The 894486-nt window shown below is 34.4% G+C and carries 819 protein-coding genes, 16 tRNA genes, 2 rRNA genes, 1 pseudogene and 3 riboswitches (1 of these 841 running past the window's edge); of the genes and pseudogenes, 416 read left to right on the forward strand and 422 right to left on the reverse strand.

Annotation, left to right across the window (positions count from 1 at the left end; all coding sequences use genetic code 11):
• Window positions 1-387: 387 nt before the first annotated feature.
• The 4 genes from NG806_RS14650 to prfA all read right to left on the reverse strand — a co-directional run bounded on the left by NG806_RS14650 (window position 388) and on the right by prfA (window position 7779).
• Entirely contained in the window at window positions 388-3420 is a 3033-nt protein-coding gene (locus NG806_RS14650) for a reprolysin-like metallopeptidase (protein WP_261510332.1), read from the reverse strand.
• A gap of 306 nt (window positions 3421-3726) precedes the next feature.
• Complete coding sequence (locus NG806_RS14655; protein ID WP_390882518.1) at window positions 3727-5835, reverse strand: prolyl oligopeptidase family serine peptidase; 2109 nt, start codon at window positions 5833-5835, stop codon at window positions 3727-3729.
• A 93-nt stretch (window positions 5836-5928) separates the two neighbouring features.
• The gene (locus NG806_RS14660; RefSeq protein WP_261510333.1) at window positions 5929-6600 is read right to left on the reverse strand and encodes a hypothetical protein; all 672 of its coding nucleotides are present in this window, start codon (window positions 6598-6600) and stop codon (window positions 5929-5931) included.
• A gap of 93 nt (window positions 6601-6693) precedes the next feature.
• Window positions 6694-7779 (reverse strand): peptide chain release factor 1, encoded by a 1086-nt coding sequence (gene prfA, locus NG806_RS14665; RefSeq protein ID WP_261510334.1) that lies wholly within the window; start codon window positions 7777-7779, stop codon window positions 6694-6696.
• A 332-nt stretch (window positions 7780-8111) separates the two neighbouring features.
• On the opposite strand from prfA, the gene NG806_RS14670 reads away from it, so the two are divergent.
• The gene (locus NG806_RS14670; protein WP_261510335.1) at window positions 8112-9152 is read left to right on the forward strand and encodes an alpha/beta fold hydrolase; all 1041 of its coding nucleotides are present in this window, start codon (window positions 8112-8114) and stop codon (window positions 9150-9152) included.
• Between the two features lie 177 nt (window positions 9153-9329).
• On the opposite strand, the gene NG806_RS14675 is transcribed toward NG806_RS14670, so the two are convergent.
• Window positions 9330-11393 (reverse strand): T9SS type A sorting domain-containing protein, encoded by a 2064-nt coding sequence (locus NG806_RS14675; RefSeq protein WP_261510336.1) that lies wholly within the window; start codon window positions 11391-11393, stop codon window positions 9330-9332.
• A 152-nt stretch (window positions 11394-11545) separates the two neighbouring features.
• Between NG806_RS14675 and NG806_RS14680 the strand changes: the two genes are divergently transcribed.
• Window positions 11546-12415, forward strand: a complete 870-nt coding sequence (locus NG806_RS14680) for a helix-turn-helix domain-containing protein (protein ID WP_261510337.1) — start codon at window positions 11546-11548, stop codon at window positions 12413-12415.
• Between the two features lie 98 nt (window positions 12416-12513).
• On the opposite strand, the gene NG806_RS14685 is transcribed toward NG806_RS14680, so the two are convergent.
• Window positions 12514-12795: a hypothetical protein gene (locus NG806_RS14685; protein WP_261510338.1), complete on the reverse strand. Its 282-nt coding sequence runs from the start codon at window positions 12793-12795 to the stop codon at window positions 12514-12516.
• A 95-nt stretch (window positions 12796-12890) separates the two neighbouring features.
• A complete protein-coding gene (locus tag NG806_RS14690) occupies window positions 12891-14498 on the reverse strand; it encodes a fumarate hydratase (protein ID WP_261510339.1) in 1608 nt (535 codons plus the stop codon).
• 136 nt (window positions 14499-14634) lie between these two features.
• Between NG806_RS14690 and fumC the strand changes: the two genes are divergently transcribed.
• Window positions 14635-16029 carry a class II fumarate hydratase gene (gene fumC / locus NG806_RS14695; RefSeq protein WP_261510340.1) on the forward strand — a complete coding sequence of 465 codons (1395 nt, stop codon included), beginning with the start codon at window positions 14635-14637 and terminating at the stop codon, window positions 16027-16029.
• A gap of 76 nt (window positions 16030-16105) precedes the next feature.
• On the opposite strand, the gene NG806_RS14700 is transcribed toward fumC, so the two are convergent.
• From NG806_RS14700 to NG806_RS14755, 12 genes are all read right to left on the reverse strand, one after another.
• Window positions 16106-17143, reverse strand: a complete 1038-nt coding sequence (locus NG806_RS14700; RefSeq protein ID WP_261510341.1) for an outer membrane beta-barrel protein — start codon at window positions 17141-17143, stop codon at window positions 16106-16108.
• 29 nt (window positions 17144-17172) lie between these two features.
• A complete protein-coding gene (locus tag NG806_RS14705) occupies window positions 17173-17796 on the reverse strand; it encodes a hypothetical protein (protein ID WP_261510342.1) in 624 nt (207 codons plus the stop codon).
• A complete protein-coding gene (locus NG806_RS14710) occupies window positions 17783-18343 on the reverse strand; it encodes an RNA polymerase sigma factor (RefSeq protein ID WP_261510343.1) in 561 nt (186 codons plus the stop codon). The genes NG806_RS14705 and NG806_RS14710 overlap by 14 nt, the downstream gene beginning before the upstream one ends.
• Window positions 18344-18425: 82 nt before the next feature.
• The gene (locus NG806_RS14715) at window positions 18426-19361 is read right to left on the reverse strand and encodes a Dyp-type peroxidase (RefSeq protein WP_261510344.1); all 936 of its coding nucleotides are present in this window, start codon (window positions 19359-19361) and stop codon (window positions 18426-18428) included.
• 17 nt (window positions 19362-19378) lie between these two features.
• Window positions 19379-20092 carry an ABC transporter ATP-binding protein gene (locus tag NG806_RS14720; RefSeq protein WP_261510345.1) on the reverse strand — a complete coding sequence of 238 codons (714 nt, stop codon included), beginning with the start codon at window positions 20090-20092 and terminating at the stop codon, window positions 19379-19381.
• A 4-nt stretch (window positions 20093-20096) separates the two neighbouring features.
• Window positions 20097-21563 (reverse strand): DUF5687 family protein, encoded by a 1467-nt coding sequence (locus tag NG806_RS14725; protein ID WP_261510346.1) that lies wholly within the window; start codon window positions 21561-21563, stop codon window positions 20097-20099.
• Window positions 21564-21612: 49 nt separating this feature from the next.
• Window positions 21613-23262, reverse strand: coding sequence for a DNA repair protein RecN (locus NG806_RS14730; RefSeq protein ID WP_261510347.1), 1650 nt, complete (start codon window positions 23260-23262; stop codon window positions 21613-21615).
• 80 nt (window positions 23263-23342) lie between these two features.
• A complete protein-coding gene (gene porD, locus NG806_RS14735) occupies window positions 23343-24251 on the reverse strand; it encodes a type IX secretion system protein PorD (protein ID WP_261510348.1) in 909 nt (302 codons plus the stop codon).
• A 36-nt stretch (window positions 24252-24287) separates the two neighbouring features.
• Complete coding sequence (gene coaBC / locus NG806_RS14740) at window positions 24288-25493, reverse strand: bifunctional phosphopantothenoylcysteine decarboxylase/phosphopantothenate--cysteine ligase CoaBC (RefSeq protein ID WP_261510349.1); 1206 nt, start codon at window positions 25491-25493, stop codon at window positions 24288-24290.
• A 120-nt stretch (window positions 25494-25613) separates the two neighbouring features.
• Window positions 25614-25937 carry a DNA-directed RNA polymerase subunit omega gene (locus NG806_RS14745; protein WP_029298198.1) on the reverse strand — a complete coding sequence of 108 codons (324 nt, stop codon included), beginning with the start codon at window positions 25935-25937 and terminating at the stop codon, window positions 25614-25616.
• 41 nt (window positions 25938-25978) lie between these two features.
• Window positions 25979-26974 (reverse strand): outer membrane protein assembly factor BamD, encoded by a 996-nt coding sequence (locus NG806_RS14750; protein WP_261510350.1) that lies wholly within the window; start codon window positions 26972-26974, stop codon window positions 25979-25981.
• A gap of 99 nt (window positions 26975-27073) precedes the next feature.
• On the reverse strand, window positions 27074-27703 hold the full coding sequence (locus NG806_RS14755) for a TetR/AcrR family transcriptional regulator (RefSeq protein WP_261510351.1): 630 nt from the start codon (window positions 27701-27703) through the stop codon (window positions 27074-27076).
• Between the two features lie 97 nt (window positions 27704-27800).
• Here NG806_RS14755 and NG806_RS14760 point away from each other — a divergent pair, with 97 nt between their 5' ends.
• The 4 genes from NG806_RS14760 (at window position 27801) to NG806_RS14775 (ending at window position 30211) form a co-directional block, all read left to right on the forward strand.
• Entirely contained in the window at window positions 27801-28427 is a 627-nt protein-coding gene (locus NG806_RS14760) for a TatD family hydrolase (protein WP_261510352.1), read from the forward strand.
• Window positions 28420-29145 carry a tRNA threonylcarbamoyladenosine dehydratase gene (locus NG806_RS14765; RefSeq protein WP_261510353.1) on the forward strand — a complete coding sequence of 242 codons (726 nt, stop codon included), beginning with the start codon at window positions 28420-28422 and terminating at the stop codon, window positions 29143-29145. Before NG806_RS14760 ends, NG806_RS14765 begins: the two co-directional genes overlap by 8 nt.
• Window positions 29145-29516 carry a ribonuclease P protein component gene (rnpA, locus tag NG806_RS14770; RefSeq protein ID WP_261510354.1) on the forward strand — a complete coding sequence of 124 codons (372 nt, stop codon included), beginning with the start codon at window positions 29145-29147 and terminating at the stop codon, window positions 29514-29516. Before NG806_RS14765 ends, rnpA begins: the two co-directional genes overlap by 1 nt.
• Before the next feature lie 86 nt (window positions 29517-29602).
• On the forward strand, window positions 29603-30211 hold the full coding sequence (locus NG806_RS14775; RefSeq protein WP_261510355.1) for a DUF4126 domain-containing protein: 609 nt from the start codon (window positions 29603-29605) through the stop codon (window positions 30209-30211).
• Between the two features lie 117 nt (window positions 30212-30328).
• Here the strand turns inward: NG806_RS14775 and NG806_RS14780 are convergent, their stop codons facing one another.
• The 11 genes from NG806_RS14780 to NG806_RS14830 form a co-directional block, all read right to left on the reverse strand.
• The gene (locus tag NG806_RS14780) at window positions 30329-32323 is read right to left on the reverse strand and encodes a hypothetical protein (protein ID WP_261510356.1); all 1995 of its coding nucleotides are present in this window, start codon (window positions 32321-32323) and stop codon (window positions 30329-30331) included.
• A 1-nt stretch (window position 32324) separates the two neighbouring features.
• A complete protein-coding gene (locus NG806_RS14785) occupies window positions 32325-32876 on the reverse strand; it encodes an LptE family protein (RefSeq protein WP_261510357.1) in 552 nt (183 codons plus the stop codon).
• Window positions 32866-33564: a hypothetical protein gene (locus NG806_RS14790; RefSeq protein ID WP_261510358.1), complete on the reverse strand. Its 699-nt coding sequence runs from the start codon at window positions 33562-33564 to the stop codon at window positions 32866-32868. Before NG806_RS14790 ends, NG806_RS14785 begins: the two co-directional genes overlap by 11 nt.
• A 2-nt stretch (window positions 33565-33566) precedes the next feature.
• The gene (locus NG806_RS14795) at window positions 33567-34850 is read right to left on the reverse strand and encodes a sigma-54 interaction domain-containing protein (protein WP_261510359.1); all 1284 of its coding nucleotides are present in this window, start codon (window positions 34848-34850) and stop codon (window positions 33567-33569) included.
• Window positions 34851-34951: 101 nt separating this feature from the next.
• On the reverse strand, window positions 34952-35383 hold the full coding sequence (locus NG806_RS14800; RefSeq protein ID WP_261510360.1) for a hypothetical protein: 432 nt from the start codon (window positions 35381-35383) through the stop codon (window positions 34952-34954).
• Between the two features lie 67 nt (window positions 35384-35450).
• Window positions 35451-36887: a tRNA (N6-isopentenyl adenosine(37)-C2)-methylthiotransferase MiaB gene (gene miaB / locus NG806_RS14805; RefSeq protein ID WP_261510361.1), complete on the reverse strand. Its 1437-nt coding sequence runs from the start codon at window positions 36885-36887 to the stop codon at window positions 35451-35453.
• A gap of 243 nt (window positions 36888-37130) precedes the next feature.
• Window positions 37131-38864 carry a thiamine pyrophosphate-dependent enzyme gene (locus NG806_RS14810; protein WP_261510362.1) on the reverse strand — a complete coding sequence of 578 codons (1734 nt, stop codon included), beginning with the start codon at window positions 38862-38864 and terminating at the stop codon, window positions 37131-37133.
• A gap of 206 nt (window positions 38865-39070) precedes the next feature.
• On the reverse strand, window positions 39071-40270 hold the full coding sequence (gene lysA / locus NG806_RS14815; RefSeq protein WP_261510363.1) for a diaminopimelate decarboxylase: 1200 nt from the start codon (window positions 40268-40270) through the stop codon (window positions 39071-39073).
• A gap of 235 nt (window positions 40271-40505) precedes the next feature.
• Window positions 40506-41729 carry a 3'-5' exonuclease gene (locus NG806_RS14820; protein WP_261510364.1) on the reverse strand — a complete coding sequence of 408 codons (1224 nt, stop codon included), beginning with the start codon at window positions 41727-41729 and terminating at the stop codon, window positions 40506-40508.
• Complete coding sequence (locus NG806_RS14825) at window positions 41730-42092, reverse strand: hypothetical protein (protein ID WP_261510365.1); 363 nt, start codon at window positions 42090-42092, stop codon at window positions 41730-41732.
• A gap of 28 nt (window positions 42093-42120) precedes the next feature.
• On the reverse strand, window positions 42121-43647 hold the full coding sequence (locus tag NG806_RS14830) for a DUF853 domain-containing protein (protein WP_261510366.1): 1527 nt from the start codon (window positions 43645-43647) through the stop codon (window positions 42121-42123).
• Window positions 43648-44013: 366 nt separating this feature from the next.
• Here NG806_RS14830 and NG806_RS14835 point away from each other — a divergent pair, with 366 nt between their 5' ends.
• The 3 genes from NG806_RS14835 to NG806_RS14845 all read left to right on the forward strand — a co-directional run bounded on the left by NG806_RS14835 (window position 44014) and on the right by NG806_RS14845 (window position 46182).
• On the forward strand, window positions 44014-45423 hold the full coding sequence (locus NG806_RS14835; RefSeq protein ID WP_261510367.1) for an MBL fold metallo-hydrolase: 1410 nt from the start codon (window positions 44014-44016) through the stop codon (window positions 45421-45423).
• An 8-nt stretch (window positions 45424-45431) separates the two neighbouring features.
• A complete protein-coding gene (locus NG806_RS14840) occupies window positions 45432-45809 on the forward strand; it encodes a rhodanese-like domain-containing protein (RefSeq protein ID WP_261510368.1) in 378 nt (125 codons plus the stop codon).
• 73 nt (window positions 45810-45882) lie between these two features.
• Window positions 45883-46182 carry a thioredoxin family protein gene (locus NG806_RS14845; RefSeq protein ID WP_261510369.1) on the forward strand — a complete coding sequence of 100 codons (300 nt, stop codon included), beginning with the start codon at window positions 45883-45885 and terminating at the stop codon, window positions 46180-46182.
• 36 nt (window positions 46183-46218) lie between these two features.
• Here the strand turns inward: NG806_RS14845 and NG806_RS14850 are convergent, their stop codons facing one another.
• Window positions 46219-46971: a nitrilase-related carbon-nitrogen hydrolase gene (locus NG806_RS14850; RefSeq protein WP_261510370.1), complete on the reverse strand. Its 753-nt coding sequence runs from the start codon at window positions 46969-46971 to the stop codon at window positions 46219-46221.
• A gap of 104 nt (window positions 46972-47075) precedes the next feature.
• On the opposite strand from NG806_RS14850, the gene NG806_RS14855 reads away from it, so the two are divergent.
• From NG806_RS14855 to NG806_RS14890, 8 genes are all read left to right on the forward strand, one after another.
• Window positions 47076-47516 (forward strand): DUF6646 family protein, encoded by a 441-nt coding sequence (locus NG806_RS14855; RefSeq protein ID WP_261510371.1) that lies wholly within the window; start codon window positions 47076-47078, stop codon window positions 47514-47516.
• Window positions 47517-47619: 103 nt separating this feature from the next.
• On the forward strand, window positions 47620-48969 hold the full coding sequence (rseP, locus tag NG806_RS14860; protein ID WP_261510372.1) for an RIP metalloprotease RseP: 1350 nt from the start codon (window positions 47620-47622) through the stop codon (window positions 48967-48969).
• An 82-nt stretch (window positions 48970-49051) separates the two neighbouring features.
• Window positions 49052-49128, forward strand: a tRNA-Asn gene (locus tag NG806_RS14865).
• Window positions 49129-50024: 896 nt separating this feature from the next.
• Window positions 50025-50576, forward strand: a complete 552-nt coding sequence (locus tag NG806_RS14870; protein ID WP_261510373.1) for a hypothetical protein — start codon at window positions 50025-50027, stop codon at window positions 50574-50576.
• A 604-nt stretch (window positions 50577-51180) separates the two neighbouring features.
• A complete protein-coding gene (locus NG806_RS14875; protein ID WP_261510374.1) occupies window positions 51181-52467 on the forward strand; it encodes a hypothetical protein in 1287 nt (428 codons plus the stop codon).
• Window positions 52468-52488: 21 nt separating this feature from the next.
• Window positions 52489-53055, forward strand: coding sequence for a DUF6705 family protein (locus NG806_RS14880; RefSeq protein WP_261510375.1), 567 nt, complete (start codon window positions 52489-52491; stop codon window positions 53053-53055).
• A gap of 968 nt (window positions 53056-54023) precedes the next feature.
• Window positions 54024-54097 (forward strand) — tRNA-Asn (locus tag NG806_RS14885).
• Between the two features lie 436 nt (window positions 54098-54533).
• A complete protein-coding gene (locus NG806_RS14890) occupies window positions 54534-57059 on the forward strand; it encodes a DUF5686 and carboxypeptidase regulatory-like domain-containing protein (RefSeq protein WP_261510376.1) in 2526 nt (841 codons plus the stop codon).
• A 91-nt stretch (window positions 57060-57150) separates the two neighbouring features.
• On the opposite strand, the gene NG806_RS14895 is transcribed toward NG806_RS14890, so the two are convergent.
• The 5 genes from NG806_RS14895 to rplU form a co-directional block, all read right to left on the reverse strand.
• Window positions 57151-57318, reverse strand: coding sequence for a bacteriocin-like protein (locus tag NG806_RS14895; protein ID WP_261510377.1), 168 nt, complete (start codon window positions 57316-57318; stop codon window positions 57151-57153).
• A gap of 175 nt (window positions 57319-57493) precedes the next feature.
• Complete coding sequence (locus tag NG806_RS14900) at window positions 57494-57661, reverse strand: bacteriocin-like protein (RefSeq protein WP_214829461.1); 168 nt, start codon at window positions 57659-57661, stop codon at window positions 57494-57496.
• 40 nt (window positions 57662-57701) lie between these two features.
• Entirely contained in the window at window positions 57702-57866 is a 165-nt protein-coding gene (locus NG806_RS14905; RefSeq protein WP_261510378.1) for a bacteriocin-like protein, read from the reverse strand.
• A gap of 175 nt (window positions 57867-58041) precedes the next feature.
• Complete coding sequence (gene rpmA / locus NG806_RS14910) at window positions 58042-58299, reverse strand: 50S ribosomal protein L27 (protein ID WP_007842221.1); 258 nt, start codon at window positions 58297-58299, stop codon at window positions 58042-58044.
• An 18-nt stretch (window positions 58300-58317) separates the two neighbouring features.
• Entirely contained in the window at window positions 58318-58893 is a 576-nt protein-coding gene (gene rplU, locus NG806_RS14915) for a 50S ribosomal protein L21 (protein ID WP_261510379.1), read from the reverse strand.
• Between the two features lie 182 nt (window positions 58894-59075).
• Here rplU and NG806_RS14920 point away from each other — a divergent pair, with 182 nt between their 5' ends.
• The 6 genes from NG806_RS14920 (at window position 59076) to NG806_RS14945 (ending at window position 66615) form a co-directional block, all read left to right on the forward strand.
• Entirely contained in the window at window positions 59076-59957 is an 882-nt protein-coding gene (locus NG806_RS14920; protein WP_261510380.1) for a neutral zinc metallopeptidase, read from the forward strand.
• A 112-nt stretch (window positions 59958-60069) separates the two neighbouring features.
• Complete coding sequence (locus NG806_RS14925) at window positions 60070-61158, forward strand: acyltransferase family protein (protein ID WP_261510381.1); 1089 nt, start codon at window positions 60070-60072, stop codon at window positions 61156-61158.
• 63 nt (window positions 61159-61221) lie between these two features.
• On the forward strand, window positions 61222-61800 hold the full coding sequence (gene miaE / locus NG806_RS14930) for a tRNA-(ms[2]io[6]A)-hydroxylase (RefSeq protein WP_214829480.1): 579 nt from the start codon (window positions 61222-61224) through the stop codon (window positions 61798-61800).
• A gap of 24 nt (window positions 61801-61824) precedes the next feature.
• Entirely contained in the window at window positions 61825-62442 is a 618-nt protein-coding gene (locus tag NG806_RS14935; protein WP_214829482.1) for a DUF502 domain-containing protein, read from the forward strand.
• Between the two features lie 85 nt (window positions 62443-62527).
• Window positions 62528-63904, forward strand: a complete 1377-nt coding sequence (locus NG806_RS14940) for a tryptophanase (RefSeq protein ID WP_214829484.1) — start codon at window positions 62528-62530, stop codon at window positions 63902-63904.
• A 275-nt stretch (window positions 63905-64179) separates the two neighbouring features.
• Window positions 64180-66615, forward strand: a complete 2436-nt coding sequence (locus NG806_RS14945) for a TonB-dependent receptor plug domain-containing protein (RefSeq protein WP_261510382.1) — start codon at window positions 64180-64182, stop codon at window positions 66613-66615.
• A gap of 52 nt (window positions 66616-66667) precedes the next feature.
• Here NG806_RS14945 and NG806_RS14950 read toward each other — a convergent pair whose 3' ends face one another.
• Entirely contained in the window at window positions 66668-67885 is a 1218-nt protein-coding gene (locus NG806_RS14950; RefSeq protein ID WP_214829488.1) for a PQQ-dependent sugar dehydrogenase, read from the reverse strand.
• A gap of 109 nt (window positions 67886-67994) precedes the next feature.
• Between NG806_RS14950 and NG806_RS14955 the strand changes: the two genes are divergently transcribed.
• From NG806_RS14955 to NG806_RS14970, 4 genes are all read left to right on the forward strand, one after another.
• Entirely contained in the window at window positions 67995-68366 is a 372-nt protein-coding gene (locus tag NG806_RS14955) for a BlaI/MecI/CopY family transcriptional regulator (protein ID WP_214829490.1), read from the forward strand.
• A gap of 83 nt (window positions 68367-68449) precedes the next feature.
• Entirely contained in the window at window positions 68450-69814 is a 1365-nt protein-coding gene (locus tag NG806_RS14960) for a M56 family metallopeptidase (protein ID WP_261510384.1), read from the forward strand.
• 54 nt (window positions 69815-69868) lie between these two features.
• Window positions 69869-71860 (forward strand): excinuclease ABC subunit UvrB, encoded by a 1992-nt coding sequence (gene uvrB, locus NG806_RS14965; RefSeq protein WP_214829494.1) that lies wholly within the window; start codon window positions 69869-69871, stop codon window positions 71858-71860.
• A gap of 11 nt (window positions 71861-71871) precedes the next feature.
• Window positions 71872-72255 carry a hypothetical protein gene (locus NG806_RS14970; RefSeq protein ID WP_261510385.1) on the forward strand — a complete coding sequence of 128 codons (384 nt, stop codon included), beginning with the start codon at window positions 71872-71874 and terminating at the stop codon, window positions 72253-72255.
• Window positions 72256-72465: 210 nt separating this feature from the next.
• On the opposite strand, the gene NG806_RS14975 is transcribed toward NG806_RS14970, so the two are convergent.
• From NG806_RS14975 to NG806_RS14995, 5 genes are all read right to left on the reverse strand, one after another.
• Window positions 72466-72945 carry a cupin domain-containing protein gene (locus tag NG806_RS14975; RefSeq protein ID WP_261510386.1) on the reverse strand — a complete coding sequence of 160 codons (480 nt, stop codon included), beginning with the start codon at window positions 72943-72945 and terminating at the stop codon, window positions 72466-72468.
• 9 nt (window positions 72946-72954) lie between these two features.
• On the reverse strand, window positions 72955-73209 hold the full coding sequence (locus NG806_RS14980) for a DUF3820 family protein (RefSeq protein WP_214831306.1): 255 nt from the start codon (window positions 73207-73209) through the stop codon (window positions 72955-72957).
• A gap of 12 nt (window positions 73210-73221) precedes the next feature.
• Complete coding sequence (locus tag NG806_RS14985; protein WP_214829504.1) at window positions 73222-74313, reverse strand: AI-2E family transporter; 1092 nt, start codon at window positions 74311-74313, stop codon at window positions 73222-73224.
• A gap of 3 nt (window positions 74314-74316) precedes the next feature.
• On the reverse strand, window positions 74317-75051 hold the full coding sequence (locus NG806_RS14990) for a beta-carotene 15,15'-monooxygenase (protein ID WP_214829511.1): 735 nt from the start codon (window positions 75049-75051) through the stop codon (window positions 74317-74319).
• A 70-nt stretch (window positions 75052-75121) separates the two neighbouring features.
• Window positions 75122-75844, reverse strand: coding sequence for a hypothetical protein (locus NG806_RS14995; RefSeq protein ID WP_214829513.1), 723 nt, complete (start codon window positions 75842-75844; stop codon window positions 75122-75124).
• 47 nt (window positions 75845-75891) lie between these two features.
• Here NG806_RS14995 and NG806_RS15000 point away from each other — a divergent pair, with 47 nt between their 5' ends.
• Together NG806_RS15000 and NG806_RS15005 are read left to right on the forward strand one after the other, a co-directional pair.
• The gene (locus tag NG806_RS15000; protein WP_261510389.1) at window positions 75892-76869 is read left to right on the forward strand and encodes an aminodeoxychorismate synthase component I; all 978 of its coding nucleotides are present in this window, start codon (window positions 75892-75894) and stop codon (window positions 76867-76869) included.
• A complete protein-coding gene (locus NG806_RS15005; RefSeq protein ID WP_214829517.1) occupies window positions 76853-77479 on the forward strand; it encodes an aminotransferase class IV in 627 nt (208 codons plus the stop codon). Before NG806_RS15000 ends, NG806_RS15005 begins: the two co-directional genes overlap by 17 nt.
• Here the strand turns inward: NG806_RS15005 and menD are convergent.
• Entirely contained in the window at window positions 77476-79152 is a 1677-nt protein-coding gene (menD, locus tag NG806_RS15010) for a 2-succinyl-5-enolpyruvyl-6-hydroxy-3-cyclohexene-1-carboxylic-acid synthase (protein WP_261510392.1), read from the reverse strand. The genes NG806_RS15005 and menD overlap by 4 nt on opposite strands.
• Window positions 79153-79239: 87 nt before the next feature.
• On the opposite strand from menD, the gene NG806_RS15015 reads away from it, so the two are divergent.
• The 3 genes from NG806_RS15015 to NG806_RS15020 all read left to right on the forward strand — a co-directional run bounded on the left by NG806_RS15015 (window position 79240) and on the right by NG806_RS15020 (window position 80789).
• Window positions 79240-80190 carry an isopenicillin N synthase family dioxygenase gene (locus tag NG806_RS15015; RefSeq protein WP_261510394.1) on the forward strand — a complete coding sequence of 317 codons (951 nt, stop codon included), beginning with the start codon at window positions 79240-79242 and terminating at the stop codon, window positions 80188-80190.
• A gap of 75 nt (window positions 80191-80265) precedes the next feature.
• A complete protein-coding gene (locus NG806_RS23100; RefSeq protein ID WP_449243589.1) occupies window positions 80266-80424 on the forward strand; it encodes a bacteriocin-like protein in 159 nt (52 codons plus the stop codon).
• Between the two features lie 194 nt (window positions 80425-80618).
• Entirely contained in the window at window positions 80619-80789 is a 171-nt protein-coding gene (locus NG806_RS15020; protein ID WP_214829532.1) for a bacteriocin-like protein, read from the forward strand.
• Window positions 80790-80906: 117 nt separating this feature from the next.
• Here NG806_RS15020 and NG806_RS15025 read toward each other — a convergent pair whose 3' ends face one another.
• Together NG806_RS15025 and NG806_RS15030 are read right to left on the reverse strand one after the other, a co-directional pair.
• A complete protein-coding gene (locus NG806_RS15025; RefSeq protein WP_214829534.1) occupies window positions 80907-81953 on the reverse strand; it encodes a PA0069 family radical SAM protein in 1047 nt (348 codons plus the stop codon).
• Between the two features lie 123 nt (window positions 81954-82076).
• Window positions 82077-82271, reverse strand: a complete 195-nt coding sequence (locus tag NG806_RS15030) for a hypothetical protein (protein WP_214829536.1) — start codon at window positions 82269-82271, stop codon at window positions 82077-82079.
• 174 nt (window positions 82272-82445) lie between these two features.
• Between NG806_RS15030 and NG806_RS15035 the strand changes: the two genes are divergently transcribed.
• Complete coding sequence (locus NG806_RS15035; protein WP_214829538.1) at window positions 82446-82796, forward strand: hypothetical protein; 351 nt, start codon at window positions 82446-82448, stop codon at window positions 82794-82796.
• Between the two features lie 22 nt (window positions 82797-82818).
• Here the strand turns inward: NG806_RS15035 and NG806_RS15040 are convergent, their stop codons facing one another.
• Both NG806_RS15040 and NG806_RS15045 read right to left on the reverse strand, forming a co-directional pair.
• Complete coding sequence (locus tag NG806_RS15040; protein WP_261510396.1) at window positions 82819-85479, reverse strand: hypothetical protein; 2661 nt, start codon at window positions 85477-85479, stop codon at window positions 82819-82821.
• A 36-nt stretch (window positions 85480-85515) separates the two neighbouring features.
• Window positions 85516-86313: a DUF2797 domain-containing protein gene (locus NG806_RS15045; RefSeq protein WP_261510397.1), complete on the reverse strand. Its 798-nt coding sequence runs from the start codon at window positions 86311-86313 to the stop codon at window positions 85516-85518.
• Window positions 86314-86399: 86 nt separating this feature from the next.
• Here NG806_RS15045 and NG806_RS15050 point away from each other — a divergent pair, with 86 nt between their 5' ends.
• The 10 genes from NG806_RS15050 to msrA all read left to right on the forward strand — a co-directional run bounded on the left by NG806_RS15050 (window position 86400) and on the right by msrA (window position 102169).
• Window positions 86400-87422 carry a GDP-mannose 4,6-dehydratase gene (locus NG806_RS15050; protein ID WP_261510399.1) on the forward strand — a complete coding sequence of 341 codons (1023 nt, stop codon included), beginning with the start codon at window positions 86400-86402 and terminating at the stop codon, window positions 87420-87422.
• 141 nt (window positions 87423-87563) lie between these two features.
• Window positions 87564-87785: a DUF2795 domain-containing protein gene (locus NG806_RS15055; protein WP_027382805.1), complete on the forward strand. Its 222-nt coding sequence runs from the start codon at window positions 87564-87566 to the stop codon at window positions 87783-87785.
• A gap of 116 nt (window positions 87786-87901) precedes the next feature.
• Window positions 87902-90973 (forward strand): preprotein translocase subunit SecA, encoded by a 3072-nt coding sequence (secA, locus tag NG806_RS15060; RefSeq protein WP_261510407.1) that lies wholly within the window; start codon window positions 87902-87904, stop codon window positions 90971-90973.
• A gap of 147 nt (window positions 90974-91120) precedes the next feature.
• The gene (locus tag NG806_RS15065) at window positions 91121-93322 is read left to right on the forward strand and encodes a TonB-dependent siderophore receptor (protein WP_261510408.1); all 2202 of its coding nucleotides are present in this window, start codon (window positions 91121-91123) and stop codon (window positions 93320-93322) included.
• Window positions 93323-93358: 36 nt separating this feature from the next.
• Window positions 93359-95536, forward strand: a complete 2178-nt coding sequence (locus NG806_RS15070) for a TonB-dependent siderophore receptor (protein WP_261510410.1) — start codon at window positions 93359-93361, stop codon at window positions 95534-95536.
• A 42-nt stretch (window positions 95537-95578) separates the two neighbouring features.
• Window positions 95579-96781: a PepSY-associated TM helix domain-containing protein gene (locus NG806_RS15075; protein WP_261510412.1), complete on the forward strand. Its 1203-nt coding sequence runs from the start codon at window positions 95579-95581 to the stop codon at window positions 96779-96781.
• Complete coding sequence (locus NG806_RS15080; protein ID WP_261510414.1) at window positions 96781-98898, forward strand: TonB-dependent receptor; 2118 nt, start codon at window positions 96781-96783, stop codon at window positions 98896-98898. The genes NG806_RS15075 and NG806_RS15080 overlap by 1 nt, the downstream gene beginning before the upstream one ends.
• A gap of 51 nt (window positions 98899-98949) precedes the next feature.
• Window positions 98950-100158 carry a PepSY-associated TM helix domain-containing protein gene (locus NG806_RS15085; RefSeq protein WP_214829556.1) on the forward strand — a complete coding sequence of 403 codons (1209 nt, stop codon included), beginning with the start codon at window positions 98950-98952 and terminating at the stop codon, window positions 100156-100158.
• Window positions 100159-100244: 86 nt separating this feature from the next.
• A complete protein-coding gene (locus NG806_RS15090) occupies window positions 100245-101213 on the forward strand; it encodes an ROK family protein (protein WP_214829558.1) in 969 nt (322 codons plus the stop codon).
• A gap of 395 nt (window positions 101214-101608) precedes the next feature.
• On the forward strand, window positions 101609-102169 hold the full coding sequence (gene msrA, locus NG806_RS15095; protein ID WP_261510416.1) for a peptide-methionine (S)-S-oxide reductase MsrA: 561 nt from the start codon (window positions 101609-101611) through the stop codon (window positions 102167-102169).
• 60 nt (window positions 102170-102229) lie between these two features.
• On the opposite strand, the gene NG806_RS15100 is transcribed toward msrA, so the two are convergent.
• Both NG806_RS15100 and NG806_RS15105 read right to left on the reverse strand, forming a co-directional pair.
• Window positions 102230-103996, reverse strand: a complete 1767-nt coding sequence (locus tag NG806_RS15100; RefSeq protein WP_261510418.1) for a RagB/SusD family nutrient uptake outer membrane protein — start codon at window positions 103994-103996, stop codon at window positions 102230-102232.
• Window positions 103997-104014: 18 nt separating this feature from the next.
• A complete protein-coding gene (locus tag NG806_RS15105; RefSeq protein WP_214829571.1) occupies window positions 104015-107059 on the reverse strand; it encodes a SusC/RagA family TonB-linked outer membrane protein in 3045 nt (1014 codons plus the stop codon).
• A gap of 325 nt (window positions 107060-107384) precedes the next feature.
• On the opposite strand from NG806_RS15105, the gene NG806_RS15110 reads away from it, so the two are divergent.
• Entirely contained in the window at window positions 107385-108452 is a 1068-nt protein-coding gene (locus NG806_RS15110) for a phosphatidylinositol-specific phospholipase C1-like protein (protein ID WP_214829573.1), read from the forward strand.
• Window positions 108453-108595: 143 nt separating this feature from the next.
• Here NG806_RS15110 and NG806_RS15115 read toward each other — a convergent pair whose 3' ends face one another.
• Window positions 108596-110392 carry a metallophosphoesterase gene (locus NG806_RS15115; protein ID WP_261510424.1) on the reverse strand — a complete coding sequence of 599 codons (1797 nt, stop codon included), beginning with the start codon at window positions 110390-110392 and terminating at the stop codon, window positions 108596-108598.
• Window positions 110393-110468: 76 nt separating this feature from the next.
• Complete coding sequence (locus NG806_RS15120) at window positions 110469-111308, reverse strand: hypothetical protein (protein WP_261510426.1); 840 nt, start codon at window positions 111306-111308, stop codon at window positions 110469-110471.
• 382 nt (window positions 111309-111690) lie between these two features.
• Here NG806_RS15120 and NG806_RS15125 point away from each other — a divergent pair, with 382 nt between their 5' ends.
• The 9 genes from NG806_RS15125 to NG806_RS15165 all read left to right on the forward strand — a co-directional run bounded on the left by NG806_RS15125 (window position 111691) and on the right by NG806_RS15165 (window position 117984).
• A complete protein-coding gene (locus tag NG806_RS15125; protein WP_261510428.1) occupies window positions 111691-111876 on the forward strand; it encodes a hypothetical protein in 186 nt (61 codons plus the stop codon).
• 70 nt (window positions 111877-111946) lie between these two features.
• Window positions 111947-113620 (forward strand): tetratricopeptide repeat-containing sensor histidine kinase, encoded by a 1674-nt coding sequence (locus NG806_RS15130; protein WP_261510429.1) that lies wholly within the window; start codon window positions 111947-111949, stop codon window positions 113618-113620.
• A 12-nt stretch (window positions 113621-113632) separates the two neighbouring features.
• Complete coding sequence (locus NG806_RS15135; protein ID WP_261510431.1) at window positions 113633-114298, forward strand: response regulator; 666 nt, start codon at window positions 113633-113635, stop codon at window positions 114296-114298.
• A gap of 135 nt (window positions 114299-114433) precedes the next feature.
• Window positions 114434-114640: a hypothetical protein gene (locus tag NG806_RS15140; protein ID WP_261510433.1), complete on the forward strand. Its 207-nt coding sequence runs from the start codon at window positions 114434-114436 to the stop codon at window positions 114638-114640.
• A 24-nt stretch (window positions 114641-114664) separates the two neighbouring features.
• Window positions 114665-114961 (forward strand): hypothetical protein, encoded by a 297-nt coding sequence (locus NG806_RS15145; protein WP_261510435.1) that lies wholly within the window; start codon window positions 114665-114667, stop codon window positions 114959-114961.
• Between the two features lie 17 nt (window positions 114962-114978).
• Complete coding sequence (locus tag NG806_RS15150) at window positions 114979-115341, forward strand: DUF6804 family protein (protein WP_261510436.1); 363 nt, start codon at window positions 114979-114981, stop codon at window positions 115339-115341.
• A gap of 6 nt (window positions 115342-115347) precedes the next feature.
• Window positions 115348-115755 carry a tellurite resistance TerB family protein gene (locus NG806_RS15155; protein ID WP_261510438.1) on the forward strand — a complete coding sequence of 136 codons (408 nt, stop codon included), beginning with the start codon at window positions 115348-115350 and terminating at the stop codon, window positions 115753-115755.
• A gap of 5 nt (window positions 115756-115760) precedes the next feature.
• The gene (locus tag NG806_RS15160) at window positions 115761-117089 is read left to right on the forward strand and encodes a beta-carotene 15,15'-monooxygenase (protein ID WP_261510439.1); all 1329 of its coding nucleotides are present in this window, start codon (window positions 115761-115763) and stop codon (window positions 117087-117089) included.
• A 7-nt stretch (window positions 117090-117096) separates the two neighbouring features.
• Complete coding sequence (locus tag NG806_RS15165) at window positions 117097-117984, forward strand: hypothetical protein (RefSeq protein WP_261510440.1); 888 nt, start codon at window positions 117097-117099, stop codon at window positions 117982-117984.
• A gap of 51 nt (window positions 117985-118035) precedes the next feature.
• On the opposite strand, the gene NG806_RS15170 is transcribed toward NG806_RS15165, so the two are convergent.
• Genes NG806_RS15170 through NG806_RS15180 form a run of 3 tightly spaced genes read right to left on the reverse strand, consistent with a single transcriptional unit; the run spans window position 118036 to window position 119922 of the window.
• Window positions 118036-118485 (reverse strand): GNAT family N-acetyltransferase, encoded by a 450-nt coding sequence (locus NG806_RS15170; protein ID WP_214829615.1) that lies wholly within the window; start codon window positions 118483-118485, stop codon window positions 118036-118038.
• Window positions 118478-119101 (reverse strand): ribosome biogenesis GTP-binding protein YihA/YsxC, encoded by a 624-nt coding sequence (yihA, locus tag NG806_RS15175; RefSeq protein WP_261510443.1) that lies wholly within the window; start codon window positions 119099-119101, stop codon window positions 118478-118480. Before yihA ends, NG806_RS15170 begins: the two co-directional genes overlap by 8 nt.
• A 59-nt stretch (window positions 119102-119160) precedes the next feature.
• Window positions 119161-119922: an alpha/beta fold hydrolase gene (locus NG806_RS15180; RefSeq protein ID WP_214829619.1), complete on the reverse strand. Its 762-nt coding sequence runs from the start codon at window positions 119920-119922 to the stop codon at window positions 119161-119163.
• Between the two features lie 272 nt (window positions 119923-120194).
• Between NG806_RS15180 and mraZ the strand changes: the two genes are divergently transcribed.
• The 17 genes from mraZ (at window position 120195) to NG806_RS15265 (ending at window position 140011) form a co-directional block, all read left to right on the forward strand.
• Window positions 120195-120653, forward strand: coding sequence for a division/cell wall cluster transcriptional repressor MraZ (gene mraZ, locus NG806_RS15185; RefSeq protein WP_200242953.1), 459 nt, complete (start codon window positions 120195-120197; stop codon window positions 120651-120653).
• A 40-nt stretch (window positions 120654-120693) separates the two neighbouring features.
• A complete protein-coding gene (rsmH, locus tag NG806_RS15190; RefSeq protein ID WP_261510445.1) occupies window positions 120694-121587 on the forward strand; it encodes a 16S rRNA (cytosine(1402)-N(4))-methyltransferase RsmH in 894 nt (297 codons plus the stop codon).
• Window positions 121588-121655: 68 nt separating this feature from the next.
• Window positions 121656-122021, forward strand: a complete 366-nt coding sequence (locus NG806_RS15195; RefSeq protein ID WP_214829621.1) for an FtsL-like putative cell division protein — start codon at window positions 121656-121658, stop codon at window positions 122019-122021.
• Entirely contained in the window at window positions 122005-123996 is a 1992-nt protein-coding gene (locus NG806_RS15200) for a penicillin-binding transpeptidase domain-containing protein (protein WP_214829623.1), read from the forward strand. Before NG806_RS15195 ends, NG806_RS15200 begins: the two co-directional genes overlap by 17 nt.
• A 19-nt stretch (window positions 123997-124015) precedes the next feature.
• Window positions 124016-125476 (forward strand): UDP-N-acetylmuramoyl-L-alanyl-D-glutamate--2,6-diaminopimelate ligase, encoded by a 1461-nt coding sequence (locus tag NG806_RS15205; protein ID WP_261510449.1) that lies wholly within the window; start codon window positions 124016-124018, stop codon window positions 125474-125476.
• A gap of 81 nt (window positions 125477-125557) precedes the next feature.
• Complete coding sequence (gene mraY, locus NG806_RS15210) at window positions 125558-126799, forward strand: phospho-N-acetylmuramoyl-pentapeptide-transferase (protein ID WP_214829628.1); 1242 nt, start codon at window positions 125558-125560, stop codon at window positions 126797-126799.
• Window positions 126800-126864: 65 nt separating this feature from the next.
• Window positions 126865-128190, forward strand: a complete 1326-nt coding sequence (murD, locus tag NG806_RS15215) for a UDP-N-acetylmuramoyl-L-alanine--D-glutamate ligase (protein WP_261510451.1) — start codon at window positions 126865-126867, stop codon at window positions 128188-128190.
• Window positions 128191-128282: 92 nt separating this feature from the next.
• Window positions 128283-129521: an FtsW/RodA/SpoVE family cell cycle protein gene (locus NG806_RS15220; RefSeq protein ID WP_214829631.1), complete on the forward strand. Its 1239-nt coding sequence runs from the start codon at window positions 128283-128285 to the stop codon at window positions 129519-129521.
• Between the two features lie 71 nt (window positions 129522-129592).
• Window positions 129593-130693: an undecaprenyldiphospho-muramoylpentapeptide beta-N-acetylglucosaminyltransferase gene (gene murG, locus NG806_RS15225; RefSeq protein ID WP_261510452.1), complete on the forward strand. Its 1101-nt coding sequence runs from the start codon at window positions 129593-129595 to the stop codon at window positions 130691-130693.
• A gap of 16 nt (window positions 130694-130709) precedes the next feature.
• Window positions 130710-131186, forward strand: a complete 477-nt coding sequence (locus tag NG806_RS15230; RefSeq protein ID WP_261510453.1) for a hypothetical protein — start codon at window positions 130710-130712, stop codon at window positions 131184-131186.
• Between the two features lie 11 nt (window positions 131187-131197).
• Complete coding sequence (gene murC / locus NG806_RS15235; RefSeq protein WP_214829642.1) at window positions 131198-132559, forward strand: UDP-N-acetylmuramate--L-alanine ligase; 1362 nt, start codon at window positions 131198-131200, stop codon at window positions 132557-132559.
• Window positions 132560-132628: 69 nt separating this feature from the next.
• On the forward strand, window positions 132629-133591 hold the full coding sequence (locus tag NG806_RS15240) for a cell division protein FtsQ/DivIB (RefSeq protein ID WP_214829643.1): 963 nt from the start codon (window positions 132629-132631) through the stop codon (window positions 133589-133591).
• A gap of 22 nt (window positions 133592-133613) precedes the next feature.
• Window positions 133614-134999 (forward strand): cell division protein FtsA, encoded by a 1386-nt coding sequence (gene ftsA, locus NG806_RS15245; RefSeq protein WP_261510455.1) that lies wholly within the window; start codon window positions 133614-133616, stop codon window positions 134997-134999.
• A 78-nt stretch (window positions 135000-135077) separates the two neighbouring features.
• The gene (ftsZ, locus tag NG806_RS15250; protein ID WP_214829648.1) at window positions 135078-136997 is read left to right on the forward strand and encodes a cell division protein FtsZ; all 1920 of its coding nucleotides are present in this window, start codon (window positions 135078-135080) and stop codon (window positions 136995-136997) included.
• A gap of 100 nt (window positions 136998-137097) precedes the next feature.
• The gene (locus tag NG806_RS15255; protein ID WP_261510457.1) at window positions 137098-137544 is read left to right on the forward strand and encodes a GatB/YqeY domain-containing protein; all 447 of its coding nucleotides are present in this window, start codon (window positions 137098-137100) and stop codon (window positions 137542-137544) included.
• A gap of 436 nt (window positions 137545-137980) precedes the next feature.
• The gene (locus NG806_RS15260) at window positions 137981-138391 is read left to right on the forward strand and encodes a BrxA/BrxB family bacilliredoxin (protein ID WP_214829652.1); all 411 of its coding nucleotides are present in this window, start codon (window positions 137981-137983) and stop codon (window positions 138389-138391) included.
• Between the two features lie 105 nt (window positions 138392-138496).
• Window positions 138497-140011: a GH3 auxin-responsive promoter family protein gene (locus NG806_RS15265; protein ID WP_261510459.1), complete on the forward strand. Its 1515-nt coding sequence runs from the start codon at window positions 138497-138499 to the stop codon at window positions 140009-140011.
• Window positions 140012-140043: 32 nt separating this feature from the next.
• On the opposite strand, the gene NG806_RS15270 is transcribed toward NG806_RS15265, so the two are convergent.
• The 10 genes from NG806_RS15270 to NG806_RS15315 all read right to left on the reverse strand — a co-directional run bounded on the left by NG806_RS15270 (window position 140044) and on the right by NG806_RS15315 (window position 149381).
• Complete coding sequence (locus NG806_RS15270; protein WP_214829656.1) at window positions 140044-140424, reverse strand: hypothetical protein; 381 nt, start codon at window positions 140422-140424, stop codon at window positions 140044-140046.
• A gap of 57 nt (window positions 140425-140481) precedes the next feature.
• A complete protein-coding gene (locus NG806_RS15275) occupies window positions 140482-140829 on the reverse strand; it encodes a hypothetical protein (RefSeq protein WP_214829659.1) in 348 nt (115 codons plus the stop codon).
• A gap of 4 nt (window positions 140830-140833) precedes the next feature.
• Entirely contained in the window at window positions 140834-141835 is a 1002-nt protein-coding gene (locus tag NG806_RS15280) for an endonuclease/exonuclease/phosphatase family protein (protein ID WP_261510461.1), read from the reverse strand.
• 45 nt (window positions 141836-141880) lie between these two features.
• Window positions 141881-142876, reverse strand: a complete 996-nt coding sequence (locus tag NG806_RS15285) for an endonuclease/exonuclease/phosphatase family protein (RefSeq protein WP_214829661.1) — start codon at window positions 142874-142876, stop codon at window positions 141881-141883.
• Window positions 142877-142885: 9 nt separating this feature from the next.
• Window positions 142886-143623, reverse strand: coding sequence for a rhomboid family intramembrane serine protease (locus NG806_RS15290; RefSeq protein WP_214829663.1), 738 nt, complete (start codon window positions 143621-143623; stop codon window positions 142886-142888).
• Window positions 143624-143626: 3 nt separating this feature from the next.
• Window positions 143627-145411 (reverse strand): DNA mismatch repair endonuclease MutL, encoded by a 1785-nt coding sequence (gene mutL / locus NG806_RS15295; protein WP_261510463.1) that lies wholly within the window; start codon window positions 145409-145411, stop codon window positions 143627-143629.
• Between the two features lie 243 nt (window positions 145412-145654).
• Window positions 145655-146482: a YoaK family protein gene (locus NG806_RS15300; RefSeq protein WP_214829667.1), complete on the reverse strand. Its 828-nt coding sequence runs from the start codon at window positions 146480-146482 to the stop codon at window positions 145655-145657.
• 32 nt (window positions 146483-146514) lie between these two features.
• Window positions 146515-147009, reverse strand: a complete 495-nt coding sequence (locus NG806_RS15305; protein WP_214829669.1) for a hypothetical protein — start codon at window positions 147007-147009, stop codon at window positions 146515-146517.
• A gap of 248 nt (window positions 147010-147257) precedes the next feature.
• Complete coding sequence (locus tag NG806_RS15310) at window positions 147258-148667, reverse strand: sensor histidine kinase (RefSeq protein ID WP_214829671.1); 1410 nt, start codon at window positions 148665-148667, stop codon at window positions 147258-147260.
• A gap of 3 nt (window positions 148668-148670) precedes the next feature.
• Window positions 148671-149381 (reverse strand): response regulator transcription factor, encoded by a 711-nt coding sequence (locus tag NG806_RS15315; protein WP_261510465.1) that lies wholly within the window; start codon window positions 149379-149381, stop codon window positions 148671-148673.
• A 168-nt stretch (window positions 149382-149549) separates the two neighbouring features.
• Between NG806_RS15315 and NG806_RS15320 the strand changes: the two genes are divergently transcribed.
• The 6 genes from NG806_RS15320 (at window position 149550) to NG806_RS15345 (ending at window position 158469) form a co-directional block, all read left to right on the forward strand.
• Complete coding sequence (locus NG806_RS15320; protein WP_214829675.1) at window positions 149550-150122, forward strand: helix-turn-helix domain-containing protein; 573 nt, start codon at window positions 149550-149552, stop codon at window positions 150120-150122.
• A gap of 349 nt (window positions 150123-150471) precedes the next feature.
• Window positions 150472-153297 (forward strand): TonB-dependent receptor, encoded by a 2826-nt coding sequence (locus tag NG806_RS15325; RefSeq protein ID WP_261510467.1) that lies wholly within the window; start codon window positions 150472-150474, stop codon window positions 153295-153297.
• 9 nt (window positions 153298-153306) lie between these two features.
• Window positions 153307-154608 (forward strand): DUF5690 family protein, encoded by a 1302-nt coding sequence (locus tag NG806_RS15330; RefSeq protein ID WP_261510468.1) that lies wholly within the window; start codon window positions 153307-153309, stop codon window positions 154606-154608.
• A 12-nt stretch (window positions 154609-154620) separates the two neighbouring features.
• The gene (locus tag NG806_RS15335) at window positions 154621-155775 is read left to right on the forward strand and encodes a TIGR03364 family FAD-dependent oxidoreductase (RefSeq protein ID WP_261510469.1); all 1155 of its coding nucleotides are present in this window, start codon (window positions 154621-154623) and stop codon (window positions 155773-155775) included.
• A gap of 4 nt (window positions 155776-155779) precedes the next feature.
• Window positions 155780-156451, forward strand: a complete 672-nt coding sequence (locus tag NG806_RS15340) for a phosphonatase-like hydrolase (RefSeq protein WP_214829683.1) — start codon at window positions 155780-155782, stop codon at window positions 156449-156451.
• Between the two features lie 164 nt (window positions 156452-156615).
• Entirely contained in the window at window positions 156616-158469 is a 1854-nt protein-coding gene (locus tag NG806_RS15345; RefSeq protein WP_261510471.1) for an alkaline phosphatase family protein, read from the forward strand.
• A 105-nt stretch (window positions 158470-158574) separates the two neighbouring features.
• Here NG806_RS15345 and NG806_RS15350 read toward each other — a convergent pair whose 3' ends face one another.
• From NG806_RS15350 to NG806_RS15365, 4 genes are all read right to left on the reverse strand, one after another.
• Complete coding sequence (locus NG806_RS15350; protein WP_261510472.1) at window positions 158575-159990, reverse strand: aminotransferase-like domain-containing protein; 1416 nt, start codon at window positions 159988-159990, stop codon at window positions 158575-158577.
• A 43-nt stretch (window positions 159991-160033) separates the two neighbouring features.
• Window positions 160034-160399, reverse strand: a complete 366-nt coding sequence (locus tag NG806_RS15355; RefSeq protein WP_261510473.1) for a hypothetical protein — start codon at window positions 160397-160399, stop codon at window positions 160034-160036.
• Window positions 160400-160522: 123 nt separating this feature from the next.
• A complete protein-coding gene (locus tag NG806_RS15360; RefSeq protein WP_261510475.1) occupies window positions 160523-161224 on the reverse strand; it encodes a LytR/AlgR family response regulator transcription factor in 702 nt (233 codons plus the stop codon).
• Window positions 161217-162422 (reverse strand): sensor histidine kinase, encoded by a 1206-nt coding sequence (locus NG806_RS15365; RefSeq protein ID WP_261510476.1) that lies wholly within the window; start codon window positions 162420-162422, stop codon window positions 161217-161219. Before NG806_RS15365 ends, NG806_RS15360 begins: the two co-directional genes overlap by 8 nt.
• A gap of 41 nt (window positions 162423-162463) precedes the next feature.
• Between NG806_RS15365 and NG806_RS15370 the strand changes: the two genes are divergently transcribed.
• The 4 genes from NG806_RS15370 to NG806_RS15380 all read left to right on the forward strand — a co-directional run bounded on the left by NG806_RS15370 (window position 162464) and on the right by NG806_RS15380 (window position 166321).
• Complete coding sequence (locus NG806_RS15370; RefSeq protein ID WP_261510477.1) at window positions 162464-163567, forward strand: acyltransferase family protein; 1104 nt, start codon at window positions 162464-162466, stop codon at window positions 163565-163567.
• 146 nt (window positions 163568-163713) lie between these two features.
• On the forward strand, window positions 163714-163794 hold the full coding sequence (locus NG806_RS23105) for a bacteriocin-like protein (RefSeq protein ID WP_449243643.1): 81 nt from the start codon (window positions 163714-163716) through the stop codon (window positions 163792-163794).
• A gap of 578 nt (window positions 163795-164372) precedes the next feature.
• Window positions 164373-165413: a glycosyltransferase family 9 protein gene (locus tag NG806_RS15375; protein WP_214829698.1), complete on the forward strand. Its 1041-nt coding sequence runs from the start codon at window positions 164373-164375 to the stop codon at window positions 165411-165413.
• 65 nt (window positions 165414-165478) lie between these two features.
• Complete coding sequence (locus tag NG806_RS15380) at window positions 165479-166321, forward strand: lipopolysaccharide kinase InaA family protein (RefSeq protein ID WP_261510478.1); 843 nt, start codon at window positions 165479-165481, stop codon at window positions 166319-166321.
• A gap of 245 nt (window positions 166322-166566) precedes the next feature.
• Here the strand turns inward: NG806_RS15380 and NG806_RS15385 are convergent, their stop codons facing one another.
• A complete protein-coding gene (locus NG806_RS15385) occupies window positions 166567-167886 on the reverse strand; it encodes a hypothetical protein (protein ID WP_214829702.1) in 1320 nt (439 codons plus the stop codon).
• Between the two features lie 216 nt (window positions 167887-168102).
• Between NG806_RS15385 and NG806_RS15390 the strand changes: the two genes are divergently transcribed.
• Window positions 168103-168483 carry a helix-turn-helix domain-containing protein gene (locus NG806_RS15390; RefSeq protein ID WP_214829704.1) on the forward strand — a complete coding sequence of 127 codons (381 nt, stop codon included), beginning with the start codon at window positions 168103-168105 and terminating at the stop codon, window positions 168481-168483.
• A 723-nt stretch (window positions 168484-169206) separates the two neighbouring features.
• On the opposite strand, the gene NG806_RS15395 is transcribed toward NG806_RS15390, so the two are convergent.
• Window positions 169207-170175, reverse strand: coding sequence for a GlxA family transcriptional regulator (locus NG806_RS15395; protein ID WP_214829706.1), 969 nt, complete (start codon window positions 170173-170175; stop codon window positions 169207-169209).
• A gap of 133 nt (window positions 170176-170308) precedes the next feature.
• On the opposite strand from NG806_RS15395, the gene NG806_RS15400 reads away from it, so the two are divergent.
• From NG806_RS15400 to NG806_RS15415, 4 genes are all read left to right on the forward strand, one after another.
• On the forward strand, window positions 170309-170734 hold the full coding sequence (locus tag NG806_RS15400) for an SRPBCC family protein (RefSeq protein ID WP_261510482.1): 426 nt from the start codon (window positions 170309-170311) through the stop codon (window positions 170732-170734).
• A gap of 13 nt (window positions 170735-170747) precedes the next feature.
• Window positions 170748-171149 carry a DoxX family protein gene (locus NG806_RS15405; RefSeq protein WP_261510484.1) on the forward strand — a complete coding sequence of 134 codons (402 nt, stop codon included), beginning with the start codon at window positions 170748-170750 and terminating at the stop codon, window positions 171147-171149.
• Between the two features lie 82 nt (window positions 171150-171231).
• Complete coding sequence (locus NG806_RS15410) at window positions 171232-171681, forward strand: SRPBCC family protein (RefSeq protein WP_261510486.1); 450 nt, start codon at window positions 171232-171234, stop codon at window positions 171679-171681.
• Window positions 171682-171690: 9 nt separating this feature from the next.
• Window positions 171691-172101: a VOC family protein gene (locus NG806_RS15415; RefSeq protein ID WP_261510487.1), complete on the forward strand. Its 411-nt coding sequence runs from the start codon at window positions 171691-171693 to the stop codon at window positions 172099-172101.
• Window positions 172102-172359: 258 nt separating this feature from the next.
• Here the strand turns inward: NG806_RS15415 and NG806_RS15420 are convergent.
• The 6 genes from NG806_RS15420 to NG806_RS15445 form a co-directional block, all read right to left on the reverse strand.
• Window positions 172360-172443, reverse strand: a tRNA-Leu gene (locus NG806_RS15420).
• Window positions 172444-172449: 6 nt separating this feature from the next.
• A tRNA-Gly gene (locus tag NG806_RS15425) sits at window positions 172450-172525 on the reverse strand.
• An 8-nt stretch (window positions 172526-172533) separates the two neighbouring features.
• A tRNA-Leu gene (locus tag NG806_RS15430) sits at window positions 172534-172615 on the reverse strand.
• A 129-nt stretch (window positions 172616-172744) separates the two neighbouring features.
• Window positions 172745-172828, reverse strand: a tRNA-Leu gene (locus NG806_RS15435).
• Window positions 172829-172837: 9 nt separating this feature from the next.
• A tRNA-Gly gene (locus NG806_RS15440) sits at window positions 172838-172910 on the reverse strand.
• A 9-nt stretch (window positions 172911-172919) separates the two neighbouring features.
• Window positions 172920-173001 (reverse strand) — tRNA-Leu (locus NG806_RS15445).
• A 178-nt stretch (window positions 173002-173179) separates the two neighbouring features.
• On the opposite strand from NG806_RS15445, the gene NG806_RS15450 reads away from it, so the two are divergent.
• The 3 genes from NG806_RS15450 to NG806_RS15460 all read left to right on the forward strand — a co-directional run bounded on the left by NG806_RS15450 (window position 173180) and on the right by NG806_RS15460 (window position 175145).
• The gene (locus NG806_RS15450; protein WP_214829716.1) at window positions 173180-173557 is read left to right on the forward strand and encodes a DUF3127 domain-containing protein; all 378 of its coding nucleotides are present in this window, start codon (window positions 173180-173182) and stop codon (window positions 173555-173557) included.
• A gap of 62 nt (window positions 173558-173619) precedes the next feature.
• Window positions 173620-174261 (forward strand): leucyl/phenylalanyl-tRNA--protein transferase, encoded by a 642-nt coding sequence (aat, locus tag NG806_RS15455; RefSeq protein WP_214829718.1) that lies wholly within the window; start codon window positions 173620-173622, stop codon window positions 174259-174261.
• The gene (locus tag NG806_RS15460; RefSeq protein WP_214829720.1) at window positions 174261-175145 is read left to right on the forward strand and encodes a DMT family transporter; all 885 of its coding nucleotides are present in this window, start codon (window positions 174261-174263) and stop codon (window positions 175143-175145) included. Before aat ends, NG806_RS15460 begins: the two co-directional genes overlap by 1 nt.
• A 48-nt stretch (window positions 175146-175193) precedes the next feature.
• Here the strand turns inward: NG806_RS15460 and NG806_RS15465 are convergent, their stop codons facing one another.
• From NG806_RS15465 to NG806_RS15495, 7 genes are all read right to left on the reverse strand, one after another.
• Entirely contained in the window at window positions 175194-176573 is a 1380-nt protein-coding gene (locus NG806_RS15465) for a tetratricopeptide repeat protein (RefSeq protein ID WP_214829722.1), read from the reverse strand.
• Between the two features lie 207 nt (window positions 176574-176780).
• Window positions 176781-177749 carry a quinone oxidoreductase family protein gene (locus NG806_RS15470; RefSeq protein WP_261510490.1) on the reverse strand — a complete coding sequence of 323 codons (969 nt, stop codon included), beginning with the start codon at window positions 177747-177749 and terminating at the stop codon, window positions 176781-176783.
• Between the two features lie 73 nt (window positions 177750-177822).
• A complete protein-coding gene (locus NG806_RS15475) occupies window positions 177823-178398 on the reverse strand; it encodes a Crp/Fnr family transcriptional regulator (RefSeq protein WP_261510492.1) in 576 nt (191 codons plus the stop codon).
• Window positions 178399-178448: 50 nt separating this feature from the next.
• Window positions 178449-179831 (reverse strand): phosphoglucosamine mutase, encoded by a 1383-nt coding sequence (glmM, locus tag NG806_RS15480; protein WP_261510493.1) that lies wholly within the window; start codon window positions 179829-179831, stop codon window positions 178449-178451.
• Window positions 179832-180073: 242 nt separating this feature from the next.
• Window positions 180074-182107: a ferrous iron transport protein B gene (gene feoB, locus NG806_RS15485; RefSeq protein ID WP_261510494.1), complete on the reverse strand. Its 2034-nt coding sequence runs from the start codon at window positions 182105-182107 to the stop codon at window positions 180074-180076.
• Complete coding sequence (locus tag NG806_RS15490) at window positions 182107-182379, reverse strand: FeoA family protein (RefSeq protein ID WP_214829738.1); 273 nt, start codon at window positions 182377-182379, stop codon at window positions 182107-182109. The genes feoB and NG806_RS15490 overlap by 1 nt, the downstream gene beginning before the upstream one ends.
• Before the next feature lie 117 nt (window positions 182380-182496).
• On the reverse strand, window positions 182497-183402 hold the full coding sequence (locus tag NG806_RS15495; protein WP_214829740.1) for a GLPGLI family protein: 906 nt from the start codon (window positions 183400-183402) through the stop codon (window positions 182497-182499).
• Window positions 183403-183648: 246 nt separating this feature from the next.
• On the opposite strand from NG806_RS15495, the gene NG806_RS15500 reads away from it, so the two are divergent.
• A complete protein-coding gene (locus tag NG806_RS15500) occupies window positions 183649-184143 on the forward strand; it encodes a DinB family protein (protein ID WP_214829743.1) in 495 nt (164 codons plus the stop codon).
• A 64-nt stretch (window positions 184144-184207) separates the two neighbouring features.
• Here the strand turns inward: NG806_RS15500 and NG806_RS15505 are convergent, their stop codons facing one another.
• Window positions 184208-186955, reverse strand: coding sequence for a carboxypeptidase-like regulatory domain-containing protein (locus NG806_RS15505; RefSeq protein ID WP_214829746.1), 2748 nt, complete (start codon window positions 186953-186955; stop codon window positions 184208-184210).
• Window positions 186956-187285: 330 nt separating this feature from the next.
• Here NG806_RS15505 and NG806_RS15510 point away from each other — a divergent pair, with 330 nt between their 5' ends.
• Both NG806_RS15510 and NG806_RS15515 read left to right on the forward strand, forming a co-directional pair.
• Window positions 187286-188167 (forward strand): cupin-like domain-containing protein, encoded by an 882-nt coding sequence (locus NG806_RS15510; protein WP_214829749.1) that lies wholly within the window; start codon window positions 187286-187288, stop codon window positions 188165-188167.
• Window positions 188168-188554: 387 nt separating this feature from the next.
• Entirely contained in the window at window positions 188555-189436 is an 882-nt protein-coding gene (locus tag NG806_RS15515) for a cupin-like domain-containing protein (RefSeq protein WP_214829752.1), read from the forward strand.
• A 37-nt stretch (window positions 189437-189473) separates the two neighbouring features.
• On the opposite strand, the gene NG806_RS15520 is transcribed toward NG806_RS15515, so the two are convergent.
• The 13 genes from NG806_RS15520 to NG806_RS15580 form a co-directional block, all read right to left on the reverse strand.
• The gene (locus tag NG806_RS15520; protein WP_261510498.1) at window positions 189474-191198 is read right to left on the reverse strand and encodes a M14 family metallopeptidase; all 1725 of its coding nucleotides are present in this window, start codon (window positions 191196-191198) and stop codon (window positions 189474-189476) included.
• 132 nt (window positions 191199-191330) lie between these two features.
• Window positions 191331-192059, reverse strand: a complete 729-nt coding sequence (locus NG806_RS15525; protein WP_261510499.1) for a metallophosphoesterase family protein — start codon at window positions 192057-192059, stop codon at window positions 191331-191333.
• 3 nt (window positions 192060-192062) lie between these two features.
• The gene (locus NG806_RS15530; RefSeq protein ID WP_261510500.1) at window positions 192063-192605 is read right to left on the reverse strand and encodes an RNA 2'-phosphotransferase; all 543 of its coding nucleotides are present in this window, start codon (window positions 192603-192605) and stop codon (window positions 192063-192065) included.
• Between the two features lie 29 nt (window positions 192606-192634).
• Window positions 192635-193555 (reverse strand): ADP-ribosylglycohydrolase family protein, encoded by a 921-nt coding sequence (locus NG806_RS15535; protein WP_261510502.1) that lies wholly within the window; start codon window positions 193553-193555, stop codon window positions 192635-192637.
• A complete protein-coding gene (locus NG806_RS15540; protein WP_261510503.1) occupies window positions 193555-194241 on the reverse strand; it encodes an SIR2 family NAD-dependent protein deacylase in 687 nt (228 codons plus the stop codon). Before NG806_RS15540 ends, NG806_RS15535 begins: the two co-directional genes overlap by 1 nt.
• Window positions 194238-194759: an O-acetyl-ADP-ribose deacetylase gene (locus tag NG806_RS15545; RefSeq protein ID WP_261510504.1), complete on the reverse strand. Its 522-nt coding sequence runs from the start codon at window positions 194757-194759 to the stop codon at window positions 194238-194240. The genes NG806_RS15540 and NG806_RS15545 overlap by 4 nt, the downstream gene beginning before the upstream one ends.
• The gene (locus NG806_RS15550) at window positions 194743-195165 is read right to left on the reverse strand and encodes an ADP-ribosylation/crystallin J1 (RefSeq protein ID WP_261510506.1); all 423 of its coding nucleotides are present in this window, start codon (window positions 195163-195165) and stop codon (window positions 194743-194745) included. Before NG806_RS15550 ends, NG806_RS15545 begins: the two co-directional genes overlap by 17 nt.
• A gap of 22 nt (window positions 195166-195187) precedes the next feature.
• Complete coding sequence (locus tag NG806_RS15555) at window positions 195188-195661, reverse strand: macro domain-containing protein (protein ID WP_261510507.1); 474 nt, start codon at window positions 195659-195661, stop codon at window positions 195188-195190.
• Between the two features lie 10 nt (window positions 195662-195671).
• On the reverse strand, window positions 195672-196580 hold the full coding sequence (locus NG806_RS15560) for an NAD(+)/NADH kinase (protein WP_261510508.1): 909 nt from the start codon (window positions 196578-196580) through the stop codon (window positions 195672-195674).
• 92 nt (window positions 196581-196672) lie between these two features.
• Window positions 196673-197647 (reverse strand): SPFH domain-containing protein, encoded by a 975-nt coding sequence (locus tag NG806_RS15565; RefSeq protein WP_261510510.1) that lies wholly within the window; start codon window positions 197645-197647, stop codon window positions 196673-196675.
• Window positions 197648-197761: 114 nt separating this feature from the next.
• The gene (locus NG806_RS15570) at window positions 197762-198313 is read right to left on the reverse strand and encodes a prolyl hydroxylase family protein (protein ID WP_214829787.1); all 552 of its coding nucleotides are present in this window, start codon (window positions 198311-198313) and stop codon (window positions 197762-197764) included.
• Between the two features lie 27 nt (window positions 198314-198340).
• Window positions 198341-198883, reverse strand: a complete 543-nt coding sequence (locus NG806_RS15575) for an NADAR family protein (RefSeq protein WP_261510512.1) — start codon at window positions 198881-198883, stop codon at window positions 198341-198343.
• Window positions 198884-199209: 326 nt separating this feature from the next.
• Window positions 199210-199887 (reverse strand): NUDIX hydrolase, encoded by a 678-nt coding sequence (locus tag NG806_RS15580; protein ID WP_214829793.1) that lies wholly within the window; start codon window positions 199885-199887, stop codon window positions 199210-199212.
• Window positions 199888-200020: 133 nt separating this feature from the next.
• Between NG806_RS15580 and NG806_RS15585 the strand changes: the two genes are divergently transcribed.
• Window positions 200021-200653 (forward strand): DUF1579 domain-containing protein, encoded by a 633-nt coding sequence (locus NG806_RS15585; protein WP_214829809.1) that lies wholly within the window; start codon window positions 200021-200023, stop codon window positions 200651-200653.
• A 35-nt stretch (window positions 200654-200688) separates the two neighbouring features.
• Here NG806_RS15585 and NG806_RS15590 read toward each other — a convergent pair whose 3' ends face one another.
• Window positions 200689-201840 carry an NHL repeat-containing protein gene (locus NG806_RS15590; protein ID WP_214829812.1) on the reverse strand — a complete coding sequence of 384 codons (1152 nt, stop codon included), beginning with the start codon at window positions 201838-201840 and terminating at the stop codon, window positions 200689-200691.
• Between the two features lie 9 nt (window positions 201841-201849).
• Window positions 201850-202302 carry a T9SS type A sorting domain-containing protein gene (locus NG806_RS15595; protein WP_214829815.1) on the reverse strand — a complete coding sequence of 151 codons (453 nt, stop codon included), beginning with the start codon at window positions 202300-202302 and terminating at the stop codon, window positions 201850-201852.
• A 205-nt stretch (window positions 202303-202507) separates the two neighbouring features.
• On the opposite strand from NG806_RS15595, the gene NG806_RS15600 reads away from it, so the two are divergent.
• Window positions 202508-202723 (forward strand): hypothetical protein, encoded by a 216-nt coding sequence (locus NG806_RS15600; protein WP_214829818.1) that lies wholly within the window; start codon window positions 202508-202510, stop codon window positions 202721-202723.
• A gap of 38 nt (window positions 202724-202761) precedes the next feature.
• On the opposite strand, the gene lepA is transcribed toward NG806_RS15600, so the two are convergent.
• Window positions 202762-204558, reverse strand: a complete 1797-nt coding sequence (gene lepA, locus NG806_RS15605) for a translation elongation factor 4 (RefSeq protein ID WP_214829832.1) — start codon at window positions 204556-204558, stop codon at window positions 202762-202764.
• Window positions 204559-204871: 313 nt separating this feature from the next.
• Here lepA and NG806_RS15610 point away from each other — a divergent pair, with 313 nt between their 5' ends.
• Window positions 204872-207163, forward strand: coding sequence for a GH92 family glycosyl hydrolase (locus tag NG806_RS15610; protein WP_261510517.1), 2292 nt, complete (start codon window positions 204872-204874; stop codon window positions 207161-207163).
• Between the two features lie 41 nt (window positions 207164-207204).
• Here the strand turns inward: NG806_RS15610 and NG806_RS15615 are convergent, their stop codons facing one another.
• The 4 genes from NG806_RS15615 to NG806_RS15630 all read right to left on the reverse strand — a co-directional run bounded on the left by NG806_RS15615 (window position 207205) and on the right by NG806_RS15630 (window position 209954).
• Entirely contained in the window at window positions 207205-208224 is a 1020-nt protein-coding gene (locus tag NG806_RS15615) for a hypothetical protein (RefSeq protein WP_214829838.1), read from the reverse strand.
• A 98-nt stretch (window positions 208225-208322) separates the two neighbouring features.
• Window positions 208323-208835, reverse strand: coding sequence for a hypothetical protein (locus NG806_RS15620; protein WP_214829841.1), 513 nt, complete (start codon window positions 208833-208835; stop codon window positions 208323-208325).
• Window positions 208836-208843: 8 nt separating this feature from the next.
• Complete coding sequence (locus NG806_RS15625; protein WP_214829844.1) at window positions 208844-209386, reverse strand: hypothetical protein; 543 nt, start codon at window positions 209384-209386, stop codon at window positions 208844-208846.
• A gap of 10 nt (window positions 209387-209396) precedes the next feature.
• Window positions 209397-209954, reverse strand: coding sequence for an RNA polymerase sigma factor (locus NG806_RS15630; RefSeq protein ID WP_214829847.1), 558 nt, complete (start codon window positions 209952-209954; stop codon window positions 209397-209399).
• 95 nt (window positions 209955-210049) lie between these two features.
• Here NG806_RS15630 and NG806_RS15635 point away from each other — a divergent pair, with 95 nt between their 5' ends.
• The 4 genes from NG806_RS15635 to porW all read left to right on the forward strand — a co-directional run bounded on the left by NG806_RS15635 (window position 210050) and on the right by porW (window position 214583).
• Window positions 210050-210799, forward strand: a complete 750-nt coding sequence (locus NG806_RS15635; RefSeq protein WP_261510519.1) for a Rossmann-like and DUF2520 domain-containing protein — start codon at window positions 210050-210052, stop codon at window positions 210797-210799.
• Window positions 210789-211307: a KdsC family phosphatase gene (locus tag NG806_RS15640; RefSeq protein WP_214829853.1), complete on the forward strand. Its 519-nt coding sequence runs from the start codon at window positions 210789-210791 to the stop codon at window positions 211305-211307. The genes NG806_RS15635 and NG806_RS15640 overlap by 11 nt, the downstream gene beginning before the upstream one ends.
• 9 nt (window positions 211308-211316) lie before the next feature.
• Window positions 211317-211871 (forward strand): Maf family protein, encoded by a 555-nt coding sequence (locus NG806_RS15645; protein ID WP_261510521.1) that lies wholly within the window; start codon window positions 211317-211319, stop codon window positions 211869-211871.
• An 87-nt stretch (window positions 211872-211958) separates the two neighbouring features.
• On the forward strand, window positions 211959-214583 hold the full coding sequence (gene porW, locus NG806_RS15650; protein WP_261510522.1) for a type IX secretion system periplasmic lipoprotein PorW/SprE: 2625 nt from the start codon (window positions 211959-211961) through the stop codon (window positions 214581-214583).
• 15 nt (window positions 214584-214598) lie between these two features.
• Here the strand turns inward: porW and tsaB are convergent, their stop codons facing one another.
• The 8 genes from tsaB to rpiB all read right to left on the reverse strand — a co-directional run bounded on the left by tsaB (window position 214599) and on the right by rpiB (window position 221552).
• On the reverse strand, window positions 214599-215279 hold the full coding sequence (gene tsaB, locus NG806_RS15655) for a tRNA (adenosine(37)-N6)-threonylcarbamoyltransferase complex dimerization subunit type 1 TsaB (RefSeq protein WP_261510523.1): 681 nt from the start codon (window positions 215277-215279) through the stop codon (window positions 214599-214601).
• 81 nt (window positions 215280-215360) lie between these two features.
• On the reverse strand, window positions 215361-216110 hold the full coding sequence (locus tag NG806_RS15660; RefSeq protein WP_261510525.1) for an SDR family NAD(P)-dependent oxidoreductase: 750 nt from the start codon (window positions 216108-216110) through the stop codon (window positions 215361-215363).
• A 78-nt stretch (window positions 216111-216188) separates the two neighbouring features.
• Window positions 216189-216560, reverse strand: a complete 372-nt coding sequence (locus NG806_RS15665; RefSeq protein WP_261510527.1) for a YraN family protein — start codon at window positions 216558-216560, stop codon at window positions 216189-216191.
• 36 nt (window positions 216561-216596) lie between these two features.
• On the reverse strand, window positions 216597-217526 hold the full coding sequence (locus tag NG806_RS15670; RefSeq protein WP_261510528.1) for a S66 peptidase family protein: 930 nt from the start codon (window positions 217524-217526) through the stop codon (window positions 216597-216599).
• A complete protein-coding gene (locus NG806_RS15675; protein WP_214829897.1) occupies window positions 217523-218209 on the reverse strand; it encodes a LysE family translocator in 687 nt (228 codons plus the stop codon). The genes NG806_RS15670 and NG806_RS15675 overlap by 4 nt, the downstream gene beginning before the upstream one ends.
• Window position 218210: 1 nt before the next feature.
• Entirely contained in the window at window positions 218211-218720 is a 510-nt protein-coding gene (locus NG806_RS15680; protein WP_214829899.1) for a hypothetical protein, read from the reverse strand.
• A complete protein-coding gene (gene rnr, locus NG806_RS15685; protein WP_261510533.1) occupies window positions 218720-220870 on the reverse strand; it encodes a ribonuclease R in 2151 nt (716 codons plus the stop codon). Before rnr ends, NG806_RS15680 begins: the two co-directional genes overlap by 1 nt.
• A gap of 247 nt (window positions 220871-221117) precedes the next feature.
• Window positions 221118-221552 (reverse strand): ribose 5-phosphate isomerase B, encoded by a 435-nt coding sequence (gene rpiB, locus NG806_RS15690; RefSeq protein ID WP_214829911.1) that lies wholly within the window; start codon window positions 221550-221552, stop codon window positions 221118-221120.
• 552 nt (window positions 221553-222104) lie between these two features.
• On the opposite strand from rpiB, the gene NG806_RS15695 reads away from it, so the two are divergent.
• Window positions 222105-223295: a phosphoglycerate kinase gene (locus tag NG806_RS15695; protein WP_261510535.1), complete on the forward strand. Its 1191-nt coding sequence runs from the start codon at window positions 222105-222107 to the stop codon at window positions 223293-223295.
• Between the two features lie 69 nt (window positions 223296-223364).
• Here NG806_RS15695 and NG806_RS15700 read toward each other — a convergent pair whose 3' ends face one another.
• The 7 genes from NG806_RS15700 to NG806_RS15730 form a co-directional block, all read right to left on the reverse strand.
• Window positions 223365-224246 (reverse strand): C1 family peptidase, encoded by an 882-nt coding sequence (locus tag NG806_RS15700; protein WP_214829917.1) that lies wholly within the window; start codon window positions 224244-224246, stop codon window positions 223365-223367.
• Between the two features lie 557 nt (window positions 224247-224803).
• Window positions 224804-225625, reverse strand: a complete 822-nt coding sequence (locus NG806_RS15705; RefSeq protein ID WP_214829933.1) for a class I SAM-dependent methyltransferase — start codon at window positions 225623-225625, stop codon at window positions 224804-224806.
• Window positions 225626-225736: 111 nt separating this feature from the next.
• Complete coding sequence (mnmG, locus tag NG806_RS15710) at window positions 225737-227599, reverse strand: tRNA uridine-5-carboxymethylaminomethyl(34) synthesis enzyme MnmG (protein ID WP_261510538.1); 1863 nt, start codon at window positions 227597-227599, stop codon at window positions 225737-225739.
• Window positions 227600-227780: 181 nt separating this feature from the next.
• Entirely contained in the window at window positions 227781-228191 is a 411-nt protein-coding gene (ybeY, locus tag NG806_RS15715; RefSeq protein ID WP_261510540.1) for an rRNA maturation RNase YbeY, read from the reverse strand.
• Window positions 228192-228195: 4 nt separating this feature from the next.
• Window positions 228196-230352, reverse strand: a complete 2157-nt coding sequence (locus NG806_RS15720) for a patatin-like phospholipase family protein (protein WP_214829953.1) — start codon at window positions 230350-230352, stop codon at window positions 228196-228198.
• Between the two features lie 4 nt (window positions 230353-230356).
• A complete protein-coding gene (locus NG806_RS15725) occupies window positions 230357-232804 on the reverse strand; it encodes a bifunctional UDP-N-acetylmuramoyl-tripeptide:D-alanyl-D-alanine ligase/alanine racemase (RefSeq protein ID WP_261510543.1) in 2448 nt (815 codons plus the stop codon).
• A 237-nt stretch (window positions 232805-233041) separates the two neighbouring features.
• Window positions 233042-233632, reverse strand: coding sequence for a thymidine kinase (locus NG806_RS15730; RefSeq protein ID WP_214829959.1), 591 nt, complete (start codon window positions 233630-233632; stop codon window positions 233042-233044).
• Between the two features lie 61 nt (window positions 233633-233693).
• On the opposite strand from NG806_RS15730, the gene NG806_RS15735 reads away from it, so the two are divergent.
• The 4 genes from NG806_RS15735 to fabG all read left to right on the forward strand — a co-directional run bounded on the left by NG806_RS15735 (window position 233694) and on the right by fabG (window position 238201).
• Window positions 233694-235130 carry a ring-infected erythrocyte surface antigen domain-containing protein gene (locus NG806_RS15735; RefSeq protein WP_214829962.1) on the forward strand — a complete coding sequence of 479 codons (1437 nt, stop codon included), beginning with the start codon at window positions 233694-233696 and terminating at the stop codon, window positions 235128-235130.
• A gap of 8 nt (window positions 235131-235138) precedes the next feature.
• On the forward strand, window positions 235139-235813 hold the full coding sequence (rsmI, locus tag NG806_RS15740; protein WP_214829965.1) for a 16S rRNA (cytidine(1402)-2'-O)-methyltransferase: 675 nt from the start codon (window positions 235139-235141) through the stop codon (window positions 235811-235813).
• Window positions 235814-237286: a hypothetical protein gene (locus NG806_RS15745; RefSeq protein WP_214829968.1), complete on the forward strand. Its 1473-nt coding sequence runs from the start codon at window positions 235814-235816 to the stop codon at window positions 237284-237286.
• Between the two features lie 171 nt (window positions 237287-237457).
• Window positions 237458-238201 (forward strand): 3-oxoacyl-[acyl-carrier-protein] reductase, encoded by a 744-nt coding sequence (gene fabG, locus NG806_RS15750; protein WP_214829970.1) that lies wholly within the window; start codon window positions 237458-237460, stop codon window positions 238199-238201.
• A 43-nt stretch (window positions 238202-238244) separates the two neighbouring features.
• Here fabG and NG806_RS15755 read toward each other — a convergent pair whose 3' ends face one another.
• A complete protein-coding gene (locus tag NG806_RS15755) occupies window positions 238245-239285 on the reverse strand; it encodes a GMP reductase (protein WP_261510547.1) in 1041 nt (346 codons plus the stop codon).
• A 59-nt stretch (window positions 239286-239344) separates the two neighbouring features.
• Here NG806_RS15755 and NG806_RS15760 point away from each other — a divergent pair, with 59 nt between their 5' ends.
• The 3 genes from NG806_RS15760 to NG806_RS15770 are packed head-to-tail and all read left to right on the forward strand — an operon-like array spanning window position 239345 to window position 241752.
• Complete coding sequence (locus NG806_RS15760; RefSeq protein ID WP_261510549.1) at window positions 239345-240091, forward strand: prolipoprotein diacylglyceryl transferase; 747 nt, start codon at window positions 239345-239347, stop codon at window positions 240089-240091.
• 11 nt (window positions 240092-240102) lie between these two features.
• On the forward strand, window positions 240103-240339 hold the full coding sequence (locus NG806_RS15765; protein WP_261510551.1) for a hypothetical protein: 237 nt from the start codon (window positions 240103-240105) through the stop codon (window positions 240337-240339).
• A gap of 9 nt (window positions 240340-240348) precedes the next feature.
• Window positions 240349-241752 carry a radical SAM protein gene (locus NG806_RS15770; protein WP_214829977.1) on the forward strand — a complete coding sequence of 468 codons (1404 nt, stop codon included), beginning with the start codon at window positions 240349-240351 and terminating at the stop codon, window positions 241750-241752.
• 64 nt (window positions 241753-241816) lie between these two features.
• On the opposite strand, the gene NG806_RS15775 is transcribed toward NG806_RS15770, so the two are convergent.
• Together NG806_RS15775 and surE are read right to left on the reverse strand one after the other, a co-directional pair.
• Complete coding sequence (locus NG806_RS15775; protein ID WP_261510553.1) at window positions 241817-242479, reverse strand: GNAT family N-acetyltransferase; 663 nt, start codon at window positions 242477-242479, stop codon at window positions 241817-241819.
• Window positions 242479-243249, reverse strand: a complete 771-nt coding sequence (surE, locus tag NG806_RS15780) for a 5'/3'-nucleotidase SurE (RefSeq protein ID WP_261510555.1) — start codon at window positions 243247-243249, stop codon at window positions 242479-242481. The genes NG806_RS15775 and surE overlap by 1 nt, the downstream gene beginning before the upstream one ends.
• Window positions 243250-243395: 146 nt before the next feature.
• Between surE and NG806_RS15785 the strand changes: the two genes are divergently transcribed.
• Window positions 243396-245525: a carboxy terminal-processing peptidase gene (locus NG806_RS15785; protein ID WP_214829986.1), complete on the forward strand. Its 2130-nt coding sequence runs from the start codon at window positions 243396-243398 to the stop codon at window positions 245523-245525.
• A 147-nt stretch (window positions 245526-245672) separates the two neighbouring features.
• On the opposite strand, the gene NG806_RS15790 is transcribed toward NG806_RS15785, so the two are convergent.
• The gene (locus NG806_RS15790; RefSeq protein ID WP_214829988.1) at window positions 245673-246176 is read right to left on the reverse strand and encodes a superoxide dismutase family protein; all 504 of its coding nucleotides are present in this window, start codon (window positions 246174-246176) and stop codon (window positions 245673-245675) included.
• A 152-nt stretch (window positions 246177-246328) separates the two neighbouring features.
• Here NG806_RS15790 and NG806_RS15795 point away from each other — a divergent pair, with 152 nt between their 5' ends.
• The 9 genes from NG806_RS15795 (at window position 246329) to NG806_RS15835 (ending at window position 254318) form a co-directional block, all read left to right on the forward strand.
• Window positions 246329-247231 (forward strand): AraC family transcriptional regulator, encoded by a 903-nt coding sequence (locus NG806_RS15795; RefSeq protein ID WP_261510558.1) that lies wholly within the window; start codon window positions 246329-246331, stop codon window positions 247229-247231.
• A 99-nt stretch (window positions 247232-247330) separates the two neighbouring features.
• On the forward strand, window positions 247331-249568 hold the full coding sequence (locus NG806_RS15800; RefSeq protein ID WP_315941732.1) for a TonB-dependent receptor: 2238 nt from the start codon (window positions 247331-247333) through the stop codon (window positions 249566-249568).
• A 94-nt stretch (window positions 249569-249662) separates the two neighbouring features.
• Complete coding sequence (locus tag NG806_RS15805) at window positions 249663-250313, forward strand: hypothetical protein (protein WP_261510562.1); 651 nt, start codon at window positions 249663-249665, stop codon at window positions 250311-250313.
• 141 nt (window positions 250314-250454) lie between these two features.
• Window positions 250455-251786 carry a 2TM domain-containing protein gene (locus tag NG806_RS15810; RefSeq protein ID WP_261510563.1) on the forward strand — a complete coding sequence of 444 codons (1332 nt, stop codon included), beginning with the start codon at window positions 250455-250457 and terminating at the stop codon, window positions 251784-251786.
• The gene (locus NG806_RS15815) at window positions 251773-252075 is read left to right on the forward strand and encodes a 2TM domain-containing protein (protein ID WP_214830003.1); all 303 of its coding nucleotides are present in this window, start codon (window positions 251773-251775) and stop codon (window positions 252073-252075) included. The genes NG806_RS15810 and NG806_RS15815 overlap by 14 nt, the downstream gene beginning before the upstream one ends.
• A gap of 106 nt (window positions 252076-252181) precedes the next feature.
• On the forward strand, window positions 252182-252745 hold the full coding sequence (locus NG806_RS15820; RefSeq protein ID WP_214830006.1) for a methyltransferase family protein: 564 nt from the start codon (window positions 252182-252184) through the stop codon (window positions 252743-252745).
• 191 nt (window positions 252746-252936) lie between these two features.
• Window positions 252937-253236, forward strand: a complete 300-nt coding sequence (locus NG806_RS15825; protein ID WP_214830009.1) for a 2TM domain-containing protein — start codon at window positions 252937-252939, stop codon at window positions 253234-253236.
• Window positions 253220-253510 carry a 2TM domain-containing protein gene (locus NG806_RS15830; RefSeq protein WP_214830012.1) on the forward strand — a complete coding sequence of 97 codons (291 nt, stop codon included), beginning with the start codon at window positions 253220-253222 and terminating at the stop codon, window positions 253508-253510. The genes NG806_RS15825 and NG806_RS15830 overlap by 17 nt, the downstream gene beginning before the upstream one ends.
• Before the next feature lie 64 nt (window positions 253511-253574).
• Window positions 253575-254318, forward strand: a complete 744-nt coding sequence (locus NG806_RS15835; protein WP_261510567.1) for a LytR/AlgR family response regulator transcription factor — start codon at window positions 253575-253577, stop codon at window positions 254316-254318.
• On the opposite strand, the gene NG806_RS15840 is transcribed toward NG806_RS15835, so the two are convergent.
• On the reverse strand, window positions 254319-255215 hold the full coding sequence (locus tag NG806_RS15840) for a hypothetical protein (RefSeq protein WP_214830017.1): 897 nt from the start codon (window positions 255213-255215) through the stop codon (window positions 254319-254321).
• 100 nt (window positions 255216-255315) lie between these two features.
• Here NG806_RS15840 and NG806_RS15845 point away from each other — a divergent pair, with 100 nt between their 5' ends.
• Genes NG806_RS15845 through NG806_RS15855 form a run of 3 tightly spaced genes read left to right on the forward strand, consistent with a single transcriptional unit; the run spans window position 255316 to window position 257205 of the window.
• The gene (locus NG806_RS15845) at window positions 255316-256047 is read left to right on the forward strand and encodes a glycine-rich domain-containing protein (protein WP_261510569.1); all 732 of its coding nucleotides are present in this window, start codon (window positions 255316-255318) and stop codon (window positions 256045-256047) included.
• 17 nt (window positions 256048-256064) lie between these two features.
• Window positions 256065-256409 (forward strand): hypothetical protein, encoded by a 345-nt coding sequence (locus NG806_RS15850; protein WP_261510571.1) that lies wholly within the window; start codon window positions 256065-256067, stop codon window positions 256407-256409.
• Window positions 256410-256413: 4 nt separating this feature from the next.
• Entirely contained in the window at window positions 256414-257205 is a 792-nt protein-coding gene (locus tag NG806_RS15855; RefSeq protein WP_261510572.1) for a hypothetical protein, read from the forward strand.
• A gap of 85 nt (window positions 257206-257290) precedes the next feature.
• Here NG806_RS15855 and NG806_RS15860 read toward each other — a convergent pair whose 3' ends face one another.
• Both NG806_RS15860 and mnmA read right to left on the reverse strand, forming a co-directional pair.
• A complete protein-coding gene (locus NG806_RS15860) occupies window positions 257291-257497 on the reverse strand; it encodes a hypothetical protein (protein ID WP_214830029.1) in 207 nt (68 codons plus the stop codon).
• A gap of 76 nt (window positions 257498-257573) precedes the next feature.
• The gene (mnmA, locus tag NG806_RS15865) at window positions 257574-258761 is read right to left on the reverse strand and encodes a tRNA 2-thiouridine(34) synthase MnmA (RefSeq protein WP_214830045.1); all 1188 of its coding nucleotides are present in this window, start codon (window positions 258759-258761) and stop codon (window positions 257574-257576) included.
• Between the two features lie 193 nt (window positions 258762-258954).
• Here mnmA and NG806_RS15870 point away from each other — a divergent pair, with 193 nt between their 5' ends.
• A complete protein-coding gene (locus NG806_RS15870) occupies window positions 258955-259485 on the forward strand; it encodes a hypothetical protein (RefSeq protein ID WP_214830048.1) in 531 nt (176 codons plus the stop codon).
• A gap of 85 nt (window positions 259486-259570) precedes the next feature.
• On the opposite strand, the gene NG806_RS15875 is transcribed toward NG806_RS15870, so the two are convergent.
• Window positions 259571-262102, reverse strand: a complete 2532-nt coding sequence (locus tag NG806_RS15875) for an ATP-dependent Clp protease ATP-binding subunit (protein ID WP_214830050.1) — start codon at window positions 262100-262102, stop codon at window positions 259571-259573.
• 154 nt (window positions 262103-262256) lie between these two features.
• On the opposite strand from NG806_RS15875, the gene NG806_RS15880 reads away from it, so the two are divergent.
• From NG806_RS15880 to NG806_RS15900, 5 genes are read left to right on the forward strand one after another with little or no spacing between them, the layout of a single operon-like run.
• Window positions 262257-262481, forward strand: a complete 225-nt coding sequence (locus tag NG806_RS15880) for a uroporphyrinogen decarboxylase (protein ID WP_214830053.1) — start codon at window positions 262257-262259, stop codon at window positions 262479-262481.
• The gene (locus NG806_RS15885) at window positions 262481-263578 is read left to right on the forward strand and encodes a glycosyltransferase (protein ID WP_261510576.1); all 1098 of its coding nucleotides are present in this window, start codon (window positions 262481-262483) and stop codon (window positions 263576-263578) included. The genes NG806_RS15880 and NG806_RS15885 overlap by 1 nt, the downstream gene beginning before the upstream one ends.
• 42 nt (window positions 263579-263620) lie before the next feature.
• The gene (locus tag NG806_RS15890; RefSeq protein ID WP_214830059.1) at window positions 263621-264040 is read left to right on the forward strand and encodes a SufE family protein; all 420 of its coding nucleotides are present in this window, start codon (window positions 263621-263623) and stop codon (window positions 264038-264040) included.
• A 2-nt stretch (window positions 264041-264042) separates the two neighbouring features.
• The gene (locus NG806_RS15895; RefSeq protein WP_261510578.1) at window positions 264043-265008 is read left to right on the forward strand and encodes a glycosyltransferase family 9 protein; all 966 of its coding nucleotides are present in this window, start codon (window positions 264043-264045) and stop codon (window positions 265006-265008) included.
• A gap of 4 nt (window positions 265009-265012) precedes the next feature.
• Entirely contained in the window at window positions 265013-265915 is a 903-nt protein-coding gene (locus tag NG806_RS15900; protein WP_261510580.1) for a glycosyltransferase family 2 protein, read from the forward strand.
• A gap of 96 nt (window positions 265916-266011) precedes the next feature.
• On the opposite strand, the gene NG806_RS15905 is transcribed toward NG806_RS15900, so the two are convergent.
• The 4 genes from NG806_RS15905 to NG806_RS15920 all read right to left on the reverse strand — a co-directional run bounded on the left by NG806_RS15905 (window position 266012) and on the right by NG806_RS15920 (window position 271216).
• Complete coding sequence (locus NG806_RS15905) at window positions 266012-266803, reverse strand: hypothetical protein (protein ID WP_214830065.1); 792 nt, start codon at window positions 266801-266803, stop codon at window positions 266012-266014.
• Window positions 266804-266918: 115 nt separating this feature from the next.
• A complete protein-coding gene (locus NG806_RS15910; RefSeq protein WP_261510583.1) occupies window positions 266919-269705 on the reverse strand; it encodes a hypothetical protein in 2787 nt (928 codons plus the stop codon).
• A 2-nt stretch (window positions 269706-269707) separates the two neighbouring features.
• Entirely contained in the window at window positions 269708-270178 is a 471-nt protein-coding gene (locus tag NG806_RS15915; RefSeq protein WP_214830069.1) for a DUF4280 domain-containing protein, read from the reverse strand.
• A 54-nt stretch (window positions 270179-270232) separates the two neighbouring features.
• Window positions 270233-271216: a hypothetical protein gene (locus NG806_RS15920; protein WP_261510585.1), complete on the reverse strand. Its 984-nt coding sequence runs from the start codon at window positions 271214-271216 to the stop codon at window positions 270233-270235.
• Window positions 271217-271367: 151 nt separating this feature from the next.
• Here NG806_RS15920 and NG806_RS15925 point away from each other — a divergent pair, with 151 nt between their 5' ends.
• A complete protein-coding gene (locus NG806_RS15925; RefSeq protein WP_261510587.1) occupies window positions 271368-273650 on the forward strand; it encodes a T9SS type A sorting domain-containing protein in 2283 nt (760 codons plus the stop codon).
• Between the two features lie 109 nt (window positions 273651-273759).
• Here NG806_RS15925 and NG806_RS15930 read toward each other — a convergent pair.
• From NG806_RS15930 to NG806_RS15940, 3 genes are all read right to left on the reverse strand, one after another.
• Window positions 273760-273834, reverse strand: a tRNA-Val gene (locus tag NG806_RS15930).
• A 37-nt stretch (window positions 273835-273871) separates the two neighbouring features.
• Window positions 273872-273946 (reverse strand) — tRNA-Val (locus NG806_RS15935).
• A 40-nt stretch (window positions 273947-273986) separates the two neighbouring features.
• Window positions 273987-275231, reverse strand: coding sequence for a bifunctional folylpolyglutamate synthase/dihydrofolate synthase (locus NG806_RS15940; RefSeq protein WP_261510589.1), 1245 nt, complete (start codon window positions 275229-275231; stop codon window positions 273987-273989).
• Window positions 275232-275328: 97 nt separating this feature from the next.
• Here NG806_RS15940 and NG806_RS15945 point away from each other — a divergent pair, with 97 nt between their 5' ends.
• From NG806_RS15945 to NG806_RS15965, 5 genes are read left to right on the forward strand one after another with little or no spacing between them, the layout of a single operon-like run.
• Window positions 275329-276669, forward strand: a complete 1341-nt coding sequence (locus NG806_RS15945) for a TolC family protein (RefSeq protein ID WP_214830081.1) — start codon at window positions 275329-275331, stop codon at window positions 276667-276669.
• A gap of 1 nt (window position 276670) precedes the next feature.
• On the forward strand, window positions 276671-277261 hold the full coding sequence (locus NG806_RS15950; protein WP_214830084.1) for a SprT-like domain-containing protein: 591 nt from the start codon (window positions 276671-276673) through the stop codon (window positions 277259-277261).
• Window positions 277262-277263: 2 nt separating this feature from the next.
• Window positions 277264-278346 carry a mannose-1-phosphate guanylyltransferase gene (locus NG806_RS15955; protein ID WP_261510592.1) on the forward strand — a complete coding sequence of 361 codons (1083 nt, stop codon included), beginning with the start codon at window positions 277264-277266 and terminating at the stop codon, window positions 278344-278346.
• 30 nt (window positions 278347-278376) lie between these two features.
• Window positions 278377-279042 (forward strand): hypothetical protein, encoded by a 666-nt coding sequence (locus NG806_RS15960; RefSeq protein ID WP_214830087.1) that lies wholly within the window; start codon window positions 278377-278379, stop codon window positions 279040-279042.
• A complete protein-coding gene (locus NG806_RS15965) occupies window positions 279011-279544 on the forward strand; it encodes a GNAT family N-acetyltransferase (RefSeq protein ID WP_214830090.1) in 534 nt (177 codons plus the stop codon). Before NG806_RS15960 ends, NG806_RS15965 begins: the two co-directional genes overlap by 32 nt.
• Before the next feature lie 60 nt (window positions 279545-279604).
• On the opposite strand, the gene bcp is transcribed toward NG806_RS15965, so the two are convergent.
• The gene (gene bcp, locus NG806_RS15970; RefSeq protein WP_261510595.1) at window positions 279605-280054 is read right to left on the reverse strand and encodes a thioredoxin-dependent thiol peroxidase; all 450 of its coding nucleotides are present in this window, start codon (window positions 280052-280054) and stop codon (window positions 279605-279607) included.
• A gap of 32 nt (window positions 280055-280086) precedes the next feature.
• Between bcp and NG806_RS15975 the strand changes: the two genes are divergently transcribed.
• On the forward strand, window positions 280087-280707 hold the full coding sequence (locus NG806_RS15975) for an endonuclease III domain-containing protein (protein ID WP_261510596.1): 621 nt from the start codon (window positions 280087-280089) through the stop codon (window positions 280705-280707).
• On the opposite strand, the gene NG806_RS15980 is transcribed toward NG806_RS15975, so the two are convergent.
• Window positions 280708-281154 (reverse strand): DinB family protein, encoded by a 447-nt coding sequence (locus tag NG806_RS15980; RefSeq protein ID WP_261510597.1) that lies wholly within the window; start codon window positions 281152-281154, stop codon window positions 280708-280710.
• Between the two features lie 70 nt (window positions 281155-281224).
• A complete protein-coding gene (locus tag NG806_RS15985) occupies window positions 281225-283021 on the reverse strand; it encodes a DUF885 domain-containing protein (protein WP_261510598.1) in 1797 nt (598 codons plus the stop codon).
• 168 nt (window positions 283022-283189) lie between these two features.
• Between NG806_RS15985 and NG806_RS15990 the strand changes: the two genes are divergently transcribed.
• The 4 genes from NG806_RS15990 (at window position 283190) to NG806_RS16005 (ending at window position 285904) form a co-directional block, all read left to right on the forward strand.
• The gene (locus NG806_RS15990; protein WP_214830107.1) at window positions 283190-283651 is read left to right on the forward strand and encodes a hypothetical protein; all 462 of its coding nucleotides are present in this window, start codon (window positions 283190-283192) and stop codon (window positions 283649-283651) included.
• Window positions 283652-283830: 179 nt separating this feature from the next.
• Window positions 283831-284535 carry a MotA/TolQ/ExbB proton channel family protein gene (locus tag NG806_RS15995; protein WP_214830110.1) on the forward strand — a complete coding sequence of 235 codons (705 nt, stop codon included), beginning with the start codon at window positions 283831-283833 and terminating at the stop codon, window positions 284533-284535.
• A 61-nt stretch (window positions 284536-284596) separates the two neighbouring features.
• Complete coding sequence (locus NG806_RS16000; RefSeq protein ID WP_214830111.1) at window positions 284597-284995, forward strand: ExbD/TolR family protein; 399 nt, start codon at window positions 284597-284599, stop codon at window positions 284993-284995.
• 27 nt (window positions 284996-285022) lie between these two features.
• Entirely contained in the window at window positions 285023-285904 is an 882-nt protein-coding gene (locus NG806_RS16005) for a ferric siderophore ABC transporter substrate-binding protein (protein WP_261510600.1), read from the forward strand.
• Window positions 285905-285926: 22 nt separating this feature from the next.
• Here NG806_RS16005 and NG806_RS16010 read toward each other — a convergent pair whose 3' ends face one another.
• The 9 genes from NG806_RS16010 to NG806_RS16050 all read right to left on the reverse strand — a co-directional run bounded on the left by NG806_RS16010 (window position 285927) and on the right by NG806_RS16050 (window position 293428).
• Window positions 285927-286319: a hypothetical protein gene (locus tag NG806_RS16010; RefSeq protein ID WP_214830122.1), complete on the reverse strand. Its 393-nt coding sequence runs from the start codon at window positions 286317-286319 to the stop codon at window positions 285927-285929.
• A 47-nt stretch (window positions 286320-286366) separates the two neighbouring features.
• The gene (locus tag NG806_RS16015; protein WP_261510601.1) at window positions 286367-287770 is read right to left on the reverse strand and encodes a nucleoside recognition domain-containing protein; all 1404 of its coding nucleotides are present in this window, start codon (window positions 287768-287770) and stop codon (window positions 286367-286369) included.
• A gap of 155 nt (window positions 287771-287925) precedes the next feature.
• Window positions 287926-288438, reverse strand: a complete 513-nt coding sequence (locus tag NG806_RS16020; RefSeq protein WP_214830126.1) for a DUF6973 domain-containing protein — start codon at window positions 288436-288438, stop codon at window positions 287926-287928.
• A gap of 54 nt (window positions 288439-288492) precedes the next feature.
• Window positions 288493-289347 carry an acetyl-CoA carboxylase, carboxyltransferase subunit beta gene (gene accD / locus NG806_RS16025; protein ID WP_214830129.1) on the reverse strand — a complete coding sequence of 285 codons (855 nt, stop codon included), beginning with the start codon at window positions 289345-289347 and terminating at the stop codon, window positions 288493-288495.
• 80 nt (window positions 289348-289427) lie between these two features.
• A complete protein-coding gene (gene fbaA, locus NG806_RS16030; RefSeq protein WP_261510604.1) occupies window positions 289428-290498 on the reverse strand; it encodes a class II fructose-bisphosphate aldolase in 1071 nt (356 codons plus the stop codon).
• A 70-nt stretch (window positions 290499-290568) separates the two neighbouring features.
• Window positions 290569-291435: an NAD kinase gene (locus NG806_RS16035; RefSeq protein WP_214830134.1), complete on the reverse strand. Its 867-nt coding sequence runs from the start codon at window positions 291433-291435 to the stop codon at window positions 290569-290571.
• 1 nt (window position 291436) lies between these two features.
• The gene (locus tag NG806_RS16040; protein ID WP_214830136.1) at window positions 291437-292087 is read right to left on the reverse strand and encodes a CBS domain-containing protein; all 651 of its coding nucleotides are present in this window, start codon (window positions 292085-292087) and stop codon (window positions 291437-291439) included.
• A 184-nt stretch (window positions 292088-292271) separates the two neighbouring features.
• Window positions 292272-292802, reverse strand: a complete 531-nt coding sequence (locus NG806_RS16045; RefSeq protein WP_214830138.1) for an RNA methyltransferase — start codon at window positions 292800-292802, stop codon at window positions 292272-292274.
• A gap of 5 nt (window positions 292803-292807) precedes the next feature.
• Window positions 292808-293428: a toxin-antitoxin system YwqK family antitoxin gene (locus tag NG806_RS16050; RefSeq protein WP_214830141.1), complete on the reverse strand. Its 621-nt coding sequence runs from the start codon at window positions 293426-293428 to the stop codon at window positions 292808-292810.
• 57 nt (window positions 293429-293485) lie between these two features.
• Between NG806_RS16050 and NG806_RS16055 the strand changes: the two genes are divergently transcribed.
• Window positions 293486-294085, forward strand: a complete 600-nt coding sequence (locus NG806_RS16055; RefSeq protein ID WP_214830143.1) for a hypothetical protein — start codon at window positions 293486-293488, stop codon at window positions 294083-294085.
• On the opposite strand, the gene NG806_RS16060 is transcribed toward NG806_RS16055, so the two are convergent.
• Window positions 294082-294975: a bestrophin family protein gene (locus tag NG806_RS16060; RefSeq protein ID WP_214830145.1), complete on the reverse strand. Its 894-nt coding sequence runs from the start codon at window positions 294973-294975 to the stop codon at window positions 294082-294084. The genes NG806_RS16055 and NG806_RS16060 overlap by 4 nt on opposite strands.
• Before the next feature lie 188 nt (window positions 294976-295163).
• Between NG806_RS16060 and NG806_RS16065 the strand changes: the two genes are divergently transcribed.
• Entirely contained in the window at window positions 295164-296042 is an 879-nt protein-coding gene (locus tag NG806_RS16065) for a cupin-like domain-containing protein (protein WP_261510607.1), read from the forward strand.
• Window positions 296043-296044: 2 nt separating this feature from the next.
• On the opposite strand, the gene NG806_RS16070 is transcribed toward NG806_RS16065, so the two are convergent.
• Window positions 296045-296599, reverse strand: coding sequence for a GNAT family N-acetyltransferase (locus NG806_RS16070; RefSeq protein ID WP_261510608.1), 555 nt, complete (start codon window positions 296597-296599; stop codon window positions 296045-296047).
• A gap of 125 nt (window positions 296600-296724) precedes the next feature.
• Here NG806_RS16070 and mutS point away from each other — a divergent pair, with 125 nt between their 5' ends.
• The gene (mutS, locus tag NG806_RS16075; RefSeq protein WP_214830153.1) at window positions 296725-299310 is read left to right on the forward strand and encodes a DNA mismatch repair protein MutS; all 2586 of its coding nucleotides are present in this window, start codon (window positions 296725-296727) and stop codon (window positions 299308-299310) included.
• A 49-nt stretch (window positions 299311-299359) separates the two neighbouring features.
• On the opposite strand, the gene NG806_RS16080 is transcribed toward mutS, so the two are convergent.
• Entirely contained in the window at window positions 299360-299518 is a 159-nt protein-coding gene (locus NG806_RS16080) for a bacteriocin (RefSeq protein WP_214830155.1), read from the reverse strand.
• A gap of 165 nt (window positions 299519-299683) precedes the next feature.
• Window positions 299684-299848, reverse strand: a complete 165-nt coding sequence (locus tag NG806_RS16085; RefSeq protein ID WP_214830157.1) for a class IIb bacteriocin, lactobin A/cerein 7B family — start codon at window positions 299846-299848, stop codon at window positions 299684-299686.
• A gap of 150 nt (window positions 299849-299998) precedes the next feature.
• On the opposite strand from NG806_RS16085, the gene NG806_RS16090 reads away from it, so the two are divergent.
• The 3 genes from NG806_RS16090 (at window position 299999) to NG806_RS16100 (ending at window position 301642) form a co-directional block, all read left to right on the forward strand.
• On the forward strand, window positions 299999-300487 hold the full coding sequence (locus tag NG806_RS16090; RefSeq protein ID WP_214830159.1) for a TlpA disulfide reductase family protein: 489 nt from the start codon (window positions 299999-300001) through the stop codon (window positions 300485-300487).
• A gap of 10 nt (window positions 300488-300497) precedes the next feature.
• Window positions 300498-301157 carry a thioredoxin family protein gene (locus tag NG806_RS16095; RefSeq protein ID WP_261510613.1) on the forward strand — a complete coding sequence of 220 codons (660 nt, stop codon included), beginning with the start codon at window positions 300498-300500 and terminating at the stop codon, window positions 301155-301157.
• An 86-nt stretch (window positions 301158-301243) separates the two neighbouring features.
• A complete protein-coding gene (locus tag NG806_RS16100) occupies window positions 301244-301642 on the forward strand; it encodes a ribosomal maturation YjgA family protein (protein WP_261510615.1) in 399 nt (132 codons plus the stop codon).
• Here the strand turns inward: NG806_RS16100 and NG806_RS16105 are convergent.
• The 4 genes from NG806_RS16105 to NG806_RS16120 all read right to left on the reverse strand — a co-directional run bounded on the left by NG806_RS16105 (window position 301629) and on the right by NG806_RS16120 (window position 304990).
• Complete coding sequence (locus NG806_RS16105) at window positions 301629-302084, reverse strand: hypothetical protein (protein WP_261510617.1); 456 nt, start codon at window positions 302082-302084, stop codon at window positions 301629-301631. The two genes, NG806_RS16100 and NG806_RS16105, sit on opposite strands and share 14 nt — an antisense overlap.
• A complete protein-coding gene (locus tag NG806_RS16110) occupies window positions 302050-302970 on the reverse strand; it encodes a YARHG domain-containing protein (RefSeq protein ID WP_214830167.1) in 921 nt (306 codons plus the stop codon). Before NG806_RS16110 ends, NG806_RS16105 begins: the two co-directional genes overlap by 35 nt.
• Complete coding sequence (locus NG806_RS16115) at window positions 302967-303605, reverse strand: DUF2306 domain-containing protein (protein WP_261510619.1); 639 nt, start codon at window positions 303603-303605, stop codon at window positions 302967-302969. The genes NG806_RS16110 and NG806_RS16115 overlap by 4 nt, the downstream gene beginning before the upstream one ends.
• Window positions 303606-303787: 182 nt before the next feature.
• The gene (locus NG806_RS16120) at window positions 303788-304990 is read right to left on the reverse strand and encodes a BaiN/RdsA family NAD(P)/FAD-dependent oxidoreductase (protein ID WP_214830171.1); all 1203 of its coding nucleotides are present in this window, start codon (window positions 304988-304990) and stop codon (window positions 303788-303790) included.
• A gap of 113 nt (window positions 304991-305103) precedes the next feature.
• Here NG806_RS16120 and NG806_RS16125 point away from each other — a divergent pair, with 113 nt between their 5' ends.
• The 3 genes from NG806_RS16125 to NG806_RS16135 all read left to right on the forward strand — a co-directional run bounded on the left by NG806_RS16125 (window position 305104) and on the right by NG806_RS16135 (window position 307885).
• A complete protein-coding gene (locus tag NG806_RS16125) occupies window positions 305104-305598 on the forward strand; it encodes an acyl-CoA thioesterase (RefSeq protein ID WP_214830172.1) in 495 nt (164 codons plus the stop codon).
• Between the two features lie 81 nt (window positions 305599-305679).
• Window positions 305680-306744 carry a thiamine-phosphate kinase gene (gene thiL / locus NG806_RS16130; RefSeq protein WP_261510621.1) on the forward strand — a complete coding sequence of 355 codons (1065 nt, stop codon included), beginning with the start codon at window positions 305680-305682 and terminating at the stop codon, window positions 306742-306744.
• Between the two features lie 232 nt (window positions 306745-306976).
• On the forward strand, window positions 306977-307885 hold the full coding sequence (locus tag NG806_RS16135; RefSeq protein WP_214830176.1) for a DUF6268 family outer membrane beta-barrel protein: 909 nt from the start codon (window positions 306977-306979) through the stop codon (window positions 307883-307885).
• A gap of 2 nt (window positions 307886-307887) precedes the next feature.
• Here the strand turns inward: NG806_RS16135 and NG806_RS16140 are convergent, their stop codons facing one another.
• The 5 genes from NG806_RS16140 to pepT all read right to left on the reverse strand — a co-directional run bounded on the left by NG806_RS16140 (window position 307888) and on the right by pepT (window position 312447).
• Window positions 307888-308622 carry a LytR/AlgR family response regulator transcription factor gene (locus tag NG806_RS16140; protein WP_390882592.1) on the reverse strand — a complete coding sequence of 245 codons (735 nt, stop codon included), beginning with the start codon at window positions 308620-308622 and terminating at the stop codon, window positions 307888-307890.
• Window positions 308612-309625 carry a sensor histidine kinase gene (locus NG806_RS16145; protein ID WP_261510626.1) on the reverse strand — a complete coding sequence of 338 codons (1014 nt, stop codon included), beginning with the start codon at window positions 309623-309625 and terminating at the stop codon, window positions 308612-308614. The genes NG806_RS16140 and NG806_RS16145 overlap by 11 nt, the downstream gene beginning before the upstream one ends.
• A 127-nt stretch (window positions 309626-309752) precedes the next feature.
• Window positions 309753-310349 (reverse strand): porin family protein, encoded by a 597-nt coding sequence (locus NG806_RS16150; protein WP_214830182.1) that lies wholly within the window; start codon window positions 310347-310349, stop codon window positions 309753-309755.
• A 198-nt stretch (window positions 310350-310547) separates the two neighbouring features.
• Window positions 310548-310787: a hypothetical protein gene (locus NG806_RS16155; protein WP_214830184.1), complete on the reverse strand. Its 240-nt coding sequence runs from the start codon at window positions 310785-310787 to the stop codon at window positions 310548-310550.
• A gap of 412 nt (window positions 310788-311199) precedes the next feature.
• The gene (gene pepT / locus NG806_RS16160) at window positions 311200-312447 is read right to left on the reverse strand and encodes a peptidase T (RefSeq protein WP_214830186.1); all 1248 of its coding nucleotides are present in this window, start codon (window positions 312445-312447) and stop codon (window positions 311200-311202) included.
• Between the two features lie 186 nt (window positions 312448-312633).
• Between pepT and NG806_RS16165 the strand changes: the two genes are divergently transcribed.
• Together NG806_RS16165 and NG806_RS16170 are read left to right on the forward strand one after the other, a co-directional pair.
• The gene (locus tag NG806_RS16165; protein ID WP_214830188.1) at window positions 312634-313482 is read left to right on the forward strand and encodes a hydroxymethylglutaryl-CoA lyase; all 849 of its coding nucleotides are present in this window, start codon (window positions 312634-312636) and stop codon (window positions 313480-313482) included.
• Between the two features lie 60 nt (window positions 313483-313542).
• Window positions 313543-314382: a sulfurtransferase gene (locus NG806_RS16170; protein WP_261510628.1), complete on the forward strand. Its 840-nt coding sequence runs from the start codon at window positions 313543-313545 to the stop codon at window positions 314380-314382.
• A 51-nt stretch (window positions 314383-314433) separates the two neighbouring features.
• On the opposite strand, the gene NG806_RS16175 is transcribed toward NG806_RS16170, so the two are convergent.
• The 5 genes from NG806_RS16175 to NG806_RS16195 are packed head-to-tail and all read right to left on the reverse strand — an operon-like array spanning window position 314434 to window position 317307.
• On the reverse strand, window positions 314434-314760 hold the full coding sequence (locus tag NG806_RS16175) for an SUF system Fe-S cluster assembly protein (protein ID WP_214830192.1): 327 nt from the start codon (window positions 314758-314760) through the stop codon (window positions 314434-314436).
• 3 nt (window positions 314761-314763) lie between these two features.
• The gene (locus NG806_RS16180) at window positions 314764-315468 is read right to left on the reverse strand and encodes a 3'-5' exonuclease (RefSeq protein WP_214830194.1); all 705 of its coding nucleotides are present in this window, start codon (window positions 315466-315468) and stop codon (window positions 314764-314766) included.
• A gap of 15 nt (window positions 315469-315483) precedes the next feature.
• On the reverse strand, window positions 315484-315831 hold the full coding sequence (locus NG806_RS16185) for a tRNA-binding protein (protein ID WP_214830196.1): 348 nt from the start codon (window positions 315829-315831) through the stop codon (window positions 315484-315486).
• The gene (locus NG806_RS16190) at window positions 315828-316337 is read right to left on the reverse strand and encodes a hypothetical protein (protein ID WP_214830197.1); all 510 of its coding nucleotides are present in this window, start codon (window positions 316335-316337) and stop codon (window positions 315828-315830) included. Before NG806_RS16190 ends, NG806_RS16185 begins: the two co-directional genes overlap by 4 nt.
• Before the next feature lie 40 nt (window positions 316338-316377).
• A complete protein-coding gene (locus NG806_RS16195) occupies window positions 316378-317307 on the reverse strand; it encodes an NADP-dependent oxidoreductase (protein WP_261510631.1) in 930 nt (309 codons plus the stop codon).
• Window positions 317308-317580: 273 nt separating this feature from the next.
• On the opposite strand from NG806_RS16195, the gene NG806_RS16200 reads away from it, so the two are divergent.
• From NG806_RS16200 to NG806_RS16220, 5 genes are all read left to right on the forward strand, one after another.
• Complete coding sequence (locus tag NG806_RS16200) at window positions 317581-318159, forward strand: DUF4840 domain-containing protein (RefSeq protein WP_214830202.1); 579 nt, start codon at window positions 317581-317583, stop codon at window positions 318157-318159.
• Window positions 318160-318267: 108 nt separating this feature from the next.
• A complete protein-coding gene (locus NG806_RS16205; protein WP_214830204.1) occupies window positions 318268-318834 on the forward strand; it encodes an RNA polymerase sigma factor in 567 nt (188 codons plus the stop codon).
• On the forward strand, window positions 318827-320227 hold the full coding sequence (locus NG806_RS16210; RefSeq protein ID WP_261510632.1) for a PorT family protein: 1401 nt from the start codon (window positions 318827-318829) through the stop codon (window positions 320225-320227). The genes NG806_RS16205 and NG806_RS16210 overlap by 8 nt, the downstream gene beginning before the upstream one ends.
• A gap of 49 nt (window positions 320228-320276) precedes the next feature.
• Window positions 320277-321251, forward strand: a complete 975-nt coding sequence (locus tag NG806_RS16215) for a T9SS type A sorting domain-containing protein (protein ID WP_261510634.1) — start codon at window positions 320277-320279, stop codon at window positions 321249-321251.
• 197 nt (window positions 321252-321448) lie between these two features.
• Window positions 321449-322984 (forward strand): YifB family Mg chelatase-like AAA ATPase, encoded by a 1536-nt coding sequence (locus tag NG806_RS16220; protein WP_261510636.1) that lies wholly within the window; start codon window positions 321449-321451, stop codon window positions 322982-322984.
• Window positions 322985-323077: 93 nt separating this feature from the next.
• Here the strand turns inward: NG806_RS16220 and NG806_RS16225 are convergent, their stop codons facing one another.
• Window positions 323078-323551 carry a DUF6876 family protein gene (locus NG806_RS16225; RefSeq protein ID WP_261510637.1) on the reverse strand — a complete coding sequence of 158 codons (474 nt, stop codon included), beginning with the start codon at window positions 323549-323551 and terminating at the stop codon, window positions 323078-323080.
• 76 nt (window positions 323552-323627) lie between these two features.
• On the opposite strand from NG806_RS16225, the gene NG806_RS16230 reads away from it, so the two are divergent.
• The gene (locus NG806_RS16230; RefSeq protein WP_261510638.1) at window positions 323628-324113 is read left to right on the forward strand and encodes a hypothetical protein; all 486 of its coding nucleotides are present in this window, start codon (window positions 323628-323630) and stop codon (window positions 324111-324113) included.
• A gap of 2 nt (window positions 324114-324115) precedes the next feature.
• On the opposite strand, the gene NG806_RS16235 is transcribed toward NG806_RS16230, so the two are convergent.
• From NG806_RS16235 to NG806_RS16245, 3 genes are read right to left on the reverse strand one after another with little or no spacing between them, the layout of a single operon-like run.
• Window positions 324116-324373 carry a hypothetical protein gene (locus NG806_RS16235; protein WP_214830222.1) on the reverse strand — a complete coding sequence of 86 codons (258 nt, stop codon included), beginning with the start codon at window positions 324371-324373 and terminating at the stop codon, window positions 324116-324118.
• Window positions 324366-324818: a hypothetical protein gene (locus NG806_RS16240; protein WP_261510639.1), complete on the reverse strand. Its 453-nt coding sequence runs from the start codon at window positions 324816-324818 to the stop codon at window positions 324366-324368. Before NG806_RS16240 ends, NG806_RS16235 begins: the two co-directional genes overlap by 8 nt.
• Before the next feature lie 19 nt (window positions 324819-324837).
• The gene (locus NG806_RS16245) at window positions 324838-325008 is read right to left on the reverse strand and encodes a hypothetical protein (protein WP_261510640.1); all 171 of its coding nucleotides are present in this window, start codon (window positions 325006-325008) and stop codon (window positions 324838-324840) included.
• 417 nt (window positions 325009-325425) lie between these two features.
• Here NG806_RS16245 and NG806_RS16250 point away from each other — a divergent pair, with 417 nt between their 5' ends.
• A complete protein-coding gene (locus NG806_RS16250) occupies window positions 325426-325767 on the forward strand; it encodes a nuclear transport factor 2 family protein (protein WP_261510641.1) in 342 nt (113 codons plus the stop codon).
• A 66-nt stretch (window positions 325768-325833) separates the two neighbouring features.
• Here NG806_RS16250 and NG806_RS16255 read toward each other — a convergent pair whose 3' ends face one another.
• The gene (locus tag NG806_RS16255; protein WP_214830230.1) at window positions 325834-326304 is read right to left on the reverse strand and encodes a YdeI/OmpD-associated family protein; all 471 of its coding nucleotides are present in this window, start codon (window positions 326302-326304) and stop codon (window positions 325834-325836) included.
• Window positions 326305-326484: 180 nt separating this feature from the next.
• Here NG806_RS16255 and NG806_RS16260 point away from each other — a divergent pair, with 180 nt between their 5' ends.
• Entirely contained in the window at window positions 326485-327285 is an 801-nt protein-coding gene (locus tag NG806_RS16260) for a T9SS-dependent choice-of-anchor J family protein (protein ID WP_261510642.1), read from the forward strand.
• A gap of 106 nt (window positions 327286-327391) precedes the next feature.
• On the opposite strand, the gene NG806_RS16265 is transcribed toward NG806_RS16260, so the two are convergent.
• Window positions 327392-329596, reverse strand: a complete 2205-nt coding sequence (locus NG806_RS16265; RefSeq protein WP_214830242.1) for a S46 family peptidase — start codon at window positions 329594-329596, stop codon at window positions 327392-327394.
• Between the two features lie 85 nt (window positions 329597-329681).
• Between NG806_RS16265 and NG806_RS16270 the strand changes: the two genes are divergently transcribed.
• A complete protein-coding gene (locus tag NG806_RS16270; RefSeq protein WP_261510647.1) occupies window positions 329682-330116 on the forward strand; it encodes an META domain-containing protein in 435 nt (144 codons plus the stop codon).
• A gap of 85 nt (window positions 330117-330201) precedes the next feature.
• Here the strand turns inward: NG806_RS16270 and NG806_RS16275 are convergent, their stop codons facing one another.
• The 5 genes from NG806_RS16275 to NG806_RS16295 all read right to left on the reverse strand — a co-directional run bounded on the left by NG806_RS16275 (window position 330202) and on the right by NG806_RS16295 (window position 335788).
• Window positions 330202-330612, reverse strand: a complete 411-nt coding sequence (locus NG806_RS16275; RefSeq protein ID WP_261510649.1) for a hypothetical protein — start codon at window positions 330610-330612, stop codon at window positions 330202-330204.
• A gap of 6 nt (window positions 330613-330618) precedes the next feature.
• The gene (locus NG806_RS16280; RefSeq protein ID WP_261510651.1) at window positions 330619-333165 is read right to left on the reverse strand and encodes a beta strand repeat-containing protein; all 2547 of its coding nucleotides are present in this window, start codon (window positions 333163-333165) and stop codon (window positions 330619-330621) included.
• Window positions 333166-333169: 4 nt separating this feature from the next.
• On the reverse strand, window positions 333170-333649 hold the full coding sequence (locus NG806_RS16285; protein ID WP_261510653.1) for a T9SS type A sorting domain-containing protein: 480 nt from the start codon (window positions 333647-333649) through the stop codon (window positions 333170-333172).
• Window positions 333650-333812: 163 nt separating this feature from the next.
• Window positions 333813-334526 carry a LytR/AlgR family response regulator transcription factor gene (locus tag NG806_RS16290; RefSeq protein WP_214830251.1) on the reverse strand — a complete coding sequence of 238 codons (714 nt, stop codon included), beginning with the start codon at window positions 334524-334526 and terminating at the stop codon, window positions 333813-333815.
• A gap of 242 nt (window positions 334527-334768) precedes the next feature.
• Window positions 334769-335788, reverse strand: coding sequence for an MsnO8 family LLM class oxidoreductase (locus tag NG806_RS16295; RefSeq protein ID WP_261510656.1), 1020 nt, complete (start codon window positions 335786-335788; stop codon window positions 334769-334771).
• A gap of 297 nt (window positions 335789-336085) precedes the next feature.
• On the opposite strand from NG806_RS16295, the gene hflX reads away from it, so the two are divergent.
• The 6 genes from hflX to NG806_RS16325 all read left to right on the forward strand — a co-directional run bounded on the left by hflX (window position 336086) and on the right by NG806_RS16325 (window position 341445).
• Window positions 336086-337315 (forward strand): GTPase HflX, encoded by a 1230-nt coding sequence (hflX, locus tag NG806_RS16300; protein WP_214830255.1) that lies wholly within the window; start codon window positions 336086-336088, stop codon window positions 337313-337315.
• Window positions 337315-337944, forward strand: a complete 630-nt coding sequence (locus tag NG806_RS16305) for a DUF4919 domain-containing protein (RefSeq protein WP_214830257.1) — start codon at window positions 337315-337317, stop codon at window positions 337942-337944. Before hflX ends, NG806_RS16305 begins: the two co-directional genes overlap by 1 nt.
• A 16-nt stretch (window positions 337945-337960) precedes the next feature.
• Window positions 337961-339247: a cation:proton antiporter gene (locus NG806_RS16310; RefSeq protein ID WP_214830259.1), complete on the forward strand. Its 1287-nt coding sequence runs from the start codon at window positions 337961-337963 to the stop codon at window positions 339245-339247.
• 13 nt (window positions 339248-339260) lie between these two features.
• A complete protein-coding gene (locus tag NG806_RS16315) occupies window positions 339261-339980 on the forward strand; it encodes a DNA alkylation repair protein (protein ID WP_261510659.1) in 720 nt (239 codons plus the stop codon).
• Window positions 339980-340309, forward strand: coding sequence for a DUF6122 family protein (locus tag NG806_RS16320; protein ID WP_261510661.1), 330 nt, complete (start codon window positions 339980-339982; stop codon window positions 340307-340309). Before NG806_RS16315 ends, NG806_RS16320 begins: the two co-directional genes overlap by 1 nt.
• A gap of 65 nt (window positions 340310-340374) precedes the next feature.
• The gene (locus tag NG806_RS16325) at window positions 340375-341445 is read left to right on the forward strand and encodes a calcium:proton antiporter (RefSeq protein ID WP_261510662.1); all 1071 of its coding nucleotides are present in this window, start codon (window positions 340375-340377) and stop codon (window positions 341443-341445) included.
• Here the strand turns inward: NG806_RS16325 and NG806_RS16330 are convergent.
• On the reverse strand, window positions 341442-341825 hold the full coding sequence (locus tag NG806_RS16330; protein ID WP_261510664.1) for a group III truncated hemoglobin: 384 nt from the start codon (window positions 341823-341825) through the stop codon (window positions 341442-341444). The genes NG806_RS16325 and NG806_RS16330 overlap by 4 nt on opposite strands.
• 121 nt (window positions 341826-341946) lie before the next feature.
• Here NG806_RS16330 and NG806_RS16335 point away from each other — a divergent pair, with 121 nt between their 5' ends.
• The 3 genes from NG806_RS16335 to NG806_RS16345 all read left to right on the forward strand — a co-directional run bounded on the left by NG806_RS16335 (window position 341947) and on the right by NG806_RS16345 (window position 343846).
• Entirely contained in the window at window positions 341947-342918 is a 972-nt protein-coding gene (locus NG806_RS16335) for an ion channel (RefSeq protein WP_261510666.1), read from the forward strand.
• Window positions 342918-343406 carry a YkgJ family cysteine cluster protein gene (locus tag NG806_RS16340; RefSeq protein WP_214830272.1) on the forward strand — a complete coding sequence of 163 codons (489 nt, stop codon included), beginning with the start codon at window positions 342918-342920 and terminating at the stop codon, window positions 343404-343406. Before NG806_RS16335 ends, NG806_RS16340 begins: the two co-directional genes overlap by 1 nt.
• 119 nt (window positions 343407-343525) lie before the next feature.
• Window positions 343526-343846 carry a hypothetical protein gene (locus NG806_RS16345; protein WP_261510668.1) on the forward strand — a complete coding sequence of 107 codons (321 nt, stop codon included), beginning with the start codon at window positions 343526-343528 and terminating at the stop codon, window positions 343844-343846.
• A gap of 215 nt (window positions 343847-344061) precedes the next feature.
• Here NG806_RS16345 and gdhA read toward each other — a convergent pair whose 3' ends face one another.
• From gdhA to NG806_RS16360, 3 genes are all read right to left on the reverse strand, one after another.
• Window positions 344062-345420 carry an NADP-specific glutamate dehydrogenase gene (gdhA, locus tag NG806_RS16350; protein ID WP_214830276.1) on the reverse strand — a complete coding sequence of 453 codons (1359 nt, stop codon included), beginning with the start codon at window positions 345418-345420 and terminating at the stop codon, window positions 344062-344064.
• Between the two features lie 190 nt (window positions 345421-345610).
• A complete protein-coding gene (dprA, locus tag NG806_RS16355; RefSeq protein WP_261510672.1) occupies window positions 345611-346720 on the reverse strand; it encodes a DNA-processing protein DprA in 1110 nt (369 codons plus the stop codon).
• A 33-nt stretch (window positions 346721-346753) separates the two neighbouring features.
• Window positions 346754-347521, reverse strand: coding sequence for a rhomboid family intramembrane serine protease (locus NG806_RS16360; RefSeq protein ID WP_214830280.1), 768 nt, complete (start codon window positions 347519-347521; stop codon window positions 346754-346756).
• Window positions 347522-347768: 247 nt separating this feature from the next.
• On the opposite strand from NG806_RS16360, the gene NG806_RS16365 reads away from it, so the two are divergent.
• Window positions 347769-348701, forward strand: coding sequence for a DUF3078 domain-containing protein (locus NG806_RS16365; RefSeq protein WP_214830282.1), 933 nt, complete (start codon window positions 347769-347771; stop codon window positions 348699-348701).
• Between the two features lie 69 nt (window positions 348702-348770).
• Here NG806_RS16365 and sufD read toward each other — a convergent pair whose 3' ends face one another.
• The 5 genes from sufD to NG806_RS16390 all read right to left on the reverse strand — a co-directional run bounded on the left by sufD (window position 348771) and on the right by NG806_RS16390 (window position 353322).
• Complete coding sequence (sufD, locus tag NG806_RS16370; protein WP_214831311.1) at window positions 348771-350078, reverse strand: Fe-S cluster assembly protein SufD; 1308 nt, start codon at window positions 350076-350078, stop codon at window positions 348771-348773.
• Between the two features lie 119 nt (window positions 350079-350197).
• Entirely contained in the window at window positions 350198-350941 is a 744-nt protein-coding gene (gene sufC, locus NG806_RS16375; RefSeq protein ID WP_214830284.1) for a Fe-S cluster assembly ATPase SufC, read from the reverse strand.
• Window positions 350942-350959: 18 nt separating this feature from the next.
• A complete protein-coding gene (locus NG806_RS16380) occupies window positions 350960-351466 on the reverse strand; it encodes a GNAT family N-acetyltransferase (RefSeq protein WP_214830291.1) in 507 nt (168 codons plus the stop codon).
• Window positions 351467-351472: 6 nt separating this feature from the next.
• The gene (gene sufB / locus NG806_RS16385) at window positions 351473-352921 is read right to left on the reverse strand and encodes a Fe-S cluster assembly protein SufB (protein WP_214830293.1); all 1449 of its coding nucleotides are present in this window, start codon (window positions 352919-352921) and stop codon (window positions 351473-351475) included.
• A gap of 71 nt (window positions 352922-352992) precedes the next feature.
• Window positions 352993-353322 carry a HesB/IscA family protein gene (locus NG806_RS16390; protein ID WP_214830295.1) on the reverse strand — a complete coding sequence of 110 codons (330 nt, stop codon included), beginning with the start codon at window positions 353320-353322 and terminating at the stop codon, window positions 352993-352995.
• Window positions 353323-353535: 213 nt separating this feature from the next.
• Here NG806_RS16390 and NG806_RS16395 point away from each other — a divergent pair, with 213 nt between their 5' ends.
• Window positions 353536-354450, forward strand: a complete 915-nt coding sequence (locus tag NG806_RS16395; protein WP_261510674.1) for a GLPGLI family protein — start codon at window positions 353536-353538, stop codon at window positions 354448-354450.
• Window positions 354451-354457: 7 nt separating this feature from the next.
• Entirely contained in the window at window positions 354458-355315 is an 858-nt protein-coding gene (locus tag NG806_RS16400; protein ID WP_261510676.1) for a GLPGLI family protein, read from the forward strand.
• A 45-nt stretch (window positions 355316-355360) separates the two neighbouring features.
• On the opposite strand, the gene ypfJ is transcribed toward NG806_RS16400, so the two are convergent.
• The 13 genes from ypfJ to NG806_RS16465 all read right to left on the reverse strand — a co-directional run bounded on the left by ypfJ (window position 355361) and on the right by NG806_RS16465 (window position 371487).
• Window positions 355361-356218 carry a KPN_02809 family neutral zinc metallopeptidase gene (gene ypfJ / locus NG806_RS16405; protein WP_214830301.1) on the reverse strand — a complete coding sequence of 286 codons (858 nt, stop codon included), beginning with the start codon at window positions 356216-356218 and terminating at the stop codon, window positions 355361-355363.
• Window positions 356219-356302: 84 nt separating this feature from the next.
• Window positions 356303-358381 carry an LTA synthase family protein gene (locus NG806_RS16410; protein ID WP_261510678.1) on the reverse strand — a complete coding sequence of 693 codons (2079 nt, stop codon included), beginning with the start codon at window positions 358379-358381 and terminating at the stop codon, window positions 356303-356305.
• Window positions 358382-358608: 227 nt separating this feature from the next.
• A complete protein-coding gene (gene ribH, locus NG806_RS16415) occupies window positions 358609-359127 on the reverse strand; it encodes a 6,7-dimethyl-8-ribityllumazine synthase (protein ID WP_261510680.1) in 519 nt (172 codons plus the stop codon).
• A gap of 3 nt (window positions 359128-359130) precedes the next feature.
• Entirely contained in the window at window positions 359131-359838 is a 708-nt protein-coding gene (locus NG806_RS16420; RefSeq protein ID WP_214830307.1) for a YfgM family protein, read from the reverse strand.
• A gap of 70 nt (window positions 359839-359908) precedes the next feature.
• Complete coding sequence (locus NG806_RS16425) at window positions 359909-360445, reverse strand: adenine phosphoribosyltransferase (RefSeq protein ID WP_214830314.1); 537 nt, start codon at window positions 360443-360445, stop codon at window positions 359909-359911.
• Window positions 360446-361636, reverse strand: a complete 1191-nt coding sequence (locus tag NG806_RS16430; RefSeq protein WP_261510684.1) for a hypothetical protein — start codon at window positions 361634-361636, stop codon at window positions 360446-360448.
• Between the two features lie 286 nt (window positions 361637-361922).
• Window positions 361923-362939, reverse strand: a complete 1017-nt coding sequence (locus NG806_RS16435) for a hypothetical protein (RefSeq protein WP_261510685.1) — start codon at window positions 362937-362939, stop codon at window positions 361923-361925.
• Window positions 362940-363084: 145 nt separating this feature from the next.
• Window positions 363085-364416, reverse strand: a complete 1332-nt coding sequence (locus tag NG806_RS16440) for a quinol:cytochrome C oxidoreductase (RefSeq protein WP_214830320.1) — start codon at window positions 364414-364416, stop codon at window positions 363085-363087.
• Between the two features lie 8 nt (window positions 364417-364424).
• The gene (locus NG806_RS16445; RefSeq protein ID WP_214830322.1) at window positions 364425-365123 is read right to left on the reverse strand and encodes a c-type cytochrome; all 699 of its coding nucleotides are present in this window, start codon (window positions 365121-365123) and stop codon (window positions 364425-364427) included.
• Between the two features lies 1 nt (window position 365124).
• On the reverse strand, window positions 365125-365646 hold the full coding sequence (locus NG806_RS16450; RefSeq protein WP_089028500.1) for a DUF3341 domain-containing protein: 522 nt from the start codon (window positions 365644-365646) through the stop codon (window positions 365125-365127).
• Window positions 365633-367030: an NrfD/PsrC family molybdoenzyme membrane anchor subunit gene (gene nrfD / locus NG806_RS16455; protein ID WP_214830329.1), complete on the reverse strand. Its 1398-nt coding sequence runs from the start codon at window positions 367028-367030 to the stop codon at window positions 365633-365635. Before nrfD ends, NG806_RS16450 begins: the two co-directional genes overlap by 14 nt.
• 25 nt (window positions 367031-367055) lie before the next feature.
• The gene (locus NG806_RS16460) at window positions 367056-370103 is read right to left on the reverse strand and encodes a TAT-variant-translocated molybdopterin oxidoreductase (RefSeq protein WP_214830331.1); all 3048 of its coding nucleotides are present in this window, start codon (window positions 370101-370103) and stop codon (window positions 367056-367058) included.
• 22 nt (window positions 370104-370125) lie between these two features.
• Window positions 370126-371487: a c-type cytochrome gene (locus NG806_RS16465; protein WP_214830333.1), complete on the reverse strand. Its 1362-nt coding sequence runs from the start codon at window positions 371485-371487 to the stop codon at window positions 370126-370128.
• A 185-nt stretch (window positions 371488-371672) separates the two neighbouring features.
• On the opposite strand from NG806_RS16465, the gene NG806_RS16470 reads away from it, so the two are divergent.
• Window positions 371673-372209, forward strand: coding sequence for an SPOR domain-containing protein (locus NG806_RS16470; protein ID WP_261510690.1), 537 nt, complete (start codon window positions 371673-371675; stop codon window positions 372207-372209).
• 54 nt (window positions 372210-372263) lie between these two features.
• On the opposite strand, the gene NG806_RS16475 is transcribed toward NG806_RS16470, so the two are convergent.
• From NG806_RS16475 to NG806_RS16500, 6 genes are all read right to left on the reverse strand, one after another.
• Window positions 372264-373538, reverse strand: a complete 1275-nt coding sequence (locus NG806_RS16475) for a DUF6080 domain-containing protein (protein WP_261510691.1) — start codon at window positions 373536-373538, stop codon at window positions 372264-372266.
• A gap of 76 nt (window positions 373539-373614) precedes the next feature.
• The gene (locus NG806_RS16480; RefSeq protein ID WP_261510692.1) at window positions 373615-374568 is read right to left on the reverse strand and encodes a T9SS-dependent choice-of-anchor J family protein; all 954 of its coding nucleotides are present in this window, start codon (window positions 374566-374568) and stop codon (window positions 373615-373617) included.
• 80 nt (window positions 374569-374648) lie between these two features.
• On the reverse strand, window positions 374649-376190 hold the full coding sequence (locus tag NG806_RS16485; RefSeq protein WP_261510694.1) for a protein adenylyltransferase SelO: 1542 nt from the start codon (window positions 376188-376190) through the stop codon (window positions 374649-374651).
• Between the two features lie 74 nt (window positions 376191-376264).
• The gene (locus tag NG806_RS16490) at window positions 376265-378637 is read right to left on the reverse strand and encodes a transglycosylase domain-containing protein (protein WP_261510696.1); all 2373 of its coding nucleotides are present in this window, start codon (window positions 378635-378637) and stop codon (window positions 376265-376267) included.
• Window positions 378638-378643: 6 nt separating this feature from the next.
• Window positions 378644-379105 (reverse strand): gliding motility lipoprotein GldH, encoded by a 462-nt coding sequence (locus NG806_RS16495; RefSeq protein ID WP_214830346.1) that lies wholly within the window; start codon window positions 379103-379105, stop codon window positions 378644-378646.
• Window positions 379098-380462 (reverse strand): PSP1 domain-containing protein, encoded by a 1365-nt coding sequence (locus tag NG806_RS16500; protein ID WP_214830348.1) that lies wholly within the window; start codon window positions 380460-380462, stop codon window positions 379098-379100. Before NG806_RS16500 ends, NG806_RS16495 begins: the two co-directional genes overlap by 8 nt.
• A gap of 276 nt (window positions 380463-380738) precedes the next feature.
• Between NG806_RS16500 and NG806_RS16505 the strand changes: the two genes are divergently transcribed.
• From NG806_RS16505 to NG806_RS16525, 5 genes are all read left to right on the forward strand, one after another.
• Window positions 380739-381977 carry an OmpP1/FadL family transporter gene (locus NG806_RS16505; RefSeq protein WP_214830355.1) on the forward strand — a complete coding sequence of 413 codons (1239 nt, stop codon included), beginning with the start codon at window positions 380739-380741 and terminating at the stop codon, window positions 381975-381977.
• A 10-nt stretch (window positions 381978-381987) separates the two neighbouring features.
• Window positions 381988-383538: an SGNH/GDSL hydrolase family protein gene (locus NG806_RS16510; RefSeq protein WP_214830357.1), complete on the forward strand. Its 1551-nt coding sequence runs from the start codon at window positions 381988-381990 to the stop codon at window positions 383536-383538.
• A gap of 84 nt (window positions 383539-383622) precedes the next feature.
• Complete coding sequence (locus NG806_RS16515; RefSeq protein WP_214830359.1) at window positions 383623-384561, forward strand: ribose-phosphate pyrophosphokinase; 939 nt, start codon at window positions 383623-383625, stop codon at window positions 384559-384561.
• A 55-nt stretch (window positions 384562-384616) separates the two neighbouring features.
• Window positions 384617-385267, forward strand: coding sequence for a 50S ribosomal protein L25/general stress protein Ctc (locus NG806_RS16520; protein ID WP_214830361.1), 651 nt, complete (start codon window positions 384617-384619; stop codon window positions 385265-385267).
• Between the two features lie 161 nt (window positions 385268-385428).
• Window positions 385429-386649 carry a cysteine desulfurase gene (locus NG806_RS16525; RefSeq protein ID WP_261510702.1) on the forward strand — a complete coding sequence of 407 codons (1221 nt, stop codon included), beginning with the start codon at window positions 385429-385431 and terminating at the stop codon, window positions 386647-386649.
• A gap of 42 nt (window positions 386650-386691) precedes the next feature.
• Here the strand turns inward: NG806_RS16525 and NG806_RS16530 are convergent, their stop codons facing one another.
• Window positions 386692-386817 (reverse strand): GNAT family acetyltransferase, encoded by a 126-nt coding sequence (locus NG806_RS16530; RefSeq protein WP_214830365.1) that lies wholly within the window; start codon window positions 386815-386817, stop codon window positions 386692-386694.
• A gap of 218 nt (window positions 386818-387035) precedes the next feature.
• Here NG806_RS16530 and NG806_RS16535 point away from each other — a divergent pair, with 218 nt between their 5' ends.
• On the forward strand, window positions 387036-387851 hold the full coding sequence (locus NG806_RS16535) for a T9SS-dependent choice-of-anchor J family protein (protein WP_214830366.1): 816 nt from the start codon (window positions 387036-387038) through the stop codon (window positions 387849-387851).
• 43 nt (window positions 387852-387894) lie between these two features.
• Here NG806_RS16535 and hemE read toward each other — a convergent pair whose 3' ends face one another.
• The 4 genes from hemE to hemA are packed head-to-tail and all read right to left on the reverse strand — an operon-like array spanning window position 387895 to window position 391861.
• Window positions 387895-388920, reverse strand: a complete 1026-nt coding sequence (hemE, locus tag NG806_RS16540) for a uroporphyrinogen decarboxylase (protein ID WP_214830369.1) — start codon at window positions 388918-388920, stop codon at window positions 387895-387897.
• Between the two features lie 49 nt (window positions 388921-388969).
• Window positions 388970-389653, reverse strand: a complete 684-nt coding sequence (locus tag NG806_RS16545; protein ID WP_261510704.1) for a uroporphyrinogen-III synthase — start codon at window positions 389651-389653, stop codon at window positions 388970-388972.
• Window positions 389654-389691: 38 nt separating this feature from the next.
• A complete protein-coding gene (gene hemC, locus NG806_RS16550) occupies window positions 389692-390600 on the reverse strand; it encodes a hydroxymethylbilane synthase (RefSeq protein ID WP_214830373.1) in 909 nt (302 codons plus the stop codon).
• Complete coding sequence (gene hemA, locus NG806_RS16555) at window positions 390587-391861, reverse strand: glutamyl-tRNA reductase (RefSeq protein WP_261510705.1); 1275 nt, start codon at window positions 391859-391861, stop codon at window positions 390587-390589. The genes hemC and hemA overlap by 14 nt, the downstream gene beginning before the upstream one ends.
• Before the next feature lie 241 nt (window positions 391862-392102).
• On the opposite strand from hemA, the gene NG806_RS16560 reads away from it, so the two are divergent.
• The 6 genes from NG806_RS16560 to NG806_RS16585 are packed head-to-tail and all read left to right on the forward strand — an operon-like array spanning window position 392103 to window position 398379.
• Window positions 392103-393128: a rod shape-determining protein gene (locus tag NG806_RS16560; RefSeq protein ID WP_034680746.1), complete on the forward strand. Its 1026-nt coding sequence runs from the start codon at window positions 392103-392105 to the stop codon at window positions 393126-393128.
• A gap of 26 nt (window positions 393129-393154) precedes the next feature.
• Window positions 393155-394009, forward strand: coding sequence for a rod shape-determining protein MreC (gene mreC / locus NG806_RS16565; protein ID WP_214830377.1), 855 nt, complete (start codon window positions 393155-393157; stop codon window positions 394007-394009).
• Window positions 394002-394508, forward strand: coding sequence for a rod shape-determining protein MreD (locus NG806_RS16570; protein WP_089028523.1), 507 nt, complete (start codon window positions 394002-394004; stop codon window positions 394506-394508). The genes mreC and NG806_RS16570 overlap by 8 nt, the downstream gene beginning before the upstream one ends.
• Complete coding sequence (locus NG806_RS16575) at window positions 394505-396535, forward strand: peptidoglycan D,D-transpeptidase FtsI family protein (protein ID WP_261510710.1); 2031 nt, start codon at window positions 394505-394507, stop codon at window positions 396533-396535. The genes NG806_RS16570 and NG806_RS16575 overlap by 4 nt, the downstream gene beginning before the upstream one ends.
• Window positions 396532-397761, forward strand: coding sequence for a rod shape-determining protein RodA (rodA, locus tag NG806_RS16580; RefSeq protein WP_214830381.1), 1230 nt, complete (start codon window positions 396532-396534; stop codon window positions 397759-397761). The genes NG806_RS16575 and rodA overlap by 4 nt, the downstream gene beginning before the upstream one ends.
• Window positions 397762-397797: 36 nt before the next feature.
• Window positions 397798-398379, forward strand: coding sequence for a pentapeptide repeat-containing protein (locus NG806_RS16585; protein ID WP_261510712.1), 582 nt, complete (start codon window positions 397798-397800; stop codon window positions 398377-398379).
• A gap of 80 nt (window positions 398380-398459) precedes the next feature.
• On the opposite strand, the gene NG806_RS16590 is transcribed toward NG806_RS16585, so the two are convergent.
• The 7 genes from NG806_RS16590 to NG806_RS16620 form a co-directional block, all read right to left on the reverse strand.
• Window positions 398460-399170: a C40 family peptidase gene (locus NG806_RS16590; protein ID WP_214830412.1), complete on the reverse strand. Its 711-nt coding sequence runs from the start codon at window positions 399168-399170 to the stop codon at window positions 398460-398462.
• Between the two features lie 303 nt (window positions 399171-399473).
• Window positions 399474-400580: an efflux RND transporter periplasmic adaptor subunit gene (locus NG806_RS16595; protein WP_261510716.1), complete on the reverse strand. Its 1107-nt coding sequence runs from the start codon at window positions 400578-400580 to the stop codon at window positions 399474-399476.
• 31 nt (window positions 400581-400611) lie between these two features.
• On the reverse strand, window positions 400612-403881 hold the full coding sequence (locus NG806_RS16600) for an efflux RND transporter permease subunit (protein ID WP_261510718.1): 3270 nt from the start codon (window positions 403879-403881) through the stop codon (window positions 400612-400614).
• Window positions 403882-403913: 32 nt separating this feature from the next.
• A complete protein-coding gene (locus tag NG806_RS16605; RefSeq protein WP_261510720.1) occupies window positions 403914-405305 on the reverse strand; it encodes a TolC family protein in 1392 nt (463 codons plus the stop codon).
• 101 nt (window positions 405306-405406) lie between these two features.
• Window positions 405407-406762: a sensor histidine kinase gene (locus NG806_RS16610; protein ID WP_261510722.1), complete on the reverse strand. Its 1356-nt coding sequence runs from the start codon at window positions 406760-406762 to the stop codon at window positions 405407-405409.
• The gene (locus NG806_RS16615) at window positions 406759-407451 is read right to left on the reverse strand and encodes a response regulator transcription factor (protein ID WP_214830420.1); all 693 of its coding nucleotides are present in this window, start codon (window positions 407449-407451) and stop codon (window positions 406759-406761) included. The genes NG806_RS16610 and NG806_RS16615 overlap by 4 nt, the downstream gene beginning before the upstream one ends.
• Window positions 407452-407604: 153 nt before the next feature.
• The gene (locus tag NG806_RS16620) at window positions 407605-409800 is read right to left on the reverse strand and encodes a glutamine synthetase III family protein (protein ID WP_214830422.1); all 2196 of its coding nucleotides are present in this window, start codon (window positions 409798-409800) and stop codon (window positions 407605-407607) included.
• A gap of 215 nt (window positions 409801-410015) precedes the next feature.
• On the opposite strand from NG806_RS16620, the gene NG806_RS16625 reads away from it, so the two are divergent.
• From NG806_RS16625 to NG806_RS16635, 3 genes are all read left to right on the forward strand, one after another.
• Window positions 410016-411707, forward strand: coding sequence for a DUF6909 family protein (locus tag NG806_RS16625; RefSeq protein WP_214830423.1), 1692 nt, complete (start codon window positions 410016-410018; stop codon window positions 411705-411707).
• A gap of 217 nt (window positions 411708-411924) precedes the next feature.
• A complete protein-coding gene (locus NG806_RS16630) occupies window positions 411925-412392 on the forward strand; it encodes a DinB family protein (RefSeq protein ID WP_261510726.1) in 468 nt (155 codons plus the stop codon).
• A 133-nt stretch (window positions 412393-412525) separates the two neighbouring features.
• Window positions 412526-414370 carry a M1 family metallopeptidase gene (locus NG806_RS16635; protein WP_261510728.1) on the forward strand — a complete coding sequence of 615 codons (1845 nt, stop codon included), beginning with the start codon at window positions 412526-412528 and terminating at the stop codon, window positions 414368-414370.
• Between the two features lie 77 nt (window positions 414371-414447).
• Here the strand turns inward: NG806_RS16635 and NG806_RS16640 are convergent, their stop codons facing one another.
• Complete coding sequence (locus NG806_RS16640) at window positions 414448-414630, reverse strand: bacteriocin-like protein (protein WP_214830429.1); 183 nt, start codon at window positions 414628-414630, stop codon at window positions 414448-414450.
• 241 nt (window positions 414631-414871) lie between these two features.
• Between NG806_RS16640 and NG806_RS16645 the strand changes: the two genes are divergently transcribed.
• The 3 genes from NG806_RS16645 to NG806_RS16655 are packed head-to-tail and all read left to right on the forward strand — an operon-like array spanning window position 414872 to window position 417167.
• Window positions 414872-415633: a type III pantothenate kinase gene (locus NG806_RS16645; RefSeq protein ID WP_214830431.1), complete on the forward strand. Its 762-nt coding sequence runs from the start codon at window positions 414872-414874 to the stop codon at window positions 415631-415633.
• On the forward strand, window positions 415630-416160 hold the full coding sequence (locus NG806_RS16650) for a GNAT family N-acetyltransferase (RefSeq protein WP_214830433.1): 531 nt from the start codon (window positions 415630-415632) through the stop codon (window positions 416158-416160). Before NG806_RS16645 ends, NG806_RS16650 begins: the two co-directional genes overlap by 4 nt.
• 56 nt (window positions 416161-416216) lie before the next feature.
• Window positions 416217-417167 (forward strand): hypothetical protein, encoded by a 951-nt coding sequence (locus tag NG806_RS16655; RefSeq protein WP_261510731.1) that lies wholly within the window; start codon window positions 416217-416219, stop codon window positions 417165-417167.
• Between the two features lie 2 nt (window positions 417168-417169).
• Here NG806_RS16655 and NG806_RS16660 read toward each other — a convergent pair whose 3' ends face one another.
• The 11 genes from NG806_RS16660 to NG806_RS16710 form a co-directional block, all read right to left on the reverse strand.
• Window positions 417170-417601: a nucleoside deaminase gene (locus NG806_RS16660; protein WP_214830436.1), complete on the reverse strand. Its 432-nt coding sequence runs from the start codon at window positions 417599-417601 to the stop codon at window positions 417170-417172.
• Complete coding sequence (locus tag NG806_RS16665) at window positions 417601-418230, reverse strand: energy transducer TonB (protein WP_261510734.1); 630 nt, start codon at window positions 418228-418230, stop codon at window positions 417601-417603. Before NG806_RS16665 ends, NG806_RS16660 begins: the two co-directional genes overlap by 1 nt.
• 56 nt (window positions 418231-418286) lie before the next feature.
• Window positions 418287-419207, reverse strand: a complete 921-nt coding sequence (locus tag NG806_RS16670) for a helix-turn-helix transcriptional regulator (protein ID WP_214830438.1) — start codon at window positions 419205-419207, stop codon at window positions 418287-418289.
• Between the two features lie 314 nt (window positions 419208-419521).
• On the reverse strand, window positions 419522-419692 hold the full coding sequence (locus tag NG806_RS16675) for a hypothetical protein (RefSeq protein ID WP_214830440.1): 171 nt from the start codon (window positions 419690-419692) through the stop codon (window positions 419522-419524).
• Between the two features lie 191 nt (window positions 419693-419883).
• Complete coding sequence (locus NG806_RS16680) at window positions 419884-420441, reverse strand: hypothetical protein (protein ID WP_214830442.1); 558 nt, start codon at window positions 420439-420441, stop codon at window positions 419884-419886.
• 1 nt (window position 420442) lies between these two features.
• Entirely contained in the window at window positions 420443-421126 is a 684-nt protein-coding gene (locus NG806_RS16685) for a hypothetical protein (protein ID WP_214830444.1), read from the reverse strand.
• 78 nt (window positions 421127-421204) lie between these two features.
• A complete protein-coding gene (locus NG806_RS16690) occupies window positions 421205-421780 on the reverse strand; it encodes a DUF2589 domain-containing protein (RefSeq protein WP_214830445.1) in 576 nt (191 codons plus the stop codon).
• A 406-nt stretch (window positions 421781-422186) separates the two neighbouring features.
• Window positions 422187-423224, reverse strand: a complete 1038-nt coding sequence (locus NG806_RS16695; protein ID WP_214830448.1) for a patatin-like phospholipase family protein — start codon at window positions 423222-423224, stop codon at window positions 422187-422189.
• Window positions 423225-423414: 190 nt separating this feature from the next.
• Window positions 423415-423915 carry a M15 family metallopeptidase gene (locus NG806_RS16700; RefSeq protein ID WP_214830450.1) on the reverse strand — a complete coding sequence of 167 codons (501 nt, stop codon included), beginning with the start codon at window positions 423913-423915 and terminating at the stop codon, window positions 423415-423417.
• A gap of 233 nt (window positions 423916-424148) precedes the next feature.
• Window positions 424149-424760, reverse strand: coding sequence for a YdeI/OmpD-associated family protein (locus tag NG806_RS16705; protein ID WP_214830452.1), 612 nt, complete (start codon window positions 424758-424760; stop codon window positions 424149-424151).
• Between the two features lie 4 nt (window positions 424761-424764).
• On the reverse strand, window positions 424765-425892 hold the full coding sequence (locus NG806_RS16710; protein WP_214830453.1) for a serine hydrolase domain-containing protein: 1128 nt from the start codon (window positions 425890-425892) through the stop codon (window positions 424765-424767).
• Between the two features lie 98 nt (window positions 425893-425990).
• Between NG806_RS16710 and NG806_RS16715 the strand changes: the two genes are divergently transcribed.
• On the forward strand, window positions 425991-427292 hold the full coding sequence (locus tag NG806_RS16715; RefSeq protein WP_261510740.1) for a M48 family metalloprotease: 1302 nt from the start codon (window positions 425991-425993) through the stop codon (window positions 427290-427292).
• Between the two features lie 19 nt (window positions 427293-427311).
• On the opposite strand, the gene NG806_RS16720 is transcribed toward NG806_RS16715, so the two are convergent.
• The 3 genes from NG806_RS16720 to NG806_RS16730 all read right to left on the reverse strand — a co-directional run bounded on the left by NG806_RS16720 (window position 427312) and on the right by NG806_RS16730 (window position 430896).
• Window positions 427312-428841, reverse strand: a complete 1530-nt coding sequence (locus NG806_RS16720; protein ID WP_261510741.1) for a hypothetical protein — start codon at window positions 428839-428841, stop codon at window positions 427312-427314.
• A 76-nt stretch (window positions 428842-428917) separates the two neighbouring features.
• A complete protein-coding gene (locus NG806_RS16725) occupies window positions 428918-430459 on the reverse strand; it encodes a glycine--tRNA ligase (protein ID WP_261510743.1) in 1542 nt (513 codons plus the stop codon).
• Between the two features lie 236 nt (window positions 430460-430695).
• Window positions 430696-430896, reverse strand: a complete 201-nt coding sequence (locus tag NG806_RS16730; RefSeq protein ID WP_214830461.1) for a hypothetical protein — start codon at window positions 430894-430896, stop codon at window positions 430696-430698.
• A gap of 152 nt (window positions 430897-431048) precedes the next feature.
• Here NG806_RS16730 and NG806_RS16735 point away from each other — a divergent pair, with 152 nt between their 5' ends.
• Both NG806_RS16735 and NG806_RS16740 read left to right on the forward strand, forming a co-directional pair.
• Window positions 431049-431744, forward strand: coding sequence for a pseudouridine synthase (locus tag NG806_RS16735; RefSeq protein ID WP_261510746.1), 696 nt, complete (start codon window positions 431049-431051; stop codon window positions 431742-431744).
• 83 nt (window positions 431745-431827) lie between these two features.
• A complete protein-coding gene (locus NG806_RS16740; protein WP_261510748.1) occupies window positions 431828-432850 on the forward strand; it encodes a quinone-dependent dihydroorotate dehydrogenase in 1023 nt (340 codons plus the stop codon).
• 172 nt (window positions 432851-433022) lie between these two features.
• Here NG806_RS16740 and NG806_RS16745 read toward each other — a convergent pair whose 3' ends face one another.
• Both NG806_RS16745 and NG806_RS16750 read right to left on the reverse strand, forming a co-directional pair.
• Window positions 433023-433907 carry a hypothetical protein gene (locus NG806_RS16745; RefSeq protein ID WP_261510750.1) on the reverse strand — a complete coding sequence of 295 codons (885 nt, stop codon included), beginning with the start codon at window positions 433905-433907 and terminating at the stop codon, window positions 433023-433025.
• A 30-nt stretch (window positions 433908-433937) separates the two neighbouring features.
• A complete protein-coding gene (locus tag NG806_RS16750; RefSeq protein WP_261510752.1) occupies window positions 433938-435182 on the reverse strand; it encodes a DUF445 domain-containing protein in 1245 nt (414 codons plus the stop codon).
• Window positions 435183-435287: 105 nt separating this feature from the next.
• On the opposite strand from NG806_RS16750, the gene msrB reads away from it, so the two are divergent.
• The 4 genes from msrB (at window position 435288) to NG806_RS16770 (ending at window position 437433) form a co-directional block, all read left to right on the forward strand.
• Complete coding sequence (msrB, locus tag NG806_RS16755) at window positions 435288-435731, forward strand: peptide-methionine (R)-S-oxide reductase MsrB (RefSeq protein WP_214830477.1); 444 nt, start codon at window positions 435288-435290, stop codon at window positions 435729-435731.
• A gap of 7 nt (window positions 435732-435738) precedes the next feature.
• Window positions 435739-436128 (forward strand): DUF7079 family protein, encoded by a 390-nt coding sequence (locus NG806_RS16760; protein ID WP_214830479.1) that lies wholly within the window; start codon window positions 435739-435741, stop codon window positions 436126-436128.
• A gap of 98 nt (window positions 436129-436226) precedes the next feature.
• A complete protein-coding gene (locus NG806_RS16765) occupies window positions 436227-436985 on the forward strand; it encodes a murein L,D-transpeptidase catalytic domain family protein (RefSeq protein ID WP_261510756.1) in 759 nt (252 codons plus the stop codon).
• Between the two features lie 67 nt (window positions 436986-437052).
• Complete coding sequence (locus NG806_RS16770; protein ID WP_261510758.1) at window positions 437053-437433, forward strand: cupin domain-containing protein; 381 nt, start codon at window positions 437053-437055, stop codon at window positions 437431-437433.
• Window positions 437434-437507: 74 nt separating this feature from the next.
• Here the strand turns inward: NG806_RS16770 and fabF are convergent, their stop codons facing one another.
• From fabF to NG806_RS16805, 7 genes are all read right to left on the reverse strand, one after another.
• Window positions 437508-438752: a beta-ketoacyl-ACP synthase II gene (gene fabF / locus NG806_RS16775; protein ID WP_214830484.1), complete on the reverse strand. Its 1245-nt coding sequence runs from the start codon at window positions 438750-438752 to the stop codon at window positions 437508-437510.
• Window positions 438753-438754: 2 nt separating this feature from the next.
• A complete protein-coding gene (locus NG806_RS16780) occupies window positions 438755-439180 on the reverse strand; it encodes a PaaI family thioesterase (protein ID WP_261510761.1) in 426 nt (141 codons plus the stop codon).
• Between the two features lie 10 nt (window positions 439181-439190).
• Complete coding sequence (locus tag NG806_RS16785; protein ID WP_261510762.1) at window positions 439191-440459, reverse strand: acetyl-CoA C-acetyltransferase; 1269 nt, start codon at window positions 440457-440459, stop codon at window positions 439191-439193.
• 10 nt (window positions 440460-440469) lie between these two features.
• Complete coding sequence (locus NG806_RS16790) at window positions 440470-441075, reverse strand: TetR/AcrR family transcriptional regulator (protein WP_214830494.1); 606 nt, start codon at window positions 441073-441075, stop codon at window positions 440470-440472.
• A gap of 99 nt (window positions 441076-441174) precedes the next feature.
• Window positions 441175-442155: an alpha/beta hydrolase gene (locus NG806_RS16795; protein ID WP_261510765.1), complete on the reverse strand. Its 981-nt coding sequence runs from the start codon at window positions 442153-442155 to the stop codon at window positions 441175-441177.
• A 45-nt stretch (window positions 442156-442200) separates the two neighbouring features.
• The gene (locus NG806_RS16800) at window positions 442201-442617 is read right to left on the reverse strand and encodes an OsmC family protein (protein WP_089028566.1); all 417 of its coding nucleotides are present in this window, start codon (window positions 442615-442617) and stop codon (window positions 442201-442203) included.
• Window positions 442618-442704: 87 nt separating this feature from the next.
• On the reverse strand, window positions 442705-443577 hold the full coding sequence (locus NG806_RS16805) for a helix-turn-helix domain-containing protein (RefSeq protein WP_214830498.1): 873 nt from the start codon (window positions 443575-443577) through the stop codon (window positions 442705-442707).
• A gap of 148 nt (window positions 443578-443725) precedes the next feature.
• Here NG806_RS16805 and NG806_RS16810 point away from each other — a divergent pair, with 148 nt between their 5' ends.
• From NG806_RS16810 to NG806_RS16865, 12 genes are all read left to right on the forward strand, one after another.
• Window positions 443726-444604 (forward strand): AraC family transcriptional regulator, encoded by an 879-nt coding sequence (locus NG806_RS16810; RefSeq protein ID WP_214830500.1) that lies wholly within the window; start codon window positions 443726-443728, stop codon window positions 444602-444604.
• 425 nt (window positions 444605-445029) lie between these two features.
• The gene (locus NG806_RS16815) at window positions 445030-447990 is read left to right on the forward strand and encodes a SusC/RagA family TonB-linked outer membrane protein (protein WP_214830502.1); all 2961 of its coding nucleotides are present in this window, start codon (window positions 445030-445032) and stop codon (window positions 447988-447990) included.
• Between the two features lie 14 nt (window positions 447991-448004).
• On the forward strand, window positions 448005-449639 hold the full coding sequence (locus NG806_RS16820) for a SusD/RagB family nutrient-binding outer membrane lipoprotein (protein WP_214830510.1): 1635 nt from the start codon (window positions 448005-448007) through the stop codon (window positions 449637-449639).
• Between the two features lie 164 nt (window positions 449640-449803).
• Complete coding sequence (locus NG806_RS16825) at window positions 449804-451096, forward strand: MFS transporter (protein WP_261510770.1); 1293 nt, start codon at window positions 449804-449806, stop codon at window positions 451094-451096.
• A gap of 42 nt (window positions 451097-451138) precedes the next feature.
• Window positions 451139-452110, forward strand: a complete 972-nt coding sequence (locus NG806_RS16830) for a glycoside hydrolase family 130 protein (RefSeq protein ID WP_261510772.1) — start codon at window positions 451139-451141, stop codon at window positions 452108-452110.
• 88 nt (window positions 452111-452198) lie between these two features.
• Window positions 452199-454433 carry a GH92 family glycosyl hydrolase gene (locus tag NG806_RS16835; RefSeq protein ID WP_261510777.1) on the forward strand — a complete coding sequence of 745 codons (2235 nt, stop codon included), beginning with the start codon at window positions 452199-452201 and terminating at the stop codon, window positions 454431-454433.
• A 33-nt stretch (window positions 454434-454466) separates the two neighbouring features.
• A complete protein-coding gene (locus NG806_RS16840; protein ID WP_261510779.1) occupies window positions 454467-455894 on the forward strand; it encodes a glycoside hydrolase family 125 protein in 1428 nt (475 codons plus the stop codon).
• A gap of 113 nt (window positions 455895-456007) precedes the next feature.
• Window positions 456008-458164, forward strand: a complete 2157-nt coding sequence (locus NG806_RS16845) for an endo-beta-N-acetylglucosaminidase H (protein WP_261510781.1) — start codon at window positions 456008-456010, stop codon at window positions 458162-458164.
• A 71-nt stretch (window positions 458165-458235) separates the two neighbouring features.
• Window positions 458236-460623: an endo-beta-N-acetylglucosaminidase H gene (locus NG806_RS16850; RefSeq protein ID WP_261510783.1), complete on the forward strand. Its 2388-nt coding sequence runs from the start codon at window positions 458236-458238 to the stop codon at window positions 460621-460623.
• 78 nt (window positions 460624-460701) lie between these two features.
• Window positions 460702-461199, forward strand: a complete 498-nt coding sequence (locus NG806_RS16855; protein WP_261510785.1) for a cupin domain-containing protein — start codon at window positions 460702-460704, stop codon at window positions 461197-461199.
• An 85-nt stretch (window positions 461200-461284) separates the two neighbouring features.
• Window positions 461285-463396, forward strand: a complete 2112-nt coding sequence (locus tag NG806_RS16860; RefSeq protein ID WP_214830525.1) for a glycoside hydrolase family 97 protein — start codon at window positions 461285-461287, stop codon at window positions 463394-463396.
• Window positions 463396-465435, forward strand: coding sequence for a glycosyl hydrolase family 95 catalytic domain-containing protein (locus NG806_RS16865; RefSeq protein ID WP_261510789.1), 2040 nt, complete (start codon window positions 463396-463398; stop codon window positions 465433-465435). The genes NG806_RS16860 and NG806_RS16865 overlap by 1 nt, the downstream gene beginning before the upstream one ends.
• A 29-nt stretch (window positions 465436-465464) precedes the next feature.
• Here NG806_RS16865 and NG806_RS16870 read toward each other — a convergent pair whose 3' ends face one another.
• The 10 genes from NG806_RS16870 to NG806_RS16915 form a co-directional block, all read right to left on the reverse strand.
• Window positions 465465-466829, reverse strand: coding sequence for a sugar porter family MFS transporter (locus tag NG806_RS16870; RefSeq protein WP_261510791.1), 1365 nt, complete (start codon window positions 466827-466829; stop codon window positions 465465-465467).
• A 5-nt stretch (window positions 466830-466834) separates the two neighbouring features.
• Window positions 466835-468589: a class I mannose-6-phosphate isomerase gene (locus NG806_RS16875; protein WP_261510793.1), complete on the reverse strand. Its 1755-nt coding sequence runs from the start codon at window positions 468587-468589 to the stop codon at window positions 466835-466837.
• Window positions 468590-468621: 32 nt separating this feature from the next.
• Entirely contained in the window at window positions 468622-469560 is a 939-nt protein-coding gene (locus NG806_RS16880; RefSeq protein WP_261510795.1) for an ROK family protein, read from the reverse strand.
• 16 nt (window positions 469561-469576) lie between these two features.
• Window positions 469577-472906 carry a glycoside hydrolase family 38 N-terminal domain-containing protein gene (locus NG806_RS16885; RefSeq protein WP_261510797.1) on the reverse strand — a complete coding sequence of 1110 codons (3330 nt, stop codon included), beginning with the start codon at window positions 472904-472906 and terminating at the stop codon, window positions 469577-469579.
• A 61-nt stretch (window positions 472907-472967) separates the two neighbouring features.
• Entirely contained in the window at window positions 472968-473729 is a 762-nt protein-coding gene (locus NG806_RS16890) for a GntR family transcriptional regulator (RefSeq protein ID WP_214830540.1), read from the reverse strand.
• Between the two features lie 141 nt (window positions 473730-473870).
• A complete protein-coding gene (locus NG806_RS16895) occupies window positions 473871-476558 on the reverse strand; it encodes a TonB-dependent receptor domain-containing protein (protein ID WP_261510800.1) in 2688 nt (895 codons plus the stop codon).
• 67 nt (window positions 476559-476625) lie between these two features.
• A complete protein-coding gene (locus NG806_RS16900) occupies window positions 476626-476988 on the reverse strand; it encodes a hypothetical protein (protein WP_261510801.1) in 363 nt (120 codons plus the stop codon).
• 19 nt (window positions 476989-477007) lie between these two features.
• A complete protein-coding gene (locus tag NG806_RS16905; protein WP_261510803.1) occupies window positions 477008-477667 on the reverse strand; it encodes a hypothetical protein in 660 nt (219 codons plus the stop codon).
• A 78-nt stretch (window positions 477668-477745) separates the two neighbouring features.
• Window positions 477746-478432 (reverse strand): response regulator transcription factor, encoded by a 687-nt coding sequence (locus NG806_RS16910; protein WP_007842513.1) that lies wholly within the window; start codon window positions 478430-478432, stop codon window positions 477746-477748.
• Between the two features lie 102 nt (window positions 478433-478534).
• Entirely contained in the window at window positions 478535-480082 is a 1548-nt protein-coding gene (locus NG806_RS16915) for a sensor histidine kinase (protein WP_214830547.1), read from the reverse strand.
• 202 nt (window positions 480083-480284) lie between these two features.
• On the opposite strand from NG806_RS16915, the gene NG806_RS16920 reads away from it, so the two are divergent.
• Window positions 480285-480776 (forward strand): SRPBCC family protein, encoded by a 492-nt coding sequence (locus tag NG806_RS16920; protein ID WP_214830549.1) that lies wholly within the window; start codon window positions 480285-480287, stop codon window positions 480774-480776.
• Between the two features lie 123 nt (window positions 480777-480899).
• Here the strand turns inward: NG806_RS16920 and NG806_RS16925 are convergent, their stop codons facing one another.
• The 4 genes from NG806_RS16925 to NG806_RS16940 form a co-directional block, all read right to left on the reverse strand.
• Complete coding sequence (locus NG806_RS16925) at window positions 480900-481241, reverse strand: hypothetical protein (protein WP_214830550.1); 342 nt, start codon at window positions 481239-481241, stop codon at window positions 480900-480902.
• Window positions 481238-483286 carry a S9 family peptidase gene (locus NG806_RS16930; protein WP_261510809.1) on the reverse strand — a complete coding sequence of 683 codons (2049 nt, stop codon included), beginning with the start codon at window positions 483284-483286 and terminating at the stop codon, window positions 481238-481240. Before NG806_RS16930 ends, NG806_RS16925 begins: the two co-directional genes overlap by 4 nt.
• A gap of 169 nt (window positions 483287-483455) precedes the next feature.
• Window positions 483456-484196, reverse strand: a complete 741-nt coding sequence (locus NG806_RS16935) for a uroporphyrinogen-III synthase (protein WP_214831314.1) — start codon at window positions 484194-484196, stop codon at window positions 483456-483458.
• Window positions 484197-484208: 12 nt separating this feature from the next.
• Complete coding sequence (locus tag NG806_RS16940; protein ID WP_315941733.1) at window positions 484209-484973, reverse strand: DUF4271 domain-containing protein; 765 nt, start codon at window positions 484971-484973, stop codon at window positions 484209-484211.
• Here NG806_RS16940 and NG806_RS16945 point away from each other — a divergent pair.
• The 4 genes from NG806_RS16945 to NG806_RS16960 all read left to right on the forward strand — a co-directional run bounded on the left by NG806_RS16945 (window position 484954) and on the right by NG806_RS16960 (window position 488356).
• A complete protein-coding gene (locus NG806_RS16945) occupies window positions 484954-485670 on the forward strand; it encodes a polyprenol monophosphomannose synthase (RefSeq protein WP_214830557.1) in 717 nt (238 codons plus the stop codon). The two genes, NG806_RS16940 and NG806_RS16945, sit on opposite strands and share 20 nt — an antisense overlap.
• On the forward strand, window positions 485667-486035 hold the full coding sequence (locus tag NG806_RS16950) for a DUF4296 domain-containing protein (protein ID WP_214830559.1): 369 nt from the start codon (window positions 485667-485669) through the stop codon (window positions 486033-486035). Before NG806_RS16945 ends, NG806_RS16950 begins: the two co-directional genes overlap by 4 nt.
• A 68-nt stretch (window positions 486036-486103) precedes the next feature.
• Window positions 486104-487234, forward strand: coding sequence for a tRNA guanosine(34) transglycosylase Tgt (gene tgt / locus NG806_RS16955; RefSeq protein WP_261510812.1), 1131 nt, complete (start codon window positions 486104-486106; stop codon window positions 487232-487234).
• 9 nt (window positions 487235-487243) lie between these two features.
• On the forward strand, window positions 487244-488356 hold the full coding sequence (locus NG806_RS16960; RefSeq protein ID WP_214830563.1) for an LptF/LptG family permease: 1113 nt from the start codon (window positions 487244-487246) through the stop codon (window positions 488354-488356).
• Here the strand turns inward: NG806_RS16960 and NG806_RS16965 are convergent.
• A complete protein-coding gene (locus NG806_RS16965) occupies window positions 488350-489063 on the reverse strand; it encodes a biotin--[acetyl-CoA-carboxylase] ligase (protein ID WP_214830565.1) in 714 nt (237 codons plus the stop codon). The genes NG806_RS16960 and NG806_RS16965 overlap by 7 nt on opposite strands.
• An 86-nt stretch (window positions 489064-489149) precedes the next feature.
• Between NG806_RS16965 and rsfS the strand changes: the two genes are divergently transcribed.
• The 5 genes from rsfS (at window position 489150) to NG806_RS16990 (ending at window position 493794) form a co-directional block, all read left to right on the forward strand.
• Window positions 489150-489518: a ribosome silencing factor gene (gene rsfS, locus NG806_RS16970; RefSeq protein WP_200242114.1), complete on the forward strand. Its 369-nt coding sequence runs from the start codon at window positions 489150-489152 to the stop codon at window positions 489516-489518.
• A gap of 15 nt (window positions 489519-489533) precedes the next feature.
• Complete coding sequence (gene ftsH / locus NG806_RS16975) at window positions 489534-491522, forward strand: ATP-dependent zinc metalloprotease FtsH (protein WP_214830567.1); 1989 nt, start codon at window positions 489534-489536, stop codon at window positions 491520-491522.
• A 134-nt stretch (window positions 491523-491656) separates the two neighbouring features.
• Window positions 491657-492238 (forward strand): lactate utilization protein, encoded by a 582-nt coding sequence (locus NG806_RS16980; RefSeq protein WP_261510817.1) that lies wholly within the window; start codon window positions 491657-491659, stop codon window positions 492236-492238.
• 25 nt (window positions 492239-492263) lie between these two features.
• Window positions 492264-493136 carry a phosphatidate cytidylyltransferase gene (locus NG806_RS16985; RefSeq protein ID WP_214830571.1) on the forward strand — a complete coding sequence of 291 codons (873 nt, stop codon included), beginning with the start codon at window positions 492264-492266 and terminating at the stop codon, window positions 493134-493136.
• Window positions 493137-493140: 4 nt separating this feature from the next.
• Window positions 493141-493794 carry a phosphatidylserine decarboxylase family protein gene (locus NG806_RS16990; RefSeq protein ID WP_261510819.1) on the forward strand — a complete coding sequence of 218 codons (654 nt, stop codon included), beginning with the start codon at window positions 493141-493143 and terminating at the stop codon, window positions 493792-493794.
• Between the two features lie 144 nt (window positions 493795-493938).
• On the opposite strand, the gene NG806_RS16995 is transcribed toward NG806_RS16990, so the two are convergent.
• The 4 genes from NG806_RS16995 to NG806_RS17010 form a co-directional block, all read right to left on the reverse strand.
• The gene (locus NG806_RS16995) at window positions 493939-494289 is read right to left on the reverse strand and encodes a DUF1801 domain-containing protein (RefSeq protein WP_214830576.1); all 351 of its coding nucleotides are present in this window, start codon (window positions 494287-494289) and stop codon (window positions 493939-493941) included.
• A gap of 23 nt (window positions 494290-494312) precedes the next feature.
• On the reverse strand, window positions 494313-496151 hold the full coding sequence (locus tag NG806_RS17000; RefSeq protein ID WP_261510822.1) for an ABC transporter ATP-binding protein: 1839 nt from the start codon (window positions 496149-496151) through the stop codon (window positions 494313-494315).
• Window positions 496152-496205: 54 nt separating this feature from the next.
• Window positions 496206-497129: a M28 family peptidase gene (locus NG806_RS17005; protein WP_214830588.1), complete on the reverse strand. Its 924-nt coding sequence runs from the start codon at window positions 497127-497129 to the stop codon at window positions 496206-496208.
• Between the two features lie 176 nt (window positions 497130-497305).
• Window positions 497306-497695: a DUF4293 family protein gene (locus NG806_RS17010; protein ID WP_214830589.1), complete on the reverse strand. Its 390-nt coding sequence runs from the start codon at window positions 497693-497695 to the stop codon at window positions 497306-497308.
• Between the two features lie 143 nt (window positions 497696-497838).
• Here NG806_RS17010 and rho point away from each other — a divergent pair, with 143 nt between their 5' ends.
• Both rho and NG806_RS17020 read left to right on the forward strand, forming a co-directional pair.
• On the forward strand, window positions 497839-499635 hold the full coding sequence (rho, locus tag NG806_RS17015; protein WP_261510825.1) for a transcription termination factor Rho: 1797 nt from the start codon (window positions 497839-497841) through the stop codon (window positions 499633-499635).
• A 177-nt stretch (window positions 499636-499812) separates the two neighbouring features.
• A complete protein-coding gene (locus tag NG806_RS17020) occupies window positions 499813-500409 on the forward strand; it encodes a superoxide dismutase (protein ID WP_214830592.1) in 597 nt (198 codons plus the stop codon).
• Window positions 500410-500461: 52 nt separating this feature from the next.
• On the opposite strand, the gene NG806_RS17025 is transcribed toward NG806_RS17020, so the two are convergent.
• Complete coding sequence (locus NG806_RS17025; protein ID WP_261510828.1) at window positions 500462-500884, reverse strand: DUF6146 family protein; 423 nt, start codon at window positions 500882-500884, stop codon at window positions 500462-500464.
• A gap of 31 nt (window positions 500885-500915) precedes the next feature.
• Complete coding sequence (locus tag NG806_RS17030; protein WP_261510830.1) at window positions 500916-502103, reverse strand: endonuclease/exonuclease/phosphatase family protein; 1188 nt, start codon at window positions 502101-502103, stop codon at window positions 500916-500918.
• A 221-nt stretch (window positions 502104-502324) separates the two neighbouring features.
• On the opposite strand from NG806_RS17030, the gene NG806_RS17035 reads away from it, so the two are divergent.
• Together NG806_RS17035 and NG806_RS17040 are read left to right on the forward strand one after the other, a co-directional pair.
• Window positions 502325-505192, forward strand: coding sequence for a carboxypeptidase regulatory-like domain-containing protein (locus tag NG806_RS17035; RefSeq protein WP_261510832.1), 2868 nt, complete (start codon window positions 502325-502327; stop codon window positions 505190-505192).
• A 32-nt stretch (window positions 505193-505224) separates the two neighbouring features.
• Entirely contained in the window at window positions 505225-506523 is a 1299-nt protein-coding gene (locus tag NG806_RS17040) for a DUF5689 domain-containing protein (RefSeq protein WP_261510834.1), read from the forward strand.
• A gap of 90 nt (window positions 506524-506613) precedes the next feature.
• On the opposite strand, the gene NG806_RS17045 is transcribed toward NG806_RS17040, so the two are convergent.
• From NG806_RS17045 to NG806_RS17065, 5 genes are all read right to left on the reverse strand, one after another.
• Window positions 506614-507084: a DUF6702 family protein gene (locus tag NG806_RS17045; RefSeq protein WP_251040574.1), complete on the reverse strand. Its 471-nt coding sequence runs from the start codon at window positions 507082-507084 to the stop codon at window positions 506614-506616.
• Between the two features lie 58 nt (window positions 507085-507142).
• Window positions 507143-507895, reverse strand: a complete 753-nt coding sequence (locus NG806_RS17050) for an LOG family protein (RefSeq protein WP_214830611.1) — start codon at window positions 507893-507895, stop codon at window positions 507143-507145.
• A 6-nt stretch (window positions 507896-507901) separates the two neighbouring features.
• Window positions 507902-508615 carry a nucleotidyltransferase family protein gene (locus NG806_RS17055; protein WP_214830613.1) on the reverse strand — a complete coding sequence of 238 codons (714 nt, stop codon included), beginning with the start codon at window positions 508613-508615 and terminating at the stop codon, window positions 507902-507904.
• An 83-nt stretch (window positions 508616-508698) separates the two neighbouring features.
• The gene (locus NG806_RS17060; RefSeq protein ID WP_214830615.1) at window positions 508699-509106 is read right to left on the reverse strand and encodes a RapZ C-terminal domain-containing protein; all 408 of its coding nucleotides are present in this window, start codon (window positions 509104-509106) and stop codon (window positions 508699-508701) included.
• 75 nt (window positions 509107-509181) lie between these two features.
• Window positions 509182-510204 (reverse strand): aminoglycoside phosphotransferase family protein, encoded by a 1023-nt coding sequence (locus tag NG806_RS17065; RefSeq protein ID WP_261510838.1) that lies wholly within the window; start codon window positions 510202-510204, stop codon window positions 509182-509184.
• A 50-nt stretch (window positions 510205-510254) separates the two neighbouring features.
• Here NG806_RS17065 and xrtF point away from each other — a divergent pair, with 50 nt between their 5' ends.
• Window positions 510255-510785, forward strand: a complete 531-nt coding sequence (gene xrtF, locus NG806_RS17070; RefSeq protein WP_261510840.1) for an exosortase family protein XrtF — start codon at window positions 510255-510257, stop codon at window positions 510783-510785.
• Window positions 510772-511206, forward strand: coding sequence for an exosortase F system-associated membrane protein (locus tag NG806_RS17075; RefSeq protein WP_261510842.1), 435 nt, complete (start codon window positions 510772-510774; stop codon window positions 511204-511206). The genes xrtF and NG806_RS17075 overlap by 14 nt, the downstream gene beginning before the upstream one ends.
• Before the next feature lie 9 nt (window positions 511207-511215).
• Here the strand turns inward: NG806_RS17075 and NG806_RS17080 are convergent, their stop codons facing one another.
• From NG806_RS17080 to NG806_RS17180, 21 genes are all read right to left on the reverse strand, one after another.
• Window positions 511216-512211 carry a cation diffusion facilitator family transporter gene (locus NG806_RS17080; RefSeq protein WP_261510844.1) on the reverse strand — a complete coding sequence of 332 codons (996 nt, stop codon included), beginning with the start codon at window positions 512209-512211 and terminating at the stop codon, window positions 511216-511218.
• Window positions 512212-512265: 54 nt separating this feature from the next.
• Window positions 512266-513258, reverse strand: a complete 993-nt coding sequence (locus NG806_RS17085; RefSeq protein WP_214830632.1) for an aspartate-semialdehyde dehydrogenase — start codon at window positions 513256-513258, stop codon at window positions 512266-512268.
• Between the two features lie 30 nt (window positions 513259-513288).
• Window positions 513289-513720, reverse strand: coding sequence for a hypothetical protein (locus NG806_RS17090; protein ID WP_214830634.1), 432 nt, complete (start codon window positions 513718-513720; stop codon window positions 513289-513291).
• A gap of 91 nt (window positions 513721-513811) precedes the next feature.
• A complete protein-coding gene (locus tag NG806_RS17095; RefSeq protein WP_214830636.1) occupies window positions 513812-516406 on the reverse strand; it encodes a TonB-dependent receptor in 2595 nt (864 codons plus the stop codon).
• 209 nt (window positions 516407-516615) lie between these two features.
• On the reverse strand, window positions 516616-517476 hold the full coding sequence (gene nadC / locus NG806_RS17100; protein WP_214830644.1) for a carboxylating nicotinate-nucleotide diphosphorylase: 861 nt from the start codon (window positions 517474-517476) through the stop codon (window positions 516616-516618).
• A gap of 12 nt (window positions 517477-517488) precedes the next feature.
• Window positions 517489-519060, reverse strand: coding sequence for an L-aspartate oxidase (gene nadB, locus NG806_RS17105; protein ID WP_214830646.1), 1572 nt, complete (start codon window positions 519058-519060; stop codon window positions 517489-517491).
• A gap of 29 nt (window positions 519061-519089) precedes the next feature.
• On the reverse strand, window positions 519090-519716 hold the full coding sequence (locus tag NG806_RS17110) for an NAD(P)H-dependent oxidoreductase (RefSeq protein ID WP_214830648.1): 627 nt from the start codon (window positions 519714-519716) through the stop codon (window positions 519090-519092).
• A gap of 125 nt (window positions 519717-519841) precedes the next feature.
• On the reverse strand, window positions 519842-521839 hold the full coding sequence (locus NG806_RS17115) for a T9SS type B sorting domain-containing protein (RefSeq protein WP_261510848.1): 1998 nt from the start codon (window positions 521837-521839) through the stop codon (window positions 519842-519844).
• 156 nt (window positions 521840-521995) lie between these two features.
• The gene (locus NG806_RS17120) at window positions 521996-524254 is read right to left on the reverse strand and encodes a T9SS type B sorting domain-containing protein (RefSeq protein WP_261510850.1); all 2259 of its coding nucleotides are present in this window, start codon (window positions 524252-524254) and stop codon (window positions 521996-521998) included.
• Window positions 524255-524376: 122 nt separating this feature from the next.
• Complete coding sequence (locus NG806_RS17125) at window positions 524377-526638, reverse strand: T9SS type B sorting domain-containing protein (protein WP_214830654.1); 2262 nt, start codon at window positions 526636-526638, stop codon at window positions 524377-524379.
• Window positions 526639-526826: 188 nt separating this feature from the next.
• Window positions 526827-527303: a ribonuclease HI gene (gene rnhA, locus NG806_RS17130; protein WP_214830664.1), complete on the reverse strand. Its 477-nt coding sequence runs from the start codon at window positions 527301-527303 to the stop codon at window positions 526827-526829.
• 37 nt (window positions 527304-527340) lie between these two features.
• Entirely contained in the window at window positions 527341-528927 is a 1587-nt protein-coding gene (dnaB, locus tag NG806_RS17135) for a replicative DNA helicase (RefSeq protein ID WP_214830666.1), read from the reverse strand.
• 157 nt (window positions 528928-529084) lie between these two features.
• Window positions 529085-531157: a T9SS type B sorting domain-containing protein gene (locus tag NG806_RS17140; protein ID WP_261510857.1), complete on the reverse strand. Its 2073-nt coding sequence runs from the start codon at window positions 531155-531157 to the stop codon at window positions 529085-529087.
• A gap of 113 nt (window positions 531158-531270) precedes the next feature.
• Window positions 531271-533370, reverse strand: coding sequence for a T9SS type B sorting domain-containing protein (locus tag NG806_RS17145; protein ID WP_214830670.1), 2100 nt, complete (start codon window positions 533368-533370; stop codon window positions 531271-531273).
• 39 nt (window positions 533371-533409) lie between these two features.
• Window positions 533410-533814 (reverse strand): hypothetical protein, encoded by a 405-nt coding sequence (locus tag NG806_RS17150; protein ID WP_214830672.1) that lies wholly within the window; start codon window positions 533812-533814, stop codon window positions 533410-533412.
• A gap of 89 nt (window positions 533815-533903) precedes the next feature.
• The gene (locus tag NG806_RS17155; RefSeq protein WP_261510859.1) at window positions 533904-535139 is read right to left on the reverse strand and encodes an MFS transporter; all 1236 of its coding nucleotides are present in this window, start codon (window positions 535137-535139) and stop codon (window positions 533904-533906) included.
• A gap of 92 nt (window positions 535140-535231) precedes the next feature.
• Window positions 535232-535594: a hypothetical protein gene (locus NG806_RS17160; RefSeq protein WP_214830676.1), complete on the reverse strand. Its 363-nt coding sequence runs from the start codon at window positions 535592-535594 to the stop codon at window positions 535232-535234.
• 69 nt (window positions 535595-535663) lie between these two features.
• A complete protein-coding gene (locus NG806_RS17165) occupies window positions 535664-537163 on the reverse strand; it encodes a GH3 auxin-responsive promoter family protein (RefSeq protein WP_261510862.1) in 1500 nt (499 codons plus the stop codon).
• 127 nt (window positions 537164-537290) lie between these two features.
• Entirely contained in the window at window positions 537291-537587 is a 297-nt protein-coding gene (locus NG806_RS17170; protein WP_214830680.1) for a hypothetical protein, read from the reverse strand.
• A 180-nt stretch (window positions 537588-537767) separates the two neighbouring features.
• The gene (locus tag NG806_RS17175; RefSeq protein ID WP_214830682.1) at window positions 537768-538163 is read right to left on the reverse strand and encodes a hypothetical protein; all 396 of its coding nucleotides are present in this window, start codon (window positions 538161-538163) and stop codon (window positions 537768-537770) included.
• A 196-nt stretch (window positions 538164-538359) separates the two neighbouring features.
• Window positions 538360-540195, reverse strand: a complete 1836-nt coding sequence (locus NG806_RS17180; RefSeq protein WP_261510864.1) for a T9SS type A sorting domain-containing protein — start codon at window positions 540193-540195, stop codon at window positions 538360-538362.
• Between the two features lie 198 nt (window positions 540196-540393).
• On the opposite strand from NG806_RS17180, the gene mfd reads away from it, so the two are divergent.
• The 6 genes from mfd to pth all read left to right on the forward strand — a co-directional run bounded on the left by mfd (window position 540394) and on the right by pth (window position 548146).
• Window positions 540394-543756: a transcription-repair coupling factor gene (gene mfd / locus NG806_RS17185; protein WP_261510867.1), complete on the forward strand. Its 3363-nt coding sequence runs from the start codon at window positions 540394-540396 to the stop codon at window positions 543754-543756.
• A gap of 138 nt (window positions 543757-543894) precedes the next feature.
• A complete protein-coding gene (locus tag NG806_RS17190; RefSeq protein ID WP_214830687.1) occupies window positions 543895-544716 on the forward strand; it encodes a hypothetical protein in 822 nt (273 codons plus the stop codon).
• 3 nt (window positions 544717-544719) lie between these two features.
• Window positions 544720-545535, forward strand: coding sequence for a hypothetical protein (locus NG806_RS17195; protein WP_261510869.1), 816 nt, complete (start codon window positions 544720-544722; stop codon window positions 545533-545535).
• 3 nt (window positions 545536-545538) lie between these two features.
• Entirely contained in the window at window positions 545539-546282 is a 744-nt protein-coding gene (locus NG806_RS17200) for a hypothetical protein (protein ID WP_214830691.1), read from the forward strand.
• Window positions 546283-546569: 287 nt separating this feature from the next.
• A complete protein-coding gene (locus NG806_RS17205; RefSeq protein ID WP_261510871.1) occupies window positions 546570-547496 on the forward strand; it encodes a hypothetical protein in 927 nt (308 codons plus the stop codon).
• Between the two features lie 86 nt (window positions 547497-547582).
• On the forward strand, window positions 547583-548146 hold the full coding sequence (gene pth, locus NG806_RS17210; protein WP_214830707.1) for an aminoacyl-tRNA hydrolase: 564 nt from the start codon (window positions 547583-547585) through the stop codon (window positions 548144-548146).
• 151 nt (window positions 548147-548297) lie between these two features.
• On the opposite strand, the gene NG806_RS17215 is transcribed toward pth, so the two are convergent.
• From NG806_RS17215 to NG806_RS17245, 7 genes are all read right to left on the reverse strand, one after another.
• Entirely contained in the window at window positions 548298-548933 is a 636-nt protein-coding gene (locus NG806_RS17215; RefSeq protein WP_214830709.1) for a carbonic anhydrase, read from the reverse strand.
• Between the two features lie 54 nt (window positions 548934-548987).
• Window positions 548988-550580 carry a SulP family inorganic anion transporter gene (locus NG806_RS17220; protein WP_261510874.1) on the reverse strand — a complete coding sequence of 531 codons (1593 nt, stop codon included), beginning with the start codon at window positions 550578-550580 and terminating at the stop codon, window positions 548988-548990.
• Window positions 550581-550721: 141 nt separating this feature from the next.
• A complete protein-coding gene (locus NG806_RS17225) occupies window positions 550722-551021 on the reverse strand; it encodes a hypothetical protein (RefSeq protein ID WP_214830713.1) in 300 nt (99 codons plus the stop codon).
• A gap of 23 nt (window positions 551022-551044) precedes the next feature.
• The gene (locus NG806_RS17230) at window positions 551045-551713 is read right to left on the reverse strand and encodes a carbonic anhydrase (protein ID WP_261510876.1); all 669 of its coding nucleotides are present in this window, start codon (window positions 551711-551713) and stop codon (window positions 551045-551047) included.
• A 331-nt stretch (window positions 551714-552044) separates the two neighbouring features.
• Entirely contained in the window at window positions 552045-552602 is a 558-nt protein-coding gene (locus tag NG806_RS17235; RefSeq protein WP_214830717.1) for a serine O-acetyltransferase, read from the reverse strand.
• A 37-nt stretch (window positions 552603-552639) separates the two neighbouring features.
• Complete coding sequence (locus tag NG806_RS17240) at window positions 552640-553833, reverse strand: glycosyltransferase (protein ID WP_261510878.1); 1194 nt, start codon at window positions 553831-553833, stop codon at window positions 552640-552642.
• On the reverse strand, window positions 553788-554345 hold the full coding sequence (locus NG806_RS17245; RefSeq protein ID WP_261510880.1) for an acyltransferase: 558 nt from the start codon (window positions 554343-554345) through the stop codon (window positions 553788-553790). Before NG806_RS17245 ends, NG806_RS17240 begins: the two co-directional genes overlap by 46 nt.
• Before the next feature lie 58 nt (window positions 554346-554403).
• Here NG806_RS17245 and NG806_RS17250 point away from each other — a divergent pair, with 58 nt between their 5' ends.
• A complete protein-coding gene (locus NG806_RS17250; RefSeq protein ID WP_214830723.1) occupies window positions 554404-554634 on the forward strand; it encodes an acyl carrier protein in 231 nt (76 codons plus the stop codon).
• Here the strand turns inward: NG806_RS17250 and NG806_RS17255 are convergent.
• The 5 genes from NG806_RS17255 to NG806_RS17275 form a co-directional block, all read right to left on the reverse strand.
• On the reverse strand, window positions 554631-555269 hold the full coding sequence (locus NG806_RS17255; RefSeq protein WP_261510883.1) for a GNAT family N-acetyltransferase: 639 nt from the start codon (window positions 555267-555269) through the stop codon (window positions 554631-554633). The two genes, NG806_RS17250 and NG806_RS17255, sit on opposite strands and share 4 nt — an antisense overlap.
• Window positions 555266-556705, reverse strand: coding sequence for an AMP-binding protein (locus NG806_RS17260; protein WP_261510885.1), 1440 nt, complete (start codon window positions 556703-556705; stop codon window positions 555266-555268). Before NG806_RS17260 ends, NG806_RS17255 begins: the two co-directional genes overlap by 4 nt.
• Window positions 556706-556752: 47 nt before the next feature.
• Window positions 556753-557925, reverse strand: coding sequence for a glycosyltransferase (locus NG806_RS17265; RefSeq protein ID WP_261510886.1), 1173 nt, complete (start codon window positions 557923-557925; stop codon window positions 556753-556755).
• Between the two features lie 109 nt (window positions 557926-558034).
• Window positions 558035-558868, reverse strand: coding sequence for a glycosyltransferase family 2 protein (locus NG806_RS17270; protein ID WP_261510888.1), 834 nt, complete (start codon window positions 558866-558868; stop codon window positions 558035-558037).
• Between the two features lie 5 nt (window positions 558869-558873).
• A complete protein-coding gene (locus NG806_RS17275) occupies window positions 558874-559413 on the reverse strand; it encodes an acyltransferase (protein ID WP_261510890.1) in 540 nt (179 codons plus the stop codon).
• Window positions 559414-559567: 154 nt separating this feature from the next.
• Here NG806_RS17275 and NG806_RS17280 point away from each other — a divergent pair, with 154 nt between their 5' ends.
• Complete coding sequence (locus NG806_RS17280) at window positions 559568-560338, forward strand: class I SAM-dependent methyltransferase (RefSeq protein WP_261510892.1); 771 nt, start codon at window positions 559568-559570, stop codon at window positions 560336-560338.
• A gap of 31 nt (window positions 560339-560369) precedes the next feature.
• Here NG806_RS17280 and NG806_RS17285 read toward each other — a convergent pair whose 3' ends face one another.
• The 19 genes from NG806_RS17285 to NG806_RS17375 all read right to left on the reverse strand — a co-directional run bounded on the left by NG806_RS17285 (window position 560370) and on the right by NG806_RS17375 (window position 579794).
• Window positions 560370-561308, reverse strand: a complete 939-nt coding sequence (locus NG806_RS17285; RefSeq protein ID WP_261510894.1) for a glycosyltransferase family 2 protein — start codon at window positions 561306-561308, stop codon at window positions 560370-560372.
• 50 nt (window positions 561309-561358) lie between these two features.
• On the reverse strand, window positions 561359-562300 hold the full coding sequence (locus tag NG806_RS17290; RefSeq protein ID WP_261510896.1) for a glycosyltransferase family 2 protein: 942 nt from the start codon (window positions 562298-562300) through the stop codon (window positions 561359-561361).
• On the reverse strand, window positions 562297-563241 hold the full coding sequence (locus NG806_RS17295) for a glycosyltransferase family 2 protein (protein WP_261510898.1): 945 nt from the start codon (window positions 563239-563241) through the stop codon (window positions 562297-562299). The genes NG806_RS17290 and NG806_RS17295 overlap by 4 nt, the downstream gene beginning before the upstream one ends.
• On the reverse strand, window positions 563241-565037 hold the full coding sequence (asnB, locus tag NG806_RS17300) for an asparagine synthase (glutamine-hydrolyzing) (protein ID WP_214830748.1): 1797 nt from the start codon (window positions 565035-565037) through the stop codon (window positions 563241-563243). Before asnB ends, NG806_RS17295 begins: the two co-directional genes overlap by 1 nt.
• A gap of 19 nt (window positions 565038-565056) precedes the next feature.
• Window positions 565057-565812: a class I SAM-dependent methyltransferase gene (locus tag NG806_RS17305; RefSeq protein WP_214830750.1), complete on the reverse strand. Its 756-nt coding sequence runs from the start codon at window positions 565810-565812 to the stop codon at window positions 565057-565059.
• A 59-nt stretch (window positions 565813-565871) separates the two neighbouring features.
• Window positions 565872-566792, reverse strand: a complete 921-nt coding sequence (locus NG806_RS17310; RefSeq protein WP_214830752.1) for a glycosyltransferase family 2 protein — start codon at window positions 566790-566792, stop codon at window positions 565872-565874.
• A gap of 10 nt (window positions 566793-566802) precedes the next feature.
• The gene (locus NG806_RS17315) at window positions 566803-567471 is read right to left on the reverse strand and encodes an NAD-dependent epimerase/dehydratase family protein (RefSeq protein ID WP_261510902.1); all 669 of its coding nucleotides are present in this window, start codon (window positions 567469-567471) and stop codon (window positions 566803-566805) included.
• A gap of 63 nt (window positions 567472-567534) precedes the next feature.
• A complete protein-coding gene (locus tag NG806_RS17320; RefSeq protein ID WP_261510903.1) occupies window positions 567535-568404 on the reverse strand; it encodes a glycosyltransferase family protein in 870 nt (289 codons plus the stop codon).
• Window positions 568405-568423: 19 nt separating this feature from the next.
• A complete protein-coding gene (locus NG806_RS17325; RefSeq protein ID WP_214830758.1) occupies window positions 568424-569611 on the reverse strand; it encodes a glycosyltransferase family 4 protein in 1188 nt (395 codons plus the stop codon).
• A complete protein-coding gene (locus NG806_RS17330; protein WP_214830759.1) occupies window positions 569604-570203 on the reverse strand; it encodes an acyltransferase in 600 nt (199 codons plus the stop codon). The genes NG806_RS17325 and NG806_RS17330 overlap by 8 nt, the downstream gene beginning before the upstream one ends.
• Window positions 570203-571102: a glycosyltransferase family 2 protein gene (locus NG806_RS17335; RefSeq protein ID WP_214830761.1), complete on the reverse strand. Its 900-nt coding sequence runs from the start codon at window positions 571100-571102 to the stop codon at window positions 570203-570205. The genes NG806_RS17330 and NG806_RS17335 overlap by 1 nt, the downstream gene beginning before the upstream one ends.
• On the reverse strand, window positions 571102-572202 hold the full coding sequence (locus tag NG806_RS17340) for a DegT/DnrJ/EryC1/StrS family aminotransferase (protein WP_261510906.1): 1101 nt from the start codon (window positions 572200-572202) through the stop codon (window positions 571102-571104). Before NG806_RS17340 ends, NG806_RS17335 begins: the two co-directional genes overlap by 1 nt.
• A 6-nt stretch (window positions 572203-572208) precedes the next feature.
• Window positions 572209-573150 (reverse strand): GNAT family N-acetyltransferase, encoded by a 942-nt coding sequence (locus NG806_RS17345; protein ID WP_261510907.1) that lies wholly within the window; start codon window positions 573148-573150, stop codon window positions 572209-572211.
• Complete coding sequence (locus NG806_RS17350; protein WP_261510908.1) at window positions 573150-574013, reverse strand: GNAT family N-acetyltransferase; 864 nt, start codon at window positions 574011-574013, stop codon at window positions 573150-573152. Before NG806_RS17350 ends, NG806_RS17345 begins: the two co-directional genes overlap by 1 nt.
• A 5-nt stretch (window positions 574014-574018) precedes the next feature.
• Window positions 574019-575272 (reverse strand): ABC transporter ATP-binding protein, encoded by a 1254-nt coding sequence (locus NG806_RS17355; RefSeq protein WP_214830769.1) that lies wholly within the window; start codon window positions 575270-575272, stop codon window positions 574019-574021.
• Window positions 575273-575333: 61 nt separating this feature from the next.
• Window positions 575334-576182: an ABC transporter permease gene (locus NG806_RS17360; RefSeq protein ID WP_261510909.1), complete on the reverse strand. Its 849-nt coding sequence runs from the start codon at window positions 576180-576182 to the stop codon at window positions 575334-575336.
• A gap of 172 nt (window positions 576183-576354) precedes the next feature.
• Window positions 576355-577218: a glucose-1-phosphate thymidylyltransferase RfbA gene (rfbA, locus tag NG806_RS17365; RefSeq protein WP_214830772.1), complete on the reverse strand. Its 864-nt coding sequence runs from the start codon at window positions 577216-577218 to the stop codon at window positions 576355-576357.
• A gap of 17 nt (window positions 577219-577235) precedes the next feature.
• Window positions 577236-578315: a dTDP-glucose 4,6-dehydratase gene (gene rfbB, locus NG806_RS17370; protein ID WP_214830775.1), complete on the reverse strand. Its 1080-nt coding sequence runs from the start codon at window positions 578313-578315 to the stop codon at window positions 577236-577238.
• A 165-nt stretch (window positions 578316-578480) separates the two neighbouring features.
• The gene (locus NG806_RS17375; RefSeq protein WP_261510910.1) at window positions 578481-579794 is read right to left on the reverse strand and encodes a UDP-glucose dehydrogenase family protein; all 1314 of its coding nucleotides are present in this window, start codon (window positions 579792-579794) and stop codon (window positions 578481-578483) included.
• Between the two features lie 215 nt (window positions 579795-580009).
• Here NG806_RS17375 and rimP point away from each other — a divergent pair, with 215 nt between their 5' ends.
• The 12 genes from rimP (at window position 580010) to pckA (ending at window position 599337) form a co-directional block, all read left to right on the forward strand.
• Window positions 580010-580477, forward strand: a complete 468-nt coding sequence (gene rimP / locus NG806_RS17380) for a ribosome assembly cofactor RimP (protein ID WP_214830779.1) — start codon at window positions 580010-580012, stop codon at window positions 580475-580477.
• 16 nt (window positions 580478-580493) lie between these two features.
• Window positions 580494-581729, forward strand: coding sequence for a transcription termination factor NusA (nusA, locus tag NG806_RS17385; protein ID WP_172282359.1), 1236 nt, complete (start codon window positions 580494-580496; stop codon window positions 581727-581729).
• 79 nt (window positions 581730-581808) lie between these two features.
• A complete protein-coding gene (infB, locus tag NG806_RS17390) occupies window positions 581809-584790 on the forward strand; it encodes a translation initiation factor IF-2 (RefSeq protein ID WP_261510911.1) in 2982 nt (993 codons plus the stop codon).
• Window positions 584791-585094: 304 nt separating this feature from the next.
• Window positions 585095-587977: a SusC/RagA family TonB-linked outer membrane protein gene (locus NG806_RS17395; RefSeq protein WP_261510912.1), complete on the forward strand. Its 2883-nt coding sequence runs from the start codon at window positions 585095-585097 to the stop codon at window positions 587975-587977.
• Window positions 587978-587988: 11 nt separating this feature from the next.
• Window positions 587989-589401: a RagB/SusD family nutrient uptake outer membrane protein gene (locus tag NG806_RS17400; RefSeq protein ID WP_261510913.1), complete on the forward strand. Its 1413-nt coding sequence runs from the start codon at window positions 587989-587991 to the stop codon at window positions 589399-589401.
• An 81-nt stretch (window positions 589402-589482) separates the two neighbouring features.
• Window positions 589483-590163 (forward strand): hypothetical protein, encoded by a 681-nt coding sequence (locus NG806_RS17405; RefSeq protein WP_261510914.1) that lies wholly within the window; start codon window positions 589483-589485, stop codon window positions 590161-590163.
• A gap of 42 nt (window positions 590164-590205) precedes the next feature.
• A complete protein-coding gene (locus tag NG806_RS17410) occupies window positions 590206-592143 on the forward strand; it encodes a putative porin (RefSeq protein ID WP_214830787.1) in 1938 nt (645 codons plus the stop codon).
• Window positions 592144-592158: 15 nt separating this feature from the next.
• On the forward strand, window positions 592159-593745 hold the full coding sequence (bshC, locus tag NG806_RS17415) for a bacillithiol biosynthesis cysteine-adding enzyme BshC (RefSeq protein WP_261510915.1): 1587 nt from the start codon (window positions 592159-592161) through the stop codon (window positions 593743-593745).
• Window positions 593746-593783: 38 nt separating this feature from the next.
• Window positions 593784-595733: a LysM peptidoglycan-binding domain-containing protein gene (locus tag NG806_RS17420; RefSeq protein WP_261510916.1), complete on the forward strand. Its 1950-nt coding sequence runs from the start codon at window positions 593784-593786 to the stop codon at window positions 595731-595733.
• A gap of 68 nt (window positions 595734-595801) precedes the next feature.
• The gene (gene fabD / locus NG806_RS17425) at window positions 595802-596677 is read left to right on the forward strand and encodes an ACP S-malonyltransferase (RefSeq protein WP_214830800.1); all 876 of its coding nucleotides are present in this window, start codon (window positions 595802-595804) and stop codon (window positions 596675-596677) included.
• A 10-nt stretch (window positions 596678-596687) separates the two neighbouring features.
• Window positions 596688-597593 carry a GYDIA family GHMP kinase gene (locus tag NG806_RS17430; protein ID WP_261510917.1) on the forward strand — a complete coding sequence of 302 codons (906 nt, stop codon included), beginning with the start codon at window positions 596688-596690 and terminating at the stop codon, window positions 597591-597593.
• Between the two features lie 127 nt (window positions 597594-597720).
• Complete coding sequence (gene pckA, locus NG806_RS17435) at window positions 597721-599337, forward strand: phosphoenolpyruvate carboxykinase (ATP) (protein WP_214830810.1); 1617 nt, start codon at window positions 597721-597723, stop codon at window positions 599335-599337.
• Window positions 599338-599413: 76 nt separating this feature from the next.
• Here the strand turns inward: pckA and NG806_RS17440 are convergent, their stop codons facing one another.
• The gene (locus NG806_RS17440) at window positions 599414-599818 is read right to left on the reverse strand and encodes a type II 3-dehydroquinate dehydratase (protein ID WP_214830812.1); all 405 of its coding nucleotides are present in this window, start codon (window positions 599816-599818) and stop codon (window positions 599414-599416) included.
• Between the two features lie 243 nt (window positions 599819-600061).
• Window positions 600062-600158: riboswitch (SAM riboswitch) on the forward strand.
• Window positions 600159-600241: 83 nt separating this feature from the next.
• Here NG806_RS17440 and NG806_RS17445 point away from each other — a divergent pair.
• The 21 genes from NG806_RS17445 to NG806_RS17545 all read left to right on the forward strand — a co-directional run bounded on the left by NG806_RS17445 (window position 600242) and on the right by NG806_RS17545 (window position 625345).
• The gene (locus NG806_RS17445) at window positions 600242-603157 is read left to right on the forward strand and encodes a SusC/RagA family TonB-linked outer membrane protein (protein WP_261510918.1); all 2916 of its coding nucleotides are present in this window, start codon (window positions 600242-600244) and stop codon (window positions 603155-603157) included.
• A gap of 17 nt (window positions 603158-603174) precedes the next feature.
• Window positions 603175-604665, forward strand: a complete 1491-nt coding sequence (locus NG806_RS17450; RefSeq protein ID WP_261510919.1) for a RagB/SusD family nutrient uptake outer membrane protein — start codon at window positions 603175-603177, stop codon at window positions 604663-604665.
• A 440-nt stretch (window positions 604666-605105) separates the two neighbouring features.
• Window positions 605106-605429: a DUF6660 family protein gene (locus tag NG806_RS17455; RefSeq protein WP_214830818.1), complete on the forward strand. Its 324-nt coding sequence runs from the start codon at window positions 605106-605108 to the stop codon at window positions 605427-605429.
• Window positions 605430-605569: 140 nt separating this feature from the next.
• A complete protein-coding gene (locus NG806_RS17460) occupies window positions 605570-609928 on the forward strand; it encodes a CusA/CzcA family heavy metal efflux RND transporter (protein ID WP_261510920.1) in 4359 nt (1452 codons plus the stop codon).
• A 1-nt stretch (window position 609929) separates the two neighbouring features.
• Window positions 609930-611177 (forward strand): efflux RND transporter periplasmic adaptor subunit, encoded by a 1248-nt coding sequence (locus NG806_RS17465; RefSeq protein ID WP_261510921.1) that lies wholly within the window; start codon window positions 609930-609932, stop codon window positions 611175-611177.
• A gap of 39 nt (window positions 611178-611216) precedes the next feature.
• Entirely contained in the window at window positions 611217-611957 is a 741-nt protein-coding gene (locus NG806_RS17470) for a methyltransferase family protein (RefSeq protein ID WP_214830824.1), read from the forward strand.
• 30 nt (window positions 611958-611987) lie between these two features.
• Window positions 611988-612869, forward strand: a complete 882-nt coding sequence (locus NG806_RS17475; protein ID WP_214830827.1) for a bestrophin family protein — start codon at window positions 611988-611990, stop codon at window positions 612867-612869.
• A 20-nt stretch (window positions 612870-612889) separates the two neighbouring features.
• On the forward strand, window positions 612890-613786 hold the full coding sequence (locus NG806_RS17480) for a cation diffusion facilitator family transporter (RefSeq protein WP_261513114.1): 897 nt from the start codon (window positions 612890-612892) through the stop codon (window positions 613784-613786).
• Between the two features lie 15 nt (window positions 613787-613801).
• The gene (locus NG806_RS17485; RefSeq protein WP_214830829.1) at window positions 613802-614221 is read left to right on the forward strand and encodes a Fur family transcriptional regulator; all 420 of its coding nucleotides are present in this window, start codon (window positions 613802-613804) and stop codon (window positions 614219-614221) included.
• A gap of 44 nt (window positions 614222-614265) precedes the next feature.
• Window positions 614266-616224: a heavy metal translocating P-type ATPase gene (locus tag NG806_RS17490; RefSeq protein ID WP_261510922.1), complete on the forward strand. Its 1959-nt coding sequence runs from the start codon at window positions 614266-614268 to the stop codon at window positions 616222-616224.
• 627 nt (window positions 616225-616851) lie between these two features.
• Window positions 616852-617568, forward strand: coding sequence for a hypothetical protein (locus NG806_RS17495; protein ID WP_261510923.1), 717 nt, complete (start codon window positions 616852-616854; stop codon window positions 617566-617568).
• A 94-nt stretch (window positions 617569-617662) separates the two neighbouring features.
• Window positions 617663-618376: a hypothetical protein gene (locus NG806_RS17500; RefSeq protein ID WP_261510924.1), complete on the forward strand. Its 714-nt coding sequence runs from the start codon at window positions 617663-617665 to the stop codon at window positions 618374-618376.
• 239 nt (window positions 618377-618615) lie between these two features.
• Window positions 618616-619449, forward strand: coding sequence for a hypothetical protein (locus NG806_RS17505; RefSeq protein ID WP_261510925.1), 834 nt, complete (start codon window positions 618616-618618; stop codon window positions 619447-619449).
• 228 nt (window positions 619450-619677) lie between these two features.
• Window positions 619678-620037, forward strand: coding sequence for a hypothetical protein (locus NG806_RS17510; RefSeq protein ID WP_251040575.1), 360 nt, complete (start codon window positions 619678-619680; stop codon window positions 620035-620037).
• Between the two features lie 136 nt (window positions 620038-620173).
• On the forward strand, window positions 620174-620449 hold the full coding sequence (locus tag NG806_RS17515) for a YHS domain-containing protein (protein ID WP_214830847.1): 276 nt from the start codon (window positions 620174-620176) through the stop codon (window positions 620447-620449).
• Window positions 620436-621119 (forward strand): SCO family protein, encoded by a 684-nt coding sequence (locus NG806_RS17520; RefSeq protein ID WP_390882519.1) that lies wholly within the window; start codon window positions 620436-620438, stop codon window positions 621117-621119. The genes NG806_RS17515 and NG806_RS17520 overlap by 14 nt, the downstream gene beginning before the upstream one ends.
• Window positions 621120-621146: 27 nt before the next feature.
• Window positions 621147-621821, forward strand: coding sequence for a superoxide dismutase (locus NG806_RS17525; protein ID WP_214830851.1), 675 nt, complete (start codon window positions 621147-621149; stop codon window positions 621819-621821).
• Between the two features lie 3 nt (window positions 621822-621824).
• Window positions 621825-622193 (forward strand): hypothetical protein, encoded by a 369-nt coding sequence (locus NG806_RS17530; protein WP_261510926.1) that lies wholly within the window; start codon window positions 621825-621827, stop codon window positions 622191-622193.
• 309 nt (window positions 622194-622502) lie between these two features.
• The gene (locus NG806_RS17535) at window positions 622503-623339 is read left to right on the forward strand and encodes an MbnP family protein (RefSeq protein ID WP_261510927.1); all 837 of its coding nucleotides are present in this window, start codon (window positions 622503-622505) and stop codon (window positions 623337-623339) included.
• A complete protein-coding gene (locus tag NG806_RS17540; RefSeq protein ID WP_390882520.1) occupies window positions 623326-624378 on the forward strand; it encodes a cytochrome-c peroxidase in 1053 nt (350 codons plus the stop codon). Before NG806_RS17535 ends, NG806_RS17540 begins: the two co-directional genes overlap by 14 nt.
• 13 nt (window positions 624379-624391) lie before the next feature.
• Complete coding sequence (locus NG806_RS17545; protein ID WP_261510928.1) at window positions 624392-625345, forward strand: transporter; 954 nt, start codon at window positions 624392-624394, stop codon at window positions 625343-625345.
• 829 nt (window positions 625346-626174) lie between these two features.
• On the opposite strand, the gene NG806_RS17550 is transcribed toward NG806_RS17545, so the two are convergent.
• A complete protein-coding gene (locus NG806_RS17550; RefSeq protein ID WP_261510929.1) occupies window positions 626175-626567 on the reverse strand; it encodes a helix-turn-helix domain-containing protein in 393 nt (130 codons plus the stop codon).
• 521 nt (window positions 626568-627088) lie between these two features.
• Between NG806_RS17550 and NG806_RS17555 the strand changes: the two genes are divergently transcribed.
• The 6 genes from NG806_RS17555 (at window position 627089) to NG806_RS17580 (ending at window position 637040) form a co-directional block, all read left to right on the forward strand.
• The gene (locus NG806_RS17555; protein ID WP_261510930.1) at window positions 627089-629161 is read left to right on the forward strand and encodes a hypothetical protein; all 2073 of its coding nucleotides are present in this window, start codon (window positions 627089-627091) and stop codon (window positions 629159-629161) included.
• A 39-nt stretch (window positions 629162-629200) separates the two neighbouring features.
• On the forward strand, window positions 629201-629725 hold the full coding sequence (locus tag NG806_RS17560; RefSeq protein WP_261510931.1) for a hypothetical protein: 525 nt from the start codon (window positions 629201-629203) through the stop codon (window positions 629723-629725).
• 349 nt (window positions 629726-630074) lie between these two features.
• Window positions 630075-630258, forward strand: a riboswitch (cobalamin riboswitch).
• A 113-nt stretch (window positions 630259-630371) separates the two neighbouring features.
• Window positions 630372-632399 (forward strand): TonB-dependent receptor plug domain-containing protein, encoded by a 2028-nt coding sequence (locus NG806_RS17565; protein WP_261510932.1) that lies wholly within the window; start codon window positions 630372-630374, stop codon window positions 632397-632399.
• Entirely contained in the window at window positions 632396-633532 is a 1137-nt protein-coding gene (locus NG806_RS17570) for a YncE family protein (RefSeq protein ID WP_214830868.1), read from the forward strand. The genes NG806_RS17565 and NG806_RS17570 overlap by 4 nt, the downstream gene beginning before the upstream one ends.
• Before the next feature lie 14 nt (window positions 633533-633546).
• Window positions 633547-634740 (forward strand): cell surface protein, encoded by a 1194-nt coding sequence (locus tag NG806_RS17575; protein ID WP_261510933.1) that lies wholly within the window; start codon window positions 633547-633549, stop codon window positions 634738-634740.
• A 26-nt stretch (window positions 634741-634766) separates the two neighbouring features.
• Window positions 634767-637040: a T9SS type A sorting domain-containing protein gene (locus NG806_RS17580; protein WP_261510934.1), complete on the forward strand. Its 2274-nt coding sequence runs from the start codon at window positions 634767-634769 to the stop codon at window positions 637038-637040.
• A gap of 206 nt (window positions 637041-637246) precedes the next feature.
• On the opposite strand, the gene NG806_RS17585 is transcribed toward NG806_RS17580, so the two are convergent.
• From NG806_RS17585 to NG806_RS17605, 6 genes are all read right to left on the reverse strand, one after another.
• Window positions 637247-638035: a T9SS type A sorting domain-containing protein gene (locus NG806_RS17585; RefSeq protein ID WP_261510935.1), complete on the reverse strand. Its 789-nt coding sequence runs from the start codon at window positions 638033-638035 to the stop codon at window positions 637247-637249.
• Window positions 638036-638340: 305 nt separating this feature from the next.
• A complete protein-coding gene (locus tag NG806_RS22995) occupies window positions 638341-638835 on the reverse strand; it encodes an MFS transporter (protein ID WP_315941735.1) in 495 nt (164 codons plus the stop codon).
• 92 nt (window positions 638836-638927) lie between these two features.
• Entirely contained in the window at window positions 638928-639551 is a 624-nt protein-coding gene (locus tag NG806_RS23000) for an MFS transporter (RefSeq protein WP_315941736.1), read from the reverse strand.
• Window positions 639552-639610: 59 nt separating this feature from the next.
• On the reverse strand, window positions 639611-640270 hold the full coding sequence (locus tag NG806_RS17595) for a FadR/GntR family transcriptional regulator (RefSeq protein ID WP_214830878.1): 660 nt from the start codon (window positions 640268-640270) through the stop codon (window positions 639611-639613).
• Between the two features lie 122 nt (window positions 640271-640392).
• A complete protein-coding gene (locus NG806_RS17600) occupies window positions 640393-641238 on the reverse strand; it encodes an acyl-CoA thioester hydrolase/BAAT C-terminal domain-containing protein (protein ID WP_261510936.1) in 846 nt (281 codons plus the stop codon).
• Window positions 641239-641299: 61 nt separating this feature from the next.
• Window positions 641300-641902 (reverse strand): Crp/Fnr family transcriptional regulator, encoded by a 603-nt coding sequence (locus tag NG806_RS17605; RefSeq protein ID WP_214830881.1) that lies wholly within the window; start codon window positions 641900-641902, stop codon window positions 641300-641302.
• A 178-nt stretch (window positions 641903-642080) separates the two neighbouring features.
• Here NG806_RS17605 and NG806_RS17610 point away from each other — a divergent pair, with 178 nt between their 5' ends.
• Window positions 642081-643289: an alpha/beta hydrolase-fold protein gene (locus tag NG806_RS17610; RefSeq protein WP_261510937.1), complete on the forward strand. Its 1209-nt coding sequence runs from the start codon at window positions 642081-642083 to the stop codon at window positions 643287-643289.
• A 185-nt stretch (window positions 643290-643474) separates the two neighbouring features.
• Here NG806_RS17610 and NG806_RS17615 read toward each other — a convergent pair.
• The 6 genes from NG806_RS17615 to NG806_RS17640 form a co-directional block, all read right to left on the reverse strand.
• A tRNA-Glu gene (locus tag NG806_RS17615) sits at window positions 643475-643546 on the reverse strand.
• 68 nt (window positions 643547-643614) lie between these two features.
• Window positions 643615-643686, reverse strand: a tRNA-Glu gene (locus NG806_RS17620).
• A 10-nt stretch (window positions 643687-643696) separates the two neighbouring features.
• The gene (gene rpsT, locus NG806_RS17625; RefSeq protein WP_214831095.1) at window positions 643697-643951 is read right to left on the reverse strand and encodes a 30S ribosomal protein S20; all 255 of its coding nucleotides are present in this window, start codon (window positions 643949-643951) and stop codon (window positions 643697-643699) included.
• Between the two features lie 67 nt (window positions 643952-644018).
• Window positions 644019-644339 carry a hypothetical protein gene (locus NG806_RS17630; protein WP_214831096.1) on the reverse strand — a complete coding sequence of 107 codons (321 nt, stop codon included), beginning with the start codon at window positions 644337-644339 and terminating at the stop codon, window positions 644019-644021.
• A gap of 11 nt (window positions 644340-644350) precedes the next feature.
• Window positions 644351-644425: transfer RNA gene (locus NG806_RS17635), tRNA-Glu, on the reverse strand.
• Between the two features lie 58 nt (window positions 644426-644483).
• Window positions 644484-645776: an N-acetylmuramoyl-L-alanine amidase family protein gene (locus tag NG806_RS17640; RefSeq protein ID WP_261510938.1), complete on the reverse strand. Its 1293-nt coding sequence runs from the start codon at window positions 645774-645776 to the stop codon at window positions 644484-644486.
• 54 nt (window positions 645777-645830) lie between these two features.
• On the opposite strand from NG806_RS17640, the gene NG806_RS17645 reads away from it, so the two are divergent.
• The 3 genes from NG806_RS17645 to NG806_RS17655 are packed head-to-tail and all read left to right on the forward strand — an operon-like array spanning window position 645831 to window position 649321.
• Window positions 645831-648431, forward strand: a complete 2601-nt coding sequence (locus NG806_RS17645) for a putative LPS assembly protein LptD (protein WP_214831098.1) — start codon at window positions 645831-645833, stop codon at window positions 648429-648431.
• Window positions 648432-648485: 54 nt separating this feature from the next.
• Window positions 648486-648866: a RidA family protein gene (locus NG806_RS17650; protein ID WP_214831099.1), complete on the forward strand. Its 381-nt coding sequence runs from the start codon at window positions 648486-648488 to the stop codon at window positions 648864-648866.
• Complete coding sequence (locus NG806_RS17655) at window positions 648866-649321, forward strand: hypothetical protein (RefSeq protein WP_214831100.1); 456 nt, start codon at window positions 648866-648868, stop codon at window positions 649319-649321. Before NG806_RS17650 ends, NG806_RS17655 begins: the two co-directional genes overlap by 1 nt.
• A 53-nt stretch (window positions 649322-649374) precedes the next feature.
• On the opposite strand, the gene NG806_RS17660 is transcribed toward NG806_RS17655, so the two are convergent.
• The gene (locus NG806_RS17660) at window positions 649375-650910 is read right to left on the reverse strand and encodes a trypsin-like peptidase domain-containing protein (protein ID WP_214831101.1); all 1536 of its coding nucleotides are present in this window, start codon (window positions 650908-650910) and stop codon (window positions 649375-649377) included.
• A gap of 401 nt (window positions 650911-651311) precedes the next feature.
• On the opposite strand from NG806_RS17660, the gene trhO reads away from it, so the two are divergent.
• A complete protein-coding gene (trhO, locus tag NG806_RS17665; RefSeq protein WP_214831102.1) occupies window positions 651312-652682 on the forward strand; it encodes an oxygen-dependent tRNA uridine(34) hydroxylase TrhO in 1371 nt (456 codons plus the stop codon).
• 80 nt (window positions 652683-652762) lie between these two features.
• On the forward strand, window positions 652763-653338 hold the full coding sequence (locus NG806_RS17670; RefSeq protein ID WP_261510939.1) for a 5-formyltetrahydrofolate cyclo-ligase: 576 nt from the start codon (window positions 652763-652765) through the stop codon (window positions 653336-653338).
• On the opposite strand, the gene NG806_RS17675 is transcribed toward NG806_RS17670, so the two are convergent.
• Complete coding sequence (locus NG806_RS17675) at window positions 653287-653871, reverse strand: hypothetical protein (RefSeq protein ID WP_214831104.1); 585 nt, start codon at window positions 653869-653871, stop codon at window positions 653287-653289. The two genes, NG806_RS17670 and NG806_RS17675, sit on opposite strands and share 52 nt — an antisense overlap.
• On the reverse strand, window positions 653855-655036 hold the full coding sequence (locus NG806_RS17680) for a hypothetical protein (RefSeq protein WP_261510940.1): 1182 nt from the start codon (window positions 655034-655036) through the stop codon (window positions 653855-653857). Before NG806_RS17680 ends, NG806_RS17675 begins: the two co-directional genes overlap by 17 nt.
• A gap of 184 nt (window positions 655037-655220) precedes the next feature.
• Here NG806_RS17680 and NG806_RS17685 point away from each other — a divergent pair, with 184 nt between their 5' ends.
• The gene (locus NG806_RS17685) at window positions 655221-655562 is read left to right on the forward strand and encodes a hypothetical protein (protein WP_261510941.1); all 342 of its coding nucleotides are present in this window, start codon (window positions 655221-655223) and stop codon (window positions 655560-655562) included.
• A gap of 80 nt (window positions 655563-655642) precedes the next feature.
• On the opposite strand, the gene NG806_RS17690 is transcribed toward NG806_RS17685, so the two are convergent.
• The 11 genes from NG806_RS17690 to NG806_RS17740 form a co-directional block, all read right to left on the reverse strand.
• Window positions 655643-656410 carry a TrmH family RNA methyltransferase gene (locus NG806_RS17690; RefSeq protein WP_214831107.1) on the reverse strand — a complete coding sequence of 256 codons (768 nt, stop codon included), beginning with the start codon at window positions 656408-656410 and terminating at the stop codon, window positions 655643-655645.
• A 20-nt stretch (window positions 656411-656430) separates the two neighbouring features.
• Window positions 656431-657222: a CPBP family intramembrane glutamic endopeptidase gene (locus NG806_RS17695; protein WP_261510942.1), complete on the reverse strand. Its 792-nt coding sequence runs from the start codon at window positions 657220-657222 to the stop codon at window positions 656431-656433.
• An 89-nt stretch (window positions 657223-657311) separates the two neighbouring features.
• On the reverse strand, window positions 657312-658169 hold the full coding sequence (locus NG806_RS17700) for a LytTR family DNA-binding domain-containing protein (protein ID WP_261510943.1): 858 nt from the start codon (window positions 658167-658169) through the stop codon (window positions 657312-657314).
• Between the two features lie 22 nt (window positions 658170-658191).
• Window positions 658192-658602 carry a hypothetical protein gene (locus NG806_RS17705; protein WP_261510944.1) on the reverse strand — a complete coding sequence of 137 codons (411 nt, stop codon included), beginning with the start codon at window positions 658600-658602 and terminating at the stop codon, window positions 658192-658194.
• Between the two features lie 7 nt (window positions 658603-658609).
• Window positions 658610-660112 carry a DNA recombination protein RmuC gene (gene rmuC / locus NG806_RS17710; RefSeq protein WP_390882521.1) on the reverse strand — a complete coding sequence of 501 codons (1503 nt, stop codon included), beginning with the start codon at window positions 660110-660112 and terminating at the stop codon, window positions 658610-658612.
• A gap of 129 nt (window positions 660113-660241) precedes the next feature.
• Window positions 660242-660475: a hypothetical protein gene (locus NG806_RS17715; RefSeq protein WP_214831111.1), complete on the reverse strand. Its 234-nt coding sequence runs from the start codon at window positions 660473-660475 to the stop codon at window positions 660242-660244.
• 262 nt (window positions 660476-660737) lie between these two features.
• Window positions 660738-661712: a DUF6624 domain-containing protein gene (locus NG806_RS17720; RefSeq protein WP_214831112.1), complete on the reverse strand. Its 975-nt coding sequence runs from the start codon at window positions 661710-661712 to the stop codon at window positions 660738-660740.
• A gap of 457 nt (window positions 661713-662169) precedes the next feature.
• On the reverse strand, window positions 662170-662817 hold the full coding sequence (locus NG806_RS17725; RefSeq protein ID WP_390882522.1) for a dihydrofolate reductase family protein: 648 nt from the start codon (window positions 662815-662817) through the stop codon (window positions 662170-662172).
• Between the two features lie 445 nt (window positions 662818-663262).
• Window positions 663263-663733 (reverse strand): YciI family protein, encoded by a 471-nt coding sequence (locus NG806_RS17730; protein WP_214831114.1) that lies wholly within the window; start codon window positions 663731-663733, stop codon window positions 663263-663265.
• Window positions 663734-663796: 63 nt separating this feature from the next.
• Window positions 663797-664975 carry a nicotinate phosphoribosyltransferase gene (gene pncB / locus NG806_RS17735; RefSeq protein ID WP_214831115.1) on the reverse strand — a complete coding sequence of 393 codons (1179 nt, stop codon included), beginning with the start codon at window positions 664973-664975 and terminating at the stop codon, window positions 663797-663799.
• 93 nt (window positions 664976-665068) lie between these two features.
• Window positions 665069-665545: a Dps family protein gene (locus NG806_RS17740; RefSeq protein WP_214831116.1), complete on the reverse strand. Its 477-nt coding sequence runs from the start codon at window positions 665543-665545 to the stop codon at window positions 665069-665071.
• 102 nt (window positions 665546-665647) lie between these two features.
• Here NG806_RS17740 and NG806_RS17745 point away from each other — a divergent pair, with 102 nt between their 5' ends.
• The 8 genes from NG806_RS17745 (at window position 665648) to NG806_RS17780 (ending at window position 674948) form a co-directional block, all read left to right on the forward strand.
• On the forward strand, window positions 665648-667240 hold the full coding sequence (locus NG806_RS17745; RefSeq protein WP_261510946.1) for a hypothetical protein: 1593 nt from the start codon (window positions 665648-665650) through the stop codon (window positions 667238-667240).
• Window positions 667241-667389: 149 nt separating this feature from the next.
• Window positions 667390-668343, forward strand: a complete 954-nt coding sequence (locus tag NG806_RS17750) for a sulfatase-like hydrolase/transferase (RefSeq protein WP_261510947.1) — start codon at window positions 667390-667392, stop codon at window positions 668341-668343.
• A gap of 98 nt (window positions 668344-668441) precedes the next feature.
• A complete protein-coding gene (gene rpsL / locus NG806_RS17755; protein ID WP_002983146.1) occupies window positions 668442-668855 on the forward strand; it encodes a 30S ribosomal protein S12 in 414 nt (137 codons plus the stop codon).
• A 23-nt stretch (window positions 668856-668878) separates the two neighbouring features.
• On the forward strand, window positions 668879-669355 hold the full coding sequence (gene rpsG, locus NG806_RS17760; RefSeq protein WP_034684795.1) for a 30S ribosomal protein S7: 477 nt from the start codon (window positions 668879-668881) through the stop codon (window positions 669353-669355).
• Window positions 669356-669361: 6 nt separating this feature from the next.
• Window positions 669362-671479 (forward strand): elongation factor G, encoded by a 2118-nt coding sequence (gene fusA / locus NG806_RS17765; RefSeq protein ID WP_214831119.1) that lies wholly within the window; start codon window positions 669362-669364, stop codon window positions 671477-671479.
• A 17-nt stretch (window positions 671480-671496) separates the two neighbouring features.
• The gene (gene rpsJ / locus NG806_RS17770; RefSeq protein WP_002661363.1) at window positions 671497-671802 is read left to right on the forward strand and encodes a 30S ribosomal protein S10; all 306 of its coding nucleotides are present in this window, start codon (window positions 671497-671499) and stop codon (window positions 671800-671802) included.
• 361 nt (window positions 671803-672163) lie between these two features.
• Window positions 672164-674347 (forward strand): TonB-dependent siderophore receptor, encoded by a 2184-nt coding sequence (locus NG806_RS17775; RefSeq protein ID WP_261510948.1) that lies wholly within the window; start codon window positions 672164-672166, stop codon window positions 674345-674347.
• A gap of 106 nt (window positions 674348-674453) precedes the next feature.
• Window positions 674454-674948 carry a low affinity iron permease family protein gene (locus NG806_RS17780; RefSeq protein WP_261510949.1) on the forward strand — a complete coding sequence of 165 codons (495 nt, stop codon included), beginning with the start codon at window positions 674454-674456 and terminating at the stop codon, window positions 674946-674948.
• A 30-nt stretch (window positions 674949-674978) separates the two neighbouring features.
• On the opposite strand, the gene NG806_RS17785 is transcribed toward NG806_RS17780, so the two are convergent.
• From NG806_RS17785 to NG806_RS17815, 7 genes are all read right to left on the reverse strand, one after another.
• A complete protein-coding gene (locus NG806_RS17785; protein WP_261510950.1) occupies window positions 674979-677696 on the reverse strand; it encodes a hypothetical protein in 2718 nt (905 codons plus the stop codon).
• Window positions 677697-677744: 48 nt separating this feature from the next.
• Window positions 677745-678746 (reverse strand): hypothetical protein, encoded by a 1002-nt coding sequence (locus tag NG806_RS17790; protein ID WP_261510951.1) that lies wholly within the window; start codon window positions 678744-678746, stop codon window positions 677745-677747.
• Entirely contained in the window at window positions 678746-679159 is a 414-nt protein-coding gene (locus NG806_RS17795) for a hypothetical protein (protein ID WP_261510952.1), read from the reverse strand. Before NG806_RS17795 ends, NG806_RS17790 begins: the two co-directional genes overlap by 1 nt.
• A gap of 146 nt (window positions 679160-679305) precedes the next feature.
• Window positions 679306-680106 (reverse strand): hypothetical protein, encoded by an 801-nt coding sequence (locus tag NG806_RS17800; protein ID WP_214831125.1) that lies wholly within the window; start codon window positions 680104-680106, stop codon window positions 679306-679308.
• 18 nt (window positions 680107-680124) lie between these two features.
• Window positions 680125-680856, reverse strand: coding sequence for an MIP/aquaporin family protein (locus tag NG806_RS17805; RefSeq protein ID WP_214831126.1), 732 nt, complete (start codon window positions 680854-680856; stop codon window positions 680125-680127).
• Between the two features lie 24 nt (window positions 680857-680880).
• Window positions 680881-682377 (reverse strand): glycerol kinase GlpK, encoded by a 1497-nt coding sequence (gene glpK, locus NG806_RS17810; RefSeq protein WP_214831127.1) that lies wholly within the window; start codon window positions 682375-682377, stop codon window positions 680881-680883.
• 19 nt (window positions 682378-682396) lie between these two features.
• Entirely contained in the window at window positions 682397-683986 is a 1590-nt protein-coding gene (locus NG806_RS17815) for a glycerol-3-phosphate dehydrogenase/oxidase (RefSeq protein ID WP_214831128.1), read from the reverse strand.
• A 114-nt stretch (window positions 683987-684100) separates the two neighbouring features.
• On the opposite strand from NG806_RS17815, the gene NG806_RS17820 reads away from it, so the two are divergent.
• The 29 genes from NG806_RS17820 to rplQ all read left to right on the forward strand — a co-directional run bounded on the left by NG806_RS17820 (window position 684101) and on the right by rplQ (window position 698871).
• Complete coding sequence (locus tag NG806_RS17820; protein WP_214831129.1) at window positions 684101-684865, forward strand: DeoR/GlpR family DNA-binding transcription regulator; 765 nt, start codon at window positions 684101-684103, stop codon at window positions 684863-684865.
• A gap of 227 nt (window positions 684866-685092) precedes the next feature.
• Window positions 685093-685719 (forward strand): 50S ribosomal protein L3, encoded by a 627-nt coding sequence (gene rplC, locus NG806_RS17825; protein ID WP_034738787.1) that lies wholly within the window; start codon window positions 685093-685095, stop codon window positions 685717-685719.
• Window positions 685710-686339 carry a 50S ribosomal protein L4 gene (gene rplD / locus NG806_RS17830; RefSeq protein ID WP_214831130.1) on the forward strand — a complete coding sequence of 210 codons (630 nt, stop codon included), beginning with the start codon at window positions 685710-685712 and terminating at the stop codon, window positions 686337-686339. Before rplC ends, rplD begins: the two co-directional genes overlap by 10 nt.
• Before the next feature lie 3 nt (window positions 686340-686342).
• Entirely contained in the window at window positions 686343-686633 is a 291-nt protein-coding gene (gene rplW, locus NG806_RS17835) for a 50S ribosomal protein L23 (RefSeq protein ID WP_214831131.1), read from the forward strand.
• Between the two features lie 22 nt (window positions 686634-686655).
• Window positions 686656-687477 (forward strand): 50S ribosomal protein L2, encoded by an 822-nt coding sequence (gene rplB / locus NG806_RS17840; RefSeq protein WP_214831132.1) that lies wholly within the window; start codon window positions 686656-686658, stop codon window positions 687475-687477.
• Between the two features lie 2 nt (window positions 687478-687479).
• The gene (rpsS, locus tag NG806_RS17845; protein ID WP_027387215.1) at window positions 687480-687758 is read left to right on the forward strand and encodes a 30S ribosomal protein S19; all 279 of its coding nucleotides are present in this window, start codon (window positions 687480-687482) and stop codon (window positions 687756-687758) included.
• A gap of 2 nt (window positions 687759-687760) precedes the next feature.
• Window positions 687761-688159 carry a 50S ribosomal protein L22 gene (gene rplV, locus NG806_RS17850; RefSeq protein WP_214831133.1) on the forward strand — a complete coding sequence of 133 codons (399 nt, stop codon included), beginning with the start codon at window positions 687761-687763 and terminating at the stop codon, window positions 688157-688159.
• Between the two features lie 7 nt (window positions 688160-688166).
• A complete protein-coding gene (gene rpsC / locus NG806_RS17855; RefSeq protein ID WP_214831134.1) occupies window positions 688167-688904 on the forward strand; it encodes a 30S ribosomal protein S3 in 738 nt (245 codons plus the stop codon).
• Window positions 688905-688982: 78 nt separating this feature from the next.
• The gene (gene rplP, locus NG806_RS17860) at window positions 688983-689408 is read left to right on the forward strand and encodes a 50S ribosomal protein L16 (RefSeq protein WP_054512044.1); all 426 of its coding nucleotides are present in this window, start codon (window positions 688983-688985) and stop codon (window positions 689406-689408) included.
• A gap of 12 nt (window positions 689409-689420) precedes the next feature.
• Entirely contained in the window at window positions 689421-689609 is a 189-nt protein-coding gene (rpmC, locus tag NG806_RS17865; protein ID WP_200241614.1) for a 50S ribosomal protein L29, read from the forward strand.
• 11 nt (window positions 689610-689620) lie between these two features.
• Window positions 689621-689878: a 30S ribosomal protein S17 gene (gene rpsQ, locus NG806_RS17870; RefSeq protein ID WP_052186088.1), complete on the forward strand. Its 258-nt coding sequence runs from the start codon at window positions 689621-689623 to the stop codon at window positions 689876-689878.
• Window positions 689878-690246 (forward strand): 50S ribosomal protein L14, encoded by a 369-nt coding sequence (gene rplN, locus NG806_RS17875; protein WP_034684837.1) that lies wholly within the window; start codon window positions 689878-689880, stop codon window positions 690244-690246. Before rpsQ ends, rplN begins: the two co-directional genes overlap by 1 nt.
• Window positions 690247-690268: 22 nt before the next feature.
• Window positions 690269-690595, forward strand: coding sequence for a 50S ribosomal protein L24 (gene rplX / locus NG806_RS17880; RefSeq protein WP_179469468.1), 327 nt, complete (start codon window positions 690269-690271; stop codon window positions 690593-690595).
• Between the two features lie 13 nt (window positions 690596-690608).
• Window positions 690609-691160 carry a 50S ribosomal protein L5 gene (rplE, locus tag NG806_RS17885; protein ID WP_214831135.1) on the forward strand — a complete coding sequence of 184 codons (552 nt, stop codon included), beginning with the start codon at window positions 690609-690611 and terminating at the stop codon, window positions 691158-691160.
• Between the two features lie 3 nt (window positions 691161-691163).
• On the forward strand, window positions 691164-691433 hold the full coding sequence (rpsN, locus tag NG806_RS17890; RefSeq protein WP_214831136.1) for a 30S ribosomal protein S14: 270 nt from the start codon (window positions 691164-691166) through the stop codon (window positions 691431-691433).
• Window positions 691434-691577: 144 nt separating this feature from the next.
• Window positions 691578-691976 (forward strand): 30S ribosomal protein S8, encoded by a 399-nt coding sequence (gene rpsH / locus NG806_RS17895; protein ID WP_214831137.1) that lies wholly within the window; start codon window positions 691578-691580, stop codon window positions 691974-691976.
• A 17-nt stretch (window positions 691977-691993) separates the two neighbouring features.
• Complete coding sequence (rplF, locus tag NG806_RS17900) at window positions 691994-692539, forward strand: 50S ribosomal protein L6 (protein ID WP_214831138.1); 546 nt, start codon at window positions 691994-691996, stop codon at window positions 692537-692539.
• A gap of 14 nt (window positions 692540-692553) precedes the next feature.
• On the forward strand, window positions 692554-692907 hold the full coding sequence (gene rplR / locus NG806_RS17905; protein ID WP_214831139.1) for a 50S ribosomal protein L18: 354 nt from the start codon (window positions 692554-692556) through the stop codon (window positions 692905-692907).
• A gap of 19 nt (window positions 692908-692926) precedes the next feature.
• Entirely contained in the window at window positions 692927-693448 is a 522-nt protein-coding gene (gene rpsE / locus NG806_RS17910) for a 30S ribosomal protein S5 (protein WP_214831140.1), read from the forward strand.
• A 10-nt stretch (window positions 693449-693458) separates the two neighbouring features.
• Window positions 693459-693635, forward strand: coding sequence for a 50S ribosomal protein L30 (rpmD, locus tag NG806_RS17915; RefSeq protein WP_007839493.1), 177 nt, complete (start codon window positions 693459-693461; stop codon window positions 693633-693635).
• 18 nt (window positions 693636-693653) lie between these two features.
• Window positions 693654-694103, forward strand: coding sequence for a 50S ribosomal protein L15 (rplO, locus tag NG806_RS17920; protein ID WP_214831141.1), 450 nt, complete (start codon window positions 693654-693656; stop codon window positions 694101-694103).
• A 9-nt stretch (window positions 694104-694112) separates the two neighbouring features.
• A complete protein-coding gene (gene secY / locus NG806_RS17925; protein ID WP_089028776.1) occupies window positions 694113-695492 on the forward strand; it encodes a preprotein translocase subunit SecY in 1380 nt (459 codons plus the stop codon).
• Between the two features lie 3 nt (window positions 695493-695495).
• Window positions 695496-695711: a translation initiation factor IF-1 gene (gene infA, locus NG806_RS17930; protein ID WP_034684855.1), complete on the forward strand. Its 216-nt coding sequence runs from the start codon at window positions 695496-695498 to the stop codon at window positions 695709-695711.
• 63 nt (window positions 695712-695774) lie between these two features.
• The gene (rpmJ, locus tag NG806_RS17935; RefSeq protein ID WP_007839480.1) at window positions 695775-695891 is read left to right on the forward strand and encodes a 50S ribosomal protein L36; all 117 of its coding nucleotides are present in this window, start codon (window positions 695775-695777) and stop codon (window positions 695889-695891) included.
• 9 nt (window positions 695892-695900) lie between these two features.
• Window positions 695901-696278 (forward strand): 30S ribosomal protein S13, encoded by a 378-nt coding sequence (gene rpsM / locus NG806_RS17940; protein ID WP_214831142.1) that lies wholly within the window; start codon window positions 695901-695903, stop codon window positions 696276-696278.
• A gap of 12 nt (window positions 696279-696290) precedes the next feature.
• The gene (gene rpsK / locus NG806_RS17945) at window positions 696291-696680 is read left to right on the forward strand and encodes a 30S ribosomal protein S11 (RefSeq protein WP_089028777.1); all 390 of its coding nucleotides are present in this window, start codon (window positions 696291-696293) and stop codon (window positions 696678-696680) included.
• Between the two features lie 19 nt (window positions 696681-696699).
• A complete protein-coding gene (gene rpsD / locus NG806_RS17950; protein WP_214831143.1) occupies window positions 696700-697308 on the forward strand; it encodes a 30S ribosomal protein S4 in 609 nt (202 codons plus the stop codon).
• Between the two features lie 33 nt (window positions 697309-697341).
• Window positions 697342-698337 (forward strand): DNA-directed RNA polymerase subunit alpha, encoded by a 996-nt coding sequence (locus NG806_RS17955; protein WP_214831144.1) that lies wholly within the window; start codon window positions 697342-697344, stop codon window positions 698335-698337.
• Between the two features lie 6 nt (window positions 698338-698343).
• On the forward strand, window positions 698344-698871 hold the full coding sequence (gene rplQ, locus NG806_RS17960) for a 50S ribosomal protein L17 (RefSeq protein WP_214831145.1): 528 nt from the start codon (window positions 698344-698346) through the stop codon (window positions 698869-698871).
• Window positions 698872-698970: 99 nt separating this feature from the next.
• Here rplQ and NG806_RS17965 read toward each other — a convergent pair whose 3' ends face one another.
• Window positions 698971-699405, reverse strand: coding sequence for a hypothetical protein (locus NG806_RS17965; protein ID WP_214831146.1), 435 nt, complete (start codon window positions 699403-699405; stop codon window positions 698971-698973).
• Window positions 699406-699584: 179 nt separating this feature from the next.
• Here NG806_RS17965 and NG806_RS17970 point away from each other — a divergent pair, with 179 nt between their 5' ends.
• The 6 genes from NG806_RS17970 to NG806_RS17995 all read left to right on the forward strand — a co-directional run bounded on the left by NG806_RS17970 (window position 699585) and on the right by NG806_RS17995 (window position 706998).
• Complete coding sequence (locus tag NG806_RS17970) at window positions 699585-700217, forward strand: response regulator transcription factor (RefSeq protein ID WP_214831147.1); 633 nt, start codon at window positions 699585-699587, stop codon at window positions 700215-700217.
• 6 nt (window positions 700218-700223) lie between these two features.
• Window positions 700224-700967 (forward strand): hypothetical protein, encoded by a 744-nt coding sequence (locus NG806_RS17975; RefSeq protein WP_261510953.1) that lies wholly within the window; start codon window positions 700224-700226, stop codon window positions 700965-700967.
• Between the two features lie 589 nt (window positions 700968-701556).
• On the forward strand, window positions 701557-702345 hold the full coding sequence (locus NG806_RS17980; RefSeq protein WP_214831149.1) for a sensor histidine kinase: 789 nt from the start codon (window positions 701557-701559) through the stop codon (window positions 702343-702345).
• 131 nt (window positions 702346-702476) lie between these two features.
• Window positions 702477-704075, forward strand: a complete 1599-nt coding sequence (locus NG806_RS17985) for a hypothetical protein (protein WP_214831150.1) — start codon at window positions 702477-702479, stop codon at window positions 704073-704075.
• Between the two features lie 262 nt (window positions 704076-704337).
• Window positions 704338-705630, forward strand: a complete 1293-nt coding sequence (gene eno, locus NG806_RS17990) for a phosphopyruvate hydratase (protein ID WP_214831151.1) — start codon at window positions 704338-704340, stop codon at window positions 705628-705630.
• 81 nt (window positions 705631-705711) lie between these two features.
• Window positions 705712-706998, forward strand: a complete 1287-nt coding sequence (locus NG806_RS17995) for a citrate synthase (RefSeq protein ID WP_214831152.1) — start codon at window positions 705712-705714, stop codon at window positions 706996-706998.
• 59 nt (window positions 706999-707057) lie between these two features.
• Here the strand turns inward: NG806_RS17995 and NG806_RS18000 are convergent, their stop codons facing one another.
• Window positions 707058-707852, reverse strand: coding sequence for an SDR family oxidoreductase (locus NG806_RS18000; RefSeq protein ID WP_214831153.1), 795 nt, complete (start codon window positions 707850-707852; stop codon window positions 707058-707060).
• Window positions 707853-707972: 120 nt separating this feature from the next.
• Between NG806_RS18000 and NG806_RS18005 the strand changes: the two genes are divergently transcribed.
• From NG806_RS18005 to NG806_RS18015, 3 genes are all read left to right on the forward strand, one after another.
• Window positions 707973-708344 (forward strand): winged helix-turn-helix transcriptional regulator, encoded by a 372-nt coding sequence (locus tag NG806_RS18005; protein WP_214831154.1) that lies wholly within the window; start codon window positions 707973-707975, stop codon window positions 708342-708344.
• A gap of 116 nt (window positions 708345-708460) precedes the next feature.
• Window positions 708461-709522, forward strand: a complete 1062-nt coding sequence (locus NG806_RS18010; protein ID WP_261510954.1) for a helix-turn-helix domain-containing protein — start codon at window positions 708461-708463, stop codon at window positions 709520-709522.
• Window positions 709523-709601: 79 nt separating this feature from the next.
• Window positions 709602-711965, forward strand: a complete 2364-nt coding sequence (locus NG806_RS18015) for a TonB-dependent receptor domain-containing protein (RefSeq protein ID WP_261510955.1) — start codon at window positions 709602-709604, stop codon at window positions 711963-711965.
• A 43-nt stretch (window positions 711966-712008) separates the two neighbouring features.
• Here the strand turns inward: NG806_RS18015 and NG806_RS18020 are convergent, their stop codons facing one another.
• Window positions 712009-712173 carry a hypothetical protein gene (locus NG806_RS18020; RefSeq protein WP_214831156.1) on the reverse strand — a complete coding sequence of 55 codons (165 nt, stop codon included), beginning with the start codon at window positions 712171-712173 and terminating at the stop codon, window positions 712009-712011.
• Between the two features lie 272 nt (window positions 712174-712445).
• Between NG806_RS18020 and NG806_RS18025 the strand changes: the two genes are divergently transcribed.
• The 4 genes from NG806_RS18025 (at window position 712446) to NG806_RS18040 (ending at window position 717555) form a co-directional block, all read left to right on the forward strand.
• Window positions 712446-713360 (forward strand): dimethylarginine dimethylaminohydrolase family protein, encoded by a 915-nt coding sequence (locus NG806_RS18025; protein WP_214831157.1) that lies wholly within the window; start codon window positions 712446-712448, stop codon window positions 713358-713360.
• Between the two features lie 80 nt (window positions 713361-713440).
• Window positions 713441-714364 carry a citrulline utilization hydrolase CtlX gene (gene ctlX / locus NG806_RS18030; protein WP_261510956.1) on the forward strand — a complete coding sequence of 308 codons (924 nt, stop codon included), beginning with the start codon at window positions 713441-713443 and terminating at the stop codon, window positions 714362-714364.
• Window positions 714365-714565: 201 nt separating this feature from the next.
• A complete protein-coding gene (locus NG806_RS18035; protein WP_214831159.1) occupies window positions 714566-716320 on the forward strand; it encodes a discoidin domain-containing protein in 1755 nt (584 codons plus the stop codon).
• 23 nt (window positions 716321-716343) lie between these two features.
• Window positions 716344-717555 (forward strand): serine hydrolase domain-containing protein, encoded by a 1212-nt coding sequence (locus NG806_RS18040; RefSeq protein WP_261510957.1) that lies wholly within the window; start codon window positions 716344-716346, stop codon window positions 717553-717555.
• 53 nt (window positions 717556-717608) lie between these two features.
• Here the strand turns inward: NG806_RS18040 and NG806_RS18045 are convergent, their stop codons facing one another.
• The 3 genes from NG806_RS18045 to NG806_RS18055 form a co-directional block, all read right to left on the reverse strand.
• The gene (locus NG806_RS18045) at window positions 717609-718463 is read right to left on the reverse strand and encodes an alpha/beta hydrolase (RefSeq protein WP_261510958.1); all 855 of its coding nucleotides are present in this window, start codon (window positions 718461-718463) and stop codon (window positions 717609-717611) included.
• 79 nt (window positions 718464-718542) lie between these two features.
• Entirely contained in the window at window positions 718543-720834 is a 2292-nt protein-coding gene (locus NG806_RS18050; RefSeq protein ID WP_261510959.1) for a TonB-dependent receptor domain-containing protein, read from the reverse strand.
• 73 nt (window positions 720835-720907) lie between these two features.
• A complete protein-coding gene (locus NG806_RS18055; protein ID WP_214831163.1) occupies window positions 720908-723169 on the reverse strand; it encodes an outer membrane beta-barrel family protein in 2262 nt (753 codons plus the stop codon).
• Window positions 723170-723482: 313 nt separating this feature from the next.
• Here NG806_RS18055 and NG806_RS18060 point away from each other — a divergent pair, with 313 nt between their 5' ends.
• Window positions 723483-725246, forward strand: coding sequence for a carboxypeptidase-like regulatory domain-containing protein (locus NG806_RS18060; protein ID WP_214831164.1), 1764 nt, complete (start codon window positions 723483-723485; stop codon window positions 725244-725246).
• Between the two features lie 33 nt (window positions 725247-725279).
• Here NG806_RS18060 and NG806_RS18065 read toward each other — a convergent pair whose 3' ends face one another.
• The 3 genes from NG806_RS18065 to recJ all read right to left on the reverse strand — a co-directional run bounded on the left by NG806_RS18065 (window position 725280) and on the right by recJ (window position 727997).
• Entirely contained in the window at window positions 725280-725621 is a 342-nt protein-coding gene (locus NG806_RS18065) for a DUF3817 domain-containing protein (protein ID WP_214831165.1), read from the reverse strand.
• A 64-nt stretch (window positions 725622-725685) separates the two neighbouring features.
• Complete coding sequence (gene nadD, locus NG806_RS18070) at window positions 725686-726270, reverse strand: nicotinate (nicotinamide) nucleotide adenylyltransferase (protein WP_214831166.1); 585 nt, start codon at window positions 726268-726270, stop codon at window positions 725686-725688.
• 14 nt (window positions 726271-726284) lie between these two features.
• Window positions 726285-727997 carry a single-stranded-DNA-specific exonuclease RecJ gene (gene recJ / locus NG806_RS18075; RefSeq protein WP_214831167.1) on the reverse strand — a complete coding sequence of 571 codons (1713 nt, stop codon included), beginning with the start codon at window positions 727995-727997 and terminating at the stop codon, window positions 726285-726287.
• 260 nt (window positions 727998-728257) lie between these two features.
• On the opposite strand from recJ, the gene NG806_RS18080 reads away from it, so the two are divergent.
• The 3 genes from NG806_RS18080 to NG806_RS18090 all read left to right on the forward strand — a co-directional run bounded on the left by NG806_RS18080 (window position 728258) and on the right by NG806_RS18090 (window position 730729).
• Entirely contained in the window at window positions 728258-728965 is a 708-nt protein-coding gene (locus tag NG806_RS18080) for a ferritin-like domain-containing protein (protein ID WP_214831168.1), read from the forward strand.
• A gap of 26 nt (window positions 728966-728991) precedes the next feature.
• Window positions 728992-729807 (forward strand): ferritin-like domain-containing protein, encoded by an 816-nt coding sequence (locus NG806_RS18085; RefSeq protein ID WP_214831169.1) that lies wholly within the window; start codon window positions 728992-728994, stop codon window positions 729805-729807.
• A gap of 109 nt (window positions 729808-729916) precedes the next feature.
• The gene (locus NG806_RS18090; protein ID WP_214831170.1) at window positions 729917-730729 is read left to right on the forward strand and encodes a M48 family metallopeptidase; all 813 of its coding nucleotides are present in this window, start codon (window positions 729917-729919) and stop codon (window positions 730727-730729) included.
• A gap of 71 nt (window positions 730730-730800) precedes the next feature.
• On the opposite strand, the gene NG806_RS18095 is transcribed toward NG806_RS18090, so the two are convergent.
• Window positions 730801-732423 carry an ABC-F family ATP-binding cassette domain-containing protein gene (locus tag NG806_RS18095; RefSeq protein WP_214831171.1) on the reverse strand — a complete coding sequence of 541 codons (1623 nt, stop codon included), beginning with the start codon at window positions 732421-732423 and terminating at the stop codon, window positions 730801-730803.
• Window positions 732424-732541: 118 nt separating this feature from the next.
• Between NG806_RS18095 and smpB the strand changes: the two genes are divergently transcribed.
• From smpB to NG806_RS18120, 5 genes are all read left to right on the forward strand, one after another.
• Window positions 732542-733000 carry an SsrA-binding protein SmpB gene (gene smpB, locus NG806_RS18100; protein WP_214831172.1) on the forward strand — a complete coding sequence of 153 codons (459 nt, stop codon included), beginning with the start codon at window positions 732542-732544 and terminating at the stop codon, window positions 732998-733000.
• A gap of 77 nt (window positions 733001-733077) precedes the next feature.
• Window positions 733078-734586 (forward strand): OmpA family protein, encoded by a 1509-nt coding sequence (locus NG806_RS18105; protein ID WP_261510960.1) that lies wholly within the window; start codon window positions 733078-733080, stop codon window positions 734584-734586.
• A gap of 95 nt (window positions 734587-734681) precedes the next feature.
• Window positions 734682-735422: a YebC/PmpR family DNA-binding transcriptional regulator gene (locus NG806_RS18110; protein WP_214831174.1), complete on the forward strand. Its 741-nt coding sequence runs from the start codon at window positions 734682-734684 to the stop codon at window positions 735420-735422.
• Window positions 735423-735479: 57 nt separating this feature from the next.
• Entirely contained in the window at window positions 735480-736307 is an 828-nt protein-coding gene (locus tag NG806_RS18115) for a UDP-2,3-diacylglucosamine diphosphatase (RefSeq protein ID WP_214831175.1), read from the forward strand.
• Window positions 736304-737275 (forward strand): glycosyltransferase family protein, encoded by a 972-nt coding sequence (locus NG806_RS18120; protein WP_261510961.1) that lies wholly within the window; start codon window positions 736304-736306, stop codon window positions 737273-737275. The genes NG806_RS18115 and NG806_RS18120 overlap by 4 nt, the downstream gene beginning before the upstream one ends.
• Here NG806_RS18120 and NG806_RS18125 read toward each other — a convergent pair.
• Window positions 737264-737554, reverse strand: coding sequence for a GNAT family N-acetyltransferase (locus NG806_RS18125; RefSeq protein WP_214831177.1), 291 nt, complete (start codon window positions 737552-737554; stop codon window positions 737264-737266). The genes NG806_RS18120 and NG806_RS18125 overlap by 12 nt on opposite strands.
• Window positions 737555-737661: 107 nt before the next feature.
• Window positions 737662-738411, reverse strand: a complete 750-nt coding sequence (locus NG806_RS18130) for an RDD family protein (RefSeq protein ID WP_214831178.1) — start codon at window positions 738409-738411, stop codon at window positions 737662-737664.
• 25 nt (window positions 738412-738436) lie between these two features.
• On the opposite strand from NG806_RS18130, the pseudogene NG806_RS18135 reads away from it, so the two are divergent.
• From NG806_RS18135 to NG806_RS18165, 7 genes and pseudogenes are all read left to right on the forward strand, one after another.
• Window positions 738437-739419: pseudogene (locus NG806_RS18135) on the forward strand (stage II sporulation protein M).
• A complete protein-coding gene (locus NG806_RS18140; protein WP_251040586.1) occupies window positions 739406-740365 on the forward strand; it encodes a DUF4013 domain-containing protein in 960 nt (319 codons plus the stop codon). The pseudogene NG806_RS18135 and the gene NG806_RS18140 overlap by 14 nt, the downstream one beginning before the upstream one ends.
• Window positions 740358-741152: a DUF4129 domain-containing protein gene (locus NG806_RS18145; RefSeq protein ID WP_214831181.1), complete on the forward strand. Its 795-nt coding sequence runs from the start codon at window positions 740358-740360 to the stop codon at window positions 741150-741152. Before NG806_RS18140 ends, NG806_RS18145 begins: the two co-directional genes overlap by 8 nt.
• Before the next feature lie 14 nt (window positions 741153-741166).
• A complete protein-coding gene (locus tag NG806_RS18150; RefSeq protein WP_261510962.1) occupies window positions 741167-742330 on the forward strand; it encodes a hypothetical protein in 1164 nt (387 codons plus the stop codon).
• A gap of 71 nt (window positions 742331-742401) precedes the next feature.
• A complete protein-coding gene (locus NG806_RS18155; protein WP_214831183.1) occupies window positions 742402-743433 on the forward strand; it encodes an AAA family ATPase in 1032 nt (343 codons plus the stop codon).
• 74 nt (window positions 743434-743507) lie between these two features.
• A complete protein-coding gene (locus tag NG806_RS18160) occupies window positions 743508-744830 on the forward strand; it encodes a DUF58 domain-containing protein (protein ID WP_214831184.1) in 1323 nt (440 codons plus the stop codon).
• 82 nt (window positions 744831-744912) lie between these two features.
• A complete protein-coding gene (locus NG806_RS18165; protein WP_261510963.1) occupies window positions 744913-745332 on the forward strand; it encodes an OsmC family protein in 420 nt (139 codons plus the stop codon).
• Between the two features lie 71 nt (window positions 745333-745403).
• On the opposite strand, the gene NG806_RS18170 is transcribed toward NG806_RS18165, so the two are convergent.
• Together NG806_RS18170 and NG806_RS18175 are read right to left on the reverse strand one after the other, a co-directional pair.
• Entirely contained in the window at window positions 745404-747080 is a 1677-nt protein-coding gene (locus tag NG806_RS18170; protein WP_261510964.1) for a T9SS type A sorting domain-containing protein, read from the reverse strand.
• 236 nt (window positions 747081-747316) lie between these two features.
• Window positions 747317-749923, reverse strand: coding sequence for an MGH1-like glycoside hydrolase domain-containing protein (locus NG806_RS18175; RefSeq protein ID WP_261510965.1), 2607 nt, complete (start codon window positions 749921-749923; stop codon window positions 747317-747319).
• A 185-nt stretch (window positions 749924-750108) separates the two neighbouring features.
• Window positions 750109-750218, forward strand: a riboswitch (SAM riboswitch).
• A gap of 64 nt (window positions 750219-750282) precedes the next feature.
• On the opposite strand from NG806_RS18175, the gene NG806_RS23005 reads away from it, so the two are divergent.
• The 6 genes from NG806_RS23005 (at window position 750283) to metF (ending at window position 758848) form a co-directional block, all read left to right on the forward strand.
• On the forward strand, window positions 750283-751257 hold the full coding sequence (locus NG806_RS23005; protein WP_315941738.1) for an alpha/beta fold hydrolase: 975 nt from the start codon (window positions 750283-750285) through the stop codon (window positions 751255-751257).
• Between the two features lie 27 nt (window positions 751258-751284).
• Window positions 751285-752823 carry an ACT domain-containing protein gene (locus tag NG806_RS23010; protein ID WP_315941739.1) on the forward strand — a complete coding sequence of 513 codons (1539 nt, stop codon included), beginning with the start codon at window positions 751285-751287 and terminating at the stop codon, window positions 752821-752823.
• 117 nt (window positions 752824-752940) lie between these two features.
• The gene (locus NG806_RS18185; RefSeq protein ID WP_261510966.1) at window positions 752941-754101 is read left to right on the forward strand and encodes an O-succinylhomoserine sulfhydrylase; all 1161 of its coding nucleotides are present in this window, start codon (window positions 752941-752943) and stop codon (window positions 754099-754101) included.
• 36 nt (window positions 754102-754137) lie between these two features.
• Window positions 754138-755160 carry a homocysteine S-methyltransferase family protein gene (locus tag NG806_RS18190; protein ID WP_261510967.1) on the forward strand — a complete coding sequence of 341 codons (1023 nt, stop codon included), beginning with the start codon at window positions 754138-754140 and terminating at the stop codon, window positions 755158-755160.
• Between the two features lie 61 nt (window positions 755161-755221).
• Entirely contained in the window at window positions 755222-757882 is a 2661-nt protein-coding gene (metH, locus tag NG806_RS18195) for a methionine synthase (protein WP_261510968.1), read from the forward strand.
• Window positions 757883-757888: 6 nt separating this feature from the next.
• Entirely contained in the window at window positions 757889-758848 is a 960-nt protein-coding gene (gene metF / locus NG806_RS18200; RefSeq protein ID WP_214831193.1) for a methylenetetrahydrofolate reductase [NAD(P)H], read from the forward strand.
• A 56-nt stretch (window positions 758849-758904) separates the two neighbouring features.
• Here the strand turns inward: metF and NG806_RS18205 are convergent, their stop codons facing one another.
• On the reverse strand, window positions 758905-760059 hold the full coding sequence (locus NG806_RS18205; RefSeq protein WP_214831194.1) for a hypothetical protein: 1155 nt from the start codon (window positions 760057-760059) through the stop codon (window positions 758905-758907).
• A 99-nt stretch (window positions 760060-760158) separates the two neighbouring features.
• On the opposite strand from NG806_RS18205, the gene folE reads away from it, so the two are divergent.
• Both folE and cysS read left to right on the forward strand, forming a co-directional pair.
• Entirely contained in the window at window positions 760159-760824 is a 666-nt protein-coding gene (gene folE, locus NG806_RS18210; protein WP_214831195.1) for a GTP cyclohydrolase I FolE, read from the forward strand.
• 211 nt (window positions 760825-761035) lie between these two features.
• Window positions 761036-762502 carry a cysteine--tRNA ligase gene (gene cysS, locus NG806_RS18215; protein ID WP_261510969.1) on the forward strand — a complete coding sequence of 489 codons (1467 nt, stop codon included), beginning with the start codon at window positions 761036-761038 and terminating at the stop codon, window positions 762500-762502.
• Window positions 762503-762505: 3 nt separating this feature from the next.
• Here cysS and NG806_RS18220 read toward each other — a convergent pair whose 3' ends face one another.
• Window positions 762506-762631: a hypothetical protein gene (locus NG806_RS18220; protein WP_261510970.1), complete on the reverse strand. Its 126-nt coding sequence runs from the start codon at window positions 762629-762631 to the stop codon at window positions 762506-762508.
• Window positions 762632-762776: 145 nt separating this feature from the next.
• On the opposite strand from NG806_RS18220, the gene NG806_RS18225 reads away from it, so the two are divergent.
• From NG806_RS18225 to NG806_RS18245, 5 genes are all read left to right on the forward strand, one after another.
• Window positions 762777-763943, forward strand: a complete 1167-nt coding sequence (locus tag NG806_RS18225; RefSeq protein ID WP_261510971.1) for a T9SS type A sorting domain-containing protein — start codon at window positions 762777-762779, stop codon at window positions 763941-763943.
• A 125-nt stretch (window positions 763944-764068) separates the two neighbouring features.
• The gene (locus NG806_RS18230) at window positions 764069-766720 is read left to right on the forward strand and encodes a 4-alpha-glucanotransferase (RefSeq protein WP_261510972.1); all 2652 of its coding nucleotides are present in this window, start codon (window positions 764069-764071) and stop codon (window positions 766718-766720) included.
• A 140-nt stretch (window positions 766721-766860) separates the two neighbouring features.
• Window positions 766861-767814: a hypothetical protein gene (locus NG806_RS18235; protein ID WP_214831199.1), complete on the forward strand. Its 954-nt coding sequence runs from the start codon at window positions 766861-766863 to the stop codon at window positions 767812-767814.
• A 185-nt stretch (window positions 767815-767999) separates the two neighbouring features.
• Window positions 768000-768443 carry a hypothetical protein gene (locus NG806_RS18240; protein WP_214831200.1) on the forward strand — a complete coding sequence of 148 codons (444 nt, stop codon included), beginning with the start codon at window positions 768000-768002 and terminating at the stop codon, window positions 768441-768443.
• A gap of 126 nt (window positions 768444-768569) precedes the next feature.
• Window positions 768570-769079, forward strand: a complete 510-nt coding sequence (locus tag NG806_RS18245; RefSeq protein WP_214831201.1) for a ferritin — start codon at window positions 768570-768572, stop codon at window positions 769077-769079.
• Window positions 769080-769146: 67 nt separating this feature from the next.
• Here NG806_RS18245 and NG806_RS18250 read toward each other — a convergent pair whose 3' ends face one another.
• The 14 genes from NG806_RS18250 to NG806_RS18315 all read right to left on the reverse strand — a co-directional run bounded on the left by NG806_RS18250 (window position 769147) and on the right by NG806_RS18315 (window position 785931).
• Complete coding sequence (locus NG806_RS18250; protein ID WP_261510973.1) at window positions 769147-769617, reverse strand: hypothetical protein; 471 nt, start codon at window positions 769615-769617, stop codon at window positions 769147-769149.
• A gap of 111 nt (window positions 769618-769728) precedes the next feature.
• Window positions 769729-770355 carry an XAC2610-related protein gene (locus tag NG806_RS18255; RefSeq protein ID WP_214831203.1) on the reverse strand — a complete coding sequence of 209 codons (627 nt, stop codon included), beginning with the start codon at window positions 770353-770355 and terminating at the stop codon, window positions 769729-769731.
• Between the two features lie 145 nt (window positions 770356-770500).
• Complete coding sequence (locus NG806_RS18260; protein WP_261510974.1) at window positions 770501-770962, reverse strand: hypothetical protein; 462 nt, start codon at window positions 770960-770962, stop codon at window positions 770501-770503.
• Window positions 770952-771587, reverse strand: coding sequence for a hypothetical protein (locus tag NG806_RS18265; protein ID WP_261510975.1), 636 nt, complete (start codon window positions 771585-771587; stop codon window positions 770952-770954). Before NG806_RS18265 ends, NG806_RS18260 begins: the two co-directional genes overlap by 11 nt.
• Window positions 771588-771598: 11 nt before the next feature.
• Window positions 771599-775036: a hypothetical protein gene (locus tag NG806_RS18270; RefSeq protein ID WP_261510976.1), complete on the reverse strand. Its 3438-nt coding sequence runs from the start codon at window positions 775034-775036 to the stop codon at window positions 771599-771601.
• Window positions 775037-775040: 4 nt separating this feature from the next.
• Window positions 775041-775856, reverse strand: a complete 816-nt coding sequence (locus NG806_RS18275; protein ID WP_261510977.1) for a PAAR-like protein — start codon at window positions 775854-775856, stop codon at window positions 775041-775043.
• 4 nt (window positions 775857-775860) lie between these two features.
• Window positions 775861-776685 (reverse strand): hypothetical protein, encoded by an 825-nt coding sequence (locus tag NG806_RS18280; protein WP_261510978.1) that lies wholly within the window; start codon window positions 776683-776685, stop codon window positions 775861-775863.
• Window positions 776669-777118, reverse strand: coding sequence for a hypothetical protein (locus NG806_RS18285; RefSeq protein WP_261510979.1), 450 nt, complete (start codon window positions 777116-777118; stop codon window positions 776669-776671). Before NG806_RS18285 ends, NG806_RS18280 begins: the two co-directional genes overlap by 17 nt.
• A gap of 1 nt (window position 777119) precedes the next feature.
• Window positions 777120-778376, reverse strand: a complete 1257-nt coding sequence (locus NG806_RS18290; protein WP_261510980.1) for a hypothetical protein — start codon at window positions 778374-778376, stop codon at window positions 777120-777122.
• 45 nt (window positions 778377-778421) lie between these two features.
• Complete coding sequence (locus tag NG806_RS18295) at window positions 778422-778787, reverse strand: carboxypeptidase-like regulatory domain-containing protein (protein WP_214831211.1); 366 nt, start codon at window positions 778785-778787, stop codon at window positions 778422-778424.
• Complete coding sequence (locus NG806_RS18300) at window positions 778784-779989, reverse strand: hypothetical protein (protein WP_261510981.1); 1206 nt, start codon at window positions 779987-779989, stop codon at window positions 778784-778786. Before NG806_RS18300 ends, NG806_RS18295 begins: the two co-directional genes overlap by 4 nt.
• A gap of 10 nt (window positions 779990-779999) precedes the next feature.
• Window positions 780000-781925 (reverse strand): type VI secretion system Vgr family protein, encoded by a 1926-nt coding sequence (locus NG806_RS18305; RefSeq protein WP_214831213.1) that lies wholly within the window; start codon window positions 781923-781925, stop codon window positions 780000-780002.
• A gap of 243 nt (window positions 781926-782168) precedes the next feature.
• Window positions 782169-782573, reverse strand: coding sequence for a type VI secretion system tube protein TssD (tssD, locus tag NG806_RS18310; RefSeq protein WP_089028847.1), 405 nt, complete (start codon window positions 782571-782573; stop codon window positions 782169-782171).
• A 217-nt stretch (window positions 782574-782790) separates the two neighbouring features.
• Window positions 782791-785931 (reverse strand): UvrD-helicase domain-containing protein, encoded by a 3141-nt coding sequence (locus NG806_RS18315; RefSeq protein WP_261510982.1) that lies wholly within the window; start codon window positions 785929-785931, stop codon window positions 782791-782793.
• Window positions 785932-786114: 183 nt separating this feature from the next.
• On the opposite strand from NG806_RS18315, the gene NG806_RS18320 reads away from it, so the two are divergent.
• The 3 genes from NG806_RS18320 to NG806_RS18330 all read left to right on the forward strand — a co-directional run bounded on the left by NG806_RS18320 (window position 786115) and on the right by NG806_RS18330 (window position 788535).
• A complete protein-coding gene (locus NG806_RS18320; RefSeq protein ID WP_261510983.1) occupies window positions 786115-786861 on the forward strand; it encodes a peptidase associated/transthyretin-like domain-containing protein in 747 nt (248 codons plus the stop codon).
• 64 nt (window positions 786862-786925) lie between these two features.
• On the forward strand, window positions 786926-787699 hold the full coding sequence (locus tag NG806_RS18325) for a carboxypeptidase regulatory-like domain-containing protein (protein WP_261510984.1): 774 nt from the start codon (window positions 786926-786928) through the stop codon (window positions 787697-787699).
• Window positions 787700-787800: 101 nt separating this feature from the next.
• Entirely contained in the window at window positions 787801-788535 is a 735-nt protein-coding gene (locus tag NG806_RS18330) for an SIMPL domain-containing protein (protein ID WP_214831217.1), read from the forward strand.
• A 72-nt stretch (window positions 788536-788607) separates the two neighbouring features.
• Here the strand turns inward: NG806_RS18330 and NG806_RS18335 are convergent, their stop codons facing one another.
• The 5 genes from NG806_RS18335 to NG806_RS18355 all read right to left on the reverse strand — a co-directional run bounded on the left by NG806_RS18335 (window position 788608) and on the right by NG806_RS18355 (window position 793850).
• Window positions 788608-789120: a GNAT family N-acetyltransferase gene (locus NG806_RS18335; protein WP_261510985.1), complete on the reverse strand. Its 513-nt coding sequence runs from the start codon at window positions 789118-789120 to the stop codon at window positions 788608-788610.
• A 2-nt stretch (window positions 789121-789122) separates the two neighbouring features.
• Entirely contained in the window at window positions 789123-789344 is a 222-nt protein-coding gene (locus NG806_RS18340) for a PspC family transcriptional regulator (RefSeq protein ID WP_007839346.1), read from the reverse strand.
• Window positions 789337-790611 carry a DUF2851 family protein gene (locus NG806_RS18345; RefSeq protein ID WP_214831219.1) on the reverse strand — a complete coding sequence of 425 codons (1275 nt, stop codon included), beginning with the start codon at window positions 790609-790611 and terminating at the stop codon, window positions 789337-789339. Before NG806_RS18345 ends, NG806_RS18340 begins: the two co-directional genes overlap by 8 nt.
• Window positions 790612-790957: 346 nt before the next feature.
• Complete coding sequence (gene bshA / locus NG806_RS18350; protein WP_214831220.1) at window positions 790958-792106, reverse strand: N-acetyl-alpha-D-glucosaminyl L-malate synthase BshA; 1149 nt, start codon at window positions 792104-792106, stop codon at window positions 790958-790960.
• A 7-nt stretch (window positions 792107-792113) separates the two neighbouring features.
• The gene (locus tag NG806_RS18355) at window positions 792114-793850 is read right to left on the reverse strand and encodes a glycoside hydrolase family 3 protein (RefSeq protein WP_261510986.1); all 1737 of its coding nucleotides are present in this window, start codon (window positions 793848-793850) and stop codon (window positions 792114-792116) included.
• A 116-nt stretch (window positions 793851-793966) separates the two neighbouring features.
• On the opposite strand from NG806_RS18355, the gene NG806_RS18360 reads away from it, so the two are divergent.
• A complete protein-coding gene (locus NG806_RS18360) occupies window positions 793967-794509 on the forward strand; it encodes a hypothetical protein (protein WP_261510987.1) in 543 nt (180 codons plus the stop codon).
• Between the two features lie 71 nt (window positions 794510-794580).
• Here NG806_RS18360 and ribA read toward each other — a convergent pair whose 3' ends face one another.
• The 8 genes from ribA to NG806_RS18400 all read right to left on the reverse strand — a co-directional run bounded on the left by ribA (window position 794581) and on the right by NG806_RS18400 (window position 801610).
• Entirely contained in the window at window positions 794581-795177 is a 597-nt protein-coding gene (gene ribA, locus NG806_RS18365; RefSeq protein ID WP_214831223.1) for a GTP cyclohydrolase II, read from the reverse strand.
• 18 nt (window positions 795178-795195) lie between these two features.
• Entirely contained in the window at window positions 795196-795654 is a 459-nt protein-coding gene (locus NG806_RS18370) for a hypothetical protein (RefSeq protein WP_214831224.1), read from the reverse strand.
• A complete protein-coding gene (locus tag NG806_RS18375) occupies window positions 795651-796265 on the reverse strand; it encodes a DUF4254 domain-containing protein (RefSeq protein ID WP_214831225.1) in 615 nt (204 codons plus the stop codon). The genes NG806_RS18370 and NG806_RS18375 overlap by 4 nt, the downstream gene beginning before the upstream one ends.
• A gap of 15 nt (window positions 796266-796280) precedes the next feature.
• Window positions 796281-796490, reverse strand: a complete 210-nt coding sequence (locus NG806_RS18380) for a twin-arginine translocase TatA/TatE family subunit (RefSeq protein ID WP_172284324.1) — start codon at window positions 796488-796490, stop codon at window positions 796281-796283.
• Window positions 796491-796520: 30 nt separating this feature from the next.
• Entirely contained in the window at window positions 796521-798080 is a 1560-nt protein-coding gene (locus tag NG806_RS18385) for a peptidoglycan DD-metalloendopeptidase family protein (RefSeq protein WP_214831226.1), read from the reverse strand.
• On the reverse strand, window positions 798077-798919 hold the full coding sequence (locus tag NG806_RS18390) for a DUF4292 domain-containing protein (RefSeq protein WP_214831227.1): 843 nt from the start codon (window positions 798917-798919) through the stop codon (window positions 798077-798079). The genes NG806_RS18385 and NG806_RS18390 overlap by 4 nt, the downstream gene beginning before the upstream one ends.
• A gap of 107 nt (window positions 798920-799026) precedes the next feature.
• Window positions 799027-800043: a sugar phosphate nucleotidyltransferase gene (locus NG806_RS18395; protein WP_214831228.1), complete on the reverse strand. Its 1017-nt coding sequence runs from the start codon at window positions 800041-800043 to the stop codon at window positions 799027-799029.
• A gap of 145 nt (window positions 800044-800188) precedes the next feature.
• Window positions 800189-801610: a lipopolysaccharide biosynthesis protein gene (locus tag NG806_RS18400; RefSeq protein ID WP_261510988.1), complete on the reverse strand. Its 1422-nt coding sequence runs from the start codon at window positions 801608-801610 to the stop codon at window positions 800189-800191.
• Window positions 801611-801724: 114 nt separating this feature from the next.
• Here NG806_RS18400 and NG806_RS18405 point away from each other — a divergent pair, with 114 nt between their 5' ends.
• Complete coding sequence (locus tag NG806_RS18405; protein WP_261510989.1) at window positions 801725-803062, forward strand: dihydroorotase; 1338 nt, start codon at window positions 801725-801727, stop codon at window positions 803060-803062.
• A gap of 61 nt (window positions 803063-803123) precedes the next feature.
• Here NG806_RS18405 and NG806_RS18410 read toward each other — a convergent pair whose 3' ends face one another.
• From NG806_RS18410 to NG806_RS18420, 3 genes are all read right to left on the reverse strand, one after another.
• Entirely contained in the window at window positions 803124-805421 is a 2298-nt protein-coding gene (locus tag NG806_RS18410) for a GH92 family glycosyl hydrolase (RefSeq protein ID WP_261510990.1), read from the reverse strand.
• 89 nt (window positions 805422-805510) lie between these two features.
• Window positions 805511-806194, reverse strand: a complete 684-nt coding sequence (locus NG806_RS18415; protein ID WP_261510991.1) for a response regulator transcription factor — start codon at window positions 806192-806194, stop codon at window positions 805511-805513.
• Between the two features lie 18 nt (window positions 806195-806212).
• Window positions 806213-807460, reverse strand: a complete 1248-nt coding sequence (locus NG806_RS18420; RefSeq protein WP_261510992.1) for a sensor histidine kinase — start codon at window positions 807458-807460, stop codon at window positions 806213-806215.
• A gap of 170 nt (window positions 807461-807630) precedes the next feature.
• On the opposite strand from NG806_RS18420, the gene NG806_RS18425 reads away from it, so the two are divergent.
• The 4 genes from NG806_RS18425 (at window position 807631) to NG806_RS18440 (ending at window position 812346) form a co-directional block, all read left to right on the forward strand.
• Window positions 807631-808041: a DUF1573 domain-containing protein gene (locus tag NG806_RS18425; RefSeq protein ID WP_214831234.1), complete on the forward strand. Its 411-nt coding sequence runs from the start codon at window positions 807631-807633 to the stop codon at window positions 808039-808041.
• A gap of 207 nt (window positions 808042-808248) precedes the next feature.
• On the forward strand, window positions 808249-809130 hold the full coding sequence (locus NG806_RS18430; RefSeq protein ID WP_214831235.1) for an SDR family oxidoreductase: 882 nt from the start codon (window positions 808249-808251) through the stop codon (window positions 809128-809130).
• A gap of 73 nt (window positions 809131-809203) precedes the next feature.
• Window positions 809204-811402 carry a M1 family metallopeptidase gene (locus tag NG806_RS18435; protein WP_214831236.1) on the forward strand — a complete coding sequence of 733 codons (2199 nt, stop codon included), beginning with the start codon at window positions 809204-809206 and terminating at the stop codon, window positions 811400-811402.
• Between the two features lie 146 nt (window positions 811403-811548).
• Complete coding sequence (locus NG806_RS18440) at window positions 811549-812346, forward strand: endonuclease/exonuclease/phosphatase family protein (protein WP_261510993.1); 798 nt, start codon at window positions 811549-811551, stop codon at window positions 812344-812346.
• 4 nt (window positions 812347-812350) lie between these two features.
• Here NG806_RS18440 and NG806_RS18445 read toward each other — a convergent pair whose 3' ends face one another.
• Window positions 812351-813037: a response regulator transcription factor gene (locus NG806_RS18445; protein ID WP_261510994.1), complete on the reverse strand. Its 687-nt coding sequence runs from the start codon at window positions 813035-813037 to the stop codon at window positions 812351-812353.
• Window positions 813027-814346 (reverse strand): sensor histidine kinase, encoded by a 1320-nt coding sequence (locus tag NG806_RS18450; protein WP_261510995.1) that lies wholly within the window; start codon window positions 814344-814346, stop codon window positions 813027-813029. Before NG806_RS18450 ends, NG806_RS18445 begins: the two co-directional genes overlap by 11 nt.
• A 131-nt stretch (window positions 814347-814477) precedes the next feature.
• On the opposite strand from NG806_RS18450, the gene NG806_RS18455 reads away from it, so the two are divergent.
• Together NG806_RS18455 and NG806_RS18460 are read left to right on the forward strand one after the other, a co-directional pair.
• Window positions 814478-816850 (forward strand): outer membrane beta-barrel family protein, encoded by a 2373-nt coding sequence (locus NG806_RS18455; protein ID WP_261510996.1) that lies wholly within the window; start codon window positions 814478-814480, stop codon window positions 816848-816850.
• Between the two features lie 104 nt (window positions 816851-816954).
• Window positions 816955-818820, forward strand: coding sequence for a M1 family metallopeptidase (locus tag NG806_RS18460; RefSeq protein WP_214831241.1), 1866 nt, complete (start codon window positions 816955-816957; stop codon window positions 818818-818820).
• A 37-nt stretch (window positions 818821-818857) separates the two neighbouring features.
• Here NG806_RS18460 and NG806_RS18465 read toward each other — a convergent pair whose 3' ends face one another.
• The 6 genes from NG806_RS18465 to NG806_RS18490 form a co-directional block, all read right to left on the reverse strand.
• Window positions 818858-820237, reverse strand: a complete 1380-nt coding sequence (locus NG806_RS18465) for a phosphatase PAP2 family protein (RefSeq protein ID WP_251040589.1) — start codon at window positions 820235-820237, stop codon at window positions 818858-818860.
• A 107-nt stretch (window positions 820238-820344) separates the two neighbouring features.
• Window positions 820345-821349 (reverse strand): zinc metalloprotease, encoded by a 1005-nt coding sequence (locus NG806_RS18470; RefSeq protein ID WP_214831242.1) that lies wholly within the window; start codon window positions 821347-821349, stop codon window positions 820345-820347.
• 607 nt (window positions 821350-821956) lie between these two features.
• Entirely contained in the window at window positions 821957-822595 is a 639-nt protein-coding gene (locus NG806_RS18475) for a response regulator transcription factor (protein ID WP_214831243.1), read from the reverse strand.
• Window positions 822592-823377, reverse strand: coding sequence for a sensor histidine kinase (locus NG806_RS18480; protein WP_214831244.1), 786 nt, complete (start codon window positions 823375-823377; stop codon window positions 822592-822594). The genes NG806_RS18475 and NG806_RS18480 overlap by 4 nt, the downstream gene beginning before the upstream one ends.
• The gene (locus NG806_RS18485) at window positions 823356-824003 is read right to left on the reverse strand and encodes a hypothetical protein (RefSeq protein ID WP_251040590.1); all 648 of its coding nucleotides are present in this window, start codon (window positions 824001-824003) and stop codon (window positions 823356-823358) included. The genes NG806_RS18480 and NG806_RS18485 overlap by 22 nt, the downstream gene beginning before the upstream one ends.
• Window positions 824004-824042: 39 nt before the next feature.
• A complete protein-coding gene (locus NG806_RS18490) occupies window positions 824043-824588 on the reverse strand; it encodes a hypothetical protein (RefSeq protein WP_214831245.1) in 546 nt (181 codons plus the stop codon).
• A 274-nt stretch (window positions 824589-824862) separates the two neighbouring features.
• Between NG806_RS18490 and NG806_RS18495 the strand changes: the two genes are divergently transcribed.
• Window positions 824863-825744 (forward strand): hypothetical protein, encoded by an 882-nt coding sequence (locus NG806_RS18495; RefSeq protein ID WP_214831246.1) that lies wholly within the window; start codon window positions 824863-824865, stop codon window positions 825742-825744.
• Window positions 825745-825806: 62 nt separating this feature from the next.
• On the opposite strand, the gene NG806_RS18500 is transcribed toward NG806_RS18495, so the two are convergent.
• The gene (locus tag NG806_RS18500) at window positions 825807-825956 is read right to left on the reverse strand and encodes a hypothetical protein (protein WP_214831247.1); all 150 of its coding nucleotides are present in this window, start codon (window positions 825954-825956) and stop codon (window positions 825807-825809) included.
• A gap of 154 nt (window positions 825957-826110) precedes the next feature.
• Window positions 826111-828705 carry an ATP-dependent chaperone ClpB gene (gene clpB, locus NG806_RS18505; protein WP_261510997.1) on the reverse strand — a complete coding sequence of 865 codons (2595 nt, stop codon included), beginning with the start codon at window positions 828703-828705 and terminating at the stop codon, window positions 826111-826113.
• Window positions 828706-829064: 359 nt separating this feature from the next.
• Between clpB and NG806_RS18510 the strand changes: the two genes are divergently transcribed.
• From NG806_RS18510 to NG806_RS18600, 19 genes are all read left to right on the forward strand, one after another.
• A complete protein-coding gene (locus tag NG806_RS18510) occupies window positions 829065-829643 on the forward strand; it encodes a TetR/AcrR family transcriptional regulator (RefSeq protein ID WP_214831249.1) in 579 nt (192 codons plus the stop codon).
• Window positions 829644-829921: 278 nt separating this feature from the next.
• Window positions 829922-831241, forward strand: a complete 1320-nt coding sequence (locus tag NG806_RS18515; RefSeq protein ID WP_214831250.1) for a phenylacetate--CoA ligase family protein — start codon at window positions 829922-829924, stop codon at window positions 831239-831241.
• Complete coding sequence (locus NG806_RS18520) at window positions 831238-832323, forward strand: 2Fe-2S iron-sulfur cluster-binding protein (RefSeq protein WP_214831251.1); 1086 nt, start codon at window positions 831238-831240, stop codon at window positions 832321-832323. The genes NG806_RS18515 and NG806_RS18520 overlap by 4 nt, the downstream gene beginning before the upstream one ends.
• 76 nt (window positions 832324-832399) lie before the next feature.
• Window positions 832400-833338 carry a 1,2-phenylacetyl-CoA epoxidase subunit PaaA gene (gene paaA / locus NG806_RS18525; protein ID WP_214831252.1) on the forward strand — a complete coding sequence of 313 codons (939 nt, stop codon included), beginning with the start codon at window positions 832400-832402 and terminating at the stop codon, window positions 833336-833338.
• A 118-nt stretch (window positions 833339-833456) separates the two neighbouring features.
• Entirely contained in the window at window positions 833457-833738 is a 282-nt protein-coding gene (gene paaB / locus NG806_RS18530) for a 1,2-phenylacetyl-CoA epoxidase subunit PaaB (protein ID WP_214831253.1), read from the forward strand.
• 1 nt (window position 833739) lies between these two features.
• Window positions 833740-834489 carry a 1,2-phenylacetyl-CoA epoxidase subunit PaaC gene (gene paaC, locus NG806_RS18535; RefSeq protein WP_214831254.1) on the forward strand — a complete coding sequence of 250 codons (750 nt, stop codon included), beginning with the start codon at window positions 833740-833742 and terminating at the stop codon, window positions 834487-834489.
• A gap of 19 nt (window positions 834490-834508) precedes the next feature.
• Window positions 834509-834973 carry a 1,2-phenylacetyl-CoA epoxidase subunit PaaD gene (gene paaD, locus NG806_RS18540; RefSeq protein ID WP_261510998.1) on the forward strand — a complete coding sequence of 155 codons (465 nt, stop codon included), beginning with the start codon at window positions 834509-834511 and terminating at the stop codon, window positions 834971-834973.
• Window positions 834974-835087: 114 nt separating this feature from the next.
• Entirely contained in the window at window positions 835088-835888 is an 801-nt protein-coding gene (locus NG806_RS18545; RefSeq protein WP_214831256.1) for an enoyl-CoA hydratase/isomerase family protein, read from the forward strand.
• 126 nt (window positions 835889-836014) lie between these two features.
• Window positions 836015-837148, forward strand: coding sequence for a 3-hydroxyacyl-CoA dehydrogenase NAD-binding domain-containing protein (locus tag NG806_RS18550; protein ID WP_261513123.1), 1134 nt, complete (start codon window positions 836015-836017; stop codon window positions 837146-837148).
• Between the two features lies 1 nt (window position 837149).
• Entirely contained in the window at window positions 837150-837467 is a 318-nt protein-coding gene (locus tag NG806_RS18555) for a hypothetical protein (RefSeq protein ID WP_214831257.1), read from the forward strand.
• A gap of 2 nt (window positions 837468-837469) precedes the next feature.
• Entirely contained in the window at window positions 837470-837883 is a 414-nt protein-coding gene (locus NG806_RS18560; RefSeq protein ID WP_214831258.1) for a PaaI family thioesterase, read from the forward strand.
• Between the two features lie 68 nt (window positions 837884-837951).
• Window positions 837952-839157, forward strand: a complete 1206-nt coding sequence (gene pcaF / locus NG806_RS18565) for a 3-oxoadipyl-CoA thiolase (protein ID WP_261510999.1) — start codon at window positions 837952-837954, stop codon at window positions 839155-839157.
• Between the two features lie 118 nt (window positions 839158-839275).
• Window positions 839276-839869, forward strand: coding sequence for an acyltransferase (locus tag NG806_RS18570; RefSeq protein ID WP_261511000.1), 594 nt, complete (start codon window positions 839276-839278; stop codon window positions 839867-839869).
• A gap of 2 nt (window positions 839870-839871) precedes the next feature.
• Window positions 839872-840699, forward strand: coding sequence for an alpha/beta hydrolase (locus NG806_RS18575; protein WP_261511001.1), 828 nt, complete (start codon window positions 839872-839874; stop codon window positions 840697-840699).
• Window positions 840700-840763: 64 nt separating this feature from the next.
• Window positions 840764-841609 (forward strand): aspartyl protease family protein, encoded by an 846-nt coding sequence (locus NG806_RS18580; RefSeq protein WP_261511002.1) that lies wholly within the window; start codon window positions 840764-840766, stop codon window positions 841607-841609.
• A 42-nt stretch (window positions 841610-841651) separates the two neighbouring features.
• Window positions 841652-844147 (forward strand): phenylacetic acid degradation bifunctional protein PaaZ, encoded by a 2496-nt coding sequence (gene paaZ, locus NG806_RS18585; protein ID WP_261511003.1) that lies wholly within the window; start codon window positions 841652-841654, stop codon window positions 844145-844147.
• Window positions 844148-844211: 64 nt separating this feature from the next.
• Window positions 844212-844748 (forward strand): SMI1/KNR4 family protein, encoded by a 537-nt coding sequence (locus NG806_RS18590; RefSeq protein ID WP_261511004.1) that lies wholly within the window; start codon window positions 844212-844214, stop codon window positions 844746-844748.
• A gap of 42 nt (window positions 844749-844790) precedes the next feature.
• A complete protein-coding gene (locus tag NG806_RS18595; RefSeq protein WP_214831265.1) occupies window positions 844791-845528 on the forward strand; it encodes a DUF4241 domain-containing protein in 738 nt (245 codons plus the stop codon).
• The gene (locus NG806_RS18600; protein ID WP_261511005.1) at window positions 845528-846229 is read left to right on the forward strand and encodes an SMUG2 DNA glycosylase family protein; all 702 of its coding nucleotides are present in this window, start codon (window positions 845528-845530) and stop codon (window positions 846227-846229) included. The genes NG806_RS18595 and NG806_RS18600 overlap by 1 nt, the downstream gene beginning before the upstream one ends.
• A 96-nt stretch (window positions 846230-846325) precedes the next feature.
• Here the strand turns inward: NG806_RS18600 and NG806_RS18605 are convergent, their stop codons facing one another.
• Window positions 846326-847147 carry a T9SS type A sorting domain-containing protein gene (locus tag NG806_RS18605; protein WP_214831267.1) on the reverse strand — a complete coding sequence of 274 codons (822 nt, stop codon included), beginning with the start codon at window positions 847145-847147 and terminating at the stop codon, window positions 846326-846328.
• A gap of 35 nt (window positions 847148-847182) precedes the next feature.
• Entirely contained in the window at window positions 847183-847725 is a 543-nt protein-coding gene (locus NG806_RS18610) for a phage tail protein (RefSeq protein WP_214831268.1), read from the reverse strand.
• A gap of 314 nt (window positions 847726-848039) precedes the next feature.
• Here NG806_RS18610 and NG806_RS18615 point away from each other — a divergent pair, with 314 nt between their 5' ends.
• The 9 genes from NG806_RS18615 (at window position 848040) to NG806_RS18655 (ending at window position 854081) form a co-directional block, all read left to right on the forward strand.
• Window positions 848040-848804, forward strand: coding sequence for an enoyl-CoA hydratase/isomerase family protein (locus tag NG806_RS18615; protein WP_214831269.1), 765 nt, complete (start codon window positions 848040-848042; stop codon window positions 848802-848804).
• A gap of 121 nt (window positions 848805-848925) precedes the next feature.
• Window positions 848926-849543, forward strand: a complete 618-nt coding sequence (locus tag NG806_RS18620) for a hypothetical protein (protein ID WP_261511006.1) — start codon at window positions 848926-848928, stop codon at window positions 849541-849543.
• Between the two features lie 56 nt (window positions 849544-849599).
• The gene (locus NG806_RS18625; protein WP_261511007.1) at window positions 849600-849890 is read left to right on the forward strand and encodes a winged helix-turn-helix domain-containing protein; all 291 of its coding nucleotides are present in this window, start codon (window positions 849600-849602) and stop codon (window positions 849888-849890) included.
• 71 nt (window positions 849891-849961) lie between these two features.
• Window positions 849962-850801 carry a metallophosphoesterase gene (locus tag NG806_RS18630; RefSeq protein ID WP_214831272.1) on the forward strand — a complete coding sequence of 280 codons (840 nt, stop codon included), beginning with the start codon at window positions 849962-849964 and terminating at the stop codon, window positions 850799-850801.
• Between the two features lie 6 nt (window positions 850802-850807).
• Complete coding sequence (locus NG806_RS18635; RefSeq protein ID WP_214831273.1) at window positions 850808-851104, forward strand: hypothetical protein; 297 nt, start codon at window positions 850808-850810, stop codon at window positions 851102-851104.
• Between the two features lie 187 nt (window positions 851105-851291).
• Window positions 851292-851597 carry a Coq4 family protein gene (locus NG806_RS18640; protein WP_390882524.1) on the forward strand — a complete coding sequence of 102 codons (306 nt, stop codon included), beginning with the start codon at window positions 851292-851294 and terminating at the stop codon, window positions 851595-851597.
• Between the two features lie 7 nt (window positions 851598-851604).
• On the forward strand, window positions 851605-852978 hold the full coding sequence (locus tag NG806_RS18645) for a DUF4153 domain-containing protein (protein WP_261511009.1): 1374 nt from the start codon (window positions 851605-851607) through the stop codon (window positions 852976-852978).
• 5 nt (window positions 852979-852983) lie between these two features.
• The gene (locus NG806_RS18650; protein WP_214831276.1) at window positions 852984-853520 is read left to right on the forward strand and encodes a hypothetical protein; all 537 of its coding nucleotides are present in this window, start codon (window positions 852984-852986) and stop codon (window positions 853518-853520) included.
• 48 nt (window positions 853521-853568) lie between these two features.
• The gene (locus tag NG806_RS18655) at window positions 853569-854081 is read left to right on the forward strand and encodes a hypothetical protein (protein ID WP_261511010.1); all 513 of its coding nucleotides are present in this window, start codon (window positions 853569-853571) and stop codon (window positions 854079-854081) included.
• 62 nt (window positions 854082-854143) lie between these two features.
• Here the strand turns inward: NG806_RS18655 and NG806_RS18660 are convergent, their stop codons facing one another.
• The 4 genes from NG806_RS18660 to NG806_RS18675 form a co-directional block, all read right to left on the reverse strand.
• Entirely contained in the window at window positions 854144-855130 is a 987-nt protein-coding gene (locus NG806_RS18660; RefSeq protein ID WP_261511011.1) for a S8 family peptidase, read from the reverse strand.
• A gap of 50 nt (window positions 855131-855180) precedes the next feature.
• Entirely contained in the window at window positions 855181-855834 is a 654-nt protein-coding gene (locus NG806_RS18665) for a hypothetical protein (protein WP_261511012.1), read from the reverse strand.
• An 86-nt stretch (window positions 855835-855920) separates the two neighbouring features.
• The gene (gene dtd, locus NG806_RS18670) at window positions 855921-856370 is read right to left on the reverse strand and encodes a D-aminoacyl-tRNA deacylase (RefSeq protein ID WP_214831279.1); all 450 of its coding nucleotides are present in this window, start codon (window positions 856368-856370) and stop codon (window positions 855921-855923) included.
• A gap of 9 nt (window positions 856371-856379) precedes the next feature.
• On the reverse strand, window positions 856380-856832 hold the full coding sequence (locus NG806_RS18675; protein WP_214831280.1) for a hypothetical protein: 453 nt from the start codon (window positions 856830-856832) through the stop codon (window positions 856380-856382).
• Between the two features lie 109 nt (window positions 856833-856941).
• Here NG806_RS18675 and greA point away from each other — a divergent pair, with 109 nt between their 5' ends.
• The 7 genes from greA (at window position 856942) to NG806_RS18710 (ending at window position 862845) form a co-directional block, all read left to right on the forward strand.
• On the forward strand, window positions 856942-857412 hold the full coding sequence (greA, locus tag NG806_RS18680; protein WP_214831281.1) for a transcription elongation factor GreA: 471 nt from the start codon (window positions 856942-856944) through the stop codon (window positions 857410-857412).
• A gap of 21 nt (window positions 857413-857433) precedes the next feature.
• Complete coding sequence (locus tag NG806_RS18685; RefSeq protein ID WP_261511013.1) at window positions 857434-857823, forward strand: HIT family protein; 390 nt, start codon at window positions 857434-857436, stop codon at window positions 857821-857823.
• Between the two features lie 65 nt (window positions 857824-857888).
• On the forward strand, window positions 857889-859073 hold the full coding sequence (gene clpX, locus NG806_RS18690; RefSeq protein ID WP_214831283.1) for an ATP-dependent Clp protease ATP-binding subunit ClpX: 1185 nt from the start codon (window positions 857889-857891) through the stop codon (window positions 859071-859073).
• Between the two features lie 81 nt (window positions 859074-859154).
• The gene (locus NG806_RS18695; RefSeq protein ID WP_214831284.1) at window positions 859155-861143 is read left to right on the forward strand and encodes a T9SS type A sorting domain-containing protein; all 1989 of its coding nucleotides are present in this window, start codon (window positions 859155-859157) and stop codon (window positions 861141-861143) included.
• 5 nt (window positions 861144-861148) lie between these two features.
• Window positions 861149-861379: a signal peptidase gene (locus NG806_RS18700; protein WP_214831285.1), complete on the forward strand. Its 231-nt coding sequence runs from the start codon at window positions 861149-861151 to the stop codon at window positions 861377-861379.
• Window positions 861380-861440: 61 nt separating this feature from the next.
• A complete protein-coding gene (locus tag NG806_RS18705; RefSeq protein WP_261511014.1) occupies window positions 861441-862727 on the forward strand; it encodes a TlpA family protein disulfide reductase in 1287 nt (428 codons plus the stop codon).
• A 44-nt stretch (window positions 862728-862771) separates the two neighbouring features.
• A tRNA-Met gene (locus NG806_RS18710) sits at window positions 862772-862845 on the forward strand.
• 254 nt (window positions 862846-863099) lie between these two features.
• Here NG806_RS18710 and NG806_RS18715 read toward each other — a convergent pair.
• The 4 genes from NG806_RS18715 to NG806_RS18730 form a co-directional block, all read right to left on the reverse strand.
• Window positions 863100-864398: an HlyD family secretion protein gene (locus NG806_RS18715; RefSeq protein WP_214831287.1), complete on the reverse strand. Its 1299-nt coding sequence runs from the start codon at window positions 864396-864398 to the stop codon at window positions 863100-863102.
• 71 nt (window positions 864399-864469) lie between these two features.
• A complete protein-coding gene (locus NG806_RS18720; protein ID WP_261511015.1) occupies window positions 864470-864676 on the reverse strand; it encodes a hypothetical protein in 207 nt (68 codons plus the stop codon).
• A 49-nt stretch (window positions 864677-864725) separates the two neighbouring features.
• Window positions 864726-866918: a peptidase domain-containing ABC transporter gene (locus NG806_RS18725; protein WP_261511016.1), complete on the reverse strand. Its 2193-nt coding sequence runs from the start codon at window positions 866916-866918 to the stop codon at window positions 864726-864728.
• Between the two features lie 339 nt (window positions 866919-867257).
• A complete protein-coding gene (locus NG806_RS18730; RefSeq protein WP_261511017.1) occupies window positions 867258-868763 on the reverse strand; it encodes a vitamin K epoxide reductase family protein in 1506 nt (501 codons plus the stop codon).
• 292 nt (window positions 868764-869055) lie between these two features.
• Between NG806_RS18730 and NG806_RS18735 the strand changes: the two genes are divergently transcribed.
• Entirely contained in the window at window positions 869056-871287 is a 2232-nt protein-coding gene (locus NG806_RS18735) for a CocE/NonD family hydrolase (RefSeq protein WP_261511018.1), read from the forward strand.
• Between the two features lie 319 nt (window positions 871288-871606).
• Here the strand turns inward: NG806_RS18735 and NG806_RS18740 are convergent, their stop codons facing one another.
• From NG806_RS18740 to NG806_RS18755, 4 genes are all read right to left on the reverse strand, one after another.
• Window positions 871607-872593: a DUF3810 domain-containing protein gene (locus NG806_RS18740; protein ID WP_261513124.1), complete on the reverse strand. Its 987-nt coding sequence runs from the start codon at window positions 872591-872593 to the stop codon at window positions 871607-871609.
• Window positions 872594-872654: 61 nt separating this feature from the next.
• Complete coding sequence (locus NG806_RS18745) at window positions 872655-874424, reverse strand: MFS transporter (RefSeq protein WP_261511019.1); 1770 nt, start codon at window positions 874422-874424, stop codon at window positions 872655-872657.
• Window positions 874425-874464: 40 nt separating this feature from the next.
• On the reverse strand, window positions 874465-875193 hold the full coding sequence (locus NG806_RS18750; protein WP_214831293.1) for a lysophospholipid acyltransferase family protein: 729 nt from the start codon (window positions 875191-875193) through the stop codon (window positions 874465-874467).
• Between the two features lie 3 nt (window positions 875194-875196).
• Window positions 875197-875655 carry a GtrA family protein gene (locus NG806_RS18755; protein WP_214831294.1) on the reverse strand — a complete coding sequence of 153 codons (459 nt, stop codon included), beginning with the start codon at window positions 875653-875655 and terminating at the stop codon, window positions 875197-875199.
• A 228-nt stretch (window positions 875656-875883) separates the two neighbouring features.
• On the opposite strand from NG806_RS18755, the gene NG806_RS18760 reads away from it, so the two are divergent.
• From NG806_RS18760 to NG806_RS18815, 12 genes are all read left to right on the forward strand, one after another.
• Window positions 875884-876147, forward strand: coding sequence for a hypothetical protein (locus NG806_RS18760; RefSeq protein ID WP_214831295.1), 264 nt, complete (start codon window positions 875884-875886; stop codon window positions 876145-876147).
• Window positions 876148-876232: 85 nt separating this feature from the next.
• Window positions 876233-877084: a BadF/BadG/BcrA/BcrD ATPase family protein gene (locus tag NG806_RS18765; protein WP_214831296.1), complete on the forward strand. Its 852-nt coding sequence runs from the start codon at window positions 876233-876235 to the stop codon at window positions 877082-877084.
• An 11-nt stretch (window positions 877085-877095) separates the two neighbouring features.
• Window positions 877096-879384: an NADP-dependent malic enzyme gene (locus tag NG806_RS18770; RefSeq protein WP_214831297.1), complete on the forward strand. Its 2289-nt coding sequence runs from the start codon at window positions 877096-877098 to the stop codon at window positions 879382-879384.
• Between the two features lie 552 nt (window positions 879385-879936).
• Complete coding sequence (locus NG806_RS18775; RefSeq protein ID WP_261511020.1) at window positions 879937-881244, forward strand: carbohydrate porin; 1308 nt, start codon at window positions 879937-879939, stop codon at window positions 881242-881244.
• A 207-nt stretch (window positions 881245-881451) separates the two neighbouring features.
• Entirely contained in the window at window positions 881452-882036 is a 585-nt protein-coding gene (gene ruvA, locus NG806_RS18780) for a Holliday junction branch migration protein RuvA (RefSeq protein WP_214831299.1), read from the forward strand.
• A 57-nt stretch (window positions 882037-882093) separates the two neighbouring features.
• Complete coding sequence (gene sov / locus NG806_RS18785) at window positions 882094-889125, forward strand: T9SS outer membrane translocon Sov/SprA (protein ID WP_261511021.1); 7032 nt, start codon at window positions 882094-882096, stop codon at window positions 889123-889125.
• Between the two features lie 232 nt (window positions 889126-889357).
• Window positions 889358-889735: a glycine cleavage system protein GcvH gene (gene gcvH, locus NG806_RS18790; protein ID WP_214831301.1), complete on the forward strand. Its 378-nt coding sequence runs from the start codon at window positions 889358-889360 to the stop codon at window positions 889733-889735.
• 55 nt (window positions 889736-889790) lie between these two features.
• Window positions 889791-890087: a VanZ family protein gene (locus NG806_RS18795; RefSeq protein ID WP_285439791.1), complete on the forward strand. Its 297-nt coding sequence runs from the start codon at window positions 889791-889793 to the stop codon at window positions 890085-890087.
• 811 nt (window positions 890088-890898) lie between these two features.
• Window positions 890899-892415: ribosomal RNA gene (locus tag NG806_RS18800) — 16S ribosomal RNA — on the forward strand.
• 218 nt (window positions 892416-892633) lie between these two features.
• Window positions 892634-892707, forward strand: a tRNA-Ile gene (locus NG806_RS18805).
• A gap of 88 nt (window positions 892708-892795) precedes the next feature.
• Window positions 892796-892869: transfer RNA gene (locus NG806_RS18810), tRNA-Ala, on the forward strand.
• 207 nt (window positions 892870-893076) lie between these two features.
• Window positions 893077-894486 (forward strand): 23S ribosomal RNA (locus NG806_RS18815) (it continues 1345 nt past the right edge of the window).
• The 16S and 23S rRNA genes sit together here with 2 tRNA genes alongside, the layout of an rRNA operon.

The raw sequence follows: 894486 nt of genomic DNA on the forward strand, positions 1-894486 counted from the left end.
TAAGTATTTAAGCAAAAATAAAAACTAATGAAAAGAATTACATAAATAAATAGCAAAAATTCAGCTAAAACAGCAAATCAGCATAACTTCATCGTTTGTGATTAATTTTTTTAATATTAATTCTAAAATTAATGAAATAAATACACATAAGAAGCAAAATCACAGTCTTAAGAAACAATAATTTTAACTATAAAAACCCTATCCACAAATCAAAATACTCTATTTTTTAAAAGATTAACAGGTAAATTTATATTTATATTACAATCTAATACCCATCCTATTATTTATAAAATTTAAGCTTTTCCAGGGATTTACTGAAATTCAGACATACATGAAAAAAGCCGGACAATTGTCCGGCTTGATCAATACAATATAATAAGTTTAGTCTTATTTCTTAATTAACTTCGTATTATATGTTTTGCTTTCACTTGTAATAGTAATGACATACATTCCTTTTATTAATGAAGCAACATTAATTCTCTGACCATCCAGTTTACCACTTTGTACCAATCTTCCTTCAGCACTGTAAATCTTGTAATCAGCTTTTCCTTTCAGATTTTTAACCTCTACAAAAGTATCAGCCGGATTTGGATAAATTTCGATTTCAGAGTTTGTTCCTTTTACTTCATCTACAGCTAAAGCTCCGGTAATTTTCACAGGGAAATCTCTGAAAGAACCTGCTGAAACAAACTGACCTCCTCCTGCTGGAACAGATGGGCTACCACATGGATCGCTCACTGCATTAAAGAAAGTACTTGCGACTCTCATTCTTAAAGTTTTATCTCCGGAATATGCCGTTGCAGGTACCGTAAATACTACTGTTCCTGTGTGTCTTGCATTAGCATTAGGAATAGCATTTTTTGCTCCTATCAATTCTGAAGCTTCAAAAACACCATTTCTGTTATAATCGATCCAAACCTGAAACCAGTCATTATATTGACCACCTGCTCTGTTTGCATAATCTGAGTAAGATAGTGTATACTGAGTCCCTTTTGTTAAATTGATCAGTTTAGTAGGATCCTCACTATAATCTTTATAAGTCTTAGAGATATCTGGCAACGTACCACCTTCAGAATGCGTCAAGTTAGATAAAGACATTGATAGAAGTGCACTATAAAATGTACTAAGCATATTATTTCCTCCTGTCGTCATTAAGCAGTAGTCAACTCCAGTCTTCAGTCCTTTCGTTTTGAAAGTATAGTTACTGGAGAATGTCCCCGGAACAGAATTCACTACAGCAGCAACCTGCACCTCGTAATTCGTTTCATCTTCAAGGTTATTAAGAACTACTGAATTTACTGGACTTGTTGCATTGGACCAGTTTGTAGTCCCTGCTTTTCTGTAATTGACTGAATAAGTAGCACCAGGCACACTGTTCCAATCTACTCTTGCTGTTGTTTTGAAAACTTCCGTATCAATAGTTGCAACTCCTGTTGGAGCATTCGTTGTTGATGTTGGAGCAGTTCCTATAGTAACCTGAGGAGATACTGCATAGAAGATGTTTCCAACTGCAGATATTCTGAATTTAACAGTACCTGTTAGGCTACCTGGCATTTGCGCAGAATAACTACCTGTATTAGGAGCAGAAGCGACCAAGTCCGTCCATGTCGTTCCGTTGTTTGTTGTATAGTCTATTTTGACATTCGTAACATTATATGGAGCAGCGTTTGTATTGGCTACTTCCCAATGAATGGTATTTGTTGCATTATTATACAATACTGAAGAAGCGGTAAGGCCATTGAATTTAAATGGTCCGTCATTTCCAACAGTCACAGTAGTTTCAGAAGAAGACAACATTGGTCTTGCATTATTCTCATCTCTTACTGTTACCGCATAATGTAATGTTCTAGGTACATAAGGAACTGTTTCCCATGTAGCTTTATTAGTAAGAACTCCATTCATTACTAAAGGCATACTTGGGAAATATCTTCTTCCACTTGCTGTTCCAAAGAAAGATCTTGCTAAAGATCCCTTAGTATTATATCCCCATCCACTGTCTCCAGAAATTGAAGCAAAGCTATCAACACTGTCATACTGTTCCCAGGTATAATTTAAAGGATCACTCTGAGCATCTGTCGCCGTAGCATCAAGATAATAAGCTGTTCCTTTAGGAATGCTATATGCCGTAAGAGGAGCAATTACAGGCGGAGTGTTGGTCGTAATATCCTGAGACACCCCACAAGCCGCTGGTTTACTCTCAAGATTAGTTAGGATCTGATTAATTGAAGCATAATGGAAATAAGCATCAGAATTCAACTGTACGTTATCTTGTGTAATTCCTGCATATCCCATAATGGTTGTTCCTCCACCGGGTTCTATATTCACCCCTGAACTCTCAGTACTCATAGAATAGGTGTGATTACCTCCTATCTGATGCCCCATTTCATGAGCTACATAATCGATATCAAAAGTATCACCGTTTGGATTTCCATCAGCAGGAGAAGTATATCCGGATCCTTTTCCTTCAGGATCTGCAGCTGTAGGATTCACACAGATACATCCAATACATCCTGCGTTACCGCCACCTCCTGTAGCTCCAAACAAATGACCAATATCATAAGCAGCGTTCCCAACATTGGCAGTCAAAGTATTTTGTAACTCTAAATTCCAATTTCCCATATCATCAGCAATAGAATAAGGATCCGTAGCAGCATTTGTATAAATAATTCCCGGTAAATCCTGAACTATTAATTTAACTCCAAAATCTTTTTCAAATACTCCGTTTACACGGGTCATTGTTGCATTCATTTGCGTTACAGCACCGGCCACGGTACCACCAAAATGCTGAGTATATTCTCCTGTAACAGATAATGCTAACTTATAGGTTCTGTATTTTGTACTTGATGGTCTGCTCGTAATTCCTACACTAGAAAGATTTTTTTTTCCGTTTTGCAATAAAGACTGTATATCTTTAAGATCTTTTTCCTCTGTTGAACAGTCAAAACCGTGTCCCCCATTTGTTCTCTTTGTTTTATAGAACACACCATAAGTCTGCTTATCAGCAGTTACCGGTTCTATAAACTGATATTGCCCGTCTTTAATGATCATAGACTGCATCTCGGTAGGAGAAGTACTAAATCTAAGATATTTTGAAGGATCATCAATTCCTACCCCAACATAAGACCCCAACTGGTATCTGTCTGCCAGAGACTTTTCCATAACGGGATTATTATAAACCGCAAATTTTTCAATCTTACCATCTACGGTTGGCAAAGAAATAACTACAGGTTTCGCACCATTCCCCGTTTCTACGGCATCTTTTAAAAGGTTCCTAAGTGACGCTAAATCTACTCTGTAAGCATATTTAACATCTACCTCTTTTCTCGTTGGGGAAACCTTTGAAGCAGGCTCCCATCTCTGTGCATAAGCTCCAGTAAAACCAGCAGCCAATACACAAATGAGTAAAATTTTCTTTTTCATAAATTCAATAATGTCATATTTAAAATTAATAAATTAAAAACGTTACCAACAAAAGTAACAATTTCCAACATACAACAATTAAAAAAAATGACTATTTTTTATCAAATCAGTCATTTCAATGAAATATCCGCTTTTGTGTTTTAGTTTTATAATTTTAATAATATCCTTATAGATAAAGAAATACATAAGAAATACTTCATAGTGAACTATTATCACATTATAATCAAAACAACAAAAATATAATGCATATAATAAAAAAGACGACCAATTTTTAAATTAGCCGTCTTAATAAATATATATTAATAATTAATTAATATTTTTAATTCCCATTTCAAAAAGAGCAAAAGAAATTAAATCTGCATTTTCACCTATAACCTGTTCCGTGGATCTACCAGCTCCGTGGCCTGCATTTTTTTCTATCCTTAATAATACAGGATTTTTACATGCTTGTTTTTCCTGAAGTTCTGCTCCAAATTTAAATGAATGCGCCGGAACTACCCTGTCGTCGTGATCACTTGTAATAATCATTGTTGAGGGATAGCATGTTCCTGCTTTTACATTATGAACAGGTGAGTAGGACTTTAAATAATCAAACATTTCTTTGTTGTCTTCTGCTGTTCCATAATCGTAAGACCATCCCGCTCCAGCTGTAAATTTATTATACCTCAACATATCAAGTACTCCAACTCCCGGAAACGCAACTTTTGCAAGATCCGGTCTCATGGTCATTGTGGCTCCAACTAATAATCCACCATTTGATCTTCCAGAAAGTGCCATATATTCTTTTGAAGTATATTTCTTACTTTGAAGATATTCTCCTGCAGCAATAAAATCTTCAAAAACATTTTTCTTTTGCATTTTAGTTCCTGCATCGTGCCATTTCTTTCCATACTCACCACCACCACGAATGTTTGGAACAGCATAAATACCACCATTTTCCATCCAAATCGCATTTACGACTGAAAATGAAGGCTGCAAACTAATATTAAAACCTCCATAAGAGTAAAGAATCGTGGGATTTTTACCATCCAGCTTTGTTCCTTTTTTATAATTGATCATCATCGGGATTTTTGTTCCATCCTTTGATGTATAAAATACCTGCTCTGAAATATAATCTTCCGGGTTAAACTTCACTTTTGGTTTTTCGTAAACCTCCGATTTACCAGAATCTGCATTGAATTTATAGGTCGTTCCAGGGGTAATGTAATTGGTAAAAGAAAAATAAAGCTCTTTTTCTTTTTCTTTACCTCCGAAGCCTGAAACATTTCCTTTTCCCGGAAGCGAAATCTCTCTAACTAATTTACCCGTTTTATCATATTGCTTTACCTGATCAACAGCATCAACCATATAGGTTGCAAAGAAGTATCCACCACCCGTAGAAATTCCTAACACATTTTCAGTCTGAGGAATTACATCTTTCCAATTATCCGGAGAAGGATTTCTGATGTTTGTTTTTACCAAACGCATATTCGGAGCATCTTTATCTGTAGCAATAAACAGATCATCCCCTTCAGTATCTACAATACTAGCATTAATATCAAATCCGGTGTTAATTTGTACAAAGTCACCGCCATTCTTTAAATCTTTTATATATAACTCATTCCCATTTGTAGCATTAGCAGCAGAAATAATAAGATATCTTTGATCTTCAGAAACTCCAGCTCCCAAGTATCTTCTTGGTGTTTTATCACCGCCAAATATTAATTGATCTGAAGATTGCTTTGTTCCTAGTTTGTGGAAAAACACTTTATGCTTATCTGTCATTCCTGAAAGCACAGTCCCTTCTTTTGGTTTATCGTAGCTGGAATAATAGAAACCTTCATCTCCCTGCCATGAAATTCCACTGAACTTCACATCTACCAGTGTTTCATCAATCTGCTTTTTGGTAATCGCGTCGATGATGATAATTTTATTCCAGTCACTTCCACCCTCAGAAATAGAATAGGCTACTAAATTCCCCTTTTTATTGAATGATAGCTGCGAAAGTGAAGTCGTTCCTTTTTCTGAAAATTTATTAGGATCCAGAAATACTTCTGTCGCTTTTGTCGCATTGTTTGTTCTATATAAAACAGACTGTGCCTGCAATCCATCATTTTTAGAATAATATGTATAATCTCCTTCCTTGAAAGGTGCTGAAATTTTCTCATAATTCCAGATATCCCTTAGTTGACTCTTAATCTTTTCTCTGAAAGGTATTTTTGAAAGATAATTCTGGCTGAAAGCCACTTCTTCATCCACCCATTTTTTCGTAGGCTCCGAATCATTCTCTAAATCTCTATATGGATCTGCCACAGCAGTTCCGAAGTATGTATCAGTTTGAGTACCTTTTAATGCTTTAGGATAAGTCATTTTTTGTGAATAAAAAGATGCTGAAAATAAAACTCCAGCCGTTAATAAGATAGGTTTAAAATTCATTTTGAAGGATTTTATCAAAAATACATAATCTCATTTAATAAAAAAAACCTCCAACAATCGAAGGTTCTATTTAAACAAGAGCTTTACAGAATATTATTTAACTCCAAAACTTTCAAAATAAAAATCTGTAAGTGTTGAAACAATTTGGTCCGGGCTCCCATTCCAATAATAGATCTTCCCATTATGTTTAAGCTCGTACAGACTAAATTCCTGTTCCGTTGTTACTATTTTATCCGCATTTTTAAATTTTTCTATAATATCTGTTAAAAAAGCTTTCAGCTCTTCAGGTTTTACCTTATCAGAATCGGGAATAATAACTTCAGATATTTTTGATGGAACCTTAAAAGTTACCGAATACTGAATTCTGGCAATTTTCTGATCCGGAACATACTCGTTTTGTACCAGTTCTACTTTTTTAACTGACATCTTTGCATTCTGGAAGTTTTCATATAATACCTTGAAATAATCTTCACTTTCTTTTTTACATGCAATCGCCACATTTTTTGGATACGGCAACAAGAAATTCTCAGCACTAGTTTTTATCACTCCTTCTGAAATCTCCTTTATATTAGCCTGATAAGAATCTTTACCCTCTACTGTTGGTCTTAAATAATCATTAAGTTTTGCAACTCCCTCATTATTATACCTGAGAAAAGTGTCAAAGTAAAGACCAAAAACTTCTGCTGGCTTTTTAACTTCCTGGGCTTTTACAATCTGTACAAACAATGTTAATATTAAAAAGAAAAAAACTTTATAATTTTTCATAGTCAACTCTGGATTTAATGCATCTAAATTAATAATTTGAAATAAGAAAGCCCCCGAAAAATCAGAGGCTTTACTTTTTATTTTTTAAAATCTTTAGTAATTATCTTCTTCGCCTTTCATTTTTTCTGCGTTTTCTGCCATGATAACAGCATCAATCATTTCAGAAATATCCCCGTTCATATAAGCATCAAGATTGTACATTGATTTATTGATTCTATGGTCTGTAACTCTACCTTGCGGGTAGTTGTATGTTTTAATCTTTGCAGAACGGTCACCGGTAGAAACCATTGATTTACGTTGTGCTGCAATGTCGCCTTGAACTTTCTGTAATTCGATATCATATAATTTCGTTCTAAGCATTTCCATTGCCAATTCACGGTTAGCCAACTGAGAACGTGCCTGTTGACAGACAACTACCATACCTGAAGGCTTGTGAGTAAGCTGAACTTTAGTTTCAACCTTGTTTACATTCTGACCTCCGGCTCCTCCTGAACGTGAAGTCTGCATTTCGATATCTGCAGGATTAAGTTCGAAATCTACCTCTTCTGCTTCTGGTAAAACAGCAATAGTGATCGCGGAAGTATGAACTCTACCTTGAGATTCAGTTTCAGGAACACGCTGAACACGGTGAACTCCGGATTCGAATTTCATGATTCCATAAACACCTTCACCCTCCACTTTCATGATCAGTTCTTTGTATCCTTTCGCTGCTTCATTAGAATCTGTTACTTCATGTTTCCAGCCTTTCGTTTTGAAATACATAGAATACATTCTATAAATATCTTCTACAAAAATTGCTGCTTCATCACCTCCGGTTCCGGCACGTAATTCTACAATGATGTTTTTATCATCTGCAGGATCTTTAGGAATCAGTAAAACTTTTAGCTCTTCTTCCAATCCTGGAAGTTTAGCCTGAGCCTCCATTTTTTCTTCCTTCGCCAGATCTACCAAGTCTTTGTCTGAACCATCAGCAATAATTTCTTCAGATTCTGCAATATTGTCTAAAGCCCCTTTATACTGATCATAAACTTTAACAATTTTACCTAAATCACTATACTCTTTGTTCAATGAAGAATATTTTTTCTGATCTGAAATGACATCAGGCTGTATAATAAGGTCTGCAACCTCATTATATCTTTGTTTAATAGCTTCTAATTTTGGAATTAATGACTTAGACATTGTAGAAATTTTGTGGCTGCAAAGATATGAATTATTAATTCAATTTAAAAGTCCTTTAGTTTTCTGATTTAGAAAGTCTTCGGTCTAAGAAAAGAGAATACCTCTAAAAGCAATAATTTCATGTTTAGTATTACCACCTACTCTTTGTATTAGATTTCAAATTTATAAGGTAAGCCTCTTTCTTTAAAAGCGAGATCCTTCAGGTTTAAAAATGTCAGGTTCAAGGTCAATATTGTCTTGCTCACACTTTTAGTGATTGCCTTACTTAAGCTACCTTACTACTTTTGACCAGAAATTAAAGTGATTTCAAAACAATTTAAAAACCTAAAGCTATGTTTCAAAAAACAACATTTAAGTTTCAGTATATCATTGAAAAATTTGCCATAAGTGCAGTCCTCCTGGTGCTTTTCAATATTGGACTGGCAAATGCCCAACAGAAAGTAAAAAAAATACCTACTGACAATCAAGCTCTGGAAAGCTTAGGGGCATTAAAACAAATTAATGCCGGTGTCCTTAGTATTGGATATGCAGAAGCTGGACCAGCTGATGGGACTCCTGTCATTTTACTTCATGGATGGCCATATGATATTCATAGTTATAACGAAGTAGTTCCTATATTGGTATCAAAGGGATACAGAGTCATCACTCCTTATCTAAGAGGATTTGGAACCACCCGATTTCTTTCCGAGGATACGATGAGAAATGGACAACAGTCTGCCGTTGCCAGTGATATTATTGCATTGATGGATGCTCTGAAAATAGATAAAGCAGTTTTGGGAGGATTTGACTGGGGAGCAAGAACAGCAGATATTATGGCAGCGTTATGGCCTGAACGCGTAAAAGCATTGGTTTCTGTAAGTGGTTATTTAATTACAAATCTTGAAGCGAACAAAAATCCGTTAAATCCTACTGCTGAGTATGGTTGGTGGTATCAGTATTATTTTTCTACTGAACGCGGTGAGAAAGGTTACACCGGAAACACTTATGAGTTCAACAAATTAATATGGAAACTTGCTTCCCCTAAATGGAATTTTGATACAACTACATTTGATCAGACAGCTCAATCTTTCAACAATCCTGATCATGCTGCAATTGTAATCCACAACTACCGCTGGAGACTTTCCCTTGCCAAAGGAGAACCCAAGTATGAAGATCTTGAAACCCGCCTTGCTAAGCGACCTGTTATTCAAGTTCCTACCATTACCATAGCAAGTGATTTTGATGGCTCTGCAGCAGATGGTAAAGCTTATGCTAATAAATTTACTGGTAAATATTCACATAGGGTCCTGAATGGGATCGGTCACAATGTACCACAAGAAGCACCAAGGGAATTCGCTGATGCAATTATTGAAGCTGATGGTTATTCAAAATAATCCATGGGACAATTTTAATATGATCAAAAAACAAAACCCACGATGTGCTACATAGGATACACCGTGGGTTTATTTAACTAAAAAATGAACTATCTTTATTTTTCTCTATATCAAAATTTGAAAAAACAAAAGGCTCTTTCTAAAGCCTTTTGCAAATAATCAATCAATATGCGAACATTAATTTTTAATGATCTTTTTTAAGAATGTTTGCCCATTCTTTAATTTTAACTGCACCATATAAACTCCGTTTGGAACTCCATGCATATTAATTTGGTTATTAAAGAATGGCACATTTATTATTTGTCCTACAACATTGGTTACCTGTACATTTTCTATTATAGAATCAGTTTTGATATTAAGAATGCCATTTGTAGGATTTGGATAAACACCCAAAGTATTCAGTCTGATCTCTGAGGTGCTTAATGAAGATGCTTCTTTGACACATCTTACAGACTGCCCCTGACCTCTAGGTCCTCCGGCATTAGGATTTCCAATTGTAGTTCCAATGTAGAAGTACTTAGCTCCGAAAGATGACGGAGTAGAACTCCAATAATAACCTCTTTGTCCGACAAATGTAAAATCTCCCGTTGACGATCCTCTGTACCCAGCTGCAGGTAATTTTAGAGTACTACTATATGCGGTAGTTGGGTTATTGATTACTTCAGCATTTTGTAAAACTGCCCAATCTGCCTGGGTTGGCATTTTCCAATCTTGGTCAATAACCTTACAAGGATCATATCCGTTGGTAGAGTTTACTCCAGCAACAGTATTCGCGGACCATTGATCCGTTAAAGAGTTAGCTGACCACCAAGATCCGGTAATAAATGATGTTACCCCCGTCAATCCGTCCGGAGAATTTGGAGTTGGAAGTCCACTCGTTAATGAATTTCTTTTCTGATGGCCATCATCCCATCTTCCCCATTGGAATAAATCTCCATAAGAATCTTCATCCGTCATTGATGTTGCTACTTGAGTACTTCCCAAATTTTGCTGAAGCCATACCTTACCATCTTTCCCTCTTACTGTATTATAAGAAACCTGTTGTCCTTTATAAGTAAAGGAAACACAACCAATATCTCCAGGATTATTTCCGGGATCCGTATTTGTACAAGTTTGGGCTGAATTGGCAATTGAAATCCTTTTTACTCTTGTTCCATCTTGGGAATAAGCCAATACAAGATATTTATTTAGTTTATCTATAGCCAGATCATTATAAGTTGCCGCGTTGTCGGAAACAAAATCTCCTCCAAAACTTCCCCATGTCTGAGTGGCAGCATCCAATTTATAAACTGTATTTCTTAACTGGTTGTCATTTTCCCAACGACTTACAACAACATAAGGATCACCAGTAGGGGTCACTGCTACAGCAGTGTATTGTACTGCTCCAGAAGAAAAATAAGCGTTCCCTAATTGCTCCCAGGTCGTTCCGTTAAATTTTTTAACGTTCACTTTTCTCCCGTTAGCTACATTTGAAACATAAGCAACATATAGATTGTTATTAGCATCAATTGCAATATCAGAATAATATTGTTCTCCCGAAGAAGAAGCATCAACAATACTTCCACCGACCAGAGTCCAATTATCAGAAGCAGTAGCTGTAGTAGAGTTTTGATATACGTTTACTCCATTTGCTACATTACACGTATAAACCTTATCATTAGTCCCAATCACCATTTCAGCAAAGGCTGCTCCATCGGAAAAACCTGAGTTTCCAACTTGTTCCCAACTTCCGTTTACATAACGTTTTACCGTTCCTGAATCATAATTGCTGTAAGTAAATAAAACATCAGAAGGAGAAACGGCAGAAGCCTGGTAGTTGACCGGACCTGATGTTACATTAGCCAATTGTGCCCATGCTATTCCTGTAAATTGTCTGACCTCCAATCCAGACCCCGGATAACCAATTTGATTAGTATAATAAGGATTTCCTGCATTGTCCAAAGTCAATGAGTTATAGAGAGCAGTTCCTGTTGTAATTCCCGCAGCTCCACCTACATAAGACCATGCTGTTCCGTCAAATTTCTGAACAGAACCTTTACCCACAGAAGTATCATAGTATGATAAATAATATTTTCCCGAATTATCTACAACCAAGTTGTTATTACTACTTCCTCCTGCTGAAACAATTTGAATTCCGCCAACATCCTCCCACTGCTGGGCATATAAAAAACTACTGGCAATGCTGAGCAACCCTAATCCTACTCCCAATTTTCGCATCGCAAAATGTAAATTTTTGAACATAATGAATATTATTTTTAATTATTCTAAATTTAATTTAACTTTGCGCAAAAGTACTGGACTCTATTAACCTTGAGTTATCATTTTCAAACTTTTTGTTATCTGATCCTTTGCTTTAACTTCAAATTGTACCATGATTGTAAAAAGATTGTCACATGAAAGACCAATCTAGAAAGGGATTATTATTCAGATCCGAGGACATTAAAATAATAATGCAGGAAGAATTATGCTCCGAAAAATTTCCAAAATCAAGAATGATTGAAGAGAGATCAAGCTTTAATCTCATCTTTTTATTAAGTCCCAACATCCATTTGGAGGCTCAAGACTCTGGCACAAGTTTTTTATTTAAAAAAAATCAATACATTCTTCACTATTCTCCCCAAGAAAGTACTGCCGAGCTTTGGACAGAAAATCACGAAATTTTGAAATATCTTCAAATTCAAGTCAATTATCAATATATATTCAATTTAATAAATCCCGGATCTACAAAGGAAAGCATTGACATACTGGAGAACATGATGAATAACAATTATATTTTCCTTCATAAAGAAACTCCACCTTCTATGACTGTTGAAATGCATATGATTTTGAAAGAGATTGTTAGTAATTCTAAAAAAGGGGTGATGCAAAAACTGCTTGTTGAGGCTAAGATCATCAAACTTCTCATTTTAATCTTCGAACAGTTTGATGAAAAAACCACGGATGAAATTCTACCTAAAACAGCTTCAATGATCAAGAAATTTGTTGATGAAAATTTTCATAAAAATATTAAAGTTGAAGAAATAGGAAAACTGATTGGAATTAATCAGAACAGTATCCGGAAAGAGTTTAAAGCACAATACCATACCACAATAACAGATTATATTTCAGAACTGAGAATGCTTAAGGCAAAAAAAATGATCATCAATAAGGAAATTATGATCAAAGAGATCGCCATTGAATGTGGTTACGAATATGTTCAGAATTTCACAAGAGCCTTTAAAAAGAAATTCGGATTATCTCCGGAGAAACTGAGAAATGAATAAATAAAAAAACCACCTAATAAATTAAGTGGTTTATATATGTTGTTTTGCTTTGATATTACTTTTTCAGAATTAAGGTGAAAAAGCAATGACAAAATCAATTAATGATGATGTCCGTGACTATCATGTAAGAAAGGACCGTTACCTTTAGGCTCGCTGAAGATTACTGTTACTCCTTCTTGCTCATATACTTTCTTTCTTCTAATATCTTCCGGATCAAAAGGCTTCACTTTACCGAAGTATTCCATCAAACCTTCACTTAACCACATTGGGATTACTAATCCAAAAAACATAAAGATACACCAGAATCCTACCAGGAACATTGTAATAAAATAGATTGTCCAAAGGAACTGATAAAACGGCCAAAATGCTGATAACATCATTTTTCTTATATATTTTAGGCAAAAATAGAACTTTTTTATTTTTTACACAAAAGATAGAAGCTCTATTTTCATTATTTATTTTAATTTTAAACTAATTAATGCGCAAGGTCTGCAAAGAAATCATTCCCTTTATCATCTGTAATGATAAATGCCGGGAAATCTTTGATCTCAATTTTTCTTACAGCCTCCATTCCGAGCTCAGGAAAATCGACAATATCAACTGACAGAATATTGTCTTTCGCAAGAATTGCGGCGGGGCCTCCGATAGAACCAAGATAGAATCCACCATACTTATTACAAGCATTCGTCACATCTTTACTTCTATTCCCTTTTGCCAACATAATCATGCTTCCACCATGGCTTTGGAATTCATCAACATAAACATCCATTCTTCCTGCTGTAGTCGGGCCAAAACTTCCAGAAGCCATTCCTTCCGGAGTCTTTGCAGGTCCTGCATAATAGACAGGGTGGTTTTTAAAATATTCCGGCATCGGTTTACCACTGTCGATCAGTTCTTTAATTTTTGCATGAGCAATATCTCTCGCAACGATCAAAGTTCCATTCAGTTTTAGTCTGGTTTTGATTGGATATTTAGAAAGTTCAGCCAAAATTTCAGGCATTGGCTTATTCAAATCAATATCAACAGCTTCTTCCAAATGTGGAGCAGTATCGGGTAAAAATCTCTTTGGATTTTCTTCCAGCTGCTCAAGGAAGATTCCTTCTTTGGTAATTTTACCTTTGATATTTCTGTCTGCTGAGCAAGAAACTCCCATACCTACAGGACAAGATGCTGCATGACGGGGTAATCTTATTACTCTTACATCATGTGTTAAATACTTTCCTCCAAACTGGGCTCCGATAGCACTTTCCTGACACATTTTTTGAACTTTAGCCTCCCATTCAAGATCTCTAAAAGCCTGTCCACCTTCATTTCCTGAGGTTGGAAGATTATCGTAATATTTTGCGGATGCCTTTTTCACTGCCGCTAAATTAGCTTCCGCAGAAGTCCCTCCAATAACTAAAGCCAGGTGATAAGGAGGACAGGCAGCAGTACCTAGATCCGAAATTCTCTCTTTAATAAATTCCTCTAAAGACTTTTCATTTAATAAAGATTTTGTCTTTTGGTATAAAAATGTCTTATTAGCGGAACCTCCGCCTTTGGTTAGAAATAAAAATTCATAAGAGTCTCCTTTCTTTGCATATAAATCAATCTGAGCAGGCAGGTTTGAACCGGAGTTCTTTTCATCAAACATCGTTAAAGGAACGATCTGAGAATATCTAAGGTTTCTTTTCTGATATGTATTATAAATTCCTTTGCTTAAATATTCTCCATCATCTACGCCAGTATAAACATTTTCACCCTTCTTACCCATAACGATAGCTGTTCCTGTATCCTGGCAAGAAGGGAGAGCTCCTTCTACCGCTACTGCTGCATTTTGCAGTAAATTATAAGCAACAAACCGGTCGTTATCCGTAGCTTCAGGATCATCGATAATTCTCCTAAGACTTTCTAAATGAGAAGAACGAAGCATAAAAGAAACATCAGCCATTGCTTCCTCAGCCAACAACTCCAATCCTTTTGGATCAACAGTTAGAATCTCTCTTTCTCCAAGTTTTTCAACTTTTACATAGTCTGACGTAAGTTTCTTATATACCGTATCATCTTTCTGAATAGGATACGGATCCTGATATCTAAATTCCATTCAATTTTTTCTTTGTGCAAAAATAAACATAGTCTAAAAAACATGAGTAAAATCACCAACATCCGTTGATATTTATAACGATTATAAATTGTGGATTTTCCAGTTAATGATTAACTTTATAAAAATTTCAATCACAATGAATTACAGAATAGAAAAAGACACCATGGGTGAGGTGCAGGTTCCTGCTGATAAGTTTTGGGGTGCACAAACGGAACGTTCAAGGAATAATTTCAAGATCGGTCCCGAAGGTTCAATGCCACATGAAATTATTGAAGCTTTTGCTTATTTAAAGAAAGCTGCGGCTTATGCAAACACCGATTTGGGAGCTCTTCCTTCTGAAAAAAGAGATATGATTGCTAAAGTTTGTGATGAGATCTTAGAGGGAAAATTAAACGACCAGTTTCCATTGGTTATCTGGCAAACAGGTTCCGGAACACAGTCAAATATGAATATCAATGAGGTCGTTTCGAATAGAGCTCATGTCAATAATGGTGGAACTTTAGGAGACAAATCCGAAATTCATCCAAACGATGATGTCAATAAATCTCAGTCTTCCAATGATACTTATCCTACTGCCATGCATATTGCTGCTTATAAAAAAGTTGTAGAAGTAACTATTCCTGCCGTTGAAAAACTAAAAAATACGTTAGCGGAAAAATCAAATGCTTTTAAGGATGTTGTAAAAATAGGAAGAACCCATCTGATGGATGCTACTCCTTTAACTTTAGGACAGGAATTCTCGGGATATGTTGCTCAATTGGAATTTGGTCTTAGAGCCTTAAGAAACACCCTTCCCCATCTTTCTGAATTAGCATTAGGGGGAACAGCTGTGGGAACAGGGCTAAACACACCAAAAGGATATGACGTAACTGTTGCAGAATACATAGCGAAATTCACCAATCACCCTTTTATAACTGCCGAAAATAAATTTGAAGCTCTTGCTGCTCATGATGCTATTGTAGAATCTCATGGCGCATTAAAACAATTGGCCGTTTCATTATTTAAAATAGCTCAGGATATAAGGTTATTGGCTTCTGGACCCCGTTCTGGAATTGGTGAAATTCATATCCCTGAAAATGAACCTGGATCTTCTATTATGCCGGGAAAAGTAAATCCTACCCAAAATGAAGCATTAACAATGGTTTGTGCTCAGGTTCTAGGAAATGACACTACAATTTCATTTGCCGGAACTCAGGGAAATTATGAACTGAATGTTTTCAAACCGGTAATGGCTTATAACTTTTTGCAATCTGCACAACTTATCGCCGATGCATGTACATCTTTTAATGACCATTGTGCCATTGGAATTGAGCCTAATTATGAAAGAATAAAAGAATTGGTAGACAAATCTTTAATGCTCGTTACTGCGTTAAATACACATATCGGTTATGAAAATGCAGCTAAAATTGCTAAAACAGCTCATAAAAATGGAACAACCTTAAAAGAAGAAGCGGTAAATCTTGGATTACTTACTGCTGAACAGTTTGACGAATGGGTAAAACCTGAAGATATGGTAGGAAGTTTAAAATAATTAAGATTTTTTAAACGTTAGATATTAAAAAGACTCCGGAATATTTCCGGAGTCTTTTATATAAATAATTGTGTTTTTACCACCATAAGGCGACGCCAATAATTAATGCTTTGTCATTTTTGAAAGTATCATCTTTAAAGAAGTTACTGAAATCTTTTTTCACAAAAATACTATAGTCATTATAAGAAAGTGTAATCTGTCCACCATATACAAAAGGATTTACCTGGTAATCCCCTCTATTTCTTGAATTGATATCATCTGCTTTGACAATATTGTTGCTGGACATTCTTACCCCTCCATAAACATTAGCTCCAACCTTGAATCCTTTATTATAATCTCTGTACTGAATATCCATTCCAGCACTTTTCAGTTTTGAAAAATTATATTGCAATCCAAGAGGAATAATAATATAACCTGTTCTAAGTTTACTTTTATCTACATTTCCGCCACCTGATTCTACATGAACATTCCCGTTAGTATCTTTTGCAAAAACCATATTATGATCCAAACGAACAGTTCTCCATGAAAATCCTACTCCCGAGATAAGCCCCCAGGGACTTGTTCTGCCAAACTGATAATTAAACTTCAAACCAAACTCAAGATTATTAGCATAACCCAGATTTTTATCAAGGGCATTATCAGAAAGGTTATTGGTAAGCGCCATAGCTCCATAAGAAATATAAGCCCCAATATTTTTTGTTGCACGAAACTTTTTCAAGAGCTTTGCCTTCAACTCTTCCTTTGACGTAATATCAGTATTTAGAAGAGAGTATCTTACCTGTTTCTGAACTACTGTATCCAGATCAAAACCTAAATCTTCTATTCTCTGATCTATTTTTTCCGAAAAACGATCAGCAATTTCAGCTTTCTGTTTATTAAATTCAGCTTTATCTAAACCTTTAGTCTGAAGATCCAAAAGTTCTGCTTCCATAAGCTTTTTCTCTTCCTGAATAATTGTATTAATCTTTGTAGCATATTCTTCTACTTTTTCCTTTACCATAGGACTTACATCAGATTCCTCTTTTGATGGGAAATTAAATGTCGGTGTTTTTTGTGCGTATGCTGAGGCAGAAAAAAGGCACACGAATCCTATCAGGATAAATTTCTTGATCATAGTATTATTTTTTTATTGTTTAAAATTTATTATTTCCCGTTCAAATCGATTTTCGCTACATTAGTTTTGTCTTTGGTCTTTTCAATGACATCTTTATGTTCGACCGAAAAAAGTAAGGTTGAAGGATCAACATATTTTTTCCTCTTTTCAGACGTTTTTGAAGAATCAGTTTGTGCAATAATTTTCGCAGGGGTAACGTCTGTAATATGGGATGCCAATTCTGAAGCATCATCTTTGATTATAGGAAGTTTCTTAGTTTCAGTGAAAACTTTTGTTTCTGGTATTTCGGTTTTCTTAATCGGTTCAGTATTCTTTATTTCAACAGTGTTTTTTTGATCTTGGGCCACTAATACAGGAGATTCTCTTATTATTTCCACTGCATTTGTATCCTTTTTAACATCAATAGTCGGCTTATCTTTTTTTACAACCTGCAGCTCTGATTCACTCGGTTTATTGTAAAATACCAGTACAAAACCCAGACTAAATATAAGAATAAGACAAGCAGCCACCAATAACAAGTTTAGTTTTGATTTTGGACGATCATTTTGCGTTTGACTTTCAATTTCAGACCATAGATCTCTCGAAGGAGTTATTTCTCTTTCCTCGATTTGTTTTTTAATCTGATTTTCAAAATTATTTTTAATTGTGTTCATTTCTTAGTGTTTTCTGTTGTTGAAAGTAGATCTTTCTTAGCTTTTCTTTTGCTCTGAATAATTGCGTTTTACTAACGGCAATTGAAATCTTCAGGGTATCAGCAATTTCTTGATGGGAATACCCTTCCAAAACATATAAGTTGAAAACCATCTTATAAGCATCTGGCAATTGATCCAAAAGTTCTTGTGCATTAAAATCAAATACTACTTCTTCATCCTGAATCTCTTCCATAAAAGACTGACTGATGTCATCAAGGTAAAAAACTGTTTTGTGACTTTTAATAAAGTTTAAACATTCATTGACAACAATCCTTCTTGCCCAGCCTTCGAGGTTACCATCTCCTCTAAAGCCTTCGATATGTTTAAATATTTTACAAAATGCTCTGATAACACAATCTTCTGCCTGATACAAATCACTGATATAGCTCTTACTTACGCTCAGTAATTTTTTTACATTCTGGTCATAAAAGAATTTTTGCGCAGCCGCATCCTGTTTCTTCAGGCGGCTTAACAAATCATCTTTTTTATTTCCGAACAAAAGTTTCATTTTTGATTAGTTTCTAATATAAAGACAACAGAAATTTAAAAAGGTTACACAAAAAATATTTTTTTATTTTTTTACACTAAAATTATCCGGCAAAATCATCTAACATATCCCTTGTTGGAGCAAAGAAAAGAGTTCCCGTTTCTGCAGTACTGAAATCCAAAATCCTATCATAATTTCCAACAGGATCTCCAATAAACATATTGGTCAGCATTTTTTGTACTGTTGTAAATGTGTTTGCGTAAGCAATAAAATAGGTTCCAAATTCATTTGTTGATGGATTTCCAAAGGGCATATTATCTCTGACAATTTTTAATTCTTCTCCGTTTTCTCCTTCGACATTTGCCAAGGCAATATGGGAGTTTGCTGGTTTTACATCATCCGACATTTCAATATCTTTCTCCTTTGACCTTCCGATCACTTTTTCCTGTTCGTCTGTTGAAAGTCCTTTCCAGGCATCCATATTATGAAGGTATTTCTGAACAAAAAGGTAACTTCCTCCTTTATATTTCAAATCTTCATCTCCAATTTTAGCAAAATAATCCCGATCTTCTCCATGAGGATTCTCGGTACCATCTACAAAACCTAAAATTGATCGGGCATCCCAATATTTAAACCCATGAATTTCCAGAATACTTTCAGCTACAGAACTCAACAGTTTTGAAATCTCAATTGCCATGTCAAAACAGATACTGTTATTATCCGCTCTAAGATGAAAGTGCAGATCCCCTGAAGTAGCTACAGCAGTATGCTTAATGCCTTTTATTTCTTTAAAATTGGTTAATTCTTTTGGAAGAGGCGTTGGCAGCTCCAGTTTTTTCCATGCTTCATATCCTATTGCCATGACGCAGCTTGCTCTGCTATCCGGAAACCTGTTAAAGGCAGAATTATTAAGATTTAAAACCAATGCACAAAGTTGTTGAAATATACTTTTCAACTGCGGGTTGTCATTCAGTTTCCAGACCATAAAAATGGTATTACTGTTGGGGTAGTCAGTAACATTTTGCGATTCTAGACCCATTTGTATTTTTGTTTAAATTAAGATTGTAGAGAAACCTGATCAGCAAAATACTGCTCCAGATCTTGCAGAGTCTCAGGATTAGTCTGAATATCTTTAACCATTTTCCCTTTATTAACAACTACAATTCTATTACATACTTCAGTTGTATGTGATAGATCGTGACTTGATATAAGAAATGTTACACCATCCTGTTTAGATAATTCTTTGATCATATTTTTAAGCTTTATCTGTGTTGAAGGATCCAGGTTAGCAAAAGGCTCATCCAAAATAATGATCTCAGGATTACCAATAATAGCTCCCACAATTCCTACTTTCTTTTGATTCCCTTTTGACAGATCACGTACATACTTTCCGGAATTCAATATTTCTCCATTAAATAGATCATGGAACGGCTTCAGGAACTCATCTACAGAAGCCTTATTTTGTCCTCTTAACTCTCCAATGAAATAGAAATATTCCTCTGGTGTCAGATAGCCTATCAAAAATGTATCATCTACGAATGCTGAAACCTTACTTTTCCATGCTTCAGATTCATTCACTTTAATATCATCAATGCTTACAAAACCAGTAGTAGGCTGAATCAGATCCAGCATTAAACTAAATAGTGTAGTCTTTCCGGCACCGTTATTTCCAACCAGCCCAAAGGTTTCTCCCTTAGGAATCTCAAGATTTTCGATGCTAAGAACAGTAGCAGTTCCGTATGTTTTAGATAAGTTATTTATAGTAATCATTGTATTAATCTTTATTTTTGAATGCGTCCAGTGTACTGTATTTTTCTCTTTTGTAATGTCTTACGATGATATCAAAGATTTTCTCCCTGAACAAGAAACCAATTAATCCTAAAATGGCAATACTAATTACCCCTCCGGTCATCCCAAAGAAGTGTTTTGAAGCGGCAAATACGGCCATTGGCAGCAGCATTTTAGGAATAAGCAATAGCATTGCTTTTAAATTAAAACTGTTTTTCTGCCCCATTCTCTTTTCTTTTGAATTTAAATCGATCTGCGTTTTATTAAATGCACCCGACCAAAGTGTAAATTGAGAATTCACTCCCATATTATATAAACCAGCGGCCAAAAAAGTAATGTATATTTCCCAACCGAAATAGGCATAAAATAAAGCAAGCACCATTGAGAGACAAGTCACAATATTCATCAACCACCATTTTGCCTTGAGATATTCTTTGTAGGGTACATTAAGTGTCATCATCAGAGGATAATAAGAGCTGTCGAAAGCAGGAACTCTCTGTCCAAATAAAAACTGAAAACCTCCGGTTACAAATAATCCCATAAACATCATCATAGCAGGAGTTTTATACACCGTGGCGACAAACATTAAGAGTCCATAAAAAACAAAAAAGAAACTGCCTAATAAAATACCTTTCGTTACTTTGTTTCGTCTGAGCATTTTAATATCGTTATTGATAAATGTCCCCAAAGCCCCATATTTATTAAGAAACGCTATATTTTCGGTCTTACCAACGGTCTTTTTTGCCTCTAGACCCTGATCAAGATAAAATTCCTTACGAACGTGTTTAAAACAAATCCACCATAGTCCCAAAAACAAAGCCAGAGCAATTACAGCAAAGTAAGGTTTTTCAAAAAAGCTGTAAAACACCATTTCCGAGTAAGATAATACCGGAATAATCTGATAATAACCCAATACACCAACTATTCCAAAGATAGCCGCCACTACAATGGCAACTGTTTCTTTATCATTGAAAAAAATATTGATGAAATTATTAAGATAAAAAAGTGAGGAAATTCCTACAAACCATGCAAAGATCTCTAAGAATCCATATCCGTTGAATAAGGCTATAATAGAAAATGTAATGAAGAAAAGGGAATTTAACCAACTGAAAGCAGATAAAAAGGTTTTTATCAACATATAGTTGACCAATGTTTTCTTTGGAATATTAAGAGTAAGAAAAGGTTTTATATTTTGTGTCGGCATTTCCTGCCAGATATATTTGGCAATAAGATCAACAACCCATCCTATAATTAAAAATCTGGAAACTATTTTTAAAGGATCCTGATGGAGTTCTTCCTGTACATAGAAAAAAGCGGCAAATGCCCCACCGGCTAAACATGCCATAAAATAAAGAATCCCCATAAAACGGAGAATCTTCATTGCCATATTAATCCCAACGGAAGTACCACGAAAAAAACTCTTGATTTCTAACCTAAGGAATCTTAAAAACATATCATACTTTTTTACATTAGTAAATATAATGTAAAAAATGTTACAAAAATTAACCTATAAGCTCTTTTGCTTGTGCTAATGCAGCTTCAGTAATCTTACTTCCGGAAAGTAATTGGGCAATTTCGTTAAGCTTTTCAGCTTCATTGAGTGGAATGATTGTAGACTGGGTTTTTCCTGAAACATCATGCTTTACCACTTTATAATTATTATTCCCTTTCGCTGCCACTTGAGCCAGGTGGGAAATAACAATAAGCTGCATATCTTCTGACATTTCACGCATCAGGTTTCCTATTTCTTCAGCTACCTTACCGGAAACTCCGGTATCGATCTCATCTAAAATAAGTGTTGGCAGCTCATCGCTTTCAGCAATAATCTTTTTAACTGCCAGCATTACCCTTGATCGTTCACCTCCTGAGATAGCTGTTTGAATAGGTTTTAATGGGAATCCTGAATTTGCCTGAAATAAAAGCTGAATATTTTCCTTACCAAAAGCATTAAATTCCGAAGCATCCTGTAGCTCTATATCTACCTTCGCTTTTTCAAGCCCTAATTTTTTTAATAATTCTTCAGCTTTTTTTATAAATACAGGAACACTTTTTTTTCTGTTTTTAGAAAGTTTTTCAGAAAGTGACTGAAGTGATTTTTCTTTCTTCGTAATATTTTCCTGGATTTCAACAATGTGAGACTCCAGTTCGGAAGCTCCTTCCTGTTCGCTCGATAATTGATCTCTGATTTCTTTCAGGTCATTAACATTTGAAACATTATGCTTTAATAACAAAGCATTGAGTTTATTACTAAGCTCGGAAAGCAAAGCTAAATTTTCGGGATTAGCTTCAATTTTTTCTGCCTCATCCTCTAATTCAGAAATGATGTCTTTTAATTCAACAAAAGACTCTTCCAATCTTTTATCAACTTCTGAAAAGCTGTGCGAAACCTCTGCTATTTTTGAAAGTTTATGTTTAGCCTCATTAAAAAAAGAGAGAATTCCAATTTCTTCCTGATGAAATCTTGATAAAACCTGAGCTAGATTTTCAGAAATCATCTCTGCATTTTCCTGAATAGAAAGTTGGTTCTGCAATTCCTCGTAGTCAACATCATCCAGCCTCAGATCATCTAATTCACTTAATAAAAACTGTTTGTAATCACTTTCTTTATTGTTTTCTGAAAGTTGAGTCTGCAATTTTTTAAGTTGAGTTTTTAAACTTTGAAATTCTAAAAATTCATGCTGATAATCTGTGATGAGCTGTTTATTTTCAGAGAGCCCGTCAATAATTTTAAACTGATATTCTGAGGTGAAAAGATTTGAAGTTTCAAATTGAGAATGGATATCGATAAGTTGTGAAGAAAGTTCTTTTAAAATATCTAATGTAACCGGCACATCATTTATAAAAGCTCTCGATTTTCCAGATGGTAAAATCTCTCTTCTGATAATAGTCTGATGTTCATAATCCAGATCATTCTCTATAAAGAATTTTTTAAACTGATTATTTAAAGAGAACTCTGTTTCAACAATACTTTTTTCTTCAGTATTTGAAATAGATTTTAAATCTGCTCTTTCGCCTAAAATAAGTCTTAAAGCCCCTAAAATAATAGACTTTCCTGCTCCCGTTTCACCAGTAATTACCTGTAAACCGTTTTGCAATGACACTTCAAGAGTATCAATAAGGGCAAAATTTTTAATGAAGATTTTAGAAAGCATAAATTTCCGGCAGATTAGACTGCAAATATAAAATTTTAGAATTCAGAATTCAAGATATTTATCTCCTTAAAATCTATTTTCTATTTCCACTTATCCCATTTATCATTAAACTTCGGCGCGAAAACCATCATCATTTGCTTCAGATCATTTAAGACGATACCGCCGTTATTGTTGGAATTGAAAATATTAAAAATTTCATCGTTCTTTGTTTCAATAAACAAATTCAATGCATAATTCTGCTGAAAGCTGTTTTCATACGTTTTCATTTGTAGTAAAGCATCATAAATAACTTTCTTTGGCTGAGTCTGATCCTGATTGAACAGATTATCTAATCCTGCTCTGTGGTAAGTATAAAATATCGAACGTAACTGACTTAAATTAGGACTTGTTAACTGGTTGATTAAAACCCCTCTTGTTCTTGGCCCTTCACTTCCAATTTGTGCCCAGCCCTCATATCCTCGATTTTGTGCATTTTGCCCGATCTGTTGTGCCTTTGCAAACCATGGAGTTCCACCCATCGATTGAAAACTATCCGCATCGTATCCTAAAACAAGATACACATAGAAGCTGATGACATCAATTAAGTTTTTACCAGAAAACTGTCGCTCATTAAATATAAGATTTTCGTTTTCTACATACTCAAAAGCGAATTTGGTATCCTGTAGGTTAATTAATGGAGATTCATAATTTGAACTATAAACAGGGCGAACTGCCTGAATTACAATATTCCCGGAATATTTATTATTCCCTTCGCTTTTAGAAATTACAATAGCGAAGTTAGATTTTATTTTTTCAAAGTTCTGAAGTTTTTTACCAGTCCAGCTCGTGTTATTTATAAAGTCCTTAAGGCTTTTTTCCAAGGTTTTAAAAACCTGTTGGTTACTTCCTCCCAACTGCTGGGCATTTACCTGAACTGTACACAACAACTCTTGCGAAAAGCTGGTATTATATATGAAAAGCAGTAAAAATAAACTTATAAGTTTTTTCATTATCTATTAAAAATTGAGAACGGAAATTTATTAAAATTATTTTAAAAGTTGATACTCAACGAAATTCAAAATATCCTTTGCTACATCATCTTTAGATTTAAGCTCAAATTCTTTCTTTTCGGTTTTGGTGAATATCCTTATTTTGTTGGTGTCATTTTTAAATCCAGCTCCTTCATCGCGAAGAGAATTCAAGATAATCATATCCAGGTTTTTCTTTTCCAATTTCCCCTTTGCATTTTCCTCTTCATTCTGAGTTTCCAAAGCAAATCCAACTAAAAACTGATGCACCTTCCTCTCTCCCATTGTTTTGAGAATATCCGGATTTTTAACCAATTCTATCGTAAGATTATCATCGTTCTTTTTAATTTTCTCTTTGGCCACTTCTTTTGGAGCATAATCAGCGACTGCAGCACTTGCAATAGCAATATCAACGTTTTCATAGTATTGAAATACTTTATCTAACATCTCTTTTGCCGAGGTTACTTTATGTAAATCAATATTTTTATTTTCAATAGTTTGAGAACTTGGACCGGAAATGAGAATAACTTTAGCTCCTCTTTTTGCAGCTTCTTCTGCCAATGAAAATCCCATTTTCCCAGAGGAATGATTTCCTATAAACCGAACAGGATCAATGGCCTCGTACGTTGGTCCGGCAGTGATTAAGATAGTTTTCCCTTTTAAAACTGTTTCGCTTTTACTTTCGCTAAAAAAATGCTCAACAGCTTTAAATATTGTTTCAGGTTCGGCCATCCTTCCCTGACCTACTAGACCACTCGCCAGTTCACCACTTTCTGCAGGAATAATAAAATGTCCGAAATCCTCTGCCAATTCTAAGTTCTGTTTTGTGGTAGGATGATCATACATATCCAGATCCATTGCAGGTGCTATGAAAACAGGACATTTCGCCGACATATAGGTTGCTAATACTAAATTATCACACATTCCGTGTGTCATCTTAGCTAAAGTATTAGCAGTACACGGAGCAATAATAATCACATCTGCCCATAAACCCAATTCTACATGACTGTTCCAGCTCCCATTTTCATTATAAAAATCGGTATAAACAGGTTTCTTTGACAATGTTGAAAGACTTAGCTTGGTCACAAAATGCTCCGCATCAGAGGTCATAATAACCTGAACTTCTGCATCTTTTTTTATAAACTCTCTTATCAAAAAATGAATTTTGTAAGCAGCAATTCCTCCAGAAACGGCAATAAGAATCTTTTTTCCGGAAACACTCATTTAGTTTTAATTTTTTAAAATACTAAATTACTTAATTTTTACGACAACAGGTTTACAAACGACAAAGGTCATAAAGAAATTATTCCCTTATGACCTTCATGTATAAAATACAAATGATTTTTATTTTCTCTCTTCAGTCTTTCTGAAGTAAACATCTCCATTTAACCATTCTTCAATAGCAATAGAAGTTGGCTTTGGAAGTTTTTCATAATGTTTAGAGATCTCGATCTGTTCTCTGTTTTCGAAAACTTCTTCCAATGTAGAGTTGTGAACAGCAAATTCATCTAATTTGTTATGCAATTCAGTACGAATTTCTGCATTAATCTGCTCAGCTCTTTTTCCCATGATAACAATAGCTTCATAGATTGAACCTACTTTATCTTCAATCTTATCTTTATCGTAAGTAATAGTATTTACTTCTGCTTTTGTATCTTTTACGCTCATTTTGAGAAATTTATTTATTTATAAGATGGCAAATTTACGAATTATCTTTGGATTTTGAAAGTGGCAGCAGGAGGAGGTGTCTGTAACGCAGCACTATCTCTTTGCATTTGCATTGCTTTCTTCTCTGTAGCAACCTGATCTTTGATCTGCTGCTCCGTTTTATTTCTTGCTTCCAGCTTGTCTACTTCCTTCTTTTGTCTTGCCGTTAACGTTGCCATTCTGGCTTCTGTCTGCTTTTTAACAACTGCAAAATTTTGTTTTTCCTTTTCAAGTTTTTCTCTAAGATCTAATGCTGTTTTGGAATATTCCGTATTTGGAAGTTCTTTCTCAACTTGTCTTGTGAAAGCCAAAGCACTTTCTATACGTTCTTCTTTAAGACCATAGATTGAATTTTGAGCAAGCAAATAACGGGACTTCATCATATAATCATAGATCTTCGGACGAAGTTTTGTACTTGGAAAATCTTCTAATACATTTTCCAAAGCAACAGTTGCGGATTTATAATCCCCCATTTTGTAGTATTGTCTTGCATTCTCGTAAGACTTAAACTCCAATTTATAAGTCAGCTCATCAATAAGCTGGTTGATATTTTTCGATCTTTCAGAATTAGGGTAGTTATTTAAGAAATCCTGTAATTCATTTACTGCTAATTCAGTACTGGTTTGATCTAAGTTATAGTCCATAGATCCTTCATAGTAACATAGGGCAGACATATACGCTGCTTCTTCTGCTCTTGGATCTTTTGGAAAGCTCACAGAAAAGTTTTTAAACTGATGCCCTGCTAGCTTATAATTTTTATCATAATAGTTTGCATAGGCTGTATTAAACCCAACATTAGGGAAATCATCTGTTCCTGCAACAAGATTAGCTAATCTGTCGTAAAGAGCTAAAGCATTTTTCCATTTCTTTTTAGCAAAATTTTCATTAGCTGCTTTTAAGATGAAAGCTTTATCAGCACTTTTCAATGCTTTTTCTTGCTGGCTTGCACATGATGAAATTACAGCTATGGCAAAAAGACCTAAAATATATTTTTTCATATAAAAATTCAACCGTTACCGGATTATACCGATCTATTAATTTGCAAAAATATAACTTTTTTATCAATAGATTTTTTTTTATGATTATTTAACGTAATTTTAGTCAGCTGCGTATCCCAATATTGCAAAAACACTGAGTAAGAGATTCATTCTTACTTTTTTTTCGGCTTCTTTAGCATAAGCTTCTTCATTTTTACTTGGAACATACAATTCATAAAAATTTTTATTTCGAATTACGAACAAGGTAGATCCAATGATTGTTGTAAGTATATCTTCAGGTTTAGGAGTAAATGTAAAGACTCCTGATGCTACCCCTTTCTTGATCACCTCATCTAATTTTTTTACAAATAGCTGGTAAAAATCCAACAGCTCCACTTTCAGATTATCTGTATGTCGTAACTCCTGAGTAACAAATCCATGAAAATAATTATATTTAAATAACTGAGATACAATATACTTTATAATCTCTTTCATTTGCATCTCTGGCTTTCCTTCTTTAATCGTATCTGCAAATTCTGAAAAATTTTCTCTGGTTTTCAAAACCCTGTACTGATAAAGGTAAGACATCATTTTTTCTTTGGAACCAAAGTAATAAGAAATCATTGCTACATTAATATTTGCCTTGGAGCATATATCCCTTACTGATGTCCCTTCATACCCTTTTTTCGCAATCAGCTCCTCTGCAATATCCAGAATATGGATTTGTTTTTCTGTAAATTTTTTTTTCATAAAGTGTCGCTTTCAGTAAAGTTAAGAAATTTTTAACATATTTATAAACGTTTGTTTAAGAATCTCAAATTAATTCTAAATTGTAGTATTTTTGAACATGAATTTTTTTGATTTTCATCATCATAAAAAAAATGTGACTTATGGTATTTACAATGTAGATATTGAAAGCTCCGTACCAGACAGTTTCTATTCTGTGGGCATCCATCCCCAGGACATAAATCCCAATACTATTGAAAAACAGTTTAACTGGCTAGAGTCAGTAATTGATGAAAATTGCTTTACCATTGGAGAATGTGGTCTTGATGGATTAATTTCTGTAGAAATGAAAATTCAGGAAGATATTTTTTTAAGACAAATTAAACTGTCAAATGAATTGAAGAAGCCTCTTGTTATTCATTGTGTAAGAAAATTTTACGAGATCATATCAATTGGAAAAATAGCAGAACAACCCATGATTATTCATGGTTTTAATAAAAAACAAAGTATTGCTGAAGATCTTTTGAAAAATAATTTCTATTTGAGTTTTGGAAAAGCTGTTTTGTATAATTTATCTTTGCAAAATACTTTGAAAAAAGTTCCTTTAAATAAGATCTTTTTAGAAACTGATAATGACGATTTTAATATCCAAGAATTATATCAGAAAGTTTCAGAAATAAAGGGTATTACTTTGGAAAAAATTAATGAACAGATTAAAGAAAATTTAGAGACGATAAAAAATGGATAAATACTGGTTGGAGAGAACAGAGCTTCTTATTAAGGAAAATGGATTGGAAAAACTAAATAAGGCAACTGTTCTTATTGTTGGTTTGGGCGGTGTTGGTTCTTTTGCAGCAGAATTCCTAGCCAGGGCTGGTGTTGGAAGTATGACCATCGTAGACGGTGATACAGTAGATATTACGAATATCAACCGGCAGCTTCCCGCTTTACATTCTACAGTTGGAAAACATAAAGTAGAAGTGGTTGCTGAAAGACTTTTAGATATCAATCCTAACCTCAATCTGGTAAAAATCAATGAGTTTCTAAATCCCGACAGGATGGATGAAGTACTAGATTCCGCAAAATTTGATTTTGTCCTGGATTGTATTGACAGCGTAACCCCTAAAGTGTGTTTAATGATCGCTGCCAGAAGAAGAAGAATAAAGATGGTAAGCTCAATGGGTGCAGGTGGTAAAATGGATCCTAGCAAAGTCTTGGTAAGAGATATCAGTAAAACTCAAAACTGTTATTTAGCAAAGGAAGTAAGAAAAAGACTAAAAAAGGAAAAGATAGATAAAGGAATCAGATGTGTCTTTTCTAATGAACTGCAGAATGAAGAAAGCCTGAAAATGACAGATGGGGCAAATTATAAAAGATCCTTTTATGGTACAATAAGCTACATTCCAGCTATCTTTGGTTTGTATGCAGCAGCTGAAGTTATTAATTATTTAGTAAAAAAGAATTAATGGGAAACTTCAAATATCCAAAAGAGGAAAAGCTTAAAAAAACAAATGAAATTACACTGCTTTTCGAAAAGGGCAAATGGAGAACCAGTGAAAATTTAAGAATTATCCTACTAAAAGACAAACCAAATTTACCTATAGAAAGCTCTAAGTTTGGAGTTTCAGTATCTAAGAGGTATTTCAAGAAAGCGGTAAACAGAAACCGTGTTAAAAGACTCTTAAGAGAATGCTACCGTTTACATAAGGATTTATTTAAAGAGTCTTTTGGAGAAAAAACAATTGCTATGCTTTTTTGGATATCGCCTGAAATGCCTGAAAAATTTCAGGATGTAGAGGCTCAATTTATAAAACTTTGCCAGGCTCAGAAAAAATAATCTTAAACTTATGAGATTAAGAATTTAAATAAAAGCTTAAAATAGTTTTTGTAACTTTAGGGAACACAATTAATCTGAAAATTAATATGTTAGATAACATTCCCTATTTCCCTTATATACTGAGTGCATTTATTGGTATCGGACTTTCTGCTGCTACAGGCTTTAGGGTATTTCTCCCTATGTTCGCTGTAAGCTTAGCTTCTTATTTGCATTGGATTCCAATGAGCGGACAGTTTGAATGGCTTGCGGGACTCCCGGCACTTATCACTACAGGTATCGCCACTATTGCGGAGATCTTAGCCTATTACATTCCATTTGTTGATCATTTACTGGATACCATTTCCGTTCCGATGGCTACTGTTGCCGGATCTATTTTATTTGCCAGTCAATTTGCAGATTTTGGAACATTTCCACAATGGGCATTAGCAATAATTGCCGGTGGTGGAACCGCTGCAACAATAAGCTCCGGATTTGCTGGAATCAGGGCCGCTTCAACAGCAACTACAGGTGGGTTGGGCAATTCTATTGTAGGAACTACAGAAACCGCAGGTGCCGGAATCATGTCTGTTTTAGCAATGGCACTTCCCGTTATCGCAGCTATTTTAGCCATTATACTGGTTGTCCTCGTCATAGTAATGGGACGTAAAGCCATTCGAAAATTGCGTGGCAATAAAGAAGTAATTGATAAAATATAAAAATAAAAGGCTGAGTCTAGACTCAACCTTTTCCAATGTTCTTCTTATAAGAACTCAATGTTTTATTGATTTCAAAAGCAAAAAGAAATAAGTGGTGATGTATAGAGGTTTTCAAACTTAATTCTTCCCTCTGATATCTTTTACTTCCTGAATTTTCTCTTCAAAATAAGATTTTTTTTCAGGGTGCTTATCCGCTAATATCTCAAAAGCTTTTATTGCTTTAGTGTATAATTTTTGTTCAAAATATAATTTCGCCAGTGTTTCGGTCATTAAATGTGAGATATCATCATTCTTTTCTTTTACTACGAAACTGCTCTCATCTTTCAGCTGGCTTATTTTCGGGTTATTTTCAATGAAAGATTCAATGACCTTACTTTTAACTTCAGCCTTAATCTTTTCAGGTTCTTTTTCAGTACGGTCTATTTTTAACCAACTTTGCCAAGTATTGATAAATCCTGGAACGTTACTATCAGCAGGATCATCTACACTCTCTCCTTTCGGTATCGTATCTTCTTCAAGATGATCTTGTTGCTCCTCTTTTTTATCTGACATACTCCAGCTTGAAATATCAGAACTAAAGAAAGAAACATTCATCACAGGAGCTTCTTCTTTCTTTTCTATTACGACATCTGCATCTGTATTGTGAACTTCTGTCTCTTCTTGAATGCTTTCCTCTGGTTTAATATCTTCTTTACTACCTTCAGTGAACTCATAAGTTACTTCTTCCTCAGGTAATATGTCTTTCTCTTTTAAAATTTGGGCCTTTGTAGTTTCTTCTTTTGGCTGAGAAATCTGAGCAGGCTTACTAATTAATGAATCTGGAACATGAGATTCAAAACTCATTGGTTTCCAGCTGGATTTTAATTCTGTTTTTTCTTCAGAAACAATCTCTTCGGTATTAATTTCTTCATTCTTTGCTTCTGAAACCTCAACAGGCCTCGCAGTATCATCAACAGCTACTGGCTTTACATCTTCTACCTTTGTTTCCACAGCATGAAACCCTTGTGTTTCTGCAAAGTTGATATCGTGACTTTGCGTTTCAGGCTCACTCTCTTTTTTATCTTCTGCTACTACTTTATTCGCCTTCATTCTTCTCTCAACCTCTTCAATCAATCTCCTCATTTCATCTTCGTGCTTATTGACACTTGGCTGGGAAATTTCAGAAACAGTAATCTCGTCACTGTTTTTGGACTCAATCTTAACTTCAGGCATAAATGAATCTGTACCATGGAAGCTTAATTCAGAATCATTTGAAACTTTTTCTTTCTCAGATTCAGAAGTAATCTCATCTTCATTAATAATCTCTTCAGGAGTAAATTCTGTTTTCTTAGAGATTTCAATCTCCTTTAATTCTGTTTCATTTACCTTTTCTTCTACAGGAAGGGCATCATTATCCAAAGTCGGTTTCAAAATAGTATTTGCTATTTCAGTTTCATCTTTAGAAGTTTCTGTTCCATTGACAGGAGTATCATGCTGATCTTGGTTATTATCAGTCCCCTCTATCTCTTTCAAAGCTATTTCCTGTTCAATAGTTTCTGTTGCTTGAATAGGCTCTTCTGAAAATACTTCTTTTTGTTTTTGAGTAACCAGTGTCCCTGATTCTAAAGTAGACTCTATATCAATGGTTTCATGATTACTCTCTTCAAGAAAGTTTTCTTCTCCTTCAAACAAAATTCTGTTTCGTTCTCCATTTACATAAATATGCTTGATTTCAGGAAGCGGCGCTGGAAACTGACGGACAACTTCTTCCTTAATCTGAGCTTTTTCAGGAAGTTCCTCTCTTTTAATAGGGAAGTTTTTGCTTTTTGGAAAATATCTGGATCCTTTTTCAATACCCTTTACATTATTATTTTCCAAGACTTCAGGTTTAGTCTTTTCCTTAATTTTGCCATTAATCAGTTGATAAAGAATCTTTTTATCTGTAGTATAAGCTGCAGTGATAGAAAGCTCTTTTTGATAATTTTCCTGATCATAAAGATGGATACCATACAAATGTAAAGCTCTGATATTTTGAATATAGGGAAAAGAATTAATCTCCTCTTTCAGGAGATTAAGATCTTCTGATTGAATATTTTTTGGGTTCTTTAATAATTCTAAAACTCTATTATTCATCTTACCAGTTCGCTACAATATCGTTAAATATCTTATTAATGATTCTTTCGTTTACAATTTTCACCTGTGAAGCTTCTATGTCACTCTGAGACAAGCTGCTGTTAAATACAGCCTCATCTGAATAGGTTCTGTCAAAACTTAAATCAGGGTGTAATTTATTCTCATAATGCACCTTAACGGTGATGGTTAGTTTATTTTGTGATTCCTGCACCGTTCCACCTGTAGATGTCGTTTGCGTATTGGAACTGATTGTTGTCGGAGTAATAGAATAATCTGTAATTTCTCCTTCCACCAATATATCAGCGTTTTCTTTTGTCCCTTTTAATGTTGTTCTTTGCAAGAAACGGTTCTGAATATCTGTTGAAAACTGTTGAGACAAAGTAGGATTTACCAGAGCTGCATTGTTTGGAAATTCATTGATCTGAATTGTTTTTTCATCTTTTAAAGATGATCCCGTAAAACTGTAACACGAGTTTAAAACACTTAGACCTATCAACAAAAGCCAAAAAACTCTCGACTGCATTATATTAATATTTTTAATTTTAAAATTCATTTTTAGATCCTATTTCTTTTATTTCGTCATATTCTATTTGCTGAATGGCATCTTCAAACGCAAAGTAGTGGGTTGTATAAAAATAAGGCATTGTGATCAAAATACCAATACCGCATGCCAGGATTCCAATCTGAGAAAGAAATCCCACAACAATAGCAAATAAAAAAATGGACAGCAAATTATTTTTTGTCATTATTCTGGACATACTCCAAGCTGTCTTTATATCATAAATCTTTTTAAGAGATATTAATGCTGGAATATAAAATCCTAGTAAAGCTACAATAAAAACAGCGATCACAATGATGAATATATAAGGTACCATAAAGATTGCAAAAACCGGAGAAGGATCTTCACCTCCTGTCATGGCTGTTAATGGAATCAAAGCAAATAGTGGAATATATAACACGAATACTCCAGCCAAAATAATCAACTGTACAATAAAATAAGGTAAAAAATCATCAAAATTAAAAATGTCCCCTACACTAGCTGGTTCCGCCTTATTTACTTTTCTGCAGTACTTGTAAAAATTCCCCATTGCCAATAATCCACAAAAAGGTATAATTGACATCACTATACACAAAATGTAAGCGACCATAAAATTTCCGAAATCTTTCTTTAGAAGCTCAAAGCCTTTATTTAGATATTCACTTAATTTAAATTCAATAGGCTTGGCCTTAATATTCATCATAATTAGTCTTCTAAGTTATATTGTTTTATTTTTCTGTATAATGTTCTTTGTGAAATTCCCAATTCATCGGCTGCTTTATTCCTACGTCCCTTATGCTTTTCTAAAGCTTTGATAATCAAATCTTTTTCATTATTTTGAAGAGAAAGTGATTCTGGTTTATTTTCTTCAATTTCTATATCTTCAATGTCTTCATAGCTGTCATCCGAATTTGAAATGATGGTTGGTGTCTGAACAACAGGATGACTGTCTTCAAAATACAACAAAGAATTGGAATTTACATTTTGTTGAGATTCCGGAGTGTAAAGCCTGTTAATCAATGTTTTTTCCTGAGAACTTAAATCACCTGCCCCTCTATTTTTTATGAGTTCTGAAGTTAAGGATTTTAAATCATTGATATCATTTCTCATATCGAAGAGAATCTTATACATAATCTCTCTTTCATTCCCGAAATCATTTTGCTTTTGTGAATTTGGTGCATTAACTACCATTGGCAAATGAGTTTCCATTGGGATATACTCTGCCAGTTTTTCAACACTAACACTTCTTTCCCTTTCAACAACAGTCATCTGCTCTACCAAATTCCTCAACTGACGAACATTTCCTGGGAAACTATAATTTTCAACATAATGAACCGCACTTGGCTCTAATACGAGCTCTGGCATTCTATATTTTTCAGCAAAATCTATAGCAAATTTTCTAAATAACAAATGAATATCTCCTTTTCGCTCTCTCAAAGGCGGCATATCAATCTGTACGGTGTTTAAACGATAGAATAAATCCTCTCTAAATCTTCCATCCTGAATAGCCTTCATCATATTGACGTTTGTTGCGGCAACAATTCTCACATTCGTTTTCTGCACCTGTGAAGAACCTACTTTCATAAATTCCCCGCTCTCCAGGACTCTCAATAAACGAACCTGCGTCTGTAAAGGAAGTTCACCAACCTCATCCAGAAAGATCGTTCCACCATCCGCAACTTCAAAATACCCTTTTCTTGTTGCAGTTGCTCCTGTAAAGGCTCCTTTTTCATGTCCGAATAATTCGGAATCAATCGTCCCTTCCGGAATTGCTCCACAGTTCACAACGATGTAAGGTTGATGTTTTCTTCTGGACTCTGAATGGATAATTTTTGGAATAAATTCTTTTCCTACCCCACTTTCTCCAATAACCAATACTGAAATATCGGTGGGTGCTACCTGAATAGATTTTTCTAAAGCACGATTCAATGCGGGAAAATTCCCAATGATCCCGAAACGGTTTTTTATATTTTGTAACTCGACGCTCATAAATTAAAGATTATTGATTTAAGTTTAGTCTACCCTATTGTTAAAATATTTTATAGTAGACCTCATTAATTTGTTTAAATAATTGTTTTAAATTCTTAATTCTAACTTATCAAATCCAAATAATCTTTATTTCGGATTTTTGAAACTTTATTTTTAAAAGATATTGTTTCAATAAAATCACATTCTTTTTCTTTGTTCTTATAATTATCTAAGATCTTATCATATTTTCCGCTTTTTAAACCATTAGTTCCAAGCTTATAATAAAATCCGAAACTCTGTTGTTTAACAGATATAGATTCAATAATATCGCCAGCGTTTTGCTTTTGATTTATTGTATTAAAATGAGTAATCTTTTTATTTAAAGAAAATTCAGGAACTTCTTTGCTGTCACCAGAGCTTAGAAACTTGCTGTATAATTCACAAAGCGTTTTGTAATCATCATTTCCTGCAAGATCATTAGTATTCTGTGCTGAAATATTGCTGCAAATTATAACCAATAAAACACTCAGGCAATATTTATGAAATTTCTCCATTGTCTAATTTAAGTTTATTGATGATAATTTATTTTATTATAATGATTCTTTTTCTTGAAAGAACGTTCTACTTTACCGTTTCCCCTAAAAGTGTGCCTTGTGTATTGTCAAAAACAAAAACATCCACAATGTCACCCATTTTTTGTCCTTCCAGCATATCAAACACACAAACAGCATTTTGAGAATTCCTTCCTTTCCACTGATTTTTATTCTTTTTAGAAATTCCTTCAATTAAAATCTGATGAACTCTTCCAACGTAAGTCTTCATACGCTGTCTGGAAAGGTCTCCCTGTAAAGCGATTACTTCTGCTAAACGTCTTTGTTTAACATCTGCAGGAATATTATCCTCCAGTTTTTTATGCGCTGGTGTTCCCGGCCTTTCTGAATAAGCAAACATATAACCGTAATCATATTCTACTTCTTTCATCAGACTTAAAGTATCCTGATGATCTTCTTCTGTCTCGTTGCAGAAACCAATGATCATATCCTGAGAAAAAGAGATGTCGGGAACTATTTCTTTAGCTTTTTTAATCAGCTCTAAATATTCTTCACGGGTATGTTGTCTGTTCATTGCTGCCAACATATTATTGCTTCCACTTTGAACCGGAAGGTGAACATATTTACAAATATTATCATGCTTCGCCATAACTCTGAATACATTCAGGCTCATATCCTGAGGATTGGATGTTGAGAATCTTATTCTCATTTGAGGAACAGCTTTAGCGACCTGATCAAGTAACTGAGCGAAATCAACTGCTGTAGCTTTCTGCATTTCAGAAGCTTTAGCAAAATCTTTCTTAGGTCCTCCACCATACCAAAGATAAGAGTCAACGTTTTGCCCTAAAAGAGTAATTTCTTTATATCCACTATTCCAAAGGTTTTTACATTCTTCAAGAATTGAATGTGGATCACGACTTCTTTCTCGTCCTCTTGTAAAAGGAACGACACAGAAAGTACACATATTATCGCAACCTCTTGTTATGGTAACAAAGGCAGTAACACCATTTCCACCTAACCGAACCGGGTTGATATCCGCATACGTTTCTTCTTTGGAAAGTATAACATTAATAGCATCTCTACCATCCTCTGTTTCCTTTAGTAAGTTGGGTAAGTCTCTATAAGCATCCGGACCAACAACCAGATCCACTAGTTGTTCCTCTTCCAGAAATTTGGTCTTTAATCTCTCCGCCATACATCCTAAAACCCCAACAGTCATATGAGGTCTTTCTTTTTTAAGATTTTTGAACTGAGCAAGACGCATTCTTACAGTTTGTTCAGCTTTCTCACGAATGGAGCAAGTATTTAAAAGGATTAAATCAGCCTCTTCTACTTTCAATGTTGTATTATAACCTTGATCATTTAGAATAGAAGCAACAATTTCAGAATCAGAGAAATTCATCTGACAGCCGTAGCTTTCCAAAAACAATTTTTTAGAATTCCCGTCTCTTTCAGCAATAGCAAAAGCTTCTCCCTGTTTTGTTTCGTCTATATATTTTTCCTGCACGATAATCAATTTAAGTTTTAAATTACAAAGTTTCAAGCGTTCTATTCACAACTTTGAATTTTAAACGCTAAACTTTAAATAATTAATTTGCAAAGATACAAAATATTGTGACAGAATGGCCGAATTATTTAAGGACTCCAAAACTTAAAATAAGTGTAGCATTACATTAAATCCTATAAACAAAGAAACTTCACATTTTACATGAAGTTCCCAAGTAATTTTAAATTTCAACCCGCACTTCTTTTACAACAATCCCTTAATATGTTTGTAATTACTCTTCACCGTTTCCAAAACCTCTTCCATTTTTCCACCTAACATAAGCTGTGCCATAGATTTAGTCATTCCTATTACCTGATCAAAATCTATTTTTGGAGGTAACGCCAGAGCATTTGGATTTGTAAAAATATTGAGAAGATAGGGACCATTGTAATTCAAGCATTCTTCAATAGCCGCTTCTACTTCTTCAGGCTTATGAACATTTTTTCCCGGATACCCCATTGCCTGGGCCACCATCGCAAAATCCGGATTAATCATATCCGTTTCATTATCCGGCATTCCACCAACTTCCATTTCCAATTTTACCATACCTAAAGTCCGGTTATTGAAAACGATTAGTTTCACAGGAAGTTTATATTGAAAAATAGTTGCCATATCACCCAATAGCATCGATAATCCTCCATCTCCACACATCGCGATCACCTGTCGATCGGGATAAGCCAGTGAAGCACCAATAGCCATCGGCATTGCATTCGCCATCGAGCCATGATTAAAGGAGCCTAACATTTTGCGCTCCCCGGTTCCTGTTATAAATCTAGCTCCCCAAACACAACACATTCCTGTATCTACCGTAAAAATAGCATCTTTCTTGGCGATACGATCTAAAGTATGTGCCACGTATTCCGGTTGAATAGCATCCTCTTTTCCAAAATCCTTTACATAAGCAAGCTGATTTTCTTTTACTTTTCCATAAAACTCAATTTGCTGATTTAAGAAATGAGCATCTGTCTTTTCCTTTAATAAAGGTAATAATGCTTTAATTGTTTCTCTTACATCTCCCGTTAATCCAAGTTCCAGCTTGGCTCTTCTCCCTAATCTCTCAGGACTTTCATCAATCTGAACAATTTTATTTTTTACCGGCATAAATTTCTGGTAAGGAAAATCAGTCCCTAAAAGAATAACAAGATCGGCATCGTGCATTGCATGATAAGCTGAAGGAAAACCTAATAAACCTGTCAGACCCACTTCATTGGGATTATTAGGCTGAATAGCCATCTTACCTCTAAATGAATATCCTACAGGTGCCTTTAAAAATTTTGATAATCCTACCACTTCAGGATTGGCATTTTCGGCTCCAATCCCACAATAGATGGTTACCTTCTCACTTTCATTGATGATCTTTGCTAAATGAGTTAATTCTTCATCTGAAGGACGAACGATTGGATTTGTTTTGAATATTTGAGTGGATGTTGTTCCTTCTTCTGCATTCATTTCTGAGACATCGCCAGGAAGACCAATAACAGCTACCCCTTTTTTAGATATTGCATGCTGAATTGCCGTTTGAACAGTTCTCTGAACCTGTTCAGGTCTTGTAATCATTTGATTGTAATAGCTGCAATCATCAAATAATTTTATCGTGTTTGTTTCCTGGAAGTAATCTGTCCCCATCTCATCACTTGGAATTGTAGAGGCAATAACCAACATAGGAACATGGGACCGATGTGCTTCATATACTCCATTGATAAGATGAACATGGCCAGGACCACTGCTTCCGGCACATACCGCAAAGCCATCCAGCTCTGCTTCCGCCGCCGCCGCATAAGCTCCGACTTCCTCATGTCGAACATGGATCCATTTGATACTGCTTTTTTTTACTGCAGCATTTAAATGATTAAGGCTGTCACCTGTTACTGCATAAATCCTTTTTACATTTGCGCTTTCAAGCATTTCAACAATTTGCTCTGCTATATTCTTTGCCATAATTAATATTTTTGTGATCGTTTTTTATATCTGGAAATATAGAAATGGATATCGACTGACTAAGCCTTTTTTCAATATTTGAAAATTCATATCCTATCAAATTTAATTATTTATTTTAGGATTCCCATTCAAATGGCTTGTTAATTTTCTTTAATTAACATCAAAAAAATACTCCGCAATTTCTTGCAGAGTACTTAATATTTCGATTAGATCACTTCAATCTGATTTCTCAATAAATCCTCGAACTCATCTCTCTTACGAATGAGATGAGCCTTTCCATCTAAGAATAACACCTCAGCAGGCTTCAATCTGGAATTGAAATTAGAACTCATTTCAAATCCGTATGCCCCTGCAGTGTGGAAGGCAAGAATATCTCCTTCTTTTACTTCATTTAATTTTCTGTCCCAGGCAAAAGTATCAGTCTCACAGATATTTCCTACCACAGTATAAATTCTTTCCGGTCCTTTTTGGTTTGATAAGTTTTCGATCGTATGGTAAGAATCATAAAACATAGGACGTATTAAATGATTGAATCCAGAATTCACTCCAACAAAAACCGTAGCTGTTGTTTGCTTGATGACATTAGCTTTCACTAAAAGGTATCCGCTTTTTCCAACCAGAAATTTTCCAGGCTCAAACCATAATTCAAACTTCTTACCTGTATTTTTAGAAAATTCAGAAATCACTTTCTCAACTTTTTTACCTAATGTTTTTACATCAGTTTCCATTTCACTCTCCTGATACGGAATCTTGAAACCACTTCCCATATCAAGATACTTTAAGTTAGGAAAATGCTCAGAAAGCTCTAACATAATATCTAGCGCCTGTAAGAAAACATCTGGATCCTTGATCTCACTTCCTGTGTGCATGTGAAGGCCTTCTACATTAAGATTGGTGCTTTTCATTACCCTTTCGATGTGACGCACCTGATGAATGGAAATACCGAATTTACTATCGATATGTCCTGTCGATATTTTATAATTCCCTCCTGCAAAAATATGAGGGTTGATTCTTACAAGAATTGGGTAAGTGTTTCCGTATTTGTTGCCAAACTGCTCAAGAATAGAGATATTATCAATATTGATATGAACCCCATGCAGCATTGCCTCTTCAATTTCAGCAAGATCAACACAATTGGGAGTAAATAAGATTTTTTCTTTTGTAAATCCTGCTTTTAAGCCAAGCTTTACTTCATTAATAGATACACAATCCAAAGAAGCACCCAAGTTCTTGACATACTTTAAAATATTGATATTAGTTAACGCCTTGGCAGCATAAAAGAACTTTGTGTGTTTTAAAAAAGAAGATGTAAGTTTCTCGTATTGCGTTTTGATAGATTCAGCATCATAAACATACACCGGCGTGCCATATTCATTGGCAATCTTTAATAATTCTTTTGAATTCATAATTTAATTTTAACATAAAAAAAGGCAGATTCTTTGCTCAAGAGTCTGCCACATTAATTATTTTTATGCAAGACAACTCTTTTAAATATTCCAAACCTTAGAAAACTTTACAGTTCCCTTTTTTCCAGTTTTTATTTGTTTAAAGTATTGCATTGCTTCTTTTTATTTTTTGTAAAAATACTACTTATTTTTTATTTTAAGAAAATTGATTTGAAAAGCATCCTCTTCTTTTTTATCATTTCGGCAATGGTAATGTCTCAAAATCACCGCGAAGAAGTGCTAATTGTAAGTCATTATTTAAATCAACCGCAGATAAAGGCAAATCTATTTTAAGTTTGGAAAGTCTGCTTAGCGTCTGGATCTGCGTAAATAGCTCATAAAAACCATAAGAAATAACTTTCCCGTTTTCAATGATAAGGAATAATTTTTCTCCTAATTTTCTTCCAGAACCTAACCAAAGTTCGTTGCGTTTTCTGAAATCAATCTTATTCTTGAAAAAACTCACATCATCATATTCCCTTTGAGTACCAATAAACTGAATTGCTTTAGCTCCTTGCGTAAAGGATCTAAATTTTAATATTGGTCTATCTTCTTTGTTCAAAGTATTCTTTTCAACAATGTATTTGTTATTTCTTACATAGAGACCAAAAGGCAATGCTTCTCTTTTCTTTATTTTTTTTGAGTTTAAGATCAGCCTTGCAATAATATCATTTCCTGTTAATTCAAAATTAATCTGTTCAACGTCTCTTTGTACAGATTCCCACTTTTTTGATTTTGAATTAAAAACTTTCTTCGAAAACTTATTGATATCCTGAACATACTCAGACAAAATAATTCTTCCATCCCCATTCTGAAAATAGACAAATCCTTTTTCGTTAGGTAGATCCTGTGTTAACAGTTTGATTTTATTTATATAAGTTTTAGCGTTGCTTTCATCATGCTGCTTTTGAATAATCTCATTCTCGGTATCTTTTGAAACCAGAAGTCTAAACAATTCTAAAGTTGCACGTGCATCTCCATCTGCCCTATGGTGATTTGTTAAGGGAATTCCCAAAGATTTCACCAGTTTACCCAACGAATAACTTACCTCGTTTGGAATTAGTTTTTTAGCCAGTGGAATGGTATCTAAAGTATTGATTTTAAAATCATAACCAAGACCTTTAAACGATTGACGTAACATTCTGTAGTCAAAATCTATATTATGACCAACCAAAGTAGTATTCTGGGTAATTTCGATTACTCTTTTTGCTATTTCATGAAATTTCGGAGCTGTTTTGACCATATTAGGTGTAATACTGGTCAATTTTTGTACAAAAGGTGTTATATCACTTTCAGGGTTAACCAATGAAATGAATTGGTCAACGATTTTTTGTCCATCATATCTGTAGATGGCAATATCTATAATGCATTCATGTCTATAACCTGCACCATTACTTTCTATATCTATAATCGAATACATTTAACTTGATGTTATAATAATATTTTTTTTCTGACTGCCGTTAATAATACCAGTCATTATGAGTCCGAAACTCAATGTTAGGAGACCTAGTACATAACCCATGCCATAAGTCCACAGTGGTTGTAACTGCTCAGTTTGAACGTCTTTAACTGTCGAAATAAAAACAGCAAAAAGAATGTATAAACTTATAAGAGATACCGTTCCTCCAAACAATTGATAGACCCACTTTCTATTGATCAATAAAGGCAATCCTGCTAAAATAATAAAAATTACATCAAAAAAAACAAAGTGACTATTAATAACATCCATAATCAGATTAAGAACCGCAAGTCCAATAAAATAAAATGATGATAAATTTTTCATGGTTATTAGAGTTTGAAATTACTTCTCTTTATCTTTTTCTTCCACCCAGTCCAAACATTCCCAGCACAGCTTTCGCTCCTTCCCTCATTAAAGTAGAGGTGAATGTTCTTCCTGCTTTACTCTGTAAAACCTGCTCAAACATACCTGGCTCTTCTTTTACTGGTCTTGCTTTTTGGGTTGGTAATGGATTTTGAGCTGCTTGTTCCATTCTGTTGGTTAGCATCTCATAGGCTGATTCTTTATTTATATCTTCTTGATATTTAGCAACTAAAGCCGATTTTCCCGTAAGCTCCGAAACCTCAGCATCGTTTAAAACATCCATTCTGGACTCAGGAGAAATTAAGTACGTATGCACCAAAGGTGTAGGAATTCCCTTTTCGTCCAATGCAGTTACAAAAGCTTCTCCAATTCCCAAATTCTGAATTAAACTTGAAGCATTATAAAATTCTGTTGTAGGATAATTTTCAACAGCTTTTGAAATTTCTTTTTTATCTTTTGCTGTAAAACCTCTTAATGCATGCTGGATTTTCAATCCTAATTGAGAAAGAACATTTTCAGGAACATCTCCCGGAATTTGTGTGATAAAATAAATTCCCACACCTTTTGAACGAATTAATTTTACCATTGTTTCAATTTGTGAAAGCAATGCTTTAGAAGCTTCATTGAAAATTAAATGGGCTTCATCAATAAATAAAACCAATTTTGGCTTACCACTATCCCCTTCTTCAGGAAACGTCATATAGATCTCCGCAAAAAGAGAAAGCATGAAGGTTGAAAACAGTTGTGGTTTGTTTTGAATATCTGCAACTCTTAAAATATTTACTACTCCTTTTCCATCCCTTGTTTCAAGCAGATCCTGAACATCAAAACTCAATTCTCCAAAAAAACTTGCTGCTCCCTGCTGTTCCAAAGCAACTATCGATCGTAGAATAGTACCCAAAGATGCCGATGCTATCGAACCATAATTTGCTGACATTTCTGCTTTACCTTGAGCATTATCAGTCACATATTGTAAAACTTTCTTCAGGTCATTAAGATCAATTAAAGGAAGTCCTTTATCATCACAATATTTAAATACAATCGACATGATACTCTGTTGTGTATCATTTAATTCTAAAATCTTGCTTAATAATACCGGTCCAAATTCAGTTACTGTTGCCCTTAATTTCACCCCTTGGCCACCAGAAATACTCATCAGTTCTACCGGGAATGCCTGCGGATTGTAAGGAAGTTGAGTTTTTGCGTATCTTTCTTCTATAATAGAATTCATTTCACCAGCTTCCGCTATTCCAGAAAAATCACCCTTAATATCTAAAACTAAAGATGGGATTCCTGCATGAGATAGCTGTTCAGCAAAAACCTGCAGCGTTTTGGTCTTTCCTGTTCCTGTCGCTCCAGCAATAAGCCCATGTCGGTTTATTGTTTTCAGAGGAATTGTCACATTAACTTCTGTAACCACTTCCCCATCTAACATTCCTTTTCCTAATATTATATGATCTCCTTTCGGAGTGTATCTTGCACTTAATTCGTCAATAAATTGTTTTTTATCTGCCATTTGATTTTTTTTAACTTATAAATATAAAATTTTTTGCAAAATATTGAGTCATTATTATTGTATTCTTAAGAACTTCTTTATCCATACTATTTTTAATCAATACAATTATAATTGTCCTTTATAAACATAAGATCCTTACAATCAAATTCTCCTACGTAATTATTTTTGCTTTTTAAACATGACAAAAAACAGTCTACTAATTTGGTATTTTTATACTGAATCCTTTCTGTTTGAAAATAAACAACTTTCGTTCTCCGCCAGCACCTGAAACCATTTAAATTGAAAGAAACTATCATTCAGATTTAACATTTCGTTTACAATTCATCTAATACTTTGTATCTTTATCTAAAATTTAAAACAGAGCCAATGAAAGTTGAACAAATATATACGGGCTGTCTGGCTCAGGGAGCCTATTATATTGTATCAGAAAACGAAGCTGCAATTATAGATCCTCTACGAGAGGTAAAACCATACTTGGATCGCCTTGAAAAAGACGATGTTACTTTAAAATATATTTTTGAAACTCATTTCCATGCAGATTTTGTTTCGGGACATTTAGATTTAAGTAAAAAGACGGGTGCTCCTATTATTTACGGACCTACTGCCAATCCTGAATTCGAAGCATTAATAGCTGAAGACCATCAGATTTTTGAAATTGGAAAAATAAAAATAAAGGTTTTACATACTCCTGGTCATACCATGGAAAGCACGACCTATCTTTTAATAGATGAAGAGGGTACTGAAAAAGCAATTTTTACTGGTGACACCTTATTTTTAGGAGATGTTGGCAGACCTGATCTTGCTCAAAAGGCAACCAATCTTACCCAGGAAGATCTTGCAGGAATTCTATATGAAAGCCTTCATAGTAAAATCATTCCTTTAGATGACTCTATTATTGTTTATCCGGCACATGGAGCAGGTTCTGCCTGTGGTAAAAATATGCAGAAAGAAACAGTGGATACTCTTGGAAATCAAAAAAGAACAAATTATGCTTTAAATCAGCCTGATAAAGAATCTTTCATTAAAGAAGTTCTGGATGGTTTAACTGCACCACCAAAATATTTCGGGATGAATGTTGCCTTAAACAAAAAGGGCTATGAAAGCATCGATACCGTTATGGATAAAGGCCTCAATCCTATTCCTGTAGAAGATTTCGAAACTTTCGCAGAAGATTCAGGAGCCTTAATTTTAGACACCAGAGGTGCTGCTGATTTTCACAAGGGATTTATTCCAAATTCAATAAACATAGGTTTGAAAGGAGATTTTGCTCCTTGGGTAGGAACTCTGATCGTAGATGTAAAACATCCGTTATTACTGATTACCGATGAAGGGACTGAAGAGGAGGTGATCACCAGATTAAGCAGAGTTGGATTTGATAATGTCTTAGGATACTTAGAAGGAGGTTTTAAATCATGGCAGAATGCAAATAAAGAAACCGATGAAATTAAAAGAATTTCACCTTCTGAATTTGTAGAACAATTTAATGAGGAGTCTACTGTAATTGATGTTAGAAAACTGACTGAATATTCAGCAGAACATATAGATAACGCGTTTAGTAAACCATTAGATAACATAAGTGACTGGGTAAGCTCAATTGATGATTCCGAACATTTTTTCCTTCATTGCGCAGGAGGATACAGAAGCATGATTGCCGCAAGCATTCTCAACTCACACGGAATCAGAAACTTCACAGAAATAGAAGGGGGCTTTAATGGAATTAAAAAAACTGAAAAATTACCTACTTCAGATTTCGTTTGTCAGTCTAAAACATTATAAAGAAGGGAATGAGAAGTAAGTTTTTGGGATATGCCATGGCTGTATCACTGATCGTAAGCTCATGTAAAACAGCTACTCTTACACAAAACAACTCTACTATCAACATTAAAGAAGTTATTAACGGTACAGATGTTACTTTAGTGGATGTGAGAGTTCCCGAACAATATAAAGAAGGCACGGCAAGAAATGCAATCAATATTCCATTAACTGAAATTCAGAATAATATTGATTCTTTAAAAGGTAAAAAAGTAGTTGTCTTTTGTAATAAAGGAATACAGGCTGATCAGGCCATTGAAATTTTAAAGAAAAATGGTGTGGATGCATATGATGGAACAAGCTGGAAAAATGTAAAAGCTATTCAGGATGAGAAATCAACCGCAAAATAATAAATTTGAATAGAATCATGAAGAGCTATATGCCTTCAAACATATTATTAGTTTAAAATTAAAAACCAAAACTATGTCACAAAAATTTCAAGAACTCATTAATTCCGAAAGACCCGTATTGATTGATTTTTTCGCTACATGGTGTCAGCCTTGTAAAGTGCAGTCTTCGGTCTTAACCACAGTAAAAGAAAATGTAGGTGAAGGAGCAAGAATCATCAAAGTAGATGTAGATCAATATCCTGCTATTGCTTCGCAATACGGAGTGCGTGGTGTTCCCACTTTAGCCATATTTAAAGAAGGAGAGCTTCTTTGGAAAGAAAGTGGCGTTCACGATGTCAATACATTGACCCAACTTTTAAAACAATATGAATAAAACTGTGATAACCTCACAGTTTTTTTATTTAACAAACTAGATTTGAATTGAAAAATCATCCCTATCATTTAAAAACTGGAAATGATTTCTAAAATCCTTTAGTTCTTCTATATTTAATTCCGCAGAAACAATGTTGCCATTTTTTTGAGAAATCTCTTTTCCGTCAGCAAAAAAACAATGTGAACTTTCCTTATAAAACAGATCATTCCCGTCTGTTCCAATTCTATTCAAACCAAAAACATAAGATAAATTCTCTATTGCACGGGCTTTTAAAAGATGCTCCCAAGCACCCACTCTTTTTTCCGGCCAATTGGCAACATATAAGATCGCATCATAATCATTATTATTTCTTGCAAAAACAGGAAAACGAAGATCATAACAAACCTGTAACAAAAATCGAATCCCCTTATACTCAACAATTACCCTTTCTTTTCCTGGCGAGTATACTTTGTCTTCCCCTGAGAAAGAGAACAAATGCCTTTTATCATAAAAAATGACGGATGAATCCGGCTGCACAAAAAACATTCTATTATAAAAATTTCCACCCTGCTCTACCGGAGCACTTCCACAAAACGCAGATTTTCTTTCTTTCGAAATCTTTTTCAAAAACTCTAATGACTCTTCATTACGATCTGAAACTTCAGAAGCATCCATACAAAAACCAGTTGAAAACATTTCAGGCAATAAAAAAATATCGGCTTCCTGATTGTTTAGCTGCTCTTCTATTAATTGAAAATTACTTTTCTTATTTTTCCAGATAATATCTAAATTTAACCCTATAACTTTCATAAAAATCATTCAAAATCTTGTATAAAAATACGATTTTTAATTAATTTCGGTTCTATTTTTGCAGCTGATAATTCTTATTAGTCACAATTAAAAGTTTAGAATTTATGAAGAAATTGATTTTTATGTTTATGCTTGTCTTTTTGGGAACTGCTGTAAATGCTCAGGCATGGACAGGAAAGGGAGACCAAAAGATACAGCTTGGTTTCAGTGCCTGGGGATATGGAACAGGAATTACCGGAACCTATGATTATGGGCTTAATAAGCTTGTATCAGTAGGGGCGGGTTTAAATGGTTACTTTAGCGGATATAAAAACAATGACAATGATAACAGGGTTTTCATTTTTGGAAGAGTCAATTTCCATTTAAAAGAAGCTCTACAGCTACCTGAAAAATTGGACATCTATCCTGGTGTCGATCTGGGTGTTCTTGGAAAGGATTTTGGAATAGGGGCTCATATTGGTGCGCGATACTTTTTCACTGAGAAAATCGGGGTATTTGCCGAAGTAGGAAACAATGGCAGTCTGGGTGTTTCTCTAAATTTATAAAACAAGTCTTATTATATGACAAAGCTTCTCTATATGAGGAGCTTTTTTATTTGGCATAGTTTTGATAATTGTTACCTTTGCAAATTAAATCTAAAAATCATTAATGGAATTAGCAATCAAAATTTTTCAATTTATATTAAGCATTTCTATTTTAGTAGTTCTTCATGAACTTGGTCACTTTTTACCAGCCAAATGGTTTAAAACCAAAGTAGAAAAATTTTACTTATTTTTCGATCCTTGGTTTTCTATCGCTAAGAAAAAAATCGGTGAAACAGAATACGGTATTGGATGGCTTCCTTTTGGAGGATATGTAAAAATTGCCGGAATGGTGGATGAAAGCATGGATACGGAACAGCTAAAACAACCGGCACAACCGTGGGAGTTCCGCGCTAAACCAGCTTGGCAGAGATTAATCATCATGTTAGGTGGTGTCACAGTTAACTTTTTTCTGGCTTGGTTAATTTACAGCTGCCTTTCTCTTTTTAATGGTGAAATGTACACTGACCTTACAAAATTTGATAATGGTATCGGTGTAACGGAAGCTGGAAAAAAAATGGGATTCCAAAGTGGTGACAAAATTATCAGCATTGATGGAAAACCTGCAGAAAGATTAGAAAATTCAGCTATTAATATCCTTTTCAGTGATCAGGTTACTGTTTTAAGAAATGGGAAAGAGGCTACATTTAAAGTGAATGAAGATGGCGTAGCAGATGTTATCAAACAAAGAGAAGCAAAACTGTATATCACACCAAGAATTCCTATGATCATTGATTCTTTGGCAACACCTTCCTCTAAAGCATCAGGATTGGCTAAAGGAGACCGAATTGTAGCGATTAATGGTAAATCCACTCCTTTCTTTGATGAAGTAAGCTCAACATTAGCAGAAAACAAAGGAAAAACAGTTAGCATTGATGTAACCCGTGGCGCTGAAAGACAAACAATTTCTGCACCTGTTGACAAAAATGGTAAACTGGGAATTGCAGTTGACCAAAAAAGCCTTGCGAGTGTAGTTACTGATAAAAAATATTCTTTTGGAGAATCTATTCCCAGAGGTTTAGAAAGAACGATTGAAGCTTTGACCATGCAGGTTAAGCAATTCAAGATCATGTTTAACTCTAAAATTCAAGGATATAAAAATGTAGGTGGTCCTATTGCAATCGTGAAATCTATGCCTGTAAACAAGGCTGCAGATGGTAGCTTTGCTATCAATTGGCCTGCTTTCTGGAGTTTTACGGCAATGTTCTCGATCTGGTTGGCATTCCTGAACCTTATTCCAATCCCGGGACTTGATGGTGGACACGTTATTTTCACATTATATGAAATCATTTTCGGGAAACCAGTCCCTCAAAAAGTATTAGAAAATGCACAGATGATTGGCGTTATCTTCCTGTTAGGCTTGATGTTACTGATTTTCGGAAGTGATATCTTTAAAATATTTACAGGGAAATTATAAGATTTTTCAAATTTTCAAAAGAAAAATTTGTCTGGTATAAATATTCGTCCTATATTTGCACCACTTAAAAAACAAAGGACATTCCTCCTTAGCTCAGTTGGTTAGAGCATCTGACTGTTAATCAGAGGGTCGCTGGTTCGAGCCCAGCAGGAGGAGCCATATTATCAAGGAGTTACGATATTCATTTATTGTAACTCTTTTTTATTTGCACAAAATTTGCATAAAAATTCAGCATTTTAATATCTTTTTCAATATTCTATTTGCATAAACCTTGCACAAGCTCCAAATTTCCGCCTGAAAAAATAAAAGAATTAAAATATATCAGACATAACACTAGGCGCAATAAGGCTTATAAATCAATTTAAAACATCAAGACAACAAACACAAGCCGCCTAAAAACACCTTTAAACACCACCACAACTCTAACTTACATCAAACCTAGATAGAAGTAAGAATAAAACCCATAAATAACCACTGATCAAAATACAAACGACCACACAAGACCACACAAAATCAAAAACAACTGTCTGAAAAAGTTGTATAGAAAAAAGGGGGCGGAGAGAAAAAAAACATTCTAACCCATAGGAGGTAAGCAGAAAGTAGGTACAGTCTTTACATCTATAAATAAAATTTTGGTGTGGAATTGCTGTAAATTCTTCTATAAAGGGATTGCTTTGATTTTTCAAACTTTTTGTGTGGGGTAATTAGGCAGATATATATTCACTACTTCCTCTCCAACTGTATTTGATATTTTTAAAAATTATCGAGGGAGGAGAGTCAAACTACCAAACACAATTACAAAAATTCATATCTTAGCATTTCAAATTTTATCGAAAAAAAATATAAAGCGTTAGCTTTTATTCTGTTATAGGGAATCTGGTAAATTCAAAATGTAACACGGAATAAACAGTTGATGCTCACGTCATATGGCGTGGGCTATTCTTGTTTGTGTTACAGGCTTACCAGAGCCCCCTATTGCAGATTGAGTTTAGTCCCACGCTTTCTGTTTAATTAAACCTTTCACTTTGGGACTGAGTGATATAACAAAATCACTTATGAAAAAAATTATCTTTTCTGCATTCTTATTATTTGGAATTTCTTGCTTTTCCCAAACCGCTACAAAAAAATGCAACTCAATGAATCGGAGATATGAATATTTTGATTCAAGGGGAAACATGACAGGTTATGAGATTTATAACAGCATGACAAGACAATGGGAATATTACAGTTTGACACAATCTTCACAAACACGTCAGCCTACACAATACCGTGATCCACAGCAATTGGATATTTCAGGTTTAGGAAATGCTACAAGTATTCTACAAAATAGATATAACAATAATGCCCAGCAGGTTCAAAATGCAGTAAATACTATATCTAATCAAATAAATAATTTAGATGTAACCAATGAACAAAGAAAACTTATCTCTGATACTTTTCAAAAGAACTGTATTAGCATGATAAATCAAACAACAATCAATTACTCATCCGCAAATGAGACTAATCGTCTAATACAATGGTTATATGATTCCTTGAACACTATTATTAAAATATCACAGCTTCTAGTTCCAATTCCACAAATGATTACAGCAGTGATAGTAAAATAAAAGCTAATTATGGTAAAACTTTACCTGTCTACAATATTGCTATTTTCGACCATAACAATAAACGAGTAAGAGACGAAACCATATTAAATAATTCCTATCTGATTATTTTTGATGACCACATTGAATTTAAAAAAGCTAATGGGGAATTATCTTACAGAGATTTAAAAGATAAGGTATATAATGAACAAAAAAAAGGTTATCAATATTCATCATCATGGGGAGGAGTATTTGTTCATGAAGATTTAAAGTATGTTGAATTTTTTACGGGCAGCTTAGCAATTGGAGAGAATTACACTTATTATATAGCCCCATCTGGAAATAGATAACATTACTCCAAAAACCTTTATTATGCAATTAAACCTATTGAAGCCTTCGATAATAAGGAGTTTGCTCAAAATTGGACCAATAAAAATTAAGTAACTATTTGTATCTAAATAAAATACGACATATTTTGTCGCCTATCAAAAGTAAATTTGTCTATGAGAAAGTTGATTCAAAACAATACGTAAACCTCCAAGCTGTGAATTAAAAAATATTTATAAATTAGCAATCTAAAAATTACAAACAATCAATGAGGAAAAATTTAATTATTCGACTTGTGCTTATGATAGCATTAATTACTTGGATGAACTCCTGTAGTTCTGAAGGAGATCTCCTTAATAACAAAGAGGAAAAGTACTCTAAAAAATTTCAAGTCTTTACTTCTAAAAATGGAGAGGCTGTAAATTATTCGGCTGGTTTTAAAAAGCTTTTAGAAAATTACGATGGTATTAATAATACTGGATTAAGTAAGGAAGGATTCTTTAGTCAGAAAAGAGTTAACAAACTTAATGATGAATATGTTGAGTTCAATGTACATTCTCAGGATATTATCCTTGAAAATGGAGATCATTGGATTATTTATCCAATAATTAAAAATAATAGCGTATCTGGACTCACTATTGCTGTTCTTAAAGATAAAGAAACATTTGTCGAATACTTGCCAATGGATTCTAACTCTAACTATTACTTGAAAATAATAGATCTTTTCAAGTTACAATATGAAAAGAGTACTCGTAAAGCTCGAGCCTCTAATAAAGGAGGAAATGATTGTGGTTTTGATTTAAATAACCCTTGTGATATAGACGAAGTTATTATTAATATTCCAAATCCTGGTAATGGTAGTAATAGTGGCGGTGGCGCAGGTGGTCCTGGAGGCGGTGGTCCTGGTGGTGGTTGCTCTAAATTTCAAAATTGTATTGATCCTAATTCTGGAGGTGGAGGTGGAGGAGAAGGTTCATATGAGAATCCCTGCGATAAAGCTAAAGAACGTTTAGTAAATCCGAAAATACAAGCAAAAATTAATGAGCTTAAAAACCAATCCACACAAGGAGGAGAAAAAGGGGTAATGTTTAAAGCAGATGGTACTCCTTCTCCAACAATAAGCGGTGGTGCACATAGTGTTAATTTTGGTGATAAAACTGGATATCAAGGAGGTTATCATAATCATACACCAACGGGTATACCAATGCTTTCCCCACCAGATATTGACCAGCTTTTGCAATTTGCATTAGCACAAGGAAATGGAAACCCTACAAATGCAAGTAATGCTTACCTAGGAATGGTAGCACCAAATGGCATGCATTATGTAATATTATTCAATGGAACTTATAATGATGCATTAGTAACTTTTTCGCAACAAGATTTAGATGACCATGTAACTAGGTACCAAACTAGGTATGGAATGTTCAAACCATCAACTTCTGAAGGGTATGAAAAGTTATTTTTTAAATCTCTTAATGATATGGGGCTAAATGGAAAAGTAACCCTACAAAGAATAGAAAGTGATGGAACAATAAAAACAGTAACTAAAAATGATAATGGTACAACAACAGCTATACCATGTCTATAATCTTTAAATTAAATCGAAAAAATGAAAATTATATTATTCTTAACAGTATTCCTTTTCTCAAGTTCATGCTATTCACAACAAGTTTATCCATTGAATACAGACTTTGATGAAGTCCCTCAGAATTCCTATTTAAAGGATTCCAATAATGAATTAACTCCTTATATAGGAACCTACAAATCTTCTTTTCAAAATAGGGAAATCACAATCTATATTACAAAAGAAGTACAAAAGTTTTTTAAAGCCTTAAAGGTTTATCAAGACGCATTGTCAATAAGATATGTTGTAAAAAATTCAGCAGGAGCTATTCTTCAAGACACACAAAGCATGACTTTTCAACCAAATCAATTTGAACATACTATTTACAGTCATGGGACTTATCCTAATCAGAATATTGTATGGTTCAATTATGGGGGAACAAATTGCAGAGTTGGTTGGGGAGCTATTGAATTAAAAAAGATTAGTACTACTCAGCTATCATGGGAATACAAACCTAATGACATCATACTTGACAGCAGTAAGTGCCCTCAAGGAACAGACATAAATATCTACTTGCCTGAAACAAAAGGTTTGATATTTACTAAACAATAAAATCAACAAATTATAAATCAACCTTTATCAATTTTGGTAAAGGTTTTTTATTACAACTTATACAAAAAGCCTCCCATAAAAGAGAGACTTAAAAAAACAAATGATTAAAAATTATATTTAATTCAAATACACTATTTCCTTCTAAAGTAAGGCTTATTCAAGATACTAATAGTCAATAACAAAATGATTGGTTTTACTACAACTACACTACAGTAAAACCAACCACTCTTATTTAATTCCCAACAATAATTGGATAATTTTCATCACAATCTTTAAACAATTCATCAAACTTTTGGATAATCATATTTTTAAGGTAAATAAAGGTTTTATCCAACTTTTTAGTCTTAATATAATTCTTTAGCATCAGAACCAAAATCTCTTTTCCAAAAGGAATATTCTAATTTATTTCCCAGATTTGCAAAAATGACAATTCAAATGCTTCATATTATCCCATTAAAGGAGAAATAGGTTCAATGGTCTATGTGGTTCATTCCCACACTGCTTATATTGAAAATTCAGTACATCAATACTATAATTTTCTAACAGAAGGAATAGAATATTTGAAAACTACATATAAAACAAACAAAATAAAGACATTAGATAAACAAACACATAATAAAAAATAAAATCGCCTCTAACTGTTAATCAGAGGGTCGCTGGTTCGAGCCCAGCAGGAGGAGCCAAAAAGAGTTGCAAATTTTGCAACTCTTTTTTTATTTCTACCTTTCAATTCTATTTTTTTAAATTTCTAATTCCAACTAAATAGATAGACTTATTCGTAATTTTCAATTCCAAAATATTGAAATAGAGACTGATAAAAAAATCTTCTCTATCATGCATCAAACCTGAATAAACCTGCTTTTACTCAAATTTTGAATTTTCTTAATTTTTTATGGTAATTGCCCTAAAAAAATTTGCTTCATATTAATATTCATATTATATTTGCACCACTTAAAACAAAGGAAAATTCCTCCTTAGCTCAGTTGGTTAGAGCATCTGACTGTTAATCAGAGGGTCGCTGGTTCGAGCCCAGCAGGAGGAGCTTAAAAAGAGTTACAATTTTGTAACTCTTTTTTATTTGACTAAATCCAAACTCTACATTCTATTTGTATTTTCATCATTTATTAAATAAACATCTGCCTTAACTTAACATTCCGTATTATTCAACTTTAAACTCTTTTCTCAATAAGTTCATTTTGCAAAATTTTATAATTTGTATTCATACATAAATAAGTTATTTATTTTAATGAAGAACAATACAGCTATTTTTTGCATAAAACTATTCCTATATGATACTTAAACAAGCTATTACTGCTTCGTTAGTAAATTGAAACTCCCCAAATATCATATTGAGATGGTATTATTTTTTGGTACATTTGCATCTTTTGTAAATAAACACGAAATTTTTTATAATCTTATCCGTTTTAAAAATAAACAGCATACTTTTTGTTTATGCTAAATGCTTGAAGAAACTACGAATGTTAATTAATAACCCCAAATACCACTACCTCTACCTTTTCCTCTTATTTTCCGGCATTGTCTGCGCACAAAATACAGCAAGTGGCAAAATCGTTGATGCTAAGACCAACAAAGAAGTTACCGGAGTGGATATCTTTATCAATGACAGTAACCAGCCCCTTTTAACAACAACTAATGGGGATTTCAGTGTTCAGTCGGACAGCATTATTTATAAACTAAAGTTTCTAAGAAAAAGCTATGCATTAGAGAGCGTTGATATAACACCTGAAAATGCCAACAATATTTTTGTAAAACTTTCTAAAGAAAAAGTAGAAAGTATTCAGGAAGTTGTCATTCACAACGAAAAAACAAAATACAAAAACAAAAAAGAAAACCCTGCTTATGCTATTATGCAGGAAGTCTGGAAAAGAAAAAGAAACAACGGACTGAATAAGTTTGACACATATACTTATAAAGAATACGAAAAGATCCAGTTTGACGCCAACAATCTTGATAGTGCCTTTATGAAGAGGAAGATCTTTAACAAGCTGGATTTCATTTTTGATTATGCAGATTCAACCGCGAGTGGTAAAATGGCACTTCCCGTTTTTTTAAATGAAGCAGTTTATGAAAATTATGGAGAAAATAAACCCGGAAAGAAAACAAAGAGACTATTAATTGCTCAAAAAACTTCTGGATTTCAAGATAATCAAATCGTTACTTTAACAGCAAAAAACCTTTATCGGGATATTAATATTTATGATAACACATTGAATTATTTTGATATTGGTTTTCCAAGCCCGGTAGGAACGGACGGATTTAGTACATATGATTACAATTTAGTTGACACCCTCAGTGTACGTGGGGAGAACGCTTATAAGATCAGATATCAACCCAAAAGAACAGATATTTTAGCTTTCCAGGGCTACCTCTATATTGACACCGATACCTATGCCGTAATAGGAGCTACATTGAAATCAACACAGAAAATGAACGTTAATTTCGTGAATGGAATTTCCACTGAATTAGAATATGATAATCCTGACGAAAATACTTTTTTGCCTAAAAAGTTTGTAACAGAAGTAGAAATAACACCATTTTCAAAAAAGAAAACCTCTAAAAGCATAATTGCCAAAAGATCTGTTGATTATTCAGACTATGTATTTAACAAGCCTCTTGCTGCATCAGTTTTCACCCGTAGAGAGGAAGAATATGATAATAAGTTCGTAGATAAAGACGAAGCTTATTGGACCAAAGCAAGACCCGACTCGTTGTCTAAATCTGAACAAGGTGTGTATGATATGCTTGACAAGCTTCAACAGGTTCCAAAATTCAATCGAATTGTAAAATTGTATGAAACCCTTGGCTCAGGATATTACAACGTCACAAAAGGGATAGATCTAGGTCCCATATTCTCAGTATATGGAGTAAACGAAGTAGAAGGGGATAGAATAAGATTGGGAGCCAGAAGCTATTTTACCATGAACGACCCTTGGAGAATACAATTCTACACTGCTTATGGTTTTAAAGATCAACAATTTAAATATGGTGTCGAAGCAAAATACATGTTCAATAGAGTTAACCGATTTATGATCGGAGCTGGGACGAGAAGAGACATTATGCAGCTGGGAGTTCAGCTAACAACTGACGATGGAATCATGTCCAGATCATTTGCGTCTTCAACCGTTTTCGCAAGGGGAGATAATGCCTCTTTAAGTTCTTTAAATCAAACCAATGTTTTTGCGGCTATTGAGCCTTGGAAAAATTTTCAGGTTAGAATTGACGGAACCATGCAAAGCATTAAATCTGCCAATCCTGATGGATTCAGTCTTATGTACTATAGAAATGGAAACTTAAGACAAACGCTTAACGACTCACATGTTACTGTTAGCTTAATAGCGAGACCAGGAGCTAAATTTTCACAAACCGGAGTTGACAGGCATGAACATGGAACATTGGCACCCACAATTGTCTTAAAATATACCCGAGGACTTGAAGGTTTATTTAATGCAGATTTCAATTACAATAAATTGCAATTCTTATTTTATAAACCTGTTTTAATTGGAAGCTGGGGAAAAACATTAATCAATTTTGAAGCTGGAAAAAATTTCAACACAGTTCCATTGGCTTTACAAAATGTGATCCCAGGAAACCAATCCTACAGTTTAGTAGGGAACACATTTGCTCAACTTAATTACTATGAATTTGTAGCAGATACCTACACTACCTTGCATTTGGAACACCACTTTAATGGTAAAATCCTTTCTTATATTCCGTTGATCAAGAAGCTGAAATTAAGAGAGATTGCATTTATAAGAAGTGCATACGGAACATTAAGCGATGCTTCCAAGAACATTAATGTAGAAGGATTCAAATACTCCGCACCAAGTGATCACATCTACTATGAATATGGATTTGGGATTGAGAATATAGGATTTGGAAATTTAAGGATCTTCAGAGTAGATTTTAACTGGCGGGGCAACTATCTAAACAGACCTGATATTTCTACATTTGGAATAAAAGCTGGTTTCCAGGTTGGTTTTTAATTTAGATTAAGTAAAACGAAAAAATTGTTTATACATTTTAATTATAAACATAAAGAGGTCTCAAATAATTGAGACCTCTTTATTATATTATTTAGCAAGTTTCACAGAAATCGATAACCATATTAACACATTTTCTCTTCTGCTGTTCTGTCCATTGGCACCACTCTGCACACCATGTGGCCGGTACGGGACAATCTGAACCAAGTCCTCCGTTAATGTTTTTCAAATCCTTCTTTCCCAATTTTTTCAAATTTTTCATAATAAATAGTTTTAGTTTGTTGCCTACTCTTTATGCTTTTCGGCATTCGCATTTTATTTAATAAATAAACGATGATAAATATAAAATATTTCACGAAATTTGGAATATTATAAAAAATATTTGCCAAAAAAGCCCCAACATTGTTGAGGCACTATATGTAAGTATAAAATTCAGATTAGCATGGACATGGATCTGGATCTATAATCATATTTGGGCATCTAAGCCTTTGTTGTGGCGTCCATGAGCACCATGCTGAACAGGTAGTTGCTGGAGGAGGACAAGCTGCCGCACCACCATCAATTGATTTCAATTCTCTTTTCGTAAGTTTTTTTAGGTTTTTCATAAAATAGTTTGTTTTAAAAATTTGTACTCATTCTTTTCAATTAACAATCACATGGTGTATCAATAACAGCATTGATACAATGTGCTTTTTGCCAAGCTGTCCATGAGCACCATTCTGCACACCATGAAGCTGGTACCGGACATCTTTCAGCGCCACCATCAATCGTTTTTAACTCTCTTTTTGTCAGTTTTTTTAAATTTTTCATAATAAATAGTTTTAGTTTGTTGCCTACTCTTTATGCTTTTCGGCTTTCGCAATCATTTGTATATGAACGCTAACAAATATAAAAATATTTCACAAAAATTGGAATATTATAAAATATTTTGCCAAAAAAAAGCCTCAACACTGTTGAGGCTTTTAATTTTTATAGAACGCTTAGATTAAGCGTTTGGTTCTACAGATACAAAAGATCTGTTATTTGCTTTCTTTCTGAAAACTACTTTACCGTCTACTAATGCAAACAAAGTATGGTCTTTACCCATTCCCACGTTTTCACCTGGGTGATGTTGAGTACCTCTCTGTCTGATAATAATATTACCGGCAATAGCTTCTTGTCCACCGAAAATCTTTACACCTAATCTCTTAGAGTGAGATTCTCTACCGTTTTTGGAACTACCGACTCCTTTCTTGTGTGCCATTTTATTTGTAGATTATTATTATTTATTAAGAGCTTTAAATTGATCAATGTTCTTAACGATAGCAGCATCAACTTCTTCGTGAGTAAGAACTTTCTTCTCTAATTCAACTTTAACAGCTTTTCCTAAAGTAATTAAAGTTTCTCTGTTTTCTTTAGACTGAGACAAGTTGTTTTTCTTTAAGTGATAGTTCAGTTCATGATCTTCACCAAAGTTAACAGTTGCGTTGTCTGAAAGAACTTCAGCCTTTACTGTTTCTTTTTTAGCAGTCTTTTTTGCTCCAGCTTCAAATCCAGTGATTCCTGTAATTTTAATCTGAGTTAAAGATTGTCTGTGACCGTTTTTAACTTCGTAACCTTTTCTTCTTTTCTTTTTGAAAACGATTACTTTATCAGCTTTAACATGGTCTAAGATCTCTGCATCTACAGTGATCCCGCTTACAGCTGGGGCGCCTACAGTGATTGTACCGTTTACAGTAAGAAGAACTTTATCGAAAGAAACTTTCCCTCCTTTATCTCCTTTTAAACGGTGTACAAACAACTTCTGGTCTTGCTCAACTTTATATTGAAGCCCTGCTATTTCTACAATTGCAAACATTGTTTATAAATTTTTAGTTATTTCGAGGTGCAAATATAAGAATTATTTTCTAATTACCTTACAATCAAAACAATCTTTTTTACTTAAAAGCTTTTTCACCATATAAGGAATAATTTTAACTATTTATGTATTAGTAAATAAAAAATAATTTATATCTTCGTTTTCACCAAAAAATATTTTATATGAAAAACTTTAAATTCTGCTTTCTAGCAGGAGCAGTTGCTGTATTCTCTTTAACTGCATGTAATGATGACAAAATGGAAGACAATGTCTTACCAAAATCACAATCGGAAAACGCAAAAATTGAGCAACCTGGGGACAAAGAAAAAATTTGTTACTATGTAGATCAAAACTGGAGTTCATCATCCGTTTTAATGACTGGCTTACAAACCACTGCTGATACGAATTTCATGAATGGTCAAATGACCAAAATCGCAAGCATGTGGGGAAGAAGTAATCCTACCCTACGATTTGTAAATGATCCTTCGAATTTCAATTCCACTTACAATGCAATTTCATATTCAAGCGGAAAAATTTATTATGGCTATGCTATTTATGCTGATGCAAAAAATAAAGGTGGAGACATTGTCAATGCGATGATTTTAGCTCATGAATATGGTCATCAATTACAGTATATCTTCAATTTACCTTCTGTAAATGAATCTACTGCGAGACCTAACGAATTAGAAGCAGATGGATTTGCAGGTTATTATTTAAGAAGACCAAATGGGTATAACAAAACCACCTTCGCAGAAATCGCTTCTGCTTACGAGTTTGCACAAAGTATTGGAGACAATCAGACGAACAGTCCTAATCACCACGGAACTCCACCACAAAGAAGATCTGCTGTACGTTTAGGTTTCCTTTTAGGACAATACAGTCTTTCTGCAGCTGATTTCGATTATAACTTCTTCTATTATTATCAAGGTGTTTTAAACGGAACCTACAAAATGGGGAAAAATTCAAGAAATCCTGAAATTGACGCTTATATGAGTCAATATATGGATGAATTAAGAAAAATTCAAACCGGAGAAATCTCTGCTGAAGAATTTAAAAATCTATAAACACTCATTTTTGCATATTTAGAAAGGAGGTAAAGTTATTCTTTACCTCTTTTTTATTTACTCAGAATAATTAATAAACTTTATTTACTTTTGAACTTTATCATACAATACAATGAATAGGGATCTCTATATTGATTTTGCAAAAGGATTAGCAACCATTTCAATTATATTTATTCACACTGCTTTCTGGTCAGGCCAATTTTATATTCCTGCCGAAGTAAGAGTCTTTTCATTGGTATTTGATGTTGCCTTATTCTACGCATTAAGTGGGATTACTTCAGGAGCTAATATTGAAAAAACGTTGTATCGGTTACTGAAATTACAGATCACCTACATGATTTTTGTAACGTTTCTTTTCTTTCTCGACTACTTCTTTAAGGTTTTCGGGCTAACCTTCTTCTCCATGGAATGGTTACAAAAATTTTATTCAACATTTGGTTCAAAATACGCAACAACGAGTATATCAATGGAACCTCAATGGCAAAATCTAGGTAACTGGTATCTTCATCAGTATACTAATGCTGATACGTTTCCTGTAGCTATGGGAAGCTTCTGGTACTTAAAAGTGTATTTTATATTAACCGTTTTTGGAGTTTTAACTTTAAGATTTTTTCCAAAACACATCAATTGGTTTATCGGATTATGTATTGCTTTAACATTAATATTTAATCTCTTTCCCTGGCTTTATCCAACGGGACAGGTCGGTTATGTGGCATTTTATTTTGCCGTATTTTTAATTGCCAATAGAATGAGAGGAAAAAAAATTCCGACTAAAATAATCCCCATTCTTTATGCAATAGTTGCAGCCTTACTATTATGGATGTTCTGGTATTACGGATCCGAAATATTTTATAAGATCAATAAAAATAAATTTCCACCTCAAGTCCCTTATATTATATGGACATTATTCTCTTTAGTAACATTATTTGTCTTCTATAACCGGTTAAAAATCACAAAGGAGAATTTCATCACCTATATCGGTAAGAATGCCATTTTCTTTTATTTTGCTCAAGGAATAAGTTCTTCTCTGGTGTATTTTCTGGTGGTTTCTTTAAATGAAAAAATACCGTGGTGGAGTTTAATGATCATCATCTATATCATTAATATCGCTTTAGCAACAATAATAGCAAAAGGCCTGAAGAAAATAGATAGCCTGGGATGGAATATTCTGGAATTCCTTCGAAGAAACACAGCTTCTTAAATAACTGAAATAAAAGAAGATTTGTTATGTCAATTTATTTTAAATTTACAAAAAATTTAAAACATGTTTAAGTTGAAACTTCCTACTGATCCAAGGTGGGCAAATATTGCAGAGGAAAACATTGAAGAAATTTTAACGGATCATGCATGGTGTGAGCAGAAAGCAGCAACAAACGCTATCTCTCTTATCACGATGATGCCTGAACAAACTGAAATTGTAACCGGACTTCTTGCTATTGCTCAGGAAGAGCTTGATCATTTCAATCAGGTTCATGAGATTATTAAGAAAAAAGGATATTCTTTCGGAAGAGCCAGAAAGGATGATTATGTAAATGAGCTTGCCAAATTTATTGTTCAGGGGAAAAGAGAAGATCTTATTGTTGACAAAATGCTTTTTGCGGCTATGATAGAAGCAAGAAGTTGTGAAAGATTTAAAGTTCTTACTGAAAACATCAAAGATGAGGAGCTAAAAGTGTTCTATAGAGAGCTAATGATCTCTGAAGCAAACCATTACACAACATTCATAGGATTCGCAAGACAATTAGGTGATCCTGAAAAAGTGAATAAGCGATGGGAAGAGTGGCTAGACTATGAAGCTAGTATTATCAAATCATACGGAAACAAAGAAACAATACACGGTTAATCCAAAATACATTAAAAACACAAGTTGAAAAAACTGACTTTTGAAAATATTGCCAACTTTTTCCTGAAAAATTTCTTTCAGGGACTTGTGATTATTGGACCTATCGGACTTACTATTTTTGTAATATGGTATGTTGTCACCTCTATTGACAATATAATACCATCTGTTGCAAAAGAAATTCCGGGGTTAGTTTTTGTATCAACCATTTTAATTACCGCAATTTTAGGATATTTAGGAAATAAATTCGTTGTGGGGAGATTTTTTTTTGACACGATGGACAGTTTGTTGGAAAAGACTCCTGGAGTAAAACATATTTACACTCCTACAAAAGATGTTATGTCTTCATTTGTGGGAGATAAGAAAAAATTTAATGATCCCGTTTGGGTAAAAACCAATGAAAACCCGGAAATCTGGAGGATTGGATTTTTAACTCAGAAAGAAATGTCTGATGTGGATAAGCACAATTATGTTGCTGTATACCTTCCACATTCATATGCTATTTCCGGATGGGTAATTGTTACAGAAGAAAAAAACATCAAACCTGTAGTGGGCATGACAGCCGCATCAGCTATGAAATTTGCTGTTAGTGGCGGCGTAGCTGGTTTCCACTCTGATGAAAATATATTTAAAGCTCCAGAGTAATATTCATTATTCTTTTAAATATACTTGATGAATTGAAATTATTTTCAAACAAATTTTCTTTACAAAACAAATAAATACTTAACTCATGAATTTACCGTACGCGGAACCTTTCCGTATTAAAATGGTTGAAGAAATTCGCCAGTCAACAAGAGAAGAAAGAGAACAATGGCTTAAAGATGCCAACTACAATTTATTCAATCTAAAATCTTCACAGGTTTTTATCGATCTATTAACTGATTCCGGAACGGGAGCAATGTCAGACAGACAGTGGGGAGCATTGATGACCGGTGACGAAAGTTATGCTGGTTCTCGTTCATTTGACCAACTTCACAACACTGTAAAAAGCATAACAGGTTTCCAATATCTTTTACCTACACACCAAGGAAGAGCTGCAGAAAACGTTCTTTTTTCTGTTCTTGTAAAAGATGGTGATGTTGTACCTGGAAATTCTCATTTCGACACAACAAAAGGACATATTGAATTTCGTAAAGCCCATGCCATTGATTGTACAGTGGATGAAGCTTTTGACATCAACGATCTGCATCCATTCAAAGGGAATATCAATCTTGAAAAACTGGAAGAAGTTTATAAAAGCCACCCAAAAGAAAAGATCCCTTTCTGTCTGATTACGATCACTTGTAATTCTTCAGGAGGCCAGCCTGTTTCTTTGGAAAATATGAAAGCAGTAAGAGAGCTTTCTAATAAATATGGAATTCCTGTTTTCTTTGACTCTGCAAGATTCGCTGAAAACGCTTACTTCATTAAGAAAAGAGAAAAAGGTCAGGAAAACAGAAGTATCAAAGAAATCTGTAAAGAAATATTCTCTTACGGAGATGGAATGACCATGAGTTCTAAAAAAGATGGACTGGTAAACATCGGTGGTTTCATTGCATTAAATAGTGAGGAAATTTTCAGAAAAGCGTCCAGTTTTACTATTATTTATGAGGGGTTCATTACTTACGGAGGAATGGCCGGGAGAGATATGGCCGCTTTATCAGTAGGACTTGATGAAGCTACAGAATTTGCCTATTTAGAAAGTAGAATTTCACAGGTTGAATATCTCGGAAATAAATTGATCGAATATGGAGTTCCAGTTCAAAAGCCAATTGGAGGACATGCTGTTTTTATCGATTCATTAAATTTTCTTCCTAATGTTGCCCGTGAAGAATACCCAGCACAGACTTTAGGTCTTGAAATTTATAAAGAAGCTGGGATCAGAACAGTAGAAATCGGTACTTTACTTGCCGACAGAGATCCGGAAACGAGACAAAACCGTTATCCAAAATTGGAATTGGTTCGTTTGGCCATACCTAGAAGAACATATACCAATAACCACATGGATTATATTGCCGCAGCTATTAAAAACGTTTATGAAAGACGCGATGAAATAGCAAAAGGATATAAGATCACATGGGAGCCTGAACTTTTAAGACACTTTACAGTACAACTGGAAGAAGCATAAAAATAAAACCGGGATTTATTCTCGGTTTTTTTATTTCTCATTGGCTTATTTTATAAGTAGTTAAAAATATCAACTACAAATCAATTTAGGACAAACATTCTTATCAGATTTCATAATTTTAACTGATTTTGGCTATTTAATTAAAATTTTTCATTTAATTATGCAATACATTTATTTTTCATAATACTTTTCAAAGAATAGTGATTTTTTCTGATGATTTAAAAACAAAAATCAATACTTTTGATAGAATTACCAATCACAGAAACTTGATATATATGAAAATTAAATACTTAAGTGCCTTATTTCTGGGCACGACTTCCGTGCTTTATTCGCAACAAGTGAACGATACTATTTCTAAAGAAGCAAAAATTGAGGAAGTTGCTATAACCGGAAGCCGGAATAAAAAAAGAACCGTAGTAGATACTCCAGTACCCATTGATGTCATTGATATTAAACAAGTAAGCCAATCAACAGGGCAAGTGGAGGTCAATCAGCTTTTGCAATTTGCTGCCCCTTCATTCAATTCCAATAAGCAATCCGGATCAGATGGTGCAGACGCAGTAGACCCTGCGACTTTAAGAGGACTGGGACCAGATCAAACTCTACTTTTATTGAACGGCAAAAGATATCATCAATCTTCACTTATCAATCTTTTCGGCACCAAAGGAAGAGGAAATACAGGTTATGATATGAATACCATCCCTATCGGAGCAATCAAAAGAGTGGAAGTACTTCGTGATGGAGCAGCTGCCCAATATGGCTCCGATGCTATTGCCGGGGTCATTAATATTGTACTGAATGATCGGAATAAAGGATTTGAAGGAAATGCTTTTTATGGAATGAATCTCTTTAAAAGTCCAGGAAGCAATGATGTTGTATCCGACCACAAAATAGATGGAAATACTTTTGATTTCAGTGGGAATTATGGAACGAAAATAGGCTCTCAGGGTGGTTTTGCCAATTTTACAGCTGAGTTCATCAATAAAGAATATTCTATTCGAAATGCAAATCCAGCAATCTATGATGCTCCTAGACAACGTTTTGGTGACGCAAAATCTCAAAATGTATACTTCTTTGGAAATATCGAAGTTCCTTTATCTGACAATCTAAAATTTTACTCCCATCCCGGTTTCTCCCAAAGAAATACAGATGCCAATGCGTGGACCAGAAAAGCAAATGCTGACGGAAATGTACCAGAAGTATACCCAAATGGTTTTAATCCAATCCAAGATACAAGTATAACAGATTTCACGTTCGATAATGGCCTGAAGTTCAAAGTTGCCGGCTGGGATGTTGATTTTTACAATGCTTTCGGAAGTAACCGATTTACTTATCAGATTGATAATACGATCAATGCAACCCTGGGTGTAAAATCACCTACCAGTTTTAATGCAGGGGGACATTCTATCTTACAAAATACGACAGGCTTTAATGCGACAAAACAATTCAATGTACTGGAGGGATTAAATATCGCTTTTGGATCTGAATTCAGATATGAAAAATTTAATGTTATTAAAGGTGAAGAAGCTTCGTATGCTATGTATGACGTTAATGGAAATATTGTAACCTCCAGTACACCACAAAATTTATTGGTAACAAACCCTTTAAATGGCAACACAAGACCCGGCGGTTCACAGGGTTTTCCAGGATACTCTCAGGAAGTAAATAAAAGTAGAAACAATTTTGCTGCTTATGTAGATACTGAACTGGATATTACCAAAAAATGGATGGTAAGTCTTGCCGGAAGATTTGAAAACTACAATGATTTTGGAAGCACCATTAATGGAAAATTCGCAACAAGATATGCCATAACTTCTCAATTTGCCCTTCGTGGTTCTGTTTCCACTGGTTTCAGAGCACCTTCTTTAGCACAAAAATACTATGCTCTACAATTCACCAATTTTCAGGGAGGTAATTTAGTAACTATTCAATTAGCCTCAAATGACAGTCAACTTGCTAAAGACGTTGGAATTCCGCAATTAAAACAAGAAACATCATTAAACGGAAGTGTTGGATTTACATTTAACACTGGAAAATTCACAGCCACTGTTGATGGTTATTATATTAAAGTGAAAAACAGAATTGTTTTAACTGGTAATTTTGCCCGAACAGATCTTCCGGAACAGGTTCAAATAGATTATCCATATATAGATCAGGCACAGTTTTTCTCTAATGCTATAGATACCAAAACAAGAGGTGTTGATGTTATTTTAAGCTACAATGAAATTATTGGAAATGGAAAATTAACTGCAAGTTTAGCCGGAAACTATAATGAAATGCAAATCACATCTGTAAATGCTTCCGACAGATTAAAAGGCAAAGAAGACATTTATCTGAGCCCAAGAGAACGGGCATTTATCTTAGCCTCAGCACCTAAAACAAAAATAAACTTAAGCTTGAATTATAAAATTTCAAAGTTCAATGCTAATTTACAATTGGTTAGATTTGACAAGCTTACATTAATCGGCTATAATGGGGCTGATGACTATCAGACTTATAATGCAAGAGTAACCACTGACTTGTCATTTGGGTATGATTTTTCGAAGAGTATTACATTGACATTGGGAAGCAAAAATTTATTCAACAGATACCCAACCCTACAAACAACAGCTGTTTCAGCTGGTAACACAGAATCCGGAGGAATTTTTGATCCTGTACAGATGGGTTTTGCAGGAAGACAGGTTTTTGCAAGATTTAATTTCAAATTTTAAAGAATAGAAAAAGGCTCCCGATAACTTCAGGAGCCTTCTTTATTTATTTATTTTATTTCTTTGATATTTTATACAATTTCCCACTGTCTGTTACAGCATAAATATTTCCATCCATCCCATCGAGTACATCTCGGAATCTCTCTTTCTGGTCAGCCAGAAGACGTTCTTCGCCTACAACCTTATTGTTCTTCATTACAATTCGGTTGATATGTTCTCCGCTTAAGCATCCAATGATCAAATTCCCTTTCCATTCATCGATATTTCCCGTATAGAAAGTAACTCCACTTGGTGAAATCACAGGATCCCAATAGTAAACAGGCTGTTCAGTTCCTTCTTTTTGAGTAATTCCCTGTCCTACTTTTTCTCCAGAATATTCAATACCATAAGTAACATCTCCCCAACCATAATTTTTACCGGGTTGGATAAAATTAATCTCATCACCCCCTCTCGGTCCCATTTCAACATCCCAGAGATTTCCATTTGGGTCAATAGCCATTCCTTGAGGATTTCTTACTCCATAAGCATATATTTCGGGCTTATATCCTGCTTTTCCAATAAATGGATTTCCCGGAGCCGGTTTACCATCTTTTGTGATTTTAAGAATTTTACCTAAGTAATTATCTGTTTTCTGAGCATATATCCTTGTTTCTTTGTCTGATCTTTCACCAGTACTTACAAATAAGTTACCTTCTTTATCAAAGGCCAACCTACTTCCATAGTGCTTATCTCCATCATATGACGGCTCTGCTCGAAAAATAACCTTCACATCTGTTATAGTTTTGAGATCTCCGGAAAGTTTACCCTTTGCAACGGAAGTTAAGTTCCCTTTCCCAAAAGGTTCAGAAAAACTGAAATAGATCGTATTATTATTTTTAAAATCAGGATCAAGCGCTACATCCAACATTCCACCCTGACCTTTTGAATCTACTTTTGGAAATCCTTCAATTTTAGAAATTTGCTTTCCATCAGTAGAAACAACATTCATAAAACCTTTCTTATCTGTAATTAAAAATTTCCCATCGGGTAAATTTATGATGCCCCAAGGTCTGCCCAAATCTTTAGTTAAGACTTCTACTTTATAAGGTGTTGTGGTTTTTACAGCCTTAATTCTCGTTTGTCCTGCAAATGCAGGTTTATAATTAGAATTCGGCTTTTCTGTTTCAACGCCGCCGTCCTTTGAGACCTGCTGGGCATTTGCATTATTCTTTTTACATGCCGATAAAAGTAGGAAAAGACTGAAAGCGGGTACATAAAACTTATTGAATTTCATAGTATTGGGATTAGTGATTTAAAAAATGAATGGAAAAATAATGCCACAAAAATTTGCGTGTTCAAAATTTTATTCTACATTTGTAGAACAAACTATCAAAAAGTAGAACATGAAAGAAATAAAGTTAACAGATTCCGAAAAGGGGATTATGGAAATTCTTTGGGATAAACAAAAGGTTTTCATGAAAGATATTCTAGACCTTTACCCTGAACCAAAGCCGGCTTCCACAACAGTCGCAACCTTATTAAAAAGGATGCAGAATAAAGATCTTGTAGGCTATACATTATATGGAAATTCTCGTGAATACTATCCAAAAGTAGGTAAAGGAGAATATTTCAAGGAAGAAATGACTTCTATGATTGACCGTTTTTTCGACAGTTCGGTAACACAATTTGCATCATTTTTTACGTCTAATGCAAAATTATCTCAAAAACAGTTGATAGAACTCCGCGAAATAATTGATCAACAAATAAAAGATTAAAGATGCTTTACATTTTTCTCAAAATAATTTTATGCTCTTCGCTACTTATTGCGGTGTATTATTTTTTATTGGAAAAAGAAAAAATGTATCGTTTCAACAGATTTTTCTTACTTTTTTCATTACTGTTTTCATACTCGGTTCCTTTCATTTCAATTACAGTGGAAAATCCAATTTCAAAACAGAAATCACAACTCATTTTTGAAGAGGCAACCCAGCAAATACAATCACTCTCTGCAAAACAGGAAAGCTTTGACTGGGCGAACGCATTATGGATCATATATGGGATCATTGCTATTGCCCTCCTTGTAAAAGCCATCATTTCAATCCTGAAGATTAAAAATATTAAAGGAAAAAAAATAACTCACTTCAACTACAAAATAATATTAACAGAAAATAATCTGTCTCCTTTTACTTTTTCAAACACCATTTATCTTGGAAAAAACTACCTAGTCAATGGTAAAATAGATCCACGAATATTTTTACACGAAAAAAGCCATTTGGATCAAAAGCATAGCTGGGATCTATTTTTAATCGAAATTATTAAAATCTTAACATGGTTTAATCCTGCTATTTATTTTTATAAAAAAGCAATCATTACCAATCATGAGTTTCTCGCTGATGAGACTGTTCTGGAAAATAATTTCAATGTTAGGGATTATCAGAATTTAATCCTTAATGAAATAATTGATTCTCAAAAGCTTGAATTTACTCATCCATTTAATTTTAACAATACAAAAAAAAGATTTATTATGATGAACACTAAACAATCAAAATTTACCTGGCTGAAAAAAACAGCGGCACTTCCCATATTAATAATAGCCTTTGGTCTTTTTGTGGAGAAAACATACGCCAGCAATTCTGTTTCAAATATAGATGACTCAAAAGAGCATGGAAAAATATCGTTGATAAATGCTTCACAAAAAACAGCTGACGAACAAGAAAGCACAACGAACAAAATAATTGCTTCGGATACCATTCGTCCAACAAAAAAAGGAGCAGCCAAGAAAGGGAAAATCAATCGAAATTCTGAAATGGCTCCACCACCACCTCCTCCAGTAGAGAAAACAAAAGGAAAGAAAGCGAATATGGCTGGAAACCCTGATGTTCCGCCGCCACCACCCCCAGCAAACAACTCTTTTGTTCAGGCAAAATTTCCGCAAGGAATTAATGAGCTAAGAAACAAAATTTCCAAGAACTTCAATGGAAGTCTTCTTAATGGAAATGAAGGGCATATACGATCCGACGTTTTTATCTCAATTAAAGAAGATGGCACAGTTGACAAGATAACAACAGATGGTAATAACAGGGTTTTTAATGATGAAGTTTACAGAACGGTAAAGTCTGCTACAGAAAACGTAAAATGGGAGCCAGCACTTGCTGATGGCAAACCAGCCGCAACTGTCTTCAGACTTCCAATAACGATGACTTTTGAATATGGTAAAAAATGATAATAATTGTAAGAGTCCGCTTTAGGACTCTTTTTTATTTCATAAATTTGATGTATGAATTTCAATCTTCACTCAGAATACAAACCAACCGGAGATCAGCCTCAAGCTATTGAAAAACTTACCGAAGGAATTGAAATCGGTGAGAAATATCAGACTTTACTAGGGGTCACAGGATCTGGAAAAACTTTTACAATAGCCAATGTTGTAAACAATGTTCAAAAGCCTACCCTGGTTTTAGCGCATAATAAAACTTTGGCAGCCCAGCTCTTCATGGAGTTTAAGGAGTTTTTCCCTGACAATGCTGTCGAGTATTTTGTAAGCTATTATGATTACTATCAGCCTGAAGCTTATATTGCAACCACGGGAACCTATATCGAAAAAGATTTGAGCATTAATGAAGAAGTGGAAAAATTACGTCTTTCTGCTACTGCAAGTTTGCTTTCGGGAAGAAGGGACGTATTAATCGTAGCTTCCGTTTCATGTATCTATGGTATCGGAAACCCATCTGAATTTCACAAATCCCTTATATCGATTGGAATTGGTGAGAAAGTGACAAGAACGGCACTTCTTCACTCTTTAGTAAGTGCACTCTATGCAAGAACTCTAAACGAATTTCAGAGGGGAACATTCAGGGTTAAAGGAGATGTAATCGATGTTTTCCCAGCATATGCAGATGATGGTGTCAGAATTCAGTTCTTTGGTGATGAGATTGAAAAGATCCAGAGTTTCGATCCTGTTACAGGAAATGTAACGTCTAATTTTGAGCAGATTCAAATCTACCCTGCTAACTTATTTGTTACCTCCAAGGAAACTTTAAATGGAGCAATCAGAAGCATTCAGGATGATATGGTAAAACAAGTGGATTTCTTTAGCTCCGTAGACAAGCCTTTGGAAGCAAAAAGACTACAGGAAAGAACAGAGCTAGATCTTGAAATGATAAAAGAATTGGGTTACTGTTCGGGAATCGAAAACTATTCAAGATATCTGGATGGAAGACTACCTGGTTCTCGACCTTTCTGTCTTATCGATTATTTTCCAAAAGATTTCCTGATGGTCATTGATGAAAGTCACGTAACTGTTCCTCAGGTTCATGCGATGTATGGCGGCGATAGAAGCAGAAAAGAAGCTCTTGTAGAATACGGCTTCAGACTTCCTGCTGCAATGGATAACAGACCATTAAAATTTGACGAATTTGAAACCATGCAGAATCAGGTCATCTATGTTTCGGCAACACCAGCCGATTATGAGTTGGAAAAAACCGGAGGATCCTATATTGAGCAGATCATTCGTCCTACAGGACTTCTGGATCCTGTTATTGAAGTAAGACCATCATTAAATCAAATTGATGACCTGATGGAAGAGATCCATAAAAGATCTGCTGCAGATGAAAGAGTTTTAGTGACCACACTAACAAAAAAAATGGCTGAAGAGCTCACCAAATATTTTACAAAATTCGGAATAAGAACCAGATATATCCATTCAGATGTTGAAACACTGGAACGTATACAGATCATGCAGGATCTAAGGTTGGGAGTTTTCGATGTTTTGATCGGAGTCAACTTATTAAGAGAAGGATTGGATTTACCTGAAGTTTCGCTGGTTGCTATTTTAGATGCCGACAAAGAAGGAATGCTAAGAAGCAGAAGATCAATGATTCAGACGGTTGGACGTGCGGCTAGGAATATTAACGGCAAGGCTATCCTATATGCTGACAAGATGACAAAATCGATGCAAGCTACTATAGATGAAACAGAGTACCGCCGTGCAAAACAGATGCAGCATAATGAAGAAAATGGTTTGGTACCAACTGCTTTAAATAAAAAAATTTCAGAAAATCTAGTTGGAAGAAGTAAGGATTTCCCTGATTCAAAATATACCCAAAAGGAAATTATTCAGAAAGTTGCCGAAGCCAAAGCAAATTACGCTACTGAAGATATTGAGAAGATGATCGAGCAAAAGCAAAAAGAAATGGAAGCGGCAGCAAAAAACCTTGATTTTATAAAAGCGGCAAAGCTTCGTGATGAAATTGCAGGTCTGAAAAACTAAACAGAACAACAATGGAAACAATCATCATTATTTGCGGGATTTACTCTTTAATACTTGGTGTGTTTCACTTATTCTTTTGGAAGTTTTTTAATTGGAAAAAAGACCTGGAAAAGCTTTCTCAAGTCAACAGAGGAGTTATGCAAATCTTAAACATCCAGATAATTTTTGTCTTCTTCACCACTGGTTTAATATGTCTCTTTTTTAATCATGAAATAACAGGTACAAATTTCGGTAAATACTTTCTATTAGCTAATTCTGGATTTTGGGCATTAAGAATAGTTAACCAGTTTATTTTTTTAAGAATTAATGATTACAGAATTCATTTATTAACATTTGCGTTTTTTATCGGATCTATACTTTTTCTTGTTCCTGTAATATATTCAGTTAATAAATAAAAAAATTGGAAATACAAAAAAGTGACACCGACTCTTTTATTTAATTCCATTTTATTTACACATTAAATACTTTAAGGAACTATACATGTAATACACTACTAATAAATAAAAAGAGACAGGCAATAGCTTGTCTCTTTTTATTATCAATGTTCTCTTTTTAGAGATATTATAAATTTACTTTAGAGGAGTAGGAAATCATTCAAATAAATCTCAATGTGTAAATTCTTTAATTACTTCTTTTAAATCAGGATACTGTTCAAGTAATACGCTTCTTTCTGCTAGTTCGAAATCTAAAAAATCAAACCCAGGAGCAACGGTACAACTAACTAATGAATAACCTTTCCCATTTGAAATTTTTGCAGCAAACCACAAATTGGCTTCAATTCTTACTTGCGGTATCTGTCCGTTTTCTATAGAATTCCCCAAAATTACGGTATGTAGGTTCCCATCTTTTATAAAAACAATTTCCAAAGGCTCTCCTTGATGGAAAAACCATAATTCATCAGATTTAATTCGATGAAAAGAAGATTTGTTTTCATTTTCCAACAAATAATAAATAGCAGTACTTATGTTTCTTACATTCCCATCTTCTAAGGTTAATGTCTGCTCACATCTGTACGTTTCTTTATAATAGCCTCCTTCAGGATGTGGCTCCAATTTTAAAATATCAACGAGCTTTTGAGAATCCATCTGTTTATATTAAAATTTATAAGTCTTGGTTTTTATTTTTTCATAATTTACTGTTCCCCCGCGAAGTGGCGTCAACAGATCCATCAAGCCATTCAGCTTTATTTCATAAATGGTTGAAAGCTGCATTCCAAGTTTTCCTTTCGGCATTCCCTGTCGTTGAAACCATTCGAGATAACTAATTGGCAAATCAGCCAGTACAGTTCCTTCATGTTTTCCAAACGGCATTTTAGCAACACATATTTCTTTCAATATTTCTGGGTTTATTCCTTCCACAACTTATACTATTAAATCAACTTTATTATCTAAATCATTGTCCTTATCTGGCAACTCCAGTTCAGGATGTGCCTCATCATCTGAAAATTCGTTTCTATACACCTGAATGAGTAGAAGAGTAAGAGAGATCAGAATAGGCCCGAAAATCAGCCCCATAAAGCCAAACAAATTCATTCCCATAATAATTCCAAATACTGTATTAAGGGGATGAATATCTTCCAGTTTCTTCAAAAGTGTAAAACGCAGCAAATTATCCGTCAGTCCCACGACCACCAAACAGTAGACAGCAAGACCAAGTCCCGGTCCTGTATCACCCACAGCAATCATATAAATACAAACCGGAATATACACAATGGCTGCCCCAACAACCGGGATCATGGAACCAGCAGCTGTTAATGCAAAAAGTAATACAGGACTGGGTGCACCAAAGATAAAGTACCCTATAAGTGCCACAATCCCCTGGCCAATAGCAACAACAGGAATTCCTATGGCATTTGCCATAATCAGCTTTCTCATTTTATCGCCGATCAGAGAGACATTAGCTCTCTTTAAGGGAGCAGATGATGTCAATATTTTTTCAAAAAGTCTTGGTTTTTCTAAAAGAAAGTAAAGAATAAAATACATTGACATGATTACGGTAAGCGTATTAAAGGTTCCACTAAGAGCAACCGAAGAGATTTTTCCTACCGAACCTTTTACCTTATCCATATTTTCCTTACTCAATATATCAAACCCAAACTTTGTATCAATATAAGTATGTATTTTCTCAAGAAATACATTAAACTTGGTCATATAAGCCTGTGCATTCCCTAGTTTATCAATCAATAGATCAGCTATAAAATAGATCGGCAGAATAAGAATGATCAAACTGGCAAGCATTAACACCAGTGATGAAAGCCATGGTTTCCATTTTTTCACCTCCTGCAAATAAAAGTTATACTTGCGACATACAACATAGATCGTAAGTGCCCCCAAAACCGAAGGTATAAAAAGGGCGAGGTTAAAACAAATCAGCCCCGTCAACACTAATATAATAGCAAGCAAGAAAACCTGCTTTATTGCCACCCCGCTTATTTGTTTCTCTTTATTTATCATAATTTACTTTAACAATATTTGTCTTGGTTTCCCCAGAAAAGCACAATATGCAGAATACATTACAACCATAATAAACGGAGCTGTAATAATAACCCCTATGAAGCAAAGTACAATACCTGCAAAAGATATTAACAGTCCAACCACGGTTGTTCCAAGAAAAACACCATAATTTTCTTTTGCAATATTGAAAGATTTTCCCAAAGCTTCTGTTGCTGAAGCATTTTCAAATAATAAAATTGGATAACCCAACAACAACAAGGGATAAACAAAAAAGAACGGGATAAAACAAATGGATAGAGCCACACTGGATATAACTCCCGAGATCAGACTGTAAATCAATATATTCACAAAATTCTGACGGTATCCGATAAATAAGTCAGCAAATTCAATAGGATTTTTAGTGTTATATTTATTCACAATAAATATTAATCCGACATACAAAGGAGCAAGGAGAATACCCAGCAATCCTGATAAGGTAAGGTACAACGGAAATCCCGGTGCATTCCAATAGCTAAATCCAGAGAAATCATCACCAGCATCTCTCATTTCTTCCATCATAGAGGCAGAATTGAATCCTGTTACCGTTTGAATTATAAATCCACCGATGATATACACTATCATTGCGACAATAGCATAAAGAAAAACTCCTTTATACATTTCGAAGGCATGCGAAATAATTGAGCCCGTATCTCTATTAGGTACGGAGCCTTGCTGATCAAATTCGTCGAATCCAGACATGGTTTAATTTTTTAATGTTTTACCAAATTTAATTTTTTTTGATAAAAAAAGCATTAAATAAAGCCAAAATTTAATTTTTTTCTGAAAAAACGGTCTTATACAATGAATATATTATAGCATTCCAAAAAGGAAAAGTAAAGAGTCCACCCACCAGAAACAATGCGAATCCAACATATTTAAATATAAATGCAACAATAACGCAAACCATTATTTCTACAAAATACATTTTCAAAGCCTTAAAGTTTAAAGTAATGGCTTCAAAAATTCTTTTATCGGTAAAAAACATCAGTGGAGCAACAAATAGAGTAACCATAACCCATACAATTCCAAGAATAATCGTTTGTGCCGACAGCAGGTAAACGAAAAACCAAAATAAAAAGTAACTGATGTACTTAAAGAAATTAGATCCATTATAACCCGCAAACAAATCACCCAAAACTATTTTCTCCTTAAGATCAATTTTTCTGAATATTTGGAAAAGCCCGAGATTTAAAGGATAAAGAAAAACAATAACCCCTAAAAGGCAATAACTGAAATTCTTGTAATTTTCAGTGGCACTTATAACAGCTGCTTTCTCCATATAAGCCTTGGTTCCTAAACGAAAAGCTTCAGCCAATTCTTGATTTTGCTCCCAGATCCCAAATCGTGAGGCGAAAAAAAACATTCCTGTAAAAAATATCGCAAAGTAAATAATGGAAAACATCAATTGAAAAATTAAAGTTTTATTCCAATAGAAAAATGCCTGCTTCAGTATAAAATCAATTCCCGGTTTCTGTGGATATTTGTTCTGCATGTAAAATATTTTGTGCAAAAGTAAACATCAATAAGTACTTTTGTCGAATGTTTTCAGTGAATCATCAAAAATTTATGGAAATGGACGAGCTTTCTCTTCAGAAAACTCCCTTTTTCTTTATCATCGACTTCCTAAGTGAGAAGGTTGAAATCTATCTGGAGAATGAGATTGAAAAATCAGGCTTATTAATTGATTTTCAGTCAATTTCAACATCTAATAACAAGGAAGAATTACACAAAGAAATAATATGGAAATCATATCCTGAATCATTAGAAAGTTTTAAAAATGGATTTGATGAGGTTCAGAAAAATATTCGTCTTGGAAACTCTTATTTAGTTAATTATACACGAAAAACTAAAATAGAAACAAATTTATCCTTGAAAGAAATATTTCTTCACTCCGATGCGAAATATAAAGTTTTTTATAAAGATTTTTTCGTATTTTTTTCTCCTGAAACTTTTGTAAAGATCATTAATGGTAAAATTTATACTTACCCAATGAAGGGAACTATTGATGCTGCAGTAGAAAATGCAAAAGAAGTTCTGAAAAACGATAAGAAAGAAAAAGCTGAACATTACACGGTAGTCGATCTGCTTAGGAATGATCTCAGTATGGTAGCAGATGATGTGAAAGTTGATCAGTTTCAACATATTGATCTTATTAGAACACAACAAAAGGATCTCTACGCGATGAGCTCAGAAATTACAGGAAATTTAAAGCCTGAATTTTCAGGGAAGGTTGGAAGTATTATGAAAAAATTACTTCCTGCAGGTTCTATTTTAGGAGCACCTAAACCAAAGACCTTGGAGATCATTCAAAAGGCTGAAGGCTATAAAAGGGGCTATTATACAGGAGTTTGCGGTTGGTTTGATGGCGAAAATGTCGACAGTTGTGTAATGATCCGTTTCATTGAGAAAGAAAATGGCACTCTGTATTTTAAGAGTGGTGGAGGGATAACCCATATGAGCAAGTTAGAAGACGAATATCAGGAAATGAAAAATAAAATTTATGTTCCAATTTATTGAAAGTATTAAAGTAGAAGACCAGGAAGTTTTTCTTTTAGATTTCCACCAAAAGCGTGTAAATCAAACATTTGCCCATTTTGGTAAGGAAGGCTCTATTGATCTGTCAAAAATCTTCAAAAACCTTGATCATGACGAAGACGGTCTTTTCAAACTAAGAGTGGCTTATGACCTGGATAAAAAGGTTAGAACACAGATGATACCCTACGCTATTCCGGAAATACAGGATTTTCAGTTGGTGGAAAATAATACTTTTGATTATTCCTTCAAATTTGAAGACCGAAAGGAGTTAGAAAAAATGAAAATGAAATCTAAAGCTGAAGAAATTATTATTGTTAAAAACAATCATATAACCGACACTTCATTTTCCAATCTTTTATTTATGAAAGGTAAAGAATGGTTTACTCCCACAACTTATCTTTTGAATGGTGTTCAAAGACAAAACCTTTTAAAGAAAAAGAAAATAAAAGAAATGGAAATCACCTTACAAAACATTAAACAATTTTCACACTTCCAATTGATTAATGCTTTGAATGATTTCGATGATATGTTTATTTATCCTATCGACAGGATCAATAATTTGCCTGGTAATGAAGAATATCTGGATATTTAGTTTTCTGCCATAAATTCAAAATAACCCTTTAATACATCTGCACTATTTGTACCGTGAGTATTGATTTCCAATATTTTAGGCTGAGTATCCGGTTTGAAGAAATTATCTAATACCCTATCTAAAGTTCTGTCATCCTCTACTTTTGTATATGCGAAACCAAAGTGTTTTGCTAAATATTCAGCGTTCTTATGGTGCTTTGTTGCAATGAACTCATCTAAAGTATTTGGGTTGGCATTTCCAGGTCCAGGAATAATTTTAAAAATATTTCCTTCCCCATTATTAAAAATGATAATCCTTACAAACGGAGGGATATATTGATTCCAAAGACCATTGATATCATAGAAAAAACTTAAATCTCCTGTAATCAACAAGGTAGGATTAGAACTCTTGATCGCAAACCCCATTGCCGTAGAGGTACAGCCGTCAATTCCACTGGTTCCTCTGTTGCAGTACATTCTTCTTTTACCAAAATCAAATAGTTGTGCATATCTGATTGCAGAACTGTTACTGAAATGAATGTTATAATTTTCCGGTACTGTTTGCGAAGCTTTATTAAAGAAATAGAAATCAGAAAACTCAGCCAGATTCAAAAACTTTTCGTGTTTCGCATCTTTCTTATCTCTGAGGACATCCCAAAGGTTGAAATATGGTCTTGGCTCAAGATTGATAAATTTTAATAATTTTGAAAAGAAAATTTCTGGTTTTATTTCAATTTTTTCTGTTAAAGAAAAATAGGTATCCGGTTGCCAGACCTCGTCCAGATGCCAATGTTGTTTTGGGCGGGCTTTTCTTAAAAACTGTTTTACTTTCTTAGAAACTACATTCTGCCCAACGGTAATTAATAAATCCGGAGCATATTTTTTATAGTCTTCTTCAGTGAAGTTAAAAATATAACGATCTATGAAACGGAAAAATTTTTCATGATACACATTGGAGTTCGCCTCACTTAGCACTACAGCTGAGTGATTTTTAACCAACTGTGACAATTGATTTTCCAATTCCGGACTGTAATCTTTTGTTCCAACCAAGATCATAATACGCTGAGAAGTATTCCAATCTGCAACAAGGTTGGAAGGAATCTCGTATTCTTTCTTTTTAATGGTTTTTTCAACTGTAGGAAAAGTTGGCAGTTCTGAAACCAATTCATACAGGGGCTCTTCCAGGGGAATATTAATATGTACCGGACCTTGTTTTTCAAAACAAAGTTCAATCGCTTTTTTAATCGTCTCAAAATTGATATCCTCAGCATTTTCCTCTTTATCTTCTAAAAGCTGAAAATCTCCATAAGAATGTTGATGAAAAACATTATTCTGTCGTATGGTCTGTCCGTCAAAAATATCAACGAAATCTATTGGTCTGTCGGCAGTTAACACTAAAAGAGGGACATTTTGATAAAATGCTTCTGTTACAGCAGGATAATAGTTAACCGTTGCAGAACCACTGGTACAAGTAATTGCAACAGGTTTCTTTTCACTTTTAGCCATTCCCAGAGCAACGAAAGCGGCACTTCTTTCATCTACAATACTAAAACAGTTAAAATGATCTATTTCTGAAAAATGAATCGCAATGGGAGCATTTCTCGATCCTGGAGAAATGACAACATCTGAAATTCCGTACTGCTGGAGAAGGTTTGCTAGTATCTGAATACTTCTCTTAGAAGAATATTTTTTCATATGACAAATGTAGTTCATAAATACTAAATTGTAAAATCATTTAATCTAAAAAAGACGTAATTTAGCACCCACGTTAAATTTCTAAAAATGGACAAAATACCTAGTGTAGACCTGCGTGATTTCCTTTCGGACAACCCGGAACGCAAACAGAAATTTGTAAATGAAATCGGAAAAGCTTACGAAGAAATTGGTTTTGTTGCCTTAAAGGGCCACTTTCTTGATGATCAATTAGTAGGTGATCTTTATGGTGAGGTGAAAAACTTTTTTGAACTTCCTACGGAAACGAAACAGAAGTATGAAATTCCCGGAATTGGAGGACAAAGAGGTTATGTAGGATTCGGTAAAGAAACTGCAAAAGGCTTTAAAAAAGGAGACTTAAAAGAATTTTGGCATTTCGGACAGTATGTTTCGGATGACTCAAAATACAAGACAGAGTATCCTGACAATGTTATTGTTGACGAACTTCCCAAATTCAACACAGTAGGTAAAGAAACTTACCAGATGTTGGAAAAAACAGGCAAATATGTATTAAGAGCCTTAGCATTGTACTTGGGTCTGGATGAGTTTTATTTTGATGATAAAATAGCTGAAGGAAACTCTATTTTAAGACCAATTCATTACCCTCCAATTACTCAGGAACCGGATGACGCGGTAAGAGCTGCTGCTCATGGAGACATTAATTTGATTACACTTCTAATGGGATCCCAAGGAAAAGGACTTCAGGTGCAGAATCATAAAGGAGAATGGATTGATGCTATTGCTGAACCTGATGAGTTGATGATCAACGTTGGTGATATGCTTTCAAGACATACGAACAACAAATTGAAATCTACCATTCACAGAGTGGTAAATCCACCAAGAGAATTATGGGGTACTTCAAGATATTCAATTCCTTTCTTTATGCATCCTGTAAGCGGAATGTCTCTTAACTGTCTTGAAAATTGTATTGATGAAAATAATCCAAAATTATATGAAGATACGACTGCAGGAGAATTTTTGCATGAAAGGCTTATTGAGTTAGGATTGATTAAAAAATAATTTCAAAAATTTTGTTTTTCATTTCATATTTTAATTATATATTTACTTCTGTATCAAATTTTTAATTAAAACAGTATGAAAAACTTAAAAAAACTAACTAACGGTCAATTAAAGACTATTTCAGGAGCAGGAATCATCAAACCAGTAGAAGACTTTTGTATGTACTACTGCAATGGTGTTGTCATTTGTGCAACATGCAGTAATGACTTCAAATGTCCAGATGATTCTATGTAGAAAATATTAATGCTCTACAACATTATAAGAAACCGTTCCACTTTTGGAGCGGTTTCTGTTTTTTAATTAATCTTAAAACAATATGGTTCTGTAAAAGAGATTAATACTTCACTTTGATTAAATAATTCAAAACAGGTTGACTTAATATTATTTTGACTACCTTTAGTTTGTTATCAAATTTTAATTAAAACTATATGAAAAACTTAAAAAAACTATCAAAAACAGAATTAAAAACGATGTCTGGAGGAATAAGTTATCCTTTTCCCGGAGACTGTGTTTATGTGTGTAGTGATGGAATTACCTATCGTGCATTGTGTCGGTTAGAATTTATTTGTCCCGATGGTGAGCAACCCATTATTTATTAAAACAATCTGTTCTTTATAACAAAACCATTTTCAAAAGAATGGTTTTATTTTTCTCTATAAGTATTTGCTAAGACATTTATTTGCGAATTAAATAAACTCCTATCTATAAAACAGAAATCAATCAAACAATCTTAACTGCTGCTCTTTTGTCCCAGTAAAATTTTTTGTTGTGAGTTTTGGAAATTCTCTTCCTTCGAAAAACTTTTTTCTACCAATTTTAAAGGTATTATGAATCATTTCTGCAATATTCCCTTCTCCTTTATAACGATCAAAATATCTTTTTTCACCAAGCTTTCCACCACGCATCGAGCGAATAAGGTTCAACACTTTTTGTGCTCTGTCTGGAAAATGAGTTTCTATCCATTTTACAAATATGGGCTCTACAGCATCATTCAGTCTTACCAATGTATAACCAAAGCTCAAAGCACCAGCATCTGAAATTGCCTTCAAAATACCCAAAGACTCATCACTTGTCAGCCCAGGAATTACGGGTGCAACCATAATGTGGACAGGAATTTTATTTTCGGACAAAATTTCCACTGCTTTCAGTTTATTTGTGGCAGAGCTGGTTCTGGGTTCCATTTTTCTTCGAAGCTCTTCATTCATCGTAGGAATGCTCAGGGAAACAGATACAAGGTTCTGTTCTGCCATAGGTTTTAATAGATCTAAATCTCTTAAAACCAAAGCATTCTTTGTTAATATATTAACAGGATGTCTATACTCAAGACACACTTGCAGTAGCTTGCGTGTGATTTCAAACTGCCTTTCAGCAGGTTGATAACAATCTGTATTTCCAGAAAGTAAAATAGGTTCCGGTTTATATCCTCTTTTCTGAAAAAATTTCTCTAATAATTCAGGTGCATTTTTTTTCACCATGATCTTTCTTTCAAAATCAATCCCTGCACTATAGCCCCAATATTCATGTGTTGGCCGTGCAAAACAATAAGAACACCCATGCTCACACCCCTGATAAGGGTTCATAGAATACTCCATTGGAAGGTCATCACTTTTCACCTGATTCACAATGGTTTTTGGAAAAACTTCTGTGAAGGATGTTTTTACAGTTTCGAAATCTTCATCCTCAGGTTCAAAGGTATACCTGTCGAAACGATTATTTACGTTTCGTTGTGCACCCTGCCCTTTTATGATATTTTCGTTCTGCATTCTGATGTAAAATTATAGGGGTTTGATCAAAAAATAATCAGTTTTAACACTAAAGTTTTCCACAAAAAAATCCAACACTGTTGAAAGTGTTGGATTTAAAACATAATCTGATATATTGTTTTACTACTTCAGTGCATAAAATTCGACACCATGATACTCTTCATCAAGATCTTTTCCATCAAAGTGTCTGTGATAATCTGAATAATAATCACTATATTTTTTATCTTTTTTACTTAAAATCTTTTTTATTCCTAAGAAACTTAATACTGCCAAAAGACCAACTCCTCCTGCCAATAAAACTCCAATTTCCTTTTTCATATTGTACTCGATTTATTACTCTCTGTATTGCAAAAAATGTACCTTTTCTGTTTTCCTTAATTATAAATTTTGTTAACATTAGAAAAATAATTCTTGTGAAGAATATTTCGTTTACTTAGGAATTTCATTAAAATAATGGTTTAATTATTGTACTAAACAGGAAAAAGTATTATTATGGAAAATTCAGAAAACCTCGATAGAATGACCACATTAAGCCAGGTAATGAAGACCTTATCAGAAAGGGGAATACAAAGAGAATTCAGATTAGATGAAACTGGCGAAATGAAGTTCGAAAACTCGGACAAACCCTATAAACCTTCAGATTTAACGATCTTAAAAACATACCGTTTCGAGGGAGAAAGCGATCCTGATGATAATGCAGTTCTGTATGTACTAAAAGACACCGCCGGAAATATTGGAATGATGATCGATTCTTATGGTGCAGATAGTAATTACCCTGGTGAAAAATTTGATGAATTCTTAAGAGATATTCCGGTTCAGGAAAGCGACGAATTCAATTTTTAAACATATATATACAAACCCGAAGCTATTCAGTTCCGGGTTTCTCTTTTTTCTTGAAAATATTTTTCAGAAACCCCTTCTTTTTTTCCTGTTCTCCGGGCTGTCCGGGTTTCTCTTCTGTATTTTTATTGTTAGTTTTGATTGCTTTTATATCAATATCTTTAATTGTATTCTTGACATCTTTAACAGTAGAAACCGTATTTTTCACAGCGTTCTTCGCCTTATCAACATTAATTCCTATTAAAGTCTTCTTAAGACCTTCCTCCACGCCTTTCCAGAATAAATTAAAGAAAGATTTTGTAGGATCTCTTTCGACATTCTCTACAGTAACAGATTCTGGAAACTTACCTGAATCTGATTTTATAACCAAATTAGCAATAGCTGTTATAAAGTTTTTCTTTTCTTTATTGTTCTTATCTAAAATAGCAATTTTCAGATCTTTATGTCTCAGATTAAAGGTTCCATTTAAACCTTTAGGATTTCCTTTGAAGTTAAAAACCATTTCCTGAATAGTTCCTTTCGCTGTTATATGAAGATAAGGCCTTATAAATGGATTGATTCCCTCTGCTGGAAGGTTGATTGCTTTACCCGAAATAGCAAACACGTCATTATGATTGGCAACATCAAAATTCCAATCTACAGCAAAAGGAGCCAGATTCATAAATGAACAGTCAATTTTTATTTTTACCTGAGTAGGCTTTCCTTTAAGCTTTGCGGAATTAAGGTTTTTCACATTCATATTAAAATTACTGAACGTCAACTTTCCAGGTCCTGCACTTTCAGGAGTATCTTCTTCATATACTAGAATAGAATTCTTCAAATCCAGATTACTAACATACAGTGGAATTTTTATGGAACGAAGCAATCTTGAATATAGAGGTTTTTCTTTCGGATCATCTTTAGGAATTTTACTTCTGAAAATATTTGCATCAGCGGACTGGATGACTACATTAGATGCATTAATAAATTTATTATTAGAGAACAGATCCCAATTGCCTTCTGCCGTAACCTGTCCTGCTTTCAAATCATACAAATCTTTCTCAACCGGTATCATTTTGATAAATTGAGCCCTTGAAACCAAAGGTTTCATTGCGAAATTATTAACCTGAATTTTATTCTTATTTACTTTAAGAAGACCCACGCTCATATTATAAAACTTTGTTTTGTAGGCGAAGTTCTTCGTTGTAAGTATATAATCTTTTACACTAACAGCAAGTCCTGAGTTATCCGCTTTTGGTTTGAGCTCTATATTATTTATTGTTGCATTGAGGTCATTAAAAGTTAAAGGCTGATCTTCCTTATCATAAATAATATTTGAGTTTTTTATGATGACCTTTCTTATTACCAATGGAAATTGAATTCCTTTCAATTCAGTTTTCTTTTTTTGAGCTACTTCACGCGCTTTAATTGTACCATGTACCCCATCTACAAGAACATCTTTAACATCAAGATTGAGCTTTTTATCAATAAATTCCCATTTATTAATATTAAATGCAATATGGTTGGCTTTAAAATCCATTGATGTTTTTGAGTCCGTGGGTAAAGCTGAAATATTTCTCAATTCTCCGCTTTTAGGATTTAAAGCTAAGCTTTCAACATTAATGTTTTGTTTGCCTGTGTAATGAATATTTTTCCCTGAAAAATTAAAGTCTTTATAATTTATAGGAATCATATTTTCAGCAGATTCCTTATTGAACAGGAGTTTATTAATTTTGAGATTTAAACTTTGAGCAACTAAAAGTTTATTTCCATCAGGTTTAATAATTTGAACAGTACCATTGCTTAATTTAATATCATCCAAATTAACTTCAAAAGCCACCGGTTTATCAGACTTCTTTACAACAGCATTTGTCGTGTACACTAAAAGTGTGGGATTCTGAAGATTTGCATTACTAAGAGAGATTTTATCCTTCTTTAAAATGACATCTTTAAATTCCATTTTCTGGATATCAAATTTGAAGAGTTTATTTTTTTTAGGATAAAACCTTTTAAACTCATCAAAGGTTAACAAAGGAATAAGTTTAAAATTCTCTATCAACATCTCCCCGTTCGTGGTCGTTATTTTACTAATTTTTAAAGCATAAATATTACCTGGTCGAAAGAAAAAATCTCTCCCCTTAATATCATATTTATCAAAAACTACTGGTAATTTATCTTCTACTGACTCCTCCGTCATTTGCAGATTTTCTACAAATAGATTGAATTGTTTTACTCCTAAAAATTTTTGCTTCGTGTACTTGAAAATATTAATATTCCCATTATTGATTCTGATATTCTCAAATAATACAGGATTGTTCTTTTTTCCTGTCTTTTTATCTATCGGTTTCGCTAAAGTAATATTGAGATTAGGACTTGCCAGTAATAGATCTTTAGAACTGATATTCTTTTTAAAAACAGCATTATAAATACCCAAACGACTAATTTGCAGGGTATCTATTGTACCCTGAAGACCAATAACATCTATATTCTTCGGATTTTTGCTATTTACGGTAATTCCTGTTGCGAGAATATTTCCACTTCCCAAGTCTATATCCAACTTTTTATAAGATACTTTATAATCCGTATTGTTTTTAATATACTTGGGAAGCTGGGTCTTCAGCCAAAAATTTAGCCCAAAGTTGGCCAGTAAGAAAATTACTGCCAAGATACCGAGACCAATCAATAACTTCTTAACCCATTTTTTCATGTTTGTGTTTTGAAATAATTATATCTAAATATAATATTAATTTTTTACAGTCAATTCAATCACATATCCTTCATGTCCTCTTACATTTATAAAATTGCCGCCTTGAAAACTTAAATACTGCCCCTTTATTCCTGTTAATTTCCCTGTAAACTCAGGTTTCTTATCTAATGTAAAAGAGGTTACTTTTTCAGGTTTGTCAAAAGGATAATCGAATTTCCATAGATCTTCACCTTCACTATAGAATTTCTGAAAATCCTCTGGAAAATATTCTTTTATTTTTTGTTGAAAATCAGCAAGATCTATTTCTCCTTCAAAATCGTCCTGTAACATTTTCTTCCAATTTGTTTTATCTGGTAAATGCTCTTTTAATGCAACTTCTATCATTCCTGCTTCATAACGGTTCTCAGTTCTGGCAATAGGCAAAGCAAAGGTTGCTCCCTGATCGATCCATCTTGTCGGAATCTGAGTGTTTCTGGTCACACCCACTTTTACATCTCCAGTATAGGCTAAATACACGGTGTGAGGCTGAAGCTGAATTGCTTTTTCTATTTCCAAATCACGTTCACCAACACCTAAATGAGCTGTCGAGAGTTCCGGACGGATGATCGTATCACTGGCATAAGGACTTTCAAAAAAACAGTTCTTACAGAATCCCATTCTATAGATAGGCTTGTTTTCACCACAGTTGACACATTGAAATCCGGTATGTTTTATGGTTAGCTCTTTTCCAAACAACTCGTTCATATGAATTAAATCTCCAGAAAGATTAAGATAATATTGAATCGGCTGATCATCATAGCTCGTCATTTTTAAAATTTGCCCTTGAAACTGCATAAATTTATATTACTTTTTTAAGTAAATTTAATGATTATATTTTCAAGTTTTAAATTTTATATTTTTGTGATCATAAAAAAACACGAATGACGTATCTTGTAACTGGAGGGAGTGGATTTATAGGTTCTCATTTAATAGAACAACTGTTGAAAAATGGACATTCTGTCATAAACATAGACAGTTTCGATAATTTTTATAATTATCAGATAAAAATTGAAAATACTTTAGAATCTGTCGGCAAAGAGGTAAACTTTAATTTTTCTAATAAAGAAGAAGACGTTGAAAAATTAATTTCCATCACCAAATCAGGCAATTACACACTATATTTTCAAGACATTAGACAAAAAAACGGTCTGGAAGAGATATTTAAAAACAATAAAATTGATTTAGTAATTCATCTGGCAGCACTTGCGGGGGTACGTCCTTCCATTGAAAGGCCTCTGGAATACGAAGAAGTAAATGTAAAAGGAACAATGAATCTATGGGAACTCTGTAAAGAATTCAACATCAAAAAATTCATTTGTGCCTCTTCTTCAAGTGTTTATGGAAACAACGCAAAAACTCCTTTTGCTGAAGCAGACAATGTAGACAATCCTATCTCACCTTATGCAGCAACTAAAAAATGTGGAGAAATTCTTGGACATGTTTATCATCATTTGTATGATATTGATATGATACAATTGAGATTCTTTACGGTATACGGACCAAGACAAAGACCTGATTTAGCGATACATAAATTCACAAAATTAATCTCTGAAGGGAAAGAAGTCCCTTGTTATGGAGATGGAAATACTGCCAGAGACTACACTTACGTTGATGACATTATTGATGGAATTCTAAAATCTATCATCTACTTGGAAAGCAATTCTCATATATATGAAATTATTAATTTGGGTGAAAGTGAAGTAATCACCCTCTCTGAAATGCTTTCGACTATTGAAAAGGCACTTGGAAGAACTGCTAACAAAAAAATACTGCCTATGCAACCTGGAGATGTAAAGAAAACCAATGCCGATATTACAAAGGCACAGACTTTAATTGGCTACAAACCAGCCACAGACTTCCAAAATGGCATAAAAAAATTTATGGAATGGTTTTTGAGAAAATGACATCAAGCAAGTTGCAGGTATAGTTACGCAAGGGAATAAAGCCTGTGATGAACAAAAGTTAATAAAAAGAATTGAAAATCAAGTATAAAAAAGTTTATTATATAACCTATTTTTATACTTTTGCAAAAAAAATAGAAAATTATGTACTGGACATTAGAACTAGCCTCATATTTAAGTGACGCACCCTGGCCAATGACAAAAGCAGAACTTATCGATTATGCAATCAGAACTGGTGCACCTATGGAAGTAGTAGAAAATCTTCAGGCTATCGAGGATGAAGGAGAAATTTATGATGCCATCGATGAGATCTGGAGTGACTATCCAACCGATGAGGATTACCTTTGGAACGAGGACGAATATTAAACCTTAAAAAGCTTTAAGCTATTTGTTTAAAGCTTTTTTAGATATATCATAGCACCATGAAGGTGTAATAATTAAAATGCTCAAGGCTAAAGTTTTGAGCCTAAATCAAAATTTTTATGAGTTTTTTAAATAAAGTTCTTAAAGGGTTTTTGGGAGACAAGAAAGCGCAGGACCTAAAAGAAGTAAAAAAAGTTGTAACAAAAATCAAGGCTGTTGAACCTAGCATTCAGCAATTGAGTGATGATGGTTTAAGGGAAAAAACTGCTGAATTTAAAGATAAAATTAAATCAGCAACGAGTACCATTACAGCGCAGGTAGAACAAATAAAGGAGCAGATAAAAAATTCAACTAATGTTGATGAAAAGGAAGCTCTTTTTGCAAAAATTGAATCTCTCAAAAAAGAATCCTACGAAATTGAAGAGAAAGTTTTAGGACAGGTTCTTCCTGAAGCTTTTGCATTGGTAAAGGAAACAGCCAGAAGATGGGCAGAGAATGGAGAGATCCGTGTAACTGTAACAGCTATGGATAGGGAACTTGCTGCAACTAAAGATTTTGTAGAAATTCAGGGAGACACAGCAGTTTGGAAAAGCTCTTGGGATGCAGCCGGAACTCCAGTAGTTTGGGATATGGTGCATTATGATGTTCAGTTTATTGGAGGGGTTATTCTTCACAGTGGTAAAATCACAGAGATGGCAACCGGTGAAGGTAAAACTTTAGTAGGAACATTACCTATTTATTTAAATGCTCTTTCAGAAAGAGGAGTTCACGTAGTTACAGTAAATGACTACCTTGCAAAAAGGGACTCGGCTTGGATGGGACCTCTTTATCAGTTCCACGGAATGTCTATCGATTGTATCGATAATCACCAACCGAATTCAGACGGAAGAAGAAAAGCATACAACTCATCTATCACTTACGGAACAAATAATGAATTTGGTTTCGATTACCTAAGAGATAACATGGTAACTTCACCTTCAGAACTTGTGCAGAGAGAATTAAACTTTGCTATCGTGGATGAGGTTGACTCTGTATTAGTAGATGATGCAAGAACACCACTGATTATTTCCGGACCTGTTCCTCAGGGAGACAGACAGGAATTTGATGTTCTAAAACCATCTATTGACAGAATCGTAGAAGTTCAGAAAAAAACAGTTTCTGTTATTTTTAACGAAGCTAAAAAATTAATAGCTGCAGGAAACACGAAAGAAGGAGGTTTTAAATTACTTCAGGCTTACAGAGGTCTTCCTAAAAACAGACAATTAATCAAATTTTTATCGGAAAGCGGGAACAGAGCATTGCTTCAGAAAGTTGAAGGTCAGTATATGCAGGACAACAACCGTGATATGCCGATCGTAGATAAAGATCTATATTTTGTAATTGAAGAGAAAAACAATCAGGTTGATTTGACAGACAAAGGTGTAGAATACATGTCTCAAGGAAACTCTGATAACAATTTCTTCGTTCTTCCGGATATCGGAACTGAAATTGCAGAACTGGAAGCTAAAAATTTATCTAAAGAAGAGGAATTTGAAGCTAAAGAAAAACTTTTCTCCGATTTCGCTGAAAAATCTGAGCGTGTTCATACCATGAGCCAATTATTAAAAGCCTATACATTATTTGAAAAAGATGATGAATATGTAGTAATTGATGGTGAGGTAAAAATCGTTGACGAACAGACTGGACGTATCATGGAGGGTCGTCGATATTCAGATGGTCTTCACCAGGCTATTGAAGCAAAGGAGAATGTAAAGATTGAGGCTGCAACTCAAACGTTTGCAACGGTAACGCTTCAAAACTATTTCCGTATGTACAATAAACTTGCGGGGATGACGGGTACTGCTGAAACTGAAGCAGGAGAACTTTGGGAAATCTACAAATTAGATGTTGTGGTAATTCCTACCAACCGTCCTATTTTAAGACATGACAGACAAGATTTAGTTTTCAAAACTAATAGAGAAAAATACAATGCCGTAATTGAGGAAATTGAAAAATTAACTGCAGCAAAAAGACCTGTTCTTGTAGGAACAACTTCTGTAGAAATCTCTCAATTGCTTTCAAAGGCACTTCAATTAAGAAAAATCCCACACCAGGTATTGAATGCCAAACTTCACAAGAAGGAAGCTGAAATCGTTGCAGGAGCAGGACAGCCGGGGGTTGTAACTATTGCAACCAATATGGCAGGTCGTGGTACGGATATCAAGCTTACTAAAGAAGTAAAAGAAGCAGGAGGCTTAGCTATTATCGGTACTGAAAGACACGATTCAAGACGTGTTGACAGGCAGCTTAGAGGTAGAGCAGGACGTCAGGGAGACCCTGGTAGTTCTCAGTTCTATGTTTCTCTTGAAGATAACCTGATGCGTTTATTCGGTTCCGAAAGAATCGCTAAAATGATGGACAGAATGGGTCATAAAGAAGGTGAAGTTATTCAGCATTCTATGATCAGTAAGTCTATTGAAAGAGCTCAGAAAAAAGTAGAAGAGAATAACTTCGGAATCAGAAAGAGACTTCTCGAGTATGATGACGTAATGAATAAGCAGCGTGATGTAATCTACAAAAGAAGAAAGAACGCTCTATTTGGAGATCACCTGAAGTATGATATTACAAATATGATCTTCGATGTATCTAGTTCTATTGCAGCAGGCGGAAAAGCTAATGGAAACTTTAAGGATTTTGAATTTGAGGTAATCAAATACTTTACAATGGCATCTCCGGTTTCTGAAACTGACTTTGGTAATAAAACAGTTCAGGATCTTACCAATATTCTTTTTAAAGCTGCTCAGGAAGATTATCAAATGAAATTGAATTTATTGAAAGAAAAATCATTCCCTATTATTGAGAATGTATTTCAAAATCAAGGTTCAATGTTCAAAATGATCCAGGTTCCTTTCACTGATGGCCATAAAACATTGACCATTGTTACGGATCTTAAAGAAGCATATGAAAGCCAGTGTGATACTTTAATCAATGATTTTGAAAAGAACATCACATTATCGATTATCGATGATAACTGGAAACTTCACTTACGTGAAATGGATGATCTGAGAAGATCTTCACAAGGTGCTGTTTATGAGCAAAAAGATCCACTTGTTATTTACAAACAAGAATCTTTCCACCTGTTCAGTGAGATGGTAGATAAAATGAACAAAGAAATTATTTCATTCTTATACAAAGGAGAAATTCCAGCATAAGAAATAATAAAACTATAATAAAAGCCGCATCAAGAATACTTGATGCGGCTTTTTGTTATTCCATAAATATCTTTTACATGATAAATATCAACGCTCTAATTTATTTAGAATAATTAAAAACAATATATTTGCAAAAAATTTGCTTTCATGAAGAATGTACTGATTGGTGTCTCTGTGTTGGGTTCTATGTTCACTTTTGCACAAGAAAAAGACTCGGCTAATGTAAAAAAGATTGATGAAGTTATTATGAACACTTACATCAAAAAGGACAGTGATTATTCCAACAAAATGTCCCTGAAAGCAATTGAAAATCCGCAGGTCTATTCAAGTATTGACAAAGCAATTTTAGAAAACCAGGTTATTTATACCGTTGATGCGGCATTTAGAAACATTCCGGGCTTACAAACGATGTGGACTGCTAATGGAAGAGCAGGTGATGGAGGAGCTTATGTTAATTTAAGAGGATTTGTATCTTCAAACTCTTTAAGAAATGGTGTTCTCGGATCAATAACAGGAACAATAGATGCCATTAACCTTGAAAAAGTAGAAGTTCTTAAAGGTCCATCCGGGACTTTATTTGGAAGTTTACTGACAAGTTACGGAGGTGTGATTAACAGGGTTACAAAAAAACCTTTTGACACATTTGGAGGTAATATCAGTCTATCTGGTGGAAATTATGACACCTACAGAGCATCAGTAGATATCAATACTCCACTTACGAAAGATAAAAAGTTATTATTCAGATTGAATTCTGCTTATACGAATGAAGGAACTTTCCAGACTGAAGGTTATAGAAGAAACTTAGCGATTGCTCCAAGTCTGAGCTACAACCCTACAGATCGATTGAACATCAATTTCGAAATGGAATTGTTCAATATGAAAAGTATGAGTGACCAGACTTTCTTCTTCTATTCTGGTAAATACTTACAGAAAGTCAACAATATTAAAGATCTTAATCTGGATTATAAAAATTCATATCTAGGAAAAGACCTCAACAATACAGGAAGGAGTATCAACTTTTTCGGACAGGTTAACTATAAAATCTCCAATACGATCAAGTCCTCTACCAATATCAGTACCTCTTCAAGTTATTCTGATGGATTTATGCCCTATCTGTATTTTATGGGAGATGATCCTACAAAAATGTACCGAAGTGATCAATCAACCAGAGACAGTAGAAAGAAAGCAATTAATTTCCAACAAAACTTTAACGGAGATTTCCGTATCGGTAATTTAAGAAACCGCGTTGTTTTAGGTTTTGATTATTTAAGAATTAATAATGATCAGAATTTCTTTGATGTCAACGGTTTTGATAAAGGACCTGATGGAAGTTCAATACCCGTTCCTTTACATCAGCCTGGTTTTGATTTTACAAACTTTAATGGCACTGCACTACAGGCTCAATACGATGCTATGGCAGGAAACGAAACTCCGTATCTGATAAAAAGTATACAAAACAACTATGCTGTTTACCTTTCTAACGTTTTGAATGTTACGGATAACCTAAGTGTTTTAATGGCCTTAAGAGTGGACCGTTTTTCAAATAAACCAGGCATAGTAGATCCTAAAACTTTAGAGACTGCTAAGGCCTTTAACCAAACCTTTTTCTCTCCAAAACTTGGAATTGTATATGAAGTAATAAAAGATAAAGTTTCCCTTTTTGGAAACTACCAGAACAGCTTCAAAAACCTTGATTATTACACGAATACAGAAGGCCAAATGACAACAGCCGTGCCAGAGCAGGCTAACCAAATGGAAGGAGGAATAAAGACCAGTTTATTCAACGGAAAAATTTCATCTACACTAAGTTACTATAATATCAAAGTAAAAGATGCTTTAAGAAGCACTCCAAATCCAAAATACAACAACGCACAAACACAAGATGGTACCATTGTAAGTAAAGGAGTTGAACTTGAGATCAATGCTTATTTAGTAAAAGGTTTTACAGCAATTGCCGGCTTCACCTATAACGACTCATCATATACAAAGGCTGACAAATCTGTTTTAAACAGAAGACCCAATACTTCCGGATCTCCTTATCTAGTTAATTTATATGCAAGCTACCAATTTTTGGATGGCAATCTTAAAGGTTTAGGATTTGGTGTTGGTGGAAATTATGCAAGCAGCAATAAGATCGTAAATATGCTAGATCCTGACACAGGAACCAACAACGTATTTACGTTACCCTCTTACATCGTATTAAATGCCAATGCCTTTTACGATGCTAAAAAGTTCAGAATAGGAATAAAAGTAGACAACTTCACGAACCAACATTATTGGATCGGGTATACTACAGCTAACCCACAAAGACTGATCAACGCTTTAGGAAGCGTGACTTACAAGTTCTAATTAAATATTAACACACACTTAAGGATTCTATATACAATGAAAAAAGTAATTATTGGAGCAGCTTTATTATCTACAGTGATCGTATTTGCTCAGGAAAAAGACTCTACAAAATCTAAAGATATCGAAGAAGTCGTTGTTAGTGGAAAATATTATCAAAAATATAAATTAAACGAAGTTTCCGGGTCACTAAGGATACAAACACCGATTCTAGAACTACCCCAGAATGTTCAATCTATCAGCTCACAAGTGCTTGCCGATCAGATTACATTGAATATGTCCGAAGGAATTGTAAGGAATGTAAGTGGAGCAAGAAAAGTAGAACATTGGGATAACGTATATTCGAATGTGTTTATGAGAGGAGCGAGTATCGCTACTTACATGAATGGAATGAACGTTTCGTCAACCTGGGGTCCAATCAATCCTGATGCTTCAATAATTGACAGAATAGAGTTTGTAAAAGGACCTGCTGGGTTTATGGGATCAATGGGAGATCCTGCCGGGTTTTATAATGTGGTTACTAAAAAGCCAACAGGTAAGTTTGCAAATAATGTAAGATTTACAACAGGAAGCTATAATCTTTTTAGAGGTGAAGCAGATTTAGATGGAGTACTTGTTAAAAATGGTGTTTTAGATTATCGCTTGAATTTAATGGGTAGTACAAATGGATCATGGACAGAGAATGACAAAACAAAAAAAATAATTGTTGCCCCATCCATTACTTTCAGACCAACAAAAACAACAACTTTAACTGCCCAATACAATTATCAGTTTCTTAAGTTTTCTCAGCCTGGGGCTTATTTAATGTCCAAGGATGGCTATGCTTCATTAGGAGTCCATACTAACTTTAATGACAAAAATTTTAAAGAAACCGAAGTAAAAGATCAGAGCTTATTTTTAAGTCTAGACCAAAAATTGTTCAAAGACTGGGTTTGGAGTACCCAATATGCTTATATGGATATGAATTATGATGGCGGTTCTTGGTGGGGTACTTTTGATCCCCAGAACAGCAGTCTATTCAATAGAACTGTAAGCAATTGGCAAGCAGTTGGAAAAAACCACATATTTCAAACTTACTTAAGAGGTAGCTTGAAAACTGGAAATGCTACTCATAAAATTATTGCAGGGTTTGATTATGGAGATAGAAAATATAACGCAGATTTCTCTGGATATTCAAAAGTTGTAAATGGAGAAGAGACTGCAATTTATCCTATTAATATTCATAACCCACAGTATGGAGTAAACCCATCACTACTTCCTCCATCAGATTTTTACAGCTTAAACACAGCTGCACCTTTCTATAATGATCAAGGAGTAAAATACACCTCCTATTACGCTCAAGATCAAATAGAAATGTTCAACAATAAATTACGTGTTACAGTTGCTGGAAGATATACTAGTGGAAGAACATTTGCAGGATATCCTAACTTAGGTCCAATAGAACCAGATAAAGCAGGTGAATTTACTCCAAGAGTTGGTGTAAGCTATTCAATCAAAGAAGACTTTTCAGTTTATGGTGTTTATGACAAAACTTTCGTTCCTCAATCTGCAAGACAATATTCTGCAACTGATCCTAAAGGAGATCCCCTTACTACACCTTTCAGAGGACAAAATCTAGAAGTCGGTTTAAAAAAAGACTGGTTTGGAGGTAAATGGAATTCAACTTTTGCATTATATGAAATAAGAAGACAAAATATTTTCACTTCTGATGCAGCACATCCTAATACTGGATTTTCTGTTGCAACAGGTGAGCAAAGAGCAAGAGGATTTGAGGCCGATATTAAAGGACAAATTGTTAAAGGATTAAATGTTGTTATCAATTATGCTTATACAGACGCAAAAACTGTTAAAGATAATGTTCTTACAAGAATCGGTCAGCAATCTCCCGGGAATGCAAAGAATGTACAAAACACCTGGCTAAGTTATAGATTTGAAAATGGTAATTTAAAAGGATTTGGTCTTTCTGCGGGATATCAATATCAAGGAGGAAGACAATCTTGGTTTGGAACAAGTGCAGCACTTGATCAAAGCTTAGAAGATTACTTTGACACAAATTTCGGCATTTCCTATGCAGCCAAAAAATTCGATGTGAATTTGTTGTTGAACAATGCATTAAATAGAAAATTATATAGTGGCTATAGATCAGATGACGGTTCGTATGCCTGGATATACAATGCGCCTAGAAACTGGAGATTATCAATAGGATACAAATTTTAAATACATAAAAATTAGCTGAGAATTCTCAGCTAATTTTTTACTATGCATAAGAAACATCACCATAAAAAGAAAAGACCAGCCACAAAAAAATGGTCAGCCAAGCTACACTTGTGGTTTGGATTGTCTGTTGGTATGATTGTATTTATCGTTTCATTATCAGGAACGTTATATGTTTTTAAAGATGAGATTCAAAATGTTCTTCGGAAAGATGCTATTGAGCTCAAAAAAGAAACTATTACATCACAACCTTTATCTGTTGAACTTCTTCGTGAAAAAATAACCTTAGAACTTAATGAAAAATATCCTCTGAGTTCGATTGAAATCCCTTTGGATAAAAGTAAATCTTACGGTTTTTTATATTATAAAAAAAACAAAAAGGGCTGGAATTATTTTCAGGAAGTTCTTATCAACAAACAGGTTTATGCCAATCAATATACAGGGGAAATTTTAGCGATCTATGATGAGAAATATGATTTCTTTACGATTTTAAAATACATTCACTGGGGCCTTCTTCTAAAGGCCGACTGGGGAGCTTATGTAGTTGGAATACCTGTCGTTATTTTTATTATTATGTTGATCACAGGAATTATCCTATGGTGGCCACAAAATAAAAAAGCCAGAAAAGGACGTTTTTGGTTCAACTGGAAAGATGTAAAAACATGGAAACGGAAAAACTATGATCTCCATAATGTCCTGGGCTTTTACGCATCATTTATAGCTCTGTTATTAAGTGTTACAGGAATCTATTTCACTTATCCATACGTTAAAAATGTCTTTAATTTCACATTATCTGGTTCATTTGAGTTGCCAAAAGAAAAAGAGCTTAAATCTCCTGATTCTCTATTGGGAAAAAACATTTCGGTTTTTGATCTGGCTGCTCATGAAACAAGGAAATTATACCCCACATCTTCGAGCTTCAGATTTCCATTGAATGGAAAAAACAAAAAAGGAAAAGACTTGAAAAACATTCCTGTTACTGTCTATCAGAAAGACGGAAGGTTTAGTGAAAGGAACATATTGATCTTCGATAAATACTCAGGAAAACTATTGGCAAACAAACCTCATCAGAATTTAAGTACTGCTGAAAAATATTCCAATGCAAATTATGATATCCACACAGGATCTTATTTTGGATTGGTTGGTAAAATTATCTGGTTCATTGCCGGTCTAATTTGCACGTCATTACCGGTTACCGGATTCCTGGTATGGTGGGGAAAAAGAAAAAAACAAGGGAAAAAAATATAATGAAAAAAGCTATTTTATCAGTAGCGTGTCTAGGAACTGTAACAGTTTTTGCTCAGGTTAAAGATACATTACAAACTAAGAATGTAGAAGAAGTCGTACTGACTGCCTCAAGAAAGAAAGAAAACATTAAAGAGGTACCAAGTTCTATTACCATCGTTGGCGAAAAACAAGTTCAGTCTCAATTAACGGTCAACTCGGATATTACAAGTATTCTTCAATATACCGTTCCGAGTTTGGGAACAAGTTCGGGACAAACTTCCAACTCAGGGCAAACCCTTAGGGGACGTCAGGTTTTGGTTCTTATCGATGGAATTCCTCAGTCTACACCATTAAGAAATGGAGCAAGAGATTTACGGTCAATTGATCCCTCAGTTATTGAAAGAATTGAGGTCATTAAAGGTGCTTCATCCATTTATGGAAACGGAGCTGATGGTGGTATCATTAACTATATAACCAAAAGAAGCAAATCAGATCAGAAGATTTCAGGTATTTCTCAGCTCGGTATTACAGGTCAGCCGTATGGAGGAACATTAGGATTCAGAGCAAGCCAGCTTTTATCTGGTAAAATCACTGACAAATTCGATTATGTAGCCTCTTTAGCCTACGAAAGAACGGGCTATATGAAAGATGCAGATGGTGTTACTTTAAGCCCAACATACAGCACCGCTAAAATGAACAATTACAATGGCATGTTGAAATTGGGTTATAATCTTAATCAAAATCAAAGAATCGAGGCCTCATACATTGGTTATGCTTCAAAATCTGATCTCAATTTAGGTTTAAAAACAGGGAAATATGGAGTAACACCTACCATTGGTGAAGGCAGAGGTTTAGGCCTGGAAACAACACCACAGGGAACTCCTAGAAACCATAATTATAAATTAAGTTACGACAATAAAAATCTCTTCACCGGAACGGCATTAAATGTAAATTTCTATTATCAGGACTTTAGAACAGTATATGGATACAGTGATACATTCCTGAACGGAGGTCAGTCCAATGTTATTTCACAGAAAAAAGGTGCAAGAATAAATCTGGACACTCAATTATGGAATGCCCCCAATTCTCAGGGAGAAGTCATTTACGGAGTAGATATACTTAATGATAAGACTGTACAAAAGTTAGAAGATGGCCGTTATTGGACACCAGATATGAGTATGACCAATATTGCTCCTTTTGCATTAATTAAAATTGATCTGTTAAAAAAGATAACCATAAAGGGAGGACTTCGTTATGAAAATATAAAAGTAAAAGTTGGAGATTTCAATACCCTTTCATCGATCAAAAGCGATGGAACTTTCACGCAAAGTATTTTCGTAACTGGTGGAGATCTAAAATACAATGCTTTAGTAGGAAATATTGGAATCCGTTATAATATTGAAAACTATCTTAATTTATTTGGCAGCTTTTCTCAGGCCTACTCCATCAATGAGTTGGGAAGAATTTTAAGAACTTCTACACAGGGAACCATACAAAACCTTGAAACAAAACCTATTATCGTAAACAACTACGAATTTGGAGCAACCGGTCAGATCTCAAAATGGATCAATTATGAAATTACTTCATATGTGAGTACTTCAAAACTGGGAGCATCATTTGTTCAGAGCCCGGATAGAGCCCTAACAATTCAAAGATCTCCTGAAGTAGTATATGGCGTAGAAGGATTTTTACATTTTACACCTACAAAATGGATCAATTTCGGAGGTAGCTACAGTTGGATGGAAGGAATTACTTCCATAAAAAATGATGGAGATTATTCGGCAAAAATCAATAACAGCAGAATTTCAGCACCAAAGGTTTTAGCTTATGTTCAGGTAAGACCAACACAATCTCTTTCAATAGGCCTTGATATGTTGCATTCTTTTCAGCAGGATCGATTTGAGCCCAATTCAAAAACAGGATTGTATGCTTATGGAGAAGGAAAAGTTGCGGAATACACCGTATTCAACCTAAGATCCAGCTACGAAGTTAACAATAACTGGAAGGTTTCTTTAGGTGTTGAAAACCTTTTTAACAAGATGTATCAGCCTGCCATTGCATGGTGGTCAGCACGAGACAGTGAATTTATCAACTCACTAGGAATGAGAGGAACGTTCATGATTGAATATAAATTTTAATTAAACTAAATAAAAAGATAAACATATCTTTGTCAGACTTTCTATTACGATATGAAGAAAAAACATCACCATAAAAAGCCGGGATTCTTTAAAAAATGGTCAGCTAAACTGCATTTGTGGTTTGGTTTAGGTATTGGATTCTTAATTTTCATTATTTCTATTACCGGAGCATTATATGTTTTTAAAGATGAAATTGAAAACGTTACGAGAAAAGATGTTATTTACCATAACGAGCAAAATATTGATCAAAAACAAATTCTTCCTATCCGAGTTCTTGAAAGATCCGTCACACAGCAGGTAAAGGAAAAATATCCTGTTCATTGGGTGAATATTCCAATCGATAAAAAAATGTCATATGTTTTCTATTGGTACGAACACGATCCAAAAGCCTGGAATTATTTTGATGAATTTCCCGTTTATAAAGCGGCATATGTAAATCCTTACAATGGAAAAGTTTTGAGGACCTACGATGAAAAAAATGGGTTCTTTCAAATTGTAAAAATGATCCATTGGAGCTTTTTATTGAAGCAAGACTGGGGAACTTATGTGGTTGGAATTCCTGTTATTATATTCGTTATCATGTTGATCACCGGAATTGTGCTGTGGTGGCCTAAAAATAAAGCGGCAAGAAAACAACGTTTTTCTTTCAAATGGAAAAATATTAAAAGCTGGAAAAGAAAGAACTATGACCTCCACAACGTGCTAGGTTTCTATGCCTCCATCTTTGCTCTGGTATTCTCTATTACAGGATTGTTTTATGCATTTTTTGTTGTTCAGGCAGCAATGTATGTGATCTTCTCAGGTGGAAATACTGTTTATCCGGATTTCTCTAATATCAAGACCAAGGCTCCTATAGAATTAAGAACAGAAGGCACTTTAGATAAAATTAGCAATACGGTTAAGCAAAAGTATCCTGATTCCTTTGGTTTTGCAATCGATCTTGGACATGAACATATGGACGACCATGAGCATCCTAATTTTGAAGTTTATGTAAAACACCTTTCGTATTCTTACCATAAAAGCAGCAGTTTGATTTTTGATGAAAATTCTGGTGAACTCCTTCACACTCACGATCCTAAAGACAAAAATTTTGGAGAAAAGACAGTGGGCGCGAATTATGATATTCACGTTGGATCTATTTTAGGGCTTCCTACGAAGATCATTGCCTTTATTGTAAGCCTCATATGTGCCTCATTACCAGTGACTGGATTCTTAGTTTGGTGGGGAAGAAGAAAAAAGAAAACACCAAAAACAGCTTAAAAACTTTTTTTAATAAATTCTTTGTTAATAATCCATTAATACAATCTTTTTTATAATTTTAACCCTTTAGAATTATAAAAATAGAAATGTCATTAATAGATTTATCAAAACATGTTGCCCTAGGAATTGACATAGGGGGAACCACTACAAAATTTGGAGTGGTCAACCACCGAGGTGAGGTTCTTGAAAAAGGAAACCTTAGAACGGACGAGTATGAGAAAGTTGAAGATTTTATCGATGCTTTATATGAGAAAGTTCACCCCTTAGTTGAAAAGTACGGCAATGAAAAGAACTTCGATGGAATTGGAGTTGGCGCTCCCAATGGGAACTATTATACAGGAACCATAGAGCAGGCACCCAACTTACCATGGAAAGGAGTAATTCCTTTTGGTGAATTGATGAAAAACAAATTCAATATGCCGTGTACTGTTACCAATGATGCTAATGCAGCAGCATTTGGTGAAATGCTTTTCGGAGCAGCACGCGGAATGAAGGATTTCATCATGATCACTTTAGGAACAGGAGTAGGAAGCGGAATTGTTGCGAGTGGAAAATTAATCTACGGACATGATGGTTTTGCTGGAGAACTGGGACACACTATTGTAAAACCAGGAGGAAGAAAACATTGGAGTACGGGTTCTGAAGGATGTTTAGAAGCGTATGCTTCTGCAACCGGAATTGCCATTACTGCTAAGAAAATGAGGGCAGAATTCCCTGAATCTATGCTTAGCCAGTACCCAGAGGAAGCTATTAATTCGAAAACAGTTCATGAATGTGCTTTAAAAGGAGATCCAATTGCTATTGAAGTCTTCAGATATACAGGGCAGAAATTAGGGGAAGCATTAGCTAACTTTGTGATGTTCTCTTCTCCGGAAGCTATTCTTTTATTTGGTGGCGTTATCAAAGCAGGAGATTTTATCTTAAAGCCTACAAAACTTCATATGGAAAGAAACCTTCTTCCGATCTTTAGAAATAAAGTAAAACTTGTTTTCAGTGAACTTGATGAAGCAGATGCTGCTATTTTAGGAGCAAGTGCTTTGGTTTGGGAAAAATAACTGAATTCTATTTAAATATATTAAAGCATCCAAAAGGATGCTTTTTTTTGCCCACGGATTTACACGGAATTACACGGATGTTTTAGTGCTCGCAGATTTTGGTGATGCTGCAGATGTTTGTGTTTATTATTTGTGTTCATTCGTGAAAAACATTTGTGTTATTTGTTTTTAAACTCAAAAAGTATGTTTCGAGAGAGTCTCAGCCTACAGATATAATAACTACTGAAGGTCAAACGTCATTATTTCTATTCGTAAAATATTCTATTTTTTCGTCGATAAAAGGAGAAAAATTCAGGTATAAAATGAAAAAGTTTTTCCTATTTTTGATTAGTTTTTCACTCATTTCCTTCAACGGATAAGAGAAGAAAAACAACGAACAAAATAATTAATCTAAAATGGATAAAAATAATTTAGAACAGATCACTTTTGGAGGCGGATGCTTCTGGTGTGTGGAAAGCTGTTTCAATATGCTGAAGGGTGTTGAATCTGCTGTTTCAGGATATTCCGGAGGACACAAAGACAATCCAACTTATGAAGAAGTATGTACCGGAGAAACGGGTCATGCAGAAGTCGTACAGATCACTTATGATCCAAGCTTAATTTCCTATGAGCAATTAATGGATGTTTTCTTCTTCCTTCATGATCCAACTCAGTTAAACAGGCAGGGAAATGATATCGGAACACAATACCGGTCAGTTATTTATTATAAGGATGATGGTGAAAAAGCAAAGGCGGAAGAAGCGATCAAGGCATCTCAGGAATCAGAAAGATGGTCTGGAGAATATGTAACAGAATTAACGAAATTCGACACATTTTGGCCGGCAGAACAATATCATCAGGGATATTACAATGAAAACCCTACCCAACCTTATTGCAGTGCTGTGGTGGGCCCTAAAATTCAGAAATTCAAAAAACATTTTGGAGAATTGAAGATGTTGACTGTCGATTCAGAATAAAAAATAAAGCGAAGATCTCTCTTCGCTTTTTTGCTTAAAAATAATCTGATATGAAGAAACTTAATATCCTTGATTTTGTGTGAAGTCTGCCGAAGCATCAAGCGTTGCCTGAGGAATCGGGAAAATTCTTCTGTAAGGTTGTGAAGCGGGTTTTGCAGTTCCCGGCAAATCAAACTTACCGAATCTGATCATCGCCTTTCTTCTGTACATTTCCCAATACAATTCAAATCCAGATTCTCTTAATAATGTATCCGCATCCAAAGAAGCAATCTTAACACCAGGTGTATTTCCTTTTAAAGCGTCATTCGTTCTGCTTGTTCTCAGTATATTAACATCAGCCAAAGCAGCACTAACATTTGATTTTCTGAAATATGCCTCCGCTCTCATCATATAGATCGTACCTAATCTGTACAACGGCACATCCATTCCACTTGTTCCGTTGTTTCCGTAACCAGGATCAAATTCAAACTTGAAAACCCTTACCCCCCTGTTGATCTGAGCCTGAGTAAATACCGATTCTGAAGGGCTGTCAAAGTTCAATTCCGGAGTGAAATCTGCTGCTAATGTTGTGTTTTTTTCAGTAAATAATTTAAATACTTTAATTCTTCCATCAGCAGTCATATCGAAATTTCCATTCGCAAGAATTTTCGGACCATATTGTTGGCCAACCTGCAACCCCCTGTTGAAATGGAACCAAGGTTTTCCTGTTCCTTCCACTTTACTTGTTGATGGTACGCTTACGTCTGTTCCGTCGTTTCTGAACCATGTTCCGTCTTCATACTGATAGGTTCTCTGGAAACGAGGGTCATCATGATTTCCATTCCATGAATAATAAAATTCCGGAGTGACACAATTTGCGTTTGTTCCTCTATTATCAGGTGAAGGTTTCTGAATTCTCTCCATTGACATGTAAGCTAAGTCATTGTCTGAACCTTTATCTGAATTCGCAATTTTCTTCTGAACGATCGTAAAGATCATTTCCTTACTCGTATTATTATTGATATCAAAATTGTGGAAATAATTAGACTCTAAACTGAAGTTCGGATTATTGATTAGCAAATTAGAATATTCAATCACTTTATCCATATCATTTCCGCCGCCATTTACAGATGGTTCCAAAAAGGTAAAATTACTTGTCGTTCTATTCTTCAAAACAGCTCTGTTGAGATACATATCTGCCAAAAGTGCATAAGCTGCCTGTTTTGTAAATCTTCCTGCATGTGTATTTTGAGTATTAATATCCGCTAAATTGGGAATAAGGCCCTCCACTTCAGTAATTAAAGCATCAATGGTCGTTTCTGCCTTTCTGATCTGAATTGGAGCATTGATATTATCCGGATCCCTGTATGGTGCCTGCCCAAACAAATCAATCGTTGTATAGGTGTAATACGCCAATAAACCTTTTGCTTCTGCTAAAAATAATGCTTTATTCGCTCCGGTACTTTTGCTGGCACTTGATATGGCCGTTAAAGACTTTGTAATTCCGAAATTCAATTGATTCCAGGTTGTTTTTACAACATCACTATTGGCATCCCACGTGAATTCGTGCATCGCTCTCCATTTTCCACCATCGCCCCAGTCACTTCCTCTTGTTGGTAACAGTGCTTCGTCAGTAGAATATTCCTGCAAAGCAAAAACACTTCCATGGTCTACAAAAGTTCCTTCCCCAAGCTGGCTATAAGCAGCAGCCAAAGCAGCTTCAGAATCTGCAACTTCAGATCCCAAAACCTCATCAATCACTTGTTCATCCAGATTTGTACATCCAACTAAAGCCAGTACACCAATGGATAAAACAATTTTATTAATATTTAAAAATTTAGATTTCATGATTTCTTTTAACTTAAATTAAAATTTAACAGTTGCTCCCAAAATGAACGTTTTCGCAGACGGATACGTTGTATAGTCAATTCCCAAAGACTGGTTTCCTCCCACCTGTTTGTTTGTATCAACAAGTGGATCATAACCTGTATAGCTGGTAATTGTAAATAAATTCTGCGCGCTTATATAAAGATTGATACTTCTCAGGAATTTTAATTGATTTATATCAAAAGTATATCCTAATCTTACATTGTTCAGACGAAGAAAGTCTGACTTCTCAAGATATAAAGAAGATAATTGCGGCTGGTTCGTGAAGTTAGCTCCCGAATCGTAGAAGTTTTTCAGAACGTTTCTGTCTGAAGCTAAGTTGTTGATATTTAAATCCAACGCCGTATTATTTACCAGATAACCTCCTGTTTGTCCGATGAAAGAGAAAGAAAAATCAAACTTCTTATATTTCATGTAAGAATTGATCCCGAAAGTGAAATTCGGAATAGCTCCTTCGAAAATCTTTCTGTCATTCTGATCAATTCTTCCATCTGCATTAATATCTTCATAGATATATTTTCCGTTGGCATCAACCCCTAAATAATTGTACATATAAAAAGATCCTGCTTCATATCCATTTTTATAGATATTGGCAGTAACTCCAGAAAGTCCTGGACCAGAAACCTCTCCCGAATAAATTGCGGAAACAGGAAGATCTTTTACAACATTATTTACTGTTGCTCCATTGACATCAAAATTCCATGTGAAATTTTCATTTTTAATAATTTCTGAACCTAAAGAGAATTCAAAACCTTTATTAACGATCTGTGCATCAACATTTTTCCATACTGTACTTGTTGGGCTTAATGGTCTTGAAGGAATATTTAAGATAGGATCTTTTGTTGTTTTGTTGTAATATTCCAATGATCCATATAATTTATTTTTCAATAAACTGAAATCTGCACCAATATTGGTTTGCTCTACGACCTCCCATTTCAGATCAGGATTTACAGTTCTGTTTATCGAAACGCCGTTGATCAAATCTAAATTTGGATATAAATAATACCCTGCAGCCTGTGTCAACGAAGAGCTCGCCTGTGTAATTTTGTTCGGAACTTCTTGGTTACCGGTTTGTCCCCAACTTCCTCTTAATTTTAATTCGTTAATGAATTGAGAATCTTTTAAGAAATTTTCATTAGACATCGTCCAACCCACAGCTACGGAAGGGAAATATCCGTATTTGTTGTTCTTTCCGAAACGTGTAGAACCATCGGCTCTTAATGAAGCAGTCAGTAAATATTTTTTATCAAAATTGTAATTTACTCTGCCGAAATACGACTGTAATTCATTCTCCTGAGCATAGCCCGCTCCCGGAACGAATGCTGTTCCCGAATATCCCGGATTAATTTCCGGAGCAATTCCAGCTCCCTGAGCTGCAATATCTTTTACTCCAAAATAAGTGCCTGTAGATTTGAATTTTTGATAAGAAAAACCACCTAACACACTAAAATTATTCTTGTTTAAACTAAAATCATAGGTTAAATAATGTTCCAAAAGCACATTATAAGAGTCAAGATTGGCCTGAACATACATTCCTTTTGGTGTTCTGTCGGTAACGTTCGGATACATGGTTGTATTTCTTTCCGACATTGTCTTATCAATCCCTAAATTGAATTTATAATTTAATCCCGGTAAAATTCTCAATGTAGCTTCCGTATTCCCCAACACTCTGAATGTATTGGTTTTATCATTATAAACACTCAATAAATACAAAGGATTATAGTGGGCGTTCATATTGAAGTTGGTGTAATTTCCGTTTTCATCATACACAGAGCGTGTGGGATTTGCCATCAAAGCATGGATAATCACCTGACCATCAGATCCTGCATTTCCACCGTTCGGAATTCCCGTTTCCCTGATGTCACTCGCCGTAAGATTTACTTTAACCTTTAATCTTTTATTATCAAAAAAAGATTCTTCTGCATTCAAACGGGCTGTCGTTCTTTTGAAACTACTATTCAGCACAATACCATCTTGGTCCATGTGAGAAATGGATGCAAAATAGTTCCCTGTTTCCGTAGCTTTTGAGAATGAAACCGAGTGATTTGATGAAACTGCATTTCTGTAAATTTCATCCTGCCAGTCTGTATTTCCACCATGGTCATACAATTTATTGATTCCCGCGCCTCTATATTGATCCGCTGTTAACAGGTCCAATTTCTTTATAACAGAAGAAAAACCTAAATACGTATCATACGTAAACATGGGCTCACCCTTTTTTCCTCTTTTTGTGGTTACCAAAACAACACCATTTGAACCTCTCGCCCCGTAAATAGCCGCAGCAGAAGCATCTTTCAAAACAGTAATTGATTCAATATCACTGGTATTTAAAAAGTTCAACGGATTTTTTGCCCCAGCATTTCCTAAACCAACGTTCGGACTTGCTGCGCTTACCGCATCATTACTTAAAGGAACACCATCTACAACGAATAAAGGTGTACTTCCACTTCTGATGGATCCAATACCCCTGATAGAAACATTAACACCAGCTCCAGGTTCCCCACTCGATTGAACAATACGAACACCGGCAATTTTCCCCTGCATCAAGTTATCAACAGAAATATTCATTCCTTCTTTGAAATTTTCAGCTTTCAACTGGCTTACAGCACCCGTTAAATCTGATTTTTTCTGAGAACCATAACCTACTAAAGTAACTTCTTCAATAGAAGTAGCTCCCTTCTTAGATTTTAAATTAACCGAAATAGTAGTGCTTGAAATTTTGGTTTTTTGAACTTCATATCCATCATAAGAAATGGATAAGGTCTGCCCAATGGAGGCCGAAATAGTAAAATTTCCCGAAGCATCAGATGTAGCAGTAGCTCCTGTTTCTATAACAGTAATTTTTGCACCTTCTATTGCTGACCCCTCCTGATCCAGAACGATTCCGGATATTGTCTCATTCACCTGCGAGTAAACAGGGCTAATTCTAGTAAATCCTTCTGCATGAGCCTGATTGGCAACCAGAAAGATTAATGCTATTGGAATTAGCTTTTTAAATTTAAAAAAATTAATTTTGTGGTACATATCATTAAGTAATTGTAATAAACATTGCTTATTAAAAAGCCGCTGTTGTTCCCGCAACAGTGGTTTTTTATCTACTCTTTACACAGCTTATTTTCGGCATACAAAGTAAATTGATTTCCTCAGAAACTATTTTAACATAATATTATCTTAAGATCAACAAAATATAAATATCTCAAAATGAGAAAATAATATTCATCTAGTTATCAGTAAATTACAAACACTGAATTTTGACTTATTTACACAATCTTAAAACATTATTAATATAATATGTAACCCACAACAAATAACGACTCGTTAATTTCGCCATAACAAAATTGATTCAAAAATGATAAAGATTTCTACTGTACTTCTTTGCTTATCTCCACTGCATTTAATATGGTCACAAACTAAGGATTTAAATCACCTAAAGATTAATGAAATCCAGGTTATCGGTTCACATAACAGCTATAAAAAAGCAATTCTTCCTGAGGTTTATTCCTACCTGGCTAAGAAAGATTCTTTACATGCCTTACCCAGAATTCAATATGAACATATCGCAATACCGAAGCAATTGGATTTAGGATTACGTAATCTTGAAATCGATGTGTACGCTGACAGCAAGGGCGGAAAGTATGCTCATCCTAAAATTTTAGATCTGGTAAAGACAGTGCAACCTTTCGATCAGGAAGGAAAAATGAAAAAGCCGGGATATAAAATGATCCATATCACAGATATCGATTATCAAACCTGGTATTATACATTAGCGGATTGTTTGAAAGACCTGAAAAAATGGTCTGATGCACATCCAGATCACGACCCTATATTCATCACACTGGAACCTAAAGACGGTAAAGCCAATAGATTTGGAACCGAGCCTGAGCATTATACATCAAAACTCTTTGACGATCTTGACAATGAATTAAAAAATTATTTAGGAAAGAATAAAATCATAACTCCAGATGATATCCGCGGTTCTTACAAAACTTTAAATGAAGCTGTTCTCCATAAGAACTGGCCTAAAGTAAAGGATGCCAAAGGAAAATTTCTTTTTGTGATGGATAACAATGGAGAAAACAGAGATCTATATATAAAAGGCCATCCTTCATTAAAAGAGAGAATGATTTTCACTAATTCGGCTCCTGGAACTCCTGAATCAGCAGTATTATTTATGAACGATCCAAGTCCAAAAATCAACGAACTGGTACAGCAAGGCTATATCATTCGCACGAGAGCAGATGCTGATACAATGGAAGCACGAAGTGAAGATTACTCACGGTTTGAAAAAGCCAAAGAAAGTGGTGCACAAGTGATCTCTACAGATTATTATCAGCCAAGTAAATTGTTCAAATCAAATTATAAGGTCAGTTTTGAAAACAACACCTATGAAAGAAAAAATCCAATAAACGGACAATAACTACACACGTTTTCATTCATATCAAAGGGGAAAGGCAGTCTTATTATAAGGTTGCTTTTCTTTTTCTATAATTTGACCGATGATTATGTTTAAAAAAACGGCTTTATTCACTAAACCTGCGAAACATCAAGAATTAAAAACATCTACAACCTTTTTATCTTCTGCTCCTTTAAGTCAATTTCAAAATGATCTGCCGGATCCCCATTAGACAGCAAAGATAGAATTTTAAAAATGGCTTTCAATCGTACAACAAAAGTATCATTTGACTTATTGAGTTCAAAGGATTTAATCAAAGTTCGATACTGCTGTAATCTTTCTTTTGGAATATCCTTCTTAGCTAGTTCATCAGCAGATTGGAATTTATACAGATCAAGTAGTAGGTCTTCAAAACCCCATTTCTGGAATGAATCAATATTAATTATCTTTTGGGTCGATTCCGTCTTTGAATTTTGTGAAAGCAAAAACAAGTCTTTTCCGCTTAAAAGTTTTCCCCTTTCAATAAAATCGTTAGGCCAGTCATCAGGAATCATTCGCAAGCGAACCAGCTCTTTCAAATGGAATAGCATAAAATCATGATAGGATTTCGTCTTCAGAATATCCCTATTCCATAGAATGGTATTTTTAGTTTTTTGCAATGCTTGATATTCTTTTTCATACAACGGAAATAGCTCGTCAAAACGGGGAACATTATTTAAAACTTCTGTCTGAACCTCCATTTTATTCTGAGAATGAATGGTAAGAACTTTATAGCTTGGTAAATAAGCGGCTAACGAAGGAACCTGAACATTCACCAGCATTTTATCTCCCTCTTTTCGTATCCCAGTGTCATTGATATGCATATGTCCGGCAAAATGAATTTGCAACCCTGCATCTAAGAATTCTTTTGCAACTTCCTCTTCTGGAACTCTTTCCAGCTGCCATTTCTTTTCACCTAAAAGCGTCTTGATTTCATTCGTTGCCCCATCATTAAAATCGATCATTGGATAATGTGTAAAAGCAATTAATGTTTTATTATTTTTTTTAGCTTCAGCAGCAACCTGTTTAACCCATTGAATTAAATGCTGCTTATGGGTCAGGACATTATTATATCCAATACTTGCTCCTTTGTAATTACCTGCATCTTTGGGGTTATGATTAAGATCTTTAGGAATATAGGTATTTCCATCAATCGCAATCATCCAGACTCCTTTTATTGGTTCCACTACATAGCTTAGATCCGGAACTGAAAAACCTTTGGAAACTTCATACATCCTATTTGAGTATTCAGCATAATGTTGTGCGTTAGAATAGGAATAATTGGAATAGGAATGATCATCAAAAGGAGTACTCCAATATATATTCTCTTTATCAGGATAAAATCCGAAATCTTTTAATTCGTCCAAAATTTCAATATATCCAGACTCAGCAATATCTTTAGTAATAATGTGATTCTTCGTTTTTATTAAATCTTTTTTACTGTAAATCCCCAACAGAGATCCGTCTTCTGCCAAAAAATCATCCTTTCCACCATCCTGACGAAATGGACCAACCGGATCGTGATTACCAGTGGTTAAATAAAAATGAATTCCATATTTCTTACGATATTGATCCAAAATCTGATGCAGTCCACGTAAATTATAAGCCTGTCCATCATCCGAGAAATCTCCGGGCATAGCAATGATCTTAATTCCTTTAGCCGCAATATCATCCAAAGCCTTTAAAAAAGCAAAATAATTTTCATTAAAAATTCTGGTAGAATGCAACTGAGAATCCATTGTTCTAAGGATAGTTGGTTTTCCGGTTTTAGGATTAACAATTCCTTGAAAGTCATTATCCGAAAAACTCCCATACAAATCCTGGAAATGCACATCAGAAAGAAAAGCAATCTGCACCGGCTTTTGCTGGGCAGATAAACAAGTGAAAGCAAAAACTAAGGTGGAGAAAATTCCTTTTTTAAACATGGTAAAAAATAACCCGAAAATTAAGGGATTATTTTAGGTATTGCTTTAATAGAAAATTAAATAATTGTGAAAGATGTTATTGTTCTATTTGTAATGAATCTTCTGGCTTACCGGCATATTTGTCAATAATAAATGGTGTTGATTTTCTAAGTTCTCTTCCGTTGTTCGGATCCGTTCCATCGCCAGTAAAAAACTCTACTTCTCCATAATATTTTGAATACCAGGTTTTTCCTAAAGCATTCTCAACCGTCAGAGTATCTTTCCGTGTAATCCTTTTAAAGAACTTCATTCTATCTGAATTAAGAGGTTTTAAATCAAGTAAAGGATTCTTATCCTTACAGTCAGCCAACTTATATTCATTTTCATCCCAATACATACATTCCTTTACAGGTTGAGAATCAAAACCCGATAAAAAACCTTGAGGGGTTGCCTTTCCACTATTTGAGAAAACAACATTTCCGGTAACAAGACTAATAACCAATATAATTTCCATGATCCCTAATCCATTTTGTTTTATAAATTCTGGCATCTTAAAATGTTGCTCATTGGTAATATTAATGATAATATTCGAAAGCTTTTCTGTGAGAGACTCTTCGTCTTTATCTACACTAATCTTTACAGTTGTCTTATTTGCTGCTTCATCTTTCTTGACAAAAGTTCTGGAAAAGTCTGCGAAGTCTTTGTATCCAATATATTGGCTTAATTTATCCTGTTTAAGAGGCTCTATATTAGTATCTCCCGCTTTTTCTATAAAAGTTTCGTAATATCTGCTAAAGGTTTTGTCTGAAATTTTAAAGTCCAATTTATCTTCAAAATAAGACCACAAATAAGCAGCTAATCCGTTTTTCGTATCCTTTCCGGATTCTTCTCTTGCCTGTTTGAATACCTCATGAATTAGTAGTTTTCTTTTGGACATATTTAGTTTTTAAGGTAATTACAAAATAGATGATTTTCACTCATGTCGCATTACGGATTTCCGTAATAACCTCTTGTCCATTTTCTGTCTATCGATGTCTATGTTTTGTCTAATATATGCGTCACCCTTTGTCGCATCTTTGCTTCAGAAATCAGTGACAAACAAAACATTACAAAAACAAAAATACAAAACTGATTTCTAAATCACCAGATAAAACGGAAGAAAACTCCGGGTTGGGAAGCAGATGTTTCTCTTCCGTTTTTGAAGGTTCTACTTCCCAAAAAATTTAAGAAGCGCTTCGAATTTTTTAACCGTGTAAAACTATCTGCGATCGGTTTCGCAGGAAAGAACACGAATGCTTTAACATTAAATTTTTTGAAAAATGATCCAGTTTATATTAATGCTATTAGGTTTAGCATTTCCAAATAATAACGTAAATACAGCAGCATGTCATAACAACCCAACACAAATCACAACACTGACCAGTAGTGATCCAGGTGAGGGAGTAGATCCAGGAGGATCAGAAGGAGACACAGGAGGAGATACAGGGCAAACGCCACCAAGGTAAATAATTATCTTTAATAAGCGAAGGAATGATCTTTCGCTTATTTTTTTTAAATTAGTTAAAACTAATTACCTTGAAAACTAATTACCTTTTTGTTCTATTACTTTTTATCTCCTGTTCTCAAAATAAGAATAAACAAACAAAATTAACTCAAAATACATTTTATGAGAAAGCCTGGGAATTTAAAGACAATAGAGAAGCTGATAGTGCATTAGTATATTTTTATAAAGCCAAGTCTTTTTATTTAAAGCAACAGGATAGTATTGGAGCCGGTAAAAGCCTTATAAATATTGGTATTATTTTAACAGAAAAAGGAGATTATTTTGGAGCACAAGAAACTTCGTTAGAAGCGACAAATTACTTTGATACAAGAATATCTTCTAATAATGAATATCTAAAATCCAATTATAATAATTTAGGAATTGCTTCCTACAACTTGAAAGAATATGATAGTGCCCTAAAATTTTATAATCTAGCAATTAAACTTTCAAATAATATTTTAGACACTAGAATTTATTTAAATAATAAAGCCAGGGCTCTTCAAGATATTTACGATTATGATGGAGCATTAAATATATATAATAATATTTTTAAAGATGTCAGCAAAAATAAGATGGAGTACGCTCGAACATTAACAAATTTAGCCAAGACTAAATGGTTACAAAATCCAGCATATGATCCTATTCCAGAATTAAAAAAATCTTTGAACATCAGATTAGAAGAAAATGATTATTGGGGACAAAATTCGAGCTACGCTAATATCGCAGATTATTATATTAAACAAAATAAGCTTGATTCTGCATTGTTCTTTGCAAATAAAATGTTCAAAATCTCTAAGCAACTTAAAAGTCCCGATGACCAACTTGAAGCTTTACAGAAGTTGGTAATTTCTGAAAGTCCCGAAAATTCGAAACGAGATTTTCTTTTATATCAAAAACTAAATGATAGCATTTACATTGCAAGGAGTAAATCAAAAAATCAATTTGCCTTAATAAGATATGAAACCGAGAAGAATAGAGCTGATTTTCTAAGATCTGAAGCACAAAATGCACAAAAAGAAATTCAGTTATTATGGCAATATTTACTTTCAGGATCATTAATTACTGTCGTCATCATCATCATTATTTTATACAACAGACGGCAAAAGAGGTTAAATCAAGAAAAAGAACTTGAGATTAAAAAAACACAACTTAAAATCTCAAAAAAAGTACACGACGTAGTTGCTAATGGTATCTACCAGGTAATGACCAAAATTGAAAATCAGGAAAATTTCAACAAAAATGATGCTTTGGATGAGCTTGAATTTGTGTATGAAAAATCCAGAGACATTTCTTACGAAAAGGGGGATACAAAAAATATAGAGAAAGATTTCAATGAAAGGATTTCTGAACTTATTGGCTCTTTTAACAATGCTAATGTAAAGACCTATCTCGCAGGAAATGATAAAAACATCTGGAAAGATGTAGACAAATCAAAACAAGATGAACTTTATCAAATCATCCGTGAATTGCTTGTGAACATGAAAAAACACAGTCAGGCAGAGAGAGTGATTTTGAAGTTTGAAAAAGAGAATAACCTCATCACAATCTATTACACAGACAATGGAATTGGTATTCCAGGAGATATTATTTATAAAAATGGTCTATCTTCTACGGTTTCCCGTATAGAAACGATCAATGGAGAAATTATTTTTGACACCAAAACCGAAAAAGGATTGAAGATCACTATTTCATTTCCTGTTTCTTAAAAATTTAAAAAAATGTTCAAAAAAATTTTAATTGCAGAAGATCAAGAAATGGGTAGCTTTTCTGTACAAAAAACACTAGAAGATCTCAATATTCCAAATGTTGATTATGTATATTATTGTGATGATGCATTAGCAAAGGTTCAAAAATCTATTCGAGAAAACATTCCTTATGACTTGTTAATTACAGACCTCTCTTTCGAGGAAGACCATCACAAACAAAATATTAAAGACGGGAAAGAATTAATAAAAAAAATAAGAGAAATCCAACCTTCACTAAAAGTGATTGTTTTTTCTGGTGAGCATAAATCAGGAATTATAGATTCTCTTTTTAAAGAATATCATATTAACGGCTACGTTCGTAAAGCAAGAAATGATTCGAAGGAGTTAAAAAAATCCATGGCTGCTGTTTACATTAACGAAAATTATTTACCCTTCGACCTCAAACAGGATATGAAAAAACTGAATAGCTATGAGTTTTCAGCTTATGATATCACATTAGTTTCACTTCTCTCAAAAGGAATTTTACAGAAAAACATTCCGATACACCTTCAAGAGAAAGATATAAAACCATATAGTTTAAGCAGTGTTGAAAAAAAACTAAACAGTTTAAAAGAAGACTTGCAAGTTACCAGTAATGAACAGCTAGTCGCTTTTTGTAAAGACCTGGGGATTATATAAAGACATTTTTTTAACCTTTCTCATTAAAACCTTTCAATTTTTTTGAAAGGTTTTTTCGTTTTACGGATTCCCGTAAGGATTGGTTTTTAAAGGTTTATACTTTTGGAATGTTAAACAATTAAATAAATAATAGTTATGAAAAAGTATTATGTAAACAAAAATGCTCAAAGCAATGGTGACCATGAAGTACATCATGAAGATTGTCGGTATCTGCCAGATACTTTAAATAGAAAATATTTAGGAATGTTCTCCTCATGCAAGGACGCAGTAAAAGAAGCAAAAAAAGAATACACAAAATCCAATGGTTGTAAAACTTGCTCTACCGAGTGTCACACCAGTTAAGAAATTTTAATTAAAACAATCACCATGAAAAAACTAATCTTTACAAGCCTATTAGGTTTAGGCTTATTATTACCCGCAAATATCTCTGCAACAGCAAACAGTGCAGTTTCTAAGACTGAGTTTTCTACAAAGAAACCAAAGAAGAAGTATAAGAAAAGCAGAAGCACTAAAAGTAGAAAAAGCTCAAGAACTTATGCTAAAAGCAAAGGTTGTATGTACAATGGTAATTCTTTAAATGTTGGGCCAAGAGGTGGCTGCTATTACTATTCTGGAAGCAGTAAGGTATATGTAGACAGATCTTACTGCTCTGGCTGCAACTAAATTTCAAGAAAACAACCATGAAATACCTCATCATTGTTGCAGCGCTCTGTTGTTTCATTGGCATCATTGATTTACCTATTGGATACTATACTTTCCTTCGGATACTAGTTTCTTTTATGGCGTTGATTATTATCGTCAATGAATTCAGAAGCAGAAGATTTTGGTTTATCGCTTTTGTGCTGATCTTTATCTTTTTTAATCCATTTCTGCCAATTTATCTTTATTTAAAGCCATATTGGATCATCATTGATATCATTGTCGGGATCTTGCTTTTCATTTATTTCCTAAGGTTGGTCCCCAAAAAGAAAGTAAAACCATCTGAAACAATTGATATAAGACACATTGAAACTCCCCGAACCCGAGATAGAATAATCAAATAAGAAACTATGGAAACAATACAAATCCCTGAAAATCTTAAAGCCCACTTTTTAAGGTTATATCAAATGGCCATCTGTGATGATGATTTTAGTGCATCGGAGCTTAAATTGCTTTATAAATCAGCAGAAGAAAGAGGTATTTCACCAAAAAATCTGGATGAAATCCTTATGAACCCAATTAATTCAAAATCATTAATTCCAGAAACCCTTAATGAAAAGGTTGAATATCTATATGATCTAACGGTAATGATATGGGCGGACGGCGTTGTTTCTCCCAATGAATACGCAGCATTGAAAAAATACATTATAATGTTCGGATTTCTGGAAGAAAATGTAAAAGATATTGCTGATTACTTCATCGAAGCTGTAAAGCAGGGAAAAACAAAAGATGATATTCTAAATGATCTAAAAAACTAACCACTATGAATGCCATGACAAACAATATCAAAAATCTTTTTCGTTTAAAACCAATTCCCCTTGAGGATCCTCAGAATCAACTACCCAGAATAGAATCTTTGAATAGTGAATCTACTGAAGAAAGCAGAAAAAGAACCTACCATGAAACCGGCTACAGAGACAGCACCAGAAACAATGGAAACCATACAGCCCTATCTATTTGCCTGGATGCCATTTATTCTAAATTCCAAAATGAGGAAAAAGAGCTCGTTGAAAAACAGAATAAATTAAAAGAACCCTATCTCAACGAGCAGAAGAACAAAGAAACTGAGATCAAGGGACTTACGGTTTCTTCAGATAACAAAGAGGACCAATTAAAGAATAATGGTGCCGATATCGAAAATGTTCAGGATAAAATTGAAAAACTAAAATTCGAGATCAATGATCTGCCACGAAACCCTGAAATGTATAATGTAAAAGCCACAAAGGGTGCGTCTACAAAATTCTGGATTGGCTTAATTATTCTTATTCCCATAAGTCTGTATCTTTTTACTTTTTATATTTCAACTTCTTATTCTGCTTTCTTTAAAAACTTTGATGCAAATGGTAATATTATTCAAAGTGTTTTGGATGCACAAGCATTCAATAAAGCCTGGGATGAAGGACCACTTGAGGGTGCCTTCGTCACTCTTATTCCATTTGTTTTTTTAGGTTTAGGATATTTGATCCATATGTTTGGTGAAAATAAAAGCATTGCTAACTACTCTAAGATAGTTTTACTTTTCATTATAACTTTTGTTTTTGATGCCATTTTGGCTTACGAAATAGAATCTAAATTATATGAATTAAACAGAACCTTCAACTCTCCTCCTTTTGACCTTTCCATTGCATTTACAAAGAACCAGTTTTGGGGAATTATTTTCGCGGGATTTATTGTTTATATTATTTGGGGGTTGGTTTTCGATTTCGTGATGAAAGAGCATAAAGAAAAAGATAAAATCAGACATGAACAAACCAGAAGGCAAAAGGATATTCTTATTCATCAGGAAAGAATTGAAGATCTAAAAAAACAAAAAGAAGAAATAAGAAATAATATAGGAAGTATAAAGGAACTGATTGCAAAAGCAAAAGGAAGGATTGAAGAACTTCAAAACATTATTGATGGGGTCATTATTCCTACAAAAGATTACAAACTCTATGCTTCAGAATATATGCAGGGCTGGATTACTAATATTAATGAGAGAATTCACTCTCAGAAACTTGTAGACGAATGTATGGAAAAGTACAATGAAAACCTTAGGAAAGTCGGAGCCAACTCTGATAGTCAGAACTCAGTTTATATGTCCATTTTATAAAATAACCATGAAAAAAATATTCTATTTAGTAATAGCCTCTTTTCTTTTCATTCAATGTGGAAAGCCTAAAGAGAAACTTTTAGTGCAATCTGCACCGGTAAACAATTCATCTAAAAATCTAAACATCAGTGTGCTGATCGATCTTTCTGATAGAATTGATCCTGAAAAAAATCCTAATCCTACTATGGAATACTTTCAGAGAGATGTTGAATATATCAAAGCAATTGACAAAGGTTTTTTGGATCATATTAAAGGAAAAAAAGTTATTCAGCTTGATGATCAAATGCAGGTTTTCTTCAATCCAGAACCATCCGATCCGAAAATGAATGATCTTACTAAAAAACTGAAAGTGTCATTTGATAAAAACACTACTAAAGATAATATCAATCTTGTAGAAAACCAGTATTCAACGCTTCCTTTACAAATTTATCAATCAGCAATTAAAGACAAACAATATGTAGGATCAGATATCTGGGAGTTCTTCAAAAACAAGGTAAATGATTATTGCATAAAAGACAACCATAGAAACATTCTTTTCATTTTAACTGATGGGTATATTTATCATAAAGACTCCAAATTTTCCGAAGGAAAGAAGACTTCTTATGTAACACCGGAATTAATAAAATCTTTAAAACTCACTTCCTCAGATTTCAAAACAAAAATCCAAGATGGAAACTTAGGTTTCATTAAAGCAAATGATGATTTAGAAAACCTGGAAGTAATTGTATTGGGAATCAACCCTGTTAAGGGAAATCCATTTGAAGCAGATATTATCAAAGAATACTGGGAAAATTGGTTCAAAGAAATGAAAATCAAAAACTATCAGATCAAATCTGCTGATCTTCCTTCTAATCTTGAACCTATTATCTTGAAAGCCATTACGGGTAAAAACTAAAAACACTCAACATATAACCACAAAAAAAAGCGAAGATAAATCTTCGCTTTTTTATTTTCTTATCATTTCCGTATGTGGAATATCGTCCTCCAGATATTTCTTTCCAGTATCTACAAAACCAAATTCTGAATAGAATCGTATGAGATAATCTTGTGCAGAAATTTTGATTTCAGAGGTATGAAAGCGATTTTCTATCGTTTCAATAGCATACTTCATTAGTTGTTTGCCTAAGCTTTTTCCTCTTGCCTGTTCTGTTGTTAATACCCTTCCAAAAGAAGTTTCGTCATATTTTACGCCTTTATTAAAGACTCTACAGTAGGCAAGGATCTCTCCATCTTCTTCGGCCCAAATATGAATACCTTTTTGATCATTGTTATCCAGATCCGGATATGGACAGTTCTGCTCAATCACAAAAACATCAATACGCGCTTTCAGAATCTTATACAGCTCAGGAACTGTTAATTCATCGAAAGTTTTAATTTTCCAGATTATATTACTCATCAAAGTTTACGCTATTATTTTTTAAAAATTCATTGGTCTTCTGGATGAAATCTAAAATTTTATCACCCCCTTCTTTCTTTTCTGCAGAAGTAATATACAATTCTGGCAGATCTTCCCAGGTCTTATGGAGTTCAGCTTTGTAGTCTTCTACATTTTTTATCACAACATTAGGCTTTAGCTTATCTGCTTTGGTAAAAACAATTGAAAAAGGAACCCCGCTTTCACCACACCATTGGATAAATTCCAGATCGATCTTTTGAGGAGTGTGCCTGGCATCAACTAGAACAAAAAGGTTGACCAGATTTCTTCTGTTCAGTATATAATTGTTAATCAGTTTCTCAAAATCTCTTCTCTGAACTTTTGAAACTTTAGCATACCCATATCCCGGTAAATCGGTAAGATACCAGCTTTCATTGACTATAAAATGGTTGATCAGCTGTGTCTTTCCCGGAGTTTGTGAAGTTTTCGCCAGATCCTTATGATTCATCATTGCATTGATCAATGATGATTTTCCTACGTTTGACCTTCCTATAAAAGCATATTCGGGAATATCCGGTTCCGGGCATTCCTGCCACTTCCCGCTACTTTTTACAAATTCTGCTGTTTTAATTACCATTTTTGAATTATTTTAAGAAAAACAAACCATTAAGATAGCTCTTAATGGTTTAAGTTATTTTACACTTTATCTTTTAACCAGCTGTAGAGAATTTCATTGAATTCATCTGGTTTTTCCATCATTGCTGCGTGGCCGCATTTGTCAATCCAGAATAGATCTGAATTAGGAATGAACTTATGCATGTCTTCTGCCACTTCTGGCGGAGTCACATTATCCTGCTTCCCCCAGATCAGACATGTTGGTGTTAAAATCTTTGGAAGATCATTCAACATATTGTGTTTAATGGCACTTCTTGCAAGCATTACGGTTTTTATCCCTTTCATTCTGTCATTCACCACTCCGAATACCTCATCTACTAAATCTTCTGTTGCTACTGCTGGATCATAGAAAACCTCTTCAGTTTTCTTCCTTATATAGAGTCGGTCACTTTTTCTTGGGAAACTATCTCCGAATGTTCTCTCATACAAACCAGAACTTCCGGTTAAAACAAGATTTTTAACAAGATCAGGCCTTGCCAAAGCTAAAATAAGCCCGACATGTCCGCCCATTGAATTTCCGACAATCGTTACCGGTTCGGAAATATGGCTCTCTATAAACTTAATAATATATTTTGCTATAGTAGTAAGATTGGTATTGAGTACCGGCAAATCATAGATTGGCAATTGAGGTACATATACCTTAAATCCTTTCTCCGAAAAAAAATTCACCATCTTATCGAAATTACTCAAACCACCCATTAAACCGTGCAACAGCACCAATGGATGTCCTTCTCCCGCTTCTACAAAAGTATATTTCTTTTCTTTTTTTGTACTAAATATCATAAAACGCCTTAATAAAGCCTTGCAAAAATACAAATTAAACCTCAAAAATATTTTGATATTCCTAATTTAAGATAAAAATAATATAATAACGGCTTTTTGTCCATCTTTTTTAACATCCTTTTTGTTATGGTCTAAATAATAACAAATACAATATTCAAAATATCAACTACTTACACCATTAACCTTCAATCTTTGATAAAACTTATTAACATTAAGTCAAAAAGTGGGAAAAAGTGGGAAGTTTTGGAAATATTTATATAAATTTGTCCCAAATGAAGAATTTCATTGGAACATATGAGTGTAAAATAGACGACAAAGGTCGCTTAAAAGTACCTGCATCGCTGATCAAGCAGATGGAGAACTTTGAAGACAAAGCCTTTGTAGTCAAACGTTCCGTGTTTCAACCTTGCCTGGAAGTTTACCCTATGAAAGCATGGGATAAGTTGATGGACAAAATTAATAAACTAAACAGATTCATTAAAAAGAATGCTGATTTCATTAGAATGTTTACGGCAGGAGTAAAAACAGTTGAGTTGGATAACGCAGGCAGATTGCAAATTTCAAAAGATCTTACCCTTTTCGCAAGTCTTCAAAAAGATATTGTGATAACAAGTGCGGGAGAATTATTTGAAATCTGGGATAAAGACGCATATGAGAAAGTAATTTCAACCAATGAAACTGATTTTGCAAGCCTTGCTGAAGATGTGATGGGCTCTTTCGATGAAGAATAACTACGCAAAATTGAAAAAAGCGTAAAACACAAATTAAAACATGTATCATAATCCCGTTTTGTTGAAGCAAAGTGTTGATGATTTGGTGACGAATCCAGACGGAACATACGTGGACTGTACTTTTGGTGGCGGAGGCCATTCAAGAGAAATTTTGAGTAGACTTTCTGATAAAGGAAAACTATTCAGTTTTGACCAAGATTTAGATGCTCTTAAAAATAATATTGATGATCCAAGATTTACCTTGATCAATCAGAATTTCAGATTTTTAGAGAACTCCTTACTAATGTATGGAATTTCTCAGGTGGACGGAGTTTTGGCAGATCTTGGAGTGTCATCTCACCAATTTGATGAAGCTGAAAGAGGATTCTCTACGAGAAGCAATGCTCCTTTGGACATGAGAATGAATGTAATGCAGGGTCTGGATGCTAAAAGAGTGATCAACGAATATGAAGAAGAGCAACTGGCAGATATTTTTTATTACTACGGTGAATTAAGGGAAGCCAGAAAATTAGCAAGAGATATTGTTCATCACAGAAAGACCAAGATCATAAATACAACGGAGGACCTGAAAAAACTGTTCAGCTTTCTTCCGCCGCACAAGATTAATAAATTTTATGCACAGCTTTTTCAAGCCATTAGAATTGAAGTTAATCAGGAGCTTGAGGTTTTAAAAGAAATGCTTGTTCAGGCGTATCAGGTTTTAAGACCTGAAGGAAGATTGGTTGTTATCTCTTACCATTCTTTAGAAGACCGTTTGGTTAAAAGATTTTTAAAGAACGGAATGTTTGAAGGAGAACCAGCAAGAGATATTTACGGAAATTATAAGAAAGCCTTTGAGTTACTTAAGAGTAAAGCAATTATTCCAGATGATAAGGAAATTGAAGAAAACTCCAGAGCAAGAAGTGCAAAAATGAGAACAGGAATAAAAATATAAATGATAAAAGATAAGAGATCAATGATCTTGCTTATCAATTATTAACAATCATTTATCAATAATAAACTTTGGCTAAAAGAACAACAAATCGCCCGCAGAAGAGACTCACTTTTATAGATATTATAAAAGGGAATTTCCTTAACCGGGATGAGATAAAAGTACATTACAAGTATTTTCTATTGCTTTTTGTTCTGATGATGGCTATGATCTACAGTAACCACTTAGTGAACAAGAAGATTAAAATTGTAAATGCTTTAAAAGAAGAAACAGAAGAATATAAATCTCGAAATGCATACGCACAAAGCAAACTGATCAAAGTAAAAATGGAATCAGAGCTGGGAAAAGAAGTCGCACGGGATTCTTTAATGACACTGGAAAACCATCCTCACAAACTGCTAATAAAATTGGATAGTACAGATGCAAAAGCAAAATGAATACGATAACAAACGTAAAAAAACGTTAAGGTGGGGCTACCTCTTCGCAGTGGTAGCTTTGTCCGTGTTTGTACTTTTCTTAGCAAGGATCGTTATTCTTCAAAACACTAATGTTCAGGAAATAAAAGACGATTATATTAATAAAAACTATCGTGAAGCCACTTTAAAGGCTGCTCGTGGGAATTTATTTGCTTCAGATGGTTCTATTCTGGCAACCACGGTAATGCGTTATGATATCTTTCTTGATTTCAAAACAATGAAGGATACGATCTACAGCAACAATATTGGCGCATTAACGGATTCTTTAAGCAAGATGTTTGGAAAACCAAGAAGTGAATTCAGACAGAAATTTGACGAACAAAAAAGAAAGAAAAACCAATACTACACTTTAGCAAGAGGATTGGATTTTGATGAATATGATAGAATCCGAAACTTTCCCATTTTTAAAAAAGGAAAGAATAAGGGCGGATTTATCGTTGACAGAAATTATAAACGAGAACTCGCAACTTCCGAAATTGGTGCCGGAACCATCGGAATGGATAATAGCGAATATAAATCCGGACTGGAAGGTGCTTTTTCAAAATATTTAACAGGAACTGACGGAAAAAGATTAGAACAGAGAATCAACTCTTCACAGTGGAAACCGATCGACTTCTGGAAAGTGAAGGAACCTGTGGACGGAGAAGACGTTTATACGACCTTAGATCTTAGAATTCAGGACATTGCGCACTCAGCGTTAGAGAAGCAGTTGGTGAATTTTGAAGCAAAACATGGAACTGTAATTGTAATGGAAGTGGCAACCGGGAAGGTTCGTGCTCTTGTTAATCTAAGAAGAACCGATTCCGGAGATTATGAAGATGCATACAATTATGCTTTAAAAGATAATATAGAACCGGGGTCTACTTTCAAAACTATTTCGCTTTTAGCAGCAATGGATGATGGTTTTATTGATGATAACACTACCGTAAATGTTGGAAACGGAGTTTGGACTTATGCTAAACAAAGAATCTCCGATGGTCATGGTGGCGGAACTTACGACATCAGTGACGTACTGGCAAAATCCAGTAATGTAGGAACCGCAAAACTGATTACAAAATATTATGCCGATAAGCCGCAGATATTTCTGGATCACCTAAAACGCTGGAAATTATTTGACAAAATGGATCTCGAACTTCCTGGAATCGCAAAACCGAAGATCGTTACTCCACAGAATAAAAGATGGAATGCCGCAACACTGGCTTCTATATCATTTGGCTACTCTTCGAATATTAATTTATTACAATTAACGACTTTCTATAATGGAGTTGCTAATAATGGTAAAATGCTGAAGCCTTTATTTATCGACAAAATCATGAAAGATGGTAAAGTAATGTATAGCGCAAAACCAGAGGTAATGGTTAACAAAATGGCATCAGAAAAAGCGATTAAAATGATGACCAGCGCACTAACCAAAGCAGTAGAAAAAGGAACAGGTAAGAGTATTTTCACACCAAATCTTAGGATGGCAGGAAAAACAGGAACAGCAAGATTTGAATACTGGCTTCCTGGGCCGATGAAGTACCGGGCATCTTTTGCTGGTTTTTATCCGGCTGATAATCCGAAGTATACCTGTTATGTAATGATCAGTGAGCCTAATACTGCAAAAGGTTTTTATGGAGCAACTGTATCAGCTCCTGTTTTTAAAGAAATTGCTGGAAAAACATTCTTAAAAACGCCTCAAAATGTTGAAAAAGAAATGCTTGTTGACAGAAAGGTAAACCTCAATAAAATGGTTGAACCAAATGTTAAGGTCGCAGTAAATAATAGCCAAATGCCTAATGTGGTAGGATTGATTGGTAAAAATGTAATCCCACAGTTAGAAAATTTAGGATATCGTGTCGATTATAAAGGAGTTGGAAGAATAAAAGAACAATTTCCTTTGGAAGGCACAGGAATCAGTAAGAACCAGAGAATATATTTATCTCTACAGAATTAAAATAATAAGCATCAAAGAAATGCAATTAATTGAATTATTAAACAGAATCCCAACCTTAGATATTCACGGTGATAACACCCGTGAGGTTTCTGAATTGGTTTTCGACAGCAGAAAGGTTACGGAAAACGCTCTCTATATTGCAGTGAGAGGAACCGTTGCAGATGGACATTCATACATTGCATCTTCTATAGAAAAAGGAGCAAAAACAATAGTTTGTGAAGAATTTCCTGATGATCTGGATGATAACATTACCTATGTAAAAGTAAAAGACTCATCTAAAACTCTGGGACATTTGGCTTCTAATTTTTACGGTAATCCTTCAGAGAAATTAAAACTGATCGGTGTTACCGGAACTAATGGAAAAACATCAGTTTCAACATTACTATTTGATGTTTTCAAGAATTTAGGATATGATTCTGCACTGCTTTCAACGGTAGAAATAAGAATTGGAAACGAAATAATCCCGGCAACTCATACCACTCCTGATGTTATTACCATCAATCAGATCTTAGCTAAAGCTCTTGATGCAGGTTGTGAATTTGCTTTTATGGAGGTAAGTTCCCATGGAATTGCTCAAAACAGAATAGAGGGATTACATTTTAAGATCGCTGGATTTACCAATCTTACACATGATCATTTAGACTATCATAAAACATTTGATGATTATCTGAAAACGAAGAAAAGATTCTTTGATGAGCTTCAGGATACCGCCGTAGCGATTACCAATATCGATGATAAAAATGGTAATGTGATGCTTCAAAACACAAAGGCTGCCAAAAGGTCTTATGCTTTGAAAACAATGGCTGATTATCACGGGAAAGCTTTAGAGATTGATTTCAATGGAATGTTATTGAATTTCAATGGAAAAGAATTCTGGACCACATTAACCGGGAGATTTAATGTTTACAATCTGTTGCTTGTTTTTGGAATCGCATCAGAACTGGGATTTGAGCAAAGTGAAATTCTTCAGGCGATCAGTATCCTGAAAAGAGTTTCAGGGAGATTCGAAACTTTTAAATCTGATGGTGGCATCTTCTTTATTGTTGATTATGCACACACACCAGATGCATTGGAGAACATTCTCGATAGCATTAACGATATCAGAACAAAAAATGAAAGGCTGATTACAGTTTTCGGTTGTGGAGGAGACAGAGATCACTCGAAAAGACCCGAAATGGGAAATATTGCAACAAAAAAATCTACGTTGGCAATTATCACTTCTGATAACCCGAGAACAGAAGACCCAGCAGTTATTATAAAAGAAATTGAAGCAGGTGTTGAACCACAAAATTTCAGCAAATACGCTTCAATTCCAGATAGAAAAGAGGCTATAAAAATGGCTATCAAGTTTGCAGAACCAAAAGATATTGTTTTAGTAGCCGGAAAGGGTCACGAAAACTATCAGGAGATTAATGGTATAAAACACCATTTTGATGACAAAGAAGTAATTAATGAGCTTTGGAAATTAATGAGCAAGTAGTTTATAATCGATAATTGATCAATGCTAGTATTTTTTATCACTCATCAATTATCACTTATCATTTATTAACAACAGGAAATTATGTTATATTATTTATACGAATATCTAACCAATCATGGAATCCATATCCCGGGACTTGGAATGTTGAAATACATTTCATTTCGTGCCGGAATGGCAGTTCTATTGTCATTGACAATCGCTCTTATTTACGGAAAAAGAATCATTAATTACCTGAGAGCAAAGCAAATGGGCGAATTGGTTCGTGATCTTGGGCTCGATGGTCAAAAACAAAAGGAAGGAACTCCAACAATGGGAGGTCTTATTATCATCCTTGCTACGATGATTCCTGTTTTGCTTCTGACAAGAATTACCAATGTTTATATCGTTCTTCTCATCATTTCGGTTTTATGGATGGGGGCTATTGGTTTCGTGGATGATTATTTAAAGAAAGTAAAGAAAAATAAAGACGGCTTAAGCGGTAAATTTAAAATTGTAGGCCAGGTTGGATTAGGGCTAATTGTTGGAGTTACAATGTATTTCCATCCGGATATTACAGTAAAGAGAAAATATGCAGATGCAAAAGTTGTCAATAGAAATAATGTAGAGCAGAATTTTATGCCTACAGAGAAAATTACAGTTTCTACAGTACCTTTTGCCAAAAACAATGAATTCGATTATAGTGGAATGCTATTTTGGATGAATGATAAAGATGCTCACGAATGGGCATGGATTGTTTTCATTCCAATTGTTATTTTTATTGTAACAGCAGTTTCAAACGGTGCTAATATTACCGATGGGATCGATGGGCTCGCGGCGGGCACAAGTACGGTCATACTACTTGCCTTAGCCTTTTTTACCTACGTTTCAGGAAATATCATTTTTGCCGACTATCTCAATATCATGTTCCTCCCCAATATGGGTGAGACCACCATTTTCGTAGTCGCCATGGTGGGTGCTGTCATTGGTTTCTTTTGGTATAATACCTATCCTGCGCAGGTTTTTATGGGTGATACGGGAAGTCTCATGTTAGGGGGAGTTATTGCCGTTTTAGCAATTATATTAAGAAAAGAATTAATGATTCCTGTTTTATGCGGAATCTTTTTAATAGAAAACATATCTGTTATGTTACAGGTTGTTGTTTTTAAGTATAGAAAAAGAAAATACGGGTTGGAATATGCCCAAAATAATAGATTATTTAAGATGTCTCCATTACATCACCATTATCAAAAGGATGGTTTTCACGAAAGTAAAATCGTTAACAGAATGATTATCATTGGTGTAATGCTGGCTATAGTATGTCTGATCACATTGAAAATGAGATAGAATTAATTTAAAAATTGAACGATTTAAATACTAAAAAAATCGTCAATCATTTAATCAAAATTAATATGAAAATAGTTGTTTTAGGGGGTGGGGAAAGTGGCTGTGGAGCCGCTTATTTAGCTAAAAAGAAAGGTTTGGAAGTATTTCTTTCAGACAAAGGAACTATTAAGGATAACTATAAGCAGTTTCTGACCGAAAACAACATTGAATTTGAAGAAGGAAATCACGATGAGGAAAGAGTTTTAAATGCAGACTGGATCGTAAAGAGTCCAGGAATTCCGAAAAAAGCAGATATTATTTATAAAATTCATCAGAAAGGAATCAGACTTTCCTCTGAAATAGAATTTGCTTCAGAATTCACCAATGCTAAAATAATTGCTATTACAGGAAGTAATGGAAAAACAACAACGACTTCATTAATCTACTACATTCTTAAAAATGATGGATTAAAGGTGGGTCTGGGTGGAAATATCGGTTACAGTTTTGCCAAGCAGGTAGCTGATGAGAATCATGAATATTATGTATTGGAAGTAAGTTCTTTCCAATTGGATGATATTCAAAATTTCAGGCCTTATATTTCTTTGCTTTTGAATTTGTCACAGGATCACCTGGATCAATATAATTACAATTATGAAGAGTATGCTTTAGCGAAATTCAGAATTGCTGAAAATCAGGAAAATGACAATTTCTTTATCTACAATAAAGATGATGAAATGAGTAAAAACATTCTTGAAAAATTAGAAATTAAAGCGAAGATGATCCCTTTTTCAACAAAAGAAAAACTGTCTGAAGGAGGTTTTATTGATAACGATAGTATTATAGTAAAATTAAAGGACGCTTTCTCAATGAAAATTGATGAGCTTTCTTTATTAGGCAATCATAATGTTGCCAACAGCTTGGCAGCCTCGATGGCTAGTAAAATACTGAATGTCAACAATGAAAGCATTAGAAATTCATTAATGACATTTCAGGCTGTAGAACATAGGCTGGAATTTGTTTCCGAAATTGATGGAGTAAAATATATCAATGACAGCAAAGCAACCAACGTTAATGCTACTTATTATGCCTTAGAAAGCATGAAAGCACCAACTGTTTGGATTGTAGGAGGACAGGATAAAGGAAACGACTATTCAGAGATTGAAGATCTTGTTAAAAGAAAAGTAAAAGCAATCGTATGTTTAGGAATTGATAATCAAAAAATTATAAACTTCTTTAAAGATAAAAAAGAGTTTATATATGATACCTCAAGCATGGAAGAAGCGGTGAAAATATCAAAATCAATTGCAAAAAACGGAGATACTGTTTTACTTTCTCCTTGTTGTGCAAGTTTTGACCTTTTCAAAAGCTATGAAGATAGAGGCCGACAATTTAAAGAGCAAGTATTAAAATAACTGTATTCATGTAAAATGTACTAAAGTATTAATGATCCCAAACGGTTAAAGTACACGAATACATTTTACATCAATACATGAATACATAAAGTATGAACGAACAGGACACAGAAAACAGATTTGAATTTCTAAAGGGCGATAAGGTACTTTGGATGGTCATTCTTGTGATCTCCATATTCTCTATTTTCCCTGTATATTCAGCAAGTTCGAATCTGGAATATATTGTTAATAACGGGACTACAACCGGTCACGTTATCAAGCATATGTTCTTTGTTGTCCTGGGTTTAGGAATTATGAGATTAGTGGGAACTGTAAAATATGAATACATAGGAAAGCTCAGCAGTATACTGCTTGGTCTGATGATTATTCTATTGGTTATCACCATGTTTACGGGACAAACAATCGATGGTGCCAGTGCATCCAGATGGTTGAAAATCCCGGGAACACCGATCTCTTTTCAGCCTTCATCATTTGCCTTTCTCATGTTGGTTATTTATCTGTGCAGATATTTAACAAAAAAAATAACAAGAGAAAGACTTCCGATAGAAAACATTATGTACATCTTCGGACCAATTCTACTTGTTTTTGTATTGGTTGCAAAAGATAATGGATCTACCGCATTAATGATTTTAATGGTATCGGTCATTGTTTTAATTATTGGCCAGCTTCATTGGAAATACATTGCCGGATTTATATCATCCTCTTTTATTGCAATTGTTTTATTTCTGTTGATTGCTCTGAATACCAATTTAATAGGTGGAAACCGTGTTCACACATGGATGAGCCGTGTAGAAACATTTACATCCAGTAAGGCAAAATCTGCAGACGTAGACGACGAAAGTGTAAAGGCAAAAAATTATCAGGTGATGCAAGCCAAAGCCGCTATCGTTCATGGTGGAATTACAGGAATGGGACCCGGAAAAAGTGCTTTAAAACAAATGCTTCCACAGTCTGCATCTGACTTTATATTCGCTGTAATTGTTGAAGAATATGGGGTAATTGGTGCAGCATTTCTGATTAGTATGTATCTGATAATGGTTATAAGGATCGTGATGATAGCCAGTAAGATGCCCGCATTTTTTGGGTCCTTACTCGTTCTCAGTCTCGGGGTCATGATTTTTATACAGCTTTCAGTAAATATTGCTGTAGCGATTAATCTGATCCCAGTTACCGGACAGCCATTACCTTTAATAAGTTATGGGGGAACCTCTATGTTGGTTACCTATTTGCAGTTAGGAATTATTTTAAATATAAGCTCAAGGATACAGATTTATGATGAAGAAGGAATGGGTAAAAAACAAAGTATTGCAGAAATAAATGATATCGCTTAGATCATTGTGAACAGACTGAAGGTCTGCGAACGTAGTTCAGAAGTGACGAAGCAATTTCAAAATTGAAAAAAATGAACAAGAAACTAAAAGTATTATTATCCGGTGGTGGAACAGGAGGACATATCTTCCCGGCTATCGCGATTGCCGATGAGATCAAGAAAAGATTTCCGGATACAGAATTCTTGTTTATCGGTGCCAACGGGAAAATGGAAATGGAAAAAGTTCCACAAGCCGGTTATAAAATTGAAGGAATTGATATTGCCGGAATTGATAGGGGTAACCTTTTATCCAATTTGGGTCTGCCATTCAAGATTCTGAAAAGCTTATCCAAATCTAAAAAGATCATAAAAAATTTCGTACCTGATTTCGCAATTGGAACAGGAGGTTTTGCAAGCGGACCGGCTCTTTATGAAGCCAGTAAAATGGGAATCCCAATTTTTATCCAGGAACAGAATGCACATGCAGGGGTTACAAATAAGATTTTAAGTAAGAAAGCAAAAGCTGTTTTTACCGCTTATCCACAAGTAGAAGGCTTTCCTACTGAAAAGATCAAATTTCTGGGCAATCCTATCCGTGAAAATATCATTTCAGGAATGGAGGATACAGTACAGGCAAAAGAAAAAATGGGATTAAATACAGAAAAACTTACTATACTTTCTGTTGGTGGATCTCTAGGTTCCAGAACGTTAAATAATGCATGGAAATCCCATCTCGATGAAATTATAAATAAAGATTATCAGCTGATCTGGCAAACCGGAAAGCTGGATTATAAAAATATTATTGAAGAAACTAAAGACAAAAACAGTCCTAATATTCAGATTCATGAATTCATAAAAGACATGGAGAAAGCTTATTCTGCTGCAGATATCATTGTTTCAAGAGCGGGGGCCATTGCTATCTCCGAACTTGCGGTAGCACAAAAACCTGTTTTATTGGTTCCTTTCCCATTTGCGGCAGAAGATCATCAAACTAAGAATGCTTTGAATCTGGTAGAAAAAGATGCGGCTAGAATGGTAAGGGATTCTGAGATGGAAGAAAAATTCTGGAATACACTTGAATCGATATGTGAAAGTGAAAGCTTAAGAAAAGAAATGTCTAAAAATTTAGAGTATTTCGCCAAGCCGAATGCTGCAAAGGAAATTGTTGATGAGATTTTAAAAAAACTACAATAACCAAGACCAACAAGATATGAGAACTAAATTATTAACAGTCCTGCTAATCAGTTTTTTCACTGGTTTGTTTACAGCACAGACGCTTGTAAAGCCCGCAGACTTTAAGATATCATCGCTAGGTACTTTTCTGAAAAGTAAAGGTTATGAAGTATTGGAGCAGGATGAGACTTACATTAAGATAGCAAATAAAGATAAGGCCACTCTTTTTTTGGATGTCGATGCAGGAAAAAAATTTATTAATCTAAACGTAAATATCCTGATAACGAAAGGAGTAGCTAAAGATAAAATTAACGCTCTTATCAATGAGATCAATCAGCTAGCTATGATAAAAGCAGAGTATATAGAAAGTCAAAACTCTATCAATTTTAAGTATTATTTCTGGATTACGAACGGATTTACTAATGAAACATTAGAAGATGCAGTATTGGAATTCTTTTTGTATCAGGGAGATGCTTATGGAATAGATAAAGAAAAGATTTTCGATTATCAATAACTAAATAGAAAATGAAATTATTAGAAACATATCAGACTTTTTACTTCGTTGGAATCGGAGGCATCGGCATGAGTGCCCTGGCGCGTTATTTTAATGCTTCAGGCAAAAAAGTTTTAGGTTATGATAAAACCAACACCAAACTTACTCAGCAGTTGATGAATGAGGGAATTGATATTGTTTTTGAAGATATAACCGATGAAAAAGTAACATCCCTTCAACAGGAAAGTACTTTGGTTATTTATACTCCGGCTATCAAAACATTAGGAATATTAGATTATTTTAATCAAAATGATTTTGAAATTCTAAAGCGCGCAAAGGTTCTGGGCTTAATTACGGAAAATACAAACTGTATAGCCGTTGCAGGAACTCATGGTAAAACAACAACTTCTACATTGGTATCTCATCTATGTAAAGAAGCCGATCTGCCATTTTCATGCTTTTTGGGAGGTATTTCAGAGAATTTCAAATCTAATTTTTTATATAACGGTTCTGAATATTCAGTAGTAGAAGCTGATGAATATGACAGAAGTTTTCTTAACCTTTCCCCCGATTGGGCAGTAATAACCTCTACGGATGCTGATCACCTGGATATTTATGGCGATAAAAGCCATATTGAAGAGGGCTTTAGACAGTTTGCAGCACTAGTTCGTGAAGATAAGAAGTTATTCGTAAGAAAAGGAATTGACATCGGAAGAGATCATCAAACTTACGCTGTCAATGAAAAAGCAGATTATTATTCCGACAATCTTCGTATGGATCATGATAAAATCTATTTTGATTTTCATACTCCTACGGAAATGATAAAAGATTTTGTCTGGGAAATTCCGGGAATTCATAACGTTGAAAATGCAACTGTAGCACTGGCTATTCTTCACAATTTAGGAGTAGATTTTGAAACTTTAAAAAAGGCTATCGCTAATTTCAAAGGAATTAAAAGGAGATATACCAAACATATATATAAAAACGGTAAGATTTATATTGATGATTATGCACACCATCCAACAGAAATTAATGCGGTAGTGGGTTCTATCAAAACGTTTTACCCTGATAAAAAATTATTAGTTGCATTTCAGCCCCATCTGTTCAGCAGAACAAGAGATTTTGCAGACGGATTTGCTGAAAGTTTAAGCAACGCCGACGAACTGATTCTGTTGGATATCTATCCTGCGAGAGAATTACAGGAAAATTTTAAAGGAATTACTTCCACCTGGCTATTAGAAAAAGTAACATTAGGTAAAAAAGAAGGATCAACATTAGCAGAAGCATTTGAGAAAATAAAAGAAAAGGATTTCGATATTCTTCTTACCGTAGGCGCGGGAAATATAGACACCCTCTATGATCCGATATGCCAATGGATGGGAAATAATGAATAAAAGGAAATAATAATGAAATTATAGCGGCTTCTGACATCTGATGTCTGAAATCTCGCATTAAAAAAAGGAATGAAAAATAAATACAGAATATTAAAAATTGCTATCACGGTAATCCTTCTTGGGTTCCTGCTGAGTTTCTCTTTAAAGAAATTCGGCGGTCAGAAGATTACGGATAATAAGATTTCTGTAAAAATGAGTGAAAAAACTCCGGTTTATTTCATTGATGAAAAGGATATAAGAGCAATTGTAAATAAGGAAAACCCTTCAGGAAAAGTTGGTGATCTAAATATTCCCGCTTTGGAAAAAAAGATCAATGCCCTTCCTGCCGTGGACAGCGCCAATGTCTATTTAAATTTAAATGGAAAACTCAATTTGGATATTAAACAAAGGGTTCCTGTTTTCAGGTTAAATAAAGATGGTCGTGATTTTTATGTAGATGAAAAAGGAATTGAATTTCCGATTTCAAAAACGTATTCTCATCCTTGCATGCTTGTCACTGGAAATGTAAAACCAGATGAGTATGAAAAACTGGCAGAACTTGTTGGAAAAATTGATAAAGATGATTTCAGTAAAAAATATTTTATTGGTATTTCAAAAAACAAAGATGATTATAACCTCCTGACAAGTGAGGGAAATTATAAGGTAGAAATTGGAGATTTAGATAATATCGAATTTAAAGTAAAAGGTTTTAAAGCATTTGTTGAGAAATATCTTGTTTATCAGGATCCTCAGAAATACAATATGATCTCAGTAAAATATCAGAATCAAATTGTAACGACATTAAATCCTTATTTTAAAGAAAATGACAGTATTTTAAATGCCGGACGTATGGAGCTGGCAAAAGTTCCTGTCATGGCAGTAGCCAGAAAAGTAGAAGCCAAAACAAAAACGGCAACTGTAAAAAAACAAAGCACAACTTCCAAACCGAAGGAAAGCATAAAGCCAAAAACTACAGCTAAACCGAAGGAAACAAAAAAGACACCTGAGAAGAAAGCAGTAACAAAGCCTAAAGGAAAAGTTAAAATAGAATAAAAAATCAAATCGATATAAACAAATGGAAAATCAAGAGTATTCAGTAGGTCTGGACATCGGGACAACAAAGATAGTCGCGATTGTCGGAAGGAGGAATGCACACGGGAAAATAGAAGTTCTCGGTGTAGGAAAGGCCAAAAGTCTTGGAGTTCATAAAGGTATTGTGAATAATATCTCACAAACCATTAATTCAATCAAGGCGGCTGTTTCTGAAGCACAATCCAGTGCAGGAGTTCCTATCCGCAAGGTCACGGTTGGTATTGCAGGAAAACATATCCGTTCGCTGCAACACTCCGATTATATTATGCGTGAGCATCCAGACAAGTTTATTACAGATGACGACATCGAAGCCTTAAAGGATCAGGTAAAAAAACTGGTCATGCTTCCTGGTGAAGAAATTATCCATGTCCTTCCTCAAGAATATAAGGTGGATTCCGAGGGTGAAATACAAGAACCTGTCGGCATGCACGGAAAACGTTTAGAGGCTAATTTCCATGTTGTTGTAGGACAAATGGGAAGTATCAGAAACATCGCAAGATGTGTAAGAGAGGCTGGCCTGGAAATGGAAGCCCTTACTTTAGAGCCTTTAGCATCTTCTGAAGCTGTTCTTACAAAAGAAGAAAAAGAAGCAGGTGTCGCTATTGTAGATATTGGTGGTGGTACTACGGACATTGCCATTTTTAAAGATAATATCATCCGTCATACATGTGTAATCCCATACGGTGGTGGAATTATTACTGAAGATATCAAAGAGGGCTGTTCCATTATTGAAAAACATGCCGAACAATTGAAAGTGAAATTTGGATCTGCAGTTCCGGAACTGGAAAAAGACAGTACTTTCGTCACTATTCCAGGGCTTCATGGCAGACCAGATAAAGAGATATCGCTTAAAACTTTAGCACAAATTATCAATGCAAGAGTAGAGGAAATTCTTGAAATGGTAAATACAGAGCTAAAAGCGTATGGCGCCTTTGAACAGAAGAAAAAACTGATTGCAGGTATTGTTCTGACGGGAGGTGGTTCTAACCTGAAGCATTTGCGTCAACTTGCCAACTATACCACTGGGTTTGACAGTAGAATCGGTTTTGCAAACGAATATATTGCAAATGATAAGAACCAATATCTAAAAGGTCCTGAATTTGCAACATCTATTGGATTGCTGATGGAAAGCTTAAAAATCAGAGATAAAAAGCAAGTTAATATAGAAGAAGAGGAAATTGTTCAGGAAAAACAACAGCCAGAAACTACAACCAATTCAACTGAAGTGAATACTGTTACCCAACAGGTTTCTTCGGTTCAGGAGCAGGAAGTTGTAAGAGAACAGCAAGAACAAAAAAAAGCGGCAAGATTAACTTTCGGACAGTCGCTAATGGAAAAAGTAAAAAAATTCTTTGAAGAAGTAGAATAAAGTATAAAATGATGAATGATAAGCGATACACGATTATTCCTTATCACTTATCATGAGTCAATTTTAAAAAATATAATTATGGAAAATATAGGTACACAAGGGTTTTCATTTGATTTGCCAAAAGGAAATTCATCAATCATCAAAGTAATTGGTGTTGGTGGCGGTGGAAACAACGCCCTTAAACACATGTACGAGAAAGGGATTCACGGTGTTGATTTCGTGATCTGTAATACGGATGCTCAAACTTTAGATAATAACCCCGTCTCCAATAAAGTTCAGTTAGGTACTACTATTACTGAAGGACTTGGAGCAGGTGCTGATCCTGAAGTTGGAGAAAAATCAGCCATCGAAAGTATTGAAGAAATCAAGGCTGCGATGGGACAAAACACGAAGATGGTTTTCATTACTGCCGGAATGGGTGGTGGTACCGGAACGGGTGCCGCTCCCGTTATTGCTAAAGTGGCTAAAGATATGGGAATTTTAACAGTAGGTATTGTTACTGTTCCATTTAGCTTCGAAGGAAAAAGAAGACTTGAGCAGGCCGAAAATGGTCTTGAAAAATTAAGAAATAATGTTGACTCATTAATTGTCATCAATAACGATAAACTAAGACAGCAATTTGGTAACCTTGGATTTAAACAAGGATTTTCAAAAGCCGATGAAGTTTTGACCAATGCCGCGAAAGGTATGGCAGAAGTTATTACAGGTTACTTCGATGTAAACATTGACTTTAGAGATGCTAAATCTGTTCTTCAGAATTCTGGAACAGCGCTAATGTCTACAGGAACAGCTTCTGGAGACAATAAAGCAGACGAAGCAGTAAGAAAAGCCCTTGATTCCCCATTGTTGAATGACAATAAAATTACAGGTGCTAAAAATGTATTGTTGTTGATCAGAAGTGGTGCTGAAGAAGTTACTATGGATGAGATCGGTATCATCATGGATCATATCCAGAAAGAAGCAGGACATACTGCTGATATCATTTTTGGAGTTGGAGCAGATGAAGAACTGGGTGATGCAGTAAGTGTTCTTGTTATTGCTACCGGTTTTTCAAATGACGATAAAAAATTTGCAGGTCCTACTGAAAAAATCAGAATTGGTTTAAATGATAAATTAGATTCTTTCAAAACATCTCCTTTTAAAACAAGAGAAGAAAGAGAAATAGCTCCTGAACAAGGATATACTTTTGGGGGAAAGAATCTTTTCAGACTAGATGATGAAGACCAGGATAATCCTCAGTTTAAAACATCTACTGAAAAAAAAATGATTATTGAGGATGAAGACGTCAAAACAGAAATAAAATTCTCTGAGAGAGAGGAAGATACGTTAGACAGCCCTATCCAAGACTGGAGAAATGAAGCTGAAGAGGCACAGGATGCATATAGTTTATTTTCTTTCGATGAAGAGCACGATCCAAATGATTTGGAGATCCAATCTTTCTCTTTTGAAACAGAGGAAAAAAAGGAAACGCCTAGTACAAGTTCTTCTGTTCAGTCTTTTTCAGAGGAAAAATCGGTTGAATTTAGCTTCTTCGTAAACGAACCTGTCAATGAACCAAAAGCAGATTATGGGCAGCCAAAAGCAGAGTTTAATAACACAACAAATGCTGTTAGCCAAATAACTGAAGAGCCTGTTCAAAAAGTTGAAAGTTTCTTCCAGCCTGTAAAAGAAGTTCCTGCAGTTGAAGAAAAACCAGCTGTAGAAAATAAAACAGAAAGTGAAGCTCCTAAACCATCAGAAAGCGAATTCACGTTTGTGAATAAAACAATCGATCAGGAAAGAGTAGTTGAAAGAAGAAATAAATTAAAAGAATTCAATTCCCGTTATCAAAGTTTCGATAATGTGAATGAATTCGAATCTGTTCCTGCTTTCAAAAGAAAGAATATTTCGATTGACGGAACCAACGCTTCAGATCAGAATATAAATACATATTTATCGGATAACAATGGTTCTATGCAAATCAGAGAAAACAGATTTTTAAATAAAGATGTAGACTAGTTTAAATGTATTAATGTATTGATGTAAAATGTATTAACGATTTTTACATATTTTAATCTTTACTACATTAATACATTTTACGTTAATACAAATTAAAATTATGAGTTTAGAAAATATAATAAGCGAAGCCATAAAAACGGCAATGAGAGAGAAAGACAGAGTCGCTCTGGATTCTCTTCGTGCTGTAAAATCTCAAATCCAGCTTTTAAAAACCGAAGCTAGAGGAGCAGAAGTTTCAGCAGAACAGGAAATTGCCATTTTGCAAAGAATGATCAAACAGCGTAAGGACTCTTATGAACAGTTTTCAGCTCAGGGAAGAACAGATTTAGCTGAAGTAGAAGATGCTCAGATGAAAGTAATTGAGAAGTTCTTACCTCAACAGCTTACTGCAGAAGAACTGGAAGCGGAAATTAAAAATATCATTTCAGAAACCAGAGCTGAATCTATGAAAGATCTAGGAAAGGTAATGGGAATTGCTTCAAAAACATTAGCCGGAAAATCGGATGGAAAAAGTATTTCCGAGATGGCTAAAAAGTTACTTTCATAACAAAATTAATTCGTGTTCCGGGATATGAGCTATATGTTTAGACCCAAAATGTGGATCCCGAATCCTAAGTAAGGATATTCAACCTTTGCATATCGATTTGATTAATGAAGCCCGAAATTAATTTCGGGCTTCATTTATTGCATAAGATGCTTAAGAATCGTCTGTAAATAACAGACTTAACTGAATGCATCTTTTATGTCGAGGGAATGACGTAAAAAATGCTTTTTCATGGTTGGTTGTTTTTAGAATCATTTCAAAATTAATAAATATATTCTATTATACATAGCTTTTGTTTATATTTTTTCTAATATTATTAAAACATTAATATTGTGTAACTTTTTTGTATCATCCACTTTCCCTAATACATCAATAGTTTTTATGAATTGTTGAAACATAAATAATTTTTTACCTTTGTAAAGATTAAAAAAAACAAAAAATGTATCCAACAGACTTAGTAATGCCTATGAAGGCTGAACTTACAGATAAAGGTTTCGAAGACTTGACGACAACATCTCAGGTAGAAGAAGCATTAAAACAATCAGGAACAACATTATTAGTAATCAATTCGGTATGTGGGTGTGCTGCAGGTGCTGCAAGACCAGGAGTTGTTTATTCTTTGACAGGAGATAAGAAACCTGATCATTTAACAACAGTTTTTGCTGGTTTTGATACTGAAGCAGTTTCAGAAGCTAGAAAACATTTAGCTCCATTCCCCCCTAGCTCACCATGTGTAGCTCTTTTTAAAGATGGAGAATTGGTTCATATGCTAGAAAGACATCATATTGAAGGGAATCCTGCAGGAGCAATCGCTGCAAACCTTCAGGCAGCTTATGATGAATATTGCTAGAAAACAATATTTTCAGATAATCAACCGTTACAATATTGTAACGGTTTTTTTATTTTAAGCCATAAAAAATTCTTTAAAAATCCAAATATCATTATATTTGTTGAAATGGCAACGAAAGCACTCTTCAATACTGTAGTGAATTGGTTTATCCGTCAAAGGATAGATCAGATACAGAATTTTATGAATCATCCTATTGAGACACAAAAGGGTATCTTGTTTTCCCAGCTGTTTCATGCCGAAGATACAGAGTATGGTAAAAAGTATGGTTTCAATTCAATTTCCAGTTACCAGGACTTTAAAAATAAGGTTCCCGTTGTTACCTATGAAGATTTTGAACCTTATATTGAGCGAGCAAGACAAGGTTATAAAGATGTAAGCTGGCCTGGTTATATTAAGCATTTCGCTAAATCCTCAGGAACAACGAATGCTAAAAGCAAGTTCATCCCTATCTCTGCCGAAAGTCTGGAATATTGCCACATGAAAGCAGGAAAAGATATGGTATCGATTTACGCCAACAATCATCCTGAAAATCAATTGTTTACCAACAAGAATCTACGTTTAGGAGGCAGTTCTGAACTCTATGCGGATTTCAATACTAAATTTGGGGACCTTTCTGCAATTCTTATAGATAATCTTCCTTTTTGGGTAGAGATCACGACAACGCCAAGTAAAAAGGTTTCCCTTATGTCCGAATGGGAAAGTAAACTGAAAGCCATTATCTCTGAAGTTAAGAATGAAGATGTGGGTAGTTTATTAGGTGTACCCAGCTGGATGATGGTTTTATTGCAAAGGGTACTAAAAGAAACAGATGTCCAGAATATTTCCGAACTATGGCCTAATTTAGAGGTCTTTTTTCACGGCGGAATCAGTTTTAAGCCCTACAGGGATCAATACAGTCAGATCATCGGAAAAAACATTAATTACTACGAAATTTACAATGCTTCTGAAGGCTTCTTCGGTATCCAGGACAGACCAAATAGTGATGAGATGCTCCTGATGTTGGATTATGGTATTTTCTACGAATTCATTCCGATGGATCAGTTTCACCTTGAAGACCCCTTGGTAATAAACCTTGAAGATGTTGAAGTCGGAAAAAATTATGCTATGGTCATTACCACCAATGGTGGATTATGGAGATATCTGATTGGGGATACTGTTGTATTTACTTCCGTTAATCCATTTAGGATAAAAGTCTCAGGAAGGACAAAACATTATATCAATGCATTTGGAGAAGAGTTAATGATCAATAATGTTGAGCTGGCTCTTACAAAAGCATGTGAGGAAACAGGAGCTGCGATAACAGACTTCACAGGGGCTCCGGTTTTCATGAAAGAAAATGAAAGTGGTGCTCATGAGTGGATATTTGAGTTTAGCAAAAATCCGGATGATCTTGATTGCTTTATCAATGCTTTCGATGATAGCTTAAAGGCTGTAAATTCAGATTATGAAGCTAAAAGATACAATAATATCACACTGAAAAAACCTATCGTTCATATTGCCAGGCCTAATTTATTTTACTGCTGGCTGGAATCTAAAGGAAAGCTAGGTGGGCAGAATAAAGTTCCCAGACTAAGCAATGATAGGGAATACATAGATCCGCTATTAGAACTTAACAAATAAAAAAACCGCAGCTTTTACTACGGTTTTTACTTTTATTTTTTCAAATCTTCTTTTAACTTTTTAGCTCCCTCTTCAACTTTTCCGGCTCCTTTTGCGGCAGCGTCTTTTACATCTTTTCCGATCTCTTTAGCTCCTGCCTTAATATCTTTTCCAGCTTCGTTAAGTTCCGTTTTTGTTTTATGGGCTGCATTATCTATTTTGTCACCTGCAGCATCTACTTTCGCCTTTACATCTTCTTTTGCCTTATTAACCTTTGAAGTATCCACAATATCTGTAGGAGACTGTGTTACCGTAGTGCTGGTTGTAGTAACTGATCCATCTGGATTTTCAACCTGTTCAGTTTTTGTTGTTGATTTGGTACAAGAAACTACTAATCCTGCAGCCATAAGTACTGTTAAAATTTGTTTTTTCATATTGATATTTTTTAAGTGTGTATTCAAATTTATAAAAACTTTTATCCATTTTCACATCTATGGAGAAGTTTTTGATGGTGGAGCTTTTTCCTTATCTGTTTGTTCCGTTTTCTTTTTCTCCTCTTCCTGCTTCTTTTTATTTTCTTTTTCCAGCTCTTCTTTAATACGCTTTTCTTCCTTCTCAAGCTTTAAAGCTTCTTTTAAAGAATCCTGGTATTTTTGAGATGACATTCTAATCTGACGTACAATATCTACTGAAGTTGCACCATTAGAAAAAGAGTCAATAGCTGTTGTATCATAGTGCACTTTCATATCCTGCTCAGCATCGATGTGAGCAGGTTCTCCTTTGGAGCATGAAATAAAAAAGGTGGAAAAAATGATAGCTACAAAAAATAAATTTTTCATGGAACTAATTTAATAGAAATTCCGCAATTACCGGGTAATGGTCTGATAATTTTACGGATTGATCTATTTTAAAGCTTATAGGCCTAATATCTTTTGATGTGAAAATATAATCAATTCTTAAAGGAACTTTGTAGTCGTGAAAACTGGTAGAAACACCGTTTCCTACTGTTAAAAACGCATCATCTAAGTTCTTTCCCAAATTATAATACTCATATGAGTTTGGTACAGAGTTAAAATCCCCAGCAAGTATTACCGGATAAGGAGAGAAATCTATCGCTTTTCTTATTTTCTTTATCTGCTCTTCATGGGCTCTGAACGTTGGCGCCATATGCGAAAAAAGTTGGTGAATCTTATTTGTTCCCTTTCCTGCTCCGCTAAAACTAAACATTGATTTATCTAAGCGAAATGGTTCAAGATATACATTTACTATTCTCACTATCTTTCCATTAATATCAATATCGGCATAAAAAGAATTTCCCCGGGATTTATCTTCTATTAATTCGGCTTGTCTTACAATTCTATGTTTAGTTTTTAAAATCACTACCGGATATTTTATCATATCCTTTCTAAGCGCTGTATTCGTGTCTTTTTCCTGAACAAGAATAATATCTGCATTCTGATCCTGAATATATTTCTTTACCTTATCCCAGCCAAATTCTCCATATTTCACATTGAATGTCAATATCTTAACATCTCTGATAGACTTATAGTTTTCAGTTTTAGGAGAGAAATTAACCCATCGTCTGATAGGATTATAGAAAATAAATGTACTAAGAAGGAATACGATTGCAATTTTATTTCTTTTAATGATCCATATCAGTGTCAATATAATATGTAAAATGACCAAATAAGGAAAACCAAGTGAAAGAAGATTTAAGCTACCTAGGATATTAGGAGGAACCCATGCATTAGCAAGGGTACATAATAGTAGAACAATAATTGCAATATGTGAAAACAATAATATCTGGTTAGGCTTCATGAAAAAACGGTCTAGTCTTTTTTTCATCAAAAACCAAACCAATGTGAGAAACTTTAACGGACTTTATGATTATTACTTTTTTAATTTAAAAGTAGTTATAACCGGATAATGATCTGAAATTCTGACAGAACGGTCAACCTGATAGCTGAGTGGTTGTATAGATTGGGATGTGAAAACATAATCTATTCTTATTGGAAATTTATAGTCATGAAAGCTTGTAGCACTGCCCCTCCCTGATTCTACAAAAGCATCCTTGAGTCCTTTTCCTAAATGATAATACTCATAAGAATTTGGAACTGAGTTGAAATCACCAACCAAAATAACAGGATAGGGAGATTCATCAATCCCCTTTCTTACTTTTTCTATTTGCTCCTGATGCATTTTAAAAGTTGGAATTAATCTTCTTACAACACCTTTCACTTTTTGTTTATCTTCATCACTATCCCCCTGAAGTTTCACCATGCTCTTTTCAAACTTAAATGGCTGAAGGTAAACATTGATAAAGCGGTATACATTTCCTTTTATTTCTATATCTGTTTGATTTGCATAAGCGTTATTAATCTTATGATCACTATCAATCAATTCTTTCTGATCAATAATTTTATATTTAGAAAAGATTGAAACAATAACGTCTCCTTTTCCTTCACCGAATCCGTTGAATTGATACTTTTTGACATCACCATGTTCCTGAAGCATTACAATATCAGCATTTTGATTGTCAATGTATTTTTCAATAGCATCCTGACCCAATATTCCTCCTTTTGCGTTTAGTGAAACAATTTTAAGATCAGATCCAGCTTTATCCACAGAGGTAAAATTCACCCATCTTTTAATTGGGCTTAAAAAAAGCAAGCCCAAAGCAACAAATACAACAGCTCTCTTTTTCCATGAAAAAATCCAGAAAATAGTTAATAATATATAAGCGATAATGAGAACAGGAAAGCCAAGTGACAACAAATTAAACCACGGATATATTTTCGGAGGTATGTAGGCATTGAGCAATGTTCCTAATAATAGAAGCAGTATCCCCAAATGTGCTATTAAAAATATAAGGCGAAGTATTTTCACAGGTTTATTTTAACGGAATCGATATAAATGTTTTTTCCAGATTAGTGCTAATATAAACCCTACAATAGCTCCACCTACATGGGCAAAATGAGCAATACCCCCAACATTTCCTGAAACACCTAAATAAATAGAAATAACGAGTAATATAGGTAACAAATATTTTACTTTAATAGGAACGGGAATAAACATGATTCCAATTTTTGAATCCGGATATAAGGTAGCAAAAGCCGCTATAACTCCAAAAATGGCTCCCGACGCACCTACCATTGGAGTCCTTAATGCATTATACAGGCTCTGAGAAAGCTCTTTTCCTTCTGTTGTTGTTGCACTGATATTCATATCCCCAGCATATCCGATTGCTGCTTTTTTATAAATTTCAGCCGCATTTAATCCCAAACCTTCTAAACTTGAAGTGATTTGCTGAATCTCCACAAAATTCCAAAGATTAAATAAGAAAAACGCTCCTAATCCGCTTACAAAATAAAGAATCAAATATTTCTTTTCTCCTAAAGACTGCTCCAGGATTGGCCCAAAGCTCCACAAAGTCAACATATTAAATAAAATATGCGCAAATCCACCATGCATAAACATATGGGTTATTATCTGCCATGATTTAAAGTTTGGAGATAGCGGGTAATATGCAGCAAGTACACTGAATAACTGCGGAAATATAAAAGATGATACAATAAATACAACAATGTTTATTATAATTATATTTCTTGTAATCGGTGGTATATTATTAAACATTTTTTAAAATTTGTTTTTAAAATCATTGAATGGAACTTCATAAAAGCATCGTTTGCCATTGGGCAAAAATTCAGGAAAACCTAATGCTGTAAAATCCTTAATTAATTGCTCAGCATCTTTTTTATAAATAAAATCAAATCTGGATTTAGATTGCATCTTCGTCCATTGATTCTGATAATACTGCGTAAACTCTTCTTCTGTTTTATAATCTAAAATATCAAACAGATCTTCAAGGAATTTCATTACCTGAGTCTCTTTAAGTCCTTCAGGAACCGCATCTATCCTTAAAACACTTTCATGGGCAATTTTCATATCGAAGCCTAATTCCGGAAGATATTTTTTGATTGATTTATACTTATTTTTCTCAATTTCATTCATATGGTATTCCAGAGAGAAAAGAAGGGCATGGCTGTTTGTTGTCCCTTTTTTTGTGGGCTTATTATTTTCTGAAACGAAAAGCCTGTGCATTCTCCCTAAATCCAACATCAATGTTCGGTCACCTTTATTGAATAACCAATATCCATTGGGAAGTCTCATCAGATCTTCATCAAAATCTTCATCTTCAAATAGATTAATTTTTGATGGTTCTGCAGAAATATTCTGATGGTACATCTCCGCGAGATTTTGTATCTCTGTCTGTCTTATAACTCCTCTTTCTTCTAAAAACGGATTGTAATCTTTATCTACAACGATCTCCGGCATTTTTATAACCCCGCTGCTATTTCCTTTACTAGGAAACGTTTTCTGCATAAGCTCATCCAATTGAGGATCTCTTTCAAAATCCAGACTTGGAGCGACATTATAGATTCCCAAAGATCTTTTTATCGTTGAGCGGATAAGAGCAAAAATAAGATGCTCATCTTCAAACTTCACCTCTGTTTTTTGTGGATGAATATTAACATCTATCTTTTCAGGATCAAGCTCTAAGAAAAGAAAAAATGTAGGAATATATCCGGGTAAAAGCAATCCTTCAAATGCTTCCTGAACTGCTTTATTAAAATATGGGCTTTTAAAGAACCTTCCATTAACGAATATAAACTGTTCGCCTCTGGTTTTTTTTGCTCCTTCAGGTTTTGCAACAAATCCATGAAGTTTACACCAGATAATATCTTCTTTGATAGGAATCAGTTGTGGCTGTAATTTTCTTCCGAAAATATCTACGATCCTTTGCATCTGACTTCCTTTTCTCAATCGGAAAACCGGTTCATCGTCATGAAATAAAGAGAATTCTAAATTTTCATGAGCTAATGCCACTCTTTGGAACTCATCAATTACATGTCTGAATTCGATATTATTATTTTTAAGGAACTTTCTTCTTGCCGGAACATTAAAGAAAAGATTCTTTACTAAAAAGTTTGAACCTTCAGAAGTTTGTACCGGATCCTGAAATTGGAAAACACCGCCTTCAATATATATGTTGGTCCCGATATTTGTTTCCTTTTGCTTAGTGCGCAGCTCTACTTGAGCTACTGCAGCAATAGAAGCCAGAGCTTCGCCACGAAAACCTTTTGTAGAAATTTTAAAGATATCTTCTGTTCCTCTGATCTTAGAGGTAGCATGTCTTTCAAAAGCCATTCTTGCATCCGTCTCAGACATCCCTTTTCCGTCATCAACAACCTGTATCAGATTTTTCCCGGCATCTCTTACGATCAGCTCAATTTTAGAAGCATCTGCATCGATAGCATTCTCCAATAGTTCTTTCACAATGGATGCAGGTCTCTGCACCACTTCTCCTGCCGCAATTTGGTTGGCCACATGATCCGGTAAAAGCTGAATAATATCTGACATAAAAACGTTAAATCAACTTACAAAAATAGTCAATGAAAATGGGAATAAAAACAATAAAACCGTGAATTAAAATTTAATTATCAACATGCAAATATTCTGCCTTTTATTATTTATTCAAAATTCTCTTTATTCTGCGTCTTTTTATAAATCACAATTCCCTAATTGTACGACACAAATAGGGAATTGATTCACAGCTAGTTTACACAAAATTAATACTGATAGTTCTTTATTTATTATTGTATTTTAATCATCAAATACAAGTCTTCTTTTTTCTTTAGTTTTAGCTTCTCCATGAATTTTATCGTATAGATTAGCTAAAACGCTAGGCTTTTTATAGATCTTACTATATCTGTATCGTGTATGGAAGTGCCTGATATTAATTTTGTAGAAATCATATCCAATAACGACAAGAAGACAAACACTGATCACATAGAACACTCTGAACTCCAGATAATAATAGGTTAATCCTGAAAATACCGCTCCCAAAACATACGCCACCATAATACTCGACAGCAACTTTGCCCGTGCTATTAATTCGGGATTTCTTCTGTATTTTTTGTGCGTAAACATCGATAATAAAATCCCTAAGTCAGTTGTTGTACCTGTAAGGTGGGTGGTTTTCACAGAAAAATTGGAAATACTTGCAGTTAAGCCATTCTGTAAGCCTGTTGCAAAAAGCATCAAGGCAACCAGATATTCTGTCTCTTCAACTGTTTTCTGATAAAATAACTGCCCATAGATCCCGACAAACAGCAAACACAAAATTTCCAGTACGATTGGCATCGAATGAGCAAAGTATTTGCTTCTCTTGTTAAAATTAATAACGAAGAAGTTGGCTACAAAACTTCCAAAGAAGAAAAGGAAAATCCATCCACCAACTACCGCGACCTGAGTCCAGTTTCCTTTACTGATTTCAGCCGCAAATATTGCGTAGTGACCTGTTACGTTCGAGGTAAAAGAAAGAAATATTAATAGAGATGCTATATTTATAGTTCCTGCCGTAAAGGCAGTCAGCGTCCCCAGTCTTATATTGTCTCCCAATGTCCTGCTGTTACTATAATTTCTTAACATTTTTTTTAATTTTATAATTGACTTTGTGTTTTTTAAACTTCAACAAAAATTTCAGCGAGTCTTCCTCTTTCCGGAAGTCTTTCAGAAATTTCAAGTGCTATTTCATACGACTCCAGATCTTTGCATTTTTTGATATAAGAAGCAATGTCGAATTTCCCTTTGCCTTTACTTTTTATAGAAGGAGAATAATAAGCCTCTTCTATATTTTCTATTTTTACGTAATTATTAAAGGTTCTTTGAAAGCTCCCTGTAAAAACATCACAGATCACTTTATGAACCAGGTGTGGATATTTATTTTTAACAATACTGATAGCATCAGAAAACTCTACTGGTCTGATCTTATTAAATATTGCAGTTTTGGTTGTGAATAACAGGTCTCTAATAGAATCTCCCATATCATACCCCGATACAAATAAAATAGTGTACTGAGTTTCATCATCTTTACTATCTTTTTCTTTAAGTACTTTTTTCAATATGTTTAAAGACTCAAGAGAGTAATCCGTTGCAATTAAAATCGTTTTGATCATATCTTTAGATTTAGTTTTGTATTATCTTATTTTGATGTTACAAAACTATAGTGACCAAATTAGAGGATCTTTGGAATTGAATTAAAATGTGATTAAAGAGATTAAAATGAGATTAGAAAATTGTTAAGCGAGAGTTAATATTGATAGGAAGAAGAATTACGAAGTCCCAGAAGGTTTTGTTTCAGGTCGCAATTCCACAATTCTAAATGATGTTCGAAGACCTTTAAATAGGTGATCGATCGAATAAGTTAAACTGTCTTCTCTTCAGGTTGTGTACTATAGAAATTAGGGAAACGGAGCTGAACGGTCGTCCCCTGGTTTTCATTGGAACTAACAATAAGCTCCCCATGGTGCATTCTTACAATATTCCGGGCTAGCGGCAAGCCAATACCATACCCTTCATAGTTTTTGGTATTAGAAGCCCTGAAGAACGGATCATAGATCTTATTCATTTCTTCTTTTGGAATTCCGATTCCATTATCTTTTACGATAATATAAACATCGGTATCAGTAGCACCTAATGAAACTTTTACCTGTTGGAAATTAGAATATTTACACCCGTTATTAATAATGTTAGCTACGGCGAGATGGAGCAACTGTTCATTCCCCTGAACTTTTAATTTTTTGGGATTTTCAGGCAGCATACTGATGTCTAAATAGATGTTATTTCGGGTGTCAATTTTTCTTAGTGTTTCAATAACATCCCAAAGCAACTGATCGATCCTAACCTTATCCATTTTCTGAATTTTCCCATCAAAACCTGTTTGAGCAATCATCAGAAGTGCTTTTATCTTTTTATCGAGTTTCTCTGCTTCATCGAGAATGATCTCCAGTGTTTCTTTATATTCATCAGCCGTTCTGTTGATTGAAAGAGCCACATCAGCTTCACCCATAATAGAGGTAAGCGGAGTTCTCAATTCATGAGAAACATTTCCAATCAGATGGTTCTGGGTTTCAAATGAGGTCTCAATACGATTAAGCATGTCATTAAATGTATCTACCAGCTCATTGAGTTCTTTATTGTCAGGATGAGATTCCAGTCTCAGGTGAAGGTTTTCAGAACTGATCTGTTTTACTTTACCTGTGATCTTTAATATGGGTTTAAACAACGTTTTAGATAAATAAAAGGAAAAGATCATGCTGAAGAACAGTGAAAGAACAATACACGTAACCAATGTTCTTTTGAGGAATCCCAAGTAATAAATGAGATAATGATTTTTGGCAGAAGCGATCGCGATATATTCTTTATCATGAAATTTAAATGACTGGCCGATATAATAAAACTCTTTATCATTGTAATTATCTTCCCCTTTTCTCATGATATTCTTAAAAAAAGTATCGGGAATATGAACCTCCTGAGATATTTTTTTGAAATTTGAATCCGTTGGAACCATAAATACATAATCCTTTTCCATTGGAAGTTCTTCATCATTCAGACTATTCAGAACGTAATTTTCCGGAAGATCCAGGTGTTGTTTCCCTTTTTCAATTTGTACAATGGTCGTGGTTCGGATTTTGAGCAGTTCATAAAACCTCTGATGAGAAAAATTGACGATCGAGAAATACACCAATCCACCAAACAGCAATATAATCGTGGTGAAAACCACCATTAAAAGCACCATTGTTTTGGTTTGATTGGTAATTACTTTATTAAACATCAATTAAGGTTTTTTTAAAACATATCCCATTCCAATTACAGTATGTATCAGTTTCTGATCATCCTGGCTATCCAGTTTTTTCCTCAGATAGTTTACATATACATCCACAACATTGGTTCCGAGCTCATAATTTACTCCCCAGACAGCATCCAGAATTTCGGCTCTGGAGATTACTTTTTCAGGATTATTAAGGAAGTACATTAATAACTTATATTCTGTAGAAGTAAGAGAAACCTCATCTCCGGCCCGGGTAACTTTTTTAGTGTAATCGTTCACCATCAGATCTGAAAACCTATAAACATATTCACTGTCAGCTTCAGATTCTAAAGACTCCTGTGTTGTTGTATTGCCGATACTTCTCCTCAATAAGGATTTTATGCGGGCAACCAGTTCAATAAATTTAAAAGGTTTTACAAGATAGTCGTCACCACCACTTTCGAGACCCAGAACGATATTTTCAGAGGTTCCCAATGCGGTCAGAAAAAGGATGGGAACATGTTGATTGGTCTTTCTTATTTCTTTACAGACATCCAGCCCATTCATTTCCGGTAACATAATATCTAAAATTACCAGATCAAAATCATTGGCTTCCACCAGCTGTACTCCGGTACGTCCGTCAAAAGCCACTGAAATCTCATAGCCTTTTTCCTGAAGTCCTTTTTTAATAAAAGATACAACACTGGTTTCGTCTTCGATCAGAATAATTTTTTTCATAAGTAACGAATTTCACAAAAATAACAAAAAGAAAGGAAACATTCCGAAGGTATATACGATGTGATTTTAAATGAAATGATTTTAAAGTTGTTGAAAACTATTGAGAATAATACTACATTTGTTGTTATAAGCAAATAATGAAAACAGTTCAGGTTAAATTTTAATAGTATGAATGATTTTTTAATAGGTATTGGAAAAAGATTAAAAGATATTAGAAAGAAAAATAATTTAACGATCAATGAACTGGCTTTTAAGGCCAATGTGAGTAATGGTCTTGTATCCCGGATCGAAAACGGAAGAACAATTCCTTCTCTTCCTGTTCTGTTGGATCTCATTCAGTCATTAGAAATAGACGCAAGCTTTTTTTTCGAAGGCGTTGAAAAAAAATCAAATGCTAAGTTTATCTATTTACCAAAAGATAGCCAGCAGCTTATTGAAAAAGAAGTGGAAGCTGAAGGCTTTAAATATCTGCACATTTTCAGTAAAAGTCTTCATTCATTAGGTTTTGAAGCTGTTTTATTAACTCTTGAACCCAATTCTAAAAGAGAAAAGGTAATTACGGATGCCTGGGAATTTAAATATATTTTAAAAGGCGAGGTAAAGTATCTGATCGATAATGAGGAAATAATTCTAAAGGAAGGAGATTCATTATATTTCAATGGAAAATTGCCACACGTCCCGGTAAGCATCAGTGATGAAAGCTGCATCATGCTGGTTCTTTATTTCTATTCTGATAAATAGCAACATTCTTTATTTTGTTCCTTATATAGTTGTCAGTTTTACTGTCTTCTTTTTTTAAAAAGTTTACAAATACTCAACTTCCGGTTTTTTGCACTTCATTAAAATTAATGGAGAATTAACGGATTTCCTATCAAATACCATTCGTCTCCTTTTTCATTTAAACTTACAAAAACCATGTAACATACTGTTTAAGGGTATTATTTAAACATTTATTAGATTTTCATAGAACTATTTTTTGTAAGAAATACTTAACAAATCGCCTCTATTTGTTAATCATTACTTAATATCAAATATTTACATATATTAAAATTATTAGCTTGTTTTGCATAAAAATTTAATATTTGTAAAAATGGAAACAAAATTAAAGAAATTACTACTCCTTATTTTTCTTTGTTTCATTGGTTGGGTTTCGGCTCAAAAAAAATCTGTTACGGGAATTGTATCAGATGAGAATCAACCTCTTCCCGGAGCATTAATAAAAATAAAAGGATTATCTAAAAATATAGTTACAGATCTCGATGGTAAATTCACGATCAATGATCTTCCGGCGGGTGAATATAATTTGCAGATTGGATATATCGGATATGAAAACAACGATATTACTGTAGCGGTAAAGCCTGAAGAGAATACGGATCTGGGTATTATCAGATTATCTCAAAAACATAAAAACATAGATGAAGTCGTTGTCACTGCTACGCTTAAAAACAGTGAAGCAAGAGCATTAAGTCTTCAAAAAAATGCAATCAACATTACAAATGTTATTGCTTCTGATGGTATAGGAAAATTACCGGACAGAAACGCTGCTGAAACAGTTCAGCGTGTTCAGGGTGTTTCAATTGAAAGGGATCAGGGAGAAGGAAGATTCGTATCAATCAGAGGACTTCCTCCTTTTTGGGCATCAACTACCATTAATGGAAACAGACTTCCAACAGCCGAAGAGGAAACAACCTCCAGAGCAACAGCTTTTGACTTCTTCCCTACTGAGCTTATTTCCTACGTTCATGTAAATAAATCTTTCACTCCTGATATGGAAGCCGATGGAATTGGTGGTGGTGTTAATTTTATTACAAAAACACCTCCAATGAAGCAGGAATTAAAAATTACAGTCGGAAGCGGCTATAATGCAAAGTCTGATAAAGGGGTTTATAACTTAGGCTTATTGTATGGTGGCAGAACAAAAGATAAAAAGTTTGGATACCTGTTTAATGTTGCTCACTTTACCAGAAACTGGTCCACAGATAATTTTGAAGCAAGAAGAAGTGGCGATGAAGGGGTTTTCAGATTAGAGCTCCGTGATTATAATGGGGTAAGAAAAACAACGGGAATCAATACCGCTTTCGAATATGTGCTATCTCCCAAAAGCACCCTATACTTAAAAGGAATGTATGGTACTTTGTCTGATGACGAAACGCACTATAAGCATAGAATAAGATTTGATAAATTCAGTTCTGCCAACAACACAGCAAGAGTTGAATTACAGAATATTCATAATCTTTTAATCACAGAACTAACTTCTGTTTCATTGGGTGGAGTTCATCAGTTAAACAAAGGAAAAATTGATTGGGATGTGTCCTATTATGATAATAGATTCAAGTATGGAAACATCCCTGATAAACAGAATAACTCTTATTATGTTATTAAATACACCCAATCTGGTGTAGGAATCGATCCTAATTATATTGGAGATCATGGAAATGGACCAAGAGCATATTGGAAAGCTGATGGTGGAAAATTAGATTATAAAGATCCTGATGCCCTATTTGGTTTCTACAGCGATCCCAATTTTAAAATGGATGCTTCTCAAATGAGATTTACTGATCTCGAATTCTATAAGGTCTTTGTTGATGAGAAAGATAAAATTGTAGCTGCATTCAATCATGAAATGAATGTTTCTGACCGACTGACCTTAAAGTATGGTTTTAAATACAGGGATAAAGAACGTACTGCAAAGTTTTCAGATATTTTCTATAACTGGAGCAACGGAACGGCACCTCTTTTATCAGAGTATGGTCAATACATCACAACACAGCCGAATGGTCCTAAATATTTAAGCGAAATGAATGCCCACATTGGGAACACTTTCGGACCTGTTTTATCAACAACGGGGATGGACCAGTTCTGGTTTCAGAATCAGGGAAATTTAAAAATAAACCCTGCAGATTCAGAATCTCTGGAATACAATAAAGCATTAGGAAGAAACTTTGATGTTTTTGAAAAACATGCGGATGCTTATGGGATGGGTACTTATAAAGTGAGTGATAAAATTACGGTTTTAGGAGGAATCAGATTATCAAATACCAATACGAAGGTAAGAGGTTTTAATGTAATCGACGACAAATTGGTTCCCACAGAAAACACTAAGAAATATCTTGCTGTATTACCGATGTTACATATCAAGTATACCTTAAATGACAAGACAAACCTTCGTTTTGCAGCGACAAGAACCTTCTCAAGACCTAATTTCGGGGATCTAACTCCTGGTGGAACTTATATTGAAGCAGACAATGAATTCAAAGGAGGGAACCCAAATCTGAATCCTACTTATTCTCTAAACCTTGACCTGATGGGAGAATATTACTTCTCTAATGTAGGGATTTTAAGTGGTGGAATTTTCTATAAGTCAATTACAGACCCCGTTTTCCAGGACTCTTTCATTGGAACTTACAATGGTAATCCTGGGGTACAGTTTACAGCACCCAATAATGGAAAAGCAGCTTCGTTGGGAGGTCTTGAATTGGGTATGAACAGAAGATTCGACTTTCTTCCTGGTTTCTTACAATATTTCGGAGCTCAGCTTAATGCTACTTTCATGACTTCAAAAATGGAGAAACCCAGTGGTAGAAAAGTTGCTCTTCCTTATCAGGCCAAAGAACTATACAACATACAGTTATTCTTCGAGAAAAAAGGATTCAATGCCAGATTAGCTTATAATTATAAAGGAAAATATGCTGTTGAGTATGCCGAAACAGATCTTAATGATTCTTATTATGGAAAATACAGCAGTTTGGATTTCGGAGGATCTTATCAGTTTACAAAATTTTTAATGCTATATGCAGATGTAAATAACATTCTGAATAAGCCATTGATCTATCATTTCGGAAAGAATGAAGATCGCCCAGAACAGGTTGAATATTACGGAGTAAGATTCAATTTAGGTATCAAGCTAAATTTTTAATCAATAAAAATGGCTGATACGATCAAAAAAAACACATTAGTAACACTGAAAGCAGCATTTTCTGCTTTTGGTGTTTACTTCTGCATGTATGGATTTAGAAAACCTTTCACTGTAGCATCTTTCGAAGGTCTTGCTTACTTTGGAGTGGATTATAAAGTACTGATCATCATTGCTCAGGTCGCAGGGTATTTCATCTCAAAATTTATCGGAATACGATTTATTTCAGAATTAAAACCCGAAAAAAGGATCTTCTATCTATTTACTTTTATTGCCATCGCAGAAATTGCATTACTGGGTTTTGCCCTCGTTCCGGCACCTTATAACATCATTTTTATGTTTATCAATGGATTTCCATTGGGACTGATTTGGGGAATTGTCTTTTCCTATATTGAAGGAAGAAAAACAACCGAGATCATAGGTTTATTTCTGTGCTCGAGTTTTGTCGTTTCTTCAGGGTTCACAAAATCCGTAGGAAAATTTATTATGGATACATTTGATATTTCAGAGTTCTGGATGCCTTTTACCGCTGGTCTGGTTTTTATTATTCCTTTGATCCTTTTTGGTGTTTTATTAAATAAAATTCCTAAACCTACTGAAGAGGACATTTTGTTAAAAAACAAAAGACAACCTCTTGATAAGGCAGCCAGAATAGGATTGATTCGTCAGTTTTTTATTCCAATGGTTTGTATTACTATTTTATACATTAGCTTAACCATCCTTCGGGACTTCAGGGATAATTTTAATCGTGAGATCTGGGATAGTTTAAGTCTCAAAACTGACAGCTCTATCTTTACCCTTACCGAAATTCCCATTGCCATTGTTGTTCTCCTGGTTTTAAGTCTGATGGTAAAAGTAAAGAACAACAAAAAAGCTTTCGCTTACTACCATTATATTCTTTTTGCAGCCATCGCAATAGTTGGTTTTTCAACATACTTTTTCCAGCATCATATGATATCTCCTTTTTTATGGATGATGTTCTCCGGACTTGGAATGTATTTGTGCTATGTTCCGTTCAATGGAATTTATTTTGACAGAATGATTGCGGCTTTTGATATCAAAGGCAATGTAGGTTTTCTAATTTATTTTGTAGATTCATTCGGATATCTGGGAAGTGTTTTAATCTTATTATATAAGAATTTTGGCTCTGCTCAGACATCGTGGCTGAACTTTTACATTCATCTTAATTATATTATTGTTATGATCGTTTTGATTTTTTCGGTCATTGCCTATTTAGCGTTCAAAAAAAAATCAAAGCCAAAATCAAATAACAATAATCAATACATCAATTTCGACACCTCGAAAATGATATAAAACTAAAATATAATGACAACAAAATTTGACTTAATTGTTGTGGGAGGTGGAATCCTAGGAACATTCCACGCTTATCATGCTTTAAAAAGAAACCTCAAAGTTGCTATTCTCGAAAAGAATTCGTTTCCACAAGGAGCAACCGTAAGGAATTTCGGACAAATTGTTCCTTCAGGAATGGATTTAAAATGGCAGAATTTCGGAAGAGAAAGTCTGGCAATATACAATGAATTACAGTCTCAGACAGATTTGACTATAAGAAAAAATGGATCTGTATATTTAGCATCTAACGACGAGGAGCTTCAGCTTATCAACGAGCTGTATGAAATCAATAAAAAAAATGATTACGAATCCGTTCTTTTATCCAAGAACGACTGCATCAAGAAATTCGATGGTCTGCGTTCTGATTACTGTAAGGGAGGGTTGTTTTTTCCACAAGAATTGTCTGTAGATTCAGCAGAAATGATCATAAAACTTCATACTCTTTTAAAAGAAAAATTAGATCTACAAATTTTCTATGATACAACTGTAATAGAAACTTATGAAGATGATCATCAATGTACTGCAATATCTTCCGAAGGTACCAAGTTTAACGCATCAAAGATAATTATCTGCAGTGGACACGAGTTTAAAACATTATATCCAAATATATTTAATGAAAGTGACTTAGTGGTTAGTAAACTACAAATGCTACAGACAAAACCTCAGGGCATCTATTCACTACAGGGAAATATACTGACAGGGTTATCTATAAGAAGATATGAGTCTTTTCAGGAATGCCCTTCTTACAGCCAAATAAAATCTTTAGAGGATGAAAATTCTTTTGAGAAAAAATATGGAGTCCACATTTTATTCAAGCAGGCTCTTGACGGTTCTATTATTTTAGGGGATTCTCATGAATATGCGAGTGCCAAAGATTCTGATTCCCTGGGGTATGATCTGAATATGGAAATCGATGAATTCATGATCAACGAAGCAAAAAAAATAATAGACCTTCCTACTTATGAGATCCAAAGAAGATGGTTTGGAATCTACTCCCAATGCAAAGACAAAGACATCCTTGAATATAACCCTTCACCAAACATTCATATTGTCACTGCAATCGGAGGAAAAGGAATGACCGCAAGTGGAGGTTATTCAAAATTTAACATAGAAAAAATTTATTCATAAAACAATGAAGAACATAGAATTATTGGTTCTGGATATGGCCGGAACAACGATTAATGAAGACAATGTAGTATATAAAACTTTAATGCACTCCGTAAATGATTATGGGTATGGAGTTTCCTTAGAAAAAGTACTTTCAAGCTGCGCCGGAAAGGAAAAGTTAGAAGCTATCACAAGTTTATTGCAGGAAATAGGAGGTAATGAAAATGAGGCTCTTGCTATTTTTGAAAATTTCTCAGAGCAGTTAAAAAGAGCTTATCAAGACCTGGATGTAAAACCTATTAATGGGGTCGAGGATTTCCTGCTGAAAATGAGAGCGAAAAATAAAAAAATAGTCCTTAATACAGGCTATTCTCAGGAGATCGCACAGCAGCTTCTGGATAAATTAGGCTGGAAAGAAAATGTATATTATGATGATCTTATTACGGCGAATGATGTTTCAGAAAGCCGACCAAGTCCTGAAATGATTCATCTTGCTATGAAAAAATTCAATATTGATGATCCGGAGAAAGTACTAAAGGCAGGGGATTCTGCTGTTGATATTGAAGAAGGAAAAAATGCGGGCTGTGGACTGACAATAGCTGTTCTTTCCGGTGCCCAAAAAAGAGGAGAACTCGAAAAATCCAATCCGGATTATATTTTCGATACCATATCTGAGGCTGAAGAAATTCTTTACTAATTCTTTCATCAAAATCTTATCTATTCAGCCTCAATTTCTTATTGTTTTTTTATCTTTTAATTAACTTTAAGTTTACACATGTTTACAAATAGTAAATTAATTTTACAAATAATAAAATATAATTACTATTTGTAAACTTTTTTATTTCTAAACCAATAATTTTTATGAAAACAAAACTATTCTCATTGGCAATCGTAGCGAGTTGCTTTTTAAGCGCTCAGACGAAAAAAGTTCTTTTTATCGGTATCGACGGATGCAGGGCAGATGTCATGATGTCATCCAATACGCCTAACATTAAGAGTCTGATCACAAAATCTATTTATTCATTGGATGGCCTTTGCGCTGCAACTACTTGGAGCGGAAACGGCTGGAGTACCATGCTTACTGGTGTTTGGCATACAAAACACAATGTTCAGGATAATAATTTCACCAATCCAAATTATATCAGTTATCCGGATTTCTTAACCCGTGCAGAAACTTACAATCCAAACTTAAAAACAATTTCATTGGCACATTGGGCTCCTATCAATGATATTATTGTTAAGGATGCAGATGTACAGACTAATTTCAGCACAGATTTAGCAGTGAAAAATGCCGCCGTTAATGCTTTACAAACAAATAACCCTGATATTTTATTTGTTGATTTTGATGATGTTGATCACGCAGGCCACTCGTATGGTTTTTCTTCAACTGTTCCCCAATATGTTTCGTCCATGCAAACAACAGACACTTATATTGGAGAAATTGTAAATGCCATGAAAAACAGAGCTACTTATAATAATGAAGACTGGTTGGTTGTTTTAACCACAGATCATGGTGCTGTAAGTGATGGTCATGGTGGCGGAAATCTTTCTGAAAGAAACATCTTTACCATCTATTCTAACCCTAACCTTACTCCTCAGCAAATAAGCAAGACCGAAATAAATTCGAATATTACGCACAACCAGCTTAACTTCCCTGCAGGAACGTATGCTAAACCGGCTAATCAAACACCTTTTAATTTTGGAGCAACGCAGGATTTTACTATTGAATTTTGGGTAAAACCTAATGCAAGCTTTTCAAGTGATCCTGTAATGATCAGTAATAAAAACTGGGCTAATGGAAAAAATAAAGGATTTGTTATTTCTGGATATTCAGGACAAACCTATAAAATAAATATCGGAGACGGCACAAACAGAATTGATCTTGTCGGTGGTAAAATGGAAACCAATAAATGGAAACACATTGCAGTAAGTTTCGACAGAGATGGTCTTGTAACTCTTTATGAAGATGGTGTTGTGGTAACATTTGCTAAAATGAATACCATTGGAAACATCGATTCGGGACTTCCCCTTACGATTAATCAGGATGGAACAAACACCTACGGACTTAATCTTGCAGCTTCTTATAAAGACATCAGAATCTGGAAATCTGCAATTCCAAACAACGTTTTAGTAAACTGGGCTACTCAGAACATCACTTCTTCCCACCCTTATTATTCTCAGTTACTAGCCAACTGGAAATGTGATGAAACGTCTGGTAATACATTAACCGATTCAAGCCCAAACAACAATAACTCGACGGTCACAGGAAGCCCAACCCGTAATCTGAACACCGCTAATAACTTCAAAATTTATAATTATCTATCAACAACCAGAGAAACAGACCACTTACCAACGGTATTAAACTGGTTATGTATTCCTGTTCAAAGTTCTTGGGGTATAGATGGTGTCAACAGGCTACCTGTTTGTGATCTTAATACATTATCTGTAGGAAATTCAGAAAAAGTATCAGAAGATTTTTCCATATATCCTAATCCTGCAGATCAGAAGGTGAATGTAAAGTTCAAATCTAATGAGAAAGAAGTTACATTTCAGATCATCGATACAAAAGGAACTGTTGTTTCATCTAAAAAAGTAAAATCATCAGATGGACAGTATGAAGAAACATTCGATATCAACACAATGCCAAGTGGTGTATATTTTATAAAACTCACAGAAGGTCAAAAATCTTTGTCAAAAACTTTTATTAAAAAGTAATCAGAGAATTTTCATCATATCATTAGTAGATTTAAATTGGATAGATATTAGAACGCGGATTACTCCAAGTTCTAATATCTTTTTTATTTTTAAATAACACCATATTTATATATTGTTTTTTACCATTTTCCCCAATTTCTCAAGATCACTTTCTACCCTGTCTGTCCATTCTAATGCATAATTCAATCGCATACAGTTTCTGTATTGGTCATATTGAGAAAACATTCTTCCGGGAGCAAAATTGATCTTCTGACTATAAGCTTCGTCAAATAAATCTTCCGTACATATTCTTTTGTCTAGCTCCAGCCATAACATAAAACCTCCTTTTGGTTCGGAAACTTTAGTATTGTCCGGAAAATAAGCCGTAACTGCTTTTTGAATCTGAAGGTAATTAGCATAGAGTTTATTTCTGAATGTCCTCAAGTGATGATCATAACGGCCATGTTCCAGAAAATCTGTAATCACATCAGAATATAATGATGGACTGCATACCGTCTGAACAAGCTTCTGGCGGATAATCCGATCTTTAAACTGACCCGGAGCCACCCACCCAACCCGATAACCGGGAGCCATGGTCTTCGAAACTGAACCCAACCACATCACCAATCCTGCCTCATCATAAAACTTACATGGCTTGGGACGTTCTGCTCCGAAATATAGATTCCCATAGATATCATCTTCGATCAAAGGAACATTATAGTGCGTGATTAATCTCACCAGCTCCCTCTTGTTTTCATCAGGCATTTGAAACCCCATCGGGTTATTAAAGTTCGTCACAAAACAACATGCTGATAATTTTGGCAATACTTTTTTTAAAGCATCAAGATCTACTCCATATACCGGATGAGTGGGAATTTCAACCGCTTTTAGTCCCAATAACTGGATGGCCTGTAAAATTCCAAAATAAGCAGGGCTTTCCACGGCAACCAGATCACCAGGCTTGGTTACGGCCATCAGACTATTATAAATAGCATTCATTGCCCCAGAGGTTATCACCAGATCATCTTCCGTAATTTTCCCTTCCATAACCAATGACCATTTTGCCAGTTCCCGACGAAGGCTCTGTTTTCCCTGTACCGGTTCATAATCCGTTCCGCTGTCATTTCTGCTCTTTACAACATTAATGATCGATTTTTTCATCTTGGCCAAAGGAAGAAAGTTCTTGCCGGGAATTGCCAGAGCAAACTGAGTAAAATCTTTCTCTGAAATAGTTCCAAACACCTTATCAATAAGATCTTCCTTTGTTCCTTCAGCTTCAAAGCTTTTTATTTTGGCAACAGATGGCAACGCCAGTTTTCGTTGTGAAGTATGGCTTACAAAATAGCCAAATTTAGGCTTCGATTCAATAAGAGAATGACTCTCAAGCTCCATATAAGCCAGCTTTATGGTATTCAGGCTAACATTATATAGCTTCTGAGCACTTCGGAGTGAAGGTAGTTTATCTCCAAACTGTAATGTCTCAGTTTGGATTTGCTCCATCATTATTTTTGCTATTTTAAGGTATAAAACTTCTTTGGCCATAGGATGATCGTTTTAAATATAAAGTAAACAGAAAATATCTTTGTTAAACATTGATCCAATTAACAATACTGTTGATTGTACTTTTCAATTGTTGTGGGTTTTTATAATTTTCTGAAGGGTTTCTTTTAAAGTAGTCTTCAACAAAGAATTCAAAAGCTTCTTTTTCTTCCTTATTTAAATCCCCAACTTCATGTATGATAAAATCAGGTTTCCCAAACCTGTTTACCACAAGACATGCAAAAGCAATAATAGCATTTGCTTTCTTTGCCACAAGAAAGGGAAGTCCAAAACTCTCATTAACGATTTTTGAATTTTGCTTTTGAAGAAAAATATTCTTTAAAAGTACCATATCAGAAATATAAACTTCTTGATATTGGAGATTGTGTGGGTACTGAATACGCGTTTCCATAGTGCTTGCTTTATAATAAACAAAATTATAAAGCCTATACGAAAGGACACAGATACAGAACTTAGTATTATCGTGGATACAGCAATATTATTTTGAAAAAGAAATACAAATTCTGATTAAATTTTAATTGATCCTCTTCTTTGAAAAATGAATGATAAAGTCATCAAACTCCCTTTTATAGCTTCTTCCCACAGGAATTGAAGACTTCTCCAATAAAACCTCATCATTATTAAAAGCGGTGACATACCGGGAATTGATCAAAAAAGACCGATGCACTCTTATAAATCCCTTCTCTGAAAGCACATCATTCAGCTCTGAAATTTTATTTTTAGCGACAATATGCAAACTTCCTTTTAATACCACTTTCACATCATTACCATTGCCTTCAAAGTAAATGATCTCATTCAGCAGAATTTTCCTTTGTAAACCTTCAGACTTTAGGAGTATAAACTCCTCAGCTGTTTTCTCTGTTGAAACATTTCGAAGTACACGATCCACAGATTTAAAAAATCGTTCAAAAGTGATTGGCTTTAAAATATAATCTACCGCCTCAAGCTCGAATCCTTCAATAGCAAATTCGCGATAAGCCGTTGTAAAAATAGTTTTAGGTTTTTTATTAAGAGATTTTAAAAAGTCTATCCCATTCAAATCAGGCATCTGGATATCCAGAAACATCAAATCTATTGACTTTTCCTGTAAGAGCTGATACGCTTCAATAGCACTTTTAGCCGTCCCTAAAAGTTTCAACGTTTCAATCTTTGAAATGTGACTTTCCAAAAGCTGTATGGCTAAAGGTTCATCATCCACTATGATACAGTTAATCATTTTGCGCAGGTATCGTTATTTTTATGGTAAACCAGTTATTTTCTTTTAAGGTACTCAACTCAAACCGATTGTCAAAATACAGTCGAAGCTGCTCCTTGATATTTTTCAAACCAAGTCCTTCTTTCTCAGCTTCTACAGCGTCCGGGCACGTATTTTCAACTTTTAAAACTGAGTGATTCCGATTGGTCTCTACCCAGATATTAATTTCTGCTTTTCCTGATATTTTCCCGGCTCCATGTTTAAATGCATTTTCCACTAAAGAAAGAAACAGCAAAGGAGGAATGGTATTTGAGCTTTCCAGTTTCTCGAATTTACGGACTTTTAATCTTTCATCGTATCGTAATTTCTCGAGTTCTATATAGTCATCTATAATTAAAAGCTCATCAGAAATAAGGACTGTTTTCCTTTGTCCCTTGTATAAAATATAATCCAGAATGTCGGAAAGGCGATTGATCGATTCAGAGGTCCGTTCAGAATTAGCAACAGAAAGTGCGTAGATATTATTTAGTGTATTGAATAAAAAGTGTGGGTTTAATTGAGATTTTAATACTTTTAGCTCAAGTTCTGCCTTTTCTTTCAAAAGTTGGGTTGTATTTTCTTTTTCATTTCTATACCGTATCATAAACATCGTAGCGACAAAAATAAAACTTCCTGCTACGATAGAAAATACATAATAAAATAAAAGATAATTCAGGTCAGTTACGATATCCACTAAGCTATCTTTGGGATAATTCATAAAAACAGGTTCTACTGCGTACACAATAAAAATTCTATTAATAACCGAAATAATATAGATGCTTATAACCAGGTAAGTTGAAAATAGAAAATATTTTTTGCTGTTGAAAAACCGGGCAATCAGCACATAATAGATAAAATTGGCACCTGCAATTTGAAAAATCCAATGGCTAATATCATAAATAAGGTTTTCATTGAAATGGGCGTAATCATAATGACCATAATCTTTGGCCATTCCAAACAAAAATAATCCTATCCAAAAAATAACCTGGAAACCAATATTCTGCTGTATTCTCTTCTTTTTCGTAGTCTTCACAATATCCAAAAATATAAAATCCAGATCGATGAAAATACATTTAGTTTTTAATAAAGTAAAATTGCTGGTGAATAACGATATTTTACATTCAGACAGCAAAAGAGGCTTTCTACCATTAAATACATTCATTCTGACACAATCGCTCAAATAAGCGCCTTCTTTTAGAAAAATTTGCAAAAAAAACAATAATGGATACACCATCTGAGCGATTTTATGGACTCGATCACTTAAGAGCTACTGCGATTCTGTTGGTCTTATTTTATCATTACCGGGCATTTACCCATCCTGAATGGGTAGATATTTATGGAAGATTTGGATGGACAGGTGTGGATCTATTCTTTGTGTTAAGCGGATTCCTGATCTCTAATCAGCTCTTCAAAGAAATAAAAATTCATCAGAAGATCGATCTCAGATCATTTTTTGTCAATAGATTCTTCAGGATTATTCCGCCCTATCTCTTCACCGTTTTGCTGTATTTCAGTTTCCCTTTTTTTAGAGAAAGGGAAAGCTTATCTCCGCTTTGGAAATTTCTCACCTTTATCCAAAACTATGGTCTTGATGTGATCAACCAGGGAACTTTTTCTCATGCCTGGTCTTTGTGTATTGAAGAACAATTTTACCTTTTGCTTCCCTTTTCATTGTTATTATTTTTAAAAACAAAAACGTTTAAATATTTAAAAATTTTTATCGCTTCAGTTCTCATTTTCAGTATACTTATCCGATTTATTACATGGCACGGGTTTATAGTTCCTCATATCAATACCGAAAACTTTTGGAAAGAATGGTATATGAATATCTATTATCCTACTTATACCCGTTTGGATAGCTTAGCTATAGGAGTTCTGATTGGTTATTTATTTCAGTTCTCTTTAAAATTTAAAGTCCTGATCAACACCTATGGAAATCCTCTTTTTATTGCTGGTGTTCTCCTTCTGGGATTTTCTTTTTGGTTCTGTGATGAACAAGCTTCAAAAAACGCCTCTGTTTTTGGATTTACCTCAGTTGCCATAAGCTATGGACTGATCGTTATGTCTGCTATTTCCCATTCTTCCTTTATTTCTAAATCGGGATTATTTATTACCAATCAGCTCGCCAGTCTTTCTTATGCAATCTATCTTTCCCATAAAGGTGTTATTCATATGGTACAGGAAGGATTAAAATCTTTAAACATCGCTATTCCCGATAATATAGTGCTTTTGATCTGTTTGTCAGCGTGTATCATTGGGGCATTATTTTACAGATATGCTATTGAAAAACCTTCGGAAAAACTAAAAAGAATTGTAAATCGCTGATACAGACCTATTAAATAAACCATCAACCAACACTTATCTTTAAAATACCTACATCTATATAGAAATAAATCCATTTATTAGCTTGTCCTGGCCTGGTATTAAGTATACTGGTAATTTTAGGATAATAATTTTAAATACAACAACCTATGAAAAATTTTAAGAAGCTTAGCAGACAAGAGCAAAAAGAAATTCTGGGACAAGGTGGAAGTGTTGGTGTAGGTCAATAGGTTGTCCAGCCATCCCATTTTGTAAAAGTGATGCAGACTGCGCTTCAGGCTCTTGCTGTTCCTATTCAGTATGGATGTGCTTTAAACCCAAACCAGAATTTCAATGCGCCACATCCACACCTCCAGAGGTGTCTTAAATTGAATTACTCATTATCATTCAATCTAAAATCTAATAACGCAAACAGGCTAATTAGTCCTGTTTTTATTTATATGAAAATATATTATTGTGAGTTTATCCCTAAATACATCCTTCATTAAAGTAGAATGTTGCTGAGGCAAAATTTTCTTTTTTATACTTCTTACATTCACTAAATACAAAATTCTTCCAGACATTCGTTTTATCATCCTCATTACCAAAAAGTTATTTATTCTCTAAGAGCAGGGAATATCCATTTTAAATAAGCCTAAACTAACATTTCCACTATAATATTTTACTTAAAATATTAAATTTTGTAAACACGATTAACTTTTTAAAAAAATATCAATCAAATGATTGTTTTGTATTAAATTTATACATCCAATTTTTTTTAAGAAGTTTTTAATCCATAAACCGAGATCCTGATGATCTCCTATTTGCTATGAAGATACCCAAACAACTCAATGTTATCAGGAGGAGGGTGATGCGGAGCCTTACAAAAAATATAGGGAAATCAAATTCCACTGTTAAGCAGGGCAAAGAGGTAACGATAAAAAAAATACTCATCTCCCGCCCCAATCATAGATTGGGAAATCTTTTGTTGCTTTCACCAATAGTTCAGGAAGTTATTGACACTTTTCCAAATGCCAAAATTGATCTATTTGTAAAAGGCAGTATTTCACCCATTATTTTTAAAAATTACGAAAATATTGATCGGATCATTCAACTTCCAAAGAAGCCGTTCAGTAATTTATTAAAATATATAAAAGGCTGGAGTCTGCTGCGCTGGACCAAATATGATCTGGTTATCAATACAAGCCACAGCTCATCTTCGGGAAAATTATCTACTCAGATGGCCAATGCTGAGTACAAGTTTTTTAATGAATGGAATGATGAACTCCATTTAAAATACCCGGACTATCCACATGCCGCAAAAAATGCAATCTACAATCTGCGGGCATTTCTTACCCAATTGGGATTTGAAGAAAATACAGGCAAAATCCCTTTTTTAAGTATAAAACTGGATAGAAATGAGATAGAAACCGGCAAAATAAAACTAAACGAAATCATCAACAATGACAAAAGGACCATTTGTCTTTTCACAAACGCTACCGGGGACAAGTGTTATTCGAAAGACTGGTGGGCTTCATTTCATGAAAATTTACAGTCTGCGTTTCCAGATTATAATATCATCGAACTCTTACCCGTGGAAAATATTTCCAGATTAGATTTTAAAATCCCGTCTTTCTACAGTACAGATATTCGGGAGATGGGTTCTTTCATTGCTAATACAAGTGTTTTTATCGCTGCAGATAATGGTGTAATGCATTTGTCCAGCGCTGTAGAAACCCCAACTGTAGGACTGTTTGCAGTAACTGATGAGAACGCATACAAACCTTACAATGACAAAAGTTTTTCTATTAATACAAACCACGTTAATGAACATCAAATAATGGACATGCTAAAAGCAGTTCTTAATTAAAGAATTGCATCGAATACTGAACTTGAAACCTACTGATCTTTACCACAATTACATTTATAATAAGTATGAATATTGTTCTTACACCCGATTATTCTCATTATAAGGATGAAATAATCCGTATCATAAAAAACTTCCATAACGAGGGTACTTTAATTGGTCCCGGAAGCAGAAATATTGTAAAATCATTTACAATCGACGGAAAGCAGCTGAATTTTAAATCATTTAAGCAGCATAACTTTATCAACAGGCATGTTTATAAGTATTACCGTAAGTCTAAAGCAAAACGATCTTTCGAATATGCCAATATGCTGATTGAGAAAAACTTCTACTCCCCACAGCCCATCGCCTACGTAGAATTTCATGATTGGCTGGGGCTAACAAACAGCTATTATATAAGCGAACAACTAGAAAACACCTGTACCTTAGAAAACGTTTTTTATTCCGAAAGACCTTTTGAGGATGTGAAAGAGATTATCAAAGCGTACACCCAGTTAGTTTTTCAATTGCATGAACAGGGAATTGAATTCATTGATAATTCTCCAGGAAATTTCTTAATAGAAAAGATCAACGATGCCTATCGTTTTTTTATGGTAGATCTTAACAGAATGAATTTTCATGCCGATTTTGAACTTCCAAAAAGGATTAAAAACTTTTCACGAATAGCCAATGATCCAAAGATTCTCAAAATCATCAGTACAGAATATTCGTTACTGGCAGGAATTTCCCCCGAATACTTTTTAAAACAAATCGTTAATGCCAGCAACAAGCTACGAACCAAGCGTAAGATAAAAAAAGTATTGAAGTTTTATAAATATTTCCTGAAAGTCATTCCAGTGTCTAGAAATTTAATACTCATTTCAATGATCAGCCTTTTAGAATCTGACTTACCTTTTCTTCTTTCGGTTTAAGTGGATAAGAATTATAATTTAAAATGATTGGGCAACAGATGAAGCTTTGAAGAAGGAGTTGGAGAAGTAATTGTTGCTTTTAGAATAATTGAAAATATAGAATCCTGCTTTTTTAAGTGGGGTTTTTTGTACTATTATTTAGAATCTAATATCAAATTTTAACTTTAAATTTCATCTCCTCTATTTATTTTTCCCTATTATTCTCACAAGTTTTTTTATAACATCGGAGAACATACCCTTATCACTTACTTGTTAAACGGATATTCATTGATCCAGTGAAAACCACGCTTGTTTAGCCGATAATCTTCCTTTTTCTTTCTTATTGTTTTTATTCTTACAGAGTCGCTCCCCATATTTCCTGTAAAAAAAATGATGCTGTCTTTTTGAACATTGTAATGCAGATTTGCGTATATATGGTCTCGTTCCGTTTTACGAATTGTAAGTGTTTTTTTTCGTGTATCTATAACGCCCAGAAATGCCTTAGTCTTATCATTGTTAAGAATTATACCTGTCCGGCCGGGGTAACTGATCAATAGTTTTTTCCAACCAACAGAATCGTTGCTGCAGGACGGTATTTCCCGATTGTTAATTATAAATTTCTCAACAGTATATGCGCCCTCCATTGGTACAGCTGGAGGTGTATAAGACAGCACTGACGAAGAAGTGAGTATAAAATAAGCCACGACAAGTCCCTTGAGGACAATAAGTGTAATACGCTTCCACCTTTTGTCGGATGTTCGTTTTTGAAAACGTAGTTGCGATGGCTGATGCAAAACAAAAAAGCGATACAGCGCAATGGCATCACCGCTTACAATAAATACACAAAACAAAACAATATGGCTGGAAAATATTTTTACGGGGACATCATAAAAAAAATTCAGCAGCGCTACATTGATCATCACCGTCATGGAAAAAAGAGCGCCAAAAGTTTTTGTTCGCCTGAAAAGAAGTAAAAGTCCACCAATAGATTCCAGCAGTCCGGAAACAAATGTATATCCTTTGGAAGCCCCCATCATAGCCCATATTATTCCCATGGGCGACATATCGCCAACTTTTTCTTCCAGCCTCCCAATCGAGTTGGCAGGAAACTGACCGTTGTGCAGTTTCGCAAAACCATACGAAAGCATGATCATAGCAACATAATAACGTGCTACTACTACCGTAAACCAATGAAGATCTTTAAATGTACGCTGCTTTTTATCTGTAAAAAGTATAATGAGCGCCGCCACTGCAGCTAAGCCCATACTGACGAAAACTACCCAATAATCCAATGTTGTATCCCCACTGCCAGTCATCATAATATATTCCACCTGCTGCTGCTGAAAAACATTTTTACACAACCACAACACTCCGCTTTTATATATTCCCGCTAAAGGCGAAAACTGTGAGGTGAGGATAAAAAGATACACATAAGAAATAACATACAAATGCAGGAAACGTAATACAGCATTGGGCTTTCTTTGATTGGGAAAATTGGTAGATCTTGTATCCATATTAACAATCGTTTTGTGAGATTTATTTTTATCTAATATTAACTTGTTCGGGGTTTTGCAATGGTGAGGCAAACGAAGAACAAGTCCAAATTTATACATTTTTATTATTCGTTTGTAAAGTTATATCTGACTTGCCTTTTCTTCTTTCGATTTAAGCAGATGAAAAATTATAATTAAAAACAGATAACCAACGGAAAAACTTTTTATGAACCTTTGAAAAACTAAAATCACCAGAATAACAACAACAATTTTCTTTATATTTGTAGAAAGCACATTTAAGAGGTCACTATGGAAAAGCTAAAAAGTCTAAGAAAGCAGAGAGGATATACTCAGGAATACATGTCACAAATTCTGGCGACGGATGTTTCAAACTATTGCAGAAAAGAAAGCGGCGATGTAAAGATATTTGATGATGAATGGGAGAAGTTGGCTAAAGCTTTGAATGTTCCAGTGGAAGATATTAAAGAAGAAAGAACTAATGGCGTTGTTCAAAACAATGACAACTTAACTTTTAATGATAGTAGTTCTTTTCAGCAAACAGGTAATACAAATCAATATTATAATATTCCGGACTATATGCTGGAAAATCATAAGGAATATATTGATATGTTGAAGGAACAGAATGAAGCTTTGAAAAAGGAATTGGAGAAGTTTAAATCTGGGAAGTAATTTTGTTCTTAGAATAATTGAAAATATATGTCCTGCTTTTTTAAGTGGGATTTTTTGTAGGACATAATTTTAAAAACCCAAAATAAAACTTTGAATTATCTTTTGTAATTCAAAGTTTAATAGAAACACCTCTAAAAGATTGAATTGTAAATCAACTCATAACAAAAAAAGCTCTACTAATAGTAGAGCTTTATATTAAAAAATTTATTTTAAATTTTTTTCGAAAAAAGAACTGTTCAGACTTTGAAACTATCTAGGTCAATATCCATATTGACAACAATATTATTTATTGTTTCACTAATAGGATCATAGTTTATAATCCTATATGTAGTTGAATTATTGAAAAAGGAATATTTCAGGAATATTTAAAGGTCTTTAATCTAGCAATTTAGCTGGCACGTATTTTATTACAGCAGGCATAGATCTCATTAACATTGTAAAAGATGCCTTCTTCGATAAATGACCTTGTAATTGTTTTTGATATTGATGCTTTAAGGTTGTTCCTTCTCCAGCCGCCATCCAATCCATTATTAGATCTATAATTAAATCATATTTTTTATTTGGGGAAAATAGCATTTGCCCCGGTTATTTTCCGTGAGCTGCAAGATGGCGGCATCAGCTAAACAATGGTTTGTCTATGCTAACAGCAGACATAAAAATGCTATAAATTTCTCATATCTATATCTTTGCCGGATTATTATACACCGAACTTGCTGTTATAACTTAATAAACTTTGGCAAACTTATTTCGGTATTCAATAGGCGTAAGTCCTGTTATTTTTCTGAAAATATCACGAAAAGCTTTCGTATCCGTATAGCCTACATCATACATTACTTCCGAAACATTTTTCCGTGATGCTTCAAAAAACTTTTTAGCAGCTTCTATCCGTACCCGCTGCATGTATTCTACAGGAGTATTGTTTGTAGCATCTTTAAACCTTCTTTCAAAGGTACGGCGTCCTGTACCGGCATATGCCGCAAGATTTTCAACATTTATTTTCTCTTCATAGTGTTCCTCTATAAAATCCTGAACCTTCTTAATCTGTTCATCGGTATGGCTTCTCTGACCACGGAAAATCGCAAACTGCGACTGGTTATCTCTGCTTATATCTAATGCAAAATATTTTGAAATCATAATAGCTGTTTCCCTGTCCGAATATTTTTCTACAAGGTATAGTATCAGGTTCCATAAGCTGCTGGCTCCGCCACTGCTGTAAATATTATCATGCTCTGTTATAATAGCGCCGTCTTCTACTTCTACCTGCGGATACCTGTTTTTAAACTCATTGATATAGGCCCAATGGGTGGAACATTTACTGCCGTCAAGAAGACCTGTTTCTGCAAGAAGAAAGGCTCCGACACATAAACTGGCAAGGCTTGTTCCTCCGAAATAAAGCTTCCTGAAATAAGGAATTGCGTCTGCATTGGCTGCTATACCTTCATCCATAGTCCCAAAGGTAGGAGGAATAATAAGCAGATCCGTATGGGTAACGTTCTGAAGTAGCCTGTTGGTCTTTATCGTATATTCCCCACTATTAGCCGGAACATATTCGTTTAATCCTACATATTCCACTTTAAAGATGGGCTTTTTCCCAAACACGGAAAGAAACTCATTGGCCGTATGAAAAGTCCTGAATGCCGGGGTTATGGCTTCTATCGTACCATATTGAGGAACAAAAACTGATATCTGCATAGCTTTTATTTTGTTGTAAAGATACTTATATTTTTTGTCGCAATCCACCCCTTAAGTTGTCGTTTTTGCAACAGCCCTATTTTTATTATCTATGCGACCTTTGTCATAACAATAACAACAAAAAATTAAAACAATGAAAGAACAAGTAAAAATTAAGGTACAAGCTGAAGTTAATGCTCCTGTGGAAAAAGTATGGAAAATGTGGAATTCACCGGAAGATATTATGAACTGGAATTCGGCAGACCCAAGCTGGCATTGTCCGAGTAGTAATAACGATCTTAGAGTAGGAGGTACATTTACAAACAGAATGGAAGCCAGGGATGGAAGTTTCGGTTTCGATTTCTCCGGCACCTATGATAAGGTGGACCCAAACAGGGAAATAACTTATACCATGTCTGATGGAAGAACAGCTTCTACCATCTTCAATGAACAGGACGGAAAAACGTTGGTAACCACAAGCTTTGATCCTGAAACAGAGAATGACCCTGAATTTCAGAAACAAGGCTGGCAGGCTATTCTAAATAGTTTTGTAAAATATGCAGAATCATCTAATAATTAGTAAATCAGAAAACATGAAAAAGAATAGAATAATTTTCTGGGCAGCTACCATTGTACTGTCCTTATGGGAAGGCGTTATGCCTGCTGCAACATTATTGTTTGCACCGGAATATGTAAATGCAGGAACAAAAGCGCTGGGGTATCCCGACTATTTTGCTTACGCATTAATTATCAGTAAAATATTAGGAATTGTAGCAATATCTCTTAATAAGATACCGGCTACAATAAAAGAATGGGCTTATGCAGGCCTGGCATTTAACCTAATATTTGCATTTATAAGCCACGCATGTGTTGATGGGAATCCGGCATATATGCTTATGCCTCTTATATTTCTGGCTTTGCTGGCAGTTTCTTATCGCTTCCGGAAATGGAATGTCCGAAAAGAAAACGTATCGGCTTCCGGAGTTGCTGCCTAGGATGAAATATCTGCAGCACAATAAGGTTTCGGATAATGATAAAAAAAACTGAAATATATTCAAACATCTAAAATCAAACAAAATGACAAATAACAGCGTTTCATTACACAGAATAATCCAGGCTGCTCCAGAAAAAGTTTTTCGCGCATTTGCCGATGTGACAGCTTATGCCTCCTGGATTCCGCCTTATGGATTTATATGCACTGTACAGCAGGCAGATTTTAAAGAAGGCGGAAAGTTTAAAATGACTTTCATCAATTTCAGTACTGGTAATGGGCATTCCTTTGGTGGTACTTATGCTGAGATCAGAGAAGGGCAGTTCCTTAAATATATTGAGCAGTTTGATAATCCTGTTTTACAGGGAGAAATGACAACTACAGTCTCATTCGGTAAAGTATCGTGCGGAACAGAAATCAGAATTGAACAAACTGGTATTCCGGAACAGATACCTGCAGAAATGTGCTATCTGGGCTGGCAGGAATCTCTTGATAAATTAAAAAGGCTTGTTGAACCCGAAATTCCGGATGCTTAATGTAACTACATGCTTAAACAACAATATAAATCTGCAAAATTCGGAATATTCATAACGCTGGCAGGAAATTGTAAAGAAGCATTTACTTTTTACCAATCATGCTTTGGAGGCGAACTTTTTTTTGAAATATTGGAAATACCTCTAAATCAATACCCCAATAAACCGGTGATTAGTGGTTCTCTAATTTCTGAACGCATCGTTCTTTATGGTTCCGACCTGATTCATGATGAAGGATATCAAATCGGCAATCACCTTGCTATTTATTTTCCTTGCCACAATTCATCCGAACGATTTAGGCTCATCATACAGCTCGGCGGGAATATAGAAGATTCTTCTCTGGAGTTGAAAAAGCAAAGGCTCATCGAAATAACCGATATTTTTGGGGTTCGGTGGATATTGGGATTGGTTCACGAAAAGTAAAAAAAGACTTAAGGATAAAAACTATCAAAATTAAATTTTTGATAGTTTTATTTATAAATAGGATTTACATCTCCTGTATTTCACTTTTCTTTATCCTGTTGTAAAGGTTCGTCGGACTGGGGTTATAGCATTCTGTTATAAATTTTTGGCAGACCCATTTCGGTTTGAAGCCAAAGAAGCCATTAAATTAAGAACAATAGAATTAACAAAACCCCTAAAACCAAAAAATCCTCTGCAACAAAGTTACAGAGGATCTTGTACCCCAGACGGGACTTGAACCCGTACGTCCTTACGGACACAGGATTTTAAGTCCTGCGTGTCTACCAGTTCCACCACCAGGGCATGGAGTGGAGCGAAAAACGGGATTCGAACCCGCGACCCCAACCTTGGCAAGGTTGTGCTCTACCAGCTGAGCTATTTTCGCAAACGTAGTGCGGATGAAGGGACTCGAACCCCCACGCCTCACGGCACCAGATCCTAAGTCTGGCGTGGCTACCAATTACACCACATCCGCTGGTTTTGTTGATCTCTATTAATAGAGATAACCGACTTTCTTATCACAAATATAAGAAATCAATTTTAAAAAATAATCATCTTAAAAAACAAAAAAAATCCTCCGTAACTAAGTTACAGAGGATTTTAGTACCCCGGGCGGGACTTGAACCCGCACGTTCTTACGAACACAGGATTTTAAGTCCTGCGTGTCTACCAGTTCCACCACCAGGGCATGAAGTAGAGCGAAAAACGGGACTCGAACCCGCGACCCCAACCTTGGCAAGGTTGTGCTCTACCAGCTGAGCTATTTTCGCAAAACGTAGTGCGGATGAAGGGACTCGAACCCCCACGCCTCACGGCACCAGATCCTAAGTCTGGCGTGGCTACCAATTACACCACATCCGCATTGTTTTGTTAAGATATATTTTAAAGATCTTCTCTCGTTTTTGTGAGTGCAAATATAGGGCAATTTTCTTTAATTGCAAGAGTTTTCAAAAAAAAATTAAAATTTCGGCATTTTTTTTTCCTGACCCCAAATATTACATTTCATTTTCTTACTTTTACATCGTTAATTATATACGATATGGAATTACAAGGAACGGTAAAGAAACTTTTTGATGCTCAGACATTTGCGAGTGGATTTCAAAAGAGAGAAATGGTTATTTTAACTCAGGAACAGTATCCACAGCCGATAAACATAGAGTTTTTGTCTGATAAGATCAGTTTATTAGATAACCTTAAAGAAGGAGAAAATGTAAAGGTGGGAATCAACATCAGAGGAAGAGAATGGACGTCTCCACAAGGGGAAACTAAATATTTCAACTCTATTACAGGTTGGAAAATAGAAAAAGTAATGGATAATGGATCTGAGCCAACTCAGGCTAGTCCATCACAATCTGCTTCTCCGGTTTCAAATGAGAATCCATTTGCAGGAGATGAGGATGATGATTTACCTTTTTAATTAAGATACAACGATTAAAAATACAAAATCCTGCTTTTTAAGTGGGATTTTTTTTCCTCAACATGGTTCGATTAGACAAAAACGAGATTTCATTTCCTGATCCGGAACTTTATGACGGGCATGAAGGAGTTATAGCTTTTGGGGGTGATCTATCAGTAGACAGGATTTGGTTTGCTTATCAGTTGGGCATTTTTCCCTGGTACAATCCCGGGGAAGAGATTCTTTGGTGGAGTCCTGATCCGCGTTTTGTTTTATTTCCTAATGAATTAAAGGTTTCCAAATCGATGCGGAAAATACTCAACAGGGGTGTTTTCACATTTACTGAAAACAAGGATTTCAGGGGCGTGATCAAAAACTGCCAGGAAATAAGCAGAAGTGGCCAGTCGGGTACCTGGCTTTCTGACGAACTCATGGAATCGTTTATTAAACTTCACGAATATGGATTAGCAAAAAGCATCGAGGTGTGGAAAGATGAAGAATTGGTGGGTGGTTTTTATGGTCTTCAGATCGGGAATGTCTTTTGTGGCGAGAGCATGTTTGCGAAAGTAAGCAATGCTTCTAAAGCCGGTTTTATTCATTTTGTAGAAACCTACAAAGATCAGCTGGACCTCGTAGACTGCCAGTCTCATACCGAGCATCTGGAAAGTCTGGGAGCAAGGATGATTCCTAAAAAACAATTTTTACACCACTTACACAAAAAATAATGAAAGCAGAAAAAGAGAAATGGATTCTTTTAATTGTACTCACCCTTATTTGGGGATCCTCTTTTATTTTAATAAAAAAATCTTTAGAACATTATAATCCCTATCAGGTAGGAGCCCTTCGGGTTCTTATTGCAGGAATTATATTACTTCCGGTCGCGATTTCCAAATATAAATTATTCCCGAAAAAACACTTGAAGTGGCTTATTTTAGCCGCGATCACCGGAAATTTCATTCCGATGTTCCTCTTCCCTATTGCGGAAACAGAAGTGAGCAGCAGTATTGCCGGGATCATAAATTCCATGATGCCTATTTTCGTGATTATTGTAGGCGCGCTGATCTGGAAGTTCGACACGACAAAACAACAGATTATTGGCGTCTGTATTAGCTTCGCAGGAGTTTGTCTGCTGGCTTTCGGAGGTGATGACGAAGGAAAGTTTAAACTCATTCCTATCTTATTGCTTCTATTGGCCACCTTATGTTATGCAATAAGCACAACGACGGTGAAATCCAAACTTATGGAATTGTCTTCCGTTATTTTATCATCATTCGTATTCTCTTTCGTATTGTTTTTCCCTTCTATAATTGCTTTGGCGCTAACCGGATTCTTTTCGGAATTTAGTTTTTCAGAAGATAACATGATGGGTCTTATGTTTGTAGGATTACTTTCCGTATTCGGAACTGGTCTGGCTATGACGATGAATTACAGACTACTGAAAGTATCTTCTCCTCTTTTTGCCTCTACGGTAACTTTATTGATGCCTATTGTTGCGATCATCTGGGGAATTTTAGATGGCGAATCTTTAACCTTTTTACAATTTGTAGGTGCAGCCATCATTATTGGAGGCCTGATCTTTTTAAGAACGAAACCCACTATAAAAAAATAAATCCTGCATTACTGCAGGATTTTTATTTAAATAATCATTTACTGATTGTTAATTCTTTTTCTTCACTTTAGCTTTAGCCTTTTTAACCCCATCTTTTATAAAAGGATATTTTTTCTGCATATCCTGAACAAGAGTTGAGTCCAAGTCTAACGCCTGTTGAAGCGATTCAATTCCTTTTTCCTGTTCTCTCAGGTTGAAATAACAGTTGCTTAGCTGATAATACAATTCTGCTCTGTTGTGATTTTCTATTGCTTTATATAAAATCGTAACCGCTTCTTCATACTCACCCAAAAGCATTAATACTTCTGAATATGCATACCAATTGTAAAACCTTGAAGGCTCAGAAGCGACCAGTTTCTTTAAGCAAGAAAGGCTTTCTTCAAACTTTCCTGAATCGATGAACAAAAATGCCAATCTTTTCTGATAATCAAGATTGCTGTCGTTCAGGTGAGTTGCTTCTTTTGCAAAATGCAGTGCTTCTGCCATTCCGCCCATCTCTTCATATAAGTACGACTGCTCCATCATAGAAAGATAGAACTGAGGATCTTCTCTCAATGACTTCTGAAAAGAATTTAATGCCACGATCGGCTGTTTCAATGCTTTATAGCACAATCCGATTTTATAATAAGTAAATGCTTTCGTATATTCCAATTCAAGCATTTCCTCATAAACCTCGATTGCTTTCTTATATTGCCCTAAAGCCTCATAACAAGCAGACTTATTAGCATACACTCCCACAGAAGATGAATTGATCGCTAAAAGGTAATCAAACCCTTTGATCGCCTCCTCATAATTCTTTCTGTTGAAATAGAATTGTCCGTATTCATACCAAGCGGTCTCAGAATAAGAAAATTCATCTAAATATTCATTCAAAAAGGCAATAGCCTCCTCACTCTTTTTTAAATCATTAAAGCAGATCATACAGTTCTCCAACGCATATTCATCCGTTGGGTCTTCTTTCAATGCTTTTTTATAATGTATAAGAGCGTTGAAAGGATCTCCCAGGTTTACATATTCATCCGCAATAAAATTGTGAAGGAAGTTTTCTTCTTCTTTCAATTCTAATGCTTTTTTACAAATATCGATAGCCCTTCTAGGATTTCCCAAATTCGAATAATACTTGGCGTAACAAACTAAAAAGTCCGTGTGCTCCATGGATGAAGCCTTTAACTCGTCAATTAGTTCTTTTGCCGTATTATAATCTTCCCACTCCAACAGAACTTCAAGCTTTTTGATCTTGATGTCTAGTGAATTAGGATGAAGCTTTAGGCCATAAGTAACAGCATTATCTGCATAGTTAAAATCGCCCAGCTCCAGATAATAAACAATAATGTCTTCCAGTTCTTCTGTATCGAAATAGAATTCATCATTATTTTCAATCATTTCTTCGAACTTTTTTACAAGTTCATTTCCAAAATATTCTTCCAATATAGTGTCTACTCAGTCAGCCAATGCCCGAATTTTCTTGCGAACCTCGGCAAACTTATTTAATTAATATACTACTTCTGAAATTGTTATTCAAAATTACTGCAAATTTGCGACTTTTTTTGAATTATGTTTTCGTAATTTTCTATCCTAAAGATAGTAAAAAGAAGAATATAATAAAAGAAATGTGGATAAAAAGAGGGATTCACATTAAATTAATACGACTAACCTTTTTCTGTTAGGAATTTCATTTTCCCAAATTGCTTTAATGTCTTTTAAATCAACGTTTTCCGTTTCCATTTTCAATTTTCCATCTGCTGCTGCCTGAAACATTTCGGGAATAATCTCTGTGAGTAATAATCTAAATTCCTCCGGAGACCAGCTTCCCAAACCGGAACCCGAAATCTGCAGGTCAGTACCCCTCAGGATTTGTGACGATAACTGAATGGTATCTCCACTCATTCCCCCTACAGAAACCAGCCTTGTTTTATGAGAAAAATTTCCATCTCCTTTTATGGCTGATAAAAGAAGCTCAACAGAATGCCCCCAGATATAATCCAGAACAACATCGATAGGAGTCTGATGATGGATATCTTTTATTCTTTGCTTAAAATCTTCATCATCCAATTTTAAAGAGATCACCTCATCGGCTCCCAATTCATGTAGAGATTTCAGCGCGTCTTCATTTCTTCCTGTAACAATTATTTTTTTGGCTCCGTATAATTTCGCCACCTGAACGGCAATTTTACCTGTTACTCCTGTAGCCCCGTTAATAAGAACTGTTTCCCCTTCTTTTAACTGTGTTTTAAATTTCAGTCCCATTGCTGATCCCATTACTGCATTGGGTAATGCTGAGGCTATTGAAAAGTCTAATCCCTCGGGAACAGGAACGATCATTTTTTTGTCGGCTACTGCTTTTTCGGCTACGGTTCCTTTTTTACTGAAGAAATAGACTTTAGATCCGTCTTCCAATAATCCGGCGCCATCACTTCCGACAACAGTAGGTTTATGTTCCTCATTTGCCGTTGAATAATGTTTTCCGCTTGCCCTTGCTCTGTCGAGATGTTTGATAGACGCTGCTTTTACATAAATCAACTGTTCATTATCCTGAACTTCAGGATCAGGGAAATCTGCATATTGAGGAATTTCTCCTTTTTCAAATACTATTGCTGCTTTCATTCTATTTAATTTTTATACAAAATTATTCCTAAAGCGACTCGTTGTGCAATAACATTTGTTATCAGTTAAGCTCTTATTTTTCTTTCAGGATCTTACTTTTTATTCTGCTGAGATGCACCGTGGTAATTCCAAGATAAGATGCAATATAATGCTGAGGGGCTCTTTTGATGATCCCTGGCTTTTCCCTTGTAAGATTGAGGTATCGTTGTTGTGGACTGTCTTTAATAAATGAAAAAAAATGTTTCATATAATCAAAAGTCCGCTCAAAAATGGAATCCATAAACCGGTCTCTTAATTGAGGATCTTCATAGATCTCAGCTAAAATTTTATCAACAGTAGGCTTGTCTATTTTCCACAACACACAGGGTTCAATCGTTTCAAAAGAAACCATACTTGGCAATCCTTTTCTAAAGCTTTCCAGGGATGAAAACATGGTATTTTCCATAAAAAACTGGAATGTGATATCTTTTCCATCATTATTATACCAGGCCCGCGCCATTCCTTTTTCTACATAATAAGCATGTAAAGACACTTCATCTTCTTTCAAAAGGATTGTTTTTGCGGGAACTTCTATTCGTTTGAATTCTTTCACAAATTCTGCACATTTGGCTTTTGGAAAAGGAAATCTGTTTTTGAGGTGCTCAAACATTTTTTAAGTATAAAAAAAGAACGGAACATAATGCCCCGTTCTTGTTATTTTTAAATCAAACTATTTATTTTTGCGATGATCTCATCTGCCAGCTGATCTGCTTCTTCCTGAGATTTAGCTTCAGTATATATTCTGATAATAGGTTCTGTATTCGATTTACGAAGGTGCACCCAATTATTTTCAAAATCTATTTTTACGCCATCTATCGTAGAAACCTCTTCATTCTGATATTCCTTTTCCATTTTTGCTAAAATATCATCTACATTGATTTCAGGAGTCAGTTCAATTTTCTTTTTACCCATAAAATAACTTGGATAACCAGCTCTTAATTCTGAAACGGTCTTATTTTCTTTAGCTAAATAGGTAAGGAAAAGGGCTACACCAACCAATGAATCTCTTCCGTAATGCAAGTCAGGATAAATGATCCCTCCGTTTCCTTCACCTCCGATTACTGCATTTTTCTCTTTCATTAAGGTAACCACGTTTACCTCTCCTACAGCACTTGCGAAATATTCTGAATGATGATTTTGAGCGATATCTCTCAAAGCACGGCTTGAAGAAAGGTTTGAAATAGCCACCCCATTTTTATTCTTTAATAAATAATCTGCGATAGCTACCAGGGTATATTCTTCCCCGAACATTTCTCCTTTCTCATCGATCAGTGCCAATCTGTCTACATCCGGATCTACAACAACTCCGAAGTCAGCATTTTCTTTCTTCACCAATTCGCAGATATCTCCTAAATGCTCTTTTAATGGTTCAGGATTGTGAGGAAATTGTCCGTTGGGCTCACAGTATAGTTTTACCGTTTCACACCCTAGCTTGTCAAGCAACATTGGAATAGCAATTCCTCCTGTTGAGTTTACGGCGTCTAAAACAACTTTGAATTTTTTAGCTTTAATCGCTTCTACATCTACCATTGGTAAATCAAGGATCTGCTGAATATGAATATCAAAAGCATCATCTCTTGTTTCATATTTTCCTAAATCATCTACTTCTGCAAAATTGAAATCTTCGCTTTCAGCGATAGCCAACATTTCTGCTCCATTCTCACCACTGATGAATTCTCCTTTTTCGTTAAGTAATTTAAGCGCGTTCCACTGTTTTGGATTGTGAGAAGCGGTAAGGATAATCCCTCCGTCTGCCTTCAGTTCAGGCACCATGATTTCAACCGTAGGCGTTGTAGAAAGTCCAAGATCAACAACATTAATTCCTAAACCTTGTAATGTAGCCGTTACCAGAGAAGAAACCATTCCACCGGAAATTCTGGCGTCTCTTCCTATAACAAGCGTTAAATCTTTTTTGTTTTTATTATTCTGAAGCCAAGTTCCGAATGCTGAAGCGAACTTTACCACATCAAGTGGTGTTAGGTTATCATTCACTTTTCCTCCGATCGTTCCTCGGATTCCTGAAATACTTTTAATTAATGACATTGTGGGTCTTTTGTAAGTTTAAATTCTATTTAATATTTTGCTTAAGGCAAAGCAAAATTAGAAATTATTTACATGATTTGCATGACAAATTTATGAACAACCGCAATCTTTGTCACAACCCCCGCCTTTAGAATTGAATTTTTTAGGGGCAAAGTTCTTCCTGATCACTCTAAATAAAGAGTAGCAGGCAAATCCCACGATTAATATTACGATTATGTATTGAAAAATTAATGAAGAGTTCATTATTTTAAAATTTGATAAATAAACATTGACACAAAGTATGCCAAACCGGTCATCATTACCACCTGAAAGCCAGTCCATTTCCAGCTTTTGGTTTCTCTGTAAACTACTGCAAGTGTAGAAACACACTGCATTGCAAATGCGTAAAACATAAGTACGGATATTCCTGTTGCAAAATTAAACACTTTCTCCCCATTTGGTTTTACATCATGTCTCATTTTATCTATTACTTTCATTTCAGGAGCATCATCATCCAAACTGTATAAAGTAGACATTGTTCCCACGAAAACTTCTCTGGCAACAAAACTGGTTATAATTCCAACGCCCATTTTCCAGTCATATCCCAATGGGGCAATTGCCGGCTCTATCGCTTTACCCATCTTTGCAAGATAGGAATGATCTAATTTTACATCAGTAGCGACCATCTGATTGGATTTTTGTGATGGGCCGAAATAACTTAAAAACCAAATAATGATACTCACAATAAAGATTATTTTCCCGGCTCCGGTGATAAAATCCCAAACTTTTCCTAACACCATTTTAAAGTCGTATCCGAAAAGTGGTTTTTTATAGGTTGGTAAATCCATTACCAGATAGGTCTTCCCTTTATCTTTAATAAATCTTTTAAGAATAGCAGCAGAAAATAAAGCAACAAGGAAACCTAATAAATACATTCCCATTAAAACAAGTGCCTTATATTTTATTCCTAAAAAGCTTTTGTCTGAAATGACCAATCCAATGATGATACTGTAAACAGGAAGTCTGGCAGAACAAGTCATAAATGGTGTTACCAAAATGGTTAACAATCTTTCCTTTACGTTTTCAATATTTCGGGTTGAGATCACTGCAGGAATAGCACAGGCTGTTCCCGAAACCAGCGGCACTATACTTTTTCCATTTAATCCAAAAGGACGTAAGAACCTATCCATCAGGAAAATAACCCTTGCCATATATCCTGAATCTTCCAATAAATATAAGAAGTAAAGTAAAATACCAATTTGTGGCGCAAAAACCATAATCCCTCCCAATCCAGGAATAATTCCGTTTGACACTAAAGAATTAACTGGACCATCAGGAAGATGTTCGCCTGTAAATGCAGATAGCCATGAAAAGAAACTTTCAATCCAGTTCATAGGAAATTCTGCCAGAAAGAAAACGCTCTGGAATATGATTAGTAAGATAAACATAAAAACGACATATCCCCAGAATTTATGAACCAGAACCTTATCGAGTTTTTCCGTCAATAATTCTTTGAACTGAGGTTTTTTAGTGATAACATTTGCTAAAACCTTATCTATATTTTGATATCTTCTTACGGTTTCCTGAACCTGTAATCTTTTTGGAACTAAACTTTTAGCATCTGCTCCATTAAGCAAATCATGTATTGATTCTATTTTTCCAAGCCCTGGACCAGAAGATATACTCATCCATGCTTTATACTCATTATCAAAACCTTTGTGAGCCTTAATTTGAGAAATAAAATCTTTATGTTCGTTAGGTGTTTCAAAAGAAATGTGATCTCTTTTTTGAAAATCACTGTTGAAAACAGCTTCTCTTATTTCATCAATACCAATCTGCTCTTTGGCATTGGTCTGGATAATTTTAATATTTAAAGCTTCTGAAAATTGTTTGATATCAATATTTATCCCTCTTCTCTCTGCCTGGTCAATCTGATTAACCACCAAAATCATGGGAATTCCCAGATCCTGGATCTGTTGGAAAAGAAGAAGTCCTCTTTTTAAACTTAGTGCTTCAAGAATATAAACTACTCCTGCATAATTCTTCTGTTCATCGATCAGAAATTTAGAAAAAATAGCCTCATCCTCGGAGCTTGGGTAAATACTGTAAGAACCTGGTAGATCAATTACCTCAACCTCTTCATCTTTATACCTGTAGTTCCCGGAATAACTAGCTACAGTAACACCCGCATAATTTCCTGTTTTCTGCTTTTTATTGCAGAGTGTGTTGAAAACCGTAGATTTTCCCACATTAGGATTTCCTACTAAAAGGATCTGTTTTTTCGTATTTTCCTGCATTAATCCAAATCTTGTACAATGATATAATCTCCTTCTTCCTCTCTAAGAGCAATCCGGCTTTTCTCCTCTCCAAATTCAACATACATGGGACCATTAAACGGAGCCTGATACAAAATCCTAAAAACAGTTTCCGGTAAAAGTCCCATTTCTATAATTTTGTTCGGCATCTTTAGATGGTCATTATCATAGTCCAGTATTTTCCCCATTTTATTCTTAGGAAAACCGCTTAATTTATGTAGATCCTTCTCTTTCAAAGCCTGCTTTTTGTACATGCAAATGTACGCTATTTAAATTTAATCTAAATAACCTTTGGTTTAAAAAAAATAAACCCAAATGCTTAAAAAACATTTGGGTTCACTTGATAAAATATAATTTAGTTAGTTGAATGTCTATTTTTTCTTCTTGTCTGCTACCTCAACTTTTTCAATTGGGTTATCGTTGGCATTAAAGAATTCTTTGTATTGCTTTTCCTGCTTTTTCATCATATCTCCAAGTGTTCCGTCCATTCCTGGTATCGTCTTGGAAAGCATTTCCTGAGTCATCATAGGTCTCATGGTAGCAAAAGGATCCTTCTTAAAATCATTGTATGTTTTTTCAAACTTCTCTCTTGTCAGTTCATTTACTTTTCCTCCTTTCGCCTGCATTAGATTTTCAACATATGAATACTCTGTATAATCTTTTACTTTTTTATTTCCTTGAAGAACCCAAGAATAATCTTTAGCATCATCTTCTATTTTAACAATTAGTCCCGGAAGACCAGAAAACTTATAAGGTCCGTCCTGGAAGGGTAGATCAGTACTGAACCACGCCGTCCATTTTCTTCCTCCAAACTCTGTAGTCGCCTTTTGAGTGTTATATGCTCCTATCTTTTGTTTCTCATTCTGAATGTTCCAGTTAAATTTCGGTTCTTCATTATAGCCGATATTACTTGGTGTAAATCCACTGGCAATTTTATCCACATACTGAACTTTCATGCTCGGGTATGATTTATAGATCCTTGCTGAAAGTTTTGGCTGCTTAATCGTTTTTGAAAGGTCTTTCATCACGCCTGCCTTCTGCATTGCTTCTATTTCTATTTTCAGAATAGAATCCTGGGCGATGATCGTGTAATCTTGGTATATAGATCTGTTTTTGTCTGTAATATCCAATATAGTGACCACCTTATCAATTTTTGTAGAATCCTTTTTAGGTTTAAAGGTAAGTTCGTAAAAGAAACGGTTTGCAGTTTCTTTAGATTCCTGAGCATTTGCAACAGCAAAAAGAGCAATTAAAAATACTGAGAAGAGCTTTTTCATTGTAATAATGTTTACTTATTAGTTACCATTTCTATGAAAATGTTACAGTTTTTTTTGGTTTTAATCATAACACTTTCATTTTGAGTTAATTGAAAAAAAGTTTTCAAGCCTATTTGACAACACGCTAAGATTGATTTCAATATTGTTCTTGCTTCTTTATTTTGTTTTTTTAAAAGATTATTATTCTCTTAAAATGATATTCATACTAAAAGCTTTAACTTTAAATACCTAAAAACAAAAATTAATATGGACACCTTATCTCAATTAAAATCAGAACTCGATAACGAGTATCAGACGACCAGAAAGTTCTTCGACATTTATCCTGATGACAAAAATGATTTCGCTCCTCATGAAAAGAGCATGAAAATGAAACCTCTAGCCAATCACCTTGCCGACATTTTTGAATGGCCGAATACGATGCTGAAAACATCAGAACTGGATTTTGGCACCGCTGAGTATCCTACATTATCTTCTACAAAAGAAGATCTGTTGAAAAAATTAGATGACAACTTTAAATCAGGTATTGATGCATTAGAAAATGCAAAAGAAGAAGAGCTAGATTCCACCTGGGCTTTGAAAAACAACGGTCATGAATTGGCAAAGTGGACGAAGTATGCGTCAATCCGTCATAGTTTAAATCAAATAACCCATCACAGAGCACAACTTGGAGTGTATTACAGACTCAATGACATTCCATTACCTGGAAGTTATGGGCCATCTGCGGATGTACAGAGTTTTTAAAAATATTTTTAAATAAAAAAACCAATCTCTCGGGATTGGTTTTTTTTCTGTTTATTTTAGTTTATTATTTGAAGTTGAATTTTACGGTAAACATGACCTGACTTGGACGGAGCTGAACTCTAGTGTAAGCAATGCTGTTAGTTGTTGCATTAATATTATAAGTTTCAAAAACCTTTCTATTCGCTATATTTAACCATTTCAGCTCAAAATCAATCTTCTTCTTGGCCCAGGTAAATTGGTAAGTTAAATCATAAAAAGCATTATGGTATTTTTGAGTTCCGTCACTCGTATTTACCTGATCCCAGTTAAATCCAATTGTGTGGTTTTCTATAGGATAAAAGAACAATCCTAAATTATGATTGAATCCCTCATTTATCCCCAGTCTCCCTCCATTATTTAACCCTATATTTTCTTGTTTATTTCTAGACAAATTAAGGTTGTAATCTACACTCATCCAGCTAAAATAAGTGTTATTGAGTTTAAATCCGTAGGTCTGTGTATTGTTTTTATTTTGAAATTGATTTTCATTTAAAAAGGCGTCTGATTTAGCAACTGTATTACCATAGCTAATCGAAGCATTTGTTTTAAATTTTGGGAAGTATTTACCTACTTCAACACTAAATGCATTGTTTTTTGCATGATTTTCCTGTTCAATAAATTGCATTAATGTAAAACCTGTTGTTGGATCTAGGATAGGTGAAGAAAGTAAATTTTTCTTACTATCACTCAGTCTATAATTAAGGTTAAAGAATAGATTGTTCAGTGGATTTCTGTATTCAATTCGTGCTCCTGCCGATTTTGTATTCGTTTGTGGAATAGGATTGTTAGGACTCATTACGTTAAATCCTCCCGGACTGGTTAAAATATATCCTGCATATGCAGAGTTTACATCACCAAAATTATTACTGATATTTACATTTGCACTTGCTTTCCAAAAAGAAGCAAACGTATATTGTGCAAAAATATTAGGAGTAAAAGTCGTTTTATTTAACGATTTAGAAACACCTCTCAATCCATCTTCTGCCTTAATGTTATTTAAATTCACAGGAAAATTGGCAAATAAGCTCCAAGAATCAGATTTATAATTCACCCCGACTGAAGCTTTAGGTGTAATTTCTGTAAACCTTAAACTATTTTCATAAATAGGATCATTAAAATTAGGAGGAAGGTCATTTGGTATATCCGGATTTGGTATAGCAACCCCGCTAAAATTAGTATTTAGTTTATCTGTAGAAAAATCAATCCCAACTTCTGGTGTAAACGTCCAGCCTTTTGTTGAAAAGCTAATATTAGCAGAATGAGAAGTATCAAGCGTTTTAATTCTCATATTTTGTATTGCTCTACTACCTGGAGCAAAATTAATAGTTGTAATTGAATCAACAGCCGGATTTCTGTAAGGAAATTGTAAATAATTGGCTGGAGTTATTTCCAAGGTTTGCCTATCATCTTGGTAATTAATATATGATTTAAGATTAACCATTTTCTCCTTCCATGGGATAATTGTACTTAAAGAGTTTTGGAAAGAGGATGTCGGAGACTCTATTCCTTCATTTCCTAATCTTCCTCCTCTTGTTGCAACGGCTCTATCTGCATTCCAAAATTGACTAAAGCTGGTTGTATTTTTGAAAAATCCTTTTTTAGCATTTTTTGTAAAAATTAATTCTCCCTTTATTTTATCTGTATAATAATTATTTTTTGTACTTGTTACAACAGTAGATAAAACATTATTATCCGGAGAAAAATATTTGGTTTCTACATTATCTTCTCTTTCCACTGCATTATTTGTATAGTTTGCATTGGCCTTTAGTTCCCATTCTTTTTTCTTGTCAATATTGGTCAAATAATTAGCTGATAAATAATGCACATTATTCATTAAGTATCTTTTTACTGGTAAATTTGGTGTGGTTGCATTCTCAACATTCAACCAATCGTTTTGAGCTGCATTAATTCGTCGTCCCTCCCAACTATTTCCAAAGGCCAGAATATTTCCTTCATTTTCTACCTGCTCGCCCATGTTATTGGTTTTATAATTAACAACCCATTGGCTTTTCTGTCCAAAGAACATCGGTGTTAACTTCACATTCCACAGCCATGGATCTCCAAAACCGGTTCCGACTTCACCTCTACCTGTCATGGTAACCGAATTTTTTAGCTTAATATTAATGGCAGCCTGATCTGAAGGTACTTTGTCCTGAAGTATTTTTACGGGTTGGTGATTCTCAAGAACTTCAACTTTCTGCACCGCATCTTTTGGCAGTGAGTTGTTAATGGTTCCATAGCCACCTTCCATAAGGTCTTTTCCATTAACATAGAATTTATTGATGGCATTTCCCTGATAAAGAATCGTTCCATCCGTATTCACTTCAATACCCGGGATCTTTTTCATCACGTCAGCAAGTGTTCTGTCACTTTTACTATCGAAAGCCTTAAGGTCATAGGCAATCGTGTCTCCTCTTGAGGTGATCATTTTGGTTTTAAGCTGGACTTCTTTGATTTCTGTCGCTTCGGACTCCATTTTAAAACTTAAAGTCTGATCGCTGTTGCTTATTTGTTTCGTTAGCGGTTTTTGATTAAATGCCTTTACTTTCAGATCTACATTGGATTCAGCTGAAGTAAAGCTTACTTTATATTCTCCTTTTGAGTTGGTAATTCCATACGCTAAAATGGCATCTTTTCCAGGTTCTTCAACTGTTACACTTGCGCTTGGAATAGGAACACCATCTTCATCTGTGATCTTTCCGGTAACTGATTTCTGTGCATAGGTAAGTACAGAGAGAAAAATCATCAGAAACAAAGTAATATTCTTTTTCATATTCTAGTTATTTGCTTAATTAGTTACTGTTGTGTGTTTTTTGTTACATATGTATAGAGATGCATTTTAGAGGAATAAGTTAAACCGCTGCATTTCACTATGTTTTTAGTGATAATTTTTTTCGAAATTTTTCCTTTTCCAGATTTTACACTCAATTTGTTTCAGTATGAACAGATTATTTTTAGATTATTACTTACATCTTCATTTAATATTTATAGTTTTGTTTATTTCGACTAAATAAAACTGCGATAAGAGTTATAGATTAATAAAATCTTAAATGTTTTATTGTAAATATTTTATTAATAATTTTGTAACATAAAATTTATAAGAATGGGAGTCATTTTAAAGCCTATTGATATTGTAGACGACATCACCAAAGAGGAGTTCTTTGAAAAATATCTAAAGCCAAGAAGGCCAGTCGTTATTAAAAATATGGCAAAAAAATGGCCAGCTTATCAAAAATGGACGATGGAGTACATAAAAGAAGTAGTAGGAGATGTCGAAGTTCCTTTATATGATAGTTCAAAGGCTGATCCTTCCGCTCCTATAAATACACCTACCACAAGAATGAAGTTCGTTGATTATATTGATCTTATCCAAAGAGAACCAACTGATCTGAGGATCTTCTTTTTTGATCCGATAAAATTTGCGAATAAATTACTGGAAGATTATATTTCTCCAAAAGATTTAATGGGTGGGTTCCTCGATAAATACCCTTCGATGTTTTTCGGAGGAAAAGGTTCTGTTACATTTTTGCATTATGATATAGACTTACCTCATATTTTTCATACCCACTTCAATGGGCGGAAGCATGTGATCCTTTTTGAAAATAAGTGGAAAGAAAGATTATATAAGATTCCTTATACAACCTACGCACTGGAAGATTATGATATTGAAAATCCTGATTTCGAAAAGTTCCCTGCCCTGAATGGTATCGAAGGAATTGAATGTTTCCTTGAGCATGGTGACACCCTGTTTATGCCTACCGGATGGTGGCACTGGATGAAATATCTGGATGGAAGTTTCTCACTTTCTCTTAGAGCATGGGATAAATCCTGGGCTGTGAAAGCACATTCTATATGGAATCTTACTGTTCAGCGTAAATTTGACGATGTCATGAAAGTCAATTTCAAGAAAAAATATATGGACTGGAAGGAAAAGAAAGCTGTTAAAATAGCAGAAAGTGCATTAAAAAATAACTTACCAAAGTAACAACGATCCAAAATAACAGGCGTACAGTTTTTCTAAAATTGTACGCTTTTTTTTGCGATATATTGATTGATAAAACAATCTCCCTGAAACTTGAGTTTGTCAATTTAATCCCTTTTATAAAAGCAAAACTCTTTATTTGTAAATTCTCATTAAATCTTGCAAATAAATAGCTATAATGCATAAATGTTGAATATTTCTCACATGCCAGAGTTTTTATCACACTGCTATTATCCTTATCCTACTACCTTATCGAAGTCATAAGCTCTTTTCATTATTTTTGTTTAGTCTAAATATCGAAAACTGTGATTTGAATCATAGATTAAAAAAAACTTAAACTCACCATCATATTTATTTATTTAATAATTTTGTAACATAAAATTTATAAGAATGGGAGTTATTCTAAAACCTATAGATGTTGTCGACGATATTTCTAAAGAAGATTTCTTCGAAAAATACCTGAGACCCAGAAAACCGGTTGTCATAAAGAACATGGCAAAAAAATGGCCAGCTTACCAAAAATGGACGATGGAATATGTAAAGGAAGTGGTAGGAGATGTTGTTGTTCCTTTATATGATAGTGCCAAAGCCGATCCCGCAGCTCCGATCAATGCTCCTACTACAGAAATGAAGTTTGCTGATTATATAGACCTGATTCAGAGAGAACCAACAGACTTGAGAATTTTCTTTTTTGATCCTATAAAACGTGCTAATAAATTATTGGACGATTATATTTCCCCAAAAGAATTGATGGGCGGATTTCTCGATAAATATCCTTCTATGTTTTTTGGAGGTAAAGGTTCAGTAACATTTTTGCATTTTGACATTGATTTAGCGCATATTTTCCATACTCACTTCAATGGAAGAAAACACGTATTGCTTTTTGATTATAAATGGAAAGACAGGTTATACAAACTTCCTTATGCAACTTATGCTCTGGAAGATTATGATATTGAAAACCCTGATTTCAAAAATTTTCCGGCTTTAGATGGCGTAGAAGGGATTGAGTGTTTTCTTGAACATGGTGATACGCTATTTATGCCTACCGGATGGTGGCACTGGATGAAATATCTTGATGGAAGCTTTTCTATTTCTCTAAGAGCATGGGACAAATCCTGGGCCGTGAAAGCGAATTCCCTTTGGAACCTTACCGTTCAAAGGAACTTTGACAATTTCATGAAAGGCCGCTTTAAGAAAAGATACATGGACTGGAAAGAGAAAAAAGCTGTTGAAAGAGCAAATTATGCTTTGAAAAGAGGCTTACCTAAATAATATGAAAAAGGCGTTTCAATTGAAACGCCTTTTATTTTTATAAGATCCTATAGACGGGATATTGTCTGAATGTTTTTTCCTCAAAATAAGGGGAATGTCTATATACCCAGTCCAATTGAGCATCTCCGTCTTCAGCAAATTTCTTGTCTGAAGATTTCTTATCCTCAAAAGCTTTTTTCAGTGTATTATCCTTTTTCAGAAGTTCGGCAGCAGTATCTTCAAAAATATAGGCTGAAAAGTATTCTTTCTGAGCTAAAATGCCATCAAAGAAATTCCAGTTAAAGAAAGAATCTAAAGCTTCGGGTTCTAAAGTCTCAATAATATATTTAACCCCGGGCTGTTGAGTTGGAACAATATAATCACCTGCTGAGAAAGCCTGTTTTTTATCTGATTTATCCACTGTCGTTTCATAGTGCAGATAATGTCCTTCATATGGGTTTTTAACCGTCTTAAAGTCATTGATCTTATACGACTCTACCATCATTATACTGTCTTTCTGAAGTCGTTTCATCTCTATCTTATTTCTTCTAAACTCCTCAATTATGCGGTACTGCGATTGTGGAATCACATAATACTTAGGTATTGTAATATAGCCTGTAGGAACGGCTGTGGTAAACAGTTTTATTTTCTTTGTAAAAGGCTTGTTTCTATCATAATATAACCTTGGTTTTCCTGAAATTTCACTTGGTTTATACTTTCCTTCATATCCCTTAAAATCCATGGTCGAATATTTTGTAGAATCTATCTTCCATCGTATTCCATATTGCTTCCCTGCCTGATATTGTTTTAGGTTTTCAAGACGAAGTTCTTTAATTTTTCTATAATCCTTATCAAGATTCTGAAGATTGACGAGCATATACTTGTAGGTTGCATCCACCCTTTTGTCATAAGGTTTCAGCATATGTGTTTCAGGAACCGTTCCCAAGGAATTAAATAAAGAGGTATATCCTGTAGAATATCTTGGTGAGTCTTCAAAAGAAGCAAATCCAATCTCCGGAACATCCCCATGGATATTGACATATGGTGTACTTTCATATCCTGTTTTCTTTAAATCATCAAGATTTTTAGCCTGATAATCATTGTAAAAATAATTCCCCAGAACATTTCCCAAGCGTTCTTTAAAAGTTGAGATATAGGTAAACGTATACTGATAATCTGCCCCGTTGCTTACGTGATTATCAATGAAAATATCCGGCTTCAGCCATTGATAGATCTCCTGAAAGCTTCTGGCATTTTTAGAATCAGCTTTAATAAAATCCCTGTTGAGATCATAATTTCTGGCATTTCCTCTAAAGCCATATTGTTCAGGACCGTTTTGATTGGCTCTTGAATAAGAACCCCTATTGAGCATTCCACTTATATTATAAGCAGAAATGGCGGCAACAATAAAGTTTTGAGGTGTTTTTATTTTTTTTGTAGCAAGATCGCGCATCAACATCATGGTCGCGTCAATTCCGTCCGGTTCTCCTGGATGAATTCCGTTATTAACAAAGAGAATCGCTTTATCTTTCCTCAGTTTGTCCAGATCTTTTTCAGGAAAAGGATTATAAATGACGACATAAATAGGTTTTCCGTTGTCATCCTCCCCTTTTTTAAGATATTGAATGGTAGGAAATTTCGCCGAAAGACCTTGATAGTACGCATTCATTTCTTCATAAGTAACCGTCTGATTACCATTCCCCTTTTCAAAAGGAGTTTGATAAGACTGTTGAGAAAAAAATAGCGAAGAGCTCAGAAATAATAGGAAATATTTAAGTTTCATGAAGGTATAATTTCAGTTTTTAAAATTACTGAAATTATCTTTTCAAAAAGCTTTGGTTAATCGCAAAGACGCAATCGTTGCATAATAGACTTTTTATTATAGATTAAAAACTTACGCCTTAGTCATTAACAATCAATTCCGTCCTCTTTCATCAGGATATAAGCTTGTAAGCGGATCGCTCTGCCAGAACTCTTTGGTTTCAACATCCATAATAGATAAAGGTCCTGTATAAGCAGCTCCTGTATCTAAATTCCAGATATTCGCTTTATTAAGAGGATAAGTAATTCCCAGTTCTGTAGTTGAAGTATGACCAATAAAAATTTCTTTAAATAAAAGCAGCCTTTTAGGATACAATTCTGAGTTCTTAGTCAGCTTCTTGTCCATTGCTACAGCGGTTTCCCAAAGAGTCCTATCCCAACGATAATTGCTCATATACATTTCTTTTTCTGGACCATGCATTGAAGAATATCCAGCATGAATAAACAAGCGGTTTTGATCATCTACATAATAATTTCTCATTCGCTGGACGAACTCTAAATGCTTTTCCAAATCTTCTAAAGAATAGGTTTCATAGCTTTCAACCGTTTTTCGACCTCCATTGAAAAGCCATGCATCTGCTTTTTCACCAGACAAAAACCAATCTTCACACCAGGCATCATGATTTCCTTTAATGAAAATACAGTCTTGGGTTTTGGAAAGTTCCATTAAAAATTTAATGATTTGAGAAGATTCGCTCCAGCCATCCACATAATCTCCTAGAAAGATCAATTGATCATCAGCAGTTACCTTTGCGCGTTCCAGAACCTGAATTAAGGCTTTAAAGCCACCATGAATATCTCCAATTACTAATGTCCGCTTCACTTTTTACTTTGAAATATATTTAACGTCTACAAAATCAGTTAACCAGACTCCATTATCCGAAAGATAAAATTCAATATTTTCCTTAAACATTTCGCCCGTTCTGATTATCAAAATTACGGGTTTTCCGTGACGCATACCCACTTTTGTGGCCGTTTCTTTATCCGAACTTAAATGAACATGCTGTCTGTTTCTTTTCTCAATTCCTTTTTCTAAAATCGAAGCCATATTTGCTTCTGCCGTTCCGTGATAAAGGAATTCTGGAGGCTGTTGAGAAATCAATGCCAGATCAACATCAATGGAATGTCCCTGATTGGCTCTTATCTTCGTTTTATCTTCATTAAAAGCAAACCTTTTTTTGTTATTGGTTTCAACGACCTCATCTAATTCTCCCAATGTAAAACGCATTCTGTTCCTAGCTGATTTTTCGATCAACTCTCTGACATCTGCCCAGCCATTTTCATCCAGTTTCAGATGAATTGTTTCCGGTTGGTGTCTAAGAATCAGACTTAAGAATTTACTTATTTTTTTGTTTTCTATTTCGTTCATGATTTGTTTTTATTTCATTAGTTTATTCTCTAATTTATTACAAAGCTTTTCAATATCCCCCTCCTTACTAATTCTGAAACCCATTCTTCAGGAATATTTTCAAATCCATAATAAATTCCGGCAATTCCTCCTGTGATAGCTCCAGTTGTATCGGTATCTTCTCCCAGATTAACGGCTCTCAAGACAGCTTCTGAGTAACTTTCTGATTTCATAAAACACCATAAAGATGCCTCTAAACTATGAAGAACATATCCACCAGAACTGATGCTATCCTCTTTATATTCAAAAATATTATTGTTCAAAACTCTATCAAATCTATCCATTTCGTCTTGTGAACAAATTGGATTGTTGTTCAGGAATTGTTTTACTGTCATTTGCATGACTTGATATGCTTCAAATTTTTCCTTTCCTTTCAATATTTCCAATGAAAATTCTAAATAAATAAAGCATGAAATTACTGAACGAATATGAGCATGAGTAATAGAAGAAACTTCCCTTATTACATCGAAACGTTTTTCAATTGGAAAACCCTTTATATAAAACAACAAGGGTAAGATTCTCATTAAAGATCCATTTCCATTATCCCTTTCACTTGTCCCTCCACATAAATAAGTAGTATATCCTTTACTTATTTTATGAATAGCTTGTCGAGTTGCAATTCCAATATCAAAAACTTTTCCGTGAGGAGTCCAGTGTCCATATTTGTACCATTTAACAAAACTCTGTGCTATTCTTTCCTGATCATATCCTTTTGTAAGTTCTTCAGCCAGACAAAGTGTTAACGAACTATCATCGCTCCATGTACCAATTGGTTGGTGATGGGTTCCAAACTCCATCATTTTAATGACAGGTGAATTTTTCAATTGTTCTCTGCTTTTAAACTCCACAGGAACACCTAACGCATCTCCAATACAGACTCCAAAAATTCCTGATTTTACAACATCTTTCATTATGCCATATTTATCAGTTTATCAAACAACAGTTTCATTCCTCTCGTTGCGCTTTCTTTCATAACAACCGCTCTTTGCCCATACCCGAATTCCATTTCATTAGGATTAATTACAATCAATAGACAATCATCTTTGATCTCATGAATTAAACCTGCTGCCGGATACACCTGTAAAGAAGTTCCAATAACGATTAAAATATCTGCATCCTTTACCTTATCTCTTGCCACATTATACAAAGGAACATCTTCTCCAAACCATACGATAAAAGGCCTTAACTGCGCTCCGTCTTCTGCCTTGTCGCCAAGATTAATATCATCTTTCTGTTCGTAAATAAGATTTTTATTATTGCACGAACAGGATTTAAATAATTCTCCATGAATATGAATGATATTGGTTGATCCCGCTCTTTCATGTAAATCATCTATATTTTGAGTAATGATCTGCACATCAAAATACTTTTCTAAATCTGCGACCAATTGGTGAGCCTCGTTAGGTTGTACCTCATGCAGTTGGCGACGTCTCTGATTATAAAATTCCAATACCAAAGCTCTGTCTTTTCTCCACCCTTCGGGGCTTGCTACATCTGTTACATCATGATTTTCCCAGAGACCATCTCCATCTCTGAACGTTTTTATTCCACTTTCGGCACTAATTCCTGCACCGCTTAATATGGTTAGTTTTTTCATTGTTTCTCTTTTAATAGTTTATCATAGATAGTCTCATTCTCTTCATCAAAACAAACAAAAATAATTTTCTCAATCTTTTCCGTGTTGAATTTTTGAACTTCCTGAATAGCAATTTTTGCGGCTAATTCTTTAGGGAAATGATAAATCCCAGTACTGATGTTTGGAAAGGCAATCGTTTTGACATCCAGGCTTTCTGCTAGTTTTAAAGAATTAATATAACAATTCGCTAAAAGCGTCGAGCTTTTTTCTTCATTATTATTCCAAACAGGTCCTACGGTATGAATGACATATTTTGCTGGCAGGTTTCCAGCAGAAGTTACAACCGCTTCACCGGTCTTACATTTCCCCTGTCTGTTTCTGATTTCAATACATTCATCTAATATTTGTTTTCCTCCTGCACGATGAATGGCTCCATCTACACCACCTCCACCAAGTAGAGAAGAATTAGCCGCATTAACGATAGCATCAGCCTGAACTTTTGTAAGGTCTCCTTTTAGTACTTCAATAACTGGTTTCATTTAATTTCAATATTAGTTCTTCTATCTCAGTATTTTCAGATTGGATAAAATCATTGCCAATAAATACCTTTGTTACATTAATTTCTCCAACGATAGCCTGATTAAATTTATCTAATTCTTCTGCCGGTACCCATAATTCATTGTGGTTTTTTGCTCCAACATTTTGAGGTGGATATTTATCTGCTTCACTTTCCACAACATCAAATTGAGTCACAAACCCAAGATAGTTTCCAGATTGATCTCTGGTATTCCATTTTTCAGCTATCTCCGAAGCATAATCTTCATTAAGTACCGGATAGAAGGTAGGTTGCCATTCCAATCTTGGTGGAAAATTTTTATAATCACTTTCAATAATTAAAATCATTTCCTTTTCTCCTACTGGCCTATAAAGTCTTATTGTTTTCATTTTTCTAATTTAATTATGATTCTTACTCGAAATCATATACACATACTTTTACATTATTTTTCAACAATGTTCTATTAATTATCGGCTCTATTTCCTCCCATTTCCCTCTTGCTAAGCCACAACCTATTCTCGGCATATGGATACTCGCATTTAATCTTAAAGCTGCATCATTTAGTTTTTCTAAACATTCTTCTACAGCCTTATATCTAATTGGTGGAATACCCTGGGAATTTGTATTTATTTTATGTTGCCCAATCATATTCGCTACCCATATTTCCTTTTCCACATTAACCAACTGGATTTCTCCGAGATCAAAGTTCGAATTGATCTTAAACCAATTTCTATATTCTTTTTCAGGAGCTTTCCGTTTTTTAGAAATAGCTAAAACAAAACCTTTTCCCCACCCTCCCATATCATTACAGATATGCGCAATAATTTTATTTCCTTCAGTTTGAGGATTTGTTGCATCTCCTTTTAAATAGTTTATCGTCTTCATCTTTAATTTCCTAATTAATTACCAAAACCGCCTCTTCATCAGACAGCTTAATTTCTGCCGTCGCCCCACTGTTGAATTGCAAAAAATCCTTTTCAATTCCATCACTAAATATAAAACCATTATTTGGCATTAATGATTCTATGATCAGCTTATTTCTTCTTTTTAAGATCCCTCCACAGATGTCCGTTTGCGTTGCTTTACTTTTAAACGGTTCTCTCACCGCAAAGTATAGATCCTCATCATTGAGTTCTGGATATTTTAGTTTTTTTGATCCTAAAATGCCATATGCCATATTGAAAATAGAACTTAGCCAGCCCGTGCTTCCTGTTTTTGTAGAAACAATAATTCCACTGGAAGAATGCGTTTCTTCTTTTCCGTTCAGCATTAACTTATATCTGGCAGAGCTGTGGGAAGAAATACCAATAAACAGATCATTAACTGCTAAGAGTTTTTGTCCATCATTCAGAACAGCTTCTGCAAACCTCATCTTCTTTGAACTAAAATTTTCGTTTATTACAGCATTTACTCCATTGAGAAAGTTTTTAACATTAAAAGGAAGCAGTACACCATCATACCTTTCTTCATCAGGATTGATCGCGACAATAGGAATGTTTTTAGCGTATTTCGCAACATTTGCAACCAACCCATCCTGTCCTATGACCACAATAAGATTCTTTTCAGAAAAAATATAGGAAGGCATAAATTCTCTTTCCAGTACTTTATTCTTGATCACTTTAGAAAGCTTTGTCTGAACTTCCAGAAAAGACTGACAGAACTTTTCATGTTCAGCAACATACTCCTGAAAATCCCCACCTGAACTTTCAATATAAAACTGAGCCTGGGCTTTGGTATTAAATCTTTCAATCAAAGATTCCAATCTCGTTTTGTTCTTAATGATAATTGCGTATTCTATTTTCATGGCTTTTCTTTAATTGTAAAATGTACAATGTATTACTGATTGCGTTAGTTTACTATTTTAACTTCAATGTCCTCGCCTCTCTCTTCAAGTTTTTAATGTTCCTTCAACAGGTTTTCTAATAAATCAGGACTGATGTTTAAGTTTCCGATCTTTCCTGCATTTTCTGCCAGTTCCCTGAAAGCAAGGGCAATATTTGATCTTGCATCCTGATTTCCATTTAAAGCTGTTAAAACTTTCCAATCCATTTCTTTATATGGTTTTAAAGAAGTTTCTAATACGTAGCCTTGTGTTTCCGCTTCTTTTCGGTCGTTTTCTGTCTTTTGTTCGATCAGTTGTTTTCTTTGGTTTTCAACTGATATATCAGCAGCGATCTTCATTTCTCTCAGGATCTTATTATTTTCTTCCTGTTGAATTTCGGTCTCCATTCTCTTTTCTTCGATCTGTTTTTGTTTTTCTTCGATCGCTATTTCTGTATTCAACTCAGATTCTTTGATTTTCCTTTCTTGTTCTACTGCAAAGTTTCTCCTTTCATAAATAGCCTCGTCTGCCTGTTGCTGAAGTTTTTCTCTGGTTTCTGTTTCTAATGCCCGTGCCATTTCCGGAGTGGTCTGAACCGCTAAAATACTCGCTCCTAATATTTCAACTCCCATCGTTTGGATCGTTTCTGAAGTTTTAAGCCCTTCCAGAATATGCTCCTCTATCTTTTTAGCAGAGCGGATCGCATCTTTTAAACTCATTTCATGAATAAATGATGATGTAGATGTCTGCGCAAGATTGATGATCCTTTGATTAAGCTTCTCAATATCATTCTTTTTATACACTCCTGATTCATTAACTGTAAAATCCAATGTGTTGGACAAAGCCTTTGGATCAAAAATTTTATAACTGATCTGCCCCTGAATATTTACCATCTGATAATCAAACGTATTTTCATTAAAAATAAAAGGGAGATCATTACTTCCCATTGGAATAGCAACAATAGAACTGTTTGGAGCAAAATAGAAGAATGATAAGCCCCTTCCTTCTCTTACGGTTCCTCCATTTTTAAAATGAAGAACGTAAGTCATTGAGTCGAATTTGATGTGTCTGAAACCAAACATAGCTTTAAGTTTTAAAAATTTAATATTTGTGTTGTTTTTACACTAATTCTATTAGACATGAGTTTGCACTTATTTTTCAAACTACTTTCTAATAGTATACATTACATCGGTCCGCAGTACATATTTAGCCCCACTGATCAATGTTTTACCTTCGTGTCTTAATGGATGATAAAAGACCAATGCCATTCCTTTTTTAGGAGCAATTGTAAACAGGTTTTCAAATTCTGTTTCCCCACCTTCAAAGTCATCGTTCAGATACATTAAAAACGTATAGAAGCTTTTTTCATTCTCGTCTCTTACATAGCTTCCATCTCTGTGCATTTTAAATCTTTGTCCTGGAGAATATTTATAAACCCTGAACATCTCATTAAAGTCACATATTTCATTTCCATCGTGATTTTCTGGAAGAAATTCAAAAGCTCTCTCAAAAAGATTGTTAGCAAGATCCTTACTAAAAAGCATTAATCGGTCGTTATTTCGAATACCCTTACTCATTAACTGCTGACCGTTTATATTGACTTTCGCTTCCTCAAAAGCCTGGTCTTCTGCCATTTTAATGTAGCTCTCACATTCCTGGTTGGTTAGAAAATCTTCAATCAGAAATATCTGTGGATGTAAATCGATCTTTTCCATGATTTCTATATTGTGATTATGATTGTGTTATCTTCTCAATTCATCTCTTACCTCCATCAGAGCGAATCCTAACAGATTTTCTCCACGCCATTGAGATGGATTCTCTGCTTTGGAATCAGACTCTGACATTCCTATTCCCCAAATGGTATCATAAGGACTTGCTTCTACAATAACTTTATCTTCGGTAGATAAAAGAAATTCCCTGAATTCTGAGTTTTGTGAAAATTTTAAAAAGTTTCCCTTCTTTACAATTTCATACTTATGATTATCCCAAGTCTGATGATCAAAGTTTTTTATTTCTCTTCCCAAGCTCTTTGCTTCTTTAGGGTTTCCTGATTCAAGGATTTTCAACATCGCCTCATCATCATTAAATAATCTCGCCTTCTCTGCCATCATATAATGTTCAGCAGTTCTATACTCAATACTATTTTCTTTGAAACTTGCAGGAAACCACTGGCTAAAACAAGCTTTTGAAATTTCATTTTTAATGGTATATCCCCAGAAAAACAAAAATTGCAAGTTTCCTTTTTCCTGAAAAAGTTCAATTGTATTTTGTATGATGTATTTCATGATTGCGTTATTATTACACAAATGTAAAATAAAATCATTTTATCCTCCAAATTTATTTGTGTTATTTTTACGCTAATAAATTAACTAACTGATAATCAATTTATTTATTTTATCCTATCTAGATATTAATAGTACAAATAATACATTACAATGACACAAGCTATAATCTATTTTTATGTTTTGGCTAAAGTCGATGAATTACCATTAATAAAAAAACGGACTAAAGCCCGTTTATATTGATGTCTTTTGACGTCTATCTGATATCAAATATTTTGTTTTTCCTTATAATGTTGTGCCATTTGTGAAAAGCATTTTGTGTTTTCCTATCATTTAATCTCAAAATAAAACCCTTGTTCTTCAAGTTCCTTATATTTTTCCTGATTAAAAGTAAATAATTTCCCGGGCCTTCCACTCCCTTCTTTTTTTACATTATTGGTTTCATTAAGAAGGCCATAGCTCATTATTTTCTTTCGGAAGTTTCTACGGTCAATTTCCTGTCCAACAATCGTTTTGTATAAATTTTCAAGATCCGAAAATGGAAACTCTTCATTAAGAAGATTAAAGCCGATCGGCTGATACTGAATTTTTGTGCGAAGTCTCTTTAAAGCAATATCAATGATACTTTTATGATCAAAAGCCAGCTTTGGTAATTGATTGACACTGAACCATTGAGCATCTTCAGCATCTGAGTCTGCAAACAGTTCATGATAAGAAGGGTTCACTAGTCCCAGATAAGCCACAGAAACCACTCTGTTTCTGGGATCACGACCCACATTACCAAAAGTATAGAGTTGTTCTAAAAAATCAGGCTTTATGCCCGCTTCTTCATACAGCTCTCTTTTTACGGCATCATCCAGATTTTCATCATCCAGAACAAGTCCACCAGGCAAAGCCCAGCCTCCCTTAAAAGGATCGATCTTTCTTTTTATTAAAAGGATCTGTAAATCTTTTTTATCAAAGTATCCAAATATAACAGCGTCTACCGCTACTTTAATATCCTGCATAATATAGTTTGCGTTATGAATACACAAAATTACATTTTTGAATTAAAAGTCCCACCATTAAAAAACCAAAAAGCGTAAAAATAAAATTCCTTATCTTTAAGATTGATTATAACCAACTTAAAATTAAATATTTATGAAAAATCTAATGTTCATTTTCTGCGCTGCATTTTTGTTAACTGCATGCGAAAAAGGAAAACCCACCATGGGTAAGGAATCAACCGGAACTGATTCTACAGCATGGAAACCGGTAGACTCTGCTACTGCAGCAAAAGCATGGATGGAATATGCTACTCCTGGCGACATGCACAAAATGTTAGCTAAATCTGATGGAGTATGGATAGGAGACAATACAATGTGGATGGAAGAAGGAGGAAAGCCAATGAAAAGTACTTCTGAATGTACCAATAAAATGATCTTTGGTGGACGTTATCAGGAAAGTACCCACAAAGGTAATTTTTGGGGAATGCCATTCGAAGGAAGAAGTATTGTAGGATATGATAATGCCACTAAAAAATTTGTAAGCACCTGGATGGATAATATGGGAACAGGGATAATGTATACCACCGGAGAATGGAATGCTTCAAAAAAATCAATTGAATTTAAAGGTAAAATGCCAGATCTTACAAGACCGGGGAAGGAGTGTGATGTAAGAGAAGTCTTCACATTTGTTGACGACAACAATCAAACCCTTGAAATGTATGGTCCAGGTTCGAAAACCGGTAAAGAAATGAAAACAATGGAAATAAAATTCACCCGTAAGAAATAAAATAAAACCGCTTCAAATGAAGCGGCTTTTTATTTTTAATTGGTTTCAGAAGCACTTGTTACAGGAATACTAAAACTGTTATTATAATAATTGACATTGTACAACTGTGATGCCCAGTTTCCTGTTTTGGAATTGAAAACATATACTTTCCTGTCATATTTATCAACAAAGATAAAATTCCCGTTGGACGCTGTTACATCAGGAATACTCATGCTGTTATTATAATAGTTAACATTAAATACCTGAGAAGCCCATGTCATTGTTTTGGCATTAAAAACAGACACTTTATGGTCATATTTGTCAACAAAAGCAACATTACTTCCAGAAGAAATTGAGGTTGGAAAACTATTGTTATTGTTATAATAATTGACATTAAATACCTGTGATGACCAGCTTCCACTTATATAATTAAAGACATACATTTTGTGATCATACTTATCCGAAAATACTAAATTTCCATTGGATAAGGGAACTAAAGTAGGGGTCGAAAAGTTATTATTATAATAGTTTACGTTATAAATCTGTGATGACCAGGTTCCTGTTTTAGAATTAAATACATATACTTTTCTATCATATTTATCAATAAACATAAAGTTACCGTTAGAGGACGTTACCTCTGGCACCGCAAAATTATTGTTGTAATAATTCACGTTATAAATTTGTGGAGTCCATGTTCCCGTTTTAGAATTAAAAGCATAGACTTTTCGGTCATATTTATCTGTAAAGACATAATTTACACTTTTATTTTCAATAAGATCATCTCCCAATGATGAATCTGAAGAAGAGACATCTATCTTTTTGGCGACATAAGCATAAGGTACACTCATCAATTGATTCACGCCTACATTTGTATAATTAGTCCCTCCTGCAGCATCCATTTCTACTTTTACAAACTTTGAATTCGTGCTCCAATTTATTGCAGAAAATGTCCCTGACACAGCCGTTCCCTGCCCTATATTAAGATTTATCAATCCCTTGGAGTTGGTCGTCTTTGAATGCGTTTCCGTATAGATATTCGTTCCTGTAGCAGAATTATCCAAAATGCTTATTCTTAAAGAAACAGGCCCGTTAACAACCGGATTTCCCGAAGCATTGAAGGCAACAGCCTGATAAGCAAATCCCTTTGGAACCTGAGCAAATACTGCCGTAGTAAGCAGTGCTAAAAATAAAGTATATATTTTTTTCATGGTATCGTTTTATTTTTTAATGATTTTTACTGGCTTTAATTCAGAATTATTAAATTTCAGAATATATATCCCCTGAAGCAGAAAGGATAAATCTAATTTATTGTTAACTATCTTATTTTGAGAAACTAGCTTTCCTGACATATCATAAATAGAAACATCTTCAAGCCTCGTTGAGGAGGAAACATTAAAATTAATGTAGCCGGCTGTAGGATTCGGATAAATACTAACCGCTTTTTCGGTAACGATCTCGTTTACCCCTAAAACATTTAAAACAGTCTGATAAAGAACCCCAATGGTTCCGGAATTCTGATCATCGGGATTGGTAGGAATCACATAGATTTCTCCTACCGTGTGCATCAGGTTTTCATTAGAAACTCCTCCAGAGTTTATTCCTCCAATAAGACTTTGGGAACAAATAGGAACAGAAACTAAAAAACCGACCAGTAAGTAGATTTTTTTCATTTAAAATAAATTTTTCGTAAATATAAGATAAAGAATAATAGTTTAAAATGAAATTTATACTATTTGAAATTTAGTGAAAAACACACCTCATTTTCAGGGTTTTAACTGATTATCTTGGTCTTTTTATTACAGAACTTTGAAGTAATAAAAGGGGCAAGCCGAAAACCTTAAAGAGTAGGCATATAAAAACTAAAAAAACACCATTATGAATGCTAAAACTTTATTGAGAGCACTTATCGTAATCATCATCATTATCGGAGGAGTGATTATCATTGTTATTGGAAAGAAACCATTTCCTGAACCCGAATGTATTGTATGCGGAACTAATCTGATTACCATGTTAGGAATCGTTGAAATTATCCTGGGACTGGGAGCACTGGTTGTTCAGGGAAGCCTGGTTGACAAGCAAAGAAATCTTTAAAAATAAAAAGACCGATATGATATCGGTCTTTTTTTATATTAATCGTTTAGTTTTAAAACTGCCATAAATGCAGATTGTGGTACTTCTACTCTACCAATCTGTTTCATTTTCTTCTTCCCTTCTTTCTGCTTTTCCAAAAGTTTACGTTTTCTGGAAATATCCCCTCCATAACATTTAGCGGTAACATCTTTTCTTAGGGCTTTAATGGTTTCTCTTGCGATAACTTTAGCTCCCAGAGCTGCTTGTACAGCAATATCAAACTGTTGTCTAGGAATTAGCTCACGAAGCTTTTCACACATCTTTTTACCAATATGATAAGCATTACTATCGTGAATTAATGAAGAAAGAGCATCTACCATATCTCCGTTGATCAGGATATCCATTTTTACCAATTTAGAAGCACGCATTCCAATTGGTGTATAATCAAATGAAGCATATCCTTTTGAAATAGATTTCAGACGGTCATAAAAGTCGAATACAACTTCCGCCAAAGGCATATTAAATGTAAGCTCTACCCTATCTGCGGTCAAATAGCTCTGGTTAACAATCTCACCTCTCTTTTCAATACAAAGGGTCATAACCGGACCTACAAAATCTGATTTCGTAATAATAGAAGCTTTTATAAAAGGTTCTTCTACCCTATCCAGAATCGTTGGATCCATCATCTCGGATGGGTTATTAATTAAGATTGCCGTTTCAGGTTCTCTTTTAGAATATCCAAGATATGAAACGTTAGGTACCGTTGTAATAACGTTCATATTAAATTCTCTATCCAAACGTTCCTGTACAATTTCCATGTGAAGCATTCCTAAGAATCCGCAACGGAAACCAAATCCAAGTGCCGCAGAACTTTCCGGTTCGAAAACCAGGGAAGCATCGTTCAGTCTTAGTTTTTCCAGTGAAAACCTTAATTCTTCAAAATCCTCAGAATCAATAGGATAAATTCCCGCAAAAACCATTGGCTTTACTTCTTCAAATCCATCAATAGCTTCTAAAGCAGGATTTTCAAATGAAGTAATAGTATCCCCTACTTTTACCTCCCGTGCATCTTTGATCCCTGAGATAATATACCCTACATCACCACATTCAATCTTTTTCTTAGGAACCTGTTTTAGTTTCAATGTTCCTACTTCATCAGCACCATATTCTTTTCCTGTAGCAAAAAACTTAATTTTTTCGTTTTTGGAAATACTTCCATTGACTACTTTAAAATAAGCTTCAATTCCTCTGAAAGGATTATAAACAGAATCGAAAATCAAAGCCTGTAATGGACCGTCAGGATTTCCAACCGGAGCTGGAATTCTATTAACGATCTGTTCAAGCAAATCATGGACTCCTTCTCCTGTTTTTCCTGAAACTCTTAAAACGTCCTCAGGCTTACATCCCAAAAGACCAACAATTTCATCGGTTACTTCTTCAGGGTTTGCTGAAGGAAGATCTATTTTATTAAGAATAGGAATGATCTCTAAATCATTCTCTAACGCCAAGTAAAGATTACTAATTGTTTGTGCCTGAATACTTTGCGCAGCATCTACAATAAGAAGTGCACCTTCGCAGGCTGCTATTGATCGGGAAACTTCGTAGGAGAAATCTACGTGGCCAGGGGTATCGATCAGGTTTAAAATATATTTTTCCCCCTTGTATTCATAATCCATCTGGATCGCATGAGATTTAATTGTAATCCCACGTTCTTTCTCCAAATCCATATCATCCAGGGTCTGAGACTGTAATTCTCTTTGGGTAACAGTATTGGTATATTCCAATAAACGATCAGCCAAAGTACTCTTACCGTGGTCAATATGAGCGATTATGCAAAAATTTCGTATGTTTTTCATTTAAGAACCTTGTAATTTGCAAAGATAAAAAAAACGAAGACAATTCCTCTCTCTTAATTTTATTGGGTGAAATTAATTTTAATTATTGATTTTAAGCAGATAATACTTGTTGATATTATTACGTTAAATTAAGTAATATATTCCTGCAATAAGCAATACAACACGGATCTGTTTATAAAAAAAATGTGTTGCAATTGCCTGTAAAATTTTAAAAATATTTATCTTTTCAGTTTATTTTCAAATCATAAAGCTCAGGTACATTTGAAAAACATTTAATTAAAACCTGAATTATGGCAATAACCGATCTATACTCATGAAAAAATTAACCTATCTGTTACTTTTTATTATTCCGTTAACTCAATTAAAATCACAATGGGTGGAAAAAGCTTTGGATCATCCGGAAGAATGGGTAAATCCATTAATTGGAACACTTTCCAAACCTTCGCTTTCTAATGGAAATACATATCCCGCTGTAACAGTACCCTACGGAATGAACCTGTGGACTCCTCAAACCGGTAAAAATGGTGATGGCTGGCAGTATCAGTACGATGCAGATAAAATACGTGGCATAAAACAAACCCATCAGCCTTCGCCCTGGATGAATGACTACGGCATGTTTTCTATTATGCCGGTTACAGGAAAAATGAGTTTTAATGAAGATGAAAGAGCAAGTTGGTTTTCACACAAATCGGAGGTATCAAAACCTTATTATTATAGTGTTTACCTCGCTAATCATAATGTAACGGCTGAAGTTACACCAACTGAACGTGCTGCACAATTTCGATTGACATACCCCAAATCTGACAGTTCATGGGTTGTTATCGATGCATTCGATAAAGGATCAAGTATTACCATCATCCCTTCCCAAAAGAAAATTGTTGGTTATTCTACAAGGTACTCACGTGGAAAATTAGTGGGCTTCAAAAACTATTTTGTTATTTATTCAGATAAACCATTTACAAAATACACTTCATGGAAGGATAAAAGTCTTGTAAAAGATTCTCTTCATATTACAGGAAATCATTGTGGTGCTATCATTGGTTTTGCTACGCAGAAAGGAGAAAAAGTAAACTTACGTGTTGCTTCTTCATTCATTAGTTTAGAACAGGCGGAACTCAATTTACAACGTGAGCTTTCTAAGGACTCATTTGATACTACTTACGAAAAGGCCAAGTTATCATGGAATGAAAAGTTGAAAAAAGTGGAAGTATCTGGTGGAAGTATCGATCAGATGCGTACATTCTACTCTGCATTATACCGCATGCTGTGCTTTCCTCATAAAATGTATGAGATCAATAAAAACAATGAGGTTGTACATTACAGCCCCTATAAAGGAAAAACGGAACCTGGTTATCGCTTTGCAGGAACAGGATTCTGGGACACCTTTAGGGCTCTTTATCCATTTTTAAATCTTGTCTACCCAAGCATCAATGTTGAAATGCAGAAAGGACTGATCAGTGACTATAAGGAAGGCGGCTGGTTACCGGAATGGTCCAGTCCGGCGTATGCAGACTGTATGATCGGAAACAATTCTGCTTCTGTTGTTGCGGATGCTTATATAAAAGGACTTAGAGGTTATGATATCAATACGTTGTATGAGGCTCTTCTTCATGGTGCAAATAATGCCGGCCCTGAAGCAACAGGTAGAATGGGAATTGAGTACTATAAAAAATTAGGATATGTTCCTTATGATGTTAAAATTAATGAAAACGCTGCAAGAACTTTAGAATATGCATATGATGATTTCACCATCTATAAGCTTGGAAAAGCCTTGGGTCGTCCGGAATCCGAATGGGCCGAATATGCCAAACGTTCTCAGAATTATCAAAAAATAATAGATCCAGAAACAAAACTGGCAAGAGGACGAAATCTTGACGGAAGTTTCCAAAAACCTTTCAATCCTTTCAAATGGGGTGATGCATTCACAGAAGGCAATAGCTGGCATTATACATGGTCTGTTTTTCACGATATAGAAGGGCTTTCAAAATTAATGGGTGGCAAAAAACAATTTGTAAAAAAATTGGATTCACTTTTCGAAATGCCCCCTCTTTTTGATGATAGCTATTATGGCAGTACGATTCATGAAATACAGGAAATGATCAATGCCAATATGGGGCAATATGCACATGGAAATCAACCGGCACAACATATCATTTATTTATACAATTATGCTGGTGAACCCTGGAAAACACAATATTGGGTTCGTGAAACCCTTAATCGTCTTTACCAGCCAACACCAGATGGCTATTGTGGAGATGAGGACAATGGCCAAACTTCTGCATGGTATATATTCTCAGCATTAGGATTTTATCCTGTCACTCCGGCTACAGATCAATATGTTTTGGGAGCTCCACTGTTTCAAAAAGCAATTATCCATTTGGAAAACGGCAAAAACATTGAAATCAATGCTCAGGAAAACAGTAAGGAAAAAATGTATGTAAAATCATTAAATATGAATGGTCAGCCCTATTCCAAAAACTGGTTAAACCATCAGGAATTAATGAAAGGTGCTGTGCTGCAATTTATAATGGATGATAAACCGAATAAGAATCGGGGAACCAATGAAAAAGATTTTCCATATTCTTATTCTACGGACAAAAAGTAAAAACAAAAGAGAGACAAGTTGTCTCTCTTTTGTTTTATAGATTATTTTGTTTTATCAAAACCTTCGGGTAAAATATAATGTCCTGTAAAGGGATCAAGATAAACTTCAGATCCGGGATCTCCTTTTCTTTTACTTTGAATCCCTGCATCTATTACTGCACCAATAATGCCACCAACTAAACCGCCTGCCATTCCTCCAATCATAGCTCCATTGGTTGATGTTTCCGGAAATAGATCTGACTTTTTAGCCTCAATAAAAAGCCCCTGATCATTTTTGAAAATCTCAACATAACCAACTGGTATATTTTTATAAGCAATGCCATTATGTACAAAAGCATAAAAGTGTCGTATCCCCATTTTTTCTTCTCCATTCACAGCCTTTGTAACAATTCCTTTATCATTGGTCTTCAATGTAAAATCAGGATCAGGATTGTGTGTAAAAAAGCTGTAATAGTCTTTATAAACTCCATCTTTTAATTTATCTGTTTTAAAAATATCCAGTTTTTCCTTCAACAAAACAGCATAATCTGTTAGCTCATTTTCCGCAACTGCGAATTCCCAAGGAGTTTTTTGATAAGAATTTTTAAATAGATCTGTGAAAATAAGTGTAATTTTTTTAGATAGACTTTGTGCCAGATAAGGCGATGTACGAGATGAAACGCTCGCAGCAGTATCTTTTCTGAAGAGAAAATGATAGCCGTCTTCTTTTTTAATAAATGTGCTTGCTCGGAAATTAAGCTTCCCTATTGAAAATTTTTCTTTTTTATCTTCTATTATTTCTATGTTTTCTAATAATAGAACCAGCTCATCTTTTCCTCTTATCGGATTATCTTTGAAAAACCAGTCAGTAATATCTTTTTCAGCACTGTTTTCAAAAACAATATTTACCTGATCTTTATGATACATTACATGGCCCACTTCCTTATTAGGTCTTTGATCGATCACTGTAAGTCTTTTAACAGAATTTTTTTTGTCTTTAATAGATTTGGAAAGATCTATAATCTCAGTTTTCTGGGCAAATAGTGATCCTGAGAATAAAATAAATAATAATATTTTTTTCATAATTTACTTTTGCGCAAAAGTATGTATTTGGCCTGAAAATCAAACGACTCTTACAAAAAATCTTCGTAAGAGTCGTCCAACATTAAAAAAATAAACTATTATGGGTTTTGTTTAGGTGTTGCCGTATTGTCATCGTGATCATGAGGTTTTCTATCATTCATTTTATCTCTCATCTTCCACTCTGATTGAAATAACTTCAATACTTTCTGGCAAGGAATCACCTGCTGCATCTTCTCAGCATATTTTTTTCTATTATCTAATAATTTCTGTCCAAGTTCAAAACTTTGCTGTAGCTTGATCTTAGCCTCTTCATCAGACATCTTTTCAGGATCAAAATCGGGGTTAAACTGGCTTTTTATTTGTTTCTGATTATCTATATATTCATTATAGATTGCAGTAAATGCAGCTTTATCCTTTGCATCAACATTCAGATTATCCAACATCATATTATCTCTAAATTTCTTCAAAAGCTCTTTTCTTTCTTCGGGAGAAAGGTTATTTATTATCTCTTTTCTCTGTTTAGGGTCCATTTTCTTCCAGTCGTAATCCGTTCTTTGAGCCTGTAAACAAAAGCCATAAATAATAAAAAGTGTAAATAATATCTTTTTCATCTTTTCTTTTAATTATATAAATCTAAATAAACGTCTTCTGTGGAATTCTTAGCTAATTCTGCAATTTCTGTATTAGAAAATGAATCCAGATACTCGTTCATTTTAGTATCCGTTTGTTTTGAAACAGTATTCCCTATCTGAGGTTTTGTTATATTTTCTGTTTCATTATCCTGAGAATACTCTGTATTTTTATTTTTCTTATTTTCAACTATTTGATCTGTATTTTCCACAGAATTTAAATCAGATTTCAAAGTTTCATAGGCAATCTCGCTTTCACTTTTGGGAGCTTGGTCATTCTTAGCATAGTTTGCTTCCGATACACCGGATCCTTTTGCTGTATTCTGATTTTGATCTGAATTATAAACAAAAGTAACTCCAAAGATTAAAGCTAATGACGCCGCAACTGCATACACCCAGTTTAATTTAAAGATGGGCGCTTTTTTGTTTGCTTTCACGTCATTCATTACTCTTTCCTGGATGTTATCAAACATATCATCAGGAATCTTGTAAATGTTTTTACGTTCTAATTTCTCTATATCGAATTCTTTCATCTTATGTTGGTCAAAAATTATTTTCGTAATTTTCTTTTATATATTCTTCTATCTTTTGCTTGGCATAATGGTAATTTGTTTTTAATGTTCCTACAGACATATCTACTATTTTTGATATTTCTTCGTAGGGCAAATCATCATAATACCGCATCATAAATACGAGTTTCTGTTTTTCAGGCAGACTCTGTATGGCATTCTGTAGTAAAATTTGTATTTCGTCAGCATTCTTTTCTGCATTATCTGCTACAAGATTCTGCATATAATATTCAGCGTCTTCATCAGTTTTCTGCATTTTTTTCATTTTATTTATTTGCTGTAATGCTTCGTTGGTAGCAATTCTATACAACCAGGTGTATAGTTGGCTATCATTTTTGAACTGGTGAAAATTCTGATATGCTTTTATAAATGTATCCTGCAAAGTATCCTGAGCAAGATCTCCATCTACAATGATCCTTCTTATATGCCAATACAATCTACTTTGATAAGCATCCATCAACGCACGAACTCCTTTATCTTGAGTTCGTGGGTCTTGCATCAGCGTAATAATTTCCGCGTCCTTAATCTTCATAGATGCTTTCACTGTTTTGGATTACAAAAATATCTAAAAGTTAAATACTTTGTTCAATTTTCAGTCCAAAACTCATAAAATATTATCTTTGTTATATGCAAATTGTAATTATAGGTTCCGGAAATGTGGCTTATCACCTGGCAAAAGCTTTTGTTCTGAGTAACATTCCATTAGCTCAAATTTTTGGAAGAAATGAAAAAGACCTTGAAAAAATAGGTTCAGAGTTACATATCCCATATTCTACAGAACGGCTGGAAGATGCTGATATATATCTTATATGTGTCAGCGACAATTCTGTAGAGGATGTTTCTAAGATCATTACTAAAAAAAATGTTCTTGTCGCTCACACCTCTGGTTCGCTTCCTAAAGAAATTTTAGCAGGGGAGTACAGAAAAGCTAGTTTTTATCCTTTGCAAACTTTTTCTAAATCTAAAGATCTGAACTATGAGAAAATTCCTTTTTTTATAGAAACAGAAAATGAAGAAGATAGAAAACTGCTTTTCGAACTGGCCTCAAAAGTGTCAAAAAACGTCATGGAAAGCAATCATGAAAAAAGAAGATATATCCATCTTACGGCAGTTTTTGCCAGTAATTTTGTGAATCATCTTTTTTCTAAAGCTAAAGAAATTTCAGATTCTCAAGAAATTCCTTTTGACTATTTTTTACCATTAATTGATGAAACAGTACAGAAAATTCATGAAATTGAACCTAAGCTAGCACAGACAGGGCCAGCAGTAAGAAACGATATAAGGGTTCTGGAACTTCATGAGCAACTGTTAAAAGATGAAAGTCTTGAAATATACAAAACAATAAATCACTCTATTAAAAAAATGTATGAGCTATAAAGAGAAGTTAAAAGATATAAAGGCATTCGTATTTGATGTGGATGGCGTTTTTACAGATGGCAGCGTTTATTTGATGCCTGGTGGAAATATGAGTAGGGTAATGAATGTCTTAGATGGCTATGCAGTTGTTAAAGCATTAAAAAACAATTATTTAATAGGAGTTATCACGGGGGGAAATGATGAGATGGTAAAACACAGGATCCATTATTTGGGTATAGAAGATTATTATGCTAAATCTCATAATAAAATGGTTGATTTTGAAGATTTTAAAAAGAAATATAACCTCAAGAACGAAGAAATTCTGACGATGGGTGATGATCTGCCAGATCTACATATTATGGAAAATTCTGCTATAGCAGCGTGTCCTGAAAATGCCGTTCCTGAGATCAAAGGAATTTCGGATTATATATCAACAAAGCAGGGTGGAAGTGGAGCTGTACGTGATGTTATCGAACAGGTGATGAAAGTACAGGGAAACTGGCACGATGATAATACACAATCTGTATAATTGGTCGATATGAAATTACTTTTAGCATCACAATCTCCAAGAAGAAAAGAATTGCTTTCCAGTTTAGGATTTGATTTTGAAGTGGTAAAAATAGATTGTGAGGAAATTCTTCCTGAAAATATTACAATAGAAAATGCTGCCGCTTATCTTTCAAAATTAAAGGCGAATGCATTTAGATCTCTTCATGATGACGAAGTTTTATTGACCGCAGATACAGTGGTCGCAATAGATCATCAAATTCTTGGGAAACCGAAAGACGAAGCAGATGCAAAGAATATGTTGAAAATGCTTTCCGGGAAAACACATCAGGTTTATACCGGGATAACCATCCAAACATCCAATAAAACTTATACAGAGACAGATGTTGCAGATGTTGAGCTTGATGAAATTTCTGATGATGAAATTAATTACTATGTGAAAAATTATAAACCTTTCGACAAAGCGGGAAGTTATGGCATCCAGGAATGGCTGGGAATGGCAAAAATCAATAAATTATCCGGTAGCTTTTATACCATTATGGGTCTTCCTACCCATTTGGTATATAAAATTTTGAGAGAAATATAAATTTTTTCAAAATAAAATTTTATTATTTTTACAAAAATCATCAAACTACTGATAATAAAAAGTAGATTAGCTAGTTATATTGAAATAATGAAAAAGAATATTTTATTCCTTTTAGCAGCATGTATTGTTATTTCCTGTGCTACCAAAGTAAAAAGGCCGGAACAACGATCAAAGTTCCTAAAAGGTTTTTCCACACATTATAATACCCTATTTAATGCAAAAGATGCATTAAATAGTGAGTTTACGACCAGAGATAAAGGCCATAAAGATAATTTTTATGCCCCTTATATTCCTATACTTACTTACGAAAACCAGCCTTTAGGCAGTGATCTTGGACAATCTTCAGCTTTTGCAGAAAATTCAATGAAAATGGCGGATATTAATAGATCTGCTTCAACTTCAGACAGGGGAGGAAATGCAAGTGGCCCTCCGGGTAAACCTGGCCTTCAGGAAGCTGTTGGAGCGGTGAAGGATAAAATTAATTCTGCTGTATCCGGTATAACAGGGAATGGAAACGATCCTAATCAACCTGAAACAAAAGGAGCGACTGCACTCGAAATTGCAGAAGCAAAAGCTTTAAAATCAATCAATAAATATTCCGTGATCAGAAGCGGAGAAGAAAAAAACAAACAGATTTTTGAAGCTTACATGATTCTTGTACAATCAAGAATTTATCAAAATAAGGCTGTACAAGCTCTTGATGCTTTAAATTATGTTTTCACTCACATGAAAGATGATAAAAGGCTTCCTTTAGCGAAGATCTACCAAGGTGAAGCCTATGCTCAGATCAAGGATTATCATAAAGCTCAGGAGATATTCTCTAAGCTAAAAGGAGAGGGGATCAGTAAAAGTTATGATAAACTGCTAAGTATCTATAATTCTGAAGCTCTTTTAGATGCTGGAAAAAAAGAAGAAGCAGTAAAAGAACTTGACCGTGCTTATGATCTCAACGGCAACAGAAAGCTAAAAAGCAGAATTTCTTTTCTAAGAGGACAGATTTTAGAAGGTTTAGGACAGAATGAAAAAGCTAGAGAAAGCTTTTTAGCAGCGTATAAATATGCCAATGATTTTGAATTTGAAGTTAAATCTCAAATAGAAATTGCAAAAACATTTAATGGAAAAGGAGACTATGAAGGAGCTAAAAATTATTTAGAAAAGATCAGTAACAAGGGAACTTATATGTCCAGAAAAAACGAGTTCTATTATGCTCTTGGTCTGATGGCCAATAAGGCTGGTAAAAAAGATGAAGGTCAACAGTTCTTTAGAAAATCTTTATCTGAAAAGGTTTCAGATCCACAAGTCCGTGGTTTGGCTTACTACGAAATAGGAAAGAATTACCTGGATAAAAATGATTATATCGGTGCGGGAAGTTATTATGATTCTGCACTTGCTGTAATGACATATGAGCCTTCTAAAGTGCTTTTAAAAGATCAATCTGAAAATATTAAAAAGATCTCAAAGAATTACTATCTGATCAAAAAGAATGACAGTATCCTTTCTTTAGCGAAAATGAGTGATGCTCAAAAAAATGATTTTTTTGCGAAACATATTGCAAAATTAAAAGCTAAAGAGGAAAAAGAAGAATTGGAAAGAAAACGTGCTGAAAGAAGTAAAGGTTTCGATACTGGAGATTATAATTCTAATTCTATATTTGCTAATGGTTCAACTTCTTTTGAAGATTTCGGAACAGCTCCTAAAGGGTTTTATTTCAGTAATACAGGAACCGTAAGTAAAGGAACTTCTTCGTTCAAACAAGTTTGGGGTGATAGAGCATTGAGTGATAACTGGCGTTATTCAAAGAAAATGTCAACGATTGATGACATGAAAAATGAAGCACTGGGAGTAACTTCAGCTCCTAATCCAAGACGTTTTGAGCCTGCTTTTTACATAGAGCAGATTCCTACAGATGCAGGTAAGCTAGGGCAGTTGAAAAAGGATAGGGATACAGCGTCTCTAGGTCTTGGTATCATGTATCAAAATTACTTTACAAATACTCCATTAGCGACCAAAACATTATATGATCTGGTAGATGTAAAACCCGAAGAAAAGGTGATGTTACAGGCATTATATGAGATCTTTGCGATGAATTATGAGAAAAATCCACAAGCGGGAGATAAAGCGAAGCAGATCCTGCTTACAGATTATCCATATACTTCTTATGCCGAATTTGCAAGAAACCCTAAAAATAACTCTTTTGTAAAATCTTCTGAAGACGTTGAAAATGAGTACAAACGGGCTTATGCATTATTTGAATCAGAAAAATTTGGAGAAAGTAAAGATGTCATCGATCAGACCATTCAAAAGTATCCTAAAGATGCATTAGTCCCGAAATTATATTTATTAAATGCATTTAATACAGGAAAATCAAGTGGAAAGGAAGTAATGATCCTACAATTGGAACAAATTGCACTTAACTATGCTAAGACACCTGAAGGTATAAAGGCTAAAGAAATGTTGAATTATCTGAAGAGTGACCTCGCTTTCCAGTCAACGGATAACAAAGGAAATGTTGTTCCTCAAAATCAGAATAATGCTCCTGTACAGCCAGATTTACAGAATAATAATATTCCTGCAAATCCGAATAATCCGAATATTCAGGATCTTAACGCGCCACCGCCAGTGAAAAGAAAATCGAAAAGATTGGGCACAAATCAGAATCAACAAGATCTTAAAATGCAGAACCCTAATGACGTTCCTGCAAAACCAAAATAAATAAAAAAGCGAAGATTAATCTTCGCTTTTCTTTTTCTTTACTCCATGGAAATCTTTTAAATAAAAAGGTTCGAAGTAGGCAATATCTTCGACGTCCTTTTTTTCTATTTTTTCAAGGGTTTTCTTTATTAAATACTGTGCGGAAGGGTAGATGCTTTCATTAAATTCAGCATTCGGAAGCTGAAGGATTTCTTTTGCTTTTTTAGCACCATCACCAACGAATATTATTTTTTTATCTGCAAATTCTGTAAAAGAATGTTCATCCAGAATTTTAGCTTCAGTCGCAGCAATTTCTTCTCCCGTATTTCCGTCATATATGGCAGTATAAACCTCCATTCTCCTTGCATCGACCAATGGCACTATATAATCATAGTTCTTTCCTAAAAAAGGCTCCATCATGCTTTCTAATGAATTAACAGCAATAAGTGGGATCTTTAATCCATAACAAAAGCCTTTTGCTGAAGCTGCACCAATTCTTAATCCGGTATAAGAACCTGGTCCTTTGCCTAAAGAAACCGCCTGAATATCTTTCATCGAAATACCAGCGCCTTCAAGTACCCATTCTACAAAAGTGTGTAAGCTTTCGGACTGTTTATAATTTTCAGAAACTTCTTCACATAAACATAATAGTTTTTCATTGTCTGAAATGGCTACAGAACAATTCTTAGAAGAGGTTTCAAGATATAATATTTTCATTTTTTCTAAACTAAACTGCAAATTCGCAAAAAGGCAAAAATGCTTTTAAATAATTAACGCAAATTTAATCCTTTTTTGAAACTATTTTCTGTAGATCGTTCTAGGTTCACTCTGCGCACTTGGATAGATGGTCATATCAGAAACATTTACATGTTTCGGCGCGTTCACACAATAAGCAATAGCATCTGCAATATCTTCAGCCTTTAAAGGTTCATAACCCGCATAAACTGTGGAAGCTCTTTCATTATCTCCTTTAAATCTCACTAATGAAAAATCTGTTTCTACGGCGCCCGGTTGAATATTTGTTACTCTAATTCCAAATTCTGTAAGCTCTAAACGCATTCCTTCAGAGATCACATCGACTGCTTTTTTTGTCGCACAGTAAACAACTCCATTTATATACGTCTGTCTTGCAGCTACAGAACTTATATTAACAATATGGCCAGAGTTATTGTCTTTCATTCCCGGAATAAGTATTTTAGACACATATAAAAGCCCTTTTACATTTCCATCGATCATAGAATCCCAATCATCGGTTTTCCCGGCTGAAAGAGGATCTAAACCGTGTGCATTGCCTGCGTTATTAATCAGAACATCAATATTTTTCCAATCAGCAGGAAGAGATTTAATAGCATTTTCTACTTCTTCTAACTTCCTTACATCAAATTTTAAACTAAATACTTCCGTAAAAGCAGATAATTCAGTTTTTACTTCTTCCAGTATCTCACTTCTTCTTCCGCAGATAATGATTCTGTTTCCCTGTTTAGCAAATACTTCAGCGGTTGATTTTCCAATTCCGGAAGTAGCTCCGGTTATTAATATTGTTTTCATATATAAATGTAGCTGTAATAGTGTATCAATGTAACAATTTATGGTAAACGGATCATTGATACGTTTGTTAAATTAATTTTAGTTTGCATCAAATGCTTCAAAAGCATTCGTTATATGTTCAATAACTAATTTTCTTTTTTCATCGGGCATAACCGTTATAATGTCGAACCGCACTTCGTTATGTTTATCGAATTCTTCAAGATAATGGTTTGTAGCAAAAACAATAGATTTGATTTTCGTTTTGGTAACAGCTTCCTGTGGTAATATAAAAGCGTCTGTAGAGCGTGCTTTTACTTCGGTAATAATAATTAAATTATCTTTTTCAGCTATAATATCAATCTCTGCTTTTTGAAATCGAAAGTTCCTGGTGAGAATCTTATACCCATTTTTTACCAGGTGCTCAACGGCCATATCTTCTGCTATTTTTCCGAAATCATTATGCGTTGCCATTCCTCTTTGATTAAAAATTATAGATTCCCCGTTAATTTAAAATTCAATCTTGACTTTATTATCAACTTTCATTTTTATACTTCCCCCAATAATCAAAGGTCTGTTATCTTTGATATGGCCGTTTGGAAAACTAAAAACAACTGGGAATTTATATTTTGAAACTCTCTCTGAGATTAGCTTATAAGCAAAATCATCAAAGCTTTCTTCGTAATTTTTATTATCTTTTTCATCACCCATATTGGTCATTCCGCCAATAATAAGTCCTTTTATTTTTTTGAAGACTCCTGCCAGTTCCAGGCTCATGATCATTCGATCTAAAGCATAATAATTTTCACCTATATCTTCAATAAATAATATTTTATCTTTAAAATCAAAAGAATATTTAGTTCCTAAAAGAGCATAGATCAGAGCCAGATTTCCGCCAACCAATTCTCCTTCCACGGTCCCCTGTTTATTGAACTGATTTGATGGTATGTTATATTTTGGAGTCTTTCCTTTCAGAACATCAAATAATAAATCATAGCTTTCATCTGTAACTCCAAAGCTGGAAGTTTTAATGGTCTGGCCATGAATAGATGCAAAACCATTTTTTAATAAATAACTTTGAATTACAGTATTATCAGAGTAACCGATATACCATTTTGGCTTTTCAGTAAATTGTTTAAGCTTCAGGTGCTGGACCAGATGCTGACACCCATATCCACCTCTGGAAGCCCAGATTGCAGAAATATCGGTATCATTTAAAGCCCAGTTGATATCTTTTAATCTTTCTTTTTCTGTTCCAGCATAATTATAACCATTAGAAAATTTGGTATAAAGGTGTTCTCCTATAACAGGTTCAAAACCTTTTGCTTTAATCATTGAAATTCCTTTTTCAAGTTGAGCTTCTTCTACAGCTCCTGCCGGAGAAATAAGAGCAATTTTATCCCCTTTTTTTAGGGATTTTGGAAAGATAATTTTTTTCATTTTGTTTTTTGAAATTTGACTTCTTTCTTCTCTGCTTCTTCTAATCGTTTATCAAACTGATTAAATTTTTTAAAGCTTTGTAAAAAGATAAAGAAACTGAAAATGATAAGAATTCCACCTACAATTCTTCTGATCTTATTGGCTAAAGTTTGTGTTAATTTATCATGGAATTGTTTAGCCAGAAATATTTTAGCGAGATCGATACATAAATAAGTACCAATTACCAAGCCTATATACAGGATAAAATTACTGATATCAGGATATTGATTTCGTACCGAAATTACTGTTACCAACCAGAAAAGAATTACCCCAACATTTAAAAGATTAAAGAAAAAACCATTAATAAAAGTTTTAAAATAATTTTGACTAATGATTCTTTCTTCTCCAGGCATATGCATTTTGGTTTTGGTAACCAACATTACGATCCCATATACAAAAATAAGAATAGACGTAATCCTGTAAAAACCAGGATGTTTGTCTATTAAACTAACAAGATCTGCACTTGCATAATATGCTGCAACGATACACAACAGGTCAGCGGTTATAACTCCGAGATCCAGTGCTAAAGCGTGTCTGGGACCTCTTGAGAAACTGGTTTCAATTAAAAGGAAAAAAATAGGTCCTATGAAAACCAGGCTCAACATAAATCCTAATATGACAGCAGAAAGTACAAGTTCAAACATTTTATTCTAGACAGTTTTCATTATAAAAAAATTGGTAATCTTTTCTAATTTTCAATCCAAAGATACCTTTTTCGAAAATATAAGTAATTTGATTTTTAAATTCCATCCTTTTATAATCAATGAAAAAACTACGAATCATATATTCGTATTCGTAAGCACTGTTACTCAAATAGATATAGGTAGTTTTTCCTCTATAATGATTACTCCTTCCTCCTACATCTGCCATTTTACATTTAAAACAATACGTTTCCTTAGTAGGGTTTGATCCTGTAACATAATTGATTAAAAAAAATAAATTTATTATTAAAGGAAATTTAATCAAAAAAAAATATTTTTTTTCCCAATTCTCTATCTTAATAATCTTTTTATTGATGAGTACATTTATAAAAAGGCAAAGCACAAATATAATACTTACCAGTAAGAAAAAATTAATAACGGTTTTAAAAACAATTGTAAATAGTAAAATAACATTGGCAATACTAAAGACAATAATTTTATCTATCCTTGTCATTAATCAACAATCTTGAAATCCAGTTGTTTCTGAATTAAGTTAGCTTTAACCACTTTGATCTGAACCTGATCTCCCAATTGATATTTTTTACCGGTTCTTGAGCCATAAACTGCGTGTGTCGACTTATCATAGGTATAAGAATCATCTACCAGATCTCTTAATTTGATCAATCCTTCAGCACCATTTTCAGGTATTTCAACCCAGAAACCAAATTCTGCTACTCCCGAAATCACACCCGTGAAAGTTTCACCAAGATGTTTTTCCATGAATTTCACCTGCATGAATTTGATTGAATCTCTTTCTGCATCTGCAGCCAGTCTTTCCATAGCACTGCAATGTTTTGCCTTTTCTTCCAATTCAGTTCTATCAGGAGATTTTCCACCATCAAGGTAGTGTTGCAACAAACGGTGTGCAAGTAAATCAGGATATCGTCTGATAGGAGATGTAAAGTGCGAATAATATTCAAATCCTAAACCATAATGTCCGATAGGTTCAGTGGAGTAGACCGCTTTGCTCATGCTTCGCATTGCCAAAGTTTCGATCATATTTTCTTCTCCTTTTCCTTTTACATCATACAGTAATTTATTTAAAGATTCGGCAACTTTCTTAGTATTTGCAAGGTTCATCTGATATCCAAAAGTGGATACAAAATCTCTTAATGCTTCTAATTTTGCTGGATCCGGATCATCATGAACTCTATAAATGAATGTATTATTAGACATCCCTCCTTTATTAGTAAGAGATACAAATTCCGAAACTTTTTTATTCGCTAAAAGCATGAATTCTTCAATCAGGTGATTAGAATCTTTGCTTATTTTAAAGTAAACTCCAACAGGTTCGTTATTTTCATTAAGATTAAATCTTACTTCACTTCTGTCAAAGGTAATAGCTCCGTTTTTGATACGTTCATCACGCATTATTTTTGCCAGCCTATCCAACACAAGAATTTCTTCTGTTAAATCTCCTTGCTGGGTTTCAATACGTTCCTGAGCTTCTTCGTAGGTAAATCTTCTGTCAGAATGAATTACTGTTCTACCAAACCATTGTTTCTGTATTTCTGCATGATCATTCAGTTCAAAAACTGCAGAGAATGTATATTTATCTTCATTAGGACGAAGTGAACAAACATCATTACTTAAAACTTCTGGTAACATAGGAACCACACGGTCAACCAAATATACTGAAGTTGCCCTTTGATAAGCTTCATCATCTAAAATAGTTCCCGGAACCACATAATGAGAAACATCCGCAATATGGACTCCAATTTCCCAGTTTCCATTTTGTAATTTCTGGATTGATAAAGCATCATCAAAATCTTTTGCATCTTTAGGGTCAATAGTAAACGTGCAGATATTACGCATATCACGACGTTTTGCAACTTCATCATCCGTAATCTGTCTGTTGATCTTATCAGCATCTGCTTCTACTTCCTCAGGAAACTCATAGGGTAATCCATATTCTGCTAAAATAGAATGAATCTCTGTTTCGTGCTCTCCAGGAGCTCCTAAAACTTTAATGATTTCTCCTTCAGGATTTTTATCCCCAGGTCTCCATTCTGTCATCTTAACAATAACTTTAGCACCATCTTCAGCACCACCAAATTTCCCTTTTGGAATAAAAATATCAGTATTGATCGACTTTTTATCGCAAACAACAAATCCGAAATCTTTATGAGCAACCACTTGTAAAGTACCTACAAATTCCGTTCTCGTTCTTTCCAAAACTTCCAAGACAGAACCTTCCAGCTTCTTTCCTTTATAAGTATAGGTTACTATTAAAACTTTATCCCCTTGTAAAGCATCCTTTACATTTTTTGAATGGATAAAAATATCATCTTCCATTCCATCTACATTCACGTAGGCATTTCCAGATTGATTAAAATCAATAACTCCGGTTAAAGTTCCTGCGATATTCAAGTTAATAATATATTTTCCTTTATCTGTTTCTTTAATTTTTTCTGAAGATTGCAGCTTATGTAAAGCCTGGATCACCAGTTCCCTTTGTCTTGGGTTCTTATGATCAATTCCGTCTGCGATCTGCTTATAGTTATAGATCTTCGACGAGTTTTCGTTCATAAATCTTAAGATCAATCTTCCGATCTCCATTAATTTATGGTCATTTTTCTGACTTATATATTTTCTTTTTTTCATTTTTTAATAATTGTTTAAAATATCAACAACATCATTTTCCTTCCCAGTGTTTTGATAACGGGAGTTTTAGTTCGTATAAATTTAATACAAATATGGAGAAGAGGGGAGAAAACCTGTTATAAATAAACTTAATATTACGAGTATAAGTTTCGAGAGAGAATATAGAATGTGTTTCTATTTGATAGTACAAAGATATGTAATTTAAAATAAATAAGGCTTGTAATTTGATTTACAAGCCTTTATATTTTTAGCAAACTGCTATTTTGTCAACTCTTGTTTGGTGTCTGCCCCCTTCAAAGTTTGTAGAGAGAAATTTTTCTACGATCTCTATTGCCAATTCCTTAGATATGAATCTTGCAGGCATAGAAATCATATTGGCATCATTATGTTGTCTTGCCAACGATGCAATCTCCGGCATCCAACATAAAGCGCAACGAATTTTCTGATGTTTGTTTGCAGTGATCTGCACACCATTTCCGCTACCACAAATTAGAATTCCCAATTCATTTTCCCCATTTTCTACAGAAGTTGCTGCAGGGTGAACAAAGTCAGGATAATCCACACTGTCTGTGGAAAACGTTCCAAAATCTTGAATATCAAATTGTTCTGAAAAATAGTTCTTAACAATCTCCTTATATTCAAAGCCTGCATGATCAGCTGCGATCGCAATTTTTCTTTTCATAATACTTTTATTAGACTTAATATAGATTTATTTCCCTACAAATTTAAGTATTAAATATTAATTGTTAGTTCAACACTAGTTAATTGTGAAAAGCATTGTGAATAACTGTGGAAAACTTTTATAAAGTAAATAATTTTTGAATATGAAAATTTACTAATGGACAAATTCTCTCAAAAGTCAATACAGAATTTTCAAAATCTTTTTTGGGACTATTCGTTAGTTTTTCCATAAATCAGTAATTAATAATTAAAATTGTTAACAACTAACTCATTTTTGTTAGTAACCATCTGAATAATCAGATTTACAAGAAATTGCATTGTGAATTAAATATGAATTAAATAAAAATTAAGTGTTATGAACTTTTTAGAGGAAAGTTATCCCCTAAACCCCCAACACTCAACAACAATACTCACTCATATTTTCTTTATTAAAAAAAAATTGTTGATTAGTGAGTGTTGGGTCTGTGGGAAGATTTCTGAAAACTTTTTTTGATTCAATCTTTTCCAAAAGTTTAAAATCTTACATTTGTGAAACGAAAATTCAAAGCTATTTATGAAAACAATCAATGATTTCAATTTTAGAGACAAGAAAGCTTTAGTGAGAGTGGATTTCAATGTTCCGCAAGATGATCAACTGAAAGTTACAGACAATACAAGAATCGTAGCAGTGAAACCTACTGTAGAAAAAATTCTTAATGATGGTGGTTCTGTAATTCTCATGACTCACCTGGGAAGACCTAAAGGAGAAGTGAAGGATGAATTTTCTCTGAAACACATCCTTGCTGAAGTTTCTAATGTTTTGGGAAGAGAAGTAAAGTTTGTAGAAGAGTCTATAGGTCCTAAAGCTGAACAAGCAGCTGCTGAACTTAAACCGGGGGAAATTCTATTATTGGAAAATTTACGTTTTCATAATGAAGAAGAGAAAGGAGATGAAGGGTTTGCTGAGCAACTTTCCAAATTAGGAGATGCTTATGTGAACGATGCATTCGGTACAGCACACAGAGCTCATGCTTCTACAGCTGTAATTGCTAACTATTTCACCTCAACTAAATTTTTCGGTTTATTAATGGCTAATGAATTAAAAGCTATCGATAAAGTTTTAAAAAACGGTGAAAGACCTGTTACAGCTATACTTGGAGGGTCTAAGGTTTCAACTAAAATTACCATTATAGAAAATATCCTGCCTGCAATTGATAATTTGATCATTGGTGGCGGGATGGCCTTTACTTTTATAAAAGCGCTGGGTGGTAAAATTGGAACTTCCTTGGTAGAGCAGGATAAGTTGCCTCTAGCACTTGAGATATTGGCAAAAGCAAAAGAACACAACGTTAAAGTATATCTTCCATCTGATACTATTATAGCTGAAAGTTTCAGTAATGATGCTGAAAGAAAGGAGATAGATATTTATGCAATTCCTGAAGGATGGATGGGATTGGATGCCGGATCAAAATCAAGGGATCAGTTTAATGATGTTCTTTTAAATTCAAGAACTATTCTATGGAATGGACCAATTGGAGTTTTTGAGATGTCCAACTTTGCTGCCGGTACTGTTGCTTTAGGTGATAGTATTGCTGAAGCGACTAGACTTGGAGCTTTCTCTTTAGTAGGAGGAGGGGATAGTGTTGCGTTTGTAAAGCAATTTGGATATGATGACAAAGTAAGCTATGTATCGACTGGTGGTGGTGCCATGCTTGAAAGCTTGGAAGGATTAGAACTTCCTGGAATTGCTGCTATTAATAAATAAAAAACTGTTATTATAAATAAAAAAATAACCCTCTCTTTTTGAGAAGGTTATTTTTTATTAGTCATTATCTTATTGAACGTAAGCTACATAACATTCATTAATTGCTCCATTATTTGCTTTCGCAAAGAATGAATAATCAATCCAAAAGTATCCGTTGTTCCCCCAATTTGTACCCCATTGATTTTGTACTTTAAACGCTTGTTTTGCATCGTCATATCCTATTACGGCAATTGCATGTCCTCCTCGGACATTACCTGAATGTGACTTCCATATCCATCCGTTTGATGAACTTAAATGATCAAAGCTGTAATCTACTGTAACTGCGATAACTATGGGTAAATTCATACTTAAAAGCGTTTTTACGTTGCTTATATCCGTATTGTCGACGGTTGCCCAGGTAGTAAATTTATGACTACTAGCTGCATTTTTTTGGGAAGTATTAGGCTGAGTAGAGCAACCTGTATCCGTGTAAGGCATTTCACTCCAGCTGCAAACTCCCTGATTTTTAATTAAGTTTAAACCATCACTAACATAAGCACCTGCATCACAAGAACCAAGTTTGATCTGGTTGTAAACATATTCAGGGCTTCTTTTTGCAGTAACTCCTTTAAAATTGGATTCTAAACCACTGGTTGTGGTATACGCGGTCGCCCATGCAACACATGATCCTTCACCGCCCTGATCACCAATTGCTGGCAAACCGGGAATAAAATAACTGGATGCTAAAGCATTTTTAGCAGTTGATTCACTTTTTCCCTTTAATTTCAGCGTAAGTTCATTGATGTTTACTTTTGCAAAATTTCTGTAGATAGATTGATCTATAAGCCGTGCCCCCAATGCGTAGTTTTTTTGAACTTCAGTAGAGGTGGTGTTTTGATCGTCATCTGTTTTTGCGCATGATGTAACAGATAGCATTCCTATCGCTATCATTACGAGTTTAAAATTTTTCATTGATTAATATTTAAAAATGGTTCTGTGAATGTATAAATTATTTTCACATATCAATGAATTATTTAATGCAATTGAGTGTATTTATTGAATTAAATTTATTATTTAATAATATTTCCTTTTTTTTATTCATTTTCATTTAATTTATTTTGTTTTTTTATCATTTATTATATTTTTTTTATCATTTAGCACATTACTTATGTTTTTGGATAAGGGTTATTAAAATTATATTTAAATAATTTATATTTTATTAATTAATTTATTTAAAATAATATATTTAATGTAAATTTTATTTGGTTTATTTTTATTATAATTTGAATTTTGTTAGGTATTTGACATATTATGAGTGAAAAAAATGTGCTTTAAGTAATGATTTTATTTATATTTTGAATTTTTTGTGAAAAAGAGAGTGAAATGACATGAGCTATTTATTAAATATGTTTTTGTTAAAATTTTTATTTAAATGGAAATAAAAAAACTCTCAATATTTTGAGAGTTTTTAATTTTTAGGTGGAAATCGGTGAAAATTGGCTTTCAGAAATAGCTCAAAAATCGATTTTCTATCTTTTTTCGATTATATATATCAAACTTGAAAATTCATTCGAAAACAATGCTTTTACGTTCGAAATCGTTCCGTAGATGAGAGCTTTTAGCCAAAAAAGTGGTGATTTCTTGTATTTTTCGCTCAACATGGAGATGTAGTAGGAATCGAGGATCAAAGGTTTGATCTTTCTTAATTTCCAGTCAGGGTTTTTAGAAATTAAATTTTCCATACCATTTTTTGAAAAGTGATAGATATGTCTGGGTACATCATAGGCTGCCCAATATTCTTTATAATGTTTTGCATCATAAGAAGTAGGATTGGGAACTGCTATAATAAGCAATCCTTTTTCATTTAATTTACTATGAAATATCTGAAGTATTTCTGCCTGGTTTTCGATATGTTCAAAAACATGCCAGAGTGTAATAGCATCTAAAGCTTTATCTTCAATTAAATTAATATCATCAATAATCTTCGTTTTTGATACTTTAGTTTGCGCCGCTTTTCTTGCATCAGCATCAGGTTCATATCCTAAAGTCTGAAAGTCATTCTCTATAAACTTTACAAATTCTCCTGCACCACATCCATAGTCCAGAATCTTGGAATTCTTTTTAATTCTGTCAATCAGGATTGTTTTTTTATACTGAAGATTAAAAGACTGAAGAAATTTATATAGCTTTTCTTTTAAACTTCCTGAATCCTGATGGTGGGAAATGTAATCTTCGCTTTCATAATATTTTGAAATATTCGATGGGATAGGGGAGGTTTTAAAAACCCCTTTAGTTTCTGTTTCTTTAATTTCGAATATTTCCTGAGTAAGAAAGTGATCTTTAATTTTCATTAAATTATTCTTTTATATTAAAAATTAAGATATTCAGAGTTTAATGTAAGCTCATAAATACCTTAATTTTTGCTTTAATTTTAAAGATGTTTCACGTGAAACATATATTAATTATCGTCCTAAATAGACCAGTAAAACATTAATGTCAGCAGGAGAAACACCACTTATTCTTCCAGCCTGTGCAATTGTTTTTGGTCTTACATTATTCATTTTTTGTTTAGCTTCAGATGAAAGACTGGAAAGTCTTAAGTAATCGAAGTCTTCTGGAATCTTAATGTTTTCTAAGCGATTTAGCTTTGCCACATTCTCTTTTTCCTTTTCGATATACCCTTTATATTTAATATTAATCTCAGCTTGTTCTCTTACTTCATCCTCAAACTGAGAAGTAAATTCTTTGATAACTTCAATATTTTCCAGCTTTTCAAGTGTGATATTAGGTCTTGTAAGAAACTGGGATGCTCTGTAAGCCTGATCTACCGGATTGCTTTCTTCTCTTTCAAGAATTGGATTAATGATGCCTGGTTTTAAAGAAGTTTCTCGTAAAAAGCCTTCAAGTTCCTCACTTTTAGTAATTTTGTTTTCAACTTTTCTTAACCTTTCTTCTTTTGCAAGGCCTAGATGATATGCTTTTTCAGTTAATCTGATATCAGCATTATCTTGTCTTAGCAGGAGTCTGTATTCTGCACGGGAAGTAAACATTCTATAAGGTTCTTCAGTTCCTTTTGTGATAAGATCATCAATCAGAACTCCTATATATGCTTCATCTCTGTTTAATATAAACTCTCCTTTATCATGTACTTTATTGTGAGCATTGATCCCTGCCATCAAACCTTGTCCTGCAGCTTCTTCGTATCCTGTAGTACCGTTAATTTGGCCGGCAAAATAAAGATTGTCTATCAATTTTGTTTCTAGAGTATGCTTTAATTGAGTAGGGGGGAAGTAGTCATATTCAATAGCATAGCCAGGACGGAATACTTTTACATTTTCGAATCCGGGAATATGCTTCATTGCTTTTACCTGTACATCTTCTGGTAATGAGGAGCTGAACCCATTCACATATATTTCTACTGTTCTCCAACCTTCTGGCTCTACAAATAACTGATGTCTTGTTCTTTCTGCAAAACGGTTGATCTTGTCTTCAATACTAGGGCAGTATCTTGGACCTAAACTTTGAATGGTACCATTGAACATTGGGCTTCTGTCAAAGCCTTCTCTAAGTATATTGTGTACAGTTTCGTTCGTATATACGATATGACAGCTTAATTGTTTGGTTAACTTGGGTGTGTCTAAATAGCTGAATTTTTGTGGTTTTTCATCTCCTTTTTGTTCTTCCATTTTAGAATAATCAAGACTTCTTCCATCTACTCTGGGAGGAGTTCCGGTCTTCATTCTTCCAGCTTCAAAACCTAAGGATACCAATTGTTCGGTGATACCAAATGCTCTTGGTTCACCCATTCTTCCACCACCTAATTGTTTATCTCCAACATGGATTAATCCATTAAGGAAGGTACCATTTGTAAGCACTACAGATTTTGATTTTATAGAGATTCCCAGAGAGGTTATAACTCCGGTTACTTTATTATTTTCAACAATAAGCTGTTTTACCATATCCTGAAAGAAATCAAGATTAGGTGTGTTTTCTAATGCTAAACGCCATTCTTCTGCAAAAAGCATTCTATCATTTTGGGTTCTAGGGGACCACATCGCTGGTCCTTTTGAAAGGTTTAGCATTTTAAACTGAATGGCAGATTTATCAGCTATAATTCCTGAATAACCTCCCATTGCATCTATTTCGCGAACAATCTGTCCTTTTGCGATACCTCCCATTGCGGGGTTACAGCTCATTTGACCAATGGTTTGCATGTTCATTGTGACAAGCAAAGTTTTTGATCCTAAATTGGCAGCAGCAGCAGCGGCTTCACAACCAGCATGGCCGGCACCAACTACTATTACATCATATATTTCTGAAATCATTTTCTTACCTATTTTAAGGCTTAAATTTTAATCTTTATAATAAATGTTTCACGTGAAACATTGTTTAAAAATACAGCTTAAAAGAGCTTGTATTCTGCATTATCCGGCTTGTTTTATATTTTATTTAATTATAAAAGTTATTTAACAAGGACGAAATGAAAGATTTTATTGGCTTAAGATATTAGTCTTTATACGTAGCTAAATAAAAATCTTCTTTTCTACGCATTTCCTCTTCTTCATCTTCTGTTTTATCCTTATAACCGCAAAGATGAAGAATGCCATGGGCTAAAACTCTTCTTAGTTCTTCTTCGTAGTTTCTGGATAGGGTAGAAGCGTTGTCTGAAATGCGCTGCAAAGATACAAAAATCTCCGCGCTTATTGTTTTGCCTTTAACATAATCGAAAGTGATGATATCCGTATAGTAATCATGCTGCAGATAATCTTGATTTATCTTAAGCAAATATTCATCATCACAAAAGATGTAATTGATTTCGCCTAATTTTTTTTCTTCTGAAAGAATGATATCTTCCAGCCATTTAGTATAGTCTGTATTTACAGAATCTGGTAAGTTTTCGTAAAAGAATTGTATCATTGTTTTAAAACCAGTGTCCTAATATAACACTGAATATGCCTTTTTGATTATTTTTTAATGAATGACTGAAATTAACCTTAATCTGGCCGAAAGGAGATTTATATCCCGCAGTTATTCCAAGTGAACTGTAATTAAGTTTAACAGCATCTTCGAAGGTAATATCATTTGAAAGGTTCGCAAAAGAGAAATTCCCACTGATGAAATAATTTTTGTTGAATCTAAACTGAAGATCATTTGAAATAAGAATAACATTATTGGTACTAAGCTGAGCAAAATAAAAACCAGCAAAGCTTTTAAAGTTAACCACATTTTGTTCAAAAATTCCCCCTAATCTATATTTATAAAATTCAGGCAGATGCTCTCCTAAAGTTACTCCACCATATAAGTTCAGTCGATAAGTTAATTGTTTTGCAAGAGGAACATTTATTCTTATATCTGCCTTTATCTGAACTATTCTTTTTTCCAATTCGGATTTCATCAGATCGATAACTTTACCTTCAGCTGATATGTATATTCCTTTTGTCGGAAAATCCTTATCATTTTGAGTATCACTTTTTATAAATACATAAGGATTCAGAAAACGACTTACTCTTTCATTGGTACCATTATTATCAGCACTAAAATAGTCATGGCTTATTCCACCCCCAATTGCAAATTTATCCTTCCAAATGGACTGGATATAGGCTTCATTTCTCAACCATTGCCAACTATCAAATACATTGTTATTTATATCCTTTAGATCAATACTCATCCCAGAAGAATAAATTCCGAATCCTGGTATATATCCATTGTCAATAAAATAGTTCAGATAGTACCTTGGCTGATCTCCCACAATAACATCTAAAGATAAATTTGAGTTTCTGAATAAAAGACGCTTAGCAGAATAGTTGAGTAATAACCCTGTCTTGAAAACTTCATCATAATGCAGGCCGAATTTAAAAAAATGTCTGGCATCATCTTCAGTAACATATAATTTCAGATAGTTTGCATTGTTCTCTGTTACAATATCGTAATTGATAAACTTGTAATTATTGGTTGCAACCAGCCTATCTATTTTTTTATTGATACTGCCATAGGTTTCCAAAGAGGGGAGATGTAATCCCATTTTCCCTAAGGCGTAGTTTTTACCATATATTTTGCTTCCAATTAAAGAAAGACTATCAATCTTATATACGTTGGAATAAATTGGATTTATACGCTGTCTAAGGCGGTCAAACGATCGCTTTGGCAACTGATCTAATATATCAACGTATTTTAACCCTTCAACATATCCACTATCGAGAATTTTTTTCTTTTCATCGTAGCTGGTAGCAGACATCCCTTTTAAATTAGGTTTAATATTGATATCTGTGTATTTATATTGCCGTTTGGTATCTTTATGAATATTCATATCGATAATCTGATTGAGAATGGCAATAATATTAGTTAAATCCTCTCTTTTCGATAAATCCTGATTAAGGTCGACACCGATAACAATGTCGATTCCTTTGTCCTTTAATGGCTTTGAAGGATAATTTACAGTCATGGCCCCATCTATGTAAATGCTGTCACCAACCTTTACGGGATCCATTAGTGACGGAAATGCTGAACTCGCCATAATAGACTGTACAAGATCTCCCTTTTCAAAAATCTGCATATTTCCACTTTCCAGATTAGTTGCTACACACATAAAGGGAATGGGTAGTTTTGAAAAATCATCGATATTGGAAACGTTTTTAAATAGTTCCTTTAAAAGATATACATTTTTCTGACCCGTGCTTATGGAAGAGGGGAGGTTAATCTTTCCATTCTTGATAGGAATTGACAAAAGATATTTGTCTACAGATTTATTAAAAAATGTACTTTCTTTCCTTGACTTAGGATCCATTATTAAAGAATAGAAATCCGTATCCATTACAATTTTTTCTATTTCTTTTCCTGAATATCCCGAAGCATATAGACCACCAACAATGGCTCCCATACTTGTACCAGCAATATAATCAACCTTTACCCCTAAGGAGTCCAATACTTTCAGTACTCCTACATGAGAAAATCCTTTAGCTCCACCTCCGGCTAGCGAAAGCCCAATTCTGGGATTTTTTGGAATTACCAATCCTTTTTTTACCTGCGAATGCAGCAAAAGCAATTGGAATACGAGTATAAGAACCAGGAGTTTTCTCATAGAGTTAATCTTTTATATAAATCCGCTTCACCCGCGGCGAAATGGAAGTTAATACTTCATAGGTTATTGTTTTGCAGTAATCTGCAAATTCTTTTAAACTTGGCTTTGAATTAAAGATAGTTACCATATCCCCTTCTTCAACATTAGGAATATGATCTATATTGATCATCATCATATCCATACAAATACTTCCAACGATAGGAGCTAGGGTTTTATGTATTCCAACATTACCAATCTGATTGCCAATCAATCTTGGAATTCCATCTGCATAACCTACCGGGATTGTGGCTATTTTCGTCGTGTGATCGGTCTTATATCTTCTGCTATAGCCCACAGATTCTCCATTTTCTACGGTTGAAATCTGAGAAATAACGGTTTTAAAGCTTACAGTGGATTGAAGCTGTTTTTGTATTTCACTATTTGGTGACTCACCTAACATTCCGATACCAATTCTTACCATATCATATTGATGGTCCGTATAACTTGTAATTCCTGACGAATTCAGAATATGACGGATAGGCTGATATCCCAGCTTTTCAATAAGATAGTTGGAGTTTTTCTCAAAGATTTCAAACTGATTTAAAGTAAACTCTCTTTCATCCGGCATATCAGAAGATGATAAGTGGGTCAGGATACTTTGAACCTTTACATTTTTATTTTTTAAAGTTTCACTTAACTGATCTAACTCAAATCCTTTAAAACCAAGTCGATGCATTCCTGTTTCCAGTTTGATATGGATAGGGAATTTTTGGTCATATCCGGATTTCTGAACGGCTTCATTAAATAATTCTAATACCCTGAAGCTGTAAATTTCCGGCTCCAGATTATATTGTATAATCGCATCATAACTATGCTGTGCAGCATTCATGACAACGATAGGGGTTGTAATTCCTTTTTTTCGGAGTTCTACGCCTTCATCGGTATATGCAACACCAAGATAATCTATATGGTGATGTTGTAAAAATTCTGAAATCTCATAACTTCCTAAACCATAAGCATTTGCTTTTACCATTGCCATTACTTTAGTCTCAGGTTTCAATAGAGATTTATGATAGTTGATATTATGAAGAATTGCGTTCAGATTGATTTCCAAAACGGTATCATGCTTTCTGAGTTCAAGAATATCTTTAAGCCTTTCGATCTCAAATTTTCGCGCTCCTTTCAAAAGAATAATCTGATTTTCAATATCCGTAAGGTATTTACTTTCAATTAATTCCTGAGTATTGATAAAAGTAAAGGTTTTAGATTTAAACAGATCGCTAAATTGGGTTATTTCGTTTCCAATTAAGAATACAGAGTCAAATTTTTGTTCATTAACAAGTTCAGAAACCTCTTCATACAACTCTTTTGAATTCGAATTCACCCCTACAATATCAGTTAAAACCAGAGATTTTTTTGGTTTTTTATATTCGTTTAAAAATTGTAAAGCTGTTTTCAAAGAATCCAGATCCAGATTAAAGGAATCATTAATAATGATATTATTTTTATTTCCTTCAATTGCCTCTAATCTCATTTCTACAGTTTTCAGAGCGTTGATTTTTTCGATGATCTTTTGATTGTCAATATTCAGCTCTTTTAAAACCGTAATAAGGGCTAAAGCATTCGTTAGAGTAGCTTCATCCCTTTGATGAACGGGAAAACTTATTTCCTCATTAAAATATTTTACGATGATGTTTTCATCTTTAGAAATACTATTTTTAATAAATACCTGATTTTCATTTTTGAAACCGTAGGATATTAATTTTTTACTTGAATATAATTCTTTTATTTTCTGATTAACTAGGGAATTATCTCCGTTGTAAACAATGACTTCAGAATCTTTGAACAGCTTGATCTTTTCATTGATCAATTCATCATCAGACTCAAAGTTTGCAGCATGTGCAGTTCCGATATGAGTGAGAAGACCAATCTGAGGTTTGAAAATATTTTCCAGCTTTTCCATTTCATTGGGCTTGGAAATTCCAACCTCAAAAATCCCTAGCTCATAAGAATCATTAATTTGAAGTAATGAAAGAGGGAGTCCTATTTGCGAATTAAAACTTTTAGGACTCTTTACTGTAGAAAATTCGTTCCACAAACACTGATAAAGCCATTCTTTTAAAATGGTCTTTCCATTACTTCCTGTAATTCCTATCGATTTCAGATGGGAATGTTCAAAATGGTATTTAGAAAGTTTTTGAAGAAAGTCAATAGAACTTTCAACTAAGATCCAGGTGATATTTTCAAATTGCGGATACTGATGTTCGGAAATAATAACGTTTATCCCCCTATCAATGGCCGATTCTATGAATTTTTCACCGGAATTTTTTTTTGTATTAATTGCAATGAATGCAGTATTCTTGATTGAATAGATAATTCTGCTATCAAAAGCTATATTTTTTATAATAATATCAGTATCACCAATAACTTGTGAATTGGTGATATCTGCAATTTCTTGTATCGTATAATTCATTACTTCCCGTCAGCTTATTTTTTTATAAACAGCCAAAACGTAAAGTTCTCTAAAAAGAATATTTTTATGACCTGTTAAAATCAGAAATTTCTCAACAAGGTATGAGGCTTAATTTTACCAGGGATAAAATCTCGGCACCCTAAAAAGATTACTATTAAATTATTTTTACGTCTTTGCGTTTAACTTAGTATATAAAATTATAAATTAAAATTAATCTAATTTTAGGTTATTTAAAAATTATTTTTTTTTCTTTAAAAGGACTTCATCTATAAAAACCCTGCGGCTTACAGCTTCATAACTTTCTGTTTCTCCCAATTCCACTAAATTATTTCCCTGAGAAGTTCTCATAGAGTAATTAGCCAGATTACCCGTTCTCTTACAAATAGCGTGCACTTTGGTTACATATTCTGCAGTGGCCATAAGATTGGGCATTGGTCCAAATGGACGTCCTAAAAAGTCCATGTCTAAACCCGCAATAACAACTCTTATTCCACTATTTGCCAACTGATTGGCAATGTCAACAATACTTTCATCAAAAAACTGTGCTTCATCAATTCCTACCACATCACAATTAGAACCCAACAAAAGGATTTCGTTGGGATTTTCTACCGCGGTGCTTCGGATCTTATTCTGATTATGTGATACCACATCTTCTTCAGAATATCTGGTATCAGTTTTTGGTTTAAAAATTTCCACATTCTGCCCTGCCATTTCTGCTCTTCTCAGCCTTCTGATCAACTCTTCGGTTTTTCCGGAAAACATTGAGCCACAAATAACTTCCATCCAACCGCTTTGTTTGGAGTGATTAATTGTATTTTCTAAAAACATTTGTTAAATTAGCCGTAATATTTTAACATCAAAAGTAAGCAATTTTTAACAAGAATCTTATATGCAGAATATCCAAGATTTAAAGGAAAAAATTTTTTTCGAATCCAAGAATATCATTGATATTTTGGAGAAAATAAACAATGTGGATGAATTACTTTCCAAGCAAGATCTTGTGGATGAGCTTGCCAATAGGATTTCTTTTTTGAAGATGCTGGAAAAGAATATAGAGTATTTTATACCCAATACATCGTCACAAAATACCGAAAGTCAAACGAATAACTCTTTTGTGAATGATGAACTTGATAGCCAGGAGTCAGCACATGAAGTGACGGAAGAAGAGGCGATTTTCAATAATGAACTGAATGAAATTGATGAAAATGAGGCTTCAGAATATGAAGAGATTGAGCATGTAAATGCTCCAACTACGGCAGAACAAGATGAAATTTTCAACAATCAATTGACTGAAATTGTTGAGAATGGATATCATGAAAATGTAGTTAATTTTGCAGATGAGGAAAAAATCGCACAAAATTTCGAAACAGAAATTGTAGAAAAAGATACTGAAGAAGACTCACATGATGATCAGATTGAAGAAGAGGTGATCTTTACGAATCAACTCAATGAGATCAATGAGTTTGAGAACGAACCTTCTAATTATCAGGAATCGAGTATGAATTCTTTTGATGAAGAGGAAAGTATTCAGAATAGTATAGAAGAGGAAATGAAAACTAATGAAGAAAGGATTTTTGCGAGTGATGTAAAAGAATTTCCTGAAGTAAATGAAAAGATTCCAAGTATTTTCGATAGTGAGGTTTTAGAAGATGATGAAATGCTGATTGAAGAAAATGAATCACAGTTTATATCTTCAAATGTAGCGATTGAACAAGGTGAGATGGTAATGGAAACTTCTAATGTAGAAAATATCCTTAGCGAAATAAAAAATGATGCCCAGGTTGAAGAGATACATGAAGAACAAGCTATTTCTGATGAAATTAATAAAAGAAAAATTGTTGATATAGATCATGGATATCAGGAATCTGAAAAAGAGAAATATCCTTCTGATGAAAGCTTTGAAAATCTCGATGCTTATAATCAGGAGAAAAAAATAAAATTAGCAAATATTAAAGGATTAAAATCTATTCAGTCACTGTTTGATGATGATCCTTTAGAAAGAGAAATTCCTCGGGAAAAGAATGAGCCGGTTGTAAAAGAAGACAATGGAAGTTTGTTGAAGACCAATATCCCAACAAATTTTATGGAAGCTGAAAAATCTAAACCTGAGTTCAGATTGGATCTGAATGATAGGATAGCTTTTTCAAAAATGCTATTTGATGGAAGTCAGTCCGAGTTGAATACTGTAATTTCAGACCTAAACAGTTTTAGAACGCTAGAGGAAGCTAAAGAATATTTAAGTGACTTATATTACTCCAGAAACTGGAGAAAAGTAGATGAATATGCCCAGAGATTATGGGTATTGGTGGAAAATAAATTTTTATAATTTTAATTTTGAGCGGAATCCTATATTTTGTTCCTACTCCCGTAGGAAACTTAGAAGATATGACTTTCAGAGCCGTGAATGTACTGAAAGAAGTAGATTATATTTTATGTGAAGATACGAGAACATCCGGAGTCCTTTTAAAGCATTTCGAGATTTCTAAACCTTTAAGATCTTATCATTTGCATAATGAACATCAGGCAACGGAGAAAGTAATTTCCGACCTTGAAAGCGGCCAAAATGTTGCTATTATTACAGATGCAGGAACACCTGGAATTTCTGATCCCGGTTATTTATTGGGAAAAGCAGGGGCAGATCATAATATTGAGATGATTTGCTTACCTGGAGCAACAGCTTTTGTTCCGGCACTTGTGGTATCCGGACTTCCAAATAATGAATTTTTATTTGCCGGTTTTCTCCCACAAAAGAAAGGAAGACAAACCAAGCTTAAACAGCTTGCAGAAGAGAAAAAAACAATTGTTTTATATGAGAGTCCTCATAAAATAAACACAACACTAGAACAGATCAAAGAGTTCTTCGGTGAACATACAAAAGTAAGTTTAAGCCGTGAAATTTCTAAAAAATTTGAAGAAACTAAAAGAGGAACGATCAATGAATTAATCGAATTTTCTAAAAGTAAAACTTTAAAAGGAGAAATTGTTCTTATTGTGAATAATTCTAATTAATTGAAAAAGCTATTTTTTATACTACTTTCATCAGTTTCTTTCGCACAGCAAACTGATCAATACAAACAGATCTTACTATCAAAAAAACTGGGTAAAGAAGTACGCTTTTACTCAAAGGGATATGGAATAATTTCTGAAACCGGTAAATCGAGTATAGTAGATTCTTTAGGAGTCATTACTGCTGATTTCCCTTACAAAAGTGAGATCTCCCGCCTGACGAAAGACCGATTCATTGTAAAAGGGAGAGAAGGAGCTTTTAATGGAAAAACGGCTCTGATTGACAATAGAGGAATTCAGTTAATACCATTCGATAATTTTAAGTTCAGAACCTGGGAAAATAAACAAAGACTCATTTATTCCAAAAGTGGACGGGATTGTGTTTATGATTACAACGGAAAGCAGATCATTCCTTTCTCTGATAGAATAGAATTTGCCAGTGAGAATAGATTCTTTGTGAAAATTGGAAAAAGCTGGAAGATCTATGATTTTGATGGTCAATTAGTTTCCGATAGGGAGTTTGATGAAAATTTGCATTTTTATAAGGGAAGGGTATATATTATTACCGGTTTTAGAAAAGGCGAGATCATTGATAATAATGGGAAAACGATAAGTTCTATTTCCGACCACTATATTGATGGAATTATTTCCTATCCTTTTCTCGTTACTAAAAATATTCCTAAAGATAAATATGGAATTGTAGATGCAGATGAAAATATATTGGCTGAAGAGATCTACGATCAGGCTTTTGTGGGAACAGAATACATCTATCTTAAGAAAGATGATAAAGTAAGTATCTTTTCTAAGAAAGATAAAAAAGTACATGCTACGGATTTCGGATATGTAAACCATTTATTTAATGGCTTATTCAGAACGGTTCCTGAGAATAAAAATCCTAAAGTTGCTGTAATCAGAACCAACGGAGAAATTGTATTGCCTCAAGAGTATGATGATGTAGATGCTCTTAAAATTTCAGGGCAAGACTTTCTTTATCTGAGAAAAAATAATGAAGAAACACTTTTAGATAAAAATCTGAATAGTGTTTTAGATGGGGATTATGAGATCGAGAAAATATTTTCTAATTATCTGATTCTTAAAAAAGAAGGGGTGTTCTACAGATTTTCACCAAAGGATAAACAATACAAAGTGCTGGAGAATATTGTTTCTATAAAACCTTTTGTACGTTTACCTGGGCTGATCTATAAAAATAAAGAAAATAAATTCGGAATGATGAATGAAGAAGGAATTGAAATAATTCCAGGGATCTACGATGATATGATCACTTTCCTTTCTGCCAATGAAATTGTTGTAAAAAAAGAAAATAAATTCGGAGTTACAAACTATAAGAATGAACCTCTTAAAGATGTAGTTTATGATAGCTACTCATCGGATAGAAAAGGGGTAAAACTGACGAAGGGTAAAAATTCAGAATTTTTATATTTTACGCATTCTGAAGATAAAACAGTCTGGGATTGATCCTCAAACATGACAAAAAACAGACTTAATACGAAAGTAATGTATGATTAATAATGCGTTGAATAACAAATTATAATATCTTTGCGGCTATTTATTTTGTCAAAAAAAATATATTAAATTAGCCGCTAATCAATACATTAGTAAATAGAAAAGAAAATAATTGTCATAGATATGAAACTATTAGAAGGAAAGGTAGCACTAATTACCGGAGCTACAAGAGGAATTGGAAAAGGAATAGCTGAGATTTTTGCTCAACAGGGAGCAAAAGTGGCTTTTACTTATGCCGGTTCTGTAGACAAAGCAAAAGAATTAGAAGCGACTTTAAGTTCTGTAACTCAAATAAAAGGTTACCAATCTGATGCATCAGATTATGATGCTGCTCAAAAATTAGTAGATGATGTAATGGAAGAATTTGGCAAGATCGATATACTGGTCAACAACGCTGGAATTACAAGAGATAATCTGTTATTGAGAATGTCTAAAGATGATTGGGATACTATTATCAGGGTAAATTTAGATTCTGTATTCAACCTTACTAAAGCTGTAATCAAACCTATGATGAAAGCAAAATCAGGTTCTATTATCAATATAACTTCAGTAGTTGGGGTAAAAGGAAATGCGGGACAGTCTAATTATGCAGCTTCTAAAGCTGGAGCAATTGGATTTACAAAATCTATCGCCCTTGAATTAGGATCAAGAAATATCCGTTGTAACGCTGTTGCCCCAGGATTTATTGAAACTGAAATGACCGCTTCTTTAGATGAGAAAACACTTAAAGCCTGGAGAGATGGAATTCCAATGAAGAGAGGTGGACAGCCTCAGGATATTGCAAATGCCTGTGTATTTTTAGGAAGTGAAATGTCAACTTATATTACCGGACAAACATTACATGTTGACGGTGGAATGTTAACATAAAAATAAAGAAAGCCAGATCAATTGATCTGGCTTTTTATTTATCTTAATCTTTGAAGATTTGATTTTCCTGTTCCTGAACCCTGATGAATGTGGTTCTCTTGGATAGTTCTTTAAGTTTGGAGGCCCCTACATAAGTGCAGGTAGACCGTACACCTCCTAAAATATCTTTTACAGTTTCCGAAACCGGACCTTTATAGCCTACTTTCACAGTTTTACCCTCTGAGGCTCTATATTCTGCAACACCACCGGAATGTTTATCCATGGCTGTTTTTGAACTCATTCCATAAAAAAGACGGTATTTTTTTCCGTTTTCTTCAATCATCTCACCACCACTTTCATCATGTCCGGCAAACATTCCACCAAGCATGACAAAATCTGCACCACCTCCAAAAGCCTTAGCGACATCGCCTGGAACTTTACAACCACCATCTGCAATAATATGACCACCCAAACCATGAGCAGCGTCAGAACATTCGATAATAGCAGAAAGCTGAGGATAACCAACACCGGTCTTCACTCGCGTTGTGCACACGGAACCAGGCCCGATGCCAACTTTAATGATATCTGCACCTACTAAAAGTAGTTCTTCAACCATTTCACCGGTTACCACATTACCTGCTATAATGATTTTATCAGGAAAATTAGCTCTTGCCTGCTTTACAAAGTCAACAAAATGTTCAGAATAACCATTGGCTACATCAATACACAGAAACTCGATTTTTGGATGCTTTTCGATGATTTGTTTAAGCTTTTCTTCATCCGTTTTTCCGGTTCCTGTACTTAAAGCAATATATTGGTGAATACTTTCTGGCTGACTATTCAGAAACTGATCCCATTCCTCCACGGAATAATGTTTGTGAACTGCTGTAATAATTTTATCTTTTGCGAGTTCTACAGCCATTTCGAAAGTACCTACAGTATCCATATTGGCAGCAATGATGGGAGTACCTGTCCATTTCTTTTTGGTATATCTGAATGTAAATTCTCTTTCTAAACTCACTTCAGATCTGGATTTCAGGGTAGATCTTTTCGGACGGAACATTACATCCTTAAACCCTAATTTTATATCATTTTCTATACGCATTGTAATTATTTAGAATATTAAAATTAGCAAATAATATTAAATATAGTATTTTTGAAAGCATGGATTTTCCTGTTACTTTTCAATTATTTGGTAATACAGTGTTAGCGCATCCTCTTTTTGAAGCGTTGGGGATGTTTATGGGGATGCGGTATTATTTTTATTTAAAAAGAAAATCAACAGAAAAGCTTACTTTTAATACTTCTGCAGCGGTTCTTATTGGAGCAACAGCAGGCGCTTTAATCGGGTCAAAGTTAATTGGTAATCTCGAAAACCCTTACAAACTATTTGAACACTTTGACTTGAAAAGTATTTGGTCGAATAATACAATAGTGGGTGGACTTGCTTTTGGTTTAATGGGCGTGGAATTGGCGAAAAAGATTGTTAAACATAAGGAAAGTACTGGCGATCTCATTGTTTTTCCTTTAATGCTGGCGATCATTATTGGTAGAATAGGCTGTTTTCTTACCGGGGTTTATGAAGAAACCTATGGTTTGCCAACAGACTCAATATTTGGGATGCATCTTGGAGATCAGTATTTACGTCATCCTGTTGCGCTTTATGAAATCGTATTCTTAATCAGTCTTTGGGTTATTTTAAAGATAAAAAAAAGTACAAAAGAGTACCCATCCGGGTATATTTTCCAACTATTTATGTTGAGTTATTTTACCTTTAGATTTTTTCTGGATTTTATAAAACCGAGGGTAGGTATTATTGGAAGCCTGGGGACGATTCAGCTTTTATGTATTTGTGTAATTATTTATTACATCTTTAAGATTAGAAAAACAAAAACCGTAAATTCACCTTAAAATATTTAAAAATGAAACTCTTAACCCTTTTGGAAGGTGGAAATCTGGGCGGAATGGTTGCAATGATTATTTTAATAATAATATTGGGAGCCCTATTTATTTCATTCATTATTACAATGATTGTGAAGATCTCCTATGAATGGAAAGGAGATAAAAAATTTACCAAAAAACAATTTATTCAGAGCATGCTGATTTGTCTGTTGATCTGTGGTTTGATCAGTGGGTATATTTGTGGTGGAGGAATATAAAATTACATTATGCCAATACGAAATTATACATATTACGATTATACAATTAGTCTTTGCCCGGAATGTCTGAAAAGAGTGGGAGCTAAGATCATTATAGAAGATGAATCCGTTTTCATGACGAAAAGATGTCCTGATCATGGTTTTTTCAAAACAAAAATTGCTTCCGATGTCCATTATTATAAAAACATCAGAAACTATAATAAAGCATCAGAAATGCCTTTGCATTTTGGAACGGACGTAGAATACGGCTGCCCTTATGATTGTGGACTGTGTGTGGATCATGAACAGCACAGCTGTCTTTCCATTGTAGAAGTAACAGATCGTTGTAATTTGACTTGTCCTACATGCTATGCAATGTCATCTCCTCATTACGGAAGTCATAGAAGTCTCGAAGAAATAGAAGCGATGTTTGATGTGATTGTAAAAAATGAAGGCCAGCCGGATGTTGTTCAGATCAGTGGCGGAGAGCCTACCATCCATCCTGAGTTCTTTAAGATCATGGATATTGCTAAGTCGAAGCCGATCAAACATTTAATGCTCAATACAAACGGGGTTAGAATTGCCAATGATCCGGGTTTTGCAGAAAAGCTGGCAACTTACGCTCCCGAGTTTGAGGTTTATCTTCAATTTGATTCTTTTAAACCAGAGATTTTGATCGATTTTAGAGGAAAAGACCTCACCGATATCAGAATGAAGGCTCTTGAAAAGCTAAACGAGCTTAACCTTTCTACGACATTGGTCATTGTTCTTCAACAAGGCAAAAATATAGATGAGATTGGAAAGATCATTGATTTTGCATTGAAACAAAAATGTGTGCGTGGAATTACATTTCAGCCTGTAGAAATTGCAGGAAGAAACAGGGAAGATTCAGCACATGAAAAAATTACTTTAACGGAAGTAAGACAAGAGATACTGAATCAATTCCCATTATTGAATTCAGATGATATTATTCCCGTTCCCTGTAACCCAGATGCTTTGGCAATGGGATATATTTTAAAACTTGAGGGTGAAATTATTCCTTTAACGAGGTATATCAATCCAGCTGATTTACTGAATAATGAGTCTCGAAATACAATTGTGTATGAGCAGGATGCCGGACTCCAAATGCAGCTTTTGGACATTTTCAGTACTGGAATATCTGTAGATAAAGTAAAACCTAAAGTGAATCAATTACTTTGCTGTCTTCCTGAGGTTTCGGCTCCAAATCTGGATTATGATAATTTATTCAGAATTATTATCATGAATTTTATGGATGCTCATGATTTTGATGTTCGCGCAGTAAAGAAATCCTGTGTTCACATTGTGAATAAAGATCTGAAATTAATCCCTTTTGAAACAATGAATCTTTTTTACAGAGATGGGAAAAAGGAATATCTGGAAGAATTAAGGAGAGAGGATAAGGTTCTGTTTTAGTATTATCCAGGACCTAGTTCTTTTATACTCAAAAAATTTGAAAGAAATAAAAAAGGGTGAAAAACTATCGTTTAACACCCCATAAATTTATTGTTCCTCTATGATGGAAACCTAGTTTCTCATATAGCTTTTTAGCTCCGGTATTAGTTTCAGCAACATGAAGAAAAGGTGTTTTGTTATCTTCAAATATTTTCCCGGAAACAAAAGCGACAAGTTGCTTTGCATAGCCTTTTCCAAGATAATCTGTATCTGTAATAACAGCACTTACTTCCGTCATATCATTCATCTGCATTCTTTCTCCTGTTACTGCTACCAGTTTGTTATCTTTAAATATACCAAAATAACGACCCAATTCCGGAGTTCTGTTTTTAAAATAATGCGGATAGAACTTTTTGATAAAATGAAGGAGTTCTTCATTATTCTCCTCTCTTAAAAGATCAATTTTTTCTGTAAAGTCCAGATCAATTTTATTCTCCAATACATACTGATCACAAACAAGCTGAGATAATTCTTTTTCAAAATTACCATAAGGTTTAGCCCCAAAAATAAGAAAGTCATCACAGATTTTTGAGTATTCTGTGATATCTTTTTCTTTTGCAACCTCTGATGAACCTCCGAAAGCTGCGACTTCAGGATTGTAAAATTTAGAATCTCCAAAGTTTAAGCAAAACTTTTTATGATGCTCATTAAGTGAATGATAAACAGGATTGTCTAGTTTCTCGTACATTAATCGAAATTCATTACTTCTTCCAGAGTCTTCATATATTCATAAGCTGTTAAATCAAACTTTACAGGAACAATGGAGATATATCCATTGGCTAAAGCGGTTTCATCAGCATCTTCGGATTCATCCATGTTATTGAAATATCCTGTTAACCAGTAATATTTTTTTCCGTGTGGATTTACTCTTTCATCAAAACTTTCTTCCCATTTTGCATGAGCCTGCTTACAAACTTTGATTCCTTTTATATCTCCGGCAGGAAGTTTTGGAATATTTACATTGAGAACGATCCCTCTAGGCATTGGATTTTCCAATGTTCTCCTAACGATATTTTGAATAAATTCTTTGGCTTGTGTAAAATCTGCTTCCCAGCTAAAATCAAGTAATGAAAATCCAATTGCTGGAATTCCTTCTACACCAGCCTCTACAGCTGCAGACATTGTCCCGGAGTAGATTACATTAATAGATGAGTTCGCTCCATGATTGATCCCAGAAACAACAATGTCGGGTCTTCTTGTTAAAATTTTATCAAGAGCCATTTTGACACAGTCTACGGGGGTTCCACTACAAGAATAATCTGTTTGAGGACCATCTAGCTGTACTTCTTCGTAACTTAAGGTAGAATTAATAGTAATAGCATGTCCCTTTCCACTTTGTGGGGAGTCGGGTGCTACCACAATCACTTCTCCGATTTCGTTCATAAAACTGATAAGATTTCTGATACCAGGTGCTGTAATTCCATCATCATTAGTAACCAGAATAAGTGGTCTTTCCATAAAATATTTTAATTTTAACAAAAATACTCAAAACTATCCGATATTTGTAAATAAGGTATTAAATTTGATAGTTTGTAACAGTAATTTAAATATTACTACTAATTAATATTATTTAAAAAAAATATAATAAAATACATAACAGATTTATGTGGAAAAATTTTAAACTCAATAAATTTTTACTTCTAATTCCATTGACAAGTCTAATGTTTTGTTTCAACTCGCCTAAGAATGATGATGAAAAGATGCAGACGATAATGGTGAGCGTAAAGAATACACTTTCTTATTTGCATTATAGCCCAAAACCCATCAATGATGCTTATTCAAAAGATGTTTATAAGCATTATTTTGAAATGGTAGATCCTGGAAAAAGATATTTTCTTCAATCGGATATGGATGAATTCGGCAAACATGAAACAAAGCTGGATGATTATCTGAACCTTGGAGATTTAACATTTTATAAACTTACTATCGATAGGTTATACCAAAGAGTAGATGAAATTGATAAGATTACCCAGGACATTTTCAGTAAGCCTATCAACCTGGAGGAAGATGAGACCCTTACTCTGGAACCAAAACTAAAAAAAATCCCGGGCAACAAGCAAGAGCAGTATAATGAATGGAGAAAATTCATAAAATATAATATCCTTCAGGAGATTGAATCTATGAATAGTAAAGAGCAGGCTCAAAAAGAAAAAAAGGACTCTGTACAAAAATTCAATCTAAAGGATACAATTAAGCTTCAGATCCTTACTCCCGATCAAAAAAGAGTAAAAGCTACAGATGAAGTAAAAGACCTTGTGAAAGAGACATTCACAAGATTTAAAAAGAGAAAAAAGATGGATTGGTTCACGGTGTATATGAATGCATATACGGAGGTTTTTGATCCACATACCAACTATTATTCTCCAAAAGATAAAGAAGATTTCGATACACAGTTTACTGGAAAAGTAATTGGTATTGGAGCCATTATTCAGGAGAAAAAAGGGAATCTTTATCTGGGTGCTTTAACGATTGGAGCTCCGGCATGGAAATCGAAGCAGCTTTCAGAAGGTGATAAGATCCTGAAAGTAAAGTCTAAACCTAAAGAAGATGCAGTAAACGTAGTAGGAATGCTTTCTGATGAGGCGGTAAGATTGATCAGAGGTGAAAAAGGAACTCCTGTAACACTTACGGTTCAGAAAAAAGATGGTACAACTAAAGAGGTTACCATGATCCGTGAAGAAGTAGCTATTGAAGATACTTTTGCAAAAAGTGTAGTTGTAAACTCTCCAAACGGAAAGAAATATGGTTTCATCAATTTACCAAGCTTTAACGCTGATTTTGAAGATTCTAAAGGTAGAAACGCTTCAGATGATATCAAAAATGAGATTATTAAATTAAAGGCTCAGAATATTGAAGGGATTGTTCTAGATCTAAGAAATAATGGGGGTGGATCATTAACGGAAGTTGGTGATATTATGGGACTTTTCATGAATGCCGGACCTTATGTTCAAGTAAAAGATGGAAACGGTAAAATCCAGACCTTAAAGAATAAAAATGAAACTCCAATCTGGACAGGGCCGTTAGTAATTATGCAAAATGAACTTTCAGCTTCAGCTTCAGAGATTTTAGCTGGAGTAATGCAAGATTACGGAAGAGCAGTGATTGTGGGTGCTCCACAATCTTTCGGAAAAGGAACTGTACAGACTTTTGTAGATCTGAACAGATTCTTAAATACAGAGGATGATTTCGGATCATTAAAGCTAACCATTCAAAAGTTTTATAGAATTACTGGAGAATCTAATCAGAGAAAAGGAATTGTTTCAGATATTCAGATGAAAGATTTCTTTACGTATGCTGAAATAGGAGAGCGATATGACGACTTTGCGCTGGCTTGGGATAAGATTCCAAGTGCACAGTTCCAAAAATTAAACTATTTTGATGTTAAAGCATTGGAAAAAGCAAGTAATGATAGAATGGCTAAAAACTCAAACTATCAATTGTTATTGGAATCTGCTCAATGGAGAGAGAAATTGGATAAAGAAGAAACAATTACATTAAATATTACGAAGTTCAATGAAGTTATGAAGCAGAGAAAAGCTCAGATTGAGAAGTTCAAAGCGCTGACTAAATTTATGAATGGACTTCAGTTTACAATGTATCCAAATGAAGTTGAACGTGAGAAGAAAGATGAAGCATTTAAGAAGAAGTCTGAAATGTGGATTAAAAATCTTAAAAAAGATGTATACCTACAGGAAGCAATGAACATTATTGCAGACATGAGTGTAAAATCATAATCTAAAATACCCGGCCTGAAAGGCCGGGTATTTTTTAAGGCTTATAAAAAATAAATTAAATAAAAGCGGGAATTTATATTCCCGCTTTTATTTTTAAAACTGTTTAGTACTAAACAGTCATTTTTTTAATGGTTAGATGTGCAAGTATTACTTGATCTCTACACATCCCACTCGTCCACCGGCATTTCCTGTTGGCTGAGTATGAAAGTCATCTGCAGCAGCATGTACAATAAGCCCTTTTCCAATGATATTCTTAGACTCATCGGTACATCCAAGACACCATTTATTGGTTTTGAAAGTTAATGTTGCAGTTCCTGTCTGATCAGCAACCAAGTTACCGATATCTCCCATATGGAAATGTTCAGCACCCCATTTACCATGGTCATCTTTTGCCGGATTCCAGTGTCCTCCAGTAGAAGTCCCATCAGCAGCAGAACAATCTCCTTTTTCGTGGATGTGTACTGCGTGGATTCCCGGAGTTAAATTCGTTACATCCAGTTTCATGATAACTTCATCTCCTTTCTGAGTAAACTTAGCCGTTCCTCCAGTCTGTGTTCCGCTTTTAGCGTTGACCATGTACGTATTTGTTGTTCCACAAGAAACAGCAAATAGGGCAAATCCTGTTAATAATACTAATTTTTGTAGTTTCATTTTAAAATGATTTAAAGTGATTTTTTATGATTACCTAAATTTAGAAATAATTTTCTAAAACACTTTATGATTCTGATCTGTTTTCGAAAATCCGCAATAAAAGACAAATCTGCTCTATTTAATCTTGTTATTTTTGTGAATAAAAACAATAATTGGAAGAATATAAAAAAAGGATTATTAAAATAATTCAATATATAGAACAGCATCTTGACACGGATCTCAGTCTGGAGAAAGTTGCAGAGATCAGCGCATACTCTCCCTTCCATTTTCACCGGGTTTTTAAGCTTATTACCGGAGAAACTCTTCAGAATTATACCATAAGAAAGAGGATAGAAAAAAGTGCCTTATATCTTGCTATGAGAAAGAGAGTGGATATAAAGGAAATATATTTAGAATTGGGATTTGACAATCATTCGGGTTTTAATAAAGCCTTTAAAAAATATTACGGAAAGTCCCCTTCTGAATTTCGTAAATCTGCTCCTGAAAATTTTCACAAGATCTTAAAAATTGAAAGCAAGAATGGACAAGTTGATGCCGTTTTTCACCAATATATTTGTAATGTAGAAAACCTATTAAAATGGAGAACAATGAATTTAGAAATTAAAGTCGCAGATCTGGAAGAGATGCATCTTGCGTCTGTAATGAGCCTTGGTATTGAAAATGTAGAATCGTCTTATGATGTCTTGATCAATTGGGCTAAAAAGAAACACTTATTTCCCCGGGATCATGTAAAAATGATTTCTGTGTATCACGACAGCTTCAAAACGACATCTCCGGATAAGGTACGAATTCATGCCGGGATGCTTGTCGAAGATAAGCTGGAAGCCCAGGATGAGGAGATTTTTCCAGAGATCCTTGAGGCGGGAAAATTTATCATTGGTAGTGGAGAGGTGACTCTTGATGATTTTGAGCAATGCTGGGTATCTTTATTCTTATGGATGAATGAAAACCATTATACAACCAGAAAAGCTTTCCCATTTGAGATCTACCATTCCAACTTTAAAGAACATCCGGAAGGAAAAATGTTGGTTGATTTTTGTATTCCAATACATTAATTTCCGGTTCAGTATTCAAACTATACCTTTCAGTAATATTTTTTTAACTGGAAGGTATTTTCAATAGTATTTTTGAATCGAAAATTAACAACCATGAAAATGCAGACACAAAAATTATTATTTCTAATTGCCTTTCTATCGTTCTTTTTAAGTTACACTCAAGTAAAAATTACAGGGAAGGTAACCTTTAGAAATAAGGGGGTTAGTGATATCAACGTCACATTGAAAGGAACTTACGACGGTGCTACAACAGATGCTAAAGGTAATTTCTCTTTTGAAACCACTGAAAAAGGGGATCATATACTTACTTTTACCCATCCAAAATATAACGATGTTGAAAAGCCGATTGTCATTGGAAATCAAGACATAGCTGTAGATGCGGAACTGAAAGAGCAGATCAACGAAATTGACGCGGTGGTGATTTCTGCAGGATCGATAGAAGCCAGTGATAAAAAAAGAGCGACCGCATTATTGACACCGATTGATATCTACACAACAGCAGGAGCAGACGGACAGATTTCTTCAGCATTGAATTATCTTCCAGGAGTGCAGAAAGTAGGAGAAACGGAAGGCTTATTTATCAGAGGTGGTACTGGAACAGAATCTAAGATCTTTATGGATGGAAGCCTTATCAATAATTATTTCTCCAGTTCAGTTCCTGGAATTGCAGGAAGGGACCGATTCAATACTTCTCTTTTTAAAGGAAATGTATTTTCCAGTGGTGGATATTCAGCTTTATATGGGCAGGCTCTTTCAGGAGCGTTAATGCTTGAGAGTGTTGATTTACCTGATCAGAGCTCTTATGATTTTGGCATTTCTCCAATCTTTCTAAGTGGTGGGTTTCAAAAATTAAGCGATGATAAAAATCACTCGTATGGTGCTACTTTAGGATATTCTCTTTTAAGTCTTATGTCTAATGTTCTCAATTTCAATACTGATTTTATTGATGCACCGCAAGGTCTAAATGGAGATGCTAATTTTCGGATTAAAACAAAATCCGGAGGATTTTTTAAGTATTACGGAATGTATGACACGAATAAAATGGGAGTGAGGACAGAAAGCTTAGAGCCAGATTATGATTTTGCTCTCGTAAGATTGAAAGGAAAAAACACTTACCATAATCTTTCTTTTAAACAAAAGTTCGGAAAGTATCTGTTAAATACAGGAGCTTCCTATTCATACAACAGATCAGATCTTAATTTCTCAACAGAAAAAAGCGAGATAGAATCCGATAAGACACAGCTTTTGACTACCGGAAATTACATCAATTTTAAAGCTGTTTTGGAAAGAAAGATCAATAAAATAAGTGCAGTGCGTGGCGGCGTTGAATTAAATAATGCCGATGAAAAGCTAAATTTTGAAGAGGTAAACAAGCATTATCAGGATTTTATCTCTTCTGTTTTTGCTGAAACAGATTTAGGATTTAGCAATCAGTTTTCAGCGAAGATAGGAGTGCGGGCTGAAAATTCTTCTTTCTTAAATAAAAGCAATATTGCTCCTCGTTTAGCCTTAGCTTATCGTTTAGCTCAAAACTGGACCACTTCTTTCGCATATGGCCTTTTCTATCAAAACCCCGAAAGCAAATATATTAATGGGCCTGCCAATTTGGATTTTCAAAAATCACAGCATTACATTCTCCAGGTTCAAAGAACATCAGAGGGAAGGAGTTTGAGATTTGAAGCTTTTTATAAAAAATATGATCAGCTGATAAAAGTGAAGGATATTGCTTCAATCAATGATCAGAGCCAACCTGTTCAGACAGCCATCAATAACAATGGATATGGCTATGCAAAAGGATTGGAATTGTTTTGGCGGGACAAAAAAACATTTGAAAATATTGATTACTGGATCAGTTATTCATTTTTGGATTCTAAAAGGGATTTTATGAATTATCCTGTTAGCTTAAAGCCTAATTTTGCATCAGAGCATACCCTATCAGCGGTTGCCAAGAGATTTATTCCTGAGTGGAAATTAGGGGTTAATCTTTCTTACACCTATGCAAAAGGCCGTCCTTATTATGATATTGCAACGAAAGACGTAAACGGAAACATTGTAAGTTTTACGAGAAATGAAGGAAGGTTGAAAGATTATAATGCTCTCAATTTGAGCTTTAATTATCTTCCCAATCTTGGAAAAAAAGAGGCAAAGATGTTTACTGTTTTCGTGTTGAGTATTTCCAATATACTGGGAACAAAAAATGTATATGGATACAATTTTTCACAAGATGGATCCAGAAGCTCTACAGTGGTTCCTCCAGTAAATACATTTGTCTTCGTTGGAGCATTTATCAGCTTCGGAGTTGATAAGACACAAGATGCAATCAATAATAATTTATAATAAAATAAAAGACTGTATTTTTAATCACGTGATGACATACATGAAATACATATCTTTCTATACAATAAAACGAACTCTAAAAAAATAAAAAACAATGAAAAAGTATCTATTAAGTTTTGCTTTAGCTTTTATGAGCTTAACCGCTTTTGCTCAGGCCGATTATGAAAAAATAATGTCTGAAAAAATCGCAAAGATCGAAACCTGTAAGACAGCAGAGGACTTCCAAACCTTAGCAAACGATTTTGAGAGAATAGGAAGTAAAGAAAGTGGAAAATGGCTTCCAAGTTACTATACGGCATTTTCTTATATCCAAAAAGGGAGAGTGATGATGAGAGAAGGGAAAACCCAGGATCTGGATGAGGTAGCTAATCAGGCTGAAAAACATTTGGCTACAGCACAAAATCTTGCAGGAGCAGATAATGCGGAAATTCATCTCCTTAGAAAAATGGCTTATTCTTTAAGAATGATGGTAAATCCACAACAGAGATATATGACTGACGGAATGAAAGCTATAGAAGAGCTTAAAATAGCAGAAAAGTTGGATCCCAACAATCCAAGAATTGCTCTGATTAAAGCCGAAGACCTCTACTTTACTCCAGAACAATATGGGGGAAGTAAAACAAAAGGGATTGAAATGTTTAAAAAGACATTGGACCAATATAATATCTACAAGCCAAAAACGGCAATGGATCCAAATTGGGGGAAAGGAGAGGCAGAATATTTTATCAGTCAGCCAGCAAAATAGCATTAAAATATAAGATTAATAAAAGTCTTCCTCAATAGGAAGACTTTTATTTTGCCTTTCAGAACATTAAATTGACGGTTCGGTGAAAAATAATTTTTGGTACATTTAATATCAACTAATTTTGAACCAAGAAAAAAACTCATGAAACGTAAAAGTCTTATCGTATTACTTTGGGTATCCATTGGAACCGCATTATTTTTCTTTTTGTTCTTTACAAAAGAAAAGACGATAGATAATTTTATGCTTTCCTTTCTTATTTCCACCATGTATTCTTTTCTTTTGGGGATGGGAAATGGGCTAATAAACGACTATCTAAATAAAAAGATTCCGTGGTCGGAGGCAACTACTAAAAGAGCCATATTAAGTATTGTTTCAATTCTTATAGCTAACATTATCTTGGTCTACATCTGCAACTATATCAATTTTGTTATTTTTCAGAAAGCAGCCACTCCGGAGGAATTTTTTTCAGGGAAGTATAATTTTACCAACTGGTTTATGGTGAATATTGCCCTGCTTATTTCTGCCTTTCTCCATGCTAGAGGATTTATGGAAGAGCTCAAAAAGACCTCTAAGAAAGAGGTAGTAGAGCAGAAATTAATTGCAACATCTGCAAATGCACAGTTTGAGACGCTTAAAAATCAGCTGGATCCACACTTTCTTTTTAATTCCTTAAATGTTTTAAGCTCTTTAATTGATGAAAACCCAAAACAGGCTCAGAAGTTTACGGCTTCAATGTCAAAGATTTATCGTTATGTTTTAGAACAAAAAGATAAAGAACTGGTGACCGTAGAAGATGAAATAGAATTTGCAAAAACCTATTGCGATTTATTAAAAACGAGATTCGAGGATAGTGTAGACTTTATTTTTGATGTACGAAAAGAAGATTACAGAAGATATGTAGTTCCGCTTTCTTTGCAGCTGCTTTTGGAAAACTGTATCAAACATAATTTTGCAACATCTTCAAAACCTTTGGTTATTAAAGTATTTTCAGAAAATGACACTTTATGTATTGAAAACAATCTCCAGGAAAGAGAACAGATCAAGGAAAGTGCAGGAATTGGATTAGCGAATATTGTACAGCGCTATTCTCTGCTTACTAAGAGAAATGTTTTTATTGAAAAATCCGAAGATTATTTTAAAGTGAAACTTCCGGTTTTATCAGATAAGCCAACGGTTGTCGGTTTGAAAAAAGAAGATCAGGATAAAGCATACAAAAGAGCACGAAAGAGGGTAAAAGAAATTAAGGGATTTTATGCCAATCTTATTTCTTATTGCATTGTTATTCCCTTTTTAATTTTTATTAATATTTATACCCAAAACAAATATCACTGGTTTTGGTGGCCACTGTTAGGATGGGGTATTGGAGTTGCTTCACATGCTTTTCAGGTTTTTGGAGTTGGAGAACCTTGGCAGGAAAGGAAAATTCAGGAAATCATGAATAAACAAAAAAACAGAGACAATGGAAACATTTGATGAAAATGATATTCAATATCAGCAAGCCAAAAGAAAGGTAGATAAACTGAGAGGATTTTACGGACACTTATTCTCCTATATTGCTGTAAACATTATGATTGCTTACTTTAATTATACGAATTTAAAACCAGGAGAAAGCTATTTTGAGTTTAAAAATTTCTTTACTGCAACATTCTGGGGCATTGGACTTCTTGCACATGCGCTGGTTGTATTTTTACCTAGTTTTAATTTTATGAGAAAATGGGAAGAAAGAAAAATTAAAGAACTAATGGACAAAAATAAAGAATGAAGGCAAGGGTGCTACAAAGTTAAACCGCCAAATGGCTAATGGCAAAACAGTTCATCATAGAGATTTACTACTTCGCAATATTATTCCAAAATCTAAAACAATAACAATGAATCTACAAATCTTATTTTATGTTTCTATGGGAGTTTGGTTTTTAAGTGAAATTATTTACAAACAAAAACTGAAATCTGCAGATCAAGATCAGAAAAAAGATAGATCTACACTCAATATCCTTTGGTTGGTGATTATAGTATCAATTGCAAGTGCGGTTACTGTTTCGAATATATCCAGTTTCCCGATCTCTAATTCAGCATGGATTCTGTATTTAGGGGTGGCGCTTATTCTAATCGGAATTATTTTCAGATTAATTATAATAAGATCTCTGGGAAAATATTTTACAGTTGATATCACAATAAAAGATGACCATAAAATTAAAAAAGAAGGATTTTACAATTATCTTAGACATCCTTCTTATAGTTTCTCACTATTAACTTTTCTGGGGCTTGGTTTATATTTAAATAATTGGTTTTCTCTGGCTTTAGCATTTATTCCGCCATTCTTGGCATTCAGTTATAGAATTAAAATTGAAGAACAGGCTCTTGTAGAGCAATTTGGAGATGAATATATTCAATACCGAAAAATGACCAAGAAGTTAATTCCTTTTATTTATTAATTTAAAAAAGAATGACATATGATGTAATCAATAAAAGAAATTACACAAAATAAAAATCCCGGCCACAATTGAGTCGGGATTTTTGCAACTCAGAATTCAAATTCTACAGTTCAGTAAGATATAGTTGATTTGAGAGTGGTATTCGACATACATTTGATTCAAGAAAAAAATATAAATCAAAATTCATTACTATGGAAACACTATCATTCAACAAAGAAAACCGCGCTTACGAAAAAGCAGCAAAGAGAGTAAAAGAATTAAAAGGGTTTTATGGAAATCTGACGTCTTATTGTCTGATCATTCCTTTTTTACTGGCTTTAAATCTTTTAACATCACCTACTCATTTATGGTTTTATTGGCCAATGTTAGGATGGGGAATGGGACTTGTAGCTCATGGAATAAATGTTTTCGGAATCGGAAAAGACTGGGAAGAAAATAAAATAAAAGAACTGATGGAAGCAGATAAAAGAAATCATGGAAAAACACTTTAATACAATGGATTATAATCAGGCATACGAGCGGGTAAAACGATTGAAAAGTTTTTATAAAAGTCTTACATGGTATGGTATTATTGCGGGGATATTATTTTTCAACGATTATTTTGAAAATGGAAAAATTGATTTTTCATTCTATCACGGATCAATCCTGTTGCTAATCTGGGGAATAATATTATTCATTAAAGGGGTTAAATTATTTATCTTTGATTCAACCTGGGAACAAAGAATTCTGAATAAGGAATTAGAAAAAAGCAAATCGAAATTATAAGTCAGAATCAAATCCTTTTATATAATTTTAATTCCAGGATTTTAAAAACTAAAACCACTATTCTATGATCAAAACTGTCATTATTGAGGATGAAAAACCGGCTTCAAGGAAGTTAGAGCGGATGTTAAGTATATTCCCTGAAATAGAGGTTATTGCAAAAATTGAATCCGTAGAAGAAGGTATTGCTTGGTTTTCTGAAAATGAACATCCTCAGTTGATATTTTCGGACATTGTTCTCGGTGATGGATTGTCCTTCGATATTTTTGAAAAAATTCCTTCAAAAGGATTTATGATCTACACAACTGCCTTTGATCAATATACACTAAAAGCCTTTAAACTAAATAGTATAGATTATTTATTAAAACCGATTTTAGAAGAGGATCTGGCTGGAGCGATAGAAAAATTTAAATCATTTCTTCCTTCAGATAACTCAGTTACTTCACAGGATATTAAGCAGTTAATTAAAAAAGATAAATCAACTCTTTCCAGGATCTTAGTAAAAATAGGATATAATTTGAAGATTGTTCAAACCCATGAAATAAGCTGTTTCTACAGTGAAAATAAGATTGTTTATTTACAGACCCAGGAAAGAAACTATCCTTCAGATTTTACATTGGATGAATTGGAAGATACTTTGGATGAGAAAAAGTTTTTCAGAGTAAACAGACAATTTATCATCAATTCAGATTATATTAAGAATATTCATACATCGCCAAATTATAAGGTTGAAATGGAATTTCAGCCAAAAGAAGAGATTACAGTCAGCAGGGATCGCGTTAAAGATTTTAAAGACTGGTTGGTAAGTTAATTACTTGTAATCTATTCGGTTAGATTCAGTGTCTTCAAGTTGTTTGATGATAGAAGTAGGAATCTCATCGCTATCAATTGGGAAGCTGATGGAATCGGGAAGGAAATTTTTACGATCTGCTTTTTGGAAAATTTCGAATAGAGCAATAGGCTCTTGATTAAAACTAATACATGTACTTATAAAATGCAATTCATGGAGTTTATATTCTGGATTCTTGAGTTTTTCATTGATATCTTTTATCCTTGAAATAAAGTGTCTTTGTCTGATAAAAGTATTGCTGTTCATGATAATGAATACATAATCGGAATATGCAGTAACCTTTCCGAAATACTTGTGATGATCCCCTCCGCTTCTTTCAATGAAGTACTCTCCAGATGTTTCAGATTTATAGATTTCCATGGCTGAACGCCATATTCTATCTTCTTTAGTTTGTAAGGGATTATCGGGAAGATTTCTGTTATAGGAATACCAACAGCCGACAAGCCGGTCTAAAAGAATTACGTTTTGTTTAGCATTGTTCATCTCGATCCTAAGATCATTGAAATTAAATACTTCTGTATTGGAATTAATGAAATCAATGTAATTAGAATATCCTAAAGCTCTTACAATAAGACTTAGCTTCGCCAGATTAGGTTTACTGATACTGGCACCGCTATTTTGATTGTACTTCTTTAGTTTGTTGATTATCAGGTGTTCATAAAGATAATTTGATCCTAAGATATCAGTTTTTACTTTGATGTTCCGCTCTGAATGGTTGCTGGAAATGAGCTCATTAAGTTCATCGACAATGTAGGACCATTCCGTTTTAGTAACGTCTTCCCAATTGTTCTTCTTTAAAAAGTGCATGCTAAGAAAATTCATCAATTTCTCAAGATGACTAATATCTTCTTTTCTCATAAGACTAATTTAAGATTTTTTTACAACCAAAAGAGATTGTTGTAAGACTTTTATATTTTTTAATCCTCTGAAATTTGAGTAGAAATTAAAAGTTTAAACAATGGAAACGACAATCATTATAAAAGAAGATTCCCTATGGAATAGGATTAGCGAGTTTTCACTAGATGCTGCGGAAGCTAGCTTTCCCTTTTCAAGGAAATTAGCAAAAGAAGAAAAATGGACCTTAGATTTTACCCAAAAAGCCATAGAAGAGTATAAAAAATTTGTTTATCTGTGTTGTATTTTGCCCAATGGGGCTTCGCCAAGTGAAATAATTGATAAAGTATGGCATATGCACCTTATTTACACGCAAAATTATTGGGAAGACTTTTGTCCGAATATCTTAAAAAGAAAGCTTCATCATCATCCTTCCAAAGGAGGCTATACTGAAAAATTAAAACACGATGATTGGTTTAATGGTACCTTAAAATATTACAGGGAAATATTTCAATATGAGGCTCCTGAGGACATCTGGAAAAATCACGATAATATAAATTCTAAAAAACACTGGATTAAAAGGCTGTACCTGTCTCTTTTACTTCTAACTCCATTTTTGTTTTCCTCCTGTTTAGGGCAGGTTATCAGTGTTTTAAGTCCTATTATTCTAACAATAATTGCAGTATTGGGATTTGGATATTTAATTTTCTTACTTCAGGATAATGGTAAAAACAATCGCTCGACCAATGATGGCGGTGGTGGTTCAAGTTGTGGTGGAAACAGTTGCAGTGGAGGAGGAGACGGAGGCGGTTGTGGAGGCGGATGTGGCGGATGTGGTGGTTGTGGAGGCGGGTAAAATGCAATCGTTGTGTCATGAAAAAGTTACTATTTAACTCAGCGTCAAGTATAGTTGGTATGATCTGGCTTCTCTTTGAACATCAGACTTTTAATCCTATTTCTTTAAAAGGTTCCGAGTTTCTGAAGTTTTATTTAATTGTTTTATTAGGATTTTATGCCTCAATGATTATTCAAAAATTCTCTGGGAGTAAAATTCCGAAATCAACATTTTATTTTCTGATTTTCATTTTGTTTTTAGGAGTGGTAAAATTGATCAAAGGTTTGGTTTTAGCAAAACCTGTAGGATACCTTGTGATGCTGTTGATCACAGAATGTATTATGATCTATGGATATAATTTAAACATAAACAATAAGAAATAAGCTTATGGTAAGAACATTTACCGAAAAAGAGAAAAATATTTTATATAAAAATATTCCTTTACAGAAACAAGGACATAATGTAAGTTGGGAAACAGTTCTCTTCATCATTTTGAATATCATCCTTTTTACATTTAGCCTTAAAGTGATTCTTTTTGACCATAACCCTTTTTCAGCAGAGGGCGAAGATGATTTGGCGTCCTTTTTTTATTTTTTTGTCGGTTTTATACCACTCTGTGTGATTTCTTTTTTAGTAATAGTTGCCCTGTTCATTTCTATAAGAGGACTTATAGTGTATGTGAAATATGGAAAATATGCCGTACAAAACATTTACCATGTTGCAAGAATAGAAGTTATTCAAGGAAGAAATGATGAAGATTTTATAATACAGATTTTCAATACTAAAGACGTGAAAATAGAGATAAAGGTATACCTGAAAATATATGTTGAATCATCTTTTAAAACGGATTTTCTGGAAGAGATTGAAAAATACAGAATGTCTGGTTCTCAGAATATTGATATTTCTTTTCAGAAAGTCTTACGGATAACAGAGTCTAAAAGCCCCTCTCGGATGGCTTACATCAATTCTAGTGATTTTTCTACAGATATAAAGTTGGATTCTGATCAGGAAATAGACTCTTTTCATGATTTTTTGAAAACAAAGTACGATCTCATTTATAGCCTGAGAACGAAGGAATTACTTTTTATAAGTTTTTCAGGAGAGTATATAGAAAAGCAAATCGATATAATTGTGAAAGATGTTGAAAATAAAATTGTCTACTATGTTGATTTTGAATAATTTAAAGTGAGAAGACTAACTTTATAACGATGTCTTGTAATCATATAAAAAAGGCCTGAAATATTTCAGACCTTATTATTATTCATTACTCAGATTCATTCTCTGACTGTTTATTTGAGTCGTATTTCTCTACCATAATGTAAGTCATCATAATTAAGAGGAGACTTAGTATAAGATGTGATCTTTCCGGATTTACAATAGCTTGATAGATATTATAGCCTAAAACGGAAGATACTACAGCAATTAATATTTGATTTGTAATAGTGTACTGGTTTTTTAAAGAAGTTTTCATAGTGATTGATTTTGTTAATATTTACAGAGTAAGTATCATTTCTGAAAATATGTTACAAAAATTATTAGTTTAAAAACTAAGCAATAACTCCACTTCCTAAAAGTTCATCACCAATATACCAGGAAGCAAACTGTCCTTCAGCAATTGCAGATTGAGGCTCCTCAAATTCCATGTAAAATGCATTTTCAAATTGATAGATAATAGCTTTCTGAAGTGCCTGTCTGTAACGGAACCTAGCCATTACTTCCATGCTTTCTCCGTTCTTCAGTTTTAGATCCTCGCGAACCCAATGAAGTTCAGAATTATCAACCTTTAGAGCTTTTTTATGCAACCCTGGGAAACTATGTCCTTCTCCTACAAAGATGATATTGTTTTCCATATCTCTGGACACAATAAAACAACTTTCTTTATGCCCACCTATTCCTAAGCCTTTGCTTTGTCCGATCGTGAAAAATTGAGCGCCTTGATGCTTTCCAATTACTTTTCCATCAGATTTTTTATAGTTGATCTTTTGAGCTAAGTAGTCTAATTCTTCTTCTTTAGAAGAAAACCCGGGTTTTTCTTGTGAGAATAAAGGAGAATCACTGAAAATTTCCACAATTTCACCCTCATTAGGCTTTAATTGTTGTTGTAAAAATTGAGGTAAACTTACTTTTCCAATAAAACATAATCCCTGAGAATCTTTTTTATCAGCAGTTACCAAACCAATTTCTTTTGCAATTTCTCTAACCTCAGGTTTTGTAAGTTCACCAATTGGGAATAATGCTTTAGATAATTGATCCTGATTCAGCTGGCAAAGAAAATAAGACTGGTCTTTATTGTTATCTTTTCCTGCTAAAAGATGAAAAATTTCTTTTCCGTTTTCATCAAAAGTTGAATTTACTCTTGCATAATGACCTGTTGCAACTTTATCAGCACCTAAAGACATTGCTGTTTTCATAAAAACATCAAACTTAACCTCCCTGTTGCATAAAACATCTGGGTTTGGAGTTCTTCCCTTTTCATACTCTGCAAACATATAGTCTACAATACGCTCCTTATAAAGTTCACTCATATCAATAACCTGGAAAGGGATTCCAAGTTTTTGAGCTACCATTAATGCATCATTACTGTCCTCTATCCAAGGGCATTCATCTTCTAGAGTTACGGATGCATCATTCCAGTTCCTCATAAACAAAGCCACTACTTCATGACCTTGCTGTTGCAGCAAATATGCTGTAACACTGGAATCTACACCTCCCGACAATCCTACAACTACTTTCATAATATTTTTGATAGAGTTTTTATCTCTATCTTAACGGGTGCAAAATTACAACAATCCTTTTCGCAAAAAAAGTTATAATTTTAAACATTGATAAAAACGATAGTATATGAAATCACGGTGTGCCAGATTAAATACAAGCACCTATCAAGATAAGTGATTCCATGTGATCATTAAAACAATTAATTATCCGCATATGAAAAAAATAATTATTCCATTGATGTTGATGTTTTCACTATCAGTCTATTCCCAGGTTTCGGTAGGAACTCCTTCAGTAGCAGAAAGTAACCGATGGACTTTTGGTGGTGGTATTGGATTAGGCTTCGGCAGTAATAGTGCATTTTATCTACAGGCTTCTCCCAGAGTAGGCTACAGACTTACTGAAGATCTTGAAGGTGGAGTTATAGGAAGTGTTTCCTGGCAGACTTCAGATTATTACAGATCAACAATGTTTGGAGTAGGACCTTTTGTTAATTATTATTTTGCGAGGTCTTTTTATGTAGGGGCAAACCTGCAACATTATTTTATTGATTATAAAGATAAGTTTTACGATTTTAAAGATAACAGGGAAGAAACAGCTCTTTATCTCGGTGGTGGATATATGCAGCGGATCGGAGGAAATTCTTTTATGCAGTTGGGACTGATGTATAATGTTTTATGGAAAGAGAATTCAAGTATTTTTTCAAGTGGTTTAGTTCCTAATATTGGATTTGTTATAGGATTGTAATAACCTGATTAGAATTAAAACTAAAGATTATAAAAACAAAAAGCACCGAATTTTTCGGTGCTTTTTGTTTTAACAAAATTATTTATTATTGTGAAGACTTTTCAGTCGTCTTTTTTGTTTTATGAGCTTTACCGGTTAATCCGTCTTTAGCTTCATTAACATCCAGAATGATGGTTTCTCCCTCATTTAATTGTTTGTTTACCAACATTTCAGCTAATAAATCTTCAATGTATTTCTGGATTGCTCTCTTTAATGGTCTTGCACCGAAATCTTTATCCCATCCTTTTTCAGAAATAAAGTCTTTTGCTGCATCAGTTAAATCAACTTTATATCCTAATTTTTCAAGTCTGCTGTAAAGCTTGTTCAATTCAAGGTCAATGATTCTCTTAATATCACTTTGCTCAAGAGAGTTAAAGATCACGATATCATCAATTCTGTTCAGGAATTCTGGAGCAAATGCTTTTTTAAGTGCATTTTCAATTGTACTTCTTGCTCTTGTATCTGTATTTGACTTTTTAGCAGAAGTTCCGAATCCTACGCCATCCCCGAAATCTTTAAGATCTCTGGTACCAATGTTTGAAGTAAGGATGATAATCGTATTTCTGAAATCAATTTTTCTACCTAAGCTATCAGTAACATGACCCTCATCTAAGATCTGTAAAAGGATATTGAACACATCAGGGTGCGCTTTTTCAATCTCATCTAAAAGAACCACAGCATAAGGTTTTCTTCTTACAGCTTCCGTTAACTGACCACCTTCTTCATATCCAACATATCCCGGAGGCGCACCTACCAATCTCGATACCGCGAATTTTTCCATGTATTCACTCATATCGATTCTGATCAATGCTTCATCTGAGTCGAAAAGCTCTCTTGCCATTACTTTTGCAAGCTCTGTTTTACCAACACCAGTTGTACCCAGGAAGATAAATGTTCCAATTGGACGATTCGGATCTTTCAGACCAGCTCTGTTTCTTTGAATAGCTTTAACTACTTTTTTCACAGCGTCTTCCTGTCCGATTACTTTTCCGTTTAGATTATTATCCATTTGAGCTAATTTATCAAGCTCATTTTTACCAACCTTGGTTACCGGAACACCACTCATCATAGAAACCACCTCTGCAACATTTTCTTCTGTTACGGTTTCTTTTTTCTCTTTTACATCTTTATCCCACTGGTCCTGAGCGGCATTAAGTTCCATTTGAAGGCGTTCTTCTTCATCTTTTAGCTTTCGGGCTTCAAGATAATCCTGAGCCTTAACAGCTTTCTGCTTCATTTCTTTGATATCTTCAATTTTCTTTTCAAAATCAATGATCTCAGTAGGGACTTTCATATTTTTAATATAAACACGAGAACCTGCTTCATCCATTGCATCAATTGCTTTATCTGGTAAGAAACGGTCTGTAATATATCTCGATGTCAAATTGACACAAGCTAATATTGCTTCCGGTGTATAAATCACATTGTGATGCTCTTCATACTTATCTTTGATCTGATTTAAAATCTGAATGGTTTCTTCAATATTAGTTGGCTCCACCATAACTTTTTGGAACCTTCTTTCCAATGCTCCGTCTTTTTCAATATACTGACGGTATTCATCTAAAGTAGTTGCCCCGATGCATTGGATCTCTCCTCTTGCTAAAGCAGGCTTGAACATGTTGGATGCATCTAAGCTTCCTGTAGAACTTCCTGCACCAACAATAGTATGAAGCTCATCAATGAATAAGATTACATCACGGTTCTTTTCAAGTTCCGTCATGATTGCCTTCATTCTTTCTTCGAATTGGCCACGATATTTTGTTCCTGCAACTAAACTTGCAAGATCAAGGGTAATGACTCTTTTACCAAAAAGAACTCTTGAAACCTTCTTCTGCTGGATTCTTAAAGCTAAACCTTCCGCAATAGCAGATTTACCAACTCCGGGCTCTCCAATAAGAAGTGGATTGTTTTTCTTTCTACGAGAAAGGATCTGAGACACACGCTCAATTTCTTTCTCACGACCGATTACAGGATCCAGTTTCCCATCTCTTGCCAAAGAAGTAAGGTCTCTACCAAAGTTGTCAAGGGTAGGAGTCTTGCTTTTTGCAGAACCTAAGTTTCCTGCAGGCTTTCTCATTTGCTCAAATTCCTCTCTTTCATCGTCGTCGTCGTATGCACTCATTTGAGGTGCCTGCCCAGAATTTTTAAGCATTGTTTGATATTCTCTTGAAACTCCTTCATAGTCAATATCATAGGCTCCTAATATATTGGAGGTTGGGTCTTCATATTTATATAGAATACCCAGAAGTAAATGAACGGTATTAATTTCATTACTTTTGTATTGTCGGCATTCTAACTCTGCACGTTTAACAGCATGATCTGCCATTTTAGTGAAAGAAATATTGGTTACCTCCTCAGAAATAGGATTAAGACTTGTTGTATTTAGAGTTTCAATTTTTCTTCTGATTTGTGTTAAATCGGCATTAAGGTTTTGAAGGATTTCTTTTGCAGAGTTTTCTGTTTTTATAATACCTAAAAGTAGATGTTCTGTATTAAGAAATTCACTTTTCAGCCTTTTAGCTTCATTTTTGCTCTGTTTGAACACTTGGCTCAAACCTTGTGAAAACTTATAATCCATAATATATCTCAATTAGAATAAAGATAGAATTATCTTTTATTCATTATTCTAAATTACAAATATTTTACCAAAAATCAATTAATGACTTTATGGCAGAAAAAAGTTTTATTATCTTATTGAAAATGACTAAGTTTGTTTTCTTTAAATTTTCCTTATGAGTCCCGAAATTGCTACTTATGTTGGATATTCTGCCTCGCTTTTTATAGTGTTGAGTTTTATATTGAAAGATGTAAGAAAAATCAGAATCGTAAATATGGTGGGCTGTATTTGTTTTGTCATTTATGGTATTTTTAGCGGAATGCTTTGGCCGGTCATCATACCAAATGGGTTAATCTGCTTCATACAAATTTATCATTTGATTGCAGGAAAGAAAAATTAATGAAAAAGAAAATAATTACTTCTGCCTTTAGCAACCTGTATACAGATCAACGAATAGAAAAGGTATGCAGGACTTTATATGAAAAGGGATACCAAATCGAGCTGATAGGAAATAACTGGGGTGGAGCCGAGGAAATGAAGCGGCCATACTCTTTTTTCAGAATACCTTTACTGTCAAAAAGTTTAAAAACAGCTTATTTCGAATTCAATTGGAAGTTATATAAGGAATTAAAAAAGAAAGCTGATCAGAATACAATTCTCCACGCTAATGATATAGACGCTTTGCTTCCCAATTATCTTATTGCTAAACGGCTAAATATTCCCTTAGTTTTTGATAGTCATGAAATTTTTTCTGAGATGCCGGCAATTCAAGGCAAAATGTCACAAAAAATGTGGCGTAACCTGGAAAAAAATATAATTCCAAAATTGGAATATATGATTACAGCTAGTGGAAGCTATGCAAAATGGTTTAAAAAAAAATATCTTGTGAATCCTGTGGTTGTTCAAAATGCACCCAGAAAAATAGATTTCAGCATAGAAATTCCAGAGAATAATCCGAAAATACTGTTATATCAAGGAGCAATAAACCCGTTTAGGGGAATTGAAAAGGCAATTATGGCAATGCATCACCTAGAGAATGTAGTATTTAAAATTGCAGGTGACGGACCAAGAAGAAAAGAATATGAAGATCTGGTCGTTCGTGAGAATCTCCAACAAAAAGTCCGGTTTTTGGGAAAGCTCCTGCCTGAAGATTTGAGAAAAGTTACTCTGACTGCCGATGTCGGGATGAGTATTGAAGAAAATGGAGGGGATAGCTATTTATATTCTTTACCCAATAAAGTATTAGACTGTATTCAGAGCCGGGTTCCATTAATTATGGCTAGTTTTCCTGAGATGCAGAATATTAAAAACCAGTTCGATGTTGGAGAGCTTATTAAAGATCATCAACCTGAAAATATAGCTGCGGCGGTGCAAGCCGTTTTAAATAAAGGAAGAAAAGGATATTTGGCAGAATTAGAAAGAGCTTCCAAAGTCCTTTGTTGGGAAAATGAAGAAATAAAGCTGTTGGAAGTTTTTGAAAAAGCATCCAATAAATAATCCTTACAAAATTGGTATCTTTGCATAAAGAATTGTTGAAAAATGACCATTAAAGAAAAACAACAGGAAATAATTGACGAATTTGCATTTCTTGAGGACTGGGAACAGAAGTATGAATACATAATTGACCTGGGTAAAGATTTGAAAGGTCTTTCTGAGGACAAAAAGACAGATGATAATCTTATTAAGGGTTGTCAGAGTAAAGTTTGGATCGATGCAGAATTTAAAGAAGGGAAACTTTTTTTTGATGCAGATTCCGACGGTATTTTGCCAAAGGGGATCGTTTCTTTGTTGGTAAGTATTTATAGTGGTCATTCTACACAGGAAATCTTAGATTCTGATTTTCAGTTTATCTCAGAAATCGGATTGCAGGAGTTTCTTTCTCCTTCCAGAGCTAATGGTCTAATGGCAATGACCAAGCAGATTAAATTTTACGCCGTGGCTTACCAACTGAAGTCGTAGTTGTGACAAGAATTTTAGCATATCGTTTTTCCGCTTTTGGTGATGTTGCGATGACAGTACCTGTCTTTCGTGAGTTTCTTGAACAAAATCCCAATGTAGAAATTATAATAGTTTCCAGAAAAAATTTTGAAAGCTTATTCTCTGATATCCCAAATGTTATATTTAAAGGAATTAACCTCGATGATTATAAAGGTTTTTTTGGATTAAATAGATTGGCAAATGAGCTTATAAAAGAATTTCATCCTGATTATATTGCGAATCTGCATGATGTGATCAGAACAAAAATATTGGATAAGATTTATAGAAGAAAAGGCTATAAAGTATTTAAAATCAACAAAGGAAAGGAGGAAAAGGAAGTACTTACAGATATTTGGAATCTTAATAAAGTGCAATTAAAGCGTACTGTTGAGCGATATGCTGATGTATTTAGAGAAATGGGATTTAAGGTGATATTATCCAATCAGTTGAGGCCAATCGCAAAAAAGAAGTCCGGAATAGGATTTGCCCCATTTGCTCAACATAAAGGGAAGATGCTTCCTTTAGAAAAGTCTTATGAACTGGTGAAGATTTTGTCTCAAAAAGAAAAGGTGTATTTTTTTGGTGGCGGAAAAAATGAAACTGATACTCTTGAGAAGTGGGAAAGTGAAATTCCTAATACCCAGAGTTTATCCGGAAAATTAAATCTTAAAGAAGAACTTAACAAGATTGCAGAATTGGAACTCATGATTTCAATGGATTCAGCCAATATGCATTTGGCAAGTATTGTTGGGACAAGGTGTGTTTCCATATGGGGCTCCACTCATCCTTATGCTGGGTTTCTTGGATTTGGCCAGAGTGAAAATGATGTTGTTCAAATAAAAGATCTCACCTGCAGACCTTGTTCTGTATTTGGAGATAAAGAATGTTTTAGAGGAGATTGGGCTTGCCTGGAAGAGTTGAACATTCAGAAGATCATTGAAAAAATCTGATCTGATGAAAGTTTCTATCTGTATCCCTGTGTATAATTTTGATGTCCGGGAATTGGTCTCAAACCTGATAAAAGAAATTAATGCACAAGATTATGATGCAGAAATCATTTTAATAGATGATGAATCTGAAATAAAATTCAAAGATATAAATAAAGACCTTCACAATCAGGTCGACCAATTGATCTATCTTGATAAAAACATAGGAAGATCACAAATTCGTAATTTATTTCTTACTTATTCTAAAGGAGATTATTTACTTTTCCTCGATTGTGACGGAAGAATAATTGAGGAAAATTTTTTAACAGACTATATTCAATTCATACAGGAAAACCCATCTACAAAGGTTATTTACGGGGGTAGAAGTGTATCGGCAGAACTTCCTGATCAGAAACATTTTCTACGATGGAAATTTGCAACAGAACGTGAAAATCTACCTGTAGAACTTCGGATTGAAAAACCATATCTGAGCTTTCAGACCAATAATTTTATTATAAAAAAAGAAGTGCTTGAAAAAGTTCGATTCAATCCTGAATTTCAAAAATACGGATATGAAGACCTGCTCTTTGCAATGGATTTAAAATCAGAAGGAATCGTAGTTGATCATATTAAAAATCCCATTTTTAATTATGATTTAGAAGATAATAGAGTCTATCTGGAAAAAGTAAAAGAGTCTGTGGAAAGTTTATCTCAAATGCTTAAAGACCACCAGTTAAGCTTAAAACTGTCTGAGATTAAGCTTGTAAAAGCCCATAATGTAATGAATAAAATAGGGTTAAAAAGCCTCTTCAAGTTTTTTTTCAGGATGAATAAACGAAGGATAGAGCAGAGCCTTTTGAAGGGAAACGTAAGCCTTAGATATCTCGACCTTTACAAACTTGGATTACTTTTAGATAATCCGGATTCTTAAAAACAATTTAATTTTCTTTGATTGATTCTAAAAATGTAATTAAAAAAAAGCATTGTCGGAGTTAAATAGCAATGCTTTTTCTATTGATGGATAGGTTTATCTTACAACTTCTAGTGGAGATCCCTTTTTAGGACGGTGAAGTACCAATTCATAAATCTCCGTACTATGATCTTTAAGCCTTGCCTGTAAAGCAGATTCATCTTTACTTTTTTCATCAGTTCTTATTAAAGAAACCATTCTGCCATTTCCATAAAAAACCATTTTATAATTGTCTACGGGTAAAACTTCAACAATGTTTTGGATGGTTGCTGAGGTTTCTGACTGATCCTTTTTACTATCAGAGGAAGAGAGATACAATGCTTTATCAATTTCAGCATCTCTTATTTTGGTTTTTGTAAAGAAACTGCCAGTATCTTTTTTCTGAAGAATATCCCTGAAGTTATTATATGTATCTAAAACTTCTTTAAGTAATGCGTCTTTATCTTCGTTCAACAAAACCGTTGATTGAGACCATCCAGTTACCTGGTAAGGAACATCAGAGTTAAAATCCCAGGTTTGAGTAATCTCCTTTGCGGGTTTGTTTTCATCTGTATTAAATTTACAGTCTACAACCACATCATAATCTGGCGAATCGAAAGAAGCATATTTTAAAATCCTGAATTTATAATATTTAAGTTCATTTTCATCCAATTCTTTATCAGACTTAAGAACGATCTTAACGGTCTGTTTACCTGACCCTAAAATCTCACGATTAATAGGTAAGGTAAGAGATGTACCACCGTTTTTATAATAATAAGCAACCAGGATATCATTGATATAAACCTGAAAATCGCCTGCTGCATCAAGGCTTAAAGCATATAAAGGATGAGAAGCCATAGTCTTTGTCATTTTTTTTTCGTTATTATTCGTATTGAGATTTGATGTGTGGGTTATTGTATCTTTTTTTTGGCAGCTTATGATGTTAAATAACAATAGACCAAATAATATCTTCCTGTTCATTTTATTAAAATTTATTTTCTTCGCCTTCTCCAAAAGTCATACTTACCGGGTTTCCTGAATAGCTTGGTATCAATTTAAAAGGATCCAGAGTTTCGGGGCCTTTGTTTTTGGAATTTCTTTTCATGGAAAACTTATAATAAACGGTAACCATAAGCCCCGAGAACTTGGTTGTAAAATCAAGCTTATTTCCCCAGTCAAAATTTGGACTTGCCGTTATTTTAAAAGAACAATCTGCTCTTACACCAGCCTGAAGTTCTATTTCCGGGAATTTTTCGATCTGCTTAGCACTCATAGTAAGGCCCAATTCAAGTTCAAGCTTACCTCCAAGAGTTCCCGAAAGAGTTAGATCTGTATCAAACTTATTTCCTTCTTTTGCGTCATTCCATTTTACATATGCTTCTTCTATTGCTAAATTAGCATAAAATATCAAATCGATACGGTAGGTGATGCTTAATGCATCCATCGAAATCTTTTCAATCAACCAAGTCGTGAGGTCTAGAAAAGTAATAAACTTTCCATAAACCGGGATCTTATCCGCTAAAGCCAATAAATCAATTTTAAGTTCACCACCGATAAGGGGAGAACACTTGGCCTTACCAGCAAGTTCCAGGCCTACAGAGTCTCCTGTTTTAGCGAATTTCCAGCTGATCCCAACAGATGGGGCAGGAGCCAGGAGTGAAAGGCTCATCATGCTTCTTCTTCCAGCCAAAGATGGAGGTAGAGATTCTGCACCTTTTCTAGCATCTTTTGCTCCGGCAATATCATCAACAGTATCATAGATAGATTTTAGAATGCCAAGCATCTTACGATACTTCTCAGCAAATTTCCAGCTTAATTCGTGAGAAACCCCGCTATTATAGGAAACCTTGGCTGATAATCCGTAGCTGCCTTTCATATCGCCCATAAAGCGGTTAGCTGCTGTGCCTATTTTTTTTTGCCCGTCTTTTTTATTTTTATTTTCATTTCTTTCTTCTCTTCTTAATTCTGCTAGTGAGATTACATCTCCTTTAGTTTTAAGATCTTTTACAGATATTGTATCCCTGGTCGCTTTACTCTCAGTCCCATAGATATTGTATGTAGGTTCAGAGTTCCCATACCATACCGGATCTGAAGTGTTATAAAAAAAGTTTAATGACCATTCAACATCTGGAAATAGCCTTAATTTGACTAATTGATTGGGATAACGACAGGTAGAAATAGGAACAAAATAAGTCTGTATTTTGTCCTTCGACAGCCAGAAATAATTGGCAAGCCATACTTCTGTTGCTGGCACATCGCTAAATTCTTTACTTCCAATAGCGATGGTTTTATTATAAATATAATCAAGGTTTAACTGGAGTTTATTTTCTCCTATGTAATTGTAATCAGTATTTTCTGTCCATCCTTGTACATCAGCAACATTTTGAGAAGGAGCTTTAGTTTCGTCCGCATAAACATCAGTATCATTTGCCTGTGTAGAGTCATTTTTAACGGAAGGTATTTTACCTGTATAATGTGGTATCAATACCTTATCTAATAAAAAGACATGCTTTGGAATATTGTGTTTTTCATCTTTAGGAAGTAAAACACCTGTGCATAAAACGTTTTTATTCTGAAGGTTATCCAATGTAATGGTTACCTTTTTCTTTTCCTTATCACCAGTGATAACATCAAAAGTATTTTTGGTGTTATCTATTTTGTCTTTTGCATCTTCATCAAAGATAACATACGGACTACGCTTTTTATCAGATTCATCGGCTACGGTTATTTTACTGTATCCACAGGGATCATATTCTTTTTTAAGATATTCAATATCTCCAATGTACTGAATCTGATTATTTTTTTGTTTTTCAAATTCACCAAATAGAGCACTCATGTCATTATAAGGAACCAATAGATCAGGGGAGGTATTAAAGATCCATTTTCCTTTTTCCATTCTGCCCCAGTTTGACGTGTCCTTTTGAGAGTCGTATGCTCCTTCCTGAGACAAAAAACCTTTTGGAAGTAAAACGGGTCCTGTAAATCCGACATAGCCTTTTAATCTAAGAAAGAACTGTTCATCCTTCTTTTCTTTGTTGTGGTTTTTTTGCCAGTCAGGATTTAGTTGAAATTTTAGAGCTTTTACTGAATTGTAAACAAATGGCCCAGGACTGGTGATTTCTACTCTTTCCTGTTTAGAAACAACTTTACCCTTGTTAATAAGTTCGACATCAAATATGAATTTTGAAAGATTATTATTCCAATCAGGAAGTAAATGAGTATATACTTCTACATCTACTGTTTGCCCATACAGAGCTTTTTTCTCATTATTTGTTAAAGGGATATATCCGGTTTTTGGAAATTTAAAATGACAATATAGAACCTGTGGTTTATCTACAACCACGACTCTTAAAACCTCATTCCCATCTGCCTCCGGAAAAGTGCTGTAGGGAATTAAAAGATGGATAACACCTATGCTTTTGGAATTTGTTTGAATATCTCCAGTGCTGAATACCTTATTATTTCCCTCAAACAGTTTATAATCTTTATTTTCTTCATTTTGAGTTTTTATGGTGTTAAAAAACTCATTAGGACCAAGGGTTGGATAAAGCTGTTTATAGGCTGTCCATATATGTTCTCTTATAAGAAACCATTTGACCTCTTTCATGGTAGATTCCGGATTACGCGTGCCTTTTCCAAGGCAGGTTTTATCCAGATAGGCTGTGAAAGAATTCTGCGAGTGACCTAGTTCCACAATGAACCCGGTACCATACTTTTTAACGTTTTCTTTCGGCTCTTTGATCAGTGCCTTTTTAATTCCTGCTGTACCCATACCTAAAATCCAAATTTATACATGTCCTTCGCATTATATTGTGACATATCAATGATAGGATTTACATGAGGCTGAAGTTCTTCGTCAGCGTTTTTAATGTTGCTTTGGGATGGTTCTCCGATCTGTCCTGTTTTAATAATACTTATGCAGTCTTTGCCTCCAACAGGGCAGGTGGCCTTGCTGTCTTCCAATAAAATATAACCGTCTGGTGGAGAATATTTTTCCTTTTCATAGTAACCACTCCATTCTGTAACGATGGCAACGCAAGGAGTATTAAGCTTCTTTTTACACGAACCAAAGCAGTTTTTTTCAAAAGTGGGTCCTATATCTTTATGAGTGGCAGCAAGTTTAGAACTTCCATTAAGATCATTAATGAAATATTTCTGTTGCGTGAGTACCATTAATTTATCTGGAGTAGTACCAAACTGGCATTGGCACAAGGCTCCCTGTACTACTTTTTCTTTTAAAGGCATATTAATATAATTTGTGTGGTCTGTAAAATTAATGTTTTTTATACAAATGGATTTTTACCAGTCATTCTCATATATGTTTTTATAGAATCCCCATTTATTAGGCTCTGATATAACTAAACCTCCCGTAATAAAAGGACTCTCTTTGCTTAATTCCTTATGTTTATAATCTTCATTATTGAGTTGGAATTGAGTGTAATTTATTTTTTTCACTAAAGTTTTATTTCCTAAGGAATCATTGGTGAAAACTTCAAAATAAGCTCTCGTATGCATAGGAAAATGATGATATAAGTCCAAATCAAAAATAACATGTAAAGACATAAAGTAAGATGACGGGTCTGGATGATTTTTAGGAATAAAGTAAGGGTCTGCAGGCATTTCCTCACTCTTGAACTCTATCACAAAAGAATGGTAGCCGGTTGGGATCTTATTGATTGTTTGAAGTCCGGAAAATCTAATTGGAAATTGATAAGGAATTACCGAGAGAAATAAAGCTGTTTTTGCTTTTCTGGTTTCTCCGTAATCAATGAATTTAGAATGGAAAAAAAGGTTCCAAAACCAATCATATTGAAGACTTTTTTCCAGGTCCGTTTTATTATCTATTTTATGATCAACTGATGTGAAAAGATCAGTAAGAGGTTTGCTCGAGTATTTTTGTGATAGTTTAGATTTTTCATCTTTCCATCGTTCTTTAATCTCTTCCAGATTAGTGATTTCATTGGTGCCGATACCTTTTTCATTCAGGTGAGTTTGAATAGGGTATAAGGCTTTTGATATTGAGTCTGCTAAAATTTCACTGATATTGTCGGGCTGATGCTGATTATAGAAAATATTTTTTTTGTTAATCGTTAAAACACCCTTATTATATTCAAGATTTAGATCTGCTGTTGCCTCGTAATCAATTCTTTTTGATGGGACTTTCTCATCATAGGAATAGTATTTAATTGAGATGCCATAGTTTCTGGGTTCCAGTCCCAAAGGATTGATTCTAAGCGTATTTAATCTCCTTAATATTTCTTTTTTTGACATTACGATGCCCATAACCATATCATTTTAACCTGTCAAACATTAGTTGTAATAATCAAATTTAATGAATTGTTTGTAAAATCTTTAAATTTTTAAAAGGAGAGTTAAATATAGTATAGATGTGCTATTTTTGTGACTTAACCGAAGCTAATAAACCAATTAAAATATGAGAATAAAATCTACATTAATCTTCCTGGGGATAACTTCTTTTTGTAACGCTCAGATACTTAGTATTCCTGATTCGCAATTCAAAGCTAAATTATTACAGGCGGATATCACCAATGATATTGCGAAAAATATAAATGGCAGCTCTATTAAAATAGATGCCAACAACAATAATGAAATAGAGCAAAATGAAGTTTTGGCTGTTTATCAATTGCAAATTCAAAATATTTCTGCAACTTCACCAACTAAGATATCAGATCTAACAGGTTTGAATGCATTTTCAAATTTAAAAGTGTTAGTCGCTTTTAATAATGCGGTTACTAATGCTGATGTTTCTCCTCTTGTGAACCTGGAGCACATTGATTTTACAAATAATTTACTTAATTCAATTAATCTCAATGGTTTGCTTAATCTAAAAAGGCTTAATTGTTCTTATAACAACCTCGTAACGTTAAATATTACAGGGTTATCTAATCTGCAGATCCTCGATTGTGGACACAATCAAATTGCCAATTTAGATTTAAGTAATAAGCCGGAGTTAATACAACTGGAAGCTCGAAATAATAATATTTCGACTTTGGATGTAAGTAGCCTAATTAAAGTTAACGATTTTGTTGTTAATGACAATCCTATTTCGGTACTGGACTTGTCAATGATTAATAAAATAGGAACTCTTCAATGTATGCATACCAATGTGAGTGTAGTCGATGTATCCAATCAGACAGGTTTAACTACTTTATTGTGTGGTAATAATCCAAATTTGGAGAGGATTTTCATGAAAAACGGAAGTGTAGAATCTGGACTGAATTTTGAAAATCTCCCTAATTTAAAATATGTATGTGTTGACGAGTGGGAGATGTACACGATTCAACAGCATGTAAATATTAATGGCAGTACAAATTGTTCCGTTAATACCTATTGTTCATTTAATCCGGGTGGGACTTATTATGTAGCTCAAGGAAGCACGAAATATGATTTTAATAATGATGGCTGTGGTATTACAGACCCTATATATCCAAATATGAAGTTCAATGTGACCAATCAAGGAGGGTATTTAACAGGAGTATTGATAGGTAATTCATCTGGAAACTATGGTTTACCAGTATTAGCAGGAACACATACGCTTACTCCTATTCTGGAAACCCCGGCTTATTTTACGGTTAATCCATCAAGTGCTACTTTCTCTTTTCCCTCTATGGTAAGTCCACAAACTCAAAACTTTTGTGTTATCCCGAATGGAGTTCATAATGACCTTGAAATCAACGTTATTCCTTTAGATGGTGCAAGACCGGGATTTGATGCGCATTATAAAATAATTTATAAGAATAAAGGAAATCAGACTCAATCGGGTTTAATTACTCTGCAATTTAATGACGCCGTTTTGGACTTTGTGTCTTCTGTTCCGGGTATTTCAAATCAGGTGCCCAATATTTTATCATGGAATTTTTCAAACATCCAGCCTTTTGAAACAAGAGTAATCAATTTTGTGCTGAATTTAAATGCGCCTACAGAAGTACCTCCTTTAAATTTAGGTGATATTTTGAATTTTAACGCACATATTTCAGACAATAGTGATGAGACTCCCCAAGATAATATTTCCGTATTGAACCAAAATGTTGTCAATGCTTTTGATCCGAATGATAAAACCTGTTTAGAAGGGAATATGATTTCACAGAGTTCTGCAGGTGGTTATGTGCATTATTTAATCCGTTTTGAAAACAATGGTACTGCAAATGCTCAGAACATTTTAGTGAAAGATATCATAGATGGGAACAAGTTTGATATAAACAGTTTAATACCTATTGGAGGAAGTCATGATTATGAAACCAAAATTACAGGGACAAAAGTAGAATTTATCTTTCAGGGTATTAATCTTCCTTTTGATGATGCTAATAATGACGGTTATGTGATATTTAAAATTAAGGTAAAACCGACATTGCTTGCTGGAGAGTCGTTTGCAAATATGGCAAATATTTATTTTGATTATAATTTCCCAATAGAAACAAATAACTATGTTACAACTGTTCAAAACTCATTAGGAATAAAAGACACGGAGTTTAAAACTGATATTGCAATTTATCCAAATCCTGTAAAGGATGTTTTAATATTTAAAACAAGTGAAAAATTGATAAAAATTGAAATATATGACCTGGCAGGAAGAATTGTTAGAAAAGCTTTTCTAAGTGAAAACAAAATAGATATAAATGATTTGAAATCTGGAAATTATATTATAAAAGTCTATACAAAAGAAGCTTCAAATACCTTAAAATTAATTAAGAAGTAAAATTGTTGAAATATTAATATACGTGAGGTTGATCAATGGATCAACCTTTTTTGTTATAAGCGATTGATATAAAAAAGAAAAATCTCCCAGTTTCCTGAGAGATTTTCTGTGGGCCCTGAGGGATTCGAACCCCCGACCCTCTGGGTGTAAACCAGATGCTCTGAACCAACTGAGCTAAGAGCCCTGAATTTTTTTTAAAAGGCTTCAGTTACCTTTCTCTGTGGGCCCTGAGGGATTCGAACCCCCGACCCTCTGGGTGTAAACCAGATGCTCTGAACCAACTGAGCTAAGAGCCCCACTTACGATTTCTCGTTTTGAGTGGTGCAAATATACGACTTATTCTTTTACAGACAAATTTTTTTCTAAAAATTCTCCGACTACAAAGTTGCTTCCGCCAATAAAAATCATTTCATCATTTGTACATTCTTGTTTTGCAGATAAATACGCTTCCTGTACAGAATCAAAAATTTTGTAAATTATTTTTGCATTAATGAGCAAATCTTCATAATCTTTTGGATGGCGTCCCCTGTGAATAGCTGGTTTTGCAAAATAAAACTTAGAATTTTCAGGCAGCAAATTCATCACTTCATCTATTTTTTTATCATTTACAAAACCTAAAATAACATGTTTGTGGCGATCAATTGAATTGAGCTGGGAAAAAACCTGTTCTAATCCTGCTTGATTGTGAGCGGTATCACAAATCGTTAATGGAGTTTTGGAAAACTCAAACCAACGACCAATAAATCCGGTGTTCTGATTAACATTTAGTAATCCACTTTCAATATCCTGGTGTGAAATTTCAACATTTAACCTTGTTAATTCATCTGTTAAAGCTAAAACAACCCGGATATTCTTTTGTTGATAGTTTCCTTTTAAATCTGATTTTAAATCTGATTTTATGGAAGTAGCGTCAATAAAATTGGCATTTTCTTTTTTGGCTTTATCCCTAATAATATTTTTTACAGTCTCATTTTCATCTCCCGAAATGATTGTAATATTACTTTTAATAATGCCTGCTTTCTCATAGGCAATTTCCTCGATGGTATTACCTAATATGTTCTGATGGTCTAATTGTACATTCGTAATGGCAGAAACCATAGGTTTTATTATGTTTGTAGAGTCTAGTCTGCCTCCCAATCCTACTTCTATAATAGCAAAATCGACTTGCTGCTGATAAAAATACTCAAAAGCCATTATGGTTGTGAACTCAAAAAAAGAGGGTAGAATGTCCTCTGGAAGAGTTTTTAGTTTCTGAATGAAATTAAAAACAAATTCTTTATCACAATTTTCACCGTTCACTTTTATACGTTCTGTAAAATCAATAAGATGAGGTGAATTATATATTCCGACTTTGTATCCTGCTTCCTGGAGTATAGAGGCCAACATATTACTTGTTGAACCCTTTCCATTCGTTCCTCCAATATGAATACATTTTATTTTTTCCTGTGGGTTGTCAAAAAAAGCACAAAGCTTGGTTATATTATCCAATCCCGGCTTGTAAGCCTTCTCACCATCGATCTGATAGTTGGGTGCTTGCACGAAAAGCCAGTCTACGGCTTCTTGATATTCTTTGGTTGTCATGATGCAAAATTCTCAAAAGTTTTATTAAAATGAAACATTAATTTTTAAATGTGTAACTTTTTTATATTTACTACGTCTAATATGGTAAAATCTCTATATGAAAAAAGTTTGGATTATCGTTTTCGGATTAACTTGTCTGGGTATGAATGCTCAGAAGAAATGGTCCTTAAGAGAATGTGTGGATTATGCGGTAAAACATAATCTTCAGGTTATCCAAAATGAATATTCGAAACAAGTTCAGGATTCTAATCTTAAAATTGCTAAAAAAGGATATTTACCCTCTGTATCAGCGAGTGTGGGGAACACAGTAAGTTTTGGACAGGCCTCATTGGGAACAGGAAGTATCAGGAATGATAGGTTCAGTAATAATGCTAATCTCTCAGCAGATGTTTTAGTTTATAATAATGGACGACTAGAGAAAACAATTAGAAAATCACAATTTGATGTTGAGGCAAGCCAGTATGATATAGAAACAATAAAGAATGATATTTCTTTACAGATTGCACAACAGTATTTAACAACTTTACTGAACAAAGAAATTGTGAAAATTTCTCAAAGTGCTGTTGAGAATGCTCAAAAACAATATGAAAGAGCAAAAATAACTACCTTGGTAGGAACAACTGCTGAAACCGTTCTTGCTGAAGCACAATCAGCCGTAGCTAGAGAAAAGCAGAACCTTAAAACCGCAGAAATCAATACCGGAAGAAGTTTATTTGCCTTAGCTCAACTATTGCAGCTGCAGGAATACAAAGATTTTGATGTTGAAGATGTAGACGTTCCGGACGAGCTTACTCCACAATTGAAATCTGTAGATGAGGTTTTAACGACTGCTTATGACAATCAGCCGCAGATAAAAGCAGCGGAAAGTAGAATTAGATCTGCTGAAGCGCAAACAGAAGTGTCTAAAACAGCATTTTGGCCAACGGTAACAGCAAGTGCAGGAATCGGAAGTTTTTATAATAACTTACTTAATACAAATAATGTGGGTAATGCACTGGTTTACATTGAAGAGCCCAATTTTTTCCAACAATATAAAGACAACTTCGGGCAGCAGGCCGGATTGTCAGTGAGTATTCCAGTTTTTAATAAAGGAATAACAAAGTTACAAGTCGAGCAATCCAGGATCAATGAAAGTGTTGCCAAAAATACATTGGAACAACAGAAGCAAACGGTAAGACAAAATGTTCAGAAAGCACAATTTGACGTAGATGCTAATTATGAAGCATATATTGCTGCAGTTGAAGCAGCAAAAAGCACAAAGCTTTCAATGGATTTTGCAGATAAAAGTTATGCAGCAGGAAGAACCACTATCTTTGATTTAAATGTAGCCAGAAATAATTATGCGAATGCACAGGGTTCTGTGGCTCAAGCTAAATTTAATTATCTTTTCAGTCTTAAATTGTTGAATTTCTATGCAGGAATTCCACTAAGTTTGTAAAATGTCTATCCAATCATTAGAAAAATATTTACCACCGAATACACTTCAGTACTTGAAAATCTGGTTTTCAGATTATTATATTCATATAAAAATTACTCGAAATAGGAATTCCAAGCTGGGAGACTATAGAAAGCTCCCAGATCATTCCCATGAAATAACAATCAATTCTACATTGGTTCCCCAACTCTTTTTCTTCGTGCTTACTCATGAGTTAGCTCATCTTATTGCCTTTGAAAAATATGGAAGAAGAATTTCTCCTCATGGTAACGAATGGAAAGAGACTTTCAGACGGATGCTTCTGGAAAGTACTGAGGTATATGATGAAGCTTTGAGGCCAATTATCATGAAATTTTCAAAGTCTCCAAAGGCCAATTTTATGGCAAGTCCGGATTTGGTTAAATATTTCCATATTGAGAAACAAGATGATAAACTTCAATTTATTGAAGAATTAAAAGAAGGAGACTACTTTATGTACCGAAACGAGAAGTATTTTCTAGAAGGTCTGATTAAAAAAAACTATCTTTGTAAGAACCTGGCTACTGGAAGGAAGTATTCTTTCAAACCTTTGGCAAGGGTAGAAAAATGTAGTTAAACATGTCAAAATCAGATAAATACTGTGTAATTATGGCAGGTGGGATTGGTAGCAGATTCTGGCCTATGAGTACGCAGAAGTTTCCAAAACAATTTCAGGATATTTTAGGAGTAGGACGTACAATGATCCAACAGACTTACGACAGGATTAGTAAGATCATTCCTAATGAAAATATTTTTGTTATTACAAATAAGGAGTATATGAGTCTTTCTCATCAACAATTGCCTGAAATTCCTGAAAGTAATATCGTTGGAGAGCCCTTGATGAAAAACACGGCAGCATGTAATCTTTATATGGCAAATAAAATTGCTGAGATTGATCCTGATGCTACAATAGTTGTTTTGCCTGCAGATCATTTAATATTAAAAGAAAATGTTTTCCTTGAAAAAGTAGAACTTGCCTTTGACCTGGCTTCAAAAAATGATTATCTGGTTACGTTAGGAATCACACCAACAAGGCCGGATACCGGTTATGGATATATTCAATTTGTTGATAAAAAAGAAGCTGAATGTTTTAAAGTTAAAACATTCACAGAAAAACCAATTTTAGAAATCGCTCAAAGTTTCTTAGAAAGTGGAGACTTTCTTTGGAATGCAGGAATCTTTATCTGGAATGTGAAAAGTATTCATAAGGCGTTCGAAACCTACCTTCCTGAAATGACTCAACATTTTATGGCTTGTGAATATAATGCTGAGAGTGAGGATAATTGTATTGAGCTTATTTATCCAAAAGTTCAAAAGATCTCTATAGATAATGGAATTTTGGAAAAAGCTAAAAATGTATATGTTATACCTTCAGATCTTGGATGGAGCGATTTAGGGACATGGACCTCTGTTTATGAAAATGCGGAAAAAGATGCTAATGAAAATACGGTAAAGCTTAAATATCTCCTTGCATATAACTCGAAAGGGAATATTGTTCGGATGAAGAGCAACAACAAGGCTGTCATTATAGATGGACTGGAAAACTACATTATCGTAGATACGGATAAAGCACTGCTTATTTGTCCGCGAGACAATGATCAGCTTATAAAAGATTATGTTCTTGACCTGAAGAACTTCAAAAAAGGAGAGAAGTTTATGTAGTAGTGCTTTACTTTTTATAACTTTCAAATTATGATAAAATTGGCATCTAAACTTGTTACATTCACTTTTATTCTTTTAGGAATTTTGACATATTCTCAGGAAAAAAAGAAATTTTCAAGTATCCCAAATGTTCTAAAAGAAATTGAACCCAATGGGAAAATTGATTTTTGGGTGTTAGTTTATAATACCTATGCAAAAGATCAGGAGATAAAAATCTCAGGGGCAAAAAAAGATTATACACCACAATTCTCGGGCTTTGATCTGTTTCCGGACGAAGATAGTTTTTATTATATAGCTTATTCTTCAGGAGGTAAAATAAGTTATATCACTGATCTTGAAAGCCTGAAAGGGTTTATTGGAAAAGTAGATAATGTTGAAGAAGCGGCGATTGCTGCGACTATAGATGGATACATGATAGATGAGGAATTTACGGATGTGGCAGGAAATTATTACGAAGACCGGAATAATTATTATTTAGATTTAGGAAAATTAACATCAAAGGAATGTCCATATCAAAAAACACATTATACATTAACGGTAAACAAAACTACCGGAGCCATAACTAATGTAAAGGATAATGGAACTTATATTGAACTTTATAATAAGAAGTGTGCCAACAACCCAAGGCTTTTAAAAATTGAAAAAAAGGAAGAACCAAAAAAAGATGAGCCTAAGAAATCAACCAAAAGAAAATAATTTCTACGAAACTGAAAGATTGATCATTCGTCCAATATCTTTGGATGATAGTGCTTTTATATTTGATCTTTATAACAGGCCAAAATTTATTAAATTTATTGGAGATCGCCAGCTAAAAACGATTTCTGATGCAGAAGACTATATTAAAAACAGATTTCTTCCTCAGCTTGAAAAGTTAGGATTTGGAAATTATTTGGTTGTAACGAAAGATGAGAATAAAAAAGTCGGTGCTGTAGGTATTTTTGAACGTGATGGGCTTGATATTTTGGATATTGGCTTCTCTCTGTTGGATGAATTTGAAGGAAAAGGTTATGCCTATGAAGCAGCAATGATGGTTAAATCAATTGGAATGGATGAATTCGGATTGAAGAAGATATCTGCTATTACTTCCAAAGATAATTTTTCTTCACAAAAGTTAATCGAGAAACTTGGATTGAAATTCCAAAAATATGTAACTCTTCCCAATGATGAGGAGGAATTAAGATATTACGAAACTGAGTAAACGAATAATAAATAACACGAATTCTTAAATTGAAAAAATTCGTGTTATTTACCTTTAATCTTATTCTTCTAAGATCTGTTCTGCAGCTGTTTTTGAACTTACTTTTTCAATAACTCTTGTGCAAATTCCCTTTTCGTTAAAGATAAAAGTAGTTCTTACAATTCCCATATAAGTTTTGCCAAATGTCTTTTTCTCCTGCCAAACACCAAATTTCTCGATAATATCACGGTTTTCATCAGCAACCAAATCATATGGAAAAGCAAATTTGCTGTGAAAGTTTTTTTGTTTTTTTACAGAGTCTCCACTTATCCCTAAAAGCTGAAACCCGGCTTTCTTTAGTTGAGAATAATTATCACTTAAATTACATGCTTCCACAGTACACGTTGGTGTATTGGCCTGCGGATAAAAGAATATAACTAATTTTTTTCCAATCAATTCCGATGAGATTATTTTTCCTCCGTCCTGATTGATTCCTTCAAAATCGGGTAATTTGTCTCCTACTTTCAACATAATGTTTATTTTTGTTCAAATTTAGTGGTTAAATGACAAAAAAACAAAGGGCAGAACTTGTTCAGTTTGAATTAGAAAAACTATATCCCGAAGTTCCTATTCCGTTAGCTCATACTGACGCTTACACATTGATGGTTGCTGTAGCGCTTTCTGCGCAGACAACAGATAAAAAGGTGAACGAGGTAACCCCGCAGCTTTTTAAAGTGGCAGGAACGCCAGAAAAGATGGCTAAACTGGAAGTTTCAGAGATTAAAGAACTCATCAAAGAAATAGGACTTTCAAATACAAAAGCTAAAAATCTAAAAAGAATGGCTGAACTTTTATTGGAAAGACATCATGGGGTAGTGCCCCAGACATATGAAGAACTTGAAGCTCTACCGGGAGTTGGTCATAAAACAGCCTCCGTAGTAATGAGCCAGGGGTTTGGATTTCCCGCGTTTCCTGTTGATACGCATATTCATAGATTAATGACCCAATGGAAACTCACCTCAGGAAAAAATGTGATAGAAACGGAAAAAGACGCAAAAAACATATGGAAGGAAAGTGTTTGGAATAAGCTTCATCTCCAGATCATTTTCTATGGCAGAGAATATTCTCCTGCAAGAGGAAAAGGAGACAAAGATTTTATTACAAAGATGATGTTTGAGAAATAATTAGTGATCCAGCAACCTTCTGTGGTAATTAATTTGCCCCAGGTGATAGCTCAAATGCCCGATCAAATGAATCAGGAAATATTCAGTTGTCATTTTATATCCCAAAGCTTCAAGAGGATATTCGTTCTTTAGGTGAGAATCAGTTAATTTGTCAAGGGAAGAATTTACAACTTCAATTGTACTTTCTATTTGCTGAATTAATTCAGTTCGTGGAATATTTTTTAATGAAAATTCAAGTTCTCTGTTTCTTATATATCCGGAATGTCCAAGTATTGCACCCACAAAATGGCTAAGATTTCCAACCAAATGAAGACAGAGGTTTCCTGCAGAATTTGAAATATGCTTGTCTATTAACCAGATTGACTCTTCATTTTGGTACGCTTCAATTTCTGATTTTAATTTATTTAAATCTCTGGTATAAAGAGATTTTAGCGAATCTGTTATCATTTTATTATATTTAAGTAAATGTAAAAAAAGCCGCAAATATTAATTCATGGCTTTTTTATTTTGTTGAAAATTACTTCTGCTTCTTTGCCCAAAGTTCCATTTTTCTATTCAGGACATCCAAAGGAAGACATCCCTGACTCAAAACTTCGTCATGGAAACTTGCCAGACTAAATTTACTGCCTAGTTGTTTCTGGTATTTATCACGAAGTTCACGAATTCTTAAAGAACCTATTTTATATCCTAAAGCCTGTCCCGGCATTGCCATGTATCTTTCCACTTCTGCAGTAGCTCCTGCTTCATCATAGGAAATATTGCTTAAGAAATATTTTATAGCTTCTTCTCTTGTCATTCTTCCTGTATGTAATCCAGTGTCCACGACCAATCGTACCGCTCTCAGCATCTGATCGCTTAAGTAGCCCATTTTTTGATAAGGATCGGTGTATAATCCAAACTCAGGACCTAAAGTTTCACAGTAATGTGCCCAACCTTCTCCATAGGCTCCAAACCAACCAAATCTCATAAACTTTGGTAACTTCGTGTTTTCCTGTTGAAGGGAAACCTGATAATGGTGTCCCGGAATAGCTTCATGTAAGAATAGGGATTCCATTCCTGAAGTCACATTAAATTTTGAAGGATCGGGAAGAGGAACATAGAAAATGCCGGCTCTTTTTCCATCTGGAGTTCCCTGGATGTATTCTGCACTCGCACTTGCTTCCCTGAATTTCTCGGTTTGTCTGATTTCAAATTTTGTTTTTGGAGTTACACTAAACATGGTCTTTAGTTTCGGGGTAATTTTAGATAAAATCCCGTTAAAACCATCCAGAACTTCTTTTGAAGTTTTATAAGGCATTGCTTTAGGATCAGTTTTTACAAAATTGATAAATTCTTCCAGGCTTCCGGTAAATCCAACCTGTTGCTTCACTTTTTCCATTTCTGCACGAAGCATGGCTACCTGCTGAAGTCCAATTTTATTAATTTCTTCAGGCGATTTATTAGTTGTGGTCCAACTTTTTACATAATATTGGTAGATTTCATTTCCTCTTGGAAGACTGTTGTATCCATCAGTATCTCTTCCTTTAGGAAGGTATTCCGTTTCTAAAAACACACCCATTTTGGTATAAGCAGGAATGATTTTTTTCAAAATAGCGTCTTTATAAAGAGCTGTAAATTTATCTTTTTGAGCTTTCGAAAAATCTTTTGGGAAATTTTTGATGGGTCCGTAGAAAATATTTTTGTCAAAATCAGGGGTAATAATTTCCTCCGCTTTCATCTGAGGAATCATTTTTACAATCAGTTTTTTAGGTAAAACGACTTTATTATTGATTCCTTCTTTAAAATTTTCTATTGCACTATCCATCCATAAGGGAAATTTATTCATCCTTTGTAGCCAATCTGCGTAATCTTTTTCTGTTTTAAATGGCTGGCTCCCTTCACCACTTCCAAATAAAGGGAAATTTAAAGGCAGGCCCGTAAACTGACTAAATGGAATGTATTCCGGATGGTAAGCATAAGCTTCAATTTTATCTTTCAATGTATAATCCAGAACATCGTAAACTACCTTGTCATCGTCTGAAAGACCATTGTAATCTACCTTGTCTAATTGATTTTGAATTGAATTGTAAAAAGCGATCTCTCCTGTGATAAAATCTTTATCGATATTAATCGGCAGTTGATCGTTATATCTCGGATCACCTTGTGAGGTAGCATCCAATGGATATAATTTTAGGTATTGTTCATAATAGTTTGAAGCAATAGAATCCAGGTTGGTGGGAGTCACTTTTGTTAAGGGTGAATCAGATTTTTTACAAGCTGTAAGGCTTACTACTAATCCTAAGCACAAAATACCTTTACATAAAACATTTTTCATTTCAGAATCTTTATAACAACAAAAGTAAGTAATATTAGGAGATCAGAAATGTCCTGATTGTCGATTTTAGAAAAATAATTTTGAAAATATTTTTCAAATTCAATCTATTTTTTATCTTTGCTTAAAACATTTAACAATCATATTATTACAGCTCTTTTTTAAGAAATAATGAAAGGGATTTTAAAAATTTACCATCCGGACGAGACATTAAAATACAATATAAGAAGCACTTATTGCAAGGCTATTTATAGTAACCAACAACACTTTCTTGAAGTTGAAGTCATAACGGATGATGGCTTGGATCACGTAGACGATGATTCTTTACAGTATAACTTTCCTCAACTTTCACTTGAAGTTTTCGATTTTCCGATTGAATCTGCGGAGATTGAAGGAAAAACGATTAACATCAATGATTCCGATGAAGACACCTTTACAGAGGTAGATTTGTTTGATGATGAAGATGCTTTTATCTACGATAATGAGCTTTCATTTGAGAAAAATGAAGCGGGAGAGCTAGAATTGATCTGGAAAGGGACCATTGATGATTTCTACACAGGATCAGATACTCCAATTGCTTTTAGACTTAAATGCGAATTTAAACAAGACCATATTGAGATAGACGAAGATTAAATTCATCTTCCTCAGTCTTACTATAATCAATTTCTTTTCAAAATTCTTTTTTGGAAAGAAATTTGCTGTTTATGTGGCAATGGAAAAAATTTAAGTTGTTTTTAAGCATTTTTTAAGACATCAATTAATAATATTCCATTACTTTTGTCGTTTAAAATCATTATAAAATATTCAAATTAATGCTGTTAACGGAACTTACCCAGATCTTATTTGCACAAATTGCGACACCCGCAGTTGCCACAGACAATTTAGAATTTTCATTTTGGAAAATAATGTTCCATGGAGGAGCTTTCGCTAAGATAGTGATGGCCATTGTGTTACTTCTTGGTGTATTTTCTGTTTATCTGTTTTTTGAACGTTTTTTCTTTATTAAAAGATTATCGTCGAAAACAGATTCCAACTTTATGAATAATATTGAAGACTTTATAAAAGAAGGAAAAATTGAATCTGCTGCTGATTACTGCAAAAGGCAGAATTCACCCGAAGGTAGAATTTTGGAAAAAGGAATTTCAAGATTAGGACGTCCTGTGTCAGATATTGTAAGTGCAATGGAATCGCAGGCTCAGGTTGAAGTAGCCAATATGGAGAAAAACCTAAATCTTTTAGCTGTAGTTCCAAGTATTGCTCCTATGTTAGGACTTTTAGGAACTGTTATCGGGATGATTATTGCTTTCTTTAATCTATCTCATGCAACAGGATCTTTCTCTCCAAAAACTCTTTCAGAAGGTATTTATACTGCGTTGGGACAAACGGCAGTTGGTTTAGCTGTAGCTATTCCTGCAAACTTTTTTTATAACATCCTTTTAACAAGGATTGATAAATTTGTACTGAAGACCCAGAATATGTCTGGAGAATTTTTAGATCTTATCAACAAACCTTTATAAATCTTTCTTATGAAACCGAAAGGTTCCATCTGACCATTTAAAAAAAAGTAAAAGTAAACAGATGAAAATTCAAAGAAGAAATAAAGCGAATCCGGAATTCAGTTTGGCAGCGATGACTGACGTTATTTTGCTGATGCTGATATTTTTTATGATCACTTCTTCAGCGGCCAACCAAAGTGCAATTGATGTTAAATTGCCAAAAACAACTTCCGTTGATGATAATATACCCAATCCACTGACTGTTAGTATAAAGCCTGATGGATCTTATTATGTAGATGATAAACCAGTGACTAAACAGCTGCTTGAACAAACTATTGTAAACAGTTTAGCCAATCAAAGCAATAAGTCGTTTACGATTCGTGCCGATGAAAATACATTACATAAAGATGTTGTTTTTGCAATGGAAATAGCTGAGAAATATAAATTCAACCTTGCGCTTGCAACAGTTAAAGATAAATAACCATTAGGTTGGTAAGTATTTAAAGAAATGAAAAGTTATATCGTAAACAAAAATGAGGAAACGAGAGATCGGATAAAAAGTGGAATACTTTCTATTCTGATATGGTCTGCAATTCTACTTTTTGTTTTTCTTTATAAATTAAAACCCGAACAAGATAAAGAACCTGAAGTAATCACTACGATGTTGGTTAACTTTGGGGACAATCGAAATGGGAATGGGGTAGAAGAGCCGGCAGAGCAGGAAGGAAGCTTAGCCGCTAAAACAGAAGAAATCACTCCAGAACCTGTAGAAGCAGCGGTTCCGGAAACTAAAACAGTAGTAAAACCTGAGCCGGAGCCTGAGACGAAAAAATCAGAATCAAAGGAAAAAATTATTACAGGAAATAATAAAAAAGTTAGTGTTCCAAAAAAGGAAGAATCTAAATCGAATAAAAAAGAAACAACAAGCTCTTCTGCTTCCAAAAATACTAAAAAGGCCACTGCTACAACGGCTAATTCAAAAACAGGTAACGGAGATGGAAAAGGAAATGCAGCGATTGGAAATTTAATTAAAGGGAGAGGAACAAAAGCAGGAGGCCAAGGAACAGGGACAGGTATTGGAAACGCTGGAGATCCTTTAGGAGGAGATGGAAACGGAGACAGTAAAGTAGGAATTGACAGAAAATTGGTAGGATATATACCCGGAACAATGGGCAGGGGTGGAGCACAGCCTCAACATAGCTGTACGGCAAGTGGTTCTGTTACCGTTGCTTATACAGTAGACAAAGCAGGAAATGTAGTCTCCGCAAGACGGGCAGGAGGAATATCTGATCCGTGTGTCTCTTCAACATCGGTAGCATGGGTTAAAAAGTATGTGAAAGCTGAAAAAGCAAGTACCTCTTCAACAGGAACCTACAAAATTACATTCTAATATATAAAATAAAAAAAGCACTTTATTCAAGTGCTTTTTTTATTTCGTTGATTCTATTTATAATGGGAAGTGCAAAAATTCCACTTGTCTGAAGATATAATTCATAAAACGTTTTTGCTTTGACAAGGAAATCAGTATTGTTGCTTTGTTTTCCTGTAAAGTAAAAAAGATTTCCCAGCATTTCATAATAATCTTTATGATCTCTTTCCTGTCTTTCGTTGACAATTGCAATGATTTCTTCTTTGGATTTTGAAGATATTTCTACGAAGTCTATTTTAAAAATATCCTTCATTAAGGAATCAAAATCCAATTCTTTCTGCATTAAGCTTTCTTCCGGTTTATCTAAAATAAGTTTTTCGAGTGCTTGGGTTAACTGGCGGATGAGTCTTAATGTGAATTCTTTATCTGTTATCATATTCTGGTTTTTTGTTGCAAGTTGTTAGAAGGTTGTTTTTAGTTTTGTTATGCGAAAAATAAATAGGCTAACGCAATAGAAGTGATAACACCTACCAGATCCGCCAAAAGCATGGCAATTACAGCATATCTTGTGTTTTTAACGGCTACGGCTCCAAAATAAACTGCAATCACGTAAAATGTAGTGTCTGAGCTTCCCTGAAGAACAGCGGCTAATTTTCCCTGGAAGCTATCTGCCCCAAAAGTAGACATGGTGTCAACCATCATTCCGCGAGCTCCGGAACCAGAGAGAGGCTTAATTAAAGCAGTTGGCAGTCCGTCGACAAATCTTGCATCTAAATTCGCTGCATTAGCAACCCATTTCATTCCGTCTATAATCACATCAAAAACGCCGGAAGTTCTTAGGAGTGATATCGCAATCAACATTCCGACTAAATAAGGGATGATTTTCACACAGGTGGTAAAGCCTTCTTTTGCGCCGTCTATAAAAGCATCAAATACATTGATCTTTTTGTAGACTGCTCCAAGAACAATAGCTAAAAATATAAAGAGAATCAATCCGTTACTAAGGATTTTACTGAATGTATCTAATTCATCTTTGCTTAATTGGACAAGATATAAAACCAAAAGTCCGATAATAGCAGAAATTACTCCTACATAGGCAATTACAACCGGACGTAGTAAATTGATCTTCTGATATAAGGAAACAATGATCATTGCTGCCAATGTTGCTGTAAAAGTAGCAATCATACAGGGAAGAAAGATATCAGTCGGTGTTTTTGATCCCATCGAAGCTCTGATGGCAATAATAGAAACCGGAATCAGCGTCATTCCACCTGCGTGGAGACAAAGAAACATGATCTGAGAATTGCTTGCCGTATCTTTATTGGGATTTAAGGTCTGTAAACTTTCCATTGCTTTTAAACCAAATGGCGTAGCCGCATTATCAAGACCTAAAAGGTTAGCACTAAAATTCATTAGCATATGCCCAAATGCTGGGTGATTCTTGGGAATATCAGGAAATAATTTCGAAAAAAATGGTTGAATCAACCTGCTTAACAAATTAATTCCACCTGCCTTTTCTGCAATACTCATAAAACCCATAAACAGGGTCATGATGCCGATCAGTCCAATGCATATTTTCACAGCTGTTTCTGCAGTGCCAATAACTCCATCTGCCTCCTGAACACGGTAAACTTTTACATTTTGTTTTAATGAATCTGCTTTATAATGAATTCTGTTATCTGCGAAATCAGATTTCTTCATCAGGCTATCTCCGATGATTGGGGAGAGCGTGTTCATCTTTTGTGTTGCAATCTGTACAGTATCTCCTCCTTTTCCAACTACCATATCGTTGAAAATGGTATTATAATGACCTGAAGAAATATATTTTATACTTGCAATAGCAATAGCTATAATAATGAAAGCGGACCAAATTCTGCTGAGAACCATTTGATTGAATTAAAATTTAAGAAAAGATAATAAATTATATGTAAAACTATTTAAACTTTTGCTTTTTTGAAATACTAAGATTCAATAAGTTATTAGGAGATCAAAATGATTCATCTAAACTTAAGTTCTTAACAGCCTGTAATAGGTTGATAAAACTATTTTTCATCAAGATAGACCAAATATCCCTCAAAATCATCATCGAGATTTTTAAGAACTTTGGCATCGTTCATCTTTTCAATCAGAGCATCTATAAAGAAACTTTTTTCAAAAAACTGACGGTGGATACCAGGGAGAATTTCCATAAAATAATCCATTCCGATTTTATTATTATGAAGATCCATTTTTGTTTCTAATGGTTTGTTGGGAAACAATTCTTCGTGTAAATCTGTTATTCTCTTACAAAAGTCGAGTGCTTTTTGAGGTGAGGAAATTTTAGAACAATACATGATAATAAAACAGCACCACAAGGCATGTCTGAATGCATTTCCTATTCCATTATTGGAAGCTGTATCGGGAAACCGTTTTTGAGCGATAGTAAAAGCTTTGACGGTAGCATGAAAACTTAATATAGAAAACAAAGGATGTGGTAAGACAAGTGATAAAAGACGAAGAATCTTTTTAAAACTCATTGTCCGAATCGTACTGAAAAATATCTTAAAAGTTCTCATAAATAAAAATCTCTCCCTAATTAGAGAGAGATTATATTGTTTTTGTTACAAATTTTAAGCATGTACTGCTAATAAATTTACTGTTTTAGCAACAACATCTTTAATCTCGGTTCTTTTTACGATAAAGTCCACAAAACCTTTTTCCTGAAGGAATTCTGAGGTTTGGAAGCCTTCTGGTAAATCTCTACCAATCGTTTCACGGATAACTCTTGGTCCCGCAAAACCGATTAAAGCTTTAGGTTCAGCCATAATAATATCGGCTGTCATTGCAAAAGAAGCCGTAATACCTCCAAAAGTAGGATCACATAAATAAGCAATATATAAAAGACCTGCTTCTGAAAGTTGAGCTAATTTAGCCTGTACTTTTGCCAGTTGCATTAGAGAATAAGTTGCCTCCTGCATTCTAGCACCTCCAGACTGACAAATGATCATATAAGGAAGTTTATGAGCAATACAGTAATCTACAGCTCTCCTGATTTTTTCACCCATTACAGAACCTAATGATCCCCCAATAAAAGCAAAGTCCATACAAGAAACTACCATTTGAGTTCCATTTACAGTTCCTACTGCATTTCTGATAGAATCCGTAAGTTTTGTTTTTGCTCTTACTTCTTTTAAACGGTCTACGTAAGGCTTTGTATCTTTAAAGTTTAGGATGTCTATACTTTCAACATTAGCATCTAGTTCAGTGAATTTACCTTCATCAAAAAGGATATCAAAAAATTCTGCACTTCCTATTCTTACATGAAACCCATCTTCAGGAGAAACGTAATTATTTTTCTTAAGTTCCTCGTGTTCTACTACTTTTCCTGATGGAGTTTGGTGCCAAAGCCCCTTAGGAACATCCTTTTTTTCATCAGTAGAAGTGGTAATGTTTTTAGCTTTTCTTTTAAACCAGTCGAATGCCATTTATAAAATTTTAGATTTAGACTTTGGATTAGTTAGATTTTAAAAAAGTTATTTAAAACCTAAAATCCAAAATTTATAATTTATTTAAGCGTATTTACGTTATTTAAATCTTCAAAAGCTTTACCCAATCTTGTAGAGAAAGTTTCCTCACCTTTTCTTACCCAAACTCTTGGATCATAGAATTTCTTGTTAGGCTTTTCCTCTCCCTCAGGGTTTCCGATTTGAGATCTTAAATATTCAATATTGTTTACCATATAATCTCTTACGCCTTCTGTATAAGCGAATTGAAGATCTGTGTCGATATTCATTTTGATAACACCATAATCAATAGCTTCTCTGATCTCCTCTAAAGTAGAACCAGAACCTCCATGGAATACAAAGTTTACAGGTTTATCAGCTGTTCCGAATTTCTCCTGAACAAATTTCTGAGAATTATCTAATATTTTTGGTGTAAGAACCACATTTCCTGGTTTATATACTCCATGTACGTTCCCAAAAGCAGCAGCGATAGTAAAGTTGTCAGAAACAGCTTTTAATTTTTCATATGTATAAGCTACATCTTCTGGTTGAGTATATAATTTAGAGTTGTCTACATCAGAATTGTCAACACCATCTTCTTCTCCTCCTGTTACACCAATCTCAACCTCTAAAGTCATTTTCATTTTAGCCATTCTTTCGAAATATCTGGCAGAAACTTCAATGTTTTCTTCTAAAGGCTCCTCAGAAAGATCCAACATGTGAGATGAATAAAGAGATTTTCCTGTTAATTTAAAGAATTCCTCATTAGCATCCATTATACCATCAATCCATGGCAATAATTTTTTTGCACAGTGGTCTGTATGTAAAATTACAGTAGCTCCGTAAGCTTCAGCTAAAGTATGAATATGTTTTGCTCCGGCAATTGCTCCTAGTACAGCAGCTTTTTGTCCGTCGTTGCTTAATCCTTTTCCTGCATTGAAAGCAGCTCCACCATTTGAAAACTGAATAATAACAGGAGAATTTAATTTTGCTGCAGTCTCCATAACAGCGTTTACATTGCTAGAACCGATAACGTTTACAGCTGGTAACGCAAATTTATTTTCTTTAGCATACTGAAAAATATCAGTAACTAATTGACCTGTGGCAACTCCTGCCGGAAAAATTCTGCTCATGTTTTACTTTTTAAAAATATTATTAGGTGTTTGTAAAGTTGTTGTAAAGGTAAGAAATTTTGCTTAATTGCTAATTTCTTTTATCCCGTCCCCAGAGTAGTTTTTGGCGGATGGTTTCGTAGAAACTTAAGTTGTTAGGTTGAACCAAAAGGATCTGAAAATCAGCCTTTTTGATGACGATTTCTTTATCTGTTTCTATATGTATCAATCTTGAATCCAAAGAAAGAGAGTATTGGGATACCCGGCTTTCTACTTTAAATTTTATTTCTACCCGATCATTAACCACCAAAGGTCTCACATTCAAATTGTGAGGAGCAATAGGAGTAATGACAAAGTTTTCGTTATTGGGAGAGATAATTGGTCCGCCACAACTTAAAGAATAAGCAGTAGAACCAGTAGGTGTAGAAACAATAACCCCGTCTCCCCAGAATACATTTAGAAATTCATCGTTTATAAAAGAATCTACAGTAATCATTGATGTGGTTTCCTTTCTTGAAACAGTGACATCATTCAAAGCATATGGGAAAAATTCATCTGATCTTGGTGAAACTACTTCAATTACAGAACGGCGACTGGTTTTTACATCTCCTTTTAAGATGGCATCCAGTTCCTTGAAAGCTTCTTCTTTAGTAAAACTTGCTAAAAAACCCAGTCTTCCTGTATTTACCCCAACAATAGGGATTTCAAGGTCTTCAATAAAAGTAAGTGAATTTACAATAGTTCCATCACCTCCAAAAGTGAAGAAAAGGTCTACTTCTTTATCTATAAGATCCTGCTTATTGTTAAATGTTTCGAAAATTTTTGAAAACTGAAGAGCTTCAGCCATTTCATCATACAAAACAGATTTTACACCTCTGCCTTCAAGTTCTGAAACAAATTTGCTTAAATATAAAAAAGTATCGAGATCTTTTTTTTGAGAATATATAGCTGCCTTCATGTTATATTTCTATAAATTTTTGGAAAAAACCAAATCGGTCTTTAAACAGATCGGTCTTTTCATCAGAATAGAATTTTTCAACAATTCTGTAATCATATCGATCAAAAGTTGCATCAATAGACGCCAGATTTTCATTGCTGATCTTAATGGTAACACGAACAACCTCTTCAGACATAAAACTGATAAAACCACCATAAAACTTTGAATTGTTGCTTTCCACAATATTGGCAATTTCAGTCATCGAATATTTTCTCGCCGGAGCTTCTACCGTGAGAATGGCCCCAGATTCTGAAAATAAAGGATAGCGTGACATATCTTGAAAAACATCTTCACAGGTGATATATCCCAAATATTTTTCTGTCTTACTGATTACAGGGATCACATTGGAATTGAACGTGTAAAACAAACGGATACTGTCCATGATATTGTTATCTTCAAGAATAGCAAATCGCTCAACCTGATGCTCAAGATCTTTTAACGTTCCTTCTGTCTCATGAAGAAAGTCTTTAGCAATAGCCCCATAAAAGTGATGGGATTTTTTAATGAAAATATGGGTATATCCAAAATCTTCTAATGTACTTCTTGCTGATTCTATTGAGTCAGTCAGGCTAAAACACGGGAAATCCTTTGAGATATAGTCCTTGATAAACATTGTGCTAATTTATAAAAAATTAAACGAAACTGTTTTGTAATATTCGGTTTTTTTTTCGGAAAAATAAAAAATGCGAACCAAAAATTTGTTTGTAAATAAAAAAAAATTATCTTTGTCGCCTTTCATTTTTACTTTTTATTAGATTTATTTCAAACTGCACTGTCTTTTAGACATATGCAGTTTTTTATTTTAAAGCCTTTGTGAACTCCCACATTACGATACCTCCACACACACTTACATTTAAAGAATGTTTAGTTCCTAACTGAGGAATTTCCAAGAATACATCAATGTTTTCCAAAGCTTCATCACTTATACCATCCACTTCATTACCGAGGATTAAAGCATATTTCTTTGATTTATCGATTGTAAAATCAGTGATCATCGTACTGTTGCTGGTTTGTTCGATACCAATAATTTCAAATCCCTGACTTTTTAAATCCTGAATCGTTATATTAATATCTTTTTCATAACCCCAATCCACACTTTCTGTAGCCCCCAATGCCGCTTTATGAATTTCGCGATGAGGAGGTTGCGGGGTAATTCCGCAAAGAATTATTTTTTCAATTAAAAAAGCATCAGCCGTTCTGAACGTGGCTCCCACATTATGCATACTTCTTATATTATCCAAAATGACGATCAAAGGAATCTTCTCAACTTTCTTAAATGTTTCTACATCTATTCTGTTGAGTTCTTCCAGTTTTAATTTATGTACCAATTATATTATTTTGTAGAGATTAATTTTCCGTTTTTGTAAATTTCTGTTTTTTCAACACTTCCATCTTCACGATAATGAACCCTGGTACCATTCCATTGGTCATTGGCAAACTCGGTCTCACGCTGAACTTTTCCCGATGGATAAAGCATTTTCCATTTCCCTGTTGCCACCCCATTTTCATAATAACCAATCTGTTTTACAGACTTTCCATTTTCATAAAAGACTTTGCTTTCACCATTCAGTTTTCCTAACTTATAATTAGAAATTTCAGTAATCGTTCCCGAAGGTGAATAAAAGGTACCTGTTAAACTATTATCATAGACATTTTTTTCACCATTCCTAAAAGCTTCTTTTGAGGTTAAGACTCCGTTTTTGTCATAATAAACCCATTCCTTTATTTTGTAGTCTTTTTTGTACTCTCCTTGAGCTTGAATTTTTCCATTTTCATAATAGAAAACAGCATCACCATCAAGCTTTCCCTTTTTCCATTCAGCAACTTCTTTTACCTGTCCATTTTCAAAGAATTGTTTGCAGCTTCCTTCCTGTAACCCATCTTTATATCCGCATGGTTTTTGTGCAATAGCCAACGAAGATGCAGAAAATAATAAAAGAAAAATGTATTTCATAGATTTTTTTATTTCAAAAATAGTAAAATAGTTATATTTGAAATAAAAAAATATGATATGAAAAATTTACTTATACTAATAACGTTAATGTCTGCTTTTATATTATCAAAGGCACAAAATACATATTATCCACAAGCTTTCTTCGATAAAAAATTAGCTCAGAGTATGATTGGTTTTGGAAATTCTACCATTGAAGGAGTAGCATCCACAAAACAAAAAAACAGTTGGGGATTTAAACCATTGCTTGGGGAAAAACATTATGCTCCTGAAGGAACCGTAGTCATGCTTTTTCCTGTAACCCCATACTTTGAAGAGTTTTACAACATGAGAAAGAAATATGAAAATAGAAAAACAACTGTTTATATGTCCGAAGAAGCGTTTAAATATAGAATAGATGCTTATACAGACGCTCATGGACGGTTTAAATTTGAAAAACTGAAACCAGGCAAATATTATCTGGAAACGATTGTAAACTTTACAGCTACAGCAAATTATCAACAACAAACCGGACAATCAGATGCTTACAATGTTTATGGTGGCTATCTGTACTCCACTCCGATATATCAAACTTTTTTCTATAATTATGCTTCATCAAGTAGAGAAAGTAAATTCGTAGAAATAAAACAAGATGGCGAGTTAAAAGAAATCAACCTTTAAAGGTTGATTTTATTTTTTAGTCCCATAATCTGGTGAACACTCTTTTCGATATTTTGTGCTATTGTTTCCATAGGAATATCATTTTCGTCATTATTGAAAGGATCTTCTATTTCTTCTGCAATAAGTTCCAGACTCATTAAAACGTAATAGACAAAGACTGTAAGAGGGATCATGAATAAGCCAATGCTAATTACATAAGCCACAGGCAGTGCCAATACATAAAGTATAATGAATTTCTTCACAAAGGAAGAATAAGAATAGGGGATCGGTGTGTTTTTTATTCTTTCACAACCCCCACATATATCTAGGAAACCGGAAAGTTGAGTGTCAAGAAATACCATTTCTATATCTGAAATTTTACCTTCTTTTTTCAATTGGTTTAATTTGTGGCTAAGGAGAATAACAATTTCACTCGGCCCATGATGTTTAAGAGATTTTTCTATCTCTGAATAATCTTCATCTAATGCGAGTCTTGTAGATTCTTTAGAGAGATGTTTAGCCAGAAAATGAGGAAAAAACTTTAAATACCGTGCTATTTGTTCCGCACTTTGTCTGTCATTTTCAAGAATAAGATTAATTTTTATAGCAAAATTTCTGGTATCATTAACCAGTTTTCCCCATAACTTTCTTCCTTCCCACCATCTGTCATATGCTGTATTGGTTCTGAAAACCAGTAATAAAGAAAGTACAAAACCTAGCAGAGAATGAATCATACCCACATTGCTTACCGCTGATTTTGAAGTGAGGTGAAGGTATTCAATTTCCAGATATTCTATCCCATAAGAGTATATCCCAACTACGATCATCGACGGAAAAAGAATTTTCAAAGTATCACTTTTATGTAAACTGAAAAGGATCTTCAGGAAATGTTTGGTGTTGTAGACTCTCATAAATTTAGTTGATGGTACAAATATAATTTTTTTCGATTTATCCTTAGTCTATGCATTATTGATTTATTTTCTTACACAATCCTTTCTATTAACAGTACTATTAGGATTTTAAAGAAAATGTAAAAAGTAAAATTTTTATAAATTTCAAAAAAACATTACTTTTATTTCACATTAAATCAGCCAACAAAATGATTCTCGAAAAAGTAGATGTTGTAAATGATATTAGTAAAGAAGATTTTCAGAAAGATTATTTCAGGAAAAAAAAGCCTCTGCTGATCAAAAATTTCGCAAGCCGGTGGGAAGCTTTTGATCAATGGAATCTCGCTTATATTCGTGAAAAAGCGGGAGAACAAGAAGTTCCATTATATGATAATAAACCGGCAAATGCAGCCAAAAGTTCAGATGCTCCGGTTACCCATATGAAAATGAAGGATTATATAGATACTATAAAAAGCAAACCTTCAGATCTCCGTATTTTCTTCTATATTATTACTGACAGACTTCCTGAGCTTTTAAAAAACTTTACCTATCCTGATCTTGGCATAAAATTTTTTAAAAGGCTTCCTACCTTATTTTTTGGAGGAAGCGAGGCTCATGTTTTAATGCATTATGATGTTGATTTGGGAGATTTCATGCATATTCATTTTGAAGGAAAAAAAAGGATATTATTGTTTGATCAGGAGCAGTCTGCTTTTCTTTATAAGGTTCCTTTATCTGTTCATACAGTCTATGATATAGATTATGAAAATCCAGATTATGAGAAATTTCCGGCTTTACAATATGCTAAAGGATATGAGATTTTTATGGAACATGGAGATGCTCTTTTCATACCGGGAGCATTTTGGCATTTTAACAGATATCTTGAACCTGGTTTTTCATTGTCACTCCGAGCACTTCCTAATAAACCAAAGGTTTTTGCAAGTATGCTTTACCATGTTTTTGTTATGAGATATACTGATAAGCTGTTAAGGAAGTTCTTTAAAGCAAAGTGGGTAAATTATAAACAAAAATGGGCTTATGAAAAAAGCACAAAAGCGTTAGAAAAACAGTTGAAGGGAAACAAATAAAATTACTTTCTGCCTGCAGATATTTTCAGCTTATTAATAAGTCCAAAAATAGTAGCGTCTACAAATTTTCCTTTTTCAAAGAAGAAATCACGCATTGTACCTTCTTCATTAAAATCGAGTGACAATAAAAGTTTTTCGGATGAAATATTAGCAGGATCAATGAAAGCTTCTATGCGATGTAAATTCATTGTTGTAAAAGCAAACGGAATAATGGCCTGTACAGCTTCTTTCATATAGGCTTTTCTCCAGAATTTCGGATTGAGCTCATAGCCAAGTTCGGCTTTAAAATGTTCGCGAAACCAGTTGTGGTAACCACAGGTTCCAATTACTTTTTTTTCGGATTTCAATTCAATAGCCCATCGGAATCCCTTTTTATTTTCAAATTCACTATTGAAATGGTCAATTAGTTTTTCGGCCTCTTTAATTTGAGTAAAGGTTTCTAAATCATAATATTCCATGACAATATCCAAAGAGAAATAGTCAAATAAATCTTTAGCATCCTTATTAGTTAGTTGTCTTAAAATTAACCTTTCAGTTTCTAATATTGGAAAATCCATTACTCAATTTTATTGAAAAATACGATAAAAAATTAATTAGACCAAGGTAGTTTTTGAAAACATTAATCCACAAACAATTTCCTAAGCCTGAATTTATTTTCTAAATTTGACGTTCATTTTTTACTATGGCAAAAACGAAGAAGGAAACTCCATTAATGACTCAGTATAATACCATCAAGGCAAAATATCCTGATGCACTCTTATTATTCCGGGTTGGAGATTTTTATGAAACTTTTGGACAGGATGCGATCCGTGCTTCTCAGGTATTGGGTATTGTTCTGACAAAGAGAGCAAATGGAGAAGGGCATATAGAATTGGCTGGATTTCCGCACCATTCTGTGGATTCTTATCTTCCAAAGCTGGTTAGAGCTGGACTTCGTGTTGCTATTTGTGATCAGTTGGAAGATCCTAAAATGGTAAAGGGAATTGTAAAAAGAGGAGTTACAGAACTGGTTACCCCAGGTGTTACATTTAATGATCAGGTATTAAGTTCGAAGAAAAATAACTTTCTGCTTTCCCTTCATAAAGAAAAAGAAAAATTTGGAATTGCTTTGGTTGATATCTCCACAGGAGAGTTTTTAGTAAGCGAAGGAAATCTGGAAAAGCTTTTACATATTGTCGGGACGTTTGATCCCAGTGAGATTATTTATCAGAGAAGTGTTCAGCTTCCTGATCAGTTTAAGAATAAAAGTGCTTTTAAGCTGGAAGACTGGGCTTTTCAATACAATTTTGCGTATGAGAAATTAACGAATCATTTTAAAACAAATTCTTTAAAAGGGTTTGGTATAGAAAACCTTCCTTTAGCAATTACGGCGGCAGGAGCTATTTTTGCTTATCTGGTTGAAGATACACATCATAATCTACTGGCTCACCTTACAAAAATTAAAGTGATCCCTCAGGATGATTTCCTGATGATGGATAATTTTACATTAAGAAATCTGGAGATTGTGTATCCAAGTAATCCACAGGGAAAATCGCTATTAGATATTATAGATAAGACATCAACTCCAATGGGAGGGAGACTCTTGAGACGCAGAATTATTCTCCCCCTAAAATCCGTTAGTGAGATCCAAAGAAGATTGTCATTAATTGATTTTTTAAACGAAAATGATGGTTTAAAGTATGAAATTTCACAGTTACTAAAGTCTATTTCTGACTTAGACCGATTAATGGGGAAACTGGCAGCTGAAAAGATCTCACCGAAAGAACTGGGATATCTTCGTCAGAGCTTAGTTAATATTCATACCATCAAAGAGTTACTTCATCCATTTGCAGATGTGCTGGCATGGATAGAACCATTATATGACCTGGATGAGTTGATTAAGTTTTTGCAAAATAGGTTGAATGAAGAACTTCCTGTCAATATTTCGAAAGGAAAAGTGATAAAAGATGGTATTTCTGAAGAATTGGACAGGTTACGAAATCTACAAAGCAAAGGTCGTGGCTTTTTGGATGAGATGTGTCAGAGAGAAATTGAAAGAACAGGAATTACAAGTCTTAAAATTGATTTTAATAATGTATTCGGGTATTTTATTGAAGTTCGGAATACCCATAAAGATAAAGTTCCGGGAGATTGGCTAAGAAAGCAAACCTTAGTGAACGCTGAAAGATATATCACAGAAGAATTAAAAGAATATGAAAGTCAGATTCTTGGAGCTGAAGAGAAGATCAGTGTTTTGGAAAATGAGTTATATAGAAATGTATGCTCTGAAACAATGGTGTATATTGATCAGATACAGGAAAATTCAAATATTATTGCTCAGATCGACGTTGCTGCTGGGTTATCAGAACTAGCCGTGTCTGAAAGTTATACAAGACCGATATTGAATGAAAGTTATGTTGTCGATCTAAAAGAAGCCAGGCATCCCATTATAGAAAATGCGCTCCCATTAGGAGAGAAATATATTCCGAATGATATATTTCTGGATAAAGATTCTCAACAGATCATTATGGTAACCGGACCGAACATGGCCGGTAAATCTGCGATCCTTCGTCAGACAGCAATTGTTTGTCTTCTGGCTCAGATCGGAAGTTTTGTGCCGGCAAAACATGCTGAAATAGGAGTGTTAGATAAGATCTTTACAAGGGTAGGGGCAACAGATAATATTTCTGCTGGAGAATCTACTTTTATGGTTGAAATGAATGAAGCTGCCAATATTCTAAATAATATTTCAGAAAGGAGTTTAATCTTACTGGATGAAATCGGACGTGGTACTTCTACTTATGATGGAGTTTCTATAGCATGGGCTATCGCGGAGTATCTTCACCAACATCCAAGCCAGGCTAAAACCTTATTTGCTACTCATTACCATGAATTGAATGAAATGACGGTTAATTTTGAAAGGGTGAAAAATTTCCATGTTTCGATTCAGGAAAACAAAGGGAACATTATTTTCCTGAGAAAACTTATTCCCGGGGGAAGTGAGCATAGTTTTGGTATCCATGTAGCAAAACTTGCTGGAATGCCCGCAAAAGTAGTGAACAGGGCTAATGAAATTCTAAAAACATTGGAAGCGAGTCGTACCCAGGGAACTTCATCAGAAAGCATAAAAAGAGTAACAGATGAAAATATGCAACTGTCATTCTTCCAGTTAGATGATCCTGTTTTGGAAAATATCCGAGAGGAGCTTACAAAGATTGATATCAATACTTTGACACCTATTGAAGCTTTAATGAAACTAAATTCAATAAAGAAAATGATTGGAGGTTAACTCAAAATAAAAAAAGAAAGCTAAAGCTTTCTTTTTTTATTTTGAGTTATTAACAGCACGCTCCTTTTATGTCACAAACTCCAATATAGGGATCGCCCCCCGGGTTAATGCAAAGGCATTCCATATCACAGCCATTACTATTACCACCATTAATTTCTTTTAGTTCTTTTTTAGATAATTTTCGTTTTAATAAGTCTGATTTTTTCATAGTAATAATATTTAATTTAGTTAAACTAAGGTATATTATTTATTTAATAAATCCAAAAACAGTGAGTAAAACTCTTCTTTAATATAAAAAAGACACCAAAATATTGGTGTCTTTTCTAGTTTAGAAGAATATATTTGCTTGTTTTTAGCAAGATATTTCTTTTAATTAGCAGCAGTATCCGTCTTGTATACCATAAACGCCACTCAGTTCTTCACCGGTATGGCGATCAAAACAACTGATTACTCTTGGGCAAGCCGGTCCAAAACCACCATTAATTTCCTTCAATTCTTTTTTAGTCAATTTCTTGATTTGAATGCTTGATTTTTTCATAATAAAAACTTTTAATTTGGTTAAACTAAATTACATTTTTAATTCTGATATATCAATTATATGTGAACAGAATTTATGAAAATACCTGAAATTAGGTATATTAATGTGCTGGAAATCATTGACAAATGAAAATTTTCATTAATTTTGAATATGAAGAATTCAATAAGTATTTTATTTCTGTTCTTATGTTTTACCATTTCAAAGGCGCAGCAAATTAATGTTTCCTCTATAAAATATGAAGAGCTGGAAAAGCGTATTCAGCAGGAGAAAGATAAATTGCTTGTTGTCAATTTTTGGTCAACAACCTGTGCCCCTTGCATAAAGGAACTTCCTTATTTCATGGAGGTAAACAATAAGCATAAAGATAATCCAAAATTTAAAATGATCTTGGTTTCTTTGGATAGGGCGGTAGATAAAGAAAAGGTGATTAAATTTATAAAAAATAAAAACCTAACAACGGAAGTCATTTTGTTGGATGATATCAAAAGGATGAATACATGGATACCAAGGTTTGAAAAAGATTGGGATGGTAATATTCCGGTCACTTTATTTTATAAAAACGGCGAGAAAATATTTTTTAATGACGGCGAAATGAGTAAAGATGAGCTGGAGAATACGATTAACAAAAATTTACTTTAAACAAAATACTATGAAAAATTTAAAGATTATCATACTAACTTTCATTATTGGTTTTGGAATGTTGAGTTTTACAACAAGAGATAACGATAAAAAAGGAACAGAGAAACATCCTATTTCTCTATCTAATAAAGGATATGAGGTGGGTGATGAGGCAACAGATTTTAAATTAAAAAACATTGATGGGAAAATGGTTTCCCTAAGTGACTATAAGAACGCAAAAGGCTTTATTGTCATTTTTACTTGTAATCATTGTCCTTATGCTAAAAAATATGAAGACCGGATTATAGAACTCGACAAAAAATATAAAGATCAGGGCTATCCTGTGATTGCTATTAACCCAAATGATCCGAACGTTCAACCTGAAGATGGATACAAGCAAATGATTGAAAGAGCTAAGCAAAAAGGATTTACTTTTCCCTATTTGGTAGATGAGGGACAGAAAATTTATCCTCAGTATGGAGCCACTAAAACACCGCATGTGTTTGTTCTGCAAAAGAATAATGGTAAAAATATTGTCAAATATATCGGAGCTATAGATAATAATTATGACAACCCGAATGACGTTTCAGAATATTACGCTCAGGATGCGGTAAATTCTTTGATAAAAGGAGAGCCTATAAAAATGACAAAAACTGTAGCTATAGGATGCACAGTGAAAGTAAAGAAATAATCATCGATTATATACGTTTACTTACAAAGCGGGCTTTAGCCCGCTTTGTAATATTGATTATACCATATTAAAATATAAAGATTATAATGAAGATAAAATTTAATCTGAAATATCTCTTTCTAACAATTCTGTTGTTTCTGACAGAAGTTTTAATTGCGACCGTATTAAAAGATATTTTCTTTATAAGAGCTTATTTGGGGGATGTTATTGTCGTGATTCTTCTGTATACTTTTATCAAAACTTTCACTATAATTGATGATCAAAAACTTATTGTAGGGATTTTTATCTTTTCTTGTGTTATAGAACTAGCTCAATATTTCAATATTGCAGAAAAAATAGGCTTCCGAAAAGGAAGCCTTATGTATATTGTCATTGGAAATTCATTTTCCTGGATTGATATTGCATGTTATGCAGTCGGATGTTTAATTCTTTATATCATTGTAAAATATAAAAATTATAAACTGCTACTGACTACTCAAGGCTAAATATAAGGGGCTGCCTCATTTTCATTCTCGTCTTGATCCCATTGTTTACCCCAGGAATCCATTTTGTATTAACACTATTGAGGGATTTTAAGAACTCTCTTTTAATAATGTCATTTTCATAGGATTCTATTTTTATATCGGTCATACTGCCATCTGTTTCTATGACGAATGAAGCCACAGCTCTTGCTTTAGTAATGTTAAGACTTGATAGCAGTGAAGTACGAAAAGTGCTTAAAATTTCCTTCACAAATGCCTGATGGCCACCTGGAAACTCAGGGCTCTTATCAGTTGCAGACCCAGCAGGTGAAACGGATTTTGTTATGTTGTTATTGGAAATAGAATCTTTTTGTGCAGAAATGAAAACAACGCAGAAAGCGAGTATAATAAAGGTTAGGTACTTTTTCATATTACCTTCCAAAACTGTCATATTTGTCTTCAGCATATTTGATAAAACGATTCAATAATGCAACGTTTTCTTTTTCCATTGGTGAAAGATCATTGTCTACATTGCCAGATACAGGAATATACCAGTCCGTATGTTCAAAAAAGTTTCTGTATGTTTCTTTTTTAAAAGAATATCCATGTCTTGCAAAAACTGAATTCTTAATGATTTCCATATCCAGCTTTCTTAAGTTTTTAATGTCTTTTTCAGTTAGTTTTTGCTTAGATGCATTAATTTTAAAGATAGCTTCCGTAGCCACTCTGTTTTTTGAGGTGGTATAGCTTTCTGTTTTTCCTGTTTCTTCATCCTTATATTTTTCGACAAAACTTTTGGGATTAGTCCAGTCTACAAGATCAGAATCTTCATCCAACATGAAATTTGGGTTATATACAAAATCCTTTTTTGCTAATCTCAATGTTTTAGAAGATGCTTTTACAGCGGTTTTATTAAAGGCTGTCCATTTTCCAGATAGAGAGTCATTATTTAATTTTACCTCAAATCTTCCATCAGTTTTATCACTTCCAGGTTCGTCTAAAACAAAAGATTTTGTAGCTTCATTAAAAATACCTCTGAACGGACGTTGGTTACCATTTACAATACTTTGTCCATACACACTGTCTTTTGTTATTTTATTTATTTTTAAGGAAATTCTTTTTAAGATACTTCCATCATATTCTGAACCATCACTCTCATCCAGCATTTTTTCCATTCCGGCAAAATCACCAGTATAAATTCCGTAGTATTCTTTATGAATTTCAGGAATGATTACAGAGTCTTTTTTTGCGGTGAGAGAATCTGAAGAAGAGCTGGTGTTTTTCGCATCCTTTTTACAGCTTAGTAAAGAGACTGTCAGTAAAGGGATCAAAGCATAATTTAAAATTTTCATAGTATTTTTTTTGTGATTAAGAATTCAATTAATAAGATATTGGGAATCCAACCCAACCATGCAATAATTTGATAAACATCCATCGGATTGGGGTGAAATAAGTATACAATAATAACTTTCCACATTCGTAAAGTTATAGCAGATAATGTTAACGCAAAACTTCGCCACATCCATTGTTTATGAAGAGTGAATTTTTTCTGTTTTGCAAATTGATAAGCTTTGAAAGTAGTAAACCACCATAAGCTGCCAAGTATGATGAAAGAAATTTTAGATGGAAAACCCCCATTGGCGAATATCGCCATATAAATCCCGGCAGGAGCACAGAAGATTAACAGAAGTAAAATATACACTTTGCCAGCATTTCTATGGAAGTTTTTTAAACCGAAATCCCTTCTGAGAAGAGCTAAAAAGCCAGATAGTAATACAAAGATACTGGTGTAAACATGGGTGTAAAAAAATGGAAGATATTCAGGTCTGTGCTCTACTTCTGTTTGTTTGATCATTAAAAAACTCACATCTGCTTTTAAAGGAATATATTCCAATGTGATTTGTAACATAAGCCAAAAGAAATATCCGAACCCTAGAATTAAAAGGATTTTTAAAACGGGAAGATATTTTTTCTTGACTAAAAGCATTTTAAGAATTTATTATTATTCAAATTGCATTGTGATAGGTAATTTAAATCTATATTTTACAGGTTTGCCGTTGAGTTCAGCCGGGTTCCATTTAGTTTTTGCCATTGCTTTTACCACACGTTCCATTTCTTTATTCATTGACTTGTTATTGCCCAAAGCTATTTTTTCATTATATACTTTATTTATTTTATATTCAAATCCTGTGCGATAAGCCAAGCCTCACTCCAACAAGCCTGAAAATTGAAACCACCTGTTACCGCATCAATATTTAAAACTTCACCCGCAATATAAAAATTGGGGATGATTTTTGAAGACATATTTTTAAAATTAATCTCTTTTAAATCTACACCTCCTGCGGTTACAAATTCATCTTTAAAGGTTGATTTTCCAGTTACCTGCAATTTCTTTTTGCAAAGATTTTCTAAAATAATCAGCATTTCCTTTCCCGAAATATTAGCAACCTGTTTGTTGAGGTCAACTTTGGAAACTTCCAGAACTTTCTGCCAGAATCTATTCGTAATATCAAAGATCTTGGATTGACCAATTGTTTTTTTAGGATTACTTTGTCTGAAGTTTTGAAATAATGCTTCAGCTTCATCCATTGTTTTTGAAATAAAGTTGGCTTCAATTTCAAAATTATATTTAACCAAAGCTAAATCTATAGCTTCCCAAGCAGAAATTTTCAGAATTGCGGGACCCGAAAGGCCCCAATGTGTGATCAATAATGGGCCGCTTTCTTCCGTTTTCAATTTTGGAATAGAAATTTCTGCATTTTCAAAGCTTGTTCCTGCGAGATCTTTTAGTAAATCATTCTTAATATTGAATGTAAAAAGCGAAGGAACAAGACTGATGATTTTATGTCCTAAATTCTCAATAATTTTCAATGACTTTGGAGAACTTCCGGTGGTATAAATAATATAATCTGCTTCAAAGTCTTCCGAATTGGTTTTAACAATATATTTTTCTTCTTCCTTTAGAATTTCCTTTACAACGCATTTTGTTTTTACCTCAATGTTCTTTTTTTGAATTTCATTAAGGAAGGTGTTAATAATGGTTTGTGAAGAATTACTCTCTGGAAAGATCCTGTTGTCATTTTCTATTTTCAACGAAATATTTCGTTGATCGAACCATTCCATTGTGTCGCCCGGTTGAAATTTGGTAAAAACGCTTAGGAGTTCTTTATTTCCACGAGGGTAGAACTGAACCAGTTCTCTTGGATCAAAACAGGCATGACTTACATTACAACGACCTCCTCCGGATATTTTTACTTTCTGAAGGACATCTGAATTCTGTTCAAGAATAATAACTTTATATTTTGTTTCGTCGAGGTTTGATGCACAAAAAAAGCCTGCTGCACCACCACCAATAATGATAATTTTTTTCATGTATATGTAATCCTATGCTGAAGATTATTTTTCCAAAAGTACAATTTTTATAAACCATCTTATTTGAGTATTTTTGATGATTATAATTTTATCATTCTAAATACGATTTTCAAATGACATTCTACCATACCTTCGAAGTGCGTTGGAGCGATCTTGATGCCAACAAACATTTAGCAAATTCATCTTATGTGCAGTATTGTGCACAAACCCGAATGGCTTTTATGACAAAAGAAAAAATGGGAGTTACCCAATTAAGCAGATGGGGAATCGGACCTGTTATGCTGCATGAAAGATATTCTTTCTTTAAAGAGATCTATGCCGATCAGACCGTAATTGTAAGTTTGGAAATAGATGGGTGCTCAGAAGATTCTTCTATCTACCGTTTTCTTCATAAATTCTACACGCCGGACGGGGTGCATTGTGCAACATCGGAGGCTACAGGAGTATGGATTGATATGATGTTAAGAAAAATGACCACGCCGCCGGATGACATTGTAGAAGCAATGAATAAATACAAAACTGCCGATACGCAAATTTTAACAAGAGAGGATTTTAAGAAATTCCCTTTTCATGCGGAAAATATTGACCCAACAGAGTTTAACAAATAAAAGATAATTTGTAAATGATAATAGGTAGAATAGTATCGAACATCATTTATCAATTATCCGTCATCACTTATAAATAAAGATATGTTTGAAGATAAATCTCAGGAACTGACACCGATCTCTAAATTAGGAGAATTTGGACTGATTAAACACCTTACGGAACATTTTCCTCTGTCCAATGAATCTTCGGAGCTTGGAGTAGGGGATGATGCAGCAGTTATTAATCCGGGTAACAAAAAAGTAGTACTTACTACAGATGTTTTAGCTGAGGGAGTTCACTTTAATTTGGGATATGTTCCATTAAAACATTTGGGATATAAGGCAGTTGTTGTTAATCTTAGTGATATTGCTGCGATGAACGCTACACCAACTCAAATATTAGTTTCCCTGGCAGTTTCAAACCGTTTTCCGGTTGAAGCTCTGGAAGAACTTTACTCCGGAATCCAAGCAGCTTGCTCACGTTATAAAGTGGATTTAATAGGTGGAGATACCACAAGCTCAAATGCAGGATTAGTAATGAGCATTACAGCTGTTGGAATAGAAGATGAAGAAAACCTGATAAAAAGAAGTACAGCAAAAGCAAATGATCTACTTGTTGTAAGTGGAGATTTAGGAGGCGCTTATATGGGGCTTCAAATTTTGGAAAGAGAGCATGCTGTTTTCTTAGCAGATCCAAATATGCAACCTGAAATGGAAGGCTTTGACTACATTTTAGAAAGACAATTAAAGCCAGAAGCAAGAACAGATGTAAAATCGATCTTGAAAGAACTGGATATCAAACCTACTTCTATGATCGATATATCTGATGGATTGGCTTCTGAAATTTTGCACCTTTCTGATCAGTCGAAGGTTGGATTCAGATTATACGAAGAGAAGATTCCTATGGATAGCCTCACAATTTCTACAGCAGATGAAATGAATTTAAATCCTGTAATGACGGCATTAAGTGGTGGTGAAGATTATGAATTGCTGTTCACAATTTCACCTAATGATTTTGATAAAATTAAAAACCATCCCGACTTTACCATTATAGGGCATGCTGTAGAAAAAGAAGAAGGGAACTTTATGGTAGCAAGAGGATCAAATCAGTTAGTTTCTCTGACAGCACAGGGGTGGGATGCTTTTTTAGGCAACCAGAAAGAAGAATAGATTAGATTTAATTTTTAAATATTGTAAAAGCCACTGCAACCTTGCGGTGGTTTTTTGTTCACTGTCATTGCGAGGAGCAAAACGACGAAGCAATCTCTTTAGTATAAATCGAAAGGAAAGGAAAATCTTACTCATCACACATTTATTTCAACTCATCCTAAGATATAAGCACTTAATCAAGTAATTTTTGCCCAGGGCAACGAAAGGGCTCTCTTTGTGAAAATTTTAAATTATGAAGAAAGGTCTTTTGACGGTCTTTTATGGTCTTGCTCACCTGAGTTGTTGGGTTAATGCTCAGTCTGGAATTTCCGGAGAAGTAAAAACGGAATATATTCCACACTCCAGCTATATCCGTCCGGAGGATAGCGTGAAAACAAATTCTAAAAGTGATTTTAAGAGAATGGATGTAAGTTTCAATATTCCATTATCTATGAAGAAAACAGATGATGGAAAAGTGAAAGCCTGGTCATTATTGGTGAATGGATCCTATGCTAAGATGTCCCACAAGAACTACGAAAGTAGTTTGTTTCCGGATCAGATGCTGAATGCACAAATTGGATTACAGCACTTGAGACCATTAGGAGGGAAATGGAGCATGATGATTACTGCTTCGGCAGGAGTTTATACCGATCTGGAAAATGTAAATTTTGATGATGTATTGGGTCAGGGAGGAATATTATTTATAAAGAACTTTAGTCCAAATCTAGCTCTCGGTGCAGGACCGGTATTAACTACTGCGTTCGGAGTACCTATGATTATGCCGTGGATTTATTTCGATTGGAAGACAGGAAGTAAAATCAAGTTTAAGATTAACTTCCCGGAAGGCTTGGAAGCGGGTTATCAGTTCACAGATAAATTTGCTTTAAAAGGGGTGGTAGAAATGAATGGGATGACCGTAGAAAGAAATAAAGGCGGAAAATCTACTTTATTGGGATATCAGCAGATAACCGCAGGTTTAAGACCTGAGTTACAGATCAGCAAAAACTTAAGCTTACGGCTTACCGGAGGAACAGCATTATTAAGAAGTTTCAACGAAAACGATCGTAAGATAAAAAGTATATTTAAAACTAAAAAGATGGAAGATCCGCGTTTCGCCAGTACCTTTTATATGGCATTTTCGTTACGCTGGAATCTGCCATAATTTTATTTGCTGATGAGCTTCTTATAAACAACCTGATTTAGTAATTCTTCTTTTCGGGTTCTGGAAATAGGGAGCTCAATTTTATTAATGTACAATCTGCCTCCCGAGATCATTTCAATATGGGTGATATTAATCAGAAAAGATTTATGAATTCTAAAAAAATGCTCTGGAGAAAGAGATTCTTCAATGGCTTTCATTGTTTGATGAATAACAAGAGATTTATCTTTAAAATGAAGCTTAGTATAGTTCTGCATGCTCTCTATGTATAAGATATCTACCCAGGAGACCTTAATGAAGGTATCAGATTGACGGACATATAAAAAAGGATCATCCAATTGGAGGTTCTTTTTTGATTTTTCAGATAGAATAAATTGTTGATGGGCTTTATTTACCGCCTGATAAAAGCGATTGAAAGCAATGGGTTTCAAAAGATAATCTACCACCTGAAGTCTGTAACCTTCTAGAGCATATTCAGAATAAGCCGTTGTAAGAATACATAAGGGAGGATTTTCCAATTGTTCCAAAAACTCAAGTCCGGTTAAATAAGGCATATTAATATCCAGAAAGATCAGATCAATTTGATTATCCTGTACTTTATAATTTGCTTCTAATGCTGTGGCACAGGTGTCTGCAGCTTCTAAAAAGTCAATCTGATCTGCCATATCCTTAAGGTAAAACCTTGCTAAAGGTTCATCATCGATTATTAAACATTTCATTTTAGGAAGGTTATTGTTCATCATTATCTATAGATAATTTTAAGGTTAGAGAAACTTTGTACACATTATCATCAGATTCAATCTTTAGGATATGAGAATCCGGATACTGAAGACCCAATCTTTTTTGTACATTCTGAAGACCTATTCCATGTGCACCATCTTTCTTTTTGTAGGTACTGAGATTGGAATAAGAATTTTCAACATAAAAAAACAGGGTATTATTTTCTTCTTTACATGAAATAATAATGTATCCTTTATGTCCTGGTAGGCGGCATACATATTTAAAAGCATTTTCTATAAAAGTAACGAGTAGAAGGGGAGCAATAAAGGCTTTCTGATTGTTGAGTTGCCAAGTAGCTTTTACATCCAGCTCATTTCCCCAGCGTAGTTTTTCTACTTCAACTAAATCCTGAAGGTATTGAATCTCCTGATTGAGTATGACTTGATTTTTGTTACAATGATATAATTGATAACGCAGAATATCAGAAAACTTAAACAGAAGAAAAGAAGCCAGCTCTGTATTTGTTTTCATTAAAATATGAATGTGATTAAGGATATTAAATACCAAATGTGGGTTAATCTGATCCTGCAACAGTTTAAGCTGGTTTTCTAAATGTGCCTGTTGCAACAGAATGTGGTCACGTTCTATTTTCCCATGTTCCAGATAAAATCTGATACCACAAGCAGTCCCATTAATTAAAAGCGATGCCGGAATCGACAGATAAAAACCCTTCCATAATACGGAAAGATGTGATAAAACCCCTGGTGGAATAGGAGTAATGGCATTAATATTAATGTAGGTAAAGACAAGTGAAAATATAAAGCTCAATAATAGAATGACAATGAGCGCCTCTATTAAAAACTGATTCATATTCTTAGATATTAATGCTTTGGGAAGACGTTTGTTCGTTAAAAAATGAGCAAAAATATAAGAGCTTATCAGAATGATAGAAGTCTGAAGAAAAGCATTATACATGCCGACATCAGCTTGGATCTGTATCCAGATAGCTATGCCGAAAACCATCCAAAAAATAGTTATTAATACATGTTTTTTTAAAACTAGGGGAGTTGTCATAGTTAAAAAGGTGGATTTATAAAAAATTAGAAACCGCAAGACTGCAGTTTCTAATGTGTAAAGGTAATTTAAGTTTTTAGAACAGGAAATATCCAATGCCCAGAGAGAAACTATGTGGCTTTGATTTGAACTCCTTACTGATGCTTGTCAGCCCTGTTTCATATCTCAGATCCACTGTAAAGTTTTTATAATCGACACCAATTCCTCCTGTAATTCCAACATTGAATTTATCGAATTTTTTTAATCCTTCATGCAGAGCTTTTGATGTAGAGATATTCTCATTAAATGCATAACTGTAGACCCCACCGGCAAATGCTCTAACATTAAAATCTTTAGAATTTACAATTTTATAACCAACTACGATAGGAACATCAATTGAATTCCATTTCAATTTAGGTGAGCTTCCTTCTTTCAGGTCATAGGATGTTTTTCTCTTATTGAATACTGCTTCCCCCTGTAAATATAAACGGTTGAAATCTACTCTTGTCATAATCCCAGCCTGATATCCTAATCCATATTTTCCCGTAAGGTCCGAAGATTCTGTGGATGTTTTTGTAAAGTTGGTTCCCGCTTTGACTCCGATGTGTATAGCTGGAGTTTGCTGTGCGTTGGTTTCCACGGAGCAAGTAATGCAAAGTAATAATGAGCTTACTGCTAAAAAACGTTGTTTCATAAAAATAAATGTTATTAAATCTGATGCAAAACAACGGATGTCAGAGATGAGATGAAATTTTATTTGATGAACGGTGGAGATGTTAGGATAAAAAGGAATTTATATTTAAAGAGTGAAACCAACACTAAAGAAAGTGCACTTAACACAGTCGGTATAAGGAAAATAAAAAATCGGAAAAATATTTCCGATTGGTTATCATTAAAAAGGTTCTTCTTCACAAATCATTCCTGGAGGGCATCCGCCACCAGGGTTACCTCCTCCTCCTGGACTTCCAACACTTACACAACTTCCTGGGTTTCCGTCATCAGGCATTTCACATGCTTTTCCGTAAGTACACTCACAGTCGGTCCAGCAATAAGCAGAGTCTCCATTACTATGACAGCCATTGATTCCACTTCCCAGAATTGTTGACAGATCTTTTCTTAAAAGTTTTTTCATGATAATTTGATTTTTAATGGTTTTGTTTAATAAATATAAAGAAAACGATTGAATTAGAATGGGTTGTGCTTTATGAGAATCGATTTTAACTTGTAATTGATCTGATACTAGATTACTTAGTAGAATACAAATGCCTTTAATAAACCTAAAGAAAAAAGCCACAGCAATTGCTATGGTTTCTCGTTTTTTATGTAATAGTTAAAATTGTTTTTCATAGTTGAAGGTTTAGCTCCAACTAAGTTACAGTTTATTTTTTATTACTCACATTGTAGAGAAGTAAAAACTCAGAAGTATTATACTTGTAATAGGTTATCTGTTAGATTGTTATAGTTGTAGGAGGTATTGGTAATGTTCCACCAATACAAAAACCCCTGTATAAACAGAGGCTTTTGTATCTATAGTATATTACTGATTATTTTTTAACAATATTAATAATCACTTCAGTAGCTTTTTCCATACTTTCTAATGCAACGTATTCGTAAGGTCCGTGGAAATTGATACCTCCAGCAAAAATATTAGGACATGGAAGACCCATATAAGACAATTGCGCACCATCTGTTCCTCCTCTGATCGCTTTAATCTTAGGTTCGATATTCGCTTCTTTCATTGCTTCAGCAGCCTGGTCAATAATATGCATTTTACCATCGAACTGCTGCTTCATGTTACGGTACTGTTCTTTAATTTCTACTTCAGCAGTTCCCTCACCATGTTTCTGATTAAATTCAGCCACTTTCTGTTCCATGAATTTCTTTCTGGCTTCAAATTTTTCTTCATTATGATCCCGAATGATATACTGAAGTTTTGCCTCAGAGATATCTGCAGTAATATCCATTAAATGATAAAACCCATCAAATCCTTTTGTTGTAGAAGGTGTTTCATTTGCTGGAAGAGATTGTGCAAACTCAGCAGCCAGAAGACTTGCGTTCACCATTTTTCCATATGCATAACCAGGGTGAACACTTAATCCGTGTATTTTTACCACAGCTCCGGCAGCGTTAAAGTTTTCATATTCCAATTCTCCAACTTCTCCACCATCCATCGTGTAAGCCCACTCAGCACCGAACTTTGTAACATCAAATTTATGAGCTCCTCTTCCGATTTCTTCATCAGGAGTGAAGCCAATAGCAATTCTTCCGTGTTTGATTTCCGGATGAGCAATCAGATATTCCGCAGCAGTTACAATTTCTGCACAGCCAGCTTTATCATCAGCTCCAAGAAGGGTATTCCCATCTGTAGTGATCAAAGTCTGACCAATATATTTTTTTAAACTTTCAAATTTTGAAGAGGATAAAGTAAATCCTGTTGTCTGATTAAGAAGCAGATCTCCACCATCATAATTTTCCCAGACCTGAGGCTTTACATTTTCTCCATTAAAGTCCGGTGAAGTATCATAATGCGAGATAAATCCAATAGTAGGAGTATTATCATTTTCAAGATTGGAAGGAACATAACCCATAATGTATCCATTATCATCAATAGAAACATTCTCCAAACCTATTGTTTTTAATTCTTCAACGATATATTTTGCAATGTCCCACTGCTGAGGAGTTGAAGGTGTAGCTTCACTTTCTGCATCGCTGGTTGAATATATTTTTACATAGTTAAGAAAACGATTCAATAACTTCTCTCTCCATAATTGGCTGAATTCTATAGTACTCATTAGATAATATAAATTTTAACAAAGTTAGCAAATTTGATGCTCACAACACCTTATTTGCAATTGAATATCAATTATTGAAATTATGAATCAGATATAAATAATTGAAAATCAAAATTATGTTAGCTTTGTATCTATCGTAGATAAACTTGTTTAGTTTTATTATATTTGAGAAAATCTAAAGTGAAAATGTTTCTTACTGAATGTCCTAGAGATGCCATGCAAGGTTGGGGAGAATTTATTCCCACAAATAAAAAAATAGATTACATCAATTCGCTAATGGAAGTGGGTTTTGATGTGCTGGATAGTCTGAGTTTTGTCTCTCCTAAAGCAATTCCACAGATGGCCGATTCTGATGAGGTTGCTGAAAACATTGACAAATCCTTATCGAATACAAAAATTTCTGCAATTATCGGAAATTATAGAGGAGCTGAAAAAGCTTTGAAACACCAGTCTGTAGATATTCTTGGATTTCCCTTTTCTATTTCTGAAACATTCCAACATAGAAATACAAACAAAAACCAGGAAGAGGCTTTTAATGATGTTGTTAAAATGCTGGAATTGGTAAAAACCGAAAATAAGGAATTAAATATTTATTTTTCAATGGCTTTTGGTAATCCGTATGGAGAAATGTGGAAGGTCGAAGATGTGGAATTCTGGGCACAAAGATTTTCTGACATTGGAATTAAAAATATCTTATTATCTGATACGACAGGTGTTGCAACACCCGAAACAATCGCTCTTTTATTCGAAAGGATACCGGTAAAACATCCGGAAATTCATTTCGGAGGGCATTTTCATAATCGTTACGAAGATTCTTATTCAAAACTGAAAGCAGCATATGATAAAGGTTGTAGAAGGTTTGATAGCGCGATAAAAGGAATTGGAGGATGTCCTATGGCGGAAGATGATCTGGTTGGAAATATGCCAACAGAGCAAGTCATTAATTTTATGAGCGTTGAAAAAGTAGATCACAATCTGAATCTTTTAAACTTTGAGAGCTCATATAATATAGCGAAAGATATTTTTCATTTTTAAAAATATAAAAATCAATAAGAGTGGGTTTAAGCCCGCTTTTAATAATTAAATTTAAATCAGATGTCTCCTATAATTTCAACTTCAGAACTAAAAGAAAATTTCCAAAACAAAAACCTCATTATCCTTGATGCAAGGGTAGGAAAGGACGTTTACCAAAACTACCTTGAGAAGCATATTAAAGGAGCAAGATTTATTAATTTAGATAAAGACCTTGCTGAAATTGGAGATGATGCTGCATTTGGTGGAAGACATCCGCTTCCAGGTGTTGAAAAGTTTAGCCAAACCTTATCTGACTTAGGAATTTCAGAAAATGCCCATATTGTTGTGTATGATGATAAAAACGGATCCAACGCTGCAGCGAGAGCCTGGTGGATGTTGCGGTCTTTTGGATTAGATCATGTTCAGGTACTAGATGGAGGTTTTCAAGCCGCTGAAAAAGAAGGACTGGAATTTACTTCAGGTGAAGAAGTTTTTGAGAAAGCTTCTATTATTAAAAAAGAAAGATGGCTTCTTCCTACTTCAAGTTTGGAAAATGTTGAAAATGAACTAGTAAACAATTCTTCAACGGTGATTGATGTTAGGGATGCTTACCGGTATAAAGGAGAATCTGAACCTATAGATCTGGTAGCCGGACATATTCCGGGAGCAATTAATATTCCTTTTTCTGAAAATCTTGATGAAAACGGGAAATTCTTAAATCCTGAAATTTTAAAGGAGAAATATTTAAAATTGCTGAAAGACAAGCCTGAGAATTTAATCATTCATTGTGGTTCTGGAGTTACAGCCTGTCATACGATTTTAGCCTTGGAATATGCTGGTTTACAGATTCCTAACTTATATGTAGGATCGTGGAGCGAGTGGAGCAGAAGAGAAGGGAAAGAAATAGCGAAAGATATTTAAAACAAAAAAAACCGCAGAATTTCTGCGGTTTTTTATATTGTATTTTAATGATTAAAGCATTCCTAATTCGAATTTGGCTTCTTCACTCATCATATCCTTATTCCAGCTAGGTTCAAAAGTAAGTTCTAAATCAACGCTTTTTACTTCTTCTACCGCCTGAACTTTATCCTTTACTTCTTGTGGAAGGGATTCTGCAACAGGACAGTTTGGTGTAGTAAGGGTCATAATGATTTTCACATCACCATCCTCAGAAATCTGTACATCGTAAACAAGTCCTAACTCGTAAATATCCACAGGGATTTCAGGGTCATATACGGATTTTAGTACTCTTATAATTTCTTCTCCTATATCAGCAATTTGATCGTCTGTAAATTTCATTTTTTAATCTAGATTGATATTTCTTTTCAATAAATCTTCCTGACGCATACGCCGGAAAATATTTGCCAAAGTTAAGACATCTTTTTCACAATAGTCGACTATTCTTTGCAAGTCTTTTTCTATGTAGTAGATTGATGAAACCATTGAACCATCGATGTCATCTTTTGGAGTGGGAATTCCAAAAACATGAGCTAATAACTCTAAGGAAATAAAGCTTTTATAATCTCCGAATTTCCAGAGTTCCATTGTGTCAATATGAGGGATTTCCCACGGTTTTTTTCCAAACATCTGAAACGGAACTGGAGGTTGAATTCCATTAATTAAAAAGCGCCTCGCGATCCATGGAAAATCAAACTCCTTCCCATTATGGGCACAAAGAATTACATCCCGAAGTCTTGGACTATTAAATATTTCTCCGAATTCCACAAGAAGCTTTTTTTCGTCGTGATCGGCAAAACTTTTAATTTTCAGGGTATTATTCTTTTCGACCATTCCAATTGTAATACAAATGATCTTACCAAATTCAGCCATAATACCTGCTCTTTCAGGATAGAATTCTTCCGCTGAAGTTTCATCTTTCCGTTGAAATCTTGTTTTTTTGTCCCAAAGCTTTTGATCTGTTTCTGATAGGTCATCCCATGATCCTGCATTCGGAACGGTTTCAATATCAAGGAATAAGATCTTTTCTAATTGAATGTGTTGTATCATAAGTATTTTGTGTTTTTAGCCAACCTGCATGCCGTTTTTTACGGGCAATGATGGAGCCAGGAGAGTGACGTCACTTTTATCTTCTCCATATACACCCAATACCAAACATTCACTGAAAAAATTAGCAATCTGCTTTTTTGGAAAGTTTACAACCGCTAAAATCTGTTTTCCTATTAGCTCTTCTTTTTTGTATAGCGTTGTAATCTGAGCAGAGGATTTTTTAATGCCAAGATCTCCAAAATCAATATCTAACTGGTAAGAGGGGTTTCTGGCTTTTTCAAAATCATTAACGGAAATAATGGTTCCGCATCTTATATCTATTTTTTCGAAATCTCCCCAGGATATTTCTGGCTTTATAATCATGATAATTGGTTAATTAACTGTTCTACTTCTATTTTCTGTTCTGCATATTTTTTCTGAAGCTCTGAACCTTCACCCATTCTTTTATAATACTCTAAAGCTTTATTGGCGAAAAATTTTTTATGAAAATCTGAAACCTCAGGGATTTGTGGGAAAACTTTGTGAAAAAGCATTTCAGAATAGGCCTGAAACTCTCTTTCGTTTTTATCTTCAATAAAATTACCGGGGGCTTTTTGTCTCACATGAAGCATTTCATGGGCGACCATATTAAGAACAAGATTCAAATCAAAATCAAATAAATTTCTGGGAATCATTACTTTTTGCGGTTGTCCGAGTTGTCCCTCAGCGGTCAAAAGCATTGAGTTGGGAGATAACTCTTCCCGGAAATCAAATCCTGCAAAGTTTTCATGTTCCAAATTAAAAGAATGAATCAGATAGTTAGCTGCATCTATAATCTGATTGTGTTCTTTGTAGGCATCAAGATGTAGATTGATTTGTTCAAAGTTCATTCAAAATATGTTTTTAACAAATGTATTAAAATAATAGAAATTACATTTGAATTACAATCTTTCCCTTGGTACCATGGGTTTCGATCGCCTGATGTGCTTCTGCTATTTTTTCAATTGGAAAAATTTTATCTACATGCACTTTAAGTTTATTTTCATCTAATAGGTTTGCAATAATCTGCAACTGCTCTTTTTTAAAATTAAGCATGGTCCACATTAGATCAACATTTCGTTTTTGGGCAAGCTCTATAGCTTTCGGATCATCTTTGGTATAGGAAGGAAGACACACAAGTCTTCCACCAGGCTTCACACAATTGATCGATCTATATAAAACGTCCCCACCCATTGTATCCAATGCTTCATCCAGGTCAGATACTTTTTCTTCAAACCTCTCATTTTTATAATCAATTGGAAGATCAACACCAAGGGCTTTAATGAAGTCAATATTTTTACCTGAAGAAGTTCCGCTTACAAATGCACCCCCTATTTTAGCAAACTGTACTGCCAGATGTCCAACGCCTCCTGCGGCGGATTGAATTAAAATTTGGTCTCCAGAGGAAACTTTTAAATGATCATGAATTGCCTGATAAGCAGTAAGACCAGCTAATGATACTGCTGCAGCTTCTTCAAAACTGATTCTTTCTGGTTTTTTGACAATAACGTCAGGGCTTAAGGCTACATATTCAGCATAGGTTTGACTGGCAAGTCCAAAAACGGCATCTCCCACTTGAAACTCCAGAACATTTTTGCCAACTTTTTCAATAACCCCACTTATATCTTTTCCCAGAATTACGGGTAATTGCAATGTTTTAGAGGTAATATGACTTCCAGATCTTATTTTGGTGTCCACAGGATTTATTCCAAACGCTTTTACCTTTACTAAAACCTGATCATCTTTTATTTGAGGTTTTTCTGTATCTACTATTTCAAGTTTGTCAGCTCCTCCAAATTCTTTTATAATGATTGCTTTCATAATTTTTTTTATGATGCTTAATGATGATCTAATATAAGGATTTTATTGATCTTATCTGTGTAAGTCATGTTGGATTCAATAAACACGATTCTGTTTCTGTATTAATTATTTAATGAAGAAACTATTTTTATGTTTTTTTTTATTCTGAATATCAAGTGTTTGTATGTTTTTTTAATTCTTTTTGAAAAATTCATGCAAGATTTTCTAAAAGGCGGGTTTATATAAATGAGTACTCAAAGTAAAAATAAGTGTTTAATACAACAAATTTAAAAAATGAAAAAATTCATAGTACTTAAAGCTTTTATGGCTTTGTTGATTGGTTTTGTAAGTCTTAGTTTAGTTTCGTGTAATAATGATAATGGACCAGATATTCCGCCCGTGAAACTACAGGATGTTATAGGAAACTATAGAGCTAAACTGATAACAAGTCAGGGAAATATAAAGGCAGAGGCAGCAGTTAATTTCACTGCAAAAAAAGATACTATTAAGTTCACTGATCTTCCTATAAAAGAAATCGTGAAATCGGTAGTTAAGGATCCTGTAAAAGCTGAAGCGGCATTAACTGCAATAGGGAAAGTTAAATATAACCTTAATTATACTGCAACCATAAATACCAATTATAATGTGTTGGAATTGGCTTTTACTCCCAAAGTACTGACTATTCAGATTCCTGTGGATGGAACCATTAAAAATACAGTAGTGACATTTACAGCCAAAGAAAAAGGCTTCTATGTAAGACAGGATGATGGGATGAAGTTTGGTTTGGTAGCAGAAAAGATAACAGTAGATGGAGTTGTATTAACACCGTATGAGGTTATTAAGTATGATTTTCCATATTGCTTAAAATATTAGATAATAGTAGAGTTAGTTAAAAATAGGTTGCGCTTTGCAATGATGCAACCTATTTTTGTATTAAGATTAAATTGATCATTAAACCAGGGTGTCAGTGTAACATAATCAATGGAGGCAAATAAGGAGCAGATTTTAGTAGACCGTCTTCTGTTAAAGGAAGAAGCTGCATGGAAGGAGCTTTTCGGAGCTTATTCCGGAAACCTCTCGTATGTGTGCTCCCGCTATATCATCAGTAAAGATGATGTCCATGATGTATTACAAAATAGTTTTATTAAAATGTTTCGCTCGATAAATTCATTCGAGTACCGTGGAAATGGTTCTCTAAAAGCATGGATAACCAGGATTGTTGTTAATGAATCATTAAAGCATATCAGACAATATTCTGACTTTAAAATAGTAACGGATGATTTTGAAATTCCTGATATAACCGAAGAAGCGGAACCTAATCTGGAGGAAGTACCGCAAGAAGTTATTATGGAAATGATTCGCTCTCTTCCGGATGGTTACAGAACTGTTTTTAATCTGTATGTGTTTGAAAATAAAAGTCATAAACAAATTGCGGAATTACTGGGAATAGCAGAAAATTCTTCGGCTTCGCAATTTCATAGAGCTAAAGGCATGCTTGTTCAGAAAATTAAGGAGTATAAAATGTTAACAAAGGCGCAATATGAATAATCAATGGTTAAACGAGCTGCGCAGGAAGATGGAAGATCATACAAGTGATGTTCCGGATGAATTATGGAATGATATAAAGGATGAATTATCCTTTGAAGAGGAGAAAAATACTGTTGTAGGCTTTCCTACTGAGGGAAGTCGTTCAGATGAAGAGGAAAATCAAGTTCCAGCCAAAAAGATTAAACCTTTGGTATACAGAGTTGCCGGAATTGCAGCTGCAATTGCATTATTTTTTATCATAGGAAAACAGCTGCTTAAGGTAGATAATGAAAAAGAAGTAGCACCAAAAATGACCTATTCTCCTGAACAGAGAAATAAAATAAAGCAGGATCATTTATCCAATAATGGAACGATTCCTGTGAATAGAAATGGAAATGTCAATATTGATCATGATGTTTCAAATAAAATTGGATCACATGAATTGGCCTCTTTAACAGGAAATATTTTTCAAAACAGTCTATATCAGAATTTGGGAAGAAATCCGGATATGGGTTATAATAAGGAAACAACAGATACAAGTCTGTTACCTTATTTGTTAGGACAATCAGGCACTATAATACAGAAACAAATTCCTCATATTGAAGATAATGGCTCCATTAATCGCAGAGATGAGATCAACGAACTTATTTCTGAAACAGATCTGGAAATGCAAAACCAATCCATGGCGAGCACAGCAAAACTGAAAAAGCAAAGGGCGAATAGATCATGGATGCTAAGTATGTTAACGGGAAAAGCTTCTTCTGAATCTCAGCAGTTCCCCGGATATGCAACAATGAGTGGTCAGCCTTTGAGCATCAGTGAGATGTGGAGTGCCTCAGCATATGATAATGATCCATTTGTTGGTGTTTTATTAGCTAACCAAAACAAAAATGTAGAGGCAACATTGAGACATAAGGTACCATTGAATTTAGGAATTTCTTTATATTATAACTTAGGAAAAAGATGGGGTATAGGGACAGGACTAAATTATACCAAATTATCATCTGAGCTTCACTCCGGCAGTCAGTCTAATTTCGTGAAAAGTGAACAGACGGTTCATTATATTGGGATTCCGGTACAGGTAAATTATAATGTAATACAGAAAGGAAGATTTACAGGATACATTACCGGTGGTGCTCTTGTTGAAAAATCTGTTGCTGGAAACTTTACAACGAAATATGTGGTAGATAATGTTGTCAATGAAGAGACAAAAGAAGATTTACCCAGCCAGCCAGTACAGGTTTCATTAAATACTGCTTTGGGGGTACAATTGAAACTTGTCGATAAAATTGGAGTCTATGCAGAGCCTGGTGTTGGCTATCATTTCAAAGATAATAGTTCCCTGAACACCATTTATAAGGAGAAACCTTTAAACTTAAATATCAAATTTGGGATCAGGATATTACTGGATTAATTTCTTAATACTGTTATTAAAAATACTAACCAACCATAAAAATTTATATATGAAAACAAAACTAATTTTTTTATCACTGTTCTTATTTTTAAGTATTTTAAGAATAAATGCACAGTGTTCATTTACACCTACCATTACCAGTCCTAGATTAGGAGCTCAATTCCCAAATAAAATTGTGTTTTGTAACACAGAGTCTGAAATACTTTCAACACAAAATTATGGTAGTTACCAATGGTACAAACAGATGTGGACATGGCAGTCCCCAAATACAAATCCTTGGGTTCCTATTTCTGGGGCTAATTCCCAAAACCTGACAATCAATGGAGCTAATGATATGCTTTATAATTTTAAGGTGGAAGTTACCCTTAATGATTGTACAGCACAAAGTGCGGAAGTTATGGCAGATGGATATGCATATGCTCTTCCAGCTATGATGACCACTCTGACTCCGGGAACTTATGAAGATTTAGGAGGTGGAGAATACAATGTTTGTAATGGTGCATCAGTACAATTTGACGATGCATTCCCAGTACTATACGGAGCCCATACCTGGTACAAATGTGCGCCAAGTAATATACCACCGGTTCCGGGAGACCCTTGTATCATAACAGGAGTAACAGGAGATACTTATATTGCAACGGGATCAGGTGAATATGGTTATTATGCATGTACGGCGTACTGTCCGGATCAATGTGAATTCCTGGGTTTAGGTTCTTTTGTGAAATTGAATTTTGGAAACTGGAGTTTTTGTAATCTGGGAACTGATGAAACAGGACCAAAGAAAACGAATGATTTAACAATATATCCTAATCCAGCGGCACAGTTTGTATTTATTGGAAAAGATTCCGATAAAGTATATAAGGAGGTTTCCATTATTGATGCTTCAGGAAGGCTTGTTCTACAAAAAAAGAATCATACCTATAATCAACCTATTGATGTAAGCGGATTGGCTGTTGGAACGTATATTATTGTTTCTAAGGATTCAAAAGATCAAACGTATAAAAATAAATTCATTAAAAAGTAAAACTGGGTGCCCCCTTATAACTCAGTTAGTTTTTTCAGTAATTGTGGAGTCGGTGTAGAATTTTTTCTGCACCGACATTTTTTTTAAAGAATACGGCTGACATGATCAGTGTATTTGAGATCAATATTATTACAATATTGACTGATAGTTATTTATTCAGGAAAAATTAAATTATATTTACTTTAAAACACACACAAATGTTGATCAAAATTTATGGAAGCGCAATTCATGGAGTTGCAGCTCAGACTATTACTATTGAGGTAAATGTCGATACAGGAGGCGTTGGCTATCATTTGGTGGGGCTTCCCGATAATGCTATTAAAGAAAGCAGTTACAGAATCTCGGCAGCCTTAAAAAATGTAGGATTAAAAATTCCGGGAAAGAAAATCACAATTAATATGGCTCCTGCAGATCTTCGAAAGGAAGGTTCTGCCTATGATTTAAGTATAGCTATAGGGATTTTAGTTGCTTCAGATCAAATTCTTGCTGAAAATATTCAAGATTACATTATCATGGGAGAGCTTTCATTGGATGGAAGTTTACATCCTATAAAAGGGGTTTTACCCATTGCTATTCAGGCTCGTGAGGAAGGCTTTAAAGGAATTATTCTACCCAAACAAAATACCCGGGAAGCAGCAGTAGTAGAAGGTCTCGATGTGTACGGAGCTGATAATATTAAAGAAGTAATTGATTTCTTTAACGAAGGAATACCTATTGAAAAGGTTGTTTTAGATGTAAAAAAAGAATTCCAGGAAAAGGTTAATCAATTTCCATTTGATTTTTCAGAAGTAAAGGGGCAGGAGACTGCAAAAAGAGCTATGGAAGTTGCAGCAGCAGGAGGACATAATATTATTTTAATTGGTCCGCCAGGAAGTGGAAAAACAATGTTAGCAAAAAGAGTTCCAAGTATTTTACCACCACTAACTTTAAAGGAGGCTTTAGAAACAACAAAGATTCATTCTGTTGCTGGGAAAATTGGAACAGAGACTTCTCTAATGACCATTCGCCCCTTCAGATCACCCCATCATACCATATCAGATGTTGCTTTAGTGGGTGGTGGAAGTTATCCTCAGCCTGGCGAAATTTCTCTGGCTCACAATGGTGTTCTATTTCTTGATGAAATGCCTGAGTTCAAACGGACAGTTCTCGAGGTCATGCGACAGCCCCTGGAAGATAGGGAAGTAACGATTTCAAGGGCTAGATTTACCGTCAATTATCCAGCAAGTTTTATGCTGATTGCTTCAATGAATCCAAGTCCTAGCGGATATTTTCCAGATGATCCCAATAATACCTCGAGCATTATGGAGATGCAACGATACATGAACAAATTATCAGGCCCTCTTTTAGATCGTATTGATATCCACATTGAAATTCAAAAGGTTGAATTCGACCAGCTAACAAAAAAAAGGAGTGGTGAAAGAAGTGAAGATATCAGAAAAAGGGTTTTAAAAGCCCGTGAAATACAGCAAGAAAGATATGAGGGTTTAGAAATCAGTTGTAATGCCCAGATTGGTCCTCGGCAAATCGAACAATTTTGTGCATTAGATGGGGTTTCATTTTCCTTAATAAAATTAGCAATGGATAAATTAAATCTTTCTGCAAGAGCCTATGACAGAATTTTAAAAGTAGCCAGAACAATTGCAGATCTTGAGGAATCTGAAAATATTTTGTCACAGCATATCTCCGAAGCGATACAATATAGAAGCCTGGACAGAGAATTTTGGAATGCCTGATATAGATTGACGAAAAAATCTTAAAACCTAAAAGAAATAAAACCCAAGATTGAAACTACAAGAAGAGCTTAAGGGAAGAGTTTATTCATATTTTTAATAGTTTTTTTCTTCAATAGGTAAACAGAATAATTGATCCTTTTTTATAATTGTAACATCATCAAAATAAAAATTTGCCTGTACATTTTCTGTTTCAGCTATTTTATTGCCTTCTTTGTTTTTACATACTAGGGTAAAAGAATTCTGATGAGTTCTTGTAAAATACCATATTTGAAACTCGGGATTTAAATCTAATTGCTGATCCAATATCAGATCCAATAACCACAAACAATCTTCATAATTTGTTAAATCATAAATTCCTTCTGTAAATTTATATCCATCTTTGTAATCATGTAGGTCTTGCGGAACTGAATAAACATCGTATAAATCGTTGGCAAAATTTCTACGGCTACTGTTTCTGTTAGTCATGATCTTTGTTTTTAAAGCTGAAGGAGATTTATATTTACGAAAAGTTTCTGGAGTCTTGAAATTATTGTAATAGGCACTTGTAGGTTCTGTGAAATTTTTCATATTTAAATATTTATGTTAATTTTGTTTTATTACCTTTGTACAAATATAGTCAAAATTTAGACTAATTTAAATATAAATGGACAAAATAACAACCATAAAGGAGAGGATACTATTTTATCTGGAAGAAAAAAGTATTAAAAAGGAGTCTTTTTATAGAGAAACTGGAATGTCTGCTTCTAATTTCAAAGGAGCAGGACTAAAGAGCGACTTGGGAATTGATAAGGTTGTTAAAGTACTTTCTGTATATCCGGAATTGAATAACCACTTACATTGGTTGATAAAAGGGGAAGGTGTTTTAGATTTAAATGCTGTGGAGGAAGAGGAACAAAAAAAAGATCCCCAATCATCTGGCGATCTTTTATATAGTGAAAATTTTAATGAAGGAATTGGAGATTTACTGGCAAATATCTATGCCCAGTACAATACTCAAGATAAAAGTTTACTCTTCATACAAAATCAAATATCGAAAATGGAGAAGAAATTAGATGCTGCTATTATAAAACAAGGTAAGTATTTAGAAAAAATTCTATCCCAAGTTCAAGATAAAGCAGATTCAAAGTAAGTTTAATTCTTATTTACAATGATCTTTTCTTTATTAGAAATCAATGTTTTTGTAGGAGCATTTAAAATGAGATACCCGAGTTCATCGGTGAAAATTTCCAAATCCTGCATTGTACCAATAAATCCATTATTGATCTCCTTTTTTACTAAACTCATTTTCTTTAAGTATTGCTCCTCAGATAAGATTTCATGAATATAATCTTCCCAAAGTTTATCACTAAGAGCAACAAGAATCTTTAAACTTTCTCTGTGATTACTCATTTTTAGTGATGTCATTTCGTTTAAATAGTATGGAAGAAAATCTTTCTAATGTACTATTATTAAATTTATCAATTACACTTATTTCTCGATAGTAATTATCTAATCGATATATCAGATAAACGATTAAGGCAATAATTGCAACAATTGCAATGTCTGCATATCCCGATATAATATTCTTATTAAAAAATATGAATTTAATATACGTTGCTAGGTGAAAATATCCAGAAACGAAAACAGCATAGAATGTATATCGATGAGCTTTAAATAATCCTCCTAGCGCAAGAAGTATAATGCACGATGGGATTGATAAAAAGTAAATAGCCGAATCAAGATCCAAACGCCTTTCACCAGCATTATTTGCTAACTGAACATTCACGTCGGTAAAATAACCAACGATGTTGTTCAGAAATGGTAAAATTGCTGATATCAGCACAAAAGCTGACATAACAATCTGGATAGTGAGCTTACCTAGGCCTATCCGGTTTCGTTGGGTCGATTGTTTCGTTTGCTGCTGGTTCATTTATTGCTGGTGGATTAGTTGGAATTTCTGATGCTCTCACTGAGTCGGTAATAACTTTTACCGTCTTTAATCTTTTCATATCTGATTTGATACTCTTGGATTGTTGTGTGGTCATTTCATCATCATTTCTATCCGCGCAAGCTACTAAAAGAGATATCAAAATAATTCCTGACAAAATTAATTTTAGATTCATAACAATATATATTTTTTTACAACATAAAGATAAGAGATAAAACTTAAATTTATGTTAAAAAAAATAAGGTAATGTTTTTCATCTTTTAATAGTAATTAAAATTAACAAATTATCTAAAAATCTTATATCACTACGCGATGAATTCAAAAGTAGTGAATATATTTTTATATGCTACTATTTTTTAGTAAAATTTTCATTTCAAAGCACATAACTTTGTTTTTATTTTACTAATTAAGCCTTACTTTGGAAAAAAAGTTCTTAAAAGAAGCTTTTGATCTTATTTGGAGACTTACCTAGCTATAGGTGCATTTTTTCAAAAAAAATAAAATTATAAAGGATATGAGTAACAAAGAGATCTTAGAAAAAGCAAATTTGGCCATTACAAAAGGAGATTATGAAGGGTTTTTGGCATTCTGTGCTGATGATACGAAATGGACTTTTGTTGGTGAGCAGATCTTACAAGGAAAGGAGGAGGTCAGGCAATATATGGCAACAACATATATAGAGCCCCCTAAGTTTAGAGTTGAAAAACTAATAGGTGAGGGTGATTTTGTAACAGCAGTTGGTAAAATAAGTATGAAAAACAAAGGGGGAAAGATCATCGATTACTCTTATTGTGATGTTTGGAGATTTCACAACGGTAAAATGATTGAATTGGAAGCTTTTGTTATTGAGAGTTAGTTGCGAATACCAATTGAAATTTTGAAATGATATTCTTTACAGATTGTAATAGTGTGATAAGGTTAGTTAAACCCCTTTTTTCCCATCCATAATCATCTGAATCATTTTTGTTTTTCTATTTTCCCGTGTTTCCTGTTTTTTGGCTTCTTCAATCCATCTTATATATTCCTTTCTATGAGTGTAACTCATTTTATCAAATAAGTCTTTTGCTTTGGGGTTTTCATTAAAAACAACAACAATATCATTTGCAATTTCAACAGTTCTTTCTTCCTTGTCCTCAATGAGAGATACGAAAACCTCATCGCCAAAAGTTTTATTCAGTTGTTTTCTGATCTCCTGGGTTAGTCCTAAAACATGACAATCAGATTTCATTTTAGAAAGACTTCCACGATATTCAACATTGCCATCGAAAGTAGCCTTGATTTTAACCTGTCCTTTTTTCCCAAATATTTTCTCAGTGGAAAAAGGGAATTCGACAAACGCAGCATTTATTTCGCCATTTTGTCTGATAATAGCTGAAAATTTAATAGAGCTCATGTAAATCGATTTATACTCAAAAATAAGAAATTTCGAATATTTTTCAAGATTTAATATGAGAGTATTTTAATAGTGTAAGAATGTTTTGTGTATTTTATTGTTTTTAGTTTAATTAAATGTAAATATTTTTATTTAATCAATTGAAAATTCGTAAATTGTTTTGATATTAAAAAAAATGGAATGAAAAAAATTTTACTTTCTCTAACGTTAATTTCAGCATTATATAATGCTCAAGTTACTAGTTTTCCTTGGTTGGAAACATTTGAAACTGATTCGTCAACTTCTTCTTTATGGACTAAAATTTATGAGTCCGGAACGAAAGAATGGACGAATGTGCAAACTGCATATGCCGGATATACCACTGGAGCTTACCAAGGTTCTTATATGGCACAATTTGATATTACTTCATTTGATGGCGATACAACAAAGTATGTGAGTCCTGTATTGGATTTGTCGTCGACAGCTAGCCCTACCTTGGAATTTTATTATAGAAATAGAGATTGGGGTGGAGATCAGAATGAGCTTAAAGTATATTACAGAACATCTTCTTCAGCTGCTTGGATCTTGATAAGTACGTACAATTCCAGTGTAAGTTCATGGACTACATCCGGAGTATTACCATTACCTTCACCATCTGCAACTTATCAGATTGCTCTAGAGGGAGTGGCGATGTATGGATATTCTATTACTGTAGATAATGTAACGGTGAACGCCTCAGCATTATCCACATCTGAAGTGAATCATAAAAAAGATTTATTCAGAGTATTTCCGAATCCTACATCCGATTTCGTAAATATTACGTCGGCATCAAAAATTTCGGAAATCTCAATAATCGATTTTAGTGGAAAGAACATTAAAAACCTAAAAGCAGATAATACAGAAGTTCGTGTTTCTGTACAGGATTTACCATCTGGAAATTATATTGTTAAAGTTAAGAGTTCAGATGGAGCTGCCGGTTCTCAGAAGTTTATAAAAAAATAATATAAAGCGCAGCAAAGTAACCTTTATATTATTCATTATAATTAAAACTAAAATAAAACCCCGTGAAAAAGTTTCACGGGGTTTTAAAATGTATCTTAAGAAAAGATTACCTTTTCTTTTTAGTCGTTTTTTCATGCTCTGCTTTAGCAGGACGAGTTTTAGTGTCAGCAGGAGTGTTTTCACTTCTTACTAATTTTAATTCGTCAATTAGCCTTCTTGCGCCAGCATATTTATCAATAGTCCAAAGCACGAAACGTACATCAACGTTGATTGTTTTTTGCCATTCCTGTTCAAAAACGATATCACCGCTTAGCGCTTCACTGTTTCCGTCAAACGCGATACCAATAAGATTACCTTCACCGTCAATTACCGGAGAACCAGAATTCCCACCTGTAATATCATTGTTAGAAAGGAAGTTTACAGGCATATAACCTGCTGCATCTGCATATTGACCGAAATCTTTCATATTGTAAAGATCAATCACTCTTTGTGGAAGATCGAATTCTTCATCTCCTTTTTTGTATTTACCAACAAGACCAGTCATATCAGTGTAATAGTTGTCCGTAACACCAAAATAATTTCTATCTGTTCTGATCGGTAATTTATCTACTGTTCCATACGTTAATCTCATTGTAGAGTTAGCATCCGGATAGAATTTTTTCTCAGGCATTGCTTTCATTAAACCCGCTAAGAATAAACGGTTGTTTCTAGCAAAGTTATCATCTATTTTAGAGAACTTTTCAGAAGATAATCTCTGATCAGTAGCAACACCGTTAGCAATTTTTAAAAGTGGATCTGCATCAAGTTTCAAACGGTCTGGGTTTAAGATAAAGTTTGTTACTGAAGCTTTATTAGCAAAAATAGATGAATAGGCTACATTTGAAAGATTCTTAGAGTCTAATCCCATAATAGTAGCAGAAGCAACATCCTTATCTACTCTTGACTGGTAAAGACCAACCATTGAGTTTAGCATTTCTCCTTCCAATTTAGTATTGAAGTTTTCATAAGCAGCTTTTACAGAAGCTTCCACTTTTGCTTTCATTGCTAATCTTCCCTGCATGTCTTGTTCTGCATAAGATTTAAGAACAGAACCTACCTGATAAGCAAGACTGATATATTTTGCATTTCTGGAAAGTTGAGAAGCATAATTTCTTTCAACATTTCTGTTAGAAACTTGCTTGTAGTAAATAGAAATATCATCTAATACTCCATCATATTCAGTGTTTCCAGCTTGTAGAGCCCATTTGCCGAAGTTGTCTTCAATTTTTTGTTTGTCAGAAATTGTTCCGTTCTTAATAACAGCATCAATGGTTCCTTGTCTGTTTTTCCAGTAGTTAGCTACTGAAGCATACTGAGAAGCATAGTTAAGCTGCGTGGCTTTATCTTTATCCATATACTTCTTCATTACATCCATTGCCAGTTTTGATGCTTCCACCCAAGCTGGATAATCTTTGTTTACCATCTGTTGGATACCGTAAGACGTTAAATAACGGTTTGTTCTTCCCGGATATCCTAAGATCATAGAAAAATCTCCAGGCTTAATTCCTTTAAGAGAAACCGGTAAAAAATGTTTAGGTTTTAGTGGAGTATTGCTTGGAGAATATTCTGCCGGATTTCCTGCAGCATCAGCATATACTCTGAAAACGGTAAAATCCGCTGTATGTCTAGGCCATTCCCAGTTATCTGTATCACCACCAAATTTACCTAATGATGAAGGTGGAGCACCAACCAATCTGATGTCTTTGTAATCTTGATAAACGAAATAGTAGAATTCATTTCCGTTAAAGAAATCTCTTACTACCACAGTATATTTTCCGTTTTCGGAGTTTTCAGACTGGATTGCTTTAGTTTCAGCATCGATCACAGCTTTTCTCTCTTCACCGGTCATATTGTTATTTAGTTTGGAGTTGATTCTTTGAGAAACATCATCCATTCTAACTAAAAATCTAACGTATAGGTCTTTTGCGTTAAATTCGTCTTTTTGCTTCATTGCCCAGAAACCATTTTTTAAATAATCTTTTTCTGGAGTAGAAGCTGCTGCCACAGCACCGTAACCACAATGGTGGTTCGTAAAAATAAGTCCTTTATCAGAAACAATCTCTCCAGTACAAAATCCACCAAAGCTTACGATGGCATCCTTTAAACTTGAATTGTTTACAGAATAAATTTCTTCAGGAGTTAAATGCAAACCTTCTTTTTGCATATCAACACCATTTAATCTTTTGATGAGCATTAACAGCCACATACCCTCATCCGCTCTCATCTGGACAAAGCCCAATAAAAAAGTGAATAGTAGAAATAGTCTTTTCATTTTATAAAATAATTTTGTGTCGCTAATTTACTAATTTTTACGATATTCTGCCCGTGAATGGTATGAAAATGGAAGGATTGTTTTTATGAAAAAAATATTAGTATTGCTTTTAGGCATTTCGTTTTTGGGAATAACTTTAAATTGTTCTTCAGTGCCGGAAAAAAATCCATCACTTCAAAGAGAATGGATGATGGTGTCCTTTGGGAATTTCAGTAAAGAAATGATGGTTAAAAATAAGGCAGGTATTAATTTAACCTCTAAAATAGAAGATGGAAAAATAAAGGGAGGAGCTTTTATGGGATGTAATAAGATGTTTTTTACAGCAGAGATTAAAAGCAAGGGTAAAATTAAGTTTTCAGGGCTTGGAAGCACCATGATGGCTTGCCAGGATATGAAGTTAGAAGAAGCTTTTTCAAGAAGTATTGAAAAGATCACCCATTATTCTGTTGAAGGACATTTTCTCACCTTATCGGATGATAAAGGGGAGGTGATGAAATTTGTAGCTTCTGATTGGGATTAAATACCCATTAATTTGTTTAAGATAAAATATAAAAAAGTCCGCTACTATGCGGACTTTCTTTTGTTGAAAAAACTTTCTTTTGTTATTAGTTTTTAGGAATAGTTTTTTTTATTTCCTGCAAAGTTGCAGTGTTGGGTAATCCCATAACGGGTATATTTGTGTTCCTAGAATTATTTGCCTTGCGTGACTGTCTGTTGGGTATTGTTGCCAGAACCTCATCAAATGTGGCTGTATTGGACAGTTGTTTACCTGAATTGCCTGCCGGAGTCTTCGCTTTTGAATCTTGTTTTTTAACCTCAAGACCCTGATCTGATGCTAGACCACTTTGTACAGGTTTTTTGCTTGCACTTTGCTGAGTTTCTTTCAAAAGCTGGGCTTCATGTTCTTTTGCATTTTTTAATACCAGTGTCTGATCCTGCGTTTCCAAGGTTTTCGTTTCCTGAGCATAAGTACTAACACTTAATAGTAGAAATGCGGTAATATATATAGATTTCATAGTTTTTTATTTAATATTTACAAGTACTTTTATTTTTCCGATTTCATTCTGATTGTAGTCCTGAAGTGCTTTTCCAATTACCTGTCCTACTTTTACTTTTTTAATATTAGCCTTCATAGCAACACCTGGTTTTGATGAGGTAACTAAAAGATCTCCTCTTTTTATTGCGCCACCATCCAAGCAGACTTTCGTAGGAATTACACCGATAACACCCATGGGAACTTTATCAGAAATATCAGCATCTATATGTTCTTCGGTGAGTAGTACACCTGGTCTGGTAGCATAAACACCAGCAACCAGATTAGAATATGGTTTTGAAGATTTTTCTACAGTTCGGTCTGAGTTTGTTGAGATCGTTAAAACATCACCGGTTTCATAATCTGAAATATTTCCTTCTACATCGAAAACCTCAGCTAAATCCGCTCCTCCAGTTTGCGTTCCACCATTGAAAAATCCTCTTCCTGCTTTATTGATACGGGCTACATTAACGGAGGCACTTTGATATACGGAAATATTACCTGATGGTCCCTGATGATTAACAAGCAAGGCGGAGCCAGTGCCTGTAGTGGTTACATGTACCACTGGTTGGCCATTAGCATTATTGAAGTTGGCAAAGCGACCAGCTTTACCGGTACCAAAATTGGGAATAAAGCCTGAGATGGCATTGCCTGTTCCGTCACACGATGCTTCAATACCGTCGCCAGTACCTCCTGCATTGGCGGTAATGCCATTTCCATTGCCTTCCGTAAGGGCTAACACAGCCGGACCATTCCCGCCAGCATTGGAGGAATAGAATAAACCACCGTATCCCCCGGTGCCTGATGAAAGACCATAGACGCCAGCAGTACCAAAGTTGGCAAATATAGAGTTCACTTCTCCTTTCACAGCTGGTGAAGTACCTGTAGTGCGATTTACCATAAAGTTACCTGCAATCCCATTCCCGACGGTTTTTACAGTTATTACATCATTTTCATTGTCTTCATTAAAAATCTCAAACCTTCCGGCCCGTCCTGTTGCGAAAGTTGGAACCCATGCATATAAGGCATTCCCATTTCCATCAATATTGGTTTCAACACCATTACCGTCTTTACCTGCATTAGCGGTTATTGCATTTCCATTGCCGTCGGTTATTGCAACTAAGGCACGTCCGTTTCCTGCAACATTGGAAGCATAGAAAAGGCCTCCAAAACCACCCGTTCCCGAAGCTATACCAAAAATACCTGCAGCTCCGAAGTTGCCAAATATTGTATTTACTTCAGCTCTAACAGCTGCTGCCACACTATTCGTGTTATTGACAAGGAATGATGATGCATTTCCCTCAGTATTGTCAGGAATATTTCCATTTCCATTGGTTTCTACTTCAAGTGTATTAACGAGATTGGTTTGATTCACGTTTTCGAATCGTCCTGCTCGTCCGGTGCTGGTATTAAGCCCTACTTGACCAAAGACACCAACTCCTGTTCCCGTAGTGTTTGTAGAGATAAATCCTCTTACGCCATATCCACCACCATCATTTCTTCCGACCACTGCTCCGGCGATATCACTGGTTGTTCTCCCCACAACAGCTTCTCCATTTCCGTTATTGTCTCCAATAATACCTGCAGAAACCTGTTGGCTGGTTATGCCATGTACGGCAAATCCGCTTCCTGTGGTACTTAAGATTCCGGCACCGCTTCCAGAAGAAGAAACATTCACTACCGTTCCATTTCCTAAAGTTGAAACATTAAGAGCGTTATTGTTATTGGCATTATTTAATAAAGCAATATTAGCGGCGATCCCATTGTTACTTGTTGCATTAAGACCTGTTCCTGTATTGCTGTTTGCATATACACCATATCCGGCTCCTGATGAGTTTCCATAAACCCCTAAACCATTAGGAGTAACTCCGTATACTCCCCATCCGCTTCCGTTTTGACTGCCCCAGACACCAACTCCCAAACCACCTGTTCCGTTATTGATTCCGCGAACTCCTGATGAAAACCCTCCAGGAGAAGTGCTGCTCACAATACCCCTCACTGAAGCAATACTTGAAGTCGTTGTATTGTTGATTCCTTCAACTGAAGTGCCGTCACCATCATTTGTCAGTGAAAAAAGGGTAGCTGGGTTATTAACAGTTGCCGTATAAGGAAGGGTGAAGTTTCCACCACCCCCGCCTGCTGACTTTGCATACATAGCATATGGAACGCTAAGTAGCTGACTGGTTCCTGTTATTGTGTAGCTTGTTCCTCCAAGAGGATCCGTTTCTGTTTTTAAATAATAATTTCCTGTTGACCAGTTAATAGTGGCAAATGTTCCTGTGAGGACTGTTCCCGAACCTATTTCAAGGCTGATAAGGCCGTTTGCATTTGTATTTCCGGTTAATCTTTCGGAATAAACGACCGGTCCTGCTGCAGAACCTTGTAAGACACTCACTCTTATGGCGATGCTTTGATTGATGAGCAGTTGTCCGGAAAGATTCCGCATAACTGCTTGATAGCTCATTTTTTCGGGTACTTGTGCATAGGCTGAAAGACAGCCCAGCATAAGCCCTAGCATAAATAGAATTTTTTTCATGGTGTTATTTTTTTATGATTTTGAACGTTTTGATGTTTTTACCTTCTTGATTTATTCGGATCAGATACATCGCAGAAGGAAGTGAAGAAAAGTTGAATTCAGATTTTGATTGAGTTATCTTATCCTTTTTGATCAATTTACCTTGGGCATCAAATAATTGATAATCTGAGTTTTTGTAACTGTTTACAGTAAAATCCAGATATAAATTGTCTTTGAATGGATTAGGGTAAAGTAAAATGCCGTCTTCTTCGGTTGTTGTTTCATGAGCAGAAAGAGTTGTTACTTCAAAGGCTTGTTGTACACCTTCCATAACTTGTGAGCCACTTCCCTTTGAGAGGTAAGTGATTTGCCCTACACTATAAGAAACAGAGCCGTTACCTCCTGAGACACTCGTTCCCGTAGCCAGAACAGCTGACTGAGCGTGCAGATGTCCGGATACGATAAACAGAATGAAAAAGAAGCCGAAAATAGATGTTCTTTTCATGTGATTTTTTGGTTATTAGTTAATGATAATAAGTAAGAGTTTGTGGAATATTAAAATTACCACATATTTGAGGCTGATATTTGGAAAATAGATAAACGACAGGAAAAATCGACGAATGACCAGTTTATTAAAATAGTTGAGATTGTGGAGTTATTGTTTGATCTCAGCCGGGCATATTGAAAAATGCCAGGTTGTCTTTATAAGTTCTTCCGATTGGAAGTTTGATGTGATTAACGAGTTCTACTTCGTGTGCTGTTTTACTTCGGATGAGGTATTTGGGGACAGCATAACTGCGGTGTATTCTTACAAAAGAATCAAAATAATTTTGGTGAAGAAGATTGCCAATAGAATCCAGAATACAGTGCTTTTTTTCGGAAGTTATGATTCTGGTGTAATCTTTTAATGCTTCAAGATAAAGGATATCTGTGATTTTTATTTGAAGAATTGTACTTCCTTCTTTTATTTTAATATTATTTTCACCTAGCAAGATATCAAGACACTCACTCTTTTCCTTCATTTCAAGGAAATCAAAGAGCTTTAACATGGATTGATGGAATCGTTCTGTTTTCAGGGGTTTCTTAATGAAATCTAAAATGTCCAGTTCAAAAGCTTCAATAGCGAATTCAGGATGTGAACTTATAAAAATACAGATCGGGATTTTGTGGGCTAGTTTGCTAAATTCCATTCCATTCATACCAGGCAGATTGGTATCAATAAATAAAACATCAATAGGAAGGTCAAGGTAGGGAATAGCTTTTTCTGCGGAATCAAGAGAAGCAACAATTTCAATACACTCATATTGATTAATATGATGATGAAGAACCAGTCTGTCCAGTTCATTATTATCAATAACCATACATTTAATATTGGTAATCATGATTCTCTGGATGTTGTTAGTTTTTTAAATTTTAAAGTATTAAAACAATAAAATTGTTCTATAAAGTTATTAAAATAATATAATTTAATGTTGTTTTAAATTAAATTTAACATTAAGATTTTTATATTTTAAATAAAGTAAGTAGTTTCCAGAGCGAATTATCACTAATAAGATGAATGTAGCTAAAAGTGGAGTTATATAATTGTTATATAATTAAGGATAAGAAAAGAGGGTAGGGCAAGTTATTTAATGTTGTTAATGATCCATTCAAAATTTCTGAATCGAGAATTTTTATCATAAATATTACTTAGGATTATCATGTTGTTGGTTTTATAAAATGCTGCAATATCAGAAAGTTGCTTTCCGATAGTCTCTGGTGTGGCAATGATTATATTTTTTAAACCTTGTTGAAAATCATTTTTGCCTTCTTCTCTCGAAATTTTTTCTTCTACCTCATCTGGATGTAAAAGGGGCGTTGGTGCTAATCCCCGACGTGCCTCTAAAAACTGGTAAACCATTGAATAGGCATTTCTTTTTGCTGTTTCATAGTCTTCAGCTACTGAAACTGAAAGAGCAATTTGTAAACGAGGCGTTGATGTTATAAGGTTAGGTTGAAACTCGTTTTTATAAATGTTAGTGCTTTCATTTCTTTGTTCATTTACTAAAAAATGAGAATATGAATAACCTAGTCCATTTTTTGCTGCTTCTTTTGCTGAATTGTTGCCCGATCCTAACCACCAGACTTCAGGTTTGTGATGAAGATTTTGTGGTTGTGCTATTAAGTCTCCATAACGCTCCTGAGTTGGGGTAATATCCTCGGACAGATATGCGACGATATCCTGTAGTTTTTCACTAATTGTAGTTACGGTTGGAAGTTTATCACCATTCAATGCAAGCGACGACATTTTAAGTCCACCCGGAGCCTTTCCTAATCCTAATATAAAGCGTCCCGGAAAGATAGAAGCCAATAGTTTTGTTATCTCAGATACTTTATAAGCTGAGTAATTGCGAAGCATAATACCAGCAGTACCTACTTTTATATGTTGTGTCTTTCCCAAGATGACGGCAGCTAGAATTTCTGGGCTTGAACTGGCATAAGCCATTACACCGTGATGTTCTGAAAATAAAATACTTTCATATCCTAATTGTTCTACCCATTGTGCCAATTCAATACTGTTATCGAGAGCTTCCTGAGGGTGTTTTCCGGCAATAACAGGGGATTGTTCCAGGACACTCAGTTTAATCGTTTGTTCTTCCGTCATATAGATTGGTTTTTAAAAACAATATTTAATCATTCAATATAATAAATAAATTCTTTTGGCTTTTAATAATCATTCACTTAGTGTCATAACTCAAGGGGATCGTTGGTGTTTTTACCAGTTATTTAATTTTAGTGTTTAGAAAATAAAAAACGGGTTAATCTAATTGGTAATTTTCTACAAATCGGTATTATTATAAACTTAAATTAACATTAAAATTTCTCATTGTCCAAAAAATCATTTTGTTTTTTATTCTTAAAAATGTTATCTTGTAAAGCTCACAAACATAGATAGAACTTAATGCTAGAAAAGAAAGAACATAATTACGAGAAAGCAGTTTTAGTAGGTGTTATTACTCAGAATCAGGATGAAGAAAAGCTGGTAGAGTATATGGATGAACTGGAGTTTTTAGCTTTCACGGCAGGAGCCACAGTAGAAAAACGCTTCACTCAAAAATTAACGCAGCCAGATTCCAAGACCTTTATTGGAAGTGGAAAAGCACTTGAAATAAAAGAATACGTAAAAGAAAACGAGATAGGGACTGTAATTTTCGATGATGAACTCTCTCCTTCGCAGCTTAAAAACCTGGAAAGAGAAATGGAAATTAAAATTTTGGACCGTACCAATCTTATTCTTGATATTTTTGCACAACGAGCGCAAACTTCGTATGCAAGAACTCAGGTAGAATTGGCACAATATCAATATCTCTTACCGAGACTGACAAGAATGTGGACCCACTTGGAACGTCAGAAAGGGGGAATAGGAATGAGAGGTCCGGGGGAAACAGAAATTGAGACCGACCGTCGTATTATCCGTGACAGAATTTCATTGTTGAAAGATAAATTAAAGACCATTGATAAGCAAATGGCTACTCAGCGAAACAATCGTGGGAAAGTAGTTCGTGCCGCTTTGGTGGGGTATACCAATGTTGGAAAATCTACTTTAATGAATGCGCTTTCAAAATCTGAAGTTTTCGCTGAGAATAAATTATTTGCGACTTTAGATACGACAGTGCGAAAGGTTGTTATTGGAAACTTGCCGTTTCTGCTAACCGATACGGTAGGGTTTATCAGAAAACTGCCAACTCAACTGGTAGAATCTTTTAAATCTACATTAGATGAGGTTCGTGAAGCTGACTTGCTTATTCACGTCGTGGATATTTCTCACGAAAGTTTTGAAGATCATATAGAATCTGTTAATCATATTTTGATGGAAATCAATGCTCATCAGAAACCAATGATCATGGTTTTCAATAAAATTGATGACTTCAGTTATGAGAAAAAAGATGAGGATGATTTAACGCCAACCACAAAAAAGAATATTTCTCTTGAGGAGTGGAAAAAAACCTGGATGGCAAGATCTAAATATCCTACCGTATTTATTTCTGCTTTAAGTAAAGAAAACTTTCCAGAAATGAAGAAAATGATCTATGATGAGGTAATGAAAATTCATATCTCGAGATTTCCTTATAACGATTTCCTTTTCGAATATTTTGAAAATGATGAGGAAGAAGAAGAAAATAACGATTAATGAAATATTACTTTTTCCTTCTGTTTCTATGTATCTCGATTTCTGGCTTTAGTCAAAAATCCAAGATCGATTTTAAGAGTATTGAAAAGAATCTTAAAAACTCTGAGTCGCCATACAGTTATGATAGACTTATTTTCAAATATAAAGGGATACCAAAATCATTGGATAGCATAGAAGCTCAACATTTGTACTATGGTAGAAATTTTGAAACAAATAAGCTAACTACTTCGGATGAAGATTTTAAAAGTCTGGCCGAAGCGTTTAAGAATAGCAATTTTGATGAGTGTATACGATTAGGAAAGATTTTATATGGTAAAGATCCTACAAATCTTGATGTGTTGTTAATTTTGCTCAGAGCATATGACAACAAAAAAGATATAAGCAATTTTACCCATCATTTGTCACAGCTTCGATTGCTTGCTGATGCAATAAAAAATTCCGGGGACGGAAAATCAGAGAAAACAGCCTATAATGTTAACTCTGTGGGCGATGAATATATTTTTCTGAATATTCTAAATCTGGGAGAAGGATATACAAGAAGTTCAAAAACAATGAAGGACGGGGTTATCGACGTATGGGAAAAAGAGAATAACAAAATATATATCAAAGTCCTTTATTTAGGCTTTTAAATTTAAAAATAACTTAGTGGAATTATATTATTCATTTTCGGTGTTAATAGTTTTAGCATCCATATTCGCATATCTCAATTACAGATTTCTTAAGCTTCCGAGCACGATCGGAATTATGGTTATTGCCATTGTGGTTTCAATTTTCCTGGTTTTATTTGGTGAAACCGTATTACCTAGAACCTTTGGGCATCTTCATAAATTAATGAATAGTATTGATTTTACGGAAGTACTGATGGGTGCAATGCTTAATTTTCTTTTGTTCGCCGGAGGAATACATATTAATATCAATGATCTGAAGGAACAATTTAGGCCGGTTCTTATCTTTTCAACAGCAGGAGTTGTTATCTCTACTTTTATAGTAGGTTTCGGAATGTTTTATCTTCTTCCTCTTGTAGGTATCAAACTTCCGTTTATCTATTGTTTGGTTTTCGGAGCCCTTATTTCTCCTACAGATCCGGTAGCAGTTCTCAGTATTTTAAAACAGGCAAAAGTATCAAAGTCTTTGGAAACAAAGGTGGCAGGAGAGTCTCTTTTTAATGATGGGATGGCTGTTGTTGTGTTTACTGTTGTTTTACAGCTGGCTGTTGGGAAAGAAGTGGATTTGGGAGTTGAGAGCATCGGGTTACTATTGATGAAAGAAGCCGGCGGAGGATTATTGCTGGGTGTTTTATTAGGCTGGATCACTTCCCGACTGATGCGTGAAGTGGATGATTATATTATTTCAGTATTAGTTACCCTTTCGGTTGTGATGGGAGGTTACCTTATTGCAAGGCAGATGCATATCTCTGGGCCGCTTACTATGGTAGCTGCAGGATTGTTTATGGGGAATTTTAATGTACGATTCAAAATGAAATCCATTACCCAGGACTACCTTATTAAATTCTGGGAATTAATAGATGAGATATTAAATGCCGTACTATTCCTATTTATTGGTTTTGAGTTACTAATGATCAAAGATTTGAATCATTTTATTATTCCAGGGCTTATTGCAATTCTAGTTGTTTTGATCGCAAGGTTTATTTCTATTTGGGGACCTTCGAAATTTATGTCCTTCAGGACGCGGTTCAGTCCACAGACCATTAAGGTTTTATTTTGGGGTGGAATTCGCGGTGGGGTTTCCATTGCGTTGGCAATGTCTATTCCTAAAAGTGAATACAGTAATATTATTTTAAGCATTACTTATTGTGTAGTGGTATTCTCAATTATTGTTCAGGGGCTTACAATTGCTAAAGTTGCTAATCCTAAGAAGATTGCGAAAGAAGAACTGGAACAAGAAGGTGTTGCTTTAGATGAAACTACCTAATTAGTTGATTACGATGAATAATATAATCAAAGATATACATGAAGCATTAGCTGTTTTATCTATTCCGGAAAAGGCAGCTTTCTTTCCTAAGTTTTTTAAAACAGGAAAAGGTGAATATGGTGAAGGGGATGTATTTTTGGGAGTAAAAGTTCCGGACCAAAGAGTAGTGGCAAAAGAATATTATTCTAAAATTTCTTTAAAAGAACTTGGGGAGCTACTTTCCTCAAAATTTCACGAACATAGATTGACTGCCTTGTTTATGCTGATCAATAAGTTTGAAAAAACAAAAGATCCAAAAAACAAAGAGGAAATTGTAAAGTTTTACCTTGATCATTTACCGTTTGTCAATAACTGGGATCTGGTAGATTCCAGTTGCTATAAAATTTTGGGACGCTATGCTTTTGAAAATAAGAAAGAAAATTTACTTAGAGATCTTTCTAACTCTGATGACATGTGGCATAAAAGAATTGCTGTTGTTGGAACAATGCATTATGTGAAAAAAGGATCGTTTGATTTAACGAAAGAATTTGTAACAAATAATTTAAAACATTCACATGATCTGATGCACAAAGCAAATGGATGGCTGCTAAGAGAAATGGGGAATAAAAATGAAGAAGAGTTGATTTCTTATTTGTCGAAATACTATAAAGATATGCCCAGAACATGCCTGAGATATGCGATTGAGAAATTGGATGAAGAAGTACGGCAAGATTATTTAAAAGGAAGGATCTAATGGATTGTTTATTTTGGAAGACCTGTGCCCATTATTTTTTACACCTTATATTTCCTGTTTTTATAGCTTTAATTTTCTATAGAGATAACTGGAAGAAGGTGTATCTTATTCTATTAGCAACGATGCTAGTAGACCTAGATCATCTATTTGCCAATCCTGTTTTTGATCCTACGAGAAATAGTATAGGATTTCATTTCCTGCATTCTTATTATGCCATTACAGTATATTTCGTAATGCTTTTTTTTAAAGGGACAGTCAGAATTATTGGTATCGGACTTTTATTACATATGTTGACCGATTTTCAGGATTTTAACCTATGGTGCCATTAAAATATCATTAATATTCTCTTTTAATAATTTAATTTTCATCGTTTTTTTGTATTTTGTAAACACTTATGAAATTAAAAGAACTTTTACACTATACCTTTATTTTCCCTATTTTAGCAGTAGGTTACTATTTTTCTGGATTAATGGAAAATGGTGTTGTTTATGAAATTATTGCAGGAATTTTACTCACAGGTAGTGTATTATCAGCTGTCCATCATGCAGAGGTTGTAGCTCACAAAGTAGGAGAACCGTTTGGTACTATTATTCTAGCCCTTTGTATTACTATTATTGAAGTCGCATTAATTATTTCGCTGATGGTAGCAGGAGGAAGTGAGGCTATTACATTAGCCAGAGACACTATTTTTGCTGCAGTAATGATTATTCTAAATGGGATCTTAGGAATATGTATTTTAGTAGGTGGAGTGAAATATTATGAGCAGTTTTTTGCAAGAACCTCAGCAACGACATATCTGGTAAGTATTGTTTCAATATTAGTTTTAACATTAATACTCCCTAACTTTACCTCAAGTGTAAACGGGCCATTTTACAACACCGCTCAGCTGATTTTTGTTTCTATTGCGTGTCTGGTTATTTATGGTGTTTTTTTAATGGTTCAGACCGTAAGACACAGGAATTATTTCATTATTACAGGGGATCATCCGGATTCTCATTTTATTCCATCAAGAAGTCAAACTATTGTAAGTTTTGTTTTTCTGGTAATCTGTCTTGTTATTGTTGTTTTAATGGCTAAAGGTCTTTCCGCAACAATTGAAGATATGGTACAAAGTATAGGTGCTCCAAAATCATTAGTAGGAGTAATTATTGCAGGGGTTGTGTTGCTTCCGGAAGGTGTCGCTGCTATTCGTGCAGCAAGAAATAATCAGATACAGTCTAGTGTGAACTTAGCATTGGGATCTGCCTTGGCAAGTATTGGTTTAACGATCCCTGCGGTATCTATTGTTTGTATAATGTATGATATTCCTTTTGTATTGGGGCTCGATAAGAAAGATATTATTTTACTTTCTTTATCCGTGTTTATTGTAATGCTTTCTTTAAGTAGAGGAAAAACCAATATTTTATATGGAACAGTTTTACTAGTGAATTTAGCGGCTTATATTTTTACTGTCATAGTTCCTTAATTAAGCTTTCTGGCCATTTCCATTTTGTATGCCATCAGCCTGGCGATATTTTCAGATTTATAGATAGCCATATCAGCATTTTCACCTATAAAGTTTTCTTCAATGGTTCTTTTCCATAATGATAACCATTGGTCAAAATGTTTTTTCTCCATCGCCTGAAGCTCATTAATTGGAAAATGAACAGCCATGGGATTTCCTTTATAACTCATTTGACCAAAAAGAATGCTTTCCCAAAAAGAATACATTTTTGGAAGGTGTTTATCCCAGTTTACTTTGATAATATCCCTGAAGAAAAATCCAATAGTATCGTCTTTAATTACTTTTTTGTAAAATGAATTAACCAACAGTTCAATGTCCTCTCTGGATTCAAGCTTTTTCATATTTCAAAGTTAATTTAAATTCAATTGATGAATTCAATCATCGACTTGATAAATTTCATGAAAACAATATTTTATCTTTGCATGTTGGTTACAAAAGTTGGAAAGAAAAATAATATAAATAATGGCAAGAGGATTTAGGCAAAAAATTCGTCAGAAAAATACGGATAGCAGTGGCTTTGGAAGTAATGCTTCCGGAAGGTTTATCAATAAGGATGGACTGCCGAATGTTCGAAGAAAAGGCATTAATGTCTTTAATAGGTTGAGCTGGTATCACACTATGCTGAACCTGTCTACATTCAGGTTTCTTTCCTATTTAGTGATTGGCTATATTCTTATAAATATTATTTTTGCTTTAATTTATTACTCTATAGGAGTACAACATCTTACTGGGATCGATAAGAGTAATCCGATCAATGAATTTATAGATGTATTTTTCTTTAGTTCACAGACATTTACTACTGTTGGATATGGTAGAATAGCTCCGATCGGTTTTATGGCGAGTTTGGTGGCTACTTTTGAAGCTTTTCTGGGATTGCTTGCTTTTGCCATTGCAACGGGTTTATTTTATGGAAGATTTTCCAGACCCAGAGCCTATTTAAGATTTTCTGATATTGCTGTTATATCGCCTTTTCAGGATTCTACAGCTTTAATGTTTAGGCTGGCTCCTTATAAAAATAATGCACTTACTGATGCAGATGTTATAGTATCAGCTGCAATTGAGGTTATTGAAGACGGAATACCTAAGAGCAACTTTTATAGATTAGAGACCCGATTAAACAAGATCAGTACATTGGCACTGAATTGGACTGTGGTACATTTGATTGATGAAAACTCTCCCTTTTATGGGTTTTCTGAAGATGATTTTAAAAGTATCGATATAGAAATTATAGTACAGGTACGAGCTTTTGATGAGGTCTTTTCAAATACAGTGGTTCAAAGGTCATCTTATGCTACCGGAGAGATAATTTATGGGGCTAAATTTGTACCAATGTATTACCCAAATAAGGATAACCAGTCTACAATTCTGGATCTGGATAAAATTAATAAATATCAAAAAGTAGGTCTTTCCGTTTTAGCGGAGGATAGAGGATAATGAATCTGGAACTTTATAAAACACAGGCTTTACAAAAGCAAAAAGAACACAAAAAATTCTTAGATGGATTAAAGAAAAAGCCACCTAAGAACCTTGATTATGTTGTTCAGGAAACCCATGAGGAGGTTTTTGAAAAGATTAATTGTCTTCAGTGTGCTAATTGCTGTAAAACAACGGGGCCATTATATACAGAAAAAGATATTGAACGTATCGCTAAACATCTTAGGATGAAACCTATAGATTTTGAAGCAAAATTTCTGAGGGTAGATGAAGACAATGATAAAGTTCTGCAAAATCTCCCTTGCTTTTTTCTTAATAATGATAATACATGTTCTATCTATGAAGTGAGACCTAAGGCTTGCAGAGAATACCCACATACGGATCGTAAAAAGATCTATCAGATCAATTCACTGATGATGAAAAATACTGTAATCTGCCCTGCAGCATTTGAATTTGTAGAAAGAATTATGAAAAATTTAGGAAAATAACCTATAATCAAAAATCATCTTAAAAATACATAAAGTACGTTAAATAAGAACTTTAGATATAATTTAATGAAATAAATGGCGTTTAAAAAATATTAAACAACCATTTAAAATATTACAATATGAAAAAGTTAATTTTAACGGCAGTCTTTTCTTTAGCGGGAGCAGTTGCCGTATCAGCTCAAACTGATGCTCAGAAAAAAGTTGATGCAAATCAAACAACTACTCAAGCGCAGCCGCAAAGTACACAAACAAACACGAGTACGACTACCCAAATGCAAGGGCAGAGTACAGGTGCAACAGTTACAACAGATGCCGCTGCAAATACGTCAACACTGAGTGACGCAACAGCAACCGTAAGTGCCAATACCAATGTAGAAGCAACTAAAACGGCAGAAGCCACTAAAGAGGAAAAAAAAGCTAAAAAGAAAAAGTCGAAATAAGTAATTTAAAAGTAAAAGTGAGAAATCCTGAAATATTTATTTCAGGATTTTTTTATTAATAGTTTTTATTTTAAAAGTATTTCCCATATTCTGAAAATAAAAAAAGCATTGAATAAATCAATGCTTTCTCCTTTCACTTTTTACTTTTTTCCCATTTTCCCGGGAACAGGCTATAAGAAAAAAGGCCGGGAACTTCCCAACCTTTATATTTTATTTTATACAACTCCTTGAGCCAGCATTGCTTCTGCAACTTTCACGAAGCCGGCAATGTTTGCACCTTTTACGTAGTTTACATAACCATCTTCTTCTTTTCCATAGTCTCTACAAGCTTTATGGATTCCGATCATGATCTCCTTTAATCTTGCGTCTACCTCTTCAGAAGTCCAGTTTAGACGAATTGAGTTCTGAGTCATTTCTAATCCTGAAGTAGCTACACCACCAGCGTTAGACGCTTTACCAGGAGAGAATAATACTTTGCTGTCTAAGAAATAGTTGATCGCTTCTAACGTTGAAGGCATATTAGCTGCTTCAGTTACGCAAAGAACTCCATTTTCAACCAATACTTTAGCATCTTCGAAGTCCAATTCGTTTTGAGTAGCTGAAGGGATAGCAACATCACACTTCACTTCCCAAGGACGTTTTCCTGCATAGAAAATAGCAGATGGATATTTTTTAGCATAGTCTTCAGCTCTGTTATTACCTGAAGATCTTAATTCTAATAAATAATCAATTTTATCACCATCGATACCGTCTTTATCATAGATATATCCGTCAGGACCAGAAATAGTTACTACTTTTCCACCCAATTCAGATACCTTTTTAATAACTCCCCAGGCTACGTTACCGAAACCTGAAACAGAAACAATCTTATCTTTAAATGTTTGATCAATAGTCTTAAGCATTTGCTCAGCGAAGTAAACGACACCATATCCCGTAGCTTCAGGACGGATCAATGATCCACCATACGCAAGACCTTTTCCTGTAAGCACACCTGTAAATTCGTTTCTTACTTTCTTGTATTGTCCGAAAAGATATCCGATTTCTCTTGATCCTACTCCAATATCTCCTGCTGGAACATCAGTTTCAGGGCCAATGTGCTTGCATAATTCAGTCATGAAAGCCTGGCAGAAACGCATTACTTCCATATCTGATTTTCCTTGTGGGTCAAAATCAGAACCTCCTTTACCACCACCCATTGGAAGAGTAGTCAATGAATTTTTGAATACTTGTTCGAAAGCTAAGAACTTAAGAACTGACAAGTTTACAGTAGGATGGAAACGAATTCCTCCTTTGTATGGTCCGATTGCAGAGTTCATCTGAATTCTGAAACCTCTGTTTACCTGGATTTCTCCTTTATCATCAACCCATGGAACTCTGAAAATAATAATTCTTTCAGCTTCAGCCATTCTCTCAAGAAGCTTCATTCCTGTGTATTCTTTCTTGGTAGCGATAAACGGAATTACAGTAACTGCAACTTCTTTTACGGCTTGTAAAAATTCTGGCTCGTTAGGGTTTTTTGCCTCAATTTTTGCAATAAACTCCTGGATTTTCTGGTCAATATTATATTGTTCCATATATTAAGGTTGAATATTATTGCCAACAAATTTAATTTTTTTTTCAAGATTCACAACACCTTAATTGATGATTGTTGAAAATTTATTAATTATGAGAGAAAATATTATTAAATTGATAATTTGCATTTAAATTTTATTAAAAATTAAATGTTATACGTGAAATAATGCAATATTAAGAAATAGTTAAATTTCAAATTGCTAGAAATTGCCTCCCAGAAAACGATTTCACTTTACCTAAAAGCTCTAATTCTAAAAGTACAGGTAAAATTCTATGTGTTGGAAGGACTATTTGCTGGGCTAAATCATCCAAATTAATTTGTGGATTTTCAGCAATAAAATTATAGATTAGACTTTGATTTTCAGTTAATTGGATTGCAATAGAAGAACTGGGAAATAGTTCTTCTATTTTTTCTTTAGGTTTGTTAAAACCAAGGTTGCTAATCAGATCTTTAATTGTAGAAATTGTAGCTGCCTTATTTTGAGAAATAAGATGATTGCAGCCTTGGCTATACTGATCTGTAATTTTTCCGGGCAGAGCAAAAACATCCCTGTTATAGCCGTTAGCAAAGGTTGCTGTACTCATTGATCCGCCTCCAAAAGCGGTCTCCACTACCATAGTTGCTGGAGATATTCCAGCAATAATTCTATTTCTTTGAATAAAGTTTTCTCTATCAGGTTTTCTTGAAGAATTAAATTCGGTAAACAGGACTCCGCCGTCTTGCAGGATCTTCTCAGATAGCCGCTTATTTTTTGCAGGATAAAGAGTGTGGAAACCATGCGCTAAAACAGCAGCGGTAGGGATTTTGTAGTGAAGAGATTGATCGTGCACTTCTTTATCTACTCCCAAAGCCAATCCACTAATGGAAATAAAACTACAAGATTGGGTTTCTTCAAAAAAATTCTTTATAAACTGTTTACCATAAGCCGTAATATTCCTTGTACCTACAATACTTAAGGGCAGTAGTGAATTTTTGTAGTTTCCTTTTTGGTATAAAATAGCAGGAGCATCTTCACATTCCCCGAGTAAGTAGGGGAGTTCTTTAAGATGTTTTAGCTTGATCAGAATATTGTTGCTTTCGCAAAATTTCAATTCTTTTTCAGCAAAGTCTAAATGGCTAGGGTTGCCAATATCTGATACAATCTTTTGACCAAATCCATCTATTTTTTTATATTCTTTCTTAGCCTTTTCCCACGCCGTTTTAGCGCTTCCAAATGTTCTAATAAGTTTTATGAAATTGATATCACCAATCAGGCTGCACTCGCGTAATGCGATTGCATAAAGATGTTCTTCGGAAATCATGTGTGTTTTTTTTCAAATGTAATGAATTAAGTTTTATTTTTTCCTTAATTCCTCTAAATGATCCCAGATATCATCTCTTTTTTTGTGGGGCAGTTCTAAAAAGTCTTCGGGGTGATTTTCTTTATATTCCTGCCAAAGCTTGTCATCTTTCTCGTTATAGTAGTTAGGGAATTCCCAAATGAATTTTCTCTTTTTTTCACCAATATTTTTGAATGCAAAAGCAATGATACTTCCTACTACTGCTCCTGAAAGGTGGGCTTGCCAGGATATTTTACTTGGTTCATGAAGATTGTAAAATAATTCTTCAGGAAACATCCCCCAAATCAAACTTCCGTAATATAATACAACCAGTAAAGAAATGGTTAAAAGTTTCATATTCCATTTAAATACTCCACTGAAGAAGAGGAAGAAAGCTAAAACATATACGACGCCACTGGCTCCAATGGTACAGGTGTACATGTACTCACCTGTGAGGATATCTATGGGCGGAAGTAACCAAACCAATAATCCAGTTGCCAGCCAACCGATAACAAACACTTTATTGGCCACTAATGGATAGAACTGATATAAAAGAAACATCAGCACAGCAATGGGAATTGAGTTACTGATAATATGGTCCATATTTCCATGCAAAAGAGGAGAGGTAACCACTCCCAACAAACCTTCCGGTAAAAGAGGAATGATGGCTCCAAAGCAACTCTGAAAGAAGCCTTGTGTTTGTAAAAAGTAGCCCAGCCACATTGCAGCAAGCATCAGCAATGGATATAAGATAGCTTTCTTGGAAATTGCGTTTTTAAACATGAAGAGGTAATGTCAAATCAAAAGCCAATAATAAATTTCGGAAAATTTGGCGATGGTTTTTTCTCTTCTAAATTATTTATAAGACAAAAGGTAATGATTTTTAGGGAACTAGTGATTTGGAATTTATTGTTTGATGATTCATTTTCTTTATTTCGGACATTTCGATCCATTTGTTGGGTCTATTTGTTTAGTGAAAGTTCTTCAATAAAAAATTATATTTCTATTTTTGTATTGGAAATCTTTAATTATGAAGAACAAATTGTTGATTTTTTCCATTGCATTGGGAATAAATGTAGCAGCACAAGAGATAAAAATAGATACAACAGCAACACCGGTAAAGGATTCTATAAAAAGCTGGTCTGTATTAGGAAAAAACACATTAATGTTCAATCAGGCAGCTTTTTCAAATTGGGTTGGTGGAGGAGCCAATAATGTTGGCTGGCTCGCTGGTGTCGATTATAATCTTACCTACGAAAAAGATAAAGACCTGTGGGAGAATATCATCATTCTTGGTTACGGTCAGAATAATACAAAGGGAATAGGGACAAGGAAAACACAGGATGTCCTCAATATATCTACAAACTATGGAAGACAGTTTTCTAAAAGCTGGTATATTTCTTCAGGGGCCAGTTTGCAGTCACAATTTTCTGCTGGTTATGAAGATGGAAACAACCCTGAAGCTAAAAAGATATCCAATTTTATGGCTCCGGGATATTTTAACATGGGTTTGGGGGTTACCTATAGACCCAATGATAATTTAACGGTAACATTGCGCCCTGTCAATGGAAGATGGACCTTTGTGTTGGATAATGAGCTTCAGAAAGCTGGGAATTATGGTTTAAAAGCAGATGGAGATAACTCACTATTGCAGTTTGGTTTTTTAGGAAATGCTGTATATAAAGTGAAACTGATGGAAAATATTAATCTGACGAATACCGCTTCTGTGTTTTCAAACTATCTCGATCATCCCGAAAGGTTAGTACTGGCTTATGGAGCTGTTTTAAATTTAAAAATTAATAAGTATATCTCATCCAATATCACAGTAGATGTACTATACGATCATAATCAGATCCAGAAAACACAGCTGAAACAAACTTTAGGAATCGGTTTTGCGTATACCGTTAATAATGGTGTGAAAAGATCTGATAGAAAAGACAATCAGTGGTGGCTTAAAAAATAACAAAGTAATTATTTAATCAATAAAAAAGCACTTCGAAAGAAGTGCTTTTTTTGGTATCAATTTATTTTCTTAGAATTCAATGTCTACTTCTAGTTTTTCAGCCAGTAACTTTGAAATTTTTTCCTTTAAAGGTTCAATGTCAATGTTCTGCATGGCATCATTCGCAAAAGCATAAAGTAATAATGCCTGAGCTTCTTTTTTGGAGATTCCTCTTGCTCTCAGATAAAATAATGCATCTTCATTCAATTGGCCCACTGTACAACCATGAGAACACTTTACATCATCTGCAAAGATCTCTAGCTGAGGCTTTGTGTCAATTGTTGCTCCTTCACTTAATAACACATTATTATTCTGTTGATAAGCATTGGTCTTCTGAGCTATTTTATCAACGAAAACCTTTCCGTTAAATACTCCATGAGCCTTATCTTTGAATATCCCTTTATAGTTCTGATAACTTTCACAATTAGGTTGGTTATGGTGAACAGCCGTATGGTGATCCACTAGCTGATCTTTTCCGATAATCGTAATCCCATTCATGAATGAGTTGATATTCTGTCCATTATGGATGAAATCCAGATTGTTTCTTACCAATTTTCCTCCAAAAGAGAAAGTATTTACAGTTGTTAAGCTGTCTTTTTCCTGTTTTGCAAAAGTATTATCGATAAGATAAGAAGTATCATTATCATTTTGAAGTTTATGCCAGTCTGCCTTAGCATTTGGATAGGTAAAGATCTCGGTCACTGAATTTGTCAATACAAAAGTATCGTCAAAATTATGATGACTTTCAATTACTTCTACTTTTGCTCCATCTTCAACGATCAATAAATTTCTTGTATTGTAGAATGTATTTTCTTCTTGGTTTTGTGAAAGATAGAAAACATGGATTGGTCTTTCAATGACAACATTTTTTGGTACCTTCAAGAAGAAGCCATATTTGCAGTATGCAAGATTTAAATCTGTAAAAGCTGAACTCTTCCCTGCAATTGTATTGAAATATTTATCAAAAACTTCTTTATGTTTTTCGTCATTCAAAGCATAGTTGAATGAAAGAAATTCTACGTTTTCGATAGAAACTTTTGATAACTCCTTATGTAGTTTACCATTTACAAAAACGATCCAGTCAAAGTTTTCTTCACCTAAATGCAATTGGTCCAACTGTTCTTTGGTAATATTGTGACCTTCTTTTGGAAAGAAATTATAGTTTTTTTCCGTGATCTCTTTTAAGTTGGTATATTTATATTCTTCGTCCTTTTTGGTTGGAAAACCAATGCTTTCGAACTCTCGAAGAGCTGCTTTTCTATCTTCATCCAGAAATCTGTGACGAAGGCTTTTCAAAAACTCATCGTGGTTGTCAATAATTTGATCGTATAAAGCCATTACTGAAATTTCGGCCATCACACCTTTTTTATATATTTAAAAATTGTAATATTATTTGCGGGTTTTCCGCTTATCTTTTAGTCAGAATTGATAAAATCTGCACCAAAAAATTTCTCTTCTTAATTAAGAAGCCAGTCGTAACCTTTCGCTTCTAATTCTAAAGCAAGAGATTTGTCACCCGTTTTAATGATCTTACCGTTCGCTAGAACATGTACAAAATCCGGCTGAATATAGTTTAGCAATCTTTGATAGTGGGTAATCAAAAGAACTGCATTTCCTTCATTTTTAAAGTGATTTACACCATCTGCAACAATTCTTAAAGCATCAATATCCAATCCTGAATCGGTTTCATCAAGAATAGCCAGTTTTGGATTAAGCATCATCATCTGGAAGATCTCATTTCTTTTCTTTTCACCTCCTGAAAATCCTTCGTTTAATGATCTTGAAAGGAAGTCTTTCTTAATTCCCAATTTTTCAGACTTCTCACGAATCATAGCAAGCATTTCTTTTGCAGGCATTTCTTCAAGTCCGTTTGCTTTTCTGGTTTCGTTTAAAGCAGCTTTAATAAAGTTAGTCACAGAAACTCCAGGAATTTCTACAGGATACTGAAAAGATAGGAATATTCCTTTATGAGCTCTTTCTTCAGGAGCATCTTCGTTAATGTTTTCACCTTGAAAAATAATATCACCTTCAGTAACTTCGTAATCTTCTTTACCCGCAATAATAGATGAAAGAGTAGATTTTCCTGCTCCGTTAGGTCCCATTATAGCATGAACTTCACCCGGTTTTATTTCGAGATTGATACCTTTTAAAATTTGTGCGCCATCTTCAATTCTGGCGTGTAAGTTTTTTATTTCTAACATTTTATTTGCTTAAACAAATTATTTTTGAATTCTATATATTAAACTTTCCGGCTGATCCGGTACATCATTAAGTTGTCCAGTCTGTTCCATTCCTGCTTTTTCCAATACTTTGATCGAAACAACATTAGCAGGACGAACCATACCGAAAATTTCCTTTTCATTCAGATCATTAAAACCGAAGTCTATAGCTTTTTTTGAAAACTCTGTTGCATATCCTTTTCCCCAGGCTTCCGGAGCAAAACGATATCCAAGGTTTAATTTTTCTTCTTCGTCATACATTTTATAGCTAAGTCCGCCGAAGCCAATAACCCTATCTGGGTTTTCTTTTTCTAAAATTGCCCATCCACCGAAATTGTATTGATCCCAATGTTCAAGCATTCTATTAAATGTATTTTCAGCTTTTTCAAGACTCATTGGTCCACTCGGATTATAAAGATTGGTCTGCGGGTCTTTATTAATTTCAAAAAATCTTTCAAAATCTTGCTTTTCAGGTTTTCTTAAAATTAATCTTTCCGTAGTTTTCATCCTGTCTTATCCTACTGAGCCTTCTAGTGAGATCTCTAATAATTTCTGAGCTTCAATAGCAAACTCCATAGGAAGCTTGTTTAAAACCTCTTTACTGAAGCCATTCACGATCAGAGCAATCGCTCTTTCCGTGTCGATCCCCCTCTGGTTACAATAGAAGATCTGATCTTCACCGATTTTTGAAGTGGTTGCTTCATGCTCTAATTGGGCCGTAGGATCTTTAATCTCAATATATGGGAATGTATGTGCACCACATTCGTTACCCATTAGTAAAGAATCACACTGGGAGAAATTCCTTGCTCCTTTTGCAGAAGGCATTACTTTTACCAGTCCTCTGTAAGAGTTTTGTGATTTACCTGCAGAAATACCTTTGGATATAATCGTTGATTTTGTGTTCTTTCCGATATGGATCATTTTTGTTCCGGTATCAGCATATTGGTGATTGTTAGTCACAGCAATAGAATAGAACTCACCAATTGATCCATCTCCCTTCAAAATACAAGATGGGTATTTCCATGTTACCGCAGATCCGGTTTCAACCTGTGTCCATGAGATCTTTGCATTTCTTTCGCAAAGTCCTCTTTTTGTTACAAAATTAAATACACCTCCCTTTCCTTCTTCATTACCTGGATACCAGTTCTGAACTGTAGAATATTTAATTTCAGCGTTATCCATTGCAATTAATTCCACAACGGCTGCGTGCAATTGATTTTCATCTCTGGAAGGAGCAGTACAACCTTCAAGATAAGAAACATAACTTCCTTCATCAGCAATCACAAGAGTTCTTTCAAACTGTCCTGTTCCTGCCTGATTAATACGGAAATATGTTGAAAGTTCCATTGGACACCTTACTCCTTTAGGAATATAACAGAAACTTCCGTCAGAAAATACAGCAGAATTTAAAGCTGCATAAAAATTATCTCCTCTTGGAACTACTTTCCCTAAGTACTTTTTCACTAAATCAGGATGGTTTTTTATCGCTTCTGAAATAGAACAGAAAATAATTCCTTTCTCTGCTAAAGTATCCTGGAAAGTTGTTTTTACCGAAATTGAATCTATTACAATGTCTACGGCAACTCCAGAAAGTCTTTTTTGTTCCTCGATGTTAATTCCTAGTTTTGCGAAGGTTTTAAGCAATTCCGGGTCTACTTCATCTAAACTTGCCAATTCGGCATTCTTCTTTGGAGCAGCATAATATCGAATTGCCTGGAAATCTGGTTTCACATATTTAATGTTGGCCCATGTAGGTTCTACCATTTTAAGCCATATTCTATAAGATTCCAAACGCCATTCTGTCATCCATTCTGGCTCTTCTTTTTTAGCAGAGATAGCACGGATGACATCTTCATCTAAACCAATCGGGAAATCTTCATAATCGATCTTCGTTTCCCAACCGAATTCGTATTTTTTATTTTCTAAATCGACGCGTAAATCGTCTTCTGTATATTTACTCATTTTGATGGATTCTAGATTTTAGATATCAGAAGTCAGATAGTGATTACTAACTTCTAATTTCCAACGTCTAATTACAAACTAAAACTCTCTCCACAACCACACGTTCTGGATGCATTAGGATTATTAAAAACAAATCCTTTTCCGTTCAAACCTCCTGAATATTCAAGAATGGTACCCGCTAAATAGAGGATAGATTTTTTGTCTACAACAATTTTAACATCGTTGTTTACAATAATTTGGTCTGTTTCTTCTTTTTGGTTGTCAAATTTTAAAACATACTCCAAACCAGAGCATCCTCCACTTTTCACCCCCACTCTTATATAATCTTCAGCAGGGTTAAAGCCTTCTTCCGTCATAAGTTGGATGGCTTTTAACTTCGCTTGATCTGATACTGTTATCATTGTATTTATTTAGAATGATTTAATCTTGCAAAAATACGAACTAATTTCCGCAATCTCAAATTGAAGATATCTATTTTAATAATTCGAATCTTAATAGCATCGTTATACATATCATTGTTAGTGTTAAAAAATGTATAAATATTCTTCTGCAAATTTAGTAATTCTGTTTTTGATTTAACTTTGAACAGTATTTTTTATCTATAAAGAATAATTATGAAAAAAAAATTACTGGTCTTTTTTATATTGTTTTTACTGACAATGTCTTATGGACAAACTATAAGATATGTTTACGAAACTTCAGTAAACCCCGATTCAATTAATCTGGTAAGTCTGAAATTTGAAAAAACTTTTTTAGATATTAAAGGAAATCAATCCTTGTTTATAAGTGAACATAAATTAGTAAGGGATTCTTTATTAACTGCTTTTAGAAAGGAAGAAAAAAATGATAGTAAAAAAGAAGGGAAAGATTTTACAAAATTTGGATTGGGAAAACAATCGGAACAATCTTTTTTTGAATATTTTATCACAAAAAACATTTCTGAACAAAAAGTTTATTATCATGATAAAATAGCTGGGGAGCAAATTTATTATCAGGAAGACCGACCTATTAAATGGCAGGTGACAGAAGAGACTGAACAACAAAATGGATATAAAGCTCAAAAAGCAACAGCCAATTTTGGTGGCAGAGTCTGGACGGCCTGGTTTACAAAAGAAATAAATATTTCTGATGGACCCTATAAATTTTCGGGATTGCCAGGTCTGATTGTGAAGCTGGAAGATGATAAAGGAGATTACAAATTTGATCTTGTAAAAAAGATTACTATTAAAAATGCTTTTGAAGAATCTGTAAGTCCAGATGCAAAATTGAGCACACGAATAGATTTTATGGGTGATAAAGCGGCAATAGAATTAAGTAAAGACAGCAGAACGATGTTGAGAAGTAGAAGTGGCGGAGATATGAATTCCGGGGGTGGAAGACGAGGTGGCGGAATGAAAGGCGGCAGTCATGGCGGAGGTAGAGGAATGTCTTCGAGAGGAATGGACAGTAGCAATAGTAATTCTATACCAACGGGTGATATCGAAAGCTTTCACAATGATGTAAAGCAAAACCCAATTGAACTAAAATAAATTACAAATGAAAAAAATAGCCATCATTGCATTAGCTCTTTTCGTGCAGAATGCTTTTGCACAGGTAAACCGATTTGTATATCAGGTTACTATGAAATCAGATGCAGCAAATAAAAATGATATAAAGACCGAAAATGCATACTTAGATATTTCGCAGGAGAAATCCCTTTTTTACTCTGAGAATAGAGTAAAAAGAGACTCAATTATGCAAAAGACGTTTCAAAGTGGCGGAGCAATAGCTTTTAACAGGGATCAAATGGAAGGATTGAGAACCAGCATCAATTACTCTGTTGAAAAAGATAAAAAAGATCAAAAAACCTATTTTAAAGATAGGTTGGGACGAGATATGTATTCTTATGAAGAAGACCGTCCATTAAATTGGAAAATATCACCTGAAACTACTAAAATAGGAGATTATAAAGTTCAAAAGGCTGAAACTGATTTTGCGGGAAGAAAATGGACAGCCTGGTTTACTACAGATCTTCCTTATCAGGATGGACCTTATAAGTTTAGTGGGCTTCCAGGTTTGATTGTAAAGGTAGAAGATAGCCAGGGAGATTACTCCTTTGATTTAATGAAAAATTATAAGATCGCTGAATTGGCAAATTTAAGCCAACGAGGGAATATCATAAAAGTGAAAAGAAAAGATTTTCTAAAACAACAGGAAAAATATAGAACAGATCCAATGTCCTTTATGACTCAAGGCGGTGGCGGTGGCGGAGGCTTTGCCCAGACTGTTGTTGTAGGTGGTGCTGGACGAGGTGGAGGTGGTGGAAACCGGAATCCGGCTGATATGAAAAAAAGAATGGAAGAAAGGGTGAAGGATGAGGCGAAGAAAAACAGCAATCCAATTGAATTACAATAAATAAAAAACCCTGAAGAATTCTTCAGGGTTTTTATTGTATCTTATTTATTTTAAAAGTTGATTGAAAGTATCACCTTGCCGGATATCTCCCGTATTAAAACCTTTCATAAACCATTCTTTACGCTGAGCAGAAGATCCGTGAGTAAAGCTTTCCTGATTTACATATCCTTGAGATCTTTTTTGGATATTATCGTCGCCTACAGCTTCGGCAGCATCTATAGCAGATTCAATATCACCAGGTTCCAGAATTTGTTTCTTGTCATTAGTTCTTTTTGCCCAAAGACCAGCATAGAAATCAGCCTGTAATTCAGTGGCTACGGAGACCCTGTTCATATCAGCTTCTGAATATCTTCCACTTCTTCTGAGAGCATCTACTTTTTGGGTTGTTCCTAAAAGAGTCTGTACATGATGTCCGATTTCGTGTGCTAAAACATAGGCTACAGTAAATTCTGTTACCTTCGCTCCAAATCTTTGCTGTAATTCATTAAAGAAGCTCATATCCATATACACTTTCTGATCTGCCGGGCAGTAAAAAGGTCCCATTGCAGATTGTGCAGTACCACAGCCGGATTGTGTTGTGTTTTCAAAAAGTACAATTTTAGGCGGAGTATAGGTCATTCCGTTTTCTTTGAAAACTTCAGTCCATGCAATGGTGTTCCATCCATCCATCATATCGACCATTTCATATATTTTTTTCTCATCAGCATTTAATTCTCTCTGTTCAGACTGGCCTTGTGATGACATACTATTTGAATTCAATATACCCGAAGGGTCGCCTCCCAAAAAGAAAACGATGGCAGCAATAATCAATGTTCCTAAGCCTCCTCCTACGATCATACCTCCACTCCCCCCGGAGCCACGACGGTCTTCAACGTTTCCGCCTCTATCGTTTGTCCATTTCATAGTAAATAATTTTAGATGTAAATTTAAAACTAATATCGATATTAATTATTATTTTTTAATTCTACTAAAAATATTTGAACAATTTTAACGGTTAAGCTGATTACTCTTTAGCCAATATGAAGTAGATTGATAAGCAGAAATGGCATCATCAACCACTTTCTGATTCGGATTCTTCATAGGATTTTCATCATAATAGATGCTAAATTCCGGAGTTAGCTTATCCTTTTTTTGAGATAATGAATATTGTTTTATCTTTTTTACTGGAGAAATTACTGTTAAATATCCATCTTTTACAAATCCTAAATCCTGATAAGTGGCAATATAGGCTTTAGGCTGAAATTCTTTTTTAAAAACATCCTGTCCTAAGAATTTCGATTGGTAGTTGAAATTAAGTAATCCCAATACGGTAGGCATAAGGTCTATCTGGGACATAAGTTTATCAAATTTTTGTGGCTGAATAAAATCTTCAGAGAAGACCAGAGCTGGAATTCTGTATTTATCCATTGGTAATGCTGTACTGCCAGCGCTTGATGCGCAATGATCTGCAACAATTACGAAAACCGTGTTTTTATACCAATCCTGTTTCTTTGCCATTTCAAAAAACTTACGAAGAGAATAATCTGTATATTTTACCCCTCCTTCTCTGGATTTAGCATCACCGGGAATATCTATTCTTCCGTTCGGATAAGTAAAAGGTCTATGATTAGAAACCGTCATCCAATGATTGAAAAAGGGTTTTCCAGATTTTGATTCCGTATTCATTACCTGAATTGCTTTTTTAGCCATATCTTCATCGGCAACGCCCCAAACATTGGCAAAAGTAATTTCTTCAGGTTTAAAATTATTACGGTCAACAATTCCATATCCGTTACCAGCAAAGAAATCCTGCATATTGTCAAAATAACTGTAACCACCGTATAGGAACTTCACATCATATCCTTTGGATTTGAAGATGCCACCTGTTGTGAATTTATTTTTGTTATTTTCTCTTTTTATGATACTTTCTCCTGCTGTTGGAGGAATACAAAGAGTTAATGCTTCCAGACCACGAACCGTTCTGTTTCCTGTTGCATACAAGTTTGTAAACATCATAGAACGATCGGCTAAACTATCTAAGAAAGGTGTTATTTTCTGATCATTTCCATAGTGCTGCATAAAATCAGCAGATAAACTTTCTATAGAGATAAGAACGACATTCTTTTTGAGCTCAGGTTGGTCTGAATTTATTGTTCTTGTTAAAACAGGATCAGAGTACTGGCTTAAAAAATTACTTTCAGCTTTTTTCTGATCTATCTGTGGGTAAAACTGGAAGTAGTCTAATTCATTATGTGTAAATGCCCAATAGAACTTTGGAAATCCATTGGCCTCAATTTCTTCAGCAAAGACATTCGTGGATTTTATCTGAGTAGTAAAGGTTAGGCAGACTAAGCTGATTCCTGCAAGTAGAATAAAAGAACCTAATAAAACTAGCTTCTGCTTGAAATTGGGAAGATCTTTGAGCTCATTCTTTGTTTTCTTATAAATAAACCATGTGATGGTAGATGTAATAGCAAAGATGATTAAAAATAAGGGAAGGACAGGATAGCTTTCCATAATGTTTCCGATCACTTCATTCGTGTAAATAAGATAATCAACTGCAATAAAGTTGTAACGCAATCCAAATTCATTGTAGAAGAAATATTCACTTACAGCATTAAAAACAATAAGCAATACATAGATGAATAACGTAATGAAATAAAGCGTGTTACGGATTTTAATTCTTTTTGACGGAAGAAAAAGCATTAATGCAAAGCATATGATTTTTAATGCGATAAAAGCAAGTGCAATTTCTGCTATAGATCCCCCATATTGTTTAAAAATATTATTCGGAATAAGAAGGATATAGAAAAAAAGAAGCAGTAAAGCTCCTAATATTATTTGCCCGTAAGGCTTTTTATATTTTGAATCCGAAAGAAATAAGAAGTACAGAGCTAAAAATGTACTTGCTAAAACAAAGACAGAGACATCGTTAGCTACTCCGACTACTAAGACTTTCAGCACCTCAAAGAAACCGAAGCTTGCGGTAGTTATTGGGTGGGAAAAAAATACTATTCTAACAATCAGTGATACAATAAGATAAAAAAATCCTAAGTATAAGAATGGTTTTATTTTTTGAGGATACATTTAGATTAAGTATATGTTAATTTTTGCAAAGATAGTTTTTATGCTGTATTTTTTAAGGAAAAAAATAAAAACAGCTGATTTGTTATGTTTTTTATAATTGTTTAAATTATTCTTAAAAAGGAATATTATTAAATAAAAGAGGTTTTCTTAGCTTAAGAAATAAAGACAATAAAAAAGGACTATAAAAAATAGTCCTTTTAATTTATAGGTTGTAAAAGATATTAAAATTAAGAATTTCCAAAGCCTATATTGGTCTTTTTCTGAGATAATTTCTTTTTAAAATCTATCATTCTTAGAGCTGTAACAGCAGCTTCTACGCCCTTATTACCTAAGTCTCCACCGCTGCGTGCTACAGACTGTTCTTTGGTGTCATCTGTAAGAACACAAAAGATGGTTGGAGTATCTGTCAGAATATTACAATCTTTAATTCCCTGTGCGACTGCTGAAGATACAAAATCAAAGTGCGGAGTCTCGCCTCTGATAATACATCCTATAGCAATTACAGCATCGAATTTTCGCTCTTTGCACAATTGCATACTTGCGTAATTTAATTCAAATGCTCCAGGTACTGTAAAAAGTTTTATGTTTTCAGTTTTTACTCCTTCTTTTTCAAGGATTTCTAAAGCTGCATCACGAAGGTTATAGGTTACAAAGTCATTCCACTCAGAAAAAACAATGCCGATAGAAAAATCCTCGGCATTGGTTATATTAAGTGGCTTGTAATCCGAAAGATTAACTGTTGCCATTTTTTAATAATATTTAGTCATTTCAATATAAGAATCAGACATTCCATTGTCATAGTCCTGATATTTTTCGTCAATTGTTGAAAAGTATTTCTTAGCTTCTGCTTTTTTCTTTAATCCTAAAGCTACTATACCAGCCTTTCTTGTAAAGAAGTAAGAAGTATAAGGATCTGAAGAAGCGCTTGAAGCTTTGTCTAGCAATGATAATGCTTCATCATTTTTGTTAAGACCAGATTTTGCATCTGCCATAGCTCCAAACTTCATCGCCATCAATGTTTTGTTGTCAGAAGAGAATTGATCTAAAAGATCGTAAGCTTCCTGGAACTTCCCTTCTTTGAATTTTAATAAACCAGCATTATAACCTGCGAGTTTACCGATATCTGTAGAAGAAAAGTCATTATAAGTTCCTATGAAACCTGGGTTTGCAGCAGATTTACCTCCCAACGCCTCTTTATCTTTACCTTCAGTAAGGTTTTTTTGAGCGGCAAGGAAAGTTTTTACTGCTTCCGTATTTTGAGGAGCAACTACAAATTGTTTATAGGCGAAAAACCCTAAAACTCCTAAAACCAAAGCCCCAAAAACAATACCTAGTGGTTTTGAGTATTTTTCTAGGAATCTTTCTGTATTTAAAGCCTCTCTGTCAAGATCTTTAAAAAATTCCACTGTTTCTTTACCTTCTTGCTCTTTTTGAGCATTCTTTGCAAGTTTTGCCATAAATTCTTAAAAATTGAATTGCAAATTTAATTGTTTCTGAGGGATTTACAAAATACTTTGAATGTATTATTTAATATTCTAAAATATGATAGATTTCCGCATTGAATTTTTTTAGTTTTTCATCGCCATTTAAATCTCCTAGAGCGGTTAAAAAACTGAACTGTACTACTTTTGCGCCTTGTTTTTCAACTAATTTTGCCGCAGCTTCTGTTGTACCCCCGGTTGCCAGTAAATCATCATGAATTAATATTCGCTGCTCTTTTTTTATCTGTCCTTCACGCGTTTCTATTTCGGCACTTCCATATTCCAGGTCATATTTTTCCGAGATAATGGGTGGTGGAAGTTTACCTTTCTTACGGATTAAAATAAACGGAACCTCCAAAGCAACAGCAATTGCGATTCCAAAGAGATAACCACGGCTTTCGATTCCACAAACAGCATCAATCTTTCCTTTGCTGAATTTCACAAGATCTTCAATAACCTCTTCATATAATTTTGGGTTAAGGAAAATAGGCGAGATGTCCTTAAACTGAATTCCCGGAATAGGAAAGTCAGGAACATTTTCAATGGTATTTTCTAATTTATGAATTAATTCTTGTGAAGCCATTTATGGGTTTATTTTGTAGCTGGAAATTTTCCAGTCTCCGTTTACATTTTTAAGTCCGAAAGTTACTTTCAGGGAAGTTGTTTTTCCATTTTTGTCTGTAACATCATAAGTAGCATTCACACTTGAGCTGTTAGCATTAGTGGCATTTGCCGTGATATTTTTAACACTCACATTTTTTACGGATCCAAAGCCTGAAGTAGGATTTGAAAAAGACTCATAGCTTCCCCAGCTTGGGTTATTTGAAGACTCAAATGCTGCTTTAAGATTTTGTGAACTTACATTATTTAAAAATTTACTTACTGTATTTTTTGGATCTGCAGCTGGTTGTTTTGGTGTTGCAGGAGCTGTTGTTACAGAAGGGTCTGTAGTATTGCCAGTACCTGTAGGGTTGCTAGGATCAATTACTGCATTTGGATCTGTAGGTACAGCTGTGGAATCTGTTTTAGGAGGTGCTGGAATTTTTAAAGCTGACGGATTTACTTCCAACCCGATTTTAGACATTTTAAAAGTTTTTGCAGTTGTTTTTACAGATACCGTGATATCTATTTTATTATCAACCACTTTTGAAGCTAAAAGAGAAGAAAATCTTAAATTGAAACCTTTGAAATTATTATCAGTCATCAGATTTTTTGCTGTTGAAAGCTTTACTCCATTACTGAAAACTTCTAATGTAGCTTCTAAGCCGGCGCCCGTAAATGCAACAGGATTTCCTGCATTATCGACAAGCTTAGGAATGATCTGGATAGCTGTTGCTCCGTTTCCGTCATCAGCTGAAGGCCTTGTAATGATACTCAATGAGCTGGCTTTCACATCATTTGGATCACTTTCCTTCGCCTTTTCATCACCAAAAATGTTCATCTCTCCTAATGAAGGTGGAGCCGTACTTGCCCATTCGATGTTATTCTTCTGAGCTACCTCATCGGCCATTGATAAAATTTCAGGAACTTTTTTTCCATTAATTAATTTGCCAAGAGCCTTTACTTCGTTTACGTCACCTTCGGCATCTACTCCAAATGTTTTAAGGATATAAAGAGCCTCATTAAACTTGATTTGTTTGATGGTTGACAGGCTTGATGCCATGTCATTGATACTTGACTGTAAAGTTTTTGTACTCGTAGCATCTACATGATCTTTCTTACATGCTGTAAAAAGCAATAGGCTGAAAATTAGTAGAAGAGAAAACTTTTTCATTTTTATTCGGTTTGTTACAAATTTAGTAAAACCTTTATTAATAGAAATTTTTTATTTTTTATTTCTTTTTTCTGGAATCTCAATACTACCGCCATACTTGTTTGGTTGTTCTTTAGGCTATTTATCCCTAAATAGATCTTATGGACCATTTGAAGAGTACAGCCAAAGGAATCTTTTATATAATTATTGTTGAAAAGTTGCTCTAGTAAAAGAAAGGAGTAGTATTTATAGTATTATTTTTCACTTTAAAAGAAATCATTTAAAAGAAATAGGAGATTTTTTTATTTTATCGTTTGTTTGGTTGTTCTTTTAGACTTCCTTCAAAGAATGAACTGAAGATTGCCTGCATATTTGGGAATGATGCATCTTGCCAGAATTTTGATGTATAGCTGCTGTTGTCCTTATCAAATCTTACTTTTTCAACATCATCATTATTATCAAATGAGATTTCAGTTGGATAGAAATTGGTATATGTTTGTATTTGATTGTAATTAGGTTCGCTCTTGTGTTTTATTTTAATAAAGACCCGATCATTATATTCTAAAAAATCTTTTAATCCTTTTTCAGATCCTTGTTCGAAGGAAAGATTAACAATAGCCTTTATGTCAAAAAAGCGATACCCAAAAAGAGCGAATTCTTTTTCTTGTAATGCCTCACCAGAGATTTCTATTTGATCTTTTTTGTCTCCTTTTAATTCTTTTATAACCGTTACTTTATTTTTATAGTCTTCGGGGTTTCCTATTTTTTTAAGTCTGGGAAGGTTTAATGAATTGCCATAGTCCCATAATGATGTTTGCTTTTTTTCCTCTGAAGGATCTTCCAATCTGTAAATTCTGTATTGTTGTGCATTGGTACTTTTTAGTTTTTTAGTTTTGTTATCAAAAACATAGGTTACAATACCATCTGCATAGCAATTCAGTTTGTTATTTAGTGTGACATAGGCATTAAAGTTTCCTTTAATGATGATGTATTTTGCAGGTTTGTTATTTTTTAATACTACGGTCTCTATTTCTTTTACCTGATCGTTAATTTTTATTATGTCGTGATCAAGCTCTGCATAGGAAAGTGTTGCTACAAGAAAATTATCATAGATCAGTTGAAATTTTTCCTGGGACGGATTTAATGCTTGCTTATCTATTTTACCGTCAATGTCAGAATACGCTAAAATACTTCCATCTTTTCCAAAAACAGAAACCTTAGGCAATGGTTTATTATTTTTTTCTGAAATGAATGTAATGGTCTGGGCATTGGTAAAGCTGAATAGCAAAACGAATAGAATTTGTAATAGGTAGTTTCTTTTCATAATTAATTATTTGCTGGTGTGGAGACCGTTTACTTATAAGACAACAGTTTTGAAAAAAGGTTGCACAAAAGTCTTAATTTTCTGCATAAAAAAAGACTGATTAGTTAATAATCAGTCTTTTAGAATTTTATTTTGTTACAAGTCCTTAGAAAGGATACTCATAAATTTCAGATTCGTGTAAGAATGGGTTTCCAGTAGGAATTAATTTTAGTTTAGATAATGCTGACATTACAGTAAACATAAATAATCCAACTACAAATAGGACAGCACCTAGTATTAGTATAAATACTTCAGGAGTTTTCCAATATGGGCCCACTGTTCCAGGCATTACCATATTAAAGTAATCTAAAAGGTGTCCTAAAATAACAACTACTGCCATTACGGTAACCACTTTATAATTTCTTTTAATGCTGCTACTTACTAATACCAATAAAGGTAATAAGAAGTTGATAATTAGCATTGGTAAGAATGTAGGTGAATAGTGCTGGAATCTTCCAAAGAAGTAATTAACCTCTTCCGGTACGTTTGCATACCAGTAAAGCATGAACTGAGCAAACCATGTGTACGTCCAAAGCATACTTGTTGCGAAAAGGAATACTCCAAGATCGTGTAAGTGATTGTCATTGAACTGAGGTAAGAATCCGTTCTTCTTAAGGTATACACTGATAAGAATAATAACAGCAATACCACTGGATAAACAGCTCACCATAGAATACCAGATATACATTGTAGAATACCAGTGAGGGTCAATTGACATCAACCAGTCCCAAGCCCAAGCTGCAGAAGCAAAACCGAAGAATGCGATATATCCAACAGCCCATCTGTAAAGGAATTGATACTCAACCAAAGATTTTGTCTCATCTACTTTTTTAGATTGTGCTTTCAGTTTCCATGCGAAGAATGAAGCTCCGATTACGTAGATCAAAGTTCTGATTGCGTAGAAAGGAATATTTAAGAATCTTTTCTTTTCAAATAAGATCACATCAAAGTGTGCTGAGTTTGGATCTGTTAAATCCGGATCCATCCAATGAAAAAGGTGTCCCTGGTGGAAGATATTTAATAACATAAGGATGATCAAAATAGCTCCTCCGTATGGAATATAAGAAGCAATAGCTTCCATTACTCTTGTAATAATAATTGGCCAACCTGCGTGAGCAGCGTGCTGAATACAATAGAAGAACAATACGGCACAACTTACTCCAAAGAAAAATACAGCTACGAAATGTAGTGATGCTAATGGTTGGTTGTGAATTTGTAATTCTGCATGTTCTAAATGAGCAGCATGATCCTGAGGACCTATCATCTCACTTGAATGAGTAGGGGCAGTGTGACCTGAAGCATGAACAGCTTCCATCATCTGTTCAATTTTTTCTGTGCTGATTCCTTTATTCAAGAAAAAACCAATACCAAATAGAACTAAACCTACAACAAGCAGTATTATAGAAGTTGATTTTAATTTTGGTGAAAAAGTATACATTTCTTTTCTTATTTTTTAGTTGCGGTAGTCGTCTCAGTTGTTGCCGCAGCTGGCGTAGCTGTAGCGGTTGTAGCTGCTGCTGGTGCTGCATTTTTCTTGAAAGCACTCATCACATACATCGCCACTCTCCATCTGTCTCCTGCGTTCAATTGTCCCGCATAAGAACCCATTGCATTTCTACCGTTAGTTAATACATAATGAACAGATCCTACAGTAATTTCTCTATCTGCGTAGTTAGGCACACCAGAGAAAGCACCGCTTTGTACAATTGGACCCTGTCCATCACCTCCAGTTCCGTGACATGCTGCACAAGTGTGGTCGAACAACATTTTTCCTCTTTCGATATCCTTAGCTGCATTAGCTGGATTTAAAGGAGAAACAGTCATCTTCTTTGATGCATCATATCCTGCATTATATTCATCTACATTTTTCGGAAGTAATCCTTCTTCAAAAATTCCGTCTTTATTTTGAGCAACACTTCCTTCTACTGGAGCAAGTCCTGTTGCAAAGCTATTTTTAACAAACGCTGGGATTTCATTCTCATGATCTGAATACGCATCCTGAGCTTTCATCAATGGATCATAAGCTACCGGGAAATACATATCCGGGAAATATACCAGGGGTGCATTTTCTTTCGGTCCGCAAGAATTAAGTAAAACTGTTGTTAAACCTAAGATTGCAGTAATTCTTAATACATTCTTTTTCATTTTAAGCGTCTTTAACAGTTATTTCTTCAACTCCAGTTTCAATAAGTAGCTGTTTTACAGATTCTACATCTTCAGTTACAAACTCCATCATGAATTTGTCATCTGTAGTTCTTGGATCTGGATTTTGAGCTGGAGCTCCCGGATACATCTTATTTCTAACTAAGAAAGTAAGAGACATCATGTGAGCTGCACAAAATACCATTAATTCAAACATTGGAACTACGAATGCCGGCATATTGTGTCCCCAGTCAAAAGCAGGTTTACCACCAATGTTTTGAGGCCAGTCATGATTCATCACATACCAAGTTACAGTTGCACCAATGGTAACACCATAAAGAGCATAGAAAAACGCAGCATCAGAAATTCTAGTTTTCTTTAAACCTAAAGCTTTATCTAGTCCGTGAACTGGAAATGGCGTATAAACTTCGTTTATCGTTATTCCTTTATCGTTGAATGCTTTAACGCCGTTCATTAAATCGTCGTCATCAGCATAAAGTCCGTATACAATTTTAGTGGTGCTCATCTCCTTCTTTTGCTTTATAAGTTTCACCTGAGATTTTCAAAATCGATTTTAATTCAGCCTGTGCAATTACAGGGAATGTTCTTGCATATAATAAGAATAATACAGAGAAGAATCCGATTGTTCCTAAATATACACCCACGTCAATAATCGTTGGTTTAAACATCGTCCATGAACCTGGCAAGTAATCTCTTGAAAGGTTAATAACGATGATATCAAAACGCTCAAACCACATACCGATGTTGATAATTAATGCAACGATGAAAGTCCAGATAATATTTGTTCTAGCTTTTTTGAACCAGAAAGAAGCCGGGACAATCAAGTTACAAGTAATCAAAGCCCAGAAAGCCCACCAGTAAGGTCCTGTTGCAGCACCTGGAGAAAGATATGTAAAGTCTTCAAATCTTGATCCGGAATACCATCCGATAAAATATTCAGTTGCATAAGCTACAGTTACCATACCACCTGTTACAACGATTACGATGTTCATAATCTCGATGTGATACATAGTGATATAATCTTCAAGGTGACAAACTTTTCTGGCAATTAACAATAGTGTTTGTACCATTGCAAATCCTGAGAAAATCGCACCAGCAACGAAGTATGGAGGATAGATCGTAGAGTGCCATCCTTTAATAACTGAAGTTGCGAAGTCAAAAGATACGGTAGTGTGTACTGAGAATACAAGTGGAGTTGCTAAACCTGCTAATACCAAAGATAATTCTTCGAATCTCTGCCAGTGTTTTGCTTTACCACCCCAACCGAATGCTAGGAATGTATAAATTTTTCTTGTCCAAGGCGTTTTAGCTCTATCTCTGATCATTGCAAAGTCAGGGATTAATCCCATGAACCAGAATACTGTAGATACTGAGAAATACGTAGAGATTGCAAATACGTCCCAAAGTAGAGGAGAGTTGAAGTTCCCCCAAAGAGAACCAAACTGGTTAGGAAGAGGGAATACCCAATATCCTACCCAAACTCTACCCATGTGGATTACAGGGAAGATTGCCGCCTGTACAACTGCGAAGATAGTCATCGCTTCAGCTGAACGGTTTACAGACATTCTCCAACGCTGTCTAAATAATAATAATACCGCTGAGATTAGGGTTCCGGCGTGACCAATACCTACCCACCATACGAAGTTGGTAATATCCCAACCCCAGTTAATAGTTCTGTTAAGCCCCCATGCTCCAATACCTGTCCCGATAGTATAAGCGATACAGCCGAATCCGTAGATGAATAGAGCTAAAGCTGCATATAGTGATACCCACCATAATTTACCTGCTCTTTCTTCGATAGGTCGTGCAATATCTTCTGTGATATCGTGATAAGTTTTGTGACCAATAATTAGAGGTTCCCTTATCGGAGCTTCGTAATGTCCTGACATTTTTTACCTATTTATTATTTAAACTTTATTTTTCTACTCTGTTTCTTACTTTAGTGTGATAGAACACATTTGGCTTTGTTCCGATCTCTTCTAGTAAATAATATCTTCTGTTGCTAGAATATAATTCTCTCACTTCAGATTCTTTATCATTCATGTCTCCAAACGTCATTGCTCCGGTAGAACAAGCAGCAGCACATGCACAAGAATTTTTGAATTCGTTGTCAGTTACTTTTCTGTTTTCTCTCTTAGCAGATAAGATTGTAGCCTGAGTTTCTTGGATACACATTGAACACTTCTCCATAACCCCTCTTGTTCTTACAACAACATCCGGGTTTAGTACCATTCTTCCAAGATCGTTATTCATGTTGAAATCAAAACGATCGTTTAAGTTATATGTGAACCAGTTGAAACGTCTTACTTTGTATGGACAGTTGTTTGCACAATATCTAGTACCAATACATCTGTTATAAGCCATGTGGTTTTGACCTTGCTTACCATGAGAAGTAGCCGCTACCGGACATACTGTTTCACATGGAGCGTGGTTACAGTGCTGACACATTACCGGTTGGAAAATTACGTCAGGACTTTCGTTTGGCTCAATTAAGATGTCGTATAGATTAGGAACATTTAATCCTCTTTCAATACCTTCTTTAGTTTCAATTTTTTCTTTAGCAGAGTAGTAACGGTCAATTCTTAACCAGTACATATCTCTTGACATTCTGATCTCTTCTTTACCTACAACAGGAACGTTGTTTTCTGCCTGACAAGCAATGATACATGCTCCACAACCAGTACAAGAGTTTAAGTCGATTGATAAGTTGAAGTGAGGACCATCTGTGTCGTCAAAAGCATCCCAAAGATCTATTTTTCTTGCTGGAAGAGCTCCACTGATCGTGTGATACTCCAAAGGCTTGTTCCATCCTTTATGCTCGTCATCAAATGCTACATTTAAGTACTCCGTAAGAGGAACTTCTTTAGCAATTTCGTAACGACCCATTAGGGTATTTTGAAGCTGTATACCTGCGAATTCGTGATCTTCTCCTGTTTTCTCTATTTTAGCATTTGATACCGCTAAATTAGAACCATCAAATAAAGGATAAGCGTTTACTCCAGTATCAGCAGTTGCTCCAGAATCTTTTTTACCATATCCAAGTGCAAGACCTACTGATCCGTCTGCCTGACCTGGTTGAATAAATACAGGAACATCTTTTATTGTTACTCCATTCACCGTAAGATTTACAATAGAACCGTCTAACTGCATTCTAGCGTTAAGGTCGTTTTCTATTCCTAGTCTTTCTGCATCTTTAGGAGAAATTGTCAAGTAGTTATCCCAAGACATTCTTGTCAATGGATCTGGTAATTCTTGTAACCAAGGGTTGTTGGCCTGAGTACCATCTCCGATAGAAGTCTTAGTATATAATACCAATTCTAAATCAGAAGCTTTAAAGTTTCCTAGTTCAGCAAGAGCCTGAGCAGCATTTCCTCCTGTATAAGCCAACGTTGTTGCGTTGTTTGAAGGAACGATACCATTATATAAAGCTTTGTTGAAAGAGGTAGCTCCTAATATAGAAGCTGCACTATTTTTTAAATAGTCATAGTAGTTATTAGCAGCATTGTTTTTACCATTTTTCCAAACCAATAAAGATTCTTCAATCTGTCTTGATTTGTAGATTTTTTGGATCGTAGGCTGCATTAATGTATAAACTCCAGTCTGAGGTTCCATGTCACCCCAAGATTCCAGCCAGTTAGCTACAGGAATTACAGCTTTCGCTGCCTTATACATTTCATTTTTCTTATCTGCAACAGCAATTACATAAGGAACTTTTGTTAAAGATTTTTTGAAATCTTCTCCTTTTGGATGAGAGTAGATAGGGTCTACATTGTTTGTAATTAATACACCAACCTGACCTGCATTTACCCATCCCAGAAATTCCTGATATCTTGCTTTATCAAATTCTTTTAAGAAATTAGCTTTACCAGTGAAAGCTACTGAACCCAGTTTTTGGTTAATTAAGTGTGCCAGAACCTGAGCTCCTTTAGAACCATCAGCTAATACAACTGCTTTGTTGCCTTTTGCCTGTAGTTCTTTTACGATTTCAGCAGCAATCTTGTCAGAAGCAGCACCTCCACCTACGATTGCATTATAAACCTCAACTAACGTTTTATTTACTGCACTTGGTTTTAATCTGTATCTTGAGTCAGCATTTGCACCAGTTAAAGACATGTTAGATTCCACTTGAACGTGTCTCAACATGTTTGCTCCCGGTTTTCTAGCTTCAGCATAAGACGTTTCTAAACTCGAAGCATTGTAATCTCCTAAGAAATCTGCCTGGAAAGAAACTACTAACTCAGACCCTTTAAGGTCATAAACAGGTAATGCTCTTTGTCCGAATACTTCCTGAGCAGCATCTAATGCGGCAGAGTAAGGGAAAGCATCATAAGTTACAAGTTCAGCTGTAGGATACTTAGCTTTAAATTCAGCGAACAACTTTTTGAAAGTTGGTGAAGCGAATGACTGAGATAAAAGCACAATCTTCTTACCTGCTGCCTGAGCTTCTGCCAAACCTTTAAGAACGAAATCATCTACTTTATCGAAAGTTTCGTCTTTACCGTCCAGCTTAGGTTGTTTTACTTTATCATTATCATAAAGAGAAAGTACACTTGCCTGAGCTCTGGCGTTAGTTTTACCTAAATCACCTGCAGCTGGGTTTGGATCAATCTTGATAGGTCTTCCTTCACGGGTTTTTACTAAAACACTAGCAAAGTCGAAACCATCAAAATATGTTGAAGCGTAGTAATTTGGAACCCCAGGAATAATATCATGAGGTTTTACCACGTAAGGAATCGTTTTAATTACCGGAGCTTCACAGGCAGCAAGCGTTACCGCTGCCGTAGAAAATCCTAATAACTTTAAGAAATCTCTTCTTGAAGTACTTGATCCGTTTTGTTCAGCATCTCCAAGGAAATCTTCTACCGGAATTTCTTCCTGAAACTCTTTCTGAGCCAGCCTATTATTTAAAGCTGGGTCTTTAAGTTCATGAATACTTCTAAATTGTATTTTGTTTGAAGCCATTTATACTTCTAATTTTTAGTTATTAATAATGACATTTACCACACTCAAGACCTCCAATCGCATCTACAGTAATCTTACCACCATCTTTAGGGTATTGTTTTTTCAACTTGTCATGTAGATTTTTGAAGTATTCTTTATTATAACCGTTGTTCATATCAACTTCTGTAGTTCTGTGACACTCAATACACCATCCCATCGTAAAGTCATTAGCCATCTGAACAACATTCATTGTATCAATTTTTCCGTGACAAGCTTTACATACAACATCAATTTTGTTCGTTGGATTTTTCTTGTTGAAAGAATTGATGATCGCCTGCTCACCAGCTACAACGTGCTGAGAGTGGTTAAAGTATACGAAATCCGGCATGTTGTGGATTCTTGTCCATTCTACAGGCTGAGTTTTCCCAGTGTATACTTGTTTTGCAGGATCCCAACCAGTTGCGGCATAGATCTTCTGGATCTCACCATCATAGAATGCCTTGTCTTTTCCAGGCTCCATGTAGTGGTCTGCATTGTATTCAGAAATTGTTCTGTGACAGTTCATACAAACGTTCATAGAAGGGATTTCAGAAACCTTACCGTATTTAGCGCTTGAGTGACATAATTGACAGTCAATTTTCTGTTCTCCAGCGTGGATTTTGTGTGAGAAGAAGATAGGCTGCTCTGGCTTATATCCTTTGTAAACACCGATCCACATGATCCAGTTCCAAATTCCATAAGTAGCAAGGATCGCTAAAATTGCCAGTAATCCTTTACCTATATAATGGTATTTTTCATAGACTTCACTGAAAGAACGAACCCTTGTTTCGTTTAATCCTGCTAAATCTTCAGATTGACCCAGTTTAACTAATTGTCTTAGTTTAAGTAAGATCCAAACCAATAAACCTGCAATCGCTAAAAGTGAAATGATTACAACGTTTGTTGTTGTTTTGTCCGCTGGTGCAGCTGCCGTAGCATCTGTTGCAGTAGCTCCTGCTTCCGGTTTTTTCTCTTCCGGAGCTGGAGGATTAGTTGTAAAAGCTAAGATGTCATCAATATCCTTATCTGTAAGATTAGGAAACTGTAACATTTCAGTTTTATTAAATTTTTCAAAAATCTCATTAGCGTATTTATCCCCAGAAGCTCTTAGAGCTTTGTTGTCTTTGATCCACTTATGAAGCCAATCTTTGTCTACACCACCTTCTGTCTTTACACGTTCTACAACTCCCTTCAAAGGAGGTCCTATAACTTGTTTATCCAGCGCGTGACATGCAGTACAATTCGCTTTGAAAAGTTTCTCGCCGTTTTTAGGATCGCCGTCTTGCCCGTAAAATGAAGCACTGGTTGATAGCAATAAGCCTATTGCGATCAACGTTTGTTTATAATGCTTTCTCCAACTAATCATTTAAATTATCTTATGTTAGTAAAATATTGAACATTCAATCAATCCCGCAAAAATAATATTTTTAACAGGAATTTAACGGCATATAGAAAGGGGAAAATATCATTTACGTTTAATTTGTATTGATTCTAAATAACTCTGTTTGGTATAATTTTTTAATTTGTATAAATTTGCGCAAACAAGTTTAAATGAAAAATTTAATCAAAATATTGACAATACTATCCTTATTCGGATTTTATACTATTGAAGCCCAGCAGGTTGTAAAGAAGGATACATTGTCCGGAACAGAGCTGATTATGTCTATGGATCCTAAGGTAAAAGATGCTTTAGAAGGTCTGGAAGATAAATGTTCCAGAGTTTCTACTTCTACAACTCCTAGAGAAAATAATGAAGAGACCTATACAAAACCGACAAAAATATATGTTCCTAGTCGAGAATTGACAAATGCAGAGATCTGTAGAAAGAATCCAAGAATTTTGGGATATAAAATACAGATCACGACAGTAAAAAGTAATGATGAAGCCAATGAGATCAAGTCTTATTTTAGAAAAAGATTTCCAAATCTGAAGGTTGAAACTGATGCTTCTTTAAGACCTAATTACAAGATCTTAGTAGGAAGTTATTTCACGAAACAAAGTGCATCTTCGGACTTGTCTAAAATTAGAGAATATTTTAAATCTGCGGTGGCAGTACAATACAGAATATTCTGTGCTGAAGCAAAATAGAGCTTTTATTCTATATAAAAAGTTAAGCTGAGAAGAATTTTCCTCTCAGCTTTTTTATGGGTAATAGGTGTTTAAAAACCAGAAAAATTCTGCCATTCTAATGTAGTTGTTAACTACTAAATAGATGAACAATATTCCTATTGTGACTGCTAAGATCGATAATACTTTTGGTGATGCTTTATAAGCATAAAAAAGCCATCCTAAAAGTAATGGAAAAACGAAAACAAAATGTCCACCATAGATATATGAAGTGTGTAATCCAAATTTCATTATGCAATGGATAACGATATCTAGCAGAAATGAAATCATGATTATTTGCACAAATTTGCTTTTAAAGTTTCTAAAATAACTCCACAATATTAATCCTAATAGAATTGCAATAAATAAATAAGGAATCCAGGAAGAATAAACATCCATGATTAACGCTTTAAAATTAAAGCCTTTCATATTATTTTTGTCCCGGATAATGAAGCTTGAGAATAGGATGTTGCCACCGAAAAAATAAGAAGCTATCATATCCCAGGTAGGAGTAGATTTTACATTGGAGAATTTTTCATACTGTTCGCTGGTCTTGTTAAATATGTTTTTATATTTAAAATCAATTCGGTTCAAATAGAGTAGGACAAAGCAAATGAAGGTTATGGCAACGCGCAGAGCTGCATTTCCGAATTTTCTCCAATTTCTGAAAATGTTTTTTTCAAATAATACGGGAACAAATGCTTTAGCAATATTTGTAATTGTAAGACCTCCTACTGAAATGGCAGCAAAAGCAAGAGCTAATGCCGGTATTTTTTCATCCTTTTTAAGCTTAATTGCGGCATAATGATTATACAAACAGAGAAGAAAAAGGGTATAGGTGAAGTTTTCAGGAGTAAAGGAAAGTAAAAGGTTTGTTGAAAAAAATCCAAAAAATAATACCAGTAAAAGATTGATCATCAAAGGTAGATGAATGATATTTTTAAGATACTTAAAAATCTGTAGCACACTCAGGCTTATCGTGATTGTACTGAACCATGCTAAGGTCAATCGGAATGTAGAATCTGTTTTGCCATTTGAAATAAAAAAAGCAATTTCCCTTATCCAGTTGAAGAAATAATAAGAGAGGGGGTGTCTTTCAAAACTTCCGCCACTCATTACAATAGAGCGGTTGTCAAAGCTGAAATAGGCATCCCAGGGAATCCTGTTGTCAAAAATTATTCGGTAATTAAGGGCGATATATGATCCTAAAATCCCATAAAAAGATATAAAAAATAGAAATACCCATAGCTCAGTTAATGAAGAAGGGAATACGAGCTTGAAGAAATTAAAGAATTTTGATTTGAAATTCACCTGTTTAAAGTTTTTGCAAAAGTAAAATAAAAAACTCACCAATTTTGGTGAGTTTTAACAGATATATAAAGAATTGTTATTCTTTAATTACTTTTTCAGTAGTTGAAGTTCCATCGGCAAACTCAACCTTAATCAGGTAAATTCCTTTTGGGAGAGAAGAGATATTTAATTTCTCAGAATTTGTATTCATTACTGATTTGCCAGACATATCTAGTATTGTGGAAGATTTTATCTTTTTATCAGTTTTGATATTCACTTCTCCTTTTGTAGGATTAGGGGAGATACTTGTTTTTGTTTTGGAAGAAATTTCGCTAGTAGAAAGAGTTCCCGTCGTAATCTTAACGTCATCTACGAGTAGCATATATTTATCAGCAGACATATATTGGATACCTATTCTAACAGTTTGACCGGCATAAGTATCTAGACTCTGTGTAACTTGTTGCCATGCTGCGTAAGGAGCAACTAAAGGACTAGCCCCTGAAATAATTGTAAAATTAGCTGCTGTAGTTGGTGTACCACTACCGATATATACTCCAATTTTATAATTTTCAATGAAAGCTGGAGAAAGTGCCTTTACCCAAAGACTTAATTGATTGCCTCCTGCGCCTAGTGTTACTGCTGGGGAAATAAGCCAATCATTATTTGCTGTAGCACCAGCTGCAGGAACGCCGGCCCAGGATACTGCAGTTTTTTGTCCCGCATGAGGAGTGAAATTTCTTATTTCTTCATCTACTCCAGTTACCGAAGTAAGGTTGTTTGTGGCATTGCTTGCAGAAAGGTTGAATATTTGAAATGCCATTGGAGCTCCTGCATTGGTCCAATTGGCTGTCCATCCAGGAATAGTGGTGCCTCCAACAACAGGACCTCCTCCAGTGTAAGTATTTAATCCATCTAAATCTAATGTTTGCCAGGTACCTAAGCCTGTAATTGCAAAGTTTGTATAAGATTCGAAACCTTCATCTAATAAAACGGTTTGAGCATTGCCCATAATGCCCGTTAATAATACTAAAGAGAGTAAAGTCTTTTTCATAATAAAGCTATTTTGTAATTGTTACTCAAAAGTAAGCATTTTTTTTAATAGACAATTGTATCTTGCTTTATATTATGAACTTAAGAACTGCATGACAGGGTAGAGCATCCTGATATATCATCATAGCTTGAAGGTCTCTTCTCAGAAAATTCAGGATAAATTTCCTGATATGGATTCTCTAATGCTTGGGTTAGTTTATCTAATAATTCTGTTTTACCATCATTAATTTCTTCAATACATTGATATAAAAGATAATTTCTTAGGATAAACTTAGGATTTGTTTTTTGCATCAAATTCAAGGACTCTTTTTTTGTTATGTTATTTTTGGAGAGTCTTTCATTGTATTTCTGTATGAAATCTTCAAGTTTTCTCAACTTGTCATCAGTCAGATTTGTATAAGAAACATTCGCAAATAAATCTTTTACATCGTTTTCTTGATCTACTTTTTCTAATTGATTGAAAAATAGGGTATGATCAAACTGCAGTTCCTGCATCAATCCTTGCCAGTTGCTGAAAAAATCTTCATCCCCATTTATTAACTGATCAAAGCCAAACTTTCTACACAGCATTTTATCATGGGTTTCCCAAAAATAATTACCATAAGAATTCAAGGTATCTTCCAGAAATTTTTCATCTTTTATTAATGGATGAAGAGCATTGGCCAGCTGCCAGAGATTCCATTGTGAGATCTGTCCCTGTTTTCCAAATGCATACCTTCTTCCGGGTAGATCGGTGGTATTGGGTGTGAAATTTAAATCATACTCGTCCATCATTGAGTAGGGACCATAATCGATGGTTAATCCGAGAATTGACATATTATCGGTATTCATTACTCCATGAACGAATCCCACTCTGAACCATTCTGTAGTCATATCCGCCGTTCTTGTACAGACGTTTTTAAAAAAATCCTTGTATTTCTGTGTATCTGATGATGTGATCTCCGGGTAGTAATTTTGAATGGTGAAGTCAACAAGATCCTGTAGTGTTTTATATTCCCTTTGGGCTGAAGCTAGTTCAAAATGTCCAAAACGGAGGAAGCTTTCGGCAGTTCTGATAATCACCGCTCCTTTTTCATTCTGAGGATTTCCATTGTACATCATATCTCTTACAACATCTTCTCCTGTAAAACATAGGCTTAAAGCCCTTGTTGTAGGGACTCCCAGATGATGCATTGCTTCGCTCATAAGATATTCCCGGACGGAAGATCTCAATACTGCACGTCCATCTGCATGTCTTGAATAAGGAGTTGCTCCAGAGCCTTTCCATTGAATTTCGGTTTTTTGACCGGAATTATTTGTTATTTCACCCGCTAATATAGCTCTTCCATCTCCCAATTGACCTGCCCAATTTCCAAATTGATGTCCAGCATAAGCAGTAGCATACGATTGAATATTTGCAGGAAGATCATTTCCAACAAGAAAATTTATATCAGAACTTTCGAATTTGCCTAATCCACTTTCCTCTGAAAGTTTTTCATTAAAAGCAATTACTTTTGGATTTTCAAAACCCGCAGGATTGATGGTTGAAAATAACACTTTTGGAGTAACTCTTTGCATAGGGTTTCCCGAAAAATCTCCTGGAAAGTTTTTTAGAAAGGGCTGTCTGATCTTTTCAATATTCATAGGTACAAAGATACGACAATAAAAAAAGACCTTTCAAATTGCTTGAAAGGTCTCATGTATTTATAAAAGAGAAATTATTTATTAAAATCAATCTCTTCACCTGTATTCAGGTTTTCATTGACGTTCTCTTCTTTCTTACCAGAACTCGTTTTTGGAGTCTGATCTACTGGTTTTGGATTTTTAATTTCGTCAATGGTCTGAAGGCCTCCATCATCTCCATAGCCACCACTCAAACCTTTTAGGTCAGAACATCCGTCTTTCCAGTCTGATGGTTTTACAAATTTATCATCAGGAGTGATTCCTAAGCTTTTATCAGCCCAGACTTTTTTCATAAAGATAGCCCAGATTGGTAATGCCATTCTCGCTCCTTGTCCTTCACCAGTCCCAAAGAAGTGGGTCGCTCTGTCTTCCCATCCAACCCAGGCACCTGTAGCTAGTTTTGGAGTGATTCCCATGAACCAACCGTCTGAGTTATTCTGTGTAGTACCTGTTTTAGCAGCAATTTCTACTGCTTTTGAAATCCCTCTTCTTGAAAGTTCTCCTGAAGCGGTACCGAATTGTGCTACCCCTTTCATGAGTTCAATCATGGTATAGGCGTAACGAGGGTTCATTACCTCTTTTGGATCTACATTTACTTCTTTAATCACCCTTCCATTAGCATCTTCAATCCTCCAGATCATTTCCGGTTTGTTGTGGTTTCCATAATTAGCAAAAGTACTGTAAGCTCCTAGCATTTCATAAATCGTAATATCGGATGAACCTAAAGCAATGGTATTGTTTCTTGGTATTTCTTCCGTAACTCCCAGATCTCTGGCTGTTTGTATTACTGCATCTACCCCAGTCATCTCGATAAGACGTGCTGCAACCGGGTTTTGAGAATGAGCTAAAGCATCTTTTAGAGTTAGCATTCCTCCTCTACCAGGGACGTGCCATCCGTTGTGGTCATAGGTTCCATTTGAAACTGCTGAACAAGGAGTCATTCCTAATTTCATAATAGCAGTTGCATATACGAAAGGCTTAAATGTGGAACCAACCTGTCTCTTACCTTGTTTAATGTGATCATATTGGAAATGCTGCCAGTCAATTCCTCCTACCCAGGCTTTAATCTCCCCGGTTCCTGGAACCATAGACATTAGTCCTGCCTGAGCAATTTGCTTGTGATATCTGATAGAATCCCAAGGTGACATTTCAACTTCTTCTTCTCCATTCCATGTAAAACGTGATGTTTTTATAGGTTTATGGAATTCCATTAGAATTGAGTCTTCAGATACTCCCGCAGCTTTTAGAAGTTTATAACGTCCGGTTCTTTTCATCGCCTGTGTCATAACACCATTAATCTGCTTATCTGTTAAATAGTAGAATGGTCTGTTTTTTCTACCTCTTTGCTCCGCGTCAAATCTTTTCTGTAGATCAGTTAAGTGTTCCTTGATCGCCTCTTCCGCATATTTTTGCATTTTAGAGTCAAGGGTCACATATATTTTCAGCCCGTCTTTATAAAGGTTTAATTTTTTACCGGTTTCTTTCTCGTGATCTTTAAGATAGTTGTCAATCTCTTTTTTCAGATAAAACTTATAGTAAGCAGAATAGTCATCATTGATGTTTTTGATTGGATGGTAATCCAAGGTAATAGGAGTTGCTACAGCTTTACTATAGGTATCTTCATCAATATAACCTGTTTTTTGCATTTGCTCCAAAACAACATCCCTTCTCGCTTTTGCTCTTGTTTCATTACGCATTGGGTTGTTTTTTACCGGATTTTCCAACATGGCAACAAACATAGCAGCCTCAGGTAATGTAAGCTGACTTGTCGTTTTATTAAAATAAATTTTTGAAGCCATTTCAATTCCGTTTGCATTGTATAAAAAGTCAAACTTGTTGAAATATAATGTTACAATTTCTTCTTTTGTGTATCTTCTTTCAAGACTTACAGCAACCACCCATTCTTTTAACTTTTGGAAAACAGCTTTGATTTTATTATCTGCTCTTTTACCTGTGAAAAGCAATTTTGCTAACTGCTGAGTGATCGTAGAACCACCACCTCTTCCTCCACCAAAAACAACAGCTCTGGCAACGGATTGTAAATCAATTCCTGAGTGTTCCTTGAAACGCTCATCTTCTTTAGCCTGTAAAGCATAAACAAGAAAAGGAGGAAGGTCCTTGTATGTAATAGGTTGAGTTTTTTCTTTTTCAAATTTACCCAATAGAACACCATCCGAAGAATAAATTTGAGAAGCCACATAAATATCAGGATTTTCAAGCTCTTCTACATCAGGCATTTCACCAAGAAAGCCTTGAGAAACGGCAAAGAAAAGCCCTGAAATACCTAAGACAACAACAATAAGTCCAAGCCAAATAAATTTAGCCCATTTTTTCCAAGAAGTATTTTTTTTGGGTGGAAGTGGAAAGGTTTTTCCTTTGCTTCCTGTGTTTTTTTTGTTTTCTTCCATTTATGGTTACGGTTTAGCCGTTTCTATTTTTACTCCAATATCTTCAATCCCAGGAAGGAAGTCATTTCTCATTGCTTGTATTAATCCAATTTCATACTTCCCTTTTTCTGGAAATTTATAATTCAATTTATACTGAAAAAGAGTTTCCTTCGTGTCTCCAAAACCTGTACCAAGCCATTCTCCATTTGGTTTTGTAAGGACATAGTTTAAGGTATCTGTCTCTTTTTTCTTGTTCTGAAGATTAGTGAAATTAACAATAAACCTTATATTGCTGTAAGGGTAATTGTTATTATTTCTTACAACAAATATAATATTTTTAGGATTCTGTGGATCCGAAATTTCAAGATTAAATTTTTGCTCACTTTTCTTATTCCATTTGTTATCAACAGAATTCATTGTAACGTTTTCTCCTGAAGAATTGCAACTCAAGAAAAGAATAAGGGATAGTAATCCTAAAATTTTATGCATTGTTATCTTTTTTTGGAGGAAATTTCTTTTTAAATTTTTTCTTGTTCGGATTTTGTTGCGGTTTTTTGTCAGGATCAGATACAGCTTCTGCTTTTTCTAATTGAACTTTTGGCTGTTGAGGCCTTGGTTGTTTTGGATTGTGATTAGAATTTGCATTTTCTGATCTCTCAGGTCTTTCAGGTCTGTTTTTTCTAGGTCCCTGATTATTGTTTGGCCTGTTTTGATTGTTATTCTGATTCTGATTTCTGTTTTTATTGAAAGCTTTATTCTTTTTCTCAAACCTGTCAACGCTGTTTTCCTGAATCAAATCAATACTTTGTAATGGGATGTCAGGCTGTTTAAGATCTTCAAGTGGCAGAATCTTTTCACCGCGTTTATTTTTAGAAATAAACTGTTTTACAAGATCAATATCGAAATCATACCAAGCTACTGAACTGTCAACATAAGCGAACCACATTTTCTTTTTGAAAACATCAATTTTGATACAGAAAGCTCTTCCTTTTTCTGTATCTAATGTTGTTGATGAAGAAGGGAAATTGCTTAATGCATCAAGATAACTGTCCAATTCATAATTAAGACAGCATTTTAGCTTGCCACATTGTCCAGCCAGTTTTTGAGGATTAATACTAAGCTGCTGATATCTTGCAACATTCGTATTTACCGATCTGAAATCCGTTAGCCAGGTTGAGCAGCAAAGCTCTCTACCGCATGAACCGATACCCCCAATTTTTGCAGCTTCCTGTCTAAAACCGATTTGTTTCATATCGATCTTAGTTCTGAACGTTGAAGCATATTCTTTTATCAACTGCCTGAAATCTATTCGGTTATCTGCAGTATAATAAAATGTTACTTTCGAAGCGTCACCCTGATATTCAACATCAGTAACTTTCATTTCAAGCCCAAGACCGTGAGCAATTTTTCTTGCCTGAATCTTTACGCTATCTTCTTTTTTTCTTGCTTCCTGCCAAACTTCAATATCTTTCTGATTGGCCAATCTGTATATTTTTAGTGAGGTTTCTTCAGAAGATTTTTTCTTTTTCATCTGAATTTTCACTAATTCGCCGGTGAGACTTACCACACCAACATCATGTCCGGGACTCGATTCTACGGTGACTACACTACCTATATGTAAAGGAACATTATTTACATTTTTATAAAACGCTTTTCTGTCATTTTTAAATCTAACTTCTACAAAATCACACCTGTTAGAAGGAGGATTGTTGATGTTAGACAGCCAGTCGAAAACACTTAATTTATAACTATTACCACAGGTATTTACACTTTCACAACCATTCGCGGATTTCTTGGGTCCGCAAGAATGCGCAGAATCGCCGGATGTTTTACATCCACAACTCATATAACTAATATTTAATCTTGCAAATTTATATATTTTTATCTTTATGTAATTCTAAAAAATTCAAATATTCCATAACATCATTGTTTAATCTTAAACAAATATTACAATTGTTCAATAAAATATTATCAATGTGCTAGTATATATGCTTTTAGACTGATGTTTTCCCAAAGTGTTATTTTAAACATAATTTTCTTTTCCTGTAATGTTTAAAATATTAAGAAATATTAACAGACCTATTCAAAATAATTTTATATTTGGGTTATATAATAATAGTCTATGAAAAAAATATTAGTATCAACTGCTTTATTGGCAGGTGTTTTATCTTACGCCGGAGGCTTCAGAGTTTCCTTGCAAGGGGTAAAACAATTGGCAATGGCACATACTAGTGCTCATGCTGAAGATGCAAGTGTGGCGTTTTTTAACCCTGCAGGTATGTCATTCATTCCTTCTAAACTGAGTATAGTTGCCGGAGGATTTGGAGCAAGTAACAAAGTTACTTTTCAGAATTTGAATACTTTACAGAGTACAGAAACTGATAATCCTATTGGGACACCGATATATGCGGCTATTGCTTATAAACCGCTAGAAAATCTATCAGTAGGTTTTAGTTTTTCAACGCCTTTTGGTAGTACTATTGAGTGGCCAAATAATTGGGAAGGAAGAGAAATGGTTCAGAAACTAGAACTAAAAAGCTTTTATTTCCAGCCAATGGTTTCTGTAAAATTGGCACCATGGTTAGCTTTTGGGGCAAGTTATATTTATGCAAGAGGAAAGGTGGATTGGGATAAAGCTGTTACCCAGTTTGGAGGAGAGGTTAATATTAATGACGAAAAAGCAAGTGGACATGGATACGGCTTCGGTTTCTATTTCAGACCGGAAGAAAAACTTGATATAAGTATTGCCTACCGTTCACCTGTTGATATGAAAGCTAAAAACGGAACAGCAACATTTAAATTCCCATCACAATCTATCTATTCATTATTAGGTCTGGGTGCTAACGGACAGGATAGCTTTACGGCGACTTTACCTTTAGTAGAAGAATATACGGTTGGTTTAACATATAAAATTACTCCAAAATGGTTGGTTTCTGCCGACTTTAACTATCATGGATGGGAAAGATACAGCAAACTAACATTAGATTTTGCAAATGCTCCTATTGGAAATCAGCCAGGAGACCCAACAATTCTTGTTGCTCCTAAAAACTTTAGAAATTCAAAAACATTCAGATTGGGAACACAGTATGCATTCAGTGATATGATCTTTGGTCGTCTTGGTGCTTATTATGATGAATCTCCTTATTCTGATAATAACTTTATTGCTGAAACACCTTCGTTTAATACCTATGTAGTAACAGGAGGGGTAGGGTTTAAACTAAAGCAATTTGGAGTTGATATTGCCGGAGGGTATGCAATGCCTCAAGCCAGAGACGTAAATAATACCAATCTTGGTTTCGTTGGACAGGCTAAAGCTACCGCGTTCTATTTTGGTCTAGGCTTATCTTATAACCCATTTTAATTGAAAGACTATGAAAAAAATTATAATTTCTACAATCGCTGTCTCTGCTCTTTTATTTATGACAAGCTGCGAAAATGATTTTGATACGGATGTAAAAGATATCCAAGTGGATAAAGGTGAAGCAAACTTTTCTAAGTATGTTGCATTAGGTAATTCATTAACTTCAGGGTATAGAGATGGTGCTCTTTATTTAGATGGACAAAATGAATCTTATCCATCAATGATTGCTCAACAAATGAAACTTGTTGGAGGTGGTGAGTTTAAGCAGCCATTAATGCCAGATAATAACGGTGGGCTGATCTTAAATAGTCTTATAGGTCCAGTTCAGATTGCTAATACAAAATTATTTATTAATGCTTTTGTAAATGGGTCCCCGGATATTAAAAATGCAAATAATAATACTGCAACCGCAGTTGTTAATACAATTCTAACAGGTCCTTTTAATAATATGGGAGTACCGGGAGCAAAAGTAGCTCATTTACTGGCTCCGGGATATGGAAATATCCAAGGAATTCCGGCAAAAACAGCTAATCCTTATTTTGTGAGATTTGCTTCAAGTCCTACAACATCTGTAATAGCTGATTTTAAAGCACAAAATCCTACATTCTTTTCATTATGGATAGGAAATAACGATGCATTACTATATGCTCTTGCAGGAGGAGATGCTACAGTTGAAACACTTACACCGCCAGCACAGTTTACACAGTATTACAATGCATTAATTAATGAAATAGCATCAACAAATGCTAAAGGGGTAATAGCAAATATTCCAAGTGTTACTTCTATTCCCTCTCTAACGACAGTGCCATACAATCCTTTAACAGCAGCTGTTCTGGGAGGTGGTAATGTAACTGTTGGAAATGCAACTATAGATAACTTAAATACTAATTTATACGGTCCATTAAGTCAGATATTAACGGCTATTGGTGCTGGAGACAGAATAAAGCTACTTTCTAAAACGGATTCAAACCCTTTGCTTATCGTCGATGAAAGTCTGGCTCCTTTAAATAATCAGATTACCGGTGCAGCATTGGCTTCGGGCAACCCAACCCTAGTGGCTTTAGCGCCATATTTAGGGGCAACTTATGGTCAGGCAAGACAGGCTAAAGCTGGAGATTTGGTTCCTTTAACTTCAAAAGCTGAAATAGGAACACTTCAAACATTGCCTCCGGGAGTTCCTGCAGCACTTGGAGCAAAGGGAATTGCTTACCCATTTGCAGATAAATATGTGCTGACATTAACAGAAGTTACAGATGTAAATACGGCTATTGATGCTTACAATGTTACCATTAAGGCAGCAGCAGATTCTAAAGGATATGCATTTGTTGATGCGAATAAAAAAATGGTTGAGCTTAATAATCAATCTGGGATTTCATTTGATGGAGTAAAGTATACGGCTAAATTTGTAACAGGCGGTGCTTTCTCTCTTGATGGAGTTCACTTGACTGGTAGAGGATATGCCATTGTTGCTAATGAATTTATTAAATCTATTAACGCAAGGTATAAATCTACATTACCACAGATAAACGCGAACAATTATTCGGGAATAAAATTCCCTTAAAATATCAAAGAAATAAAAACTTAGAAACCACAAGAGTAATTCTTGTGGTTTTTTTTTAAATTTGCAAAATCTTAAAAAGTAAAAATGGCCGATCAGTTAAGTTATCTATTTAGTACAAGGACGAGTAAGGACTTGGCAGAGAAAATTGCTCAGTATTATGGGCAGGAACTAGGAAAAATAAACTTCCAGGAGTTTAGTGACGGGGAATTTGAACCTGTTTTAGACGAATCTGTAAGAGGAGGAAGAGTTTTTCTAATAGGATCTACATTCCCGCCAGCAGACAATCTTTTAGAACTTCTTCTAATGATTGATGCTGCAAAAAGAGCTTCTGCAAAAAGTATTACTGTTGTACTTCCATATTTTGGACTTGCAAGACAGGACAGAAAAGATAAACCAAGAGCTCCGATAGGTGCAAAGCTTGTTGCGAATCTTCTAACAGCAGCGGGTGCGACACGAATCATGACAATGGATCTGCATGCAGACCAAATTCAAGGGTTCTTTGAAATTCCGGTAGATCACCTTTATGCTTCCACTATTTTCGTAGATTATATAAGAGCATTGAACCTAGATAACCTTACGATTGCTTCACCCGATATGGGAGGAGCAAAGAGAGCTAAAAACTATGCCGGACATTTAGGTGCTGAAGTAGTAATTGCTTACAAAGAAAGAAAGAAAGCGAATGTAATAGAGGAGATGTTCCTTATCGGAGATGTAGATGGTAAAAACGTTATTCTTATCGATGACATGATCGATACTGCTGGGACACTTTGTAAGGCTGCAGATATTTTAATGGAAAAAGGGGCGAAAACTGTTAGAGCGATGGCTACTCATGGTGTGCTTTCAGGAAAAGCTTACGAAAATATTGAGAAGTCCCAATTGCTGGAAGTTATTGTAACTGACTCAATTCCTGTTAAAAATAATTTGTCATCTAAAATAAAAGTGCTATCTTGCGCCCCATTGTTTGCAGACGTTATGAAGATGGTTCATGAGCATCAATCAATCAGTAGTAAATTTGTTATCTAATTGATTATTTGCTGTTTGCGAGTTATATTTTAAACAAAATTTTAAATTTTTATAAATGAAATCTATTACAATTCAAGGTACAAAAAGAGAAAACGTGGGCAAAAAGTCTACAAAAGCTTTACGTGATGCTGAATTAGTTCCTTGTGTTGTTTATGGAGGTACAACAGGACCATTAAACTTCTCTGCTGAAGAGAAAGCTTTTAAAGGTTTGGTATATACTCCTGAAGCACACACGGTATCTATTGAGGTTGATGGACAAACAATTCCAGCAGTTCTTCAAGATATTCAGTTCCACCCGATTACGGACAAGATTCTTCACGCTGACTTCTATCAGTTATCTGATGATAAGCCAGTAGTTATGGAAGTTCCTGTAAGAATTACAGGTCGTTCTAAAGGTGTTGTGGCTGGTGGTGTTTTACGTCAGTCTTTCAGAAAGCTGAAAGTAAAAGCGATCCCTGCAAACTTGCCGGATGAGATCGTTATTGATATTACTTCACTTAAAATTGGTAACAAATTATATGTTGGAGGTATCAAAACTGAAGGTTATTCTTTCATGCACCCAGACAATGCAGTTGTTGTAGCTGTTAAGATGTCTAGAAATGCAATGAAAGGTGGTGCAGCAGCAGGTGATGATGAAGATGATGAAGAAGTTGTAGCTGAAGTTGAGGGAGGTGCTCCAGCAGCTGAAGAAACTGCAGCAGAATAAGAATTGCTTTAAACAATTATATAGAACCTGTCAATTTTTTTGACAGGTTTTTTATTTTAGATTACATCTATATTGGTATTCATTCTTTAGTCTTTCGGAAAAAAAGCTGTAAATTTGAAGTGTTCTAAATAAGAACGCTATAATTGTAAAATTTATAATAAATGTTTGACATTCAAGAAATACGAAGTCAGTTTCCTATATTAAATCAGCAGGTAAACGGTAAGCCTCTGGTTTACTTGGATAATGCAGCGACATCTCAAAAGCCCAATTCTGTTTTAGAAGTTTGGACTCAATATTATACTGAAATCAATGCAAATGTTCATAGAGGGATCCATACTTTAAGTCAGCTTGCAACAGAAGAAATGGAACTTTCAAGACGGAAGATTCAAAAATTCATCAATGCAAAATATGATTTTGAAGTAATCTTTACAAAAGGAACAACAGAAGGATTAAACCTCATCGCTTATATCCTTACACAGAAGTTAAAAAAAGATGATGAAATTATTATTTCGTACCTGGAGCACCATTCCAATATCGTTCCATGGCAATTGCTTTGCGAAAGAACAGGTGCGAAACTTCGTGTAATTCCAATTGATGAGAATGGTATTTTACAACTTGATTACTTAGATCAATATTTAAGCGAAAAAACAAAAGTAGTTTCTGTAAATCAGGTTTCCAATGCATTAGGAATTGTAAACCCTATTGAAGAAATTATTTCAAAAACAAGAAAGAACTCAGACGCTTATATTGTAATTGATGGTGCCCAATCTGCTCCACATTTTAAAATTGATGTTCAAAAATTAGATTGTGATTTCTTTGTATTTTCAGGACATAAAATGTATGCACCAATGGGTACAGGTATTTTATATGGAAAACAAGAAGTTCTGGAATCTTTGCCACCATTCCATGGAGGAGGAGAGATGATTGCGGTATGTTCATTTGATGGCACAACTTACGCAGGACTTCCGTTTAAGTACGAAGCTGGAACTCCGAATGTGGGTGGGAATATTGCATTAGGTGCTGCTGTTGACTTTATAGAAAGAATTGGACAGGAAAATATTCAAAGACATGAAAACATTCTTTTGGAATATGCTCAAAAACAACTTTTGGAAATTGAAAGCCTTAAAGTTTATGGAGAGAAAGCACATAGAACGGGAGTTGTTTCTTTTAATCTGGAAGGAATAGGGATTTCCTCTGACGTAGGGATGATCTTAGATAAAATGGGGGTCGCAGTGAGAACCGGACACCATTGCACACAACCTATAATGGATTTCTTTAATATCGCGGGAACAGTGAGAGCAAGCTTCGCGGTTTACAATACTTTTCAGGAAATTGACTTACTCGTTGAAGGGGTGAAAAAAGCGAAAAAGATGTTGGGTTAAAAAACAAAAAAGCAGTTGAAAAACTGCTTTTTTTATTAATAGCTATTCCCAAGGAACACAATAGCATCTTCCTTGGATAATGACCTGATAATATCCATACGCACATTCAAGGCAGATTTCACCTCCGGCTATAATTTTCTTCATTTCTTTTTTGTCTAATTTTTTCATAGTGATAGGTTTAATGTATTAGTAATCAAATATAAAAATAAATCTCATTAAATAGAGAATTGTGCTTTTGAGACTCAAATAGCAGAAATACAAAGAGAAATTAAATATTTGTTTTTAATATTTATATGTTTATTTTCCGTCATAATCGTATATAATGTTAAATTTTATAATTAAATGAATATTAATGTTTAATTTTATTATCACTAATAAAATTTGCCATGAAGAAATATTTACTTTTACTAGTAGCCTGTGGAATATGTAATGCACAGGTGTTTTCTGAAAACTTTAACGGAAATGCTTTACCTGCGGGTTGGACAATAGATAATCCTGATACCGCTTATAATTGGGGAGTGGGTATGCAAAGTGGGTTCGCTTCATTTCCCAGTGGTGCTGCATTTTTTGATGATGATGAGGCAGGGCCTAATGGGATCAATACCAATGCGAGATTAGTTTCTCCGGTGATCAATCTTTCGGGAGTTACAAATCCGAAATTGTCATTTAAGTATGCTAACCAGATTTACATTGATGATACCGTCTTAAAAGTGGAAGTGTTTAATGGGACATCGTGGGTGCAGGTGTTTACACATTCAGGGGATGCGGGCGATTGGACTATTGACCTGGCTACACTAACTTATATACTGACAAGTTATGTTGATGCGACGGATATAGATCTTAGTCCTTATGCTAATGCTAATTTTAAATTGAGGTTTGTATATGATGACGTTGGAGATTATTCCTTTGGAACAGTAGTAGATGATGTTGTTATTACGGCAGGAACTCTAGGGACAACAGAGGTTTCAATGAAAAATGAAATGCAAGTCTATCCTAACCCAGTAAAAGATTTTGTTCATATCCAATCCAATAACCTGAAATTTGATTCTAAAGTTACGGTGCTTGATATGTCTGGTAGAAAAGTTAAAACTTTTATAGGGCTATCTGATGGCTATAATCTTTCAGATCTACCAAAAGGAAGTTATCTGATTCTGATAGATGATAAAAAAGAAATAATCAGTAAAAAGATTATAAAAGAATAAAAAAAATAAGAAAGCCTCCTGATCAGGAGGCTTTCTTATTTTTTTATGGTTTCCATTCTACTACGGCTCTGATAAATGCTTCTGCATTTTCGACAGGAATATTTGGTAAAATACCATGTCCCAGATTAGCGATGTATCGGTCTTTTCCAAAACGATGAATCATTTCATTTACCATCTTCTTGATCGTTTCCGGTGTTGAATGTAATCTTGCAGGATCAAAATTTCCCTGAAGGGTCATTGTATGGTTCGTCAGCGTTCTTGCAAATTCAGGTTTGATCGTCCAGTCAACTCCTAAGGCAGAAGCTTTAGACATGGTCATATCTTCCAAAGCAAACCAGCATCCTTTTCCAAATACAACAACATGAGAAAGTGGACTTAGAGCCTCAACAATCTGATTGATATATTTCCATGAGAATTCCTGATAATCTTCAGGAGAAAGCATCCCGCCCCAAGAATCAAAGATCTGTACTGCAGAAACTCCTTTTTCTACTTTTCTTTTTAAATAAGCTATAGTGGTATCTGTAATCTTCTGAAGTAATAAATGAGCTGCTTCCGGTTGTTGGAAACAGAATGATTTTGCAATATCAAAAGCCTTACTTCCTTTTCCTTCTACACAGTAACAAAGGATCGTCCATGGAGAACCCGCAAAGCCAATCAAAGGAATTTCATTATCTAATTTTATCAACGTTAATTCGATTGCATCAAAAACGTATCCTAAAGTATCATTTACATCTGGAACAACTACATTCTGAACCTGTTCCATTGTTCTGATCGGATTATCCAACCAAGGGCCAACGGATTCTTTCATTTTAAAATCAATTCCCATTGCTTGAGGAACCACTAAAATATCAGAAAATAAAATTGCAGCATCTAAAGGAAATCTGCGGATCGGCTGTACTGTAATTTCAGCAGCTAATTCCGGAGTCTGACATCTTGTGAAGAAATCATACTTGTCACGAAGTGCAATGAATTCAGGCAGATATCTTCCTGCTTGTCTCATCATCCATACGGGAGGTCTTTCTACGGTTTCTCCGCGAAGTGCTTTTAAATATAGGTCGTTCTTAATCATAATTTATTTTAAACTAATACTTCGATAAGATTGATTTTACAATCATTATTTATCGGTTATTATTAATTTCTCTTCTGATCATTTCTAAAATTGAAATTAGATTATTGCCTTCAGAAGTAAAAATTCTTTCTTGAGTGTACTTTTTTAATTCATTGGATGTAGTTTCTCCTATTGAGAAGAGCTTCATATGGTTCAATGAATTTTGTTTTGCAAAACTACGAACTCCACTCGGACTGAAAAAAACTATAGCATGATATTTTTCAGTAATCAAAGGATTAATTTCCTCTGTGTTATAAACCGTGGTTTTCTGATATTTAATGTTTTGTAATGGCAGGTCTTTATCTAGAACATCGATTGCTAAATTTCCACAAAAATGTACAAACCTTTCGTGTGGGCAATGTCCAATGATAAATGCTGAAAGAGTTTCTGCATTTTTTAAAACTTTAAAAGTCCCAAAGCCATGTTTTCTTAATTCCCGCTTCGTTTTTTCTCCTACACAATAAATCTTATTGTAATTTTTGGCAGTAAAATTTTCGTTTGGTTTAAATTGATTTCTAAAGAAAGACGTCACCCCTTTTGCACTTGTGAAAATGAGTGAATAATTCTTTAGATCAAAAGGTTTTACCACTATAGGGATGGTCTTAATTACTTCAATACAATCGACCAAGATGTCTTCTCCTAATTCTTTGGATAAAACAGATGGGTCTATATTTTTGGTAAATAAGATTTTCATGATTTAAAACTTGGTGAAGTAGAAAAGAAAGAGGGGGTCTATATTTGGCTTTTAATTTCTGCCATCAGTTCCTTACCTCCGTTTTCAAGAACTATTTTTGCGAATTTTTCTCCAAAATTTTCAGAATCATTATAGATAAAGCTTTCATCTGTGGCAATACAATTTTTACCATCTAATGAACATAATGCTGCTTTAAAACGAATCTGATCATCAAATATTTCAGCAAAAGCCCCAATGGGTGCAGTACATCCACCTTCAAGAGTGCTTAAGAAGTTTCTCTCGATCTCAACACAGATCTGAGTTTGTTTGTGATTGATCTTGCTTACAATTTCGTTGATTTCTTTTTTATCCGAATGTCCAGCAATTGCAATAACCCCCTGAGAAGGTGCTGGAATCATTAAAGGAAGCATTTCATAATCAATGTCCATTTTCATTCTTTTAATGCCGGCCAAAGAAAGGATGGTGGCATCAAAATCCTGTTCTTCTAATTTTTGAAGACGTGTTTGGATATTCCCACGAATATCAGAAAATATTGCATCAGGATAGTACTTCAGCCAAAATGCTCTTCTTCTTAAGCTGCTTGTCGCCAGTTTCAGCTCATGAAACTCTTTATTTTTAGCGTCTTCTTTTCTTATTAGAACGTCTTGTGGAAAATCTCTCTCCAAATAAGCAATAAGCTCAAGATGTTCGGGTAATTTTGTAGGAACATCTTTTAAAGAATGTACGGCGATATCTATTTCATCATTTAATAATGCAGTATCCAGATCTCTTGTGAAAACACCAGTGATCCCTAAAGCGTAAAGGGGCTGGTTAAGATTTTTATCACCCGAAGAGAGGATTGGAACAATCTCAGTAGTATAATTGTTATTCTGCAAATATCTTGCAACTTCTCTTGCCTGCCAAAGTGCAAGTGCGGAATTTCTCGTTCCTATTCTAATGCTTTTCATTGAATTCGTTGTTTGGTTGTTCAACTAATATTTCGTGCATTAATTTACTAATTTCTTCGGCTTTCCAAGGGTTGTCTATGATGTATTTTGCAAAACGGCTGGTAATTTTCTGGATCATCTTCTCAGAAAGTGCCATATCGTCTATATTGATGTATTTATTTTTTCTGTAGAACTGGTGCATCTCATTACGTTCCATATTTTTTAAAACCGCTTTGAAATGATGAATATTAGGAGCTAGTTTTCTCTTTTTCTCCCATTCAAGAAAATCTTTTGCCATTTCCTTGATGATAAGTTCTGCTTTAGGAATTTCTTTTTCCCTTTGTTGAATCGTCTCCTGGATCTGCTTTGAAAGCTCATCCACATCAATTAATGTTACATTTTTATTATTGGTAACATCTTTCTCAACGTTATGGGGAATAGAAAGATCGATGACCAAGGTTTCTTTTCCGTTTGGAAAATGAGAAGCATTCACAATAGGATGTTTTGCTCCAGTTGCAACGATCAGGATATCTGTGCTTTTCAGCTCCTTGTCAAAGTCAGCATAATCAACATGAGGGATATTGTATTTCTCAGAAATTTTCTCGGCCTTCTCTTGAGTTCTGTTGGTGATCTTTATTTTTGGCTGATAAACATGTTTTACCAAATTCTCAACCGTATTTTGTCCAATTTCTCCTACTCCTAAAAGTAAGATATTCTTTTCGGTAATTCTTTTCTGATTATTTAAAATATAATGAACTGCGGCATAAGAAACCGAAGCTGCACCATTGGAGATCCCAGTCTCATTTTTAATTCTCTTTGAAATCTGAATAGCAGAATTAATAGCTCTTTCCAAATAGGGGTTAGAGTTTTGTCTTTCCTTTTTAAAACGGCTATATGCCTTTTTAATTTGTCCAATAATTTCAAAATCTCCAATAATCTGGCTTTCAAGACCAGCAGCCACTCTGAAAAGATGTGTTAAAGCCTCTTCTTTGGTTAGGATATTGGCAAATAATAGGAAATCAGTGATATTAACACCAATCGTTTTGCAATATTCCTCAGCCACTAAAAGATAATTGGATGTAGTAGTGTAAATTTCGGTTCTGTTACAAGTTGAAACCACAAAAGCATCCCCTAAATTTTCATCATGAATTCGGGTAACGAAATTTTTTATGTTTTCATCAAAAAATGCAAACTTTCCCCGTGTTTCTCCATCAGCTTTTTCGTAGCTTATGGAAAGTACCGCGAAATTTGAAGTTTGATGTGTATGAGAGTAGTGTAACATATCCGGCGACAAATTTACGTTTTTTTTAATTAAAGACTTTCTGAAATTGTGTATGATAATTATCGTAAAAAACTATAAATCCGCTGCTGTTCTGACTTTGAATTTAATATTATAAGAAATTAAATTGACCGTTAATAAATAATTTCAAATTTTAATAAAATTTTAACCAAATTATATGCTTATCAAATTTCATTGGTAGTGTTTAATTTATATCTTTGTAAACTTAAATCAGAAGAAAAATATGAGTTTATTCGATATGTTTACGCAAGAAATTGCGATAGACTTGGGAACTGCTAACACACTTATCATCCATAATAATAAAATTGTTATAGACCAGCCGTCAATTGTTGCAATTGAACGATCTACTGGCAGGCCGATAGCTGTGGGTGAACAGGCTAAACATATGCAGGGTAAAACTCATGAAGATATCAAAACCATCCGTCCTTTGAAAGACGGGGTAATTGCAGATTTTCATGCTTCTGAACACATGATCAAAGAATTTATCAAAAAAATTCCTGGAATCAAAGGTAAATTTATTCAACCCGCTTTAAGAATCGTAATCTGTATCCCTTCAGGAATTACCGAAGTGGAAAAAAGAGCAGTAAGAGATTCTGCACAAAAGGTGAATGCTAAAGAGGTTAGGCTTATTTATGAGCCAATGGCAGCAGCAATAGGAGTTGGAATTGATGTTCAGAAACCTGAGGGGAATATGATCATTGATATAGGCGGGGGTACTACTGAAATTGCAGTTGTAGCTTTAGGAGGTATCGTTTGTGATAAATCTGTAAAAATTGCAGGTGATGTATTTACAAATGATATTGCTTATTTCCTGAGAACACATCATAATCTTTACATTGGTGAAAGAACTGCTGAGAGAGTGAAAATTGAAGTAGGATCGGCTGTTGAAGATCTGGATGTTGATATTGAAGATATCCCGGTACAAGGTAGAGACCTTATTACTGGTAAGCCTAAAGAAATTATGGTAGGTTACAAAGAAATTGCCCGTGCATTAGATAAATCTATTATCAGAATTGAAGATGCTGTAATGGAAACTCTTTCTTTAACGCCTCCTGAATTGGCTGCTGATATTTATAAAACAGGTATTTATCTTGCTGGAGGTGGTGCATTGTTAAGAGGTCTGGCAGACAGATTACACAAGAAGACAGGTCTTCCTGTTTTTGTAGCTGAGGACCCGTTGAGAGCGGTAGTTCGAGGGACAGGGATTGCACTTAAGAATATGGATAAATTCAATTTCTTAATCAAATAATTTTAACTTTTTACGATACTATCTGAATGGGATTTTTGCTGAGATTATTTTCGAAGAACGCTCTTTTTGTCTTCTTTATTTTCTTGCAAATTATTGCTCTGGTTCTTATATTCTCCAAAAATGCCATGCAGAAATCCTGGATCGCTGGTCAATCGGCCGCTTTAAATTCTTGGGTTTCAGGGTATATTGATGAGGGAGTTTCTTACTTGAAGCTGAAGCAGATCAACGAAGATCTTGTTGCTCAGAATAAAGCATTAATGATTGAACTGTATGGAAAAGATGGCGCAAAAAAACCTGTTTTTAGAAAAGTTCATGATACTTTAGGAGGTGGGCAGATCTATACATTTGTGGATGGCGAAATCGTTTTCAACAGTATAAACAGAAGAAATAATTATTTTACGATCAACCGGGGTCGAAGAGATGGCGTATTTCCTCAAATGGGAGTTATGGCGCCAAAAGGAGTAGCCGGAATCGTTATTAATTCTACAGATAGCTATGCGTTAGTTCAGTCGGTTTTAAGTGTAAACCGGATCAGAATTAATGCAGCTTTAAAAAAATCAGGATATTTTGGGACATTAACGTGGAGTGGTGATAACTCCAGAGTTATGCATTTATCAGATGTTCCCAAATATGTTGCCTTGAAAATCGGAGACACCATTGTTACTGATGGTAAATCTGCAATTTTTCCGAAAGGTGTTATGATTGGTACTATTGCGGGATACTCCGTAGATAATAAAACAGGGTTTTGGGACATTTCAGTAGAACTAAGCGAGAAGATGGGTTCTTTAAGTAAAGTATTTGTTGTAAAAAGTCTGAAGAAAGCTGAGGTTCAAAAGATTCAAGATACATTACAGGCAGTAATAAAAAAGGAAAATGATTAGCAGAACACTATTTACGGATATTTTAATCATGATTTTTCTTGTTGCATTACAGATTTTTGTTTTGAACAGGATCACGCTGTTCGGAAAATACACTCCGGTGTTATATCCTGTATTTGTCATGTTTTATCCTTTCTTTAGAAATAAATTTCAATTTTTAGCATTAAGTTTTTTAATAGGTCTTTCTATAGATGCTTTCTTATATTCGTGGGGAATCAATGCCCTTGCAACTACACTCATCGCGTATTTCAGAACATTGATTTTTAGGACGTCTACCGACACGTCCACTGACTTCTTTTCATTTCAATCCCTTCAGTGGGGGCAGTTTTTACTGTTTCTTTTTTCAAGTATTTTCTTGCATCAGCTTTTAGTACAGTATATTGAGTTCTTTAAGTTCAGCAGGTTTTTTGAAATATTATTTAATGTGTTGGTAACAAGTGTAATTTCCTTTATATTTATAGTTATTTACGCATTAATATTTAAAATCAAACAAAAAGTTTGAACACACGCTATTTAAAAATCTTTGCAGTTGTTGCCGTTATTGCCCTGATCTTTGTGGCAAGGCTTGCTTATTTACAACTATTTACAGACAGGTATGCTTTGAATGCAGCCAATACATCTATTAAGATAGAATACGTTATCCCACAGAGAGGGGTGATTTTTGATAGGAATGGTAAAATTATGGTAGGCAACCAGCCTGCCTATGAGATTTCTTTTACTCAGGCTTTAATGAAGCCTGATTTCGATACTTTGGGATTCTGTAATTTAATGAAGATCAGTAAGTCTGATTTTATTAAAAAGATCAATTCAATAACCAAAGAGAAATATTATTCCAAGCTGACACCGATGACTTTTATCAAAGATCTCAGCAGAGAAGATATTGCCAGGGTTCAGGAAATTATATTTAAATATCCTGCGTTTAGTATCGTTTCGAGACCTCAGCGTCAATATGAAGTTTCCACTTCCGGAAACCTTCTGGGATATACCAGTGAAGTCAATGAAAGGGATATTAAAAAAGATTCTGTTTATTATCTTCCTGGAGATTTCATTGGAAAAACCGGTGTTGAAAAATCATATGAAAAAGAGCTTCGCGGAGTAAAGGGGATGAAATATATCCAAAAGGATATCAGACTCCGAAACATTGGCTCATATAAAAATGGAGCACTGGATAAAGATGTAATTACAGGAAAGGATATTACCTTAACCATCGATTATGATCTTCAGAGAATGGCCGAAGAAATGATGGTTAACAAACATGGGGCAATTGTCGCCTTAGACCCTAATAATGGTGAGGTTCTAGTTGCAGCAACTGGTCCGGATATTGATCCTAATCTTTTTACAGGGCCCTCCAAATCAAAAAATCTATACGCTTTATCAAAAGATACACTTTACGAAAATAAACCCACATTTGATCGCTCTTTACAAGCTGGTTATCCACCAGGGTCTACTTTTAAACTGCTTACTGCTTTATCTGCAATGCAGATGGGGGTAATGGATGAAAATACAATCTTTCCTTGTGGAGGAGGATTTAATTATAGAGGATTAAGGATAAAAGGCCACGGTGGTGCAATTCCTTTGATCCCTTCAATTCAGGTTTCCAGTAACTGTTATTTCTCCTATGCATTTTTGGCTATTGTTAATAAATATCCTGGAAATCCTTCAAAAGGAGTTGATGAATGGAAGGCCATTATGAGTAGCTTCGGAGTTGGAGAATTTTTAAATAATGATTTTGCCGTAGGAGCAAAAGGAAGGATTCCATCTGGAGAATTTTATGAAAAAAGAATGAAGAACATTCTTAAGGCTAGTGGTTCTAAAAAAGACTATAAAAACTGGGATGTTTTAGCAACTGGTGCAGTTTTCAATGGGATGGGACAAGGTGATGTTATGGTTACTCCTCTTCAATTGGCAAATTATGTTGGAGCTATTGCTAATAAAGGATGGTACTATACACCGCATATTGTAAAATCCATTGACGGGAAGCCCAATCCTGATCCTAGATTTAAAAAGAAACATAAAACTTTAGTTGATCCTAAACACTTTGGTCCAGTTCTAAAAGGAATGGAGGCTGTGGTTTTAAATGGTACAGCAAGGGGATTAAAATCAAACGATTTTACCCAATTAGCAAAAACAGGAACAGCTCAGGTTCCTCAGGGTAAGGACAATTCTATTTTTGTATTGATTGCTCCTGCAGATAAGCCTAAAATTGTTGTAGTTGCGGTAATGGAACATGCCGGATTTGGAGCAACATGGGCAGGGCCAGCTAGTACTGTAATCGCAGAAAAATATATTACCGGTGATCTGAAAAGGGAGAATCTTTATAAAAAGATGACCTCAGCCAGTTTTATGCCTGAATATAAAAGACAATGGATTGTTGATTTAAAACGTAAAGGTTTATATAAAGATCCAAAACTGGATTCTGTGAAGCTTAAGAAAATGCAAGACAGCTTAGATTTTATCAAAAAGCAAAAAGAAAAATTGCAGAAGCAGATAGACGCAGAAACTCAAACTAAAAAAACCAAAGAGCAATGAAATGGACAGAAGGATTAGATAAATTAGGTCTGGGTCTGTATTTCTTGCTTTGCATTTTTGCAATAGCAAATATCTACAGTGTTGAGCCTGCCAGTGGAACCAGACAGGCTGTTTGGTTTGGAGTATCTGTTTTTGTTGGTTTAATTATTTTCTTTACCCGGACTAAGTTCTTTGAAAACATGGCTGGGATCATTTATATTATTGGAGTTCTATTGCTGATCGGCTTATTTCCTTTTGGAAAAGAAGTATTGGGACAGAAGAACTGGTATAAATTTGGACCTTTAAGTTTACAGCCGGTTGAATTTGCCAAATTAGGAACAGCATTAATGCTGGCTAATTATGTGTCAGGACCCGATTTTAATTTAAGTAATAAAAAGTCTCTCCTAACGTCTTTAGCAATTGTAGGAATCCCTGCAGTAGTGGTATTGGCAATTCCGGATGTTGGGTCATTGCTTGTTTTCGTGGCTTTTTTTATCGCTTTATATAGAGAAGGATTAAGTGGATTATTATTTGGAATTGGATTTCTATTTGCTTCGGTTTTCTTAGTTTCATTAGCCGTAAATCCTATTTATGTCACTATTGCTATTTTGATAATTGCTGGAATTTTAATAGCCCTGAACTATTATAAAATGTCCTGGGATGTTATTTCGATTTCGAGTATTGCGGGATCCATTATCCTGCTTTGTGGTTTGGCTTTTGCAACACCATACGTTTTAGAAAAACTGCCGAAACACCAAAGGGAGAGAATTGAGGTTCTCTATAAAGGTGAAAAAGCTTTTAGAGATACTTCGGGATATAACCTTCTTTATTCTAAAACGGCGATTGGTTCTGGAGGGCTTTTGGGAAAGGGATATCGTGAAGGATCTGTGACTCAGGGGAAGTTTGTGCCTGAACAAAGTACCGATTACATTTTCTGTACAGTTGGTGAAGAATGGGGTTTTGTAGGAAGTGCAGGTTTGGTATTGTGTTATATGCTCTATATAGGGAGAATTTATTATCTCGCAGAAAAGCAGAAATCTACTTTTAACAGGGTATTTGGTTATTGCTTTGCCTCGATCCTACTGATGCACTTTTCAATCAATTTAGGGATGGTTATGGGGCTTTTTCCAACTGTTGGGATTCCATTGCCTTACTTTAGTTATGGAGGAAGTTCATTGTTGGCCTTTTCTACCATGACTTTTATCTTCTTTAAACTAAATTATTCTGATAAGAATAGCTTGGTTTAAATCTTATCATTACCAAGAATTACTTAAAACGGCTTTATGAAGGAAGCATATATTTCAGACCAAAGTTTTGATGCTATAAATTTTGGGCAGTCTCCCTTGGAAAAAGGAGAATATGAAAACTGTATTTTCAGCAATTGTAATTTTGAATATGCAGATCTTTCAGAATTTAGATTTACAGATTGTGAATTTATTGGATGTAATATGAGTATGGCCAAGCTGGTTTCAACAGCATTTAGAGACGTATATTTTAAAGACAGTAAAATGTTCGGTTTACAGTTTAACGATTGTATTGAATTTGGACTTTCTTTTAGATTTGAAGGTTGTTCTCTGAATAACTCTACTTTTTATAAAACCTCCTTAAAGAAAACCTCTTTTAAAAATTCAAAGCTTATTGAGGTAGATTTTGAAGCTTGCGATCTGTCAAATGCATTCTTTATGAATTGTGATTTGTCGGGAGCAATCTTCGAGAATACAAACCTTGAGAAGGTTGATTTTAGGAGCTCTTTTAATTATACGATCAATCCTGAATCCAACAGGCTTAAAAAGGCAAAATTTTCACTTTCTGAAGTTCATGGTCTCTTATATAAATTAGATATAGAGATCGAAAGGAATAGCTAGTTAAGAGCCTTAAATAAAATAAAAGAAAAAGCCATCAAATATATTTGATGGCTTTCATTATTTAAATCAATTATTTAAAATTAAAAACTTGTCGCTGTTGATGCTGTAGTTGCAGCTAAGTTGTTATATGCATCACCTTCTTCATTGATCACTCTTTTTGCAAATCTGAATTTCGGACCCCAATAAGAATCATTAAGCGACGAAATCATAACTCCTTTTGAAGTGGCTGCGTGAATAAATTTAATTTCACCATCTTCAGAAACACTTTCTACAATACCTACGTGAGAAATTCTTCTTCCATGTGAAAAGAAAATCAAGTCTCCTTTTTGTAAGTTTTCCTTTTCGATTCTTTCTCCTTCCTGAGATTGAGAAGCCGCTACTCTTGGTAAACTAAGACCTGCTGCAGCACCGAATACAGAAAGAACGAAAGCTGAACAATCTATACCGTTTCTTGTTGTTCCTCCATATCTGTAAGGAGTTCCCAGGTACGTTTGAGCTTCGTTAAGGATATTGTCGATTGTTGTATTGTGTTTGATTGCTTTTGCAATCTCAGAATTTTTTAAAGTATTTTTTGCGTTGTTTAAAACGGCTGCCTTCTCAGAGATAAAAGAATTGATTAATTGCTTCTTATCCTGCTCCATTTTCTTGGTATCAATAGAAGCTAGTTTGGCATCTGTTTTGTATTCTTTAGTGTAAGTTGCTGGTTTTGCAACAACGTAGTTGGTAACGCATGATTGCAATGATACAGTAGAGACTAAAGCAACTAAATAAAACAAAACTCTTTTCTTCATATATATTTGATTATCCGTGTTAAATAAGGAATATTTATTTCTAAAAGCATTACAAAAGTAGAGATTCCAACTTGAAGAGCTTTGATATGATTAATATCAGGTTCTTACTTTAACACATTTTAACATATTATTTACGTATGTTAAAGAAAAACAAACCGCAACATCCCTTTTTTGGTGATACTGCGGTTTTTTTTATTAAGATTCTTTAACAAAGTAAATGGTGATTCCTTTGTTATTGGGATTATTTTTGTTTCTAATCAAAAAATGAATAAAAATTCCTATTAACAGGATATTAAGATTAATCTATTTTGAGAGCTTCACTTTTATGTTCTGTCCATCACGGATTTCTTCAGTGGCTAATTTGATAATTACATCATTAGGGCTCACCGGTCCAATAATCGTAGTTGTGTCGGTATTTGAAATGCCTGCTGTAACGGGTATCCAATGTGCTGTGTTTTTTTCTACTCTGATAACGAATACCCCAAGCGTAGAATTTAATACGGCTGATGTAGGAACAGACAAGGCTTTATTATTGTCATTTAGAGGCAGGATTACATTAGCAACCATTCCCGGTAATAGCTTCTTATCTTTGTTGTAGACATCCATTTCTACAGACTGGGAACGTAAACGATTATCCAACGCGCCTGCAAACCTTGATACCTTAGCTGTAAAGGTTTCTCCCGGGATAGACTGTACAGAGAATTTTATCTCCCCATCTTTATTAAGACTTCCTGTATAAGACTCCGGAACATTCACCACCAAACGTAATTTATTTTGTTGTACTAAACTAAAGAGTGGGAGTTCAGATCCTTTTCCTGATGGACCTACATAAGCTCCGGCGCTTACATTTCTCGTTACAATATTTCCACTGAATGGGGCTTTGATCTGTAAATAATTCTTGACATCCATTACTTCCCGATAAGAAGCTTTCGCTGCTTCCAGTTGAGCGATATCAGACTGTTGTGCAGCAAGAGCCTGCTCAAGATCAAGAGCAGATATTGTTCCAGGTGTTTTGCTTGTTTCTTTCAATCGGTTATATTTTGCCTTGCTGGCAATATATATTGCTTCTTTTGATTTTAATGTGGAAGCAGCAGCATTTTGTTGTGCATTCATCTCAGGTGCTTCTAATGTTGCTAGAAGTTGTCCTGCAACTACCTCATTTCCTACATCCACATATAATTTCTTAACGAAACTGCTTATTTTAGCATAGACATCAACTTTTTGAAAAGGTTGAAGCTCACCGGGAATGGTAGTAGATGATGCAAAATCTCCTTGTTTTGGATTAATTGCTTCTATTTCCGGTGCCGATGGAGTTGTTGTTTTTTTTACTTCAGCTTTGTTCTGCTCACAACTCTGTAGGCTGAAAAGTAGAACTGCAACTGGAATAACATATTGATATAATCGATTCATAATTAAATTTTTAATAGCCATTAGGTTTTCTTTATTTTGAAAGTTCGGGTATAAAATGAATACTTTCTTCATCCTCAGGATCAAGCGATACACTTTGTGTTGATGTTTTTCCTTGTCCCCATGCAAAAGCTAGTGGAAGAATAAACAGAGCTGCAAATGTAGAAGCGATTAACCCTCCTATTACAGCTCGTCCCAAAGGAGAAACCTGATCTCCCGCCTCTCCTAATCCCAAAGCCATGGGAACCATTCCTACAACCATTGCCAGAGCCGTCATTACAATAGGTCTTATTCTTAAAGCAGCAGCCTCTTTAGCAGACAGTAAAGCATTGCCATTATGCTTTCTTAATTGTTCAGCATTTGTAATAAGTAATACTGCATTAGAGATAGATACTCCGACAGACATGATGATACCCATATAAGATTGTAAATTAAGTGTTGAGCCACTTACGATCAATAGAGCAAGGGCCCCTAATAATACGGCAGGTACGGTGACCAATACAACTCCAGAAACCTTAAAGGATTGGAAGTTAGCAGCAAGCATTAAAAAGATTACCATAATAGCAATGATCAAACTGCTTTGTAAACTACTTAAAGTATCATTAAGGGTTTGACTTAATCCTATTAATCCTATATTCAGACCCCTTGGAAGTTCTCCAAAATTGTTGATGACTTTTTGAACATCTCTTGAGGCTCTTCCCAAATCGGTATGATTTAAGTTTGCTGTTACTGTAAGCATTGGCATGGCACCAAGGTTATCTGTTTCACCATACGTGAAACTGTCTTTTATGGTTGCTACATCACCTAAGTTAGGTCTGTTCGAATTTTTCTGTAATGGAATGCCAGCAATTTCTGCCTTACTGTTCATTTTATTTTCAGGGATCTGTACCTGAACATTGTAGCTGTATCCAGCTTTTTCATCAGTCCAAATATTCTTTTCTGTATATCTGGATGAAGAAGTTGAAGCCACCAATGAGCGTGAAATGTCTGTCATGTCAACTCCCAACTGAGCGGCACGAATACGGTCTACATTAATATCAATAGAAGGGTATTTAATAGACTGTCCTATTTGTACATCCCGTAGATATGGGATCTTCTTAAGTTCTATTTCTATTTTTTTAGCATAAGCTTCATTCAATTCTTTGCTTCTTCCGGATAATCGCACCTCAATTGGAGTAGGAGATCCCTGGCTTAGAATTTTTTCTGTTAATTCAATAGGTTCAAAGGAAAGCTTCATTTCGGGATTAATGCTTTTAGCTTTCTCTCGAATCTTATCTTTGAGATCATCTAAATTAGTATGAAATCCTTCTTTTAAACCTACCTGTAATACAGTCTCATGGGATCCTGCCATCCAAAGATATATTGGACTCACTGAGAAAAGGTTAGGGTGGGTTCCTACATAAGCTGAAGTAATTGAAATATTGTCATTGCCCACAATGTCTTTAATCCCGTCCAGTAATTTTAAAGTTTGAAGTTCAGTTGTTTCAATTCTTGTTCCATCGGGAATACGGGTTCGAACCTGAAATTGAGAACCATTTACCTGAGGCAAAACATCTCTTCCTATACTATTCAGAAGCAGCGCAACAAGTCCCATTGCAACTAAAATATATGCAGAAACAATGATCTTTCGAAAAGGCATGATGCGATCTAGGAATTTTAGATAACGGAATCTCACTTTTTCGAATAAACTTACCTTACCATCCCTGTTGCTGTCTATATTTTTTAGCAGTATTTCTTTTTGACTCCATGTATCACTTTCATCACTTAAACCTGCAGCTTTCAACTCTTCTGCTTCAGTCATGATGTGGCCGTCTTTTGCTTTGTGGTGTTTTACTTTCATGATCCAGTTGGCCATTACCGGAACAAAGGTCTGTGCAAGGAAATAAGAGATGATCATGCTGAATCCTATTGCCAAAGCAAGGGGTAAGAATAAAGATCCTGGAATACCTTCCATTGTAAATGCCGGTGCAAAAACAGCAAGAATACAGAATAAGATCAATAATTTTGGAAAAGCAATTTCTTTACAGGCGTCCCATATTGCTAATGCTTTTGGTTTCCCCATATCCAGATGCTGATGTATATTTTCTATCGTCACCGTACTTTCATCGACGAGAATACCAATAGCTAATGCGAGACCACTTAGCGTCATGATATTAATAGTTTGTCCGAAAAGATTAAGAAATAGAACCGCCGAAATAATAGATATCGGAATGGTGAGGATTACAATAATAGCTCCCCGTATATCTCCGAGGAATAATATTACCATCAATCCTGTCAGTAAGGCACCAATTGTTCCTTCACTCATTAAACTTTTAACAGAATTAATTACATAAGTAGATTGGTCAAATTCAAAACTTACTTTTACATCGTCCGGAAGATTGGATTGGATCTGGGGAAGTTGTTTTTTAAGATTCTGAACAACATCCCAGGTGGATGCATCGGCACTTTTAGCGATACTCAGGTAAACAGAACGGCGACCATTAACCAATGCATAACCGGACGTCATATCAGCTCCATCAGTTACTGTTGCCACATCTTTTAAGTAAAGATTCTGAACACCGCCTTTATATAAAGGAATATTCCCAAAATCTTTTACATTCTTGATCATGGTATTGGTTGGGGTGATATAAAATTTATCACCAATACGCACATTTCCTGAAGGAGCTGTCTGGTTGTTTAAGCGTAATGCTTCTACCAGCTGATCAGGGGTTAAATTATGTTGACGGAGTAAATCCGGATTGGCATTGATAACTACGGTACGTATATTTCCTCCGAAAGGTGGAGATGAAACAATTCCTGGAATTGAGGTGAAAGTTGAACGTACATAAACGTTTGCTAAATCGAGTAGTTCATTATTATTTCTTTTGTCACTGCTTAAAACGAGTTGTCCAACAGGGAGTGTAGAGGCATCAAAACGAATGATAAAAGGTGGATTGGATCCTGGTGGAAATGCTGCCTGAATCCTTGTTGAAAATGAGTTGAGCTCAGCCGCAGCCTGAGCCATATTTGTTCCCGGATAGAAATTTATTTTCATTAACGTCAATCCCTGGATATTTTTAGTTTCAATACTTTTAATCCCATTAACGAAAAGGAAGATATTGATGTATTGTTTAGCAAAGAATGCTTCCATCTGTTGTGGAGTATATCCGCTAAAAGGATGTGAAACATAAATAACCGGTAAGTCCAGTTTGGGGAAGATGTCTACTTTAATGGAGCTTGCTGACCGTATTCCAAAGAAAAACAGTCCTGCTACAAGTACCAGAATCGTAATGGGTTTTCTTAATGCAAATCTTATTAAATTCATTGATCTATTGTTGATGTAATTTATATTAGTCCTTACAGCTCGCTTTCAAAAACGGTAAAATCACCTGTAGCTGCTGCCTTTAGTAATAAGGCATTCCAAACGTTGCTGATGGCGATATCTCTGTCTGTTTCTGCTCTTATGAGTGCGTAAATTGATTGGGAAAGATCAACCAGATCAGTTAATCCATTTTTATATAATACAGAGCGTTGGATATAAGCATCGTTTGCTGATTTTAATTGGGCTGGAACCTGGTCATATACAGTAAGCGCGTTATTCCATTTGTTTTCAGATAAATCCAATTGTGCTTTAAGCTGTTGTTCTGCAAGATCATATTCGTGTTTTAACCCCTGACTTACATAATCCTGTGCACTGATTTCTTTTGATAGTCTGAAGGTTTGTGTAAAATTCCAGGATACACCCAAGCCGATCAGATAATTGCTTCTGGTAGGATGAATTCCATCCCAATAAGAAGTGGAGTAGTCATTCTGATTCTGTGCATATCCATTTCCAAACCCCGACGCTCTAGTCTGGATAATACCAACCATAGAAAATGAGGGGTAATATTGAGTTTTCAGAAATTGTTTTTCCTGTTCACTCACATCGATACGGCTTTTGTAAAATGCTAAAAGGGGATGATCTTTTAAAACAAATGTTTTTTCTGATGGAAGATCTACGGGGACCCTTTTGAGAATAGTACTGTCTAATTTAAATTCCTGAGCCGGAATTCCCATAAGTTGTGCTAATTTATTCTCCTGTTCCTGTTCATTGTCCTTGGCTTTTATGTAGGTGATCATAGCATTTGCATAATCAGCTTTAGCAAGAGATAGGTCAACACCCGGAACGAGCCCGTTTTTTTCTTTAACCTCAACAATTCTTCTTATAGTATCCGTTCTTCCTACGTTTTTTTCGTAGGATAACTTCAACTTTTTAGCTGCCAGTACATTCAGATAGGCGGCGGCTACTTTTATTTTGTGTTGAAAGATTTCATCAGAAAGGTCTCTGGTGTCTCTTTGGTTTTTAAATTCAGCAACTTTAACCCTTTGTTTGGCTTTACCAAATGAAAAGAATTCCCAGTTGACATTTGCAAGGTACAAAGCACCAAAGGATGCATTCCAATTTTGCTCCGGTAGTGGAAGGCCGGATGAAGCGACTCCATAACCTCCAAAACCATATAAAGGTCCATTCTGGCCATTCACTGTTCCAAAATCCTGCTGTACACTTAAGTTAAGGTTGGGCAGATATTGCCTCTTAGCCAATTCTACAGATTCCTGAGAGGATAGACGATAGGATTCTTTTGCTTTAATGGTTCCATAATTATGAACCGCTGTTTCAAGCGCAGATTGTAGTGAGATGACTTCCTGCGCACTCACTTTGTTGATTAAAAAAATCGTTGAGATGGATAGAATAAAAGCTCTTAAAAGCATCGAGTATAGTTTTTTCTTTATTCAAAGTAAAAAACATATTTTGAAGCAAATTTGAAGTTCTATTTAATTTGATCAAACGTCCTATTTGAGAAAGTGTTTTTTTATTCTGCAAAATTAAGGTTAGGCTGTATGCTTCCGATTTTTGTCAAAGGATTTTTACAGATTTTAGCCGGAACAAAAAGAACATGATTTTCTATACTGCTAAAATATACTGTAATGCTATGCCATCCATCTACGAAATCATAATAAACCGGAAATGCATTAACCTCACAAATTTGTTTTACAATAGACAGCCCCAATCCAATACTTTCAGTGGACTGATTGCTTTTTTTAAATCTTTTAAAAAGTTCCTGGGTAGGGATATCCGGAGGTAAACCAGTGTTGCTGATTTGAAAAAACTGACTGGTAAGGTTAATTTCTATATTGCCATTTTTTAAATTATGTCGAATAGCATTGGATAAAAGATTACTTAAAAGTATTTCTGCTAGTGCAGGGTGGATTTTTATAAATACATCTTTTTCGCAATTTCTGTTGAGGGTAATATTCTTCAGTGCTATATGGTCAGAATAAGCATTTATGGTTTCTTTTTCAACCCTGCAGAATTTTAATTTCTGTTCGGTTAAAAATTCATGATTATTAAGTTTGGTAAGTAGGATCAGTGAGCGGTTGATCCTGCTTAGCTTATCAATGGAATTTTGAATATCCGTAAGCAAGGCAGCTTGTTTTCCATTAATTTCTGTTTCTGCCAAAAGTTCAATTTTACTCTGTATAATAGCTAAGGGAGTTTGTACTTCGTGAGAAGCATTTTCACTGAATTCCTTAACCGAAGCATAGTCTTCTATCGCTTTGTCAGTCATTAACCTAAGAAACTCGTTGAGCTTTTTAAATTCATTGGTGCTTGTCGGTAAAAGATCCAGAGGTTCTTTTTTTTGGATATTAAAATGATGGATGTTATCAATGGCGTGATGAAAGGGTTTGAGGATGTACCTCGATAATATTCTGGCAGTAACAAAAACAATAAAAGTGATGAGTAATACTTTTAAAATTAAGGCACTTAACATCCCTTGCATAATTTGTTCTGTAGACGTAATATAGCTGTAGGAAGAGATTTTGTACGTTTTATTTGCGGCTGTTACAAAGGAATTGATCTGTATTTTACATTCGTTACGGGAAATTCCATTATTATCAAGACAGGTGTGTATAATTTCAGGGTTTGTGGGAACGATACCACTTCCCGCATATGGCTTGATGGATATAGGTAAACCCTGGGATGTTTTTTCCGGGGTTTCACCTCTTTTTAATTGGGAAGCTACATAATTATTCACTGATCTCAACCGTTCTATTTCTACATTATCCAATCGTTTTTTAATATTGGTGTAAGAGATATACATACTGAGAGGGGTGACCAACAGTACAATAGCGATAAACCAAATGGATATTTTGTTTAATAAATTCATGAGCTCGGGTATTTTAACGCATTAAATTTATATCCCAATCCGTAAATAGTTTCCACGTAATCATTACCCTGTGCCGTAGCTATTTTTTTTCTGAGATTTTTAACATGTTGATATACAAAATCAAAATTAGCTAAATTATCAGTATAATCACCCCAAAGATGATTGGCAATTGACTGTTTGGATAGAACCCTGTTTTTGTTTACTAAAAAATAAAGCAATAGTTCAAATTCTTTTTGAGTGACTTCTAATCTTGTTTCATGAATGAAAACTTCAAAAGTATCGGTGTTCAATAGAATCTCATTGAATTTTACATCATTATACCCGTCCATTTTTTTTCTGCGGTAAACTGCTCTTAACCTTGCGTGCAATTCAGGTAAGTGAAAAGGTTTGGTAATATAATCATCGGCTCCTTTTTCGAGACCTTTAATTTTATCATCTAATGCATCCTTGGCAGAAATGATTAATACACCACTGTTGATCTTCTCATTTTTGACATGATTCAGCAAATTAAGGCCATTGCCATCCGGCAGCATAATATCCAGTAATATACAGTCATAGGTGTTGAAGCTCAGGCGATCCAAAGCTTCATTATAATTATAGGCACATTCGCAGATGTAATGCTCTTCTTCAAGATAATAGGTCATGCTCTGAGCAAGTTCTTTATTATCTTCGATGATCAGGATTTTCATGAAGTACAAAGTTAAAACTAAATCTTATATCAATTTTGAAGTTGTGTAAAATATTGTTTTTTAGGTCTTTAGTTTGTCTTGTTTTCGATAACGGAAATAAAAAAAACTCCCCGAATATTCGGAGAGTTTAACTAATATGGAACTTTATAAATATTATTTTGTAAATAACATTTCTCTGTATTTCGTCATTGGCCAAAGTTCATCATCCACCATCATTTCAAGATTGTCTGAAGCTTCTCTGATTCCATCAAATAAAGGAATTACTTTACTACAGTACTGCTCTGCTTGTTTTTGGCTGTCAGAAACCGCTTTTGCAGCTTCTCTCGCAATGATAAGTTCTTCAACACCTAACTTGATTTTAGAAACATTCTCAGAAATATGAGTGATCAGGCTCATTTGCTCTTTCGCTAATACTTTGAATTCTTTGTCTCCAAAAATTTCTTTAAGACCTTTTACGTTTTCAATTAATCTGTTTTGATATTTTAAAGCTGAAGGAATAATATGGTTTCTAGCAATATCACTTAAAACTCTTGCTTCAATATCAATAACTGTTGAATATTTTTCAAGTTTGATTTCATTTCTAGCTTCTACTTCTCTATGTGTAAATACTCCTATTTCTTCATATAAAGCTAAAAACTTCTTATTCATTTCTTGTTTTAAAGCTTCAGGAGTGGTTTTCCAGTTATTCAAACCTCTCTTTTTAGCTTCTTTTGCCCAATCATCAGAATATCCGTCACCTTCAAACATAATGTTTTTACATTGTTTGATGTATTCTCTTAGGACGTTGAAGATCGCTTCGTCTTTTTTTAATCCTGTTTCGATAAGTGCATCAACTTCTTTTTTGAAATCATTTAGCTGTTTTGCAGCAATGGTATTCATTACGGTCATAGATTCTGCACAGTTTGCAGAAGATCCTACCGCTCTGATCTCAAATTTATTTCCTGTAAATGCAAATGGAGAAGTTCTGTTTCTATCCGTGTTATCCAATAGGATTTCAGGAATTTTTCCAACTACATTTAATTTTAATTCTGTTTTTTCTTCAGGAGATAATTTCCCGCTTGTTACTTTTTCAAGCTCTTCTAAAACTCTGAACAGCTGACTTCCAATAAATACTGAAATAATTGCCGGTGGAGCTTCATTAGCACCTAATCTGTGGTCATTGCTTGCAGAAGCAATACTTGCTCTTAAAAGGTCAGCATACTCATGTACTGCTTTAATGGTATTCACGAAGAACGTTAAGAACTGTAAGTTTTTCTTTGGATTCTTTCCTGGGCTTAGTAAGTTTTCTCCTGTATCAGTAGCAAGTGACCAGTTGTTGTGCTTCCCGCTTCCGTTCACTCCTGCGAATGGTTTTTCGTGGAATAAGATGTGGAAATGGTGTTTGTGAGCAACTCTTGCCATGATGTCCATCAATAAAGAGTTGTGGTCTACAGCAACGTTTACTTCTTCAAACATTGGAGCCAGCTCGAATTGGTTAGGAGCTACCTCGTTGTGTCTTGTTGTTACCGGAATTCCTAACTTCATACATTCTATTTCCAGCTCTTTCATGAAGTTCATCACTCTCGTTGGGATAGATCCGAAATAATGATCATCAAGCTGTTGTCCTTTTGCCGGAGAGTGACCTAGTAAAGTTTTACCTGTCAATACTAAATCCGGACGGGATTGAAATAATGCTGAATCAACTAAGAAATATTCTTGCTCCCATCCTAAAGTAGGAGTTACTTTTGTTACGTTTTTATCAAAATACTGCATTACGTTTGTTGCAGCTTCATCCACGGCATTTAGAGCTCTTAATAAAGGAGCTTTATAGTCTAATGTTTCTCCTGTGTAAGAAATAAAGATAGAAGGGATACAAAGTGTAGTTCCCATAATGAAAGCTGGAGATGTAGGATCCCAAGCGGTATAGCCTCTTGCTTCAAATGTATTTCTGATTCCTCCGTTCGGGAAAGAAGAAGCATCAGGTTCTTGCTGGATAAGCAGGTTTCCACTGAATCTTTCGATTGCTCTTCCACCTTCGATTGGTGTAAAGAAAGAATCATGCTTTTCCGCAGTTGTTCCTGTTAAAGGCTGAAACCAGTGTGTGTAGTGTGTTGCCCCTTTGCTCATTGCCCAATCTTTCATAGCTACAGCTACCTGATCTGCGATGTGTCTCTGGATTTTAGTCCCTTTTTTTATAGCATCCATAATAGAGTTGAATGCTTCTTTCGTTAAATATTCTCTCATTGTTACTTCTGAGAAAACATTTTGACAGAACAGTTCTGACAATTTTGCAGGAACTTCGATAGAATTATCCTTTCTAAAGTCCTTAAATGGTAATGTTTCTAACGCTTTGAATCTTAAAGTTGACATAATAGGGTTAATTTTACAGGGCAAATTTACAAAAAAAATGAATCGAAAACATTTTAACCCTAAAAAATATAGGGGTAATGTGAAAAAAAATAATTTCTAACTGTTGATTGAGCTTTTAGAAGATGTCGTAAAAACTAATATTGATAAAATGCTTGTTAAAAGATACTTAAAATAAAATTGACCAAAGAGTCGTATATTTGTGTGAAATTTATTTTATGACAAATTCTAGAGCAAGAGAAACAACAGAGGCTATTGAAAGATTATATATTTCTATGAGACATTTGTTTTATAGAGGGTTTTTTAAGCCAGGGGGTGTTTCAGGAGAAAGTATCAGAAGTTTGTTAAAAACAATCAACCCTGAAATTTATGGTACCATGAATGTTCCCAATAAATTGGAGCTTGATGGTTTGATGTATGTTTTAGACAGACTTCCTGAAGGAATTGAGGAATGTGCTTTTATTCATCTTACATCAGATGAGGGTTTTGATAAAGGAAGTTTCGAACCTATTGTTCCTAAAAAGAGAAGGAGAAACTGTTATAGAATAGATGAACATCAGATGAATATTGAAGTTCTTTTGGGACGTTCAGAAATCTATGATATTCTTACTCACTTAACATTCTTATTTATTGAAGCCGATAAGATCCGTAATCTGGCTTTCATTCAGGATGAAAACTGGAAACCTACGCGGGCTTTTAAAATTATCGAAGAGGTAGTAAAAGGTGAAAAGAAATTTAGCAGAAGGGAAAAAGAAGTAGCACTTATTCATTTGTCTTCTTTAATAGGAAGAACTTTTGAGGAAACATTAAGGGCTTATAATACTTTTGGTGATGATGAAAATCCTGATCGTTTATTTAAGATCATTTACAACTTAGGAAAAGTAAGTTTAGATGATGCTAAACAAAGCAGAGAAAGAGAAATTCATTTCAGTGCTATATTAAAGGAAAGAGTAGGGCATCATTATTTTGGAGAGAAGTGGGCAAATAAAGTGAAGGAGATTTTATTTGAAAATAATCTTCATATGCGTCCTTTGCATATTATTTCAGCGAATATGCACTCCGTAAAAAATATGTTGTATGCCAATGATGCTTTGAAGAAAAAAGATCATAAGGAAGTAGACTATAAATTATATGGTGAAATTTCTGATAAAAAAGATCTTCGTGATAAAGTTTCAAAATATGCTGCTGATCAGGGATTGATATATATAGACGACAAAAGTGGAAGTAATATAGATGTTCAGATCATTGATTTAAGCAAAACAGAGCTTAAAAACACTCCTTTCGGACATGCAAAATATTCAGGAGATGATGTAATCATGGTTTTTGACTATGCTTTCGGGGAACAGGCTTTTGAAGTAATGGATGAGCTTTTAAGACCTTTCGAACATACAGGAGAAGTCTATATGATGAAAGTGAAATCTGTTTCTATCATGGGTAAAGCAGGAATCCTAAATGGAGCAAAAGGAGATATTATGATTCCTACTTCTCATATTTTTGAAGGGACAGCAGATAACTATCCTTTTGAAAATGCTCTAAAGCTTGATGATTTTAAGGATGATGAACTGAAAGCTTTTGAAGGGACAATGATTACCGTTTTAGGAACTTCGCTTCAAAATAGAGACATTTTATCTTACTTCATGAATACTTCATGGAAAGCGATAGGTCTTGAAATGGAGGGTGCACATTATCAAAAAGCAATTCAGGTAGCATCTAAGATCAGACATCATATTGCACCGGATCTTTTTGTTTGCTACGCTTACTACGCTTCGGATAATCCATTGGAAACGGGAAGCACCCTTTCTTCTGGAGGTTTAGGACTTACCGGAGTGAAGCCAACATACCTCATCACTTTAAAGATCCTTGAAAAAATCTTGCAAAGCGGAAAGAAAGAAGTTTCTTCTAAAAAATAATTTAATTTAAAATTAAATATAAACCTCAGGTGTGTATGCATTTGAGGTTTTTTGATTTTAAACACGGATAGCATTAATTATTTTCACAAATAGCACGAATATATTTGTGTTTAAACCGTGTAAGTATTTGTGCCATTTGTGGTTAAAAAAAATCTCTGTTATCTGCTAAATCCGCGAGATTTTAAATTTAATTATCTTTAGATACAAAATTTTAAAAATGAGCTCAGTAATACAACTATCAAAAAGATTCAGGGAAGTTTTACTTGATGGATTTTGGATTGCCAATACCAATTTTAAAGATCAACTTTCTGATGTAACCTGGGAACAAGCAACGACAAAAGTTGGTTCTCTGAATACCATTGCGGCTTTAACCTTTCATATTGATTATTATATTGCAGGAATTGTTAATGTATTTGAAAGTGGGGATCTTGAAATAAGAGATCAATTTAGTTTTGATCTTCCTCCTATTGAATCTCAGAAGGATTGGGAAGAATTATTGAATAAGCTGTGGTTAGACTCCGAGAGGTTTGCTACATTGCTTGAACAAATGCCTGATGCTAAGCTGGATGAAGTTTTTGCAGACGAGAAATACGGAACGTACAGAAGGAATATCGATGGAATGATTGAGCATAGCTACTATCATTTGGGTCAGATTACTTTGATAAAAAAACTGATGAATCCATAACAATAGATTTCCATTCAGAATCATTTTCTTAATATGCGGGGAAATAGAATTAAATAAGATGAAAATCCTATATAACTCCGCATTTTTGAGGATTTTGGATAAATTACTTACCTTTAAAAAAAATAAATTTTAAATGAAAAAGTCGATTGCAATCATTTTTGCTTTTATCATTTCACAGCTTCAGGCCCAACAAATACCTTATTATCAGCAGGCTGCGAAGTACAAGATGGATATTGATGTTAATGCAGAAAAATTTACTTACCAGGGAACCCAGACATTAGAATATTCGAATAACTCACCGGATGAACTTAATGTGGTGTATTTTCATTTATATTGGAATGCTTTTAAACCTAACTCAATGATGGATCAAAGAGTAGCAGGTCAAGGTAAAAATGGTGATTCAAGATTGCAAAAGGACGGAGTTTCAAGATTAGCTTCTATTCCTAAAGATAAGGAGGGAGCGCAAAATATACACTGGATCAAACAGAATGGGAAAGACCTGAAATTTGAAATCCAGGAAACAATAATGAAGGTTTATCTGAGTGAACCGATCAAGCCAAACTCTACGACATCTTTCACTATGGAATGGGATGCTGTGATTCCACAACAGATTCGAAGAAGTGGACGAAATAATAGAGAAGGAGTAGATATGACCATGACGCAATGGTATCCCAAAATTTCAGAATATGATTATGATGGATGGGCTACATTTGATTATATAGGAAGAGAGTTTCATGCACCGTTTTCAGACTTTGATGTTACCATTAAAATAGATAAAGATTATGTAATAGGAGCAGGAGGAATCCTTGAAAACCCTACGGAAGTAAAAGGCTATGATGCCAACGCAAAGATTAAAACTGAAAAAAATAAAAAAGCAATATGGAAATGGACTGCTAAAAATATTTTGGATTTTGCATGGAGTGCGGATAGAGATTACGTTGTTAACGGTTTTGATGTTCCAAATGGGCCAAAGGTATTTTTAGTATATCAGAAAAACGATAAAACTAAAGTTTGGGGTGAAGCTCAACCTTATGTTACTAAATATTTCCAGATCATGAATTCGCATTTTGGAAAATATGCCTATCCTACTTATGCTTTTATCCAAGGTGGAGATGGTGGAATGGAGTACGGAATGTGTACCATGATTTTAGGGGAATCAAAAGATATGGAAGATTTAATGGGATTAATGGCTCATGAAGGATCACATTCCTGGTATCAGCAAATGCTTGCGACTAATGAATCAGTTCGTCCGTGGATGGATGAAGGATTTACAAGTTATGCAGAAGGCTATGTAATGAATCAGCTATTTCCTCCAAAAGATAAACTTCCTAATCCTTTTGTTGATAGATTAAACGCTTATAGAAGTTTTGTGAAAAAAGGAATTGAAGAGCCGGCTGTATGGTTGGGAGACCATCATGATAACGGGACATCTTATACTTTTTCTACCTATGTGAAAGGAGAGCTGTTTTTGGTTGAATTAGGATATATAGTTGGTGAAGAAAATCTTTCGGAGATTCTGAAACAGTATTTTGATAAATGGAGTTTAAAACATCCGACAGATAGGGATTTTCTTCATATTGCGCAGAAAGTATCCGGAATGGATCTGAAGTGGTTCCATCATTACTGGATCAATACCACAAAAACTATTGATTATGGAATCAAAGATGTGAAGTATGATGCAAAGTCTACCACTGTTACTTTGATTAATAACGGACAGGTGCCTATGCCTATTGATTTCAGCGTTGTGACGAAAGATAAAAAAATTGTTACTTATCAAATTCCTACTAATCTTACGCATACATGGAAACAGAAAGATGCGTATGGGGATTTCAAGACAATGAATTACTGGCCATGGACTCAGAAAGAATATACCCTGACGATTCCTTATTCTAAATCTCAGTTAGAGGTTTTAGGAATCGATTTTAGTCAGCGGTTAGCTGATGTAAATATGGAAGATAATTTTGTTGAAATTAAATAAAACAAAGAAAAATAAAAGAGGAGTATTGAAAAATACTCCTCTTTTATTTTAATATAATATTGAGAATGACTAAATGGTTACCATATTACAGGTGAACCACAATCCTGGATCGAAACTCTGCAGTTAGGAACAAGGCATGGGTTAATAGGGCATTTGGTACCTGGGCACAATGCCGGTACACCACTAGGCATAGGACAAACTACATCTCCGCCTGTTATAGACTTTAATGCACTTCTTGACATTTTCTTTAAATTTTTCATATTATTTTCTTTAAATTGATTGGATAACAAATGTATTTTAAAACAGTCCCTCGTAACAGGATGAATATATAAGTGTTTCATTTGATTTAATAAATGCAGCTGTATAGCTCTTAACTGTGATTTTATAAATTTATATAGCTGAATCTCATTTAATTGAGATAAAATTAATTTGTATTTAATTTTTTAATTGTAAAGGTTTATTTTTACAGTTATTTTCAAACCCTTTTAGTTTAAAGAATAAATGAATTCTATCGTTATAAATATAGGAAACAGCAATATCAGATTTGGACTTTTTGATGATGATAACTGTGATATTTCATGGGTAATTAATACAAAGCCCTATAGAACGGCTGATGAGTTGTATGCGCAAATGCTCATGCTTTATCAGACTTATAAGATCGAACCTAAGGATATAAGCAATATAATTATTGGTTCAGTAGTGCCTCAGCTTACCAAAGTAATGAGCTCAGCCATAAAAAAAATTCACGGTATTCTTCCTGTAATTGTTGATAGAAATACCCCTTCTGAAGTACAGGCAAAATCTAAGCAGATGGGAACTGATATTTATGCTAATCTTGTTGCGGCACACACCATGTATCCCGATCGCAAGAAAATTATTATTGATTTTGGAACGGCACTTACGGCGAGCTGTGTTACAGAAACAGGTGAAACCCTTGGGGTTATTATTGCGCCAGGAATTATAACCTCATTAAATTCTTTGATCAGTCAAACCGCCCAGCTTCCTGAAATTGAATTGAAGAAGCCGAAATCGGTTCTGGGGCTTGATACTGTAACGTGCATGCAAAGTGGAATGGTATATGGGTTTCTGGGGATGGTAGAAGGCTTCGTAGACCGTATTAATGAAGAAGTAAATGATGACTGTTTTGTGATAGCAACAGGAGGTGTTTCTCATGTTTACAAACCATTAACGAATAAAATACATATCACAGACCGACTTCATACACTAAAAGGATTGTATTTTTTAGGTAAAGATAGATCATGAAAGAATTCCCAATAATAGAGACAGAAAGACTTATTCTTTCTGCATTGAATACGGAAGATATTCCTTATGTTGTAGAATATCTGCAGGAGAAAGTTTTTTCGGAACTTACTTCCAATATTCCGTATCCTTATTCTGTAAAAGATGCTGAATTCTGGGTGAAGATTTCCCACGAAGCTTTTGAAAATAGATCAGGATACACTTTTGCGATTCGAAATAAAGAACATAAGATAATTGGTGCTATTGGAATTCATGATAGGGGTGATGATAAAGCAGAATTAGGTTATTGGCTGGGCGTTCCATTTTGGAATAAAGGCTATGTAACAGAAGCGGCATCAGCTGTTGTTGATTTTGGCTTTAAAGAATTGGGATATAATAAAATATTTGCTACTCATTTTTTTCACAATCCATCTTCAGGCCGTATCATGCAAAAGATTGGAATGGAGAAGGAAGCTATCTTAAAACAACATCTCAAGAAGGATGGAGAATATTTTGATATTTCCATGTATTCTATTTTTAAGAAAAAGTAGCTTTATTTGATTATATTAGAGATGGCTTTCTATCGAAGGCTCATTAAACTAATACTATGAAAAAAATAACTATTTGTTTTTTCTTATTATCTCTTTTTATTATCAATGCACAGACAAAAGTAGCTGGGACTTATCATGTTAGTTCTGGAAATCCAGATGATGGGGGATATCACTGGATGCTTTTTGAGAATCATAATTTTGCTATGGTTACTTTTGGGCAGATCATTGCCGGAAAATGGAGTATAGACGATAAAAATGTAATTTCATTTACCCCATCTACTCCTAAATTTCCCTTCGATGTTTATGGCAGGTATGATTCCGCTCTTAAAGGAACAAAAATTATGTTTGATAATTTTGATATCAATGCTAAAACGTATATAGGAGATACCGATCAGGGAGTACAGCCCATTTTAGGTGAAAATGCCAATTGTCTCCCATATCCATTGCTAAAGGAATTCAATAAGGATTTTAAAGATCTTGTTTTATCAGTGACTATGTTTGATCAGACAAAGGAAACATTTTATGTGGCAGAAAATAAAAAATATAATGATTTTATTATTATGTATTATTCATCTGCAACAAGACTGCGCCCATTTATTGCACGCCTGAAAGGGGGTCAATTGTATTTCAGAGATGATAACCGTCCTTCTTCTCCAAGAAAAGATATTAGTCCAAAAGAATTAAAAGAGATGGGAAAATTTGTTAGCGAGGGTGTATCAGCGGTTTCAAAAGAATTTATTATCAGTAATAAAGCCTACAATATTGAATCTTATGGGCCAGGAGAAAGGAGCGCGGATTTAGATGAAGAAGCTTATTTAAAGTACAATTACAATTATAACGATGCAAAAGAAATTTATACAGCAAAAGAGCCAAATGCCGTTTCAGAAGATAATGCATACCACGATCTGAATACCTTATATAAATATCGTAGAATTGAGTTAAAACCTAATCAGAATTCATATAAGAAAATAGAGAAGAGTATCTTCAATATTACCTGTAAGGACTAGTCTTATCTTTTTGATTTAAAAAAATCTTTTACAATACCAGAACATTCATGTTCCATAATTCCTGTTACAATCTCCGTTTTAGGATGAAGACTAAGGTGTTTATTAATAAAGCCCCTTTGTTCATCTCGTGCCCCAATTACCACTTTGGAAATTTGTGACCATGAAAGGGCCCCTGAACACATTACACAGGGCTCTAATGTAACATATAGTGTACAGTTGATAAGGTATTTTCCTCCCAGGAAATTGGCTGCTGAAGTAATGGCTTGCATTTCTGCGTGGGCAGTTACATCATTAAGCGTTTCCGTCAGGTTGTGTGCCCTTGCAATAACACGGTTATTGGAAACCACCACGCACCCAATAGGAACCTCATCTTTTTCAAGAGCAATTTCTGCTTCCTGAAAAGCCATTTTCATGAAATATTCGTCCGTAAACATTATTCAAAACTCATAGTTAGTGGAAGCTTAAATCGATATCTCACAGGATCTCCATTGATAATAGCAGGAGAAAATTTTTCTGAAAGAGAATATAGTGCAATTTGAGCTTGCCTATTGAAGGTAAAATTGTCGCCTTGTGCTTCTACATTGCTGATAGTTCCATCTTTTTCTACGATGAAAGCTACAGTGGCTTTTACTATTTTCGTTTCGGAAAGAACGCCATCTATATAAAAAAGGTGGGCCACTTCCTTTCGCAATGCATTAATACCTCCAGGATAATCTGCAGATTTATCTGTAATAGGAAAGATATCTGGGGCTTTTTCCGGCGATATCGTTTTGTTTTCAAGCTGTAATCTGCTGAGATCTTCTGTGTTTTTTATTTTTAACAAAGCGCCTATTAAAGCAACATTCTCAATGCTGTCCATCTTTTTCATGAAAAAAAGAAAATCCTGCTTAATGGAAGCTTTTTGAAAATTGCCTGTCTCAGCATCAAACTTTTTCTTAAATTCAGTATTCAGCATACTGCGATGCTGGTTATAGTAAGATTTCACAAGCTTAAATTCTTCCTTTTGTTGAGAAAAGAAAACCGAAGAAATAAAGCAACATAAAAAGAGAAATAAAGATTTCAATTTTGAGATATTTATGTAAAAATAGTCAAAAAAAACTAAAATTAAATGAAACTAATTTAGTCTTCAAGATAACTATTTAAAGATTCTTTTAAATGATTACGGATGTCGTCAACTAAAGATATCGGTTCTAAGACTCTAACCTCTTTTCCATACGAAAGGATCTCCTGCATAAAGTCATAAGTTGGATGAAGGAAGAATTCAAAATAGATGTCTTCAGGTGTTTCTTTAGTTTCTTTTTGTGATTGATGAAGCGGAAAACTTTTGATATATTCGCCTTGATGGCGGGTACATTTTAGGGTAATTTTTTGAGGCTTCTGCTCAGTTAAGTTCATTACTCCAAAAGCATTTTTAAAATACTCCCTGAAATTGTATTTATATTTTTCACGGAATTTAGTTTTACTGACGTCAAGGTAATTGATTCGATCAAGTCCAAAAGACTTTAAAATCTTATCCTTGGTATCAATAGCGATGAGATACCATCGGTCTTTAGATTCTTTTAAAGCCAAAGGATGTACTTTTCGGGAAGTCATCAATTTGTTTTTATAGTTGTAATGCTCAAAAGAAACGACTCTTTTATTTCGAATGGCGAAGAAAAGATCATAAAAATGATCTACTCCAGTTGGCTTTCGGGATTCAAAAAAGATATAATCCGAAAAATCAGGGTGTAGATTTAGAGCATTGCTAACCTGAAAAGATTCAAGTAATTTTTGATTATATTCATCCACCTCCATTGTGGGACGGCTTTCAATGTAATAACGGTTATCACCTTTTTTCTTATTGTGAATGGAAAGATTAAAGAGATCAGATATCTCCCGGATATCTCTCTGTAATGTGCGGATCGAATAGCTTTTTATATCCGCATCCTGAAATTCAAAAGAGTTTAAAAGATAATCCTCCAGCTGCGAATAGGTAGCGGGTGCACTTTCTAATTTTTTAATGATTAAGGCGTATCTTGTTAAATAAAAATCTTTTTTCATTCGGATAATTTTATGGCTATAGTTTCTTTTTTGTTTTTTTAATCTAACACCTGACGTGTCTCACTTTTAGTTTTCTAAAACAAATATAGATTCTTAATACGACAAAATATGTCGTGTTTTATTTTTGTGGATAAGTTTTAAAGAGGCTTAGCTCATTCTTAATAAATATAAAGATATGAGAATTTCAAATATGTTTATTTTTAAAAAAGTTCCGGCTATCCAATACTTGTGAATGGTGATTCAAAGGCATTATGGAATTTGGTCTGAAAGAATTATTGGATAGCTCCAGAACTTCACTAACTAATATGTTTTTATTAATAAATATCATCTTCAAGGATTTCATTTTCAAAATCTTCCTTGAAGAAAACTTCAATATCATTGAGATAGTTTTCATAATCTATCTCCACGTTTTCGATGTCACTCCACTCAATAGTGTAGAGATCTTTATCGAAAATTATATCTGAACTGTGATTTGGTGTTTCCATGTTGGGTGTTTTAAAGGTTGAACATATTTCTGGCTGTCCAGCATTAATTAATGTTGAATTCAATGGCTTTTAAAAGTTTTTAAAGATTGTTTTTTGTGTCTTGGTTTATATTTCAAAAGTAGGAGCTAGTGGCGTCAAAACTTGACGTGTAAAAAAAAATAACTCAAAAAAATGAGTTATTTTTTAAATTTTTAAGAAAAATCTTCCAGATCTATTTCATCAGCAATAAGCATAATGATATCCATTTCTGAAAGCATTGATTTGAGTTTCACTCCTCCTATTTTAAGGTCATTATCTGAGAGAATATACCACCATACCTTTTGAACAAAATCGTGGAAGTCCATCTCATTGGTGTAATGTAGGCCTTTTTGCTGTGCTGTTAATGCTAATATTTGTTTCGTGATATCCCTACATTCATTCATCTTTCCTTCATGTGGCAATAAAACATTAATTACGCAGTTTTGCGCATCATAAAGAAGGTTAGCTGCAATTTTTATCTGATTTTTTTTAGTATTGAATCCTCTTTCATCACTAAATTTTCCTGCTAATATTTTTGCTCTGAATCCCGCAACTTCTGAAACTTCACTTATGTTGTTCGTGGAAAAAATTTCTTCTATAGATTTTAACCAGGATAAAATTTTGTCAGTAAAGAAAGGGTCTTTTTTTTCTAGATAAGAAACGATCTTCGGAAATTCCTGTAATTTCTCTTTTAATTGAGAAACCAATATAAATTGTGATTTTTTTACCATATTATTCAGGGATTAGCGTTTCTATGATGTTTCCATTAATATCTTCATATCTCGACCATTCCATGCCAGCTTCACTTACACTCATTTTTGCATAGATCAGACATTTTGCATCTAAAGCCATTAGTTTGCTGGCTTCTACAATAATCTCACGATCTTCAATTTTTTCAATTACTTTTCTCGCTTCAAAAATAGTTCTGTTAGAAATACTCTGCTGAAAAAATTGTGGATTGGTCAGTTTCCATCTGAAATTAGGCAACGATTGGCAAAATTCCAATGTATATTGGGGAATGGGATCAAAATATTTGATCTGTGAATCTGTAATCGTGGTAGTGTTCTCTTCTTTGATTTTTTTGATGGCATCATTATAAGTAACTTCAAGGTCGACCAAAAAAGCTTTAAGACTCTGATCACTTTTTATATCAGAAGGGTCATAATCTGTTTTAGCCACTTTTATAATTTCATCGTAGGCGAAATCTCTAAAAATCATTATAGGTGAATTTCCAGCGGTAGCAAAAGGAATTGTAAGATCTACAGTTCCAACCTTCATTCTTGGAATAGAAAAATGTTTCAATAAATCGTCTTGAGCATATTCCTTAGCGATCTGTACAGTTTGTAAGTCTGCCATTTTTCTGGCAGAAGCAATTTCAGAGACTATGCCTCCCAAATATTCGTTCAATTTCGGCATGATAAGTTTTTTTATTTATAAAAAGTTGGTTGAAAAAGGATGGCTGCCGAAGCAACCATCCAAAAATAAATAGGGTTTTTAAACTGCTGGTTCAGCGGCTTTAGCTACAATAGCATCTTCTAGCATGTCCATAATTCTTGCAAGACCGGCAGGTAACTCATCATTTACAGCTTTTACATGGACACCTAAAGTGTACGTTTTCTCTGTAGTTGATGTACTTGAATTGGTCTTTTTATAAGAAGCAGAAGCATTGAATTTTACTTTCCAAATTTTTCCGCTTACAGAAGCACTTCCTGTGAATTCACTTGAAATAGCTTGAGTTTCCACTGAGTTTAATTTTGCGTTAAAATCAATCGTCATCTCATCAATTCTTAATGCAGGAATTGTAAGCATTGAAAGAAATGGAACCTGTAGTGTAACAGTAGAATCTATGATAGCACCATTTTCACCAGGAACCGACTTTTTATATTTAAAATCTACATATCTAAGCTCTGAAGGAGCTGTCGGGTGATTGGCAGGGTTGAAACCTACCTCTTTAATGAAGTTTACTTGCGAAATAGATGCATCGTGTTGCGCTTTAATAGCTGCCTGCATAGGCCCACCGATGTAAACACTAAAATCTAAACTGTTTAATTCTTGAACTAAATTTGCCATAATTTAAAAATTTTAAAGGTTATTAATAATTGGTTAATAATATATAGTAGTGCTAGCAGACTAATATTCAGTTAGGGTAATACATATCCTGTTCAGTGTTTTTAGGTACTGAAAACTGATAATTAATTAAAAATTAATTTGGATATTTTTAAGACTGGAACAAGTTTATTTAGTTCTTGTTTCCTTGGTTATTTTGTTACTTCAAAGATAGTTTAAGGTGGCGCCAAAACTCGTCGTGTTATAATTTTCTTCCATTATTATTTTGTTTTATTTTGGTCTTATTTATACTTCAAATATAACTTCGAAAAGCGCCAAAATCTGGCGTGTTTTTTATTTTAATTAAAAAATTAGGAATCTATTAATATAAGCTCATAAGCTTATTTTAGTCCAATATAAGCTTTTTAGCTTATATTTTGTTTCTGATGAGTTTTTGTACAATCTGATTCAATGTTTCTCTATTATCATCTATATAACTTAATCCAGCTTGTATCAGATTTTCGATATTAGAACGTCTTACATTATCCATTGCAGGAGAAGCATTTTTTAAGGATGGATTGATCCGATAATAATTCTTCTGATTTCTCAAACCCAATGTCTGAAACATCTGGCAAAGTTGGTAATCAACAGTTTCTGCATTAGCAGACATCAAAATATCAATAATAGGAGTTACCCAGCCAATTTTTCCGGCTTTTTCTAATTTCTTAAAAGAATAGCTGCGGGATTCAATTCCTGTTCCTATAGATATCATGATCATATCATTTACTGTAGGGTGATTGGCTTTCTGATGGTTTCTCAGCACTTCCGCAAAAGGGATCTTTCTTGCTTCCGCATAAGCACAAAGTGCAGGGTTGTTCGCAAACATCCCACCATCAATAAGGCTGAATAATTGTCCATACATCGATTTGATCTGTACAGGACTGAAATAGGTAGGTGCTGCTGAAGTTGCCCGGCAAACATCTTTTACATAAAAGTTATCCGTACTTAAGCTGGCTTCCCATGAGTTAAAAAGTTTAGCCCTTCTGTTTTCAATATCATAACTGGTAATCAAACAAGGTTTTATTAATTCTTTTAATTCAAGATGTCCAAAAAAATCATTTAGATTTTTTTCCAGTGCTTCTTGGGAAATCTTTTCGTTGAGTAAGCCAAACGGATTTACCAGTTTCTCCCAAAAAGAAACCTGAAATATGTCGCCACCTTTTTCAGCATATAATTCTAATCCTTTCTGAATAGAGTATTTTGCTTTTCGGTGTTCATCCGGGCACAGTATAATAGAAGCAATGAGTCCTCCTGTGCTGCTTCCTGCTACCAAATCAAAATAATCGCCAAGTTTTGCATTGGGTTTATCATAATATTGTAGTTGTTCTTCTATGTAACGTAAAATAATACAGGTGATAATACCTCTTATTCCGCCGCCGTCTAAAGAAAGAATGGTTGTCTTTTTCATGTGATGGTATTAATTGTTAAAGCGACACTTACAATCTTTAATGTTTAAAACCAAGGTTCATTTTTCTAGATAAAACAATTATTTTTGTCATGTAGATTTCATTGTTTTTTATTGTTTTCTTGTAAAGCAAAGGTAGATCAGGGAAGCGACAGAACTTGTCGTATTATAATTATTTTCAAATAAAAGAGAATTATATAATGATATATCCGCTCTTATCCGCAGGCATTTTAGCCAGGGTTCTCCAGGTAGTTTTTATAAGGCCTTTTTTTGTTAAAATGTTCTTTTTTTCAAAGTGCGGAAGGTCTTTGAATGTTTTCCAGTTTCCACCCCAGTCCCAACCATGTTTGGCAAAAATCTTTACACATTCATACCAATCCGCAACACCATCATTGTCCCAGTCTTTTGCAGTATCCCAACTAACTGCTTTTCCGTCGATCATCAAACAAATGTCAACCGCTAGCCCATAATTGTGAATACTTTGCCCTGCTTTGGCATTGGTTACTTTCTTTCCCGTCGTAAGTCTTCCGATCGCATATAGTTTTTCCTGCTCTTCAAAAGATCTCAAACCTTGGGTAATTCTTACTTTAGCTCTGCCAGCAAGAGCTTCATCACATTCTTTAATAATTTGTTTTACTTCCTCTCTTACCAAAGGGTGAAGCTTTTCTATCCGTTCTAAAGTCACTTTATCCATAATACAATTTTTAGTCTTTTAGGAAACAAAAATACATATGGATAGCGCCAAAACTTGACGTATTTAAAATAGAATTAACTTGTTGTATTCATTAATTACGTCGATTTTGAACTGTATGATTTATAAACAGATGCGTACAATTATTGGAGCTTTCAAGCTTCTCAGGAACATTGCGCTTGTGAAAAATAATTGGAATTTTACCAGGATGATAATATTATAGTATGGGGATCTTTTTATTTTTTTTCATACTTCCAATTGCGGGATTTACCTTCAGATATCCATTCCAGAGCCTGTTCCATTCTTTTATTACGGGTAACTTCTGTTTTAGCTTCAGAAATCCATAGGATATATTCTTTTCTGAAAGAAAGTGAAGCCTTCTGAAAAATATCTAAAGCTTTTTTGTTTTTGTCCAATGCTTTTTGAAGATCATCCGGAATGGGAACTTCAGTTTTCGAAACAGGTGCTTTTTTCATAGTAACACCCATATCCATAAGATCCATCGCTTCTTTAATTGCTTTTTTCAGTTGAGGTTTTGAGGGCAAATCTTCTATTTTTGTAATTTTTCCTAAACTAAACATCGAGTTTTTCTCAATAGTCTCTGTGATTTCCTGCATTGTTTTCATTTCTTTTTCAAGCCAGAATCCAAAAGTACAATGCTGTTTGAAGGAGGCCATAGCACAAAGATTTTTTCCTTTGTAAAGAAAATGAGGGAAACCCCATTTTATAGTTTCTTCAGCATCGGGACAGAATTCATGAATGATTTCACGAAGGTAATTTAAGATAGGTTTGGCAAAATCCTGAGATTTTTCAATATATAAATCAATTTTAATGCTATGCTTTTCCATAATCCTATTGAAATAATTTTACGGTTTCATTTACAAGAAATTTTACCTGATCAGGTCTTCCTCTGTCATTTTTAGGTGAGTTTTCGTAGCTTCCGGTTCTTACAATAACCATATTATGATCAGGTATCATAATGATATATTGACCCTGAAGTCCTAGAAAATAATAGTGTTTAATGGGATTGTCATGATTGATCCAAAGTCCCATTCCGTAAATGTTATCCGATTTTTTTGTAGGTGTTCTCATCTGCTCAATAAATTCAGCATTGAGAACCTGAATACCATCAGCTTTACCATGGTCTAAAAACAGTTGACCTAGTTTGGCAAAATCCCGGGTATTAGAATGTATGCAACAGTATGTTTTTTCCATTCTGCTGTTATCTACGCTCCATTCTGCATTTTGTTCCATTCCTAAAGGAATCCAGAATTTCTCTGATAAATAACTTGCTAGTGTTTGGTCTATTGATTTTTTTATGGCAAAACCTAATAGTTGTGTCGAACCACTTTGATATTCAAACTTTGAACCTGGCTCTGCTTTAAATCTTTTTGTAAAAGTAGCTTTTATAAGACTCCTCCCATAATAAGCTTTTGCATTGGGACGAAAGGGATTTTTGTAATCTTCATCCCAATCCAGACCAGACTCCATCTGAGCAAGATTTTTTAGGGTAAGCTGATCGCCAAATTTTTTGTTTTTGAAATCATCGAAAAGATCTGAAAATTTCTGGTCAATATTTTTTATTTTACCTTCTTCTAAAGCTTTCCCCAAAAGCATTACTGTAACAGCTTTAGCCATAGAGAAAGAGTTAGTTTTAGATAGTTGATCATATCCGTTCCAATATTGCTCATGAACTAATTTGCTGTTTTTGATCACTAAGAAAGAGGCCGTATTAGAATGGATAAGGTTGTCAACTATGGTTTTAGGTAAGTCTGTTTTGTTGTATAATGGATCTTCTTCCCAAAGCTTTGGTGACTCTGTTGCAATGATATTACTGGGAAAGAGTTTTCCATCATCAATGTTTGCGCTTGACCTGCCTTTAAAATACGTTTTAGCAATTCCACTGAATAAATAATCGTATCCGAAAAGATAAGAAAGAGCTACTGTGGCAGCTGCTCCGCCAATAATATATTTTAGCATTTTTGTTTAAATGTGTCTTTAACAAATTTAAAATAAATTTAGCATGAAAATAAAAATCTATTGGCAAATAAGTTATTTTTGCGCTTATTGAAGAAAAGATGATTAAAAGATTTATTGTATTTGCATTGTTCATATTTTCCATAAGCTGCTTTTCACAGACTTATAAAACAATAGATACTGCAGACTATAAAGAAAGGATAGCCTTTTTAAAGACATTTAATGCAAATAATGAGCTGCTGATTAAAAATCTAAAAAGCAGTTACTCAGGAAAGACGGGTTCAGAATTAGCTAAAATTTATAAAGAAATAGGGGCTGATTTTGAAAAACAGGTTAAAAATAAAGACTTCATTTTCAAATCTGAATTTGATCCTACGATTAAATCTTTAATTCAGCGTTTGAGAAAGAATAATCCGCAGATCCCCACAGATTTAAAAATATTGATTGCTAAAGATAATACTCCCAACGCTTATTGTCTTGCAGACGGGACTTTCGTAATTAATATAGGTTTATTTAACTGGCTGGATAATGATGACCAGATTGCGTCAGTGATTTCGCACGAATTGGGACATAGAATTGAACAGCATTCTCTGAAGGCATTTGTAAACTATATCACTCAGGATGAAAAAGATAAACTCACTGTCAATAATCTAAAATCAGCGAAAGTAAACCTGAACCAAAGGGCTTTCGACGTTTTGAAGAACAGGATGTATAAAAAAGGAATAGAAAAAAGAGGGCATGAGATGCAGGCAGATTCTTTAGGTTATACAATCTTTAAAAACAGTGATTTTAAAAAAGAAGAATTTGTAAATGCCCTATTACGGCTTCAGGATTTTGATACCATTTCACCAAAGGTATTAAAGCTAGAGACTTACAGGAAGTATTTTAATCTTCCCAAGCAGGAGTTTAAGGAAAAATGGCTTAAAAAGGAAGATTTTTCGATATATGATTACAATCATTTTAAAGAAAAACTAAATAAGGATTCTTTAGCCTCTCATCCTGAAATTACTTTACGGATAGAAAAGCTTAAAAAGAGATTCCCGGAATTAATCGTTGCTGCATTGCCGGAAAAGGCTTCTGAGTCATTTGCTTCACTTGAAAAAATCGCAAGTATGGAAATCTTACCTGATTTTTATCACTCTGAAGATTATGGATTAGGAGTGTATACAAGTCTTCAATTCTTACAGGATGGCGTAGAGGAAAAATATTATAAAAGCTGGTTGGGGAAATGCTTTGCTAAGATTTATGAAGGCCGGAAAAATTATAATCTCAACAGATATCTGGATCGTGTTGATCCCAAAAATCAAAGTGAAAGCTATCAGCAATTCCTTAATTTTATGTGGAACCTCAGTTTAGAGGATATAAAAAATATAGCTGATTATTATCAAAACAAAGAATCCTGATCAAATCAGGATTCTTTTATTAGTAGTTAAGTCTTTCAAGACGTATTTTATTGAATTTTTCTTTCTCATTAAATTCTCTCAAAAGAATATAACCTTCTTTTCCTACATATGGAGTTACTGTAAAGTTATCTTTTTCAGAAATCGGAATGACTTCCTGTTTGAATTTTCCATCGATTACAGTATTGATAAATAGATTCCATTTTTTTTCTCTCGTTGCCTCATCTTTCTGATAATCGCGGTAGAAGAAAACTACGTCTTTCCCATCGTTCAGATACTGTGAAAACAGATAATCTGCATTTACCCACTTGGATTTTTCTTTTTCAAAAACCTTCAGTTCTTTTATATTGAAATCTTTATCGGTATAGATGTATACAAGATCTGTCGTTTTGGGAGCATTGTACTGGCCTTCAGGTTTAAATTTTTCAGATAAAATTCCGACACTTCCATCACTCATAAAATACATGTCTTTGGTCTGAAGGTAATATCCGTTTTCCACCCCTCCATCTGCGCTGATATTTTTAAGGTGAGCCGAATAATCAGGTTTGAAATTTAAAGCCTTCAAATCTGTAGTAAAATCATTTTTATTGACAACCAGACGGGCAAAGCCACGCATTTTATCAGAAACAAAATTCTTTCCGGTTAAAACAATCTTATCATCAAAAGTTTTATCATTGTCAATTCTCGATTCCTCTGTTGCAAAAAAATCAATATTATAGATCGTTTCCGGTGAAAGGCCTGTGACAGGTTTATTAGAAACCTCCTGTCCGGTTTTCATATCAATGACAAGCATAGAAAATGTTTTATCATCTCCATTTACATTTCTTAAAATTCCGTAGATATATTTTTCATCTTTATCTAAAACACTAAGATCAGAAAATACTTTTTTGCTTCCATTGGTGTTGTATTTATACCTCCAGATCTCTTTTTTGTTTTCATTAAATTTTATAATGCTGTTATTATTGACATATTTGCCATAGTCATGATACTCCACAGCGATAAATCCGCCTTCTTTTACTTCGCTAACGGCAGAAACGTAGTTATACCCTTTTTCTTTCTTTTCTTCACGGTTTTCTTTTCTTTCCTCTTTCCAGGTTTTTGGCTGAGTGATTTCTGTAAAAACACCTTCCTTATAGTCATAATAGACCTTAGGGGCAACAGTATTTGTTTTTAGATCAACAACCATAGAAGGAGGAGGAGCGGTCAGTACTCTTTTGAAAAGTTGGATGTAAGTGATGTCAGTAGGTTGCAGAATGATCTTTCCTTTAAAATCTAAATATCCAAAATAAGAACCAACACTGTTGTCTCCTTCAAATTCATTATTGGCAACAGGATTTAAATTTTTATCTAGAATTACATAACCGAATTTGTTAGTGGTTTTTCCTGTCTTTCCATAGGAATATACAGAAACATAACCGTATAGATTATCTTTTGTGTCAAAAAGGGCATTCATTCCGATGTACTTTCCCGAAGCCAGTGCCGCCAGATCCTGTGTTTGCGAATAATATAACGCCTGAACAAGACCGAAGGCCACCAATAGAATTTTTTTCATAGTTATAATTTGCGCCAAAAATAATGAATTAACCTATAGAAAATAAAAAAGCCTTGAAAAAATCAAGGCTTTCGTTCTATATTTTTGAAAGTAAATTTCTGAAATTCGTTTTCTCATCAATGATCCTTCTTAATTCCGATACCGGAACTCTTTCCTGTTTCATGGTGTCCCTGTCTCTTATCGTCACGGTGTGGTCAATAAGGGAATCATGATCTATTGTGATACAATAAGGAGTACCAATAGCATCTTGTCTTCTGTATCGTTTTCCGATGGCATCTTTTTCCTCATAGAATAAGTTGAAATCGTATTTTAGGTCATTAAAGATCTTCTCAGCATATTCTGCCATACCATCTTTCTTCATTAAAGGAAGAATTGCCGCTTTTACCGGAGCTAAAGCAGGGGGTAGAGATAGAACTGTTCTTTCTGAACCATCTTCCAGGATTTCATCTTTTAAACAATGAGAGAATACAGAAAGGAATAATCTATCCAAACCTACAGAAGTTTCGACAACATAAGGAACATAGTTTTCATTTCTTTCAGGATCAAAAAACTGAAGTTTTCTTCCTGAGTGTTTCTCATGAGCTTTTAAGTCGAAATCTGTTCTTGAATGAATTCCTTCAAGTTCTTTAAAACCAAATGGGAAATTAAATTCGATATCTGCAGCAGCATTAGCATAATGAGCCAATTTCTCATGATCATGGAATCTGTAATTTTCATTACCTAGACCTAAAGCAAGATGCCAGTTCAGACGTTTTGTTTTCCACTGTTCATAGAATTCAAGTTCTGTTCCCGGAGCTACAAAGAACTGCATTTCCATTTGTTCAAATTCACGCATTCTGAAAATAAACTGTCTTGCAACAATCTCATTTCTGAATGCTTTTCCGATCTGAGCGATACCGAAAGGAAGTTTATGACGGGATGTTTTTTGTACATTTAAGAAATTAACAAAAATACCCTGAGCCGTTTCAGGTCTCAAATAAAGATCCATTGCCGAATCAGCAGAAGCTCCCAATTTCGTTCCGAACATCAGGTTAAACTGTCTTACTTCCGTCCAGTTTTTTGAACCGGTATCAGGATCAGCAATTTCCAATTCCTCAATTAATGATTTTACATCAGCAAGGTCTTCATTTTCCAGAGACTTCGCTAATCTTGAAAGAATAGCCTCTCTTTTTGCTCGGTATTCCAGGATTTTAGGATTGGTAGCTTCAAACTGAGCCTTATCAAAAGAATCTCCGAATCTTTTTGCCGCCTTTTCAATTTCCTTATTTTCTTTATCTTCAATTTTAGCACAATAGTCTTCTACCAAAACATCTGCTCTGAAACGCTTTTTAGAATCTTTATTGTCAATTAATGGATCGTTAAAAGCGTCCACGTGGCCTGATGCTTTCCAAGTAGTTGGGTGCATAAGGATCGCTGAATCGATACCCACAATATTTTCGTTAAGCTGTACCATTGCTTTCCACCAATATTGTTTGATATTATTTTTTAGTTCAGCACCATTCTGCCCATAGTCATAAACAGCGGATAAACCGTCATAGATCTCACTGGAAGGGAAAATAAAACCATATTCTTTAGCGTGAGAAATCACTTTCTTGAAAACATCTTCTTGCTTTGCCATAATTTTTTTTACGTCTGAAGTGCAAAAATATGAATTTGGAATCCAAATTCATGAAATTCAACAAAAAAAGCAGTTAAAAAACTGCTTTTAAATATTTAGGATGCTAAAAATGATAGCTTAATGATAAACCATTCTGTGAAAATAATGAGATTAACAGAAACCGAGGGCCTGAGATTTTTCAGGTTTAGAGATCGTTCGATTAGTTTTACAACTATATTTTTATGCTTGACAAAGGATCAATATCGATAAGAACCAACATTAGAAATTGTCATCAACAAACAACCACCAGCTCCGATAATGAATATAATTGCAGCTACAATTAATAATAATATTCTTGTTACTTTATTCTTTTTAGGATCTGTCGCTGCTAAAGTAATAGCGACTGCCACTATGGAAATAATAACAAGTGCTACGAAAAAATTAAAATATTCGTTCATATTCTTAAATTACATAAATATAGAGATTTTTGAAAATAGGACTGAAATTTTTATTAACAGGATGAATTGTAAATGAAATATCAAGTATTTACTCCGCAAAATGATGCTACTATAATCGGGCTAGATCGATCGAAAATTTCTACTTTTGTCCCATGTTAGAAATTCTTTATCGCGATGAATATCTTATTGCCATCAATAAACCAAGCGGATTATTGGTTCATAAATCTTTTTATTCCGGAGAAGCAGATACTTATGCTATTCAGGAATTAAGAAAGCAGATTGGGCAATATGTTTTTCCCATACATCGCCTTGACCGAAAAACTTCGGGTGTTTTGCTGTTCACTTTAGATAAAGAAACGTTGAAAATCATGAGTGAGCAATTTGCTACACGGCAGGTTGAAAAGAAATACATTGCAATTCTTCGTGGTTGGGCAAAAGAAGAAGAAACTATTGATTATGATTTAATTAATGAAAACGAAGTCAGGCAAAACGCGATTACGTATTATCATCGTTTACAGATTTCAGAAATAGAATTACCTTTTTTAAAACATCAAACTTCAAGATATTGTTTAGTTGAAGCCATTCCTGAAACGGGAAGATTTCATCAGTTGAGAAAGCATTTTAAGCATATTTTACATCCTATTTTAGGCTGTCGTAAGCACGGATGCAACAAACAAAATAAGTTGTGGCTTCAAACATTTAGCATCAACAAAATGACGCTTCACGCCCATCAATTGGTTTTTAATCATCCTATTTCTAACGAAAGAATTATGGTAAATGCAACTATCGATGACGAATTCAAAAGAGTAGGAGATATTTTGAATTTTGATTTGACTTTGTATTCCTGACATGTTTGTAAGACCTATCCAATTTCAACTTTCCATTTTCAACTCTCCACTAAAACAGCTATCTTTGTCTCCCAAAAAAGGCAATGTACAAAAACCTGATCCGTCCCATTCTTTTTAAATTTGACCCTGAAGAAGTTCACTATTTTACTTTTTCAATGCTTAAAAATTTCTCTTTCTTAACAAAACTTTTTCTTCCAAAACCTATTGAAGATAAGAGATTGGAAAGGGAAGTCTTCGGTTTGAAATTTAAGAATCCAGTTGGATTGGCTGCCGGTTTTGATAAAAATGCAGTGCTTTTTGAAGAGCTTTCAGATCTTGGTTTTGGTTTTGTTGAAATTGGAACGCTGACTCCAAAAGGACAACTTGGTAATGATAAGAAAAGACTTTTTCGTCTGAAAGAAGATTCTGCTATCATCAACAGAATGGGGTTCAACAATGAAGGAGTAGATGCTGCTGTTGAAAGACTTAAAAAAAATAAAAATGTCCTTATCGGCGGAAACATAGGAAAAAACAAGGTGACTCCTAATGAAGAAGCTGTAAACGATTACAAAATTTGTTTTGAGAAACTTTTCCCCTATGTAGATTATTTTGTAGTAAATGTGAGTTCTCCCAATACACCAAACCTTCGTGAGCTTCAGGATAAAGAGCCTTTAACACAGCTTTTAGGTACTTTACAGCAGATGAATACTGAGAAAGCTAATCCAAAACCTATTCTTTTAAAAATAGCTCCAGATTTATCCGACGATCAATTATTGGACATCATTGATATTGTAAAAGATACAAAGATTGCTGGTGTTATTGCTACAAATACAACACTTTCCCGCGAAAATTTAACTTCTGAAAATAAATCTGAAACAGGTGGACTTTCCGGAAAACCTTTAACAAAAAGATCTACAGAGGTAATCCGTTTTCTTTCTGAAAAAAGTGGTAGAGCTTTCCCGATCATTGGAGTCGGTGGGATTCATTCTGCAAAAGATGCTATTGAAAAACTGGATGCTGGAGCAAGTTTAATACAGCTTTATACAGGATTTATTTATGAAGGTCCGGAATTGATCAACGAAATCAACCAAGAGCTTTTAAAAAGAGCAAGTAGACTGCCAAGGTAGAATAGATTTTAAATTCAGGTGACATTTGAATTGGTATTCTGTAAGAATGCCAAGGTTTAATCCTGTAGAAAATCCCTAACGTTTAAAAGAGCATGCTAATATTTAAAAGATTTCTCCTTTCGTCGAAATGGCAGAACCAGGCTGTAAATAAACAACTTCCTTTGTTTTAATATTATTTCGATTTTACAACTGAAGCATTTTTAATATCTACAACCAAAGTATAAGCAGGACTTGTCGTTGTTTTTTTAATACTAAATTTCAAAACTTTTGGATCCTTGGTCTTACTTTCTGTAGTATCGTAAATATTATTGATACAGCTTTCCGTAAGAAAATCCTGGTATTTTTTGTAATTCCAGTCGCTGGTAAAGTATAAAACCCGATATCCCTTTTCTCCTTCACTGGCTCCGCACATTCCACAAGCATTGAAATTGGAGGTACGTTCAAAATACAATAAGACCCTATTTCCGGTTTTATCGGAAATATAAGAAACAAGTTCATTGCCACCGTATGGATCTATGAAATCGTAAGTATTGATCTTTTTGTTGTTAGGGAGAATCAGATAGTTGTTGAATCTGTAGATCATACTGTTTTTCGTTAATAGTTTTGCAGGGTGTGTGGTATTTCCCAGGATAAAAGTTCCGGAAATTTCATGTTCTGCATGATCACTTTGAAAGTTTAAAATTTCTTTGGGATTCAATGTTTTTGCAATACTGTCTGTTTTTTCGATCAGTCGCGGTGATGTAATCTTTTCAACAAGTATTTTTGAACTTTGTTTTTGTTTGTTTCCAAAGTTGTAGAGATATAGATTTCCATAATCATAAATACCGGTTAACGGGATTTTTTTCTGGTACTTATCATAATAATACCATCCATCGACAAAATGTTGATATTGACTGCAATCTACAATTCCAGCATAACGTAATTGCATAGTAATTGGAACTCCTGCAATTTCTCCTTTGAAGATTTGTGATGAATCTGTAATGTCTTTCAGTTCAACTTTTTGAGCGAAGGAAAGACAGCCTATGAAGTATAGGAGTAGTAAAATGATTTTTTTCATGATTTGGTTATACTTAGTTTTAGTTTTTGATCATATAAAGAAATGGGCAATAGTGTAAATAATTAAGCCAACCAATCCTCCTACCAGTGTTCCGTTTACCCGGATGAACTGAAGGTCCTTACCAACTTCAAGTTCCATTTTTTCACTTAGCTCCTTGCCTTTCCAATTTCCAACCGTTGAGCTGATGAGGTTCCCAAACTGATGGGTGTTTTTAAGAATATATTTATAAGCGGTAACACGTACCCAATGATCGATTTTGTTTTGAAGTTTTTCGTCAGTTTTTAAATTCTGAGAAAACTCATTTAAGTTTTGGGAGATGTATTTTTTAAGAGAAGATTGGTCTTCCTGAAGCTCTTTAGTCAGAGTACTTTTAATAGAAATCCAGATATCATTAGAATATTCATTCAGCTTATCATTTTTAAGAAGCCCATCTTTGATATTTTTAAACTCACCTTCCCATTTTGGATCCTCTTTTAAGTCCTGCGAAAATTCGTAAATCTTTTTTGTAATTAATGAACGGATCTCATGTTGAGGATCTTCTTCTACTTCTTTAAAAAAATGAGAAAGCCCACTTGCTATTTTTTCGGCAATTTTATTGTCAACGAACGAGGGGATAAAAGAATAACTGCCCTTTTTCACCCGGTCCTCGATCATTTCTTCATTTTCAATGATATAGTCTTTGATCTGTTTTGAAAGATTGGTTATAATCCTTTGATGGTCGTTTTTATCCAATAGATAATTGATCCCGTTTCCAATAATAACGTTGAATTTAATATCATTCGTCATTTCAGAAACTTTTTTACTGATAAAACCACTCACAGCAGAATCATCCAATTTATTTAGAATGTCAAGGACAATATCAGAGAGGTTTCTAATTAAAATTTCCTGATTCTTTTCTTTAACCAGCCATTCACCGACAAAATTTGAAATTTTAAGCTTTTGAATATAGGGACGAATATTTTGAGGGGAAAGGAAATTGGTGACCACAAAGCTTCCAAGGTTGTCTCCCAATCTTTCTTTGCTGTTTTCGATAAGATTGGTATGGGGAATAGGGATCCCAAGCGGATGGCGGAATAAAGCGGTTACTGCAAACCAGTCAGCCAAGGCACCTACCATTGCAGCTTCAGAAAATGCACGGACATAACCGATCCAATGGGAAGTATTTGTTTTCTGGAGAATAGTGGTAATCACAAAAATTATCGCCATCACAACAAATAATCCAGTAGCAAAAGCTTTATATTTTCTTAATTGTTTTCTTTTAGCTTCATCATTCATATGATCAAATTTAGTAAATTTGGTTATGAAATTTTAATTTCATTTAGAGTAATCGTTTTTCTGCAACTACATTCGCAGAATCTTTAACCTGTCAAAATTACATTTATGGAAAACCAAGCAAAAAACAATCCATACTATTCAAGAACAGATACCACAAAATTGAACATTTCCAATGAAGAATGGAAAAAAATCTTGGCTCCGGATCTGTATGCTGTATCAAGAGAAGCTGCAACGGAAAGGGCTTTTACAGGAAAATATAATGAATTTGATGAAATAGGAGACTATTATTGTGCCGTCTGCGGGCATCATTTGTTTCGTTCCACATCAAAATTCGCAAGCAGTTGCGGGTGGCCAAGTTTCTTTGAAGCCGATAAAGAAGGTGTTTATTATAAAAGAGATACTGCTTATGGGATGGAAAGAGTAGAGGTGCTTTGCAAAAGATGTGATTCTCATTTAGGGCACGTTTTTGATGATGGACCAAAACCTACCGGACTTAGATATTGTATGAATTCCGTGAGCCTGGAATTTGTTCCGGATTCCAAAGAATAGATTTGTTTTGGAAGAGCTGCAACATCTGGATGAGCGAAAACTGGTATGGAATGTATTATCCGAATTATACCTGGATACAGAACTTCAGGAATCGGATTTTCAATATGTAGCTTTAAGCCTTTATAAAAGCCCTTTTAGTTTTGATGAAATTAAAAGAATTGATCAGTACGAAGTTTTTCCAGTGCTCTTTTCTAATCTATTAAATCCGGCTGGAGAATGGGGCGGATTTGATGAAAAAAGATTAGTTAAAAATATTATGAACTGGATGGAATCCAGAAGTACACTGGATATTTTTGCCATCAAATGTATTTATGTTCTATATGAACCTGTAAATAGGAGTTATTGGAAAAGACTGGAAGAGATTTATAATCAGATAGATGCTTTTGACGGCCGTTAAAGTTTCTTAAATAGAGTTAAACTTTTTAGAGTTATAACTGTCTGGTAATTATGTTTTTATAATTTTGCTCCACTAATTGATATTTTACATAGGATTGAATGAAAGGATTATATAGCCTATTAGGCTTTGCGTATATGGTTACTACTTCATTTTATGTTTCCCCGGAGAAAGGAAATTTAAGGAGTGAGATCATAAGCACAGAAAAAATTGAAAGAGTAAACGATACGAAATCTGAGAAGACGATAAGTACAGTATCTTCATCAGAAGCATTATATAAATCAATTGTATTTGAACCAGGGCATGAGCTTAATGAAGAAGTGTTTTTTAAAGCATTAACAGGATTTGAAAATTTGAAAAAGGCAGGATTGCTGAACCAGGATTCGCACTTATTAACTATCTGCGATTTTTCTATGTCTTCAAATACAAACAGACTTTGGGTGATTGATACACAGGAAAAGAAAGTACTATTTAATTCATTGGTTGCTCACGGAAAAAACACCGGTGAGGAATTTGCAACAAACTTTTCAAATACTGAAAGCTCACTTCAAAGCAGCATGGGATTTTATATTACGGATGCTACCTATAATGGAGACAACGGATATTCTTTAAGATTACTGGGAATGGATAAAGGATTTAATGATGCGGCCTACAAAAGAGCAATTGTAATGCATGGAGCGAACTATGTAAGTGAAGAGTTTGCCACAATGCATAAAAGAATTGGAAGAAGCTGGGGGTGTCCCGCAATTCCAAAAGACCTTACTGCTCCTATCATTAATACCATAAAAGGAAGAAATTGCCTCTTCATTTATTATCCTGATCAGAATTATCTTTCTTCGTCTGAATGGTTGAAGTCTTAATTTACAGGGAGTAATATAAATGGTGCTCACATATATAATGGTGCCGTAAGAAATAATTAAATATAACATGGAAAACAAAAGTGAGTTTGTACCTTCTTTTAGATTGCTAAGTAATCCTGATGGAACAAGCAAATTCGAGAAAGGTAAAATACCCACATTGAAATCCATGAATACCACTACTTTTTGGATAAGTACCATGACAGAAGAATGGGAAAAGAATGTACATCCAGCTCCCAGGAGGCAGTATGTGGTCACATTAAAAGGAAAAATTTTATTTAAAGTTAGTGATGGTTCTACATTTCTAATTGAACCGGGAATAATTCTAGTTGCAGGAGATACTGATGGTGTTGGTCATAGTTGGGAAATAATGAAGGGAGATCAATGGGAGAGGCTTTATATTCCAATTGCAGAGGGTGAAGATGATTTTTTTATTCCTGATTCTGAATAAAATGAGAAAGCAGTCAATTTTGACTGCTTTTTTTTGTATCTAAAATCTGCTGAATCTCTTTGATCTGCGAGATATTAGTGGCTAAATTTTTTGAAAATCACTGTTGCATTATGCCCGCCAAATCCAAAAGCATTACTTAATGCATAAGTAATATCCTTTTCTTTTGCTTCATTAAATACGATGTTAACATCTTTTGGAATATTCGGATCAATGTTATGAAGGTTAATGGTTGGTGGAATAATTCCATTTTGGATCGCTTTTATCGAGAGTATCGCTTCTGCAGCACCTGCAGCACCTAATAAATGTCCCGTCATTGATTTCGTTCCACTGATATCCAGTTTTTTACTTCCTTTGAAAATACTGCTGATCGCTTTTAGCTCAATTAGATCGCCCAGGGGTGTTGAGGTAGCATGTGGATTGATATAGTCAATATCTTCTGCATTTACACCAGCTTCCTTAAGAGATAGCTGCATCGCTTTGATTGCCCCTGCTCCCTCAGGATGAGGTGCAGTCATATGATAGGCATCTGCAGTCATTGCTGCACCTACCAATTCAGCATATATTATTGCTCCTCTGCTTTTTGCATGCTCATATTCTTCAAGAACAAGAGAGCCAGCACCTTCTCCGATCACAAAGCCGTCTCTCTCAGCGTCGTAAGGGCGGCTTGCTGTTGCAAAATCATCATTTCTCGTAGACATGGCTTTCATAGTAGAGAATCCACCCACTGAAGCCGGGGTAATACCAGCTTCTGAACCCCCACTGATAATTACTTTTGCTTTGCCTAAACGGATATAGTTAAAGGCATCCATTAATGCTGTATTTCCAGTTGCACAAGCAGAAACGGTGGTATAATTAATTCCCTGAAGTCCATATTTCATGGAAATCATTCCGGAAGCCATGTTAGCAATGAATTTTGGCACAAAGAACGGATTAAAACGGGGCGTTCCATCCCCAGTATAATATTCTGCAACTTCATTTTCGAAAGTTAACATCCCTCCCTGTCCTGTTCCCCAGATCACTCCGGTGTCAAAAGGATCCATATTTTCAAAATCTAATCCTGAATCCTGAATCGCTTCTGCAGAGGCATACATTGCATACTGTGTGAAAAGATCACTTCTTTTTATTTCATTATGAGTTAAATGAACTTTAGGATCAAAACCTTTTACTTCGCATGCAAAGTGAACTTTAAATTTTTCTGCATCGAAATGTTTGATCAAAGCAGCTCCGCTTACTCCATTAATACTGTTTTGCCAGAAATCTTCGACATTGTTTCCCAAGGGTGTAACAGCACCCATTCCTGTAATGACAACTCTTTTCATACCTAGTTATTGATTTTAAATAAATTAGAGGTTCCCCTTGCAATTAATCTTGTTTTATCTGCGTTCCATATTTCGCATTGGGCATTCACAAATTGCTTCCCTCTTTTAATGATTTTAGTTTCCGCTACAATATTATCATTTTCTTTCGCAGTTGAAAAATAATCGATGACATTATTTATGGTTGTTATGAAAGAATTTTCATTTAGTGAAAACATAGTGGCACCTATCATGTCATCAACAATAGCCGCGGTTACTCCACCATGAAGTTTGCCAATAGGATTCAGCCACTCCGGACGTACGGTATACTGAAATTCCAGATTTCCTTCTTCTACGGAAATAATAATGGGATTCAGCCATTTCATAAAAGGTGAAGGAGACTGATCAAATTCCCTTCCAATGAATTGTCTTAACTGTTCTAATCGATCCATATTGTAATTCTTATTTTTCTAAGATCATTGTAATTCCCTGCCCTCTGGCCGCACAAATTGAAATAAAGCCTTTTCCACTTCCTTTTTCATTTAAAAGTTTAGCCAGTGTGGCAATTATTCTACCACCTGTTGCTGCAAATGGATGGGCTGCAGCAAGGCTTCCTCCTTTTACGTTAAGTTTATTTCTGTCTATTTTTCCCAATGCTTTTTCGAGGCCAAATTTTTTAGCGAGATCATCATTTTCCCAAATTTTAATTGTTGCCAGAACCTGTGCTGCAAAAGCTTCATGGATTTCATAATAATCAAAATCTTCAAGGCTCATTCCTGCTTTTTTCAACATTCTTTCTGCTGCAAAAACAGGCGCTAAAAGTAAATTTTGTTTATTTTCAACATATTCAATTCCGGCTAATTCTGAAAAGGTAATATATGCTAAGATCGGGAGGTTATTTTCTTTTGCCCATTCTTCACTTGCTAATAAAATAGCTGAAGCTCCATCTGTAAATGGGGTAGAATTTCCAGCTGTTAAGGTTCCGTTTTTTTTATCAAAAGCGGGTTTTAGCTGAGCTAATTTTTCAAGACTTGTATCAATGCGCAGGTTGTTGTCTTTATCCAGGCCAAAAGCAGGGGTGATCATATCACTAAAGAAACCTTCATCATAAGCTTTTGCCATATTTTTGTGACTTTTAAAAGCCAGTTCGTCCTGATCTTCCCGGGATATCTGGTAGTATTTTGCAGTTATTTCCGTGTGTTCACCCATCACTAAACCAGTTTTAGGTTCTTGCCCTTTATAAGGAATTGGCATCCAGTCTTTCAGCTTAGGACTTAATAATTGCTTTAACTTTCCGAAAGCTGATTTTTCTTTATTAGCTTTTAGGAGAGCTTTACGCAATCTTGCTGATGATTCAAAAGGAATATTGCTCATTGCTTCGACACCACAGGCGATGCCACTTTCTATTTGACCCAAGGCAATTTTATTTCCAATATAGATTGCGGCTTCAATTCCAGTATCACAGGCCTGTTGCAGATCACATGCCGGAGTTGCCTGATCCAGAGAAGTATTCATTACGGTTTCTCTGATGAGGTTGCTTTCCGAAATATGTTTGATAACAGCACCACCGGCAACTTCTCCAAGAAGTTTCCCTTTCAGATGATAGCGGTCTATTAATCCATTTAAAGCAGAGACCAGCAAATCCTGATTTCCGGCATTTGCATAAGCGGTATTCATTCTGGCAAAAGGAATTCTGTTGTATCCTATAATAGCCACTTTTTTTGTTTCCATATGATAAAATTTATGATGGAATGATATTGAGTTCCTGATCTATAATTAATAATATTCTGTCTAAGGCAAGATTTAGATAGCTTTCATCACCAGTTGTTTTGGAAAGTAAAATTCCTCCTTCGGTTAGCATAATGAATAGGGAAGCCAATTCGTTGGCGTTCGCATTTTTCTTAAGCTCTCCATTTTTCTGACCTTCAACAATTGTTGTTGAGATTTTTTTAATCCACCCCTCAAAAGATAGAGTTACCTGTTTTTTTAGTATTGGGAAAGTATCGTCTGCCTCGGTAGCAGCATTCATCAGAGGACATCCACCATTAAGAAAAACTGCTTTCCAGCTTTTGCGATAAAAATTGACAAAGGCCTTTAATTTATCCAGGGCAGAAGGAAAGTCCTCTCCCAAAGATCTGGCCATACTCTTACTCAATAATGTTGAATTGTATTTATAAGCTTCAAGCGCCACTTCGTCTTTGTTTTCAAAGTTGCCATAAATACTGCCTTTTGTTAATCCTGTAGCTTCCGTAATGTCCGAAAGCGTCGTTGAGAGATAGCCTTTCTTATTAAATAAGGGGGCTGTTGTCTCAATAATAAACTGTTTGGTCTTTTCTGCTTTTGACATAATCATGAAATTATATGCAAATATACAAAAATATACCAAATGGTATATTTGGTTTTAAAACTAAGTCTGAGAGTGTTAACTCCCAGACTTAATATGATTTTATTTAAATAAAGCTTCTTTTATTGTTGAAGCTGCCTGAGCTATTGATTCCTGAATGGCGGGAATGTGAGCCAATGGATTCAGCATTCCGTAATCGTGAATGAATCCTTTATAAACAGCAAGTGTGGTAGGAACTCCTGCTTCGTCCAATTTTCTTCCGTAGGCTACCCCTTCGTCATGAAGAATATCATTTTCAGCAACGTGAAGCAATGCCGGAGGTAATCCTTTCAGTTCTTCAAGAGAAGCCTGATATGGTGAAGCATATTTCTCTTTTCTTTTTTCAAGATCTGTGGTATAGTTATCCCACATCCATTTCATTAACGGAGCAGTTAAAAATCTTTCCTGTCCATATTTTTCATAAGATTCTCTTGAGAAATCAGAGTCAGTAACTGGCCATAATAAAACCTGGTATTGAAGTTTTGGTCCGTTTTTGTCTTTTGCCATCAAAGAAACTACTGCAGCCATATTTCCACCCACACTATTTCCAACGACCGCTAATTTTGAACCATCAACGCCAATATCTTTCCCATTTTCAGCAACCCATTTTGTAGCGGCATATGCTTGATTAACAGCTGTAGGATATTGAGCTTCAGGAGAAGGTGTGTAATCCGGGAATACTGCAACAGCACCACTTTTTACAACAAGATCCCTCACTAATCTTTTATGAGTAGGAAAATCTCCTAAAACCCATCCGCCACCATGGAAGAACATAAATACCGGAAGATTATCTTTTGCTCCTTTAGGTTTTACAATGTGGATATTTAGTGAAATTCCATCCTGGGTAATTGTTCTTTCAGACTCTTCAATATCAGAATAATCAAAACTTACTGATTTTTGTGCTCCCACAAGAACTTGTCTTGCGTCTTCAGGCGACATTTCTTCAATTGGTTTTCCGCCTCCACCGTTGAGTTCTTTAAGAAATGCGCGAATATCTTTTAGAATATGTGGATCGGTTTCTGCGGGTTGGATATGGTGTGACATAATGTTTGGTTTTTAAGGTTGTTAATTGGTTATAGTAGTAAGGTTTTAAGCTAAAGTAGCATTCAAGGTAATTTCAAAATTGAAAGCTGCACTTACAGGACATCCTTCTTCAGCTATTTTAGCATACTTTTGGAAATCCTCTTCAGAAAGGCCAGGAACTTTTGCAGTTAAAGTTAATTCCGACTTCGTAATTTTTCCGATACTTGGATCAAGGGTAATCACAGAAGTTGTTTTTAATTCCTCAGGAGTAAAACCTGCTTGTGATAATTCTGCACTTAGTTTCATGGTAAAGCATCCTGCGTGAGCAGCAGCCAATAACTCTTCCGGGTTTGTTCCTACTCCATCAGCAAAGCGGCTGTTGAAAGAATACTGTGTTTCGTTTAAAGTAGTACTTTGAGTCGTTAAACTTCCTTTTCCTTCTTTGATGTTACCGTTCCAAACGGCTGTTGCGTTACGTTTCATAATGTTTTGTTTTTAAATTATTTTAAATTGATTTTTGATATGACAAAGGTATGGTGTTGATGGGTTGATCTCAATAGATAAAAAGAACTAAATATTGTACTTTTTTCCCGATGAGTAACTTTTTTTGAAATTGGAAGGTGTACTGCCTACTTTGTTTGTAAAAAGTCTGTTGAAATAAGCAGGGTCTTCATATCCGAGGTCGTAAGCAATTTCTTTTACCGGTTTATCCGTATAAAATAGTAGCCTTTTCGCTTCGAGCAAAATCCTGTTAATGATCAACTGATTTGGAGATTCCAAATTTAAATGTTTAAATTTATGAGTCAATGTTTTTGGGGCAATACGCAATATTTCTGCATAATCGGCAACATTATGTTTTTCCCTGAAATGGATTTCCAGGTTTCTGCTAAAGTCTCTGAATACATCCAATTCATTACCAGGAATATTAACGACATCCGTTTCCAGGTTTTGCTTTTTCCATTTTCTTGTTGAATGAATGATAATCTGTTTCAGATAGGTTCTGATCATTTCCTCATTCGACGACTGTTTCCATTCGAGCTCATGCCTTATATTTTTAAGTAAACTTTCAATAACGATAGACTCCTCTGAATCAAGTTCTACTTTTGGAATTTCAAAAATGTTGTGAAAAAGAAGCCCATCACAGGCAACTTCTTTATCGTGGATCTGAATGCAGTAAAAGTCCCTATTATAATAAAGAAGAACAGATTCGTTCGGGTTTCCCTTTTTTACATCGAGGTATTGATTAGTAAGAAAAAACAGCGTAGGTACGTCTGTCTTGTAATGATTGAAATCCACACTGAGTTCATATCCAGGAGGAACAAAAAAAATTTTGATCTCGGAACGGAACCTATTTTCTTTAAGGGTGTCTAAATTTTCTTCAGAAAAAACATCGAATCCAAACTTTTTATAAGGGTCTTCAAAAATTAAACTTTGTGAGAGCATTGATATACTTTAACAATAAAGATACAAAAATGAATAATGTCAATTCTATTAATTCTTCGTATCATGCATGTAAGAATAAAAATTTATATATTTCCGATAATTCTATGATCAATATTTACATTTAAATATAATTTTCTTTAAAAACTATATGAGCAGTTTAGAAAATATTCTGAGAGAAATAACTCCTCTATCTCCAGAGGATAGTTTTCTTGTATTTGACAGGATAAAAACATCCTTTGATTTCCCCTATCATTATCACCCGGAAATTGAGATCAATTTTATTTATAAAGGAAAAGGATATCGCCGGATGGTAGGTGATCATACGGGAGAGATCGGAGAGATCGAATTAGTGCTGGTTGGTCCTAATCTTCCACATTGCTGGGCGAATTATAAATGTAAGAACAAGAAAACGTATGAAATTGTAGTACAGTTCAATCAGGATTTCTTTAACCAATCTCTGATGCAGAAAAATATTCTGAAACCCATTAGCAATTTGATCAATGAATCGATCAGGGGAATTTTGTTCTCGAAGGAAACGGCAGAAAAGCTGAAGGAATCATTTCTTAATTTATCAAAGATGAATAGTTTTGAATCTTTTATAGAGATCATGAAAATTCTCAATGAATTGGCTACCGCTGAAAATAAAACATTTTTATCATCCTATAGTATTGAACTTGAGACATTTGTGGATAGTGATAAAATGAAAACGATCCATGATTTCGTTCATAAAAACTTTGAAAATAAAATCACCTTAGATCATATAGCCTCACTGATCAATATGAGTAGTGTGAGCTTTAATAGGTTTATCAAGAAAAGGACAGGTAAAACTTTTGTGAACTACCTCAATGAGATAAGAGTAAGTTATGCTGCCCGTTGGCTAATGGAAAAAAACCTTACTATTTCTGAAATTGCTTTTGAAGCAGGTTTTAATAATATTGCCAACTTTAATAAGGTTTTTAAATCCATAAAAAAAACAACACCCACAGAATTTAAGGAGCAGTTTAAAGGAGTTAAAAAGATAGAATGATATTTTTTATTTAAAAGATTTCATATTCTTGAGTCCGGATTTAGGTATTCGGATTTTCTTTTGATAAGCAGTAAACCGATAAGAATGACAGAATAAATTGATTATAAATCACAATTTGCATGCAAAAATCATCAAAAACACCTATTATTTTTAATCTCTAAAAGTATTATAAAAGACTGTCTGTCAGGAGAAAATAAGACGGCTTAAAAAATGTTAGAAAAAATAATATCGTTTTATGACAAAATAGTATTATATCTAATTGAGCACAAAAATTAGATTTGTCAATATGAATTAAATTTTAACAAAACTTTAATTGTTTGGTGTTTATGATACATAAATGTTAAGCAAAATAAGTTGGGTTTGTTTTATAAGTAAAAACAAGATGTAAAGTACTGATTCTAAATTAAACACTATTTAATCTACCTATGAGAAAAACTGCTATACCGGTTTTATTAGCCTTTTCTGTGTTTGGATATGCACAAGAAGCTAAGCCAGCCGATACAACTAAAACAGCCGATATTGAAGAGGTTGTTGTGACATCTTTGGGGATCAAAAAACAAGCACGCTCTCTTACCTATTCAAGCCAACAGATTGGCGGAGATGAACTGACTGCTGTAAAGACTCCCAATCTTTTAAATTCCATCAACGGAAAAGTTTCCAATGTGCAGATCAATAGAACCAATGGTGTAGGAAGTTCCGTAAGAGTGGTAATGAGGGGGAATAAATCTGTATCTAATAGTCAGCCATTGTATGTGATCGATGGAATTCCAATCATCAATGATGCGGGGAAAGCTCCTGAGATCAGTCAGTATTCAAGTATGCCAGATGCGGGGGATGTATTAAGCTCCATCAACCCAGATGATATTGAAAGCATGAATTTTCTTAAAGGAGCTTCAGCTTCAGCGCTCTATGGTTCTGCAGGTGGTAACGGTGCAATATTAATCACAACAAAAAAGGGGAAAGCCGGAAGAAGTTCTATTAGCTATAGTTCTAGTTTCAGTGTAGAACGGGCATATAGTCTTCCTAAATTGCAACACAGTTATCTATCCTATGATCCATCTGTGGCGAACGACACTCCAGGTGCCTCTGTTCAGAGTTGGGGAGCAAAAGGATCTTCTAAGGATTACTTAAAAGATTTTCTACAAAACGGAACAACATGGGTTAATAGTCTTTCCTTTCAATCAGGAAATGAGAAATCAACAAATTATTTTTCTTTAGGAAATACAACCAACAAAGGAGTTGTTCCTCTTTCTTATTTTGATCAGTACAATGTCTCTTTCAGAAACTCCAGTAAATTTCTGGATGATAAATTAACGTTGGATGCTAACTTCATTGGTTCCATACAGAATAGTGAAAACAGACAATCCCCGGGGGTATCTTTTTCTCCCTTAACGAGTCTGTATTGGTTGCCTAGAGGAGTAGATTTTGATCAGTATGGGGGAGATAATTATTCCTACATTGATAAAAATCGTTTACTTCCAGCCCAAAATTGGTGGGAGGTAAAGCCAGACGGATCATTTAAAGGAAATCCTGCTACACAGAATCCATATTGGATATTGAATAGAGATAAGGTGACAGTAAGTAACAAAAATACATACAGTGCAGTAGCTCTATCCTACCAGATCAATCCTTGGTTGACTGCCAGAGTGCGTGGAAACTACAGCTGGAGTATCTCCGATAGCCAGAGAGGAATTTCTGCCTACTCAGACCCGGCATTGTTGGTCAATGGAACGAATGGAAGATTGCTTAGAAATACATATGAAAATTCTTCCACTTATGGAGATGTTTTATTGGTTGGTAGCCCAAAATTAAGTGAGGATATTTCTCTAGACTTTACAGTGGGAGGAAGTATTAATACAACAAGAAATAAAGTAACGCAAATTGATAACGCCAGTCTGGTAACACCCAATTTATTTGCACTAAATAACCTTTTGTGGCCAGGAAACAGGGCTCCGGGAGATGGGTATCATTATATTTATTATAACTTAAAAAAACAGGTACAGTCATTTTTTGCCAGTGCGTCTGTTGGATACAAAAATATGTTGTACCTGGACATGACATTCAGAAACGACTGGGATTCTACTTTGGCCTTAACTGGTAGAAAAGGATTTGACTACGAATCAATAGGTGCAAATGCTATATTATCCTCGGTCTTTAAACTTCCGGAAGTTATTAATTTCTGGAAATTAAGGGCATCTTATGCTACTGTTGGGCTAGGGTTGCCACCAAATATATCAAACGCAATGCTAGAATATAATAAAGGATATTCTTTTGGAGTAGACGCAGGAACAATTGTATATCCTAAGAGTTCATTTGTTACTGATCCCCGTTATAAGGATCTATTTCCAAAACCGGAGCTTAATAAAACATTTGAAGCAGGTACTGAATTGAGAATACTTAGAAACAGGCTTAATTTTGATTTTACTTATTATGACTCTAATGCTACTAATCAATTGTTAGAAACATTGATCTCTTCCAATTTAGGAGGCATTCCTACTGGTTCATATTATATTAATGCCGGAAAGATACAGAATACGGGGTTTGAATCTTCATTATCATACAAGATTTTCAACACAGGGAAATTTGATTGGACAACCACATTGAATGGATCTGTGAACAAAAACAAGATCGTGGAACTATTTCCGTCAAGCCTAAATATTCCTCAGGATCAACTGTTTTCATTGACTGGTGGTGGAAACTACACAAAAATGAAATTGGGAGGTTCGTTTGGTGATATTTATGGAATTAAATATCAAAGAGACGATCAGGGTCGTATTTTAGTGGATAAAGATGGTATTCCATTAGCAACTACAGGGAGCCTTGGTTATTTAGGTAACCCAAATCCTAAATTTATCTTAGGTTTTAACAATAATTTTAATATTGGTAAATTAGGCATTTCCTTCCTTGTTGATGGGAAATTTGGAGGACAGGTATTATCACTTACTGAAAAAGCGAATGATGTTTATGGTGTGAGCCAGGCTTCTGCGAATGCTCGTGATGCAGGAGGGGTATCTATTCCAAATTCAGTGTATGCACCGGGAACACCTAATGCAGGACAGATCTATACTGGCAAAACAGATCCAAAAGCATACTATAAAGCAATTGGAGGAATTGAAAATAATACAGGGATTGATGAGGCCTATATGTATAGTGCTACAACAGTACGTTTACGCCAGGCATCAGTCTCCTATACCTTTGATGTGAATTCAAAATATATGAGAAGTGCAACAGTAAGTCTTGTAGGAACGAATTTGTTTTTCTTCTATAAAAAGGCGCCGTTCGATCCTGAGCAGGTATCAGGAAATACACCTGGTGGTGTAGGGGTAGATTCATTTGGATTACCGATCACCCGATCTATTGGATTATCACTAAAAGCTAACTTCTAATTTTACAATACAAAATGAAAATCATTAATATAAAAACATGGGTACTAGGAGTGGTAGTATTAGCTTCTGCTTCCGGATGTACCAGTGAACTTGATCAATATAATCAGGAAAAGTTAGGAGGGCCTGAAAATTTTTATGCAGATTTTAAATTGGTGGTAGACCCTTTAGTTTCTATGCAGAGAGGGCTTCAGGCAGATTACCAGCTCTATCCTAATTTGAGTGCCGATATGTTCAGCGGGATGTTCAGTACAGCATCACAGTTTAATGGGGGAAAAAATAATATGACCTATTATATGATGGATGGATGGAACAACAGGATTATTGCTAGACAACAGGATATTTTCAATTATTCTATCAACATTGATAATGCTGCTAAGAAAATCTATCCAGGTATAGATTTTAAAGGAACATTTGCAGTTAAAAAAATATTGAGAGTAATTACTGCTGCAAGGGTTTCTGATAACCATGGTCCAGTAGTATACAGTAAATATGACACACCGAATGCCAATGGTACTACGGATTTTGATTCTCAACAAAATGCCTATAATCAGTTTATTATTGATCTTACGGCTGCTATTAATGATCTACAAATGATACAGAATAGCCCTGCAACACAAAATGTAGAAGATAAATCTGCATTAAAAAAAGCAGATTTAGTCTATCAGGGAAATATGGGTAAATGGGCAAAATTAGCTAACTCTCTTAAATTGAGGTTAGCGATGCGTATGAGTTATGCTGATCCTGCAAAATCCAAGCAATATGCTGAAGAAGCGCTTGCATCATCTGCAGGATTAATTACTGAAAATGAAGATAATGCTTTGATCAGCGTTGGTCAGTCTGAATTGAGTTTCATTATCTATGGTTGGGGAGATTGTCTTATAGGAGCACCATTAATGGCCTATATGAACGGGTATAATGACCCTAGACTTCCTGCCTATGCAATTCCTGCAACGGACAGTGATGCTCAAATTAATGGGAAGTATATTGGAATACGACAAGGAATTGATTTATTAAATGGGAAAACTACTTATGGAGGATTTTCTCAGCCACAGGCAAAATCGGCAAATGGAGATTATTTCTCTGCTACTGACGGTAAAATGAAATTGTTTACCGCTGCCGAAACCTGGTTCCTGAAAGCAGAAGCAGCACTGAGAGGTTATGCTGGAGCTGGTGGAATCCAGGCAGATTATGAAACTGGAGTTCAGCAATCTTTTGGTGAATGGGGGAAAAGCGCTAGTGTTGCTGCATATCTTGCCAATAACACTGCTACAGAAGCTCCGTATGTTGATCCAAAAAATACCGCTAATAATATAGGTCTTGGACACCCTGAATTGAGTACGATTACCATTGCCTGGAACAATGCTGATTCTAATGAACGAAAATTAGAAAGGATCATTACCCAAAAGTGGTTGTCGCTTTATCCTAACGGACCTGAAGCATGGGCAGAGCAAAGAAGAACCGGTTATCCTATTCTTTTCAAAGTAAGACAAAATGATAGTGGCGGGCTTATCAGTACAGATGCAATGATTCGTAGAATTCCATTTACTGTAGATACTAAAAATTCACTATTTAATTATCCTCAGGCCTTGCAATATTTAGGTGGAGCAGATACAGGTGGAACTAAACTATGGTGGGATAAGAAACCATAAATTTAATTTAAAAAATTAAAAATTTAGGGGAAGTCTCAAGGGTCAGATTTTATTTGATTTTTTTCGTTCCGATGTAGGAAGAATCTATTGTTTTTTTATTTCTTCATCAAGTTTCGTTTAAATCGGAATGAACCCTTGAGATACTCTCTTTGTATAAAAGTAATATGGGAAAGACCAGCTCCGAGACTCATTCAATAAAACCTATTTTCTGGATTTCAACATTGTATTTTGCAATGGGTGTACCCTTTGTGACTATTAATGCTGTTTCCGGGATCATGTATAAGGATATGGGGGTTTCGGATTCAAAGATTGCTTTCTGGACTGCTCTGATTTTATTTTCCTGGACACTTAAGCCTCTTTGGAGTCCTTTTTTGGAAATCTATAAAACAAAAAAATTCTTTGTTGTTTTTACTCAATTTGCGATAGGGATTCTGTTTGCTTTGGTTGCATTCACTCTTCCATTACCAGAATTTTTCAAGTATAGTATCGCTCTTTTTGCTGTTGTTGCGTTTTGTGGATCGACACATGATATTGCAGCAGACGGGACTTATATCAATTTTTTAACCAATAAAGAACAGGCAAAATATATAGGATGGCAGGGAGCATTTTATAACCTGGCCAAGATTATCAGCAGTGGAGTACTGGTTTACTTCGCTGGGGTTTTAGAGAAAACGAAGGGAGTTACTCATGCATGGATGATCATCATGGGAGTTTATGCGGTCTTATTTTTCATTTTGGCCATTTATCATTATTCTATTTTACCGAAAGAAAATAAACAGGAAAAGCAGAAAAATGAAAAAACGGCTGGAAATGTCCGGCATGAACTTTTGGAAGTGATTACTTCTTTCTTCACAAAACGTAATATTATGTGGTCTGTATTGTTCATTATTTTATATCGTTTTGCAGAAGGATTCGCCATAAAGATTGCCCCATTGTTTTTCAAAGCTCCGAGAGCTTCGGGAGGACTAGGATTGTCCACATCGGATATCGGTCTTATTTATGGAACTTATGGATCAGCAGCCTTTATTTTAGGATCTGTACTGGCGGGTTATTTTATTTCTGCCCGAGGGTTGAAAAGATCTTTAATCTGGCTTTGCTGTGCTTTCAATGTTCCGTTTGTAGTGTATGCCTTATTGGCTCATTACCAACCAGATACTCTTTTACCAGTAAGTATTGCTGTTGTCGTAGAATACTTTGGCTATGGGTTTGGTTTTGTTGGGCTTATGTTGTATATGATGCAGCAGATAGCACCGGGAAAACATAAAACAGCCCATTATGCATTTGCAACAGGGATCATGAATCTGGGTGTGATGATTCCTGGAATGTTCAGTGGAATGATCAGTGATTGGATCGGATACAAAATGTTTTTCATCTGGGTTCTGATTGCTACTATTCCTGCATTTGCAGTCACATTTATAGCACCCTTTCCTCATCCGGAAAAACAAAAAGAAGAATAATTCAATTATCAAATAATTTTAAATAAAAGTAAAAAATACTTTATGACACCTCAATCAGCAATGATCCCTTGGCAGGATCGTCCGGTAGATAGTCACGATGTAATGTGGCGTTTCTCCGAAAATCCAATTATCAACAGATATGCGATACCTACATCAAACAGTATATTCAATAGTGCCGTAGTTCCTTTTGAAGATGGATTTGCGGGAGTTTTCAGATGTGACAACAAAGCCGTGCAAATGAATATTTTCGCAGGTTTTAGTAAGGACGGTATTAACTGGGATATCAATCACAATCCTATTGAAATGCAGGCAGGAAATACTGAAATGATCGAATCTGATTATAAATACGATCCACGTGTTGCCTTTATTGAAGACCGTTACTGGATCACATGGTGCAACGGATATAATGGGCCTACCATAGGAATCGGTTATACTTTTGATTTTAAAGAATTTTTCCAGTGTGAAAACGCTTTTTTACCATTTAACAGAAATGGAGTGCTTTTCCCCGAAAAGATCAATGGTAAATATGCGATGTTGAGTCGTCCAAGTGATAATGGGCATACTCCGTTTGGAGATATCTACATCAGCTATAGTCCGGATATGAAATACTGGGGTGAACACCGTTGTGTAATGAAAGTAACACCTTTTGAAGATAGCGCATGGCAATGTACTAAGATCGGAGGTGGCCCGGTTCCAATAAAAACCGATGAAGGATGGTTGTTATTCTATCATGGAGTAATTAATACATGCAGTGGTTTCCGATATTCGATGGGAGCTGCATTGCTTGACCTTGAAGATCCTTCAAAAGTGTTGTACAGAACAAAACCTTATCTGTTAGCTCCGGCAGAATTGTATGAGCTAACAGGAGATGTTCCTAATGTGATTTTTCCTTGTGCAGCATTGTCGGAAGGAGATAAAGTTACTGTATATTATGGTGCTGCTGATACCACAGTTGCTATAGCTTTTGGATATATCTCAGAAATTATTGATTTTATGAAAAACAATTCTATTTAAATTGTAATGAAAAGCGTCATTTTCTCGCTTTTAAAATAAAATTTTCATTTTTTTGTGTTGTCTTAAAAATGTTCAAGATCTCTCTATTATGAAAAAAGAACTGCTTATCTATTTTTTTATTGCTCTGTTTTTTCAAACGGTTAATGCTCAACAACGGAAGGATGATGTCCTTTCATGGGTGGATCCCTTTATAGGAACTGGCGGGCACGGCCACACATTCCCGGGAGCTACAACACCTTTCGGAATGATACAGTTGAGCCCCGATCAGAATACAAAAAGTGGTGACTGGGATTGGTGTTCAGGATATCATTACAGCAGTAAGACTATAATGGGGTTTAGCCACAATCACCTTAGTGGAACCGGTTGGGCTGATCTTGGAGATATTTTGGTAATGCCTACCGTTGGAAAAGTAAAAATGCTTCCCGGTTCAGAAGAAAATCCGGAGAGCGGTTATCGTTCCAAATTCAGTCATGAAAAAGAAACTGCCTCACCTGGATATTATTCTGTGATGTTGGACAGTTATGGCATAAAAGCAGAATTGACGGCTTCGCCAAGAGTAGGCTTTCATAAATATACATTTCCAAAGAGTGATGAATCAAACATTATCATTGATCCAACGAACAAAATCTTCGGAAATATTAATCATACACTGGTAAGAATAGAGGGAAATAACAAAATTTCAGGCTATTGCTACAGTAATGGATGGGGTGGAAAAAGATTTGCCTATTTCGTAATGGAATTTTCAAAACCATTTAAGTCTTATGGAACCTATTCTGAGGGAAAAATAAAAGATAATGAAAATTTTGCCCTTGCTAAAGATGCAAAAGCATATGTAAGGTTTTCTACTGAACAGAACGAAAGCATCGAGGTAAAAGTGTCTTTATCTCCGGTAAGTACAGAAGGAGCAAAGGAAAATTTTGACGCTGAAGCAAAAAATATTGATTTTGCCAAAGCTAAAGAAACAGCACAAAATACATGGCGGGACCTCTTGAATAGATTTCAGATAACAGGAGGAACAAACGATCAGAGAAAAATCTTCTACACAGGAGTTTATCATACTTTCATTGCACCAAATCTATATATGGATACCAATGGAGATTATGTAGCCGCTCAGGAAAATATGAATACGAAATGGTTCACAAACTATAGTACGTACTCGTATTGGGATGGTTTTAGAGCGACACATCCCCTGCTTACTATTATGGATCAGAAGCATACTAAAGAATTTGCAACTTCTCTGATTAGTAGATATACAGACCGTAAAGATCATATGCCGATATGGGAGCTTTGTGGATATGATAATTTCTGTATGCTTGGTTACCATAGTGTATCAGTTATTTGGGATGCCATTTCTAAAGGAGTGCCCGGAATTGATCAGGAGAAAGCATTCGCTGCAATGAAAGACGCTTCTTTAACGGATAAAATGAGCAGCAGTGATGGCGGTGGCGGTCTTAATGATTACATCAAACTTGGTTATTCACCATCAGAAAATGGGGCTTCTGTTTCCGCAACTCTTGAATATGCCTATGACGACTGGTGTATTCAGCAGCTGGCAGAAAAATTAGGTAAAAAAGAGGATGCGGAAGTTTATAAGAAACGTTCAATGAATTTCCTTAATACATTCAATAAAGAGAATAGCCATTTCTGGCCGAAACAAAAAAACGGTCAATTCTTACCTGATTTTCAGTTAAATGACTGGAAAAAATTACAACCTCATTGGGTTTCAGGAAATATCTGGGCGTATGATTTCTTTGCTCCGCATCAGATTGATGAAATGATGAATCTGTATGGCGGAAAAAAAGGATTCGAAGAAAAACTGGATAAGACTTTTACCGACGCACTTAAAATGGAGGGTGAGCAGCATGTTGATATTTCAGGATTTATTGGATCTTTAGGATTTGGTGATGAACCGGGACATCATGTTCCTTATCTTTATAATTATGCGGGAGCTCCATACAAAACTCAGAAAATGATAAAATTCATCCGCGATAATATGTATGCGGCAAAACCTGATGGAATTGTAAATAACGAAGATTGCGGACAGATGTCAGCCTGGTATATTTTCTCTTCATTAGGATTTTATCCGGTTACTCCAGGTAAGCCGGTTTACGCGATTGGAGCTCCTCAGTTCCCTAAAGTTTCTTTAAAACTGGAGAATGGGAAAACTTTCACCGTGATTGCGGACAAAATATCTGATAAGAATATATATGTTCAGAAAATGTATCTGAATGGGAAAGAATTTAAAAGCTGGGAATTGAACCACAGCGACATTATGAATGGTGGCGAATTGAGATTTGTGATGGGAAATAAGCCCGTAAAATAGAATTAATAAAATAACAACGAAATAAAAGTATCAATGGAAAGGAGAAAATTTTTAAAAACAAGTGCATTAGCTGGAGCAGGTTTATTATGGAGTCAGAATACATTTGCGAAAAGTTTTAGCTTTGAAGAATTCCCTGTGGTCCGTGTTCCTAAAGATAAAAGGCATTTTACCAGTGAAGCAGTAGAAACTGCGATTTCAGCGTTTAAAAAGAAAGTTAAAAATAAAGAATTAGCATGGCTCTTCGAAAACTGTTTCCCGAATACATTAGATACTACAGTTTTTTATAAAGAAATTAACGGAACTCCCGATACGTATGTTATTACCGGAGATATAGATGCCATGTGGCTTCGCGATAGTTCGGCTCAGGTATTTCCTTATCTACAGTTTTCAAAAAAGGATGAAAAGCTACATAAGCTCATTTCTGGAGTAATACATAAGCAAACACAATTCATCTTAAAAGATCCTTATGCTAATGCATTCTATAATGATGATAATAAGATAAGCAAGTGGAAAGAGTATGATCATACAGATATGAAACCAGGTATTCACGAGAGAAAGTGGGAAATCGATTCATTATGTTATCCTATTCGTCTGGCGTATAATTTCTGGAAAACAACGGGAGATGTAAAACCTTTTGACGATAACTGGTTGCGGGGTATTAAACTTACTTTACAAACTTTTACTGAGCAACAGAGAAAAACAAACTTAGGTCCTTACAAATTCGAACGTACGACGGCTTGGGCTACAGATGGAATCCCGATGGGAGGTTATGGTTATCCTACGAATCCTGTAGGTCTTATCAATTCAATGTTCCGTCCAAGTGATGACGCCACTATTTATGCGTTCCTGATCCCATCTAATTTATTTGCAGTAGTAAGTTTACGACAGGCCGCGGAGATGGTTTCGGAGATAAAAAATGAAAAAGCTTTGGCTCAGCAATTAAGCAGTCTGGCTGATGAGGTCGATGCTGCCGTCAAAAAGTATGGAATCTACGATCACCCCGAGTATGGGAAAATATATGCTTTTGAAACGAATGGTTTCGGTAGTTATAATTTGATGGACGACGCCAATTGTCCGAGTCTTTTAGGTTTACCTTATCTGGGAGCAGTAAAAGCTGATGATCCTATCTATTTAAATACCAGAAAATATGTGTGGTCAAAGGATAATCCTTTCTTTTTCAAAGGAAAGCTGGCTGAAGGAATTGGCGGACCTCATATCGGTCTTGATATGATCTGGCCAATGAGCATCATTATGAAAGCCCTTACAACTAAAGATAAAGGTGAAATAAAATGGTGCATAGAAACTTTACAAAAAACGCATGGTGGAACAGGTTTCATGCATGAATCCTTTAATAAGGATGATGACAAAAAGTTTACAAGAGGATGGTTTGCATGGTCCAACACCTTATTTGGAGAATTATTATGGAAAACCTTTAACGAAAATCAAGATTTATTGACGTAGAAACTTTACAGTAACACCAGGTTCTTTTTTTGTTCATAACATTTAGATAAAGCTTAATTCAAGCTGTTTTCCAGTATTTTATACTTTAAAAAACAACAAAACCAAGTCATATTATGAAAAAAAAATCCATTCTTATTGCACTGATCTTATTGATTTTTCAGTCAAACTCTTTTATCAAAGCACAGCAGCTTAATCCTTTGGGAATCTGCTATGTAGAAGTGAACAATAACAATATCCTGAATGCAGGATCGTACAAACTGCAAACATCAGATAAATACTTATTTGGTGTGGTAAATATTTTTGCTGCAAACCTTAACTATGACACCAACAGAGGCAGAGCATATCTGTATTGTAATAATAATGTAACCAAAGTACTTACCAATGCAGATACTTACATCAAGCCACTTCAGCAAAAAGGAATGAAAGTGGTATTGACCATTTTGGGGAATCATCAGGGAGCGGGACTTTGTAATTTTCCGACCCGTGAAGCTGCTAAAGATTTTGCTTTACAACTTGCTCATACCGTAAACACTTATGGTTTAGATGGTATCGACTTTGATGATGAGTATTCAGATTACGGTCAAAATGGAACCGGGCAGCCTAATGACAGCTCTTTTGTAATGCTGATTCAGGAATTAAGAGCATTATTGCCGGATAAGATCATTTCATTTTATTATTATGGTCCAGCTTCATCAAGACTTTCTTGGAATGGAAACAGAGTAGGAGATAACATTAACTACAGCTGGAATGCAATGTATGGCACTTTCTCTGCACCAAGTGTTCCTCCTCTTACAAAGGCGCAAATTTCCCCAGCAGCCATATGGATGGGAAATACTTCTAATTCTACAACAACCAGTTTGGCAAGTCAGACTAAAACTGGAGGATATGGGTTATTTCTTTGGTATGATCTTCACGGAACTAGTGAGACCACACAACTTTCAGCAGGAACACAAACATTGTATGGAGAACAAACTGTTTTAAGCTCTCCTTTACAGTCATGGGCACAAGGAACCAATTGTGATGCTCCAATTGGATTGTATACAAGCAATCTTACCGGGACAAGTGTAAAACTAAATTGGTCAGCTGTTGGAACGAATACTTATGATGTAGATTATAAACCAGCTTCTTCAAATACATGGACGAGTGTTGCAGCTGCTACTACTTCCACTTCGGTAACGATATCAGGATTAGCGCAGAATACGGAATATGATTGGAGAATAAGGACAAATTGCAGTGTAAAAAGTACCTATAATTTTGCTCCAAGATTTAACAGTGGTACCGGAACAACCGTTCCAACAGGTTCTTATGCTCTTTCCTTAGATGGAAGCAGCGAATCAGGCTCAGCCGGAAATCTTAATTTAAGCGGTTCAGCATTGTCTTTTGAAGGGTGGATAAAACCATCATCTTTTAAATCAGGATTCCCTTATATTTCATCTATTATGGGAACAGAAATAAGCGACAGTAATTCTGCATTTTTACGATTAGGAGATGGTAATCTTGCCAATAATAAACTTCAGTTTGTATTAAGTATTAATAATGTACAACAAAAGTTGGCTTCTAATATAGCATTAAATGCTAATACATGGTATCACGTTGCGGCAACCTATGATGGGGCTACTATGAAACTGTACATCAATGGAACTCTGGATGCAAGCCGTTCCCAAAGTGGGAACTTCACTTCTAACGGAGCATTTAATGTTGGTTATTTATATAATGTATCCCGAAATTTCAATGGTAAAGTAGATGAGGTTCGCGTTTGGAGACGGGCATTAAATCAGACAGAGGTTAGCCAGAATATGTGTAACGTCACACTTCCAGCTACTTCTCTCGCTGCCTATTGGAAGTTTAATGAAGGAAGTGGTTCATCAGTTCAGGATACTTCAGGAAACAGTGTTACACTGACTTTAACCGGAATTGATGCTTCTAACTGGGGAACAGATATTCCATGTGCTACAGGGACTCAAAAAATTTCAGAAAACGGAAGAAATCAAAAAAGAACAGGACTGGAGCAAGTGGCTGATAAAAAACAAATAAAACTGTATCCTAATCCTTTAAGTAAATCATCACCGCTTACTATTTCTGTTCCTGAAGAATATAACAAAGGGAAATTAACGGTCTATAGTTTCAGTGGAAGTATCATAGAAATGAAAACATTAAATACTGGGAATAACCAATATGAGATGTCTAAACTTTCAATAGGAAATTATATCATTCAATTTGAGTCTCAAGATGGAAGCCTGAAACATACTGAAAAATTAATCGTTAACTAATAATATTTTCATTGGTAGAATCATTGAGTCTAAGCCCAGTGATTCTACCATTTCTAAAAACAAATTTTAATATGAAAAAAAAATCTATTCTTATTGTATTGATTTTATTGATCTTTCAAGCAAAATCATTATTAAATGCGCAGCTTAATCCTTTAGGAATATGCTATGTAGAAGTGAATAACAGCAATATGCTAAATGCAGGGTCTTATACTTTGCAAAACACCAACAAGCAACTTTTTGATGTTGCTATTATTTTTGCAGCTAACATTAATTATGATGTTTCTAAAAGTAGGGCCTACATTTCCAGCAATAATAATGTCACAAAAGTATTGAACGATGTAGATACTTATGTAAGGCCTTTACAGCAAAAAGGAATCAAAGTACTGCTGGATATTCTTGGAAATCATCAGGGAGCAGGGCTTTGTAACTTTCCAAACCGCGAAGCAGCGCGTGATTTTGCATTGCAGATTGCAAATACCGTTTATACCTACGGTTTAGATGGTGTTGATCTTGATGATGAATATTCTGATTATGGAAATAACGGAACAGGACAGCCTAATAACAGCTCTTTTGTTATGTTATTACAAGAGCTTAAAGCTGCAATGCCGGATAAATTAATCACTTTTTATTTTATCGGCCCGGCAACGACAAGACAGAGTTACAATGGTGATCAGGCAGGAAATTACATCAATTATGGATGGAATGCTTATTATGGAACGTATAGTGCACCTAGTATACCACCTCTTGCTAATTCCAAGATTTCAGCTGCAGCAACCTGGATACAGAATACTTCTGCATCTACACTTACCACTCTGGCTACCAATACAAAAAATGATGGCTATGGAGTATTTATGTGGTATGATCTTAAAGGAACAAATGCTGCCAGTTATTTGAGTACAGGATCGAATATTCTTTATAATGAAAACACACAGCTAAGCGGTCAGCTTTATTCTTGGACTCAGGGGGCAACTTGCGATCCGCCACTGGGGCTTGAAGTTACTAATGTTACAGGAACGACAGCGAAACTAAACTGGACTTCCAATGGATCTCAGACTTATAAAATTGATTATAAAGCGGTAGGCTCAAATACGTGGATTAATGCAGCCAATAATTATACAGGAAGCAATATCGTCATTAATAATCTAACTCTAAACACAGATTATGACTGGAGAATACAATCCAATTGCTCTTCAACTTTAAAGAGTACTTATCTTTTTGCACCGAGATTTAATTCAGGAAACGGATGTGAAACTCCGGCTGGTTTAGTGTCAAGTAATTATCTGGGAACAACTACTAAATTATCCTGGAATACAGGAACTGCGTCTACTTATACACTGCAATATAAAACTGCTGTTGCATCGACGTGGACTACAGTTCCGAATATTTCAACCAACACCTATACTTTACAAAATTTGTCAGAAAACACAAACTATGTATGGAAAGTACAGTCAGTATGCGGTGGAACTAATACCAGCACATACTCAGGTGAAGCTACTTTTAACAGTGGTTTTCTTCCTGTTCAAAGTCCTGGTCCAAGATCACTTTCTTTCAATGGCAGTACAAATTATCTTAATGCTGGGCAATTTAACCTTAGTGGAAATGCTTTAACATTCGAAGGTTGGGTTAAAGTAAATTCATTTAAGCCTGCCTTCCCTTACATTTCATCAGTGCTTGGTATTGAAGTTGGAGACAATAATTCAGCAATATTAAGGTTTGGTGATGGGAATCTTGCGAATAACAAATTACAGTTCATCTTAAGTTTTGGGTCGTCCCAGATAAAGCTTAATAGCACTACAGGACTGAATACCAATGCCTGGTATCATATAGCGGCAACTTATGATGGTGTATCCATGAAGATCTACATTAATGGAAATCTGGATGCAAGTGTTGCTGCAACAGGAAATTTTACAGCAAATGGGATCCTTTATCTGGCGAGAAATTATGATAACTCCAGAACACTCAACGGTTTCTTAGATGAATTCAGAGTTTGGAAAAAAGCATTAACACCTCAGGAGATTATGGATAATAAATGTAATATTGCAGCAAATTCATTTAGCCTTGAAGCGAATTGGAAAATGGATGAAGGTAGTGGCAATGGAGCTTTAGATGCTACTTCCAATACTCATTTTGCGGCTTTAATCAATATGTCCGCTTCTAACTGGAGTACAGATGTTCCTTGCAGCACGCCATTATCTACAAGAGATGTTGACATGGATAAAGGGAATAGTGTATATCCAAATCCAGTTAAAAAAGGAAATGATATTCATTTTATCATCAATGATCATTCTGCTAGTGAGGTTGTACTTTATGATATTTCAGGAAAGTTGGTTAAAAAACAGAATATTGATAAAAATAATATCACAGTTAATACCCAAAATTTAGCCACTGGTACTTATATTTATAAAATAAAATCGGCGAACGATCAAATTATTTCTTCAGGAAAGGTAATCGTAGAATAGATATCAGGATGAATAACTTCATAGATTTGAAGTAATAATTAAACAAATAGAATTAAATTTAAATAGCATTAAAACTGTATGAGCGCAGAAAAAAAAGAAGTATTTGAGAAAGTAGAGAAAATGTTAGAAGCTCAGGGCTTTAATCTTGCTGCAAAAGATGATGGAAGACCTTGGGGTGGTTTTTTTGTGATTGATGAAAATCAGGCACAGGATTTTGCCAACCAGTATTTTGATGGGATCGATGTAGAAAGCCTGAAGATAGGTGGAAAACTAAGTCCAAAGATTTTGGTTGTTGCTCCTGAAGCCAGATTAAGCTGGCAGTATCATCACAGAAGAGCTGAGATCTGGCAGGTTGTTGAAGGAAAAGTAGGCATCAAAACTAGTGATACTGATGAAGAGGGGGAATTGGTAGAGTATAACCCTAAGGATCAGATAAAACTTCAGCAAGGCGAAAGACACCGCTTGATAGGTTTAGATAATTGGGGAGTTGTGGCTGAAATATGGCAGCATACTGATGCGTCTAATCCATCAGATGAAGATGATATCGTGAGAGTACAGGACGATTTCGGAAGATAATTCTAAAATAATTATATCTGCCTCTGTCCGTCATTTCTCCCACTAAGAGAGATGATGGGCAGGGGCTTTTTTAAGATTAAATAGTATGAAGAGAAATATTATATCTTTTTGTGTGTTTATGCTGTTTGCAGCTATTGTATCAGGGCAATCCCTTTCATCTCCCAATAGTCAGCTAAAATTAAATTTTAAAATTGAAGGTGAGGGAGTTCCATATTATTCATTAAACTATAAGGATCAATCAATTCTGAAAGATAGTCGGTTGGGGTTTGTTTTAAAACCTTCCTATTCGTATTTTTCTGAATTTAAAGTTGATAAGGTTGAATATTCATCTTTTAATAAAAGTTGGATTGCGGTTTGGGGGCCAAACAAAGAAGTTGAAAACCATTACAACGAAATGCTTGTTCATTTAATTCAAAATAAAACAGGGTGGAAACTTGATATAAGGTTTAAACTTTTTGATGATGGGCTGGGTTTTCGATATGAATTTCCGGTTCAGAATGACTTAAGACATTTTACCATAAAAGATGAAATGACGAATTTTAATTTAGGAAAAGATTATAAAGCGTTTTGGATACCCGCAGATTACGATACGAATGAGTTTCCTGTAACGACTTCGAAATTATCAGAAGTTTCAAAATTAATTGACGACGTTCGAAAAGAATCACTGGCATCGAAAGCTCCAAGCGCTAGTCTTGCTGTACAGACACCATTGATGCTGAAGTCAGAAGATGGGATATACATTAATATTCATGAAGCTGCTTTAGTCAATTTTGCAGCGATGACATTGAATATTGATGATAAAAATTTTACTTTAACTTCGAATTTAACGCCCGATAAAAATGGAGACAGGGGTTTCATTCAAACGGGTTCAGTAAGTCCTTGGCGTACTATGATTATCAGTAATGATGCAAGGCAGATTCTTTCCTCTAACCTCATTATTAACCTTAATGAACCAAGCAAGGTAGAAGATACTTCCTGGATTAAACCAACCAAATATATTGGTGTCTGGTGGGAGTATTTTACAGGCGGAGGTTCTACTTGGGCATATTCTGATAATCAGGACGTCAGAATTGGGGAAACAGATTATAAAACCTTAAAACCGAATGGAAGACACGGAGCCAATACAAAACATGTAAAAGAATATATAGATTTTGCCTCAGAAAATGGATTCGATGCAGTTTTAGTAGAAGGCTGGAATGAAGGTTGGGAAGATAATCAAGCTTACAGAAAAGAACAAATTTACAGTTTTACAAAAGCGTATCCGGATTTTGATGTAAAAGAACTTCAGGCCTATGCAAAAAGCAAAAAAGTAAAAATTATAATGCATCATGAAACAACATCTTCAGTCATTGATTATGAACGACAGCTTAAAGAGAGTTTTCAATTTATGAAAGATAATGGGTATGATGCTGTAAAAACCGGATATGTAGGCCCTATAATTCCCAGAAGCGAATATCATGATAGTCAATGGATGGTAAACCACTATAAATACGTTGCAGAAATGGCAGCCAGATATCATATTATGGTTGATTCACATGAGGCGGTAAGGCCAACCGGCTTACACCGAACTTTCCCCAATTGGATTGCCCAGGAATCTGCGCGCGGAACAGAGTTTGAATCTTTTAACGGAAACAGACCGGATCATACAACAATATTGCCCTTTACCAGATTAATAGGTGGGCCAATGGATTATACGCCGGGGATCTTTGAAGGTGATTTGTCCGTGTATGGAAATAATAAGGCAAAATTAAGTACAACACTAGCTAAGCAATTGGCTCTATATGTTACAATATACAGTCCTCTCCAAATGGCAGCAGATCTGATTGAGAACTATAAAAAATATCCTGATGCTTTTCAGTTTATTAAAGATGTTGCTGTTGACTGGGATGCTTCCTATATTCTTGAGGCAGAACCTGGAGATTATATTACCATAGCTAGAAAAGCAAAAAATAAAAATGAATGGTTTGTTGGAAGTATCACTGATGAAAACTCCAGAGAGGCTATTGTTGATCTTGCATTTTTACCAAAAGGCAAAAAATTTGAAGCCACTATTTATAAAGATGGAAAAGATGCAGACTGGAAGACTAATCCTAAACGTTATGAAATATCTAAACAACAGGTAAATTCAAACAGTAAGCTGAAAATAAAAGTGGCACCTGGTGGCGGATTTGCGATAAGTATAAAACATTTAAGATAATGAAAAAATCACTTGTTCTTTTCTCTGTATTCTTTGCGGGTTTCTTCAAACTTTGTCTTGCACAGGATCCATGGATCATCAAATCTGAAAAGATCGAACCTAATAACTATACTGGAATTTCGGTTTCTAATGGTATGATAGGTGTTGTTTCATCACCAGAACCATTGAAGGTAGGAAGTGTTATTATAGCTGGAGTTTATGATCAATATGGGCGGGGAAGGACAAGTAATTTCCTTTCGAATTTTAATATATTGGATATTAATTTATCCATCAATTGGCAACAAATCAACAGAAATAATATAAGCAACTATAGCCAGAGGATTGATCTTAAGACGGCTACTTTTTCAGGCTCGTTTGATTACGGAGATATTGCCCATGTTGAATATAAGTATACAGCATTGAGACATCTGCCCAATAATGTGTTGCTTACTGTGAGTATTCAGCCTAAAAAAGATTTGGCATTCGTTGCTGAAAGCAATATAAAGACACCACAAGGATTTATACAGCCCCAACAATATTATACTGAAATAACACCACCGCACGCAACGATTCCTCTTCTTACATCTGTAGCAAAAAGTCCTACCGGAGCAGTGACAGTGGCAGCGAGTACAACTTTTGTATTTTCTGAAGAACAATACACCCAACCTAAGATTTCCCATGAGATGCGTGATAGTGATACCCACCTCATGAAATTCGTTAAAAAACTGAAAACCTCAGAAAAGCCTTATACTTTTTCAGTAATAGGATCTTTAATTACCTCATCTCAGGTTAACGATCCTTTCAATGCAGTAGAAAGATTAAGTATCTACGCAAATTTGCAGGACCCCGATAATCTTTATAAAAAACATGAAGCAGAATGGCAAAAATTATGGGAGGGAGATATTGAAATAGAAGGGGATCCACAGGTACAACAGGATATTCATAATATGCTGTATCATCTTTATTCATTTTCCAGAGAAGGATCTAATCATTCGTTATCACCTGCTGGACTTAGTGGTACTGGGTACAACGGCCATGTTTTTTGGGATACGGAAATGTTCATGTTCAAACCATTGCTGTTTTTTCATCCAGAAATGGCTAAAAGCCTTGTAGAATACAGATATGATCGTTTAAAAGCAGCAGAAATGAATGCTGCAATACATGGTTATAAAGGAGCGATGTTTCCATGGGAAAGCGCTATGTCAGGAGAAGAAGAGACTCCTGTTTGGGCTTTATCAGGAACTTATGAGCATCATATAACAGGGGATGTTGCATTTGCTACCTGGTATTATTATCTTTTTACTAAGGACATAAAATGGCTTAAAGAAAAAGGATGGCCTGTTTTGCAAAAAACCGCCGAATTTTGGCAGTCCAGGGTGGAAAAGAAAGGAAGCGAATATCATATTAAAAATGTAGTAGCAGCTGATGAATGGGCAGAGAATATTGATAATAATGCGTATACTAATGCCATTGCAAAACTGAATTTACAATTTGCAAATGCTGCAGCTAAAGCCCTTGATTTACCATTAAACAAAGATTGGGATGATATTGCTGAGCATCTTGTTTTTACAAAATTAGAAAATGGGGTTACAAAGGAGTATGACACCTACAAAGGAGAACCGATTAAACAGGCAGATGTCAATCTCTTGGCTTACCCTCTTCACATTATTCAGGATAAAAATCAGATCCGAAAAGATCTGGAATATTATCAAAAACGAGTGCCTAATCAAAAGACTCCCGCGATGACCAAGGCTATTTTTGCATTATTATACAGTCGGTTGGGGGATGGAAAACAGGCTTATAAGTTGTTTAAAGAATCTTATGAACCTAATCTTTTACCTCCATTTAGAGTTTTTGCCGAAACGGTTGAAGGAGATAACCCCTACTTTATTACTGGAGCTGGAGGTGCTCTTCAGACAATGATCATGGGATTTGGAGGAGTTGATATCGATGAAAAAGGATCATTGAAAAAAATAAAAAGTACATTACCATCTCATTGGAAAAAGGTTGTTGTAAAAGGAATTGGTTCTGAAAACTTAATATTTTCGAACAGTCAATAAGAAAATGGGATTTTTAAATAGATTTATTTTCAAAAGACCTTCTCTTGATTCCATGTGTCCTCTATTTCCTCCAGGGTTTTTCCTTTGGTTTCAGGAACTTTTTTCCAGATAAACAGGAAAGCGATTATTGCAATGACCATATATAACCAGAAAGTATAAGAATTACCTATAGTTCCTATAAGTACCGGAAAGGTTTGGGACACTAAAAATACAGCTAACCACAGAAAAAATGTGGCAACGGACATTGCTGTAGCACGCGCCTTCGTAGGAAATATTTCGGCAATAACAACAAAAGCAAGAGGTCCCATTGACATTGCAAAACAAGCAATATACCCCAGAATTGCAATGAGTATCAAATAGCCTTGTTGTTGAATGTAAAACCCCCACCCAATAATAAACAAACAAATAGCCATACCTGAAATACCAAATAGCAACAGCTTTTTACGTCCCCAGGTATCAACATACTTTATAGCTACAAAGGTGAAAATTACATTAATGATACCTACCAAAACAGTTTGCATAAATGCAGAATCTGATCCTACACCTGTTGATTTGAAAATTTCAGGTGCATAATACATGATGGCATTAATTCCGGTAATCTGTGAGAATATGGCGAGTAGTATACCGATAAATAATGCCCGTTTTAGTTTAGGTTCTTTTAGAATAGAAAAAGAAAAAGGCTTTTCATCTTTCAACGATGCGGTAATGGAATTTAATTCTCGTTGTGCTATTATTGGCCCGTTGATCTGACTTAGAATAGCCAATGCCTCAACGTTCCTTGCTTGTCCGGCCAGCCAACGAGGACTTTCGGGCACGGTAAGCAATAACAATATAAAAATAATAGAAGGTATAACTCCTGAACCAAACATCCATCGCCATCCGGTTAAGATATTCCAGGAGTCATTATGAATTCCGGCGATATAGGCATTTACAAAATAAATAACTAAAATACCAGATACAATCCCAAGTTGAAATATTGAAATCAACCGTCCTCTTATTGCAGCAGGTGCCATTTCTGAGATATACATAGGAGAGAGCATAGAAGCGATACCGATGCCCATACCACCTATAATTCGGAATACTACAAAGAGCCAAAGACTCGGCGCAAGTGATGTCCCTATAGAAGAAATAGTAAACAATAACGCTGAAAGCATGAGTACTTTTTTACGACCGACACGGTCACTAAGTGCTCCGGAATACATGGCTCCTATGATACAGCCTAATAAAGCACAGGAAGCAACCCAGCCTGTCATAATATCAGATAAGTGATAATAAGTTCGCATAAAGCCAATAGCTCCGGAGATAACAGCAGTATCATAACCAAATAATAAGCCGCCTACAGATGCCACCAGAGTTGCTTTATAGATCATATTAGAATTTACAGTTGATTGCATGTGGTTTATTTTAAAACTTTATTGGTGATCATATTTGTACGGACACTTGCTTTTATGGTAACACATTCTTTACCTATACTTTCACCATATGGGGTAATAGTATAAGCTCCAACATGGGCCGGAACAATAAAAGTTTCGGCATAATGAATAATGTATGGCTCAAAACTTAGGTCTGGACTTTCTACTATTACCTCACGCCCATCCACGAGATTCAGGACATTGACAACATCTTGGGTGTGGTGAACTACTTTTTTAGTAAACCAATGTCTTCGGGTTTCAATAAACGATGATGCATCCAGCCCGGTACGTTCTTCACGCCAACCATCTCCCTCAGCAACAGGCTCAGTAAGATTTAGAATATTTTCTTTTGTCCATGATGAGGTGCGATCCCATTGTATTACATTTCTACCATGTTCCAGTGATATAGGTCTTGGTTTGCCATCCAGTCCCATTCGTCCCCAATCCCAAAGCTTAAATGTAAAAATATAGGGTGTTGCGCTAATTTCTAATACCACAGAATTTGCTCCTGAACAATGTACAGTACCTGCAGGTATAGATACGTGGTCATGTTTGCGGACAGGCCATTTTTGTACATATTGTTCTGCATCAAAAGGGATTTGATCATTTTGGGCTATTTCCAGCTGCTGCATCATAGAATCAGGATCAACACCTTCTTTTAGACCCAGATATACAAAAGCATCTTCTTTGGTATCCAGCATATAATAGCTTTCATCCTGCGTATAAGGCATCCCGAATTTTTCTTTAATATATTCTTTCAGTGGATGTACCTGCAGACTTAGATTGCCTCCCTCCATGGTGTCCAGAAAATCAAAACGAATAGGGAATTCATCTCCGAATCCATCGTATACTTGTTTTCCCAATAAAGCTTCCGATTGGAAAAACACTAAATTAATGGAAGGTATTTCTACCACCTGATTACCAAAACCTAACAACAGGCTGTTTTCTTCGGGAACACAATCGAATCCCCATGCATAATTGGGAAGGCTTCTGTCCAGGTCACAAACTTCTTTCAGCCACTGACCGCCCCAAGGGCCTGGATCAAAAAAAGGAACGACCCTGAAAGGAGCTTTTACTGTTTGCTGAAGTGCGTCAAATAGAGCAGTAGCACTTATCATTTTGGGTTGATTGAGTAATGTAGTGTCCAAAACGAAGTTACAATTATTCAGTATTCTTTTCTTATAGTGGTCACAGACACGCCAATCTACAAAGTAGGCATGTTTATATTGATATGCAAAAGAGTCGGTATAATTGAATCTACCAAGATTACAGGCTGTATTTTTACGATAACGCATCTGTATTTCCCATCGTGGCATATCAGCATAGATCGTGAGATCAGGTTTTTTTGCAAGCAAAGTGGCACCCGGACCAACCACTACAGTACAGCCATTAATATCAGCGATCTGGTTTTGAAATTCAGCTATTGTAGAAGGATCAAAATAATCTTCCAATTTCAGAGGTGCGATATAACCGAATACCGGATCATCCGTGACATAGGGTTGCACCATTGCTGCTATTTCGTGCTCTGATTTCATAGCTTGCTGCGTATTGACAAGCAGTTGAGGATTTAAGAATTTCTGTAATGAGGTAATGATCTCTTCCACAAATACACCCGGATAACATTCCACTGCGATTACCTTAGGAATATCTCTTTTTAATTGTTCTGCAATGTTTTCCCATCCTGCCATACAATGGTGATCTTGTATTTCAACGACAGGGAATTTATTAAAATTTGATTTCATTCCGTACTATTTCGTTTATTCTATTGTTTTTATTAATTGGATATCAAATGTGCCATACCTAATAAAGCAGCTGTCTGAGGAAATTCTGCTGTTTCAATTTTTACAGTTCCCCAAGGCGTCCACGTGTGAGCTTCAACTTGTTTTCTTATATAAGGGATGATTTGAGAACCGCTCGCCATGATTCCACCAGAAAGTATAAGTGCTTCCGGATCATAAGCATGGATCAGATTAATAGCACATGCAGACCATGCCTGAAGACTTTGATCGCGTATTTGTAATGCTGTTTTATCTCCCTCTTCTGCCAAGCCGAAAATCAATTCATAGTCAACTTCTGGAATGGAGGCAAGTCTGCTTTCTGCGAAATTTTTATCAGAATTTATGATGGTTGCAAGATTCCAGGTAGAAGCTTCTGTTTCTACACATCCTTTATTGCCACAATTGCATAACCCTCCTTTGTAATTGATAACCGAATGCCCCCCCAGTATACCCGCAGTGAAATGCTTGCCTCTCAGCAATTGCCCTTCCATGATAGCTGCGCTTCCTATTCCTGTTCCCAGAGTCATGAGAACAATATTATCGTAATCCTGTGCTTTCCCATATTTCCATTCTCCCAGTAATGCAGCACGTGCATCATTTTCAATAAAAAATGGTAGGTCAAATGCCTGTAGGCACCATTCTTCTAAATTAATTTCTGGAGCATCGCCAAATTTTTTATCAATAGAAAGTATTTTTTTCTGATGATTGTCCACAATACCGGGAGAGGCAATGCCTAATCCGGCAATACCTGTCAAAGAAAGTCTTTCCTGTAACAGTAACTTCTCTACAGTTTCCTGTATATAGGGTAGCCGTGATCTAAGACCATTATTGGAATTAGCATCGATGGAAGAAGAGGCCAGCAAAGAATTATTATATACTATACCTATTTTAATTCTGGTACCTCCCATGTCTATGGTAATGACTGGTTTTGACATTCTGGTTGCTTTTATGTTATGGGATTGCTTTAATTTCAATAACGTCCATACCTGATAAACTAAATGTTTCGTTAGCTGAAAATACTTTGCCTGTTTTAGGGTTGATCAGTTTTGATGGTTTTAATTTCCCCCATTTGAACGCAGTATTCTGTTCTTTTTCGTCAGGGTTATAAAGTCTTATAAGAAAACTATGATCTTCCTGCGGTGTTACACTTGTCACTACAATTTTATCGTTGTTCATCTGAAAAAGACTTCCCTCGATAGGTGCTTTTTCACGAACGTGAATTGCGATGAGAGGCTGTGTGAAAGCGGCTGCATACTTTTCATTTTCCACAGCATTAAAAGTACCGTGTGGACGAAGTGCGTAGCGATAGTGTACCGGCCCCTCCTGATCTGCTTTGTAATTGGTATGCCAATAGTTGTTCATCGCATAACTGAACCAATTAGTGGTGCCAGGTGTGCCTTTATCTTTCCACTTTTTATGGCTGTTATCAATAACCATTCTTTCATCTATCATTTCCGAAGCTTCAATTAATGGTGTTTCTAATAACATCCATTGCATACCCTGCTGTCCAAAAGAAGCATCTACCCAACGGCGGCTGTACCAATAATCCATATTGGAACCCGGAAGCTGATCAGTAAGATATTTCATAATACCATAACCCGCATCTACTGTAATGTTTTTGAATCCTGCATTGAAAGGAAAACCAAAATGAACCGATTCCTTAGTACGGACAGACTTTTTATCTATAATATTTTCTAATGCTACTTCATCATTGTCAACAAACAGCGTAATAATTTTCTCGAGTTTGTTAGCTCCTGGTGCTTCTGATGTTAATGAGATCTTAGCCATTACAGGACCATTTTCCAATACTTTTACCTGCACATTCGAATTAGATAATGCTTCTTTCGGGTCAGATCCAGGTACATACCAATAACTATTTAAACCCTGGTTGTTAAAGCTTCCAGCGTAATTCGTTGTCCCATTATCTGTAAAATGAGTAATACTTCCTGTTTTATTATCCCAGATTAATGTTACCTTTCCATTAGAGATACTATTGGAAGTAATTGAAAAAGGACTTGCTTTAGGAGATGTAGATTTTATAATGGTATAGGTTGAAGAACCTAGTGGTGGAATATTTTTCGCAATAAATGCCATAGTTCCATTTTCCAGTTTTTGTAATGGCATCATGTTACCAGCAGCATCCTGAACAGTATTACCTTGTGTAGTTGCTGGAATGATCGCTGTGCCACTGCGTATCCAAGATGATGTGTTGAAAACAGCTATGGTTTTAGATGCCGGATCTGTCAATGGGTGTAATAGATCCGTTTCAAGTTTGTTTGTCTGTGTACTGCCATCAAGAGAAAATTGTTTTTTTACCTGCCATTGATCTTTAACGAAAGGAAGATCTGGGGCTGTAATACTATTAAATGCTCCCCATGTATGTTCATGAAAAAGGATTACGTTTCTCCATGCTTCATAAAAGTTTTGATTATTATATTCAAGAGGATTTAACATTGAGTAGAGTGTTGTGATCTGTTGCAGTTTCAGGCTGGTGTTTCTGTTAATTCCTTCTTCCTTGGCTGTAGACATAGCTCCGTCTTCCCAGTGAGGGCTGATATCACCTTTTACAACTGGAATCTGATCTCCATATTTTTTTTCAAATACTTCAAACATCTTTTCATTTGTACTCAGTACGATTTTAGGTGAAGTATATTTTTTATTCCACTCATCTACAAATTTTGAAATAGAAGGATCTATTGGTCCATTATCTGATACAATATTATAACGCCATTGAACCATGTCGTATGGATAATTGTTTTTCGTAAGATCATCAAGATATTCTGATATTTTTTTCTGACCATTGTCAAATACTCCTCCAGGATGTATACCGTGCCAGGAAGAATAACCTCTTCCAGCAGTCCAGAATAATATTTTTTCCTTACCGGATGGTGACTGCCACCAAACAGGTTTATCTCCCCAGCTTTTCACAAAATTACCCACACGATCACCCAGATAAGGATTGGTCTTTCCCAGGTAGTTAGGACCGCTGGAAAAGTACTTTACTCCTGCGGATGTAAGAGCAGGAACTAAAGACCAAGCAAATCCTGGAACGTCCGACATCATGGCGCTGTTAATTTTAAAACCATATTCTTTTTCCAGTTTTTGTGCATATTCTGTATAATGGAATAATTCCTCCGGCTGACTGAGCCCTGTTAAAATATTACCATACATCGCGGAAAGACCAATATTTCCTTCTTTTACAGCTTTTACAAAAGATTCCTTCTCCTCACGAGTTGCCTTTTGCATAAAGTTTTCTACGTCCCAAAGAGCCTCAACATTATATTTAAAACGAGCCTCTTCAGGGAGGTTTCGGGTTTCCTCAATCATCTTGAGAGCATCATAGATATTTTTGGTATGGATTCTTTCTACTTCTGATTGTAAATGGGAATACCCGACATCAGTGTGGGAGTGATGAATAAAATATAAAGTACGCGGGACAACAACTCCAGCTTCAATGGTTTTCCGAAGAAGCTCCTTTTTTCCTGAGCTAACGGTTAGTAGCACATTACCTCCTTTTGGTGAGAGTGAAACAGGAATGTCGAATGTTTTGATACCATCAGGCATAACAAAAGAGAAGGAGTCTTTATGATCGATTTTAGCCGTTATTTTTTGCTCCGGACCGAAATGTAATGTGGTAAGGGTGATAAGACGCTTACCATCTTTTAAAATAAAGGGTGTTGGACTGGCATCTATTTTTTCCTGAAAAGTAAATTTGTAGGTCATAAACCAATCTCTGCTATCCTGAGCCTGTCCTACGAGTTTTAGACGAAGTGGCTTACCAGGTGTTATTTTATGGGTTGGTATACGGAGGTAGGCAATGCCATAAGAGTCTTTCAATCCATCCATTTTTGTTTGGTGGAATACAAAGGCTGTACTATCAGCTGCCTTGGCAATCCAATCTGGGCGTTGATTCGCTGGATAGGTAGTTAGAGTTAACGCTTTTTGGTCATTAATATATAAATCGAAATTACGAATTCCTCCGCTACTGCCTGACGAGTGAGAAACCAGCCAGTTAAAATATACATAAGGCTCCTTGCTTTCCGTTGGTGCTGGTGCTGTTTCCCATTCAATGGTTTTAGCGCCATCAGTTGTACGGGTAAGTAGTGCGCGGGTAGCGTGATCTGGAAATGCTGAAAAATAATCGATATTTTCACCACTTATTTCACGGGCGTAGCCATTCGTTGCTTGAACATTGCCAAAAAAAGGAACCTTTTTCTGAGCATAAATAAAGTTGCCTGTCATAAGAAAAGACATCAGCAAAAGAAAATACTTGTTGGACATGGACTTCATTTTATGATTATATGTTAGAATGTTTGAACATATTGAATTTAAAAAAAATAAATTAGCTCTCAGCAGATTTATTGATATCGATAGTATAAGTGAATTTATCCGAACGATAATAGCCTATATTATATTCTACAGGTTTCCCATTGATATCATAAACAAAACGTTCGCGTTTCAACAACGGAAAAGTAGCAGAAACTTTTAGTTTCTTTCCTATTACAGCACCAGCCTGACAAGCGCTTATGTTTTCCCGGGATCGATGCACGATAATTCCATATTGTTCCTGTAGCATACTATACAATGGGATATTAAAATCATCTTTTTTATCAATACCAATTCTTGGATGAAAATAGCTTTCAAAATATACAATTGGATCCCCTGAGTTCTCTCCCTTCAACTTAGAAAGCTTAAATATTTTTTTATCAGGTGTACAATTAAAGAAATTACATATTTCTTCATTGGGCTGTATCATTTCCGTCTTTAGTGACTGGTTGATCACATTGATGCCTTTTTCCAGCATTTCCCGCGTAAAGCTATACCAGTGATCAAGTCCTGTTACCAGACTTTTCTTTTCAGATATTCGGGTTCCGACACCTTTTTTACGAACAATAAGTCCTTCATGCTCCAATTTATTGGTTGCCTGTCGGATCGTATTCCGGGAAACTCCCCAAAGATTAGCCAGATCCACTTCCTTTGGTAATAAAGCTCCTTTTTTATACACTTCCATTTTGATCAGTTTGCGGAAAAGCTCTTCTACCTGTACATGTAGTGGTAATTTGCTGTTGTGATCAATAGTAAAGTCTTTAGTTAGTATGTTCATACATATGATAAAGTGTAAAGGTAATAATTTTTTAATTCCAGATTGATTTTTTTTTAATTAATTCAAAATATGGTTCATTTAAATTGAAAAACAGCACCAATATTGATGCTGTTTTGTTGATATGATTTAAATAATTAAGATCTAGAAAGTCACATCAAGACCTACATAAAAATTCGCTTTCATAATAGGCGCGTAAACCATTCCGCCATCAAAATAATTACCAAAAGGATTTTTAAAATCTACAATTGCATTCTTTTGATTGTAAGAAGTTAAATTCTCACCACCAAAATAAGCCCTTATTTTTTTGTTGAAACTTCTTGAGACTTGTGCGTTTAAAACGGCATAAGAATTAGAATATCCTGCCAATTGAAATTCGGATGGGTTACTTGATGTATCAGGAAGTCTTTGTTTTCCAACCCAGTTTAATGTTGTATCAAAGCTCCAATATCCACCATTATTATTTTTATTGGTAGAATAAGCGAGGTTTACAAACCCACGGTTTTTAGCCATAAAAGGAACCTCTCTTCTTCCATCCAGATAATCTGCCTGTACATCATAATACTTATAAGCTACTTTTACCTCGAAGTTTTTTAAAGGAATGAAATCCCACTGTACCTGTAAACTATTAGCAAAAGATTTTCCTTCAAGATTATAAAGCACCAGTTGCTGAGGTGATCTGTCAAGATCAACCATCACCTGATCCTGAAAATCTGTTCTGAAGAAATCTGCAACAATAGAAGATTTTCTTCCGAAAATTTTAAATTCCTGTTGTAAACTTGCGCCATAATTCCAGGCTATTTCGGGTTTTAGACCATAAATATCACCCCCATTCTGTATGATCTGAATCGTACGGTTAGAAGCGAAATATTGTTGATTTTCTGCAAAAACAGAAGCCGTTCTGAAACCTCTTCCAGCTGATAATCTTAAAATAGTTTGTGGAGTGAAATCATATTTAAAATTTAATCTTGGAGTAAATTGTGTCCCCGCTAGATTATGAAAATCGACCCTTGCTCCAGCTACCAAAGTATATTTTAATCCTGTTAATGTATATTCGGCAAAAGCTCCCGGTACAATCTCATTTCTTTTGTAAGGAGTTGTAAGGTAGGTTTCATCATAACCATCATACATAAAGCTTGCTCCAGCCTTATATTTATGATTAGTATTCCCAAGGATACTTTCAAAAATTAAATTTGAATAAAATGTATTCTGTTTCCCTGAATAATTTCTCAACCCGAAAAAGCTATCCTGCTGGTGGTAAACATATTGATTCATCCAACCCAGGCTCTGGTAAGGCTTTCCTTTAAACACATAACCTGTTTTATTCCACACCTGAAATCTAGAGATATCAATTCCTACTCCATAAGCATTCTGCTTATCCTGAGCCAGTTTTTTGTCAAAACCGGTTTGCCCTGCAGTTCTGTTATCCTTAACAAAATTAATTCCGAAATGAGAACCAAATCCGGACTTTTCAAGATCATTATAATTGAGAAGGTATGCTGTATTAATCTGTGTTCCTTTCGGACGGTCAAGAAAACCATCATCATTCATATCTGTATTTCCAAAAGTTCCATTTCCGTGTAATAGAAAGGTCTGTGACCATTTCTCATTGATAGGAGAAACACTCGTAATATTAGCTTCAGCTCTTCCATTGAAGTCTGAAAAAAGATTTAATGAGGTTTCTGGTTTTTCTGAATTTTTTAAAAGTTCAGTGTTGATTTGTCCGGTAATACTTTCATATCCGTTAGTAACGGTGCTTCCACCTTTGGTAAGCTGGATACTCTCGATCCATCTCCCAGGAATGAAATTTAATCCATAAGCCGATGCCAGACCTCTGATTTCAGGTAAAAGTTCTTTTGTTAAACTGGTGTATTTTTGATCAAGTCCTAACATTTTAAGCTGTTTAGTTCCTGTAACAGCATTGCTAAAAGAAACATCCACTGTAGCATTGGTCTCAAAGCTTTCTGATAAATTACAACAAGCAGCCTTTAATAATTCCTTTTTATCAATATTAAAAACCAAACCCGCATCTTTCTTACTTAATGAAGTAGGCGCTCTGGAGGCAGATAATTTTACTTCTTCAATATTTTTTTCGTGATTACCTTGATCCTGACTGGTTGAAGAAGTTGAATCAGTTTCTTCATGATGTTCAGGCTTTCCAAGTTCATCAACATGTACACCTGCTCCTTTTTCTCCTAACGCAACATTTCTGTCATAAAGACAACAGTCTGGAAGGTGATTATAAACACTGTCCGAAGATTTATACTTTTCATTATCATGTCCCACATCAGCAATCTTTTTTAAAATTTTATCTGCTGAGGTTTTTGTAGTATCGAAATCTAAAATAACAGATTGTTTTTCAGCACTCCATTCTGCAGAGCTCGCTCCAGCGTCTTTTGCTGCTTTTTCAATTCTTGCCTTACATGAAGCGCAATTTCCTTTTACATAAAATTCATTGTCTGCTTTAGAAGCCTGAGCTGATACAGTGGTACTTGAAGGCTGAAGATCTCTTGCATAATGACAACATCCGGGAAGGGCTTCATAAGTTTCAATGGATGCTTTGAATTTCTCATTGTCATGACCGGCCTCGGCTACTTTTTTAAGAATATCATTAGTGGAAATAGTGCCTTCAGTTTCTAAAGTTAATGTTTGAGTGTCAATAGAATACCTTGCTGCTTTTGCACCCGCTTTTTTAGCTGTGGTTTCTATTCTTTCTTTACACATTTCGCAGTTTCCTTTTACCTGGAACTGACTTTTAAGATCTTGAGCAAATATAAATTGAATAGATAGTAGACATATACCAAGAATCAACTTGGAAATAAATAATTTCATTTTGTTTAAAATTTAGATTAATTAAAAAACAGCTCATTAGTGGTCTAATGAACATCCATATATTTAATTAAGCTAGCTTGGGCGGTTCCCAAATCTCTTTTAAACGATCCGAAAGGTGAGGATCACAATACTGAAATTGTAGTTTTTTATTCGCTTTGTAATAAGATATTTCTAAAAGCAAACCTTTAGAAAAAGGCGTTTCTATGAATGAAAAACAAGCTACACAGGTCGAACAGCAATCGTCATTACATGATGATTTTGATTTTTCGTGACCTTTAGTTGATTTCGACTGATGATTTTTACAGCAGTCTTCTTTTTTAGACTCTGCTTTACAACATGTTTCCTGAGCTGCCTTTAGAACGAAGTTATCTTTAGGAATCAAAAAGATCCCTAAGCAGAAAATGATGGTTATGATCTGAAATAACTTCACAATGGCAAAATTACAAAAATTATGGTAAAGGATCACCTACTTTCACAGAACAATTATGGAAAGGCTCTCCATGAGCAGGATTTAATTTTGGTTTATCACCGCTCGCCAAACTTTGCTGTGGTGTTGAAGCCGGTGTATTTTGTACGACATTTTGTACTGGTTGTACAGCCGGAGCAGGTTTACTGTTTAAAGGCTGTCCCACAGGAATATCACATCGGTGTCCCGGTTGTCCATGTGGAGGATTCATGCCAGGAGCAGTTTTTACCGCTTTCCCAGTTTTATCAACCGTGAATTTCCCCGGTTGTAAGGAATTAGGGTCTATTTGAATAGTTTGTGATCCATTCTTATTAACGACAACATTTTGAGTAGCTTGAGCCTGTGTTGGAGCAGGTTTGCTGTTTAGAGGCTGTCCTACAGGAATATCACATCGATGCCCCGGTTGTCCGTGAGGAGGATTCATGCCTGGAGCAGTAACTGCAGTAGGAGCTGGCGTAGCTGTATACTGTGCATTGGTTTTAATTCCTGCTTGATCTAAAATTGAAGTTTTGGGTGTATTATTAACAGTAACAGCCGGTTGCTGAACAGATGCTTCTTCTTTGACATAGGTTGCTCTTTCGTCTTTTTTGCAAGAAACTGTAAGTATTGAAACAGCAGCAAGACCTAAAAATGTATTTTTCATATCCTATCGTATGAAACAAAATTAGCAAAACATTTTCAATTGTTTTGCTAATTTTATATTTATAATCTTATTTTGGAATTAATTCTTAACCAAAAGTCTGAATCCTTCTCCGTGTACGTTGATGATTTCCAATCCTTCATCATCTTTCAAAAGCTTACGAAGTTTAGCGATATAAACGTCCATACTTCTTGCTGTAAAGTAGTTCTCTTTCTTCCATATCTTTCTTAGTGCCAGATCTCTAGGCATGAAATCATTTCTATGAATACAAAGAAGCTTAAGCAATTCATTTTCCTTTGGAGAAAGTTTATATTCTTTATCGCCCACTCTTAATTGTCTTAGCATAGAATCAAAGAAGATATTGCTGATTTTAAATTGTTCCTGTTCTTCATTTTCTAATGTTGAACTTCTTTGAAGGATTGCTTTGATTTTGTATAAAAGCAATTCAGTATCAAAAGGTTTTGTAATATAATCATCTGCCCCCAATTGATATCCTTTCAAAATATCTTCTCTCATATTTCTTGCAGTCAAGAAAATGATCGGGGTGTTTTTATCAATCTTTTTTACGTCTTCCGCTAATGAGAACCCATCTTTTTTAGGCATCATAACATCGAAAATACAGATATCAAATTCATTTTCTGTGAATTCTTTTAGCCCCTGCTCTCCATCTGTTGCAAGAGTTACTTCAAAATTATTTATCGTTAAATAATCTTTCAATACCGCTCCAAAACTCTGATCGTCTTCTACTAATAATATTCTGTTGCTCATAATTTTAAAAATTAAAAATTAATAATAAGAATGAACTTCCTCACTCTCTCTTCTGTTATATTTGTTATTTGGTTTATCTTTTATTTATTCCAATTATCCCTTTTAGGTCATTGGAAGTTTTATAGTAAATATGCTTCCTTCTCCTTTGTTCGATTCTACTATAATCTGACCTTTATGCAGTTCTACAATTTTCTTAACATAGGAAAGCCCTAGGCCTTGTCCTTTTACGTTATGAATATTTCCTGTTTCTTCTCTGAAAAACTTTTCAAAAATTTTCGTTTTGTTCTGGGTTTCCATTCCCATTCCTTTGTCTGAGATCTCAATAACATAGAAATTGCCTTCATTTCTTGTTTTTATTTTGATATCAGGAGTATCAGGAGAATACTTATTGGCATTATCCAATAAATTCACCAACATATTTGAAATATGAAATTCATCAATTTTAAAATTGTACTTATCAGCAGTGAACTCTTGGGTAAGAGAACCGTTTCTCTGGGTTACAATAAGATTGAAAGACTCCGTTGTTTTTTTGATAAGTTCTCTTACATTGGTTTCTTTCAAAAATAAATTAACTTCATTTCTTTCCAGTTTAGACATATTAAGAACATTTTCCACCTGTTTCTTCATCCTCAGGTTTTCCTGTTTTATAAGACTTGAGTAATATCTAACTTTTTCAGGGTTGGTCGCAATTTTGTCATTGGCTAAAGAATCTGTAGCCACTGAAATAGTTGCTAAAGGAGTCTTAAACTCGTGAGACATATTATTGATGAAGTCGGTCTTTATTTCTGCAAGCTTCTTTTGTCTCATCATATAATTGATAGAGATGATATAGATTCCTAAAATAGTCAGTAATGAAAGGAAAGTTCCCAACAGCATTGGCCAGTTATTCATGGCTAATGAATATTCCTTTTTAGGAAAAACTAAAGCCAGATTATATAAAGTCCGTTCTTTTTTATCTGTAAAAAGTGGGTAGCTATAGGTATTGTTATCCTTTTTCTCTTTATAAACCTTATTGAAAACGGTGGTAAGTGTATTATTCTTATCCGTAACACCAAAACCAAATTTAGCGGTAATACCCTTCATCTTCAATTCCTTTGTAAGAACTGAGTCCAATATCTTATCATCCACTCTTTTAGTAATAGGAAGATTGTTTCCATATACTTTAGCAAACTCCTTCATCGAATAATCACCGCTTTCTATATCCTGATTGATATCGGTCGTAAGGAGTTCCCGGTTAGTGGTATCTCTCTTCAGCTTATAAGCTGCTTCGTCAGTATATAATGTAGTAAGTTTTAAAGAATCTCCTTTTTTAGAAATTGGGAGCTGAGTTTTTTCAATGATATTTTTAGAATAAATAATCTGTCTTTGTGTCCCGGAATCCTGAACTTGTTGAATCGTAGTCAGGGATGGCTGATTATTATTTGAAATGACATTTTTCCTGAAATTTTTAAAATCCTCATTCAGGTACTTTTCAACTTCAATTTCGGAGATGTTTTTAGCAGTGTTTTCCAATGCTGAATAGACTTTATTAGAAAAGTCTTGTTCCAGGGCACCGTAATATCCTTTCAGCCAATAAAATTGGAGTGTAACAAAGACAATCAGTGAGATCGTCATGAACACTGAAATTATTGGGATGAACTTATTATTCATTATCTTTTTTTAAGTTGTTTGGAATGATGAATGTTAAAATTAATTGTTTTAAGACTTCATAAACAAAAAACGAGCCAAAAAATTGTATTTTTTTTCTTAAAACTATGTTTTTTAACATTTTTTTATAAATCGTAAAAATTACTTGTCATATGAAAAGCGTTGCCTACAAATAAAGAACTAAGTTTGTTAAAAATAATTACGTATGGAATCAAGTATCATTTTTAACAAAGATTTTGACTCGAACAGTGTTTATGTTATGAAAGTCTATGACGCTGATGTTTCAAAAGTGTGGGACTATTTTACCAAATCTGAATTATTGGATCAATGGTGGGCTCCAAAACCTTGGAGTTGTGAAACGGTAAGCATGGATTTTAAAGAAAATGGAGTTTGGTATTATGCCATGGTTGGTCCTGAAGGTGAAAGAATGTATGGACAATTGAAATACGGAGAAATTATGGAGCATAGAAGTTTTGACGGTGTAGATGCTTTTTGTGATGACAAGGGAAACATTAATCAAGACTTTCCACAAGCACAATGGCTTGTTGGATTTACAGGAATAGAAGAGGGTGCAAAAGTGACGGTCAATATTCATTTTGCATCTCAGGATGCCATGAAAAAACAAATTGAAATGGGTTTTGAAGATGGTTTTAAAATGGGGCTGAGTCAGCTAGAAGAAATTCTTAAAGCTAATTAGTCAATTTGAAATCTTCAACAATAAAATAGAAAATAATAGGGCGGGCTTAAGCCCGCCCTATTATTTTAGGCAAAAAAAATATGATAATGAAAATAATTCAAATTGTCATATTATCATTTCATTTTATATCAGTTCTTCGTCCTGAAAATACTGAATAATTGCTTTTTTCATGAGCAATGTCTGTTCGTTGGTTCGTAATTCCGGAAGATCCTCCAATTTTTCAAACTGTGGCCATCCATCTTCATAATGCGTAAATTTATAATAACCAAACGGTTCTAATAATCTGCAAACAGCAATATGAAGGATATTTAATTTATCGTCTTTTGAATATTTTTGCTGACCACTTCCCAATTCCTGTAAACCAATTAAAAACAATACTGTTTCAATAGGTGGATTTTTTTCAGTCTCAAAATTCTCTTCAAAAAACTGTTCTATTTTTTTCCAATATTCGGATTCGTTAATCATTCTTTTTTATTTTCTAATTTCAATAGAAATGCATATTCCAATGCATCTTCTTTAAGTGATTCAAATCTTCCACTCGCTCCGCCATGTCCTGCACTCATATCGGTTTTAAAAAGTAAAAGATTGTCATTGGTTTTCAGCTCTCTTAATTTTGCCGTCCATTTGGCTGGTTCCCAATATTGAACTTGAGAATCATGCAAGCCTGTTGTGACAAGCATATGTGGATAATCTTTAGCTTCTACATTGTCATATGGAGAATATTCCTTCATATAATGATAATATTCTTTGTCATTCGGATTACCCCATTCATCATATTCCCCTGTTGTTAAAGGAATTGTTTCATCCAGCATTGTTGTTACAACATCTACGAAAGGAACCTGTGCAACTATACCATTAAATAAGGTTGGTTCGTAGTTAATAACTGCTCCCACTAATAATCCACCGGCACTTCCACCCATCGCATAAAGATGGTTAGATGAAGTGTAATTTTCCTTTATTAAATATTTCCCCGCATCTATAAAATCAAAGAATGTATTCTTTTTAAACAACATTTTCCCATCTTCATACCATTCTCTGCCTAAATATTCTCCACCACGGATATGTGCGATGGCATAAATAAAACCTCTATCTAAAATGGAAAGTCTTACATTAGAAAAACTTGCATCTACGGTATGTCCATAACTTCCATATCCATATAATAGTAAGGGTGTATTTTCAGATTTTTTGGTGTCTTTATGATAAACCAGGGAAATGGGAATTTTTGCTTCTCCATCTCGGGAATCTGCCCAAATTCTTTCAGAAATATAATTTTCAGGGAAGAATTTTCCACCCAAAACTTCCTGTTGTTTCAGAAGTATGGTTGTTTTGTCTTTCATATTATATTCGTAGGTAGAACTTGGCTGTGTTAAAGAAGTGTAGCCATAGCGTAAAATCTCTGTGTCAAATTCTAAATTAACGCCGATATAAGCGGTATAGGTAGGATCTGAAAATGGGAGATAGTAAGATTCTTTGGTTTTTTCTTCAATGATCTTTATCTGTAACAGACCTTGCTCTCTTTCTTCAAGAACAAGATAATCTTTAAATATTTCAAAACCTTCCAGTAAAACTTCGGCCCGATGAGGAATTACATCCACCCAGTTTTCCATTCCGCAATTGTCGATTTTAGCTTTTACAATTTTGAAATTGAAAGCTTCATCAGCATTGGTGATGATGTAAAATTCATCTTCATAATGCTCTACTGAATATTCCAGATCATCTATTCTAGGCTGAATGATCTTCCAGTCGGCAAAAACATTGTTGGAAGGAATAAAACGATGTTCATCAGAAATAGTGCTGGAGCTCGCAATAAAAATGTATTGTAAAGATTTTGTTTTGAAAACATTGACATCAAACGTATCGTCCTTTTCATGGAAGATTAAAATGTCTTCTGATGGCTCTGTTCCCAGTTTGTGTCTGTATACCTGAAATGCACGTAAACTTTCATCCTTTCTGATGTAAAAAACGTGTTCGTTATCATTGGCCCAAACTCCTTTTCCTGTTGTGTTCTCAATTTTATCTGAAAGAATTTCTCCAGTTTCTAAATTTTTGAAATTGATCGAATAAATTCTTCGTCCCACATTGTCGGAAGAAAAAGAAGCTAATTTATTATTGGGGCTTACAGCAATACTTCCAACTTCGAAAAAGCTTTCTCCCTCTGCAAGGATGTTGACATCAAGAATAATCTCTTCAGGGTTTTCCAGGCTCTTATATTTTCTACAGAAAATAGGATATTCTTTTCCTTCTTCATAGCGAACCATATACCAATACCCATTAAAAAAATAGGGTAGAGATTCATCATCCTTTTTGTAACGGGATTTCATTTCTTCATAAAGCTCCTCCTGAAAATCTTCAGTTTCCTTCATCATGAAGTCTGAATAAGTATTTTCCTCTTCAATATATTTTATAACTTCAGGATTCTCCCTTTCATTAAGCCAGAAATAATTGTCTGTCCTTTTATCGCCGTGTATTTCGAGTATTTTTTCTATCTTTTTTGGTTGGGGAGCTTTCATCCGGGGTATTTTAATTTTTTATTGGTTCGAAAGAGCATCATTTTATACTTTCACTTTGAAAAATATATGTAGACATTTTATTCAATATTAATTTTTGTTCAAATTTAATTAAAAAAAAGCCATCTTTCCTTTTATTGAAAGACGGCTATATTTTATGTGATATTAAAAACTACTTATGAAGGCTTTTAATATATTTTTCAAGTGCCATGGTCATGGATGGTGTTTCCTTGGTAGGAGCCATTACATCTACTCTTAGTCCCGCTTCTTCAGCTGCATTTAAAGTAGTATTTCCAAAGACGGCAATCTTGGTCTCATCTTGTTTGAAATCTTCAAAATTCATCTGTAACGATTTAATTCCTTGTGGACTGAAGAATATCAACATATCATAATCTTTAATATTGATATCGCTTAGATTACTGCATACCGTTCTGTACATGATTGCTCTTGTCCAGTCAATATTTGCAGTGTCAAGTGTCTTAATCGTATCCGGACTTAAAACGTCTGAAGACGGTAATAGATATTTCTCAGTTGGAAATTTTTTGAAAAGAGGTAATAGATCTGAGAAGTTTTTCTCCCCAAAGCTGATTTTTCTCTTCCTGTAGACGATGTGTTTTTGAAGATAGTTAGCAATCGCTTCAGACTGGCAGATGTATCGCATCGTATCCGGAACAGCAAAACGCAGTTCTTCAGCTAGTCTAAAGTAGTGGTCTATCGCATTCTTACTGGTAAAGATAATGCCAGTATACTGCGTTAGATCTATTTTTTGTGTTCTAAGTTCTTTATTGTCAACTCCCTCTACGTGGATGAACGGACGGAAATCAATCTTTATTTTTTCCTTCTTCGCTATATCCAGGTATGGAGAAGACTCACTAGGCGCTGGTTGAGAAACCAATATAGACTTTATTCTCATCATTGACTTTTATTAAAAAAATAACAATTTCCAAAGCAACAATAATGGCGCTATTTGGAGGGTGCAAATATACAAAAATTTATAATACCATTTTTCAGGTAAGATGTTGTTCTTGTGAAATAAATAGAAAAAAACCTTAAAAATAAACACAAAAGAAAAGAATGCTAAATAGTAAAAAAATATTTTATTTCTGTCAATTGGGAAATAATAATGGGTAACACACAGAATTATTAATAAAAATGAAAGAATGAAATAAAATTTAGTGGAGGTAAAGTAAAAAATTAACCATTTTTTTGTGTCTCCTATACTTTGATAAAATAAAAAGCCTAAAGTAGATTTTGTTAAATAAAAAAGACTGATTGCTGATAAACAATATCCAAATTTATTCATTTGATACCCCAATACTTGTAAATCGGCAATATATTTAGGGACAACTGGAATGTATTGTGATAATAATACGGCTAAAGTAAGTGTGATTACACAGGATGTGATGATCCAGCTAGCTAAATTATTACTGGCATCAAAATATTTTTGAAGCAGAAAATCTTTTAGATTGGCGCCTCTTTCTACGATATTAATCATAAAAAGATATAAAAATATGCAGCCCAGCAATATAAAGATCACCCAATCATTGTTCTCAGGAATCCTTACATGGTTTACGAAATTTTGTGATAATAGCAACCGATTGTTTTTTGCAAAATTATAGAATATTTTGTATAAAATAAAAAGGTTAAATAAACTATCTTTGCAAACTGAAATGAAAAAACTCGTCATCATTCCAACTTATAACGAAAAGGAAAATATTGAAAATATTATTTCCAAAGTTTTTGCATTGGAAGAAGACTTTCATATTCTTGTTGTAGATGACTCCTCTCCTGACGGAACGGCAGAAATTGTAAAAGATCTGCAAAGAAGATTTTCTCATGGTCTTCACCTTTCAATAAGGCATGTAAAAGACGGCTTAGGGAAAGCTTATATTCATGGGTTTAAATGGGCACTTCAAAATAATTATGATTATATTTTTGAAATGGATGCAGATTTTTCTCATAATCCAAATGATCTACCCAAATTATATGAAGCTTGCTTAAACGCAGATATGGCAATTGGTTCGCGTTATTCAAAAGGAGTAAATGTCGTAAACTGGCCAATGGGAAGGGTATTGCTTTCCTATTTTGCATCCAAATATGTAAGATTTATTTTAGGACTGCCTATTCATGACACTACAGCTGGATTTGTCTGTTTTTCGAAAAAGGTTTTGGAAAATATCGATTTGGAGAATGTAAGGTTAAAAGGTTATGGTTTTCAAATTGAAATGAAATTCAGAACTTTTAAAAAAGGCTTCAAAATTGTAGAAGTACCTATTATTTTTACCAATAGAATTTTAGGAGAAAGTAAAATGAATGGCGGAATTATTCATGAGGCCGTTTTTGGTGTTTTAAATTTAAAATGGAAATCATTAATTAACAGATTATGAAAAAATTGATTTTTCTTTTTGTTTTGATGTTTGTATTTTCTTGTAAGAAATACGTTGATACACCTAAGAATCTTGTTTCCAAAGATAAAATGTCTGAAATACTGGCTGATCTTGCAATCAATGATCAGGCAACTTTTATGTTTCAGAATACGAATTTAGAGAGTGGAACAAGATATGTTCTTAAGACCCACAATGTAAAAGCCGATGACTTTGTAGAAAGTTTTAAATATTATGTTGTCGAACAAAAGATGACTGATATTGCTGATGAAGCACAGAAGATAATACTAAAAAAAGATCCTAAAGCGGATAAATATGTAAATGATAAACTAAAGAAGAATAAAAATCTTCCCACTTTGTCAAACTAATTTAAATGTAGAAAGCGCACCAGTTGGTAATGTAAAAGCCAGTGGCAATGAATTAATAAAACAGAAGAATGAAATTTTTTAATATAGAAAAAACCTCTGAGGGGAAAGCTAGAGCCGGAGAACTTACTACCGATCATGGTAAAGTTCAGACGCCTATTTTTATGCCGGTAGGAACTGTTGCGAGTGTAAAAACGGTTCACCAAAGAGAATTAAAAGAAGACATTAAAGCCCAAATTATATTAGGGAACACATACCACCTATATCTTCGTCCAACAATGGATGTCATGCAGGAAGCAGGAGGGCTTCATAAATTCATGAATTGGGATCTTCCTATTCTTACGGATTCAGGAGGTTTTCAGGTGTTTTCACTTTCAGGAAGCAGAAAAATGTCTGAAGAAGGAGTGAAATTTAAATCTCATATCGACGGAAGCTATCATCTTTTTACACCTGAAAAATCAATGGAGATCCAAAGGCAGATCGGGGCAGATATTTTTATGGCTTTTGACGAATGTGTTGCTTATCCTAGTGAGTATAACCAGGTAAAAGCGTCCATGGAAATGACACACCGCTGGTTAAAAAGATGCATTGACTGGAATGAAAAAAATCCTGAACTATACGGTCATAAACAAAGGTTTTTCCCTATTGTCCAGGGTTCTACATATTCTGATTTAAGAAAAATTTCCGCTGAGGTTATCTCGGAAGCAGGAGCGGAAGGAAATGCAATCGGTGGTCTTTCTGTAGGAGAACCAGAGGAAGAAATGTACAGGATCACAGATGAGGTAACAGATATTCTACCTAAAGAAAAACCCAGATATCTGATGGGAGTTGGTACTCCATGGAATATTTTGGAATCGATTGGATTAGGAATCGATATGATGGATTGTGTAATGCCTACAAGAAATGCAAGAAATGCTATGCTCTTTACATGGCAGGGAGTAATGAATCTAAAAAACGAAAAGTGGAAGAAAGATTTTTCGCCTTTAGATGAGTTTGGGACAAGTTTTGTAGATAAAGAATATTCAAAAGCATATGTCCGCCATTTGTTTGTTTCAAAAGAATACCTTGGAAAGCAGATAGCATCCATTCATAATTTAGCTTTTTATTTAGATTTGGTAAAAGTTGCGAGAGAACATATTATTGCTGGCGATTTCTATGAGTGGAAAAAATCAGTTGATCCTATTCTTAGACAAAGATTATAAAAGAAGATTATGTTTACAATTATAGATAGATATATCATAAAAAAATATCTTGGAACTTTTGGTTTCATGCTCATATTGTTGTCTATAGTTGTTTTAGTAATCGATGTCCAGCAGAAGATCCCAAGGATTGAAAATGCAACGGCTATTGATGCTAAATTAAATTTAACCTATTTTCTTGTCCATTTTTATCCGTTCTGGATCATCAACCTGGTCATGACATTTTTGTCTATTTTGGTATTTATTTCGGTAATTTATTTTACCTCCAGAATGGCAAATAATACTGAAATTGTTGCTGTTATCAGTAGTGGTGCCAGTTTTCACCGTTTTGCAAAACCATATTTGTTGACCTCATTGTTTATTGCATTTCTGTCTCTTGCAATCAATCATTTTGTGTTGCCCTGGGCAAATATTAAGAAGAATGAGCTTGAGGCATATACATACAACGCAGCAAATAAAGAAAAGGTCTTAGGAACGGCTCCTGTTACGGCACAGCTTAGCAGAACAGAATATATTTTTATCAATTCATGGAATAAGAGAGAAAGGAGAGGTTCCGGTTTTATATTTCAGAAATTTGATAAAGACAGAAGGATGCTTTATGAACTAAAGGCATCTGACGTATATTGGGATGTACCCAAAAAACAATTTGTTTTGAATAACTACGCCGAGAAAACCATCAATAAAAATAATTCTGAAAAACTAGCGAATGGACCCGAATTAAGAAAAAGCTATGGCCATGCTCCGGAAGAGCTCTTTCCAAATGAGTTATTAGGACAAAATAAAACAACTCCAGAACTTTTGAAATTTATTCAGCGGGAAAAAGAAAAAGGAAACAGTAATCTGAATACCCACTTGAATGAATTGTATCAAAGGACTTCAATGCCTATTTCTATTGTTATTCTGACGTTTTTAGCGCTTTCTCTTTCCTCACAAAAGAAAAGAGGTGGTCTTGGAATTAATTTAGCAATTGGGATCTCTCTTGCCTTTATTTTTGTGTTTTCATTTGAAGCATTAAAGGTAGTCTCGGAAAATAAAAGTATGTCTCCAGCACTGGCTATGTGGTTTCCGAATCTTATCTTTTTACCTATTGCGTTATATCTGTATCTGAGAAGAGCAAATCAATAGAGAAGCTTAATTTCTTTGTGGTAAAAAGAACGTATACCTTCTTCCAGTTCGATCCAGATTTCTCCCTTTTCATCGGAGAATTTTATGATGCCATTTTGTCTCTTTTTGTCGATCTCGAAAACAGAAATTTCATCTTTTCTAAATAGATTTTGATTGAATTGTTTCATTATTTCTCCCTCTGAAGGAATATTATTCAGTTTTTCAACCAGGAAATCATGTAGCTTTAAAGTGAATTCCTCAAGATCGAATTTTCTGCCTGTCAGCGTTAGAAGTGAACCAGCATTGGAAATTTCATCAAACTTCTCCTGAAGAATATTTATTCCTGCTCCAATGATGAAATAATTTTTTTGATTAATTTTTTTCTTTTCGATCAATATCCCTACTATTTTCTTACTTTTAAGAATAATATCATTGGGCCATTTTATCTTTACATCACTTTCAGTCATATTGGCAAGGAAATCCCTGATAACAATTGCGGTATAATAATTGAACATAAAATCCGTGAGCTTGAAATGATTAGTGCCTACAGCTAGTGTGTATGCGAGATTTTTTTCAGCTATGGAAGACCATGTATTTCCGTATTGACCGCGGCCTTTAGTTTGGTTAAATGTATGTAAAGCAATAAAATCTGAATTTTCGTAAAGTAAAAACTTTGAAATTTCGTCATTAGTAGAAGAACACTCTTTTAGATAGAATAGTTGAGCCATTAAGAAAACTTTAAGACTTTAAAGGGTTAAAAGTAAGGCTAAAGTAAAGAAAAAACAATAAATTTGCAGATTATAGTATTTTTTTAATGAATAAGACAGTAGAAAAGCAAGAATTAATAGATAAAATCGTTGAAGCTATCCAAGATGTAAAAGGAGAAGACATTATGATCTTCGATCTTTCCAACATTGAAAACTCAGTGGCAGAAACGTTTGTAATATGTAGTGGAAACTCAAACACACAAGTTTCTGCATTAGCAGGAAGTGTAGAGAAGAAAGTGAGAAACGAACTTCAGGATAGACCTTGGCATGTCGAGGGAACTGATAACGCAATGTGGGTTTTGGTAGATTACGTAACAGTAGTTGTTCACATATTCCAAAAACAGGTACGGGAGTACTATGATATTGAGGAATTGTGGGGTGATGCTAAAATTACCAAAATTGAAAATGAAATTTAATTTTAAAAAGTATAAATGAACAATAAAGGATTTAACTGGTTTTTTCCAATTGCAATCATAGCACTTTTGTTATTTTTTGGATCCAATTTTTTAGGAGACAACAGTGCAAAAGCTATCGATGAAGATGGTTTCTTCAGAGAAATGCAATCGGGAAAAGTTCAGAATATTATTATATATAAAGACACTGAAAAGGCTGACGTATTCCTGACTCAGGCTGCTAAAACGGCTATGGTGAGTAAGACCGCCAAAGAAAACAATCCGTTATCAGCATTCGAAATGGCTCCTAAAGCAGATTACACTGTAAAATATGGAGACCTACAGCTTTTCCTTCAAAAATTTGATCAGATAAGAGCAGATAATGCGACTATCAAGACCACAAAAGATTATGGTGCAGGTAAAAATCCTTTTATGGATATTTTATTTTCAGCATTGATATGGATTGCTATTTTGGGATTATTCTATTTTCTTCTTTTCAGAAAGATGGGGGGTGGCGGAGGACCTGGAGGACAAATCTTCTCTATTGGTAAATCCAAAGCAAAGCTTTTTGATGAAAAAGAAAGAATTCAGGTAACATTTAAAGATGTTGCAGGATTAGAAGGCGCCAAAGAAGAAGTACAGGAAGTTGTAGATTTCTTGAAAAATTCTGAAAAATATACAAGACTTGGAGGTAAAATTCCAAAAGGAGTTCTATTGGTAGGTCCTCCGGGAACAGGTAAAACTTTATTGGCTAAAGCAGTAGCAGGAGAAGCAAAAGTTCCTTTCTTTTCACTTTCCGGTTCTGACTTTGTTGAAATGTTTGTTGGAGTAGGTGCATCAAGAGTGAGAGATCTATTTGCCCAGGCAAAAGCGAAGTCACCAGCAATTATCTTCATCGATGAGATTGATGCAATCGGACGTGCCAGAGGGAAGAATAATTTCTCAGGAGGTAACGATGAGAGAGAAAATACCCTGAATCAGCTTCTTACTGAAATGGATGGTTTCGGAACGGATGTAAATGTAATTGTAATGGCTGCGACCAATAGAGCGGATATCTTAGATAAAGCCTTGATGAGAGCAGGACGTTTTGACCGTTCGATCTATGTGGATCTTCCGGAATTACATGAAAGAAGAGAAATTTTTGATGTTCATTTAAAGAAGATCAAATTGGATGAAAATGTAGATAGAGACTTCTTAGCAAAACAGACACCAGGATTCAGTGGAGCTGATATTGCAAATGTTTGTAATGAAGCAGCACTTATCGCAGCAAGAAATAGTCATACATCAGTTACAAAACAAGATTTTCTTGATGCTGTAGACAGAATCATCGGTGGACTTGAGAAGAAAAACATGGCTATCAAGCCTTCTGAAAAGAAAAGAGTGGCTTACCATGAAGCAGGTCACGCTACAATTTCTTGGCTGGTTGAGCATGCGTCACCACTTTTAAAAGTAACGATTGTTCCAAGAGGACGTTCTTTAGGAGCAGCTTGGTATCTTCCGGAAGAAAGACAGCTTACTACTACAGAACAGATGTTAGACGAAATGTGTGCTACATTAGGAGGTAGAGCAGCAGAGCAAGTAATATTTAACAATATTTCAACAGGTGCACTTTCTGATCTTGAAACTGTAACAAAAAGAGCTCAGGCAATGGTTACGATCTACGGATTAAGCCCAAATATTGGTAATATTTCTTATTATGACAGCTCAGGGCAATCTGAGTATAATTTCGGAAAACCTTATTCTGAAGAGACAGCAAATAAAATTGATGTTGAAATAAAATCAATTATTGAAAATCAATATCTAAGAGCAGTGCAGATTCTTGCTGATAATAAGGATAAACTAGATGCTTTGGCAGGTAAACTTTTGGAAAAAGAAGTGATCTTCCGTGAAGATTTAGAGGAAATATTCGGAAAGAGAGCATGGGACCCTGAATTAACAGAGAGACCTGTAACGAATACCATTCCATTATTAAAGGAAAAAGAGGAAGAAAGTGAAATTCAGGCTCCTGAGAGTCCGACTCAACTTTAAATCCTTAAAAAATAAAAGAAATAAAACCTGGTAATTTCAAAATTGCCAGGTTTTTTCATATTTAAAGCTACATTTTTAGAATCTATTATAATTTATTTTCTATTTTTGTATAAAGTTGACTAAAAAAACATAAGTTGAGTTTATTTAAAAGAATTGTAAGCAAACTAACCAACCAACCTGAGGAAGATGATAGCCAGAGTTTGGAGAAGCTTGGGGATTCGCTAAAAAATGCGGATCTCGACTATAAGTTTGCGCAGTTATTTACGCATTCGGGTGGTTTTTTTAATTATTGTGCAGACGAAGCGGAGGCTCTACAAACTTTAAATCAAATTATTAAAATTGAAGGTATTCACAATATGTTCTGCTGGGATAAGGAACTTCAGAATTTTTTGACTGTTGTGAAAACTCCCTGCACTTCAGAATTGGAACATTCCAATGATGCGGCATTTATTACCTGTGAGTATCTTATTGCTTATGATGGAAGGATCATGCTGTCGCATAATAATATTCTTCATTACCATTCTTCGAGATTGCCTAATAAAATTATTATCATGGCTAATGTTTCGCAGATTGTAAATAATCTTAATGATGCAATGGGGAAAATAAAAAGGAATGGTAATATTAAAAACCTAACCTCAATTAGCGGAAGTCAATCAAAATTAGATACCTCTTCTAATTCTAACACAAAACTGTTTTTATTGCTGCTTGAAGATTAAGCATCAATTTTCTAAATTATACATTTTGGACAAAAACCTCATTCAAAGAACAATTTCGGGTATTGTTTACGTGGCAATTATTATCCTATGCGTAACTCCACTCGGAGCCCAACTGATCAATAGCATTTCTCCGGATCTCGTTAAACAGCAATATCTATATTATGGATTGATCACATTTTTAATGGTGGTTGGATCGTGGGAGTGTGTAAAGATCATGAAGTTTGGAAAAGGATATGAAAAATGGATCGTATTTCCGGTTGTTATGATTATCTTTTATATGTTCTCGAAGAGATATTTTTACCATGATTTCTTTTTTGATTTTAGATTAAGTGAAATATTAGCCCTGTCTTTAATAGCAATTGCTGTGGTTACTTTATTTAAATATCCTACCGAATTATATTTCGACAGTGGTAAATTGATTTTTACGGTCATTTACGTGGCTTTGCCTTTTAGTTTTGCTCTTGGTCTTCCGAAGTATTCCAGTTATGATGATAAGTTCTCTTTAGAAGTGTTGTTTCTCTTTATTTTAATCTGGAGCAGCGATACCTTTGCCTATCTCACAGGAAAGTTTTTTGGAAAACATAAAATGGCGCCTAAAATATCTCCTAAGAAAACCTGGGAAGGCTACGCAGGAGGTGTAATCTTAACCTTAGTTCTATCTTATTTTATTGAAAAATATCAACATGATCTCCGTGGAAACTGGATGGTTGTTGGATTCTTAGTGGCTTCTTTTGCTCCTTTAGGGGATTTAGTAGAAAGCCAGCTCAAAAGAAATTTTGGTGTTAAAGATAGTGGAAACATCATTCCGGGACACGGTGGTGTATTAGATAGGCTGGATAGTTTTTTAATCTGCGTTCCTGTCGTATATTTGTACTTTATTTTAGAAAAATTTATTTAGACTCATGAAATTACATAGAGAATCAAAAGGAACGATTACAGTAGCAACAATACTTTTCATTATAATTGGTGCTTTAGCGATTTATTTTCTTAAAATGTGGTCGCTTTTGATCATTATGCCTTTACTCATTATTTACAGTTTAGTATTTTGGTTTTTCAGAGTTCCTAACCGTGAGATTCTTGATCATAAAGAGAATGTAATTGCTCCGGTAGACGGGAAAGTAGTAATGATTAAAGAAGTTGACGAAACAGAATTTATTAAAGGAAAAGCAATTCAGGTTTCCATTTTCATGTCTCCTTTGAATGTCCACATCTGTAGATATCCTGTTTCAGGAGAGGTAATTTATAAAAAATACCATCCAGGAAAATACTTAGTGGCATGGCACGAAAAATCTTCTACAGAAAATGAAAGAACAACTATTGCTATTGAAAGTTTAACAAATCATAAAGTGGTATTTAGACAAATTGCGGGATATGTAGCAAGAAGAATTGTTTTCTACTGCAATGAAGGAGATCAGGCAAAGGCAGGTCATGAATTTGGTTTTATTAAATTCGGTTCAAGAATGGATGTTTTCCTGCCTCTAGATACAGAGGTCATTTGTAAGATTGGAGATATAACGAAAGGAGGTATTGATGTGATCGCAAAAATGAAGGAATAATTCAATTGAAAAATATATAAGAGAGCCGTTTCAAAAAGAAGTGGCTTTTTTTATTATTAATTACAAATGGCAGCATTTGTTTTAATCATTGAGTATACAGTTTTTAGCTACTATAGACCTTGTTAAGTAATCAACTCTACTAGTTTATACTCTAATGAGCTGTTTTACTTCATTAATAAGGTTTAAAATAAGTTCAACAGGTAAATCCTCTTCCATATCAATTAAAAGGATTTTAAACTTCTTTCTGCCTTCCTGGATCAACTCCGGGGCGTTCAATCGGTCCCCGTGATAAAAACTGATGTAGTGCTTTTTATATTTTTTACTATAATATAAATAACAAAGCATCTTCTTTTTGTATTTGAAAAAAGGTAATCCAAAGCTCAGTGTTTCTGTAATGTTCTCCAGATCAGATTCCAATATCTTTTTCCGTAAATACAAAAGAGTACTTCTATCAGGTTCTTCAATTCTGTAGAAATACTCTTGTATGGGATTCATTTTAAAAATTAATTTAAAAGGATTTAATCAAAATTTTGAAGCTCAACTAATTTGTGATAAACACCTCTCTTTGCAATCAGATCATGGTGGCTTCCTTGTTCTACAATATCACCTTTTTCCATCACTACGATCCAGTCGGCTTTCTGTATAGTTGAAAGTCTGTGTGCAATGACTAATGATGTTCTGTTTTCCATCATTTTCTCAAGAGCATCCTGAACGAATTTTTCAGATTCCGTATCTAAAGCTGAAGTAGCTTCATCTAAAATCATAATCGGTGGGTTTTTAAGAACCGCTCTGGCGATAGAAACCCTTTGTTTTTGTCCTCCGGATAATTTACCACCATCGTCTCCAATATTGGTGTCATAACCATTTGGAAGCTGTGTGATAAAAGTGTCCGCGTTGGCCACCTTAGCCGCTGCTATAACTTCTTCCTTGGTTGCTTCAGGTTTCCCCATCAGAATATTATTGTAAACCGAATCATTAAATAATACAGATTCCTGTGTTACCATTCCTAAAAGTTTCCTATACTCCTGTAGTTTTAAATGCTTAATGTTAGTGTTATCAATTAAAATTTCACCTTCAGAAACATCATAGAATCTTGCTAAAAGATTGGCAATTGTTGTTTTTCCACTTCCGCTTTGTCCGACTAATGCAACAGTTTTTCCTTTCGGAATCGTTAAATTAAAGTTTTTAAGAATTAAATTATCTTTATCATAATAAAATCCGATGTCTTTGAAATGGATGTTATTTTGAAGAGTAGATATTGAAACGGGCTCAGCCACTTCTTCAATTTTAACGTCTGCATCAAGAATTTCCAATACTCTTTGTAAAGAAGCTTCTCCTTTCTGAACGTTAGATATAGCTGTTGATAAGCTCTTTGCCGGAGGTAGTATCTGGAAGAACATTCCTAAGAAAACTAAGAAATCGGCTGGCGAAATGCTTTGTTCAACAATGATCTGTTTTCCTCCATACCATGCGATGATCAAAAAGGTGATTGATCCCAGAAATTCGCTCATTGGTGATGCCAATTCCTTCTTTCTACCTAGGCTTATTGAGCTGGATATCCATTTGTTCATCGATTGCATGAATCTACTGTCCATTATTTTTTCAGCATTAAAGATCTTGATCACCTTTGATGATTTCAGAGTCTCATCTACAATGGAAAAGATGGTTCCCATTTCCTGCTGAGCTTCATGAGAATCCTTTTTTAGACTTTTCCCTACCAAAGCGATCATTGTTCCCATTACGGGTAAAACCAATAAAGAGAAAAGTGTCATTTCGGGGCTTAAGAAGAATAAAGTCACCAAAGTACTGATCAACATAAATGGTGCATTGATCAGTTCGATCAAACTGCCTAAAATATTCCCCTCAACTTCACCCACATCATTTGACATACGGGACATAAGGTCACCCTTTCGGCTTTCAGTAAAAAACGAAACAGGTAAAGAAAGTATTTTGCGGTACATAGCACCACGAAGATCTTTAGTAACCCCTACACGGTAATTAATTAAAAGAAAAGATCCGAAATACCGGAATGCATTTCTCAAAAGAAACATAAAAGCAGTAATGATACAAAGCCATGCAAGAACTTTCAGTGAACCGTAATTGGTTACCAGACTTTGCACGTAGTAATTGGAGTAATCTTTTAAGTAAGAGAAGAAATCAATAATATCTCCCGAATAAACAGGAGCTGATTCATATTTTTCAGGTTTTATAGTGCCGAAAAGCATTCCCAAAACCGGTAGAATAGTCCCTAGCGAAGCTATTTGAAATACAGAATACATGATGTTGAAAAATAAACTTCCGTAAATGTATTTCTGATGGGGTTTTGCGAATTTTAATATTTTTATATATTCGTTCATTTAATGAAAAAATTGGAAAAGCAAAATTACGTAATTTTAAAAGAGTAGACGTTCTTAATTAAATTTTACTTTATCGTTATACTTCGGAGCGAAATTTTTAGGACTTAATTTATCCAAAGTCTTTCCAAAATTATTAATGATTTGAGTAAGGTTATCAAAGTCAACAACATTTACATCATCATTTACCTGATGATAATGTTTTATTTTACTCATATCAGCTGTAGAAATAGAATGGGCAATGATTTTCTTTTTTACAAAACTTACGTTGTCCGACCTGTAGAACAACTGTTCTGCTGCATAAGGATCAGGATGTATTTTTAAACCTTCTGCTGCATTTTGATTAAATAATTCATCAAGATCAGAAAATTCGTCTCCAGTCATAAAAAGAGCATTTTTCCCAAACTCCGACTCTGTTGCTACCATTTCAAAATTGAAAAGAGCATACAAATTGTTGTAAATAGGATCTAGATTTTTGTCCTTTGAAATTGCTTGAGAACCCAGCATTCCTTTTTCCTCTCCATTAAAAGCCATAAAAAGCATAGAGAATTCAGGTTTTTTATTTCTAAAATAATCTGCAATTCCTACAAGAGTTGTTATTCCACTTGCATCGTCGTCAGCTCCATTATAAATATTGTCGCCGCTTTTGTTGTTTGTTCCTATATGATCAAAATGTCCCGAGAAACCCAGATATTTATCGGTTTTCCCTTTTTTAACTCCACATACATTATAAACTGTCTTTCCCTTATAATCAAAAGGAATAAGGTAAGAGTTTCCTGTGCAGTATTCAAGATTATTTTCTTTAAAAAGTTTGGCAATATAATTCGCGGCATTGTCATTCTCAACTGTTCCTATTTCTCGGCCCTTCATTTCATCTGACGATAGTGTTGAAATAACAGTATTGATTCTTTCTTTTGAAACTTCCTGAGCAAAAGTTATTACTGAGAAAAACGAGAAAGCGAGGTAAGTTATTTTTTTCATTGGAATCATAATTTTATAGATCTATATGTCGCAGATTTATTTAAAATGTTGCATCGATATAAAAATAAATTTATGGAAAATAAAGAATAGCATCTAAAAATTAAGCCTTTAAAGAATTTGAAATAAAAAAAACAGCTCCAAAAAGAAGCTGTTCTACTCAAAAAATCGTTGTAAGGTTATCGAAGTCTGTCTACAGATTTCACGAGCCTCTCATCTTTACGGATATAAATGTTTGAAATGAACAAACAAATAATCGCGATCAACGGGAAAACAGGCTCAATACCCTTCTCAGGAAATTGAATTCCTCCGGATAAGTTTAGTAACCAGTAAATCAATACACCAATCAACAAAGCGTTTATAATGATGCTGATTGTGTTCAGCAAAATTTGTCTTTTTCTGTTTTTAAAGCTGAATACACTTAGTAATCCAACCAAAACAAGTACAATAGATGCACTATCTATAACAGGTATATTGCCAAAAATAGCAACATCTTGTCCTGTGATGAAAAGAAAAACAGCAGCTAAAACTGCCAGAAAAGTCCATATAGTTTGTATTCTTTGTAGCATTGAACATTAAATTCTTGGCAAAAATAACATAAATTTTGCACAATTCAAAAATAAGTGTAGATTTGCATTATACAATGTACTTGAAAACAAAAGTCGCCGGACTTACTTTTCTTACTCACAATTAATTACATTTTTACATACATATGTTTAACATTGAAACGTTAAGGTCAAAATCCGTAACGGAATTGACTAAAATCTTAAGAGATTTGGGCGTTAAAGTTGCAAGAAACAGCACTGAAAATGATAAAATTTTTGCTGTTCTTGATTTTCAAGCTTCTAACCCTAAAGTTACAAAAGATTATTTCAACACCACAGAAACCAGTATAACTGCTGAAGATAAAGCGGTGGAGAAAGAAATTAAGGCTCCTGCTCCTGCCAAGAAAGCTGCCCCTAAGAGGACAGCAAAACCTAAAACGGAGGTTACAGCACCAACAGAAACAACACCAATTGCTGATGATAAAATAGAAGAAAAACAAGTTGTCTCTGAAACACCAAAACAGGAAGAAGTTACATCTTCGGCAACAGAAGAAAATTCTGCTTCATCCCAGGCAAAGAAAAAAAGGAAAAGAGTACTTCCTAATAACAATACAACAGAAACTGCTGTTCAGGAAAAAACAGAAATTCCTGGAAATACAGAAACTCAAGAGCCTGTTTCAACAGAAGAAAAGCCTAATAATCCTCAACATCAGGCAAGACCTCAAAAAACACACAATCATCCACAAAACAGTGGAAATCCTCACAAAAATCAAAACCAGAACCAGAACCCGAATCAAAACAGACATTCTGATAAGGAAGAGCACCACGAATCTAAAAAAGAATTCCATTTTGATGGAATGGTTAGTATCGAAGGAGTTCTAGAGATTTTACCAGATAATTACGGATTCTTGCGTTCTTCAGATTTTAGTTATATTTCTTCTCCTGATGATGTGTATGTTTCAACGGCACAGATCAGAAATTTTGGATTAAAAACAGGGGATACTGTAAAAGGTATTGTAAGACTTCCAAAAGAAGGTGAGAAGTATTTCTCATTATTAAAACCAACGGAAGTTAATGGTCGTGATTTAGCATTTATTAAAGACCGTGTTGCTTTTGAATATTTAACACCTCTTTTCCCTGAAGAGAAATTTAATCTTACAGGTAGCAATTCTACTATTTCCACAAGAATTGTAGATCTATTTGCACCAATTGGGAAAGGACAGAGAGCAATGATTGTTGCACAGCCTAAAACGGGTAAAACAATGTTGCTTAAAGATATTGCTAATTCCATCGCTGCCAATCACCCGGAAGTGTATATGATGGTTCTCCTTATCGATGAGCGTCCTGAGGAGGTTACGGATATGGAAAGAAGTGTAAATGCAGAAGTAATTGCTTCTACATTTGATGAAGCGGCAGAAAAGCATGTAAAGGTGGCCAACCTTGTGTTAGCTAAAGCTCAGAGAATGGTTGAATGCGGACACGATGTGGTCATTTTATTAGACTCAATTACAAGATTAGCAAGAGCATATAATACCGTTACACCAGCTTCAGGAAAAGTTCTTTCAGGAGGGGTGGATGCTAACGCTTTACACAAGCCGAAAAGATTCTTTGGAGCGGCTAGAAAAATTGAAAACGGAGGTTCTTTGACTATCATTGCTACAGCTCTTATTGATACTGGTTCAAAAATGGATGAAGTTATCTTTGAAGAATTTAAAGGTACAGGTAACATGGAACTTCAATTAGATCGAAAAATAGCGAACCGAAGAATTTATCCAGCAATTGATTTGGTATCTTCAAGCACAAGAAGAGATGATTTACTTCTTGATGAAGTAACTTCTCAGAGAATGTGGATCTTTAGAAAGTATCTTTCTGAAATGAATCCTGTGGAAGCTATGGAATTCGTGAATAAAAATATCAAAGGAACTCTTAATAATGAAGAATTCCTGATGTCTATGAATAGATAGATTAATTTAATATTGTTAAATAAAAAGCACAGATTTTAAAATCTGTGCTTTTTACTTTCAAATAGTACTATTTGAATCTAATCTGTCAATGTTAAAGATTTATTAAAATAATCCGCTATTTTTGATAATCGGTCAATTATTGGCTAACTTTGAAATATAACATTAAAAATAAAAAATATGTCATTTGAATTACCAAAACTAGGATATGCATATGATGCATTAGAGCCAACTATTGATGCAAAAACTATGGAAATTCACTATACAAAGCACCACCAAGCTTATATAGATAATTTAAATAAAGCAATTGAAGGAACTGAGCTTGCTGGAAAAACAATTGAAGAAATCTGCCAAACAGGGACTGATAAGCCTGCAGTAAGAAATAATGGAGGTGGTCATTTTAACCACTCTTTATTCTGGGAGATTTTAACACCTGGCGGAAGCAAAGAACCTGTAGGAAATGTAAAGGCTGCAATTGATAATTATGGTGGTCTTGAGAAATTTAAAACTGATTTTTCTGATGCTGCTAAAACAAGATTTGGTTCTGGATGGGCTTGGTTGATTAAAAACGGAGACGGATCGGTTTCTGTATCTTCTACACCAAATCAAGACAACCCACTAATGCCTGTTGCAGATGTTAAAGGAACTCCTGTTTTAGGATTAGATGTTTGGGAGCATGCTTATTATTTAAACTATCAAAACAGAAGACCTGATTATGTTTCAGCATTCTTCAGTGTAGTAAACTGGGATAAAGTTGAAGAATTATTCAATAAATAATTTTCAATTATTATAAAATAAAAAAGGTTCAGAATTTTCTGAACCTTTTTTATTAAAATCGTGTGACATCACTGCCACTAAGTCCATTCATTCTTAGTCCATATTTCCAGTTGACGTAGGCAAAAACCTGATACAATTTATATTCAAACTTTAATCCGTAATTTTCTCGTGGATCATAGCTAATTGATGATTCAATTACATTTCTATATTTTCCAGAACTGAAGTAGGAATTCCACTCACTTACCAGATTTATATTTCTAGATTTCAAATAAGACTCCGAATATTGATTCATTGGTTTTGCAATAGCGCTTAAAAAATAATCATACTGGGTATCTAATACATCAATATCCCATTCCCCATCGTCATTCTTTGATGGTTTTATTTCAGACTTTTCTTTGTCAGTCTTAGATTTATCTTGTGAAGAACAGCTAAAAGGAAGACAAAATATTAGCAATAAAAGGATTAAATTTTTCATACTCATAAAGTTACATAAAAAGCCATTTACATTATAGTTCTTTTTGCAGAATGACAAATGCAGGAAAATGATCACTGTAGCCTCCTGTGAATTGATCTCCATTCCACGATCTGAAAGGATAGCCCTTGTAATTTCCCTCTTTATTAATAAGATAAGCCGGAGCATAAACTTCAGTTCTGTAAACTGAATATTCTTTGGTTAGCTGAGCAGAAATTAGATTTTTTGACACAATGATCTGATCAAATAGATTAGGTACATCCCTATAAGCCAAAGAAGCAACTCCTTTTTTATATAAAGGGAACATAAGATTTAAATATGGTGTGCTTTCGTTAAGATCTTTGAGTTTTCCTACGGCCTTTAGATGGTTTTTTAAACTTGAACTGACAGGGTCATCATTAAAATCTCCCATTGCGAAAAGTTTCGTAGAAGGATCTGCTGTCCTTACACTATCCATCTGTTGTTTTAAAAGGAGTGCGGCAGCATTTCTTTTAGGCAGAGAGATCGCTTCACCTCCTCTCCTAGAAGGCCAGTGATTCATGAAGAAAGCAACTTTTTCATTATCCAAAAAGCCTGTTACCACTAAAATGTCCCTCGTATACTCCCTTTTCCCATTTTCGTTAAAAATTTTCAGTTCCTTTTTTAAAGAATTTGTAATGGTAAATCTTCTTTTTTGATAGATCAAGGCAACATCAATTCCCCGATAATCGTAAGAATTGTAATGAATAATCCCGTAATCATATTTGGCTAACGCTGGTTCTTTTATGAGATCTTCTATCACTTGTCTGTTTTCGATTTCTATGAGACCCACTATTGCAGGTGCTGTTTTTGTATATTGAGATCCGAGCTCAGAAATTACTTTTGCTTCATTTGCAAGTTTAGTCTTATAAATCTGGGTGTTATAGTTTTTAGAACTATTTGGTGTAAATTCTTCAGAGCTTATTTGGTATTTTACAACCTTCTTTCCTTTTAATAAGGTGTCATTCCATTGTCCGTCGTATTTTTCTACGGTTAAAAATTTAATCGAATCAAAAGGAATACTTCTGTGAAAGGCAGGATTACTAATTGATTTCGTCCCATCTATGTAGTCAGCAGATCTAATTGTATCCATAAGATTCTCTACATTTAGGAAACCTATAGCTACAACTTTTCTAATATTCCCTTGCTGTGCAAAAATTATTATTGAAAAAAGAATAATTAAAAAGCTTAAATTTTTTTTCATCATATGTAAAATTAATTGGTTGTCATTATTTTTTAAACCGGTTTTGTATTTAAAGTTTAAAATGATCAATTCGATTTTTTTTGTGTTTTTGCTGAGATCTTATATTGGTAATATAAAACAATTTTACATAGTATTTAGATTGTAAATTTTGTTAAATTTATAGATGCCCATTTTTTTAAAGAATAGAAAATGAGAGCAAAACAAGAAAAAAACATACACTTATGATGAAAAAACTATCATTAGTCTCTTTGTTTACTTTACTTCCCATATCTCATTATTTTGCTCAAACTACAGTGTTCGGGTATCTAAAGGATGATGATGGAAAACCCATTGAAAGGGTAGAAGTAGATTTGCAAGGGAGCGAAAATGATGCAACGGCAGATCAGATTGGATATTTCCAATTTGTCGATTTACAGTCGGGACATTATCAAATTGTAATGACGAAATCCAATTACGAAATCAAAGTAATGGAGTTCGATATCACGGATGACGAAAAAAGGAAGGATTTAGGAATCATTACCCTATATTCTAAGCTTGCTAATTTGGATCAGGGCCTGGCTATTATAGACAGCAATAATGACGATGATGGCAACAATCAGACCTCTACCGTAGGACTACTTCAATCCTCTATGGATGTTTTTAGTAGAATTGCAGCATTTGACTTAGGATTTTACTGGTTCCGACCAAGAGGAATAGATGGAAGAACTGGAGAGATTATGCTGAATGGAGTTTCGATGATCAAGTTGGATAACGGAAATGTAGATTTCGGAAACTGGGGTGGCTTGAATGAGATTACAAGATATCCTGAAATTTCTGCAAATCATGCACCATCCGAATATGCCTATGGAGGGAATAGTTCTGTGATTTATAAAAATACGAAAGCAGGTGAATATAGGAAGGGCTTCCAGTTTACTCAGTCTTTAACCAATAGGAATTACAGAAACCGAACATCTTTGCGTTACAGCTCGGGAATGAATAAAAAAGGCTGGGCATTTACAGTAATGGGTGCCAGGAGATGGGCTGAAGAAGGGATTCAAGAGGGAACTTTTTATAATGCATATTCTGCTTATTTAGGGATTGAAAAAAGAATTAACGACAAACATAGCATAACATTTAATTTTATCGGAGCTCCTTACCGGAGATCTACTGCAAGCCCTAGCACACAAGAAGTATATAATTACAGAGGAGTTCATTACAATTCTTATTGGGGATATCAAGATGGTAAACAGAGGAGTGAGCGGATTAGAAAAGGTTTTCAACCAATATTCCAGATCCAGGACTTTTGGAAAATTGATAAAAAATCAAGTCTTTGGACTTCTGTTTCCTATCAGTTTGGAAAAGATAAGGGCTCCCGGTTAGACTGGCAGAATGTGCAGAATCCTTCACCTACTTATTATAGAAATCTACCCAGTTATTATAATTCTTTGAATCCTAACGCTTCAGTTCCTACTGGTTCTGGTGAAGTACCGACTAGTGTACAGGATGCATATCAGACCTCTTTAGCTACTTGGACTTCCGGAGATACAAGTGTTACTCAATTGAATTGGGATAATCTTTACAGGAGAAACAAGCAACAACCTATTGAAAACTATTATGGACGAACTGGTAAAAGAGCTTTATATTATCTTGTTAATGATGTGAGTGATGATAAAATCTTTAATGTATCTACTCATTTCGTCCGCAATTTTAATGAGACAACCAAGTTTTTACTTAATGTATCATATCAGAACTATCGTTCCGAATTATACAGACAAGTAAAGGATCTCATGGGTGCTGATTTTGTTTTAAACCGGGATCCTTTTGCGGCAACCAACCAGCCCGGAAAATCTGGTTTATTTAATGAAGGCGAAGAGAATGTTACCAAACAGATTGGAGACAGAATGACATACAATTATATCTTCAGAAGGCAAGAGATAAAGGTAAATCCTGGATTGAAATTTATAGCTGGGAAATTTGATTTATTTGTTACAGCTCTTGCAGGATATTCAACTTCAAGCAGGGAAGGGTTGTTCAATCATTATTTGTATAAAGATTCTAAAGGAAAGAGTGCAGATTACAACTTCTGGAATTATGGTTTGAAGGGGCAAGCCATTTATAAATTAAATGGAAGGAATTTTTTTATATATAATGGAGCTTATTATTCTCAGGCGCCTTCTCTTGAAGATCTGTTCATAAATCCGAGGGTAAATAGCTCGACAGCTCCCAATATCAAGAACATGGTTATAAGGGCAAATGACCTTAGCTATGTCATGTCTTCTCCATTTCTGAAACTAAGGCTAAGTGGGTATTTAGTTGATACAAGTAATGAAACAACAGTACAAAGATTCTTTGCAGATGGTATTCAATTAAATAATATTGATGATCAGGGAAATGAGACATCAGTGCAGAGCGCTTTTATAACCCAGATAATGACTGATGTGAAAAAAAGAAATTTAGGTGTAGAGCTAGGGATTGATGCTAAAATTACTCCAACCTTATCTTTACAGGGACTAATAAGTTATGGACAGTTCACTTATCAGAATGATCCTGTCACTTACTTCGCTTCAGATGCAGCAGGTGTTTTTTCCAACGGTCTTTCTTATATGAACGTAGGAAAAGCATACATTAAAAATTATCGACAGGGAGGTACCCCACAACAAGCCTATTCCTTTGGGTTTAAATATAATTCACCTAAATACTGGTGGTTTGGGGGCAACTGGAACTATTTTGATGATAGTTATCTGGATCCTTCGGCATTAATAAGAACAGAATCATTTGTCCAAAATAATAATTCTTCAACTCCTTATTATAACCTGACAACATCTGAATTAAGAAGGGTATTAAAGCCGAATAAATTACCATCTTCATTTTTCTTTAATGCGAATGCTGGTAAATCGTGGTCTATCAGGAAGTATTATGTTTTGCTTTCGGCCTCAGTAAATAATATTATGAATAACAAAAGATATATTACTGGAGGTTTTGAACAAACAAGAAATGCTAAATTCTCAAATTTTATGCAAGATAATGACAGAGAATTTACTTTGTTCGGACCAAAATACTGGTATACTCAGGGAAGATCTTATTTTGTTAACCTGCAATTTAGATTTTAGCACTTATCATTAACTATTTTTAAAACAACAAAATGAATAGAAAAAAATATTTTAGTTTAATAACAGGAATTGTCTTTGCTACAGTTTCTCTTAGTTCTTGTGTACAAAAAGATGATTGGGATACCCCTCCAATCAGATGTACAAATAAGTTTTCTGCTCCCACAATGACAATGGCAGATTTCAAAGCACAGGCTCCGGCAAATGGTTTTATTTTAATTAATACGGATCAGATTTTTGACGGTTATGTGATCTCTTCTGATGAAAACGGAAATTTCTATAAAACAATTTCTTTTCAGGATAAATCTGAAAACCCTACTGCAGGACTACAAATTGAAATTGATAAAGCAGGTAATTATGCCGATTTTCCTGTAGGAGCACATATCAGAATTAATGCAAAAGGATTAAGATTAGGAACTGATAGAGGCGTGGTGAAGATTGGCTCAGTAGATCCAACGTATGCAATAGGAAGAATACCTGGTACTTTATTCAGTAAATATATTTGTGGTGTATGTAATGGGTCAAGTTTGGATATTGAAGTTATAAAACCTTTAGAACTGGCAGACCTGAAACAAGCTCAGAAGACTGATTATTTGAATATATTGGTTAAAGTACCTAATGTTCAGTTTGCAGCTTCTGAATTAGGGAAAAGCTATGTTAATTATGTAGCGGGTTCTGGAGTTGATACAGATAGAAGTATTGTGGATACCAATGGAAACTCTACAATATTAAGAAACGCGGGGTTTTTTACATTTGGAGCAACGTCGATTCCGGAAGGAAAAGGGAGCCTTACGTTTGTTATAAACCGCTATAATTCTTCCTGGCGGATGCAAATACGAAATTTAAATGATGTTAATTTTATAGGGAAAAGATTTTTCTTTGAAGGTTTTGATGGAAACCTAGATGATTGGTTCAATATAAGTATCCAAGGAGCTGAGATCTGGAATATTCAGCAGTTTGGAAACCCAAAACCATGTGTGGTAATGAATGGTTTAAATAAAGATAACGAAGATTGGTTGATCTCAAAACCCATTTCTTTGCAAGGGTTTTCTTCCGCTTTTTTATCTTTCGATACTGATGTTAAAAATAATGGTAACCCACTGGAAGTTTTTGTGACTAAAAATTATACAGGAAATCCTGCAACAACGCTGTGGGAACCACTATCTGCTGTATTTGATCAGGATGCTAATTTGTTTAACACCTGGACTTATTCCGGCAATATTAATCTGAATGCTTATTTGAATAAGGATATTATTATTGGCTTTAAATATACCTCTGCGGTTTCCGCTTCTGCAATATGGCAACTGGATAATATAAGAGTAGTTGGGAATTAAAAGAAATTATAAACAGACTTTTGTATTATACTACACCAACTGAAAAGCCACTACAGGTGTAGTGGCTTTATTATTTAAATTGATTCTTTTTTAGAAAGATACTTCGTTTACTTCTTTTCCACGTTGGAAATTCATTACTTTCTGACTTCCTTTATAAGAAATAGTAACGATGTTACTCTGCTTTGGAAAGGCACTTAGAAGTATTGTATTTTTAATCTTTAAGGTATTGATATCTGAAACACCGCCAGTCTCAAAATATACCCATACAGTTTCTCCGCTTACTTGACTTCCGGTAAATGTTATTGTTTTAGGCGAACCGTTGACGTACACATCAAAATTATTATTTACATATTTTTTTACTTCTGCTTCAAATCCTGCTGTATTGGGATTTATTTTAATAGCATCAGAAATATGACTTGTATTCATTTTTGTGGTGAACTTCAATGTTTTGCTTCCATCAATATAATCAACTTTTGTCATTGAGGAGAAAAAGTCTACATACATAAAACTCATTAACACAAAACATGTTAAAATTCCTGATATATATAAAAGTTTTTTCATCTTAATTAATAGATTTACAATCATAATTGTTATTTATAAGTCACAAATAATATGCCAATTAGAAATTGACATTTACAGCATACTTGTCATAAAATGCTTTAATGTGCGCTACAGCTTCATCAGCAGTATCTACCACTCTATAAAGATCCAGATCATCTTCAGCAATCATTCCTTCTTTTAATAAAGTTGCTTTGAACCATTCCAGTAAACCATTCCAGAATTCAGAACCAACCAATACGATAGGGAATCTTCCGATTTTGTTAGTTTGAATAAGGGTAATCGCTTCTGTAAGTTCATCAAGGGTCCCAAATCCTCCAGGCATTACAACGAATCCCTGAGAATATTTTACAAACATTACTTTTCTCACGAAAAAGTAATCGAAATTCATTGAATAGGATTTATTGATATAAGGATTGAAATGTTGTTCAAAAGGGAGGTCGATATTTAAACCAATAGATTTTCCTTCAGCATTAAAAGCACCTTTATTTCCTGCTTCCATAATCCCGGGGCCTCCACCTGTAATAATACCAAAGCCTATTTTGGTTATTTTTTCTGCAATTTCTACAGCCATTTCATAGTATTTGCTGTCCGGCTTCAATCTTGCAGATCCAAAAATAGAGACACAAGGTCCAATTTTTGCCAATTTTTCATAACCATCCACAAACTCAGCCATTACCTTAAAAACCATCCAACTGTCTTTTGTAATGATCTCATCCCAGGTTTTTTGCCTTAGGCTATTTTGTAGTTTTGTTTCGTTTATATCAAGTTCTGGATTTACTAAACTTTCATCCCTGGTTTCATTAATTTCCATTTCAAATTATTTAAAGTGTTTTTCAGCTTCTATTACAGATTCCGGTCTTCCAACATCTATCAAAAGACAGTCGTGTACATAACCATGGATTTTTTCTGTGTGCATAAGATCCAGATATTCTTCCATAACAGAAAACTTGCCCTTTCTTTTTATTTTCTCAAAGATAGAGGGGTTAATGCAATGGACACCACTAAAAGCTAATGCCTTAAATCCTTTATTGAATTCTGCAAGCCTTTGTTCTCCGGTTTGTACATTTAACCACCCTCTTAGTACCAAATCATCATTGAAAAGAAGCTTTCTCGAACTTTCTCTGTCCGAGACGGCTAAAGTAGCAAAATCTTTTATCTTTTTGTGATAGGTAACAAGATCAGTAATATTTATATCAGTAAGAATATCCGCATTCATGATCAGAAAATCTTCTCCATGATCAAGGAGTTTTCTAGCAAAAATTAAACCACCGCCGGTTTCAAGCAATTCCTCCCTTTCATCAGAGATTTCAATTTTGCAATTAAAATTGTTGTTTTCCTTTAAAAAATCAACAATCTGATCTCCAAAATGATGAATATTTATGACAAAATCGTTGATCCCGAAACTTTTAAGATATTTGATATTTCTTTCTAATAGTGGAACCTCATTTACCTTAACCAACGCTTTTGGATGATGGTCTGTAAAAGGCTTTAGACGTGTTCCTTTTCCGGCTGCAAAAATTAAAGCTTTCATTTGTTATTGTTGATAGATGATGAATGATCATTGATAAAATAAGCAGTGTGTAAATTAATCATTTATAATTTATCGCTTATCGCTTACGAATTAAGATGATGCTGCTCATCATGATGTAGGCTTATTTCTGTTCCTTCCGGATACTTTTGCTTGATATATTCAGCTATTTTTATTGCAGAATATACCGATCTATGCTGTCCACCAGTGCATCCGAAGTTTACCTGAAGATTTTCAAATCCTCTTGAAAGATAATTGTCGATATTAATGGATATAATACTTTTTACCAGTTCTAAAAATTTTGGCATTTCAGTTTCGCTCTCCAGAAATTCCTGAACCCCGATATCATTGCCTGTCTGGGTTTTATATTCTTCAATTCTTCCAGGATTTAAAATTCCCCTGCAATCAAAAGTGAAACCACCCCCATTTCCAGAATCATCTTTTGGTATTCCTCCTTTTTTATATGAGAAGCTGTGTATATCTATGTGTAGCATTTTTATTTTTTATTTTTAAACCAAAGGCTTATTAAACTTAATTAAGGATTAGGAAGCTTTAAAATAGGAGAGAATCTATTTATCGTTTAAGATCTCATTAATTTTTGACTTCGTTTTATCAAGAGCTAATTGTTGTATTACTTTTTTTAGTTCAGGATACTCTTTCATATGGTCCCATTTTTCAGCAAACTGTATTATATTTTCAATACCCTGTTCTATACTTGATATAAAATGTTTTTTTCTTTGAATAAGCCCTCTAAAACCATAGGCACCCAGAACCTGAAGGAATCTCATCATTTGAAGCGGCTTTACCGAGTCTTTTAGTTGGTGTTCTGTTTCTTTATTTTCAAACTGAGCAATATAGAACTCTAGCATCTCATTTTTTAAATCTTCAGGGAAATTGGCTTTAGCCTGAAAAAGAAAAGAAATTACATCATACATTAAAGGCCCTTTCATAGCGGACTGATAGTCGATAAAAGAAACATTGTTATTTTCGTTTATCATGATATTTCTTGACTGAAAGTCTCTGATCATTATTCCCTGTGGCTCAAGATTTTCAATACGAATTGAAATTTTCTTAAATTCCTTTAGTAAGGTTGATTTATGATATTCGAGTTCCAAGACATCAGCAATAAAGTTCTTGAAATAATACAGATCATGAATGACCGGAAGTTCATCGTAGCTTTCATATTCAAATGTTTTACTAAAGTCAATTTTTCCTTGTGTCTGTTTCTGTAACTGGAAAAGTTTTTCTAGTGTTTGCTTTACCAAAGATTTTACTTTTTCCGATAAGCCCTCATTTGAAATGATTTCAGATAAGGTATTTTCACCTAAAAATTCCTGAATGTACATTTTCCGATCTTCGGAAATAGCAAAAATAGTAGGAGTATTAAGGGTTAGTTTGGAAAAAACTGTTGAATAATAGAAGAAACTTTCGTTCTCCTGGATATTCTCATTATAAGTAATAATGTATTTTTTGTTGTCTGCTTTTGCCCAAAAATTCACCCTCGCGGATCCGCTTTGAGCCAATGTGACGAACTCAGAAGATTTTTCACCTATATAGTTTTCAAAAAATCGTTGTGCGTTTTCAGAAGTCATAATATGGAAACAAATATACTAAATTACAGTCTAATTTTTATCTTTGCATCATGCTAAAGGATTTTAAACCAGTTTTAAGTATTCTGTTGAGGTTCATCATCATCTATCTGGTGCTGCTTTTTTGTTATCAGTTTTACCTGAATAGTTTTAAAGAATCCGGACTAGACCCTTTTTCACGAATAATTGCGGAACAAGTAAGCTGGATCCAAAATGCTTTACACTATCCTACACAGTTGTATAATGATGTTTCAAAAGAACAGGTCTGGTTTTATGTGAAAAAAGTTTATGTGACAAGAATGGTAGAAGGATGTAATGCTATTTCAGTTATGATCCTATTTATTTCTTTTGTTTTTGCTTTTTATAAAGGCCTCAAAACTTTTATTTTTGCATTTATTGGCCTTTTTTTGCTTTATATAATGAATATTCTACGAATTGTAGGCCTAAATATTGTTGTAAGTGACTTTAAACAATATGAGAGAATTGCTCATGATTTTCTTTTTCCTGCCATTATTTATGGGACAGTAGTTGTACTTTGGCTTATATGGATTAAATTCTTTGCTTTAAAAAATGAAAATTCTTAATTGGTTTTTAGTAATAATCGGAATCTGTGGTCTTATAAGTGTGCGAATACTTGAGGACAAATTGTTTTATGACCCATTCCTGGGTTATTTTCATGAAGCTGATAAAAGTATGATATTTCCTTCTTTTGAATGGGGGCAGTTAATTCTGGGATATGTATTCAGATTTATTTTAAACTTACTTTTCTCTTGTTTAATTATTCATTTTTTATTTAAAGATAAAACATGGACAATGCAGGGAGGTATATTGATAATGATAATTTTCCTGATTACTTTTCCTATTTATCTGTATTGTATTTACAATAAATTTGAAATAGGTTATCTTTTTTCTTTCTATATGAGACGGTTTGTGATTCAGCCTTTGGCAATACTTTTAATCGTTCCAATGTTTTATTATAAAAAACAGATGGTACAGGGAGGCTAGTAAAAATTTTTATTTTACGGTGTGTTTGATTTCAAGTATAATGTTACCGGTTGTCCATTCTATTCTTTTTACGAATTCTCTTTCACGGACCGGGCAATCCATAATCTGGCATATGGGACATGAAATGGTCTTACAATCATCCATATGAAAATTAAATTCGATAGTACGCTTCATATTTTTAGCTAAAAGAATAATTACATTTTCCATTTCTTTGTGAGCATCACGAAGGCTGTAATACCAGGGAAGCGTAATATGTGCATCAATATGAAGAGAAGATCCAAACTGTTGTATTTTCATATTGTGAATATCTATCCATTCAGTTTTTCTGTTATTTTCGAGTATCTGAACAATTTGGATTAATATTTCAGGATCCTGTTCGTCCATAATTCCACTTAGTGACTTTCGAACAATTTTATACCCTACGAAGATGATGTACCCTCCAAAAATAAGTGCTACGACAGAATCCAGCCAATATATTTTAGTAAAGTAGACGACAATTAAACTGAGCACGACACCAAGTGTCGTAATTGTATCAGATTGGAGGTGTTTTCCTGAGGATATGAGTACCAGTGAATTATCAGTTTCCCCTTTTTTTATGGAAATATAACCCAATAAATAATTAACCACGGCGGTAGCTGCTATAATAGCAATCCCCCAATCTAATTTGTTAAGTATCTTTCCGACGATCAGACTATTGACACCCTCATAGATGATCATAATCCCTGCAATAGCGATCAAAGCTCCTTCTATACCCGAGGTTACAAATTCTACCTTTCCGTGCCCATAAGGATGATCTTCGTCCTTGGGTTTGGCAGCAAGATGTAAAGAATACAGTCCCATAAATGCACTGATTACATTAACGATGCTTTCCATGGCATCAGAAAATACGGCATCTGAATTGGTGAGTTTCCAGGCGATAATTTTTCCGATAAATAAGATTATTCCAAAAGTTGCAATCCACTTCTGAAAACCTATTTTATTTTTATTCGTACTCTGAATGTTCATAAGTTTGATAAAAAAAAGAATCTCAATTTTGAGACTCTTTTTTATTTTGTTAGTTTATACTAAGTTGTTTGCTACCAGGTATTCTGCAATCTGTACTGCGTTCGTTGCAGCTCCTTTTCGCAGATTATCAGCTACAATCCAGAGATTGAGCGTTTTCGGCTGAGAAAGATCTCGCCGTATTCTTCCAACAAAGACCTCATCTTTTCCCTCAGAATCTAAAGGCATTGGATAGAGGTTGTTTTTAACATCGTCTATTACAATAACTCCTGGGGTTTCAGATAAGATTTTTCTTACCTCGTCAAGTTCAAATTCGTTTTCAAATTCGATATTTACACTTTCAGAATGTCCTCCCTGAACGGGAACTCTTACTGCAGTTGCTGTTAAATTAAATGTATCATCACCTAGAATTTTCTTAGGCTCTTTCATTAATTTAATTTCTTCTTTAGTATAATCATCATCACTGAAAACGTCGCAATGCGGTAAAGCATTTTTAAAGATCTGGTAAGGATATACTTTCGCTACCGAATTATCACCATTGATTTCAGCATTCAATTGATCAACCGCTGCTTTTCCAGTTCCTGTTACAGACTGGTAAGTAGAGACAACAACTCTTTTAAGGTCATATTTTTTGTTAAGTGGTCCTAAAACCATCACCAACTGAATCGTAGAACAATTTGGATTAGCAATAATCTTATCTTCAGCAGTTAATACATTTGCATTAATCTCCGGAACTACAAGTTTTTTTGTAGGATCCATTCTCCATGCTGAAGAATTATCAATTACCGTTATTCCGGCTTCTGCAAATTTTGGTGCAAACTCAAGCGATGTAGAACCTCCGGCTGAGAAAATTGCAATATCAGGTTTGGCAGCTATAGCGTCATTAATGCTTACAATCGTATACTCTTCCTGTTTATACTTCACCTTCTTACCAATAGATCTTTCCGAAGCGACCGGAATTAATTCTGTGATAGGAAAGTTTCTCTCCTCCAATACTTTAAGCATAACTTGTCCAACCATTCCTGTTGAACCTACTACAGCTACTTTCATCTTAATGATTACAATGTTTAAGTTAATATATTATGCCCCAAAGACTCTTGTCCAAGGGAACGCGAATGCAAATAAACCAACTGCAATTAATCCCATAATGACAATTCCTAAAGAAATGGTATCATTGGATTTTACTTTTTTATTGATGATCGTCATCAATACTGCAGCAATTAGCATAGAAAATGGATGTTCTACATACTGGAACCTTAGGTCTGCATTTTTCATTACTGATCCCATATCCAATCCTTTTGTAAAATTAGTGATCAGCATAATGATCCCAATTAAAAACTGAACATGAAAGAAAATCATCGTGAAGAGGGTAATCTTCTTCAAAAATTTATTCACTTTCCCACTGAAACCAAACATGGTTCCTAAAAGTGCAATAATAAATAATGCTACTAAAAGAAGCTCCAGATACCCAAATCCTTTATGGGCACTAAGTAAAATCTTGTAAAAATCCATATCCTATTTTTTCTATTTTTCTGATCACAAAGATAACAAAAAATCCCAGCCAAAGCTGGGATTGATATTTATAAAATCTAAAATTGTATTATTAGAAGTTGAAAGATAATGTTGCGGACCAAGTTCTTCCGAAACCAAAATATACACGGTTTCCATCAGCTATACCTTTATACATTCTACCTGCTTGTTCATAAGTTTTCCCTTTGTCAGGATCGTTATTAGCAGTAATTTTATCACTACCAAAAGTGTTTGTAGCACCATCGGCAATATAAGTAGTATCAAATAAATTATAAATGTTTGCTCCCACTGTAAAATACTGGCTGTTATCTCTTAATCTAATTTTGTATGATATACCAATATCTGTTAGGTTATAATCAGGTAATTGTAATACTCCTCTGTCTTGATTAGCAATATTTGAGAATGTAGCAATATCAATAGAAGAATATAATTTACCAACGAATCTCCAACCTCCATAAATACTCAAGTCTTTTACAGGTTTAATAGTAGCTCCTAATGACGCTGTCATTTGTGGAATACTGTTGTTGCTTGATCCTCCTACTTTAACCTTATCGATGTAAAGTGTTGTTACATTTGAATCTCCTGCAACTGTCAAAGGTTGGTTGTTTCCATCGAATGTTGATCCGGTTGCATTTCCTTTGTAATAATAATCTCCCCAAGAGAACATTCCGTTAAACTCTACAAAATTATTAAGTTTATAGTTTGCATCAACTTCAATACCTTGGTGGATTTCTGTAATGCCATTCATTTCTGCATAAGCATCTGTTACGTTTGGAACCGTAATATTTCTTCTTAATGCTCTGTCTTTCCATTCTGTTCTATAAATGTTAACATTAGCATTAAATTTAGAAGATCTGAATCCGTATCCAACTTCTGCAGAGAATATTTTCTCGTTAGTTAACTGAGGGTTAACAACCTGCTGATTACTTGGATAAACTGCATTCATGAAAGGTTGCTTACTATAGTAACCAATGTTTCCAAACACATTGTGATTTTCGTTGATGTTATAGTTAAGTCCTCCCTTAACATTGTATCCAAATAAGTTTTTGAATCCAGTCTTTCTATTAACGATCTGATCTCTTTGTTTTGTAACGCCATCAATTACAAACTCATCAATTCTTTGATAACCTTGGTTTGAAACTGACCCTTGTAAGAAGGCAGATATTTTATCATTGGTATATTCAACCTGACCAAATCCACTGTACCAAAGAACTTCACCATCATTACTGAAAGCTAATCTGTTCTCTAGAGGAACTTGGCTTCCTCCAAATGGGTTCCAAACCAACTTTTGGTAATCATAAGTCTGATTAATGACATTAGGGGCAATGTTTTTATTAGTGTTATCCTTATAGCCGCTTGCTCCATATAAATCAGAAGCAACCTGATAATGGTATCCATAATAATATCTGTTATCTGTTCCAACTGAGAAATTCCAGTTATCATTGATCTTGTGTTGGAAGTTTGCTAAAATACCATACCAGTTGTGAGAATTGATACTTGATCTACGAATTAAAGTTGCTCCATTTCCAGCAGCATTTACGTCGATAGCAGCATTTTCTTTAAAAATTTGGTCATAATTGTATAGACCTTGTGCGTCTCTAAAATATGGCTGGCCATTTGCATCAGTACCGTTAATTGTTTTATTGTTTACTCTACCAATATCTGCAGTTCCTCCACCTCTACCGTTAGACATGTAGGCAACAGTACTTAACTTGGATTTTTCACTCATTGTCCAATCCCAGTTAAACATAAGTACTGGTTTTGAATAATAATTAGATCTATTGGCAAGTGCAACTTTTCTGCCTTCAGCGTTTGTATAGTATCCCCAGTCTGAGTTATAAGTTCTGTCTGGTTTTCCATCCTTATCCGGATTATACTTAATATAGTCTGAAATAGAAGGTGCGAAAGATCTCTGATCATGCCATTGAGGAGATGACGTAATCATAAATTGGAAGTTATGCTTTTTGCTTGGCTCCCAACCTAAAGCAAAATAATATGCATAAGATTCAAAATCTGTATTTTGAATATAAGTGCTACCAGCAGTTCTGCTTATTAAGAATGATGAAGACCATCCGTTGTTTAATTTTCCTGTATTGTAAGCAAATGATGTTTTTAAGTAATCGTTATTACCAACGCCCAATCTTATTACACCACCTTTCTTCATATCTGCTGAACGGGTAATAAAGTTAATTGTTCCTCCAACAGAAGCAATTCCTAATTTAGATGAGCCTAAACCTCTTTGAGTTTGGATGAAACTTGTAACATCAGATAAGCCTGTCCAGTTAGAATAGTACACTGTACCACCCTCCATATCATTTACAGGCATACCGTTTACCATTACAGCGATATTTCGAGATTCAAAACCTCTCATCACAATACCTCCGTCTCCAAAACCTCCTCCTGATTTAGTAGCATACACAGAAGGTGTAGTGTTTAAAATCTCAGTAAGTTCTTGGTTACCTAATCTTTCGATAATTTGTGCTGCTTTAATAGTAGAAGCTGCAACAGGTGTCTTTCTATCTTTAGCGATATCGGTTACACCTTGTAAAATTACCTCCTCAATGTCTTTAGACCTTTTGATTGTGTCCTGTGTTTCTTGAGCGTAATAAACACTAGCTGTAGACAATGTAATTACTACAGTCAGTATCGATTTGTTGATTAATTTCATAATCGTTAGTAATAGTTAGATTTAAATTTTATGCAAAAGTCGATAAATAAAATTTAACCAATATTAACTCAATGTTAATTTTTAACTAATATTAAGAATTATTAACGTGTTGATTAGTAGTATTTTAACTAAAAGCAGTGTTTTTGTGTTAAAAAAATGCATTGCATAATATGTAAAAAAGCATGCTTATTTTTGTTAAAAATACAACGTTACTTCACGGCTTTGAGGCTTAAATCAATGTTCTCAGCGGAGTGAGTAAGGGCTCCTGCAGAGATGTAGGTCACACCTGTAGTTGCGATTTCTTTAAGTTCATCTCTGGTGATTCCTCCTGATGCTTCAGATTCGCAAGAACCATTAATCATATCTACGGCTTGTTTCATCATTTTTACATCCATATTATCAAGCATGATTCTGTCTACTTTTGCTTTAATTGCTTCCTGAACTTCATCTAAATTTCTGGTTTCAACCTCAATTTTAAGCTTTTTCTTATTTTTTTTGATATAATCTTTAGCCATTTTTACGGCATTGGTAATGCTGCCATTATAATCAATGTGATTGTCTTTCAGCATGATCATATCATAAAGGCCATATCGATGATTGGTACCTCCGCCAATAGAAACAGCCCATTTTTCACAAATTCTAAAATTGGGAGTTGTTTTTCTGGTATCTAATAATTTGGTTTTAGTACCCACTAATCTTGAATCCCATTCGTGAGTAAGTGTTGCAATTCCACTCATTCTCTGCATGCAGTTTAAGATGAGTCGTTCCGTAGAAAGTATAGATTGAGCACTTCCAGTAACAATAAAGGCAACATCGCCTACTTTGGCTGCCTCTCCATCTTTGATAAAAGTCTCTACTTTTAAATTTTTATCGAAAGTCTTAAAGATAATTTCGGCTAATTCAACCCCAGCAAGAATACAATTTTGCTTTACTAAAAGTTTGGCACTTTGTTTAAGATCTTTGGGAATTGTGGATAACGTGGAGTGATCCCCGTCCTGAATATCCTCTTCAAGAGCTGATTTTATAAAAGTTTTAAGTGCCTTATCTGTTACGTAGTTTGGCTTTTTCATATGGTATGCTTTTTAAGCTAAATCTTTATTGTAAAATGCTCCTTTGTTCTCTGTCATTTCCATAGATTGGGTAATGATGAGGTAGGCAACGGTTGTTAAGTTTCTTAGTTCTGATAATTGAGGAGAAAGAATAGAGTAGTGGTAGATCTCGTCAACAGCAGCTGCTATTTCATGATGTTTTTGCAGTGCCATCTTCAGACGTCTGTTGCTTCTTACGATACCTACTAAATCACTCATCATTTCCTGAAGCTGTTTTCTAAGATAACTAACGATGACCATTTCATCGATAATTTTCATTCCTTCTTCATTCCATTCCGGTACAGCTTTTAAGTCATCAAAATTGAAATTATTTTTATTCAACAATTCTACTGTTTTAATTGCTGCATTATGTCCAAAAACGAGACCTTCAAGTAAAGAGTTGGAAGCTAGTCTGTTGGCTCCATGTAACCCTGAATTGGTACATTCTCCGACTGCAAATAAATTATTGATTGATGATTGTCCGTCTTTGTCGACTTCAATTCCGCCCATCAAGTAATGGCAAGCGGGAACAACCGGGATGAGTTGTGTAAAAGGATCGATGGCTTCTTCTCTGCATTTTTTATAAATGTTGGGGAAATGATCCAGGAATTTTTCTTTATTCATTTCTCTGCAGTCTAGGCCTACATATTCATCACCGGAGATTTTCATTTCGTTATCAATGGCTCTGGCTACGATATCTCTTGATGCAAGTTCTTCACGTTCGTCATATTTGTGCATGAATTTTTCCCCTCTCTTGGTTCTAAGTTTAGCCCCATCTCCCCGAACGGCTTCAGAAATTAAGAAAAGCATTCCATCAATTTTGCTATACAATGCTGTTGGATGGAATTGGTAATACTGCATATTAGAAACATTTCCTTTCGCTCGTGCAACAAAAGCAATCCCGTCACCAGTTGCAATGGTTGGGTTGGTTGTGTTTTTATAAACATGTCCTGCACCTCCTGTTGCCACAAGTGTTATTTTTGAAGTGATCTTTTTAATGGCTTTGGATTTTTCATCCAAAATATATGCACCATAACAATGGATGTCACCTTCATTTAATTCTTTTCCCGGAACATGATGTTGTGTGATGATATCAATGACATAATGATGATCTAATATCTCAATATTTGGGCTGTTTTTGGCCGTTTGTAAAAGGGCTCTTTCAATTTCAAAACCGGTAATGTCTTTATGGTGAACAATTCTGTTTTCCGTATGTCCGCCTTCTCTACCTAGTGCAAACTCACCATTTTTCATGTCGAATTTTGCACCCCATTCTACAATTTCATTGAATCTTTTAGGAGCTTCTTTTACGACCATTTCAACAACATCACGTTTACTTTCACCGTCACCGGCGCGCATAGTATCTTCAATGTGTTTGTCGAAATTGTCTTTTTTGAAATCTGTAACCACAGCTAAGCCGCCTTGTGCATATTTAGTGTTGCTTTCATCCTCATCGGACTTTGTTACTATGATTATCTTGGCATCAGGAAGTTGTTCAGAAACTTTAATGGCATAAGAAAGTCCCGAGATTCCGGAACCAATTATTAATACATCCGCTTTTATCATATGCTTGCTTTAAGACAATGGTCTAATCATTAAATAAATTTAAACAATTTTTCGTTTGGTTTCCTTACTTTTTTCATGTGCTGAAAGAGATCTTCTTCAGAACGGTAGCCAATTGCCAGTGTAACAGTTACTTTTTCTGTTTCCGGGTTTATATCCAGGATTTTTTCAATTAAATCTTCACGAAAACCTTCCATTGGGCAGGTGTCTATATTTTCAATAGCTGCTGCATACATTAAATTTGCTAAAACGATATACGATTGCTTTTCTGCCCAGTTGAAAATTTCATCCTGGTTTTTTTGATTAACGTGCTGGCTTATACTATTTTTAAAAAGATTTAGGTTTTCTAAAGGAATATCTCTTACTTCAGAAATGTGATTGAAATAGCCCCGGATGTAGCTTTCGTCAATTGTTTTTTTTGAAATAATAACAATGAGATGAGAGCATGTAGAAATTTGAGATGGATTATAAAAAGCCGGAATTAGTTTTTGTTTCATTTCCTCGCTTTCAACAACTAAGATTTTATAAGGTTGCAGCCCCAAAGAACTTGCAGACAGTTTTCCTGACTCAAGAATATTGTGAAGTGTTTCCTGAGGTATAATCTCTTTATTGAATTTTTTTACAGAATATCTTCTGCTTAAAGCTTCCAAATAATTCATAGGACAAATTTAAGAATTGAATATGAATAAAATGGAGTTGTTATGAATTATCTGTTTATAAATAACACAAAAAAAGGATTGCTCCATTTTTGAAGCAACCCTTTTGATATGAATGAATGTTTATATTATTCTCTATTCTTCACCAATATCCAACCGGAATATTTTAGAGGCGTGTTCTTTTTGTCATTTTCATTCCATGTTACAGAAAACCAGTAGCTTCCTGTGGAAACCTTTCTACCGCCAATAGTTCCGTCCCAAGTGTATTTATTAGATTTGTCACCCTGATGGATTTTAGCACCATATCTATCGTAGATGCTAAATACCAGATTTTGTTTACCAGCAAGGGCTGAATAATCTATTACATCATTTACTCCATCTCCATTAGGAGTAATTACATTAATTAAATTAGGAATAGTTATGGTAATGTCGATTGGTTCACAATCATAGGCATCTTTTACAAATAGGTTACATTCCCCTCTTGGTAAGCTAGTGAACACATTAGAATCTTGCCAGTTGATATTGTCTAATGAGTATTGATATGGAGGAGTTCCACCAATGGCATTTACTGTGATCGTGCTGCTTGAAATATCTACATTGGTAATAACTGGTTGTTCAGCAGGATATACTTTTACGTTTTGAGTGGCAACACATTCTCCTGTTTTTAGTTTAACCCAATAAACACCTACTCCTATATTGGTAATAGCCTGTGTTGTTGCTCCTGTGCTCCAAAGATAAGATGCAAAACCTGGACCTGCATCCAAAGTAGTTTTATCCTCTATACAAATTATTTTGTCTTTTAGAACAGTAGAAAGTACGGGAGCTAGTACAATTAGAGTGACTTTAGCCACTGCGTAACACCCGTTTGAGTTGGTGACTCTGATATACACGACTCCGTTTGGTGCAATATAAGCAGTTGGAGTGGCTATTTCGTTTGTTCCGTTTTGAGCATCTGCTAGAGATGGATAATATTTTTTAGTCAATACTCCCGGAGTTCCTGTTACAATAGCGGTCGTAAGATTAAATAATGCTGTTGAGGGATTTGCCTCAAGGAAACAGGATCTTAAAGTGGTATCGTTTACAGTGACAATTGGAGCAACTTTTAAAGTTACTGTTGCGTCATTATTGTCGCATAATACAGATGTTGGGTCTTTTATAACGACAGAAATATTGGTATCTGAAGTGTATTGGAAATTTGTGGGATTAGGAATTGGTGTTCCACTTCCTGTAATGTAATATGTAAAGGTATAATTAGTAGGTGTTGTTGTAAACTGTGAGTTTAATGTCGTAAGATCAATAGTTGCCATTCCAGCTAAATCTGGGCAAATCGATTTTGTAATTGCAGTTTGTAAAAGAGGGATTTTATCAACATAAACTTTTACATTTTTAATAGAGTGTCTGGCTCTTGCTCCTCCTGTAGATGCTGAAAAACCGAAATACCCAACAGTCATTGCGGCTGCAGCTCCGGAAGGTGCAAAGGATTGGTTTACGATTAATGTACCATCAAGTGTTATTTTTACGATCCAGTTGGCAGGAGCTGCGGGGTCTACCTCTCCGCTTACTTCAACATGTTTGTAAGTTGTTCCTTGAAATGGTTGTGTTGAATTAAGATCTGCTGAGTGAAAAGAGCTTCCCGGAACATTATAAAACTCGACATTATTAGTGTCTGTCGTATTTTGAACTTGTCCATAGGCAACATGTACTTTACTCATTCCTGAGCTTCCTGTAGCATTGTTATAAGTGTCAAAAGCCGTAATAAAACCGATTGCATTTTGAGATACACCTAGCCCGGAACCGAGGATGCTTGCGATTGGTGGATTGGCCAGATACCAAAACGCGATACCGTCGCCGGTATAAGTTTGATTGGAGTCCATTCTAAAATCGAACTCTACTCTCCACTTGTCACAATACTTTAAGTTTATAGGCTCATTTAATCTTATAGAACCTGATTTATCATTGGTGTCGGGCGTAAGCTGTACAAAATCCGTATTCACAACGGTGGGAGCAACCATTGTCCATCCCGTAGTATTTACGGGATTACCTGCTAGCTGATAAGTTTGTGATATGAGCTGTATTGGAAGACAAAGTAAAATAAGAAGGAAATAAAAAAGTATAGTTTTTTTCATTGTTATTAGGTTATTTGTTTTTGAGATATTTTAAGTATGATAAATAATAGATTTTTAGTTTTAGTTTATACAAAATACGTCTTTGGATCTGATTTGATAAAAAGAATCACTTCCGTTTTAAGGAGTGATTCTTTATCTCTTGATTACCTATTTTAGTTAATCTCTATTCTTTACTAGAACCCAACCGGAATACTTGATAGAAGTATTCTTTTTGTCATTTTCATTCCATGAAACAGAGTACCAATAGCTTCCTGTAGGAACTTTTCTACCACCTATGGTTCCATCCCATCTATATTTTGTAGACTTATCTCCTTGGTGAATCTTAGCTCCATACCTGTCAAATATATTGAACACAAGGTTTTGTTTATTTGCTAATGCCGAATAATCAATTACATCATTAATACCATCTCCGTTAGGAGTAATCACATTAATTATATTTGGAATTGTTACAGTAACATTGATCGGTTCACAATCATAGGCATCTTTTACAAATACAGTGCTTTCTCCTCTAGGTAGATTAGCAAACACATTGGAGTTCTGCCAGATAATATTGTCTAATGAATATTGATACGGAGGAGTTCCGCCAATTACATTTATTGTTATTGTGGTGGTTGAAATATCTACATTAGTAATAACCGGCTGTTCTGCGGGATGAACTTTTACAGTTTGTGTAGCAATACATTCGCCTGTTTTTAATTTAACCCAATAAACACCTACTCCTACATTGGTAATAGCCTGAGTTGTTGCCCCGGTACTCCATAAGTAAGATGCAAAACCAGGACCTGCATCTAATGTTGTTTTGTCTTCAATACAAATTGTTTTATCCTGTAGGACAGTAGACAATACGGGAGCGAGTACAATTAGTGTGACTTTGGCTACAGCATAGCATCCGTTTCCGTTAGTGACTTTAATGTAAATGACTCCGTTTGGAGCAATATATGCTGCGGGTGTTGTGATTTCATTTGTCCCATTTATGGCATCTGTCAGAGATGGATAATATTTTTTAGAAATTCCAACTTGTGTGGCCACTGCTGCGGCTGTGAGGTTGAATGATGCCATAGATGGATTTGATTCCAGAAAACAAGATCTAAGAGTTGTATCATTTACAACAACAACAGGATAGATGTTTAGAGTGATTTGTGCAACATCTACACAACCCTGTGGAGTGGTCACTTTTACAAAAACAGATCCTACAGGAGATGCATAAGCAGTTGGATTCATAATTTCATTAGTGCCGGCATTAAGGTCTGCTAATGACGGGTAATATTGCTTTATGACCCCCGGAACAGTTGTAACTGCAGCCGTGGTTAGATCAAATGTAGCTGTTCCTGCATTATTGTTGTTGCATCCTGTTATGGTAACATCATCTGCTGCAAAAGGAGTTGGGTTCAGTTGAATGACTCCATCTCCATTATCGCATAATGTGGAGGAAGGATCTTTAACAACAACTGTGATTGTTGTGGCTCCTGTATACTGAAAACTTGTTGGATTGGCAATAGGTGTCGAGTTGCCCAGAACATAATAAGTAAAAATATAATTTGCCGGATTATTTACGAACTGAGAATTGTAAGATGTTAAATCTACAGTTCCGTTTCCTGTCGCAGGATTTACGCATACGAAAGGAGTAATGGTGCTTTGTAAAATAGGCACTTTATCTACGAAAATTTTAGCATTTTTAATAGAATGTCTCGCGCTTGCTCCTCCAGTTGCTGCTGAAAAGCCGAAATATCCCTGAGTCATTCCAATTGCACCTCCAGATGGGGCAAAAGATTGATCTGCAATAAGTACCCCGTCTATTCTTACCTTAATAAGCCAGTTGGTAGGATTGGCGAGATCTGTTTCACCATTTACTTCTACATGTTTGTAGGTTGCGCCGACAAATGGCTGTGTGGGATTCAAATCAGGAGAGTGGAATGTACTGCCTGCAGTATTATTATATTCTATATTGTTGTTAAGAGAGTTGTTGGTCCCATACAAAATATGAACCTTGCTCATTTGTCCTTCTGTGGTGTTGTTAAAAATATCAAACCCAACCATTAAACCTGAAGCATTAGCCGGGATTCCTAATCCGCCTCCTGAAACAAATCCTGTTGGAGGATTAGCCAGATACCAAAAGGTAAAGCCGTCCCCTCTCCCGAATTGGGCAGTCCCATTTCCGTCGATCCTAAAATCGAATTCTACCTTCCATTTGTCACAATACCTCAGATTGATTGGGTTGGTTAGTTTAATAGCACCATATTGATTTCCTTGATCCGCGGTAAGTTGTATAAAATCAGTATTTACATTTGCGCTTGAAACAAGATCCCATCCTGTAGTATTTACTGGGTTACCCGAAAGTTGATATGTCTGAGAGAAAAGAATACTGGGCAGATTGATCAAGATGATAAGAAGGCAGAAGAGTAAAGTTTTTTTCATTGAGGTGAGTGGAGTAAAGTGTTATTGTTTTTCCATTTAATTAATTCAAATCCTTTTTGTTTTATAATAAAACTTAAGTAATAAAAAAGACCACTACCGATAATGGAGTGATCTTTTCTTTATTATTCTCTATTTTTAACCAATACCCAGCCATTGTAATTTGTTTGAGTATTGTTTTTGTCATTTTCATTCCAAGAGATCGTATACCAGTAAGTAGCAGTAGATATTTTTTTACCACCGGAAGTGCCATCCCATCTGTAATTTCTCAATTTATCGGCTTCATATAGCTTATTTCCATATCTGTCATAAACAATGAATACCAGATTCTTTTTGTAAGCAAGGGCAGAATAGTCGATATAGTCATTTACGTTATCTCCGTTTGGTGTAATAGCATTGATAAGATTAGGAACAGTGATTTGTACATCAATAGGGTTACAGTTGTAAAAATCTTTAACAAATATTTTATGTTCTCCTCTTGATAAACCTGAAAATATGTTTGAATCCTGCCATGTAACACCATCTAAAGAAAATTTGTAGGGTGGAGTGCCACCATTTACATTGACGGTGATTGTGCTGTTGGTAATATCAATGCTTGTAATAACAGGTTGTGGAGCTGCTTTTACTCTTACGATCTGATTGGTAAGGCAGTTTCCTGTTTTTAGCAAAACTGAGTAAATTCCTACAGGAACATTTTGAATAGATTGAGTGGTTGCTCCTGTATTCCATAGATAACCATCAAAACCCGGACCTGCATCTAAAGTTGCTGTTTCATCGATACAAATTGTCTGATCTTTAAGAACGGAGGATTGTACCGGAGGTAAAACAACAAGATTGATCTTTACAATAGTATAACAATTATTGGCATCAGTTACTTTAACATAGACTACGCCGGTAGTGGAAACATATGCTGCCGGATTTACTATTTCGTTAGTACCACCTACAGCATTTGCCAGGGTTGTATAATATTTTTTGATAACTCCAGTTTGTGTTGTTATGTTGGCTGTGGTTAGATTAAATAAACCGGATGTAATATTTGTATCAATAAAACATGAACGTATAGTGTCATCATTAGCAACTACTTCAGGAAGAAATGAAAGAGTGATTTGTGCTGTTCCAGTACAGCCTTGAGGGGTTGTTACTTTCACATAAACAATTCCTGGAGCAGAAGTGTAAGTTGCTGGGTTTGTAATCTCATTGGTTCCCGCGTTGAGGTCATTTAACGTTTTATAGAATTTCTTAATGACGCCAGGTACTCCTGTTACAGGCGCTGTTACAAGGTTAAATGTTGCTATGCCAGCTTTATTATTGTTACATTCAGATATTGTTACATTACTTGCTGTGAACGGAGCGAGAACGAGGAGTATTTTTCCGTCAGGATTATCGCATAGGACTCCTGCATTGTCTTTTATGACAACGGATATCGTTGTATTGGCATTGAATTGATAATTGGTAGGATTCGCAATTGGTGTTGAGCTACCTAGAACATAGTAAGTAAATGTATAGTTCGCTGGTGTAGTTACAAACTGCGAATTGAATGTAGTTAAATTCACAACACCGTTCCCTGTGGAAGGATTGGGACAGAAAGATTGTGTTGCAGAGTTTTGTAATATTGCAACTTTGTCCGTATATATCTTTACATTTTTAATGGAGTTTCTTACAGATGCTGCTCCTGTAGATGCAGAGAAGCCAAAATATCCCTGGGTTATTGCTGCTGCTGCTCCGGCAGGTGCAAAAGATTGGTTAATAACTGAGGTTCCATCAATTTTTAAAGTAATAATCCAGTTAGTTGGTGTTGCAGGATCCACTTCTCCGGTCACCTCAACATGTTTAAAGGTGGGGCCTACCAAAGGAAGGGTAGACGTTAGATCAGCAGAGTGAAATGAACTTCCGGGAGTATTAAAATATTCGATATTGTTTGTATCAGTGGTATTTTGTACAACACCATAGGCAAGATGTACTTTATTCATCTGACCTGCTGTTGTATTGTTGTAAAGGTCAAAACCAATCATTAAGCCGATTGCATTTTGCGGGATTCCTAAACCAGAGCCCAGTTGACTTGTTATTGGAGGATTTTGTAGATACCAAAATGAAAAGCCATCTCCTCTTCCAGCAGATGTTCCATTTCCATCCATTCTGAAATCAAATTCAATTCTCCATTTGTCACAGTATTTTAGATTAATGGGATCATTAAGCTTTATAGCTCCGGATTTATTTGTTAAGTCATCGGTAAGCATGACAAAATCTCCATTTACTACTGCAGAAGGAACTACGGTCCAACCTGTAGTATTCACGGGATTTCCTGTGAGCTGATAAGTTTGTGAAAAGAGTTTTCCGGATAAGCAGAATAAAACCAGAGTAAAATAAAATAGTAATTTTTTATTCATTAATTAGGATGTTTAAAAATTGGACGTGTAAATATATTAAATCCTAAGTAATAAATATGTATTCAGTGTTAATTTTGCAGAAAAGATTAATAATATTTTAATAAAAGTTAATTAAGCTAGTGAAATAACTAATTCAGGGTGTAGAATAGTTGGAAATACTGATATAGATTCCATTTGAGGAGTTTTCTTTAAAACAGGGAATTATTTTCAAGATCTTCAAAAAAGGTGTCAATTTCTAAATGAGAAGATGCTGCGGCGGCAACTGCAAGCTTATCACACAACTCATTTTCGAAATGACCGGCATGTCCTTTTATCCAGTGCATTTTTGGACTGTGCTGATTATAGAGGATAACGAACTTTTTCCACAGATCAGGGTTCTTTACGTTTTTCCAACCTCTTTTTATCCAGCCTGAAATCCAATTTTGATTAATGGCATCTGAAACATATTTACTGTCTGTAAAAACATGAATGTCATTTTCTGTTGATTTCAGTTTTTCTAAAGCTGTAATAACAGCTAAAAGTTCCATTCTGTTATTTGTTGTTTTTCGGAAACCTTTAGAAAAAGTTTTTTGATAATTTTTTTCTGGAACGCGCATCAGAATTCCATATCCTCCTTTTCCAGGATTTCCACTACATGCTCCGTCGGTATATATTTCAATTCTCAAAACTTTCTGATCTGTAAGAATGGTTGTATTTAATTATTTAAAATGGGAAATCATCATCATCATCAAAATCATTCATAGAAGATCCTGAGAGCTGAGAGTTATCTGGAAGATCAAATGCCGCACCTGGTTGAATGGTGGTTTTTATCTTGTCAAAACCACTAGGTTCATTAGAATTAAAATTAGAGGGATATCCTGGAGCTCCTCCCATCGCAGCCTCTACATCTCCAAATTTTGCAAAATGTTTCAAGAATGATAATCTTACATCTGCCGTAGCACCATTTCTGTGTTTTGCAATAATTAGTTCTGCTTGATTTTCTGTTGAACTTTCCTGTCCTTCCTCATCGTTATCCCAAACGGCAATTTTATAATATTCCGGTCTAAATATAAAAGATACAATATCGGCATCCTGCTCAATTGCTCCTGATTCCCTTAAATCGGAAAGTTGAGGTCTTTTTCCAGGACGGGTTTCCACACTTCTTGAAAGCTGAGAAAGCGCAATTACTGGTACATTCAATTCTTTTGCAATAGCTTTTAATGAACGTGAAATCATAGAAATTTCCTGTTCACGGTTTCCGCCTCCTTTTCCTCCACCTCCTGCGGTCATTAGCTGAAGGTAGTCAACCATGATCAGTCTAACGCCATGTTGCATAACTAGTCTTCGGCATTTTGCCCTGAAATCGAATATGGAAAGTGAGGGAGTTTCATCAATAAAAAGAGGTGCATTTTCCAATTCGGATACATTGGAGAACAGTCTTTGCCATTCTTCATCATCCAATGTTCCTTTCCTTAATTTTTCGGAAGAAATTCTTGTTTCAGAAGCGATCATCCTTGTGATAAGCTGTACTGATGCCATCTCCAGAGAGAAAAGAACCATAGGGATTTTGTGCCCTACCGCAATATTTCTTGCCATGGAAAGAAGAAATGCAGTTTTACCCATCGCCGGACGTGCAGCAATAATAATAAGGTCAGAATTTTGCCAACCTCCTGTTTCTTTATCGACATCTCTGAATCCCGATGGAACCCCTGAAAGGCCTTCTTTATCTTTTAAAGATTTAATAGTATCAATAGCTTGTTTTACCAATGAATTTGCTGTATCGAAACCTTTTTTAATAGTACCGTTAGTAATTTCAAAGAATGATTGTTCCGCTTTATCCAGTAGTTCAAATACGTCAGTTGATTCTTTATATGAAGAGTCGATAACGTTGGCAGAAACGTTAATTAAACTTCTTAAAATATATTTTTCAAGAATAACACGAACGTGATATTCAATATGCGCAGATGAGCTAACTCCCATCGTTAGATCAATAATATAATGATCGCCACCTGCTAAATGTAGTTTTTCCTCCTTTTTTAGCTCCTGTATAATGGTCATTAAATCTACAGGATGGTTACCTTCATACAATTTCAATATGGTAGTAAAGATCACCTGATGTCTGGGGTCATAAAAAACTTCAGGAGTAAGTAAGTCAATGGAATGGTCTAGTCCTTTCTTATCAATTAAAAAAGTTCCTATAATCAATCTTTCAAAATCTACTGCATTAGGAGGCATTTTTCCATCAGCAATTGACAGTTCCTTCGCAAAGTTTCCATGCGTAAGAGATGATAATGTTTCTTTCTGCGCCATGTTGCAAAGATAGTTTATTTAAAAAATAATTAAAAAATAGTATTCAACAAATTATTCTTAATAGGTACTAAAATACCGCCAATAAAAGATAAAATATGTTGATAAAAAAATCACCTCAATATTGAGGTGATTTTTTAGATTTGATTAATTATATAAATTATTCTCTGTTTTTTACCAATATCCATCCGCTATAATTCGTTTGAGTATTGTTTTTATCATTTTCGTTCCATGAGATCGTGAACCAATAAGTACCGGTTATAATTTTTTTACCACCAGAAGTACCATCCCATCTGTATCCTCTCATTTTATCAGCCTCGTACAATTTATTTCCGTATCTATCATAAACAATGAAAACGAGATTTTTCTTGTATCCTAATTCAGAGTAGTCTACATAATCATTTACGTTGTCTCCATTTGGAGTGATAGCATTAACTAAATTTGGAACTGTTACTTGAATATCAATAGGTGTACAGTCAAAAGAATCTATAACATAGATTTTGTTTTCTCCTCTAGGAAGACCTGTGAATACATTTGAATCCTGCCAGTTAACACCATCTAGAGAGTATTTATATGGCGCTTTGCCTCCTGAAACATTTACTGTAATTGTATTGTTTGAAATATCAACACTCGTAATAACGGGTTGTTGCGAAGCATATACATTTACTTGCTGTACCGTGTAGCAAATTCCTGTTTTTAACTTTACCCAATAAGATCCTACAGGTACATTCGTAATGGCTTGGGTTGTTGCTCCCGTGCTCCATTCATACCCGTCGAAACCAGGTCCTGCATCTAACGTTGTCTTATCTTCTAAACAAATAGTAACATCCTTCAGAACGTTAGATTTTACCGGAGGTAAAACTTTAAGGGTAATTTTAGCAATAGCATAACATAAGTTAGCATTGAATACTTTTACATATACCTCACCGTTAGTAGAGACGTACGCCAGAGGATTAGCTATTGGGCTTGTTCCACTTACAGCATTGGCCAGTGTAGTATAAAACTTTTTAGTAATCGGTGCTTGATTTGAGACATTAGCAGTGGTTAAATCAAATGATGCTGTCGTTATATTAGTATCTATATAACAAGATTCGATAGTAGCATCATTAACTACTACAACAGGATGGAATTTTAAAGTGATCTCAGAGTCATCTGAACATCCTTCTGTTGAAGTTACTTTTACATACACTTTCTTTTCAGCTGAAACATAGGCTGCTGGATTCATAATCTGATTAGTCCCAGCATTTAAATCAGCTAATGTAGGATAGTATTTCTTTATCGCAGTTGGATCACTAAAGGTATCAGCCAATGTTAAATTATAGGTTGCAGTTCCAGCACCATTGTTATTACATTCGAAAAGAGTAGCATCTTTGGCGACAATATTACCTTGCCTGAATTTAAACTTCCCAGTTATAAAACATTTATTAATCGGGTTGTCGGGATTCGTTGGGTCGGTATATGTTATTCTGTAATAATAAATAGTGGTTCCATTTACAACTGTGGGAGTAGGTAAAGGGTTGTTTCCTGTTATCGCATCATTGTTATCACTATGATAGGTTATCGAAAAATTAGGATTACCATTTATAATTCCTGCAGTTAAAGTATTAAAATCAAATGAACTTGGTAGTGCACATTTTAAAATCTCATTAGGAGAATCTGGTGTAGGACCAGGCACTCCTGGTGCGATAAATGGATTAGGGGTTAATGCAGGGTCGTTAAATGGAGAAGTCAGAGCAGCAGTTCCTCCCCAGGTTAAAGAAAAACCATAAGGATTGTCTGGAAGATAGTTATCTATAAGAAGATAGTATGTTTCTCCAGCAATTACATCCAACGGTGCTTCCCATTTGTCTCCTGTTATTGTAGAACTTAATCCCGTTGCTCCGCTTGTACCAGAGAAATTACATCTGATTGCATTACCAAAATCCCAGGTAGCACAATCAATGTTTGGTCCATATACCGCGAAGTCATAATCGTATTGAAATACATTAGGGACCGTATATGGAGTTATGGTAAATTCAATCGTTCCTGTAGTTGCGGCAGTAAATACATACCAAACAGAAAAGTGTTCTAAATTTAAACAACTATTTGATGTTGGTTCCGCAATAGTACCATGATTACTTGGATTATAGGAAATGTCTGAGTTTCCACATACCGGAATTGCAGTAATACAGTCCGATTGTGAAAAATATAATTGGGACAAAAATAAAATAAAAATAAGTAGTAATTTTCTCATTTTGAAATGAATTTAATGTAACAAAAATAGCGAAAATAACAAAATATTTAAGTTATTATTCGCACGAATTAATAAAAACCGCTTGAAAAAGCGGTTTTTACTAAAAAATATGATTATTCTCTGTTTTTAACCATAATCCAGCTAGAGAATTTGATAGGCGTATTTTTCTTATCATTCTCATTCCAGGTTACAGAATACCAGTAAGTTCCAGTTGAAACTTTTTTATTTCCATTGGTAGTACCATCCCACTTATAGCCATTAGTTTTATCAGCCTGGAAAATCTTAGCACCATATCGGTCAAATATGCTTAATACTAAATTTTGCTTGCCTGCTAACGCAGAATAGTCAATTACATCATTAATACCATCATTATTAGGAGTGATCACATTAATTAAATTAGGAACTACAACAGTGACGTCAATAGGTTCACAATCATAAGAATCTTTCACATAAATTTGAGTATCTCCTCTAGGGATATTATTAAATACATTTGAATCCTGCCAGTTGATATTATCAATTGAATATTTATAAGGTGGAGTGCCTCCAATAACATTTACAGTAATGGTATTCGTTGAAATATCTACATTCGTTATAACTGGTTGTTCGGTAGGATGAACTGTTACTGTTTGGGTTGTAATACATTCTCCTGTTTTTAATTTTACCCAGTAAGTTCCAACCGGGACGTCTGTAATTGCCTGCGTTGTAGCACCGGTGCTCCATAAATAAGAAGCAAATCCAGGGCCTGCATCTAAAGTTGTTCTATCTTCCATACAGATGATCTTATCAACCAAAACTGTAGATTTTACCGGAGGTAATACGATCAAGGTAATCTTTGCAACAGTGAAACAATTGTTTGAATTTGATACCCTAACGTAAACAACACCGTTCGGAGCTACATATGCTGCAGCTGCGGCTGGCAAAATTTCATTTGTAGCGTTTACAGCATCTGTCATAGATGGGTAATATTTTTTAGTGGTTCCAGACAGAGATGTTACGATAGCGGCTGGAAGATTAAACAATGCTGTTGAAGGGTTTGTTTCAATAAAACAAGATCTTATAGTAGGTTCTAATACCGTTACAATTGGATGGAAGTTTAGCTTGATTTCGGCTATTGCTGTACATCCAAACTGATTGGTTGCTTTTACGTAGGCAGATCCTGAAGGAGCAACATAAACATAAGGGTTTGTGATTTCACTTGTTCCATTATTAGCATCAGCTAGTGAAGGATAATATTGAAATGTCAGACCAGGAATGGCACCTGCACCAACGTCTGCAGTTGATAAGTCATAGGTTCCTGTTCCGGAGTTGTTATTACTACAGGAAGTAAGTGATCCTGGAGTGAGTGTGAATGACCTGTCTACGAATTTTATCGTTCCAAATTCTTTGCACTTATTTAAAAAACTGGCTGGACTTGTAGGGTCAAAATAGCTGATAACATAAGTGTAAGTTGTAGCTGGATTTACAACAGTTTGGCCAATGATTGGATTTACATCATCCAAAGCATCAGTAGCTGTTTTATAATACTTAATAATGAAGCTAGGGTTACCATTTAATATTCCTGAAGTCAAAGTAGAGAAATCAAAATTTAAATTACAAATGTCAAGAATACCATCATGATTTGGGCCAGGTGTAACAAACGGATATGGCTGTAAAACAGGATCTCCAAAAGGAGTAAGTAATCCTGCAGATCCTCCGAAGGTTAGTGAAAACTGTGAGCTGGCGCCGGAAAATTGATCAACTAACAGATAATATACTTGTCCTGGCAGAACATCGATATATTTTACCATACCATCTGATGGGTTTCCTAAATTATCAGTACCTGCATCTTCCGATGTATCAAGTGAAGTGAGGTTAAGTCCTGTTATGTACTGTCCAGGTGATGGCGAATCATAAGAGCATCTGAGTGGCATTATGGTTTGAATCTCTGCACAGGTGTTATTAGGGCCATAAAGAGCCCAGTCATAATCCACATTATTAACAGGATCAATCGCAAATGTCAAAGTACCTGCAGTAAGTGTACTGAAGGTAAACCAAATAGAGTTGTTTTCTCCGCCTAAACAACCTGCATTCCCTTCATCACTGTTTCCGGTTCCAGTGGGTGTAAGGGTAATATCTGCATTACTACAGATAGGTATTGCTGTTGAGCAGTCGTTATTTTGTGCGAAAAAAATATGAGATACCAAAAAGGCTATAAAGAGTAATGTTTTTTTCATAATTTTTTTTTTAAATAGAAGTAAATTTGTACTGTAAAACTATTTTGCAGTTTTAACGGCTTCAAACTTTGTTCTCTGCTCTCGAATAAGATTTAGTAAATCAGTGATTTCTTTATTATCAGGTTGTAATTCTAAACTTCCTGCAACAAACTTTTCAGCGAGGCTGTTAGTATATCTAGTATCTGCTTTCTTATTGCCGCTGTTTATAATAAATTCACCTTCCTTGTATAATACAAGGCCAGCATAATAATACGCTTTCCACCTGTAAGGATCTCTGGATTTTTTTAATTCCGAAAACTCTCTGAAAAGCTTTTCGTAATCAGCGACGGTTTTTGCAGACGATATTTTTTCTGCTTTTTGATTCAGTGTATTCTCGTAACTACTCTGGGCAGAAATAAGTACACTAAACAATACAAAATAAAAAGTGAGTAAAGTTTTTTTCATAAGGGGGGATTTTATACGACAAATATAAAAAATTATTAATCTTCAATTAATGTTTTTAAGATTTATTTAATAGAACGGTAAATATGTGTTTAATATTGCATTTTTCTTAGTTTAGAATTGGTACTTCCTACAATTAATGCAATAAGTACGGTCATTGTTCCGCCAAATACGACCGAACGGACTACCCCAAGGAGCTTTGCGGATAATCCACTTTCAAATTGCCCCATTTCATTACTAGACATAATAAAGATAGAATTTACGCTCAGAACGCGTCCCCTGATGTGATCTGGTGTTTTTAATTGTACAATAGTGCCTCGTATGACAACTGAAATTCCATCCAACATCCCACTTAACACCAAAAACATAAATGATAACCAGTATATGTTTGATAATCCAAACCCTATTATGCAAAGTCCAAATCCTGTAACCACAGCAAGAAGTATTTTCCCTTGGTTCTTTCTTAACGGAATGATTGATAAAGTAGTAATAATACACATAGAGCCGATGTCTGATGCGGCATTTAATAAACCAAATCCTTCTGCGCCTACTTTTAATATATCGGTAGCATACACCGGAATCATAGCTACAGCACCACCAAAAAGGACAGCAAACATATCTAAACACAGTGCTCCCAAAATTTCTTTGGTCTTGAATATGTACGAAATACCTTCGCGCATGCTTTCTATAACATTTACACTGTCTTTTTTATATTCAGAATGTTGTTTTTTAAGTTGCCAGAAAAAGAGAGATGCTGTGAAAATTAATAAGATAATAACTACTAATGTCCATTTTACGCCAAAAAAGCCTATCAAAATACCTCCAGCTGCATGTCCACACACTGAAGATATCAGAAATGTAGCCTGGTTGAGAGTTACTGCATTAGGTAGATTTTCTTTTTTTACAATTTTTGGGATCATCGATGGAACGATTGGGCCAATAAAAGCTCTTGCGATTCCTGTAAAAAAAATCACACTATAAATAAAATAGGTGATCTGATGGCCTGTAAAATGCATTTCAACATCAAAAAAAGCAGGAATAAGAAGCAAGCCTATGAGGAATATATAGGCATAATTGCAAATTAATAAAAGCCTTTTTTTCTCATTCATATCAATTACATGTCCTGCATATAATGCGCAGCTAACAGCTGGTATGACCTCTGAAAGACCTATTAATCCTATTGAAAATGGATCTTTTGTTAATTGATATACCCACCATCCAAGTAAGGTAGCAAGCATTCTGAAGGCTAAAACGATAAAAAATCTTCCCGTAAGAAGATTTCTAAATTCAATATTTTGTAGTGTTTTTAACGGAGTAAAGGAAATCATACGCAAAAATAGCTCTAAATATTTATTTAGAGCTATTAGCTTATTGATTTTTCAAATGATAAATCAAATGTATTTTGAAAGATAAAATCTATTTAATCTGCTCTTGAAGCACTTACTACGATAGCAGCAGCGGCGGCAGCACCGATTATAACGGCACCTCCAGCTACTCTTGCTCTTGATCTGTCCTTAACCGCAGCAACATTGGCCTTAGGAATAATTACCTCTGTACTGTCTTTTTTTCCGGCAGTTCCTACAATATTATCACCCTGTATATTACGGAATAACATTTTTTGTTTTTTAGAACCGTCTTTCATAGTGACAATGTACATTCTTCCTGCTTCTAGATTGGAGTAATTATTTTTCGAAACATCTTCACTGTATTTTGTAGTAGCACATGAAGAGATAAAAAATAAAGATGTCAGTAAAGATGATTTTAAAAGTACAGATGCTTTCATTATTTTTATTTAGTTTTTCAAATTTATAATTTTTTTTGAATATATGTTTTTGGAATTGAAAAAATATGATTAGAATTTGTAGATTTCTAATAAATCGGCAATTTTTCTATCATTTGCTAATCTTGGAGTCTTATTCTGGCCGCCAAGTTTTCCCTGAGATTTGGCATATTCCTGAAAAGCATTTTTTCTCAATGGACTGATGTGAAGCTTTTGTAAGATATTTCCTGAAATAAGATCGTCATAATAAGTGTTTCTTTTTCTTAGTTGATCATCAAGTTCGTTTTTGAAAATTTGTAAATCCCCAGGCTCTCTTTCAAATTCAATAAACCATTCGTGATAGGGAAGTCCCTCTTCTGGATTTACTTGTGGGGCGAGATGAAATTCTATAATTTGAGCAGGGTATTTTTCTAAAGTGGCTTTTATGGCCGCTTCTACTTCAAATGCAATTACATGTTCCCCGAAAGCAGAGGTGAAGTGTTTGGTTCTTCCGCTTACTAAAATCCGATAAGGTTTTTTATCAATAAACCGGACTACATCCCCAATGGAGTAAGCCCATAGTCCTGAATTGGTTGTTAAAATTAGTGCATAATCTTTATTCAGTTCAACGTCTTTTAAGGTAAGCCTTCTTGCGTTAGGTTTTCCATATTCCTCTAAAGGAATGAACTCATAAAAGATACCATGATTTGTTAAAAGAAGAAGTCCTTCTTTCTTGTGGTCGTCCTGGAAAGCAAAAAAACCTTCAGAAGCTGGAAAAGTTTGAATAATATCAACATCTCCTCCTAGAAGATCTTCCATTTTATCGCGGTATGGCTCATAGTTAACACCACCAGTAACGATAAGTTGAAGATTAGGAAAAAGTTGTTTAATCTTTTTTCCGTGTTTCTCAGTTAGCTTTTCGAAATACATGATCAGCCACGGTGGGATTCCGGAAATTAAGGTCATGTTTTCTTTTTCAGTTTCTTCAATGATTTTATCAACCTTGGTTTCCCAGTCATCTATAATATTAGTTTCCCAGCTTGGAAGACGATTCTTTTGAAGGTAGTTAGGAATATGGTGGGCTACAATTCCTGAAAGACGTCCTGTCTTTATTCCATAAACTTCTTCAAGCACGGGGCTTCCTTGCAGGAAGATCATCTTTCCTTTAACGAAATCAGCATTTTCTTTTTGAGCAATGTAATGAAATAGTGCGCTTTGTGCACCCGCTATCTGGAAAGGCATCGCCTCTTTAGAAATAGGAATATATTTTGATCCTGAAGTTGTTCCCGAGGTTTTTGCAAAATATTCTGGAGTGTCGGTCCAGAGAATATTAGCCTGCCCTTTTTTTACTCTTTCGATATAGGGCTTTAGATCTTCATAGTCAGCAATAGAAACTTTTTCCTGAAAATCTTTTATAGAATGAATGTTCTCAAAATCATGTTCTCTTCCAAAAAGAGTTTTTTTTGCAGTCGTGATCAAAGATAGAAGTAATTTCTCCTGATCTCTTTCAGGATTTCTCTTGAATTCTTCGGCTTTTTGAACATGTTTTTTTGCCCAGGCCAGCGCTATATTTTTCTTAAGGAAGCTTAACATGGTTCAAATTTATAAATAACTAAAGAATTTGAGGGTATTTTAATGAAATTTGAAAATAAAAAAAACCGATGATGAGTTCATCGGTTCTTCGAAATTTGATTATGAAAATAACAACTATATGTTGAGTTTATTTATTGGCTTTGTACCTTTTGTCGGGTGTGCCGTCTTTTTTTAAATGTTTGTTTTCTTTGTATCGTTTATCTGGAGTTCCATCCTTTTTCATTTTCATTCCGTCTTTAGAGGTAGAAGTGGCAGCTGGCTTAGTCATTTTAGCTTCGGTTGTTTTTGAAGTTTTTGGAGCTTCTTGACTAACTTTAACAGTACTAACCGGAGCTGTTTTTGTTGCAGTTGCTGGAGTAGTTTGCTGAGCAGTAGCAAGGCCTAGCCCTAAGACCAGTGACATTGCCGTTAATAATTTTTTCATAGGGATTATATTATTTTGGTTTTGTTAAGTAAAGGTATGCAAAAAACAGGCTGAAAAAACTAGCTTCCAGAAACTTAACTAAAGTTTATTACAGATTAAAAAAACATTAAAGCTCATCGTAATACACGGAAAAACCCGCTTCTGGAATAGAAACGGGCTCGGTAAATAAGTGTGATATTTTTATCGTGTACAATTAGCTGTCCACGTTTTACCATCTTTAATAAAGAGTATTTTCAATTCGTTGTTATCTATTCTTATATAAGATGTTCCTGTTGAGCCTATCATCACCAATGTATGATCTCCTTTTTGTTCAAATTCAATTCCATTGAGATCCGGAATACTATTTGAGAATGCAAAATTATATTTTGTGCCACTTGCGATTTTTGTAACGAATACGCTCCCATCGTTAGTGTTAATGTTGGTAGAACCTCCATCATTGTAAGAAACAGTTCCTTTATAAGTACCTGCAAAGAAGTCATTGTTAACTGGGTCATCATCATCACTACATGAAGATATTGTAATGACAGTACAAAATATCAACATGAAAATTCCTAAAATTTTAATTGCTTTTTTCATAATACGATCTTTAATGTTTGGTAATGATCAAATTGCCAAACATTATGCCACGTCATAAAAAAGGATTTTTTTTAACTTTTGTTTTAAAAAATTTAATAAATATTGTGAAATGTTTATTGTTTTTAATTGTTTTTTGTGGTTGAATTAAAATCAAGGGTATTTGTTTTTGGATTTAGAGCAGAATGAGGTTTTAGTTTTATTTTTTAACCACCATTTTAAAGCTTTTCTGGAAATCTCCAGAATTTCTTGTAATGCTTATTATATAGGTTCCGTTCTCGAGTTTGTTCTGAAGTACAAATTTCTGTTCATTGTTTTTTTGCATGTTTTCCTCATAGATGAGTTTTCCTGAAATATCATATAGACTAATTTTGTAGTTTTCTTTTTCAAGGATGTTGCCCTTGAGAGTAAAGTTTCCATTGTTTGGATTATTGTAAAGTGCCAGATCATTGAATTGTGAGGTTTCAGAGGTGCTTAATGTTTTTATATCAAACTTTGTTAGAAAAGTTACATTTTTCTCTTGACCTACCACTGTTGGGTTTGGATCGATAATCTGAGATTGCCAGCAGCCTTCACTTGTATATCCGGTTTGTGCCGTAGTTTCTCCATAAAGATATAACGCACTTTTGTGGATCGCTATATTGAGAGGTTCGTTTAGTTTTTCACTACTTCCACCATAATATGAGCTCCACTGAAGAGAGCCACTTGAATTAAATTTTGCGAAAAATCGGTTTACCGAATTGCTGTTATTTTGCTGAGGGCTCTGTTGATAAACATTAGGGGTTGATATATTACTTCCTCCTCCATAAGTCAAACCACAGACGTAGATATCATTTCCTGTAATTGCAAGGGGTTTTTGAGATCCTTGAGAGGTTTCGTTGCCCGTTCCGCCCATGTAGGTGCTCCAGATTCTGTTTCCGGAATGATCAAATTTACTAAGAAAGATGTCTGAATTTCCGGCCATTTGGGGTTGGTAACTTCCAGGAGTACCATAATAATTGTTACTATTCGTAGCTGGATCAGATGATAGATAATCTCTTCCTGCAATATATAAACCAGTGTCGTTGACTTCAAAATTGGTCATTCCATTATTTCCGAATCCTACTCCATAATAGGTTCCCCAATCTCTGGTTCCTGTATTCGCATTCATCTTCATAATTGCTCCTGTTGATTTTAATGTTTGAAAAGCACCTGGTGATGGAATTGAAATTTGATTAGATGCAAATTCTTGACTTACCATCATATATAGGCCGTTGTTATGATATTGGATTGCAGAACCATAACCTGGATAATAGGTTCCCCATATTCTTTGTCCACTGGGATTTAGCTTTATTAGATATCCGTTAGGTATTTGGGCTCCACCTATAGTCATTACCTGGTAATTTTCCTGAAAGACTCCCGGAGTTGCTATGTCCTGTGCTGAATATGTGAGTCCTGAAACATAAACATTTTGAGAGTCGTCAGTTGTAATTCTTGCTAATGATGGAAGATATGTAGCCCATATTAATGTATTGTTTGCTGATAATTTTGCAAGAATTACAGAAGGATACGCTGATGTGGCAGGCATCCATACACCGGGAGTTACTGATACCGGGAGATTGCCGCCGGAATGATACTGATAGTATTTGTTATCTTGTGAATCAATATACATAAGTTCCTTATGGAAAGTGCCTGGAATATTTTGATGAAATTGATCATACTCATAAAATGAGAGGTTTCCTGCAGAAGTAAACTTTGCATTGTACAGTGACTGAGGATAAGGGCCTGAGCCAAATGAATAGGGTTGACCATTGCCTATGCTAAATTGTTGATAATAGGGGGTGTTATAGCTGATGATTCCTGTGACTAATCCTTTTACATAAATATTATCCTGAGAGTCAAAAAGTGTAGGTTTAGTGTCGAATAATGCAGTCCATGACCTTCCACCCACGGGTCCGAAATAGGTTCCCCAAGACCTTGAATACTCAAAACCACTTTGAGCCATAGTGAGATTTAAAAGGAAGATGCTTAATAAAAATAGTAATTTTTTAGTCATATTATATTTTGTTTGATGTTATGTTGTTAAAAATACATAATTAATTCTAAAAATTTAATAAATTTATTTTGTTTGTGAGTTTTATTTGTGGTTTTCGAAAATGATAAAGTCGCAAAATGTTGTCTTTTCATTATCTTTGCATACTAAACGGTTTCGGAAAAGTTCTGAAATCGATTTTGGCGTTTATATCTATATACTATGCAGTTAAAGACCATCAAAGAAAAATTTCTTCCCGATTTATTGCAAAAGGAGTTTGGAAAAGAAATTTTCACCCAACTTGAGACTCATCAGCATATTTCTGTAAAAGGAAGTGCAGGATCTTCAACTTCTGTTTTTATAGCTGAGCTTTTCCTTACGCAAAAGAAGAATATTCTTTATCTCATAGATGATAAGGAGGATGCTCTTTATGCCAATACGGAAATGGAAGATTTGTTGGGTAAGGATAAAGTTCTTTATTTTCCAGCTACCCATCTTGAACCCTATCAGGTTGAGAAAACTCAAAATGCAAATCTGGTTTTAAGAACTGAGGTTTTAAATAAAATAAACTCCGGCAAATCTCCAAGAGTAATTGTTGCTTATATCGGAGCCTTGTCAGAAAAAGTTATTAAGAAAGAAGATTTTAAAGCGATTTCGCACCAGATAAAAGTAGGCGATCAACTGGATTTTGACTTTGTTGATGAATTGCTGTCTCATTATCAGTTTCAGCAGGCGGATTTCGTTTCCGAACCTGGAGAATTTTCTGTTCGTGGCGGGATTGTAGATGTCTTCTCTTATTCTAATGAAAGACCTTATAGAATAACTTTCTTTGGAAATGAAGTGGAAAACATCAAGACTTTTGATATTGAAACACAGCTTTCAGTTGATAAAGTAAAGGAGTTTCAATTGGTTTCAAATATGAATTTTTCAGTTTCAGGAAGTAGAGTTTCCTTGCTCCAGCTCCTGCCAGATGAAAGTTTTGTGATTTCTAGAAATGGAGTTGTAGGATTACAAAAGCTTAAATCTTTTTATGAGAAGTCGCTCGAGAAATATGAAACATTAAGTAAAGATATTGCTCATAGAACGCCTCAGGAATTGTTTATTTCTGATCAGGAGTTTTTATTTGATTATAAAAAATTTAAAACAATTGATTTCAGTAGTATCGGGATTGAGGGTGTGAAAACTTTTGATATCAGTATTGAACAAACTTCGCAGCCTTCTTTTCATAAGAATTTTGAATTGCTTATTCAGGATCTTGAAGAAAAGCAAAGTGAGGGTTTTGATACCTGGATCTCTTTCTCAACAGAAAAACAAAAAGAAAGACTGGAGTCAATTTTTGAAGAGTTGGAACATGAAACAATTTTCAAAAGTTTTAAATCTGAACTTCACGAAGGCTTCGTAGATAATAATCATAAGATTTCTGTGTATACCGACCATCAGATTTTTGATAGGTATCAAAGGTATAAGGCCAAAAATACCTTTGCAAAATCCGAACAACTCACTTTAAAGGATTTAATGTCTTTAAAAATAGGGGATTATATTGCACATATCGACCATGGAATTGGTAAGTTCATGGGATTGGTGAAGGTAAATAATGATGGAAAAATTCAGGAATGTTTTAAGTTAACGTACAAAAATGGAGATCTATTATATGTAAGTATTCATTCATTACATAAAATATCCAAATATAACGGACCGGATGGGAAAGAAGTAGTTTTAAGTAAATTAGGTTCACCGGCGTGGAAATCTTTAAAACAGAAAACGAAAGCGAAAGTAAAACAAATTGCTTTTGATCTGATCAGACTGTATGCGCAGAGAAAGACAGCTCAGGGTTTTGCATATACTCCCGATTCCTATCTGCAAAATGAACTGGAAGCCAGTTTTATTTATGAAGATACTCCAGATCAGGAAAAAGCAACTCTAGATGTGAAAGCAGATATGGAGGCCAGTACGGTAATGGATCGTCTGGTATGTGGAGATGTAGGTTTTGGTAAAACAGAAGTTGCTATCCGGGCGGCTTTTAAGGCCGCAACAGATGGAAAACAGGTCGCGGTTTTAGTTCCTACTACAATTCTTGCATTTCAGCATTTCAGAAGTTTTAAAGAAAGACTGAAAGATTTTCCGGTAACCGTTTCATATGTTAACAGATTCAGAACGGCAAAACAAAAATCGGAGACTTTGGAGGGGTTGAAAAATGGGAAAGTTGATATTATTATTGGTACCCATCAATTGGCAAGCAATAGCGTAAAATTTAAAGATCTTGGGTTGTTGATCATTGATGAGGAGCATAAATTTGGAGTTTCTGTTAAGGATAAACTAAAGACACTTAAAAGTAATGTTGACACCTTGACATTAACTGCGACGCCTATTCCAAGGACATTGCAGTTTTCTCTGATGGCAGCAAGAGATTTATCAGTTATTAAAACGCCACCGCCAAATAGACAACCTGTAGATACTCAGATTATTGGCTTTAATGAGGAGATTCTTCGAGATGCTGTTTCGTATGAATTGCAAAGAGATGGACAGGTTTATTTTATCAATAACAGGATTGAAAACCTGAAAGATATAGCAGGATTGATCCAAAGATTGGTTCCTGATGCAAGAGTAATCACCGGACACGGCCAGATGGAAGGAAAGCAGTTGGAAAAAAATGTTCTGGATTTTATGGAAGGGAAATATGACGTTTTGGTTTCTACAACAATTATTGAAAGTGGAGTGGATGTTCCCAATGCGAATACAATTTTCATCAATGATGCCCACAGATTTGGTATGGCCGATCTTCATCAGATGCGAGGAAGAGTGGGACGAAGTAACAGGAAGGCTTTCTGTTATCTGATCACTCCGCCGTATGATATGATGACTTCCGATGCAAGAAAGAGACTGGAAGCTATAGAGCAGTTTTCAGATTTAGGAAGTGGTTTTCAAATTGCAATGAAGGATCTTGAGATCCGTGGAGCCGGAGATTTGTTAGGAGCTGAGCAAAGTGGCTTTATTAATGAAATGGGTTTTGAGACCTATCAGAAATTAATGCAGGAAGCTTTAGAGGAATTAAAGGATGACGAAGATTTTGAAAATTTATTTGAAAATGAAGAAGATAGACAAAAGCTTTTTAAATCTGTAAAAGAAGTCAATATTGATACTGATTTGGAGCTGATGCTTCCTGACTTTTATATTTCAAATACCGAAGAAAGATTATTGCTGTATCAAAAGATTGCTGAAATTGATAATGAAAAAGATCTTCAAAAGTTTGAATCAGAGCTTATTGATCGATTTGGAAATTTACCAAAAGAAGCTATTAATCTATTAAAAAGCGTTTCTCTGAAATGGCTGGCAGCTGACATTGGTTTTGAAAAGATCGTGATGAAAAACGGGGTCTTTTTAGGATATTTTCCAAGCAACCCTCAAGATAAATTTTATCAGACGGATAAGTTTAAACATATTATAAATTATTTAACTCAAAACCCATCAGAAGCTCAGCTTAAAGAAAAAATAGGAAAAGAAGGAAATAACCTGATGATGCGAAAAGATAAGGTGAAAAATGTAGATGAAGTAAATATTTTACTTAAATCAATATTGGAGTTATAGCTCGGTTCTCCCCTGTATTAAAGATAATTCTACTTTTTTGTATGAAGAATTCTAATACCCTATAGTTATATTTCTATGGTACAAATAATTAAATAATAGAGTTTTACATTAAAAATATGTATCTTTGCGGCGCTTATTATGAAAAAAACTATCTATTATTGCATAACAGTGTTTTGCTCTGTTTATGCGCACGCACAGGTGGGAATTGACACAAATGTCCCTAATTCGACTCTCGATGTTAACGGGAAAACCACTCTAAGAAAAGAATTAAGAGTAGGAGGTACTCCAGCTCTTATAGGAAATGCCGGACTAAACGGTCAAGTTTTAGTTTCGCAGGGGGAAAATCTACCTCCGGTTTGGAAATCAATCAATGTATCCTTTATGGAAGAAGGACAGTACAAGCTGATTAATTCGTATTTGTCACTGGATCAAAAAGGTGTTACCACTTTATCCAATGGTGTGGCAGGTGATAACATTTTCACAAATACTGTGGGAGATGATATTACGGATACGGGTAAAGGCAAATGGGTTAAGATTGAAGGTCTTGAAAACAATTTCACGGTAAAAAATCCAAGAAACAGAATTACCTATCAGTTTCAGACAGGAATTGAAATGAAAGCTCCTGCAGCTACCACTTCACAAAATATAAGCTTTACATGCGGAGTTTTTAGAGGAGGTAAACTTGTTGCTGTTCGTCCTGACAAAGTTTCTTCAACAAATAATACCGCTAAAGGAGGGTTTCAGGATTATATCTTCACGCTTAATTATACTGAACAAAATGTTCCTTTAGGGCCTCAGAAAATTGAAGTAGCTTGTAGGAAAATTACAACGTCTGATGTTAATAGCCAATTTTCGATTGGACGTAACATCTCGAATACCAATACAGTTTCCAATGCATTTACCTTGGAATCAGATCTAAAGATCGACATTATTGAATATGTAACCTACAAAGCCAATTAATTCATGAAAAATATATTATCAATCCTATTTTTATCAATAGGGCTATCTCTTTCTGCGCAGATAGGAATAAAAACAGTAACACCTAAAGCGAAATTAGATGTAAATGGAGATGTTAATCTTCGTAAAAAACTGGTTGTTTTAAATACAACAGACAATAGTCTCGTTCAGGGAACTAATGGGCAAATATTAGTTTCACAAGGAGAAAATTATCCTCCAATATGGAAAACCCTTAGAATCCCTGAATATGAACCTAATCAATTTTATCTAATATTTAATAACTCCTTCTCAGATCGAACTGGAGTTACTTTCACTGGATCTGAAGAGTCTACTACTGGTAGTACCAGATCCACAAGCTTTACAAAAGGAGGTGATTTTAGTACTTTTACGAATTTTAAAAAAATCACTTCTCTATCACAACCTTTTCAGGTAAATAGTACAGATAGTAAAACTTATTTTCAGTTTGAAACAGTAGTTCATACGAATTTTCCAGCAGGTGGTACAACAGATACTTCAATTGACTATGCCTGTGGGATTTTTGTCGATAACAAATTGGTAAATCTTAGACAAGGAAATATTAAGGCAAGTAGTGCAAGTAATACTTTCTTAACTCATAACCAAATTGGAATTGCTCAAAATCTTACGAAAGGTACACACACTGTTAGTGTCGCTTGTTCAAGATTACAATCTTATAATACAAGTAATATAACTTTAGGAATAGGAATTAACGTAGCAACTAACATTGATAGCTTTATTGCTCAATCTTCTTTGAAGGTTGATGTATATGAGATTCCTCAGGTATTTAACACAATTTTAAACTAGATCATGAAAAAAATATTTTTAGTAACACTACTATTGGCTATTGGTTTATCTAATGCTCAGGTGGGTATAAATACAACGACCCCTGTAAATACACTTGATATTAATGGAGATTTAAATGTAAATAAGGAACTAAGAACAGGCGGAACCGATGCTGTAAAAGGTAGTGCAGGGAATGCCGGAGAGATTTTTCACAATAATTCCGATTTATTAAGTAATGACTGGAAAAGTATAAAAATTGCCGACGGGCAAGGAAGTATGGCCCTGTTTTCTATAAATACTGTTTCTGATAAGGTTGGTGCAACTTTTTCAGGGGCTAATGGATCAACAGCACCCTATACTGAAAATGTTGCTTTAGATGCGACATGGACTGTTTTAGCAGGAGCAGTTGATACCTTTTCTATAACTAATGCAACGAATAAGGTGGTATTTACTTTTCAGACCACTACTCAAAAAACAACTAATGCAAATGCATCAATAAGTTATGCATGTGGTATCTTTGTTGATAATGCTCTTAAGGCTGTAAGAACGGATGTTTTAGTAGGTGGTGACGGGACAAATAAGATTTTTAATCTTAATGCAACCCTCACAAATCTTACTCCTAAAAATAATTACAGTGTAAAAGCTGCCTGTACAAAGAGAAACCTTAATGCAGGAACTTTAGGAACAGGAAAAGCTGTAAATACTGCTTTCTTAAATGATGATATGGCTCAGTCAGTATTGACGACTCAAGTATTACAACCGTATTAATTTTGATAATATTAAATAAAAAATCTAAAAGATATTTCTTTTAGATTTTTTTATGTTTTAATGAGGGTAGATTTTATTAAATTCCTAAATTACAGTTACCGGCATCAAAAGATTGATTCGTGGATTTATTATGGGTGTTTATAACTAAACTTATTCTTTATCAATATATTTATAATGCAGTATAGTGCCTTTATTTAATTGCTAGTTTTATTATAATATGAATAAATATATACTTTTTATTTAAAAAAAAATTATATTTGTGGAAAAATAAATAATCCCCCTTGGAAATGAAACAACTTTTCTATTTTATTTTACTGTTTGCTGGTTTTTCTTCCATTCATTCTTGTAAAGATCTGACTGATGAAGATGGTAACCCACTTATCGATATGCATAACAATCCTGGATTAACAGGACCAAGAGCACTATATAGAGAGATTACAGATGCTGATACTATTGCAGAATATCATTATAACGGATTGCTTTTATCCAGAGTTCTTACAAAAGGAGCTTCTGTTACTGATGTACAGTTTAGTGGAAACAATTTAAGTAACGTTAATTTCAATGGATTTGTTGATTCTGATAATGACGGGACTTTAGATGTGGATAGTACATCATATACACAAATGTTTACTTATGGTAATAACGGAAGATTGACAACTATTTCTGAGAAACGAACTGTATATGACAGAACTCCGGGCGTACCGCCAGGAACTCCTCCGGGACCCTGGACCGTTTTAAGAAAGACAAAAACTATTTATGATCTTGTCTATAGCCCAACAACAAGTAAATTGGCGAAGATTACGATGAGAACAGGTGAGGATGCAAATCCTTTTGATTATACGAACTATTCTGAAACAACTTATGAATATTTAGGAGATAACGTATCTAAAGTTGTAAGACAATATGGGCCTATGGCTGGTGGTGTATTTGGTGCGCCTACTGCTAAGCTTGGCTATGACTATTCCAATTTTGATAATCAGATTAGTGGATATACACTTCTTCCGTTTGCGTATAAAATATCAGTTATTTTATCTACTGAGATCAATGATAGAAGAAGTTTGATACTTTCGCCGAACAGTCCTAAAAGAATGGCAATTACGGATCTTACAACTCCTATTCCAGTGCCGGCTATTTTTAGTACAGATTATCATTATGATCCTCAAACTTACGTAACAAAAGGATTTGGAATAAACTATGTTTATAAACCTTTATAATAATTCTATAAACAATATATAAACTCAATTCTTTATCGGATTGGGTTTTTTTATTTTTTATCTCTTAATTTTGCAAAAAATTTCAAATGAAATATTTAATAGTAGGTCTGGGAAATAAAGGCCCTGAATATGAAAATACACGTCATAATATAGGTTTTAAAGTTGCGGAAAAGATAGCTGAAACTCTTGATGCTTCTTTTAATACTACGAATTTTGGATGGATGGCAGAAGGAAAATATAAAGGAAGAAAAGTACTGGTGTTAAAGCCGGATACCTACATGAATCTTTCCGGGAATGCCGTTAAATACTGGATGCAGAAAGAAAATATTCCTCTTGAAAATGTATTGATAGTGACCGATGATTTGGTGCTGCCTTTTGGAACACTGAGGATGAAAATGAAGGGTTCTGATGCAGGGCATAATGGGCTTAAAAATATTAATGAAGTGTTACAGACTCAAAATTATGCCAGACTTCGTTTTGGGATCTCTGCAGATTTTTCAGAAGGCAGGCAGGTTGATTATGTACTGGGTACCTGGAATGAAGAGGAGAGAGAGAAGCTTCCGGAGAGAATTGATAAATTTTCTAAAGCATGTCTGTCATTTGTATTTGCCGGAATTAATAATACAATGTCAGCTTTCAACGCAAAATAATTATCGTTTAAGATATAGAAAGAATTAATAAAAAAGACCATCGTTTACGATGGTCTTTTGTTATGCATTTAAAATTAATTCCCAATCAATTTATCTAAACATATTTTATAGACCTGATTTTTTGGGTGGCTGAAATATGAATTTTCATATCTTATAACCAGCTAACAACACCTGTTTCAACATCATAGTTAGCTCCAATGATTTTGATCTTACCTTGGTCTTCAAGATTTTTAAGTGTTGAACTCTGTTTGCGGATATCCTCGATCGCATTTTTTACGTTCTGCTGATTTAATCTTTCCAAAAGCGAACTGTTCTTTGAAGAACGTTCCTCATTTTCTTCTATCACTTCATTAATGATCGGGTCAAAATGATTGATCAGATAGTTTAAGTTATCCATTCCCATTCCTTCTATTTGTGCAGCATCCAGTCCACCTTTTAAAGCGCCACATTTAGTGTGGCCTAAAACTACAATGAGCTTAGAGCCTGCAACATTGCAGCCAAATTCCATTGAGCCAAGAATGTCCTGATTGATAAAATTACCGGCAATTCTGATGCTGAAAACATCTCCCAGTCCCTGATCGAAGATAAGCTCTGCAGATGTACGGCTGTCTATACAGCTTAAAACCACTGCAAAAGGCCATTGTCCTTCACGCGTGGCATTTACCTGTTCCAGAAGATCCCTGTTTGCTTTGAGATTGTTTACAAATCTTTGGTTTCCTTCTTTTAAAAAGTCTAATGCTTTTTCAGGAGTAATCGTCGACTGAGTTTCGTATGTATGTGCTTTCATTTAATTTCGTTGTTTTTTGAATTTTTAGTTAAAAAATAATTGATGTTAAAGAGTTTACATGGCTCTTTTATGAGTAATTACGATATGAGAATCTTCATCTTTTTCGTAATCTCGATATGATGTTTTGAAACCTAAAAGTTCCACAGTGATATCTTCTTCTTTCGCCCGGATATTAGCGAAATCCTGAATCATTTCCAAAACATCTGTTGCTATATAAGAAGTTCCTCTTGCATCAATAATTACTGATGAATTTGGCTTTATGTTTTTTAGTGTTTTTTTGATAGCCGCCTTGTTCAAAAAGGATACTTCTTCAGCAAGCTTTATTGTAATTTCGTCTGCATCATCCAGCTTTTCTCTACTTAGATAATAAGCACGTTTCATATTTCCCTGCAGGATATAGAAAACAGAGATAGCTAAACCAATTCCTACACCTTTAAGTAAATCCGTTGCAACCACTGCTGCCACTGTTGCTACAAATGGAATAAATTGAAATTTTCCTAAATGCCAGAAATGTTTAAAAGTAGCAGGTTTCGCTAATTTATATCCTACCAAAATTAATACAGCAGCTAAAGTAGCTAAAGGTATTAAATTTAATAGAAATGGTATAGAAAGCACACAAACCAAAAGTAGTACACCATGAATCATTGCTGAAACTTTAGATGTTGCTCCTGCATTTGCGTTTGCAGAACTTCTTACAACAACAGAAGTCATCGGAAGTCCACCAATGAATGAACTGATAAGGTTTCCGATTCCCTGTGCTTTTAGCTCTAAATTAGTGTCAGTAATCCTTCTTTGTTTATCTAATCTGTCTGATGCTTCAATACATAGCAATGTTTCAATGGAGGCTACAATAGCAATGGTTGCTCCAACAATCCAAACTTTAGGATTTGTGAACCCGGTAAAATCAGGTAATATGATAAGGTTTTTAAAATCATCAATAGTTTTTGGAACAGGCAGGGAAACTAAATGTTCAGTTTTTATAGCCAATGCGCTTCCAGTCATTTTGAAGACCTCATTCAATAAGATACCTGTTACTACAGCAACCAAAGCTCCAGGAAGCATTTTCATTCTTTTCAATACAGGAACTTTATCCCAAAGTAAAAGGAGCCCAACAGAAACTAATGTCACAATGATAGCTCCAGGATGAATTGCTCCAAACAATTCTGTGAAATAATTGAAGTTTAAACCCTTGTCAAAGATTGATTCATGGCCTTCATAATCCTTATCAAATCCAAGTGCATGCGGGATCTGCTTTAAGATGATGATGATTCCAATTGCAGCTAGCATTCCTTCAATAACATTGTTGGGGAAATAATTCGAGATACTGCCGGCTCTTATGAATCCTAAAACCAATTGAATGATACCTGCAATAATGCCTGCACAAAGAAATAGTTCGAATGCACCCAGATCAGTAATAGCAGTTAAAACAATAGCTGTTAAGCCTGCAGCAGGACCAGAAACCGAAATATTCGAATTACTCATAGCGCCTACAACTAGACCACCTACAATACCTGATATAATACCAGATAAGGGTGGTGCTCCTGATGCCAAGGCAATTCCCAGACATAATGGAAGTGCCACTAAAAATACAACGAGTCCTGAAGGGAAATTCTCCTTGATTCCTCCTAATAATGATGTTTTTTTCATGATTCTTTTCGAAAAATACTATAATATAACTGACTGAATTATTCTTGAATAATCAGTTATAAAAGATTGGAATTTTAATTTTAAAGCAAGTGTATTCAATATCAAATTGATATGAATAATTTATTACGGAGTTATTTAAAATTAGGCTTCCGGAGGCGGAGAAAATATAGTAAGTAGGGGAGATAGGTGAAAGGAATCATCTATCAGAACAAAAGATCTTTCTTTTGGATCAGATTCAAAAAACTTTAGATAATCAAAAACATCCAAAGTTTTTGGAAGTGTCTTTTCATAAACAGTAAAAGAAGAAGGATGAGAGTGTGGTTCTTCTTCATTAATTATTATATTGGTTCTCAGTAGATCCCAACCTGCAATTACAGCAATGCTTGGCAACGCTGTAAAGTTTAGGAAAACCGTTAATACAATAATACTCCAGAATTTCATTTCACACTCTTTTTTTTGAAAAACTAAGTTGTTTTTCTATTCATAACCCAATCCGATTCCGTAAGATTATAGATTTTCTGAATGTCTTTCAAAACTTTTTCGAAATCAATATCTAAATCAATAATTTTACCGGTTCTAAGGTCGAAAACCCAGCCATGCACGACAGGATACTCTTCTAAGATGTATCTTTCCTGTACACATGCCATTTTAATTACGTTGATACACTGCTCGAGAACATTAAGTTCCACTAACCTGTCATAACGTTTACCTTCATCTTGAATAGAATCCAGTTCAGCTTGATGCAATCTGTAAACATCACGAATATTTCTCAACCATGGATTTAGCAATCCTAAGTCTTGAGGGGTCATCGCTGCTTTTACACCACCGCAATTGTAATGTCCACAAACAATAATGTGTTTTACTTTCAAATGTTCCACAGCATATTGAATAACTGCTGTTGAACTCATATCTAAAGTATTAACTACATTGGCAATGTTTCTGTGAACAAAAACTTCTCCCGGTTTAGCACCCATTAATTCTTCAGCTGTAGCTCTACTATCTGAACATCCGATATATAGATAGTCAGGATGCTGAGTTTTAGCTAATTCTTCAAAATAATGTGGGTCTTCTGAAATTTTTGATTCTACCCATTTTTTGTTGTTCTCGAAAATAACTTCGTACGATTGGGACATAAAATAAATTTTTTAAAGTTTATAATTATTTATTTCGTTTAAATTATTTTCAAATCCAATAGACTAAATCAATAATCATGCAAAAATATAATTTTTGACGAAAAGTAAATCTCTTTTAACAAAGTTTAATATTAAAATATGTTTAAAATCATACATTAATACCCAAAATTAGTCAAATACTGCCATAAATTATATTGAATCCTTTTCATGTCAATAATTTAAACGTTCTTAAATTAAGATAAAAGTACAAACAATTAGGTACAATGAAATAGTTAGGAAATTAAAATATTCTTAAAAGCGAAAAAATAAGGATCGGATAGGGGCTTCTTTTTTAGACTTTATTATTGATATAGCCCTCAGTAGCATCTTCCCTTGGATAAATTTTCCCCGGATTGCCTACTACCACAGAATTAGAAGGGACATCGAAATTTACATATGAGTTGGGAGCAATTAAAACGTTGTTTCCAATAGTTATACCTCCGACAATTACAGCGTTGGCGCCAATCCATACCTCATTTCCAATGACAGGAATTCCTGTGTTCTTTCCCCGGTTTTGCTGCCCGATAGTAACACCTTGGGCAATATTACAATTGTTGCCGATTTTTGTATTTGGATTGATGACCAGACTTCCCCAATGCCCAAGATAAAAGCCTTCTCCAATCTGAGTTTCAGGGTAGATCTGAAAGCCATATTTAATCTGATGATGTCTTAATACAAATCTCCAGAATAATCCAGGAACAGACTTCTTCTGATGTTGCTGAGATTTTCTTAGAATATAAATAAAATGAAGGTTGGGGTTTACACATTTTGCCCAGATTTCAAATTTTGAAAGCCATTTTCCATTTTCTCTATAAAAATCTTTTTGAATAGTGGTGTGTTTTTCTGGCATAATAGCAGTCTGTGTAAGTTGTAAATGATAAAGTTAATTATAATTCGTCTAAAATATCAGTTATTTTATTAACAGAGTTTTCAAGATTAAAGGGCATCTTATACTCATTTAGTTTTTCAGAATAATGCAGAAATGTCTCAGGATGCAGTAAAGCCTGTTTCATCCCAAAATAAATTCCGTCTTCTGAATTTTCCACAATTAAGCCCAACTCTCCGTTATTTAACATTTCTCTTGCTCCAGATACCTCTGTGGTGATCATTTTCTTTTTTAACGTGATTGCTTCAAATAGAACGGTTGGAAAACCTTCATACCTGGAACTTAGAATATAAAAATCAGCATTTTTAAAATAAGGATAAGGATTATCTGTAAATCCTAACATAGTAGCAGTTTTATCAATATTAAGTTCAGATTTTAATTTTTTGATATTCTCAAAATCATAACCATCACCAATTATTAAAACTTTATGTTCTAAACCTTCATCAAGGATTTTTTTGTGAACCTTTAAAAGCCTGTCAAAGCCTTTTTGTGGAAATACAGTTCCTACCGAGACAAAAGTAGGGACAGATCCCTCAAAGCTATATTTTTGGACAGGCTTCTCAGCTTTAGTTAGGATTTCCTGAGTATCTAAAGGATTATAGATCCTAACAATTTTTCGTTTCTCAGATTCATTTTTAGCTAAGCCATAAAATAGTTTTTCAATTTTTTCTGAAATAACCAGGATCTTATCAAAACCAAAAAACTTTCTAATCTCATGATCATTATATCCTTTTACTTCAGAGAGATCGTTATGAATCCAAACTATCTTTTTAGATGAAGTATGAGGGGAGTCTAAAATTTCATCACGCATCCCATGAATAGCAGCAAACTCAATATCATATTTTTTACCTTTTAATTTTCCACTATACAGAAGATCAGGGAATTTTTTCAGAAGCTTTTGGTAAATAACCCGTGTGATTTTTTTTGGAATATCCTGGATACGGTTCGTTGTAATCATTTCTCCCTTGTTAAGATAAATTACATTGATCCAGGTTGGAACTTCCTGTAAATATTTCCCGGAATATAAGTTTAAAAGAAGATCAATCTCATATCGATCCGGCGATAGGTTTTTCAGAAAAGTAACCAATACCTTTTCTGCACCTCCATGGCGGAGGGAACCAATTCGGATAAGTATTTTTTTCTTTGGCACTATTTCGTAGTTTTGAATTTTTGAGGCAAATTCAACTTCAGCCATTGATTAAGCTCTTTCCTGTTTTTTTCTAAATGAAGAGGATATTCAACTGTCGTTTTTTTCAATACATCAGCATAATCTTCTACTTCACAAATATACTTAGCTGGGTTTCCCGCATAGACAGTATGTTCCGGCATAGATTCGGAAAGAACCGAATTGGCACCAAGAACACAATTATTTCCTATTTCCACATTTTGTAATATGACGGAATTGCTGCCAATAGCACAATTTTCACCAACTTTTATCCATCCAAAATTTCTTACTTCCTCATAGCCTTTCAGCTTTCTTATATTTGTAGTAGCTCCGGAATGGGTTACAAAAGTTACTCCAGAAGCGATTCTTGTGTCTTGTCCAATCTCAACTAGAAATGGTTCAGAGCCAAAAGAAACATGATTTCTTACCACAACATTTTTGCCTAATTTTAAACCGTTATGGATGCATATTTTAAGGTAAACAGAATGTTGGAAATCCTGAATTAAGGAAGATATTTTGTTAATAATTTTATATATCATCATAGTAAAAACAAAGTTAGAAATTATTTTATAAATTTGCCTGTCCAAATATTATAACACAATGAAGATCGAACATTTTTGTGAACTGCTTAAACAGGAACTTAACGAACAAACTATAATAACCTCAGATACTAATTTCAAAGAATTGGAAAGCTATGGCTCTTTATCAGCTGTATTGGTAATGCAGTTGGTTGAAAATCAATTTGGGGTAAGTTTAAATCCAAGATCTTTCAGGAATATTAATACTATTGGAGACCTTACAGAAGCAATAGGAATAGAAAAGTTTGATTAATCTGTAAATGTTTTTCGCAGGATTATCTTTTGAACACTAGGATAGATCTTATGATCTGAAGTATCGATATTAATAGTTTTATATTCTCCAAAACCAAATTTGGCGTAATACTTTATAAGATGGGGGCTACTATCCAATACATCTATATAAAGGTCGTTGGCTTGAGGTTCCATCTGCGAAATGACATGTTTTAATAAATATTCAGCGATGCCTCTATTTCTATAATCGTCATCTACAAAGACATATTGAATAAGATACTTGTTTTCGGAATATGTCTTGGTTTCAGGTAAATTTTTTACATTGTTAATAAACGAATTTAAATGCTCGCTTCTTAAATGGATAGGAAATAGTTCGCTTTTATTTTGGTAATAATTCTTATCTGTAAAAATAAGAGCGCAGCAGCCGGCAGCTTTTCCATCAACTTCTGCTATTATATAAGAATTTAAAGAAAGCTCTGTATCGAAATTTTCTTCATCTAAAAAAAATTGACTTAAATACTCCTTGGTGGTTGAGAGATCAGTTTCAAATAGATTACTATAAGTATCTGATAAAGATTTTGAATTAGTTTCAATAGCTAAAATTCCTTTTATAATCAAAGGGATGTCAGCTTTTATCGCTTTTCTTATACTAATCATAATTTATTTTTTAGTTCATTTCTATCTATCTTTCCTGAAGTGTTGATGGGAAACTTTTCCAGTTTGACAATTTTTGAAGGAATACAATATTCAGGAAGGTTATCTTTTAAATATGAAATAATTATTTCATCCTCTACATTCATATCATTAATAAAGAGGATAAGAAGATCATTATTGTTTTTATCCTTATAGATGAGAGCAACACTAATAGCATTATTCAATTTTTGATTTGAAAAAAATTCAATTTCAGACAGTTCTACTCTAAAACCATTTATCTTAGCCTGGAAATCTATTCGGTTGAGATAAAAATAATCACCCTCAATATCCCTTAAGCACCAGTCTCCCGTTTTATAGAATATTTCTTTATCTTTTTCAACAAAAACCTCATTTGTTTTTTCTTCATTCTTCCAATAAGAGTGTGTAAGTAATTTTCCTGATAATAATAGTTCCCCTTCATTTGTTTCGTTGTCAGAAAAAGTCATTGTTGTATTGACCATTGATTTTCCAATACTAATAATACCATTTTTCTCTTTTATAGGATCTTCTATTTTGTATTGAGTACAGAAAATGGTGTTTTCTGTTGGGCCATATACATTGTAGATATTTGCATTAGGAATAAAATCTTTCCAACCTTTAATTTGTTTTGTTAATAATGCTTCACCGCAGAATAAATTGAGTCTCAGACTTTCATTTTTTACTTCAGTATCTAAATAAGGAATAATTAAATTTAAAATGCTTGGAACCATAAGGGCTACCGTAATTTCATTAGCTTCCAGTAAATCGAGAATTTGTAAAAATTTAGTTTCTTTTTTATGAAGACCAATAACTGCAGCTCCATTTAGCCAGGGAATAAGATAGCTCATTACAGATAAGTCAAAAGTGAGCTCAAACATCTGCAAAACACGATCATTAGGATTTAAGTTTCCAAAAGTTGAATGAAAAGATTCAGAAAAATAATATAAGTTTGAAAATTGAATGGGAACTCCTTTGGGCTTTCCGGTACTACCTGATGTGAAAAGAATATAAGCATTGTTGTGAATGGATGAGTCAACAGGTAAAATAGCTTCTAAGGGGTAAACTTCCTTTGTGTCAATAATAGAAATTTGATAATTCGCCTCTATTTCTATGGAGCTTAAAATTACTTCAATATCAGCCTGCTGAATCACATCCAGATTCTTATTAAAAGGAAATTCAGGATGAATCGGAACATAGGTTTTTCCTGTAAACCAAATGGCAAGTATTGAGGCATACATGTATACATCATCTGTAAGATAAATTCCTACATTTTGAGAATCGACTTTTTGTAATTGGATTCTGATTTGATGGGATAAATCTAAAATATCTCCATAAGTATGGGTTTGATCCTGAATACGTAGACAGGTCTTTGTATTATTTTGTAGAAAAGATTGGTATAAATTTTCAATAAAGGGATTCATCTTTTTAAATTTGTGTAGTATACTTTTGCTTACTTAATTTATGGAAACTATGTAGTAGGAGTTTTATTCTGATAAAGATTTTCAATAATGCTTTCTACACTTTTGAAGATTTTCTCATTGTCAAAACGCTTCTCAATATCTTTTAAATTCTCCTGAATATGTTCAATCAGATTTTTATTGGTTAAAAATTCTTTAATACCATTATATAAACCTTCTTCAGAATAATCGGTTAAATATCCGGATTCCTTATGGGTGATCATTTCCGGAACTCCACCAACGTTAGTTGCTAATATAGGTTTTTGAAGAATTAATGTCTCGGCGATAATTAGTGGCCAGCCCTCGCTTTCTGAAGGCATAATATAAAAATCTGCATTGGCAACATAAGGATATGGGTTCATTTGTGTGCCGAGTAGTTTAAAGGAGTTCTGTACCTCCAGTTCCTTGATTCTTTTAGATAACAAATCGTAATCTTCCCCATTTCCAATAACAGTAATATGATGATGGAAGCCGTCATCAATAAGTTTTTTATGGGTTTCTAAAAGTGTTCTGTATCCTTTTCTATAATGTAATCTTCCAACAGAGACAAAGGTGGGAGCTGTACCAAAGTCAGGATTAAATGCTTTTGCCTTTATCTTTAATTCTTCAATTGGAATCGCATTTAAAATTACTTCTCCTGGTGGAAGTTTGAGATCAGGATATTTTTCACTTAAGATATCCTTGCATTGTTGTGAACCATATATAATATAGTCGAACTGTTGCATGTTTTTGAAGATTTCATCCCGATAGGGAGCAAAACCTTCTAGCGATAAATCAGAATGAAGCCATGCGATTTTTTTTGATTTCTTGTTCGTAGAATTTAGTACTGTTTTATAAACTGTATAACCTGTTGCAATTTCTACATCGTAGGTGTCATTTAGCAGTTGATCAGCAATCTTTGGATTTTTTGCTGCTTTATCAAGTTTAAGTCTTCTTTTTGCTAATTGAATCTTTTGAATAACAGGATTTTTAGAAAAATCTTCTTTACCCTCAGCTATATATACTTTCCTGACATGATTTGGAAATTCATTACGTAGTTCTCCCTGGTTAATATTTAAACATATTGTCATGTCAAACTTATCCCTGTTAAGATTATTAAGCATACTTAATACAACTTTTTCTACACCACCCATTTCCATAGAACGATGTCTGAAAAGAACTTTTATTTTTTTATTCTCCTGCATTTGGGATTTTTGTAATAATTTTTTGTGTCGAAAAGTGTTAGGTATATTCTATAAATTGAACAGATCTCAAAGATAATTTCTGGCAGTAGCCATAATATTTTGAAGATTTCTATTCTGATTGGAAAAAAGTTAATATTTTGATTTTAAGTCTATAAATTCTCTTTGTCTGATAATCAAGTAAGTTAAAAATTTCTTGAGGACTTTGAAAGTTTTCAGGGACTGTTTTTTTATTTATAGAAGTAATGTTTCTTCTTTTTAAGGTGTTAAAGATAACTTTTGCAAATGAATCTTTTGCTTTTCCTTTCGATTTTGCTTGAGAAACACCATTAGGATGAAGTCTATACTTATATAGGTTTTCATTAATAAAGTAAGCGCTTCCCAGATCTAGTATTTTTAAATATAGATCTTGGTCAACAGCACTCGTAAGACTAGGGTCTATGCCTTCAGTTCTTAAATATGCCTCTCTTCTAAATGCCACAAAGTGTGCGATCTGAACTGGGAAATTGAAAAAATAAGGATCGTTATTGAGAATTTGTTTTGCAGATTTGAAAGGATAAAGAGGAGTTAAATTTTCATCGCAGGCTAAAAATCTGGAGTAGGTAAGAACGACATTTTTTTTATTCTGGAAAGTCGTGATAGACTTTTCAATTGCTGTAGGAAAAATGGCGTCATCAGGATCTACAAATCCACAGATTTCTCCATTGGCCAATTCAATACATTTTCTTTTTGTATATCCAACTCCCTGATTGGACTCATTTTCAAAGAAAATAAATCTGCTGTCACCTTCAATTATAGATCTTACAGCTTCCTTTTCTGCTTGATTAGAACAGTCATCTACAATGATTGCTTCCCAGTCTGTGTAGGTCTGTTGTTGAAGACTTTCGTAACAGTCTTTAAAGTAATCGGCATTATTATAATGTGCAATAAGAACTGAAAATTTCATTTTAATTAAGATTTGAAAATTAATTCCTGCTTATTCATAACAGTTGTATTTGCAGGAATATCTTTATAAATAGTACAGCCCGCACCAATTATACAATTATCACCAATACTGACACCTTTTAATACTGTAACGTTACTACCTAACCAACAGTTTTTCCCGATTTTTATCGGAGCTTTAGTAAATTGGTTTTGAAATATTTTGAATTCAGGAGAACTTTGATAAGCATGATTATGATCATACAACTTTACATTTTCGCCAAATAATGTATTTTCGCCAATCGAAATGTGATCGAGGCAATTAATAGAGCAAAAATTGTTCATGAAAACATTGTTTCCTATTTCTAATGTTGCTTCATCCTGAACTAAAATGTGAATATAATTACGAAAACGGATGTCATTTCCAAGGTTTATTTTTTTGATATTCTTATAGATCACAAAATGATTATTAATTCCCAATTTTATATTTCCTAAAATAACTTTAGGGTGTTTGTGAAAAATGGAAATCTGTTTTTTCCTTTGAAGTGTTTCAAAAATTTTGGAAAGCATGTGTTTTTAATTAATTTTATTTTCTGTTCATGCAAAACTGTAGGTATAAAACCATTTTGAACATAATAGCTTCTGCTTTTTTTATATTAAAAAAGATTTAGCTTTAAACAAATGTAGCTAAAAAAAAATATACTTTTGTAACAAAATAAACACGATGGGTGAATTAAAAAGAGTTTTTAAAACATTTGTAGCATACCTTAAAAGGCCAGACCTTTATCCCGAATTAGGAAGGAAAATTTTGAAGAACACTGTGAATAGAAATAATGCCTTCAAAGGAAAAGAAAAAACGAATTCTTGGGCACGGTCAAAGGCTATTTCGCAGAAAGAAGCTGTTTTCAATCTTTTTAGGATTGATGCCTCCACATTTAAAACGCAATATAAGGATGTTTTGGATAAAGCGGCACAAAAAGAAAAAGAATGTCCCATTAAAATGGGCGGTCCGGGAGCATTAGAGCTTATCTATTATGCTTGTGAATTTTCTGAAGGTAAGAATGTAGTAGAGACGGGAGTTGCCTATGGGTGGTCTTCACTAGCCTCACTGTTGTCGCTGGAAAAAAGAAATGGAACTTTGTATAGTTCTGATATGCCCTATTTAGGACAAAATGGAGATCAGTACGTAGGATATGTAGTTCCTGAAGATCTAAAAAAATACTGGAAACTTTTTCGCTTTGCAGATAAGGAGTCTCTGCCAAAAATATTCAATGAAAATCAAGTTTTTGATGTGGTTCATTATGATTCGGACAAAAGCTATAACGGAATGTTCTGGGCATATAATCAATTGTATACACACTTAAGAAGTGGCGGGGTATTTATCAGTGATGATATCGGGGATAATTCAGCTTACCAGGATTTTTGTGAGAAAAATGATATTGACACAACTATTGTAGAAATTGATGGTAAGTATGTAGGCGTTTTTATAAAGTAAGAGAATTAACGCTTAATGGAATACAAAAGAATTAAAGTAAATATTTTCTAAAATTAATATTATATAGACCGGAACGAATACTATTATAATCAGTAAATAAATATTTCATGATCATTCCCCATTTTTTTGGGACAGAAGCTTCGGCTATCTGATAGCTTCGGTATGTTCTTTCAATATGCTTCTTAATATGATCTGGAATTGAAGATTCACTTTTAGCCCAATTATGTACTTCACTCCAAAGCAGAATCCTTGTAGAAGATGGCTTTATTTTCCCAATATCTACTTGCGTGATTCTATTATTTTCATGGACTCCTCTTACTGCAACAGCGTTATCAAGTATTCCGGGGTAAAGATTAAGGTAGTAAGATAAACGGAAAATAAATTCTGTATCCTGATGAAGTCTAAGTCCGGTTTTGAAAAAAGGACTGACTTTTGAAAGAGAACTTTTCCTGATCGTTAATCCATCAAGGCTGAAAAGTCCAAAACTCCCTTTCATATTAAGAAGTCCGGGAAAAACTTCTTTTGAATCATGTTTTTTGTATACTGTGGTTAGGCGGTTTTCAAAAACTTTGTAGTATTGTTCTTTGGCTTTTTCTGAGCAATAATGTACTCCTATAGCGCCATACACACCTTCTACCTCAGGATTTTGAAAAAGTTCTTTTTCTGCATCAAAACGATTAGGTAGGTAATAATCGTCTGCATCTAAAAATGCGATGAAATCTCCTGTTGCATTCATTATTCCAAGATTTCTGGAAGCTCCGGCACCATGATTTTGTTTATCAGGATGTTGATAAAGTTTTACGCTGTCGTATTTTTCTGCGAGTTTTTCACAAAGTAGGAGTGCATTATCTGGAGATTTATCCTCCACGAGAATTATTTCAAATACTTCATCAAACTGAAGCGCTGATTCTACAGCTTGAGAAATGTAATTCTCTGCATTATAAACAGGAATGATGACAGATATTTTCATGGTTGCCAATTAATTAAATAAGTAAAACGGTACGGTACGAATATGCAAGATTACGAAATTAAAGAATATCTAAAGTTGATGTTATATAATCCTGATCTTATACTCTGATAATCAACGAATAAATATTTTATAATCATTGCCCATTTTTTTAATTTTGGAGAACTTGCTATTTCGAAACTACGTTGCATCCTTTTGATATGTGTTTTAATGTCTTCTGGAATATTAGCCTCATCTTTTGCCCAATTATAAACTTCATTCCAAAGGATAACTCTTGAGATCGTATGCTTTATCTTATTAGAATCTACTTTGGTGATTCTATTGCTTTCATGCACTCCTCTCATTGCTATAGCTTCATCTATAATTCCGGGATATAAATCAAGATAATATGAAAGGCGAAATAAAAACTCTGTGTCTTCGTGAAGTTTCATTGGCTTGAATAAAGGAGTTAACTTCGCCAAAAGAGACTCTCTACGAACAGTTAGAGCATCAATACTAAATAGTCCAAAACTTCCTAACTTATGGATCAACCCTGGAAAAACATCTTTAGGATCATGTTTTTTGTAAACTGTGGTTAATACATTTTTAAATAATTTAAAATATTGTTCTTTAGCTTTTTCAGTGTAATAATGTACGCCAATAGCCCCATAAACACCTTCTACTTTGGGATTTTTGAAAAGTTGTTTTTCTGCATCAAAACGATTGGGAAGAAAATAATCGTCCGCATCTAAAAATGCGATGAAATCTCCTGTTGAATTCTGTATTCCCAGGTTTCTGCTTGGACCCGCGCCATGATTTTCTTTGTCGGGATGTTGATATAATTTTACTTTGCTATGCTTCGCGGCTAATTCCTGGCAAGTCCGTAAAGATTGATCTGGTGATTTGTCTTCCACTAAAACGACTTCAAATACTTCATCAAACTGGAGCGCTGATTCTACAGCCTGAGAAACATATTTTTCAGCGTTATAAACGGGAATGATTACTGAGATTTTCATTTCATCGATTTTTGATAATTAAACCTATACTGTGTTTTTAATATATTGGGATTCTTAAGAGCTTCAATAAAGATATTATAATATTTTATTGCTCCCGTTTTTTGAGATAAGTCGAAGGACTTATATCTTAAGTAAATTTTTTCTTTAAATTCTGAAGGTATCTTCTGATCGCGGGCCCAGTCATATAAAGATTTCCAGAAAAGAAGCTGTCTTTGTTTATACTGATGGGAGTATTTCACAATTTTAGTAATTCTGTTATCGTCATGTATTCCGCGTATGGCCACGGGCTGATCTATAATCCCTGATTTTAAATAACAGTGATAAGCCAGTTTAATAATAAAATCCGAATCCTGATGAACTCTAAGTGTCTTGTTGAATTTTAAATTAGATGCTTCAATCGCTGATCTTCTTATTGTAAGAGCATTTAAATGGAAGAATGTACCGAAAGTTTTAGTTGTTAATCCTAAAAGTCCTTTAAAAACTTCCCTTCCTTCAGCGGAATAATTTACAGTTGTAAGGGAAGTATCACTGAATTTCGATTGAAATTCCTGTTTTCCCTTTTCAGTTAAATATTCAATACCAATGGCTCCAAAGACCCCTTGAACCTTAGAATCAGCAAATATTTCTTTTTCTCCGTCAAAACGATTGGGTAGATAATAATCATCAGCATCTAAAAATGTAATGAAATTCCCTGTTGATTTTTCTATTCCCAGATTCCTTGAGGCGCCTGCGCCATGATTTTCTTTATCAGCATGTTGAAATAGTAATACCTTTAGATTTTGGTCAGCTAATCTTTTGCAAATTTCCAGTGAATTATCTGTTGATTTATCTTCAACTAAAATAACTTCCTTAACTTCTTTAAATTGCAATGCAGACTGAACTGATTTTTCTAAAAATTCAGCCGCATTATAAACCGGGATAATAACAGAAATTTCAAGCATTATAATACAGATTGATTGTTATGGGCCCAAAGAGCAAGTTGTAACAAATTCCAATGTTTATGATCTTTGTTCAGAAATTTTTGAGCACCCTCAAAATCTATATAATTGAAAATTTTCTGATTTCGATCTTTAAGCAATTCATTGGATAAATTGATGAGATTATCTTCTTCAAACCAACTCTTAACACTCATTCCAAATCCTTGCTTGTGACGTTTTCTAATCGTTTCTGTCCAATATGCCCCCATTGTTTCCCGAAGTATAATTTTATCATTTTCACTATTTAACTTCAGTTGTTCAGGTAATTGTATGCAAAACTCAGCAAAATCAACATCAAGGAAAGGCGTTCTCACTTCCAATGAATTCGCCATGGCCATTCTGTCGGATTTCATCATCATATTTCCTGGAACATAATTTTCCAGATCTACCCGCATAATATCGTTCAATGAGTCAGAATTGGGTGTGAAACTGTAGGGTTGCTGATAATCTGTTAGAATCCCGAGCAGATTTTGTTCTTTTTTAGAGAATGCATTTCTAACGGAATTCTGATGAAAATCTAAAATAGAAGAATACTGTAAATTGCTTTGTGTAACAAAAGAAGTTTCTCTCAACTTTTGATAAATCTTTAATCCGAATTGAGTAATTATATTTTTATAGCTAAAGTGGTTTTTTAATTCATTTTCGACTTTATAAAAATGATACCCACCAAATAGTTCATCACCGGCATCCCCAGAAAGGACTACAGTAAGATTTTTTCTGGCATTTCTACAGATCTCATAATGTGGAAGATAAGAGATGTCAGCAAAAGGTTCATCTAAGAATGGAGAAATCTTTAAGAGTGATGCTGCTATATCCTGTTTTTTTTCGTGAACCTCAATATGATTGGTTTGGTATTTATCGGCAATTTCTTTAGCATATTTCAATTCACTATCTTTATGATCATACCCAAAGCTAATAGTCGTTTGTTTTGGCATAAATTCATTGACCAGGGCTACTATGGAGGACGAATCTAATCCGCCACTTAAAAAACTTCCAACTTCCACATCTGCTATAAGCTGTTTTTTAACAGCATTTTTTAAGAGGTATAAGAATTCTTCCTTTGCATCAGATAAACTTATATTCCTATCCTTTGCCGGTAAGCTATAGTAACGTGAAACGATAACTTTTCCATTTTTCCAAATTAGTTGATGAGCAGGAGGAAGCGTGAAAATGTTTTTGTAAATACTTTGATAGGTATTTACATATCCATGTTGCAGATAGTGAGCTAAGGCTTCAGAATTTACTTCGGGCTGAATTAATCCAGAAGCTAATATAGCTTTAATCTCCGAGGCAAAAATGAATTCGTTGTTACTTCCGATAGCATAGAAGAATGGCTTTTCTCCAAAACGATCTCTGGCACAAAATAATTGCTGTTTCTGGTCATCCCAAATTGCAAAAGCAAACATTCCTGGGAGATCATGGATGAGGTTTTCCTGCTTTCTCTGATACATTGCAAGAATAACTTCTGTATCCGAAGTTCCATGATAAGGATATTCCGGATATCTTTTTTTAATATCAAGATATCCATAAATTTCACCGTTCAGTACAATGCATTCGTTTTTCGAATTTGAAAACATCGGTTGTTTTCCACTCTCTGAGAGATCTATAATTGAAAGTCTTCGATGACCTAAAGTTGCATTTTCATAAAATTCATGATGTGAAGAATCTGGACCGCGATGTACCAGTACATCAGTCATTTTTTTTATTTCGTTTGTATAATTTCTAGCGTTTGGAGCTATTATTCCTGCTATTCCACACATAATACCATTTTATTTTAAATTATGACATCCCTCTTTTACAAAAGAAAATATCTTCCTCAGGATTCACTCCAAATTTTTTATATTTATCAGAAATATTTACTCTCTCTACTATAAAACCAGCATTTTCTAATCGTATTACATAGTCTTGACCATATATTCTTACATGATCAAACTGACCAAAAAGTTCTTTTCTTTTTTGAGGGTCGGAAATAGAAAAGTCTTCGTAGGTCTGTTGATTATTCTTAGAAATAGGGACCTGTAAAATAGCTTTTCCTTCAGGCTTTAATACCCTTAAAAGTTCTTTCATGGCTTTTGCATCGTCAGGAATATGTTCTAAAACATGATTACAAATCACCAGATCGAAATAATTGTTCTCGTAAGGGATACTTAAAATATTAATATTTTTTACATGGTCTGGATAATGGTAATTCCCTGTGAGCAGATCTCCACAAATATATTCCTTTAAATTCTGGCTTAAAAGAATCTTTGATAATTTAGGTTCTGGTGCGATATGTAATACACTGATGTCTTTTGGAAGATTTAATTCTTTAATAACAAAAGCATATAAAAGTCTTTCTCTGTCTCTGGAATTACATTTATAGCATCCTGCCGCTCTACGCCCGCCTCCAATGACATGTTTTTCTATTAATACAGGTAAATTATGTCCTACAATTTCCAGATCTTTCGATTTGTAGCCACAAAATGGACATTGATAATTTGAGCCTGAATGAGAAAATAGCTCTATCTTTTTTTTTATTCTGTCCAGGATTTTCATATTGTGTTTTATTTATGTGATAAAAGAAATGTTATTGTAATAAATCTTTCATTGATAACTTACAGATTCAGGAATGTTGGTCCTATTTGCATTACTTTACTGCGTATTTCAGCTAATTTTTTTTCTTCTTTTGAAATCTTTTTATACTTTAAAGATAGTTTTTTATAAGTGCCAATATTTCCTGTGATAATATTCTTTACAATGCTTTGCTTAAGAGATTTCTTTTCTAAATATAATGCATTGTTCAGGTTAGGATTTATAATTTTAGTTTCTATACTCAGATTTGGAAATTTATTATAATCAATTTTAGTTAAAAATTGTTTTCCATCATGAACTGCTTTACTGCCAGGGACAAGTAGCGTTTTTTTCTCGTGAAATAATACCCGGTTTGTATACTCATCGTCTTCTCCATAGTGAAAAAAGTAAGGGTTAAATCCACCTACAGTTTCTATGGTATGCTTTGGAAGAAGCCAATGAGCAGCATTAATAAACTTAATTTCATAAAAAGGTTTCAGTGTTTGAAAATACAGGTCAGATATCAGCCTTGTCTTTTCAAAATTTGTAGCAATATATTTATCTAAAAAGATATCCAGATATTTTTCTGTTCCATCAATTTGCATGGGGCTGATGATCCCAATTTCTTCTTGTTTGGGATGCTTACTGTAAATATCAAGCAACTTTTCAAGACTATCAGGGTAAAGCCATGCATCCTGATTCATCAGATAGAAAAAATCTGCACCTTCTTTATGAGCTTTTTCAATACCTATATTATTGGCTTTACCAAATCCCAGATTCTCTGAAGACTGAATGAAATCTACTTCCGGGAAATTTGTTTTTATATACTCCTGTGTATTATCTGTTGATCCATTATCTACAACAATACACTGTATAGGAACCGAAGATCGCCTTAAGCTTGTAAAGCATCTTTCTGCCCATTTCATGGCATTATAAGTGACAATAATAAGATAAATCCTTGGCATTTATTTTTTTTTAAGTATATTTTTCAGCTAAATTTTTCAAATAATCAGTAGGCTCTATTCCAGAGAAAAAGCTGTTGGTGTTTTTATCAAAATCGACTTTGTAAAAATCCCCTTCATCTGCTTCATCATAATTTGCTTTCTGATCCATTCTATTTTGGATGGCATCTATAATTTCCCTTAAATCATAATAATAAGGATATGCAAAGTTTATTGTTTCATTTTTCACAGACTTGCATGTACTTTCTAAAAAATTAGCAATGTCATCGATATCTAATAATAATCTTCTGGCATTTCGGTGAAGTATGAATTTACTATTGGTTTTAATTTTTGTTTTAAGAAAATTAAAAAGAGTATTAGGATTTCCACCTTTCCCTACGATATTACCAATTCTTAGAATAAGGTAATTGTCAGATTTACTTTTAATATAATTTTCCATTTCCAACTTATGCAGTACATAAAAGCTGTCCTGTTTTGATTGATCCTGAACACTCAATGTGGAGAAATAGATAAACTTCTTTTCGCTGTAATTTTCAAGGGCGTTGCTTAAAAGATTGAATTCTCTTTCAAATTCTGCTTTTTTTGTTTCAAGAGAATTTGAAACTCCTGAAGCGAAGAAAAGTATTTTGTCCGAATCGATATTTTGTAATGAACTAGCAATAAGCCCGTTTCCTATGATCATATTGTGTCTTTTGATATTGTGTGTAACTAATTATTGTTAAAGTTAGTATTATTAAAAATAAAATTAAAGATCTACTTTTAATTTTCTATTAATCTGAGATGCATATCTAATGTAATTAAAATATTTTTTAATAAAAAATAGATGTTGTCTGAAATCTAAATACTTATAAGGATAAAATTTTAGTGTAAATAAAAGCGTTTTCCTATTAATCGGGTAGTATTCAAAATATTTATGTAAAAAGCCGGAAAATATTTTTTTCTCGGTGGTATTGTCAATTGTTTTTTGAAAATCAGATCCAATTTTTTCTTTAATTTTTATGTTGGAATCCAACCACTTTTTATCCAGATTTCCGCCAGAGAAATGTTGTATAAGTATATTATCGATTACGTAATTTTGAAGTCTTTTTGATACCCTTAATGTAAAATCCAGATCATAACCGTGAAACCCATTAATATCTTCATCGAATTTAAAATCAAAGAAATTTTCCTTTTTAATACCTAGAAATACACCATCTACGGCATAAACCGGATTTGTATTTCCAGAGACTTTATTAATTAGATAGGATTCGGCATTTTCTTTATTTCCCTGCAAAATATTGATGAAATTATATTTTTCTGAAACGGTCCAACTGGAAGGTGCAACAGGGACATAGGAAGAGCCGGCAAGTCCGATAACACCTGTTCCAGGTCGGTTGAGGTGGGTTATTAATTTCTCGCCCCATTTATCTGTATGAAATAAAATATCCTCATGGATGAATAAAAAATAATCATATTTAGCTTTTTCTGCTCCCATATTGTATGCCTTGCAGATCCCCATTAATCCAGGATTATCAATTTTGATAATTTCGTAGGGTACACCAATCGTTTCTGCAATATTATTTTCCAATGCAGAGAAATACTGAGGAAGATATGAAGATATAATGATAGAGATCATATAAAAGTATTCACTAATTTTATTTCAATAGATTGTCCATCGTCTGAAAGATATCAGTAGTCAGTCTTTTTTCAGAATATTCCAGTTCTAGTTTATTCTGGATTTTAATTCCATAATTTTCTCTTAATTCTTTGCTCTGTAATAGCTTAACGATCTCAGAAGCCATAGTATCCAAATCAAGATAAGGGGCAAGAACACCAAAACCATTTTCAAGAAATTCTACTGCGCCGCCACTTTGTTCAAATGCAACAATAGGTTTTTTAAGTTTTGCTGCAGTAAGCATTACAAGAGGAAACGGATCTTCCCGGGATAGTAAGAGGAAAATATCAAAAATATTAATATAGTCGTTTGGAAATTTGTTGTGATCTACATATATGATTTTATCATCTACTCCAAGTTTTTCAGCATCTAGCTTTGAACATTTTACAGGGCCAATTTTGGAAGTTCCACCAAGGTTAATGAATTTAAAATCTATATCTGTCTGATCTGCTATTTTTTTTACAAGGAGAGGTACTAAATCCGTTCCTTTACGCAATTCCTGAGAGCTTGCAATACCAATAACTAATTCATTATCAGAAATATTGAGCTCTTTTTTTAAAGCTGTCGTATCTTTTTGAATATCAATTACTTCATCGACAAAAGAATGAATGACTTTAATTTTTTCTGGTTTTGCTCCATATCTGGTAATCAGGTTCTCTGCTACAGCATTTGATCCCGCAATAATAGTAGAAACATTGGATACGTTTTCTAAAATAAATTCTTTTGAGTAAGAACTTTCTACTCCAAAAGCCAGTTCGTGGATGGCTACAATGGTAGGAATGTTCTTTTTGTAAAAGGGTATTGTCCAAATTAGTGTTTCTGCAGTATTTCCATATACCAAATCATAATTGTTAGAAAATAATCTTCCGGTTATCTTTTCAATCTGTTCCTCTCTGGTTTCTGCTGTTGGAAAAAATGCAGCCTGAAGTTTTTTAAAATTTCTATTGATAAAAGAAAATGATTGATTATAATAACTAGCTACAATAATTTTGTTGTCAGAAATTTTAGCAAAATCTTCAAAAAGCTGTCCTGCTCTTAATAATAGAATATCAATGCTAAAATTCTTTTTTTCTTGTTTAAGCTTTTTTAATACACTCAACAATAGTATTGGAGCACCTGATAAAGATGCTTCATGAGATATAACTAATATTTTTTTTGTTTCATTCATTTTGCAAAGATTCGAATATTAAATTTTGACTGTTTTTTACAATAGTATTAGCCGGGATAGATTTATGAATAACACATCCAGCACCAATAATACAATTGTCGCCGATGTTAACTCCTTTTAATATGACTGTATTACTTCCTATCCAGCAATTATTACCTATAATTATCGGTGAAGTCTTAAAGGCTGTTTTATCTATAAAGAAATTGGGATTGAACCCGTACTCATGATTGTGATCATATAATTTTACACCTTCTCCGAATATAGTATCATCACCAATGGTAATATTATCGATACAATTAATTGAAGAATAATTATTAAAGAAAACCCCACTGCCAATAGTTAGTGAAGCATTTGGAAGCACTGAAATATTACAGTAATCTCTCACGAAAAACCGTTCACCAATAGCTATATTACCAAATTCGCCCTCATTTCCTTTAAAGATATTAACATCTTGAGGGGCAAAAGTATGGTGAATTGTAATAGTTGGTTTTGCGTTAAAAGCCCGCCAAAGTTTCTTCTTTTTTTGTACTTCAAGATCAGTAATAAAAGAAGCTATTTTTCTATGGATATAATTTTTTAGCCTTAAGAACATTAGAAAAATTTATATTTTAGATGATAGAGTTTAATAGGTAAACGATATTTCAAACAAAAATTCAGCCAAGGTTCTTTTCCCTTGTACTGATTATATTTTTCAAAAGTCTTTTTTAGTTCTTTCTTGTTAGTTGATGTAATATAAATTTTCTTGACACTATTATTAAGTTCCGATTTATTATCTAACTCTGTGTCATATTGTAGTCTCAACAGTATTTCTTCAACGAAAACCACTCGGGCCTTTAAGGTTGAAATGTTTTCTTCGTGCTTTCTATAATAAGCAAGGTGTTCCGGAATAAAAGCAAAAAAATGTTTTTCATTTATTTGTAACCATTTATCGTAATCTTCCAAAAGAATATCTTTATTATAAGATCCTGTTTCAAGAAGAGCTTTAGTTTTGATCAATGCGCTGACAGCCGGTACAAAATTTCTTGTTTTCTCAAGTTTTCTAAACTGATATTCATCTCTATAGAAATCAAAATTCCCATAATACTCAACTAAATTTTTATCTTCCTCTACAATATATGCTGATGAAAAAACCACAGCAAACTTATCATCTTTGTTTTCCAATGTTTTTACACATTTTTCCAAAAACTCCGGGTGCAAATAATCGTCAGCTGCAATAAGTTTAATATACTTTCCTTTAGCGAATTTTATACATTCATTAAGCATCTCAGCTAAACCAGTATTCTTGGAATGGAAATTTTTTTCAGCAGTATACTTATTGTCATTAATCCAATTTTCGAAGACTTCTACAGAATTATCTGGTGAAGCATCATCTCCCACAATTAATTGAATGTTCTCATAAGTTTGATTTTTTATGCTATCCAGGCATTCTTTAATATAACCGGAATGATTATATGAAACGATAATAACTGTTACTAAAGGATTGTTCACCATTAATATTCATTTATAGCTTTAATAATGGTTTCAATTTCTTCCGTATCTAAAATAGATGAAATAGGTAAACTCAATACTTCCTCATGTATCTTTTCACTAATTGGAAAAGATAGCGTATTCATTTCTTTATAAGCTTCTTGCTTATGAGGTGGAATAGGGTAATGGATAATTGTGTGGATCCCCTTTTCATTGAGGTAGCTTTGAAGATTGTCTCTATTTTCTGTTCTAATAACAAACACATGCCATACATGTTCCTTTTCATCTTCTGGATTTTCTGGAAGAATGATTTTTGGATTAGTTATTTCCTCAATGAATTTTTTCGCAATTAGTCTTCGCGCATCATTTTCTTCTTCAATATACTTTAATTTAATATCCAGTACTCCAGCTTGTATTTCGTCCAATCTGGAATTAAGACCCTTGTATATGTTGACATATTTTTGATTAGAACCATAGTTTCCTAATGCACGGATGGTCTCAAATAAATCTTTATCATTTGTTGTTACTGCACCAGCATCACCCAGAGCACCTAAATTTTTACCGGGATAAAAGCTGAATCCAGCTGCATCACCCAGGTTTCCTGATTTAATATTATTCCATTCTGCTCCGATAGCCTGTGCATTATCCTCTACAATTTTTAGTTTATGGTCCTGTGCTATTTTTCTTAATTCTTCAGAAAAAACAATTCTACCCTGCAGATGAACGATTAGTATTGCTTTTGTTTTCGAAGTGAGTTTTTCTTCAATTTTTGAAATGTCAATATTGTATGTATTTATTTCCGGCTCTACAAAAACAGGGATTAATCCATTATCCGATAAAGCCAGAATAGAAGCGATGTAAGTGTTTGCAGGGACAATGACCTCATCTCCAGGTTTCATAATGCCCAGCTCTATGTAGGCGCGGAATATTAATCGTAAAGCATCCAGTCCGTTTGCTACTCCTAAAGCATATTTTGAACCAATATAATGAGCTAAATTGGTTTCGAAATTCTTAAGCTCATCTCCCAATAAATACCATCCGCTCCTGAAAACTTCCAAAAGTTTGTTTTCAATTTCTTCTTGATATTTAAGGTTTATTTTTTTTAAATTTAAAAAACTAATCATTTGGTTTTAATTTAAAGTAATTTCATAAAAATCATTACAAATAGCCCTCCCACCATACATCTCTTTTTGGTTGATCAGACCTTCATTTAAAAATCTTCCCTGATTTTCAGTAGAGATTCCGAAACTAAAATAGGGTCTGTCTTGAAATTGTTCTTCAAGCAGCTTGATAATAAGATAGTCCAAAGCACCAATTTCCCTGCCCTTCTCAGAATTCGCGAGGTATTGTGTATGAAGGACTTTACCAAAGTCGAAAATTAAGGTACCACTCAGTAGCTCTTCATTTTCTGTAACTTCGTATAGTTTGATATTATTTGGGAATTTTTCTGCTAACTGTTGAATTTCCTGTAGACTGTGTACAGGTTTAGCTCCATGGTTTGATGCAAGGACATTCGTTAGAAGTGTCCAGTAATTTTCAAAATTTTTATTCTCTTTAATCTCAAGATTTAACTTGGAACATTTTTTATATCTTCTTGCAGGTGAATTTGCTAAAGGTAACCTATTTTGGATAGGTAACACCGAAGAGATATCTCGTCTGATAAGTTGTGCATTATTTAAAAATAAAGCATACAGGTCTTCCTGCGAAGGTTGCTCAAAGAAGATAGACGGAATTGCTTTATAAAGTAATTTGCTAAAACCACTATTCTTGTAGTAGTTGATTAAAAGTGTAAATATTTCTAAGACCTCAACAGTTTTAGTTTTTTCACTGATAACCAAAGATCCATAAGTTAATCCGGCGTGAGAAAAAATTTCCTTATCTATTTCATTCGCTGGAAAAGCAGCAATGATCTGATCTTTTTTAATGAAAATCAAAGAATGATCATTAAAGCGGTCAGCATGATAATCCATATAATCCCTTTCAAAAAAGAATAATCCATTTTTGCTTTCCCTTATGAAAGTATCCCAAATGACTTTCTGGGTAACATGATATCGTGTTAGTTCTATATCCATTATAACTTTAAAGACATTTTTACGTTATCTTTTACGATCAACTCTATTCTGAATCCAAAATTTTCATAAGCTTTGATAGCTCTAATATTATCAGGAATAACATTTAGATAGATGCTTTCTAACTTGTGCTCTTCCTTTGCACTGCGCAATATTTCAGATAATATTTGTTTGCTTAGACCTTTCCCCCAAAATTGCTTTTCTCCGATATAACCAAAATACTCAGCATCTTTGTTGTTGAGGTCAATTTTTTTTAGACCTGCAACGCCAATAATTTGCTCACCAAAAGCAATACCTTTAATATCATAGTTTTTCATATCCTCAAGTTTGCTAAACCATATTTTCTGATCTTCTCTTGTAAAATCAGGTGTATTGGTAAGCTTTTTAATTTCAGGATCATTAAGCCAATTCCACGATTTATCCAGAATTTCTTCAGTATAATCTACCAGATGTAACACTTCAGATGGAGAAGGGTATGAGGTAAATTCTTCATAACTTCTAAAGTAGTCGTTTTCGTCGTAAAGTTCAGATGCTAAACAGAGTAATACCGCACTGTGTGAGAATTTAATATCCCGCCAGATTAATTTTGGGATATATATTCCTCTAGAAGGATTATCTAGTATAAAGGTTTCTTTATTACCATTTTTATCTTCGATATTAAACTCTATTGTTCCTGATACAGCAAATATGATTTGCTTAAGATTTTTATGAGCATGACCTCCTCTCATCACATCTTGAGGAGTATAGTAAGTCCAATATACACGTTTGACATCAAAAGGCACGTTCTTTAAGCCCTCGGCTACTGTAATAAAGCCAAGAGAAGAATTACCAATTTTATCTAAATCAAAATATTGAACCTTGTCCATTACTGTTATTTTATATCATATTTAAAATCTGGTCTAATAATTCCCGGTAGAGAATTTATATTAGTACCACGTTTAACATTCTCAACTTCAAAACCTATAATTTCATTGGCTATATAAAGAGGGATTTTTTGATCTTCCCCGAAAATTAATTTGAAATAATAATTTCCTGCATTAAGAAGATTGGAAGGAATTTCAAATTCTACTATGTATTCTTTTTTTCGGGAACTGTTGTTTGTTGCTACGAAGGCTCCCGTATGAAAAACTACAGCTTCTTCATAGGTTCTCAATTCGAATGTAGTATCCAGATTGATATTCTCTTTGAAATTATAAAATCTCAATCTTATTTTAATCCCAGATTCAATATCTAGAAATGGTCCTTGTATTGGTTTCGTAGAGAATTCCAATATCCTGATATTTTCATTTCCTAAAGCTGTCTCCAGAGAACCCTCATGGATATAACTACTTTGTCTTTCTGCATTTTTTTGATACTCTGTAATAGTTTGTAGAATATTTCCAGAATAATCCAGATGCCCCTGATTTAATAAAAGTCCACTTTTACAAAGTTCTTTTATAGCGGTCATATTATGGCTTACAAAAAGAATAGTTCTTCCTTCTCCTTTCGTAACATCACCCATCTTTCCAAGGCATTTTTTTTGAAAATCGGCATCTCCAACAGCTAGAACTTCATCTACGATAAGAATTTCTGATTCAAGATGGGCCGCAACGGCAAAGGCTAATCGCACATACATCCCCGAAGAATATCTTTTTACTGGGGTATCGATATATCTTTCAACACCAGAAAAATCTACTATTTCATCAAATTTGCGCTTGATTTCTTTACGCGTCATTCCTAAAATAGCACCATTTAGGAAAACATTTTCCCGGCCCGTCATTTCAGGATGAAATCCAGTTCCTACTTCCAATAATGATGCAATTCTTCCTTGCGTGTATATTTTGCCTGTGGTAGGTTTAGTTACTTTACTTAAAAGTTTTAATAAAGTAGATTTACCAGCTCCATTTCTGCCAATGATTCCAACAGCATCTCCCTGTTCTACTTCAAAGTCGATATCACGAAGTGACCATACATATTCAGAATCGCCTTTTGTCGTTCTGTCATTGGTGTCTCCAATTTTTAAATAGGGATCTTCTTTGCCTCTTACTCTATACCAGAATCTGTTTAGATCATGAGTAAGAGTTCCTGTACCCACTTGTCCTAAGCGGTACTGTTTTGATATATTTTCAGCTTTTAAAGCCAGCATGTTTTTTAATTTAAAGAATTAGACTTCTACTATAAATTCTAACAGTTTTTTACTGTTTTAATTATACAGTATCCATAAAAGTTTTTTCAACCCTGTTAAAAATAACAGTTCCTATCGCTAGAAGTACCAGGATTATGCCCGTACTGATTCCTAGCATGAGTGGAGAAAAATTTCCAACACCCAGCCATGCATATTTAAAGCATTCGAAAATACCTGTCAAAGGATTATAATAAGCCAGGCTTTTGAAACCTGCAGGAAGTGAAGATGTCGGATATATAACTGGGGTAGCATACATATATAAACTTACACCAAATCCAAGAAGCATATTCAAATCCTTATATTTTGTTGTGAGAGAAGAAAAAATCATTCCCACACCTAATGCAAAAAGCGCCATAAGAATAACCAGGAAGGGGGTAGCAAGTATCCAGATATTTGGATGTGCTTCTCCTTTTGCGAAATAATATCCCCATACCATTATAAATAGTATGAATTGTACACCAAACCTCATTAGGTTGGAAATTACAATTGATAAAGGAGTTACCAATCTTGGAAAATAAACTTTTCCAAAGATGCCAGCATTTCCGGCGAAGGTATAGGATGTACCCGTTAATGAAGTTGAAAAGTAGTTCCAAAGCGTAATTCCAGCCAGATAAAAAAGTAGAGGTGGAGCTCCGTCAGTTGGTAGTTTGGCTATTCTTCCAAAAACAATTAAATAGGTAATTGTTGTAAAAATAGGATTGATAAAAAACCATATGGGTCCAAGCACGGTTTGTTTAAAGCTGGATACAAAGTCTCTCTTTACAAACATATAAATAAGATCCTTATATCTCCATACCTCTTTGAATTTTAAATCAAAGAGAGAATGATTAGCTTCAATTGTTTCTGTCCACTTTTGTTGTGGTTCAATCATTTGTGTTAAGTTTATGCAAATTTACAATAATTAATTTTCTCATAGTTCCAGATATTATGAATTGTTATTCATGTAAAAACCAAAAATAATAACTAATATATTGATATTTATTATTATAAACAAAAGCTGTAACCAATGAAGACAACAGCTTTATAAATTTCTATGGTAAAAATTATTTGTTTACAAGTTGAGTGAGATATTTTCCATACCCACTTTTCCCATATTTTAAAGCCGTGTTTAAAAGCTTCTCCTCGTCAATAAATTTATTTCTGAATGCAATTTCTTCAATACATCCAATTTTAAAGCCTTGTCTTTTTTCAATAACACTTACAAACTCTGAGGCATCATGAAGAGAGTCAAATGTTCCTGTGTCTAACCAGGCCGTTCCCCTGTCTAAAACACCAACTTCAAGTTTTCCTTTTTTAAGATAGACATTGTTTACATCTGTGATTTCGAGCTCGCCACGAGCTGAGGGTTGTATGTTTTTAGCGATCTCTACAACTTCATTGTCATAAAAATATAAACCAGGAACTGCATAATTTGATTTTGGATGAACAGGCTTTTCTTCTATAGATACAGCCTTGAAATCCTGATCAAATTCGACAACACCATATCTTTCGGGATCAGAAACATGGTAAGCAAAAACAACACCTCCATCAGGATTTGTTTTGTTTTTTAATAAAGTTCCCATTTCTGAGCCATAAAAAATGTTATCCCCAAGCACTAATGCTACAGGATCATTTCCAATAAAAGAATCTCCAAGGATAAATGCTTGTGCCAGACCATCGGGGCTTGGCTGGACCATGTACTCTATATTGCAGCCTATCTGAGAGCCGTCTCCTAAAAGTTTAATAAAGCCTTCCTGATCATGAGGGGTAGTAATGATAAGTATGTCTTTAATTCCGGCTAATAATAATGTTGAGAGGGGGTAATAAATCATTGGTTTGTCATAAACCGGCATCAACTGCTTACTTACGGCAATTGTAAGGGGATAAAGTCTTGTTCCGGAGCCTCCGGCAAGGATAATACCTTTCATCTGTTTGTATTTATAAATTAATTATATTGATTTTCGTAGTATTTCTGATAATCTCCAGAAGTTACATTCTCAAGCCATTCCTTGTTTTCAAGATACCAGTCAATAGTTTTTGATAATCCTTGTTCAAAAGTTACAGATGGTTCCCAGCCCAGATCCTTGTTCAGTTTTGTAGCATCAATAGCGTAACGTTTGTCATGTCCCGGTCTGTCTTTTACGAAAGTGATCAGCTTTTCGGAATAACCTTCTTGTTTTCCAAGTTTAGAATCCATCTGACTGATCAGTTCTTTTACCAAATCAATATTTTGCCATTCATTAAAGCCTCCGATATTATAGGTTTCTCCCGTTTTAGCTTCATTGAAAATCTGATGAATAGCTCTTGCGTGATCAATTACAAATAACCAATCTCTTGTATATTTCCCATCTCCATAAATAGGCAATGGCTTTTCATTGATAATATTAAAAATACAAAGCGGAATTAACTTTTCTGGGAAATGATTTGGGCCATAATTATTTGAACAGTTAGAAACGATAAAAGGCATACCATAGGTATTTCCATATGCTCGTACTAAATGGTCAGACGCTGCTTTAGAAGCGGAATAAGGAGACTGCGGATCATAAGCTGTTGTCTCCAGAAAAAATCCTGTTTCGCCTAAACTTCCATATACTTCGTCAGTAGAAACATGATAGAATAAGTTTTGTCTGGGTTCGTTTGGAAATCTCCCATGAGTATGATCTGGATTTAAGGTCCAGAATTCTTTACATAGATTAAGAAGGTTGGCAGTACCATTAACGTTTGTATTGATAAATGCCATAGGGTCGGTAATACTTCTGTCTACATGGCTTTCAGCAGCTAAATGTATTACGGCATCCGGATTATATTTTTCAAAAACCGTTCTTAGTTCCTCAGGTTTTGTTATGTCTGCTTTTTCGAAAATATAATTGGGTTCGTTTTCGATATCTTTTAAATTTTCCAGATTTCCTGCGTAGGTAAGAGCATCAAGATTAATGATTGTTGTATTGGGATTATTTTTTACAAATTCTCTTACAACATGAGAGCCGATAAAACCTGCTCCTCCTGTGATGATTATATTTTTCATTTTAATATTTTGAAAAAAGTTAAAGGTTAAAGATAGTAAAAGTATTAAGATACATTTTACACCATCTATAATATAATGTATAGACTTGTTCTTTTTCTTAAATGTTAATGTTATAGCAGTAGCCTATATACTGGTAAAGAATAGCGTGTGTTATTTTTGAATTCATTAATTAAGTACCGTTTGTCTTCCTATACTTTTATAATAGAATCCATATTGCTTAGGGACTTCCAAGGGATACATATTTCTTCCATCGAAAATAACCTTGTTTTTCATCTTCTCTGCCATAAGTTCAAAATTTGGATTTTTGAATTCCGGCCATTCTGTTGCAATAAATAATGCATCTGCTTCTTCTAAAGCTTCATACATTGTTTTTGCATATTGAATTTGATTCCCAATGATCTTTTGAACATTATTTTCTGCGACAAGATCATAGGCAACTATCTCGGCTCCCTTTTTCAATAAAAGATCTATATTATCTAAAGAAGATGCTTCGCGGATGTCATCTGTATTTGCCTTAAAGGCTAATCCCCATACTGCTATTTTTTTTCCTTTAAGGTTTCCGTCAAAGTATTTTTCAATTTCCGAAACCAAAATTACTTTTTGAGCAATGTTTACATTTTCGGTTGCTTCTAAAATTTGAAAATTAAAATCTTCTTGCTTTCCGGATTTTATTAAAGCCTTCACATCTTTAGGAAAACAACTTCCCCCATATCCGATTCCAGGAAATAAAAAGCGGTGTCCAATTCTATCATCACTTCCCATTCCCAGTCTCACTTTATCTACATCAGCACCCACTTTTTCACAGTAATTGGCGATCTCATTCATAAAAGTAATTTTTACCGCTAAGAAAGAATTTGAGGCATACTTGGTAAGTTCAGATGATTTTTCATCCATGAAAATAATTGGAATCCCAGTATTGGTAAATGGTTGGTAAATTTTAGACATGATATTCTTTGCTCTTTCAGAACTTGATCCTACCACTACTCTCGCAGGATTCATTGAGTCTTCTACAGCAAAACCTTCTCTAAGAAATTCTGGATTAGAGACAACGTCAAAAGAAATGTCTGTTTTTGAAGAGATCACTTCTCTTACTTTATCTGCAGTTCCTACAGGAACCGTACTTTTATTAACGATGACTTTATATTCTGTCATCATTTCTCCAATGTCATTAGCCACACCAAGTACATAGGACAGATCCGCTGAACCATCTTCTCCCGGAGGGGTAGGGAGTGCGAGGTATACAACTTCACTTTTGTCTAACGCTTCCTTTAAATTGGTGGTGAAAAATAATCTTTGGGATTGAATGTTTCTGTGGAACATTTCTTCAAGGTTCGGCTCATAAATGGGAACAATGCCGTTTTTCATACCTTCTACTTTCTTTTCATCAATATCAACACAGTATACTGAATTGCCAAGTTCTGCAAGGGTAGTTCCTGTAACTAATCCTACATAACCCGTTCCTACAATTGTTATATTCAAAATGTATGTTTTTAAAATTCAGGACAAAAATAATAAAAATACTTTCAACACCTCTTTAAATTTAATGTTAATAGATCCTATGGTTATTTATCTGATAATAAGATGATTTTGCTTTTTTAGAAAAAAAATATTATATTTGCAGAGGATTTACGGAAAAAAATGGGAAGGCTTCGGAAGAAAGCCTTTTTTCGTACTGTAGATCAAGCATAAAATTTATGGAGTTTAGAAAGAAAATTGAAGAATTATTAAATGGATTCCTCGAGACCAGAAAAGATTTATTTCTTACTGATTTAAAGATTTCTGCGGGGGATGATATTACGGTGATTTTAGATGGTGATAATGGAGTTTCTTTGCAGGACTGTCTTGATGCAAGTCGTGCAATAGAGTTCAATATGGATCGCGAAGAGCATGATTTTAGCCTTCAGGTAATGTCTGCTGGATTAAGTGAGCCAATGTCGACTCCAAGGCAATTTAACAAAAATATAGGAAGAGAGATTGAGATTTTACTTGAAGATTCTTCTAAAATTGAGGGTGAATTGTCAAAAGTGGATGAAGAGAAAATCACACTTGTTTTGCGTTACCGTAAACCAAAAGATATTGGAAAAGGTAAGGTAGATGTGGAAGAGGAAAAGGAAATTCCTTACTCTGAGATTAAAAAAGCATTAGTAGTAATTAAATTTTAAAAAGAAAAAAGAATAAATGGATAATATAGCGTTGATTGAATCCTTTGGTGATTTTAAAGACGAAAAGGGGATCAGTAAGATTGATCTTATGGCAATTATTGAAGATTCACTGAAAACTCTTTTAAGAAAGAGATTTGATTCAGATGATCATTTTGATGTAATTGTAAACCCCGATAAAGGAGATTTTCAGATATTTTTAAATAAAACAATTGTTGAGGATGAAATGTCGGAAGATGATGATTTGGAAATTGAGATTTCTGAAGCAAAAAAAATCGACCCGACTTTTGAAGTAGGTGAAGATTTCACGATGGAAATTCCTGTTGCACAATTAGGAAGAAGGAATATTTTAACTTTAAAGCAAATTTTAGCTACAAAACTGCAGGAGCACAATAATGCAATGTTGTATGAGCAGTTCAGAGATAGAATTGGAGAGATTGTAGTTGGAGAGATTCACCATATTCGTCACAAACATGTAATTTTGTTGGATGATGAGGGAAATGAATTTATTTTACCAAAAGAAAATCAGATTCCTTCAGACTTCTTTAAAAAAGGTGAAAATATCAGAGCTATTGTTGAATCAGTAGATTTTAAAGGATCTAAGCCGCAGATCATTATTTCAAGAACTGCACCTAAGTTTCTTGAAAAACTATTGGAGCTTGAAATTCCTGAGATCCAAGATGGAACGATCATGCTGAAAAAAGTAGTAAGGATTCCTGGAGAAAAGGCAAAAATTGCAGTAGATGCTTATGATGATAGAATTGATCCGGTTGGTGCTTGTGTGGGTGTTAAAGGATCCAGAATTCATGGAGTTGTAAGAGAGTTGAAAAATGAGAATATAGATGTTATTCAGTGGTCTAAGAATCCTGAAATTTTAGTGAAAAGAGCATTAGGAAATGTTACTATCAATAAAATTGACATCAATGAGAACAGTAGCTATGCATTAGTTTATACCCCTGTAGAAGAAATTTCTAAGGTAATCGGAAAACAAGGTCAGAATATCAGATTGGCTTCTTGGTTGACAGGATATGAAATTGATGTATATAGAGAGTCTAGCGAGGATGACGATGTTGATTTGAGAGAATTTAATGACGATATCGAGCAGTGGATTTTGGATGAATTTAAGAAAGTAGGTCTTACTACTGCGAAATCGGTATTAGATAAAGATACTGAGAGTCTTTTAAATATGGTTGACTTGGAAGAGGAAACTATTGAAGATGTAAAACGCATTCTGAGAGAAGAATTTGAAGATTAAGATTTTTGAATAAATTTTAACAAAAAGTAAAAAAGAAATACTTTAATTTTAAGAATTAAAAAAATAGTAAATAATATAAATGCCAAAAATAAGATTAAATAAAGCGGTTAAGGAATTCAACATTTCGATGTCCAGATTAGTAGAGTTTTTACAGTCAAAGGATTTCGAGGTTGAAAACAATCCTAACGCTCAATTAGAAGAAGCGGCATATTCTGCATTGGAGGCTGAGTTTGCCAAGGATGGCGAACAACGTAAAGCTTCCCATGAGGTGGTGATCATTAAGGTTCCAGAAGAAAAACTGGAAATTGAAGAAAAGAAAACCCCTGAAGTAATAAGAGCTAAAGCTAATAAACCAGAAACTAAGATTTTAGGTAAAATAGATTTGGATTCTAAAAAACCTGAAGTTGAAGAAACTTCTGATGCTCCTGTTATTCCTGTGGCTCCTGTTGAAGAGAAGAAGGAAGAGGTAGTGCCAGAACCGGAAGCTGAAGTTAAAGCAGCTCCCGAAAAACAGGAATTTAAAGTTCTGGATAAAATTGATTTATCTCAAATAGAAACCAGAAACAGACCTGTTAAAAAAGATAAACCAAAAGTGGAGGAGAAAAAAGCTGAAGAAAAACCAATTGAAGTTGTGAAAGAAACTCCGAAACCAGTTGTTGAAACTGAAAATAAACCAATTGCTGAGGTGAAAGAAGAGCCTAAAAAAAATGATGAGCAGCCTCAAGAGCCTCAGAAAATTGAAACAGTTTATCAAAAATTAGACGGTCCTAAAATTGTTGGTGAGAAAATTGACTTAACTCAATTTGCTCCAAAGCCAAATTCAGGGGCGAAAAAGAAAAGAAAAAGAATAGAAAAACCTGGTGGTCCTAATCAACAGAATACAGGAAACAACCAACAAGGTGGTGGTAATAACAATAACCAGGGAGGCGGTCAGAATCGTCCCCAAGGTCAAGGTGGGCCTGGTGGTAACCGTCCTCAAGGACAAGGTGGGCCAGGTGGAAACCGTCCCCCGGGTCAAAGTGGGCCAGGTGGAAACCGTCCTTATAATAATAACAATCAGGGAAGTCGTCCTCCAGGTCAAGGAGGAGGGTTCAAAAAAGGTCCGGGTGGAAACAATAACAACAGACCTGGGCAGAGAACTATGCCTGTTGAATTAACTGATGAACAAGTTAAGAACCAGATTAAAGAAACCCTTGAGAAATTAACAAATAAAGGAGGTAAATCTAAGTCTGCTAAGCATAGAAAAGATAAGAGAACTTACCGTAGAGAACAAGATGAACGTCAGCAGGAAATTGATGCTCAAGACAGAACATTAAAAGTTACTGAGTTTATTACAGTAGGTGAATTAGCTAGTTTAATGAATGTTTCACCAACGGAAGTTATTTCTGCTTGTTTCTCATTAGGAGTTATGGTAACAATGAACCAAAGACTTGAAGCTGATACGTTGTTATTAGTTGCAGATGAATTTGGTTATAAAATTGAATTCTCAGATGCAGACCTGGAAGAGGTAGAGTCTGAAGAGGATATGGATACAGAGGAGGATCTTTCTCCAAGAGCACCAATTGTAACGGTAATGGGACACGTTGACCACGGTAAAACGTCCCTACTTGACTACATCAGAAAAACAAATGTTATTGCTGGTGAGTCAGGAGGTATTACACAGCATATTGGAGCCTATAACGTGAAACTGGAAAATGGACAAAGAATAACATTCTTAGATACACCGGGTCACGAAGCATTTACTGCAATGAGAGCCAGAGGTGCTCAGATCACGGATATTGCAATTATTGTAATTGCAGCAGATGATGATGTAATGCCTCAAACCAGAGAAGCTATTTCTCACGCACAGGCTGCAGGTGTGCCAATGATTATTGCATTGAATAAAGTTGACAGACCATCTGCAAATCCTGATAATATTCGTCAGCAACTTTCTGGTATGAATATTTTAGTTGAAGAATGGGGTGGTAATGTTCAGGCACAGGAAATTTCAGCAAAGTTTGGTAATAACATGGATGTTCTATTAGAGAAGGTATTACTTCAGGCAGAAATGCTTGATCTAAAAGCTAATCCAGATAGAAATGCTCAAGGTGTTGTTATTGAAGCTTCACTAGATAAAGGAAGAGGGTATGTTGCTACCATGCTTGTACAAACAGGAACTTTAAAAGTTGGTGACTATGTACTGGCAGGTAAAAACCATGGTAAGGTAAAAGCAATGCTTGACGAAAGGGGTAGAAATCTTACGGAAGCAGGTCCATCAATTCCTGTTACTATTTTAGGTTTAGATGGAGCTCCTACTGCAGGTGATAAGTTTAAAGTATATGAAGATGAAGGAGAAGCTAAAACGATCGCTAATAAGAGAGAGCAGCTTCAAAGAGAACTTTCAATAAGAACTAAGAAGCACACTACGCTTGAAGAACTTGGAAGAAGAATTGCACTGGGTGAATTCAAAGAATTGAACATCATCTTAAAAGGTGACGTGGATGGTTCTGTTGAAGCACTTTCAGATCAGTTACAAAGACTTTCTACTGAAGAAATCAGTGTAAATATCTTGCATAAAGGGGTTGGTCAGATCACTGAATCTGATGTGAACCTTGCTACTGCATCAGATGCTATCATTATTGGATTTAATGTTAGAGCTGGTGGTAATGCTAAAGAATTAGCAGATAAAGAAGAGATTGAGATCAGAACATACTCTGTGATCTATGCTGCTATTGATGAGGTTAAAGAAGCAATGGAAGGTATGCTTTCTCCAGAAATTAAAGAACAGGTAATTGGTAATGTTGAGATCAGAGAAGTATTTAAGATTTCGAAGGTTGGAACAATTGCAGGATGTATGGTTCTTTCAGGAAAAGTTACAAGAAGTGGAAAAGTAAGAGTTTTAAGAGATGGTATCGTTAAATTCGACGGTGAACTGGAAAGCTTAAAACGTTTTAAAGATGATGTAAGAGAAGTAACGAAAGGATACGAATGTGGATTGAACTTAAAAGGTTACAATGATATTGAAATTGGTGATATTCTTGAAGTTTATGAAGAAGTTGCCGTTAAGAAAAAGTTGAAATAATTCACTATTTATAGAAAAAGAGACCACTTTACTCAAAGTGGTCTTTTTTGTTTTCAAAAATATAATTTATAATTATTCTAAATAATATTTTTTAAGATGATAAAAATTTGTTAAAAATATTTTGAAAAGTAAAATATTTGTTTTATAAAAAAGACAAATGTTATTTTTTGTTAAATTCAAGTGGTTTTGACAAATTATTAATCGTAATTGAAAGTAAACGGGATATTTACCACGACCTCAAAAACTTGTAAGTGTTAATATTTATTAACATATTTGCTCCCTTAATATATTAAAATTTGTTAATATGAATGTGAAATTACGTGTATTAACAGCTGGTGTTTTGTTTTTTACAGGCCAAGCTGTGATTGCTCAAAAGAAAACCAACGACACTGTGAAGGAAACTCAGATCGAGGAAGTTGTTATGGTAGGGTTTGGGCAAAAAAAGACTGTGCAGGAAATTACAGGAGCTACAAGTACTATGACAGCTAAAGCAATTGAAGATTTGCCAGTTGCTTCTGTTGATAAAATGTTGCAAGGTAGAGTAACCGGGGTTCAAACGGGTAGTGCCTCTGGCCAGCCAGGTGGATTTGCAAATGTTAGAGTTAGAGGGGTATCTTCTATTAATGGGGTAACATCACCTATTTATATTCTTGATGGTGTTAGAATTGCTAATGGAAGCTTAGGTACTGCCAATGGAACGTCTTCTCTTACAAATATTCTAGCTAACTTAAGTCCTGATGATGTAGAAAGTATTACCGTTTTAAAAGATGCAGTTTCTACTGCAGTTTATGGAGCTGATGCTGGGGCTGGTGTAATTGTAATTACTACCAAATCTGGTAAAAAAGGAAAGCCGAGATTTAATTTATCATTTAACAGTGGTTTTAACCAACAAGCTGTTGATATGGCCAGAAACTATACTGCTGGAGAATATAAGACCTATTTAAAGGATATGTTCAATAATTCACTAAACAGCAATTATTCAATTGATCAGATAGGGAGTGGTGCTTTAACCGGTAAGATATCAGCTTCTGCAAATGCACAGGCAATGGGTATTATGAACTCCCCATACGATACTAATTGGTTAGATATTGTAAGAAAGGATGGTTATCAACAAAATACTGATTTCAGTATGTCAGGAGGAAATGATAAGTTCACCTATTATGCCGCTGCCAGCATGTTTGATCAAAACAGTATTATTTTGAATTCTTTCTTTAAAAGATTATCATATACTACAAAATTGAGTTATCAGGCAACTGATAAATTGAAAATCAGTACTGATTTTCAAATCTCACACAGTAAAACCAGAACTTTAAGTGATGGCGGTGGTTTTGCTAACCCAATGTTGGCTCAGTACTTTAACAGGCCAACAGATCCTGCAAGAAATCCAGATGGATCTTGGTATTTGGGTAATCCTGCTAACAGCAGATTAAGTAATAATCAGTTCAACGTAGGTTATTTACTTGAAAATAATTATATCCAGGCTGGGACATTCAGAGCTTTTGCTAACCTAAATGTTGAATACAAGATTCTAAAGAATTTAACTTATAGATTTGTATTCTCTCCTGAATATATCAATGTTGAAGAAGATACCTATTGGAATCCTCTTCATGGAGATGGTTATGGTTACGGTGGATATAAAAGAAGTTCTGTAAACAGATATTTTAACTTTAACGTACAGAATATTTTAGATTATTCTCAGAAATTTGGAAAGCATAATGTAGGAGCATCATTGATTCAGGAAGCCTATAAGACGGACAGAAAATTCTTGATGAATACTGCTATTACAGTAGGTACTCCAACGCTTCAGACCATAAGCAATTTTGTAGTTCCTTATGGTTATTCTGGAACTCAAAATATTACATCAAGATATGGTTATGCGGCAACGGGACACTACGATTATGACAAATTATTATTGTTAGATGCATCATACCGTAGAGACGTTCTATCTCAATTTACTCCAGGTAGTAAAGCAGGTAACTTCTGGTCTGTAGGTGCAGGGGTTGATTTGGCAAGATTAAGCTTTATTAAAGATATGAATGCTATTTCTATGGCTAAATTCAGAGCATCTTATGGTAAATTAGGAAACCAGGTGACTGCTAACCCATATGCTTTGTATTTATATGATGATAATTATAATGACAGTGCTGCAGCAAGATATTATAATATCTATAATCCAAACTTATCTTGGGAAACCGTTAATCCATTTAACGTTGGTATCGATTTAGGATTCTTAAAAAATAGAATTACAGTTACTGCTGAATACTATAACAAGAAAACAAATGACCTGATTTATAACCTACCATTATCTCCATCACAAGGTGCAATTCTTAATGATAATGGAACATTGAGATATGGTGTAATGTTGGACAACGTAGGAACGCTTGTAAATAAAGGTTTTGAATTCGCAGTAAATGCAGATATCTTTAAAGGAGACAGAAATCAAGTAAATTGGTCTGTTGGTGCGAATCTTTCTACTCTTAAAAATGAAGTTACAGAGTTATATGGAGGGACTGTAAATACAGGTACTACAACGCTTAGAGTTGGAGAAGGTGTTCGTACTTTCTTCCTAAGAAAATGGGCGGGAGTAGACCCATCTAATGGTGATCCTCTATGGTATATCAATGGGGTTGACGGTGAAACAACTAACGATTACAATAAAGCACAACAAGCTGTTCAGGGATCATTCCTAAGTACAATATTTGGAGGAGCAAATACGAGCATTTCATATAAAGGATTTGCTTTAGATCTTCAATTTACATATGGATTTGGAGGTAAGATTTACGATAACTGGGCAAATTATACCTATAGTGACGGGCAGTATTCTCTAAATTATCCAGGATATGGGGATGTTATGGGAGATTACTGGACTCCTCAAAATACAAATGCATCAAATCCAAAACCTTTATATGGTGGTAACAAGCGTTCTAATGGAGCTTCTACAAGATATTTGTATGATGCAGATTACATCAGATTAAGTAATGCAAGATTTGGCTACACATTTAAAGGTGACTTCCTTAATGGAACAGGGCTTAACTCAGTACAACTTTATGTAATGGCTAATAATGCATGGACTCATAATTTTGATGATAGATTGAAATTTGATCCAGAGACCAATATTTCAGGAAGTACTAACTTAAGTTTACCTGTGTTAAAGTCTTATTTATTTGGTGTTAATATTAGCTTCTAAAAAAAGAAAAAATGAATAAAATAATAAAAATAGGATTATTGTCAATCGGTGTTGCAATGACTAATGTAGCATGTTCCGATGACTTTGTAGATAGAGAGTTTTTCCAAGAGGTAGAACAAGCCCCTTTAAAGACTGATAATGAAGTTCAGGCGTTTGTTAGAGGAGGATATACGGCTATGCGCTCAAATACTTATTATGGTGCTGACTTCCTGGCTTATGGAGAAGTAAGATCCGATGAAATGATCAGTAATTTAGCGGGTGGATATTATCAGAATGTAATGAACTACACAATGCTTTCTAATGATGCATATGCAGTAGATACATATAATAAAATCTATGAACTAGTAGCTAAAGCGAATATTGTTATTAACACTGATATGGCAACTATTCAGGGAACCGATAATGATAGAAAGAACTCAAGATATGCTCAAGGGCAGGCTTATGCACTTAGAGCTATTGCATTTTTTGATGCTTTTAGATTGTATGGACAAAAATATATTGCTGGAGGTGAGTCTTTAGGAGTAGTACTGCCATTAAAATATGATCCAAAAGCTCGTATGCCAAGAGCTACCATAGCACAAACCGAAGCACAAATCGATGCTGATTTTACTAAAGCATTAGAATTGATGACCGCTAATGGTTCTGCTGGCAATACAGTTAAAACTGAACTTACAATTAATTCTGTAAAAGGATTGATGTCTAGATTTTATCTTTATAAAGGAGATTATGCAAAAGTAAGATCTCTTACAAATGATATTGTTAATAGTGGAGCTTATTCCGTTGCGCCTGCAGCACTATTGCAAGAAACTTTTAGATTCACAATGAACGGAGCCGCTCCTAACTCTATTTTTGAATTGGCTGTTGGTATTAATTCATCATTGTCTACAAGTTCTTACAGACAAAGACTTAACCCTAATGGTTATGGAAATCTTGTAGTAAATGCAGCTACACAAGATGAGTACGCTACTAATGATGTGCGAAAAGCATTTATTACACTAGTAGGAGGACAAAGATTTCTCTCGTACAATTCTAATGCCTCTGGTGTTGGTAAATATACACAAGGAGTTGGTGCTGATAACATCAAAATGCTTCGTTATGAAGAAATTTTGTTAAATGGAGTTGAAGCCGAACTAAACGGAGGTAGCTCTGCACAAGCACTTATTCATTACAATAAAATTATTACTAATAGAGGATTAACCGCAGTTACTTCTGTTGATATGGATATGCTAAGAAAAGAGAGAATGAAAGAGCTACTTGGTGAAGGTCTTAGACAATGGGATTTAAGAAGATGGGGTATTGCAGTTCCAAGACCAGCTGGAGCTAGTACTAACCAAGATCTTAATGCATTCCCTATCCCAAGACAGGAAACGGATCTTACTGGAACGTTGGTTAGACCAAATCCAGGATACGATAACTCTAATTAATTATACTAATTATAGCATTAATTTAAGCCGCTTCTTAATGAAGTGGCTTTTATTTTGTTATTTTTGTTGTAAAATGGTACTATGAAAAAAATACTTTTAATTGCATGTAGCTTCACAATATCATTGATGAATGCTCAGGTCGGTAATGAAAACATATCTTATTCTCCAGGAACTTTTTTTATGAGAGCAAATCGACCAACAACTAAAGAATATGTCATAGAAGGAAGTCCATATATCAATGGTGAAAAATTTGAGAAAGTAATTATAAAAGATTTTAGTAAGAATGTTCAGGATCTTCGTTATAATGCGTATGAAGATGAAATGGAATTTAAAGAAGGTGAAGAAATATATTATGCAAATAAACTAAATAATCTTAAAATACAATTTCCGACACTCAATAAAACTTATAAATCTCTTACTTATACCTACAATGGTAAAACAAAAGCTGGATACTTAGTATTATTAGTCGATAATTTAAAATATTCACTTTATAAAAAAGAAAACATAGAATTGCTAAAGGGAGAGAAAAGCACGAATGCATATACTAAGGATGCTAATGATTATTATGCAAAGGATAAAGACCTGTATCTTATTTTAAAAAACAATAATCAGTTCAATAAATTTCCTAAGAATATATCAGATGCTGCAGAAGCTTTCTCTATAGATAAAAAGGAACTTGAAAATTTTATAAAGTCGAACAAAATCAATTTTGGCAAAGAAGCGGATCTTATAAAGTTAGTTGAGTTTATAAATCAGCATTAATTTATTAAAAAAACATGTACTTTTGTATTTCAAAATTAGCGAATGAAATACCTATTTTTTATAATTATCTTCTTTAGTGGTCTCTCTAATGCACAGGTAGTTAATAAAACAGATTCTAATAGGCTTGAAAAAAAACTGGCAGATACTCTGGTTATTGATTCAGGAAAGAAGGATTCTTTAAAAATATTTAAACCTACTATCAATGATTATCTGTATCAGACCCAATTTTCTGAAAAGAAAATATTTGATACAGTAATGACCTATGATAAAACCTATATCTTTTCACAATATAATAACAAAGATAACTTTGGAAGGGTTCAGTTTCCCAATGTAGGATCTGGATTTAATCCTCTTTCTTATGAGGTAAATGCAGAACAAAATTTATCATTATTACCTTCCAATAAATCATATGGGATTATAGGAATTAGTGATGTTAAATATTATGATGTAAAAACGCCAACGGCCACTTTTATATATCATAATTCAATAAAGAATGGGGCTATTTTGAAATCTACATATACTCAAAATATTGGGAAGCGTTTTAATTTTGCCTTGGAATATATGGGACTTCGGTCGCAAGGTCTTTATAGAAATTCGTTAGCAGCCAATAATAACACTTTGTTCTCGGGACATTACATTAGTAAAAGTGGGAACTATGAATTGTTTGCTCATTACCTACATCAAAATGTGAATAACCAGGAGAATGGAGGGATTGTTGCGGACGATCTTTTTCAAAGTGGAAATAGTGATTTTCGAAACAGGCTCAATGCTGAAGTAAATCTGGCTTCTTCAAGTTCGCAGTTTGGCTATAGGAGATATTACTTAAGTCATCAGTTTACACCTTTTAATTCTGAAAAATTTCCTTTTAGGATAAGACATACTATTTTTAATCAGGGAAATAAATACTATTACACAGAAGGGGCTCTAGAAGGATATTGGTACGATGCTCCATCAGAAATTGTCAGCGGCTTTCCTCTTTCTACCAAGAAATATTCAAATAATCTAAGCAATACGGTGAGTTTGGTTTGGGATAATGAAAAATTTAAGCTAGATGCTGGAGTACGTTATCAAATGCTGAAATTTGGTGCAACGCAGACTACCTTGCCGCTTTCACAAATTCCTAACGAAATTAAAGAAAGCAGAATTGGAGCTGTAGGAAATCTTCAGGTGAAACTTTTAGATAAAATCCAATTAAATTCATTTGTAGAATTTTCAAATGGCAGTCAATTCGGGACTTATCTAAAAACAACAAATAATATAAAATTTGAACCTATTAAAGATTACTTTGTAAATGCTAAAGTAAATTTCCAGAGCACCTATCCTACATTCAATTATCTTTTAAACACTTCAGTATATAATAAATTCAATTATGTTCTGCAGGATGTGAAAAATCAGTCAATCACTGAGATTGGAGGAAATATCAATCTTAAATGGTTTAAAACAGAATTGTTCGTTAACTATTTTAGAATTGATAACTACACCTATCTTGATGCAGCGTCAATGCCAAAGCAAAGTCAAAGCTCATTGAATATCTCTCAGATCGGAGGAGATGCAACATTCAGTTTTGGTAAGTATCATTTAAATACAAGAGTGCAATTTCAGAATGCATTGACAAATAAAGAATTATATCCGATGCCTGGGTTTATAGGAAGAGTTAATTTTTTCTATCAGGCAAAAGCATTTAAAAATGCTGCTGAAATACAAGCTGGTTTGAAAGTTTATTATTTCTCGAAGTTTGCTTCAAGAGAATATTTTCCAATACTTAATGAATACATTTTACCAAGAGCTGATTCATTTTCAATTGGAGGGCAGCCCATTGCCGATATTTACATTAATATGAAAGTGAAAAAAATGTTCTTCTTTGTTGAAGGACAGCAAATTGGCACTCTCATATCATCTAATAAAGCCTATGCATTTCCACATTATCCGGTTTATGACTTCAGATTGAACCTTGGAATTGTTTGGTATTTGTTCAACTAAAAAGCTAAATTACAGTTGAAAACAATTAATAAAATATCATTTAATGATATAGAAAACATACCTCAATTAATAAAAGATTTTTTAGATCAGAAAATTGAGGGCTTTGAGGAAAGTACATTTTCTTTAGAACATTTTACAAAACAGATTCATCTGAAACAAGAATCTTTTACATCAGAACAGAGGGATGTACTCTTTAATGTGCTTGAACAACAACTTTCAAATCTTAAGCTTTCGACTAGGCAAAAGGAAAACCTGGAAAATTTAAAACTTCCGGATACATTTACAATTACAACAGGACATCAATTAAACTTATTTTCAGGGCCTGTTTTTTTTGTCTATAAAATTTTACAGACTATTAAAACCTGTTCTTACTTAAAAGTTCATTTTCCGGATTTTAATTTTGTTCCCGTTTATTGGATGGCTTCAGAAGATCATGATTTTGCTGAGATCAATCATTTTAAAACGGAAAATAACTACTACGAGATTAATGAAAAGTCAGGTGGACCCGTTGGAAGAATCGAAGTAAGTGATACATTTTTCATTTCTGAATTTGAAAAGGAATTCAAAGATTCTGTTTTTGGGACGGAACTTATTTTAATGCTTAAAGAAGCATATAAGGTTGGAAATACACTTACTGACGCCATTAAAATTTTGGTCAACAGACTTTTCTCTGACTTTGGATTACTGATCATTGATGGAGATTCTAAGGAATTGAAAAATCAGATAAAAGATATTTTCAAAGATGAGATTCTTAATTCCAGTTTGTATAATGTATCAAAAGAAAAAGTGAACTTTCTGACTGGGAAGTATGGAAAGGTTCAGGTGAATCCTCGGGAAATCAATCTCTTTTACTTTTCAGAAACTAGAGATAGGATCGACTTTGATGGAAACAAATACATTATTATTGATAAAGGTCTTCAATTTAGCAGGGAAGAGATTTTAAATGAGTTAGAAGATTCTCCTGAGAGATTTAGCCCAAATGCATTGATGAGACCAGTATATCAGGAAAAGGTATTGCCTAATTTAGCATATATAGGAGGTAATGCTGAAATCATGTATTGGTTGGAATTAAAGGATTATTTTGATACGATTAACATTCCATTTCCCATTCTTATTCCGAGAAATTCAATGCTTTTTCTTCAAGATAAAACCCTAAAGAAAATAGATAAATTAAATCTGAAAATTGATGATTTTTTCCAGAATTTCGCTACTATAACCAATGGAAAGATCTTGGATGACAGTGCTGTTGTTAAAGTATTAGAAGAAAAGGAAAGTCTTTTGATTAATAGTTTTTCCGATTTAAGAGCTATTGCTGAAACGACTGAGAGGTCTTTTGGAAATATGGTTAAGGCAGAAGAGGTAAGACAGCTTAAATCTTTTAAAAGGATGAAAAAACGTCTTCTACATGCCGAAAAAATAAAACAAAGTGAATTACTTGAAAGGCTGGAAAATTTATTTTTAGATGTACATCCTTCTAAAACCTGGCAGGAAAGAGTTTATAATTTTAGTGTATTTTTTGCGGATTATGGATATTCATGGCTTGAAACTTGTTTAGAAGAAATGGTGGTTCAAGAATCAAAATTAATAATTGTTGCCATTTAATTTTAAAGGAGTATTTTTGTAAATTATAAGTATCTACTATGATAAAAAGGTTTTTTATTCTATCCAGTTTATGTATGGTTTTGGGTGTTTCTGCTCAACAATCACATACCGTAGTTAAAGGAGATAATCCTTATAATATTGCTAGAAAATATGGCATAACTGTAGATGAACTGCTGAAACTAAATCCAAAATTTAAAGAAGGCAAACTGGCTATTGGTGATGTGCTTACGGTTAAGTCCGATAAAAGTTCTGTAAAAAGTCCTGCAAGTACTATTGCTAAAGCTGCCGTTGTAGAAAAGGCTAAACCGACTTCTCAGACTGGAAAAATCATTTTGCAGCCAAAACAAACTATTTATGGGATTACAAAGCAATACCGTATTTCTGAAACTGATTTAAGAAAATTGAATCCGGAATTGGATTCACATATGAAAATTGGCGATGAAATTACTCTGCCTTTTGATAGTATTAAGAAATATGGTGGTGACCAACAGCCGGTAGTAGCTTCTAAGCCAACTGAAAAACCTGTTGATGTAATCGCTACAAATAACGCATCAGACGAAGAAAGTTATACGATTCAGTCAAAAGATAATTACTATAGAATTACAAAACAGTTTGGAATCAGCCAACAAGAACTGTATACTTTAAATCCTGGATTGGAAGAAAAAGGATTAAAACCTGGTGAGGTTATTAAGGTCAAGAAATCAAATACTACTGCTGTTGTTTCGGAGCCAGTGAATACCAAAGCTAAAATTGATTCAGGAAACGAAAAATCATCAACGAATTCATCCAATACAAATACAGTTTTGGCAGATGAATATGTAACATATACCGTTCAACAAGGTGATACTGTTTTCTCTATTGTTAACAAATATGGGATATCCATTGATGAATTAATTGCTTTAAACCCAGATTTATCACATGGATTAAAAACAGGGATGGTTTTAAAAATAAAAAAACTTGACCCTGCTTACATAAAGAAAAGTGGAGATGCATTAAGTGTTGTTTTAATGCTTCCTTTCGGATATAGCACAAACGAGACTCAATACAGAACCATGGCAATTGATTTCCTTACAGGGGCGAAATTAGCTATTGAAAGAAATGCCAGAACCGGACAAAAACTTGATATAAAAATTGTGGATTCCGGAAATGAAGCTTCATTTAGAAACTCATTAACTCAAATCAATCCTAATAATACAGATTTGATCATCGGCCCATTCTTTAAATCCAATGTTATTGACGTACTGGATTTTACCAAAACCCAAAAAATTCCTATTGTAGCTCCATTTGCTAACTCTCCTGAGCTGTATAATTATAGTAATTTGGTTATTATTGAAACGAATGATCAGACCTATGCTGATAAGATCGTAGATGAAGTGAAGGCAGTATATTCCGATCAAAAGATATATATAGTTGCTGATGGTAAAAAAGACAACGCTAATTATATTAAAGCAGGTCTTGAAAAGGCGGTTAAAAATCCAAATGTGATGATTGTAGGTTCTCCTGCAGAAATCAAAGCGGATCAAAATATGATGACCGGACAATCAGCACCGGTAATTGCAATTTTAGCCAGTGATAATGATGGTACCGGGGAAGCTTTTTCAAATAAAATAATTGCATTGTCAAAAGAAGTGCAGGGAGTAAAAGCTTTCAGTATGTATTATGTCCCAAGTTTTGAGAAAAAAGTAGACGAGCTTAGTCAGGTTAATCTGGTTTATCTAATGGATAGAAAGATCAATACAGATGGAAGTTTTGAAAAGGAAATCCTTGCAGCCTATAAAAGTAAATATTGTAAGACTCCTTCAAGATATGCAATCATTGGGTTCGATGTTGTAAATGATATGTTAACAAGAGAGAACAAAAAAGGAGAAATCTTTAAACAAATGAATAAAATTCAGACCCAGCTTGCGACTAAGTTTGAGTTTGTAAAGTCCAAAGCTAATGGTGCTTATGTAAATACAGGCTATCGTGTGATTCGATTGGTTCCTTAGAGAAGAGGATTGCATTAAGGAAATTCTTAATATTATATTTATATTTGCATAATATTTTAAATTAATAGATGAAAGCACTTGTATTTCCTGGGCAGGGTTCTCAATTCGTTGGGATGGGAAAAGAATTATATGATTCTCGAAAAGACATAAAGGACTTGATGGAATCTGCCAATGAAATTTTAGGTTTTGATATTCTCTCCCTTATGTTTAATGGGGCGGATGAGGATCTTAAAAAAACTGAGGTTACACAACCTTCTATTTTTATACATTCAGTAGCTGCTCTAAAAGCAGTAAACGGTCTTGGTGCTGAAATGGTAGCAGGTCATTCTTTAGGTGAATTTTCAGCACTTGTTGCTAATGGGGTTTTATCTTTCGATGATGGACTTAAGTTAGTTTCTGAAAGAGCAAAAGCAATGCAGGAAGCTTGTGATGCAAATCCAAGTTCTATGGCTGCAATTTTGGGATTAGAAGATGCTAAAGTTGAAGATATCTGTGCTCAGATTAACGGAATTGTTGTTCCGGCAAATTATAACTGTCCTGGACAATTAGTGATTTCCGGAGAAACAGCAGCTGTAGAAGAGGCTTGTATAAAATTAAAAGAGGCAGGTGCTAAAAGAGCGTTATTATTACCTGTAAATGGTGCTTTCCATTCTCCATTGATGCAGCCGGCACAAGAGAAATTAGCTGCTGCAATTGAGCTTACCAAATTTAGAAAAGCAACTATTCCGGTTTATCAGAATATTACAACAACAGCGGTTACTAACCCTGACGAAATTAAACAAAACTTGATTGCACAACTAACAGGTCCTGTAAAGTGGACGCAATCTGTTCAGAATATGATTAAAGATGGTGCTTCTAACTTCGTAGAAGTTGGACCAGGAAAGACGCTTCAAGGATTGATCAAAAAGATTGATGGTTCTGTAGACGTTGCTTCTGCAATCTAAACAAAATAATATGGGCGAGATATTTTCACCAGGAAAGCTGATGCTGACTTCAGAATATTTCGCAATAGATGGAGCTCTTGTCCTAGCGGTACCAACCAAACTAGGACAAGAGTTTTTTTTTGATGAAAAAAATGATCAGAAGTCATTAATTTTCTGGAAAGCCTATCATCAGAATAAACTTTGGTTAGAAGCCGTCATTGATTATAAAGAGTGGCAGATCCTGGATACCAATATTCCTATAAGTGCAGAGTTTATTGTAAAAACTTTAAAGAATGTACAACAACTTTCAAATAGCAAACTTGCTGGAACAGATTCCTATTATTTAAAAACAAATCTTCAGTTTCCTTCCGATTTTGGATTGGGAAGCAGTTCTACCTTAATGAATAATCTTTCCGAGTGGGCAGGAATAAATGCTTTTCAGTTAAATACCATGAGCTTAGGCGGAAGTGGTTATGATATCGCTGTTGCAAAAGAGAAATCTGCAGTTCTTTACCAAAACAAACCCGAAATACACTATAAAAAGGTAACCTTCAATCCTGTTTTCAAAGATGAATTGATCTTTATTCATTTAAATCAGAAACAAGACAGTAGAGAGGCTATTAATCTTTATAAATCTAAAGTAAAATCTGATGAATTAATCGAAGAGTTCTCAAATCTTACAAAAGAAATTTTATTGTGCAATAAATTGGATAATTTTTCACGATTAATGGAGATTCACGAACAAAAAATTTCTCACTTTCTGAACATGCCAACAGTTAAGGATCGGCTTTTTGAAGACTGTCCCTTTTTTGTAAAAAGTTTGGGCGCATGGGGAGGTGATTTTGTGATGAGTGCCAAATTCAGGGGCTTTAAGGACTATTTTCGGGGAAAAGGTTTTAATACTATTTTTGATTGGGATAATATAATTAACTCATAAACAACAATTTACAACTCTTCATTTTTCTTTGTCATTCTGACTTATATCATTATATTTAACCACCTTTAACAATAAATTAATATTTAATTTTGTTGGACTAAAAAAAGAAATAGAAAATATAAGTAAAATGAAACACGCTAAAATCATCCAGGATTTACAAAAATTAGGGATTAAAGGAGACTATGAAGTAATATATAATCCTTCTTATGAGGAATTATTTCAAGCAGAAGTTTCTCCCGAAAATCAGGGTTTTGAAAGAGCTGAACTTACGGAATCTGGTGCAGTATCAGTAAAAACGGGAATTTTTACAGGCCGTTCTCCTAAAGACAGATATATTGTTCAGGATGATGTTACAAGAGACACAATTTTCTGGGATGGTAAAGTGAATTTACCTACAACAGCAGAAATCTTTCAGTCTTGTAAAGAATTAGTGCTAAACCAACTTTCTTCTTCTAAGAAAATTTATGTTGTAGATGCTTTTTGTGGAACAAATGCTGATACAAGACTTAAAGTAAGATTCATTGTAGAAGTTGCATGGCAGGCGCATTTCGTTACTAATATGTTCATCCGTCCATCTCATTTTGAGCTGGAAAACTTTGGAGAGCCGGATTTCACTGTAGTGAATGGGTCTAAAACAACTAATCCAAACTGGGAGGCTCAGGGATTAAATTCTGAGAACTTTGTAATGTTCAACCTTACTGAAAAACTTCAGATCATTGGTGGAACATGGTATGGAGGAGAAATGAAAAAAGGAATGTTTGCTATGATGAATTATTATCTTCCTTTGAAAGGTATGGCATCAATGCACTGTTCTGCAAATGTAGGTGAAGAAGGAGATGTTGCCTTATTCTTTGGTCTTTCCGGAACAGGAAAAACGACTTTATCTGCAGATCCTAAAAGATATCTGATTGGTGATGACGAACACGGTTGGGATAATAATGGAGTATTCAATTACGAAGGTGGTTGCTATGCTAAAGTAATTGATTTATCAGAAGAAAAAGAACCGGATATTTTCAGAGCGATTAAGAGAGATGCACTTTTAGAAAATGTTGTTGTTCATAATGGGGTTTCTGATTATACAGATGGTTCAATCACGGAAAATACAAGAGTTTCTTACCCGATTTATCATATCAACAAGATTGTTTTGCCTTCTAAGGCCGGACATGCAAAAAAGATAGTTTATCTTTCTGCTGATGCGTTCGGAGTATTACCTCCGGTTTCTATATTGGATGAAAACCAAGCTCAGTATCACTTCCTGTGTGGATACACTTCTAAATTAGCTGGAACTGAAAGAGGAATTACTTCTCCAGAACCATCGTTCTCACCTGCATTTGGTGAGGCATTCTTAACATTACACCCAACAATGTATTCTAAAACACTGATTGGTAAAATGAAAGAACACGGTGCAAAAGCTTATTTGGTAAATACAGGTTGGAATGGTACTGGTAAAAGAATTTCTTTAAAAGATACAAGAGCCATTATTGATGCGATCATTGATGGGTCTATCGAAAATGCTCCTAAGACGAGAATTCCAATTATGAATTTAGAGATTCCTACTTCTTTACCAAATGTTACGGAAGGTATTCTAGATCCTAGAAATACATATAATGATGCAACTGAATGGGAAGAAAAAGCAAAAGATCTAGCTTCAAGATACATTAAAAACTTCGAACAGTATTGTAATACTGAAGAGGGGAAAAAGCTTATTGCTTCAGGTCCGCAATTACAGGAACAAACAATTTAAGACAAACCATCTTAATATAAAATTAAAGCCTCATCATTGATGAGGCTTTTTTATTTTTTTCTTTTGTGACCAAAAATTAAAAGCTCAACAGCGCTAATCTGTAACCTTGTAAGCCAAAGCCTGATAATACTGCATCAGTATATGCAGCAGTCACAGACTTCTGACGAAACTCTTCTCTTTTATAAATGTTGCTGATATGGACTTCAATTTTAGGCTTTTGAATGTTTTTTAAACAATCAGCTATAGCATAAGAATAGTGGGTAAAAGCTCCCGGATTTATTACTAAAGCATCAAAATTATCTTCCTGAAGTCTGTTGATCAGTTCACCTTCAATGTTAGATTGATAATAATTCAGCTCTTGGGTAGGAAATTCCGATCGTAATTTATCTAAATATTCCGCCATTGAAATTGTTCCGTAAATTTCCGGTTCTCTCGTTCCTAGCAAATTAAGATTTGGACCGTTTACAATTAAAATTTTCATACTATAAAATTAAAAAGTTTTTTTGATTAGCATTTATATTTCTGTCTTTTATTTCAATTAGGTGGATTACATTATTTTTAATGATATTTCTCATGTTTGAAAAATTAACATTTTTTCTAAAGGTCTATTGATAGGCAGTTTATGTAAAAATTTAGTTAATTTTTGAGAAATTTTAATAAAAAATTTAATAGTCTACTTGTTTTATAGACTAATTGTTTTTAGATTTGCAACCATATTTCGATCGGCTTATAAAGAAAGATGGAGGGAACTGACCCTGTGAAATCTTAACAACCTGCATAATGCAAGGTGTTACATTCAGCCTTTTAAGGGAAAATAAGCATTAGGTTAATCAAATTTATTGATGCCCTTTGCTGTCTTTTCCGCAAAGGGTTATTTTTTAATATTTCATAAATAAAATTGATTATGGTTAGTAAAAATTTATTTAAGGCTAAAATTTGGATTCCACCAAGTGCTTTGTTTTTCTTAGGAATTATGAGTGTGAATGGTCAGGAAACAAAGCCTAAAAAAGATACACTTCGGGAAAAAGATATTGATGAAGTTGTCGTAGTTGCTTACGGTAAAGCAAAAAAAACAAGTTATACAGGTTCTGTAGCAACAATCTCAAGTGAAAAGATTAATAACAGACCAGTTACTAATATTACCAAGGCACTGGAAGGGCAAGTGGCAGGACTGCAGGCAGTAAGTTCCTCCGGACAACCTGGAGCCACAGCAACGATACGTATCAGAGGGATCGGATCTATCAGTGCTTCGAGCAATCCTTTATTTGTTGTAGATGGAATTCCTTTTGATGGAAACATTAATTCTATCAGTCCAAATGATATTGAGTCTATCAGTGTTTTGAAAGATGCTACAGCGAGTTCTTTATATGGATCACGAGGGGCAAATGGTGTTATAATAGTAACAACAAAATCCGGAAAAAAAGGCGAGCCTCGAATCAACTTTAATATGAGCCAGGGTTTTTCCAGCAGAGCAGTAAAAGATTATGAGCAGGTAAATACAGATCAGTATTTTCAATTGTATTGGGAAGCTTTGAGGAATGGATATCAATCAACTCAGATATCTTCACAACAGGCAGCACAGATGGCTACAAACAATTTGGTGAACGAATTGGGAATTAATCCTTATGGACCAAATTATGCTCAGCCAGTAGGAACCGATGGAAAGCTTTTACCTGGAGCTAAGGCTTTATGGAATGATGACTGGCGGGATATTCTTCAGAGAGTAGCTTCAAGAAATCAAGTCGATCTTGATTTCAGCGGTGGAAATGAGAAAGGGAATTACTTTTTTTCATTAGGGTATTTGGATGATAAAGGAATTGCCATTGGTTCTGGTTTTAAAAAATACAGCACCAGATTAAAAATTAATAATGAAGTCAAAAAATGGTTAACTATTGGTGCTAATTTAAGTTATACCAATAGTCTTCAGGAGGCTCCACCTTCTTCAGATTCAAGAACAGATAATATCATTAATGCAGCAAGAGTAATTCCTTCTTTTTATCCATATTATGAAAGAAATCCGGATGGAAGTTACAGACTGGATGCCAATGGAAACAATATCTATGACTTTGGAAAATACAGACCAACAAGTGCTTTACAGAATCAAAATGCTGCTGCAACTTTACCTTTAGATAAAAACGAAAACAGAGAAGATAACTTTTCAGGAAAAGGATTTTTAGACTTTACTTTTTTACCAGAGTTAAAATTTAAATCAAGCTTCTCAGTTGACCTGGTCAATTATAATGGACATTATTATTCTAATCCATTGTTGGGCGAGGGGAGTGAAATAGGTGGTTCTGTAACGAAAACAAATTCGAGAACCCTATCTTATACAACCAGTAATATTTTGACCTATGATAAAAAATTCAACCAGCACCATTTCAATATTCTGGCAGGGCAGGAATTTTATCATTATGAATATCAAACAATATCTGGAAACAGAAGTCAGTTTTCTCTGCCTTATTATTATGAGCCGGATGCAGCTGCCCTGTTGGGAGGATTCAGTGGGAATAGTGATAAATTAGGTCTATTGAGTTTTTTAGGTAAAGCAGAATATGATTTTAAAAACACTTACTTTATTTCAGGGTCTGTAAGAGCGGATGGTTCTTCAAGATTTTCACCTGAAAATAGATGGGGGACTTTCTGGTCTGTGGGAGGTTCATGGAAAGCCTCAAATGAAAATTTTATTAAGAATTTGAATTTCTTTAATCAGCTTACTCTTCGTGCAAGTTACGGAGGTCAGGGAAATGATAAATTAAGTACATATTACGCTTATCAGAGTTTATATGCATTTTACAATAATCTTGGTGAAGGAGGAACTGTAGCAAGCAGACTTCCAACTCCGAATTTAAAATGGGAGACAAATCTCAATTTAAATGTAGGATTAGAGTTTGCAATACTTAACAATAGAGTTAAAGGGAATGTAGAATATTTCCAACGCCAGAGTAAGGATCTTTTATTTGACAGACCATTAGCTCCTTCTCTTGGTTTTACCGGGTATTCTGCCAATATTGGTGAATTGAAAAATACAGGGTTTGAATTCTCATTATTTACTACACCTGTTAAAACAGATGATTTCCAGTGGGACGTTGATCTTAATTTAACCACTCTGAAAAATAAAATCACAAAACTTCCAAAAGGATCTATTGTTACAGGAACCAAATTATTACAGGTTGGAGGTTCAGTCTATGATTTCTTTATTCCTGAATGGGTGGGTGTTGATCCAGGCAATGGGTCTCCTTTATGGAAATACATCTACCAGGATGCGAATGGAAATACAGTGGAAGGGACAACTTCAGAGTATGCAAAAGCTACAAAAACCTTACAAGGGTCTTCTTTACCTAAGTTTTCCGGTGGATTGACCACAAGCATAACCTATAAAAACTTTGATTTTTCAGGATTGGTAACATTCAGTGTTGGAGGTAAGATCCTTGATACGGATTACACGATGCTAATGTCTAATGGAAGCAGTGCAGGAAGAGCCTGGAGTGCTGAAATGATCAACAGGTGGACGCCGGAAAATCCAAATACTGATGTACCGGCTTTAAGTACGAAAACAAACAACTGGACATCTGCATCTTCAAGGTTCCTGTATTCGGGTACCTATGCCAGAGTGAAAAATGTAAGCATTGGATACACACTGCCTTCAGACTATTTTGGGAAGTTAGGTTTAAAGAAATTTAGAATTTATCTTCAGGCTGAAAATCTACTTACTTTTTATAAGCATAAAGGAATGGATCCGGAGCAGACGCTCGATGGAACGACCTATTATAGGTACCCTGCAATGAGAACAATAACTTTTGGCCTTCAGGCAACCCTTTAAAAATTAAAATTAAAGCAATGAAAAAAATAAAATATATAGCCTTTATAATTGCAGCGCTGTCTTTTTCCAGTTGTGCAAATGATCTGGAAACAGCACCTACTAACCAGGCAAATGAAGCAGAAGTTTTTAAAACTGCTGAAAGTGCAGAAACGGTTATTAATGGAGCTTGGGCAAAATTTAATGATGATGGAACTACCTATGCTAATATTGGTTATTCCACTGTGCTGAGAACAAGTGATGCTATGGGAAGTGATGTTGCGGTTCTCACAAATAAATATGGATTTGCATCCCCGTATGCATTTACCGATCTGGTAAACAATACTGGAAGTCGCTCGCAATTTATCTGGAGTATGTTATATTCCACGATCAATAATATGAATAATGTGATAGCAAGAATTGATGGAGTAGAAGGGAGTCAGTCCAAAAAAGATCAGGTTAAGGGGCAGGCAAAAGCTTTACGTGCTTTTTGTTATTTGAATTTAGCTAGTTTTTATCAGTTCAGTTATTTAAAAGATAAAAATGCTTTGGTAGCGCCTATTTATACTGAACCTACTACAACGAATTCGGTAGGAAAGAAAAGAGCCACCCTTGAGGAAATCTATACTTTAATTAAAAATGACCTTTCAGAAGCCAGTAATTTGTTGCAGAATTATACCAGAAATAATAAGGATAAAATTGACAGGTCTGTTGTAAACGGACTGTTGGCAAGAACTTATCTGAATACTGGAGAATGGGCTAAAGCGGTTACTGCTGCACAAATAGCAAAAGCAGGATTTCCATTAATGGCCGCTGAAAAATATAAAGATGGATTTAATGATATTACCAATGCGGAGTGGATTTGGGGACATGGCCAGACGCAGGAACAATCAGGTGAAAGTTATGCCTTTCATTATCTGGATGTTTCTTCTTCAGGAAGTTATTATTACAGTTTCATGGCCGATCCTTATTTTAAAGATCTGTTTGATACCAATGACATCAGATATCAGTTGTTCCAATGGGATGGACTTCCGGGAAGGGAAGGACTTTTAAGATATGCTAAATTTAAATTTAAAGCCAATCTTATTGCAGACATTGTCTTCATGAGAGCTGCTGAGATGTATTTAATTGAAGCAGAAGCAGAAGCCAGAAATGGAAATGTGACCAATGCGGTGACTATTTTAAACCAATTAAAATCTGCCCGACATGCCAATGTGTATACTGGACCTTTAGCACAGAATGATGTGATTAAAGAAGTCCTGATTGAAAGAAGAAAAGAATTATTTGGGGAAGGGTTCTCTTTGTCTGATATTATCAGAACTCAAGGTACGGTAGCAAGAAAACCATACACTGATGCGAGTGGACAACCGATTAAAGTGCAGATAACAACTCCGGATGGTACAGTGAAAACAGTGAATGGGAGAGGACACTCTATATTTGCTTTCCCTGATCAATCTGTATTTGCTCCCAACAGTAGATATTACTTGTTTACGATTCCGCAGAAGGAACTGGAGAATAATCCAAATTTGTAGTGATTATTTTTGATGAAAAATGATATAAATAAACCCCTTGTATTTGCAAGTGGGTTTATTTACTTGAAAATTCGATATTTTCTTTTACTTGCTTTATATCTATAATAGATTAATAAATCTAATATTACCATGAATTGATTAAGCTTTTTACTTTTATCATGCTCTATTATTTCATTGGCAAGGAAATAATCATAAGTAATTTTTAATAGTCTTTTATTGGTTCTCATCTCTATTATTTTTGGAGGTGAAATAGAATTCTACTTCTCTACTATTTTTGAATGATTATCAATAGTATGGTTAAAAAGACTGAAGAATAATATAGTTTTTTATAAATGATTAGTTAAATTTTAAATATAGTTCTTTGCGGGCTATCGCCTAAAATAAATATACAATATCGGGATTTAATTTTTTTTTAATAAAAAAAATATACCTTTGTCACAATGAACTTGTTAAGATGGATTTTAGCATTCTATTTTATGGCATTATCTCTAATGCCATGTGAAGATGTGCATAAACAACCCAATTCATCTACAACTAATGCATCACTAAGTATCGGGCAGCCCCATACAAAAGACAAAGGCGATATCTGTTCTCCTTTATGTGTCTGCAACTGCTGTCAGATTACGGTGACAGCTTTCAAAACAGAACCCCTACTAAGTGTTCCAAAACAGGTTCAGACTTATTTTTCAAAAAAGATTCTTTTTCAAAAGAATGATTTTGCCTATCAGGTTTACGAGAATATCTGGCAACCCCCTAAAATTTAATTTTATTGACTTTTAGAAAGTAATGCTTTCTAACCTACGTGAAACTTTGCAATTACATTGCAAGGATCTTCATGATACTTTTGCACATGACATTTTAAAATGCCATCGTGCGTATATTTTCAATAAAATAAATCTTATTTGTGTTAGATAAAATCATAAAATTCAGCATCAATAACAAGTTTATCATAGGTATTATGACCTTGTTATTGATTATTTGGGGAGTTTGGAGTGCTACCAGATTACCTATAGATGCCGTACCTGATATTACCAATAATCAGGTGCAGATTATTACTGTATGCCCTACCCTGGCCGGCCAGGAGGTAGAGCAGTTGGTTACTTTTCCTATCGAACAGAGTATTGCCAATGTTCCTGGGATTGAGGATACAAGGAGTATCTCAAGATTTGGTCTTTCTGTTATTACCGTAGTTTTTAAAGAAGATGTAGATGTCTATTTTGCCCGGCAGCTTATTAGTGAGAAATTAAAAGAAGCAGCTGAGGAAATACCAAAAGGTGTTGGAACTCCGGAAATGGCTCCTGTAAGTACGGGATTAGGAGAAGTATACCAATATATCCTTCATCCCAAAAAAGGGAGTGAGAAAAAATATAATGCTAAAGAACTACGTACAATGCAGGACTGGATCGTACGTAGACAACTGAATGGAACTCCTGGAGTTGCAGAGGTCAATAGTTTTGGGGGCGAATTGAAACAATATGAAGTAGCTATCAACCCAAATCGTCTTAAAGCAATGGGAGTAAGTATTACAGATATATTTACCTCTTTAGAAAAAAACAACCAAAATACGGGTGGAGCCTATATTGATAGGAAGCCCAATGCGTATTTCATTCGTGGAATAGGTATGGTAACCTCTTTGGAGGATGTTAAAAACATTGCAGTAAAAAATGAAACAGGCAGTGTTCCGATTTTTATTAAAGATGTAGCTGATGTTCGTTTTGGAAGCGCCGTTCGTTACGGTGCCATGACCTTTAATGGAAAAGTAGATGCGGTAGGTGGAGTTGTCATGATGCTGAAAGGAGCCAATAGTAATGAAGTCGTAGATAATATTAAGGCTAAAATACCAACCATTCAAAAATCTCTTCCTAATGACGTGGTGATCGAACCTTTCCTTGACAGGACGGATCTGGTTGGAAGAGCAATGAAGACTGTAGAAAAAAACTTAATAGAAGGTGCACTTATTGTCATCTTCGTACTTGTTGTTTTCCTGGGGAATCTTAGAGCTGGTCTTATTGTGGCCTCAGCAATTCCGCTTTCGTTATTGTTTGCTCTGGGAATGATGAATGTTTTTGGAGTCAGTGCCAATTTAATGAGCTTAGGGGCTATTGATTTCGGATTAATTGTAGATGGAGCTGTCATCATTGTGGAATCAACATTACATATACTGAATCATAAAAGTAAAGGAAGGCTTACCCAGATCCAGATGGATAAGGAGGTGGGAACTGCCGCATCTAAAATGATGAACAGTGCCATATTTGGACAAGTCATTATTCTGATAGTATATATTCCCATCCTTACTTTAGCGGGAGTAGAAGGGAAAATGTTTACCCCGATGGCAAAAACGGTAGGATTTGCCATTATCGGAGCAACGATTTTATCTGTAACGTATATTCCGATGGTGAGTGCATTGTTTCTTTCAAAAAATATTAAAAATAAAAAAACGATCAGTGATAAAATAATGGATTTTCTGCAACGCATTTATCAGCCGCTGTTGCAAAAAGCGATTAGATTAAAATATATGATCGTCTCTATAACAATTTTCATTTTCGTTATCGCTGCTTTTATATTTAAAGGTATGGGAGGGGAATTTATTCCGCAGCTGCAAGAGGGTGATTATGCATTCCACTGTATTTTGCCACAAGGAAGTTCTTTAAGTCAAAGTCTTGAAACTTCAATGCAGGCTTCGAGAATTATTAAACAATTTGATGAGGTAAAAATGGTCGTTGGAAAAACGGGATCCGCTGAAGTGCCGACCGATCCAATGCCACCTGAAGCAACTGATATGATTGTGGTTTTAGAACCTCAAAGCGAATGGAAAACAAAGAAATCATATACGGAACTGGCTGATGAGATCAGTGAGAAACTAGAGGCGATTCCGGGAGTATTCTTTGAAAAGAACCAACCGATACAGATGCGTTTTAACGAATTAATGACAGGGATCAGACAAGATGTAGCGGTGAAGATCTTTGGTGAAAATCTTGATTCCCTTTCCATTTACGCAGATAAAGTAGGAAAAGCAATACAGACTGTAGATGGAGCAACGGCGCCACAGATTGAAAAAGTAAGTGGTCTTCCACAGATCAATGTGGAGTATGATAGAACCAGAATTGCTAATTATGGATTGAGTATCGAAGATGTTAATAATGCTTTAAGTACTGCTTTTGCAGGGAAAAGCACGGGACAGGTTTTTGAAAATGAAAGACGTTTTGACTTAGTTGTTCGTTTAGACAGTCTTAACAGAACGAATATCGATGATGTGAATAATCTGATGATCACAACCAATACTGGCGCTCAGATTCCTCTTTCACAGGTTGCTAATATCAGTTATAAACTGGGTCCGGCGCAAATAAGTCGTGAGCAAGGGAAACGAAGAATCGTAATTGGATTTAATGTAAAAGGGCGTGATGTTGAAAGTGTGGTAAAAGATATTCAGGTGAAGCTTGAAAAACAGATAAAATTACCATCAGGATATTATTTTACTTATGGAGGACAATTTGAAAATTTACAGGAGGCAAGTAAGCGTCTAACGATCGCTGTTCCTGTGTCGTTATTTTTGATCTTTATGTTACTGTATTTCACTTTTCACTCCTTCAAACAGGCTGCGTTGATCTTTACTGCTATTCCGATGAGTGCTATTGGTGGCATATTTGCCTTACTTCTCAGAGGAATGCCATTCAGTATAAGTGCAGGAATAGGATTTATAGCATTATTTGGAGTCGCAGTTCTTAATGGGATCGTTTTGATAGGAACCTTTAATGAACTAGAAAAAGAAGGTGAAAAAGATATTCTAAAAAGAGTTATTGAAGGAACCAAAACGAGACTTCGTCCTGTTTTGATGACGGCAACAGTGGCCTCATTAGGATTTTTACCAATGGCGATATCAACAGGAGCGGGGGCTGAGGTTCAAAAACCTTTGGCAACAGTAGTAATAGGAGGACTAATTTCAGCCACCTTTTTAACACTGTTTGTATTACCGATGCTGTATATGATTTTCAATACAAAAATTCCACTAAAGAAAATAAAAATGAAACCTCTGACAACAGTGATCATTCTTGGATTTTTAATGTTGGGGCAAACGTTAAATGCACAGTCTAAAACACTTTCTGTAGAACAGGCAGTAACAACGGCAGTAGAAAATAACCTGTCTTTAAAATCCAAGGACCTGAGTATTCAGGCTGCAGAAGCATTAAAACCTACGGCCAGAGAATTGCCAAAACTTGGTTTTGACGCTCAGCTTGGTCAATATAACAGTCCAAAATTTGACCAGTCTTTTGCGATCTCACAAAGTATCCCATTTCCTACTATTTTTAAAGCACGGAAAGACTTGATCACGGAAACAGTGAAAAGTAAACAGATCGATAAAGAAGTATCTGTTAATGAATTGGTAAAGCAGGTGCGTTCTTATTACTATCAGATAGAATATCTGCAGTACAATAAATCGCAACTAAAGAATCTGGATAGCCTTTACCGGGATTTTATCCGTATTGCAACGGTAAGATTCAAAGCGGGGGATATCAAAAAAATAGAAATAAGTACTGCTGAAACCCAACAGGGGGAAATCAACCTTCTGCTAAATCAAAATCAGGTGTATTTAAATAATGCCTATAAAAATCTGAAAGTTCTCTTAAATACTTCAGAGGATTTTGAAATTCCATTTAATGGAAATTATGAACCTTTAAAAGCTGAAAATGTTCTGGATATCAAAGCTGTTGATAATAATCCGACGATAAAAGCTTTTTATCAGGAAATGGAAATTGCCGAAAGAAATAAGAGTGTCGAAAAATCGCAGGGACTTCCCGAGTTCAGTATTGGATATACCAACCAGTCATTAATTGGATTATACCAAAAAAACGAACAAGATGTATTTTACAATTCAGGAAACCGTTTTAATTCTGTGACTTTGGGAATTGCTATTCCATTAACGTTCGGAGCTACAAAAGCCAGAATTAAATCATTAGAATATCAGAAGCAGGTTGCGGAAACCAATGCAAAATATAAAAAGAATCAGCTTTCCACACAATTGGAAAATGCTTTTACCCAATATCAGCAGGATGCTCAGCAGTACGATTATTATGTGGGGCAGGCTATTCCCAACGCTGATAAAATAGTGAAGGCAGCACAATTAGGATATAGAACAGGAGAAATCACCTATGTAGAATATCTTTTTGCCTTACAGACAGCTACTAATATTCAATTAAAATACTTAGAATCTATTCAGCAGGTCAATCAATCTGTAGTTACTATTAATTCAATAATTAATAAATAAAATGAGAAAAAAACACATCATCATATATTTTACATTTCTTTCTTTATTCGTCATTAGTTGTGAGAAAAAGAAAGAGGTAGCTGAGACTGCTGCGGGGAAAACAGAACAGAAAGCTGAAAGCCCTGCAGAAGTTCCTCAAACGATTGCTTCACTTACAGAAGAGCAAATGAAAGCAGTAGGAATTACACTGGGAACCATTGAAATGAAGGAATTGACTTCAACTATCAAGGCAAATGGATTACTTAGAGTTCCGAACAACAATAAAGCAACAATAACTTCTCTATATGGAGGAATTATAAAAACACTCAATGTTCAGGTAGGAAGTTTTGTAAATAAAGGACAGGTAATTGCAACCATTGCAAACCCTGAATTCATTCAGCTCCAGGAAGACTATCTGACTACGAACAGCAGGATCACTTTTGCTGAACAGGAATACAGAAGACAGCGGGAGCTTTTTGATAATGATGCCGGAGCAAAGAAAAATCTTCAAAGCTCTGATTCGGAATTGAAAACGTTAAGAACAAGAAAGGCATCCTTGCTGAGACAACTTCAAATGATGGGAATAAATCCCGGAAGTGTAAATAATGCAAATATGAGATCCGGCCTGGTAATTACGGCGCCAATAAGTGGGACAATCAGTAGTATTGCTGCCCAGATAGGAAGCTATGTAGATGTTTCATCCCCTGTTGCAGAAATTATTGATAACCAATCGATACATTTAGATCTGCAGATTTTTGAAAAAGATCTGCCAAAAATGAGAGTGGGACAGATCGTACATTTTAAACTGACCAATAACCCTGAAACGGAATATGATGCAAAAGTGTATAGTATAGGGTCATCATTCGAAAATGATAGCAAAACAATTTCTGTACACTGTAATGTAACAGGAAATAAAACAGGTCTTATTGACGGTATGAACATTACCGGAATCGTAAGTCTCGATTACAGCACAACGCCTGCGATCCCTAATGAAGCAATAGTAGAAGCAGATGGAAAGTTTTATGTCTTTGTACAGACGGATAAAAAGCCGGAAGAGGATCATGATGAAACTGAGATAAAAGCCGGGAAACCTAAAAAGAATATTAAAACAGTCAATTTTGAAAAAATAGAAGTTGTAAAAGGTTCTACTGATATGGGATATACGGCTGTTACTCCGGTACGGGAAATTGCTTCGGATTCTAAAATAGTTGTAAAGAGTGCATTTTTTGTCAATGCCAAGCTTACGAATGGCGGAGAACATGATGAATAGATTATCTAAATAAAAACACAAATAAGAAAAAATTGAAAAATGGCTTTAAAAGAAGAACTTGAAAAACAGGGAAACTGGCTGTTTAAATATAGAAGTACTTTACCGATAGGTATTTTATTTGTCGGTTTAGTAGTTTCTATCCAAACTAATTTAAAAGAAGAAACAAACAGCTGTACCATATTCTATGAATTTGCATGCTTATTCGTAAGTATGATTGGCCTCGGAATTAGAATATACACGGTGGGATATACACCTAAGAATACGTCGGGAAGAAATACTTCGGAAGGGCAGGTGGCTGATACTCTTAATACAACAGGAATTTACAGCGTAGTAAGAAATCCATTGTATTTGGGAAATTTCTTTATGTGGTTAGGCCTTGCAATGTTTACAGAGAACTTATGGTTTATCATTTCTTTTGTTCTTTTTTACTGGATCTATTACGAAAGAATTATATATGCAGAAGAACAATTTTTAGAAAGAAAATTTGGTGAAAAATATAGATCATGGGCAGATAAAGTACCGGTTTTTATCCCTAACTTAGGGTTGTTTACAAAGAATGAGTTGTCTTTTAGTATAAAAAAGGTGCTGAAGAAAGAAAAGAACGGGCTTTTTGCCATGTTTCTGATTTTCATGGTGTTTGATTTAATTGGGGAATGGATTAGAAATCATTCTGATCATAACTTATTTTTCATTTCAGGAACTATTTTTACAATGATTATTTACATTGTACTTAAAGTGTTAAAAATGAAAACAGGTTTTTTGGAAAATAATAGATCGTAAAGGATTAAAACTTAATTAAAAAGAACAATTATGTTATTAAATAAAAGATTATCCATTTGGTATTTCGTCAATGAAATAAAATCTCAGATGCTTTTCCTCTTTATATTTGCTGTATCCATAGGACTTTTAGATTTATTACCTGGATTTCGTAAGATATCACTTCCATTGAATGTGCCTGCACTTATAGGAACTGCGGTATCTCTGTTATTGGCTTTCCGTACTTCACAATCCTATGAGCGATGGTGGGAGGCAAGAATTGTTTGGGGAGCTATTGTGAATGACTCGCGGACTTTTGTAAGATTGGTCATGCAATTTTTACCGGAAGGTCATGATAAAGAAGTTGAGAAGTTTGCTGAAAGACAGATTGTCTGGACGTACGCACTTGGAGAATCCTTAAGGAAACAGCCTTTTTCTGATCGTGTACAGGATTATCTGGGTGCAAATAAAATTTCGGGGTTTAATATTCCTAATGCTTTGCTCGATGAACATTCTAAGCAGGTTAAAGAAATAATGTATGCAAAATCTATTTCAGAATTTCAGCAATTACAGCTTAATGATGCAATAACTAAACTTTGTGACAGTATGGGAAAATGTGAACGGCTTAAAAATACTGTTTTCCCGAGATCCTATAGTATTTTAGTTCATGTATTAATTTATGTGTTTGCGGCTATACTGCCATTTGGTCTGGATGATAACCAGTTAATAGTTGAGATCGCACTTACTTTTTTGGTTCCCACTATGTTTATTGCCATTGAGAGAACATCTATTATCATGCAGGATCCATTTGAAAATACTCCTGTTGATACGCCAATGACTTCCCTGGCGCAGACTATAGAAATTAATCTGAGACAGATGATTGGAGAACAAAATGTTCCTATGAAGAAAGAGAATCCTTTATACTATGAAATGTAATTAAACCTATTTCTGAAATGATGAACGAAAAAAATACACAGACCGCTTCGGCGGCAAGTAAACACAAAAAAAATCTTCTTCTTGTATTAGCTTTAAGTGGAACCTACCTTATAGCCGAGGTTATTGGAGGTGTTATTACTAACAGTCTTGCATTATTAGCTGATGCCGCACATATGCTTACCGATGTGGTGGGATTGCTTCTGGCATTTATCGCCATAAAAATAGGAGAGCGTAAAGCTGATTCTAAAAAAACTTTTGGCTATTACCGAACAGAAATATTAGCGGCTGTAATTAATGCTGTAGTACTATTGGGAATTTCCCTGTATGTTTTGTATGAAGCTTATCAGCGATTTCAGAATCCACCGGAAGTGCAGAGTAAATCGATGTTGATTGTCGCAGGAATTGGTTTAGTAGTTAATATTGTTGGCATGATGATCCTTAGAAAAGATTCTGAGGCAAGTCTGAATATGAAAGGAGCTTATTTTGAAGTGCTTTCAGATATGCTTACCTCAATAGGGGTGATGATTGCTGGTGTGATTATGCTTACAACCAATTGGTATTATGCAGATCCATTGATCTCAGCAGCCATTGGATTGCTGATCTTTCCAAGGACATGGCGCCTTCTGAAAGAAGCTGTAAATGTATTATTGGAAAGCACACCTAAAGATGTAGATATAGATCTTCTTCGTAAATCCTTAGAACAAATTCGCGGAGTAAAAGGCCTTCATGATCTTCATGTATGGTCACTTACTTCAGGAATTAATGCAATGAGTGCTCATGTTGTTAAAGACGATATGATTACTCAGAATCAGTTGCTGGAAGCCCTTACAGAAGAGGCGATGACCAAGTTTAAAATCAGTCATACGACCTTTCAGATAGAGGAGGAGGGATACAAGGAAGGGGCTGTCCATTCTTAATTAAAATAGCAGAAAATGAAAAAAGAGATAGAAAATAAACTGATAGATAAAAATACCAAACCGACAAGTATGCGGATTCTGGTATATGATTTTTTAAGCTCTCAGGAAATGGCTTTATCGTTGTCTGAAATTGAAAATTCTTTTGACAACGCGGACAGGACAACAATTTACAGGACGTTGAAAACCTTTGAAGAAAAAGGGATTGTTCATAGTATACAGGAAAATACAACAACCAAGTATAAACTTTGTGATGATGATTGTGATGAAAAAACACACAAAGACTGGCATCTTCACTTCTACTGTAAGATTTGTAAGCAAACCACATGTAAGGAAGATATTTCGTTTCCGGAAAATATACAGACAAATTTCAGGATTGATGAAATAAGACTTTTTGCCAAAGGTATTTGTGAAACCTGTCTTGAAAGTTTGCAATAGTATTGCAACTGTTTTAAAATTAATTTTGTTGAAAATTATAAGTTATGGAAAAATGCTGTGATACAAAACCTCAAGAAAAAAAGCACGATCACTTTGAAGGAGACGGCCATGATCATGGGCATTCTCACGATACGTCGGATAAAACGACGTTTCAATTATTCTTACCTGCGGTGATCTCTTTTATTCTTTTAATGATAGGGGTTGCTTTAGATAATTATATAAAAACAGAATGGTTTACCGGTTGGGTTCGTATCGCTTGGTATTCAGTGGCATATATTCCTGTAGGACTTCCCGTATTAAGAGAAGCTTATGAAAGCATTATAAAAGGTGATGTTTTTTCAGAATTCTTTTTAATGGGAATTGCGACAGTAGGGGCATTTGTTATTGCACAATATCCGGAAGGAGTAGCCGTAATGCTGTTTTATGCTGTAGGAGAGGTATTTCAGGCATTAGCTGTTACAAGAGCGAAAAGTAATATTAAATCACTATTAGATCAGCGTCCCGATGAGGTGACGGTTTTAAAAGATGGTCAGCCACAAACTGTAAAAGCTGAAACTGTAGGTATTGGTGAAATTATCCAGCTGAAGTCTGGAGAGAAATTAGGGTTGGACGGCGAATTACTTTCTGAAACAGCAGCGTTTAATACAGCAGCCCTTACAGGGGAAAGTAAACCTGATACAAAATCAAAAGGTGAAACAGTTCTGGCAGGGATGATTAACTTAAATACAGTAAGTCAGATTAAGGTGACTACTGCTTATCAGGACAGTAAATTGAGTAAAATTTTGGAACTCGTTCAAAATGCAACTGCCCAGAAAGCACCAACCGAATTATTCATCAGAAAATTTGCAAAAGTATATACCCCGATTGTGGTGCTTCTTGCCATAGCAATTACCTTATTGCCTTATTTTTTTGTAGCGGATTATCAGTTTAGAGACTGGTTATACAGAGCCTTAGTGTTCTTGGTGATTTCTTGTCCTTGTGCTTTGGTAATTTCTATTCCATTGGGATATTTTGGCGGGATTGGAGCCGGAAGCAGAAATGGGATCTTGTTTAAAGGAAGTAATTTCTTAGATGCTCTTGCTAATATTCAGAATGTGGTGATGGATAAGACCGGAACCATGACAGAGGGTGTTTTTAAAGTTCAGGAAGTAGATTTCAAATCTGAATTTGATAAAAAAGAAATATTAAAATTGGTCAATGTTTTAGAAAGCCAGAGTACCCACCCTGTAGCAACGGCTATCCATGAATATGTGGGTGAAATAGATCACTCGCTTCCTTTAGAAAATGTAGAAGAAATTGCTGGACATGGATTGAAAGCAACAATTAACGGAAAGGAATTGTTAGTTGGAAACTTCAAATTAATGGATAAGTTCAATATTACCTACGATATTAATCCTGATCATATTGTATATACCCTGATTGCGGTAGGTTATGATAAGAAATTTGTAGGATATCTTACCATTGCAGACCGTATTAAAGATGATGCTCAGCAGACGATCAACAAGCTAAGAGCATTAAACATAAAAACAACCATGCTGAGTGGTGATAAAACCTCAGTGGTAAAATATGTAGCAGATACTTTAGGAATTCAGAATGCTTATGGGGATTTACTTCCGGAAGATAAAGTGAATAAAGTAAAGGAGATCAAGGCTAAAAATGAAACGGTTGCCTTTGTCGGAGATGGAGTGAATGATGCACCCGTTGTCGCTTTAAGTGATGTAGGAATTGCAATGGGTGGATTAGGAAGTGATGCAACAATTGAAACTGCTGATGTTGTGATACAGGATGATATGCCGAGTAAAATTCCGATGGCAATTCATATTGGAAAGAAAACAAAACAGATCGTTTGGCAGAATATCATCTTGGCATTTGTTGTTAAAGGAATTGTTTTAATTCTGGGAGCCGGAGGTTTGGCAACCATGTGGGAAGCTGTATTTGCGGATGTAGGAGTTTCTCTGATTGCGATCCTGAATGCCGTAAGAATACAAAGAATGAAATTTTGATGGGGCTTTAGCTACTTTTCACAAAAAGGGAATTTCATCTTTATAGCTAAGCCGTAATTTAGATATCACACAAAAATCTGTATGGTTCATGTCGCAAAGAATTAGAAAATGTTTTGGGATCCAGGATAATAACGAATGAGAAGAATGTTCAGTTACTCGGAAAATTCGAGTAACTGTTTCCGATGGGAAAAAATAATAATCCAAATAGATAATAAGGCGTTAAATTTCCTAATTATGAGATAATAAGGTGTGATTTATGATTTTATTTTAAAAGATAACAACTAATATTTTGTTTTCTGCAAAAAAGAGTTTTTCTTTGCAGAAATTTAGTTAATTCATATCCCTCCTCTCTATGATAGAGGTAGTTATAGCTGCTAATCATTAAATAAATTAATTAAATATAAAAAAACACATTGAAAAAAAATTATCCTAAAACACATCAGTCCGCTCTTTTTAGAGATAAGGAAAGTACATTCTGTAATATACAATAATTGATTTTTAGCATATAAAATAGTTGAATAAGGACATTCAGCTATGGATCACTTATTGGAGGTAATCGCTGATTTTTCAGGGACTACAGGCACTTTATACAATACACACAATTTTTTAATTTTAACAAATACACACATGAAAAAATTATTATTTATTTCCAGTATTTTATTGGGAGCTTACTTACAAGCACAGGTAGGAATTAAAACGACTACTCCAACTGCAAGACTGGATGTAAACGGGGATGCCCGAATTAGAAAGACGGACAGTATCACTACAGCCCCAAAATATGTTTTAACACCTGATGCGGATGGAAACATAAAAAAGGTTAATGTCAATAAAATAAAAAGTAATGACCATACAGCAATAAACTCTAAAGTTATTGTACTTGTTAATAAACGCTCACCCCAACGTCTTGCTGTTAGAGATACTGATTATAATGTAACTTATGATGGTCCTATAACTGGAATTAATACAAATCTAATAACACTGAATAGCGCTAAGGATCGTATTAATTTACCCTCCAACAGAAACTTTAAAATCACAGGATATATTGGAGTTAAAGGTAGTACCAATACTGGTTCTACCACTAGTCCTGGATACATTTCAACATTATTTCAAGCTGGTGGGGATGTTACAACTATAGTTTCTACACGAGGTTATTCAGAATCTTCTACAGAAACGTGGGATGATGGAGGAGTAACTCCTCCAAGTATAATACTATCTACAGGAGCTAATCCCAGTTATGTAGAATTAAAAGTTAGATATGGATCAGGTAGCACCAGTAATTATTGGCTTTCAGGAGCGGCTACACAAGCAACTGTAGGAACCTACCTTTTAATAGAAGAACTTTAATCTAAAGAATTCCCCGGGGAATATATCTGGTATATATTAATCCTATGGTAATTTTAAACAAGAATACAGATTTTTAATTTTAACAAATACACACATGAAAAAATTATTATTTATTTCCAGTATTTTATTGGGAGCTTACCTGCAAGCGCAGGTAGGAATTAATACGGCTACTCCAACTGCAACACTGGATGTAAACGGGGATGCCCGAATTAGAAAGACGGATAGTATCACTACAGCTCCAAAATATGTTTTAACACCTGATACGGATGGAAACATAAGAAAGGTTAATGTCAATAAAATAAAAAGTAATGACCATACAGCGATAAACTCTAAAGTTATTATACTTGTTAATAGAAGCGAACCCCAACGTCTTGCTGTTAGAGATACTGAATATAATGTAACTTATGATGGTTCTATAACTGGAATTAATACAAATCTAATAACACTGAATAGCGCTAAGGATCGTATTAATTTACCCCCCAATAGAAATTTTAAAATAACAGGATATATCGGAGTTAAAGGTTCGCAAAGTACTGCTTCTAAGAATGCTCCTGGATACATTTCAACATTATTTCAAGCTGGTGGGGATGCTAAAACTATCGTTTCTACACGAGGCTATACAGAATCTTCTACAGAAACGTGGGATGATGGAGGAGTTACTCCTCCAATTATAATACTATCTACAGGAGCTAATCCCAGTTATGTAGAATTAAAAGCTAGATTTGGGTCATCTGCCGCTTCTTATTGGCTTTCAGGAGCGGCTACAACAGATACTGTAGGAACCTACCTTTTAATAGAAGAACTTTAATCTAAAGAATTTCCCGGGAGAGCCCGGGGAATTTATCTGGTATATATTAAATCTATGGTAATCATATCTGTTATGCATTTGGGCTAAGTTAATTTTTATTTTTCTCACCCTTCTTTTGGGTATGAAAAATTTAAATACTGAATCATTGTAAAATGTATTGGCAGGAGTTATTGATATTTTCAGGACTACAATCATTTTTTAAATAAGAATACAGATTTTTAATTTTAACAAATACACACATGAAAAAATTATTATTTATTTCCAGTATTTTATTGGGAGCTTACCTGCAAGCGCAGGTAGGAATTAATACAACTAACCCACAACAGGCCTTTCATATTGATGGGCAAAAAGACAACCCGGCAACAGGAGCACCTACTGCAGCTCAGCAGGCTAACGATGTTGTTATAACCAGTGATGGAAGGATTGGAGCAGGTGTAACCACGCCTACTGAGAAACTGGACATCAATGGTAAAGCCAGGATTAGAAATACCAGTACTTTAACAGGAATCTTAGCACCTCTGTTTGTAGATGCCAATGGTGTAGTAGGGAAAGCTGATGCTTCTGCTCCGCAGGCACAGATTGCATTTTATACGTCAGAATCAACGATGAGTGCCGTAGCGGCAAATGTTAACGCTGGCCAGATACAGACTGTTCCTGTAGTTGCTTCTCACGCGGTATTAAATACTTTGGGCACAACGGTTCCTAGCTCAGGTAATGTAAGAATTACTCAAACAGGAGTGTATTCGCTTTCTGCATCTACAACTTTTAATCTCACTGTTAACAATGATGGTGATGGTTTCATGTATCTTGCTATGAATATAGATGTCAGTACGGATAATGGAGCCAATTGGACTGCGGTTGCTGGAGGAAGACCTATTTTTACAAGAGTCTCAACCACCACCAATAGAAACTATCCATTTATCGCGCCTACAGTTATAAAAAGTTTAAATGCTGGTGATTTAATAAGGCTTACATATTATAGAACGTTGCAGCTGGGTAGTTCATATAGTGCTGTTGGTTTAGCTTCTAATTATGGGGCAGCATCCTATACCTTGTCAATCTCAAAACTTTAGTAATACGTAGAACAAGGTCTTTTAATAAGGGTGCAATATCGACGATAAAATCTTTGCGCCTTAAAACATTGTTGATTAAAATAAATTGTGCCTTAGCATTTAACGAAAACAGATGAAGCTCTACTGACGATCAGTAGAGCTTTTTTTTAAAAAAAATATCAATGACTTTCATCATAAATTAGGCATAAGATCATTTTGAATAGTATATTTGTGGTATAGAATTAATTGTTGAAGTTTTTCATCTCCATATTCATTATTTTTACCATTGCAATCCGTCCTGTTTTGCCATTGATCAACTATGCGGTGAACTACGATTATATTGTTAAGAATCTTTGTGAAAACAGAGCAAAGCCCGAATCTACCTGTAAAGGGAAATGTTATGTTGAGAAAGAATTGGCTAAAACTGAAAAACAATCCGGACCGCAAACGATAAAAATCTCTGTATTGGATGTATTCCTTTCCAATGAAATTCTTTATTTTTCCAGAGAAAAAGGATTTGATATCTTACAAAAGACAGCTAATTCAGGCTATCTGAATTCTCATACTACAGAATATTTCGCTAAGGTTTTTCATCCCCCTTTATCATAGTTTCATTAAACTAAACTTTTAGTGCTTTTTTAAAAATACCTGATCAGAATTGATTTATAACATTTCCAGAGGTATTTTTCAATCTGTCACTACGATTTATTTCATGTATTACCATTATTAATTTCATTTCTATCTGATGAAACATAAACTCATTTTGACAGCCCTGCTGTCTATATCACTGCTGTCCTGTGCCCAGGAAGCTCCTAAGGTTAAGCATAGTAAAAGCATGGATACTCCTAAAGAGAATCTTAAGAATGTAAAAGTTGTGAATGCCGAAGATCCTGTCTGTCATATGAAGACCGCTGATTATTTAAAGTTTACAGCAACCTATAAAAATAAGGTGTATGGTTTTTGCAGTGCTTCCTGTAAAAACGAGTTCAATAAAAATCCTGAAAAATATGTCCAGAAATAAAACAACAGCCAAAAGTGCGAAAAGCAAGATTGTAATTCCTATTGCCATCATTGCATTGATCTTCCTGGGTGTAGGTTTTGGAATGAGCTATTTTAAAAAGAATCTTTATACCGTAATGAAGGTTCCTGATTTTGAACTTACCGACCAGAATAATAAAAAGATCACCCATAAAGATATGCTCGGAAAAGTATATCTCGTGGAGTTTTTCTTTAGTAAATGTCCAACTATTTGTCCCGTGATGAATAGCAATATGAAGGCTATTGAAGAACAGATCAACAGTCCTGAATTTGGCATTATTTCTATTAGCATAGATCCGGAGAATGATACTCCGGAAGCTTTAAAACAACATGCTGATAGACTGGGAGTAAAATCTCCAGACTGGCACTTTTTAACGGGAGACAGAACCTATATTGGAAGTCTTGCCGATAAATTCAATATCTATGTAGGGGATAAAGAAGATGAAGGGGAAAGTCTTAACCACAGTGGGATGATTGCTCTTGTCGATCAGGAAGGAAATATCCGATGCCGGTATAACAAAGACAATATGCCTGTTCTTTACTACTCCGGACTAAACTACAAAGATCCTGAGGGAAAAGAAACGCAGCTTACAGGGAAATACCATCCTGACAGGGAAAAGCTGATTGAAGATATTAAAAAGTTATTACACTAATAGGTTAAACCATAAATACAAAACATTATGAAGGTTATGAAAATAGCTGCATTAAGTGCAGTTTTCGCGGCGCAATTTGCTTTTGCTCAGTTTAAGCAAACACCACTATCTTACGCTTACAATGCATTAGAAGGGTCAATTGATGCACAGACAATGGAAATTCATTATACAAAACATGCTGCTGGTTATGTGAGTAATCTGAACAAGGCTATTGCCGGAACTCCGCAGGAGAAAGAAACTTTGTTTCAAATTCTTTCTAAGGTTTCGACACTGAGTCCTGCTATCAGAAATAATGCCGGCGGACATTTTAACCATGAGCTTTTCTGGACGATGTTAACGCCTGTGAAAAACACCCAGCCATCGGCTAAATTATTAAAAGCAATTACTGAGACTTTTGGCAGTCTTGATGCTTTTAAAGAGAAAATAGGTAAAGCAGGTGCTGAGCGTTTCGGCTCCGGATGGGCTTGGCTTTCTGTTGATAAAAATGGGAAACTATTCGTTTCTTCAACGCCTAACCAGGACAATCCTTTAATGGATGTTGTCGAGGAAAAAGGAACTCCTGTTTTAGGGATTGATGTTTGGGAACATGCTTATTACTTAAAATACCAGAATAAAAGAGCTGATTACCTGGCTGCTATCTGGAACGTGCTGAACTGGAAAGAAGTAAGTACGAGATATGAAAATGCGATAAGCAAGAAATAATTCATGAACTATATTTGCAGCATATTCCTTACTTTTTATATGGTGTTCAGGCCTCTGATCCCCATCATGGAATATGCTGTAAATTATGATTATATCGTTGAAACACTCTGTGTCAATAAAGATAAACCAGAACTTAACTGTAATGGTATATGTTATTTAAGCAAAGAACTTGCTAAAACGAATGATACAGAATCAACGCCTTTATCTAAGGGAAAAACTTCCGGACAAAAGATTCTCGATATTTATATCCTTCCGGAAATTACAGAAATAAAAAACACAGATCAAATATATCAGATCAATTTCAATTTTATCTATCAAAAGAATTATTCTTTTCTTTTTCTAAAACTAATTTTCCGGCCGCCGGTTTTTTAAGTTGTCTATATATTTTTAACCACAAATTTTAATCTGAGTTCAGGACAAAAGTAACTAACGTAAGACCGAATGTTTTTCGAAATACAGGAGGTGATCCTGCGAACGTAGTTCAGAAGAGAAATGTATCGGGATCTTTTCGTAAGATGTCACTGTTACTCAATCATCCTTAACCCGGGTTAATCATAAGACCTTCCCTTTAAGATGCTAAAGTATCTGGAGCTGCTGTGGCTTTTGTGGTCAAAAAAATGAATGTTTTTTAACATTCAAATTATATTCTATTTAAATAAATACAACTTAAAAAAATCAACAATGAAAATTTATAAATTTTTATCATTATTCTTTATTGCCTTTACCCTATTTGCAGTTTCTTCATGTCAAAGCAATGACGATGATGATCATCCACAGGATACAACACCAGGAAATCTTCAGATCAAATTTGAAAACGGTTTTAATAACCTGGGTGGAATTGTTCTCAATCAGACTACACAAACTTCTTCGAGTGGACAAAAACATCAGTTTTCAACTTTAAAATATGTTGTAAGCAATATCAGTTTAATAGATGAGAACGGAAAAGAATTTAAATACAATGAAAATAATCCCGATAAAGGAGCTTTTATCATTGACCAGGCGGATGCAGTGGCTGGAATTGTCTATGTAAATCTTACCGGGGTTCCGAAAAATAACTACAAAAAAGTGAAATTCGGATTGGGAATTAGTCAGAATGCTTATTTACTTGGAATGGATGGGCAGGCAGAATTCTGGAATAGAGCAAAGGCGAAAGGAATGTCATGGTCCTGGGCTGCAGGATATGTTTTTGTAAAACTGGAAGGTAAATATGGAAGTAATGCAGCGGATAAAGAATTTATGAATCACACCGGAAATATGGGGAATGTGACGGCTAATAATACACCGGATTTATACAGGGAAATTACTTTAGATCTTCCTACCACAGCAAGAGTTACCAATAAAATAAGACCGTCTATTCATATTCTTGCGGATCTTAATCAGTATTTAAGTGGAAATACACCACTTACATTAACTACTGCCAATGACATGATGATGGGATCAAGCCCACATTTGGTAAGCGTAACCAATAATCTAACGAAGATGTTTTCTGTAAATCATGTCCACAATGATGAAGATTAGGGGTTTATTAAAAGTGGTGTTAATAGGTATTGGCTTTTTTAATATCGTATCATGTTCAGATGAGGTGATTGAGCCTTTAGAAAAAGATGAAGCTTATGCTCTTCAGTTTCCTGCTTATTTTCCTGAAATGAGTTTCGATCAGGCTGGAAATCCTGTTACCAGAAATGGAGTGGAGCTGGGACGGAAATTATTCTATGAAGGGAGGCTTTCACGTAATAATACGATTTCATGTGGTTTTTGCCATATTCAGGAAAATGCTTTTACCCACCACGGGCATAATGTAAGCCATGGAGTGGATGACAGGATAGGAATACGAAATGCGCCGCCTATTCAAAATATGGCATTTTTAAAAAGATACATGTGGGACGGAGTGATCCATAACCTTAATGAGCAGCCAATTATTCCAATTACGGATGCTAATGAGATGGATAGCTCTATGCCGGAAGTAATTTCTAAATTAAATTTAGATGACAAGTACAAAAAGCTCTTTAAAGCAGCTTATGGTGATGAAAATATTACCGGGGAAAGGATTTTGAAAGCTTTATCTCAGTTTATGGTCACCATGATTTCTGCAGATTCAAAGTATGATCGCTATAAACAGGGAAAAGAAACGCTGACATCTGCTGAATCACAAGGAATGGCTTTATTTCAGCAGAAATGTGCTTCCTGTCACAGCGGAGAACTGTTTACAGATGAAAGTTTCCGGAATACCGGAATGTACTATAATACTCAGTTTAAAGATGCCGGCCGCTACCGCGTGACTTTAGATCAAATGGACTGGATGAAATTTCGGGTGCCTGGTCTGAGGAATGTAGAATATACAGCGCCGTATATGCATGATGGGCGGTTCTATACGTTGGATGCCGTTCTCAATTTTTATTCGGAAAATGTAGAGGATAATCCTAATCTTGATCCGCAGTTAAAACAAAACGGGCATATTGGAATTGCGATAAACAGTACAGAAAAACAATCCATCATTGCTTTCCTGAAAACATTATCTGACAAGAATTTTATAACCAACCCAAAATTTTCGGAATAAATTTTAATTCAACATGAAAAACATAATTATAACACTATTTAGTCTGTTGATGTTTCCAATAGCTCAGGCTAAGCCAGTTAAAGACAGCCTTTATATTCCCGAAAATAGTTTTAGTTCAATGGTATTTTTGGATGATGATTGTGATGCCTGTGGTTGTGCTGCCGGTAATGGTTCATCAGGCTTTGAGTCTTTACTGAATCCACAGTTTATCGGGATAAAATATTTTGCTCAGCATTATAAAGCAAAAGAGAACCTTTTTGTAAAAGATCTGACGCAGGATCAGTATTTCAATACCATTCAGTTGTGGGGAAAAGTTCCCATTACAAAGAAATTAAGTGTTTATGGAAGTCTTCCTTTTCAATTCCATGAAAAAAAGACCATGCAGGGTGATATTAAAATCAATGGACTCGGTGATCTTAATCTTATGGGGATCTATCAGCTGATCAGTTCTAAAGATTCCTCACACCAGTTAAACGGTGGATTGGGAGTAAAAGTTCCGCTGGGGAAATTTGATGAAAAGGGTATTACGGGAGTTAATCCAAGTTTTCAGCTGGGAACAGGAAGCTGGGATTATCAGATGGTTCTGAATTATAAATATCAAAAAAATAAAGTAGCCCTGATTGTTAATACAGATTATACCGTTAAAACTGAAAACAGGAAATATTATCAGTTTGGTAACCAGTGGAATTATGCAGCAACAGGATTCTATCAGATCCATGCGGATAAAAAGGTGATCTTTTCAGGGAAAGTTGGGCTGCAGGGTGAAGTTTATGACCGGAATAAGCAGTTTGATGAAGCCTTACCGGATACTGCCGGAAGTGCATTATACGGAAAACTGGGTTTCGAACTTTCCTATAGCAAGTGGAGTCTGGGAAGTGAGGTGATGCTTCCCGCTTATACGAATCTTGCCGGTGGAAATATTGAAGCCAAATCGAGATTCAGTGTCTTTATCAACTTTGGAATTTGATGATGATATAGATCGTAATGATATTTAAATGATGGTGGCTGAGGTATTCGAAGCCGCCATTTTTTATAAAATGTCATCCGGGGGATCTTTATAGATTCTTCACTCCGTTCTGAATGACAGGAGTAATATTTAACTTGATAAGACTGAGATTAAGAGAGCTTAGAGCTAATCAACAACAGTAGTTATTTTTTTACTCCCGCAGATCAAGCGGATTAAAGCAGATTTTTTCACGCAAAGATTTATAACGATATTATATAATTTAAGTTAGCAAAGAATGGTTTCGCTATGAAGCTTGTTCCAGGAGAAAAATCAAAGATTTTTTTTGTTCTTTTTACGGAGCATTTTAGCACTTAAAATAAATTAAATGTTTAAAAAACTTTTGTGGTTTTATTACAAGAATGTTCTCGATACATTTTTCTTCTGAACTACGTTCGCAGGATTACATCCGTATTACGAAAAACACTCCTTTAGATTAGCAAAGTGATCAACAAGTAAATTTACTATAAAGAGAAAAGTGTTTAAATAAACTATTATACAATCGAGCTGACGGTAAATCGAATATCTCTCTTTAAATCAACCCGACATATTCTACGTCACTTCGAGTAGATTTTGAAGAAATCGTATCGAGAAGTTTCTACTTTGAAAACAAATATTTTATTTAAATACGATCGTACTAAGGTCTTTACAGAAATTAAAACTTATGTGTACTTATTATAGAGGATATTAACTTAAAAAACGAAAGTGTTTAAAAACTTTTGTTCCTTTTGTGGTTAAAAAAAAGCATCCTGTTACAGAATGCTTTTTCAGTATGTCGGTTAACACGGAAGCCTTATTGCCCCGGTTCGTTTTTCTTTTTTAGGCTGATCATTTCTTCTTTTAGCAGGCTGATGTAGTCCTGTAGATTTTTAATGATCTCTATGCTTAGATCATTGGTGAAGTTTGTAATATTTCCGCCAGAATTATTTCCATTAACGATGGAAGAAGCTGGGCTATCATTGAATACCTGGTTTTCGATAACGATCATCGCTTCATCCTCTTCGTAGATGTCTTCAAGTGGAACATCCAGAAAGCCGGCTATTTTCTCCCATTCGGCTCTTATGATCTTAACATTGCCGCTTTCCTTTCTGCTGTAGTTGGATACATCTGTTGCAAGCAGATCAGCGATCTCCTGTTGGGTATGGCCTCTTTTCTTTCTTAGGGCACGTAATTTTTCTTTTTGCATCTCAGATATTTTTACAAATGTGCAAAAAAAAAATTTAACTTATGTAGAAAAAATAGACTTCCTGAGGATCATGTGATCGGGTTTAATTTAGCAAAAAGATGTTTCGCTATTGAAGTTTATAGAATCAGAGATTTTTTTAAAAAACTTCTGTGTTCTTCTTATGCAGTATTCCAGCACTTAAAATAGATTAAATGTTTAAAAAAACTTTGAGGTTAAGGAAATGGTAAGGTATCTTTCTTTGCGGTTTTAAATCTGCTTTTTTACCTGAAAAGCAAACTTGTCAGATTTCTCCAGGCAGTGTATTTCTACGAACAAATTTTACCAGGTAGTCTGAATGATTCTAATTCGTACTGTTCTATTGAAAAAAATCTAAAATATTTTCTCTGGTACTATATCAATTATTTTTAATATATCAGTATAATGTACTGCAAATCAGTTATGTATAGCATATTAATAGCTGATTAAATGTTTTCTGATGATCATATAAACATCTAGTTTTGCGGACTTAAAACACAAACAAAATGAAAGAAAATCTTCAGAAGAAGGTCAGTTGCTTCGTTGCAATACTGACCCTCTTACTCCTGATATTTCCGGCTGGGTTTAAAGCCCAGATAGAATCACAAAGTTCGGTTCTAATTACTACTACTCCCTATGCCTTTTCTGCATCATCAGGAAACTTCACCTATCTTACAGGAGGAACAGGGGTAAGCAGTATCCAGGTTGATAGCGGATATAGCGGAGCATTGCCTATCGGTTTTAGCTTTAAATTTGGCTGTCAGGATTATACCCAGGTATATGCCAGTTCTCATGGAACATTATCATTTGAAGGTGGAAACCCAGGTTTTAGTAATAGTATTGAGCCGCCATCCTCCAGAAAATTTTTAGCTCCCTTTTGGGCTGATTTGGATGGTCGTCAGGGCACAGCGAGCTATGCTACTTCCGGTACCGCTCCCAACAGGATTTTTACCATGGAATGGAGAAACTGGAAGCGGTATGGTTCTAGTGTTCCCAATAGAAATATTTCTTTTCAGGTAAAGCTGTATGAAGGAACGAATGTGATACAATATATTTATAAACAGGAATTAGCATCAAGTACCTCCCCAAAAGTGACTATAGGTCTTTTCTATGGCACTCATAATAACAATAAGAGATGGCTGGATAATGCTTCATCATCTCCTACGGCCTCATCGGTTCAATCTTCAGATCTCAATAGACCGGCCACAAACCAGGTGTATACTTTTACACGGGATGGTAATAGTTGCACTACATTATGTATGGGACGAACTACGCTTAATAATAGTGGCGGAACAAAAGAGACAGACGGGCTTCGTATTATTATGACTGGTGCCGGGAATATCCAGGTCGTAAAAAATGGAACGGGACAGATATTTGGGCCTGATGACAGATTATTTTACGGAACTTCTAAGCCCTATTCAGCGCCTGCTCTTTATACGGCGCATGGTCTTGTGCTGGGAATCGGGGGGACTCAATATACGACCGGTACATTGAAAGCCTCTTTTGGGTTTACAGACGGAGGTCGCCTTACAATTGTTTCAAATACGTGCCAGAGCGATACGGGTCCGGATACCAATGGTATTGAGCGTAATAAGATACGTCTCAAGGCCACTAAAAATGGTCTGGATTATTTTCTGAATGTATATTATTATTACAGAAGTCCTGAAACATTTATGACGGTAGATTATGAAGTAGAGATCCCTGCTGGTAACACAGAGCTGGTAAAAGTGGCACACGGCTTGGATACCGCTCTGGATGGAGGGGATTTTGGTCCGGGATTTGTAACCGGCCAGGCACCCTATTATACGGTGGGTGTACAAAAGAAAGGTTCTTATGAGGCTTTCCAATATGTTTCAGGAACCCCATGGAGTGGATATTATTCGGATTTCCAACATAAGATGAATAATGGTATAGGGGATGATCTAACTTTTAAAAATGCGATTAACCCTAGTGCTACTACCGATAATGCAATGGGAATATCTCTTAATTTCGGTAAAGATTCAGGTACTTATAACAGTATCAGTAAAGTGATCTTTAATTGTCATGCCGAAGTAGCCCCGGTTCTTACCCGTACTTCTGTTCCTTGTGGAAGCGGATCTATTAATCTGAACAGCTTTGTGGTGCCTTTAAATCCTAATCCCCATAATCTGGTCCCGATGTGGCGGGACAGTACGGGAGCTGAAGTAGCCAACCCTACCAGCGTAAGCAAGGCGGGAGTGTATACGGTTAGTTATAGAGATACGGTAAATAGCTGTGATTCACCTCCAAGCACATTTACTATTACAGGGGAATGTGTGATAACTACCTGTACGAAGCCGGCTTCTACGGCGACTCCTACCGCTTTTACAAAGATGGGTATGTCAGGGTACAGTTCTTTGCAGAAGGATTGGCCGGCTAAGATTCCTAATGGTTTTATCGCACTGGAGTCAGGCTTCAACGGGCTGGTAATTACTAGAACAGTTCCCGGTAAGATCACCGAGCCTGTAGCAGGAATGCTGATCTATGATACCTCTAAAAACTGTTTCAGTTTATACAACGGAACCTCATGGAAATGTATTGAAAAATCGTGTAATGACTAATCGGTCTGCGGAAAGATCAATCAACAAAAAAGCAGAATAATGAAAAATATAAACAGCATAAGCAATATAAAGAAAACCTTATCTATAGTGGCATTGTGTATAGCAGGTATTGCCGGAGCTCAGATGGGTGTAGAAACGGAAACGATAAGAGGGAGCGGTATCCTGGATTTTCCTACAGGAATAAACAAAGGGATCATCCTTCCGGTATTAACAGAGGCAAACTCCACTCCTTCTGTGGGAACGATACGAATGTATAACAAGATGATACAGGGTGTTACCAGTTCGGGAGTGGTAAACTTCAGTGATCCCGGCGATACTGCTTCGGTTACTTTTAACACATCCACCCCACAGGCAGCCTCTGTAAACAGTGTGATCATAGGCGCCGCGACTTCTGCTGCTACAGGAGGAGCGTTGGTTCTGGAATCCGATACTAAAGCATTGATCCTTCCCCATGTCTCTAATGTAGAGGCAATGCCAAGTCCATATCCGGGAACGATATGCTATGACGTAAGAAGTAAGACTTTTGCCATGTTTGATGGCAAAGTATGGAATTTTTGGAAATAATTTTTGTTCATTTTTGTGAGTGATTAGGAATAGTACAATATTCATAATCATGTATTTTTTTTAGCGAATCCTCTAGAGCGTTATGCTTTAGAGGATTTTTTTTTAAGCTTCTGTATTCTCTCCGGAATGTCATTCCGACAAAGGAGCAATCTCTATAATCACAATCTAATGAATGAATAAAGTAAATCTTAATCGGGATTCTTCACCCCACTTCCAAACTCCGTTCGCCGACTTACAGTCTGTGTTCAGAATCACACACAACATTCCGTTGCAATAGTAACGGAACGTTAGCTTATATGTGGTTGATTGTCATTTTGTTAGATTCCGTATTGTTTCTAAGCAGAATTTTCTATCTTTGCCGGATTCTGGTGAGCCATAAAAAGCTCTTAAAAGGGAATCCGGTGTAAATCCGGAACAGACCCGCTGCTGTAAGCTCTACAAAAGTTTTTGAAGCATATATCCACTGTTTTTTTAATGGGAAGGATTTCAAAAATAGAGTAAGTCAGAAGACCTGCCGGAAAGATTAAAGTTTGATGCTTTCGTGGAATAAAGCTTAGGACAACAATGATTCTGTGCAGTTATAGCTGTACAATATCGTTGCTGCTTTCTTATATCCATTAGCATTAAAATTATTCTCAATGAGCTAATGGAACCAAAATTTACTTTTTATAAAACGAATAAAACGATTATCACAATTCTTGTGCTATTCGCTCAGCTTTTCTTTTCTCAGTCGAGGGATACTATTAAAGAACAGGTCATTGTTCCTGTACATATTCAGAAAAAGACCTTTAAAGAGATCCTTCCGGCACAGGTAATATCGGGAGAACAATTAGAGAGACTTAACAGCCATTCCGTAGCAGATGCTCTCCGGTATTTTGCGGGGATTCAAATTAAGGACTATGGCGGGATCGGAGGTCTGAAAACCATCAATATCCGTAGCATGGGAAGCCAGCATGTTGGTGTTTTCTATGATGGTATCCAGTTGGGAAATGCTCAAAATGGGATTGTGGATTTAGGGCGGTTTTCTCTTGATGATCTTGAAGAAATCTCTCTTTATAACGGGCAGAAAAGTGAAATTTTTCAGCCTGCAAAAGATTTTGGTTCTTCGGGTTCCATTTATCTGCAGCCAAAAATCCCAACTTTTAAAGGAAATAAAAAAACCAATCTTGTCGTAAGATTTAAAAACAGTTCCATTGATTTATTTAATCCTTCATTTCGGTTAGAACAAAAAATATCTGAGAAAATATCGGCAAGCTTCAGCTCTGAATTTATACAAAGTGACGGAGTTTATAAATTTAGATATAGAAAGAAATATCCTGATGGAGAAATTGCCAATGATACAATTGCCAAAAGATTTGATTCTGATATTAAATCAAAAAGGTTTGAAACAAGTCTTCATGGGGATTTAAAAGATGGAAACTGGAGTGTGAGAGGATATGGTTATCTGTCTGATCGTGGAATTCCGGCAGCGATTGTTAATAATCGTTTTGGTGCACGGGGACAAAGATTGCGGGATGAAAGCTACTTTGTTCAAGCCAGTTTAAGGAAAAAACTATTTCCGAAATTTGAAACACAGCTTAGAGCAAAATTTGCTTACGATTATACTTTTTATGCAGATACAGTTTCTACAGAAGCGGCTTTTCCTGTTCGCAACAGTTATATCCAGCGTGAAGTATATGTTTCTTCATCCAATATGTATTCTATAACATCCAACTGGGATATAAGTGCGAGTGTAGATTTTCAGTATAATAATCTGGATGCCAATTTGTTTAATTTTTCCTACCCTACCCGTTATACTACATTAATGGCTTTTGCGACGACTTACCAGTGGCGGCGGTTCAAATTTTTAGGAAGTGTTCTGGGTACTTTTGTAAGTGAAGAAGTTGAGAAAAATTCTAAATCTCCGGATAAAACAGAATGGACACCAGCGGCATTTCTGTCCTATCAGCCTTTTAATTCTAAGGAGATAACCATAAGAGCTTTTTACAAGAGAATTTTCAGGATGCCTACTTTCAATGATCTGTATTATACGGTAATTGGAAATGCTTTTCTAAAACCTGAATTTACAAATCAGTATAACGTAGGTTTTACCTATGGGAAATCCTATCATCATCAGATTTTAAAGGGTATTTATGCTACAGTAGATGGCTACTTCAATAAGGTGGATGATAAAATTATTGCAGCTCCCACAGGAAACTTATTCCGATGGACAATGCTGAATCTCGGAAATGTAGAGATCCTGGGAACTGATGTTCACGTACAGGCTGATCTGAATTTTGGAAATGTAACCATAAGACCTCAGGTGAACTATACCTTTCAGCGGGCACGGGATTTTTCTGATCGAAGCGAAAGCTATTTCGGGGATCAGATTCCATATACTCCATGGCATAGTGGAAACTTTACGACAATGGCAGATTACAAAGACTGGAGTTTCAATTATAGTTTTGTTTATGTAGGGGAACGATATGACGGCCAGCAAAACAATATTCAATACAATTATGTTCAGCCTTGGTATACTCACGATCTATCGGTGCAAAAAAAATTCAACTGGCAGACACATCAAATTAAAGCGAGCCTGGAGGTCAACAATATTTTCAATCAATACTATGATGTGGTACTGAATTACCCTATGCCTGGAAGAACTTTTAAACTAATTGTAAGTTTTACATTATGAGAAAATTAAACTTTTGCCTCCTGATCGGTCTGCTTCTTTTCTTCTTTTCTTGCAGAACAGATGAATATATTCCCCGTGAGCAAAAAGAGGAAGGTCTGGCACAGCCAGAAAATACGGCTATTAAAGGGTTTTATATTCTTAATGAGGGAAATATGGGAAGTAATAAATGTACGCTGGACTTTTTTGATTATACAACAGGAGTGTACCGACGTAATATTTATGGTGAAATCAATCCCAATGTCGTAAAGGAGTTGGGTGATGTTGGAAATGATATCCAGATCTATGGAAGTAAACTCTATGTGATTGTAAATGTTTCCAATAAAATTGAGGTATTAGATGCTAAAACAGCAAAGCGTATTAAAACAATTCAGTTACAGAATTGCAGATATATCAAATTTAAAGATGGAAAAGCGTATGCAAGCAGTTATGCCGGACCTGTTGATATCAATCCTAATGCTCCTAAAGGAAAGGTTGTAGAAATTGATACGGTTTCACTTTCCATTCAGAGACAGGTAACAGTGGGATATCAGCCTGAAGAAATGGAGATTGTAGGCAATCAGCTTTTTGTCGCTAACTCGGGAGGGTATATGGTTCCTAATTATGATAAAACGGTTTCGGTGATTGATCTCAATTCATTTACAGAAACCAGGAAATTGGATGTGGCAATTAATCTTCACCGTCTTAAAAAAGACAATTACGGCGATTTATATGTGAGCTCCAGAGGGGATTATTATAACATCCCTTCAAGTTTATATTTAGTGGATGCTGCAACAGGAGTGCTGAAAAAAGATTTTCATGTGGCAGTAAGCGAAATGACCATCGTTAATGACAAATTGTATTATTACGGGAATGAGTTTAATTACAATACCCACTCTTATTCTAAATCATTTGGCATTATTGATGTAAAAACCGAGCAGATCATTTCCAATAAAATTATTGACCAGGAATACGTAGATGGTATTAAAGCACCTTACGGAATAGCTGTAAATCCGATCACAGAAGATATTTACATTACAGACGCCCGGAATTATGTGTCTACAGGATTTGTCTACTGCTTTAATAAAAGTGGACATTTTAAATGGAAAACCGAGGGTGGAAATATCCCGGCACACTTCACCTTTTTATACAAATAAACTGAATCTAAGATATGGACAGAAATATTTTTAAAATTTTAAAAACTGTACTGGCGGTATTTCTATTGGTAGGAATGACCGCATGTAAAAGTGACAGAGATGAAGATTCACCATTTAATGGTTTAGAAGAATCTTATACGATCAACCGTTTCAATGTTCTGAATATTGCCGCGAATGTTTCAGGAAAAATGACATGGAGCATTAAAGACTCTATTATTTCTGAGGGCTCAGAGCTGGACTTTATCAGTCCCTATATTAAAACATACCCTCTTACTTTAAAAATAGATCAGAACGGAAAGGTAAAAACGTATCAATCAACAATTATCGTCAATAAGGAACCCGGTTCTTACAGTAAATATGTTTCCAATGTATTGGATTTCCGTCCTGCTGTAGGACAATTTACCAACGAAATTCCTGAATATATGGTTGGAGATACTTCCAGCAGTATGCTTCAAAAAGCCAAAGGATCTTTGGTGGGTTCTAATACCTCGATGATTAGTTTAGGTGGTTTTGGAGGATATGTAGTTTTAGGCTTTGATCATACCATACCAAATATGAATGGTCGGGATTTCAAAATCCTTGGAAATGCTTTCTGGGGGAATAATGCTAATGAACCTCGCTCAGGATCTTGTGAGCCTGGAATTATTATGGTCGCTTATGACAGAAATAAAAATGGGAAACCGGATGATAATGAATGGTATGAAATTGCGGGAAGCGAATATTTTAAAAATACAACCGTTAAAAACTACAGTATTACTTATTTCAAACCTAATGAAAATAAGCCTCCTGTTCCTGGAAATGAACCCTGGCAGGCTGATATAGAATACGTTAAATGGCAGGATAATCTTGGAAATACTGGTTTTAAGACAAAAAATGGATTTCATGATCACAGTTTTTATCCATTATGGATTTCCGATGCTTCTTATGGTTTCTCAGGAACAAAAATACAGAATAACTATTACGATCAGAGCGGAAACGGATCCTATTGGGTAGGGAAGTCTTACGATTTCGGATATGCCGATAATGCTCCGAATAATGATGAAGCCTCCAATATAGATATTTCTTGGGCGGTCGACAAAAATGGAAAATATGTAAAACTTCCGGGGATTGATTTTGTAAAAGTACATACTGCTGTTAACCAGGAAGCTGGTTGGCTGGGAGAGGTTTCTACTGAAGTAGCCGGTGCTTATGATTTGTATATAAAATAAAAATTCAACAATAAATTTATTTAAAAATGAAAAAGATCTATCTTTTAACATTACTGTTATTTTTTGCATTTTTTACCAATGCACAGGTAACGGTTCAAGGGGTACCCCGAAATGATATCAAGCAGAATTCAAAGCAAAAGAATGAGCTTAAAACGACCACTACCGTCACTGATTTTTCTGATATTCAGTATTGGGTAGGGACAGGTTCTAAAAAGGCTGCTTTTGTAGTACAATGGAACGACGGTAAGAATCCTGATGCTTTAGTTTGGGGATTTAAATGGGATGGAAATGCTACAGGAGAAGATATGTTGAAAGCAATTGCTCAGACAGATCATCGTTTTTATTCTTTACTATACCAGGGAACAACTTTTGGAAGTGCAATAGGAGGACTTGGATTTGATCTGAATGGACAAGGGACTATTGGACTTTACAAGAGCGGAAACCTTACGTATCCATTATATCCGTTAAATGGGATTGTTAATACAACGGCATATGATTTTGATGACTATACATCAATAGATGGAGCGAATGATCATTGGAAGTCTGGATGGACTACCGGATATTGGTCTTACTGGGTGAAAAATCCTGCAGATGCAGCCTTTGGATATTCAAGTTTGGGTGCCAGCAACCGTGTTTTAGAAGATGGTTCTTGGGATCTCTGGAATTTTTATCCGGGAATGGTTGATCAGCCTATTTCAACAACTCTGACTCCGGTGTCAGCTTATTCTTCACCAACAACATTTACAGATGGTTATTTTATGGTGAATGAAGATTGGTTTGGGCATACCAATGGTTCTGTAAACTTTATTAATAATAACGGACAGATTAACTACCGAGTGTACAGCAATGCAAATAACAATCAGTCTTTTGGAGCGACTACTCAATATGGTACCATTTACGGGGATAAATTTTATTTTATTTCTAAACAGGCTGCTGATGGAGGAGATACTCAATATACACCGGGCGGTAGACTTGTCATTGCGAATGCGACCACAATGCAGAAAATAGCTGGATTTAACACAATTGGTGGCGGTGATGGAAGATCATTCCTTGGAGTTAATGAGCATAAAGGATACATAGGAACGACTACAGGGATTTTCTTATTTAATATTGATAATTTACAGGTTGGAAGCCTGGTTCCCGGAACTGGTGGAAAAGGGCAGATCGGAAATATGATCCGTACTTCACAATATGTATTTGCTGTAACACAAAATGGGGGTATCCTGGTTATTAATCCTAATACCAATGCCGTTGTTCAGACTATAGCTGGTGCATTCTATTCAATTGTGCAGGCGAAAGATGGAAGTGTATGGGGTATTCAGGAACAGAAATTAGTGAGCATTAATCCTACTACTTTTGCGACATTAGAATATGCAATTCCTACGACTAAGTATTTCGGTGACTGGGGAGCGTGGTATGCAGGAAGACTTACATACAGTACCCAGCAAAATGCTTTATACTGGATCAATTCTATCAATGCTTTTTCTTCAGGAGCGAAGATTGTGAAGTTTGATGTTACCTCTAAAGCATTTAATGAAAACTTTGCTGCAATTCCAGGACAGGCCGGAACGTATAAGCAAATTCCTTATGGTGCTGCATTGCGTGTTAACCCAGTAACCGATGAGCTCATTCTAAATACGACAGAAAGTGGTTTTGGAGCGCATTATCAGAAAAACTGGATACATACATTCAGTAATACAGGAGCTCTTACAAATACTAAAACATTAAATGATTATTATTGGTTCCCTTCAGTGGCTGTATTCCCGGATAATAATGCTCCGGTTGTGAAAAGTACATTCCCATCTCAGACCACAGTGAACAGTACTACAACAATCGATTTAAAAACAGTAGTTTCAGATACGGATAATTTATCGATGGCTATTGTAAAATCCATAAAATCTAATAGCAATCAGGGTATTGTTACTGCTGTAATCAATACAAATGATGAGCTGGTTTTAACACCTCACAGCACGGGAACGGCTACCGTTGTATTAAGCTTTAACTCTAATGGAAAAGTAGTTGAGAAATCCCTTACAGTAAATGCAAGTACTTCAACATTAGGAACCGCTGAAGTTAAAAAACTTGAATTAGGAATTTATCCTAATCCGGCTACAGACATCCTTAATATTAAAACACAGGATAAAGTGATGAACACTACTATTTTTGATATTTCAGGAAAAGTGATCAATGCTCCGTTCAATAATGGACAGATCAATGTAAGCACACTTACTAAAGGAATGTATATTCTAAAAGTGGTTACTGATAAAGCTGTATATCAACAGAAATTTATTAAGAATTAATTTCTGTAATGATTTTTTAATTTGATATTAACCTCTACCGCTATTGGTAGAGGTTTTTATTTTCAGGAAGATTCCTTTTAATACGTTGTCAGGCTTATTTGCAATTTATTTAGCGTACTGATTTTAATGGAATTCGATTGGGTGTAAAATAAATAACACCGGCAAGCTTTAGCTTGCCGGTGTTGATTTTTTAAAGTGTATGTCTTTTACTTAATCATAATTTTACGGGAATATAATTTTCCTTCTTTCGTCTTAAGTGTTAAGATATAGAACCCTTCCGGTTGTCTGGATTCAAATGTTTTAGATTGCAGTGTAGAACGGTGAACTTCTTTTCCTGATGAATTAACTAATGTAACTTCAGATCCTTCGAAAGGAATTTTTCCATCAAGGGTAATCTGTCCATCCTGGATGTTAGCCATTAAGCTGATATGTGGATCCTTGTATTGGTATGCATAATAAATACGGAAACCACCATTAAGGTTAAGCAAACCAGAGTTAAGGCTTATCTTAACACGATCATAAGGCTTGTTCATGGTAAGCTCAAGAGCTCCTCTGCTTGCGTCTGTACCGCCAAGCTTAAGAACATCATCATGGATGTTCATATAATCGTTATTAGAAACATCTCCAAGAAATGTTTCTACTGATACTCCACCTATTAACTGGGCAGTTAGAATGGATTGATCTGTACCAATACCAATGACAAGCTTATTGGTATCTGCAGCTATATTCGTGGCAGAGAAGATCAGGGTCTGTTCTGTTCTTCCTAATAATCCCACAGGAACGAGTAGAGTAGAATAATCATTTTCATTACTTCCTACTGCATTTTCTGGATTTTGTACAAAACAAGCGACACAAATACCGTAAGCCCGATTTGTTTGGCTGCTTGGATACGTTTTAACGATTTGTGCAAAAGACATAGTGCCCATAAGGAACAGTAAAGACGCCAAGACTACTTTTTTCGTCATACTTTGGCCTGCTAATAGATTTGTTTTCATGGTTAAAAATTTAAATTTTTAGTTTCTATAAAGTTACATATAAAAAGATTATGTTGTTGCATTTATTTCATTTTTATGTGATTTAGTATTCAATTTATTTTTTTAAATAGCAGGAAACTAGATATAACCGTGAAATTATTATTTAAATGGTGTAAAAATTAGGTTATGAATTTTATAATTAATAGGATGGATTGATAAATTAATCCTAATATCAAAATAAGCGAAAAGGTCTTTAGTTTCATAGAAAAACAAAACTCTTTACGACGTCGTAAAGAGTTTTAATATGCTTTATAAATAATATGATATTAATTACTTTTTTTTGATCCTTTAATGTTAGGTAAAAAAGCTGTTATTACTCCCATAAGTGGTAAGAAGGCACAAATTTTAAATACATATGCAATACTGGTATCATCTGCCACTGCACCTAAAACAGCGGATCCGATTCCGCCCATTCCAAACATGAAACCAAAAAATAAACCGGCTACCAGACCAATTTTATCGGGCATAAGATCTGTTGCATATACTAAGATGGCAGAAAATGCTGAAGCAATGATCAAACCTATTAGAACAGCAAATACTATGGTCCATACTAATGAAAGATACGGAAGGCATAAAGTAAATGGAGCAGCCCCCAAAATTGAAATCCAGATAATTTTCTTTCTGCCATATTTATCGCCCAATTTTCCACCCAATATAGTTCCTACAGCAACAGCAGCAAGAAACATAAATAAATATAACTGAGAGTCTTTAACGGAGATATGAAATTTATCAATCAGAAAGAAAGTGAAATAATTCGTCATGGACGCTAAGTAAATATATTTGGAAAATACTAAAGCCAGTAGGATCGTGATCGAGAACATTACTTTTTTGCGGGAAAGATTTATGTTAACAACTAAATCTTTATGTTTAGCTGTTTTTTAATGGACAATCTTTCCGCATACCAGTTTCCAATTCTCCATAAAAGGATGATACCAATAAAGGCAGCAATAGCAAATAAACCGACATACCCTTGTCCTAATGGAAGTACAATGAGGGCTACTAATAATGGGCCTATGGCACTTCCGGAATTACCACCCACCTGAAAAATAGACTGTGCGAGTCCCTTTTGTCCTCCTGAAGCCATTTGGGCAACCCGTGAAGCTTCCGGATGAAATACTGAAGATCCCATTCCGATAAATGCAACAGCAATAAGGATGACATAATAGTGATGTGCAGCTGCAAGAAGTAATAAACCAGCCATTGATAATGCCATTCCTATGGCAAGAGATCTTGGATTGGGTTTCTTATCCGTGTAGATCCCTACAAATGGTTGTAAAATAGATGCGGTAAGTTGAAATACCAGAGTAATAATACCAATCTGAGCAAATGATAATTTAAATTCACCTTTTAGAATGGGGTATAATGAAGGAATAGTAGATTGGATCAGGTCATTCAAAAAATGAGAAAAACTGATCATAAATAAAATGGGGTAAACAATTTTAGAAGTGTCAATTGTTTGGGTCTTTATATTTTCCATGAAATAAAATCTTTAATTCATCATGTCATCTGATGAATTTTGTTATGGGTTTAATTATTTTAATATTGTCTCTCAACAATTTTCTGTGCAGTCAATGCAGCATGATCAGAGTCTCTCTTTTCTATATAAAGATAAAGATCTGTATGTATTTTTTGTGAAGCAATGAAAGAGTCCGTGTTGTTATTGTGGCTGCTTTCATACGTTTTCAACACATGCTTACTGGCTATTTTATAAATTTCTTTTAAAAGGCTATTGCCACAAGCTTCTGCAATGGCTACATGGAAATTAATATCCGCCTGATAACATTCAAGAGCCTGATTTTCTTTAGCCAGTTTGGCTCTGAGATCTAAATAGGATTTTATCGTCTTTAAATCTTTTTCAGTATGATACATCGCTGCTCTTGCGGCAATTTTTGATTCCAGAAGAGACCTTACTTCAAACACATCTTCAATTTGTGCTTTGTCCATCTGGGTTTCCAAAGACTCCTGAATGTTTTTGGAAACTACAAATGTGCCAACGCCCTGCTGTACATTTAATACTCCCTTAATAGATAATATTTTTATGGCTTCCCGAATACTTGACCGTCCAACACCATAAATTTTCATGAGCTCAGGCTCAATAGGAAGTTTTTCACCAACAGCATATTCATTATTGATTATCCCTTCAGTCAGCCTTTCTGCAACTTCCTGAGCTAATGTTCGTCTTTGAATTTGTGCCATATACATCTTATCATCTGATGACTGCAAAGGTATAAATTATCTGAGATATTTCTGCAATTATTTAACTAAAAATAAATGTAAAAAGAATAATAAATGTTGTGGGGTCAATGCCTGGTTTGATTTTATTTAAAATTCTTTTCTAAAAAAGCGAATATTTTATCAAAATGTTTCGTGGGTTCAGCATGAGAACCTTCGTAAATCTGATGTTCATATGCATATCTGAATTTGTTATTTTTAAGTCTGGAAATCATTTTATTACCCATTTGTACTGCAGGGATCATTTCATCTTTTGTGCCGGATAAGATTAGAATCGAACCTCTTATGTTCTCTACTTTTATAATGGCTTTTTCTTCTGCAATGGTATCCTTTAGCATGGCTTCAAATGTGCCCCTGAGATCATGCTTCATTAAAAAAGGAACAGCTTCTTCATTTACAGGAACAAATGGTAGCTCTTTCTCGTTTAGCGTCCAGCAGGAAGTTGTAAACTCTTGGGTATGGCCGGGAAAAACAACATTGCTGGATGACATTCCAATGACACAAGAAATGTCCTGATAATAGCTGCCTAATAGTAATGCGAGATCCGCACCTCTGGATCCTCCAATGACTGCGATTTTGTTTTTATTGATTTTTTTGTTTTTAGAAGCCTCCATGATGGCATTATGTACATCGTTAATGGCTATCTGGTTTAATATGGATGGTGTATTTTTACATCCAAAATATCCAATAGCCAAGAAAGCATACCCTTTGTCGATAAATTCTTGTCGTGTTTTTTTCCAATAATCTTTTGTCCATGCATTGCCTCCTTCTGATCCGCCAAGACCAACTATAAGTGGTTGGCTTTTATCATTTCCTACATATAAAATTGCCTCTACATTAGCTGTTTTTAAAGTATCCTGTGAGAATATAGAAATCGGGCTGAAGTTTAACAATAAAATTAAAAATGCCCAGGTTGTTTTATTAAATTCCATGTAATATTTTTTTCAAAATTGGTATTTAATAACTGATAAACTTTTGACCTATATCAAAAAGTTATTTTTGAGCCCTTATTCTGCTTAATGTTTCCTGGGTTATTCCTAAATAAGAAGCGGTCATTCCTAAGGGAATCCTGTGATAGATGCCTTTGTAAGTCTGAATGAAATGATCGTATTTTTCTTTTGCCGATGCAAACCGGAGTGAGGCTATACGCTCCATCAGGTGACCGACAACTGTTCCCATAGAAAGCCTTGCATAACGTTCCATTTCAGGGAAATGATCAAACAGGTAAACAAGATCATTTACGTGTAGGCAGAAAGTTTGGGTATCTTCAATAGCATCGATATAATAAATATCCTTTTCTCTTTTATATAAGCTCTTTGGAGAATTACACCATTCGCCTTCGGAAGGAAAATACTCACTGATTTCTTTTCCGTCTTTTAGAAAATAAGTTCTTAAGAGCCCTTTTTGAATAAAATAAGATTGAGTACATACTTTATCGGCATCATGTACAAGATCTCCTTTTTTAAAAGTAATAAAATGTATGCTTTTAGACAAAGCAGATCTCAGCTCATCGCTCACCTTAATATAGTTTTCAAAATGAAGAAATAATAGATCCTTTTGTTCGGAATTTTTATCTTCTGTATCAACATGTCCCATAATTTATCAGGTTATTTGATTTTATTTGAAAAATAATTTAATAGATAAATATAAAATTTATTAAATGAAATTAACAGAAAGTTTTGAGAAGGTCTGATTTTAAATTTTCTGATTGATAATTGATTGAATTTGTGTTGTTTATAGCTAATTTAGTAAATTTATCAGAAATACTAATCGCATGATCGATTTCACTACCTACAGACAATGGTTATTATATAGGACTTTATTAGTCAAATTTATCCTCATAGGGCTTTTCATTAATTTGTCATCATATGCAGGGGCTCAGAATGATGAGCTTCCTAAAAGAAATCAAAAGAAGGTAGTGATAACTTCAAAGATCTTAAATGAGCAAAGGACGTTGTGGATCTACACACCATCCAACTACGAAGGATCTAATGAAAAATATCCTGTCTTATATTTATTAGACCCTGATCAGAACTTTGCTTATGTGACGGAACTTGAAAGATTTTTATCTGACAGATATCGAATTCCTCAGTTAATTGTAGTAGGAGTTGTGAATAACGACCGCATAAAGGACTTCACGCCCATACATTCTCTGATCTTTAACGGTAAGATAGACAATAGCCTGGCAAGTAGTGGTGGTGGAAAATATTTTTTAAGATTTGTAAAAGATGAACTTATTCCCTATGTTAATAAAAATTATAGAACTGAACCTTATCGCATTTTATCGGGGCATTCTCTGGGCGGGTTATTCGCAGTATACTGCAAAGAAGAAGAACCTGATCTTTTTCAGTCGGAGATTGTAATTAGTCCTGCTATTTATGGCGGTAACATGGAAATTCTTGGAAGATTTTCCGGTTTCCTTAAGGAGCACCCAAAGCTTTCCGGATATATGCCGGTTTCATTAGGTGAGGAACCTGGAGGTAAGATGGCCGTTGACTCGCTCGTGGGTCAGTTGAAAAGGTTGGCACCAAAATCATTTAAATGGCAATACAATTCCTATAAGGAAGAGGATCACTTTTCTGTAGGATATAAAAGTATGTATGATGGATTACGATTTATCTATAAAGATTGGTTTATCAATCCACAAGATACCACCTCGGTCAGATCTTATCGGGATATACAGATGCATTTTCAAAAATTGACCAAAGAATTTGGATATAGCGTACAGCCTGGTGAGGATTTTATGAATGAGAGTGGCTATCAAAGATTAAAAGGCGGACATATTGATCAGGCAATTGAAATATTTGCTCAAAATGTTAAAGACCATCCGAATTCTTCAAATGCTCATGATAGTTTAGGAGAAGCTTACTTTTTAAAAGGGGATAATAAAAGGGCTCTTGATCATTATAAGAGGTCTGTTTTGCTCAATCCCAAAAATGAAAATGGAAAAGAAATGATTATAAAAATTAAAGAGAAATATTGAATTGATGATACCACTGTTTCCCATTTTAGTGCTCGCCATTCCCAGAAAAGTATATTTATAAAATTTTGGTTCCATTTTGACCGGACTCACTATAATGGATTAACATTTACCAGGTTGGTTGATAAAAAACAAAAAGCTGCAAACACTGTTTGCAGCTTTTATAAGCTCTGATTATTAAGCTTCCGTAGCCCGTAGGGGAGTCGAACCCCTCTTACCAGAATGAAAATCTGAGGTCCTAACCGATAGACGAACGGGCCATCTACGATTACACTAATTTGACTTAGTGTGTTAGGTTTTTGTTTTTATAAGTTTACAACTCTTATTGTAGCCCGTAGGGGAGTCGAACCCCTCTTACCAGAATGAAAATCTGAGGTCCTAACCGATAGACGAACGGGCCAACTATCCGTTTACGCTAATTTATTAACGTGCTTAGTTAATTTACTTTTCAAGTTAGCAGCTTTGTTTTTGTGGATAATATTTTTCTTAGCTAATTTATCCAACAAAGAGATCACTTTAGGCAATTGCTCTGCAGCAGAAGCTTTGTCTTCTTCATTTCTCAATACCTTCATCGCTGATCTTGCAGTCTTGTGGTAGTATCTGTTACGAACTTTTCTAACTTCGTTTTGTCTAATTCTCTTTAATGCTGATTTATGATTTGCCATATCGTTCAAATGTGAGTGCAAAAGTAAAAACTTTTTTCTTATCTGCCAAATTTATTTTTAAAAAAAATCAATTTTCTTCAGATAGATATTTTCTCAGTTTGTCTATTGCTTGTTCTATTTTAAAATTTTCTTGTTCTTTATCTATTTTCTTGATAATATTTCCCAACATTATCATTGCATTGTTCCATTCTCCAGTAGTATTGGTGAAGGTTAGTCCATCTATGGTTACTTCAAAGGCTACCCTTTCTCCATACCTGTAAAGCCTGAAACTTATTTTCTCATCTCTGCCTATTATCCCATCTTCATTAACTTTCAAGTCGTAACTTTTTGGGTTAGAGTGGATTTTCTTAAAAAGCAATGTCGCTTCTTGAATTTTTAAATCCGGCATGATATCAAATTTGGTAGCCTATAGGGGAATCGAACCCCTGTTGCAAGAATGAAAATCTTGAGTCCTAACCACTAGACGAATAGGCCAAATTTTGAGGTTGCAAAAGTAATAATTTACTTCTTAACTTCAAAATTATTTTTTGTTCTATCTGTAAACCTTTTGTATGATAGTATTCTTAATTCCCTTTGATTCAAGGTCTTTCTGAAGTTTTACAGCATCCTCCAAAGTGTATACTTTTCCATAAGTATAGTAGAAAGTTCCGTTTTCTTTATTCCTTTCTACATCTTTTAGGGTTTGGAGAATAAACGAATTGCCATTCAATTTGTCACCAACATACAACTCGATGGTGTAATATCCGGTGCTTATTTTTTGGTTAGGCATAAATCCTACGGCAAATGCATTTTTAAATCCAGCATCTCTGGCTGTTTTAAGATTGATATCTTTTATAGATGCCATATTGGTTACCCCATAATAGTATTTATATTGGCCGTTGTCTTTTATCGGAAGAATATAGTTTAGCCCTTTTAAAGCAGGGTCACCATCGTTATATTTGGTAGGTGAACTCATCAGCAGGATTCTGAAGTCATTTTTTAAAGCCACCTCTACAAGCTTTTCAGGCTCAGGCTTTTTAGTAGTCATAACAGAAGAGCCACCGGATTTTCTGTCAATTGCTTTCTTATAATCGATAATAGCCTGATAGATACTTTCTGCAATCTCATCCTGTCCTTTGTCAGATGCTAAATAATGACTTTCTTCTGCATGATTGATAAATCCGGTTTCAATAAGAACGGAAGGCATTGCATTCATACGAAGAACGTGTAAGTTTTTTTGGAAAACACCTCTTGAGAACCTTTTATCTTTATTTACAAAATTATCTTCTACCAAACCTCCAAATAGAAGACTGGATTCAAGATATTTGCTCTGCTGAAGCTTTAGTGCAATTAAAGATTCCGGTGAACCGGCATCATAAGAACCAAAGGTCTGTCTATCTTTTTCATCCAGAAAAATCACATCATTTTCTCTTTTTGCCACTTCCAGATTGGTGTCATTTTGATCGGGTCCCTGAACATAGGTTTCTGTTCCATACGCCGAAGATCTCTGTGCAGAATTACAATGGACGGAAATAAAAAGATCAGCTTTGCTTCTGTTGGCAAGATTGGTTCTATCGGAAAGAGAAGGGTATTCGTCGAATTTACGGGTATAGATTACTTTAAAGTCTTTATTTTTTTCAAGCATCCTTCCTACTTTTAACACAACGGAAAGGGTTACATCTTTTTCTGCTAAAAGTCCAATATCGCTATAAGTTCTCTTCGCACCAGAATCACTTCCCCCATGTCCAGCGTCTAAAACGAGTGTGAATTTTTTTTGTGAAAAAAAGAAATTACTCGATAGTATGAGGAGAAATGATAAAATTATTTTAAATTTTTGTTTGTACATCTTACAGTTTTAAAAATTATACTAATTTTGAGCCTTAATTATATATAAGAAAAATTGGCCAAAACCGTCCTCAAAAATATATTACAAATTTTAATTATCCTAATTTTTAACAATTTTTTAGCACAGAAAACGCCTGAGAAATTGCCTAAAAATACGGTAATTAATGATACTATTTCCAAAAAGGATACCATTGTTGCAAAGAAAGAGTCATTAGATGATGTTCTTATGACAAAGGCGGATAATATCCGTAGAGATTTCCCAAAAAAAATGATATACCTGAACCAAAAGGCCCAGGTGAAATATCAGGATATGCAGATAGATGCAGATTATATCTCTATTGATGAACAAAAGAACCTAATTTATGCCCGAGGTAAACAGGATTCTTTGGGGAAGAAATTTATAGAACCTGTGATCACAACACAGGCAGGGAAAAAATATGAGACCGATCAGTTCAATTACAACTACAAAACAAAGCAAGCTATTGCATATAACGCAAGAACTGAGGAAAGTGAGGGGGTAATTATTGCTAATAAAACTAAAAAATATAATGATTCCGTCTTTGCTATGAGGCATGCCCTATATACTACGGATGAATATTTCCTGAAGAAAAAAGATACTGCAGCGGATTATCATTTATTGGCTTCTAATATTAAATTAATTAAAACCAAAGAGAAATCACAGATCATTACGGGACCTATACAAATGTATATAGAACAGGTGCCAACTCCACTTATTATGCCTTTTGCCATCTTACCTTTTTCCAGTAAAAGATCAGCAGGGATTTTAATACCGAGTTTTGGAGAACGACAGGATGTAGGGTTTTTCCTGAACGGGATCGGATACTATCAGCCGATAGGTGAGCATTTTGACATGAAGGTACTTGCAGATATCTACACAAAAGGAAGCTGGAATGTAAGACCTGAAATGAATTATACCAAGAAATACCGGTATTCTGGAAATTTCGCGGCAGATATTGGAACTACCATAAGGGGAATTAAAGGATTGGATGATTATTCCAGAAGCAGTACCTATAGAATTGCATGGAGACATACACAGGACACAAAGGCAAATCCATTTCTTACATTCTCAGCCTCAGTGGATATTGTAAGCAACAAATTTTATAATAATACCATTAACAATAATTATATATTCAATCAGAATGTATTGAATACTCAACAAAATTCAACGGTATCGCTTACTAAAAGGTTTCTAAAGCTACCGGCAACTATTACCGGAACAGCATCATATTCCCAGAATTTTGCTACAGGTTTAGCGGATTTACGCTTACCCCAGATGAACGTAGCGATTAATCAGTTTTATTTATTCAAATCAAAAACAGGTGTAAGACAAGGTCTCTTAGAAAATATTACCGTAAATACAGGTTTGAATTTAACAAACTTTGTGACAACCAACGAAGGGGAGCTATTTACAAAGGCGATGTGGGATAAACTTCAGACAGGTCTTAAAAATAATATAACATTAGGAACCAATACAACGGTAGCCAAATATTTTACATTCAGTTTAGGAGCTACAATAGACAATGCATTAACTACAAAAACACTCACAAGATATTATGATCCTTTGAGTAATAACAGCAATAAAGTAGTTGATCAAATCAATAAAAAAATTGCGGGATATTCCACATTTTCAACCACTGCCAGTTTACAGACCACATTGTATGGAATGCTTAATTTCAAAAAAGGCGCTGCAATTGAAGCAATACGACATATGATGACTCCAAGTATTGGATTTACTTATTCACCGGATTTTGGATCGGCAGGCTTTGGATATTATAAGAATTATTATGATGCAAACGGAGCTTTAACTCCTTATTCGATTTTTGATAAAGGAATTGTCGGTTCACCTACCAGCGGAATGCAGGGATCTTTAGGTTTCAATATTGGGAATAATATCGAAATGAAGGTGAAGTCTAAGAAAGACTCTACAGGGGTAAAAAAAATAAAGATATTTGAATCCCTAAACCTTTCTGGAAGCTATAATTTTGCAGCTAAAGATCATCCATGGTCTATCTTTACAATTAACGGACAATCTTCGTTTTTTGAAAATAAATTGAGCGTGAATACGAGTTTGTCACTGGATCCATATAAAATTCTTTTTGCTCCGGGATCAGATACAGGGATCAGAACTGAACAGTTTGGAAGCTTTAGTGTACAGGGCTTTAATATTCAGGTATCCTATCCTTTAAGCAGTGAGATCTTTGGAGAAAAAACAGATTACGCGAAGAAATATCAGTCTAAAGGAGAAATAAGAAATGAAAATTATTATTTTGATGATGATCATTACGCTCATTTTGATCAGGCATGGACTTTAAATGTTAATGCAAATTATGCGTATTCCAGAAGTTTATCCCGCTTTGGTAATAAAATTGCTTCTGTAGGATTGGATGGAAGTCTTAAGCTTACTCCATTCTGGAATATAAATGGGAGTACCCACTATGATATGATCACTAAACAATTGGCATATACGAGAATAGGTTTCTCCAGAGATCAGCGAAGTTTTACAATCAATTTTAATTGGGTACCTTTTGGACAGTACAAAGTATATGACTTTTTCATTGGGATAAAAGCTAATATTTTAAGTGACGCCCTTAAATATAAGGACAGAAGTTTTACACAACCGAATGCACCTTTCTAATATGAGATTGACTTTTGAGAATAAATTTTATATTTGCACCCAAAATAAATTCTAATGAAAAAAATAATAAACACAGTTAATGCTCCTGCAGCAATCGGACCTTACTCGCAAGCAAACTTTGCAAACGGAGTTTTATATATATCAGGTCAGATTCCTGTAGATCCGGCATCTGGTAAATTGGTAGAAGGAATTGAAAAAGAAACACATCAGGTGATGAAAAACCTTGAGGCTATCCTTACGGAAGCTGGAATGACTTTTAAAAACGTTGTAAAGGCATCAATATTCCTTAAGAGTATGGATGATTTTGCAGTGATGAATGATATTTATGCATCATATCTGGATGCTGAAAGCTATCCGGCTCGTGAAACTGTACAGGTTTCTTGTCTGCCTAAGAATGTTGATATTGAAATTTCGATGATTGCACATCAGGATTAATGAGCTTTATAAGAAATACATTTGCGGTGTTGGTGGGGCTTACTATAGCCGGCCTTATTATTACTCTAGGTATAAGAGTTTTTCCGCAGTGGATTACTTTTGATGCTTTTGCTCCCTTTGAACATTGGCAAAGATTCCTTTACAGCATGAGAAACGATGATGCTTTTTTTGGATTCTTATTATTTATTTCAGGCTTGGGAACAACAATAGGCGGAGTGGCTACAGCAATTATTGTGAAGTATGCGAAAGTTGCTTACGCTATTCTAATAGGCTTTATAATGTTGTTTATTGCCATGCTGGATGTAATTGTATTTCCTTATCATCCTACATTCTATAAAATATCAATATTTCTAACCTTTTTTCCTTTTTCATGGATCGGAGGTAAAATTGTAGAAATAATTTATGAAAGGAATAGGAAAAAAAGAATCGCTGATAAAATGAATAAAACGAAATAAAAAAAACGCTGCAGATGCAGCGTTTTTTTATTGAATTTTTTAGGTAATATCCGTTAAGGCATTTTGAAACCTTTGGTATACATTCTTCCATATTCGTCTACAAATTTCACCTGGACATTTCCTTGGTATTTATTCAGAGCCTTTTCAACATCTTCTTGTGAATTGACAGGCTTACCATTTATTTCTATAATGATGTAATTGTCTACAATACCTATTTTAGCCATTTCACTTCCTTCAGACACATTTTTAGCGATTACACCACTATTTAATCCGTAGCTGGTTTTAAATGAATCACTCAATGGAGTGAACTCAGCACCGATTTTTTCTGTAACACTTAGGTCAGCCTTTGTTCTGGCAGAAGTTCCTCCATTCTGATCTTTTAAAGTAACAGTTGTCACGTTTTCTTTGCCGTTTCTTGTATAGGTTACCTGAACTTTATCACCAGGACGCTTGCTTCCTACAGCCATTGAAAGATCTGCAAAATCAGTAATTGCTGTTTCATCAATTTTTGTGATAATATCACCATTCTTAATTCCTGCATTTTCAGCACCACTCTTGTCAGTAACCTCTGTAACATATACACCAGAGCCTACTTTAATGTTGGCTTTCTTCTGCTTATTATACATGGCAACCTGTTGGTCATCTGAAAGATCTAAAGAAGCAACTCCTAAGAATCCTCTCTGTACAATTCCAAACTTCTTAATGTCTTCAACAATTTTTCTTGCTAAGTTAGCTGGTATTGCAAATCCATAGCCTTGATAGTATCCTGTTGTAGACTGAATAGCAGAGTTGATACCGATAAGATCTCCATTTGCATTTACCAATGCCCCTCCTGAGTTTCCTGGATTAATAGCAGCATCGGTTTGAATAAAGCTTTCAATAGGATTACTTGCTTTCCCCTGAGATCCCAGAATACCAATTCCTCTGCCTTTTGCTGAAACAATACCTGCTGTAACCGTTGAGTTCAACCCAAGTGGATTTCCAACAGCAAGAACCCATTGTCCTACTTCGATATTATCAGAATTGGCAAAATTCAGATATGGCAATCCTTTCTCTTCAATTTTTAACAGGGAAATATCTGTATTAGGGTCAGTACCTACTAGTGTAGCGATGTAAGCCTTTTTATTGCTAAGTACAACTTCCAGTTTGTTAGCACCCGCTACTACGTGGTTATTAGAAATAATATAACCGTCTGGTGAGATGATAACCCCCGAACCCATTCCTGAAGGCATATTATCAGGAGCTTGCTGCTGTTGCTTCTGTCTTTGCTGTCCGCCACCTCTTCCTCCAAAAGGATCTCCGAAGAAAAAGTCAAACAAATCCTGTTCAGAAGCTCTGCTTGATGTTCTGCTCTGGTAATTTTTAATAGTAACTACTGCCGGGACTGTTGTCTTTGCTGCTTTTACGAAATCATCCCCTGTAGTACCGGTATTCATTCCTACGAACGAAGTATTGGCTGCAGAAGTAAAATAAGACTGGTCGCCGTTATTGGCTCCGTGGCCAAAATATTGTATTGTGCCAACGGTAGTAGCTCCTGAGATAACTCCTACTACGGCAAATGGTAATAGTTTTTTTAAAGTGCTCTTCATTGTATATCTTCTTTTATTTTATTAATTAATTTAGGTTTTAAGGTAAACAAATTTAATGCTAAATAGGTATGCAATTATCATGATGTGTTTCAGTTTTAACTAAAATTTAACAGCAATTGCAATAATTTATGTATTATACTATAATTCTTAAAATCCCAATTAACGAACCTTAAAAAATTATTAAAGACATTATGACATATAGATGGCAGTATTGTCATGAAGTTAAGTTTAATTATTAATATAAAAATGTCTCAAATCAATAAATATCTGTAATTAATAATAAGAATCCAGCAGATCATTTTTCCGATGTCATCGAGATTGTGATTTTGACTGATCAATATACTCAATTGAAAAATTATTATATTTGCAAAAATATTTTTCTTACTTAAACCGTTTATAGCATGCAACTGTATAACACTTTAAGCGCAGAAGAAAGAGCTCAACTTATTGATGAAGCTGGTAAGGAACGTCTTACATTGTCTTTCTATGCGTATGCCAAAATTGAAGATCCCAAAAAATTTCGTGACGAATTATTTATAGCCTGGAATGCACTAGATGCTCTTGGCCGTATTTATGTTGCACATGAAGGAATAAATGCTCAGATGAGTATCCCTGCTGATCAATTTGAGGCTTTTCGCGATACGTTGGAAGTTTACGAATTTATGAAAGGTATTCGTTTAAATGTAGCAGTTGAGCAGGACGATCATTCTTTTTTAAAATTGACCATTAAAGTTAGACATAAAATTGTCGCTGACGGTTTGAGTGATGATTCTTTTGATGTTACCAATAAAGGGATTCATTTAAAAGCAAAGGAATTTAATAATTTACTTGAAGATCCAAATACAATTGTAGTTGATTTTAGAAATCACTACGAAAGTGAAGTAGGGCATTTTGAAGGTGCTATTACTCCTGATGTAGAAAATTTCAGAGAAAGTTTACCAATTATCAACGAACAATTACAAGATTTTAAAGAAGATAAAAACCTTTTAATGTATTGTACAGGGGGAATTCGTTGCGAAAAAGCCAGTGCTTACTTTAAACACCAGGGTTTTAAGAATGTTTTCCAATTGGAAGGCGGAATTATTGAATATACACGTCAGATAAAAGAAGAAGGTATAGAAAGTAAATTTATTGGTAAAAACTTTGTGTTTGATCATCGATTGGGAGAGCGAATTACAGATGATATTATTTCACAATGCCATCAGTGTGGTAAGCCATGTGATAACCATACGAATTGTTCTAATGATGCCTGCCATTTATTGTTTATTCAATGTGATGAATGCAAAGCAACGATGGAAAATTGCTGTTCTACGGAATGTTTGGAAACCATACATTTACCTTTAGAAGAACAGGTGAAGTTAAGAAAGGGATTGCAGGTTGGAAATAAAGTTTTCAGAAAAGGTAAATCTGAAGCTTTGAAATTTAAAAATTCAGGCGATTTAGCAACTAAGCCTTTAGCAAAAGCTGTAACAAAAGATATCCGAAAAAAAATAACTGTCAAAAAGGTATTGCTTGGAAAGGCAGAACATTATTATACGAAATCAAAAATTGCACAGTTTTTAATTGAAAACAAAGAACTTTCAGTAGGTGATAAAGTATTGATTTCTGGTCCAACAACTGGCGATCAAGAGCTTACAATTACTGAGATTTTTGTAAATGGAGGCCCTTGTGAAACGGCAAAAAAAGGAGATCAAATCACTTTTGAACTTCCTTTTAGAGTCCGTTTATCTGATAAGTTGTATAGAATTTTGCAAACTTCTGACAACGCATAAAATAGGTAGAAGCATCTAACTCTTCTTACGAAGCAACAAGCTTGTCTTGTAAAAAGTATTTTAATAAAAATAATCTGATCATGCTGAAAGCAGAGCTTAGAAAAAAATATATGCAAAAAAGAAAAACCTTGTCTCATGATGAGGTTTTCTTCTTATCTGAAAGGATTTTCAAAAATTTCGTTACTTATTTTAAACCTTCAGCAGGACAAAAGGTTCATGTTTTTCTTCCTATCGAAAGGTTTTTGGAGATTAATACCCGGATTTTTGTTCAATACTTTTTAAGCCATGGTATTCGTGTTTTTGTTCCGAAAGTTGTGGAACAAGAGCTTATTTCAGTAGAAATTTTTTCAGACACTGAATTTGTAATGAGTGCATGGGGAATATCAGAACCTATTTCCAATCAGGATTCTGGAGAGCAAAGTTTTAATTATGTAATAACTCCCTTGTTATATTGTGACCATAAAGGGAATAGAGTAGGATATGGTAAAGGATTTTATGATGGTTTTTTTGAAAACCTTTCTTCAGATTCAAAAAAAATCGGAGTGAATTACTTCAGCCCCGATGAGATTATTGATGATATCTGGGAATATGATATCGCCTTAGATTATTTAGTGAGTCCCACTGAGGTACTGTCTTTCCTTGCTGGAGGTGAGTAAAAATTTAAAAAGTAAAATTTAAACTCTTTCTTAAACTTAATAGGTTTGGAAATAAGTGTATACTGCGCATTTTTCTCAAATGTTCCCAATGATCTATTCTTATCGTCAAAATATTCAACATTGAATTTTGCGTAGTCCAGAGTGTCTTTTTTATAATAGTCTTTATGAACCTGGAGGTTATTTACTTTCACTGTTTTTACTTTTAGACTGTCTAATTCTTTAAACAGTTTTCTAAATGTCAGACTGTCAGGCTTGTGAAAGTAACTTTCCATTTGCGAAAAGATCACAGTGTCAATTTCTGTATTCCTTTTTCCGGATAAATATAGCGTAGATAGGTCTAAAAGCTCCTGTACTTTTTGCTTAGTGATAGAGTTAATGGCCTGCATACTGTCCATTTGAACTGCAGGATAACTTTTTGTATTGGTGCTGTTTCTGAGTTTATCCAAATCACTCACTTCCTTTTTCTTGTTGTTACAGGAAACAAAAGCAGCTAATAACAATAGGGCAATTAAAAAATTATTTATTCTTTTCATCTGTATTTGCAATTTTAAATTTAATAGATATTATTTTGCCTTTGTCATCTTTTTTCATTTCAATCACTCTTAGATTCTTAAGTGATGTGGTAGGCGTTGTTACGAGGGTAATGTATTTCTGCTTATCTAAAGTTTCTATACCATAAGTGTCATTGTCATAGACCTGATAAATTACGGCGCTATTGCTGATCAGGTTCTCTAATTGTTTTCTCTTTTGTTTAATAAGAGCGAATTGCTCCTCTGGATTACCTCCTTTTACATCTTTTATTGAGAAATAATATGCGGCCATTTTATAGTCGTCAGGCTTCATCTCGATCATTTCTTCTTTAGGGGCATTTTCTAAACTTCGGTTTACAGTAAGAGGCTCATAAAAAGGTGCACTAATCTGCATTTTAAGAACTTTATCCTTAGTTGAATATCTAAAGCATTCTCCAGGATTTATCTTGAATAGAATAGGAGATTCATTTTCTTTAAAAACTTTTATTTCTAAAGTATTAATTACTGCAACTCCTCTGTCTGCATCCGTAAAACAATATTTATATTCTTTAGAAAAAATTTCATCCTTAAAACCTAAGACACCCGTAATGATAATTAAAACTGAGGTAATCATTGCCCATGCATTCTTTTTTACGAATTTTTTACTTGGCTCAGAATCTTTAATTTCTCCCGAAGTGTTAAAGTTTTGATTTTGGTTAATTGGTTGATTTTCAGTAATTGATTTTTGTAAATCAGAGTTTTCTGACCCTTTTATCACATTTTTTTGTGATTGTCCTTCAGATTTTATGACTTGTGGAAGTTGATTGACGGTTTCCTCTAACTCCAGCATTTCTTCTTCACTAAGATCTTTCTCATCCTGCAATAATTCTCCTGCAAAAAGATGCTGTTTCTTAAATTCATACCAAGAGTCGTAACCTGCATAAATACTCAGTAAATTGAGCATGTCAATCCTCGGTAATTTGGTAACAGGAGCATTTTTAAAATAGGTGTAAAATGATTTTTCGCTGATGTTTCCCTTAGCCTTTTTGCGAAGATCTTCCTGGAAATAGATAATATCAATACCCTTCCACTTAGAAATATCATCAAAGGAAGGAGTGTATTCTTCTAGATATTGAGCCTGTACATCCTTTTTCAGCTGCTCAAAGTGTAATAGATCTAAATCTGTCAAGTGTATATAAAGTGATTAAGTTATTGGTTTTCAGTAATATTTATTTGTAAAACTGTTTTACAAAGTTATTACAATTATTTTTCATAGACAAATTTTCTATCTGCTATACCTTTGTCTTGTTCAATTAATAGAACGAAAGAAAAATTTTATAAAACAATATTAACAAAATTAAATTTAATTTATTATGAAAAAGTCATTATTCGTAGCTGCTATCGCTGCAATCTCTCTAGTTGCTTGTAAAAAAACTGAAGCTACTTCTACTGAAGGTGCTGCTGATTCTGCTGCTGTTGCTGCTACTGATTCTGCTGCTGTTGTAGCTGATTCTGCTGCTCAAGTTGTTGATTCTGCTGCTACTGCTACTGTAGATGCTGCTAAAGGTGCTGCTGCTGCAACTACTACTGCTGCTGCTGACGCTGCTAAAGGAGCTGCTGCTGGTGCTGCTGATGCTGCTAAAGGAGCTGCTGATGCTGCTAAAGATGCAACTAAAGAAGCTGCTAAAGAAGTTAAAGACGCTACTAAAAAATAATTTTAGTAACTTAACTAAAATAAAAGAACCGTTTCGCCTGGCGAAGCGGTTTTTTTATGCTTTATATTTTATTAGCTTTCTTAATGTCTTTTCTGTTTTAGAGATTCATAACAGGTAATCGCTACGGCATTACTCAGATTTAAAGAGTCGATACTTCCTACCATAGGAATAAGTGTATTCTTACCTTTACCGATCCAAAAATCGCTTAAACCTGAATGCTCTGTTCCAAATAGAATGGCAGATTTTTGGGTCAGATCCCTTTTATATAGGTCTTCAGCACTCTCATCCATAATCGTTGTATAGATACTGAACTGATTCCTTTTCAGAAAATCCAGGGTCTCTTCATTTTCAGCTTGAAAGACTTCCATTCCGAAAAGACATCCAACACTGGAACGAATTACATTTGGGTTGTAAAAATCAGCTTTAGCGTCAGTTATAATTAATGCATCAATTCCAAAAGCTTCACAGCTTCTTAAAATAGCTCCCAGATTTCCCGGCTTTTCAATACCTTCAACAATAATTATAGTCGCATTTTCTTTAGGATTAAAAGAAGAAAGTTCAGATTCTTTGATCTTATAAATTCCAATAATACCTTCAGAACTTCCGCGATATGCAATCTTTTCATAAACTTTCTCACTTACATAATATACTTTACCAGTAGGTGTTTCTCCTTTGAAGATACTCTCACAAATAAAAAATTCTATAGGTTCAAAATCAAACTTTTGTGCCCTTTCATTTTCCTGCTGTCCTTCCACTACAAAAACTTTAGATTTCTTTCTGAATCTGTTATCTGTAAGAAGCTTGGTAATATTCTTGATTTTATCGTTCTGAAAACTCTCTATTAGCATTCTGCAAAATTATGCAAAATTTATTGTTCAGTTTCCTTACTTTTTAAGAAAAGACTTTTCATTGTGATTTCAAATGGAATTTTCTTTTTCTTCTTATAGTAGATGGTAATGAATATGATTAGAAGTATTGATGTGAATTTAAAGAGATTACCATATAAGTTGCCGGATACATTTTCTGAAACATTGAATATCTCCCAATATAAATTCATGAACAAATGAACAAAAATTGCTGCCCATAAGTTAAGGTTCCACTCCATATAGATCCATGAAAAAAGGACAGATCCTAAGAAGGTAATTGTAAATATTTCAATAATCTCAACAGTATCTTTGCTTTGGTATAAATGAACCTGTGCAAAAAGAAATGAACCTAATAGTATAGAACCAATGAACCCCAACCTGCTGTATTTGTATAAAATTCCGATTAAAAAAGCTCTGAAGATTAACTCTTCAAAAAAAGATGACGATACTGTATTGATAAATAAGGATTCAATATCGATTTTTTCAATTAACTGGAAGAATAAAAAATAACCGATCAACATTGGTAAAGTGCCTGTAAATGCTAAAGCAAATCCTATGAATGGGGATCTATTCAAAGAAAGTAAATTCACTAACTTCTTTTGTGGAAATAAGATTTTTAATGTTATAATTAATGGAATCAAAGATATTGAATAGGCAATAATGTGGGCAAAGGCTTTACTGGCAAAGATCTCTTTGCTGTAATTTTGAATGGGTTTGAAGCAGAAAAGATCAAAAAAATAGTAAGAAAGAAACCCAAGAACAAATACAATATAAAAATAAACAGTTTTACTCATGTTAAAAAATTTGAGCAAAAGTGTTTCTTAATAAAGAGATTGTCAAATCTATGTGACCAAAAGCAGAATAATGTGACGAATAACAAAGATTATACGTTCAGACTTTGCAGTAAAGAAATTACATACGGGGCATAGCTTCTGGAAACAGGAATTGCAAGGTCTATTTTTTCTATACTTAATTTGTATCCCTGAGCATTTCCTTTAATGTTTTTTACTTTATTTAGATTGATAATGTATGATCTATGACATCTCTTAATGGTGTGTGTTTCTACCTGATTCAACAGCTTTGATGAGCTTATCCTCAGCAAAACTTTTTTTACAGTATGATTTTCATTATAATAAACAGCACAATAATTTTCCAAAGATTGGGCATAGATAAAATCGTCTTCCAAGATCTCTAGTTTAGAGGTGCCTGTACTGATTTCTAAAGTTTTTTTACTTAAGTCGTCATCTATAATAGGTGTTTCTTGTAACTGAGCAGAAATCCTCATTGCAGTATTTTCGTGGTCTTTTTTTAGATAAATATATCTTGATAAAACATAAATAATAGAAATGGGTATTCCGATGGCAAAAGTATACATAAGCATGTAGAGGTAATTAACGAAGTCGAGTTGTACATGGCTAATTATTAGTGAATTATAAAAATATGATGGAATAGATGCTAATAATAAAATGCTGGATATTTTTATTAATTCATTACCCACATTCCAATTATTGATCTTTAGAACCAAAAGATTAATGATGTAGAAAAAGATTCCAAAAATAATAGAATAAGGGAAGAGTAAAAGATATTTATGTTCATGATGGAATTGATCCGTATCAAATGGTTGAAAAATAATTAAGAAGAGGTAAATCAGAATTCCTGCAGATAGTGAAGAAACTAGCACTTCTTTTTGAGATTCAGATTTTGGATAAGGGTACGATGTAAAAGAAAATATTTGAATCATCTTACAAAATTGAAATTCTATTTTAAGCTTGCACTTTCAAAGGAGACCTTAAAAGAATGAGGTTTCCAATAAACAAAGAAAGACCACTTGCTATCCAAAGGTAGTATCCCAAACCATAAGAGACTATAGGAGATTTATGTCCTGCTTCATCAACGGTTATTGATTCTGCAGACAGATAGTATAAAGACATGCAGATCGCCAGAAAACTAAAAACGGTTGAGATTTTCACCTGTTTCAACAACAAAAAGAATAATGCGATAAAAAACAGAGGATTGGCAAGCCATGCAACTCCTTCTCCAAACAGATCCATCCAGCCTAAAAGGAAGCATGCAAATGCGTGCATCTCATTCCCTTTTGTATATACAGCTGTTTGTGTCAGGGAAATTATAAATATTGCAAGACTTACGATAACAACGATTTGTGATCTTTTCATTGGATTATTATTCTAGATTCGGCGTAGCTTCACCGTTTTCAATAAGACTTTGAGGAAGTTCCTTTTTATTCTTTATTCCTAGTGATTTCAGTTTTTGAGTTTGGTTGATCAGATTGTCATTTCCTGTTGAAAGTTGCTTATAGGCATCATTGAAAACATTCTTTGCCTGATCCAAATTCTTACCTACTTTTTCAAGGTTCTCAACGAACCCTACAAATTTATCATACAATTTAGCTCCTCTATCTGCAATCTCCATGGAATTTTTATTTTGATACTCACGTTTCCACAAGTCGGCGATCAGTTTTAGGGAAGTGATCAAATTGCTTGGATTTAAAAGAAGAATCCTTTTGTCATAAGCAAAATTCCAAAGATTCTGATCAGCTTGCATTGCTGCAATATAGGCTGGTTCACTTGGGATAAACATCATCACAAAATCTAAAGATTTTCCATAATCATCATATGCTTTCTGGCTCAATTGATTAATATGGTTTTTTACAGAACCTAAATGCTGGTTAAGTTTTATAGCATGGATATCAGGATCAGTTTCATCTACCAGCTCCGTAAATGCTGTTAAAGAAACTTTTGAATCTATGATCACATTTCTTTCATCAGGGTATTTTACCACGGCATCAGGACGCATTTTCTTTCCTGAAAATTCTGAAAATAATGCCTTGTTATCTTCATCCCGAAGTTCATGTTCAAGAAAATATTCCCTTCCTTTTACCAACCCCGACTTTTCAAGGATACTTTCAAGGATCATTTCACCCCAGTTACCCTGTGTTTTGCTTTCGCCTTTTAATGCTCTTGTCAGCTTCTTTGCATCTTCAGAGATCTGCTGGTTAAGTACGGCAAGCTCTCTTACTTTTTCAGCTAAAGAAAAACGTTCTTTATTTTCTTTTTCATAAGCTTCATTGACCCTGTTTTTTAGATCTGCAATTTTTTCCTGAAATGGTTCCAGAATTGTTTTGAGATTACTTTGATTCAGTATGGTAAATTTTTCGGATTTTTCCTCCAGGATTTTATTGGCTAAATTTTCAAATTGGATTTTTGAATCTTCCTGGATTTTTATCATTTCTTCCTTTTGAGTTTCAAGGGATTTCTTTAAACTATCATTAATTGCAGATAGTTCTGAATTACGGGCAAAAATATGTTGTTTTTCTGTTATTAAACTTTCAAGTTGAGAAGTTTGTTTTGCAGTGATCTGTTTCTGTTCCTGGAACTGAGTATGTAAAGAGGAGTGTTCTGCAGAAATTTTAGCGTACTCATTTTTTAGATCATTTAATAGATCGAGTTGCTGCTGGTTAAGATCTTTTTCGATATTAATATTTTGATTAAGTTCCTGGATTTTTAGACTAGAATTTTCTAAATCTGAACTATTCTTAATAGATAAATTTTTAATTTCATCATAAGAGGTTCTTGAAACCATTGATGATTTCAGGATATAGTATAAAACAATAGCGCCTAATATTCCGCCAACAATAAAACCAACGATTAAATATGTCATCTCCATTCCCCAAAATTAGGAAAAAAAGCTGGGTGTAAAACTTGTTAAGATTTTTTTCGGGTTAAGGTTTGTCAGTTTTTACGGTCCACAAAAAAAAGTGAGCCGGAAAGCTCACTTTATCTATTATAGGTCAGATTACGGAGTGATGATAATCGGATCCGGGAAAGGTTCAAGAACCAAGGGTTTGCACATTGCGGCTGGTTCGCATCTTCCACCCATACATATAAAATTTGTCATAGTAGTGGAGCCGTCAGGACATCTGATCAAGGCTTCGCCAGGACACCCTCCAGGGCATTGTGCAGGATACAAAGTTCCTCCAAAGACATCTTTCAAATTTGTTCTTGAAAGTTTTGTTAAGTTCTTTTTCATGGTTTAATTTTTTTTGTTTAGTAATTGTTTTGTTCTTGACTTTCTTATAATATAATTTATAAGAAATTGAATTACAGGCTAAAATAGTAAAAATTAAATCACTATTGCGTTATAAAATAAATATTTTAAATAAATATTTTTCTTTCATTAAAATAACAAATATTGTCCTTGCTTATGATTGTCATTCTCGGTAGAATGAAGTTTGGCGAAGGATCATATTGGGAGCAGATCGGGAACCTCGTTCTTATAGGATGAAGGATTTTTATTTCTTTTTTGTTTTTTCTTCCAGTTTAGGTAATTCTTTTTTGTACTGTTCAACATCCCATTTAATTTGCCAATTACTCACATATTCTGCTAAAGGAGGAAGTCCAACTTCTGCACGTCTTTTATCTACATTATCGGGGTCTTCTAAAGGAGATACAAAGTAAACCTGTGTTTGTTGATCACGTCCGATTTGGCTGCCGTAAATTTGTTTTTTGCCTTGTCTTAATGCTACTCTGTCTTCGAGCAAAGCTAAACTGCTGCCCTGTGCTTTACCATTTTTTACAGCATCTCTCATCATCGGTAAATATTTTTCTTGTGTCGCGAGGTCAGCATGCTGGATCACAAGGAATAATGTAGTGCTTCCCTGGCCGCCCACAACATCAGGGCCTACCCAGCCATATTTATCAAGAATTTTTTTTACTTCTATTAAATTCAAAGAATCTTTTTCGTCTATCATTTTCCAATGATCTTTTATTTCCTTTGAATTCTGTCCATACTTTTTCTCAATTCCATCAATTTCTTTTCTGTATTTCTGATCTTCAATATAGATATTGCTTAGCATTTCTACCAATGGTTTATTAAGATTAGCTTCTGCTTTGTCTTTGTTCTGCTTGATTTTTTCCAATAATGGTTTCCATCGGATATCGGCATGTAAAGAGTTTAAATCTGTGTCAGTTGTTATATGATTATAATTGGTGTACTTTGCAGCGACTCTGTTAAGTTGAAAGAACGCACTGTCTGGGACTGATGCCAATGCCCACGAACAAGCAGCATTATATCTGTCATTTATAGAGCCCTGCCAGCCATTAGATTTAAACGCTTCTGAATATCTGTCTGCTGAATTTCTGAATTCTTTTGCATTATAAAGTGATTCTGCAGTTTTAACTTTATCATGATATTCTTTGGGAACACTTTGCCCAAAACTAAAGTTTGTTGTTAGAATAATTATAAAGACTAAAATTGTTTTTTTCATAAAATTATGATTGATTGTTAGTTTAAAGACTATGACTAGATCCAATATGTTTGTTGGACTAATTATTTTGTAGATTATGAATTTACATTTATTTTGCTAATAAAAGAAAATTTTATGTGGTTTTAGAACGTGATTTTGAACTCTTTTTTGAAGGTCATAAAGATTGATATGATAACCCATACTTTGCTCAACAATCTCAGCTTTCATTTTAATTTCTCCTCCGGTGATAATAGAAAAGCCTTTTCTAATGTATTTTGATTTATCTTGGCAGTGATTGCAGGTTATAAGGAAACCAGACTAGGATGAAAGACTAAGTTTATCTTTTATACTAATGGATTTTTTAAACTCATGAAAAGGTTGTTTGTTTTTTCTTTAAAATTTAATTTTTCAAAATCACAAATTTTTGTCTGCGAAAAAAACTTTGTACACTAACAACAATAAAAGTGGCAAGTTGTTTTCATTTTACGATTGTTGAGTAGATATTGGCTATGATTCCTGAATCAAAGTGGGATGAGCTTTCAAGTTTTAATTCAATTGGATTTGGGGCCAATGCAAACAATGGAATACCTTTGCCAAGAATGACAGGGTGAATTACCAGTCGATATTCGTCAATAAGTTCATGTTTAACAAGGTCTTGAGCAAAGCTGGCACCCCCATGAGCCAGAATAAACTTACCGTCTTGCTGTTTAAGTTTTGTAATGTCAGAAACTATATCACTCGCAATTGAGGCTTCTGACCAGGTTCCTGCACTTTTAGAAATGGTAGTTTTAACAATTCCTTTTTCGGCATCTTGACGTGAACTGTCTTTGAAAGCCTGGGTTGTTAATTCATCTCTAGTTTGCTCTACAAAACCCTTCTTTGAAAAAACAACTTTTGGTATTTCGTTCATTGGAACTGCCAGAGGGTCTGGTGATGTGGGCCAATAGGCAACCATATCATGAAATGTCCTGCTACCCATAATGTGAACTCCCGCATCCCAAAGTGTTTTTTCAATCCAATCAAATGCTGATTGATCTCTTGTCCGCAGTAGCCAATCAATTTCTCCATTTGGTCCACAGACAAATCCGTCAGCGGACACGGACATTTTTAAAACTAGTTTTCTCATTGGTCCTCCTTTTAAATTCAAACCTATCTCATTTCTTTAGTGTATCATGTTATGATCACTTACATTCAAATCTACGTATTATATCAATGTTATATTTATATATTATGATATTTGCATTTAAAATATCTTAAGTACATTGTTTTTAAACACAGTTGCTAAAAATGGAGCAATAAATACAGCTGGATTATCGCTTGTTTTTCCGGTAATTACTATTTATGATCCAATAATTAAATAAGGTGGAATAAGAAACTTAGAGCGAAAATCGATAAAACAATAAATTTATAAAAAGCAGGGAGAACAATAGTTGAGCTGATAATTGAAGAAACAATATTTCTAATGAAACTATTAATCAAAGTTTTTAAATATGCTTTTTAAGTTTTTAACATTCTTCTCTATCTGATTATATTTTGTTTGGGCTCCGAAAATTTAGTGAAAAAGTCCTTTTTTAAGGATTTTCTTTTGTGATTTCTTCGTGGTGTTTTAAATATAAAGGCAATGCAGCAGATCCATACCATGGAAATATTTCGTAACTAAAAACTCCGGCTTGTACTGCAGGATCTGTTTTTACCCATTGCTCGGCTTCCTCTTTGGATTTGGTATTGAAAATAAACATCCCACGATAGGTTTCTTTATTCTTTTCTAAAAAAGGCCCGGCAACTATGATCTTACCTTCATCCGCTAACTTACCAATATTAGCCATATGTCCTTTCATTAATTCACCCATTTTCACTTTATCTTCAATCTTTGCGGATCCTGTAGTAAGCATGACAATGGTATAAGCTTTCATTCCATATTTGTCAGCTCCCAATGAGGTAGCCAGTTCTTGATTGAATTTTGGTTTTGCTGCTTTTTTCTCCTGAGCGAAAGATAAAGCTGCTATCAAAAGACTAAGGGAAAAATAAATTTTTGATCTCATAATAGTTATGATTTATTTAGTTGTAAGTTTAATATCTGATGTCTCACATCTGGTGTCTAAAACTTAATCTTTTATTCTTAAGAACTCTTTTGCCAATTCAATCATTTTCGGATCACCCGTATATTTTCCATGTTCATCAGAAAGTTTTACAGTTGGAATCCATTCTTTATTCGGAGCTTGTACTCCAATTAATTTCATAACAATATTCATAGGTTTTAGTCCAACATCATTGGTGAGATTGGTTCCTATACCAAATGAAACACCAATTTTTCCTTTACAGTATTTTGTGATCTCTTCTACTTTCTCAAGGTTTAAGGCGTCAGAGAAAATAATATATTTGAATAATGGATTAATTCCGTTGTTCTTATAGTGTGCAATTGTTTTATCAGCAAATTCAAGGGCATCTCCACTGTCATGACGTACCCCATCGAAAAGTTTTGCGAATTTTTTGTCAAACTGTTGAAAGAAAACATCTGTAGTATAAGTGTCTGAAAGGGCAACTCCCAGGTCTCCTCTATAAACATCTACCCAGTGTTCCAGGGCTAATTCATTGGCCATCTTAAAACCGTATTCAGCACCATGAAACATAAACCATTCGTGGGCATGAGTTCCAATAGGTTTTACACCAAATTTCATAGCGAAATGCACATTCGAACTACCGGTAAAAGTTGAATCTTTTCTTTGCGTTAAAGCTTCCATAACAAGGTTCTGAACCTTATAAGAGTGTCTTCTTCTCGTTCCAAACTCCGCAAAGGTAACACCAAGTCTGTTCAAAGAGTCAGCTTTCTCAAGTGTCTTATTCATCACAACCTCATTGGAATCTCTTTCCATATGGTTCATTTCATAATGCAGTTCACTGATAAGGGCTAGTAATGGAACTTCCCAAAGAATGGTTCTGTACCATAAACCTTCCACAGAAACGGTAAGGTCATTTCCTTTTTGAACAATTTTTACTTCAGATGGATCATAATGATAACCTTCAAGAAAATCAAGATAGGGTAAAGCCAGATAAGGACATGTTCTTGCCAGAAATTTCTTCTCATCCTTGGTAAGCTTGAGTTCTGCCATTTTAGTTACTGCTTCTCTCAATGCTGCATCAAAACCTTCCGGGAAAAGATGCTGTCCTCTGTTTATAAATTCATATTTTACAATCGTGCTTGGAAATAATTTCACCACTGCGTTTTGCATGGTTATTTTATAGAAATCGTTGTCTAGAATAGAATTCAATCGTACGTCGTGCATATTGTGTAATTTTAACGCAAATTTAATAATTAAAAATAAAAATCGTCTAAATGTAAGACGATTTTTTTAAATATATCGATGATTTTCGTTCGCTTATTTACCAAGATAAGAGTTGTACATCCATACTTCTTTTTCCTGTTCAGTGATATAATCGCTCATTTGGGAATTTGTCCCTTCATCTCCGGCTGCATCGGTAATATCCAAAAGTTCTCTCTGTAGATCCAATACTACTTTAAAAGAACTTAAAATGTTCTCCACACTTTTTGTTCCATCAGTTACTTCTTTACTCTCTTTTATAGTGGCAACTTTTAAATAATCTGAATAATTATGGGCTGGTGTTGCTCCTAATGTCAAAATTCTTTCTGCAATCTCATCAATCTTTAATACAAGGCTATTGTAAAGCTCTTCAAATTTTGGATGTAAAGTAAAGAATTGATCGCCTTTAATATTCCAATGAGAACCTCTGGTGTTTTGATAGAATACGGAATAATTGGCTAAAAGTGTATTTAGCTTTTCTGAAATGTTTTTACAATCGGTTTCCTTTAGACCGATAATACTTGCATTTTTCATACGTTTATTTTTTTATGCTATATAAGCAGTAAATATTATGCCGAAGTTGCAGGTTCCTGATTGATGATACTTATCTTTGGTATTCTTATAATTTATCATAAAATGTCGTCATCCCGAAATATTGGTTTACAAAGTTTCTTTTCTTCCCTCATCGTATTTTTTGGTGTATGCCTGTTCTATTATATTCAGTCAGTTTCAAAAACGGATGGACATTATATATATCCAATTGATGATGCTTACATTCATCTTGCTATGGCAAAGAATTTTGCATTACATGAGGTGTGGGGGATTACGAGATATCAATTTTCTTCCACTTCTTCTTCACCATTGTTTACTTTTGTTCTTAGTTGTTTAATAAAAGTCTTTGGGAATAACGATCAGATCCCACTGTACTTTAATATTTTTTTTAGCATTGGAATAGTTTATTTCCTATCAATATATTATGCTGAATTTTTTAAGGATGTAAAAAAAACTGTTTTAGCGGTCATATTCACCTTATTTTTTGTGGTTTTGCACATTCAGATGTTATCGGGTATGGAGCACATCTTTCAGGTATTTCTTTTTGTCGTTAATATTTTTTGCTTTTATTATCGAGATAAAAAAAGATATGCTGTTTTAGTATTTTATCTTACCATTTTTCTAATGGGACTTGTCCGTTTTGAAAGCATGTTTTACTTTGTGATTTTTGCTTTTGTTTTAATATTAATGAAAAAGTGGAAAGAAGCAATGAGTATACTGGTTGTTGGATTTGTTCCAATTTTGATTTTCTGCTATTTTAACTATCGGCAAGATGGTTATCTTTTCCCCAATTCTGTGGTAGTAAAGGGAACAAAACTAAGTTTAGACTCAAATTTGCTGTCACAGCTTAAAATCATCTTTCTTGATAATTTTATATTAAATATAAGCTTTTATAAAGTTGGTTTTTTCCCTGTTTTATTGTCAGCTGTCTTCATTTACAGAGATTTGAAGACTAAGAGTTTCAGGGATGCTATTAACAGTAATTTTTTACTTGTGGTATTCTTTCTTCTGATGATATGCCATAGCATGTTTGCGGATCTAAAGGGAATGTTCCGTTATGAAGCATATTTACTTATAGGATTTTCTATGGTGCTTATCCCACGGGTCAAAGATTTATTTTTTGATGTTAATAATTATATTAGAAAAGAAAAGATCATTACCTTACTGGTTGTTATAAATATTATACTTCTTTTCTATAAAGGCTGGGTAGCACATTGTATTCTTGAGAATGGTGGAAAAAATATTTATGAACAGCAGATACAATCCGCTAGATTTTTACACACCTATTATAATGATTCCAAAATAGTAGCTAACGATATTGGAGCAATTACATACTATACAGATATTCATTTATTAGATATTGCAGGTTTGGGATCTACAGAGATGATTCCGTTTAACGAGAACAAAAGTTTTTTTAATAATAAGCTTAAAGATTTTCTTACCCAATATGGCTCAGAAAACAAATACGAAATTGCTGTTGTTTATGAAGCCTGGCTTCAGGGGTATGTTCCAAAAACCTGGAAGAAAACTGCTACCTTGAAAATTAAAAATAAAGTGACCGTAGCAAGAGATGAGGTGTCCATATATTCTATAGATCCAACTAATGAAGAGAGACTAAAAAAAAATATAAGAAGTTTTAATTGGAATAAAAAGGTAAATGTCCAAATTATGGACTAGGAGATCATATACTTATGTTTTCATATTTTATGTTTACAAAGACATTGTAATAGATTGAATCATGTTTCTTAGATTTAATAATTTATTAATATACTGATTAAGTCTATTTCCCTAGCTTTACACATTAAACACACAAATAAGAAAAAATTATGAAAAAAATTGTATTGTATTTTATCCTAGGTCTTTTAGTGATTTCTTGTACAAATGACAACCAAGAAGTACAAACGGTGATCGATAATCAGTATGCATACCAGACGAAAAATATAGTCTTACTGGTGGTTGATGGTCCTCGTATGTCTGAGACTTGGGAAGAAGTCAACAGAGAAAATATTCCCAATAGAGTAAGTCTTTTAAGTCAGGGTGTATTTATCAGTGATTTTAAAAATAATGGAAGTACCAATACTAATCCAGGACACAGTGCTATGTGTAGTGGTGTATATGAGAATATTAAGAATAATGGGACCGAGTTGCCGGGATATCCATCTATTATGCAACAGTGGCTCAAATATACAGGAGAAGATAAAACTAAAGCCTGGATTATAACTTCTAAAGATAAATTGGAAGTACTGAATGACTGTAAGCTTGAAGATTGGAAAGGAAAGTTTCAGCCAAGTGTTGATTGTGGAATCAATGGTAATGGCTCAGGTTACCGACCTGATGCTGTGACTGTGGATAAAGTAAAATTGGTGATGGAGAAGTATTCTCCCAATATTATTGTGATCAATTTGAAAGATGTAGATTCCAATGGGCATGCCAGCAATTGGAATGGATATATTGACGCCATAAAGAAAACCGATACCTCCATTAAAGAAATCTGGGATCATATCCAGTCCCTGTCTGCTTATAAAAATAAGACGACACTTATCGTTTCTAATGATCATGGAAGACATTTAGACTCGAAAGGGGGATTTGCACAACATGGAGATGACTGCAATGGATGCCGACATATCGAATTTTTTGCGATGGGTCCGGATTTTAAGAAAAATACAATAATTAGTACAGGCAATTATGAACAGATTGATATAACCAGTACCATGGCTGAACTTCTGGGGGTTCCATTACAATATGCTAATGGCAAAATAATAAAAAATGTTTTCAAATAAGTATTTTGTTTTCTTTTTAAATGTGAATAAAAAGACTTAACTGCTTGTCAATTAAAAAATAATTACTATTTTTGCACCTTAAAATAAAAAGCAATTAAATGCCTACTATTCAACAATTAGTAAGAAAAGGAAGAGCCACGCTTGCCAAGAAGAGCAAATCGGCTGCCCTTGATTCTTGTCCACAAAGACGAGGTGTATGTACGAGAGTGTATACTACCACTCCTAAGAAACCTAACTCTGCACTTAGAAAAGTTGCAAGGGTAAGACTTTCAAACGGTAAAGAAGTCAACGCCTACATCCCGGGCGAAGGACATAATCTTCAAGAGCACTCGATAGTATTGGTGAGAGGCGGAAGGGTGAAAGACCTACCGGGAGTACGTTACCACATCGTAAGAGGTGCATTAGACACCGCTGGTGTTAATGGAAGAACACAGAGAAGATCTAAGTACGGAGCTAAGAGACCTAAACCAGGTCAGGCAGCTGCTGCACCAGCAAAAGGAAAGAAAAAATAATCATTAAATAAGGTACAAAAACAATGAGAAAGACAAAAGCGAAAAAAAGACCGTTGTTACCAGATCCAAAGTTTAATGATCAATTGGTAACTAGATTCGTAAATAACTTAATGCTAGACGGTAAGAAGTCTATCGCATTCAAAATTTTCTATGATGCATTAGAAATCGTAGAAAATAAAAAAGGAGAGACTGAAAAAACAGCTCTTGAAATCTGGAAAGATGCCCTTACTAACGTAATGCCTCATGTAGAAGTACGTTCAAGAAGAGTAGGTGGAGCTAACTTTCAGATCCCTATGCCAATCAGAGCTGATAGAAAAATTTCTATGGCAATGAAATGGTTAATCAAATATTCAAAAGCTAGAAATGATAAGTCAATGGCTTTAAAATTAGCTAATGAAGTTGTTGCTGCTTCTAGAGAAGAAGGTGCTGCATACAAAAAGAAATCTGATACTCACAAAATGGCGGAAGCTAACAAAGCTTTCTCACACTTTAAATTCTAATTAGAAATGAGTAGAGATCTAAAATTTACAAGAAACATTGGTATTGCTGCCCACATTGATGCGGGGAAAACTACCACTACAGAAAGGATTTTATTCTATACAGGTGTTAACCATAAAATTGGTGAAGTTCACGATGGTGCTTCTACAATGGACTGGATGGAGCAAGAAGCAGAAAGAGGTATTACCATTACTTCTGCAGCGACAACTTGTAACTGGAATTTCCCAACTGATCAAGGTAAAACTTTACCTGAAACTAAACCTTACCACTTCAACATCATTGATACACCGGGACACGTTGACTTCACAGTAGAAGTAAACAGATCTTTAAGAGTATTGGATGGATTGGTATTCTTATTCTCTGCAGTAGATGGAGTAGAGCCTCAGTCTGAAACAAACTGGAGACTTGCTGACAACTACAAAGTAGCGAGAATGGGATTCGTAAACAAAATGGACAGACAAGGGGCTGACTTCCTTAACGTGGTAAACCAGGTTAAGACTATGTTAGGATCTAATGCAGTTCCAATCGTTTTACCAATCGGTGCTGAAGAAGACTTTAAAGGTGTTGTTGACTTAATTAAAAACAGAGCTATCATCTGGGATGAGGCAGGACAAGGAGCTACTTTCGAGGTAGTGCCAATTCCTGAGGATATGAAGGCTGAAGTTCTAGAATATAGAGAGAAATTAGTAGAAGCTGTTGCTGACTACGATGAGACTTTGATGGAGAAATTCTTCGAAGATCCAGATTCAATCTCTGAAGATGAAATCAACGAAGCTCTTAGAAAAGCTACTATCGATTTATCTATTATCCCAATGACTTGTGGTTCTTCATTCAAAAATAAAGGAGTACAGTTTATGTTGGATGCAGTATGTAAATACTTGCCTTCACCATTGGATAAAGACGATATCAAAGGTACTGATCCAAGAACTGATGCTGAAATTACAAGAAAACCAGACGTAAACGAGCCTTTCTCGGCTTTAGCATTTAAGATTGCTACTGACCCATTCGTGGGAAGATTAGCATTCTTCAGAGCATACTCTGGAAGATTAGATGCAGGTTCTTATATCTTGAACACTCGTTCTGGAGATAAAGAAAGAATCTCAAGAATCTATCAGATGCACGCTAACAAGCAAAATCCAGTAGAATATATTGAAGCTGGTGATATTGGTGCTGCGGTAGGATTCAAATCTATCAAAACTGGTGATACAATGTGTGACGAGAAAAACCCAATCGTTCTTGAATCGATGGTTTTCCCTGATCCGGTAATTGGTATCGCTGTTGAGCCTAAGACGAAGGCTGACCAAGATAAAATGGGTAACGCATTAGCTAAATTAGCTGAAGAAGATCCAACGTTTACGGTTAGAACTGACGAGGCTTCAGGTCAAACAATTATATCTGGAATGGGTGAGCTTCACTTGGATATCATTGTAGACCGTATGAGAAGAGAATTCAAGGTAGAAGTAAACCAGGGTCAACCTCAGGTAGAATACAAAGAAAATCTTACAAAAGTTGCTAGTCACCGTGAAGTTTACAAAAAACAATCTGGTGGTAAAGGTAAATTTGCTGATATCGTATTTGAATTAGGACCTGCTGACGAAGGTAAAATCGGTCTGGAATTTATTAACGAAATCAAAGGTGGTAACGTTCCTAGAGAATTTGTTCCTGCAATTGAAAAAGGCTTTAAAGCTGCAATGAAGAACGGTCCTTTGGCTGGTTTCGAAGTTGAAGGTATTAAAGTTGTTCTTAAAGACGGATCTTTCCACGCGGTGGATTCTGATGCTCTTTCTTTCGAATTAGCTGCTAAAATAGGATTTAAAGAAGCGGGACGTGCTGCTAAGCCAGTAATTATGGAGCCTATCATGAAACTGGAAGTTGTAACTCCAGAAGAATATATGGGTAACATTATTGGTGACCTTAACAAAAGAAGAGGAACTATCAGTGGTCAGGAAGAGAAAAATGGTGCTGTAGTTATCAAAGGATCTGTTCCACTTTCTGAAATGTTTGGATATGTAACAACTCTAAGAACACTTTCATCAGGAAGAGCTACTTCTTCTATGGAATTAGAGAAATATGCTCAAACTCCTCAGAACGTTGCGGAAGAAATTATCGCTAAATCTAAAGGTTAATTTTTTAAATTAGAAAAATGTCACAAAGAATCAGAATAAAACTAAAATCTTACGATTACAACTTGGTAGACAAGTCTGCTGAGAAAATCGTAAAAACGGTAAAGGCTACTGGTGCTGTTGTAAACGGACCAATTCCATTGCCAACTAATAAGAGAATCTTCACTGTGTTGAGATCTCCACACGTAAATAAGAAAGCTAGAGAACAGTTCCAACTTTCAGCTCACAAGAGATTGATGGATATCTATTCTTCTTCTTCTAAAACTGTGGACGCTCTAATGAAATTAGAGTTACCAAGCGGTGTAGATGTTGAAATTAAAGTGTGATAACGTGCACTAAGCCGTGATTATATAAAAATCCGTCCCTTTTAAAGAGACGGATTTTTAATTGTAATAAACTTTAAAGAGATAAGTTTAATAAATGCTAAGCAATATAAAGATTGGTGAATATTATACTGGGCAGTATCTATTATAGAATGAAAATAAGTGTAACGAATTTTAATAGGAAGCAGCTAATGAGTTGTTTCCTGTTTTATTCTATAAGGACCCGCGATTATGACTAAGAATATGTTTGCAAATATTGAAAGACAATTAAGATTTCGTATATCATAATTCTTTTTGCTGAGATATGTCAATTCTCATTTTTTATTTAGAATTATTAAAAATAATAATTTTGCAAAAAAGAATTATGAGAAAAACAGTATCTATTTCTTTAGTAGTATTAGGGATTGGTTTTGCCAATGCACAAAAGCTTAATGATACTATTAGAAGAGAAAAAACGATCGAAGAAGTTGAGTTATTTGGAGAAAGAAAAAAACAGCCTGACGGTCTTGAAGCCATTACAAGGCTGCCTCTTAAAACCCGAGATCAGATTCAAAGTATTTCAGTAATTTCTTATAAAGTAATAGAAGATTTAGGAGGCTTAACCGTAACGGATGTTGCTAAGAATATTCCAGGTGTTACACAGTTTGGAAGCTATGGTGGGACAAGAGAAAGTATGTCGATAAGAGGTTATCGTGGTGTACCTGTTTTGAAAAACGGTGTTCAGATGGACTCTGATTTTAGAACCGGTGCCATGCTTACAGACATGCAAGGAGTTGAAAGCATTCAGGTAATAAAAGGATCAGCGGCAGTTACACAGGGAATTGGAGATGGATTAGGTTCTGCAGGTGGCGTTATTAATGTGGTAACTAAAGTTCCGAAATTTATCAACCAAACGAATGTTGGCTTTAGATATGGTAGTTGGGACTTTTACAGACCAACTATAGATTTTCAGCGAGTATTGGATTCTCAGGGTAAAGTTGCTGTACGATTGAACGCTGCTTATCAGGATAATAATAGTTTTAGGAGATTTATTAATACAGATCGTATTTACGTTAATCCTTCAATTGCAATTCGTCCAGATGATAAAACTGAGATTGTTGTAGAGATGGACTATATGCACAACAATACTACACCCGATCGAGGAACTGTCAATTTGGCGAAAGGCGATACAGAAGCAATATATAAGATGCCTGGCAGGAAATTTCTTGGATTTTCATCAGATAATGCAAAGATGGAGACTTTTAATTTTTCTACTACTGCGACAAGAAAATTAAATGATAAACTGAAAATAAGAGCAGCATTTATGAGCTCTTCATATCAAGCTGATATGACAGGAGCAGCGCTAGCTCCAATTGATCCAAAAAATCCAAATGAAATAAGAGATAGAAGTTTGACAAAATCTGAGCGTGAAGATTTGAATAAAGTTTTTCAATTTGATTTTATTGGAGCAGACGTGATGACAGGATTTATGAAACATACCTTCCAGGTTGGTTTTGATTGGAAAGAATCTAATGTTACTACAAAATCTTACATACCAAAGGAGATTGATCGTATTAATGTTCTTAATGAAATTAATAATATCCTACCTTCCGGTATCGATGCAAATAACTTCGATTTGATAACGAAAGATCCTATAGTTAATACGGTAACACCAACATTAGGTTTAATGGCCCAAGATGTTATTACTTTTAATAAATATGTTAAAGCACATTTGGGAATTCGTTACAGCAGATTGAACGGATCTGATAAAAAACCTAGCTATGCATGGAATCCATCATTAGGGCTTATGATCTCACCGATCGAAAACATGAACGTTTTTGGCTCTTATACAAGTACAACTTCTTTAAGAGGTGCAAATAATGTATTACTAGAAGGAGGAACTGTAGGAGCTTCAACCACTAAGCAATGGGAAGTGGGGATTAAATCTGATTGGCTGAATGAAAGATTAAGATTCAATGTTACAATGTTCAATATTAATACTGACAATTTATCATATGAAGTACTAACAGGTGGAAATAGTACAGGAACTTATGCACTGGCAGGAGAACTGAAAAGAAAAGGGATAGAAGTAGAATTGATTGGGAAGATCCTTCCAAATTTGCAGGTAATGACGGGATGGGCTTATGTGGATGCTCAATACAAAGATAGTCCTTCATTTGTTAATGGCTCTGCACCAATTAATACACCAAAGAATTCAGCAAATGCCTGGTTGAATTATAAATTTAGTAGAGGAACTTTCGAAGGGTTTGATGTGGGAGCTGGAATTTATTATGTAGGAACGAGACCTGTTGATGATTATAAACAAAAATATTCTAATGCAGCCAGTGGTCACATTAACGGAACTCAGCTTGGTGAAAAACCATTCAATATGCCTGAATATACTACGGTAGATGCACAAATAGGGTATGTTTTCAAAAAGGGACTTGGTTTGAGAGTGTTCTTCAATAATATTTTCGATACCGTTGGTTATAATTCTTATTTCAGAGGCGGATATATAGATCAGATCCAGCCTAGAAATTTTGCAGTTCAGGTTAATTACAGATTTTAAATAATTAGAGAAGGATTTGGGAAAATCAATAGGCTTTATTGTTTGCATTTTATTGCTTAAAGAATAATATTATTTAATACATTTATTCTTTAAAATAATATCCACGATGAGTCATAAGAGCAATAATTTTTTTGAAAAATTTTCAGATTGGGCAACAAAATTTACAGGAAGCTCATATGCGTTTATCGGAGCAACCGCTATTGTTGTGATTTGGGCTTTTTCCGGACCTGTTTTTCACTATTCTGAAACTTGGCAGTTAGTGATTAACACAGGAACGACAATAATTACTTTTTTGATGGTGTTTCTAATTCAGAAAGCGCAGAATAAAGATTCAAAAGCCATACAGATTAAACTCAACGAACTCATTGCTGCTCATGAAAAAGCAAGCAACCGGATTGTAGATATTGAAGATCTCTCTGAAAAGGAATTAGATCAGTTGCATACTTACTATGAAAAATTAGCTGATTTTGCTGAAGATGATGTTGATATCCATACGTCTCATTCTATTGATGCTGCCAAGAGAAATCAGAATTATAAGAATGATCTCTTTAAAAAGAAACATGATGAATGGCTGGAAAAACAAAAAAAGGAATCATTATGATTCCTTTTTTTATTTATAAAGTGAAAGCTGCTATTTCATGAAATAACTAAAATAAGAACAACTTCCCATAAGGCTTTTAGCTGCCTCAGTATCCGAGTACTGGGTTTTCAATAATGCAAAATAGGTACGGAACTTTTGATTCTTCGTATCATCCAACTGTTTTTGATATGCATCACTTTTTTCAGAGTACTTCGGATCAGAGTAGCTGATCTTAGATGGGTTGTTTGCTTCATACTGATAGTATTTCCCCTGTTCAGCACTAGCCATCTGAAATAGTATTCTTGCTTTCTCTTCTTTGTTTGCCGATAGATCCAATGCCTTTTTATAATAGTTAATAGCCAGATCAAAATTATCAGGTTCCATATAAGATTTATCAAGGAAATTTTTGTAATAATACTGATAAGGTGTCTTCTTATCTGTATTCCAAAAATCATATTTACCTCCATTACTGTTGTCGACATCCATTACGAACAATTGTCTGTAATAACCGAGAATAGAAGTGTTATATAATAAATTTCCAATAAGCTGACTGGCTTTAGCCGCTTTTTCATCTTTTCCACTGCTCATCTTTTTAAGCTGGATCGCTGCATCAGCTAACTCAAGTTTATTCATTGTTGTTTTAATGAAAGGAAACTGAGTGTAATTTTCATTTTCCATACTTATACCAGCAATACTTTCAAAGCTTTCCCAAACATTATGACCAAATACATAGCTCGGAATATTTCTGAAACCATTGTATTCACCGTCTGCATACTTGTGTGGAACCTTTGGTTGCTCACTTGAAACCCAGTCATAATTGATTCTTGGAATCCCAACAAAATCCTGAGCCTTCTGATAATAAGATTTAGCTTTTTCAAAGTCAGCCATTCTCATTGCGCGGTCGCCATAGATCACTCCAAAAAAAGCATCAATATTTCCTACATCATCCATGTTTTTGGCAATGATCTGTTGTTCAAACTGATTCTTATTTGGTTTTTTATAAAAATCCTCAACACTCTTCACTAAACTGGAGTTAGGGTTATATTGAAGATCAGAAAGTTTATTACTCATCAAGAATGACTTTCCATCTTCTCCCTGAAGGAAGTAACGGTTTGCTAAAACATCTTTAAGGAAAGAAGCGGTAGAAGGAACAGGACCATAATAGTCATCATAATCAGTTCTTGTGCTGTCTTTTTTTACCTCTTTTTCGATAAAATATTCAGGATAATCTTTCATTAAATGATCCTCATATTCTGAAGTTATTTTAGGCTGAGATACAATGTCATTCAGAACTTTCATTCTTTTTATTTCTTCAAGGTACTCTGGATTGGTTGTTTTGATGTCTTCCAGGATTTCTGTACTTGCTTTGTAATCTTTTTTCAGAAATTTCAGATAGGCATCTGCAATTTGCCAATACTCATCTTTTGATTTCTCTTTCGTCTTTTCGGTAAACTTTTCAAGATCATCCAGAAAATCTTTCTGATCTTTGTCGCCATACCAGTAGCCTGCATTTTTTGTGTAGAACGGAATTCTGTTAGGATTATCTAATAGCTCATCATCGCTTTGATCAGATTTCCCATCGGCGGTCTTGTCTGATTTGGATCCACCAAACAGGTTCTTAAAAAATCTAACGATTTTCTGCCAGAATGAAAGCTCCTTTTCTTTCACCTTTGTTGTTTCTGTCTTCGTTGCTTCCGTAGAAGTCTTGGATCCTTCTTTTTGAACAGTTGCATTATCTGTGTCATCGGAAGTGTAATAATAAGTAGGAAGATAAGTTCGTTCCAGTTCATTGATACTTCTCACGGCCATTACTTTCAAAATTTCCGAATCAGGATTGATGTCGTACATCTTTTCCATGATTGGAATTGGATTTGTGAAATCTTCGTATCCCAAAAGAAAATATGCCATGTTTTTTTCATTATCAGTTCCAGCTCTTTTTAAAATGTTATTAAAAGAAGCCGTATCCGAAAGTTTCATAGAAACAAAGGCTGACTCTTTACGGCTGTCACTATTCATAAAGACCTGGAAGAAGTTCCAGTTGGCATCGCTGTTCATTTCCAGACCTCTTTGTGCTCCTGCCAGTTGGTCGAGAGCCATAAAGTAAGGTGCTCCTTTCAATCTGATGGGTTCAACATAGGTTTTGAAAGCCTGAACTGCTGCATCGTAATTTCTGGTATAATGATTCAAACGTACGAGCTGATAGCCATATCGTTGTTTGATTTCAGAATTCTTAGCAGCGTTATATAGAGAAGTTAAAGCAGAAATTGTTTTGCTGTAATCAAGGTTTGTAGCATTCTTATCATTTTGAGTCCCTCCATAAAAATAAGAATTAGGGTTTTCAACGAAGTTAATCCTCATATAGGGTTCGAGGTATTTAGCTTCAATTAAATAATCAATTCCTTCATGATATTTTTGATAGAATCCTGAACCCAGTTTTTTTAGTAATTGATTATTTGGATTTCCTTTCTTTAATTCATTAAGGTCATTCATACCCATTTTATTTACCAGATAATCTGTTTCAGCGTAACTTAATTGATTACCGAAGAACTTTTTCCATGCTCCAATATTTTCATCCGGAATTTGAGATGATTTAAAATCTGTGTAAAATCTTGTCGAGTAACTATGAAGGAATGGTAGATAAGATTTATCTTTTATGATGCTCTGAGTAAAGAGATTAAAATATTCATAGTCAGGGTCTGACCATGCACACGCTTCATACTTCGTATAGAAAAGTGACACGACGGCAAGAGAAAGAATATACTTTTTCATATTGGTTTTTGATGTTTTTTTGTTGTGATTTTATAATGTTTCGCAATTTTAAAAATCACCCTGAAATTGAGATGTTAGATTAAAATTTTGATTACTAACAAATTTACTATCTAATTGATAATAAATAATATTAAACTGCGATATTTTTTTATCCAAAAACGAGATTACATCATTACGCTGTTCACTTGTAACTTGTTCAACTTTTATCTTAAAACCTTTATTTAAATAACTTCCAAAGTAAAATCCGTCTTTTAAAATTTCGCTTTCGTGATCTGATATTTTTTTGAAGTTTGGGTTTTTCAGATCTTTGTCAGATAATGCGTTGATCAGTTTATGTTTTCCTAAGTGGTTTGTAACAATTCCCCAAGAATAAATAGGCAGCGCCACATCAATTTTCTTGATAGGGTAGTTTTCTAGTTTTGAAAGATAGCTTTTTAAAATATTGACGTCCAGTATGGAATTTTTATCAGATGTTTCCAAAGGTGAAGAAGTGGAATAACACATCAGATAAACTTTTGTCACAGGAGGTATGCCCATTTGCATTTTATCCTTTACCTGGTGAAGGCGAAGGGTGCAATTTATTTCTTTACCAGAGATTTTTTTTAGCTCTTTTAAAAAATTGAAATAATCATCACGGGTTCCTGCTGTCCAGTCACAATCTATTTGTATTTCCTGATTGACTTTTAAATGATATTGAGTAATTTTCTTTTGGATTAAATCGTTAACATGTTTAGCGAGAAATTGTATCTCGTCCATTGAAATGTTCAGGAAAGTCGGATTTGTTATAAATACTGTTGGGACTATTTGTTTATCTGTTTGAAAACTAGGGTCTTTGGTAATAACTGCTACAGGCTCAAATCTCCCATTTACCTTGTCAATATCAAAAAATCTTGTATATAAATAAGGTGTTGTAACTTCATTTAAGGCTTTTTTCTCTTCCAGCTCTAACGAAAGTTTCGTTTTCCAGTAATAAAAAGTATACGGATGCTCTGTCTTTTTGCTACATGAAGTAAGCAAAATGAGGACTATTAAAAACTTGGCTATTTTCATTATTGATAAAAAACGCTTTCACAGGTACAACTTCCTTTATCACTTTCTAAGGCAGAACAACAATCTTCAGATTTCTGAATATTTCCTTTTTCGTCAGTAAGATAGATTTTTTCTTTATCAAACTTTACATAAAATATTTCATTAAACTTCTTGAATTGTGCTTTCATTACTGTAGGGTTATACTTTCCAGCATTCATTTCCTCAGTGGTCTCTTCTCCACTAGCCTGATTTACCTGAACATAACCAAAATATACATCACCATTCTTTTTTACATCAAGATAATATGCTGGTGTCCCGGTTCCACTATAACCTTCCACAATGTTGAAGGATCTTTTGCCAGTGAAGGGCGCTTTTGACTGGGCGAAAGAAAAAATGCTTATACACAGAATAAATAAGCTGAATACCTTTTTCATTTTTTTTATCAAATTTAAAAATATTTAGGCAAGAATTAGACCGTAAAAACCCGGTATTTAGGTTAGTTTTTAAGTTTTAAAGAAAGGCGTAAAAAATAAAACCATCCCAATAAAGGAATGGTTTATTTAATATAGAAAAAAGAGTATTAGAATACTGTTGCTGCAAGTTGAATTCTCGCATATTTATTAGAAGGATTCCACATTGCCATCATAGAAACTGGAAGTGTATAATGCTCTGTTATTTTTAAAGCTTTAGTTGCTTTTATACCAACATTCACTATATCGAAACTGTTTTTTCCATTTCCATATAAAAAAGTACTGTCATTAAAAGCAAATCCACCACCTACGAAAGCATCGAGATTTACCTTTTGATGGGCAATTACAGGATAACTCACTTGTACATAAGTAGAATATTTATTCTTTTTATAACTTCCATCCGGCTCCAAAACTACTTCTCCAGCATTGGCTCCACCATATAACATAATATCAGCTTCAACATTTAAAGGAAATGAGGGTCCAAAAGTATAATTGGTCCTTAGATCAATAATATGTGCCGTTCTTCTATTAGAGTAATTAAAGATGTCATCTGAGGCAACGGTTGTATTGATGTTTCTGGAATTAAATAAATCCCATAATCCAATATAAATCCGCCCATCTGAGTACTGAACATAATAATTGATTTCCTTGTAATGCGTACCATCTTTATCATCGGTTAAAGAAGATGCGCCCCATATTCCGACTTTCCATTTTTTTTCTTTATCCAGAGCGTAAGAAAGATTTCCCATTACCACAGGTTTATCTGTAATAATTAATCCTCGCCATAAATGGTTGTTCTGAATATTAGCGGTGAAATCTAGACGACCTTCGTCTTTGGTTTCTGTATTCTCCTGGGCAAAAAGAGACCCTGTACCTAAAATAATTAGGCATATAAAAAATAGTTTTTTCATTGTGTAAACTTTCTTTAGTTAACTTAAAGCGAGGTGCAATAAAGCCGCAAGAGTTGCTCCTAAAATAGGTCCCGCAATAGGAATCCAGGCGTAGCCCCAGTCACTTCCTCCTTTTACAGGAAGAATTGCATGCATAATTCTTGGTCCTAAATCACGAGCAGGATTAATAGCATAACCTGTCGTTCCTCCTAAAGATAGACCGATTGCCCAAACCAACAATGTAACAGGTAGAGCTCCAATTGTTCCCAAACCGATCTTAGCATTTGGATCATTGTTTAAAGTGAGATTCGGATCAGCAAAATGGAAGATCACAAAAACAAGAACGAATGTCCCAATGATTTCACTAATGAGATTTGAAATAGGTTTTCTAATCGCTGGGCCAGTACTGAAACATGCTAGTTTTGCACCTTCATCTTCTGTAATGGCAAAATGGTCTTTATTAAATACCCAAACCAAAAAAGCACCTAACATTGCACCAATCATTTCTCCGGCGATATATGTCGGAACTAAGTCCCATGAAAATTTTCCTGCGATGGCTAAACCTAATGTTACTGCAGGATTCAGATGGGCACCACTGATTGGCCCTGCAATGGTTACACCAACGAAAACTGCCAGAGCCCAAGCCGTGGTAATCACAATCCAGCCGGAACCGTTACCTTTCGTTCCTTTTAAAACAACGTTTGCCACTACGCCGTTTCCGAGTAGTATCATAAGCATTGTCCCGATAATTTCTGCTATAAATGGAGTCATAGTTTATGTTTTGTTTAATGGAAGTTAATCTTCTATCCAGTTTTGAGAGCGCTTTACAGCTTTGTTCCATAAATGGATCATTTTATCCGCTTTCTCTTTTTCCAGTTCAGGTTGGAAATGTTTATCTACGATCCACTGAGATTGGATTTCATCAATGTTCTTCCAATACCCTACAGCAAGGCCTGCAAGATAAGCAGCTCCCAATGCTGTTGTTTCTAAGGTTTTTGGTCTTGTTATTTTGACTCCTAGTAGATCTGATTGGATTTGCATCAGTAAATCACTTTTGGAAGCTCCACCGTCAACTCTTAATTCAAGACTACCAGTTCCTGCATCGGCCTCCATTGCTTTTACAATATCGTAAACCTGGAATGCAATTCCTTCTAAAGTTGCTCTTGCAATATGTGCATTTGTTGTTCCACGGGTTATCCCTACAATTGCTCCTCTGGCATATTGATCCCAGTAAGGGGCTCCTAAACCTGTAAGCGCAGGAACGAAATAAACTCCGCCGTTATCTTCAACGCTTTTAGCAAGATCATTGATCTCATCAGCTGAGTTGATCAATTTAAGGCCATCTCTCACCCACTGTATTGCGGCACCACCAACAAAAACACTGCCTTCTAAAGCATAATTTACTTCACCATTGATTTTCCATGCAACAGTGGTCAGTAAATTGTTTTTAGAATGAACGGCCTCTTTTCCTGTATTCATTAATAGGAAGCATCCTGTACCATATGTGTTTTTAACCATTCCTGGAGTAGTACACATTTGTCCGAATAAAGCTGCCTGTTGATCTCCTGCTATTCCTGCAATTGGAATTTTAGTGGAAAATAGAGTAGTTGCTGTTTCTCCATAGATCTCACTGCTTTGCTTAACTTCAGGCAGGATGGCTTTTGGAATATTAAATAACTCTAAAAGTTCATTATCCCACTCTAACGTCTGGATATTAAGAAGCATAGTTCGGCTCGCATTAGAAACATCTGTAATGAACATTTTGCCACGTGTAAGTTTCCATACCAACCAGGTATCAACGGTGCCAAAACACAATTTACCTGCTTCTGCTTTTTCTCTTGCTCCTTCTACATTGTCAAGAATCCACTTTAGCTTAGTCGCTGAAAAGTAAGCATCCAGTACCAGTCCCGTTTTCTCTTTGATCATGTCCGTATATCCTTGCTCTTTTAAAGAGTCACAATATTTAGACGTTCTCCTGTCTTGCCATACGATAGCATTATAAACAGGATCACCAGATTCTTTATCCCAAACGATCGTAGTTTCACGTTGATTGGTAATACCTATTGCGGCAACTTCCAATCCTGAAATACCTGCTTTAGCTATAACTTCAGCTGCTACCGAAACCTGAGAAGACCAAATTTCGTTAGGGTCATGTTCTACCCATCCGGGGGTAGGAAATATCTGTTCAAAACTTTTCTGAGAAACAAATTCTATTTCTCCGCTGTGATTGAATAAAATGGCTCTTGACGAGGTTGTACCTTGGTCCAGAGCGAGAATCAACTTTTCACTCATACTGTGACATTAATTAAGGTTAGATGGGTCTTGGTGAATAAGGAATCAGTAAATATCCTTTCGCCAATTCGATAAACTCTCTTTCCTGCTCATTGGCCCACTGCTCTGAATATCCGTTTTCTTTTGCGATGATGAAAGCGATTTTGTGTGCACTGTCGATCGCAGCTCTAGCATCTAAAAATAATAAACGGACTCTTCGGGCAAGGATATCCTCAATGGTCTGTGCCATTTCGCTTCGGATTGCCCAAATTGCTTCAGCAACTGTAAATGGATGATCAGGATGTATTTTTTCTGAAAATTCAGGATTGCTCTGTTGTAGTTTTTTGATTTCGGGTATGTCTGATCCGTAGACATATAAATGGTTGGTTCGATCAACCGCTTCAGGATTCATATTCCCATGAATGGAAAGATGTTCGGTTTTAGAAGCTGTTGTTCCTAATTGATGAACCTGCATGGCTTTATCTATCGTGTCTTGTGCCATTTTACGGTAGGTTGTCCATTTTCCTCCAATGATAGAAACCAAACCTGTATCAGATGTTACCACTTTATGACTTCGCGAAACTTCTTTCGTACTTTTGCTTCCGTCTTTTGGAGCAGCAAGTGGGCGAAGCCCTGCATACACTGATTTTACATCTTCCCGTGTTGGTTTTTTTGATAAATATTGTCTTGCTGTATTTAGAACAAATTTAATTTCTTCTTCCAGCGCACGAGGCTCAAAACTTTCGCTTTCAAGTAAGGTATCAGTTGTTCCTACTAAAGCTCTGTCGTGCCAAGGAACGACAAATAGAACTCTTCCATCCGAAGTTTTCGGAATCATGATAGCATCATCGCTTTTTAAGAAAGATTTATCCAAAACCAAATGGATTCCCTGACTAGGAACCACAAATTTTCCGTGTTTTGGATTATTCATGTTTAATATGTCATTGGTGAAAACTCCGGTTGCGTTGATAACCACCTTTGCATGAATTTCGAATTGCTGTTTTGTAAACTGGTCTTCAGCAACTACACCAATTACTTTATCAGAATCGTTTTTAATTAGATTAATTACCTTAACATAATTAACAGCCGTTCCACCTTTTTCAATGATCGTTTGTGTTAAGTTAACTGCCAATCGTGCGTCATCAAACTGTCCGTCCTGATAAACGACCCCGCTTGCCAGGTTTTTTTGTTCAATAGTTGGCAGCTTTTCAATTGTTTTTAATTTACTAATGTATCGAGTTTTGCCTAAGCTTAATTTTCCTGCAAGAAAATCGTAAATCGAAAGTCCAATTTTATAATAAATTCCTCCCCACCAAGTATAATTAGGAATGATGAAAGATTGATTCTTTACTACATGAGCGGCATTTTTTGCCAGTAATCCTCTTTCCTTTAATGCTTCCTTTACCAAACCAATATCTCCCTGTGCTAAATACCGTACGCCACCGTGTACCAGTTTTGTACTTCTGCTGGAAGTCGCTTTCGCAAAATCGTGAGATTCCAACAGTAACGTTTTAAATCCTCTGCTTACTGCGTCCAATGCCGAACCTAAACCGCTTGCTCCTCCACCAATGACCAGAAAGTCCCATTCTTTTACGGTGGTTAATTTGCTGAGTTCTTCATTTCGTTTCATAATGTTTCGTTAAGTTTCGAATTCAAAGCTAATAATTAAAAATGAAACTAAAAAGAAAATAAGTGAAATTTTAATGTCTTGAAAAAAAATAATAACTTTGGTGAAAGAAAAAGAATGGAAAAATTAATACCAAGGCATAACGAGATACTGCATGAACTGGACAAAAAAGACTATGTTCTCGTACAAGAGTTATGTGAAAAGTATAATGTTTCTTCAGTTACGATTCGAAAGGATTTGAATTATTTAGAAAGCTTAGGTCTTCTTTTTCGAAATCATGGTGGTGCGAGTAAGCATGTAAGATATGCTTATGAAAAGAATGTAGATGAAAAAGAAACAATTAATGTAGAAGCAAAACAAAGTATTGCTAAAGCTGCTCTAAAGCTGATTGAAGAAAACGACTGTATCATTCTGGCTTCTGGAACTACGATGCATTATCTTGCAAGGATGCTGGTGAACTTCGGAAGGCTTACAGTTCTTACTTCGTCATTAAGGGTTGCATTAGAGCTATGTAACAATCCCAACATTAATATTATACAGTTAGGCGGGGAAGTGAGAAAAAGTTCCACTTCAATCGTAGGTTCTATCTCTGAGACCATTCTTGCTCAGTTTTCTTGTAATAAACTATTTCTGGGTGTTGATGGGATTGATATGGATTTTGGAATCAGTACATCCAATGCAGCTGAAGCACATCTTAATCAACTCATGATAGAGTGCTCCGATAAGGTGATGATATTGGCTGATTCATCAAAGCTGAATAAGAAAGGCTTTGGAAAGATTGCTTCTTTGGATAAAGTTGATTATTTAATTACAGATGAAGCGATTCTGGAAGAAGATAAAAAGAACCTTGAAGAAATGGGTTTAAGTGTTATTACGAGATAGCTTCCACCTTGTTCCGGGGTAAGTTCAAAATGCATTCTAAAGCATGTTTTATTTTGTAAGCTACTAAAAATCAAAATATTTTGCTATAAAATTTGCCAATCTAAAAATTATCCATAAATTTGCACACTCATTTTAGGGGAAAAGTATGCCCATCTCAAACGTGGAAATTACTTTAACCATCTAAAAATGGGTATAAATAGAGGATAAATTTTATTATAACATAAACAATGTCAGGTATTATTGGTAAAAAAATCGGTATGACGTCTTTGTTTAACGAAGAAGGAAAAAACATTCCTTGTACAGTTATTCAAGCTGGTCCGTGCTCGGTTTTACAGGTCAGAACCATAGAAAAGGACGGCTACAAGTCAGTTCAATTGGGTTTCGATGACAAGAGTGAAAAGAACGTTGGTAAAGCGTTAGCTGGCCATTTTAAAAAGGCTGGTTCTGCTCCTAAAGCTAAATTAGTAGAGTTCTACAGAGAATTCGTTGATGAAGTAAAAGTAGGAGAAGAAGTAAAAGTTGATCTATTCGCTGAAGGTGAATTTGTTGACGTAACAGGAACTTCAAAAGGTAAAGGTTTCCAGGGTGTTGTTAAAAGACATGGCTTTGGAGGTGTAATGCAAGCTACTCATGGTCAGCACAACAGACTTAGAGCTCCAGGTTCTATCGGTGCTGGATCGGATCCTTCGAGAGTATTCAAAGGAATGAGAATGGCGGGTAGAATGGGAGGTAAGCAGGTAACTGTTCAAAACCTTCAAGTATTAAAAGTGGATCAAGAACAAAATCTTTTAGTAGTAAAAGGTGCTGTTCCGGGAGCTAAAAATTCTTATGTAATTATCAGAAAATGGAACTAGTAGTATTAAATACATCAGGAAAGGAGACCGGAAAAAAAGTAACTCTAGACGAATCTGTATTCGGTATTGAGCCAAATAAGCACGCGGTTTACTTAGAAGTGAAACAGTACCTTGCTGCACAAAGACAAGGAACTCATAAATCAAAAGAAAGAAGCGAAATTACTGCTTCTACTAAAAAACTTAAGAAGCAAAAAGGATCTGGATCTGCTAGATATGGTGATATTAAATCTCCAACTTTCAGAGGTGGAGGTAGAGTATTCGGACCTAAGCCAAGAGACTACAGATTCAAATTGAACAAAGCTCTTAAGAGATTAGCTAAAAAATCTGTTCTTTCTCAGAAAATGAGAGACAACAGCATTAGAATTGTGGAAGGTTTGAGCATTGCTGCTCCTAAAACTAAAGATTTCATCACTATCTTGAATGCGTTAGCATTAAGCGATAAGAAGTCTTTATTCATTCTTCCTGATACTAACAAGAATGTGTATTTATCTTCAAGAAACTTACCTAAGACTAAAGTGATGAAGTTCAATGAAATCAGTTCATATGACTTAATCAATGCAGGTGAGATCGTATTCTTAGAAGGTGCAGTTGAAAAATTCCAGGAAAATCTAAAGAAATAAATCATGTCAGTTATTATTAAACCAGTTATTTCAGAAAAAGCAAACTATCTTACAGATTTAAGAGGTGCTTATTCTTTCTTGGTAGATACTAAGGCGAATAAAATCCAAATTAAGAAAGCTGTAGAGGCAACTTATGGTGTGAAAGTAGCAGACGTTAGAACCATGATTTATGCGCCTAAAGTTTCTTCGAAACACACTAAAAAAGGTCTTCAAGTAGGAAAGACAAATAAATTGAAAAAAGCGGTTATCACTCTTGCTGAAGGAGAAGTAATCGATATTTTCGCTGTAAATTAATTATTAATTATAAATAATAGTAATGTCTGTTAGAAAATTAAAACCTATCACCCCAGGACAGAGATTCAGAATTGTAAACAATTTTGAGGAAATTACTACCAACAAACCAGAGAAATCTCTAACAGTTGGTATTAGTAAGTCAGGTGGACGTAACCAAACTGGTAAAATGACCATGCGTTACACCGGAGGTGGACACAAAAAGAAATACAGAATTATCGACTTCAAAAGAAACAAGCATGATGTTGAAGCAACGGTAAAAACTGTAGAATACGATCCAAACAGAACTGCATTTATCGCTTTATTAGAGTACGCAGACGGAGAGAAGAGATATATCATCGCTCCAAACGGTATTAAAGTAGATCAGAAAGTAGTTTCAGGAGAAAGCGTAGAACCAAATGTAGGTAACGCAATGAAATTGAAAAATATTCCATTGGGTACTGTTATTTCTTGTGTTGAAATGAAACCTGGACAAGGTGCTATTTTAGCAAGAAGTGCTGGTTCTTCAGCTCAATTAACTTCAAGAGACGGAAAATATGCAATCATCAAATTGCCTTCAGGAGAATCTAGAATGATCCTTACTGAATGTTATGCAATGATTGGTTCGGTTTCTAACTCGGATCATCAGTTAACTGTATCAGGTAAGGCTGGTAGAAGCAGATGGTTAGGTAGAAGACCAAGAACAAGAGCGGTAGTAATGAACCCAGTAGATCACCCAATGGGTGGTGGGGAAGGACGTTCTTCTGGAGGTCACCCAAGATCTAGAAATGGTATGCCGGCTAAAGGTTACAAAACTAGAAAGAAAAACAAAGTGTCTAACCGTTACATCGTATCTAAAAGAAAATAATTATGGCAAGATCACTTAAAAAAGGACCGTTCATCGCATATACTTTAGATAAGAAGGTTCAGGCAAACATAGAGTCTGGTAAGAAGACAGTTATTAAAACTTGGTCTAGAGCATCGATGATCTCTCCGGACTTCGTAGGACAAACTATTGCAGTACACAACGGGAAATCTTTTATCCCAGTTTATGTTACTGAAAACATGGTTGGTCACAAGTTAGGCGAATTTTCTCCAACAAGATCTTTCAGAGGTCATGGTGGTAATAAAAATAAAGGAAGCAGATAATCATGGGATCAAGAAAACAAGATAGTTCAATCGCAAGAAAAGAAGCTAACAAAGATGTTGTAAAAGCTTCATTAAATAATTGCCCATCTTCTCCAAGAAAAATGAGATTAGTAGTTGATATCATTAGAGGAGAACAGGTAGATAAAGCTCTTTATATTCTAAAATATTCTAAAAAAGAAGCCTCTAACAAGTTAGAGAAATTACTTCTTTCTGCTATGGCAAACTGGCAGGCTAAAAATGAAGGTGCTGATATAGAAGAAGCAAACCTTATCATTAAAGAAATATTCGTGGATAGTGCAAGACAATTGAAGAGACTAAGACCAGCTCCACAAGGTAGAGGTCATAGAATCAGAAAAAGATCTAACCACGTTACATTAATCTTAGGTAATAAAGAAAATTAATCAAGGTATGGGACAGAAGACAAATCCAATTGGTAACAGATTAGGTATCATCAGAGGATGGGATTCTAACTGGTTTGGTGGAAACGATTATGGAGACAGAATCGCTGAAGACTACAAAATCAGAAGATACCTTGAAGCTAGATTATCTAAAGGTGGGATTTCAAAAATTTATATTGAAAGAACATTAAAATTAGTAACAGTTACTATTACTACTGCTAGACCGGGACTTATCATCGGTAAAGGAGGTCAGGAAGTTGATAAATTAAAAGAAGAATTGAAGAAACTTACAGGTAAGGATATTCAAATCAACATTTTCGAAATCAAAAGACCTGAACTTGATGCAGTATTAGTTGCTGATAGCATTTCTAAGCAAATTGAAAACAGAATTTCTTATAGAAGAGCTGTTAAAATGGCTATAGCAAGCACAATGAGAATGGGTGCTGAAGGTATCAAAGTTCAAATCTCTGGTAGATTGAACGGTGCTGAAATGGCAAGAAGCGAATCTTTCAAAGACGGAAGAATTCCTTTATCTACTTTCAGAGCTGATATCGATTATCATATTGCAGAAGCTCACACTACTTACGGTAGACTTGGGGTTAAAGTTTGGATTATGAAAGGTGAAGTTTATGGTAAAAGAGAACTTTCTCCACTAGTAGGACAACAGAAAAAAGGACCTTCAGGAGGTGGAAACAGAGGTGGAGATAGAGATAACAGAAGACCTTCAAGAGATAAAAAAAATAATTAATAAAATTTTAGAGGATAGTTTTTAAATGACCGTTACTTTTTTAAAATCTAAATTCTAAAATCTAAAATTTAAGAAATTATGTTACAACCAAAAAGAACCAAATTTCGTAAAGTTCATAAGATGAAGATGAAGGGGATTGCTCAGAGAGGTAATCAACTTGCTTATGGTACTTTCGGAATCAAAGCTACAGAAGGAGCTTGGATCACTGCAAGACAAATTGAAGCTGCACGTATTGCTGCTACAAGATATATGAAGAGAGAAGGTCAACTATGGATCAAAATATTTCCAGATAAGCCTATTACTAAAAAACCTGCCGAAGTAAGGATGGGTAAAGGTAAGGGTGCTGTGGAATATTGGGTAGCTGTAGTAAAGCCGGGTAAAATTTTGTTCGAAGTGGGTGGAGTATCTTACGACATCGCTAAGGAAGCTTTAAGACTTGCTGCACAAAAATTACCGGTAGTTACCAATTTTGTAGTTGCTAATGATTTTGTTAAACCTCTATAATCTTTGAATACAATGAAAAAAGCTGAAATTAAAAATCTAAGCGCAGAAGATATTCAAGCTAAATTGACTGAAGCAAAAGCTGAATTCACAAAAATGAAATTAGCTCATAAAATCAGTCCGCTTGAAAATCCAATTCAAATCAAAGATTTGAGAAAGACAATCGCAAGACTAAATACAGAGTTAACCACTAAACAACAATAAGATTTTCATACATTATGGAAAGAAACTTAAGAAAAGAAAGAATCGGAATAGTTTCCAGCAATAAAATGGAAAAGACCATTGTTGTAAGTGAGACTACTAGAGTGAAACACCCGATGTACGGTAAATTCGTATTAAAGACGAAGAAATATACTGCACACGACGAGAACAACGAATGCACAGAAGGAGATACAGTTCTTATCCAAGAAACAAGACCTATGAGCAAGAGTAAAAGATGGAGATTAGTAAGAATCATTGAAAAAGCTAAGTAATGTTACAAACAGAATCAAGATTAAAAGTTGCTGATAACACAGGTGCTAAAGAAGTATTGGTTATCAGAGTTCTGGGAGGAACCAGAAGAAGATATGCTTCAGTTGGTGATAAAATCGTAGTTACTATTAAAGATTCTACACCATCAGGAAACGCAAAGAAAGGTCAGGTATCTAAAGCAGTTGTAGTAAGAACTAAAAAAGCAGTTAGAAGAAAAGATGGTTCATACATCAAATTCGAAGACAATGCTTGTGTTTTACTAAACGCTGGAGGAGAAATGAGAGGAACGCGTGTTTTCGGACCAGTTGCTCGTGAGTTGAGAGACAAAGAATATATGAAAATCATTTCATTAGCTCCTGAAGTACTTTAATTTTTAAAATTTTTATAAGAAAATGTCAAAGTTAAAAATAAAAAGAGGAGATAACGTAATCATTACTACTGGTAAGAAAGATATCAAAGGTAAAACTGGTGAAGTTATTGAAGTGATCAAAAAAGAAGGAAAAGACCCTAGAGTAATCGTTGCAGGACTTAACATCATTAAGAAACACGTTAAGCCTTCAGCTTCAAATCCTCAAGGAGGAATCGTAGAAAGAGAAGCTTCTATTCATATCTCAAACATCGCTTTAGTTGGTAAAGACGGTAAAGCTGTAAAAGTAGGTTACAAAACTGAAGGAGATAAGAAAGTAAGAATCGACAAAAAAACGGGTGAAACTTTATAATTTTAAATAACACATGGAATATATAGCAAGACCCAAGAAAGCATATAACGAAACAATTGTTCCTGCAATGATGGAAGAATTTGGGTACAAATCTGTAATGCAGGTACCTAAATTGGAAAAAATCATCCTATCTCAAGGATTAGGTGATGCCACTGCAGACAAAAAGATCATTGATTATGCTGTAGAAGAACTTACAAATATTACTGGACAAAAAGCTGTAGGTACAATCTCTAAGAAAGATGAGGCTGCCTTCAAATTGAGAAAAGGAATGCCTGTAGGTGCTAAAGTTACTTTAAGAGCTCATAAAATGTATGAATTCTTAGACAGACTTACTGCTTCAGCTTTACCACGTATTAGAGATTTTTCTGGTATCAAAGCTGATGGTTTTGATGGTAGAGGTAATTATAACTTAGGTATTACTGAGCAGATTATCTTCCCTGAGATCGTAATTGACAAAGTGAAAAAAATCCAAGGGATGGACATCACTTTCGTTACTACTGCGAAAACAGATAAAGAAGCGAAAGCATTATTAACTCACTTCGGTTTACCATTTAAAAAGAACTAAGAAATGGCTAAAGAATCAATGAAAGCGCGTGAGCGCAAAAGAGAAGCACTAGTTGCTAAATACGCTGACAAAAGAAAAGCTTTAAAAGAAGCTGGTGATTATGATGCACTTCAAAAATTACCTAAAAATGCTTCTCCTGTAAGATTACACAACAGATGTAAACTAACAGGTAGACCAAGAGGTTACATGAGAACTTTCGGTCTTTCAAGAGTAACTTTCAGAGAAATGGCTAACAATGGCCTTATCCCTGGAGTGAAAAAAGCTAGTTGGTAACAATTAATAATTAATCGGGACAATTAAGTTGTCTGGAAACTAAAGAAAAAAAATATCAGACCTAAGATTTTCTGAAGTCTGATATTTTAATCTTCAAGTCTTTTCAATACTGATTGTCTTCAACCAATAATTTAAAATAGAAAAATGGTAACAGATCCAATTTCAGATTTCCTAACAAGAGTAAGGAACGCACAAAGCGCAGGCCACAAAGTGGTGGAAATTCCTGCATCGAAAATCAAAAAGGAGATTACGAAAATCTTATTTGATCAAGGGTATATCTTAAACTTCAAGTTTGAAGATAGCGCTGTTCAAGGGACAATCAAAATCGCTTTAAAGTATGACAAGCAAACTAACAAACCAGCTATTAAATCTATTCAGAGAGCTTCAAGACCAGGTTTGAGACAGTACAAAGGTTCAACTGAACTTCCAAGAGTACTAAACGGTTTGGGTGTAGCTATTATCTCAACTTCTAGAGGAGTAATGACAGATAAGAAAGCTAGAGAAGAGAAAGTAGGCGGTGAAGTAATCTGCTATGTTTATTAATTTTTAATCAAAGGAAAATGTCAAGAATTGGTAAAGCAATTATAACAGTTCCTTCAGGTGTTACAGTTACTGAAAATAACGGTGTTGTAACAGTTAAAGGTCCAAAGGGAGAACTTACCCAGGAACTTACAGAAGGAATTACTTTAGAACAAAAAGATGGAGAACTGACTTTTAACAGACCATCTGATTCTAAGCAACACAGAGCGCTTCACGGTTTATACAGAGCGTTGATCAACAACATGATTGTAGGAACTGCTGAAGGTTTCACAAAACAGTTAGAACTAGTAGGGGTAGGATACAGAGCTTCTCATTCAGGTCAAAAACTTGAATTAGCTTTAGGATTCTCTCACGGTATTGTTTTAGAACTTCCAAAAGAAGTGGTAATCGATACATTGACTGAAAAAGGTAAAAACCCAATTATTACTTTAACGTCTTATGATAAGCAACTTCTTGGAATGGTGGCTGCAAAAATCCGCTCATTCAGAAAGCCTGAGCCGTACAAAGGAAAAGGTGTAAGATTCGTTGGTGAAAATGTTAGACGTAAAGCTGGTAAATCTGCTTAATAAATTATAAGAAAATGGCATTAAGTAAATTAGAAAAAAGAATAAGAATAAAAAGAAGAGTAAGAGGAAAAATCTCTGGATCTTCTGAATTGCCAAGATTATCGGTATATAAGAGTAATAAGGAAATTTACGCTCAGTTAATCGACGATAAAAATGGTAAAACTTTAGTATCTGCTTCTTCTAGAGAGAAAGGAGTTGACGCTAATGGAACTAAAATTGAAGTTTCTGCTGCTGTTGGTAAAGCTATTGCTGCTAAAGCAGTTGCTGCAGGAATTGAAAGTATTGTGTTTGATAGAAACGGTTTCGTATACCATGGAAGAGTGAAAGCTCTAGCTGATGGTGCGAGAGAAGGAGGACTTAAATTCTAATCATTAAATTTCGGAAAATATGTTAGGACTAGATAATATAGAAAGAGTAAAACCGGGAGGATTAGAATTAAAAGATCGTCTCGTAGCTGTAAACAGAGTAACAAAAGTAACTAAAGGTGGTAGAGCTTTCGGGTTTTCTGCTATTGTTGTTGTTGGAAATGAAGAAGGAATTATTGGTTACGGTTTAGGAAAATCTAAAGAAGTTGCTTCTGCAATTGCTAAGGCAGTTGAAGATGCTAAGAAAAATCTTGTGAAAGTTCCTGTAATGAACCATACAATTCCTCACCAAACTACTGCTAGATACGGTGGTGCAGATATCTTCTTAAGACCTGCTTCTCACGGTACAGGACTTATCGCCGGTGGTGCGGTAAGAGCAGTATTGGAATCTGCTGGTATTCACGATATCCTTTCAAAATCTAAAGGATCTTCTAACCCTCACAATGTGGTGAAAGCTACTTTCAAAGCGTTGTTAGATATCAGAAGACCTGAAGAAATTGCAAGAATGAGAGGAGTTTCTTTAACTAAAGTGTTTAACGGTTAATATAAAAACAATGGCAACAATCAAAGTAAAGCAAGTAAGAAGCGCTATTGGAAGAACAAAAACCCAAAAGAGAACGCTTGAAGCATTAGGATTTAAGAAACTTCACCAAGTTGTAGAACACGAAGCTACGCCTTCTATCTTAGGGATGATAGCTGCAGTTAGTCATTTACTTGAAGTTCAAAAATAATTTTAAAAAGAAATTAAAATGAATTTAAACAACATAAAACCTGCTGCAGGTTCTACTTTTAATTCAAAAAGAATTGGTAGAGGACAAGGTAGTGGAAAAGGAGGTACTTCTACAAAAGGTCACAAAGGTCAAAAAGCTAGAGCTGGTTATTCTCAGAAGATCGGTTTCGAAGGTGGTCAGATGCCTTTACAAAGAAGATTACCTAAGTTCGGTTTCAAAAATGTAAACAGAAAAGAATTTAGAGCAATTAACCTGGATTCTATCCAGACTTTAATAGAAAATAAATCTATAACAGGAGATATTACTAAAGAAGTTCTAATCGAAAACGGTTTAGCTACTAAAAACGAAATTGTGAAGATTATGGGTAGAGGTGAATTGAAATCTGCGGTTTCAATCTCTGCTGACAAATTCACTAAATCTGCTGAAGAGCTTATTGCTAAAGCAGGTGGAAAAGCAATTACATTATAATAGTAACTAATGAAAGAATTTATACAAACCCTCAAAAATATTTGGAGCCTTAAAGAATTAAGAGATAAAATTATCTTCACTTTAGGTATTATCCTTGTGTATAGATTCGCATCTTATATCTCTCTACCTGCAATTAATCTTGCACAAGTAGGAGATCTCTTAGAGCATTATAAAAGTCAAGGCGGTAACAAGCAAGGAGCAGGTCTCCTTGGCTTGCTTTCGTCGTTTACAGGGGGGGCTTTCAGCCACGCTTCTGTTATGGCACTTGGTATAATGCCTTATATTTCAGCTTCTATTATTGTTCAGTTGATGGGGATGGCAATTCCTTATCTTCAGAAACTTCAGAAAGATGGAGAGTCAGGTAGAAATACATTGAATCAAATAACTAGATGGTTAACTATCGGAGTTTGTTTAGTACAGGCACCTTCTTATTTAACTTCTATTACTCAATTATTTTTGCCGTACGCTCAGTTCCAGTCTGCATATTATGTAGAGCCAAATTCTATCATGTTCTGGTTACCAAGTATTGTTATTTTGGTTGCCGGTTCAGTATTTGCAATGTGGCTAGGTGAGAAAATTACTGATAAGGGAATCGGAAATGGTATTTCTATCCTTATTATGGTTGGTATCTTATCTAGATTACCTGAAGCATTTGTACAGGAAATGGCCGTGCAGAACGGAAAAGGAGGGATGGGGTCTATTATGATCCTTATTGAGGTAATATTCTGGATGTTGGTTGTTCTCTTAGCAGTAGTACTATCTGTTGCTGTGAGAAAAATTCCAATTCAATATGTAAGCAGAGCGCAAGCAAGAGGAGGTGTAAATAAAAATCTTATGCAAGGAGCAAGACAGTGGATCCCATTGAAAGTTAATGCGGCTGGAGTTATGCCAATCATCTTTGCTCAGGCATTGATGTTCGTACCAGGTTTATTAACCAAATTTGACGAATCCAATACTTTTCTTGCAGGTTTCAAGAATGTTTTTAGCTGGCAATACAATGTATTGTTTGCATTGCTAATTATAATCTTTTCATTTTTCTATACTGCGATTACAATTCCGGTTAACCAAATGGCTGATGATTTAAAGAGAAACGGAGGTTTAGTACCGAAAGTAAGACCAGGAAAAGAGACGGCTGATTATTTAGATGATATTTTATCAAAAATTACCTTGCCAGGTGCAATATTTTTATCTATCTTTGCAATCCTTCCGGCAATTGTACACGGAAGCTTAGTTCAGACAGATGCGTTCGCCCTATTTTTCGGGGGAACATCACTATTGATTATGGTTGGAGTTATTTTAGATACTGTTCAACAGATTAATACATATCTGCTGAACCATCATTATGATGGCTTAATGCAGTCTAAATTATCAAGAACGACTGGATATTAATTTATGGCAAAACAAAAACATATTGAACAAGACGGCGTGATAACGGAAGCACTTTCGAACGCCCAGTTCCGTGTAGAGCTAGAAAATGGGCATATACTTATCGCTCATATTTCTGGTAAAATGAGAATGCATTATATTAAACTTTTACCTGGTGATAAGGTAAAACTAGAAATGTCTCCCTATGATTTGACAAAAGGGAGAATTACTTTTAGATATTAAACAAACGCCAAATGGAGTCTTCGGGTTTCCATTTGGCTATTGTTAAAAAATAAATACTATCAAATGAAAGTTAGAGCATCAATAAAAAAAAGAAGCGCTGATTGCAAGATTGTACGCAGAAAAGGTGTGCTTTTCGTAATCAACAAGAAGAACCCAAAATTTAAACAAAGACAAGGCTAATATTAAATTATGGCGAGAATTGCAGGTATTGATTTACCAAAAAACAAAAGAGGCGTTATCGGTTTAACTTATATTTATGGGGTTGGTAGAAGTACATCTTCTGAAATCCTTAAAAATGCCGGTATCAGCGAAGACAAGAAAGTCAACGAATGGAATGACGATGAATTGGCTGCAATTAGAACTTACATCTCTGAAAACGTTAAAGTAGAAGGAGAATTGCGTTCTGAAGTGCAATTGAACATCAAGAGATTGATGGACATAGGATGCCAACGAGGAATACGTCACAGACTAGGACTACCTTTAAGAGGCCAGAGAACGAAAAACAACTCTAGAACCCGTAAAGGAAAGAGAAAAACTGTTGCTAACAAGAAAAAGGCAAGTAAATAATCGTTAGGAATTATGGCAAAACAAACTAAAGTAGTTAAAAAAAGAAAAGTAAAAGTTGAAGCTATTGGTGAAGCGCATATTCAAGCTTCTTTCAATAACATCATCATTTCTTTAACAAATAAAAGCGGAGAAGTTATCTCTTGGGCGTCTGCCGGTAAAATGGGTTTCAGAGGTTCTAAAAAGAATACTCCATTTGCTGCTCAAATGGCAGCTGAAAATTGCTCTAATGTTGCTCACGAAGCTGGGTTAAGAAGAGTTAAGGTGTTTGTGAAAGGTCCAGGTGCAGGTAGAGAATCTGCTATCAGAACTATTCACAATTCAGGAATTGAAGTTAGCGAAATCATTGATGTGACTCCTATGCCACACAATGGATGTAGACCACCAAAAAGAAGAAGAGTTTAATTTTTAGAATTTACCCATTATGGCAAGATATATTGGACCTAAAACTAAGATTGCTAGAAAGTTTGGTGCTGCAATCTACGGAGATGATAAAAACTTCGAAAAGAGAAAAAACCAACCGCCAGGACAACATGGTCCTAACAAAAGAAGAGGTGCTAAAAAATCAGAATATGCAGTTCAGTTAGCTGAAAAGCAAAAAGCTAAATATACTTATGGTATTTTAGAAAAGCAATTTGCAAACTTATTCGATAAAGCACACAGAAGTAAAGGTGTAACAGGTGAAGTTTTATTACAGCTTTGCGAATCAAGATTGGATAACGTTGTATATAGATTAGGTTTTGCTAAAACAAGATCTGGTGCAAGACAGTTAACTTCTCACAGACACATCACTGTGAATGGTGAGATTCTTAACATTCCGTCTTATTTAGTGAAAGCTGGTGATGTAATCGCTGTAAGAGAAAAATCTAAATCTCTAGAGGTTGTTGCTGATGCTTTGGCATCAAAAGCAAACTATGAGTGGTTACAATTCAACGATGAGAAAAAAGAAGGTACTTTCGTATCTGCTCCTGAGAGAATCCAAATTCCGGAAGACATCAAGGAACAGCTTATCGTCGAACTTTACTCTAAATAATTTTTTAATCAAATTTTTGCTCAACCCAATAATATGGCAATTTTACAATTCATAAAACCCGATAAAGTAATTTTACTTAACTCTGATGAATTTAAAGGTCAATTTGAATTCAGACCTTTAGAACCAGGTTTCGGGCTTACAATAGGTAATGCTTTGAGAAGAGTGTTGCTTTCTTCTCTGGAAGGATATGCTATTTCATCTATCAAAATAGAAGGTGTAGAGCACGAATTTTCAACTATTCCAGGAGTAATCGAAGACGTTACTGAAATTATTCTTAACCTTAAGCAGGTTAGATTAAAATCTACAGCAGAAAACCAGTCTAATGAGCAGGTTATCGCTAAGGTTTCAGGTCAAACGATTATTACTGCTGGAGATTTAGGTAAATCAATCAACGGATTTGAGATCTTGAATCCAGAGTTGGTTATTTGTAACCTAAACAGTGATGTAACTTTCGAAATTACTTTCAATGTAGAAAAGGGTAGAGGGTATGTTCCTTCTGAACAAAATAAGTCGAACAATGCACCAGTAGGTACTATTGCAATCGATTCTATTTTTACGCCAATTAAGAAAGTACAATACAGCATTGAAAATTATCGTGTAGAGCAAAAGACAGACTACGAAAAACTTGTATTAGATATAGAAACTGATGGTTCCATCAGTCCTCAAAATGCTTTAACAGAAGCTTCTAAGATATTAATTTATCACTTCATGTTGTTCTCTGATGAGAGAATCACTCTTGAAACTGAAGCTGTAAAAGCATCTATCCAATATGACGAAGAAACTCTTCATACAAGACAACTTCTTAAATCTAAATTAGCAGATATGGATCTTTCAGTGAGAGCCCTAAACTGTTTGAAGGCGGCAGAAGTAGAAACGTTAGGAGAATTAGTTTCTTACAGTAAGTCTGATTTGATGAAATTCAGAAATTTTGGTAAAAAATCTTTGACAGAACTAGAAGAATTAGTGCATTCAAAAGGTCTTAACTTCGGTTTCGACGTTGCAAAATATAAGTTAGACGCTGATAAATAATTAATAATGAGACACGGTAAAAAATTCAATCACTTAGGAAGAACAGCTTCTCATAGAAGTGCTTTACTTTCTAATATGGCTTGTTCTCTAATTGAGCATAAAAGAATCAACACTACTGTAGCTAAAGCGAAAGCTTTAAGAGTATATGTTGAGCCCCTATTAACAAAAGCAAAAGAAGATACTACACATAACAGAAGAATTGTTTTTTCATATCTTCAAAGTAAAGAAGCAGTAACTGAATTATTCAGAACAGTAGCTCCAAAAATCGCTGAGAGAAATGGCGGTTATACAAGAATCATCAAAACTGGTTTCAGACAAGGTGATGCTGCTGATATGGCTCTTATCGAGTTAGTAGATTTCAATGAGCTTTACAATCCTAATGCTGAAGAGAAAAAAGCTACAAGAAGAAGTAGAAGAGCTACAACTGCTAAAAAAGTAGAAGCTGTAGTTGCTGATGCTCCTGTAGTAGAAGAAAAAGTGGAAGCTCCTACAGCTGAAGCTGCAGACTCTACTGAAGAGAAAACTGAAGAATAATATTCATTCAGATATATATAAAAAACCGTTCAATTACTGAACGGTTTTTTTTGTTTTTATAATCTGGATTTTAAGATACAGTATCATTACGAAGTCATATTAGATCTTCGTTCTTTTCAATTCAATCACATTATTACCCTGTTCAAGGTGTAAACTATCACCCTTCACTCTTGCGGTCATATCATCTTTTTTATAAATGGTTTCCCCGTCTTTGCTTTCTGTTTTAGGAAGAGTAAAGGTTTTCTTATTACTTGTTATAGCAACAGTAGTTTCTTTCGGATCATTCTTAAAAACAACTTTTACCAAAGATCCGTCGGTTGCTTTATAAACATAATCTGTTTTTTCAATTCTTTTGCCATTCACATCAACAATTGATGTGTTTTCGGAGGCTGAGTCAATTTTCCCATTGGCATCTGTAATTATGGAAGCAGAGCTATCAATTTTGAGAACGTTTTTATTTCCACTCTCAGCTTTTTTACAACTTACAAATGATAATGCAGCAAGTGAAGCTGTTATTAGAAGTTCTTTTTTCATGTATATTATTTTTAATATGTTCAATTTAATTAATTCTTAATGATAAGAGAAATTTGATTAAATTTAGTAAAAACAAAAAACAAACCAATAACCACGAACTCAAATTTAAAATTACACAAAAGTGTAATTGATTCTACTTTGTTTTCTGTTGAAATTTGTATTAAACAAAAATAACGGACATGAGCATTTCCATAGCTATAGTAGAAGATGAAAAAAACTACAACAATGCGTTGAAGAAAGTCATCAATTACCAGACTGACATGAAAGTGATCGCTCAGTTTTATGATGGAAATGATGCACTAAACAATCTCTCTAAAATTTCTCCCAACGTTGTCATGATGGATATTCAGCTTCAGGATATGCTTGGAATTGAAATCATAGAAAAATTACGTAAGGATATGCCGGATACTCAGTTTATTATGTGTACGAGTTTTGAAGATGACGAAAAGATCTTCAATTCCCTAAAAGCTGGTGCAATGGGCTATCTTATAAAAGGAGAAAGCATGGATAAGATTCTTACTTCTATCCGTGATGTATATAATGGTGGTGCTCCCATGAGCTTTTCTATAGCAAGAAGGGTCTTGAATCATTTTGAAAAGAAGATCACAGATGTAAAAGGATATGATGAACTGACCAATCGTGAGAAGGAAATTCTTGAACTCCTTTCGCGAGGACTGTTATACAAAGAAATTGCAGATCAGAAATGCATTAGCATGGATACCGTAAAAAAGCATGTCGGAAATATCTATAGAAAATTGCATGTAAGCAATAAAGTAGAAGCGATCAATAAATTTAACCATTTTAAAAACTAAGAAACCATGAGAACGTTAGAAACAAAAAGAGAGATTATTAAATTAATATTTGATAATCTGAATAATCTCACTAAAGAAGACTTAATATCAATTTCAGATCTATGTTCATCTATCTCAAACATTGATTCAATTGGTAAGAAAAGAGATTTGGATATCTTAAATTTGGTGAATTTTTATAGGAATCCAAATCCTGTACCTGCACCTATAGGAGAAGGTTCAATTAGAATGTTTAACCGTCAAAGCTTTTCATATTTACAAAAAGTGTTTGTTATTCAGCCCAATATTGTAAATTTTTTGTTGGATGAAGGAAGTAATAAAATTGACATTTTTTTATTAGAAAGAGAAAAGAATCTTGATGTTGCTTATGGGAACTCGACTGATAAACAGTTCTATTATATCAATGGAGTAAACGGTGGCAACATAATGAGTGATTTTGTTAATCAAAGGAAGTTGTTTGAAGGGAATCTAAAAAATTTACTGGACATAAAGAAAAACCCTAATGGCCATATATGCCCTACCAAAATTATGATTGATAAGATAGATCTGGAAAAATTTAATCAATTTAAAGTAGGGAAAAATAATCCACAAGTGGAATTAGTGACTGGAATTAACCAAGATAGATCCAACAGTGATTTCTTTAATAGGGTAACATTAGTAATGAATTTTGTAAGTGAGATAGATGGTACACTTATTCCAGATCCAAATTATTATTTTGATACCTATCATCTTTGTCCTCCAGGGACTTGTTAACTATGATACAAGATTTTATATATTACTTTTTACTAGTGATGTGTCTTGTTGCTTCATTTTATAATGAAAAGGCAAGGCATAATTGCTTTTGGCTATACTTTCTACTGGTTTTATTTTATGAAATATTATTTTATTTTAGAGTGATTGGTGTTGAAATTTATGCAACATCGCCTATAGTATATTCATTATTTTTCATAAATGTTTATCTAAAAGAACTGTATAATGAAAAACGCTTTATTAGGTACATATCAAATGCAGTACTATTAATTGTTGGAGTTGTATTATACCCTAGTAGTAAAGGATATTCTATCAATTTGGGTATAATGATGTCTTTTATATTTATACTTTGTGGTCTAATTTGGTTATTTAACCAGTTTAAAAATAATAGTCAGATCCCCATAATATCTAAACAATTCTTTTGGGTAAGTGTATCTTTATTACTCTGGGCTGTTTTTTTTCTATTTAGAGTAACTCCTATGTATTTATTTGAAAAATCAGATGACGAGTTTCTTGCTGTATTAAATAAGATATTTCAACTGGTTACGATTACATCTTATATAATCTTTTTTAAAGGACTATTGTGTAAATTATGAAAGTGTTACCAGAGGAAATAAAGCAAACTTATATTATAGCAATTATTGTTATGATGCTATTCGTTGGGTTTATCATTTTTATAGTTTTATTATACAACAGAAAACAACTACTATACATAAAGGAAAAACAGCTCAAAGAAGCTGAACACCAAAACCAGCTTCTCCAGAAAGAACTTGAGAAACAAAGATCAATAGAACAGGAACGGGAACGGATTTCACATGATATGCACGATGACCTTGGAGCAGGGATTTCGGCATTGAAGCTTCAGGCTGAATTTTTAAAACAAAAGGCAGAGGATGGGGATTTAAGAAATGACATTGATGAGATGCTAAAGACTTCTGAGGAAATGAATGTTTCGATGCGCGAAATGCTTTGGAATCTAAATTCAGGAAATGATACTGTTGGTGATTTTGTTACTTATGCAAAGATATATGCTGAAAATTTCCTAAAGAAATCATCTATGAAATTTGTAATAAAAGATGGTGATGTTATTTCCGATACGGCTGTTTCAGCTGAATTAAGGAGGAATATGTTTCTCTGCCTAAAAGAATCGTTAAATAATATTTATAAACACAGTCAAGCAAGTGAATTAGAAATTTCATTCCTACAAAGTGGCAATGAATTTAATATGAAAATTTCAGATAATGGAATTGGCATTGATAACAATAAACCTGAAGGGAATGGTCTAAGAAATATGAAGCGGAGAATGAAAGAATTAGATGGAGAATACCAAATCTCATCTTCAGAAAAAGGAACTGCTTTAATTTTTACAGTTAAGATATAATTCTATAAAAATATAATATGAGACAGCACCAATAAAATGGTGCTGTCTCATATTATAATCACCCTTTTGTGTAATTGACCAGCGTCTAATTTAGTGGGAAATTTGAAATATAATTTTAAAAACTAAAAGCCATGAAAACTAAATTTTTTTTCTTGATTTTAATCGTGGTACTAAATTCCTGCGGTATTTACAATAACAGTTTTACAAAAAATAAAGCTGTGATGGAAAATGATGTAATTTATGCGGATGATTATTATTACTCACAAGCAGTAAATGAATATGATGCCGTAAAGAATATTCTTTTTGGATTAAGTACTAAAAGTATTGATGATTCAATCTCATTGATGGGAAAAATAGTTGAAAGAGGAAAGGTTGCTGAAAATGAGCTATTGAAAAAGGGTTTTGTAAATTGTAAATTTTCTTTACCTAGAAAATTGAAAGATTTAGATGCCGGTTTTCAGTTTAAACAATATTTCTTCACAAGTAACAATAAGGCAGCTCTGAATGCTTTTGGTATTGCAAATGTTTCTGCAAGTGAAAAGTTAAGTTATCTTGTTATTGATTTCCTTCAATATAAAGATATTATGTGCTATAAGCTACCTACCATCCGTTATGCTGTAGGAATTCGAGCTGAGTTCACCATTCACGATTCAAATATTATATTTAAGGGAAATGGAGTTGGTTCTTTAGCTCAATTGGCAATGGATGTTGAAAGTAATAAAAAAAAGGTAGATATTTCAATTAAAACGATTGGTATTACGGGGCTACAATCACGGGTTCCTTTACCAGAAAATAATAATTTCGATATTTCAACATTTGCTGATTTTAAAGCAGTTCTAACATTTATTAAAACTATGAAAGATGGTGATGCTGATGGAGAAATTACATTTGCTCCACAAATAATCCCTGTATTAGATAAGTATAGAAGTAATTTAGAATCTTCGGTTTATGCAAACATTGAAAAAATTGATTTATTGAAACAAAATATTGAAAATGCAAAACTTGGGGATGAAGATGAGTGGAAAAAAGATGTCATTAAAAACTTGAAAGAAGCATCTAAGGATTTATATAATTTGGAAGTTACTCGTATACGACAAAATAAGGAAAGGCTTGTTAATTATTCAAAATTTATACAGGATAACTCTTCCGTTAATAGTCTCATCAAACTAGATAGTGTGGCTACAAACATTTTTAAGACCCCTGCAAATGATACAAGGCCAAATGAGAAAAGTATTATAGAAGCTACAATACATCAGCTAAGTCTTAACAAACTTTCAAAAGCAAAAGAAATAGTTTCGGACTGTATTAGCGGAGATTGTGACAAAATAAAACAAAAATTAAATAAGATCACTGTAACACCTAAACAAAATGATTTACAGAAAATAAGTAAAGAGTTGGAAGATAAATATACCGATGGAGTTGAAAATAAAAATATTAAAAATGAAAAATGGATATATATCGGGACGATTAATAATAGTTCGATAGTATTAGAGTCAATAATTAATGAACTAAAAATAAATAGTATTTACGACTTGAAAATAGATTCAAAATATTCAGTAAATACAGATGCAAATATCAGAGATAATCATCCGGAAAGAAAAGACGAGGACTGGAATAAAGGAGCAATTATAGATGTTCTCAAAGAAAACAGGACATTTATAATACAGAAAATAGCAAGAATTCCAGGAGCTAACAATGAAACTTATATTTGGGCACAAATAACATATTAGATTCTAAATGACTTATTCCGGATGAACGAGAAAAATATGAATTAATCCAATAAAATAAGTGACGAAAATCAGTTACTATGTGATGCATTTTTAAATTCCCCAATTTGTAATGAAAACTTTGGGGAATTTTATGTTTTATTACCAAATATTAAAGTCTACTTTTTTCGTGACACTATTTTTTTCATTAAATTTGTAACTCAAGTATATTAATTAATAATAAACAACTGGAAGCATTTTTGCGGATAGTTTAAACAGAAAAATTATGAGTTACATTTCTTACATTGAAGCGAGACAAATTTTAGATTCGAGAGGGAATCCTACAGTTGAAGTAGATGTATTCACGGAGAGTGGTGCAATGGGACGTGCTGCGGTACCTTCCGGAGCTTCTACAGGAGAACATGAAGCGGTAGAATTACGTGATGGTGGTTCAGAATATAATGGAAAGGGTGTCCTTAAAGCTGTTGAGAATGTAAGAGAAGTAATTGCTCCTGAATTGGTGGGTCTGCCTGTTTTTGATCAAAATCTTCTGGATCAGATCATGATCGATCTTGATGGAACCAATAATAAAGGAAATCTTGGAGCAAATGCTATTCTTGGGGTTTCGTTAGCAGCAGCTAAAGCAGCGGCAACGGAATTAAGAATGCCTTTATATAAATATGTAGGTGGAGTGAATGCAAATACACTTCCTGTTCCTATGATGAATGTGATCAACGGGGGATCTCACTCAGATGCACCTATCGCATTCCAGGAATTTATGATCATGCCGGTAAAAGCAGATTCTTTCTCTCATGCATTGAGAAAAGGAACTGAAATCTTCCATAGTTTAAAATCTATTCTTCATTCAAGAGGTTTATCTACTGCAGTAGGTGATGAAGGAGGTTTTGCGCCTACTTTCAAAGGAACTGAAGATGCTCTGGACACATTGCTTCAGGCTATTGAAAAAGCTGGATATAAGCCTGGTGATGACATTATGTTAGCTTTAGACTGTGCCGCTTCAGAATTCTATAAAGATGGAATTTATGATTATAGAAAATTCCAGACTCCTGATGCAGCTCAGTTTACAAGCAGTGAGCAGGTTTCTTACTTAGCAGAATTGGCTGCTAAATATCCGATTATCTCTATTGAAGATGGTATGCAGGAAAATGACTGGGATGGTTGGAAAATGCTAACAGATAAAATAGGAGACAGAGTTCAGTTGGTTGGAGATGATTTATTCGTAACCAATGTTGAAAGATTAGCAAGAGGTGTTAAAGAAGGAATAGCAAATTCAATCCTTGTAAAAGTAAACCAGATCGGTTCTCTTTCTGAAACAATGGATGCTGTACAAATGGCTCAGCACAATAAATTCACTTCTGTAATGTCTCACAGATCAGGAGAGACAGAAGATTCTACAATTGCTGACTTAGCTGTGGCAATGAATTGCGGACAGATCAAAACTGGTTCAGCTTCAAGATCGGATAGAATGGCTAAATACAATCAGTTATTAAGAATTGAAGAAGCATTAGGTGAAACTGCTATTTTCCCAGGATTAGAAGCATTTAAAATCAAAAGATAATTGAAAATATAAATAACGGCGAACGATAATTTGTTTGCTGTTTTTTTATGGAATTTTAGTAAATTTAAAAAAAAATAAATAATGTCAGACAACAAAGTTATATTGAATTACGACGGTAATTCATATGAATATCCCATCGTGGATAGTACTATCGGAGACAGAGGGATAGATATTTCAAAATTAAGAGACCAAACCGGTCTAATAACCCTGGATTTAGGTTATAAAAATACTGGAGCTACAATTAGCGACATCACTTACTTAGACGGAGATCAAGGAGAATTGCTTTACAGAGGATATCCAATTGAACAGATTGCTGAAAAATCCAATTTTACTGAAGTAATGTACCTTTTATTACATGGTGAATTACCTAATAAAGATCAATACGGTTCTTTCGAAAATAATATTAAAAAATATAACTTCATCGCAGATGAAATGAAAAAGATCATTGATGTTTTTCCTCGTTCTGCTCATCCTATGGGAGTTTTATCTTCTTTAACTTCTGCATTAACTGCCTTTAACCCTAAAGCTGTTAACGTAAATTCTAAAGAAGAAATGGATCATGCTGCTGAATTGATGATCGCCAAATTCTCTCACCTTTGTGCCTGGACTTATAGAAAGACTCAAGGGTTATCTATTAATCATGGTGACAATAGCTTAAACTATGTAGAAAACTTCTACAAAATGGCTTTCAGATTACCAAACGAAGACTTTGAAGTAGATCCGGTAGTTGTGGGTGCTTTAGATAAATTATTAATTCTTCACGCAGATCACGAACAAAACTGTTCTACATCTACAGTAAGAATGGTAGGTTCTGCACATACAGGTCTTTTTGCTTCTATTTCTGCAGGTGTTTCTGCGCTTTGGGGACCACTTCACGGTGGAGCTAACCAGGCAGTAATTGAAATGCTTGAATTAATTGAAAAAGATGGTGGTGATGTATCTAAGTATGTTGCTAAAGCTAAAGATAAAAATGATAACTTCCGTCTAATGGGATTCGGACACAGAGTTTACAAAAACTTCGACCCAAGAGCAAAAATCATTAAGAAAGCAGCTGATGATATTCTTAATGCGTTAGGAATTCAGGATAAAGCTTTAGATATTGCAATGCAGTTAGAAAGAGTAGCTCTTGAAGATGAATACTTCATCGAAAGAAAGCTATATCCAAACGTAGATTTCTATTCAGGTATTATCTACAGAGCTTTAGGAATTCCTACAGAAATGTTTACAGTAATGTTTGCATTAGGAAGACTTCCAGGATGGATTTCTCAATGGAAAGAAATGAGATTGAAAGGAGATCCGATCGGAAGACCAAGACAGGTATATCAAGGAGCTCAACAAAGAGACTATATCGATATGGTAAACAGATAATATCTGTTTAAATAATAAATTAAATCCCAAAGCTTGCTTTGGGATTTTTTATTTTCTGACTAGATCGTTGGAATTGTACCACCATCAATTACATATTCTGTTCCTGTTAAGTAACTTGCTCTTGGAGATACCAGGAAACCGACAAATTCTGCAATATCTTCTGGTTGCGCAGGTCTTCCAATAGAAATGCCACCTAAAGCGTCCATTACACTCTGGGTTGCTTGTTCGATTGTAGTGTTTGAACTTTCTGCTATTCGTTCCATCATTCGCGTTGCGGAAGTGGTCATAATCCATCCCGGAGAAACTGTAAGAACACGTACACCTTTTGATGAAACTTCTTTTGAAAGACCCTTACTGTAATTTATTAAGCCAGCTTTAGCAGCAGCATAAGGTAATGTAGAATCATACAAAGGTAATCTCCCCTGTATAGAGGCAATATGAATAATGACGCCGGATTTTTGTTTTATCATTTGAGGCAAAAGTCCCCTGTCTAAACGAACTGGAGCTAATAAATTAGTTTGTAAAGTAGTTTCCCAATCCTGATCTGTAAGCACCGAAAAACCACCACCCGGGGTTTCCGATCCACCAAGTGTATTCACTAAAATGTCGAGCTTATTAAAGGTTTCCAACACTTCACTTACCACTTTTTGTGTTCCTTCAGAGGTGCTTAAATCTGCAGAAATGAAATGTAGATTTTCATCTGCAAATTCAGGTTTATTTCTTGCCGTGACAATAACTGTAGCACCAGCATTCAATAGTCTTTCTGTAATTGCTTTACCCGCTCCTTTTGTACCTCCGGTGACTAAAGCGATCTTACCAGATAATTCGTTGTTGAAATTGAATTGTTGTATCATATTTTATTTTTATACAAATTTCAGACGTATGATACATTCATACAAGTAGGGAAATACGATTCATATAGGGATTAATTAATCCCCTATTGTAATTTTTATAACATTGAGTAATTTTGTTGAATGTATGAAAGAAAAATTCCTCCTAATTTAAATTGTGGACTGGATCTTATAGCTGAAGTCCTGTATGGCAAATGGAAAATCCGTTTGCTATGGTTCATCAAAGAAGGCTGTAAAAGGCCAAGTGAATTGCAACGGAAGATACCAGATGCTTCCAGAAGAGTTTTGAATGTTCATTTGAAAGAGCTCGAAGAACATGAATTAATTACCAAAAAGATTTATCCTGTAGTACCTCCTAAAGTTGAATATAGTCTTACAGATTTTGGTGAGACTTTAATACCCGTAATTTCTGCTTTAGGACAGTGGGGTGATAAGAATGAAGAACGTTTACGAGCTTCTATTTTAAGTAGATTAAATCAAAAGATAAATGAATAGTTCTTACTTAAATTAATTATATGGTCTTCATCTATCGAATTGAATTTTAATGTTATTAATATAACACGGAATATGATAATTTCATTAAATTTACGGATATAAAAAACTAATTTACAATGACTTTCGGACAACAGTTATTATTCTTCTTTAGTGCAGTGGGAGCTTTTAATGGGCTTTTACTGGGAATTTACCTGCTGTTTGTTAAAAAACTTAAATACATCCCAGATTTCTTTTTAGGATTAATTTTATTGACATTAAGCATTAGGGTCGGAATATCTGTATGCATTTATTTTTATCCTGATCTACCCAGAATTATTCCTCACCTGGGATTATCAGCACTTTTTTTTACCGGACCCGCCTTGTATTATTACATTCGGTCCTCTTTTTTACAAAAACAATTTGTTCTTAAAGACTGTCGAAAACCTTTTGGTATTTTGACAATGATTTTAGGAATCGTTGGTCTTTTGTATTTATTTTTCCCTATTACCTGGGACAGTTATTTTGGAACTTTTATTTATTCTATCTGGACAATTTTTGTTCTTTTATCTGTGTATGAATATTATATTTTGTCAGGGAAGAGTTCAAAAGAACCGCATAAATTTATCCTTCCTGTTTTATTGAGTAATGTGATTATATTTTTAACCTATCAGTTAATTTCTACAGGATGGGTTCAAATATATTGTGCAGGAGGAAGTATTGTATTTTCATTTGTTTTGTATGCAAACTTTCTGATTCTATTTAATAAAAAATATCAGTCGATTGAAGTAAAAGAATCGAACAGATATTCCAATAAAAAGATATCCGATGAACGAGCAGATAACTTTGTTTCAAAACTAGAGAGACTGATGAATTCTGAAGAATTGTATAAAAACCCCAATTTGAAATTGAATGACTTAGCAATGAAAATGAATATTTCAGCGCATCAGCTCTCACAATTATTGAATGATAATCTGGAGAAAAGTTTCTCAACATACATCAATGAATACAGAATTAATGAAGCTTGTGAAATAATCGAAAATGGCTCTTATCTAAAAATTGAAGAGATAGGATATGAAGTAGGATTTAATTCTAAATCAACATTTTTCTCAACATTTAAAAAGATAAAAAATACAACACCACTTTTGTATCGACAATCTCAAACACCTTCTGTAAAAGAGCTCCAAGGTTCAAATTTATAATTCCGCACTTCGGAATTTAAACTTCAAAACTCTATTTTTATTCGGGAATTCTACTTTTGGCCCATAAAATATAAAATTTATGAGCCTCAGATTGTGGACTTTAATTATGCTGTTGTTTTTATCATTCTTTGCCAATGCCCAGAAAGTTGTCAACGGAAAAATATTGGATTCGGAAACGAAGGAAAATCTTTATAGGGTAGAGGTCTCCCTCCTAAATAAGTTAAGTAATCAACCTGTCGATAAAAAAATAACCGATTCTTTAGGACGTTTTCAGTTTGAAAAGGTTGAAGATGACTATTATTTTATTGCACAAAAAGCGGGTTATGAAACCAAAATAGTAGATAAGGCCAGCGAGGTTTTTATCATTGAAATGATTCCCGTCAGTAATACCATAGCTGAAGTAGTCATACAGTCTCCATCCCGTAATATAAAATTGAATGATGGAAATATGGTAATGAATGTTGCCAATAATAAAGACTTTAAGACTTCGACCCATGTCCTGGAAGTATTAAGGAAAACACCAGGCGTCACCGTTGATCAGGAGGATGGTATTTTCATTGGCGGAAGAATAAGCCCGGCCATTTTTATTGATGGAAAACCTCTTGTTATGAGTGCTCAGGAAATTCAGGCTTACCTAAGGTCCTTGTCCCCTGAAATAGTTGAATCTATAGAGGTCAATACCAATCCTTCTTCTAAATACGATGCAGAATTCAAAGGTATTATTGATATCAGACTAAAAAGAAATGGAAACCTTGGTTGGAAAGGAACCTATAACGGAAGCATTTCCATTAATAAGTTTAATTATAGAGAAAACACTTTCAATACTTCATACAACACTGAAAAAGTTGCCTACCAAATACAATTTGGATATAACGAAGGGATTTCAACATATCGATATAATGCATTACAACGGCTCGCTAATACTAATGTAATGAGAACTGGTACCTATCAAAAAGATGAGGCAAGAATTCTTACGGTTCAAACAGGAATTGATTATCGGTTAAATGATAAAAACAGATTAGGATTTACTTTAAGAGGTAATTTCAGAAATAGCGATCGTATGCGAACAGGCTCATTATATACCACTAATAAAAATGAGACGCAATTGGTCTTTGATACCGGAAGTGAAAACCCTATTGATTATATTCAGGATAATTATGGGATGACGGCTGATTATACTTTCACTGGCAAAAATTTCAAACTTAATTTCCTTGGAAATTACCTTTCAGTAAGTAATAAACAAAAGGATGATTTTATTAGTAAAGATTTACCAACCTCAGCACTTTTGTCCTATTGGAAATCGGATCTACTCAATACCATAAATATCTATACTGCTCAGATTGATGTTACTCAAAAAGTAAAAAATGCCAATTTTGAAACCGGAATAAAATATAGTGATACCAATACCAACAACAATATCAGATATGATACTTTATCAGTTAATAACCAATTTACTTTTGACCCGACACGCAGCAATAAGTTCTCATATAAAGAACAGGTACTGGCAGGATATTTAGCTTACAGTCAGAAATTTGACAAGCTTCATATCAATGCGGGAATAAGATTTGAAAATACAAAAAGCATTTCTAATGCATTTAGTTCAGACTCTATTGTTGCAAGAAGTTATTTAAAGTGGCTGCCTTCTTTAAGTGTAAATTACAATTTTAATAAATCGAACGAGCTATCTATTTCCTATAGCCGTAAAATTACTCGGCCGGCTTTTTCACAACTCAACCCTTTCAGGTTTTATTTCAGCCCACTGAATTACTGGATTGGGAATCCTTATCTACAACCATCATTTACCAGCCAGGTTAAAGCAACTTACCGTTATAAAAACTGGATAACAAGCTTAAGTATAGGAAAAGAAACCGATGTGATGGTTCGGTATCCACGATATGATCCTAAAACCAATGTTTTAGAATATTTAGGAACAAATTTGCCTTATCGTAATTTTGCTAATTTGGAAGTTAGTTTCCCTGTGAAAATTGCCAGATGGTGGAATATAAATACACAAATCACAGGTTTTTACAATTATGAGTTTCGACCTTATCTGGATGAAGTATTCGCATTGAAAATTTGTAATTATGAGTTAAGGCTTAATCAAGTATTTTCTTTACCAAAAGGATATACAGTAAATCTTTTTGCTAATTATGAATCAAAAACTGGGAATAGCCTTTACATTATAAAACCAAGATATACGGTAGATCTTTCTGTTCAAAAATCATGGTTTGAAAATAAACTAAACACAAAGATCAGCTATAATAATATTTTTGATTCTTATGACCAGCGTGTAGAATTTAGGCATAAACAAATTATGGATAACAGATTTATCCATTGGTGGGATAGTCAGAGATTACTGATTGCGATAAGTTATAATTTCGGGAGTTCCAAATATCAAGGTAAAGAAATTCAGAGATCTGATGAAGAAAATAGGACAAGATAAAAACAAACCTGCTATAAAATTAGCAGGTTTTTGTTTTTAAATATTATGGGCATACGCAGTTTCCGCACGTCCAGATTCTGCAGCTTCCGTCGTCATTCCATTCACAGCAGTATCTTGGCTTAGTTGGGCCAGCACCTCCAATAATTGATTTTTGTTGATCTCTTCCAAGTTTTTGTGCATTTCTTAGCACTGGATTTGTCTTGTTCATGATTTTGATGTTTGATGTTAATAATAAAGTTTTAATTTTTCATGAAAATTATATCACTAATATAGGAAGTTATTTTTAAATAGCATACTCTTTTTTGAGTCGAATATAGATGATAAACAGTCGTTTATAGACTTTATTCTACGCAACTTAGTCATTAGGAGATATTGCTGATGATACCATATTTTAATATAAAACAAATTCTCGGTAGAAACTAAATCAAAAGTTTTCCAGGTAGAGACCTTTACCTATATTTGTATATTGCATAAATCTTTATGAAACTAAATATTAAAAACGAAACGGGGAGGTTAAAATCAGTTGTTCTGGGCCAACCTAATTCTTTGGGACCCGTTCCCACCCTTGAGGAAAGTTATGATGCCAAATCATATTACTCAATCGAACACAACATATATCCTAAAGAATCGGATATTATTGATGAAATGAATGCTTTTGAAGCAGTATTGAAAAAATATGATGTAGAGGTATTGCGTCCAAGCATTATCAATGACTACAATCAGGTTTTCGCAAGAGATGTAGCTTTTGTGATTGACGATAAAATGATTATTTCAAACGTAATTGCAGACAGAGCTGATGAACAGGAAGCTTATAAAAAAGTTTTTGAAAAAGTGGCTTGGAGAAAAATCATTAATCTTCCGGAAACAGCTCATATTGAAGGCGGAGATGTTATTGTTTGGGATGACTTTCTATTTATAGGCACTTGTTTCAGTGAAGATTACAGAAACTATAAGACAGCAAGAACCAACGAATACGCTATAGAAATTCTAAAAGAATATTTTCCAAAAAAAAGGATCATTGATTTAGAGCTAAAGAAAAATGATAAAATTCCTTTCGAGGGAATCCTGCATTTGGATTGTACATTTAATCCCATTGGAAAAGATAAATGTCTTATTTATAAAAATGGTTTCGTAGATGAGAGTGATTATCGTTTGATCATAGATATTTTTGGAGAAGAGAATTGCTTCCACCTTACGGATGAAGAAATGTTTGAAATGTTTCCTAATATCTTCTCTATTTCTCCTGAAATAGTAGTTTCTGATCAGACATTCACAAGAATGAATAACCATTTGAGAAACGAATGGGGAATGACTGTAGAAGAAATCCCATATCGTGAAATTTCAAAAATGGGTGGTCTTCTACGTTGCTCTACAATGCCTTTGATTAGGGAATAGTAATTAATAAGAGAGTGAGGGTAAATGATTTTTCTGATCTTTAAATCTCTCAATCTTTTAATTTTTAAATCTAAAAAACAATGCAAACAACAGATACCGTATTAATGATAGAGCCGATCGCTTTCGGCTATAATGCAGAAACTGCAGAAAACAATTATTTTCAGGTTGAACAGAAAGATTCAGATGTTCAGGCTAAAGCTCTTGGGGAATTCAATATTTTTGCTGAGAAGTTAAGAAACAAAGGAATCAATGTGATCACTATAAAAGATACATTGGATCCCCACACTCCGGATTCTATCTTCCCCAATAACTGGGTAAGCTTCCATAATGATGGAAAAGTAGTTTTATACCCTATGTTCGCTTCAAACAGAAGAGTAGAAAGAAGAGAGGATATTTTAGAAACAATAAAAAATAAAGGTTTTGAAATAACCGAAATTGATGATTGGTCACTTCCTGAAATTCAGGGACATTTTTTAGAGGGAACTGGAAGTATGATCTTCGATCATGATAATAAGATTGCATATGGATCTGTTTCTCTAAGACTTGATGAAAAATTATTCAGAGATTTTTGCGCAAAATATGGATTCGAGCCTATTGTTTTCCATTCTTTTCAAACGGTAGGTTCAGAAAGACTTCCTATCTATCATACTAATGTTATGATGTGTGTTGCAGACAAATTTGTAGTAATCTGCTTAGATTGCATCGATAGTGAACTGGAAAGAAGCAAGGTAATTGAAACGATTAAAAATTCAGGAAAGGAAATTATTGAAATTTCTGAAGAACAGATGCAGCAGTTCGCAGGAAATATGCTTCAGGTCCAAAATAAAGAGGGACAGAAATTCTTGATAATGAGTCAGACTGCTTATGAATCATTAACCACAGACCAGATCTCAGCAATTGAAAAATATTGTGAAATCATTTATTCAGATTTAAATACAATCGAAGTAAATGGTGGCGGAAGTGCCCGTTGCATGCTGGCGGAAGTTTTCCTTCCTAGGAAATAATTTATTGTATAAAAAATAATTGCTTGGATTTCCTATCCAAGTTGTAATACTTCTAATTCTGAAAATGGGTTAGAAGTTTTTTTATGAAAAATTGGAGTTTCATGATTCGGTATAAACTACCCCATTACCTTTTAGACGGCTTTATGTGGGTAAAACCGAAAAAAGTTAGTTAAATTTGTATTTTAAGTAAAAATTATGAAGATGCAGACGTACTTATTTATGATAGCTGTTTTATTGGGAATCAGTTTGAATGCTCAGCAAAAAACATTTTGCAACCCAATTAATATAGACTATGGATATACTCCTTTTGAGTCTTTTTCAAAGCAAGGGAAGCATCGTGCTACGGCCGATCCTGTTATTGTTAATTTTAAAAATAAATTATTTCTTTTTTCCACCAATCAGGAAGGCTATTGGTATAGTGATGATATGCTTGACTGGAAGTTTGTAAAAAGGAAATTTCTTAGAGATAATAAATATACTCACGATCTTAATGCACCTGCAGTTTGGGCAATGAAAGATACCCTATACGTTTTTGGCTCTACCTGGGAACAGGATTTTCCAATTTGGAAAAGTACCAATCCGACCAAAGATGACTGGAAAATTGCAGTAGATACTTTAAAAGTTGGAGCTTGGGATCCGGCTTTTCATTATGATGAAGATAAAAATAAATTATACTTATACTGGGGTTCAAGTAATGAATGGCCTTTATTAGGAACCGAGGTAAAAGTTAAAACTTTACAGTCTGAAGGTTTTGTAAAACCAATATTAAGATTAAAACCTGAAGATCATGGTTGGGAGCGTTTTGGAGAATACAATGATAATGTGTTTCTACAGCCTTTTGTTGAAGGTGCCTGGATGACAAAACATAATAACAAATATTATATGCAGTATGGAGCTCCGGCTACCGAATTTAGTGGTTATTCTGATGGGGTATATGTCAGTAAAAATCCTCTTGAGGGTTTCGAATACCAGCAGCATAATCCATTCTCCTATAAACCTGGTGGTTTTGCAAGAGGAGCCGGACATGGAGCAACTTTTGAGGATAATTATAAAAACTGGTGGCATATTTCAACGATTTTTATTTCCACTAAAAATAATTTTGAAAGAAGGTTGGGGATCTGGCCTGCAGGTTTTGATAAAGATGATGTAATGTATTGCAATACATCATACGGAGATTATCCAACTTACCTTCCGCAATATGCTCAGGGTAAAGATTTTTCCAAAGGTCTTTTTACGGGATGGATGTTGTTGAACTATAATAAGCCGGTTCAGGTTTCTTCGACTTTAGGTGGTTATCACTCAAACTATGCCGTGGATGAAGATATAAAAACATATTGGAGTGCTAAAACAGGAAATAAAGGTGAATGGTTTCAGACTGATCTGGGTGATGTATCTACTATCAATGCTATTCAGATTAATTATGCTGATCAGGATGTAGAGTTTTTAGGAAAGACATTAGGAAAGATGCATCAGTATAAAATCTATGGTTCGAACGATGGTAAAAAATGGAATGTTATTGTAGATAAAAGTAAAAATACCAAGGATGTTCCACACGATTATGTAGAACTTGAAAAACCGGCTAAAGCAAGATTCCTAAAAATAGAAAATTTGAAAATGCCTACAGGAAAATTTGCATTAAGTGGCTTTAGAGTATTCGGAAAAGGAGAAGGCACAAAACCTGCAAAAGTCGAGAACTTTGTTCCTTTACGGGCTGATGCCAAAAAATATGGTGAAAGAAGAAGTATATGGATGAAATGGCAACAGAATTCTGAAGCTGATGGCTATGTTATCTATTGGGGGAAATCTCCGGATAAATTATATGGAAGCATTATGGTTTACGGCAAAAATGAATATTTTTTCACAGGGGCGGATAGAACAGATGCTTACTATTTCCAAATTGAAGCGTTTAATGCCAATGGGATTTCTGAAAGAACGGAGATTATGAAATCAGAATAAAACTAAAAATTAACGATATAACCATGGAAAAACTAAAAATTGTATCAATCTCACTATTCTTACTCGCTTTCCTGGGGTGTAAGAGTAGTGAAGTTGAAGACTATCAAACTGATCTCGATACGGCGATAAGGAAGATTCATACAGATCTTCAGAAAGAGTTGAATACAGATGTTCCGTCACTAAGTGTTTATATTGTTTCTCCAAAAGGAACCTATTTTAGTACAGTGACGGGAAATAATGGAACTCTTGTAACTAAGAAAACGAACTTTCGTTTTGCGAGTAATACTAAAAATTTTACCTCTACAGCTATTTTAAAAATGATGCAGGATGGATGGCTTCATCTTGATGATAAAATTACAGCTAATATTCCCGGAACAAATGTTCCTTATGTACCCAATACAGCAGAATGGAATTTTCCGAATAAAAATCAGATTACCATTCGTCAGATTCTACAACATAACGCAGGAATATATGATGTAACAAACGATACCTCTCAATACAATGTAAATGGGGAAACCTATGCAGATTATATGCTTGAGAATTTTCCCGATCATCAATTTACTTCTACGGAATATGTGAAACTTCTAACAGATCATAATCTTACGTATGGCTTACCCAATACAGTATATCATTATTCAAATACAGGATTTTCAATTTTAGGAGAGATAATTTCAAGAGTTTATTCTCAGAAATCAAACACTTCTAAAACGTATGGAAATTATATGTACGATCATATTGTAGGACCTTCTTCGAAGATTCCGTTAGATATTAAATTCCCCGAATTGGCACCTGATCAGCAGTTGCCGATTCCTTATGTAAAGGGCTTTATTAAATATACAGATCATAATGAAATAACCGATCAGAAAAATGCAAGTGCTCATGTTGCAGAGGGAAATGGTGTAGGGACCATGCTTACACTTTCTGATTACATAAGAAGTATGATGAAAAGTCAGAATGTTCTTAATGCATCAAGTGTAGAACAAATGAAAAAAAGTAAAGGACCGGCAACAACTTCTGATTATGCATTAGGATGTTCATATGTTCCGGGAGTGGGATATGGGCATAATGGAGCTACGGAGGGTTATCTTTCAACTATGCTTTACGATCCTGAAACAGATTTTTCCGTTGTAGTTCTTCTACCTTTTTGGGACTTGAGAAATATGGACAATTTTACCAAATGTCTTTCTACTTTGAATACTACAGCCCTTGAAGCTAAAAAAGCTCTTAAATATTAAAGAATCAGAATTAAATATTTAAATAAAAAAACGCTTTGACCTGTTCAGAGCGTTTACTTTTTGTCCACCTGTTTCAGAAACTGATCAATTTTGGTAATTAGAAAAGAGCTGTTATTTTCTTTGTCCCAATCCAAATGTCCTCCTTTAAAGCCAAAAGACTCGTGAAATATCCCGTTTTTGTCTAAAATAGAATCTAAAATTACCTTTTGTGACATTGGGATGACCTGGTCATTTTTTCCGTAATAAGAAAGAGTAGGAGCTGAGGTAGTATTGATCCATTTCACAGGACTGATAAAACTGGTCATAGATGTTCCTGAAGAAAGAACTTTTGGGTTGATTAAATGCTTTTCAACAAATGCATAATCGAAATATTTTTTAAAACCAGAATCTGCCAGATCGGAAGGTCCTACAATATTAATAACAGCTTTTACTTTTTTATCTTTATCAAATTTATAGGCATAGAGCATTGATAAATGACCACCAGCACTGTTACCTAAAAGCACAAATCTTGGTTTATAGTTTAATGTTTTTTCTAAATGCTCAATAGCACTGCTGATGTCATCGGTCTGATTTGGAATGGCAAAATGGGTCGTTGATGCTAATCTGTAATTGATATTCGCAAAAATGGCTTTTGGAAATTTTTGCATCATAGATAAAGCGAAAAATGTGAGTTGAGATTTGTTTCCACTACGCCAGCCACCGCCATGTATAAAAAGAAAGACATCGGGCTTGTAATTTAAATTAGAAGGAATATACAGATCCATTTTCTGCTCAGAATCATTGCCGTAAGAAATATTTTCCTGACTTTCGAAAGAGATTTTATTACCGAGATCTATCGTTTTTTTCTTGCAACCGATACTGAACAGCAGTATTAACGACCAGCTAAAAATGATAATTAAATTTTTCATACAGGCTAAAGATAGAAAACTCGCTGAGAAATCAGCGAGCTTACCATAAAATAATTGATATGAAGAAATGAATGTTTTTTTATCTTGTTCTGCTTTTGATGGCGTCGGAAGCACCCTCGATGTCTCTTACTTTTTTAACTTTTTGATTACCAAAATTGTAAGTGATGCTTAAAGTCATACCTCTTCTGTATTGATCGTTTCTTACATAATTGTAGTTTCCATTGGCTTGATAATCTTCAATTTCTACAATATTTGTTTTTAAAACATCATTTACATTGAGTGCAAAAGTCCATTCGTTCCAGATTTTTTTCAAACTAAGATCCAAGCTCATTAAGTTCTTCAGCATTCCAAGTTCTATTTGCTGTTTATCAACAAAGAAATAATTTACGCCTAAGAACCATGTTTTCTTTTTATCAAGACGTACTGTGTTATTAGTTTGAATGACCATGCTTGTAGATCTGATATTGTTTGTATACGTAATAAACTCACCTTCTTTATTTTTAAATCTCTCTCCGGTTGTTGGATCAGTATCAAGACTGCCATTATTGATGTTATGTTGAAAACCAATGTTGAAGTTAGTGGTCAAGTATTGTTTAAAGAATGATTTTTGAATTCCTAACATTGCAGACATTTCTTGTTTATCCCCGAAATTTGTTCTAATGTAACGCAATACATTTCTTGGTCCAACTGTTCCATCCGGTGCTACGGGATAACCCTGTAATGGAACCTGAGTAATCTGATCTTTATAATATGAATGATTCAAAATCAAGAAATAGGAGCTTTTATACATATAGGTTAATTCCTGGTTATAGGTAGAAGAAGCCTTTACAAACGGATTATTCTGAGTGTAATTATCATCGGTTAAAATATTTCGAACTGGATTTATTTCCCAGAAACTAGGCCTTCTCATTCTACTTGAAAATGAATATGATATATTATTGCTGTCATTAATAGCATAATTGAAACTTAGATAGGGTAAAAAGTTATTATAATTTCTTTTTATTTCTTGGTATTGCATCGTCTTATCCGGATTTAGAGGAGCGTTAACCGTCCCTAAACTTTTTGTAATTTCATACCTTGCTCCGACTTTCCCAGAAAGCTTATCGGAGAATTTTTTTTCTATTGTTAAATAGGCTCCATAAATATTTTCATCATATATAAAATGATTAGGCATGTGTTCTTCTTTTTTTATTGGAGCAGGGGGATTTACCCTATAAGTGTCATTCTTAGTGTCATTATCCGTTTTCGTTTTATTGTAATTTCCTCCTATGGAAACCGTAAAATCATTTTTTAATTTCTGGATATAATCTACTGTCCCAGAAAAATTATTGATTATCTGTGGAAGGTTCTGATAAATGGTTTGACTAAGACCTGTGTCTTGGCCAAGTGAATTGGCGAGATAAGTTTTATTATCAGTAAACTGAAATCTTTTGTAATTAAGATAAGCAGCATTTACATTCAATTTACTTCCTAAAGAATCGGTTTTTAATTCATAATTTAAGTTGACTGAATTGTTATAAGATCTTGCATCTTCCTTGTTTCTGGAATTAGTATAATTAGTAATGTAATCTTTTTTCTTATCATCATAAGAGCGGATAGTATTAAATAAATTTACTGTAGAATTATAACTTTTATTAGCCCAAGTATTCCAAGATAAAGCTAGATTGCTCTTCTCTGTTAATTGATAATCAATGTTCAAATAACCGCCAAGGTTTTTATTTGGATCATTAATATCACCTACAGATTCATTGGATGATAAACTATTTCCATTTCTTAAAATATAAGATTGTGCACCGATATTTTCGCCACCACTAAGATTAGCGCTGATTCCTAATTTATTCTTTCTGTAATTGGCTGAAAAACTGGCATCGCTTCCGTTGAACTTATTTTGAGAGTTAGACATTCTTATGTTACCACTTAATCCATCGCTCATTTTTTTCTTTAAAACGATATTGATGATCCCATCAGATGATTCTACCTGGTACTCACTTCCCGGAACTGTAATAACCTCAATTTTTTGGATATTCTCTGCTGGTGTGTTTTTAAGAAATTGAACTAATGAATCAGCGTCCATATTGGTTTTTCTACCATTGATATAGATTATAGCATTATTCTTTCCTGCAATTTTTAATGTCTTATCATCGGTAGATGAAAGTAATGGAGTTTGTTTTAATAGATCAAATGTTGTATTTCCTTTAGCAACAGGCGAAGCGGCAACATCGTACACAAAGCGATCACTTTGTTTTTTAAATACTTGTTTCGTTAAAGTAACTCCCTCTATACTTTTAGTTTTTACTGAATCTGTTTTTTTTTCCTGAGCAAAAGCTAGTCCGGTAAAAAATATAGCTGCGATGAGTAGTGGCGTCTTCATGAATTTATTTTTTTAAGTTGAGGTTTCGATTCTGAACATGGTTTAAGACAGAATCTTAAAGAAGTTTATTATATTAAGTTCTAGATTTTACAGCATCATTGGCTGATTTCATTTCTCTGGTTTTTTTCAGTTTTTGATTTCCAAAATTATAGGTGACCCCTACACTGAAAATTCTTGGATACTCAAAATTGGTTACATTGTTGAAGCTTCCATCAGGTTGAATACCTTTTATTTTATTGAAGTTTTGATTAAATACATCATATACTTCCACCAAAACGGTCCAATCGCCTACGATTTTTTTGATATTAAGATCCAGGCTTTGTCTTGTTCCTAATTCTCCAATTTCTATTTTGCTTTTTCCAGCATAGAAGTAGTTAATTCCCAGGAACCAGTCTTTTTTAGACGAAAGACGAATGGTGTTGTTGAACTGAGCAGAAAAATTAAAGTTTTTCACATCGATAACATAAGGAGTAAGTACTTCTGTCTGGCCAGGTACGGGTCTTGAAGTTGGATCTTCAGATACGGTGCCGGAATACATAGCATAGGCTAGATTAACTGAGTAATTCGTTGTCCAGATATCTTTGAACCAGGATTTATTCATTCCCAATGTCAACCCAAGCTGCTTATTATTACCATAATTAGTTCTGATGTATCTTAAAAACTTTGTAGTAACCATAATAGGATCCCCATTAGAATCAAGTTCTATCTTTCCATTCTCATCTTTTTCAGGTTTTGTCACAGTCCCCTGCAGAGGCACCTGGTTTGAGGCATCTTCTACATAGTTAAAACTTAGGTTTGCATAGAAAGCATTCTTAAACATATAATTGATTTCCTGATTATAATATTTAGAAGCTAAAACGAACGGATTGTTCTGAGTGTAGTTGTCTGGTGTAAAATAAGTTCTGGATGGATTTAATTCCCAAAATCGAGGTCTTCTTATTCTGCTGGAAAAAGTATAGCTTATATTATTGTCTGCATTAATTGCATAGTTGAAATTAAGATACGGAAGCAGGTTATTATAGTTTCTATCAAAACCTGTTTTTCCTAATATCTCACCAGTACTTCTGGTCATCTCATAACGGGTTCCTATTTTTCCGGATAATTTCTCACTTAATTTTCTTTCGTAAGTAAGATAAAGACCTAGAATATTTTCTTTATAAATGAAATGATTGGTTTGATCGAAATCATTTACAAAACTGTCGCTTGCTTTTGTATAAACATCCTGTCTGGTATCGTTGTCTGTTTTTGTATTATTATAGCTAATTCCCATTAACCATGAATTCCCTTTTGCTGTTTTTTTGATGTAATCTACATTGGCTGCGTAATTGTTAATGATCTGCGGAACCCATTGTTTAAATGCCCCGTATTTATTATCGTCATCATTATAAAAGGGAAATGTTTCATTAATGCTCGATTTGTCTCTGTTGAACCATAAATAGGAGATATTAGAAGTTAGTTTACTTCCTAACGAATCCGTTTTTATTTCATAGTTTAAATTAAAAGAATGATTTCTTGTCTGGGCATCTTCATTATTTACAGTTCTGTTTTTTAAGACCCCATTTTGAATGTTTGTAATATCCAGAATAGAATTGAAACTTTTATTGTATCTCATATTATATGTGAAACCCAGACTTTGCTTTTTGGTAATTTCATAATCAATATTCACGCTACCACCAAAGTTTTTATTTGGATCATCATTAAATCCAAAAGACTCATTTTTAAAAGTGGAGTTTCCATTAGAAAGTCTATACTTTTCTCTGTCTGTCCAGCTTCCAGTACTGATATTTGTGTTAACTGCTAATTTGTCTTTTCGGAAATTGAAAGAAGCACTTGCAGAAGGATTGTTATAATAAGCCTGCTCATTTTGCATTTTTAAAGTTCCGTTATAACCATTGTTTCTGCTTTTTTTCATCACAATGTTAATTACCCCGTCGTTAGATTCAACTTGAAACTCACTACCTGGAACAGTGATTACTTCAATTTTCTGGATATCTTCAGATGGTGTGTTTTTAAGCATTTCAATTAATGCCTCCGCATCCATATTGGATTTTTTATTGTTGATGTAAATAACAACTTCTGATTTCCCCATTATTTTTAATGTTTTCCCATCAATACTGGAGATCATTGGAGTCTGCTTTAATAAGTTGAAGGTATTTGTCCCTTTAGCAATAGGGGAAGAAGCAACATCATAAATAAAGCGGTCGCTTTGTTTTTTGAAGACCTGTTTCTTTAAGTTTATACCCTCTATATTTTTAGTTTTTAGAGTATCTGATTTCTGTTGGGCAAAAACAAATCCAGTGAAAAATATGGCTGCAAAGAGAATGGGCGTTTTCATGATTCTATTTTTTATTTGTTAATAGCTTGTATTTGTTATTATTTAACATTACAAAGATATATAATAAATCTAGTATTATGCAATACAAAGTACTTAAAATGTTTTTATTTCATATATAAAGTATTGATTTTCAGTTACTAAAATTTCAATTGAAAATTTTTCCTTCCTTATATTGACTCTATTATTAGACAACTTGACGGCTAAAGTTGTTACATCAAAACTGAAATTTTGAAAAAATTAACATAAAAAGGAGAATGTAATTTCGTATTCTATTTTATGACTACTTTAGTATCAATAAAAAAATTAATAATTTATGAGAAAAATTTATCCTTTATTTTTATTAATACTACTGATCTTATTTTCGTGTATAAGTGATTTTAACATGGAATCTGACATCACGCCAAATCCGCAGTCCAATTTTAATTTCGGAAATACTGCTCAGAGAAATTTTCAGGGATTAGTATTAAGTACGAACGGAAGTCCTATTTCCGGAGCAACAGTTAGTATTGGAACAAGTACAGTGCAGACAAATTCTAAAGGTCTTTTTATAATTAAAAATGCCGAGGTGAAAGAAAACTTTGCTTTTATCAAAGTAACTAAGGCGGGTTATATCAATGCTTCACGTACTTTAGTTCCTACAAATGGAAACAGTAGGGTAAACATTATGATGATCCCTGCGATTACTACAACATCCATTACTTCTGGGGCTACAGCGACAGTTTCTCTTTCGAACGGAACAAAAGTGAAATTTGACGGAAGTTTTAATGATGCTTCCGGAAACGCCTATAGTGGAAATGTAGATGTTGCATTATTCCACTTAAGTCCTTCCAATCAGTATCTGAACGAATTAATGCCTGGATCTTTTTTAGCAACAAATTTGAACGGAAATTCAAGAGTTATGGAAACCTATGGAATGCTTCATGTACAGTTAACGGGAAGTTCTGGACAAAATCTACAGATTGCTACCGGTCATACAGCAGAAATTACTGTCCCACTAGATGCTGCTCAATTAGCAACTTCACCGAATACAATCCCTTTGTGGTCATTTAGTGAAATTACAGGAATGTGGCAGGAAGAAGGTTCCGCAACTAAAGTTGGAAATACGTATGTGGGAAATGTAAGTCACTTTTCCTGGTGGAACTGTGATGCACAATTTCCGCAAGCGGTATTAAAGGTTACAGTGAAAAATGCTGCTGGCCAACCATTGAGTAATGCAATGATAGGATTAAAAAGAAATTCACAGACTTATGAAAGTTATGGAATTACAGATGGGGATGGTATGGTTTCGGGAGTTGTTCCTGCTGGTGAGCCTCTTGAACTAAAAATTTATGACAATTGCAATACGGTAGTTTATAGCTCAACAGTAGGGCCATTTCCCGTAGGAGCTACTACTGTACTGCCCGATATTTCTTTAACAAGTTCAACCAATCAGTATACGATCAAAGGAACATTGAAAACCTGTTCTGGAGCTGATGTCACAGATGGTTTTGCTAGTCTTAGATTTGCCGGAGCAGTAAATTATTTTCAGACTATTGTGGTTCCAGTGACCAATGGAACTTTTTCAATCAATTCTCTCGGATGTTCAAGTAATCAACAGTTTGTATTGGAAGGTATTGATATTACTAATATTCAAACAAGTGGCGAGATTAACTTTACAGGAACTGCGCCTATTACAAATCTTGGAGATATTGTAGTCTGTAATACAGTTTCAGAGTTCATTAGTTATAAAGTAGATAATCAAGCTACCAGGCTTATATTAAGTAATATTAGTGTTTCACCTAACTTAATTAGTTCAGCGCAAAGCCCTGTTCCTGTAGGAACTTATTTTAGATATGAGGGTGCGGATTTACTTGCAGGCAGCGTTCTGGTAAATAATTACTATTTAACCGTTACAAATAATTCGAATGCATACCAAAATATAACTGTTGATGGAACTACTAATCAGATCACATTTACAGTAACCAGCGCTGGAGCTGTAGGAACTTACACAGATTTTACATTTAATGGAACGTACACGGATAGTGCAGGAGCGTCACACACCGTAAATGGAACGGGACATGTGAAAAGAGATTATTAAAAACAAAAAGGGGCTTATCTAAAGCCTCTTTTTTTATTCTCTGTCGAAGCGGGCAAGTTTTTTATCTACCCATATCGTGGCAAAAGGAAAGAATGCTGAAAGTAGTGCAAATACGAAATCTTCATCATCCCATTTGAAAATTTTTCTCACAGGTAAACAAAGCAAAAGATAAATGGTAAAGAAAAGACCATGGATATTCCCAACTACAATAATAAAAATTGTGGGAAGTAATCCGTCGTCGTCATATCTTTTCCAGATCATGGCAACACCATAGAGCAGGAAACAAGAAATTGCCTCTGCAATACAGATTTGTTTAAACCATTTAATGATTTTTTCCTGAGAATATTTTGAGAAAAATTTTTCGATGAAGTTCATTTCTTAAATTATAAATTATAAGTCTAAGCCATAAATCCTCAAACCCATTTCCTGAATTGCAAAATTACTTATAAAAACTGCTACCATCCAAATATTCAAAAACTTCTGGCGGAAGCATAGGTCTGACATTTTTACCTTGCTTGACCATATTGCGAATTTCGGTGGCTGAGATCTCAATAACAGGAGCCTTGATCAATGAAATATTTTCATGCTGTAAATATTCTGAATCTTTTTTCTCACCTTCAAAAACTCTTGGATAAACAATGATATGATGATTCTTGATCAGCAGGTCATAATTCTTCCATTTATGAAGATTATCCAGATTATCTTCACCCATAATTAAACTAAAAGAATAGTCCGGGTGCTTTTCTGTAAGATAGGTAAGGGTGTCGATAGTATAGCTTGGCCTCGGTAGAGAAAACTCTACATTTGAAGCCCTCATGTTGGGATAATTTTTTATGGCAGCCTGAACCATGTCTAACCTGTTATGATCTTTTAATAATGATTTTTTATCTTTAAATGGATTTTGTGGACTTACAACAAACCACAATTCATCCATATCCGAATTTTCTAAAATATAATTGGCTAAAATAAGATGTCCAATATGAATTGGATTAAACGAACCGAAAAAGAGGCCTATTTTTTTCATTATTAAATTAAAGACTAATCTCTAAATTTTACATCCTTTATATTGAGGTAATGCGTTACATTGCCTTTCCAGTGATTTTCTTCTAAAGTAAATGCTAAATCAAAATATTTGTTTCTGAAATCTTCTGAGAACTGTCCTAACTTGAAACCAACACATTCAATATTCCTGCCTGTAGATTCTTGTTTTATATAAAACTTAACATGGTTGTTATCTTTCCCCATTGTTTTTATATATCCTGAAAGCTTCTGATTTTTTAAAGCCAGATTGGGTTTCATATTATGTGGACCAAAAGGAGCTAATTTTCTATGAAAATTAATAAACTCTCTATTAATATCATCGATTTCAATTTCAGAATCTATTATAATAGAAGACTCTTTCTGATGTTCCTGTATTTTCTCAGCGACTACTTTTTCAAACTTTTCTTTGAAAGCTTCAAATTTGGATTTCTCCATTGAAAGTCCCGCCGCAGCATGGTGTCCGCCAAACTTCAGAAAATATTCTGAACAAAGGTCTAATGCTTCATGTACGTCGAAATCCGATACAGATCTTGCTGAAGCTACCATCTCCCCATTATTACCATCTGTAAAAACAAGTGTTGGTTTATAGTAAGTTTCAATAAGTCTGGAAGCTACAATACCAATGACGCCCTTGTTCCACTCCGGGTGGTAAACGATCGTGGTAAGTTTCGTCTCCTGTTGTGATTCAATAATTTGATTCAGTGCAGAAAGCGTAGAGTTCATATCCAGCTCACGCCTTTCATCGTTAAGTCCCATAATATCACTTACGATCTGATGAGCATGTTTCAGATTATCCGAAACCATCAGCTCTACAGCAGCTTTACCATGTGAAATTCTTCCTGCAGCATTAATTTTAGGAGCGATCTCAAAAACAATGTTTGAGATTTCAAAATGGGAAAGTTTATCTTCAGGAATTAAAAGTCTTAATCCTAGATTTCTTGTTTTTCTAAGGGTTTTTAATCCCATTTTAGCTAAAACTCTATTTTCTCCTGTCATTGAAACAATATCAGCAGCAATAGAAATAGCTAAAAGATCCGTTAGTTCAAATAATTCTGCATCTGGAATTTTATAAATTGTATTTAATCCCTGACATAATTTGAAACCCACACCACATCCTGAAAGTTCCTTAAAAGGATACCTGCAGTCATTTCTCTTGGGATCCAAAACAGCAACGGCATTGGGGATTTCATCACCAGGTAAATGGTGATCACAGATAATAAAATCCACACCCAGATTCTGAGCGTAGCTGATCATATCAATCGCTTTTATACCACAGTCCAAAGCAATGATTAATGAAAATCCATTTTCTTTTGCAAAATCGATTCCCTCTGTTGAGATTCCATACCCTTCTGAATTTCTATCCGGAATATAATAATCAAGGTATTTTTTTTGAACTATTTTGCTGAGGTATAAATACATCAAAGCAACGGCTGTAGTTCCATCTACATCATAATCGCCGTAAACTAATATTTTTTCGCCATTTTCAATTGCGGTTGCAATCCGCTCCACGGCTTTTTGCATGTCAGCCATTAAAAACGGACTGTGTATATCGGTAAGATTTGGTTTAAAGAATTCTCTGGCCTTTTGATAATTGTCAATTCCTCTGAGAACGAGAAGCTTAGATTCAAAAGTTCCAAAACCAAGTGACGAACTTAATCTGTCCACAACTTCTTCATCGGGTTCAGGTCTGAAAATCCATTTTTGACTCATTTCACAAAAATAGGGAAAATATATTTTAAAAAGTAATGATAAACTGTTAATATGAGAATATAAAATAAAGAATTTATAACACGAAAATTTGATTTTAGTTTCAATTTATTTTAAATATTCGGACTCATGATTTTTATGTATTTAATAAGTGAAATAAGAAAACTTTAATAAAAATTAATAAAATTTTAGATTTAGTAAATCCAAACTTAATTAATTATCGTAAATGATATTAAATAACTAAACACTTTAAAATTAATATTATGAAAAAGACAATTAATATTTCTAACCAGGGAACCACCCTGGATACAGGCAGAAGAAACTTCTTAAAACTAGGTGGCATTGGTCTGGCTATGGCAGGTCTTGCATTAGTGGGGTGTGATGATGATGATTTCCAGATGGTGGATAACCAGGTATTCGATCTTGGAAAAGGAGATGTAGGTGTATTAAATTATGCTTATGCCCTTGAACAGTTGGAAGCAGATTTTTATACGAAAGTGGTCAATAATTTTTACTCAGGAATTTCAACCGCTGAAAAAGAATTGTTTACAGATCTGTACCATCATGAAGTGATACACCGTGATTTCTTTAAAGCGGCAATAAGTGGAGTAACAGCTAATGTACTGCCAACACTTGAATTTCAATATCCAAGTGTAAATTTTAATAATAGAAGTTCTGTACTGGCTACAGCAAAAGCTCTTGAAGACACGGGTGTTGCGGCCTATAATGCAGCAGGAAAATATATTACAAATCCAGAATATTTAGTGATTGCAGGGAAAATTGTTTCAGTAGAAGCAAGACATGCATCGGCAATAAGAAATCTTATTAATCCTGGATCAGCAGATTTTTCCGGAGATGATGTGATTGATGCCAACGGATTAGATGTAGCTAAAGAACCAAAAGATGTGGTAATGGCAGCTGGAGGATTTATAAAAACTCCATTTACATGGAAGGAAAGAGGCATTAACTAAATTATTCACTTTTAAAACGTACTATTATGAACATTCTAAAATTACTAGATAAATTTTCTGATGATAAATTTTTTACAACAGAAGCTTCAAGATTAGAAACACTTACCAATATTTCATCATTTGGTAAAAAAGCAGCTATTGCATCAGTCCCTTTAGGATTAGGACTTGCTATGTCGACTCCTGCAAAAGCTGAAACTCAAAATGTAACGGTTCCTGGAAGTTTTTTAAAAAGTGCTTTAACGGAAGCATTACAATTAGCTTTGACCTTAGAGTATTTGGAAAACGAATATTATGCGATCGGACTGTCTACTGCAAGTTTGATTCCTAATGCTGACCGTACAGTTTTTATGCAGATCTCTAAGCATGAGTCTGCGCATGTAGGTTTCTTGAAAAGTACTCTTACCTCTTTAGGCGTAACGCCTGGAGCAAAGCCTAATTTTGATTTTACGGCTGGAGGTAATTTCTCTCCATTTACAGATTACAATCAATTTCTTGTCCTGGCACAAGCTTTTGAGGATACAGGAGTAAGAGCATACAAAGGACAGGCTGGAAATGTAATGTCGAATAAAGTGGTCTTACAGGCTGCTCTACAAATTCATTCCGTAGAAGCAAGGCATGCTTCGCAAGTGAGAAGAATGAGAGCTAATAAAGGTTGGATAGAATTAGCAAATGGTGGAAATATGCCTTCCGCTACTAACGCTGTTTACGCAGGTGAAGATAACACAAACCAAGGTGGATATAATACCGCGACTGCATTTGGAGCTGCAGCAGGATCTGCCGCTTATGACGAAGTTTTGAGTGGCAGTGATGCAACATCAATTGCATCATTATTTATTGTGTAAAGTGGTTTCTTAATATTAGGTGTAAGTCCTTTTCTGGAATTTTTCGGAAAAGGATTTTTTTCGTTAAAAAAATGATATATTCGCTGCCTAAACCAAAATTTAATTAAATATGAAAAAAATTATTCTATGTGTATGCTTAATTGGAGCAGTACATACATTTCAAGGGCAAAAGATTAGCCTAGGAAAAATTACAGATGTAGCTACTAAAGGAGCAAAAGCATTAACATTTACGAACGAAGATGCTGTGAAATTATCTAAAGAATCAGTTGATTGGATGGATAAGAACAATGCTGTAGCAGGAGCGAAAGATCCATATACAGTTAGGCTGAACAAGCTTTTTGGTAAACATAAATCACAGGACGGACTTAATCTTAATTACAAAGTATATAAAGTAACAGATATAAACGCTTTTGCCTGTGCAGATGGAAGTGTAAGAGTGTTCTCATCTCTGATGGATGTTATGACGGATGACGAATTACTAGCTGTAATAGGTCACGAAATTGGTCACGTAAAGAATCAAGACACAAAAGACGCTATTAAATCTGCTTATTTAAAAGCAGCAGCATTAGATGCTGCATCTTCAGCTTCATCTACTGTCGCTACTCTTAATGACAGTCAGGTAGGTAAGATGGCAAATGCATTCTTAGATGCCTCCCATAGTAAAAAACAGGAATCAGAAGCGGATGCTTACTCTTATGATTTTATGAAAGCGAATAAATACAATGTAGTAGCAGAATATACAGCATTTAAAAAATTAGCGTTACTTTCTTCAGGAAGTACTCAGTCTGGTTTTCAAAAGATGTTCAACTCTCACCCGGATAGTGAAAAAAGAGCTCAGAATATTAAGAAAAGAGCGGAAAAAGATGGTTTATGGAAAGATCCGGGAACCGTTACTTTGCCAACGACAAAACTTACAAAATAGAATTTGTACCAAACAAAAAAATCCTCAAATTAATTTGAGGATTTTTTTGTTTTTTTATGTTGTCTTATTATTTAAGAATACATTTTTTCTCTTAATTCTTTTACTTTTTTATCAGCAAGATATTCGTCGTAACTCATTTCTCTGTCAATAATTCCGTTAGGAGTTAATTCGATGATTCTGTTACAGACCGTTTGAAGCATTTCGTGGTCATGCGATGCCAGTAAAAGATTTCCTTTGAAATTAGATAAAGAGTTATTCAATGTTGTAATACTCTCTAAGTCTAAGTGGTTGGTCGGTTCATCAAGTAACAAAATGTTGGCTTTCTGAAGCATCATTCTACTGAACATACATCTCATTTTTTCACCTCCTGAAAGTACTTTGCAAGATTTTAAAGCTTCATCTCCTGAGAATAACATTCTTCCTAAGAATCCTCTCATAAATTCTTCATGACGTTCTTCATCATTTTTAGTGAACTGTCTTAACCAGTCAACTAAATTAATATCCTCTTGAAAGAAATTGGTATTATCTAAAGGCATGTGCGACTGATTAGTAGTAACTCCCCAAGCAACTGCTCCTTTATCAGCTTCAACGTTTCCAGCTAAAATTTCGAAGAATTCTGTAATGGCCAAAGAGTTTTTAGAAAGTACAGCAACCTTATCTCCTTTCTTAAGGTTTAGATCAATATTTGAGAAAAGTAATTCTCCGTCTTTTGTTTTTTCAAGACCTTTTACATCTAGAATTTGATCTCCAGCTTCTCTTTCCATCTCGAAAATAATTGCAGGATACCTTCTTGAAGATGGTTTAATATCATCAATGTTCAGTTTGTCGATCATTTTCTTTCTAGCTGTTGCTTGTTTTGCTTTAGCAACGTTTGAACTAAATCTTGCGATGAAATCCTGAAGTTCCTTTTTCTTTTCTTCGGCCTTCTTATTAGCCTGAGCTCTTTGTCTTGTTGCCAATTGAGAAGCTTGATACCAGAAAGAATAGTTACCTGTATAAAGATTAAGTTTTGCATAATCTAAATCTCCGATATGTGTACAAACTGTGTCCAGGAAGTGACGGTCGTGAGATACAACAATAACTGTATTTTCATAATCTGCAAGGAAGTTTTCCAACCAAGAGATCGTGTCAATGTCAAGGTCATTCGTAGGTTCATCCAGAATCAATACATCAGGGTTTCCAAAAAGAGCTTGAGCCAAAAGAACTTTTACTTTGTCCTTGTTTTCAAGTTCACTCATCATCTGCCAATGCATATCGTCTTTTACCCCAACATTGGAAAGCATAGTCTGTGCATCAGATTCTGAGTTCCATCCTCCCATCTCATCATAAATAACACCTAGCTCTCCGGCTTTAATACCATCTTCATCAGAGAAATCTTCTTTTGCGTATAAGGCATCCATTTCTGCCTTTATCTCGAATAATTTTTTGTTACCTCTAAGTACTGTTTCAAGAACATTATATTGATCGTATGCAAAGTGATCCTGCTCTAAAACAGACATTCTTTTTCCAGGCTCTAATGATACACTTCCTGTGGTTGGGTCTTGTTTTCCAGTTAATATTTTAAGAAATGTTGATTTTCCCGCTCCATTAGCTCCGATAATCCCATAACAATTTCCTTTAGCAAACATGATGTTTACTTCGTCAAAAAGAACTCTTTTCCCGAATTGTAAAGATAAGTTAGATACTGTTAACATATAGTTTTGTAAATTTGGCGCAAAATTACGAAAAGAATTTGGGTATTTTATAATAATGTAATAGTCAAGTTTTTAAATGAAAGGTATTTTTGTATATTTCAAATGAAATTTTAATCTAATGAAGATCGAAAAAACAGTCAACATATTAAATAGAAGAGCGCGTTTCGAATATGAAATCATGGAAGAAACTGAAGCAGGAATGGTTTTAACAGGGACAGAAATAAAATCTTTACGCTCTTCCAAAGCATCTATTACAGAATCGTTCTGTCAGTTTATTGATGGGGAATTATACATCATTAATATGATGATCGATGAGTACAAATTAGGAACTTTTTACAATCATAAGACAAAAAGGGAACGGAAATTGCTCTTGCACAAAAAAGAATTACAAAAATTCGAGAAAAAGTTAAAAGATGCAGGGAACACTATTATACCTCTAAAGTTATATATTAATGATAGTGGAAAAGCAAAGGTGTTAATAGCCTTGGCAAGAGGGAAAAAGCTTTTTGATAAAAGGGAAGCGATAAAAGATAGAGAAAATAAACGAACCCTGGATAGAATATTAAAGAAAAGTTAAAAATCATTCAAAAAACTTTGTATATAAAGAAAAATTATATTTATTTTGCAATATCAATTATTTAATCATTTAATTCTATGAAAAATCTAAAATTAGGAATTTCAGCATTGGCACTTACTGTTGCTTCTACTGTATTCGCTCAGACTACCAACAATCCGTGGTTGATCGGAGTTGGTGCTCATGCGGAGAACCATAAGGCAGTACGAAGCGACTTTAGTAATACTTTTGCTGCAAAAAATTTAACGAAGACAATGTTCAATATGAACAACTTCTCTATTACTCCTCCATTATCTAAACTTACTGTTGCTAGAAACATCGGTAAAGGTTTAGTAATTGACTGGCAGACTTCCGTAGGAAATGTTGATAATAAAAGATTCAACATGGGGAAAGAATTTATGTTGATGACAGGTCTTGGTTTCCAAGCTAAAGCTGCAGGTCTTTTATGGGACGAGGAATCTTGGTTTGACCCTTACTTAAGAGTTGGTGCCAACTATTTAAGACATGACTATACTGCTCTTACTTTCCCAAGACAATCTGTTGATGGAGAGACAGTATACAACGGAGATGCTGGTAACGAAAATGGTAAAGCTAACTTCTTTACAGTTTCTACTGGTGCAGGTGCTAACTTCTGGGTAACTAAAAACTTCGGTTTAGGTGTTCAAGGAGATTACGTATCAACTCCTGGTGATAAATCTAACGTTGCTAACTTCTGGCAGGCTTCTGCATCTTTATTATTTAGATTTGGTAACAGAGATAGAGATAAGGATGGTATCTTAGATAAAGATGATCTTTGTCCTGATACTCCAGGTTTACCAGAATTCCAAGGATGTCCTGATACTGACGGTGATGGAGTTCCAGATAAAGACGATCAATGTCCAGATGTAGCAGGTCCAGTTGAAAACAACGGTTGCCCTTGGCCAGATACTGACGGTGATGGTGTTATCGATAAAGATGATGCTTGTCCTACAGTTGCAGGTCCAGCTGAAAACAACGGTTGTCCTTGGCCAGATACAGACGGAGACGGTATCTTAGATAAAGATGACGCTTGTCCTACAGTTCCTGGATTACCAGAATACAACGGATGTCCTAAGCCTAAGAAAGAAACTGCTACTGAAGTAGAAAAAGAATTCAGAAATCTTTATTTCGATTTCAACAAAGCTACAATCAAAGCTGAATCTAAACCAGCATTGGATAGAGCTGCTGATATCATCAAAAAAGATGGAGGTCACTATCTATTAGAAGGTAGAACAGATGCTAAAGGTTCTGAAGTTTACAACTTGAAGTTATCTAGAGAAAGAGCTGCTTCTGTAGTTGCTGCTTTAGATGCAAGAGGTGTTGATCCTAACTCTGTTAAATCAGTAGGTGTTGGTAAAGCTAAAGCTACAGTTCCTGCAACGGCTTCTGATGCTGAAAGACAAGCTGATAGAAAAGTAGTTGTAACTGCTATCGAAGATGACAGCCAGTGGAGTACAATCGCTAAGAAAGATTACGCTGATGCTCCAGTTAAGAAAGCTACTGCTAAGAAAAAAGCTACAGCTAAGAAAAAAGCTCCAGCTAAAAAAGCTCCAGCTAAAAAGAAAAAATAATTAATTTTTCTAAATAATGAATACCTCCAATTTTTTTGGAGGTATTTTTTTTTCGTATACTTTTAACTAATTTTGTTGAAAATTTAAAAATAAAAATGGGAAGAGCGTTTGAATATAGAAAAGCTTCTAAAATGGCCCGTTGGGATAAGATGGCCAAGACTTTTTCTAAAATTGGTAAAGACATTGCATTAGCTGTAAAAGCTGGTGGAACAGATCCTGAAGCAAATCCAGCTTTAAGAAGATGTATCCAAAATGCAAAAGGGGCAAACATGCCTAAAGATAATGTAGAGAGAGCAATTAAAAAAGCAAGTGGAGCGGATGCTGAAAACTATGAGGAGGTAACTTACGAGGGTTACGGACAAGGAGGAGTCGCATTTTTTGTAGAGTGTACAACGAATAATACAACAAGAACAGTAGCGAATGTAAGAGCTATTTTTAATAAGTTTGATGGTAACCTTGGAAAGAATGGTGAATTGGCATTTATCTTCGACAGAAAGGGTATTTTTTATATTGATCCTGCTCATGTTAAAATGGACTGGGATGAGTTTGAAATGGAGATGATTGATGGAGGAGCAGAAGATATTGATAAAGATGAAGAAGAAATAATGATTACCACTGCTTTTGAAGACTTTGGTTCTTTATCTCATAAGCTGGATGAGCTTAAAATTGAAGTTAAAAGTGCGGAACTTCAAAGAATTCCAAACAATACGAAAGAAGTTACTGAAGAGCAGTTTAAGGCCAACATGAAGATGCTTGACCGTTTTGAAGAAGATGATGATGTACAGAACGTGTATCACAATATGGAAATTACTGAGGAGTTAATGAATTCTTTATAAAAAATAATATAACATTCATATACAGTTAACTTTCAATTAGTTTCTTTGCATAAAACTATGAAAAGAAATGTTGAGTTAGTTGTTATTTCGGATGTGCATTTGGGAACTTATGGATGTAAGGCTAAAGAGTTACTAAGGTATCTGAATTCAATTCAACCCAAAATTCTGGTTTTGAATGGTGATATCATTGACATCTGGCAATTTAAAAAGTCTTACTTCCCTAAACCTCATTTAAAGGTTATAAAAAAAATCCTCTCGTTTGCCACTAAAAATACAGAGGTATACTATATCACTGGAAATCATGATGAGATGTTCAGGAAGTTTACCGATTTTGAACTAGGTAAACTCAAGGTCTGTAACAAAATTTGTCTTAATATCGATCAAAAGAAAACATGGATTTTTCATGGTGATGTATTTGATGCGTCAGTTCAACACTCCAAGTGGATTGCAAAACTTGGTGGGAAGGGATATGATATGCTGATTGTTATTAATAATGTTGTAAATTGGGTCTTAGAGAAAATGGGACGAGAAAAATACTCATTTTCGAAAAAAATCAAAAACAATGTGAAAAAGGCGGTAAAATATATTGGAGACTTTGAATTAACTGCTTCTGAACTGGCAATAGACAATCATTATGATTATGTCATCTGTGGTCACATACACCAACCTCAAATCCGCAAAGTTGTCAATAAAAAAGGCTCTTGTACTTATCTTAATTCGGGAGACTGGATAGAAAATTTATCAGCCTTGGAATATCATGACAAGGAATGGAAGATTTTCTATTATGATGATCATAAACATTTGCTTCAAGATGATGAAACAGAAGAAATTCAGGATCTTGATACCAGTGATCTTTTGAAAATAGTAACTAATTTTTCCGAATGAAAATCTTATATGCATTTCAGGGGACAGGAAATGGGCATGTGGCGAGAGCTCAGGAGATTATTCCTATTCTTAAAAAATATGCTTCGGTTGATACATTAATCAGCGGTCATCAATCGCAATTAAAGGCCGATTTCGATATTAACTTTCAGCATAAGGGTATTTCTTTGCTCTATAATAAAACAGGCGGTTTATCCTATAGGAAAACATTTACTGAAAATAAATTTTTTCAGGCCGTAAAAACCATCAATGAATTAGAGTTAAGACAATATGATCTGATCATTAATGACTATGAACCTTTAACGGGTTGGGCCTGCAAGTTGAAAAAACTCCCAATGATTGAACTTAGTCATCAGGCTTCCATGAGTTTTTCTGAGACTCCAAAACCTGAGAAAAAAGATTTTCTTGGGGAACTTATTCTTAAATACTATGTTCCAAGTGCAAGGAAAATAGGTTTTCATTTTGAAAATTATCATCCTCAAATAAAAAAACCCGTTATAAGACATAAGATACGTAACCTTAATCCTGATAAAAAAGGATATTATCTTGTCTATTTACCGAGCTTTTCGGATGAAAATATTATCAAGATCTTAAAACAGATTCCTGTGCAATGGAAGGTGTTTTCTAAATACAGCAAAAATAAAGCTAAAGTAGAAAATGTAGAAGTTTTCCCAATTGATGAAGTCGAGTATTTGAAGTGCTTTGAAAATTGTGATGGTATTTTGTGTAATGCCGGCTTTGAAGCTCCTGCAGAAGCTCTTTTTTTGGAAAAAAAATTGTTTGTAATTCCTATTCATAATCAATATGAGCAGGAATGTAATGCCTGTGCCCTAGATAAAATGGGAATATCAAACTCTAAAATTTTAAAGCTTGAAGAGATAATGGCTTGGGTAGCTTCCGATGAACATTTCAAAGTAGATTACCCTGATGATATTGAAAAAATATTAGTGAACGAAGTTTTAATTCTTTAAAAATACATCATCAACATCGTTCATTCTCATCATGACAGATCGTGCATAAGAACAGTGTGGGTAAACCTTCCAGTTATTTTCTCTGGAAAATTTTATAGCTTCTTCTACTAAATATTTTCCCATTCCTCGTCCTTCAAATTCAGGATGAACCAATACGAACGAAATAATAAGTTTATTTTCTTCAGGAAAAATAGTATAGGTAAGCCTGCCAATTTCCTTAATTTCATTATTTAGTGTAAGAACTCCGCCATTTCCGGATTTGTTATTTTCAAATTTCATAATTAAAAGCTTAATATAAATAAAAGTACAAAAACTGCACCGACTTGTAAATTGGCTCAAAATGGAATCAACAAAAACCACTTGAGTTAATTTAAAAGAAAAAATAATTAATTATCTTTCCCCGTGTAGTAATTATAATCCTTAATAACGATATTGATAAATTGTCTTTCCGTCATTTTTACAGGGTCAATTTCTAATTTTAGAATATTCTTGATCTTATCAGAAAGCTTACTTATGATCTGCCTGTCATCTATTCTTAAAGCTTTTGTATAATTGTCTTTAATAATTCTCATATCATTGTCACTTAAGGCAATAACTTGAGGAAATGAAGGAACATAATCTTCCTGAATATTTTCCAGGATAGTATGAGAAATATTGATGCTGTTCTTTAGTGAAATCACAGCTGTACCTGATGCGATATCTCCCAAACGTTGGTTGTTCTTAGAAACAATCATAGAAATCAAACCAATAACACCAACAAAAGAAGTGTCTATTATTCTGAATACCCAGCGAATCAAATAATCTCCAAAACTTGCCTGATATCCATCAATTTTCACCACCCGTATCTTCATTACTTTTTTTCCTGGCGTCTGCCCTTCCATAAGGCTTTCCAGAACAACAGGATAAATATAAACAGGAAAAGTAATAGCAATATAAATAGCCATCTGAGACCATTGATCCAAACCGTTTAATAAATATCCCAAATCAAAAAAGTTAAAAAATATATAGAAAGTAATGACGATATAAGCGACTTTTATTAGGAGATCAATGATAAATGCAAGCATTCTTTCTCCGACACTGGCAATGTTGAAGTTAATATTTACATTTTGTGAGGTATTAATCGCAATTTGAGACATAATTTTATTATTTTAGCCTTAGATTATGAGAGAAGTTTATTTCATAAAACAAAATAAAGAAAAATGGTTGGGAATTGAACAGGTTATTCAAGGGAAAATAAAAAAAAATCCGGATGACCTGTCTTCGCTATATATTAATCTTGTCAATGATCTTTCTTTTGCACAGACTTATTATCCTAAAAGTAATACGACAGTCTATTTAAATCATCTGTCTTCACAGATATTTCAAAAAATTTATAAAACAAAAGAGTAGAAGAAAACAGGATTTTGTACTTTTTTAAAACAGAGGTTCCACTACTCATGTTTCAATACAGAAGATATCTCATATATGCTTTTTTATTTTTTGTTCTGTTTACTTCGATAGGAGTTCTTTCAGCAATCTACGATAAAGATTTTGTGAACATTATTCTAGGTGAAAGTTATGTGAACGAGACCATAGAAAATATTAAAAAAGGAAATGCAGTAGGAGTTTATCAGAGTGGATCGACATGGGGAAGTACAATAGGTATAATCTTCAATAATATTGGAGTAGGAGCTAAGCTTTTTATTTATGGTATTTTCGGAGGTGTAGGGACGTTATATGCTTTGTTGTCAAATAGTATAATGTTGGGAGCTTTTCAATATTTTTTTTATGACTATGGAGCACTAAAAGAAAGCGCAAGAGGTATTTGGCTGCATGGTGTATTTGAGATTTTCGCTATGGTTGTTGAAGCGATGTGTGGATTAATTCTGGGAGCATCAATCTTATTTCCAAAAACACTGTCCAGATTCAATTCTTTTAAAAATGGATTTAAAGATTCATTCAAAATATTTTTAAGTACAATCCCTTTTACTATTTGTGCCGGGATTATTGAAGGCTACATCACAAGGCATGCTTTAAAGATGCCGCTTTTTTTGAATTTGATTATTATTTTAGGATCATTTTCAATCATAGGATATTATTATTTTATCTATCCTGCTGTAGTCAATAAAAAAACTAATAAACACATACATGATGCAGTTTTATAAAAAAAGAGACTTTGGAACTTTTATAAGTGATAGTTTCAATTTTTTCAAATTATACGGGAAGAACTATTTTAAAAACTATATTCTACTCAATGGATTACTGTTGATTTTAATGGTTACCATTTTTATATTTGGATATAAAGAACTTTTTTCACAGCTTTTTGGATCCAATATGAGTGGTAATAGTTACTATTTTCAGCAATACTTTGAAGATAATGTGGGTATGCTGATTGTGGTGGGATTATTAACATTTTTACTTTTCCTAATTTTGATGATTGTTAATTATCTCTATCCTGTTTTTTATATGAAAAGGCTCGCCCGTGGAGAGGAAAAGATCAGGACGGATGATATTTTGAGTGATTTCAAAAACAATGCGGGAAGAATAGGTATACTATGTTTGGGAATGGTATTCATTGTTACTCCTTTAGCTTTTATTATTGCGGGAATATCTTATGCTTTGATATTGATCATTATCGGATTATTCATCATGCTGTTGGTTTATCCAACATTATTTAATGTTGTTACATTCTTGATGTATGACTATTTTAATAGTGAGAGAGGATTTTTTGAAAGCTTGAGCTATGCAATACGGTCACAGTTTTCTTATAAGAACGGAAGAGAAAAGTCTCCGTATTGGAAGTATTGGGGGGCTACGACAATTGTCTTTCTTATCATGTATACGATTACTACGATTTTCACATTTATTCCAATGATATTTTTCTATAGTTCAATTCTCACTTCAGCTCCTGATGGTAATTTTGAACAAAATCCTTTTCAGGGAACAATGGGAATATTATTTTTTGTGATCTATGGAATTTCAATGTTATTGTCATTTGTTCTTTCAAATTTATTGTATGTCAATTCAGGATTGATGTATTACGACAGCAGGTCAGACCTTCATCAGAAGGTAGAACTTGCAGAAATAGAAACCATTGGTATTAATGAATAAGATTGTTTTTTTCTTACTGATCTTTTTCTCAATTGGATTTACATATGCTCAGAATGACGATTCTCCCATTGCTGAGGAATATATAGAAGATTCTTTGAGTACCGGACATTATAATAATATGTACCGTGCAGATTCTGTATTGATTGAACATCCGATTTCTGAGAATACAGTTTATCCAAAAAAATTCAAAGAGAATCTTAAAGCCAGATACAAAGGGAAAGAGTTCGATTATACAACTATAAAACCCCGAGAATCATTCTGGCAAAAACTGCAAAGAAAACTTGCCAAAATTATCGAAAGTATTTTTGGTGAGAACAGCTTTGGAACTTCAGCTAAGATCACTACAGTTGTGATTCGTTTGTTTGCTATACTTCTAGTTGGATTCTTATTGTATTTTATTATTAGATACTTATTAGGTAAAGACGGGAATTTTTTCTTTGGACGAAAGAATAAAAAAGTAAATATTAAAGAAGAAGAACTGCACGAAAATATTCATGAGATTAATTTCCCTGAAAGCATCGCAAAGTTTGAAAGAACGGGAGATTATCGTTCAGCGGTTCGCTATCAGTTTTTATTTGTTCTTAAAAAATTGAGCGATAGGAAGTCGATCATCTGGAATCCTGAAAAAACGAATAAAGATTATGTTGCAGAACTTAAAGTTCCACATCTAAAAAATGAATTTTCAAACCTTTCGTATATATTTGATTATGTATGGTATGGAGAGTTCATTATCAATGAGGAGGATTATTTAAAATTTAAAAACCAATATCAGAGGTTTAAACCATAGTTAAATTTTTAAGAATGAATAAAACTTTCAAAATATATGCTATAATTTTCATCATTATCATGGTGATCTTGGCATTGCTTGAAGTTAATAAAAAGGAGGTTACAGATTGGCGTAAAAACTTTGATCCTAATGAAAAATCTCCTTTTGGATTGTTCGTATTTAATAAAGAAGTAAAAGATCTTTTTAAAACACATCTTAAAAAGATTGATGAGACGCCTTATGATTATTACAATGAGAACAAAAAAGATCTTCACAATATTTTAGTTGTCGAAAAAGAAATAGATAAACAATCGTGGCGTAGTATATTAGGTGAAGTTTCCAAGGGTTCTGATGCGATGCTGATCGTAAATAAAATTCCAAAAGAGATTTCGGATAGTATTGGTTATTATATTTCTCAGATCTCTTTTGATGAGCAAAATGTTTTAAAGCTTACAGATAAAAAATATCTGAATGATTTTATGATCCTGGATAAATTCCCGTCGGGACGTGGTTTCTCTTACATTAAACCTGGTGTGGAAGTTTTAGGAAAAACGGTTGAAAAAAATAATTCAGATCAGGCTAATTTTATCAAGGTGAAATTTGGGAAAGGAAATATTTATGTCCACAGCGAGCCACTTTTCCTCACTAACTATTATCTTCTTAAGCCCGGAAATATTAGATACGCACAAGATGTTTTTTCGTATCTTAATGACAAAGAAACACTTTGGTTTGTAGAGGCAGCAAGCGCCAAAGCTTCTTCCCGTTTTTTTATGAGATTTATACTCTCAAAACCAGCTCTTAAATATGCATGGTGGGTATTCCTTGGGGGATTGATCCTATTTATTTTCTTCAATGCAAAAAGAAAACAACGGATTGTTCCAATTATGGAACCTTTAAAAAATACCTCTGTAGATTTTGTGAAAAGTATTGGAAATCTTTATCTTCAGGAAGGAGACTTTCATGATATGATGGCCAAGAAAGCTCAGTATTTCCTGAATAAAGTAAGATTGGATCTTCTTATTGACACACAAAACCTAGATAATGAATTTGCCAAAAAGCTGCAGTTGAAAACAGGAAGAACAATGGAAATGATCAATGAAGCACTGGATCTGATCCGAAAAGCTCAGGATCCGTACGCCAGTGTGATGAAGGAGGATCTTACAAGACTCAATAAAGTCTTGGATGAAATATTACGATAATAATATAACAATGTAATGGTTTATCAATCATTGGTAAATTGATATATTGTCAAATGATAAATTAAAATTTTATGGAAGACCTTGAAAATCAAAATTTAGAAAATCAAAGTTCTATAAATCTTGATAAAAAAGAAAACGATTTTCAGTCGAGAATCGATATGATTGAACTTCGGGTAAGTTTAGAAAAAGTAAAGTCTGAAATTGCTAAAGTAATTGTAGGACAGGAAAGTATGGTAGAACACCTTCTTGCTGCTCTTCTATCAAACGGTCATGTTCTGATTGAAGGAGTTCCTGGAGTTGCTAAGACGATTACGGCAAAATTATTGGCTAAAACAATTGATGTTGATTTCAGCAGAATTCAGTTTACCCCTGATTTAATGCCTTCAGATATACTAGGAACCTCTATTTTTAATGTTAAAAATTCCGAATTTGAATTTAAAAAAGGACCTATCTTCTCACACTTTATTTTAATTGATGAGATTAACAGGTCTCCGGCAAAGACTCAGGCTGCTTTGTTTGAAGTAATGGAAGAGAGGCAGATTACAATGGATGGAATCCGATACACAATGGAAGAGCCTTTCTTAGTGGTAGCTACACAGAATCCTATTGAGCATGAAGGAACATATAGGCTTCCGGAAGCGCAATTAGATAGGTTTTTATTTAAAATAAATGTTGGGTATCCAAATCTTCAACAAGAGATTTTAATTATTAAAAATCAACACGAAAGTAGAACGGAAGATAAAACGGAAGTTGTAGGAAAAGTAATAACAGCCCAGCAATTAAAAAATTATCAGCAGTTGGTAAAGGAAATTATTGTTGAGGCTCAGTTAATGGAATACATTGCTAAAATTATAGTGAATACCAGAGAAAATCAGTTTTTATACTTGGGAGCATCTCCAAGAGCTAGCTTAGCATTGCTAACAGCTTCAAAAGCTTTTGCGGCATTAAGAGGAAGAGATTTTGTAACTCCTGAAGATATTAAAGAGGCAAGCTATGCAGTGCTAAGACACCGGGTAATTGTTTCGCCGGAAAGAGAAATGGAAGGTCTAAGTGCTGATGAAATTATTAGACAAATTTTAGAAGGAATAGAGATACCAAGGTAGGTTAAGAATTAGGGATTAGCTGATAAAAGCTTTAGATCTAATTCCTTAATCATAACAGCTGCAACCCTGAGAAAATGAAAAACTTATACATTAATAACCGTTTTTTCTTCGCACTCATAGGAGTGGGGATACTCTATGTTTTTGCATTTTTCTTTCCATTCATCATCTACATTGCTCATATTCTGTTATTACTTTGTTTTCTAGCATCAATGGTTGATTTTCTTCTTCTTTTTAATCAGAAGGACGGAATTTTAGCACAAAGAATATTGCCGGAGAAATTATCTAATGGAGATGAGAATCCAATAAAGGTAGATATTAAAAATAACTACAGTTTTAAGATCAGTACCAAGATCATTGATGAAATTCCGTTTCAGTTTCAAAAAAGGGATTTTTTGATCCGTAAAGAAATTGCTTCAGGAAGAAATACCTATTTTCAGTATACTTTAGAACCTAAAGAAAGGGGGGAGTATAATTTTGGAAGCTTAAATGTTTATGCGGCTTCACCAATAGGCTTCGTTTCAAAAAGATATAGATTTCAAAAGGATGCAAACCTTGCTGCTTACCCATCATTTATTCATCTCCGAAAATATGAGCTGATGGCGCTTCAGAGTGAGTTTTTGTTGGGTGGTATTAAAAGGATCAGAAAGCTGGGGCATACCATGGAATTTGAGCAGATTAAAGATTATGTTCCGGGTGATGATATTCGAACGATTAACTGGAAAGCAACCTCAAAGACCAATCGTCTTATGGTTAATCAATTTCAGGATGAAAAGTCACAGCGTATTTTTATGTTGATCGATACTGGGAGAACCATGAAAATGCCTTTTAAAGAATTGAGTCTTTTAGATTATTCAATTAATGCAACAATGGCTTTGTCTCATATCATTTTGAAAAAAGGAGATCGGGCGGGAATGATGACTTTCTCAAAAAAAACTGAAAATAAAATAGCTGCTGAAAATAAATCAGGTCAGTTAAAGAAAATTTCTGAATCTCTTTATAACATCAAAACCAATTTTTTTGAAAGTGATTTTAACAGACTTTATCAGGATGTAAAATATTCGATCAATCAAAGAAGTCTGATCTTGCTATTTACTAATTTTGAAACATTAGATGGATTAAACAGGCAGTTGAAATATCTTCGTGGTATTGCGAAGAACCATTTGCTGGTTGTTGTATTCTTTAAAAATTCAGAACTTCAGACTTTAATTCATAGGAATCCTGAAAGTATGCAGGACATCTATGACGAGATTATTGCAGAGAAATTTGAATTTGAAAAGAAACTGATTATCCAGGAACTTCGCAAATATGGGATCTACACGGTATATACCCTTCCTGAAAATTTAAATATCGACGTTATCAATAAATATTTGGAGATAAAAGCGAGGGGAATTTTATAATTTTGTACATATAAATATTCTACGATTTGTCTGCCTTTTAAATTGCAGACGAATTCTAATGATCTTAAATATAAATACGACAATGAAAATAACATTAAACAGAATAAACGACGATTTTTTATTTGAATGCACCAACTCTCAGGGGAATTCTATTCTTTTGGACAATACTTCTCAGCCAGGAGCAAAAGGAGTTTCTCCAATGGAAAGTGTTTTAATGGCAGTTGCGGGATGTAGCGGAATAGATGTCGTTTCTATATTAAAAAAACAAAGACAGGAAATTACTGGCTTTAAAGCTGAAGTTGAAGGTGAAAGAGTTCAGATAGAAGAAGCAAAACCTTTTAAGGCAATTAAAGTTAAATTTTTTTTAGAGGGTACTGTTGATCCTGGTAAAGCATTAAAAGCAGCACAATTATCATTTGAAAAATACTGCTCAGTTTCTAAAACTTTAGAACCTAATGTAGAAATTGGTTATGAAGTTTTTGTAAATGGTGAAAAGATTTAATTCTAGATATAAGACAAAATAAAAAAACCGGATAGTCAATCCGGTTTTTTTATTATTGATGGTTGTTAGTTTTATTTTTTAATTATTTTAGAACTTTTAAAAGAACCGTCTTTCATGGTTGCAGTTAAGATATAAACTCCTGATTTAACTCCGCCTAAATGTATCGTTGAGGAAGGGTTGTCAATTGTTGTTACGGTAATTCCTGAAAGATCAGTAAGGGTAATACGTTTTATATCTGCAAAATTTTCAAGAAAGAGAACATCAGTGAAAGGGTTAGGGTAAGCTAGTCTTTCTTTAGCTTTAGCATTTACTTCATTTACAGCCAGGATAAGAGGTTCCAGTGTTACTGTAACTGTAAATGTGTTATTGTCAACCTTGTTATAATCTGCATTACAATCCGAACTGCCATAAGTTCTCCAGGCTCTAAGTTCAAAATTGACATCTCCGGTAAGGTCATTTGCTAAAGACAGTGCCGTTCTGTTATAAGAATAGGTTCCTGAATTACCACCTGAACCACTTGTTATTGCTGTTTCGGAGGTGTTATTATTTAAACAAACTAGTAAACTTCTTTGCTCAGACATCCACCCGTTTGCGACAGTAGACATTGTATAAGAAACAGCGGTAGATTTTATTTTATAACCAGTAGGTACACTAACGGTTACAGCTCCAGCGCAATTGGTGGTTGCTGTTATTGTTGGGTTTATATTGTACATCGTATTAATATCTCCGATTGTATAAGTAGAAGATATCTGTCCTACCGTAAATTCTTTCATTTTCCAGAATCCTTTAGTTCCACCGCAATTTGATCTCACCCAAAAATAGTAAGTCTCCCCTGTGGTTAATGAGTTCAGGGTTGCGGTAGTGGTACCAGCGGCAACACTTCCTGTAGGAGTTGTAGTTGCAGTTGGTGCCGTTGGTGTGCTGCTGTAATAGTAATCGTAACCTGAAGATGGCGCTGTTGCTGGCGCTGTCCAGCTTAAAGTTGCACTATTCATTGTAGAAGTATACGTAATATTTGAAGGTGAAGGGCAGGAACTATATACATCGGCGGAGAATGCAAAAATATTTGGAATTCCGCCAGTACCGGTTTTTGTGATAGTTACACTTTGGATGTTTTTAGACTGATTAGCAGCATCAATAGCAAGAGGGATTTGATACAATCGGGGTTCTGTTCCACCACCAGATTCCAAATTGTCATTATTGAGGTTAATTCTTCCTATCCCCTGAATGGCAAAATTTGCTGCGTAATACCAATCGGAAATATTGATTCCGGTAAATGACTGTGTTGAGGAGTCGGCGAAGTTAACGCTTACATCCACGGTACAGGCTCCGCTGCCTCCTGTTGCCAGCATATATAAGTTTATTGCCGGGATAGGTGTCGAAAAGGTAAGAGTTCCTGAATCAGCTGTATTTTCAAGTCTTAAAACATTATTGCCACTGTAAGAAGCTAATTGATAACCTAATCCAGGGGTAGAGCTGACGGCAGAATTGAACATTCCACTAATAGGTAAACCATACGTCAATGGTGTGCTGGTAGAAGTTAATTGAAAGTCTCTCGAAACAAAGGCATAATTGACACCATCTACATCATTGTTAGTAGAAGTCGTTGAACTTCCAATTCCATTCGCGATAACATCAGCATTATATCCACTTTGGATGGGAATAGGTTGATATTCCTGAGCATTAATCTGATGAATGAACATGCTTGATAATACCAGGCATGCAGCAGGTAGTAGTTTTCCTTTCATAAAAAATACTTTTAAGTTTGTTATGCTAAGATAAAGATTGTTTTATTAATAATTCATCATAATTTCAAATTGATTATTAAATTTTCATTAAAATATAAGGCTAAGTATTTTTATGTAATGTAAGCATATGTGTTCTCATGAATAAGAGAACTTTTTAATAAAGAGGAACGGCAGGGATTGGTGTCTAACTAAAAAAAATACTCCTTTTTGAAAAGAAGTATTTTAGGTGTTTTATCTTATCTTGGTTTCATAAGTTTGGCTACAGTAGCGGTCCAGCCTGTTTGATGTGATGCACCAACTCCACGACCATTGTCACCATGGAAATATTCATAAAAAGTGATATAGTCCTTAAAATGCTCATCATAATTAAACTTATTATTTCCACCATTAAAAGCCCTTTGGCCCTGTTCATCTTTTAAAAATATCGAGCAAAGTCTATTGCTGATATTCTGGGCCACTTCTTCAAGGTTTCTTTTGTCTCCACTTCCCGTTGGTAGTTCCACTTTTAAGCTATTCCCATAATAGAAATGAAATCGCTGAAGACTTTCTACGATTAGAAAATTAATCGGAAACCAAATGGGTCCTCTCCAGTTACTATTTCCTCCGAACATCCTGCTGTCACTTTCTGCCGGTGTATAATAAACAACGTTTTCAGTACCATGAACGGAGAATATAAAAGGATTTTCTTCATATACTTTTGACATCGCCCTGATTCCATAGGAACTTAAAAACTCTTTTTCATCGAGCATTCTGGTAAGAACTTTTGATAATCTGTTTTTGCGTAAAATGCTCATTAAGTGCTTTCTTCCGTGGCCTTCTTCATCCCAATGAGAAACTAATTTTGTAAGTTCTGGTTTGTTTTTAAGAACCCATTCCATTCTTATTTTAAAGTTAGGCATTTTTTCCAGTAACCCGTGATCGATGATCTCTACAGCGAATAGTGGAATAAGCCCAACAATACTTCTCAAGCGAAGGGTTACACTTTCACCATCACCTAATTGGAGTACATCATAGAAAAATCCATCCTCTTCATTCCATAATCCTTCCTTGCCATCACCCATATTTTCCATAGCTTCTGCAATATAAAGATAATGTTCAAAGAATTTAATGGCCATATCCTCATATACCTGGTAATATTGAGCCAGCTCCATAGCTATTCTCATCATATTCAAGGCATACATTGCCATCCAGCTCGTACCGTCTGCCTGTTCCAGATGTTCGCCATCTTTGAGTTCCATATTTCGGTCGAATGCACCAATATTATCGAGTCCCAAGAAACCGCCACCAAAAATATTCTTACCATTTTTATCCTTACGGTTCACCCACCATGTAAAATTCAGAAGTAATTTCTGGAAAACTTTTTCAAGGAACAACAAGTCTGGTTTGCCATTTGTTTTTTCATCAATTTTAAAAACCCTGAAACAAGACCATGCGTGAACAGGTGGATTTACATCACTGAGGTTCCATTCATAAGCAGGAAGCTGCCCGTTGGGGTGCATATACCATTCCTTTGTTAATAGAAGAAGTTGGTTTTTTGCAAATTGTGCGTCGATCAATGCATAAGGAACGCAATGGAAGGCCAGATCCCAGGTTGCATACCAAGGGTATTCCCATTTATCAGGCATGGAAATTATATCCTTATTATGCATATGATTCCACTCTGTATTTCTTACGTAGTTATAGAAATCCCGTGGTGCATCAAAATTGGGGTCTCCTTTTAGCCATTTTCCAACGTTGTAGTGGTAAAACTGTTTGTTCCAAAGTAATCCTGCGAAAGCCTGCCTTTGAACATTTCTTTCATCCTCATTGGTTACATCGTGCTGAACTTCATTATAAAATTCATTTGCTTCGGCAATTCGGGTATTGAAGATTTCTTCAAACTGGTAAAAAGGCTCATCCGTATCTTCGGGTGATAATCTGAAATCAAAAGTTTTTGACTGGCCACCGCCAATTATTTCATCGATGATAAAAGAAGCTTTTGATCCTCTTTTTTCAGGATTGATACTATTACTTTTATGAATGATATAATCATTTATTCCATCTTTGAAATAGGTGTTTTCAATAAATGGGACTCCATATAATTTCCGTGTATTTGTTTCATTATCACAAAAGGCACTTCTTGCATTTGTATTTCTTGAATAAAACTTTTTAATAGAAACACTGTCGTGATTGATATCAATACAGCCTTCATTTGAAGCATTCAACATGCCTTTATAAGTATTGTAACCCCATTTCCAGTTATTTCTGAACCATGCGGTTGGAGCTACGATTATAGGTGCATCCTGTTGGCTTCTGTTATGGATAGAAACCCGTACCAGAATGTCATTGGTTTCTGCCTTGCAATATTCAATAAAAATGTCAAAATATTCATTATTATCAAAAATTCCTGTATCAATAATTTCATATTCAGCCTCTTTTTTGCTGCGTTTTCCATTTTCAGAAACCAGATGGTCATAAGGAAATTCATTGATGGGATACTTGTATACCATCTTCATATAGCTATGTGTAGGAGTGTTGTCCAGGTAGTAAAAGATTTCTTTGATATCTTCCCCATGATTTCCCTGAGGGTTGCTCAATCCAAAAAAACGTTCTTTTACCATTTTATCTTTCTTGTTCCAGAACGAAAGAGCAAAGCAAAAAAGCTGTTTGGTGTCGGATATTCCTGCAATTCCTTCTTCCCCCCATCGATAAGAATAACTTTCAGCTTTGTCGTGGTTTGTAAAGTTCCAGGCATTGCCATTAGGGCTATAATCTTCACGAACATTACCCCATTGTCTATTGCTTACATAAGGGCCCCAACTTTTCCAGTTGATATCTTGTAATCTTTGTTTTTCTGCGGTCATAAATCATCATTTTCACTACGAAGTTAATTTTTTTGAAAAATAATTCCAATTTTTTCTATCTGAATAATTCTTAACATATCCTTGTAACTCTTATAATTAGAGGGTTTTTGAGAAAAAAATATTTTTTTGTAAAAATTTAAAATAAAATGAACTATCTTTGCAGCTCGATCATTCAAATATTGAAAATGTTATCAAGAAAGGTTGAGGGATTAGACCCTATGAAACCTTAGCAACCCTTTGTGCAAGCGAAGAAGGTGCTACGTTCTACCAAATATTTATTTTGGACAGATAACTTACTGAAGTTCTTCAGCCATTTCTCGTGGCATTTTCAATTGTGTTATAAGTAATATATAATAGAATTGAAAACAGAACTAAAACATATTAATCTTTCGTATCAAACCTATTCCGGAAAGGAATACCATATCCCGTTGAGTTATCAGCTCTTCGGGAAAGAATTGTTTACTGCACCCATTATTTTAATTAACCACGCTTTAACAGGAAACTCAAATGTTTCAGGGAAAAATGGTTGGTGGAAGCAGTTAGTGGGAGAAGGAGAAGTTATTGATATTAATTCTTATACCGTTCTGTGTTTTAATATTCCAGGAAACGGTTATGATCATTTTTTAATTGATGAGTATGAGGACTTTACACCTTCAGATATTGCAAATATATTTTTAAAGGGTCTTGAGTTTTTAAATATTAAAAATTTGTACGCCATCATTGGAGGCTCTCTTGGAGGCGGAATAGGCTGGGAAATGTTGGTGAAAAATCCACAACTGGCTGAAATATTCATTCCTATTGCCTGTGATTTTAAAACACACGATTGGCTTCATGCTCAGTGTTTGGTTCAGAAGTTTTTATTGAACGGAAATGATGAACCATTACAAAAAGCCAGAATTCATGCGATGTTGTGTTACAGGACTCCACAATCTTTAAACGACAGATTTCAAAATAAATACAATACAGAAAAACAAAAGCTTGAATCAGAAGATTGGCTTGTTTATCATGGAAAGGCTCTTAATGAAAGATTTAGTTTGAAATCTTACAAGCTAATGAATCATTTACTTATGAACATCAACGCTGAAGAAAATAGGTTGGAGAAAATTCAGGCACGAATGGACTTGATCTCCGTTGATACAGATCTATTCTTTCCTGCTTCAGAAATCCGGATGTGTTTTGAAAAACTGACAGGCAAAAAAGAGAATGTTTCTTATCACGAGATCACCTCAATACATGGGCACGATGCCTTCCTAATGGAATATAAACAATTAAATAATATCATTAAAAACATCTTGTTACAGACTGAAATTAAGCGAACACAAAATTTCCTGTAGCAACACTAAACAATAAAGAATGAACAGATGAAAAATGCTAACGAAATAAAATTTTTAAAAAATAGATCAATTATCAAATTTGAGGGTGAAGATTTCCTGGGAGAAATCGGTATTGATGGAAGAATTTTTAAAGCACTTACTTTAGCACGGATTAGTGTTGGAGTAATTTCACAACAGGCTATTGAAAACGGATTATCAATTCTGGTTCACGAAGATGATTCTGAAAAGGCTGTAAATTGTCTCATTGATGAATTTGAATCAGAAAGAAAATCCGGGAAAGTTTCTCAGATCTACAGTATTAACAATGTTTCTGTCTTAGGTTTTGTAGCTGAAGACCTTAATAAAGTACTTGCAGAGTTGGCTAGAAATAATGTATTCCCATTACTTCTCAATCAAATAGCAAGCGAAAAAAGAGTAAATATCGTAGTAACCTCTTCACAAGACGAAAAAACTAAAAATATCATCGAATCTGAAATATCAAAAAAACCTAAAACAGTTCATCTGGCAATAATAGGACATGGAAATGTTGGAAAAACTCTGATTGATCAGGTTTTACAATCTTCAGAAGAAATCAAAAGACGAAAAAAAATTGACCTTAAAGTAGTAGCAGTTGCGAACTCAAGGAAAATAGCATTCAATAAAAAAGGTTTCGACAGTAACTGGAATGATGAGGTTTTAATAGCGGAAAGCCCTTCAAATGTTGATGAGCTAATTAATTTTTCAAGAGAAAATCAATTGGAAAATTTAATAGTAGTTGATAATACGGCAAGTAAGGACTTTGTTAAAAACTATCATGCCTTGGCAGAAAATGGATTTGATCTGGTTTCTTCGAATAAAATATTCAATACACTACCTATTGAAGAATATCGTAAACTAAGATATACGTTGAATAAAAACAACAGACGTTATCTTTATGAAACTAATGTAGGAGCTGGTTTACCTTTGATTGATACGATAAAATTATTACACCTTTCAGGGGAAAATATTACAAGAATAAAAGGGGTATTCTCCGGTTCTTTAAGTTATATTTTCAATAATTTCTCTATTAGAAATGATAAGTTTTCAACAGTTATAGGGGAGGCAATGGAAAAAGGTTTTACTGAACCAGATCCTCGTGAAGATCTTTCTGGAAATGATGTAGCAAGAAAACTTTTGATTTTAGCCAGAGAACTTGATCTTATTAATGAATTCAGTGATATAAATATTCAGAACCTAATCCCTCAAGACCTTCTCTCGATCGGGAAAAACGAATTCATCTCCAGACTGGAAGAATTGGATACTGAATATCAGAATATCAAAGATGGTCAGGCTTCGGATCATGTATTACGTTACGTAGGTGACTTACATGGTGATTTACAAAAGGAAAAGGGGCAGCTTGATGTGAAATTGATTTCTGTTCCTGCTACCTCGGCTTTAGGCCAGCTAAAAGGTTCAGATTCCATTTTTGAGATCTACACGGAAAGTTATGGTGAGAATCCGATTGTGATTATGGGTGCAGGAGCAGGAGCGCAAGTAACTGCAAGAGGGGTTTTCGGAGATATTTTAAGAGTAAGCGAAACTAAATAAATTAATGTACGAATGTAGCAGTATAACAATGTACCAATAGCTACCCGGAAAAGAAGAATTGCTTCATTGGTAAACTGTTACATTGATATATTGTTACATTATTAGAATTAAAACTATATGGAAAATTTTGAAACATTTGCAATAAGAACTCAGACAGAAAGAACTCAGTTTGATGAACATTCGACGCCTTTATATCTTACATCAAGTTTTATTTTTCAGGATGCTGAAGATATGAGAGCGAGTTTTGCAGAAGAAAAACCAAAAAACTTATACAGCAGATTCTCCAATCCGAACGTTACGGAATTCACAGATAAGATAGTAAAAATGGAAGGTGCAGAAGCGGGATATGCTTTTGCAACAGGTATGGCGGCCATTTATTCGACTTTTGCAACATTGTTGGATGCGGGAGATCATATCGTAAGTTGTCAATCTGTTTTCGGATCTACACATACTTTATTTACAAAGTATTTTCCGAAATGGAATATTGAAACAACCTATTTCAAAGCAGAAGATGCAGAAGATGTTGAAAAATTAATTAAGCCTAATACAAAGATTTTATATCTGGAGACTCCAACAAATCCAGCCATTGAAATTTTAGATTTAGATTTTTTTGGAAAGATTGCTAAAAAACATAATCTTATCTTTATTGTAGATAATTGTTTTGCAACACCTTACCTTCAGCAACCTATCAAGTATGGTGCTGATGTTGTCGTTCATTCGGCGACAAAATTAATTGATGGACAGGGACGTGTTTTAGGAGGAGTAGCAGTAGGAAGAGAAGACCTGATAAGAGAGATCTATCTTTTTGCAAGAAATACAGGACCTGCAATGTCTCCTTTTAATGCGTGGGTTTTATCTAAAAGTTTGGAAACATTGGCGATCCGAGTAGAAAAGCATTGTGAAAATGCTCTGAAAGTTGCTGAGTTTTTGGAAAACCATCCAAATGTGGAATTGGTGAAATACCCGTTTTTACCTTCTCATCCGAGTTATGAAGTGGCAAAAAAACAAATGAAGTTAGGAGGTAATATTGTTGCTTTTGAAATAAAAGGAGGAATAGAGGGTGGTAGAAAGTTTTTAGATAAAATAAAAATGTGTTCACTTTCCGCAAACCTTGGAGATACAAGAACAATTGTTACGCATCCGGCCTCTACGACTCATTCGAAGTTAACGGATGAAGAGAGAAATGAAGTCGGAATTACAGCAGGTCTCGTTCGTTGTTCAGTAGGGTTGGAAAATGTAGAAGATGTGATTGCGGATCTACAACAGGCCTTAGATTAATTCAATAGAATAATAGGTTTTAACCAAAATTTACAAATGAGAAACTCAGAACAATTATATAAAGCGCTTTCACAAAGAATTTTAATTCTTGATGGAGCTATGGGGACAATGCTTCAACGATATAAGTTTGAAGAAGAGGATTATCGTGGCGAACGATTCAAAGATTATCCGCATTTAGTAAAAGGAAATAATGATCTACTTTCTCTTACACAGCCATATGCTATAGAAGAGGTTCATAAAAAATACCTGGAGGCCGGAGCAGATATCATCGAAACCAATACATTTTCAGGAACGACGATTGCAATGGCAGATTATCATATGGAAGATTTGGTATATGAACTAAATTATGAGTCCGCAAAGATTGCAAGAAGAGCGTGTGATGAATTCACAGCAATTAATCCTGATAAACCCAGATTTGTTGCAGGATCAATTGGACCAACCAACAGAACGGCTAGCTTAAGCCCCGATGTTAATGATCCCGGATACCGAGCCATTACATTTGATGAGTTGAGAATTGCCTATAAGCAACAATCTGAGGCTCTATTAGATGGTGGATCTGATATTTTATTGGTGGAAACTATTTTCGATACACTCAATGCAAAGGCGGCTTTATTTGCGATTGATGAAATCCAGGACGAACGAGGGATAAAAATTCCAATTATGGTGTCTGGAACTATTACAGATGCCTCAGGAAGAACGTTGAGCGGACAGACCGCAGAAGCCTTTTTAATTTCTGTGTCGCACTTAAATCTACTAAGTGTCGGTTTCAATTGTGCACTGGGAGCTAACCAATTGACACCTTATTTGGAAACCCTGGCTCATAATTCAGATTTTTATGTTTCAGCCTACCCTAATGCAGGTTTGCCTAATGCTTTCGGTAAATATGATGAGACTCCTGAATTTATGGCAGAACAGATAAGAGAATATGTAGAAAAAGGATTGATCAATATTATTGGTGGATGTTGTGGGACAACACCTGAACATATCAAGGCTATTGCAGATTTGGTTAATAAATATGAACCACGAAAGGTTAATAAATATAACAATGTATCTATCTAACAATTTATCAGTAATTAATCCATTGCTGAATTGTCAGATTTATAAATTGGTAAATTAAAATATGAAATATTTAAGATTGTCGGGCCTCGAGCCTCTTATCATAACACCGGAAAGTAATTTCATCAACGTTGGTGAAAGAACTAATGTTGCGGGTTCTAAAAAATTCTTAAGATTAATTAAAGAAGAGAAATTCTCTGAAGCATTAGATATTGCCCGCCACCAGGTGGAAGGGGGTGCACAGATTCTTGATGTTAATTTTGATGATGGATTAATTGATGGAAAAGCTTCCATGATCAAATTTCTTAACCTTATAGGCTCAGAGCCTGATATTGCAAGAATCCCAATTATGGTGGATTCTTCCAAATGGGAGATCTTAGAAGCAGGGCTACAGGTTGTGCAGGGGAAATGTGTAGTTAATTCTATTAGCTTAAAAGGGGGAGAAGAAGAGTTTGTTAAACAGGCTAAAGCAATTAAAAGATATGGAGCTGCTGTTATTGTCATGGCCTTTGATGAAGATGGACAGGCGGATACTTTAGATCGTAGGATAGAGATTTCAAAACGGTCTTATGATATTCTGGTTAATCGGATCGGCTTTCCCGCTGAAGATATTATTTTTGATTTAAATATTTTCCCTGTGGCAACAGGAATGGATGAGCACAGAAGAAATGCGCTGGACTTTATTGATGCCACAAGATGGGTAAGACAGAATCTTCCTTATGCTTCTGTAAGCGGTGGGGTAAGTAATGTTTCATTCTCTTTCCGTGGAAATGATACGGTGAGAGAAGCTATGCATTCTGTTTTCTTATACCACGCTATTCAGGCAGGAATGAATATGGGAATTGTAAACCCTGCAATGCTTGAGGTCTATGATGAGATCAACAAAGAGCTGTTGGGATTAGTAGAAGATGTTATTCTTGATAAAAGAGAAGATGCAACAGAAAGGCTTCTTGATTATTCAGAAAGAAATAAATCGGTCAAAAAAGAAAAAGTTGAGGAGTTAGAGTGGAGAACAAGGCCGTTACAAGATAGGATTACCCATTCTTTAGTAAAAGGAATTGACCGTTTTATTGAGGAAGATGTAGAGGAAGCCAGGAAAGCGGCAGCAAAGCCATTACATGTTATTGAAATCAATCTGATGACAGGAATGGGAGTGGTAGGAGATCTGTTTGGAAGTGGAAAAATGTTCTTGCCTCAGGTGGTGAAATCTGCGCGGGTAATGAAAAAAGCAGTTGCTTATTTACAGCCTTATATTGAAGCAGAAAAAGACGGGTCGAGACCTGCGAATGGTAAAATATTAATGGCTACCGTTAAAGGCGATGTTCATGATATCGGAAAAAATATTGTAAGTGTTGTTTTAGGCTGTAATAATTATGAAATTGTAGATCTGGGAGTGATGGTTCCTGCCGAAAAGATTATTCAGACTGCCATCGAACAAAAAGTGGATGTAATTGGATTAAGTGGATTGATTACGCCGAGCTTGGATGAAATGGTATATATCGCTTCAGAATTGGAAAGACAGAATCTTAACTTTCCTTTGTTGATCGGAGGAGCAACGACTTCCAAGGCACATACGGCTGTAAAAATTGATTTAAAATATAAAAATGCTGTAGTCCATGTTAATGATGCTTCCAGAGCAGTGAATGTTGTAAGTTCTTTATTAGGAGATCGAAATAAAGAATACGTTCATGATCTAAAAGATGAATACTCAGACTTCCGTGAAAAATTCCTAAACAGACAGGTTGATAAAGACTATGTATCGATACAGGATGCCCGAAAAAATCATTTTAAAATAGATTGGGAAAACGAGGATATTTTTATACCCAATAATGTGGGAATACAAATTTTCCAGGATCAGGATCTCAATGAATTGGTCCCATTTATCGATTGGTCGCCTTTCTTCAGAAGCTGGGATCTGCATGGTAAGTATCCTAATATTTTTGAGGATGAGGTTGTTGGGGCTCAAGCTAAAGAATTATTCAAAGATGCTCAGGTTATTTTGAAAAAAATTCTTGATGAAAAACTCCTGACGGCAAAGGCCATATTCGGCGTTTTTAAAGCTAATGCTAACGAAACGGATGATATTATAATTTTTGATGAAAACGATCAGGAACAGGTTAAGTTTTTAACCTTAAGACAACAACTTCAAAAATCAAAAGGAAAAGAATATCTGGCATTAAGCGATTTTATTGCTCCTAAAAGTTCTGGAAAAACTGATTATATGGGAGCTTTCTGTGTTACTACAGGTTTTGGAACAGATGAATTATCATCGGAATATGAAAAAGCTAATGACGATTATAATGCAATTATGGTAAAAGCTCTTGCAGACCGATTTGCTGAGGCTTATGCCGAATTCTTACACAAAAAGGTAAGAACCGAATATTGGGGATATGCTAATCAGGAAGAATTAAGTAATGAAGATTTAATTGCTGAAAAATATAAGGGAGTTCGTCCTGCTCCGGGATATCCTGCATGCCCAGATCATTTAGAAAAGAAAACAATTTGGGATCTTCTAAAAGTAGAAGAAAATATAGGCGTATACCTTACCGAAAGTTTGGCAATGTTTCCAACGGCTTCCGTTTCAGGATATTATTTTGGAAGCCCACATGCAAAATATTTTGGGTTAGGAAAAATCACAGAAGATCAAATAAAAGATTATGCTGCAAGAAGAGGTTGTAGCATTCAGGAAGCCAAAAAATGGCTGTCACCTAATTTAGCAGATTAATTAAACATGAAGATTACAGAACACATAAAAAATGCAAATGGAAAGGCTTTATTTTCTTTAGAAGTTGTTCCGCCGCAAAAAGGGATTGGTATTGAAGACCTCTATACCAATATAGATCCATTGATGGAATTTAAACCGCCTTTTATTGACGTAACGACTTCGCGGGAAGAATATATTTACCTTGATAAGGGAAATGGACTGGTTGAACGGAAAATAACAAGAATGCGTCCTGGAACTTTGGGTATATGTTCTGCAATCCAGCATAAATATAATGTAGATACCGTACCGCACTTACTTTGTGGAGGATTTACCAAAGAAGAAACAGAATATCTTTTGGTAGACTGTATGTATTTGGGGATTGATAATATTATGGCACTTCGTGGGGATGCAATGAAGGGGCATCAGTATTTTGAAGCAACACCTGGTGGACATGAGAGTGCTATGGATCTTGTACATCAGATCAATGATCTTGGTCGGGGAAAGTATCTTCATAATGAAGACCAGATATGTGATGAACTTAATAAATTTTGTATTGGAGTGGCCGGTTATCCCGAAAAACATATTGAAGCCCCTTCAATGAATTACGATTTGAAATGGTTAAAGCAAAAAGTAGACGCAGGAGCTGACTATATCGTAACTCAGATGTTTTTTGATAATAAAAAATTCATCGAGTTTGTTCAAAAAGCCAGGGAGATGGGAATTACCATTCCTATTATTCCAGGGATTAAACCTATTGCGACAAAAAGACATTTAAAATTACTGCCACAGGTTTTTAAAATCGATTTACCCGAAGAACTTATTAACGAAGTTGAAAGTGCTAAGAACAATGAAGCTGTAAAGCAAATTGGTATAGAGTGGGCTATCAACCAGTGCAGAGAGCTTCTGGATTTTGGAGTGCCGGTTTTACACTTCTATTCTATGGGTAAAAGTGATAATATAAAGAAAATTGCGGGGGAATTATTTTAATGAAGGAGTATAAATGAAAGGAAGTCCCTGTTGTTCATTCAACAGGGGTTTTTATTTTATAGGAAAGGATGTCTTTTAAAAATTTTATTTTGATCAAATAAATAACGGTAGGTTATTAATTTTCGGGTTATTGTCGTATCCAGGGTTTCAGCAATTTTTACCATTTTTGGATTGAAGTCACCGATCCATTGAAGCTCAGTTACTGTAAAATCAGTGTACTTTCTTAGATGTTGAGTTCCTTCCCAGATCATATATCCATCTATGCCCTTTCTCTGCCATTCTGGAATAACTCCAAAAACCAATCCCACCATTTTCTCATTCTTTTTGAATTTTTTATACCATAAAAATTTTAATTTTTCGAGATAACCGAATTTTCCGTTGAGGTATTTTATCCATTGATTCAAATCCGGAATATTCATCCACATTGCAATAGGTTTTTCATTTTCATACACAAACCAGGAAATATGTTCATTGATAATGGGCTTCATTGTCTTGAACATTTTCAGAACCTTACCTTCTTCTAATCTTTTACCTTCACCATGTGCAGCCCAGGCACTATTATAAATTTCAGTAAAATCCTTTGCAAATTTTGACAGATTATTCTTTTTCATAGGTTGAGAAGAGATCGCTGGATTCCGTTTATGTTTTGCGTGCATCACTGTAAAAACACGTGAAACTTCGGCGAAAATTGGTCTTGAAAAACATAGCTGTTCGAAATACAATTGAAATCCGTAATTCTCGAAAAGTTCTTCGTAGTAGGGGAAATTATAGTTCATTCCGTAGAGTGGCGATGAAAAACCTTCGATAAGGAGTCCCCAGAATTTATCCCGTTCACCGAAGTTTATAGGCCCATCCATGGCTTCAATTCCTCTCTCCTGAAGCCACTCCTTACAATAGTCAAAAATAAAATTAGCAGTTTCCTGATCATTAATACAATCAAAAAAACCAATGCCACCAGTCGGTTGGTCTTGTTTATAGGTTCTATTGACAAATACAGCCACTTTACCAATGGTATGGTTGTCTTTGCTCTTAAATAAAAACCTTTTACATTCACCAGTTTTAAAAGTCTTATTTTTAATAGGGTCAAAAATCTCTTTGATGTCTTTATCTAAAGGTCTGATGTAATTTTCGTCATGTTGATAAAGTCGAGCCGGAAACTCTAAAAATTCCTTTTTTTGCTTTTCATTCTGTACTTCTTCAACAATAATCATAAAATTTATAAAAAATAGGGGATGAAAGATAATGTTTTTAGTTTCAATTGAAATAAACAAAAAGATATTATCCGTATTTTTGTTGCAAATTAAATAAAAATGGTTGATTTTACTGATAACGACGATGATATTTTCACAGGAAAAGAACATACGCCTATAAGGGAAGATGCTTTTGATAAATCGCCACAGGAAAAAATAGAAAAGATTACTCAGCTTTTTGGGGAAATCATGGAGACATTGGGAATGGATATGACAGATGACTCCTTAAAAGACTCCCCAAGGCGTGTTGCGAAAATGTATGTAAATGAAATTTTTGGGGGACTGCTGCCAGAAAATAAGCCAGGCATTTCTAAATTTTCCAATAAGTATAAATACCGACAAATGTTGGTGGAAAAAGATATTACAGTATATTCATTTTGTGAGCATCACTTTTTGCCAATTATTGGGAAAGCGCATGTTGCCTACATTTCAAATGGTGATGTAATTGGTCTTTCGAAAATTAACAGAATTGTGGATTATTATGCAAAGAGGCCTCAGGTTCAGGAAAGGCTTACCATGCAGATCGTAAATGCTCTTAAGGAAGCTCTTGGAACAAAAGATGTAGCGTGTATCATAGATGCAAAACATCTTTGTGTAAACTGCCGCGGAATTAAAGATACAGCGAGTTCTACTATTACTGCAGAATTGAGTGGAATCTTCAGAACGAATCCTATTACAAGACAGGAATTCCTGCATTATGTAGGAAGTCATACAACTTTGGATTAATTGTATTAGATTCTAAAATACAGCAAAGAAATATACGTTGGAGTATTTGACTCAGAGTTATCAGGATCATTTATGACATCATTTAAAAACAATTTAATATGGTAAAATTTAAAAAGGTTTCGCATAAAATATTTTTGGTAACAATTATTTGTTGTTGCTGAATATATCGCGTAAAAAACTTAGATTGAATCATTAAATTAAAACAGACACAATGCAATTAAAAATATATAATTCGCTAACCGCAGAAAAAGAGATATTTAAACCCATTTTAGAAGGAAATATTGGAATGTATGTTTGTGGACCTACGGTTTACAGTAATGTACATTTGGGGAATGTAAGAACTTTCCTTTCCTTCGACTTTATTTATCGTACTTTAACTCATCTTGGATATAAAGTACGATATGTAAGAAATATTACAGATGCAGGGCACCTTACAGATGATGGAAATGTAGATAATGATAGATTCGTAAAACAGACCCGACTTGAAAAATTAGAACCTATGGAAATCGTACAGAAATATACAGTTGATTTTCATAAAGTTTTAGACATGTTCAATTTACTGCCTCCTAATATTGAGCCTACGGCAACAGGACATATTGTTGAGCAAATTGAATTGACTCAAAAATTAATTGAAAGAGGTTTTGCTTACGAAAGCAATGGTTCTGTATATTTTGATGTTCTTGAGTACAATAGGAGAGGGTTGAATTACGGGGAACTTTCAAAACGTAATATTGAGGAACTTTTTGCTAATACCCGTGATCTTGACGGACAGGGGGAAAAGAAAAACTCACCGGATTTTGCCTTATGGAAAAAAGCCTCTCCAGCCCACATCATGAGATGGAATTCGCCTTGGGGTGAAGGTTTCCCTGGATGGCATCTGGAATGTACAGCAATGAGTACTAAATATTTAGGTGAAAAGTTTGATATTCATGGTGGTGGAATGGATCTGAAATTTCCGCACCACGAATGTGAGATCGCGCAAGGGAAAGCTTGCAATGATATTGCTCCGGTAAATTACTGGATGCATGCTAATATGCTGACAATGAACGGTCAACGTATGAGCAAATCTACTGGAAATTATATTTTACCAATGCAATTGGTAACTGGAGAAAATGATTTCTTTGAAAAACCTTTCCATCCGTCAATTGTGCGTTTTTGCTTCTTACAGGCTCATTACAGAAGTGTTCTGGATATTTCCAATGATGCAATGATTGCGAGTGAAAAGGGATTCATTAGATTAATGGAGGCTGTAAAAGTATTGAATTCCATTACTCCAAACGATGAAAAAGAATCAGGCTTTAATCTTAAAGAATGGAAGACGAAATCCTACGATGCATTAACGGATGATTTTAATTCACCAATACTGATAGCGCATTTATTTGAAGCTGTGAAGTTTATTTTTGCTTTAAATGATGACAAAGAAACGATTTCAACAAATGACCTTGAAGATTTAAAATCTACTTTAAATGCTTTTATTTTTGATGTCTTAGGTTTACAGGCTATTGAAGAAAATAATAATGAAAAGCTGGATCAGACTTTACAGGTTCTCATCGAGCTAAGAAATCAAGCCAGAAAGTCTAAGAATTTTGATCTTTCCGATCAGATCAGAGATAAGTTGCTTGCAGAAGGTATTGAACTAAAAGACGGAAGAGACGGTACAACTTACGTTCTGAATTAAGGCTTAAAATATTTTATAATATCCTCCCGCAGGTTTTGCAGATAGCACAGATTTTAAAACAAAATCATAGGTTAGATCCGCAAAATCTGCGGGATTTTTTTCTTCCGCTGAAGGAGGAATCTTAATCATGTAGATAAAGAAGGTATTTTAGAGGAAATTAAAGAATATGCTTATAATATTGTTAAATGTTTAAATAATAGGATTTTTTGTTATTCAATTCTAAAATTGTGTAACTTAGTAGTAACAAACTTATTACGATCTAAATTCTACAACTATGAAAAAACATTTATTCCCTCTAATCTTGCTGTTATTAGGAACTCAGGCTTCTGCGCAGCAAGATTTTTTTGCGCTTACCGGAAAAGATACTCCGAGTATTATTTTTAATGATTTCCGAGCGATTGATATTGCTAACGGTGTTTCTGGTGAAACAGTCTTTACATCTGATTCTTCCGCAAAAGTCTTTTCACAATCGAGAAATAGTTCTGTTACGGAAAATAGAAATTCCTATGACAATGCTCAGTCAATGACTATGGCAGCACTTGCATATGATTCATCTGGAAATAATTTGATTTATATGCCCATGTTTTCATCAAACGTTTATGTTTTAAATGCTAAAACGAAAGGAATTACTTTGATAGAGAATAACATAACTAAGGTAACAGCTTGTGATATCAATTCTCATATAACAAGAATGGCAACAGGGTATGATGGAAATATCTATGCAATGAATAACGCGGGAACCCAATTTTTACAAATCAGTAAAAAGAACAATCAATATTCAGTTACCGATCTGGGTATTGTTAAAGATGATATTTCCAATGGAAAGAATTCATTTACAACAATCGAAACTGGTTTTGGTGGCGATATGATTGCAGATGCAGAAAATAACTTCTATGTTTTTTCAACTTCAGGAAATGTTTTTAAAGTTTTAAAAAACGAGCTGAAGGCAAAATTTATAGGTAAAATTACCGGTCTTCCGGAAAATTATTCAGTGAATGGTTCTGCCGTGAATTCAAAAGGTAAAGTGGTTGTCGCAAGTGCAAAAGGAGCTCCTTTATATGAAGTGGATTTGCAAACTTTAGAAGCCCGTCAGCTTTCCGGAAATTTAAACTTACATATCTATGACCTGGCAAGTAAATATTTTGCAAATGATAGGTCTGCTATAGCCATTACTTCTAATCACTTGGATATCTATCCAACTAAAGTAGATGAACGTTTTATTACCGTTGATGCTAATGATAAAAATATAAAAGGAAATCTAAAGATTGATATTTATGATATGTCCGGGAAGAGTGTATTGAAACACAATTTATCTGCAAAAGGAGGAACCGTAAATCAGAAAATAGATCTGGGCAATTTAGTGAGTGGTGCATATATAGTAAACATTACAGAAGACTCTGGTAAAATATTATTGAATAAGAAGATTCTAGTGACAAAATAATCTTCTATATTTTTATCTTCTAAAAAACCTTTTCAAGTATTTTGAAAAGGTTTTTTTAATGAATATTTGACATTCTATAAGTTTTGTTTTTCAAGATTAAAATGTATTTTTATAAAAAAATAGAGATGAAATTATACTTTAATATTGGTTACAGCGCGAAAATTGGAGAGGGTTTACACTTGTTGATCATTGAAGAAGGAGCTGCAGCTAAGACCCATAAAATGTTTTATACTGAAAACGGTTTATGGAAATGTGAAGTTGATTATTTTTCAAAATCTATTTCTTATCAGTATCAGCTTGTTGATGAAAAAGGAAATGTTTTGAGAGAAGAATTTGTATCTCATCACCTTAGCTTTCCTCATAACTACAAGGAATTCTTAATTTTTGATGAATGGAATAACAGAAATTTCCCGGAGAATTATCTAACTAATAAAATTCTTTATAATAAGCTTAATCAGTTTGTTCCTGAGAAAGTGACCGTTCTGAAAAAACATACACACTTATTTCGGATTGAAGCTCCAATTTATAACCCAAGCTGGAAAATTGTTGTTTTTGGAAGTACAGAGTCTTTAGGGAGATGGGATTACGAAAAAGCAATTCATTTATCTCAGACAGATTTCGGTGTTTGGGAAGCATCAGTAGAAATTCCTGAAAATGAATTTATCCAATATAAATATTGTATTTATGACCTAAACTTAGGTAAGGTAGTAGACGTTGAAACAGGTGAAAATAGATTTGCCATTCCAAATATGCAAAAAGATGTTCTGCAAATTCTTTCTAACCACTATTTTAAATTTAAATCTTATCAGATGTATCATGACGCAGGGGTAGCAATTCCTGTGTTCTCATTGCGTAGTGAAGATGGATTTGGTGTAGGGGAATTTACTGATATGAAAAAACTGGCAGAATGGGCTAAAGAAACTGATCTTGGCATTATTCAGATTCTTCCTATTAATGATACTACAGCAAACTATTCATGGACAGATTCTTATCCTTATGCTGCTGTTTCTGTTTATGCGCTACATCCGCAATATATTTCACTGGAAAATCTTGATTTTTTTATACCGAAGGATTTAGTACAAGAATATCAGGAGGAAAAAACAGAATTGAATACATTAGATTTAATCGATTATGAAAAGGTTATTGCAGGTAAATGGAAATATTTAAAAACCATTTTCAATATTGAGAAAGAGAAAATATATAAAGATCGAAACTTTAAAAAATTTATAAAAGATAATGAAGACTGGTTGATACCTTATTCGGCATTTTGTGTATTGAGGGATAAATACAAAACCCCAAACTTCAACAATTGGAAAACACATAAAAAATATATTGCTGGAAAGATTTCACCATTCTTTTCTGCAAAGAACAAAGAATATGATAATTCCATGCTTCATGCCTGGGTGCAATTTCAGCTTCATAAACAATTAAAAGATGCTGTTGATCATATCCATAATCTAGGGGTTTCTGTGAAAGGTGACTTGCCGATTGGTATTTACAGATATTCTGTAGAAGCCTGGGCGGAGCCGGAACTTTTCGGAATGGACTTTCAGGCTGGAGCTCCACCTGATCAGTTTACAGAATTGGGTCAGAACTGGGAATTTCCAACTTACAATTGGGAAGCTATGAAAGATGATAACTACAAGTGGTGGAAAAATAGATTTAAAGCATTGGAACAATACTTTGATGCTATGCGAATTGATCATATTTTAGGATTTTTCAGAATATGGAGAATGCCTATTTCAGCAACTCAAGGCATTTTGGGATATTTTTATCCTGCCGTTCCTATTGTCTTGGAAGAATTTAAAGCATTAAATATTCCTTTCAATTTTGGCAGATATTGTAAGCCCTTTATCAACGACCAGATCCTATGGAATTATTTAGGAGAAGACAGTAATAAAGCATTAGAATTTCTTATTAATAATTTTGATGGGACCTATTCATTTAGAGAAGAATTTGATACCCAAAGAAAGCTGTCAGAGTATTTTAAAAAATATTCTCAGAAATCTCTTGAAGAAAAATTGATTTTACTTTGTGCCAATGTTTTATTTTTAACGGAAGAAAGGGACGGAAAGACGGTTTATCATCCTAGGTTTAAGGTGTACGATACCGATTCATATAATTATTTATCTGATTGGGAGAAAAATTCAATATATGATTTATACCATGATTATTTCTTTAGAAGACAAGATTATCTATGGTATGAAAAGGCTATGGAAAAGCTTCCTGTTATTCTGAATTCCACTAAAATGCTGATCTGTGGTGAGGATTTAGGAATGGTTCCAACTTGTGTTCCTGTAGTAATGGATGAGCTGGGTATCGTGGCATTAAAAGTTCAGCGGATGCCATCGGATGCCATTCCGTTTTACAATCCTAAATATGCAAGCTATATGAATGTGGTGACCGCTTCATCCCATGATAGCTCAACGCTAAGGCAGTGGTGGACTGAAAACAGGGAATTAACGCAGACCTATTTCAATAAACAATTAGTACAATATGGGAAGGCTCCGGAAGAACTGGATGCGAATCTAGCTGAAATCATTATGAAGCAACATCTTTATAATGATGCTATGTTGGCTGTCTTTCCTTTGCAGGAATTTTTAGCCACAGATAAAGAGCTCACAAATCCAAAAATGGATAATGAGCGAATTAATGATCCTTCTGTTTTTCCTCATTACTGGCGTTATCGAATGCATCTGAACCTGGAAGGTTTAATTGAAAACACCCATTTTAATGAAAAAATCAGCAGTTGGATAAAAGATAGTGGCAGAAACTAATATTTAACATCTGATTATCAATTAATTAACAATAATTTAAAAGAAGTTTGGTCTAAAGATTTAACTTCTTTTTTTTATTTATATCAAAGAGATAGAATAGAGATATTCTACTATATACTAACCAATTAACGATATTAACGATGAAAAATATACTTTTAGGATTTGCTCTGGGTTTGGCGACTTTGTCGTACGCTCAGCAGTATCCAAATAACGGTTGGGGTGATGAAGGATATGGAAATAATAGTGAGTACTATAATGACCAGGACGATCAGAACTATTTTCCCGATGACTATTATTATGATTATCCTCAGGATTACTATCCAAGTGATTATTATCAAAGCTATTACAATGACTATCGAAATAGTGTGACCAGTATCAACTGGAATGTATTCTTTGCTCAAAACAGATTAAACCGTTGGCAGATCGATCAGATTCTGTATCTGAATAATCTATATTCAAGTTTTTCAAGCTGGAATAATTTCTACAGATATAATCCTGACAGATGGTATTATGACAGATTTTATGCGATGCAAAGAATTTTAGGACCAAGGGTATTTATTACTTTCCAAAACAATTATTATCATGGTTCAAGTCCTATCGTTTATTTTCAAAATTACAGAAGAACGTACTATGTTCCGAGATATAGAGTAATGCCTCGCTATAGAAGTATAAATATCAATATTTACAGAGTGGACAGAAGTAGATTCCGTCGCCAGGATAATCCTACTCTAAGAGTTGTTTCTACCAGAAATTATTCGGGATTCAGAAATAATGACAACAGAAACCAGGGAAATAATGGATTTAGAAATGATGGCGGCTTCAGGAACTCAGATAATAATGGGGTGAGAAATAACAGTGGATTTAGAAATGGGAACAGTGGAAATGTTGAAAGACCAAGTAATAGTGGATTTAGGAATAACAGAAACCAGGATGCAGTAAGAGAAAATACTCCACGTAGAGAAAATAATGGTTTCCGAAATGGTGGTGGTGATGGTTTTAGACAGCAAAGAACTGAGAACTCAGCGCCTAGACAACAGAATAATGGAAACAATAATAGAGGTTCCGGATTCAGACAAAAGTTAGCGAATAATTAATTTTCATATATTATATTTAAGTGGTGTGAAGGGTAGGTTGTTATGATCTGCCCTTTTTTTATTTTCTATTTCTTGATTTATATTTTTAATATTAAAAATTAACATTTTTTATGAATATTTGGATTTAACTTAAGTTTTAATTAATAATCAAAAAGATGTGTAACAATTAATTAAAGATATAAAAAATGAAAAAATTAATTTTAACCCTAGCATTTATAGGAATGGGAAGTTTTGCAATGGCTCAACAAACTACTCCTCAGGATAAACCGTCGAAAGCAGAAATGCAGCAAAAAAGACAACAAAAAGAGCAGGAGCATTTGGATAAAATGCAGAAAGACCTGAATTTAAGTCAGGGCCAAGTTGCTCAAATTAAAGATCTTCATGCTAAGAGAAAAGCAGAGATGAAATCTGAGTTTGACAAAAACAAAGGAGATAGACAGGCCAAGATGGAGGAGATGAAAGCTAAAAGAGAGCAAATGGATGCAGATATGAAAAAGATCTTAACTCCAGAACAGTATACTAAATGGCAGGCTGACAGACAAGCTAAAATGGAGCAGAGAAGATCAATGATGAAAGATAAAAAAATGATGGATAAGCCAATGAATACAGTGACGCCAGCTGCAAACTAAGAACTTGTAATTTTTATTTTTTAATGTGTTGGGGACGGAAGTAATTCCGTCCTTTTTGTATTAATTTTCCTTAATTTTTTTGAAATCGGGCTTTAATTCCGTAATTTTGAATATAATCTTTTTATTATGGTAAGCGAAAAAATTGCAAAATTAGTCAACGAACAAATAGCCCACGAACAATATGCCGCTCAATATTATCTTTCAATGTCTGCTTGGTTTTCAAGTAAAGACCTTGATGGTATTGCTAATTATTTCAGGGTTCAAAGCAAAGAGGAACTAATGCATGCTGATAAAATGTTTGATTATTTAAATGATGTAGGAGGAGAAATTATCATCGGAGAGATTCCGAAACCACCTCATGAATTTGATAATGCTACAGATATCTTTGAAAAGGCACTAGCACATGAAAAAATAGTAACTAAAAGTATTTTTAATATAGTAAAGAATGCTAATGATGAGGGAGATTTTGCAACAACTTCTTTTTTACAATGGTTCATTAATGAACAGGTAGAAGAGGAGGCAAGTGCATCTCAATTGGTTACTAAGATCAGAATGGTTTGTGATAACCCTTCAGCATTATATCTTTTTGATCAGGAATTGGCTCAGCGGGTTTTTGTTCCAGCTGCTCAGGCATAAGACTAAAATAAGGACTAATAAAAAAGAGTGAACTTTTAAAGTTCACTCTTTTGTTTTTATTAAATTCCTATTTTGATGCTTTCAGAAAGATCTGCTGTGTTTCTTCATTGATATCGATCGTTGGAAATTTTTTATCATAATCAATAACAATATCGCCCTTATCCTCAACTCCATTTCCATTAGAGTCCCAATTAATAGTAATATAGTATTTCACAGCATCTCCCTTTTTTACTTCAGGTTTAATAAGACCTTCAGGATTATTGGGTACCGGAAGTTCAATGGTAAAAGGAATCTTTTCTTGAGTATATTCTTTTTCAGTAATTAAACTAGCAGGTACATCTGCCAGGTTAGCAGGAACACCATATAGATTTACTTTAAGCTTTGCATTTTTAGGAATGACATTATCAGCTCCAGTAAACTCGATCTTAACGTTTTTTTCATTAGATGCCTTATCTGCGACTACTGCTTCTTTTTTTGGAGCGTTGCAGCCTGTTAAGAATAAAGCTCCAAGAGCCATAAGGGTTATAAATTGTTTCATCTTAATTTGTTTTAGAAACTAAATTTATGAAAAATATACTAAGTAGGGATATAAACGAACATTAAGTTCTAAGTCAATCGTTTTAAGTGCATACTATTATTTTGAAAAATATTATTTCATATCCTCTTCTTTTGAAGAAAGAACATCCCACTTATTGGCTTTTAATTGAAAAATTGTGGTACTCACTTTACAGCATCCCTTAGGACCGCTTATGGTAAGGGTATTATTATTTTTGTCAATATTTTTTGGAAATGGACCTTCATTCAAAGGAAAGTGTTTTTCTGTTTTAAAAGTTCCATCATTTTTATCCTGAAAATAATAAGAATAAACCGGACCACCACTACCTCCAAAATCATAAAGGATAGCAAAATCTTCAAACCCATCAAAATTAAGATCAGTAATAATAAAATTATGAAAGTTCTCAACACCCTCTGTTATTTTCTTTCCTGAAGAAAAATAATTAATTTGGTTTATATTCGGTGAATCCTTAACGCTTAACCAAGTTCCTGGGGAATACATTATATCCTGAAAATCTATATTGTTTTTAATTACTTTTATTTTGATTTTTGAAGGTCGATTATCAATGTCTTTATTAACTATACTTATAGAAAAGCTGAGATCTTCGTTTTTCAACTCATTTGTGGAAGTTGCTTTTCGACAATTTAGAAGAAATATTGCTGATGAAATAATTATTAATGGATTTCTTTTGCTGTAAAATGTATTTTTAGAGATACTCATCAAAAGGAAATTATAATTTTTATGATGTTTAATATTTGAAATTGTTGTAGAATAATAATATTTTCCATTTTTATTCAATTTTTTTATTAAAACACTCGCAGAATTTTCTTTAAATCTTCTATTTCAATTTTATTTTATACCTTTTTTATGCAGATTTCACTAACTCTATCCATTCGTTAATTGTTCCTTCTCCTCCTAGACCTTTAATAAAATATTTATTATTTTCTTTTTTTATTTCGAAGGCAGCCGTTTTTGACTTGCAATTTTCTTCACCGCCTGCATAATATAATTCTAAAATATCATTACTCTCAATCGTCTTATAATTACCATTGCATCTAATAGGTTCATGGTAAGTGGTGGTGGTTAAAACTGCAACATCCTTTTTTATATTGAAATGATAGGTAATGCTGGCAGTACCAGAAGTTGTTTCTTCAGTTTCTACTGTTGCTGAAAACTCTCCTTGAAATTTGGAATCAAGTAATTTTATATTTTCAGAAGCAGATTGTTTAATGGAGTACTTTTTATTTTCATCATGTGTTTTACAATTGATTAAAAATAAACATAGTATTATAAATATCCATTTTTTAATATCTTTATTATGCATCATAATATAATTCTAGAATTAATTTACCCTCACTATTACGCCATCTTATCCAAAAATGTTCTTTATTATCATCTTCAACCATTAGCCAGTCACCGTTAATTTTAATTGGATAATAGAAGCTGTTTTTATTTTTTGGAGATTCTTGAGATTTATCATCTGGAGTTGATCTTAATGGATTTTGTTTTTCATTAAAATCAACCGAAAATACACTCAATATATGTTCTTCAGTAGTCTGAAACTTAAAATTCGAATCAGATTCTTGTATATACTTTACAATATCTTTATTCTCATTTACGACTATTTTATAAAATCCATTTTCTTTTCCTATACATTTAAATACTAACAGAGTGTTTTCAGGTTTAATAGTATAGGGATCAATATCGTTAAATTTAAATTGATCATCAAAATAAAATGACTTCCATTTTGATTTATCTAAATTATAGATTGTTAATAATTTTTTTTGATCATATGTATTTTTTAAAACTACAAAACCGTTTGTTGGTATTTCTAATTTTTGTTCTTCTGCAACGATAACTTGATTAGGCTTATTATCGATCGTAGTAGGACTATTTGATTTTTCGCCACTACAAGATAGAATAGATAAGAGTAAGAATATTTTTATAAACATAAATTTTTATTTTATTGGGTGATTTTTGCATCTACTTTTTCAACAGTCTCAAATGTTATGGAAAGAGCTCCAATATGTCCATGGTCATAATGACCACCAACTTTTGAATTTACACCCGAATAGCTTTTTCCAGTAGCATAATTCTTATTAAAACCATATTTAAAGGCAATTTTGAAAAATTCTTCATTTTTTGAATCATCAAAAGATGTGGAACTGCTTACACCTTGAAAGCTTGTGCCATTTTTATTAAGATATCTAAAGTCAACATTTAATCCTGACTGTTTTCCTTTGTGACCATGACCGGCATGATGAGAACTTGCTTTTGATGGGCTACTTGTAGGATCACTTCCATTTTCAGAAGACATGTCTCCAAAATGGACTTCCCAACTTTTATCTTTTACTTCTGAAACTATGCCAAATAATGCGGCAGCAGTTTCAGGTAAAAGGTAATGATCTCCGGTACCAACATCTTCTATAGTAGATTTGCCGCCAGTATCTTCTGTACCATATCTATTAAATCCACCACCGGAATCAGGGAATTTAACTAATCCAAAAGAGTTTTTAGAAAGGGTATTAACCTTTACAAAGTCATTTGATCCCTCTTTTACTTGAACATAATATGCAATAGAATCTTCAGCTTTAATATATTTGATTGTACCATCTTTATAGATATAGAATCCAGAGGTGCCTGTGCTGGCTTGCGATCCCGAATTCCCACATGTAAATGTTTTCACTTTATGTGAAGAACCTTCAGAGATACTACCTCTATATCTTTGCAAAATTTCTACCCGCTGAATTACTCCATCGTCACCATATTTCTTTCCTTTGTTTTCGATGTCGACACTCTTATTTTGTGTGTATTCGGTAGATCCTTCTTTATAAAGTTCATAATCATCACTTTTACCCACACCTGCCGGAGCAAAAACATGCAAGTAAATGTCCTCAGGATTTTTAATTTTATCCTTAGAGCCTTCAAAATATTTTTTCACGTAATCTAACTGCTTAACTTCTCCCATTTTAGCGAAATTAAGTTTGACGTCATGAAGTTTATCAAAACCGCTGCCACCCTTGAACTCTCCAATCGCTTCCAGTGCCGCCTGTGTAAATTGAATTAGTCCTACAGCTCGAGAAGTTTTCTTCTCTTTTCCTGTTTTTTTATCCTTAGTGACTAGCCAGAAATCATCTTTAGTAATTGTACTAACATCTTTTATTGGTTTACCCATAATTTGATGGGCTTTAAATGAGCCGTCAGTTTCAACTTTCATAACAGCCATTAATCCACTTGCCATTTCCATTTTTCTGCTTTCACCCCATAATTCGCCACAAATCTGGACAACTTTTTTTCTAAAGTCACAACTTACTTTTTCACCCCAAACAAGGTCTTTATATTTCTCTTTACAGATACATACTCCATCACCGCCACCACGAATATTCTCTCTACCCACTTTCACAGCGCCTTTATTTTCTACCATAGTAGGTAATGTAGCGCCAGGATAGAGTATTGTGAGATCTGTATATTTCATGTAGAAACCTTTTTCTTCCTGCTTTTCGGTTTCCTTTTCATCAGGAAGTATTTTTACCATTGCATTTAGGCGGATGAAATTTTTAGGCTTACCCATTTTAGAAAGATCCACAGGAACTAAAATTTCACCTTTATTATCAAATGTTCCAGTCTTTGTGTCCCTTATTCTTTCATCCTTAAACTTACTTTTTATATTTTCCCAGGCACCTATTTTTAGTTCATCATCCCAAGTCCAATAGGCATCAGATTCTGTTATGAAGTTAATCTCTACTTTTTTACCAACCATATTAATGGCATATATTTTAAAATATATAGCACCACTTAATGGGCTTGTAAAAAGTTGAAGTGAATCATTTGCATCACAAAAATAGGCTTTAATTATCTCAGGTTCAATTGTCACCTTAAGAAACTCACCCAATTTTTTATCTCCATCTTTTATTTGTAAATCCACATTATTTCGGACAATATTAAAATAAAGATCCCCATAATCTGAAGCACCTTTCTTTTTAATATTGGTCATCATTTCTTTTGTAATAGTAATTGGCAAATAAAACCCTGATCTATGACTGTCATTTGTGGAAAAAGTAGAAGTGAATATCTGGGTTTTTCCATTGAAATCATCATCATAAACAGTTAAAGTCAGGTTTTCATTATCAAGACCTGTTCCGCTTACAAAAGCGCAAACTTCCTGGTTTACTCCTGCTTGTGTAATAATATTTCCGCTTCCGCTATCACGATCGATCCATTTGCATTTGTCCTTTTCTACCTTAGGCTCTACAATAGATATTTTTAAAGGCTCTTTGCATTCTCGTCCCCCTAAGCTGCACGAAAGAACATAATCACCAGGAATAGTAAATAGTTTTGAAAATTTAGTTGTAGAACCAGTTCCAGTATCAGGTCCTGTTAGTTTCCATAGAATAGCACCATCTTTCGCAGAATCGAGTTCAGGAAATGTCATTTTTTCTATTTCAAACTCACCTGTAAGTCCCGCCTTTGGTCTCTTATTAACTTTTATTTTTTCTACAATATTATCTTTAACTTCGAAATGCCAGTCATTTTTTACGTTGTCCTCATTATTTCCCGCTGTAGCGCCAATAGCAGATGTAACATAGGCCTCAATATGATACTTTTTCTTTTGTAGAAGACTGTTTGCCGGAATATTTATCGATCTGCCTGTTCCGATAAAAACTTTATCCAGATTCCATTTGATATCTCCTTTTTCTGGAAGATCATTATCATTATTTATTTTAAAATTAAACTGAGTTTTTGTAACACTAAAACTCATAGGAGTCCCGGGTCTCACAATAGCAGCAGCGTGAGTAATATCTTTTACAGATAATGCTTTGGAAGTTCCAGTAAAAGTTTGTGTAGTAACAACTCCTGCTTCATTAGTATATTCAGCAGTTACTATATATTTTGCATTAGAGTTTTGAGGTGTAAATGTAAATGTATTTGATGTTTGGGATCCTTCACTGAGTGTGTTTCCTGATCCATCTGAGAGATAGAACTTTAATCGACTCAATTCATCAGGTAATAGAGGATTAATTAGAAATTTAGCCTCAAAGACAGCTGGAAAGCTTTTTCTTAGAGTATCTCCCGCAACAAAATCTGCAGGATTTTTAGGCTGTAGTTTATTGCCTTCCAAACTGTTGTAACTTATAATGATATCTATATGCTTGAGTTCCGGTGTAGATTGGTAATCTTCTTTTGTTTGAATTTCTTTATTATAAGCTGCTAAACGGAATTTACCTTCTGTAGAAAATGTATAATCCAATTCTAAACCTACTTTTGGATGAATCTCAAATATATTAGTCGCATCAGAACTATGTTCATTGAATATGATCCATGAAACCAACTGAGTATCTCCTCGGCTAACAGTTGCTTTGGCTGTAAACTCCTGATTTGGGCGTAACGTTGTTGTTGCCATATTCTTATGTTGTCTGTTGTGTAATAATTTCTACGCTATCTATAACTGGAGTTCGATCAGTTTTCTTCGGTTGTTCTATGGCTGGATTTACAGCAGCTAACTCCAAAGGATTGGTATTATCTGCATGTGCATTACTTACCGAATCAGTCTGTCCATGTTTATCTATCGTTATTTTTCCGCCCACCATACATTGTAATTCGGAAATTTCAGTAAGGGTATTTTTACCCATTACCTGAGTGCTTTCGTAAGTTTTGCTCCATTTAGGAGCAGCTGCTAAAGCACAAGGAAGGTTTCCTGCAGAAGATGGTTTAAGAGTACATTTTCCAAAAGTTGCAACAGGAGGAATGAATGTTTTATCTTCTTCTGTAGCCGCCAGTTTACTGCTGTCATCATTCAGAACAATGATTTTATGTGTGGTAACCTGAAGATCAGCTGTCTGCTTTGGGTTTTCAGCCTTGTCACAAACACATTTGGCATTATGTACTACAAAATATTTTCCGTCGTGATCACTTTTGGAAGCTTCTTCTTCTTTCTTTTCCTCTTCTTCTTTTTTCTTTTCTTCACCCTGTTTTTGCTCAGCTTCTTTTTGCTCTTTCACAGGATCGGCAGGAGGTGTCTCGCCATTTATCTCATAAATTTCCTCTTGCGTTGGAGTCATAAGATTGAATCCGGCATAGGGAATATCAGAGGTCTGCTGATCAGAACCTGCATTTTGATTATGATATTTCTTGAGTTCAGTCCAGTCTTTTATACCCAATTTTTTGGCTATATCCTGTAACGTCTCACCGCTCTGGACTTTGTATGGGATGGGTGCTGACATATTATTATTTTGTTTGTATGGTTATAATGTGTTGATAATAAAACTTGTCTTCTACTTCTATACATACATCGGTTTCAGATTTTTCTATCCGCCCTGTAGTACCTGTATAATTGATATTGTGTTTAAAGTCTGCGTAGAGTGGGAGATTCTCTTCATCAAAGTTTACAGCATATTCATGTTTGTGGATGTATCTGATAATATCATCCATCATTTCCTGAGCATTTTCTATTTTAGGTTCAAAAAATAAGGTGTTTTTCTCTTTTTGATATTCTGTTTCTCCCTTCCATTCTGATTTTCCAACTGGCAGTACCTTCCATGAAGTTTCATACTGTTTTTTATTACTGAACTTCTGCATGCTTGCTTCTATAATTTTTATAAAATGAAGCTCCTTAATAAATTTTATAAGGTCATCTTTAGTTTCTGTAGCATTAAAAAAATTTGTGCGAATGTGGTCTATACCTTCTCCACTATAAATGGAATGTATTGTTGAATCCACGTTTTTTATTCGTTTCTGTATCTCTTTTGTGTTTTCTATGGTGAGTTTGTACTTATCTATTTTACAATGGATAGGAAATAATGCATCCATGTAACTGTTTGATATTTCAAGAAACTTGGTATCTATTTTCTTATTATTTACTTTAAGATTGGTTCTATTGATGGATACATCATAATCATCATTTTCTCCGGTTTCCAAATATAGCGTGTATGAGAGCAATGCTTCATATTCCTCTTCACCAACTTTTACAGTAGACTTATCCTGTAAAAAATAGGTTGAGGTTGGGAGATATTTTGTAGCTAGAGCAATCATGATTTTAATTTTTCTTTTCAATTAAAGCATTTTTATCGGCGTCAAATAGATATTCATGAGTATCGTAATTTTTATAAATAATAATTTTTTTTAAATTTTTATTATTATTCAGAATAGAATTTTTAACATATTGAGCAATACTGAATAAGGAATCTTTTGGGATATTGCTGTTTGCCGGTATATCAATAGATAAAGAGTATTCGAAAGGAACTTTATTATAGTTTTTCTCAAACAAAGTATCAGTTCCCTTTTTTGTATAATTATAATAGAATCTTTTTAATTTGCTGTTGTATCTCTTTTCTAATTCTTTAAAGTAAACTTGTTCCTGTGTGGATAATTGTGGTTGTTCTGGTTTTTGGCTAGGTCGCATTAACCAATAGAATGGATTAAAAACAAAAGCCAGTATGATTATCAGTACAATTCCGGCAATAATAAATTTAGTCGATTTCTTCATATTAATCTTGTCTTTCTCTAAATGGTTCTGTAGAACCATAAAGTGGATATAAATCTATCTTTTTATTTTGTAAAATATCGTCATCTATTCTGTACCAATCTTCATCTAAAGGATTTGTGATGGATATAGATTCCCCTTTACTGTTCCATGCTGGAGTTACAAAAGTATTTTTCAGTTTAGTTACACGGTTAAAAACAGAATCTTCTATCGTAATTCCATGAACACTGGTAAAGCTTCCACGAGATATAAATACTCCGTATTTATTTACTCCTTTAACCCTATTATCCATTACAACAGGATCTATAGCAAACATTTTTTTCTTAGTCAGCCATTGTTCATCTAAGTAACCTGCTACAATCTGATAAGCAGGATAATTACCCTCTACGCTGAACTCATCCCCTTCATCCGTTGATAACATCAATGATTCTCCTACTTTTATTCCTTGCTCGGTTAAATATTGGCAAATTCCTGCAGCATGAGCCCCACCTTCACTATGTGATATTAAAAATACTTTTTCTTTGCCCAGTCCTTTTTTTAATTCATCGAAATGTGCTTTAGCATAATCATAACCTCTGGTTTTTCGCTGTCCACCACTTTCACTTCCTCCCCATAGAGACGAACCGTCAATAAACAGTGGCTCATCGCTTTTTATATTAAAATAAGCATCAGCACTGTTTTTATATTTTTTAACATCTCCTGTAAAAAATACCCAATACTGTTCACCTCCTGCGCCGGGTGACATCCCTAATTTATATGCTATTCTATTCCAGTGTCCATTAACGAAAATTATTTTTGATTTCCCCTTTACTTTTAAGTAGCTAGAGGGTGAAGAAGGGAATTTTACCTCCTCACTTTCATATTTACATTTAAAATACAACTCGATTGTACCATCTGTATCTTCTTTTAAAAGACTTTCAAAATTATTTAAGGTGATGGTCTTTACTATTTTATTGGCATTAACACCGTCTTTAATTACAGGTTGGCCATTTGAAGCATGTACTAAGACGATCTGGTCATCTTTTTTATCTTCGGAAGTATTTATTATGGTATCATCATCAAACAAGGTTAAGGTAACATCTTGTCCATCTGGAATATTTTGTGTTTGTAAATGAAACTTAACAGTATCTCCGAACAATGCTTCAGTAATAGGGGCATCATTATTATCCGTCCACCAGCCCCGCACAAAGTACTTGGAGATAGGACTTCTCTGTATGGGATCTTTAGTATTATAGTCTACGCCGGGGTTTTTTGCTGACATAAGTTTAATTTTTAAAATTCAAACTGACATAAAATAAACTATTATCTACTTGTTTTTCAGTGTGATAGTGTCGTATTTTACGGTTAGATTTTTGTTGCCGCCACCAAATAAATTCTTATAATGTATAATAGTATCTTTATATTCTTTTTTTGATACTGTCATTTTATAAATGACTGGAGGTGCTTCTCCACCAACTGAAATTTTCTCAGAATACGTCTTTTTCTCTATATGAAAATGACCTTGCATATCTGTCTTTGTCTTATTGTCTTCGTCAATATAAATGTCTGCATTTGCAATTGGCTTAAGGGTCTTTGCTTCATATACAGTACCTGTTATATCAGGAATTTTTATTCTGCCTGTACACGAGGCTAGTATTAATATAATTGCTGAAAAAAAAATTGTTTTACTCATTTCTTGTTTATTTTAAGTTTAGAACACCAGAGTAACCCCAATACGTCTTTTTCTGATGCGATCGTACGATCATAATCATAATAGGCATCACTATAATATTCCATCACATTTACTTCTCCAGAAGTAGGAAGCAGGTTTGTATGGGCAGTCTGTAAAATTGGGTTAGAACTTCCTTCATGTCCGTACGAATATTTATCTCCACCAAATTCTTTTACAATTTCATGCCCGATTTCGTGAGCCGAGGTTAATATAAAATCTCTTTCTTCATTGTTTTGTTTGGCGTTATATACTACTCTTTGAGGAGCTATCTGTCCGAAAAAAGATAATAAGCCACTTACTGACCCAGGATTACTGGAGCGCAACCATTTGTCAGAACCGTTATATACTAAGGCAACCTCATCGATTGATTTCTCTTGGGTATTGATTCCTTTCACTTCTACTTTATACTCTTTTCCGGAAATTGTTACAATATCTGTGGAGATCTTCGATCTGCTTTTCATTCTGCTCCAATATAAATGAATTCCATCTAAAGACATGCTTTCCAGTTTAGAGAATGTATAGATTGGAGGATTTGTTCCTATGACCCCACCGTCTTTTAAGTTAACGCGGACCGTGACATCTACTTTTTTATTAGTATCATCTATTTTCACATCAATCCATTCTGTTTTGCAATCACCAGAAATTTTCACTTCGGAAGTAGTGGTTCCATCGGTCACTTCAGCAGTCAGTTTATTACCGGTGAAAAGTATACTGTCATATATTTTATCTTTAGAAAAACCATCCCATTCTATATCATGAATATCACCAGCCTTTAAGCTTTGGGTTATTTCTTCTGAATAAATTTCAGTACCCTCATTTTTTACTTTGAATGTTAGTTTTTCAAACGTTCCTTCTTTAATGATGACTTGAAATTTTATCTTGGCATTTTCTTGATCTCCTTTAAAGCTGGATATACCAAGAGGAACAAATGTATCCTTCTTAATTTTTATTTCCAGCAATTTACTTTCTGCAGGTTTATCTTTTTTTTCAGCATCTTTTCCAAAACCCTGCATTATTGTTCTTTTCTGGCTGGACAGCTCTAAGTTTTGTTTGAGAGCTTCAATAATCACTTCCTCAGAACTCTCATTAGAGGTTTTACTGAGTGAGGTATAATTATTAAATACCTGAAGAGTGATATTATTAGCTTTTTTTACAATAGCCATGTCAAAATTTTTAATGTGAATTTCCTTGCTCTCCGCTTTGAGACTTTACCGTCTTTTCGCTTTGCAAAATCATATTCTCTTTGGTACTTACCACAGTAACCTTGTCAGCATAAGAATCGCTCTTTTTGGACTGAACATTTCTTTCGTTTTCAGCGATTTCTGTTCTCATATCAGAAGATTCGTGGATGTTTCCTGTAGCAGTCTGTAAAAGGTCTCTACCAGCGGTGTCTACCATGTTTACTCCAGCATTGGAGACGATGTTTACATTTGCAGTTGAAAAAATATTGCTACCCGCTATTGAAGTAATATCATTCCCAGCAGTCATCTTTATATTATTTCCAGCAGTAAAAGTCATATCCTTAGGTGCATTAACGATAATGCTGCCTTTTCCATCCATAAAATAGGTGTTTCCGCTTGGGTCTTCTATATAAATACTTCCTTCGGCATCATTAAGAATTACTTTATTACCACTTCGGGTTTGTATTGATTTAATATGATTATTTACACCACCACCTAGACCTACGGCTCCATGAAACATGCCACCCATAGCAAAAGGGAAATCCGGATGATGATATTCAAAACCTACCATCACCTGATCACCAACTTCAGGAATTGCTACAAATCCTCTGTTTTGGGTTATAACATCTGTTCCTCCAGCATCAGGACTCATCATCCTGATAAAATAGGTAGTGTCGTTTAATTGCCAGTCAAATTGTACTTGTATACGGCCCTGATTCAATGGATCGGTATTAGAAATCACTGTAGCAATTTGGGGTTCAGCGCTTGGGGTGATAAATTCGGGTTTAGGGATAAATCCTGTTCCCTCGGCAATAGCTTCAAAAGATCCGGTATAAATACCTCTGGTATTAACTTCATGATTAACCTCAGTAACCATAAGTTTTGTGAAGTAAGAAGTCTGATTAGTGTCAGGTTTTCTCATTTCTATATCCGCAATACAACCAGGGTGTAAAAAAGGAACCGATGTTGTTCCTGAAACAGTAAAGACTTCTACAGCGGCACTTCCCGCTGCACTTTTTTGTGAGTCATCTACGTTTAACGACATATTTGCATTAATAGGAGATGGGTTTAAAGAGCGGGTTTTAAAGATATCGTTGTTTAGGTCATAGGCTTTTGAAGCAAGCTGGCCCAGGTGTTTGATACTTGCGGAAGTACTTAGTAATTTTGTATGATTGCTACTGTTATATCCGAAAAACTCAGGTTTGGTATGAACAGCTTTTAGCTCAACACAAATATCACTTACATTACTTCCATAAGTGAGACGGATAGCCTGCTCTTTGGGTGGAAGTTTGCCAAAATAAAGAGTTTCCCCATCGTAGTAAAATTGTTCGCCGTAAGTTTCTGCTATTCTTGCCAGATAATTGTAATGGGTCTCTTTATACTGAGCACTGTAGTTAATATAGCTTTTATTTTGGGCGTCAATTTTATAATCAAATTTACCCGAGTTTAAAGTTTCCTTAAGAACTCTATCTGCAATGATCGAGGTATTCACAGGTTTTTCTCCCCCAAAACTCTGGGTATGCGGAGCTGAATCCATTAAAATAGTTGGGCTGTATCCTTTTAATACCACGTTACCCAAGCTCATTTTTTCCTGGCTAAAGGCTACTTTGGTAATAAGACCAACAAAAGTCCTTTCCGGGCTCTCATTTTCAGCATCTTTATATTTAAAAACAACTGTAAGACGCTTTCCCAAAAATTGTTGGGCCTGATCAAGTTCATGATTTTGTAAGGATCCTAAGGAGTCGTGAGCTAATGTAAGTTCGAAATTATGATGTTTTCTTATACTTTGCTGCAAGCGGAAATGTTTGAAGTGCTTAATTATTTTGCCTTCAATTACAACGTCCAGCTTAACCACACGCTGAACACCTGCAATGTGATTTTCAGCAATTTTATCTGCATTCGTTGTCTTATTTTTCATGCTTATGTTTTTAGTGGTTATTTAACTAAAATTAGAAATGTTTTCCATTTCAAAATGACGAAAATTGTTAAATTTTAAAAACTGTAGTAGAATTACGACTTTTATACATAATAAAACCAATTATGCAATATTAATTACATGCTTTGTGCTGTTTATAATGGAAAAAAGAATTAATTCTTTAGATAAGAGATAAAAAGATCACCCTTTAGGGATGATCTTTCTATTAATGTCAATATGCATAAATTATGCACCAGGCCAAATACCTTCGTAAGCAGAATTACCATAGTTGATTTTCTCTGCACTTACGATAAAGCTGATCAACATGCTGTTTTCGTCAACTGCATCAAAATCAACTTCGTGTTGAATTACATATCCATTCTCCCAAGTTAAAGTAATTAATGTTCCTTCTTCGTGAGATTTGTTGAATGTAATTTCACCTGTTGTAGGCTTGTATTTTCCGTTTAGTAAGCTTTCAAGGATCTCAGATTTCTCTGTGGCTTCAATTGTTAATTTAATAATAGCGTTTGATGGATCTGATGCCACACGTCCTGAAACGTCTGTAGATCTTGATACGCTATAATTAAGCTTTAATAATTTTTGTCCTTCGCTTCCGTTGAATTTTAAGATTCCTCTTGAATTTGCTGCCATAGTTGTAAATTTTAATCGTTAATAAATATATGATTCAGTGATTATGTAGCAAATGTATACTTCTTTAATGATACTTTAAAACTTTTGAATATAAGTTTTGTTTTTTGTAGTGTTTCTACGATTTCTTGTAGTAGTTCTACGATATCTTGTAGTAATTCTACGATATCTTTAATGTTAAAATAGACAAAAATACCCGTGTATAAAGGAATTCCAGGTTTTATAAATAAATAAGTTGAGTCTTTATTACGTTTCTACCCAAACCTTCCAATACGCTTTTATACATTTCTATTTGTTTGTCATTCTTTTCAGAGACCTCACCTGTTTTAAAATCTACGATGATATAGCCGTCATCACTTTTTAGGATCCGGTCAGGTCTGTAGATTCTGCTTTCTCCCCTTTCAGAGATCATAATATCTTTTTCATTGATTACGATCCATTTCTCATCAAAGAATTCAGAATAAGAACTAACAATACCTGATAATGTTTCGTGGATCTCCTTCTTTTCACCCAAGGTAATCTGTCCTTCCAAAACATAACTTTCCAGGACTTTTTGAATATCTTTTTCAGTATTGATCTTTGATAATAATTCATGAACAAAAAGACCAATCCTTACTTTTTCATTCCGGACCTGATAGTTTTTAGAAGGTGTAGCAATCTTAATGGATGTGCTTTTTTCATTAATATTTTTTAGATTCCTGATATCCTTTGTCTTAAATGATGAAGTTTTGTCTTTAGAATTTTTTCTCAACATTTCAGGATGTATATCATAAAGATCAAATTCATCAGATTGATCAGTATTTTTACTTTGGATAAACTCTAAGATCTCCAGATTATTTGAGGTTTTATTTTGTTTTTGCAGATAGAAAAATAACTGTTCTACAGGTCGGGTAGTGGCAACGTACTGTAAACACAATCTGTCGATTAAATTTTTATAAGAATTCTTTTTATTAAATTTTTCAATTTCTTCATCATAAGCTTCTAAGTTTTTACTGAACTGGTTAATATTTACAGATTTCAAAGCTTCATTGCTATTTGTTTCAAACCAGTTAGAAAATTCTGAGTCACGATTTTTATTCATCATTGGGATAAAAACAATTGGGAACTCAAGCCCTTTTGCTTTATGAATTGTCATAATTTGGATAGCATCAATATTTTCTGATGCCTGAATAGTGTACGTGGATGCTTCTTCATCCCAATATTTTAAAAATTCCTTTGTGCTGGCACCTGCATTTTGTGTGAAATTAAAGAGCATTTCAAGGAAATTCAGTAAAAAATCTGTTTCTTTATTTTCAAATGAAAATTTATTGATATAATATTCTACAAAGTTGTATAAATTAAATCTTGGAAAATGATCCTGTGTCAGTTGTAAAGAATAAGTTTTTTGTATGAATTGTAGTATTTCATCATGAGGTTCAATGTCGAGAATTTCTTTCATACATAAAGTGAAATCCGGCATCTGTACCCTTCCTAATTTATTAAGATAATACATCATCATAACTAAATTAGTTTTGTTCTTAGGATTCGTTTCCCATCTTAAAAATTCTATGACAGCCTGTATGGTATTCGACAATTCCAGAGTAAGACCCTTATCTGAAATGGTTTTAATATTTGTTTCCTCACCTTTGTACGTTACTTTCAGGTTTCCAAGCTTTTGAGAATAGCTGAAAATATCGAAATTACCACGACAGAGGATTGTGATATCCGCAAACTTGAATCCATTGTCAAGACAGTCCTGAATATCTTTTTGCATTCTTTCGGATGTATCATTGTAAAAATCTTCATTCGTGAGATTTTCGATGAGGTTTACCTTTACTCTGCCATCAATTCCTGATTTCGGATTTTGTTCAGCATCAGTTCCAAAGATATTTTTATGTTCCTCTTCAAGATCCACGGAATGATAGTGATAGAGCTCATTGTTAAACTTTACAATATTTTTGGCACTTCGCCAGTTGTCCTTTAATACCAATAGTTGTGCTTCTTTTGGGGAAACCTCTTTTTTATTGATAATATCCAGCATCAGCTTGCTTTCTCCACCACGGAATCTGTAGATACTCTGTTTAGGATCCCCTACCAAAGTAAAGGTGGTATTTTCCATGGAAACACTGTGATCTCTTAATGGAACAAAATTCTGCCACTGTAATTCGGAAGTATCCTGGAATTCATCAAAAAAATAATGCTGGAATTGAGAACCTACCTTTTCATAAATAAAGGCTGAAGGTTCATTTCTTAAATTTTCATTGATGAGAATATTAAATTTTGAAAGAAGAACAAGATCATTTTCTTCTTCAATCTTTTTTAACTCATCCTGGATATCTTTATTTACTTTTAAAGGAAGTAATGCAGATAATATTTTCTCCTTTTTCTGAGTTTCAATATAAAGAAGGATAAGCTGCATTCTGTTGTCCAAAAGTTGATCAAGGATTTCAAAAATATCAGTTTCTTTATCTTTCGCTTTGGAAGAAGCTCCTTTTCTGTAATTATTAACAACCGATTCTTCCTGCGTGGTTGGAAAAGGAAAGCCTGCTCTTTTTTGATTATAAAAATCTAAGACCTTGGTAAAGAAGCCTCCAATCCCGTTTTTTCCCTGAGCAAAATCTTCGATATCAATATTTCTTGATTTGAACAGATCAATAGATTTTGTGGCCACTTCTATTGCCTGTTTTTTATTGGATACAATCTCTTTACGAATCGTATTTTTTATATTTTCATAATTCGTATCATCAAAATTATTATTGCTTTTTAACTGTTCGTAATGAATATCTTTTACAAACTCTTTTGCTGAATCGTATAGATTTTTATTAAGGTTGATCCGTTCATTATTTTCGAGGCTATAATCTACGTAATCCATAAAAGAATTGGAGATCGCATCATTTTCTCCAATCTGATCCAGCATTTTATCTACAGCTTCAATGAGGAATGGTTCGGCTTCAATTTCAAGATTAAAGTTTTTAGCCAGTCCCAATTCATAGGAAAAGCTTCTTACCAAACGTGAGTTGAAACGGTCGATGGTTCCAATATTTAGAGTAGAATAGTTATGAAGAATATAATCTAATAATTTTTTAGAACGAATATGTAATTCATCAATAGTAATTCGTAATCCCTCTTCTTCAAAAACCTTCTGAATATTTTTTAAGTCATTATTATCAGCAAAATTATTAGCTGAGAAATTTCCAAGCCATGACAGGATTCTTTCCTTCATCTCATTAGCAGCCTTATTGGTGAAGGTTAATGCTAAAATATTTCTGATAGCATGCTGTTGATTGGGATAACGAAGACAGATCATCAAAAGCCTCTGAACAAGGGCATAGGTTTTCCCGGAACCTGCAGAAGCATTGATGACTGTATAAGAATTTTGCATTTTTTGGGATGAATTGAAACTGCAAGTTAGCTAAAAATTAAGTGAAATTTTAACAATTACAATTCGCTATTTAACAAATTAGAAATAGAAAGTTCTAAAAAAAATCCTAAAACGCGTTAACTGTGGTTAAACTTATGGTATACATTAAAAATAATTTTAGCTTTGCTTTATAAAAAACTATTCGTGAAATTAAAATTACTCTTTCTATTACCATTTCTTTTCTTCATTCAAACCTATGCTCAGGATTACCTTTTTGGAAAAATAACTACCGAAGAGAATATTGAAATGCCTGAAGTTACTGTTATCAATATAAGAACCGATGAACGTGTTTCTACAAATACAGATGGACACTTTATGATTTCCGGCAGACAGGGAGATGAACTTCGCTTTGTGAAGAGTGGATATGAAAGGATCAATAAAAAAATAACACAAGAGAATATAGGTTCTCCTTTAAATGTGGTACTTATCCGACAGATGGCATTAATTGCTGAAGTAGAGATCAAAAAGGGCATTACAGGAGACTTGAAAATAGATTCTAAAAATCTAAACAGGCCCAAAAAAGTTGAAAAGCTAGCCAAAGACATTGATGTGTATATAGCTCAAAAGTCTGATCCAAGAATTCTGGCAGCAAAGGCCGGGGAGTTTGTACAGCCTAAGGGGCAAGGTTTTTCAGTGGGGAAGGTAAAGGATAAATGGGATGATGTGGATTTTATGAGCTATTTACATGAAAGCTTAGGTGATCAGTACTTTATGGATCTTAAGATAGAAAAATCATTGATACAGCATTTTATTTCTTATGTTTTGAGAGTCGGTTTTGAAAGGAGGAGAATATTGAAATACGGATACTGTAGTGATGCAGATCTTATGAGATTTCAGAGAGCTGTACTTGCCAGAATATCATCCTATCGTGCTCCTCAGACTCAAAGATAAGTCATAAAAATCAAGCTGTAATAGAATGTTGGTATCGTATGTATAGTGTATGCAGGAATATTGAATGAAAGGAAAATTATTTTTTATCATGTTGTTCTTGTTTGGGGTTGTTTATTCCCAACAGATCGTTACTGGCAAAATTACAGATGATAATGATATTAATTTAGGTTCCGTTACTGTAGTCAATGTATCAACAGATAAAAAAGTATATAGTAATTCTTTAGGTGAATTTTCGATTGAAGCTTCAAGAAATGATGAGTTAAGGTTTGTAAGACCAGGCTATGAGAGGGTTTCAAAAAGAGTTTTTGCAGATGGCGTTAATTCTCAAATCTTCATCACTATGGTTAGAATTCCTGAAGAAATAGAGGGAGTTGAAGTGAAAAAATTATCTGGTGATCTGACGAAAGATTCCAGAATGGTCGCTAAAGTAGATAAAGGTGAAATTGTACAACAGGCTGTAGGGCTTCCTCAGCCTATCACGAAAATGAGAGAAAGGCCGGCGGAAGTTAAGAAAGTTTTACTTCCTATACTTTTAGGGAATTTGGATGTTCAGGGAGCCTATGATTTGATCAGTGGAAAAGCAAGAAGGCAAAAACGGCAATATAAATTTGACGACTTGCAAGATCACATTCTGTGGGTAAGAAAACGAGTGGAAGATGACTATTTTACGAGTGCAGGAATTCCCGCAGAAAGAATTTCAGAATTTATAGAATTTTCATTTACAGTTAAGCCTCAGACTAGAACTTATGTAAAAGCCAAAAACTTATCGGGTGTGTTACTGAAACTGGAAGATACAATACCAGCTTTTTTGGAAAGATTAAAAACCATTAAATCTTGAATTTGTTAAAGAAATCTTAAAATTTCGGAACGGAAATTGATATAATAATTTCATTTAAAAAGAAAATTTAAATAAGACATCAATTAAATTCACAAATTTTTATGAATAAAAATATTATAGTTATTGCAATTGCAGCTTTAGGCTTTATTATTGGTCTTGGGCTTCTCGGAAATGCTATTAAAAACAGAAATAAATCTGAAAATACCATTTCAGTAACAGGACTTGGAACGAAACAGTTTACATCGGATTTGATCACATGGTCTGGAAGTTTTTCAAAAAATAATATTGATCTGAAATTGGCTTATGATGGACTATTGGCTGATAAAAAAGTGATCAACGATTATCTTATTTCAAAAGGAATAAAGCAGAATGAGATTATATATTCTTCTGTGGATATTCAGAAACAGTTTAGAAATTATACGGATTCAAATGGTAATAATGTACAAGGAGAATTTTCCGGATACAATCTTACTCAGACTGTATCAATAGAGAGCAAGGAAGTGGCTAAAATTGAAAATTTATCCCGAAACATAACAGAAATTATCAATAGAGGAATTGAATTTACTTCTTCTTCACCGTCTTATTTTTATACAAAACTGACTACCGTAAAACAGGAAATGATTGCCACTGCTACTAAAGATGCTAAAGAACGCGCAGAAAAAATAGCGGAAAATTCAGGAAGCAGTCTTGGTCATCTTAAAAAAGCAACAATGGGTGTTATTCAGATTACTGCACCCAACTCAAACGAGGATTATTCTTATGGTGGAGCTTTTAATACCTCTTCTAAGGAGAAAGCAGCAAGTATTACTATAAAACTGGAGTACGAAGTAGATTAAATTTACTTTCTTCCTTATATTATATTGAAAGATTTTATAAAAAATAAGCCGGACATTATCCGGCTTTTATAATTAATGATAAACAATATCGTAAATTTCTTCTTTAATTTTTTTTAGATCCTCAGGAGAATAATTCGCTAATAACCACAGGTCTAATGGATGCTTTCCCTCACCATAGCTTGGTTGTACATACATTTCATCAATTAACGAAAAACCATTCTTTTGATAGAAGGAGTAGCGTCGTTTAGCATCATCTCCTAAATGATCTGGTTCTATTTCAAGAACAATTCTCGGATAGTTTTTAAACAAATATCCTGTAATGTGAGATCCCAGCTTTTGGCTTCTAAATTCAGCAAAAACCTCAAAATGCTCAACAAAAGTGTAAGTGCTCAATTCCCAAATGATAAGATATCCAATTGCCTTTGATTCATGTAATACAGAGATTACCTTAACATTAGGATTCGTAAATAATTTTACAAACTGATCCCAATCTCTCCTCTCATCTTCAGGGAAAGTGGTTGAATAGGAATAGTAAATATCTTTAATTCTGTAATCTTCAGATGAAGTAATAGGTAGAAATTCCATAATTATAAATCAAAAACGCTTGGTCTTCTTGTGATGAAAATATCTTTGATCCATAGCGTAAAAGCTAAACCCAGATAAATCAGAAAGAAAAAACCGGCTGTTGCAAATGTTGAATAAATGAAGAATACCCTCAATTTAGAAACAGGGATTCCCAGTTTAGCACCCATTCTTGTCAGAACACCAAACCATTCTCTTTCCATTTTATGACGGATATTATCAAGCATTTGAAGAATCTTTTAAAAGTTTAAATCCAATACTGCAATTTAAGCAATTTTTTTCTTCACAGCTGTTATTAAAGTGATAAATGAAACTTTGGGTTTCTAATGAATTATTGATTTTTATATTCAGTTTTTTCCAAGAGGTTATAATAGCGTTTTTTTCAGGAGGTAAATTCCTATAAAACTCAATGATCTCATCAGCTATTTCCTCATCATGATATTTGTGATAAGTATATTTTAAAGGAAGAATTGTATTTAGAATAATAAGCTCAATAAAATCCTTACTTAATGTCTTAGGCTGATTAATGGGAGATATTTTTCCAAAATTAAAATGATTATTCCAATAATCAGATGCACTTATGTTCTTTAGAACATTCACTAATTCATCGGTATTTTTTGAAAGGATGGTTTTTGAAAATAAATTTTGATGCTGATGATATAAGTCTGCTAATTGCGAAAGTCTAATGGTTGGAAAATTTGGAGGCCTCAATCGCAAAAACTTTGGTCTGAAATGCATATCGGATATTTGGTATTTAACTTTTATAAAATCAAATTCTCTTTTCCAAATTTTCATTTGCTCATCTTGTGGATCTTCAAGCCAGCCAGAGATTCCGAACAACAAGGCTTCCAATTGTGTTTTATTCTGCCGGATTTTATTAATGATAGCAAAATCTATGCTTTCGGCAATTTGTTTAAATATAAAGGCATTTACCTTTAATCCGAAGGTATAAGCAAGACTATGAAAGAGAATGGCTTCAAAGTTATTTTTATATCGTTCTAAACTGTCTTCTAGTTCAAGTGATTTCCGATCCAGCTTTTTTAGAATGTTTTCTTCATGAAAATTAATGGGAATACTGTTTTTATTAAAAATACCCTCACAAGGAATGAACTGATTTTCATTAATCAGTTTTTCATATTTCCAAAGTAAATTTTCATCGATAAAATTTTTCAGCTCTAAAGTGGGAATTTTTCTATCATTGAATTCTTCAATTTCTACGTCATTTTGAAAAACAACATGCAGGATAATATTCTGATAATTGGGATCTTGGGAATGGTTATGAAAAATCCAGTCAGATGACTTTACGTGAAGCTCAATGTTTCCACTTAAAGTTAAGTCGGAAGTTTTTATTTTAGCAAGTAAAAAATCAGGGCCGGCATTGGTATTCCATTTACCGAAATTTATTATTTCAATAGGATTTCCTTCAATATCCTTGAAGTCAAAACTTTTGAAAATTTTAAAGTTCCAAAGATATTGAAGTAATTTTTCTGTCATAAGTGTAATAATAAATATATCATAAATATTGCACTTTTATCAACTCGTTCTTAAGATTTTTCACCGCCGTATTGTATATTTATGGATGTATAGGATATATATTCAAATGGGATATTATAGCTGTTTTTTTATTTTTTTTCCTTCATTTTAATTAAAGATAATCAGTATCGATCATTTTAGATGAATGAAGAAGTCATATTCAATTATTACATGTAATCATTTGAAACAGGGTAAAAACTAAACCCAGATCAAGCAATAAATGTGATTGAAAATTCATGAAACTAGAAAAGGCCTGGATTAAAAATCCAAGCCTTAATTATATTATTACAGAAGTCTTTATAAAGCACTATGCTTTCGTTAATTCCTTCCTGAAGTTTTCTATAGTTGTTATGTACATTTCTTCATATATAGGAAGAATGTTTTTCAAATCGAATTTTATAGCCTGTTCTTTCGCATTGATCTTCATTTTGGCTAAAAGTTCCTCATTACTTAATAATTTAATGGTGTAGTTACTCATAGCCTCTACATTTCCTATTTCGGCTAAGAAACCTGTTTCACCCTGAATGTTTACTTCAGGAATTCCACCTGCATTGGAGCTGATTACCGGGGTGTTCGCTGCCATTGCTTCTAATGCGGCCAGACCAAAACTTTCCTGCTCAGATGGTAATAAGAAGACATCCGAAAGCTGTAATATTCTGTACAGATCATTTACTTTTCCAAGAAGACGGATTTTAGAAATTAAATCTGGGTTTTCTTCTAAGAACTGATTGACCTTTTCCATATCAGGACCCTCACCGATAATAATGAGTTTAGATTTTACCTTTTTATTTACATTCTTAAAAATCTGTAGAACTTCCTCCACACGTTTTACAGGACGTAGATTGGAAACGTGAATCAATATTTTCTCATCAGGATCAGCAAACTGCGTTCTTTGGCACTCATTGCATTCATCAAATTCAGAATTATCAATAAAATTGGTGATCACCTGAATTGGCTTCTTAATATTAAAAAATTGGAGAGTGTCTTTTTTTAAACTTTCAGATACTGAAGTGATCGCATCCGATTTGTTAATTGAGAATTCTACCGCATGTTTATAACTTGGGTGCTGCCCAACTAAAGTAATATCTGTCCCATGGAGAGTGGTTACCAAAGGAATATCATTATTATCTTCCTGTAGCATCTGCTTTGCCGTAAATGCCGCATAAGCATAAGGAATTGCATAATGAGCATGAAGTAAATCGAGTTTATATAAATTTACGACACGGTATATCATAGAACTTAACGCAATATCATAAGGTTGATATTGGAATAGGGGATAAGTCTGAACATTAACTCTATGGAAAAAAATATTTGGATTGGTAATGTCTAATCTTGCCGGAAGAGCTGAGCTTATGAAATGAACCTCATAGCCTTTGTTGGCAAGGGACATTCCAAGTTCTGTTGCTACGATACCGCTTCCGCCGTATGTTGGGTAGCAAAGTATGCCTATTTTCATTGATTTATTATTGTTTTGATGTTGTAAATATAGTTGAATTCGATTTCGTATCAGGAGCTGAACCTGAATTCAAGTCGATACCCATTCCCGCTTTTAGATGATCGTTGATCAATACTGGAAGCCTTCCCCAGATTTTTGTTTTTCCGAGTAAAGCATCTGCTGTTGCAATCATTGAATCATCGTTGTTCTCATAAGAAACAAGAACAGTTGAAATCTTAGAAATATCAATGTCTTTTAGTGCATAAGCACTTCCAAATACATTTAATATGACTTTTTGATTTTTTGATAGATCGGTCAGAACTCTTTTTGATTCTGCTGAAATTTTATAAGGTTTGTAGGCAGTAGAATTATCTTTATGGAGACCCACAATTACCGTAGAATTAGAAGGAATTGTATTAATTTCATTGGCTTTTTTAATAATTACATTAGAGCCTAACTGGTTGGCAAATGTTTGAAAAGGAGCTTCTTCCAATGGGACATAGTAAATTTGTTTTCCGCTAAGTGGGAGCAGCTTTTGCTCATCTTTTAATAAAGTTAAAGCATTAGAATAAAGATTCTGAACTAAAACTTTGTGAGAATCATTGTTAAGGTCATTATTTATATTCTCAGGATTTTTTGGACTGTATTTTTCCAGACCTAAATAATATTTTGTAAGTAATATTTTCTTTACACTTTCTTCTACCCGGGATTGTGAAATTTCTCCATTATCAATAGCTTTCTGAATTAACTTTTTACCTTCAGATACACCCTGAGAAAAAAGCATAATATCATTTCCTGCTTTGAAGGCCAATTCATCTAATTCTCCAGGTTTGTACTTATTAGCTACAGCTCCCATATTTAAAGCATCAGTAATAATTAAGCCTTTAAATCCTAATTTTTCTTTTAATAATCCTGTAATAATATTTTTAGATACAGAAGCCGGAATTCCTTTTCCTGATTCTAGTGTTGGGACATATAAGTGGGCTACCATTACGCCTCCAATTCCTTTATTCATTAATGCCCTGAAAGGGGCAAGTTCAACTGCATTAAGTCGGTCCAATTGATGTGAGACAACAGGCAGATCTAAATGAGAATCTGTACTTGTGTCACCATGGCCAGGAAAATGTTTTATTGCGGCAAGTATATTGTTGTCCTGTAGTCCATTTGAATACGCTAATGCCGAATTGATAACATTGTCAACCTCAGAGCCGAAACTTCTGTTTCCGATAATAGGATTGTTTGGATTCGTGTTAACATCTACTACAGGAGCAAAATCCCAGTTGATCCCCATTCTTTTACAATCTGCAGCTATTTTAGCAGACATTTGATAAATAAGATTCTTATCCTGAATAGCGCCCAGGGTCATCGCCCACGGAAATTTATGAGCTGTCGCTATTCTTTGATAAAGACCCCATTCAGCATCCATTCCTATCATTAAAGGAACTTTAGACTTCTGCTGAAATTCATTGACGAGCGTAATTTCTCTTGCTGCATCATCCTGCATTAAAATCAATCCGCCGATTTTATCGTTGATTACAATATTTCTAACTTGGTTAATATGGCTTTCATCTTTATTAGTATAAAGGGCAACAATGAAAAGTTGTCCTAATTTTTCATCTTGAGAAAGAGAGCTGTACGTTTTATCAACCCATTGGTTCGCCTTACTTATATCTGCCTGAGAAATGCCCTTTGGCTGATACTGGGCAGTGATTTTTGAACTGATGAATAAGAATATGAAGAGAGAAGTGTAAACTATTTTGTTCATAACTTTAGAATAAGAACAAAAATACAATTAAAAAAATCATCATAATGGATGTTTTTAAGTTTTTTGGTATATGTTTTGGATGTGCTTTATAAATAATAATTAAAACTTTTATAAAAATGAAAAAATTTCTTCCAATCCTCCTATTAGCTTTTGTCAGCTTATTTATTTTTAGCTGTGATAAAGATGATGATAATAACAATTTTGAAGATCATGATACGGTAGGTACAGCTTTTGATATTACGCCGACTTTCACGAGAACAAATGATAATTTATATCAGTATTCAGATGCATTTACCAATCCATTAGTACAATCTGATGTTGTTCTTATTTATTTGCAAACAGGTCTTACGAATAATAACTCTCCAATCTGGAGATTGCTTCCTTATACTTTCTTTACTAATAACAATGTTGCGGTAGATTATTCATTTGACTTCAGTAAGTTTGATATTGGTATTAACGTAAATTCTACATTGAATTTAAGCGCAAGTGGAAATTCAACGTATTACACGAATAAAAGATTTAGAGTGGTAATATTACCTGCTAATACAGGATCTGCTAAAACAAGTAGTAAAGCTTCGGCTCCAGTGGATTACAATGATTACTATAGTGTAATTAAATATTACAATATTGATGAGTCTAAAATAAAGACTAAGAATTAGAATAATATCTTTTCAGTTTTTTATAATTAAAAAAGGCTTCGGAATTTATTCCGAAGCCTTTTGTTTGTATCTTAATTATCATTGTCATCCAGTAGATGACCAAAATAATCTTTTTTTGTCTGTAGGTAGCCTCTGCTAATGTCATTAGCAGGGATTTGTAAAGGAATCCTTGAGTTAAGGTGTATATTACTTTCTGTAACATATTTTACCTTTTCAGGATTATTCGTTAGGAGATTAATATCTTTTACCTCCAGGACATTTAAAATTTCAATGGCTACATTGAAATTTCTGTCATCTGCGGGAAGGCCAAGCTGTAAATTGGCTTCTACAGTATCAAATCCTTTTTCCTGTAGAGAATAAGCCTTTAACTTATTAATAATCCCAATATTTCTTCCTTCCTGACGAAGATAAATAATAATCCCCCCATTTTCATGGATATATTTCATTGCAGCATCTAATTGCTGCCCACATTCACATTTTTTTGAATGGAACACTTCACCGGTAATACATTCTGAGTGGAAACGTACATTGACTGGTTTTGAAAAGTCTGTGTTTTCAGCGATGATTGCCATATGAGGCATCCAGTCATTTTCGTTTTCAGAGAAAGCGATCATTCGGAAAGTTCCATGTTCCGTAGGAACGTTTGCTTCCGCTTGAATTTTAATCATTAATAAGGTAGTCGTTTTTTAATTTCCTTTTATAGCATCCTCGATCACAGAAATATTGGTTTTCAATCTTACCAGATATCTGTTGAGTATTTCGTCATCATCTTTTGGAAGGTTCTGTCTTAGTTTCTGAATTTTTTTATAAGATTTTTCAAAGCTTTTAACAGCTCTGTTCTTTCCTGCAACATTATTGGCATCTATTGCATATAAATAATTCTGCAAGCTGTACTTCAGTGAAACTACTTCTTCGTTTACATTAATGTTTTTAAATTTAGGAAAGGTGGAAATTAAATTAGATATTTCAGAGGCATTTACATTTTCTTTGATATTAATGTCTATGCTTTTCTTGAGTCCTCTATCAGAATCTGAACCTTTTGCTTCACTATAAAAATTACTTGACAACGGAGAAAAATTTAATTTTTCCGATGCACAAGAAGAAGTTAGTATAAACAGTATTCCAAAAAAAAATAATCTTTTCATTTTTGTTGCCCCTTTTGATAAAGGATTGGGTTAAGACTTTCATCGTTATACATTTTCATTTGTTTGTATACTTTCATCTTAACATCACCGTTTTCAATATCAGTAAGCAACTGATTAATAGAAGTTGATAGGTCTTCTTTCTGTATAAGAAGCACATCTAATTTTGCCTGGCAATTTAAACGATGCTCTTCAGAAGCAGATTCTCTATTCGCTTCTAGTGACATATGATAAACCTTTAGTGCAAGTATTGATAATCTGTCTACAGCCCAAGCGGGTGTTTCTGTATTTATCTTTGCATGCGGTTTAGGAGTTATATTTTTAAATTTATTAAGAAACCAGCTGTCAATAAATTCCACTAAATCAGTTCTTTGCTGATTAGAAGCGTCTATTGTTCTCTTTAATTGAAGAGCTTCAACCGGATTAATATTTTCATCTCTAATAATATCTTCCAAATGCCATTGAACGGTATCAATCCAGTTCTTTGCGTACAAAATTCGTTCCAAACTGTCTTTTTCGAAAGGATTATTAATTAGATTGTTAACGTCATCAAATACGTGGTAGTCTTCAATAGATTGATTGAAGACTTTCCATGCAGTCTCTGTGAAATTCATTAATTCTGAAGAATTTTAGTTGCTAGATGGGTTATTTGTCGAAGAGTTTTTATTTTCAGTCGGATTTTTATCCTCCTCTTTTACTGCATCTTTAAATTCCTTGATACCTGATCCCACACCTCTCATTAATTCCGGAATTTTTTTACCTCCGAAAAGTAAAACAAGAAGGATTGCCACGATAAGGATATGTTGCCATGATAAGGCAAGTATTGTTAATGTTTCCATTTCTAAATTTTTTACAAAGTTAGTCTTTTTTTAATAAGAAACCCACCCTAATGGGTCGACTGGTGTACTGCCGTTCCATACCTGGAAATCAAGAGTATAAGAGCCATCAAAATCCTGTCCTACAGTACCTACAATAGTACCTGCAGAGACCTGCTGTCCTTTAGAAACATTTACACCTCCTAAATTAGAATATATTGTAAAATAATTTCCATGTTTTATCATGACCGTTTTTGTACCGTCACTACTTGCGATAACTGAAGAAACGGTGCCTGGGAATACGGATTTAGCACGAGTGCCAGACGGAACGGAAATCTTAATTCCATTATTTTCTTCATCAATATTTTTAAAAACAGGATGAGGATGTCTACCGAAGCGATGGGTAACTTGGCCTTTATCAACCGGGAAGCCTAGCTTACCTCTGTTTTCAGCAAAATTATTTCCAGCGGCTGTAGAAACCCCAAAACTTGTCATAGCTTTAGATTCTGCAGCTTTTTTCTCATCATCTTTTCTCTTTTCCAATGCTGCCTCTGCAGCTTTTGCAGCTGTTAATTTATTGGTTGCTTCTCTTGCTCTTGCATTCGCTTCTGATGAAGCTTTCGCAGCCGCTATTTTTCTTGCTTCATCCTTTGCATTGGATTCTGCACGTGCAGCTTCTTCTGTTCGTTTTCTCTCTTCTTCCGCTCTTTTTGCAGCTAATTCTGTAGCCTTTTTAGCTTCAGCTTCAGCTAATTTTCTTTCTCTTTCCAACGCTTCAGCTCTAGCTCTGTTTTCAGCTTCAATTCTTGCTTTCTCTCTTTCTGCAGCGATCTTGGCTAAACGTATTTTCTCTGCTTCAGCTTTTCTTCTTGCTTCTTCTTCAGCTTTGGCAATTCTGATCTCCTCAAGAATAATACTTCTGATCTGTCCTTCAAGTGCTTTTGATTGTACTTGTTTCTGTTTAAGCTCACCGGTTAATTTAGATTCATTTTTCTTAAATTCCTGAACAAGCTGTTCTTTCTGTGCACGTTCAACATTTATTGTTGTTAAATCTTTTTGTTGGTTAACCAAGAGGTGCTCTTTATCCACCACAGATTTTTGTCTCTGAGCAATTGTTTTTTTGATCTGAGTGGCGGCATCTGTAATTTCGGCTGCTTTTTTATCCTGATAATCGGAGTATTCTTTAAGATATTGGACTCTTCGAATTGCCTCGCCTAAATTTTTGGCAGAAAGAATAAAGGTGACTTTATTTTGTACTCCTTTATTTTTATAGGCGTTTACCAAAACTTCAGCGTAATTCTTTCTTAAAACGGCTAGTTCTTTGTTCTGACGGTTGATTTCCAACTGACGCAGATAAATGTCGTCTTCTATAAATCTTTTTTCCTTTTGAGTATTAGAATAAACTTTTTCTCTTAAAGCCAGTTTTTTATTAATATTGGTAAGATATGCTATAGAAAGCTTGGATTCGTTTCTTGTTTTAGCTAGATCTGAATTTATTTGGGTGATTTGTTTTTTAAGTTCAGCATTTTGCTTCTGCAATTGTTCCTTGTTTTGTTGCCCATTGTGCAATCCGAACAATAAAATACCTATTAAAAAGCTAAATTTTTTAATCATTTAATTTCAATTTTCTTATAATTGGCTGGGACTGAATAGGCCGCCTCCATCTTCGAAAAATCAAATTTCGTATTTTCTAGTAAAATCTGACTTGTTTTTGAACCTTTTATAATTATTTTAACATTTTTTGGTAGACGAATTTCATTATATTCCCCCCAATTGCTATAAGAGATTTCTAGCTCATCCGGTGATAAGACATCCTTAAGATGAACACTCAAAAGATCGTAATTTTCATCATACTGCAATGAAATTTTATATTCTCTGGTCTTTTCTTCTGTTACGATTTTCTGATTTACAGTCGATACCAGTTGATAGCCCTGAGCATTTTTTGTAAGATTGAATTGAGAATCATTAATTTTTATAAAAGTTCTACCCATTAATATTTTCTCCAAAGATTTATAATCGATGAAATTAACGTTCAATAAATGATTGAGATATTCAAAATCAGAATCGATATATGATTTGCTGGTTCTGTCAAATCCTTTTACGCCTTCAGGTGTTGCTGTTCCTCTGGCAACATTAATAAACAATGCAGATAAATTCATCCACACTTTTTTATTATTTTCGATATAGATGGTCGCGTCAAGTGTCGGTACAAAACTTCCTGTCTCTACATTTACTTTACTGTTGATCTTAATCTGATCAAATTTTGGTGGGATCACTACATGTTCATAGAATGTAAATTTATCTCTTACAGGTTCATTTACATCTTTTGGATTGTTGTTGTTTTCTATGACAATACTGTCTTTAGCATTGCTATTATTATTTTTAGCAACGTTCCGAGTTTTACAAGATGACAAAACGAGAAGTAATAAAAGTAATGGAACCCAATTTTTCATGTATTTATCTTTTCGATTAAAATATTACTTTGCAATATTAACGCCAAACCACACAAAACATTTTGTGTGGTTTGAATATATTTTTATTTATTAATGTCAGTTTTTAACTATTTAGATAAAAAATCTAAAACAGAATAATCACCTAACGAAATTTCCCTTGCTACTCCGAAATACTGTGCCGAATTACCAATCATAGAATTTGATAGATTTCCGTGATTGATCTTTGTATTTTCCTGGATCAATGAATTTTCAATATTTGAATTTACAATGACTGTATTATTTCCAAGTGAGACTCCAGGTCCTACTTTAGAATTGGAAATTTTTACATTTTCACCGATAAAACAAGGTTGAATAATTAAAGAATTTTCAATTACTGCGGAAGCAGGGTAGTGAGACATTTCTTCTCTCTCGTATTCAAGAATTTTACTGTTGGTTTCTACAGTTGCATTTTTATTTCCACAGTCCATCCAGTCATTTACTTTACCAAGACTGAATTTACCTCCTTTTGCTCTTAAATTTTCTAGAGCCGTTGTCAATTGATATTCTCCACCATTTTTAATATCATTATCCATGATATAATTGATTTCACTCATCAATTTTTCAGCACTGTTAAAATAATAAATACCAATAATTGCTAAATCTGAAACAAAAGTTGTAGGTTTTTCAACAAAATCTGTGATAAAACCATAGTTATCTAATTTAACAACACCAAATGCTGAAGGATCTTCTACACTTTTCACCCAGATAACACCATCTGAATTTTTGTCCAATTGAAAATCTGCACGGAAAAGAGTATCTGCAAATGCAATAACGATATCTCCCTGCATTGAATCTTCTGCACACTTAATAGCATGGGCTGTCCCAAGAGGGTCGTTTTGATAATATATACTTCCTTTTGCGCCTAATTTTTCAGCAATCTGGATCAGGGATTTTTCAATTTCAGCACCAAAATCTCCGATAATAAAAGCTACCTCCTCGATGTCTTCACCGGCAACTTTAGCAATATCTTCTACCAATCTCTGTACGATAGGTTTTCCTGCAATAGGAATTAATGGTTTTGGAACGGTAAGTGTATGTGGACGTAATCTGGAACCACGTCCAGCCATTGGAACGATAATTTTCATAAATTATATTTGGATATTTTAGTTGTTTTTTATTTGATTTATGGTTTATAGGTAATAATAAAACCCAGTTAGATGCGTAATCGTATTATTTTTAAATATTCGTTTAATTTTTCAAATTCACTAGCATCAAAATAGAGACCAAAGTTTAGTCTTTTCTGATTCTTGATAATAACATATCTTTTTCGGTATACAATAAGATTCCCGTATAAGATAAAAATAAAAGGTTACCTACCCAGAAATTATAATCGAAAAGATTGACTATCATGTAACTGAATACGGACAAAAGTAGAATAAAGAAAGAGATTTTCTTCATCCTATATGGAATTGGATAATATTTTTGACCTAAAAAATAAGATAGCACCATCATGGTAAAGTAAGCTGCTAAGGTTACCCAGGCAGAAACCATAAAACCATATTTAGGTAAAAGTAAAAGATTTAAAACAATGGTAATTATAGCACCTGTCCAGGAGATATAGGTACCTACTCTTGTTCTGTCGGTCACTTTATACCATGTTGAAAGATTATAATAAATTCCAAAAAATAAATTGGCAATTACAATAATCGGAATAATATTTATGGCAATCCAGTAAGAACTGTTTGGTACCAGCAAAAGCTTTATCCATGATACATTAGCAATGATTCCTAAAGCAACAACAGAAGCAAAGAAAAAAAAATATTCAGTTACCTTTGCGTAGGTGAGCTTAGCATTTTCATTTTGCATTTGTTTAAAGAAAAAAGGTTCAATACCCATTCTATATGCAGTTACAAAGAGAGTCATCAATACTGCCATTTTATAACAGCCACCATAAGCTCCGGCCGCTCCATCATCTATAATAAATTTTTGAATAAACTTGTCAAAGTTTTCATTCACCATAAATGCCAATCCCGCGATCATAATTGGCCACGAGTACTTAATCATTTGAATGAAAAGGTCCTTAGAAAACTGAAATTTAAGTTTCAGTATAATTGGAAAAACAAGAATAAACCCTAAAAAACTGGCTGCTAGATTACTGTAAAAAGGATAGGTTACTTTTTCTTTTAAACCAAATTTAAAACTAAGTTCTTCGGGAATATAAAGGAACAAAGCAATTACAAAAATGCTCTGGAAAATAGCTTGTATTACTCTTACTGCTGCATACTTAATAGGTTTATTATTAAATCTCAGCCAAGCTAAAGGTATAACAAGTAGGTTGTCAAAAAATGCGATCCAGGCAAACCATCGGATAAATTCCGGTGTTTTAGAGTATCCGAAGACATTCGCAATCGGTTGATTAAAAAGTAATACCAATATTAAAAAAACACTGGATAAAACGGTTAGAAACCAAAATGAAGTATTAAAAACTTTTTGTTCATCATTTTTATTGGATGAAAATCTAAAATAAGCTGTTTCAAAACCAAAAGAGAGAACAATATTAACAAAAGAAATTAATGCATAGAGATTGGTGAAGATCGCAAAATCGCTGACATCGATGTGTTTTATGAATAAATAATTAAGCAATACTACAATCACTCTCGGCATAATTGCCCCAATTCCATATATAATAGTTTCGTTAAGAAGTTTTTTCAAAATGCGAAATTTCTTGCAAATGTAAATATTTAGAAATTGATTTTTTATCAAGGATATTAAAATTCATTCATAAACCTTAATTTTGTAAGGAATCTAAAGTCTAAAGAAAAGTAAATGAGAACCCTTATCAAAAATGTAACAATCGTTAATGAAGGAAAGATCTTTGAAAGCGATATTTTAATTGAAAATGATTTAATTTCTAAAATACAGCCCAATATTTCTGAAGATGCTGATCAGGTTATTGATGCTTCCGGAAAGTTTCTTTTACCAGGAGTGATTGATGATCAGGTGCATTTTCGTGAACCAGGATTAACACATAAAGGAGATATTGAAAGTGAATCCAGATCTGCTATTGCAGGAGGTATTACAAGTTTTATCGATCAGCCTAATACCGTTCCAAACGCTGTAACTCAGGAATTGTTAGCTGATAAGTATGAGATAGGTTCTAAAAAAGCATATGCGAATTATGGCTTTATGATGGGGGGAACTAATGATAATCTTGAGGAAGTTCTAAAAACCAATCCTAGAAATGTTCCGGGGATTAAATTGTTTTTAGGTTCTTCTACAGGAAATATGTTAGTAGATAACCCTGAAACTTTAGAGAATATATTCAGCAATACCAAAATGCTGATAGCCGTTCATTGTGAAGATGAAGCAACCATCAGAGCAAATACTCAAAAGTATCTTGATGAATATGGTGAAGATATTCCGGTAAAATACCATCATTTAATAAGAAGCGAAGAAGCTTGCTATAAGTCTTCTTCCAAAGCGATCGAACTGGCACAAAAAACGGGAGCAAGGCTTCATGTTTTTCATCTTTCAACAGCCAAGGAAACAGCACTTTTCAGAAATGATATCCCTTTAAAAGATAAAAAAATAACAGCCGAAGTTTGTGTACATCACTTAACTTTTACCAATGAGGATTATGAAACCAGAGGCGGATTAATAAAGTGGAATCCTGCTGTAAAAACGCAGAAAGATAAAGATGGACTTTGGGAAGCTCTTTTGGATGACAGAATTGATGTGATTGCGACAGATCATGCTCCACATACCTGGGAAGAAAAACAGAATGTATATACAAAGTGTCCTTCAGGTGCCCCATTGGCTCAACATTCATTGACGGTAATGTTGGAGAATTTTAAGAATGGTAAAATTTCTTTAGAAAAGATTGTTGAGAAGATGTGTCATAATCCGGCTATCTTATTCAGAGTTGATAAAAGAGGTTTTGTTAGAGAAGGATATAAAGCAGATTTAGTGCTGGTTGATTTAAATGAAAATTGGACGGTAGCTAAAGAAAATATCTTGTACAAATGTGGATGGAGTCCATTGGAAGGCATGAATTTCCATTCTAAAGTGACTCATACTTTTGTAAATGGTCATTTGGTATATGATAACGGAAAAATTGCGGAAGAAAAATTCGGGGAGCGTTTGCTTTTTGAGATTCAGGAATAAATTGAAGAGGCTGTCTTATTAGACAGCCTCTTTTATGTTTTTTGAGAATGATAAATATTAATTATTTCTTCGCTTTCGCGCTCATGTAAAAAGTCAATTTCCCTCCACTCGTAATATCAGAATGTTTCAATATGAAATTCTTTATTTCTTTACCATTTAAAACAATCTTTTCTACATATACATTCTTTGGACTTTGATTAACCGCTTCAATTTCAAAGGTTTTTCCGTTTTCTAAATTTAGTGTTGCATGTTCTATAGCCGGGCTTCCAATTGCATAATCTTCAGATCCGGGAGCAACAGGGTAGAATCCAAGAGAGCTTAATATATACCATGCACTCATCTGCCCGGCATCATCATTTCCTCCTAATCCATCTGGAGTAGCTTTATATTGCATTTCTAAAATATGACGGATCTGTGCCTGTGTTTTCCAAGGTTGTCCTGCCCAGTTATAAAGATAAGCGACATGATGAGCCGGCTCATTTCCATGAACATAGCCACCAATAATTCCTTCACGTGTAATATCCTCCGTATCGGCAAAAAATTCATCAGGTAAATGCATGCTAAATAATTCATCAAGTTTTGTTGAAAACTTTTTCTTGCCACCCATTAGAGTAATAAGCTCATCAGGATTTTGGGGAACGAAGAAGCTGTAGTTCCATGAGTTACCTTCAATAAATCCTTGCCCGTGAGTACTCAGTAAGTCAAAATCTTTTTTGAAACTTCCATCTGCTAAACGAGGTCGCATAAACCCGATGTTTTTATCTAAATTATTTTTCCAGTTTCCGGAACGCTTGATAAATTGATCGTAAATTTCTGTTTCACCTAAATGTTTTGCCAATTGAGCAATTGCCCAATCGTCATAAGCATATTCTAAAGTGTTTGAAACTGAAGTTCCACTTTTTTCAGCAGGAATATAACCTAAATCTATATATTGTCCTATCCCTTCATAATCTCTTTTGTTGGCTGTTTCAACGCAGGCTTTTAATGCAGCTTTAGGATCGCCGGTATAAACTCCTTTGATAATAGCGTCTGCCACTACACTCACACTGTGATAACCACTCATACACCAGTTTTCATTAGCATAATGAGACCAGATCGGCAGCATTTTCATAGAGAATTGCTCATAATGAGCCATCATAGATTTTACGATATCATCATTTCGTTTGGGCTGAATAATATTAAATAAAGGATGTAAGGCTCGGTAGGTATCCCAAAGTGAAAATGTAGTATAGTTGGTAAATCCATTCGCTTTATGAACATTTTGATCCAAACCTTTGTATTCACCATTGGCATCCATATAAGTTGTAGGATTAATGAATGTATGATACATTGCCGTGTAGAAATTTGTTTTTTCGGTCTCGGAACCTTTAACGATAATTTTGTTTAACTCATTGTTCCAATTTTCCTGAGCTTTTACTTTTACCTGATCGAAAGATAAGTTGCCGGCCTCTTTTTCCAGATTGTCCATGGCATTTTTTTGACTGACAGGGGATAATGCTAATTTTACTTCAATAGCTTCATTTTCATTCGTGTCGAAATCAAAATTCATTTTCAGATTTTTTCCGGCGATCTCAGGGAAATTTTTAGTCTGGTCAAATTTCCTCCAGAAACCGCCATAAACCTGCTTGCCATCATAGTTTTTTTGACCGTATGATTTAAAAGGTTTGGAAAATTGGATGGCAAAATAAACGGTTCTTGTCCTTGCCCAACCACTGGTCTGTCTATATCCGGTAATGGTGTGGCCATTTTCTACACGGACATAAGTCCAGACGTTTTTACCATTATAATTATAAATCCCGGCCATCAGGTCTAAAATAATGTGTGCCTGATCTGATTTTGGAAATGTATAGCGCTGAAGGCCTACCCTTGTTGTTGTTGTAAGCTCAGCTAAAATATTGTGATCTTCAAGTTTTACTTTGTAATAACCAGCTTCTGCTTTTTCGTTCTGGTGAGAGAATCTACTTCTGTAACCGCTTTCAGGATTGGAGGCCGTTCCAGGATTGAATTGTAATTTTCCTACTGTAGGCATCATCAATAAGTCTCCTAAATCTGAATGACCTGTTCCGCTAAAATGAGTAGAGCTGAAACCCACAATTGTTTTGTCTTCATAGCGATAACCTGCACAATATTTGTAAACTTCCCCATTATATTTTCCGTTGAGTTCATAGGAGATGGTATCTGTTTCAGGGCTTAACTGAACAGAGCCAAATGGAACTGTCGCTCCAGGATAGGTGTGCCCCATTTTTTCAGTTCCGATAAGTGGATTGACATATTGAATTAATTTTTCAAATTTTTGAGCTTTAAAACTGATGCTAAAAAATAGCAGGAATACAAAAAGATAAGTTCCTGATTTTATCATGGGTAGGTAAATTTTTAAAAAGATAAAATTAAATAAAAAACAAAGAGTAATTATCTACTGCCTTACTTTATATGAAATTCGTTAAGTATTTATTTTTTTTCAGAAAAACGGAAACCTATTCCATGTAGATTTTCAATCAAAATATTCTTCTCATCAATAAGTACTTTACGCAGTCTGGAAATAAATACATCGAGACTCCGTCCCATAAAATAATCATCATCACCCCAGATCGCTTTAAGGATATCCTGCCTTTTTAGAACAACATTTTTGTGGCGGATAAAATATAATAGCAGTTCAGATTCTCTTTGTGTAAGCGTGATGCTGCTTTCCATATCCTGCAGGGTATAGTTCTTGGGGTCAAAATTATATTTTCCGACTTTATATTTTAGCTGAGAGGTATCTGTTTTCTTTGTGCGTTTCAGGAAAACTTCAATTTTTAGGATTAATTCCTCTATGCTGAATGGTTTTACCAAATAATCATCAGCACCAATTTTCAGCCCTTTGATCCGGTCTTCTTTTAAAGCTTTTGCAGAAATGAAAATGATGGGGATTTCAGAATTTTTACTGCGGATTTCCTGGGCTACTTCAAATCCATTCAGTTCTGGCATCATAATATCCAAAAGACAAATGTCAAAACTCTGGCTATTGAATGCATCAAGTGCAGATCTTCCATCAGGATAACAGTAGATTTCATAATAACTTTCCAGGCTATCCTTGATGAGGAAAGCTATAGTTTTGTCATCTTCTGCATATAAAATTTTAGATTTCTCCATATCTACACATTATTAAATTTAAAATGGGAAAAAGATCGTTACCGTAATTCCTTTATCTGTATTATTCTCAACTGAAATTTTCCAGTTATGTTGCCGGACTACTTTTTTTACATAAAATAACCCTAATCCAAAACCATTGATCTCCTCCGTCTTTTTTGTATTCACCCTGTAAAACTTTTCAAAAATATCAGAAATATTTTTAGCAGGAATCCCCATTCCATTGTCTTTAAACTTTAAATATAAGCCTTTTGAGTCTTTAGATGCTGAAATTACAATTTGGGGTTTTCCTTCACAATACTTTATGGAGTTATCTAAAATGTTGTAAATGATATTTGTAAAATGAAATTCATCTGCCATTATGGAGAAGCTGTTTTCGATTTCTACATGAATGGTAACATTTTCATTCTTTTGCTGTATGGTACTGGTAATTTCCTGAACAAATGGAAGTAATATTATTTTTATGGGCTTTAAGGACAGTCCTGAAGAATCATTTTTAGCAATATTCAGTATTTTTTCAATATGGCTATTAAGCTTATAGCTTTGATTAATAATGATGGAAGTATAAGTTTGCAGTTTGGGGTTTTCCTGTACTATATTTTGCTTACTGAGAGATTCTGAAGCTAAAAGTATAGAAGATAATGGTGTTTTAAATTCATGGGTCATATTATTGATAAAGTCACGTTGTAGTTCTGAGAATTTTTTTTGTTCAATAATAGTATATATGGAATATACATATACCAAGAGAATGATAATAAGAGCAAATGTAAGTAAATACCAAAACCTAAGTGAACTTATTAAATAAGTCGTTTTATCAGGAAAGCGTATGGAAAAATAATAGATAAGATTTTTATGCTTTGGAAAATTAATAACCTTATCACTGGGGCTCTCCTGATTTTTCGACATATATTTCCCATAAATCATTTTATCGCTATGGCAATTGTATAGGGCATATACATAATCGGTATTAATTTGAAAACGGGTGAATTCTGTTCTAAGGTAATGTTCCAGAACGACAGGGTGAAATTCATTATTGGTATTGACCACGTAATAGTCATTGGCAATATTCTGTACAGGGTTTTCTGTGAAAGAAGCCTTTCCACCAGACAATTTTTCCGCTACCTCTAATAAAGCGATATTTACTTTTTGGTTAAATTTTTTATCTTCAAGATTATATGCCTGTCGGGTCCATAGCAGCTGAGCTATTAAAATTCCGATAATAGCAATGAATCCTAACGTTATAATGATATTAAGTTTTTTTATTTTCATTTCTGAAACAATATTATCCAAAAATATCTATTAATCTTTTATCATTAACAACTCGTTAACAAATGTTTGACAGCGGTTAACAAGTTGTAGTGCTAATCCGCTTTACATTTGCTATACAAAAAGATAATAACCGGTTCCTTAAATCTTTATAACAAATAAAATTTATACTCATGAAAAAATTAAAAATCTCAGCACTTTTGGCTGTTTTGGCATTCTCACCGTTTTATGCAAATGTATTTACTGCTGAAAGTACTTCAATAGTAAGAATGATTGCAGATGCAATTAAATGGAAATCAGAATCTATAGATGTAGGAAATATTCCGCAAGGAAAACCAAAGATTATCAGATTTGAATTTACCAATACATCTTCAAAGCCAATAGTTATTGAAAATGTAGCGCCATCATGTGGTTGTACAACAGCAGATTATACTAAAACTCCAATTCTTCCAGGAAAAAAAGGATTTGTAGAAGCCAGTTTTAATGCAGCTGCTGCAGGCCCTTTCATGAAAACGGTGAATGTTACAACAAGCGAAAGCAAAACTCCTAAAACACTTTCATTTAAAGGAGTAGTGGTTTCATAATACATTTTACGATAAGATAATCATAAGAACAACCTTGCCATTTATGACAAGGTTGTTTTTTTGCCTTGTCTTGTAAGCTATTGTCATTTTTCTTCTATGACTTTTAAACATAGCAGAGAATAACTATTTATAACATTATTATTTATCCCATTATTTTAAATGGCATGAATTCAATATTTAGTATTTTTAGGAAAAAATAAAATTTATATGAATTTATATACACAACCAATGTTACGTGAAGGCGCATTAAAAGATAAAGTAGCTATTGTAACAGGAGGCGGAAGTGGTCTTGGAAAAGCTATGACCAAATATTTTCTAGAGCTTGGAGCTAAAGTTGTTATTACTTCAAGAAATCTTGAAAAGCTACAGGGGACAGCAAAAGAACTGGAAGATGAAACAGGAGGTAAAGTTCTTTGTGTTGCGTGCGATGTAAGAAACTGGGATGAAGTGGAAGCGATGAAAGAAGCGACTCTGAAGGAATTTGGAAGAATTGATATTTTATTGAACAATGCTGCAGGGAATTTTATTTCACCAACAGAGAGATTAACGCATTCTGCTTTTGATTCTATTTTAGATATTGTTTTGAAGGGAACAAAAAACTGCACACTTTCTATAGGAAAGCATTGGATAGATTCTAAAACTCCAGGAACAGTTTTAAATATTGTGACGACGTATTCCTGGACAGGTTCAGCTTATGTTGTTCCTTCAGCCTGTGCCAAAGCAGGAGTTTTGGCTATGACCAGATCTTTAGCGGTAGAATGGGCAAAATATGGAATCAGATTTAATGCTATTGCTCCAGGACCATTTCCTACAAAAGGAGCTTGGGATAGATTACTTCCCGGAGATCTACAGGAGAAATTTGATATGAAAAAGAAAGTGCCGTTAAGGAGAGTTGGGGAACATCAGGAGTTGGCTAATTTAGCTGCTTATCTGGTTTCAGATTATTCTGCTTATATGAATGGAGAAGTAGTAACCATCGATGGTGGTGAATGGCTTCAAGGTGCTGGAGAATTCAATATGTTGGAAGATGTTCCGCAAGAAATGTGGGATGCTTTAGAAGCTATGATCAAATCTAAAAAATCAAATTAGTTAAATATTCCCGAATCTGTAACAAGTTCGGGATTTTTTTTACTTATCTAACAAGATCTTAAATTTTTTTTAAATGAATTGTAAACTCCCAACCCTTGTTTCCGCTATTGCAGTCTTTCTGTTTTCAGGATCTGCTTTTGCTCAGGAAACTCCGAAATATGATTATGTAGAAGCATTCAAACCTTTCTTCTATCCTCAGACGGGGACGGAAACCCGTTCTGCAAGCGGGCAGCCAGGTCATGCTTATTGGCAGAATTCAGCTGACTACAATCTAAATGTTAGCCTGAACGATACTAAAAATGAAATTACAGGTACCGCTGAAATTAAATATACCAATAACAGCCCGGATCAACTGAGCTTTCTTTGGTTACAGCTGGATCAGAATTTATTTGAGAAAGACTCACGTGGTAATGGTGTAGTACCTATGACAGGAAGCCGAAATGGTGCTCATGGAGAAAAACTGGAAGGTGGTTATAAAATTAAATCTGTGAAACTTGACGGTAAGGATGTAAAATATACGATTACCGATACGAGAATGCAGATTGATCTGCCTAAGGATCTTAAATCAAAAGGTGGAGTCGCAAAAATTACAATAGAGTATTCTTTTGTATCTCCAGAATATGGGTCTGATAGAATGGGAGTACAGGAAACTAAAAATGGTAAAGTTTTCACCATGGCACAGTGGTATCCAAGAATGTGTGTTTACGATGATGTGCTGGGTTGGAATACAATGCCTTATCTTGGTGCATCAGAATTCTATTTAGAATATGGAAATATCACAGCAAACATTACGGTTCCAGCTAATCAGTATGTAGTAGCTTCTGGAGAACTTCTCAATTATAAAGAAGTATATAGCAAGGAAGAAAATAACCGATGGGAGCAGGCAAGAAACAGTGATAAAACTATAATGATCCGTCCAGAATCAGAAATTGGTAAAAATCAATCCTCAGGAACTAAAACCTGGAAATTTAAAATAGATCAGGCAAGGGATTTTGCCTGGGCATCTTCATCGGCATTTGTATTGGATGCAGCAAAAATTAACCTGCCAAGTGGTAAAAAATCTTTAGCTATTTCTGCTTATCCCGCAGAAAGTGGTGGTGAGAAGGCCTGGGGGAGATCTACAGAATATACCAAGGCAGCAATAGAACATTATTCTCAGAAATGGTATGAATATACTTATCCGGCAGCCACAAACGTTGCTGGAAATGAAGGTGGAATGGAATATCCGGGTATTGTATTCTGTCATATGGATTCTAAAGGCGATGACCTTTGGGGAGTTACCGACCATGAATTCGGACACAACTGGTTTCCAATGATTGTAGGTTCTAATGAGAGGTTATTTGCATGGATGGACGAAGGTTTTAATACATTTATCAATGAATTATCTACAGAAGCTTTCAATAAAGGTGAATATTATAAAAAACAGAATATCGCTCAAACCGGAAGTTTTCTGATGAGTGATAATTTTGAGCCGATAATGGTTGGTGCCGATAATATGAAAGAAAGAAACATTGGCGTTCTTGCTTATTTTAAACCGGGTATGGGATTAGGGATTTTAAGAGAATCAGTTCTTGGTCCTGAAAAATTTGATAAGGCCTTTAGAACATATATTGCACGATGGGCTTTTAAACACCCAACACCATGGGATTTCTTTCATACAATGGAAAATGTTTCCGGTGAAGAACTGAACTGGTTCTGGAGGGGTTGGTTCTTTAATAAATGGAAAATTGATCAATCCGTTAAGAACGTGAAATACATCAATGGCGATTTTAAAAATGGAGCTCAGATTACGGTTGAGAATCTTGGTCAATTACCGATGCCAACTACAGTACAGATCAAGTTTAAAGATGGAACCACACAGATTGTAAAACTTCCTATTGAACTTTGGAAACGTAATAACGAATGGACTTTTAAAGTAGATACTGCTAAAGAGATCAATGAGGTGAAATTGGATCCGAATTCTCAGATCCCAGATATTAATCCGAAAAATAATAGCTGGCCTACAGAAGAAGTAAAGCCTGCTGAAAAAATTAACCTGAAAGAATTTACAGGAATATTTGGTAGTAAAGAAGTTCCAATAAAAATAACATTTACTGAAAAAAACGGACAGCTTTTTGGGCAAGGAACAGGACAACCTGAGTTTCCGCTTGAATATGCTGGTAACAGTAAATTTACTTTTGATCAGGCTGGACTCGCTATCATTTTTAGTAAAGATAAAAAGTCGATTACTTTTACGCAGGGCTCAAAAGAATTCAAATTCACAAGAGAATAGTTTTCTTTAAAACATCTAAAAGAACAAATATTTAACAATATAATCATGTTTTTAAAGCTTCTCTATCATAGAGAAGCTTTATTTTTGTTATCTTATTATTTAAAATAATTATGATTATGAATTTTAAGTTTTCAATCTTTTTTTTAATGTTTTTTGCTACTGGATTCTCACAGGATCTTAAAGTAATGAGTTTTAATATCAGGCTTCAGGTAGATTCTGATAAAGAAAATGCATGGACAGAAAGAAAACCGGAGGTACTGGACTTACTAATGTATTATCACCCGGATTATTTTGGAGTTCAGGAGGCACTTCCGGAGCAGATGAAAGACCTTAAAAGTGGATTGAAGAACTATGATTATGTAGGAGTAGGAAGAGATGATGGTAAAGAAGATGGTGAGTTTTCGGCTATTTTTTATGATAAAGAAAGATTGCAGGTATTACAGTCAGGCACTTTCTGGCTTTCGGAAACTCCTGAAAAACCTTCCAAAGGTTGGGATGCTGCCTGCAACAGGGTTTGTACTTATGCTGTTTTCAAGGATAAGAAATCTAAAAAAGAATTTTTAGCAATGAATCTTCATTTTGATCATATCGGAAATGTAGCAAGAACGAAATCCGCAGAATTAATTTTAAAAAAGATAAAAGGGTTAAATCCTAAAAATTTACCATTAACGTTAAGTGGAGACTTTAATTTAACGGATACCAGTGAACCAATTAAAATCATTTCTCAAAATCTTAAAGATAGTTTTTATAATTCCGAAACTAAACATTATGGTCCGGTAGGAACTTTCACGGCATTCAATGTCAATGAAATCCCTAAAGACAGGATTGATTATATTTTTGTAAAAGGAATGAAAGTAAGATCCCATAGGCATATTAATGATAGAAGGACGAACTTATTATACCCTTCAGATCATTTTCCTGTTATTGTAGATCTATCATTATAAAATATTATTTCTTCGGGAAATCAATTTCGAATCCAATTCCTCTCAGGGATTGGATTTTTATTTGTGGGTCATCACTGAAATATTTTCTAAGTCTGCTTATAAAAACATCCAGACTTCTTCCTGAAAAATAATCATTAGCTTCCCAAAGGTTGTCAAGAATGTCATCACGCTTTATGGTTTGATGGTTGTATTTTAAAAGATAAAGTATGAGATCTTTTTCACGGATCGTTAGTCGAACATTTCCCTTAGGATGTGATAACAGAAGTTTTTCAGAATCGAGAATGTAATCACCGATTTTTAATTGTGTTTCTACAGATGGAAGGGTACTTCTTTTTAAAATATTCCTTATTCTAAGGATCAGTTCCTCAGGATCACAAGGCTTAGCGATATAATCATCAGCACCCATTTTTAAACCGGTAAGCCTGTCTATTTTTTGATTTTTTGCGGTTAGAAAAAGTAATGGAAAATGGGGTTTCTCTTTTAGGATTATTTTAGCTAAAGAAAATCCATCGATATTTGGCATCATAATATCTAAAATTCCAATTTGGAAAGAGAAGTCCGAATCTAATAAAGGTATTATATCTTCAGGATTTTGAAACCAGGTTACATCAAATTCATCCAGCTCCAGATATTGTTTCAAAATCATTCCAAAGTCAGGATCATCTTCTACCAAAAGAATTTTAGTTTTCATAAGGCATTTGTATTTTAAACGTTGTTCCTTCTTTTAGCTTACTTGCAACTTCTATCTTTCCATTATATTTTTTGATGATTTTTTGAATAAAATATAAGCCTAAACCCAAACCTTTTGTATTGTGTATGTTATTGGATTGTATTCTATAGAATTTTTCAAAAATGCTTTTCAATTCTTTTTTTTCCATTCCCTGTCCATTATCCGAAACTTCAATTTCTAAATGATGCAATGGTTGGGTAATCTTAACTTTTACAATAGATGCACCATATTTCACGGAATTTTCGCAAAGATTTTTCACCATAGTTTCCATCAGGTTTTTATCAAATGGAAGTTCTTGTGATATTTCATTTTTTAAATCAAACTGGATTTCTGAATACGTAAAGATTAGATCTTCAATAAAGAAGTCCCAGTCTTCGGGTTTTGTTGTAGATATTTCTTCTTCTGTTTCATCTTCATGAAGCTGAGACATCAGGTTTTCAAGACGGGTGATCTGTCTGTCTATAAGTGGTAGTGTCTCTGGATTTAAATTCTTTTTTAAAGCTTTTGAAGCTATTTTAAGTGTAGCAATGGGGGTTTTAAACTCATGCGAGATGTTGTCAACAACTGTATGTAAAATTTCAACCTGTCTTTGTTGTCGGATGAGATTCTTAACGGTGAAAATATACAGTATTAGAACACTGGATAGTATTGCAATACAACATAAAATAAGTAAAGCCAGGTCTTTAAAAACGATATTTTTAATATTTAGAATTTGATAACTGGTTTGGCTTTTTAAAAAGAAGGTGTTATTTCTTTCAATTTTTGGAAGATCATCAGAAACTGACTTTGAAGAAGTTTCCCATGTCCCGGTATTGGTGGATCCAGGTTCTGTAACTTTATTTTCAGTTTCGTAAACAATGATAGGTTGATCTATGAGATTGGTTTTTGTAGGGACAAAAGTGATGGATTTATACTCGATTTTCACGGCGATTATATATCCTTCTTTTTTGAATTCGTTATCTACATACTGGCTGAATTGTTTCTCAACATTCTTTCTGTTAGTAGTGAAAAAGTCTAAGAATTCTTTTTTACTGATTTCTTTATTGTTGTATTTTATAAAGATCTGTTGCAGTGATTGATTAGGTATCTTTTTTACCCCACCCTTGTCCTCTAGTCTGTCCGTATATGGAGTAAGTCTTTTATGTATAGTTCTATAGATTTCACGCTCTCTTAATTGATATGTTTTATAGGTAAAATAAGCTTGAATTCCTAAGAGAAACAAGAATAGTACTGTAAAAAGAGCGATAAGATTTTTACTTTTGGAAATCATCTGAACAAATATAAAAATTTCCTTTTTTCCTAATAGACATTAACTCATCATTAACCTTCTATTAACCGAAATTTCCTCTGATAATATACACTTTTGTAACGGAAGATCTTTCTTCTGTTAAAATAAAAGTCATGTATAAGTTTCTATTTTTTTTATGTCTCCCAATATTTCTGTTTTCTCAGAAACAAAAAATTGAAGGAACGGTATTAAATGCTGAAGGAGAAAAGCTTCCATTGGTGTCCATTGAAATTGTAAATTCAAAAAATGAATTGCTCAAAAAACTAATTACTAATGAAAATGGAGAATTTGTAATACAGGATATTTCTGAAAAATCTGTAAAATTAATCGTTAAGGATCTGGAGTATGTCCAGTTTGAGAAAAACCTGGATTTGGAAATTCAAAATCAACCGATAAATATTGTTTTAAAAAAAGAGATTCAAGATATTCAGGAGGTGGTGATGACGAAACAAAAACCATTGGTTAAAAGAAAGATTGACCGTCTTGAATTTAATGTGGAGAATAGCAATATTTCCTCTCTTAATGCATGGGAAATTTTAAAGAAAACCCCTGGTGTTACAGCTAATAATGATGTTTTGGCTATTAAGGGAAGTCAAAGTATTCTGGTGACCATCAATGATAAAAAAGTTATGCTTACAGGGGATGAGCTCAAGAATCTTTTAGAAAGTACACAAGGAGATGAGTTGAAAACTGTAGAAGTAATTACCAACCCACCTGCGAAATATGAAGCATCAGGAAGTGCTGTTCTCAATATTGTTATGAAAAAGAATAAAATAGAGGGCTATCGTGGTACACTTTCTTCCAAGTATGTACAAACTCAATACGCAAAAGGCTTGGTAGGAATTTCTCAATATTATAAGAAAGATAAGCTTTCAATGATGGGGAGTTATTATTTTGGTTCAGGAACTTATTATCGTGAAGGAACAGATTATGTAAACTACGTAGAAAGTGCTACCAGATGGATCAGTACAATGAACAGAAAAGACAAAAATAAGAGTCAGAATACATTGAATTTTAATGTTGAATACGAATTGGATAGTCTCACTAATTTAAGTCTCAACTACTCTGGGAATTTTAATCCAAGATCTTTCGGAACTTATCATGTACCTACTTTAATTTATAATAATCAAAATGTGGTTGAATCTAGTTATATCACAATCAATGATCATAATTCTCGTTCCATCAATAATTCCTTAAGCTTTCAGGTGGAAAGAAAATTAAACAAAAAAAGCAGCTTGGCGTGGATCAATTATTTTGCAGGAAATAATACCCGTAAATATCAAAATGTTCTTACTCATCTTGATTTTATTAATCAGCCTCCGGGAGAAAATAATTTTTTAACGAATAATAGAAATAATGTTCAGTTGTATTCTACCCAGGCAGATTATCAATGGAAAAATGAGAAGTGGGAGTGGGAATCAGGTGCAAAATATAGCTTTGTAAAAACAGATAGTCAATTGGATTTTTCTGATAACGAAAATGGGCAGGTGGAATACAGACCTGAAAAAAGTAATGTTTTTGATTATAAGGAACATAATTTTGCACTTTATGGTTCAATGGCTTACAATCCCGGGAAGTGGAACTTTAAAGCCGGTTTACGTGCTGAAAAAACAGATCTTGAGGGTATTGTCTCGGAGCCTTACGAAGTGAATACAAATAATTATTGGAGAGTATTTCCTACTTTGTATGCCCAATACACAACAGAGAATAATCACCAATTTGGATTATCTTATGGAAAGAGGATCAGCAGGCCTTCCTACTCATGGCTAAATCCTGCAAAGTCCTATTATAACTTGTTTTCATATTTCCAGGGTGATCCAAAATTGAAAGCAACAATTATTCATAATCTTAATTTAACTTATACCTGGAAGGAATGGAATTTTGATTTTTATTACCGAAAAGAGGTTTCCCCATCAATGGAGATTTCATATCAGGAACCCAGCAATAATAATCTGATCTATCATTACACAAATATTGAAAAAGGAGAAGCATACGGGTTGAGTTTATACAAAAGTTTCCAGCTTAAGCCGTGGTGGAGTTTAAGTGTATCTGAAAATCTTGAAAATAATCAAAATTATTTTATTGGTGTTGATAATATTTTATATAAAAATAAAGTCTGGAACTGGGTTTCGGATGTTTCCACAAGCTTCACATTAGATAAAAACAGTGACTGGAAAATAGAAGTTGGACATCAGTATAATTCTCCTTCTATACAGGGAACGTTTAGGATTTCAAGTTCTTCAACCACCTATTTGGTGATGAATAAGAAATTCTTCAGCAAAAAGCTGGAAGCAAGTCTTTTATTAAACGATATTTTTAGGACTTCCGGAGAGAAGGTAAGTACAAAATACGCTAATCAGGATAATTATTATTTGGATTATCGTGATGTTCAGAGTTTTTCGGTTACCCTAAAATTTAACTTTGGAAATCAGTCTGTTAAGAATACAAAGAACATAAAAAAGGCAGATGAACAAGATCGGATGTAAATAAAATATGTTAAAACTTGCTTTTATCAGACTTAAAAAGATGATAAATTATAATTCTGTGTTACATTTTACCTAATTTTGACACTTATTTTTAAAAATAAGATATGAAGAGACTGCTTTTTGGATGGTTAATGGTTGCTTCGGTGCACCATTTTTCAGGTCAGGAATTATACATGCCAAGAAATATAAAAAAAGCATATGAAAATGGAACACGCGACATTTCAGGGGCTCCAGGAAAAAACTACTGGCAGAATAAAGGAATATATAATGTTGAGGTAAAAGTAGATGCTAATACAAAAGTAGTTTCTGGAAAAGAAACCATTACTTATACTAATAATAGCCCAAATGATTTACAGTCACTGGCGATAAGATTTGTAAATAATCTTCATAAACCGCAAGCTCCAAGATCTGGCTTTGTATCAAAGGACTTCTTATCTTTAGGTTTACATATTAAATCTTTCATTGTAAATGGAGAAAAATACAATGTAAATAGTGACGATTGGGGGACTGTCGAAAGTGTCAAGCTACAAACTGTTTTAAAATCGAAATCAAAATCTGAAATCAAAATAGAATGGGAATATCCTTTATCTGTACAAAGTGGAAGAGAAGGGCAAATTGATCCTGAGACTTTTTATGTAGCTTATTCTTTCCCTAGGATTTCTGTATATGATGATTATAATGGTTGGGATGTGCTTCCACATTCAGACAGGCAAGAGTTTTATAATGATTTTAATGATTATAACTTTGCGATTACTGCTCCTAAAAATTATGTAGTTTGGGCAACCGGAGATTTTCTGAATCCTGATTCAGTGCTGCAGCCAAATTATTTAAAGAGATACAGATCTTCATTAAAAAGTGACCAGGTAGTTCATATTGCCAATCAGGAAGAAATGAAATCAGGAAAGGTAACCAAGCAAAATAAATGGAATATCTGGAAATTCAAAGCCAGCAACATTACTGATTTTTGTTTTGCTTTAAGCAATCATTACGTTTGGGATGGAGCAAGTGTTCAGCTAAAAACAAAAAGAGCCAGTGTGCAGGCTGCTTATAGAGCTGAAGCAAAAGATTTTGAGCATTATGTAGATTGGATGCGCTATAATCTGGATTGGTTTTCAAAAAATTGGCCTGGTGTAGAATATCCATACCCTGTAATGACTGCCATCCAAGGGTATGCTGATATGGAATATCCAATGATGATCAATGATAGCAGTATTCCTGATGATTTTCAGGATGCAAGATTAACGGCCGATCACGAAATTGCTCACACTTATTTTCCTTTTTATATGGGAATTAATGAAACCCGTTATGCTTTTATGGATGAAGGTTGGGCGACAACATTAGAATATTTAATAGGGATTGATGAAAATGGAGAAGCAAAAGCAAAAGAATTTTATAAAAATTTCAGAGTAAAAAAATGGATCAACGATCCATCTACAGAACAGGATCAACCTGTTATAACCATGAGTACCCAGGTAAGTGGTTCAGGATATGGAAACAATTCGTATGTTAAAGCTTCTTTATCATATTTGGCCCTGAAAGATTATTTAGGAGATGATTTGTTTAAGAAAGCTCTACATCACTATATGGATAATTGGAATGGAAAACATCCGATCCCATGGGATTATTTTAATTCTATGAACACAGGATCTGGAAAAGATCTTAATTGGTTTTGGAATAACTGGTTCTACAGCAACAATTATATAGATCTGAAAATTACAAAGGCAGCTCAGGAGAACGATCTACTTACTGTAAATATAGATAATATTGGTGGGTTTGCTATTCCATTTGATGCGGTAATAAAGTATGATGATGGTGGTGTTGAAAATCTACATTTTACCCCTTCTCTATGGGAGAAAAATCAGAAACAAACTGCTTTAACGATTCCAATCAAAAAGAAAGTGAAGGAAGTAAGCCTGGACGGAGGTCTATTTATGGATTATACTCCGGAAAATAATTCTAAAAATTTATAAAAAATAAGCCTTCAAATTTTTGAAGGCTTATTTTTTACTAAAAGTAGGCTGTCAATCTTAATCCTACTGTAAAATATTTAATTTTTTCTTTGGCATAAACCCTGTTAAATACTTCATTCATCTCGTCGTCATCCTTTACAATATCACTGAAGTTATAGGACATCGTAGATTTCAATTGATTATAATCTGCATATACGGTAATTCCTAATTCAGGATTAAGCTTATAGGTAAGTGCACTTCCAAAATTCCATCGGAAAGCATTTGAAGGCTTATAAGAGGCGACTTCAAGTTCGTTATTTGGATTATCAATGTGTTCACTTTTTACAAATATTTTTCCGCTAGCCGGTGTTGAGTATCCTGCGGTAGCTTTTAATGTTATTTGCCAGTTTTCTGAAAATTCATGTGAGAAATAGGGGCCGATTCCGAAATTCAGGAACCCTAAAGACTGAGTTGTTACATCAAAATTTTCATAATGCTCTTCGTCATCTAATGTTAATCGGATAGGTTTTATGGGAAAACTGCTAAAACTCATATCTCCACCGATGCCCCACTTTTTTGAAAAAAAATAGGCACCTTCCAATCCCGCCTCGAAACCAATTTGTTTTCGATCATCCAATTCAGATTCTTTAAGGAAATTGGTAGTAGCCAAAGCGGATCCTAATTTTATGGAAAGAAAGGAAGGATTTCCGTTGCTTTCTATTCGGGAAAGTAAACTTAAGTTATCACCTTTATTTTTATAAATCTTATCAATAAAAAAATATCCTAATTCTGTTGAGATAATCCCTATTCCGGCACCAGCCAGAATATCCGGCATCCAATGTCTGTTATTGAGGTTTCTGCCCAGACCAGTAAGTGTTGCAGCGCTATATCCACCAATACTATAGGCAGGATTTACAATTCCATATTCCTTATGTAAAAAGCTCGCATTAGTGAAAGCCATTGCTGCGTGTCCTGATGGAAAGGAATTTTTTGCCGAGCCATCCGGGCGTTCGACTTTTGAGGTGTATTTTATAGAATTCACGATAATGCCCATAATTGCAATACTGGTTGCATATGATAGGGTGGCTCTTCCAATGTTATTCCGTCCTTTAACCCCTGCTATTTTTAGTCCATATACTGTTGCTGCGGGCGCATACTGAAGGTAATCATCAAAGGTTGCTTTAAAAGCCGGAATATAACGATTTCGGATTTCCCGGATGTTTTCCCGTTCTCCCCAAGTTGCTGCTGTTGCTGCAAAAAGTAAAGTAGGGGCAATTGATTTTTTTACCCATTCTTTTTGTAGGAAAGTCTTTTTCTCTGAAATAGCAATATCTGAAATGATATATTGCTGATCCTTCTTAAGTTGGAGAGTATCCTGAGCTTTATAAAAGCATAATGTTAGCAACATGCAGGATGCTAATGCTAATTTATTCATCATTGTGTGTTTTTGTGTAGTTTAATTTTGAATTTAAACCGATATCAAAAGTATAAAAAAAAGTCCCTTCTCAAAGCTGAGAAGAGACTTTTAACATATAAAAAGTTTTTTTAGTTAACTCTTAAACCTGCTCTTGAGCCAGACGAGGCAACTACAGCCTGCATTCTAGTTTTTTGACCTGCTGAAAACATAAACATAGCAGCATCATCTACATAATCCATATAGTTCATGAACATGATAGATCTTGAAACACCACTACATGTATTGTATACAGGATAAGTTGGTTTACCTGCATTATCAGAAGTTTGTGTAGGTGTATCAGCTACAAGGTCATTTCCGCAATTTGCATCTCCCCAAATATGTCTAAGATTTAAGTAATGACCTACTTCGTGAGTCGCTGTTCTACCTAGGTTGAATGGAGATGAGGCTCCAGTTTTTCCAAAATAAGGAGCTGCAATAACTACACCGTCATTCCATAATCCAGCAGATTCTGGGAAAGTGGCATATCCAAGAATTTCTCCTTGGCTGGTTGGCATACTACTTACCACCCAAATGTTAAAATAATTGGTAGGGTTAGTTGCATCTATACCGCCAGTAGACGCTTTCTTCATAGCATCATTATCGCTCCAGCTTGTTTTTGTAGTCGCTTTTCTTACCGTATTTGCTAATTTGAATCTTACTTTTACATCACCTGATTTTACTGATTGGAACTCTGTAGGAATTTTAGTAACATCACTATTTGTTCCTCCATAATCTGCATTTAATACAGCAATTTGTTCTGCGATTCTTGCATCTGAAACATTTTGAGCGGTCGTTTTATATAATACATTCACTACTACGGGAATTTCAACAGTACCATCCGGTAGAACTTTTCCCAGTTTGATATCGTTCATGAATTTTTCTGTATTAGCTTCCAGTGCAGCATATCTTTGTCTAAGCTCAGGATTGTTTTGTAGAGCTTGTTTTCTGATTTCCTCTGAAGGACAGAATCTTTTGCCAGCTAAGCCGGAAGGCTCAGATTTGTTTGAAGGGTTTTCACTTTGATTTGTTACATTGTCGCTGTTACAAGCGGACATGAATCCTAGCGCAAGGATTCCGAATAGTAGTTTTTTCATTAATTCAATATTTATATATTTTGTGGAAAAACGAAATTATATTATTTTGAATTAGTTTGCAAGGTTCTATTTTATCAATTTATAATATTTACTCTGTTTTATAAGTGAATAATATAGTTTTTTACTGCAATTTTTATTGATTTACTCTTTGGTGAAGCTGATTTAGTTGATTTTTGCTATTTTCATAATTTCCATGTATTTTTCTTCAATTTAATTGTAATTATATAACAAAATCTATTATTCATTGCATAATTCGCAAAATATAATTTGGATTGAATTTATTAATGTTCAATTTAGTTTTAGTTTAAAAAAATAACTTTAGATTATTTTAATATTGTAAAACATAGATTTATTTGAAATTTAAATGAATATTTTTAACGAGATGATTTTCGTGATTAGATGAGGTTGAGATTGTAGAATTTTTCAATGATTAAAATTCTAAATGCATTTTTCTGCAATTTTTTAGATCCAAACAGCATCGTTTAATAAAAAAACTTCCTCAGAACGAGAAAGTTTTTAAAGTATTTTTTATTGGGATTAAACAAGATCTTAGCTAAATAGTAAATCATATGTATTCCTATTTTACAATTGGTTTATTGATTAGAAATTAATCGAAACCATTTTTAATAGCAAAGACAGCCAGTCCTACTCGGGTTTTTAGATCTAATTTTTCACAGAGTTGATCTCTGTAGCTTTCTACAGTTCTGGGGCTGCAGCACATCTTGTCAGCGATTTCTTTATAGCTAAGTTCGGTTACAGTATATTTCAGGAACTCTTTTTCACGATCTGAAATCCTCACCGTATCCTTAGATTCTTTCTCATTGTTTAAATTGGAAAAAATAATTCTTGACGCCCACTCGGGATAAAAAAATCCCTCTGTATTAAGTTTAATAAGAGCCGTTTCAAGCTCTTTTGGATGAGTGTTTTTTAGGAGGTAGCCTTTTGCGCCGTTCTTTATCATTTTAATGACACTTTTGTCATCGCCCTGCATGCTTAAGGCCATTACCTTAACGTCAGGATGATTTTCCTTAAGCCAGAGAACAGTTTCAAAACCATCCATAATTGGCATGCTGATATCAAGTAGAATTATATCAGGAATCTTACTGTTGTTTTCAAATTTCTGGATCAGATCCTTTCCATTTTCACAGACATAAATAACTTCAAAGTCTTTAAAATTATCAATAATACCTTCTAGTGCCTTTGCAATAAGGACGTGGTCATCTACGATAACAATTGTTTTTTTCATGGCTGTTTTTTTAAAATAATATTGATACTGGTTCCTTTGTTTTTCAAACTTTCCAAACTAAAATGAGCTCCAATGATCTCAGCTCTGTTTTTCATGTTTGTTAGCCCTATACCATTTGAGGTTATTCTGGATCTGTCAAATCCAATTCCATCATCCTGAATATTAAGTTCCCAAAGTATTTCTTCGGAAGTATTGAGGTTAATGAAAATATTTTTGCAATTGGCATGCTTAATACTGTTTTGAATAAATTCCTGCGTGATTCTCAAAAGAACATTTTTATGCACGAATCCTAAGTCGAGCTGTTTGAAGTTATGATTGAAACTTACATTGCATCTTTTAAAAGCATTGGTATTATCAACCTCTTCCTGAATTAAAGTTACAATTTCCTTTTGGTTGATGTTGTCATCAGTCAATGTTTTTGAGAGGCTTCTTAGATCCTGTAACGATTGATTGATAATTTGTGAAACCTGTTCAATTCGTTCACTTACTTCCGGAACCTTATTTTCATACAAAAGCTGTTGAGTATAAAGACTTACAAGCGTTAACTTCTGCCCTATATTGTCATGAAGCTCACGTCCTATTTGTTGCATTGTAGCTTGTTGAATTTCTAGTTGGGTAGCCAGAAGTTCCTTTTGGTGAATCTCGTTTTTTATTTCAATTTCATTTAAATATTCTTTTTTTCTTTGCTTGTATTTTCTGATGTATACCATAACAGCGGCTACAAACAATACAAAGAATATATTGAATAAGATAATGGTTATTAAGAGTTCTGTTTTCCCCATATGAATGAAATTGAGAATAATAAATACATAATAATTCCAGATATCAAAAAATAGTCAAAATATATATTGAAAATTCCTCTATACTCTCTGATTAAAGTCAAAAATGTCCAGAAAGGTAAAGTTCCAATATAAAATAAAGTTACACCGAGGTTGATATAAAACATTCTGTTTTTTCCAAAACTAAGAATGTTTGAAGAGTTAATCTGTTTATAATATTCCATTACCACCAAGATCATTAGAATAAGACAACCTAAAGTGTAATTTAGAGAAAACATTATTTTATCGGTAGAAAACAGGATCTCACTTGGGATAAATGATACTAAATATAATAAAGATAAGACAATATATAGTTTTCTGTTTTCAAATGATTTTGCGGCATATAACCAATAAAAAAATATAAATTGAATAGGAATTACAAAATAATTATAAAACGCAGCTTTATTATATTCCATAACTAAATCACCCCATTTTCCCACTGCTTCACACAAGAAAATAAAGATTAAATAGAACATAAAGTATTTCCAATATTGATTTTTGATCTTATTGTAAGACAAAATGGATGTAAAAGCTGCTAGACCTTCTACCCAGAACATAGATTCTTGTATTACTTTTTGGAAATCAGTCATTATGTGTACTACTATTTAAATAATTGTTTATTGAGGGCTTTAAAATAATTCTGACTTGGTTCCGTCAGGTGGAATTAGATTTCCGTGATTTTGTGCAAGTCCTTCTTCTTCAATAGGAGTTTCTGCATTACGGGATTTCAATGCCATCGCCATTGCGTGGCCATTAGATGCTAAAGGATTAAAATCATAATCCAAAAGATCCCCATTTTCATCTTCTTTTTTCAAAGTGGGAACCATTACTAAAGTATGTCTTTCTGCATATTCTTTTGGAACAGTATGGTTTTCCATAATTGCCCAATTTTCAGATTTAGGATAAGCGGCATAATAAAATCTGATACCAAGATCATTATCAGTAGTTGTCGGGTCAATTTTTTTAGCTTCAGTTTCCAGGTCAGCAATGAATTTTTTCAGTTTTGGTAGATCAAACCAAATAGAGTGGGCGTCGTTCATTTCAAGATTTGAATTAATAGCTTGTAACTGATTGTTACGATAATTATTGATCAGTTCTTGAATAAAAGATGTGGTCATGGTGTTTGGAGCGCTAAGCGTTTCAATATCACCTTCGAAGATAGGTTTTGTTTCCATAATGTTAGTTTTTAACACATTGTTAGTTAGTTCTGCAAATCTCGGAAAAATTTTATGTTAAATAACAGGTGTTTTTCCTATTTATTATCCGTGATTTTACGGATTTCTTTTTTTTTATTTGCATACTGCTATCCTTATCAAAAATGAAGTGTCCTAAAAATTGCTATATTGCTTTTTAATATTGAGTTAGTCTTATTTTTTTGCGAAAATAACCAATTTATTATATATTATTTCTACGAAATTGGATATATTTACTATCGAAAAAAAAATCATTTTGAAAACAAAAATTTTTAGCATAGGTTTTATAAGCCTTTTATCGGTTTGGATGCTATTTCAGTCATGTAATGGTGATTCTGAAAATGACTTGTCCAAAGGTACAGTGGTTTCGCAAGATTACAAGAATCAGTTGATTAATAGTAAAACTGCGCAAACACTTGGAGATAATTATTTAGCTAATAACTATACTTTATTATTAGGAAGAAGGACGGCTAAAGGACTATCTGGTGAGGATGCCAGACAGGTGGTTTATCCAATAGAAGTTTTAGAAGCATATGTCGATCATGTGAAGTTAAAAGTAGGAGATGATGCCTTAATTGGAGTTAATATTGGACAATATCCTGCAAATAATGTGATAGATAACCATCAGAGACAAGGTTACAAAGGATATCAGACCATGTATCTAATGTCTTATAAGACAGCTAATGATACTATTTCTCCAAGTAATTGTGTTGAAGCAATGAATCATGGTAATCTTATTCCACCAGATGCAACAACAAATAAAAATGATATTGTAGATAAGAATTTTGAAAATTATTTAATTGCTGACGACGCAGCTGCGCTTTTGTATGATACGTATACTTTTAATAATGAAAAAACATTAGATGCACAGGGTGTAGAGGTAAAAAGACAATACTTTTATAGTGTTAATGTGCTAAAAGGATATCTTCAATATGTGAAAGAAGAAGCGGTGGCAAAAGGAATTACTGAGGTAAACATTTCTATCAATATAGGTCAGAATAGCTTCAGTTCAGATATGACAAGTAAAGGAAAACAAAAAGGAGGTAGTCAGTGTATCTATTTTACAGCATTCCCAAAAGGAAGTGATATGAAAGATATGGTAAGTAATCCTCTTAACAGTCTTTCTGCACTTAAATAATTTGTATAAAATTAAAAGTGGCGAAAATTTTATTTTCGCCGCTTTTTTTATAAGATAATTTTTTAAACACATGGATATTTTCTGAAGTCTTTGCATGTATTGTCAGAAGTACAACAAAGATTGGGTGGACAGCCGCCGCCAATGTCACAATAGATAGGAGCCGGTCCAGCTCCAGTGATTTTCTTTAAATGATGTCTTTTTAATTTTTTCATAATAGTTCTTGTTTTAATTACATTAATTTTTTGGTCATTGTAAATGTATGAATAAGTATCTATCATGTGAGTTATTTATTAATAAAAAATAAGTGCTGTAAATTTTGTTTACAGCACTTACTACAAAAATAATATATATATGAAAAAAACTACTTTATTTTTCTGCTGGTCTGAAAACCAGTCCTGTTTCCTCGAAATAATCTAAAGTGATTCTATCACCGTCATTTACCGTTCCTGCAAGAATCTCTCTTGATAATTTATTTAAAACTTCCTGTTGGATTACTCTTTTTAAAGGTCTAGCTCCAAATGCAGGGTCATATCCTTTATTCATCAGGTAATCCACAGCATCCTGAGTTGCGGTCATAATAATGTTTCGTTTTGCTAACATATCATTGAAGCCCCTTAATTGATACTGAACGATTTTTCCAATTTCTTTTTTTCTTAAAGGCTGGAATAGTACCACTTCATCAATTCTGTTTAAGAATTCAGGACGTAATGTTTGTTTTAATAAATCAAAAACTTCGTCTTTCGTTTTATCTACAATTTCATCCTGGTTTTCTTCAGTGATATTTTCAAAATTCTCCTGAATTAAGTGTGAACCTAAATTCGAGGTCATAATAATAATAGAATTTTTGAAATTCACGACACGGCCCTTATTATCTGTCAGACGTCCATCATCTAAAACCTGCAACAGAGTGTTGAAGACATCAGGGTGCGCTTTCTCAATTTCATCTAAAAGTACCACAGAATAAGGTCTTCTTCTTACTGCTTCCGTTAACTGTCCGCCTTCATCATATCCAACATATCCAGGAGGCGCTCCTACCAATCTTGAAACAGAATGACGCTCCTGATATTCACTCATATCGATTCTGGTCATATTGTTTTCATCATCAAATAAGAATTCTGCTAAAGCTTTAGCTAATTCAGTTTTACCAACTCCTGTTGTTCCTAAGAAAAGGAATGAACCAATTGGTTTTTTTTCATCACTTAAGCCCGCTCTGTTTCTTCTGATCGCATCAGCTACTGCCTGAATAGCTTCATCTTGTCCTACTACTCTGTGGTGAAGTTCAGTTTCAAGATGTAATAATTTTTCTCTCTCGGACTGTAAAAGTTTTGTTACAGGGATTCCTGTCCACTTTCCAATTACTTCCGAAATATTTTCAGAGGTTACCTCTTCTTTGATCAGTTCATTCTGATGGTTTTGCATTTCTAATTCCAGTTTCTGCAAAGCATCTTCTTTCTCCTTGATTTTTCCGTATTGAATTTCTGCTACTTTAGCATAATCTCCTGCTCTGGAAGCTCTTTCAGCTTCTAACTTAAGAGATTCTATATCTTTCTTGATTTGAGTAAGATCCTCACTTTTTTGTTTTTCTTTTAACCATTTAGCATTGATCTCATTCCTCTGCTCAGAAATTTTTGAGATATCTTCTTTTAAATGCTCTATCTTGGTTTGGTTACCTTCTCTCGAAATGGCTGCCAATTCAATCTCCATCTGCATCAGTTTTCTATCTAAAACATCCAGTTCTTCGGGTTTTGAATTGATTTCCATTCTTAATTTTGCAGAAGCTTCATCAATAAGGTCAATGGCCTTATCTGGTAAGAATCGATCTGTGATATATCTTTGAGACATCTCAACGGCAGCAATAATTGCTTCGTCTTTGATTCTTACTTTATGGTGAGCTTCATATTTATCTTTAATACCCCTAAGAATAGAAATTGCAGACTCTGTATCCGGTTCATCAACCATTACTTTTTGGAAACGTCTTTCAAGAGCCTTATCTTTTTCAAAATATTTTTGATACTCATTTAAAGTTGTTGCTCCAATGGCTCTCAACTCTCCTCTTGCCAAAGCCGGTTTCAAAATATTAGCCGCATCCATAGCACCTTCTCCACCGCCAGCACCTACCAGTGTATGAATCTCATCGATGAAAAGAATGATCTGTCCGTCTGATTTTATAACTTCATTAACAACAGATTTTAAACGCTCTTCAAACTCTCCTTTATATTTAGCACCCGCAATTAAGGCACCCATATCCAATGAATATAATGTTTTATCCATTAGGTTTTCGGGAATATCCCCAGATATGATGCGGTGAGCAATTCCTTCAGCAATAGCTGTTTTACCAACACCAGGTTCACCGATTAAGATCGGATTATTTTTAGTTCTTCGGGAAAGAATCTGTAATACGCGACGAATTTCTTCATCACGCCCGATTACTGGATCCAGTTTTCCTTCGGCTGCTAGTTCATTGAAGTTTTTAGCATATTTATTTAAGGATTGGTAAGTCTCTTCTGAACTTGCTGAGCTCGCCTTACTTCCTTTTCTTAATTCTTTAATAGCACCTTCTAATAGATTTTTGGTCACGCCCATATCCTTGAGCATTTTAGAAACTTCAGAGTTTGTTTCCAAAAGTGATAACCATAAATGTTCAATCGTTACATATTCATCACCCATTTTTTTTGCAATGTTCGGTGCGTCCAGTAAAACTTTATTGGCAGATTGTGAAAGGTAAATGTTTCCGCCCTGAACTTTAGGAAGTTTTTCTAAATTTTCTCGGTTACGCTCCCTTACCAGATTTGCATCTGCTTCAGATTTTTTTAATAAGAAAGGTGAAATATTTTCATCTACCTGAAAAATTCCTTCCAGTAGATGTTGAGGTTCTATGCTTTGATTGCCAAATTCCATAGCAACTTGCTGGGCTGCCTGGATGGCTTCTTGTGATTTTACAGTATATTGATTTAAGTTCATATTTTATATTTTTGAGTTGATTTAAGCAATTTAGATTTCAGACCATAAGACCTTGAATTAAAATAAATTTTAAAATCTTTTATCTAAAGTCTGATGTCCTAGATCTAATTTTAATCATTTAATTCGAGTACCATATCGCAAAAACTGTTCAATTATTGAATTTTCAAATATTTAGGACAAAATTTCCGAATATTGCATTTTGAGCTGCGCTTTCACTAGACAAAATTTCCATTTTTTAAAAATCAGTTGTAAATTTTGACATCTCTTATAGTCTTATTATGATTAAAAAGAGTATCTAAAAACTTTATAGACCAAAAATCTACAGTTTAAATCAAAAAAGTTACTTTTGTATTTTACTGATGGAGCTTAAAGAAAAACAAAGAAAAATATTAGACGAAGCCGTTCAGCTTTTCAAAGAGAAAGGTTATATGGGTAGCTCTGTAAGAGACTTGGCTACCAAGCTGAATATAAAGGCTGCTTCCTTGTATGCACATATCCGATCTAAAGAAGAGATTCTTGAATGGATCTGTTTTGGAATTGCACAAGATTTCTTTGTAGAGCTGGAGGAAGTACAAAACACGGATCTCAATCCAAAAGATAAATTGAATTTATTTATTGATAAACATTTATCTATTGTGCTTAAAAACCCTGATGTTACCCATATTTATTCCAATGAATGGAAACATCTTGAAGAAAGGCTTCCTGAATTTGTAGAATTAAGGAAGAAATATCAGCAAGAAGTTGAACAATTAATTTCTATGATCTATAAAGCTGAGAATTGGGAATTAAAATCACCTGTTTTTACGACTAGATTTATTCTTCATACTTTAAACAATTCCTATTTCTGGTTTAAAAGAAATACAGAATCGACTACTGAAATTACCGATGAGATCAGGAATAAGATACTTTTTGGGCTTCTTGGAAATGAAAAACAATAGGCTTAAGGATTGAAATCTTCAATTTAATCTTTTTCATTCTGACTGAGAAAATCTAAATACTAAATTGTATAACTAAAGATCCTCCACTGTATTCCATTCTGAATGACAAGTTAAATGAGAGATTTTATAGGAGATTCAAATATCATTTATTGTTGAAATTCCGCACTGTTTTCGGATAAATTATTTAGAACTATTCAAAATATGACGAAAATCATAAAAATTTTGTCAGCTCCCAAAATCTTTTTAAATTTACACCTAACAAATGTTAGTTAGTTTTTATGGATTTTTCAGTTGAATATTTAAAACTCGACCAATTGAGACAGCTCCAATCTGAAAGATTGGTGAATTTGGTCAGTTATCTTGAGGACAGATCGGATTTTTATAGAAAGAAATTTAATGAATTGGGAATATCACCTCAGGAAATAAGGTCAATTGAAGATATTTCAAAACTACCAATTACCTATAAACAGGATTTAAGAGATAACTATCCTTTCGGATTATTTACGGTTCCAAAAAATGAGTTACAAAGAATTCATTGCTCGAGTGGAACAACAGGAAAGCCAACAGTAGTAGGATATACCAAAGAAGATGTTGATCTTTTCAGCGAGGTGGTTGCAAGATCATTAAATGCTGCAGGTGCAAAACCAGGGATGCAATTGCATAATGCATATGGTTATGGAATTTTTACCGGCGGACTTGGGCTTCATTATGGAGCTGAAAAATTAGGAATGAGTGTTCTTCCTATTTCTGGAGGAATGACCACAAGGCAGGTAGATCTAATCATGGACTTTAAACCGGAAGTAATTTGTTGTTCACCATCCTATGCGCTGACAATTGCTGATGAGTTTGCTAAAAGAGGAATTTCTGCAGCGGAGATTAGTTTAAAATATGCTGTTTTAGGATCAGAACCCTGGACGGAAATTATACGACATCATATTGAAGAGAAACTAGGTGTTCATGCAACCAATATTTATGGATTGAGTGAAATTATTGGACCTGGAGTCTCCATGGAAGATTTTGAAGAAAAAGGAGGTTCTTATATCTGGGAAGATCATTTTTATCCGGAAATTTTAGATCCGGTTACAAAGCAGCCGGTTCCTTTTGGAGAAGAAGGGGTTTTAGTGATCACTACCTTAACGAAAAAAGCAATGCCTCTTTTAAGATATTGGACAAATGATATTACAAGTCTTTATTACGATGAGAACGCTAAAAGAAGTATGGTTAAAATGAGACCTCTTCTGGGAAGAGCCGATGATATGCTGATTGTAAGAGGAGTGAATGTATATCCAAGTCAGATAGAAGAAGCTTTTTCACATGTACAGGGAGTGGTTCCGAATTATTATCTTACACCGATTGAAAAAGAACAGATGTGTGTAGCTCTGGATATCGACCTGGAAATTGATGATGATTTTGTGAAATCTGAGCAACTTGAAATAAATACCGATGATTATGTTATTTTTGTCGGAAACTTTGGAAAAAATATAGAAAACGAAATAAAGAAAAGAGTAGGAATTACAACGAAAGTTAGAATTCATGCTCAAGACAGCTTGCCAAAATGCGAGGGTGGAAAAATTAATAGAATACTTAAGAAAAAATGAATTCATTTTATAAACTAAAAACTGTAAAAGTTCAGAAAGATACCGATGAAGCTGTAAACGTTGCGGTAGAAATTCCTGAAGAGTTGAAGGACAAATTCAGATTCAAGCAAGGGCAGTATCTTAACTTCCGGATGATGATTGATGGAAATGAAGAGAGACGTTCTTATTCTATCTGCAATGCTCCAAGTGAAAAAAGCAACACGTTGGAAGTATTGGTAAAACTTTTAGAAGGTGGAAAAGTTTCAGGATATTTTAATGAACATCTTCATATGGATGAACTGCTGGAAGTGATGCCACCAATGGGAGGTTTTAACACCAGCTATCATCCGACGAATACAAAGACCTATGTTGGTTTAGCGGCGGGAAGTGGAATAAGTCCGGTTCTTTCCAATATCAAAGAAAGTCTTTACCAGGAACCTGACAGTAAGGCTTATCTGTTCTATAGTAACAGAAGCATGAATCATGTTATGAAAAAGGGTGAAATAGACAAATTGGTTGAACATTTCAAAGGAAGACTAAGTGTAGTTTATCTTGTAAGTCGTGAAAAACATGAAGATCCAATTTTTGAAGGAAGAATTTCTCCGGAAAAATTAGATCATTTATTTGAAAGATATACGGATATTGATGTTAAAGAGGCTACTTATTTCATCTGTGGACCTGCGGAAATGATCAAAGGAATTTCTGATTATTTAAAGAAAGATAAAAAAGTACCCGCTATTCAGGTTTTATTTGAATACTTCACAGCTCCGGACGATGAAAATTCTGAAGAAATGAGTGATGAGTTCAAGGCGATTGCCAATATAGAAAGTATGGTAACGGTCATTATTGATGACGATGAATATTCATTCCACCTTAATTCTAAAAAAGAGAGTATCTTAGATAAAGCATTGAAAGACAATCTTCCTGTACCTTTTGCTTGTAAGGGAGGAGTTTGTTGTACGTGTAAAGCGGAAGTTTTAGAAGGAGAAGTTTTCATGGAGAAAAATTTCGCGCTTACCGAAGATGAAGTAGCAAGAGGATTTGTTCTTACTTGCCAATGTCACCCTACAACGAATGTGGTGATGCTTAATTATGACGTTTAAATTGTATTAACGATTCATTGTAAAAAGTATTCATGAATACCTAGGTACTTTTTACATTTTACAAAAAACAAAAGATATGGACTTAGAAAAATTTGTTCAATACGTTCACGAAGAGAATAAAGTAGAACCAAAAGATGTAATGCCTGATGATTACAGAAAATTATTGGTTCGTCAGATTTCACAGCATGCACATTCTGAAATTGTTGGGATGCTACCTGAAGCGAACTGGATCTCCAGGGCTCCTTCATTAAGAAGAAAAATGGCTTTGTTGGCTAAAGTTCAGGATGAAGCAGGACATGGTTTATACCTTTATTCTGCAACTGAAACTTTAGGAAACGGAACTATCAGAGCTGACAGAGATGCTACTTATGATGATATGCTTGAAGGGAAAGCGAAATATTCGAGTATTTTCAATTATCCTACCTTAAGTTGGGCAGATATTGGTGCGATCGGTTGGTTGGTAGATGGCGCAGCTATTATGAACCAGGTCATGTTGATGGGAAATTCTTATGGTCCCTATTCAAGAGCAATGGTGAAAATCTGTAAAGAAGAATCTTTCCACCAAAGACAGGGTTATGAGATTTTAATGGCGCTTTGTCGTGGAACAAAACAACAGAAAGAAATGGCTCAGGCTTCTTTAGATCGTTTTTGGTGGCCGGCGTTAATGATGTTCGGACCTAATGATGACAGCTCGCCAAACTCTAAAATTTCAATGAACTATAGGGTAAAGCGTGAGAGTAATGACAGTCTTCGTCAAAGGTTTATCGATGTTACCGTTTCTCAGGCTGAATTCCTTGGATTAACAGTTCCGGATAAAGATTTGAAATGGAATGAAGAAAGAGGTCATTACGATTTCGGAGAGCTTCCATGGGATGAGTTCATGACGATCCTAAAAGGGAATGGACCATGTAACAAGAAAAGATTACAGACGAAGGTAAAGGCTCAGCAGGAAAATCTTTGGGTAAGAGAAGCGGCAGCAGCTTTTGCGGAAAAACAACAAAAAGAAGTAATATAAATAATATAACAATATACCAATGTAAAAATATAACAATTCTATTGTCATTCAGAGCAAAGCGCAGAATCTTCAATTGGTAACAGTTATATGGATGCATTGTTAAATTTATAATTTGACTATGGCAAATTTAGATATGTGGGAAGTGTTTATTCAGACTAAACCGGGTTTATCTCACAAACATGTTGGAATTGTACAGGCACCAACAGCAGAAATGGCTTTGCAAAATGCAAGAGACGTTTATACAAGAAGAAAAGAAGGAACCTCTGTGTGGGTAGTTCCAAGTAAATATATAGTAACTTCAGAAGGAGTTGATAAGGAATCTTTTTTTGATCCTGCAGATGACAAATTATACCGTCACCCAACTTTTTATGATATTCCTAATGACGTAAAAAACATGTAAGATGAGTGCACTATTCAATTATTTATTAAAATTAGCAGACGACAGCTTCATTATGGGACAGAGATTGTCTGCATGGTGTGGTGAGGGTCCGTATTTGGAAGAGGATATTGCATTGACAAACATTGCTTTAGATGAATTAGGTCAGGCCAATAACTTTTACGTTTATGCATCAAGAGTTGCTGATAATGGAAAAAGTGAAGATGATTTGGCGTTTTTAAGATATGAACATGAGTATCTAAATGCACATCTTACAGAACTTCCCAATGAAGATTATGCACAAACGATTCTTAAAGTATATGTTTTTTCTGTATATCAGAAACTAATGTATGAAGCGTTGTCAAGTTCTGCAGATGAAGAACTTTCTGCAATTGCTCAGAAATCTTTTAAAGAAGTTAGATATCATTATACACATACTGCATCTTGGATGAAAATTTTCGCTCAGGGTACAGAAGAAAGTAAAGCCCGTTTAGTGAAAGCGATTGAAAATATCTGGGAATACACAAAAGGGCTATTCGCAAAAGTAGAAGGAGAAGATGATTTAATAGCTTTAAATATCACTCCGAATGTTGATGAACTATACAACCAGTTTATTGCGATCACGGAAAAAGATTTTCAGGATTTTGGCCTAGAGTATCCAAAGGATCATTTTATGCAGCCAAAATCAAGAACTGGATATCATACAGAATATTTTGGATTCATTCTTTGTGAATTACAATATATGCAGAGAGCTTATCCAGGATGTACTTGGTAAACTATATTAAACTCAGAAATTGAACCAGCTTTTAGATTTATTAAAAACAATCCCAGATCCTGAAATTCCGGTTATTAATATCGTGGAATTAGGAATCGTGCGTGAGGCGAAAGTAACGAGTGAAAATACTTGTGAAGTAATTATTACTCCTACTTATTCGGCTTGCCCCGCTATGTTTACGATCGAAGAAGATATCATGAAAATGATGAAAGAGAATGGTTGGGATGCTAAAGTAGTAACCAAAATGTTTCCGATTTGGACAACGGACTGGTTAACAGATGAAGCAAGAGAAAAGCTTCGTGTTTATGGAATTACACCTCCTGAAAAAGGAGCAGATGAACATCATATTGGGAAACCAAAAAAATGTCCCCGTTGTGGTTCTATGAATTCAAAACAGATCAGCAGATTTGGATCCACACTATGTAAGGCTTCCTATCAATGCTTAGACTGTTTAGAACCTTTTGACTATTTTAAATGCCACTGATTAATGTATTTTTAGTATTATCAATTTAAGTAATGATATACATATAAATCATAGCTTGCTACATTATTTTATATTGTTAAATTAGTGCATTGTTAAATAATAACTTAAAAAACTATGTATACACAACTTGATATTGAAACGCATTTTGACGGAAAGCTAAAAATTGCTTACCTGAATCAACCTGATACTATGAACGCGCTTACAAAGCCATCTTTATCAGATTTAAAAGATTTTATTAAATCTTGTAATGAAGATGATACCGTAAGATGTGTGGCGATTTCCGGAAGAGGAAGAGCATTTTGTTCAGGCCAAAATTTAGATGATGCTTTCGTACAGGGTAATGAACACCATGATAACGATATCATTAGAAAAATAGTGGTGGATTATTACAATCCTCTGGTTACAGAAGTAACGCATTGCAAAAAACCTGTTATTGCATTGGTAAATGGACCTGCTGTGGGAGCTGGTGCAATGTTGGCATTAATCTGTGACTTTGTTTTAGCAGTTGATAAATCTTATTTTGCTCAGGCATTTTCAAATATCGGACTGATTCCTGATACAGGTGGAACTTACTTTTTACCTAAGCTACTGGGAAGACAGTTAGCAAATTATTTAGCTTTCACAGGTAAAAAATTATCTGCAGAAGAAGCAAAATCTTACGGACTGGTTGCTGAAGTTTTTAATGAAGAGGAATTTGCTTCGAAATCAATGGAAATTTTAGAAAAAATGGCGAATATGCCAACGGCAGCTATTAAATTAACTAAAAAGGCTTTTGCTCAATCATACAATAACACATTGAAAGAACAGCTTGAATTAGAAGGGGATTTACAGCAGGAAGCAGCAGAAACTGAAGATTTCATAGAAGGTGTAAATGCCTTTTTACAAAAAAGAAAACCTAATTATAAAGGAAGGTAAAAATTTCGTATTAAAGTATTCATGTGAAATGTATTTATGATTCTAGCTTGAATTTTAAATATCAAGATTTAAAGTCTGAATTTTTACATGAATACTTTTTACATAAATACATTGTACAAAAAAGAAATGAATGTAGGAATTATCGGTGCCGGAACTATGGGGATAGGCATCGCACAAGTAGCCGCAACGAACGGGTGCAAAGTTTGGGTATATGACGCCAATCCAAAACAGGTAGAAACGGCAACTGTAGGTTTGGAAAAAACATTAACCAAACTGGTAGATAAGCAGAAAATTTCAGCAGAAAAGATGACTGAAATTTTAACAAATATTTGTATCGCTACAGAATTAAAAGATTTCAAAGACTGTGAATTAGTCATTGAGGCCATTATAGAAAATAAAGAAATCAAAACCAAGGTTTTCACAGAATTAGAAAGTCATGTTTCTGAAAATTGTGTCATTGGTTCCAATACATCATCCATTTCTATCACCTCTCTTGGTGCAGAATTAAAGAAACCTGAGCGTTTCATAGGAATTCATTTTTTCAATCCAGCACCATTAATGCCTTTGATTGAAATTATTCCCTCTTTATTAACAGAAAAATCTTTAGCAGAGAAAATCTATAACCTCATGAAAGAATGGGGAAAAACACCAGTGATTGCAAAAGATATTCCCGGGTTTATTGTTAACAGAATTGCCAGACCTTATTATGGAGAAGGTTTAAGAATTGTTGAAGAAAATATGGCAACACCGGAACAGGTGGATGATGCCATGAGAACTTTAGGGAACTTTAAAATGGGACCGTTTGAACTAATGGATCTGATTGGTGTTGATATTAATTTTTCGGTAACAACTACTGTTTACAAAGATTATTTTAATGATCCTAAATACAAGCCTTCTTTATTGCAACAGCGTATGTCTGAAGCTAAGCTTCATGGCAGAAAAACAGGAAAGGGCTTCTATGATTATGCTGAAGGAGCAGAGAAACCTGTTGCTCAAAAGGACGATGCATTATATCAACAAATATTTTTACGAATTATTTCTATGTTGATCAATGAAGCAGTTGAGGCAAAAAGATTAGGTGTTGCTAATGATGAAGATATCGAATTGGCAATGCAGAAAGGGGTAAACTATCCGAAAGGATTACTAGCCTGGGGAAAAGAAATAGGATATTCAAAAATTTCCGAAACCTTACAAAGTCTTTATGAAGAATATCAGGAAGAAAGATACAGACAAAGCCCATTGTTAAAAAAACTTTTTTAGTTTGGATAATAAGAATCAGATAATAGATTTAGAGGTATTCAGAGTTGAATTGGAACTAAGGCTCCTAAATGAAAAACAATATTTGATTCAGGAACTTTCTTTGATCGAAGATTTTCAGGAAAGACTTGAATTATTAGGAAAATTTAATGATAAATATAAAGAGCTTATAAAAAGAATGGCCAATGAAAATGGGATTGATTTAAAATCTCTTTATCAATCTGGAACTCTTTCGTATGAGCAGATAATTCTTGGTAAAACGATGGGCATTTATGACAAATTGGTGGAAGAATTATATGAAGAAATAACAAGCGTAAATTAAAAATGAATCCGAGACAGGTTGCAGATTATATGCTCGATCAGGATTATTTCTCCCAATGGATGAATATCAAAATGATTGAGGTAAAAGAAAATTATTGTTTAATAGAGATGCCCATCAAAAAAGATATGATTAATGGGCTTAAAACGGTTCATGGAGGGGTTACATTTGCTTTTGCAGATTCCGCATTGGCCTTTTCGTCCAACAATACCGGAGATGCAGCTGTTGCGCTGAACTGTACGATCAATTTTACTAAAGCTGGAAAAGAAGGTGATATATTCAGAGCAGAAAGTAAATTGGTTAACAATACGAGAAGAACAGCGATCTACGATATTTTGATCACCAATCAAAACGAGGAGTTGATTGCAAAATTTGTAGGGACCGTTTATAAAATTGGAAAAAAAGTAACAGAATTATAAAAAGATATGAGACATCAGATGAGCGTTTGTCTAAAATCTGAAGTTAGTATCTAAAAATCTAAATAAAAATGAATAACGTTTACATCATAGATTATATCAGAACTCCTATTTCAAAACTACAGGGAGGTTTATCAGAAGTTAGAGCCGATGATTTGGCAGCAGTGGTTATCAAAGAAATTATTGCCAGAAACCCTGAAGTTCCGGTAGAAGAAATTGAAGATGTTATTTTTGGATGTGCCAATCAGGCAGGAGAAGATAATCGTAACGTAGCAAGAATGGCTCTTTTATTAGCCGGGCTACCTTATAAAATAGGTGGTGAAACCGTAAATAGACTTTGTGCTTCAGGTATGTCGGCTGTTGCCAATGCGTTCAGATCTATTGCTTCTGGTGAGGGAGAAATTTATATCGCTGGCGGAGTAGAACATATGACCCGTTCACCGTATGTAATGTCAAAACCTAGTGCAGCTTTTGGAAGAGATAGCCAGATGTTTGATACCACTTTCGGATGGCGTTTTATCAACCCTAAAATGAAAGAACTATATGGTGTTGATGGAATGGGAGATACTGCTGAGAATCTTGCAGATATGCATAATATCAGTAGAGAGGATCAGGATAAATTTGCGCTTTGGTCTCAACAAAAAGCTACAAAAGCCCAGGAAAGTGGAAGATTGGCAGAAGAAATTGTAAAAGTGGAGATTCCACAAAGAAAAGGAGAGGCTAAGATTTTTGATAAGGATGAATTTATTAAACCAACTTCATCTATGGAAGGTTTGGGGAAACTTCGTCCCGCTTTTAGAAAGGAAGGAACTGTAACAGCTGGAAATGCTTCCGGAATGAATGATGGTGCTGCAGCACTTATTTTAGCAAGTGAAGAAGCGGTTCAGAAATATGGTTTAAAACCAAAAGCAAAGATCTTAGGATCAGCTGTAGCCGGTGTTGAGCCAAGAATCATGGGAATTGGTCCTGTAGAAGCTACACAAAAACTATTGAAGAGATTAAATCTTTCATTAGAAGACATAGACATCATTGAATTGAACGAAGCTTTTGCTGCACAAGCTTTAGCAGTAACAAGAAGCTTAGGATTAAAAGATGATGATATAAGAGTGAATCCAAATGGAGGCGCAATTGCCATTGGACATCCACTTGGTGTTTCAGGAGCAAGAATTATTGGTTCTGCAGCAATGGAACTTCAAAAGCAAGATAAAAAATATGCATTATGTACCCTTTGTATCGGTGTCGGTCAGGGATATGCAATGGTTATTGAAAAAATTTAGCTTACTAATGTAACGATCTAACAATGTATCAGTGTAACAATATTGATGTAATGTTGAAATGTTAATATTGTTCACTGGTAAACTGATACATTGTTAAAATAAATTAATTAAAAATACGATGAACATCTATTCATATCATGGGATTCGTCCGGTAATCAAACCATCGGCGTATATTCATCCACAAGCTGTGATTATTGGTAATGTGGAAATTGGCGAAGAAGTTTATATAGGACCCAATGCTGTCATTCGTGGAGATTGGGGTAAGATTATTATAAAAGATGGAGCTAATGTTCAGGAAAACTGTACGTTACATGTATTCCCGAATATTGAAACTATTTTAGAGGAATCTGCTCATATTGGGCATGGCGCGATTATTCATTCCGGGCATATTGGTAAAAATTGCCTTGTTGGAATGAATGCCGTTGTAATGGATAAAGCAGTGATTGGTGATGAGTGCATTATTGGTGCTTTAGCCTTTGTTCCTGCGAACTTTATATGTGGACCAAGAAAGTTGATTGTAGGAAGCCCTGCAAAGATAATACGTGATGTCTCTGATGATATGATCCGTTGGAAAACTGAGGGGACAAAATTATATCAGGAACTAGCCAGAGAAGGCAGGGAAGCTATTCTCCCTTGTGAACCTTTCTCTGAATTTGTAGAACAGACCCCAACCAAAATTGTTGATTACAGCATCTGGGCAGATATTAAATAATTATGATTAAAAAAATTTTTACCCTGTGTAGTATTTTGTTTGCATTTCATTTTGTGGTTTTAGCACAGAATGAAACTGTAAAACCACTTACTATCGGAGAAATTAGGACGGTAAAATCTAAAATATTAAACGAAGAAAGGATTTTAAATATTTACCTTCCTCAGGGTTTTGATAAAACAAAATCGTATCCGGTTATTTATTTGCTGGATGGTAGTATGAATGAAGATTTTATTCACGTTTCAGGATTAGTACAGTTTTTTAATCAGATGTATGCTATGCCCGAAACTGTTGTTGTGGGAATTGCAAATGTGGACCGAAAGAGAGATTTTACATTTCATACCGATTTAAAAGATTTACAAAAAGATTATCCTACAACTGGACATTCTGATAAGTTCATTAGTTTTCTTGAAAAAGAATTAAAACCCTATATAGAAACGCAGTTTAAAACAACTGATACATATTTGTTTGGGCAATCTCTTGGAGGACTTTTGGCAACTGAAATTCTTTTGAAAAAACCTGAAATGTTCAATAATTACTTTATCATCAGTCCAAGTTTATGGTGGGATGACGAAAGTCTTTTAAAACAGGCAAAAGAATTACTTGGCAAATCGTCAGATACAAGGAAGTTCGTTTATATTTCTGTGGGAAAAGGTGAACATCCGGTTATGGTAAAAGATGCGGAGTCTATTTATGATATTCTTAAAAGCTCTGGTAAGAAAAACTGGACCGTAGAATATAAAATGATGGAAGGAGATAATCATGCGACGATTTTGCATCGAAGCTTGTATGAGGGATTAGTAAAATTATTTCCATATAAAGAAACTAAATAAATATTTTCAGCTCAATAAGAAATATTGAGGTAAATGACCACTAACATTAACTCTTGTTTTTATCATGAAAAAACTCCTATTAATCCTAAGCTTGTTTTTGAGTTTTATTTTAAATGCTCAAAATTCTATACCGTTTACACTGAATGAGTATGGACATATTATGATTAAAGTGAAGGTGGATAATGTAGAAGGTAATTTTATTTTTGATACGGGAGCTGGCCTCAATGTTTATTTTGAGAAATTTGCGAAGAAGCTTTCAAAAAAAGAATCTTACAATTTTTTTGTAGGACACAGAGCGACCGGAGAAGCTATAGATTGTCCGCTTTATCGGTCTGAAAATCTTGTAATAGGGAAAAATAATTTCAAAGATCAGACTTATAGTACTTTTGATGTAGATTTTCCCAATATAGATGGCTTGATCTCTCTTCATACATTTCAGAATTTACCAGTGACCATTGATTATGAAAAAAGCGAATTGGTCTTTGGAGATATAAAAAATTCAGACAAGAAAAAATTTATTGATATACAGATAGCCGATGAGGCAGGTAAAGCAATTGATATTTTTACGAATGTAAAAGTAAATAATAAAATCACTATTCAGGTCTCTCTGGATTCTGGATCAGGAAAGGGAGCTTATGGTTTTAGTTCACGCTTTTTAGATGTCTTGGGATTAAATAAAGCTGATTTTAAAACCATAGAGGCAAAGAGTGATTTTAATAATGAAAAATCTAATAAAGTATATAATGGAAGTGTTGCAGAAATTGCGACCGTAAATGGGCTGGCTAAAGTTGAGAATCCTAAAGCTCGTTTTGTGGATGGGCTCATATACGAAGGTATAACAGGTATTGACTGGATTGGAAAAAAGATTACAATCAGTATTCCGGATAAGAAAATATACATTATAAAATAAATAAGACAAAATCTATATTTACAGTAAACTCTGTTTTAAATTATGGAAAAATTAAAGAATTATATCTACGGAGAATGGGTAGAAGGTACCGGAGGCGGTATTCCTTTGTATAATGCTGTTACTGGTGAACAAGTTGCTGTTTCAGATACAGAAGGACTTAATTTTGAACAAGCTCTTGATTTCGGAAGAACGATAGGCTACAAAAACTTATCCTCCATGACTTTCTATGATAGAGGGGAAATGCTAAAAAAAGTAGCATTATACCTATTAGAAAGGAAGAAGAAATATTACGAATTATCTTACAAAACAGGAGCAACACATATCGATTCATGGGTAGATATAGAGGGAGGTTTTGGTACTTTCTTTACCTATTCAGGATTAGCGAAAAGAATGCTTCCTAATACCCCATTTTGGGTAGATGGAGATACACAGAAAATCTCTACTAACGGAACTCATTTAGGAACCCATATTTTAACACCTAGTGAAGGAGTCTCTGTGCAGATCAATGCTTACAACTTTCCGGTTTGGGGAATGCTGGAGAAATTATCAACTTCTTTATTGGCGGGAGTTCCATCTATTGTGAAGCCTTCACCTTTTGGTTCTTATTTGACGAATGCTGTATTTCAGGATATGATCGAAAGTGGTGTACTTCCTGAAGGTGCTGTACAATTGGTTTGTGGGGAACCTGGAAATATTCTGGATTATGTTCAGGATGGGGATTCCGTATTATTTACAGGATCTGCCAATACGGGGAGAAAATTAAAATCCTTATCATCTGTTGCTGGAAATGCAGTACGTTTCAATATGGAGGCCGATTCTCTAAATTGCTCGATTCTTGGATTGGATGCAAAACCTGGAACTCCGGAATTTGATTTATTTATCAAAGAAGTTCGAAATGAGATGACAACCAAAGCCGGACAGAAATGTACCGCAATCAGAAGAATTATTGTTCCTGAGAATTTAATAGGTGATGTTCAGAATGCATTGTCTAAAGCTTTGGATCAGACAAAAATAGGAAACCCTTTAAGCAGGGAAACAAAAATGGGATCTTTAGTTGGAAAACAACAATATGATGAGGTTTTAAGAAAAATAAATATTTTAAAAACTGAAACCGAACTGGTATACGATGGGAAGCATGAGCTTGTAGATGCTGATTATGAAAAAGGTTCATTTATGAGTCCTAAGTTATTCTTAAATGATAAACCTTTCGAAAAGAATATCTCTCATGATGTAGAAGCCTTTGGACCTGTTTCTACATTAATGCCTTACAAAGATGCAGAAGAAGCTGCGGCATTGGCAAAAAGAGGAAAAGGAAGTTTGGTGGGGTCTATTATTTCTAATGATGATCAGTTTGTTGCTGAAACTTCTTGGAAAATGGCTTCTCAGCATGGAAGAATTTATGTGCTGAACAGAGATAATGCTAAAGAAAGTACAGGTCACGGTTCACCACTTCCAACTTTGATGCACGGAGGTCCTGGTAGAGCTGGAGGTGGAGAGGAAATGGGTGGCTTAAGTGGTCTTCATTTCTTCCTTCAAAAAACAGCTATTCAGGGATCACCTGATATCCTGACAGCTATTACTAAAGTATATCAGCAGGGAGCAGAGAAGAAAATGGCGGATAAGCATCCGTTTCAGAAATATTTTGAAGATGTTGAGGTTGGAGATTCACTGGAAACAGCAGGTCGGACAGTTACCGATGCAGATATCGTTAATTTCTCTAATGTTTCATGGGATCACTTCTATGCACATACCGATGCAACAAGTCTTACAGGAACGATCTTTGATAAAACCGTAGCCCATGGATATTTCATTCTTTCTGCAGCAGCAGGATTATTTGTTTCAGGTAAGAAAGGACCGGTAATCGCAAATTATGGATTGGAAAACTGTTCTTTCTTTAAGCCTGTTTATGCTGGAGATACTATTACGGTTTATTTAACAGCGAAAGAAAAAATCAATAGAGGGGTAAAAGGAAGAAACATCCCTTCAGGGGTTGTAAAATGGTTGGTCGAGGTAATCAATCAAAGGGATGAGGTGGTTTGTGTGGCTACAATTTTAACATTGGTTGCAAAAAAATCTCCTTTTATCGATTTAAACCTGAAGAATATTCAAAAAATCTTAAATGGTTTAACTGAAAATACCCAATCAAATTGGGGGAAAATGTCTCCACAACAGATGATTGAACATCTTGAACATGCAGTTTTGGTAAGTTTAGGCGAACCAGAAGCTGAAAAATGTTTCACACCAGAGGAGCAATTGGAAAAATGGCAGGATTCTTTATACAATCACAGAAAAATGCCGAAAGATTTTCCAGCACCTTTCCTGGCTGAAGATGAGACTTTGTTAGATTTACGTCATAAAAATCTTGAAATTGCTAAGCAGTCTTTCATGGATAACTTGAAAAGATTCTCAATTTACTACAAAGAAAATCCACAGGCAGAACATGCTAATTTTGTGTTTGGGAAGCTTAATAAAGAAATGTGGGAACTGATGCATAAAAAACATTTTACACATCACTTTGAACAGTTTGGATTAATTTAATTCAAAATAAATAATGATATTTGAGGGAGCTTTATTGGCTCCCTTTTTTAATCAACAAAATACTATGGAATTAAAATTTTTTAAGGATTTCGATTTTACCGATTTTTGGGATAATGATGACTATTCCATAAAAGAATATATAGAAATTTTTCCTAATGATGAATTAATTACATCTATTGAGCAAGACTTAGGATATAGATTACCAGACTCTTACATCGAGCTCATGAAATTTCAAAATGGAGGAATGCCAAAAAAGAACTGCTTTCCGACTTCCGAAAGCACTTCCTGGGCTGAGGATCACGTTGCAATTACTGGAATTATGGGAATAGGAAGAAATAAACAGTATTCTATTTGTGGAGCGTTGGGAAGCCAATTTATGATTGCCGAATGGGAGTATCCTGATGATGGGGTTTATATTTGTGATTGTCCTTCCGCTGGACATGATATGATTCTACTGGATTATTCAAAATGTGGTAAAAAGGGCGAGCCGGAAGTGGTGCATGTAGATCAGGAAAATGATTACAAAAAAACATTTCTTGCAAAAGATTTTGAAACTTTCATTAAAGGCCTAAAAGATGAAGAAGAATTTGATTACAATTAAATAAGGCTGTAATTTTAAGACTTAATTCAAAATATAAAAATAATGAATGAAAGCTGGATGCAAAAGTGGGATGAGGTAAAAGACAGTCTTGTTTGTCCCACAGATTTGGAAACCTATTTTACTTCTGGTGAGATTTTAGGCCAGGAAATGGAAGTGATGAATATTGGGGATGTTTCTCTTCCTTCTGGAAAAGTTATTGTAAGAGATCCTTTAGTTTATCTTAACGCTGGGGAAAAACCTTATTTTATTGAAGTTCCGAAAGGAAATTTTCCAGTGCAGATAGCGGTAGTGAAATCTGAAGAATGGGGCGATCGATATGCAGTTGCGAAAGTAGGTTTTACAGATAATAATCCGGTAATTTACCGGGAAGCTTTAATTGGACATGAAGAATTAGAAGGAGTAGGGGAAGGAGAGTATTTCGGGTTTTCTGTAGATGCGGGACTTGCCTGTATTACGGATGCAGAAGTGATTCCATACTTTGATAAGTTCCTTACAGAAATTAATGTGGAGAATATCTACGACGATTACTTTGCAGGAATTTTTGCACAAAGTTTCAAGGATAATCCCAAAAATCAAAGAGATCTGGGAGATTGGATAAACTGGACGATTCCTAATACCAGCTATCAAATACCAATGTTTGCAAGTGGATTTGGTGATGGAGCTTATCCTGTTTATTTTGCCTATGATGCTAATGATCAGATCTGTGGATTGTATATTCAGTTTATTGATATTGAATTAGCTCTTTCTGATGATGGTGAGGAAGAAGATGAAGAATTATAATGGAAGATCATACTTTTGCAGATAAAGTAGTTGAGTTCAACAAGAATCTTCATTATAATGGAGCGCTACCTGATCGTTTTCAGGTATTGAACCCATATTTTGATAATCCTGAAACAATGGATGTTATGCAGCAGTTTTATCATAAATATTATGATGATTCCATTCAAAGGAAATTTATGATAGGAATTAATCCTAGCCGTCATGGAGCGGGAGTAACCGGAGTTCCATTTACAGATACAAAACGATTGGAAAGTATTTGTGGAATATCAATGAAATCAGCTCATACTCATGAAGTATCTTCAGTATTTATGTATGATATGATTGAGCAGTATGGTGGTGCCGGGAAGTTTTATAAAGATTATTATATCAATTCTCCTTTTCCTTTGGCAATCGTAAGAAGATCAAAAAGTGGATGGCTAAATGCCAATTACTATGATGATAAAGAACTTTTTGAAGATGTAAAAGACTTTATGATCAATACTTTGAAAAAACATATCAGTTTAAATATTGATACTTCAGAAGTTTTTATCCTTGGGAAAAAGAATGCAGATTTTATTTCAAAACTTAATAAAGAAGCTCAACTCTTTGATAAAATGACGGTTCTGGAACATCCCAGATATATACAGCAGTATAGACTGAAAGAAAAACAAATATATATTGATAAATATATCTTAGCATTAAAAAATAAATCCCTTGAATAGTTCAAGGGATTTATCATTTGTGAATTAGAATCTTCTTTACGGTACAATGATAGCTTATGAAAAGTTTTCATGGTTATTAGTTTCTATTTCTGTAAGCTATTTTTTTATGATCTTATATGATCCAAAAGAAGTTTTGATTAGATATGCTCCTGATGGGAGCTCAGAAATATCTGCATCGGTTACTCCTTTTTTAATATCTATGTTTTTTACCAACTTACCTTCCTGACTGTATATTTCAGCTGTGGAATTTTCGTCAGTTTTTATAGAAAAAGCTCCAGTTGTTGGGTTCGGATAAATACTTACTTTCTCCGCTGTGGTTTTTACTTCATTAGTAGCTAATACAATTCCTGTGTCTTTTACCCAGGTAAAGGCGTCAAGATCGGCATAGGTATATAAACCACCCAAGGTGATCTGAAGTTCATCAATAATAATGTTTGAATAATTCTGTCCGTTCAGATTTGTTAAATCTATTAAAGTATGTCCATTAGTAGCCCCTAGAGACGTTGCAAAACCGGAAGTTTTGGTTTGAGTAAACTTTGTTACTCCACTCAATTTACCAGTTACAGTAAGATCTCCAATAACGGTTTGATTTAAAGCGTTGTTTGAAAGGAAAACCCAGAATCTGTTTACCTTAAACAAATTTGAAGTTGTTTTGATGCTGAAAGAAGCTCCTGGAGCTACAGAACCGGAATTGTCAATGTATCTGTTATCAACAGTTGTTCCGTTCCAACCGGTTCCCGGATAATTGGCTTGTATATCAAATGTTGAGACATGGGATATGATATTAAATATAACTCCGTTGTCAGTAAAGCTACTGCTGCCGTTAGATTCGGTTTCGAATGCTTCTGTACTTGTCTGCCCAAAAGAAAAAATAGAAATGAGCAGGCTACAGATCAATAAAAAAGTAGTGCTTTTCATAATTTTAGTATTTAGATTAGTGTAATTGTTGAATTTTAATCTCTTGGAGGGTATATTCCTGCAACACAGATAATATAATTCAGCCCAAGAAAAGGCGGCATATTATTAACAGGAAGGTTTTGTCCCATATAAGAGATTGATTGAGGATTGATTACAGTGTCTGGACTGTCATTTACATAACTAGGTACTGCGTTGAAATCTCTTCCGACCTGTGTTCCTGTTATTGCAATAGCCGATGATGATGTTGGAGTTGATGAATTGGCGTTTTTGTTGGCCACTTTCAACTGGAACCCTATCATGCTTGGCATGTTTTGTTGTTGCAGGGTTGTGGTATCACTCCCCGCTATAATACCTATTGGATAAGATTTACCACTTGCGCTACCTGCTCCTAATGCCATACGTCCAATTAAGTTTGGTAAAGCAAAGGTAGTTACTCCATCTCCGCCATATGTTGTTCCTAACAAAGAAAATAAAGCGCTGTTATTTGAGATGCTTAGCAGTCTTCCATCGCAGAGCATCCAATTTCTTGGTGCAAAATTTCCTGCAAATAGTTTTACTATGCCCATGTATTCTTCCATAATAATAAGTTTTTTAGGTTTTTAATTTTTTCTATTCTTTTTGGCTTTTAAAAGCAGTTCTGAATAGTTTGTATTTTAATATCCCAAAGGAACAATATATATGAGTTTGCGGGTAGAGTAGAAAGTACCAAATTAAGGACTCCGTATTTTTACGTATTACTATTTCTATAAAAAATAAATGATAAAAACTGACATTGTATTTATAGTAAATTTATAACAAATAAAAAAAGACGAAATACTTAATTTGTATAGGTTTAATTTTCGTTAAAAGCCTGTAATTACTATTTTTGTATTTATCCAATATAAATTTAAAAATGAACGAATTCGTAATATCAGAGCTTAAAAATAATATCGCCGAAATCACTTTCGGAACACCTAAAAGTAATGCACTTCCCGGAGCTATTTTGGAAAAGTTGGCCCAGACCATTTTAGATGAAGGAGCAAAGGGTGAGGTGAAAGCTATTCTTGTAAAAAGTGAAGGTGAAAAAGCTTTCTGTGCAGGGGCAAGCTTTGATGAACTTTTGGCAATTGAAGAACTTGACGCTTCTACAAAATTCTTTGGAGGTTTTGCTAAAGTTTTAAATGCGATGAGAAATTGTGGTAAAATAGTTGTGGTAAGGGTACAGGGGAAAACAACAGGTGGTGGAGTAGGTATCGCTTGTGGAGCTGATTATTGTTTCGCAACGAAAGATTCCGCACTGGCTTTAACTGAGATTAATTTAGGAATTGGTCCCTTTGTGATTGGTCCATATGTAGAAAGGAAAATCGGAAAATCCCAATTCTCTGCAATGGCTATTGATGCTGATTTCAGAACTGCAGAATGGGCAGAACAGCATAATGTATACCATTCAGTTTCAGACAATATTGAAGAGATGGATTTAAAACTGAATAAATTTCTACAAACTCTCGCATCAAGAAGTAGTGATGCTTTAGCTTTAATTAAAAAAGTATCTTGGGAGGGGACAGATCATTTTAATGAACTTATGCCTGCGAGAATTCATATGAGTGCAAGTTTGATTTTAGAAGATTCTGCAAAGAAAAATATTGAATCTATCAAAGAAAGATTAAGAGCAAAATAAGTATTTGTTATCATAAATAAAAAACCGTTGATTGTGGTCGACGGTTTTTTATTTGAAATTTATTAAATAATATTTTGGAGATTAAAAATAAATTATAACTTTGTATTTCAAAGTTCTTTATATGGATTCAAAAAACTATCACGAAGATCTATCTCATATCCGTTCCATGATGGAGAGATCTTCAAGATTTATTTCATTGAGTGGATTGTCTGGAGTTGTTGCTGGTTTAGTGGCACTAATTGGTGCAGGCTATGTTTATTTTGTTCTTAAAAGAAATGGAATTGACTATTTCGAAGGAGATCGAAACATATACAGTATGGCTTTGGTTAAAGAATTGGTGATTATCGGAACTTTGATTTTATTTGCTGCCATATTAAGCGGATATATTTTTACTGCTAATAAAAGTAAAAAGAAGGGTCTTAAAATATGGGATGGCACTACCAAACGTCTATTAATAACTTTTTGCGTCCCTTTAATAACGGGTGGTGTCTTCTGTCTTGCTCTTCTCTTTCATCATCTTTTTGTATGGATTGCACCAGCTACTTTGATTTTTTATGGGCTGGCTTTGGTGAGCGCTGAAAGATATACTTTGACTGATGTAAAATACTTGGGATATTGTCAAATCATTTTAGGATTGATCTCATTATTTTTTCTGGGATGGGGACTGCTTTTCTGGACCGTGGGTTTTGGTATTCTGCATATAGTATATGGATTAATTATGCATAAGAAATATAAATAAAAATATAAATTTGCGGTTCGAAAAAAACTAAACCCTGCAACCTGATAACTGAAATTATGATTAAAATAAATCAGCTCAATAAAGAATTCGAAAGTCGCGTAAGACTAGGCATTATGTCTGTCCTTATGGTCAACGACTGGGTTGATTTCTCAGAAATGAAAAGTTTATTGGAAATTACAGATGGTAATTTAGCGAGTCATAGTAATGCGTTAGAAAAAGCTGGATATATAGAGGTGAAGAAAGAATTTGTAGGAAAAAAACCAAAAACATCATACAGAGTGACCCAAAATGGAAGACTGGCTTTCACAGAACATTTGGATGCACTGGAAAAATTAATAGGACGTTAGACACATATATTTTTTTACAAATTTACTTTGTATTTCAAAGTTCTTTGTTAAAATGAATTTAAAAAATATCAATGACAAGAAAAACATTTTTAAAAAGACTTATGCAGGCTTCAGTAATCGGGGCATTCCCAGCATTGTATTCGTGGCAGGTAGAACCTTTTTGGGTAGAATTTGTTGAAAGAAAACTTCCGATTAAAAACTTACCCGAAGCACTGGAAGGCAAAATATTAATGCAGATTTCAGATTTACATGTGGGAAATCGCTTTGACTGGAAATTTCTTATTGAATCTTTTGAAAAAGCACGACCGTTCAAGCCTGACTTTGTAGTCTATACCGGGGATTTTGTGAACCACGGAACTTTACAGGAACAAAATGATTTAAGAGTGGTAATGGAGAACGCTGTTTATGGCAGTTTAGGAACTTTTGGGATTTTAGGAAACCATGATTATGGACCGACCTGGAATGATATAGGGCTTTCACGAAGTATCTGTGGGGTTTTAAATGATTTTGGAATTGAGATGCTTAATAATGAACAACGAGAAAAGAACGGTCTTAATTTTATCGGATTTGAAGATCTTACTTCTCCCAATTTCGACCCAATGCAGGTAATGAAAGATTATGACCCTTTAAAAGCTAACCTTGTTCTCTGCCATAATCCTGATGTATGCGACAAAGATATCTGGAATAATTACAAAGGCTGGATTTTAAGTGGACATACCCATGGAGGTCAATGTCGGATTCCCGGGGTGATTACTCCTATACTTCCCGTGAAAAATAAAAAATATGTCTCTGGAGAAATCAATTTAAAAGATGGAAGGATGCTTTATATCAATCGGGCTATTGGACATTCTTACCAGGTTCGTTTTATGGTTCGCCCGGAAATTACAGTTTTTACTTTAACAAATTCTTAGTGTAATATGAATAATAAACAAATTTTAAACATTGGAAAATATGTGTTCGGATCTTCATTTTTATTCGGAAATATATGTCTTTTCGGATATCTCATAACCAGAGTTGATCTATTCGCAGTGAGTGGTTTTATGTTGCTTATTTTTGGATCCGTTCTTAATCTTTTAGTGATATTGGGATTGTTGATTTATGGCTTTGCCTATAAATCTAAACTTAACACTTGTTTACAGGCAACGAGTATACTCCTGGCCAATATTCCTATAGCTATCCTTTACACAGTCACTGGACTCAGTCTATTAAAATAATCAAAGTATGAAAAAATTACGTGTTCGCTTTTTACTTTTTGTGTATGATAAAACTCAAAAATTGTACAGAAAGTATTTTAAGAAAAAGAAAAGGCAATGGTAGTTTAATGAGCAACAACTGCTTAGCTTCAGTGAGGATTCTTTAGGAAGAAAGCTGGGTGAGTTTTATAAACGTCATGGATTTACAATGATCCCAAAAATGGAAAATCATGATGTACATCATCTTATTACTGGATGTGGAACCAACTTTGAAGATGAAATTGCGATGCAATTCCTACTTCTAGGAAACGGAAAGATCAATGCTCACCTTTTGGCAGCAATTGTATTAGGAACATTGATATTACCGGAATATTCTAAAATGTACCTGCAGGCATATAAAAAAGGCAAGAATATGAGGCCTTTTCACCATTGGGATTTTGAAGCTTTATTGTGGCAAAACTTCGAAAATCTGAAAGATTTCATTCAACAAAAAAATATAATAACCCATTATTAATTACATCATGAAAACACATCATTATATATTACTTACAACTGCCTTCTTCATCATTCTGTTTTATGATGAAAATGTAGGACTAAACCTAGGTATTTTAGGAATTATTTATTCTGTACTTACCTGGCATAAAACACCTGAAAGAAACAAGACAAAAGTTTTTTATATCTTGGTTCTTACAAGTGTCCTTTCTTCTGTAGCATTTGCCTGGTATGGAGATTTTCCTTCATTTTTGGCAGTTGTAAGTTCCCTTTTACTTTTATCCTATAGATCTAAAAATAAAAGGATGAAAACTCTTTTACTAATTCCTGTTTTTGTAGTGAATTGCTTTACATTTTTCTGTCGGTTTTTTAGTTTTGATCAGTGGCTCCCAAAAAGGAATATTTCCAGGTTATGGCAGAAGCTGTTTGCATTTATTCTTATTCCTACAATATTAATAGCTATTTTCTTTGGAATTTATTCTGTGGGGAGTGATCATTTTGCCAATCTCTTTACCAACATTGAATTAGATGTCAACTTTTGGCAGTTATTCTGTATTACAATTTTAGGGACATTTATTGCCTTTAATTATTGGACCTATACGGTTGAAAAACTTATCTACAAACAAAACCATGTTTTAGATAATACTTTTCATGAGAAAGATAAAACAGTAAAATCAAGCTACTCTTTTCTGGACCTAGATGCCGAAAGAATGAGTGGAGTGATCTCCTTTTTCTCATTAAATGTTCTGCTGATTTTTTTTATAATTACCTATAATTACGAACAGTTTTATGAGGTGGCAAAGACCCCTAGCCAACTTTCAGAAGAAACACATGAAAGGGTAAATGCTGTGATCATGTCGATCATTATGGCAATACTGGTGATCATGTTTTACTTTAAATCCAGTTTCAACTTTGATCCAAAAGCAGGATTATTGAAAACTCTGGCTAAGATTTGGATATTGCTGAATGCTGTATTGATCATCTCTGCAATGATAAAAAATTCAGAATATATTATTAATTACGGTTTTACTTATAAAAGGCTTGGAGTTTATGGATTCTTGATCTTGGCATTGATTGGCCTGATAATGACCTTTATTAAAATTCAAGGGAAAAAAAGAAATGCATTCTTATTTAATACAATGACCTGGTATTTTTATGGAACAATTTTGGCTTGTAGTTATATCAATTGGGGTGGTTTTATAACTTCCCAAAACATGAAACGAAATGATTTTGTGGTTAATTATCATGTAAAATCCATTAATTTCAGTGATAAAAAGTTACTGGAATATGCCGAAGAAAAAAATGATAAAAATTTAAAAAAACAAATTATTAGTAAAGTAGAAAAAGAGAAGTCACCAACCTTTCTTTCAAAAATTCTTTACTATGAAACATTAAAAGAATAGTTATTATGAAAAAGTCCTTATTGCTGATCCCACTGATTATTATTTCTTGTAAAAAAGAAGCAAATACTGAAACAGCGAACAAAGATTCGATCATGGTTAGCGAGCAGCCTCATCCCGAATCATCAGTAGATTCTGTTGCGCTAAGACAAAAAGATTCGCTTATTAATAATTCTCCCGTCACTAAACATGTTTTAAAAAAAGGCGTGATGAGAAGTGAAAAAGAAGGTCAGATTATAAGAACTGCTGATGCGTCCCAACTTCCCTTTACTGTAGGAGAACAATTTACAAAAGATGGGCAGGAGTTGATATTAAAGATTACTAATTATAATAAAGCTGACCTTAAAGCCTTTATTTCTACTAAAGAGAAAGATTTTAACATTAGGTTTAATCAAATAAAACTGCCAAACGGAGATTATGATGGACCCTTTGGAAGAGATATTTTTTATCAGGTTGCAGGAAGAGGAGAGATTTGGTTAATTATTGGAAAAAGTAATATGGCATCAGGAAACACAAAAGGAAGTTTCTCTGTAAGTGTAGAATGATCTTTGGTATAGTTTCTGTAATGTATCCATTATTAAGATTTACTAATTATGAAAAATATATTTTTAACGGCAATAGTAGCTTCAGCTGCTCTTGTTAGTTGTGGAACAGTACAGTCATTGGTTCAGAATACATTCCCTTATACAGCAAATGTTTTAGTATCCACAGGAGTACCTGCAGACAAAGAAGTATCTTCTACTGCTACAGCTTCCAATGTGCAGACCTGGTTTGGTGGAAATAACAATGCGAAAATAAAAGACGTGAGATTAGCAGATGCGAAAATTTCTGTAGTTTCTCCGGCAGGTGGAAATTTAAGCGCTTTAAAAAGCGTTAAAGTATACATTTCTTCAACAGGTACAGGAGAAAGATTAGTGGCTTCCCGTACCAATATTTCTTCAAACAACTCAAGTCTGAATCTGGATCTGGATAATAACGGATTTCTAGATGAAGTAGTAAAGAGTAACGGAGTAACCGTAAGAACAGTTTATGAGCTGAAAAATCAGACCAGTTCAGATATGAACTTAAAGGTAGCACTTAATTTCAGCAGTATACCTGCGAAATAGTTTTTATAAAAGTTTATTAAAAAAACGTCTCTCAAAAAATGGGAGACGTTTTTAATGATAGTTTATTGTTTAATGAATTTTTCTACAACTCTCCTTTGTCCATCAGTAGAGTGAATGAGATAGTTGCCTTTTGGAAGATTTGATATATCAATTTTTTTATCCGTTAAAATAGTTCCTTTTGATACCAACTGTCCCATCATATTAAAGATTTCAAAATTGACCTCTTTATCCTCAGAATTTCTAATCGAAATAAAATTTGATGCAGGATTAGGATATATTTCAACTTTTAAAGGACTTAATGTCATGGTCTTTGATGAAAGCGTAGTACGGCTGCTTTCTAAATATTCTATAGCAGCCTTGATATTTGGAAGAGGGCCGATTTTTGTCGTCAGATTACCACCTTGAGGTATTCCTGTACTGATAAGGATATTTCTCATTTCGGAAGGACTAAGGTACTGTCCGGTTTGTTGGAAATTAAAAGATTGTATCAGTATTGCAGCAGAAGCAACGATGGGTGTTGCTGAACTTGTTCCGTTAAAGAGAGTGTATGTTCTGTTATTGTCATTGTCATATTTAGCCCAAGAACCATAACCCGCGGCTAGAACATTTTGACCCCAACCCTGTACATTTACTCTTGAACCATACGTGCTGAAGCTTAATCTGGAATGTTGAGATGTATCCGAGCCGGCTCCGACAACGATCGCACCACTATTTCCCCTTGCATTGTAAGCCGAATAAAAGGAATTATCCAGATTTTCATTTCCATTTCCTGCAGCGGCTATGATAATAATTCCTGAATCAGTTGCTGCTTTTGTCAGATCCCAGACAACATTATTATATTCAGCAAGAACATAATTGGAATTCTGTCCTCCAGTTTGCATTTCATATAAAATAATGTCTCCAGCCTGAGACGCATTTATTGAACGTGTAACAGCAGCCACTCTATTGTATGAACTTGTAGTCCATTCCAGAAAACCCTTCATTTCTGTTGCGTTATATGCTGTCCCCGAAAGTCCGATATTATCTTTTGCTGAACCAAGGATACTCATCACAGCAGTTCCGTGGTCAAGATAACTATAATAAGAACTGTTAGGATCCGTTAATGATGAATTGGGTAAACTCCGGATTCATATTGAATCGCATTTCGGGTAACAAGCATTTCATGAGGTTTGTGGAAGCCATATTCCACATCACGGATTCTTACATTTTGACCTGTAATTCCTCTTGACCATGCATAATTTACATTGATCCCTGGATTACCAAGTAAATAATTCTGAGAGGTTTCCAGATTTGGAGTGGCAACAAAGGTTTTGGTAAATGGAGGAGTTATAGGTTCATTGCTTAGTATAGAAGCATATTCCACTTCCGGGAACCTTTCGAAATCTCGTGCCAGCCTTACCATATTATCATTATCTTTTATCGGGCTCTCAACCTTATAAATTCGTTTCAGCTTTTCAATGGACTCGCCTGATTTTTTATACTTTTTACTGGCTTCAATCATTTCATTCAGTTTCTTATCACTGAAACCAAGCTCATCAACAAATGACAGTTCATTTTTTTGGACAAATTCCTTCAGGGAAGGATTCTTATTTAACACCGCATTAATAAGGTCATTTGGATGACTGGTTTTAGAAAAACAAACATAGAGTGAATGTGATTTCGAATTTTTTTCAAGTTGAAACTGCCCTTTTCTGTTCTGTCCGAAAGATAGCATAAAGCAGAAAATCAATAAAAGAAAGATTTTTGTTTTCATAGTATTTTGTATTAAAATTCAATATTTGGTGAAATAAATTTATTAAATTCTATTGATATTTTAATATTTTTTATGAAATTTATAATCTATGATTTCGTTTGACTGTCCATTACAATTGTTACAGGTCCGTCATTGATGAGAGAAACCTTCATATCAGCGGCAAAAATCCCACTTTCTGTTTTTAATCCGGACTTTGCAATCTCCTCTTTAAAATAGTCAAAAAGAGGAATTGCTTTATCTGGCTTTGCAGCCTTTATAAATGATGGGCGGTTTCCTTTCTTATAATCTGCGATTAACGTAAACTGGCTTATACAAAGAATTTCTCCTGAAATATCTTTTATTGAAAGGTTAAGCTTTTCGTCTGCATCGGCAAAAACTCTGAGATTGAGTATTTTCTGAACCAGCCAGTCTGCATCTGTCTGTTCATCATTTTCATCTATACCAATGAGAAGCATAAAGCCACTTCCAATTTCACCTACGATCTTTCCATCTACTTTTACATGAGCTTCAGAAACCCTCTGTATAACGACTTTCATAATTTAATTTTAATAATAAATACTTAAAACTCTTGTTGCAGGATCGTAATTATAAGGATAGGTTTTAGGAGGTAGGGAGGTAACAGATGTTGGATTTCCAGTAAGTAAGATCCAGGTAGCATTATCTTTAGGGCAAACAATGCTTATGTTATTTTTAACCTCAAGAGTGGTGTCATTATCAGGACAAAGATGAGGTGCATTTCTATCAAATACTTTAAATGTATTATTACTTCCACGCACTACAATCAGACCTCTGGTTCCGGATTGTTGTTCGTCTACATAGAGCCAGCCCTGTGGTTGCGTCAAATTAAAATAAGCAGGAAGATTAAGGTTTAAAGTTACGTTAATAGGACTCGTTGGAAAACAACTTACAGTATCTTCTCTACTTCCGCAAGAATTTATAGTTAATGCACTGATTGTCAATAAGGTAAAAAAGGATAAGATTGAAAAAGTTTTTTTCATTTCAATTTAAATTTTTATATATTTGTAAAAATTAAACGATTACAACACGAAAACATTGTCCGACAAATGTCGGATTATTTTTTTATACTAAAACTAAATTTTGAAAATTATGGCAAGCTATGTTACAAAGGAGGGGTTAGATAAAATGAAAGCTGAGCTGGAACAGTTAGAAACTGTAGAAAGACCTAAAATTACTCAGCAGATAGCAGAAGCAAGAGACAAGGGTGACTTGTCTGAAAATGCAGAATATGATGCAGCGAAGGAAGCGCAGGGAATGCTTGAAATGAGAATTTCTAAACTTAAAGATGTTATTTCTGTTTCTAAAATTATAGATGAAAGCCAATTAGATACTTCAAAAGTTTCCATTTTAACGACTGTGAGACTAAAAAATAATGCAACTCAGCAAGAACAGGTATTTACTTTGGTTCCTGATAATGAAAGTGACTTGAAAAGTGGTAGAATTTCTGTGAATACACCTATTGCAAAAGGGTTACTAGGAAAAGTTATAGGTGAAACTGCTGAAATCACTCTTCCAAATGGGAATAAGTTATCTTTTGAAGTATTAGAAATCACTCTGTAATACATCTAATTTCTGATCAATATGAGTACTATATTTACAAAAATCATTAACGGTGACATTCCTTCGTATAAAATTGCAGAGGATGAGGATTTTATAGCATTTTTAGATGCTATGCCATTAGTGAAAGGACATACATTGGTTGTTCCTAAAAAAGAAGTCGATCTTATTTTTGATTTAGAAAGCGAAGAGTATAAAAATCTGTGGGCATTTTCTCAGAAAGTGGCAAAACAGATTAAAATTGCAATTCCATGTATTAGAGTAGGTGTTGCGGTAGTAGGATTAGAAGTTCCTCATGCGCATATTCATCTGATCCCATTAAATAAAGTGGAGGATATGAATTTCAGAAATGAAAGATTAAAATTAACGGACGAAGAGTACATCGAAATTCGAAACTCAATTATTAATTCTTAAAAATTAAGAGATCGTAAAAAAGAAATTTTTTGCGATTTTCTTTAACATATATATTATATAATAGTATGAATTCAAACCAATGTTCTTTCTGTGGCAGAAAAAGAAATGAAGTGCAGATGCTTATTTCTGGTCAGAACGGCTTTATTTGTGAAAATTGTATAGAGCAGGCTCACTCCATTGTTAAAGACAGTGCTACTAAAACTGAATTTTCACCGGCAGAAAACATAGATACCCTGAAAAAGCCAAAAGAAATTAAAGAATTTCTTAATCAATATGTGATCGGACAGGATCAGGCAAAAAAACAGCTTTCGATTGCAGTTTACAATCACTATAAAAGATTACTTCATGCTCAGGAAGAAAATAGAGAAGTTGAGCTTGAAAAATCAAACATAATAATGATTGGTGAAACAGGAACGGGAAAAACATTATTAGCAAAGACAATAGCTCGAGAGCTTAATGTCCCGTTTTGTATAGTAGATGCGACAATTTTGACCGAAGCAGGTTATGTCGGAGAAGATGTGGAAAGTATCTTATCAAGGCTGCTTATGGTGGCAGATTATGATGTTGAAAAAGCGGAAAAAGGAATTGTATTTATCGATGAGATCGATAAAATAGCCAGAAAATCTGATAATCCAAGTATTACAAGAGATGTTTCCGGGGAAGGGGTTCAACAGGGTTTGTTGAAGCTATTAGAAGGAAGTATTGTAAATGTTCCACCTCAGGGAGGTAGAAAACATCCGGATCAGAAATACATCCAGGTAAACACACAAAATATATTATTTATTGCTGGTGGAGCCTTTGATGGTATTAAAGAAATTATTGAAAGGAGAATGAACAAACAGGCGATAGGTTTCAGCTCCGAAAAAATAAACAACGTGGATGAAGATGAATATGTATTAACAAATATTAATGCAATTGATCTACGTTCTTTCGGATTAATTCCCGAACTTTTGGGAAGATTTCCAATCATAACGTATCTTGATAAACTTACCAAAGAAACAATGGTACGCATTATGAAGGAACCGAAAAACTCAATTGTAAACCAGTTTGTAGAGCTCTTTAAAATGGATGGCACGGAATTGGTATTCACTGATGGTGCTATTGAAAAAATTGTAGATGAAACTTTGGACAAAGGATTGGGAGCCAGAGGACTTAGGGGAACAACCGAAAAAGTATTGGAAGACCATATGTTTGCAATAGGTGAAGAGAAAAAAATAATATTAACGGAAGATAATATTATTATTAAATAATCAAAATAATTTTTTTGTTATGAAAAAAATCATACCTTTGCGGGTGAGATTGTATTATAACACACACAAATAATTTATACAATGAGAAAAAGTTTATTTGCTATAGGTCTTTTAGCAATTAGTTATTCTGTTCAGGCGCAGATATTATGTCACGTAGACGCTAATGCTAATATGTATGTAAGTAAGGGCACACTAGTTTATAGTGGTGGAGGTTTACAAATGAAAGGTAATGGTACTATTGAGAACCATGGAAATTTTATGGTTGCTGGTACAGCAACAGACCTTATCAAAACTATTGATGCTTCAAATGCAGACAAAACAGAAACCAATGGTGGTGGTAATTTTATTAACAAGCTTAATGAACCTACTGCTTATGCATCTGTAAATACAAACAGTTCTGCATCTACTCCCGTTTATACTTACGGACAGTTATTCGTTACAGGTATTCCCCAAGCGAATATTACAGGAATTGTCGATCAAGAATTCAGACAGATCCGTCATGGTGATTACCAACAAGTTGGTATGCCTTTCTTTATGAAAACCCCTGCTACTCTTAGTGCTGAATTAGGAAAAACGTTTAATGGAGTGAGAAATTCCAAAAACGGAATACTTCACTGGGATAATACCAGAGCAGAGTGGCATCATTTACCTAACATAAATGGAATCTATAAATTTGCAGATGCTGCTTATGCATATGCTTATTGGATTCTTGGAGGGAATGGACTTGATGTAAGCAGTGTAACACGTACTGTAAAAGGACGTCCACTAAGTGATGTAGATGCTTCACAAGTGAGTGTAACTTTACAAAACGCAGGTACAGTCAATTTTGGAGCAAATGGTTCTAGTTTGAATGATTACAAAGAAAAATACAACACCTACATTCAGGATGGTTTCGAAATAGCTGCAGGTGGAACAGCTTGGACTGGTAATTATGGTAAAAACTGGTATCAGTATGCTAATCCATTCCTTACCAATCTTGACTTATCTAAAATTGCATATAATGAACCGGCAGCAAATGGTGACGGTGTCAATCTTAGCAATATCTATGGGGTAAGACTTGATGTTTCAGGAGTTATAACAAACGCAAATGGTAGTAGCTCCACATCATATAAAGCAATCACATTCAGTGCTGGTGTTCCAACTGGAGATGTTGATTATATGTTGGTAAGACCTTTAGGGGCATTTGCTATTAAGCTTAACAACAATAGTAATACAGATGTTTTAAATTTTTCTAATTTGAGAAGATTTAATTACTATAGTAGAGATGCAAATACAAATTATAATGTTAATGCAAGCAGAAATGCAGCAAGTAGTTCACAAGGAACTGTAAAGCAATTGGGAATTATAGCTCTTGATGCTAATGGTGCTGAAATTGGAAAAACTTATTATGTAGTTTATCCTAATGCAACTACAGGAAATTCTGCAACTGCTAGAACTCAATATACAGCTTCAACAGCTGACGTTGTAGGTACTTTCGAAGAAAGCACCAACGGAGGTTATGACAATAACTACACTGCAAAGTATTGGTTATATATCAATGAGGCTAATGAAAACAATTTTAAAGGGAAAAATGTTATGTTAGCTACTTATAGCAACAAAATAAAATCTTTTAAATTTGAAATTAGAGAAAATGCTGAACTAGTAAGCAATGGTACACACCAATTGTCTTCAGGTGTTGGTTTCTATTATAAAGCTCCAAACGGAGCAGTAACAGAAGCAAAACAAGGAGATGTTATTCCTGCTACTGGAACAGAATATAGTCTATATTATGGGGCACCAAATGAATCTTCTGCTAGAATTGTTGCAGGTGAAGCATCTGTGGTTAAGCCTTCAAGAACTAAAGTAGTTTATAATCCGGATATTACAAACTATATTGTAAGATTTGATCCGGATTGGAAAAAAGCAGATATTGAAGTTTATGATATGAGTGGTAAGCTGGTTATCTCTAAAAAGGCAGTAAATACTTCTACAGATTTTGTAATTGAATTAAATAATTCTATTAAAAATTCTTATGTTGTAAAAATTGTTTCAGATAAGGGAGAAACTGTTAACACTAAAATCTTAAAATAAAATATATGAAAGCTTTGAATAAATTAATATATGGTCTTTTCCTTTTTGCTGTTTTCTTGGTCAATGCACAAGGAAGTTCAGGTCCAGGAGGAGGGCAGCCTCCACAACCAGGTGATGGTGGTGGGAGTGTAGGTCCGGGAGCTGCTCCAATTGATATGTATGTATATGCGTTGTCAATAATAGCAGTCTTACTTATTGTATTTTTCACCAAAAAGTACAAAAACCAGAAAATATAAAAATTTTATTAAAATACTTAAAACTCACTGATTAATCGGTGAGTTTTTTTATTTTTACATTATGAAAAAGATTTTTGTATTATCAGCAGTTTTATCTGCTTTTTCTTTACAGGCTCAATTTACGGTAACTGTTCAGGCACCAGCTGATTTTAAAGATCAAGATGCAATTCTATATACATTAAATGGTTCTAAAGATATTGTTTTTACAAAAGAACAAAGTAAAAATAATGTATGGACTTTTAAATATCCCCAGAACTATGTGGGAATGATGAAAATGTATTTTCCTAATAGTAACAATACATTTAATTTCATTTCTGAGAATAAGAATGTAAGTATCAAACTGGATACTCAAAGCAATAAAATTAAGGATGTCATTTATCAGGATGAATCCAATAGTTTAATGAGCAAACAACAGGAAGGTTCTCAAAAAAAGGAATTAATATTGCCTGCATTAGCTCAGATTAAAGAGTATTATAAAGATAGTACTGATTTTGGTAAAGCTTTGAAAACTGAAATCAATCGTTTATCTGGTGAGGGTATTGAAGTGAATCAAACAGACCACCCATTTATTTATTACTATAATACCAATTACGCTAAGTTTTTAGGCAATGATCCTTCTAAAAAAGTTTCTCAGGATGATATAATAAACTTTATTGATAAGTCTAATGATATGCTTGAAACTTCATCATTATTGAGACCCGTATTAGTGGCTTATCTTAATTCTGGGGGGAATACTAACGTCGGAGGCTCTGTTGATAAATTGTTAAACCAGTTAAAAGTAGAAACGCCACGGGGCCAAACTGTACTATCTGAATTAATAGACATTTTTGATGTTTATGAGATGGCAGACCTAAAGAAAAAGTATCTTGATCAAGCCCAGAATCTAAAATGTACAATTACAGACAGATTAGCATCAACGCTTAAATCGAATGCTAATGTACAGATAGGTGCTTCTTTTCCTAACTATAAGTTCCAGTCTCCTGTTAATACAACAGCGAAGTCGATCTATGATGTGAAAGCTGATAAGAAGATTGTTGTGTTCTGGTCATCTACTTGCTCTCACTGTGAGACCGAGTTGCCTAAACTTTTAGAAAAGTATAATGATCTTAAAGCGAAAAATATACAAATAATAGGACTTTCATTGGATATTGATAAAGATTCTTATTCTAAGAGAATTGCAGCTTTTCCTTGGATCAATGACTCTGAGTTGAGAGGATGGAATAGTAGTTATAGTGAAACCTATAATATTCATGCAACACCGACTTATTTTATTTTAGATGCTAACAATAAGATAATCAATAAACCAGATCATGTTGCCGATGTTTTGGAGCTTTTTAAGCTAAAATAATTTTGGAGGTATAGAAATATTTTATATATTTGCACCACCAAAAAGGCGAGGTAGCTCAGTTGGTTAGAGCGCAGGATTCATAACCCTGAGGTCACGGGTTCAATTCCCGTCTTCGCTACTAAAAAGGAAAGGTAATCTGATTACTTTTCCTTTTTTTATTCTCTGTATCCAAGGTTTTTCTGAGTATAAAAAACGAGCCAATTTCAAAAGTTAGAAAATGGAGTATGGATTCCTGTTAATTTATATTTGAAGTCATATTCCTTGAGCTTTCATAACGAGAAAGGTAATTATAATTATAAATTGAAGTCTATTTATTTTTGCATAAGAAAGGCCCACAATAATTTATTGTGGGCCTGTATATTTTAAAGATTATTAACTTTGATATCCAAGTAGCTTTCTGATCTGGTAGAAGAACCTCTCTATAAGTCTTAGATCCTGAGTTACAATATCTGCGTTACCTTTAAGTTCTTTATCGAAAGTAAGTGTTCTGTTATAAGAAGTTTTCAAGCCTTTAGGTAGCACTACATCTACATAGTAATTGCCTTTGTCATCAGTAGAAAGAGAGATATTTTGAACTTTACCTTCTACAATACCATACTCCTGGAAACGGTAATTATCTAATTTGATCAATACTTTTTCCCCTGGAGTAATTTTACCTGAGTTAATAGGAGGAACGTACATTCTTCCTACCAGTTTATCTTTATTTTTAGGAAGTATAGATAGAATAGCATCACCTGTTTTTACGAACTGATTCTCTCCGAAAAACTGCTGAAAGCTAGCAATACCATCTGTTGAGGAAATAACCAGGAAATTCTGCTCCCACTGTTTCAGGGACTTTCTTAATTGTTCAAATAACTGTAAACTCTGTGAAGAATAATTGATTTTATCTTTTTCAGTATTAATGGCAGTTCCGCTTTTTGTTTTATTTAGATTGGAAATGGCTTCTTCCATCTGTGATAATGAGATGGTTATATTTTCCAGATTTTGCTGAGCCTGAAGATATTTTATTTTTTCACCTTCAAGTTCTACGGATGCAATTACTCCTTGAGTGAAAAGATCCTGAGATCTTTGATAACTTTTCTTTGTAAGCTCATATTTTGCCTGCTCCAGGCTTTTTTGTTGTTTTGTAGTAGCAATTCTTACTCTATACTCAGAAATACTCTGATTGGTTGCCAGGTTCTCGGGTGCGTAAGGTTGAAGCCTTGTAAAAAGATCCTGATCCTGGAATGCTTTAGCAAAATTATTGTAATCACCTTGCAGCTCTCCAAGTTTGAAATGTGAAGTCTCATTGATAGGGAAAGAAGAAAGCTGATTAGGGGCTAAGGAATCTATAATTTTTTTTAATTCCAGGACATCCTTATAATTGGCTGCAGACTGCATAACCATAAGAACATCATTTTTTTTAACCTCCTGGTGATCTTTAATAAAGATTTTTTCGATTTTGGAATTCGTCCTTGCTTCAAGCTTTTCAGGCGGATTTTGTGATGTAACAACAATTGGTGCTGATACAAATTCGGGATACTTTATTATATAGCTCATAATTAAAATGAGGATCAGTATAATAAATATAATGGTATTTCCCCAGCGAATCATCCAATGGGGCGGCCGTGTAAGAATATCCTGAACACTTTCTGAACGAAGTTCTATATTATCTAAAATTTCTTTTTCCATACAAGAATAAACAATTGAAAATAAAAATCCTCAATTTGAGGATTTTGGCTAATCTCTAAATAATTAAATTATTATAAAGGTAGTTTGTAATCACATTTTGGGTCATTACCCATCTCAACACCTGGAATTACTTCTCCTCCCGGACAGTATTGATTGCAAGCATTCCATACCTTGTTGACTCCGATGATACAAAAACAGTTACAAGGATAAGCTGGAATTGGTCCTGCACCTTGAATTTCTTTTAAGTTTTGTCTTTTGATTTTCTTTAAATCTTTCATAATGAATATTTTTTATGATTAGTATAGTGAAGTTAATGAAAAAAATAAATTAACTTCCAAGCTCCAGTTGATTTTTTACAAGTCTGTAATACTCACCTCTTAGCGCCACTAATTCCGCATGATTTCCTTCTTCCACTACTTTTCCTTTATCAAGGACAATGATTTTATCGGCATGTTTCACTGTGGAAAGTCTGTGTGCAATAACAATTGCTGTTTTTCCTTTGAAAAACTGTTCCAGATTTTCCATAATAACTTTTTCATTGTTTGCATCCAAAGCAGAAGTGGCTTCGTCAAAGAAGATGTACTCCGGTGATTTATAGACCGCTCTTGCTATAAAGAGTCTTTGTTTTTGTCCACCACTTACACCAACACCTTCGTTTCCTATTTTAGTATTGTAGCTTAACGGAAGCTCTTCAATAAAATCTTTTATATTCGCAATTTCTACTGCCTTTCGTAGTTTTTGTTTGTCTACATAATCTTCTCCTATGGCGATATTGTTCGCAATAGTATCATTGAATACATATCCTTCCTGCATTACCACACCACAATGATCTCTCCAGAACCTTGGTGAAACATTTTTCAGTTTGGTACTTCCGATTTTAATATCACCTTTATTGGGTTCATAAAACTTCATTAAAAGCTTTAGTAAAGTTGTTTTACCACTTCCACTGGCTCCAACAATAGCAGTGGTTTTTTGATAGGGAATACTTAGACTTAAACTTTCAAAAACATTAACATCAGAACCTATATATCTGAAAGAAAGATCCTCAATTTCTATGTCTTTTTCTGGAAGCTCAGAAACATACTGTTCATCTTTGTTTTCTTCATCATCTTTATCGTGTATTTCCCCTAATCTTTCAAGTGAGATTTTAGCATCCTGAGTTTGTTTAATAAAATCAATAAGCTGTAACAAAGGGCTGTTCAGTTGTCCTATAATGTATTGTACTGAAAGCATCATACCCAGAGTTAGATTTCCATCTAAAACTAATTTAGCGGAAAGGAAACTTACGAGAATGTCCTTCATCTGATTAATGAAATTACCCCCAACAGATTGCCATTGTTCTAATGATAATGATTTAATCCTGATTTTAAACAATTTAACCTGCAAAAATTCCCAGTCCCAACGTTTTTGCTTTTCAGCATTATGCATTTTTATTTCCTGCATTCCGTTGATTAATTCAATTACTTTGCTCTGCTCCTGGGAAACTTGGGAAAATCTTTTATAGTCAAGCTCTTTTCTTTTTGCTAAAAAGAAAGTGATCCATCCGATATATAAAATAGCACCTACTAAATAAACAATAAATAATCTGTAATCATACATTAACAGTACGATACTGAAAATAATTAAATTAACAAGTGAGAATAATGTATTCAGAGAGGAATTGGTAAGAAGTTGTTCAATTCTATGATGATCATTAATTCTCTGCATGATATCACCCGTCATTCTTGTATCAAAGAAACTGATAGGAAGTTTCATAAGCTTGATGAAAAAATCGGAGATAATAGAAATGTTAATCCTTGCCGAAAGATGAAGTAAAATCCAGCTTCGAATGACTTCAATACCCATCCTTCCAAGGAAAAGCATTATCTGAGCCAGTAAGACAAGATAAATGAAATGTAAATCCTGGTTTTGGATTCCGACATCTACAATACTTTGAGTAAGGAAAGGAAATATGAGGGATAGTAAACTTCCTGCTAAAAGTCCTACTGCCAGTTGAATGACCAGTGATTTATATTTTAATAGATATTTAGAGAGAAAAGAAAAGCTTGCCTTACTTTCTTTATCATCAAATTCCGTCTGAAAGAAAGCAGGAGTAGTTTCTAGGATAAGAACAATTCCCTCTTCTGTCTTTTCAGTGGCATTTTCACCTATCCATAATTTTATAAATTCATCTCTGCTGTAGGTTATTAATCCATAACTGGGATCCGAGATGAAAACCTTATTATTCTTGTCGATCTTGTAAACAACCACAAAGTGATTTTTGTTCCAATGCACGATGCATGGAAAAGGAACTTCTTCAGCAAGTGTATTGAAATCGACCTGGACTCCTAATGAACGGAATCCTAAGTCTTCAGCAGCATCGCTTAGCCCAAGCAAACTACTCCCTTCACGAGTTGTTTCTGAAAGACTGCGTATTTGCTGTAATGATATACTCTTACCATAATGTTTACTAACTATTCTAAGACATGTAGGGCCACAATCTTTGGCATCCGGCTGCCTGTAAAAAGGAAATTTCTTCAAAATTTATAATCATTTAAAAATGTCGTCAAATAGACGACATTCTTTATTAATATTTTTTAATATCGACTTTCATTAAAGCCCACAACTATCATCAATGATTAAGTATCTTGCTGGTAAAATATTATAAATCTCTACAGGACAATAGGTATGACATAGAGCTGCTGTCTTAAGAAGCGGACCTGTTATCAGACCGCTACTTACACTTCTAAAGTTCTGATGTGAAAGTTTTTTTAAATTTTCCATGGCAATAGTTTTGATACCTTTAGCTTTCTGTGGTTTTCAGGGGTACTTTAATTTTTTTCCTAAATTAGTGAATTCTGTTAAATTATTGTAACTATTTTAAATTTCTTCATCTTCAATTAATTCATCAATAAAATAATGAATGTCTTCGCGGTCATATTTATCAGGAAATTGGAATCCGTTAATGATAAAGATTGGAGTAAAGTTTAATCCAGCATCTGCATTTTCTAGTGACATTAAATTAAGGGGGTTAAGATCTTCTAACTGACCGTTTGATCCCGCTATTTCTCTGATTTGCTTTTCATCTTTATTTTCAAACCAGGTTTCAATTGCTTTTAAAAACTCACTTTCATGTTTATTTTTATAAATATTTGTGAAATCTGATAGAAGACCTGTAGATTTTTCATTTGATTTTTCTGAAAAATAATTAAATCGTAGTTGTGCAGAAAGTTCATTAGGGTATTTTTTTAACAAATCTTCCAGGATCTCATGAGCACCCTTACAAAAGCCACAATATGGATTTGAAACAACGGAAATACGAAGTTTAGCATCTTTATTTCCCAATGAAAAAGTTTGGCTGTCAGTAAAAGTAATTCTTTCATTTTGAACAAGCTCCCTTTTGAATAGGTCATAATTTCTTTTAAATCTCAAGTTTTTAGCATTTGATTTTTGAAGACTTTCCTTATCTGTAAGAATAGTATTGAAATAAGAAACTGCGAAGAAGATGATTCCCCATAATAATAAGCTTAATATAGCAATGTTTGTATTGAAATAGAAGTTTTCAAAAAAGGCTAATGTTATAATGAGCTGTGCTATTAAGATTGAAATGATCAGAAGGCATACACGACAAAATGTTTTTTCGACGAAAGCTTGTATATAGACAGAATAACCTATGGCAATCAATGAAACGATTGTGAAACCTTTTATTACATAACCTGTAGCGGGTAAGAACAGTCCTAATACAGCAATTCCTATGAAATAGATTAGTGAGAAATCAGAAAATTTCAGCCCTAGAATACTTGTTTTATCTTCATTAATAATTTTATTACATGAATTGATGGTTTGATTTGCAGCGGTATCACCACATATACTTCCTATAACAGCTGAAGTGTTTCCAAATTTCTGATTAAAAATTTCTAAAGAAATATAAACTCCAACTACAGACAATAAATTGAATAGGATCGTGTACCATGAATAATTTATAATAGAGTAAAGAAGAATTGTTCCTAAAATTGCATATATGAAAGGTTTGTAATTAGATATCTTCTGTTCCGCATTCACGGTTTTTTCAAATAGTAAAACGAAATCAGTTGCATTTTTATAAAGCTCTTCTTTATTTAAAGTTTTAGACTTATCAGAATAAATAGAATATTGAGCTCCCGTTTTCTTAACTAAAGAGAAAGAATTGTCGACTATTGCAATGAATTCTTCGGGAAGTTCATCCCAATATTCCTTATCCAATTCGTAAGCATCATTTTTTACGCCCAAAAAGTTAAGAGTATCGCTAAAAGCTAATGCAGATGGGTAGTTAGGGTGTGAATTGAATTGGAAAAGAAACTCCTGTTTGTCTAGTTTCAAGTAGCTAATTAGTTTATCTAAGGTCATGTTAATATTTTTATCTAAAATACAAAGATGTTTTAAAAAAGCAAATGGTTTTTCATTTTTATGGGACTTATTAGGTTTTTTTCACAGTTGATATACAGGGTTGTTTTATAAGTTTCTGATAATTATATACTTATTGCTAATTTACATAAGATTAATCAAGTTTGTATGAAATAATATTACTTTTGTTAATGTCAATCATCTAGGGCTATATTTTCTTTTTTCTTTGTTAATTTTGGGATAGTATAGAACGTTATTGAGCTTCTAATAAATAATTTTTATAATCTGATTTAAAATGAAAATTAAACTTATAATCACTGTATTATTTTTTATAAATATACTGTCGGCACAAAAAATATACTTTCCTAAAACTGCTGCATCTGATTCGGCAATTTTAGAAAAAAGTATTTCAAATATTGCATCTGGAATTGTGGGGAAATATGAGAGAGCCAAGAAATTGGATTCCATAGAGAAACTATTTAAACTGGAAATTTTAGCCGGGCGTTTTAAAAAATCCATTACTACGATTGAGAAATATAGAATAGCTTTTGCAAACCCTAAAAGCGCGTGTACTAAATTTATTAATTATGAAATATATGCTTCAGCTAAGGATATAGAGAAAAATGAAAAAATGACTTTTCCAAAAGCCGTAGAGAAGGCTTTTAATATTAAATATGCCACACTTCCTGAAAAATATTCATTTCGAATAGCAGAGGTTTTTAACGAAGATATGCCATTTCAGAAAAATAAATTAAAGAAATCACTGGCTTCATTGAAAACAGACAGTCTAACAAATGCTTTAGGAATAGGGTTGGCTGTAAGCTATTTGGATTATAAGGTTTCTTCCGGGATTCAATCAAAAGTGACTGAATTACTGCTTTTGAAAGATAAAGAAAGGTATAATGTAGAATCATTTGATCTTAAAACACGAACTGGAGGAAATGTAACCTTGATAATTACGCGCAGAAAAGGGAGCGAACAATCTTTGCCTGTTATTCTGACAAATAATATTTATGCTGGAAAATATGATTATGCTTTAGGAAAAAGAGCTGTAGCATATAACTATATTGGCGTTGTAGTAAACACAAGAGGTAAGAGGGATAGTAAGGACGATATAGAGCCATTTGAACATGAATCACAGGATCTTTATGACGTGATCGATTGGATCAGTAAGCAGCCTTGGTGTAATGGCAAGGTTGGAATGATAGGTGGAAGCTACTTAGGGTTTAGCCAGTGGGGAGCTGTGAAGAAACTTCATCCCGCTTTGAAAACAATCGTTCCCCAGGTTTCTGTAGGTATTGGCATAGATTATCCTATGACGAACAATGTATTTATGAGCTATATGCTGCAATGGATATCTTACGTAACAAATAATAACTTAACAGATGAATCTGATTTTAAGAATTTCACTAAATGGGATTCGATAAATAAGTCATGGTATAAAAGCGGAAAATCGTTTAGAACCCTTAACTCTGTAAAAGGGCAAAAAGATAAAATCTTTCAAAGATGGTTAGATCATCCAAGCTATGATGAATTTTGGAAGAATATGGTTCCTTATAAAAACGATTTTTCGAAAATAAATATTCCTGTTCTTACGACTACAGGTTTTTATGATGATGACCAGCTTGGTGCTATGTATTACTTTAAGGAGTATTATAAATATAATAAGGATTCAAATCATTATTTAGTGATGGGTCCATATGATCATGGAGGTGCTCAAAGTTATGGGATCAATGAGCTAAGAGGCTATAACCTGGATGCTGTAGCACGAATAAACATAAGTGATTTAGCCTTTTCTTGGTTTGATTATATTTTAAAGGATGGTGTGAAACCAGAATTGTTAAAAGATAAAATAAATGTTCAGATTATGGACACAAATGAGTGGCTCCATGTTCCGGTATTGGAAAAAACACATAACAGTAAACTGAAATTTTATCTCGCAAAAAAGAAAGATGAAAAATTAAGTTTAACGAAAGAAAAGCCAACAAAAGGAGATTTTGTAAAGCAAACTATTGATTTTAAAATGAGAGATGATAAAGATGTGTATTTTAAGGTCAGTAAACAGGATAGTCTGAACATTAATAATTCTCTTGTATACGAAACAGAAATATTAGATAGAGATATTATAATTAGTGGAGCCTTTAATGCACAGTTAAAAGCAGCTATAAATAAAAAAGATATGGATATCACGATCTCTTTATTTCAGGTAAAACCAGACAATAAAATTTTCTTTCTATCGGATTTTCTGGGAAGAGCAAGCTATGCTGAAGATAGAGAAAAGAGAAAGCTCCTGAATCCGGGTAAAGTAGAAACTATTCCTGTTATTAATTCGATGTTTGTCAGTAAAAAGATACCAAAAGGAAGCCGTCTTATAATATTGCTGGGAATTAATAAAACATCTGCATATCAGATTAATTATGGATCGGGAAAAGATGTAAGTGACGAAACCATAGATGATGCTAAAGAGCCGTTGGAAGTAAAGTGGTATACGGATAGCTATGTAGAAATTCCTACCATCGAAAAGTAGAGTTATTTGAAATTGCTAAAAAATAGAAATTAAAAAATATCTTGATTTTATGTGATTTTTTAATTCAAATAAGCTTGTTGATAAATTTTTTATATTTAATTAAAAAAAATACTACAAATACTATAATTTCATAGTAAACTCAAGTAAACTTAAAAAATCATAAAGTTTTCATAAAGTTTTACAAAAGGGCAAAAATGTTTTTGTTTTTATAAATATTATTGTACTTTTACATCGCCTTGAATGAGGGAACAAGTCAAGGTAATAAATTTTTTTTCATCATTTGTGTTTTTAGAATCGTATCGCCTGATACGATTCTTTTTTATTGTTCATAATTCAGCAGTAGATCAATGAAATAGGAGTATGTGACAGAACCTTCCTGTTGATTACTTTGTAGAAAAAGATTGTTGGTAATACCAAAGAAATCATCCAGCCATCCCTGATGTTTTAAAATGAAACTCCTTTCATATAACTGGTCTCTTTTCATTCCTTTAGAATAATGGTTTAATATCGATTTTACGAAGTTTGGGTCTTCTTCAATAATGAATCTTAAAAGGCTTTTTAACGTAAAATATTCAGTGCTATATCTTAGTTCCAGGTTTTTGGAATTTACACCTACTAAATAAGCTATAAAGTTAGCTTCCTGCTCCCTTGCGAATCCCAATTGATGCGAGCTTTCGTGAGCCAATGTAAAAGGGATAAATGAAGACGGTAACATTGAATTGTATTGAGCTTCTGCCGTAAAAGGGTTGTAATATCCTAAAATCCCACTATAGTTCATTACATTTCTAAATAAGCTGGATTTAAATGAATTAATTTGGGTTCCTTTTTTATCAGAAATATATTTTGGAAGTTTTAGTTGTTGTAAAATAATTTCTTCTTGAATTTTTTTTAAGTCACGGGCTAAAAAGATTCCATTTTTATCTTCAGAAACCTGTGTTCGGGTGGTTTTACATTTTTCAAGATATCTAAGAGCTAATTTTTTAGCTTTTATTACATTTGGTTTTTCCTGACTCTTTAATTTCTTTATGATCGGAGTTTGAAAATAGAGCATTCCCCAAGAAACCTGATATGAAAAATAAAAGAGATTAATGATCAATAGGAGTTTTAAGATAGCATTATTCCTTTTTTTCTTTCTAAAGCATTGATAGATCAAGTAAGCGGCGATAATGCCTGATAAGACATAAAAAAGATCACCAAACGAAAAAGGAATCCATGAGAAGATAATCTGATGAAATGCCTTTTGAAATTCAAAAAACTTTTCGAAAATGGAAATAATTATTTTCGATTTTGAAAAAAGAAAAAACAAAAGAGATTGGGCAAGTAATATACCCGCCCAAAATCTTTTTTTCTTATATATTTTTAAATTATTAGTGCGCACCTTCTGATTCTAAAATGTCCACGTTAATTCCTTGCTTAGATAATGTTTTTTTAGCTAAATAAGCAAATAATGTAATATATGCAAAGCACAGTACAGGAATGAAATAAGAACTGTGAATACCGATAATATCAGAAAGCTTTCCTTGTAAAGGAGGAATAATACCACCTCCTAAAATCATCATTACCAAGAACGCTGATCCTTGAGCAGTATATTTGCCTAAGCCTGTAATTGCTAAAGTGAAAATAGATGGCCACATGATACTACATGCTAAACCTCCTGAAAGGAATGCGTAAATGGCAACATTTCCTGTGGTTAATAATCCTATGATCATCGCTGTAACTCCAAATATTCCAAAAATGATCAACGTTAAGGCTGGTTTATTTTTGCTAATTAAGAATAAGATGATCTGAATCACGATACAAATGGCATAGAAATAAAGATGTGACATGTCTTTTTGAGCAATTGTGTTGATGCCTATAATTACAAGGAATGCAATAAAAGGAACAATCACAGTAGCAATTGTTTGTTGTCTCTTGCTCAAATTAAATACAGTAATTGCACCTGTCCATCTTCCAATCATTAAACTTCCCCAATACATAGAGATGTAGGGTGCCAGATCTGAAGATTGATGTCCGCCGAATTCCGGAAGGCTTAATAGTTCACCTAAATTACTTCCTATGGCTACTTCAACACCAACATAGGAAAGGATAGCGATCATTCCTAAAACCAATTGTGGGTACTTCATAGCTCCCCATCCTTCTGGATTTTTTTTCGAATTTGTATTCGCGAATAAAAGAGAAATAACGACTACCAGTAAAGCTCCTCCCAGATACATCATTCTTTTTTTCTCTAAAGGATGTTTTACTGTTTCAAGTTCAACTTTTTTATCTACAATTTGTTGTTTTAAATCTGTGATTTTTACAGCATCTGTTTCTTTTTTTAGACTATTATCTAATGCCGTTATCTGGTTGTTGAATTTTTCAACAATTTTTGCTTCATCTGAATTGTAACTTCCAAATACTGGAATAAAGAGCAGAACTACAAGAATTGTCATTACAATTAAAGTTTTTCTGGCTTTTCCAGCTTTTTCCATAGGTTCAGTAGAGATACCGTCTGGTAATTTCTTTGAAAAATAAAAAATACCTGCAGCAATCAGGAATAGAGCACCAACAGCGGTATATAGTAAAATTACTTTATCAAGAGCAAGATGCTTTATTTGATCATCATCTACGGTGGCTGTTGTTCCAAAAAGAGCGAGCCCGACGATAATTGGTCCGATGGATGTTCCAAAGGAATTAATTCCCCCTGCCAGATTTTGTCTGCTGGCACCTGTTTTAGGGTCTCCCAACAATACAGCAAAAGGATTGGCCGCAGTTTGTTGTATCGAAAAACCTAATGCTACTACAAAAAGACCAACGAGCATTCCATAGTATACGTTACTTTTTACGGCAACAATCATAATGGCTGCACCAATAGCGGAGAGGAGCAGTCCGTAAACGATACTTTTTTTATAACCCCATTTACCAATAATATCAGTTCCTTTTATTGTACTAAATATAAAAAGTAGTAACGCTCCTAGAAAATAGGCCGTATAAAAAGCAAAATCTATTAATTGAGATTGAAATTGATCAAGTGAGAAGTAATTTTTACAAAATGGGATAAAAATACTATTGCCGGCAGCAATAAAACCCCAGAAAAAGAATACAAGTACAAGCGTATAAAGTGCCGGGTAGTTAGTTGGTTGATTTGTTTTAGACATAATTTGTTAAAAATTTCGCAAACAAATATAATTATTTCTTTTAAATAGAACGTTCTAACAAGGTTTTTTTTATTTCGTTAAAAGCCTCACTTTTCATCTCTTTTTGTGAAACCGATGGCTCCATAACATCATTGAAATATACTTTTACTTTTCCAGGATGACCTTTGGAATTATCAAATGGAAATATTTCTTTTAAACCTACAAAAGTGTAAACTGCTATTGGAGACTGATGTTTAGTAGATAAAGTAAATGCTCCATCTTTGAATTCATCCAATATGATGGAAGTGTCGTCAGGTACTCCACCTTCCGGAAAAATAACAATACTGTTTCCTTCCTCCATTTTTTCAGCACACCTTCTGTAAACATCAGCACGGCTTCTTGCACTCCCCCGGTCTACCATGACACATACTCTTTTATAAATGGTACCGAAAATAGGAATCTTTACCAATTCTTTTTTTCCTACGTAGCAAAGTGGATGATTGGGAAATAAAATACATGGAAGCATGATGTCCATGATGGATGTATGGTTTGAGATAACAACGTATTGTCTGTTACGGTCAATTTTTTTGTCAGTAAGGTTGATGAGTTCGTAGCGCAGTCCCATTCCATAAAACATTCCATAGCACCAGAAACGGATAAATTTATAGGCGTATTTGTAATGTTTTTTATTAAAGGATAAAATATAAACAGGGATTCCAAAAACAATCGTTAAAACAAAGGCTAATATCAGGAGCCAGAATCTCCATGTATAATTTAAAATCTTTACCACAGGTTAACCATTAAAAATTATTTTCTTTTTGACAGAATAGTTAAGAATGGAAACTAATAAAATCGCTGCAATCTTACTGAGTATTTCCGGGCTCAAGGTATAAAAAATTAAATTGATATTGTCTTTAAATATAAACCTATAGAATATCTGAAAGAAGCTAAGGCTTAGTAATGTTGAGATGAAAGAGACCACCATAAAATAAGCAAATTCTTTTCTTTTAGAGTGTTTACCTCTTTCAAAGACAAACCAGATACTTAAAAAATAATTACTTATGATCCCGCAGCTTGTAGAGAAAATATTACTTAAAGGATAATGTATCCCATGGAAATTTGTCTCTGACTGCAAAAAATGAGGAAGGTGGGTACTGAAGATTTTAAAACTTCCTATTTCCACAATAGCACTAAGTCCTCCTGCTAATATGAAGAGCAATATTTGTTTCTGGCGTAGTATTAATTCTCTCATCGAATTTATCTGATGTGCAAATTTATAACTATATGTTAAACAGTAAAAAAAGATGTTAAATATTTTTTTTTAATCAAAAATAGTTCTAATTTTAGTTTTAGAAATATATAAAAACCACCTGATAATAAATTCATTTTCAACTAGTTGTGTTGATGGTATTTTCTATCTTGTAATGCACGTTTGAAAGCATTTTCCAGAACTTTATAACCAATTTATAATAATATTTGTATGAAAAGTCAAAACAAATACAGAAAATTCCAGCTCCAACAGAAAAATATTGAAGCTCTTGAAAGAGAAAATTCCCGATTCAAAAGAGTCTATTCTGAATATGAAAATATGTCTGATGAACTTTGGAATCTTGAAAACTCCAACGATAAACAAATACCAGATGATTTTATAAATGCAATGATATTACAAACTTCATATCTCGAAGATGAAATTCAGGATTGGCTGATACAGTTCAATGAAAAAAAAGATGATATAAAACATTAGTAATACATACTAGCTTCTGACTTGTTTGTAAAGCTATTTAGAGATAAAATTCATAATTTAGCATCCTTAAACTAAAATGTAATATATGGTTGCTATTGTTGATGGTGGTTCTACCAAATGTGATTGGGTGATTTTAGACGATTTCAAAAAGATCTTCATGAAAACGGAGACTATTGGCTTTAATCCTAACAATATTGCCGCAGAACTTATCGTACCTGAAATTGAAAAGAACATCAACCTTAGTGCTGTCAGAAATTCTATAACAAAAGTATTTTTCTATGGTTCAGGTTGTGGAATACCAGAAAATTGTGCCACTATAGAAAGAGAACTTGCCAAATTTTTTACTAAAGCAGATGTTTTAGCAAAAGAAGACCTTATGGCTGCAGCATATGCTGCTTATACCGGGAAACCTGCTATTGTCTGTATTCTGGGAACGGGTTCTAATTCCTGTTATTTTGATGGTGAGAATTTAAAAATAAAACTTCCGTCCCTTGGATTCCTTATTGGAGATGAAGGTAGTGGAAGTGCAATCGGTAAGCAATTGGTGCGTAGGTTCTTTATGCAAAAGCTTCCCGAAGATCTGCATTTCCAGTTTGAGGAAACTTATCATTTAACAATTGAGGATGCATTAAAAAATATGTACCATACCTCAAGACCAAATGCATATTTAGCGAATTTCAATAAATTTGTTGTGGAAAGAAAGGATCATCCTTACTTCCAGAAAATGGTGTTCGAAGAAATGAAAAACTTCTTTGAATATCAGGTTCTTCCTTACGAAGAATCAAAAGAAGCCGAAATTAATTTTATTGGCTCTATCGCATATTATTATGAAGAGACTCTTCGTTCTGCAGCTGCAGAACTTAATTTAAATGTTGGTAAAATTGTACAGAAACCTATTGAAAGTTTAGTCGATTATCACATTAAATATATACTTTAAAAATAAATTCTATGTCAAATAAAACGCATCGCGACGAAAAGAACTTTAATCAAGCAGCATTAGATTATCATAAAGCTGAGCCTAAAGGAAAAATCGAAGTTATCCCTTCAAAACCGCATTCCTCTCAACGAGATTTGTCTTTAGCATATTCTCCGGGAGTTGCCGTTCCTTGTATGGAGATTCATGAAAAGCCTGAGACAGTTTATGATTATACAGGAAAAGGAAATCTTGTAGCAGTAATTTCAAATGGTACAGCTGTTTTAGGACTAGGTGACATTGGACCGGAGGCTTCAAAACCTGTAATGGAAGGAAAAGGTCTTTTATTTAAAATTTTTGCGGATATCAATGTTTTTGATATTGAAATCAATGAGAAAGATCCTGATAAATTTATTCAGATTGTAAAAGGGATTGCACCAACCTTTGGTGGGATTAACCTTGAAGATATAAAAGCTCCTGAAGCATTCTATATTGAACAGAAGTTAAAAGAGGAGCTGGATATTCCTTTAATGCATGATGACCAGCATGGAACTGCGATTATTTCTGCAGCTGCATTGATCAACTCTTTGCAGATCGCAAATAAGAAGATCGAAGAAGTGAAAATGGTGGTTAATGGTGCGGGAGCAGCAGCTATTGCTTGTACCAAGCTCTATATTTCTTTAGGATTAAAACAGGAAAATGTCTTAATGTGTGATAGTAAAGGGGTTATTAATCACAAAAGAGAAAATCTTACTCCTGAAAAATTAGATTTTATTGCGCAGACAGATATCGAAACGCTGGAAGATGCTGTGAAAGGATCTGATGTTTTTGTTGGACTATCCAAAGGAAATGTAATGACTCCAGGAATGTTGAGTAGTATGAACGAAAATCCTATTGTTTTTGCATTGGCAAACCCAGATCCGGAGATTGATTATGACCTTGCTTTTGAAACACGTAAAGATGTGATCATGGCTACAGGTAGAAGTGATTATCCTAATCAGGTTAATAATGTATTGGGATTTCCTTATATTTTCCGTGGAGCTTTAGATGTTCAGGCAAGAGGTATTAATGAAGAAATGAAGTTGGCAGCTGTTCATGCTATTGCCAATTTAGCCAAAGAACCAGTTCCAGAGGCTGTAATTTTAGCATATAATCTTCAGAATCTTCAATTTGGTAGAGAATATTTTATCCCAAAACCATTTGATAACAGATTAATTACTAAAGTTTCTAGTGCGGTGGCAAAAGCCGCAATAGAAAGTGGCATTGCAGGTAAAACAATTGCTGATTTTGATGAGTATGAAAATCAACTTCTTGATAGAATGGGAAGAGATGAAAAGCTTGTAAGAATGATGCAGAGCCGTGCTAAATCAAATCCTAAAAGGGTTACTTTAGGAAACGCAGAAGAATATAATGTTCTTAAAGCTGCGCAGATTCTTTATGAGGAAGGAATTGCGTATCCGAGTCTTTTAGGGGAGAAGAAATATATCAAGGAGCAAATGGAACGCTACGGAATCAGTCTTGATGTTCCAATTATTGATCCAAGTGATGATGATCAGGAGGAAAACAGAAAAAAATACAGAGATACCCTTTGGAAGCTTCGTCAGAGAAAAGGGATGAACGAATACAAAGCAAAAAGATATGTTCGTCAAAGAGATTATTTTGGCCCTCTTATGTTGAAGCATGGTGATACAGATGCTCTTATTATTGGTTTTTCTAAAAACTATGCATCGGTATTACGCCCGGTTTTAGAAATTATTGAAAAAGAAAAGGGAGTAGATAAGGTAGCGGCTATGATGATGATTCTTTCAGAGAAGAAGCCTATCTTTTTTGCAGATACTTCTATTAATAATAATCCTACAGCAGAAGATCTTGTGAATATTGCTAAAATGGCTGAAATTACTGTAAAATCTTTTGCAATTGAACCTAGGATTGCGATGCTTGGATTTGAAAACTTTGCTGCGATTTCTGATACTTCAAAGAAAGTGGCAAAGGCTGTAAGTATTTTACATGAAAAGTATCCTAAAATGATCGTTGATGGAGAAATTCAACCTGATTTTGCAATGAATGCTGATCACCTTAGTGATTATCCATTCTCAAAGTTAGGAGAAACACCTGCGAATACATTTATTTTCCCTAATCTGGAAAGTGCCAATCTATCCTATAAAATTATCAGAGGAATGAAAGTTGCTCAGGTAATTGGTCCAATTCTTATGGGTTTAAAGCAACCAGTACATGTTTTACAAATGCGCTCAAGTGTGGATGAAATTGTAAATCTTGCTACAGTAGCTGTTCTGGATGCTCAGAAAAGAGAAGCAAAAAAATAACAGTATCCTTTTTGAAAGTGATTTTCTGAAAATTTGAATCGAACTTTTAGCTGGAAAATTTTAAATGATATAAAAGAGGTTAGGAATTCTAACCTCTTTTTTTTGGAATTAAGAGAATGAAGTTTATCTATCATGATGTGAAAGTCTCACTAATTGATTTTCTTTTAATGAGATTTTTTTTGTGATTGTTGATGTACAGATAATTAAATTGTTATATTGCATATGAAAAACACAAATAAAATAAAAAACACAAAAACAAAGAATGAAAAAATTATTAAAAGGATGATCTGAGTTTCGTAATCTATTACTTTAAAATAGATTACTTTTTCTTTTTAACTTTCTGACTAAGCCACTGCATTTTTAAAGAATGAATTTTAAGTAAAAATTCGGACTTTTAATTGTGGGCTGGTATTATTTCTCAATGATTCTCAACAATAATTTTATCTTTTTGCCTGAAAGAATATAGCTGTTTTTTTTGAGTAATTAGGGATATATTTATTCTGATATTTAATGAATAGTTGATTCTTTTCGGATGTGTATTAATCAGGTAGAATGATGAAAAAAAACACAAAGAATATCAAATCATTGATAAGTTTATTTTTTATATGCTCTTTAAGCTACAACAAGGTACATTCACAAGCGATAAATCCTCATGAATTTAGTATAAATGGATACATAAGAACAGGAATAGGAGGAACGGATGGCGGACAGATGGTTAATTTTGTAACGCCTGAAAACCTGCATAAATTTCGATTGGGGAATGAGGCTAATCATTATGGAGAGCTGCAGTTTAATTATCGATACAGGAATAAAGATTCTGTAAATCTGTATGAAGTTACTTACATGATGGCTAAGTACATCCCATTCGGAAGTGATGGATATAAACAGTTTCCTGAAACTGCACAGTTGTATGGCAAAATAAATAAAGTAGTTAAAAATGCAAATATCTGGTTAGGCAAAAGATATTATGATCGTAGAAACGTAGAGCTTTTAGACTATTTCTGGATCAATTCTGCACAAAATTCGCAAATAGGATTGGGACTAGAAAATTATCAGATAAAGAATGCGGGGAATTTAAATTTAGCCTTAATAAGATTTAAATATGGCAATAATAATAGCCATTCTTATGCAGCTGATCTAAGATATCTGGATGTTCCTGTATCTCAGTTCTCAAAGCTAAACTTTCTTGGTCAATACAGTATTGAAACCGAAAATAAGCTAATGAACACTCAAAAACATAATGGATATGCTTTAGGAACCTGGTACACTTATTCCAAAAAAAATATAACCCATACTTCTACTATATTATTTCGGAAAGGAAGCTCTATAACGGAAAATGGATACACAGGAAAAACAATACGCGAGTATAGGGATAGTAAAAGAATATATGATCTTGACAAAGCTTCATCTCTAGATATTATAAACAATTTTGTATATGATGATAAGCGCAGACATGCAATTCAGGCTTCATTAACCTACCAGTACAGAAATTTCGGTACAGGAGATCTAGATCAGAATGAAATAATGATGACTGATAAAGCTTCAAAAAATTGGATGAGTGTAGGATTCAGATATATGTACTACATCAATAAATATTTTAATCTGGCATTAGAAGCCGGTAACGATTATATGAAAAGTGATCGGTCAGGATTGGAAGGAAGTTTACAGAAAGTAACTTTCTCACCACAGATTACCTTGAATTATGGATATTATTCAAGACCTGTTTTTAGACCATTTATAACTTATGCCCATTGGTCGGAGAGTTTTAAAGGAATAACCGGCGAGTCTTTATTAAATAATAGATTAATAAGGAAAACCCAAGGGGTATCTATTGGACTCCAGCTGGAAATGTGGTGGTGAAAATATAGTAAGACATACCAAAATAACCAGTTTCTAAATTGATGTGCAAATTAAAAAATAGTGATTGTATTCTCAATTTTGAAGTTTTTTACTTTTAGACCAAATGCTTGAATATCACCTCAAAAATTAAGTTAAAAATCATTCGTGCGTGAAATGAAAACATTAATTAGTTTAAATTACTATATTTGGGAGTTTTAAAAATTAATAATGATATTTTCTTTACAAGGCATTGTTCAAGAACTTACGCCAACTTATGCAGTAATCAACGTAAATGGAGTTGGTTACTATACAGGTATTAGTCTAATGACGTCACAAACTTTGTCGCTCAATCAGGAAACTTTTCTTTTTATTCAACAGATTATCCGTGAAGATGCACATTTGCTATTCGGGTTTAACACTCGTTTAGAAAAAGAAATGTTCAATTTGTTAATAAGTGTTAATGGAGTAGGTGCTGTTTCAGCGCTTATTTTACTGTCAACTTTAAGCCTTGATGAGATTGCTTCGGCTATACTTTCAAGCAACAGTGCTTTGATTCAAAAAGCGAAGGGAATTGGGACTAAAACAGCAGAAAGAATCATTGTAGATTTGAAAGATAAGGTCCAAAAATTCAACAACCTCGAAGAAAATATTTCTACGTTTGCGAATAATAAAATCAAGGAAGAATCGTTATCTGCATTAGAAGTTTTAGGAATTCCTAAACGCATGAGCGAGAAGATTGCAGATCGTATGATAAAACAAAATCCAAGTATTTCAATAGAAGAGTTGGTAAAACAAATTTTAAAAAACCTTTAACATTTGGTGGCAAATAATAAGTATCTCAATATATTTCTGTTCCTGTCGTTCTTATGTATGTCAGTAAATACTTTTGCACAGCAGGTACGTGACACGGCAATTATTAAGAAAGATTATGAACTGGCTGACCCTACTCAGTTTGAAGCCTTTTATGATGTAAAAACTGGTATGTACTATGTATATCCTAAAATTGGAAATACAGTGACCGGGCCTCCGACAGCGATGTCTCCGGAGGAATATAAGGAATTCATGATGGCCAGTCAGACAAGAGCCTATTATAAAGATAAATCCGATAAATACAACCTACTTTTCCGAAAAGATAAAAGTGATGCACAAAGAAAAGGATTAATTCCTGCATTGACCATTCGTAATAAGCTTTTCGAGACTATTTTTGGAAGTAATAAAATAGAAATAATCCCTACGGGATTCGCTTCTTTCGATTTTGCAGGGCTTTACCAGAAGATTGACAATCCATTAATTTTACCTCAAAACAGAACCAGCTTTACCTTTGATATCAATCAGAGAATTCAATTAGGATTATTGGGTAAAGTAGGAGAGAATCTCCAGTTGAAAGCCAACTATGATACCCAAAGTGGCTTTGCATTCGAAAATAGAATGAACCTGGTCTGGCAGGCCAAAGGAAGTTGGAAAGATTTGCAGACGAAAGGATTAGGAGATGTTAATTCACCGGCTTCCGGTTCAGAAGATAAAATCATCAAGAGAGTGGAATTCGGTAACGTAAACATGCCACTTTCTACTAGCTTAATACGAGGTTCTCAATCACTATTTGGGGTGAAAACCGAATTCCAGTTAGGAAAAACCTTTGGAACAGTCGTGCTTTCCCAACAGCAGGGAGAGGCAAGAAATATTGTTGTTCAGGGCGGTGGAGCCGTAAACACCTTTAAGATAGATGCGATAGATTATGAAGACAATCAGCATTACTTTTTAGGACACTACTTCTTAGATAATTATGATAGAGCATTGGCAAACTACCCTCAGATCAATTCAAAAATCAATATAACAAGATTAGAAGTTTGGGTTTTAGACCAGGGAAACAGTAATCTGGCTGCTCAGAAAAGTATAGTTGGAATCAGAGACTTGGGAGATAAAACTGCAGTAATGCCTGATAATGCTAATAACAATCTCTATCAAGCCGTTTCTAATACAATGGGTCCAACACCTCGGGATGCCGGTGTAAATTATGCAGACCTGATACAGGGGCAATCACTTCCTATTGCAACTGGTGGGTCGCAAGCATATGTGAATAATGATCATTTTCTTTTTAATAAAAAAGCAAGAAGGCTAAACACCAGTGAATATACACTTCAACCACAATTAGGATATATTTCATTAAATCAGAAGCTAAATGATAATCAGATTCTGGCAGTTTCATATTCATTTACGGATGGTACAAATAAAGTGTATAAAGTCGGAGAATTTTCTGAAGAAAGTCCTGTATTAATTACAAAAGCACTAAGGTCCACAAGGGTTGATATTACTTCTCCGATGTGGCCATTGATGATGAAGAATATCTATGCTTTAGATGCCGGACAGGTAAGTCAGGATGGATTTATATTGAATGTACTTTACAGAGATGCAAAAACTGGAGGTAAAGTAAACTATCTTCCTGGTACCAGTGTTCAAGGTACTAACTTGCTAAAACTATTGAATTGGGACCGTTTGAACATGAACGGAGATATTCAGAATAACAGTGGCGGAACTACAGGAGATGGTATATTTGACTTTGTTAGTGGTCTTACCATAAGACCGGAAACAGGAAAGATTATTTTTACGAAAACCCAACCCTTTGGTAGCTATATGGCTAGCGTACTTGGAACGAGTGATCCACAATATGTGCAAGCTGATATTTATAATCAACAGAAGCAATTTGCAACATATGTTCCTAAGCGGTATACTCTTGAAGGACGATATAAAGGAACTGCAGGACAAGGAATCTCTTTAGGCGCAGTGAATGTTCCACAAGGTTCGGTAAAGGTTTCTGCTAATGGAGTACAGTTGACAGAAGGGATAGATTATACCGTTGACTACATGCTGGGTACTGTAACGATTATCAATGAAAATGTAAAACAATCCGGACAGGCAATTAATATTTCATTAGAGAACCAATTGACTTTTAATACCCAAAGAAAAAGATTTTTAGGATTAAATCTAGAGAGAAGATTTAATGAAAATTTCATTTTAGGAGCTACAGTTGTTAATTATTCCGAATCTCCACTAACCCAAAAGGTAAATTATGGACAGGAGGCCGTTAACAATACGATGGCTGGGATAAATTTAATGTATAATAATCAGCTTCCTTTCCTGACTCGATTGACAAATAAAATTCCAATGGTGAAAACCGAAGCTCCATCCAATTTAAACTTTAAAATGGAAGGAGCCTACTTATTGCCAGGATTAAATAAAGGAACCAATGATCAATCCTATATTGATGATTTTGAACAGACCACATCAAAGATATCATTAAAAGAACCTGCTGCTTGGAGTTTAGCTTCTAAACCGGAGAAATCGGGAGGCGTATTTTCAGGTGCTGGAGCTGGCAATGATCTCACAAACGGTTACGGAAGGGGATTATTATCATGGTACAATATTGATCCTAGATTCTGGGGTGTTGGAGGAAGAGCTCCTGCTGGTATTACTCCTCAGTCTGTCTCTAACCATGCTTCCAGAAGAGTACAATATTCAGAGATCTACAATAACAGAGATTTTGTAGCAGGTGAACAAACTTTTACAAACACATTTGACATTTCCTACTATCCGACGGAAAAAGGACCTTATAATGTCAATCCAAATAATGAAACTACTCAACAGAGATGGGCTGGTCTTATGAGACCCATTACTGTTTCCAATTTTGTAAATTCTAATATTGAATATGTGGAATTCTGGATGATGGATCCATATGCAGATGGAAATAATTTAGGAGCTAATCCAAAGCTATTACTTCAGTTAGGAAACGTTTCCGAAGATGTTTTAAAAGATGGATTTATGCAGTATGAAAATGGATTGCCAACACCAGGAACTCCATCTGTTACCACTAATTCAAATTGGGGAGTGCAGCCAAAACAACCTCCTATATTATATGCTTTCTCAAGCGAAGGGCAGGAAAGAACAATACAGGATGCCGGATATGACGGTCTCACTTCAGACCAGGAATCCATGAAATTTGGAAATACATTTACAAATCCTGTTACTAATCTTGCTGACCCTGCAGTGGATGATTTTGTATTCTATTTGTCGGCAAAGTTTACAGGAAGCCAGGCTTCGTCATTGGTACAGAGATATAAATATTTCAGAGGACCTGAAGGAAACTCACAAAGCAACTCATTAGAAGTAGCTTCTCAGACTCCCGATGCTGAAGATATTAATAAAGACTATAACCTTGATCAAAGTGAAAACTATAATGAATATCAAATTAAGTTAGACCAGGCAAGTTTAGCTTTAGGAACAAATAATATTGTTGATGTAAAAACTGTTCAGGCTCAATTTCAAAATGGACAGACTTCACCGGTAAGATGGTATTTATTTAGAATTCCAGTTTCTTCATATGTAACAGATGCAGGAGATCATGATCCTGGAGTTCTTAACAATGTGAGGTTTGCAAGAATGTTATTAACAGGTTTTGATCAGACCTCTACTCTGAGGTTTGGAACCATGGATTTAGTAAGATCAGACTGGAGAAAGTATCCTAAAAATACGGCAATAACTGGAACAGATATTATAGAAGAAGGGACGGTAAATGTACCAGACCCTCAAAATTTAGAAATTGGAAGTGTTAATATTGAAGAAAATGCCTTAAATACACCTCCTTATGTATTACCTCCCGGAATTGATAGACAGGTTTTAAGTGGAAACGCTGGTGTCCAAAGACAGAATGAAAGTTCATTATATTTAAAAGTTAACCAGCTTCCACAAACTGAGTCAAGAGGCGTATTTAAGAATACAACTTTGGACATGAGAAGGTATAAAAGATTAAAGCTTTTTGTACATGCTGAAGATCCGGATAAAAGAAAACCACCTATTCCGGATATAGATCCAAAGACCAAATTTTTTATTCGTTTCGGAAGTGACGCTGCAGATAATTATTATGAATATGAAGCATCATTGAAGGTAACCCCAAGCACCGCAACTACTCCAATGGAAATATGGCCAGCGGAGAATGAAGTTGATTTAGAAATCCAAAATTTTGTAGATGCTAAAATTAGAAGAGATAAAAGTTCTCCTAATGATATTTCAAAAAGAATTTTAGATCCGGTATTTGGTGAAGCAGATAAACTCAAGAATATATATATTAAAGGGCGTCCAAGTTTAGGGAATATTACGACTATAGTAATTGGGATAAGAAATGGTATACCTAGAGGTGAAACTGGTGCACCCCTGGATCGGATATTGTGGGTCAATGAAATCCGACTTTCTGAAATTGATAATAAAGGCGGATATGCCGGAAATGCAAGTTTAAATTTTAACCTTGGTGATTTTGCTGTAGTGAACGCCAATGCATCATACACGTCTGTTGGATTTGGGAACATAGATTCTAAACCGGCAGAAAGAAATCAGTCGACACAGTCTGCATTCAGTATCAATACAGCTGTCAATTTAGATAAATTCCTTCCTGAAAAGACTGGAGTTAAGATTCCTGTCAACTATTCCTATTCACAGACGATCGAAGATCCAAAGTATAATCCTTTAGATACAGACGTTGAATTTAAGAAAGCAGCGAACAGGGAACAGCTGAAAAAAGTGGCAAGAACATATACGCAGCAGAGAAGTTTAGGAGTTGTTAATATGCACAAGGAAAGGGTTAATCCAAATAAGAAGCCTAAATTCTACGATGTAGAAAACCTTTCAGTTACGGCGGTTTATAATGACGACTTCTTCAGAGATATTTATACTAAGAAAAACTATAGACAGTATCTTAGAGGATATGTAGATTATAATTATACTTTCAAACCGTGGGTGATCAAGCCTTTTAATAAGATGATCAGTGATACCGCAAAATCTACAAAATACCTGAGATGGGTAAAAGAATTTAATATTAATCCAATTCCGACAAGATTCTCTTTCAGGACAGAAATCGACAGGAATTATAATGAACTGGAGTTTAGAAGCGTTGATGCTATTCTTAATGGTAATTTCAATGATGAATCTCAGGCAATAAGAAACAGAAACTTCTACTTTGGTTGGCAATATGGTTTAGGATTTAATTTTACAAAATCGTTAAAACTGGAAATAAACTCAGCAACGAGAACATTGAATGATAACGTAGATGTGAATACAATGGATAATTCTTCGATCTTTGGAAATGTGTTCAGATCGGGAAGACCAGTATTGTATAACCATAGGGTACAATTGAACTATAAACTCCCATTCCAGTATTTACCATATCTGGATTTTATTGATGCTGAACTGGGATATGGATTTACCTATAACTGGAATGCAAGAAGTACAGCTTTGTATAGTTTTGTTAATCCTGATACCCAGAGAGCAGAAAGTTTAGGTTCAATAGGTCAGAATACAAATGTTATTCAGGCAACGGCAACTGCTGATTTTCCTAAGTTCTTTGGACAGTTTAAATATTTCAAAAATATTTCTACAAAACTTCAAAAACGCAGACAGGAAATTGACTCGCTGAATAATGTGTATACTCAACAATGGGAAAAGAAAAGATATAAGTTTAAAAACTATAAGTTTAAAAATAAACTGACTGTTTTACAAAGTGCCGCATTTTTACTTACTTCTTTAAAACAGCTGGATGTTAATTATTCAGAGAATAACGGAACTGTGTTGCCAGGACTACTTTCTGCACCTAATTATTATGGATACGGGCAAACTTTGGGAGGCCCAAGTATTGGATTCTTATTTGGATCACAGGCAGACATCAGAAGAACGGTTATGGAGAATGGCTGGGTAAGTGATTCTCAATATATGACAGATCCATATGTGCGGATGTCAACCAGGGAACTGCGTGCCAATTTGCAGGTCGTACCAATGAATGACCTTAGAATAGATGTTAGTGTATTGCATAATTATAACAGGAATTTCTCACAGTCCGGATTCAACTATGTAGATCCAGTAACCAGAATTCCTAATCCTAATTTTACTTTTGCCAATGACCTTGTTACATACTCGAACTCAGTAATACTTTTGAAAACATCCTTCAAAGATGGAGCAGCAGTATATCAGTCAATTCGGGAAAACGCAAGAGCTCTTTCTCAACAGCTTGGAGATATATCAACCGTAAACAATGCAGGATTCACGGATGGTTATAGTATTGCCAACGCCTATGTTTTAATACCGGCATTCCGAGCAGCTGTTGAAGGGAAATCTATCAAAGGGATTGGGGATGCTAAAAAAGCAGGATTACCAATACCAAACTGGAAAGTAACCTATTCAGGGTTAAGAAATGTACCTATTATCAATGGACAGTTTTCTAAGTTTGATATATTACATAGCTATAATGCAACCTATACAGCGACAGGAATCCAGTCAAGTATAGATTATTTTAATGCAATTTCAACTGGTGGTAGTCTTTTTGATTCTAACCGAGACAGAATTAATCCATTTACATTCTCTCAGGTAGGATATGTTGAGTCATTCTCGCCATTGATTGGTGTGGATGTTACCATGAGAAATAACATGCAGTTCGGAATACAGTATAATAGAAACAGAATGTTATTGCTGGGATTACTAAATCAGACCCTTACTGAAGATGCCAATACAGAATATGTGGTAAGAGTGGGTTATATTATCCGTAACTTTAGATTAGGAGTGAATGACGTAAGAAAAAGAGGAAAAGGAAAAGGAAGTGATCTTAATATCAGAGGAGACTTCTCATTACGTGATAGCAGAACGAGTATTACAAATATACTATTGGATGATTCTCAGGTTACAGGCGGTCAGAAATTAATGAATGTAAAGATTTCTGCAGATTACAATGTTTCTGAAAATTTAAACTTAAGAGTATTCTATGAACAGATGACTTCTAAATATAAAATCTCTACAGCATTCCCACTTTCAACAGTAAGAGCTGGATTGTCTGCAACATTTACATTTGGAGATTCCGGAGGTTTCTAACCAACAGTTATATAAACATATGAATCCCTTTCTGAATAAGAAGGGGATTTTTTATTAAAATGAAACAGGGATAATAAAGCTAGATCTTTTATTAAAGGTACTATTTACCATGTTGAGTATTTATTCAACTCTATTATATTAAGAATGGGAAAAACATTTTGAATAAACAAACATACTTTTTTTGAACCTTATGTATTTTTGAATAAATTTGTAAAATAATAAAAATCAAAAAATGAACACACCATCGGAATTAAAGTACACTAAAGATCACGAATGGATCAAGATTGAAGGAAACGTAGCTACTATTGGTATTACTGATTTTGCACAAGGAGAACTTGGAGATATCGTATATGTTGATATTGATACTGTTGATGACGATCTTGACAGTGGAGCTGTATTTGGAAGTGTAGAGGCAGTAAAGACTGTTTCAGATCTATTCTTACCTATTGCAGGAAAGGTTACAGAATTCAATTCAGAATTAGAAGCTCAGCCTGAGTTACTAAACACTGATCCTTATGGTAACGGATGGATCATCAAATTAGAGATTGCTGATGGTGCAGACCAGTCCGAATTGCTTTCCGCAGAAGAATACCAAGCTATCATTGGATAGGGTTTCAAAAATATTTAGTAAGATCTTGCCCATTTATTGGGCATTTCTTACTTATATGCTTCTCAAGCCCGGAGAAGAGAATCATGAATATTTTTTTATGTTCAACGGGTTCGATAAAGTTCTGCACGTAAGTATATTTGCTATGCTTGGCTTTTGCTTTATCGCCACTTTCCCCAAAATCAAATTTTCTTATTTTTTCCAGATCATCCTTATATATGCATTCCTAACCGAAATACTACAGGAAGAAATGCATCTGGGCAGATCAATGGAATCCCTGGATATAGTAGCCGATGTGATCGGATGCCTGTTAGGGTACTATATATATAAGGAACTTGTCAAACGTTTTTTCTGATACACAATAAACTTGAAGATTAAAGACCTTCATTTTTCATAAGCTTAATCCCGCTACCCACTCATACTCCTCGTGCCAGCGCTTTCTTTCAGATCCAGATCTACTGCGGGGTAACCGTTACTATCGGGGCTAGAGTATTGGGTTTATTAATACTACTTCTTATAAAGAGAATTCTTCCCATACATACCTTCTTTAAAATCCTGGATAAACTGAACTTTGATTCGTTTCTTCATCAGAATATAGTCTATTCATATATAAAACCTATTCTCACAATATTAAAAAAAAACGAATCGTATAATGTGGATAACTATTGATTGTTCTCAATTGTTTTTGTACCAATAGATTAGGTTTGTTATTTTCCACATTTTAAGATTATTGTCAAATTTTATGTTAAATAAGTTTGGATTGTAGTGTTAATAAGGTGTACTTTTGCCCCACTGAAAACGAGAGATAGTAGGTAGCGCAGACGATAAGTAAATAGGACTGAAGGTTAGAAAAATAAATAATATTTTATTTTGATAATTGATAAAAGTTTGTATCTTTGCAGTCCCAATTAAGGGAGCGCAGGAGAGTATAGGATTGAATAAGAGATAGGGATTAAGGTTACTAAAAAAACTTTAAATTTTCTTTCGGAAAAATTTGGTCACATCAAAAAAAACATTTACTTTTGCACTCGCAAATCAGTAGTCCAAACGACAGAAAATGAGGCTACGGTATAAAGCGGAAGAAGAGAGATCATTGAAAAATAATATAACAACCAAGTAAGGAAAAACTAAAGCGTAAAATAACTTTGAGTGAGTCAGACAAACATACAATGGAGAGTTTGATCCTGGCTCAGGATGAACGCTAGCGGGAGGCCTAACACATGCAAGCCGAGCGGTAGAGATTCTTCGGAATCTTGAGAGCGGCGTACGGGTGCGGAACACGTGTGCAACCTACCTTTATCAGGGGGATAGCCTTTCGAAAGGAAGATTAATACCCCATAATATATTTGATGGCATCATTAGATATTGAAAACTCCGGTGGATAGAGATGGGCACGCGCAAGATTAGATAGTTGGTGAGGTAACGGCTCACCAAGTCAATGATCTTTAGGGGGCCTGAGAGGGTGATCCCCCACACTGGTACTGAGACACGGACCAGACTCCTACGGGAGGCAGCAGTGAGGAATATTGGACAATGGGTGAGAGCCTGATCCAGCCATCCCGCGTGAAGGACGACGGCCCTATGGGTTGTAAACTTCTTTTGTATAGGGATAAACCTTTCCACGTGTGGAAAGCTGAAGGTACTATACGAATAAGCACCGGCTAACTCCGTGCCAGCAGCCGCGGTAATACGGAGGGTGCAAGCGTTATCCGGATTTATTGGGTTTAAAGGGTCCGTAGGCGGACTCGTAAGTCAGTGGTGAAATCTCATAGCTTAACTATGAAACTGCCATTGATACTGCGGGTCTTGAGTAAGGTAGAGGTAGCTGGAATAAGTAGTGTAGCGGTGAAATGCATAGATATTACTTAGAACACCAATTGCGAAGGCAGGTTACCATGTCTTAACTGACGCTGATGGACGAAAGCGTGGGGAGCGAACAGGATTAGATACCCTGGTAGTCCACGCCGTAAACGATGCTAACTCGTTTTTGGGTTTTCGGATTCAGAGACTAAGCGAAAGTGATAAGTTAGCCACCTGGGGAGTACGAACGCAAGTTTGAAACTCAAAGGAATTGACGGGGGCCCGCACAAGCGGTGGATTATGTGGTTTAATTCGATGATACGCGAGGAACCTTACCAAGGCTTAAATGGGAATTGACAGGTTTAGAAATAGACTTTTCTTCGGACAATTTTCAAGGTGCTGCATGGTTGTCGTCAGCTCGTGCCGTGAGGTGTTAGGTTAAGTCCTGCAACGAGCGCAACCCCTGTCACTAGTTGCTAGCATTAAGTTGAGGACTCTAGTGAGACTGCCTACGCAAGTAGAGAGGAAGGTGGGGATGACGTCAAATCATCACGGCCCTTACGCCTTGGGCCACACACGTAATACAATGGCCAGTACAGAGGGCTGCTACCAGGTGACTGGATGCTAATCTCGAAAGCTGGTCTCAGTTCGGATTGGAGTCTGCAACTCGACTCTATGAAGCTGGAATCGCTAGTAATCGCGCATCAGCCATGGCGCGGTGAATACGTTCCCGGGCCTTGTACACACCGCCCGTCAAGCCATGGAAGTCTGGGGTACCTGAAGTCGGTGACCGTAAAAGGAGCTGCCTAGGGTAAAACAGGTAACTAGGGCTAAGTCGTAACAAGGTAGCCGTACCGGAAGGTGCGGCTGGAACATCTCATTTTAGAGCGTCTTTCGGGACGATAAACAAAATTAAAGATACTTAAGTGTATCATGTACTTACTTAAAGTATGCTTTAGTTTTTTATTTGGTTGATTATATATATAAAAATACAAAACCCACTAGAAATTAGTATAGGGAAGAGAGGCAAGATGAAAGATAAAAGAAGAAAGACAATGAGGTCTGATATCTGGAGTCTTTAATCTAAAAGTCTAACAAGACAGTCTCGTAGCTCAGCTGGTTAGAGCGCTACACTGATAATGTAGAGGTCGGCAGTTCGAGCCTGCCCGAGACTACTAATTGAAAAAGACGGGAAGATAATAGATGGTAGGGATCAGATTTAATTCTGGGATCTGTAATCTGTAATCTGAAGTCTGACTAGAGGGGGAATTAGCTCAGCTGGCTAGAGCGCCTGCCTTGCACGCAGGAGGTCAAGGGTTCGACTCCCTTATTCTCCACAGTTTTGTGAGTCTGATTTAAAAGTATAATGAATAGAGCCAAAACAAATATTCATTCATCAGACAAGCAGAAAGACATTAAGATCATTGACATTAACGGTAAAAATATCACAAAGAGAAAACCGAGCGCAATTAAGCGTTTGAGTTTACAAAAAATAGCTTGGCAGCAATGCTGAGCAAAAAATACTGAACTAATTAATAATTAGGAAAGAAATCGTTAAGGGCGTATGGCGGATGCCTAGGCTTTCAGAGGCGACGAAGGACGTGGTAAGCTGCGAAAAGCTCGGGGGATTGGCACACACGAATTGATCCCGAGATGTCCGAATGGGGCAACCCGGCTGGTTGAAGACCAGTCACCTCGTAAGAGGAGCAAACCCGGAGAACTGAAACATCTAAGTACCCGGAGGAAAAGAAATCGAAGAGATTCCGTAAGTAGTGGCGAGCGAACGCGGATTAGCCCAAAAGTCTTTATATATTTAAAAGAATGTTCTGGAAAGAACAGCCATAGAGGGTGATAGCCCCGTATTTGAAAGGTATATTTTGATGATAAATGAGTAGGGCGGGACACGTGAAATCCTGTCTGAATATGGGGGGACCATCCTCCAAGGCTAAATACTCCTGAAAGACCGATAGTGAACAAGTACTGTGAAGGAAAGGTGAAAAGCACTTCGAATAGAAGGGTGAAATAGAACCTGAAACCGTACGCCTACAAGCGGTCGGAGCCCACATGTTGGGTGACGGCGTGCCTTTTGCATAATGAGCCTACGAGTTAATTTTACTAGCGAGGTTAAGGACTTCAGGTCCGGAGCCGGAGCGAAAGCGAGTCTGAATAGGGCGTATAGTTAGTAGGATTAGACGCGAAACCTTGTGATCTACCCATGGGCAGGTTGAAGCTCTGGTAACACAGAGTGGAGGACCGAACCGGTTGACGTTGAAAAGTCTTCGGATGACCTGTGGGTAGGGGTGAAAGGCCAATCAAACTGGGAGATAGCTCGTACTCCCCGAAATGCATTTAGGTGCAGCGTCGTATATAAGTTTATTAGAGGTAGAGCTACTGATTGGATGCGGGGGTTTCATCGCCTACCAATTCCTGACAAACTCCGAATGCTAATAAATGTTCTACGGCAGTGAGGGCATGGGTGCTAAGGTCCATGTCCGAGAGGGAAAGAACCCAGACCAACAGCTAAGGTCCCCAAATATATGTTAAGTTGAAGCAACGCGGTTGGACTGCATTGACAGCTAGGATGTTGGCTTGGAAGCAGCCATTCATTTAAAGAGTGCGTAACAGCTCACTAGTCGAGCGGTCCGGCATGGATAATAATCGGGCATAAACATATTACCGAAGCTATGGATTTGTACTTATGTACATCTGGTAGGGGAGCATTCTGTTTGCACAGAAGCAGTGGCGCGAGCCATTGTGGAGCGTACAGAAAAGAAAATGTAGGCATAAGTAACGATAAAGGGGGCGAGAAACCCCCTCACCGAAAGACTAAGGTTTCCTCAGCCATGCTAATCAGCTGAGGGTTAGTCGGGACCTAACGCGAACCCGAAAGGGGTAGTGGATGGACAATGGGTTAATATTCCCATACTTGCTCACACTAAAAAGGGGACGGAGTG

The organism is Chryseobacterium paludis (genome assembly GCF_025403485.1).
GTDB classification, from domain to species: Bacteria; Bacteroidota; Bacteroidia; order Flavobacteriales; family Weeksellaceae; genus Chryseobacterium; species Chryseobacterium paludis.

Coding starts and splice junctions, on each gene's coding strand:
- NG806_RS14650 (WP_261510332.1), bottom strand. CDS start 3,420: ATGAAAAAGAAAATTTTACTCATTTGTGTATTGGCTGCTGGTTTTACT.
- NG806_RS14655 (WP_390882518.1), bottom strand. CDS start 5,835: ATGAATTTTAAACCTATCTTATTAACGGCTGGAGTTTTATTTTCAGCA.
- NG806_RS14660 (WP_261510333.1), bottom strand. CDS start 6,600: ATGAAAAATTATAAAGTTTTTTTCTTTTTAATATTAACATTGTTTGTA.
- prfA (WP_261510334.1), bottom strand. CDS start 7,779: ATGTCTAAGTCATTAATTCCAAAATTAGAAGCTATTAAACAAAGATAT.
- NG806_RS14670 (WP_261510335.1), top strand. CDS start 8,112: ATGTTTCAAAAAACAACATTTAAGTTTCAGTATATCATTGAAAAATTT.
- NG806_RS14675 (WP_261510336.1), bottom strand. CDS start 11,393: ATGTTCAAAAATTTACATTTTGCGATGCGAAAATTGGGAGTAGGATTA.
- NG806_RS14680 (WP_261510337.1), top strand. CDS start 11,546: ATGAAAGACCAATCTAGAAAGGGATTATTATTCAGATCCGAGGACATT.
- NG806_RS14685 (WP_261510338.1), bottom strand. CDS start 12,795: ATGATGTTATCAGCATTTTGGCCGTTTTATCAGTTCCTTTGGACAATC.
- NG806_RS14690 (WP_261510339.1), bottom strand. CDS start 14,498: ATGGAATTTAGATATCAGGATCCGTATCCTATTCAGAAAGATGATACG.
- fumC (WP_261510340.1), top strand. CDS start 14,635: ATGAATTACAGAATAGAAAAAGACACCATGGGTGAGGTGCAGGTTCCT.
- NG806_RS14700 (WP_261510341.1), bottom strand. CDS start 17,143: ATGATCAAGAAATTTATCCTGATAGGATTCGTGTGCCTTTTTTCTGCC.
- NG806_RS14705 (WP_261510342.1), bottom strand. CDS start 17,796: ATGAACACAATTAAAAATAATTTTGAAAATCAGATTAAAAAACAAATC.
- NG806_RS14710 (WP_261510343.1), bottom strand. CDS start 18,343: ATGAAACTTTTGTTCGGAAATAAAAAAGATGATTTGTTAAGCCGCCTG.
- NG806_RS14715 (WP_261510344.1), bottom strand. CDS start 19,361: ATGGGTCTAGAATCGCAAAATGTTACTGACTACCCCAACAGTAATACC.
- NG806_RS14720 (WP_261510345.1), bottom strand. CDS start 20,092: ATGATTACTATAAATAACTTATCTAAAACATACGGAACTGCTACTGTT.
- NG806_RS14725 (WP_261510346.1), bottom strand. CDS start 21,563: ATGTTTTTAAGATTCCTTAGGTTAGAAATCAAGAGTTTTTTTCGTGGT.
- NG806_RS14730 (WP_261510347.1), bottom strand. CDS start 23,262: ATGCTTTCTAAAATCTTCATTAAAAATTTTGCCCTTATTGATACTCTT.
- porD (WP_261510348.1), bottom strand. CDS start 24,251: ATGAAAAAACTTATAAGTTTATTTTTACTGCTTTTCATATATAATACC.
- coaBC (WP_261510349.1), bottom strand. CDS start 25,493: ATGAGTGTTTCCGGAAAAAAGATTCTTATTGCCGTTTCTGGAGGAATT.
- NG806_RS14745 (WP_029298198.1), bottom strand. CDS start 25,937: ATGAGCGTAAAAGATACAAAAGCAGAAGTAAATACTATTACTTACGAT.
- NG806_RS14750 (WP_261510350.1), bottom strand. CDS start 26,974: ATGAAAAAATATATTTTAGGTCTTTTTGCCATAGCTGTAATTTCATCA.
- NG806_RS14755 (WP_261510351.1), bottom strand. CDS start 27,703: ATGAAAAAAAAATTTACAGAAAAACAAATCCATATTCTGGATATTGCA.
- NG806_RS14760 (WP_261510352.1), top strand. CDS start 27,801: ATGAATTTTTTTGATTTTCATCATCATAAAAAAAATGTGACTTATGGT.
- NG806_RS14765 (WP_261510353.1), top strand. CDS start 28,420: ATGGATAAATACTGGTTGGAGAGAACAGAGCTTCTTATTAAGGAAAAT.
- rnpA (WP_261510354.1), top strand. CDS start 29,145: ATGGGAAACTTCAAATATCCAAAAGAGGAAAAGCTTAAAAAAACAAAT.
- NG806_RS14775 (WP_261510355.1), top strand. CDS start 29,603: ATGTTAGATAACATTCCCTATTTCCCTTATATACTGAGTGCATTTATT.
- NG806_RS14780 (WP_261510356.1), bottom strand. CDS start 32,323: ATGAATAATAGAGTTTTAGAATTATTAAAGAACCCAAAAAATATTCAA.
- NG806_RS14785 (WP_261510357.1), bottom strand. CDS start 32,876: ATGAATTTTAAAATTAAAAATATTAATATAATGCAGTCGAGAGTTTTT.
- NG806_RS14790 (WP_261510358.1), bottom strand. CDS start 33,564: ATGATGAATATTAAGGCCAAGCCTATTGAATTTAAATTAAGTGAATAT.
- NG806_RS14795 (WP_261510359.1), bottom strand. CDS start 34,850: ATGAGCGTCGAGTTACAAAATATAAAAAACCGTTTCGGGATCATTGGG.
- NG806_RS14800 (WP_261510360.1), bottom strand. CDS start 35,383: ATGGAGAAATTTCATAAATATTGCCTGAGTGTTTTATTGGTTATAATT.
- NG806_RS14810 (WP_261510362.1), bottom strand. CDS start 38,864: ATGGCAAAGAATATAGCAGAGCAAATTGTTGAAATGCTTGAAAGCGCA.
- lysA (WP_261510363.1), bottom strand. CDS start 40,270: ATGAATTCAAAAGAATTATTAAAGATTGCCAATGAATATGGCACGCCG.
- NG806_RS14820 (WP_261510364.1), bottom strand. CDS start 41,729: ATGTATTCGATTATAGATATAGAAAGTAATGGTGCAGGTTATAGACAT.
- NG806_RS14825 (WP_261510365.1), bottom strand. CDS start 42,092: ATGAAAAATTTATCATCATTTTATTTTATTGGACTTGCGGTTCTTAAT.
- NG806_RS14830 (WP_261510366.1), bottom strand. CDS start 43,647: ATGGCAGATAAAAAACAATTTATTGACGAATTAAGTGCAAGATACACT.
- NG806_RS14835 (WP_261510367.1), top strand. CDS start 44,014: ATGAAAGTTGAACAAATATATACGGGCTGTCTGGCTCAGGGAGCCTAT.
- NG806_RS14840 (WP_261510368.1), top strand. CDS start 45,432: ATGAGAAGTAAGTTTTTGGGATATGCCATGGCTGTATCACTGATCGTA.
- NG806_RS14845 (WP_261510369.1), top strand. CDS start 45,883: ATGTCACAAAAATTTCAAGAACTCATTAATTCCGAAAGACCCGTATTG.
- NG806_RS14850 (WP_261510370.1), bottom strand. CDS start 46,971: ATGAAAGTTATAGGGTTAAATTTAGATATTATCTGGAAAAATAAGAAA.
- NG806_RS14855 (WP_261510371.1), top strand. CDS start 47,076: ATGAAGAAATTGATTTTTATGTTTATGCTTGTCTTTTTGGGAACTGCT.
- rseP (WP_261510372.1), top strand. CDS start 47,620: ATGGAATTAGCAATCAAAATTTTTCAATTTATATTAAGCATTTCTATT.
- NG806_RS14870 (WP_261510373.1), top strand. CDS start 50,025: ATGAAAAAAATTATCTTTTCTGCATTCTTATTATTTGGAATTTCTTGC.
- NG806_RS14875 (WP_261510374.1), top strand. CDS start 51,181: ATGATAGCATTAATTACTTGGATGAACTCCTGTAGTTCTGAAGGAGAT.
- NG806_RS14880 (WP_261510375.1), top strand. CDS start 52,489: ATGAAAATTATATTATTCTTAACAGTATTCCTTTTCTCAAGTTCATGC.
- NG806_RS14890 (WP_261510376.1), top strand. CDS start 54,534: ATGTTAATTAATAACCCCAAATACCACTACCTCTACCTTTTCCTCTTA.
- NG806_RS14895 (WP_261510377.1), bottom strand. CDS start 57,318: ATGAAAAATTTGAAAAAATTGGGAAAGAAGGATTTGAAAAACATTAAC.
- NG806_RS14900 (WP_214829461.1), bottom strand. CDS start 57,661: ATGAAAAACCTAAAAAAACTTACGAAAAGAGAATTGAAATCAATTGAT.
- NG806_RS14905 (WP_261510378.1), bottom strand. CDS start 57,866: ATGAAAAATTTAAAAAAACTGACAAAAAGAGAGTTAAAAACGATTGAT.
- rpmA (WP_007842221.1), bottom strand. CDS start 58,299: ATGGCACACAAGAAAGGAGTCGGTAGTTCCAAAAACGGTAGAGAATCT.
- rplU (WP_261510379.1), bottom strand. CDS start 58,893: ATGTTTGCAATTGTAGAAATAGCAGGGCTTCAATATAAAGTTGAGCAA.
- NG806_RS14920 (WP_261510380.1), top strand. CDS start 59,076: ATGAAAAACTTTAAATTCTGCTTTCTAGCAGGAGCAGTTGCTGTATTC.
- NG806_RS14925 (WP_261510381.1), top strand. CDS start 60,070: ATGAATAGGGATCTCTATATTGATTTTGCAAAAGGATTAGCAACCATT.
- miaE (WP_214829480.1), top strand. CDS start 61,222: ATGTTTAAGTTGAAACTTCCTACTGATCCAAGGTGGGCAAATATTGCA.
- NG806_RS14940 (WP_214829484.1), top strand. CDS start 62,528: ATGAATTTACCGTACGCGGAACCTTTCCGTATTAAAATGGTTGAAGAA.
- NG806_RS14945 (WP_261510382.1), top strand. CDS start 64,180: ATGAAAATTAAATACTTAAGTGCCTTATTTCTGGGCACGACTTCCGTG.
- NG806_RS14950 (WP_214829488.1), bottom strand. CDS start 67,885: ATGAAATTCAATAAGTTTTATGTACCCGCTTTCAGTCTTTTCCTACTT.
- NG806_RS14955 (WP_214829490.1), top strand. CDS start 67,995: ATGAAAGAAATAAAGTTAACAGATTCCGAAAAGGGGATTATGGAAATT.
- NG806_RS14960 (WP_261510384.1), top strand. CDS start 68,450: ATGTATCGTTTCAACAGATTTTTCTTACTTTTTTCATTACTGTTTTCA.
- uvrB (WP_214829494.1), top strand. CDS start 69,869: ATGAATTTCAATCTTCACTCAGAATACAAACCAACCGGAGATCAGCCT.
- NG806_RS14970 (WP_261510385.1), top strand. CDS start 71,872: ATGGAAACAATCATCATTATTTGCGGGATTTACTCTTTAATACTTGGT.
- NG806_RS14975 (WP_261510386.1), bottom strand. CDS start 72,945: ATGGATTCTCAAAAGCTCGTTGATATTTTAAAATTGGAGCCACATCCT.
- NG806_RS14985 (WP_214829504.1), bottom strand. CDS start 74,313: ATGATAAATAAAGAGAAACAAATAAGCGGGGTGGCAATAAAGCAGGTT.
- NG806_RS14990 (WP_214829511.1), bottom strand. CDS start 75,051: ATGTCTGGATTCGACGAATTTGATCAGCAAGGCTCCGTACCTAATAGA.
- NG806_RS14995 (WP_214829513.1), bottom strand. CDS start 75,844: ATGCAGAACAAATATCCACAGAAACCGGGAATTGATTTTATACTGAAG.
- NG806_RS15000 (WP_261510389.1), top strand. CDS start 75,892: ATGTTTTCAGTGAATCATCAAAAATTTATGGAAATGGACGAGCTTTCT.
- NG806_RS15005 (WP_214829517.1), top strand. CDS start 76,853: ATGTTCCAATTTATTGAAAGTATTAAAGTAGAAGACCAGGAAGTTTTT.
- menD (WP_261510392.1), bottom strand. CDS start 79,152: ATGAAAAAATATTCTTCTAAGAGAAGTATTCAGATACTAGCAAACCTT.
- NG806_RS15015 (WP_261510394.1), top strand. CDS start 79,240: ATGGACAAAATACCTAGTGTAGACCTGCGTGATTTCCTTTCGGACAAC.
- NG806_RS23100 (WP_449243589.1), top strand. CDS start 80,266: ATGAAAAACTTAAAAAAACTAACTAACGGTCAATTAAAGACTATTTCA.
- NG806_RS15020 (WP_214829532.1), top strand. CDS start 80,619: ATGAAAAACTTAAAAAAACTATCAAAAACAGAATTAAAAACGATGTCT.
- NG806_RS15025 (WP_214829534.1), bottom strand. CDS start 81,953: ATGCAGAACGAAAATATCATAAAAGGGCAGGGTGCACAACGAAACGTA.
- NG806_RS15030 (WP_214829536.1), bottom strand. CDS start 82,271: ATGAAAAAGGAAATTGGAGTTTTATTGGCAGGAGGAGTTGGTCTTTTG.
- NG806_RS15035 (WP_214829538.1), top strand. CDS start 82,446: ATGGAAAATTCAGAAAACCTCGATAGAATGACCACATTAAGCCAGGTA.
- NG806_RS15040 (WP_261510396.1), bottom strand. CDS start 85,479: ATGAAAAAATGGGTTAAGAAGTTATTGATTGGTCTCGGTATCTTGGCA.
- NG806_RS15045 (WP_261510397.1), bottom strand. CDS start 86,313: ATGCAGTTTCAAGGGCAAATTTTAAAAATGACGAGCTATGATGATCAG.
- NG806_RS15050 (WP_261510399.1), top strand. CDS start 86,400: ATGACGTATCTTGTAACTGGAGGGAGTGGATTTATAGGTTCTCATTTA.
- NG806_RS15055 (WP_027382805.1), top strand. CDS start 87,564: ATGTACTGGACATTAGAACTAGCCTCATATTTAAGTGACGCACCCTGG.
- secA (WP_261510407.1), top strand. CDS start 87,902: ATGAGTTTTTTAAATAAAGTTCTTAAAGGGTTTTTGGGAGACAAGAAA.
- NG806_RS15065 (WP_261510408.1), top strand. CDS start 91,121: ATGAAGAATGTACTGATTGGTGTCTCTGTGTTGGGTTCTATGTTCACT.
- NG806_RS15070 (WP_261510410.1), top strand. CDS start 93,359: ATGAAAAAAGTAATTATTGGAGCAGCTTTATTATCTACAGTGATCGTA.
- NG806_RS15075 (WP_261510412.1), top strand. CDS start 95,579: ATGCATAAGAAACATCACCATAAAAAGAAAAGACCAGCCACAAAAAAA.
- NG806_RS15080 (WP_261510414.1), top strand. CDS start 96,781: ATGAAAAAAGCTATTTTATCAGTAGCGTGTCTAGGAACTGTAACAGTT.
- NG806_RS15085 (WP_214829556.1), top strand. CDS start 98,950: ATGAAGAAAAAACATCACCATAAAAAGCCGGGATTCTTTAAAAAATGG.
- NG806_RS15090 (WP_214829558.1), top strand. CDS start 100,245: ATGTCATTAATAGATTTATCAAAACATGTTGCCCTAGGAATTGACATA.
- msrA (WP_261510416.1), top strand. CDS start 101,609: ATGGATAAAAATAATTTAGAACAGATCACTTTTGGAGGCGGATGCTTC.
- NG806_RS15100 (WP_261510418.1), bottom strand. CDS start 103,996: ATGAAATCTAAATTTTTAAATATTAATAAAATTGTTTTATCCATTGGT.
- NG806_RS15105 (WP_214829571.1), bottom strand. CDS start 107,059: ATGTACCACAAAATTAATTTTTTTAAATTTAAAAAGCTAATTCCAATA.
- NG806_RS15110 (WP_214829573.1), top strand. CDS start 107,385: ATGATAAAGATTTCTACTGTACTTCTTTGCTTATCTCCACTGCATTTA.
- NG806_RS15115 (WP_261510424.1), bottom strand. CDS start 110,392: ATGTTTAAAAAAGGAATTTTCTCCACCTTAGTTTTTGCTTTCACTTGT.
- NG806_RS15120 (WP_261510426.1), bottom strand. CDS start 111,308: ATGTCCAAAAGAAAACTACTAATTCATGAGGTATTCAAACAGGCAAGA.
- NG806_RS15125 (WP_261510428.1), top strand. CDS start 111,691: ATGATCCAGTTTATATTAATGCTATTAGGTTTAGCATTTCCAAATAAT.
- NG806_RS15135 (WP_261510431.1), top strand. CDS start 113,633: ATGTTCAAAAAAATTTTAATTGCAGAAGATCAAGAAATGGGTAGCTTT.
- NG806_RS15140 (WP_261510433.1), top strand. CDS start 114,434: ATGAAAAAGTATTATGTAAACAAAAATGCTCAAAGCAATGGTGACCAT.
- NG806_RS15145 (WP_261510435.1), top strand. CDS start 114,665: ATGAAAAAACTAATCTTTACAAGCCTATTAGGTTTAGGCTTATTATTA.
- NG806_RS15150 (WP_261510436.1), top strand. CDS start 114,979: ATGAAATACCTCATCATTGTTGCAGCGCTCTGTTGTTTCATTGGCATC.
- NG806_RS15155 (WP_261510438.1), top strand. CDS start 115,348: ATGGAAACAATACAAATCCCTGAAAATCTTAAAGCCCACTTTTTAAGG.
- NG806_RS15160 (WP_261510439.1), top strand. CDS start 115,761: ATGAATGCCATGACAAACAATATCAAAAATCTTTTTCGTTTAAAACCA.
- NG806_RS15165 (WP_261510440.1), top strand. CDS start 117,097: ATGAAAAAAATATTCTATTTAGTAATAGCCTCTTTTCTTTTCATTCAA.
- NG806_RS15170 (WP_214829615.1), bottom strand. CDS start 118,485: ATGAGTAATATAATCTGGAAAATTAAAACTTTCGATGAATTAACAGTT.
- yihA (WP_261510443.1), bottom strand. CDS start 119,101: ATGGTAATTAAAACAGCAGAATTTGTAAAAAGTAGCGGGAAGTGGCAG.
- NG806_RS15180 (WP_214829619.1), bottom strand. CDS start 119,922: ATGATATTTAGTACAAAAAAAGAAAAGAAATATACTTTTGTAGAAGCG.
- mraZ (WP_200242953.1), top strand. CDS start 120,195: ATGAAGAATTTCATTGGAACATATGAGTGTAAAATAGACGACAAAGGT.
- rsmH (WP_261510445.1), top strand. CDS start 120,694: ATGTATCATAATCCCGTTTTGTTGAAGCAAAGTGTTGATGATTTGGTG.
- NG806_RS15200 (WP_214829623.1), top strand. CDS start 122,005: ATGCAAAAGCAAAATGAATACGATAACAAACGTAAAAAAACGTTAAGG.
- NG806_RS15205 (WP_261510449.1), top strand. CDS start 124,016: ATGCAATTAATTGAATTATTAAACAGAATCCCAACCTTAGATATTCAC.
- mraY (WP_214829628.1), top strand. CDS start 125,558: ATGTTATATTATTTATACGAATATCTAACCAATCATGGAATCCATATC.
- murD (WP_261510451.1), top strand. CDS start 126,865: ATGAAAATAGTTGTTTTAGGGGGTGGGGAAAGTGGCTGTGGAGCCGCT.
- NG806_RS15220 (WP_214829631.1), top strand. CDS start 128,283: ATGAACGAACAGGACACAGAAAACAGATTTGAATTTCTAAAGGGCGAT.
- murG (WP_261510452.1), top strand. CDS start 129,593: ATGAACAAGAAACTAAAAGTATTATTATCCGGTGGTGGAACAGGAGGA.
- NG806_RS15230 (WP_261510453.1), top strand. CDS start 130,710: ATGAGAACTAAATTATTAACAGTCCTGCTAATCAGTTTTTTCACTGGT.
- murC (WP_214829642.1), top strand. CDS start 131,198: ATGAAATTATTAGAAACATATCAGACTTTTTACTTCGTTGGAATCGGA.
- NG806_RS15240 (WP_214829643.1), top strand. CDS start 132,629: ATGAAAAATAAATACAGAATATTAAAAATTGCTATCACGGTAATCCTT.
- ftsA (WP_261510455.1), top strand. CDS start 133,614: ATGGAAAATCAAGAGTATTCAGTAGGTCTGGACATCGGGACAACAAAG.
- ftsZ (WP_214829648.1), top strand. CDS start 135,078: ATGGAAAATATAGGTACACAAGGGTTTTCATTTGATTTGCCAAAAGGA.
- NG806_RS15255 (WP_261510457.1), top strand. CDS start 137,098: ATGAGTTTAGAAAATATAATAAGCGAAGCCATAAAAACGGCAATGAGA.
- NG806_RS15260 (WP_214829652.1), top strand. CDS start 137,981: ATGTATCCAACAGACTTAGTAATGCCTATGAAGGCTGAACTTACAGAT.
- NG806_RS15265 (WP_261510459.1), top strand. CDS start 138,497: ATGGCAACGAAAGCACTCTTCAATACTGTAGTGAATTGGTTTATCCGT.
- NG806_RS15270 (WP_214829656.1), bottom strand. CDS start 140,424: ATGAAAAAACAAATTTTAACAGTACTTATGGCTGCAGGATTAGTAGTT.
- NG806_RS15275 (WP_214829659.1), bottom strand. CDS start 140,829: ATGAAAAATTTATTTTTTGTAGCTATCATTTTTTCCACCTTTTTTATT.
- NG806_RS15280 (WP_261510461.1), bottom strand. CDS start 141,835: ATGAAAAAAAGACTAGACCGTTTTTTCATGAAGCCTAACCAGATATTA.
- NG806_RS15290 (WP_214829663.1), bottom strand. CDS start 143,623: ATGTTTAATAATATACCACCGATTACAAGAAATATAATTATAATAAAC.
- mutL (WP_261510463.1), bottom strand. CDS start 145,411: ATGTCAGATATTATTCAGCTTTTACCGGATCATGTGGCCAACCAAATT.
- NG806_RS15300 (WP_214829667.1), bottom strand. CDS start 146,482: ATGTTAAGAAATTATAGTAACAGCAGGACATTGGGAGACAATATAAGA.
- NG806_RS15305 (WP_214829669.1), bottom strand. CDS start 147,009: ATGATCAAAACGATTTTAATTGCAACGGATTACTCTCTTGAGTCTTTA.
- NG806_RS15310 (WP_214829671.1), bottom strand. CDS start 148,667: ATGTTTAATAAAGTAATTACCAATCAAACCAAAACAATGGTGCTTTTA.
- NG806_RS15315 (WP_261510465.1), bottom strand. CDS start 149,381: ATGAAAAAAATTATTCTGATCGAAGACGAAACCAGTGTTGTATCTTTT.
- NG806_RS15320 (WP_214829675.1), top strand. CDS start 149,550: ATGAATGATTTTTTAATAGGTATTGGAAAAAGATTAAAAGATATTAGA.
- NG806_RS15325 (WP_261510467.1), top strand. CDS start 150,472: ATGGAAACAAAATTAAAGAAATTACTACTCCTTATTTTTCTTTGTTTC.
- NG806_RS15330 (WP_261510468.1), top strand. CDS start 153,307: ATGGCTGATACGATCAAAAAAAACACATTAGTAACACTGAAAGCAGCA.
- NG806_RS15335 (WP_261510469.1), top strand. CDS start 154,621: ATGACAACAAAATTTGACTTAATTGTTGTGGGAGGTGGAATCCTAGGA.
- NG806_RS15340 (WP_214829683.1), top strand. CDS start 155,780: ATGAAGAACATAGAATTATTGGTTCTGGATATGGCCGGAACAACGATT.
- NG806_RS15345 (WP_261510471.1), top strand. CDS start 156,616: ATGAAAACAAAACTATTCTCATTGGCAATCGTAGCGAGTTGCTTTTTA.
- NG806_RS15350 (WP_261510472.1), bottom strand. CDS start 159,990: ATGGCCAAAGAAGTTTTATACCTTAAAATAGCAAAAATAATGATGGAG.
- NG806_RS15355 (WP_261510473.1), bottom strand. CDS start 160,399: ATGGAAACGCGTATTCAGTACCCACACAATCTCCAATATCAAGAAGTT.
- NG806_RS15360 (WP_261510475.1), bottom strand. CDS start 161,224: ATGATTAACTGTATCATAGTGGATGATGAACCTTTAGCCATACAGCTT.
- NG806_RS15370 (WP_261510477.1), top strand. CDS start 162,464: ATGGATACACCATCTGAGCGATTTTATGGACTCGATCACTTAAGAGCT.
- NG806_RS23105 (WP_449243643.1), top strand. CDS start 163,714: ATGAAAAATTTTAAGAAGCTTAGCAGACAAGAGCAAAAAGAAATTCTG.
- NG806_RS15375 (WP_214829698.1), top strand. CDS start 164,373: ATGAAGATACCCAAACAACTCAATGTTATCAGGAGGAGGGTGATGCGG.
- NG806_RS15380 (WP_261510478.1), top strand. CDS start 165,479: ATGAATATTGTTCTTACACCCGATTATTCTCATTATAAGGATGAAATA.
- NG806_RS15390 (WP_214829704.1), top strand. CDS start 168,103: ATGGAAAAGCTAAAAAGTCTAAGAAAGCAGAGAGGATATACTCAGGAA.
- NG806_RS15395 (WP_214829706.1), bottom strand. CDS start 170,175: ATGCAGATATCAGTTTTTGTTCCTCAATATGGTACGATAGAAGCCATA.
- NG806_RS15400 (WP_261510482.1), top strand. CDS start 170,309: ATGAAAGAACAAGTAAAAATTAAGGTACAAGCTGAAGTTAATGCTCCT.
- NG806_RS15405 (WP_261510484.1), top strand. CDS start 170,748: ATGAAAAAGAATAGAATAATTTTCTGGGCAGCTACCATTGTACTGTCC.
- NG806_RS15410 (WP_261510486.1), top strand. CDS start 171,232: ATGACAAATAACAGCGTTTCATTACACAGAATAATCCAGGCTGCTCCA.
- NG806_RS15415 (WP_261510487.1), top strand. CDS start 171,691: ATGCTTAAACAACAATATAAATCTGCAAAATTCGGAATATTCATAACG.
- NG806_RS15450 (WP_214829716.1), top strand. CDS start 173,180: ATGGAATTACAAGGAACGGTAAAGAAACTTTTTGATGCTCAGACATTT.
- aat (WP_214829718.1), top strand. CDS start 173,620: ATGGTTCGATTAGACAAAAACGAGATTTCATTTCCTGATCCGGAACTT.
- NG806_RS15460 (WP_214829720.1), top strand. CDS start 174,261: ATGAAAGCAGAAAAAGAGAAATGGATTCTTTTAATTGTACTCACCCTT.
- NG806_RS15470 (WP_261510490.1), bottom strand. CDS start 177,749: ATGAAAGCAGCAATAGTATTTGAAAAAGGAGAAATTCCTCAATATGCA.
- NG806_RS15475 (WP_261510492.1), bottom strand. CDS start 178,398: ATGTTTGAGCACCTCAAAAACAGATTTCCTTTTCCAAAAGCCAAATGT.
- glmM (WP_261510493.1), bottom strand. CDS start 179,831: ATGTCATTAATTAAAAGTATTTCAGGAATCCGAGGAACGATCGGAGGA.
- feoB (WP_261510494.1), bottom strand. CDS start 182,107: ATGCAGGAAAATACGAAAAAACAGATCCTTTTAGTAGGAAATCCTAAT.
- NG806_RS15490 (WP_214829738.1), bottom strand. CDS start 182,379: ATGTACAAAAAGCAGGCTTTGAAAGAGAAGGATCTACATAAATTAAGC.
- NG806_RS15495 (WP_214829740.1), bottom strand. CDS start 183,402: ATGAAAAAGCTCTTCTCAGTATTTTTAATTGCTCTTTTTGCTGTTGCA.
- NG806_RS15500 (WP_214829743.1), top strand. CDS start 183,649: ATGGACACCTTATCTCAATTAAAATCAGAACTCGATAACGAGTATCAG.
- NG806_RS15505 (WP_214829746.1), bottom strand. CDS start 186,955: ATGAAAAAGAATATTACTTTGTTTCTGATGATTTTTCTCTCTGTACTT.
- NG806_RS15510 (WP_214829749.1), top strand. CDS start 187,286: ATGGGAGTCATTTTAAAGCCTATTGATATTGTAGACGACATCACCAAA.
- NG806_RS15515 (WP_214829752.1), top strand. CDS start 188,555: ATGGGAGTTATTCTAAAACCTATAGATGTTGTCGACGATATTTCTAAA.
- NG806_RS15520 (WP_261510498.1), bottom strand. CDS start 191,198: ATGAAACTTAAATATTTCCTATTATTTCTGAGCTCTTCGCTATTTTTT.
- NG806_RS15530 (WP_261510500.1), bottom strand. CDS start 192,605: ATGAACGAAATAGAAAACAAAAAAATAAGTAAATTCTTAAGTCTGATT.
- NG806_RS15535 (WP_261510502.1), bottom strand. CDS start 193,555: ATGAAAGATGTTGTAAAATCAGGAATTTTTGGAGTCTGTATTGGAGAT.
- NG806_RS15540 (WP_261510503.1), bottom strand. CDS start 194,241: ATGAAAAAACTAACCATATTAAGCGGTGCAGGAATTAGTGCCGAAAGT.
- NG806_RS15545 (WP_261510504.1), bottom strand. CDS start 194,759: ATGAAACCAGTTATTGAAGTACTAAAAGGAGACCTTACAAAAGTTCAG.
- NG806_RS15550 (WP_261510506.1), bottom strand. CDS start 195,165: ATGAAAACAATAAGACTTTATAGGCCAGTAGGAGAAAAGGAAATGATT.
- NG806_RS15555 (WP_261510507.1), bottom strand. CDS start 195,661: ATGAAGACGATAAACTATTTAAAAGGAGATGCAACAAATCCTCAAACT.
- NG806_RS15560 (WP_261510508.1), bottom strand. CDS start 196,580: ATGAAAATAGAATACGCAATTATCATTAAGAACAAAACGAGATTGGAA.
- NG806_RS15565 (WP_261510510.1), bottom strand. CDS start 197,647: ATGACTTACGTTCTTCATTTTAAAAATGGAGGAACCGTAAGAGAAGGA.
- NG806_RS15570 (WP_214829787.1), bottom strand. CDS start 198,313: ATGGAAAAGATCGATTTACATCCACAGATATTTCTGATTGAAGATTTT.
- NG806_RS15575 (WP_261510512.1), bottom strand. CDS start 198,883: ATGAAATACATCATACAAAATACAATTGAACTTTTTCAGGAAAAAGGA.
- NG806_RS15580 (WP_214829793.1), bottom strand. CDS start 199,887: ATGCAGGATATTAAAGTAGCGGTAGACGCTGTTATATTTGGATACTTT.
- NG806_RS15585 (WP_214829809.1), top strand. CDS start 200,021: ATGAAAAATCTAATGTTCATTTTCTGCGCTGCATTTTTGTTAACTGCA.
- NG806_RS15590 (WP_214829812.1), bottom strand. CDS start 201,840: ATGAAAAAAATATATACTTTATTTTTAGCACTGCTTACTACGGCAGTA.
- NG806_RS15595 (WP_214829815.1), bottom strand. CDS start 202,302: ATGAAAAAAATCTACTTACTGGTCGGTTTTTTAGTTTCTGTTCCTATT.
- NG806_RS15600 (WP_214829818.1), top strand. CDS start 202,508: ATGAATGCTAAAACTTTATTGAGAGCACTTATCGTAATCATCATCATT.
- lepA (WP_214829832.1), bottom strand. CDS start 204,558: ATGAAAAACATACGAAATTTTTGCATAATCGCTCATATTGACCACGGT.
- NG806_RS15610 (WP_261510517.1), top strand. CDS start 204,872: ATGAAAAAATTAACCTATCTGTTACTTTTTATTATTCCGTTAACTCAA.
- NG806_RS15615 (WP_214829838.1), bottom strand. CDS start 208,224: ATGAAAAAAATATTATTATTTATTTTATTCTCAGGATCACTATTTGCC.
- NG806_RS15620 (WP_214829841.1), bottom strand. CDS start 208,835: ATGAAAAAGATATTATTTACACTTTTTATTATTTATGGCTTTTGTTTA.
- NG806_RS15625 (WP_214829844.1), bottom strand. CDS start 209,386: ATGAAAGAATTCGATATAGAGAAATTAGAACGTAAAAACATTTACAAG.
- NG806_RS15630 (WP_214829847.1), bottom strand. CDS start 209,954: ATGAAGATTAAGGACGCGGAAATTATTACGCTGATGCAAGACCCACGA.
- NG806_RS15635 (WP_261510519.1), top strand. CDS start 210,050: ATGCAAATTGTAATTATAGGTTCCGGAAATGTGGCTTATCACCTGGCA.
- NG806_RS15640 (WP_214829853.1), top strand. CDS start 210,789: ATGAGCTATAAAGAGAAGTTAAAAGATATAAAGGCATTCGTATTTGAT.
- NG806_RS15645 (WP_261510521.1), top strand. CDS start 211,317: ATGAAATTACTTTTAGCATCACAATCTCCAAGAAGAAAAGAATTGCTT.
- porW (WP_261510522.1), top strand. CDS start 211,959: ATGAAAAAGAATATTTTATTCCTTTTAGCAGCATGTATTGTTATTTCC.
- tsaB (WP_261510523.1), bottom strand. CDS start 215,279: ATGAAAATATTATATCTTGAAACCTCTTCTAAGAATTGTTCTGTAGCC.
- NG806_RS15660 (WP_261510525.1), bottom strand. CDS start 216,110: ATGAAAACAATATTAATAACCGGAGCTACTTCCGGAATTGGAAAATCA.
- NG806_RS15665 (WP_261510527.1), bottom strand. CDS start 216,560: ATGGCAACGCATAATGATTTCGGAAAAATAGCAGAAGATATGGCCGTT.
- NG806_RS15670 (WP_261510528.1), bottom strand. CDS start 217,526: ATGAAAAAAATTATCTTTCCAAAATCCCTAAAAAAAGGGGATAAAATT.
- NG806_RS15675 (WP_214829897.1), bottom strand. CDS start 218,209: ATGTTTGAACTTGTACTTTCTGCTGTCATATTAGGATTTATGTTGAGC.
- NG806_RS15680 (WP_214829899.1), bottom strand. CDS start 218,720: ATGACAAGGATAGATAAAATTATTGTCTTTAGTATTGCCAATGTTATT.
- rnr (WP_261510533.1), bottom strand. CDS start 220,870: ATGAAAAAAAGAAAATATATAAGTCAGAAAAATGACCATAAATTAATG.
- rpiB (WP_214829911.1), bottom strand. CDS start 221,552: ATGAAAAGAAAAATTGCGATCGCAGCTGATCATGCAGGCTTTGAATAT.
- NG806_RS15695 (WP_261510535.1), top strand. CDS start 222,105: ATGAAAACAATCAATGATTTCAATTTTAGAGACAAGAAAGCTTTAGTG.
- NG806_RS15700 (WP_214829917.1), bottom strand. CDS start 224,246: ATGAAAAATTTTAAACTCGTAATGATAGCGATAGGAATGCTATCTGTT.
- NG806_RS15705 (WP_214829933.1), bottom strand. CDS start 225,625: ATGAAAATTAAAGATCACTTTCTTACTCAGGAAATATTCGAAATTAAA.
- mnmG (WP_261510538.1), bottom strand. CDS start 227,599: ATGATTTCAGAAATATATGATGTAATAGTAGTTGGTGCCGGCCATGCT.
- ybeY (WP_261510540.1), bottom strand. CDS start 228,191: ATGATACAATTCTTTTACGAAAACTTACCAGATTCTGTAAATACAGAC.
- NG806_RS15720 (WP_214829953.1), bottom strand. CDS start 230,352: ATGAGAAAACTCCTGGTTCTTATACTCGTATTCCAATTGCTTTTGCTG.
- NG806_RS15725 (WP_261510543.1), bottom strand. CDS start 232,804: ATGAATTATACGATACAAGAAATTGCAGATATCACCAATTCACAAGTT.
- NG806_RS15730 (WP_214829959.1), bottom strand. CDS start 233,632: ATGTTTTTAGAAAATACAATTAATCACTCCAAACAAAGCGGTTGGATG.
- NG806_RS15735 (WP_214829962.1), top strand. CDS start 233,694: ATGCAGAATATCCAAGATTTAAAGGAAAAAATTTTTTTCGAATCCAAG.
- fabG (WP_214829970.1), top strand. CDS start 237,458: ATGAAACTATTAGAAGGAAAGGTAGCACTAATTACCGGAGCTACAAGA.
- NG806_RS15755 (WP_261510547.1), bottom strand. CDS start 239,285: ATGCGTATAGAAAATGATATAAAATTAGGGTTTAAGGATGTAATGTTC.
- NG806_RS15760 (WP_261510549.1), top strand. CDS start 239,345: ATGGATTTTCCTGTTACTTTTCAATTATTTGGTAATACAGTGTTAGCG.
- NG806_RS15765 (WP_261510551.1), top strand. CDS start 240,103: ATGAAACTCTTAACCCTTTTGGAAGGTGGAAATCTGGGCGGAATGGTT.
- NG806_RS15770 (WP_214829977.1), top strand. CDS start 240,349: ATGCCAATACGAAATTATACATATTACGATTATACAATTAGTCTTTGC.
- NG806_RS15775 (WP_261510553.1), bottom strand. CDS start 242,479: ATGTACGAGAAACTAGACAATCCTGTTTATCATTCACTTAATGAGCAT.
- surE (WP_261510555.1), bottom strand. CDS start 243,249: ATGGAAAGACCACTTATTCTGGTTACTAATGATGATGGAATTACAGCA.
- NG806_RS15785 (WP_214829986.1), top strand. CDS start 243,396: ATGTGGAAAAATTTTAAACTCAATAAATTTTTACTTCTAATTCCATTG.
- NG806_RS15790 (WP_214829988.1), bottom strand. CDS start 246,176: ATGAAACTACAAAAATTAGTATTATTAACAGGATTTGCCCTATTTGCT.
- NG806_RS15800 (WP_315941732.1), top strand. CDS start 247,331: ATGCAGACACAAAAATTATTATTTCTAATTGCCTTTCTATCGTTCTTT.
- NG806_RS15805 (WP_261510562.1), top strand. CDS start 249,663: ATGAAAAAGTATCTATTAAGTTTTGCTTTAGCTTTTATGAGCTTAACC.
- NG806_RS15810 (WP_261510563.1), top strand. CDS start 250,455: ATGAAACGTAAAAGTCTTATCGTATTACTTTGGGTATCCATTGGAACC.
- NG806_RS15815 (WP_214830003.1), top strand. CDS start 251,773: ATGGAAACATTTGATGAAAATGATATTCAATATCAGCAAGCCAAAAGA.
- NG806_RS15820 (WP_214830006.1), top strand. CDS start 252,182: ATGAATCTACAAATCTTATTTTATGTTTCTATGGGAGTTTGGTTTTTA.
- NG806_RS15825 (WP_214830009.1), top strand. CDS start 252,937: ATGGAAACACTATCATTCAACAAAGAAAACCGCGCTTACGAAAAAGCA.
- NG806_RS15830 (WP_214830012.1), top strand. CDS start 253,220: ATGGAAAAACACTTTAATACAATGGATTATAATCAGGCATACGAGCGG.
- NG806_RS15835 (WP_261510567.1), top strand. CDS start 253,575: ATGATCAAAACTGTCATTATTGAGGATGAAAAACCGGCTTCAAGGAAG.
- NG806_RS15840 (WP_214830017.1), bottom strand. CDS start 255,215: ATGAGAAAAGAAGATATTAGTCATCTTGAGAAATTGATGAATTTTCTT.
- NG806_RS15845 (WP_261510569.1), top strand. CDS start 255,316: ATGGAAACGACAATCATTATAAAAGAAGATTCCCTATGGAATAGGATT.
- NG806_RS15850 (WP_261510571.1), top strand. CDS start 256,065: ATGAAAAAGTTACTATTTAACTCAGCGTCAAGTATAGTTGGTATGATC.
- NG806_RS15855 (WP_261510572.1), top strand. CDS start 256,414: ATGGTAAGAACATTTACCGAAAAAGAGAAAAATATTTTATATAAAAAT.
- NG806_RS15860 (WP_214830029.1), bottom strand. CDS start 257,497: ATGAAAACTTCTTTAAAAAACCAGTACACTATTACAAATCAAATATTA.
- mnmA (WP_214830045.1), bottom strand. CDS start 258,761: ATGAAAGTAGTTGTAGGATTGTCGGGAGGTGTAGATTCCAGTGTTACA.
- NG806_RS15870 (WP_214830048.1), top strand. CDS start 258,955: ATGAAAAAAATAATTATTCCATTGATGTTGATGTTTTCACTATCAGTC.
- NG806_RS15875 (WP_214830050.1), bottom strand. CDS start 262,102: ATGGATTATAAGTTTTCACAAGGTTTGAGCCAAGTGTTCAAACAGAGC.
- NG806_RS15880 (WP_214830053.1), top strand. CDS start 262,257: ATGAGTCCCGAAATTGCTACTTATGTTGGATATTCTGCCTCGCTTTTT.
- NG806_RS15885 (WP_261510576.1), top strand. CDS start 262,481: ATGAAAAAGAAAATAATTACTTCTGCCTTTAGCAACCTGTATACAGAT.
- NG806_RS15890 (WP_214830059.1), top strand. CDS start 263,621: ATGACCATTAAAGAAAAACAACAGGAAATAATTGACGAATTTGCATTT.
- NG806_RS15900 (WP_261510580.1), top strand. CDS start 265,013: ATGAAAGTTTCTATCTGTATCCCTGTGTATAATTTTGATGTCCGGGAA.
- NG806_RS15905 (WP_214830065.1), bottom strand. CDS start 266,803: ATGACAAAGACTATGGCTTCTCATCCTTTATATGCTTTAAGCCTTGAT.
- NG806_RS15910 (WP_261510583.1), bottom strand. CDS start 269,705: ATGGGTACAGCAGGAATTAAAAAGGCACTGATCAAAGAGCCGAAAGAA.
- NG806_RS15915 (WP_214830069.1), bottom strand. CDS start 270,178: ATGCCTTTAAAAGAAAAAGTAGTACAGGGAGCCTTGTGCCAATGCCAG.
- NG806_RS15920 (WP_261510585.1), bottom strand. CDS start 271,216: ATGGGCATCGTAATGTCAAAAAAAGAAATATTAAGGAGATTAAATACG.
- NG806_RS15925 (WP_261510587.1), top strand. CDS start 271,368: ATGAGAATAAAATCTACATTAATCTTCCTGGGGATAACTTCTTTTTGT.
- NG806_RS15940 (WP_261510589.1), bottom strand. CDS start 275,231: ATGACAACCAAAGAATATCAAGAAGCCGTAGACTGGCTTTTCGTGCAA.
- NG806_RS15945 (WP_214830081.1), top strand. CDS start 275,329: ATGAAAAAAGTTTGGATTATCGTTTTCGGATTAACTTGTCTGGGTATG.
- NG806_RS15950 (WP_214830084.1), top strand. CDS start 276,671: ATGTCTATCCAATCATTAGAAAAATATTTACCACCGAATACACTTCAG.
- NG806_RS15955 (WP_261510592.1), top strand. CDS start 277,264: ATGTCAAAATCAGATAAATACTGTGTAATTATGGCAGGTGGGATTGGT.
- NG806_RS15960 (WP_214830087.1), top strand. CDS start 278,377: ATGATAAAATTGGCATCTAAACTTGTTACATTCACTTTTATTCTTTTA.
- NG806_RS15965 (WP_214830090.1), top strand. CDS start 279,011: ATGAGCCTAAGAAATCAACCAAAAGAAAATAATTTCTACGAAACTGAA.
- bcp (WP_261510595.1), bottom strand. CDS start 280,054: ATGTTGAAAGTAGGAGACAAATTACCCGATTTTGAAGGAATCAATCAG.
- NG806_RS15975 (WP_261510596.1), top strand. CDS start 280,087: ATGACAAAAAAACAAAGGGCAGAACTTGTTCAGTTTGAATTAGAAAAA.
- NG806_RS15980 (WP_261510597.1), bottom strand. CDS start 281,154: ATGATAACAGATTCGCTAAAATCTCTTTATACCAGAGATTTAAATAAA.
- NG806_RS15985 (WP_261510598.1), bottom strand. CDS start 283,021: ATGAAAAATGTTTTATGTAAAGGTATTTTGTGCTTAGGATTAGTAGTA.
- NG806_RS15990 (WP_214830107.1), top strand. CDS start 283,190: ATGAAAGGGATTTTAAAAATTTACCATCCGGACGAGACATTAAAATAC.
- NG806_RS15995 (WP_214830110.1), top strand. CDS start 283,831: ATGCTGTTAACGGAACTTACCCAGATCTTATTTGCACAAATTGCGACA.
- NG806_RS16000 (WP_214830111.1), top strand. CDS start 284,597: ATGAAAATTCAAAGAAGAAATAAAGCGAATCCGGAATTCAGTTTGGCA.
- NG806_RS16005 (WP_261510600.1), top strand. CDS start 285,023: ATGAAAAGTTATATCGTAAACAAAAATGAGGAAACGAGAGATCGGATA.
- NG806_RS16010 (WP_214830122.1), bottom strand. CDS start 286,319: ATGATAACAGATAAAGAATTCACATTAAGACTCATCCGCCAGTTAACC.
- NG806_RS16015 (WP_261510601.1), bottom strand. CDS start 287,770: ATGGTTCTCAGCAGAATTTGGTCCGCTTTCATTATTATAGCTATTGCT.
- NG806_RS16020 (WP_214830126.1), bottom strand. CDS start 288,438: ATGAGAACTTTTAAGATATTTTTCAGTACGATTCGGACAATGAGTTTT.
- accD (WP_214830129.1), bottom strand. CDS start 289,347: ATGGCATTCGACTGGTTTAAAAGAAAAGCTAAAAACATTACCACTTCT.
- fbaA (WP_261510604.1), bottom strand. CDS start 290,498: ATGAGCAGAATTTTTCCGGCAGGAGTTGCCACAGGTCAATTAGTTACT.
- NG806_RS16035 (WP_214830134.1), bottom strand. CDS start 291,435: ATGAAGGCAGCTATATATTCTCAAAAAAAAGATCTCGATACTTTTTTA.
- NG806_RS16040 (WP_214830136.1), bottom strand. CDS start 292,087: ATGTTTATCAAGGACTATATCTCAAAGGATTTCCCGTGTTTTAGCCTG.
- NG806_RS16050 (WP_214830141.1), bottom strand. CDS start 293,428: ATGAAATACATTTTTCTTTTATTATTTTCTGCATCTTCGTTGGCTATT.
- NG806_RS16055 (WP_214830143.1), top strand. CDS start 293,486: ATGAAAAATTTACTTATACTAATAACGTTAATGTCTGCTTTTATATTA.
- NG806_RS16060 (WP_214830145.1), bottom strand. CDS start 294,975: ATGAGAGTCTACAACACCAAACATTTCCTGAAGATCCTTTTCAGTTTA.
- NG806_RS16065 (WP_261510607.1), top strand. CDS start 295,164: ATGATTCTCGAAAAAGTAGATGTTGTAAATGATATTAGTAAAGAAGAT.
- NG806_RS16070 (WP_261510608.1), bottom strand. CDS start 296,599: ATGGATTTTCCAATATTAGAAACTGAAAGGTTAATTTTAAGACAACTA.
- mutS (WP_214830153.1), top strand. CDS start 296,725: ATGGCAAAAACGAAGAAGGAAACTCCATTAATGACTCAGTATAATACC.
- NG806_RS16080 (WP_214830155.1), bottom strand. CDS start 299,518: ATGAAAAAATCAGACTTATTAAAACGAAAATTATCTAAAAAAGAACTA.
- NG806_RS16085 (WP_214830157.1), bottom strand. CDS start 299,848: ATGAAAAAATCAAGCATTCAAATCAAGAAATTGACTAAAAAAGAATTG.
- NG806_RS16090 (WP_214830159.1), top strand. CDS start 299,999: ATGAAGAATTCAATAAGTATTTTATTTCTGTTCTTATGTTTTACCATT.
- NG806_RS16095 (WP_261510613.1), top strand. CDS start 300,498: ATGAAAAATTTAAAGATTATCATACTAACTTTCATTATTGGTTTTGGA.
- NG806_RS16100 (WP_261510615.1), top strand. CDS start 301,244: ATGAAGATAAAATTTAATCTGAAATATCTCTTTCTAACAATTCTGTTG.
- NG806_RS16105 (WP_261510617.1), bottom strand. CDS start 302,084: ATGCTGAAGACAAATATGACAGTTTTGGAAGGTAATATGAAAAAGTAC.
- NG806_RS16110 (WP_214830167.1), bottom strand. CDS start 302,970: ATGAAAATTTTAAATTATGCTTTGATCCCTTTACTGACAGTCTCTTTA.
- NG806_RS16115 (WP_261510619.1), bottom strand. CDS start 303,605: ATGCTTTTAGTCAAGAAAAAATATCTTCCCGTTTTAAAAATCCTTTTA.
- NG806_RS16120 (WP_214830171.1), bottom strand. CDS start 304,990: ATGAAAAAAATTATCATTATTGGTGGTGGTGCAGCAGGCTTTTTTTGT.
- NG806_RS16125 (WP_214830172.1), top strand. CDS start 305,104: ATGACATTCTACCATACCTTCGAAGTGCGTTGGAGCGATCTTGATGCC.
- thiL (WP_261510621.1), top strand. CDS start 305,680: ATGTTTGAAGATAAATCTCAGGAACTGACACCGATCTCTAAATTAGGA.
- NG806_RS16135 (WP_214830176.1), top strand. CDS start 306,977: ATGAAGAAAGGTCTTTTGACGGTCTTTTATGGTCTTGCTCACCTGAGT.
- NG806_RS16140 (WP_390882592.1), bottom strand. CDS start 308,622: ATGAACAATAACCTTCCTAAAATGAAATGTTTAATAATCGATGATGAA.
- NG806_RS16145 (WP_261510626.1), bottom strand. CDS start 309,625: ATGGTTTTCGGCATAGCTATCTGGATACAGATCCAAGCTGATGTCGGC.
- NG806_RS16150 (WP_214830182.1), bottom strand. CDS start 310,349: ATGAAACAACGTTTTTTAGCAGTAAGCTCATTATTACTTTGCATTACT.
- NG806_RS16155 (WP_214830184.1), bottom strand. CDS start 310,787: ATGAAAAAACTTTTAAGAAAAGATCTGTCAACAATTCTGGGAAGTGGA.
- pepT (WP_214830186.1), bottom strand. CDS start 312,447: ATGAGTACTATAGAATTCAGCCAATTATGGAGAGAGAAGTTATTGAAT.
- NG806_RS16165 (WP_214830188.1), top strand. CDS start 312,634: ATGTTTCTTACTGAATGTCCTAGAGATGCCATGCAAGGTTGGGGAGAA.
- NG806_RS16170 (WP_261510628.1), top strand. CDS start 313,543: ATGTCTCCTATAATTTCAACTTCAGAACTAAAAGAAAATTTCCAAAAC.
- NG806_RS16175 (WP_214830192.1), bottom strand. CDS start 314,760: ATGAAATTTACAGACGATCAAATTGCTGATATAGGAGAAGAAATTATA.
- NG806_RS16180 (WP_214830194.1), bottom strand. CDS start 315,468: ATGATACAACACATTCAATTAGAAAAGATCTTATTCCTTGATATTGAA.
- NG806_RS16185 (WP_214830196.1), bottom strand. CDS start 315,831: ATGATTATAAAGCCAGAAATATCCTGGGGAGATTTCGAAAAAATAGAT.
- NG806_RS16190 (WP_214830197.1), bottom strand. CDS start 316,337: ATGAACTTTGAACAAATCAATCTACATCTTGATGCCTACAAAGAACAC.
- NG806_RS16195 (WP_261510631.1), bottom strand. CDS start 317,307: ATGAAAGCAATCATTATAAAAGAATTTGGAGGAGCTGACAAACTTGAA.
- NG806_RS16200 (WP_214830202.1), top strand. CDS start 317,581: ATGAAAAAATTCATAGTACTTAAAGCTTTTATGGCTTTGTTGATTGGT.
- NG806_RS16205 (WP_214830204.1), top strand. CDS start 318,268: ATGGAGGCAAATAAGGAGCAGATTTTAGTAGACCGTCTTCTGTTAAAG.
- NG806_RS16210 (WP_261510632.1), top strand. CDS start 318,827: ATGAATAATCAATGGTTAAACGAGCTGCGCAGGAAGATGGAAGATCAT.
- NG806_RS16215 (WP_261510634.1), top strand. CDS start 320,277: ATGAAAACAAAACTAATTTTTTTATCACTGTTCTTATTTTTAAGTATT.
- NG806_RS16220 (WP_261510636.1), top strand. CDS start 321,449: ATGTTGATCAAAATTTATGGAAGCGCAATTCATGGAGTTGCAGCTCAG.
- NG806_RS16225 (WP_261510637.1), bottom strand. CDS start 323,551: ATGAAAAATTTCACAGAACCTACAAGTGCCTATTACAATAATTTCAAG.
- NG806_RS16230 (WP_261510638.1), top strand. CDS start 323,628: ATGGACAAAATAACAACCATAAAGGAGAGGATACTATTTTATCTGGAA.
- NG806_RS16235 (WP_214830222.1), bottom strand. CDS start 324,373: ATGAGTAATCACAGAGAAAGTTTAAAGATTCTTGTTGCTCTTAGTGAT.
- NG806_RS16240 (WP_261510639.1), bottom strand. CDS start 324,818: ATGTCAGCTTTTGTGCTGATATCAGCAATTTTACCATTTCTGAACAAC.
- NG806_RS16245 (WP_261510640.1), bottom strand. CDS start 325,008: ATGACCACACAACAATCCAAGAGTATCAAATCAGATATGAAAAGATTA.
- NG806_RS16250 (WP_261510641.1), top strand. CDS start 325,426: ATGAGTAACAAAGAGATCTTAGAAAAAGCAAATTTGGCCATTACAAAA.
- NG806_RS16255 (WP_214830230.1), bottom strand. CDS start 326,304: ATGAGCTCTATTAAATTTTCAGCTATTATCAGACAAAATGGCGAAATA.
- NG806_RS16260 (WP_261510642.1), top strand. CDS start 326,485: ATGAAAAAAATTTTACTTTCTCTAACGTTAATTTCAGCATTATATAAT.
- NG806_RS16265 (WP_214830242.1), bottom strand. CDS start 329,596: ATGAAAAGACTATTTCTACTATTCACTTTTTTATTGGGCTTTGTCCAG.
- NG806_RS16270 (WP_261510647.1), top strand. CDS start 329,682: ATGAAAAAAATATTAGTATTGCTTTTAGGCATTTCGTTTTTGGGAATA.
- NG806_RS16275 (WP_261510649.1), bottom strand. CDS start 330,612: ATGAAATCTATATATATTACCGCATTTCTACTATTAAGTGTTAGTACT.
- NG806_RS16280 (WP_261510651.1), bottom strand. CDS start 333,165: ATGAAAAAAATTCTATTTATGCTAGGGCTTATGCTGGGCTGTCTTTCA.
- NG806_RS16285 (WP_261510653.1), bottom strand. CDS start 333,649: ATGAAAAGAACATCTATTTTCGGCTTCTTTTTCATTCTGTTTATCGTA.
- NG806_RS16290 (WP_214830251.1), bottom strand. CDS start 334,526: ATGATTACCAATATTAAATGTATGGTTATTGATAATAATGAACTGGAC.
- NG806_RS16295 (WP_261510656.1), bottom strand. CDS start 335,788: ATGACGGAAGAACAAACGATTAAACTGAGTGTCCTGGAACAATCCCCT.
- hflX (WP_214830255.1), top strand. CDS start 336,086: ATGCTAGAAAAGAAAGAACATAATTACGAGAAAGCAGTTTTAGTAGGT.
- NG806_RS16305 (WP_214830257.1), top strand. CDS start 337,315: ATGAAATATTACTTTTTCCTTCTGTTTCTATGTATCTCGATTTCTGGC.
- NG806_RS16315 (WP_261510659.1), top strand. CDS start 339,261: ATGAATAATATAATCAAAGATATACATGAAGCATTAGCTGTTTTATCT.
- NG806_RS16320 (WP_261510661.1), top strand. CDS start 339,980: ATGGATTGTTTATTTTGGAAGACCTGTGCCCATTATTTTTTACACCTT.
- NG806_RS16325 (WP_261510662.1), top strand. CDS start 340,375: ATGAAATTAAAAGAACTTTTACACTATACCTTTATTTTCCCTATTTTA.
- NG806_RS16330 (WP_261510664.1), bottom strand. CDS start 341,825: ATGAAAAAGCTTGAATCCAGAGAGGACATTGAACTGTTGGTTAATTCA.
- NG806_RS16335 (WP_261510666.1), top strand. CDS start 341,947: ATGGCAAGAGGATTTAGGCAAAAAATTCGTCAGAAAAATACGGATAGC.
- NG806_RS16340 (WP_214830272.1), top strand. CDS start 342,918: ATGAATCTGGAACTTTATAAAACACAGGCTTTACAAAAGCAAAAAGAA.
- NG806_RS16345 (WP_261510668.1), top strand. CDS start 343,526: ATGAAAAAGTTAATTTTAACGGCAGTCTTTTCTTTAGCGGGAGCAGTT.
- gdhA (WP_214830276.1), bottom strand. CDS start 345,420: ATGGAACAATATAATATTGACCAGAAAATCCAGGAGTTTATTGCAAAA.
- dprA (WP_261510672.1), bottom strand. CDS start 346,720: ATGATTTCCGAAGAACATCTTTATGCAATCGCATTACGCGAGTGCAGC.
- NG806_RS16360 (WP_214830280.1), bottom strand. CDS start 347,521: ATGTTTAAAAACGCAATTTCCAAGAAAGCTATCTTATATCCATTGCTG.
- NG806_RS16365 (WP_214830282.1), top strand. CDS start 347,769: ATGAAGAACAAATTGTTGATTTTTTCCATTGCATTGGGAATAAATGTA.
- sufD (WP_214831311.1), bottom strand. CDS start 350,078: ATGGCTTTATACGATCAAATTATTGACAACCACGATGAGTTTTTGAAA.
- sufC (WP_214830284.1), bottom strand. CDS start 350,941: ATGTTAGAAATAAAAAACTTACACGCCAGAATTGAAGATGGCGCACAA.
- NG806_RS16380 (WP_214830291.1), bottom strand. CDS start 351,466: ATGAAAACTACGGAAAGATTAATTTTAAGAAAACCTGAAAAGCAAGAT.
- sufB (WP_214830293.1), bottom strand. CDS start 352,921: ATGAGTAAATATACAGAAGACGATTTACGCGTCGATTTAGAAAATAAA.
- NG806_RS16390 (WP_214830295.1), bottom strand. CDS start 353,322: ATGATAACAGTATCAGATCAAGCGAAGTTAAAAGCCATCCAACTTATG.
- NG806_RS16395 (WP_261510674.1), top strand. CDS start 353,536: ATGAAAAAAAAATTACTGGTCTTTTTTATATTGTTTTTACTGACAATG.
- NG806_RS16400 (WP_261510676.1), top strand. CDS start 354,458: ATGAAAAAAATAGCCATCATTGCATTAGCTCTTTTCGTGCAGAATGCT.
- ypfJ (WP_214830301.1), bottom strand. CDS start 356,218: ATGAAATGGACAAACGATAGAGGCGGAAACGTTGAAGACCGTCGTGGC.
- NG806_RS16410 (WP_261510678.1), bottom strand. CDS start 358,381: ATGTATCCTCAAAAAATAAAACCATTCTTATACTTAGGATTTTTTTAT.
- ribH (WP_261510680.1), bottom strand. CDS start 359,127: ATGGCAACAGTTAATCTTTCGGATTACAAGCCACTTAATATAACCAAT.
- NG806_RS16420 (WP_214830307.1), bottom strand. CDS start 359,838: ATGGCAAAACTTGCAAAGAATGCTCAAAAAGAGCAAGAAGGTAAAGAA.
- NG806_RS16425 (WP_214830314.1), bottom strand. CDS start 360,445: ATGGCTTCACAAGAATTAATTCATAAATTAGAAAATACCATTGAAAAT.
- NG806_RS16430 (WP_261510684.1), bottom strand. CDS start 361,636: ATGAAAAAGTTTTCTCTTCTACTAATTTTCAGCCTATTGCTTTTTACA.
- NG806_RS16435 (WP_261510685.1), bottom strand. CDS start 362,939: ATGAAAAGAAACTACCTATTACAAATTCTATTCGTTTTGCTATTCAGC.
- NG806_RS16440 (WP_214830320.1), bottom strand. CDS start 364,416: ATGTATACTTTTTCACCAAAATTAAAATCAACTTCTATAATACTGCTT.
- NG806_RS16445 (WP_214830322.1), bottom strand. CDS start 365,123: ATGAAAAAGAATGTATTAAGAATTACTGCAATCTTAGGTTTAACAACA.
- NG806_RS16450 (WP_089028500.1), bottom strand. CDS start 365,646: ATGAGCACCACTAAAATTGTATACGGACTTTATGCTGATGACGACGAT.
- nrfD (WP_214830329.1), bottom strand. CDS start 367,030: ATGTCAGGACATTACGAAGCTCCGATAAGGGAACCTCTAATTATTGGT.
- NG806_RS16460 (WP_214830331.1), bottom strand. CDS start 370,103: ATGGCTTCAAACAAAATACAATTTAGAAGTATTCATGAACTTAAAGAC.
- NG806_RS16465 (WP_214830333.1), bottom strand. CDS start 371,487: ATGATTAGTTGGAGAAAGCATTATAAACAAACGTTGATCGCAATAGGC.
- NG806_RS16470 (WP_261510690.1), top strand. CDS start 371,673: ATGAAAAATTTAATCAAAATATTGACAATACTATCCTTATTCGGATTT.
- NG806_RS16480 (WP_261510692.1), bottom strand. CDS start 374,568: ATGAAAAAGACTTTACTCTCTTTAGTATTATTAACGGGCATTATGGGC.
- NG806_RS16485 (WP_261510694.1), bottom strand. CDS start 376,190: ATGAATATTGAAAAGATCAGACAGCCCTTTCTAAAAAACTTTCCAGGA.
- NG806_RS16490 (WP_261510696.1), bottom strand. CDS start 378,637: ATGGAAGAAAACAAAAAAAACACAGGAAGCAAAGGAAAAACCTTTCCA.
- NG806_RS16495 (WP_214830346.1), bottom strand. CDS start 379,105: ATGCATAAAATTTTAGGATTACTATCCCTTATTCTTTTCTTGAGTTGC.
- NG806_RS16500 (WP_214830348.1), bottom strand. CDS start 380,462: ATGAGTTGTGGATGTAAAACATCCGGCGATTCTGCGCATTCTTGCGGA.
- NG806_RS16505 (WP_214830355.1), top strand. CDS start 380,739: ATGAAAAAAATATTAGTATCAACTGCTTTATTGGCAGGTGTTTTATCT.
- NG806_RS16510 (WP_214830357.1), top strand. CDS start 381,988: ATGAAAAAAATTATAATTTCTACAATCGCTGTCTCTGCTCTTTTATTT.
- NG806_RS16515 (WP_214830359.1), top strand. CDS start 383,623: ATGGCCGATCAGTTAAGTTATCTATTTAGTACAAGGACGAGTAAGGAC.
- NG806_RS16520 (WP_214830361.1), top strand. CDS start 384,617: ATGAAATCTATTACAATTCAAGGTACAAAAAGAGAAAACGTGGGCAAA.
- NG806_RS16525 (WP_261510702.1), top strand. CDS start 385,429: ATGTTTGACATTCAAGAAATACGAAGTCAGTTTCCTATATTAAATCAG.
- NG806_RS16530 (WP_214830365.1), bottom strand. CDS start 386,817: ATGAAAAAATTAGACAAAAAAGAAATGAAGAAAATTATAGCCGGAGGT.
- NG806_RS16535 (WP_214830366.1), top strand. CDS start 387,036: ATGAAGAAATATTTACTTTTACTAGTAGCCTGTGGAATATGTAATGCA.
- hemE (WP_214830369.1), bottom strand. CDS start 388,920: ATGATTAAGAACGACCTATATTTAAAAGCACTTCGCGGAGAAACCGTA.
- NG806_RS16545 (WP_261510704.1), bottom strand. CDS start 389,653: ATGAAAATCTTATTTACCAAAAATATAGACCCATCTGTTTTATCCAAA.
- hemC (WP_214830373.1), bottom strand. CDS start 390,600: ATGAAAAGCATTAGAATAGGAACGAGAAATTCCGCACTTGCACTTTGG.
- hemA (WP_261510705.1), bottom strand. CDS start 391,861: ATGTTACACTACTCTCATACACATCAAACTTCAAATTTCGCGGTACTT.
- NG806_RS16560 (WP_034680746.1), top strand. CDS start 392,103: ATGAGTTTATTCGATATGTTTACGCAAGAAATTGCGATAGACTTGGGA.
- mreC (WP_214830377.1), top strand. CDS start 393,155: ATGGGATTTTTGCTGAGATTATTTTCGAAGAACGCTCTTTTTGTCTTC.
- NG806_RS16570 (WP_089028523.1), top strand. CDS start 394,002: ATGATTAGCAGAACACTATTTACGGATATTTTAATCATGATTTTTCTT.
- rodA (WP_214830381.1), top strand. CDS start 396,532: ATGAAATGGACAGAAGGATTAGATAAATTAGGTCTGGGTCTGTATTTC.
- NG806_RS16585 (WP_261510712.1), top strand. CDS start 397,798: ATGAAGGAAGCATATATTTCAGACCAAAGTTTTGATGCTATAAATTTT.
- NG806_RS16590 (WP_214830412.1), bottom strand. CDS start 399,170: ATGAAGAAAAGAGTTTTGTTTTATTTAGTTGCTTTAGTCTCTACTGTA.
- NG806_RS16595 (WP_261510716.1), bottom strand. CDS start 400,580: ATGAATCGATTATATCAATATGTTATTCCAGTTGCAGTTCTACTTTTC.
- NG806_RS16600 (WP_261510718.1), bottom strand. CDS start 403,881: ATGAATTTAATAAGATTTGCATTAAGAAAACCCATTACGATTCTGGTA.
- NG806_RS16605 (WP_261510720.1), bottom strand. CDS start 405,305: ATGCTTTTAAGAGCTTTTATTCTATCCATCTCAACGATTTTTTTAATC.
- NG806_RS16610 (WP_261510722.1), bottom strand. CDS start 406,762: ATGAATTTATTAAACAAAATATCCATTTGGTTTATCGCTATTGTACTG.
- NG806_RS16615 (WP_214830420.1), bottom strand. CDS start 407,451: ATGAAAATCCTGATCATCGAAGATAATAAAGAACTTGCTCAGAGCATG.
- NG806_RS16620 (WP_214830422.1), bottom strand. CDS start 409,800: ATGTCAACTTTAAGATTCAAAGCGTTAGAAACATTACCATTTAAGGAC.
- NG806_RS16625 (WP_214830423.1), top strand. CDS start 410,016: ATGACAAATTCTAGAGCAAGAGAAACAACAGAGGCTATTGAAAGATTA.
- NG806_RS16630 (WP_261510726.1), top strand. CDS start 411,925: ATGAGCTCAGTAATACAACTATCAAAAAGATTCAGGGAAGTTTTACTT.
- NG806_RS16635 (WP_261510728.1), top strand. CDS start 412,526: ATGAAAAAGTCGATTGCAATCATTTTTGCTTTTATCATTTCACAGCTT.
- NG806_RS16640 (WP_214830429.1), bottom strand. CDS start 414,630: ATGAAAAATTTAAAGAAAATGTCAAGAAGTGCATTAAAGTCTATAACA.
- NG806_RS16645 (WP_214830431.1), top strand. CDS start 414,872: ATGAATTCTATCGTTATAAATATAGGAAACAGCAATATCAGATTTGGA.
- NG806_RS16650 (WP_214830433.1), top strand. CDS start 415,630: ATGAAAGAATTCCCAATAATAGAGACAGAAAGACTTATTCTTTCTGCA.
- NG806_RS16655 (WP_261510731.1), top strand. CDS start 416,217: ATGAAAAAAATAACTATTTGTTTTTTCTTATTATCTCTTTTTATTATC.
- NG806_RS16660 (WP_214830436.1), bottom strand. CDS start 417,601: ATGTTTACGGACGAATATTTCATGAAAATGGCTTTTCAGGAAGCAGAA.
- NG806_RS16670 (WP_214830438.1), bottom strand. CDS start 419,207: ATGAAAAAAGATTTTTATTTAACAAGATACGCCTTAATCATTAAAAAA.
- NG806_RS16675 (WP_214830440.1), bottom strand. CDS start 419,692: ATGGAAACACCAAATCACAGTTCAGATATAATTTTCGATAAAGATCTC.
- NG806_RS16680 (WP_214830442.1), bottom strand. CDS start 420,441: ATGGTAAAAAAATCACAATTTATATTGGTTTCTCAATTAAAAGAGAAA.
- NG806_RS16685 (WP_214830444.1), bottom strand. CDS start 421,126: ATGCCGAAATTGAACGAATATTTGGGAGGCATAGTCTCTGAAATTGCT.
- NG806_RS16690 (WP_214830445.1), bottom strand. CDS start 421,780: ATGGCAAATTTAGTTCAAGAATTAAACAGTTTAGATTTTAGTGTTTAC.
- NG806_RS16695 (WP_214830448.1), bottom strand. CDS start 423,224: ATGAAAAAGACAACCATTCTTTCTTTAGACGGCGGCGGAATAAGAGGT.
- NG806_RS16700 (WP_214830450.1), bottom strand. CDS start 423,915: ATGGATAAAGTGACTTTAGAACGGATAGAAAAGCTTCACCCTTTGGTA.
- NG806_RS16705 (WP_214830452.1), bottom strand. CDS start 424,760: ATGGAAAAGCATAGCATTAAAATTGATTTATATATTGAAAAATCTCAG.
- NG806_RS16710 (WP_214830453.1), bottom strand. CDS start 425,892: ATGCTAAAATATATTATTGGCGGAGCAGCTGCCACAGTAGCTCTTTCT.
- NG806_RS16715 (WP_261510740.1), top strand. CDS start 425,991: ATGATTAAAAGATTTATTGTATTTGCATTGTTCATATTTTCCATAAGC.
- NG806_RS16720 (WP_261510741.1), bottom strand. CDS start 428,841: ATGAAAAAAATTCTATTGGTGGCCTTCGGTCTTGTTCAGGCGTTATAT.
- NG806_RS16725 (WP_261510743.1), bottom strand. CDS start 430,459: ATGGCAAAGCAAGAAGATGTTTTCAAGAAAGTGATTTCTCACGCTAAA.
- NG806_RS16730 (WP_214830461.1), bottom strand. CDS start 430,896: ATGAACGAATATTTTAATTTTTTCGTAGCACTTGTTATTATTTCCATA.
- NG806_RS16735 (WP_261510746.1), top strand. CDS start 431,049: ATGTTAGAAATTCTTTATCGCGATGAATATCTTATTGCCATCAATAAA.
- NG806_RS16740 (WP_261510748.1), top strand. CDS start 431,828: ATGTACAAAAACCTGATCCGTCCCATTCTTTTTAAATTTGACCCTGAA.
- NG806_RS16745 (WP_261510750.1), bottom strand. CDS start 433,907: ATGAAAAAAATCATTTTACTACTCCTATACTTCATAGGCTGTCTTTCC.
- NG806_RS16750 (WP_261510752.1), bottom strand. CDS start 435,182: ATGAATGATGAAGCTAAAAGAAAACAATTAAGAAAATATAAAGCTTTT.
- msrB (WP_214830477.1), top strand. CDS start 435,288: ATGGAAAACCAAGCAAAAAACAATCCATACTATTCAAGAACAGATACC.
- NG806_RS16765 (WP_261510756.1), top strand. CDS start 436,227: ATGAAAGGATTATATAGCCTATTAGGCTTTGCGTATATGGTTACTACT.
- NG806_RS16770 (WP_261510758.1), top strand. CDS start 437,053: ATGGAAAACAAAAGTGAGTTTGTACCTTCTTTTAGATTGCTAAGTAAT.
- fabF (WP_214830484.1), bottom strand. CDS start 438,752: ATGAAAAGAGTTGTCATTACAGGAATGGGTGCTGTTACACCCTTGGGA.
- NG806_RS16780 (WP_261510761.1), bottom strand. CDS start 439,180: ATGGATCGATTAGAACAGTTAAGACAATTCATTGGAAGGGAATTTGAT.
- NG806_RS16785 (WP_261510762.1), bottom strand. CDS start 440,459: ATGGAAACAAAAAAAGTGGCTATTATAGGATACAACAGAATTCCTTTT.
- NG806_RS16790 (WP_214830494.1), bottom strand. CDS start 441,075: ATGTCAAAAGCAGAAAAGACCAAACAGTTTATTATTGAGACAACAGCC.
- NG806_RS16795 (WP_261510765.1), bottom strand. CDS start 442,155: ATGTCACACCATATCCAACCCGCAGAAACCGATCCACATATTCTAAAA.
- NG806_RS16800 (WP_089028566.1), bottom strand. CDS start 442,617: ATGAAACGTAACGCAACAGCCGTTTGGAACGGTAACATCAAAGAAGGA.
- NG806_RS16805 (WP_214830498.1), bottom strand. CDS start 443,577: ATGCTCTCACAAAGTTTAATTTTTGAAGACCCTTATAAAAAGTTTGGA.
- NG806_RS16810 (WP_214830500.1), top strand. CDS start 443,726: ATGAGCAGTTTAGAAAATATTCTGAGAGAAATAACTCCTCTATCTCCA.
- NG806_RS16815 (WP_214830502.1), top strand. CDS start 445,030: ATGAGAAAAACTGCTATACCGGTTTTATTAGCCTTTTCTGTGTTTGGA.
- NG806_RS16820 (WP_214830510.1), top strand. CDS start 448,005: ATGAAAATCATTAATATAAAAACATGGGTACTAGGAGTGGTAGTATTA.
- NG806_RS16825 (WP_261510770.1), top strand. CDS start 449,804: ATGGGAAAGACCAGCTCCGAGACTCATTCAATAAAACCTATTTTCTGG.
- NG806_RS16830 (WP_261510772.1), top strand. CDS start 451,139: ATGACACCTCAATCAGCAATGATCCCTTGGCAGGATCGTCCGGTAGAT.
- NG806_RS16835 (WP_261510777.1), top strand. CDS start 452,199: ATGAAAAAAGAACTGCTTATCTATTTTTTTATTGCTCTGTTTTTTCAA.
- NG806_RS16840 (WP_261510779.1), top strand. CDS start 454,467: ATGGAAAGGAGAAAATTTTTAAAAACAAGTGCATTAGCTGGAGCAGGT.
- NG806_RS16845 (WP_261510781.1), top strand. CDS start 456,008: ATGAAAAAAAAATCCATTCTTATTGCACTGATCTTATTGATTTTTCAG.
- NG806_RS16850 (WP_261510783.1), top strand. CDS start 458,236: ATGAAAAAAAAATCTATTCTTATTGTATTGATTTTATTGATCTTTCAA.
- NG806_RS16855 (WP_261510785.1), top strand. CDS start 460,702: ATGAGCGCAGAAAAAAAAGAAGTATTTGAGAAAGTAGAGAAAATGTTA.
- NG806_RS16860 (WP_214830525.1), top strand. CDS start 461,285: ATGAAGAGAAATATTATATCTTTTTGTGTGTTTATGCTGTTTGCAGCT.
- NG806_RS16865 (WP_261510789.1), top strand. CDS start 463,396: ATGAAAAAATCACTTGTTCTTTTCTCTGTATTCTTTGCGGGTTTCTTC.
- NG806_RS16870 (WP_261510791.1), bottom strand. CDS start 466,829: ATGCAATCAACTGTAAATTCTAATATGATCTATAAAGCAACTCTGGTG.
- NG806_RS16875 (WP_261510793.1), bottom strand. CDS start 468,589: ATGAAATCAAATTTTAATAAATTCCCTGTCGTTGAAATACAAGATCAC.
- NG806_RS16880 (WP_261510795.1), bottom strand. CDS start 469,560: ATGTCAAAACCAGTCATTACCATAGACATGGGAGGTACCAGAATTAAA.
- NG806_RS16885 (WP_261510797.1), bottom strand. CDS start 472,906: ATGTCCAACAAGTATTTTCTTTTGCTGATGTCTTTTCTTATGACAGGC.
- NG806_RS16890 (WP_214830540.1), bottom strand. CDS start 473,729: ATGAACATACTAACTAAAGACTTTACTATTGATCACAACAGCAAATTA.
- NG806_RS16895 (WP_261510800.1), bottom strand. CDS start 476,558: ATGAAATTATTTATTTCCAAGTTGATTCTTGGTATATGTCTACTATCT.
- NG806_RS16905 (WP_261510803.1), bottom strand. CDS start 477,667: ATGAAAAATACATTTTTAGGTCTTGCTGCTGTTTCAATACTTACAGTT.
- NG806_RS16910 (WP_007842513.1), bottom strand. CDS start 478,432: ATGAGCAACAGAATATTATTAGTAGAAGACGATCAGAGTTTTGGAGCG.
- NG806_RS16915 (WP_214830547.1), bottom strand. CDS start 480,082: ATGAATAATAAGTTCATCCCAATAATTTCAGTGTTCATGACGATCTCA.
- NG806_RS16920 (WP_214830549.1), top strand. CDS start 480,285: ATGGAATCAAGTATCATTTTTAACAAAGATTTTGACTCGAACAGTGTT.
- NG806_RS16925 (WP_214830550.1), bottom strand. CDS start 481,241: ATGATTAACGAATCCGAATATTGGAAAAAAATAGAACAGTTTTTTGAA.
- NG806_RS16930 (WP_261510809.1), bottom strand. CDS start 483,286: ATGAAAGCTCCCCAACCAAAAAAGATAGAAAAAATACTCGAAATACAC.
- NG806_RS16935 (WP_214831314.1), bottom strand. CDS start 484,196: ATGAGAATAAAGTCTATATTGGTTTCTCAACCAGCGCCTAGTGAGTCT.
- NG806_RS16945 (WP_214830557.1), top strand. CDS start 484,954: ATGAAAAAACTCGTCATCATTCCAACTTATAACGAAAAGGAAAATATT.
- NG806_RS16940 (WP_315941733.1), bottom strand. CDS start 484,973: ATGATGACGAGTTTTTTCATTTCAGTTTGCAAAGATAGTTTATTTAAC.
- NG806_RS16950 (WP_214830559.1), top strand. CDS start 485,667: ATGAAAAAATTGATTTTTCTTTTTGTTTTGATGTTTGTATTTTCTTGT.
- tgt (WP_261510812.1), top strand. CDS start 486,104: ATGAAATTTTTTAATATAGAAAAAACCTCTGAGGGGAAAGCTAGAGCC.
- NG806_RS16960 (WP_214830563.1), top strand. CDS start 487,244: ATGTTTACAATTATAGATAGATATATCATAAAAAAATATCTTGGAACT.
- NG806_RS16965 (WP_214830565.1), bottom strand. CDS start 489,063: ATGGCTCAACTATTCTATCTAAAAGAGTGTTCTTCTACTAATGACGAA.
- rsfS (WP_200242114.1), top strand. CDS start 489,150: ATGAATAAGACAGTAGAAAAGCAAGAATTAATAGATAAAATCGTTGAA.
- ftsH (WP_214830567.1), top strand. CDS start 489,534: ATGAACAATAAAGGATTTAACTGGTTTTTTCCAATTGCAATCATAGCA.
- NG806_RS16990 (WP_261510819.1), top strand. CDS start 493,141: ATGAAATTACATAGAGAATCAAAAGGAACGATTACAGTAGCAACAATA.
- NG806_RS16995 (WP_214830576.1), bottom strand. CDS start 494,289: ATGAATCCCATACAAGAGTATTTCTACAGAATTGAAGAACCTGATAGA.
- NG806_RS17000 (WP_261510822.1), bottom strand. CDS start 496,151: ATGAACGAATATATAAAAATATTAAAATTCGCAAAACCCCATCAGAAA.
- NG806_RS17005 (WP_214830588.1), bottom strand. CDS start 497,129: ATGAAAAAAATAACTTACCTCGCTTTCTCGTTTTTCTCAGTAATAACT.
- NG806_RS17010 (WP_214830589.1), bottom strand. CDS start 497,695: ATGCTACAAAGAATACAAACTATATGGACTTTTCTGGCAGTTTTAGCT.
- rho (WP_261510825.1), top strand. CDS start 497,839: ATGTTTAACATTGAAACGTTAAGGTCAAAATCCGTAACGGAATTGACT.
- NG806_RS17020 (WP_214830592.1), top strand. CDS start 499,813: ATGTCATTTGAATTACCAAAACTAGGATATGCATATGATGCATTAGAG.
- NG806_RS17025 (WP_261510828.1), bottom strand. CDS start 500,884: ATGAAAAATTTAATCCTTTTATTGCTAATATTTTGTCTTCCTTTTAGC.
- NG806_RS17030 (WP_261510830.1), bottom strand. CDS start 502,103: ATGAAAAAAAATTTAAGCTTTTTAATTATTCTTTTTTCAATAATAATT.
- NG806_RS17035 (WP_261510832.1), top strand. CDS start 502,325: ATGATGAAAAAACTATCATTAGTCTCTTTGTTTACTTTACTTCCCATA.
- NG806_RS17040 (WP_261510834.1), top strand. CDS start 505,225: ATGAATAGAAAAAAATATTTTAGTTTAATAACAGGAATTGTCTTTGCT.
- NG806_RS17045 (WP_251040574.1), bottom strand. CDS start 507,084: ATGAAAAAACTTTTATATATATCAGGAATTTTAACATGTTTTGTGTTA.
- NG806_RS17050 (WP_214830611.1), bottom strand. CDS start 507,895: ATGGAAATTAATGAAACCAGGGATGAAAGTTTAGTAAATCCAGAACTT.
- NG806_RS17055 (WP_214830613.1), bottom strand. CDS start 508,615: ATGAAAGCTTTAATTTTTGCAGCCGGAAAAGGAACACGTCTAAAGCCT.
- NG806_RS17060 (WP_214830615.1), bottom strand. CDS start 509,106: ATGCTACACATAGATATACACAGCTTCTCATATAAAAAAGGAGGAATA.
- NG806_RS17065 (WP_261510838.1), bottom strand. CDS start 510,204: ATGACTTCTGAAAACGCACAACGATTTTTTGAAAACTATATAGGTGAA.
- xrtF (WP_261510840.1), top strand. CDS start 510,255: ATGCTAAAGGATTTTAAACCAGTTTTAAGTATTCTGTTGAGGTTCATC.
- NG806_RS17075 (WP_261510842.1), top strand. CDS start 510,772: ATGAAAATTCTTAATTGGTTTTTAGTAATAATCGGAATCTGTGGTCTT.
- NG806_RS17080 (WP_261510844.1), bottom strand. CDS start 512,211: ATGAACATTCAGAGTACGAATAAAAATAAAATAGGTTTTCAGAAGTGG.
- NG806_RS17085 (WP_214830632.1), bottom strand. CDS start 513,258: ATGAAAGTAGCTGTAGTAGGTTCAACAGGAATGGTTGGACAAGTTATG.
- NG806_RS17090 (WP_214830634.1), bottom strand. CDS start 513,720: ATGGATTTTTACAAGATTTTACTTAGTGCCCATAAAGGATTTGGGTAT.
- NG806_RS17095 (WP_214830636.1), bottom strand. CDS start 516,406: ATGAAATTAATCAACAAATCGATACTGACTGTAGTAATTACATTGTCT.
- nadC (WP_214830644.1), bottom strand. CDS start 517,476: ATGAAAAAGCCAAACTACGTAACAGATAAGGCACTTAAAACTTTTATA.
- nadB (WP_214830646.1), bottom strand. CDS start 519,060: ATGATAAAAGCGGATGTATTAATAATTGGTTCCGGAATCTCGGGACTT.
- NG806_RS17110 (WP_214830648.1), bottom strand. CDS start 519,716: ATGAATTATTTGGAAGCTTTAAGCAGAAGATATTCTGTAAAAAAATTC.
- NG806_RS17115 (WP_261510848.1), bottom strand. CDS start 521,839: ATGAAAAAAACTATACTTTTTTATTTCCTTCTTATTTTACTTTGTCTT.
- NG806_RS17120 (WP_261510850.1), bottom strand. CDS start 524,254: ATGAAAAAAACTTTACTCTTCTGCCTTCTTATCATCTTGATCAATCTG.
- NG806_RS17125 (WP_214830654.1), bottom strand. CDS start 526,638: ATGAATAAAAAATTACTATTTTATTTTACTCTGGTTTTATTCTGCTTA.
- dnaB (WP_214830666.1), bottom strand. CDS start 528,927: ATGGCGCAGAAAGAAACATTATCATCTCTTACGCATGGAAACTTTGCG.
- NG806_RS17140 (WP_261510857.1), bottom strand. CDS start 531,157: ATGAGAAAATTACTACTTATTTTTATTTTATTTTTGTCCCAATTATAT.
- NG806_RS17145 (WP_214830670.1), bottom strand. CDS start 533,370: ATGAAAAAAACATTACTCTTTATAGCCTTTTTGGTATCTCATATTTTT.
- NG806_RS17150 (WP_214830672.1), bottom strand. CDS start 533,814: ATGAAAAAAACTTTACTCACTTTTTATTTTGTATTGTTTAGTGTACTT.
- NG806_RS17155 (WP_261510859.1), bottom strand. CDS start 535,139: ATGATTTCCTTTACTCCGTTAAAAACACTACAAAATATTGAATTTAGA.
- NG806_RS17160 (WP_214830676.1), bottom strand. CDS start 535,594: ATGAAAGCATCTGTACTTTTAAAATCATCTTTACTGACATCTTTATTT.
- NG806_RS17165 (WP_261510862.1), bottom strand. CDS start 537,163: ATGTTAAGCTTCCTTAAGAAAAATATAGCGCTGGCCTGGGCAAAAAAA.
- NG806_RS17170 (WP_214830680.1), bottom strand. CDS start 537,587: ATGAAAAAATTATTAACGGCAATGTCACTGGTCTTAGGGCTAGGCCTT.
- NG806_RS17175 (WP_214830682.1), bottom strand. CDS start 538,163: ATGAAAAAAGCAATTAAAATTTTAGGAATTTTCATGTTGATATTTTGT.
- NG806_RS17180 (WP_261510864.1), bottom strand. CDS start 540,195: ATGACTAAAAAATTACTATTTTTATTAAGCATCTTCCTTTTAAATCTC.
- mfd (WP_261510867.1), top strand. CDS start 540,394: ATGCAGTTAAAGACCATCAAAGAAAAATTTCTTCCCGATTTATTGCAA.
- NG806_RS17190 (WP_214830687.1), top strand. CDS start 543,895: ATGAAAAAAACTATCTATTATTGCATAACAGTGTTTTGCTCTGTTTAT.
- NG806_RS17195 (WP_261510869.1), top strand. CDS start 544,720: ATGAAAAATATATTATCAATCCTATTTTTATCAATAGGGCTATCTCTT.
- NG806_RS17200 (WP_214830691.1), top strand. CDS start 545,539: ATGAAAAAAATATTTTTAGTAACACTACTATTGGCTATTGGTTTATCT.
- NG806_RS17205 (WP_261510871.1), top strand. CDS start 546,570: ATGAAACAACTTTTCTATTTTATTTTACTGTTTGCTGGTTTTTCTTCC.
- pth (WP_214830707.1), top strand. CDS start 547,583: ATGAAATATTTAATAGTAGGTCTGGGAAATAAAGGCCCTGAATATGAA.
- NG806_RS17215 (WP_214830709.1), bottom strand. CDS start 548,933: ATGAAAGCACATACATACGAAACTCAGTCGACGATTACTCCTGAAAAA.
- NG806_RS17220 (WP_261510874.1), bottom strand. CDS start 550,580: ATGAAAAAAACATCATTATTAGGAGGAATCAAGGAGAATTTCCCTTCA.
- NG806_RS17225 (WP_214830713.1), bottom strand. CDS start 551,021: ATGAAATTCTGGAGTATTATTGTATTAACGGTTTTCCTAAACTTTACA.
- NG806_RS17230 (WP_261510876.1), bottom strand. CDS start 551,713: ATGTCCCAATCGTACGAAGTTATTTTCGAGAACAACAAAAAATGGGTA.
- NG806_RS17235 (WP_214830717.1), bottom strand. CDS start 552,602: ATGCCAGAAAAACACACCACTATTCAAAAAGATTTTTATAGAGAAAAT.
- NG806_RS17240 (WP_261510878.1), bottom strand. CDS start 553,833: ATGGCTGAAGTTGAATTTGCCTCAAAAATTCAAAACTACGAAATAGTG.
- NG806_RS17245 (WP_261510880.1), bottom strand. CDS start 554,345: ATGATGATATATAAAATTATTAACAAAATATCTTCCTTAATTCAGGAT.
- NG806_RS17250 (WP_214830723.1), top strand. CDS start 554,404: ATGAAGATCGAACATTTTTGTGAACTGCTTAAACAGGAACTTAACGAA.
- NG806_RS17255 (WP_261510883.1), bottom strand. CDS start 555,269: ATGATTAGTATAAGAAAAGCGATAAAAGCTGACATCCCTTTGATTATA.
- NG806_RS17260 (WP_261510885.1), bottom strand. CDS start 556,705: ATGAATCCCTTTATTGAAAATTTATACCAATCTTTTCTACAAAATAAT.
- NG806_RS17265 (WP_261510886.1), bottom strand. CDS start 557,925: ATGCAGGAGAATAAAAAAATAAAAGTTCTTTTCAGACATCGTTCTATG.
- NG806_RS17270 (WP_261510888.1), bottom strand. CDS start 558,868: ATGAAATTTTCAGTTCTTATTGCACATTATAATAATGCCGATTACTTT.
- NG806_RS17275 (WP_261510890.1), bottom strand. CDS start 559,413: ATGCTTTCCAAAATTTTTGAAACACTTCAAAGGAAAAAACAGATTTCC.
- NG806_RS17280 (WP_261510892.1), top strand. CDS start 559,568: ATGGGTGAATTAAAAAGAGTTTTTAAAACATTTGTAGCATACCTTAAA.
- NG806_RS17285 (WP_261510894.1), bottom strand. CDS start 561,308: ATGAAAATATCTGTCATCATTCCTGTTTATAATGCAGAGAATTACATT.
- NG806_RS17290 (WP_261510896.1), bottom strand. CDS start 562,300: ATGAAAATCTCAGTAATCATTCCCGTTTATAACGCTGAAAAATATGTT.
- NG806_RS17295 (WP_261510898.1), bottom strand. CDS start 563,241: ATGCTTGAAATTTCTGTTATTATCCCGGTTTATAATGCGGCTGAATTT.
- asnB (WP_214830748.1), bottom strand. CDS start 565,037: ATGTGTGGAATAGCAGGAATAATAGCTCCAAACGCTAGAAATTATACA.
- NG806_RS17305 (WP_214830750.1), bottom strand. CDS start 565,812: ATGAAAATCCTGGACAGAATAAAAAAAAAGATAGAGCTATTTTCTCAT.
- NG806_RS17310 (WP_214830752.1), bottom strand. CDS start 566,792: ATGCCAAGGATTTATCTTATTATTGTCACTTATAATGCCATGAAATGG.
- NG806_RS17315 (WP_261510902.1), bottom strand. CDS start 567,471: ATGATCATAGGAAACGGGCTTATTGCTAGTTCATTACAAAATATCGAT.
- NG806_RS17320 (WP_261510903.1), bottom strand. CDS start 568,404: ATGATCTCTATCATTATATCTTCATATCTTCCTCAGTATTTCTCTGCA.
- NG806_RS17325 (WP_214830758.1), bottom strand. CDS start 569,611: ATGAATGAAACAAAAAAAATATTAGTTATATCTCATGAAGCATCTTTA.
- NG806_RS17330 (WP_214830759.1), bottom strand. CDS start 570,203: ATGTTCTTAAGGCTAAAAAATTATATCCATAGAAAAATAGCTTCTTTT.
- NG806_RS17335 (WP_214830761.1), bottom strand. CDS start 571,102: ATGGTGAACAATCCTTTAGTAACAGTTATTATCGTTTCATATAATCAT.
- NG806_RS17340 (WP_261510906.1), bottom strand. CDS start 572,202: ATGATTAGTTTTTTAAATTTAAAAAAAATAAACCTTAAATATCAAGAA.
- NG806_RS17345 (WP_261510907.1), bottom strand. CDS start 573,150: ATGGATATAGAACTAACACGATATCATGTTACCCAGAAAGTCATTTGG.
- NG806_RS17350 (WP_261510908.1), bottom strand. CDS start 574,013: ATGGACAAGGTTCAATATTTTGATTTAGATAAAATTGGTAATTCTTCT.
- NG806_RS17355 (WP_214830769.1), bottom strand. CDS start 575,272: ATGCTGGCTTTAAAAGCTGAAAATATATCAAAACAGTACCGCTTAGGA.
- NG806_RS17360 (WP_261510909.1), bottom strand. CDS start 576,182: ATGATTGAACCACAACAAAAGTGGACAGAAACAATTGAAGCTAATCAT.
- rfbA (WP_214830772.1), bottom strand. CDS start 577,218: ATGAAAGGTATTATCCTTGCCGGAGGCTCCGGAACAAGACTTTATCCC.
- rfbB (WP_214830775.1), bottom strand. CDS start 578,315: ATGAAAAATATAATCATCACAGGAGGAGCAGGTTTTATCGGCTCTCAT.
- rimP (WP_214830779.1), top strand. CDS start 580,010: ATGGAGTTTAGAAAGAAAATTGAAGAATTATTAAATGGATTCCTCGAG.
- nusA (WP_172282359.1), top strand. CDS start 580,494: ATGGATAATATAGCGTTGATTGAATCCTTTGGTGATTTTAAAGACGAA.
- infB (WP_261510911.1), top strand. CDS start 581,809: ATGCCAAAAATAAGATTAAATAAAGCGGTTAAGGAATTCAACATTTCG.
- NG806_RS17395 (WP_261510912.1), top strand. CDS start 585,095: ATGAATGTGAAATTACGTGTATTAACAGCTGGTGTTTTGTTTTTTACA.
- NG806_RS17400 (WP_261510913.1), top strand. CDS start 587,989: ATGAATAAAATAATAAAAATAGGATTATTGTCAATCGGTGTTGCAATG.
- NG806_RS17405 (WP_261510914.1), top strand. CDS start 589,483: ATGAAAAAAATACTTTTAATTGCATGTAGCTTCACAATATCATTGATG.
- NG806_RS17410 (WP_214830787.1), top strand. CDS start 590,206: ATGAAATACCTATTTTTTATAATTATCTTCTTTAGTGGTCTCTCTAAT.
- NG806_RS17420 (WP_261510916.1), top strand. CDS start 593,784: ATGATAAAAAGGTTTTTTATTCTATCCAGTTTATGTATGGTTTTGGGT.
- fabD (WP_214830800.1), top strand. CDS start 595,802: ATGAAAGCACTTGTATTTCCTGGGCAGGGTTCTCAATTCGTTGGGATG.
- NG806_RS17430 (WP_261510917.1), top strand. CDS start 596,688: ATGGGCGAGATATTTTCACCAGGAAAGCTGATGCTGACTTCAGAATAT.
- pckA (WP_214830810.1), top strand. CDS start 597,721: ATGAAACACGCTAAAATCATCCAGGATTTACAAAAATTAGGGATTAAA.
- NG806_RS17440 (WP_214830812.1), bottom strand. CDS start 599,818: ATGAAAATTTTAATTGTAAACGGTCCAAATCTTAATTTGCTAGGAACG.
- NG806_RS17445 (WP_261510918.1), top strand. CDS start 600,242: ATGGTTAGTAAAAATTTATTTAAGGCTAAAATTTGGATTCCACCAAGT.
- NG806_RS17450 (WP_261510919.1), top strand. CDS start 603,175: ATGAAAAAAATAAAATATATAGCCTTTATAATTGCAGCGCTGTCTTTT.
- NG806_RS17455 (WP_214830818.1), top strand. CDS start 605,106: ATGAACTTGTTAAGATGGATTTTAGCATTCTATTTTATGGCATTATCT.
- NG806_RS17465 (WP_261510921.1), top strand. CDS start 609,930: ATGAGAAAAAAACACATCATCATATATTTTACATTTCTTTCTTTATTC.
- NG806_RS17470 (WP_214830824.1), top strand. CDS start 611,217: ATGGCTTTAAAAGAAGAACTTGAAAAACAGGGAAACTGGCTGTTTAAA.
- NG806_RS17475 (WP_214830827.1), top strand. CDS start 611,988: ATGTTATTAAATAAAAGATTATCCATTTGGTATTTCGTCAATGAAATA.
- NG806_RS17480 (WP_261513114.1), top strand. CDS start 612,890: ATGAACGAAAAAAATACACAGACCGCTTCGGCGGCAAGTAAACACAAA.
- NG806_RS17485 (WP_214830829.1), top strand. CDS start 613,802: ATGAAAAAAGAGATAGAAAATAAACTGATAGATAAAAATACCAAACCG.
- NG806_RS17490 (WP_261510922.1), top strand. CDS start 614,266: ATGGAAAAATGCTGTGATACAAAACCTCAAGAAAAAAAGCACGATCAC.
- NG806_RS17495 (WP_261510923.1), top strand. CDS start 616,852: ATGAAAAAATTATTATTTATTTCCAGTATTTTATTGGGAGCTTACTTA.
- NG806_RS17500 (WP_261510924.1), top strand. CDS start 617,663: ATGAAAAAATTATTATTTATTTCCAGTATTTTATTGGGAGCTTACCTG.
- NG806_RS17505 (WP_261510925.1), top strand. CDS start 618,616: ATGAAAAAATTATTATTTATTTCCAGTATTTTATTGGGAGCTTACCTG.
- NG806_RS17515 (WP_214830847.1), top strand. CDS start 620,174: ATGAAACATAAACTCATTTTGACAGCCCTGCTGTCTATATCACTGCTG.
- NG806_RS17520 (WP_390882519.1), top strand. CDS start 620,436: ATGTCCAGAAATAAAACAACAGCCAAAAGTGCGAAAAGCAAGATTGTA.
- NG806_RS17525 (WP_214830851.1), top strand. CDS start 621,147: ATGAAGGTTATGAAAATAGCTGCATTAAGTGCAGTTTTCGCGGCGCAA.
- NG806_RS17530 (WP_261510926.1), top strand. CDS start 621,825: ATGAACTATATTTGCAGCATATTCCTTACTTTTTATATGGTGTTCAGG.
- NG806_RS17535 (WP_261510927.1), top strand. CDS start 622,503: ATGAAAATTTATAAATTTTTATCATTATTCTTTATTGCCTTTACCCTA.
- NG806_RS17540 (WP_390882520.1), top strand. CDS start 623,326: ATGATGAAGATTAGGGGTTTATTAAAAGTGGTGTTAATAGGTATTGGC.
- NG806_RS17545 (WP_261510928.1), top strand. CDS start 624,392: ATGAAAAACATAATTATAACACTATTTAGTCTGTTGATGTTTCCAATA.
- NG806_RS17550 (WP_261510929.1), bottom strand. CDS start 626,567: ATGCAAAAAGAAAAATTACGTGCCCTAAGAAAGAAAAGAGGCCATACC.
- NG806_RS17555 (WP_261510930.1), top strand. CDS start 627,089: ATGAAAGAAAATCTTCAGAAGAAGGTCAGTTGCTTCGTTGCAATACTG.
- NG806_RS17560 (WP_261510931.1), top strand. CDS start 629,201: ATGAAAAATATAAACAGCATAAGCAATATAAAGAAAACCTTATCTATA.
- NG806_RS17565 (WP_261510932.1), top strand. CDS start 630,372: ATGGAACCAAAATTTACTTTTTATAAAACGAATAAAACGATTATCACA.
- NG806_RS17570 (WP_214830868.1), top strand. CDS start 632,396: ATGAGAAAATTAAACTTTTGCCTCCTGATCGGTCTGCTTCTTTTCTTC.
- NG806_RS17575 (WP_261510933.1), top strand. CDS start 633,547: ATGGACAGAAATATTTTTAAAATTTTAAAAACTGTACTGGCGGTATTT.
- NG806_RS17580 (WP_261510934.1), top strand. CDS start 634,767: ATGAAAAAGATCTATCTTTTAACATTACTGTTATTTTTTGCATTTTTT.
- NG806_RS17585 (WP_261510935.1), bottom strand. CDS start 638,035: ATGAAAACAAATCTATTAGCAGGCCAAAGTATGACGAAAAAAGTAGTC.
- NG806_RS22995 (WP_315941735.1), bottom strand. CDS start 638,835: ATGACGAATTATTTCACTTTCTTTCTGATTGATAAATTTCATATCTCC.
- NG806_RS23000 (WP_315941736.1), bottom strand. CDS start 639,551: ATGGAAAATATAAAGACCCAAACAATTGACACTTCTAAAATTGTTTAC.
- NG806_RS17595 (WP_214830878.1), bottom strand. CDS start 640,270: ATGGCACAAATTCAAAGACGAACATTAGCTCAGGAAGTTGCAGAAAGG.
- NG806_RS17600 (WP_261510936.1), bottom strand. CDS start 641,238: ATGGAATTTAATAAAACAACCTGGGCATTTTTAATTTTATTGTTAAAC.
- NG806_RS17605 (WP_214830881.1), bottom strand. CDS start 641,902: ATGGGACATGTTGATACAGAAGATAAAAATTCCGAACAAAAGGATCTA.
- NG806_RS17610 (WP_261510937.1), top strand. CDS start 642,081: ATGATCGATTTCACTACCTACAGACAATGGTTATTATATAGGACTTTA.
- rpsT (WP_214831095.1), bottom strand. CDS start 643,951: ATGGCAAATCATAAATCAGCATTAAAGAGAATTAGACAAAACGAAGTT.
- NG806_RS17630 (WP_214831096.1), bottom strand. CDS start 644,339: ATGCCGGATTTAAAAATTCAAGAAGCGACATTGCTTTTTAAGAAAATC.
- NG806_RS17640 (WP_261510938.1), bottom strand. CDS start 645,776: ATGTACAAACAAAAATTTAAAATAATTTTATCATTTCTCCTCATACTA.
- NG806_RS17650 (WP_214831099.1), top strand. CDS start 648,486: ATGAAAAAAATAATAAACACAGTTAATGCTCCTGCAGCAATCGGACCT.
- NG806_RS17655 (WP_214831100.1), top strand. CDS start 648,866: ATGAGCTTTATAAGAAATACATTTGCGGTGTTGGTGGGGCTTACTATA.
- NG806_RS17660 (WP_214831101.1), bottom strand. CDS start 650,910: ATGAAGAGCACTTTAAAAAAACTATTACCATTTGCCGTAGTAGGAGTT.
- trhO (WP_214831102.1), top strand. CDS start 651,312: ATGCAACTGTATAACACTTTAAGCGCAGAAGAAAGAGCTCAACTTATT.
- NG806_RS17670 (WP_261510939.1), top strand. CDS start 652,763: ATGCTGAAAGCAGAGCTTAGAAAAAAATATATGCAAAAAAGAAAAACC.
- NG806_RS17675 (WP_214831104.1), bottom strand. CDS start 653,871: ATGAAAAGAATAAATAATTTTTTAATTGCCCTATTGTTATTAGCTGCT.
- NG806_RS17685 (WP_261510941.1), top strand. CDS start 655,221: ATGAAAAAGTCATTATTCGTAGCTGCTATCGCTGCAATCTCTCTAGTT.
- NG806_RS17690 (WP_214831107.1), bottom strand. CDS start 656,410: ATGCTAATAGAGAGTTTTCAGAACGATAAAATCAAGAATATTACCAAG.
- NG806_RS17695 (WP_261510942.1), bottom strand. CDS start 657,222: ATGAGTAAAACTGTTTATTTTTATATTGTATTTGTTCTTGGGTTTCTT.
- NG806_RS17700 (WP_261510943.1), bottom strand. CDS start 658,169: ATGATTCAAATATTTTCTTTTACATCGTACCCTTATCCAAAATCTGAA.
- NG806_RS17705 (WP_261510944.1), bottom strand. CDS start 658,602: ATGAAAAGATCACAAATCGTTGTTATCGTAAGTCTTGCAATATTTATA.
- rmuC (WP_390882521.1), bottom strand. CDS start 660,112: ATGGAGATGACATATTTAATCGTTGGTTTTATTGTTGGCGGAATATTA.
- NG806_RS17715 (WP_214831111.1), bottom strand. CDS start 660,475: ATGAAAAAGAACTTAACAAAACTTTCAAGAACAAATTTGAAAGATGTC.
- NG806_RS17720 (WP_214831112.1), bottom strand. CDS start 661,712: ATGAAAAAAACAATTTTAGTCTTTATAATTATTCTAACAACAAACTTT.
- NG806_RS17725 (WP_390882522.1), bottom strand. CDS start 662,817: ATGAGAAAACTAGTTTTAAAAATGTCCGTGTCCGCTGACGGATTTGTC.
- NG806_RS17730 (WP_214831114.1), bottom strand. CDS start 663,733: ATGAGATCAAAAATTTATTTTTCCCTTAGTCTTTTGATAGCAGCTTTA.
- pncB (WP_214831115.1), bottom strand. CDS start 664,975: ATGCACGACGTACGATTGAATTCTATTCTAGACAACGATTTCTATAAA.
- NG806_RS17740 (WP_214831116.1), bottom strand. CDS start 665,545: ATGAAAAATGCAAGTATTATCGGTCTAAAGGAAACCGATTGTAAAAAC.
- NG806_RS17745 (WP_261510946.1), top strand. CDS start 665,648: ATGTCGTCATCCCGAAATATTGGTTTACAAAGTTTCTTTTCTTCCCTC.
- NG806_RS17750 (WP_261510947.1), top strand. CDS start 667,390: ATGAAAAAAATTGTATTGTATTTTATCCTAGGTCTTTTAGTGATTTCT.
- rpsL (WP_002983146.1), top strand. CDS start 668,442: ATGCCTACTATTCAACAATTAGTAAGAAAAGGAAGAGCCACGCTTGCC.
- rpsG (WP_034684795.1), top strand. CDS start 668,879: ATGAGAAAGACAAAAGCGAAAAAAAGACCGTTGTTACCAGATCCAAAG.
- fusA (WP_214831119.1), top strand. CDS start 669,362: ATGAGTAGAGATCTAAAATTTACAAGAAACATTGGTATTGCTGCCCAC.
- rpsJ (WP_002661363.1), top strand. CDS start 671,497: ATGTCACAAAGAATCAGAATAAAACTAAAATCTTACGATTACAACTTG.
- NG806_RS17775 (WP_261510948.1), top strand. CDS start 672,164: ATGAGAAAAACAGTATCTATTTCTTTAGTAGTATTAGGGATTGGTTTT.
- NG806_RS17780 (WP_261510949.1), top strand. CDS start 674,454: ATGAGTCATAAGAGCAATAATTTTTTTGAAAAATTTTCAGATTGGGCA.
- NG806_RS17785 (WP_261510950.1), bottom strand. CDS start 677,696: ATGAAAAAGTATATTCTTTCTCTTGCCGTCGTGTCACTTTTCTATACG.
- NG806_RS17790 (WP_261510951.1), bottom strand. CDS start 678,746: ATGAAAATAGCCAAGTTTTTAATAGTCCTCATTTTGCTTACTTCATGT.
- NG806_RS17795 (WP_261510952.1), bottom strand. CDS start 679,159: ATGAAAAAGGTATTCAGCTTATTTATTCTGTGTATAAGCATTTTTTCT.
- NG806_RS17800 (WP_214831125.1), bottom strand. CDS start 680,106: ATGAAAAAACTATTTTTTATATGCCTAATTATTTTAGGTACAGGGTCT.
- NG806_RS17805 (WP_214831126.1), bottom strand. CDS start 680,856: ATGACTCCATTTATAGCAGAAATTATCGGGACAATGCTTATGATACTA.
- glpK (WP_214831127.1), bottom strand. CDS start 682,377: ATGAGTGAAAAGTTGATTCTCGCTCTGGACCAAGGTACAACCTCGTCA.
- NG806_RS17815 (WP_214831128.1), bottom strand. CDS start 683,986: ATGAAACGAAATGAAGAACTCAGCAAATTAACCACCGTAAAAGAATGG.
- NG806_RS17820 (WP_214831129.1), top strand. CDS start 684,101: ATGGAAAAATTAATACCAAGGCATAACGAGATACTGCATGAACTGGAC.
- rplC (WP_034738787.1), top strand. CDS start 685,093: ATGTCAGGTATTATTGGTAAAAAAATCGGTATGACGTCTTTGTTTAAC.
- rplD (WP_214831130.1), top strand. CDS start 685,710: ATGGAACTAGTAGTATTAAATACATCAGGAAAGGAGACCGGAAAAAAA.
- rplW (WP_214831131.1), top strand. CDS start 686,343: ATGTCAGTTATTATTAAACCAGTTATTTCAGAAAAAGCAAACTATCTT.
- rplB (WP_214831132.1), top strand. CDS start 686,656: ATGTCTGTTAGAAAATTAAAACCTATCACCCCAGGACAGAGATTCAGA.
- rpsS (WP_027387215.1), top strand. CDS start 687,480: ATGGCAAGATCACTTAAAAAAGGACCGTTCATCGCATATACTTTAGAT.
- rplV (WP_214831133.1), top strand. CDS start 687,761: ATGGGATCAAGAAAACAAGATAGTTCAATCGCAAGAAAAGAAGCTAAC.
- rpsC (WP_214831134.1), top strand. CDS start 688,167: ATGGGACAGAAGACAAATCCAATTGGTAACAGATTAGGTATCATCAGA.
- rplP (WP_054512044.1), top strand. CDS start 688,983: ATGTTACAACCAAAAAGAACCAAATTTCGTAAAGTTCATAAGATGAAG.
- rpmC (WP_200241614.1), top strand. CDS start 689,421: ATGAAAAAAGCTGAAATTAAAAATCTAAGCGCAGAAGATATTCAAGCT.
- rplN (WP_034684837.1), top strand. CDS start 689,878: ATGTTACAAACAGAATCAAGATTAAAAGTTGCTGATAACACAGGTGCT.
- rplX (WP_179469468.1), top strand. CDS start 690,269: ATGTCAAAGTTAAAAATAAAAAGAGGAGATAACGTAATCATTACTACT.
- rplE (WP_214831135.1), top strand. CDS start 690,609: ATGGAATATATAGCAAGACCCAAGAAAGCATATAACGAAACAATTGTT.
- rpsN (WP_214831136.1), top strand. CDS start 691,164: ATGGCTAAAGAATCAATGAAAGCGCGTGAGCGCAAAAGAGAAGCACTA.
- rpsH (WP_214831137.1), top strand. CDS start 691,578: ATGGTAACAGATCCAATTTCAGATTTCCTAACAAGAGTAAGGAACGCA.
- rplF (WP_214831138.1), top strand. CDS start 691,994: ATGTCAAGAATTGGTAAAGCAATTATAACAGTTCCTTCAGGTGTTACA.
- rplR (WP_214831139.1), top strand. CDS start 692,554: ATGGCATTAAGTAAATTAGAAAAAAGAATAAGAATAAAAAGAAGAGTA.
- rpsE (WP_214831140.1), top strand. CDS start 692,927: ATGTTAGGACTAGATAATATAGAAAGAGTAAAACCGGGAGGATTAGAA.
- rpmD (WP_007839493.1), top strand. CDS start 693,459: ATGGCAACAATCAAAGTAAAGCAAGTAAGAAGCGCTATTGGAAGAACA.
- rplO (WP_214831141.1), top strand. CDS start 693,654: ATGAATTTAAACAACATAAAACCTGCTGCAGGTTCTACTTTTAATTCA.
- secY (WP_089028776.1), top strand. CDS start 694,113: ATGAAAGAATTTATACAAACCCTCAAAAATATTTGGAGCCTTAAAGAA.
- infA (WP_034684855.1), top strand. CDS start 695,496: ATGGCAAAACAAAAACATATTGAACAAGACGGCGTGATAACGGAAGCA.
- rpmJ (WP_007839480.1), top strand. CDS start 695,775: ATGAAAGTTAGAGCATCAATAAAAAAAAGAAGCGCTGATTGCAAGATT.
- rpsM (WP_214831142.1), top strand. CDS start 695,901: ATGGCGAGAATTGCAGGTATTGATTTACCAAAAAACAAAAGAGGCGTT.
- rpsK (WP_089028777.1), top strand. CDS start 696,291: ATGGCAAAACAAACTAAAGTAGTTAAAAAAAGAAAAGTAAAAGTTGAA.
- rpsD (WP_214831143.1), top strand. CDS start 696,700: ATGGCAAGATATATTGGACCTAAAACTAAGATTGCTAGAAAGTTTGGT.
- NG806_RS17955 (WP_214831144.1), top strand. CDS start 697,342: ATGGCAATTTTACAATTCATAAAACCCGATAAAGTAATTTTACTTAAC.
- rplQ (WP_214831145.1), top strand. CDS start 698,344: ATGAGACACGGTAAAAAATTCAATCACTTAGGAAGAACAGCTTCTCAT.
- NG806_RS17965 (WP_214831146.1), bottom strand. CDS start 699,405: ATGAAAAAAGAACTTCTAATAACAGCTTCACTTGCTGCATTATCATTT.
- NG806_RS17970 (WP_214831147.1), top strand. CDS start 699,585: ATGAGCATTTCCATAGCTATAGTAGAAGATGAAAAAAACTACAACAAT.
- NG806_RS17975 (WP_261510953.1), top strand. CDS start 700,224: ATGAGAACGTTAGAAACAAAAAGAGAGATTATTAAATTAATATTTGAT.
- NG806_RS17980 (WP_214831149.1), top strand. CDS start 701,557: ATGAAAGTGTTACCAGAGGAAATAAAGCAAACTTATATTATAGCAATT.
- NG806_RS17985 (WP_214831150.1), top strand. CDS start 702,477: ATGAAAACTAAATTTTTTTTCTTGATTTTAATCGTGGTACTAAATTCC.
- eno (WP_214831151.1), top strand. CDS start 704,338: ATGAGTTACATTTCTTACATTGAAGCGAGACAAATTTTAGATTCGAGA.
- NG806_RS17995 (WP_214831152.1), top strand. CDS start 705,712: ATGTCAGACAACAAAGTTATATTGAATTACGACGGTAATTCATATGAA.
- NG806_RS18000 (WP_214831153.1), bottom strand. CDS start 707,852: ATGATACAACAATTCAATTTCAACAACGAATTATCTGGTAAGATCGCT.
- NG806_RS18005 (WP_214831154.1), top strand. CDS start 707,973: ATGTATGAAAGAAAAATTCCTCCTAATTTAAATTGTGGACTGGATCTT.
- NG806_RS18010 (WP_261510954.1), top strand. CDS start 708,461: ATGACTTTCGGACAACAGTTATTATTCTTCTTTAGTGCAGTGGGAGCT.
- NG806_RS18015 (WP_261510955.1), top strand. CDS start 709,602: ATGAGCCTCAGATTGTGGACTTTAATTATGCTGTTGTTTTTATCATTC.
- NG806_RS18020 (WP_214831156.1), bottom strand. CDS start 712,173: ATGAACAAGACAAATCCAGTGCTAAGAAATGCACAAAAACTTGGAAGA.
- NG806_RS18025 (WP_214831157.1), top strand. CDS start 712,446: ATGAAACTAAATATTAAAAACGAAACGGGGAGGTTAAAATCAGTTGTT.
- ctlX (WP_261510956.1), top strand. CDS start 713,441: ATGCAAACAACAGATACCGTATTAATGATAGAGCCGATCGCTTTCGGC.
- NG806_RS18035 (WP_214831159.1), top strand. CDS start 714,566: ATGCAGACGTACTTATTTATGATAGCTGTTTTATTGGGAATCAGTTTG.
- NG806_RS18040 (WP_261510957.1), top strand. CDS start 716,344: ATGGAAAAACTAAAAATTGTATCAATCTCACTATTCTTACTCGCTTTC.
- NG806_RS18045 (WP_261510958.1), bottom strand. CDS start 718,463: ATGAAAAATTTAATTATCATTTTTAGCTGGTCGTTAATACTGCTGTTC.
- NG806_RS18050 (WP_261510959.1), bottom strand. CDS start 720,834: ATGAAGACGCCACTACTCATCGCAGCTATATTTTTTACCGGACTAGCT.
- NG806_RS18055 (WP_214831163.1), bottom strand. CDS start 723,169: ATGAAAACGCCCATTCTCTTTGCAGCCATATTTTTCACTGGATTTGTT.
- NG806_RS18060 (WP_214831164.1), top strand. CDS start 723,483: ATGAGAAAAATTTATCCTTTATTTTTATTAATACTACTGATCTTATTT.
- NG806_RS18065 (WP_214831165.1), bottom strand. CDS start 725,621: ATGAACTTCATCGAAAAATTTTTCTCAAAATATTCTCAGGAAAAAATC.
- nadD (WP_214831166.1), bottom strand. CDS start 726,270: ATGAAAAAAATAGGCCTCTTTTTCGGTTCGTTTAATCCAATTCATATT.
- recJ (WP_214831167.1), bottom strand. CDS start 727,997: ATGAGTCAAAAATGGATTTTCAGACCTGAACCCGATGAAGAAGTTGTG.
- NG806_RS18080 (WP_214831168.1), top strand. CDS start 728,258: ATGAAAAAGACAATTAATATTTCTAACCAGGGAACCACCCTGGATACA.
- NG806_RS18085 (WP_214831169.1), top strand. CDS start 728,992: ATGAACATTCTAAAATTACTAGATAAATTTTCTGATGATAAATTTTTT.
- NG806_RS18090 (WP_214831170.1), top strand. CDS start 729,917: ATGAAAAAAATTATTCTATGTGTATGCTTAATTGGAGCAGTACATACA.
- NG806_RS18095 (WP_214831171.1), bottom strand. CDS start 732,423: ATGTTAACAGTATCTAACTTATCTTTACAATTCGGGAAAAGAGTTCTT.
- smpB (WP_214831172.1), top strand. CDS start 732,542: ATGAAGATCGAAAAAACAGTCAACATATTAAATAGAAGAGCGCGTTTC.
- NG806_RS18105 (WP_261510960.1), top strand. CDS start 733,078: ATGAAAAATCTAAAATTAGGAATTTCAGCATTGGCACTTACTGTTGCT.
- NG806_RS18110 (WP_214831174.1), top strand. CDS start 734,682: ATGGGAAGAGCGTTTGAATATAGAAAAGCTTCTAAAATGGCCCGTTGG.
- NG806_RS18115 (WP_214831175.1), top strand. CDS start 735,480: ATGAAAAGAAATGTTGAGTTAGTTGTTATTTCGGATGTGCATTTGGGA.
- NG806_RS18120 (WP_261510961.1), top strand. CDS start 736,304: ATGAAAATCTTATATGCATTTCAGGGGACAGGAAATGGGCATGTGGCG.
- NG806_RS18125 (WP_214831177.1), bottom strand. CDS start 737,554: ATGAAATTTGAAAATAACAAATCCGGAAATGGCGGAGTTCTTACACTA.
- NG806_RS18130 (WP_214831178.1), bottom strand. CDS start 738,411: ATGTCTCAAATTGCGATTAATACCTCACAAAATGTAAATATTAACTTC.
- NG806_RS18140 (WP_251040586.1), top strand. CDS start 739,406: ATGCAGTTTTATAAAAAAAGAGACTTTGGAACTTTTATAAGTGATAGT.
- NG806_RS18145 (WP_214831181.1), top strand. CDS start 740,358: ATGAATAAGATTGTTTTTTTCTTACTGATCTTTTTCTCAATTGGATTT.
- NG806_RS18150 (WP_261510962.1), top strand. CDS start 741,167: ATGAATAAAACTTTCAAAATATATGCTATAATTTTCATCATTATCATG.
- NG806_RS18155 (WP_214831183.1), top strand. CDS start 742,402: ATGGAAGACCTTGAAAATCAAAATTTAGAAAATCAAAGTTCTATAAAT.
- NG806_RS18160 (WP_214831184.1), top strand. CDS start 743,508: ATGAAAAACTTATACATTAATAACCGTTTTTTCTTCGCACTCATAGGA.
- NG806_RS18165 (WP_261510963.1), top strand. CDS start 744,913: ATGAAAATAACATTAAACAGAATAAACGACGATTTTTTATTTGAATGC.
- NG806_RS18170 (WP_261510964.1), bottom strand. CDS start 747,080: ATGAAAGGAAAACTACTACCTGCTGCATGCCTGGTATTATCAAGCATG.
- NG806_RS18175 (WP_261510965.1), bottom strand. CDS start 749,923: ATGACCGCAGAAAAACAAAGATTACAAGATATCAACTGGAAAAGTTGG.
- NG806_RS23010 (WP_315941739.1), top strand. CDS start 751,285: ATGAAAAATGCTAACGAAATAAAATTTTTAAAAAATAGATCAATTATC.
- NG806_RS18185 (WP_261510966.1), top strand. CDS start 752,941: ATGGAAAATTTTGAAACATTTGCAATAAGAACTCAGACAGAAAGAACT.
- NG806_RS18190 (WP_261510967.1), top strand. CDS start 754,138: ATGAGAAACTCAGAACAATTATATAAAGCGCTTTCACAAAGAATTTTA.
- metH (WP_261510968.1), top strand. CDS start 755,222: ATGAAATATTTAAGATTGTCGGGCCTCGAGCCTCTTATCATAACACCG.
- metF (WP_214831193.1), top strand. CDS start 757,889: ATGAAGATTACAGAACACATAAAAAATGCAAATGGAAAGGCTTTATTT.
- NG806_RS18205 (WP_214831194.1), bottom strand. CDS start 760,059: ATGATTATTGTTGAAGAAGTACAGAATGAAAAGCAAAAAAAGGAATTT.
- folE (WP_214831195.1), top strand. CDS start 760,159: ATGGTTGATTTTACTGATAACGACGATGATATTTTCACAGGAAAAGAA.
- cysS (WP_261510969.1), top strand. CDS start 761,036: ATGCAATTAAAAATATATAATTCGCTAACCGCAGAAAAAGAGATATTT.
- NG806_RS18220 (WP_261510970.1), bottom strand. CDS start 762,631: ATGATTAAGATTCCTCCTTCAGCGGAAGAAAAAAATCCCGCAGATTTT.
- NG806_RS18225 (WP_261510971.1), top strand. CDS start 762,777: ATGAAAAAACATTTATTCCCTCTAATCTTGCTGTTATTAGGAACTCAG.
- NG806_RS18230 (WP_261510972.1), top strand. CDS start 764,069: ATGAAATTATACTTTAATATTGGTTACAGCGCGAAAATTGGAGAGGGT.
- NG806_RS18235 (WP_214831199.1), top strand. CDS start 766,861: ATGAAAAATATACTTTTAGGATTTGCTCTGGGTTTGGCGACTTTGTCG.
- NG806_RS18240 (WP_214831200.1), top strand. CDS start 768,000: ATGAAAAAATTAATTTTAACCCTAGCATTTATAGGAATGGGAAGTTTT.
- NG806_RS18245 (WP_214831201.1), top strand. CDS start 768,570: ATGGTAAGCGAAAAAATTGCAAAATTAGTCAACGAACAAATAGCCCAC.
- NG806_RS18250 (WP_261510973.1), bottom strand. CDS start 769,617: ATGAAACAATTTATAACCCTTATGGCTCTTGGAGCTTTATTCTTAACA.
- NG806_RS18255 (WP_214831203.1), bottom strand. CDS start 770,355: ATGAGTATCTCTAAAAATACATTTTACAGCAAAAGAAATCCATTAATA.
- NG806_RS18260 (WP_261510974.1), bottom strand. CDS start 770,962: ATGATGCATAATAAAGATATTAAAAAATGGATATTTATAATACTATGT.
- NG806_RS18265 (WP_261510975.1), bottom strand. CDS start 771,587: ATGTTTATAAAAATATTCTTACTCTTATCTATTCTATCTTGTAGTGGC.
- NG806_RS18270 (WP_261510976.1), bottom strand. CDS start 775,036: ATGGCAACAACAACGTTACGCCCAAATCAGGAGTTTACAGCCAAAGCA.
- NG806_RS18275 (WP_261510977.1), bottom strand. CDS start 775,856: ATGTCAGCACCCATCCCATACAAAGTCCAGAGCGGTGAGACGTTACAG.
- NG806_RS18285 (WP_261510979.1), bottom strand. CDS start 777,118: ATGAAGAAATCGACTAAATTTATTATTGCCGGAATTGTACTGATAATC.
- NG806_RS18290 (WP_261510980.1), bottom strand. CDS start 778,376: ATGTCAGCAAAAAACCCCGGCGTAGACTATAATACTAAAGATCCCATA.
- NG806_RS18295 (WP_214831211.1), bottom strand. CDS start 778,787: ATGAGTAAAACAATTTTTTTTTCAGCAATTATATTAATACTAGCCTCG.
- NG806_RS18300 (WP_261510981.1), bottom strand. CDS start 779,989: ATGGCTATTGTAAAAAAAGCTAATAATATCACTCTTCAGGTATTTAAT.
- NG806_RS18305 (WP_214831213.1), bottom strand. CDS start 781,925: ATGAAAAATAAGACAACGAATGCAGATAAAATTGCTGAAAATCACATT.
- tssD (WP_089028847.1), bottom strand. CDS start 782,573: ATGGCAGCAAATTCAAGAGGAATCTTAAAATTCAACGGAAGCGAAGGA.
- NG806_RS18315 (WP_261510982.1), bottom strand. CDS start 785,931: ATGCAAAATTCTTATACAGTCATCAATGCTTCTGCAGGTTCCGGGAAA.
- NG806_RS18325 (WP_261510984.1), top strand. CDS start 786,926: ATGAAAGGAAAATTATTTTTTATCATGTTGTTCTTGTTTGGGGTTGTT.
- NG806_RS18330 (WP_214831217.1), top strand. CDS start 787,801: ATGAATAAAAATATTATAGTTATTGCAATTGCAGCTTTAGGCTTTATT.
- NG806_RS18335 (WP_261510985.1), bottom strand. CDS start 789,120: ATGGAATTTCTACCTATTACTTCATCTGAAGATTACAGAATTAAAGAT.
- NG806_RS18340 (WP_007839346.1), bottom strand. CDS start 789,344: ATGCTTGATAATATCCGTCATAAAATGGAAAGAGAATGGTTTGGTGTT.
- NG806_RS18345 (WP_214831219.1), bottom strand. CDS start 790,611: ATGACAGAAAAATTACTTCAATATCTTTGGAACTTTAAAATTTTCAAA.
- bshA (WP_214831220.1), bottom strand. CDS start 792,106: ATGAAAATAGGCATACTTTGCTACCCAACATACGGCGGAAGCGGTATC.
- NG806_RS18355 (WP_261510986.1), bottom strand. CDS start 793,850: ATGAACAAAATAGTTTACACTTCTCTCTTCATATTCTTATTCATCAGT.
- NG806_RS18360 (WP_261510987.1), top strand. CDS start 793,967: ATGAAAAAATTTCTTCCAATCCTCCTATTAGCTTTTGTCAGCTTATTT.
- ribA (WP_214831223.1), bottom strand. CDS start 795,177: ATGATTAAAATTCAAGCGGAAGCAAACGTTCCTACGGAACATGGAACT.
- NG806_RS18370 (WP_214831224.1), bottom strand. CDS start 795,654: ATGAAAAGATTATTTTTTTTTGGAATACTGTTTATACTAACTTCTTCT.
- NG806_RS18375 (WP_214831225.1), bottom strand. CDS start 796,265: ATGAATTTCACAGAGACTGCATGGAAAGTCTTCAATCAATCTATTGAA.
- NG806_RS18380 (WP_172284324.1), bottom strand. CDS start 796,490: ATGGAAACATTAACAATACTTGCCTTATCATGGCAACATATCCTTATC.
- NG806_RS18385 (WP_214831226.1), bottom strand. CDS start 798,080: ATGATTAAAAAATTTAGCTTTTTAATAGGTATTTTATTGTTCGGATTG.
- NG806_RS18390 (WP_214831227.1), bottom strand. CDS start 798,919: ATGAAAAATTGGGTTCCATTACTTTTATTACTTCTCGTTTTGTCATCT.
- NG806_RS18395 (WP_214831228.1), bottom strand. CDS start 800,043: ATGAAAATTATCGTTCCAATGGCTGGACGTGGTTCCAGATTACGTCCA.
- NG806_RS18405 (WP_261510989.1), top strand. CDS start 801,725: ATGAGAACCCTTATCAAAAATGTAACAATCGTTAATGAAGGAAAGATC.
- NG806_RS18410 (WP_261510990.1), bottom strand. CDS start 805,421: ATGATAAAATCAGGAACTTATCTTTTTGTATTCCTGCTATTTTTTAGC.
- NG806_RS18415 (WP_261510991.1), bottom strand. CDS start 806,194: ATGGAGAAATCTAAAATTTTATATGCAGAAGATGACAAAACTATAGCT.
- NG806_RS18420 (WP_261510992.1), bottom strand. CDS start 807,460: ATGAAAATAAAAAAACTTAATATCATTATAACGTTAGGATTCATTGCT.
- NG806_RS18425 (WP_214831234.1), top strand. CDS start 807,631: ATGAAAAAATTAAAAATCTCAGCACTTTTGGCTGTTTTGGCATTCTCA.
- NG806_RS18430 (WP_214831235.1), top strand. CDS start 808,249: ATGAATTTATATACACAACCAATGTTACGTGAAGGCGCATTAAAAGAT.
- NG806_RS18435 (WP_214831236.1), top strand. CDS start 809,204: ATGAATTGTAAACTCCCAACCCTTGTTTCCGCTATTGCAGTCTTTCTG.
- NG806_RS18440 (WP_261510993.1), top strand. CDS start 811,549: ATGTTTTTTGCTACTGGATTCTCACAGGATCTTAAAGTAATGAGTTTT.
- NG806_RS18445 (WP_261510994.1), bottom strand. CDS start 813,037: ATGAAAACTAAAATTCTTTTGGTAGAAGATGATCCTGACTTTGGAATG.
- NG806_RS18450 (WP_261510995.1), bottom strand. CDS start 814,346: ATGATTTCCAAAAGTAAAAATCTTATCGCTCTTTTTACAGTACTATTC.
- NG806_RS18455 (WP_261510996.1), top strand. CDS start 814,478: ATGTATAAGTTTCTATTTTTTTTATGTCTCCCAATATTTCTGTTTTCT.
- NG806_RS18460 (WP_214831241.1), top strand. CDS start 816,955: ATGAAGAGACTGCTTTTTGGATGGTTAATGGTTGCTTCGGTGCACCAT.
- NG806_RS18465 (WP_251040589.1), bottom strand. CDS start 820,237: ATGATGAATAAATTAGCATTAGCATCCTGCATGTTGCTAACATTATGC.
- NG806_RS18470 (WP_214831242.1), bottom strand. CDS start 821,349: ATGAAAAAACTACTATTCGGAATCCTTGCGCTAGGATTCATGTCCGCT.
- NG806_RS18475 (WP_214831243.1), bottom strand. CDS start 822,595: ATGAAAAAAACAATTGTTATCGTAGATGACCACGTCCTTATTGCAAAG.
- NG806_RS18480 (WP_214831244.1), bottom strand. CDS start 823,377: ATGGGGAAAACAGAACTCTTAATAACCATTATCTTATTCAATATATTC.
- NG806_RS18485 (WP_251040590.1), bottom strand. CDS start 824,003: ATGACTGATTTCCAAAAAGTAATACAAGAATCTATGTTCTGGGTAGAA.
- NG806_RS18490 (WP_214831245.1), bottom strand. CDS start 824,588: ATGGAAACAAAACCTATCTTCGAAGGTGATATTGAAACGCTTAGCGCT.
- NG806_RS18500 (WP_214831247.1), bottom strand. CDS start 825,956: ATGAAAAAATTAAAAAGACATCATTTAAAGAAAATCACTGGAGCTGGA.
- clpB (WP_261510997.1), bottom strand. CDS start 828,705: ATGAACTTAAATCAATATACTGTAAAATCACAAGAAGCCATCCAGGCA.
- NG806_RS18510 (WP_214831249.1), top strand. CDS start 829,065: ATGGAGCTTAAAGAAAAACAAAGAAAAATATTAGACGAAGCCGTTCAG.
- NG806_RS18515 (WP_214831250.1), top strand. CDS start 829,922: ATGGATTTTTCAGTTGAATATTTAAAACTCGACCAATTGAGACAGCTC.
- NG806_RS18520 (WP_214831251.1), top strand. CDS start 831,238: ATGAATTCATTTTATAAACTAAAAACTGTAAAAGTTCAGAAAGATACC.
- paaA (WP_214831252.1), top strand. CDS start 832,400: ATGGACTTAGAAAAATTTGTTCAATACGTTCACGAAGAGAATAAAGTA.
- paaB (WP_214831253.1), top strand. CDS start 833,457: ATGGCAAATTTAGATATGTGGGAAGTGTTTATTCAGACTAAACCGGGT.
- paaC (WP_214831254.1), top strand. CDS start 833,740: ATGAGTGCACTATTCAATTATTTATTAAAATTAGCAGACGACAGCTTC.
- NG806_RS18545 (WP_214831256.1), top strand. CDS start 835,088: ATGTATACACAACTTGATATTGAAACGCATTTTGACGGAAAGCTAAAA.
- NG806_RS18550 (WP_261513123.1), top strand. CDS start 836,015: ATGAATGTAGGAATTATCGGTGCCGGAACTATGGGGATAGGCATCGCA.
- NG806_RS18560 (WP_214831258.1), top strand. CDS start 837,470: ATGAATCCGAGACAGGTTGCAGATTATATGCTCGATCAGGATTATTTC.
- pcaF (WP_261510999.1), top strand. CDS start 837,952: ATGAATAACGTTTACATCATAGATTATATCAGAACTCCTATTTCAAAA.
- NG806_RS18570 (WP_261511000.1), top strand. CDS start 839,276: ATGAACATCTATTCATATCATGGGATTCGTCCGGTAATCAAACCATCG.
- NG806_RS18575 (WP_261511001.1), top strand. CDS start 839,872: ATGATTAAAAAAATTTTTACCCTGTGTAGTATTTTGTTTGCATTTCAT.
- NG806_RS18580 (WP_261511002.1), top strand. CDS start 840,764: ATGAAAAAACTCCTATTAATCCTAAGCTTGTTTTTGAGTTTTATTTTA.
- paaZ (WP_261511003.1), top strand. CDS start 841,652: ATGGAAAAATTAAAGAATTATATCTACGGAGAATGGGTAGAAGGTACC.
- NG806_RS18590 (WP_261511004.1), top strand. CDS start 844,212: ATGGAATTAAAATTTTTTAAGGATTTCGATTTTACCGATTTTTGGGAT.
- NG806_RS18595 (WP_214831265.1), top strand. CDS start 844,791: ATGAATGAAAGCTGGATGCAAAAGTGGGATGAGGTAAAAGACAGTCTT.
- NG806_RS18600 (WP_261511005.1), top strand. CDS start 845,528: ATGGAAGATCATACTTTTGCAGATAAAGTAGTTGAGTTCAACAAGAAT.
- NG806_RS18605 (WP_214831267.1), bottom strand. CDS start 847,147: ATGAAAAGCACTACTTTTTTATTGATCTGTAGCCTGCTCATTTCTATT.
- NG806_RS18610 (WP_214831268.1), bottom strand. CDS start 847,725: ATGGAAGAATACATGGGCATAGTAAAACTATTTGCAGGAAATTTTGCA.
- NG806_RS18615 (WP_214831269.1), top strand. CDS start 848,040: ATGAACGAATTCGTAATATCAGAGCTTAAAAATAATATCGCCGAAATC.
- NG806_RS18620 (WP_261511006.1), top strand. CDS start 848,926: ATGGATTCAAAAAACTATCACGAAGATCTATCTCATATCCGTTCCATG.
- NG806_RS18625 (WP_261511007.1), top strand. CDS start 849,600: ATGATTAAAATAAATCAGCTCAATAAAGAATTCGAAAGTCGCGTAAGA.
- NG806_RS18630 (WP_214831272.1), top strand. CDS start 849,962: ATGACAAGAAAAACATTTTTAAAAAGACTTATGCAGGCTTCAGTAATC.
- NG806_RS18635 (WP_214831273.1), top strand. CDS start 850,808: ATGAATAATAAACAAATTTTAAACATTGGAAAATATGTGTTCGGATCT.
- NG806_RS18640 (WP_390882524.1), top strand. CDS start 851,292: ATGATCCCAAAAATGGAAAATCATGATGTACATCATCTTATTACTGGA.
- NG806_RS18645 (WP_261511009.1), top strand. CDS start 851,605: ATGAAAACACATCATTATATATTACTTACAACTGCCTTCTTCATCATT.
- NG806_RS18650 (WP_214831276.1), top strand. CDS start 852,984: ATGAAAAAGTCCTTATTGCTGATCCCACTGATTATTATTTCTTGTAAA.
- NG806_RS18655 (WP_261511010.1), top strand. CDS start 853,569: ATGAAAAATATATTTTTAACGGCAATAGTAGCTTCAGCTGCTCTTGTT.
- NG806_RS18660 (WP_261511011.1), bottom strand. CDS start 855,130: ATGAGTATCCTTGGTTCAGCAAAAGATAATATCGGACTTTCGGGGACA.
- NG806_RS18665 (WP_261511012.1), bottom strand. CDS start 855,834: ATGAAAACAAAAATCTTTCTTTTATTGATTTTCTGCTTTATGCTATCT.
- dtd (WP_214831279.1), bottom strand. CDS start 856,370: ATGAAAGTCGTTATACAGAGGGTTTCTGAAGCTCATGTAAAAGTAGAT.
- NG806_RS18675 (WP_214831280.1), bottom strand. CDS start 856,832: ATGAAAAAAACTTTTTCAATCTTATCCTTTTTTACCTTATTGACAATC.
- greA (WP_214831281.1), top strand. CDS start 856,942: ATGGCAAGCTATGTTACAAAGGAGGGGTTAGATAAAATGAAAGCTGAG.
- NG806_RS18685 (WP_261511013.1), top strand. CDS start 857,434: ATGAGTACTATATTTACAAAAATCATTAACGGTGACATTCCTTCGTAT.
- clpX (WP_214831283.1), top strand. CDS start 857,889: ATGAATTCAAACCAATGTTCTTTCTGTGGCAGAAAAAGAAATGAAGTG.
- NG806_RS18695 (WP_214831284.1), top strand. CDS start 859,155: ATGAGAAAAAGTTTATTTGCTATAGGTCTTTTAGCAATTAGTTATTCT.
- NG806_RS18700 (WP_214831285.1), top strand. CDS start 861,149: ATGAAAGCTTTGAATAAATTAATATATGGTCTTTTCCTTTTTGCTGTT.
- NG806_RS18705 (WP_261511014.1), top strand. CDS start 861,441: ATGAAAAAGATTTTTGTATTATCAGCAGTTTTATCTGCTTTTTCTTTA.
- NG806_RS18715 (WP_214831287.1), bottom strand. CDS start 864,398: ATGGAAAAAGAAATTTTAGATAATATAGAACTTCGTTCAGAAAGTGTT.
- NG806_RS18720 (WP_261511015.1), bottom strand. CDS start 864,676: ATGAAAGATTTAAAGAAAATCAAAAGACAAAACTTAAAAGAAATTCAA.
- NG806_RS18730 (WP_261511017.1), bottom strand. CDS start 868,763: ATGACCTTAGATAAACTAATTAGCTACTTGAAACTAGACAAACAGGAG.
- NG806_RS18735 (WP_261511018.1), top strand. CDS start 869,056: ATGAAAATTAAACTTATAATCACTGTATTATTTTTTATAAATATACTG.
- NG806_RS18745 (WP_261511019.1), bottom strand. CDS start 874,424: ATGTCTAAAACAAATCAACCAACTAACTACCCGGCACTTTATACGCTT.
- NG806_RS18755 (WP_214831294.1), bottom strand. CDS start 875,655: ATGAGAGAATTAATACTACGCCAGAAACAAATATTGCTCTTCATATTA.
- NG806_RS18760 (WP_214831295.1), top strand. CDS start 875,884: ATGAAAAGTCAAAACAAATACAGAAAATTCCAGCTCCAACAGAAAAAT.
- NG806_RS18765 (WP_214831296.1), top strand. CDS start 876,233: ATGGTTGCTATTGTTGATGGTGGTTCTACCAAATGTGATTGGGTGATT.
- NG806_RS18770 (WP_214831297.1), top strand. CDS start 877,096: ATGTCAAATAAAACGCATCGCGACGAAAAGAACTTTAATCAAGCAGCA.
- NG806_RS18775 (WP_261511020.1), top strand. CDS start 879,937: ATGATGAAAAAAAACACAAAGAATATCAAATCATTGATAAGTTTATTT.
- ruvA (WP_214831299.1), top strand. CDS start 881,452: ATGATATTTTCTTTACAAGGCATTGTTCAAGAACTTACGCCAACTTAT.
- sov (WP_261511021.1), top strand. CDS start 882,094: ATGTCAGTAAATACTTTTGCACAGCAGGTACGTGACACGGCAATTATT.
- gcvH (WP_214831301.1), top strand. CDS start 889,358: ATGAACACACCATCGGAATTAAAGTACACTAAAGATCACGAATGGATC.
- NG806_RS18795 (WP_285439791.1), top strand. CDS start 889,791: ATGCTTCTCAAGCCCGGAGAAGAGAATCATGAATATTTTTTTATGTTC.